Raw genomic sequence first — 922,746 nt, forward strand, 5'->3', positions numbered from 1 at the left:
CGGTCGCCGCAGTCGGGGAATGCTCTGTGCCGGCCGTGGATTCGCCCGGCACGGTGTCGGGGATGGCGCCCGCGGGCTTGTCGAGCTTGAGCACCTTGGTGCCGTGCGCCCAGATCTCGGAGAACAATTCCGGCTCGTTCGACAATTCGGTGCCCAGCGACGGGATCATCGTCGTGATCGTCGGCAGCCAGTTCTGGTAGCGGTCGGCGAAGCACCGCGACATCACCTCGAGCATCGCGGGAACGGCGGTCGAGGCCCCCGGCGACGCGCCGAGCAGACCGGCGATGCTGCCATCGGCTGCCGAGAGCACGGTGGTGCCGAACTCCAGCACCCCGCCCTTGCCCTTGGCCTTGCGGATCACCTGCACCCGCTGCCCGGCGATGTCCAGCTCCCAGTCGGAATTCTTTGCACCCGGCGCAAATTCGCGCAGCGCGTCGACCCGCGCCGATTCGCTGAGCAGCAGCTGCCCGATCAGGTAGCGCAGCAGCCCCATCTCGGTGAGCCCCACGCCGAGCATCGACACCAGGTTGTTCGGCTTCACCGACAGCGGCAGATCGGTGACCTTGCCCTGCTTGAGGAATTTGGGCGACCAGCCGGCGAACGGTCCGAACAGCAGCCAGGAACGGCCGTTGATCACGCGGGTGTCCAGGTGCGGCACCGACATCGGCGGGGCGCCCAGCGGCGGCAGCCCGTAGACCTTGGCCTGGTGGCGCGCGGTGAGCGCGGGGTTGCCGCTGCGCAGCCACTGACCGCCGACCGGGAATCCGCCGAAGCCCTTGGCCTCCTTGATGCCGGCCTTCTGCAGCAGCGGCAGCGCGCCGCCGCCGGCACCGACGAACACGAAGCCGGCGTCGAACTTCCGCTTCTGGCCGGTGCGCCGGTTGACGACCTTGACCGTCCACCTGCCGTCCGAGCCCTGGTCGAGGTCGGTGACGTCGTGGCCGAACAGCGTCGCCATGCCCTGCTTGGCGCCGAACCCGATCAGCTGGCGCGACAGAGACCCGAAGTCGACGTCGGTGCCGTCCTGGGTCCAGTTCAGTCCCACGGGCTCGGAGAAGTCGCGCTTCTCGGCCATCAGGGGCAGTCGCCGCACGAACTCGTCGCGGTCGTCGATGAACTCCATCGTCGCGAACAGCGGGTTGGTGACCAGCGCGTTGTACCGGCGGCGCAGGTAGTTCACGTTGTCCTCGCCCTGCACGAAGCTGACGTGCGGGATCGGGTTGAGGAAGCTGCGCACGTCGGGCAGCACGCCGTTCTCGACGGCGTAGGTCCAGAACTGGCGGGACACCTGGAACTGTTCGTTGACGTTCACCGCCTTGGCGATGTCGATCGAGCCGTCGGGCCGCGCCGGGGTGTAGTTGAGCTCACACAGCGCCGAGTGCCCGGTGCCGGCGTTGTTCCACGGATCGCTGCTCTCGGCGGCGGCGCCGTCGAGGCGCTCGACCAACGTCATCGACCAGTTCGGCTCCACCAGGCGCAGCAATGCCGACAGGGTGGCGCTCATGATGCCCGCCCCCACCAGCAGGACGTCGGTCTTCTCCGCTTCAGACACCAACTCGATCGGCCCTTCGTGGTCACATCCCGTTGCTCACGGCTTACCGACGTTCAGGTTATCCCGCCGCGGTCACCGGCAACCCTCCGACCACCTCCGCCCACTATGGTGGCTGTCGTGTCCGGATGGCGGCCCGACGTTCTGTCCGGGTACTGGCAGGCCACGTTCCGCCTCGGCGCCGACCCGGACGGGGAGGGCGACCTCGAGGCGACGCTGGTGCGCCGCGGGCCGGCGGACTCCTCGGCGCGTCACGCGGTGCTGATGGTGCACGGCTTCACCGACTACTTCTTCAACACCGAGTTCGCCGATCACCTGGCCGTCCGTGGTTTCGCGTTCTACGCGATCGACCTGCACAAGTGCGGTCGGTCGCACCGAGATGGCCAGACCCCGCATTTCACCACCGACCTGGCGCGCTACGACAACGAACTCGAGAAGGCGCTCGAGGTCATCGCGGCGGAATCCCCGGCTCGGGTGCTCGTGTGCGGGCACTCGGCGGGCGGTCTGGTCGTGTCGCTGTGGCTCGACCGGCTGCGCGCCCGCGGCGCCACCGCGCGGAAAGGGGTGCACGGGTTGATGCTCAACAGCCCGTGGCTGGATCTGCAGGGGCCTGCCATCCTGCGCGCCGCGCCGACGACCGCGGCGTTGCGGGCGCTGGGGCGGTGGCGCAAGCACACCGTGGTGCGCCGCCCCGGCGAGGGCGGCTACGGCACGACGCTGCACCGTGACTACGCGGGCGAGTTCGACTACGACCTGACGTGGAAGCCCGTCGGCGGATTTCCCGTCACGCTCGGCTGGATCCACGCGATCCGGCGGGCCCAGGCGCGGCTGCACCGCGGTCTGGACGTCGGGGTGCCCAACCTGATCCTGCGGTCGGACCGCAGCGTGCGCGAGGTCGCCGATCCGGAACGGATCCAGCGCGGCGACGCCGTGCTCGATGTCGCGCAGATCGCGCGGTGGGCCGGCTGTATCGGCAATCGCACGACGGTGGTGCCGATCGCCGACGCCAAGCACGACGTGTTCCTCTCGGTGCCCGACTCCCGCGCCACGGCCTACCGGGAGTTGGACGGCTGGCTGGACTGGTATCTCACGGACGGAGACTCTCGGCATGGCTGATTTCGACATCGCGATCATCGGCACCGGGTCGGGCAACAGCATCCTCGACGACCGCTACGTCGACAAACGGGTGGCCATCTGCGAGCAGGGCATCTTCGGGGGTACCTGCCTCAACGTCGGCTGCATCCCCACCAAGATGTTCGTCTATTCCGCCGGGGTGGCCGAGCAGGTCAGAGACGCGCATCGGTACGGCGTCGACGCGCACATCGATGCGGTGCGCTGGCCCGACGTCGTCTCCCGGGTGTTCGGCCGCATCGATCCGCTGGCCAGCGGCGGCGAGCACTACCGGCGGTCGTCGCCGAACGTGGAGGTCTTCGCCAGCCACACCCGCTTCGCCGAATCCCAGGGCCGGGACGGCTACCGGCTGCGCACCGACGACGGCCAGGAGTTCACCGCCGAGCAGGTGGTGATCGCTGCGGGCGCACGGGCGACGGTGCCCCCGGCGATCGCCGATTGCGGCGTGGCCTACCACACCAGCGACACGATCATGCGCATCTCGGATCTGCCCGAGCACCTCGTGATCGTCGGCGGCGGCTTCGTGGCCGCGGAGTTCGCGCACGTGTTCTCGTCGCTGGGCTCGCGGGTGACGATCGTGCTGCGCGGCACCACGATGCTGAGCCACTGTGACGACACGATCTGCGAGAGGTTCACCGACATCGCGGGCAAGAAGTGGGAGATCCGCAGCAGGCGCAACATCGTGCACGGCTCGTCGGATGACTCCGGGGTCACCCTCACCCTCGACGATGGCGCCACCGTGCGCGCCGACACGTTGCTGGTCGCGACCGGTCGCGTCCCCAACGGCGATCTTCTCGACGCCCATCATGCCGGGGTCGAGGTGGCCGACGGGCTGGTGACCGTCGACGAGTACCAGCGCACCACGGCGCGCAACGTCTTCGCCCTCGGGGACGTCAGCTCGCCCTATCAGCTCAAGCACGTCGCCAACCACGAGGCCAGGGTGGTCAAGCACAACCTGCTGCAGGACTGGGACGACACCGAGAACCTGATGCCGGCCAACCACCGCAACGTGCCGTCGGCGGTGTTCACCGAGCCTCAGATCGCGTGCGTGGGGCTGACCGAGAACGAGGCCCGCGCTGCGGGACACCGCATCCGGTCGAAGGTCCAGGATTACGGCGACGTGGCCTACGGCTGGGCGATGGAGGACTCCACGGGCTTCGCGAAGCTGATCGTCGACGACGACACCGGCCTGCTGCTCGGGGCGCACATCATGGGTCACCAGGCGTCATCGATCATCCAGCCGTTGATCCAGGCGATGGCATTCGACCTGCCGGCCCAGGAGATGGCCCGGGGCCAGTACTGGATCCACCCGGCGCTGCCCGAGGTGGTCGAGAACGCGCTGCTGGCCCTGTGCGGGGAACCGCCGTGGCCGCCGTCCAAGAGGCACTGAAACGTTTTCACCTGTTCAGATGATCATGCATGTGCTAGCGTGAGCGAAGAGGGCCGGCCGCGGCGGCCGTCGATGCAGCACATCGTCCCGTCGCAGCGGCCGGCCCCCACTACCCCTCGAGAAAAGTTGGGGCAGCGTTGTTTTCGACGCTCACGACGTCGGGACGACGAACCCCCACGGCAGTTCGAGGCGGTGCTCGGCGAGTAGGTCCGCGTCGGAGAGCACCTCGCCGATCGCCCCGTCGGCGACGACGACCCCACCGTCCATCACGACGGCCCGCGAGCACAGCTGCGCGGCGTAAGGCAGGTCGTGGGTGACGATCAACATCGTGGCGTCGAGCCCGGACAGCGTCTCGGCCAGCTCGCGCCGGGCCACCGGATCGAGGTTGGCCGACGGCTCGTCGAGGACGAGAACCTCGGGCTCGCAGGCCAGTACGGTCGCCAGCGCCGCGCGGCGCCGCTGCCCGCCCGACATGTGGGCGGGGCTGCGTCCGGCGAGCCCGCTCATCGACACCACCTCGAGGGCACGCGCCACTCTGGCCTCCAACTCGGCCCCGCGCACCCCGAAGTTGGCCGGGCCGAACGCGACGTCCTGACCCAGCGTCGGCATGAACAACTGGTCGTCGGGATCCTGGAACACCAACCCGACGCGACGCCGGATCTCGCGAAGGGTGTTGCGCGACAACGCAGTCCCGCCGATCTCGACCATGCCGCGCGATGCGGTCAGCACGCCGTTGAGGTGGAGCATCAGCGTCGTCTTGCCCGCACCGTTGGGGCCCAGCAGCGCGACCCGCTCCCCGGGCGCGACGTCGAGATCGACACCCGCCAGCGCGACGTGGCCGTCGGGATAGGTGTAGTGCACACCCTCGACCCGGACCGCCGGCGTGCTCACCCGATCACCCACGCCGACAACGCAACCATCACCGCGGCCGACGCGGGCAGCAGGGCCAGCGCCCACTGTCGCGGTGACGCCGCGGCCGCGCAGCCCGCACCGAGCGCGAGCGGCGGTACCCGCCCGTCGAATCCGCGCGACAGCATGGCCAGGTACACCCGCTCCCCCCTCTCGTAGGAACGCAGGAACAGCGCCCCGACCCCGGTCGCGGTGGCACCGATCTGGTGCAGCATGCGGGGCGAGTCGCCACGCGAGATCCGGGCCAGTCGCATCCGCCGGATCTCGGCGGCCAGCACGTCGACGTAGCGGATCATCAGCGTCAGCATCGAGACGATCACCGCGGGCACCCGTAACCGACTCAGCGCCACGGGCAGTTCGCGCGCGGTCGTGGTGGCGGCCACGGTCAGCGACGCGGCCACGCCCAGCGTGCCCTTGATCACGATGCCCCATGCCGCGTAGAGGCCGGGAACCGACAGCGACAACCCCGCGACGCTGACCTGCTCACCCCCTTCGGCGAACGGCAGCAGCAGCGCGAGCACCACGAAAGGGGCCTCGATCAGCATCCGCGGCAGGATCCAGCGCACCGGGATGCGCGCCACCGACCAGATCGCCACGGCGATGAGCGTGTACACCCCGAAGGGCCAGAACATTTCTCGGGGCGTGGCGACCACCGCCAGCACGAACGTCACCAGAACCACGATCTTGACCTCGGCCGGCAGCCGGTGCACCGGTGAGTCGCCGTCGCGGTACAGGGGGTGCGCGTGACCCGCTCCCATGTCGTCAGACCCGCGTCAGTCTTCGGGGGCGGAGTTCGACGCCGACCGGGAGCGCGCGATCAACCAGAACGCGCCGAAGGCGACGAGGACCGTCACGGCCACTCCGGCGATGCCGGCCAATCCGTTCGTGCCGTCGCGCCCGCCGACGGTGTAGTCGGCCAGCGGGGAGTGCGCCAGCGCATGCTGGTCGGCGTGCTGGGCGATGCAGTCGCCGCGCAGTTGTTCACCCTGCGGGGTCTCGACGACCTGGCAGCCCTGCAGCGTGGCCGAGTCCAGACCGTCCGGGCTGGAGCTGGCCAGGTAGGACAGTCCGCCGGCGATCAGCAGGGTCACCGCCGCGAAGCCGACCCAGAACCGCCAGCGAGCCCTCACGCCGGCACCCCGGCCGCAATGCGGTTGGTGCGCAGCAGATACACCAGGTCCGGGCGTGCCCGCACGACGGCCACCACGGTGAGCGCGGTGATGATGCCCTCACCGATGCCGATCAGCACGTGGGTGCCGAACATGTAGGCCGCCACCGTGCCCAGTGACGAGGAACCCGCCCCGCCGAGGGAGTACTCCAGCACGAAGCCCATGGCGGCGCAGACTGTGCCCACCACCGCCGAGCAGAAGGCGACGACGCCGACCGCGGGCACCGACACCTCGCCGCGGATGCGGCGCACCATCCGGTAGCTCAGCAGGGCGGTGCCGTAACCGGCGGCCACACCGATCAGTGCCATGTTCGTGATGTTGGTGCCCAGCGCGGTGACCCCGCCGTCGGCGAAGAGCAGCGACTGCACCACGAGCACGATCCCGACGCACAGCGCACCGGTGAACGGCCCGACCAGAATGGCCGCGAGCGCGCCCCCGAGCAGGTGACCGCTCACCCCGGGCAGGATCGGGAAGTTCACCATCTGCACGGCGAAGACGAACGCGGCGACCAGACCGGCAAGCGGCACGGTCCGCTCGTCGAGTTCCTCGCGCGCACGCCACGCGCACAGTCCCAGGGCGCTCAGCGCGATGGCCGCGAACAGGACCGATACCGGGGCGTTGACGATGCCGTCGCTCATGTGCATCGCCTGGTAGTGGACGTTCACATCGCGAGCGTATGGCTCATCTGATCATCTGTCCAGCTGATCAGATGAGCAGGGGTCACCTGCCCGGACGGGCAGGTGATCAGCCCCGCGCCCGTTCGCCCGCCGGGTCGTAGAGCGGGCGCAGCGACACCGAGATCGGGTGCAGCACACCGCCGACGCTGACCTGGTAGTCGCCGCTGCGCACCCAGTCGGCGTCGACGACCGCACCGTCGGCGGCACGCAGGTAGGCCAAGCCGACGCAGGCGCCGGTCGTCTCGCCCCAGGCCGCCGACGTCGCCTGCCCGGCGACGACGCCGTCGCGCAGGATCAGTTCTCCGCCCCAGAGCATCGGGTCCGGCGTCTCGACACGGAAGCCGACCAGTTTGCGGCGCGGCCCCTGCGCGCGGGCCCGCTCCACAGCGTCGCGGCCGAGGAAGCCGATGTCGGTGCCGAGTTTGCACGCGAACAGCAGCCCCGCCTCGACGGGGTTCTCGCTCGGCGAGAGTTCACGGCCGAACGCGCGGTAGCCCTTCTCGAGGCGCAGCGACTCGATCGCGTAGTAGCCGCCGCGCGCCACGCCCAGCGGTTCGCCCGCCGCCATCAGGTCCTCGTACACGCCGACCGCGAACTCCGCCGGAACGTAGAGTTCCCAGCCGAGTTCGCCGACATAGGTGATGCGGGTGGCACGCACCGTCGCGTACCCGAGCGGTATCACCCGGCTGGCGCCGAACGGGAACGCCGCATCAGAGAGGTCGGCGTCGGTGAGCACCGACAACAGCTCGCGCGAGCGAGGGCCCATGACGCCGAACACCGCGTAGGACGACGTGGCGTCGACGACGTGGGCGTCCATCCCGCCGGGCAGGTGGCGCCTGATGTGGTCCTTGTCGCGCTCGGTGGTGGCGGCACTGCTGACCATCAGGAACTCGTCGGCGGCGGTGCGGGTCACGGTGACGTCGGCTTCGTAGGTGCCGCGCGCGTTGAGCATTCCGGTGTACACCGACCGGCCCACCGGCACCGCAACGTCGGCGGTGCACAGCCACTGCAGCGCGGCCTCGGCGTCCCGCCCGACGATGACGTACTTGGAGAACGATGTCTGGTCGAACACTGTGACCCCGGTGCGCGTGCTGCGCTGCTCGGCGGCCGACCACGGCAGCCAGTTCGGTATGCCCCAGGTGTAGTCGATCACCGGGGGCTGGCCGTCAGGCGCGAAGAAATTGGCGCGCTCCCAGCCCATCTTGCTGCCGAAGTTGGCGCCGGCCGCGTCGAGCAGATGGTGCACCGGCGAGCGGCGGAACGGCCGCGCGGTCGCCATTTCCCGGTTCGGCCACGGGATTTCGTAGTGGATGCCCAACACCTCGGCGACCCGGTCGTGCAGCCACCGGTTGTTGCCGTTGAACGGCGCGAACCGGCGGATGTCCACCCCGGTCAGGTCGGTGGTCGGCGCGCCTTCGACGATCCACTCGGCCAGTGCGCGGCCCGCGCCGCCGGCGGTCGCGATGCCCACGGAGTTGAAGCCGGCGCCGACGAAGAAGTTCCGGCATTCGGGCGCCTCGCCGAGGATGAACTGGTTGTCCGGCGTGAAGCTCTCCGGACCGTTGTAGAACTTCTTGATGCCGGTGCTCTCCAGCGCCGGGATCCGCAGCAGCGCGCTGTTCATCAGGATCTCGAAGTGCTCCCAGTCCTCGTCGAGAAGCTGGAACTCGAACGGGTACGGGATCGCGTCCGGCGACACCCACGGTTTGGCCTCGGGCTCGAAGCCGCCGATCACCAGGCCGCCGACCTCCTCCTTGAAGTACGTGTAGCCGTCGGGGTCGCGCAGGATCGGCAGATCGGGGTGCACCCCGGCGATGGGCTCGGAGACGACGTAGAAGTGCTCGGCGGAGTGCAGCGGCACGTTCGCGCCGACCATCGCGGCCACCTGTTTGGCCCACTGCCCGGCGCAGTTGACGACGATCTCGGCCTCGATGTCGCCGGCGTCGGTCCGGACACCGCGCACCGCGCCGTCGGCGGTGAGCACGTCGAGCACGCGGGTCTTCTCGACGATCCGGGCGCCGCGCATCCGCGCCCCCTTGGCCAGCGCGTAAGTCAGGTCGGTCGGGTTGGCCTTGCCGTCGGCGGGCAGCCAGATCGCGCCGACGAGGTCATCGGTCCGCATCACCGGGTAGTGCTGGAAAGCCTCTGCGGGGCTCAGGAGTGCGCACTCGAGATCGAACGCGGCCGCGTTGGCGGCGGTGCGGCGCAGCTGCTCCATGCGGTCCTCGGTGCGCGCGACCGTGACGCCGCCGCACTGCTTGTATCCCGCCGAGAGCCCCGTCTCGGCTTCCAGCTCGGAGTACAGCGTGGTCGAGTACTGGACCAGTCGGGTCATGCCCTCCGACGCGCGCAGCTGGCCGACCAGTCCGGCTGCGTGCCACGTGGTTCCGCTGGAAAGCCGGCCCTGCTCGACGAGCACCACGTCGGTGATGCCCAGGCGGGTCAGATGGTAGGCGACGCTGGTGCCGATCACTCCCCCGCCGATGATGACGGCGTGGGCGCGCGACGGCAGCGGTGCGGCAGGGGCCATGGGCGGTGCTCTCTCCTTCAGTCGGGCGCCGAGACGTCGTCGAGGAGCCGGGGATAGCCGGGATGGCGGAATTCGGCGACCGCGGCCTCGTAGCGCTCCATCGCCCAGGCCCAGAAGTCGAAGTCCAGTGCGCTGGAACCGTTCTGGATGCAGCCCCACAGCGTCCAGCCGTACTTGGCGACGATGCCCTGCAGATGGGCCCTGGCGGTCTTGTGCCGCAGTCGGCGGCCGTGGTAGCTCGTGACGAGGTCGTCGAGCTGGTCGAGGCTCAGCCCGCATTCGCTCCAGATGTTGCCCAGCTCGAAACAGGGGTCGTTGTTGCCCGAGTACTCGTAGTCGATCAGGTACATCCGGTCGCCGTGCTCGATGAAGTTGCCCGCGAGAAGGTCGTTGTTGCACGGCACCAGCGAGTCTTCAGCGTCGTCGGTGGCGGTGAGCACGCGCTGCGCCGCGGCGAACGCCTCGGCGTGGTCCGAGTAGTCCGCCGGAATCGTGAAGCCGCGGCTGCGGCAGGTCGCCAGATACGCCGGCTGGCGTTCGAACATGTCGAATCGGTTGACGAAGCGGGGCCCCCGATGCAGCGTGCGCACCGCCGCGGCGGCCTTGGCGATCACGCCGTCGCGCTGGAAGTCGTTGTTGTCCAGCGTCGTTCCCTCGAGATAGCCGAGAAGCAACACGCCGAGGTCGGGGCGGTAGTCCAGCACCGGCGCGCCGACACCGGCGCGGTGGGCGGCGACACTGTTGGCGTGCTCGTGGTCGCGGTCGATGCCGAGCAGGTTGCGCTCGGTGTCGACGCAACGAGCGACGTAGACCCCCTCGGCGGTGGTGACCTTCACGTTGCGGTTGGTCAGACCCCCGGACAGTTCTTCCAGCGTCCGCGCGCGACCGGCCAGCAACGGGATCTGCTCGAACAGCCCGTCGAGGTGATCGTCGGTGAGCGGTGACGACATCGCTTCACTGTAAACGCGGCCATCGCAAAGGTCTAGACTTCAACGATACCGGTCACCCGTCGGCACGGGACCGGACGCGGATCGCGGTGCGGTCCGACCGGTGATAGTCGCGCGAGAACTCCACCGCAACCCCGTTGTCGGCGAACGATGTTCGCACGATCAGCAGCAGCGGGCTGCCCGGTTCCACGCCGAGGACACGCGCCTGCTCGACGGTCGCCGGGGTGGCCTCGATCCGTTCGTCGGCCGCCGACGGACCGTGGCCGTACTCCCTCATCAGCGCGTACAGCGAGCCCCCCAGGTCCCTGGTGAGCAGGTCGGGAAACACCGCCGCGGGCAGGTAGGCCTCCTCGAGCACGATCGGCTCGCCGTTGGCGGTGCGCCCGCGCATGATCTGATGCACCTCGTCGGTGCGCCGCAGGCCCAGCGCCCCGCTCACCTCGGCGTCGGGGCGGCCGGTGTGTGCCCCGAGGACCTGGGCGCCGGGCTCCACCTCGAACCGACGCATCTGCTCGGTGAACCCGGGCAGGCTGGCGTGGTCGAACTCGAAGCGGGGCGTCGAGACGAAATTGCCGCCGAACCGGCCGCGGCGGCGATCGATCAGGCCCTTGTGCTCCAACGCGCCGAGCGCCTGGCGCAATGTCATCCGGCTGCACCCGAGTGCCGTGGCGATCTCGACCTCCGGCGGCAACTTGTCGCCCGGGACCAGACCGCCGGAGTCGATCAGGCCCTGTAGCCACGCCGCGATACGGGCGTGCACCGGCCGGTCGGATCCGCCGTCCAGCCGCGGCCCCGGCGCCAGCGGCGGCTCGTCGATGGTCAACACGCGCGTCACCTCGTCACCGGTGCTCACCCGTGCCTGGCCCCGATCCAGTGCAGCAGGTCATGAACGATCTCGTCGTCGAGGCGGTAGCGCACCGAGCGGCCCTCCCGGGCGTTGCTCACCCAGCCCTGCTGGCGGAGCACCCGCAGCGCCTGGGACACCGCGTTCTCCGAGCGGCCGAGCGCAGCCGCCAGATCGCTGACGAAGATGCCTGGTGAGCGGTGCAGGCAGAGCAGGATCTCCAGGCGGTGCGGATCCGACAGCAGGTCGAAGCGCTGCGCCCAGCCGGAGGTGTCGACCTCGGCCAGCGCCGACGACGCGCGTTCGACCCGTTCGGCATCCTCCACGGAAGTCAATCTAACCGGCGTCAGTCCAGGAATCCGTGAAGTAGGGCGGCCGAGCCCCAGACGTGGGCGGTCATCGTCTGCGCGGCGCGGTCGGCGTCCCCGGCCAGGATCGCGAGAACGATCGCCTCATGCTGCTCGTCGGAGTGGGCGATGTTGCGTGCCAGCAGCGGGATGCAGTCGAGGAGTTCGTTGAGCCGCATCCGGTTCTGCGCGACGAGCGGGACCAGTGACGGCACGCCGGCGGCCTCGGCGATCGCCAGGTGCAGTCGCGAATCCAGCCGGCGGTAGTCCTCCGGCGTGGCGCCCCGGACATCGGTGAGCCGGCTCCACAGCGCTTCCCGTTCGGCGGCGGTCAGCGTCCGGCCCGCCGCCATCCGGGCCGCCCCCACCTCGAGGATCTCCCGCAACCGCATCGCGTCGGTGATCTCGGCCTCGCTGAAGCGGGCCTCGTCCGGTCTCGGCGCCGGCAGCTCGTCGGCCAGGAAGGTGCCGCCGTAGCGGCCGCGGCGCGACACCAGGTACCCGGCGTCGGCGAGCGACTTGATCGCCTCCCGCAGGGTGTCGCGGCTGACGCCCAGCCGTGCGGCGAGTTCCCGTTCCGGAGGGAGGGATTCGCCCGGGGAGAGCACCCCGAGGCGGATCGTCTGCAGCAGCCGCTCGACGGTGTCCTCGAAGGCGTTGAGCGGCCGCACCGGACGCAGCAGCGCCTCGCTGGCGGTCTGCTCTTCGTGCGCGTCCGGGCCGGCCGACATCGTTACAGCGGCGTCACGTAGTGGCCGCTGATCCCGCCGTCGACGAGGAACGACGATGCGGTGATGAACGAGGCGTCGTCGCTGGCGAGAAAGGCTACGGATGCCGCCAACTCCTCCGGTTCGGCGAACCGGCCGACCGGCACGTGCACCAGCCGGCGCGCCGCCCGTTCGGGATCCTTGGCGAACAGTTCCTGCAGCAGCGGGGTGTTGACCGGTCCGGGGCACAGCGCATTGACCCGGATGCCCTGCCGGGCGTACTGCACGCCCAGTTCGCGCGACATCGCCAGCACCCCGCCCTTGGAGGCGGTGTAGGAGATCTGCGAGGTCGCCGAACCCATCACCGCGACGAACGACGCCGTGTTGACGATCGAGCCCTTCTGCGCCGGAACCATGTGACGCAGTGCGGCTTTGCAGCAGAAGAACACCGACTTGAGGTTGATGTCCTGCACCCGCTGCCAGGCGTCGATGCCGGTGTTCTCGATCAGGTCGTCCTCGGGCGGGCTGATGCCGGCGTTGTTGAACGCGATGTCGACCGAGCCGTGCGTGTCGGCGGCCGTGTCGAACAGGTTGTCGACGGCGACCTGGTGTGAGACGTCGACCTGGACGAACGTGCCGTTCAAGTCGTCGGCCACGGTCTTGCCCGTCGCCGGGTCGATGTCGCCGATCACGATCGTCGCGCCCTCGGCCCTCATCCGCTTGGCCGTGGCCAGGCCGATGCCGCTGGCGCCGCCGGTGATCACGGCGACCTTGCCCGCCAGACGCTGGGTCAAATCCATCAGTGCTCCTCCTGAACAGCTATGAAGACGTTCTTGATCTCGGTGAACGACAGCGGGGCGTCGGGCCCGAGCTCACGGCCCAGACCGGATTGCTTGAAGCCGCCGAACGGCGTGCTGTAGCGCACCGACGAGTGCGAGTTGACCGACAGGTTGCCCGATTCCACGGCGCGCGAGACCCGCAGCGCCCGGGACAGGTTCTCGGTCCAGATCGAGCCGGACAGACCGTAGGGCGTGTCGTTGGCCAGCGCGATCGCGTCGGCCTCGTCGTCGAACGGCAGCACCGTCACGACCGGACCGAAGATCTCCTCGGTGACCGTGCGGTCGTCGCGGGGCGGCGTCAGCACCGTGGGCGGGAACCAGTACCCCGGACCCGACGGCGCATCGCCGCGGAACGCCACCGGCGCCCCGTCGGGGACGTAGCCGGCCACCGACTCCCAGTGCGTCTTGGACACCAACGGGCCCATCTCGGTGCCCTCTGCGCGTGGATCACCCACCACGACGCCCTTGACGGCCGGCTCGAACATCTCCATGAATCGATCGAAGACGTTGCGCTGCACCAGGATCCGGCTGCGCGCGCAGCAGTCCTGACCGGAGTTGTCGAACACGCCGTACGGTGCGGTGGCCGCGGCCCGCTCGAGGTCGCAGTCGTCGAACACGATGTTGGCGCTCTTGCCGCCCAGCTCGAGCGTGACGCGCTTGACCTGGCGGGCGGCGCCGGCCATCACCCGGGTCCCGACCTCGGTGGACCCCGTGAACACGATCTTGCGGACGTCGGGATGGCTGACGAAGCGCTCGCCGACCACCGAGCCCCGGCCCGGCACGACCTGGAACAGGTCGGCGGGAAGGCCGGCCTCGACGGCCAGTTCGCCGAGCCGGATGGTGGTCAGCGGGGTCCACTCCGCCGGCTTGACCAGCACCGCGTTCCCCGCGGCCAGGGCGGGCGCGAACCCCCACGACGCGATCGTCATCGGGAAGTTCCACGGTGTGATGACGCCGACCACGCCCAGCGGCTCGTTGAACGTGACGTCGATTCCGCCGGCCACCGGAATCTGCTTGCCGGACAACCGTTCCGGGCTCGCCGAATAGTACTGCAGTACGTCGCGGACGTGACCGGCCTCCCAGCGGGCGTTGCCGATCGGATGCCCGGAGTTCGCGACCTCGAGCTGGGCCAGCTCTTCGACGTGGGCGTCGACCACCGCGGCGAACGCGCGCAGCGCCGCCGCCCGCTCCGCCGGGGCCTGCCGGGCCCACAGCCGCTGCGCCGCCCGGGCGCGGGCCACCGCGTCGTCGACTCCCGCCTCGTCGGTCTGCTCGACGGTGCGCAGCAGTTCCTCGGTCGCGGGGTTGATCACATCGCTGGTCGTCGTCATACGCTCACTTTCTGGACTTTCCGGGATGCGTGCTCTGCCGCGGCGCCGACCAGACCCGCGAACACCCGCAGGTCGTCGAGCCGCTCTTCGGGATGCCACTGCACGGCCACCGCCCACCGGCCGGGGTGCCGGTCCCTGTCGACCTCGACGGCCTCGATCACCCCGTCGCTGTCCGAGGCACTGACGATCAGACCGTCGCCGAGGCGGTCGATGGCCTGGTGGTGGTAGCACTGCGCCTCGGTGTCGGGTCCGACCATCTCCGCCACCCGGGTGCCGGGGACGGTGGTGATCGTCGAGGTGGAGAACACCGCGTTGCCCTGCTGATGGCGGGTGTGGCCGACGACATCGGGCAGATGCTGGTGCAACGTGCCGCCGAGCGCGACGTTGAGCACCTGCGCGCCCCGGCAGATGCCGAGCACCGGGACGCCGCGGCGCAGCGCCGCCTGCACCAGCGCGAGCTCGAAGACGTCACGGGTGCGGCTGTCGGCGACGGGCTCGTCGGTGGAGGGGTGGCGCTCGCTGCCGTAGGCGGCCGGGTCGACATCGCGTCCACCGGTGATGACCAGACCGTCGAGTCCGTCGAGCACGCGATCGGCGATGGCGTCGTCCACCGGCTGCGGCGGCAGCAGCACCGAGATGCCGCCGGCCAGGCCGATGCCCTCGAAGTAGATCGCGGGCAGGAAACTGGCCCGCACGTCCCACACTCCGGTCTGGGCCTGCTGAAGGTAGGTGGTCAGCCCGATGACGGGCCGCCGGGGTCCATCAGAGTCGCTCAAAGCCGCGCATCCTTTCCCAATCCGTCACCGCGGCGTTGAAGGCCTTGAGCTCCACCCGCGCGTAGTTGAGGTAGTGGTCGACGACGTCGTCGCCGAAGGCGTCCCGCGCCACCTTCGAGTTGTCGAACAGCTCGACGGCCTCGGCCAGCGTCGTCGGCAGCCGCTCGGCACCGCTGGTGTAGGCGTTGCCGGACAGGGCCTCGGGCAGCTCGAGCTCGTTCTCGATGCCGTACAGGCCGCCCGCGATAAGCGCCGATACCGCGAGGTACTGGTTGACGTCGCCGCCGGGCGCCCGGTTCTCCATGCGCATCGCCGCGCCCCGGCCGACCACCCGCAGCGCACAGGTGCGGTTGTCGAAGCCCCACGCGATCGCGGTCGGGGCGAAGCTGCCCTCGGCGAAGCGCTTGTAGGAGTTGATGTTCGGCGCGTAACACAGGCTCAGCTCCCGCATGGTCGCGAGCTGGCCGGCGATGAAACTGCGGAACAGCGGCGTCATCCCGTCCTCGGCATCGGAGTCGGCGAACACCGCACTGCCATCCTCGCCGCGCAGGGAGATGTGGATGTGGCAGCTGTTCCCTTCGCGCTCATCGAATTTCGCCATGAACGTCAGGCTCTTGCCGTGCTGGTCGGCGATCTCCTTGGCGCCGTTGCGGTAGATCGTGTGGTTGTCGCATGTGGTGCGCGCGTGGTCGTAGCGGAACCCGATCTCCTGCTGGCCGAGGTTGCACTCCCCCTTGACGCCCTCGCAGTACATGCCTGCCCCGTCCATGCCGAGGCGGATGTCGCGCAGCAGCGGCTCCATCCGGGTCGAGGCCAGCATCGCGTAGTCGATGTTGTAGTCGGTGGCCGGCGTGAGGCCCGTGTATCCCGCTGCCCAGGCCGCGCGAAAGGTGTCGTCGAAGACCATGAACTCGAGTTCGGTGGCCGCGTAGGGCACCAGGCCGCGCTCGGAGAGCCGGTCGATCTGGCGGTTGAGGATGCTGCGCGGAGCCTGGGTGACCGGCCGGCCGTCCGTCCAGGACAGGTCGGCCATCACCAGAGCGGTGCCGGGCAGCCACGGCACCGACCGCAGCGTGGCGAAGTCGGGGGTCATCACCATGTCGCCGTAGCCGGTCTCCCAGCTGGAGATCGAGTACCCGTCGACGGTGTTGTTGTCGACGTCGACGGCCAGCAGGTAGTTGCAGCATTCCGCGCCGTGCTCGGCGGTGTCCTCGACGAACAGCCGCGCCGAGAGTCGTTTGCCGGTCAGCCGGCCCTGCATGTCGCAGAACGCGACGATGACCGTGTCGATCTCCCCCGCCTCGACCAGCGTCTCCAGCTCAGATCGCGACAGCATGCCCCGTGTACCCATCAGTGTCCTTCGTTCCTGGTGTCGGCGTCCCGCACCCGCACCAAACTGCCACGTTCAAAGGTAGGACGCCAGACCAATAGCGATCTATTGTCCCTTGTGGTGCCCGGCGCCGGCCGTCGCGCTGCTTTCTCACACACAGGAGGTCTTCCGTGCCCGAGGGCCATGAACCACTGAGCGACGACGAGCGACATCTCGCGCGACTCGGTTACGTCCAGGAGCTGTCGCGTTCCTGGTCGGGTTTCTCCAACTTCGCGATCTCGTTCTCGATCATCTCGATCCTGGCGGGCTGCTTCACGTCGTTCGGCCTGGGCTGGAACAACGGCGGCCCGGCGTCCATCGCCTGGGGCTGGCCCGTGGTGGCGTTGTTCATCCTGCTCATCGGCTTCTGCATGTCCGAACTGGTGTCCGCGTTCCCGACCTCGGGCGGGATCTATTGGTGGGCTGCCCGGCTCGGCGGCCCCAAGGCCGGGTTCTACACCGGCTGGCTGAACCTGATCGGACTGATCGCGATCCTGGCGTCCGTCGCCTACGGCAGCGCGACGTTCCTGGACCTGACGCTGTCGACGTTCAGCGAGAACTGGGCGGCCGGCTACAGCCTGAGCCGCGTGTTCGTGATGTTCCTGGTGATCCTGGTCGCCGTCGCGGTGATCAACATCTTCTCCTCGCACCTGCTGGCGGTCATCAACAACATCTCGGTGTGGTGGCATGTCGCCGGGGCCATCGCGGTGGTGGCGATCCTGTGGCTGCTGCCCGACCGGCACGCGAGTTTCTCCGACGTGTTCGCCACCACGGTGAACAACACCGGAATGTTCAACGGCGACAAGGGCATCGGCTGGGTGCTGTTCGTGCTGCCGATCGCGGCGATCCTGACGCAGTACACGATCACCGGCTACGACGCGTCGGCGCACCTGTCCGAGGAGACGCACAGCGCGGCCGATGCCGCGGCCAAGGGCATCTGGCGCTCGATCTTCTACTCCGCGATCGGCGGCTGGATCCTGCTGCTGAGCTTCCTGTTCGCCGTGCAGGACGTGGACGCGGTGACCGAGGGCGGCGGTCTGGTGCAGGTGATCTTCGCCCAGGCGCTGGACTCGAAGTGGATGGGCATCGTGTTGCTGATCTCGTGCGCGGGCCAGCTGTTCTGCACCACCGCCTGCCAGACCAGTGCCTCCCGCATGCTGTTCGCGTTCAGCCGCGACCGCGCGGTGCCCGGTCACCAGTTGTGGGCGAAGATCAACGCCAAGCGGGTGCCCGCGAACGCGGTGCTGGTCACCGCGACACTGGCCGCGGTCATCACCCTGCCGGCTCTGGTCCCGGTGGACGTCAACGGCGCACCGGCGCCGATCGCGTTCTACGCGGTGGTGTCGATCGGCGTTGTGGGTCTGTACCTGTGCTTCGCGGTGCCCATCTTCCTGCGCTGGCGGATGGGTGACGCGTTCGAGGTCGGGTCGTGGAACCTGCGGGGGCACTACAAGTGGATGGCTCCGCTCGCATTGATCGAGATCGTCATCACGTCGATCATCGCGATGTTCCCCACCTCGATCGGCGGCGTGCCGTGGGGCGGCAGCTTCGAGTGGAAGTTCGTCAACTACACCCCGATCCTCGTCGGCGGCGTGCTGCTGGCGCTCTACATCTACTGGCATGTGTCGGTGAAGAACTGGTTCACCGGTCCTGTCCGGCAGATCGACGAGACCGGCGGCCGGCTGGAGGGGGTGTCCTGACCCCGCTGTGACGCGGATCTCGATCTTGATGCGCTGATCGCGTTTGACCGCTCGGACCTGGGGTAGACACTCCCATCGCCGGGCGTCGAGCGCGGCTGCATGGACCGATCGAGGAACGCCGAAACAGAGTAGGGTCGCAAAGGTGTGTGGAGCCACCGGCGAGGTACGCCTCGACGGAACAAGCCCGGACGTCCGAGCCGTCACCGCGATGGCCGAAGTCATGGTGCCTCGCGGACCCGACTCGGCCGGAGTGTGGTCTCAGGGCCGCGTCGCCCTCGGCCACCGGCGGCTGAAGATCATCGACCTCTCGGAAGCCGGCGCGCAGCCGATGGTGGACGCCGAACTGGGACTGTCGATCGCCTGGAACGGCTGCATCTACAACTACGAGCAGCTGCGCGACGAACTGACGGGCCAGGGCTACCGCTTCTTCTCCCACAGCGACACCGAGGTCCTGATCAAGGCCTACCACCGGTGGGGTGACCGGTTCGTCGACCGCCTCAAGGGCATGTTCGCGTTCGCGATCGTCGAGCGCGACAGCGGCCGGGTGCTGCTGGGGCGTGACCGCCTCGGCATCAAGCCGCTGTACCTGTCCCAGACCGGCGACCGCGTGCGGTTCGCGTCGTCGCTGCCCGCGTTGTTGGCGGGCGGGGACGTCGACACCCGGATCGACCCCATCGCGCTGCACCACTACATGACCTTCCACTCGGTGGTGCCCTCGCCCCGCACCATCCTGCGCGGCGTCAGCAAGCTGCCGCCCGCCTCGCTGATGGCGATCGAACCGGACGGCACCCGCACCACCACGACGTACTGGGAGCCCGACTTCACCCGCCGCGACGACCGCGCCGACTGGTCCGAAAAAGACTGGGAGGACGCGGTTCTGGAGTCGCTGCGGGTGGCGGTGAAGCGCAGGCTGGTCGCCGACGTACCGGTCGGTTGCCTTCTGTCCGGCGGCGTCGACTCCAGCCTGATCGTCGGGCTGCTGGCCGAAGCGGGTCAGCACGGCCTGGCGACGTTCTCGATCGGCTTCGAGTCGGTCAACGGCGTGGCGGGCGACGAGTTCCGGTACTCCGACATCGTCGCCGAGCGGTTCGGCACCGACCATCACCAGATCCGCATCGACACCGCACGGATGCTGCCCGCCCTCGACGGCGCGATCGGCGCGATGAGCGAGCCCATGGTCAGCCACGACTGCGTGGCCTTCTACCTGCTCAGCCAGGAAGTCGCCAAGCACGTCAAGGTCGTCCAGTCCGGGCAGGGGGCAGACGAGGTGTTCGCCGGCTACCACTGGTATCCCCCGATGGGTGAGCCTGCCGCGGCGTCGCTGGAGGGATCCGTCGCCAGCTACCGGGCCGCGTTCTTCGACCGCGACCAGACCGGCTACGCCGATCTGGTGACGAGGAGTTACCTGGCCGCCGACGACCCGAGCGAGGCATTCGTCACCGAGCACTTCGCCCGCGCCGGCGCGCAGACCGGCGTGGACCGCGCGTTGCGCCTCGACACCACCGTGATGCTGGTCGACGATCCGGTCAAACGGGTCGACAACATGACGATGGCCTGGGGCCTCGAGGGCCGGGTGCCCTTCCTCGATCATGATCTGGTCGAGCTCGCCGCCACCTGCCCGCCGCAGCTGAAGACCGCCCACGAGGGCAAGGGTGTCCTGAAACAAGCTGCGCGCCAGGTGATTCCCGCCGCGGTGATCGACCGACCCAAGGGATACTTCCCGGTGCCCGCCCTCACCCACCTCGAAGGGCCCTACCTCGACCTCGTCCGCGATGCGCTCTACGCGCCGGCGGCCAAGGAGCGCGGGCTGTTCCGTCCCGAGGCCGTGGAGCGCCTGTTGGCCGACCCGAACGGCAAGCTCACCCCGCTGCGCGGCAACGAGCTGTGGCAGATCGCGTTGCTCGAGTTGTGGCTGCAGAAGCACGGAATCACCGGGCCCGCCGCGTGACCGGTCTCGACCCGAGGGGCGACCCGGCCGGCGAGCACTCCGAGGCCATCACGCTGGCCCTGCACGAGGCGTCCCCGCCCGACATGGTCGACGCGATGGCCGACGACGTGGTGCTCGAACTGGGTTGGGGCAGGCTGATTTTCGGCCAGACGTTCAGCGACCCGGAGCGGCTCGCGGAGGTGCTGCGCGAAGAGGCGCACGGTCGCCGCGACATCTGCATCTATGCCCGCGAACCGCACGTGCTGGTCTCCAAGGCGCCCGCCGAGTTGTTCATCGATCCCAGCCACACCTACCGGCTTCGGTTCACCGACGCCGAGGATCCCGGCCCCCCGCGCAGTGGCTTCACCGTCCGCGCGCTGCAGAGTCGCGAGGACGCCGACGCGATGAACCGCGTCTACGTCCGGTGCGGCATGGTGCCCGCGCCCACCGATCTGCTGTGGGACAACCATCAGAACCAGCACTCGGTCGACTACCTGGTCGCCGTCGGCGACGACGGCACCGTGCTCGGCACCGTCACCGGCGTCGACCACGCCACGCTGTTCGCCGATCCGGAGAACGGGTCGAGCCTGTGGACACTCGCGGTGGACCCGGCGGCCACGCTGCCCGGCGTGGGCGCCGCGCTGACCCGCAGCCTGGCGTCGCTGTACCGCGAACGCGGCCGCGCCTACATGGATCTGTCGGTCACCCACGACAACAACGCGGCGATCGCGCTGTACGAGAAGCTCGGATTCAGCCGGGTGCCGGTGATGGCGGTCAAGCGCAAGAACGCCATCAACGAGCCGTTGTTCACTCACCCGCCCGAGACCGTCGACGACATGAACCCCTACGCGCGGATCATCGCCGACGAGGCGATGCGCCGCGGCATCTGGGTGGAGGTGCTCGACGCCGAGGCCGGTGAGATGCGGTTGTCGCACGGCGGGCGCAGCGTGGTCACACGGGAGTCGTTGTCGGAGTACACCTCCGCGGTGGCGATGAGCCGCTGCGACGACAAACGCCTGACGCGGCGCATCGTCTCCGAGGCGGGGATCGCCGTGCCGAAGGGCCGGCTGGCCACATTCGACGAGGCGGACCACGAGTTCCTCGCCGAGGTGGGCGACGTCGTGGTCAAACCCACCCGCGGCGAACAGGGCAAGGGCATCACCGTCGGGGTGGACGGACCCGAGGAGCTCGAGGCGGCCCTGGCCAGGGCCCGTGAGCAGCATCCCGAGGTGCTCATCGAGCAGCGCGCCGAGGGCGACGATCTGCGCCTGGTGGTGATCGACAAGAAGGTGGTCGCCGCCGCGCTGCGGATGCCCGCCGAGGTGACCGGCACCGGCCGGCACACCATCGCCGAGCTGATCGAGGCCCAGAGCCGGCGGCGCGCCGCCGCCACCGGCGGGGAGTCACGCATCCCGATGGACGTCGTGACCGAGACGACGGTGCGCGAAGCCGGTTACGCGTTCGACGACGTCCTGCCCGAGGGCGAGCGGCTGCGCGTGCGCCGGACGGCCAATCTGCATCAGGGCGGCACCATCCACGACGTGACTTCGACCGTGCATCCGGAACTGTGCCGGGTCGCCGTGGCGGCCGCCGACGCGATCGGTATCCCGGTGACGGGGATCGATCTGCTGGTCCCCGACGTCACCCGGCCCGAGTATGTGTTCATCGAGGCCAACGAACGACCTGGGTTGGCCAACCACGAGCCTCAGCCCACCGCACAGGCTTTCGTCGACTTCCTGTTCCCCGGCCAGCCCGGCATCCCGCCGGCGTGGACGCCCGACGAAGCCGCGAGCGGCGACGACGGGGCCTGATGCCCGCTCACCAGGTGCTGGTGCGCATCACGATCTCGGCCGCCAATTGCGCCGTGGAGTCGGCGGCCTGACGGCGCCCCAACAGGTCGACGATCCGGTACTCGCCGTAGACGAACCGCTGGCTGGCCTTCGCGACGGCCCGCGCCGCGCTCGAACTCACCAGCGCGGTCGTGTTCAACTCCACCGGCGGGCAGTGCTCGTCGCGCACCACGCCGGACAGATCCGCCACTCGCGGATGACCGCGATCGATCACCACCAGACCGATGAACCGATCGAGCCGCGTGGCGGCCAGCTCCCACGCCAGTTCCCCGCCGAACCGGTCCCCCACCAGCAGGGCCCACCGGACCTCGAGCGTGTCGAGGATGCCGATCACCGACTTGGCGGTGAGCCGCGGGTCGGGGCCGATGACAACGGTTCGCAGGGACGCCGTGTGCAGCCGCTGGCAGACGGCTTCGTAGGCGGCGGGGGCCTTCTGCGCCGCGCCGAGCAGCACCACGACCGAACCCTTCTCCGGGCCGGCGACCTCGACGGGCACGCCGATGCCGTCCACGGTGATCATGGGCGAGGGCATTGCGCCACGCTACAGGTCGGACGGGAGTCGGCGGGCGGGTTTTGCCGCTCGCGCGGCGCCGTCACGCTGCCTGTGCGCGTTCGGCCTGTCGGGAGACGACGTCCAGAAAGGTCTGCGGCAGCGTGCCTTTGACCGGAATCGACGGGTCGTCGGTCGGGAACGCGATGCCGAACACGGCCGTGGCGCCGAGGTTTTCGAAGGAGAAGTACACCGTGCTGTCCGCGCCGGCGAGGTGCATGGTCTGCTCGTAGACCAACGCGTCGGGGCGCGGCGTGCTCAGCCTGGTGGTGGTCATCGGGATGCCGGGGTCGGTGGGCGCGAAGAATGTCTGGAACTCGGCGCACCGCGCGGCGGTGGCGGCCAGCCGGTCGAGGTCCAGCGGCCAGGTCAGCACCGTGATCACCATACGGGCGCCGTCGTAGGCGGCCACGTACTCGGCGGCGCTGCCGGGACCGCGCTGCGCGCCGGCGGCGATGTCGCGGGTGAGCCCGTCGGTGCAGCCCTCGGGCTTCGACAGCATCGGCGGCGGACCACCCGCGCCGTCGGCCGTGCCGGGGTCCTTGGTGATGCGCTCGTAGTGCACGCCGGGCGGGAAATCGGCGGCGGTCAGCAGCGCCCGGTCCAGACGCGCGCCGGGCCAGGTGGCGGTGCCGGTCACCGTCGGCGCGCACCCGCCGAGCAGCAGCAGGGCGACCGTCGCGAAGGCCGCCCGCCGGATCATGGCTTCAGGCTACCGACGCCTCAGGCCTCGGTGAGGATCTCCGCACCGGAGTCGGTGACCACCAGGGTGTGTTCGAACTGGGCGGTCCACTTCTTGTCCCTGGTCGCCACGGTCCAGTCGTCGTCCCAGATCTCGTAGTCGAGGCTGCCGAGATTGATCATCGGCTCGATCGTGAAGGTCATCCCGGGCTCGATCACGGTCTGCACCGAGGGCTGGTCGTAGTGCAGCACGACGAGTCCGTTGTGGAATGTGGTACCGATACCGTGACCGGTGAAATCGCGAACCACGTTGTAGCCGAACCGGTTCGCGTACGCCTCGATCACCCGCCCGATCACCGAGAGGGCACGGCCCGGTTTGACCGCCTTGATCGCGCGCATCGTCGCCTCGTGGGTGCGTTCGACGAGCAGCCGGTGTTCCTCGGAGACGTCGCCCGCCAGGAAGGTCGCGTTGGTGTCGCCGTGCACGCCGTCGATGTAGGCGGTCACGTCGATGTTCACGATGTCGCCGTCCTCGATGACCGTCGAGTCCGGGATGCCGTGGCAGATGATCTCGTTCAGCGAGGTGCAGCAGGACTTCGGATAGCCCCTGTAGCCCAGCGTCGAGGGATAGGCGCCGTGATCGACCATGTACTCGTGGGCGATCCGGTCGAGTTCGTCGGTGGTGACGCCGGGGGCGACGGCTCTGCCCGCCTCGGCGAGCGCGCCCGCGGCGATCCGGCCGGCCACCCGCATCTTCTCGATCACCTCCGGGGTCTGCACCCACGGCTCCGAGCCCTCCTGCGCGGTCGGCCTGCCCACGTACTCGGGACGGGGAATCGACGCCGGCACCGGCCGTGTCGGCGACACCGTGCCGGGCCGGAGGGCGGTCCGTACAGACATGACGCAATGCTAGCGTTCGGCGATGGAGGTCACCCCGGGACACCTGTTCGCCCAACTGAACTTCCGCGACGTGGAGGAGTCCGACGAGCGGATGGTCATCGAATTGGACAACCGTCCCGATCTGACCAACCGCCGCGGTGCGCTGCAGGGCGGGCTGGTGGCGACGCTGATCGACGTCGCGGCGGGCCGGCTGGCGGACCGCCGGGTCGGGCAAGGGCGCGATGTCACGACGGCGGACATGACGGTGCACTTTCTGGCGCCGGTCCTCGAGGGACCCGCCCGTGCCGAGGCGACGGTGGTGCGCGCGGGTCGGCGGCTGTCGGTCATCGCGGTCGACGTCACCGATGTCGCCCGCGACCGGCTGGCCGCGCGGGCCACCCTGAGCTTCGCCGTGCTCGACAGCCGGTAGGTCAGTGGCCCCTCCGGGGCAGCCCCACCCGCCAGGACTTCTGCGGACCGCGGATGTCGACCGAGCCGCACACCACCTTGCCGGTCAGCACGACGTGTGGATTACCTTCTGCCGGAGCGTCTTTGCGATGGTCGGTGGCACTGCCCACGGTCACCTCGACGTCGTCGATCGAGGCGCTGGCACCGTCGGGGAGCCGCAGATCCAGGCCGCCGAACTTCATGTCGAGCTCGATGATGACGATCGGACCGGCGAAGCGGGCACGGGTCAGGTCGAGGTCCACCGAGCCCATCCGCCGGTAGAGGGCCAGCCGGGTGGGCACCACCCACTCCCCCTGGCGTTTCAGTGAGCCCATCACGCCGCGCAGTTCCACCCGGTCGGCCGCGGACGCGACGATCGCCCCGGGGCCGGGCAGGTCGCCGATCAGCACGTCGAGGTCCGAGGGCAGCCGCGCCCGCGACACCATCGCCGAGCGTTCCTCGAACTCCTGGATGTCGATCAGGCCGAGTGCGACGGCGTTGTGCAGCCGGCGCAGCGTGCCGTTGCGGTCCGCGTCGGAGATCCGCATCTCGACGGGCATCTCGGCCGGCAGCCTGCCGTGGTTGATATCGGTCATGACCGTTCCACGGTACCGCTGGCCCGTACCGCCGTCAGGCCTGGTAGTCGGGCGGCAGCGAGTCGAGCATGCCCTTGAGCATGCGCACCGCGTACTCCGAACTGCCGCCGCCGACGATCAGGGCCGAGAAGGCCATGTCCCCGCGGTATCCGGTGAACCAGGAATGCGAGCCGCCCGCGAATTCCGCCTCGCCGGTCTTTCCGCGGACGTCGCCGGCCCCCTGCAGGTCCTTGGCGGTGCCGTTGGTCACCACCAGCCGCATCATCGGGCGCAGGTTGTCGACCACGCTGGGCGGGATGGGCTGACGATCCCCGGTGATCTCGGTCTGGCGGCCTGCGATCAACCGCGGCACCGGGGTCTGACCCGCGGCGATCGTCGCGGCCGCCAGTGCCATCCCGAACGGGCTGACCAGGACCTTGCCCTGACCGAAACCGTCCTCGGTGCGCTCGGTGAGGTTCACCGTGGGCGGCACCGAACCGCTGACCGTCGAGATCCCGGCGATCTTGTAGTCCAGGCCGATGCCGTACTGCGACGCGGCCTGGGTCAGGCCCCGCGGCGGCATCCTGCTGGCCAACTCGGCGAAGGTGGTGTTGCAGGAGCTGGCGAAGGCCCGCGACATCGGCACGGTGCCGAGGTCGAATCCGCCGTAGTTGGGCACCGTGCGATGTCCGATGTCGAGGTGGCCGGGGCAGCCCAGCAGCGTGTTGGGGGTGGCCATGTCACGTTCGATCGCGGCGCCCGCGGTCACGATCTTGAAGGTCGACCCCGGCGGGTAGAGGCCCATCGTGGCGATCGGTCCCTCCCGGTCGGCTGCCGCGTTCTGCGCGACGGCCAGGATCTCGCCGGTCGACGGTTTGATCACGACGATCATGGCCTGCTTGCCGGTGACGTCGACCGCGTTCTGCGCGGCGTTCTGAACGGCGCGGTCCAGGCTGATGCTCACCGACGGGGCGGGCGTGCCGGGCACCTCGTTGAGGACGTCGACGTCGACCCCGTTCTGGTTCACGGTGACGACACGCCAGCCCGGGGAACCGTCGAGTTCGTCGGCGACGGTCTTTCTCACCTCGTCGACGAGCGCAGGCGCGAAGTGTTCGTCGGTGGGCACCATCTCGGGTTGCGGGGTGATGACCACACCGGGCAGCGCACCGAGAGCGCCGAGGACTGCGTCGTGGTCGGCTTGGCGCAGCGTCATCAGGTTCAGGGGGCCCTTGGTCGAGCTGGCCTGCTCCGCGAGCCGCTGCGGGTCCAGCGTGTTGTCGAAGCGACGCAGCGCGTCGGCGACGGTGCGCGCCGTCGGCATCAGGTTCTCCCCGGCCGCCTTCGCATCGAGGGCGAAGGCGTAGCGGTATCCGGGCACCAGCACGGTGGTGCCGCCGCGCTCGTTGACCGAGGCGCGGGGTGGCGCGTCGGCGCGCAGCGCCAGCGTCTGGTTCTCCCCCAGCCGCGGGTGCAGACCGGTGGCGCTCCAGCGCACCTGCCAGCGGCCTTCGTCGCGGACCATGTTCAGCTGCCCGTCGTAGGTCCAGGTGCGGTCCTTGGGCAGGTGCCAGGTGTAGCGGTAGGCGATGCTGCCGGTGTCCTCGGCGTACTTGGAACTGAGGATCTGCGCGTCCAGGCCGGTGGCCTGCAGACCGGCCCAGGCCTCGTTGAGCGCGGCACGGGCGTCTTCGGGACGGTCGGAGAGCGCGGCGGCGGCGCCCGTGTCACCGGTGGCCAGCGCGGCGAAGAACTCCTCGGCGGTGGGCTCGGGACCGTTGGGCCGCGGCGTGCAGGCGCCGAGCGAGAGGACCAGGACGACGACCGCGACGAGCGATGTCGCAGCTGATACGGATGAGACCTTTGTTGCCATTGGGACAGATGTTAAGAAATAACGATCCGGTTTCGGCGGAGGCGCACCGCGTCGATACGCCCAAACCAACGTTTGGGCGCGAAAGAGCGAGAAGTAGCCGCCTTTTCGTCGATCTCGGCGGGACGGACGGCGGTTACGCGCCGGCGGCGGGGGTGCGTACCACCAGCGGGGCCGCCGGGAAGTAGGCCGCCATCTCCGAGCGCGAGGTGCGCAGCGCCGCGGTGCCGTAGCCCTGCTTGCGGTGCTCCGGATGGATCCAGATGCGCACGTCGACCTCGCCGCCGGAGAGTTCCCCGAACACCATGCCGACCTTGGCGGTGCCGACCTCGGCGACCAGCCACGCCGCCTCCTCGGCGGCGACCCGGCCGACGGCGTCGCGGATCTCGTCGCCGAGATCGCCCGGCGGGGCGTCGGTGCCGTCACCGGCCGAACGCATGTCGCGGGTGCGGGCGGCGAAGATGTCGCGGTCGGTGTCGGGGCTGAACGGCCGCAGCCGCAGGCGGCGGGCCGAACCCGGCGTCTGCTCGGACGCGGGAGTGCCGAGCTGACTGGTCAGGGTGTCCAACTCGGCGGCGATTCGGCGCCGCGACACCCGGGTCAGGCGGTCGAATGACAGTCGCAGCACGGCTTCGGCGGCGTCGGCCGACGTGGCGAGCAGATCGGCGAGCGCCTCGATCGCCGCGTCGTAGTCCTCGGAGGCCACGACGGCGTCGAGTACTTCGTGCCGGCGTTCCAGTGCGGCGACCATCGCGTCGGCGACGACTTTGCGCTGCACCGCCGCATCCTGTTCGGCCATCAGTCGAGCAGCACCGTGGCGAACGAGGCGATCTCGGTGAACCCGATGCGCGCGTAGGTGGCGCGGGCGACGGTGTTGAAGCTGTTGACGTACAGACTCGCGATGCGGCCGCTGCCCACGACGGCCGCGGCGACGGTGGCGGTGCCCGCGGTGCCCATGCCGCGGCCCCGGAAGTCGGGGTGCACCCATACACCCTGGATCTGGCCCACCGCCGGAGACTGTGAACCGACCTCGGCCTTGAACACCACCTGTCCGCGGTCGAATCGGGCCCACGCCCGCCCGGACGCGATCAGTCCGGCGACCCGGCGTCGGTAGCCCCGGCCGCCGTCGCCGATGCGGGGGTCGATCCCGACCTCGCCGATGAACATGTCGATCGCCGCGACGAGGTAGGCGTCGAGTTCCTCCATGCGCACCTGTCGGACCGCCGGGTCGACGGCACATGCGGGTGCGGTGCCGAGCGCCATCAGCGGTTGATGGGCGCGCACGTCGCGGGCGGGCCCCCACACCGGCTCCAGCCGCTGCCACATCGGCAGCACGAGCTCGGCACGGCCGACCAGCGACGAGCACCGCCGCGACGTGCTCATCGCCTTGTCGGCGAACGCATTCAGATCACCTGCGGCACCGCGCAACGGGATGAGATTGGCCCCGGCGTAGCACAGGGATTCGCTGGCGCGCCGCCGCGTCCACAGTTCGCCGCCGATGGCCGACGGCTCGATGCCGTGCTCGGCGACGCGGGAGGCGACCATGCAGGAGGCCACCGGATCGTCGTCGAGGACCTGACGGACGGCGGTCATGTCGCGGAGGTCGCGCACCACCGACACCCTTCGCTCGTCAACGAGGCGAAAAAGCGGAGGAGCCGACATCTGGACTCTTTCTGCGACGACCCTTGGCATCAGGCCCCGTGCACGGGACCCTGACTCAGCTTACGGTCACAACCGGCGAACCGCTGGCATCCTCGGAACCTTGGGCCGTGTCCATCGCTTCCATTTCCGAGGCCAGCCGCATGGCTTCCTCGATGAGCGTCTCGACGATCTGGGCCTCGGGCACCGTCTTGATCACCTCGCCCTTGACGAAGATCTGGCCCTTGCCGTTGCCGGAGGCCACCCCGAGGTCGGCTTCACGCGCCTCGCCGGGTCCGTTGACCACGCAGCCCATCACCGCGACGCGCAGCGGCACGTCCATGCCCTCGAGGCCCGCGGTCACCTCGTTGGCCAGCCTGTAGACGTCGACCTGTGCACGCCCGCACGACGGGCACGACACGATCTCCAGACCGCGGGGCCGCAGGTTCAGCGACTCCAGGATCTGGTTGCCAACCTTGACCTCCTCGACCGGCGGCGCGGAGAGCGAGACGCGGATCGTGTCGCCGATGCCCTTGGACAGCAGGGCGCCGAACGCGACCGCCGACTTGATGGTGCCCTGGAACGCGGGGCCGGCCTCGGTGACCCCGAGGTGCAGCGGGTAGTCGCACTGGGCGGCCAGCTGCTCGTAGGCCGCGACCATGACGACGGGGTCGTTGTGCTTGACGCTGATCTTGATGTCGCCGAAGCCGTGCTCCTCGAACAGCGACGCCTCCCACAGCGCGGACTCCACGAGCGCCTCGGGGGTGGCCTTGCCGTACTTCTGCAGGAATCGCTTGTCGAGCGAGCCGGCGTTGACCCCGATGCGGATCGGGATTCCGGCGTCGCCTGCGGCCTTGGCGACCTCGGCGACGCGGCCGTCGAACTCCTTGATGTTGCCCGGGTTCACCCGCACGGCCGCACATCCCGCGTCGATCGCGGCGAAGATGTACTTGGGCTGGAAGTGGATGTCGGCGATCACGGGGATCTGCGACTTCTTGGCGATGGCCGGGAGCGCGTCGGCGTCCTCCTGACGCGGACAGGCCACGCGGACGATGTCGCAGCCCGACGCGGTCAGCTCGGCGATCTGCTGCAGCGTGGCGTTGATGTCGTGGGTCTTGGTGGTGCACATGGACTGCACTGAGATCGGATGGTCACTGCCCACGCCGACGTCGCGCACCATCAACTGACGGGTCGTGCGGCGTGGGGCCAGTACGGGCGCCGGAGCGGCAGGCATTCCTAAACCGATGGAGGTCATCAGAGCTTTCCCTATTGGAACAACCTGATCGGATTGACCAGGTCGGCGGTCACGGTCAGCAGCATGTAGCCGACCACCAACACCAGCACCACGTAGGTGGCCGGCATCAGCTTGAGATAGTTCACCGGGGCGGCGGCGACCTTGCCGCGCGCGGACCGGAACAGGTTGCGCAGTTTCTCGAAGACCGCGATCGCGATGTGGCCGCCGTCGAACGGCAGCAGCGGGACGAGGTTCACCGCGCCGAGCACGAAGTTCAGCTGGGCGAGGAAGAACCAGAAGGCCACCCACAGGCCCGCTTCGACGGTGTCGCCACCGATGATGCTGGCGCCGACCACGCTGATCGGGGTTTCCGGGTCGCGTTCCCCGCCGCCGATGGACTGCACCAGCGCACCGACCTTGGTGGGGATCTTGGCCAGCGACTTGCCGAGTTCGACCGTGAGGTCGCCGGTGAACGCGAATGTCGCGGGCACCGCGGAGAGCGGGTTGTACTGCGTCGGGCCGAAATTGGCCGCGGTGACGCCGATGGTGCCGACATTGGCCGGCGCCGGTGCGGCGCCGTCGCCGCCGGCGATGTAGCGCTGGCTCGGGGTGACGTTCACCGTCGTGACGAATTCGCGGGTCTGCCCGTTCTCGTCGCGCTGCACGGTGATCTCGGTCGGCCCGTTGAGTTTGCGCACGGCCGAGGACATTTCGTCGAAGTTCGCCACCGCGGTGTCGCCGACCCTGACCACGACATCGCCGGCTCGGATGCCGGCGGCCGCGGCCGGGCTGGCCGTCACGCACTCACCCAGGGTGCCCTGGGTGACTTCGTCTTTCACGCACGACGTCTCCCCCACCATCGCGTTGGTGGGCTGGTGCAGGTTGGGCAGTCCCCAGATGATCGCGATCGCGTAGATCAGCACGAGGCCGATGACGAAGTTCATCCCGGGGCCGGCGGCCAGCACCGCGACGCGCTTCCACGTCTTCTGCCGGTACATCGCGTAGGGCCGGTCCTCGGGGTCGAGCTCCTCGACCGACGTCATGCCCGCGATGTCGCAGAAGCCGCCGAGCGGCACGGCCTTGACGCCGTACTCCGTCGAGCCGAGCCGGTTGCGCCGGTAGGTCGACCACAGCGTCGGGCCGAACCCGACGAAGTAGCGGCGGACCTTCATCCCGGTCGCACGCGCGACCCACATGTGGCCGCACTCGTGCAACGCCACCGACAGCAGGATGGCGAGTGCGAAGAGCACGATGCCGATCGCGAACATCATCTGGTGGGCCTCTACTCCTGCTAGTCCCTGGTACCTGCGAACTCGTGCTCGACGGCGCGCCGGGCGCGGTCGCGCGCCCAGTCCTGTGCGTCGAGGACGTCATCCACGGTAGCTGGTTCGGCGGCCCACTGGTCAGCAGCGCGCAGCACGTGCTCCACGGTGCGCACGATCGCGGGGAATCCGATCCGACCGGCCAGGAACGCCGCGGCCGACTCCTCGTTGGCGGCGTTGTAGACCGCGGTCAGGCATCCGCCGCCCACGCCGGCCTCGCGGGCGAGTGCGACCGCGGGGAACACCTCGTCGTCGAGCGGTTCGAAGTCCCAGCTCGACGCGGTGGTGAAGTCGCACGCCAGCGCGGCCCCGGCGACCCGTGACGGCCAGCCCAGCGCCAGCGCGATCGGCAGCTTCATGTCGGGTGGACTGGCCTGGGCCAGCGTCGAGCCGTCGGTGAACGTGACCATCGAGTGCACGATCGACTGCGGATGCACGACCACCTGGATGCGGTCGTAATCGACCCCGAACAGCAGGTGCGTCTCGATCAGCTCGAGGCCCTTGTTCACCAGCGACGCCGAGTTGAGCGTGTTCATCGGCCCCATGGACCACGTCGGATGGGCTCCCGCCTGCTCAGGTGTGACGTGTTCGAGCTGCTCGGCGGTCCACCCGCGGAACGGGCCGCCGGAGGCGGTGAGCACCAGCGCGGCGACCTCGTCGGCGGTGCCGCCGCGCAGGCACTGCGCCAGCGCCGAGTGCTCGGAATCGACCGGCACGATCTGGCCGGGTGCGGCCGCCTTGACCACGAGGGGTCCGCCGGCCACCAGTGACTCCTTGTTGGCGAGCGCCAGGCGCGCGCCGCTGGCCAGCGCCGCGAGCGTGGGCTGCAGGCCCAGCGCACCGACCAGGGCGTTGAGCACAACGTCGGCCTCGGTCTCATTCACCAGCCGGGTCACCGCGTCGGGTCCGGCATACGGGACGTCGCCGAGTTTCTCGGCCGCGCGGGGGTCGGCGACCGCGATGTTCGTGACGCCGGTCTGAGCCCGCTGGGCGGCGAGCAGATCGGTGTTGCCCCCGCCGGCGGCGAGGCCGACGACTTCGAACTCGTCGGGGTTGGCCGCGATCACCTCGAGGGCCTGGGTGCCGATCGACCCCGTGCTGCCCAGGATCAGTACGCGTCGCGTCACCCGTTCATTGTGCCGCGCCGGACGGTGGAGGCGTGAACCGCGCAGCGGGATCGATGCCGGCTTCGATCTTCGACCCCGCACCGCCGCAATGATGTGACGCGATTGTGACGTGGCGTGCGTCTCACCCGTCCGGCGGGTGAGGAAGCGCGAATGCCTGGCGTGAAGGGCGGGCAACGGTGTCCGCCCCCGACAGGAAGAGTCACGTGATGAAGACGGTTCACCGGAAATCGATCGCTGCTGCCGGCCTGGCGGCTGTCGCGATGTTGGGCGTTGCCGCCTGTTCGAGCGAAACCTCCTCCAATTCAACGGAGTCGACGAGCACGTCGACAGTCGCCGAGGCAACCTCGTCGGCGACATCGGCCGCACCCACGAGTGCCGCGGCCAATCCGGCTGCCAACCTCATCGGTTCGGGCTGTGCCGCCTACGCCGAGCAGGTGCCGTCGGGCCCCGGTTCCGTGGCCGGGATGTCGACCGCTCCGGTGACCGAGGCCGCAGCGAACAACCCGATGCTCAAGACGCTGACCCAGGCGCTCTCCGGTCAGCTGAACCCGAACGTCAACCTCGTCGACACGCTCAACGGCGGCGAGTTCACCGTGTTCGCCCCGACCGACGACGCCTTCGCCAAGATCGATCCGGCGACCATCGAGACGCTGAAGACCGACTCCAACCTGCTGACCAGCATCCTCACCTACCACGTCGTGCCGGGCCAGGCTGCGCCCGATGCGGTCGCCGGTGAGCACAAGACCGTGCAGGGCGCGAACCTGACGGTGGCCGGCGCGGGGAACGACCTGAAGGTCAACGACGCCGGACTGGTCTGCGGCGGCGTGAAGACCGCCAACGCCACGGTGTACATGATCGACACGGTCCTGATGCCCCCGGCCGCCTGATCCACAGCTGCTGGAACTACCGAAATCACTGTCAACCAACATCTTTGAGGAGAGCGACATCATGATGGACAACGCACGACGAGTAGCCGGCATCGGCTTCGCCGCGGCGACCGCCGCCGGGCTGATCCTGGCCACCGCCCCGATCGCGGGAGCACAGCCCGCAGGCCCGGGGTGCGCGGCCTACGCTGCACAGGTGCCCACCGGACCTGGTTCGGTACAGGGCATGTCGATGGCGCCGGTCGCCGAAGCGGCGTCGAACAACCCGCTGCTCAAGACGCTCACCGCGGCCGTCTCGGGTCAGCTCAACCCGCAGGTGAATCTCGTCGACACGCTCAACGGTGGCGAGTTCACCGTCTTCGCCCCGACCGACGAGGCGTTCGCCAAGATCGACCCGGCGACGATCGACAAGCTGAAGACCGACGCCCCGCTGCTGACGAACATCCTGACCTACCACGTGGTTCCGGGACAGGCGGATCCGACGAAGGTCGTGGGCACCCACAAGACGGTGCAGGGCGCCGATCTGACGGTGACGGGCACCCCCGATCACCTGATGGTCAACAACGCATCGGTGGTGTGCGGTGGAGTGAAGACCGCCAACGCGACCGTGTACCTGATCGACACGGTGCTGATGCCGCCGGCGGCCTGACCGCCGCTCTGGACAGAGGGTCCCCCGCCTAATCCCCCCGACCGGGCGGGGGATCCTCGTCGGCCGTTGCACAAGCCGTCATCATTCCGTCCGCAGTTCACCTGTTTCTCCTTCCGGTTTCCGGGGCAGCATCATTCCCATGACCGCCGTGATGTGGTTCCGCCGCGACCTGCGGCTCGACGATCTGCCCGCCCTCCTGGCCGCCGCCCGCGACGACGGAGCCGACGGCGAGGTGCTCGCCTGCTATGTGCTCGACCCGCGGCTCGAGGCCTCGTCGGGGCCGCGTCGGCTGCGCTACCTCTACGACGCGCTGCGTGATCTCCAGGAACGCCTCGACGGTCGGCTGCTGATCACCCGCGGCGACCCGGCATCCCGAATCCCGTTACTGGCCAACGCCGTAGACGCGCACGCCGTGCACGTATCCGACGACTTCACCCCGTTCGGCCGGCGTCGCGACGACCAGGTGCGCGAGGCCCTCGGCGACATCGATCTCGTCGCGACCGGCTCCCCGTATCTGGTCTCCCCCGGTCGGGTCACCAAGCCCGACGGCAGCCCGTACAAGGTGTTCACGCCGTTCTTCTCCGCCTGGCGCAAGCACGGCTGGCGGCCGCCGGCGGAATCCGGACCCGACTGCGCCCGGTGGGTCGACCCGTCCGGTGTCCGTGGTGCCGACCCCGTCGACATCCCCGACGTCGGCGTCGAGCTCGAGGTGCCCGCCGGTGAGCAGGCCGCGCGCGGTCAGTGGAAGCAGTTCCTCGCCGACGGGGTGGCCGGCTACGCCGATGACCGCAATCGGCCGGACCTGGCTGCGACGAGCAAGATGTCGGCACACCTGAAGTTCGGTGCGATCCATCCGCGCACGATGGCGGCAGACCTGCGACGCGGCACCGGAGAGACGGCCTACCTGCGCGAGTTGGGGTTCCGCGACTTCTACGCCTCGGTGCTGTACGCATGGCCGCGCAGCGTGTGGTGGAACTTCAACAGCGCGTTCGACGCAATCGAGGTGGATGAGGGCGAGGACGCCGAGAAGGCATTCGAGGCGTGGAAGGCAGGCCGGACGGGTTTCCCGATCGTCGACGCCGGAATGCGCCAACTCGCCGCAACGGGATTCATGCACAACCGGGTGCGGATGATCGTGGCCTCGTTCCTGGTCAAGGATCTGCACCTGCCGTGGCAGTGGGGCGCCCGCTGGTTCCTCGACCAACTCGTCGACGGGGACATGGCCAACAATCAGCACGGCTGGCAGTGGGCTGCCGGCTGTGGCACCGACGCGGCGCCCTACTTCCGGGTCTTCAACCCCACCACCCAGGGCACCAAGTTCGATCCGTCCGGCGAGTACATCCGGCGCTGGGTGCCCGAACTCGCCGGCGTGCCCGACGTCCACAAACTCGACGGGCACCGACCGGAGGACTACCCGGAGCCGATCGTCGACCACGGCCAGGAACGCGCCGAGGCGCTGCGCCGCTACAACAGCCTGGGTTGACGCCGGCTCACTTGAGGAGCAGCCCCGCATCCACCGGCAGCGCCACGCCGGTGATGTAACGCCCTGTCGGCGCGCACAGGAACATCACCGCGTCGGTCACGCTGCCCGGCTCCATCATCGGCAGGGTCATCAGCGGCCGCTGCGACTCCCCGAACGACGGGTGCTCGGCGACGAAGCCGGCCATCGCCTCGTTGATCACCATCGGGGTCGCGACACCGCCGGGGTGCACCGAGTTGACGCGGATGTTGCGGGCGGCCAGCGACGTGGCGAAGTGCCGCATCAGGCCGACGACACCGTGCTTGGCGGCGGTGTAGCCGGCCGCGCCATGGGTCATGCTGTCGAAATCGGTGCTGACGGACTTGAATCCGGCGGCCGAACTGGTGAGGACGATCGCGCCGCCGTCGGGGTTGCGCAGCAGCGCCGGCAGCGCGGCGTCGACGGTGAAGTAGACGCCGTTGAGCAGCACGGCCACCGCGTCGGTGTACGCGGTGATGTCGCGTCCCTGCGCGCCGGACGCGGGCAGGATGCCCGCGTTGGCGAGCACGAAGTCGAGCCGCCCGAACTCGGCGAGTCCCCGGTCCACGACCGCGGCGAGCCGGTCGCGGTCGCGGACGTCTGCGTGCTCTGCCACGATGCGACGGCCGGTCTTCTCGACCAGCCGCACCGACTCCTCGAGGTCCTCCGGGGTGGCCATCGGGTAGGCGACGCTGTCGAGTTGTCCACACAGGTCGACCGCGATGACGTCAGCCCCCGCTTCGGCGAAGCGGACAGCGTGCTCGCGGCCCTGCCCGCGCGCGGCGCCCGTAACGAAGACCACCTTGCCGGCGAAGAGTCCGTCGGCCTGCTGCGCTGCCATGACCGGCCAGCCTACGGCCTGTGTCAGAATGGCCCCAACAACGAGACCGGAGGAGCAGCTGTGGCAAGCACCGAGGTGGAGCGACACACGGGTGTCGACGTCGAGGACGTGCCGTCCGCTGGGTGGGGCTGGTCCAAGGAGAATCCGCGGCTGCAGCAGGTCGGTGGCATCCTCGCCGCGGTGTTCCTGCTTCTGATGATGCACGGCAACCATCAGGGTCACGTCGAGGACTGGTTCCTCCTGGCCGGCGCCCTCCTGCTGCTCGGCTTCGTGGCACGCAGCGTCTATCTCGGCCGCAACCGCGACACCCGCTAGCGACTCACACCGGACAGAGCAGGCGTAACGCCGGCGAGCGCACCCGGTACAGCGCCTCCGCGTCCTCGCCGCGCGGCGCCCGGCCAGCGGCCGTCAGCGCGTGCCCCTTGAATGCCCGCGCCGCGGCACTGACCGGATGCGTGATCGGTTCGAGACCCTGCCCGGGCCCGGCCTGCGCCGGCCGGCCCCACGCCAGGATCTCGACGACGCCGCCGCGGGCGATGCGCGCCAGTTCGTGGCGCAGCCGCGCGTCGTGGGCCAGCAGATCCGGCGCGACCGCCACCACCGCCCCCGGCGTCAGCGCCCGCAGCGCCGTCGCGATGTCGACGGCCGCCGCCGTGCCGGTGGTGCCGAGGATGGCCAGCGACCGGGACGTCTCGCAGCCCGTCGCGACCACCGTCACGTCCCAACCGGCGCGCGCCCGGTCGCACAGGAAACCGCCCGCGGCCTCGACGAGGTCGCCGACGTCGGTACCCAGAACCAGTAGCCGATGCCGGCACCAGCCGTCGGATCTCGCCGGGAACGTGCGCGCGCTCATCCCACACAGGGTGACACTTCTTCACACTTCTGTAAAGCTACTTCTGGCCGCGCGCCCTCCTCACCACGTCCTGGCCGCCGCGAAAGGGGGCGCGGAACAACGCTTCTGACCTCTCAAACCGCCACGGCCGGCGGAAGGGCGCTGTCGACCGGCGTCAGGTCGGCGGACAGCCCCGCCGCGGTGCGGATGTCGATAAACGACTCGATCAGCGCATCCGTGGCCTCGTGCGGGTCGTCCAGCGTGCGGTCGTCGGTGAGCACCGAGATGGCCAGCTGGTCGACGTAGCTCCACACCGTGATGTTCATACCGCTGCCCGCGACGATCGGGCCCACCGAGTAGATCTCGTTGACCGTCGCCCCGTGGATCAGCCCGCGCTCGCGGGGTCCGGGCACGTTGGAGATGGTCAGGTTCATCACCATCGCGGACTCGACTCGCCGTGCCTGCTGACGGAAGATGCGCGGCGTCGCTGCCGGCGGCAGATACGACAGCCAGGACGGCAGCAGGGTCGGCCCGAGCAGCTGGTGATTCTCCTTGGCGATGGCCGTCGCCATGGCGGTCAGCCGGACCCGTTCGAGCGGGTCGGCGACGTGGACGGGCAGCGACGGTGTGATGTAGGTGAACTCGTTGCCCATCAGCCGCTGCGGTGAGGTGTCGACCGAGACCGGGACCCCGGCGATGAGCGGCGCGTCGGCGGCCCCGTCGTACCGCAACTGCAGCTGGCGCAGAGCGCCTGCCGCCGTCGCGAGCACGATGTCGTTGAGGGTGACACCGAGGTGGCGTGCCGTCTCTTTGACGTCGGCCAGTGCCAGCGGCGCGGTGGCGAACCGCCGACCGGGCGAGACCACGTGGTTGATGAACGTCGGCGGCGGGGCGAAGTTGCGCGCCAGGTCGGGATTCGGGCCGCGCTCGCGTGCGCTGCGACGGACCCGTGCGACCCCGGCGGCGGTGTCGCGCAGTAGTCGGGGCAGCTTGCGCAACCCCATCAGGTGATCGCGACCGGCGGCCTTGAGCAGGTTGATCGGCGCCTGCGAATCCGGGGGCGCCTCAGCGAGAGCTCCCCCGACCTCCGGGTCTCGCGCGCCGATCGCCATCGCCATCTGATTGGCCGACGCCATACCATCGGCGAGCACGTGGTGCACCTTGTGGATGACCGCGATCCGGTTGTCCGACAAGCCTTCTGCGACGTACATCTCCCACAGCGGGCGACTGCGATCCAGCGGTGTGCCGGCGATCTCGCCGATCAGCTCGTCGAGCTCGCGCCGTCCACCCGGTGCCCGCACCTGGGCCCGGCGCAGATGGTAGTCGACGTCGATCTCAGCGTTCTGGACCCACATCGGGTGATGCAGCTTGAGCGGGATGTCGACGAGTTGGCAGCGCAACGGCGCCAGCGCATGCAGGCGCGGCAGCGCGAGGGTGCGGAACAGGTCGAAGTCGTACCCGTCGATTCCAGAGACGTCGAGCACGCCGATCTTGAGCGTGTGCATATGGATCTCCGGTGTCTCGCTGTACAACATCATCGCGTCCACGCCGTTGAGCCGCTTCATCGATCACCCCGTTCGTCGACACCCTTGGTACCCATTTCACCTGTTCTGCGCACCCCGTGGTGTGCGTTTGTACACTGCCGGGCATGAGCCTGGTCGCCGGCCGCGGTCCCCTCACCGCCGACCGCGCGGGTCGCTTCGTCCCCCCGCTGTCCGGGGACCTCGTCTACATCGAGCCGCATCCGCGGCGGGTGCAGGCAATCCGCAACGGGCACACCGTGATCGACACCGAGCGCGCGCAGATGGTGCACCGCCGCGGCCAGCCGCTGCGCTATGCCTTCCCCGCCGAGGACGTCGGGAACCTGAGCGCCGACGCGGTACCGGAGGCGCCGGGATTCGTCGTCGTGCCCTGGGCAGCGGTGGACACGTGGGTCGAGGAGGGGCGCACTCTGGTGCACTATCCGCCCAATCCGTACCACCGGGTGGACTGCCGGCCCACCACCCGCCTGCTGCGGGTCGAACTCGCAGGCACCACGCTCGTCGACACCGACGACACCGTGATCGTCTTCGAGACCTCGCTGGCGCCCCGCCTGTACGTGCGGCCCGCCCTGGTGCGCACCGGCGTGCTGCGCCCATCCGCCACCACGAGCTACTGCAACTACAAGGGCCACGCGACCTACTGGAGCGCCGTGGTCGGCGATGTGGTGGTCGACGACATCGCGTGGAGCTACGAGGAGCCCCTTCCGGAGAGCTCGCCGATCGCCTGCATGCTCAGCTTCGACGACGCGCTCGCGGACGTCACCGCCCACCTGCCCGCTGAACCCACGGTTGCGCATCCGTTCTAAAGTCAGCGCCATGCCACGATGGTTCGCGCTGGAACCCGCCGACGCCGGTCTCTTCGACTCGGCGCCGCATGTGTTCCGCTACGAGAAGCACTACGACGCCGATCCCGCGCAGGTCTGGGAGTCGCTGCAGTCGGATGAATCCCTGTCGGCGTGGGGGTCGACGGTGAGTTCACTGACCTGGACATCGCCCCGGCCGTTCGGGATCGGCACCACCCGGACGGTCGGGCTCGGGCCGGCGCAGGTGCACGAGCGGTTCTTCCGCTGGGAAGAGGGCTCGGGCTACGGATTCTACGTCTACGAAGCCAACGCCCCGCTGTTCCGGCGCTTCGCCGAGGACTACCGCGTGGAACCGGACGGCACCGGCACGAAGTTCACCTGGCTGGTCGCCATCGAACCGGTCGGCGCGATGCGACTGCCGTTCCGGCTGCTCGCCCCGCTCGTCAAGGCCGGTTTCGGCCGGATGGCCTCTGACGGGACGAAATATTTCGCCGCCCGGTAGCTGGATCGCGCAGCTGCTGGACTTCGATCGCCGCGACGACGACACCTTCGTCACGGTGCAGCCCGCGGCGGGTCCCGGTCCCCGCCTGTTCGGCGGTCTGATCGCGGCTCAGGCGCTCGGCGCGGCCGGTGCCACCGTCGGCCCGGGCAAGCTTCCGCAGTCGCTGCACCTGTACTTCGTCCGCGGCGGCCGCTACGGCGAGGAGGTCGAGTTCCAGGTCGAGCGCACCCGCGATGGCCGGTCCTTCGACACCCGCCGCGTCACCGCGGTCCAGCACGGCGCCGTCATCCTCGAGATGATCGCGTCGTTCCACGTGGCGGAACCAGGACCGGACCAGCAGCCGTCGGCCGTTCCGTCTCTGCCCTTGGAGCAAGCACGGGCCAAGGCGCCCGGGATCGAGTACGCGAACAGGTTCGAGATCCGCACCCGTCCCGACGACGACTCCTGGTTCGCGGTGCCGCCGTTCTGGATTCGCACCTGTGCCGAGATCGAGGACGATCCGCTGTTCCAGGCGTGCGCGCTGACGTTCCTGTCCGATTTCGGTCCTGTTCCGGTCGCCCGGCCCGCCGGTGCGCCGCTGACGCCCGGCGGCGCCTACGCCGCCAGCCTGGACCACTCCGTGTGGTTCCATCGTCGGTTCGTCCCGCACGCATGGCACCGCTACGAGGTGGAGCAGCGCAACCACAACGACTCCCGCGGACTGGTTCTCGGGTCGCTGTTCGACCTCGACGGCGTCCTGGTGGCCACCACCACCCAGGAGGCGCTGTGGCGCCAGTAGCCGAAGCGGCTCCGGGGCGACGACGCCTTCGGTAGGTTCGCCGTGTGCCGACTCTGACCAACCGCCAGATCGTCTTGCGCCGACGCCCATACGGCCTGGTCGCGCCGGAGGACACCGAACTGGTGACGACGACGGCACCGGAACCGGCCGACGGGGAGGCGCTGGTGCGCACCACCTACGTCGGTATCGACGCGGCCGCCAGGACGTGGCTCGACGACCAGCCCGGCTACCTGCCACCGGTGCAGATCGGCGAGGTGATCCGCGCCGCCGGTATCGGCGAGGTGGTCGAATCCCGTTGTGCTGCGTACAGTGTCGGCGACGTGGTGACCACCCTGACCGGGTTCCAGGAGTACACCATCGTCCGGGACGATCTCTTCACCACGCCGGTACCGGGGCCTGGCGACCAGGTCGACCAGCGCGCGGTGATGTCGATCTACGGCCCCACCGGCGCCACCGCCTATTTCGGGATGACCGGCATCGGCAAGCCCCAGCCGGGTGAGACGGTGGTCGTGTCGGCGGCCGGCGGGGCGACGGGTTCAGTGGCGGGTCAGATCGCCCGGATCGCGGGTGCGCGGGTGGTCGGCATCGCGGGCGGGCCGCACAAATGCCGCGCTGTGGTCGAGGATTTCGGGTTCGATGCGTGCATCGACTACCGGGGTGACGACCTACCGGCCGCGCTCAAGACGCACTGCCCACGGGGCGTCGACGTGTACTTCGACAACGTCGGCGGACCGATCCTCGACGCGGTGCTCGGCAGGTTGGCCCACAAGGCGCGGGTGGTGCTGTGCGGGGTGATCTCCAGCTACCTCACCGGCGAGCATCCCGGTCCGGCCAACTACGTCAACCTGCTCGCCAAGACCGCACTGATGCAGGGGTTCAACGCCCTCGACGAGTGGGGCCGCTTCGACGAGGCGTTCACCGCGTTACGCCGGTGGGACGAGGAGGGCCTGCTGGTGCACCGCGAGCACATCTTCCACGGCATCGAATCCTGCGTCGACGCTCTCAACGGCCTGTTCACCGGCGCCAACATCGGCAAGACGCTCGTCCGGCTCTGAGGATCAACGCGCGGAGATGACATCGGCGCCGAACCGCTCGATCGCGTCCACGGTGTGGGCCAGGCTGTCGCCGGGCACGGTCACCTGAATCCACGTCACCCCGGCCCCCTCGAGTTCGGATGCACCGGCGAGGAACGCGTCGGCGTCGAAGGCGTCATCGCCGGGATCGCCGCCTGCGTCGTTGGTGAACGCGACGTCGACGCCGAACGGATCGCGTCCCGCGTCCTCGAGGCGGCGGCGCAGGTCGCCGATGCCGGCGATGAGACGCTCCACCGTGTCCAGCGCGGCGGTGCGGGCTGTCTTCGCGAGCACGGCAGGAGCACGGAACGGACACCAGCCCTGCCCGTAGGCGGCCACCCGCGCCCGCGCGGCCGAGGTGTTGCCGCCGATCCAGATCGGCGGGTGCGGCGCGGCGACGGGGCGGGGGTGCGCCGTGATGCCCTCGGCGGCGAAGTGCCTGCCCTCGAAGCTGACGTCATCGCGGGTCCAGATCCGCCGGATCATGTCGAGGGACTCTTCGAACAGTGCGGCGCGCTCGTCGAAATCCACACCGAGCGCGGCGAATTCGCGCTTGAGGTAGCCCACCCCGACCGCGAGGGTGAAGCGGCCGCCGGAGACCAGGTCGAGTGTCGCCCCGGCCTTCGCCACGACGAACGGGTTGCGGTACGGCAGCACGACGATGTTCGGGATGAGCCGCAGCGTCGCGGTGTGGGCGGCGGCGAATCCCATCGCGACGAACGGATCCAGCGTGTCGTGGCCACCCGCCTCGAGCCACCGCGTGGTGGGCGCCGGATGGTCGGTGAAGCCGAACCCGTCGAATCCGGCCGCCTCGGCCGCAGCGGCGACCGTCGCGATACCCGACCCGGTGACGAGTTCGGGGCTGTAGGGATGACTGTGCATCGGATGGGTGATCGCGAACCGCACGCCGGCCTCCCGTGATCTCAGGCGGCGCAGAACCACCTTCTTCTTTGATGAGAATGTCGTTACCATGCAGTGGTCGGAATGTACAGCGGCGGGAGGTCCATGAGCAGGCCAGAGATCGGCGTCTACCTGCCCCACATGGGCTTCTCGTATGAGGACGTCCTGCACCGGACCCGGCGCTGCGAAGAGCTCGGCATCGAATCGCTGTGGCTCTACGACCATCTCTATGCCCCGGGCATGCCCGACCGACCGTCGATGGAGGCGTGGACGCTGGCGACCGCACTGCTGAGCCACACCGAGCGGATCCGGGTCGGACACATGGTGCTGTGCAACCAGTTCCGCCACCCGGTGATGCTGGCCAAGATGGCCACCACCCTCGACCAGATCTCGGGCGGCCGGCTCACGCTCGGCGTCGGGAGCGGCTCGATCGAAGACGAGCACCGGCGCGCCGGCTTCGAGTGGGGGACGTTCGCCGAGCGTTCGGGACGGCTCGGAGAGACGCTGGAGATTCTGCATCAGGCGTTCGGTGGTGAACGAATCACACACTCGGGTAAGCACTTCACAGTCACCGATTTCCCTGTGACGCCGGGCCCGGTGCAGCGGCCGCGGCCGCCGATCGTCGTCGGCGGGGTGGGCGCGAAGTACACGCTGACGCTCGTGGCGCGCTACGCCGACGTGTGGAACGTCCCGACCTATGCGCTCGGCGACATCGAGAAGACGATCTCCGCGCTGCGGTCGGCGTGCGAGGCCGTGGGCCGTGACCCGGCGACCATCGTGATGTCGATCGAAGCGGTGGCGGCGCTGGCGCCCGACGACGCGGCGCTGACCGCGGTGCGCGATATTGCCGAGAAACGTTTCGGCGGGCCAGGATTCGGCCTGCGGGAGGCCGGGCTGATCGGCACCCCTGCCTGCGTGGCGGACCGGCTGCGCGAGCTGATCGAGATGGGGTTCGGGCAGATCGTACTGTTCACCCACGACCGCTGTTCGGACCAAACCCTGGACCTTCTCGCCGGCGAGGTCATCCCGGCGCTGTAGCCCTCTTCCCCTTCTTGGGCGAGCGCGCGTGTCTGTCCGCGACACGCCGCTGCGGGCGGACAGTTTGCGCACGCTCGCGGTGATCGAGGTCGCTCCTCGGTGCTGGTAAGCCGGCGCCCACCGTCATGACGGCCTGAGGCCGGCCAGCACCTCCTCGGTGTGCTCACCCAACTTTGGTGCAGTGCAGCGGACCTCGATCGGTGTGCCGTGAAAGTCCGCCGGTGAGGCCACCATCGGGACCGACGCACCGGGGTCACGCGCGTCGGGGACGTAGACGATGCCGCCGGCGGCGTGGAACTGGTCGTCGGCGACCACATCCTCGAGCGCGTTGATCGGCGACCAGAACAGTTCCGGCTCCGCCTCGAAGGCTTTCGTCCACTCCTCGAGCGACCGGGTCGCGAAGATCTCGTCGAGCGCGGCGATGAGGTCCGGTGCGTGCGCGGCGCGGCCCTGGGCCGTCGCGAAGCGCTCGTCGGTCAGCCACTCGGGCCGCCCGACCGCGCGGCACAGCGGGGGCCAGTGCCGTCCTGCCTGCAGTCCGACGATCCAGAAGCGGCGCCCGTCACCGGCGGCGTAGTTGTTCATGCAAGGGTTGGCCATCGTCTCGCGTTGCCCGATCGCGATCGTGTGCCCGGTCAGCAGGAACGTGTTGAGGTCGAAGCTGACGGTGTAGGCGCCCTGCCGGTACAGCGACGTGCTGACGAGTTGGCCTGTGCCCGTACGGTTCCGCGCAACCAGGGCAGCGCACACCGCGCCTGCGAGCGTCATCCCCGCCGTGTGGTCGCCCATCCCGCCGCGCTGAAAGGGCGGCGTGTCGCCGGGCCGGGTCAGCAGATGCGCCAGTCCGGCGCGCGCCCAGAACGCCGCGACGTCGTAGGCCGCGCGGTCGGCGTCCGGCCCGCTCTCGCCGTAACCGGTGATGAGCCCGTAGATCAGCCGCGAATTCCGCTGTGCGACATCCTCGAAAGCCAATCCGATCCGGCGCAGCGCGGCCGGCCGAACATTGGTCAGGAACACGTCGGCGTCCTCGAGCAGGGCGAACGCGTCCGCTCGGCCGTCCTCGGTGGTCACGTCCAGCACGATGCTGCGCTTGCCGCGGTTGTCCATCTCGAACGGGGGGCTCGACTCCTCGATGCCCAGCATCCGGCCGAAGCTCCGGGCGGGGTCGCCCGTCGGCGGCTCGATCTTGATCACGTCGGCACCCCAGTCCGCGAGGATCCCTCCCGCGGCCGGCCCGGCCACCCACACCCCGAGTTCGACGACCTTGATGCCCTGCAGCGGACCCGCCATGATCCTCGCTTTACAAATCGCGCATACTTTGTCACCTTGTTGTGACTACCGGGTCCAAGCCTAGGAGGTGCATGTGTCCGTCTGGGGCGTACTCGTGCACGCGGGTCGGGGCGCGCGCCGGACCGGCACCGACGCCGCGACACCGTCGCTGCGCTGAGGAGATCTCTGTGACCGAACGCTTAGGATCGACGGCGAACCGAGCGAAAGACGAGCCCGTGAACCACCCCGCACCCGACCGCTCCGACGGCGAGGACACCTCGACGCGGCACCGGATCCTGGTGGCGACCGCGGAGGTGCTGGGCCGCAGCGGGCAGACCAAGTTGAGCCTGTCGGAGGTCGCGCTGCAGGCCGGGGTGTCTCGTCCGACGCTGTACCGCTGGTTCGCCGACAAGCAGGAGTTGTTGACGGCCTTCGGCATTTTCGAACACGACATGTTCGAGTCGGGAATCGCCAGGGCCACCGCCGGGCTGAGGGGCAACGACCGCGTGGACGCCGCGATGCGTTTCATCGTCGACTACCAGCGGTCCTACTCCGGGGTGCGGCTGGTCGACATCGAACCCGAGGTCGTCATCGGCCAGCTGACCCACATCATCCCGGCGATGCGCAGCCAGCTCGAGAAACTGCTGCCCGGACCGAACGGCGCGGTCAAGGCGGCGACGGCGGTGCGCGTGGCCGTGTCGCACTACATCGTGCGCAGCGACGACGCCGACCAGTTCCTCGCTCAGCTACGGCACTGCGTGGGCATCAGGAACGGTTGAGCGGCGCAGCGCCCAAACCGACGTTCGGGCGCACAAACGCGAGTGATTTACACCCGAACGTCGATCTCGAGACCTGAGGCGGTGGGCCGATGAACGTCGAACGTGTCGCCGACGAACTGGCGATCCAGGCCCTGCTGAACCGCTACGCCCGGGCAGTGGACACCAAGGACTGGGACCTGTACCGCTCGGTGTTCACCGATGACGCGTGGATCGACTACTCGTCGGCGGGCGCGGTCACGGGAGCGCTCGATGACGTCGTCGACTGGTTCGCCGCCAATTTCGGCGTGATCGTGTGGAGCATGCACCACATCACCAATGTCGAAGCCGACATCATCGGTGACACCGCAACGGTGCGTGCCATGTTCTACAACCCGATGCAGCTGCCGGGGATGTCGGGTCCCAGCAGCTGCGGCGGCTACTACCACCACGAACTCGTGCGCACTCCCGACGGGTGGCGCAGCCGGGGCTTGCGCGAGGAGAACGTCTGGTTCGTCAACCCGCCGACCGGGTAGCGCCCGAACCGACGTTTGGGCGTGGAAAACCCCTGATTTCGCGCCCGTTTGTCGGTTCGGGCGGACAGAAGCCTCAGCCCTGGGCCGCCAATTGCCCGCATGCGGCGGCGATTTCGCGACCGCGAGTGTCCCGCACGGTGCAGGACACCCCGCGCTCGCGCACCCGGCGGACGAACTCCCGCTCGGCCGGTTTGGGACTGGCGTCCCACTCACTTCCCGGTGTCGGATTGAGCGGGATGACGTTGACGTGCACCAGCGGTCCCAGCGCGCCGTGCAGCTTCTTGCCGAGCAGATCGGCCCGCCACGGCTGGTCGTTGACATCGCGGATGAGCGCGTACTCGATCGACACGCGCCGGCCGGTCGTGTCGGCGTAATACCGGGCCGCGTCGAGCGCCTCGCCGACATTCCACCGATTGTTCACCGGGACGAGCGTGTCGCGCAGCTCGTCGTCGGGGGCATGCAGTGACAGGGCGAGCGTGACGTTGAGCTTCTCGTCGGCGAGCCGGCGGATGGCCGGCGCCAGCCCGACCGTCGACACCGTCACCGACCGGGCGGAGATGCCGAAGCCCGCCGGCGGCGCCGCGATGATGCGCCGGACCGCGGCCACCACGCGGTTGTAGTTGGCCAGCGGCTCACCCATGCCCATGAACACGATGTTGGACAGCCGCGACCCGTCGCGCTCGCGCAGTTCGGCCGCCGCGGCGCGGACCTGCTCGAGGATCTCGGCGGTCGACAGGTTGCGCGTGAGCCCGCCCTGGCCCGTCGCGCAGAACGGGCAGGCCATCCCGCAACCGGCCTGCGAGGAGATGCAGACGGTGTTGCGGTCCGGGTAGCGCATCAGCACCGACTCGAACGTCGTCTGATCCACGGCCCTCCACAGCACCTTGCGGGTCTCGCCCGCGTCGCACTCGATCTCGCGGGCGGCCCCGAACAGCGTCGGGAACAATGCCTGACCCACCTGCTCGCGCACCGCAGCAGGCAGGTCCGTCATCTGCGTCGGGTCGGCGATCAGCCGTCCGTAGTACTGGTTGGCCAATTGCTTGCCGCGGAACGCGGGCAGGCCCAGTTCGGCGACGGCCGCGGCGCGGCCCGCGTCGTCGAGATCGGCGAAGTGCCGCGGCGGCATCGCGCGGCGCGGGGCATCGAACACGAGGGGCACAGGAGGTACGGCCCCGGAGGATTCAGGCATGAGTACTGCCAGTATCTCAGGCCAGGAGGGTGAGCACGATCCATCCGGCGACGGCCGAGGGCAGCATCGCGTCGATGCGGTCCATCAGACCGCCGTGGCCGGGCAGCAGCGTGCCCATGTCCTTGATGCCGAGATCGCGCTTGACCTGCGATTCGACCAGGTCACCGAGGACCCCGGTGATCACCAGCATCAAGCCGAGCGGGACACCGACCCACGCCGGCTTGTCGAGCAGGAACGTGACCGACAGCACGGCGGCGGTGACGCCGAACACCAGCGAACCGCCCAGGCCCTCCCACGACTTCTTGGGACTGATGGCAGGCGCCATCAGATGCTTGCCGAACAACACCCCGGCGACATAGCCCCCGATGTCGGCGAACACGACCGTCGCGATCACCGTGAACACCCGCACGCCGCCGTGGTCGGCGAAGATGAGCAGCGCGGTGAACGCCCCGAACATCGGCACCCAGGTCGCCAGCAGCACGGTGGCGGCGATGTCCCGCAGGTAGTTGACCGGCTGCCGGCTCAGCCCCTGACCGAGCAGTCGCCACACCATGCAGACGACGACGGTGCCGCCGTAGGCGCCGAGCAGCCCCGCAGCCCCGAACGGCCAGGCCAGCCAGATCATCGCCTGGCCGCCGAGCAGCAGCGGGATGGTCGGAACCGCGTAGCCGTGCTCACGCAGCCGCCGGATCACCTCGTGGGTCGCGATGGCCATGGCCGACGCCAGCAGCGGAAGCCACCACTTCGGGGCGAACAGCAGGATGCCGATCGCCATCCCGCCCAGCACCACACCCACGCCGATGGCGGCGGGCAGGTTGCGTCCGGCGCGGGACTTCTTCTCCGTCGGCGGTTCACCGACCGGCTTGTCTGGCACGGGAGTCGATTGCTGGTCGGTCATCGTCAGACCTCCAGCAGTTCGCCTTCCTTGTGCTTGACCAACTCGTCGATCTGCGTCGTGTACTGCGCGGTGGTCTTGTCGAGGTCCTTCTCCGCCCGGGTGACCTCGTCCTCGCCCGCTTCGCCGTCCTTCTTGATGCGGGTCAGCTCCTCCATCGCCTTGCGGCGGATGTTGCGCACCGACACCTTGGCGTCCTCCCCCTTGGACTTCGCCTGCTTGACCAGGTCACGCCGCCGCTCCTCGGTGAGCTGCGGAATCGACACCCGGATGACGTTGCCGTCATTGGACGGGTTGACCCCCAGGTCCGAATTGCGGATCGCGTCCTCGATGTTGCGCAGCTGGCCGGCCTCGTAGGGCTTGATCACCACCATCCGCGCCTCGGGGACGTTGATGCTGGACAGCTGCGTGATGGGGGTGGCGCTGCCGTAGTAGTCGACGTTGATCCGGTTGAACATGCCGGGGTTGGCCCGGCCGGTGCGAATCGACGCCAGGTCGTCCCGTGCCACCGACACGGCCTTCTCCATCTTCTCCTCGGCATCGAAGAGCGTCTCGTCGATCACTGTGCGTCCACCTTCATTCGCGTCTTGCGGTCCTGGCCTCGACCGATCACGTGGTGACCAGTGTGCCGATCTTCTCACCTGCCACGGCACGGGCGATATTGCCATCCGTGAGCAGGTTGAACACCAGGATCGGCATTCCGTTGTCCATGCAGAGGCTGAACGCCGTCGCATCGGCCACCTTCAGGCCGCGGTCGATGACCTCGCGGTGGCTGATCGCGGTGAGCAGTTCGGCGTCGGGCTCGACGCGCGGGTCGGCGGTGAAGACGCCGTCGACCGCCTTGGCCATCAACACCACCTCCGCCCCGATCTCGAGTGCGCGCTGCGCGGCGGTGGTGTCGGTGGAGAAGTACGGCAGACCCATGCCGGCGCCGAAGATGACCACGCGGCCCTTCTCCAGATGCCGCTGGGCGCGCAACGGGATGTACGGCTCGGCGACCTGGCCCATCGTGATCGCCGTCTGCACCCGGGTCTGAATGCCTTCCTTCTCCAGGAAGTCTTGCAGGGCAAGGCTGTTCATGACCGTGCCGAGCATGCCCATGTAATCCGACCGGGTGCGCTCCATGCCGCGCTGCTGCAGTTGGGCGCCGCGGAAGAAGTTGCCGCCGCCGATGACGACCGCCACCTGTACGCCGCTGCGCACCACCTCGGCGATCTGGCGCGCCACCAGGGCGACGACGTCGGGATCCAGACCGACCTGGCCACCGCCGAACATCTCCCCGCCGAGTTTGAGCAGCACGCGGGTGTACGCGGGCCTGATCGACGACGATGCGTTGTCCCCGTTGCTGCTGGTGCCTTCCGCCATCCGACTCCTTCGGGGTTCTCGCCTGCGATCGCCGCCCCCGCGAGGGCCGCGGACGGCTGCCCTAATCCTGCCTCATCGCAGGCGCGAAACCACGTCTGGGGTCGGCGCGCGTCAGTCTCGGTGCGCGCTCAGCAGCCAGGCGGCCATCGACTTCCTGCCCTTGTCTTCGTCGCGGATGTCGGCGCCCGCGAATGCCTCGAAGTGCTCAGCGAAGTCCTCCGGCATGTTGGCATGGATGCGTGCGGGCCGGATCTCGTCGACGATCCAGTGCGTCGCCACCGCGTCGCGGAGCTCGTCGGCGGTCACCGCGTTGACCGGGCCGTCCTGGGGCATCGCCGCTCGGTCGAAGACCAGAACGTAGTAGGACGCGCCGGGCGCCGCCGCGCGCACGATCGATCGCTGATAGCCCTCGCGAAGCTCCACCGGCATGGAGTGGAACAACGTCGAATCGACGATCGTGCCGAAGCGGCCGTCGTAGCCGGTGAACGCGCTGATGTCGGCCACCTCGAAGGACGCGTTCGTCAGGCCACGGCGGGCGGCCTCCTCGCGGGCGAGCGTGATGGCCGTCGGTGACTGGTCCAGACCCACCGTGGTGAAGCCCCGCTCAGCGAGGTACATCGAGGTCGCGGCCTCGCCGCAGCCGGCGTCGAGCACATCACCATGGAAGGCCCCCGCGTCGATCAGCCCGCGGATCTCGGGCTGCGGTTCGTCGATGCTCCACGGTGGACGACTGCCCGCCCCCATCTCCTGCACCTCGCCGCGGTACGCGGCCTCGAACATCTCATCAGTCGGGTTCGTCATACACTCCGTAGTATCAACTAGCTTGATATGCGTCAAGATGCTTGACATGAGTGACCGCGACGACGCGCCGCTGGGCTACCTGCTGCACCGGCTGGCCTCGGCCCTGCGCGCCGACGTGACGACCGCGGTGCTCGAGCCGCTCGATCTGACCTTCCCGCAGTACATTTGCCTACGCCTCCTGTCGCGTCGGCCGGGACAGTCCAACGCCGAACTCGCCCGCGACGTGATGGTGTCTCCACAGGCGATGAACATCGTGGTGCGCGGCCTGCAGGAGCGCGGTCTGGTCGCCCGCCCTGCCACCGTCGCTTCGGGCCGGTCGCTGCCCGCTGAGCTGACCCGCGAGGGCCGTGCCCTGCTCGACCGCACCAACGAGGGGATCCGGGACGCCGAGCAGCGGGTGCTCGGCGGCCTCTCGGAGCGCGATCAGCGCGAGCTGCGCCGCATCCTGGGCGAACTCGGCTGAGGTCCGCGCCGACGTGGCCTGTCAGCGGGCAAGCGGGATCTCAATCCTGCTCGACCAGGACTGCCACGCGCTGCCGATGATGTCGTCGAGGTCGTACCGGGATTCCCAACCCAGACCGGCACGGATCTTCGCGGCGTCCGCGACCACCGCCGGGGAATCGCCCGCCCGAGGCGGCCGCACGTCCCAGTCGAAGTCCCGTCCGGTGATGCGCCGTGCGGTGTGCATCACCTCCAGCACGCTCGTCCCCGACCCGGTGCCGATGTTGTAGATCGCCGACGGTGCACCGCCACTCATCCCGCGAACCGCCGCGGCGTGCGCATCGGCGACATCGGCAACGTGGATGTAGTCACGGATACACGTGCCGTCGCGGGTCGGATAGGAATCGCCGAAGATCTGTGGAGGCACACCAGAACAGATCGCGCGAAAAACTTTCGGAATCAAGTTGTTCTCTCCCCGGTCCGCCAAGCCAGGGTCGGCAGCGCCCGCGACGTTGAAATACCGCAGCGCCATCCAGTCGAGGCCGGCCGCAACAGCCGTATCCCGGATCATCTGCTCACACATCAACTTGGTCCAGCCGTACGGCGACGCCGGCGCAGTGTCCGCCTGCTCGTCCACCAGGTCGCCGGTCGAAGTCCCGTAGACGGCGGCACTGGACGAGAACAACATCTTCCGGGTACCCGCCTGCACCATCGCCGTCAGCACGCTGTGCATACCGATGACGTTCTCCCGGTAGTACATCAGCGGTTCTGCAATGGATTGCTCGACGGCCTTTTTCGCGGCGACGTGAACAACGAGTTCCGAACCGTGCGCACGCAGGCTGTCCGTCACCAGCTCGGTGTCGAGTACCGAACAGGGGAACAGCGGCGTGTCATTGGTCAACCTGTCCCGGCTCCCGGTCGAGAGATCGTCGATCACTGCCACGTCATGTCCGTCGCGCCGCAGCGCTTGCACCACGTGCGCCCCGATGTATCCGGCGCCCCCGGTCACCATGATCCTCATTCAGGCCCCCTGCCCCCGCGCACCCAAAGCGCTCGTCAAAACTGCGAACTCGACTCACAGGTCGTCGACGCGCAGAATCCCGTCTTGAATCCCCCGAGCTATCAAGGCCGCCTTGGTCGGCGCCGCCCGTCCCACCGAGCCGTACTTGGCACGCACTCGTTGCAGATGGGTCCGCACGGTCGACGGCTCGATGCACAACGCATCGGCAACGCCCTCGATGCTGCCGTTCTTGAACCATGCGACCAGGACTTCGCGCTCTCGTTGGCTCAATCCCGGCCGCCCCACCCGCTTGTGGTTGAGCAGTGCCGCGCCCATCCGAGGTGCGACGTGGGTGATCTCCTGGTGCGCAGAAGTGATCGCCTCGCCCAAGTGCTGGCAGATCTCGGACTTCGTCACGTAACTGACAGCGCCCATGTCCAAGCTCGTCAAAATGACCTCGTCACTTGACAATTCGGAGTACACCACGACGTGATGGCCACTCCCGCAGATCTTCGCAAGCGCTTCGAAGTCCGGACCTCGCCTGTCGACGTCCAAGTCGAACAGGACCACGTCGACGGCGCGGGTCCTCTCCGGATGTTCTGCGATGAACTGATCCGGCCCGACGTAGCAGCCGGCGATTCTGATCCCACCCCCCAGCTTTGCGACGAACGCCTCGATGCCGGCATGGGCGATCACGTTCGAATCGATGACCGCGACCGATGTCGCCGGCCGACGGGTGTCAGTTTTGTAGACCATCCTCAGTGTCCCCCAATAGGTGCAAGGCGCCTCCCACCCAAGTTCGCCATCAAGATCTTTGGCAAACTCTATGACATTTTCTCCGGGGCGGCGATTCGTTTGACTTCATTGATCGGAACCTCACAGGTTGAACGACGCGAATATCGGTTTTATAGCTGTTATGTATCCTTCCTGCCACCGCGGTCCGGGAAAGTCAAGTGTCTTTTGACCTCGAAAACATCGCGCGGTTGCGCATTTTTAGCAATGCATAGAAATTTGGCTACAGGACCCGGGTCGATACCCGCAGGACGCACGCTTCATCTTTTCGTCTAAGGGTTCGTCGCGCTTTGGTCGATTCGTGGGGATTCACTTGCACCCGCCGAGGACTTGCGCGAAGCATCAGCTGGTACTGAAGTATCCGATCGCTTGGGTGGAGCGATCGCTTGGGGGTATGACTTGGGGGGTACGAAATGTCCGTCCGTAACAGCAGGACAAGTCGTCATCGCCGTCACGGCATGTCGTTGGCAGGATGTCGAACCGATTGGCATACCGGGGTCAAGGCAAGGTTGCGATCTGCTGCAGGTAGCCAATCAAAGCTTCGGATCCGTCGGCAGCGATGACCACCGCCGATCCCCGCCCTGACGTCCTCCGTCGCGGGCCGTACCCGTCCACCACACACGCCCGACCGGGTGTACTACCGATGTCGGTATCACAGAAGCAACTCTGGCACCTGACCCAGATCCAACCGGACTCTCGCGCTCACAACGAGTTCGTCATTATCGCCAAGGAAGGCGCACTCGATGTCGGGGCGCTGCGCAGGGCGTTCACCGAAGTGGTCGCACGGCACGAGGCGTGGCGCACCACCTTCAGGGACGTGGAGGGTGAGCCGTACCAATTCGTGCACGAGCCGGTGGACGTCGAGATGCCGCTCACCGACCTGTCACATCTCGGACTCGGCCAAGCTCTCCGGCGCGCCGCCGATATCGCTACGGCGAACACCCTCCAGCCCTACGACCTTGCCCGCGGCCCGCTGATCCGCCCTCGGCTGGTCCGGTTGTCCGATGGCAGGCACAGGCTCCAACTGAGTCTCCATCAACTCGTCTTCGATCCCACGACACTGCACCGCATCGTCTTCCCGGAGTTGGTTGCGCTCTACCGCAGCTTCACAGAGGGTGTTTCGTCGTCACTGCCCTGTCCACTGGCCCAGTACGCCGCCTACACGACGTGGGAACTCGACTGGGTCAACCGACCGGATGCCGCCGCCCGCATCGAACGCTGGCGCAGCCGGCTCCACGGCGTCACGCCGCTACAGATGCCGCTGGACCATCCGCGACCCGCTCGCCAACGTGTCACCGGCGGCACGATCCCGCTGACGGTCGACCGCACCACCGTCGAGAGACTGCGCAGATCAGCGTGCAGCGCGGGCGGCACACTGTTCGACGGGTTCGCAACCGCGTACGCGTGGTGGCTGCATCTGCAAACCGGCTCAGAAGACATCGTGTTCGGAAGTGCATACGACCTGCGTCAGCTCGGCGATCTGTCGGCGGTGGCCGGCTATTGCGTTGCTCCGCTGGTCCTGCGATGCGCTGTCTACGCCGACGATTCCTTCTGCTCGCTCGTGGACCGGATCCGCAACACCGTCATCGACGCCGCCCGCGACGCCGTGCCGTTTGCGTCCCTCATCGCCGGGCTCGACATTCCGCGAGATCCCCGCAATCATCCGCTTTTCCAGGCCGCGCTATCTTTTCAGCCAAGGCGCGCAACGACCGCCGAGGGCTGGTCACTCGACGCGATGGAGTGCGCGGTCCACGACGCACTTGGCTCGTCGACATTCGACATCAGCGTCGAGTTAGACGAACGGTACGAAGGGCATGTCGTCGGACGACTGGTCTTCAACGCCGACCTGTTCGACCGCGCCACCGCACGGGAGATGGCGTCGAACTGGTATGAGGCGATCAGCGCGGTCGCCCGCGTACCCGATCTGCCGTTGACCGTCCACGGTCTGGGCAGATGCCGGTGATCATGGCTGTGGGTCTGGTCGCCGGGGGTGGCGGTGTTGTGGTACCTGGTCCGGCGACCCCTGCGATGCTCATCACCTTGGTCGTCGTCGAATTCGCCAATGCAAGAGCTTGCCGCTCATGGGTCTGGCCCTGCTGATGCCAGAAATCGGAAACCGGCTAATCGCGCTCGCTAGCTACGCGGCAGGTCCGAACTACTCGGATAATCCGTCCGTGCTGGGCCAGATGGCTGCACAGCAAAGTGCATGGGCGATGTTCCGGGACGAGCCGATGTTCGGGATCGGAACCCACATGTTCCCTTCGGAGTTGCCGCGTTACGCCGGCAAAGTGGCTACGGCGATACTGCACCCGCCGGATGCTTCTGACAATCGGAACGCGGATCTGGCGGCTCAGAGCGAAGTGGTCGGGCTCGTCGGCTGGGCCGTCTTCGTCGGTGGATTCATCGCGCTGATCGTGCAGCACTTGGCCAGATTCCATAGCCGCTCAGGGGGATCCGAGCGATCGCTGTTCGCTGCGGTACTCGCCGCACTCGTTGAGATAGAACACGATCTCGCGATTTCGAGTGCCAACTCCTGGTACACCGTCGCGCCGATCGGATCGGTGCGCGTCAATTCGAGTACCGCGCGCTCCCATACGTGCATCGCAGTGGCAGCGCTCATCGGATGTCTGAATGCCTTGGCCTGTGCAGTGGCGGCACGCAGATTGCCTGTACGGGCACGCCGTTCGCGACCACGTGGCGAAGGACCGCGCCCAGGCATGCCGGCGACAACTGAACAAATCGAGATGGGGCTGGTGTCGAACTCGGCGTCCCCCATCCTACTAGGAAGAGACGGGTGAGGTAATGACCCACACGAGCGAGCTGACGCCCATAGAGCAGAAGATCCAATCAACATCCACGAATCGGCAAGCGCGCTGGATCATTCCGGTCCTTGGCGTGCTGGCCGTTCTCGATCTCTGCACCCTCGCGCGAAACCACACCGAGGCCGAGGACTCCTATCAGTACATCATCAACGTCACCACGGGGACCAACCTGTTTCTCCCCAATCACCTTCTGTACTCGCCGATCAACTGGCTGTTCTATCGGCTGTGGACAGCGCTCGGTTATTCAGGCGACGCAGCCCTGCCCATGGAAACTCTGTCGGTTGTCGCCAGCCTCGCGTCGCTGTACCTGGTGTTCCGCATCGCTTGCCGCGTGGGTGTGGTGCCGATCATGGCACTCGCCGCGGTGGGTTGGACGGCCTTCGGTTTCGGGTTCTGGGTATACAGCCTGGAGGCGGAAACCTACCTCGCGCCCGTTCCGTTCATGCTCTGGTCCATTCTCGTGCTGATTGATGTACGGCCCACCCACTGGCGGCACCTCACTGCGAACAACCTGACACGTCTCGTGTTACTCGGAATGCTCAGTGGTTTCGCGGCGCTGCTGCATCAGCAGTATCTCTTCATACTGCCGATCGTTGCTGTCAGCCTCGTCCTGATCTGGCGAGCGATGCCCGGTCGCACGCTCGTGTCGCTCCTGACCACCGTAGGTATCTATCTCGGGGTGGCACTGATTCTGATCGGCTCCGTTTATCTTCTCGTCGCTGCGACGGTCGAGGGTCACACCAGCCTCGTCGAAGCGATCAGTTGGGCCCGTGGCCATGCGAGCTATGGCATGTGGGCGCCACTCACCGCCATGTCCCCGGTCCTGATGTTAGTCGGGGCGTGCCGGGTCCTGTTCGGCAAGAACTTCCTCGGCTCGCCACTGGCCAGCGAGCCGATGGCCAAGATCTTTCCCGACAGATCGATGTTGATAGAGCGCTACCTGGCCGAGCACTCCATCGGCACCGTCAGCTTCTGGCTGATCGTCGTCGCAACTCTGGTGGGGGTCGCAGCGATCGGTTGGCTTCTGTTCCGGCTGATACGCAACATCCGTGCCGGCGACGCGGCTGAAAGGTTGTCTCCGCGACGGATCTTTCACCGGTTTGCGTTGACATACCTGGTGATCTATCTGCCGGTAATTCTTGTGTGGGAGCCGTATACCCCGAAATTCTGGATCACGCTGGTTCCCGTACTCGCGGTCCTCGCCGCCTGCAGACTTCCCTCCGAGAAGGGAGTCATCACTGCGAGTATCGTGCTCGTCGCCGCGCTGTTCACGGCGAATTTTCTTGGAGCTGTATGGCCTTACTCGCGTGCGGACTCAGACTACTGGACCTACCAGAACGCGGGTTTCGTTACACTTGCCGGTAAGGACGATCTGATCGTCACAGAATGCGCCTATGCATGTCTAGGCAATCTCGAGCTGGCCACCGGTGCCACGGTGATCGAGAGCGCCTCAGACGATACCGACGTTCTTGCCGCTGGTCTGGCGTCCGCGAACACCCGGGTTCTCGTGACTTCGTGGGCATTCGACCCGCCCGCAGATGTGGCCGAGGTGGAAGGTGACCAGGTCGTCCAAGCCAACTCAGAAGGCCGATCTGGTGGCGGAGCGGTTCGGGCGACGCTGGAGGGCCTGCGCAGTCGACTGGTCGAGGTCGGCCGCTCGGGCTCGCAGGTGATCTGGCAGGTCGGGCACCGCTGATGCCGACGGCGCAAGTTCCTACTCGAAGGAGTCGATGTGCGGAGTGATCGTCGAGCGCGCGGTGCGATCCCGGGCGGCGCGACAGCGCATACGTCGGATGGTCGTGGCGATCGGCCTGATGGGAATCCGCACGTCGAAGACCACCGAATGGGACCGGGCGCCTCAGCACTTCATTTTCGCCGATGTTCGGTCGGCCATGAGCCTGAGACACTTCACCGCACAATGGGCACCGCCCAACCCATTCACGCGTTGTTCTCGGAACGGCCGGCCGGCGGAATGTTCGACCAGACGCTGACTATCGAAATGCTTGCTGCTCGAACCCTTTCACCGATACAAGACCAACAGCCGCAGGGGCCGATCTCGATCGTCGCCTACACGTTCGGAGTGATCCTGGCATACGAGGCCGCGCAGTCAAGCCGTGCGGGCCGGCAAGCGGGTCGACTGGCTGTGTGTGTCCTGGAGACGCAAGCACCTCCGATGGCGCATTGGAAGCGCGCGAAATACAGTCCTTTCTTCCTGGCGCGTCTGCAACGGCTCCGTATCTCGAGTATCCGCGAACAGTGCTCCAAGTGCCTCGAGGTCTCTCTGAGAGTGCTTCGCCATGGTCGCGGGGGACTCTGGCCGGCCGTCACCGACACGTTTGTCGACGACCTTCAATCGCCATCCCCGGGCCGGGTCGAGTATCACGACGGGCCCGTCCGTGTTCGCCGTCTCACCGAGGGCGACCACCGGAACCAACTGGAGCGGCCCCAGGTCAACGAGCTTGCTCGCATCATGTTGGAGTGACGCTGCGCGGCGCAGGTGTGAGCGCAGCGGTTTCCCTATCGGACCCGAACTAGGAGGGCAGCACCATTTCAAACAGTATCCGGCGGCGGTTGCGCGATCTCGCAGCAGACACCAAAGCAGCGACGAAGACGCGCGCTGGGCGCGTCATAAGGTCCGTTGATCAGATGCCTCCCGCGGGCACCGACCTGCGACTGCAGCAGCTGCAACTGCTCATGCAGTACCGATCGATGCGCGACAAGCCCGCCACGTTACCCGGCGTCGAGGACGTCCGGTTCGACGTGTTCAGCCCCGACGGCGAGGACGGTGTGCTGCTGTACATCTTCGGCCTGATCGGATTCAAGTCGCGCCGCTGCGTCGACGTCGGCGGAGCAGGCATCACCGCCAGCAACACCGCGAATCTGATCGTCCACCATGACTTCCGTGCGTTGGTGCTCGACGGAAACGAGCACGGGATCGCGCGGACGATGAAGGCCTACCGGCGCTACCGTCCGACTCATCCACCGAAGTGTGTGAATGCCTGGATCAGCCGGGAGAACATCAACGCTGTCCTTGCCGAGCACTCGGTGACCGGTGAGATCGACATGCTGTCGATCGATCTCGACGGGGTCGACTGGTGGATCCTCGACGCGCTCAACGTCATCGAGCCACGCGTGATCGTGGTCGAGTATCAGGACATCCTCGGACCCGACCGCGCGTGGACAGTGCCCTACCGGCCCGACTTCAGCGTTGACGACCATCCCGTCAATGATGGCGACGGGTACAACTACTGTGGCGCCGGATTGAGCGCTTTCGTCAAGCTCCTCCGTTCGCGCGGATACCGGCTCGTCGGATGTAATCGCACCGGCTACAACGCTTTCTTCGTCAGAAGCGGTGAAGGCGACGACCTGCTGCCCGAAGTTGCGACGGAGTCGTGTTTCACCTCCGACTGGAATCGGTACGGCATGGCACACCGTTTCCCCCTCGTCGCCGATAAGGAATGGACGACGGTGCCTTGACAATGAAGCGATGGGTGAAGGAATCGGCGGCATGGGCTGCTTGCCTGTCGGGTCTGACCGTGTTCTACCGATGGCGAAACCGCAATCGACTTGCCATTCTGATGTATCACGGGGTCGAGCAGCACCCGCTGCGGCCCGATTGCTGGCACGTGCTCGATGTCGAGGTATTCCGCCGACAACTCGACTACGTCCGTCGCCACTTTCGAATCCTCCCACTCGAGGAGGCGCTCGCGCGCCTGGAGTCAGGAACGTTGCCCCAGCGCGCTGCTGCACTGACTTTCGACGACGGGACGCGCAACCTCGCCACCTGTGCGGCCCCGGTGCTTCGTGAATTCGACTTGCCCGCAGCGGTGTTCCTGACGACCGGCCCGATGGGCACCGACGAGGCTCTTTGGCCCGACCGTCTCTGGCTTGCGTTCGCACGGACCGAATGCATCGATATCGACTTGACCTCGATCGATCTCGGGATGCGCTCACTTTCAACGGTGGCCGACCGAGGTGCAACCTACGCCGCCGTGCTCGAGCGCTGCAAAGAACTGCCAGACCAGGAGCGCCTCGCGCAGGTCGAGTCGTTGGTGACCGCACTCGGCCCCGATACCGTCGACGATCCCGGCCCGTTCCGCATGCTCTCGTGGCAGGAGGCTCGTGAGATGGGCGGAGACGGTCTCGTGACGCTCTATCCGCATACCGTCACGCATCCCATCCTCTCTTGCTGCAGCGACGACAAGATCGAGCGGGAGGTCGCTGATTCGTGCGCCGCAGTCCAGCGTGAAACCGGCACCGCTCCAGGGGTTTTTGCCTACCCCAACGGACGCAGCCGCGACTTCGACGAGCGCGCGCGGGCGGCACTGCGTCGTTGTGGACTACGGTGGGCCCTCGTGACGGAGAACGGTTACGCTGATGCCTCCTCAGATCCCCTTGCCTTGCCTCGCATCCCGATCGGAAGCGGATCTTCCTTCGCCCGGTTCCGCATCCTCGTGTCGGGAGCCACCGAGGCGCGTGAACGGTCAGGATCCGGCCGGTCTATGCGGAACCCGATGCCGAAGACGCTCTCCTAGCTTGACCGCAGGTCATCCAGGCCGCGCAGCAGTTGCGCAGCGACGTGGTCCCACGAAGCGCTTGCGGTAAGCGCTTGATTTCCCGTATTGCCCAGCTGCGCAGCCAATTCCGCGTCGGTAAGAAGTCGGATCACGGCGCCGGCGAGTCCATCGGCATCGTCGGGCGCGACGAGGATTCCGGACTGTCCGTCTCGGACGACGTTGGGGATGTCGCCGACGTGCGTCGCGACCACGGGTCGCGAAAAGGTAAGTGCCAGATGCGCGACACCGGACTGGCTGCTGCGCTTGTACGGCAACACCACGCAACGTGCGCGGGAGAAGTACGACGCAACGTCGGCGACGGGAACGTAACCGGCGCGCAGCGTCACGCCCGCGAGATCGTCCACGCGCGTGCGCAGAGCGGCTTCGTCCACATCTGCGCTCACCGCTCCGGCAATCACCAGTTCGGCATCCGGGACCTGCGCTCGTACCTTCGGCCAGGCGTCACACAACGTGTCGAAGCCCTTGTACTTGGTGATCGTCCCGAACGACAATGCGACCGGCCCGGTGGTATCGGCCGCGACGATGGTCTCCGAGCAGAAGATGCTTTCGTCGCCGTGCGGAATGACGTGAACCGGTGCGGCGATCGGCCAAGTCTCGGTCAGGGCCTTCTTGGCCTGCTCGCCGAGGACGAAGGCTACGTCCAGATCTGCGTGGGCCGTCGCAAGCCCCCGGCTTGTCGCGCTCGAGTTCTTGTAGAACTCCGGCTGACCCGGTTGCTCGACGAGAGGCCGAGGTTCGTGAGCCACGAGCGCCAGGATTGCGTTCGGTAACACCCGACGCACGAGGTGAACTGCCCAACCGTCCAACGCGAAACGCCACTCCGACCACATGACCACATCGGGACGAGCGCGGACCAAGTGGACTACCAGCACCATCCACGCGGCGACGAGGCGTCCGGCGCGAAGGCCCCGACGTGCTCGACGCCACAATCTGTGGGTGTCCGAACCGGCAGCCGGATGCCACGTCGGAAGGAGGCTGCGCACCCGGCACCCCTTTTCGCGCGACGACAGCTCCGGCGCGGGTCCAGTGATCAATTCGACGTCGCTCCCGGAACGGGCCAACGCCTCTCCCAGCTGCAGAGAGAACTGGAACAACCCACCCGACGGTGGGAACTCCACCATTGCGATGCGTCGCGGAGTCATCGTGCGCCCGTAGAGCGCGCGGAGATTCTCGATCCAGATGTCGGAGCTGAAACGAGTGTGGTACCGCTCTCGCGCCGCTTGGCGCATAGCATCCGCAACTGCCGAACGGTCTCGGATCGTCGCCGCCATCTCGACGATCGCGCCGGAGAGCGCCGCGGGATGACCGGCTTCGACGAGTTGCCCGCACTGTGGCGCCACGATCTCCGCAATGCCGCCGACCCGCGTCGCGACGATCGGACGACCGTAGGCCAACGCGGAGATCAGCGCCGTCGGCAGCGCATCCTCCAACGAGGGTTGCACCACGAAGTCGGCGGCGGCCAAGAGGTCAAGGCTATCACGACGGAAACCCAATACACGGCAGCGTCTTTGGAGTTCGGGATCCGACGCGACCATCGAGTCAATGCGGTTGAGCAACGGACCGTCGCCTGCCATCGCGACGACCACAGAGGTGTCGCCGGGCAGTCGGCGCATCGCCTCGACAAGGTCGGCGTGACCTTTCTCGGGACGCATGAGGCTCAAGCAGAGACCCAACACCGTGTCGTCGGCAACCCCGAGCTCGGCGCGCACCGTTGCCCTGTCACGCGTCGGTTCCGGCGCCGAGACCCCGTTCGGCAGCAGCGTCACCGGGGCGTCTGGCCCGGCGTATCCGCTGTACCATTCCCGCTGCGCGTTGGAGACAGCGATGACGGTGCTCGACAGCCACCGGCGCGCCAACACGGCCGCTCTGACCCGCAGCCGTTGCAGCGCGGAAGCCGGGATGTCGATGACATGAAGGGTCGACACCGATGGCACTCCGGCGAGCCGTGCCGCCACACCACCGATCACATCGGCGTGCTTCAGATGAGTGTGGACAATATCGACCCGCTCGGCCCGGAAGAGTCTGGCCAGCGTGAGCGCCGGCACGGGATTGTATCGCGCTGAATGCATTTCGTAGACAATCGCACCGAGTTCCCTCAATCGCGGGACCACGCTGCGGTGCCCGCCGGCGCCAGACTCCGGCTCGGACAACCCGATCACGATCAGGCGGATGCCGGCTGACGGCGCCACACGGGCGAGTTCGACGAGGACCGCCTCCGCCCCCCCGGCACCCAGCGAATGGATGACGTGCGCCACGGTCATGCGGGGTTCGCGAAGCGTCACGTGCAACTGGCGGCGGGCTCGTCCACGACGCCGAGCGCAGACTCGTACAGTTTGCGAAGATTGGTCGCGGCGGCCAATACGGAGAAGTTCTGCTGCGCCCGCACAACGGCGGCGGCCCCCAATCTTGAAGCCAGCGACGGGTGCTCGATCAGGTGACATACCGCGTCGACCAACGCCACATGGTCACCGGGCGCGACGAGTAGGCCTGTTTCTCCGGCCGCCACGAGTTCCGGGATGCCGCCTGCGGTCGTCGTCACGATCGGCCGGCCGCATGCCGACGCTTCGATAAGGGTCGTTGGAAAGTTCTCACCCGGCAGTGCCGGCGCCAGGATGATGTCAGCTGCCCGGTAGACCGCCGGCATATCGGTCCGTGAACCGGCGAAGATGACGGCATCACCGAGACCGGCAGCATCCACCTGGCGGCGGTACTCGGCCGCCGGCTCACCGTCGCCGACCAACGCCAGTTTCGCGTCGGGGAACTTCTCCCGTACGGCCGGCCAAGCTCTGATCGCGATCGCAATGCCCTTGCAATCGCGGAAGACGCCAGGGACGACGACGAGCGGACCAGTGCTCGCGCCAAGTTCCTCGCGCACCCGCGGGTCCGCTGGACCCGGTGTGAACTGGGTCAAGTCGACCCCATTGTGGATGACTTCCCAATTCGGCGGCGGCTCTGAATGGCCATACATGTGCTGGAAGGCCGCCCGTGACGCGGCCGAGACGAATATCGCCCGGTCCGATCGGGTCGCCGCGAGGACGGCCAGTCGTTCCCTCTTGGCTTCCCGACCCGTCAAGGGTTCAGCGATCGTGTGGAACGTGCACACCAGTGGGCGGCGTGTGAGTTTGGCCGCGGGAAGCGCCAGCGTGACAGCCGTCTCCAGATGCGCGTGGACGATGTCGCAGCGGGAGCGCCGAATCTCCTGCACGATCTGGAAAATGGCGGTGGGGTCGAGCAGACGGCGAACGTTCAGATTGCGGGGTCGAACGCCGGCCTGCTCCAGCAATCTGATGGTTTCGCGCGCGTTGGCAGACTCCGGCAACAGGCTGACAATGTCCATGGAGATGTCGACCTGCGGAGCCACGCCGGCGAGCTGAGCCAGCAGAATCTCGGCTCCCCCGAACCGGTATCCGTCGATCAGTGACAACACCCGCAACGTCTTACTCAACGGAGCACCCCCTCGGCTTCGAAACCTGCGTCAGGGATGGGGCGGCACTGAAACGTCGACGCCTGACTCTTTGCCACTGCTGGGCTCGATCGGCCCGGACAGCACGACAGAAAACGTTCAGCGAGATCGGCGACGCTCCCCCCTCGGCCGGACGAAAGTGCATCACAGGCAAACCCCCCGAAAGCTCATAACGCGGCCTGCGAACCCGAGGCCGTCCGCGATTGCTCAACTAAGGCAAAACACTACGTTGAGTAATCTCATTTTGCCATCCTGACGGTCTGAGTCGAAGCAACACAAGCCAGTTGGTGGTGACCGTGCAGCATTTCCGTCTGCCAGCGACAACCGTCGTCCGCGGTTTCGGTTACGGTCAGGTCATCCAAAGCGTGACATCGCTCGCGTCACTGCGGCGGCATATCAGCCGTTCAAGATCTTTATGTCAGATGGAAGAATTGGGCGGAGTCAGATGAGTGGACCCACAAGCGGAGTACGACGGGATGGGTCCGCGGTTCGACCAGAGGCGGCTGCAGCGAGCACCCGCCTCCTGCCGATCCTCGACGGAGGCGATGCCGAGCGACGCCGCATCCTTGCTGTCCGGCGGGTCACCCGGATACGAGTGAACGCTGCCGACAGATCATTTCTCACGTTCGCGCGGCAGGCTCGACCTACTTCAGCAACCAGTCATGCTTCGCACATACGTTGACGAATGACAGTCCGGACTGCCCGCGTCTGACACGTAGAGCGAGTGACCGGCTTTCACTGGAGACGATTGTGCGTCATTTGCTAACCTGCGAAGACAGGTGTGGCCATCAGCGGCTGGTATCACCGCCACTCGCGTTTGGAGGCTCCATGGACCCCTGGCTCGCATTGAAAGCCGACACTTGACGCGAGTACGGGAGCTTCTCGATGGGCTCCCTGGTGACGGGAATCGTCACTCAGAGAAACTATCGCGCCCTCGTCGCACTGAGGTTGTGTCAGAATTCTGCTCGGCCTCAGCGCGCTCTACGATTCGGGTTGCCGTTTCCACGAATTGCCCACCGCCTGGCTTCCAACTCGGCCGCAGTCGATCTGCCCTGGCGCACCGAAATTGCTGGGGGCCTTGCAATTCCCACGGATGGGGACTTGTCGTCAACCCTGGGGCGCGGATCGGGAGGAATGTGACCCTCTACCACGGGGTCACTCTCGGGCGGCGCGATCGCATCGACCGGAAGACGTCCCACCCTATTCGGTCGTCTCCAGAAATCCGGGTGCGATCGTAGGGAGAGACTGCAAGCCCGACGTCATGAATCCCGGTGATCTGACCACCGATCAGGCGATGTGTTGCGGCACCTTGAGCTCCCAAAGCCGCAACTGTGTGAAGAAGTACCGATTGCCACCCCGCTTCTCTGCCATCAACACCGCATCATCGCGGCGGACGACCAGCCCGCCGGTGTCGATCAATACCGGCGCGTCGGCAGCCCGCGTGTTCGTGATGAAATAGCGGATTCCACGTTCCCTCAGATACCCATCGAGTTCACCTGCCACGAGTCTCTTGGCGTAGGAATGGGAATTCACCAAGCCGTCCCCGTTGACGATCTGACGGTTGGACGACCAGCCGACGTACCCGCTGCCGTCGACCATGAAGATCGGCGCACCCTCGGGCACATACTCATCCAGCGAGTCGACGAACGCGCGTACGTCACGCGCTTCGTCGTGCTGTTGGACACCGAGGAGACCCAGCATTGCGGTTGGCAGGATCATCACTGCTGCAACCATGGCGAGTAACGGCCGTCGCCAGCGGATCGAAAGCGTGGAGACCCCAGCGAGCACCGTATAACCGAAGACGCCATAGGCGAGCGTGAAGTACCAGGGGCGCAGGGTGTTGAAAAGCGCATGCCCGAGCGTGAAGGCCAATACCCCGACCCACAGCGCTACCAACTCTTTGCGCGCGCGCAGTGCCGGAGAGATCAGCCATAACAAGACGCCCATGAAAGCCAGGAGGAGAAAGACGGCGAAGTTCGGACCGATCGGTATCGGCAGGCCGGCCGACCCTGCGCCCCACTGGATGTTGGTGAGAAGTTGTCCGAGTGGCCCCTCGCTGCTGGACGCCTTCAGCTCGCTGGAGACTGTGAAGAAGGATCCGTGCACTACTCGCAGATAGGTGAAATGAAAGGCCACCCCAGCCATGAGGGCCGCTGTCATCGCCGTCGCCACCCGCCTGCGGCCACTCAGGGCCGCCACACCGACGAGGAACAGGCCCACCACCGTAGCGTCGATTCGGCTGAACGGTAGCAACGCCAGGGCCATGAGCATGGCTGGTCGCGCTCGATCGACGGATCGCTCGAGTTCGCGCAGAGCGACGACGCAAAGCAGCAGTGCCAGATGGCCTTCCATAAGGAGGCTGCAACTCAACAGCAGAAAGAACAATGCGAATGCCGCAACCCGTCGCAATGAGAGCATCCGGACGGTCACGAGGATCAGGTAGAGGTTGACTGCGATGTAGACGACGAGATGGACCGACTTGACGTCCGTGAAGGACATCAAGCGCGAACTCGCACCCGCCAGAATCAGGGCCCACAGCTGATGGTAGCCATCGGTGGAATTGATCAGGTCGAATGACGAACTACCATGTGCAGCAATGTTGTACGAGATTTGAGCGTAGAAGAATCCGTCGTCACGAATCAGCCCCCCGGGGAACTGGATCGCCCACGGGTAGATCACCACAGCGGCCGCCAACGCGAGCGCCGCGTCGAAGATCGCGGATCGCATCGACCTTGCGGAGAAAATGCTGGTCTTGGGCGAGGCCGTCCGCGACGGGATCAACACAAGCTGTGACTGTTGTGGCTCGTTCACGTCCATGGACGTCCCCCCGCCAGTTGGCTCAAGACATCACGCCAATACCTGTAACCGGTCCCACGGGACGCCGGGAAGATCGTCGTAATCCCATCGGAGACCGGCTTGCTGGTAGACGGCTCCGATCGATCCACTGGGTGCGGTTGTGTCCAGCTCGAAACCCATCGACAACGGTGAACCACTGCGATCCACCACGAAGGCGCCATATAGCTGCATCGCCCGGGCAACCGTACGCACTGCCGGCGCCAGAGTCAGTGCATCGAGGTCGACGCCGGGGTCCAGCCGTATTCGGGTGCCCTCAGGGACGCAGTCCGAACGGGACGAGCGCCCGTCCGTCGAGATGGCGGGCGGCCGGAAGGTACCCGCACAAGCGTCGGACGTCGCCACCGCCAGAGCGTGTGGGATCTCGCCGTTCGCGATCTCTTCTATCCGGACCACGCCGGCCAACCGCGATGCGCCTGATGCGGTGGCGCCCCGATCCCAGCCGGAGCCGTCGATGTTCGTCACGGCGCCCCAACTGGTCGACCATTGGTCACCGTTGTCGTGGGCCTGCCAGAACTCGAATGCTTGCCGGGTCCTCTCGTCGAGCACCACCATGGCTCCGTCTGATCCCCGATGGGGGCGGGCGCCGACCGGGATGGGCACGTCGACCCCATCGAACGGGCACCGCCCCCATGACATGGTGCAAGACACCTTGTGTCTAGGAGTGTCGGGCGTGACTTGATAGACGGGAAGTGCGAAGTCGATCAAACCCGCGTTGACGCCTCCCCCGCGCGAGATCCGTGCGATCATCGCCTCGCTGTTGGGGTCCAGCGCAGCGTTCGCAAGAATCGTCGTCCGAAACGGGCTGCCAGGCGCCAACAGCGGCGACGCGGTCGCGACAGAGCTCTGGCACGCACTCCCTGTGATGCCGACCAATGCGACGACCGTCCCGAGCAGGACACGCACGCCGCGGGTCCGTCTGGTGACTGCTCCAATCCGGTCGACCTGATGGGGTACAGCGCATTTCGTCATGTGGTTCCCACCGCTTCCCATACATCTTCTTCATGCAGCTCGTGAGGTGACGCCGATCTGGACCGGAGGATCGATGCGTGGATGGCCAGCGCAACCAGTGTCCCAACAAGCACTGCCAGCGCCACCGATGCGGCAGACCGCGTGGTGTCCGAATGAACCTCGACCGATCCGAGGCGAGTCGGGAAGTACCACGCGTCTGCGCCGGACGTCACGAGATTGCGTTCTACCGCAACGAGTGCGGCATCGAGACGGGCACGCGCGGAGGCCCCTGAGGTGGCTTCGGCGCTGATCTCGATCACACCCCGGACCGGATCAGCAGTCGCGCTGAACCCGTTGTCGTCACCATTCATCAGAGCTGCGTAGGTGGGTACGAACACCTTTCGGCTCCTGACATTGAGCGCGTAGTCATAGGTCCACCCGTCCGCTCGCTCCGTCGGCATGAGGGTGACCGTCTGCGACGCGGAGTAGGTCTGGGTGCCCGAGACCGCCAGCACAACGAAGGCAACGGCCGAGCCTGCTATGACGCTGAACGCTGTCGGTATGGTGTACCGACTCAGCTGAAACACGGAGCGCACCTCTTGAGTTCGTGAGGCCCCTAGCGCTCCGGCGAGCGCGAGAACCACCGCGAATGTCCGGAAGCTCGCCATGTGCAGGAATACGCTGGCGACAGACCATCCGACCAATCCGGCGAGCACCCCGGCAGACAACGAACGAGCAGATTCTGCTGTGCCGCTGGATATTCGAGACAAGTGCAGCGCAAGGACCACGATGAATCCGCCGACGAAGACAGCCCAGCCTGCGAGCCCGACGATTCCGCCCTGCGCGGCCAGCTCTGCGTACAGATTGTGAGGAGCATCGGCCGGGGTCAGCACCGCGGTCGGAACCATACCGACGTAGTGGGGAAGCTCAGGGAGATACATCTGTGGTCCGACACCGACTATCGGCTCGTCGCGGAACATTGCCCAGGCACTTTGCTGAGCAGCCATTCTGCCGAGTACGGAAGGGTCAACCGCGTAGCTGGGCCCCGAAGCCGAAGTCGCGAGCGCGAACAGCCTGTTCCCGATTCCGGGCATCAGCGATACCAACCCCACCAGCGGTAGGCATTTCGCCCCCTGACGCCTGGCGGCCGGGCCACTGGCCAGCACCCAGACGAACAGCACCACGACGGTGGCGATGATCGTACCTCGCGACTGGGTCAGGTAGACGCCGGCCAGCAGGGCGCCAAACGCACCCAACCAGCCCCATCCCGCCCGACGTCGGCCTGACCTTAACGCGCGCAACGCAAGCGCCCCGGCCAACGGCACACCCAAGATCAGACTGCGCCCCCAGAAGTTCGAATCGAACCCCGGCCCGCCGTATCTGAGGGTGGTGACCATCTCACCGTCAGCAGTGGTGGGAGTCGCGAATCCGCCGAAAGTCTGTGTGCCTGCGAACAACACTTGATTCACAAGACACAGCAGGGATATTGCCGCAAGGGGTATCACAAGGGCTGCGGCCACCGCCCACCAGCGGCGGGTGATCTGCGTGAGGAGCAGTATCACCATCAAGAACAGCCCGTCGGCAATGTAGTCCTTCATCATTCCCATTGAGACAGAACGGTTCTGACTGGTGAATGCGGTCAACAGCTGCGTCAGCAGATAGCAGCCAAGCAAGCCGACACACAGAAGCGTCCCTCGATTCAGGCGCTCACGCATCTCGGGATCACGCAAGGCGATGCACAGAGCTATCGTTGCTGCCAGGAGTGACAGTTGGAACAGCGGCAGGGCCTTGTGCTGCGCGATCACACCCGCCACGCCCGAAACCTCCACCACCACAACGGCGATGAGCATGTGCGCCGGTCTTCGGATCAGATACCACAAGCCCGCCACCGCGAGAACCGCACCGACTCCCGCGACCACTGGCATCTTCCCGAGAACGACCGGGCCGATCGCAACCGCCGCCCCACCGACAAGCGAAACCATGGCCATGTCGGATGCGCTGAAGAGCGACCGCGCCACGGTCATCGCGATGTGATTCTCAACGAAAGGGTCTCGAATTCGTCATCGGCGTCGAGACAGTCGATATCGTCGATCCTTTCGTCGCGAGAGTGTCGATTCTTGACCTGCGCAGGGTGCGACGACGAGTGCCCCAATACGGATGACTTTGAGCGAGTCCGTGCCGACCGACTGATGAGCACGCCGCAGCCCGCGCCTATCAACAGGCCGCCGCCCCCGAAAGCGCCGAGCATTTGCAGCGGCGTGGCACTCGTCGAAGCCACGCTGCCGCCGATCATTTGGAGTTTGAACGGTCCCGTAGCGGCCGCGGCCGTACTCATGGCGTCGTCGACTGCTGCTTTCAGCGCCGCCCCGGCCGCGGCAGCAGACCGCGCTTCCATCTTCACGGTGATCAACGTGGTGTCCGGAATCGCGCCCGCCGAGAGACCGAGATCGGATTTCGGTACGCCCGCGGCCGACGCCCCCGCGTCCAGCCATCTGCCATCTGCCATCACGATCGCAGCGGACCGCGTCGCCTGCCCCTGGTTGAGCACTTCCCACAGGCCGGACACCTCCGAAGCCGGAACGTCCTGGACCGGCAGCATAGCCAACGTCGCCTGCGCGGTGAACCGGTCCGCACGGTCCATCCACAGGTTTGCAAGCAAGACGCCGATCGCTGCGCCGAGCGTCGCCATCAGGCTCGCGATGAGCCATACATGGGTCAAAATGCTTCTAGGCAAGGTGATTCCCTTTCTCGAGAATTGTGTCTTCATCCCTGTTGCGGACGGAACGGAGAGCGGTGAAAGCGGCGGCGGTCAGGTCATGGGCCGTAACCCGCAGAGCGAGGATGTAGACGGGCAGTCCGGCAAGGCATACGACAACGAGCTGCACGGGTGCCGGCAGCGACGCGGCGACCTTGGCGGTCGATACCCACAGGACGATGCCGCACAGGACGCCGAACACCACCGACGGGCTCAGTGCGGTCGGCGCGAATCGTTCCCAGCGTCGTGGACTTTGCACGCGTGCCAAGCCGACACGGAGATCTCTCACGCTGATTCGTCGTCCCGTTGATTCCGTCACGTTCAACCCAACCCGAAGGCAGCGTCGTACTCGGTGAATACCGCTGTCCGTGAGTACCGTTGTTCGAAATGCTCGCTCGCTGCCGCCGACAGGTCGGCGTTGTTGGTCGGCACTGTCGCCTCGAGCAGCAGGTCCGCGAATTCTGCGTCGCCGTCAGCGACCATCACGCCGGTGCCCGGCCCACTGTGGACTCCATCAGCGCCGATCGTCGTGGAAATGACGGGAAGTCCGGCGCCGAGTGCTTCGATGATCTTCAGCTTGACCCCGGACCCGAACCGCAAGGGGTTGACCATAGCCGCCGCGCGTCCAAGCAATCGGCCCAGATCGGGGACGAAGCCCTCGAAGACCACACTGTCCGGATAACTCCCTACAAGGTTGACGAGCTTCGGGCGCGGATACCGGCCGACCACCCGCAGCCGCGCGTCAGGGCTCGCGGCGAGCACTCGCGGCCACACATGAGCAAGGAATGAACGGAGCCCATCGTCGTTGTGAGGCAACGAAAGCAGTCCCAGGAAGACGAACTCCGGCGCGCCACGGTACTCCCGCCGGTTCTGCACGCGATTGATCAAGGGCGGAATCGATCTGACGTGGTGCGCACTGCCCCCGCAACGGCGCCTCAGCACGCCTGCCTCCTGCTCGTTCATCAGAAGCGTGGTGCCGAAGTTGCGGGCGGCCCGGTCCTCGCTCACCTGTACCAAGTGCCGCTCGATGCGCAGCAGCAGACGCTGGCTGTGCGCGTTGTCTGCGAGCGGACGGACCTGGCGCGGAACATATGTGGCGAAGTTACCCAGCGGCTCGAATTCGACATCGGGGTACTGCTCGGCCGCGGCCAGCATGCCCCGATACCGTTCGGAGAACAGGTCGTCGAGATAGCAGATCTGTCTGGCCGTTCCGCCCGACTCAGCGTGCTGCGCCATCCGGACGGTGTCATAGATCTCCGTGTCCGCAGACACGCTCTCCAGCGTGCGATGGATAGCCCTCGCCACCCCTGCGGTGGACAGCAGTGATTCCTGCAAGCTGGCCTGTCCTGTGCCGCAACGGAGGACCACCCTGGCGAGCGCGGCGGTGGCACGTGGCTTGGGCAGCGGGTGAACCTTCCCGGGGAATCCCGCCTTGTCAGACCCGTCGACGACCAGATAATGGACGTTCTCCCGGCCGACCCGGTCGGCCAGGTACTCGAGGAAGCCCGCGATCACGACCTTCTTCCCGGCATCCGCCGGGAAGGGATCGACTGCACTTACCAAAGCCACTGATTGCGAGGACAACTCAGCCTCCTCGTCTCGAGAGCACTGCCCACGCAGTGCGAATAACGATCGAGACGTCGAGCCACAGGCTCCAGTTGGAAATGTAGAAGTTGTCGTAGCGAACCCGTTCGGCGATGGACGTGTCGCCCCGGAATCCGTTGATGGCCGCCCAGCCGGTGAGCCCAACCGGAACCCTGTGGCGCTCCTTGTATCCGGGGATCTGCGCGTCGAACTCTTCAACGAAGTGTGGCCGCTCCGGGCGCGGACCGACGAGCACCATCTCTCCCCGCACGATGTTCCACAATTGAGGGAGCTCGTCGAGCGAGCTGGCGCGGAGGAACCGGCCCAATCGTCCGATCCGCGGGTCGCCCTTGATCGTCCACTTTGTCAGCGACTCGGTGTCTCCGGCCGGCTTCATCGAACGGAACTTGAGCAATTCGAACTCGTGACCGCCGAGACCGACCCTCGTCTGCCGGAACAGCACCGGAGCAGAGGGATCCGATCGGTACACCGCCAGCGCCACGACAACCAGCAACGGCAAGAGAACAATCAGCGCAAGCGCTGCAAGACTCCGCTCAACGAGCAGTTTCACCCGCCAGGTGAACCTCCGCGTTTGCGAGCCCCGGAGGTGACATACCGGTATCGCGCCGATGCGGTCCATGTCACCGATGAGCGACCAGGATTCCCATAGTCGAGGAACGACCAGGACCTGGCAGCCCACCTCGTCACAGTCGCGGACGAATCGCAGAAGCGTCGCGTCGCCGACGGCGGAAGGTCCGATGATGGCTGTATCGAGGTCTGAACTCTTCAGGACGTCGCGGAGATCGCCGCGCAGTGGTCGAACGAGGGTCTGCCCAGTCAGCGTCGCCCTCGTGACCGGATCGTCGTCTAGGACCATCACGGGGTCGAGACCGCTCTCGCGCTCAGAATGCATCCGTTCCAGAAGGCACGAGGTGACTGAGCCGCCCCCGACGATGACGGTGCGACGCCTTAATACTCCTTGCCTCCGCAGCCTGCGCTGTAGCGCATACGACGCAAACCGCGCGACCAGAACTGCCGCACACGCAACAGTTGCAGCGACGGAAAGATCGACGACGCCAGCAGGCTTGTCCGCGAGCACGCCGCCGAGCACGGCGCCGATCGTGGCCGCACAGCAAATTCGCGGAGCGGCGACCAGAACCGACAGCGTCAGACGATGTCGATAAGCACCCCCCGCGGCGAGGCATCCGACGACAAGGAGGGCCGACAGTACGTGTCCTGGCAAATCGAGAAGAAGGAACACGCTCGCGATCGCCGAGACCTCCATCACGAGGGAGACGACGTCCGGTCCGACGGACATCTGGCGAGCGATCAACCGCCGACGGGTGAACGGCGCCGGTGAACTGCGCGCCACCTCGGAAACAAGCGGGATGATGTCGGCGACCGAGACTGTCGCCGGCACCGCCGGAGCTACCTGCACCGGGACCCCGACCCCGGGCGCGACGGCCATAGAAGCCGAGGTCATTGCTCCGCCCCTACCACCCAGACCGGCGGCGTACCGGCGAGGCTATAGATCACCCAACGGGCTTCGACATGGCCAGTCGGCCGGGAGATCGCACCGACAAACTGAGCGAAGTACTCGTCGTTGATGGTGATGCGGTTGCCGGCGATGGTCGCTCGCAGACCGACTTCTTCGAGGGCGTTGCGCGCCGCTCCGATCATGCCGATGCCCGTCAGCAGTTTCGCGATGGTCTCTGCGGTCACCTCGTGAAGACCATCGAGCGGAGCTACCGACTGCAGCGCGACGGCCGTCCCCCCCCCTGAAAGGTCCAGGCCGGCGCGCATCATGCGTCCGACCCGCAATAGATGCGACCGCCGCCACGAGCCGACAGCACATATGCATTCGGTGCGACGACATAAAGTCGCGAAACCCGACCTGTTTGCCACAATTCGACCGATCCGTCGCTTTCCTCATTGCGACGACACAGCGAGCTGATAGCCCGGTCCGTGTGACTCTCCCGCGGTACACGGTTCAATTTGCGCATCAATGGTCACCTCCCCCTTGAACTCCACCACCAATACGACGGCGGATGCACAATCTTTGCGTCAGACCCGACCTCAGCCTGGACTGACACGATGAACGCTACTGACCGGCAAACCCGAATTCCATAGAAGCCAAATTCATCGAACGTACGTACGAGGCATTTTCCGGCAAGTAATAAAAACTTCACCAGCGCCGTGGATGGCTGCGGCCACATTCGATTACCCATGCTGTAGTCAATTCCGTGACTACCGACTAGACGTACTCGAGTCCGCTTTGTAGCAGCTCACCCTGGGTTGACGATGACACGGCAGGTTGCTGATCCCCCGCGGGGCCCTTCGGTCGCCGGTGCGGTAAGCGGCGCGCGACCGTCGGAGGGGTCAACGATTCAGCCATCTGCATAATAAGAATTGCTTTTGATGAATGGCGGCAGGATCCCACTGACAGATTCCGGCGTTTCAGTAAATTACCGGTAGCGTTAGAATTTGCGCCATTCTTGACAGCGTCACTGTGATTTCGCATCGTGGATTGCTGATCATCTTAATTGAGACCGAGAAACATCACGGGCAGATAACGGCCGCGTGGCCTCTGCCGGAGGCTGCATCGCGAAGGGACGACCCAGCAGCGTCGCGATCCTCGAGCCGACTACAGGAAGTTTTGCTGAGACCGGCGGCATCGGAACCAGCGCGGAACCGAAGCCGCGGCGATCTCATCGCCGGCAGCTCACCGCGCGGCACTTCTGGCGACGACCGTAGTTTGCTTGCCTACGCAGCGGGCCCTGTCCTGCTCGCGTGGGATGCCCGCTAGCAGTGCCGCCATTGGACGTGCCGGGGTGACGCCCGGCCGCGGCCCGGGAAATGCCGCCAGCGGCCCGACCGCGCACCTCTTGCTCCTGAACGTTGCTGCAAAGGATGGCGCGTGCGGTAAATGCGGATCATCGCTAGTACGTGCGTAAAAACGCCATTCGCGAAAATTGCTTCCGCGCGTCAAATCACGGTCGGCTCAGCTACGTCTTTTTAGAAATGCTTTACAAAAACGATCGATCTCGCGTACCGTCAATCTCCACCAATATATGCTGTTCAGAAGCTTTTTTAACGGCCTACATGAACAGATTCCTTGCGATATCAAAGACTGAATGGAGTATGATGGACGTTTCAGCAAACTGCAGGTGGAATGGCGCTTGGCTCATTAGTGGGTCGAGCGATTCGCGGGATGGACAAGCGGTCACCCCGTCGGACCGGTATTCGCGCTACGTCGGCCGAGTCGGCGCGCTTGCCGTTGCCTGCGGGATCGGCGCCGCGTTGGCGGCGATCCCTGCCGTCGCCTCTGCTGCACCGAACGACGGTGAATCCTCCTCCGAGACAACGAGATCAGCCGATCGCGGCGCCTCCCACGAACAGTCCGCCGGACCGGGCTCTACCCGGCGATCAGCGCGTTCCGACAGAGGTGGAGCGGCCACCGAGACCGGTGCGAAAACCTCTGACGAGCGGAGAACAACAGCGTCGAGGAGGCCAAGGCCTGCGCGTGACGATGCCGAGCCAAGAAAGTCTCGGAACGACCGGCCGTCCGTCAACCTCGGCAGAGATCGGAACAACGACGCCGAAGCGACGACCACGGTCAAGACTCTGAGCCCTCCGCCGAGCACACCGTCTGCTCCAGAGGCTCCTGCCGGCGCGCCTTCGATTTTGGCCGAATTGGCCTGGGCGGGCCGACAGATTCGGGGCACTGTCGAGGGAAGAAACCACATCTCCGGCCAACTCGACATCGCTGACGGTGACAGCGATCAGCTCGCGGTCACAGCGACCACGCCGGCACGCGGTCAGATTACCGTCAACTCAGACGACACCTTCGTCTACGACCCGGAAGACGGTTTCACCGGACCGGATCCCTTCACGGTGACCGTATCCGACGCGGGTGACGCTCACGTCCATGGTCTCTTCGGGTTCCTTCGTCCCCGGAGTGGGCACGCCTCCACCGAGATCGTCGACGTCGGCGTTCCTGCCGCGGGCCAGCCGACCTTTGCCGGTGAACCGGTGAAGGCGAAGGCCGCTGTGACCACCGGCGGAATCACGGCCCTGACCGCCGCTGCCGTCACCGTCACCGACAACGTGATCGTTCAAGCCGAATCCATGGCCATTTCTCCCTTGAGCGCCGGCAAGACGTATGACGATCCCGCTGCCGCGGGCGGTAAAGCGAAACTCCTGTCGAGCAACGGCTCCATTTCCACGAGCCTTTCCGTTCCGGCGTTCAGCAGCCTGGTCATCCGCGCCAAGGGAGACCAGTACCGAGGTGCACCGACGATGACGGTTTCGATCGACGGTGTGACTGTATTGACGACCTCGGTGTCATCGACGTCATGGACCGATTACACGGTTGCCGTAGCGAAGCCTGCCGGAACGTACAAGGTGAGCATCGCCTTCACGAACAACAGCTGGGGATGGCGCGGTAACCGGAACCTGCGACTCGATCAGGTGACAGTCATGGCCAGCGGATCCACCGTGCAACCGCCACCGCCAACGACCACGCCGCCGAGTTCGGGGACTCCCAGCTTCTTTCAACAGGCGGATTGGCTCTGGACGAAGATCCCGTCGAACCCCGTGCTGGCAACCAACAGTGCAACGTGGGTGAGCTATCTCTCCGCAGCCGATGCGAACCAGGGTGCCAACCTATACGAGTACGGTGTCACCTTGATTCCTGCGTCGGCGATCACCAGCGGCACTCCGCGTTACGACGTGAAGTTCACGAAACCGTGGGGAAGCGATCCGTTCGGGTCCTACACAGTGCCGATCCCGCTCGGAACGAAGTTGCCAGCTGGCACGGACAGTCACCTTGCGGTACTGGATCCCATATCCGGCAAGGCGTTCGGCTTGTGGCAGGCCAAGTTCGACAGCGCGACCAACACGTGGTCGGCTTCTTGGGGTGGCATCACGGAGCTCAACGGCAACGGCATCGACCAGAAGGGCACCGGCTCCACGGCGACGGAGCTCGCCCGTTACGCCGGCGTTGTCACAGCGGCCGAGTTCAGTGCCGCTATCGCTGCCAATACCGGACTCAACCACGCACTGTTCTTCGCAACCGACATCGCCGGACCTGGATACGTCTATCCTGCAGGCAATTCGGACGGGCAGAACTGGGCCGGTGTGGCAGTCCCCATGCCCGAGGGCTACCGTGTGCAGCTCGACCCGTCGATCAATGTCGACGCCATCCCCGGCATCACGCCCGGCGAGAAGGTAATCGCCAAGACGTTGCAGACTTACGGCGCGTACGCCGGCGACATTGGCGGGGCACGGATGAGCTTCAGCTTCGAGGCGGTGCCCGGCGCGACGTCGTCCAACCCGGGTTCGGTGTGGGTCAACGCCGGGCTCACCTGGGACTACTACGACATGAACCACATCCCGTGGTCCAAGCTGGCGGTGCTCAAAAACTGGAACGGTACTGCGTGACGGCCTGATCACCCACGACGATGGCTCAGCGGAGCGTGAACTCCGCTGAGCCTGACGCTAGGACTCCATCGCGCGCTCCGCGACCGGCAGCCCGGCATGGTTGGCGTGGCAGGCCTTGGGCGGTGACGGCGGCAGGTCCAGCGCCGGGTTGCCGTCGAAGAAGCCGATGGGCTTGAGGTGGAAGCCGGCGTAGGCGCACGGCATCACCGGCCAGTCCTCGGGCCGCACGACGTGGTGGGCGCCTAACGTGTACCAGAGCACGACGTCGGTGTTCTCCAGCGGGGCGTCGTCGGCGATGAACTCCGGCAGGCCCTGCATGTCCGCCGACTGGTACATGTAGTCGCCCGCGGCGAACATCTCCTTCGGGTCGTACCGGGTCACCCACAGGTTGTGCTGCACGAACCGGGCCCGGTCGTAGATGTGGGACCCCTCCTGCACCATCACCGGCACGATGTCCCTGGGCACCAGCTTGTATGCCACCGGGCTGCCCAGTTCGTTGACCTTCGACGGGTTCGTCACCTTCCAGTACCGGCCCGTCGACCAGTTCCAGTCCCGCGCTCCCCCGGCCTCGGATGCCACCAGCGTGTCCTGCACGATCCAGGCGTTACGGTGCGGATTGAGTGCCGAATCCGGCTCGGGAACAGAATCGACCTCGTACACACTGTTGTTCGGCCCGTCGACGCTCATGTCGAGCCGGAAGTTGAAGAAGTGCTGATGATTCGGGCCGTAGATGCCCGGCGCCACCAACTTGCCCCAGCGCGGCGACTCCCCGTCGAGAACCGCCCCGGTCGTCAGCACGCCCGAGAGCTTCACCTCCACCTCGATCGAGGCGTCGTTGTAGAAGTACCAGAAGAAGCCGTACTCGTAGTTGCCGACGGTGCAGATCATCGAGATGACCAGCCGGCGGGATCGCCGCACCTCCACCTCCTCGGTGCGGAAGTCGGTGTGCTTCCAGGAGATCCCGTAGTCCTCCTCGTGCATGCAGATCGCGTTGGGAATGGTCACCGCATTGCCGCTGGAGTCGTTGACCGTGCCGTCGAAGTAGTGGATCTCACCAAGACAGTCACATCCCAGGGTCAGCGGATTGGCCGAGAAGCCCATGCCCACCTCACCCATGTCGAAGACGTTCTTGTTCCAGTGCGTGGGCGACGTGTCGCCGTAGGGCACCACCATCTCCGAGAGCGAGCCCCGGTACAGGATCGGCCGGGTCTGCCCGCGGTCGGTATAGGTCACCTCGTGCAGCGTGACACCCTCGCGCGGGTTGAATCCGATGCGCAGAGACCACTTCTGCCACGTCACGTTCCATCCGTCGACGGTGAAGCTGGGCCCGTCGGGCTGGGTGATCTCGATCGGCTTGACGTCGGGCCGGAACTCGGTGAAGGCCGGCCGGTTGTCGGGGTCGAACATGAACTTCTCGGAGTAGTTGCCCGCCGTCGGCGGCAGCGGCACCACGCCGTGGTCCTCGACGTCGACCACCACCATGGCATCGAGGTCGAAGGTGACGATGAGGCCTTCGACCGGACGGGCGTACCCGTGCTCGGACGGCGCCACCCGCATGAACGTCAGCGGCCGGCAGATCAGCGGGGAGTTGTCGTAGTGGTCTTGGCTGCCGTAGTAGCCGGCGGGCCACGGGTCGATCATCGCCAGGCTGAAGTCGGTGACCCCGCGCTTGCGCATCGCCTCCTGCCACCGCGGATCCTCGCGGACCTTCTCCTCCACCCCGGTCATGTGCTCGACGAGGTAGGAGGGGAAGCGGCCGGGGATGGGCGTCCACGACTCGATGACGCGCGCGTCGAGGTCCACGACCGCCTCGTAGATCATCTTGGCCGCGGCGTCGTACATCGTCACGAACGCACACCGCGCGACGCCGTCGGCCCCGGCGAAGGTGAGTGAGGCGGTCTTTGCCGGCTCGGCCAGATAGATCATCACGAATTTCAATGTCGGCGTAGCGAACTCGCTCGCCATGAGCACCGCCGCGGCGGCCTCGATCTCGGCGCCGGTGAGGGGGTCGAGGGGATAACGGCCGGACGCACCAGCCGATTCCGCACCAGCCGTGCGGGTGTCCTCCATCGTCACTTGTCGGTAACCTCTGCTTCCTTCTCGTCGCTGCCGGTGAGATCGAAGACCGCCAGGTGGGCGAGCGCGTCTTCCTGTGAGACCTTGTGCGCCGAGCGGCGCCCGAACACGTAGACGGTGAGGCCCAGCGCGAACATGCCCAGGCTGATGCCGCCGACCCAGGTCATCCACGTCGCCGCCGGCACGTCGATCCACGGCGTGACGAAGGAGTAGTACACGCCGCCGATCGTGCCGAGAGTGCCGACGGCGACGGTGATCCACACGCCGGTCATTCCACCGGGGATGCGCCAGAACTGTTCATTGGCATAGCGATCGGCGTACTTGCGGCGCGCGATGATCACCGGGAACAGGAAGAAGAACCCGGACAGCAGCCATACCGTGGACAGCCCGCCCTGCAGGTAGATCGTGACGTTGGCCATGCTGCTCTGCGAGTACAGCCCGACCAGGATCAACGACGAGATGACACCCTGGATCAGGATGGCGGTCACCGGGTTGCGGGTGCGCGGATTCAGGTGGGTGAACAGACGCGGCAGATGCCGCTCGAGACCCGAGACGAAGATGAGCCGGGAGTAGGCCACCTGGTAGGTCATCAACGCGACGATGATGATGAAGGCCAGCACGATCGCGCAGACCTCCATCAATCCGGGGAAGCCCGCGACGTCGAGCATGCCGATGACACCGGTGACGGGGTCGATCTCGTCGGTGGGCAACGCCATCATGGTGCCGAGCGTGGTCAGCAGATAGATCGCGACGAGCGCCGCCGACCCCCACAGGATCATCTTCGGGCCGCTCTTGCGCACCGAGAGGAACTCGGCGCCCATGTTGTACGGCGTCTCGACGCCGAGCAGGTACAGCAGCACGGTGCCGTACAGGAAGCCGGCGACGGCGAAGTTGGGGATGGTGGCCTCGGCCCAGCTGAACGGGGTGGCCGAGCCGTTCTTGACCGCGAACAACAGACCGGAGATGAATATCGTCAGCGTCAACAGGCCGTACACGACGAAGACGATGTTCATGATCCGCTGACTGGCCGCCAGTTTCGCCAGCGCGAGACCGATCACCGTCCACAGGATCACCAGCTGCAGGATGATGCTCGTGGTCAGGCCGAGCTCGGCGTGGAAGGCCAGCAGCAGGAATTGCAACATCACCGCGGGCGACGACGCCGCGTTGAGGATCACCGGCACCCAGGACAGGTATCCGCCGATGAATCCCCATGTCTCGCCCATCGTGCGGGTGGCCCAGATGTACACCCCGCCCTGTCCCGGCCACAGGTTGCCGAGCTCCACGACGGCCATGCCGGCGGGGATCAGGAACGTCAGGATGCCGAGTACCCACATCGGGATCGCCGTCCAGCCACCGGCTGCCATCACCGACGAACCGGTGACCCAGCAGATGATGAACACGTACGCCGCCGTCAGACCGAAGGTCGTCATCACCTTGGGCAGGATCTGCTCGGGGACCAGCTCGGTGGTCATGAGCGTGTCGCGACCGGCAGGCGGCGCGGGCTCTGTCTGTGTCATGCCTTCTCCCACATCTGTTGTGTCAGTTGACGATCTGTCCGTCTTTCATTCGGACGACACGGCTCGCTTCGTCGGCCACCGTGGGGTCGTGGGTGCTCGCGACCACGGTGACGCCCATGGTCGAGCACAGGTCACGCAGCATCCGCACCACCGTCTCCCCCGTGCGGTGATCCAGATTGGCCGTCGGTTCGTCGGCCAGCACCAGCGTCGGATTGCTGATCAGCGACCGCGCGATCGCGGTGCGCTGCTGCTCGCCGCCCGACATCTTGGTGGGCTGGTGGTCGATCCGGTGACCGAGGCCCACCAGTTCGAGCAGCTCGATGGCCCGCTGGCGCAGCGCGGCGCGGTCGTAGGGCTCGAACATCAGTGGCAGCTCGACGTTCTCGACCGCCGACAGGAACGGGATCAGGTTGTAGCTCTGGAAGATGAAGCCCACCGTGTCGTGGCGCAGCGCCGCGAACTGGCTCTCGGTCAGCTGCGCGGTGTCCTTGCCCGCGACCCGGACGGTGCCCTTGGTCGGCCGGTCCAATCCGCCGATGATGTTGAGCAGTGTCGACTTGCCGCTGCCGCTGGGCCCCATCAGACACACGAATTCGCCGGGCTGCACGGTCAGCTCGGCGGCCATCAACGCCTTGACCACCTCGTCGCCGAGCTTGTGCAGCTTCCACACGTCCGAGATCTCGATCACCGGTGCGGTCATGTCAGCTTCCTTCGGTGAGCGATCCGATGGGCGGACGGGAGGCTGCCTTCCACGTGGGCACGACGCTGGTGGCCAGCGCCGCCACGATGCTGACCGCGACGGCCAACCCGGCGCCGAGCGCCAGCCCTACCGTCGACACCCCGGTGCCGACGATCGCGGCTGCGACGAGCACGGCGCCGGTGAGTACGGCGAGCAGGGCGCCGATCAAAGCTCCCGCCAGTGCAGCGATCACGGGTTCGACGAGCAGCGCCGCGACGACGGGTGCCCGCGGGATGCCGTTGGCGCCAAGCACCCCCAGCTCCCGGGTGCGGTGCGCCACGGTCCGGGTGGTCGCCACCGCCACCTCGGCGACGCCGACCAGCAGCACGGTCACGGCGATCAGCACCACCGCGCGACTGATCTCGTCGGCGTGGCCCAGCGCGGCGGACTGGGTGCGGATGCCGTCCGACATTCCGAACACCAGCACGACGAGATACGCGCCGGTTGCGGTGGTGACGGCCGGCAGCACCATCTCGCGGATGCGCCGCCGGGCCGCCAGCCACCCGTAGGACAAACCGTTGCCGATCATCGCGCTCCCAGCAGTGCGACGGGTCGCTGCTGCAGCAGCCGGTGCACCGGGACCAGCGCGCCGACGATCGCCATCGCGGGGAGGAACATCGCGGTCATCGCGACGCCCTGCAGCCATGCCGTCGGTGTGGCGATTCCCGGGATCACGACGGCCACAGCGATTCCAGCGGCAGCGATACCGACGACATACGCGGCCAGGAACACGATCGCCGATTCGACCAGGAAGAAGTACAGCACCTCGTCGGCCAGTCCGATGCTCGACATGATGCCGAATTCGCGCCGCCGCTCGGTGACCGCGGCGAGGAACGACGAGACCGCGATCACGAAGCCGAGCGCAAGCCCGATGGTGGAGATCAGGCCGAGCGTCGATCCCGTCACCTTGCCGGAGAACAGTCCCGAGAACTTCTGCTCGAAGGTCAGCGGGCCGGATCCTCCGACGGTGTCATAGATGAGACCGGCACCGGCGGGGTCGGGTCGCACCGCCGGATCCGGGGTGGACGGCAGACCGACCGCGGCCCCGAAGATCTGCGCGAGGTCGCGGCGCTGTGCTGATCCGGCCGGCGCCGAGACGATCCACCAACCATGCTGTCCCACAATGCTTTCAGCTACCGATGTGGGCACGGTCAGGGATTCCCCGGCGTCGTCGATCGTGGCCTGCAGGCTCTGTCCACCGACGGTGACGCGGTCACCGGCGCCGAGACCGAGCCGCCCGGCCAGGCCCGATCCCACCGATGCCTCGCCGGCGGCGATGGTGTCGCTTCCGCGCAGCGACACCGACTGGCCGTTCACCTGAGTCACGCCCGACAGGATGCGGATCGCCCCCCAGCCTGCAGGGGCGGCGATGTCGGGTGCGGGGCCGTCGGCGACCAACGCCTGAGCCGATGGGTCGTAGTGCACACCGGCGGCGGGCACCACCCACAGCGCACCGCCGGCGAGCACGTCGGTGACCGAATTCTCGCCGGTGATCGCAAAACTCGCCGATACGGTGCGTACCACTGTGACGCAGGCGATCGCCAGCGCGATGCCCAGCACCGACAGCACGAACCGCTCGGGTCGCCGCCGGATGTTGGCCAGGGCGAACCGGACGAGGCACAGAACCGTGTTCTGCGAGCCGACCGCGATCTGCGGCGATCGGACCACCGTGGGCGCGTCGCCGACCTGACTGGTCTCCACGAGAAGCGATGCTGCGAGCACAACGTAACGGCGGGCACCGCCGGCAATGTCGTCGGTGTTAATTCACCGCGGGTCCCGTTACGTCAGGGTGTCGGGCCCACAACGGATTTCGTCGGCGGTCAGTGCGAAATCATGCGCCAGGGCCGCGCCTGCTCGAGTTCGTAGGCCAGCGCGAGCAGCCGGGCGTCCTGCCCGAGCGGCGCGGCGAACATCATGCCGACCGGTAGCCCCGACGCAGAGTGCGCCAGCGGCAACGAGATTGCCGGTTCCCCCGTCACGTTCTGCAGCGGCGTGAACGCCACCCAGTCGATGAGCCGGTCGATCACCTGTTGATAGTCGGCCGTCGGATCGAGGTGCCCGATGCGTGGCGTGGCGTCGGCAAGCGTCGGCGTGAGCAGCACGTCGTACGTGGCGTGCAGCCGGGACGTGATCCGGCGGGTACGCGCCAGCCGCGCCAGCGCGGTCGGCAGGCGGACCAGATTGCGCGCGGCGTGCCGCTCGAGGCCGAGCGTGAGGTTGTCCAGTTTGGCGCGGTCGAACGTCTCCCCGAACATGCGCTGCCCGCCGCGTACCAACGCGAAGGCGAGAAACGACCAGTAGAGCAGGAAGTCGTCGATGAACCGCGGGGGTATGGGGTTGTCGATCACGCTCACCCGGTGCCCGAGCTCCTCGAGCAGGGTCGCGGTCTCGAGCGTCGACTCGGTGATCTCCGGCGACGAGTCGCGCGAGATCGACCTGGTGCACACCGCGATGTGCAGGCGTTCGGGGCCGGGACCGGTGACGTCGCCGACCGGCGGCAGCTTCGGGGCCGCAATGATGCGTTCCATCTCCCGGTAGAACGCCGCGGTGTCGCGCACCGAGCGGGTGAGAACGCCGTTGTGCACGATGCGCAGAGGCATCTGGCGCACGTTCTTGTCCAACGGCAGGCGTCCGCGCGAGGGTTTGAGGCCGACCAGGCCGTTGCACGCGGCCGGGATTCGGATCGAACCGCCGCCGTCGTTGGCGTGGGCGATCGGCACCACTCCTGCGGCGACGAACGCACCCGAACCGGAGGACGACGCACCGGCCGTGTGCTCGACGTTCCACGGGTTGCGCACCGGGCCCAGCCGGGGATGTTCGGCCGAGGCGCTGAAACCGAATTCGGAGAGCTGCGTCTTGCCCAGCGGGACCAGGCCGGTGGCCAGGTACGCGCGGGCGAAATCACCGTCGACGGGGGCGGGGTGGGCCTCCCAGGCATCGGCGCCCTCCCGGGTGGGCATCCCGGCGACAGCGACGTTGTCCTTGATGAACGACGGCACCCCGTCGAAGTAGCCGCCGTAGCGCGTCGCCTGCCGGGCTCGGGCCCGCGCACGGTCGAACGCCTCGTAGGCCATGCCGTTGAGCGCCGGATTCACCGCCTCGGCACGGGCGATGGCGGCATCGACGAGTTCCGCCGCCGATACCGATCCGGCCCGCATGGCCTCCACTGCACCCACCGCATCCAGGTCGCCGAGGGCGTCGTCGCCGAAAGCATCAACACGGTCCATGGCGCGACGGTACCAAAGCGTACCGGGGTGGAGCGTCGGGGCGGGCGGCTCACTCAGCGCGGCGCAACACGGCCCCGACGGTCATGGCCAGGATCTTCCAGTCCAGCCACAGCGACCAGTTCTCGATGTAGAAGTTGTCCCATTCGGCGCGGTCGGCGATCGACGTCTGGCCGCGCAGACCGTGCACCTGGGCCCAGCCGGTGATCCCCGCCTTCACGCGGTGCCTGTCGCCGTAGCGGGCGATCTGGACGTTGAACAGGTCGACGTACTCCGGGCGCTCCGGCCGCGGGCCCACCAGGCTCATCTCGCCCCGGATGACGTTGATCAGCTGGGGCAGCTCGTCCAGCGACGTGGCGCGCAGGATCTTGCCGATCCGGGTCCGGCGGTCCTCCCCCTCGACACCGCCGGGCGCGCGGTCGGCACCGCGCTGGAACGCCGCGTCGGAGTCGCTCGGCGGGCGCATCGAACGGAACTTCAGGCACTGGAAGACGCGGCCATCGCGGCCGATCCGCGGTTGGCCGAAGAAGATCGGCCCCGGAGAGCTCAGCCGAACCAGCAGCATCAGGGTGAGGAACAGCGGCGAGATCAGCAGCAGGCCGAGCGCCGCGACCACCCGGTCGGAGATGTGCTTGACCGCGAACTGCCAGCCGCGCGGATCGGTGCTCGGGACCGCGATCAGAGGCAGGCCGCCGATGTGGTCGATGTGGGCGTGCACACCGATGGTGTCGAAGATCCGCGGCACGATCCACACGGCCACACCGCGCTTGTGCGCGACCTTCACCGCGGCGGTGATGGCCTCGTCACGGGTCCGCGAGAACGCCACGATCAGACACTGCGCGCCCGTCCGGGTGATCGCGTCCTCGAGGCCGTCGAGCTTGCCCAGATACGGGATGCTCGCCGGCTTGTCGCGGTCCAGGCCCATCGAGGGGAGATCGTCGTCGATCAGCCCGATCGGCCGGAGGCCGTACTGGGGGGTGACCTCCAGCCGCTCCACCACTTTGGCGGCGATCTTGCCGTTGCCCACGATGAGCGTCGGCGAAATCAGCCGGTTGTGGCGGAACTGCTGGTTGCGGATCAGGAACCAGAAGAAGCGGCCGAGCGGGATGAGAACCGCCGCGCTCATCCACACCTTGGCCACGGCGGGGCCGCGGGACACACCGTCGATGTCCGGATTCAGCACCAACCCGCTGAGCAGCAGCATGGCCGCGACGGAGGTCAGGGCCTCGATCTTCGGCAGCTCGTCGAGGAAGGAACGGTTCAGCGAGCGCTTGTAGAGGCCGCGGATCGCGAACAACGAGACCACGGTGGGCGCGAAGAAGCACATCATCCAGCTCGGCGGCAGACGGTCGGCGTTGTGGTTCGCCCACGTCATCCCGACCGCCACCGCCAGCGATGCCGTCGACAGGTCGATCGTCGCGATGACGAAAGACCCGCGTCCTTTGCGGCGCGGCGCATACACCAACTCGAGACCCAGCTGCGGATCGTCTCCGGCGCGATGCGAAGGCACCTTTGCCGCGCGCGGAGCATCCACGATGTCGGTCATCGCTGACCAGTCGCTATCTCGGCCGCCTCCACGACAAGAGGTTAACTCCGCACGTCGGCATCTGTCGGCATTTGGCGCTGTGACGTCGTGACGGGACGATACAAACGACCAGTCAGAACTTTGCTACGTGCGCCTGAACGAAGATCCGGCAAAAGGGTGGGCGCGCCGCAGCGCCATGACCCGCAAACCTCCCAGCACCGAGTTATTGTCGCGATCGACGATTGCCGGACCCGGCCGCGCGGTTCTGGCAAAACACCGCGCCGCTTCCGGCGCTTGTCCACTTCCTACGCAGGCGGCCCCGGAACCGAGGTTCCGGGGGCCGCGTCGCGGAGCTGGGGTCAGGCCTGACCGACCTCGAACCGGACGAACCGGGTCACGGTCACGCCGGCCTCGTCGAGCAGCGCCTTGACGGTCTTCTTGTTGTCGGACACCGACGGCTGGTCGAGCAGCACGACGTCCTTGTAGAAGCCGGTGACACGGCCCTCGACGATCTTGGGCAGCGCCTGCTCGGGCTTGCCCTCGTTGCGAGCCGTCTCCTCGGCGATGCGACGCTCGTTGGCGACGATGTCCTCGGGCACGTCCTCACGGGTGAGGTACTTGGCCTTCAGCGCCGCGATCTGCAGCGCGACCGCATGCGCGGCCGACTTGTCGTCACCGGTGTACTCGACGAGCACACCGACGGCCGGCGGGAGGTCCGCGGCGCGCTTGTGCAGATACGTCTCGACCGTGCCGTCGAAGTAGGCGACACGACGCAGCTCGAGCTTCTCGCCGATCTTCGCCGACAGGTCGGCGATGACCTGCTCGACCGTGGTGTCACCGGCTTTGGCGGCCTTGAGGGCGTCGACGTCGGCCGCCTTGGCCGCGGCCGCGGCGGCCACGATCTGGTCGGCGACGGCCTGGAACTCGGCGTTCTTGGCGACGAAGTCGGTCTCGGAGTTGAGTTCGATCAGCGCGCCGTCCTTGGCGGCCACCAGGCCCTCGGCGGTGGCGCGCTCCGCGCGCTTGCCGACGTCCTTGGCACCCTTGATGCGCAGGAGTTCCACAGCCTTGTCGAAGTCGCCGTCGGCGTCGACCAGCGCATTCTTGCTGTCCATCATTCCGGCGCCGGTCAGCTCCCGCAGGCGCTTGACGTCGGCAGCGGTGTAGTTAGCCATAGATGTGTCCTAGGGATTCGGGGCGGGTGTGGGTTCGGTCTGGATGTCGGCCTCGGGCGTGCCCGGCGCGGCACCGGCCGCGGTCGGCGACGCCGTGGCACCGGCCAGCAGCTCCTGCTCCCACTCGGCCAGCGGCTCCGCGGCCTCGGAATCGGACTTGTCGCCACCGGCACCGGCGCCGGAACGGGCCTGCAGGCCCTCGGCGACCGCGGACGCGACCACCTTGGTCAGCAGCGCGGCTGACCGGATTGCGTCGTCGTTGCCCGGGATCGGGTAGTCGACCAGGTCCGGATCGCAGTTGGTGTCGAGGATCGCGATGATCGGGATGTTCAGCTTGCGGGCTTCGGCGACCGCCAGGTGCTCCTTGTTCGTGTCGACCACCCAGATCGCGCTGGGGATCTTCTGCATGTCGCGGATACCGCCGAGCGACCGCTCGAGCTTGTTCTTCTCGCGGGTCAGCATCAGGATTTCCTTCTTGGTGCGACCCTCGAACCCACCGGTCTGCTCCATCGCCTCGAGCTCCTTGAGGCGCTGCAGGCGCTTGTGCACCGTGGAGAAGTTGGTGAGCATGCCGCCGAGCCAGCGCTGGTTCACGTACGGCATGCCGACGCGGGTCGCCTCTTCGGCGATCGATTCCTGCGCCTGCTTCTTGGTGCCGACGAACATGATCGAGCCGCCGTGCGCGACGGTCTCCTTGACGAACTCGTACGCCTTGTCGATGTAGGTCAGCGTCTGCTGCAGGTCGATGATGTAGATGCCATTGCGGTCGGTGAAGATGAACCGCTTCATCTTGGGGTTCCAGCGCCGGGTCTGATGCCCGAAGTGGGTGCCGCTGTCGAGCAGCTGCTTCATGGTCACAACAGCCATGGTTGTAGGTACCTTCAGTTGTCGGTTGTCGTCCGGCATCGGGTGAGCCGGACCCTGGCGACTGCTTCGATGCCGGACCCGATCGCGAGAGCGGGACCGCCGGCACACAGGTGACGAACCCGGGGGCTCGTGCAGACGCGCGAAGTCAGCCCGCAAAAGCGAGCTGCGTTGGGAAGTTTACACGCTGCCCAGGGGTGGTTTGACCACCGCGACCAGCCATCCACAGCCGCGCCGATCGGGGCTGGCCGACGCGGCGGCCGCACGGTCCACTGGCGGGATGCGCGTACCGGCGGTTCTGATGATCCTCGCCGTGGCGTGGGCGGCGCCGGTGTGGGCCGACGGCGCCCGGCTGGAGTGGCCGCTGCGGCCGCGCCCGGCGGTGGTACGGGCCTTCGACGCCCCGTCGCCGAACTGGCAGCGGGGCCACCGCGGTGTCGACCTCGCCGGCTCCGCCGGGCAGCCCGTGCACGCCGCGGCGTCGGGCACCGTGGTCTTCGCCGGTGAACTCGCGGGGCGCCCCCTGGTCTCGGTGGCCCATCCGGGCGGCCTGCGCACCAGCTACGAGCCGGTGCGCGCGTCGGTGCGCGCCGGCCAGCTCGTGGGCGCGGGGACGGTGATCGGTGCGCTGCAGCCGGGGCATCCGGGCTGCGCCGCACCGGCGTGCCTGCACTGGGGCGCGATGTGGGGCGCGGCGGCCCGGGCCGACTACGTCGACCCGGTGGCTCTGGTGGTGACGACGCCGATCCGGCTCAAACCGCTGCGCTGATCCGCTCAGGCCCGGGGGTGCGCCTGGTCGTGCACCGCGCGCAGCCGGGCCACGGTGACGTGGGTGTAGAGCTGCGTGGTGGCCAGCGAGGAGTGGCCGAGAAGCTCCTGCACGACGCGCAAGTCGGCGCCGCCCTCGAGGAGGTGGGTGGCGGCGCTGTGACGCAGCCCGTGGGGGCCGATGTCCGGGGCCCCGGTGACGGCGGCCATGGTCTGGTGCACGACGGTGCGCGCCTGCCGCGGGTCGAGCCGCCCGCCCCGCGCTCCGAGCAACAGCGCGGCGCCCGAGGCCGCGGTGGCCAGCGCCGGACGGCCCTCGGTCAGCCACGACGTCAGCGCACCGTGGGCGGGTGCGCCATACGGCACCGTGCGTTGTCTGTTGCCCTTGCCGAGCACGCGCAGTACCCGCCGCGAGGTGTCGATGTCGTCGACGTCGAGGCCGCACAGCTCGCTCACGCGGATCCCGGTGGCGTAGAGCATCTCGACGATCAGCCGGTCACGAATGGCCATCGGGTCGCCCTCGGCTGCGCCGGAGGCGGCGGCGTCCATCGCGTCGATCGCCTGGTCCTGGCGCAGCACGGACGGGAGGGTGCGGCGCGACTTGGGTGCCTGCAGCCGGACCGACGGGTCTTCGGCGATCAGACCTCGGCGCACCGCCCAGGCGGTGAACGTCTTGACCGCCGAGGCGCGCCGGGCCAGCGTCGTGCGCGCCGCACCGGCAGACGACTGCGCGGCCAGCCACGATCGCAGCACCGGGAGGGTCAGGGCGCGAAGTCCGGCGTCGGGGTGGCGCTGGGCCAGGAACGCGAACAACGAGCGCAGGTCGCCCAGGTAGGCGCGGCGGGTGTGCGCGGAGCGGCCGCGCTCCAGCGCGAGGTACTGGTCGAACTCCTCGAGGATCGCCTCCACGCCGGTCACCGTTGCACCGGCGACGGCCCGGCTCTACAGGACGCGCCGCAGCGTGTCCGGAGTGAGATCTGCCAGCGTGGGATAGCCGTCGACGGCCATCGTCAGGTCCGTCTCGGCCAGCAGCGAGCGCAGGACGTGCACGAGGCCGTCCTCGCCGCCGATGGCCAGGCCGTAGGCGTACGGCCGGCCGACGCCGACGGCGGCGGCGCCGAGCGCGAGCGCCTTGACGATGTCTGTGCCGCTGCGGATCCCGGAGTCGAACAGCACGGGCAGGCCGTCGGCCGCCGCGACGACGTCGGGCAGGCAGTCGATGGCGGGCAGCCCGCCGTTGGCCTGCCTGCCGCCGTGGGTCGAGCAGTAGATGCCGTCCACCCCGCCGTCCTTGGCGCGGCGCACGTCGTCGGGATGGCAGATCCCCTTGAGTACCAGCGGGAGATCGGTGAGCGACCGCAGCCACGGCAGGTCGGCCCACGTGAGCGGATTGCCGAACAGCTGCACCCACTTGAGCACCGCACCCTGCATGTTCTCTTCGGGCGGCTGGGCCAGGCCGGCGCGGAACACCGGGTCGCTGGTGTAGTTGGCGAGGCACCGGCCGCGCAGCTGGGGGAAATTCGATGTCGACAGGTCGCGCGGGCGCCAACCCGGGATCCAGGTGTCGAGCGTGACGATGATCGCCTTGTAGCCGGCCTTCTCGGCGCGCTGGACCAGGCTGGCGGCGAGATCCCGGTCCGTCGGGGTGTAGAGCTGGAAAAAGCCCGGCGTGTCACCGAACTCGGCGGCGACGTCCTCGAGCGGATCCTCGGTCAGCGTCGACACCGCCATCGGCACTCCGGTCCGTGCTGCCGCGCGCGCCGCGGCGAGATCGCCGTGGCCGTCCTGCGCGCAGATCCCGATCACCCCGACGGGGGCCATGAACAGCGGCGAGCCCAGCTTCAGACCGAACAGGTCGACCGACAGATCGCGCTCGGTGGCGCCGACGAGCATCCGCGGCATCAGCCCCCAGCGGTCGAACGCGGTGCGGTTGGCCCGTTGGGTGCGTTCGTCACCGGCGCCGCCGGCGACGTAGGACCAGATTCCCGGCGGCATCGCGACCTCGGCCTTGGCCTCCCAGCCGGCGTAATCCATGGGCAGCGTCGGCATCACGCCCGACAGGCCCTGCAGGTAGATCTCGAGCTGGTAGTTACCGAAGGTCATGCCGCAAGCCTGCCATCGACCCCGCTGCGCCTGGCGCCGATTGGCTTGCTGTCAGGATTCCGCGGCGGCCAGTTCGCGCTTCCACTCGCGGAACGTCTCCTCGGTGCGGCCGCGCCGCCAGTACCCGGAGATCGAGGACGCCCACCGGGCGTCGACCCCGCGCTCCTTGCGGATGTAGGGCCGCAGATTGTGCATGACGGCCTGGGCCTCGCCGTGGATGAACACCTGCACCTGCCCGGGCAGCCACAGGGCTTCCTTCACCGCGGCGATCAGCGGCGCATGGTCGCCGGCGTTGTCCTCGGGCACCAGGTCGGACCGGCCGCCGCGATAGATCCACCGGACGTCGACACCGCTGGGCGCTTGCAGTTCGATCTCGTCCTCGGGGCCGGCCACCTCCACGAAGACCTGACCAATGGCGTTGGCGGGCAACGACTCCAGCGCCGCACCGATCGCAGGCAGGGCTGCCTCGTCACCGGCGAACAGGTACCAGTCGGCCGCCGGATCGGGGGCATACGCACCGCTGGGCCCCATCAGGAACAGCCGTTGCCCGGGTTGCGCGCTCGCGGCCCAGGGGCCTGCCACGCCGTGTTCGCCGTGCACGACGAAGTCGATGGCGATCTCCCGCCGCTCGGCGTCGACGCGGCGCACCGTGTAGGTCCGTACGGTTGGCCGCCGCTGCGGCGGAAGCGCGCCGAAGCTGTCCAGCGTCAGCGGTTGCTCGAGCGTGCTGACGTCCAGGTCATCGGCGACGAAGACCAGTTTCACGTACGCGTCGGTGTAGTCGTTCGGCGTGAACGTGTCGAAACCGTTGCCGCCGAGAATGACCCGCACGACGTGGGGGCTGAGTTGCTCGGTCCGCACGACCTCGAAGGTGTGCACCGGACGTCCTGCCACGTGGCCGCCTTTCGCTTCGCGCGCCGCCGGCGCGCCTGTGTCCCGAACCGACTATACGAGCGCCCCGCCCGGCGCAGGGCCGCTCCTGGGGGCCCCGGGTCGAGTAACAGAGCATCCGCTCTGTTACGGTGAGGCATGCCCAGGCCCCGTGTGCACGACCCGGACGTGGTGCTCGACGCGGTCGAGGCGCTCGTGGCGAGCGCCGGGCCGCAGGCGGTGTCGATCCGCGCGGTCAGCGCTGCCGTCGGTGTGTCCAACGGGGCGCTCTACCACACGTTCACGTCCCGGGGCGGCCTGATGGGGCAGGCCTGGCTGCGTGCCGGCCGGCGGTTCCTGGCGGTGCAGACCGCGCTCGTCGACCGGGCGCTGGCCGGTGCCGACACGGCCGAGGCCGTTGCGGCCGCCGCGGACGCGCCGGTGGCCTTCGCCGAGCAGAGCCCGGATGCGGCGGCCCTTCTCTGGAGCGTGCGGCGTGACGACGTACTGGCCGACGATCCTCCCGACGACATCGCCACCGAGCTGCGCGACCTCGATCGACTGCTCATCGCCCTGATGGTGCGGCTGGCCGTCGCGATGTGGGATCGCAAGGATGCCGCGGCCGTGGATGTGATCACCGCCTGCATCGTCGATCTGCCGACTGCGCTGGTGCTGCAGCGCGGCCGGCTCCGCAATCCGACCGCACGCGAGCATCTGCACGCCGCGGTACGAGCCGTACTGAACGTGGGACCACCAGCAGAGCACCGACGACAAGGAAGACGACCATGACCGTGTCCATCGACTTCGACGACAAGATCGCGATCCTGAGTCTCGGCGACGACGAGAATCGCTTCTCCCCAACATTTCTCGACGATATCGACGCAGCCATCGATCAGGCCCTCGCCGACGGCGCGGCGGGCCTGGTGACCACCGCGGGTTCGAAGTTCTACTCCAACGGACTGGACCTGGACTGGTTGGGCGCGCACAGCGATCAGGGCCCGTGGTACCTCGAACGGGTGCACCGCCTGTTGGCGCGCGTGCTCACGCTGCCGGTGCCGACAGCGGCCGCGGTCGTCGGGCACGCGTTCGGCGCGGGGGCGATGCTGGCTCTGGCGCACGACTTCCGGGTGATGCGGTCCGACCGCGGGTTCTTCTGCCTGCCAGAGGTCGACATCCGCATCCCGTTCCACCCGGGGATGGCGGCACTGATCCAGGCCAAGCTGAGCCCGCAGGCGGCCGTCGCGTCGATGACGACCGGCCGCCGCTTCGGTGGCGCCGACGCCCGCGGCTTCGGGATCGTCGACGCCACCGCGGCCGAGGGCGAGGTCACCGCCGCCGCGGTCGAACTGCTCCGCCCGCTGCAGGGCAAGGACCGCGGCACGCTCAGCGCGATCAAGCAGACGATGTTCGGGTCTGTGGTCAGCAGCCTCACCGACAATTAAGAGGCGTTGCGCCGCACCGGGTCAACGGTTTTCGGCGCCGAGGTCTCACCGTCGGGGCACCGCGGCGACCTCGACTACCCGCGGGATAGGCGGTTCGCAACGCCACCGGCAATCAGCTCAGGTGCGTCGTGGAACCAGCACGCGCGCCGGCGCGGGCGGCCTCAGCCGAGGACGAAGCGATCTCGCTGAATCACCCGCCGCCGCACCCCCCACCACCGCAACCTCCGCCGCCACACCCTCCGCCGCCGCAGCTGCTTCCGCCGCCGTAATCGCCGCCGCCGTACCCGCCGGCACCCCAGAGGCCGACCGAGCCCGCCGTTCCTCCCGCCCAGAGCTTGCGGCGCCTCGCCTTCTTCGACGCCCGCCAGGCGTTGAAGTCTCGAAGGCTTTGCCCATCGTCGTCCCAGATCTGGCCCTGCGGGGTTTCGCCAAGAGCCCGGGCTGTAGAGCGCTCGGAAGCGGCTTCTGCACTCTTTGCGTTGTCTCGGGCCCTTGCCTCCCGGCGAATGACCGCAGCGACCACGAGGTACGTCACCAGCGCAACTCCGACCACCACGATCGCGGTCATCACGAGATCAGATTACGCCGCTGCGCGGGCGGCGCATAGGGTGACAGCGTGTGGCGCAGACGCGTAGACCGGATCGGTCGGGCAAATGCTGTGGCGGCGGTTGTCGAGTTTCCCTCCACCGTCTTCAAAACGTGCCCCTGGCAACCGCGGAAGCTCATCGAGACCGGTCTACGGCAATGGCTGCGGTGTTGTGCACCGGCGCTGTGTGATGGCCAGATGATCGGGATGCCATCGCGGGCGGTCGATGAAGCGTGGCATGGTTTCATTCTCTGCACTGCTCGGTATTCCACCTTCTGCGAGGAAGCGTACGGCCGGTATCTCCATCACCACCCCGAAGGCAGCGCGCCCGCCGGCATCGCTGGGGCCAACGATCCCATCGGCGAGCAACTCCGCAGAACGGTTGTCGCGTGGTCAATGGTCGCGGGGCCTGAGGAGCATTGCGTGCTCTGGGATCTCGACGAACAGGTCGGCATGGACCATCCGTGGGGAGTCGACCCTGAACGGGTCGCGGCTATCCAAGCCGCCGTCGCGACATTTGGCCGCGGTCGCTAGAACCGGGCCGCGCCGAGTAACTCGATGCGGTGACTCTCACTGCCACCAAGCCGCCAGCCAGGCATCTCGGTGAAGAGCCTCACCGACGAGTAGAGACCCTTGGCCGCAACAGCTTCCAATCACCGTTGTCCTGGGTCACCAACCCCTTGATGTCGAGCATGGTCAGCGGCCCGAGGACGTCGGCCACCGGCAGCCCGGCGACCACAGCGATGTCCTCGATCGAGCGGGTTCCGCGGCCGGGCAGCGCCTCGTACACCGCGAGCTCATCGGGGCTCAGGTCGTCGAGCTCCGACCTCGGCCGGGGTGGATCCTCGGCGATCTCACCCGCCCGGCCCACCAGTTCGAGGATCTCCTCGGCACGGGTGACCAGATGCGCCTCATTCCTGATCAACGCGTGGCAGCCCACCGACGACGCCGAGGTGATCGGGCCGGGGACCGCGCACACATTACGACCGAGCGCCCGAGCCCACGCCGCGGTGTTGGCCGCACCGCTGCGCACGCCCGCCTCGACCACCACGGTCGCGCCCGTCACCGCGGCCACCAATCGGTTGCGGGCCAGGAACTGACGCCGGCTCGGCCGCATCCCCGGCGGATACTCGCTGACGATCAACCCGTGCCGCGAAACCCGGTGCAGTAGAGCCGAATGCCCCGACGGGTACGGCACGTCGATACCGCAGGCGAGCACCGCCACCGTAACGCCGTCGCAGGCCAGCGCCGCCCGGTGCGCGGCGCCGTCGATGCCGTACGCACCGCCGGAGACGATCGCGACGTCGCGTTCGGCCAGACCGGCCGCGAGATCGGCGGTGGCGAACTCGCCGTAGGACGTGGCCGCGCGGGTGCCGACAATGGCCGCCGCCCGCTCGGACACCATCGACAGCGCCGACGGCCCGACCACCCACAGCGCCAGCGGCGCATAGGCCTGCGGTTTGGAGAACTTCTCGACTCCGGCGAAGCTGCGAAACGCCAGGTACGGCCACTCTCCGTCACCCTCGACGATCAGCCGGCCACCCAGCCGATCGAGCACCTCGAGATCGTCTCGGGCGCAGTCGATCTCGTGCCTGGCCGCGGTACCCTTCAGCAGCGGCGCATCCGTGAGGTCCCGCCGACGGATACGCTCGGCGGCTTCCACCGGCCCCAGCGTCGCGGCCAGCGCGGCCACCCGGGGATTCGGCGGCTCGGCCACCCGCGACAGATACGCCCACGCGCGCCGCTCCTCCTCGGTCATGACCGCTCCCCCGCCTGCCGATAGGCCAGCGCGCGCGTCACCTGGTCACGTGTGGGTGAGACACCGCCGGCGAGGTCACACAGCGTCCACGCGACGCGCAGCGTCCGGTCCATACCGCGGATGCTCAACGCTCCCCGATCGACCGCGGTTCTCAGCGGCTTCATCGCGTCGCTGCCGAGCCGGAAGGACCGGCGCAGCAGCGCGCCGCTCACTTCGGCGTTGGTACTGACGCCATAGGGGCGCCACCGCTCCCGCGCGGCCTCCCTGGCGGCCCACACCCGTTCTCGGACCACCGCGGTGGATTCGCCCCCTTCGTCGGCGAACGTGCCGGCGCGCGAGGCGTGCATCTCGACGCGCAGGTCGACCCGGTCGAGCAGCGGACCCGAGAGTTTGGTGCGGTAGCGGCGCCTGTCGGCCGAGGCGCAGACGCAGTCGCGCGGGTCCGGCGGCGCGCACGGGCACAGGTTCGCGGCGAGCACGAGCTGTAGCCGGCACGGATAGCAGGCCACTCCTTCGCGGCGGGCGAGCCGGATCACGCCGTCCTCCAGCGGGGTCCGCAGTGCCTCCAGCGCGCCGTGATTGATCTCGGCGAACTCGTCGAGGAACAACACCCCGCGGTGGGCCCGGCTGACCGCTCCCGGCCGCGCCATCCCCGACCCGCCACCGACCAGCGCCGCCACGCTGGAGGTGTGGTGAGGCGCGACGAACGGCGGGCGGGTGATCAGCGGCGCGTCGCCAGTCAACAGTCCGGCCACGGAGTGGATCGCGGTGACCTCGAGCGCCTCGTCGCGCGACAGCGGCGGCAACAGCCCCGGAAGCCGTTGCGCCAGCATGGTTTTGCCCACCCCCGGCGGGCCGGTCATCACCAGGTTGTGCCCGCCCGCCGCCGCCACCTCGACCGCGGTGCGCGCCTGCGGCTGGCCCACCACGTCGGCCAGGTCGACCGCGACCTCCGGCGCCTGCTGCGGGTCGTCGATGCGGGCATGCAGGTCACCCTTGCCTGCCAGCCATGCGTGCACCTGGCCCAGCGTCCGCGCTCCCCACACCTCGACTCCGTCGACGAGACTGGCCTCGGCCAGGTTCTCCATCGGCACCACGACCGTCGGCCAGCCGTGCCGTTGCGCGGCCAGGACGGCCGGCAGCACCCCTTTGACGGGCCGCACCCGCCCGTCGAGCGCAAGTTCGCCCAGCAGCACCGTCTTCTCCAACTTCGGCCACGCCTTCTTGCCGTGTGCGGCCAGCACCACCGTCGCGAGCGCCAGATCGTAGACCGACCCCATCTTCGGCAGCGTCGCCGGCGAGAGCGCCAGCGTCAGCCGCGTCTGGGGCCAGTCGAAACCGCAGTTGGTGATCGCCGCACGCACCCGGTCCCGCGACTCCTGCAGCGCTGCGTCGGCCAACCCGACCAGGTGCACACCGGGAAGCCCGTTGGAGATGTCCGCCTCGATCTCGACGATGAGGCCCTCCACCCCGCGCACCGCCACCGAGAACCCCCTGCCCAGCGCCATCACCCCACCCCCTGCAGGTGGGTGATCTCGGGCGTGCGACTGCGCCCCATCGTGATCGCGACGACGTCGATGCGCACTGCAGCCCAGGCGCCGCGGTGCTCCCCCAGCCACAGCCCGGCCAGCCGGCGCAGCCGCCGCACCTTGGCGCGTGTCACCGCCGCCACCGCGCCACCGAACTGGTCACCGGTGCGCGTCTTCACCTCCACGAACACCAGCACCCCCTCGTCGGCGGCGACGACGTCCAGTTCGCCGTACCGGCACCGCCAATTGCGCTCCACGATCTGCAATCCGAGCCCGCGCAGATGGTCGACCGCCAGTTGCTCGCCCACCGCCCCGATCTCGGTGCGGCTGTATGTGTTCGTCATGCCGCCACCCTCGCGCGGCATGGCGACAGACCACGGCGCCGACGGCGCAGTCATCCCCAATGCCGAATTCATCCACAGACGCGCCAGCGGTTTCGGTCGCGTCAAATCCGGGGTATACCGGGCCAGCGCTCGACCGAGAGGACGACATGACCACCGGAGCTCCGCACCAATCACTGCACGGCGTCGCGCACCGCGCGACCGGCAGCGACGCGTTCGAATACACCGCCCGTGCCGGGTTCGCCGCCAGCGGCGTGCTTCACCTGCTGGTCGCCTACATCATCGCCCAGCTGGCGTTCACCGGCGCCGGAGGCAACGCCGATCAGTCCGGCGCGCTGGCCACCCTCGCCGGCCAGACCGGCGGCAAGATCGTGCTGTGGGTCGCCGCCGTCGGGCTGGTCGCCCTGGGCCTGTGGCGCATCGCCGAGGCGGTGATGGGTGCCAAGCCCAAGGAGCGGTCGGGCCAGCGCGGCGACAACCCGGCGTGGAAGCGGGGGAAGTCGCTGGCGCTCGCCGTGGTCAACTTCGCGATCGCCCTGTCCGCGGCCCGGTTCGCGATGGGCAGCGGTCAGTCCAGCGGCCAGCAGAACTCGGGGATGTCGGCACAGCTGATGCAGTCGGGGTGGGGCAAGGTGGTGCTGATCGCCATCGGCATCGGTGTCGTCGGGGTCGGCGGCTACCACGTCTACAAGGGCGTGTCGCAGAAGTTCCTCGACGAACTGACCGTCTACGGCGGCCGGTGGATCACCGCGACCGGAGTCGCGGGCTACGTCGCGAAGGGCCTCGTGCTCGGCGGTGCTGGGGTGCTGGTCATCATCGCGACGCTGCAGGCCGACCCGGCCAAGGCCAGCGGTCTAGACGCCGCGGTCAAGACGCTCGGCCAGGCGCCGTTCGGCAAGTTCCTGCTGATCCTGGCCGCATTGGGCATCGCCGCCTTCGGCGCCTACAGCTTCGTGCGGAGCAAGTACAACCGCATGTGACGCCGCAGCCGCCGACCCGGCGGCCGGTAAGGTCACCCTTATGCGGCCGCTTCTCGACCACCTGCGCCGTTTCGCGGACCGCACCGCTGTGCTCACCGACACCACCCGGTTGACGTATCGCGAACTCGCCGACCGGGTTCAGACGTGCGCCCGCGAACTCGACGCGCAGCGCACCCTCGTCCTGCTCGAGGCCCGTAACGACATCGAGGCGCTGATCCACTACCTGGCGGCGCTCGCGGCCGGCCACGTCGTTCTGCCGGTACCCGAAGGCGCCGACACCGAGTCCCTGATCGCCACCTACCGGCCCGGCATCATCGTCGACCGGCACGGCGTGCACGGCGGCGACGACGGCCCGCACGCGTTGCACGACGACCTCGCGCTGCTGATGTCGACGTCGGGAAGTACCGGATCACCCAAACTGGTACGGCTGTCCCACACCAACCTCGTCGCCAACGCCCGCGCGATCGCCGAGTATCTCGACATCGGCGAAACAGACCGGGCCGCAACCACCTTGCCGATGTCGTACTGCTACGGCCTCTCGGTGGTCCACAGCCACCTGCTCGTCGGCGCCGCGCTGATCCTCACCGACCGCTCCGTCGCCGACCCGGCGTTCTGGGAGCTCTTCGACCGCCACCGGGGCACCACGTTCGCCGGTGTCCCCTACACCTTCGAACTCCTCGACCGGGTCGCCTTCGCCGAGATGCGTCTGCCGCATCTGCGCTACGTCACCCAGGCCGGCGGACGGATGCCGCCCGAGCGGGTGCGGCACTTCGCGGAACTGGGCCGGCGGCGGGGCTGGGCGCTGGTCGTGATGTACGGCGCCACCGAGGCGACCGCCCGGATGGCCTACCTGCCCCCGCATCTCGCCCACTCCCACCCCCACGCCATCGGCCGCCCCATCCCCGGCGGCTCCTTCACCATCGAGCCCCTCGACGGCTGGCCTGACGACGGCACCGGGGAGCTGGTCTACCGCGGACCGAACGTCATGATGGGCTACGCCGACGAGGTCGGGGACCTTGCGCTCGGCGCCACGGTGAACGCATTGCGCACCGGGGACGTGGGCCGACGCTGCGGGCCCGACCTGTACGAGGTCATCGGCCGCACGAGCCGGTTCGTCAAGATGTTCGGTCTGCGCATCGACTTGGAGCGGCTGGAGACGAGCATCGCCGACGACGGCGTGCGGACTCTGTGCACCGACGCCGACGACGGGCTCGCGGTCGTCGCCGCAGGCCATCACGATCCCGACGAGGTGCGCCGCCGGGTCGCCCAGGCCACCGGCCTGCCCGCCGGCGCCGTCGGTGTGGCCGTGGTACCCGAACTGCCGCTGCTGCCCTCGGGCAAGCCGGACTATCCGGCGGCCCGGGCCCTGGCCGCCGGGGCCGATCCGGCACAGGACACGTCGGGTCTGATCGATCTCTACGCCGACGTGCTGCAACTGGATCCGGCCGACGTCCGCAGTGACGCGACGTTCGTCGACCTCGGCGGCAACTCGCTGTCCTACGTCACGATGTCGGTGCGCCTCGAGCGGGCGCTTGGTCACCTGCCGGCCGACTGGCCGCGCCTGCCGATCCGCGACCTCGAACACCGGCCCGCGCCGCGGCCCCGGTGGTGGCGGTCCTGGGGCACCACCGTGGAGACCAGCGTGGCGCTGCGCGCGCTGGCCATCGTGCTCGTCGTCGGCTCGCACGCCGAACTGTACGAGGTGTGGGGCGGGGCGCACATCCTGCTCGGGATCGCCGGATACAACTTCGCCCGGTTCTGCCTGACCCCGCTCCCCCGCCCCGCGCGAATCCGCCACCTCCGCACCACCATCGGGTGGATCGCCCTGCCTGCCGTTGCCTGGGTCGCGTTCGCCCTCGTGGTGACCGACGACTACCACCTGTCGAATCTGTTGCTGGCCAACAAGTTCCTCGGTCCGCACGACAGCATGACGGCGGGCCGGTTGTGGTTCGTCGAGGTGCTGGTGTGGACGTTGGTCGCGTTGGCACTGCTGTTCTGGCTGCCCGCGATCGACCGGCTGGAACGGCGCCTTCCCTTCGCGGTGGCGGCGGCGTTCCTGGCCGTGGGCATGGCGCTGCGCTACGACGTGGTGGGGCTGGGGCTGGGCCATGAGGCGTGGTTCACCATGCTGGCGTTCTGGTTCTTCGCGGTGGGCTGGGCGGCGGCGAAGTCGACCACCGCGCTGCAGCGGTTGATCGTCACGGTCGTGCTGATCGTGGGCGTGCACGGTTACTTCGGCAACTCCGTGCGCGAGGCGCTGGTGACGACGGGTCTGGTGCTGCTGATCTGGTTACCCGCCGTGCGCTGTCCGGCCGTGGTGGCGGTGGCGGCAGGCGCGATCGCCGAGGCGTCCCTCTACACCTATCTGACGCACTTCCAGGTGTATCCGCTCTTCGGCACGCACAAGCTCTACGGCGTGGTGGCCTCCGTCGTGATCGGCATCGCGCTGACCGCGGTGGTGACGCAGGTGCGTCAGCGCATGCGTGACCGCCGGATCACCCCACGGGATCCGGCGGAGGCTCCCGCTCTGCGATGAGCCCCTCCTGCACGAGCGTGGCGGCGACGACGCCGTCGCTTCTGATCAGGCTGGCGGTGACCACGCCTCGGCCGCGGCCGCCGGCCGGCGAGCGGCACTCCAGCAGGTTCCACTCATCGGCGCGCAGCGTTCGGTGGAACCACATCGACGAATCGGTGGTTCCGCTGCGGTGCGTGCGCGACCGCATCGAGTGCCCGTGCACCTGCAGCGCCGGGTCGATCAGGTAGACGTCGGTGACGTAGGCGGCGACCAGGGTGTGCACCAGCGGGTCGTCCCCGGGATCGACAACGGCTCGCCACCACAACCTTCGGACGAACTCTTCGCCCGCGCCCTCGTCGGTGAGCCTGATGTCGAATTCGTCCAGCGGCATCGACAGTGCCGGCCCGGCGGGACCGGTACGCGGCAGCGCCTCCGGGTCGCCGAGGACCTCCCGCCTGCCGTGTTCCGGACCGGGCAGTGACGCAGCGAAGGAGACGGTCGCGGTGGTCAGCAGCCGGCCCTGCTGGGTGGCGTCCACCCGCCGGGATGCTGACGTGCGGCCGTCGAAGACACGCGACACTCGGTAGTCGACGGCGTCGCCGGCATCCCCGCCGCGCAGGAACTGCAGGTGCAATGCCGTCGGCGCCTTGGCGGGCTCGACAGTGCGGGCGGCCGCGGCCAGACTCTGCGCCACGAGCTGGCCGCCGTAGGCCCGCTTACCCTCCGGGCCGCTGGCCCGCCCGCGCCAGGTGTCCTCACCGGCGGCGGCGACGTCGAGCAGATCGAGCAGGACGCTCATGCCACTGTTCCCGCCGCCCGCAGTGCCGCGATGCGCTCGTCGTCGAGAGCCAGCCACTCGTCGAGCACCGCGGCGGTGTCGTCGCCGAGCGCGGGCGCCGGCACCGCCGCCGGGTAGCTTCCGTCGATCGCCATCGGCAGCCCGGCGGCCAGGTGGCGGCCGATGCGCGGCTGGTCGAGTTCGGTGAACAACGCGTTGGCGGTCACGCGGTCCCCGGCCGCAGTTTCGGCGAAGGTGCGGTACCGCTCCCACAGCACCGAGGTGGCCGACAGCGCGGCGGCGATCTCGTCGCCGGTGTGGCGGCCGAACCAGTCGGCGAACAGCCCGTTCAACGCGTCGCGGTGAAGATAGCGCTGTCCCTCGTCGGAGAAATCAGCGCCCAGCGAATCCTCCAGCGCGGCAACGGCTTCGACCGTCCCGGTCAGTGTGGTCAGATCACGGAAGTGCCGGCCGGTGAGCGCCACGACCATGAAGGCGGCGCCGTCGCTGCCGGTGAAGTCCTGCCCATAGGTGCCGTAGACGGCGTTGCCGATCCGCGCTCTCGACGTTCCGGTGACCATGGCCTCGGTGAGCAGGCTCAGGTTGCTCGCGGTGGCCAGCGCCACATTCTCCAGCGGGATGAGCACGTGCTGCCCCTCGCCGGTGGCGTCGCGGTGGCGCAGCGCGGTCACCACTGACAGCGCCGTGTAGAGGCCGCAGCTGACGTCCCACGCCGGAAGGACGTGGTTGACGGGCGCGGTGGACGCCTGCGGTCCGGTGACGAGCGGGAAACCGATACCGGCGTTGACGGTGTAGTCCACGCCGGTGCCGCCGTCGGCGCGTCCGGAGACCTCGACGGCGACGAGATCAGGACGCAGGCTGCGCAACGTCTCGTAGGCATGCCAGGGCCGTCCGGTGACATTGGTGATGAACACGCCGCTGTCGGCGATCAACTGCGCCACCAGGTCCTGGCCCGCAGCGGAGCGCATGTCGACCGCCAGCGACCGCTTGCCCTTGTTCAGACTCGCCCAGTAGATGCTGTCGCCCGCCTCGGTCAGCGGCCAGCGGCGGTAGTCGGCGGCGCCGCCGATCGGGTCGATGCGCACCACCTCGGCACCGAGCTGCGCCAACGTCATACCGGCCAGCGGCACCGCCACGAAGCTGGAGATCTCGACGATCCGCACCCCGGCGAGCGGGCGGGTCGGGTCAGCGGTCACAGTCACGGCGCTCAGTGTAGGGAGCGGTCTTGCGCCGGACCTTCGACGGCGATCAGATGAGTTCGATGGCCTCGGCGATGGACGGCAGCACCCGGCTGGGCCGGAACGGGTACCGTTCGACGTCCTCGATCGAGGTCGAGCCGGTGAGCACCAGGATCGTTTCCAAACCCGCTTCGATGCCTGCGACGACGTCGGTGTCCATCCGGTCCCCGACCATCACGGTGCTCTCCGAATGCGCCTCGATCTGGTTCAGCGCGCTGCGGAACATCATCGGGTTCGGCTTGCCCACGAAATACGGTTCTCGGCCGGTGGCCTTGGTGATCATCGCGGCCACCGAGCCGGTGGCCGGCAGCGGCCCCTCGGCCGACGGGCCGCTGACGTCGGGGTTGGTGGCGATGAACCGGGCGCCGCCCAGGATGAGCCGCACCGCCTTGGTGATCGCCTCGAACGAGTACGTGCGGGTCTCGCCGAGCACCACGAAGTCGGGCGCGACGTCGGTCAGCGTGTACCCGGCCTCGTGCAGAGCGGTGGTGAGCCCGGCCTCCCCGATCACGTAGGCCGACCCGCCAGGCAGTTGGTCGGACAGAAAGGTCGCGGTGGCCAGCGCCGAGGTCCAGATCGCGGCCTCCGGGACGATGAGCCCGGAGCGGGCCAGCCGGGCGGCGAGGTCGCGCGGCGTGAAGATCGAGTTGTTGGTGAGCACCAGAAAGGGACGTTCGCGATCGACGAGGCGCTGGAGGAACTCGGCGGCGCCGGGAAGCGCGTGTTCCTCGCGGACGAGCACGCCGTCCATGTCGGTGAGCCAGCACTGCTGTGAGGAGCGCACGGCACCAGTCTGTCAGGCGGGCCCTACTCGGGTAGCCGCAGCTCGGGTTTGTCGACCTCTTCGATGTTGACGTCCTTGAACGTGATGACTCGCACCTGCTTGACGAAGCGGGCCGGGCGGTACATGTCCCACACCCACGCATCGCCGAGCCGCAACTCGAAGTAGACCTCGCCGTCGGCGTTGCGCGGCACCATCTCCACGCTGTTGGCGAGATAGAACCGCCGCTCCGTCTCCACCACATAGCTGAACTGGCCGACGATGTCCTTGTATTCGCGGTAGAGCGAGAGCTCCATCTCGGTTTCGTACTTCTCGAGATCTTCGGCACTCATCGGCTCAGCTGTCCTTCACGTAGTTCATAGATGTCAGAGTCCTCAGAGTCCTCGGGGTTCATGGGGCCCAGTGCCCTCATCCTCGCGTACCCGTCCTCGCCATGCTCCCCGGGTTCCCGGAATACCAGCCGTCGCACATTGATGAACGAATACCGGTGCTGACTGGACGGGCCGAGGCGGGCCAGCGCTGCACTGTGCGCGCGGGTGCTGTACCCCTTGTGTTCGGCGAAACCGTACCCGGGATGCTCGCCGTCCATCGCCACCATCAGCCGGTCGCGGCTCACCTTGGCCAGCACGCTGGCCGCGGCGATGCACGCGGCGGCGGCGTCACCACCGATCACCGGCAACGACGGCGTCGGCAGTCCGGGCACCCGGAAACCGTCGGACAGCACGTAGCCGGGACGCACGGGCAACCCGGCAACGGCTCGTCGCATGCCCTCGATGTTGGCCACGTGCACGCCGCGGCGATCCACCTCCACCGACGGAATGAACACTACGTGGTACGCCAGCGCGTAGCGCTTGATCAGCGGAAACAGCCGTTCCCGCTCCATTTCCCCCAGCTTCTTGGAGTCGTCGAGCGCGGCGAGGCTCTCCATCCGGTTCGGACCCAGCACGCACGCGGCGACCACCAGCGGTCCGGCGCACGCTCCGCGGCCCACCTCGTCGACCCCGGCGACCGGGCCCAACCCGGCACGGTACAGAGCGGATTCCAGGGTGCGCAGACCTGACGATCTGCGGATCACCATCCTCGGAGGCCACGCCGGCACCTGTGGGGCCCTTCCGTCAGATCTGGGGGTCCACCGAGCTCACGCCACCCCACCGCGACGGCGGCCAGGCGATGAAGCGGGCCTTGCCGATGACGTTGTCCACCGGGATCGTGCCGGCCACCGGGTCGCCGGTGCACAGCAGGCCGCGTTGGACGTCGTCGGGCAGATTCGAGCAGTGCGCCCGCGAATCCGCCGAGTGGGTGCGGTTGTCGCCCATCACCCACAGCCGACCTTCGGGCACGGTGACGGGGCCGAACTCGTTGCCCAGGCACGGGTACACCGCCGGGTCGGCGTTCATCGTGTTCGGATCGAGGTAGGGCTCGGACAGGGGCTTGCCGTCCACGGTCAACCCGGTCGGCACGCGGCATTCCACGGTCTGGCCGCCGACCGCGATCACCCGCTTGACCAGGTCGTTCTCGTCGGGCGGGACGAAGCCGACGAACGAAAGCGCGTTCTGCACGGCCCGGATCGCGGGATTGTCGGAACGGATCGACTTGTAGCCGATGCTCCAGTTCGGCGGCCCCTTGAACACGATCACGTCGCCGGGTTCGGGCTGGGAGAACCGGTAGGTGAGCTTGTCGACCATGATCCGGTCGCCGACGCATCCGTTGCAGCCGTGCAGGGTCGGCTCCATCGACTCCGACGGAATCAGGTACGGCCGCGCAATGAACGTCAGCATCACGTAGTAGAGGACCACCGCGACGGTGACCAGGATCGCGGCCTCGCGCAACGCGCCGCGCTTCTTCTTCGCCGGCTGGTCCTCGTCGGCAGGCGACGGGTCAGCAGGTTGTGGTGATTCGAGCGTCTGCTCCGCCGACGGGTCGTCGGTGTCGGGGGTGTCCCTCGGTCCGGTCACGGGATCAGCGTAGTCAGCGCCGCGCCGAACCCGGTCCGCTGAAGCGGGGTCAGCGCTTCTCCTTGATCTTCGCCTTCTTGCCGCGCAGCTCGCGCAGGTAGTAGAGCTTCGCGCGGCGCACATCGCCGCGGGTGACGACGTCGATGTGGTCGATGTTGGGCGAGTGCACCGGGAAGGTGCGCTCGACGCCGACGCCGTAGCTCTCCTTGCGGACGGTGAACGTCTCGCGGATGCCACCGCCCTGGCGGCGGATCACGACGCCCTTGAAGACCTGGATGCGCTCCTTGGAGCCCTCGATGACCTTCACGTGGACGTTGACGGTGTCACCGGGACCGAAGTCCGGGACGTCGTCACGCAACGACGTCTGGTCGACGAAATCCAGGGTGTTCATCGGTCACACTTCCTCGGTGTCGGCGGCTGCTGGCGGCGTCGGAGGTGACGCGCGCAGAGCCGTTGGTGTTTCTGGCGTCTGGGGCGGGTCGTGCAGCGGAGCGGCAGTTCCCTGCCGTGCACAGACAACTGCCCAATTGTGCCAGACGGGACCCGGATCTCCGAAATCGGCGTCAGGGCCGGTGACGGCGCCCTGCCAACCGGCGCACACCGGGTACACAGCCGTTACCCTTGGTCGCACGGACGCGCCAGGGCAGCGCCCGTTTCTTGTGTACCAGGGCAGCTCACACACTCGGGAGGGACGAGCGATGCGATCGCGGCCGTGGCGGCTTGTGAGGACCACTGTTGCCCTGAGCATTGCCACCGTGGCCCTGGGCGGCTGCGAGGTCCAGGTGCACGGTGCGCCGCCGAACCCCGACGGGCCCCGGCTCACCGTGGTCGCCCCACTGGGCACCGCGGCCCCCCTGCCCGAGCAGCCGCCGGACGAGCCGTCGGTTTCCTTCTTCGGCCTTGCCGACCGTGAACGCCTGGCCACCTCGGCGGCCGCCGACGTCGGCGCCGACATCTCCGCGGCGGTGCTCGACCGCAACACCGGTGAGCTCGTCACCAACGGCGACGTCCGGACCATCGCGATCGCGTCGGTGGTCAAGCTGTTCATCGCCGACGACCTGCTGCTGCAGGTCGCGAAGGGCCAGACGACCCTGTCGCCGGATGACCGCAAGATGCTCGACGTCATGCTGCGTTCCTCCGATGACAGCGCGGCCGAGATCTTCTGGAACCGCAGCGGCGGAAGCGCGATCATCAACCGGGTGGTGAGCCGGTACGGCCTGACCGCGACCCGGCCGCCGGGCAACGGACGCTGGTTCAACACGATCAGCACCGTCACCGATCTGGTGCGGTACTACGACAAGCTGCTGGCGGGTTCCGGCGGGCTGCCCGGCGAGCAGGCCAGCGTCATCCTGTCGAACCTGGCGGCCTCCACCCCCACCGCGCCCGACGGCATGGTGCCCGGCGGGGTGTACCCCCAGCGCTTCGGTATCCCCGAGGGCCTTCCCGGCGATCCGGTCGCGGTCAAGCAGGGCTGGATGTGCTGCGTCGGCTCCGACTGGATGCACCTGTCCACCGGCGTCGTCGGTCCCGATCGCCGCTATGTGATGGCGATCGCGTCGATGCAGCCCACCGATGCCACCACCGCGCGCAAGACGATCACCGACGCCGTCCGCGCGATGTTCCCGGAAGGGCGGATCTGATGTCGGCGCGCCGGACGGCCCGGGTGGCTGCCGCCATGTGCGCGGCGCTGCTGCTGGCGGGCTGCGACGCTCCGGCCTCCGAGCCGGCGCCGCCTCCCCCTCACCCCTCCGTCCCGCAGTCGTCGGCTTTCGCCCCGCAGAGCAATGCGGTGCCGCTGCCCGCGGCCCCGCCCGGCCCGCCCGGCCCGGGGTTCGAGGGCCTCGACGCCCGGATGCGGCAGGCGAGCGCGGACTCCGGGGCCGACATCAAGGCCGTGGTGATGGACCGCACGACCGGCCAGATCGTGTCCAACGGCGACAACGGGCCCTTCCCGATCGCGTCGGTGGTGAAGTTGTTCATCGCCGACGACCTGCTGCTGCAGGTGGCCCAGGGCAAGACCCAACTCTCGCCGGCCGACCGTAGATCCCTGGAGGTGATGCTGCGGTCCTCCGATGACAGTGCGGCGCAAAGCTTCTGGGACCGCAGCGGCGGCAACGCCATCATCGCACGGGTGAAGGCGCGCTACGGGCTGACGGGCACGACGGCGCCCTACAACGGACACTGGGACGTCACGCAGAGCACGGCCGGCGATCTCGTCCGCTACTACGACATGCTGCTCGACGGCAGCGGCGGACTGCCGCCTGAGCAGGCCGACGTGATCATCGGCAATCTGGCGCAGTCCACTCCGACAGGCATCGACGGTTACCCGCAGCGCTTCGGCATTCCCGACGGTCTGTATGCCGAGCCCGTCGCGGTCAAGCAAGGCTGGTTCTGCTGCTGGAACGGCGGAAACCAGTTGCACGTGACCACGGGAGTGATCGGCGCCGACCACCGCTACGTGATGGCCATCGGTTCGCTCGACCCCACCAGCGACGCGGCCGCCCGCGAGGACCTGACCCGATTCGTCAAGACGATGTTCCCGGGCGGGAAGATCTAGGCGTCTGGGGGCAGCAGGTCGGGACGGCGTTCCCGGGTGCGCGCGAGGCTCTGTTCGCGCCGCCAGGCTTCGATGCGTGCGTGGTCACCGGACAGCAGGACGGCGGGGACATCGAGGTCGCGCCAACTGGCGGGGCGGGTGTAGCTCGGCCCCTCCAACAGTCCCCCGACCGACGCGGAGTGCGAATCGTCTTGATGCGACGCGGGATTGCCCAGCACGTCGGGCAGCAGCCGCAGCACCGCCTCGATCATCACCACGGCCGCGGATTCGCCACCGGGTAGCACGTAGTCCCCAATCGAGACCTCCTCGACGCGCATCCGCCGCGCCGCATCGTCGATCACGCGCTGATCGATGCCCTCGTACCGTCCGCACGCGAACACCAGGTGCGTCTCGCCGGTCCAGCGCTGCGCGGCCGCCTGGGTGAAGAGCCGTCCCGCAGGCGTCGGCACCACGAGAAGCGTTTCGGGCGAACAGATCTCGTCGAGCGCTTCGCCCCACACCGGCGCTTTCATCACCATGCCCGGGCCGCCGCCGTACGGCGAGTCGTCCACGGAGCGGTGCACGTCGTGGGTCCAGCGGCGCAGGTCGTGCACGGCCAGTTCGACGATGCCCGTATCGATCGCCTTGCCCGGCAACGATTGCCGCAGCGGGTCGAGGAATTGCGGGAAGATCGAGACGACGTCTATTCGCATCGCGCTGCGCCGCTCAGCCGTCCAGGTCCAGCAGACCCTCGGGCGGGTCGATCACGATGGCGGCGTCGGACAGCGACACCGAGACCACGATGGCGGACACGAAGGGCACCAGCACCTCTGCGCCGTCGGCGCGTTTGACGGCCAGCAGTTCGCCCGCGGCGGTGTGCAGGACCTCGGCGACGGTACCGACCGCGACACCGTCGACGGTCGAGACTGTCAGCCCCTCGAGCTGATGGTCGTAGTACTCGTCGGGCTCCGAGATCGGCGGAAGGTCGGCGGCGTCGATGAGGAACAGCGTGCCGCGCAGCCCGTCGGCGGCGTCCCGGTCGGCGACACCCTGCAACCGCATCAGCAGCCTGCCGCCGTGGGCTCGTACGGACTCGATGACGAACTCACGTTCGGTTCCGCCGCGCGGCTGCCGGCCGCGCAGCACCACACCGGGGGCGAACCGGCGCTGGGGATCGTCGGTACGTACGTCGACGGCGAGCTCGCCGGTGACGCCGTGCGCCTTGACGACGCGACCGACCACCAGATCCATCTACTGGTCGGTGTCCACCACGTCGACGCGGATGCCGCGGCCGCCGATCCCCGCCACGAGGGTGCGCAGCGCGGTCGCGGTGCGGCCGCCACGGCCGATCACCTTGCCCAGGTCATCGGGATGGACGTGCACCTCGACCGTGCGGCCGCGGCGGTTGGTCACCATGTCGACGCGGACATCGTCGGGGTTGTCGACGATCCCGCGGACCAGGTGCTCGACAGCGTCGACGACGACTGTGCTCATGAACGTCAGCTCTCAGTGGCGCCGGCGACGGTCGCGTCGGCACCTTCAGCGGCCGGCTCCGACGCGTCCTTGGCGCCCGACGGATCGGCCGTCGCCTCGACGTCGGAGGCCTCGTCGGCCTTCTTGGCCGCCGGCGCCTTCTTCTTCTTGGGCTGGGTGGCCTCGCCGGACGGACCGCCGTCTGCCTCGGCAAGCGCCGCGTTGAACAGGTCCAGCTTGGACGGCTTGGGCTCCTTGACCTTCAGCGTGCCCTCGGTACCGGGCAGGCCCTTGAACTTCTGCCAATCACCGGTGATCTTGAGCAGCTGCAGCACGGGCTCGGTCGGCTGGGCGCCCACACCCAGCCAGTACTGGGCGCGCTCGGAGTCGATCTCGATGAGGCTCGGCTCTTCCTTCGGGTGGTACCGGCCGATGACCTCGATGGAACGCCCGTCGCGGCGGGTGCGCGAGTCGGCGACGGCGATGCGGTACTGGGGATTGCGGATCTTGCCCAGACGGGTCAGCTTGATCTTGACAGCCATGAACTACTACTCCTGTTGCGTTGCCACGCTGCAATTCGGCGATGCGGGCGGATTGCCCGATCCGGTTTTGCCTTACGTGTGTGACCGCCGCGGGGCCGGAGTCCCAGGGCAGACAGCCGCCCATTGTGCCAGAGGCCTGGCCACCGACAGAAATCCGTGCGACGTTCGACGGATGGACGACGCTGCCGCGCTGCTGGAGATCGAGTCCCTCAAACAGCTCAAGGCCCGGTACTGCCGCCACCTCGACACCAAGGATTGGCAGGCCTGGCGGGCGCTGTTCGCCGACGACTTCCACAGCGACACGTCGCAGGCGGGCGGCAAGGTGATCGCCGGCGCCGATGAGTTCGTCGCCTTCACACGCGCCAGCCTGCGCGACCGCGCCACCGTGCATCAGGTGCACGCCCCCGAGCTGGAGCTGACCTCGGCCACGACGGCACAGGGCGTCTGGGCACTCGAGGACGTCGTGCGGCTGGCCCCGGGGGTGAACCTGCGCGGCTACGGGCACTACCGCGAGACCTACGAGAAGGTCGACGGGCGCTGGGTGATCACGGCCTCCACGCTGACCCGGCTGCGCGAGGACATCTTCAACGTCGTGGTCTCGGTGTACCTGTCCGACCGGATCAAGAGGGTCGCCGCAGCGGTAGGCCGGCGGCTGGGGCGATGAACCCTCAGAGCAGCTTGTCGAAGCACTTCTCCTCGACCCGCCTGCTCATCCGCCAGCCGTGCTCGGTCCGGACGAACTCGTCGACGTACCAGATGCCCACAAAATAGATCTGCCCCGCCTCGCCGCCCATCACCATCGGGTTGAAGCAGATCGCGCGCGACGTCGCGGTGTCTCCGGAGATCCGGATGTCGACGTTGCCGAGCATGTGATAGTAGGCCGGGAAGTTGGGCAGCACCTCCTTCAGCCACGCCTTGACCTGCGGAAACTGACCTTCGATGCCGCCGGTGACGCTGTAGTCGATGTAGGCGTCGGGAGTGAACACCGCGTCGAGGTCGCCGAAGCGCTTCTGGTCGATCGCCGTGGAGTAGTCGATCAGCAGCTGCTGGATCTCCAGCCGGTCGGAGATCTGCTCGAGGCTCAACATGCCTCGATTGAACACGATCACCGGCCCCGATTAGGCTCGGCCGTCATGACAAGGCTTCTCGCGTGCCTGGGGGTCACGCTGTGTCTGGTCGCGGGACCGTCGATGCCGCACGCCGCCGCGGTTCCCGTGTCCGGGGTCAGCCAGCCTGCCGGGAGCATTCCGATTCCCGAGGGTCCTGCCGAGGCGTGGATCCTGGCGGACATGGACACCGGTGCGGTGCTGGCCGGCCGCAACGAGAACGCGCGGTTCGCACCGGCGAGCACCATCAAGGTGCTGCTGGCACTGACCGTTCTCGACGAGCTCCCCCTCGACGCGACGATCGTGGCCAACGAGCCCGACACCCGGGTCGAGTGCAACTGCGCCGGGGTCACCCCGGGCATGACCTACACCGCCCGCCAGCTCCTCGAGGCGCTGCTGCTGGTGTCGGGCAACGACGCCGCCAACACGCTGGCCACGATGCTGGGCGGCCGGGAGGCCGCCGCGGCCAAGATGAACGCCAAGGCCGCCTCGGTCGGCGCGCTCGGCACGACGGCGGGATCACCGTCGGGCATCGACGGACCCGGCATCGACATCTGGTCCACGCCGCACGATCTGGCGGTGATCTTCCGGGCCGCGATGGCCCATCCGGTGTTCGCCCAGATCACGGCACAGCCCACGGCGGTCTTCCCGACCCGCGCAGGGGACGTGGTGCTGGTGAACCAGGACGAACTGCTGCACCGCTACCCCGGCACGTTCGGCGGCAAGACCGGCTACACCGATCTCGCGCAGAAGACGTTCGTCGGCGGGGCCGAGCGCGGCGGCAGGCATCTGGTGGTGGCGCTGATGCACGGTCTGGTCAGAGAGGGCGGTCCGACGTACTGGGATCAGGCAGCCGCGCTGCTGGACTGGGGGTTCGCCCTGGGCCCCAGCGCCGGCGTCAGCGCGCTCTAGCGATTTCGGCGTGGTTTTCGGCGCGGGCCGACGACAACCACGCCGAAATCGCTACCGGATGGAGACCTGATCGCGCGCGGGGCGAGTCCTCGCGCGACTAGCGTCGCGACCCGTGCGACGAGGATTCGCGGGGCTGGCGCTCGCCCTGTGCGTGACGCTGGTCGCGCCCGTTCCCTTCTCCGCCGCGCAACCTGACGTCGAACCCGCTGCGGCACAGGCTATTCCGGAAGGACCCGCGCAGGCCTGGCTGGTCGCCGACCTGGACTCCGGGCGGGTGCTCGCCAGCCGCGACCCCTACGGGCGTTACGCCCCGGCCAGCACGATCAAGGTGCTTCTCGCGATGGTGGTGCTCGACCACCTCCGACCGGACAATTTCGCGCGGGCCAACGCGTCGCACACCGAGGTCGAATGTTCCTGTGTGGGACTGCAACCGGGCCAGGCCTACACCACGCAGCAGCTGCTCTCGGGGCTCCTGATGGTGTCGGGCAACGACGCCGCGAACATGCTCGCCGACATGCTCGGCGGCGCGCAGGTCGCGGTCGCCGCGATGAACCGCAAGGCGGCCCTGGTCGGCGCGCGCGCCACGAAGGCGTCGTCGCCGTCCGGGCTGGACGGCCCCGGCTGGGAGTCGGTCACCTCGCCGCACGACCTCGCGGTGATCCTGCGGGCGGCGCTTCAGTACCCCCTGATCGCCGCCATCATGCGTGCGCCGACGGCGCCGTTCCCGGGCAAGACCCTGCAGAACCAGAACGAGCTGCTGACCCGCTATCCCGGGGATCTGGCCGGCAAGACCGGCTACACGAATCGGGCCCGCAAGACCTACGTCGGCGCCGCCCAGCGTGGCAGCCGACGGCTGGTGGTCGTGCAGATGTACGGCACCGGCGACCTGTACGGGCAGGCCATCGACCTGTTCGACTGGGGCTTCGCCCAGCCCTGAGCGCTCAGTGTCGCCGAGCGTGCATCCATGGTTGCAGACGACGCGAAATCACGACCGTGGGCGCACGCTCGCGGTCAGTAGACGTTGCCGCGCAGGATGACTCGTGTGGGTGCGGCGAGCACGTCGGGCCCGGACCGAGGATCCTCGGAGTAGCAGACCATATCGGCGGACGCACCATGTTCGAGCCCCGGCCGGCGCAACCATTCCCGGGCATCCCAGCAGGCCGCCCCCAGCGCCTCGGTCGGCGTCATGCCGATGCCCTTGAGCGCCTCCACCTCGTCGGCGATGCGGCCGTGCGCAACCGTACTGCCCGCGTCGGAGCCGGCATAGATCGGCACACCGGCCTCGCGGGCGGCGGCGACGCGGGGTCCGCAACTCTCATAGAGCGCACGCATGTGCTGCTGGTAGCGCGGATACTTCTCGGCGGCCGCGGCGATACCGGGGAAGTTCTCGATGTTGATCAGCGTCGGCACCAGCGCGGTGCCGTACTCGACCATCAGGTCCACGGTGTCGTCGGTGAGTCCGGTGCCGTGTTCGATGCAGTCGATACCGGCTCTGATCAGACCGGGCAGCGCGTCCTCGCTGAACACGTGCGCGGTGACGCGGGCGCCGTTGGCGTGCGCCGCGTCGATAGCGGCCTCGAGCACGTCGTCGGACCACAGCGGCGCCAGATCGCCGAGGTCGCGGTCGATCCAGTCCCCCACCAGCTTGACCCAGCCGTCGCCCCAGCGGGCCTGACGGGCGACCGCGTCGGGAAGCTGCCATTCGTCCTCGAGCTCGATGGCGAAGCCACGCTGGTAGCGCCTCGGCCGGGCGAGATGGCGGCCCGCCCGGATGATGCGCGGCATGTCGGCGCGATCGTCGAAACTACGGGTGTCGGTCGGGGAGCCGGCGTCGCGCAGCAGCAGCGCACCGACGGCGCGCTCGGTCTCGGCCTGCGCGATCGTCTCGTCCATCGGGATCTCGCCGTGCTGGCCCAGCCCCACATGGCAGTGGGCGTCGACCAGGCCGGGCAGGATCCACCCGCCATCCCCGGCGGCACCGAAGACCGTCTCCGCACCGGCCACCGGCTCGGCGCTGAGCCGACCATCGACGATCCACCACTCGACCGGTTCGCCGTCGGGCAGACCGCGACCGCGGACGTGCAACGGCGCCGCCATCAGTTCTTGGGGAACTTCAGCTTCGACAGATCGATGTCGGCAAGGCCCGGCGGAAGCTCGTCGAGACCCTTGGGCATGTTCGACAGGTCGGGGAATCCTGCGGGCATCCCCGGCATCCCGGCGCCAAGCGGATTGCGGTTCTTCGGCGGCGTGGGGCCTTTGCGCCCCTTCTTGCCCGCCTGCTTGTTCTTGCCCTTGCCCGCCTTGCGAGAGTTCTTGCGGCCGAACGGCATCCCCATCTGACCGGCCATCTGCGACATCATCTTGCGGGCGTCGAAGAACCGGTCGACCAGCTGGTTGACCTCCGAAACCGTCACACCGGAGCCGTTGGCGATGCGCAGCCTGCGCGAGGCGTTGATGATCTTCGGATCGGCACGCTCGGCCGGGGTCATGCCGCGGATGATGGCCTGCACGCGATCGAGCTGGCTGTCGTCGACCGCTGCCAGCGCGTCCTTCATCTGCCCTGCGCCGGGCAGCATGCCGAGCAGATTGCCGATCGGGCCCATCTTGCGGATCATCAGCATCTGCTCGAGGAAGTCCTCGAGCGTGAGCTCACCACTGCCGATCTTGGCGGCCGTCGCCTCGGCCTGTTCGGCGTCGAAATGCTGTTCGGCCGCCTCGATCAGACTCAGCACGTCGCCCATGCCGAGGATCCGGCTGGCCATCCGGTCGGGATGGAAGACGTCGAAGTCCTCGAGCTTCTCGCCGCTGGACGCGAACAGGATCGGCACGCCGGTGACTTCCCGGACCGACAGTGCGGCACCACCGCGGGCGTCGCCATCGAGTTTGGTCAGCACCACACCGGTGAAACCGACGCCCTCGCGGAACGCATCGGCCGTGGTGACGGCGTCCTGACCGATCATCGCGTCGAGCACGAACAGGGTCTCGTCGGGCGAGACGGCGTCGCGGATCGCCGCGGCCTGGCTCATCAGAGTCTCGTCGATACCCAACCGGCCCGCGGTGTCGACGATCACGACGTCGTAGTGCTTGGCCTTGGCCTCGGCCAGGCCGGCGGCAGCCACCGCGACGGGGTCGGCGGTGCCCTTCACCTCATCGGCGCCGGGCGCGGTGCCCGGGTGCGGCGCGAACACGTGCACGCCGGCCCGCTCGCCGACGATCTGCAGCTGGTTGACCGCGCCGGGGCGCTGCAGGTCGCACGCCACCAGAAGCGGGGTGTGCCCCTGAGCCTTCAGCCACTTCGCGAGCTTGCCGGCCAGCGTGGTCTTACCGGAGCCCTGCAGGCCGGCCAGCATGATGACCGTCGGAGGGGTCCGCGCGAACGCCAGCTGCCGCGTCTGGCCACCGAGGATGGTGATGAGCTCCTCGTTGACGATCTTGACGACCTGCTGGGCGGGATTCAGCGCGCCCGACACCTCGGCGCCCTTGGCGCGGTCCTTGATGTGCGAGACGAACTGGCGCACGACGGGCAGGGAGACGTCGGCTTCCAGCAGCGCCAACCGGATCTCGCGGGCGGTGGCATCGATGTCGGCATCGGTCAGCCGGCCCTTGCCCCGCAGGCCCGTCAGCGCACCGGTCAACCGGTCGGACAGGGATTCAAACACCTCGCCAGCCTAACGGTCCCGGCGACCGGGAGAGAACCGCGCTGACCTCTGGTCGCGCGCGGCGGCCAGCGGATACCGTGAGGGCCACCCGACAATCCCGCGGAGGCTCCGTGACAGCGATCGACGTCCCTCTCACCACCTCGCGCCCGGACTCCGGACCCTCCCGGGGTTCCACCACCCACATCAGCCAGTGCACGCTGTGCGAGGCGCACTGCGGCCTGCACGTCACCGTCACCGACGGCCAGGTCACCCGCATCGAGGGCAATCCCGACGACGTCCTGTCCCACGGCTACATCTGTCCCAAGGCCACCGCGATGGGCGGGCTGCACGACGACCCGGACCGCCTGCGCACCCCGCTGCGCCGGGTCGGCGACCGGTTCGAGCCGGTCGGCTGGGACGAGGCGTTCGCCGAGATCGGGCAGCGCCTGCGCGCGGTCCGCGCGAGCACCGGCAGCCGCTCGCTGGGCATGTACCTGGGAAACCCGGCGGCCCACAGCTCGGGGGCGGCGTACGGGTTCCTGCTGCGGCTGGCGCTGCGCACGCCCAACTTCTTCACCGCATCGTCGATCGACCAGATGCCCCACGAGTTCGCGGCGTGGAAGGTGTTCGGGTCCAACGCGCTGATCCCCGTCACCGACATCGACCGCACGCAGCGCTTGATGATCCTCGGAGCCAACCCGGCGGTGTCCAACGGATCGCTGTCCATCATGCCGGGCGCCAAACGACGGATCCGCGCCGTCCGCGAGCGCGGCGGCACCGTCGTCGTCGTGGACCCCCGCCGCACCGAGACTGCCCGCCTGGCCGACCAGCACGTCGCGGTGCGGCCCGGCGGCGACCTGTTCCTGTTGCTGGGGATGCTGCACGTGCTGCTCGCCGAAAAGCTCTGCGACACCCGCGCCATCGCCGCGCAGACCACCGGGATCGCCGAGCTCGCCGACCTCGTCGCCGACGCCACCCCGGAGGCGATGGCCCCCCGGGCGGGAATCCCCGCCGAGGTCATCCGCACGCTGGCCCGCGAGCACGCCGCCGCCGAGTCCGCGGCGATCTATGCGCGGATCGGCATCTGCCAGCAGCCGACGGGCACGCTGGTCAGCTGGCTGGTGATGGTCATCAACACCGTCACGGGCAACCTGGACCGCGCGGGCGGCACCATGTTCACCACCCCCGTGGCCGACGTGCCCCGCCTGGCCAAGCGCCTGCCTTTCCGGCCGGGTCGCTATACCGACCGGTCGGGCCGCTACGGGTCGTTCCGGTCGGAGCTGCCCGCCGTCATCATGGCCGACGAGATGCTGACCCCCGGTCCGGGCCAGATCCGGGCGATGATCACCTACGCGGGCAACCCGGTGTCGTCCATCCCCCAGCGCGGTCGGCTCGACGAGGCGCTGGCGTCGCTGGACCTGTATGTGGCGGTCGACATGTACGTCACCGAGACCACGCGCCACGCCCACTTCATCCTGCCGCCGGTGTCGCCGCTGGAACGCGAGGACGTCAGCCTGCTGACCCCGGTGTTCCAGGTGCGCAACGCCGTTCGCTACCAACACCGTTCGTTCGATCCGCCGCCCGGCTCCTTCGAGGACTGGGAGATCCTGACGCGGCTCGCCCTCGAGCTGTTGCCGGGGCCTGCGCGGAGAATGCTGACGCCGATACGCTCGCGGCTCGTCTCCGCCATCGATCCGCTGCGCGTGGCGGCTCTCGCCGTGGCGACCGGCCCGCACGGGCGGCTCCGCAGGGGCCGCGCCGGCATCACGATGCGGGACGTCCGCACGAGCCCGGGGGGTGTGGACCTCGGTCCGCTCCGCCCGCGCCTGCGCGAGGTGATCGCCACTGCCGACCGGCGGGTCCATCTGGCGCCATCGGAGTTCGTCGCCGCCGCCGGCGCGCATCTGCGCGACAGCGGCGGGCACGCCAGGGACAGCTCCGACGGCTTCGATCTTCAGCTGATCGGCCGCCGGCAGCTCAAGAGCAACAACTCATGGCTGCACAACGTGCCGACGATGACCGGCGGCAGCAACCGGTGCTCGGTGTTGATGCACCCGGATGACGCCGGCGCCCGCGGACTGGCCGACGGCGAGACCGTGCGCGTCGCCTCGGCTGTCGGACACATCGAGGTGCCGGTGGACATCACGGTGGACATCCGCGCGGGAACCGTTGCGGTGCCCCATGGTTGGGGCCACCGCGGCACCGGTTGGCGCCATGCGCGCACCTTGGCCGGCGCCAACGTCAATGCGCTGCACGATCCGGATCTGGTGGACGCGTTCACCGGTACCGCGGCCGTCAACGGCACCTGGGTGTCGGTCACCCCCGTCGACTAGCTGGCTTCTTCGACCGCCGCCGGGGGTGCGGGCAGCACCGCGAACAGGTCCCGTTCCAGCGTCTGCCGCACCGCGCTGTCCCCGCCGGCGGCGGGCAACACGATGCCGAAGGCGTCGACCACCGAGGATCCCAGCGTGCTGACCTTGGCCCAGGCGATGTCCGCGCCGGCGCGCTCGAACACCGCGGTCAGCATCGTCAGCAGGCCGGCCCGATCGGTGGTGCGCACCTCGACCACCGTGCGGCCGGGGGCGTCGCCGTCGTGCCAGAGCACCCGCGGAGGCGCTGCGGGGGCGTGCACGGGGACCGCGGCCCGCACCTCACCGGCGCGGCCCGGCGGCGCGGCGTCGGCACCCTTCTTCTCCAGCGTGCCGACCACGTCAAGATCACCGTCGAGGGCCAGGATCAGTTGCTGGCGCAGGAGTTCGGCGGCGGGCGGCGTACCGAAGTGCGGGGAGACGACGAAGGTGTTGATCGCCGAGCCTTCGTGACCGTTGACCGACGCCGAGTGCACCCGCAGCGAGTTCAGTGCGAGCACTCCGGCCGCCTTGGACAGCAGCCCACGGCGATCCGGCGCGATCATCGTGACGTGGTAGATGTGCGGGCTGTCAGCCGGTGCGAGCTCGACATGCACCCCAGGCTCGGCGGCCAGCGAGATGAACCGTGGCTCAACGGGATCGGGCTGCGGCAGCGGCTCCCCCGCCATCACCAGCCGGCAGCGTCTGACCAGGTCACCGATCAGGGAGGCCTTCCAGTCCCCCCACACCCCGGGTCCGGTGGCCAGCGAGTCGGCCTCGGCCAGCACGTGCAGCAGTTCCAGCACCACCAGGTCACCGCCGAGGGCGTCGACGACACCGGCGATCGTCGCGGGATCCTGTAGGTCGCGCCGGGTCGCGGTGTGCGGCAGCAGCAGGTGGTGGCGTACGACCCTGGCCAGGATCGCGATGTCGGACGGCCACAACCCCAGCCTGCTGCCGATCTGGCGGGCCAGTTCGGCGCCGATCACGCTGTGGTCCCCGCCGCGGCCCTTGCCGATGTCGTGGACCAGCGCGCCGAGCACCAGCAGATCGGGACGCGACACACGCGTGGTGAATGCGCTTGCGCGGGAGACGGTTTCGACGAGATGACGATCCACTGTCCAGATGTGGACGACATCGCGCGGCGGCAGGTCCCGGACGGCACCCCACTCCGGGAACAGCCGGCCCCACAGCCCGGTGCGGTCCAACGCCTCGATGGTGCCGACGGCCGACGGGCCCGCGGCGAGCATCACCAGCAGATCCTTGAGGGCCTGACGCGGCCACGGGGTCCGCAGTTCCGGGGCGGTTTCGACCAGCCGGCTCAGGGTGGAAGCGGCCATCGGCAGCCCGGTGGTCGCCGATGCGGCCGCCACCCGCAGGATCAGCCCGGGGTCCCGCTCGGGGCGGGCGTCGCGGGCCAGGATGACCTCACCGTTGAACTCGATGACGCCTTCGTCGAGGGGGCGGCGCACCGGTCTGCGCAGTGCGGCCAGCCCGCGGCGCGGCAGCGCGTTGCCCGCCGTCCGGATGCCGGCGTCGACGTAGTAGCTGACGGTGCGCGCCGCGTCGGAGAGCATGCGGGCCAGGTCGAACCGGTCCCCGATGCGCAACGACGCCCCGATCTCGTCGGCGTGCTGAGCGAGCAGCAGCTCCCGTCCGCGGCCGGCGACCCGGTGTAATTCGGTGCGCACGTTCAGAAGTGCGAGATGGGCTTCGCCGAGGGTCTCGGTGGGCGAGGCCAGCGACCGGCTCGGGTACACGTCGGCCAGCTGCGCGATCGCCAGCGCATTGAGCAGCTGCACGTCGCGCAGTCCGCCGCGGCCGCACTTGAGATCAGGTTCGGCACGGTGCGCGATCTGTCCGCTGCGCTGCCACCGGGCCCGGGTGTGCTCAACGAGTTCGTCGAAACGCGAGGCGATTCCGGTGCGCCACTGCCTGCGCGCCCCGCCGACCAGCAGGGCGGACAGATCGGCGTCACCGGCGATGTGGCGGGCCTCGAGCATCGCCAGACCGGCGGAGATGTCCTCGCCGGCCACGCGCAGCGCTTCGGGCACCGTGCGCACGCTGTGGTCGAGTCGAATGTTGGCGTCCCATAGGGGATACCACAGCAGCTCGGCGACCTCGCCCACGATGTCGGGAGGCATGTTGTCGTGCAGCAGCATCAGATCGAGATCGGAGTACGGCAGCACCTCCCCGCGGCCGAGGCCACCGGTGGCGACGATGGCGAACCCGCTGGTCGCCGTGATGCCGATGTCGGTCGCCTTGGTGTTGAGCCAGAAGTCGTAGAGGTCGAGTAGCGCATCACGCAGCGCGGCCGAGTCCAACCGGCCCCCGCCCGACCGCAGCTGCTCGACGGCAGCGGTGAGATCCGTTGCGGGGCACGACGAGCCCGCCGCCGGACGCTCCCATCGGGGAGCGCCGGCGGCGGATCGGGGTTTCTGTTCGCTCACGAGTTGTCCTCCCGGCACTTGACGATCCAGCGCTCACACGGCCCGAGTGCCGGGAGACGACTCTCCTTCTAGACGGCTCCGGTCAAAGGGCGTCGGCTCCCCGCTCGCCGGTGCGCACCCGGACCACGGTCTCGACGGGGCTCACCCACACCTTGCCGTCACCGATCTTCCCGGTGCGGGCGGCCTGGACGATGACATCGACGACCTTGTCGACGGCGGCGTCGTCGACGACGACCTCGACGCGGACCTTCGGCACGAAATCCACCGAGTATTCCGCGCCGCGGTACACCTCGGTGTGTCCCTTCTGACGACCGTAACCCTGAACCTCGCTGACGGTCATCCCGAGGATGCCCGTCTGTTCCAGTCCGGTCTTGACGTCTTCGAGCGTGAACGGCTTGACGATCGCAGTAATCAGCTTCATATCCCTTATCCCTCCACGCCGGGGTGACGACCGAGTGCCGAGCCCGCGCCGACCGAGGCGAAGTCGTAGGCGGTTTCAGCGTGCTCCGCTTCATCAGCGCCGGTGGATTCATCCTCCTCGTTGAGCCGCAGTCCGACGGTGTACTTCACTATCAAGGCCAAGATAGCTGTACCGATGGCCGAGTAGAGCAGAACCGCGCCCGCACCGACGGCCTGCCGCCACAACTGATCGACCCCGCCGCCGTAGAACAGGCCGGCGACGCCCGCGCCGGTCTCCGGCGCGGCGACCAGACCGATGAGCAGCGTGCCGACGATGCCGCCAACCAGGTGCACACCGACCACGTCGAGCGAGTCGTCGTATCCCAGTTTGTATTTCAGGCCGACCGCCAGGGCACACAGGGCACCGGCGACGACACCGACGACGAGCGCGCCGACCACGTTCACCGACGAGCACGACGGGGTGATCGCGACCAGGCCCGCCACGATGCCCGAGGCGGCGCCCAGCGAGGTCGCCTTACCGTCGCGGATCCGCTCGGTGAGCAGCCATGCCAGCATCGCCGCAGCGGTCGCCACGGTGGTGGTGACGAACGTCGAACCGGCCAGCCCACCCGAGGAGGTCGCCGACCCGGCGTTGAAGCCGTACCAGCCGAACCACAGCAGGCCGGCGCCGAGCATCACGAACGGCAGGTTGTGCGGCCGCATCGGCGTGCCCGGCCAGCCGCGGCGCTTGCCGAGGATGATCGCCAGCACCAGGCCCGCGGTACCGGCGTTGATGTGCACGGCGGTACCGCCGGCGAAGTCGACGGCGGCGAGCTTGTTGGCGATCCAGCCGCCGGTCTCCGCGGTCACGCCGTCGAACGAGAACACCCAGTGAGCGACCGGGAAGTACACGACGGTCACCCACAGCGCGGTGAACAGCAACCAGCCGCCGAACTTGATGCGGTCGGCGACCGCACCCGAGATCAGCGCGACCGTGATGATCGCGAACATCAACTGGAAGGCGATGAAGACCGTCGCCGGCAGCGTGCCGACCAGCGGGATGTTGACGGCGTCGACGGCTTCGACCCCCGCCGCCGGATCGGCGACGACCGCCTCCGCGGCATTGCCGCCGATCAGACCTTTGAGGCCGAAGAACTGTGTCGGGTCACCGAACAGGTTGTTGACGTCGTTGCCGAAGGCCAGCGAGTAGCCGTAGAGCACCCACAGCACGGTGACGACACCCATGGCCGAGATGCTCATCATGATCATGTTGAGCACGCTCTTGGCCCGCACCATGCCGCCGTAGAAAAACGCCAGGCCGGGTGTCATCAGCAATACCAGCGCGGCGCTTGCGAGCATCCACGCGGTATCACCGGTGTCCGGTATACCCATCGTCGGGAATTGGTCCACTCGCAGATTCCTCCTTCGACATGCCACAGCCGCGGGATGACGACCGTTGACCTGGGCATGACAATGCGCAGTGGTTGTTTCGCCGATGACGCACTGGTGTTTCGCTCGTGTGAACGGATCACCTGGTGACGTTTCGCTGCTGTTACATCACGCGTTTCGCAGCGGGGAGAGGCCGCGCGGGAGGCTAGCCGAGCAGCGCGTCGACGAACGCCGCGGGCTCGAACGGCGCGAGATCGTCGGGTCCCTCGCCGAGGCCGACGAGCTTCACGGGGACGCCGAGTTCCTGCTGGACGCGGAAAACGATGCCGCCCCTGGCGGTGCCGTCGAGCTTGGTCAGCACGACCCCGGTGATGTCGACGACCTCGGCGAACACCCGGGCCTGGGGCAGGCTGTTCTGACCGATCGTCGCGTCGAGCACGAGCAGGACCTCGTCGACGGCCGCCCGACGGCCCACCACGCGCTTGACCTTGCCGAGTTCGTCCATCAGGCCGGTCTTGGTGTGCAGCCGGCCCGCGGTGTCGATCACCACGACGTCAGCGCCCGACGCGATGCCGGTGTCGACCGCGTCGAAGGCCACCGATGCGGGGTCGGCGCCCTCGGCACCGCGCACCACCTGCGCGCCGACGCGCGATGCCCAGGTCTGCAGCTGATCGGCGGCCGCGGCCCGAAAGGTGTCCGCGGCGCCGAGGACCACCCGGCGGCCGTCGGCGACCAGCACCCGGGCCAGCTTGCCGACCGTCGTGGTCTTGCCGGTGCCGTTGACGCCGACGACCAGCAGCACCGAGGGCTTGTCCTCGTGCGGCAACGCCCTGATGGAGCGGTCCAGGTCGGTCTGCAACTCGGCGATCAGGACGTCGCGCAGCACGGCGCGCGCGTCGGCCTCGGTGCGCACGGTGCTGCTGGCCATGCGCGTGCGCAGCGCGGCGACCACCGACTCGGTCACGACCGGCCCCAGGTCGGCGATCAGCAGGGTGTCCTCGATCTCCTCCCAGGACTCCTCGTCGAGGTCGCCGCCGCCGAGCAGGCCCAGCATGCTGCGGCCCAGCGTGTTCTGCGATTTCGCCAGGCGGCCGCGCAGCCGGTCGAGCCGGCCCTCGGTGGGCGCGATGGACTCGAGGTCGGGGGCCACCGGCGCCGCAGGAGCTTCCGGCGCTGCGGGGGCCACCGGCGCCGCAGGAGCTTCCGGCCCTGCGGGTGCCACCGGCGCTTCTGGCGCCTCCGGCGGGGGGGCTTGGGGTGCTTCGGGCGCAGGTTTGTCCACCGTCGGGGCGGGAAGGGTGTCAGGCAGCCTGACGTCGGCGATGGGACGCTTCGGGGCGTCGCGCGGGATGGTGGCATCATCGCCGACGGCGGGCAACCCGGTGGTGTCGATGCGCTCGGGCGTCTTCGGCGGGCGCGGGGGCGCCTCGGTGGGCGCCGACGCCGAGAACGTGATCCCTGACGCGGCTTTGTAGCCGCCGGATCGATCGACAGGAGTGGCAGTGTCTGGAGCCGAGAGACTGATGCGGCGCCGGCGGTACCGCACCAGCCCGACGACGAGTGCAACGACCAGCAGGACGGCGATGACCGCGATGGCGATCCAGAGACCCTCACTCACCCGGCCATTGTCTCAGGGGCCTCGAGCGAGTCACAGCCGGTGAGCTTCGACCCCGGCTCGGCCCTGCAGCACCGCAAGCGGCGCCACATCGACGTGTGCCTGACCGAGCCCGTCGACTACCAGACGCTGACCACCGGTTTCGAGCGCTACCGGCTCCCCTACAACGCGCTCACCCAGACGGATCTGCGGCGCATCGACCTGGGTACCGAGTTCCTCGGCAGCAGGCTGCGGGCGCCGGTGCTGATCGGCGCGATGACCGGCGGCGCGCAGCTGTCGGGGATCATCAACCGGAACCTGGCTGCCGCGGCCCAGCAACTGGGTCTGGGGATGATGCTCGGCTCGCAACGCGTGATGATCGACGACGAGTCGGCGGCGGCGAGCTTCGCGGTCCGCGAGATCGCGCCCGACGTTCTGGTCGTCGGCAACATCGGGCTGGCGCAGGTGTCGACGGCGATCGTGCCCGGACTCGCCGCCGCACTGCGCCGCGTCGGCGCCGACGCCGTGGCGGTGCACACCAATCCGCTGCAGGAGGCGATGCAGCATCGCGGGGACACCGACTTCTCCGGCTCGCTGCACCGGCTGACAGAACTGGTCGACGCGCTCGGATATCCGGTGATGCTCAAGGAGGTCGGCCACGGCATCGGTGCGGCGGCAGCCGCCCAGCTGGTCGGCTGTCCGATCGCCGCGGTCGACGTGGCAGGCGCGGGTGGCACCTCATGGGCCCGCATCGAGCAGTTCGTGCGCTACGGCGAGGTGCGCCACGCCGCGCTGGCCGAATGGGGCATCCCGACCGCGCAGGCGCTGACCGAGGTGCGCGCGATCCTCCCCGACATGCCGCTGGTGGCCTCGGGCGGTATCCGCACCGGGATGGACGCGGCCAAAGCACTGGCGATGGGCGCCCAGGTGGTCGCGATAGCCCGGCCGCTGCTGGCGCCGGCGATCGAATCGGTTGCCGCCGTGGTGGATTGGCTGCAAGTCTTCCTCGAAGAGCTGGTGATCTGCCTGCACGGCTGCGGTGCGCAGGATCTCGCCGCGCTGCGCGCAGGCGGCGTCGTCCCCTCGGCCTGACCCGACCCCTCTTCGCCCAAACCAACGTTCGGGCGCGAAAGTACGGGTGGAATTGGCCAGAACGTCGATCTCGACGCCGGTCAGGACGGGCTGGCGACCAGTTCCTGTCCGCGCATCCGCTGGGAGATCACCGTGGTGATGCCGTCGCCGCGCATGGTCACGCCGTAGAGCGCGTCAGCGATCTCCATCGTCGGCTTCTGGTGGGTGATGACGATCAACTGCGAAACCTCGCGCAACTGCTCGAACAGGCTGATCAGCCGCCGCAGGTTGACGTCGTCGAGGGCGGCCTCCACCTCGTCCATCACGTAGAACGGCGACGGGCGGGCGCGGAAGATCGCGACCAGCATCGCCACGGCCGTCAGCGACTTCTCGCCGCCGGACAGCAGCGACAGACGCTTGATCTTCTTGCCCGGCGGCCGGGCCTCGACCTCGATGCCGGTGGTCAGCATGTCGCTGGGGTCGGTCAGCAGCAACCGGCCCTCGCCACCGGGGAACAACGTCGAAAACACCTGCGAGAACTCACGTTCGACGTCGGCATAGGCTTCGGTGAACACCTGCAGGATGCGGGCGTCGACGTCGGCGACCACGTCGAGCAGGTCCTTGCGGGCAGCCTTGACGTCCTCGAGCTGGGTGGACAGGAAGTTGTAGCGCTCCTCCAGCGCCGCGAACTCCTCGAGCGCGAGGGGATTGACCCGGCCCAGTTCGGCCAGCTCGCGCTCGGCCCGCTTGGCGCGCCGCTCCTGGGTGGGCCGGTCATAGGGCATCGGCGCGGGCGCGGTCACCTGCTCCCCGCGTTCGCGCGCCTGCTCGTACTCGGCCATCTCGAGATCCGTGGGCGGCAGCGGCACGCCCGGCCCGTACTCGGCGACGAGGTCGGCCACCGCCATGCCGAACTGCTCGAGGACCTGCTGCTCGAGCTGCTCGATCCGCAGCGCCGCCTGTGCCTTGGCGACCTCGTCGCGGTGCAGTGCGTCGGTCAGCGCGGCGATCCGGGTGGTGAGCTCGGTGACCTCCTCGCGGGCCCTGGTCAACTCCGCGGCCCGCACCTGACGCTCGGCGGCGATCTCGTCACGGATCCGCGATCCGACGGTCACCGCGACGCTCAGCCGCTTCGCGACCAGCCGACCGGACTCGGCAACCGCCTCGGCCACCGCTGCGGCGCGCACCCGCGCCTCGCGGGCCTGCCGGGCCCGGATCCGGGCCTCCCGTTCGGCGGCCGCCGCTCGGCGCAGCGAATCAGCCCGTCCGCGAACGGCATTGGCGCGCTCCTCGGCGGTACGCACAGACAGGCGCGCCTCGACCTCGGCGGACCGCGCGGCCTCGGCGGCGGCGGTCGACTCCTGCCGGTCGACGGGCTCTGCCTCGAACATCGGCTCCTGCTGGGCGTTGTGCAGCCGCTGTTCGAGTTCGCCGAGTTCGGCGACGGTGCGGTTGCGGCCGGCCTCGAGGTCGTCGCGTTGGGTGATCAGCCGCTGCCACTCGTCGTCGGCGGCGCGGGCGTCCTGCCCCAGCCGCCCGAGCTGCTCGTAGATCGCCGAGATGGCCGAGTCGGATTCGTTGAGGGCGGCCAGCGCCTGTTCGGCGGCGTCCTGACGGCTCGTCTGCTCGGCCAGCGCGCCGGCCAGCGCCGCCGAGAGTTCGGCGGTCTGCCGTTCGGCAGCCACCAACTCGGCGCGCGCCTTGTCGACCTCGGACTGGATCTCCAGCGTGCTCGGCTTGCGATCCGAGCCGCCACTGACCCAGCCCGCACCGACGAGATCGCCGTCGGCGGTGACGGCTCGCAGATCTGGTTGTGTGGCAACGAATTCCAGTGCGGCAGCGAGGTCGTCGACGACCGCCACCCCGGCCAGCATCGCGGTCACCGCACCCTGCAAGCGCGGCGCGGGGTCGACCACGTCGAGTGCCCACAGCGCTCCGGCGGGCAACTGTGCCGTCGCACCGGCGGGCGTCACCGGCCAGTCCCCCAGCACCAGGGCGGCCCGTCCGCCGTCGGACTCCTTGAGCGCGGCCAAGGCGTCGCGCGCGGCGGTGACGTCTTCGGCGGCCAGCGCGTCAGCGGCCGCGCCGAGCACGGCCGCGATCGCCGCTTCATGGCCGGGCCGCACCTTGACCAGGGCTGCAACCGAGCCGAAAAGTCCTGCGCCACTGCGGTTCTGCTGCAACCAGGCGGCACCGTCCTTGCGGTCCAGGCCGACCGAGAGTGCATCGATGCGGGCCTGCAGCGACGCGACCTGCCGTTCGCCTGCGCGTTCGGCGGCCTGCAGTTCGGCGACGCGTTCGTCGGCCAACCGCAGCGCGGCGACGGTCCGGTCGTGGTGCTCGTCGAGGCCGACCTCGCCCGCGTCGAGCTCTCCGACGCGCGCCTGCACCGTCTCGAACTCCGCTTGCGTCTGCTGAGCGCGCGCGGCCGCTTCGTCGATGCCCGCGCTCAGGCGCGCGACCGTCTCGTCGATCGACTCGACGCGGGTGCGCATGGTGTCGACCTGCCCGGCCAGCCGTGCCAGACCCTCTCTGCGGTCGGCCTCGGCCCGGGCGGCCGCCATGTGGGCGCGTTCGGCTTCGGCGGCGACCTGCTCACGTTCGGCGAGCTCGGCGCGGGTGGACTCGAGTCGGGCCCGCGACTCCTCGAGTTCCTCGAGCAGCAGCCGTTCCTGCTCGGCCACCTCGTCGGCCTGCGCGTCGAGGGCGTCGGGATCGGGGCCGCTGGACGCGGTCGGCTCGGCATCGAGGTGCTGGGCGCGCTCGGTGGCGATGCGCACGGTCGCGCCCACCCGTTCGGCCAGCGCCGAGAGCCGGAACCACCGCTGTTGCGCCGCATCGGCCCGCTCGCTGAGCTCGGTCACGGCGGCCTCGTGCGCGTCGAGTTCGAGCGTGCGCGTCTCGAGTCGGCGAGTCAGTTCGTCGTGTTCGCGGCGCAGCGTCGTCTCGGCCTGATCGGTGTCGTCGAACTCAGCCTTGCGGGTCACCAGATCGTCGGCGGCCAGGCGCAGCCGCGCGTCGCGCAGGTCGGCCTGGATGGTCTGGGCGCGACGGGCCATCTCGGCCTGGCGGCCCAGTGGCTTGAGCTGACGGCGCAGTTCGGTCGTCAGGTCGGTCAGCCGCGCCAGGTTGGCGGCCATCGAGTCGAGCTTGCGAACCGCCTTTTCCTTGCGCCTGCGGTGCTTGAGGACGCCCGCCGCCTCCTCGATGAACGCGCGCCGGTCCTCCGGCCGCGACTCCAGGATCTCCGAGAGCTTGCCCTGGCCGACGATCACGTGCATCTCGCGGCCGATGCCCGAGTCGGACAGCAGCTCCTGCACATCCATCAAACGGCAACTGCTGCCGTTGATCTCGTACTCACCGGCGCCGTCGCGGAACATCCGCCGAGTGATCGAGACCTCGGAGTACTCGATCGGCAGCGCGTTGTCGGAGTTGTCGATCGTCAGCGTCACCTCGGCGCGGCCGAGCGGCGCCCGCGAGGACGTACCGGCGAAGATGACGTCCTCCATCTTGCCGCCGCGCAGCGTCTTGGCGCCCTGCTCGCCCATCACCCAGGTCAGCGCGTCGACGACGTTGGACTTGCCCGAGCCGTTGGGGCCCACGACGCACGTGATGCCGGGCTCGAAGCGCAGAGTCGTCGGCGAGGCGAAGGACTTGAAGCCCTTCAGCGTCAGACTCTTCAGATGCATGACGCGTTACCCTACCGCCGGGAGGCTCAGCGCTCGGTGAAGCCCGAGAGCGCGTCGGCCGCGGCGGACCAGTCGGCGATGACCTTGTCGACGTGACCCGGGGTGACTCCGCCTTCGAGCAGGTCAAGCAGCTTTTGGCAGGCGTCGCGGGTACCCTGCGCGACCACTTGGACGCGGCCGTCGGGTTTGTTCGCCGCGAAGCCCGTCAGCCCGAGTTCGAGCGCACGCGACCGCGTCCACCAGCGGAAACCCACCCCCTGCACGTGGCCGTGCACCCATGCGGTGAGCCGGACCTCACTCTCGCCCAACATCTTTCACCTCAAACGTCACTTCAGTACCATCCTTCAACGTCCGTCCCACTGTGCACACCTGGTCGATGGCGCGCTCCACCACGGTCCGCAACCGGGTGAGCTCCTCGGGCGACAGAGCCGACAGGTCCAGTTCGAGCGACTCCTCGAGCAGCGGGTAGCGCTCCTGCTCGCGGTCGGCCGCCCCGGCGACCCGGATCGTCGCTCGGTAGTCGTCGCCCAGGCGGCGGCGCAGCGGCTGATCGCTGCTCAGGCCACTGCATCCGGCCAGGGCGATCTTCATCAGCTCGCCCGGGGTGAAGACGGCCTCGACGTCTTCGGAGCCGATGAGGACTTCCGCGCCGCGCGTGCTGCGTCCCGTGTAGCGCCGCACGCCTGTGCGCTCCACCCAGAGTTCGGTCATGCCCACATCTTCGCCCAGACCGACATTTGGGCGCGAAAAGGCCCGCTTTTCGCACCCAAATGTCGGTTTGGGCTTATGAGACTCACCGGACGCGGGGGCGGGGTTGGCAGCGCGGGCAGTAGAACGACGAGCGGTTCATGAACTTCTCCCGCCGCATGATCGCCCCGCAGCGCCGGCACGGTTCGCCCTCGCGACCGTAGGCGTCCAGCGACCGGTCGAAGTACCCGGACTCGCCGTTGACGTTCACATAGAGCGAGTCGAACGACGTGCCGCCCTGCCCGAGCGCATCGGTCATCACCGCGGCGGCGGCGTCGAGCAGCTCAGCCAGCTTGGCCTTGGACAGCCCCGAGGCCAACCGGGCCCCGTTGACCTTGGCCCGCCACAGCGCCTCGTCGGCGTAGATGTTGCCGATGCCGGACACCACCGTCTGATCCAGCAGCTGGCGCTTGATCTCGGAGTGCTTGCGCCGCAACACCGTCACCACACCGTCACGATCGAAGTGCGGGTCCAGCGGGTCCCTGGCGATGTGCGCGACGGGCACCGGCACCTCGGCGCCGTCGATCGTGACCGTGTCGGTGATCATCCACCCGCCGAACGTGCGCTGGTCGACGAAGCTCAGCGTGGTCCCGTCGTCGAGCAGCGCGGCGATGCGCAGATGGTTCTCGTTCGGCACCGGGCCCAGCAGCATCTGCCCGCTCATACCGAGGTGCACCACCAGGGCCGACCCGTCGGACAGCTCGAGCCACAAGTACTTTCCCCGCCGACCCGTCCCGGTGATCGTCATCTCGAGCAGACGGGCGGTCAGATCCGCCGGGCCCGCTTCGTGGCGGCGCACCGCGCGCGGATGGTGCACGCGCACCGCGGTGATGGTCCGGCCCGCGACATGCTGGTGCAGTCCCCGCCGGACCACCTCGACTTCGGGGAGCTCAGGCATTCCGCTCAGTCATCGGTCAGGGTGTTCCACGCAGCCGCAGCGGCCTTGAGTTCGGCTTCCTTCTTCGTCTTGCCGACACCGGTGCCGTATTCGCGCTCGGCGATCACCACCGAGGCGGTGAACTCCTTGTCGTGGTCCGGCCCGGTGGAGGTGACGGTGTAGGCCGGCGCACCGAGCCCGCGCGAGGCCGTCAACTCCTGCAGACTGCTCTTCCAGTCCAAGCCCGCTCCGAGAGTCGGTGCGGTGTCCAGCAATTCGCCGAACAACCGGAGGATCACCTCCCGGGCGACCGCGGCTCCGTGCGCGAGATAGATGGCGCCGAGCAGGGATTCGACACCATCGGCGAGAATGCTGGATTTGTCGGCGCCGCCGGAGTTCTCCTCGCCCTTGCCCAGCAGCAGATAGCTGCCCAGCCCCTTGTCCGAGAGCCGGCGCCCGACATCGGCCAGCGCCTGGGTGTTGACGATGCTCGCCCGCAGCTTGGCCAGATCGCCCTCGGAGCGCTCCGGATGACGGTGGTAGAGCTCCTCGGTGATCGTCAGCCCGAGCACCGAGTCCCCGAGGAACTCGAGGCGTTCGTTGGTGGGCAGCCCGCCGTTCTCGTAGGAGTAGCTGCGGTGCGTGAGCGCGATCGTGAGCAGTTCTGCGGGCAGCTCGACGCCGAGCGCCTCGAGGAGGGGCTGGCGATCGCCCGTCACGACTCGTCTCCGGGCTGCTCGCGAAGCTGCGCGAGCTTGGCCCATCGGGGATCGATCTGCTCATGGTGGTGTCCGGGCTCGGCGTCATCCATCCGCACGCCGCACTCGGGACACAGTCCGGCGCAGTCGGGGGTGCACACCGGCGAGAACGGCAGCGCCAGCCCGATGGCGTCGATGACCGGCTGCTCGAGGTCGACGGCGTCGGTGCCGCCGTCGCGGCCGACCCGGGGCACCTCGTCCTCGTCGGTCGTCGCCTCGGTCGTGCTGTCGGGGTAGGCGAACAGCTCGGTCAGGTCGATCTCCACGTCGCCGGACACCGGCCGCAGGCACCGCGCGCACTCACCTTCGGTGGGCGCCGACACGCTGCCCGTGACGAGGACGCCTTCCGAGACCGATTCCAGCCGGAGATCGAGGTGCATGGGCGCGCCCTGCGGCACGGCGATCAAATCCAGGCCGATCCGCGCCGGGCTGGGCACGGTGTCGTCGACGGTGATCATCGAGCCGGGCCGCCTGCCGAGCCGGGAGATGTCGATGACCAGCGGCGACCGTGACCCCCGGCGCGCCGCGGCGTTAACGCGCGTCGCCATGGTCGTATCGTACGGCGGGCCTGACGGCGCCCGTGCGCCGCCTGTGCCGCCTGTGCCGCCGCCGGTCGCTAGCGGGCCGCGTAGTCGTGGGTGCCGGCGGCGGTCCGCAGCTGGTGACGGCCGCGGCCGACGGAGCGGATGGTGCCGTTGAGGAAGTCCTCGAATTCGGCGAGTTTGCTGTCGACGTAGATGTCGCACTCGCCGCGGAGCCGGTCGGCCTCAGCGTGGGCGGAGTCGATCATCCGGGTGGCCTCGGCGGTGGCGGTCGCGACGATCTCGGTCTGCGACACCAGCCGCTGCTGCTCCTTGATGCCTTCCTGAACGGCCTTCTCGTAGGCGAGGTTGCCGCTCTCGAGCAACCGGTCGGCCTCGGACTTGGCCCGTCCGGTGCTGGCTTCGTACTCCCGCTTGGCGGTCGCGGAGATGCGGGCCGCCTCTTCCCGGGCCTCGCCGACCATGCGCTCGCTGTGCTGGCGGGCCTCGGCGACCATGCGGTCGGCCTGTGCCTTCGCGTCGGCGAGCAGCCGGTCAGCCTCGGCGCGGGCGTGGTTGACCATCGAGTCGGCTTCTGCATTGGCCGTCGACACGGTGGATTCGGCGTGGTCCTTGGCCTCGCGGAGCAGCGTGTCCCGGGCGTCGAGCACGTCCTGGGCGTCGTCGAGCTCGCCGGGGATCGCATCCTTGATGTCGTCGATCAGCTCCAGGACATCGCCGCGGGGAACCACGCATCCGGCCGTCATCGGCACGCCGCGGGCTTCTTCGACGATCGCGCCCAGTTCGTCGAGCGCTTCAAAAACTCGGTACACGGCGGCACCCCTTCAGGCGTAGTTGTTAGTGACCAGTGTGCCTGGTGTTACGCCTGTGACTGAGTTGCCCGCGCCGGTGTGTCGCGGTTGCGTGCGTGGGTCAGCGCAGCGCGGCGCTGATGGCGTCGCGGGCGCGGTCCAGCATGGAGGCGAACGGACCCACGGCGAAGTTCAATTTGGCCGACTCGACCCCGGGATGCGGGCGCGTGGGGGCGATCGCCTCGGCGGCCCGCACCGCCGCGGCGAGGCTTTTGAGCTCGTTCTCGTCGAGATCGCGCTTGAGTTTGGTGAACTCCTCGGTCTCCTCGCGCTCGGCGTGCTCGAGCACCGCCTCACGGAACGCGGTCAGTTCGGTGATGAACTCGTCGGAGCCGACGTCCATCGACTCCAGCTTGCTCAGTTGCTCCTTGGCCTCGTGCTCCTCGCGCAGGCGGGCGTCGACGACCTCGTCGCCGGCCGCACCGTCGTTGCGGGCCCGGGGGTGCACGACCATCTCCTCGGCCGTCTCGTGCACCGCGAGGAGCTGGCGGAGCTCGATGAACGCCTCCTCGCGGGCTTTCGTCCCGGAGGCTCCGAGCACCTCCTCGAACAGGTCCTTGATCAGATTGTGCTGGTCACGCAGGAACGCGACGACGTCGTCGGTCGATTGCACGAATGTCTCAACCACGGCAGTACCTCCGTCGGGGCGGGATGGGTGATGTGCGGCGCGGGGCTGTCGCACCTGCGTGTTACCTACCCGCCGACGGACGGCTCAACCGCGCAGCTTGGCTTGCAACCGGGCGTTGACGGCGGCGGGCAGCAGCTCGGACACGTCGCCGCCCAGTGTGGCGACCTCCTTGGCCAGCGACGACGACACGAACGAGTACTGCGGCGTGGTGGCGACGAAGAACGTGTCGACACCGGCGATGTGCTTGTTCATCTGCGCCATCTGCAGCTCGTACTCGAAATCGGTGCCTGTGCGCAGACCCTTGACGATGGCGGTGAGGCCGCGATTCTTGACGAAGTCCACGACCAGGCCCTGACCGGACTCCACCCGCAGATTCGGCAGATGGCCGGTGGACTCCACGATCATCTCGATGCGCTCGTCGAGGTCGAACATGCCCTTCTTGGCCGGGTTGACCAGAATCGCGACCACGACCTCGTCGAACTGGGCGGCAGCGCGCTCGAAGATGTCGATGTGCCCCAGCGTCACCGGATCGAAGGATCCCGGGCACACCGCTCCGCTCATGGAGGTCGACGCTAGCAGCGGCAACCGGCCGTCAGGCGCGCTGGGCGAGCTCGACACGTGTGTCGCCATAGCGGCGGGCCTTCCACGCGATCCACCCGTCGGGCCAGTCGATCTGCGGGACCGACGTGGGCCGCTCGACGACGACGACCGACCCGTCGGCCACCCAACCGTGGTCGGCCAGCGCGGCGACGAGGCCAGTCACCTCCCCGGTGGTGACCGCGTACGGCGGGTCGGCGAGCACCAGGTCCGCCGGTGCGCCGGCCGCTCCGGCGACGACGGCGGCCACCGGTGCGCGGCGCACGGTCGCCCCCCGCGCACCCAGCGAGGCGATGTTGCGTTCGATCACCGCGGCGGCTCGCGCATCGGATTCGACGAACAGCGCCGAGCGGGCCCCGCGCGACAGCGCCTCCAGCCCGAGTGCTCCCGATCCGGCATAGAGGTCGACGACGTCGATGCCGGTGAAGTCGATGCGCACCGCCAGCAGGTTGAACAACGACTCCCGCACCCGGTCGGTGGTGGGGCGGGTGCCGTGCTGGGGCACCGCGATGCGGCGCCCCCCGAACTCGCCGGCGATGATGCGGCTCAGGTGACGACCACCAGCAGGTCCCCGCCCTCGACCTGTGCCGTGGCCGACACCGCCACCCGGGTCACCGCGCCCGCCTTGGGCGCGGTGATGGCGGCTTCCATCTTCATCGCCTCGATCGTCGCGATCGTCTGGCCGGCCTCGACGGTGTCGCCCTCGGCGACGTTGACCGTGACCACGCCGGCGAACGGCGCCGCGACGTGGTCGGCGTTGGTGCGGTCGGCCTTCTCGGCGGCGGGCACATCGCTGGCGACGCTGCGGTCACGGACCACGACCGGGCGCAGCTGGCCGTTGATGATGCACATGACCGTGCGCATACCCCGCTCGTCGGGATCGGAAATGGCCTCCATCCCGATCAGCAACTCCACCCCCCGCTCGAGCGTGACGCGGTGCTCGTCGCCGTGACGCAGGCCGTAGAAGAACTGGTTGGCCGACAGACTGGAGGTGTCGCCGTACACCTCACGGTGTGCCTCGTACTCCTTCGTCGGGCCCGGGAACAGCAGCCGGTTCAACGTCGCCTGCCGGGCGGGCCCGGCCTGCGTGAGGGCCTGCTCGTCCTCCTCGCTCAACGGGGTCGACGGCTTGGCCGGGGCGCGCCCGGCCAGCGCCTTGGTGCGCAGCGGTTCCGGCCAGCCGCCCGGCGGATCGCCGAGCTCACCACGCAGGAACCCGATCACCGAGTCGGGGATGTCGAATTTGTCCGGCTCGGCGGCGAACTCGTCGGCGGTGATGCCGGCACCGACCAGGGCCAGGGCCAGATCGCCGACCACCTTCGACGACGGGGTCACCTTGACCAGCCGGCCCAGGATCCGGTCGGCGCCCGCGTAGGCGGCCTCGATCGCCTCGAAGCGGTCCCCGAGCCCCAGCGCGATGGCCTGCTGGCGCAGGTTCGACAACTGGCCCCCGGGGATCTCGTGGGTGTACACGCGCCCGCTTGGCGTGGTGGGGCCGGACTTGGCGACGTCGAAGGGCGAGTAGACCTTTCGCAGCGCCTCCCAGTAGGGCTCCAGATCGCACACCGCCGACAGCGACAGGCCGCTGTCGTACTCGGTGTGGGCGGTGGCCGCGACGATGGAGCTCAACGCCGGCTGGCTGGTGGTGCCCGCCAGGGGCGCCGACGCCCCGTCGACCGCATTGGCCCCGGCCTGCCAGGCGGCCAGATAGGTGGCCAGCTGCCCGCCCGGGGTGTCATGGGTGTGCACGTGCACCGGCAGGTCGAATCTGCTGCGCAGCGCACCGACCAGTGTCGCCGCGGCCTGCGGGCGCAGCAGGCCGGCCATGTCCTTGATCGCGAGCACGTGCGCACCGGCGTCGACGATCTGCTCGGCCAGCTTGAGGTAGTAGTCGAGCGTGTAGAGGTTCTCCCCCGGATCCGACAGGTCCCCGGTGTAGCTCATCGCGACTTCGGCGACGGCCGTTCCGGTTTCGCGCACCGCGTCGATCGCGGGCCGCATCGAGTCGACGTTGTTGAGCGCGTCGAAGATCCGGTAGATGTCGATGCCGGTCGCCGTGGCCTCCTGCACGAAGGCGTGCGTCACCGACTCCGGGTAGGGCGTGTACCCCACCGTGTTGCGCCCGCGCAGCAGCATCTGCAGGCAGATGTTGGGCACCGCCTCGCGCAGCGCGGCCAGCCGCTCCCACGGATCTTCCTTCAGAAAGCGCAGTGCCACATCGTAAGTGGCGCCACCCCAGCATTCGATCGAGAGCAACTGCGGGGTCAGCCGGGCGATGTAGGGCGCCACCATCAGCAGCCCCGAGGTGCGGATGCGGGTGGCCAGCAGCGACTGATGGGCATCGCGGAACGTGGTGTCGGTGACGCCCACCGACTTCGATTCGCGCATCCACCGGGCGAACGCCTCGGGTCCGACCTCGGTGAGCAGGTGCTTGCTGCCGCGCGGCGGCATCGTGTCGAGATCGATCTGCGGCAGCTTGTCGTGCGGGTACACCGTCGAGGTTCTGGGCCCGTGCGGCTGGTTGACCGTCACGTCGGCGAGGTAGTTCAGGATCTTGGTGCCGCGGTCGGCGGGCGATCGCGCGGTCAGCAGGTAGGGCCGGTCGTCGATGAACGAGGTGTTGACCCGCCCCGCACGGAAATCCGGATCGTCGATCACCGCCTGCAGGAACGGGATGTTGGTCGACACCCCGCGGACCCGGAACTCGGCCAGCGCCCGGTGCGCCCGGGCCACCGCGGTGTCGAAATCCCTTCCGCGACAGGTCAGTTTGACCAGCATGGAGTCGAAGTGGGCACCGATCTCGGCGCCCAGGTGCGCGCCGCCGTCGAGGCGGATGCCCGCCCCGCCCGGCGACCGGTAGGCGGTGATCCTGCCCGAGTCGGGCCGGAAACCGTTGGCCGGATCCTCGGTGGTGATCCGGCACTGCAGCGCGAAACCCCTTGGCGCGGTCAGCATGTCCTGGCTCAGTCCCAGATCGGCCAGCGTCTCGCCCGACGCGATGCGCAGCTGGCTGGCCACCAGGTCCACATCGGTGATCTCCTCGGTGACCGTGTGCTCGACCTGGATACGCGGGTTGCATTCGATGAACACGTGATGGCCGCGCTCGTCGAGCAGGAATTCGACGGTCCCGGCGCAGGAGTAGCCGATCTCGCGCGCGTAGGCGACCGCGTCGTCACAGATGCGTTGCCGGAGCTCCGGGGGCATGTTCGGCGCGGGCGCCAGCTCGATCACCTTCTGGTGACGACGCTGAACGCTGCAGTCCCGCTCGAACAGGTGCATGACGTGGCCGTCGGTGTCCGCGAGGATCTGCACCTCGATATGGCGGGGGTTGAGAACCGCCTGCTCGAGGTACACGGTCGGATCGCCGAACGCCGACTCCGCTTCCCGGCTGGCGGCCTCGATCGCCTCGGGCAACGCGGCGGGATCGGTGACCCGGCGCATGCCGCGGCCGCCGCCCCCGGAGACGGCCTTGACGAACAGCGGAAACTCCAGGTCGCGCGCGGCGGCGACCAGCTCGTCGACCGACGACGACGGCGCCGACGAGGTCAGCACCGGCAGGCCGGCTGCGCGGGCGGCCTCGATCGCGCGCGCCTTGTTGCCCGTCAGCTCGAGGACGTCGGCGCTGGGCCCGACGAACGTGATGCCGTTCGCGGCGCAGGCCGCGGCGAGTTCGGGATTCTCCGAGAGGAACCCGTAGCCGGGGTAGACCGCGTCGGCGCCGGCCTCGAGGGCCACCCTCATGATCTCGTCGACCGACAGGTAGGCGCGGACGGGATGGCCCATGTCGCCGATCTGATAGGACTCGTCGGCCTTCAACCGGTGCAGTGAATTGCGGTCCTCGTACGGGTACACCGCAACGGTCGCGATGCCCATTTCGTACGCGGCGCGGAACGCACGGATGGCGATCTCACCGCGGTTGGCAACGAGGACTTTTGTAATCTGACCGGCCACGGTTCACCTTAACCGGCGGCGTGGGCCGATCAGATCAGTGTCGACCAGTAGTTCCAGAACCGTTCCAGGATCAACAGGATGACCGCGGTGAACCACAGCGCCACCAGAGACCAGCGCCACGTGTACACCGCGCGCACCACGGCGTTGCCGCTGCGCTGCGGCTGCAGCGCGATCGAGGTGGCGACCACCAGCAGCGGGACCGTCACGCTCCACACCACCATGCAGTACGGGCAGAGCGCCCCGATGCGGTACAGGCTCTGGAAGATCAGCCAGTGCACGAACACAGCGCCCAGTAGCGATCCGACCGCCAGCCCCGCCCAGTACCAGCGGGGCAGCGCGACCTTCGCAACGGCCAGCACGCCGGTCACCACGACCACGGCGAAGGACACGATGCCGATCAGCGGGTTCGGGAAGCCGAACACCGAGGCCTGCGGGGTGATCATCACCGAGCCGCAGGACAGCACCGGGTTGATGCTGCAGCTGGGCACGTAGTCGGGGTTGATCAGGATCTCGATCTTCTCGATCGTCAGCGTCATCGCCGCGGTGAGACCGACGACCCCTGCGATGAGAACCCACCACGCGCTACGACGTGGTACCGCGACACCGCCCGGCTCGCCGGCCGACGGATCGGTCTGCTCGACGGGTCCGGTCGCGGTGACGGTCATGACGCGGGCACCGGCGCGGGGGCGGGCGGGGCGGCCTCGAGGCCCGGCACGTCACCCACGATCGTGCGGATCTTGCCGACGAGTTCCTCAGGGGTGCTGTATTGGTAATCCTCGCCGTTGATCCGGATGGTCGGCGTCGCCTTGATGCCGGTGGCGCCGGCGAGCCCGTTCACCATGTCGACGAAGCGGCCCTTCTCGATGCACTCGGGCACGGTTCCGGCGGCGCCGGCCTGCCGGGCCACCTCGACCAGCCGGGCGTTGTCCGGATAGCTGGCCCCGGTCTCGCTGGGCTGCTGGGCGTAGAGCGCGGCGTGGAATCTGCGGAACGCGTCGTTGGACTCCTCGGCCACGCAGTACGCCGCGCCACCGGCGCGCGACGGATAGTTCTGGTTCTGCGGACGGTCCAGGATGCTGACCATGTAGTAGTCGGCGGCGATGACGCCGGCGTCGACGAGCTTGTTGATCGTGGGCCCGAACTGCTGCTCGAAGGCACCGCAGTGCGGGCACAGGAAGTCCTCGTACATCGACACGACGGCCTTGGGCTCGTCGGTGCCTTCCTTCTTGATCACACTCGACGACGCGACGCGGATGGACTTGGTCTCGCCCGCGGTGGGCTGGTCATCGGCCGACATCACGATGTAGAGCACCAAGACGACCGCGAAGATCACCACGACCGAGGTCAGACCGATCTGCACGAGCAGGTTGCGCTTGCGGTCGGCTGCCTTCAGGTCGTACCGCGCGTTCTTCTTGGGTTTGGTGGCCACGGGACACAGAGTACCGGCGCCGTGCGGTGCACCTCAGCCAACGCGGCTCAGATGGGCGCGCATAGCCGAGATCATGTCGGCGGTGGCCGTGGCGCTGGCGCCCCCGAGCGGGAAGAAATTGGCGAAGCCGTGCACCACCGAGCCGTACTCCCGGTAGTCGACCGGGGTGCCCGCCGCGCGCAGCGCGTCGGCGTAATGCCTGCCCTCGTCGCGCAGCGGATCGAAGCCGGCGGTGACCAGCAACGCCGGCGCCAGGTCCGAGTGGTCGGCGGCCAGCAGCGGGGACACGTCCGGATGGGTGCCGTCGACCCTTGCGCCGTCGAGGAACCGGGCGGTGAACCAGTCCATGTCGCGCTGGGTGAGGAAGAAGCCGTTGGCGAACAGGGTTCGCGACCGGGTCGACGCGCCGTGGTCGGTGACGGGATAGAGCAGCAGCTGCAGCGCCGGTGCGGGTGCGCCCTCGGCGCGCGCCCGCAGCGACACCACCGCCGACAGGTTCCCGCCGGCGCTGTCGCCGCCGACGGCCACCCGCCGGGGGTCGGCGCCGAGCGCGGCGGCGTTGTCGCGGGCCCACAGGTAGGCGGCGTAGGCGTCGTCGGCGCCCGCAGGCGCCTTGTGCTCGGGGGCGAGCCGGTAGTCGACCGACAGCACGTGCACCGCGCCGGAGCGGCAGATCTCTCGGCACAGGTCGTCGTGAGTGTCGAGGCTGCCGATCACGTGGCCCCCGCCGTGATAGAAGACCAGCAGCGGTGCGTCCGGCTCGTTCGTGCGGTAGTGCCGGGCCCGGATCGGGCCGACGGCGCCGGACACCGTCAGGTCGGTCACCTCGGGAACCGGGATCCGACGGTGGTAACTGGCGGCCAGCAGCTCGAGCTGGGTGCGGGCGGCGTCGACGTCGTCGTCGGCCACCAACCCGTCGAGGCCGAGCGCCTGCTGGCCGGCGAGCATCAGGTGCAGCGTGGTGTCGAGCGTGTTGCCGTCCAAGGTGATCGAGCGGCCGCCCAGCAGCGCCCGCTTCACCCGATGCGGGATGCGGGGCAGCCCGCGCAGCGTGACGCCGGCCACCGCGTTCGCCACGGCGTCGCGCCGGCGGACCGCGCGGACAGGGCCTGCGGCGGGTCGCTCACTGGTCACGCTGGAGGTCATGGGGTGCTCCTTCTTCTCAGCCGAACCCTGATCCGCCACCGGCGACGCGGCATGGCGCTGATTAGGTGCGGTCTCCCTGCGGCAATATAGTCATCGAAGCCGACGGCACCGGGCCTGTGTGCCTGTGCCCGGCGAACGAGCATCCACTTCAGCAAAGAAGGTGTCATGACTTCGGCGGCCGCGATTCCCACCGTCACGCTCAACGACGACAACACGATGCCGGTGCTCGGCCTCGGTGTGGGCGAGTTGTCGGATTCCGAGACCGAGAGGGCCGTCCTGGCCGCGCTCGAGGCGGGCTACCGGCTGATCGACACCGCCGCCGCGTACGGCAACGAGGCGGCGGTCGGCCGGGCGATCGCCGCGTCCGGTGTGCCCCGCGAGGACGTGTTCGTCACCACGAAGCTCTCGCCCGAGGAGTTCGGCTTCCAGTCCTCGCAGGACGCCCTCAAGGCGAGCCTGCAGCGGTTGGGACTCGACTACGTCGACCTGTACCTCATCCACTGGCCGGCCGGTGAGGGCGGCAAGTACATCGACAGCTGGGGTGGTCTGATGAAGGCCAAGGAGGTCGGCGACACCCGCTCGATCGGGGTCTGCAACTTCCACGCCCACCATCTCGACGACATCATCGGCCTGTCGTTCTTCACCCCCGCGGTGAACCAGATCGAACTGCACCCGCGGCTCAACCAGGCGGAGTTGCGCGCCGTCAACGCCGAGCACGGCATCGCCACCGAGGCCTACGGACCGCTGGGGGTGGGCAATCTGCTCGACCATCCGGCTGTGACGGCCGTCGCCGAGGCGCACGGCCGGACCCCGGCGCAGGTGCTGGTCCGCTGGAGCCTGCAGCTGGGCAACGTGGTCATTCCGCGTTCCTCGTCGCCCGAGCGGATCGCGGCCAATATCGACGTCTTCGGTTTCGAGCTCAGCGACGACCAGATGACCTCGTTGAACGGCCTCGACGACGGCACCCGGTTCCGTCCCGATCCGGACACCTACACCGGGACGTAGCCCGTTAGGGTGCGTGGCGTGGACACGCCGAGGACGCGCGCTCGTTCGGTGCGCGGCGCCCTGGTCGGGGTGTCGTCCGCGGCGATGACGGCCGGAGCGCACGTCGCGGCCGGCGGTGGGGTGCCCCGCGGACCGGCCCTGATCGTGGCAATCCTGATGTGCGTCACAGCCGGCGCCCTGGTCGCCCGTGTGCGGTTCGACCGTCTCGCCGGGTACGCCGCCACCGCCGCGGCGTTGGGTGGTGCGCAGCTCGCCGGACACGTGACGCTGATGGTTGCCGGCCATGAACACCACGGCGCGACCGGGCCGGCCTGGTTCATGCCCGCCGCGCACATCGGCGCCGCTGCGCTTCTCGGCGCGGCGATCATGTCGGTCGAATATCTCTACGCCGTCTGCGTGTCCGTGCTGTGCTGGCTGCGGCTGTTCACGCTGCGCGCGCCTCGGGCGTCGTCCCCGGTCGTGCGGTCCCGCTCGGACGTGGCGGTGCGCCGACCGGTTCTGAGCTTCGGTCTGGGTATGCGCGCGCCACCCGCGGTGGCCGCGGCCGCATAAGCGGCCCTTCCCCGTCTTCTCTGATCGACCCGCGGCCCGCGCGCTGCGGTCGTCGTGTGCCGCTGCGCGCACTTCGTGCGCGCAGCGGCGAATCCACTCTCTCAGCCGACATGAAGGCCTTCCATGACCCTGTCCGACGACACCGTCGAACCCCTGTCCACCACCCCACCCACACTGTCGGTGCGCCGACGGTGGCGTCCGTTCGCGGTCCGTCTGCACTTCTACGCAGGCGTGCTCGTGGCGCCGTTCCTGCTCGTCGCCGCCGTCACCGGCGGCCTCTACGCGCTGGCGCCGAGCCTGGAGCGCGTCGTCTACCGCGACATCCTGTCCGTCGAGGCGCAGGGACCTGCGCTGCCGTTGGGCGAACAGGTCGAGCGTGCCCGTGCCGTGCACCCGGACCTGGCGGTGACGACCGTGCGGCCCGCCGCCGCGCCGGACGACACCACCCGCGTCTCGTTTCACGACCCGACCCTCGAGGAGGACAGATCCCGCACGGTGTTCGTGGACCCCGGCACCGGCCGGATCGTCGGGGAGCAGGTGACCTGGCTGGGCTACCTCCCGCTGAGCACCTGGCTCGACGGGCTGCACCGGCACCTCAATCTCGGTGAGCCGGGCCGTGTCTACAGCGAGATCGCCGCGTCCTGGCTGTGGGTGGTCGCCCTCGGCGGCGTGTGTCTGTGGGTGGGTAAGGCGGCCGCTGACCGGCGCCGCGGCCGCAACGGCCGGGTCTTCAGCGTGGACAGGAGCGGGTCGGGACGCTCGCGCACGATGAATTGGCATGGGGCCACCGGTATCTGGTTGTTGGCCGGGTTGTTGTTCCTCTCGGCGACGGGCATCACGTGGTCGGCGTACGCGGGCGCACACGTCACCGAGATCCGGTCGGCCATGAATTGGCAACGGCCCCAACTGGTCACAGTGTCGGAACAGACTCACGCCGGACATCACGGAGCCGAAGGCGCGGTGACCGACCCGGCAGCTTTCGACTACCCCGGTGTGCTGGACGCCGCGGCGCGCCACGGCGTCCGGATGCCCGTCGAGATCACCGCACCCGCCGAACCCGGTGAGGCGGTGAGCGTCACCGAGATCGACAGGGCATTCCGGTGGACCTCGAACGCCGCCGCGGTGAACCCGACCGATCTGTCGGTGACGAGCAGCGTCGACTACTGGCGCGACTACTCGGTGATCGCGAAGCTGGCCGACTGGGGCATCCGCGCTCACATGGGTTCTCTGTTCGGTCTGCTCAACCAGCTAGCGCTGCTCGCGGTCGCGGTCGGACTGGTGACCGTCATCGTCCGCGGATACCGGATGTGGTGGCAGCGCAGGCCAACCCGGGGATCGAACCGGGCGGTCGGCCGGCCACCGGTGCGGGGCGGCATACGGCAGTTGCCTCCGGTGGCGGTCGTCGCCGTCGGCGTCACCGCGGTGGCCCTGGGCTGGTTCCTGCCGCTCCTCGGCTGGACGCTGGCGGGCTTCGTCGTCATCGACGTCATCATGGGCCGGGTGAAGGGCCGCGCAGTCCCAGAGAAGGGCGAAAGCCTCTAGCGTGTGCCGCGCCGACGCGGTGCAATGGGTGCACGCTGTCTCGGCGAAAGGTGTCGACCATGAACAGGCGTGTACTCATCACCGCGTTGGCGGTCGCGGCGACGGCGGTCGGCACAGCGATGCTTCCCGTCTCGGTTCCGGAGACCGTCACCGCACACCAACCGTGGGACCCGGGCTGCTGGGGGCCGTTCTCCTGGAATTCGGGCGAGTGCGACTGGTCGCCGGGCATGGGCGGCTCGAGCACCAACGGCCCGTGGGATCCATCGGTTACCGGCCCCGGTCAGTTCAACCGCGGCGGAATGGGACCCGGGATGATGGGGCCCGCGTCGTAGCGTCAGCCCCGCGGACAGGTATCGGTGGCTGCGCGCAGCACCGGCACTGACGGCGCGTCGACCGGCAGGCCGTAGCCCCGCAGCACGGCGATGTACTGCATCGCGTACTGGCAGTGGAACGCCGCGTTGGGCGGCATCCACAGCGCCGGCTCCTTGTCGCCCTTGTCCTGGTTGGCCTGCCCGTCGACGGCGAGCAGGTTGGCCGGATCGTTGGCGAAGCGGGTGCGCATCTCGTCGCTCCAGGTGCGCGCGCCCAGATCCCACGCCAGCGCCAGCGGCACGAGGTGGTCGATCTGCACCGCCGCGCCGATCTGGTTGCCGCGGGTGAACGGCACCACCTCACTGGTGTACGGATCGAGCAGCGTGCCGGTGGCCACGGCGATCGGGCACCGCTTGATCGACACGTAGGTCTTGTCGGCGAGGTCCCGGTTGAGGATGTCGTTGCGGGTGTCGCAGCCGTTGTGACCCCCGGGCGCGGTGGTGTCGTCGGTCCACGATTCGCCGAACGCGTCGCGACGGTAGTCGTGGCTGCGGACGCGCGCCGGGATCTCACCGACACCGGCGAGTACGTCCACGCCCGGTGCGACCGTGGGGATGTCGGCCTGGGCGATGAAGCGCGACGGGCCCTGCGTCGACGAGGTCACCTGGACGGCGACGACGATCGCCAGGATCGCGGCGATCGCCAGCCACAACTGTTGCCTGCGGGTCACGACTTGTCCAGATACTGCACGCGGTCCTCAGCGGTGAACGGCGCCGACAGCGCCACCATGCCCCGGTGCGAGGGGTCCGACGCGTAGACCGCTTCGCAGAGCTCCCTGGCCGCGTAGATGATGTCGGCGTGCTCGGCCAACGACAGGAACCGCAGCGTGATGGGGCGGCCGGATTGGTTCTGCCCCAACACATCTCCCTCGCTGCGTTCGCGAAGGTCGAGGTCGGCGAGCGCGAAGCCGTCCAGGGTCCCCGCCACCGCATTGAGTCGTTGTCCGGCCTTCGAGCTCTCGGGCAGTCGGGTCGCCAGCAGACATAGGCTCGGGTGCTGCCCGCGGCCGATCCGGCCCCGCAGCTGATGGAGCTGGCTGATCCCGAAGCGGTCGGCGTCCATCACCACCATGACGGTGGCATTAGGCACGTCGACGCCGACCTCGATCACCGTCGTGCACACCAGCACGTCGATCTCCCCGGCCCGGAACGCCGCCATCACGGCGTCCTTCTCGTCGCCCGAGAGCCGGCCGTGCATGAGACCCAGCCGCAGCCCCGCCAGCGGACCGTGCTGCAACCGCTGGTACATCTCGACGACGGTGACCGGCGGCGGCCCGGCCTGCTGCTTGTCCTTCTTCCCCTTCGCGGGCTTGTCGTCTTCGTCGATGCGGGACGCGACGACGTAGGCCTGCCGCCCGGCCCGCACCTCCTCGGCGATCCGGGCCCATGCCCGATCGAGCCAGGCCGGCTTGTCGGTGACGAAGATCGTGTTCGTGGTGATGGGCTGGCGGCCACGGGGCAGTTCCCGCAGGGTGGAGATCTCGAGGTCGCCGTAGACGGCGAGGGCCACCGTCCGGGGAATCGGCGTGGCGGTCATCACCAGCAGGTGGGGCGTGATGCCCTCAGGGGCCTTGCCACGCAGGCGATCCCGTTGCTCCACGCCGAACCGGTGCTGCTCGTCGACGACGACCATGCCCAGCCGGTCGAACTCCACGGCGTCCTGCAGTAGCGCGTGCGTGCCGATCACGATGCCTGCCTCCCCGGACGCCACTTCACGGCGCACGTCGCGCTTCTGCTGCGCCGACATGGATCCGGTCAACAGCGCCACCCTGGTGGCGTGCTCTTCGCCGCCGAGCTGACCCGCCATCGCCAACGGACCCATCATCGCGCGGATCGACTGGGCATGTTGGGCGGCAAGGACTTCGGTCGGCGCGAGCAACGCGCACTGATAGCCGGCGTCGATCATCTGCAGCATCGCCAGCAGTGACACCACGGTCTTTCCCGACCCCACCTCGCCCTGCAGCATGCGGTTCATCGGGCTGGTGGCGGCGATCTCGCCCGAGATCACCTCCAGCACCTCGTGTTGCCCGTGCGTCAGCGCGAAGGGCAGCTGGGCCGTCATCGCGGCCCTCAGGCCGTCATCGCGCCGCTCGGCGACCGGACCCGTACCGCTGAGCTGGGTGTGCCTGCGGACCACCAGCCCCCACTGCAGGCCGATCGCCTCGTCATAGGTGAGCCGCTCGATCGCCCTGGCCCGGTCGCGCTCGTGTTCGGACACGTGGACCGAGCGCAGCGCCGCGTCCTCGGACAGCAGATCCTGTTCGCGCACAAACCAATTCGGCAACGGCTCGGCGACGGGGTCGAGCACCGCCAGCATCTGCCGGACGCACGCGTAGATCTCCCAGGTCTGCACCTTCGAGGTGGCGGGATAGATCGGGAAGTAGTCCTTCTCGAACTCGGCGAGCAGGTCGTCACCGGTGGCGCCGGTGGAATCGGCGATCGCCGTCAGCGATTTCGTTCCGACGCCCTTGCCGTCGGAGGTGAGCACCATGAACGCCGGGTGGGTGAGCTGCATGACGTCCCGGAAGTAGCCGACCTCCCCGGACAGCATCACCTTCGTGCCTTCGACCAGCGTCTTCTTCAGGTACTTGGCGTTGAAGAACGTGGCGGTCACCTTGGGCCGCCGGTGCCCGAGGGTGACGACCAGGTACTCCCGCTTGGGTTGACGGTTGGTCCACCTGATCTCAGCCTTGGTGATGACGTCAACGAACGTGACGTGTTCACCTTCCTCGAGGTCGAGGTCCTCCCCCTCCCCCCGCACGCTCATCGAATCGCTGTACTTGCGGGGGTAGTACCGCAGCAGCTCCCCCACCGTGGTGATGCCGAAGTTCTCCTCCAGCTTGACGGCGGACTTGCTGCCGATCACGAAATCCAGGCGGTCGTTCAGCGTCGCCACGTCACTCCACCCCGATCAGCAGCGCGTCGCCGTGGTGGCCGGTGTCGAACGTCACCATCTCGGTGCCCGGATGTGTCCGTCGCACATGGTCGAGAAGGGCGTCGGCGACGGCCGAATCGACTCCGCGTCCGGTCAGCACCGTCACCAGTTCGCCGCCGGCCGCCAGGAGCAGGTCGATCAACCCGGCACCCGCGCCGACGATGCCGTCGCTGACGATGACGACCTCGTCACCGGCGATGCCCAGGCCGTCGCCGGGCTTGCAGGTGCCCGCCCATGTCAGCGCTTCCTCGGCAGCCACCCGCACCGACCCGTACCGCGCGCCCGCGACGGCCCGGACCATCGTGTAGCCGTCGTCCACCAGTCGGTGCGCGGCATCGTGCACCGCGAGCGCCGCGAGCCCCTGCACCATCGACCCGGTCGGCACCGGCACCATCACGATGCCCCAGTCGGAGGCCACCGCCCAGCCGGCGAGCAGTTCCTCGGCGGCGACGTAGCCGTTGGGCAGCACCATCACCTGCTCGGCGCCGGTGTTGACCAAGGCGTGCAGCAGCTGATGCGCACCGACCGGCAGCCCGGGCTCGATGCGCAGCACCTGCGCTCCCTCCCCGGTGAACAGGTTCTCGGCGCCGTCTCCGTCCACGACGGCCAGCACCGCGCGCTCGCGGACCCAGCCGCCGGCGGGATGCCGGTCGGCGCCGCTGCCCAACGACGTGATCTGGATGCGGCTGGGCGTGCCGACCTCCAGCGCGGCCTCGACCGCGGCGCCCGCATCGTCGACGTGGACGTGCACCGAATACCGGTCCGACTGCCCCGCGCCGGACGCCGCGATGGCGACGGACTCGCCGAGCTCGTCGAGACGCGCCCGCAACCGGTCGACGCCGGCACCGTCACACCCGCTGAGCAGGTACATCACCTCGAACTGCGGGGCCGCCGCGATGGGCGTGACGGGAGTCGCGGTGTCGGCGGGTTCGGGGCGGTAGCGCGGCCTGGCCGGGGCGTGCCCGGCCAGCGTCGCGGTCAGCGCGTCGAGCAGGACCAGCAGGCCACGGCCACCGGCGTCGACCACGCCGGCGTCGGCGAGCACCTCGAGTTGGCTGGGGGTGCGGTCCAGCGCCGCCAGGGCGCCCTGCGCGCTGAGCGTGACCACCTCGGTGAGGTCGGCCTGCTCGGCCACCGCGTCCTCAGCCGCTGCGGCGGCGGCCTGCAGGACCGAGGTGATGGTCCCGGGCACGGCCTCACCCATCGACGTGACCACCAGCGTGACGGCGTGGCGCAGCGCCGCGGCCAGCAGCGCGCCGTCGATGTCGGCGATCACGCGGTCCTCGGCGGCTGCCGCCGTCACATCGGCCAGCGCACGCAGGATCTGCGACAGGATCACCCCGGAGTTGCCGCGCGCTCCCCGCAGTGCGCCGTCGGCGAGCGCGGCAGCCACCGCGGTGACGTCATCGACGTCGGCGCGCGAATCCGCCTGCGCCCAGGCCGCCCGCATCGTGAACAGCATGTTCGTACCGGTGTCGGCGTCGGCGACGGGGAAGACGTTCAGCGCATTGATCTCGTCGGTGTGCCTGATCAGCTCCGATACGGCCGCGTGGGCCCAGCGCCGCAGCGCCGACGCATCGAGCCGCCGAGCCGACATCGTCACCTCCGCATGCCCTCGCCGCGCCGCTTCGCCGTCAGCCTAGCCACTGGGCCGGACACCACCCGAGACAGCGTCGTCAGCCCTGTTGATAACCTGACGGCACCGTTTTGGCGTTCCCGGGGCCGCCCGGTATTCTGGTCGGGTTGTCGGGTCACCCGTCCGGTCGTTGGCCCCCAAGCACTGACTTACGAGGAGTTCTCACTATGGCTGCCGTGTGCGATATCTGCGGGAAGGGCCCCGGCTTCGGCAAGTCGGTGTCGCACTCCCATCGCCGGACCAGCCGCCGGTGGAACCCGAACATCCAGTCCGTGCGTGCGGTCGCCCGTCCGGGCGGCAACAAGCAGCGCGTGAACGTGTGCACCTCCTGCCTGAAGGCCGGCAAGGTCTCCCGCGGCTGATCCGCCAAAACCACGCTAGGGCAGCTGCCAGTTCACCGGCTCTGCCCCCATCTGCTGCAGCAGGTCGTTGGCGCGGCTGAACGGCCGTGATCCGAAGAACCCCCGCGAGGCGGACAGCGGCGAAGGGTGCGCCGATTCGATGGTCGCGGTGTCGCCGAGCATCGGCTTGAGCGTTGCGGCGTCGCGTCCCCACAGCACCGCCACCAGCGGTTGACGCCGTGCCACCAGAGCCCGGATGGCGCACTCGGTGACCGCCTCCCAGCCCTTCCCCCGATGCGAGGCAGGCGTACCCGGGCGCACGGTCAGCACCCTGTTCAACAGCATCACGCCCTGTTCCGACCACGGGGTCAGGTCGCCACTGGCGGGTGCCGGATGGCCGAGGTCCTGCTGGTATTCGGTGTAGATGTTGGCCAGGCTGCGCGGCAGCGGGCGGACGTCGGCGCCCACCGAGAAGCTCAAGCCCACCGCATGCCCGGGCGTCGGGTAGGGGTCCTGGCCGACGATCAGCACGCGCACCGCGTCGAAGGGAAACGTGAACGCGCGCAACACGCGGGCGCCCGTCGGCAGGTAGCGGTGTCCGGCGGCCAGCTCGGCGCGCAGGAACTCCCCCATCTTCGCGACCTGGTCCTCCACCGGGGCGAGCGCGGGCGCCCATGACTCGTCGACCAACTCCTTGAGAGCGCGTGCTGTCACGACAGGCCAACTTAGCGGCCCGGCGGCTCAGTACGACTGCCAGCCCGTGCTGCCGGCCCAGGGGCCGCCGTCGACGGTGACCCGGCCCGCGCCGGCTTCGCGTACCCGGCCGATGATCCGCCAGCCCGGCGGCGGCTCAGCTGTGAACGTGGCCACCAACGCGTGATCCTCGCCACCGCCGAGCACCCACTGCAGGGCATCGACGCCTGCGACGGCTGCGGCGGCTGCGACCGCCCCCACATCGGCGGCCAACCCGGCGAGGGCCACGTCGATGTGCACTGCCGACGCCGCCGCGATGTGCCCGAGGTCGGCGAGCAGACCGTCGGAGACATCGGTCATCGCGGTCGCGCCTGCCCGCGCGGCGATCGCTCCCTGCCCGTAAGGCGGCTCGGGCACCAGGTGGCGCCGTCGCAGAGGCTCGAAATCGTCGATTCCGTTGCGCCACAGGGCATATCCAGCAGCAGAACGGCCGAGGTCACCGGCGACCGCGACCACGTCGCCGGCCCCGGCTCCGCCGCGCAGCACCGGCGGACGCCCGCCGAGGTCGCCGAGCACGGTCACCGAGATCACCCACTGCGGGGCAGCCACCATGTCGCCGCCGACGATGCCGGCGCCCAACCGCGACGCCTCCTGCCACATGCCGTCGGCCAGTTCGACGGCCCGGGCGGTCTCGGTGTCGGGGGGTGCGCCGAATGCGACCACGAACGCGGTCGCGCTGCCGCCCATCGCCTCGATGTCGGCCGCATTCTGCGCGATGGCTTTCCGGCCGACATCCTGAGGTGCCGACCAGTCCAGCCGGAAGTGCCGCCCCTCGACCAGCATGTCGGTGCTCACCGCGACCCGGCCGTCCCCGGACGTGACGACGGCGGCGTCGTCGCCCGGCCCGACCGCCACGAACGGTGGCTGTCGCCGGCCGGCCACCAGACGGTCGATGACGGCGAACTCGCCCGCCTGCGCCAGCGTGCCGTCCGCCATCGGTGTCACTCCTCGCATCGTCCGTGGCCTGAACGCTCGGCCCACCTGCGGTACGTTTGGTCCCTGCGGCGTGGAGTCTATGCAGCCAGACGGAGGGATTGCGGCGTGGTCGAGGCTTTCGTGCTCATCCAGACCGAGGTCGGCCGCGCCGAAGTCGTCGCCAAGCAGCTTGCCGGGCTTCCCGGCGTGCTCTCGTCGGAGTACGTGACCGGTCCCTACGACGTCGTGGTGCGGGCCGGCGCCGAGAGTCTGGCCGAGTTGCGGGCCACCGTGGTCCCCAGCGTGCAGCAGGTCTCGGGCATCACCCGGACGCTGACCTGCCCGATCGCCGAGGCGGCGCAGCCCTAGAGTTGCCCGGGTGAAGAGCGAGACCAACGACGGGCCGCCTCGCGCCGTCCTCGTCGCGGCGATCGTGCTCGCCGTCGGCGCCGTGGTGGTGGTCCTCGTGGTCGCGGCGGTACTTCAGCGCACACCCGGGGCCGCACCCGTGGCGGTGTCGACCGTGCCGGCGCCCCGGGCCGAGAGCACCGAGTGCACCACCCTGGTCGCGGCACTCCCCGACCGGCTCGGCGACTTCCGCCGCGCCCCGCTCGTCGACCCCGCACCGGCGGGGGCCGCGGCGTGGCAGCCCGAGGACGGGGGCGAGCCGCTCATCCTGCGCTGCGGGGTGGAGCGGCCGGCCGACTTCGTCGTCGGGGCACCCCTGCAGGTCGTCGACGCGGTGTCGTGGTTCCGCGTGCAGGACAGTGCCGGCGGCGACCGGGCCACCTGGTTTGCGGTGGACCGGCCGGTCTATGTGGCGCTGACCCTGCCGCCGGGCTCAGGACCCGACCCCATTCAGATGGTCTCGACGACGCTCGCGGAGAAGCTCCCCGCCACGGTGCCGGACCCGGCCCCGGTGGGCTGACCCCCTGCTCTCTTTCGCCCAAACCAACGTTCGGGCGCATTTCTGCGAGTGGAAGACGCCTTTTCGTCGACTTCGGCAGCGCTCAGCGCAGACCGGTGCCGCGGGCGACGGCTGTTTCCACCATCGTCGCGAGCAGGGTCGGGTAGTCGACGCCGCTCGCCGCCCACATGCGCGGATACATCGAGATCGTGGTGAACCCCGGCATCGTGTTGATCTCGTTGATGACGGGACCGTCGTCGGTCAGGAAGAAGTCGACGCGGGCCAGCCCCTGGCAGTCGATGGCCTGGAACGCCCGGATCGACAGCCCGCGGATCTGCTCGGCGACGGCGTCGTCGACCTTGGCCGGCACGTCGAGCTCGGCGGCGTCGTCGAGGTATTTGGTTTCGAAGTCGTAGAACCCGTCCTCGCGCCCGCGCACACCCGCGACCCGGATCTCCCCGACCGTGCTGGCCTCGAGGTGGCCGTCGGGGAACTCCAGCACACCGCACTCGAGCTCACGGCCGGCAACGGCCGCCTCCACGATGACCTTGGGGTCGTGCCGGCGGGCGGCGCCGATCGCCATGGGCAGCAGGTCCCAGCTGGTCACCCGGCTGACCCCGATCGACGAGCCGCCCCGCGCGGGTTTGACGAACACGGGCAGGCCGAGCCGCTCCCGGTCCTCCAGGGACACCGTGGCGGTGCCGGGCCGCAGCACCACCTGATCGCCGATCGGCAGCCCGGCCACCGCCAGCAGCTTCTTCGTGAACTCCTTGTCCATCCCGACGGCGCTGGCCAGCACGCCGGCGCCGACGTAGGGCACCCCGGCGAGCTCGAGCAGGCCCTGGATGGTGCCGTCCTCGCCGTAGGGTCCGTGCAGGACGGGGAAGACGACGTCGACCGAGGCCAGGACGTCGCCGGCGGCGTCACCGAGCGAGAGCAGCTGGCCGCGCCGCGCCGGGTCGGCCGACAGCGCGAGTTCGGTGCCGGAGGATCCGGTGACGCTGGGCAGCGCGCCGTCGGTGATCGCCAGAGTCTCCGGCCGGCCGTCGGTGAGCACCCACGCGCCCTGCGGGGTGATGCCGACGGCGACCACCTCGAAACGCTGCGGGTCGAGGTTGCGCAGGATGCTGCCTGCGGAGACACACGAGATCGCGTGTTCGGAACTGCGTCCGCCGTAGACGACGGCGACGCGGGTGCGGGCAGTCACAACCTAGAGAGGCTACCGGCCGACCCCACCGAGAGCCGACTCGATATCGCTGACCAGGTCTTCGGTGTCCTCGATACCGCACGAGATGCGCGCGAACCCGGTCGGCACCGCGTCGCCCCACCGCGCCCTGCGGTCGACGGAGCTGTGCACGCCCCCGAAGCTGGTGGCTCCGACCAGCAGCGCGCTGCGGCGGACGAACTCGTGGACGGCATCGGCATCCGCCAGCTCGGCGGCGACGATCCCGCCGAAGCGGCGCATCTGCTGCGCCGCGACGGTGTGGGACGGGTCGTCGGGCAGCCCCGGGTAGCGGACCGCGGTGACAGCGGGATGCGAGCGCAGCATCAGCGCGACCGCTGCGGCGTTCTGGCACTGCCGCTCGAATCGCAAGCCGAACGTCGCGAGGCCCCGCAGCACCAGCCACGCCTCGAAGGCACCGAGGATGGCTCCGGACAGCAACCGCTCACGCTGGAGCCGGTCCAGCACGTCGGCGCGGTTGCCGGCGACGTAACCGGCGAGCAGATCGTGATGGCCCGCCAGCGCCTTGGTGGCGCTGCCGACCACGAAGTCGGCGCCCAGCGACAGCGGCTGCTGCCCCAGCGGCGTGGCCGTGGTGTTGTCGACGATCAGCACGGCGCCCCGCGGCCGGCACAGCATCGACAACCGGTGCAGGTCGACCACGTCCAGGCCCGGGTTCGACGGGGTCTCCGCGAACACCACATCCGCGTCGCGGGCGGCGTCGCACATGTCGGCGCAGCGCGCCTGCACCACCGTCACGCCGCGGGGTGCGAGGTACTCGGTGGCGTACGCGCGCACCTGGTAGTACCCGTCGGCCGGTACGACGAGCGTGCTTCCCGGTTCGGTGACCACGCGCAGCAGTGAGGTGATCGCGGCCATCCCGGACCCGAACACCGCTGCGGCCGTGGCGCCCTCGAGCTGAGCCAGGGCCGCCTCGAGATGCCGCCAGGTCGGGTTGTGCCGGCGACCGTAGCTGTCCAGCTCGTCGTCCTCGTCGGCCGACAGGTGATACGCCGCAGCAGGAATCGGCACCGGCCCGAGGGACTCTCCCGGAACCCTTTCGGAGGCAACAGCTTTGAGGCTGCGAGTGGAATCCCCGTAGGAGCCGTTCACCTGTTCACTCCGGCTTGGTGGTGCGGCCCAGCAACAGCGCCACCGCGTCGTCGACGGACAGGCCCTTGTGACAAACCCCGTGGACGGCCTCGGTCAGCGGCATCTCGACGTCGTAGCTCGTCGACAGCGCCAGCACCGAGGAGCAGGAGGTGACGCCCTCGGCGACGTGCCCGCCGGTGGCCGCCAGCGCGGCGGCCATCGTGCCGCCCTGACCGAGACGTTCGCCGAACGACCGGTTGCGTGAGTGCGGCGACATACAGGTCGCGACGAGGTCGCCGATGCCCGCGAGCCCGGCGAGCGTTGCCGGCTTGGCGCCCAACGCGATTCCCAGTCGCATGATCTCGGCGAGTCCCCGGGTGATGATCGCGGCGGCGGTGTTCTCGCCGAGACCCGCGCCCGCGGCCATTCCGGAGGCGAGTGCGATGACGTTCTTGCACGCGCCCCCGATCTCCGCACCGATCACGTCGGAATTCGTGTACGGCCGGAAGTAGCCGGTGGCCAGCGCCCGCTGCAGGGCCACGGCGCGGCCGGAGTCGCTGCAGGCGATCACGGTGGCGGCGGGCTGCTCCGCGGCGATCTCGCTGGCGAGGTTCGGCCCGGTGACGACGGCGACGCGGGCCGGGTCGGCGCCGGTCACCTGCACGATGACCTGGCTCATGCGCATCAGCGTGTCCAGTTCGATGCCCTTGGCCAGGCTGACCAGAGTGGCGTCGGGCCCCAGAGTGGCCTTCCATTCGGTCAGATTGGCCCGCAGGGTCTGCGACGGCACGGCCAGCAGCACCGTGCAGGCACCGTGCAGCGCCTCGGCCCCATCGCTGGTGGCCCGGATCGAGTCGGGAAGTGCGACGTCGAGGTATCCGGGATTGCGGTGGGTCCGGTTGATCTCCTCGGCCAACTCCGGCCGGCGCGCCCACAGCGTGACGCTGTTACCGGCGTCAGCCAGCACCTTGGCCAGCGCTGTACCCCACGCGCCCGCACCCATTACCGCCGCCTCGACCACGGCTTCAGACTAGTCGGGAATAACGGACTGGCAGGATGACGCTCGTGAGCGGCATGGACACCTTCGCGGCCGCCCGACCGCGGCCACCGGACGCCGACGTCACCCTCGTGATCGCGGTGAAGCGTCTCGCCGCGGCCAAGACACGGTTGGCACCGGCGTTCTCCTCGGCGACGCGAGGCGGTGTCGTGCTGGCGATGCTCGTCGACACGATCGCCGCCGCGGCGGCCGTCGATGCGGTGCGGTCGGTGATCGTGGTGACTCCCGACGCCGACGCCGCGGCGGCGGCCGGCCGGCTCGGGGCCCTGACGCTCGCCGACCCGACACCCGAGGGCCATCCCGACCCGCTGAACAATGCGCTTGCCGCGGCGGAGGCGATGGCCCGCCGCGACACCGCCAATGTCGTTGCGCTGCAGGGAGATCTACCGGCACTTCGCACCGAGGAAGTCGCAGAGGCGATCGCCGTGGCGCGTCAGCACCCGCGCAGCTTCGTCGCCGACCGGCACGGCAGCGGGACGGCGGCGCTGTTGTCCTTCGGGGTGCCGCTGGCTCCGCTGTTCGGCCCAGATTCGGCCGCGCGGCACCGCCGTTCGGGCGCCGTCGAGTTGACCGGCGGATGGCCCGGGCTGCGCTGCGACATCGACACCGCCGACGATCTGCGGGCCGCTCAGCACCTCGGGGTCGGCACGGCGACCTCGCAGGCGATCGGCGCGCTGCGCCGAGGTGGCCGCCCGACTGGTAGCCGCAGCGCCCGTCGATAGGGAATCATCGGGGCATGACCGAAGCGCAGACCCGACCGGACGACGCCGACACCACGACGACGGTGGGCGCGTCCGACGCGGCGCCCGAGGCTCCCCCGGCGGCGACCTCGCCGACGGTCGACAATCCGCTGCCCGAGGACCGCTACCTCAACCGTGAGCTGAGCTGGCTCGACTTCAACGCCCGGGTCCTCGCCCTGGCGGCCGATCCGTCGCTGCCGCTGCTGGAACGCGCGAAGTTCCTGGCGATCTTCGCCTCCAATCTCGACGAGTTCTACATGGTGCGGGTCGCCGGCCTCAAACGGCGCGACGAGATGGGGCTGTCCGTCCGCTCGGCCGACGGCCTGTCCCCGCGGGAACAACTGCGACGGATCAGCGAGCGCACGCAGCAACTCGCGAGCCGGCATGCGCACGTGTTCCTCGACGCGGTGCGCCCGGCGCTGGCCGACGAAGGCATCGTCATCGTCACGTGGGCCGAACTCGACGACGCCGAACGCGGCCGGCTCTCCACGTACTTCCACGAGCAGGTGTTCCCCGTCCTGACTCCCCTGGCCGTCGACCCGGCCCACCCGTTCCCGTTCGTCAGCGGTCTGAGCCTCAACCTGGCCATCACCGTCAAGCACCCCGACGGCGGTCAGCACTTCGCCCGAATCAAGGTGCCCGACAACGTGGACCGCTTCGTCGAACTGCCGGTGCGGGAGGGCAGCAACGACGTCGCGCGGTTCCTGCCGATGGAGGATTTCATCGCCGCGTTCCTCCCGGTGCTGTTCCCGGGGCTGGAGATCGTCGAGCACCACGCCTTCCGGATCACCCGCAACGCCGATTTCGAAGTCGAGGAGGACCGCGACGAGGATCTGCTCAAGGCACTCGAACGCGAGCTGGCCCGGCGCCGGTTCGGCTCCCCGGTGCGGCTGGAAGTCTCCGACGACATGACCGAGGGGATGCTGGAACTGCTGCTGCGCGAGCTCGACGTCGCCCCGGGCGACGTGGTGGAAGTTCCGGGGCTGCTGGATCTCTCGTCGCTGTGGCAGGTCTACGGCGTCGATCGGCCCGCGCTGAAGGATCGGCCGTTCGTGCCGGCCACGCCGCCGGCCTTCGGCGAGCGCGAAACCCCCAAGAGCATCTTCTCGACGCTGCGCGACGGCGACGTCCTCGTCCACCATCCCTATGACTCGTTCTCCACCACGGTGCAACGCTTCATCGAGCAGGCGGCCGCGGATCCCAACGTGCTGGCCATCAAGCAGACGCTGTACCGCACGTCGGGCGACTCACCGATCGTCAACGCGTTGATCGACGCGGCCGAGGCAGGCAAGCAGGTCGTCGCGCTCGTCGAGATCAAGGCCAGATTCGACGAGCAGGCGAACATCAAATGGGCGCGCGCACTCGAACAGGCCGGCGTGCATGTGGTCTACGGCCTCATCGGGTTGAAGACCCACTGCAAGACGTGTCTGGTGGTGCGCCGTGAGGGTTCGATGATCCGGCGCTACTGCCACATCGGCACCGGCAACTACAATCCGAAGACGGCGCGACTGTACGAGGACGTGGGTCTGCTCACCGCCGCGCCCGACATCGGCGCCGACCTCACCGATCTGTTCAACTCGTTGACGGGCTACTCGCGCAAGGAGTCCTACCGCAATCTGCTCGTCGCCCCCTACGGGGTGCGCCGGGGCATCGTCGAGCGGATCGACCGGGAGATCGCCGCGACCCGCGAGGGTGCCGAAGGCCGGATCCGACTGAAGGCCAACGCGTTGGTCGACGAGCAGGTCATCGACGCGCTGTACCGGGCGTCGCAGGCCGGCGTCCGGGTCGAGGTGGTGGTGCGCGGAATCTGCGCGCTGCGCCCCGGCGGTGAGGGGTTCTCCGAGAACATCACCGTGCGCTCGATCCTCGGCCGCTTCCTCGAACATTCACGGATCATTCACTTCCGCGCCATCGACGAATACTGGATCGGCAGCGCCGACATGATGCATCGTAATCTCGACCGGCGCGTGGAGGTCATGGCTCAGGTCAAGGATCCGCGGCTGACGGCACAGCTCAACGACATCTTCGAATCGGCGCTCGACCCGGGTACGCGCTGTTGGGAACTCGGTGAGGACGGGCACTGGACCGCATTGCCTCAGGAGGGACAGACCGTGCGCGATCATCAGGTGTCGATGATGGAAAGCCACCGCCATCCCTAGTAAGACTGAACCGATCCTCGCCGCGGGTGCCGTGCTGTGGCGGCCGCAAGAAGGTACGGGCACCCCGGAGATCGCGGTCGTGCACCGCCCCCGCTACGACGACTGGTCGCTGCCCAAGGGCAAGCTCGACCCCGGTGAGACGGCCCCTGTCGCCGCGGCGCGCGAGATCGCCGAGGAGACCGGCTTCCGCGCCCACCTCGGTCGCCGGCTGCCTTCGGTGAGCTATTCGGTCGACGGCACCCCCAAGAAGGTGCGGTACTGGGTGGCCCGCTGCGTCGGCGGCGAATTCACGCCCAACGACGAAGTGGACGAGCTGAAGTGGTTGCCGGTCGAGCAGGCGATGACGCAGTTGGAGTACGCGCTCGACCGCAAGGTGCTGCGCCGTTTCACGGCTCTGCCCGCCGACACCACGACGGTCCTGATCGTGCGGCACGCCACCGCTGGCAGCAAGTCCCGGTATTCCGGTGACGACCGAAAGCGCCCGCTGGACAAGCACGGCCGGGCTCAGGCCGAGGCGTTGGTGAGCCAACTCCTCGCGTTCGGTGCCGGTGACCTGTTCGCCGCCGACCGCGTGCGCTGCCAGCAGACGCTGGACCCGCTGGCCGAGGAACTCGGAGCGCCGGTCCACACCGAGTCCGCATTGACCGCAGAGGCGTACGCCGACAACCGCAAGAAGGCCCGGCAGCGGATCCTCGAGATCGCCGCGACCGCCGCCCGCCCGGTGATCTGCACGCAGGGGGAGGTCATTCCGGACCTCATCGCCTGGTGGTGCGAGCGCGACGGCGTCCGGCCGGACAAGTCACGCAACCGCAAGGGCAGCACGTGGGTGCTGACGCTGGTCGGCGGCCGACTCGCGTGCGCCGACCACATCAGTTCGCCGCTGGCCGCGAAGTAGTACCGCCGCACCAGAATTCGGTGCCGCCCCGAGGCGTGACCACACATACGAAAACGCCGCGGGTACCGGACCCGCGGCGTCTTCGGTGAAACGGACTACTTGCGACCGCGCTTGGCCGGAGCCTTCTTGGCGGGCGCCTTCTTGGCGGGCGCGGCCTTCTTGGCCGGAGCCTTGGTCGCGGCCTTCTTGGCGGGCGCGGCCTTCTTCGCCGGCGCGGCCTTCTTGGCCGGAGCCTTGGTCGCGGCCTTCTTGGCCGGAGCCTTCTTCGCCGGCGCAGCCTTCTTCGCCGGTGCGGCCTTCTTCGCCGGAGCCTTCTTCGCCGGCGCAGCCTTCTTCGCCGGTGCGGCCTTCTTCGCCGGAGCCTTCTTGGCGGGTGCGGCCTTCTTCGCCGGTGCGGCCTTCTTGGCCGGAGCCTTCTTCGCCGCCTTCCGCGCAGTGCTGGACGCGGTGACACCGCGCTTCACCGCGGGGCCTTCGGACGGAAGCTTCTGCGCGCCCGAGACAACGGCTTTGAACTGAGCGCCGGGACGGAACGCGGGCACAGACGTCGGCTTGACCTTCACCGTCTCGCCGGTACGCGGATTGCGGGCGACGCGAGCGGCGCGGCGCCGCTGCTCGAAGACACCGAAGCCGGTGATGGTGACGCTGTCACCTTTGTGCACCGCGCGCACGATGGTGTCGACGACGTTCTCCACCGCTGCGGTGGCCTGCCGACGATCCGAGCCCAATTTCTCCGTGAGTACGTCGATGAGCTCTGCTTTGTTCATGCAAAACCTCCGGGAACCAGTGGTCCTCCTTGGACCGACTAGAGGACACGGTAAACCCAATCGCTGCTGATTTCCAAGAGCCACGCGCAATTTCAGGGCGCGCCAGCGAACTTTTTTCAATCCGCTTGGCTCCCTTCGGGTCCTACCGGACGGGCCCAAAAGCGGATCGCAGCGGGGCGATTTCGCCCAATTCAGTGCCGAATCAGGCCGGCAATGTGCGCGGTTTCCACTCGGGCCGGTGCGCCTCGAATTCCTCGATTTCGTCGACTTTCCGCAGCGTAAGCCCTATATCGTCGAGTCCTTCGAGCAGCCGCCACGCGGTGTAGTCGTCAATGTTGAACGGCACCATCATCGTTCCCGCGGTGATGGTCCGATCTTGAAGATTGACAGTGATTTCCGTCCCCGGATTCTGCTCGATGATTTTCCACAACAATTCCACGTCGTCCTGTGCCACTTCGGCCGCCAGAAGACCGGCCTTGCCCGCGTTGCCCCGGAAAATATCGGCGAATCGGGACGAGATGACCACCCGGAAACCGAAGTCCATCAGCGCCCAGACCGCGTGTTCGCGTGACGAACCGGTGCCGAAATCGGGTCCCGCCACCAGAACCGAGCCCTGATCGAAGGGCGGTTGGTTGAGCACGAAGGCCGGGTCGTTGCGCCACGCCGCGAACAATCCGTCCTCGAATCCGGTGCGCGTCACCCGCTTCAGATAGACCGCCGGGATGATCTGGTCGGTGTCGACGTCGGAGCGGCGCAGCGGCACGCCGATTCCGGTGTGGGTGGTGAAGGCTTCCATGGCAGTTCTTCTTTCAGTGGCTCGTGGCGGGAATGAGGTCGGCGGGCGAGGACAGGGTGCCCCGCACGGCGGTCGCCGCGGCGACCGCGGGCGACACCAGATGGGTGCGGCCGCCCTTGCCCTGCCGTCCCTCGAAATTGCGGTTGGACGTCGACGCGCATCGCTCCCCCGGCGCGAGCTGGTCCGGGTTCATGCCGAGACACATCGAGCAGCCGGCCTGCCGCCACTCCGCGCCCGCCGCGGTGAAGATCTCGCCCAGGCCTTCGGATTCGGCCTGTGCGCGCACCCGCATCGATCCCGGCACGATCAGCATGCGGACCCCGTCGGCGACCGTGCGGCCGTGCAGCACGTCGGCGACCACGCGCAGATCCTCGATCCTGCCGTTGGTGCACGATCCGACGAACACCGCGTCGACCGGGATGTCGCGCATCGGGGTACCCGCCTCAAGGCCCATGTACGCCAAGGCCTTCTCGGCGGTCTGGCGCTGCGCCTCGTCGAACATCGCCTCGGGATCGGGCACCGAGCCCCCCAGCGGCACGCCCTGACCGGGGTTGGTGCCCCAGGTCACGAACGGGCTGAGCGTCGAGGCGTCGATGTGCACCTCGGTGTCGAATTCAGCGCCTTCGTCGGTACGCAGCTGACGCCACGCGGCGACGGCTTCCTCCCACGCGGCGCCGGTCGGCGCGTGCGGCCTGCCCTTCAGGAACGCGAAGGTCGTGTCGTCGGGAGCCACCATGCCGGCGCGGGCACCCGCCTCGATGCTCATGTTGCAGATCGTCATCCGGCCCTCCATCGACAGCGATTCGATGGCGCTACCCCGGTATTCGATGACGTGGCCCTGTCCGCCGCCGGTACCGATCTGGGCGATCACAGCCAGGATGATGTCCTTGGCGCTCACCCCGGGCGGCAGTTCGCCGTCGACGTTGACTGCCATCGTCTTGAACGGCCTCAGCGGAAGCGTCTGGGTGGCGAGCACGTGTTCGACCTCCGACGTGCCGATGCCCATCGCCAGCGCTCCGAACGCCCCATGCGTGGACGTGTGGCTGTCGCCACAGACGACGGTCATGCCGGGCTGCGTGAGGCCCAGCTGCGGTCCGATGATGTGAACGATGCCCTGCTCGGCATCGCCCATCGGATGCAGCCGGATGCCGAATTCGGCGCAGTTGCGGCGCAACGTCTCCACCTGGGTGCGCGACACCGGATCGGCGATCGGCTTGTCGATGTCGACCGTCGGCACGTTGTGGTCCTCGGTGGCGATGGTCAGATCGGGCCGCCGCACCGGACGCTGGGCCAGCCGGAGACCGTCGAAGGCCTGCGGACTGGTGACCTCGTGAACGAGGTGCAGGTCGATGTAGATCAGGTCCGGTTCGCGGGCGTCACCGGCGCCGGAGCCGGCGACGACGACGTGATCGCTCCACACCTTCTCGGCCATGGTGCGCGGCCTGTTCGCGTTGTCCATCTTGACCATCTCACAATCTGGGAAGCTAGTATCTCCTTGTGAGACAGGATAGCGGTATCGGCGTGCTGGACAAAGCGGTGGCCGTGCTGCATGCGGTGGCCGAGTCCCCGTGCGGGCTGGCCGATCTGTGCGACCGGACCGCGCTGCCGCGCGCGACCGCCCACCGGCTGGCCGTCGGGCTGGAGACGCACCGGATGCTCTCGCGCGACGGCGACGGGCAGTGGCGCCTCGGCCCCGCGCTCGCCGAGCTGGCGAGCCATGTCCGCGATCCGCTGCTGACGGCCGGGGCCGTGGTCCTGCCACGCCTGCGCGAACTGACCGGGGAGAGCGTGCAGCTCTACCGCCGTGACGGCACGTCACGGATCTGCGTCGCGGCGCTGGAACCGCCTGCCGGTCTTCGCGATACGGTCCCGATCGGAACGCGTCTGCCGATGACCGCGGGATCGGGCGCCAAGGTGCTGCTCGCCTACGCAGACGCGGCCACGCAGCAGAGCGTGCTTCCCGCCGCGGCGTTCACCGACCGGACCCTGGCCGAGGTGCGCCGACGTGGCTGGGCGCAGAGCGTGGCGGAACGCGAACCGGGGGTGGCCAGCGTGTCGGCGCCGGTGCGCGACGGCCGTGGCGCGGTGATCGCCGCGGTATCGGTCTCCGGGCCGATCGACCGGATGGGCCGGCGGCCGGGCGTGCGCTGGGCCGCGGACCTGGTGGCGGCCGCCGATGCGCTGACGCGCAGGCTCTGAGAATCCGAAAAACTCCGGATCCACAGGATCCGGAGCGGTGGTACCCCCGATGGGATTCGAACCCACGCTACCGCCGTGAGAGGGCGGCGTCCTAGGCCGCTAGACGACGGGGGCTAGAACATGTTTCGGAGGGACAGCATAGCTCAGGGAACAAAGCTGGCCTAATCCGATCGTTGGCTGGGGTACCAGGACTCGAACCTAGAATGGCGGTACCAGAAACCGCTGTGTTGCCAATTACACCATACCCCATTGGAAGCCAGTAACCGCAGGTCACAGGCCACTTCCCGGTCCGGCTCACCGCGACGGTGCCGCGGTGGGCCGTTGAACGGGCCGACGAGCAGACTACCAAAGATCTCGGGGTGCTTCTTCCACCCCCGGGTCCACTCCCGTCACCCAGCCGCCTCGGCATGATCCCGGCCCGCCCGCAGCCGGGCCAGCGTGCGCTCGCGGCCCAGCAGCTCCAGCGACTCGTACAGCGGCGGGCTCACCGAGGACCCGGTCACCGCCACCCGCACCGGGCCGAAGGCCTTGCGGGGCTTGAGTTCGAGGCCGTCGATCAGCGCCCGTTTCAGCGCGTCCTCCACTGCGGTGCGGTCCCACTCGTCCACGGCCTCCAGCGCGGCGATCGCGGCCTCGAGCACCGGCACCGCGTCCGGCCGCAGTTCCTTGCCTGCGGACTTCTCGTCGAGACCGAACGCGCTGTCGTCGAGGAACTTGAGCAGATCCCAGGCGTCGCCCAGCACGACGATGCGGGTCTGCACCAGACCCGCCGCTTCGGAGAACTGCGCGTCGTCCAGACCGGTGTCGTGGCCGTGGTCGGCGAAGAACCGGGCGAGGCGGCGGGTGAACGACGCCGGCTCGAGCAACCGGATGTGCTCGGCGTTGAGCGCGTCGGCCTTCTTCTGATCGAACCGCGCCGGGTTGGAGTTGACGTCGACGACGTCGAACGCCGCGACCATCTCCTCGATGGTGAACACGTCCCGGTCGTCGGCGATCGACCAGCCCAGCAGCGCAAGGTAGTTGAGCAGGCCCTCGGGGATGAAACCGCGGTCGCGGTGCAGGAACAGGTTGGACTGCGGATCGCGCTTGGACAGCTTCTTGTTCCCGTCGCCGAGCACCGGCGGCAGGTGCGCGAACCGGGGCGTGCCCTCGGCGATGCCCAGCCGCTCCAGAGCGGCATAGAGCGCGAGCTGGCGAGGAGTGGAAGGCAGCAGATCTTCGCCGCGCAGCACATGGGTGATCCTCATCAGCGCGTCGTCGACGGGATTGACCAACGTGTACAACGGTTCTCCGTTGCCGCGGGTCAGCGCGAAGTCCGGGATGGAGCCGGCCGGAAACGTCGTCTGCCCCCTGACCAGGTCGTCCCATGTCATGTCGGCGTCGGGCATGCGCAGCCGCACCACGGCCTGGCGGCCTTCGGCGCGCAACGCCGCCCGCTGCTCGTCGTTGAGGTCGCGGTCATAGTTGTCGTAGCCGAGCTTGGGATTGCGGCCTGCGGCCAGGTGACGGGCTTCCACCTCCTCGGCGGTGGAGAAGGCCTCGTAGGCGTCGCCGGCGTCGATCAGCCGATTGAGCACATCGGTGTAGAGCTCGCGACGACCCGACTGGCGGTAGGGCTCATAGAGTCCGCCGACCTCCGGCCCTTCGTCCCAGTCGAGACCGAGCCACCGCAGCGCGTCGAGCAGCGCCTGGTAACTCTGCTCGCTGTCCCGCGCGGAATCGGTGTCCTCGATCCGGAACACGAAGGTGCCGCCGGTGTGCCGGGCGTAGGCCCAGTTGAACAGCGCGGTGCGGATCAGCCCGACATGCGGCGTACCGGTCGGCGAGGGGCAGAATCTGACTCGAACGGCTCTATCGGGACTGTTCACGACTTTCCTTTGCGCACAACGGGATTGGTGAGTGTTCCGATGCCTTCGATGCTGATGCTGACCGTGTCGCCGTGCTCGAGCGGCCCGACGCCCTCCGGGGTTCCGGTCAGGATCAGGTCCCCGGGGAGCAACGTCATGACCGCGGAGATCCATTCGATGATCGCGCCGATGTCGTGGATCATCAACGACGTTCGGCTGCGCTGCTTGACCTCCCCGTTGACCTCGGTGCGGATCTCCAGCTCTCCCGGGTCGACGTCGGTGACGATCCACGGCCCGACCGGACAGAACGTGTCGTGGCCCTTGGCCCGCATCCACTGGCCGTCCTTGGCCTGCTGGTCGCGCGCGGAGACGTCGTTGGCGATGGTGTACCCGAGGATGTTCTCGGCGGCGCGGGCGGCCGGCACGTCCTTGCACGGCCTGCCGATGACCGCGGCGAGTTCGCCTTCGAAGTGCACCGGATGGGCGTCGGCCGGCAGCTGGATCGCGGTGTTGGGACCGATGATCGCGGTGTTGGGCTTGAGGAAGATGATCGGATCCTCGAACGTGCCGCCGCCCATCTCCTCGATGTGCGCGGCGTAGTTCTTGCCCATGCAGACGACCTTGCTCGCCAGGATCGGGGCCAGCAACCGGACGTCGGCCAGCGGCCACTGCCGTCCCGTGAAGGTCGGTGAGCCGAACGGATGCTCGGCGATCTCCCGGACGATCGCGTCGGCGGGATTCTCGGACGGTCCCTCGATGGCGACGAAGGCGACTCCGTCGGGGCTGGCGATTCGACCAAGACGCATGCGCTCAGCCTAGTGCCCGGGGTACACCGCGCCGCGACGACGCCGGGGTCCGGCGCCACATCTCACCAAGTGGGATAGTAGTTCAGCATCCTGAGATGCCTGTGGAATCATGCTCTGGTGAATCCTTCGGCGATCGGCACCGGGCGGCGATGGTCCATGCTGGTCATCGCCCTCGGCGCGACGTTGTGCGCCAACGTGTTCATCAACGGTGTGGCGTTCCTCATACCCACGCTGCACCGCGAGCGCGGGCTGGACCTGGCGCAGGCGGGCCTGATGTCGGCGCTGCCCAGCCTCGGCATGGTGGTGACGCTGATCGCGTGGGGCTACGTGGTCGACCGGGTCGGCGAGCGGGTGGTGCTGACGCTGGGGTCGGCCTTGACCGCGGCCGCGGCGTTCGGCGCCGCAGCGGCGGACTCGCTCGTCGCGGTGGGGGTCTTCCTCTTCCTCGGCGGGATGGCGGCGGCCAGCAGCAACACCGCGAGCGGCCGCCTCGTCGTGGGGTGGTTCGACGCCGAGAAGCGGGGCCTGGTGATGGGCATCCGCCAGACGGCCCAGCCGCTGGGCGTCGGCCTCGGCGCGCTGGTGATCCCGCGGCTGGCCGAGAGCGGCGGGGTGTCGAGCGCATTGATCTTCCCGGCGATCGTCTGCGCGCTCTCGGCGGTGGTGTGCGCCGTGGCGGTGCTCGACCCGCCGCGACCCGCCCGGGCCGAGGCCGCCGACGCCGACCTGGCCAACCCCTACCGCGCATCGTCGCTGCTGGTGCGCATCCACCTGACGTCCCTGCTGCTCGTGGCACCCCAGGCGATGGTGTGGACGTTCACCCTCGCGTGGCTGATCACCGACCGAGGGTGGTCCGCCGGCTCGGCAGGTGCGCTGGTCACCGTCGCCCAGATCCTGGGCGCGGGTGGCCGGATCGGAGCGGGACGGTGGTCGGATGCGATGCTCAAGCGCTCCGGTGACGTGCTGAGCTCGCGCATGCGGCCCGTCCGCAGCATCGCCGTGGCCGCAGCCGTGGCGATGGCGCTGCTGGCGCTGACCGACTGGCTGGACTCCCCGGTGAGCATCGCGCTGATGATGGTGGCGTCGGTGGTGACGGTCTCTGACAACGGTCTGGCCTTCACGGCGATCGCCGAGATCGCCGGACCGTTCTGGAGTGGCCGGGCCCTGGCCACCCAGAACACCACTCAGCTGCTGACCGCCGGCGTCACTCCCCCGCTGTTCGGCGCGCTGATCGGGGTTGCGGGTTACCCGGCGGCCTTCGCGGTGTGCGCGCTGTTCCCGCTGCTGGCGATTCCGGCGGTGCCGGGAACGACTCGACCTCAGCGCGGCTGAGCGGCACGCGGCAACAGCAGCAGCGCGGCCACCAGGAAGCAGAGCGCACCGATGAACGTGCCGACATTGGCCAGCCACTCGTCCTCGGTGACCCCGGTCTTGCGCACGAACGCCGCCGCCGCGGACACGGCGAACGCCACGCAACCCAGCAGGTTCACCGCGCCGGCCAGCCAGTCGCGCGAGCGCAGGTCGATCAGACCCGCCGCGGCGGCGACAGCGACCATGCCCAGAATCCCGCTGAGCAGGAACGCCGTCGATCCGGTGGCGTCGGGAACCCACACGTAGCGGCGCTGCGCGGCGACGGCGTGGGCCCACACCGCGGCCCCGGTGCTGAGGTTGAACAGCAGCGTTCCGGCGAATTGCACTGCCGCCGAAGACCATTCGGCGCGCGCCGCCGGGTCGGCCAGCCGCAGTTGCATCCAGGCCGCGGTGGTGAAGAACCACGACCCGGCGAAGCAGAGCGCATCGGCCGCGCCGGCACCGGCCCACGCGGGGAAGCCGGGGGCGGTGGCGAGCGCGAAGAACGACGAGCCGATCGCGAACAGCCAACACTGGCGCGTCAGCGTCGCGAATCCGGTTATGGCTACAGCTTCCCGAGGATGCGCTCGCCGACCTGGGCGGTGGTGAGCACCTCGTCACCGCGCGTGGCGAGGTGCTCGGCCACCGCCGCGTCGACGCGGGCGGCCGCGTCGAGTTCGCCGAGGTGGGCCAGCAGTAGCGACACACTCATGATGGCCGCCGTCGGGTCGGCGATACCCTGCCCGGCGATGTCGGGGGCGCTGCCGTGCACGGGTTCGAACATCGACGGATTGGTCAGCGTGGCGTCGATGTTGCCGCTGGCCGCCAACCCGATGCCGCCGCACACCGCGGCAGCCAGGTCGGTGATGATGTCGCCGAACAGATTGTCGGTCACGATCACGTCGAACCGACCCGGGTCGGTGACCAGGTGGATCGTCGCCGCGTCGACATGCTGGTAGGCCACCTCGACGTCGGGATACTCGGTGGCCACGCTCTGCACGGTGCGCCACCACAGCGACCCGGCGTAGGTCAGCACGTTGTTCTTGTGCACCAGCGTCAGATGCTTGCGGCGGGCCTGGGCGCGGTGGAACGCGTCGTGCACCACGCGGCGCACGCCGTAGGCGGTGTTGACGCTGACCTCGGTGGCGATCTCATGCGGGGTGTCGACGCGGATCGCACCGCCGGTGCCGGTGTAAGGACCCTCGGTGCCCTCCCGCACGACGACGAAGTCGATCTCGGGGTCACCGGCCAGCGGACTGCGCACGCCCGGGTAGAGCCGGCCGGGCCGCAGGTTGATGTGGTGGTCCAGCTCGAACCGGATGCGCAGCAGCAGGCCGCGCTCGAGCACACCGCTGGGCACCGACGGATCGCCGATCGCACCGAGCAGGATCGCGTCGTGCCCCTTGAGCTCCTCGAGCACCGAGTCGGGCAGGACCTCCCCGGTCTTGTGGTACTGCCGTGCACCGAGTGCGTACTCGGTCTTCTCGACGCCGGGGAACACGGCATCGAGGACCGTCAGGGCCTGCCCGATGACCTCGGGGCCGATACCGTCGCCGCCGATCACCGCGAGCTTCACCGGGGACGTCATGACAGATCCACCAGTTTCAGTGTCGTCGCGTCGACGTCGCGGCCGATCGCGGCCAGCACATCCTCGGGTACCTGCCGATCCAGACGGAGCATGATCGTCGCACCGCCCCCTTCGGCGTCCTGACTGAGCTGGGCGGCCAGGATGTTGACCGCCGCGCCGCCGAGCAGCGTGCCGATCTTGCCCAGCGCACCGGGCCGGTCGTCGTAGTTGATGATCAGGTTGACCCCTTCGGCGCGCAGTTCCAGGTTGCGCCCGTTGATCTGGACGATCTTCTCCACCAGCTGGGGTCCAGTCAGCGTGCCGGCCACATTGACCGTCGAACCGTCGGCGGAGACGGCGCGGACGTCGACCACACTGCGGTGGTTGGGGCTCTCGGTCTCGGTGTCGATCGAAGCCTCCACGCCGCGCTCGGCGGCCAGCGCCGGTGCGTTGACGAAGGTCACGGGGTCCTCGATCACCGCCGAGAACAGGCCACGCAGCGCCGAGAGCCGCAGCACCTCGACCTCTTCGGAGGCCAGCTCCCCGCGCACCTGCACGCACAGGTTGGTCGGCAGTTCGGGCGACAGGGCCCCCGCGAGCAACCCGAGCTTGCGCACCAGGTCCAGCCAGGGTGCGACCTCTTCGCCGACCACGCCGCCGCCGACGTTGACGGCGTCGGGCACGAACTCACCGGCGAGCGCGAGGCGCACGCTGGCGGCCACGTCGGTGCCCGCCCGGTCCTGCGCCTCGGCGGTCGATGCACCCAGGTGCGGGGTCACCACCACCTCGGGCAGCTCGAACAGCGGACTGTCGGTGCACGGCTCGGTGGCGAAGACGTCCAGGCCGGCGGCACGGACGTGGCCACCGGTGATCGCATCGGCGAGGGCCTGCTCGTCGATCAGCCCGCCGCGGGCCGCGTTGACGATGATCACGCCGGGCTTGGTCTTGGCCAGGGCGTCCTTGCCGATCAGGCCGGCGGTCTCCTTGGTCTTGGGCAGGTGCACCGAGATGAAGTCGGCGCGAGAGAGCAGTTCGTCCAGGGCCAGCAACTCGATACCCAGCTGGGCGGCGCGGGCATGCGAGACGTACGGGTCGTAGGCGGTGACATGCGCGCCGAACGCGGCCAGGCGCTGGGCCACCAGCTGGCCGATGCGCCCGAGGCCGACCACGCCGACGGTCTTGCCGAAGATCTCGGTGCCGGAGAACGACGACCGCTTCCAGGTGTGCGCGCGCAGCGTTGCGTCGGCGGCCGGGATCTGGCGTGCCGCGGACAGCAGCAGCGCCAGCGCGTGCTCGGCGGCGCTGTGGATGTTCGACGTCGGCGCGTTGACGACCAGCACGCCGCGGGCGGTGGCGGCGTCGACGTCCACGTTGTCCAGGCCGACACCCGCGCGGGCGACGATCTTGAGCTTCGGCGCCGCGGCTAACACCTCGGCGTCGACGGTGGTGGCCGACCGCACCAGCAGTGCGTCGGCGTCGGCGACGGCGGCCAGGAGCTTCTCCCGGTCGGGGCCGTCGACCCAGCGAACCTCGATCTGGTCCCCCAAGGCCTCGACAGTCGATGGGGCCAGCTTGTCGGCGATCAGTACCACGGGCAGACTCACGAGGGCTCAGCCTAATGGGCTGTAATGGCGGGGTGGACGTCACCGTCGTCGGAAGCGGGCCCAACGGCCTGGCAGCCGCCGTGATCTGTGCGCGCGCGGGGCTGTCGGTGCGGGTCATCGAGGCCCAGCCGACGTTCGGCGGCGGGGCGCGCAGCCGGCCCGACCCGGACTATCCCGGCGTCCTGCACGACGTCTGCTCCGCGGTCCACCCACTGGGGGTGGCCTCACCGTTCTTCGCCGAGTTCGACCTCGCAGCCCGCGGTGTCGAGCTGGTGGCACCGGAGGTGTCGTACGCCAATCCGCTGCCGGACCGGGCCGCGGCGGTGGCCTACCGCTCGCTGGACCGCACGTGCGACGAACTCGACGACGGCGCGTCCTGGCGGCGGCTGTTCAATCCGCTCACCGAGCACGTCGACGGGGTGCTCGGATTCTTCCTGGGGGACAAGCGCTCGCTTCCCCCCGATCTCGTCACCACGGTCCGCGCCGGTCTGCGGGTACTGGCGATGGGCAGCCCCGCGTGGGGCCTGCTGCGCGGCGACGACGCCCGGGCTCTGTTCACCGGTGTTGGCGTGCATGCCATTTCGCGCATGCCCTCCCCCGTCAACAGCGGCGCCGGCCTGATGCTCGGCACCGTGGCCCACACCGCCGGCTGGCCGGTGCCGGTGGGCGGAACCCAGACGATCGCCGACGCCCTGATCGCCGACGTGCGGGCCCACGGCGGCGAACTCGTGCTCGGCGAACCCGTGACCGCCCCGCCCGACGGGGTGGTCATCTGGGACACCGCGCCGACCGCGCTGCTCGACATCTACGGCGACCGGGTGCCGTCCCGGTACGCACAGGCGTTGCGGCGCTACAGGTTCGGCCCCGGGGTGTGCAAGGTCGACTTCGTCCTCTCCGGTGACATCCCGTGGCGCGATCCGCGGGTCGCGCAGGCGCCGACGGTGCACATGGGCGGAACGCGGACCCAGATGGCGCTCGCCGAACGCGAGATCGCCGTCGGCCGGCACGCAGAGTGGCCGATGACGTTGGCCGCGCTGCCGCACCTGGCCGACCCCTCGCGCATCGACGAGCAGGGCCGCCGGCCGCTGTGGACCTACGCCCACGTCCCGGCCAACTCACCGGCAGACCTCACCGAGACCGTGACCGCCCAGTTCGAACGCGCCGCGCCGGGATTCCGGGATCTGGTACTGGCCGCCCGGTGCGTGCCCGCCGCCAGGATGGCCGACCACAACGCGAACTACGTGGGCGGCGACATCATCGTCGGAGGGGCCACGCTGTTCGCCGCCATGATCGGACCGACGCTGCGCCTGAACCCGTGGTCCACGCCAATCCCCAAGGCGTACCTGTGTTCGTCGGCCACGCCACCGGGCACCGGTGTGCATGGCATGTCGGGGTACTACGCGGCCCGCACGGTGCTGCGGCGCGAATTCGGCATCACCACCATGCCGCGGCTTTCGCCCTGACCTTTCATCGACCGCGCGGGTCCGTAGGCTGCCCGGTATGACGAATTTGGCAGTGATCTACTACTCGGCCACCGGACACGGCACGTCGATGGCGAACCGCGTCGCCGCCACCGCGGAGTCGGCGGGCGCCGACGTGCGGTTGCGCCACATCGCCGAGACCCGCGACCCCGAGTCGTTCGCGGGCAATCCGGCGTGGTCGGCCAATTACGAAGCCACCAAGGATCTTCCGGCCGCCACCGGGGACGACATCGTGTGGGCCGACGCGGTGATCTTCGGCTCGCCCACCCGGTTCGGCAACACGGCGTCGCAGTTCCGCGCGTTCATCGATTCACTGGGCGGGCTGTGGGCCAAGGGTCAGCTCGCCGACAAGGTGTATGCGGCGTTCACGTCGTCGCAGACCGCCCACGGCGGGCAGGAGACCACGCTGATCACGCTGTACATCACGCTGATGCACTTCGGCGGCATCATCGTGCCGCCCGGCTACACCGACGCGGTGAAGTTCGCCGACGGCAACCCGTACGGCGTCGGGCATGTCACCGGCCCGGAGAACCGCAACGAGCTCGAGGAGGCGACGCTGGACGCGCTCGACCACCTGGCCCGCCGCGTCGTCAGCGTCGCCGCCCGCCTCGGCTCCTGAAGCGATTTCGGCGTGGTTGTCGTCACTCAGCGACGACAACCACGCCGAAATCACGGAAGAGTCAGGCGGTTTCGGTGATCGGCCGATCCACCCAGCTCATCAGGTCGCGCAGCTTCTTGCCGGTGACCTCGATCGGGTGCTCGGCGTTCTCCTTGCGCAGCTGCTCGAGCTCCTTGTTGCCGCCCTCCACGTTGGCCACGAGCCGCTTGACGAACGTGCCGTCCTGGATGTCGGCCAGGATGTCCTTCATCCGCTTCTTCGTGTCGGCGTCGATCACTCGCGGCCCGGACAGGTAGCCACCGAACTCCGCGGTGTCGGACACCGAGTAGTTCATCCGGGCGATGCCGCCCTCGTACATCAGGTCGACGATGAGCTTGAGCTCGTGCAGCACCTCGAAGTAGGCCAGCTCCGGGGCGTACCCGGCCTCCACCATCACCTCGAAGCCGGTCTTGACGAGTTCCTCGGTGCCACCGCACAACACGGCCTGCTCACCGAACAGGTCGGTCTCGGTCTCGTCCTTGAACGTGGTCTTGATGACACCGGCCCGGGCACCGCCGATCGCCTTGGCGTAGGACAGTGCGAGCGCCAGGCCCTCGCCCTTGGGATCCTGCTCGACCGCGACCAGGCAGGGCACGCCCTTTCCGTCGACGAACTGCCGGCGCACCAGGTGCCCCGGGCCCTTGGGCGCCACCATGCCGATGGTGACGTTGGCCGGCGGCTTGATCAGACCGAAATGGATGTTGAGGCCGTGCCCGAAGAACAGCGCGTTGCCGTCCTCGAGATTCGGCTCGATGTCGCTCGTGAAGATCTCGGCCTGCGCGGTGTCGGGCGCCAGCAGCATGATCACGTCGGCCCACTTGGCGACCTCGGCGGGGGTGTCCACCTCGAGGCCCTGCTCGGTGACCTTCTCGCGGGACTTGGAGCCCTCCTTCAGGCCCACCTTCACCTGGACGCCGGAGTCGCGCAGACTCAACGAGTGCGCGTGCCCCTGGCTGCCGTAGCCGATGACGGCGACCTTGCGGCCCTGGATGATCGACAGGTCCGCGTCGTCGTCATAGAACATCTCAACTGCCATTGTCTCGAATCTTCTTTCTACTCAGTGCTTTGTGACGGTTTTACTTGGTGCCGATTCCGCGGGGGCCACGCGACAGCGACACCACACCGGACTGGACGATCTCGCGGATCCCGTAGGGCTCCAGGACGCGCAGCAGCGCCTCGAGCTTGCCGGGAGTTCCGGTGGCCTCGACGGTCAGCGACTCGTTCGACACGTCGACGACCTTGGCGCGGAACAGGTTCACGGCCTCGATGACCTGACCGCGGGTCGTCGCGTCGGCACGCACCTTGATCAACGCGATCTCGCGCGACACGGCGTTGTCGTCGTCCTGCTCGACGATCTTGATCACGTTGACGAGCTTGTTGAGCTGCTTGGTGATCTGCTCCAGCGGCGAGTCCTCGACGTCGACCACGATGGTCATCCGGGACAGGTCCTTCTGCTCGGTGGCGCCGACGGCCAGCGAGCAGATGTTGTAGCCGCGCCGGGAGAACAGCGAGGCCACGCGGGCCAGGACGCCGGGCTTGTCCTCGACGAGCACCGACAGGGTGTGGATGGTGCTCACGCGTGCCCCTCTTCATTGTCGAACAGCGGACGGATGCCGCGGGCGTGCTGGATCTCGTCGTTGCTGGTGCCTGCGGCCACCATCGGCCACACCTGGGCGTCGGCCCCGACGACGAACTCGATGACCACCGGGCGGTCGTTGATCGCGCGCGCCTGATTGATCACCTCGGCGACGTCTTCGGCACGCTCACAGCGCAATCCGACACAACCCAGCGCCTCGGACAGCTTGACGAAGTCCGGGATGCGTCGGGTGTGGGTGGCCAGATCCGTCTGGCTGTACCGCTCCTCGTAGAACAGCGTCTGCCACTGCCGGACCATCCCCAGGTTGCCGTTGTTGATCAGCGCGACCTTGATCGGCACGCCTTCGATCGCACACGTGGCGAGCTCCTGGTTGGTCATCTGGAAGCAGCCGTCGCCGTCGATGGCCCACACCTCGGTGTCGGGGCAGCCCATCTTCGCGCCCATCGCCGCGGGCACGGCGTAGCCCATCGTGCCCAGCCCCCCGGAGTTGAGCCAGGTCTTGGGCTTCTCGTATTTGATGAACTGAGCCGCCCACATCTGGTGCTGACCCACACCGGCGACGTAGATCGCGTCCGAGCCGGCGATCTTGCCCAGCGTCTCGATGACGTACTCGGGTGAGAGGCTGCCGTCGCTCTGCGGGCCGTAGCTCAGCGGATACGTCGACTGGATTCCGCGCAGGTATTCCCACCAGGTGTCGAGCGCCGTCGAGCCGAGCCCGCCGTCACGCCGCAGCGCATCGATCAGGTCGGTGATCACGGCCTTGACGTCACCCACGATCGGCACGTCGGCATGCCGGTTCTTGCCGATCTCGGCCGGGTCGATGTCGGCGTGGATCACCTTGGCGTCGGGCGCGAACGAGTCCAGCTTGCCGGTCACCCGGTCGTCGAACCGGGTGCCGAGCGCGATCAGCAGATCGCTGCGCTGCAGCGCCGCCACCGCGGCCACGGTGCCGTGCATGCCGGGCATGCCGAGGTTCTGCGGGTGGCTGTCGGGGAAGGCGCCCCGCGCCATCAGCGTGGTGACCACCGGGATGCCGGTCAGCTCGGCGAGATCCAGCAGTTGCTCGGACGCCTCGCCGCGGATGACGCCGCCACCGACGTAGAGCACCGGCTTGCGTGCGGCGGTGATCAGCTTGGCCGCCTCGCGGATCTGCCGGTTGTGCGGCTTGGTGTTCGGCTTGTAGCCGGGCAGTTCGAACTTCGGCGGCCAACTGAAGGTGCACTGACCCTGCAGCACGTCCTTGGGGATGTCGACCAGAACAGGTCCGGGCCGCCCAGTGGAGGCGATGTGGAACGCCTCGGCGATGACGCGGGCGATGTCATCGCCGTTGCGGACCAGGAAGTTGTGTTTGGTGACCGGCATCGTGATGCCGGAGATGTCGGCTTCCTGGAAGGCGTCGGTGCCGATCAGCGCGCGCCCCACCTGACCCGTGATCGCGACCACGGGGATCGAATCCATATATGCGTCGGCCAGCGGGGTCACCAGGTTGGTCGCACCCGGACCCGAGGTCGCCATGCAGACACCGACGCGTCCGGTGGCGTGCGCGTAGCCGCTGGCGGCGTGGCCGCCGCCCTGCTCGTGCCGGACCAGGACATGGCGCAACTTCACCGAGTCGAACAGCGGGTCGTAGACCGGCAGCACCGCGCCGCCGGGGATGCCGAAGATCACGTCGACGTCGAGTTCCTCGAGCGAGCGGATGACGGCTTGCGCGCCGGTGAGCTGGTGCGGGGCAACGGTTTTCGGCTGCGGGGCGGCCGGGGTGGCGGTCTGACCCCCGTTCGCCGGGGTCGCCGACTGCTCAGGTGGTCGCTTGGTGGGTGCGCTCACGGTGTCCTCTTGTCCTGTCGACTCTGGTAGATCTTCTCAAATCGGTGCTGGGGCAACAAAAAACCCCCGTCAGCCGGGCGGCTGTACGAGGGTTGCGCGTCGATGCGGTGGTGCTATGCCCGGACCAGGGCTAGCGCGGCATCAACGCGCAACCCAATTACTACGAGCGAGCCCGGGGTCTGCATAGCAGATGACGGTAGCCCGCGAAGCGGACTCTGGTCAAATTCCCGGCTCCGCCGGGGTGGGATGATGGCGCCATGGGTTCCTCCGCCACGTCGTCGCCCGCCCCGGTCGTGATCCGGATCTCCCCCATGGCTCACCTTGCCGTCGTCCTACTGACGCTCGCGCTGCTGTCCGTGGTGTTCGCCGGGCCGGTGTGGTTCGTCGCGTTATTGGTGATCCCGGTGCTGCTGTCGGTGGCGATCGCGCGGTACCGCACCGTCGCCGACCGCGACACCGTCACCGCGCGCACCCTGTTGGGCAGCCAGACGCTGCGCTGGGAGGACATCGCCGGGCTGCGGTTCGGCCGGAAGGCGTGGGCCCAGGCCCGGCGCGCCGACGGCACCGAGGTGTCGCTGCCGGCCGTCACCTTCGCGACGCTTCCGGTGCTGACGGCCGCCAGCGGCGGCCGCGTGCCCAATCCGTACGAATGACGCTCAGGCCAGCGGATTGGCCCCGTTGAGCAGCACCCAGATCGCCACGCCCGCCCCGACGCCGAGGATCAGCGCGGCGAAGGAGCCGAGGAAGGGGCGACGCGCCCACCCGCGGCCGGCGTCCAGGCCGTAGCGCCCGGGACCGATCAGGATGATCGCTGCGACGACGGCGAGCAGGATCGCCTCGTACTCGTGGCCGTCGGTCAGGAAGGCCGACAGCCGTGCCTCGTTGTGCGCGTCGATGGCCTCGGCCAGGACGGCGTTGATCAGATAGGCCAGCGCGCCGGCCGCCGCAACCGGGGTGAACAGCCCCAGCACGAGCAGCACCCCGGCCACGATCTGACCGCCGGCGGCCACGTAGCTGAGGATGTCGGCGTACTGGAAGCCGACGCCGGCCAGGTAGTCGCGGAATCCGCCGAGCCCCGACCCGCCCCAGATCCCGAACATCTTCTGCAGGCCGTGCGCGACCAGCAGCAGACCCACGGCGACGCGGAGCACCAGCAGGCCGAGGTCCTGGGTGCCCCTGCGGTCCCGCTCCCGGTGCTCGTCGAGCACGCCGACCTCGGTGGGTGCCGCGGTCGACCCGTACGAGCCGGGCGCCAGACCGTTGCCGGGCTGCACGTAGGGCAGCGGTTCGGCGTCGTTCAGCAGGGCGAACGGCTGCTGGTCGGCGGGCTTGGCCGAGTCGTAGCGCGGGATCGCCGTCGTCTCGAAGTCGCCGCCGTACTGCGCCGAGGGCAGATCGTCCTCGGGGTCCACCAGCCGCGCCGACGCGGGCCGGCCGGCCGATTCGTCGGGCCGCTGCCAGGGGCGTGGATCATGGGGACTCGTCACGACTGCCAGGGTAAGTGCACCTGCGGCCGTCGCCCGGAATTGGCGCGGCGCGCCCGACCATGTGTTTTACCGCTGCGGGGCAGGTCGGCGCCGGGACGCGTGGCGAGCACTCCGAAACGATCCGTAATCTGGCTCGCATGAGTCAGCGCCGGTCGTTGCGGGCAGCCGCGGTCCTGCTGTGCGCGGCGGTGCTCGTCAGCGCCGGCTGCGCACGGTTCGATTCGGCGCAGTCGCAGCCGTTCACGACCGAGCCGCAGATGGCGCCGGGGCCGACCTCCACGCCGCCTCCCCCGCCTCCGCTGCCTGCCCAGCCGTTCCCCAAGCAGTGCCCCGCGCCCGGGGTCATGCAGGGCTGCCTGGACAGCACCAGCGGACTGATCATGCTGCCCGACAGCCAGTCCGCGCTGGTGGCCGAGCGGGTCACCGGCGCGGTCAAGCAGGTCGCCACCAAGGCCGAACCGTTCGTCAAGATGACGCTTCCGGTCGACGGCAGCGGCGACGGCGGTCTGATGGACATCGTGCAGTCCCCGACCTACGCGCAGGACCGGCTGATGTACGCCTACGTCAGCACCCCGTCCGACAACCGGGTGATCAGGATCGCCGACGGCGACATCCCCAAGCCGATCCTGACCGGCATCCCCAAGGGCGCCACCGGCAACACCGGCGCGCTGGTCTTCACCAGTCCGACCACGCTGATGGTCCAGACCGGCGACGCGGGCGATCCGGCCCTGGCCGCCGATCCGGGGTCGTTGGCGGGCAAGCTGCTGCGCATCGAGCAGCCGACGACGGTCAACCAGGCACCGACGACGACCGCACTGTCGGGCCTCGGTCCGGGTGGCGGCATGTGCATCGATCCGTCCGACGAGTCGCTCTACGTCACCGACCGGACGCCGACCGCCGACCGGTTGCAGCGCATCGCCAAGGACTCCAAGGTGTCGACGGTGTGGACGTGGCCCGACCGGCCGGGGGTGGCGGGCTGCGCGGCGCTCGACGGCACGGTGCTGGTCAACCTCGTCAACACCAAGCAGACCGTCGCGGTGCGCATGGCGCCCGACACCGGCGCGGTCACCGGGGAGCCGGAGGTGGTCCGTCAGGACCAGCACGGCCACGCCTGGGCGTTGCAGGTCGCTCCCGACGGCAACATCTGGGGCGCGACGGTGAACAAGACCTCCGGGGACGCCGAGAAGCTCGACGACGTCGTGTTCCCCCTGTTCCCCCAGGGCGGCGGCTTCCCGCGGGCCAACGACGAGAAGACCTGATCTAGCGCGGCCCCGAGCCGGGCAGGCGCAGGATCAGGCGGGTGCCACCCAGCGGACTGACCTCCAAAGCTGCTGTGCCACCGTGGATTTCGGCCTGCTGAGCGACCAGTGCCAGACCCAGACCAGACCCCGACCTGGATGCGGTGGAGCCGCGGTGGAAACGCTGGAACACCTCGGCGCGCTCCTCGGCCGGCACACCGGACCCGTTGTCGTCGACGGCGATCTCCACCCCGTCGGCCGAGCTGATCACGCTGAGCTGCACCCGCGTCGCACCGCCGTGCTTGACCGCGTTGGCGATCGCGTTGTCGATGACCAACCGCAGGCCCGCAGGCATCCCGAGCATCAGCACCGTCGTCGACGACGCCAGCGACACCTCCAGGCCGGGATAGTTGTGCATCGCGTCGTGGGCGGCGCGGTCGAGCAGCTCGGCGACATCGAGCGGCACGAAATCGGCCACCGTGGTCAGCTCGCCCTGCGCCAGCCGCTCGAGCGCGGCCAGGGTCGCCTCGATCCGGGACTGGGTGCGCATCACGTCGCCGATGACCTCGGCGCGCTGCTCGGGGCCCAGATCCAGCGTCATCAGCACCTCGAGGTTGGTGCGCATCGCGGTCAACGGCGTCCGCAGCTCGTGGGAGGCGACGGCGGCGAAGTCCCGCGCCGATTCGAGCGCCGCCCGGGTGCGCTGCTGCTCGTCGCCGATGCGGGCGAGCATGCCCTCGACCGCCTCGGAGATCTCCACGGCCTCCCAGACACCGCGCACCTGCACCTCGTCGGGATTGGACTGGGCGTTGATGGCGCGGGCCTGCTGGGCCAGCAGCCGGAACGGGTTGACCATGATCAGCGCGATCACCCAGCCGACGAGCAGCGTGGTGAGAATCACCCCGGCGCAGATCCAGAACACCCGCCAGTGCAGGGAGTCGATGCGGGCCTGGGTGTCGGCCAGCGGCGCACCGAGGGCGATCGACGCGCTGCCCGTCGTGATCGTCCGGACGCGGTACTCGACGCCGCCGATCGTCGCGTCGGCGTAGCCGTTGGGCAGTTCGGGCAGCACGACGTCGCCGGGGATGGACACCGCGGCGGCGCCGATACGCGCGGTGCGCACCAATCCGCCTTCGGCGGGTTCGGGGCCGACCCCTTCCTGAGCGCTGCGCAGCAGGGTGTTCACGTCACCCAGGCTCGACAACGAGTCGAGCCGGCGGTCGAGTTGGTCGTACTGGTCGTTGGTGACGCCCACCCACACCCAGACCCCGAGTGTCAGCACAAGGATGATGACGCCGACCTGAGCCAGGATCACGATCGAGCGCAGCGACAACAGCCGCAGCGGGTGCGACAGCAGGCGCAGAACGAGGTCCTGGGCGTGCTTCATGAACGCGTCATTGACAGGCGGCCATGACCAGTTCGCGCACGCGTGCGGCGTCCGCCTGGCCCTTCGTCGCCTTCATCACCGCACCGACGATCGCGCCGGCGGCCTGGACCTTGCCCCCGCGGATCTTCTCGGCGATGTCGGGATTCGCGGCCAGCGCCTCGTCGACCGCGGCCTGGATCAGCGAGTCGTCGCGCACCACCGCGAGCCCGCGGGCCGTCATCACCTGGTCGGGTTCGCCCTCCCCGACCAGCACCCCCTCGACGACCTGGCGGGCCAGCTTGTTCGACAGCTTGCCGTCGTCGACGAGCTTGACCACAGCGGCCACCTGGGCCGGGGTGATCGGCAAATCGGACACCTCCACTCCGTCTTCCCTGGCCTTCTGCACCAGGAAGTTGCCCCACCATGCGCGGGCGGCCTCACTGGACGCGCCGTGGTCGACGGTGGCCGCGATCAGATCGAGGGCGCCGATGTTGACGAGGTCACGCATCACCTCGTCGGAGATGCCCCATTCCTGCTGAACCCGCTTGCGGGACAACCACGGGAGCTCGGGGATGGTGGCGCGCAGCCGATCGACGAGGTCGGCATCGGGCGCCACGGGTTCGAGGTCCGGTTCGGGGAAGTAGCGGTAGTCCTGCGCGGTCTCCTTGCTGCGCCCCGGTGAGGTGTAGCCGTCCTCGTGGAAGTGCCGGGTCTCCTGGTGTACGACGCCGCCGGACTCGAGAACTGCTGCCTGTCTCCGCATCTCGTAGCGAACGGCAACTTCCACACTCTTGAGCGAGTTGACGTTCTTCGTCTCGGTGCGGGTGCCGAATTCGGCCCGCCCGACGGGTTTGAGGGAGACGTTCGAATCGCACCGCATCGAACCCTGGTCCATGCGCACGTCGGAAACGTCCAACGCGCGCAACAGATCTCGCAGCGCGGTCACGTACGCCCTGGCGATCTCCGGGGCGCGCGCCCCGGCGCCTTCGATCGGCTTGGTGACGATCTCGATCAGCGGAACGCCGGAGCGGTTGTAGTCGGCGAGCGACGTCGTCGCCCCCGCGATACGACCGGTGTCACTTCCCAGGTGGGTCAGCTTGCCGGTGTCCTCCTCCATGTGCGCCCGCTCGATCTCGATCCGCCAGGTGCTGCCGTCGTCGAGGGGGACGTCGAGGTGGCCGTTGATGGCGATCGGCTCGTCGTACTGGGAGATCTGGTAGTTCTTCGGCTGGTCCGGGTAGAAGTAGTTCTTCCGCGCGAACCGGCCCCAGGGTGCGATGTCGCAGTTGAGCGCCAGCCCGATGCGGATCGCGGACTCGACGGCGCTCTGGTTGAGCACCGGCAGCGAACCGGGCAGGCCCAGACACACCGGGCACACCTGGGTGTTGGGTTCGCCGCCGAAGCGATTGGCGCAGCCGCAGAACATCTTCGTCTCGGTCGAAAGCTCGACATGCACCTCGAGCCCGAGGACCGGTTCGTAAGCGGCGATGACCTGGTCGTAGTCCAGCAGCTCGGCGGTGTCGACAGACATGGCCCCGATCCTAGTGGGTCACCATTTCTGCGCGAGCAGACACGAACTCGCACGCTTTCGCGGCGATCAACGCGAGTTTGCGACTGCTCGCCGGAAGAAAATCAGCCGAAGAATTCCGCGGCGTCGTCGTAGCGGCTCTGGGGCACCAGTTTGAGCTGACGGACCGCGTCGGCCAGCGGCACCCGGCCGATGTCCTGCCCGCGCAGGGAGACCATCATCCCGTACTCCCCGGCATGGGCGGCGTCGGCGGCGTTGACGCCGAACCGGGTGGCCAGCACCCGGTCGTACGGCGTCGGAGTGCCGCCGCGCTGCACATGCCCGAGGACCGTGACCCGCACCTCCTTGTTGATCCGCTTCTCGACCTCGATCGCGAGCTGCTGGGCGACGCCGGTGAACTTCTCGTGACCGAACTCGTCGATGCCGCCGGCGCGCAGCTGCATCGACCCCTCGGCGGGCTTCGCGCCCTCGGCGACCACGCAGATGAAGTGCGAATCCCCGCGCACGAAACGCTGTTTGACCAGCCGGCACACCTCCTCGACGTCGAACGGCTGCTCGGGGATCAGCGTCATGTGCGCACCCGAGGCCAGCCCGGCGTTCAGCGCGATCCAGCCGGCGTGGCGGCCCATCACCTCGACGAGCATCACCCGCTGATGCGACTCCGCGGTGCTGTGCAACCGGTCGATGGCATCGGTCGCCACGTGCAGCGCCGTGTCGTGGCCGAAAGTGACGTCGGTGCAGTCGATGTCGTTGTCGATGGTCTTCGGCACCCCGACCACGGGCACGTTCTCCTCCGACAGCCAGTGCGCCGCGGTCAGCGTGCCCTCTCCCCCGATCGGGATGAGCACGTCGATGCCGTTGTCCTCGAGCGTCTGCTTGATCTGGTCCAGTCCGGCCCGCAGCTTGTCGGGGTTGACCCGCGCCGTGCCCAGCATGGTGCCGCCCTTGGCGAGCAGGCGATCGTTGCGGTCGTCGTTCTTGAGCTGGATGCGCCGATCCTCGAGCAGCCCGCGCCAGCCGTCCTGGAAACCGACCACCGACGAGCCGTACCGCACGTCGCACGTGCGCACCACCGCTCTGATCACCGCGTTCAGGCCAGGGCAGTCACCACCGCCGGTCAGTACTCCGATGCGCATGTGACCATCCTCCCCTTTCAGAGCGCAGTTGGCAGAGGACCTCGAGCAACTTCATAGGCCGCACCCACCCGGTAGAGCCGGTCATCGGCCAAGGCGGGCGCCATGATCTGCAGTCCCACCGGCAGATCGTCGTCGGCCGACAGGCCCGACGGCACCGACATCCCGCAGTGCCCGGCCAGATTCAGCGGCAGCGTGCACAGGTCGAACAGGTACATCGCCAGCGGATCGTCGACCTTCTCCCCGAGGCGGAACGCGGTCGACGGGGTGGCCGGCGAGATCAGCACGTCGACGCTGCGGTAGGCCTGCTCGAGGTCGCGGGCGATCAGCGTGCGCACCTTCTGGGCCTGGTTGTAATAGGCGTCGTAGTAGCCGGCCGACAGCGCATAGGCGCCGATCATGATCCGGCGCTTGACCTCTGGGCCGAACCCGGCCGCGCGCGTCATCGCCATCACCTCCTCGGCGCTGTGGCTGCCGTCGTCTCCGACGCGCACGCCGTAGCGCATGCCGTCGAACTTCGCCAGGTTCGACGACACCTCCGACGGCAGGATCAGGTAGTAGGCGGGCAGCGAGTAGTCGAAGTGCGGGCAGTCCACCTCGCTGATCTCGGCGCCCAGTGCGCTGAGCTGGTCGACGGCCGCGGTGAACGACGCCAGCACACCGGGCTGATAGCCCTCGCCGGTGCGCAGTTGCTTGACCACGCCGATGCGCACCCCCGTGAGGTCACCGGAGGCCCCTGACCTTGCCGCGGCGACGATGTCGGGCACGGGGGCGTCGACCGACGTCGAGTCGTGCGGATCGTGGCCGGCGATCACCTCGTGCAGCAGCGCGGTGTCGAGCACCGTGCGGGCGCACGGGCCGCCCTGGTCGAGCGAGGACGCGCACGCGATCAGGCCGTAGCGCGACACCGTCCCGTAGGTGGGCTTGACGCCGACGGTGGCCGTCAGGGCGGCCGGCTGGCGGATCGACCCGCCGGTGTCGGAGCCGATCGCCAGGGGCGCCTGGAACGCCGCCAGCGCCGCCGCGCTGCCGCCGCCGGACCCGCCGGGCACCCGCTCGGTGTCCCACGGGTTGCGGGTGGGGCCGTAGGCGGAGTTCTCCGTCGAGGAGCCCATCGCGAACTCGTCCATATTGGTCTTGCCCAGGATCGGGATACCGGCTGCACGTAGCCGCGCGGTCACCGTCGCGTCGTACGGCGACGTCCACCCCTCGAGGATCTTCGACCCGCAGGTGGTCGGCATGTCGGCGGTGGTGAACACGTCCTTGAGGGCCAGCGGCACGCCGGCCAGCGGCGAGGCCGGCGGTTCACCGTCGGCTTTGGCTTCGTGGATGGCCTTGTCGACGTCGGCCGCGGCCGCCAGCGCCTGCTCGCCCGCGACGTGCAGGAACGCGTGGTACTCGCCGTCGGTGGCGGCGATCTGGTCCAGGCAGGCCTGGGTCACCTCGGTCGACGACACCTCGCCGGCAGCGATCTTCTCCCCCAGCGTGGCGGCGTCGAGCCGGATCAGGTCGGTGTCGCTCATTCGGGCTCCCCCAGAATCCGCGGCACCGCGAACCGGCCGTCGACGGCGTTGGGCGCCTGCGCCAGCGCCTCGTCCTGGGTGAGGCACGGCTGCGGCTCGTCGGGACGGAACACGTTGACGCTCTTGAGCGGATTGTCGGTGGCCGCGACGCCGGTGACGTCGACGGCCTGGATCTGGCTGACGTGGCCGAGGATGGCGTCGAGCTGGCCGGCGAAGCTGTCGAGCTCGCCGTCGGTCAGGGCGAGGCGGGCCAGTCGCGCCAGGTGCGCGACCTCGTCTCGGGAGATCTGGGACACGACCACGAAGCCTAGTTCAAGCCATCGAGTTCTCCCGAGCCGCCGATTCCGCCCGAGTCGCCGCCTCCCGCCCTCCGTGACACAGTGTTGCGCGTGCCGTCGTATCTGCTGCGCGTCCAGCTGGAAGACAGGCCCGGCAGTCTGGGCTCCCTGGCGGTGGCGCTCGGCTCGGTGGGCGCCGACATCCTGTCGCTCGACGTGGTCGAACGCGCCGCGGGCTACGCGGTCGACGACCTGGTGGTTGAGCTTGCGCCGGGCGCGATGCCCGACATGCTCATCACCGCCGCCGAGAAGCTCAAGGGTGTCCACGTCGACAGCATCCGGCCGCACACCGGGCTGCTCGAGGCGCACCGCGAACTCGAGCTGATCGACCACGTCGCCGCCGCCGACGGGAAACAGCGGCGCCTACAGGTGCTCGTCGACGAGGCGCCGAAAGTCCTGCGGGTCGGGTGGTGTGTGGTGGCCCGGCTGACCGACGCGGGGCCGCGGCGGGTGGTCGGCAGTTCCGGCGCGCCCGAGACGCAGGCCGCCGAGACGCCGTGGCTGCCCCTCGAGCACGCCGAGGCGCTCGACGCCGGTGCCGACTGGGTGCCCCAGGTGTGGCGGGACATGGACACCACCCTCGCGGCCGCCCCGCTGGGCGACACCCGCACCGCGGTGGTGCTCGGCCGCCCCGGCGGACCCGACTTCCGCCCGAGCGAGGTCGCGCGGCTGGGTTATCTGGCAGGCATCATCGCGACGATCCTGCGCTAGACGGCGTCGGGGCCGCCGTCGAGCAGACGCCGGAACCCGTCCTCGTCGAGCACTGGGACGCCGAGTTCGATCGCCTTGTCGTACTTCGAGCCCGGCGCGTCGCCGGCGACCAGGTACGCGGTCTTCTTCGACACCGAACTGGCCGCCTTGCCGCCGCGCGCGATGATCGCCTCCTTCGCGTCGTCGCGGCTGAACCCGGTCAGCGATCCGGTCACGACGATGGACATGCCCTCCAGGGTGCGTTCGATGCTGGCGTCGCGCTCGTCGGCCATCCGGACCCCGGCCGCCCGCCACTTGTCGACGATCGCGCGGTGCCAGTCGACGGTGAACCAGTCGGTGACCGCCGCCGCGATCGTCGGGCCGACGCCCTCGGTGGCGGCGAGCTGCTCCTCCGAGGCCGCCATGATGGCCTCCAGGCTGCCGAACTCGGTGGCAAGGGCGCGCGCCGCCGTCGGCCCGACGTGCCGGATGGACAGCGCGACGAGCACCCGCCACAACGGCTGCGCCTTGGCCTTGCCGAGGTTGGCCAGGAGCCGCTTGCCGTTGGCCGACACCTCGCCCTTCTGCGTGGTGAACAGCTCGGTGCGCAGTAGATCGTCGGCGGTGAGGGTGAACAGGTCACCCTCGTCGGTGATGACGCCGGCCTGAAGCAGCGCGATCGCCGCCTCGTACCCCAGTCCCTCGATGTCGAACGCCCCGCGGCCCGCGACGTGGAACACCCGCTCCCGCAGCTGCGCCGGGCAGGTGCGCGAGTTGGGGCAGCGGATGTCGGCGTCGCCCTCCTTGGCGGGTGCCAGTTCGGTGCCGCACTCCGGACAGTGCGTCGGCATGACGAACTCGCGTTCGCTGCCGTCGCGCAGGTCGACCACCGGGCCGAGCACCTCGGGGATGACGTCGCCCGCCTTGCGGATCACCACGGTGTCGCCGATCAGCACACCCTTGCGCTTGACCTCCGAGGCGTTGTGCAGCGTCGCGAGGCCCACCGTGGAACCCGCGACCTTGACCGGCTCCATGTAGGCGAACGGCGTGACCCGCCCGGTACGGCCCACGTTGACCCGGATGTCGAGCAGCTTGGTGGTCGCCTCCTCGGGCGGGTACTTGTAGGCCACCGCCCAGCGGGGCGCCCGCGACGTCGAGCCGAGCCGACGCTGCAGCGCCGTCTCGTCGACCTTGACGACGACGCCGTCGATCTCGTGCTCGACGTCGTGCCGGTGCTCACCCCAGTAGGCGATGCGTTCGGTGACCGCTGCCAGGCCCTTGACCTTCGCGGTGTGATCCGACACCGGCAGCCCCCACGCCGCCAGCGCCCGGTAGGCGTCGTGCAGGCTGGCCGGCGCGAAGCCCTCGGCGTGGCCGAGTCCGTGGCAGATCATCCGCAACCGGCGCCGCGCCGTCACCGCAGGGTTCTTCTGGCGCAGCGACCCGGCGGCACTGTTGCGTGGATTGGCGAACGGAGGCTTGCCCTCGGCGACCAGACCCGCGTTGAGCTCCTCGAAGTCGGCCACCCGGAAGAACACCTCGCCACGCACCTCGAGCACCGAGGGCAGCGAAAACTCGTCTGTGGCACTGAGCTTCTCGGGCACATCCTCGATGGTGCGGGCGTTCAGGGTGACGTCCTCGCCTGTGCGGCCGTCGCCGCGGGTGGCGGCACGGACCAGCCGGCCGTCGCGGTACACCAGAGCCAGCGCCACGCCGTCGATCTTCAGCTCACACAGATAGTCGGCGTCCGGGCCGATCTCGCCTGCGATGCGCGCGGCCCAGGCACCCAACTCCTCGGGATCGAAGACGTTGTCCAGGCTGAGCATTCGTTCCAGGTGCCCGGCCGGTGTGAAATCGGTGGCGAACCCGGCGCCGCCGACCAGCTGGGTCGGCGAGTCGGGGGTGCGCAACTCGGGATGCTCGTCCTCGAGTGCCTGCAGACGGCGCAGCAGCGTGTCGAACTCCGCGTCGGAGATCACCGGGGCGTCGCGCACGTAATAGCGGAACTGATGTTCGCGCACCTGTTCGGCGAGCTCCTGCCAGCTGCGGCGCACATCGGCGGCCGGGCCTTCACCGGCCTGCTCGGCCAGTACTGCCTCCGCGTCGGGGCTCGCCTCGGGACTCACCCTGGCAGGCTATCGAAGCGCACCGACACCGACGTTCCGAGACCGGCCCGGCCGACTGGTTACGCTGCAGGCATGCCGCATCCGGTCATGTTCTCCGAACACGATCCCGGTCTCGCGGACGTGCGCGCGATCGCGCTGGCCTTCCCCGGCGCGTTGGAGAAGATCTCGTGGGGCAGGCCCGTGTTCTGCGCGCCCAAGATGTTCGCCGTGTACGGCGGCTCCGAGAAGGCGTCCGGCAAGGGCGGGGCGAAAGGCGACCACGTGCCGCACCCGCACGCGCTGCTGATCAAGGTCGACGACAGCGACCGCCGGGCACTCGCTGCCGATCGCCGCTTCTTCTTCCCGGCCTACCTCGGCCCGTTCGGGTGGCTCGGGCTGGACCTCACCGTCACCGACGTGGACTGGGCCGAGGTCGGTGAACTGATGGACGCCTCCTACCGGATGGGGGCGCCCAAGAAACTGCTCCGCCAGCTCGACCAACGGCAGTCCGGGTCCGGCCCGGACATGATTCGATCGGAGACACCATGAGCTTCCCGAGCCCCTTCCCCGAAGTCGACATCCCCACCGCCAGCGTCTACGACTATCTGTTCTCCGACTTCTCCGGCGCCGAGGACGCCGACCTCGACCGGGTCGCGCTTGTCGATTCCATCACCGGCCGGCAGACCACCTACCGCGAGATGATCGCGCGCATCGACACTTTCGCGGGTGCGCTGGCGGCCCGCGGACTGGGCGTCGGCGACGTCGTCGGGCTGCTCGCCCCCAACAGCTCCGCGTTCGCGGTGGCCTTCCACGGCATCCTGCGCGCCGGCGCGACCGCGACGACGATCAACGCGCTGTTCACCGCCAAGGACATCGCCAAGCAGCTGACCGACTCGCGCGCGGTCATGCTGATCACCGTCGCCGCCCTGGCGCCTCAGGCCGCCGAAGCCGCGAAGCTGGTCGGGTTGCCCGACGACAACCTCGTCGTGCTCGACGGCCCGGGCCGCGCCGCCGACGGGCACCCCAACGCGGCGGAGCTTCTCGAGGCGGGAGCGCCTGCTCCGGAAGTGACGTTCGCGCCGTCGTCGCATCTGGCGGCCCTGCCCTACAGCTCCGGGACGACCGGCAACCCCAAGGGCGTGATGCTCACGCACCGCAACCTGGTCGCCAACGTCGCGCAGATCCGTCCGCTGCACGGCATGGTGCCCGACGACGTGGTGCTGGCCGTGCTGCCCTTCTTCCACATCTACGGGATGACGGTGCTGCTCAACGCCGCGCTGCACGCCCGGGCACGCCTGGTGATCATGCCGAGCTTCGACCTCGGTCGGTTCCTCGGCAACATCGCCGAGCACCGCGTCACGATCGCGTTCATCGCGCCGCCGGTGGCCGTCGCGCTGGCCAAGCATCCCCTTGTCGACGAGCACGACCTGTCCTCGCTCAAGGTCGTGATGTCGGGCGCCGCCCCGCTCGACGCGGAGTTGGGACGCGCGGTCGCCGAACGGCTGGACTGCCGGGTGGTGCAGGGGTACGGCATGAGCGAGCTGAGCCCGGTCAGCCACATCACCCCGTTCGACGCAGGCGAGCACGACATGCGGATCGACGCGCCACTGAGCTCGGTCGGCTGGACGGTGTCCAACGCCGTGTCCAAGATCGTCGACCCGGACACCGGCGAGGACATCACGCCGCCGGAGGAGGGCCTGAGCAAGACCGGCGAGTTGTGGTTCAAGGGTCCCAACGTGATGGCCGGTTACCTGAACAACGACGAAGCCACCCGGTCCACCATCGACGACGACGGCTGGTTGCACACCGGCGATCTCGCGCAGGTCGACGCGCACGGGTGCGTCTACATCGTCGACCGGCTCAAGGAGCTGATCAAGTACAAGGGCTACCAGGTGCCCCCTGCGGAGCTCGAGGCCGTCCTGCTCAGCCATCCCGGGATCGCCGACGCCGCGGTGATCGGCGTCCCCGACGAGGAGGGCGAGGAGGTGCCGAAGGCCTACGTGGTCAAGCAGGCCGACGCTGAGCTCACCGAGGCCGAGGTCATCGAGTTCGTCGCCGGCCAGGTGGCGCCCTACAAGAAGGTCCGCCAGGTCCAATTCATCGATGCCGTACCGAAATCCGCGTCGGGCAAGATCCTGCGCAAGGATCTCAAGAACGCCTGACCGGCGGGGCGGTCAGCCGACCGCTTCCGGATCCTCGGCGAACGCGTCGGCGACCTTCTGCGCCACCTCGACGGCACGGCGCGCCCACGCCGGGGTGGCACCGGCCAGCCCGCACGTGGGCGTCACGCCGACACGGTTCCGCAGCACCGCGCGGGAGAAGCCAAGGCGGTCGGTCACCGCGGCCACCGTCGCCGCCACCTCTTCGACCGACGGCTTGGTCACCGGCGTTGCGGCGGGGACCGCCCCGAGAAGAACGGTCCGCCCGGATTCCAGGAACTCGCCGACCCCGTCGAGGTCTGCGGCGGTGAGGGTGTGAGCGTCCACCGACACCGCACCGATCGCGCTGCGCTGCAACAGTTTCCATGGCAGTCCGGCGGCGCAGCTGTGCAGGGCCACCTCACCGCCCACCGCGGCCACGCAGTCGTCGAGCAACCCGGTGACCACCGACTCGTCGACCGGGTGCACGGCGTTCAGACTGGTCACGCCCGACAACCGGCCCGCCAGCGCGGCCGGCAGCGAGGGCTCGTCGAACTGGACGACCACCGGCGTCTGCAGCCGCCGCTGCAGTTGCGCACGGTGCGCGGCCACCCCCTCCGCCAGCGACATCGTCAAATCCCGTACGGCGCCGGCGTCGGTGATCGCGCGGTGCCCGCCACCGAGTTCCAGGTGCGCCGCCAGCGTGATCGGCCCGGGCGCCTGCACCTTGACCACACGCTCGCCGCCACGCAGACCCGCCTTCTCCCAGGCCTCCTCCAGCGCGTCGACGTCCTCGTCGAGGAGGCTGGCCGCCCGCCGGGTGACCCCGCTGCGCCCCGCCGCGATGCGGTACCCGCGCGGCACCGTGTCGATCGCGATGTCGACCAACAGCGCGCCCGCACGGCCGATCAGGTCGGCACCCACGCCGCGACCCGGAAGCTCGACGAGATGGGGCAGCCGGTGCAACTCCCCCACCACCACCTCGGCCGCGTCACGGGCCGATGTCCCCGGCCATGATCCGACCCCTGTGGCGGTCGCGAAAGCAGTCACTCGCCCGACGATAGGCGACGCACTACCCTCGAGGCATGACGGGCCGCGTGCTCCTCTGCGCCGTGGCGATCCTGGTGTCGGGGTGCGCGTACACCGTCGCCGGCACCGCGACCCGGCCGGCGCCCGGCCTCGACGAGGATTCCCGGTCGCCCGTCGACGTCGACACCGTCCTGCTCGACCGCGCCCAGTTGCAGGCGATCACCGGTTCGGGCCCGGAGCTCACCGCCATTCCCGGCACGGAAAGCAAAGTACCGGTGGACATTCCGATGAACACCGGCTTCCTGCCCGAGGTGGTCGTGCGGGACGTGCCCTCCCAGTGCGAGTGGCTGTTCGCCGAGACGCAGGTGTTCGGCTCCGCGGTCGAGGAGTTCCACAAGACCATCTACCAGAATCCGGCGCGTGGCGCGCTCATCTCCCAGGCCGCCGCGGGGTACGTCGACCCTGCCACGGCGGCGGGCACCCTTACCGGTCTGACCCGGCGGATCGACGCCTGCGGCGACACCGATCAGGGACCCGTGCTGGTGGGCGAGGTCAGCGCGACCGACGATTCGGTGTCCATCCGCCCCGGCGGGTGCGGACGCGACTACCGGGTGAAGTCCGCGGTCATGATCGAGGTGACGTTCTGCTCGTTCCCCGACTCGGTGCCCGACATGGTGATGACCAACATCGCGAACAACGTGCCGGGCTAGCGCGCCGCAGTGATGGTCGCGCTGCCGAGCACCTCGTCGCCGTCGGGATCGGGACGGTAGAGCACCAGCGTTTGGCCGGGCGCGACGCCGCGCAGCGGGGCACGCAGGTCGACGGCGACCGACCCGTCGCCGACGCGGGCGACGGCGTCGGCGGTGCCGCCGTGGGCGCGGACCTGGACCACGCACTCCACCGGCCCCTCGGGCGCCGTCCCGGAGGTGTACACGGGCTTGTCGCCGAACAGGGAGGTGACCTCCAGGTCGGCGAGGTCGCCGACGTGCACGGTGCCGGTGTCGGCGTCGATGCCGGTGACGTAGCGGGGCCGGCCGTCCTGGCCCGGCCCCGGAATACCGAGCCCCTTGCGCTGACCGATCGTGAAACCGTGCACCCCGTCGTGCTCGGCGAGCACGGTACCGGCGGAATCCACCACGGACCCCGGACGCACGCCGATGCGGGCGCCCAGGAACGCCCTGGTGTCGCCGGAGGGGATGAAGCAGATGTCATGGCTGTCGGCCTTGGTGGCCACCGACAGTCCGCGGCGCGCGGCCTCCTCGCGGATCTGCGCTTTCGGGGTGTCCCCGATCGGGAACACCGCGTGCCGCAGCTGCTCGGCGGTCAGCACCGCGAGTACGTAGGACTGGTCCTTGTCGTGATCGACCGCGCGGCGCAGCCTCCCGTCGGACAGGCGCGCGTAGTGACCGGTGGCCAGCGCGTCGAAGCCGAGCGCCAGCGCCCGGGAAGCTAACGCGGAGAACTTGATCCGCTCGTTGCAGCGCACGCACGGATTCGGGGTCTCCCCGCGCGCGTAGGACGCGACGAAGTCGTCGATGACGTCCTCTTTGAAGCGGTCCGCGAAATCCCAGACGTAGAACGGGATGTCGAGGACGTCAGCGACCCGGCGCGCGTCGCCGGCATCCTCCTTCGAGCAGCATCCCCGCGATCCGGTGCGCAGGGTCCCCGGCGCGGACGACAGCGCCAGGTGGACGCCGGTGACGTCGTGTCCGGCGTCGACCATCCGCGCGGCGGCCACCGACGAATCGACGCCACCACTCATCGCGACCAGTACCCGCATGACTACGGCCGTCCTCCCGAGCTCGCCAGCGCCGCCTGCCGCGCGCGCTCCACCGCCGCGGGCAGCACTGCCAGGGCGGCGTCGACGTCGGCCTCGGTGCTGGTGTGCCCCAACGAGAACCGCAACGATCCGCGCGCGCTGGCCGGGTCTGCGCCCATGGCCGTGAGCACATGCGAGGGCTGGGCCACACCGGCGGTGCACGCCGAACCGGTCGAGCACTCGATTCCCTTGGCGTCCAACAACATCAGCAGGGAGTCACCTTCACAGCCGCGGAAGGTGAAGTGCGTGTTGCCGGGCAGCCGGCCGGCTCCGGTCGCGCCGTTGAGGTAGACGTCGTCGATGGTGGCGAGCACGCCGTCGATCAACCGGTCACGTAGCGTGCGCACCCGCGCCGCCGTGGCATCCATGGTCTCGACCGCGTCGCGCGCCGCAGCGGCCATGGCCACGACCCCAGCGACATCCTGGGTGCCGGAGCGCACATCGCGTTCCTGCCCGCCGCCGTGCAGCTGGGGCACACAGGCGGTGTCGCGGCGCAGCAGCAGGGCCCCCACACCGGTGGGTCCGCCGAACTTGTGCGCGGTGACACTCATCGCCGACAGGCCGCTGGCGGCGAAGTCGACCGGCACCTGCCCCACGGCCTGCACCGCGTCGCTGTGCATCGGGATGCCGAAGCCTGCGGCAACCTGCGCCAGTTCGGCGACGGGCATGATGGTGCCGACTTCGTTGTTGGCCCACATCACCGAGATCAGTGCGACATCGGCGGGGTCGCCGATCGCGGCCCGCAGCGCCCCAGGCGAAACCACCCCGTCGCGGTCGACCGGAATCCAGGTGACCTCGGCGCCTTCGTGCTCGACCAGCCACTCGACGGCGTCGAGCACCGCGTGATGTTCGACCGGCGTGGTGACGATGCGGCGGCGGGCGGGCTCGGCGTCACGCCGCGCCCAGAAGATGCCCTTGACGGCGAGGTTGTCGCTTTCGGTGCCCCCCGCGGTGAAGATCACTTCCGACGGCCGGGCGCCCAGCAGGTGGGCCAGCGTCTCGCGGGACTCCTCCAGCCTGCGGCGGGCCAGCCGGCCCGATCCGTGCAGCGAGGAGGCGTTCCCGACCGTCGACAACACAGCCGTCATCGCCTCGATGGCGGTCGGGCGCATCGGGGTGGTGGCAGCGTGGTCGAGATACACCGCGGGCGCAGTCACAACGATCCACAATAGCCGCCACCAGCGGGCGGCCCTGCTCAGGCGACCAGCGCGTGACCGTCACCGCACGCCGGAGCCGCCGGCGCGGCGGTGGGCGCCGGGGTGCCACGCACCGCAGCCTCGCAGCGCGCGGCCAGGTCCCGACGATCCTCGCCCGGCAGCTGCAGCGACTCGACCCGGACGTGGACGACGGTGCGCCGCGCGGTGACGAGCCGGCGGATCGACGTGAGCAGGCTGTCGTCGCCGATGTAGGACGCCACCGTCGACCTGCTGCCGTCGCGGTGGTGGTAGCTCAGCCGCAGTGGCTGCACCGGGCGGCCCGCGTCGATCGCGGCCTGGAACATGGCCGGCCGGAAGGGCCCGTACGCCAGTCCGCACCAGGTCGTGCCCTCGGGGAACGCGACCACGGTGCGCCCGGCGCGCAACCGGTCCGCGACGGCGCGCACCACCTCGGGCAGCCGGCGCAGATTGTCGCGGTCGATCGGGATGACCTTCATCATCCTGGCGAGCGTGCCCAGCCCGGGCCAGCCGACCATCTCCGCCTTGGCGACGAAGGCGCCCGGCATGACGGCGCCGATGGCGAAGATGTCCACCCAGGACACGTGCCCGCTGACCACCAGGACGCCGGGGAGGTTGCGGACCGGACCGCCGGAGACGGTGATCCTGATGCCCAGGCAGCGCAGCACCACGCGGCAGTACCGCCGCTGCAGGTGCGAGCGGCCCGGGAGCGGAACAGCCAGCAGCGGCAGCGTCGGCAGCAGCAGCATCGTCAGCGTCGCCCGCAGCGCGACCCGGAGCATCACCACGGGGCGTCGGCCGGCGGCTGCGGCGCCCGCCGCGATGCAGCCCGGGCCGCAGGAGGCCGCAGGCAGCCAGGCGTGGGTGCGCGTGCTCATCACGCGTCGACCGCCATGGCGGCGGCGCCGGCCGAGCGCAGCCTCGTCAGGTAGCGGATGTCGGCGCGGCGCTTGTCCAGCAGCGCCGGGAAGTCACCGACCCCGAAGTCGGGATCGTGGGCGGGTTCTCCGCAGACCTGGGCGCCCAGCCTGAGGTATCCGCGCATCAGCGGCGGCACCGACACCCGGGCCGGCGGGTCGATGTCGTCCAGCGAGCGGCCGTCGACCACCACGGGCCGGTAGGGCCGCACGGTGAGCTCGCGCGGCGCCGCGTGGCGGCGCATGACGAAGTCCCGCACGCCCCGCAGCCGGCTGCCCGCCGGTTCGGCGCCGGAGGGGTCGGCGACCGGCACCGAGACGCAGCCGGTCACGTAGTCGTAGCCGCAGCGGTCCAGGTAGGCCAGGATTCCTGCCCACATCATCAGCACGACCGCGCCGTTGCGGTGTCCGGCACGGACCACCGCACGGCCCATCTCGACCAGCGAGGGCCGCAGCGGGTCGAGCGCCGAGACGTCGAATTCGGTGGCGGTGTAAAGGCCGCCCGCGGCGATCGCGCCGGGCGGGGGCAGCATCCGGTAGCACCCGACGAGTTGGCCGGTGTGGTCGTCGCGGACCAGCAGATGGTCGCAGTACTCGTCGAACCGGTCGGCGTCCAGACCGGGGCGGCCGCGCTCGGCCAGCGTGAACCCGGGTTCGGAGGTGAACACGTCGTGGCGCAGCCGTTGCGCGGCCTCGATGGAGGCGGCGTCGGTGCAGAGCAGAAGCGAGTAGCGGGGGTGGGCGGCTGCGGAGCTGTCGGGATCGCTGGCGATGAGTACAGAAGCAGTGCTCATAGCCTGCACGGTCGCCTAGGCGATCGGCGCGACGGCAATCGGTGCGTGACGTGTTCGTGAGCGGTGAGTGACGGTTCGGGGGCGCGTGCCCGACCGGAGAGGCCCGACAGGGACGGCCCGGCAAGGCGAAAGGCCCCCGTCCCCATTGGGGACGAGGGCCTCACGCGGGTGCCTCGCGGCGATCAGCCCTTGCGGGCCTTGATCGCGTCGGTCAGCTGCGGGGTGACCTTGAACAGGTCACCGACGATGCCGAGGTCGGCGATCTCGAAGATCGGCGCCTCTTCGTCCTTGTTGACCGCGATGATCGTCTTGGACGTCTGCATACCGGCGCGGTGCTGGATCGCACCGGAGATGCCCAGCGCGATGTAGAGCTGCGGCGAGACGGTCTTGCCGGTCTGGCCGACCTGGAACTGGCCCGGGTAGTAGCCGGAGTCCACCGCCGCGCGGGAGGCGCCGACCGCGCCGCCGAGCGAATCGGCCAACTGCTCGACGACGCCGAAGTTCTCGGCACTGCCCACACCGCGGCCGCCGGAGACGACGACGGTCGCCTCGGTCAGCTCGGGGCGGTCACCCGCGACGGCGGGTTCCCGCTTGGTGATCTTGGTGGCGTTCTCGGCGGGAGCCGGCACCTCGACGGTGACGACCTCGCCGGCGCCGTCGGACGGCTCGGCCTCGATCGCGCCGGGGCGCACGGTGATCACCGGGGTGTCGCCGACGGCCTCGGCCTCGACGGTGTAGGCGCCGCCGAAGATCGAGTGGATCGCCTTGCCGCCCTCGCGGACCTCGACGACATCGCTGAGGATGCCCGCGCCGATGCGCGCGGCCAGCCGGCCGGCGACCTCCTTGCCGTCGGCGCTGGAGGCCAGGATGACGGCCGCGGGCGTCGCGGTCTCGGCCAGCGAGGCCAGCACGTCGACGTACGGGGTGATCAGGTAGTTCTCGGCGTCGTCGGACTCGGCGACGTAGATCTTCGCCGCGCCGGCTGCCTTGAGGCCGTCCACGAGGGGCTCGGCGGTGCCGGGCTTGCCCACCACGACGGCGGACGGTTCGCCCAGCGAGCGGGCGGCGGTGATCAGTTCGGCGGTGACCTTCTTCAGCGCACCTTCGGCGTGCTCGACGAGCACGAGTACTTCAGCCATGGGTTCGTTGCCTCTGAGTTGTGGGGGTGGATGAGAGTTGGGGACTACACGATTTTTTGAGCGACCAGGTACTCGGCGATCTTCGTGCCGCCCTCGCCCTCGTCGGTGACCTTCTCGCCCGCGGTCTTGGGCGGCTTCGGCGTCGACGACAGCACCTTGGAACCGGCGTTGGCGACGCCGACCTCATCGGACTCCACACCGATCTCGGCGAGCGTCAGCTTGGTCACTTCCTTCTTCTTCGCGGCCATGATGCCCTTGAAGGACGGGAAGCGCGGCTCGTTGATCTTCTCGTTGACGCTGACCACGGCGGGCAGCGACGCCTCGAGGGTGAACACGCCGTCGTCGGTCTCGCGCTCGCCGGTGACCTTGCCGTTCTCCACAGTGAGCTTGCGCACATGCGTCAGCTGCGGCAGCCCGAGGTACTCGGCGATGATCGCAGGCACGGCGCCACCGGTCCCGTCGGTGGCCTCGTTGCCGGCGATGACCAGCTCGGTGCCCTCGATGGTGCCGAGGGCACGGGCCAGCGCCCAGCCCGTCTGCACCATGTCCGAACCGTGCAGGCCCTCGTCGACCAGGTGCACCGCCTTGTCCGCACCCATGGACAGCGCCTTGCGGATGGCCTCGGTGGCCCGCTCCGGGCCGGCCGTCAGCACGGTGACAGTGCTGTCGCCGCCCTCACGCTCCTTGATCAGCAACGCTTCCTCGACCGCGCGCTCGTTGATCTCGTCGAGCACGGCGTCGGCGGCCTCACGGTCGAGGGTCCAGTCGCCCTCGGACAGCTTGCGCTCGGACCATGTGTCGGGAACTTGTTTGATCAGAACCACGATGTTCGTCATGACTGCAGCTCGTCCTTCTCGAAGGGGCCGGTGACCGGCCCGCCTTATCACGTTTGGAGCTCTCACCCCGAGGTTACCAGTGGGTAACTTAAGGCGGTTCGCAAAAACACCATAGCTGGTCGAAGTTTGCGTTCTCGCCCGCCGGGGTCCGATGAACTGTTCGTCATCGCTCGGTTACGGGTTAGCCTGCCTCCGATGAGCGCACACGTGACCCACTCAGCGGTTGAGACGCAGCCGGCTGACGCCCCCATGGCGCTGACGGGTGAGCGGACCGTCCCCGGTATCGCCGAGGAGAACTACTGGTTCCGTCGGCATGAGGTCGTGTACCGCCGCCTGCTGGACCAGTGCCGCGACCGTGACGTGCTCGAGGCGGGCTGCGGTGAGGGCTACGGCGCCGACTTGATCGCCGACGTCGCCCGCCGGGTGATCGGCCTCGACTACGACGAGTCGGCGGTGGCGCACGTCCGGGCCCGCTATCCGCGCGTCGACATGCGCCACGGCAACCTCGCCGAGTTGCCGCTGGCCGCCGAGTCGGTGGACGTCGTGGTCAACTTCCAGGTGATCGAGCATCTCTGGGACCAGGGCCAGTTCGTCGCCGAGTGCCGCCGGGTGCTGCGCCCCGGCGGGCTGCTGCTGATGTCCACGCCCAACCGCATCACCTTCTCCCCCGGCCGCGACACCCCGGTCAACCCGTTCCACACCAGGGAACTCAATGCCGCGGAACTGACCGAACTGCTCGCGGATGCCGGGCTGAGCGTGGAATCGATGCTGGGGGTGTTCCACGGTCCCCGGCTCGCCGAGCTGGACGCGCGCCACGGCGGCTCGATCATCGATGCGCAGATCGCCCGCGCGCTCGCCGATGCGCCGTGGCCGGCCGAACTGCTCGCCGACATAGAGTCGGTCACCGTCGACGACTTCGAGATCACCGACGGCCGGGACATCGACGACAGCCTGGATCTGGTCGCGATCGCGGTGCGGTCGTGAGCGCAGCGAAGCCCGTACCCGGGCTGTTCACCTTCGTCCTGCACACCCATCTGCCGTGGCTGGCCCACCACGGCCGCTGGCCGGTCGGCGAGGAATGGCTCTACCAGTCCTGGTCGGCGTCGTACCTGCCGCTGGTGCGGGTGCTGCGCACCCTGGCCGACGAGGATCGGCAGCACCTGGTCACCCTCGGCGTCACCCCGGTGGTGGCCGCCCAGCTCGACGATCCCTACTGCCTCCAGGGCATGCATCACTGGCTGGCCAACTGGCGGCTGCGCGCCGGCGAAGCCGCGACCACCCGCACGGCGTCCGGCCCGTCACCGGCATCGGAGCCGGAGGCGTTGCGCCGCTTCGGTTCCCGTGAGCAAGCCGAGGCCGATCGCGAGCTCGCCGAGTTCGAGACGCTGTGGCGGCACGGTGGCAGCCCGGTGCTGCGGGACCTCATCGACGGGCGCGTCATCGAACTGCTCGGCGGCCCGTTGGCGCACCCGTTCCAGCCGTTGCTCAATCCGCGTCTGCGCGAGTTCGCCCTGCGCGAGGGGCTGGCCGACGCCGAGCAGCGCGTCGCGCACCGCCCAGCCGGGATCTGGGCGCCGGAGTGTGCCTACGCACCGGGCATGGAGATCGACTTCGCCGCCGCCGGGGTGGGCCACTTCATGGTCGACGGCCCCTCCCTGCACGGCGACACCGCGCTCGGTCGCCCGGTCGGCGACTCCGACGTCGTCGCGTTCGGCCGCGATCTGGCCGTCAGTTACCGGGTGTGGTCCCCGAAGTCCGGCTATCCCGGACACGCCGCCTACCGCGACTTCCACACCTACGACCATGCCACCGGCCTGAAATCGGCTCGGGTGACCGGTCGTAACGTGCCGTCGGAGGCGAAGGCGCCCTACGATCCCGAGCGGGCGGCGGCCGCCGTCGACGGCCACGTCGCCGACTTCGTCGCCACCGTGCGGGAACGGCTGATCAACGAGAGCGCCCGGATCGGCAGGCCCGCTCACGTCATCGCCGCCTTCGACACCGAGTTGTTCGGTCACTGGTGGCACGAGGGACCGCTCTGGCTGGAGAAGGTGCTGCGGGCCCTGCCGGAAGCGGGTGTGCGCGTCGGCACGCTCACCGACGCGCTCACCGAGGGTTACGTCGGCGCCCCGGTCCAATTACCGCCCAGCTCATGGGGTTCCGGCAAGGACTGGCAGGTGTGGGCGGGCGATCAGGTGGCCGATCTGGTGCGGCTGAACACCGAGGTCGTCGACACGGCGCTCAGCACGGTGGACAAGGCACTGGCCCACGCGGCCGCGCGGGGTGCGCCGGGGCCCCGGATGTTCGTCGCCGACCAGATCCTGCGGGAAACGCTGCTGACCGTGTCCAGCGACTGGCCGTTCATGGTCAGCAAGGACTCGGCGGCCGACTACGCGCGCTACCGGGCGCACCTGCACGCGCACGCCACCCGCGAGATCGCCGATGCGCTGGCGTCGGGCCGCACCGAGCAGGCGCAGCGCCTCGCGCAGGGCTGGAACCGCGCCGACGGGTTGTTCGGCGCGCTGGACGCGCGGAGACTGCCGAGCGCGTGACGATGAAAGTCCTTCTGGTGTCTTGGGAATTCCCGCCGGTGGTCATCGGCGGGCTGGGCCGGCACGTGCACCATCTGGCGACCGAACTCGCCGCAGCGGGCCACGACGTCGTGGTGCTCAGCCGCAGGCCCACGGGCACCGACCCGGCGACGCACCCCACCACCGACGAGGTCAGCGACGGAGTGCGGGTGATCGCGGCCGCGGAGGATCCGCACGAGTTCGCCTTCGGCACCGACATGATGGCGTGGACGCTGGCCATGGGGCACGCGATGGTCCGGGCCGGCCTGATGCTCGGCGATTGGCGGCCCGACGTGGTGCACGCGCACGACTGGCTGGTCGCCCACCCCGCCGTGGCGCTGGCCCAGTTCTTCGACGTGCCGTTGGTCTCCACCATCCATGCCACCGAGGCGGGCCGGCATTCGGGATGGGTGTCGGGTCCGGTCAGCCGCCAGGTGCATGCGCTCGAGTCCTGGCTGGTGCACGAATCCGACTCTCTCATCGCCTGTTCGGCGTCGATGCGCGACGAGATCACCGCGCTGTTCGGCCCCGGGCTGTCCGAGATCTGCGTCATCCGCAACGGAATCGACACCGCCGGTTGGCCGTTCGCGCCCCGCCGGGCGCATTCGGGTCCCGCCGAGCTGCTGTACTTCGGCCGCCTGGAGTACGAGAAGGGCGTGCACGACGCCATCGCCGCGCTGCCACGCATCCGGCGCACCCACCCGGGGACGACGCTGACCATCGCCGGCGACGGCACCCAGCTGGCGTTCCTCACGGCGCAGGCCCGAAAGCACAAGGTGCTCAAGGCAACGAACTTCGTCGGCCTCGTCGATCACGCGCAGCTGCTGGCCCTGCTGCACCGGGCGGACGCCGCCGTGCTGCCGTCGCGCTACGAGCCGTTCGGCATCGTCGCGCTCGAGGCCGCTGCCGCCGGCGTGCCGCTGGTCGCGTCCAGCGCGGGCGGTCTCGGCGAAGCCGTGATCGACGGGACCACCGGCCGGTCGTTCCCGCCCGGCGATGTGGCCGCCCTCGCGGCCGCCGTGCGTGCCGTGCTCGACGCGCCCGCGGCCGCCCAGGGTGCCGCGACGGCCGCGCGCGAGCGGCTCACGTCCGAATTCGCCTGGCGCACCGTCGCCGAGGAGACGGCGCAGGTGTACCTCGGCGCGAAGCGGGGCGAGCGCAGGCCGCAGCCCCGCAGGCCGATCGCGGAGCGGGCGCTGCCCGGCCTGTGACCGTCAGCGAGACGCCTTCTTGCGTTCGATGTCGGCCAGCGCGGCGGCCAGTTCCGCGCGCTTGGCCGCCGAGGTCTCCCACGACACCTTGCGGTTCTTGACCACCTTCGCCGGCGCACCGACCGCGATCGAGAAGTCCGGGATGTCCCCGCGCACCACCGCGTGCGAACCGAGCACACAGCCCCGCCCGATCGTGGTGTTTCGCAGCACGCTGACCTTCACACCCACCCACGTGTCGGGCCCGATCCGCACCGGGCCCTTGATGATGCCCTGGTCCTTGATCGGCAGCTCGATGTTGTCCATCCGGTGGTCGAAATCGCAGATGTAGCACCAGTCGGCCATCAGCACCGAATCCCCGAGCTCGATGTCGAGGTAGGTGTTGATGACGTTGTCGCGGCCGAGCACCACCTTGTCGCCGATCCGCAGCGAGCCCTCGTGACAGCGGATCGTGTTCTTGTCGCCGATGTGCACCCAGCGGCCGATCTCCATCTGGCTCAACTCCGGGGTCGCCTGGATTTCGACGCCCTTGCCCAGGAACACCATGCCGCGGGTGATGATGTGCGGATTGGCCAGCTTGAACTTCAGCAGCCGCCAGTAGCGCACCAGGTACCACGGGGTGTACGCCCGGTTGGCCAGCACCCATCGCAGCGATGCCAGAGTGAGGAAGTTCGCCTGCCGCGGATCGCGCAGGCGCGACCCGCGCCAGCGCTTGTGCAACGGCGCGCCCCACATCGTCGTCATGGCCGGAAAGCCTACGCGAGGACAGAGGCAGCGAGCGGTTACCCTCACGTGGGCTCGACGTACACCGCGACCAGAAGGGATCCCGTGTTCCGGCGAATCTTCGTGCTGGCCACCACCGTGCTGATCGCGGGCGCGCTGGCCGGCTGCGGGAGCACCGATTCCTGGGTGCAGTCCCGCGCCGCGTCGGGCTGGGCCGCCCAGTACGGCGATGCCGCCAACAGCAGTTCCTCCCCGGTGTCGGGTGCCGACACGCTGCGGCTGGAGTGGATGCGCTCGGTCAAGGGCGACCTCGGCGCGCAGGCTGCGCTCGGCTCGGGCAACTATCTCGCGGTCAACGCGCAGACCGCCGGCGGATGTTCGCTGATGGTTTGGGAGTCGAACAACCGTGCGCGGCAACGCTGGTGCACGCGGCTCTACCAGGGCGGCGGCCTGGCGAGTCCTCTTTTCGACGGCTTCGACAACCTCTACGTCGGGCAGCCGGGGCTCGTGATGTCCTTCCCGGTGACGCAGTGGGCCCGCTGGCGGAAACCGGTGATCGGCATGCCGATGACGATGCGGTTCCTGGATCCGGGCATGCTGCTGGTCGTCACCCACCTGGGCCAGGTGCTGGTGTTCGATTCCCACCGCGGCACCGTGGCGGGCAGCGCGATGGACCTGGTGGCCGGGGTGAACCCGCGCGACTCCGAACGCGGCCTGCAGGACTGCAGGCTGGGCGGGCCGGCCTGCCCCGTCGCCGCCGCACCGGCGTACTCCGATGCGTCGAAGGTCATCGTGCTGACGGTGTGGGAACCGGGCGCCGAGGCGCCCGTGCTGGTCGGCCTGCGCTACCGGCCCGGGCAGACACCGCTGATCACCCGCGAATGGACCAGCGACGCGGTGGGACGCGGCCCGCTGGCCAGCCCCGTGCTCTCCGCGGACGGCGCCACGGCGTACGTCAACGGCCGCGACGAGCGGCTCTGGGCGATCAACACCGACGACGGCTCCGCGAAGTGGTCGATGCCGCTGGACTATCTGGCCCAGACACCGCCCTCGGTATCCCCCGACGGGCTGATCGTGGCCGGCGGCGGTCCGGGTGCCCGGCTGACCGCGATCCGCGACACCGGCGACGGTCCGGAGAAGGTGTGGAGCCGCGACGACGTGTCCCCGCTGTCCACGGCGAGCCTGGCCGGCGTCGGCTACACCGTGGCCGCGGACGGCGATGGTATGGCGCTGACGGTTTTCGCCCTCGGCGACGGACACATCGTGAACACCTACCGGTTACCGGGAGCCACCGGTTGGCCGGTCGGGGTGTCGGTCGGACACGACCGCAGGGTCGTCACCGCGACCAGCGACGGCCGGGTGTACGGCTTCGCGCCGGCTTAGGCGAGCATCGCCGCGACGGCCGAGCGGGGCACGGTCGCCTGCAGCGCACCGCCGGCGCCGCCCATGACCTCACCCTGACCGAAGAAGAAGATGATCGAGTCGTCGGTCAGGGCGAACTCTGAGTACTTCGAGGGGTCGAGCCCGTCCGCCGCGGCGATCGGGGCCTCGACCCCCAGTTGGCGCGACACCTCGGACTGCACGATCGGGAAGATCACGTCCACGGGCCGGGTGCCGGGCCTGAACAACGAGTCGAACGTGATGGGCGCCTTCTTGACGACGTCCCAGTTGAACGCCTTGTACCAGGTCTGCGGGTGCGCGCCGCCGACGTTCTCGTACACCTCGAACACCACGCTGCGCGTGCCGCCCTCATCCGGCCCGGCGCGGTAGCCCGTTCCCTTTCCGTCGAGCACGTACGGCAGATTCCACGAACCCGGCATCTCCGCCACGTTGACGAAGCCATCCCGGGTCTGGGTCAGATAGGCGATCAGCGCCTGCTGGTCGGGATAGTCGGCCGGGAAGATGTAGTCGAGGGTGTAGGTCTTGTTCTCCACGTGGACGTGACAGATCTGCTCGGCGTCCACGGTGCCGCCGAGGTCGGCGCACGCCGGCTGCGCGGCGGCCGCAGGCGTGGCGCCCCAGCCGGCCAGCACACCGGCGGCCAGGAGAGCAGCGGCGAGTTTACGCATCGTCAACAGTCCTCAGGATTCGGCGCCACAGGTGCGACGGCGCATGGTCGGATGTCCGCCAGGGTACGTGAGCGATCACCGTGACGGACGACATATGAATGCCGTTGCCCGGCTTGCCGCCCCGGAACCGAGGCGGGTGATGACGACCGAAGCGCGGTCGTCTCCGCGCAGCCGCAGCCGGGTGCGCAACGCGTCGGGGCCCACGTCGACACCGCGGACCAGGATTTCCAACGCCCCCACCGCCCGCGCCGAAAGCGCCTGCCGCAGGTGGCGTTCGCTGTAGGGAAGCTGTTCGAGCACCTCGAAGCCGCGTACTCCGTCAGGCAGCCGGTCACCGGACAGATACGCGATGTCGGGGTCGATCTGCCACAGACCGTGCCGGGCCGCGTAGTGACGCACCAGGCCGGCCCGCACGACGGCGCCGTCCGGGTCGATCAGCCACCGGCCGGCCGGCGCCACGTCGCAGTCGTCGGGCTCGGTGTCGGTGAGCTGCTCACCGGTGTCGAGCACCGTCGCGCGGCGGCGGACCCCGGCCGTGGTCAGCCCGGCCGACCACAGACAGGCTTCGCGCACGCTTCCCGACAGTGAGGTGACCTCGATCTCCCCGTCGAAACCCAGTTCGGCCATCATCGCGAAATCGATTCCCGGAGCGCATTTCACCACGTGATCGCGGCCTGCCAGCGCGACCAGGAGCTCGTCGAGCGGCGGCTGGTAGGCGCGCGGATCGAATCGGCGCTTGGCGCCGCTGCGCCGCGCCGGGTCCACCACGACCACGGCGTTCCCGGTGACGGGACGCAGCGCGTCGGCCCGGCAGAGCACCACCTGGGCACCCACGTTGTGCCGGGCCATCGCCAGCCGTACCGGATCGAGGTCGCTGCCCACCACGTACGCGGCCGAATTCCGCAGCGCCACAAGCTCGGAACCGATCGAGCAGGTGGCGTCGTGCACCGTCGCCCCGGCCAGCCGCCGCGCGCGATGCGCGGCCACCGGCCCCGCGGTGGCCTGCTGCAGGGCCTCGTCGGTGAACAACCACTCCGATGCGTCGGTGAACTTCGCCGCGGCCCGGCGCCGCAGCTGCACGGTCTCCACCAGCACCGCGGCACGGTCGCCGAATCGCGTTCTCACCGAACCGATGTCGGCGACCAGGGTGGCGGTGCCGAGTGCGAGCCGGCCGACCTCGGCCAGAGCGAGCCGCCCGGCATCGCTGCGCAGAAAGCTCACATCGTCGAGGCCGAAGGCTACGACGGCGTGCCGCCCGGCTTGACCCCCGTCACCATGACGTTGTAGAACCAGCCCTTCGGCACCACTCGCCGCCACACGGTGGAGTCCACCCATGACAGCGTGGTCCAGCTGGTGAACGCGAATCTGGCCCAGCCCCAACCGAGCCGGCCCGGCGGCACTGCCGCCTCGAACGTCCGGATCGGCCAGCCCAGCATCGCGGCCGTGAATTCCTCACTGGCCGTGCGGATCTCGACCGCGCCGGCGTTGGCGGCCATCTGCTCGAGATCGCCGGGATCGAAGGTGTGCAGGTCGACGACGGCCTCCAGCGCTGCCGCGCGCGAGGATTCGTCGAGTTCGGCCTGCGGGCGGCGCCACTGCGAGAGCATCGGCAGCTTGGTCACGTTGGTCGCGACCTGCCAGGTCAGCGTCGAGAGCTCCCGGGCGTAACGGTTGCCGACCGTGGTCGGCTCGCCGGCGAAGACGAATCGGCCGCCCGGCTTGAGCACGCGCACGACCTCGCGCAGCGACAGTTCCACGTCGGGGATGTGGTGCAGCACGGCATGGCCGACCACCAGATCGAAGGTGTTGTCGTCGTACGGGATGCCCTCGGCATCGGCGACCCGCCCGTCGACGTCCAGGCCGAGACCCTGCCCGTTGCGGGTGGCCACCTTGACCATGCCCGGCGACAGGTCGGTGACGGACCCGCGGCGCGCCACCCCCGCCTGGATCAGGTTGAGCAGGAAGAAACCGGTGCCGCAGCCCAGTTCCAGTGCGCGGTCGTAGGGCAGTTCGCGCTGCACCTCGTCGGGCACCGCCGCGTCGAAGCGGCCACGGGCGTAGTCGACGCACCGCTGGTCGTAGGAGATCGACCACTTCTCGTCGTAGGTCTCGGCCTCCCAGTCGTGGTAGAGCACCTGGGCGAGCTTGGAGTCGTGCATCGCGGCTTCGACCTGCTCCTTGGTCGCGCGCGGCGTCGGAGCCGGGTCGGCGACATCTGGGTGAGCGCCGGGTTCCTTCGTTTCCGTCATGCAGGGCAGCCTAACGTCTGCCGTCGAAGGCGCCTTTTGCGGCCGCCAGGACCTCCGGCGGGTAGTCCACGAACCGGCGCGCCCAGGCCAGGGCGGCGTCGTAGACGGCGTCGGGTGCGACGAGCTCGTCGACGAGGCCGAGCTCCCGCGCTTCCCTGGCGTCGACGAACCGGCCGCTGAACACCAGGTCCTTGGCCTTGCTCGCACCGATCGCCGCTGACAGGCGGGTCGCCGCCTGCCCCGCGGGAGCGCGGCCGGCCAGGATCTGCGTCGCGCCGAACTTCGCGTTGTCACCGCTGATGCGCCAATCGGCGGCCAACGCCAGCGTCAAGCCCGCGCCGAGTGCGTACCCGGTGATCGCGGCCACGGTGGGCCTCGGCACCGCCGCGAGCGCGTCGACGGCCTCGTGGCACACCCTGGCGGCCGCCTCGGCCTCCTCGGCGTTCAGCGTCTCCAGCTCGGGCATGTCCTCGCCGGCGGAGAAGATCTCGTGCCCGCCGAAGAGGATGACCGCGGTCAGGTCGTCGCGCCGGGCCAGGTCGGCTGCGGCCTCGGCGATCTCGCGACAGACCTGGCGGGTCACGGCGTTGGTGGGCGGCCGGGACAGCAGCAGCGTCGCGATCCGCGCGTCGTCCTCGCCGAAGTGGACGCTGACGAACTCCGTCACGACAGCGGCGCCCCGTCGGTGTAGCCCTGCGGGGCACGCCGATTCCGGGCGGCGTTGTAGCGATCGCTGTTGAAGAACTCGATCTCCCAGTTGCCGCCGGTCTCGGCGGCCAGCGACGGCTCGATCGCGACGATCCGGCGTTCTACGGCCAGCACCTCGGCGACGGTGCGCCCGTTGAGCGCGTCGAGCTGGGTCCACGTCGGCGGCAGCAGGAAGCTGCGGCCATCGGCGAAGTCGTCGAGGGCGGCCTGCGGGGTGACCCAGTCGGCCTTGTCGGTCTCGGTGTTGTCCCCGTCGGCGCGCTGGCCCTGCGGCAGCGCCGCAACGAAGAAGTACGTGTCGTAGCGGCGGGTGCGCTCCTCCTTCGGGGTCACCCAGTTCGCCCACGGCCGCAGCAGATCCGCCCGCAGGACCAGCTTCTCGGCCCGCAGGAACTCCCCGAACGACAGTGACTTGCTCTCCAGCGCCGCCCGCTGCTCCCGGTACACCGACGCGTCGTCGACCAGCAGGTCCGGGTCGTCGGCCGAGCCCGCGAACAACACGCCGGACTCCTCGAAGGTCTCGCGCGCGGCCGCGCACACCAGCGCTTCGGCGAGTTCCTCGTCGGTGCCGAACCGGCCCGCCCACCAGCTGCGGTCGGGTCCGTGCCAGGCGATGTCGGCGTTGCGGTCGCGGTCGTCGACCCCGCCGCCGGGAAACACCATGACCCCGGCGACGAAGTCCATCGCCGAATGCCTGCGCATCAGGAAGATCTTGATGCCCTCGTCGGTGTCGCGCACCAGCATCACGGTCGCGGCCGGCCGCGGAACCAGAGGATCGGTACTCACAAGCGCCTCCTGTGTGCCGCGCGGGTGCGCGTCCGGCGCGCGAAGTACCGGCCGTCGATGATGTCCAGGGCGATGGACTGCCCGAACGCCGTCGACAGGTTCTCCGACGTCAGCACGTCGGTCAGCAGGCCGGCGCCGACCACGGCGCCCTCGGAAAGGATCAGGCAGTGCGAGAAGCCGGGCGGGATCTCCTCGACGTGGTGGGTCACCAGCACCATCGCCGGGGCGTCGGGGTCCAGCGCCAGATCGCTGAGCCGGGCGACGAGTTCTTCGCGGCCGCCGAGGTCGAGGCCGGCGGCGGGTTCGTCGAGCAGCAGCAGTTCGGGGTCGGTCATCAGCGACCGCGCGATCAGCACGCGTTTGCGCTCACCCTCCGACAGCGTGCCGTAGGTGCGGTCGGCCAGGTGCTCGCCGCCGACGCTCTCCAGCATGTCGAGCGCCCGTTCGTAGTCGACGTCGTCGTAGCGCTCGCGCCAGCGGCCGAGCACCGAGTAGCCGGCCGACACCACCAGGTCGCGCACGATCTCGTCATCGGGCACGCGTTGGGCCAGCGCGGCGCTGCTCAGCCCGATGCGCGCGCGCAGTTCGGACATGTCGACCCGGCCGAGGCGTTCCCCGAGGATGTAGGCGGTGCCTGACGACGGATGTTCCATCGCCGCGGCGATGCGCAGCAGGGAGGTCTTGCCCGCGCCGTTGGGGCCGATGACCACCCACCGCTCGTCGAGCTCCACCGACCAGGTCACCGGGCCGACGAGCAGCCGGCCGTTGCGGCGCAACGTGACCTTGGCGAAGTCGATCAGCAGGTCTTCGTCGGCTTCGTGGACGTCATCGTCGGGGTCGGCTGGCACCCGCTCATCGTAGTCAGCCCGGAAACGTCGGGCCGGATGGCGTCCGGCACGTCCGGACGGACCTGGGCCCAGCCGCTGACGGCGAGGATCCGCCCCGGGGTGAGGCGCACGAACAGCTGCACCAGCGGCCCGATGCCGAACGCGTAGACCAGTGTGCCGATGCCGACGGTGCCGCCGAGCAGCCACCCCACGGTGAGCACCGTGACCTCGATCGTGGTGCGCACCAAGCGAACCGAGCGCCCGGTGCGCACCACCAGCCCGGTCATCAGCCCGTCGCGCGGACCGGCTCCGAGGCCCGCGCCGATGTAGAGAACGGTGCTGACGGCGTTGGACACCACGGCCGCCGCCATCAGTGCCGCGCGGACCGGTAGGGACTCCGGTGCGGGAATGAGCCACAGCGCGACGTCGACGGTCACGGCGATGACGACGACGTTGGCGACCGTGCCGATGCCCGGCCGGTTGCGCAGCGGTATCCACGCCAGCAGCACCGCGACGCCCACCACCGCCGACGCCGCGCCGATACTGAGCGGAGTGCGCAGCGCCAGTCCTTGGTGGAAGACGTCCCAGGGGTCCAGTCCGAGGCCGGCACGGACCATCATCGCCATGGACGTGCCGTAGCCAACCAGGCCGGCCAGCAGCGCGACCCCGCGCGCGGCGGCAGTGCTCAGACGGGCCATCCGTCAGGCGTGATCGGGGAAGTGCATGCGGATGGCATCGAGCTCGCTGCGCATGCGGCGGGCGTCGGCGTCGCGATCGTCGATCGCTCCCCCGATCGAGGGCGAGTAATACAGATCGGCCAGCCGGTGGGCCAGTCGAGATATCCAGTGGTTCATACCGCCATGATCTTGGGCCACTGGCTTGCTCTTCAATAGCCAGTCGGTGAATACTGGCCTCAATGACGACGGTGATGACAGCCAGATCTCTCGATGTGGACCTCTTGGCCCGCGAGTTGGGGAACTGGCGCACGTCCAGTCGCAGCGGGCCGGCCTATCACGGGCTGGCCGACGCGATCCGATTGCTCATCGTGGACGGCCGGGTGCCGGTGGGCGCCCGACTGCCCAGTGAGCGGGCCCTGGCCGAGGCGCTGCGCGTCTCCCGCACGACGGTCACCGCGGCCTACGCCCAGTTGCGCGACGACGGATACCTGCACGCCCGGCAGGGCGCGCGGAGCACGACCGCGCTGCCCCTGACCTCGCCCGCGACCGTCATACCGGCCATTCCGACGGCCAATCTGGCCGCCGCCACGCTGGCCGCTCCGGCGGCCGTGGTGTCGCGGGCGTTCGCCGAAGCGGCCGACCAGGTCACGCCGTACCTGCGCGATATCGGAATCGAGTTGCGCGGCGTTCTGCCGCTTCGCGAAGCCATCGCCGAAAGGTATTGCGCACGAGGCCTTCCCACCGAGCCCGACGAGATCCTGGTGACCACCGGAGCGTTGCACGCGATCGGGCTGATCCTGGCCACCTACACCCAACCCGACGATCGGGTGCTCGTCGAGCAACCCACCTACCACGGCGGCCTCGCCGCGATGGCCGTCCGCGGCCTGCGGCCGGTGCCGGTCGCGATGACCCCCGACGGCTGGGAACTCGACGCCATCGACGCCGCGATCCGTCAGCTGTCCCCGAGCCTGGCGTATCTGATCCCCGACAACCACAATCCGACCGGGATGACGCTGCCGCCTCCGGGGCGGAGCCGGCTGGCGCACATCATCGGCGAGACCCGCACCCGCACCATCATCGACGAGACGATCACCGACATGTGGCTCGACGAGGAGGTGCCTGCCCCGTTCGCCGCGTCGATGACCACGCGCCGGGACCTGATGCTGACCGTCGGGTCGATGTCGAAGTCGTTCTGGGGCGGACTGCGCATCGGCTGGATCCGGGCCGAGCGGAACACTCTCGCCACGGTCGCCGCGCTGCGACCCGCGATCGACATGGGCACACCTGTGTTCGAGCAGCTGGCTGCGGCAAGGCTTTTGGCGGTCGAGGACGATGTGCTCCCGGACCGGAGGGAGATCCTTCGTGCCCGCCGCGCGCTGCTGCTCGACCTGCTCGCCGAGCACCTTCCCGACTGGCGGCCCTCCCCCGGCAAGGGCGGGATGTCACTGTGGGTGCGGCTGCCCGCGCCGATGAGCTCGGCACTGTCGGCGGCCGCGTCGCGGACGGGCCTGGAAATCCCGCCCGGTCCGCGCTTCGGCGTGGACGGCACGCTGGAGCGGTTCATCCGGGTGCCCTACACCCTGCCCGACGACCAGCTCGTCGCCTCGATCGAGCTCCTGGCGCGCGCGTGGCGCGCTGTCACCGGATCCACGTCGGTGGAGCCGACCGCGGTCGTGGTCTGACTCAGTCCGGGATCTCGACGCGACGGACCACGCCGTCGAGCGCGTCGGCCGCTTCGATCTCGCCGCGGGTGATGCCGAGGATGAACAGCACGGTGTCGAGATACGGGTGGCTCAGCGACGCGTCCGCCACTTCGCGCAGCGCGGGTTTGGCGTTGAAGGCCACGCCGAGTCCCGCGGCGGTGAGCATGTCGATGTCGTTGGCGCCGTCACCGACGGCGACGGTCTGTTCCATCGGCACCCCGACCTGCTGGGCGAAATTGCGCAGCGCCTTGGCTTTTCCGGGCCGGTCGACGACGTCGCCGATGACCCGTCCGGTGAGCTTGCCGTCGACGACCTCGAGTTCGTTGGCGGCGACGAAGTCCATCATCAGCTCGTGCGCCAGCGGCTCGATGACCTGCCGGAAGCCCCCGGAGACGATGCCGCAGTAGTAACCGAGGCGGCGCAGTGTGCGCAGCGTGGTGCGGGCACCTGCGGTGAGTTCGATCTGCTCGGCCACCTGGTCGAGGACGCCGGCGGGCAGCCCTTCCAGCGTCGCGACACGTCGGTGCAGCGACTCGGCGAAGTCGAGCTCGCCGCGCATCGCCGCCTCGGTCACCTCGGCGACCGCGGCCTCGGCGCCGGCATGCGCGGCCAGCATCTCGATCACCTCACCCTGGATCAGGGTGGAGTCCACGTCGAACACGATGAGGCGCTTGGCACGGCGGGACAGGCTGTAGTCCTCGACCGCGATGTCCACGCTCTCCTGGACCGCCACGCGGGCCAGCGTCGCCTGCAGATCGCGGTAGCTGCCCGGCGGCACCGACACCCGCAGCTCGAGTCCGGTCACCGGATAGTCGGAGACACCGCGGATGAAGTCGATGTTCACGCCCAGCGCGGCCGCCTCGCGCGCCACCACGCCGAACGCCTCCGCCGTGATCGGCCTGCCCAGCACCACGATGGTGTGCGTCGACGGTTCCCGCAGCACCGGCAGGCCGTCGCTGCCCTCGATCGTCACCTCGAGGCCGAGCCGGTGTATCGCGGCCGAGACCTCGTCGCGCAGATCCGGTCCGGCGGCCACCTCGGCGGCCGCGGCGACGAGCACTCCGAGTGTCAGCCGGCCGCGGATGACCACCTGTTCGACGTTGAGGAGGTCCACCCGATGCCGGGACAGCACCTCGAACAGCGCCGACGTCACACCCGGCTGATCGCGACCCGTCACAGTTATCAACAGCGACGAACGATTGCGCGAAGTACCGGCCGTTACGCTTCCGATGCGCTCACCCCCGAGTGCCTCTGGCGTTCTTGCGGTCAGGTGCGGACTTCGGCTTCGTCGAGCCGAGTCACGTCTCCGTCCTCCGGACCGTGGGCACGTCCGACATGGGCTTCACGCCGCATCCGCTCCACCATGTGCGGGTAGTGCAGCTCGAATGCCGGCCGCTCCGAACGGATCCGGGGCAGCTCGGTGAAGTTGTGCCGCGGCGGCGGGCAGGACGTCGCCCACTCCAGGGAGTTGCCGTAACCCCACGGATCGTCGACCATCACCGGCTCGCCGTAACGCCAGCTCTTGAAGATGTTCCAGAGGAACGGCAGGGTCGACAGGCCGAGGATGAAGGCGCCGATGGTCGAGACGATGTTCAGCGTGGTGAACCCGTCACTGGGCAGGTAGTCGGCGTAGCGACGCGGCATGCCCTCGTCGCCGAGCCAGTGCTGCACCAGGAATGTGGTGTGGAACCCGATGAACGTCAGCCAGAAGTGCACCTTGCCCAGCCGCTCGTCGAGCAGCCGGCCCGTCATCTTCGGGAACCAGAAGTAGATGCCCGCATAGGTCGCGAACACGATGGTGCCGAACAGCACGTAGTGGAAGTGCGCGATGACGAAGTAGCTGTCGGTGACGTGGAAGTCCAGCGGCGGGCTGGCCAGCAGCACCCCCGAAAGACCACCCAGCAGGAACGTCACGATGAACCCGACGGAGAACAGCATCGGGGTCTCGAAGGTCAACTGCCCCTTCCACATCGTCCCGATCCAGTTGAAGAACTTGATGCCCGTCGGGACGGCGATCAGGAACGTCATGAACGAGAAGAACGGCAGCAGCACCGCACCGGTGGCGTACATGTGGTGCGCCCACACCGCCACCGACAGCGCCGCGATGCCCAGCGTCGCGTAGATCAGCGTGGTGTAGCCGAAGATCGGCTTGCGGCTGAAGACCGGGAAGATCTCGCTGACGATGCCGAAGAACGGCAACGCGATGATGTACACCTCGGGGTGGCCGAAGAACCAGAACAGGTGCTGCCACAGCAGCACACCGCCGTTGGCCGGGTCGTACACGTGCGCGCCGAGATGCCGGTCGGCCGCCAGGCCGAACAACGCCGCCGTCAGCAGCGGGAAGGCCAGCAGCACCAGGATCGAGGTCACCAGGATGTTCCAGGTGAAGATCGGCATCCGGAACATCGTCATGCCCGGCGCGCGCATGCACACCACCGTGGTGATCATGTTCACCGCGCCGAGGATGGTGCCCAGACCACCGACGGCCAGACCCATGATCCACAGGTCACCGCCCGCACCGGGCGAGTGGATCGCGTCGGTCAGCGGCGAATAGGCCGTCCACCCGAAGTCGGCGGCACCGCCGGGGGTGATGAAGCCGGCCGTGGCGATCAGCGCGCCGAACAGGAACAGCCAGAACGAGAACGCGTTGAGCCGCGGGAACGCGACGTCGGGCGCACCGATCTGCAGCGGCAGCACCAGGTTCGCGAAGCCGAACACGATCGGCGTCGCGTAGAACAGCAGCATCACCGTGCCGTGCATGGTGAACAGCTGGTTGTACTGTTCGTTGGACAGGAACTGCAGACCCGGCACGGCGAGCTCGGTGCGGATGAACAGCGCCATCAAGCCGCCGATGAGGAAGAACGCGAAGCACGCGACGCAGTACATGATGCCGATCAGCTTGTGATCGGTCGTCGTGACGAGCTTGTAGATCAGGTTGCCCTTGGGCCCGATCCGCGACGGGAACGGACGCCGTGCCTCGAGTTCTCCGATTGGGGGCGCTTCGGCTACCAACTGGTCCTCCAACCTTCCTTACGGACCGGGACGTCACAGAGGGCTTCCCGAGGATGTTTGACATGAATCGTAACTCCCGAACCTGACAGAGGCGGGGGTGGTCCTACAAACCGTCGTAATTGCGTCCCTTTTTCGGTCGGCGCGTGGCCTGACCAGCACCGGAGACCGCGGATGTTACCGTCTGCGACGTGTCGGTGCGGGCGGCGGGGGCAGCGGGAGCGCTTGGCGTGGCAGTGATGCTGACCGGGATCCTGGGCGGCTGCGGCTCGTCGGGGGAACCCACCACGGCGACGCAGGGTTCGATCATCACCAGCACCACCCGCATCGCGAGCGCCGGGGTGCTCGGTAACGACCGGCGGCCCGACGAATCGTGTGCTCCGGATCCCGCTCCGCTCGACGACGGTCCCCCCGATCGCGAGGTGAGGAACGCGACCGGGCACGCCATCACCCCGCCGATCCCGCAGACCACCGTGGTGCGCGCCGACCCGCAGCGCATCGTGGCGCTCGCCGGCGATCAGCTCGACGCGCTGTGCGCGCTGGGCCTGCAGTCGCGGGTCGTCGCCGCCGCGCTGCCCGACGGCTCGCCCGACCAGCCGTCGTATCTGGGCACCGCGATCCACGACCTGCCCGCGGCCGGCACGCGCAGCGACCCGGACCTGGACGCCATCCGGTCCGCGCAACCCGATCTGATCCTGAGCTCCGTCGCGCTCACGCCCGAGGACCACCCCGCGCTCACCGCGATCGCCCCTACGGTGTTCAGCGGACCTCCCGGCGTGGCATGGAAGGACAACCTGCGCACGGTCGGCGCGGCCACCGGCCGGCTCGAGGCGGCCAATCGGCTCATCGACGACTTCGGCCGGGCCGCCGACAAAACCGGCGCCAACCATGACGCCACGCATTTCCAGGCGTCGGTCGTGCAGTTCACCGACTCCACCATGCGGGTGTTCGGCACCGACAACTTCCCCGGGAGTGTGCTCGCCGACGTGGGGGTAGATCGACCGGCGGCGCAACGGTTCACCGACAAGCCCTACGTCGAGGTGGGCATCACCGACGAGGACCTCGCGAACTCGCCGGACTTCTCCGCCGCCGACGGCGACCTCGTCTACGTGTCGTTCGCCACCGCCGAGGCGCGCGAGCGGGCACCGAAGGTGATGGGCAGCGACGCCTGGAAGCGATTGTCGGCCAACCGGGACAACCGGGTGTTCGCGGTCAACAACGAGATCTGGCAGACCGGCGAGGGCATCGTCGCCGCCCGCGGCATCGTCGCCGACCTACGACTGGTCAACGCACCGATCAACTGATCGTGCCGGCGCGGCGCGCCTGCTGCCTGTCCGGGGCAAGGGCAGTCCTAGAACATCGCAGCGGAGCTCACCTCGGAATGGCTGCGCATGAAGGAAACCAGCCGATGCACATAGCTGGGGAGCGCGGGCGGTTCGATCCCGCTGCCTGCCAGATCGGCACGGCAATGCTCGGTCAGATACGACGTGGGATGCACGAAGTAGTCGACGTCCTCGGCAGGAATCCGCATCAACCGGTACAGCCCGGGAACGCGTGCCAGCGCGACTTTGGCGACCTTGCGCGGCACGGGCACCTTGATGACCTCCCGGCCGGTCGCCCAGCCGATCACGTCGATCAACTCGTCGACGGTGAGCGGCCGCGGATCGGCGAGCGCATAAGTTTTGCCCTCCGAGTTCGGTTGCCGGCTCAGGTAATTCACCGCATCGACGACGAAGTTGCGCGGGACGACGTTGACGCGCGTCATCGTCGGATCTCCGGCCACCGGGAGGATCGCCCGCCGCGGCTGCCGCAACAGCCACTGCATGATGAAGTACGGTCCGTCGAACTTCTGCGTTTCGCCCGTACGGCTGTCGCCGACGACGATCGACGGGCGGTAGATCGTCGCCGGCATCCCCGCCGACATCCGAGACCGCACTTCCGCCTCCGCGAGGTGCTTGGTCTCCTCGTAGTAGTTGTTGAACGGCGCACCGACTTCCAGGTCGTCCTCGCCGAACGGACCGGCGTAGCGGCCGCTGACATAGCAGGTGCTGAAGTAGTGGAGGCGTGTCAACGCCGGACAGAGCGCAAGTGCGTCGAGCACGTTTCGGGTCCCGTCGACATTGACTCGGACGCCCACGTCCCGGGTCACCGACAGGTCGTACGCCGCCGCGAGATGCCAGGCCTCCGTGACCTCGTCGAGGACACCGGCGCCGAGGCCCAGCCCGGCCCGGGTGATGTCGCCCTCGGCCAGCTGGATCCGCCCCTCGAGGGATGGGTCGGCGGCGTAGAGTTCGGCCACGCGTCGTTCGGCATCTGCGGCGAATTTGGACTGCACCAGGCAGATCGCCGCACCCTCCGTCCGTGCCAAGATGCCCGGCAGCAGCGCACTGCCGAGGAACCCGGGAACCCCTGTCATCAGCACGGTCATCGCTGCACTCCCTCGTCAACTCCATCGGACACCCCGCCCGTGCCCCGAACAAGGGAACAAAGGCATTCCGTGCGGCCAGTGTGGGCGTCGCTGGCGAATCCCATCGGCAGCCGAGGTAACCGCTGGGTATCCGAGGTTTCTATCGTGTGACAGATATGGTCGGCGATATCCTCGGCACCGACGATGAGCCACGATGAGCCCATGCCGCTGACCCGGGCCGGACGGCCACGTCTGCACGCCCAGCGACGCCCCGGCACCACCGCACGGGACGAAATCCTCGATGCCGCAGGCGAATTGTTCACGACGCAGGGCTACGCGGGGACGTCCACCCGGCACATCGCCGAAACGGTCGGCATCCGGCAGGCGTCCCTCTATCACTACTTCAAGACCAAGGACGACATCCTCTGCGCCCTGCTCAGCCAGACCGTGTCGCCCTCCCTGTCGTTCATCCCCGGCCTTCGCGCCGCCCGCCCTGCGATGAGCGACGCGCAGCAGCTGCACGCGCTGGCCGTCTTCGACGGCACACAGTTGCTCTGCGGCCGCTGGAATCTCGGGGCGCTCTACCTGCTGCCCGAATTGCGCGATGCGCGGCTCGAGCCGTTCTACTCCGACCGCGAACGGCTGCGCAGGCACTACCTGAGCCTGAGCCTGGCCATCGCCCGCGGCTCCGGCGTCGACCCGGCCGCCGCAGACCTTCCGTTCCGGCTGGTCGAATCACTGGTGAACATGTGGTCGACCCCTGAGGGACCCCAGCGCGACCAGCTGCCCCGGCACGTCGCCGACGCCTGCCTGCGGGTGCTCGGGGTACCCGACCCCGAGGCGATGCACGACCGGACCACGCAGGCCCTGACCGGCGCGCGGTGATCCTTCTCACGGCAGCGCTCGCCGACGGATGAACCGGGGCACCCTGGGTGTTGGCCTTGATGGCCGTGCGATCACGGCCCAGGTTCCGGCACGCCTCGATTCGGGGCACACGCCTGCAACAAAGACGAGAAGAGGATGAGACATTTGAGCACCGTTTCCGCATACGCAGCCCACGCGGCCGGCGAGCCGTTGACGAAGACCACGATCACGCGCCGCGACGTAGGCCCCCACGACGTCGCCTTCGACATCCATTTCGCCGGCATCTGCCACTCCGACATCCACACGGTGCGCGATGAATGGGGCCAGGCGGCGTACCCGGTGGTACCCGGTCACGAGATCGCCGGGATCGTCACCGAGGTCGGATCCGAGGTGACCAAGTTCGCGGTCGGTGACCGCGTTGGCGTCGGATGTTTCGTGGACTCCTGCCGCGAGTGCGAGTTCTGCCTCGCCGGCGAGGAGCAGTACTGCAACAACCCGGGCATGGTCGGCACCTACAACGCCGTCGGCTTCGACGGAGAGCCCACGCAGGGCGGTTACAGCGGCGCGATCGTCGTCGACGAGAACTACGTTCTGACGATCCCCGACTCGATCCCGCTCGACAAGGCTGCCCCGCTGCTGTGCGCGGGCATCACCACCTACTCCCCGCTGCGGCACTGGAACGCCGGCCCGGGCACCGAGGTCGCGGTGATCGGCCTGGGCGGTCTGGGCCATCTCGCCGTGAGGATCGCGGTCGCGATGGGCGCCCGCGTCACGGTGCTCAGCCAGTCGCTGAAGAAGATGGAGGACGGTCTGCGCCTCGGTGCCTCCGAGTACTACGCCACCAGTGAGCGCGACACCTTCAAGAAGCTCAAAGGCAAGTTCGACCTGATCCTCAACACCGTGTCGGCCAATCTCGACATGGGCGACTACCTGGGCCTCCTGGCCCTCGACGGCACGCTTGTGGAGCTCGGCATGCCCGAGCGTCCGATGGAGGTGCCCGCGCCCGCATTGATCTTCGGCAGGCGCCGGCTGTCCGGGTCGCTGATCGGTGGCATCGCCGAAACCCAGGAGATGCTCGACTTCTGCGCCGAGCATGACGTGACACCCGACATCGAGGTGATCGCGCCCGACTACATCAACGAGGCGTACGAGCGGGTGCTGGCCAGCGACGTGCGGTACCGCTTCGTGATCGACACGGCCGCGCTGCGTTAGTCCTCGTCGGCCGGCTGCTCGCCGATGTCCACACCGGCGAGCGGCCATCCGGCGGCGGCCAATCGGGCCGCGACCCGCGCGACGTTCTCGGGCCCGGCGTCGTGGTGGGTCACGTCGGCGATGAAGGCGGCGATCTCGTCGCCGTCGATGGCGCCGTCGACCGTCGCCGCCTGACCCTGCGCGGTGATGTGGGCGATGACCGCGCGCAGCTGCTCGTCGGTCAGGGGCGTGGCGCGCAGAAGGGCCAGCAGCGGCACCCGGTCGGGACCCGGCACACCGCTGGGATACCCGGCGCGCAGCCAGTTCAGGATCGAGCTCAGCAACGACGTGGTGGTCACCTCCCCAGTGTGTGCCGTTGCGACCCCGAAAGGTGCCGAACCGGCCGCAGTGTTCGCCGGGCGTTCATCTCGGGTCGTGACTGTGAACCTGCTGGAAGCCGTGTAAACACTGGATTTCTCGAGTTGTCGGGTGGTCTATACAGTGCGACGCTTCTGATCGGTCCGCCGGTGGGCGGGCCGAATTCGTAGTGATTCGCCCCCCAGGAGACCCGCATGGCCACTGAATCCGCAGCAGTCGAGTCCGCTGCGCCCGCCGGACTGAAGAAGGGCGCGATCGGCATGGTCGCCGTCATCTTCATGGCGGTCGCCAACGCCGCGCCCATCACCGCGATGACCGGAAACGTGCCGATCGCCGTCGGTTTCGGCAACGGACTGGGGGCACCGGCGGGATTCCTGTTCGCGACGATCGCCCTGACGCTGTTCGCGCTCGGGTACGTGGCGATGGCCAGGCACATCACGACCACGGGGGCGTTCTACGGGTTCATCTCCCACGGCCTGGGCCAGGCGTGGGGCATGGCCAGCGGCTTCCTGGCCACCTTCGCCTACGTGGTTTTCGAGGGATCGCTGATCGGCGGCTGCGCCTACTTCGCCAACGACGCGGTGAACACCCTTGTCGGAGTGAACATCCCGTGGCTGGTGTTCGCGATCGCCGCCATCGTCGTCATCGGCGTGCTCTGCCACTTCCACATCAGCCTGACCGCCGCGATCCTCGGGGTGACGCTCGTGTCAGAGGTGCTGATCCTGCTGGCGCTGGCGTTCAGCGTGATCGCCAAGGGCGGCGGTCCCGACGGCTTCATGCTCGACCAGACCGTGCTGCTGAACAACGCCTTCGAGAGCCTGCCCGAGGGCGCCTTCGGAACCGCTGCCGCCGCAGGGTCGATGGCGGTCGGGTTGTTCTTCGCCTTCTGGTCCTGGGTCGGATTCGAGACGACCGCGGTGTACGGCGAGGAATCGCGCAACCCGAAGAAGATCATCCCCCGCGCGACGCTGATCGCCGTCATCGGACTCGGCCTGTTCTACACGTTCATCTCCGCGATGGTGCTGGCAGGCAACGGCGCCAAGACCTCGGTGGAGGCGTCCATCAGCTCCTCACCGCTGGATCTGTTCTTCGACCTGGTCGACGCCAACCTCGGCGGGTTCCTGCTCGACGTCTACAAGATCCTGCTGGTGATCGGCTCCTTCGCGTGCGCACTGGCCTTCCACAACGCGGCTTCGCGGTACCTGTTCGCACTCGGCCGCGAGATCCCGGCCGCCAAGGTCAAGTCGACTCTGGGCGCGGCTCATCCCAGGCACGGTTCGCCCTACATCGCGTCGGCGGTGCAGAGCGTGATCACGATGGTGATCGTGCTGCTGTTCTTCGTCTTCACGGCCGTGCAGGTGCCCGACGCCAACGGCCTGCCCGTCGACACCCCGACCCTGGTGCCCTACACCAACATCTACGGGCTGCTGGCGCTGATCGGCACCGCGGCGATCCTGCTCGTCCAGGCAATCTGCTCCATCGCCGTGATCTGGTACTTCTGGGTCCGAAAGACGCACCGTGGCAACGTCATCACCACGCTGATCTGCCCGCTGCTCGGCGCAGTGGCGATGGGCTACGTCGTCTGGCTGCTGTGGGACAACCGCGCGTTCGCGGCCGGCTACGCGGCGAACTCACTGGTGTTCAAGAGCACCCCGTACCTCATCGCCGCGGTGTTCGGCATCGGTATCGCCTACGCGATGTGGTTGCGCTTCTCCCGGCCCGACACCTACACCGAGATCGGCCGCACGGTGATGGAGGACAGCCACGAGCGCAGCTAGCCCCGCGCGGCCGCGCGGGTCAGCGCACGCTCCACGCTGTTGCGCGCCAGCACGACCTTGAACCCGTTCTGGCTCAACGGTTCTGCACCGGAGACGGCGACGCGTGCGGCCGACCTGAAGGCGTCGGCGTCGGCGGTTCTGCCGACCAGTTCGGCTTCCGCCGCGCCCACGCGCCACGGTGTGGCCGCCACGCCGCCGAGCACCACGGCCGCCGATCGGGTCACGCCGTCGCGGATGTCCAGACCGACGGCCACCGAGACCAGCGCGAAGGCGTAGCTGTGCCGGTCGCGGACCTTGAGATACCAGCTGCGCGCGCCGAAGGGAGACGGCGGCAGTTCGATCCCGGTGATCAGCTCGCCCGGTGCGAGGCTGTTGTCGCGCTCGGGATGTTCCCCGGGAAGGGTGAAGAAACCGCCGATCGGGATCGACCGCGGCCCTGACGGACCGGCGACGTGCACCAGGGCGTCGACCGCCGCCAGGGCGACCGCCATGTCGGACGGGTGCACAGCGACGCAGGTGGTGCCCGCGCCGAACACCGCGTGCTCGCGGTTGAACCCGGCCACGGCCGCGCAGCCGGAACCGGGAGACCGCTTGTTGCAGGCCGTGAATGCCGGGTCCATGAAATACGGACAGCGGGTGCGTTGCATCAGGTTCCCGCCGACCGTGGCCATGTTGCGGATCTGCGTGGTCGCGCCCGACAGAATCGCCTGGGAGAGCACAGGATACGCCGCGCGCACCAACGGATGGTTGGCCGCGTCGCTGTTCGTCACCCCCGCGCCGATCAGCACTCCGCCGGAGGGCAGCGCCTGCACCGACCCGAGGTCGAGGTCCCCGATGTCGACGAGCGCCGACGGTGTCTCCACCCCGGTCTTCATGAGGTCGAGCATGTTGGTTCCGCCCGCGTAGTAGCGGGCGCCCCGCGCCGCTGCGCCGAGCGCGTCGTCGATGCTGGTGGCGCGGTGGTAGGCGAAGGTCAACATGGCGCCTCGTGCGCGCTGGTGATCGCCGCGACGATGTTCGCGTAGGCACCGCACCGGCAGATGTTGCCTGCCATGCGTTCGCGGATCTCGGCTTCGGTCAGCCGCGGCGGGCCGTGCACGACGTCGTCGTGGCTGCCGTCGAACGAGGCCGCGGACAGGTCGCCGCCGGCGTACTCGCGCAGCAGCGCCCGCGACGAGCAGAGCTGTCCCGGTGTGCAGTATCCGCATTGGAAGCCGTCGTGCTCGATGAAGGCGCGCTGCAACGGATCGAGCCCGTCCCCGTCGGCGAGTCCCTCGACGGTGCGGACCTCGGCGTCGTCGACCGACACCGCCAGCGTCAGGCAGCTCAGCACCCGCCGGCCGTCGACCTCGACGGTGCACGCCCCGCAGAGGCCGTGGTCGCATCCCTTCTTCGTGCCGGTCAACGAGAGTCGCTCCCGCAACAGGTCGAGCAGTGTCGAGCGGACATCGGTCTCGAGCTCGCGCCGGGCACCGTTGACGGTGAGCCGCACGCGGTGGGTGGGTGATGTCATGGTCGCGTCAGACCTTCCTGTCGTGCGTCGGCGGGCTCCAGCAGAGCCTCGAGCGTGATCGGCAACGCCCGCAGGCGTTTTCCGGTGGCGTGGTGGATGGCGTTGGCGATCGCGGCGGGCACCCCGCAGGCGCCGATCTCGCCGATCCCCCGCACACCGATCGGGTCGAGCGCGTAGTCCGGCCGCTCGAGGAAGCTGATGTCGAAATCCGGTCGGTCGGCGTGGGTGGGCACGTAGTACTCGCCGAGCGGCAGGGCGGTGTGCGGATCGTGGGGCACCTGTTCGAGCAGGGCCATGCCCACGCCGAACGTGATGCCACCCATCACCTGGTTGGTCGCCAGCTTCGGGTTGAGCACCCGGCCGCAGTCCATCACGGCCACCCAGCGGGTGACCGTGGCGCGGCCCAGCGCCTCGTCGACCTCCACTTCGCAGAAGTGCGCGCCGAACGACTGGGACACCGCACCGCCGTCGGGGGCCCCCTCGCTGGTGACCGTGAAGCTCAGTTCGTCGGCGAGTTCGACTGAGACGCCTTCGGCGGGCAGGATTCTGCCACCCAGCCGACGCTTCCACTCCTGGGCCGCGGCGAAGACCGCCGAGCCGACGGTCGCGGTGGTCTGGGAGGCGCCGCTGTACGGAGCGTCGGGGAACGCCGAGTCTCCGGAGTCGAAGATCACGCGGTCCAGGGGCAGGCCCGTGGCGTCGGCGGCCACCTGTGCCATCACCGTCCGCACGCCGGTGCCGATCTCGTGCGTCGCCGCGCTGAACCGCACGCGACCGTCGGGAAGGGTCCGCACCCCGCAACCGGCGGGCATCCTGCGGCCCGGATAGGTCGCCGTGGCCATCCCCCACCCGACCTGAACACCGTTGCGGGACAACGTCCGTGGCGTAGTCGGGCGGCTTTCCCAGCCGAAGCGTCGCGCGCCGGCGAGGTAGCACCCGGCCAGGTCGGCCGCCGACCACGGCCGGCCGTTGGTCTGATCGCGGTCGGTCACGTGGGCCAGTCGCAGCTGCAGCGGGTCACGATTCGTGGCCTCGGCGAGTTCGTCCATGGCCACCTCCAGGGCGAACAGCCCCGGCGCCTCCCCAGGTCCCCGCATGAAACAGGGGGTGGGCGCGTTGATCCGGGCGACGGTGTGCGACACCGCCAGTCGCGGCGAGCGGTACAGGAAGCGCGTCGACAACCCGGTCGGTTCGCAGAAGTGCGCGACGGTCGACGTCTCGGTCAGGGTGTGGTGTTCGGTGCTCGCGATCGCGCCGGTGTCGTCGGCGACAAGGGAGATCCGCTGTTCGGTGCGCGGACGGTGACCGGTGGAGGTGAACATCTGATTGCGTGTCAGGACGAGCTTGACGGGGCGGCCCACCGCGCGCGCGGCCACCGCGCACAACACCACATGCATCCACAGAAAGCTCTTGGCGCCGAAGGCCCCTCCGACCAGAGGTGACAGGACCCGGATGCGCTCTTCGGCGATCCCGAGCCAGGCCGCCAGCGCGCGCCGCTCACCGGTGATCCACCGGGTGCTGTCGTGCACGACGAGCATGTCGCCGTCCCACTGCGCGATGGTCGCCGACAGTTCGATCGGATAGTGGGCGTTCTCCGGCGTCGTGTAGGTGGCCTCCACCTTGGTTCCGGGCGGTTCGGCCTCCGGACCGCGACGGTCCTGCAGCTTCTCCTCGGTCAGCTTGACGAAATGGTCGGGCCGGTAGGTGCCGTGGCGGACCACGCCGTCGTCGGCGAGAGGCGGGTCGGCGAGCACCTGGGCCGCCGACAGCGCAGCAGGGGCGGCCTCGTAGTCGAAGGTCATCAGAGATGCGGCGTGCGCCGCGTTCTCCGGCGAGTCGGCCACCACGAGCGCCAGGTGCTGGCCGATGTGCTGGACGGACAGGTCGGACAGCGGCGGACGGCGTTCCAGCGGTAGGTCCCAGGTGAGGTCTTCCGGAAGGACATGCAGCGCGGCACAATTCAGTGGCGTCAAGACGTGCAGCACACCGGGCGCCGCGGCGGCCAGCGCGGCCGCGGCGGCCACCGATTCCGCGGTGACGCTGCCGTGCGGGATGTCCGATTGGACCAGCGCGGCGAAGGTGACGCCCTCGACCGGGGTGTCGGCGGTGTAGCGGGCCCGCCCGGTCACCTTGTCGGCTCCCTCGACTCGGGACACCGGGCGCCCAACGGATTCGCTCACCGCTTCAGTGTCACAGGTGCCGCGGCCGATCGCGTCGCCGCTGACCGGAGTCTCCCCTTACCGCTAGCCCCCATCCCCGCTCGCCGGGTCGCGCCCGGCCGCTGCGATGTCACAATGTCAGACCATGGGCGCTCTCCGGGTCGTGGTGGCCGACGACGACGTGCTGCTGCGGGAAGGGCTCGCCAGTCTGCTGCAGCGCTCGGGACTGGACGTCGTCGGTCAGGCCGGCGATTCGTCGGCGCTGCTGGACCTCGTCCGAACCGAGCAGCCGGATCTCGTTCTCACCGACATCCGCATGCCGCCCACCCACAGCACCGAAGGGCTCGACGCCGCCCAGGTGATCCGCCGCGAATCACCGCAGATCGCGATCATGGTGCTCTCAGCGCACGTCGACGTGGACCATGCGATGGAGTTACTCGCCGGGGGCCATGCCATCGGCTACCTCCTCAAGACGCGTGTCACCGATGTCGACGACTTCATCGACACGGTGGCGCGGGTGGCCAACGGCGCCTCGGTGGTCGATCCGGCGCTGGTGGCCGGACTGTTCGGGGCACGCAAACGCGACGACCCGCTGGCCGCGCTCAGCGCGCGGGAACGCGAGGTGCTCACGTTGATGGCCGAGGGCCTGTCCAACGGCGGCATCGGACGGCGGCTGTGGGTCACCGAAGGCACCGTGGAAAAGCACGTGCGCAGCATCCTGACCAAGCTGAACCTGCCCGAGACGGGCGACGATCACCGTCGGGTGCGCGCGGTGATCATGTTCCTGGAGGGCCGCTGACGCCTCGGCCGGCCAGCAGTCGGCTGATCGCGACCGGGGACAGCGCGAATTTCGGCAGGAAACCCAGGGCGGGGCTGGCCGCGATGAGGTCGGCGAAATCCTGTTCGTCGTGCGTGGACGTCAGGATCACCGCCACCTCGGCCAACCGCTCGGCGACGTCGAAACCGCTGTCGGCGCCCAGGTCGACGTCCACCAGCGCGAGGTCCGGCCGCAGGGCGCGGGCCTGCTACTCTGCTTCTTGCGCGTCGGCCGCGGTGCCGACCACGACGAAGTCGGCGCGCTCGAGCATCTCGCGCGCAGCGTCGCGGAAGCCGGGGCTGTCGTCGACGATCAGGCAGCGCACTCCAGTCATGCTTCGAGCTTGCCTCGGCGATCGCCCGATGGCATTCCTGTTAACAGGAAACTCTGCGATTACCATCACCCGGTGACCTGGCGTTCGCTTCCGACCCGGCTCCTGGCCCTGGTCGTGCGGCCCACCGCCCGGCCGCTCGGTGTCGGGATCGCCGTGGCCTTCGCCTTCCTCGTCGCCGAGGTGCTCGCCGTCTTCGCGCTCAAGCGGATCGCGCCCGAGAACGCCTTCGGGGCGCTGCTGCTGCTGGGCGTGCTCGTCGTGTCGGCCGGGTGGGGCTTCGGATTGGCGATCGCCACATCGCTGGCCAGTGCGGCGGTGTACGCATACCTGCATCTGGAAGGCCGCGATAGCCTCGCGCCCGCACTCGCGATCTTCCTGACGCTGGCGCTGTTGACCAACGCCCTGGTCGGCCAGGCGCGGTTGCGCGCCGCCGAGGCCGAGCAACGCAGGCGGCAGGCCGACGCGCTGGCCGCCCAGCAGGCGGCGCTGCGGCGGGTCGCCACGTTGGTCGCCGGCGGCGCCGAGCTGTCGCAGGTGTTCTCGGTCGCCGTCGAAGAGCTGGCGCACAGCCTCGACGTCGACCAGGTGACGTTGTTGCGCTTCGAATCCGACGGCACCGCCGTCGTGCTGGCCGCGCGCGATCGGCCCGGCAAGCCCAACCTGGTGACCGGTGAGCGGCTGTCCCTGGCCGGGGACAGCGTCAGCGCCCGGATCCAGCAGCGCGGTGCGCCTGCCCGTATCGAGGATTACGCCGTGGCGACCGGTGCGATCGCGACCCGGCTGCGCGGCCTGGGCGTGCGCTCGGCTACGGGTGTCCCGCTGATCGTCGACGGCGCGGTGCTGGGCGCACTGCTGGTGGGTTGCCTTGACTCCGAGGCGATCTCCGAGGATCTCGACGCCCACATCGGCGACTTCGCCGACCTGATCTCCACGGCGATCGCCAACGCGCAGACCCGGGCCGCGCTGACCGCGTCGCGCGCCCGCCTGGTCGTCGCGGCCGACGAGGCGCGCCGCGGCTTCGAGCGCGACCTGCACGACGGCGCACAGCAGCGCATCGTCTCGCTCAGCCTGGAGTTGCGCCAGATCGAGGCGGCAGCCGACGAGGCGCTGCGTACCCAGGTGTCGAGTGTGGTGTCCGGTCTGGCCGGTCTCTACTCGGACCTGCAGGAGCTCTCCCGCGGGATGCACCCGGCGGTGCTGTCCAAGGGTGGGCTGCCGTCGGCGCTGAAGGCGCTGGCGCGGCGCTCCTCGGTTCCGGTCGAGTTGGCGGTCGGGGTGGACCGCCGGTTGCCCGAGTCGGTGGAGGTGGCCGCGTATTACGTTGTCGCCGAAGCGTTGACGAATGCGCCCAAGCACGCCGAGGCGGAGGTGGTCACCGTCGAGGTCGGTCTCGACGACGAGACGCTGCACCTGTCGGTCATCGACGACGGCGTCGGTGGCGCCACCGCGGGCGCCGGCTCGGGCCTGGTGGGCCTGCGCGACCGCGTGGAGGCCCTCTCGGGCGCGCTCACGGTGACGAGTGAGCCGGGGGCCGGCACCCGGATAGACGCCGCCATCCCCGTCGGCGAGCACTGAGGACCGCCGAGCCATTCTCAGGCCGGCGGTGCGGCCGCGAGCGTCAGCGTGAAGGTCGCCCCGCCGCCCGGGGTCTGCTCGACGGAGATGTCGCCATGATGGGCGACGGCGATCTCACGGACCAGCGCCAGTCCGATGCCATAGCGTTCGCGGCCTGTGGTCGCCGTGTGGGTGTGCCCGTGGGAGAACCGGGCGAACAGGCCTTCCATCGCGTCGGGATCCACACCCACGCCGTCGTCGCGCACGTCGATGACGACGTTCGGTCCTCGCCGCCGGAGACGGATCTCGATGGAACCGCCGACGTGTTCGTGCGCGAGAGCGTTGTCGACCAGGGAGGTGAGCGCGCGGCGCAGTGCAGCAGCCGATCCGAGAACGACGAAAGCCGTTGCGGCCGAATCGACGTCGCGGTTCACCGCCAGGCTCACCCCGGCGGACTCGGCGTGCTCGGACATGCTGGCGCGGACGTCCTCGGCGAGGGCGGCGACGTCGACGCGGTCGCGGGGCACCCCGCTGCCGGCCATCGAGGCCGACGCCAGCAGATCCTCGATCACCTCACCCAGCACCCGGGTGTCCGCGGCCAGCGCCTCGATCTGCTCCCTGGTCCGCTGCTCGTCGCCGTCGTCGAAGCGCCGGGCGAGCAGTTGAATTCTCGTGTGTAGCACGGTCAATGGAGCGCGGAGCTCATGTGAGGCATCGGCGACGAATCGGCGCTGCAGGGCCAGGGCCTCCGTGAGCGGTCGAAGCGACCGCCGCGTGAGCAGGACGACCACCGCGATCGAGGCGAGAATGCCTGCCAGTTCCGCCGCGCCCAGCGCCAGCAGCAACCGGTTCCGGCTCGCCTCATAGGACTCCAGCGCCAGCAGCGCCACCACCCTGCCCTCGGGCCTGTCGGCGACCAGCACGCGGTACGACTCCTCACCGATGCGCATGTCGGAGAAGCCCGGCGGCCGCCCGAGCAGCTCCGCGGTCGGCAGCCCGTCGACGCTGGCGGCGGTCGTACCGGCCCGATCCCGGAGCACGAGTTGCATGCCCGGCGGCGGATCGGTCACGTCGTCGGCCGTCCCGGCCACCGAGGTCAGCTGATCGGCGATCTGTTGCTTCTGCACCTGCGCGTCGACGAGGAAGATGACCGCCCCGACCAGCAGCAGCACCGCGGTCAGGGCGAGGGAGGCCTGCAGGGCGGCGATCCGACCCGCGCGCCGCACGACGGCCAGGTCGCTGCCCGGACTCATCCCGCCCCCAGGCGGTAACCGGTGCCGTGCACGGTCCGCACGATGCCGCGGCCCAGCTTGCGACGAAGGTAGTGCACGTAGGTGTCGACAACGCCGGGATTGTCGACACCGTCGAATGCCGAGCTGAGCAGCTGGCCGCGGGTGTAGGTGCGCCCCGGGGTGCTCATCAGGACGCTGAGCAGCGCAGCTTCCCGCTCGGAGAGTTCGACGTCGCCTCTCACCGCGGGCCCGCTCACGGTGCGGGTCACCCGGTCCAGGGCCAGACCGGCCACCCGCAGAGTCGAGTCGCCGTTCGGCCGACGCACCAGAGCGCGGATGCGGGCCAGCAGCTCGGGTACTTCGAACGGTTTGACCAGGTAATCCTGCGCGCCCGCGTCGAGGCCGTCGACGCGGTCGGAGAGCGCACCTCGCGCAGTGAGCATCAGAATCGGGGTGGGCGTGCCCCGCGACCGCAACGCCACGACGAGGTCGAGGCCGTCCATGACCGGAAGCCCGCGATCGACGATGATCGCGTCGTAGCGCCGCGTGAGTGCGGCATGCAGGCCCCGCTGAGCGTCATGGGCGGCCTCGACCTCGTACCCCTCGTCGGTGAAGAGCCCGACCAGCATCGAACTCAGGGTGCGGTCGTCCTCGACGATCAGCAGCCTCGGCTTCGCGGTGCGGTCGGGCACTCGACGAGCGTGCCACGGGAGTTCTTCGAAGGCTCGAAGAATCGGCTGTCAGCATCGGCGCCATGGATTCCCCCCGTTCCGGAGTGCGCCGCGCCAGAGCCGCATCGTGGGCGCTGGCCGGGCTCGGCGTCGCCGCCGTCGCGGGCACCTCCACGCTGGCCTACGCCGACACCGCCCGACCGGCGACGTCCGCCGCGCAGGTACTCGTCGACCCCGCGCCGCCGCAGGGAGATCCGTCGCCCGTCCTCGACCTGCCCCTGCCACCGGCGCCGTCGACCACGGCCACCGACACGCCGCCGCCGGCGCCCGAGCCCACGGTCGCACAGACGCCGGCCGCTCCGGTGACCACGGAACCCCGGTACACGCCCCGACAGACGTACGAGCCCACTCCGGTACAGACGGCCGATCCCGCACCGTCCCCTGCACAGACCACGCAGTCCCGCGTGCCGGCGACGCCTCCGACCACCCGCCGGCGCACCCTCACTCCGGCGACCGTGCTGTCACCGAGCTTCTCACCGCACGTGACGGTGTCGCGCGGCTCATGACCCTCGACGCCCCGGACCTAGCGCACAGCCGATGGCAGCGCTGGAGCACCGACATGCACATCGTCGTGACCGAACCGGCCACGCTGCACCTCGCCCGGCTCGAGGTCGACGCCGAACTGGACGCGGTCGAGCGTGCCGCATCCCGGTTCCGGCCGGACTCCGAGGTGATGGCGCTCACCACCTCCGGTGGTCGGCCGACGCAGATCAGCGAGACACTGGCGACCCTGCTGGAGGCCGCACTGACCGCGGCCCGGGACACCGACGGCGACGTCGACCCCACTGTGGGTGCCGCAGTGGTCGCACTCGAACACGACGACCGTGCTGTGCTCTCGACTGTCACGCCGGCGTGCTGGTCGATGGTCACCCTCGACGGCAGCGTCGTCACCGTGCCACCCGGGGTGCTGCTCGACCTGGGGGCCACCGCGAAGGCGGTCGCCGCCGATCGGTGCGCCGACCGGGTCCACGAGGTCACCGGCAGCGGGGTGCTGATCAACCTGGGCGGTGACATCGCCACCGCAGGGCCGGCGCCCGACGGAGGCTGGCAGGTGCTGGTGCACGACGTCGACGGCGATCCGGAGAGCGCCGTCGCGTTGCCGTCCGGCACCGCACTGGCCACCTCCAGCACCCTTCGGCGCGGCTGGCGGCGCAACGACATACTGATGCACCACATCCTGGACCCGCGAACAGGCCGGTCCGCGGATCCGGTGTGGCGTACGGTATCCGTCGCGGCGCACACCTGTGGGGCCGCCAACACCGTATCGACCGCGGCGATCGTGCGCGGTTGGGCAGCGCTGAAATGGATTGACGCGCTGGGGATGTCGGCCCGGTTGGTGGACCGCGACCGTGTCGAGCACACCGTCGGCGCCTGGCCCCGCACCGCTGCGCAGGCCCGGCGATGACCAGCGAGGCCCTGTGGGCGCTGGGGCGCGGGACCGGGATCACCGCCCTGGTGTTCTTGACGATCGCGCAGGCCCTGGGCATTGCGACCCGCTCCGGCCGCCGCGTCGCCGCACTCCCCCGCTTCGCGGTCGCCGACGTCCACCGCGTCGCCGCGCTGGCCGGTACCGGACTGGTGGCTGCGCATCTGACCCTGCTGTTCTTCGACCCGTACGCCCAACTACGGCTCGTCGACTTCGTCGTTCCCTTCCTCGCCGCGTACCGACCCGTCTGGCTCGGCCTGGGAACCCTCGCCTGTGACGTCCTCGTCGTGGTGACCGTCAGCGCCCTGTTGCGTCATCGCCTCGGCCTGCGCGCTTTCCGCGTGATCCACTGGGTCGCCTACGCGTTGTGGCCGGTCGCGCTGGTGCACGCACTCGGCGCGGGCACCGACGCCTTCCGGGCCTGGTTCCTCGCTCTCGCGGGCGGCTGCGCCGCCGTCGTCGCCGCCGCCCTGGTGTGGCGGATGCGGGCCGACTTCGTCGAGTACGCCGACACCCGAACAGAGGCCGGCCGATGAACATCGGCTCGTCGCCACCCACGAATCCGCCTGGCGCACAACGTCTCTTCAGCGCCCGCACGCCCGGCCTCGCCGAGCACCACACACGGTTCGGGACCCTTCCCGCCCACTCGCCGGAGCACGTGGTCGCGTCGCTGCACGAGGCGGGTCTGACGGGACGGGGCGGAGCCGGGTTCCCCACCGGCCGCAAGATCGCCTCGGTCACCGGCGACAGAGCCGTCGTGATCGGCAACGGCGCCGAGGGTGAACCACTCAGCCAGAAGGACGCCGTGCTGTTGACCCGCGCTCCCCACCTGGTGCTGGACGGTCTGCAGGTCTGCGCATCGACGGTCGGCGCGGACAGGGTCTGCCTCTATGTGCCGGGGCGCATCTCGCCCGCCGTACGAGAGGCCCTCGACGAACGGAGCGCGGCCGGAGTGGACCGGCGCCGGGTGACCATCGTCGACGCCCCCGACACGTTCGTCGCCGGGGAGGAGTCCGCGGTGGTCCGGCGCATCGAAGGCGGTCCGGCGATCCCCCGCGACCGGACGGTCCCGACGTCGATCGCAGGCGTGCACGGACGCCCCACGCTGGTGAACAACGTCGAAACACTCGCCCATGTCGCGTTGATCGCCCGCTACGGTCCGCAGTGGTTCCGATCGGTCGGCGACCCCGAAGATCCCGGCACCATGCTGGTCACGCTGTCGGGAGCAGTACCGCGACGCGGCGTCGTCGAGGTGCCCACCGGAACCCTGCTGGCGGACGTCCTCGCCATCGGCGGCCTCACCGACCTGCGGAGCACGCGAGCCGTCCTGATCGGCGGCTACCACGGCAGCTGGATCCCCACAGCGAGCCTCGCCGGAGCACGCCTCTCCCGCGCGGGTCTACGGCCGCGCGGGGCCACCCCCGGTGCCGGCATCGTCCATGTGCTGGCTGCCGAGCAGTGCGGCCTCGCCTACACCGCGGGCATCGTCGCCTACCTCGCCGATCACGGTGCCCGGCAATGCGGCCCGTGCCGCAACGGCCTTCCCCGGCTGGCTCAACTGTTCGACCACCTCGCCTACGGCCGGGTCGAGGACGGACAGATCGCCGAGCTGCACCGGATGCTCAGCCTCGTCGACGGTCGGGGCGCGTGCCGCCACCCCGACGGCACGGTCCGACTGGCTCGCAGCGCGCTGGACATGTTCGCCGACGACGTGACCCACCATCGCACCGGCCGCTGCGGCGCCGCCCTGGAGATCGCATGACGAACACTGCGGCACCGCGGAGGCTGCACATCGACTGGACGCGATGCGATGGCCGAGGACTGTGCACCGAGTTGCTGCCCGGGGTGCTCGGCCGCGACGACTGGGGCTACCCCCTGGCCCGCGACGGGTCCCGCGAGCCGGTGATACCGCGCGACGACCTGCGCCAGGCGCGCATGGCAGTCAACCGCTGCCCACGCCTCGCGCTGTCCCTGAGGACGCGGACCTAGCTCGAGCACGAAAACCTCTACCCGAAAACCACATCCACCAGAAAGGGCTCGAATTGTCCACGTTCCAGGGGCTTCCCGTTCACATCCTGCTCGTCCACTTCATCGTGGTGCTCGCGCCGGCGACCGCCGTCCTGGCGATCGTGTGCGCACTGTGGCCGACCGCACGGCGACACCTCACGTGGCTGGTCGTCCTGCTCGCCGCGGCGACCACCGTCCTGACGCCGGTGACGACCGAAGCCGGCGAGTGGCTGGAACAGCGCACTCAACCCACGGCACTGCTGCGGACCCACACCGAGCTCGGCGACACCATGCTCTACTTCTCGCTGGGCCTGCTCGTCGCCGCGGCGCTCCTGGCGTTCATCCATCTCCGCGAGAACCGCAACCAACCGCTCAAGCCGATGCTCAAATGGGCCGTCGTCGGCATCGTCGTCGTCGCAGCCGTCGCCACCTCGGCCCAGGTGTACCGGATCGGCGACTCCGGGGCGCGCTCCGCGTGGGAGGACAGGGTCGCGGCGACGACCGCCCCGTGAGGACGAGACGGGCCTACTTCCTGCGCTGGCTCTCGGCGTACTCCTCGGGCCGGTTCTTCTTCATCCACGCCCGCACCGCGGGCTCGGTCATCGCTAGAAGTCCCAGTCCTCGTCTTCGGTGTTGACCGCCTTGCCGATCACGTAGCTCGAACCCGAGCCGGAGAAGAAGTCGTGGTTCTCGTCGGCGTTGGGGCTCAGGGCCGACAGGATCGCCGGATTCACGTCGGTCTCGTCGCGCGGGAACAGCGCTTCGTAACCGAGATTCATCAGCGCCTTGTTGGCGTTGTAGCGCAGGAACTTCTTGACGTCCTCGGTGAGACCGACCTCGTCGTAGAGGTCCTGGGTGTACTCCACCTCGTTGTCGTAGAGCTCGAACAGCAGCTCGTAGGTGTAGTCCTTGAGCTCCTGGCGGGTGGCGTCGTCGGTCAGGGCCAGCCCGCGCTGGAACTTGTAGCCGATGTAGTAGCCGTGCACGGCCTCGTCACGGATGATCAATCGGATCATGTCCGCGGTGTTTGTCAGCTTGGCCCGGCTGCTCCAGTACATCGGCAGGTAGAAGCCGGAGTAGAACAGGAAGCTCTCCAGCAGCGTGGAGGCCACCTTGCGCTTGAGCGGCTCGTCGCCCTTGTAGTACTGCATCACGATCTCGGCCTTGCGCTGCAGGTTCGGGTTCTCCTCCGACCAGCGGAACGCGTCGTCGATGTCGGCGGTCGAGCACAGCGTGGAGAAGATGTTGCTGTAGCTGCGCGCGTGCACCGACTCCATGAACGCGATGTTGGTGTACACCGCCTCCTCGTGCGGGGTCAGCGCGTCGGGGATCAGGCTGACGGCGCCCACGGTGCCCTGGATGGTGTCGAGCAGGGTCAGGCCGGTGAAGACCCGCATCGTCAGCTGCTTCTCGTGCGCGGTCAGCGTGTTCCACGACGGGATGTCGTTGGAGACCGGCACCTTCTCGGGCAGCCAGAAATTGCCGGTGAGGCGTTCCCACACCTCGGCGTCCTTCTCGTCCTGCAGGCGGTTCCAGTTGATCGCAGAGACGCGGTCGATCAGCTTCATTCCCTCGGACACCAGGACCCCATTTCGCCGGATTTTCACCTGTGTCAGCTGTTCTACAGGCCGCCACCGACACTACAACTTGTTGGGTGCGAAAACGGGTGACGACGCCACATCTTGTGGTGGCGTGTCGCGTCAGTCGCCCCCGGCGGTGTCCACGATCCGCTCCGCGATGTCGCGCACCTTGGTGTTCGATTCCTGGGAGAGTTTCGTCAGCAGAGTGAACGCCCCGACGGGGTTGAGCGAGAAACGCTCCATCAGCACGCCCTTGGCCTGCCCGATCAGGTCGCGGCTCGCGAGCGCGGACTGGAACTGGGTGACCCGGTCGGCGGCGATCAGCGCGGTCGCCGCGTGGGTGGCCAGCATCGCGCCCAGCGCGCGGTCCTCGACGCCGAAGTCGCGGTACGTCCGGCTGTAGAGGTTCAGTGCCCCGCGACCCGAGACGTCGGGGCGATGAGTGGGATGCGAGTAAAGCTGGAAGGACATCATGCTCCGCACGCCGGATTCGAGGGCCGCAGCGGCGAAGCGTGGCCAGCGTTCATCGGAGGCCAAATCGGGACACAACACCGTGGCGTCGTCGACGGCGGCAGTCAGACACGGCCCCTCGTCATAGGTCAGCTGCGCCGAATCGAGTTCGACGGCCAGAGCATCGGTCGCGGCCATTGACCGGTAGCCGTCGACGTCGACCAGAAGGACATCGGCGAAGTCGACGCCCTCGATGAGTTCCACCGCGGTCGTCGTGACGTGCTCCAAGATCGTCGAGATGTCGGTCGGCATTGCGAAATCCGCAGCCAACCGGGCCATCACGATGCGGATGTCGTCGTCCGCGCCCCGTTGGTCCACGTCTCCCTTGCCTCCCTTACCTCCCTTGCCTCCCTTGGTACTACCCAATTCACGAGCATACGACGCGGCGTCGCTCAGGCTCCGATGTGCGGCGGCTCCGGTAACTCACTGGGCGCCGCGAGCAGCCCACTGGACCCGATGCTCGCGGGGTCGCGGTCGAACGCCGCCACGATCGCCTGCGCGTGGGCGGTGACGGTGCTCTGGTGCGCTCGTGCCATCCGGTGCAGGGCCAGCCGCGCGTGGCCCGGTTCGAGGCCGAGGGCCTGGGCGATGATGCCGGTGGCGCTCGCGATCGCCACCGTCCCCTGCAGGAGCGTGTCGATGGTCTCCCAGGCGTCGCTTCGTCTGCGATCGACCTGAGGGGCGATGGACACCGCAATCGCGGTCAAGTTGGCCAGTACCTGGCCGAAGTCGTTGGGCCGCTCGTTGCCCCACGGGTCGTCGGTGTGCACCACCAAGGCACCCAAGGACACTCCCATCACGACGACGGGGAAGGCGCGCATGCCGCGCATCCCGGCTTCCCGTGCCGCCCGGCGGTAGGCCGGCCACCGCCTGTCTGCGGCATCGGCGAGGTCAGCGATCATCGTGACGGCACCCTCGCGGGCACTGACGAGCCCCGGACCCGCCGACACGAAGCTCAGGTCATGGTCGGTGGGCGTTCTGAGCGCTTCGGCGACGACGTGGGCTTCGCTGTCGTCGGCCTCGCCATCGTGGTTCAGCAGCACAACAGCGGCCGAACTCGCGTCGAAACCGTCGCGCGCGTCGTGAACCACCGTGTCCAACACGGTGGGCAGGTCGAAACGACCGGTGAGCGTCCTGGTCAGCTCACCGATCGCCAGTCGGTCGCGGGCTGCATTCATCGATCGGCCTTTCGCGTTCACCGGCGTCCGTCCCGTGGGTCCGTGCGGTGGCCCTCGCCGTTCGATCCGGCGAAGGAAAGCCGTCGCGCCACCACGTCCGCTGCGACGGCGACGATGGACCGCTTGGCAGCATAAGCGTGCGCACGCAGCCGATCGAGGGCCTCCGCGGTCGTCACGTTCAACTGCACCGCCACCATGCCCGCGGCGATGTGGACCTGCGTGCGGGTGAACGGATTCGAGGCCAAAGGCGTTGCGCCGCCGAGGTCGACCGCGTCGATGGCCGCCTCCTGGGTCGAGCTGCGCTCGAGGTGTTCCCGCCAGTTCGACTCGAGGGCCGTCTGCAGCGACTGGGCACACAAGTGTGCCGCGCGCTCCTCCCGGTCGCCGATGGCACCGCTGGTGCGCCGGTAGAGCTCCAGCACACCCATCGGCCGCTCGTACCCGGGCACTGGGAACGCGAACAGCGCCTCGACGCCGATCTCGGCGACTTCGGTGGCGAACGCCGGCCAGCGCGACTGAAAGTCGTTGTCCAACACAGCGGGACAGAGCACAGCCCCGCCCAGCCGGTAGGCGTCCACACACGGACCCTCCCCCAGGGTGAACTGGAGCTCGTCGATCTGCTGAGACACGGCATCCGTCGCGTGGACCAGTTCCCGGACGCTCGTCGGGGTCAGCACCGCCAGCGCGGCACCGTCCATCCCGGTCAGCCGGGCCGCCGTCTCGCAGATCGCCCCCACACCGACGAACAGGCCACCGCTGCCGGTGTGCCACGGATCGTTGGCGGCAGGCACTCCGGCGCGGGAGTCGCCGGCCGGCGACCTGCGCCGCGAAGGGTCGTCCTGCGACGGACCGCTCATCGTGTGCTCCCGCCTGCCGCCTGCCCCGTCACCGTCCACGGTAGGCCATTCGCTCAGCGCCGCGTCGTGGCCGGCGCCGACCGTCGGGTCAGCACCCACACGGTGGCCAGCGTGAGCCCGACCGTGAGCACGGCCAGCGCGCCGATGCTGTGGGCGGCTCCGCCGGTGAAGGTGTCGCGGTAGGCGGCCATCGCCGGCACGGTCGCGGTGTACCGGTCCAGATCGAGGTGACGGCCCAGCGCCTCGAAGGCGTGACGGTTGGACAGTGCGGCGCTGATCAGCCGGCCGGGAGCGGCCATGGCATCGACGGGAACGATCGCCCCGCCGAAGAGGACCTGCGGGAAGCACAGCATCGGCAGGGCGAGGGCGGCCTGCGCTGCGGTGGAGACGGCGGCCGAGGCCAGCAGGCCGAGCGCCAGCGCTGACGTCGCCTCGAGCACCATCGTCAGGAACAGCAGGGTGTACACATGCCAGCCGGCGTCGGGCAGCCTGCCGAGCAGGCGCAGCACCCCGAGGAGCACAGCGCACACGGCGGCCAGCACCGGAAGCAGCGTCGCCACCTTCGACAACACATAGGCACCGACCCGCAGGCCGGACACTCGCTCTCGCCGGAAGATCGCCATCTCCCCGACGATCTGCAGCAGACCGTAGGTGAGTCCGAAGAAGAAGCCGTCGAAGGCGATCCAGAACACGATCTGCGCCGGGGCGCCGCCTGCGGCGGTGCGGATGTCGAACGCGTCGCGCGTGAACAGCGTCGCCATCATCGCGGTGACCAGGATCGGCGAGCCGACCAGAATCGCCAGCGTCAGACGGTTGTGCAGCAGGATGTCGACGTTGCGCCGGGTCAGCAGCGACCACTGCCGAAGTACACCGACGCGCCTGAGGTCCGTTGGTGCGACAGGCGTCACCGGCGGCTCGGTCGCCGCGGGCGCGACCCCTCGCTGCGCGAACCGCCGGGCCCAGACTGCCGGGGTGTCCTCCGCGGCGAGCCGCTCGTACACCTGGGCGAGGTCCGCCACGCCGAAGTGCCGCCGGGCCTCTGCCGGGGTACCGACGAAAGCGAGGTGGCCGTCCCGAGCGAGAAAGACGACGCGGTCGCACATGTCGATGCTGGCCGGTTCGTGCGTCGTCACGACGGTGGTGACACCACGCTCGGTCAGTCCGCGCAGCAGGTGCATGACGTCCACGGACGTCGACGGGTCGAGTCCCGACGTCGGCTCGTCGAGGAAGAACAGCCGCGGCCGGGTGAGCAGTTCGACGGCGATGCTGGCCCGCTTGCGCTGTCCGCCGGACAACAGGCGCACCGGCACGTCGGCTCTGCCGGTCAGATCGAGTTCCGCCATGGTCTGTTCCACCACGCGGTCCGCCTCGTCGGCGGTCGTCCCGGCCGGCAGCCGCAGCTGGGCCGCATAGCGCAGCGTGCGCCGCAACGGCATCTCGAGATGGATGATGTCGTCCTGCGGGACGTATCCGACGCCGTCCTCACCGCAGGCGCCCGGCGCGGAACCGTCGAACCGGATCTGCCCGGCCGACGGTCGCCGCTGTCCGGCCAGGATCTCCAGCAGCGTGGTCTTGCCTGCCCCGCTGCCCCCGGCGATGGCGAGCAGTTCGCCAGGCTCCACGGTCAATGACAGCTCCGCGAGGATCTGCCGTCCGCCGGCCCGGCAGATGACGTCGACGGCGTCGATCCGCCCGCCCCGTCGTGTCTGAAGGTGTAATGCGTTGTCGGTCATGAGGAAACCCCTTCGTGAGTGTGACCTTCGTGTCCTCTCGATCCTCGACCGGGCGAAGGGCGATCACATGGGGCATATGCCTCAACTCTGCTGCCGCCTCCAGATGACAGCGAAAATAGTTGTCCAGCAGGGCAATACGAAGCCGTCGCTCAGCGTCGGTGTGTGCCCTCGGCGACGAACGGGGCGAGACCACGGTCGATCGCCGCGAGACTGGCCTGCGTGCGGTTGTTCACGTTCAGTTTCGCGTACACCCGCTCGACGTGGTTACGCGCCGTCTTCTCGGCGATGTGCAGTTCGGCCGCGATCTCGCGGTTCGACCGGCCCTGCGCCACGAGCCGCAGTACGTCCACCTCCCGCGGGGTGAGGCTCCCGTCGCGCGACGTGCGCCGCGGCGCCCGGTGTCCGGCCACCGCCAGGACAGCCTCGACGGAATCGGCGTCGAGGCGTCCGGCCCGGGCGTGTTCCCGCAACGTCTGAGCGGCGCCAGGCCCGTCGAGCGCGGGACGGTCGCGGTGCGGCTCGAGCAGCTGGTGGTAGGCGACCGACGCCGCGAGCAGGCGGTCGGCGGCCGACAGCTCCGCGCCGACAAGCCCACGGGGGAAGCCGGATCCGTCGATGCGCTCCTCGCCCTTGGTCGCGATGGACACCACCGACTCGAGACCGCCGACCCTGCTGAGGATCCGTCCGGTCAGATACGGATAGAGGCGCAACCGTTCGGACTCGGCCGTACTGAGTGGACCCTTCTTGTTCCAGATGTGATTCGACACGCCGAGCCGGCCCAGCCCGTGCACCAGGCCGGCCCGGTACAGACGTGACACGTCGACCGACGGCATGCGCAAACGTCGGGCGGCGCCGGCGGCCAGGTCGGCGACTGCCCGCGAATACCCGGCCGAGCAAGGACATTTGAGATCGACGAAATCGGCGACGGCGCGCAGCATGTCGTCGGCCTCGCCGGCATCCAGAGTGCGGTGTCGGTCGGGCGCCTGTGCCAGCGCGGCGGTCCAGACGTCGATGTCGAGGAGCCCGTCGACGATCACCGCGGCATCACGGACGAAGACGTCGGCCACCTCTGGGCTGAATTGGGTTCCGCGCCGCGACCTCACGACCTCGACGGCACGCGACACGCCCCCCGTCCGCAGATGCACCTCGGCCACGTCGGCCAGCCTGACGATCTGGATCTCTCGCGGAATCTCCTGCCCCTCAACGCCATTGGGCATTCCACGGCCGTCCCACCGTTCGAAGATGTACGCCAGGGCGCGTCCGACCCCGGGGTCGAGACCCATCCGATCCGACAGCACCCCGGCAGAAGTGCAGTGCGAGTTGATCAGCTCGCCGACCTGGTGGCGGGCCGTCATGAGGAAGGCGGCTGCGCGGACGCTGCGCTCCCAGCCCGGTGAGCCCCGGCCGACGTGGCTGAGCATCAGGCGCAGGAACGGCAGTCCGGCCATGTCCACGCCGTAGGTGTCTGCACGGAAGGCGATGTCGTCCCCGAACAGCGCCGCCAACTCGTGGGAGTCGGCATGGCAACCGATCCAGCCGACGAGGTTGGCGTAGTAGACGGTGGCGCGGCGCTCGGCGTCGAGTCCCATGCGCTCGGCGATCCGGGTGGCGATCAGAGAGGACCGCAGCATGTGTTCCATCGGTTGGCCGAGCCCGAGGTCGATCGCCAGGGATATCGCGGCCAGCAGCTCGGCCCTGCGCAGTCCCCTGTCCGAGTCGTTACCCGACGGGTGCACGTGCTCATTGTGCACCCCGACGTGCACCGGAAGGTGCTTCCAGCGGCGATTGCCGGACTTCGGGCGGTCGTGGAGGGTCGACACGCTCCCGATCGTGCCGTCGCGACAGCCGGTCGGCATGGGGCGGATGCCCCATGTGTGCCACCGCCCCCGACGCGATCATCAGGTGATGAACACGCTCATCGCGGCCCCCACCACCTCCTCGACCGCGCGGGAGAACCCCTGGGACGCGGTGCTCACCGACGGTCACGCATCGTTGGTGCGGGCCCGTCGGCTGTTTCGCTACCTGCCGTCGGAGCCCCGATGCAAGCTGTGCAACAACCCGTTCGGCGGTGTGGCCGGCCGTGTCCTGTCCGTCGCCGGCTTCCGCCCCTCGCGCAAGAACCCCAACCTCTGCAGCCGCTGCTGCGACGCACTGCCGGGCGGCGGCGCCGAAGTCGACGTCGCGGTGCTGTTCGCCGACGTGCGGGGTTCGACAGCGTTGGGTCGCCGCGGGGCCGCAACAGACTTCGCGTCACTGCTCAACAGGTTCTACGGCGCCGCGACGCACAGCCTCCTCCGTCATGACGCGGTGATCGACAAGCTGATCGGCGACGAGGTGATGGCGTTCTTCGTCCGGGGGATCAGCGGTCCGCACTACCGCGAGCGGGCGGTGCGAGCCGGACTCGACCTGCTCGCCGCGGTCGGCGACGACGGCGACGGTGAGCCGTGGCTGCAGGTGGGCGTGGCGGTCAACGCGGGAACCGCGTTCGTCGGGAACGTCGGCGAGCAGGTCGTCGACTTCACCGCGCTCGGCGACACCGTCAACGTCTGCGCCCGGATGCAGGGCCATGCGGCCGGCGGCGAACTGCTGGTGGCTTCGGGAGTGGCCGACGACCTGGTGGGGCACGCGCAGCGGCGCACGCTGCGGCTGCGTGATCGGCCACAGCCGCTCGACGCCTTCGTGCTGGGGGCCGGTGGATCGCCGGCGCTCAGGCCACCTGCTCGCGCCGCGTCACGCCCTCGTGCAGCGGCAGGTCCGGATCGATACGGATGCCCAGCACCTCGCACGTGCCGTTGATCGAGCCCATCATGATCGTGGTGAGGTAGTCGACGAATCGCTCCGTGGGCAGCCGCCGCGGGGTGTCCTGCTTGGAGCCCAGCCACCAGTCGGTGGCCGAAGCGGCAGCCCCGAACGTCGCGAACGCGGCCAGCTCGAAGGCCGCCCCGTCGAGTTCCATCTCGCGCAGCTCGTTGCTGAACATGTCCGCCATCGCCAGCGTGATGTCCCTGCCCTCGTTGACGGCGCGGATCGTCGACTCCGTCTGCTCGGCGAACCGGCCCTGCATCAGGAAACGCACCACGTTCGGGTGCTCGTCGACCAGACGAACGTACTGCTCGACGGCGCGACGGATGATGGTGTGCGCCGGGTCGGTCGAGATGTCGATCGACGGAAAGATGGCCGACCACAGCATGTCCCGCATGCGCTGACCGATCGCCTGGAACAGGTCGGACTTGTCGGTGAAGTGCCGGTAGATCTTGGGCTTGGCGGTGCCGGCCTCCTCCGCGATCTCACGCAGCGAGACCTCGGGACCCTGCTGGTCGATGGCGCGGTACGCGGCGTCGACGATCTCAGACCGCACCTTCTTGCGGTGTTCGCGCCAGCGCTCACTGCGGGCGTCCACCTTGACGCCCGACTCGTCGGCAGCACGTGCCCTCGACCCTCGTCGCACCCGGCCACTGTACCCGCTCAGGGGCGGCTGACCTGCCCAGACCGCGCCGCCCCGGCTGTGGGACCAACTGGTGACGTCATCTCGGCCGCCGCGATGCGTGCAGGGACTTTCGGTACTATCTCGTGCGACAGCCGCGCAACGAGACGAGAGATATGACGCAGCGATACGACCTGGTCATCGCAGGCGGGGGGCCGTCGGGATCGGCAGCCGCATGGCAGGCCGCCCAGACCGGCGCAAAAGTGGTGGTCCTGGACAAGGCACAGTTCCCGCGGGCCAAGCCGTGCGGTGACGGACTGACCGCACGCGCGGTCAGCTACCTGCAGAAGATGGGGCTGGCCGACGAGGTCGCCACCTTCCACCGCGTCAACCGGGTGACGGTGTTCAGCCCCAGCCGATGGGAGCTGTCGTTCCCGAAGCGGCCGGGCATGCCCGATCACGGCCACACGGTCAGCCGTGAGCACCTCGACACGCTGCTGCTCAAGCACGCCGAGTCCGCAGGCGCCGAGGTCCGTCAGGGCGCCGAGGTGGCCGGACCCGAGCTCGACGCCAACGGCCGGGTGATCGGCGTGGTGCTCAAGGGCGGCGAGAAGGTCTACGGGGACGCGGTGATCGCGGCCGACGGCGCCTACTCCCCCATCAAGCGCGCGCTCAAGATCGACTCGGAGTACAACGGCTACTCGGCCATCGCGATCCGCTCGGAGATGCCGGCCAATCGTGCGGACTCCGACAGTCTCGACATCTACCTGAAGCTGCAGTTCCAGGGCGACCAGCTGCCCGGCTACGGGTGGGTGTTCCCCATGGGTCAGGGCGTGTTCAACATCGGCCTTGGCTACGTGAACAGCTACAAGAACTGGCAGTCGATCAACGCCACCCAGTTCCTCGGCGACTTCCTGCGCACGCTGCCGCGTGAGTGGGACCTGCCGCCCATCGAGGAGCTGAAGAAGAACAAGAGCGTGCGCGCCTGGCGGCTGCCGATGGGCTTCACCGCCTGGCCGGCCTGGCGCCCGGGCGTGCTGTTCACCGGCGACTCGCTCGGAGCGGGCAAGCCGGCGTCGGGCGCGGGGATCTCCAAGGCGCTGGAGTCCGGCTTGGCCGCCGGGGAGTGCGCGATCGCCGCGCTGACCAACGGCGGACCCGACGACTTCACCAACTACGGCCAGCGCATGGAGGCCGCATGGGGCCGGGAGTACAAGCGCGGCAGGTACTTCCACAAGCTGGCCGGCATTCCGGCGGTCGCCAACACGGGCATCAAGCTGATCGACAACGCCCATTTCCGCGACCGGATGCTCAAGTCGCTGTACAAGAAGGCCCAGGGCCCGCAGCACACCTACTGAGGACCACCCCGCCGCATCGTCGGCGCCCCGCCGGGTGTGGATCGAAAGTCCACACCCGGCGGTGTGGTCTCCGCTCTTCGCCTAGCCTGACCGGCATGTCGCCACTGGGCAGCACCGCTGCGGAGCACCTGGCCGCACTCGGCACGGTGACGATCGAGCCCGGGCTGTCCGAGGCCGAGCTCACCGGCATCGAGCGGCAGTTCGGCTTCGAGTTCGCCGACGATCATCGGGCGTTCCTCGCCGCCGGGCTACCGGTCGGCGGCACCTGGCCGAACTGGCGCGGCGACGGTCGCAGAAATCTCGCCACGCGGCTGCAACTGCCGATCGACGGCGTCCTGTTCGCCGTGGAATGGCGCGGGGTCTGGGACGACGGCTGGGGACCGCGGCCGGCCCGGATGCGCGACGCGCTCCGCACGGCGAAGTACCGGCTGGACCGCGTGCCCCGCATGGTCCCCGTGTGCTCCCATCACTATCTGCCCGCCGGATCGCCGGCACACCCGGTGCTGTCGATCTACCAGACCGACATCAGCGTCTGCGCTGCGGACCTGCTGGACTACGTCGATCTGGGGCAGCGACGCCCCGATGCGCGGGCGGTCGCGGCGTCGACCGTGGCGTTCTGGTCGGACCACATCAGCTGACCTGTCGGCGTCTGGGGGTAGACCTGAGCCCATGGAGCAACGCATCAGCCTGATCACCCTCGGTGTCGACGATCTCGCCCGTGCTCGCCGCTTCTACGAGGAGGGCCTCGGCTGGCAGCCCCGGGATGCACCCGAGGGCGTCGTGTTCTATCAACTGCCGGGCATCGCGCTGGCGCTGTTCGGGCGCGGGGACCTCGCCGAGGATGCCCGCCACCCGGTCGACGGCCGCTTCAGCGGCATCACGATCGCGATCAACCAGCGTTCCGAGGCCGACGTCGACGCCGTCCTGGCGCAGGCCGCCGATGCGGGCGCGACCATCCTCAAACCGGCCGAGCGAGTGTTCTGGGGGGGCTATTCGGGCTACTTCGCCGACCCGGACGGTCATGTGTGGGAGGTGGCGTTGAATCCGCAGTGGACGATCAACGAGGACGGCACGCTGACGATCTGAGTGCCTGGTGTGCGAGCAGATCGCGATTCGGGCCCGCAGGTCGATCTGGTCGCACACCAGAGGACATCAGCGGCCCCGCGACCGCCCCGGCTTGCGGGCCACCTTGCCCGCGGCGGCGCGGGCGGCCTGCTTGGCGAGGGTCTTCTCGCGGGCGGTGCGTTTCGGTGGTGGCGGGGTCTGCCCCCGCGACGATGCGGGGCGGCGGCCGCGCACGATGCCGATGAAGTCCTCGACGAGCGCCGGCTGCGGACCCTCCGGAACCGCTAAAGCCACCGGACAGGGCGGCGCGTCGGCGATCGGCCGGTAGGTGACGTCTTTGCGGTGGTACAGCCGTGCCAGCGACTGCGGCACGATCAGCATTCCGACGCCGGTGGCCACCAATTCGACTGCGTCGCCGGTGGTTTCGGGCCGGTGATCGACCGGGGCGCCGGGAGCGTCAGCCCAGTCGACGACATCGTCGCGGGGTAGCAGCCGCGGCTCGCCGTCGAGGTCGGCCACGGTGATCTCATCGGCGGCGGTGAGGACGTGGTCGGCGGGCACGACGGCCACCGTGGTCTCCTCGTAGAGCGGGATGACCGCCAACCCGGTCGTGTCGGCCGGCAGCCGGAGCACCGCGGCATCGACGGCGCCGTCGCGCACAGCGGCGGCCGCGTCCGCTGCGGCGACGGTGCGCAACTGCAGCGGAATCTGCGGGTGACGCTGCGACCAGTTGCGGGCCCACTTCGCGGGTGTCACCCCGGGGACGTAACCGACGGTGAGCGAGGGCGCGTTCACTGCATCAGGCTATCGATAAGCTCTGCCCATGAGCAGGCCGAACGCGCAGTCCATGAAACCCGCCACGGCGGCGAAGAAGCTGGACGTCTACCTGCCCGCGACGCCGGCGGACTTCCAGCAGAACCCGATCACCCGCGAGGAACTCGCCGCGCTGCAGGCCGAACCGCCGCAGTGGCTGCAGGACCTCCGCAAGAACGGGCCGCACCCGAAGAACCTGGTGGCCGCCAAGCTCGGCGTCTCGATTGCGGGCCTGGCCCGCGGCGGCATCACCGAGGCGTTGACCACCGAGCAGATCACCGCGCTGCTCGAGGAGAAGCCCGACTGGCTGGTCGCCGAACGCGAGAGCTACCAGAACGTGCTGCGCGAGGAGCGCCGCCTCAAGGCGCTGCGCGCCGACCAGTCTCGTGACGACTGATCGGCGACAGCGGCCTCGTCACAACATGCAGCTGACGCAACCTTCCACTTCGGTGCCCTCCAAAGCCATTTGGCGCAGCCGGATGTAGTACAGCGTCTTGATGCCCTTGCGCCACGCGTAGATCTGCGCCTTGTTGACATCGCGCGTGGTCGCGGTGTCCTTGAAGAACAGCGTCAGGCTCAGCCCCTGGTCCACGTGCTGGGTGGCCGCGGCGTAGGTGTCGATGATCTTCTCGTAGCCGATCTCGTACGCGTCCTGGTAGTACTCCAGGTTGTCGTTGGTCAGGAACGGCGCCGGGTAGTAGACGCGGCCGATCTTGCCTTCCTTGCGGATCTCGATCTTGCTCGCCACCGGGTGGATCGAGCTGGTCGAGTGGTTGATGTAGCTGATCGACCCCGTCGGCGGCACCGCCTGCAGGTTCTGGTTGTAGATGCCGTGCTCGCGCACCGACTCCTTCAACCGCTTCCAGTCGTCCTGGTTCGGGATCCGGATGCCCGCGTCGGAGAACAGTTGGCGCACCTTGTCGGTCTTGGGCTCCCACACCTGCTCGGTGTACTTGTCGAAGAACTCCCCCGATGCGTACTTCGAGCGCTCGAACCCGCCGAACTTCGAGCCGCGTTCGATCGCAATGCGATTCGACGCGCGCAACGCGTGGTAGAGCACCGTGTAGAAGTAGATGTTGGTGAAGTCGACGCCTTCTTCGGAGCCGTAGAAGATGCGCTCGCGGGCCAGGTAGCCGTGCAGGTTCATCTGTCCGAGCCCGATCGCGTGGGACTCGTTGTTGCCCTGCTCGATCGAGGGCACCGACCAGATGTGCGTCTGGTCGCTCACCGCGGTCAGAGCGCGGATGGCCACCTCGATGGTCTGCGCGAAGTCCGGTGAGTCCATCGTCTTGGCGATGTTCAGCGAGCCGAGGTTGCACGAGATGTCCTTGCCCACCCTGGCGTAGCTCAGGTCCTCGTTGAACAGCGAGGGGGTCGACACCTGCAGGATCTCCGAGCACAGGTTGCTGTGGGTGATCTTGCCCTCGATCGGGTTGGCCCGGTTCACCGTGTCCTCGTACATGATGTACGGGTAACCGGACTCGAACTGCAGCTCGGCCAGCGTCTGGAAGAACTCGCGCGCCTTGATCTTCGTCTTACGGATCCGCGCGTCGTCGACCATCTCGTAGTACTTCTCGGTCACCGAGATGTCGGCGAACGGCACCCCGTAGACGCGTTCGACGTCATACGGCGAGAACAGGTACATGTCCTCGTTCTTCTTGGCCAGCTCGAACGTGATGTCCGGGATCACCACACCGAGGCTCAGCGTCTTGATGCGGATCTTCTCGTCGGCGTTCTCGCGCTTGGTGTCGAGGAACCGGTAGATGTCGGGGTGGTGCGCGTGCAGGTACACCGCGCCGGCACCCTGACGCGCGCCGAGCTGGTTGGCGTAGGAGAACGAGTCCTCGAGCAGCTTCATGATCGGGATGACGCCGGAGCTCTGGTTCTCGATGTTCTTGATCGGCGCGCCGTGCTCGCGAATGTTGCTCAGCAGCAGGGCGACTCCGCCACCACGCTTGGACAGCTGCAGTGCCGAGTTGATCGAGCGTCCGATCGACTCCATGTTGTCCTCGATGCGCAGCAAGAAGCACGACACCGGCTCACCGCGCTGCTTCTTGCCCGAGTTGAGGAACGTCGGGGTGGCCGGCTGGAAGCGGCCGTCCATGATCTCGTCGACGAGCTTCTCGGCCAGCGTCGTGTCGCCGGAGGCCAGCGTGAGCGCCACCATCACCACACGGTCCTCGAAGCGCTCCAGGTAGCGCTTCCCGTCGAACGTCTTGAGCGTGTAGGAGGTGTAGTACTTGAACGCACCGAGGAAGGTCGGGAACCGAAACTTCTTGGCGTACGCGCGATCGAGCAGCGTCTTGACGAAATTGCGCGAGTACTGGTCGAGCACCTCGCGCTCGTAGTAGTTCTTCTGGATCAGGTAGTCGAGCTTCTCGTCCTGATTGTGGAAGAACACGGTGTTCTGATTGACGTGCTGCAGAAAGTACTCCCGTGCCGCCTGCACGTCCTTGTCGAACTGGATCTTGCCGTCCGCGTCGTACAGATTGAGCATCGCGTTGAGGGCGTGGTAGTCCATCTCGCCCGGGAGCGCGTGCGCGCCTGTGGTTAGCGGTTCTGCAGTGACGGTTGGTGGCACGTCTGGTCCTTCCGGGATTGGGCCCAAAAATCGGTGAGGCCCGCGCGGACGGCGAAGACGTCGTCCGTGGTGCCCATCAGTTCGAAGCGGTACAGGAACGGGACGCCGCACTTGCGGGAGACGACGACTCCCGCGTAGCCGAATTCGGCGCCGAAGTTCGTGTTGCCCGCGGCGATGACGCCGCGGATCAACGACCGGTTGTGTTCGTTGTTCAGGAAAGCGATGACCTGCTTGGGCACGTAACCCCCACGGTCCGGATCGGGTCCGTTGGCGTGCCCGCCCCCATAGGTGGGCAGGATCAGCACATAGGGTTCGTCAACCTCGATGCGGCCGTGCAGCGGGATGCGGGTCGCGGGCAGCTCCAGCTTCTCGACGAAGCGGTGCGTGTTCTCCGACACGCTGGAGAAGTAGACGATCGAGCCCACCGTCAGTCCCCTGCCTCTACTCCCGCTCCGCCGACGTCTCAGGCCGTCGCGGCGACCGCGCCGCCGAGTGCCTTGATCCGGTCCGGACGGAAGCCGGACCAGTGGTCGTTGCCGGCCACCACGACGGGTGCCTGCAGGTAGCCCAGGGCCATCACGAAGTCACGCGCCTCGGTGTCCAGGCTGATGTCGACGACGTCGTAGGCGATGCCCTGCTTGTCGAGCGCCTTGTACGTCGCGTTGCACTGCACGCAGGCCGGCTTGGTGTACACGATGACGGGTGACTGGGACATCTGGCGCGGGCTCCTCTGCGAAGACGGGCGAAGGGAAGGACTGGCAACTGCTCGGTTGGTGCGCGTCACTATGGTTCAGCGGCCCGAAGGCCTCCGAAATTCCGGGCCGACCGAGCCGCACCACCGACTGACGGTGACCCGACGTTGCCGGAATTCCTGGCTCCGGCCGACCCCTACATCTTGGGGGTCCGTCGGTGTTCGAAACACTACACCTGGTGTCCGACAATCAGAAGGGATACAAGATGTTCTGAATGACATTTTTGGAATTCCCAGGTCGTAAGCCCCGCGCCCGGCATCGCATCGGCGTGTCGCACGTCACAACGACGAGTGTCGGGCCTACCGGGAATGGTGTACCACCACCCACCGACACCACCGGGCCGACCAGCCCGCTCCCGCACACCGGTCAGCAAACGAAATCGCCCGGCTCTGCCTGTCAGCAAAGCCGGGCGAGCGCGTGAGGAGCAGGTCAGCCGATTTCGGCGACCAACTTGCCGACGATGTCGCGCAGCTTGGCCGCGACGTCGGCGCTCTCGCGCGGATGCTTTCCGTCGAGCGACTGTGTCGGCAGCGACAGCTCGAGGTCCTCGACGACCCGGGGACCGGCGATGCCGAACGATTTGCGTGTCTCGTCGTGCGCCCACACTCCGCCGTACTGCCCGAGCGCGGCGCCGACGACGGCCAGGGGCTTGTCCTTGAGCGCGCCGTTACCGTACGGCCGGGACAGCCAGTCGATGGCGTTCTTCAGCACACCGGGGATGCTCCCGTTGTACTCCGGGGTGACGACCAGCGCCGCGTCGGCGCGGGCCGCCGCGTCGCGCAGCGCCACCACCACCTCGGGGACGGAGTCGTTGTCGACGTCCTCGTTGTAGAAGGGCAAGTCCCCCAACCGGTCGAAGCGCTCGACGGTCACCCCGGGGGGTGCCGTCTCGGCCGCCAACTCGGCGAGCTGACGGTTCACCGACGCCGCCCGCAGACTTCCCACCAGAACCAATACCGTGCTGTCTGCCACTTCGTTCCCTTCCATCGCCGTGGTCGATACTCGCAGAGTTGAACCGGACCGCAGTCCGATTTATTCCGGCTGAGTTAAAGTTGCCAGGTGAGCGTCTTCGACGGCCTGCCGACGTTGTCCGTCAGCGAGCCCGGCCCCCCGGAGCGGGGAGACGCTGCGCGGAACCGGGCCCTGCTTCTGGACGCGGCTCGCCGGCTGGTCTCCGAACACGGTGCCGAGGCGGTCACCACCGATGACATCGCGGCCGCCGCGGGCGTCGGGAAGGGCACACTGTTCCGCCGGTTCGGCAGCCGAGCCGGGCTGATGATCGTCCTACTCGACGAAGACGAGAAGGCTCTACAGCAGGCGTTCCTGTTCGGGCCGCCGCCGCTGGGACCCGGCGCTGCGCCGGCCGACCGGCTGCGCGCGTACGGCCGGGAACGGCTCGCCTTCGTCGACACCCACCATGCGCTGCTGTCCGACGTGGGCCGAGATCCGCAGATGCGGTTCAACGCCCCGATGATGCTGCACCACAGCCACGTCCGGATGCTGCTGGAAAATGCGCACACGACCGGCGACCTGGATGCGCAGACCACCGCGCTGCTGGCCCTGCTCGACGCCGACTATGTCCGCCATGAGACCACCGAACGCGGCCGCACGCTCGGCGACCTCGGCGACGCGTGGGACACCCTGGTCGGCAAAATCTGCGGGACATGAGCGCGCCGGCCCAGTGGATCCTGCACGTCGATCTGGACCAGTTCCTGGCGTCGGTCGAACTGCGGCGCCGGCCCGACCTGGTCGGAGCGCCCGTCATCGTCGGCGGTCGCGGCGACCCCACCGAAGCCCGCAAAGTCGTGAACTGCGCCTCCTACGAGGCCCGCGCATTCGGCGTCCATGCCGGGATGCCGTTGCGGGTGGCGGCTCGCCGGTGTCCGGATGCCACCTTCCTGCCGTCGGATCCCGACGCCTACGACGCCGCCTCGCAGCAGGTGATGCAGGCGCTGCGCGATTTCGGCCATCCCGTCGAGGTCTGGGGCTGGGACGAGGCGTACGTGGGAGCCGGTCCGACCGAGGACCCGTTCGATCTGGCGCGCCGCATCCAACAGACCGTCGCCGCGCAGACCGGTCTGACCTGCTCGGTCGGCATCAGCGACAACAAGCAGCGCGCCAAGGTCGCGACCGGATTCGGCAAGCCGGCCGGCATCGCGGCGCTGACGGACGACAACTGGATGGCCACGATGGGCGACCGGCCCGTCGACGCGCTGTGGGGGATCGGTCCCAAGACCGCGAAAAAGCTGTCCGCCATGGGCATCTCGACCGTCGCCGACCTCGCCGCCACCGACGCGTCGGCGCTCACCGCCGCGTTCGGACCGACCACCGGGCTGTGGATCCTGCTGCTGGCCAAGGGCGGCGGCGACACCACGGTCAGCGCGGCGCCGTGGGTCCCGCGATCGCGCAGCCATGTCGTCACGTTCCCCGAGGATCTGACCGATCGCGCCGACATGGCCGCAGCGGTCACCGATCTCGCGCGCCGCACGCTGAGCGAGATCGTCGACGAGCATCGCGTGGTGACCCGCGTGGCGGTCACGGTGCGCACCGCCACCTTCTTCACCCGCACCAAGATCCGCACGCTGCCGGCGCCGGGCACCGATCCCGAGACCGTCGTCGGCACCGCGCTCGATCTCCTCGGCGAGTTCGATCTGACCCGGCCGGTGCGACTGCTCGGGGTCCGGCTGGAACTGGCGATGACCGAGCGCCCCGTGGCCGCTGTCGGTACCGAGGGCTAGCGTCGGCCCCGATGCTGCAGACAGTCGCGGTCCGCGGGTACCGCTCGCTCCGGGATCTCGTGCTGCCCCTGCGCCGACTGACCGTCATCACCGGCGCCAACGGCACCGGCAAGTCCTCGCTGTACCGTGCGCTGCGCCTGCTCGCCGACTGTGGTCGCGGTGAGGTGATCGGGTCCTTCGCCCGCGAGGGCGGCGTCGAGTCCGCGCTGTGGGCGGGGCCCGAACAGCTCGCTGGCGCGCGCCGCACCGGGACCGCCCAGGGCGGCCCGCGCACCCGTCCGGTCTCCATCGAATTGGGCTATGCCGCAGATGATTTCGGCTACCTCGTCGACTTCGGACTGCCTCAGGCCATCGAGACCGCGTTCGCCCGCGATCCCGAGGTCAAACGGGAACTGATCTTCGCCGGGCCGGTGGCCCGTCCGACCACCACCCTGGTGCGCCGGGTGCGGGGACTGGTCGAGGTGGCCTCCGACGGCAGCCGCGGGTTCGACGAGCTGTCACGCAACCTGCCCGCGCATCGCAGTGTGCTCGCCGACTGGGCCGGGGCCGCACCGGAATTGGTGATGGTGCGAGAGCGGCTGCGCGACTGGCGCTTCTACGACGGCTTCCGCGCCGACGCGCACGCTCCGGCGCGCCGACCGCACGTCGGTACCCGGACGCCGGTGCTCGCCGACGACGGCGCCGACCTGGCCGCCGCGGTGCAGACGATCCTGGAGACCGGGACCGAGGATCTGCACCGCGCGGTGGCCACGGCGTTCGACGGCGCCTCGGTCACGGTGTCGGTCACCGACGGCCTGTTCGATCTGAACCTGCACCAGCGTGGCATGCTCCGCCCGCTGCGCAGCGCCGAGATCTCCGACGGCACATTGCGATTCCTGCTGTGGACGGCCGCACTGCTGAGCCCGCAACCGCCGTCGCTGATGGTGCTCAACGAGCCGGAGACCTCGCTGCATCCCGATCTGCTTCCTCCGCTGGCCGATCTCATCACCGCGGCCGCCGCCGTGACCCAGGTCGTGGTGGTCACCCATTCGGCGGCACTGCGTGAGCGGCTCGGCGCCACGCCGATCGGATCCGACGGCGACGCGTGGGAGCTCGAGCTCGTCAAGGACTGGGGCGAGACTCAGGTGTGCGGCCAGGGGCTGCTGACCACTCCCCCGTGGGACTGGGGGAAGCGGTGATCCTCAGTTCCCCCGCGGATGCGGCCGCAGCGCGCGGGTGAAGACGACGTTCACCCGCTCCATCGCCATCGCGTAGGGCCGCCAGAACGTGCGCTTGGCGAAGTAGAGCGCACGGATGTCGACGGAGGTGTACACGAGGAAGTTGTTGCGCACCACGCCGCGCAGGATCTTGTCCGCAGCGGTCTCCGGCGACACCGCGTGCCCGCCGAAGCGATCCGTCCACCACTGCACGCGCGGATCCTCGCGGTTCACCCCGGCGATGTGAACCGATTGCACCAGTGGCGTTTTCACCGCACCGGGCACCACCACCGACACGCCGATGTCGTGCCGGGCCAGGTCGAAACGCAGGACTTCGGACAGCCCGCGCAGGCCGTATTTGCTCGCCGAGTAGGCGGCATGCCAGGGCAGCGCCACCAGGCCGGCCGCTGACGACACGTTGACCAGGTGGCCACCGCGCCCGGCGGCCACCATCGGCGGCAGGAACGTCTCGATGACGTGGATCGGGCCCATCAGGTTGACGTCGATCATCGACTTCCAGTGGTGATGGGTGAGCTGATCGACGGTGCCCCACGTCGAGATCCCCGCGATGTTCATGACCACGTCCATCGCCCCGTGCCGGGTGTGGATGTCGGCGGCGAATCCGGCGACCGCGTCGTAGTCGGTGATGTCGAGTGCACGGTGCGCCGGCACCGCGGCCCCCAGCGCCCGCGCGTCGGCCACAGTGGCCGACAGCCCCTCGGCGTCACGGTCGGTCAGGTACAACTCGGCGCCCTGGACCGCCAGCTTCAGTGCCGTCGCGCGTCCGATCCCACTCGCCGCACCGGTGAGGAAACACCGCTTGTCGGCAAACCCGTCGCGGAATCCCTGCGCCATGGCACGGACACTACCGGCCGTCGACGGCGCCCATCGCGCTCACTCGCCGCGCAGGTCCGCGCCGCCCCAGAGTCCGTACAGCCACAGCCGCTCGGCGATCTCGGTGGCCCGGGCCGGGTCGACCCCGCGGCCCACGAACGCGCTGTCACGCGCCAGCGTCATCGACGTGACCGCGGTGAGGCTGCGGACCAGTGCCGGCAGGTCGTCGGAGATGGGGCGCGCGCCCTCGTCCTGCCCGACCAACCCCACGATCTTGTTGACGACGGTGTCCTGGAAGTCGTCCATGATCTCGCGGATCTGCGCGTCGGTGCTGCGCGCCAGATTGCAGGCGCCCATGATCGGGTCGTTGGTGGCGAACACCGCGGCGGCGTATCCCACCATCCGGGTGGCGAACGCCGACGGCGACTCCCCGGCCTCGCGCGGGGCGAAATCGTGGGTGAGCTGGTCGAGTTCGGCCATCGCCTCGGCGACGATCACCGCGAGCACCGCGTACTTGGAATCGAAGTAAAAGTAGAAGCCCGATCGCGCCACGCCCGCGCGCTCGCTGATCGTGCTCACCGACAGGTCGGCGAAGGAGCGCTCCTGCAGCAGTTCGCGCACCGCCGTGATGATGGCGTCCCGCTGCCGATCGCCGCGGCTGCGCCGGGGATCGCTGCTGGCGGGATCGGCGGTCATGGCAGTCAACCTTGGCATCGCGGCGCGCGTGACACAAACTCCGCGAAACTTGACAGCCGTCAAGTGTCTCGACCAGGATGGTCTCCAGTGACATCGACCACAGTCACCCTCAGTCAGGAGTGTGAAGATGCCGACGATCAGCGCTACCGACTACTGGCTTGACCAGGCCAAACGGCGGCTCAAGCCCACACCGGTGACCATCCCCGGCATGGGTGTGGTGGAGAAGCGCCTGAAGAACACCGAGTGGGACCAGTTCTTGTTCGCCGAGCCGCCGGCGGGCAGCGGGCTCAAGGCGATCAAGGGTGACGCCGGGTTGCCGGTGATCGGGCACATGATCGAGACGTTCCGCGGCGGTCCCGACTTCATCCTCGAGCAGTACCGCAAGCACGGGCCCATCTACTACTCGCAGTCGCCCGCGCTGTCGGCGGTGATGGCGCTCGGCCCCGACGCCACCCAGGCCGTCTTCACCAACCGGAACAAGGACTTCTCCCAGCGCGCCTGGGACCCCATCATCGGCCCGTTCTTCGACGGCGGCCTGATGCTGCTCGACTTCGACGAGCACCTGTTCCACCGTCGCATCATGCAGGAGGCGTTCACGCGCACCCGGCTGTCCGGTTATGTGCCGCACGTCGATTCGGTCGCGACCCGCGTGCTCGCCAACGACTGGGTGCCCAACGACCCGCGATTCCTCTTCTATCCGGCGATCAAGGAACTGACCCTCGACATCGCCTCCGAGGTGTTCATGGGGCACCCGGCGGGGACCGACCGTGAACTGGTGACCACCATCAACCAGGCGTTCACCACGACGACGCGGGCGGGCAACGCCATCGTCCGCAAGCCGGTGCCCCCGCTGACCTGGTGGCGCGGCATCAAGGCCCGCGAGACGCTGGAGCAGTACTTCCGCAGCCGGATCGGAGAGAAGCGCCGCTCGGAGAGCACCGACATGTTCAGCGTGCTGTGCCACTCGCAGGACGAGGAGGGCCGTAGCTTCACCGACGACCAGATCGTCAGCCACATGATCTTCCTGATGATGGCCGCACACGACACCTCGACCTCCACGATGACGACGATGGCCTACCACCTGGCGGCCAATCCGCAGTGGCAGGACCGACTGCGCGAGGAGTCGGAGCGGATCGGCGACGGGCCGCTCGACATCGAGGCACTGGAGAAGCTCGAGACCTACGACCTTGTGGTGAACGAGTCGTTGCGGATGATGACCCCGCTGCCGTTCAACTTCCGCCAGACCGTGCGGGACACCGAGCTGCTCGGCTACTACATCCCCGCCGACACCGCGGTGGTGACATGGCCGTCGATCAACCACCGGCTGCCCGAACTGTGGACCGATCCGGAGAAGTTCGACCCGGAACGCTTCGCCGAGCCGCGCAACGAACACAAGAAGCACCGCTACGCGTTCGCGCCGTTCGGCGGCGGCGCACACAAGTGCATCGGCATGGTGTTCGGCCAGCTGGAGATCAAGACGGTCATGCACCGGCTGCTGCGCCGCTACCGGCTCGAGCTGCCGAAGGCAGGCTACACGCCGCGCTACGACTACGGCGGGATGCCGGTGCCGCTGGACGGCATGCCGATTGTGTTGCGCCCCTTGGCCTGAGCTCCGGCCGTCAGGCCAGCAGGCGGTTCGCGCAGGCGACCACCGCCCGTAGCGCCGACTGAACCGGGTCGTCCGACCACCCCAGCGCCCACTCGGCGCGCCCGGACCCGGTACCGCGCAGGAACGTTGCGGTCTGCGCGCCGGCACGCAGTTGGTGGAACGCCGTCACCTCGACGGCGACCCCGCGTTCGTGAAGCATCGCGGTCAGTGCTGCCACGGGCCCGCACGCGGCGGCACGCGCGGTGCCGATGCAGTCCCCGAGCGCCAGCGTCGCCTGATAGGTACGGGCCTGCGGGCCAAGCCGGCCCGAGGGACGTTCGCCGTCTGCGCACGACCACTGTCCGAGGCGCACGGGCCCGGTGTGCGGCGCGTACTCGCCGACGAACGCGTCGAACGTCTTCGTCTCGGCGTCCTCGCGCAACGGACGAGGCACCCGGCCGTCCACGCACGCAGCGAACGACGACTGGGGTGACGTGGCGATCAAGGAGTTCATGGGTGCCGGCCTCGGGAGGAAGGAAAGTGACCGACGATGGAGCAACGACCCACAGCGAGGGGTCGGTCTGGATCAGACCCCGCTGCGGGTTGCTACTACGAGTCGCCTCGGCACGTCGGTGATCGTAGCCCCGCGCTGATCGGCGTGGCAACCGGGTTATAGCGCAGAGTCTGCGAGATCGCCACGTTCTGCGGCTCGGCGAAAGCACAGCGACTGCAGGGGCATACGGCCGCCGCAGACACCGGCAAGGCCATCCGCGACGCGAAGTCGCGGTACCGCAAACGAAAATACGAGCGTATGGGCCCTCGGGTGATGCCGAACGTCGGCAGATCGAAAACTCCAGGTCACGTGGTCGGCGGGACCATGCACGGGACTTTCCGCACCCTCACCGGCTATCAGCGAAGAGGTTTGCCTTCAGCCGGGATGGCTAGTTCTTTGCCCGGCAGCGACCACCGCTGCCCATACAGGAGGGTAGACATGCGAAAGACTCTGGCCATCGGCACCACCACGCTGGCATTGATGTTCGGCGGCGCCGGAGTGGCGCACGCCACCGAGATCGCCGCGCCCGCGTCGACCACGACGGTCGCGCAGGAGGCCACGCAGGACGACGGCGACGACACCGGTCTGTGGGGCCTGGCAGGTCTCCTCGGCCTCATCGGGCTGGCCGGCCTGAAGCGCCGCAAGGACGTCGATCACCCGACGGCACGCACCACCGGCACGGTGAATCCGCCGCGCGTCTGATCACCCCGCACGTCCAGCCCCGCCAGCGCGCCAGCCTGGCGGGGCTCGGCGTCCGACGGCGCGTCGCTGCCGATCCGGTCCCCGGTTGGCACAATGAGCCCGGTGTCGTGGTCGCAGACGGTGCTGCTCGTCGCGGCCGGCATCCTCGGGGGCCTGACCGGAAGCATCGCGGGGCTGGCCTCGGTGGCGACCTACCCGGCTCTTCTCGTCGTGGGCCTGCCGCCCGTGACCGCCAACGTCAGCAACACCGTCGCCCTGGTGTTCAACGGCGTCGGGTCGGTGTGGGGCTCGCGGCCGGAACTGGCGGGACAAGGGCGTCGGCTCGCCCGGATCGCGCCGTTCGCGGTGCTCGGCGGAGTGGCAGGCGCGGCGCTGCTGCTGTCCACCCCGGCCGAGGGTTTCGAGAGGGCCGTGCCGTTACTGCTGGGCGTGGCGGCCGTGGCGATCCTGCTGCCGGTGCGGGCGCGGGCGGACGCCGAGCACGGCCGCAGACGCGAGCTCTTCGGTCTGCTGGCCGAGACGGCCGCGATCGCGGCGATCTGTGTCTACGGCGGCTATTTCGGAGCGGCCGCGGGTGTTCTGTTGCTGGCGTTGCTGTTGCGTTCGGGCACAACGAGTTTGGCACACGCCAACGCGACCAAGAACGTCGTGCTCGGCGCCTCCAACAGCAGCGCCGCCGTGGTGTTCGCGATCGTCGCGCCGGTGCAATGGGCCGCGGTCGCGGCGCTCGGCATCGGATGCCTGCTCGGGTCCCGGCTGGGACCCGTTGTGGTGCGCCACGCGCCCGCGGGACCGATGCGGGCGGCGATCGGGCTGGCCGGTCTGGCGCTGGCGATCAAGCTGGGGTGGGACACCTACCGCTGACGCTCACACAAACACGTTGTCGCCGTGAGCAACCCGCGTTCCGAGCTCGATCAGGTTCTCCGCCGAGGCGTGCAGCCGCTCTCCGGCCTCCGCGCTGGCCTGCCCCGCCAGGTAACGCGACCAGGTCCCCTCGATCACGATGCCGAGCTTGAAGCAGGCCATCGCCACATACCAGTCCAGCCGGTCGGTGGATCGCCCCCCGGCATCGCGATAGGCCGTGAGCAACTCTGCCCTGGTGGGCAACCCACCGAGGGCGGCCAGCGCGGCGCCGGCATCGATCGGGTTCGGTCCGTCGGGCCAGCACACCAGCATCCAGCCCAGATCGAGCAAGGGGTCGCCGATGGTGCACATCTCCCAGTCGATGAACGCCGCCAGCTCCGGGACATCGCGGCGCAGCAGCACGTTGTTGAGGTGGCAGTCGCCGTGCATGATGGCCGGGTCCGCGTCCGGCGGGCGATGGGCCTCGAGCCACTCGGCGAGACCGGCGACCGACGGGAACGACTCCGGCGCGTAGCGGTCATGTCGGTAGCTCTCGAGTAGGCGCATGAACTGCGGAACCTGCCGCGCGAGAAAGGAACCCGGGCGCTTGAGCTTCGCCAGCGCGCTACCCTCCCACGGCACCGTGCTCAGTGCGGCGAGGCTCGCCGCGTAGGAGAGCCCGACGTCGTGGCGCATCCCCGGGTCGTGAACGTACGCGTCATCGATCTCGGTGCCCGGGTTGAAACCGTCGATGGCCTCCATCAGATAGAAGACGACACCGAGGACGTCGAGATCCTCGCAGCCGGCGATCAACTCGGGGTGCGGAACCGGGGAGCCTGCGAGGGTCGTCAGCACCGCGATCTCGCGGCGCATCGTGTTGTCACTGGTGGGTCGGGGATGCTCGGGCGGGCGTCGCAGCACCATCGGCCGGCCGTCGACCGACAACCGCACCACGATGTTCTGCGACCCGCCGGTGAGCGGAGTGACATCGGAGACGGTCGATCCGAGCCCGATCCGGCGGATCCAGGACTGCAACGCGTCGGTCTCGGCGTCGGTCAGCATCACCTCGACTGGCATGACCGCCATAGTGTCAGGTGAGGTGAGCGCCGACGCACGGATTCTCTGCTCGAACGACGGGCACGATCAGTCGAGGATGCGGCGCGCCACGTTGGTGGTGACGAGGTCGAGCAGTTCGTCCGAGCGCCCGGCGAGGATGGTGCGGATCGCATAGAGGGAGAAGCCCTTGGCCTGCTCGGCGGTGATGGCAGGCGGTATGGACAATTCCTGGCGCGCGGTCACGACGTCGACGACGGCCGGTCCGTCGACGGCGAACGCGTCGGCGAGGGCCTGCTCCAGGTCCGCGGGCTGTTCGACGCGCCGTCCGAAGATCCCCATCGCCCGAGCCACACTCGCGAAGTCCGGGTTGACCAGATCGGTGCCGTAGTTGACGATCCCGGCGGCCTTCATCTCGAGTTCGACGAAGTTCAGCGAGGAATTGTTGAACACGACGAGCTTGACCGGCAGCCGGTTCTGGATCAGCGTGATGAGCTCGCCGAACAGCATCGCCAACCCGCCGTCACCCGCGAGTGCCACCACCTGCCTGCCCTGCGCCGCGGTCTGTGCGCCGATCGCGTGCGGCAGCGCGCACGCCATGGTGCCGTGGTTGAACGAACCGATCAGGCGCCGTCGGCCGTTCATGCGAAGGTATCGCGCCGCCCACACCACCGGGGATCCGACGTCGACGGTGAACACCGCGTCATCGGCGGCCAGCTGATTGATCAGTCCCGCAACGTATTCCGGCCTGATCGGGGTGCGGTCGCGATCGTTGACGGCGAGCTCGTCGAGCGTCTTGCGGGTCCTGCGGTAGTGCCGCAGCGACCTCTCCAGATGGGCGGTGTCGCTCTTGGGCCGCAGCAGGGATCTCAGCGGCGCCACGGTGTCTGCCACCGTGCCGACCAGACCGAGATCCAGCGGGGCGCGCCGGCCGAGGTGGCGACCGCGGACGTCGACCTGGATCACCCGCGCATGGTCGGGAAAGAACTGCTGATACGGGAAGTCGGTTCCCAGCATCAGCAGCGTGTCGCATTCCTTGATCGCCTTGTATCCCGACGCGAAACCGAGCAGTCCCGTCATCCCGACGTCGAACGGGTTGTCGTACTCGATGTACTCCTTACCCCGCAACGCGTGCACGACAGGCGCTTTCAAGACGTCGGCGAGCGCGACGAGTTCGTCGTGCGCACCGGCGACTCCCGCACCGGCCAGGATGGTGACGGCCTGCGACGCGTCGAGGATGGCCGCGGCCTGTCGCAGCGACTCGTCGTCCGGGCGGGTCACCGCCCGGGCGGCGCGCACCGGTCGGGACTGCCATGCCGTCGCAGCGGCCTTCTGCAGGAAGATCTCACCGGGAATGACCACGACGGCCACGCCGCGCTCCTCGACCGCCGCCCGCATGGCCATGTGCAGGATTCGCGGCAGCATCTCAGGGGTGCTCACCAGTTCGCAGTAGACACTGCAGTCCCGGAACAGCTCCTGCGGATGGGTCTCCTGGAAGTACTCCGACCCGATCTCGGCGCGCGGGATGTGTGCGGCGATCGCGAGCACCGGCACCCTGCTGCGCTGCGCATCGAACAGGCCGTTGATCAGGTGCAGATTGCCCGGACCGCAGCTGCCGGCGCACACCGCCAGCTCTCCGGTCAGCGCCGCGTCGGCCGCCGCGGCGAAGGCGGCGGTCTCCTCGTGTCGTACGTGCTCCCAGGACAACTCGCCGGAGCGCCGCAGCGCGTCGGTGAAACCGTTGAGGCTGTCGCCGGGCAGCCCGTAGACGCGCCGGACCCCGCTGGTGTGCAGTGCGGTGATGACGTGATCAGCGACGGTAGCCACACCACGACCCTAGTGATGTCGGCGTGGTCGTCGCTTCTCGGAGACCGGCAACCGCGCCGACATCACACTCACTTGGGGGCGAAACGCTGGCCCGCGTCCAGCCGCAGGCACTGCCCGTTGAGCATGGGGTTCTCGACGATCGCGACGGCGAGCTTGGCGTACGCCTCGGGCTTGCCGAGGCGCTTGGGGAACGCGGCGTCCTTGGTCAGCACGGCGGCGAACTCGTCGGGGATACCCTCGGTCAGGCCGGTGGCGAACAGGCTGGGCGCGATCGCGAGCGCCCGGATACCGAGACTGCCCAGATCGCGTGCCATCGTCAGGCACATGCCGGCGATGGCGGCCTTGGACGCGGCGTAGGCCACCTGTCCGATCTGTCCTTCGAAGGCGGCGATCGAGGCGGTGTTGATGATGACCCCGCGCTCCTCGGCCTCGTCGTCGACGGGCTCGTTCTTCGACATGTGCCAGGCGGCGAGGCGGCTGATGTTGAAGGTGCCGATGAGGTTCAGGTCGATGCTCTTGCGGAACGACTCCAGGCTGTGCGGGCCGTCCTTCTTCACGGTGCGCTCGGCGAGCCCGCCGCCTGCGGTCGTCACGGCGATGTGCAGGCCGCCGAGACCTTGAACGGCCTGATCGAGAACCGCTTCGGTGCCGTCGAAGTCGGTCACGTCGACGGCGTGGAAGGTGCCACCGATCTGGTCGGCCACCTCGGCGCCGTTGGACTGCGGACGGTCCAGCACCGCCACGCTCGCGCCCCGCTTGGCCAGCGCCTCGGCCGTGGCGCGGCCGAATCCGGACGCGCCTCCGACGATGACGGCCTTCTTGCCCTCGATCTCCATCTGGTTCCCTTTCCGTCGACCAACGTTGCATTCTGTGGTCAATCTGTAAAGCAACCTAGCGGATGACACGAATCGGTAAGGGTTTCGGGTTCGCTGCGCCGGTAGTTTGGCGCCATGACCACGCTGGGTGCCCGGGCTGCGGGCGGTGTCGCCGCCGCCGCCGTCGCCGTGGGTGTGGCGCAGTTGGTCGGCGCGGCGTTCGGTCCGCAGGCCGACGTGCGGACGGCCGTCGGCTCCGCGGTGATCCAATTGACGCCCGGGCCGGTCAAGGAATGGGCCATCCAGACCTTCGGCACCGCAGACAAGATGGTGCTCTCGATCGCGGTGCTGCTCGTCGTCGCCGCGCTGGCCGCCCTCGCGGGAATTCTGGAGGGTCCGCGGCGCCCGCTTGGCAGCGCGATGATCGTCGCGGCAGGGGCCGTCGGCTGCGCCGCGGTGTTGTCGCGGGCCGGCGCCACCGCCGTCGACGTCATCCCCACGCTGGCAGGCGTCGTATGCGGGGTCGCCGCGCTGCGGTTGCTGATCTCGCGCCGGTTGCGGGATCGCGATTCCATCGACTCCCCCGACGCGGGCCGGCGCCGTTCGCTGGTCACCTTGGGACTGCTGGCGGCAGGCGCGGTCAGCGGCGTGGCCGGTGTGGTGATCACCCGGCTGGCGTCCTCTGTCTCCGGCGACCGCAGCGCGTTCGCGCTCCCCCGCGTCGCCCGGCCCGCGGCGGCGATACCGGACGCGGTGCAGCCGAAAGACGTTGCGTTGCCGTCGTTCGTGACCGCCAACGAGGACTTCTACCGCATCGACACCGCACTGAGCGTCCCCCAGCTCAGCCGCGAGGCCTGGCAGTTGCGGATCCACGGCATGGTCGATCGCGAGGTGAACCTGCGCTTCGCCGACCTGGATCGCTTCGACGTCGTCGAACGCGTGGTCACGCTGACGTGCGTCTCCAACCCCGTTGGCGGCGAGCTCATCTCGAATGCGGTGTGGACCGGCTACCGCGTCGCGGATCTGCTGGCCGAGGCGGGGGTCGATGCCGGCGCCGACATGGTGCTGTCGACCTCCGTCGACGGCTGGACCGCAGGCACCCCGGTCGAGGCACTCACCTCCGGCGACGCCCTGCTGGCGATCGGCATGAACGGCCAGCCCCTGCCGATCGAGCACGGCTACCCGGCCCGCTTGGTGGTGCCGGGTCTGTACGGCTACGTGTCGGCCACCAAGTGGGTCGTCGACCTCGAGCTCACCCGATTCGACCGTGCCGAGGCGTACTGGACCAAGCTGGGCTGGGCGCCGCGCGGTCCGATCAAGACCGAGTCGCGCATCGACGTCCCGCGCGCCGGCCAGGACGTACCCGTCGGCCCCGTCACGTTCGGCGGGGTGGCCTGGGCCCAGAACCGGGGCGTGCGCACCGTCGAGGTGCAGATCGACGACGGGGACTGGCAGCAGGCCACTCTCGGCGCCTCCTACTCGAACGACACCTGGCGGCTGTGGAGCTTCGACTGGGAGGCGGCCGGTCCGGGCTTCCACAAGATCACGGTCCGGGCCACCGACAACACCGGCTACACCCAGACCCCCGATCGTGCCGACCCCGTCCCCGACGGCGCGACGGGCTGGCACTCCATCACGTTCAAGGTCACGTGAGTCGGCTGTCGGTGGCCCGTGCCAGTCTGACGACGTGCTCCTGGTAGACGTCGCCCGCGCGTCGGCGGACGTGGCCGCGTCGTCGTCGCGGCTGGCGAAGACGGCCCGCCTCGGCGAACTGCTGCGCCACGCGGCCGCCGAGGACGCCGACGCGGTGGCCGTCGTGGTGTCCTGGCTCTCGGGCGAGCTGACCCAGCGACAGATCGGGGTGGGCTGGGCCGCACTGCGTTCGCTGCCCGCACCCGCCCTGGAACCTCGGCTCACCGTCGACGAGGTGGAGGCGCTGTTCACCGAGATCGGGACGACCGCCGGGAAGGGGTCGCAGGCCCGCCGCGCCGACCTGCTGGGCCGGCTGTTCGCCGCGGCCACCGACGTCGAGCAGACGTTCCTGCGCAAGCTGCTCGGCGGGGAACTCCGGCAGGGAGCGCTCGTCGGGGTGATGGCCGACGCGGTCGCCGCCGCCGCAGGTCTGCCGGCCGCCGGGGTGCGGCGGGCGGCCATGCTCGGCGGTGATCTGCCCGCGGTGGCCGCCGCGGCGATGACAGGCGGGCAGGAGGCGCTCGAGCAGTTCACGCTGCGTGTCGGCAAGCCCGTCGGCCCGATGCTCGCCCAGACGGCCACCGGCGTCGGCGATGCTTTGCAGCGACTCGGCGGCGCCGCCGTCTTCGAGGCCAAGCTGGACGGCGCGCGCGTGCAGATCCACCGCGCCGGGGAGTCGGTGTCCATCTTCACCCGCAGCCTCGACGATGTGACCGCGCGACTGCCCGAGGTCGTCGACGCGACGCTGGCACTCCCGGTCGACGCCCTGATCGCCGACGCCGAGGCGATCGCGCTCAAACCCGATGGGCGCCCGCACCGGTTCCAGGTCACCGCGTCGCGGTTCGGCCGCCGCGGCGGCGCCGGTCCGGGCGACCAGCGGCTGTCGGTGTTCTTCTTCGATCTGCTCCACGTCGACGGCGCCGACCTCCTCGACCGTCCGGCACACGAGCGCAGCGCGGCGCTGGCGGCGATCGTGCCCGGCCACCAGCGCGTCGACCGGCTGGTCACCTCCGACCCCGACGAGGCCCAGCGCTTCCTCGACGCCACACTCGCGGCGGGCCACGAAGGGGTGATGGCGAAATCGGCCGACGCCCCGTACGAGGCGGGGCGCCGCGGCGCGGGCTGGCTGAAGGTCAAGCCGGTGCACACCCTCGACCTGGTGGTGCTGGCCGTCGAGTGGGGTTCGGGCCGGCGCACCGGCAAGCTGTCGAACATCCATCTCGGTGCGCGCGACCCCGCGACCGGCGACTGGCAGATGCTCGGCAAGACGTTCAAGGGTATGACCGACGAGATGCTGGACTGGCAGACGCAGCGGTTCCTCGAGCTGGCCGACGGAGCGGCGCCAGCCGCGACATCAGGCACAAGTCCGACCGACGGGTACGTGGTGCGGGTACGTCCCGAGCAGGTCGTCGAGATCGCCTACGACGGAATCCAGACCTCGACGCGCTACCCCGCCGGCATGGCCCTGCGTTTCGCCCGGGTGCTGCGCTACCGGGACGACAAGACAGCCGCCGAAGCCGACACCGTCGACACCGTGCGCGCCCACTACGACCGGTCCACCTGAGTCTGGAAACGGGGGTTCCGCACCGGGACCGGATCGTCCGGTGCGAGTATCGACACGAGGCACGCGCGTCGAGCCGACGAGGGAGGGACTCGGAGGATCATGGCCACACCCACTGCCGCACCGTCAGGGCGCATCGAAGAATCCGTCGGTGACATCACCTACGTGAAGACGGACAAGGACCTGCCGCCGGTCGCGGTCATCGACCGGTCGCCGATCACCACGAAACACAAGATCATCTTCGCCGTCGTCGCTGTGCTCGGGGCGCTGGCGTGGGCGATGATCGCGTTCTTCCGCGGGGAGACCGTGAACGCGGTGTGGTTCGTGATCGCCGCGATCTGCACCTACGTCATCGGCTTCCGCTTCTACGCCCGGCTGATCGAGATGAAGGTGGTGCGGCCGCGCGACGACATCGCCACGCCCGCCGAGGTTTTCGAGAACGGCACCGACTACATGCCGACCGATCGGCGGGTGCTCTACGGCCACCACTTCGCCGCGATCGCCGGCGCGGGCCCGCTGGTCGGTCCCGTGCTGGCGACCCAGATGGGCTACCTGCCCGGAGCGATCTGGATCATCATCGGCGCCGTCGTCGCCGGGTGCGTCCAGGACTATCTCGTGCTGTCCATCTCGGTGCGCCGCCGGGGTCGTTCGCTGGGGCAGATGGCGCGTGACGAACTCGGCGTGGTCGGCGGCATCGCCGCGATCGTCGGCGTGCTGGTCATCATGGTCATCCTGCTGGCCGTGCTCGCGCTGGTGGTGGTGGGCGCGCTGTCCGAGAGCCCGTGGGGCGTGTTCTCGATCGCGATGACGATCCCGATCGCGATCTTCATGGGCCTTTACCTGAGGTTCCTCCGGCCCGGCCGAGTGTCGGAGGTCTCCGTGATCGGGGTGGCCCTGTTGCTGCTCGCCGTCGTCGCGGGCGGTTGGGTGGCCGAAACCTCCTGGGGTGTCGAGTGGTTCACGCTGTCGAAGGTGGCCCTGTCGTGGTGCATCATCCTCTACGGCCTTGCGGCCTCGGTGTTGCCGGTGTGGTTGCTGCTCGCGCCGCGCGACTACCTGTCCACCTTCATGAAGGTGGGCACCATCGCCCTGCTGGCGGTCGGCATCCTGATCGCCCGCCCCGTGATGGAGGCGCCCGCCATCTCGTCGTTCGCCGCCAGCGGGACCGGTCCGGTCTTCGCCGGATCCCTGTTTCCGTTCCTGTTCATCACGATCGCCTGCGGCGCGCTGTCGGGCTTTCACTCGCTGATCTCCTCCGGCACGACACCGAAGCTGCTCGAGAAGGAAAGCCAGATGCGGCTGATCGGCTACGGCGGCATGCTGACCGAGTCGTTCGTGGCGATCATGGCGCTGATCACCGCCGCCATCCTCAACCAGCACCTGTACTTCACGATGAACGCCCCGACGGCCTCGACGGGCACCACTGCGCAGAGCGCGGCAGACTACGTCAACGGGCTCGGGCTCTCGGGCGCGCCGATCAGTCCGCAGGACATCGACGAGGCCGCCCGCAGCGTCGGGGAGGAAAGCATAGTGTCGCGCACCGGTGGCGCGCCCACGCTGGCCTTCGGCATGTCCGAAGTGCTGCACCAGGTGTTCGGCGGCACTGGGCTCAAGGCGTTCTGGTACCACTTCGCGATCATGTTCGAGGCGCTGTTCATCCTGACCACGGTGGATGCCGGGACGCGCGTGGCACGGTTCATGCTGTCCGACGGACTGAGCAACCTGGGTGGCCCGCTGAAGAAGCTGCGCAATCCGAGCTGGCGCGTGGGGGCCTGGGTGTGCAGCGTGATCGTCGTCGCTGCGTGGGGCAGCATCCTGCTCATGGGTGTCACCGACCCGCTGGGCGGGATCAACACCCTGTTCCCGCTGTTCGGCATCGCCAACCAGCTGCTGGCCGCGATCGCGCTCACCGTGGTCACCGTGGTGATCATCAAGCGCGGTCAGCTGAAATGGGCGTGGATACCCGGTATTCCGCTGATGTGGGATCTCGTCGTGACCATGACGGCGTCGTGGCAGAAGATCTTCTCCGGCGACCCGAAGGTCGGATACTGGACGCAGCACTTCTCCTACCGTAACGCCAAGGACGCCGGCGAGACCGCGTTCGGGGCGGCCAAGAACGCCGGCCAGCTCGACGCCGTCATCCGCAACACCTTCATCCAGGGCACGCTGTCGATCGTCTTCGCGGTGCTCGTGCTGATCGTCTTCGCAGCCGGTGCGGTGATGGCGCTCAAAGCGATTCGCGGCAAGGGCGCACCGCTGGCCGAGGACGAGCCCGTCCCGTCGCGGATGTTCGCCCCGTCGGGCATGTTCGTCACCGCCGCCGAGAAGGAGGTGCAGAAGCAGTGGGACGCGTTACCGCGGGAGCACGCCGGGCCATCGGTCAAGTCAGCTGGTACGTCCGGTCATTGATGGGAGACGACCACTACCGGCGGTATGTGGAGCATCGGGCACGCGCGCATCCGGGCGCGGCGGTGATGTCGGAGAGCGAGTACTGGCGGCATCGGCACGCCGTCACCGACGCCAACCCCGGCGTCCGCTGCTGCTGACGCCCAAACCGACGTCCGGGCGGGAAAGCGCGAGACGCGCAAGCCTTTTCGTCGATCTCGGCGCTCCCTCACGGGGCGCCGCGGCGCAGAGTCGCTGTCAGCTCGGCGATCTCGCCCTCGTTCACGGTTGCAGGGAACCCGACCAGCACGCGGTCGATCGCCCCGGCGCACCGGTCCAGGATCTTCCCGGCCACCTCGTCGATCGGCGCCACCACGGCGAACGCGTCGAGCATCGTGTCGTCGATCAGCGAGCCCATGACATCCCAGTCGCCTTCTCTGGACAGCCTGTGCAACTCGGTCTGCAGATCGCCCCAGCCGTGCACCTCGAGCACGCCCCGGTAGGCCGGGGTGGACGCGTAGAACGCGATCTGCTTGCGGGTGCCGACGGCCGCCGCGGCCAGTTCCGCCTCGTCGTGACCGGTCACCACGAACAGCGGGCTGGCCACCTCGATGTCGGTACGCTGCCGGCCCGCCCGTTCCAATCCGCGGGTCAGCGTCGGGATCGTCACCTCGCGCAGATACCGGTCCGTCGAGAACGCATGCGCGAGAAGCCCGTCGGCGACTTCGCCGCACATCTCGGTCATTCGGTCACCCACCGCGGCGAGGAACACGCGGGGGTCGCCGTGCCCGTGTGCCGGGGGCGTGAACATCGGCGTCATCAGCGTGTGAGTGTAGAAGTCGCCCTCGAAGCGCAACGGGGCGTCGTCGCGCCAGCACGTCCAGATCTCCCGCATCGCCGCGACGAACTCGCGCATCCGCGCCACCGGACGGTCCCAGGGCATGCTGAACCGTCGCTCGATGTGCGGCTTGATCTGGGAGCCGAGCCCCAGCAGGAACCGGCCGCGCGAATAGTCCTGCAGGTCCCACCCGATCTGCGCCACGGTCATCGGGTTGCGCGCGAACGCCACCGCGATGCTGGTGCCCAGCTCGATCCGGCTGGTGTGTTCGGCGGCGAGCGTCAGGGGCAGGAACGGATCGTGGTTGATCTCCGCCGTCCAGCATCCGTCGTAGCCCCGACGCTCGAGGGTGCGGGCCCCCTCGGGTACCTGTGCCAGCTGTCCCACGACGGCGGCGTCGACCTTCACTGCGCCTGCGGTCAACGGTCGGACCCGCGGTAGGCCGCGACGATCGGTTCGAGTTCGTCGGGCGTCGCGCCGTGCATGATCACCGCGTCCGCGCCGTGGTCGAACTCCTGACGCAGCCGGTCGACGCACTGCTGCGCCGAGCCGGTCGCCGCGGGTTCCAGCCACTCGTCGGGAATGAGCGTCGCGATGTGCTCGATCTGCTCGGCGGTGGCCTTGTGGTCGATACCTCCCGGAATCGACTGCACCACCGGATCGTCCCGGAAGCGTTGCAGCACAGCCGGATCCCAGCCGTTGGTGCCGACCAGCAGATCACCGTAACCCTGTAGGTAGGTGGCCAGCCGGGCCACCGTCTTCTTCAGCCGCAGCTCCTCGGGCAGGTGATCCCCCACCGTCGCGAAGCAGGACCACACCCGCACGTCGGCCGGATCGCGGCCCGCCTGCTCGGCAGCGTCCTTGACGGTCGAGACGGCGCGCTGCAGCGTCTCGGGGGTGAAGTAGGTGTGCAGGATGACGTCGTCGAACAACCGGCCGCCCAGCGCCAGGGTCTGCGGGCCGAACGCGACGATCGCGAGCCGGATGTCCTCGCGGAAGTCGGGATCCAGGAAGAGCAGCGGGTACTCGCCGATCGGGCCGTCGTGGCCGAAAACCAGTTCGCCGCGCCAGAGCCTGCGCATCACCTGCGCGAAGTCCTCCATCTGCGCGGTCGTCACGGCCGGCACGCCGAACGCGTTGTACATCGCCGCGATGCCCCGTCCGATGCCGAGGGTGAACCGTCCCCCGGAGAGCCGGTGCATCGTCGTCGCCCACGACCCGGTGATCAGCGGATGCCGGGTGTTGTGGTTGGTGGCGGCGGTGGCGATCCGCATCCGCGATGTGACGGCCAGTGCGGCACCGGTCAGCGACGACGCTTCCTTGACGTTCCAGCGCTCGGAGATGAAACCCGTGCCGAAGCCGAGTTCCTCGCCGCGGCGCGCCTCGTCCATCAGTCCGGCGGGGCCGTCGCCGCCCGCGCCGGCCAGCAGGTAGAAGCCCAGCTCGTCGAGCACCTCTCTGCCTTCCCGGGTCGCTCCGCTCCTGCCCGCCGCGCCGCCATCTCCCCGGGTCGCTTCGCTCCTGCCCGCCGTATTCACGCCCAGACTCCTTGTTTGTAGCCGCAGTTCCAGACCTCGGTGATCCTGCCATCGACGACCCGGAAGATCTCCATACTCCCGATGGTGGTCTCCATGCCGTCCTCGAGCCGCATCGGCGACTGGTAGACGACCGCCACATGCTCGCCGTCGTCGCCGGCCACCACCAGGTGTAAATCGAACCGGATCGTCTCGAACATCGCGAGATGGTCGATCACGCGCGTGACCGCCTGGTCATGCGTCAGCGTGACGACCTCGCCCACCTCGTGCCGAATCACGGTCTCGCCGAGCAGCTCCCCGGCCAGGGCGACGTCGCGCTGGTTCCAGACCACGAGGTTGTACTGTTCCACCACGTCGCGGGCGGTACGGGTCATCGAGACACCTCCAACTGGGGACGGCCGCACTGACCATACAACTCGGCCGCAGGTGTTCACTCCGAATACCGGGTCGGTCTAGAGTCCAACCCATGCCACAGCCGAATCAGTTCACCGTTCCCGGCGCCGCCGACGCCGTCGCCCGGGTCATCGGTGACCGCGAGTTCGTCATCCAGGGCGACCGGCGTCTGACCTATGCGCAGATCGTCGAGCGGTCGAATCGGTTCGCCGCGTTCCTGCACGCCCAGGGGCTGGGATGCCACACCGAGCGCGCCGAGCTGTCCGGCCATGAGGTGGGACAGGATCTGCTGGGCATCTATGCGCACAACGGACCCGAGTACGTGGAGGGGATGCTGGGCGCATGGCGCGCCCGCGTCGCCCCGTTCAACGTCAACTACCGCTACGTCAAGAGCGAGCTGCACTACCTGCTGTCGGATTCGGGCGCCACCGCGCTGCTCTACCACTCCGCGTTCGCCCCGCGCCTGGCCGAGGTGCTCCCCGACCTGCCGGGGCTGCGTGTGCTGGTCCAGATCGCGGACGAATCGGGCAACGAATTGCTGCCCGGCGCAGTCGATTACGAGTCGATCGTCGGGCAGGGGCCGGCCGATCCGCCCCCGGTCGAGCCGTCCCCCGACGATCTCTACGTCCTCTACACCGGCGGGACGACGGGCATGCCCAAGGGTGTGCTGTGGCGCCAGCACGACATCTTCATGACCTCTTTCGGCGGGCGCAGCCTCTACACCGGTGAGGCGGCGCGCTCGTACGACGACATCGCCACCCGATGCGCGGAGTCCCCCGGCACCACGCTGATGGTGCTACCGCCGCTGATGCACGGTGCCGCGCAGTGGGCCGTCCTGACGGCGATGACCACCGGGCAGTCGGTGGTGTTCTCCGCGGTGACCGACCATCTCGACGTCGACGACGTGGTGCGCACGGTGGAGCGGGAGAAGGTCCTGGCGGTCACCGTCGTCGGCGACGCGATGGCGCGGCCGTTGGCCGACGCGTTCGAGCGCACCGGGGCCGATCTGTCGTCACTGGCGGTGGTCGCCAACGGCGGAGCGCAACTCACGCCGACCGCCAAGCAACGCCTGATCGACGCGAAGCCGAATCTGATGGTCGTCGACGGGGTGGGGTCCTCGGAGACCGGCGCGCAGATGACCCACATGTCGGGTCGGGGGGCGGTGTCGACGGGCACGTTCACCGCGGGACCCGACACCTCCGTCGCCGCAGAGGATCTCAGCGCCCTGTTGGAACCGGGTCACGACGGGATGGGCTGGCTCGCGCAGCGTGGCTACGTTCCGCTGGGCTACAAGGGTGACCCGGTGAAGACGGCCGCCACGTTCCCGGTGATCGACGGTGTCCGCTATTCGGTCCCCGGAGACCGCGCCCGCCACCTCGCCGACGGCGCGATCGAACTGCTCGGCCGCGACTCGGTGACGATCAATTCGGGCGGCGAGAAGATCTTCGCCGAAGAGGTGGAGTCGGCGGTCGCGTCGCATCCCGCCGTCGCCGACGTCGTGGTGGCAGGCAGGCCCAGCGAGCGTTGGGGTCAGGAGGTGGTCGCGGTGGTCGCGCTCGTCGACGGCGCGGACGCATCGGCCGAGGAGCTCGTCGAGCATGCGGCACAGGTGATCGCGCGCTACAAACTGCCCAAGGCGGTCGTGTTCCGGCCCGTGATCGAACGCAGCCCGGCGGGCAAGGCCGACTACCGCTGGGCCCGGGAGCAGGCGATCAGCGGACGCTGAGCCGCGAAAAGAGCGGTGGCGAACCGTCGAGCACCATATGACGTTCGGTGAGACCTACCGATAGCTCCGAGAAGTTCGCAAACAGTCCTTGTTCGGCCGCAGTGCCACGAGTCTGCCGTCCTCGACGGTGGCGGTGATGCCGCACAGCGGCTCACAGATCCGGCAGAACGTCGTCGTGTGGTGCACGGCCATGTCGGGGGTGCCTTTCCCGGAGCTCTGTCCGGATAGTCTGGAGGCGGTGCGCTGGATCGTCGATGCCATGAACGTGATCGGAACGCGGCCCGACGGATGGTGGCGCGACCGGCACCGCGCGATGGCGGGTCTGGTCGACCGCCTCGAGCGATGGTCTCGGGCCGAGCAGGTGGACGTCACGGTGGTCTTCGAGCAGCCGCCCGTGCCGCCCATCGAATCCGACGTCGTCACCGTCGCGCATGCCCCGGCGGCAGCGCCGAACTCTGCCGACGACGAGATCGTCCGATTGATCGGTGCGCAGGCCCGGCCCAAGCAGGTCGTGGTTGCGACGTCGGACCGGACGCTGGCCGAACGGGTCAGGTCGGCCGGGGCCGGGGTGATCCCGGCGGAACGGCTGCGTGACCTGATCGACCCGCGCTGAAACGGTGCCGGTCAGGTCCCCGTCCAGTTCGGCTTGCGCTTCTCGGCGAACGCCGTCGCCCCCTCCATCGCGTCCTTGGACGAGAACACCGGTTCGATGAGTTCGCCCTGCTTGAGCCACATCTCGCTCTCGGTCCACTCCGCCGATTTCACGATGATCTCCTTGGTGACCGCCACCGCGAGCGGACCGTTGGCGGTGATGCGATCGGCCAGCGCCAGGGCGCCGTCGAGCGCCTCGCCGGGTTCGGTGAGCACGTTGACGAAGCCCCATTGCGCGGCCTCCTCGGCGGTGAAGCTGTCACCGGTCAGCGCAAGCTCCAGGGCCTTCTGGTACGGGATGCGGTGTGGCAGCCGCAGCAGCCCACCACCCGCGGCGACCAGACCGCGCTTGACCTCCGGGATGCCGAACTTCGCGTTCCTTGCCGCGACCACCAGGTCGGTGGCCAGCACGATCTCGGTGCCGCCCGCCAGCGCGTAGCCCTCGACCGCGGCGATCACGGGTTTGCGTGGCGGCCGCTCGGTGAAGCCGATGCCGCGGCCGGGGATCGCGGGCACCTCGCCCGCCATGAACGCCTTCAGATCCATGCCCGCACAGAAATTGCCGTCCGCGCCGGTGATGATCGACACCGACAGCTCAGGATTCCCGTCGAGTTCGTCCATCGCATCGGCCAGGCCCCGCGCCACCGCAAGGTTGAACGCGTTACGCGCCTCCGGCCGGTTGATGGTGATGATCAGGGCTCGCCCGCGGCGTTCGGTGAGAACCTCGTCGACCACTGTCTCCCTTGACCTTTCGTGTGGGTCCGCGGTGGATCTCAGACCTCGACGACGACCGCGCCGCCCTGCCCGCCACCGGCGCACATCGCGGCGATGCCGATGCCACCGCCGCGCCGCTGCAGTTCGTAGACCAGCGTAGTCACCATCCTGGCGCCCGAGGCGGCGATCGGATGTCCGAGGCTGCAGCCGCTGCCCGAGAAGTTGACCAGATCCTCGTCCAGGCCGAACTCGCGGCACGCCGCGATCGGCACCGATGCGAACGCTTCGTTGATCTCCCACAGCGCGACGTCGGAGGCCTTCAGGCCCGCCCGGTCGAGCACCTTGCCGATCGCTTTCAGCGCGCCGAGCCCACAGTCTTTCGGGGCGACACCCGCAGAGGCCCAGGCTCTGACAGTCGCCATCACGGTGAGACCGTTCGCCGCCGCGTAGTCCGCCTCGACCAACGCGACCCCCGCTGCGGCATCGTTGGTGCCGCTGCTGTTGCCTGCGGTGATCGAGAATCCCTCGATCTCGGGATGGAGAACTTTGAGCCCGGCCAGCTTCTCGACGGTCGTGTCGCGGCGCGGATGCTCGTCGACGCTGAAGTCGGTCACCGAACCGTCGAACTGCGTCACCTTCAGCGGGATGATCTCGTCGACGAACTTGCCTGCGTCGATGGCCGCGACGGCGCGCTGGTGCGAGCGCGCCGCCCACGCGTCCATCTCCTCGCGGGTGATGCCGACGGCCTGCGCGGTGTTCCAGCCGACCGTGATGGACATGTCCTTGGCCGGCGCGTCGGGTGTCTCGACATGGGTCGGTGGCATCCAGCGCTCCTCGAACGTCAACTCGGGGCCGGGTATGCGCCAGTTCACCAGCGGCGTCATCGACAGTGACTGCACGCCGCCGGCGATCAGTACCCGCTCCATCCCGGAGCCGATCTGCGCCGACGCGTTGCCGATCGCGGTGAGGCTGCCGGCGCAGTGCCGATTCACCGATTGCCCCGGCACGTGTTCCAGGCCGGTCGCGGTGGCGGCATATCGCGCCAGATCGCCTCCGCCGTAATGAGATTCGGCGAAGATGATGTCGTCGACATCCGCCGGGTCGACGCCGGAGCGCCGCACCACCTCGGGCAGCACCGTGGTGATCAGCGTTTCGGGCGGGGTGTTGACCAGCGTGCCTTTGAACGATCGGCCGATGGCCGTCCTGGCAGCGCCGACGATGACGGGAGTTGGCATTTTTCGACCTCGGGTCTGGGCAGACGGACGTGTCCGACGAACGTTACAAAACTAGCAGATACTGTAGCGTCCGCAGTAGGGGCCCGAGGTCAGGCGATGACGCCGCGCCGGGTGAGGTGCTCGATCAGCGGCGCGGCGCCGGCGGCCAGATGCTCCGACATGGCCGCGCGTGCCCGGTCTTCGTCCCGCGCGGCCAAGGCGTCGAGCAGCCGGCGGTGGTGCCGGTTCGAACTATCGGGCCAGCCGTCGATCGTCGGGAACACCGTCTCAGGCGCATACCGGGTGATCTGCGACATCAGCTGCGCGAGCTTCGGAGAATCGGCGGCGACGTTGATCGCCCGGTGGAAGTCGTGATTCAGCCGGACGGCCCGCTGCCCGTCGCCGGCGGCGTACGCGGCCTCCAGGTCGCTCTGGATGCCGGTCAGTTGCTCGAGCGCGGCAGCGGTGATGGCGGCCGCGGCGCGCGCCGCGAGCTCGCCGCCGATGTGGGCCTGGACCTGCGCGACGTCGGTGATGTCGCGCACCGTCACCGGCCGGATGACGAAACCCCGGCGCGGCTGCTGGTCGAGCAGACCCTCGGCCTTGAGCTCGAACAGCGCCTCACGCACCGGGGTCACGCTGATGCCGAGTTCGGCCGCGAGCTGGTCGAGCCGCACGTACGCCCCGGCAGCGTAGGTTCCGTCGAAAATCCGCTGCCGCACGATCCGGGCCACGTCCTCGGCGAGCTGCGGCCTGACCGCGAAGTCGAAAGTGCTCACGTCGTCACACCCGATAGTCGGCGAGCAGCCGCTTGCTGATGATGCTCTTCTGGATCTCGCTGGTCCCCTCGCCGATCAACAGGAACGGGGCATCGCGCATCAACCGCTCGATCTCGTACTCCTTGGAGTAGCCGTACCCGCCGTGAATCCGGAAGCTCTGCTGGGTGACCTCCGCGCACACCTCGCTGGCGAAGTACTTCGCCATGCCCGCGGCGACGTCGTTGCGCTCTCCGGAGTCCTTGAGCCGGGCCGCGTTGACCATCATCAGGTGGGCGGCCTCGACTTTCGTCGCCATCTCGGCCAACTGAAAGGCGATGGCCTGGTGCTCGGCGATCGGCTTGCCGAAGGTGCTGCGCTGCTGGGCGTACCGCGCGGCCAATTCGAAGGCCCGGATCCCCACCCCGCACGCCCGGGCGGCGACATTGACCCGGCCCACCTCGACGCCGTCCATCATCTGGGCGAATCCCTGCCCCGGCGCAGCACCGAGGATGTCGGTCGCCGCGGCCCGGTACCCGTCGAAGACCATCTCGGTGGTGTCGACACCCTTGTACCCGAGCTTGTCGAGCTTGCCCGGAATGGTCAGCCCGGGAGCGACTTCCCCGAAGCCGGTGGGCTTTTCGATCAGGAACGCGGTCAGGTTGCGATGGGGCTTGTCCGCGCCCAGGTCGGTGCGCACCAATGTCGCGACCAGGGTGGAACTCCCACCGTTGGTGAGCCACATCTTCTGCCCGTCGATGGTGTACGTGCCGTCGCCGTTGTCGGTGGCCCGGGTGCGGATCGCCGCGACGTCGGATCCCAGTTCGGGCTCGGACATCGAGAACGCACCCCGGGCCTCGCCGGTGGCCATGCGCGGCAGGAGGTTTCGCTTCTGCTCGTCGGTGCCGTGCTGACGGATCATGTAGGCGACGATGAAATGGGTGTTGATGACGCCCGAGACACTCATCCAGCCACGCGCCAGCTCCTCCACGCACAGCGCATAGGTCAGCAGTGATTCGCCGAGGCCGCCGTACTCCTCGGGGATCATCAGGCCGAACAGGCCCATCTCGCGCATGGCGTCGACGATGGCCTGAGGATAGGTGTCGTTGTGGTCGAGCTCCTGCGCGGCGGGGATGATCTCCTTGTCGACGAACTGCCGCACGGTCGCGATGATCTCGGTCTGGAACTCGCTGAGCCCCAGCGTCTGCGCGAGCCTACTCATGCGCGATCCCGCTCCGCTTCTCGCTTGTCGTCATGCGCGATCCCGCTCCGCTTCTCGCTTGTCGTCACGCGTCCACCCTTTCGAAGATCGCGGCCAGCCCCTGACCGCCGCCGATGCACATGGTCGCCAGGCCGAAGCGGCCCTGCCGACGGTGCAGTTCCCGCGCCAGTGTCGCGAGCATCCGGCCGCCGGTAGCGCCGACGGGGTGCCCGAGGGAGATACCCGAGCCGTGCACATTGGTGCGCTCCAGATCCGCCTCTGCGAAACCCCATTCGCGCATGCACGCCAGCGCCTGCGCCGCGAACGCTTCGTTCAGTTCGATGAGGTCGATGTCGGCGAGTTGGAGCCCGGCCTTGCCCAGCGCTGCCTCCGTCGCCGGCACCGGTCCGATTCCCATCGTCTCGGGCGGCACACCGGCCACCGCCCACGACACGATCCGGACCAACGGGGTGAGTCCGAATTCCCCGGCCTTCTCCCGGGTGGTCACCAGGCACATCGAGGCCGCGTCGTTCTGCCCGCTGGAGTTACCCGCCGTGACGGTGGCCTGCGGATCCGCATGCAGTAGAACAGGTTTCAGCGCGGCGAGCTTCTCGACCGAGGTGTCGGCGCGCGGATGCTCGTCGGTGTCGATCAGGTTTCCGCCGGAGCGGCTGCGGACCGACACGGGAATGATCGTCTCGGCGAGCAGACCGTCGTTCTGGGCGGCGACCGCCCGCTGATGTGACCGCACGGCGAGCTCGTCCTGCTCCTCCCGCGAGATGGCGTACTGCCTGCGCAAGTTCTCCGCGGTCTCGAGCATGCCGCCGGGTACCGGGTGATTCCTGCCGCCCGCGGTGGTCCTGCCCCGGGCCAGTCCGTCGTGCACGGTGATGCCGCCGCGCGCAGGTCCCCAGCGCATCTCGGTGGAGTGGTACACCACGTTGCTCATCGATTCCGCACCGCCGGCGACGACGAGATCGTTTGAGCCGCTGGAGATCTGCAGGCACGCCTGGATCACCGCCTGCAGCCCGGAGCCGCACCGCCGGTCGACTTGCATCCCGGGCACCGTGACGGGCAGCCCGGCGTCGAGCGCTATGACCCGGCCGATCGCCGGCGCCTCCATGCTGGGATAGCAGTGCCCGACGATCACGTCCTGCACGGCCTCGGGCGCCACGCCGGTCCGCTCGAGCAGTCCCTGCAGAGCGGCGACGCCGAGGTCCACGGCGGTGAGGTCACGGAACGTGCCGCCGTAGCGACCGATCGGCGTGCGGACCGGTTCGCAGATCACCGCCTCCCGCATCAGAGGTGACGCCCGCCGGTGATCTCGAGGACGGTACCCGTCATGTAGGAGGACAGATCGGAAGCCAGGAACAGTGCGACCTTGGCCACTTCGTCGGGTTCGCCTGCACGGCCCATCGGCACCTCGGCCACTTTGGCGTCCCAAATGCGTTGCGGCATGGCCTCGGTCATCGCCGAGCGGATCAGCCCGGGCTGGATGGCGTTGACCCGCACACCGAGATAGGCGAGTTCCTTGGCGGCGGCCTTGGTCATCCCGACGATGCCGGCCTTGGCGGCCGAGTAGTTCGTCTGCCCGACCATGCCGACCTTGCCGGAGATCGACGACATGTTCACGATCGCGCCGCGCTTGTTCTCCCGCATCACCGCCGCCGCAGCCCGCAGGCCGTTCCAGGTGCCCTTCAGATGCACCGCGATCACCTGGTCGAACTGCTCCTCTGTCATCTTGCGCATCGTGGCGTCCCGGGTGATGCCCGCATTGTTGACCATGATGTCCAGACCGCCGAAATGCTCGGTCGCTGCCCCGACCAACGCATCGACCTCCCGGGCATCGGTCACGTCGCAGCGCACCGCGCGTGCGACGTCGGCGCCACCGAGGGCGTCGGCCGCGGCCTGCGTCGCCTCCAGATTCACGTCGCCGAGGATCACGCGGGCACCTTCGTCGACGAACCGTTGCGCGATGGCGAGACCCAAGCCCTGCGCTCCCCCGGTGACCACCGCGGTCTGACCAGCCAGTAGTGCCACTGCATCCATCCTCACCTCGTCGGGACCCGATCGGGGCTCATCGTATTTCATATACGATATTTGCGACCACGAGCCCTGTGAGGAGCACGCCGCGATGAGCCCCCCCGATGTGAGCGATGAGGATTTCCGCGAGATCCTGGCGCAGACTCGGCACTTCGTCCGCACCGCCGTCGTCCCTCGTGAGCAGGAGATCCTGTCCGACGACCGCGTCCCCGACGACCTGCGTGAGCAGGTCGAGAAGATGGGCCTGTTCGGGTATGCGATCCCGCAGGAGTGGGGTGGCCTCGGGCTGAATCTGGCACAGGACGTGGAACTCGCGATGGAACTCGGTTACACCTCGCTCGCCCTACGCTCGATGTTCGGCACGAACAACGGCATCGCGGGACAGGTCCTCGTCGGCTACGGCACCGAGGAGCAGAAGTCCACCTGGCTGGAACGCATCGCCACCGGCGACGTCGTCGCATCGTTCGCTCTCACCGAACCGGGCGCGGGGTCGAATCCATCGGGGTTGCGCACTAAAGCCGTTCGGGACGGCGAAGGGTGGGTCATCAACGGCAGTAAGCAGTACATCACCAACGCGCCCACGGCGGATCTGTTCGTGACGTTCGCCCGCACCCGACCGGCCGACGCCGACGGCGCAGGCATCGCGGTGTTCCTGGTTCCCGCCGACACGGCCGGTGTCGCCGTCGGCGCCAAGGACAAGAAGATGGGGCAGGAAGGCGCGTGGACCGCCGATGTCACCTTCACCGACGTCCGCGTCGGCCAGAACGCCCTCGTCGGCGGCGCCGAGGACATCGGCTACCGCGCGGCACTGACCTCCCTGGCCCGCGGCCGGGTGCACATCGCCGCGCTCGCGGTCGGCACCGCCCAGCGAGCCCTCGACGAATCGGTGGCATACGCCGCGACCGCCACGCAGGGCGGCACTCCGATCGGAGACTTTCAGTTGGTACAGGCGATGCTCGCCGACCAGCAGACCGGGGTGATGGCCGGCCGCGCGCTGGTCCGCGACACCGCCCGGCTGTGGATCACCGGCGAGGACCGCAGGCTAGCCCCCTCTGCCGCGAAGCTGTTCTGCACCGAAATGGTCGGCAGGGTGGCCGATCTCGCCGTCCAGGTCCACGGCGGCGCCGGCTACATGCGCGACGTCCCGGTCGAGCGCATCTATCGGGACGTTCGCCTGCTCCGGCTGTACGAGGGCACCAGCGAGATCCAGCGACTCATCATCGGCGGGGGTCTGGTGAAGGCCGCCAAGACAACTCAGCGATGACCTGACCGCCCTCGGCAGTGGGTCAGCCGATGAAACGCACGATGGATTCGGCGATCGCCGCGGGCTTCTCCGATCCCTCGATCTCCACGGTCGTGCTCACCGTGGCCTGCACGGCGTTCTCGAGTCGGCTGACGGCCGAGACCACGGCGCGGGCCCGCAACCGTGCTCCGACCCGCACGGGCGTGATGAACCGGACCTTGTTGTAGCCGTAGTTGATCGCCATCGCGACGTTGTCGACCGTGTAGAGCTGGTGAGTGAAGTGAGGGAGCAGCGACAGGGTCAGCAAGCCGTGCGCGATCGTGCCACCGAACGGTCCGTCGGCCGCCCGCTCCGGGTCGACGTGGATCCACTGGTGGTCGTCCGTGGCGTCGGCGAACAGATTGACCCGCTCCTGCGTGATCTCGAGCCACTCGGTGGGGCCGAGCTGGGTACCCTCGGCCGCCACGAACTCGGTTAGGTCGTTGAATTTCTTCACCAGTGTCTCCTTCGGCGCGCGGTTGCGTGCGGCCCTCACAGTGCCACAGCGGTCCGGCGGGTCGGCACCAATGGCCACTTGGGCGCGCGATCGTGACACATCCTGCCGTCATTTTTCCCGCATTCGGACGTCGCGAACGGTCGCGCCATTTCGTTGCTCGCGGCTCCAATCGAGCCCGTGGCGTAAGTCGCGCAGCGGATCGCGAATTGCATTCGCGTTCGCTCGCAATATCAATGGAAAATAGCGCGATCGTCAGTTAATTCACGCGCGCCGGTAGTTTTGGCAAACTCGCTTACCATTCGTTCCATCGAACAGATCGAGCGTGATCGGCAGGCCACTGCGCGCGGCCTTGCATGATTGGCGACCGCCGCCGAGGACGACGGCGCGCGACCGCAGGTTACGAGGCGACGCATTGCCCGGTGGGGGCTCGCCGGGACCGAACCGGCAGGTTACCGGGGGGTAACCGGCCCGCGTGGCCGAGTCGCGCGCCGACTGAGCGGGCCGGCCGGCCGTCGCGACGGCCGTGGGGAGCAAAGATCAGGGCGCTTATGGAAATGTCGGCTGGGCCGCGGCGCCCCAGCCCTTGCCGTTCGCCGTGGCTACCAAATCCCGTTTATGACCTGCATCAACCGGGAAGTCAGGGATTGCCATTGCGCTCGCGAGCGAGATCGTGACCTGATCGTTACCGTTCCCGAGGCCTGAATTCCCGGTCAAGATCTCTTCGCTAGCTGGAATTCCTGTGAGTGGTGGCGAGATACTCAACAATGTGCACGTTATTGCACGCTCCGCGCAGTACTCGCCCCCCGCCATTGCGCTGCCCGACGAATGGACGAAAATGACCTTCCCCCAGTTCGCGTTTGCTGACGACGTCACCACCCGCCTCGACGCCAGCCCGCATTATTGGGACCCGGCCACCGAATGCACCATCGTCTACGCCCGACCGTCGGTGGAGCGGGACCTGTGGTCCGATTACATCGACGGCGCATTTCGCAGCTACCAACAGCACGGCATCGGTACTGCCATCGACGTCGACGCCTTGCGCCGCGGAGACGACACCGCACTTTTCGCCGCATGTGTGAATCAGGCGGGCCGAGTGGTGGGCGGACTGCGTGCCAAAGGTCCGTATAAGTCGATCGACGAGTGTCACGCAATCGAAGAATGGGCGGACCAGCCGGGCGAGGACGCGGTGCGGAAGATGGTCGCCGACCGCCTTCCGTTCGGCGTGGCGGAGATGAAGACGGCCTGGGTGACCGACGACGTCGAGGAGAGTCGCCGGCTGACGAACGCCATCGCGCGTACCCCGCTGCACGCGATGGATCTGCTCGGCATCCAGTTCATCGTGGCGACCGCGGCGTCGTACGTGCTCAAGCGCTGGCTGTCCTCGGGTGGTGTGCTGGCCACCAAGATCCCGGCGACCCCGTACCCGGACGTGCGATATCAGACCCGGCTGGCGTGGTGGGATCGGCTGACCTTCGCCAATAACGCTCATCCCCGCCAGCTCGCCGCGTTCCTCGCCGATCAACGCGGCATGGTGCCGCAGGCGGCCGGGACAGAAGAGCTCGCCGTCGGGGCTACCGCGTGGCAGCGGGGATGACCGACGTCTACTCCGCCACCGTCCTCGACAGCACGATTCCCGGCGATGCCGCGCGGCTGGCGGAGCTGCGCCGTGACCCGGGCACCGACATCGTCGACACCGTGGCGCAGCAGCGCGCGGAGCTGGCGGCCCTGCGCCCGGCCGTCGCTGCCGACATCGCCGACGAGCCCCCCCGGTGGGCGTACTTCCCCTGGCGTCGCACGGTGGCCGCGGTGCTGGCCCCCCGCCCGTACCGTCTGCTGCGCCTGGACCGCAACCGCAATCTCATCTCCCCCGACGAACTCGAGGTCCTCGCGCGCCTGCGCGTCGGTGTGGTCGGCCTGAGCGTCGGACACGCGATCGCCCACACGCTGGCCACCCAGGGTCTGTGCGGCGAACTGCGGCTCGCCGACTTCGACCAGATCGACCTCTCCAACCTCAACCGGGTCCCGGCGACCGTGCTCGACGTGGGCGTGAACAAGGCGGTGGTGTGCGCCCGGCGACTGGCCGAACTGGACCCCTATCTGCCCGTCGCCGTGGAACCGGCCGGGATCACTGCCGGCACTGTCGACTGTTTCCTCGACGGACTCGACATCCTCGTCGAGGAGTGCGACTCGCTCGACGCCAAAGTGCTCGTGCGCACCGCGGCGCGGGCGCGCGGAATCCCGGTGCTGATGGCGACCAGCAGCGGCGGCCTCCTCGACGTCGAACGGTTCGATGCCGAGCCCACCCGGCCGGTCCTGCACGGGCTGCTCGGCGACATCGACGCCGCCCAGCTTGCCGGTCTGAGCACCAAGGACAAGGTGCCCCGGGTGCTGCGGGTGATCGACGCGGCCACACTGCCCTCGCGGATGGCTGCCTCTCTCATCGAGGTCGGTTCGACGCTGACGACGTGGCCGCAGCTCTCCTCCGAGGTGGCCGTCGGCGCGGCGTCGGTGGCCGAAGCGGTGCGGCGGATCGGACTCGGCGAACCACTGCCGTCGGGCCGGGTCAGGATCGACGTTCCGGCTCTGCTCGACGGGATCGGCGAGCCCGAGGACCGGAGCGGCCCGCGGGAAACGGCGCCGGAAGGCCGGTGCGCCCGACCGGCCGACGACGTGATCGGCGCCGTCGCCGATGCGGCACGGCGCGCACCCTCGGGCGGCAACAGCCAGCCCTGGCTCATCGAGGAAGGCGCAGTCGCGGTGAGCATTCACCTCGACCCGGCGCACACCTCCGCGATGGACGTGGGGTTCCGCGGAAGCGCTGTCGCCGTGGGCGCGGCGGCGTTCAACGCACGGGTCGCCGCGGCGGCGCACGGATACGGCGCGCACGTCGAGTTCCGGGCGGGCGACGAACGGTTCCCGCTCAGCGCCGAGGTGACGCTGACCCCCGGCGGGCCCGATCGGGAGCTGGCCGGCCTCTTCGACGCCATGCTGCGGCGGGAGACCAACCGGCATCGAGGCACCCGCACGGCCCTCGAGGATCACACCGTTGCCGCACTGACCGCCGCCGCCGAGACCGAGGGCGCACGCCTTCGGCTGCTGACCGACCCGCGCGACCTGAGCGATGCCGCGTCTCTCCTGTCGGCGGCGGATCGGATCCGGTATCTGACCCCGATGCTGCACGCGCAGATGTTCGACGAGCTGCGCTGGCCCGGAGACCCGCGCCCGGACACCGGCATCGACGTGCGCAGCCTCGAACTCGACGACGCCGACGTGGTGCTGCTCGACATCCTGCGACGCGGTGACGTGATGGGCCACCTCGCCCGCTGGGACGCGGGCAGCGCGCTCGGCGAGGACAGCTTCACGAAGGTGGCCGCCGCCGCGGCGGTCGGCGTGGTCACGGTCGAGGGCCGTTCCCTGGCCGATTACGCGCGCGCCGGCTCGGCGGTGGAGGCGGTGTGGATCGAGGCCCAGGAGCAGGGGCTGGGCGTCCAGCCGGTCTCCCCGGTGTTTCTCTACGCAAGCGACGAGCAGGAGTTCACCGCGCTGTCGCCCCGCTTCGCCGAAAGGCTCACCGACCTGCAATACACTTTCCGGAAGTTGGTATCCGCGCACGCCGCTGAATCACTGGCCTTGGTCCTGAGGCTGACCCGGGCACCGAGCCCGTCGGTGGTGAGTCGACGTCGCGGCGAGGGGGAACATTCATCACCGATGACCTGATGCGGATACGGAGCGAGTCGCTTGCCCGAGAGCCTGGACCTGGTGGTCACATCGGTCGCGACCCGGCTCATGGGTGCGACCGCCGCGACCGCGGTCGACGTCAGCCAGGGCGTCCTGGCCGAACTCGTCGAGTACTTCGGCGTCGACGTGAGCTTCCTGCGCCGTAACGACCACGCCATCCGGGCGTCCGTGCTGGTGGCCGAATGGCCGGTCCGTCCGGGGATACCCGATCCCGATCCACTGGCGGTCGTCTACTTCGAGGGTGCCGACCCGGTGTTCGCCCTGGCCGAGCATCAGAAGGAACCCGTCGTCTTCCGGCCGGAGCCGTCCACTGACGACTACCAGCGCACCATCAACGAAGGCCGCCAGATCCCGTCCACGTCGATGGCGTGCGTCCCGCTGCTCTCCGGTGAGGTGACCTCGGGCGTCCTGGGCTTCGTCAAGTTCGGCGACCGTGACTGGACGGAGGCCGAACTCAACGCGCTCAAGGCGATCGCGTCGCTGTTGGCTCAGGTCCAGGCGCGGGTCGATGCCGAGGAGCAGCTGCGGTACCTGGCCGAGCACGACGACCTGACCGGCCTGTACAACCGTCGCGCGCTGCTGAGCCACCTCGACGCCCGGCTCGCCGAGGGCAAGCCCGGGCCGGTGTCGGCGCTCTTCTTCGACCTCGACCGGCTCAAGGCGATCAACGACTACCTGGGCCACACCGCCGGCGACTGGTTCATCCGGGTGCTGGCCGAGCGCCTGCGCCGCGGGGCCGAGGGTCCCCACCTGATCGCCCGGCTCGGCGGCGACGAGTTCGTCGTGGTGCCGACGACCCCGATGGACGCCGACGCCGCGGAGGCGTTGGCGCATCGCCTGCAATCCGTGCTGCGCGAGCGCGTGTCGATCGACGGCGAGATGCTCACCCGGACGGTCAGCATCGGCGTGGCCCTTGGCGTCCCCGGCCGCGACAGCACGTCGGATCTGCTGCGCCGGGCCGATCAGGCGGTGCTGACCGCCAAGGGATCGGGCGGCAACCAGGTCGCGGTCTTCACCGACGACATGTCGATGAAGAACGAGTTCCGCAACGACATCGAACTGCATCTGCAGACCGTCATCGAGAACGGCGCCCTGCTCCTGCACTACCTGCCCGAGGTCGACATGCGCACCGGCGAGATCGTCGCATGCGAAGCGTTGGTCCGGTGGCAGCACCCGACGCGCGGTCTGCTCGCTCCCGACTCCTTCATCGGGGTCGCCGAATCCATCAACATGGCAGGCGAACTCGGTCGCTGGGTGATGCGCACTGCGTGTGCCGAGTTCGCCGCCTGGCGCTCACGGGGCGTCGGCACCGACGCGGTGATGCGGATCAACGTGTCGCCGGTGCAGCTGGTGACCGACGGCTTCGTCGATACCGTCGCGGACACGATGGCCGAGTTCGACCTCGCCCGCGGCTCAGTGTGTCTGGAGATCACCGAGAGCGTGGTGGTCCAGGACATCGAGACCACCCGCATCACCCTCGCGGGGCTCAAAGCCGCCGGCGTCCAGGTGGCGATCGACGACTTCGGTACCGGCTACAGCGCCCTGTCGCAGTTGAAATCGCTGCCGGTGGACACCCTCAAAATCGATCGCAGCTTCGTCCGCGAACTGGGTTCTGATCCAGGCGATCTGGCGATCGTCCGGGCGATCATCGCGCTGGCCGAGGCGTTCGGTCTGGAATTGGTCGCCGAGGGGGTGGAGACCGAGGCCGCTGCGCTGACGCTGTTGCGACACGGATGCCATCGCGCGCAGGGTTTCCTGCTGTCCCGCCCGATCGCCGGCGCTGCGATGGAGTCCCTGCTGGCCAAGGGTCGCATCCCGGTGCAGTTCTGAGTCGTCACTCCTGCGCGAGGAGCTCGACACGGCCGAACCTACTGGCGGTCCTGCCCACGAGCGCGGGCCGCTGACCGGCGGCGGCGGGGCCCGCGGGGAAATCGGGCGCCCCGCCGCAGATCAACACACCGTGGCGGGCGCGGACCGCGAGCGGCCCGTCGGGCGTCGAGAAGACGACCCCGGTCACCACGTTGTCCTCGAAAACCAGCCGGACGACGGCGTCCACGGGGTGCACGTGCACGCGGTGACTCCGGGCCTGCGCGGTCAGTTCATCGAGGAGTTCGGCGTCGGTGCGCGCCGGGTCGATGTCGAGCGCGGCCACCTCGAGGACGTCGCCGTCGGCCGAATGCACCGTGTCGGAGGGCCAGTCGGTGACCCGGGTGTAGAGATAGCCCGTCGGGGAGGCGATGCACTCGGCGGCCCACCGGCGAAGGCGCCCGCCATCGAAGGCCGGAATGGTGCGCCGCCGCCTGTTCGTCGGCTCCTCCTGGTGCGGCCGTACCCGGCGGACGGGCAACGCCGCGTCGTCGACCGTCAGCCGCTTGACGTCGATGTCGGCGGCGAGTTCGGCCACGTACTCTGTGGTCGCGGCGTCGCCGCGCAGCGTGTCGAACCACGTTCGGGTGCACCGTTGCTGACCGGCCACCATCACGTCGCCACCGTGCTCGGACGTCGCGATGGCGCAGATCATCCCGGCGTAGCCGGCGTCGGTACACACGACGTCGACCACGTCGTCCCACGCCACTTCTGCATCCACGGTTATCCGCCTTTTGTTTGCCAGTACGACGACACCGCAAGGGTGTCCGACGCAACCGGGTTGCAATGGCTGGACGTGTCGTGCAGACATTTGCCGTCACTGCCTGTGGCAACACTTCAAACCTACCATCGGCGAGGCTCGGCAGACGGTGGTGAGACCCGGTGACACCCCGCACCTAACTAACTAGGTTTACTCTGTGTGGGGCGTTGGGCTGAAAGGGTGAACGATGGATCTGGAGTGGTCACCGTCCGACCTCGCGTTCCGTGACGAGGTGCGCGCGTTCCTCGAGGAGAAACTCACCCCGGATCTGCGGCGCGCCGGACGGCTGATGACGAGCGTCTACGCCGACCACGAGGCCAGCATGGAGTGGCAGCAGATCCTGCACGAGAGGGGCTGGGCGGCCCCGGCATGGCCGGTTGCGCACGGCGGTTGCGACTGGAGCCTGACCCAGCACTACATCTTCAGCAGGGAGTCGACACTGGCCGGCGCCCCGACGCTGTCGCCGATGGGCATCAAGATGGTCGCCCACGCCATCATCGGGTTCGGCACCGAGGAGCAGAAGAACTTCTTCCTTCCCCGCATCCTCACCGGCGAGGTGTTTTTCTGCCAGGGCTACTCAGAGCCCGAGGCGGGCTCCGATCTGGCCGCGCTGTCGATGGCTGCCCGCGATGACGGCGATGACCTGGTGTGCACAGGCAGCAAGATCTGGACCACGCATGCGCGCGAGGCGAATTGGATGTTCGCCCTCGTGCGCACCACGCGCAGCGAGAAGAAGCAGCGTGGCATCACGTTCGTGTTGATCGACCTGGCCTCGCCGGGCATCGAGATCCGCCCCCTGGTGATGACCTCGGGCGAAGAGGTGCAGAACCAGGTCTTCTTCGACGAGGTGCGCGTGCCCAAGACGAACGTCATCGGCGACATCGATGACGGCTGGACGGTCGCGAAGTACCTGTTGGAGTTCGAACGCGGCGGCGGGTCGTCGGCGCCGGCCCTGCAGGTGATGGCCGAGGAGGTCGCCTCGGCGGCAGCCGAACAGCCCGGACCTGACGGCGGGCGGCTGCTCGACGACCCGACTTTCGCCCGCAAGCTCGCCGATGCCCGGATCCGCACAGAGGTGCTGGAGATCCTCGAGTACCAGGTCCTCGCCGTCGTCGCCGCCGGCGGTAATCCCGGGGCCAAGTCGTCGATGCTCAAGGTCCTCGGCACCGAGCTCAGCCAGACGATCACCGAGCTCGCGATGGAGGCCGCGGGACCACGGGGCCGGGTCTATCAGCCGCATGCGACCTGCCCCGGCGGTCAAATCGCGGACTTCGAGCCGCCCGCAGGGCACTACGTGAGCGGCCAAGCGTGGCAGGCGGTGGCGCCGCTGCGGTACTTCAACGACCGCGCCGGCTCCATCTACGCCGGCAGCAACGAGATTCAGCGCAACATCCTGGCCAAGGCGGCACTGGGGCTTTAGGGGACTGCAGATGGACTTCACACTCAACGACGAGCAGGAACTGCTCCGCGGCGGCCTGACGCGATTCCTCGCCACGCGCTACGACCTGGAGAAGAGCCGCGCGGCGGCCAAGACCGGAACCGGCTGGCAACCGGAGATCTGGCGCGCATTCGCCGAGGACCTCGGCATCCTCGGTGCGACGCTGCCCGAGGACTGCGGCGGCATCGGCGGCGGTCCGGTCGAGATGATGATCATCGCCGAGGCGCTGGGCCACGCACTGGTGGTGGAACCGTACGTCGACACCGCCGTCGTGGCCGCGGGACTGCTGCGCCGCGCGGGCGGTGCGGTCGGAACCGCGCTGCTCGACGGAATCGTCTCCGGGTGCACCCTTGTCACGCTGGCCGCCACGGAGCCGACGTCGGGTGAGAACTGGCAGGACGTGTCGACCGTCGCCGAGCGCGACGGCGATCGGTGGGTGCTCACGGGATCGAAGATCGTGTCAGCGAGCACGCCGCTCGCCGGCCATGTGCTGGTCACCGCCCGCACCTCCGGAGATCGGTGCGACGCCGAGGGCATCTCGCTGTTCGTCGTCGATATGGCTGCGGCGACAACGGATCTGGTGATGCATCACTATCGCACCATCGACGACCGGCGAGCGTCGGACATCACGCTGGACGGTCTGCGGCTGCCCGGGACCGCCCTGCTCGGCGGCGAGGGCACGGCCTGGCCCTCGATCGCCCGGGCCCGCGACGAGGGCGCGGCCGCGGTGTGCGCCGAAGCGGTCGGCGCCATGCGCAAGGTGCTCGCCGACACCGTCGAGTACTGCAAGCAGCGCCAGCAGTTCGGTCAACCCATCGGCAGCTTCCAGGTGCTGCAGCACCGCATGGTCGACATGTACATGGAGGTCGAACAGTCCGCAGCCGCGGTGTATCTCGCGATCCTTCGACTCGACGCCGGCGACGCCACGCGGGCACGCGCGGTGTCGGCGGCCAAGGCGACCGTCGGCCGGGCAGCGCGCTTCGTGGGACAGCAGGCGGTCCAGCTGCACGGCGGCATGGGCATGACGGAGGAACTGGCCATCGGCCACTACTTCAAGCGGCTGACCGCGCTGCAGTTCGAATTCGGCTCGACCGACCACCACATCGGCCGCTACGCGGCGTTGACCCGCGCGTAGGTCAGGAGCCGCGGGCGACGATGACGGGCATCCGCGCCGACTGCACCACCTGCGAGCCCACCGACCCGAGCAGCATGCCGGCGAACCCGCCACGGCCGTGGCTGCCCACGACCAGCAGCTGGGCCTTGGCGGCCTCTTCGAGAAGCCGGCGCGCAGGCTGGTCGCGGCGGACCACACGGCGCACCGTGACGTCGGGGTAGCGCTCCTGCCAGCCGGCGAGACGCTCGGCCAGCAGCAGGTCCTCCTCGGGCTGAACCTCGATCCACGCCTCGTCGGGCAGTTCGTATCCGGCATCGCTCCAGGTGTGCACCGCAACCAGGTCGACACCGCGGCGCGATGCCTCGTCGAACGCGATCGCGGTGGCATGCTCGCTGGCGGGCGACCCGTCCACCCCGACGACCACGGGCGCCTGCGCGGGATGCGGAATCAACGGATCCTCGTCGTGGATCACCGCGACGGGGCACCGCGCATGCTGGACGAGGCCGGAACTCACCGAGCCCAGCAGCCGCCGTTCCCACTTCCCGAGTCCCCGGCTGCCGACCACGATCATGTCGGCGTCCTTGCTGAGATCGGCCAGTGTCGGGACGGCCTGTCCGGACACGATCTTCTGGTTGACGCAGAACAGGTCGTCGCCGGCTGCCGCCGTGGCGACGCCGACCGCGTCGGTGAGCACCTCCCGCGCCGCCTTCTGCTCGTCCTCGAGATAGGCGGGCGGCAGCGGAACCTGGATCCAGGACTGCATGGCCGCGCCGGGCAGCACGTGGACGAGCGTCAGCGGAACACGACGGCTGGCGGCGTCACGGGCCGCCCAGTCGACCGCGACGCGCGACGCCGCGGAACCGTCGACCCCGACGACGATGCCCAGTGGTGCGGGTTGAGTGGACATGGGATGCGTCTCCTCACCTGACCGGCGGCGTCCGTGTCGTGGACGCCACCTCGTATCTCGACGCTAACGCCGACGACGTCGCAGGTCCGGAGGCGTGGGTCACCGTGGGGTGGGACGAAAGTCCTTGGTTGCGCGGTCAGTTCCGGTGCAGATCCACCACGAGCGGGCGGTGATCGGAGATCGCCACCGCCGGTGTCCGGCAGGCCCGCGCCTGCAGCCCGGGATCGTCGGTGAGGACGTGGTCGAGCTGCTGGGTGGGGATGTCGGCGGGGAACGTCGCGGCGGCCGCCAGCGGACGCAGTCCCGAGTAGCGGCGCGCGGCCGCGGGCGACATGTTCAGATCACCGGTGACGACCCGCGGCCACGGCAGTCCGCGGACGTCGCGCAGCAGCTGCCGCAGCTGGTAGCGGTTCCAGCCGGGCACGAACGACAGGTGCGTGTTGACCACGGTCAGGTCGCCGAGCGGGGTGTCGAAATGGCCGATCACCGCGGCGCGGGGTTCCTCGTCGATGACCTGAACGCGGCCGGGTGCGCGCAGGTACATCGGGAACCGGAACGGGATGCGGGGCAACCGCACCACCTGCCAGTTCTTCGCCGGGAACCGTGACAGCAGCGCGACGCCGTAGGCCGCGGTCCCGGGCTGCTCCTCTCCGGTGGCCGCCATCCACGTGGCTCCCGGCGTGCCGGCGATCGCCGCGACGAAGCGGTGACTGCGCGCGCCCATGGCTTCGGCGGCCAGTGCCGTCAGATCTGCCAACCCGGAGCGCTCCTGAACTGAATCCACCTCCTGAAGTGCCAGGATGTCGGCATCCAGACCCGCAACGGTGTCGGCGAAGCGGTCCAGATCCACCCCGGCGCCCACGGTGCGCCCGTGCAGGATGTTGAAGGTCACCAACTTCATGGGTAACCCACTACCCACCCTGCAGTCGAAACCCACGGTGGTGTGAATGAATCACGATGAACTGCGCGAGGCGCTGCGGCGTGCCGCGTCGGCATTCAAGGCCGACGGCCCGGACTTCGCGCTGGCCGGCAGCTACGCGCTCTGGGCGCACGGAGCGCCCGAGCCGTTGCACGATGTCGACTTCGTCGTGGCCGAACCGGACGTCGAAGCCGCCGCGCGCACGCTGTCCAAGGCCGGCTTCGACATCAGGCGACCGCCGGAGGACTGGTTGTTCAAGGCCGCACTCAGCGTCGACGGCCCCGTCGTCGTCGATGTGCTGCATCAGATCAACCGCGTGCCGGTCGACCCGGCGATGATCGCCGACGCGGTCACGCTGGACGTGCTCGCCCTGTCGATGCCGGTGCTGACGCCCACTCAGGTGATGCTCCAGAAGCTGCGGTCACTGCACGAACACCACTGCGATTTCGCGCCCCTGATCCTCGTGGTCCGCGCGGTACGTGAGCAGCTCGACTGGTCGGCTCTGCGCGACGGGACCGCCGAGAATCCCTTCGCCGCAACGTTCCTGGATTTGTGCACGCGTCTGGACATCGCCGAGCAGTGAACGTGTGGGCGGCCTATCGCCGCAACTGACGCGGGCGCCCGTCAGCTGACGTCGGGAAGCGTTGCACCAGTCGATGATTCGGCGTACTGGCGCATGAGCCTCAGTGCGGTCGCCCGATCCAGCTGCGGATCCCGCGCGACGATGCGGTAGCCGAGGTAGTCCTCCATCGCCATCAGCGTCATCGCGATGTCCCGCGCGGGCGCGGACAGCGCGAACGCTCCCGCCGCGGCGCCGGAGTCCAGCAGATCGGCGTAGAGACCGACCTGCCGGTGATAGATGCCCTGGACGTCGCGGCGTTGGTCGAGTTCGAACCCCGCGGCCAGCACCGCCCGCCAGATCGCCCGCCATTCCGCGTCGTCGGCGCCCGTCGGCAGTCCGGCGGCGATGGTCATCGCCAGTTGCGTGGCCGGATCGTCGGTCTGCTCGCCGATGCGGCGGCGGTCGTCGTAGAAGCGCACGTCGGAGCGCAGCGCCAGTTCGGACAGCAGCTGCGCCATGTCCCGAAAGTAGTACCGCACCGCATTCGTGGTCAGTCCGATCTCCGCCGCGACGTCGGCGAGCTTGAGTGCGGCCAGATCGTGGCGTTCGATCAGCGCGATCGCCGCGTCCATGATGTCGCGGCGTCGTTGCTCCTGGGTGTTGGGCCGCCCCACGGTGTCCTCACCTCCTGCGCTCCTGATCCGCGCCGAACCGATTCTGCTCCTCCCCTTGCGCGGCGCCGCACACGGGCGCATAGTTCTTTTCCATTACGGAAAAAAACGGAAACGAGCGCAGCATGCGGGCCAGAGATCTGGGCATCGTCATCGGGGACCACCCCACCGGAGCCGCCAACGCGATCACCGACGTTCCCGGCGTGCGCGTCGGACACACCACATTGGACGCCGAGGGCCCGCCGGCCGTGCACACCGGCGTGACCGTCGTCATCCCGCACGACGACATCTGGACCGAGCCCGTGTTCGCCGGCTCCCACCGCCTCAACGGCAGCGGTGAGTTGACCGGGCTGGAGTGGATCCGGGAGTCCGGCGAACTGACCACACCCATCGGCCTGACCAACACCCACAGCGTCGGCGTCGTCCGCGACGAGCTGGTGGCCGCACAGATGCGCGCCCGCGGTGAGGGTCTGTACTGGTCGCTGCCGGTGGTGGGGGAAACCTACGACGGCCTGCTCAACGACATCAACGGATTCCACGTCCGGCCCGAACATGTCCGCTGCGCGCTGGCGGACGCCTCGGCCGCACCGCCCGCCGAGGGCAATGTCGGCGGCGGCACCGGCATGATCTGCCACGGCTTCAAGGGCGGCATCGGCACCTCGTCGCGCACCACCGAGACCACCCTCGGTCGCTACACCGTGGGAGTACTGGTGCAGGCCAACCATGGTCGTCGGGAACGGTTGCGCATCAACGGAATCGGAGTCGGGGAAGCGATCGGCCCCTCGGCGGTGCCGCTGCCCGACCTGCCCGACCGCTACCAGCCGGGGTCGGGATCGATCATCGTGATCGTCGCGACCGACGCCCCGCTGCTCCCCCACCAGTGCACGCGGCTGGCGCAGCGTTCCGCACTGGCGGTGAGCCGGCTCGGCGGCGCCGGTGAGCAGTACAACGGCGACCTGATGCTCGCCTTCTCGACGGGCAACCGCGGGATACCGCCCTACGCGTGGGACGAGGACGCCGGCACGGCGTACCCCGAGGTGGCGTTGCGCATGGTCGCGCCGCAACTGATGACACGGCTCTTCGATCTGACGATCGAATCCACGGAAGAGGCCATCGTCAACGCGATGGTGGCCGCCACGACCATGACCGGCCGCAACGGCTTCACCGCCCACGCTCTCGACCACGCCCTGCTCTGCCAAGCACTTTCGACCCCTCGACTGCAGGAGACCACATGACCACCTCCACGACACCGCGAACCCGGCGTCTCACCGGGCATCTGGGGCCCGTCGGCATCGTGTTCATGGTCGTGGCCGCGGCCGCACCGCTGACCGTGATCGGCGGCAACATGCCGCTGGCGATGGGGCTCGGCAACGGCGCAGGCGCGCCCGTCGGCTTCGTCATCGCTGCGCTGGTGCTGCTGGTCTTCAGCATCGGCTTCGTCACGATGACCCCCCATGTCCCCGAGGCAGGCGCCTTCTTCTCCTATGTCACCGTCGGTCTCGGCGAGCGGATGGGCAAGGGCATCGCGGTGGTCGCGCTGATCGCCTACACCGCGATCCAGATCGGCATCTACGGCTACATCGGCTGGGCGATCGCCGACACCGTCGCGCACTATCACGGCCCGCAGATCCCCTGGCCCGTCTACTCCTTCGCGGTACTGGCCATCGTCGCCGTCCTGGGCTACCGGCACATCGAGCTGAGCGCCAAAGTGCTTGGCGTGGCGCTGGCCCTCGAGATCGGCATCGTGGTCGTCCTCGACGTGGTGATGGTCGCCCGGCCCGGTCCGGCCGGCGTCACGTTCGCGTCCTTCGACCCGGCGGTGTTCACCCAGGGCACGATCGGGATCGCCATCCTGTTCGCGCTGACCGGCTTCATCGGGTTCGAGGCCACCGCGGTGTTCCGCGACGAGGCGCGCGATCCGGAGCGGACCATTCCGCGCGCCACCTATGCCGCGGTGATCATCATCGGCGCCTTCTACGCGATCACCGTGTGGGCGTTCGTCGTTGCCCTCGGCCCCGACCAGGTGACCGGGGTGGCGCAGCAGACCCTGGCCGGGAACGGCAACATGCTGCTCGACACCACCGGCGACACGCTGGGCACGGTCGGCCGGGACATCGTCAACGTGCTGCTGCTCACGAGCCTGTTCGCCTGCGTGCTGTCGTTCCACAACGTGATCGCCCGCTATCAGTTCGTGCTCGCCGGCAAGGGATTGCTGCCCGCCCGCCTCGCCGCGGTGCACGACGACCACCTCTCGCCGTCGTTCTCCTCGGTCGTCCAGACCGTCACGGCCGCAGTGATCGTCGGCATTCTGGCCATCCTCGGCATCGACCCGTTGGTCGGGGTCTTCGGCTCGATGGCCGGTGTCGCCACCGTCGGCATGGTGGTGCTGATGCTCACCACCTCGATCGCGGTGCTGGTGTTCTTCCTGCGCCGCCGCGACCGCGCGGCCGGTGGTCTGTGGGCGACGCGCATCGCGCCGGCGCTGGCCGTGCTGGGGCTGCTGGCCAGCCTGTGGCTGGTGTTATCGAACTTCACGTTGGTCACCGGTGGCAGCGCGACACTGAGCACGGTGCTGGCCGCGATTCCGTTCGCGGGCTTGATCGTCGGGTTCCTGGCCTGGCGGCCGTCGCGGTCGTTGGCGCCACCGGCCTGAGGTTCGCGCCGGCAGGACTCGAGTCGTCGAAAGACCTGCGGACGCCGGGTCGGAGGGGGATCGTCAAGGGCATGCGATCCACCGAGCTTGCCAACGCCTTCTGGGACGACGTCTGGAACGCGCACGCCCCCGACGCAGTCGATCAGTTGATGGCCGACGACGTCGTCGTCGAGGCAGGCGGCCGGCAGATCGTCGGGAGAGACGGCGTCAAGAGCTGGGTGAAGCAGTTCCTCGACCACGTGGACGATCTGCACGTGGACACCATCGAGACCTTCGGCGACGAGAGCGGCACCCGCGTCACGTCCCGCTGGCTGTTGACGGGGACCAACAACGGCATCCTCGGCACCGAACCCGACCACAAGCCTGTCGCGATGACCGGAACCGCGGTGTGGACGGTCGACAACGGGAAACTGCAGCACGGCTGGATCGAGCAGGCCTCGTTCGAGCTCTACCACTCGCTTCTCGAGCAGTAGCCGACTAAGCCGCGGCCGGGGCTTTCGCGCCGCGGGCGCGATGCGCATCGGTGAAGCGGTGCTTCTTGGGGTTCTTCTGCGGGTCGACCTTCCCGGCGCTGCCGGTTTCCCGGACCGGCGAATTCTGCTCGCTGACGGGCTCATTCGCCGTCTCGGTCGGGGTTTCCGAGGCTCTCGGATGAAGGCGGAAGCGGTGGGGCTTGCCGGCCGGCGGGTCGGTCTCGGACTCCTGCGGCGTCGCCGACGGAACGTCGGGCTGAGGAACATCTGCCTGAGAAGGCGGTTCCTCCCCCGGATTCGCGGGGCCCGCAACGACCGTAGCGTCAGCGACAGCGGGCTCGCTCACTGCCGGGTCGACGTCGTGTGGGGTGATCGGGTCGGCGTCCACGAGTGAGTGCCGAACCGCAGCGAGGAGATCGCGCAACGGATGCGGGCGCGTGTTCGATGGTGCCGGCGTCGCTTCCGCAGCGGCCAGGGTCTCGGCGGTCACCGACTGCTCCTGCGCCTGCTGCGCAGTGAAGGGCAACGGCGGCAGCGGTGGCAGCCAGAAGTTCCATTCGTCGCGTCCCAACTGCACAAGCGCGTTCCAGCTGTCCCTTGCGACATTGCTCAGACCCTCACCGAAAGGCAGCGGGCCCCACAGCCAGTTGGCGGAATTGACCACGAGGCTCTCGACGATTCGTTCACCGAAGTTGTAGAAGATCATGATCTGCGGCGAAAGCCAGCCCACCCACGGGACCCAGCCGACCGCATACGTGCCGAGTTCGAACCCGTACCGAACCCACGGCTCGATGGCGTGATACGTGTTGATGATCGCGTCTTCGAACTCGTTGGGCGTGGGGGTCGGCCCGGGAAGCTGCGGCGTGGGGAACGGCTGCCCCAAGCTCGGCGGGATGATGAACTTGCCCAGGTCCAAGCTCAACAATGCCCCCAGGACATTGGTGGTCTGTTCCGCCAACGGCTGCTGCAGCGCCGCCTCCTGCACCGCAGTCGGCGACGTCGCTGCCGCCAGGTGAAGCGACCGGTCCACCGGCCGTGAGGGATTCGCGGAGGTGGGCGCGATCGCGATGGCGCCGACGCTGACCAGTGCGATGCCACTCGTCGACATCCACTTCCCGAAAGTGCTCATCACGACGTCCTCTCCACCCCACGGGTCGGGACCAGCCCGGCCGTCATGGACTTAGCGTAGGCCGGTCAGATTGTCCCCAAGCCATATCGGGAAACCCCGAAACATCACATCGTCGGCGCCCGATCGGTGTGATGCCGCGCGTCGAGCACCATCAGCGCAACAGACAGCGACGTCATCGACTCTGCGTCGTCGAGGTCGACTTCGAGAACCGTTGCGATGCGGGCCAGGCGCTTGTACAGCGCGGGGCGACTGATGTGCAAGCGCGCGGCCAGCGCAGCCTTGTTGCCCGCGAGGCTCAGGTACTCGCGGAGAAGGTCGATGTCTTCGGCCACTGCACGGTCGAGCAGCGGCCTCAGTTCGGTTTCGGCGAACCGCTGCACCCGCGGATCGTCGCGCAGCAGCGTCATCAAACCGCGCAGCCGGACGTCGGAGGCGCGGAAGTACGGTCGCGACTGATCCCGCATCGCGAGTGCCACCTCCGCGACGTGGCCGGCCTCACCCAGGCCCCCGATGGCATCGATGAGGTCGTCCGCGGGGGCGCTGGCCGCGAACACGGAGCGGCGAACTCCGTCGAGCCGCAGCATGGTGTTCCGCAACCGCTCCCCCAGCTCCGTCAATGCCTTGTCCGCGCTGCCGCGGCCGTTGTTCAACGCCAGCAGCGCGGCGATCTCGCCCTCGTGACGATGGGTGAACAGGCCGGTGTGGCCGGCGGCGTTGGCGGTGTGGGCGACGGCGTCCAGCAGCGTCACGGTGCGACGCTGCGCCGCAAGCGGATCGGCCGCCACCGAGGCGTACTCGACGCGCACCACCACTGGGAAATACCGGGTCGCTTTCCGCAGTCCGAGCGCGTGTGCGCGAGCGGCCGCCTCCCGTTCGTCGGCGAGTCTGCCCTGTAGGACGTCGTCGATCAGACCGCTCTGCGCCTGCTGGTGCAGGCCGTTGCGGCTGCGTTCGATCATCCGGTGCAGCGCCAGAGCGGCCGACGCCCGCTCGAGCACCATGATCGCCCGAGCGCGGTCGCGAGGCGCGGCCGGGACCATCAGACGGCCCCACTCCTCCCCGCGCGGGCCGACCAGCGTCACCGCCCACTGCTCGGCCCCGCCGGTGCGGGTGGGGCTCTTCCTCGACCGCCGCTCCCAGTCGTCGAGTAACGCCGAAGCCGTTGCGGCGCTGGCGGACACCGCGACCGCCTGGTGGTTGAGGTCTTCGAGGACCACGGGATCCTCGAGGATGCGAGCGGCCGCGTCGACGATGGCCCCCACGGACGCACGCTTCATGCTCAGCTCGGTGAACGTCTCGTGTACCCGGCGGTCGAAGGCCACCTCGTCGTACTGTTCGGACACGATGCGGCGGTGAACGGTTTCGGTGACGTCGACGAACTTGATCTGCCGGCGCAAGACGACGAGGGCGAGGTCGAGTTGTCGCGCGAGCGTGCTCAACGAGTCCGGAACCGACGTCAACGCGGTTCCGAGTTCGACCACCACTCCGAGCGCGCCTGCGTCCGCAAGTCCCTGAAGAAAGCGCCGCGGATCGCGGCCGAGTCCGACGCCGGTCGTCAGCACGAGCTCACCGCCCTGCAGCAGCGACGACAGATCGGCGACCTCCGCGACGTGCAACCAGCGAACCGGCTCCGACCAGTGGCTCGCGTTGAGGATCTCGGGATTGCCGCGCTGTATGACGGGCAGGTCGATCACCTCGCCCACGGTGACAGGCATTGACACAGTGTAAACGCTGGTCCGCATTTGCTTACACAGTGCATCTGGCGGTGGCGTCGCGGGCGCGCGAGGCTGGTCCTATGGCTGCGCAGATTTCCCATTGGGTCGATGACGAGGTTTTTGCCGGGAGTAGTGGTGCTTTGGCGCCGGTGACGAATCCGGCGACGGGGGTGGTGACCGGGCAGGTGGCGTTGGCGTCGGTCGATGATGCCCGTCGGGTGATCGATGCCGCCGCCGCAGCGTTCCCGGCCTGGCGCGACACCTCGCTGACCAAACGCACCCAGGTCCTGTTCCGGTTCCGCGAACTGCTCAACGAGCGCAAGGGTGAGCTCGCCGAGATCATCACCAGCGAGCACGGCAAGGTCGTCTCCGACGCCCTGGGCGAAGTGAGCCGCGGCCAGGAAGTCGTCGAGTTCGCCTGCGGCATCCCGCACCTGCTCAAGGGCGGCTACACCGAGAACGCCTCCACCAAAGTCGACGTCTACTCCCTGCGCCAACCCCTGGGCCCGGTCGGCATCATCTCCCCGTTCAACTTCCCCGCCATGGTCCCGATGTGGTTCTTCCCCATCGCCATCGCCTGCGGCAACACCGTGGTCCTCAAACCCAGCGAGAAAGACCCCTCGGCCTCGCTGTGGATCGCCAACCTGTGGAAAGAAGCCGGCCTGCCCGCCGGGGTGTTCAACGTCCTACACGGCGACAAAACCGCCGTCGACGAACTGCTCACCAACCCCAAAATCAAGAGTGTGTCCTTTGTCGGATCCACCCCGATCGCCCAGTACGTCTACGCCACCGGCACCGCCGCCGGCAAACGCGTCCAAGCCCTGGGCGGGGCCAAGAACCACGCCGTGATCCTGCCCGACGCCGACCTCGACCTGGCCGCCGACGCCATGGTCAACGCCGGGTTCGGCTCCGCCGGGGAACGCTGCATGGCCATCAGCGCGGCCGTCGCGGTCGGCCCCATCGCCGATGACCTGGTCGCCAAAATCGCCGAACGCGCCGCCACCATCACCACCGGCGACGGCACCACCGACGCCGACATGGGACCCCTGGTCACCGCCGCGCACCGCGACAAAGTCGCCGGCTACATCGACGCCGGCGAAACCGCCGGCGCCAAAGTCGTCCTCGACGGCCGCCAGGTCACCCCAAACGGTCAAGCAGACGGGTTCTGGCTGGGCCCCACCCTGCTCGACAACGTCACCCCCGACATGAGCGTCTACACCGACGAAATCTTCGGCCCCGTCCTGTCCGTGCTACGCGTGGACACCTACGACCAAGCCCTCGAGCTGATCAATTCGAACCCCTACGGCAACGGCACCGCCATCTTCACCAACGACGGCGGCGCGGCCCGCCGCTTCCAAAACGAAGTCGAAGTCGGCATGGTCGGCATCAACGTCCCCATCCCCGTCCCCATGGCCTACTACAGCTTCGGCGGCTGGAAAGCCTCCCTCTTCGGCGACAGCCACGCCCACGGCATCGACGGCGTCAACTTCTTCACCCGCCAAAAAGCCATCACCGCCCGCTGGCTCGACCCCAGCTCGCGCGCTACTGGCGGCATCAACCTCGGCTTCCCCACCAACTGATTCATCCCGCGAGCGCGCGTGTCTGTACGCGACACACCGACGTCAGACGTACATTCGCGCGCGCTCGTCGCCATCGAGAGCGCAGGAACTACACGATGACAACGACTTTGAGCAGCCTGCCGACCGGCGAGAACCTCGACACCGCGATCGCCCGCGGCCGGCGCGCCTACGAGTTGGACCGTCAGCACGTCTTCCATTCGTGGTCGGCGCAGGCACAGATCAACCCGATGACGGTGCTCGCCGCCAAGGGTTCCTACCTGTGGGACGGCGACGGCAACAGGCTGCTCGACTTCTCCTCGCAGCTGGTGAACACCAACATCGGCCATCAGCACCCGAAAGTCGTTGCCGCCATTGCCGAGCAGGCCGCGACGCTGTGCACCGTCGCGCCGCAGCACGTCAACGATGTGCGCTCGGAAGCCGCCCGGCTGATCGCAGAGCGCACCCCGGGCGACCTCAACCGGATCTTCTTCACCAACGGCGGCGCCGACGCCGTCGAGCACGCGGTCCGGATGGCCCGGCTGCACACCGGCCGCTACAAGGTGCTGTCGCGGTACCGCTCGTATCACGGCGGCACGGACACCGCGATCAACCTGACGGGCGATCCGCGTCGCTGGCCGAACGACTACGCCAGCAGCGGCGTCGTGCACTTCCACGGTCCGTTCCTCTACCGGTCGGCGTTCGACGCCGAGACCGAGGAGCAGGAGACGCAGCGGGCACTCGAGCATCTCGAGCGGCTGATCCAGATGGAAGGCCCGAACTCGTTCGCGGCGATCATCCTCGAATCCGTGCCCGGCACCGCGGGCATCATGGTGCCGCCGCCGGGATACATGGCGGGTGTGCGCGAGATCTGTGACCGCTACGGCATCGTGTTCATCGCGGACGAGGTGATGGCCGGCTTCGGCCGGACCGGAAAGTGGTTCGCGATCGACAACTTCGACGTCGTCCCGGATCTGATCACCTTCGCCAAGGGCGTGACGTCGGGCTACGTGCCGCTCGGCGGCGTGGCGATCAATGACGCGATCTACGCCACCTTCGCCGACCGTGCGTATCCGGGTGGACTGACGTACTCGGGGCACCCGCTGGCGACCGCGTGCGCGGTGGCCACCATCAATGCGATGGAAGACGAGGGCATGGTCGGCAACGCCGCGCGCATCGGTGCCGACGTGCTCGGTCCGGGCCTCCGCGAGCTGGCAGCCCGGCACCGCAGTGTCGGCGAAGTCCGCGGACTCGGCGTGTTCTGGGCGATCGAGCTGGTGGCCGATCCTCAGACCCGCGAACCGTTGGCGCCCTACGGCGGGAGCAGCCCGGCGATGGCGGCGGTGCTGGCGGCGTGCAAGTCCGGTGGTCTGCTACCGTTCGCGAACTTCAACCGCATCCACGCGGTGCCGCCGTGCAACGTCACCGACGACGAAGTGGCAGAAGGCCTTCGGATTCTGGACGCCGCGCTCGATGTCGCGGACCAGCACGTGGGCTGACGTCAGTGCACGGACGACGGCGATCCGATCACCGCGAGCAACTGCAGCTTCTCGTAGCTTTCGCTGCCGGGCTCTGCGGTGTAGACGAGCAGCGAGTGCGACTGGACGGGATCCATCAGCACTTGGCAGTTGAGCTCGATACGGCCGACTTCGGGATGCTCGTAGCGCTTGACCTCTCGCGGGTCTGATGCCGACCACGTGCTCGCTCAAGAGGCCGCGGAACTCGTCGCTCCGTGCGGTGAGCGTGTCCGCCAGACGAGCGGCCTTCGAGCCCGGCCCGCGCCGCCCCAGAACTTCGCGGAGCCCCGAGGTGTACATGCGCGGATAGAACTCGTGGTCCTCGGGCGGATGAAGCTGCCGAGCGTCCGGGTCGGTGAACCAGCGATAACCGATGCTGCGTGATGCGCCGGTGTGGCGGCTCAGGTCGCCGACAAGCGCGACACCGAGGGGTGTCTGGCGCAGGGTCTCCCCCAACTCGGTGACGATCTCCGCCGGGGTGTCGGTCAATCGGTCGAAGATTCGGAGCATCCCGGGGCTGATGTGGTCACTGCCCCGGCGTGGCCCCGACCAGCCTGCTCGCGGCGCGTCCGGAGGTGGGACGGGCGAACGACACCCACAGTGTGCGAATCATCCGCCGGCTCTCCTCGCGAGGCCTGCTCGTAGGGAGTGTCGACAGCGCTCCGCTCGCCGCGCTGATGGCGGCTACGTCCACCACGGACGGCGAGTTCTTCGGGCCGCAGTGGCCGGGCAGCGCGGGCGGTCCGCCCGGCTTGCACAGACCCTGGAAACCACTGCGCGACAACGCCGACGCCCGCCGAATGTGGACGGTATCGGAGGAGCTCAGCGGGGTCGCCTTCCCGTGAGTCCGGCAGGAACCTGGGGCCTTGAGGGGCCGCCGCGAGATACGCGAACGTCGTCAGACGTTGACGAACGGATCGAAGAACGAGACGTCGATGCGATCAGGCACCCGTTTACGGGCATGGAACACCGGAATGTTGCCCAGCGGCGTCGCGAACGCGAACGTCTTGACGTCGCGCGACGGCGTCGGCATGACGGACTGAACGGTTCCGAACCGACTGTCTCCCAACAACATCACGTTGAACACCGATCCGACCGGCGGTACATCGCTCCGCCCAGTGCCGGCGACACCGTCGGTGACATCGGTGACCAGAACGGCCTCGCTACGGATGCCGAACAGGTCGTGCTGGGTGAAGACGGTCGCGTCGACGCTGCCGATCCGCGCTCCCGTCGCGTCGTAGACGTCGAACTGTTGGTAGCCCTGGTACTGCACCTCCCTGGGCGGCAGGCCGTTGATGCCGCTGGGCCTCAAGGGCGTGACGGGAACGAGAGTCAATCCGTGGGAGACCGACAGCGGACGCGTCGACGGCGGTTCCGACGCGTCGATGAATGTCCGGGGACTCGTCTGGACCGATCCCGAGTTCACCTGCTCGACGGTGACGACGTCGCCGGTCGACGACGGCAGCGACGAGTAGAGCACGTAGTCGGTGTCGGCGCCGGCATAGACGGCGTTGAACACCGAACCGACAGGCGGGATCTGGCCCGCACCCGTGCCGACGTCGCCTTCGTCGTCGGCCGTCACGAGGATCGCCTGCGTGTACGTGCCGAGAACGTCGGAGGTGGTGGTGAACACCCCCTCGAAGCTTCCGACCTGCGTCCCGGTCGGGTCGTAGACCGCGAACACCTGATGCCCCTGGACCGATGTCCACAGTGGGAGCACCCCGCTTGTCGCAGTGATGGTTTCGCCGAGCGGGTCGGCCGGCGCGATGCTGTAGCCGTTGGTGAGCCGGATGGGTCTGTCGTCGACGGTGTGGTCGGCGATGCCCTTGGCGCCGTCGAACGTACTGCGCAGAGGCATGTTCCCGAACGGCGTCACCAACGCCAGTGAGATGACGTTCCCTGAGGGCGAAGGCATGTCGGAATACGCCCATCCGACGGGGCCGAACCCGAATGTGGCGATCAAGGAGCCGACCGGGGGCACCTGGCCGGCGGCGGTCCCGACATCGGTCCCGTCGTTGGCGGTGACGAGCAGCGCGGTGTAGTTGTAGCCGTTGCCCCGGCTCACCAGCGCGTCGAAGTCCCCGACGGAGTTCTTCGTACGTGGATCGACGACGTCGAAGCGCTGCGTGCCCTGCACCAGGCTCGGCGCACCGGGCAGATACGCCCACTGCCCGTAGAACGAGGTGACCTCCTCGGTGGAACTGGGCACCAGGCTGTAGCCGTTGAGTTTCAGTCTCGGCGGCGCCGCGGTGGGACTGGGCGGAGCGAAGTTGAGGATCGATGCCGACACCGCCACCGCGATCTCCAGGGCAGAGGTGAGCGCGAGGCTGACCACACCGGACGGAACCGTGTCGCGCGGCGCCCTTGCGATGGCGCGCTGCGGCAACGGACTTTGGGTGACGGAGACGGTCGACGTCCGCGGGGTGGCCGAATCGGAATCAGGCTGCGTCGCAACCGAGGCTGAGTCTGGCCCGGTCAGCGAACGGCGCTCCTGCGCGGCTTGCCGGCGCTCTTCACGGGCCTGGATCTTCGCGGAATGCTGTTGCCGCACACGGTCGATCGACGACGGTTCCTCTGGCGCCCGGGTACTTGTGCGCGACACGGAACGGGCCAGGCGCGTCTCCGTCTTCTTCGCGGGTTTGGTGCGTGCCTGGCTGCCGGGCGTCGGGTCGCTTGCGGCGGACTGAGACGGGCGGTATCCGACTCAGGGGCCGCCGAGGCCACTCCGCACGGCGTCAGGATCGCTGCCCCCACCCCGATGAAGACCGCCAGCGCCCCCACCCGACCGACACTCTAAGCGTTCATCGCCGACGACCAGCCTTTCCCCGGAGCGACATCGTATTACCCGCGGGCGGGTCCGGTATGCGAACCATCTTTGTCGGTGGTCGAATGTATGTTCGAAGTATGTCGGGGACGGATCTGCAGGCCGCGGTCGCGGCGGTGGTGGATGCCGTCGACGCTCTGGCCGGCTGCGACTCGGACCTGGCCACCGGCACCGAGCTGGTCGAGGTGCTCGACGAGCTGGAAACCGTGTGGTGCCGGCTCCCCGCGCTGCGCCACCGGCTGCTGGCCCGGCTGCAGACCGAGACCACCCCGCAGCAGATGGGCGCCAAGAACTGGAAAGACGTGCTCGCGATCCGGTGGCGCATCACCACCGCCGAGGCACACCGCCGCCTGTCCGACGCCGCCCTGCTCGCGCCGCGCCAACCGGTGACCGGGCCGCCGCTGCCGCCGGTCCTGCATGCCACCTCGGTCGCCCAGGCCCAGGGGTTGATCAACGCCGAGCATGTCGAGGTGATCCGCAAAGCCGTCGACAAACTCCCCGGCTTCGTCGACACCACCACCCGCGAGCAGTTCGAGGTCGACCTGGTCCGCACCGCGGTCGGGGCCGGACCCACAGACGTCGAGAACGCCGCCGACCTGACGTTGTTCCTGCTCGATCAGGACGGCCCCGAACCCGATGACACCGAGCGTGCCCGCACACGTGGGGTGACCAAGGGCAAGCAGCGCCGCGATGCCATGACCGACCTGGCCGCCCGGTTGACGCCCGAGGCGTGGGCGGTGTTCGAGGTCCTGTTCGCCAAATACGCCGCCCCAGGCATGTGCAACCCCGACGACCCCGAACCGTGCATCTCGGGCACCCCCACCCAGGCCCAGATCGACAACGATCACCGCAGCCTGGCCCAACGCCAACACGACGCGCTACTCGCCATCGGCCGCATCGCCCTGATGAGCGGCGAGGTGGGTCACTTGAACGGGTTACCGGTGGCGGTGATCATCCGCACACCCTGCAAGACCTCGAATCCCGCGCCGGGATCGGCGTCACCGGCGGCGGCACCCGCCTGCCCATCAAAGACGTCATCCGGATGGCCGGACACGCCAACCATTATCTGGCGGTGTTCGACCAAGCGACCGGGTCGGCGCTGGATTTGTTCCGCAGCCGCCGGGTCGCCACCCCGGCGCAGCGGATCATGCTCATCGCCCGCGACGGGGGCTGCACCAAACCGTGCTGCACCGTCGGCGCCTACGGCGCCCAGGTCCATCATGTGACCGCCGACTGGGCTGACGGCGGCAACACCAACATCAACGACCTCGGCCTGGCCTGCCCACCCGATAACCGCAGCGTGGGCCCCGGCGGCTGGACCACCGCGATGAACACCCGCACCGAAGTCGAATGGACCCCACCACCGGACCTCGACACCGGCCAAACACGCATCAACACCTACCACCGCCCCGAAGCCCTCCTACGCCCACCCGACGAACCCGACAACACCGCTGCGCCAAGCGAATCCACCGACGGGAACGACATCGCCGAGCCCGAACCCAGCGCGGCCACCACCAACGACCACGCCGACGAACCCGGCGGACCCGCACCACCCGACAACCAAGCGGCCTGAAAGCCGCCCGAACATGACGAAAATCGTTCGGTGAACGATTCACGCGTAGCCGGGATGGCGCCTCTCCCACAAGGCAGGTTGCTCTGCGCGGCGCTCGCGCGCGAGGCCGCACTCGGAACCGAGCATTATCGTGGACCCGCCAACACAGTCGTAGCGTTCCCACGGCTCTCCTCCACGGACGAACTCCAGCCACAACCTCTTGATGGGAGCAACCGCCCCCACCCGGGGATGAAATGGATGATTGCGCCGGAAACGCATCGGGAGTCAAACCGTGGACTCATGATCGCAGCGTGCTGTTCTTATACGCGGCTCCCCGTTTAAAGCACGCCATGCTGAAAGATCGCGACATCATCGCGCTCCTCGCGGGGACGTCGAATACGCCACCCGCTACAACGGTTCTGAACTGCTCGCGCGTCGAGTCCGACGAGCGCATCCAGCAGCCCGAAACACCGAGCGGCGGAGCCGCGCATCTGCGATGAAAAGCACAACGCGGCGCGCTGTCCCGCCTTTGAACACGGGGTCACGGGGCACATAGAACCCGCTCAACGCCGAGACGTTGTCTGCGCCGCGACAGTACCCCCGCCGCACCGGAACGCAGGGGTGGAAACGAGAGCGCGATTGTGCTTGTTCTCAGATCTGTTGGGGCATCGGTCGCGGTAGCCGCCTTCGGACGCGGACACCTGGCGCCGCCCTCAGCCCCCATGAGTGATCTCCGCCCACCACGTCGAGCGGGATGTCGTGGGCCATTCGCTCGTTATGTGACAGCAGTCACACTAGGTTGGAATCATGGATGCGACCCCCAGCCGCAAGAAGGTCATCGCCGTCGTGCTCGCCGGTGGTGAGGGCAAGCGACTGATGCCACTGACCGCTGACCGGGCGAAGCCCGCCGTGCCCTTCGGCGGCATCTACCGTCTCATCGACTTCGCCCTGAGCAACGTCGTGAACTCCGGCTACCTCAAGGTGGTCGTGCTGACGCAGTACAAGAGCCACAGCCTCGACCGTCACGTCACCACGACGTGGCGGATGTCGACGCTGTTGGGTAACTACGTCACACCGGTGCCGGCCCAGCAACGGGTCGGCAAGCGGTGGTATCTCGGAAGTGCAGACGCCATCTTCCAGTCGCTGAATCTGCTCAACGACGAGGACCCCGACATCGTCGTGGTGGTGGGCGCCGACCACGTCTACCGGATGGACTTCGCTCAAATGGTGCAGCAGCATGTGGAAAGCGGGGCCGGTTGCACGGTGGCCGCCATCCGGCAACGGATCGAATTGGCCGATCAATTCGGCGTAATCGACATCGACCCGGAATCGCCCCAACGGATTCGGGCCTTCCTGGAGAAGCCGACCGATCCCCAAGGGCTGCCCGATGCACCGCACGAGGTGCTCGCCTCCATGGGCAACTACGTCTTCAGCGCCGACGCGCTACGCGACGCCGTCACCCGTGACGCAGCCGCGGAGACGTCCGACCACGACATGGGCGGTGACATCGTGCCATGGTTCGTCGACCGCTCGGAGTCGGCGGTCTACGACTACAAGGACAACGACGTACCGGGGTCCTTCCCGCGTGACCGCGGCTACTGGCGCGACGTCGGGACGATGCAGTCCTACTACGACGCCCACATGGACCTCGTGGCACCGCTGCCGGAGTTCAACCTGTACAACTCCGCATGGCCCATCTTCACCAGCTACGGCGCCCTGCCCCCGGCCAAGCTGGTCGAGGGCGAGTCCGGCACGCCGATCGCCGCGCACAACTCGATTCTCTCGCCCGGTGTAGTGATCACCGGCGGCACGGTCAACGAATCAGTGCTCTCGCCGTCGTGCCGCGTCGGATCCGGGGCGGAAGTGTCGGGTTCGGTGCTGCTGAACGGCGTCACTGTCGGCGCGGGAGCGGTCGTCCGCAATGCGATCATCGACAAGAACGTTGAGGTGCCTGCGGGGGCTGAGATCGGCGTCGACCCACAGGCCGACGAGGCCCGCGGCTTCGTCGTTCAGGACGGTCTCACCGTGCTTCACAAAGGTCAGAAGGTGTCCGGACCGTGAGCGCCTCGGTTGAGCCGTGTTCACCGCGGTGGCGACGGGCCATGCGCGCACATGCCGTGACGACAGATGGTCCAGCCAAAAGCCCTGCCGGTTAACGAAAGAACCTGCCTTGTACCTTGTCAAGGCCCGTTCCCTCTCGTGGAGTCAAGGCGGCGAGCCTGTTGAGCCGCTTGCTGTCCGCATTGGCCGGAGCCGCGTGGACCTGCACCGCCCGACAATCAAGCGGCCTGACCGCCGCCCCGGCTCTGCGAAGGTTCGGGCGAGTGGCTTATCCGTAGGCGGGATAGCGCCTCTCCCACAAGGCGAGTTGCTCTGCGCGGTGCTCGCGCGCGACCCTGCACTCGGAACCGAGCAGCATCGTGGACCCGCCAACACGGTCGTAGCGTTCCCAGGGGTCTCCCCCACGGGTGAACTCCAGCCACAGATCCTGCACGACGTCCGACATGTGACGCGCCGCCTCGTCGGTACCGGCAAGCGATGGTGCAGCCTCGAGGTTGCCGAAGAGCAAGGGCAGGCACGAATCGTGACAAGCGCCCAATTCGGCACGCGGAGAGGGCCATTGCAATTCATAACGAAACACTGCGTTGCCATGCGCTGCGTGTGCGCGGACGAACTGCTCGGTCGGCGCGGTGAAGTGATAGTCGGTGACCATCGCGCCGGCGACATCGCGAAGGCTTTGGCGGTCCGCGCGGTACGTCGCAACCACCACGTCGGCGTCGTGGGTTTCCCCGGCCAGGGCCTGCGCCCTGTCTCGTACGTACTGTTCGGTGAAGACGTCCTCGCCGAGCGGCGCGTCGAAGATCCGCCATTCGTCGCGCGTCGTCCCGGCGAGTACAGGGATCGCCGGCATCGGCCGCGTCCGCGCGACCACCAAAGGGTGCTCCGCGATGACGTCGCCGTCGACGCAGGGATGGAAAGGGCCCTGCGGCGGCACGAATCCGCTGTCGATACCACGTTGTGCGGCAAGGATGTCCGCGACGTCCGGGTCTTCGGCGCGCATCAGGGTACCGAGTTGTGCGGCCACGGCCGACGCAGCCGCTTCCGAGCGAACCCGCTCCAGGCCACCGCTCTGCAGGATCGCGCGGTCGAATAGCTCGCACCCGCCGGCGAGCAGCGCCGCTATCGCGATCGCACCGGAGGATTGCCCCGCCACCGTGATCGCGCCGGGGTCACCGCCGAAAGCGCCGATCTGCTCGCGCACCCATTGCAGAGCGGACTTCTGGTCGCGCACGGTCAGGTTGGTGGACTCGGCCCCATGCCAATCGGGTGCGTACAGCGAACCGAGCACCCCGAGCCTGAAGTTCACAGTCACCACCACGATGTCGCCGCGCCTCGCGAGTCGCGATCCGTCGAGCAGCGGAGCGGACCCGTGCCCCTGCGCCTGTCCGCCGCCGTGCAGGAACACCAGCACGGGTCGCCGGCTGTCGTCGGCCGCGGGCGTCCAGATGTTGAGCGTCAGGCAGTCTTCGCTCATCGTCAGCCCGCGTTTGGCCAGCCGCTCGGGTGAGATGTCCTGCGGAGGGATCGGCCCGAACGCGACCGCCTCACGCACACCGACCCAGCTCGGCGCGGGCTGCGTTGGGCGCCAACGGCGCTCACCGGTGGGCGCCGCCGCGTACGGCACACCACGGAAGACGACGACATCCCCGCGCCCGTCGCCGCGCAGCGTTCCATACGAGGTGTGCGCGACGGCGGTCACGGGCGCTCGGTCAGGGGGTACGCCGTCGCCATGTCACCGTCGAGTATCCGCGTCAGGAAGTCCCGGCCCTTGAAGCTCACCACCTCCACGCGGAGCCCGCTACCCGGCTCGCGCAGGAACGCCACCCCGGCACCCGTGCGCTCCAACTCCCAGCCCTCCTCCTGCAACCGCGCGACGTCGTCGCGCCACCGCTGGGCGTAGTAGCCGACGTGATGCATGCCGCCGAGCCTCGGTTCGGCGAAGATCGAGTCAGCGGCGGCGACGACCTCGATCAGCTCCAGGTACGGCGGACCCGACGCCGAGAATGCGATGCGCACCGTCTGGTCATCAGCGGATCCGTCCGGACGGGTGAATCCGCTGCGCATCTCGAACGGTGGCGACCACGTGATCTGCATGGCCCCGGCCAGCGTCTGCATGGCACCCACAAGATCGGGAACGAGGTGGCCCAGGTGGTAGACGTTGTCGAAGGCCGACGCGGCGAGCGTTCCCAATGTCGGGTCCATGTCAGATCCTGTACCTGCGGCGGATGGCGTCGAATCGTGCGTGCAGTTGCCCGGTCCGCTCCTCGGGGGTGGCGCGCCGAGTGTCGCCCGGCAGCACCGAGTCCACGTCGGCGGCGGCTACCACGGTGATACGAACCTCGGGAAGCTGCCGACTCCCGATGACGCGCATGGTGAGATAGCCCTCGCTGAAGCGTTGGGTGTCGATCCAGTTGTGCACGCCGGGATCGTTGTGTGCCAATACCATTCGCACGTGGCCGTCCGAGTCGATCGCCGATCTGCTCGGGGTGTAGCTGACCGGCCGGTACAGGTAATCCATGCTGTTCCAGAACGCGCCCATGTTCGTCAGCATCCAGAACTCCCCGTCGTCGGCGAACTCGAGAATCAACGCGTCATCCGGCCCGAGACGCCACGGCATCGTGACGATGAGCCGGCCGCGGCGCGCATCGCGTTGCTCCGCCGCGCCGGCGAAGCGCGCACCGGGAAATACGTTGCGCTCGGGCTCGCCGAAGAGCGAGCCGATCTCCAGCTCGCGGTCCGGCCAGTCGGTCATCACCCCGGTGAGGAAATCGCCTGCCCACTGCATCGACGCGATCAGATCCTGCGGTGTCGGCATGGGGCGTGGCTCCCGCATGTCGATGCGCTCGATGCTGAACTGTGCCGAGCGCTCCGACCAGGAGTCGAAACCCTGCCGCATGAACAGCTTCCGCGAGCCCGGAGTGGTCGGCAGCCAATTCGGCTCGCGCCGTTTCCCACCGATGTAGAGGACGAAGCTCCCATCGGGCTCGGTCACCAGGTCGTCGCCGGTGAGGTTCGCCTCGGGGGTGTCGCCGAAGGGCTCGTGCAGGTTCGGGTGGTCGGCGCCGTAGTACACGTCCTTCTCGGGTCGCGGCCCTTGGACGGTGAAGTTGATGAAGCGCGCGGTGCCGCGGTCGCCCGCGATCCGGTAGGTCGATGCACCGTCGATCCACGCCTGCAGATAGACGAAGTCGGCGTTGTCGCCGCCGAGCTTGCGGGCCGGCCCGCAGAACGGATGGATCATCGGATAACGGGTGTTCTTGGTCTCCAGGGCGAGATCGTAGGCCTGACCGAGGTTCTGCATCAGGTAGCGGAAGGCGTCGGCGCGCTGCAGAGCATTCGCCGGCGAGGTGTCCTTGAACGCGAGATCCCCTGCCGCCTTGAGCCGGTCGCAGAACTTGTGCCATGCCGCGCCCAGCGCCACGTCCTCGTCGCTGTCACCGAATGCCATCAGCCCCTCGTCTCGATGTCGATGCCGAAACGTTCGCGGTAAGGGGCGAATTCGTCGTGCAGGTGCTGCACGGGAACCGGGAGGACTTCGGTGGTGTAGGTGACCTTGCCGTACCGGTCGCTGCGATGGGTGACGAGGTAGTCGCGCATCGCCTTCTCGGCGTTTGCCGGCAACGGTGCTCCGGCGAAGTCGTAGAAGCCGCCGATCGTGGTGACCGGGTCGGCGACGAAGTCGCCATAGCGGACGTGGTGGATACGTGGATCGTCCACGAGCGGGTCGGTGAGGTAGGCATGGAAGTTGGCACGTGATCCCTCGATCGTGGCTTCAGCGTACTGAACCCAGTCCAGCGTCCCGGCCAAGCTTTCGTTGATCTGCCCGAAGGCCACGATCTGCGATGCGAGCACCTGCACGGGGTCGCGATGCACCCAGACGATGCGCGCGTCGGGGTAAGTGTCGAAGAGCGCTTGCAGGCGTCGACCGTGGAAGCCCTTGAGCACCCACCGCTTCGGCGATCGGGTGTACTGAATGTGCTGCAGCATCATGCGGTGCAGGACGTACTGCGCGTGATGGTCTTGCGGAAAGTTCTGGATGACCACGGGAACACGCCACCACGCGCTCGGGTTCGTGGCACGGAAGTCGAAGGCCCACGTGCGTTCACATTCGGGTAGTCCGTCGCCGAGGAGATCGTTGTAGGGGTGGCTGACGATCCACGGCGGAATGCGATGGAGGATATCGCCCCAGTCGGCATCAGCCCGCGCCCGGCGCGGATCGTCGTCACCGGCCGGACCGGGCGGCGGCGAGGGATACATCACTTCCCAGAACCGCAAGGCCCGTGAATCCCCGTCCTCGGCGAGCAGCGCATGCAGCAGTGTCGTGCCCGACCGGGGCTCGCCGGTGGCGAAGAGCGGAGCCGAGATCTGTTCTGCCGCAAGCGGTAGGCGTGCGTGGTCCGCCATGAAGTGCAGCCGGCTCGTCAGCAGTCCGTTGACCGTGTGTGCGGCTGCCCGCGAACTCGTGTCATCGAGTTCTGCGCCGTTCAGCCTGTCGACGACCAGCGCGACGCGCGTGGGCAGCGTGTCGTCACCGAAGTCGTTGTGCCCTGCCGACTCCCGCGCGTCGGCGATGAGGACGTCGGCGTCCAGCCTCGTCATGACACTCTCCCGGTGAGCTGCAGCAGTGCGTCCTCGACCTCCCGGGTCTTGCGCGGGGATTCGGCCGCGTATGCCTGACCGGCCATCCCGCTGTAGTCGAGCACCGACACGACCCGGGCACCGGCCGCACCGAAGTCGGCGATCTGCGCGGCGACCTGTTTGGGAGTGCCATGCGGAACGACGGACAGGATCGCGGCCGGGTCCACTTGCTCGAAGAGCCGGAGAAGCCTGTCGCGGGTCAGCACGCGTGGGTCGATGTCCTGGATGCCGCGCCAGTGCTCCCCCATCGGATGCCGGTGACCGGCGGCTGCCAGTGCGTCGGCGGTCAGCTGCAGCACCAGCGACTTCACCAGCGGGCGCCGCATGATCTCGCTGAGCTCGTCGGGTTCGCCGATGAGGCAGACCACCATCTTCGCCGGCGTGATCGCGTCCGGGTCTCGCCCGGCCTGCTCGGCCGCCGCCCGGATGCGGGCCAGCTGGCTCGCGTAGGTTTCCGGGCCGGCGCTGCCCGTCGGCCACCAGCCGTCGCCGAGTTCACCGACCAGGGCCAGCATGCGGGCACCGTTGGCGCCGATCCAGATCGGTGGCGGGCCGGTGGGGTGCGGCTCGGTGTCCAGCCGGGCGTGCGCGAGCGTGAAGTACCGTCCGGCGAAGTCGATCGGCCCGTCGGCGTCCCACAGCAGCCGGATCAGGCGCACCGCCTCGGCGAACCGGCTCACCGTGCCCTGGTGGTCGAAGCCGTACGGAGCCAGGTTCTCGCGCTCGCCGGCACCGAGCCCGAGGATGAACCGGCCGCCGGAGAGATGGCTCAGCGTCAGGGCGGACTGGGCCAGCATCACCGGGTGACGACGGACGGTGTCGATGACGCTGGTGGCGAGCCGGGTGCGAGCCGTGCGAGCCGCGACCGCACCGGCAAGGGTGAGCGCGTCCAGATAGCGGTGTGGCGATGGCGAGGTCTCCGCGAGATCGGTGAACTCGGGCGTCCAGATCGAATCCGGCCAGAAGCTCACCAGGTGATCGGGCATCCACAGCGAGTGGTAGCGGCCGTCGTCCAGGGCGTCCAGCCCGCTGAGGTCGAGCGGCAGCGTCGTCCGGAAGAACGCGGCCAGCTCCAGGGGCATGCCAAGGAAGCTACCGGCCGACAGCGGCTACGTCAGGAGATTGCTGAGCGAATGCTCAGCATGTGGATCTGGCTGCTACTCCGATGAGCGGAAATAGGGTTCTACCGTGCCACTGAGTTTGACGACCATGGGGTTTCCGCGGCGATCCTTGGCTGTGGGGACGTCGACCCGCACCCAACCCTCGTCCACGTCGTATTCGTGAACGTTGTTCTTTTCGACGCCATTGAAGCGGACACCCACATCGCGGCGGAGCACCTCTTCGTCATAGAAGGGGCTGCGCGGGTCGATGGAGAGGTGATTCGGTGGAACGTCTGTGGTCTGATCCTCGGACATGACGGCTTTCGTTGAATGTGTTCTCGGGCTAGGTCTTCTCGAACCTACGCGAGCCCGCGATCGTGCTGTCGTCAGACCTCTTCGAAGTGGAGCTAAGGGGATTCGAACCCCTGACCCCCACACTGCCAGTGTGGTGCGCTACCAACTGCGCCATAGCCCCTGATGTCGTGCTCATCGAAGCTACACCACCAGCCCGGGCCGTTCAAAATCGCAGGTCACGGGCATTCACCTCCGGCTTCCGGACCCAGCGGTCGGGCTTCGGTGCGCTCCTGAGCCACCCGCGGCCGGGTTTCCGGCGCGAACACCCAGCCGATGCAGGCCACGCCCAGGATGACCCCGCTGACCAGGAACGCCCATCCGAACGATGTGTACTGCGCGATGAGCCCTACCAGCAAGGATCCGCCGATCGATCCGAAGTCCGCCATCATCTGGAACGTCGCGATCGCCGTGCCGCCGCGCGACTTGCTGCCCACCACGTCGGCGACGGCGGCCTGCTGCGGCGACACGAACACCCCGGTCGCCGCGCCCGCGACGTAGGCCGCGGCCAGGAACACCGGCAGCGAGGTCGTGAAGCCGACCAAGGCCGTCGAGAGCGCCGCCAGACTCAGCCCGGCGATCAACAACTTGCGCCGCCCCAGTCGGTCGGACAGATATCCGCTCGGGATGACCACCGAGATGTTGCCCACGGCGAACGCCGTCAACGCCACCCCGGCCGCACCCGGCCCCCGGCCGAGCACCTCCACGACGAACAACGGCACCAGCGCGATCCGCAGACCGTACGACGCCCATCCGGTCGCGAAGTTCGACAACAGTGCCGCCCGATACGCCGGATGCCGAAAGACCGCACGGAACGGCACGGGCGCGTCCACGTCGTCGTCGGATCTCCCCACCACCGTGGAATGCCGCAGGCTGACGAACACCACCGTCGCCGCCACCAGCAGCGCCGCCCCGTAGATCAGGAACGGCGCCGAGAGACCGAAGCCGGCGGTGAGGCTGCCCAGGATCGGCCCGCCGACCGAGCCGACCATGAATCCCGACGAGAACAGTCCCGCAACCCGGCCTCGCGCATCGGCCGGGGAGATGCGAATCATCAGCCCCAGCGACGACACCGTGAACATCGCCGAGCCGACCCCGCCGAGAGACCGGAAAATCAGCAGCTGCCAATACGTTTGGGCAAAGGCGCAGGCCGCGGTCGACACCGCGACGATCAGCAGCCCGCTGATGTAGACACGCCGCTCCCCCAGCCGCTGCACGAGCAGACCCGCCGGCGGCGCACCGACCAGACGCATCACCGCGAACGCCGTGATGACGAACGTCGCCGCGCTGATGCTTACTCCGAAGTGCCGGGCGTACTGCGGCAGCACCGGAGCCACCACGCCGTAGCCCAGCGCCACCACCACGTTGGCAGCGACGAGCACCCACACCTCGCGGGGCAGCCGCGGCTTGGTCGCTTCCCGACAGTCGCCGTCGGCGACCGAACTCACGAAATGACCGCCGACACCACTTCCCGGGCAGCTTCCTGCACCTCGGCGAGATGCTCGGGGCCGCGGAAGGATTCGGCGTAGATCTTGTACACGTCCTCGGTGCCCGACGGCCGCGCGGCGAACCACGCGTTCTCCGTCGTCACCTTCAACCCGCCCAGGGCCGCGCCGTTGCCCGGCGCGGTGGTCAGCTTCGCGGTGATCGGCTCGCCCGCCAGTTCGGTGGCGCTGACCTGCTCCGGCGAGAGCTTCGCCAGCCGCGCCTTCTGCTCGCGGTTGGCGGGTGCGTCGATGCGGGCATAGGTCGGCGCGCCGTACTTGTCGGCCAGTTCGGCGTACCGCTGCGACGGCGTCGATCCCGTCACCGCGAGAATCTCCGAGGCCAGCAGCGCCAGGATGATGCCGTCCTTGTCGGTGGTCCACACCGAACCGTCGCGACGCAGGAACGACGCCCCGGCACTCTCCTCGCCACCGAAACCGATTGTGCCGCCGACCAACCCGTCGACGAACCACTTGAAGCCCACCGGCACCTCGAGCAGCTTGCGCCCCAACCCGCCGACCACCCGGTCGATGATCGACGAGCTCACCGCCGTCTTGCCGACCGCCGTCTCCGCGGCCCACTCCGGCCGGTGGGTGAACAGGTACTCGATCGCGACCGCGAGATAGTGGTTCGGATTGAGCAGCCCCGCATCGGGAGTGACGATGCCGTGCCGGTCGGAGTCGGCGTCGTTGCCGGTCGCGATCTGGTAGGACTCCCGGTTGGCGATCAGGGACGCCATCGCGTTCGGCGAGCTGCAGTCCATCCGGATCTTGCCGTCGGTGTCGAGCGTCATGAACCGCCACGTCGCGTCGACGAGCGGATTCACCACGGTGAGATCCAGGTTGTGCCGTTCGGCGATCGCCCCCCAGTAGTCGACGCTGGCCCCGCCGAGCGGGTCGGCGCCGATGCGGATGCCTTCGGCGGCGATCGCGTGGATGTCGACGACGTTGGGCAGGTCGGCGACATAGGCGTCCAGATAGTCGTGACGCTGGGTGCCGTTCATCGCACGCGCCAACGGGACGCGCTTGACCCCGCGCAGGCCGTCGCGCAGCAGTTCGTTGGCCCGCGCGGCGATCACCGTCGTCGCGTCGGAGTCGGCCGGGCCGCCGTTGGGCGGGTTGTACTTGAACCCGCCGTCGCGCGGGGGGTTGTGCGACGGGGTCACGACGATGCCGTCGGCCAGCGCCGTGTCGCGACCGCGGTTGTACGACAGGATCGCGTGACTCACCGCCGGCGTCGGGGTGTACCGGCCGGCCGAGTCGATCATCGTGACGACGTCGTTGGCGGCCAGCACCTCCACGGCCGACACCCACGCCGGTTCGGAGAGGGCATGGGTGTCCCTGCCGATGAACAGCGGACCGGTGGTGCCCTGCGCAGCCCGGTACTCGACGATGGCCTGCGTTATGGCCAGGATGTGCGCTTCGTTGAACGCCGCGTCGAGGCTGGATCCGCGGTGGCCCGAGGTGCCGAACGCGACCTGCTGGTCGACGTCGTCCGGGTCGGGCGTCACGGTGTAGTAGGACGTCACCACCGAAGCGATGTCGATGAGGTCTTCGGGTTGCGCCGGCTTACCGGCACGGGGGTTCGCCGCCATGGGTTCGATTCTGCCCCGTGAGCCGCCCCCGCAGAACACTGGACGCGTGATCAGTCGGCATACTTTCCGCCATGTCCATCGACGCCCGCGAGATGGCGGCTGTGTTCGTCGGCGGCGCCCTCGGCAGCCTGGCGAGAGCCGGGGTGGCAGAACTCGCCGCGCCCGATCCGGCCCGATGGCCGTGGCCGACCTTTGCCGTCAACATCGTCGGCGCCCTGCTGCTCGGCTACTTCACCACCCGTCTTCTGGAACGTCTACCGTTGTCGAGCTATCGGCGCCCTCTACTGGGGACCGGGTTGTGCGGCGGCCTGACCACGTTCTCAACCATGCAGGTGGAGACGTTGCGAATGATCGAGCACCACCACTACGGCCTGGCGATCGGGTACACCGTGGCCAGCCTCGTGGCGGGGCTCTTAGCGGTCCATGTCGCGACCGCGTTGGTGCGGCGCGCCCGGGTGCGCGCATGAGCGGGATGCTGTGGTCCGGCGTCGCTGTGATGGGCGGCCTTGGGGCAATGGCGCGCTTCGTCATCGACCGCGGTGTGGCCAAGCGGGTCGCCCGTCCGTCCCCGTTCGGCACTCTGACGGTGAATCTCACCGGCGCCGCGCTGTTGGGATTTCTGAGCGGCCTCACGCTGAGCCACCCGACGGCGCTGCTGGTGAGCACCGGGTTCGTCGGCGCCTACACGACCTTCTCGACGTGGATGTTCGAGACGCACCGGTTGGCCGAAGAGCGGGAGTACCTTCCCGCGACGGCCAACATCGTGGTCAGTGTCCTCGCAGGGGTCACCGCAGCGGCGGTGGGCCAGTGGATTGCGCACGGCGTGTCATGACGGGCCTCACCGACACTCTGAAACTGACCGTCCACTTCGCGGAGCGGGAACGCACCGACGGCAGATACCTCGCCGACGCCCTGCTCGACCTCTATGCCGATCGCGGCGTGGCGACGAGCATCATGCTGCGGGGCATCAGCAGCTTCGGTCCGCGCAACATCGTGCGCAGCGACGAATCCCTCAGCCTGTCCGAAGACCTGCCGGTGGTGGTCTCGGCGGTCGATGCCCCCGGCGTGATCGATGCCGTCGTCGACGAGGTCGTAGCACTGACCGGGCGGGGGCTGATCACTCTGGAACGGGCACGCGCTGTCAGCGGCGCACTGCCCGACCTCGACCACACGGTCAAGCTGACGGTGTATCTCGGTCGCCAGCAGCGGGCCGGTCGCCTGGCTGGATACCAGGCCGCGTGCGAGATCTTCCGCCGGCACGGTTTCGCGAGCGCGACGACGTTGCTGGGGGTGGATGGCACCGTCTCGGGCCAACGCAGGCGTGCGCGCTTCTTCAGCCGCAACGGCGACGTGCCGACGATGGTCGCCGCGATCGGGACCCCGGCGCAGGCAGTGGCCTGCCGTGACGAACTGGTCGAGACACTCGATGATCCGTTACTGACTCTCGAGCGCGCGCAATTGTGCAAACGCGATGGGCGGGTACTCGAACGACCGGATCAAACGACCGGCGCAATGCCCGCGTTCCAGAAGCTCACCGTCGTCACGTCCGAGGACAGCCGCTATCGCGGCATCGCCATTCACCGCGCACTCGTGCGCAGATTGCGTGATTCCCGAGCGGTCAGCGGCGCGACTGTGCTGCGCGGCCTGTGGGGTTTCCACGGTGACCACGTGCCGCACGGTGACCGCATGTTCCGGCTCGGCCGCTCCGTGCCGGTCACCACGATCGTCGTCGACACTCCAGAGGCGATCTCCCGCTGCTTCGCCATCGTCGACGAACTCACCGACGGGCACGGGTTGGTGCTCTGCGAGACGGTGCCGGCGGTCCTCGCCGTCGACCATGAGAACCGGCGGGGCGACCTCCACCTGTAGCCAGGTTGGCCTGGCCCGGACGCGAGTACTCGCCTGGCGCGCGGAACTTCAGCGGCGCTTCGAGGAACGAGATCGCCAGCACCATGCCCAGCCACACGAACGTCGCCGCGGCAGCGACGGCAGAACCAGCGTGCACGCCCGCAGCCTACGGTGGCAGGGTGGGGTGATGGACCGCGTCGCCGAACTGCAGCGCTGGGAGGATGCCGGCGCGGTATGGCGGGTGCTCGCCCGCTCGGATGATTCGGTGACGGTCGCCCTGCTGCGTTGCGACGGCGGGGAGGAGGCGGCGCGCTTCACCAGCGGTGATGCGCGGCTGCTGGCCTTCCTCGCCGAGCGGGACAGCAGCGAGGACTGACGGCCTTTCCCGCATTCGGCGCCACGCCGGCAAAGACCGGCGTTACCGTGTCCGCGGGGAGCGCCGCGCCGACTCCGTCGGCTTCGCTCCCGCGATGCTCGGAGAGGACACCGCCGTGGCCACCACACAGCAACTTCCGGCGCAGGTCATCGGGCGGGTCGGCGCACTGGCCGTCGCGCTCGGCATCGGCGTGGCGATCGCCCACCATCCCGGCGTAGCACTTGCCGACGACGACACTTCGACGGCCGCGACGGCGACGTCGACGTCGACGTCGACATCCCGGGCGGCGGACCAGGACGGTCCCTCAGGCGCAGGCACGCTGGCCCGCCCGAACCGGGATCAGGCCGGGACTGACTCCGAACGTGCCGACGTAGCGTTGCGGCCGCGGGCGCGGCTGAGCAGGACGACCGCCGGCGACTTGCCGCGACGGCCTGCCACCCCGGACCCGTCTCCCGCGGTCTGGGCCGTGGCGGGCGCAGCACGGCGCGAACTCGGCATCGACCCGGCCGGCAGCGTGTCGCCGCTGGGCACCGAGCAGCAACTGCAGGCCGAGCAGGTGGCCGCCGAGACCGTCCAGACGCTGCCGGTGAAGGTGATGAAGCGGGTGCTCCGGAAGGCCTGGCTCCGCACCGCCGAACGGGAGTACGACCGTGTCGGCGGTGTCGACGACGAGAACCTCGCCCGCCTCGACAAGGCGGTCAACGAGTATGCGATGGGCGCGGCGTTCCAGCAGCAGCTGCTCGATCCGATGCGGCCCACGGTGGTCGCGCAGGTCGCGCCGCCGCACACCTGGTACGGCACCGAGGTCCCGGGCTCCCGCATCCTCTACGACAACCCGGACACCATCTACCGCTTCACCGCAGTGAACAAGACCTCGACGTATGTACTCACCGGCCGCTTCACCGGCGACATGCCCGCCGACACCACGTTCAGCGTGCTGACCGGCCTGTCGGGCAAGACCTCTGCGGTGCTGAGCGCACGCGATCTGCAGATCGACGACGGGAGGTTCACGATCACGCTCAGCGGCGATCCGGCCGCGCCCGGCGAGGGCGACCACCTGCAGCTGACCGCGGACTCCACGCTGATCGCCGTGCGGAACACGTTGTCGGATTGGAACTCTCAGCCGCCGATGGAGCTGTCGATCGAGCGGGTGTCAGGACCGCGGGACAGCCTGTTCGCACAGCTTGGCGGTTTCGCCATCCCGTTGATCGGCCCGACCGTGAGCAACAGCCGCCTGCTCACCGCGCTGGTGTCGGTGATCCCGCCGATGAAGAACCCGCCCCCGTTCCTGCGCGGCACGCTGACGGCGGTGGTGATGGCGCTGGGCCTGTCCCGCGAGGCCACCTACATCAAGGTCGCCACCACCGATCCGCAGACCGGCGAACGCGTAGCCCCCAACGTGCTGCGCGACCCGTCGCGCAACGCCGAGTTCCTGGCCACCCAGTTGCAGAGTGCCGGCTACTTCGACCTCACCGACAACCAGGCACTCGTCGTCACCGTCGATCCCGGCAACGCCGGATACTTCACGGTGCCCGTCACCGACCTGTGGACGATCAGCGGCGACTACCGCAACGAGCAGACGAGCCTCAACAACGCGCAGGCGTGTCCGAACAAAGACGGGACGTTCACGCTCGTGATCTCGCCGACCGATCCCGGCGTCGAGAACTGGGTGTCGACCGGAGGACTGAACCGCGGCACCCTGTCGCTGCGCTTCCAGGACCTCGACCTCGCGTCACCGAAATCACCGACCGTGCGATCGCTCGTCGTGCCGCTCTCGCAGCTTCTGACAGCGCTCCCCCCCGGCACCGCCGTGATCACCGCGGCGGACCGGGCCGCTCAACTCGCGCGCCGGAAAGCCGGCTACGACGTGCGATTCGCGCCGTTCCCGCAGTGACGGATCCTCACGACTTGGCGTGTGACTTCTTCTTGCCGAACGGCAACACCGACACGATGCCGACCACCAGCGCGCCGACGATCAGCCCGATCACTGCGGATGCAGCGGTGTTGACCAGCCAGGCGAGCACCCCGCCCACGCCGGCGACGTGGTGCACGTACTCCTCGGCGTGGTGGACGAGTCCGTAGGGGGCGTGCCAGCCGAGAGTGTCGGTGCCGACGAGCAGGATGTGGCCGCCCACCCACAGCATCGCGGCGGTGCCGACGACCGACAGGAAACTCAGCAACTTCGGCATCCCGGCCACCAGGCCGCGTCCGATCTTCTTGGCCAGTCCGTTCGACCGCTGCGTCAGGCTCAGCCCGACATCGTCCATCTTCACGATGCCCGCGACCACCCCGTAGACCGCCGCGGTGATCACGATCGCGACGACGAACAGGATGATCAGTCGCGGCCAGAACGACTGATCGGCCACCTCGTTGAGCGCGATCACCATGATCTCGGCCGACAGGATGAAGTCGGTGCGGATGGCACCGGTGACCATGAAGCGTTCGGCGTCCGCTCCTTCCGCCGCTGCGGGAGTGTCGTGGGCCGGGTGCCCGAGGAGTCGGCCGAAGACCTTCTCGGCGCCTTCGTAACAGAGGTAGGTCGCACCCAACATCAGGATCGGGGTCAGTAACCACGGCGCGAACTGGCTGAGCAGCAGGGCCGCCGGGAGGATGAAGACGATCTTGTTGCGCAGAGAGCCGATGGCGATGCGCTTGATGATCGGCAGTTCACGGTCGGCGGTGATGCCGTGCACGTACTGCGGGGTCACCGCGGTGTCGTCGATGACGACCCCCGCGGCCTTGGCCGTCGCCCGGCCCGCGGCCGCGCCCAGGTCGTCCACCGAGGCGGCCGCCAGCTTGGCCAGCGCCGCCACATCGTCGAGGAGGGCGAACAGACCCGCGCTCACCGGACACCCCTGATCGCACCTGCGGTCATGGCCGAAGGGTACCGGGCGGACGTGACCTCGGGTCCGCGGCCACCGGGGTGCCCGGCCGACACGCCGTCGCGGACGTCCCGACACGCGATAATCGATCGTTGTCTGACCTGCGGACATGCTAGTTTGCGCTGAGATGACCACCGGTCGCCACATGCGGGGGCAGCGCGACGCGTCATCGCCAGCAGGGGGTGCGACATGCCGAAGTCCGTCCGTCCGTGGCTCACGGCGGCAGTGGCGATCGCCGGAGTGGGCGCCGTCTCCCTGGCCCCGCTCGAGCCCGCTGCGAAACCCGATGTGCGCGTAGAGAACACGGCCATGCTGGTGGATGAACCGCTCAGCCCGTTCGAGTACTACCCGCAGGTGCTGCAGCGCTCGGTGTCCAACGCCAACGATCTTGTCCGCGAGTATCTGGCCGATCCCCTCCCCGTCGTGCGTGCCATCGCCGACAACCAGAACAAGGCCCTCGCCGACGTCGTCGAGGCGGCCGCCGCGCTCGATCCCGGGGCGTTCGTGCACGCTGTCGTCGCCGCGGTCAGCCAACCCGTCACCGGTCTGGTGAAGGTGGTGGGCAGCGGGGAACCGTTCGAGACGGCGAGCAGCATGCTGGTCCGGTTGGCGCTTCCGGTGGTCAGCGGCGTACTCGCCGCCGGCGCCGCGATGGCCGACGTGGTCAAGGCGTTCGCCGACCTCGACCTCGTCAACGCCGTGAGCGGGCTGCTCAACGTTCCGGGCCGCATCGCCGACGGAATGCTCAACGGTCGCGTCGACGGACAGCACGACGAGTACTTCGGCCTGCTGGGGAAAGTGGTGGAAGCGCCTGTCTCCGAACAGATCTCCGGGCCGGTCGACTACCTGATCCAGTCGCTGCAGGGCATCGGCGACACCATCACCTCCTCGGCGCCGGCCCCGTCGCCGATGGCAGGCCCGGCCGTGCTCCCCGACCTCGGATCGACGACGGTGACCGTGACAGAGCCGGCCGACGATCCCGAGCCGGCCGCCCCGCGGACCACCACGGACGACGACGGGCCGTCCGCACCCGCGAGCGGGACACACCACGCCGACGAGGACCGGCCCGCCGCGTCCGGTGATGCCGACGCGTCGGCGCCGCCCCCGCCCGGCACCGACGACAGCGAGACCGCATCCGGCACGTCGACCGACGATCCGGCCACCGGCGCGGACCGTCCGGACGAGAACACCGGGGCGTCGTCGCCTTCGGCCGCGCCGTCCACACGGGGCGACGACACCGCCGCGCCCTCGGCCTGACGGATCGTCCGGCGTTTCGGGCACACGGCGCTCGGGTACCTGCGGGACACCCTTCGACAGTCAGGTGGCCCATGAAATCCCATCCGAGGACCGCTCTCGCCGTGTTCGGCGGTGCGACCCTGCTCGTGTTCGCCGTGGGTTGCGGCGGCGGTGACGGTGGCGAATCGACCAGCACGTCGAGCACCACCGAGACCAGCGCCACCACCACGGCCCCGACGTCGACCGGCACTTCGCCGTCGATGAGCACGAGCCCGGCTCCGTCCGGCGGCGGAGGCGCGGTTCCCGGCGGACCGACCGGCAGCGGCGGGCCGGGCGGTGGCGGCGGTGCGATCCCCGGCGGACCCACCGGCAGCGGCGGACCCGGCGGCGGCGGCGGAGCGATCCCCGGCGGACCCACCGGCAGCGGCGGACCCGGCGGCGGCAGCGGCTGCCTGCCCGGCGTCGGTTGCGTCTCGGTCCCCTGAGCCGGTCGATGACGTCAGCTCGGCCCGCGGTGCTGTTCGATGTGGACGGCACCCTGGTGGACTCCAACTATCTACACGTCCACGCCTGGATACAGGCCTTCCGCGCCGAAGGCGTGCCCGTGGAGGCGTGGCGGATCCACCGATGCATCGGCATGGACGGCACCACTCTGCTGCACACCCTGGCTGGCGACGCCGATGACGACGGCCGGGAACAGCTGAAGGAGCGGCACAGCGCGTTCTACAAGGAGAGCGCGCACCTGCTCACTCCCCTGCCCGGCGCCCGTGAGCTGTTGCGGCGGGTCGCCGAGCTGGGGCTGCAGGTGGTGCTCGCGACCTCGGCGCCGGAGGACGAGTTGGCGCTGCTGCGCAGGGTTCTCGACTGCGACGACGTGGTGTCGGAGGTCACCTCGTCCCAGGATGTCGACACGGCCAAGCCCAAGCCCGACATCGTGGAGGTGGCGCTCGAGCGGGCCGGCGTGACCAAGACCGGCGCCGTGTTCGTCGGCGACGCGGTGTGGGACTGCGAAGCCGCCCGCCGCGCGGACGTCACCTCGATCGGCGTCCTCAGCGGCGGGGTGTCGCGCGGTGAACTGACCGAGGCGGGCGCGGCAGCGGTGTTCGAGAACGCCGCCGAACTGTTGGCCGAGCTCGACTCGACCCCGATCGGGAAGCTGCTGGCTAGCGGCTGAGCCCGGCGAGCCTGCGCTGCGACGCCAGGCTCTGCACCCGCTGCGGCCACCAGAACCAGCGGCCCAGCATCGCGGCGATCGCCGGCGTCATGAACGAGCGCACGATCAACGTGTCGAACAGCAGCCCGAGCGCGATCGTGGTGCCCACCTGGGCCATCACCGCCAGGTCGCTGAACGCGAACGACGCCATCGTGAAGGCGAAGACCAGGCCGGCCGACGTGACCACCGAGCCGGTGCCCGCCATGGCGCGGATGATGCCCGTCTTCAGGCCGCCCGCTTTCTCCTCTTTGAACCGGGACACCAGCAGCAGGTTGTAGTCCGAACCGACCGCCAGCAGCAGGATCACCGACATCGGCAGCACCATCCAGTGCAACTCGAGGCCGATCAGGTGCTGCCACAGCAGGATCGACAGGCCGAAGGACGCACCGAGCGACAGCAGCACCGTGCCGACGATCACCGCCGCGGCCACCGCGCTGCGGGTGATGATCAACATGATGCAGAAGATCAGCGTGACCGCGGCGATCCCGGCGATCAACAGGTCGTAGTGCGAGCCGTCCTTCATGTCCTTGTATGTGGCGGCGGTGCCGGCGAGATAGACCTTGGCCCCTTCGAGCGGGGTGCCCTTGATCGCCTCCTTGGCCGCCGTCTTGATGGGATCCACGCGGCTGAGACCCTCGATGGTCGCCGGGTCACCCTCGTGGCTGATGATAAAGCGCACCGACTCGCCGTCCGGTGAGATGAACTGGTCGATACCTCGCTTGAAGTCCTTGTTGGAGAACACTTCCGGCGGCAGATAGAACGAGTCGTCGTTGCGGGAGTCGTCGAAGGCGTCACCCATCGCCGACGAGTTCTCCTGCTGGGCCGCCATCTGGTCCTGCATGCTCTTCTGCGACTGGTACATCGTCAGCATCATCGACTTCATCGACCGCATGGTCTCGATCTGGCTGGGCAGCAGTTCGACGAGCTGCGGCATCAGCGTGTCCAGGCGTTCCAGGTCGGGAATCAGGTTGGCGATGTCGTCGGTCATCGTGTTGATGCCGTCGAGGGTGTCGAACACCGAGCGGATCGCCCAGCAGGCCGGGATGTCGTAGCAGTGCGGCTCCCAGTAGAAGTAGCTGCGCAGCGGGCGGATGAAGTCGTCGAAGTCGGCGATGTGGTCCCGCAGTTCGGCGACGTCGACGGCGGTGTTCTTGGTCTTGAGCACCATCTGGTGCGTGGTGTCGCGCATCTGCTGGGTGACGCTGTACATCTTCTGCATCGTGTCGACGGTTTTCTGCATCTCGTCGGCCTGCACGAGCATGTCGGCCATCCGGTCCTGCTGATACTTCTGGTTCAGCTGCGTGAGCGTGCCCTGCATGCTCATCTGGAACGGGATGGTGCTGTGCTTGATCGGCTTGCCGTCCGGACGGGTGATCGTCTGCACGCGCGCGACCCCGGGCACCTTGAAGATGGCCTTCGCGATCTTGTCGATGACGAGGAAGTCCGCCGGGTTGCGCAGGTCGTGGTCGCTCTGCACCATCAGCAGGTCGGGGTTCATCCGCGCGCTGCCGAAGTGGCGGTCGGCCGCGGCGTACCCGACGTTGGCGGGAATGTCGGAGGGCAGGTAGTTCTTCGCGTCGTAGTTCGTCTTGTATCCGGGCAGGGTCACCAGGCCGACCAGTGCCAGCGCCAGCGTCGCGGCGAGCACCGGCCCGGGCCAGCGCACCACCATCGTCCCGATGCGCCGCCAGCCGCGCGAACTGATCGCCCGCTTGGGTTTGAAGGCGCCGAACCGGCCGGCCACTACGACCATCGCGGGGCCCAGGGTCGTCGCCGCCAGCACGGCCACCAGCGTGCCGACCGCACACGGCACGCCGAGCGACTGGAAGTACGGCAGCCGGGTGAAGCTCAGGCACAGCATGGCGCCGGCGATCGTCAGCCCGGACCCGAGGATGACGTGCGCTGTGCCATGGAACATCGTGTAGTACGCCGACACCCGGTCCTCGCCGGCGCCCAGGGCTTCCTGATAGCGGCCGATCGCGAAGATCGCGTAATCGGTTCCGGCGGCGATCACCATCAGGACGAGGAGGTTCACCGCGAAGGTCGACAGGCCGATGATGTCGTTCGTGGCGAGGAGGGCGACGATCCCGCGGGCGGCGCCGAGTTCGATGAACACCATGAACAGGATCAGCAGCATGGTCACGATCGACCGGTAGACGAGCAGCAGCATGATCGCGATGACGCCGATGGTGATGAGTGTGACGCGGAAGATGCTCTTGTCACCGGCGTGGTGCTGGTCGGCGATCAGCGGTGCCGGGCCGGTGACGTAGGTCGTCATCCCGGCCGGGGGCGGTGTGGTGTCGATGATCTCGCGCACCGCCGCGACCGACTCGTTGGCCAGCGGCTCACCCTGGTTGCCGTGCAGATAGATCTGCACGTAGGCGGCCTTGCCGTCGGCGCTCTGGGCGCCGGACGCGGTCAGCGGATCACTCCAGAAATCGGCGACGTGCTGGATGTGGGTGGTGTCGGCCTCGAGTTTGTCGACCAGCGTGTCGTAGAACCGGTGGGCCTCGTCGCCGAGTGGCTGATCCCCCTCGAGCACGATCATGGCAGTGCTGTCGGAGTCGAACTCCTCGAAATTCGCCCCGATCTGTTTCATCGAGACGTAGGCGGGCCCGTCCTTGGCGGCGAGACCGACGGTGCGATCCTCACCGACCTTCTCCAGCGACGGGACGAAGACGTTGGTGGCGATGGTCAGCAGCAGCCAGCCGAGCAGGATGGGCACAGCGAGGACGCGGACTATCCGCGCAACCCCCGTGCGCTCATTTCCCGTCATAAAGTGCCCCCATCAGGCCTGACAGGGCCCATTGCGGGCTCACACGGGAGCCGCTCGCGTACTGCTCCGCGCGTCGAGTGTCATACAACTAGCTAATCAAAGCATCTGCTGTCAATCGAGGCAGACGATACCGTTGACAGCGATTCCTCAGGTCCCCGCGCGGCCGCCGTAACCGACGCGTTCTGGCTCGGCGCAGGCCGCAACCCGGATCGCCGTCGGCTCCGTAGGCTGGACGGATGGCCGGGGAGGAGCGCGCCGGGGTCGAGCTGACCCACCTCGATCAACCGCTGGCGAGCGACGCCGGTGCCACCAAGCGCGATCTCGTCGACTATCTGGACGCCGTCGCCGACCGGATCCTGCCAGTGCTGACCGGGCGGCCGCTGACGGTGCTGCGCGTGTTGCGCGGCCGGGCGCCCTTCATGCAGAAGAACGTGCCGAAGTACACGCCCGACTGGGTGCGCACCGTGGCGATCTGGGCGGAGTCGTCGCACCGCGAGATCCGTTACGCCATCTGCGACGACCGGCGCACCCTGCTGTGGCTGGCCAACCAGCGTGCCGTCGAGTACCACCCGGCCCTGGGCCTGGCCGAGGAGATCTACCGGCCGACGCACCTGATCCTGGACCTCGACCCGCCCACCGGCGAGGATTTCGCCGCGGTGGTCGCCGTCGCCGGGCTGGTACGGCAGGCGCTGCGGGACGCCGGTTTGGCGGGGGCCGTCAAGACCAGCGGATCGCGCGGCCTGCACATCTTCGTGCCGATCGACGACAGCGCCCCGGTCGACGATGTCGCCGCGGCGACGCGCGCACTCGCCGCCCGCGCTGAGGCGCTGGACCCCTCGATCGCCACGACCGCGTTCATCGTCGCCGACCGCGCCGGCAAGGTCTTCGTCGACGCCACGCGCGCCGGCGGGGCGACGGTGGCGGCCGCCTACAGCCCCCGGCTGCGGCCGGGCACGCCGGTGTCGTTCCCCGTCGCCTGGTCGGACCTGGAGCAGGTGACGCCGGCCGACTTCACGGTCAAGACGGCGGTCGCCCTGCTCGACGGGCGCGACCCGTGGGCCGAGGCGATGCCGGCGCCGCAGCGACTGCCCGAGGAGTTGATCGCCCACGGCAGGACCATCCCGGTCGCCCGGGTGTCGGCAATGCACGAGGGCAAGCGACGGGCACGCGCCCGCCGGGGTGACTAGTCGGAGCCTGCAGGCTTCACCGTGACCACGTTGGTGAGGCCGCTGACCGTGAGCACCGACATCAGGATGGGATTGGCGACCACGTCGATGGCGTCGGCATGCTCGAACAGCACGTTGATCGCAGCGCTGTCGAGGTAGTCGACGCTGCTGAGATCGACCTGCAGCGCCGTGCCGTCGACACGGTCGCGCACCGCTGCGCTGATCGCCCCGGTGAACTCGGCGATGTTGCTCAGGTCGAGCTCGCCGACTGCCGTCAGCACCACGGTGCCGTCATCCCGACGGTCGGTGCGCAGCCGCAGCGAAGTCGCCATCATCCAATCCTCGTCTGCATGTGCACCGTGGTGCCGGTCGCCTGGGAGTCGATGGTGACATCCTGCATCAGCGCCCGCATCAGCCCGAGGCCCCGTCCGCGGTGCAGCGCAGGCGCGTCAGCCGGCGCCTTCCAGGTCCCGGTGTCGATGACGGTCACGTGCAGATCGTCGGCGAACGCGGTGGCCTGCAACCGCACCGTCCCGCCCGGGTGGTCGCGGTGGCCGTGTTCGATCGCGTTCGCGAGCGCCTCGCCGGCGGCGATCAACACGTCGAGGGTCTGCTCGGCGCCGACGCCGGCGCTGCCCAGCCAGCCGCGCAGCGCGGTCCGACTGCCCGCCAATTCGGTGACGTCCGCGGGGAATTCGAGTTCGAGCGGCGCGGGCTGACGGTAGAGCAGCAGGGCCACGTCGTCGTCGTAGCCGCCATCCGGCGTCAGCCGCGCCATGATCACGTCGGCCAGTTCGTCGAGCGCGGTCGCCCGGTTCTCTCCGACGACGCCGGTGGCCCGGGCGATGCCGTCGTCGATCGACTCGCGACGTCGCTCCACCAGACCGTCGGTGTAGAGCAACAGGGTCGCGCGGGGCGGCATCGTGACGCGCGTTTCGGGTCGGCTGTCGGCGAACCTGACCGCCAGCGGCGTCGAGCGGGCGTCGTCGAGAAGTTGGGTGGTGTGGTCGGCCAGCACCAGGATGGGCGGGGGGTGCCCCGCACAGGAATACACCAGCTCCCCGGTCCCCGGGGTGAGCATGGCGCAGAACACCGTGGTGCAGCGCGCACCGGGCAGCCGCGCCGCGAACCGGTCGAGTGCAGACAGTGCCGCCGCCGGGCTGGGGTGCTCGAGCAGCAGCGCCCGGCACGCGCTGCGAAGCTGCCCCATCACGGTGGCGGCGGCGAGGCCGTGTCCGACGCAGTCCCCCACGATCAACCCGATCCGGCCGTCGTCGAGGTCGACCACGTCGTACCAGTCCCCGCCGACCTGCAGCGGCCGGGTGGCGGGCTGGTAGCGCACCGCGAACCCGGTCGAGAGCGCCGGACCGAGGATCGCGTGCTGCAGCGCCAGGGCCGTCTCCCGCTGCTGGTCGATCTGGTGCACGCGCTGCAGCCCCTGTCCGAGCCTGCCCGCGAGCACCGTGAGCAGCGTGTGGTCCTCGGAGGTGAAGCGGCGCTGCTCGAACAGCTCGATGTACATCACCAGCACACCGCGGGGGTGCCGCAGGGCCACCCCGGCCGCCCCCGGTTCCGATGTCGCCGGGTCGAGCAGATCGTCGTCGCGCAGTGCGGTGATCGCCCGGCGGGAGCGGGGCGACAGATCGTCCCAGCCCGCGACGGCCTCCCCCACGCACACGACCTCCGGCGTCGGTGTCCGGCCTCCCGCACCGGAATCGTCGGCCGGCATCGTGACGGCCAGCACCCGACGGGCATGCCACACCGCGCGCAGCTGCTCAGCGGCGGCCAGCACCGCGTCGTCGAGCGTATCCGCTTGTGCCAGAGCATCACTGAGCGAGGCCAGCGCGGTCTCCCGTTGCACCACATAGTGCTCGGCCGAGACGTCGCGCATCGTGCCGACCACGACTTCGCGGCCGGTGCCGGGATCCTCGGCGTGGGTGAACGTGGCCGTGACCCACAACCGGTGCCCGTCCCGGTGGGTGACCGGAACCTCGACGATCGTGCCGTGCGGCTGATCCATCAGGCTGCCGAACGCCTCGGTGACCTCCCGGTGCGCGTCGGCGTCGGTGTCGGCCGCCGGCCACCACGGGTACATCGGTTCATAGGGCAGACCGGAGGCGTCGAAACCGAGGATGTCGGTGAACGCTCCGTTGATCTCGACGACGGCGCCGCTCTCGTCGCACACGAAGAACGCTTCCTGCAGCGAATCCACCAGTGCCGTACGCCACCGTGCGTGATGGTCACGCAGCCGGGCCAGTTCGACATTCGCACGGACCCGGGCGAGCAACTCGGCCGCGGCGAACGGTTTCACCAGGTAGTCGTCGGCGCCGGCCTGCAGGCCGCTGATCGAGGCCTCCTGACCGGCGCGGGCGGACAGCAACAGCACCGGCACCGCGGCGGTGCGTCGGTCGGCGCGTAGCGCGCTCACCAGCGCCAGCCCATCGAGGCCGGGCATCATCACGTCGCTGACCACCATCTCCGGCGGGTTGGCGCGAATGGCGTCGAGAGCCTTCCGTCCGTCGGTGACCGCGTCGACCTGATAACCGTCGGAGCGCAGCAGCCTGGTCAGGTAGTCCCGCATGTCGGCGTTGTCGTCGGCCACCAGCACCCGGATCGGCGCTCCGGAACTCGTCGCCGTCGCCGGGGAAGACGTTGACGCCGTTGTGAGAGCGGGCTTTTCGACATCATCGGTCGGGGTCCAGCGCAGCGCCTCCTCCACGTAGGCGTTGGCACCGTTTGCGATGCGGTGGCTGAGCGTCGAGGCGATGGCGTCGGGAGGCAGATGTGCGGTGCCGAACGGCAGCCGGATGGTGAAGGTGGTACCGGAACCGTGCGCGCTGTCGACGTCGATGGTGCCGCCGTGCAGTTCGATCAGTTCCTTCACCAACGCCAGGCCGATGCCGCTGCCCTCGTGGGACCGGGCCGCCACGTTCTCGATGCGGTGGAAGCGCTCGAACAGTCGGGGGATCTCGTCGGCGGCCACTCCGATCCCGGTGTCGGACACCACGATCACGGCGTCCTCGCCGTCGCGGCGAACGCGCACGGAGATGGTGCCCTCGAACGTGAACTTCAACGCATTGGACAGCAGGTTGAAGATCACCTTCTCCCACATGTCCGTGTCCACATAGACCGGCTCGTCCTGCGGCCGGCAGTCCACGGTGTAGGTCAGGCCGGCCCGCTCGACGGCGGACCGGAACACGCTGGCGAGTTCCGCGGTGAGGAAACCGATGTCGACCGGCGCATAGTTGGCCTGAGTGCGACCCGCTTCGATGCGGGAGAAGTCGAGCAGCGTGTTGACCAGCTTGGTGAGCCGTAAACCGTTGCGCCACACGACATCAAGCTCAGCGCGGGTGGCGGGGTCGAGGCCGTCGCGGCGCCGCAGTTCGGCGACGGGGTCCAGGATAAGCGTCAGCGGGGTACGGAACTCATGGCTGATGTTGGAGAAGAACGTGGTCTTCGCGCGGTCGAGTTCGGCGAGTTCCTCGGCCCGCCGCTGCTGGGCCCGGTAGCTGCGGGCCAGGCTCACACCCGCGGCGATGTGGCCGGCCACCAGACTGACGAAGCCGCGGTACACGTCGTCGAGCGGGCGGTAGCGGTTCAGCCCGGCGACCAGGAATCCCAGTGGCGCCCCGGCCTGTTGCAGCAGCGGTGTCACGAGCGCCTGCGCCGGCGGGTCCCGCCACTTTCCTGTCGGCATCGGCGGGAAGGAGCCGAGGTCGACGACCACCGTCTCCCCCGCGGCAGGTTCGGCGGCCGGCCAGATACCGCCCCCGGCGCCGATCACCGCTGGGGCGGCCGGATGGTTCGCGCCGACACCGCTCATGCCGACCAGCCTTGCGCTGCCGTCCTTTTCGAACAGATATGTCAACGTGAACGGCAGGTCGCGCTGGTTCTGGCCCAATTGCCGGTCGGCGAAGGCCAGGATCTCGGTCTCGGTTCGGGCCACGGTGGGGTCCGAACCCAGGTCCCGCAGCGTCGCCATCTGCCGCTCGCCGATCACGCGCACGGTGTCCTCGCTGACGACGCACAGCATTCCGACCACGTCGCCGGTGTCATCGCGCAGCGGGCTGTAAGAGAACGTGTGGTAGGTCTCCTCCAGGTACCCCGAACGCTCGAGGAACAGCAGCAGCGAGGCGTCCCAAGTCGCGTCGCCGGTCGTCATCACATGCTCGATGCGCGGATGGACGTCGGGCCAGATCTCCGCCCAGACCTCGCGCGCCGGACGGCCCAGCGCCCAGGGATACTTGCGGCCCAACGTGTCCCGGCGGTACGCCTCGTTACAGAAGAACGTCAGATCCGGTCCCCACGCCATCCACATCGAGAAGCGCGACGACAGCAGGATGCTCACGGCGGTCTGCAGGCTCTGTGCCCAGCGGTCGGGCGTGCCGAGAGGGGTGGCCGCCCAGTCGACCCGGGCGAGGTCGCGGCCGACCTCGCCGCCGGGTGCGAAAATCCCGATGTCGTCGGGGCCCGTCACGACGGACCGACGTCTGCTGCGAGCGCATCCGCGACGGACGGATAGGGACGCAGCACCGTGTCCAGCTTGGTGACTTCGATAGGCCGGACCACCTCGGGATTGGTGGCCACCACCCGCACCGCGATGCCCTCGGCGAGTCCGCGCTCATAGCAACCGAGTACGGCGTTCAGGCCGGCGCTGCCGAAGTACGTCACGTCGGCCAGCTCGATGACCAAGGCCCGCACCGGCGCCGACGCGCTCGCCTGCAGCCCACCGTCGAGTGCGTCGACGAGCCGGTCGACGGTGTTCGAATCGACTTCTCCCCGGACGCACACCACCACCGCGCCACCGTCAACTTCCTGCACGACGTCCAGCTGCCCCACACACCCTCGTATACGCGACCCGCGGTACCACCGCCAACACCGACCTCACGAGCGCTCGGTGCGGGAGCCGACGCGCTCGTGAACCGTGAGCATCACATGGTCGAACTGACGGCGCAAGGAATGCCCGCTCACCTCGATGCCGGCCAGTTCGGCGACGAGTTGGGCGGCCAGCGCCCGCAGTTTGGTGTTGGTCTGCTGCGAACGCCAGAGCAGCAGTTTGAACGCCTGGTCGGCGTCGACACCGTACACCAGCATCAGTGCGCCCTTGGCCTGTTCGATCGCGGCCCGGGCCTCGAACAGATCGGGAAGCGACTCGTCGAGCGCCGCTCGGCGGGCGTTGTCGAGGGTCTCGGTCAGGTCGACGTAAAAGCCCTCGGTGCCGACCACCGCACCGCCACTGTCGTACATCCGGTCGGCCAGGACGATGACGTTGTGCTCGGCGCCATGGGTGTCGACGAATCGGTGCCTGCTGGAGAACGAGCCGCCGACGTGCAGAGCATGGTCGAGCAGCTCCTGGACGTGGCGCCGGTCCTCCGGATGCTTGTGGGACAGCAGCAACTCGGTGGTGGGGACCACGGTGCCGGGCTCATAGCCGTGCATGCGGGCGAGCTCGTCGGACCACTCCCACCGCTGGCCGACGAACCAGAAGCGGAATCCGCCGGCGCGCAGATCCCCGGCGGCGTACGGCGGATCCTCCTCGGGGGCGGACGCAGGGGCGGGATCCGGCATTGCAGCATTATTCCACCCCGCGGCCGCGCGCAAACGTGTTCAGAGGTTACGGCGGGGCGCCACACCGGATCCCGGCCCGGTCACGCCGTGGCGGGGCTACCCGGTCGGTTCGCCGCCGCGTCGGCGCTGTGCGGCCCGAACTCGTCCGCGACCGGCACGACGAGGTCGGCCGGGAACCCGCCGCGACGCGCATGCTCGCGGATGGCCTCCTCGTCGTCGGCCTCGTGGATGCAGTAGATCTTGTCGCCGGCGACGTAGCTGGTGATCCAGCGATACGGCACCCCGAGTGAATCCACTGCGGCGTTGGACGTGCAGGCGATCTCCGCCAACTGCGCTTCGGTCAGCTCCGACGCGCCGGGGATCTGTCGCTCGATGAGGAATCTCGGCATGGCTTCTCCTGTTCATGACCACTGATGCCCGGCAGCGCCGGACACGATTCACACTGGCCGCTGCGCCCGCGGTCCGTCATCGGTAAGAACTCCCCATCTCTGTGTCGCGGGGCGCCCTTGCCCTGCCGTTTTCCCTGGTGACGCGCCCCTCTAGTCGATACGATCGACCGGTGACGCTCACCGGACGCGAGCGCGAACTGGACCAGCTCGCGGCCATGGCGGCCGGGGCCCGGGCGGGCCGGGGCGGGGCGGTCATGGTGTGCGGAGAATCCGGCGCGGGCAAGACCACCTTCGTCGAGGAGTTCGTGCGCGGGCTCGCCGACGGCACCCGGGTGCTGTGGGGCGCCTGCGACCCCCTGTCCACCCCGCGGCCACTGGGACCGCTGCTCGATCTCGCGCACGGCTTGTCAGCGACCACGCGTCAGCAGCTCGTCGAGAGCACCCAGCCCTACGACATCTTCGTGTCGGTGTTCGGCGACCTGCGCAGCCAGCCGTCGGTGCTCGTGCTCGACGATCTGCAGTGGGCCGATCAGGGCACCCTCGACCTGTGCCGGTTCCTGCTGCGCCGCGCCGCGCAGTCCTCCCTGCTGACGATCGGGATCCTGCGCGACGACGAGCTCGGCGTCACCCACCCGTTACGCGGTCTGCTCGGTGACGTCGCACGTTCCCCGCACGCGCAGTCGCTCACCGTGCCCCCGCTGACCGTCGACGTCATCGCCACGCTGGTGGCGGACCGCGACGTCGACCCCGTCTGGCTGCACCGCATCACCGGCGGCAACGCGTTCTTCGTGTGCGAGATGCTCGACCACGACTGCTCGGACGGCGCCGATCTGCCGACGACGGTGCGCGACGCGATTCTGGCCCGGACCGCCGATCTGGACGCCACTGCCTGGGATCTGCTGCATCTGCTGACCTGTGCACCGGGCGCCATCGGCGACCGGCTGCTGGTCGGCCTGGGTGTCACGCTGCCCGCGCTGCGCGCGCTGCATCAGGCGAAGCTGATCCGCCGGGACGCCCGCGGCGTCGCGTTCCGTCACGACCTGTGTCGGCGCGCGATCTCCAGCGTGATCCCCCCGGGCGCCGAACCCGGCTTGCACCGCAAGTTCATCGACGTCCTCGACGATGCGGTGAGCCGAGATCCCGCGGTGCTCACCCACCACGCACTCGGCGCCGGTGACACGACGCTGGTCGCCACGGCGGCCGCCGAGGCGGGCAGAGCCGCCGCGCGCGCCGGCGCGCACACCCAGGCGTGCGAGTTCTTCCAGATCGCGCTGCGGCACGGGGGGCTGCACGGCGACGCGACCGAAGCCGGATTGCTCGAGCTGCTCGCCGCGGAGTACTACCTGACCGACCGGCTGGCCGACGCCATCAACGCCTGCCGGAGGGCGATGCTGTTGCGCCGCGCGATGGGGTCGTCGGTCGGGGTGAGCGCGAACCACCACGCGCTGGCGGTCTACGAGTGGTACAGCGGCAATCGCGTGGCGGCCGACAGGCATGCCGGCGACGCGGTTGCCGCACTGGAAAACATTGCTGTTCAAGGCGATTCGCAGGAGCAGGTGCAACTCGGACACGCGCTGGCGATGCAGGCCTTCCTGGCCGTACAGGCCAGCCACATCGACGATGCGCAACACACCCTGGCGCGCGCCCGCGAGATCGTGACCGCCACCGGCGACGCGGACCTTTCGGTGCGGGTCGAGTTGATCGAGCACTACTGCGCAATCCTGCACGGCGACAGCGACGCCCGGCACCGGCTGCTGGCGGTGCTGGCGTCGGCGCCGCGGCACATCGACGAGACGTACTCGAGCGGCTACACCAACCTCACCTACTTCGACGTCGAACAGCGCCGGCTCGGACCGGCCGGGGATCTGCTCGACGAGAGCATCCCGCTGATGGTCGAACACGACCTGCCGATCTGCCGGATGGTGCAACTCGGATCCCGCAGCAGGTGGGGTCTGCTGGTCGGCGACTGGGATGCCGCGCTGACCGACGCCGATGTGGTGCTGGACAGTCCCAGCGCTCCGCTGGCGCGGGTCTGGCCACTGCTGATCCGCGGCATCGTCACACTGCGCCGCACCGGCGCCGACACCGGCGACATCGACGAAGCCTGGGAGCTGGCATGCCGGTTCGGCGAGATGATCCGAATGCTGCCCGCCGCATGCGCGCTCGCCGAGCGGACGTGGCTGACCGGTGTGCACGACCCGCGTCTGGAACACTGCCCCTCGCTGCTCGCGACCGCTCCGGTCAGCGGCCTCGAGTGGGCACGCGGCGAACTGGCGGCGTGGTGGTATCGCCTCGGCGCGCACCCTCCCGACCCGAGCATAGCGGGAGCGGCCGAACCCTACGCGCTGCTGCTCGACGGCCGGTTCGACGCGGCGGCCGAAGCCTTCGAACGCCTGTCGGCGCCGTATGACGCGGCGCTCGCCCTCTTGGATGCGGGTGTCGCCGCGTCGACACGCAGGGCTCTCGACGTCTTCGACCGGCTAGGCGCGGACAAGGTGGCCGCGAAGGTGCGCTCGGATCTGCGTGCGGCAGGGGCCGCCGCGATTCCCGGCCCCCGGCGTGCGACCACCCTCGGCAACCCTGCCGGGCTGACCAGCCGCCAGGTCGACGTGCTGCGTCTGCTCGCCGACGGTCTGACCAATGCCGAACTGGCCGATCGACTGTTCCTGTCGGTCAAGACCGTCGACCATCACGTCTCGGCAATCCTGACCAAGCTCGACGTGACGAGACGGCGCGATGCGGTGCGCCGTGCGCGCGAGACCGGGATCCTCAGGTAGCCGGTCCGTTCGACATAGGTAGTCACTACCGATGACGGCGCCGCGCCGGCGGCCGACCATCGAGGGAGCCGGGCACCCAGGCCCGGCCGGTGATGGAGGAGTGGACCGATGGGTGATGCGACGACGGTGTCGCCGGCCGAACAGGACGCGGCACGAGCGTTGAAAGCCAAGCACCGGGCGCTGTGGGCCTCGGGGGACTATCCCGCCGTCGCGGCGGACCTCATTCCCGGCCTGGGCGCGCGGCTGGTCGAGGCGTGCGGCGTGCGGACCGGGCAGCGTGTGCTCGATCTCGCCGCGGGCACCGGCAACGCCGCGATCCCGGCCGCGGCGACCGGGGCGACGGTCACCGCCAGCGATCTGACGCCGGAGTTGTTCGACGCCGGCCGTGCGCTCGCCGCGCAGCGCGGGGTCCAACTCGACTGGGTGGAGGCGGACGTCGAGGCGCTGCCCTTCGCGGACGACGAGTTCGATGTCGTGATGTCCTGCGTCGGGGCGATGTTCGCACCACACCACCGCGTGACGGCCGAGGAGATCGTCCGGGTGGTCCGGCCCGGCGGGACGATCGGGATGATCAACTGGACGGCCGACGGTTTCATCGGCCGATTGTTCGCGACCATGAAGCCGTACGCTCCCCCGCCTCCACCCGGAGGGAGCCCCGCACCGCTGTGGGGCGACGAGGGCCATGTCCGCGAGTTGTTCGGCGACTCCGTCACCGACCTGACGCTGCGCCGCGAGACGGTGGTGATGGACCGCTGCGCCACCCCGCTCGAGTTCCGTGAGTACTGGAAAGCCAACTACGGCCCCACCATCGCGACGTACCGCTTCAACGAAAGCGATCCCGAGCGGTCGGCCGCCCTAGACGCGGACTTCCTCGCCCTGCTCGAACAGGCTGACACCGCGACTGAATCGGACCGCACCGCCTACCCCGCCGAGTATCTGCTGGTGACGGCGACCAAGCGGTAGGGCGCCCTACAGCATGTCGCTCATCAATCTCCGGTCCGGTTACCGCTGCGGCGACGGGCCACCGTGCGCGCCACCACATACAGCACGACACCGACCACCAGCAGCACACCGGCGAACAGCCACACCGTCGCACTCTGCTGGGTCAACAGCAGCACGCACGACGCGACACCGAGGACCGGGACGAACGTCCACACCCGGAAATGCGGATGCCCGACGTGGTCGCGGCGCAGCACCAGCACCGCGACGTTGGTGGACAGGAAGACGAACAACAGCAGCAGCACCACCGTCTGGGCCAGCGTCGACAGATCGCCGACGAGGGTCAGCATCATCGCGACCACCGTGGTGGCGACGATCGCCACCCACGGGGTGCGGCGGTTGGGCAGCACCCGGGTCAGCACACCCGGCAGCAGGCCCTGCTCGGCCATGCCGTACGTCAGCCGGCTCGACATGATCATCGTGAGCAGTGCGCCGTTGGCGACGGCGATCAGCGCGATAAGGCTGAAGACCCAGTCCGGGATGCCGGCGCCGGACGCGCCGACGACGGCCAGCAGCGGGCCCGTCGACTCCGACAGTTCCTCGGGGGGCAGCGCGATGGCGCTCGCGAGACCGACCAGGGCGTACATCACTCCGGCAGTGATCAGCGCGCCGAACAGGGCCCGCGGGTACACCCGGCTCGGATCCTTGATCTCCTCGACCACGTTGGCCGACGTCTCGAAACCGACGAACGAGTAGTACGCGATGATCGCGCCGCCCAGGATCGCAAGCGCCGGGGGCGACCCGTCGGGGAACTCGACGACGCGGCCGACGTCGCCGTCGCCCCGGCCGAGCATGACGGCCACCACGGCGATCACGATCAGCAGACCGGACAGCTCGATGACCGTCATCACCACGTTCGTCTTCAGCGACTCGCTGATCCCCCGGGCGTTCAGACACGCCACCAGCACCAGGAACACCAGCGCAGCGGGGACGACGGGCACGTCGACGAACGTCGCGAGGTAGTCACCGGAGAACGCGAGCGCCAGTCCGGCGGCGCTGGTCACGCCGGCGGCGAGCATCGAGAAACCCACCAGGAACGACAGCAGGGGCTTGCCGAAGGCGCGATCGGCGAAGACCGCCGCTCCCCCAGCGCGCGGATACTTCGTCACCAACTCGGCGTACGAGCCCGCGGTCAGCAGAGCCATCAGCAAGGCGATCACCAGAGGCGCCCAGAGCACGCCGCCGACCTCGTCGGACAGCACCCCCATCAGTGCGTAGATCCCCGCGCCCAGCACGTCGCCGAGAATGAACAGGAACAACAGCGGCCCGGTGATCGACCGGGCGAGCTTGGTCGGCGCGGCGGTGTCGACGGCCCACGCGGTGCCGGTCTCCGAAGACGTGTGAGACATGCGGTGTCCTCTCTCGGGCCCATGACAGGCCGGTCCGCCGGAATCTGTACCCGTTGCGCGGACTTCTAGGCCCCGAGCCGCCGCGGAGGCCAGAATGAGCGCATGCGCTTCGGGAACTTCATGGCACCGTTTCACCCCACCGGACAGAATCCGACCCTGGCCATCGAACGGGATCTCGACCTCGTCGTGGCGATGGATCGGCTCGGATTCCACGAGGCGTGGATCGGCGAGCACCACTCGGCCGGCTTCGAGATCATCGCCTCACCCGAGGTGTTCATCGGCGTCGCGGCGGAGCGGACCAAGCACATCAAGCTGGGCACCGGGGCCAGCTCGCTGCCCTACCACCACCCGCTGATGCTCGCGGATCGTATGGTGCTGCTTGACCACCTGACCCGCGGCCGGGTGATGCTGGGGTGCGGACCGGGCCAGCTCACCTCCGACGCGCACATGCTCGGCATCCCGGCCGACGAGCAGCGCCCCCGCATGGAGCAGAGCCTCGACGCCATCATGCGGCTGCTGCGCGGCGAGACCGTCACCATGCACACCGACGGGTTCACGTTGCAGGACGCGCGACTGCAGTTGAAGCCCTACAGCGATCCGTGTTTCGACGTCGCGGTCGCGGCGTCGTTCTCGCCGACCGGCCCGCGCGGCGCGGGGCGGCACGGCATCGGCATGCTGTCGATCGCCGCGACCGCAAGGCAGGGCATGGACCTGTTGGCACAACACTGGAAGACCTGGGAGGAGGTGGCCCTCGAGCACAGCCATGTCGCCGACCGGTCCAAGTGGCGGCTCGTCGGCCCGATGCACCTGGCCGACACCCGGGAGCAGGCCGAGCGGGACGTCGCTTACGGCATCGCGGAGTTCTCCCGCTATTTCAGCCACATCCTGCCCGCAGGGCCGGTGCAGGGCGACACCGTCGAGGAGATCATCGCCAACAACCGGGAGTCGGGCTTCGCGGTGATCGGCACACCCGAGGACGCGGTCGCCAAGATCGAAGAACTCGTCGAGGCGAGTGACGGCGGTTTCGGCGCCTTCCTGCTCTTCGACCACGACTGGGCGCCGCCTGCGGCGAAGCTGCGCAGTTACGAACTGTTCGCGCAGTACGTGATCCCGCACTTCACCGGAGCGCTCGCCGCCCCTGCCGCGTCGCGCGACTGGGTCACCGACAGCGGACGCGAATTCGTCGACCGCGCCGCCCACGCGATCGGTAAGGCGATCGAGGACCACGCCGCCGAGCAACAGGCCAAGCACACTCCGGCCACCCCGTAGCGCGTCTTGACCGCCGGGCCCGATCCGACCGCACTGGCGCAGCACCGGCTCGGGCAGTGGCGGTTGCGCGCCGACGGACCGGTCGAGCGCACCGCCGACGCGCTGACCCTGCCGGTACGGACGGCGGACGGGACGCCGGCACTGCTCAAGATCGGTGCATCGGACTCCGAGCACCTGGTGCTGCGCCGGTGGGGCGGCAACGGTGCGGTGCGGCTGCTGCGCGCCGACCCGCACGAGCGGGCGCTCCTCACCGAACGGGTGACGCCGACGACACTCGGCGCGCTGCCCGACACCGAGGCGTGCGAGATCGTCGCGGGACTCTACGCCCGCCTGCACGTTCCCGCGCTGCCCCAATTACCCTCGGCCACAGAGGCTTTGCGACGCTGGGCGGACCGACTGCGCGGTCTCGATCTCAGCGTGCCGGTGCCGCGCCGCTTGACCGAGCAGGCCCTGGCGCTGACGCGCGACCTGACCGACGACGCATCGGAGGTGGTGCTGCACGGCGACCTGCACTTCTCCTCGGTGCGCGCCGCCGATCGGGAACCCTGGCTGGCCGTCGACGCGCGCCCGGTCAACGGTGATCCGCACGACGAACTGTCCCCGATGCTGCTGCACCGCTGGGACGACTACGCCGGGCACGTCCGCGACGGTGTGCGGCACCGCTTCTGGACGCTCGTCGACGCCGCCGGCCTCGACGAGGACCGGGCCCGCGCGTGGGTCGTGGTGAGGATGGTCCAGTTCGCCACCGACTCCGGCGTGGATGCCGCTGCGGTGACCCGCTACCTGGCGATCGCCAAGGCGGTGCAGGACTGAGCCGCTTACGGTGAGACGATGACCGACCCGGTGCTCCAGGAGATGCTCGACGAGTTCGCGCTGCGCAGGCTCGTGCACCGCTACTGCCGCGCGGTCGACCGCGGTGACGCGGCGGCCCTGCGCGGCCTCTACCACCCGGACGCCACCGACGCGCACAGCGGATTCTCGGCCGGCTCGGCCGCCGATCTCGTCACGCAGATCATGGCCGCGCGCCCGTACCTGCGGTCCATGCAACACCACGTGACCACGATGAACTTCGCCGTCGACGGCAACGTCGCCGAAGGGGAGATCTACATGCTGGCGACGCACACCCTCGACGCGGGCGATCGCGACGTCGACGTCGTAGTCGGCGGCCGCTACCTCGACACGTACGAAAAACGCGACGGCGAGTGGAGATTCAGCGCGCGGAGCATCGTGACCGACTGGGCGCGGGTCAACGACCCGTCGGCCACCGATCTGAGCCACCCGATCACCCGTGGCACCGCGACGGGAAGCCCGGGTACCGACGATCCCTCGCACCGGTTCTTCTCGCTGCTGACCGGCGGCGCATGACGATTCGATGAACACGGGGCCTGTCGCGCGGGAATCGGCGTCCAACCGGGTACCGATGGGGGCATGGCTCTGGTCAACAGCACGGGTTTCGCCCACGTCCGCATCACCGTCACCGACATCGTGCGATCCAAGAAGTTCTACGACACGGTGTTCGGGTGGCCCCTGGTCGTCGACGCGTCGTCCATGGCCGATGATCCGGGTGTCGCGGAATCACCGGAGCGGTTCTTCGGCGGTGCGGTCTACCAGACGCCGCAGGGCACCCTGTTCGGCCTGCGACCCGGGGGCAGCGGCGGCTTCGACCCCCTGCACACGGGACTCGACCACGTCAGCTTCGCCGTCGCGAGCAGGTCCGACCTGACGGCCGCCCAGGCGGCGCTCGAGGACGCCGGCATCGACCACGGTGCCATCACCGTGCTCGAAGACGCGGGGATCGCGATCCTGTCATTCCAGGATCCCGACGACATCAACATCGAACTGACCGCGCCGCTGACCTGAGCGTCGCTCAGAACACCGCGGTCGGCGCCTCGGCCAGCGCTACCAGCGCCGTGTCCGGTCGCGCCGGCACGTTGTCGGCATGGAACCACCGAAACGCGAAGTTGCCCCGCGGGTAGTCGACCGTCGAGACCGAATTCGGATGTGCAGTAGGCCCTTTCGCGATGACGATCGTCACCGATCCGTCGCTGTTGGGCACCGCGGTGTGACCGTTGACGGACACCCTCGCGTCGGTCACGATGTGCCCGCCCATGAACTGGTTCCACACCACCATGTTCCAGAACCGGCACTGCGGGGGGCGGTGGGTGACGACGAGTGCTTCGTCATCGCCGAGAACGAAACTGCCGTACGAATAGCAGGCGTCGCGGGCCGACCAGCCGAAGTTGCCGTCCGGCACCTGATAGGGCTCCCCGAACTCGTTGGCCACCTGGGTGACCTCGTGCCCGAGCGCATGGGCGTCGTCGACGCGCGCCCCGACCGCAAGCGGCACGATCGCGAACATGGTGCGCAGCCAGGCCGCACACGCCCTCAGCGCCGCCGCCGTCTCCTGGTCACCGTGGCGGATCGGCTCCGGGTCGTCGAGTGCCTCGATCTGCCAGCGCACCGGCCGGCCCGCCACCGGATCGACTTGATAGTCGCGCGTCACCAGCACCGCCATGCCCGGCAGCGGCCCGATCTCGAAGGAGAAGTCGCCGGCGGCGTCGATGCTTCCCGCGCTGTCCAGGTCGCTGTCGTTGACAATGCGCACCACGCGGTCCGACCAGCTGCCCGGGGCGGGCTCGTTGTAGGCGGTCACCGAGAAGTACACGCTGTCACCGCGATTGCCGCTGATGCGATAGCGGCGGCGCTCGTCGACCGGGCACAGGTGGTACCACGCGTCGGTGTTGTCCCCGCCCCAGCGGCGGTCGCGCCGGAAAGGGGTGTTCAGTTCGATGAACTGCGGCCGGCTGGGCTCGGCGAACAGATAGGTGTCGAACGCGACGCCGAGAGTGGTCGCCAGCATCCGATATCCGTCGGCGAGGTTCCGATCGTCGACGACCGCGCGGTCGCCCTCGGTGAAGCTTCGGTCGAGCCTGCCGAGCGTCTCGACCAATTCCCGCCAGGCCGAGCCGGATTCGCTGTCGTGGTGGTCATCAGTCACGTGCTGATTCCTCTCATGATCAGGGTCGCGGCGCGATCCAGCCAGTCGTCGCCCGGGGCCGCGCCCCGAGTCAGCAGCGACACCAGCGTGATTCCGGCGACGGCCTCGGCCAACTCGCCGGCGGACACGTCCGGTCGCACCTCGCCGCGCGCGACCGCGTCGCGCAGGAAGTCGCCGAGTCCGCTGGTGATGACGTCGCCGAATCTCTCGAGCAGTGCGGCGTGCAGGGTGGGGTCGGCGGCCATCTCACCGATCAGCCCGGGCAGCGCGGCGCGAGCGGGCGCGAGGATCGCCGCGACGCGTCGCACCATCTCGCGGATGTCACCGGCCAGCGACCCGGTCGACGGGATCTGCGTCGCCTCCCCAATCGGGAACACCGCCTCGTGCACCAGGTGTGCCTTGCTGGGCCAGCGCCGGTAGATCGCAGGCTTGCTGGTGCCGGCGCGCCGGGCGATGGCACCCACCGACAGCTCGGCATAGGGCACTTCGCCGATCAGTTCGGCCGTGGCCGTCAGCACGGCCTCGTCGATCTGCCGGCTGCGTGGCCGGCCAAGGTCTGTCGCCATTACGTGACTCAGAGTAACATAAGTGGCTGTGACCGAAACCGCAGGCGATGTCATCGTGCTCGACGATCTGGCCGCGCCACAGTACAGCGTTGCGGCCCAACAGGTTCGGGAGATGATGGCGTCGATGGCCGCCGAATGTCCCCTGACCTCCGACGCGCTGCACGCCGCGGCCCGGCAGGCCACCGGGCTGGACGACTTCGGCGCCGACGACTACCGCGAACGGCTCGACATCTACCTCGGCGCGCTCACCGAGCTCGACGACATGCACGCTCCCGGCCGGGTGAACTTCTTCAGCCAGCTCTCGCAGTGGCTGAAGAACCGGTTGCTGCTCACCGATCTCCTGCGGCGCCATCCCGAGATCGAGGACATCGAACTGGCGCCGCCGGTGGTGATCGCCGGATTGCCGCGCACCGGGACCACGCACCTGCACAACATGCTCGCCGCGGGACCGACGTTCCGCACGATGCAGTACTGGGAGAGCGTGGAACCGTTCCCACTGCCCGCCGAAGACGGCATCGAGCCCGATCCGCGGCGGGCCAGGATGGAGCTGGCGGTGTCGATGATGGACCTGCTGATCCCCCACTTCCGCAGCATGCACGAGATGACCACCGATCACGTGCACGAGGAGATCCAGCTGCTGGCCAACGACTTCTCCTCGATGCTGATGGAGACGCTGGCGCACGTGCCGGCCTGGCGGGACCACTACATGCGGTCGGATCAGACGCCGCATTACGAGTACCTGCGCACCCAGCTCAAGGCCATGCAGTTCCTGCGCGGTGGACGCCGCTGGCTCCTCAAGTCACCCCAGCACCTCGAGCAGTTGCCGGTGCTGGACCGGGTGTTTCCCGGCGTGGTGGTGGTGTGCACCCATCGCGATCCGGTGCCGGTGGTGCTGTCGATGCTGGCGATGGTTGTCTACGCGGCACGGATGTACAGCGCGGCGCCACCGGTTCGCGCGATCGCTGCCGCATGGGTCGACCGGCTCGAGCTCATGCTGGCAACTCTGATCCGCGACCGCGACCTCATCGGACCCGAACGGTCGACCGACATCCGGTTCGACGATTTCATGGCCGACCAGGTGGGGACCGCCGAGCAGGTGTACGCGCTCGCGGGCGAACCGATGACCGACGAGGCGCGTGCGGCCATCGACGCCTATCAGGTTGCCCACCAACGCAACCGGTTCGGAAGGGTGGTCACCTCCTGCGAGATGTTCGGCGTCGAGGAACAGGACCTGATCCGGCGGTTCGCCCCCTACGCCGAGCGCTTCGGTGAGTCCAGTCCGCTCAGATGATCGGGTCGTCGCCGGGCCGACGCAGCCGGAGCCACCGATAACCGTAGGCGTCCAACTGGAGGTCGATCTCTCCCTTGGCGTCGAGCGAATGCTCGGAGAGGCCGTCCAGCAGATCGACGAGGACACAGCCGGGCTGCAGGTCGTCGAGGGCTATCGGCACGATGGCGGCCTCGGCCCCGAAGTTGTGCAGGGCGAGCATCAACCAGCCGGACTCCTCCCGGCACACGTGGGCGAGCACCGCCCGGTGCGGCTGCTTGACCACCTCTACCGTCGCCCAGCCGATCTCGGGCTGCTGGCGGTAGGTGTAGATGAGGTCGCGGATGAACCACCAGAAGGAGCCGTGGTCGTGACGCTGATCGGCGACGTTGACACGGTCGGGGCCGTAGAGCCCGTCGGGTAGCGGGCGGGGCAGCCGTCGACGAGGCGCGCGGGAGAAGCCGCCGTTGTCGCCACCCGTCCACTGCATCGGTGTCCGTACCGCGAATCGCCCCGGGATGTCGAGGTTCTCGGCCATCCCGATCTCCTCGCCGTAGAACAACACCGGTGTCCCCGGCAGGGAGAATGCCAGCGAGTACGCCATGCGCATCCGCCGTTCGTCCCCACCGAGCATCGACGGAAGCCGGCGCCGAAGGCCCCGGCCGAAGAGTTGCATGTCGGGGTCGGGACCGAACGCGTCGAAGACTTCCCTGCGCTCACTGTCGGTGAGCTTGTCGAGGGTCAGCTCATCGTGATTGCGCACGAAATTGGCCCACTGGCTGGTGATGTCGAGGACCGGACGCTGGCGCAACGCCTTGGCGATCGGCCGGGCGTCGCCGCGGGCGAGGGAGAGGAAGATGTTCTGCATTCCGATGAAATCGAACTGCATGTTCAAACCGTCTCCGTCAGCCCCGCCGAAGAACTTCTTCTGCTCCCGGTAAGGGACGTTGACCTCACCGAGGAGCACGGCGTCGCCGAGGCGCCGGGTGACGAAATTGCGTACGTCACCCAGGTATCGGGTGGGATCGAAGACGCCCGGGTCTCCCGGCGCACCGTCGTCGGCGAACAGGAACGGCACCGCATCGACCCGGAATCCGGAGACCCCGAGCGCGAGCCAGAACCCCAGGGTGCGCGAAATCTCCTCCTGAACACGAGGATTGGCGATGTTCAGGTCAGGCTGATGCTTGTAGAAGTGGTGCAGGTACCACTCGTTGGTTCTGGGCTCGAGTTCCCAGATACTGTCCTCCTGGTCCGGGAAGACGACGTCCTTCGCACTCGACGCCGGCTCGGTGGAGCTCCAGACGTAGTAGTCGCGATACGGGTCGTCCTTGCTGCGTCGAGCGGATTTGAACCAGGGGTGCGCATCTGAGGTGTGGTTCATGACGAAGTCGACGACGACGCGGATTCCGGTGGACCGGGCCGTGCGGACGAGTTCGACGAAGTCGCCGAGATTACCGAGGCGGGGGTCGACCCCGAAGAAATCCGTGATGTCGTAGCCGTCGTCCTTGCGGGCGGTCGGATAGAAAGGCATCAGCCACAGGCAGGTCACTCCGAGATCGAAGAGGTACTCGATGCGCTCGGTCATCCCCCGGATGTCGCCACAACCGTCACCGTTCCAGTCGTAGAAGGTCTCGATGTCGGCGCAGTAGAAGACGGCGTTCTTCCACCACAGGTCGCCCGTCTCGATGGTCCTCATGCCGACGCCGTCGCCGGTTGCGGCGCGGTGGGCGACAACTGCGACAAGACGTGCTGCCCGAACGCATCGATGAACGGGGCCTGGTGTCGGCCCACGAAATGCAGGTACAACTCATCCCATCCCTGATCGATGTCGTGCTGGAGCCATTCGGCGTGCTGGTGCAGATCACTCGAGACACGCACCGACTCGGCGACCCGCTCGGGGCTCACCGCTTCGCCGATGACGTCGAAGGCTTCGACGGTCTCGGTGTCCCAGCAGACCGGCGGGGCGAAGACGTTGTTGCGCCACTGGTCGTGCGCGATGGCCAGCGCCTCGTCGTCGGTCGGCGCCCAGCTGAGGTGGATCTGAAGCCGGGCGGGGCCCCGGCCTCCCGCTTCTCGGTAGGCGTCGAGGACCCGGCGGGGCTTGTCGCCCGGCTGGTTGACCGTGATCAGACCGTCCGCCCACGCGGCGTGCCGGGTTGCGGTGTGCGGGGTCACCGCCGGGCCGACCAGGTCGGGCACGGTATCCGGCAACGTCCACAGGCGCGCTCGGTTGACGTGGACGAGACCGTCGTGGGTGACCTCCTCGCCGCGCAGCAGCCGCCGGATCACCTCGACGCACTCCACGAGCCGGCGATCGCGAACCTCCTTGCGCGGCCAGACCTCACCGGTGACCCGCTCGTTGGACGCCTCACCCGAGCCCAGGGCCGCCCAGAACCGGCCCGGGAACATCTGAGCCAGCGTCGCGATCGCCTGGGCGATGATCGCGGGGTGATAGCGCTGGCCGGGCGCATTCACGACGCCGAACGGCATCCGGGTCGTCGCCAGCGCCGCCCCGAGAAACGCCCACGCGAAGCCCGACTCGGCCTGTCGTTCGCTCCACGGACTGAAGTGGTCAGAGGACATCCCCGCGGTGAAGCCGGACTGTTCGGCCAGTTGGACGTCGCGCAGGAGCTGTGCGGGATCGATCTGCTCGTGCGAGCAATGGAATCCGATGACGGTCATAACGGGGTGGCTACCCGTTATCCGGCGGGTTTACGTCCGCGTCAGCGATCGGCGCTCATTCTGCCGGCGGCGGCGCCTCCACCAGCAGTGACATCCCGTGCAGCGACACCATGTCGACCGCGAAGCTGTGCAGGTCGTCGACGGTCGCGATCTCGTTGCCGCTGAACATGTCCGACACCACCGCGCCGGGCGGGAGATGCTCCGAGCGCACGCTGCCCGCGATGTGCTCCTGGGCGAAGTTCAGCACCGTCAGCTGAAAGCGCCCGTGCCCGTCGAGTTCGTGGACCAGGACCAGCATGCCCCGGTGCGACACCTCGGGGATGTCGAGCTGCCGGCTGGTCGCGACCCCGTAGTGCGACCGCACCTTCAGGATCGCCTGTAGCTGGCGGATGAAGCTCGTCTCGTCGGCGAGCTGCTCGGGGATGGAGCCGTACAGGTTGCGTCCCACCGGCATGCCGGCGGTGGACTGCTTGGCATTCGGGTTGATGCCCATCAGGTCGTGCGCGCCCCGGTTGATCCACCGGGTGTCCCCCTCGGCGACCAGTTCGGCCACCTCCGAGATCGGCAGCGTGAGCATCCCGCACAGATCCCAGCCCGAGAGCGCGAAGACGCCCGGCTGCAGCGCGTTGAACATCGCGAGCAGCAGGTGCGCACGCCTGATCGGATCGACGTCGTCGATGTCGGCCAGCTTCTTGACGCCGAGCGCCGCGGCGACGACGGACGCTGTGGTACAGGCGATTCCGTTGGTGGTGAACACGCGGTTGTACGGTGCGTCCGGCCCCGTCAGGTTTTCGACCAGATCGCTGCGCACACTGGCGGCGATCTGTTCGCCGGTGACCTCGACGCCCTTGTAGCTGTAGACGTCGTCGCGGTGACCGTTCTCCCAGTGCAGCAACTCGTAGGTGAGCTCGTCGTGGTTCTGCAGAGCGTGCACGAGCGAGGCCGGATCGACGCCCAATTCGAGGGTGGTGCGCAGCGTGAGCCGCAGGAACTCGGTATCCCCGGTGGCCAGCGCGTGATGGTAGGCAGGCCGGTTCACGAAGTCGTAGGACAGATCTGCACCGGCTTCGCCGATCTGGCGGATGTCGTCGATGGTGAGGTTCAGTTCCTGGAAGGTGAAGCCGCCGACCTTGCGCACCATGCTCGCGATCAGGTGGTTGGCCGCCTCGGAGAGCGGATGCCCCTCGGACCACGCCGAATTACCCTCCGACGCAGCCTTTTCCACGCCCAGGAAGCCGTTGGCGTCCAGCCGCAGGGCGCCGGTGCCCAGGTCGGCCAGCGAGTGCAGGGCATCACCGATGACCAGCCGCATGCCGGCGAACGAGGGATCGAGCCAGTTGATCGAGGGTTGCCCGTCCTTGAAGTAGTGCAGGTACACCCAGCGCCGCTCGACGCCGTCGACGCCGGTGACCGGGCGGGTGACGCTCCAGTTGGTCTCCTTGACGCCCTCGGCGTAGAAGATCACGCGCTGGAGCCGCCCGATGATGTATCCGGCCTTGTCGAGCCATTCCTCTGTCGCGGCGTCGATGTTGATCGAATCCGTACCCGGGGGCACGGCGGGCAGTTCGTGCCAGTCGCGCGGGTCGATCTCGACCATGTGGTAGATGCCCGGATAGTCGGCGTACTTCATCTCGGCCAGCCGGAAGTCGGCGCCCTTGCCGGTGTGGCCGGGCACGATGTCGTCGATGATGGTGCCGCCGTACCAGGCCGCCGTCGCACACATCTGCCGGAACTCGTCCTCGGTGCCGAACGCCGGATCGATCTGGGTGCCGATCCGGTCGAAGTGTCCGTCGACGCTGGGCGTGTACTGCCAGCCGGAGATCCCGCCGGCCCGCTTGACCGGGCCGGTGTGCACCGCCTCGATGCCGATCTCGGAGAACGCCTTCCACATGTCCTCGCTGGCCATCGCCTTGAGGAAGGACTCGTCGGGACGGGTGATCAGCGACAGCGGGTAGGCGGTGAACCACACCGAGGCGGTGTCGACCGCCCCTCGCGGGTTCGGCGTGGCGTACGGGTTCTGCCACATCGAGCCCTGCCCCGAGAACTGCGCGCTGATCTCGTTGGCGTCGGCCAGCATCGACTGGGCCCGCAACCACTCGACATACGCGGGATTGGTGCCGTTCGCCGGGCCGTCCTGGGCGACCGATCGCCGCACGAACGGCGTCTTGACCCGGGGACGGAACCTCAGCGTGCGGGGCCGCGCCGGATGAAGGTGCTCGGCGTAGGTGGGCTCGACCGACTCGTGTCCCTCGTCGTCGGTGACCTCCAACTCCGACATGCATCTCCTCCTCATCGGCGACTTTCCCTGCCCCGTATTGCCACCGCGCCGTGGCCGGAAACCGACGGACGGATACCGTCGCATGATCGCCGGTGTCGACGATACTGCGACTGTCGATCGACTCGCCCCCGAAGGGAAGGAGCCCGCCGTGCCGATGAGCCGAGGTGTCCGCTCCCGCCGGGTTCGGCAGGCCGTGTCTGCGCTGGTGGTGGCCTGCGTGCTGGTAGCGACCGGCTGCTCGGAGGCGAACAGGCCGGCGGCTCCGACCAGCACCGCCTCGCCGAGCGCGGCGGCGCCCCCGACCGCGGAGGGGCTCGCGCCCCGGCCACTGGCGACCGATCCGGCACGCCTGGCCGACGACCTCGCGACCGACGAGCGGACACTGCGGGACCCCGCGACCCCCGACGCGGTCCTGAGCGCTGCCGCCCATCGTCAGCAGGCGGCCTACCGCCTGCTCGGCCGGCACCCCGAGTGGGACGCGATCGCCCGCCCGCGGATCCCGCCCGACCTGCTCGCCGTGTACGACCACAACATCGACGCCCGACGCCAGCTCGCCGCGATGGCCCGGCCGAGGGCGACGCTGCCGGCGTGGCGCATCGTCGCGCCGCGACCCGCCGACGAGCTGATGGGCTACTACCGGGAGGCCGAAGCGGCGTTCGGGGTGAGCTGGAACGTGCTGGCCGCCATCAATTTCGTCGAGACTGCTTTCGGCAGGGTCGCCGGGGTCAGCACTGCCGGCGCCCAGGGCCCGATGCAGTTCATGCCGTCGACGTTCGCGGCCTACGGCGCAGGCGGCGACATCCTCGCCCCGCGCGACGCCATCATGGCCGCCGGGCGCTATCTCTCCGCCAACGGCTTCGCCCGGGACCGGGACCACGCGCTCTACCGGTACAACAACTCACTGCAGTACGTGCGCGCGATCAACGACTACGCCGCGGTGCTCGCCGCCGATCCGGCGGGGTTGCGCGGCTATCACCGCTGGGGCGTGTATGTGAACACGACCGCGGGCGACGTGCTGCTCCCCGACGACTATGCCGCGACGGCTCCGATCCCGGTCGAGGACTACCTCGCGCGTGTGACGAAAGCCTCCTCGGCGGTTCGGCTTTCGCCGACGAGCGCAGCCATTCTGGACTCCGCGCTTACGGTCGCGCGCGACACCTCCGGCGCGAATCCCGCCGAGCGGTCGGAGCGGTTGTCGCGGCAGTTCCTCGGAACGCCTTACGGGGCGGACACTCTCGTAGGATCGGCAACTGTCCCGGAGCAACTCGTGGCCGAATTGGAGAGGGTCGACTGTTTCACGCTGGCCGACTACGTGGAGGCGCTCAAGCGGTCCACGTCTCGCGACCAGTTCGTAAACGCGCTGATCAGGGTGCGGTACAAGGACAATGCCGTCGGCTTCGCCACCCGCAAGCACTTCTTCACCGACTGGGCCGCCGCGGCGCCCGCCATCGCGACCGACATCACGGCCACGCTGAGCCCCGACGCCGTCGAGGTGACCAAGCACCTCAACCGGAAGGACGCGGGCGGGGTGTATCTGCCCGGCCTGCCCGTCGTGTCGCGGACGGTGGCCTACCTCCCGAGCGCGGCGGTGGACGACGACGTCGTCAAGCAGTTGCGCACCGGGGACTACGTCGGCGCCTACGCCGAGGACGGCGGCCTTGACGTCACCCACGTCGGCATCTACGTCGCCGGGCCGAACGGCCCCGTGCTACGTAATGCCTCCTCGCTGAAAGCGAACGAGAAGGTCGTCGACAGTCCGCTGTCCGACTACCTGCGCACCGTGCCGGGGATCGTGGTGCTGCGTCCGGTGCAGTAGAAGGACAGGCACGCCCAGCACGGCGCCTCACTGCGCGAGGTATCCCCCGTCGACAGGCAGCACCACGCCGGTGATGAAGGAGGCCTCGTCCGAGGCGAGGAAGACGATGGCGCTAGCGACTTCGGCGGGTTCGCCGAGACGGCCCATCGGGTGCATCCGCTCGATCTCCGCCAGGTATTCCGCGCCGCCCGGTTCCGCCGGGAGCCGCTGGACCCGCTCGGTCCGGATCGTTCCGGGAGCGACGGCGTTGACTCTGATTCCGTGGTCCGCCCACTCGACCGCCAGGTGCTTGGTCAAGCCGGTCGCGACGAACTTGGCGGGCCCGTAGGCCGCCTGCCGCTTCTGCCCGGCCAACCCGGAGATCGAGGACAGACACACGATGGCGCCGCCACCGGTCGGCAGCATCGCCTCGATCGCGAACTTGCACGAAAGGAACATGCCTCGCCCGTCGATGGCCATCACCTCGTCCCAGCCGCCGGCGGTCACCTCCGTCGCATCGCCGAGCGGGATGATGCCGGCGTTGGCGACCAGCACGTCGAGCTTTCCGTACCGTTCGGATGCTGCGCCGATCATCCGCCTCGTATCGTCCTCGACCGCGACGTCACCGACGACGGTCTCGACGTCCGCCCCGGTCTGGCGCAGCTCGCCGGCCAGAGCAAGCAGCGGCTCGCGTTGAACATCGGTCACGATCAACCGCGCGCCCTCCCGCGCGAAGAGCACAGCCGTCGCGCGGCCGATGCCGAACGCCGCGCCGGTGATCACTGCGCACTTTCCTGCCAGACGTCCCGGTCCTCGAGTCACGGCGTGGTCATCACCTTCGTCGACAATCGTTCTCAGCTCCTTCGTGCGTCCGAATCGCACAGCGTAAGTCCGGAAGCGGAACGTTCCCGGCAGAACGGCGGGACGTGGGCGAAACTAGACGCCGCGCTCGACGGGCATCCTGCCGTGGTCGACGGCGGCCACCAGCGCTGCATGGTCGGCTTCTGTCTGGTCGGCGTATCGCCTGGCGAAGGTGCACAACGCCTCGTCCACCTTGTCGGAACGGCCGAGATAGCCGGCGATCATCGAGGCGCCACTGGTGCGGGCGTGCCCCTTGGCGAGCAGTTGACCGACCACCCCGGTGTAGTCGATGAGCGCCTTGGAGTCCATCGCATCCAACGGGATGGTGCCCTTCATGTTGCGGAACTGGCGCACGTAGTACTGCAGGCCGTCCACCGTCGTCCATCCCAGCAGCGGGTCGCTCACCGTCTGCAGCGCCTGCTGATACTCGACCACTCGCTGGCCCTGGTGCGCGTGCCAGGCCGACTCCCCGTGGACGTAGCGCGCCAGCACGGAGCGGCGGGCCTGCTTGAGTTGGAGGAAGACCACGTCCTCGGGTGAGGAGCCCTCGAGCAGAGCCACATAGGCGCGCAGCCCGACGCTGCCCACACCGACCACCTTGTGCGCGACATCCAGCAGCGTGTACCCGCCGAGCACCCGCCGCCAGTGCGTGGACAGCGTCGGAAGGTAGTCGTCGAGCGCTTCGGCCAGCGCGTCGGCTTCGCGGGCAGGCAGACGCGTGATCAGCGGCGGCTCCTCGACGATCTTGCGCGTGCCCTCGACCTCTTCTGTGAACCGGGGCAGTGCGCGGTCACTGGTGCGGTGACGCGCGCGTTTGGCCGAGCGTCGTACCTCGTCGGCCAGCGGCCCGTACGCTTCGCCGGCCAACCGGTCGACGTCGATGCGGGTGAACGAACGTGAGAACAGCGGCTCGTCGGCCAGTCGGCGCACCTCGAGGCGATAGGCCGCGACACACGAGCGCACCGCCGAACCGCAGTCCTGCTCGGACGAGCCGTTGTGCCGGCCCGCCACCCAGATGCTGGCCACCAGACGGCGCAGGTCCCATTCCCACGCGCCGGGATGTGCCTCGTCGAAGTCGTTGAGATCGATCACCAGGTCGCGTTCGGGTGATGCGTAGAAGCCGAAGTTCCCGAGGTGGGAGTCGCCGCATACGACGGGCGTGATGCCGGTGGCGGGCAGGTGCGCGACGTCCTCGGCCATGACGACGGCGGTTCCGCGGAGAAATCCATAGGGAGACGCGACCATCCGTCCCACGCGGATGGGGATGAGGCGATCCACCCTGCCGCGGTGATTGGTCTCGATGAGCTGGATCGGGTCGGGCCTGTCGGCCGGTGGCGTCCAGTCGGCGAGTGATCGTCGCGGCACACGCTTGCGCAGACTCTTGCCGAGCGCATACCGCTCGGCTCGCGTCACCGGCTGTTGACGCAGGGAGTGATAGGCGGCGCTGTCGGTCTCCGCCAGCACGGTGTGACGAGTCGGCTCAGCAGTGGTCATCGGTTCCATGGTGCGCCGGTCGGCGCCGACGCGGACTCCAATAGATCAGTTCGATGCCGAGGTGAACACGTCGACCGGCCGCCCCGGTGTGAGCATGATCAGCGGGATGTGCCGACTCGTCGAACGCTGATAGGCGATGTAAGGCGGGTAGAGGTGGCTCATGTACTCCCAAACCTGATGGCGCTCAGTGCCTTCCGGTTCACGCCAGGTGGCCTCGAAGGCCTGGGTGGCGACCTGCACTCCGATGGTCTCGTTGGCCGGGATGCTCAGATACCACTCCGGGTGGGTGTCGGCCCCGCCCTTCGACGCGACGACCACGATCTCGCCGCCCACGTTGCCGTAGATGAGCGGTTTGACGTAGGTCCTGCCCGACTTCCGCCCGGTGTACCTGATCAGACAGTGCGTGGTCATCGCACGGCCGCCGACCGAACTGAGGTCGACGATGTGGCCCCGCACTCCGCCCGACTCGAGGTACATGGCGAGGTGCTCGCCCATCCAGTCACCGCGCTCGGCACGGATCGCAGCGGCGTCGGCATCAGCCATGTGTGAGTCCCCTCGAGATGGTCGGCTGAGCCGACCTTACGGCAGCGGTGGGTCGCTCCGATGGCAGGACCAGCGCACCGTCGCGACGACGAAGACCACCGCGACTCTGGATTGACCGATCGATATCGGGACCAGCGCCCGCATGGGCTGTCCGGGGCCTTTCGCCTCTTTCCGGCTGAGGGCACCGAGCCCATTGTGGTGATCAACCGTCGGGGATTTCCGTTCTAGGGAGGACTGTCATGGTCGAGCGGGTGGACGCGGTCGTCGTCGGGGCCGGACTCGGAGGGTTGGCGGCGGCGGTCACGCTGGCCGGTGCGGGTAGGAAAACGCTTGTCCTGGAGCAGCATTCTGTCCCCGGTGGCTACGCCTCCTCCTTTCAGCGAGGGCCGTACCGGTTCGATACGGCGTTGCACGAACTCAGCGGGCTGGCGCCGGGCGGTGGGGTCGATGCGCGTTACCGCCAGCTCGGGATCTGGGATCGTCTGACGCTGCACCGGCTGGACCCGCTGTACCTCGTGCGCGGGCCCGACCGGCAGATAGTGGCTCCCGCGGACCTGTTCGCCTACGAAGCCGAACTCATCCGGAACTTCCCCTCCCAAGCTGATCAGATCAGGGCATACCTCGATGCGGCGAACGCGGTCTACCGCGACGTGCGCCGTCTCACCACCGACCGGGCGACGGGCCACAACCCGTCGCTGGAGGACATGCTCGTGCGCTATCCGGCGATGGTGCAGGCAAGTGGCGAGACGTGGGATCAGATGATGAGCCGATTTGTCGACGACCCGCAGATCCGCAGCGTCCTGGGCACCCTGTGGGGCTACATGGGCCTTCCCCCGTCACGCTGCGCCGCCCTCATGGGAGCGGTCATGACCGGGACCTACCACCAACATGGCGGCTGGTACCCGGAAGGTGGCGCCCAAGCGATCAGCGCTGCGCTGGCCGAGGTGCTGTACGAACGGGGCGGCGAGATCCGTGTCGGCCAGAACGTCACGGGCTTCGACGTCGAAGGCGACCGAGTGGTCGCGGTCACGATCGACCAGGGTCTGCGCCTGGAGGCCGAGGTCTTCGTCTCCAACGCCAGCGCCCCGACCACCGTCGTCAATCTCGTTGGGCGGGAACATTTTCCGATTGACTACGTCGACACGGTGGAGAAACCCTCGCCGTCGTACACCACCTTCTCGGTCTATCTCGGGCTGGACCGGGACATTCTCGGCGAGGCCGGACTCGCGCACGAACTCTTTCTCAGCACTTCCTGGGACGCCGACGAGGCCTGGCAGGCGGCGCAGCGGGGCGACTGGGACCGTGTCGACTTGTCGGTCACCGACTACACCCGGGTCGACCCCGGCTGCGCACCGCCAGGACACGCCGTGGTGGTGCTGACCACAGTGGCCTCGTGGGACTACCAGAACGTCTGGGGAACCGGTGGCGAGCTCCTGGGCTACCACGACAACCCGGGCTATCTCCGGGTCAAGGACCAGGCGGCCGACGCACTGATCCGACGAGTCGCCGGCGAGTTACCCGGACTTGCCGACGCCATCCGCCATCGGGAGGCATCGACACCCCTGACGAACTTTCATTACACCCGCAACCCGCACGGTGCGATCGAGGGCTACGAGAACACCCCAGCCAACTCGGGCATGGGCTGGCTGCCCTGCGACACGCCGATGACGAACCTCTTTCTCGCCGGCGCCTGGACCAACAGCGGAGGAATGAATCCTGCCATCACCTCCGGCATGGAAGCCGCCCAGCACATTCTGGCGAAATCGCCGTCCCCCGTGTAGCGCTCCGCATGATGGCTGCGGGACCTCGCGTACCGGGTGGAGTCAAGGGTCGAAGCGGCGCCCTGCGCTCACTCTGACCCCGTCGGGACGGCCAGCGCCACGGTGAGTGCCATGACCGTTTGCGGGTCGTCGAGTCCTTCGCCGAACAGCTCACGGATCTGTGTCATCCGGTAGCGCACGGTCTGGGGGTGGACGAACAGTTCCGCGGCGACGGCCTCCCGTTGGCCTCGATGCAGAAGCCACGACCTCAGCGTCTCGGCCAGCCGTTCGGCGGTGTTGGGCCGCAACGCGTTCAGGGGCGCCAACACCCGGTGTCGGAGATCCTCGGCGGCCTCCCGGTCCGCGGTCAGGACAAGCTCGACCAGGTGATCGTCGGTGTCGATGATGTCGGCGTCGGCGGCGCCGACCAGAGTGCGGGCTCGCAGCGCCCGTCGATACGACGACCGGACCAGCATCCACGGACGAGCCGGCCCCACCAGGGCCCGCCGGCCCTGCAACGCCGAATGGAGTTGGCGGCGATGCCGGACGTCCAAGTCGGGGGCCAGCAGCACTGCCAGCGACTCCGATGCACCGACCCCAGGTAGGTCTTCGCTGATCAGCAGCGTCGACTGACCGAAACGTGCTGCCAGGCCGCGGGTCTGGGCCTCTGCCAGGATGATGGCAGTCAGCGTGGACGGCGGACTCCAGCCGGCTCGTTCGGCACTGACGTGCAGGACATCTGCCGATTCGCCGTCGAGCAACTGCCGCGCCAGCCGTTCGAGATAGCGTTCCCGCACCCGCCCCGTCGTGGCCAATTCGTCGGCGTGCCCGGACACGCTGGACGCCGACAGTTCGTCGATGAACGCGAACACCAGCTCGGCGAATCGGGCCACGGTGTCCGCCGTCAGTCCGCCGTCGACGGCGGTGGCCGACAACTCACGCCAGGCGACGCGGGCGCCGACCCGGTAGGCCGACAGCAGCGCATCCATGGAGCGGCCCTGGCGCGCCTCGCCGCGGCCGAGTTCGTAGGCACCGTCGAGTGCGGGTGTCAGCGTCGCCGTGGGATCGGCGTCCTGGGCGCGTACCGCCAGTCGCAGGAAGCCGCCGAGGGCCATCTGTACGGCGTTCTCGATGTTCTGTCCCATGCGGCCGCTGAAGGCGGCGGCGTAGCTGGGCACCTCCGCCGTCACCGCGGTCACGGTGCGTTCGGCCATCCTCGGGAGCACCGCCTGCAGAGCGGCAGCGACGTCTTCGGGCAGGTCGAGCCCCGTGAAACGGAGCTCCGACTCGGCCATCACTGTCTCCTGCGAACAAAAAGCAGCGTGAAATTCACGCTCTGTAGCCAAGAGTTTATACCGAAATCCAGCCAGAGTGGTGACATGACCACAACAGCACCCCGCCCGACGGTTGTCGGCGCGCTTCAGGCGCGGGTGACCAGGCTCGCGGAATGGGTGACCACGCCGCTGGTCCCCGCCGACTATCTCGACGTCATCGACCCGCTGCGCTCCAGCGCCGACCTGCGCGGCCGCATCGTCGCGATCCACCCGGAGACACGCGACGCCGCCACTCTGGTGATCAAGCCGGGACGCGGCTGGCGCGGCCACACGCCGGGCCAGTATGTCCGCATCGGTGTCGACGTCGACGGTGTCCGTCAGTGGCGGGCCTACTCGCTCACCTCCGAGATAGAGCGGAATGACGGCTGCATCGCGATCACCGTGAAGGCGATCCCGGACGGCACGGTCAGCAATCACCTGGTCCGTCGCGCCACCGCCGGCACGATCATCCAACTCGACCAGGCCGCAGGCGACTTCACCCTCGGGGCGACGGTGCCGGCCAAGATCCTGTTCGTCACCGCCGGCAGCGGCATAACCCCCGTGATGGGTATGCTGCGCAACTTGACCGACGACGGTGCCGATGTCGTGGTCGTGCACTCCGCCCCTTCGGCCGACGACGTCATCTTCGGCGCCGAACTCCGGATGATGGCGGCCCAGAAGCGAATCCGGCTCGTGGAGCAGCACACCGACACCGACGGCATGCTCGACATGGAGCGCCTCGGCGATCTGGTGGAGGACGCCACCGAGCGTGAGACGTGGGCCTGTGGCCCCGCCCCGATGCTCGACGCCCTCGAGGCACGCTGGACCGTCGACGGCATCGCCGACCGGCTGCACACCGAGCGCTTCCGGCCCACCGTGATCGACGCCGGCGACGGCGGTGCGGTCACCTTTACTGCGACCGGAACGACGGTCGACGCCGAAGGATCCCAGACCCTGCTCGACGCCGGGGAGGCCGCGGGTGTCCTCATGCCCTCGGGTTGCCGGATGGGCATCTGCTTCGGCTGCGTCGCCCCGCTGCGCACCGGCGCCGTTCGCGACCTCCGCACCGGTGACGTCACCACGGCCTCCCCCGGTGACAACGTCCACATCCAGACCTGCGTCTCCGCTGCCGCGGGCGCCTGCGAAATCGCTCTTTGATCAAGGAGATCCGACATGACTGTTTCCACCCTCACACCAGCACGCACCACGACCGGGCCCGCGGCCCATCTCACCGACGAGGACATCGAGAACCTCGGCCGGGAACTCGACGCGATCCGCGAGCAGATCATCGCCGGCCGCGGCGAGCGCGACGCGGCCTACATCCGCGCGGTCATCGACGGTCAGCGCAAGCTCGAACTGAGCAGCCGGGCGATTCTGCTGTTCTCGTTGTTCCCGCCCGCCTGGATCGTCGGAACGGCCGGCTTGTCCGTGTCGAAGATCGTCGAGAACATGGAGATCGGCCACAACGTCATGCACGGCCAGTGGGACTGGATGCGCGACTCGAAGATCCACTCGACCACCTGGGAGTGGGACAACGCCTCCCCCGCGGACATGTGGAAGCACTCGCACAACGAGGTGCACCACACCTACACCAACGTGCGCGGCAAGGACCACGACCTCGGCTACGGCATCATGCGCGTCGACGAGAACCAGAAATGGACGCCGTTCTACCTGGGCCAGCCGCTGTACAACGCCGTCAACGCCTGCCTGTTCCAGTACGGCATCGCGGCGTATGACCTGGAGATCGGCAAGTACCTCAAGGGCCGGACGGACTCCGACGAGTTCATCCGTAACGGCAAGCGCGTGCTCGCGAAGATCGGCAAGCACGCGGTGCGCGACTACCTTCTGCATCCGCTGCTGTCGGGCCCGTCCGCGCTGCCCACCCTGACCGCGAACCTGACGGCCAACGTCGTCCGCAATCTGTGGACGCACTCGGTCATCATGTGCGGGCACTTCCCCGAGGGCGTCGAAACCTTCGAGAAGACCTCGATCGAGGGCGAGACGCGCGGCCAGTGGTACCTGCGCCAGATGCTCGGTTCGGCCAACATCTCGGGAAGTTCGTTGCTGCACTTCATGACTGGCAACCTGTCGTTCCAGATCGAACACCACCTGTTCCCCGACCTGCCCAGCAACCGCTACCAGGAGATCGCACCGCAGGTGCAGGAGCTGTTCGAGCGGTACGGGCTGACCTACACCAGCGGTTCGCTGCCCAAGCAGGTGGCATCGGCGTGGAAGAAGGTCTTCCGACTCTCGCTGCCCAACAACTTCGGCCGGTCGCGGCCAGTGAGCAGGGCCGCTGCCGCGTAGGCCCAAATCGGACGGGTCGCCCCAGGTCCTGGACCGGTTTGTAGGCTCTGTGCATGCCGCTGCTCAACGGCGAGGAATTCGCCGGGTACCTGATCGAGCGGCTGCTCGGCACCGGTGGGATGGGCGAGGTCTACCTCGCACAGCATCCGCGGCTGCCCCGCCGGGACGCGCTCAAGGTCCTGTCGCCCAGCTCGACGGCGGACACGGAGTTCCGCGCGCGGTTCATCCGCGAGGCCGAGATGGCCGCGGCACTGCAGCACCCCCACATCGTCGGGGTCCTCGACCGGGGCGAGTTCGACGGCCGGCTGTGGATCTCGATGGAGTACGTGGACGGCACAGACGCCGGCCGATTGCTCAGGGAGTCCCACCCCAGCGGAATGCCCGAGCACGACGTCGTGGACATCGTGACGGCCGTCGCCGACGCACTCGACTTCGCCCATGAACACCGCCTGCTCCATCGTGACGTCAAGCCGGAGAACATCCTGGTGACCGCGTCCGACGGGCGTCGCCGCAGAGTGCTGCTGACCGACTTCGGCATCGCCCGGCGAATCGACGACGTCAGCAACCTCACCGACGACAACGTCGCCATCGGAACTGTCAGCTACATGGCCCCCGAGCAACTGCGGGGCCAGCCTCTCGACGGCCGCGCAGATCAATATGCGTTGGCCGCCACCACTTTCCATCTGCTGACCGGTGCCCCGCCCTTCGACGACGCCAACCGTGCCGTCGTCATCAGTCATCATCTGGGGAGCCCGCCCCCGCGGATATCCGCCCGCCGGCCCGACCTCGCGCACCTCGACGGCGTCCTCGCGAGAGCGCTGGCCAAAGATCCCGGTCAGCGGTACCCCAGCTGCCTCGACTTCGCCGAAGCCCTCGCGCAGTCGCGTCCGCGCAAAGGTGCCGCGGACACGCAACCGCACGCGGCGTCGTCAGGAGATCCGGACGGCCGTCCCGCCACGCAGCGCCTCGAGCGTCTGGTCCTGCACGGCACAGCGCACGGTGTGGAACGACGCGCTGTCGGCGCCGGCGGAGAGTTGGAAGACGTCTCGTTCCGCCTGACGCCGTCGGATCCGCCCCGCGACCTGCCCACATCGGTCCCCGTTGCGATCAACACCCGACTCGAACCCGGTCGGCTCGGCGACGGCGCCACGGTCGAGGTGCACGGCGTCTGGGACGGTCGCACCCTCGACGCCGACGAGATCAGCATCTTCCCCGCTCAGACGCCGTCGGCGCCGCGATCGTCCCGCACGACGACGGCGACGTTCGACGCGCAACCGAAGCCCCGGTCTCACCGGACCGCGATCCTCACCGCCATTGTCGGGGTGGTCGTGGTGGCGGTGGCCGCGGTGGTGTGGTTCACCGACGGCTTCGGCTTGTGGACGCGGCAGGGACCGATCGTGACGCCGGCGAGCGTCACCGTGTTCGCGCCGTCAGGCGGCGCGGACAACCCGGACAAGGCGGGCCTGGTGATCGACGGTGACCCCGCGACGTCGTGGTCCACCGTCACCTACACCGACGCGGTCCCCTTCCCGAATTTCGTGGAGGGAGAGGGACTGGTGTTGCACCTTTCCGAGCCGACGGCGTTGAGTGCCGTCACGATCGACCTGTCGAGCACCGGAACCGAGGTGCAGATCCGCTCGTCGCCCAGCGAAAATCCTGGCACGTTGGCCGACACGACGGAGCTGACCCCGACGACACCGCTGCAACCGGGCCACAACCGCATCGACATCCGGGACCAGACGAAGACCTCGAACGTGCTGGTGTGGATCAGCACGCTGGGCACCACCGACGGCAAGAGCCGCACCGCGATCTCCGAGATCACCCTGCAGGCCGCTGCGTAGGGATCGGCCCGGCGCTGCTGGCCATCCCGCTCGGGATGGCGCTGGCGACCGGAGTCGAGGCCGGGATGGCGGGAGCTCCGACCCGCTGCCCGCCGGAGAAGTCGGCGGGAAGCGACCGGAAACCGCCCGGACCGTAGTTTCACGGTTCGGGCGGTCGGGACGATCGGACTCAGAAGTACGTCGTCGTCGTTGTACTGGTTCCGTTGTCACACGCGATGGTGACGTTCCAGTTCTTGAATTGAGGAATCGCCGGGACGATCCGCAGGTCGTAACTGGAGTTCGCCGGCAGGGCGAACGCACGGTGGAAGTTGTCCGCCGTGTAGGTGCATTGCGCTGTCACCCCACTGCGGTCCGTGATGTGAGCGACCAGACCGCCCACAGCCGTGCTGAACGACACCGTCGGACCCAGCTTCGGCGCCGGAGGGGGCGGCGGATCGTTCGGCGGCGGTGGCGGCGTGTTCCCATTCGAGCAACCCGACACAATCACCTTGGCACCGGTCTGATTCTGCAGTTTGGCCAAGGCGCTGCTCGAGGCTGCGGCAACCGTCGAGCCCGATGCCCCGACCTCTTCGCCGTAGTCGTTCGAGGCGGCCGCCGCGCACTGATTCGTGGCGATGACCACGGTCACGCAGTGATCGGCGCCATTGTTGGAGCAGTTCGTCAGCGCGCCCTGGGCAGCCTGGTCTTGGCTTCCACTGATCGACGAACCGCCTGCCATCGTGACGGGCGGATTCTCGTTGACATACCCGAGCGCCAGCGCGATGTACTGGTCTGCAGCCTGCGCCGCGGGGGGCGTGAGCAAGCCGACGGCGGCTGTCCCCGCGGCGAGCAGGATGGCGGCCGAGGTCCGGCCTCGCCAGCCCGCGCGGCTCCTGGAATTCGTTGTCATGATCACTCCTGTGAGGTTGTCGCTGCCCTGAGCGGGCCGCGTAGTGGTCTCTTCGCCGTTCTCCGCGGGTGTGCATGTTTATGTGCCGATTGTTCGGCCGCTCTTCGGTTTTCCCGCTGCAGCAATGGTCGTCCGCGGCCAACGCCGGCGTAATCGCCGGGAAGCCAGAATCCGGCGGCTGACGGCAAGGGTTTCCTATCCGCCAGGTAAGGAAGACCGGTGTGTTGATCGCGTCGATTGCCGTCCCTGCTCGTTCCGCTCCGGAGGGCTACCGTTCGACGGGACGACACAACGAGAAAAGGGCCGCCCCTCGTCGCCCCCCGAAAGCCCGGGCGAGCTGGCCGACACGTGCTGGTCTGGATCAGCACGCTGGGCACCCCGACGGCAAGAGCCGCACCGCGATCTCCGAGATCACCCTGCAGGCGGCCGGCTAGGGATCGGCCCGGGCATATCGTCAGTCGGACAGTCCTTCGACAACGGCCAGCGCAGTGAGGTAGCGGACTTCCTCCGTGGCAGCGCGGTCGCTAAGGAACTGACCGGAGGCGCCCGCCTGGGCAGCCATCAGCGCGCGGGTGAATGTCTCCGGCGTGACGGTCATCGTCCGGCCGGTCTTGGCGATCAGCGCGACGAAGATCGCCTGCAGGCCCTCACGGAAGCGTTCGACCTGGGCATCCAGGGCGAGGGCGATCTCGGGCTGATGGGCCGCGCGAGCCACCAAGGCAGCATGCAGCGCGATGCGCGGTTGATCGGCGACGCCGGCCTTCAGCAAATGGCGCACCACGCGGTCGGTCCTGAGAACGCCTTTGGTTCGCAGCAGGGGTTCGGCGGTGCTCCGCAACCGCTCGACGAGTGCATCGTTCTGGTGCCCGTACACCTCGAAGAGCAGATCCTCCATGTCGTCATAGCTGGAGTAGAAGGCCCCACGGGTGTAGCCGGCCGCCCGGCACACCTCCTCGACGCTGAACCAGGTCCGGCCACTGTCCCGGATGAGTTCGTCGGTGGCCTCGATCAACCGTGCCCGGGTGTTGCTGCGGCGGCGGGTTTTCGGCGCTTCTGTGACCTTCACGACAAACGGCCTCTCCAGCTCGATACATTCCGTATTGAATGCATATCGTATTGAATCATGGACATGTTCGAGGCAGCAACCGACGAGGCGGCTATGAGCCGGCACGCTGCGGCCGACATTCCGCATCTGCAGGCTGGCGCGGACGACGACGCGATCATCGTGGCGCGGGGTCTGACGTTCGACGGCGAGCACGGCCCGCTGTTCCGCGACGTCGACCTGGACCTCGATCGCGGCCTGCACGCGGTGCACATGCCCGGCGGCCACAGCCAGAAAGCACTGCTGCTCACCCTGGCCGGCCGGCTCAAGCCGAGTGCCGGCACCGTGGCCGTGTTCGGTGAGACCGCACCGCGGGCCATTCGCCGGCACTGCGCGATCGCGGCTTTCGGCGACATCGACGATCTGGACGAGGCGGTCACGGTGGGAACAGTCGTGACCGAGCAGCGCCGCTGGCTCGCTCCCCTGTTCGGGCGGTCGCGCGAGCACTCCCACCGAGACGTACTGGCTGAGGTGTTCGGGGATGTCCAACGCCCGGCACCGACCGACTACGTCGGCGACATGGGCGATCTGGAGACGTTCCTTCTGCAGATCGCCCTGGCGCTGTGCTCGGACCGACCGGTCCTGGTGGTCGGTGATCTCGAACAGGTCCGCGACAGCGAACGGCGAGCACAGGCGGCGCAACGCCTCGGCGTCATCGCCGCCGACCGCCTGGTCGTTGTGGGCGTGACGAATTCGCTCGGCGATGAGGCACCCGAGCACGAAATACACATCCCGAACATCGCGGGGAAGGACTGAGGACATGGTGGGCGGACTTGCCCTGGGGTCGGAGATCAAACGCTTCGCCCGGAATCGGATGACGCGGATCGCCATCGTCGTCTTGATGCTGATGCCGCTGTCCTACGGTGCGCTCTATCTGTGGGCGTACTGGGATCCGTTCGGGCACGTGAACAAACTGCCGGTGGCACTGGTCAATTCGGACCGGGGCGCCGAGGTTTCCGGTGAGCCGATGAACGTCGGCGCCGAGATCGCTGGCCGGCTCGCCGATGATGCAAGCCTGGATTGGCACCTGGTCGACGACGCCGAGGCGCGCGACGGGGTGGCGCACGGCAAGTACTACTTCATGCTGGAACTGCCACCGGACTTCAGCGAGGCCATCGCGTCGCCCACCACCGGTAACCCCCGCAAAGCACAACTCATCGCCGAGTACAACGACGCCAACAACTACATCTCGTCGAGTATTGGCCGCACCGCTGTCGAGCAGGTGCTCAACGCCGTGTCGACCAGGATCTCCGGGCAGGCGGTCAACCAGGTGCTGTCGGTGATCACGACCTCGGGGACGGGGATCAAGCAGGCGGCCGACGGAGCGGCCCAGCTCTCCGATGGCGCAGCCCAACTCGATTCCGGTGCTGGGCAGTTGGTGGCCGGCCTCGATGCGGCCCGGTCCGGTTCCGGGGATCTGGCGGCGGGATCCCGCACGCTGTCCGACGGCATCGACACCGCCACCGATCCCCTGCTCAAGATCACCGACCTGCTGGCGCAGATCGGCACGCAGAGCGATCAGGTCAACGGCCAGGTCCAGGACAGCTCGTCGGCGCTGACGGAGGCATCTGACGAACTCGACGCCATCAACGGGACGCAAGACGCCGCCGCCCAGTCCTTGACCTCGATCATCGACAGCCTGTCGGCGAACCAGGATCCGGTGTCAATGATGGCCACCGGAAAACTGCGCGAGACCCGCGACCAGTTGCTCGCCCATCAGCGAACCCCGGACATCCAGGCGAAGCTCGACAAGGCTCGCGCGGCCGCCGACGCGGGTGGTCCCGTCGGTTCTGCGCTGACCGATATCTCCTCCAAGGGCAAGGAACTCAGCGACAAGCTCACTCAGTTACGCGACGGCGCCCAGCAGCTTGCGTCGGGCAATGCCCAGCTCAGCGCCGGCATCGCCACACTCGACGATGGCGTCCGGCAGCTGAAATCCGGTACGGCGCAACTGAGGTCAGGGTCGAATGAGCTGGAGACGAAGCTGGCCGAGGGCGCGCAGAAGGTTCCCGACTGGAGTCCCCAGCAGAAGGACGCCATCGCAGAGGCGATCGGTGGCCCCGTTCAGCTGACGAGTTCGCATGAGAACTCGGCGCCGAACTTCGGCACCGGCATGGCGCCGTTCTTCCTGACGCTCGCGCTGTTCTTCGGCGCCATGCTGTTGTGGATGGCGTTCCGCCCGCTGCAGAACCGGGCCATCGCCGCCGAGATCAGTCCGATCCGCGTGACGCTGGCCAGTTATCTGCCTGCTGTGCTGATCGGGATTCCCCAAGCGGTGATCCTGTACTGCGTCGTGCGCTTCGCTCTGCACGTCCACGCGGAGCATCCGGTGGCGATGCTGGGTTTCATGATGCTGGCTTCCTGTGCGTTCATCGCGGTGGCCCAGGCGATCAGCGCCTGGCTCGGCCCGGTGTTGGGCAAGGTGCTCCTGATGACGCTGCTGATGGTGCAACTGGTCAGCGCGGGCGGGCTCTACCCCGTCGAGACCACCACCAAGCCGTTCCAGTCTCTCCACCGGCTCGACCCGATGACCTACGGCGTCAACGGGCTGCGCCAGTTGATCCTCGGCGGTATCGACCAGCGGCTGTGGCAGGCCTTGATCTTCCTGGGTGCCCTGTGGTTGGGGTCGATACTGCTGACCGCCCTGGCGGCGCGGCGCAACCAGTTGTGGAACCTCACCCGACTGGTGCCGAGCGTCAAGATGTAGCGGAAACACAAACACGGCAGGCCTTTCAGCCTGGCCTACCGGTCGGCCGTGATCGGCGGGCACGTGCGCTACGCGGGTCGAAGGTGTGGTGATCCGTCTATGGACTACTGCGGATCGTCGACTGGGGAGCCAGGCAGGGCAAGTCGGCTACCTCGGACGCCACACGATGACCATGCGGAGGGCTTCTAGAAGCCAAGCGGTCGGGGGCCGCCAGGACACCGTCAGCACCTGCGCAGGTGGCCAGAGCTCTCGACGTGCGCCTCACCGCCGGAGCCGCCACGATATAACCCTCAGTGCCGTCGTCGGGTCCAGCGAATAAGTCCGTCACGGCGGGGTACACCCCGTCGCACAGGGCGGGGCCGTTTCAGAAAGGTCGATCGAAGCCATGAGCGTCGTCTTGATTGGTCCGATGAGTCGATGCGCGAACTGTCAGCGCACACCGCCGGGCGGCCAGCGCTGGCCCCACCTGGCAAAGGGCGACCGGTTCTGCTGTCTCGATTGTCTGTACGGCCTCCATCCTGAGCTGCAGGACGGCGGTTGGTGAGTCCGGCCCTACGTCGGGTTCTCCGACCGGGTGGACACAACGTGACCCGAGGCAGTCGCGCCTATGGGTGCGGCGGCTAGCTGTCCGTCGCCTCGGGTCGACGCTGCACCGTCCGCCTCAGTCGAGCTGGTCGACCTCCTCCTGGTATTGATTCATGAACTCCGCGAGCTGCGGGCCGACGAAGGCCTCGGCGATTACCATCTGATCGACGATCAGCCGTGTGCGTGCCATCTGTCGGCGGAATTCCTTGGTATGACGGACCGCATCGAGTTGTTCGTCGGTCCCTCGCACAACAATGAAGCCGTTGAGGTGTGCGTGCGGCCCTAGAAGGGTCACGTCGAAGCTCGCGATCTTGCCTTCCTTCTGAAGGCCACCCCAGTACTCCATCGAGTCTTCGTATATGCGCAGTGCGCGCTTCTCCCGCCCTCGCACTACTTCACCGAACCCGATGAAAAGAGCTGCGTCAGCCACTGGCTTCTCCTTTCTGCTTGGACACGGCCCGCCCTCGGCTGAGGGGCGGAGCGCGTCGAACCGAACGCTACGCCGCCTGCCCCACGAGAACTCACACTGTGACGTGTTGGAACCTTGCGTTCGACAGCACATGGGACGCCGCTGCCAGCAAACTTTGAGTGCCGCCACGGCTGGGCGTGCGCTGGGCGTGCACACGGCCCGCGCAAGTGGGCGGGTACCTCTTTGGCTGCTCCGTGAAGGCCGATGCACCGAAGGCGGTGAGGAAGCACCGGGATGGTCTAGGGAGACAAAACAGGCCAGGGCTTGTGGCCCTGGCCTGCTTATTCGGTTGTGGAGCTGCCGGGAATCGAACCCGGGTCCTACGGCATTCCCTCAAGGCTTCTCCGTGCGCAGTCCGCTATGTCTCTACTCGGATCTCCTGATCACGCGAACAAGTCAGGAAGACGATCCCAGTCGCTGTTTGATGTCCCCACGGGTCCCGCGACCGAACCCGTGGGTGGGTCCCTCTAGCTGATGCCAGGGTCCGGGCCGAGGGCGCTCCCGGTCTGACAGACACACCGTCGCTTAGGCAGCGAGGGCGTAGTCGCGCTGATTGGAATCGGCGCTTAATTGGTTGCAACGACGCTTACGGTGGTCATTTGCCTGCACCGGCACGCTTCCCTTGATTCGATGCGCGAAGTCGAAACCGTTCAGCCCCTCGCACCCCTGCCGACCATCAGCAGGAAGGTCCATACTACCGGCCGGTTCAACACACGCCAGCAGATTTTTAGTCCGCCGAGTGTGCGTCCAGGGCGGAAACTTCTGCTCAGACTCAATCGGTCGTTGCAGCACCTGATTCGTAAGGGGTGTTGTTCGATGGGGTTTCGCAAGCAGGGCAGCAAAGAGGTGCCCGGGCCGGCACGCGAGGTGTTTCTGGAGGCGTTGAGGTCGGGGTTGTCGCAGTCGGCGGCGGCGACGGTGGCCGGGGTGTCCCATCAGACGGGCTGTCAGTGGGCCGGTGCCGCCGGGATCGCTGCCGATAACCGGCATCACGGGCTGCGGTATTCGGCGGCGGCGCGCGCGGTGTTCTGGGCGGCGATGCATTCCGGGGGATCGACAACTGAGGCGGCCCTGCTGGCCGGCGTGTCGGAGAACGCCGCGCTGCGCTGGGTCAAACAGGCTGGGTACGTGCCCAGAACCCCCGTGCTTGCCGTGGTCGAACCCGACCGATCGCAGCGCCCGCGCGCCGTTGGCGTTCACCGAACGCTGCCGGCTCGAGGAGTTGCTCGAGACCGGTTACACCCCCGAACGGGCGGCCGGGCTGCTGCAGCGTCATCGCGACACGATCGGTCGCGAGCTCGTCCGCGGGCGACCGGCTCGGGGTATCGGGCCCGGGTCGGCCAGGACGTCGCCGAGCAGAAACGCACACGACCCAAACCACGGCGGCTGGAGTCGCGGCCTGCGTTATTGGCAGAGGTTCTGCAAGGCTTGGAGCACAAGCACAGCCCCGAGCAGATCGCGGGCCGGCTGCGCCAGGACTTCCCCGACGATCCGGAGATGTGGGTGTCACACGAAACGATCTACCAAGCCCTCTACGTCCAACCCCGCGGCGAGTTGGCCCGGCTGGTCAAGACCGCGCTGCGCACCGGTCGGGTGCGACGAAAACCACACGGCCGCAACACCGCTGACGGCCGAGGCAAGATCCGCGACATGATCAACATCAGCGAGCGGCCCGCTGAGGCCGCCGACCGCGCGATCCCGGGCCACTGGGAGGGGGACCTGATCCTGGGCAGTACCGCCTCAGGCTCGGCGATCGGCACCCTGGTCGAGCGCACCACCGGCTTCGTGGTGCTGCTGCACCTGCCCGATGACCGCACCGCGGCCACCCTGGCCGAGGCGATGGCGGTCAAGATTCCCGACATTCCCGAGATCCTGCGCCGCTCGTTGACCTGGGATCAAGGCAGCGAAATGGCGCTACACACCAAGATCACCGAAGCCACCGGACTACCGATCTACTTCTGTGACCCGCACAGCCCCTGGCAGCGCGGCACCAATGAGAACACCAACGGACTGCTGCGCCAGTACTTCCCCAAAGGCACTGACCTGTCGTTTTACGGGCCCGGATGGCTTGACCAGGTCGCCGCCGAACTCAACGCGCGACCCCGCAAACGCCTCGGCTGGCGGACCCCCGCCGAAGAACTCGACCGACTACTCTCAGACCCGTCCACATTCGCTGCAGCGACCGCCTGAATTCAAGCTGCGTCGAGCCGCCCTGGACGCACAATCGGTGCCAGATCGCCGTATTCGGCCACGATGTCAGCGATCGGCGCGGGGCGACCGAACAGGTGTCCCTGCGCGAATCGGCAGCCCGCCGCCAGGATGGTGGCGGCCTGCTCGGGCGACTCGATGCCCTCGGCGATCACGTCCAGGCCGAGGTCGGCGCACAACCCGACCACCGAGCGGTACAACGTCAGATCGCGGGCGGCCACCGATCCGACCGCGAGACTGCGATCGAGCTTGACGATGCCGACCGGCAGCGCGTGCAGGTAGGTCAGCGAGTTGTAGCCGGCGCCGAAGTCGTCGAGCGCGACCCGGACCCCAGTGGCGTTGAGGCGTTCGATCTGCGCCGCGGCGTCGGCCAGGTCGACGATCGGCAGCGTCTCGGTGATCTCGAGGACGAGCCGTTCGGGGTCGATCCGGCAGGTCGAGAGGGTGCTTCGGACGTCGTCCTCGAAGCCGGGGTTGCCCAACCGGGCGGCACCGACGTTCACGTGGATGTCCACGTCCAAACCGGAGGCCGCGACCTCCTGACAGGCCAGGCGCAGCACCAACCCGTCGAGCGCCGCCCCCAGGCCCGCGGCTTCGGCGGCCGCGACGAAGGTCTCGGGCGGGATCTGGATCCCGTTGGGCGCGGTCCAGCGCGCCAACGCCTCGACCGCCACCAGCGTCTCGTCGGGCAGTCGCACCACCGGCTGGAAGCACAGGCTGAAGCCGGCGGGCACACCGTCGGCAGCGCTGCGCAGCGTGGTGGCGAAGTCGGCCCGCACCCCCGCCGAGGGTTGATACACCACCGCCGTGTTCTTGCCCAGCCGCTTGCCCGCGTACATCGAGATGTCGGCCTGGCGCAGAAGATCGTCGGACGTGAGGGCACTCGGCCCGACATCCGCGCGCACCAGCCCCATGCTCGCGCGCACCCGCAGTGACGACCCGTGCAGCAGGAACGGATCGCGCAGCGCCACCCGGAGCCGGTCGGCAACCACCTCGGGGTTCTGCCTCTCCCCGTCGATCAGGATCGCGAACTCGTCGCCGCCGATGCGGGCCAGCGTGTCGGCGTCGCTGACGCACCGCCGCAGGCGCTCCCCCACGGCGCACAGCAGGTCGTCTCCGGCGGCATGGCCGAACCGGTCGTTGACGTCCTTGAAGTCGTCGAGGTCGACGAAGATCAGCACGAACCGACCGTGGTTCATCGCCTCTTGTAGCCGCTGGGCGAACAACAACCGGTTGGGCAGACCGGTCAGGGAGTCGTGCAGCACCTGATGGGCCAACCGGCGTTGCGCGTCATAGAGCCGACGCGTCAGCAGCCGCTGCTGCCCCATCGCGACGACCTGCCGCGCAGCGACCAGTACGACCATCGCCACCGTGGTCCCCACCACCACCGGCCCCAGCACATTGCCGGTCAACACGTGGAACGCCAGCAGCACCGTGATGCCGAGGAACCCCGAGTACGGCAGGACCAGCTGCGTCCAGTCGATCAGTCGCGACCCCTGCGTCTCCGGTGCAGACGGCTCCCTGTCCCGCATGGACAGCGCGACGAACAGCGGCCCGAGGGCGAGGCCGAGCTCGCCCCAGAGCGTGGCGCTGTCGAAGCCGACCGCGCCGAAGTACGCGATGATCCTGTCGGACGCCGCGATCAGCACGAGGCCGCTGCCCAGTTGCAGGTAGTTCACCCGGTAGGGGTGCTCGGCCCGGTAGACCATTCCGGTCACCGCGCCGACGACGACCAGCACGAGTTCGGCGACGCCATAGGACATTTCGACCACCGGGTGCCCCGACCGCGGGAACGACGTGGTCGACACCGTGCCGAGACCGAAAATCATCAGGATCGCGAACGACGTCGCCGCCACCATGCCGTCCAGCAGGGTCAGGACGGCGGCATGCCTCATCGAGCCGTCCTCGGGTAGGCCGACCCGGCCGCAGGTGCGCGCCAGCACGACCACCGAGGCCAGTGCGAGAATCGGGAACAGCCAGTACAACGTCACCCAGACCGGCGCCCACTTCCCGTCGGCGAGCCACCAGACGAGCTGGCCGGCGAGCACGGTTCCGACGGCGCCGACCGCGAGCAGGCGCCACCACCGCGCGACACCGTGAACGCGGCGCGACTCGAACAGCCCGTAACGACGGCACCGATCCCCGAGCAACACTGCGCGACGGCGGCGATCCAGTGGGCGGTCTGCTCACCCCAGGGCGCGAATGAGTTGACCGTCAGCAGCAGCGTTGCTGTGACGACCAACGCGACGCGCAACCGGAAGCCCGTGCCGCCATCCCCTTCACTCGCCGACGAACGTCTCCGGCCGTCGAGTTGCCCCTCATGACGGTAACTAACCGACGGCGATCATCGCGACGGAAGCGAACGCGAAGATCATCCCGGCGACCTGACCCCGGGTCACCCGCTCGCGCAGGACGACCACCGCGAGCAGGACCGTGGCCGCCGGATACAGCGCGACCAGCACACCGGTCAGCGACAGTAGCGAGGACTGCAGGGCGAGCAGGGTGGCCGTGTTCGCCACGGCGTCGAGGACCCCGGCGAGTAGCGCCAGCCGCATCGGCACGCCCCGCTCGACCACGAAGTTCGCGGTCAGCACCGCGGCGAACGCGACGATGGCCGTGGCCGCCAGCCGACCGAACACCAGGGGCCACAGGCCGGCCTGGACGGGGACCTGGTCGAGGATGACGAAGTTCAGACCGAACGCGACACCGGATCCGATCGTCAGCCAGGCCACCTTGACGGTGAACCGGTGCGGCCGGACATCCTCATCGCCTGCCTGGCGGCTGACCATCACCACCGCGACCAGCGCCAGCAGCACCCCGCACGCAGCGAGCGCGCTGGGTCGTTCGCCCAGCGCCACACCGACGCCGACGGGGACCCCGGCGACCAGCACCGACGTCAGCGGCGACACCACCGAGATGGGACCCGACCCGAGTGCGGCGTAGAACCACCACACGCCGAACGCCTGACCCACCCCAGCCAACAGCCCCCACCACACGGCCGGTGCGCTGAGCTCACCGCCGACGGGGACCGCGATGACCGTGAGCAGGATCAGCGCCAGCGGGTAGGACAGCAGCACCACCCGCAGCGCGGCGATACGGCGCGAGGCGTAGCCGCCGACGAAGTCGCTGACGCCGTAACCCAGCGCCGCGATGAGTGCGCTGAGGACGCCGGTCAGGAGGTCATGCCCTTGACGCGTCGTCCCAGCTCTCGGGTGACCTCACGTTCGGCGTCCCGGCGGGCCAGGTCCTGACGCTTGTCGTGGGCCTGCTTACCGCGGGCCAGCGCCAACTCGACCTTGACCCTGCCGCCGGTGAAGTACAGCGACAGCGGCACCAATGTCAGGTTGCCGTCGCGGGTCTTGCCGACCAGCGTGTCGATCTCCCGGCGGTGCAGCAGCAGTTTGCGGTTGCGCCGCGGGGCGTGGTTGGTCCACGTGCCGTGGTGATACTCGGGGATGTGCAGGTTGCGCAGCCAGATCTCGCCGTCGTCGACGGTGGCGAACGCGTCGGCCAGCGAGGCCTGCCCCTCGCGCAGGCTCTTCACCTCGGTGCCCATCAGCGCGACGCCCGCCTCGAAGGTCTCGAGGATCGCGAAGTTGTGCCGCGCCTTACGGTTGGTGGCGACAACCTGGTTGTTGGTGTCCTTGACGCCTTTCGCTTTCTTGGCCACGGCTACCGCCGCACATAGAGGCGCAGGGTGACGTACGAGGTGATCCCCGACATCGCCAGGCCGAGGAACAGCATCCACGGAGCGCTGTAGTAGAGCACGTCGGCGTAGTCCACCCTGGCGATGAGGTTCGCCTGATAGAACTGGTCGAGCGCGCTCTCCAGGAACAACGCCCGCACCGCGATCAGCCCCGCGATGGCGATCAGCACCCCGACGAACGCCGCGAGCATCGCCTCGAGCAGGAACGGCAGCTGGGTGTACCAGCGGGTGGCGCCCACCAATCGCATGATGCCGATCTCGGTGCGCCGGGTGTAGGCCGCGACCTGGACCATGTTCGCGATCAACAGAACCGCGCCGATGGCCTGCACCAGCGCCACCGCGAACGCCGCGTTGCTGATGCCGTCGAGCACCGCGAACAGGCGGTCGATCAGGTCCTTCTGGTTGAGGACGTTCAAGACGCCCGGCTGGCCGATCATCGCGTCGTCGAAGTCCTTGTGCTGCTCGGGATCGTCGAGCTTGACGACGAACGACGCCGGGAACGCGTCCTTGCCTGCGACGTCCTTGTACTGGGGGAACTTGCGGATCGCGTCGTCGTAGGCCTCGTCGCGGTTGAGGAAGCGCACAGACCGCACGTCCTGGCGGTCCTCGATCGTCTTGCGCAGCGCCTTGCACGGGTCCGCGTCGCACGTCGGATCGTTCGCCGAGACGTCGTTGGTGAGGAAAACCTGGCTCTCCACCCGATCGAGGTAGATCGCGCGGGACTGGTCGGCCAACCGCACCACCAGCAGGCCGCCACCGAACAATCCGATCGAGATCGCGGTCGTGAGCACCATCGCGACCGTCATGGTGACGTTGCGGCGAAGCCCGGTGAGGACTTCGTTGACGAGGAAGCCGAAGCGCACTAGCGATCCATTCCGTAGACGCCGCGCTGTTCGTCGCGAACCAGCCGGCCGAGTTCGAGTTCGACGACCCGCTGACGCATGGAGTCGACGATGTGGTGGTCGTGGGTGGCCATCAGCACCGTGGTTCCGGTGCGGTTGATCCGCTCGAGCAGATCCATGATGTCCTTGCTGGTCTCCGGGTCGAGGTTGCCCGTCGGTTCGTCGGCCAGCAGCACCAGCGGCCGGTTGACGAACGCCCGCGCGATCGCGACGCGCTGCTGCTCGCCACCGGACAGCTCGGCGGGCAGGCGGTTGGCCTTGCCGGACAACCCGACCATCTCGAGCACGTCGGGCACCACCCGGTTGATGGTGTCGGCCCGCTTGCCGATCACCTCGAGCGCGAACGCGACGTTCTCGAAGACCGTCTTCTGCTGCAGCAGCCGGAAATCCTGGAACACGCAGCCCATGACCTGGCGCAGACCCGGGATGTGCCGGCCGGACAGCTTGTTGACGTGGAACTTGGAGACCCGGATGTCGCCGGACGACGGATGCTCCTCGGCCAGCAGCAGGCGCATGAACGTGGACTTGCCCGACCCGGACGGGCCGATCAGGAAGACGAACTCACCCTTGTCGATCTTGACCGAGACGTTGTCGAGCGCCGGCCGCGCCGACGACTTGTACTGCTTGGAGACATGGTCGAGGGTGATCATCACGGCACGCCAGTGTAGCGGGGAGGCGCGCAGGCACCGCGGTGCTGCCGACTCACAGGGGAGGCGTCGCAGTCGTCACCGGCGGCACGCCGGGCGGGGCGACCGTGGTGGGCGCCAGCGTCGGCGGTGCCTGGGTGAACGTCTGCGGGCTCAGCGGCCCCGGCCCGTCCGGGTCGATCACGGTGGTGCTCGGGGCACCCGGCGCGGTGCCGTCGGTGCTGGTGGGCGACGTGGTTTCCGAGGGCGGCGACGTGGTCGTCGGAGCCGGGGTGGTGGTGCTCGTCGTGGTCGTCGTGGTGCGGGTGGTGGTCTCCGGCGCGCGGGTCTGCACATTGGTCCGCGGCACCCACGTGTAGTTCGGATCGGGCACGAAGCCGGGCGGCACCACCTGCGTCTGGTCGGCCGGTTTCTCCGACGACGCGGGCTGAAAGCTCTGATTCACCCAGAACAGTGCGACGAACGCGAGGATCAGCGCCGCCGTCGACGTCCGCATCCGGCCGCCGAAGATGTAGTTGGGCCAGCCGCGGGTGCTGCCCGGGCGCTTCGGCGCCCAGATCCAATCGGTCCACTTCATCGCTGCGACTCCGGTTGGGGCGGCGCTTCCTTGGCCGCGTCGTCGGATCGGGCGGGATGCGGGATCGCCGCGACGACGGGCGATGCCATTTCTCCGGGCGCGACGATCCCGGCGCGGCGCAGTGCGCGCACCACCAGCACGCGCAGCCGCCGCCCGACCTCGAACTGCTTGCCCGGCAGCGTGCGTGCCACCATCCGCAGATTCACCGTGTCCAGTTCGATGCTCTCCACGCCCATCAGCTGCGGCGCGTCGAGCAGCAGGTCCTTGAGCTGGGCGTCGTCTTTGGCATTGTCGGCCACGCCGTGCAGCACGTCGTTGACCGCGTTGAGGTCGGCGGCCACCGGGACCGGGATGTCGATGACCGCCCTTGCCCAGTCCTTGGACAGGTTGACGGTCTTCACGATCTGCCCGTTGGGGATCGTGTACATCTCCCCCTCGGCTGAACGGAGCTTGGTGACGCGGAGCGTGACGTCCTCGACCGTGCCCTCGGCGGGCAGAGCGATTCCGGCGACGGTCAGCGCGACCAGGTCACCGAACCCGTACTGCTTCTCGGTGATGATGAAGAAGCCCGACAGCAGGTCCTGCACCAGCCGCTGCGCGCCGAAGCCGAGCGCGGCGCCGATCACGGCGGCGGGCGCGACCAGGGAACTGATCGGGATCGCGAGGATGTCGGTGATCTGCACCAGCACCATCACCAGCAACAGGCCCACGGAGACGTAGGAGATCACCGACGCCACCGCTTGCCGGTGTTTGGCGCTCTCCGAGCGGACCAGCTGATCGCTTTCCTGGTATTCGGCGTCGATGTGCCGGGTGATGCGCTTCGCGGTCCAGTTGATGAATCTCGCCGCGAGCAGAGCGCCGATCAGCAGCAGCCCGATGCGTACTCCGCGGTCGAGAATCCACACGCCGATGTCACCGCGCCAGAAGCCGTGCCACCGGGACGCGAGGTCGAATGCAAGAAGCGTGTTGGTCAAGGGCTAGTCGCTGTCATCTTTTCTGTTGCGCCACCGGATACCGGCCTCCAGGAAGCCGTCGATGTCACCATCAAGCACCGCTGCTGGATTTCCGACCTCGTACTCCGTGCGCAGATCCTTCACCATCTGGTACGGGTGCAGCACATAGGAACGCATCTGGTTCCCCCAGGAGCTGCCGCCGTCGCTCTTGAGGGCGTCCATCTCGGCCCGCTCCTCTAAGCGCTTGCGCTCCAACAATTTCGCCTGAAGCACACGCATTGCCGACACTTTGTTCTGCAACTGCGACTTCTCGTTCTGGCAAGTCACGACGATACCGGTCGGGATGTGGGTCAGTCGAACGGCGGAGTCGGTGGTGTTCACCGACTGACCGCCGGGTCCGCTGGAGCGGTACACGTCCACCCGCACGTCGGCTTCGGGTATGTCGATGTGATCAGTGGTCTCGGTGACCGGCAGCACCTCGACTTCGGCGAAGGACGTCTGCCTGCGGCCCTGGTTGTCGAACGGGCTGATGCGCACCAGGCGGTGGGTGCCCTGCTCGACCGACAGGGTGCCGTAGGCGAACGGCGCGTGCACGGCGAACGTCGCGCTCTTGATGCCGGCTTCCTCGGCGTAGGAGGTGTCGTAGACCTCGACCGGATACTTGTGCTGCTCGGCCCACCGGATGTACATCCGCATCAGCATCTCCGCCCAGTCGGCGGCGTCGACCCCGCCGGCGCCCGATCGGATGTTGACCAGCGCCTCCCGCTCGTCGTACTCACCCGAGAGCAGGGTGCGGACCTCCAGCGCCTCGATGTCCTCGCGCAGTTGCCGCAGTTCGGCGTCGGCCTCGGCGGTAGCAGAGTCACCTTCTGCCCCGGCTTCCTCACTGGCCAGCTCGTAGAGCACCGGCAGATCCTCGACGCGCTGGCGCAGTTCCTCGACCCGGCGGAGTTCGTTCTGGGCGTGCGACAGATCGCTGGTCACCTTCTGCGCCCGCACCTGGTCGTCCCACAGCTTCGGGTCGGAGGCCTCCTGTTCGAGATTCGCGATGCGACCGCGAAGCGCCTCGACGTCGAGCACACGCTCCACCGTGGTGAGCGTGGCGTCGAGGGCGGCGATGTCGGCTTGACGATCAGGATGCACGGGAGATCAGGTTACCGGTCCGCGCGTTCGCCCCGGTCCACGCCGAGCGCGTTCTAGCATCGGGAGGCAACCCTCGTCCGGCCGCGTCGCGACAGCCCCCTGCGCGTGGCCGGGCAGCGACAGAAGGCAGCCCATATGCCCCCTTTGCGTCCCTATCACGTCGCGATCGTCGGCTCCGGACCGTCCGGGTTCTTCGCCGCGGCCTCGCTGCTCAAGGCCGCCGGATCCGGCGACGACCCGGCGCAGCGCGACATCCGTGTCGACATGCTCGAGATGCTGCCCACGCCGTGGGGCCTGGTGCGGTCCGGTGTCGCACCGGACCATCCGAAGATCAAGTCGATCTCGGCGCAGTTCGACAAGACCGCCGCCGATCCGCGTTTCCGGTTCTTCGGCAACATCGTCGTCGGCGACCACGTGCAGCCCGCGGAGCTCGCGCAGCGCTACGACGCCGTGATCTATGCCAACGGTGCGCAGTCCGACCGGCCGCTGGGCATTCCCGGGGAAGACCTGCCGGGCAGTGTGGCCGCCGTCGACTTCGTCGGCTGGTACAACGCGCACCCGCACTTCGAGGCGATGACACCGGACATCTCGTCCGGCCGCGCCGTCGTTGTCGGCAACGGCAACGTGGCGATCGACGTCGCACGCATCCTTGTCAGTGACCCCGACGTGCTCGCGGCGACCGACATCGCCGACCATGCGCTGGATCTGCTGCACGATCGCGGCGTCGAGGAGGTGCTGGTCATCGGCAGGCGCGGCCCGCTGCAGGCGCCGTTCACCACGCTGGAGCTGCGCGAGCTCGGCGACCTCGAGGCCCTCGGTGACGTCGACGTGGTCATCGACCCCGCCGACTTCGCCGACATCACCGACGAGGACCTCGAGGCCGCGGGAAAGACGGTGCGCAACAACATCAAGGTGCTGCGTGGCTACGCCGAGTTGGAACCGCGCGGAGCCAAGAGGCGCATCGTCTTCCGCTTCCGCACGTCGCCGATCGAGATCAAGGGCGACGGCAAGGTGGAGTCGATCGTGTTGGGCCGCAACGTTCTGGTCCGCGGTGCCGACGGCCGCGTCTCGGCGCGCGACACCGGCGAGCGCGAGGAGGTGTCCGCGCAGCTGGTCGTCCGTGCGGTCGGATACCGCGGGCTGCCGATGCCCGGTCTGCCGTTCGACGAACGGTCGGGCACCATCCCTCACACGGGCGGGAAGGTGCAGGACAGCCACAACGCTTACGTCGTGGGCTGGATCAAACGCGGTCCGACCGGCGTGATCGGCAGCAACAAGAGCGACTCGCAGGAGACCGTGAACACCCTGCTCGCCGATCTGCGCGCGGCGGAGCCCACGGACCTGGGTCCCGACCGTGCCGAACAGGTGGAGCGGTGGCTGCTCGAACGGCAGCCCAAACTCGTCACCAACGATCACTGGAAACTCATCGACGCGCACGAGCGCACGGCGGGCGAGGGCTCCGGGCGGCCGCGGGTGAAGGTGACCAGCGTGGAGGAGCTGCTACGGATCGGGCACGGGTGAGGGGGCGAACGCCCACTTCTCGGGATTGCCCGGCGAGTACACGACGTCGATGAGCTGACCCATCGTGGGCCAGGCGTTCACGTCGACGACCATGCGCGTGTAGACGGTGTACTCGTTGACCGTCGGCCCGTTGATGACGCCGGTGATGGTGGCGTACTGCTCGCCGGTCATGTCGACCGGACGCGGGCTGACGCCGGTGACCAGCAGTGTTCCCGGCACCCAATCGTTGCCCGCGCCGCGCCTTCGCATGATCCACGGGGCCGCGACGAGCACGATGGCACCGATGATGAGCAGCATGATCGCGAGTTCGGCCACACCGCCATGGTAGGACGGCACGTATGAGCACCCACTCCCCTGACGTGGCCGACGACCTGGCCCTGGCCCTCACGCTGGCCGGGGAAGCCGATGCGCTGACGATGCAGCGCTTCGGCGCGGTGGACCTGCGCGTGGAGACCAAGCCCGACATGACCCCCGCCACCGACGCCGACCTCGATGCCGAGACGCTGTTGCGCGACCGGCTGGCCGAGCACCGCCCGGCCGACTCGGTGTTCGGCGAGGAGTTCGGCGGGACCAGGGAATTCACCGGCCGTCAGTGGGTGGTCGATCCGATCGACGGCACCAAGAACTTCGTCCGCGGCGTGCCGGTGTGGGCGACGCTGATCGCCCTACTCGTCGACGGCGTTCCCGAGGTCGGCGTCGTCAGCGCGCCCGCCCTGGCGCGGCGGTGGTGGGCCGGCCGGGGTCAGGGCGCCTTCGCCTCGTTCGCCGGCACCCCACGCCCGATCTCCGTCTCGGCCGTCGCCGACGTCGGTTCGGCCAGCCTGTCGTACTCCGACCTGACAACCGGGTGGGATGCGGCGCGCACGACGTTCGTCGAATTCACCGACACGGTGTGGCGGGTGCGCGGCTACGGCGATTTCTGGTCGTACTGCCTGGTCGCCGAGGGAGCTGTCGACATCGCCGTGGAGCCGGAGGTCAAGCTGTGGGACCTCGCGCCGCTCGACATCCTGGTTCGTGAGGCAGGCGGCCGCTTCACCGATCTCGCCGGGAATCCGGGCCCGCACGGCGGCAGCGCGGTGGCCACCAACGGCCTGCTGCACGACGCGGTGCTCGCGGCGCTGCCCTGACGTCTGCGAAGTTTGCCGCACACCCCGGCGAACGGTCGGCGACGATGTGAGGTGCGCAACAGATCAACGGACCTTACTCAATAGTCAGTTCCGATACCTTACTCTGGAGTCAGTTGCGCATCTGCGTTTCTCCGACACCACCTGAGGGCAGCCGACCAATGACGAACACTCTGCCGTCCAAGCGATCCGGCCACGAAAGTGCCGTCGGGCTGCACAAGCACAAGAGGTCTGCGACCGACATCGGAATCGCCCTGCTCACACCGCTGCTCGGGCAGGAGTTCCTGGACAGGTACAACCTGCGGGACCCGCTCAACCGGGGCCTGAAGTACGGCGTGAAGCAGGCGTTCTCCGCCGCAGGCGCCTCCACGCGTCAGTTCAAGCGCATCCAAGGCATCGGCAAGCCGGCGACCCGCCTGAAGGCCAGCGGCTCCGACTACTTCGATCTGACCCCCGACGACGACCAGAAGATGATCGTGCAGACCGTCGAGGAGTTCGCCGAGGAGATCCTGCGGCCGGCCGCCCATGACGCCGACGCGGCCGCGACCTATCCCCCGGACCTGATCGCCAAGGCGGCCGAACTGGGCATCACCGCGATCAACATCCCGGAGGACTTCGACGGCATCGCCGAACACCGGACCACGGTCACCAACGCGCTCGTCGCGGAAGCCCTGGCTTACGGCGACATGGGCCTGGCCCTGCCGATCCTGGCGCCCGGCGGCGTCGCTTCGGCCCTGACCCACTGGGGCAGCGCCGATCAGCAGGCGACATACCTGTCCGAATTCGCCGGCGAGAACGTGCCGCAGGCGTGTGTCGCCATCGCCGAACCGCATCCGCTGTTCGACCCGACGGCACTCAAGACCACCGCGGTGCGCACGCCGAGCGGGTACCGGCTCGACGGGGTCAAGTCGCTGGTGCCTGCGGCGGCCGACGCCGAGGTGTTCATCATCGCCGCGCAGCTCAACGGCAAGCCGACGCTGTTCGTGGTCGAGTCGTCCACCGCCGGGCTCACGGTCACACCGGATCCGAGCATGGGCATCCGCGCCGCCGCGCTGGGCCGGGTGGAACTCGACAAGGTCACGGTGCCGCTCGGCGCGCGATTGGGCGCGGATGTCTCCGAGGCCGAACTCGACAGGAATTACTCCGAGGCGATCGCACTGTCCCGGCTGGGCTGGGCCGCCCTGGCGGTCGGCACCTCGCATGCGGTTCTCGACTACGTCGTCCCCTACGTCAAGGAGCGCGAGGCGTTCGGTGAGCCGATCGCACACCGGCAATCGGTGGCGTTCATGTGCGCCAACATCGCGATCGAGCTCGACGGTCTGCGACTGATCACGTGGCGGGGCGCGGCGCGTGCCGAGCAGGGACTGTCGTTCGCGCGCGAAGCCGCCCTGGCCAAGAAACTCGGCACCGACAAGGGCATGCAGATCGGCCTCGACGGCGTCCAGCTGCTCGGCGGCCACGGCTACACCAAGGAACACCCGGTCGAACGCTGGTACCGCGACCTGCGGGCTCTCGGCGTCGCCGAGGGTGTCGTCGTTCTCTGACAAGCAGCCCTTCTCTAGGAAAGCGGGACGATCATGGCGATCAATCTGGAAATGCCGAAGAAGCTGCAGGCGGTCATCGAGAAAGGCCACCAGGGTGCGGCCGAGATGCTGCGGCCGATCTCGCGCAAGTACGACCTGCGAGAGCACGACTACCCGGTCGAGCTCGACACGCTGGCCACCCTCTTCGAGGGCATCTCGGAGGCGAACACGATCTCGTTCGCCGGCGCCGAGGCGTTCCAGCGCGACGGGGACGGGCCCAAGGGAAACATCAACGGTCCCAACATGTCCGCGCTCCTCAACGCCCTCGAGGTGAGCTGGGGTGACGTCGCGCTCCTGCTGTCGGTGCCCTACCAGGGTCTCGGCAACGCCGCGATCTCGAGCGTGGCCACCCCCGAGCAGCTCGAGCGGCTCGGCAAGGTGTGGGCCGCGATGGCCATCACCGAGCCGGGCTTCGGCTCGGACTCCGCGGCGGTGTCGACGACCGCCAAGCTGGACGGCGACGAGTACGTCATCAACGGCGAGAAGATCTACGTGACCGCCGGATCCCGCGCCACCCACATCGTCGTGTGGGCGACGCTGGACAAAACCAAGGGCCGCGCAGCCATCAAGTCGTTCATCGTGCCGCGCGATCATCCGGGTGTCACGGTGGAGCGGCTGGAGAACAAGCTCGGCATCAAGGCCTCCGACACCGCCGCGATCCGGTTCGACAACGCCCGCATCCCCAAGGAGAACCTGCTCGGGAGCCCCGAGATCCAGGTGGACAAGGGGTTCGCCGGTGTGATGGAGACCTTCGACAACACCCGGCCGATCGTGGCCGCGATGGCCGTCGGTGTCGCCCGCGCCGCGTTGGAGGAACTGCGCAAGATCCTCACCGAGGCCGGCATCGAGATCTCCTACGACAAACCGGCGCACGCGCAGAGCGCGGCCGCCGCGGAGTTCCTGCGGATGGAAGCCGACTGGGAGGCCGGCTATCTGCTGACCGTGCGTTCGGCGTGGCAGGCCGACAACAAGATCCCGAACTCCAAGGAGGCGTCGATGGGCAAGGCCAAGGCCGCCCGCGTCGGCACCGACATCACCCTCAAGGCGGTCGAGATGGCAGGCACCACCGGCTATTCCGAGCAGACCCTGCTCGAGAAGTGGGCCAGGGACTCCAAGATCCTCGACATCTTCGAAGGCACCCAGCAGATCCAGCAGCTCGTGGTCGCCCGCCGGCTGCTCGGCCTGTCCTCGGCCGAACTGAAGTAGCGCGCGCGCACCGCTTGTTACGGTGCGCGGGTGGAACACCGCATCACCTGTCCGCTGTGTGAGGCGATGTGCGGTCTGCGGGTCACGGTGTCGTGGGACGACGCATTCGCCGAGGCGGAGCGGCTGTTGCGCCCGGTCCTCGATCGTCACGGCGCCGAAGCTCTCGCGGTGTATCTCGGCAATCCGGTGGCGCACAACGTCGGTCTGGCCACCTATGTCGGCGCTCTGGTAGGCCTCGCCGGAGCGGCCGGAATGCGCGCCTACTACACCCCGGGCACGGTCGACCAGTGGCCGCTCAACGTGGTGAGCGCACTGCTCTTCGGCGGCATGTGGAACGCCCCCATTCCCGATCTCGACCGCACCGATCACTTGATCATGCTGGGCGCCAACCCATCTGCCTCTCAGGGCTCGATGCTCTCGACACCCGACATCATGGGTCGGCTCGCGGCGATCCGGGAGCGCGGCGGCACCGTCGTCGTCGTCGATCCGCGCAGAACCCAGACCGCCCGCCGCGCCACCGAATGGGTGCCGGTCCGCCCGGGCACCGACGCTCTACTGCTGTTCGCGATCCTGCACACCCTCGCCGAGCGCGGCGACATCCGATACCCGGAACACCTGCGCCACATGGTCGACGGACTCGACGACGTCATCGCGCTGGCCGCACAGTTCCCTCCCGACCGGGTCGCGCCCACCACGGGCGTGCCCGCCGAGACCATCCGCCGGCTGGCCGCGGGCCTGGCTGACGCGCAGAATCCGGTGCTCTACAGCCGGATAGGTTCCTGCACACAGGAATTCGGCACGTTGGCGACATGGTTGGTCTTCGTCCTCAACGTCGCCCTCGGCGCGGTCGACCGGCCCGGAGGTGCGCTGTTCCCGAAGGCGGCCGTGTGGTCGCCGATGTTCATGAAGCCACCTGACCAGGACGGCCCGGGATGGCGGTTCGGGCGCTTCCACAGCAGGGTGCGCGGCGCCGCCGAGGTGTTCGGACAGTTCCCGGTCAGCTGTCTGGCCGAAGAGATCGACACTCCCGGGGACGGCCGACTCCGGGCGTTGATCACAGTCGCCGGCAACCCCGCGGTGTCGTCACCCGGCGCCCGCCGCCTGCAGGCGGCCCTGCCGGGACTGGACGCGATGATCTCGATCGACAACTGGCTCAACGAGACCACCCGGCACGCCCACGTCATCCTGCCCGGGCTCTCCCCGCTGGAACGCCCGCACTGCGACGACCTGTACTGGATGTACTCCACGGCGTCCTGCGTCAAGTGGTCGGACCCGGTGCTGCCGCCCGACCCGGACCGGCCGTCCGAATGGGAGATCCTCCTGCGCCTGGCCGGCGCGGTGCTCGGCACGCCGCTTCCCGAGGTCGACGTCGGCGCCATGGACGATCTCTACACCCAGGGAATCGTGTTCGCCGCCAGTCAATCCCGTGATACGCCGCTGTGGGGTCGAGAGCCCGCCGAGGTGTTCGCCGCTCTGGAGGGAGGTGGCCCGGAGCGGCTGATCGACCTCGGCATCCGGGTCGGTCCCTGGGGTGACGACATCGGGCGTCGCCCCGGCGGCCTCACGCTGGAGGCGGTGCGCGCCCACCCCGACGGGTTGCGGCTGGGTGAACTCGAGGGCGGGCGACTGGCGGAGGTCCTCACGACGCCGTCGGGACGCATCGAGTTGACGCACCCGATGCTCGCCGACGACGTGGCCCGGCTGGCCGACCGTGTCGACCGCCGCGCCGACGGGCTGCTGTTGACCAGCCGGCGCCATCTGCGGTCGAACAACTCCTGGCTGCACAACGTCGCCGCCCTCATGCGTGGACGGGACCGCTGCACGCTGCTGATCAACCCCGTGGATGCCGCTCGGCACGGCATCTCAGACGGCGCCGTGGCCGAGGTGTGCACGGCCGAGGGCGCCGTCCGGGTGCCCGTCGAAGTGAGTGACGAGATGATGCCCGGTGTGGTGTCGATGCCGCACGGGTGGGGACACGGGTTGGACGGGACGCGACTGGGTGTCGCGAACGCGCACCCGGGCGTGAACGCCAACCTGGTGAATCCCCCTGAGCTGATTGACGTCCCGAGCAGCACGCAGGTGGTCAATGGGGTGCCGTGCCAGATCCGCCCGGTGGACAGCTGAGGGGCTCAGCGCCTCATCAGCTGCTCGAAGAGATCCGCGGCGCGGGCGACGCCTCCGGTGGCGAGGAAGCCCTCGGCGACCCTGGCGGCACCGGGGCCCATCGTCATCGCCTCGTGAATCTTGCGGCGCAGCCGGGGCACGGACAACCGCCGGGCCGGTAGCCGCGTCCCGCAGCCCGCGACCTCGGCCCGCCGCGCGACCTCGAACTGGTCCCGTCCGTACGGGACCACGCACACCGGCACGCCACGGGCCAACGCGCGTTGGGTTCCTCCCATCCCCCCGTGGGTGACGGCGCACACCGTCCGGGCCAAGACCAGATCGTGGTCGACGAACCGGCGGATGGTCACGTGGGGGCGGTCGGTCATGTCCTCCGGAGCCCCGGCGGGCAGCGTGGCCACCACGTCGACCTGGTCGTCGACCAGCGCGGCAACGGCGGCGCTCACCAGGGCCGTGTCGTTCTGCCGCTCCGACGACGTCGTCACCAGGACGATGGGCCGGTCGATCGCCGACAGCCACTCCGGTGCGTCGACCGCGACTGGATCGGGAACGCAGGGACCGATCATCTGCACGGTCGGTCCCCAGTCCCCCGGGTATTGAAACGGGGTGCCGGTCGCGAGGAACAGCAGTGGCGCGCGACGCAGGAAGGCATCGAGTGATGCGACGGGCCGGGCGCCCAGCTGGGCGCGAATCGCGTTGACCGCCTTCACCGCCGGCCGCTGCAGAGGCCGGTTGACCACGGTGCGGACCGCGGCGTCGCGCCACCGGCCGACGACGCCCGGTACCGGCCGAAGGCCCAGCCCGAACGGAGGTACGCCCTCGACATCGAGGGCCGGCGTGTAGGGCGAGAAGCTGGCCCACGGCAGACCCGCGGCGTCGGCGACCGTCTGCGCTCCCCAGCAGTTGACGTCGATCAGCAGGCCGTCGGGTCGGACCTCGGCGATCGCGACGTGCAGATCACCCACTTCATAAGGCGCGCGGCGGCTGAAGGCCGACACCGACAGCCGCAGTGCTGACACCGGATTGGATGCCCTCCAATCGTCCATCTCGACGGCTTCGATGCGCGGATCGATGGGAGCGGCCGAGAAGCCCTGCGCACGTGCAGTTTCCACGCCGCCAGCAAGTGTGCGCAGGTGCACTCGGTGACCACGCGCGGTCAGCTCGGCCAGCAGCGCGCTCATCGGCAGTAGATGTCCCAGGGCGGGCGACGTGTAGGCGAGGATCGTGGACATCTCAGTTCTCCCGCTCAGCGAGCATCGGGTAGGGACCACCCCAATGACGCCGGTACCCTGTCGCCTCGCAGGCCATCGCGTACTCCGCGGCAAGCTGCTCGTAGGCGGGACGGTCGTCGCGCGCGGACGCGAGCAGGGCGCGAATCCTGATGGTCCACAAGTCCATCGGCGCGGTCATCGGGATGTTCAGGTGCCATTGTTCGAGCACCCTCTCCGCTTCGAGCAGGTCGCACGGTCGTCCGCGGTGGATCAACAGTTCGCACAGTGTTTCCGCCGGGCATCCCAGGTGGAGCAACGGCGCGTCTCGGGTGTGCAGCGTCGTCAGTCGTCGCATCGAGTCGATGGCTTCGTCCCGGTGACCGTCTCGAGCAGCCTCTCTGGCCAGTTGTGTTCCGGTGATCGCCAGCGCGAACGACTGCAGGTTGTGGGCGGTGATGCCGGCTTCGGCGCTTCGGAGGAGGTCGAAAGCCTCCTCGCGGCAAGGTCTTTCGGACTGAATCAGCAGCGTCGCGTAGGTCCACTGTGCGGCGATGATGCCGAACCGGTCACCGAAGGATTCCGCCCGCGCCAGGTGCTCCCTCATCTCCTCCACCAGATCATCGGCGACATAGAGGCCCATCACCGCCAGCATGCCCCAGTACAGAGAGACGGTCGAGAAGCTCGCGGGCGACATGACGCGTACCAACTCGGTCGCCAGACGGATATGACCGACACCGCGCTCGCGATCGCCCAGGCACACCTCACAGAGGCCGGTGATCGCGTAGGCAACCGCTCGATCGATGGACGGCTGCTCGAGTTCGAGCGCGATGCTTCGTCCGACCACCTCCATCGCCTCGCGGAACTCGCAGTTCACCAAGTGCGCGAATGCCAGCGCGGAATAGAGGATTTCAAGTTCCTGGACCGGAACCGGGCCGAGCGTGTCGAGCAGACCTGTCAGCTCGACCGCCAAGGGAATCGCTTCGGTGACCCGGTTGCTGTTGACGATGAAGGTGACGATGCGGCCGGCAAGAGCCAACGCCAGGGGGTGCCTGTCATCGGTATGTGCGGTGAGTTCGCGCAATTCGAGGAAACGCTGTTCGTTCTCCGGGTCGGCGCCGACGAAGAGTTCGGTGGACAGCAGCATTGCTCGCGGTGCGATGCGGAGCGCGACGACGTCGTCACTGCCGGTGGGCAGCTCGTCTGCTACTCGCGCGGCACTCTTCCACTGCTGGCGCGCCGCGGACATGTCGCGCATCCTCAGCCACTCGGCAGCCCGGAGATGCCAGCGACAGGCGGCCTCCAGTTCGCCGGCGGCCTCCAGGTGTGTGGCGATCATCGCGGCGTTCTCGTCCACACTGCCTCGGGCCTCGATGGCGGTCGCCAGTTGACGATGGGCCCGCGCGCGGTGTGTGCCCATCTGAGACTCGTAGGCCACGGTACGAACCAGGGGATGACGGAAGCAGTACTTCTGTCTGGGGGTGAACTCGGTCTGGTCGATCAGCTCGGTGGCGACCAGTTCGGCGAGGTGTGCCGACGAAGCATCAGGGGTCAGTACCGCGAGAGTGTCGGTGTCGAACCGGGTACCGATGACCGCTGCGGCATTCAGCACCTCTTTGGCTTCCGGCTGGAGTCGGTCGATGCGCGCGGCGAGAACCGCCTGCACCGTCACCGGCACGCCGAGGTCAGCGGCGTCGCCGACGAGCCGGTACTTGCCCCGGCCGCCGACCAGCACACCCCGACCGACCAGATCGCGCACGATCTCCTCGACGAAGTACGGGTTGCCCGCTGCCACCCGGGCAACGCGGGCCGCGAGGCTTCGCATCGTGTCGTCGTTCCCGAGCAGATTGACGGCGAGATCGACGGTCAGCGAGGCGTTCAGTGGCGCGAGGGGGATCGTCACACCCGAGTGCTGCAGCAGTATCCCGCGGTACTCCGGTCGGTGGGTCGCCACGAAGATCGCCGACGCCGAACCCATTTCGGCGGCGAACTCGGACAGCACCGCCTCACTGGCCGCATCCAGCCAGTGCACGTCCTCGACGACGATGACCAACCGACCGGGGCGGCGCCGGACGAACCGTCTGATCGTCTCTGCCAGGCGGTGTCGCCGGCCGTCGGCGCCGACGTGCAGCGCCGGCCAGGTCGCGTCGGTCAAGCCCATGGCCTCGAAGACGATCTGCGCGTCGGTCGAGCGCATGGGCAACTGTGCCAGCACCCGCTCGCGCGCATCGTCATTGCCGAGACCGTCGACGCCGAACATCGCGCGCAAGGTTCGAGACAGCGCGCGGAACGCGACGGGCATCGACTGCGCATCACATCCGGTCAGGACCACAGCCGCGCCGGCGGTGCTGGCGCGGCGACAGAACTCCTCGACCAAGCGGCTCTTTCCGACGCCGGGCGGGCCGACCACGGTGACGAGATCTCCTCCGCGGCCGCCCTCGACCAGAGAGCACAGCCGGTCGAGTTCCGCATCGCGGCCCAACATCGCTGCTTCGTTGCGGCCCAGCACCATTCGGCCGGCATTGACCCCGATCAGGCGGCGAGCCACAACAGGATCCCGTTGCCCCTTGATGCGCACCTCTACAGCGGGACCCATTCGCGTGGCCCGCTCGACGAGGTCGGCCGTGGTGGCCGAGCAGAGCACTCCGCCCGGCGGTGCCGCCGCCTCCATGCGCTGGGCCATCCCGACGGCATGGCCGATCGCGGTGTACCGGCCGGGACCCGACCCGATCTCACCGACCACGACGGCGCCGGAGTTCAGGCCGACCCGTAGTGCCAGACCGACGCCGTCACGACGTGAGATCTCCGCGGAGAGCGCCTCGGCCACCGACTGGATCTCCAACGAGGCGATACACGCCCGCAGCGCATGGTCCTCGAGCGCCACGGGTGCGCCGAACATCGCCATCAGTCCGTCGCCGGTGAACGTGTCGGCAGTGCCCTGGTAGCGCTGCACGACGGCGGCGCAACGATTGAACAGCTCGTTCATGATCTCGCGATAACGCTCGGGGTCGAGGTCTGCGGCCAGCCTCATGGAACCGACCACATCGGCGAACAACACCGTCACGTGTTTGTGTTCGCCCGGCGCCGGGCCGGCGCGCACCGGCGATCCACAGACATCGCAGAACCGCGAGCGGGCCCGCAGGTCGTTGCCGCACGACCCGCACGAAGCGACCCTCTCGACCTCCGGCCCGGCCATCCCCCGTCTTCCCCGCTACTCAGTACTGACATGATCCCGCGCCGGGCGGGCGGGCGGGCCCGCAATGCGGATATTGGCGCCCGGGTCAGAACCCGTCGTGCACGACCACCCGGGTCCGGCCGGTGACCCCACCTGCGATGATCGTCTCGAGAACCTCGTCGACCCGCAGCACCGGAATGTCGCGGGTGATGCGGCTCAGATGGCGCGGCGCCAGGTCCGACTCGAGCCGCGCCCAGACCTCGCGGCGCCGGTCGATGGGCAGCAGCACCGAGTCGATGCCGGCCAGGGTCACGCCGCGCAGGATGAACGGCATGACCGTCGCCGGCAGCTCGGGGGATCCGGCCAGGCCCGAAATCGCCGCCACGCCACCGTATTTCATGGTGCTCAACGCGTAGGCGAGGGTGGTGCCGCCGACGCAGTCGACGACCGCCGCCCAGTGAGCTTTGCCCAGCGCACGCACTTTCTCGTCCGGACCGGGCACCCGGTCGATCACTTCGGCGGCGCCGAGGTCACGCAGCAGATCGTGCGCCTCCGCTTTGCCGGTGGAGGCCACGACCTCGTAGCCCAGTCCGGCCAGCAGGTCGACGCTGACGCTGCCCACTCCGCCCGTCGCGCCGGTCACCAGGACGGGACCGTCACCCGGTTCGATGCCGTGCCGGCCAAGTGCGGCCACGCTCATGGCCGCGGTGAACCCGGCCGTCCCGATGGCCGCCGCGTCCGCGGTGCTCAGCGAGGTGAGCTTGACCAGATAGTCCGCGGGATACCGGGCGACCTGGGCGTAACCACCGTGCCGGCCGGTGCCGATGTCCTGCCCGTGCGCGAACACCGCGTCGCCGGCGGAGAAGTCCGGGGAGGCGCTCGAGGTCACCGTTCCGGCGACGTCGATGCCGGGGATCAACGGATACGAGCGGGCCACCCCGCCCTTCGGTGTGACGGCGAGGGCGTCCTTGTAGTTGACACTCGAGTATTCGACGCGGATCTCCACGTCGCCGTCCGGGAGGAACGATTCGCTCACCACCTCGTGGCGCAGCACGATGCCGCCCTCGCCGTCCTCGTGCGCCACCATCGCGTTGATCTCGGTCATGACCGCCACAGTAGCCAGGCTTCCCGGGACACGAAGAATCCCCCGGCCGCAACCGGGCCGGGGGGCTTCGTCGAGTGCTGCGTCGGGCGGTTACCCGATGAGGTGGGTGATGAGATCCGGCTTCATCGCCTGGAGTTCACGTCCCCAGTACGCCCAGTTGTGCGTGCCGTTGTTGGGGAAGTTGAACACCCCGTTGTTGCCACCGGCGGCGACGTAGTTGTCCTGGAACGTTCTGTTGGTCTTGATGGTCAGACCCTCGAGGAACGTGGCAGGCAGGTCGCCGCCGCCCAGTTCGTTGGGCTGGCCGTTGCCGCAGTACACCCAGATGCGGGTGTTGTTGGCGACCAGGTTCGGGATCTGCACCATCGGGTCGTTGTACTTCCAGGCCGGATCGGTCTCGGCCGGGCCCCACATGTCGTTGGCCTTGTAGCCGCCGGCGTCACCCATCGAGATGTTGATCAGGAACGGCCACCAGCCCTCGGAGGGGTTCAGGAAGCCCGACATCGAACCGGCGTAGGTGAACTGGGCCGGGTGGTGGGCGGCCAGCACCAGCGAGGCGCTACCGGCCATCGACAGACCGACCGCGGCGCTGCCCGTGGATTTGACCTGACGCTCGGAGGCCAGGAAGTTCGGCAGCTCCTGGGTCAGGAAGGTCTCCCAGTTGTAGGTCAGGCAGCCTGCCTTGCCGCAGGCCGGCTTGTACCAGTTGGCGTAGAAGCTCGACTGGCCACCGACCGGCATCACGACGGAGAGGCCCGAGTCCAGGTACCACTCGAACGCCTGGGTGTTGATGTCCCAGCCGTTGAAGTCGTCCTGGGCGCGCAGGCCGTCGAGCAGGTAGAGCGCCGGCGAGTTCGGGCCGCCGCTCTGGAACTGCACCTTGATGTCGCGGCCCATCGACGGCGACGGCACCATCAGGTACTCGACCGGCAGGCCGGGCCGGGAGAAGGCCCCGGCGGTCGCCGAATTGCCGGTCAGGCCGATGACGCCAGGCAGCAGAATCGCGGCGAACGCGGCCATGCCGAGGCGGCGCGCCCAGGGCCCGCGAATCCTGTCAAGAAGTCTCATACGGTCAATTCCATCCATCTTCGGTGTACCGCCCGAGGCGGTTCGTCCTGCGTTTCCCGTGCGGTCGCCGACACCACAGCGATGTCTTCACCGCGCTGTGACGCCACCCCGAATCAGATGATCCGACGGTGGGGTGGGCCGAGAAAAGGTTCAGTTGTAGCGGTTGCAGTAAAACATGCGGCACCCACGGGACAAAGCCCGGCCACGGCGAACACCGCCAAAACCGGCCGCGTCGCGATGCTGACGCCGACGACAATCGCCGGCTTCGCGCGCGGACAAAGCACTGGCCCGTGCGTCGAACCCTGCATTACTACCGGAGCCGGCGCCGGTTGCGCAGTGACCGCCGTCACAGTCCTCGGATTCAGTAGGCTCTGCGGATGACGAAGGGCGCGACGGGGTCTCGCAAGGTGTCCGTCGACGACTGGATCGACGCCGGCTATGCCCTGCTCGCCGAGGCCGGCATCGAGGCGCTCAAGCTGGACAGGCTCTGCGCGCACCTCGGCGTCACCAAGGGCAGTTTCTACTGGCACTTCACCGACATGGCCGCCTACCGCGCCGCTCTGGTGCAGGCGTGGGCCGAATTGCGGGATCGCGATCGCAGCGGCTTCGGCGAGCTCTCGGGCTTGGCGCCGCGGGACCGACTGGCGACGATGATGGCCGCGCTGCGGGCGGACCGCCAGCGCGCCCTGGAACGGGCCATGCGGGAGTGGGCACGCACCGACCCCGCCGTGGCCGACAGCGTGCGCGCCGCCGACCACAAGGTCGTGGCGGCCGTCCGCAGGGCCTTCCAGGACGCCGGCTTCGACCGTGACGAGGCGGACATGCGGGCCAACGCGACGTTCGCCGCCGGCATCGGCTTCCTGCATCTCTCCGATGCGCCGTCCGGCGCCCGGTTGGCCGCCCAGCAGGAACGCTTCCTCGATGTGATGCTCGCGCTCTGACCGCCCATACCAAAAAGTATGTTAGCGTCGCGCCATGCCGACGACCCTCACTACCGGAGCACCCGTCACCGCCGAGTTCGTCGCGCGACTGGCCGACCGGGCGGGCGAGGCCGAACGGCTGCGCCGCCTGCCCGCAGACACGGTGGCCGAGGCCACCGCGTCAGGCTTCTTCGATCTGCTGGTGCCGGCGCGGTTCGGAGGTACACAGGGCCCGTTCCCCGCCATCCTCGATCCCGTCCGCCGCATGGCGCACGGCTGCGCGTCGAGCGCCTGGACGCTCGGGTTCTACGCCCTCCACAACTGGATGCTCGCGCTCTTCGGCGAGCAGGCCCAGCAGGAGGCGTTCCAGACGCGTCCATTTCTCGCGCCGGCGCCGCTGGCTCCGACCGGGCGGGGCGTGGGCTGTGACGGCGGGATCCGGCTCACCGGCCGTTGGTCATGGGCGACCGGGGTGATGGACGGCAATTGGATCATCGTCGGGGCGCTCTGCGAGGCCGGCGCGGACTCGATCCGGCCGATGCTGGCCCTGCTGCCGATCGACGAAGTGCACATCGAGGACGTCTGGCACACCGACGGGATGCGCGCCACCGGCTCCAACGACGTGGTGATCGACGACGTGTTCGTCCCGGCCCATCGGCTGGTGGCGGTGTCCGACATCTACACCGGCGCCGCACCCGGAGCGGCCGTCCACGACGGGCACACCTACCGCTGGCCGATGGTGCCCGCGCTCGCGCTGCTCGCGGCCATGCCGGCGCTCGGCAGCGCCGAGCGCGCCGCCGGGATCTACACCGACCGCCTCGCGCAGCGCTACCTCGCCTACGAGGGCGTCATGCAGAAGGACAAGCCCGTGGCCGCGATTCGCCTCGGCGATGCGTCGGTCCGACTGCGCGCACTCCGCGCCCTGCTGTCCGACACGGTGGACGGCATCGAGGAGATCGTCGCGGCCGGCGATCCGGTGAGCCGTACGGTCCGCGGGCAGGCGCGCCTGGCGGCGGCGCACATCGTTCACGAATCCCGTGCGGTGATCAGCGGCCTGCTGGCATCGTCAGGGGCGAGTGCCCACTTCCTGGACCACCCGTTGCAGCGCATCAAGCGTGACGTCGACGTCATCGCCGGTCATGTCGTGTTCGATCACGACACCAGCCGCGAACTCGCCGGCGCGCTGAGCCTGGGCATACCGATCCCTCGCACCGCGATGGTGTGAGGCACGCAAGGAGGATTCGATGGCAGAGCTGCGCGACACCGTCACCACCTTCTTTCAGCGCACGATCGCGAACCCGGTGATGCGGCGCATGCCGTTCCAGACGCTGTTGGAGACGACCGGCCGCACGTCCGGCGTCGCGCGCCGGACCCCGGTGGGCGGCAGGCGTATCGGCGATCAGTTCTGGTTCGTCTCCGAGTTCGGCGACACGTCCCAGTACGTCCGCAACATCAAGGCGGATCCGCAGGTACGCGTACGACTGAACGGCCGGTGGCACCGCGGCACAGCCCATCTGATGCCTGACGACGATCCGCAGGCGCGGATGCGGACCCTTCCGCGCTTCAACAACGTCGGGGTCCGCACGTTCGGGACGCGTCTGCTGACGGTCAGGGTCGATCTGGCCGACTGAGCGCGGACTGCGGGGCCCCGCCCCATTGACCGCCCGCCGACATAAAAGTAATGTCAGTTTCACTTTCGATGGAGGAGTGCGCTGTGGAATCGTTTGTCCATCTTCGAAAAGGCAAGTATCCGAAGCGGATTCACGCCGACCTCGACGGACTCAAAGACGACGAACTCGGCCGCGGCGGGTTCACCGGACGCACCGCGAACCTCTACCGGCGCAACGATCCCACGGCGTACCGCTCGGTCGGCCCGCTGCGTCCGCTCGACGTGCTCGCCGGCGAACTCAAACCCAGCGACGCCGGGGACGCCCTCGGGGCTCCCCTGCTGATGTTCTCGAACTCCGACTGCCAGGTGCTGCTGTCCCGACGCGCGCAGGAGATGCCGTTCTTCGTCCGGTACATCGACGGGGACCTGCTGTGCTTCGTGCACGAGGGCGCCGGACTGCTCGAGACCGAGTTCGGGCCGCTGCGTTACCGGCAGGGCGACTGGGTGTACCTCCCGAAGGCGTGCACATGGCGCCACGTCCCGGACGATCAGTGCACGTGGCTGATGATCCAGGCCACCGACGAGTTCCGGGTGCCGCCGCCCGGGCAACTGGGCCGGCACTTCCCGTTCGACCCCTCTCAGGCGGTGATTCCCGACCCGGCCCCGTGTGACGACGACGGCCGCGACAGCTACGAGGTGCGCCTCATGCACTCCCCGATCGACGGGGCCGGGACGACGACGCTGTACTACGAGCACCATCCGCTCGACGTCGAAGGCTGGCGAGGCGACAACTTCCCCTTCACCTTCAACATCGCCGACTACAACGTGGTGACGTCGAACAGCGTCCACCTGCCGCCGACCGTGCACCTGTTCATGCAGGCCACCGGCGTGTACGTGATGAACTTCCTACCCAAGCCGGCCGAAGGCGTGCCCGGCACCGAACGCACCCCGTGGTACCACCGCAACGTCGATTTCGACGAGATCGCGTTCTTCCACGGCGGTTCGCTCTACGGCATTCCGATGCCACCCGGTCTGATCTCCCACGCCCCCCAGGGTGTGCACCACGGCGCGCCGGAGAAGGCGCGCGAGCGGGCCCGGCGCAAGTTCGACGACTACCAGTCGGTCGACTGGCAGGTGATCGCGGTGGACACCCGCAAGCGGTTGGTGCCCTCGGCGGAGGTCCTCGCCAACGACCTCGGGCAGCACTAGTGCACGCTCCCGTCAAGCACGAGTACGAACGGATCCCGTATCTCGTTGCCTATCAGAACCACTCGGCGGTCCGCGACGTCTACGGCGGCGTCGCGGAGCTGGTGGTGCTGGAAAGCTATCTGCTCAAACCCCGGGACAGCCCGTCGGACACCGTGCTGGTGTTCATGCACCCCATCGGCGGCGGCGCCTATCTGCCGGTGATCAACGCGCTGGCGCGCGCCGGGCACCACGTCATCTACTGCAACAGCCGGTTCCGCGGCACGGACTCGGCGCTGCTGATGGAGAAGGTCGTCGAGGACCTCGGCGAGTGCATCAAGGACGCGAAGAACCGCCTGGGCTATCAGAAGGTGGTCCTGGCCGGGTGGAGCGGCGGCGGGTCGCTGTCGGCGTTCTACCAGCAACAGGCCCAGCACCCGACGGTCACATCCAGTCCGTCCGGCGACGGGCCCGACCTCACGACGCTGGGATTGCTCCCCGCCGACGGCATCATGCTGCTGGCCGCGCACATCAGCAGGCACGGCACGATGACCGAATGGCTGGACGCGTCCATCCTCGACGAGACCGACCCCACCCGTCGCGATCCCGAACTGGATCTGTACGACCCCGACAACCCGAACCAGCCGCCGTACTCCCCCGAATTCCTCGAGCGCTACCGGCACGAACAGATCGCCCGCAACCGCCGTATCACGGCCTGGGTCAAGGAGAAGCTGGCCGATCTGAAACGCAGCGGCGGTCCCGCCGCAGACGTAGCCGAATTCGCGTTCGTCGTGCACGGCACCATGGCCGACCCTCGGTGGCTCGATCCGACGGTCGATCCGAACGAACGCACACCGGGGACCTGTTATCTGGGCGATCCTGCAGTGGTGAACATGAGCCCGGTCGGTCTCGCACGCTTCTGCACGCTCCGCAGCTGGCTGTCCCAATGGAGTTATGACGACGCCCACGCCGACGCGGTGGCCTGCGGACCCGACATCGCGGTTCCCGCACTGGTGATCGGCAACCTCGCCGACGACGCCTGCACGCCCAGCCACACCCGCAGGATCTACGAGGCGATCGGGTACCCGGACAAGGAGATGTACGAGATCCCCGGCGCCAACCACTACTACGCCGGGGCCGACCAACGCGACAAGTTGCGCGAGGCGGTCGGGATCGTCACCGATTGGCTTCACCGGCACGGGTTCTCGGCGTGACCGTGAGCGGCCCGCTGGACGGCGTGCGGGTGATCGAAGTCGGCACACTGATCTCCGGCCCGTTCGCCGGCAGGCTGCTCGGCGACATGGGGGCCGAGGTCGTCAAGGTCGAGCCCCCCGGCGCGCCGGATCCGCTGCGCACCTGGGGACAGGCCGAACTCGATGGCCACCACTTCTTCTGGACCGTGCACGCCCGCAACAAGAAAGCCGTCACGCTGAACCTGCGGGTGCCCGCGGGCCGTGCCCTGTTCCTCGAACTCGTCGAGCGCAGCGACATCATCGTGGAGAACTTCCGCCCGGGGACGCTGGAGAAGTGGGGACTGGGCTACGACGTTCTTCGCGAACGCAATCGGGGCATCATCCTGGTGCGGGTGTCGGGCTACGGCCAGACGGGCCCGGAAGCGCACAAGGCCGGCTACGCCTCGGTCGCCGAAGCGGCCAGTGGACTGCGGCACATGAACGGTTTCCCGGGCGGTCCTCCCCCACGCCTGGCGCTGTCCCTGGGCGACAGTCTGGCCGGCATGTTCGCCGCTCAGGGGGCGCTGGCCGCGCTGTATCGCCGCACCGTGACCGGCGAGGGGCAGGTCGTCGACGCCGCGCTCACCGAATCCTGCCTCGCCGTGCAGGAATCGACGATCCCGGACTACGACGTCGGCGGCATCGTGCGGGGCCCCTCCGGGACCCGTCTCGAGGGCATCGCCCCCTCGAACATCTACCCGACCGCCGACGGCAGCTGGGTGGTGATCGCCGCCAACCAGGACACCGTGTTCCGGCGACTGTGCCAGGCGATGGGCCGACCCGAGCTGGCCACCGACGAGCGGTTCGCCGATCACGTTGCGCGGGGCCGCAATCAGGACGAACTCGACACGCTCATCGGGGCGTGGGCGGCCGACCGGCAGCCGGCCGACATCATCGCGACCCTGTCTGATGCCGGGGTGATCAGCGGCCCGATCAACACCGTCGCCGAGGTCGTCGACGACCCGCAGCTGCAGGCACGCGGCATGATCGCCGACCACTGGGACGACCGCATCGGCCGTAACGTCAAGGGCCCCGGCGTGGTACCCGTCCTGTCGCAGACCCCGGGCACGATCCGCAGCGCCGGGCCGTCACGACCTGGTCAGCACAACGACGAGATCTACCGGGACCTGCTCGGTCACTCCGGTGCCGAGCTCGACGCGTGGCGGGCGGAGGGGGTGCTGTGAGCGACCTACCCGGCCGCGTCGACATCCGCGACGTGTCACTGCGCGACGGGCTGCAGATCGAGGCGCCGATCCCCTTGTCGGCCAAGCTCGACCTCCTCGCCGCCGTCGCCGCCACCGGCGTTCGGGAGATGGAGGCGACGGCGTTCGTCTCGCCGTCGAAGGTGCCCGCCCTCGCCGATGCCGCCGAACTGGCCGCCGAGTTGCACCGCTTCCCCGGCATCGAGTTCTCGGCGCTGGTGGCCAGTCCCAACGGCGCCCGACGTGCCATCGCCGCGGGCCTGCGCTCGATCGAATACGTGGTGTCGGCTGCCGACGGGCACAGCCGGGCCAACGTCGGCCGCTCCTCCGCGGAGGCGGCCGCGCTGATTCCCGAGATCGTCGCGATCGCCCACGACAGCGACGTCGCCGTGGAGGTCATCGTCGCCACGGCCTGGGACTGTCCGTTCGACGGGCCGACGCCGCCGCACCGCGTGGTCGACATCGTCACCGCCGCCACCGACGCCGGCGTCGACCGGCTCGCGATCGCCGACACCATCGGCACCACCACCCCCCGCCGCGTCACCGACCTCGTCGCCCTGGTCCGGCCGAGGGTCGGCAGCCTTCCGCTGGGTGCGCACTTCCACAACACCCGCGGCACAGGGCTGGCCAGCGCCTACGCCGCCGTCCAGGCGGGCGTCACGCGGCTCGACGCGTCGATCGGCGGGCTGGGTGGGTGCCCCTTCGCGCCCGGCGCCAGCGGCAACATCGCCACCGAGGACCTGGTCTATCTGCTGCGCGACTGCGGTGTCGACGTCGATGTGGATCTCGACGCCGCCATCGCCGCCGCCCGCGTCGCACAGGACGCCGTCGGCCACGGCCTTCCCAGCGCGCTGCTGCGCGCAGGCGACCGGAAACTGGGCTAGCCCCCGTGCCGCCCGACTCGTCGGAACTCAGCGCCAAGGGCCGTCAGACCCGGCTCGCTATCGAGCAAGCCGCCCGGAAGCTGTTCGCAGAACGCGGCTTTCACGGCACCACACTCGGTGACATCACCTCGGCTGCGGGCCGGTCCACCGCGGCGTTCTACCGGTACTTCGCCGACAAAGAGGATCTGCTCGCCGCGCTTGCGCAGTCCTTCCTGCACGAAGTGGTGGCCCCGTCGGGACTGCGCCTGCAGCTGCCCGACTCGCCCGACGACGACGCGTTCTTCACCACGGTGGTCACCGGCTACTGGACGATGTTCAAGCAGAACATCGGCATCATGATCGCGGTGGCGCAACTAGCGGCCACCCAGCCGCGATTCGCCACCGTCCAGAACGAGTTCCGCCGCTTCGGCGTCGACATCGTCGCCGCATCCGTGCGTCGCGCCCAGGATCAGGGCTTCGCCGCCGACCTCGTCCCCGAGCACACCGCGGCGGCCATCGCGCTGCTGTTCGAGAACTTCACCACGGTGTTCGTCGGCACCGCCGGTGTCGGCATGGACATCGAGATCGACGACGACGACGCGATCGTCACGCTGTCGCGGATCTGGAAGAAGACGCTGTACGGGTACTGACAGAGCACACCAAGGAGATCACCGTGGATTTCAGCCTCCCCGAACACCTTCCGGGGCTTCTCGCCGAGATGGACGCGTTCATCGAGGCCGAGATCAAACCCCTGGAACGGGAGCACATCCAGTACTTCGATCAGCGCCGCGAGTACGCGCGCACCGATTGGGACAACGGCGGGGTGCCGCGCCGGGAGTGGGAGGATCTGCTCGGCGAGATGCGCAGGCGGGCCGACGCCGCAGGCTGGCTGCGCTATGGGCTCCCGTCCCAGTTCGGCGGGCGCGACGGCTCCAACATCGACATGGCCGTCATCCGGGAGCATCTGGCGCACAAGGGTCTCGGCCTGCACAACGATCTGCAGGACGAGTCCTCGATCGTCGGCAACTTCCCGCAAGTGATCATGATGGACCATTTCGGCACCGACGAGCAGAAGAGGGACTGGACCGAGGCTCTCATCACCGGTGAGCGATCGATGGCGTTCGGCCTGACCGAGCCCAACCACGGGTCCGACGCCACCTGGCTGGAGACGACCGCGGTCCGCGACGGTGACGACTGGGTCATCAACGGCGCCAAACGCTGGAACACCGGCGTACACCGGGCCACCCACGACCTGATCTTCGCGCGCACGTCGGGCGAGGCCGGCCAGGCCCGCGGGATCACCGCGTTCCTGGTGCCCACCGACGCTCCGGGCTTTTCGGTGCCGTACTACTGGTGGACGTTCAACATGCCGACCGATCACGGCGAGGTCGTGCTCGACAACGTGCGGGTACCCGGCGACGCGGTGCTAGGGGAGGTCGGGCGCGGGCTGGAGGTCGGCCAGACGTTCCTGCACGAGAACAGGATTCGCCAGGCCGCCAGCAGCCTGGGCGCCGGCCAGTACTGCATCGACCGGGCTGTCGACTACGCCAATCAGCGGTCGGTGTTCGGCAAGCCGCTGGCGGTCAACCAGGCGGTGCAGTGGCCGCTGGTGGAGCTGCAGACCGAAGCGCAGATGGTGCGGCTGCTGGTGTACTACGCGGCGAGCCAACTCGATGCGAACCACCACATGGAGGTCTCCGACAAGGTGTCGATGGCCAACTACCGCGCCAACCGGCTGGTGTGTGAAGCCGCCGACCGCGCGATGCAGGTGCACGGTGGCGTCGGGTACAGCAGGCATGAGCCGTTCGAGCACATCTACCGGCACCACCGCCGGTACCGGATCACCGAGGGCGCCGAGGAGATCCAGATCCGGCGTGTCGCCCAGCGCCTGTTCGGGTTCGGCCGGAAGTGAGCCTGCAGCACCGGCTCGAAGAGGTGCTGCAGCCCGTCCTCGGCGACGTGGCGGTCGAGAACCTGCAGCGGCTGACCGGCGGCGCGAGCCGGACGACCTGGGCGTTCGAGGCCGTGGCCGGTGAGCGACGCGCGCTGATCCTGCGCACCGGCGCACCGGACGACATCCACGCCGGCATGGAACTCGAGGCACAGGTGCAGCAGCGCGCGGCCGCCGCAGGGGCGCCGGTCCCCCACATCGTGACCGCCAGCGATTCCCCTGCGGGACTGGGTAATCCGTATCTGATCTGCGATGCAATCCCGGGTGACACCATTGTGCGACGGATCTTCCGTGGCCTCGACGACGCCGGTCGGGCGCGGCTGCTGCGCCAGTGCGCCGAGGCGCTGGCGGCGGTGCACCGCGCCGCCGTCGACGGCGTCGCTTTGACCGCTCGCGACGACCTCGCAGGCTGGCGCGCCCGGCTCGACGAGATCGGCGACACCACAGCCACGTTCGAGTGGACGTTCCGCCGGCTGGCCGACGAGCGTCCCGATCCGTCCCCGATCGTGTTGGTGCACGGCGACTTCCGGATGGGCAACCTGATCGTCGACCAGTCCGGCCTGGCGGCCGTGCTGGACTGGGAGCTGACCCACATCGGTGAGCGATACGAGGACCTCGCCTGGTTCTGCATCCGGGCGTGGCGGTTCGGCGCGCCCGAGACGCTCGGCGCCGGTGGGCTCGGCAGCGTCGAGTCCTTCCTGCGTGCCTACGAGGGGGCGGCCGGCGTCGACGTCGACCGGTCGGTGTTCCGCTGGTGGTTGACGGTGGCGACGCTGCGCTGGGGCGTGATCTGCCGGCACCAGGCCGAGCGCCACCTGTCGGGCGAGACACCGTCGGTCGAACTCGCCGCGATCGGGCGGCGGGTCAGCGAGACGGAATGGGACCTCCTGGATCTGCTGTCGGGAAAAGGGCCGAGGTGATGAGCGCTTGCGCGAAGAACAGAAAACAGTGACGGGCACTCGACCGACGGCGGCCGAGCTGGTCGCCGCCGTCGCCGACTTCCTCGACAACGAGGTACGCGCCGCATGCGAGGGGCAGGTCGGATTCCACGCCCGGGTGGCGGCCAACGTGCTGCGCATCGTCGAACGCGAGTTACTGGACGAGGCAACCGATTCGGTGTACACGGCCCTGGGACGCCTCGGCTTCAGCGACGAGGCGGCGTTGGCGGGGGCCATCCGCGGCGGCGCGCTGGACGACCGTCCCGACGAGGTGATGTCCTGTCTGCGTTCGCTGGTCGGGCACCGGCTGTCGATCGACCACCCCGGCTACGGCGACGGCTGATGGTGCATTCCATCGGGCCGGTCAGCGAGATCGTCCTCGACGGCGCCGCCGATCCGTACGGCATCGCCGCAGCCCCTGACGGCTCGGTGTGGGTGACACATGACGGGGGTGTTGCGCGGATCGCCGGCGACGGAACCCAGTGGCACCATCGGACTCCCGCCGGCGCGCGGCCCACCGCCGTCGCCGTCGCCCCGGATGCGACGGCCTGGTTCGCCCGCACCGGGGACGATCGCCTCGGCACGGTGCGCCCTGACGGTGCGACGGCCACCGTCGATCTCGAACCCGGCAGCGCTCCGTTCGGTGTCTGCATCGGCCCGGACGGGGCGGTCTGGTTCACCGCGTCCGCGGCCGACCGAGTGGGCAGACGCGGACCGGACGGGCAGGTGACGGTCGTCGCCCTGCCTGCCGGATCCTTTCCGGCCTACCTCACCGCAGGCCCCGACGGCGCAGTCTGGACGGCGTGCAACGGTGCGAACGCGCTGGCCCGTGTCAGCACCGACGGCGAGGTGCGCATCGTGCCCCTACCGACCGCCACGGCGCCGGTCGGCATCGCCGGCGGCGACGGCGCCCTGTGGGCGGCCTGCATCGGCAGCGGGCACATCGTGCGCGTCGACCCCGCCGGACAGGTGACGGAGTTCGCGCTGCCGGACCCGGCGTGCCGGCCGCACGCACTGGCCGCCGACGCCGAGGGTTGCTGGTTCACCGAGTGGGCGGCCAATCGCGTCGGCCACGTCGCCTGGGACGGCCACGTCGAGGAGTTCGTCCTACCGCCGGGGCCGGCCGAACCGCACGGCGTCGCGGTGGGATCGGACGCAACGGTATGGGTGGCCTTCGAGTCGGGCCGAGCGGCCCCGCTGACGCCCGGCCGCGCATCCGGCCGGGAGCACGGCGGCGCCGTGGTGCGGCTGACCCCGCGGTGAGGTCAGGTCCGGCGCGCCCGCAGCAGCCAGGCCGGCTCGTCGACCCGCGTGCCCACCTCGAGACCGAGCGTTTCGGCGTGGACGTCGGTGACCACGCCGCGGTACGTCGTCTGACTGAGCTCCTCCACCGACCAGCCCGCTCCGAAGGCCCCGCGGAGGTCGCCTTCGCTGACCTGCGGCCCGAAGCCGCGGCCGGCATCGGAGAGCGCGAGCACGGCCACCAGCGCACCCGGCCGGGTGGCGCCGTGCAGGCTGCGCACATACCGCACCCGGTCTGCGTCGTCGAAGACGTGGAACAGGGCGCTGTCGACGACGGTGTCGAAGGCCGGCGACGCACCGAGGTCGAGGGCGTCGCGGACGTCGAACCGTGCGTCGACGCCGCGGGCGGTGGCGTTGCGCCGGGCCTGCTCCACGGCGGTGGGTGCGCCGTCGACGCCGAGGACGTCATAACCCAGTCGGGTCAGCAGGATGGTGTGCTCGCCGGTCCCGCAACCGACGTCGAGCACGCGTCCGCGGATGTGGCCGGCGCGTTCCAGCGCGATGATCGCGGGCTGGGGCTCGCCGATGACCCATGGCGGGGTCTGGTTCTTGTAGAAATCGTCGAAGCGGGAGAGTGTGGGGGTCTGGTCCATTCGTCCAGTGTTCAACCTGAACGGAAGTTGAGGTCAACATTGTATTCGGGGTCGACATGAATTCAGCACCGTGCCCGACACCGATGTGAGCACGGTCCTCGACGTCGCCGACCGCCTGTTCGGCGCGATCGAGGACAGCGACGTCGCCGGCGTGCAGCAGTTGTTCAGTGCCGACATCGCGGTGCGCAAGACCGGGGACGACCGCGACAACGACCGCAGGCGGTCGGTCCGCATCATCGGCTGGTTCATCGACAGCACCACCGACCGGCGCTACGAGGTGCTGGACCGGCAGGTGTTCGGAGGCGGCTTCGTCCAGCAGCACATCCTGCATGCCCACGGCCGCAACGGCGCGGTGGTGACGATGCGGGTCTGCATCGTCATCAAGGTCGGCGCCGACGGACTGATCACCCGGATCGACGAATACTTCGATCCGGCCGACATCGCGCCGCTACTCACAGACTCATGAGCGCGCCGACGCCAGAAGGCCGTCCGGACGCCCGCGCCGCGGCTACGATCGCGCCCATGGTGGTGCCCTCATCGACGTCCGAGGCGCAACGTGTGCTGCGGGTCCTTGTCTACAGCAGCAACCCGAGGACTCGCGAGCAGGTGCGGCTGGCGCTGGGCAAGCGGGTGCACCCCGAACTCCCCGAACTGAGCTACCTCGAGGTCGCCACCGGCCCGATGGTGATCAGGCAGATGGACGAGGGCGGGTTCGACCTGGTGATCCTCGACGGCGAGGCCACCCCGGTCGGCGGGATGGGGATCGCCAAACAACTCAAGGACGAGATCGAACACTGCCCACCGGTGCTGGTGCTGACGGGACGGCCCGATGACGCGTGGCTGGCCCACTGGTCCCGCGCGGAGGCGGCGGTCCCCCACCCGATCGACCCCATCCGGCTCGGCGACGCCGTCGTGTCGCTTCTGCGCACCACCGCCTGACCGCCACAGACGTGAAAAACCGTGCTGGCCTTGCCTTTTGGAGGCAAGGGGGGATCCCGGAGGGACGCCACTAGCGATACTAATCAAAATGTGTGGCTTGCATCGCGAACAGGGCTAGGCTGTGTGACAGCTCACATCGACAGCCCCCGAGGAGCGCCCGCGCAGCATGAGCCTGTATACGCCGATCCTGGTGCTTGGTGCGATAGCTGCGGTGTTCGCCGTCGGTTCGGTGGGCATCGCGGTGCTGATCGGACCCCGCCGCTACAACCGCGCCAAACTCGAGGCCTACGAGTGCGGCATCGAGCCTATGGACCCCTCGGACCCCGCTGCGGCGGCCACCGGCCAGCGCTTCCCCATTCGCTACTACCTGACCGCGATGCTGTTCATCGTCTTCGACATCGAGATCGTGTTCCTGTACCCGTGGGCAGTGGCTTTCGACAGCCTCGGTCTGTTCGCACTGGTCGAGATGCTGCTGTTCATGATCATCGTCTTCGTCGCCTATGCCTACGTATGGCGCAGAGGAGGCCTGCAATGGGACTAGAGGAACGCCTCCCCGGCGGCATCCTGCTGTCCACCGTCGAGAAGGTGGCCGGCTATGTGCGCAAGGGTTCGCTGTGGCCGGCGACGTTCGGTCTGGCGTGCTGCGCGATCGAGATGATGGCCACCGCCGGACCGCGGTTCGACATCTCGCGGTTCGGGATGGAACGCTTCTCGGCGACCCCACGCCAGGCCGATCTGATGATCGTCGCGGGCCGGGTCAGCCAGAAGATGGCGCCGGTGCTGCGCCAGATCTACGACCAGATGGCCGAACCCAAATGGGTGCTGGCCATGGGGGTGTGCGCGTCGTCGGGCGGGATGTTCAACAACTACGCGGTGGTGCAGGGCGTCGACCACGTCGTGCCGGTCGACATCTACCTGCCCGGCTGCCCGCCCAGGCCGGAGATGCTGTTGCACGCGATCCTCAAGCTGCACGACAAGATTCAGCAGATGCCGCTCGGCGTGAATCGCGAGGAGGCGGTCAGGGAGGCCGAGCAGGCCGCGCTCGCGGTGCCGCCGACCATCGAACTCAAGGGGTTGTTGCGGTGATGACCGCTCGCGGGAAGAACCAGGGATCATGAGTGCTGACGGCAACGGCGGTGGCCCCGAGGTCATCGGCGTGCGGCGCGGCATGTTCGGCGCCAGGGGCAGCGGCGACACCTCGGGGTACGGTCGCCTGATCCGGCCGGTGGCGCTGCCCGGGAGCACGCCTCGGCCCTACGGCGGCTACTTCGACGGCGTGGTCGACGCGTTGACGACCGCGCTCGGCGACGACGTGATGGCCGAGTCGATCGAGCGTGTCGTCGTGTTCCGCGGCGAACTGACGCTGGAGGTACACCGGGACCGGCTGCTCACGGTTGCGCGGGCGCTGCGCGACGACGTCGCGCTGCGCTTCGAGCTGTGCCTGGACGTCAGCGGTGTGCACTATCCCGAGGACGGCGGCCGCGAACTGCACGCCGTCTACCCGTTGTTGTCCATCACCCACAACCGGCGCCTCCGGGTGGAAGTGGCCGCGCCCGATGCCGATCCGCACATCCCGTCGCTGTTCTCGGTGTATCCCACCACCGACTGGCACGAGCGGGAGACGTTCGATTTCTTCGGCATCGTGTTCGACGGCCATCCGTCGCTCACCCGCATCGAGATGCCTGACGACTGGGTCGGCCATCCGCAACGCAAGGACTACCCGCTGGGCGGGGTGCCCGTGGAGTATCACGGCGCGCAGATACCCCCGCCCGACGAGCGGAGGGCTTACAACTGATGACCGTTTCGCAGGGCCCACCCGAGCGGGTGGTCGTCGTCGGCGGCCAGGATTGGGACCAGGTCGTCACGGCGGCGCGGCAGAACGCGGCCGAACACGCCGGCGAACGCATCGTCGTGAACATGGGACCTCAGCATCCGTCGACCCACGGGGTGCTGCGCCTGATCCTCGAGATCGAGGGCGAGACGATCGTCGAGGCCCGTTGCGGCATCGGCTATCTGCACACCGGGATCGAGAAGAATCTCGAATTCCGCACCTGGACACAGGGTGTCACCTTTGTCACCCGGATGGACTATCTGTCGCCGTTCTTCAACGAGACGGTGTATTGCCTGGGCGTGGAGAAGCTGCTCGACGTCACCGACGCGATCCCCGAGCGCGCGTCGGTGATCCGCGTGATGATGATGGAGCTCAACCGGATCTCCAGCCACCTCGTCGCATTGGCCACCGGTGGAATGGAACTCGGCGCGATGACCGCGATGTTCCTGGGTTTCCGCGAACGCGAACTGATCCTGTCGGTGTTCGAGACCATCACCGGACTGCGGATGAACCACGCGTACATCCGGCCGGGGGGCGTGGCAGTCGACCTTCCCGCTGAGGCCATGCCGCAACTGCACGACCTGCTGACCCTGCTGCCCGAACGCCTCCGCGATCTGGAGAACCTGCTCAACGAGAACTACATCTGGAAGGCGCGCACGCTGGGGATCGGCTACCTCGATCTCACCGGATGCATGGCGCTGGGCATCACCGGTCCGATACTGCGCTCCACCGGTCTTCCGCACGACCTGCGCAAGACGCAGCCCTACTGCGGTTACGAGACCTACGATTTCGACGTCATCACCGACGACCGCTGTGACTCCTACGGCAGGTACCTCATCCGGGTCAAGGAGATGCGGGAGTCCCTCAAGATCGTCGAACAGTGTGTGGACCGTCTGGAGCGGCTGGCAGACCAGCCGGTGATGATCGAGGACAAGAAGCTGGCGTGGCCGGCCGATCTCGAGGTCGGCCCCGACGGTCTCGGCAATTCACCCGAACACATCGCCAAGATCATGGGCCGCTCGATGGAGGGCCTGATCCACCACTTCAAGATCGTCACCGAGGGGATCCGGGTGCCCGCTGGACAGGTCTACGCGGCGGTCGAGTCGCCCCGCGGGGAGCTCGGGGTGCACATGGTCTCCGACGGCGGGACGCGGCCCTACCGGGTGCACTACCGGGATCCGTCGTTCACGAATCTGCAGGCGGTCGCGGCGATGTGCGAAGGCGGCATGGTGGCCGACGCGATCGCGGCGGTGGCATCGATCGATCCGGTGATGGGCGGGGTGGACCGGTAGTGAGTATCTTCCTCGAACTCGGGCAGCGGCCCGATGAACCCGGTCCGCCGATCCACGGCCCGGCGAGCTATCCGGTCGACGTGGCGACGCGGCTGCGTGACGACGCCGCGATCATCATCGCCCGGTACCCCGACTCGCGGTCGGCCCTGCTGCCGCTGCTGCATCTGGCGCAGGCCGAGGACGGTTGCCTCACTCCCGCCGGGATCGCCTTCTGCGCTGAGCAATTGGGGCTGACCGCCGCCGAGGTCACCGCGGTGGCGACGTTCTACTCGATGTACCGCCGCACACCGACGGGCGATTACCTGGTCGGCGTCTGCACCAACACGCTGTGCGCGGTGATGGGCGGCGACGCGATCCTGGAGAACCTGCAGGACCATCTCGGAATCGGCGCCGGACAGAGCACCCCGGACGGCCGGATCACGCTGGAGCACGTCGAGTGCAACGCGGCGTGCGACTACGCACCCGTCGTGATGGTGAACTGGGAGTTCTTCGACAATCAGACGCCGTCGTCGGCACGCGAACTCGTCGACGCGCTGCGCGCGGGCGAACCACCGACGCCGTCGCGCAGCGGCTCGCTGTGCACCTTTCGCGAGACCGCCAGAACGCTTGCCGGACTTCCCCATCCGGACGGTGCCGACGACGCGGCGACGGTCGGCGCTGCGACGCTGGCCGGGCTGCGCATCGCCCGGGAACGCGGCATGGGCGCCCCGGCCGCCGAGGGGCCCGCCCGCGACAGCACCTCCGATGCCACGGGACACGAGCAGGCCGAAGCGGCCGAGGCCGTCAAGGACGAGCCGGCACCTGGTCCGTCCGCGGATGTTCCCGCCCGCGGGCAGACCGAGGAGACCGATCCGACCGCGATGGACACACCATGACCCCACTGACGCCCGTGCTCAGCAGCTTCTGGGACGAGCCCCAGCCGTGGACCCTCGAGACCTACCGCCGTCACGGTGGGTATCAGGCGCTGGAGCGTGCCCTGTCGATGAGCCCGGACGACGTCATCACCGCGGTCAAGGATTCCGGGCTGCGGGGCCGCGGCGGCGCCGGCTTCCCGACCGGCACCAAGTGGTCGTTCATCCCCCAGGGGGACGAGGGTCCGGCGGCCAAACCGCACTACCTGGTGATCAACGCCGACGAGTCCGAACCCGGCACGTGCAAAGACATGCCGTTGATGCTGACCACGCCGCATTTTCTCGTCGAGGGCGCGATCATCGCGGCGTATGCGATCCGCGCCCACCACGCGTTCATCTACCTGCGCGGTGAGGTCCTGCCGGTGCTGCGCCGGTTGCAGACCGCCGTCGCCGAGGCGTACGCGGCCGGCCATCTGGGCAACGACATCGGCGGTTCGGGCTTTGATCTGGAACTGGTCGTGCATGCGGGTGCCGGGGCCTACATCTGCGGCGAGGAGACCGCGCTGCTGGACTCGTTGGAGGGACGGCGCGGCCAGCCTCGGCTGAGGCCGCCGTTCCCGGCCGTCGCCGGGCTCTACGCGTGCCCCACCGTGGTCAACAACGTCGAGTCGATCGCCAGCGTGCCGCCCATCCTGCGCAACGGCGTGGACTGGTTCCGGTCGATGGGCTCGGAGAAGTCGCCCGGATTCACGCTGTACTCGCTGTCGGGGCACGTGATGACCCCGGGTCAGTACGAGGCGCCGCTGGGGATCACGCTGCGCGAGTTGCTCTCCTATGCCGGCGGCGTGCGCGCCGGACACGAGCTGAAGTTCTGGACGCCCGGCGGATCGTCGACACCACTGCTGACCGGCGAACATCTGGACGTGCCATTGGATTACGAGGGCATGGCCGGTGTGGGGTCGATGCTGGGCACCAAGGCGTTGCAGATCTTCGACGACACCACGTGCGTCGTGCGGGCGGTGCGCCGCTGGACGCAGTTCTACGCGCACGAGTCCTGCGGCAAGTGCACACCGTGCCGGGAGGGCACGTACTGGCTGGCGCAGATCTACGAGCGCCTCGAGACCGGCCGGGGCACCGAGGAGGATCTCGACAAGCTGCTCGACATCTCCGACAACATCTTCGGGAAGTCGTTCTGTGCGTTGGGCGACGGCGCCGCCAGCCCGATTATGTCGTCGCTGAAGTACTTCCGCGACGAGTACGAGGCGCACCTGGATCCCGCCGGGTGCCCCTTCGACCCGTACGCGTCGATGCTCGCGGCACCGGAAGGAGTGGGCGCATGACTCCCCCCCGCGAGCAGACACGAACTCCGGCTGAATTCGGCAAAACAGTGCGAGTTTGTGTCTGCTCGCCGGACGAGGGGGTGGGCGCATGACGTTGGCCGAGCACAGCCACGACGCACCGCCGGTCGAGATGGTCACGCTGACGATCGACGGCACGGAGGTGAGCGTCCCGAAGGGCACCCTGGTGATCCGCGCCGCCGAGTTGATGGGGGTGCAGATCCCGCGTTTCTGCGACCACCCGCTGCTCGATCCCGTCGGTGCGTGCCGTCAGTGCCTGGTCGAGGTCGAGGGGCAGCGAAAGCCGTTGGCGTCCTGTACCACCACGGTGTCCCCCGACATGGTGGTGCGCACGCAGTTCACCTCCGAGGCCGCCGACAAGGCGCAGCACGGGGTGATGGAACTGCTGCTGATCAACCATCCGCTGGACTGCCCGGTCTGCGACAAGGGTGGCGAGTGCCCGCTGCAGAACCAGGCGATGTCGAACGGCCGCACCGAGACCCGCTTCGACGACGTGAAGCGGACCTTCCCCAAGCCCATCTCGATCTCGTCGCAGGTGCTGCTCGACCGCGAACGGTGCGTGCTGTGCGCCCGGTGCACGCGCTTCTCCGACCAGATCGCCGGGGACCGGTTCATCGACCTTCTGGAGCGCGGGGCCAACCAGCAGGTGGGTATCGCCACCGGGGAGCCGTTCCAGTCCTACTTCTCCGGCAACACCGTGCAGATCTGTCCGGTCGGGGCGCTGACGGGAGCCGCCTACCGGTTCCGCGCCCGGCCGTTCGACCTGGTGTCCAGCCCCAGCGTCTGCGAGCACTGCGCTTCGGGTTGTGCGCAGCGCACCGATCACCGTCGCGGGAAGGTGCTGCGCCGGCTGGCCGGGGACGACCCCGAGGTCAACGAGGAATGGAACTGCGACAAGGGTCGCTGGGCGTTCACCTACACCGGGGTCGGCGATCGTCTGACCACGCCGTTGATCCGCGAGGACGGCGCGCTGCGTCCGGCGTCATGGTCCGAGGCTCTCGGCGCGGCGGCGGGTCGGTTGGCGGCGTCCGGCGGCAGAGCCGGTGTGCTCGTCGGCGGCCGGTGCACCGCCGAGGACGCCTACGCCTACGCGAAGTTCGCCCGAATCGTGCTGGGCAGCAACGACATCGACTTCCGCATCCGGCAGCACAGTGCCGAGGAGGCGGAGTTCCTCGCCGCCCACGTCGCCGGCAGGCCGATGACCGTCACGTACACCGACCTCGAGAACGCCCCGGCGGTGCTGCTGGCGGGGTTCGAACCCGAGGAGGAGTCACCGATCGTCTTCCTGCGGCTGCGCAAGGCGGTGCGGCGGCGCGGTGTCCGCGTGCTGTCGGTGGCCCCGTTGGTGTCGCGCGGTCTACGCAAGCTGTCGGGCGAGGTGTTCCTCACCGCTCCGGGCGCCGAACCGGCTGCGCTGGACGGCCTCACCGACAACGACCTGCTGTCGATGCCCGGCGCGCTCATCCTGGTCGGTGAACGGCTCGCGGCCACGCCCGGAGCGCTGACGGCTGCGGCGCGGCTCGCGGCGTCGACCGGGGCACGACTGGCGTGGGTGCCCCGCCGGGCGGGTGAGCGCGGAGCTCTCGAGGCGGGCGCGCTGCCGAACCTGCTGCCCGGTGGACGCCCCGTCGGGGACGACACCGCGCGGGCGCAGATGGCTGCCGCGTGGAACGTCGACATACTGCCGGCCGAGCCGGGGCGCGACACCGCAGCGATTCTCGCGGCCGCCGCGGCCGGCGAACTGGACGCACTGCTGGTCGGCGGCGTCGACGTCGACGACCTGGTCGACCCCGCAGCCGCCGTGGCTGCGCTCGACGCCGCACCGTTCGTGGTCAGCCTGGAGCTCCGCCACAGCGCGGTGACCGAGCGTGCCGACGTCGTCTTCCCGGTCGCCCCGGTCGTGGAGAAGGCCGGCTCGTTCGTCAACTGGGAGGGCCGGATCCGGCCGTTCGAGGCGTCGTTGCGCACGAACGCCATTCCGGATCAGCGGGTGCTGACCTACCTGGCCGACGAGATCGGTATCGACCTCGGCCTGCCGACCGCATCGGCCGCCGCCGACGAACGCGCCCGCATCGGACTGTGGGCAGGTCCTCGCGACGGTGCCAGGCAGACCGCGCCGCCGGCCGCCGTGCCGGATCGCGGTCAGGCGGTGCTCGCGACGTGGCGACTGCTGCTGGACAACGGCAGACTGCAGGACGGCGAACCGCACCTCGCGGGCACGGCGCACCGCCCGGTGCTGCGGCTGTCCGCCGCCACGGCCGCCGAGATCGGTGCTGCCGCCGGTGATCCGGTGACCGTGAGCACCGAGCGCGGCACGATCACCCTGCCGCTGGCCGTCACCGACATGGCCGAGCGCGTGGTCTGGCTGCCGACGAATTCCCCCGGCAGTGCTGTGCATTCGACGCTGGGCGTGACGTCCGGCGCTGTCGTTTCGATCGGACGGGAGCAGCTGTGACTTATCCCGACCCGACGCTGTTCGGGCACGATCCCTGGTGGTTGATCCTCGGGAAATCGCTGGGCATCTTCGTGTTCCTACTGTTGACCGTGCTCACCGCCATCCTGCTCGAACGAAAGATCCTGGGCCGCATGCAGTTGCGGTTCGGCCCCAACCGGGTCGGCCCGCACGGGCTGCTGCAGTCGCTGGCCGACGGCGTCAAGCTCGCCCTCAAGGAGGGGCTGATTCCCGCCGGGGTGGACAAGTGGATCTACCTCGCCGCGCCGGTCATCTCGGTGATCCCCGCGTTCATGGCGTTCGCGGTCATCCCCCTCGGCGGTGAGGTGTCGATCTTCGGCCACCGCACCGCACTGCAGTTGACCGACCTGCCGGTCGCGGTGCTCTACATCCTGGCCGTCACCTCGATCGGTGTGTACGGCATCGTGCTCGCGGGGTGGGCGTCGGGCTCGGTGTACCCGCTGTTGGGGGGACTGCGCTCGTCGGCTCAGGTGGTCTCTTACGAGATCGCGATGGCGCTGTCGTTCGCCGCGGTGTTCATCTACTCGGGCACCATGTCGACCTCGGGCATCGTGGCCGCACAGAACGACACCTGGTTCGTGTTCCTGCTACTCCCCTCCTTCCTGGTCTACCTCACGTCCATGGTGGGCGAGACCAACCGCGCCCCGTTCGACCTGCCCGAGGCCGAGGGTGAACTCGTCGGCGGCTTCCACACCGAGTACTCGTCGCTGAAGTTCGCGATGTTCATGCTCGCCGAGTACGTGAACATGACGACGGTGTCAGCGCTCGCCACCACGCTGTTCCTCGGCGGCTGGCACGCGCCGTGGCCACTGAGCCTGTGGGAAGGTGCGAACACCGGGTGGTGGCCGCTGCTGTGGTTCACCGCGAAGGTGTGGGTGTTCCTGTTCGTCTTCATGTGGCTGCGGGCCACGCTGCCTCGCCTGCGCTACGACCAGTTCATGGCGCTGGGGTGGAAGATCCTGATCCCGGTGTCGCTGGGCTGGATCATGATCGTCGCGACCACCCACACGCTGAGCAACCGCGGCTACCAGACGTGGTCGACCGCGGTGATCGGTCTCGCGGCCGTGGTGATCGCCGCCTTGGCGACCTACGTGTGGCGGTCCAGACGCGCCGCCCGAGCCGCGTCTCCCCCATCCCCAGTCCGTCCGGCGGATCCCGGCGCCTTCCCGGTGCCGCCGATGCCGGCGAAGGAGCGTGCAGATGTCTAAGTTCCTCGACGCGGTGGCAGGTTTCGGCGTCACCTTCGGGTCGATGTTCAAGAAGCCGGTCACCGAGGAGTATCCGGAGAAGCCGGGACCGGTGGCCAAGCGTTACCACGGCCGCCACCAACTCAACCGCTACCCCGACGGTCTGGAGAAGTGCATCGGCTGTGAGCTGTGCGCGTGGGCCTGCCCTGCCGATGCGATCTACGTCGAGGGTGCGGACAACACCGACAGCGAACGCTTCTCGCCGGGGGAACGCTACGGCCGGGTGTACCAGATCAACTACCTGCGCTGCATCGGCTGCGGCCTGTGCATCGAGGCCTGCCCCACTCGCGCATTGACGATGACCAACGACTACGAGATGGCCGACGACAACCGGTCCGATCTGATCTACGGCAAGGACAAGCTCCTGGCCCCGCTTGCCCCCGGGATGGAGCCGCCGCCGCACGCCATGGCGCCGGGCAGCACCGACGACGACTACTACCTCGGAAACATCAAGCCGCCCTCGTCGAGGAGCACGCATGGGTGAAGCAGTGTTGTTCTGGGTGCTCGCCGTCGTGACGGTGGCGGGCGGGCTGGGTGTGGTGTCCGCACCCAAGGCGGTCTACTCGGCGATCTCGCTGGCCGTCACGATGATCGCGCTCGCGGTGCTCTACATCGCCCAGGACGCACCGTTTCTCGGCGTGGTCCAGGTGGTGGTGTACACCGGCGCGGTCATGATGCTGTTCCTGTTCGTGCTGATGCTCATCGGCGTCGACTCGTCGGAGTCGCTGGTGGAGACGCTGCGCGGACAGCGGGTCGCCGCGATCGTGATCGGCGTCGGCTTCGGTGTCCTGCTGATCGCCGGCATCGGCACCGTGTCGGCGTCCGGATTCACCGGCCTGAGTCAGGCGAACAGCCGCGGCAACGTGGAAGGCCTTGCCGCACTGATCTTCACGAAGTATCTGTGGGCCTTCGAGCTGACCGGTGCCCTGCTGATCACCGCTGCGCTGGGCGCCATGGTGCTCGCCCACCGGGAGCGCTTCGAGCGGCGCAAGACCCAGCGCGAGCTCGCGGCGGAACGGTTCGCTCCGGGCGGGCACGCGACCACGCTGCCCAATCCCGGTGTGTACGCCCGGCACAACGCCGTCGATGTGCCCGCCCGGCTGCCCGACGGAACCGGCTCGGAGCTGTCGGTCAGCGCGATCCTGCAGCTTCGGCCGGTCCCTGACGAAGACGGTGCCGGCCATGGCGCCGGCCAGCCCGGGAACGGGGACCGCCGGTGAACCCCGACAACTACCTCTACCTCTCGGCGCTGCTGTTCACCATCGGTGCGGCCGGGGTGCTGTTGCGCCGCAACGCAATCGTGATGTTCATGTGCGTCGAGCTGATGCTCAACGCCGGGAATCTCGCGTTCGTCGCGTTCTCCCGCATCCACGGCCAACTCGACGGACAGGTGGTGGCGTTCTTCACGATGGTGGTCGCAGCGTGTGAGGTGGTGATCGGCCTGGCGATCATCATGACGATCTTCCGGACGCGAAGGTCGGCGAATGTCGACGACGCCAGCCTGTTGAGGCACTAGGCGCCGATGACACTTCCCGTGTGGCTGCTCATTGCCCTCCCGCTGGCGGGCGCGCTGGTGCTGTTGCTGGCCGGCAAGCGATCGAACTCCTGGGGTCACCTGCTGGGGACGGCCGCGTCGCTGGCGGCGTTCGTCTGCGCGGCGGTGCTGTTCGCCGACATGCTGGGCCGGGACGCCGAACAGCGCGCGATGCACCAGAGCCTGTTCAGCTGGGTGCCTGTCGGTGAGTTGCGCGTCGACTTCGGCCTGCAGCTGGACCAGTTGTCGATGTGCTTCGCGCTGCTGATCACCGGCGTCGGTTCGCTGATCCACATCTACTCGATCGGCTACATGAAGGAGGACGTCGGTCGCAGACGATTTTTCGCCTACCTGAACCTGTTCCTCGCCGCGATGCTGCTGCTGGTGCTCGCGGACAACTACCTCGGCCTGTACATGGGTTGGGAGGGCGTGGGTCTGGCGTCCTACCTGCTGATCGGGTTCTGGTCGCACAAGCCGTCGGCCGCCACCGCGGCCAAGAAGGCGTTCGTGGTCAACCGGGTCGGTGACATCGGGCTGGCCGTCGCGCTGATGGTGATGTTCTCCACCGTCGGCGCCGTGTCCTTCAGTGGGGTGTTCGGTGCCGCGCCGCGACTGGGCGAGGGCACGTTGACCGCGATCGGTCTGCTGCTGCTGCTCGCCGCGTGCGGCAAGTCGGCTCAGGTCCCACTGCAGTCCTGGCTCGGCGACGCGATGGAGGGTCCCACGCCGGTGTCGGCGCTCATCCACGCCGCCACCATGGTCACCGCGGGGGTGTACCTGATCGTCCGCTCCGCGCCGGTCTTCGACCTCGCCCCGCACGCGCAGACGGCTGTCGTGGTCGTCGGCGCCGTCACGCTGTTGTTCGGGGCGGTCATCGGGTGCGCCAAGGACGACATCAAGAAGGCGCTCGCCGCCTCGACGATGAGCCAGATCGGCTACATGGTGCTGGCCGCGGGTCTGGGACCGGCCGGCTACGCGTTCGCGATCATGCACCTGCTGACCCACGGGTTCTTCAAGGCAGGCCTGTTCCTGGGCGCAGGGTCGGTCATGCACGCGATGAACGACGAGGTGAACATGCGCCACTACGGCGGGCTGCGCAAGGCCCTGCCCGTGACGTTCGTGACGTTCGGCCTCGGCTACCTGGCGATCATCGGGATCCCGCCGCTGGCCGGGTTCTTCTCCAAGGACGGCATCATCGAGGCCGCGCTGGGCGCCGGCGGGATCAAGGGCGTGATCCTGGGCGCGGCAACGATTCTCGGGGCCGGGATCACCGCGTTCTACATGACCCGGGTGATGCTGATGACGTTCTTCGGCGAGAAGCGCTGGGCGGACGGGGCGAGCGAAGCGACGGGAGAAAGACCCAGGACGCATCCGCACGAGGCGCCCGCGGTGATGACGTGGCCGATGATCCTGCTCGCCGTGGGCTCGGTCGGCGCCGGTGGCGCGTTGGCTCTCGGCGGCACATTGCAGCACTGGCTGGAACCGGTGGTCGGCGCCCACGAGGCGCACCACGCCGTGCCGGTCTGGGTGGTGACCGTGGTGGTGCTGGCGGTCGTCGCGGTCGGGATCGTGATCGCCTACCGCATGTACGGCGCCCGCACAGTGCCCGACGAGGCGCCAGCGGGGTCGGCGCTTACCGTCGCCGCGCGACGTGACCTCTACGGCGATGCGTTCAACGAGAGGGTGCTGATGGCGCCAGGGGCGCAGCTGACCAGAGGACTCACCGAACTCGACGACGAGGCGGTCGACGGTGCGGCCGCTGTCCTGGCCGCGGCGATCGGCCGGTTGTCCGAGCGTCTCCGGCAGGTGCAGACCGGATTCGCCCGCTCTTACGCGCTGTCGATGCTCGCCGGCGCGACGTTCGTCGTCGCGCTGATCCTGGCGGTGAACCTGTGGTGACGACCGAGACGTCCATGCCGTGGCTGACCGTGCTGTGGGCCGTCCCGATGCTGGGCGCGGTGGTGGTGATGGTGCTGCCCGCGGCCGCACGCTCGCTGGCCAAGTGGGTCGCGCTCGCGGTGTCGCTGGCGGTCCTCGCCGTCACCGCGGTCGTCGCGGTCGGCTTCGACCCCAGTGGCGAGCAGTACCAGTTCGTCGAGAACTACCGTTGGATCCCGTCTTTCGGCACCGGCTACATCCTCGGCGTGGACGGCATCGCGCTGGCCCTGGTCGTGCTGACGGCGGTGCTGGTGCCGCTGCTGATCGTCGCGGGCTGGAACGACGCCGGCGACCGGCTCAGCTGGGGCGGCCGCTCGGTGCACATCTACTTCGCGCTGACGCTGGCCGTCGAAGCCATGGTGCTGATCTCCCTGGTGTCTCTGGACATCCTGCTGTTCTACGTGTTCTTCGAGGCCATGCTGATCCCGATGTACTTCCTGATCGGTGGTTTCGGCGGCCGGGACCGCAGCCGGGCGGCGGTGAAGTTCCTGCTGTACAACCTGTTCGGCGGTCTGATCATGCTCGCCGCCGTGGTGGGACTCTACGTCGCGACGGCCGGCAGCGATGCCTTCGACGGGGGCACCTTCGATCTGCGGGCGATCGTCGCCGCGGTCGCCGGCGGTGAGTTCACGATGAACCCGGTGGTGATGCACCTGCTGTTCGGCGGATTCATGTTCGCGTTCGCGGTGAAGGCGCCGCTGTGGCCGCTGCACCGCTGGCTGCCCGACGCCGCGGTCGAGGCCACCCCGGCCAGCGCGGTGCTGATGATGGCGATCATGGACAAGGTCGGCACGTTCGGCATGATCCGGTACTGCCTGACGTTGTTCCCCGATTCCGCCCAGTACTTCAGCCCGCTGATCATCACGCTGGCGGTGATCGGCATCGTCTACGGCGCGGTCGTCGCGATCGGTCAGACCGACGTGATGCGGCTGATCGCCTACACGTCGATCTCACACTTCGGCTTCATCATCCTGGGCATCTTCGTGATGACCACCCAGGGCCAGTCCGGGTCGACGCTGTACATGGTCAACCACGGCATCTCGACCGCGGCGCTGTTCCTGATCGCCGGATTCCTGGTCTCGCGCCGTGGTTCCCGCCTCATCAGCGCCTACGGCGGAGTCCAGAAGGTGGCGCCGGTGCTGGCCGGGACGTTCCTCGTCGCGGGGCTGGCCACGCTGTCGCTGCCCGGGCTGGCGCCGTTCATCAGTGAGTTCCTGGTCCTCATCGGCACATTCACCCGCTACCCGGTGTTCGGTGTGCTGGCCGCCAGCGCGCTCGTGCTCTCGGCGGTCTACGTGCTGTGGATGTACCAGCGGATGATGACCGGACCCACTCCGGCGGCGCTCGCCGAGGGCGACACCCGGCTACCGGACCTGCGTCCGCGCGAGATCGCGGTCGTCGCACCGCTGATCGCGCTGCTGCTCGTCCTCGGGGTGTATCCCAAGCCCGCCCTCGACGTGATCAACCCCGCGGTGACGCACACGTTGACGACGATCGACAAGCCCGACCCGGCACCCCGGATGGCGGAAGGCCCGGTGCGATGAACCTGCCCACCCCGTCCATCGAGTACAGCCTGCTCGCGCCGATGCTGATCGTGTTCGGTGCGGCCGTCCTCGGGGTGCTCCTCGAAGCGGTCCTGCCCCGCAGGCAGCGCTACGCCGCGCAGGTCGCGCTCAGCGTGACGGCGCTGATCGCGGCGCTCGTCGCCGTCGTCCTGATCGCACGGGACATGCACGGCGGCAACGGAACCAGTGCGGTGATGGGCGCGGTGGCCGTCGACCGGCCCGCGCTGTTCCTGCAGGGCACCATCCTGCTGGTGGGCATACTCGGCATCCTGCTGATCGGCGAGCGCCGGATCGCCGTGGCCGACCGCGGCGCGGAGCGCGGCGGACTGGACGCCTTCACTCCGCAGGCCTCCGCGATCGCGGGCAGCGTCGCCGAGAAGCAGGCGACCGCGGCGGGGGTGATCCAGACCGAGGTCTTCCCGTTGACGCTGTTCGCCGTCGGCGGCATGCTGCTGTTCCCCGCGGCAGACGACCTGCTGACGATGTTCATCGCGCTCGAAGTGCTGTCCTTGCCGCTGTATCTGCTGTGCGGGCTGGCGCGACGGCGGCGGTTGCTGTCCCAGGAGTCGTCACTGAAGTACTTCCTGCTGGGCGCGTTCTCGTCGGCGTTCTTCCTGTACGGCGCGGCGATGCTCTACGGGTATGCCGGCACGCTGTCGTTGCCGGGCATCGCCGAGGCGGTGAAGGCGGGCACGGGCTCACGGTCGCTGGCGTTGATCGGAATCGCACTGCTGCTGGTCGGCGTGTTGTTCAAAGTCGGTGCGGTGCCGTTCCATTCGTGGATCCCCGATGTGTACCAGGGCGCGCCGACGCCGATCACCGCGTTCATGGCCGCGGCCACCAAGATCGCGGCGTTCGGGGCGATGCTGCGGTTGTTCTACGTGGCGCTGCCCGGCCTGCACGACGACTGGCGCCCCGTGCTGTGGACCATCGCGATCGCCACCATGGCCGTCGGCACCGTCACCGCCGTCACGCAGAACGACGTGAAGCGGATCCTGGCGTATTCGGCGGTGGCGCACAGCGGGTTCATCCTGACCGGCGTGGTCGCCGGCAACGAGTCGGGGCTGTCGTCGACGCTGTTCTATCTGTTCGCCTACGGGTTCTCCACGGTCGGCGCGTTCGCGGTGGTGGGTTTGGTGCGTGACGCCGACGGCGAGGAGGACACCGCGCTGGCCCGGTGGGCGGGGCTCGGGAAGCGCTATCCGCTGGTGGGCATCGTGTTCTCGCTGTTTCTGCTTGCGTTCGCGGGCATTCCGCTGACCAGCGGGTTCGTCAGCAAGTTCGCGGTGTTCAAGGCGGCGGGCGAAGGCGGGGCCATCCCCCTGGTGGTGGTCGGGGTGATCGCGAGCGCGATCGCGGCGTATTTCTACGTCCGCGTGATCGTGCTGATGTTCTTCACCGATCGTCCCGACGACGCCCCGACCGTGGTGGTGCCGAGCGCGTTGACGACGGCCGTCGTGGTGGTCACCGCGGCGGTGACGTTCGCGCTCGGCGCGCTGCCGCAACCGCTGCTCGACCTGGCCAACGCGGCCAACCGTTTCCTCTGACCTCCTCCTCTTTCTCGCCCAAACCGACGTTTGGGCGAGAAAGTGCGAGAGGATCAGGCCATTATGTCGATTTCGCGAGAGGCCCGTCGATGACCGAGCTCGTGCTCACCGCGGACCACGGCGCCGTGCGCGTGATCACGTTGAACCGTCCGCAGGCGCGCAACGCGCTCAGCCGCGACCTGATCCGCGCCTGCTATGCCGCGTTGACCACCGCGGACGCCGACGAGTCCGTCCGCGCAGTGGTGCTCACGGGCGCCGACCCGGCCTTCTGCGCCGGCGTCGACCTCAAAGAAGCTGCGCGCGATGGTCTTTCGTACTTCGCAGAGTTCCGCTCCCAGAGTTGCATCGCCGCGGTGGCCGCCATGCGGACGCCGGTGGTGGGCGCGGTGAACGGGGCCACGTTCACCGGCGGTCTGGAGATGGCGCTGGGCTGTGACTTCCTGATCGCCTCCGAGCGGGCGGTGTTCGCCGACACCCACGCCCGGGTGGGCATCCTGCCCGGCGGCGGGATGACGGCGCGGCTGCCGCAGCTGGTCGGCGCAGCGATGGCCCGGCGCCTGTCGATGACCGGTGAGGTGGTCGACGCCGCCCGCGCCGAGCGGATCGGGTTGGTCACCGAGGTGGTGCCGCACGACCGGCTGCTCGGGCGGGCCGTCGACCTCGCCACCCAGATCGCCGACGTGCCGGGGCCCACGATGCGCGGCCTCAAGGAGATCTACACCAGCGGTGCGGCCGCGGTGACCGATCCCGCGCTCGCCGCCGAGGAACGGATCGCGTTCGCACAGCACCGCGAGTTCGACTCTCTCGGCGATCGCTTCACCGCTGTCGCGCAACGCAACAGGGAGCAGATCCAGCCGGACTGACTAGGACACCGACGGCGAAGTGGCCACTCCGTGAAGCAGGATCGACGTCGTGTTGTCCACCCACGCCGCACTCGCGAGGTAGTCCGGGGCTTGCAGCAGGGCCAGCATCGTGGCGCCGCCGATGAGATGGACCAGGCCGTCGGGATCCACGTCGTCGCGCACCTCGCCTCTGTCGACCGCGTCGCGCAACCGGGTGCGCACGGCGGCGAACAGGTCGGTGAACCGCGCGCTGACGCGGCTGAGCATCGCCGGGTCTGCCGACATGTCGGAGATCAGCCCGGGCAGCGCGGCGGCCACCACGGGGCTGGTGAACACGTCGCGGGCCGCCGCCACCATCGCCCGCAGGTCCGCCGCGATGTCACCGGGAGGGGTGTCGATGGCCGACGGGGTGACCGGAAACGCCGCCTCGTGGACGAGTTCTGCCTTGCTCGACCACCGGCGGTACAACGCGGTCTTGGTGGTGCCGGCGCGCTCGGCGACGGCGGCCATCGTGACACCTGGGTAGCCGATTTCGACAAGTAGATCCGCCGTGGCCCGCAATATGGCAGCGTCGATACGCGGGTCGCGTGGGCGTCCGGCACTCGGGGTCTTGTCAGCCGAGGACGGGTCTGCTTTCATATCGCTACCCACCGTATCGTATTGGCAGGCGCCAGGACCTCGATTCGTGGCGGGAAGGACTCTCTAGTGACCACTGACCCAGCCGTGGAGGACGTCGACCGGCTCCAACGGTCCAGCCGCGACATGACGAACGTCCCCGCCGCGCTGTCGACATGGCTGTCGACGGTGCTGCCCAACACGACGCCCGAGATCACCGTGGACAGCGGCGTGGACACCAACGGCATGTCGTCGGAGACCATCTTGGTGTCGGGCCGCTGGGTGCAGGGCGGCAGCCCGGTCGAGCAGCGGTGGGTCGCCCGGGTCGCCCCCTCCGAAGCGGACGTGCCTGTGTTCGAGCACTACCGACTCGATCACCAGCACGAGGTGATCCGGCTGGTCGCCGAGTTGACCGACGTCCCGGTGCCGCCGGTGCGCTGGCTCGAGCGTTCCGGCGATGTGCTGGGGCGGCCCTTCTTCCTGATGGATCGCATCGACGGGATCGTCCCGCCCGACGTGATGCCCTACACCTTCGGCGGCAACTGGCTTTTCGACGCCGATCCGCAGCAGCAGCGCCTGCTGCAGGACAACACCGTGAAGGTGCTCGCTGCGCTGCACTCGATCCCCAACGCCCAGCAGACGTTCGGCTTCCTGCAGGACATCGACCCGCCCGGGGAGACGGCGCTGCACCGGCACTTCGGGTGGCTGAAGAGCTGGTATGAGTTCAGCGTCCCGGACATCGGGCGCTCTCCGCTGGTCGAGCGGGCGCTGACGTGGCTCGAGGAGCGTTTCCCCGCAGACGCGGCCGCCGCCGAACCGGTTCTGGTGTGGGGCGATTCGCGGATCGGCAACGTCATGTACCGGGACTTCTCGCCCGTCGCGGTGCTCGACTGGGAGATGGCAACCGTGGGGCCGCGCGAATTCGACGTCGCGTGGCTCGCGTTCGCGCACATGGTGTTTCAGGAGCTGACCAAGCTCGCCGGACTGCCGGGGATGCCGGACTTCCTGCGCGAGGACGACATCCGGGCCACCTATCGCGACCTCACGGGCGTGGAGGTCGGCGACCTCGACTGGTTCTACGTGTACTCGGCGGTGGTGTGGTGCTGCGTGTTCATGCGCACCGGCGCCCGGCGCGTGCACTTCGGCGAGATCGAGAAACCCGCCGACGTCGAGACGCTGTTCTACCACGCCTCACTGCTCAAACGACTGTTAGGAGAGACCGTCTGATGCTCGGACCGATGGACGAGTACCCGGTACATCAGCTTCCGCAGCCGATCGCGTGGCCGGGCTCCTCGGACCGCAATTTCTACGACCGGTCCTACTTCAACGCCCATGACCGCACCGGGGACATCTTCGTCGTCACCGGCATCGGCTACTACCCCAACCTCGGGGTCAAGGACGCGTTCCTGCTGGTGAGGCGTGGCGACACCCAGACGGCGGTGCACCTGTCCGATGCGATCGACCAGGACCGGCTCAACCAGCACGTCGGCAACTACCGCGTCGAGGTGATCGAGCCGCTGCGCAAGCTGCGCATCGTCTGCGACGACACCGAGGGTATCGCCGCCGACCTGACCTGGGAGGGCCTGTTCGACGTCGTCCAGGAGCAGCCGCACATCATGCGGCGCGGCAACCGGATCACGTTGGATGCCCAGCGCTTCGCCCAAGTGGGCGCCTGGAGCGGGCAGCTGGCGATCGACGGCGAGGACATCGCGGTCGATCGCGCCCGCTGGATCGGCACCCGCGACCGCTCCTGGGGCATCCGGCCCGTCGGCGAGGCGGAGCCGGCAGGGCGACCCGACGATCCGCCGTTCGAGGGCATGTGGTGGCTGTACGTGCCGATGGCGTTCGACGACTTCGGCATCGTGATCATCATCCAGGAGGATCCGCAGGGCTTCCGCTCGCTCAACGATTGCACGCGCATCTGGAAAGATGGCCGCGTCGAGCAGCTCGGGTGGCCGCGGGTGAAGATCCACTACCGCTCCGGCACCCGCATCCCCACCGGCGCGAGCATCGACGCCACCGGAAGCGACGGCAGCGCATTGCATTTCGACGTCGAGTCCAGGCTTGCCGTGCCGATTCACGTCGGCGGCGGCTACGGCGGCGACTCCGACTGGCTGCACGGCGTGTGGAAGGGCGAGCGGTTCACCGAGCGACTGACCTACGACATGACCGATCCGGCCGTCGTCGGCCGCGCCGGTTTCGGGGTGATCGACCACGTCGGCCGCTCGGTGTGCCGCGACGCCGACGGCACCGAACGCGAGGGCTGGGGGCTCTTCGAGCACGGCGCGCTCGGGCGGCACGACCCGTCCGGCTTCGCCGACTGGCTCACCGTCGCCCTCTGACCCGTCGCCCCTGACCCGTCGCCGAGACTGCATTCCGGCAGGCCATCACTCGCACTTCCTCTGCCGGACTGCAATTTGGTCACGGAACGGGGTGCGGGGGTCAGGCGGGGTGGCGCTCGGGCACTCCGGCGCGGCCGAACACCATCGACTCGTCGATCGGCTCCACACGGTGCCCGATCGCATCGCGGACGTAGGTGTGGCTGAGCATCCACGGCCGTCGCGTTCCCGACTTCGGCAGCGCTCCCAGACCCAGACCCCTCAGCACGTACCCCGACTGAAGGTTGAACGCCGGCTGCTCCGGCATGGCCTCGTGCCCGAGGTGCGGATAGGCGTGGGTGTAGCCATGGGAACGCATGTAGGCCAACAGATCTGCGACCGCGCGCGCCGTCATGTCGGCCCCCAGAGTCCAGGATGCGTTGGTGTATCCCATGCACCACGCCACATTGGGCACGTCCTCGAGCAGTCGGCGACGGTACATGAACCGTTGGTGCGGTTCGACCTTGTCCCCATCGACGAACAGGGTGACGCCGCCGAGGGCCTGCATCTGGAGTCCGGTCGCGGTGATGACCGCGTCGGCGGCCAGGTGACGGCCGGACTTCAGCACGATGCCCCCGGTGTCGAAGTGATCGACGCGGTCGGTGACGATCTCGACATCCCCCGCCGCGACGGCCTTCAACAGGTCGGAGTCCACCATGAAGCACATGCGTTGGTCCCACGGGTTGTACGGCGGCCGGAAGTGGACGTCGACGGGATAGTTGGCGGGCAGTTCGCGCATCGTCATCCGACGAAGTAGCCGTTTGCTCACAGTGGGCGCGCCTCGCGAGACCAGCCACAGCAGCGACCCGAACATCGACATCACCCATCTGGCCGCCAGATGACCCGTCCGCCCCGGCAACATGCGCCGAATCGCGTTGATGGGCGGTAACACTCGCGGCACCGACAACAGGTACGAGGGGGTGCGCTGCAGCATCGTGACATGAGCTGCCCTCTGGGTCAGCGACGGGATCATGCTCACCGCGGTTGCGCCGCTGCCGATGACGACGAGGCGCTTGCCTACGGGGTCGAAGCCCTCGGGCCAGTGCTGCGGGTGGATCACCTCACCGCGGAAGTCGCCCATCCCGGGGAAGTCGGGCACATAGGGTTCGTCGTAGTCGTAGTAACCGCTGGCGAAGAACAGGAACCGGGCTGTGAAGACGATCTCCGTGCCGTCACGATCGGCGCGCACCGTCCATGTGTCCGTCGCGGAATGCCAGTCCGCTGAGTGCACCGCGGTGCGGTACCGAATGAGCTCGTCGATACCGTGTTTGCGCGCGGTGTCGGCCATGTACTGCCAGATGTGCGCGCCGTCGGCGATGGCCTCCGGTCGCGTCCACGGTTCCCACGGGAACGACAGCGTGAAGATGTCGCTGTCCGAGCGGATACCCGGGTAGCGAAACAGGTCCCACGTCCCGCCGAGACGCTCTCGCCGCTCCAGGATGGTGATCGTCAGATCGGGGTTCTTCTCGCGGATGCGGTACGCGGCGCCGATGCCTGAGAAGCCGGCCCCGACGATGATGACGTCGCTGTGCTCCGACTCGCGCGCATCCATGACGAACTCCTTATGCCGATGTGACCGCCCGTACTGCGGCGCGGCCGAACATCATGGACTCCTCGATCCGGTCGAACCGGTGGTCGATGACGTCGAGCACGTAGTTGTGCCGCACATTCCACGGGCGGCGGGTGCCCGATCGCGGTAACGCGTGCGGTGCGCGCTTGATGTAGTTGGCCTGCAGGTCGAACGCCGGCTTCTCCGGGATCGGCTCGTCGCCCCGATGCGGGTAGGCATGCGTGTAGCCGTGAGAATCCATGTAGGCCAACAGTTTCGCGAAGGCCTTCGCGGTCATGTCGGCCCGCAACGTCCAGGAGGCGTTGGTGTAGCCGATGCACCAGGCGATGTTGGGGAGGTCCTCGATGAGGTACTCCTTGTAGACGAACCGGTCGGTCGGGTCGATCTCCTCGCCGTCGACGAACACCCGGATGCCGCCGAGGGCCTGCAGCGCTAGACCGGTGGCCGTGACGATGACGTCGGCGTCCAGACGCGCACCGGAGCTCAGCACGATTCCGGTCTGGTCGACGTGGTCGATGGTGTCGGTCACCACCTCCGCACGGCCCTGCTTGACCTTCTCGAAGAGATCGTTGTCGAGCACCAGGCACATCCGCTGGTCCCATGGGTTGTACTTCGGCTTGAAGTGCAGGTCGACGTCGTAGCCGGGCGGCAGCGCCGCCATCGTGCGGTTGCGGATCAGCCAGCGCCCGAACCGCGGCGCCTTGCGGAACATGAAGTACGTCAGAACATGGAACATCGCGTTGCGGAAGCGCACCACGGCATGAGACAACTTGCGCGGCAGGATCTTCCGGATGAAGTCGACCATCGGGTCGATCCGCGGCATCGACATCATGTACGTCGGCGACCGCTGCAGCATCGTCACGTGCGCCGCCTTCTCGCTCAACGCCGGAATGAGGCTGATGGCGGTCGCCCCGCTGCCGATCACGACCACGCGCTTACCCGTGTAGTCCAGGTCCTCGGGCCAGAACTGCGGGTGGACCACCTGCCCGCCGAACCGGTCGAGCCCGGCGATGTCGGGCCGGTAGGGGTCGTCGTAGCTGTAGTAGCCGGTGCCGCAGAACAGGAATCGAGCCCGTAAGACGCGCTCCTGTCCGTTCTGCTCCGCGCGCACCGTCCAGGTGTCGGTCGACGAGTCCCAGTCCACCGACGTGACGTGCGTGTCGAACTGGATGTGCCGGTCGATGCCGTGCTTGTGTGCCGTGTCGGCGAGGTACTGCCGGATGTACTCGCCGTCGGCGACGTTCTCCTGTCGGGTCCAGGGCTCCCACGGAAACGACAGCGTGAAGATATCGCTGTCCGAGCGGATGCCCGGGTACCGGAACAGATCCCAGGTACCGCCGATCCGGGATCGCCGCTCGAGGATCGTGTACCGCATGCCGGGGTTGTGCTCGGCGATCCGGTACGCCGCGCCGATCCCGGAAATGCCTGCGCCGATGATGATCACGTCGGAGTAGTCCTGCACCCGCAACCTCCTGTGGTCCGCCCGCGTACCACCCTAGGGCTCAGCCACCCGCCGCGTCGACGATCTCGCGCAAAACGTTCACCGGCCGTTCTGTACAGCTCAGGCCGCACAGCTGTCCATGCTGGACATGTACTCGCAGGGCAAGGCTTCCTACGGTGGAGCCATGACAGCCATCCTCGCCGGCGGCCCCTCCCTCGAGCAGCAGCGCCGGGTGCGCACCGAGGTTCCGGGCCCGCGCTCCCGTGATCTGGCGAACCGCCGCGCGGCGGCGCTGCCTGCGGGCCTGACCAGCTCCGCCGGTGTGTACGTGGCCGCGGCCGGCGGCGGGGTCGTGCTCGACGTGGATGGCAACTCCTTCATCGATCTGGGCAGCGGGATCGCCGTCACGACGGTGGGCAACGCGGCACCGGCCGTGGTGTCCCGGGCGATGGCGCAGCTGCCGCTCTACACCCACACCTGTTTTCTGGCCACCCCGTACGAGCCGTACATCGCGGTCGCCGAGGTGCTGAACCAGATCACCCCTGGCGAGCACGACAAGCGCACCGCGCTGTTCAACACCGGCGCCGAGGCGGTCGAGAACGCCGTGAAGTACGCCCGCGCAGCCACCGGACGACCCGCGGTCGTGGTGTTCGACCACGCGTTCCACGGACGGTCGCTGCTCACCATGACGATGACCGCGAAGAACCAGCCCTACAAGCACGGCTTCGGCCCGTTCGCCCCCGAGGTGTACCGGGCACCGATGGCCTATCCGTACCGCTGGCCCTCGGGACCGGAGCACTGCGCCGCCGAAGCGTTCAGTCAGTTCGCTCAGCTGGTCGACGCGCAGCTCGGTGCCGACGCGGTGGCCTGCGTCGTGGTCGAACCGATCCAGGGCGAGGGCGGCTTCATCGTCCCCGCCGACGGGTTCCTGCGGTCGGTGGCCGCGTTCTGCCGGGAGCGCGGCATCCTGCTGGTCGCCGACGAGGTGCAGACCGGCATCGCGCGTACCGGCAGCTGGTTCGCGTGCGACCACGAAGGCCTGGTGCCCGACCTGCTCGTCACCGCGAAGGGTCTGGCCGGCGGGTTGCCGCTGGCGGCCGTGACCGGCCGCGCCGACGTCATGGACGCCGCGCACCCGGGCGGCATCGGCGGTACCTACAGCGGCAATCCGGTGTCCTGCGCCGCGGCACTCGGGGTGTTCGAGGAGATCGAGACCGCCGACCTGCTCTCCCGGGCGCGAGCCATCGGCGACATCATGGCCCGCGAACTGACCGACATCGCCGCGCGCACCGGCGTGATCGGCGAGATCCGCGGCCGCGGCGCGATGATGGCGATCGAACTGGTGGTGCCCGGCAGCCGCGAACCGCACCGCGACGCGGTGTCGGCGCTCACCCGGCATTGCCTCGACAACGGCGTCCTGACGCTGGCCGCAGGGACCTTCGGCAACGTGCTGCGCTTCCTGCCACCGCTGACCATCTCCGATGCGCTGCTCGTCGAGGCCTTCGACGTCCTGCGCGACGGCTTCGCCACCCTCTGATGCCATCCTCCGACCGAACGGGAGTTCCACGATGACCACCCTTGCCTCTGCTGCGAAGAAGTCCACGTACGCGCCGCTGGAACTGTTCGACACCGCGCGGCTGCTCGACGACGACGAGCGCGAGATCGGCGCGACGGTGCGCAAGTTCGTCGACACGGTGCTGCGTGCCGACATCGAGAACTGGTTCGAATCGGCCACGCTGCCCAAGGAACTCGCCAAGGAGTTCGGCGCCCTGGGCCTGCTGGGCATGCACCTGGACGGTTACGGCTGCGCCGGCACCAACGCGGTCAGCTACGGTCTGGCCTGCATGGAACTGGAGGCGGGCGACAGCGGGTTCCGCAGCTTCGTCTCGGTGCAGGGATCGCTGTCGATGTTCTCCATTCACCGGTACGGGTCCGAGGAGCAGAAGAACGAATGGCTGCCCAGGCTCGCCACCGGTGAGGCCATCGGATGCTTCGGTTTGACCGAACCCGACTTCGGCTCCAACCCCGCGGGCATGCGCACCCGCGCCCGCCGCGACGGCGCCGACTGGGTGCTCGACGGCACCAAGATGTGGATCACCAACGGCAACCTCGCCGACGTCGCCACCGTATGGGCGCGGACCGATGACGGCATCCGCGGCTTCCTGGTGCCCACCGACACACCGGGATTCACCGCCAACGCGATTCACCGCAAACTGTCGCTGCGCGCGTCGGTCACCTCCGAACTGGTGCTGGACAACGTGCGCCTGCCCGCATCGGCGCAGCTTCCGCACGCCGTCGGCCTGGGCGCCCCGCTGTCCTGTCTCAACGAGGCGCGCTTCGGCATCGTCTTCGGCGCGCTCGGCGCCGCGCGCGACAGCCTGGAGACGGCGATCGAATACACCGGCACCCGCAGTGTTTTCGACAAGCCGCTGTCGAGCTATCAGCTGACCCAGGAGAAACTGGCGAACATGACCGTCGAACTCGGCAAGGGCATGCTGCTCGCGATCCATCTGGGCCGGATCAAGGACGCCGAGGGCGTCGCGCCGGAACAGATCAGCCTGGGCAAGCTCAACAACGTGCGGGAAGCACTGGCCATCGCCCGCGAATGTCGAACTCTGCTGGGCGGCAGCGGGATCACGCTGGAGTACTCCCCGCTGCGGCACGCCAACAACCTGGAATCGGTGCTCACCTACGAGGGCACCTCCGAGATGCACCTGCTCTCCATCGGCAAGGCGCTGACCGGGCACGCCGCGTTCCGGTCATGACCGCCGACATCGAACACCTGATCGCCGGGCGGTGGCTGGCAGGCAGCGGTGCACCGGTGCGCAGCGTCAATCCGGCCCGGCCGCACGCCGTGGTGGCCGAGGGCGGCAGTGCCGTCGCCGCGGACGTCGACGCGGCGGTCACGGCCGCAGGCGAGGCCGCTGCGGCGTGGGCGGCGACCCCGATCCATCAGCGCGGCGCGCTGCTGCTCGCCGCGGCGGACATCGTGGACAGCCGCGCCCGGGAATGGGGACGGGAATTGGCCGTCGAAGAGGGCAAGACCCTGGCCGAGGGAATCGGCGAAGTGCACCGCGCCGCCCAGATCCTGCGCTACTACGGCAACGAGGGCGACCGGCACGCCGGGGACATCTTCGCCTCACCGCGGGCCGGCGAGCGAATCCTGGTCACCCGCAAGCCGATCGGCGTTGTCGGGGTGATCACGCCGTTCAACTTCCCCATCGCGATCCCTGCCTGGAAGATCGCGCCCGCCCTGGTGTTCGGCAACACCGTCGTCTGGAAGCCGGCCGGCACTGTTCCGCTGCTGGCGATGCGGCTCGCCGGGGCGTTGACCACGGCCGGGCTGCCGGCCGGCGTGCTCAACCTGCTCGTCGGCGGACCGGACGTCGGCGACGCCATCGTGGGTCACCCCGGCATCGGCGGCCTCACGTTCACCGGTTCCACCGGGGTCGGGCGGCGCATCGCCGCCGCCGCGGCCGCACGCGGCGTCCCGGCGCAGGCCGAGATGGGCGGCAAGAACGCGGCGGTGGTGCTGGACGACGCCGACGTCGACCTCGCGCTCGAGCAGGTGATGCTGGGCGCGTTCCGCTCCACCGGCCAGAAGTGCACGGCCACCTCGCGATTGATCGTCACCGAGGGCATCGCCGACCGGTTCCTGGACTCGCTGTGTGACCGGGCGCAGCGCCTACGGGTCGGCGATCCCACCGACGACGCCACTCAGATGGGCCCGGTGATCAGCGCGTCCGCGCAACAGAGCATCTCGGCCGCGATCGCGACCGCCGCCGCACAGGGCGCGTCAGTCCTGACAGGGGGCCGGCCCTACACGGACAGCGCCCGCGCCGAGGGGTACTTCGTCGCGCCGACCATCCTCGAGCTCGACGGCGGCACCGCCGACGTGTGGACCGAGGAGTTGTTCGGACCGGTGCTGGCGGTGACGCGGGCAGCCGACGCCGACGAAGCCTTCGCGCTGGCCGACGACAGCGAGTTCGGGCTCTCTGCAGCGGTGTTCACCCAGGACCTCACCCGCGCACTGCAGGCCGTCGAGCAGATCGACGTCGGTGTGTTGCACGTGAACTCCGAGTCTGCCGGCGCCGACCCGCACGTGCCGTTCGGCGGTGCGAAGAAGAGCGGACTCGGCCCCAAGGAGCAGGGCGGCGCCGCACGCGAGTTCTTCACCCACACGACCACGGTGTATCTGCGCGGCGGGCGGCCCGGGGCGTGACACGCGGGGCACTCGACGGCGTCGTCGTCGTCGACTTCAGCCGGGTACTCGCCGGGCCGTACGCGACGATGATGCTCGGCGACTTCGGCGCCGACGTCGTCAAGGTCGAACGGCCCGGCAGCGGCGACGACACCCGGCAGTGGGGTCCGCCGCACGACGCAGCCGGTGTCGCAACCTATTTCAACGCCGTCAACCGCAACAAGCGGTCCGTCGCGCTGGACCTCGCCGATCCCGACGATCTGCGACGGGCGCGGGAGCTGGTCAGCGGCGCGGACATCGTCGTGGAGAACTTCCGCGCGGGCACCATGGAGAAGCTCGGGCTCGGCTACGAGGACGTGCGCAAGATCCGGCCCGACGTCATCTACTGCTCGATCACCGGGTTCGGCCGCACCGGCGGCGCCGCCCTCCCCGGTTATGACCTGCTGGTCCAGGCCGTGGGCGGGCTGATGAGCGTCACCGGGACCGAACCGGGCGATCCCACCAAGGTCGGGGTGGCGCTGGTCGACGTGCTTGCGGGCCTGCACGCGCTCAGCGGCATCCTGGCCGCGCTCGCACACCGCGACCGCACCGGGGAGGGTCAGCGGGTGGACACCGACCTGATGTCGGTGCTGCTGTCCTCGCTGGTGAATCAGGCCTCCGGCTATCTGGGTGCCGGTGTGGTGCCGGGCATGATGGGCAATCGGCACCCGAGCATCGCGCCGTATCAGACGTTCGAGACCGCCGACCGGCCGATCGCGATCGCCGTCGGCAACGACAAGCAGTTCCGTGCCTTCTGTGCAGCACTCGGCAGACCCGACTGGGCCGATGACCCGAGGTTCGCCACCAATCCCGTCCGGGTGAGCAACCGAGAATCGTTGTGCGCGTTGATCGAAGACGAGATGAGCCGCCACGGCGCGGATCACTGGTATACGGTGATGACGGCCGCGGGGGTGCCTGCCGGCCCGATCAACGACGTGTCCGAGGCGTTCGCCTTCGCGCGCCGACTCGGCATCGACGCCACCGTCGCCATGCCCGACGGGTCCGCACCGCAGGTCGCCAATCCGATCACGCTGTCGGCCACACCGGTCAGCTACCGACTCAGCCCTCCCCCATTGGGCGGAAGCGCCGACGGTTGCCGCTCGGAGAGCAGCTGACGGGCTCTGATCGCCAGCCAGAGTCGTACCCGGGTGTCGACGGCGTCGACGTCATCGGCCAGCAGCGCGGCGATGCGGCGCATCCGGTGGCGCATCGTATGGCGATGGATGCGCAGGTCGGTGGCCGCGGCCTCGAGGTGACCGTTGCGGCGCAGGTACGCTTCGAGCGTCCCGACCAGTTCGGCCTCCAACGGCGTCAGAGGTGCTGCCAGCACGCGTAATTCGGCGGCACTACGGCCGCCCAGAAGCACCCCGAAGGTGCCGAGTTCGGCGAACGCGGCCAAGCGTCCGGGGTGGGCCTGTGCGGCGATCCGCGCCTGTTCCAGGCCCACCGGGATGTCGTCGACGCTGACGGCGTCGCTCACGCCGCCGGTGGGTGGGTGCGCCGGCCCGGACGCGAGACTGTCGATACGCCGTCGCTCGGCGCCGGGCACCACGATCACGATCCCCTCGCCGACCGGGGTCATCAGATAGGGCCCGGCGGCCGCCAGGAGCCGCCCCAGATCCTGCTCGGCGGTCAGCATCGGTCCGACATCATGGAGAAGCGCCACCACGACATCGGCGTGCGGTTCGAAGCCGAAGTAGCGCAGCACGCCGTCGTCGACGAGCCCGGAGCCACGCAGTACCCCGCGCGTCACCGCCGTGCGCAGACGTTGCTCCGCCTCGGCGACGCCGGCGGGCTTCTCCAGCGCGATCGAGATCAGCGACACCGCGTGCGCGACGAGTAACCGCTCCGCGTTCGACATCGGCACCCCCGTCCGGACGGCCAGCCGGCCCCGAAGGGGTTGTGCCGCGCGGAGATTCTGCACGGTGACATAGCCGTCGGCGTCACCGGTGACATACGCGCCCCCTCGCCGCGCCGCCGGCGATTGCGCGCCGTCGGCGAGCACGGCGAACAGCCGGTCCTGCTCGGTGCCGGCCGCCGCCAGCACGGTGCCATCGGTGCCGACGACCAGCACCGTCCCTTCCAGCCTCTCGGCCAGCGCCTCGACCACCCCGGGGATGCCGCCGCGCAGCGTCGCCCGGGCCAGCACCTCCTGCCCATCGACGACGCGCTGCACCGCGCGGAGCTCGTCAGCCTTGAGCGCGTCGATGACCATCCGGGTGATCGCGATGAACGGCGTGGACGGCGGTACCTCGAGCACCGGGACGCCGAGTTCGTTCCCGGCGGCGCGCACACCGGCGGGCACCTCGGTCAGTGTGGTTCCGGTGTCGACGGCCAAGGCCGCCGTGCCGGCCGCCGCCAGGCGCGCCACGTAATCGAACTGCGTCTGCTCGTCGATGCCGATGTTGATGCCGGTGGTCATCACCAGCTCGCCGCCGGACAGATACGGGGTGGGGTCGGCCAATTCGATCGGGTGCGCCCACGTGATGTCGCGATCGGCGGCGGCCGCACCGGCGATCAGGGACAGGCCGAGGCCCTCGGCCTGAGCCAGCTCCCGCGCGGTGATCGCCACGAAGAGCAGTCTTACTCTCCGGCGGCGGCCGCGGCCAGCTTCTCGCGTCGCACCCGTTCGGCTGCATCCACGAACGCGGTGAACAGCGCATTCCGATCGGCCTCCGGGCCGTCATCGTCCTCCGGATGCCACTGCACCCCCAGATACCACCGGTGCGGATCCTCGACCGCCTCGACGATGCCGTCCAACGCCCGCGCCGCGACGACGAGACCGGTACCCAGTCGGTCCACCGCCTGGTGATGGCCGGACCGTCCGATGACGCGCTGCGCGCTGAGGATCGTGGCCAGCCTGGTCCCTGGAACGAGTTCGATCGGCTCGTCGACGAACTCCGGTTCGCCGGGCGCTCCGTGATGCAGGGTGTAGTCGACGATGTCCCCGATGATCGTGCCGCCGCGCGCGACGTTGAGTAACTGCGAGCCCCGACAGATGCCGAGAATCGGGCGGTCGGCGGCCTCGGCGGCCGCGATCGCGGTGAGCGCATCCCGGTCAGCGCGGAGGTCGACGCCGTAGGCCTTCAAATGGGGCGTGACGGCGCCGTAGCAGGATCCATCGATGTCCCCGCCGCCGAGGAGAAGCAGGCCGTCGAATTCGGCTGCGCGGGAGGCGTCTTCGAGGGGGGCCGTCGTGTCCCACACGTCGTGTGACGCGCCGAGCTCGTGCAGCGTGGTCAGCGCCACGCGGGTGAACCGCCGGATCAGCGCGGCATCCGCCGGGCTGATGTCCGGGAAGTTCAGTGAGGCGAGAACGCAGACGTGGGCACGGGGCTGCTCGGGAGCGGGCGACGCCGGAATGACATCGCGCAGCTGGACCCGGTCGGTCATCGAGAGTCCTTTCGTTTACGTGCCCGGTCGACGAGATCGGCGAACAGGGCCGCATCCGTGCTGGAAGTGGCGTGGCGGTCCTCCGGATGCCATTGGACGGCGATGATGTCGGCGCGCCGGTGCTCGGCCGCCTCGATGACGCCGTCCGAGGCGACGGCCGTGGCGGTCAGCTCGGGCGCCAGTCGCGCCAGCGCCTGGTGATGATAGGACGACACGTCGATGGTCTCAGTACCCACGATCGCGTGCAGGCGGGACCCGGCGCTCACCGACACCGGGTGAATGGCGTTGTGGTGCACCGTGTCGGTCTCCTCGACGTGCTGGACCAGGGTGCCGCCCAACGCGACGTTGAGAATCTGCATCCCCCGGCAGATGGCCAGCGCCGGCAGGTCCAGTTCGAGTACCGCACGGGTCACGGCCAGATCGAACTCGTCCTGGAAGGCCACCGTGTCGTGAGTGCGCGCGTCGGGGTCGGCACCGTAGCGTTCCGGCTCCACGTCGGCACCGCCGGGCAGCAGCACCCCGTCGAAATGTGCCAAGCGGCCGGGTAATTCAGCGCCCGGGTCAGCGGCGGGACCGTGCAGGGTCACCGGCTCCCCTCCGGCAGCCCACACCGCCTCACAGATCGCCTCGGCGACCAGCGTCGCCGAGAAACGCAGAATCGGCACGTGCGGGGCGCGGCGGCCGGGCACCGCCACCAACGGTCGCGTCACTTCCCGAACGGATAGTCGAGGGTCGGCAACCACTCCTCCCACACCTCGCGCAGGTGGCCGGAGTCGACGAGCCGGCCAAGTGCGCCATCGATCTCGGCCAGGGTGTCCTGCCGGTCTTTGGCCACCGCGATCCCCCACTTGTTAGCGGTCTGCACGGTGAATGCGAGTTCGTAGTCGGGGTGCGTGGCACCCAGCGGAACGAACACCACGTCGTCGTCGACGACGGCGTCGACGTCCTTGGCGAGCAGCGCGGCCAGCATATCGGCGTACACGTCGTCGGATCCGGCGCCGAAGGGCACCGGCACCGCGCCGGTGAAGGTCTCGGCCAGCGCCATGTTCGTGCTGTTCTCGATCGCGGCGACTTTGCGGCCGACCAGGTCGGCCGGACGGTGGATGTCGTCGCCTCGCCGGATCAGCACACCCTCGTGGAACACGGCGTAGGGCCGGGTGAAGTCGACCTGGGCCTGCCGATCGGCGGTGATGCCCTGGCCGCACAGCACCGCGTCGGCATCACCCCGCTGTACCGCGGGGATCATGTCGACCCAGGGCACCCGCACCCATTCGACGGGCCGGCCGAGTTGCGCGCCCAGCGCTTCGGCGACCGCGGGTTCGTAGCCCTGCCTGCCGCGCTCCGGAGTCCAGAGCGAGAACAGCGGGGGCGCTTCGGCGTCCAGACAGGCCAGGCGCAGCGGATCAGAAGGCAACCCGGTCACGGTGCGTCGTTCCAGTACATCTGACGCTCCCAGTCGGTGACGTAGCCGCAGAAGCGGGCCCATTCGTCGGCGTGGAAGTCGACGAGCAGCGCCGACAACTCCGGGCCGAGCGCCTGGGTCAGCACGTCGTCGGTGCGGAAGGCGTCGATCGCCTCGCCCAGCGTGAGCGGCAGGGCTGGGAACCGCTCGTCCTGCACCGTGTCGTAGGACGATCCGCGTGTTGGCGCGCCGGGATCGATCGCATTCTTCATGCCGTCTTCACAAGCCGCCAGGATCACCGCGTGAGACAGGTAGGGGTTGACCGCGGCATCGGGCAGCTTGTACTCGAGGCGCCCGTTCGCCGAAAGCCGGACCGTGCAGGTCTTGTTGTCGAGTCCCCAGTTGATTCGCGACGGCGCGAATTGTCCTGCGTCCCAGTAGCGCTTGTAGGAGTTCACCGTGGACCCGTTCACCAGCATCGCGCCCGCCGAGTGCGCCAGCAGACCACCGAGGGCGTGCCGTCCGACATCGGACAGGTGCAGTTCGGTCACGCCTTGGTCGACCAGCACGTTGACCTCGTCGTCCCGCCACAGACTGAAGTTGTGATGGCAGCCGTTACCCATCATCCCGGTGGCGGGTTTGGGCATGAAGCTCGCGTGGATACCCAGTTCGCGGGCAACCTGTTTGCAGATCTGCCGGTAGGTGGTGAGCCGGTCGGCGGTCAGATCGGCTCGGTCGAACATGAAGTTCAGCTCGACCTGGAACTCGTCCTCGTAATCACCTTCGACCATGTCCAGGCCCAACGCCTGCGCGTACTGGACGACCTTCTTGACGATCGGGCGGTTTCGTTCCAGGTGTTCGATGTGGTAGGCCGGGCTGGAGCCGGGCCGGAACTGCGCTTCCAGCCCCTCGCCCTGCCAGGTCATCTCCGGTTCACACCCGGTGCGCAACTGCAACCCGGTCCGGTCGGAGAACCCGGCATGCATACGGTGCAGCAATCCTCGACTGTCGCAGGCGAATTCGGTGCCGGCCCGGTCGACGAGGTGGTCGGGTTCGTAGAGCCGGCAGAAGACCCGGGCGAAGCTGGTGTCCCACGGCAGAACGGCGAAGGTGTCCAGATCCGGAACTGCGGTGTACTCAGGCGCGTGCACTCCGCCCGCCATCAGATCGCCTTCGCGGGTGCTCTGCAGATTGGCGACCGCGGTCTGGTGCTGCTGCACCCCCTTGACGGCCAGCCGTGCGAAGTGCCGGGCCGGCACTACTTTGCCGACGACACGTCCGGTGATCGTGATGGCCTGGAAGTAGACGAATTCCACTCCGCGGTCGTCGATGATCTCCTGCGCCTCGGTCAAGTCGGGGCTCGTCGCATTGAGCTGCCGGTGCGCGTCGAGCGGTGTGGTCGTCATCGGTTCACCTCGGTGACGGAGTACGCGAAGGAGATTGCCTGGGCCGGGCAGACGTCGACCGCCTCCTCGACGGCGGCTCGCTCCGCGTCGTCAGGATGGGGGTCGTACTCGAGCTTCCCGTCGTCGTTGAGAGAGAACACGTTAGGTGCGGCGATGGTGCACTGGCCGTGGTCCTGACAGAGGTTGCGGTCGACGGTGATACGCATGAGAGGTCCTTTCTTCACAGGGGCGCGGGGTTATTGGGCGGGCGTGAACCCGATGGGCAGGCTGATCGGTCCGGTGTTTCCCGAATCGGGAAGCCACGTAGCGCCGGGCAACTCGTGCGGATCACGCAGCCGGCGAGCCAGGAGGGGCAGCGCCTCGCTCATATCCGAGCGCGCCACGAAGTGGCCGAGGCAGTGGTGCACCCCACCGCCGAAGCCGAAGTGCGGCTTACGTTCCGCGGTGATGTCGAAACCGGGTCCGAAGACGCGGGGATCGGTGCCCGCCGACTCGCTGTAGAGGTGCACGGTGGTGCCGGCGGTGAACTCGACGCCTTCGAATTCGAAGTCCTCGAGGACCTCGCGGGTGACCCAGCGCACGGTGGGGTTGACCCGCATGACCTCCTCGACCGCCTTCCCGCCGAGGTCGGGCCGCTCGGCGAGCAGCCGCCACTGATCGGGATGGGCGATGAAGGTCTGCATGGCCAGGCCGAGCTGGTTGCGGGTGGTGTCGAAACCGCCGAAGATCAGCAGCACCATGGCTTCTCGAAGCTCGGTGTCGGACAGCCTTCCGTCTTCCGGGCGGGAGGCGTTGACGAGCGCGGTGACGAAATCGTCGCGTGGGTGAGCGCGGCGATCGGCGATCAACTCATCGCAATAGGCATACAGCCGCTGCAGGGCGGCCTCTATCTTGGGAAGATCCTGACGCAGTGTCACGCCAAGGGCCAGTCCGATGGTCGCCGACTCCGTGGCGATGACCTTCCAGTGTTCTTCGGGGATTCCCAGCATGATCGCGATGACCCGGGCGGCGTACGGTTCGGCGAATTCCGAGACGAACTCGCACCGGTCCGGCTCGGAGAAGTCGTCGACGAGTTCGTTGGCCAGGGCCTGGAACCTCGGCACGAGCGCGGTCAGGAGCTTCGGCGAGAAGGCCGGGTTCATCAGCCGGCGCAGCCGGTGGTGCTCCTCGCCCTCCTTGTTGAGGATCCAGCTGGCGAACCACTCGGCGAACGGGCCTTCGGTCACGCCGTTGTGCGCAGGCCACGCGACGCTGCCCTGTCGCAGCTTGCGACTCTTCAGCAGTGCGTTCATCTGCTCGTAGCGCAGGACGGCGATCCCGTACGGGGTGGTCGCATACCAGCTGCGCTCGCGGGCGTCGTGGACCTGTTGCGAGGTGATCGAGAACTCCGGATCGGCGACGTCGAACGCCGGAGGGGAACTGAAGGTGACCGGCGACATGTGTACTACCTCCGAGTGATCGCGACCGCGTTATCGCTAAATACTCTAAAAGTAGATGCTTAATGTCAAGAGGAAACCGCCGCGCACGTCAGGTGGGTTCCACGGGCCAGGCGATCGCCAGGGCCCACCCGTTGCCGAGCGGCATGTCGGCGACGTCCTTGAACGCCGCCGGATCCGATTGGGGCCCTGCCGACGGCAGCGCGCCGAGCCGGGACCCCACGATCCATCTCGGCGTGTTGGCTGCGATCACCCGGCGCTCGGCGTTGACCACCACGACATCCTCGGAGGTCTGGCGCAGCACCTCCAAGAGCCGGTGCTCGACCTCTCCGACCACCAGGTCGGCCCCCACCAGACCGAGGAACGCGCCGTCGACGACGATCGGGATCGCGGCGGTGATCGTGTACATGTCGGAGCCGCTGTAGTCGACGTACGGACCGTAGGCCACCCGCGGGTCCCCGCGTTGAGCGAGTCGATACCAGTCCATCTGCAGGTAGTCGTAGACGTCGATGCTGGTCGGATCGAAGTTGAGGCGCAGCCGCGTCGCCCGGTCGTTGACACGCTGCCACCAGGCCATGTAGCGCTCCCGCCCCTCGACGACGAACGGCGCGGCGACGAAACCCATGCCCCAGACGATGCTGCGTTCGCTTTCCAGAAGCTCGGCCAGCAGCCGTTGCAGGTTGCTGAAGTGCGCCTCGGTCAGAGCCTGGTGGGGCGGCCGGCTGCGCAGGACTTCGTCGGCGACGCGGGCGAGCAACGCATAGACCGGCTCGAGTGTCAGCGAAGCCTGCTCGGCCAGGCGGTTCGCGAGTGAATCGGATGTCATGAGCCGGGCCCTCCGGTCGAGAGATCCAGGTTGACCGCGGTCAGGCGGGCGAGTTGTCCCATCACGTGGCCTTCGGCCAACCGCCGGGCCTCCTGCGGGTTCTCGGCGGCCACCGCCGCGGCGATGGCGTGCTTCTCGTCGACATAGGCGGCGACGTCGATCGTCGGCCCGATCGGCAACCAGATCAGCCCCGCGACCTCGGCCTGGAGGTTCGCCTCGCGGCGTGCCAGCCGGGCGGACTGGGAGGCCACAGCCACCTCGATGTGGAAGCGGCTGTCCGCCCGGATCCGGTCGCCCAGCGTCGCCGCGACACCGAGTTGGTCGGTGAAGGCGAAGAGCCTGCGAACCACGTAGGGCGCGGCCCGCTCGGCGGCCAGCCGTGCCGCCTGGCCGGCGATGGCGGTGTGCTCGTCGAACAGATCGCGCAGGTCCGAGGCACTCATGGCGGCAAGCCGCGCGGTGAGCCGGTCGATCGGTGGACCCGCAGGCCTGCGCACGAAGGAGCCCCCGCTGCGGCCGCGCCTCGTCTCGATCAGCTCCTGTTCACGCAGCGTGGCCAGTGCCTCGCGCACGGTCATCGGTGCCACCCCGAACTGGGCGGCGAGATCCACCTCGACGGGCAGCCGCTCCCCGTCGTCGAGGAGTCCGAGGTGTATGGCCTCGGTGATGCGCTGCACGATTTCGTCCGCGCGGCCCATCGGGGCTTCGGCGGCAACGAGCGGCGACAACGACGACAAGCGCCACTCCTCCCGGTAGGCCCGTGGGCAATCTACTCGATTCCGGGGCAATTCTCCGGTTCCGGTTGCCCTTTAAACAATAGGACTGTAGTTTTTCGGCACAATGACCCGCGTCACAGTTCCGGGAGAAGGCACGCCATGACACAGACGAGCACACCAGGCAGCCCCGCTGACGACTTCTATTCCTTCCACGATCACGACGACGCCGCGCACCTGCACGCGCTCGGCTACAAGTCGGAGTTCAAGAGGGACATGAGCCCGTGGGCGAACTTCTCGCTCGGTTTCACCTACCTGTCCCCCGTCGTCGGGGTGTACACCTTGTTCGCCTTCGCGCTCGCCACCGGCGGTCCGCCGATGATCTGGAGCTTCCTGATCGTCGGTCTGGGGCAGTTGCTGGTCGCCTTCACCTTCAGCGAGATCGTCGCGCAGTTTCCAGTCGCCGGCGGGGTCTATCCGTGGGCGCGACGGTTGTGGGGACGTCGATACGCCTGGATGACCGGCTGGGTGTACATGGTGGCGCTACTGGTCACCATCGCGTCAGTGGTCTACGGCGCGGGGCCCTACATCGCGGCCACGCTCGGCATCGACGCCACGGTGAACAACACCATCGGCTTCGCCCTCGCGCTGCTCATGCTGGCGACGGTCATCAACTTCATGGGCACGAAAGTCCTTGCCAAGGCAGCGATCATCGGCTTCACCGCCGAGCTCGTCGGCGCCCTGGTCGTCGGGGTGTGGCTGCTGGTCGGACACCGGCACCACAATCTCGGCGTGCTCTTCGACAGCTTCGGCGCCGGCGGCGACGGCACCTACCTGTGGGCGTTCGCGGCCGCGGCACTGATCGGCATCTATCAGTACTACGGCTTCGAGGCGTGCGGCGACGTCGCCGAGGAGGTGCCCGATCCTGGCCGGCTCATCCCGAAGGCGATGCGCCGCACCATCTACGTCGGTGGCGCCGCAGCGACATTCGTCTGCCTGGCCCTGGTGCTGTCCGTCACCGACATCCCGGGCGTCATCTCGGGCGAGAACACCGACCCCGTCAGCTCCGTGTTGAACGAGGCCTTCGGTCCGGTCGGGTCCAAGGCGATTCTGGCCATCGTGCTGATCTCGTTCCTGTCCTGCGCGATGAGCCTGCAGGCCGCCGCGAGCCGCCTGGCGTACTCCTACGGTCGCGACGGCATGATCATGGGAAGTGCGCTGCTGAAGAAGTTTTCGGCGACCCGCCACGTGCCGCCGTACGCGCTGCTCATCGCAGCCGTGGTGCCCGCCGTGATCGTGGTGGGCTCGAAGTTCTCGACAGACGCCATCACCAAGATCATCAGCTTCGCCGCCTTCGGCATCTATCTCGGGTTCCAGATGGTGGTGCTGGCCGCACTTCGCGCCCGCCTGAAGGGATGGATCCCGAGCGGCAAGTACACGATGGGCAAGTGGGGACTGGCGGTCAACGTCGCGGCGCTTCTCTACGGCGTCACCGCCATGGTGAACATGGCGTGGCCGAGGACGCCGGACGCGCCGTGGTACGACAACTGGATCGTCGCGCTGTCGGCAGCCGTTGTCGTCGGTATCGGCTTGGTGTACATGGTCGTTCATCCGCTGCACGACCGCAGCACCGGCCCCTACGCCGACGCCATCCCCGCCGCGAAACCCTGACGGAAGGGTTCTCCGGCCCGGTGACAGCGATGGCCGTCGGCGGATTCGTCGCCGATCAGGCGCCGCCTGCCAGCGCGTCGACGATCTCGCTCAACGAATCGACCGGGATCGGCCCGGGCTGGTAGAGGCAGATCCGGTCCGACACGCCGGCCACCCGGTCGCGGATGTGCGCGGCCACGTCGGCGGGGGTGCCACACGCGGCGATCGTGTGCAGGACGTCGTCGTCGATCAGCCCGCCCATCGCGGCCCACCGGCCCTGCTTGGACAGCGCGTGCAGTTCCGGTTGCAGGTCCCCCCAGCCGTGCACGTCGAGCACGGGCCGATAGGCGGGGGTGGAGCCGTAGAACGCCAGAAGCCGCCGGGCCGACGCATGGTCGGGATCGGAATCGGCGACCGACACGATGATCTCGGGGACGATCGCCAGATCCGCGCGGCCGCGCCCGGCCGCGGCCAGGCCGGCGTCTACGTTGGGCATGGTCACCTCGGTGAGGAAGCGCTTCGACCCGAACGGCATCACCAGCAGCCCGTCGGCGACCTCGGCGGCCATCCGCGTCAGGCGCGGGCCCAGCGCGCCGACGTAGATCGGAATCGGCGCGAACTTCTCGCGGGGGCTGAAGGTCGGCGTCATCAGCGTATGCCGGTAGTACTCGCCGCGATAGTCCAACCGCTCCCCTGTGCTCCACGCGGCGAAGATCGCGCGCAACGCACCGACGAGGTCGCGCATCCGCTCCACCGGGTGCGCGAATTCCGCGCCGAAGCGCTTCTCGATCTGGGTGCGGATCTGCGTGCCCAGACCCAGCGTGAAGCGCCCCCCGGAGAGCAGCTGGTGGTCGACGGCCTGGTGGGCCAGGTGGATCGGGTTGCGCGGAAACGCGATCGCGACGTTGGTCATCAGATCCAGCCCGCCGACCGTGGCGGCCAGGGTCAGCGGCGAGAACACGTCGTGGGGCCCCTCGAAGGTGAACACCCCGCTCGCGCCCGCGTCGCGCAGGGCCGTCGCCCGCTCGATCGCGCCGACGGGACCGAACAACGCCGTCATCACCTGCACAAGCGGCGACATTAGCGTGATTTCGGCGTGCAAATCGTCGCTACGCGTCGACGGACACGCCAGAATCGCTGTCATGGCAGACGTCATCATCGTCGGAGCGGGCTTCGCCGGCCTGTCGGCAGCGCGCGAACTGACCCGCCTCGGACGTGACGTGCTGGTGCTGGAGGGGCGCGACCGCGTGGGCGGCCGGTCCTTCACCGGCGAGGTCGCCGGCGTGCCCGTCGACCTCGGAGCGACGTTCGTGGGGCCGACGCAGGATGCCGTGCTGGCGCTGGCCGCCGAGATGGGCTGCGACTCGGTGCCGACGTACGGCCACGGCAAGAACCTGATTCGCTGGCGGGGCCGGGTGCGCTCCTACCGCAGCACGATCCCACGGTTGTCGATCCTGGAGTTGGTCGACGTGTCACGGATCCAGTGGCGTTTCGAGCGGATCTGCCGCAGGGTTCCCGTCGCCGATCCGTGGACGTCACCGATCGCCGGGGACCTCGACGCACAAAGCCTCGAGCAGTGGTTGCGTTCGATGCACGCCGGTGCGTCCACCCGCGACCTGATGGCGATCATGGCGCGGGTGACGTGGGGGTGTGAGCCCGACGCGGTGTCGATGCTGCATGCCGCGCGCTACGTCAAGGCCGCAGGCGGGCTGGGCCGCATGCTCGACGTCAAGGGTGGCGCGCAGCAGGACCGTTTCCTCGCCGGCACCCAGCAGATCGCGCGACGGATGGCCGAACACCTCGGTGAGCGAGTGGTGCTCGGCGCCGCGGTGCAGCGCATCGAGCGCCGGGCCGGCGCACTGACCGTGGTGTCCGGGCGCGGCGAGTTCACCGCGGGTGCCGTCATCGTCGCGGTGCCGCCCCAGCATCGCGCCGCGATCGCGTTCGATCCGCCGCTGCCCGGGGAGTACGAGGAGCTCGCACGGCACTGGCCGCAGGGTCACCTGAGCAAGGCCTATGCCGCCTACGACCGACCGTTCTGGCGCGACGGCGGCTGTTCGGGCGAGGCACTGTCCGACGAGGGCCCGGTGTTCATCACGTTCGACGTCAGCCCCGGCGACGCGGGCCCCGGCGTGCTGCTCGGTTTCACCGACGCGCGCACGTTCGACCCGTTGCCGCCGGAGAAGCGCCGCGAGACGGCGCTTGCCGGATTCGCCGCGTTGTTCGGCGATGCCGCATCGACCCCGCTCGACTACCTCGACTACTGCTGGGGCACAGCGGAATTCGCGCCGGGCGGTCCGACTGCCGCGGTTCCGCCGGGTTCGTGGACGACGTACGGCCGATGGCTGCGGGCTCCGGTCGACGGCATCTTCTGGGCGGGCACCGAGACCTCCGACGTCTGGACGGGATTCCTCGACGGTGCGGTGCGCTCAGGCGTGCGCGCTGCCGGGGAGGCGCATCAGGAGCTGACGCGGCGTTCCTGAGAACCGGCCGTCTCGATCAGCCACCGCAGTTGCTCGTTGACGTCGTGAGGCCGCTCCAGGATCGCGCAGTGCCCACCGGGCAGTTCGACGAAGCGCGCCAGATTCGGCGCGGTGGCGGCGATGCGTCGTGCCGAGACCATCGGCAGGAGCCGGTCTTTCGCGCTGCCGATCACCATCGTCGGGACCGTCAGGTTCTTCAGACCGATGTGCTGAGGACCGAGGTGGTCGACCAGTACCCGCGCCCAGCCGCCCCGCCCCGCGGGGGGCGTTGTGTGGAACAGCTCGAACACGAAGTCGACCACCGCGGCATCGGCGTCGCGACCGACGGCGATCATCTGCACGAACCGGCGGCTCGGCCGGTCGACGGCGCGGATCAGCGGTGCACCGCCGAACGTGCGCAGCACCGTGCCCGCCGCGCGGACCCGGGCATCAGACAACGATGCCGGCACCGGTAGCAGGTTCACATGGCGCAGCAGGTCACCGGTCGTCGTGTTGATCAGTGCCACCGCGGCGGCGCGCTGCGCGACCCGATCCGGATGGCGCTCCGCCCAGGAGGTGATGGCGATGCCTCCCATCGAGTGCCCCGCGATGACGGCGCGCTCGCCGGGGGCCAGTGTCGCCTCGAGCACGGCGTCTAGATCGGCGGCCAGATGGTCGAGGCTGTAGCCGTTCCGGCCGGTCGGGATTCCGCTGCGGCCGTGGCCGCGGTGGTCGAACGCGATCACGCGGTGGTGCCGGGCCAGGTCGGTGATCTGGTAGGCCCACACCCGCAGCGCGCAGGTGATGCCGTGGGCCAGCACCACCGGGGCGCCGTCCTCGGGACCGAACACCTCGGTGTGCAGTCGCACCCCGTCGCGTGAGCGCACGTCGACGACACGGCCGTGGGTCAGGCCCTGTGCGGGCGCGAACCCGGCGCTACGCCGTCGAACCCCGTCACGTGTCGCCATAGCCGCTCCTCGATTGCTGCGCTGCGGATGCCCATGTTGCCGGATTTCGTGACTGTACCGTCGCAGGGCGCGCGCACCGGTGCGGTTCAATGGTCGGATGCGCGCGATACAGATCTCCAGCCTGGACGGGCCGCAGGCCGCCGAACTCGTCGAGGTCGACGAACCCGCCGCCGGCGACGACACCGTGCTCGTCGACGTACACGCCGCGGGCGTCGCCTTTCCCGACGCACTGCAGTCCCGTGGGCTCTACCAGTACAAGCCCGAATTGCCCTACAGCCCCGGCGCCGAGATCGCCGGCGTGGTGCGCAGCGCCCCCGCCGGCGCACACGTGCAACCGGGCGATCGGGTCGCCGGCCTCACGATGCTCTACGGAGCGATGGCCGAAGTCGTTGCGCTGCAACCGGAAAGGCTGTTCAAGCTGCCGGACTCGGTGTCGTTCGAAGTTGGCGCCGGCCTGTTGTTCAACGACCTGACGGTGCACTTCGCGTTGCGGACGCGCGGACGGTTGAGCGACGGCGAGACGGTGCTGGTGCACGGCGGCGCCGGCGGAATCGGCACCTCGACGCTGCGCCTGGCTCCCGCATTCGGCGCGGCCCGCACGATCGCCGTGGTGAGCAGTGACGCCAAGGCCGAGGTGGCGCGCGCCGCCGGCGCGTCGGACGTGATCGCGGCCGACGGGTTCAAGGACGCGGTCAAGGAGCTGACCGGCGGGCGCGGCGTCGACATCGTGCTCGACCCGGTCGGCGGGGACCGCTTCACCGATTCGCTGCGCTCGCTCGCACCCGGTGGCCGGCTGCTCGTGGTGGGATTCACCGGCGGCGAGATCCCGACCGTGAAGGTGAACCGGCTGCTGCTCAACAACGTCGACGCGGTCGGGGTCGGCTGGGGGGCGTGGACCATGACCCACCCGGGCTACCTTGCCGAGCAGTGGGCCGAGCTCGAACCGTTGCTGGCCTCCGGAGCGGTGCCTGCACCGCAACCCGAGGTGTACCCGCTGGACCGCGCCGCTGAGGCGATCGCCTCGTTGGAGAACCGGACCGCGCGCGGCAAGGTGGTCGTCGCAGTGCGCTGACCGGCCATGTCGTACGGACTTTGCGCGGTTCTTTGCCCGCTGCGATAGTGGAGAGCGTGGCGCCCGCTCCCGCAGGATCCTTCGACGATCCGATGGTTGCTGGATTCCTCGGTTCCGCGTCGTCCCGGCCCACCGGGCTGATCATCGAGGGCGAGGCCGGCATCGGCAAGACCACGCTGTGGCTGTGGATAATAGGTGTTTGAAATGCCGAGTCCATTCGACGTGACGGCCGGAGCTTCTACGGGAGTTGCCGACGTGATAGCGGCCTTCGGTCAAGAGTCCTACTGGCTGGCCCGACTCGCCTTCGGCGGCGACTCAACAACGCTCGACTCGCTGGTCATCGATCCCGCCGGCGGCATAGTTGTTCACACCACTCAGGACCTGCGGCGGGATATGCTGCCGAGCGCGATCGGCCGAATGCTGCCGGGCAACGCCGCAATCACGAGAACCGAGTCGTGGGAACCCCATGTCGGAGGGAAGGCATACGGAAAGTTCAGGATCGCTGCCCGCGGAGTGCCCACCACGGGCGCTGGAACGATGTTGCTGCAAACTGTTTCGACTGGTTCGCGGCTACGCGTGGAGGGAACCGTGCAGGTGCGGATTCCTGTGGTGGGCAGGCAGATCGAGCACTTCGTCGTCGACCTTATCGCCCGCGACGTGCGTCGAATGCAACAGTTCACCGCCGACTGGATTGCCGGCGAGACTTGACACAGTCTGGTTGGTCCTGGCCACCGCTCCCTGCGGCGAACACGTTAGGCCGTGACCGCGCCGGTCGCGGCGCCGGCCTGCCATCCGCGTTGCGTACCGTCCCGGCCACCCGAGCCCGCAGGCGACGGGTCCGGCCGCCGCCTTGCAGGAACACCACGGCACGCGCCGCGGATGGAAAGCACACCGCGCTTCCCTGCGCTGGGTGATCGCGGCGACGAAGAGCCGCAGCGCTTCTCACATCGCCGACTGGCCCGGCATGACCCTGTGTTTCCTGGAGGAGTCGCTCGGCCACCACCGGGAGGCCTTGGCCGCCCTGGACGAGTCGTTTCTCTCCGGCCCCGCGCTGTCCACCGAGATCATGTACGCCTGGCACCTGCCGGACGCGATCGAGGCGATGGTCGGGGTCGGACGATTCGACGAAGCCGACGCCCTCACCAGCCGACTGGAGCGCGACGGCGCGGAGCACGACCGCGCCTGGATGAAAGCCGTTGGCGCACGGTGCCGGGCCATCCTCCACGCCGCCGCCGGCGACGTCGCTGCCGCCGAGCGGACGGCTCATCGGGCGATGACCGAGCATGCCCAGCTCCCGATGCCGTTCGAACGGGCCCGAACTCAGCTCGTGCTCGGCCAGCTGCAGCGGCGGCTGCGCCAGAAACAGTCGGCGGCAGCCCATTTCACCGAGGCTCTGCAGACCTTCGAACGGCTCGGCATCCCGCTGTGGGCACGCCGTGCGCGTGCCGAACTCGCCCGCACCGTGGTCGTACCGAACGACGATGTCACTGCGCTGACGCCCTCCGAGCGGCGCGTTGCCGAGATGGCCGCCACCGGAGCCACGAACAAGCACATCGCCGCGGCGATGTTCATCAGCGCCAAGACCGTCGAGCACAATCTCACGCGGGTCTATCGCAAACTGGGCATCAGCTCCCGCACGGAACTCGGTCGGCGGATGGATCGGTCCGCAGACGGTTAGGCGATCCAGTCGGGTTGCGCGCCGACGTCGACGGCGGAGAAGTCCTTGTGCGCAAGGCCGGCGATCGTGCCGCCGTCCACGACGAACTCCGCACCGGTGGAGTAGCTCGATTCGTCGCTGGCCAGATACACCACCAGGTTGCTGACCTCCCTGGGCTGCGCGATGCGGCCAAGCGCCGTGGTGAAGATGTCCTCCGGGACCCAGTCCGCCATCGGCGTTTTCACCAGCCCCGGGTGCACGGAGTTCACCCGGATCCCGAACGGTCCCAGCTCCAGGGCGGTCGACTTCGTCAGCCCGCGCACTGCGAACTTGGTCGCGGTGTAGCCGTGACAGGCCACGGTGCCCGCCATGCCTTCGATCGACGAGATGTTGATGATCGACCCGCGTCCCGTGGCTTTCATCGGGCCCGCGGCGGCCCGGATCCCGAGGAACACTCCCGTCAGGTTGATGTCGAGGATGCGGTGCCACTCCGCCATGTCGTAGTCCTCGATCGTGCCGATGTTGAGGATGCCGGCGTTGTTGACCAGTACATCGAGGGTCCCGAATGCCTTCACGGCGGTGTCCACCGCCGACTGCCAATCCTCGGGTCTGGTGACGTCGAGGTGGACGTAGCGCGCGTCGTCGCCCAATTCGCTCACGACGCGTTCGCCTTCGGCGTCCAGGATGTCGCCGCACACCACCTTGGCCCCGTGGGCCACCATCTCCTTCGCGTGTGAGGCGCCCATCCCGCGCGCCCCGCCGCTGATGAGCGCGACCTTGCCGGCCAGCCGTGCTGTCATGGTTCCTCCTGCGTTGGCGCCGTGGTGAATTCGTCGTCGTCGGGATCCGGGTGGTGCGGCTCTGGGGACCGCCGACATGGCCACACCATACAGATGAGCGCAGGTGCATGGTCAGGATTCGGTGTGGTCGTCGCGCGCCTCACCGCGCGCTGAGCGAAGACGAGCGTGGTGAATCACGACTTGGGCGATACTGTGCCGATGAACGGGCTTGTCGGTAAAGGGGTTCTGGTGACGGGCGCGGCCTCGGGCATCGGGGCGGCCACGGTGCGGCGACTGGCGGCCGAGGGGGCGACGGTGGTGGGCATGGACCTGGCGCCCGATGCGCCGGACCTGGGGGATGCGGTCACTTTCCTGCGCGGTGACGTGCTCGACGGCGCTCTCGTGCGCGCGGCGGTCGAGCAGGTGGTCGACCGGGCGGGACGACTCGACGGCGTCGTGCACTCGGCCGGCGTCGGAGGGGGCGGTCCGGTACATCTGCTGCCCGACGAGGAGTGGGACCGGGTCATCGACATCAACCTCAAAGGCACGTTCGTGGTGATGCGTGCCGCGCTGGCCCAGATGACCACGCAGGACCGGGTGGACGGCGAGCGCGGGGCGATCGTGACGCTGTCGAGCGTCGAGGGTCTCGAGGGCACCGCGGGGGGAAGTGCCTACAACGCCTCCAAGGGCGGCGTCGTCCTGCTGACCAAGAACGCGGCGATCGACTACGGCCCCAGCGGGATTCGCGTCAATGCGATCTGCCCGGGCTTCATCGAGACCCCGCTGTTCGAATCGGTGATGGGCATCGAGGGTATGGCAGGCCCTCGGGAGGAACTGCGCCACGAGCACACGTTGCGGCGTTTCGGCCGCCCCGAAGAGGTTGCCGCTGTGGCGGCATTCCTGTTGTCAGCGGACGCCGGGTTCGTCAGCGGCCAGGCCATCGCCGTGGACGGCGGCTACACCGCAGGACGGGATCACCACGTCACCGAGCTGATGGGTCTCGGCGAGAAGTGATCGCGGCCGGTCACCACACGACGGCGATGGCGGCCGCCGCCAGCGCCCTCATCCCGGCGGCGGCGGTCCGGGCACAAAATAGCAGGTCGTACCACCGATGCCCAACACGTACACCGTGTCGCACCGGGTGAAACTGCCGTCAGCGCCGGGCGCGGAATCGCAACGGCCGCCGCCGTTTCCCCAGACCTCGAAGTTTCCACACGGTGACTGCGCCGCCGCGGGACCGGCGGCGACCAGGCCCGCGCCGACAAGCACGGCGGCAGCGCCCACTCCGAACCACAACTTGGTCACCATGACCGTCCTCCTCCCTACGCACCGCGCCTTACCGCGGTCGCACCGGAGGCTTGACCCCACGCACCCCGTCCTCCGGCGCATGCATGCCTCGATTGTGCGCCCGATGGCGACGGTGCGCAGGCGATTTCCGCCACTCTTTTCGTCCCGAGGAATCCGGCTGACCTGCGGGTACATCCTGCGGCGGGAGCCAGGGCGTCGGCCCATTGCGCTCCGCCCATCGCGCATATACGCTACGCAACGTTGCGTTATGGCGAGAGGGGTACCGGTGACGCGGACATTCCACGCAGGCCGGCGATTCGACACTCCTACCGACGAGATCGCCGCAGCACTTGCCGACGTCAGCATCCCGACCCTGTTGCTGTCGATGGTCCACCTCACCGGCGACCCCCGCTTCATCCGCGACTTCTCGCAGGCCGGCTTGTTCCTCAACGAGGTTCAGGGCTTCATGACCGAGGAGGACAAAGCCCGTGCGCGTCACGCCGCGCTCCCGGTGATCGTCGACTACCGCGACCGCGGCTGCCCGCCGCTGCCGCCACTGCCGCCCGAACTCGTCAAGGAGATGCTGGACTGGGCGGCGTGCGAACCGGTCGATGACGCCAATCTCCCGCTGGTGCTCGAGGAGCTCGACCTCGAGGGCGTCGACCCGCGCCGGCCCGCGCCGGTTGACCCCGAGCGCGCAGCGGCGTTGCCGGTCCTCGTGATCGGCTGCGGTGAATCGGGAATCCTCGCCGGCATCCGCCTCGCGCAGGCCGGGATTCCGTTCCAGATCGTGGAGAAGAACGCCGGACCCGGTGGCACCTGGTGGGAGAACACCTACCCCGGTGCCCGCGTCGACGTCGCCAATCACCTCTACTGCTACAGCTTCGAACCGAGCAACCACTGGCAGCACTTCTTCGCCGAACAGCCGGAGTTGGCGGCCTATTTCGCCGACGTGATGGATCGCCACGACCTCCGCCCGCACGTGCGGTGGAACACCGAGGTGCTGTCGGCGCAGTGGGACGAGCCGACGGCCAGCTGGACGGTGACCGTGCGCACGGGCGAGGGAACCGACACGCTCACCGCACGCGCGGTGATCACCGCCGTCGGACAGCTCAACCGGCCGAGTCTGCCCGACCTGCCCGGCCGGGATACGTTCGCGGGTCCGTCTTTTCATTCCGCGTGCTGGGATCACGACGTCGACCTCACCGGTAAGCGGGTGGCACTCGTCGGCGCAGGCGCCAGCGGCTTCCAGATCGCCCCGGCGATCGCAGACACGGTCGCGCGCCTCGAGGTGTTCCAGCGCACCGCCCAATGGATGTTCCCGAACCCGATGTACCACGAGGGGGTTCCCGACGGAGTGCGCTGGGCGATGGACAACCTGCCGTATTACGCGCGCTGGTACCGATTCCTGCTGCTGTGGCCCGGCGCCGACAAAGGCCTCGACGCCGCCCGCGTCGACCCCACCTACGCCGACCAGGATCACGCGGTCAGCGAGATCAATGCGCTGGCGCGAATGATGTTCACCGACTGGATCACCACTCAGGTCGGTGACGACGAGGACCTGCTGACCCGCGTGCTGCCCGACTACCCGGCCACCGGCAAGCGCACGCTGCAAGACAACGGCAGTTGGCTGGCGACCCTGAAACGGCCGAACGTGACGCTGGTACGCACACCCCTGCAGCGCGTGGTCCCCCGCGGGGTCGTCACCACCGACGGCGTGACACACGACGCGGATGTGATCGTGTACGCGACCGGCTTTCACGCCACCGAGGTGCTGATGCCGATGAGGGTCACCGGACGCGACGGCGCCGATCTGCACGAGCAGTGGGGTCGCCGGCCGTTCGCCTACCTCGGCATCACCGTGCCGGGGTTCCCGAACTTCTTCATGATGTACGGGCCCGGCACCCACCTCGCGCACGGCGGCAGCCTGATCATGCACTCGGAACTGCAGATGCGCTATATCAACTCCTGTCTGGCGCAACTGATCTCCCGTGGCGCCAGATCCATGGAGCCCCTGGCCGAACCGACCGCGGCGTGGCATCGGCGCACGCAGGAGAAGATCACCCAGACGGTGTGGGCTCATCCGGCCATCGAGCACTCCTACTTCAAGAACGACGACGGCGAGATCCACACCGTCAGCCCGTGGCGGCTGTGCGAATACCGGGAGGCACTGCAGGAGCCCGACTGGTCGCAGTTCCGCATCGACACAGAGGAGACGGTCTGACATGCGTGCCGTGCTGATCGACGCGGACCACGCGGTACGCGTCGACACCCGTCCCGACCCCGGGTTGCCGGGACCCGACGGCGCCGTCGTCGAGGTGACGTCGACCGCCATCTGTGGTTCGGATCTGCATTTCCTCGAGGGACACTTCCCGATCGTCGATCCGGTCGCCGTGGGGCACGAAGCCGTCGGCGTCGTGGCCGAAATCGGGCCGCAGGTACAGGGATTCGCGGTCGGGGATCGGGTGCTGGTGTCCTCCGTGGCCGGGTGCGGCCGGTGTACGGGCTGCCACACCGCCGATCCCGTGAAGTGCGTGTCAGGTCCGCAGATCTTCGGTTCGGGGCTGCTCGGCGGTGCTCAGGCGGACCTGCTGGCGGTGCCCGCGGCCGATTTCCAGCTTCTGCGGATCCCGGAGGGGATCGACACCGAAGCGGCGCTCCTGCTCACCGACAATCTGGCCACCGGCTGGGCGGCCGCCAAGCGCGCCGACATCCCGGTCGGCGGGACCGTCGCGGTCATCGGTGCGGGCGCGGTTGGCCAGTGCGCGCTCCGCAGCGCCTATGTCCTCGGCGCGGCAAGGGTTTTCGCGATCGATCCGGTCGAGGCGCGCCGCGACCTGGCCGCGCGGGCGGGTGCGACACCCGTGCCGGTGCCCGGCGCCGCCGCGGTAATGGAGGCCACCGCCGGACTCGGGGCCGACGCGGTGATCGACGCCGTCGGCACCGACGCCTCACTCGACGACGCGCTGGCCTGCGTGCGTACCGGCGGCACGGTGTCGGTGGTCGGTGTGCACGACCTGCAGCCCTATCCGCTGCCGGCGCTGGCCTGCCTGCTGCGGAGCCTGACGATCAGGTTCGCCACCGCTCCTGTGCAGCAGACGTGGCCGGAACTCATTGCGCTGCTGCAGGCGGGCCGCCTCGACGTCAGCGGAATCTTCACCGCGCGGATGCCGCTGGACGACGCCGCAGCGGGCTACGCCGCCGCGATGTCGCGGGCCGACGGGCACGTGAAGATCATGTTGACCCCGTGACCCCGTCAGCGCAGCGGCACGGACCACCGCAGGCGGGTGCCGCCCCCTTCGACCGCTTCGAGGCTCAGCGCACCCCCCGCGTCGGCGGCACGCTGACGCAGATTGGCCAGACCTGAACCGGTGATGTCACCGCTGATCCCGCGCCCGTTGTCCACGACGTCGATGCACAGGTTGTCGTCGGCAACCACGCTGATCGCCAGCGACGTCGCGTCGGCGTGGCGGACGGCATTGCTCACAGCCTCCCGGACCACGGCCTCCGCGTGGTCGGCGAGTGCGGCGTCGACGACCGACAGGGGGCCCGAGTACTGCACCGTGGTGCGGATCCTCGGTGTCGCGAACTGCGCGATCGCCTCGTCGAGCCGCTGCCGCAGCCGGGTGATGCCGGACTGACCGCCGTGCAGGTCGAAGATCGCGGTGCGGATCTCCTGGATCACCTGCTGCAGATCGTCGACGGACTCGGAGAGCCGTTGCTGGACCTCGGGGGTGCGCGCCCTCGGAATCGTGCCCTGTAGGGCCAATCCGACCGCGAACAGCCGCTGAATGACGTGGTCGTGCAGGTCGCGGGCGATGCGGTCGCGGTCGGTGAGCACGTCGAGCTCGCGCAGCCTGCGCTGCGTGGTCGCCAATTGCCAGGCCAGCGCCGCCTGGTCGACGAACGCGGCCATCATGTCCCGGTCGTCGACGCTGAACGGAAGTCCACCCGGCGGGCGCACGGCGATGAGGACCCCGGCGACGGTGTCGGTGGCGCGGATCGGCAGCACCAGCGCGGGGCCGTGCGCGATGCACCCGTCAGCCAACTGCAGCGTGTCGAACCGGCCAGGGACCTGGTTGACGAACACGTCGCCGATCTCCGTGCCCGAGGTCGGGATCTCGAGCAGTTCCACCGCCGGTCCGGTACCGGTGGTGGCGACGACGGCGAGGTCGTCCACCTCCCCCGCGGGTTCGTCGAGATCGGCGCGAACGGCGACGATCGTCGCCTCGGCGCCGCTGAGCTTGCGCGACTCGTCGGCGACCAGCCGGAAGACAGCCGCCGGATCGGTGCCGGCCAGCAACTCGGTTCCGATGTCGCGGGTGGCCTCGATCCAGGACTGCCGGATCTTGGACTGCTCGTAGAGCCGGGCGTTGTCGATCGCGATGCCGGCCGCAGCGGCGAGGGCCTGCACCAGCACCTCGTCGTCCTCGCTGAACGGCTGCCCGCCGGCCTTCTCGGTCAGGTACAGGTTGCCGAACACCTCGTCGCGGATCCGAACCGGCACGCCGAGGAAGGTCCGCATCGGGGGATGGTTCGGCGGGAAGCCGACCGAGGCCGCATGGTGGGAGATGTTGTCGAGCCGGATCGGCTTGGGATCGTCGAGCAGCACCCCCAGCACGCCCTTGCCCTCGGGTAGGTGGCCGATCAGATGCCGTCCCGCCTCGTCGATGCCCTCGTGGATGAACTCCACGAGTTCGTGGTCGTGCCCCCGCACGCCGAGCGCCCCGTATTTGGCGTCGACCAGGTCGATCGCCGTGTGCACGATCGTCTTGAGCGTCTCGTCGAGCTCGAGTCCCGACGTGACCACCAGCATCGCCTCGACCAGACCGTCGAGCCGGTCGCGGCCCTCGACGATCTGCTCGACGCGGTCCTGTACCTCCATCAGCAGCTCACGCAGGCGCAGCTGCGACAGTGTGTCGCGCAGCGGTCGCGCGCCCGGGTCTGGTTTCGACCTGGCCCCGTTGCTCACGTCACCATTTTGGCACCGACTGCTGCCGAGTCCATCAACTTGTGCGATATGCGCAATCGGCGTCTCACCATCCGCGGCGCTGCGGATGGGATCCGATCAACTCTCCAGATCGCCCTGTATCGCGACTGCGATAGACGACGTATGGGCGGAACAGGTACCCGATCGGCGCGCTGAAGGCGTGCACCAGGCGGGTGAACGGCCACAGCGCGAACAACGCGAGCCCGATCATCACGTGGGCCTGGTAGTAGAGCGGCGCCCCTGCCATCAGATCGCCGCGCGGTTGCAGTATCCAGATCGAGCGGAACCACACCGACACCGACTGCCGGTAGTCGTACGCTTCGCCGAGCACTCCGGATCCGAGCGCAGTGGCGTACAGACCAGCGACGATGGCGGCCACCAGGACCACGTACATCAGCTTGTCGTTGACGGTGGTCGCCATGAACACCGGTCCGCGCGTGCGCCGGCGGTAGATCAGCAGCGCGATTCCGATCAGGGTGGCCGCGCCGGCGATCGACCCGAGGATGACGGCCTGCAGGTGGTAAGCGTGCTCGCTCAGTCCCACCGCACGCGTCCACGACTCCGGGATCACCAGACCGATGACGTGTCCGACGATCACCACCAGGATGCCGAAGTGGAACATCGGGCTGGCGATGCGCAGCAGTCTGCTCTCGTAGAGTTGCGACGAGCGGGTGGTCCAGCCGAACTTGTCGTAGCGGTAGCGCCACCAGGTGCCGACCACGACGACCGCGAGGGTCACGTACGGCACCACATCCCAGAAGACCTCCCCCACCTCAGACTCCCTCCGGTGCGCGCCGCGGCGGCACGGTCAGTGTGAACGGCTCCAGCCCGACGGCCTCGGCGGGCGGACCGTCAGCCGCCAACCGCTGGGCACGGCGGGTTTCGTCGTCAGAGGCCGGCGGCAGCGTCGTCAGGACCGCGGCGACCGCGGACGCGTACGGCGACCCGGTGTCGCGCAGCGCGCGGTGCACCACATCCAGCGGCGTCCGGTGCGCGGCGAGCAACCGTCGTCCGAGCTCGGCGTCTGTCGTGGCGGCGAACTCCAGCACGACGGCCAGATGATCGGGCGCCTCGTCAGTGGGCGGTGCCGCGCCCGCGTCGCGGTAGGCCTGCGCGAATGCCAGCATCGCCTGTCCGCGGTTGCGGGTGTCGCCGGCGGTCCAGTACGTCAGGTACAGGGTGGCGCGCCGGCGCAGGTCGAACGTCTCGACGTAGAGCTGCGCCGCCTGCATCGGCTCCAGCACCGTGATCGCGGTGAAGGTCTGCTGAAGCTGTTGTCGGACAACGCCTTCGACATGCTCGAGCAGCTCTGCCGCGAAGCGCAGCCGATCCGCGTCGGGATAGCTGAGCAACAGCGATGCGCACTGCCACACGGCGCGGTCCGCCATCGCGTTGCGCGTGCGGGAGAACAGCTTCATTCCGCACCGCCTGGATCGGGGAACATGCCCTCGGCGGTGCCGCGACCGTCCCAGTTGAGCAGGTTCACCCGGGAGGGCCGGGCGGCATTGGCGGCCATGCCCTCACTGGTCTGCCGGTGCCGCAGCGCGTGGAAGGTCTCCACCGCCACCGGTACCGGCTGACCGCTGGCTTCCCCGAAGGGGCCCGACTCGTACATTCCCGGCCCACCGTCAAAGCTCAGCGAGCAGCCGGGTTCCTCCATCGACCCCGGCTCGACATCGGCATACGCGGTCGGAATGACATAGCGCTCCTCGTATTTCGCGAGCGCCAGCAGCCGGTACATGCTGTACATCTGCTCCTCGGACATCCCCACCGAATCAGGAATGTGTGGCCGGGTCTCACGGCCGAGATTGATGTCACGCATGTACGAGCGCATCGCGGCCAGCCGCCGCAGCACCCCTTCCACGACGGTGGTATCACCGGCGGTGAACAACCCGGCCAGGTACTCGATCGGGATTCGCAGCGCCTCCAGCGCGCCGAAGAGATTCCCGATGTCCTCACCGTCGTGCCCGTCCCGGCTGACGGCGTCGACCACCGGGGACAGCGGCGGGATGTACCAGACCATCGGCACGGTGCGGAACTCCGGGTGCAAAGGCAGCGCCACCTGATAGGTGTGGATCAGGGCATAGATCGGCGAGCGCTGCGCCGCCTCGATCCACTCGTCGGAGATGCCCTCCGCCCGCGCGGCGGTGATCACCGCGGGGTCGTGGGGATCCAGCAGGATCGATTTCTGTGCCTCGTAGAGGTCTCGATCGTCGGGCACCGAGGCCGCTTCGGTGACCCGGTCCATGTCGTAGAGCACCAGGCCCAGATACCGCAGGCGGCCCACGCAGGTCTCCGAGCACACCGTCGGCAACCCGACCTCGATCCGCGGATAGCACAGCGTGCACTTCTCGGCCTTGCCGGTCTTGTGGTTGAAGTACACCTTCTTGTAGGGGCAGCCCGACACACACATCCGCCACCCGCGGCAGCGGTCCTGGTCGACCAGCACGATGCCGTCCTCGACGCGCTTGTACATCGCCCCCGACGGGCACGAGGCGACGCACGACGGATTGAGGCAGTGCTCGCAGATGCGCGGCAGGTAGAACATGAACGTCTGCTCGAGTTCCAGACGCACCTGCTCGCTGACCTGGGCCAGCACCGGGTCGCCGGGCACGATCTCGGTGGAGCCGCCGAGGTCGTCGTCCCAATTCGCCGACCACTCCACCTTCATCGGCTTCCCGCTGATCAGGCTGCGCGGCCGGGCGACCGGGAAATGCTCGCCCAGCGGCGCACTCGTGAGGTTGTCGTAGTCGTAGGTCCACGGTTCGTAGTAGTCGTCGATGGACGGCAACTCGGGGTTGGAGAAGATGTGCAGCAGCTTGTGCAGCCGCCCGCCGCCGCGCAGCCGCAGCCGGCCGCGCGCGTCGCGGACCCATCCCCCGCGCCACCGCTCCTGGTCCTCATAGGTGCGTGGATACCCCTGTCCGGGACGGGTTTCGACATTGTTGAACCACACGTACTCGGTACCAGGGCGGTTGGTCCACGCCTGCTTGCAGGTGACCGAGCAGGTGTGGCAGCCGATGCACTTGTCGAGATTCATCACCATCGCCATCTGGGCCATGACGCGCATCAGTAGACCACCTCCTGGGAGCGTCGCCGTACGACGGTGACCTCGTCGCGCTGGTTTCCCGTCGGCCCGAGATAGTTGAACGCGAACGAGGTCTGGGCGTAGCCGCCGGCCAGGTGGCTCGGCTTGACCAGCAGCCGGGTCAGCGAGTTGTGGATGCCGCCCCGGGTGCCGGTGGTCTCGGTCAGCGGCACGTCGATCGTGCGCTCCTGCGCGTGGTAGACGTAGACCACCCCGTCGGGCATGCGGTGGCTGACGATCGCCCGACACACCAGCACGCCGTTGCGGTTGACCGCCTCGACCCAGTCGTTGTCGCGCACAGCGATTTTGGCGGCATCGGCCGGGCTCATCCACATCGTCGGCCCTCCGCGCGACAGCGACAGCATGAACAGGTTGTCCTGGTACTCGGAGTGGATCGACCATTTCGAGTGCGGGGTCAGGTAGCGCACCGTCAGCCCGATGCCACGGCTGCCCAACTCGGGTTCGCCGAACAGCCGATGGATGTCCAGCGGCGGGCGGTAGACCGGCAGTTGCTCACCGACTTCTTCGAGCCAATCGTGGTCGAGATAGAAGTGCATGCGGCCGGTCAGCGTGTGAAAAGGCTTGAGCGCTTCGATGTTCACGGTGAACGGGGCGTAGCGGCGGCCGCCGGTCTCGCTGCCCGACCACTCGGGGCTGGTGATGACGGGCACCGGCCGCGCCTGCGTGTCGGCGTAGGTGATGCGCTTCTCCTCGCTCCCCTCGGCCAGGTGAGCAAGTGGTCGGCCGGTGCGGCGCTCCAGCTCGCGGAAGCCCTCGACGGCCAGTCGGCCGTTCGATGTTCCCGACAGTGCGAGAACGACATCGGCCATCCGTTCGGCGGTGGTGATCGCCGGCCGGCCCGCGGCGGCGCCGGAATTCAGCACACCGAATTTCTGCGCGAGTTCGGCGACTTCCTGTACCGGCCAGGTGGTGACGCCCTTGGTGGTGACACCCAGTCTCTCGACCAGGGGTCCCAGCGTCGACCACTTGTCGGCGATCGCCGTGTAGTCGCGCTCGACCACAGCGACGGGGCCGATGGTCCGCCCGGGCACCGGAACCTCTCCGGTCTCCCGCCAGTCGTGTTGCCTGCCGGCGGGATAGGCCATCGCACCGGGGGTGTCGTGCTGCAACGCCCCCAGCACCACGTCGGTGCGGGTGCCCAGGTGTGTCGCAGCCAGTGCGGAGAAAGCCCTGGCGATCGCACCGAACGCCTCGTAATCCGAACGCGTTTCCCACGGCGGGTCGATCGCTGGGCTGAAGGCGTGCACGAACGGATGCATGTCGGTCGAGGACAGGTCGGCCTTCTCGTACCAGGTGGCCGCCGGAAGCACGACATCGGAGAGCAGGGTCGTCGACGTCATCCGGAAGTCGATCGACATCAACAGGTCGAGCTTGCCCTCGGGGATGTCGTCGGCCCACCGGACGCCGGCCGGACGCAGGTGCTCGGGGGTCGGGGTGGCCGACAGGTTCGACGTGGTGCCCAGCAGATGCCGCAGAAAGTACTCGTTGCCCTTGCTCGACGAACCGAGGAGGTTGGCCCGCCACACGTCGAGCACCCGCGGCCAGTTCGCCGGATCGTCGGGATCGGTGACCGCGAGTTTCAATACACCGGAGGCCAATTGCTCGCAAACATATTCGCCGATTTCACGTCCCGCCGCGCGTGCCTCCTCGGCGACGTCGAGGCTGCTGCGATCGAACTGCGGGTAGAACGGCATCCAGCCCATCGCCGCGGAGGCGGCCAGCACATCCATGGTGTGCTTGCCGGTGAACCGGCCACGTGCAGTCGGACTGGCCAGCGCGTCGGCGCGATAGCCGTCGTAGCGCCACTGATCGGTGTGCACGTACCAGTACGACGTGCCCGGCATCTGCCGCGGCGGCCGGGACCAGTCGGTGGCCATCGCCATGGTCGCCCAACCGGTGACCGGTCGGCACTTCTCCTGCCCGACGTAGTGCGCCCACCCACCGCCGTTGCGGCCCATCGATCCGGTCAGCAGCAGCATCGCCAGCACCGCGCGGTAGGTGGCGTCACCGTGGAACCACTGGCAGATCCCGGCACCCATGATGATCATCGAGCGACCGCCGGATTCCTCGGCGTTGCGGGCGAATTCGCGTGCCACACGGATGGCCTGAGCGGCCGACACCCCGGTGATCGGTTCCTGCCAGGCGGGCGTGTAGGGCTCAGTCGCGTCGTCGTAACCGGTCGGCCAGTCGCCGGGGAGCCCGGGCCGGTGCACCCCGTACTGCGCCAGCATGAGGTCGAACACCGAGCACACCCGGTGGCCGCCGACCCGGCGCACCGGCACCCCGCGGCGCACCGTCGCCCCGGACCCGTCAACGGTATCGAAGCGCGGCAGCGTGATCAGCGCGGTCTCCCCGGCATCACCGCGCGGCGGCGCGACAGTCAAAGCGGGGACGATCTCGCCCAGGTCGAGGTTCCACTTGCCCACGCCCTCGTCGCCGTAGCGGAACCCGAGCGAACCGTTCGGCACCGCAACGCGATCCGTCGCACCGTCCACCAGCACCGGTTTGAAGCGCGCGTTCTCCACGTCGTGGCCGAGGTCGGCAGCGGTCAGCATCTTGGCGGGCACCAGCTCGCCGTCACGCTCCTCCAGCGTCACCAGGAACGGCAGGTCGGTATACGTGCGCACATAGTCGACGAAAAACGGAACCCGTTGTGCGACGAAGAATTCGCGGAGAATGACATGGCCCATGGCCATCGCCAGGGCGCCGTCGGTGCCGGCTGCACACGGCATCCACTCGTCGGCGAACTTGGTGTTGTCGGCGTAATCCGGGCTGACGGTGACCACCTTGGTGCCGCGGTAGCGGACCTCGGCCATCCAGTGTGCGTCGGGGGTGCGGGTGACCGGCACGTTGGAGCCCCACATCATCAGATAGGACGCGTCCCACCAGTCCCCGGACTCCGGCACATCGGTCTGGTCGCCGAACACCTGCGGGGAGGCCACCGGCAGGTCGGCATACCAGTCGTAGAACGATGTCATCGCCCCGCCCAGCAATTCGACGAACCGCGAGCCGGCGGCATGGCTGACCATCGACATGGCCGGGATCGGCGAGAAGCCCGCGATGCGGTCGGGCCCGTACGTCTTGATCGTATGGACGTGCGCGGCCGCGATCATCTCGGACGCCTCGCTCCACGTCACCCGGACCAGGCCGCCTTTGCCGCGCGCCTGCTGATAGCGTCTGCGCCGCTCGGGGTCGGCCTGGATGTCGGCCCACGCCAGCACCGGGTCACCCAGCCGGGCCTTCGCCTCGCGATACATCTGGACCAGCAGGCCCCGGGCGTACGGATAACGCACCCGCGTCGGCGAATAGGTGTACCAGGAGAACGCGGCACCGCGTGGGCACCCACGCGGTTCGTATTCGGGGCGGTCCGGCCCCACCGAGGGATAGTCGGTTTCCTGGGTCTCCCAGGTGATGATGCCGTCCTTGACGTAGACCTTCCACGAGCACGAGCCGGTGCAATTGACGCCGTGCGTGGAGCGCACGACCTTGTCGTGACTCCACCGGTCGCGGTAGAAGACGTCGCCCTCGCGGCCGCCGCGGCGGGTGACCGTGCGAAGGTCCGCCGAGAACTCGCCGGGAGTGAAGAAGCGGCCGCTGCGCTCGAGCAGCTCTTCGATCTTCCCTCCGGTACGCGGCGGATTCGTCACGCGGTGGCCTCCCTGCGTTCGGGTTCGTGTGCGTGCAGGCGCAGCGCTGTGAATGCGAAGGCCAGGAGGGCGGTCGCTACGAGAAGCGACAGGCCGATCGTGTAGTCGGATTCCACACTGTCGTAGGTGGCGCCCATGACCAGCGGTGGAAAGTAGCCGCCGAGGCCGCCCGCGGCGGCGACGATGCCGGTCACGGATCCGACCGACTGCGCGGGCGCGCGCAGTGCCACCCAGGCGAAGACGCCGCCGGTGCCGATACCGAGGAAAAGCGCCAGCGCGATGAACGTGGCCGCCGACCAGAGGTCGGGCGGCGGCTGGAAGATCGCGACGAACGCCATCGCCGCCGTTCCGGCGAAGGAGGCCAGCACAACGTATTTGGGAGGTATCCGATCGGCCAGTGCCCCACCGACGGGTCGGGCCAGCACCGCGGCGAGCGCGAAGCCGGCGGTGCGGGCGCCGGCGTCGACGGCGGAGAAGTGATAGATGGTCTTGATGTAGGTGGGCAGGTAGTTGGCGAATGCCACGAAGCCGCCGAAGACGACGGCGTAGAGGAACGCCATCTCCCACGTCACGGTGAGCTTGGCGGCCGTCTTCAGCTTCGGGACCACCGGGTCGGTGTTGGCGGTGAACTGCGGGGAGTCGCGCATCACGATCAGGCACAGCATGGCCGTCACACCCAGTGCGGCCGCGATGATCAGGTGGGTGGGGAACAGCCCGAACCACCGGACGAAACGCGGCGTGAAGAACGCCGACAGCGCCGTGCCCACCATTCCCATGCCGAACACGCCCGTCGCGAAGCCCCGTCGCGCGGGCTCGTACCAGTGGTTGGCGAACGGGATACCGACGGCGAAGATCGTGCCGGCGATGCCGAGGAAGAAGCCGAAGATCAGCAGCAACGGGTAGGACCCGATCGATCCCGCGAAGCCCACCGCGAGCACGGGGACGATGGAGACCACGGACACGGCGATGAACATCGCGCGGCCGCCGAATCGGTCGGTGAGCGACCCGACCACGATGCGCCCCAGCGCACCAACCAGAATCGGTGTGGCGACCAGCATGGACGCCTGCGTGCTGCTCAGCGACAGGTCACCGGCATAGGTGGTCGACAGGGGCCCTATCATGTTCCAGGCCCAGAAATTGATCGCGGAAACCCACGTGGCCAGCGCCAGATTCAGCCCCCGCCGCGCTCCGGTGTCCGGCGTCGTCGCCGTGTCCACCTGCATCACGTAACCACACCCCGCCCCGCTTCCGCACCTATTCGTGCGAGATCGGCTCCAATGATCTTGTGTCGCAACAGCCGTCTGTCGGATCGGCGGCCAGGTCGACGAACCGTTCGACGTCGGCGGCGGCGAACGCCGACGTTCCGGGCGTGAGCAGCTTGGCGGCCGCGGCGGCGATTCCGTAGCGCACCGCATCGCCGATGGACCAGCCGCAGCTCAGGCCGACGGCGATGCCCGCCACCATCGCGTCGCCGGCCCCGACACCGCTGACGGCGTGCACCGGGATCGCCGGGAAATGCCGGCTCTCCGCGGCGGTGGCGAAAATCGCGCCCTCGGGACCGAGCGAGACCACGACGGCTTCGGTGAGCCCGCGATCGATCAGTTCGTGCGCTGCCAGGAGTTGCTCGGCCCGGGTCTCCAGCGGACGACCGACACACTCGCGCAGTTCGCGCACGCTGGGCTTGAGCAGGTACACCCCGGACGTGACGTGGGTCAGCGCGTCGACCGACGTGTCGAGGATCAGCCGCGCGCCGACTTCCCGGCACAGGTCGGCGACGCGCTGGTAGAAGTCCGGCGGCACCCCCGGGGGCAGGCTGCCGCTGGCGACGACGTAGCACGTCGAGGCCACCGCCGGCGGGATCGCCTCGCGCAGCTTGTCCAGGCACAGCGTGCACTCCGCCTGCGTCAGGGTGGGGCCGGGCAGCACGAAGCGGTACTGCCGGTCACCGGCGCGGTCGTTGACCGTGAAGCTCTCCCGCGTCGCGCCGCCGATGGGAACCAGCGTGTACGGCGTGCGCGATTCGTAGACGAGGTCGACCAGTCGCTCGCCCGTCGACCCGCCCGCGGCGAAGACAGCCACGACATCGCCGCCGAGGGCACCGGCGAAGCGCGCAACGTTGATCCCGCCGCCGCCGGCGTCGTACCGCACGGCGCGGCAGCGGACCTTCTCGGTCGGCCGCACCTCGTCGGCGTCGGCGGTGACGTCGAGGGCAGGGTTCATCGTCAGCGTGACGATCCGCGAGCGGTTCATAGCCCGGTCGGGTACGTCTCGGGATTCTGGCCGGCCACCCACACGCTGGTGAGCTCGAGCGGTTCCAGCGCCGTGGTCCTGTCGATGTGGATGAGCGCGTCGAACTGGTCCCCCGGCCGGACGTGGTAGTAGTGACTCTGCCGCTCGGTGTCCGGCCGGTAGATGACGCCGATCGCCCTACCGAGCCGGACGGCGTCCAGCGGGGCGGCGGCGGCTCGGCTGATGGCGGCCGAGACGAGGAACGCCGGTTCGGATACCTCGTGGAACAGCTCTTCGACACTTCCGTTCAGTGCCGGACGCACGACCTTGCGCTCGGCGATGCCCCCCCACTCCGTGGCCGCGGTGACGGTACCGGTGTAGGTGGTGAAACCGATCAACCGGGACGCCTCGGCATGAGACTCCCGCACCAGCTGCCCGAGGGTGAGCTGCCCGTCGGAACCGACCTCGGTGGCGCGGGCGTCGCCGACGTGAGAATTGTGCGCCCACACAACGATTCGTGCGGGTTCTGGTCCGTTGCGGCGGTCCATGTGGGTGAGCAGGGCGGCAAGGGTCTGCGCCATGTGCCGGTCGCGCAGATTCCAGGACGTGACCCGGCCGCCGAACATCGCCCGGTAGTACACCTCCGCGTTGCGGACGGTCAGGGCATTCTGCCGCGCATAGAACAGTTCGTCCTCGGCCAGCAGCCCGTCCCGGCGCACGTTGTCCAGCGCATCGCGCTGCAATTCGACGAGCTGCTCGATCGCCTGGCGTTCACACGACAACCCAGCCCCGAACGCTGCCGCGAAGCCATAGGCCTGACCGTCGTCGGCCGACGTGTGGTCGAAACACGCATAGCGCTCCCTCGCCCGGCCGGCGGCCGCCGGGTCGACGTTCTCCAGATAGCGGATCACCTCGCGCATGGACCGGTGCAGGCTGTAGAGGTCCAGACCGTAGAAGCCGGCCTGCTCGCCGCCGCCGGCGCGCTGCCGGGAGTTGTGCGCGTGGAGCCAGTCCACGAACTCGGCCACCACGGTGTTGCGCCACATCCAGGCGGGGAAGCGCTCGAACCCGCTCAGCGCCTGATCGGCTGACGCATCGTGGCCCTGGCCGCGCACGTAGCGGTTCACGCGGTAGGCATCGGGCCAGTCCGCTTCCGCGGCCACGGCGCAGAATCCTTTCTCCTCGATCAGCCACTTCGTGATCTCCGCCCGCGCCCGGTAGAACTCCTCGGTGCCGTGTGAGCTCTCACCGATCAGCACCACGCGCGCGTCGCCGATGACCTCCTCGAGCGCCTCGCGCGGCGGCACCCCAGAGGGGGCGTCGACAACGCATCGGCGCAGCACGTCGGCGGCGGTCTCCGCCAGGCGGAGGCTCCCGGTGCCGGTGCCGACGGTGGGCGTCGCCAGCAACAGGCGCACCTCGTCGTCGCTGACCTGGCTGAAGTCCCAGAATGACTCGCCCACGGCGAGAAACGGTGTGGGCATCGACGCGCACACGACGTCGTCGACGATCGCCATGAACTCGCGACACGTCGACTCGGGCGCGGCCGGGACGGCGATGACGATCTCGGCAGGATCCATCTCGCGCAGCGCTTGGACCGCGGCCATCATGCTCGCACCGGTCGCGAGCCCGTCGTCGACGAGGATGACCGTCTGTCCCGCGAGTTCCAGCGGTGGCCGGCCGCCGCGGTAAGCCGCCTCGCGCCGCACCAGCTCCCGGCCCTCGCGTTCGGCGACGTCACGCATTTGCTGTGGCGTCACCCCCAGCGCGCGGACAACGTCGTCGTTGACGACGACCCGGCCGCCGGTGGCCAGTGCGCCCATCGCGAATTCGTCCCGGCCCGGCGCACCCAGTTTGCGCACGATGAACGCATCCAGCGGAACACCCAGTGCCGCAGCGACTTCCCAGGCCACGGGAACTCCGCCACGGGCCAAGCCGAGGACGACGACGTCCTCTCTGCCGCGGTATGAGCCCAGCAGGCCGGCCAACACCCGGCCGGCCTCGCGTCGATCACGGAAAACCTGCCGGGGCGACTCCCCCGTCCTCCGTCGTGCCGTCGTCATCGTCGTTCTCCGTTCGGTGGCTTCGGTTCCATCCGATCACCGCAGCTGGTCACCGGATAGGGACCGAAGTCACCCTGCGCAGAGCCGTTCGCCCGGCTACGCCTGCTCGGGAACGCGGTCCGGTTCGCGGCCGAAGACGAAGCGCCGGCCCGTCACGCTGAGCGGCCTGATCCGCACGTAGTGGGTTTTGGCCGTCGCCGTCCACGGCAGCAGGTTCGCCGCGTCGGCTTCGGCGATCTCCTCGTCGCTGCGCAGCGAGCGGGCGCTCCCCTTGACGATGACGCTCCATCCGTCGGTGACGGTGTGGTCGTCCGCCTCGAAGAGAACTGTGCTGTTGATCGCGGCGCTGACCAGTTTGGTGCCCTCGGCGGTGCGGAACAGGATGGAGCGGTTCTGCACAGCGAAGTTCACCGGGAAGATCGCCGGATGGCCGTCGACGCTGGTGACAAGTCGCCCGAGCGCCACACTCGAGAGGTGTTTCCAGCATTCCGACTCTGGCAGCACCGAAACCGGCGCGGTGTCATGGGACATAGCTGACACTAACCTCGCCGCGAACCGGCCCGATGCGGCCCAAAGTCCCTCATTTCGGGGACCCCGAGCACTCGACCGGGTACCACGAATGCAGCTGCGGCAGCAGAGCGTTCTTCTTGAAGTGGTGCTCGGCCATTCGGCTGAGGATGTCGTCGAGCACGACGACGGCGTCTTCGACGTGCGCGCCCTTGTTCAGCATCACGCACTCGGCGCGCTCCCCCATGGCAGCGTCGCTGATCTCAGCCCGCGACGGTAGTCCGCTGGTGGCGAGCTGCTCGAGCACCTGGGTAGCCCAGATCACCGGTAGATGCGCGGCCTCGCACAACCACAGGATCTCCTCCTGCAGTTCGGCCAGCCGCTCGTAACCCACCTCCACCGCCAGGTCACCGCGCGCGATCATCACCCCGACCGACGGCCGGCGCATCGCGGTGGTGAGCAGATCCGGGAGGCGCTCGAAGGCGCGGCGGGTCTCGATCTTGAGGACCACGCCGACGCGCTGCCCACCCAAGTGGTCGAGCAGGTCGTGCAGATGCAGCAGGTCGGCCGGATCCTGGACGAAAGACATCTCCACCAGATCGGCGACCTCGACGACCGTCGCGAGGTCGTCGACGTCCTTGTCGGTCAGTGCGGGCACCGGCAGCACCGTGTCGGGCAGGTTGATGCCCTTGCCCGCACGCAATTTCGATCCTCGAGGCGCGGCGCGGCCGATCCGCACCTGCAGCGCGTCGGGTGCCACCGCGACGATCGTGGCGCCGATGCGGCCGTCGTCGAAGAAGATCCGTTGCCCTGCGCGCGCGTAGGCGAAGACGTCGGGCAGCGTGCAGCCGATCCGGCCCGAGCCCGGCGGCGTCGGCGCGCAGTCCCTGACCACCGACAGCGTGTCACCGGGGCGCAGCACCAGATACTGCTCACGTTCGGGCAGCGCGCCGATCTCGGTAGGATCGTCGCACCCGTCGACCCGCACCACGGTGCCGGTGGCCAGGTACACCGTGCGATCCGAGGAGGCGACTGCACCGCCGTCGGCGACGTCGGTCAGCCTCAGTGTCCGCTTCGCTCCGCGGGTGTCCCGCACGCGCAGGACGTCACCGATCCGCCGACGCGCCAGCCAGTCCGCGGCGACCGGCACGGTCGTCATGTCCGGCGCCGCTGCGGGGACCATGTGGTCGGCAGCCGTGAACCAGGCGTGGCCCGGCGCAAGGACATGCCCCAGTGCATCGCGGTGCGGTCTCAGCTTGACCACCGCGGGACCGCGCGTGATCGGCCCGGTGCGCACCTTCGGCCCGGCCAGATCCATCGCGATCAGGCACGTGCGCGCCGCCTTGATGTTTGCGGTGCGCACGTGTTCGGCCATCGAGCGCCAGGCGGCCGGGCCATCGTGAGCACAGTTGATCCGTGCGACGTCCATGCCCCGTCGCACCAGTCGCTCGACCAGATCCGCGTCGGCGGCCGCTGCGGACGGCAGCGTGACCATGATGCGGGTCTCCCGCGACACCGGAACCGCTCCCAGCAGGGCGGCGGTACGGGCGGCCAGCAGCTCACGGCCCTCCTCGGGGCCGATGGCCGACGGTGCGGGCGGGCACCAGGAATCGTCGAGCATCGCCAGTAGGGCGGACCGGACCAGGCGCAGGGTGGCCTCGACGTGGGGTTCGCTGCGGCCCAGCGACGACAGCCCGAAGTGGGCGAGGCGGTGCTGCAGGTCACGGAGATCGACCTCGCGAATCGCCCAGTAGTGCGCCAGATTTCGGGCGCTCAATCGATACTCCGGGGCCGCGGCCTCGATCCGGTCGGACCATTCCGCCTCTGCGGCGGCGAGCCGTTCGAGCAGATTGTCGAGCCGCTCGACCAGACGTGCGAGTTCGGGCTTAGTGTCGCCACCCGCGGCCGACCCCACTTCTCCAGACAGCGACATCGGTCTGACGCTATCGGGCCCGGGTTACCGGCCGATGAATTCAGTTAGGGACTTTCGGCCCCACTTCGACAGGCCGCAAGCCCTGTGCACCGGCCCGCGGGCGGCGCACCATGGCGGACATGGATGTGGCGGTGATCGACGCCGCGGGGCTGCAGCAGCTGGTGTCGGTCCTGCAGGAGCTGGGGTATCGCGTGGTGGGACCGACGGTGTCCGGCGATGCGATCGTGCTCGACGAACTCGGCAGCGCCGACGACCTGCCTTCCGGGTGGGGAGTCGACGTCGCGCCCGGTCAGTACCGGCTGCGCCGACGCGACGACGATGCGGTGTTCGGCCATTCGGCCGGCCCGCAATCCTGGAAGCAGTTCCTGCACCCGGCCCGGCAGAAGGTGTGGTCCTCCGACGGCGAGCTCACCGAAGAGACCCCGCGATACGCCTTCTTGGGCGTGCGCGGCTGCGACCTGGCTGCGATCGCCACCCTCAACGGTGTGCTCGGGGCCGGCGCCCACCCCGACCGTGCGTTCACCGGCCGCCTGGGACGCGCGTTCATCGTCGCGGTCAATTGCACCGAGCCCGGAGGGTTGTGCTTCTGCGCGTCGATGGGCACCGGCCCCGCCGCCGGTCCGGGGTACGACCTGGCGCTGACTGAGCGTACCGGTCCGGACGGTCGCCGCTACGTCGTCGACGTCGGGAGCGCGGCAGGCGCCGACGTGCTGGGCCGGCTGGTTCACCGTGAGCCTGACACCGACGAGATCGATTCCGCGCGAGCCGATGTCGCCGACGCCGCCGGACACATGGGTCGGCAGATGCCCGACGGCGACCTGCGCGCCCTGCTGGTCGAATCCCGGGAGTCACCTCACTGGGACGAGGTGGCCTCGCGCTGCCTGACATGCGGCAACTGCACTATGGTGTGCCCGACCTGCTTCTGCACCAGTGTCGAGGACGTCACCGACCTCACCGGCACGCACGCCGAACGGTGGACGAACTGGGCGTCGTGCTTCGAGATGGACTTCACGTTCGTCCACGAGGGCAGTGTCCGGCAGTCGGGTCCCTCCCGCTATCGGCACTGGCTGACCCACAAGCTGGGCACCTGGCACGACCAGTTCGGCACCTCCGGATGCGTCGGGTGTGGACGCTGTATCGCCTGGTGCCCCACCGGCATCGACATCACCGAGGAGATGGCGACCTTCGCAGAGCTGGCCGACGATGACTGAGACCGCCACGGTTGCGACCCCCCACACGATGGCGCCAGTGCCCTACCGGGTCGTCGACCGCGTCGCGGAGAACCGGGATTCGGCGACCCTGCGCCTGGCGCCCGTGGCTGATGTGCTCCCTGCGCCCGCTCCCGGCGAGTTCATGATGATGTACGCCTTCGGGATCGGTGAGGTGGCGATCTCGGTGAGCGGGGTGCCCGAGGCGCCCGACGCCACGATCACCCACACCATCCGCGCCGTCGGTGCGGTCAGCCGGAAACTGCACGACGCCGAGCCCGGGACGGTGATCGGGTTGCGCGGCCCGTTCGGCACCAGTTGGGGTGTGCCGGATGCGGTCGGCCGCGACCTGGTGATCGTCGCGGGCGGCGTCGGATTGGCGCCGCTGCGGCCCGTCGTCCTGGCCGCACTGCGCGACCGTCACCGGTTCGGCCGCGTGACCCTCATCGCCGGGGCGCGCTCACGCGACGACTTCCTGTTCGCCCCAGAACTCGACGACTGGACGCGCCGCGACGACATCGACGTACATCTCACCGTCGACGTGCCGGTGCAGGGCTGGCCCGGTGAGGTCGGCTTCGTCACCGAACCGCTGCGCCGGCTGCCGCTGCGCCCCGGCGTCACGACCGCATTCCTGTGCGGGCCCGAGGTGATGATGCGCAACGGCGCGACGGAGCTGATCAGGAAAGGCATGGCGCGCAACGACATCCGCGTGTCCCTGGAGCGCAACATGCAGTGCGGCGTCGGCTGGTGCGGGCACTGTCAGCTCGGGCCCTTGCTGCTGTGCCGCGACGGACCCGTCGTCGGCTACGACGTCGCAGAACCACTGCTACGGATCAGGGAGTTGTAGATGAGCGTTCCCAGCCTGGCCGTGTGGAAGTTCGCATCGTGCGACGGCTGCCAGCTGACGCTGCTCGACTGCGAAGACGAGCTGCTGACCCTCGCCGGGCAGATTCAGATCGCCACCTTCCTCGAGGCGTCGAGCGCGGTCGTGGCCGGCCCCTACGACGTCTCACTCGTCGAGGGGTCCATCACCACCGCCGCCGACGAGCGCCGGATCGCCGAGATCCGCGCGCAGTCGCATATCCTGGTCACCATCGGCGCCTGCGCCACCGGCGGCGGTATCCAGGCGCTGCGCAACTTCGCCGACATCGGTGAGTTCACCTCCGTGGTGTACGCCCACCCGGACTACATCGACACGCTGGCCACCTCCACGCCGGCCTCGGAGCACGTGCAGGTCGACTACCAACTGCAGGGATGCCCGATCGATCGCGGGCAACTGCTCGAGACGCTGGCGGCGCTCCTGGTCGGCCGCAAACCGCGACTACCCGCCAAAACCGTGTGTACCGAATGCAAGATGCGCGGGGTGACCTGTGTGGTCGTCGCCGACGGGACCCCGTGCCTGGGGCCGGTGACCCACGCCGGCTGCGGCGCGCTGTGCCCGTCGTTGCATCGCGGCTGCTACGGCTGTTTCGGCCCGGCGGCCACCCCCAACACCGCCGCGTTGATTCCGCTGCTGCACCGCGACGGCATGTCCGGCGCTGACGTCGAGCGGGTGTTCCACACGTTCAACGCCACCCGCTTCGCCGCGGAACGGAACGACTGATGACCGGATCGGAAAGTCGCGAAACGCGAACACTCACCGTCGGTGCGCTGACGCGGGTCGAAGGCGAAGGGGCACTGAACGTCACCCTGAACGACGGCGTGGTCGAGCACGTCGAACTCAACATCTACGAGGCGCCACGCTTCTTCGAGGCGTTCCTGCGCGGCAGGGCCTACACCGAACCGCCGGACATCACCGCCCGGGTGTGCGGCATCTGCCCGGTGGCCTACCAGGTCAGCGCCTGCAACGCGATCGAAGACGCCTGCGGGGTGACGATCGACCCTGAACTGGTGGCGCTGCGGCGACTGCTGTACTGCGGCGAGTGGATCCACAGCCATGCGCTGCACATCTTCCTGCTGCACCTGCCCGACTTTCTCGGCTATCCCGACGTGATCAGGATGGCCGCCGACCACCCGGAACTGGTCGAGCGCGGACTGGCACTGAAGAAGGCCGGCAACCGGCTGATGGAACAGATCGGTGGACGTGCGATCCATCCGGTCAACGTGAAGCTCGGCGGGTTCTACTCGACGCCGACGCCCGCCCAGATGCGGCCGCTGGCCGAGATGCTGCGCCGCGCGACCGATGACGCGCTGTACACCGTTGCCCGCACCGCCGGTCTGGACTTCCCCGACGTCGAATTCGACCACGAATTCCTGGCGTTGACCCACCCGGACCGCTACCCGATCGAGAACGGGACGATCGCGCGCAGTGCTGGAAACAGCTTCTCGGTGCGCGACTTCGCCGACCATGTCGTCGAATCCCAGGTGCCGCACTCCACCGCCCTGCAGGCCACGCTGGACGGCGGCCGCTATCTCACCGGACCGCTGGCGCGGTACTCGCTGAACTCTGCACGGCTCTCACCGCTCGCCGCGCAGGCCGCCGCCGATGCCGGGCTCGGACCGCAGTGCCGTAACCCTTTCCGCAGCATCGTGGTTCGCGCCGTCGAGGTGCTCTACGCGGTCGAGGAGGCGCTGCGGATCATCGAGAACTACGACGTGCCGCGACGGCCATCGGTCGATGTGCCGGTCCGCGCGGGGATCGGTCACGGCGTCAGCGAGGCACCGCGGGGTCTGCTCTACCACCGCTACGAGATCGGTGACGACGGCCTGGTCCGGGCAGCGACGATGATTCCGCCCACTTCGCAGAACCAGGCAGCGATCGAGCACGAGATGGCCCTGCTGGTCGGGGCGAACCTCACCCTTGACGACGCCGCGCTGACCGCTCTGTGCGAGCGGTCGATTCGCAACCACGACCCGTGCATCTCGTGCTCGGCGCATTTCCTGACGCTCAACATCAACCGCTCGTGACAGCCGTGGTGATCGGGATCGGCAACGAGTTCCGTCGGGACGACGGGATCGGGCCTGCCGTGGCGGATGCGATACGGCGCCTGGACGAGGACGTCGACGTGCGAACCGTTTCCGACGATCCCGCGGCCCTCCTCGACGCCTGGGACGGCACCGAACTGGCCGTCATCGTCGATGCGACCGCCGGCGAGGGCGCGGTCGCCGGCCGATTGCGGCGGTGGGCACCCGACCAGGCGCCGCCCGCCGCGGTGAGCTCCCACGCCCTGGATCTGACCGCGGTCCACGCGCTGGGCCGGGTCCTGGGCCGGACGCCGCAGCGACTGGTGGTGTTCACCGTCGACGCCGCCGACGTCGGCCACGGAGTCGGGTTGACGCCGGCCGTCGCGGCCGCGGTGCCGCAGGTCGTCTCAGCGATCGTCGCCGAGATCGAGCACCATCGAGGACAGGGACGGGGCCGTGTAGGACTTCCGGCCCTCGATGTCCCGACCTAAGCCTCCTCAGCAGCCCTGGTGATCGCCCTAGCGTGGGATCCACAGGGCGGCGGCCGCTGCCCTGGAGACCGGATGTGGGAGACGACGATGTCACAGTCCGTAATTCCAGGCCCCGCCAAACCTGCGCCGCGAGCGCCGAGAACCACTGCGGGTCTGGGTCTGGCCGCCCTGACCGCGCTGGTCGTCGGATCGATGATCGGCAGCGGCATTTTTGCGCTGCCGTCGCAGATGGCCGGCAGCGCAGCACCCGGGCCGCTCATCATCGGCTGGGCGGTCACCGGCGTCGGCATGCTGATGCTGGCGTTCGTCTTCCAGACCTTGGCGACCCGCAAACCCGACGTCGACGGCGGCGTATACGGATACGCCCGAGCCGGTTTCGGCAACTACATCGGCTTCACATCGGCGTTCGGCTACTGGATGTCGGCGTGGGTGGGCAACGTCGCCTACCTGGTCCTGTTGTTCTCCACGCTGGGCTACTTCTTCCCCGCCTTCGAAGGCGGCGCCACGGTGGCCGCGATCATCGGCGCCTCGGTGGTGCTGTGGATTGTGCACGCGCTGACGCTGCGCGGCGTGCAGACCGCCGCACTGGTCAACGTCGTCGTCACCGTCGCCAAGGTGGTGCCCATTCTGGTGTTCATCGCGATTGCCGCGGTCGGCTTCAAGGCGGGCCTGTTCACCGCCGATTTCTGGGGCAAGACCACCCAGATCGATGGCGCGCCGCTGGGCGACACCATGTCCCAGGTCAAGAGCATGATGCTGGTGACGGTGTGGGTGTTCATCGGTATCGAGGGCGCCTCGGTCTACTCGCAGCGGGCCGCCCGCCGCGCCGACGTCGGCCGGGCCACCGTGCTCGGGTTCGTCGGGGTGCTGGCGCTGCTGCTGCTTGTGAACCTGTTGTCCTACGGGCTGATGGCGCAAGCCGAACTCGCCGGCGTCCCCGACCCGTCGATGGCCGGCGTGCTGGAGAACGAGGTCGGCAGCTGGGGCGCGGCGTTCATCTCGATCGGACTGGTCGTCTCGCTGCTGGGCGCCCTGATCGCCTGGGTGCTGCTGTGCGTCGAGATCCTGCGACTGCCCGCGCTGGAGAACGTGATGCCCAAGGCGCTGGCCAAGGAGAACCGCCACGGTGCACCGGCCACCGCGCTGTGGCTGACCAACCTGTGCGTGCAGGCCATGCTGCTGTGGACGTTGGCCAACGCGAGCACCTACACCAACCTGATCTATTTGGCGACCTCGCTGATCCTGCTGCCCTACCTGTGGTCGGCGGCCTACCAGGTGCTGTTGGCGGTGCGCGGCGAGACCTACGGCGACGGCCGCGGCCGAACCCGGGACATCCTGGTCGGCGCGATCGCGCTGGGCTACGCGGTGTGGTTGGTCTACGCCGGCGGCTGGCAGTACGTGTTGATGGCGGCGGTGTTCTATCTGGTGGGAACGGCGCTCTACGTGTGGGCACGCAGGGAAAGCAAGCTGACTGTCTTCACCCGGGCCGAACTGGTCGTGGTGGCGGTCGTGGCGGCGACGTCGGTCCTTGCGGTGGCGCTGCTGGCCACCGGACACCTGGCCGTGCTGTGAGCGGCGAATCGCGGCTGGGAGTGTGGTCGGAGGCCGGGACGCTGCGCCGCGTTCTGGTCTGCGCACCGGGACTCGCCCACCAGCGCCTCACCCCGGAGAACTGCAACGAGTTGCTCTTCGACGACGTGATCTGGTTGCAGCAGGCCCGCCGCGACCACTTCGATTTCGTCGCGAAGATGGAAGACCACGGTGTCGAGGTCCTGGAATTGCAAGACCTGCTCGCCGAGGTGATGGCGATCCCCGAGGCGCGGGCATGGGTGCTCGACCGCAAGGTCACCGACGACATGGTGGGCTTGGGTCTGCATCGGGCGATCCGCTCGTGGCTGGAGGAACTGCCGTGGGACCGGTTGGCCGAGTTGCTGATCGGCGGCGTGTCCTATCAGGACGTGCCCGAAGAGGTGGGCGGTGATTTCCTGACCGCGTTCCGCGAGCTCGATCCCACAGGATTCGTGCTGCGGCCGCTGCCCAATACCCAGTTCATGCGCGACAACAGCGCATGGATCTTCGGCGGCGTGACGCTGAACCCGATGTACTGGCCCGCCCGCCGCCAGGAGACGCTGCTGACCACCGCGGTCTATAAGTTCCACCCGGCATTCGCCGACGAGAAGTTCGACATCTGGCTCGGGGATCCGGAAACCGTTGCCCACGATCACGGTTCGGCGACGCTGGAGGGCGGCGACGTGATGCCCATCGGCAAGGGCACCGTGGTGATCGGCATGGGTGAGCGATCGTCACACCAGGCCATCACCCAGGTGGCCCGGAATCTGTTCGCCGCGGGCGCCGCCGAGCGGGTGATCATCGCGAGCCTGCCGAAGTCGCGCGCGGCGATGCACCTCGACACCGTCTTCACGTTCTGCGACTACGATCTCGTCACGGCCTACGCACCCGTCGTGGACGGCATCGTGCCGTTCAGCCTGCGCCCCGACGACCGGTCACCCTCGGGCCTGGACATCCGGCGGGAACGCAAGGGTCTCATCCACACCATCGGTGAGGCCGTGGGCGTCGAGTTCCGGGTCGTCACCACTGCGGGCGACGTGTACGGCGTGCAGCGCGAACAGTGGGACGACGGCAACAACGTGGTGGCCCTGCGGCCCGGCGTCGTGATCGGCTACGACCGCAACATCCTGACCAACACCGCCCTGCGCAAGGCCGGCGTGGAGGTCGTCACCATCACCGCCAGCGAACTCGGCCGCGGCCGCGGCGGCGGCCGGTGCATGACCTGCCCCATCCAGCGCGACCCGCTCTACACCTAAGGACCGATCGTGGCGTTCAACAACCGAAACCGCAGCCTGCTCAGCCTCGTTCACCACAGCGACCGCGACCTGCACTACCTGCTGGACCTCTCGCGCGACCTCAAACGCGCGAAATACTCGGGGCTGTCCCGCCCCACACTCACGGGCAAGAACATCGCGCTCATCTTCGAGAAGTCGTCGACCAGGACACGGTGCGCGTTCGAGGTGGCCGCCTACGACGAAGGCGCCCACGTCACCTACATCGACCCGGCCTCGTCGCAGATCGGGCACAAAGAGTCGATGAAGGACACCGCGCGCGTGCTGGGCCGGATGTACGACGCGATCGAGTACCGCGGCGCCGGCCAGTCCATCGTCGAGGAGCTGGCCGAGTACGCCGGTGTGCCCGTGTTCAACGGTCTCACCGACGAGTTCCACCCCACTCAGATGCTCGCCGACGTCCTGACGATGACCGAGCACTGCCCGAAACCGTTGACCGACATCTCTTTTGCCTTCGTCGGCGACGGCAGGAACAACGTCGCGAATTCGCTGCTGCTGGTCGGCGCGAAGCTGGGTATGGACGTGCGCATCGGCGCGCCGCAAGAGCTGATGCCGCACGCCGACCACGTGTCGATGTGCGAGGAGTTCGCGGCGGCCTCCGGTGCGTCGATGACCATCACCGACGATCCGCTGAAGGCGGTCAGCGGAGTGGACTTCATCTACACCGACGTGTGGGTGTCCATGGGCGAGCCGCTCGACACCTGGGGCAGGCGCATCGACCTGCTGCTGCCGTTTCAGGTCAACACCGGACTGATGACCGCCGCGGGCAACCCGCGCGTGAAGTTCATGCACTGCCTGCCGGCCTTCCACAACTGCGAGACCACGCTGGGTGCGCAGATCGCCGAGAAGTATCCCCACCTGCGCAACGGAATCGAGGTCACCGAGGAGGTGTTCGAGAGCCCCGCGAACATCGCTTTCGAGCAGGCCGAGAACCGTATGCACACCATCAAAGCGGTGCTCGTCTCGGCGTTGACCTGATGCGGATCGTGATCGCCCTCGGCGGCAACGCGCTCCTTCGCCGGGGCCAGCCGATGACCGCCGAGAACCAGCGCGAGAACATCGCCGCCGCCGCCGAGCGCATCGCGGCCGTCACGCCGGGCAACGAGATCGTCGTCGCCCACGGCAACGGCCCGCAGGTCGGCCTGCTGGCACTGCAGAGTTCCGCCTACCACGATCTCGGGCACGGGGTCGAGCCGTACCCGCTCGACGTGCTGGGCGCCCAGACCGAGGCGATGATCGGCTATGTCATCGAGCAGGAACTCGGCAACCTGCTGCCCCCCGACCAGTCGCTGGCGACCGTGCTGACCATGATCGAGGTCGATCCCGCCGATCCCGCCTTCGGCCACCCCACCAAACCGATCGGCCCGGTGTACGACCGGGCCACCGCCGAGAGATTGGCAGCCGAAGGTGGGTGGACCATCGCGGCCGACGGGGACATGTTCCGGCGGGTGGTGGCCAGCCCGAAGCCTCGGCGCATCTTCGAGATCGGACCCATCCGCACTCTCGTCGAGCACGGGACGGTGGTGATCTGCGCCGGCGGCGGGGGCATCCCGACGATGTACGACGCCGACGGCACGCTGCACGGTGTGGAGGCCGTCATCGACAAGGACCTCGCCTCCGCCCTCCTGGCCGAGCAGCTCGACGCCGACCTGCTGGTGATCGCGACCGACGTCGACGGGGTGTATACCGGATGGGGCACGCCGGAGCAGACGCGACTGGGCCGGGTGACGCCCGACGAACTCGAGCGCATGGACTTCGCGGCGGGCTCGATGGGCCCCAAGGTCGACGCCGCGTGCGGGTTCGCCCGCGCCACCGGCTGCGAGGCGGTCATCGGCGCCCTGATCGACATCGTCGACATCGTCAAGGGCACAGCGGGAACCCGCGTGACGACGGCATAGCGCCGGGTCACTGGTCGAATTCGACCGTTCCACCGGCGAGCAGCGTCTGCTGCAAACCCCGGCACTCCACCAGGACCGGCAAGGCGTCGCCGAGCTCCGCAGACAGCGTCGCGCTGCGTCCGATGACGCTCAGCCGCAGTCGATGACCGCGGTAGCGGAAGGTGAATTCCAGTCTGCCGAGGGCTTTCGGCCACAGCGGCCCCAGCACGATCCGGTCCCGGCGGATCTCCAGACCGGTGAAGCACCGCTGCAGCAGGTCGATGCTGCCGGTCATCGCCGCCAGGTGAATTCCTTCGGCCGTGGTGCCCTGCTGGGTGTCGACCACATCGGAGGCCAGGGCCTGCGCGAAGTACTCCATGGCCTGCGCGCGATTGCCGCGAGCCACCACCCAGGCGTGCACCACCGCGCTCAGCGTGGACCCGTGCGAGGTGCGGGCCTGGTAGTAGTCGATGGTCGCCGGGATCTGATCGGGCGTGAATTGGTAGCCGAGCCGTTCGAAGAGCTCGTAGAGCTCGTCGGCGGAGAGCAGGTAGAACAGCATCAGCGCGTCGGCCTGCTTGGAGGCTTTGTAGTTGTTGGGGCTGTCGTTCTCGGCTTCGAGGATGCGGTCGAGCCGCTGCATGTTCTCGTACCGGGCGCGGTATGCCGCCCAATCCAGTTCTGCGAGCTTTTCGTAACCCTCGAACTGGCTGATCACCCCGTCGTGGAACGGCACGAACATCCGCCTGCTGACGTCGTCCCAGCGCGCGAGTTCGTCGTCATCGATGCCGAGACTCTCCAGCAGTGCGAGCCGGTAGTACATCGGGATCCGTTCGAGGGCTTCGAGGGTTCGCGCGATGACCCAGACGGCCAGCACGTTGCTGTAGGCGTTGTTGTCGATACCGTCGTATTCCTTTCCGGGATAGCCGGAATGGAACTCGTCCGGGCCGATCACCCCGCGGATCACGTAACGTTGCCGGTCGTCGTCGAACTCGGCGAGCCTGACCCAGAACCGGCTGATCTCGGCGAGCATCTCCGCGCCGTAGTCGATCAGGAACCCGATGTCGCCGGTGACCTGATAGTGCTGCCATACGTTGTAGGCGATGGCCAGGCCGATGTGGTGGGCGCGGGCGCTGGCATCGGGATTCCAGTGACCGGACTTCGGATTCAAGTGCAGGCGTTGACTTTCCTCACGGCCGTCGCTGCCCGACTGCCACGGGAACATCGCGCCGACGTGACCGGCCGCCAGCGCGGCGCGGCGGGCTTCGGGCAGCCGGCGGTAGCGGTACATCAGCAGCGAACGCGTCACTTTCGGCAGCCGCAGGTTCGTCACCGGGAACACGAACAGCTCGTCCCAGAACACGTGCCCGCGGTACGCCTCGCCGTGCAGCCCGCGAGCGGGCACCCCCACGTCGAGGTCGGCCGTGTGCGGGGACAGTGTCTGCAGCAGATGCAGCTGGTACAGCCGCACGATGCGCAGAAGGTCGGCGTCGCGGCCCATCTCGACGTTGAACCGCTCCCAGAGGTGCGCCCAGGCCATCCGGTGGCCGTGTTCGAGCGCCGCGAAGTCACCGGCGCGCTGCAGTTCCCGTTCCGCGGCGACGACGGGCCCCGAGATGCCGTGGTCGCGGCTGGTGAAGACACAGACCACCTTCTCCACTGTGGCCGACTGTCCGGCGTTCAGGTCCGCGGTGAGACGGTGACCGATACGGTCCTCCTCGGTCAGCGTGGCGCTGTGGGCGGGTGCGCCGCCGTCGGCAAGCCTGTTGCGCACCGCAACGGCGATGACGATTCCCGACTCGACGGTTTCTGCGGCGAGCAGCACCGAGTCCTGTGACAGTTCGTGCTTGCCGACGATCTCGAGGTGCCGTGACGCCAGGTCGCGGTAGCGATCGACCCCCTGATTCGTCACCGCACCGTCGACCAACGACCGGAATTCGAGTTGTCCCGACCAGTTCAGCGCCTCCACCGTGGTTTGCAGGGCAGCCACATGCGGTTGGTGCATCGCCACGAACCGCCGCTGGCGCACCCGTGTGGAGCGGCCGTCGGCATCGGTGAACAAGAATTCCCGGGAAAGGACGGCCCGCCGCAGATCGAGGGTAACCAGGTAGGACGACACATCGACGTCGTCGATGTCGAACCATGGTCCGCCGTCGATCCGGAAGGCCAGGGCCAACCAGTTCGGCAGATTCACCATGCTCTCGTTGTCGATGGTGACACCCGCCACCGTGTCGGTGAGTCGGTTGTAGATGCCTGCCACGTAGGTGCCCGGGTAGTGGAACTCCCCGGGCCCGCATTCCGGCGCCGCCCCGCGCACCGCGAGATACCCGTTACCCATGGTGCACAACGCTTCTCGTAATCTCTCGCTCTCGGGTTGGTAACCGCCGAACGTCATCACCCACGGGTCGTTGAGGCTGTCGTGCTGGACAGTGAGCTGCTCGACGATCTTCCCCAGGAAGTCGCAGACCGCCTCCGGACCCGCGAGGGTGAGGCGCGCTGACGACCGCCGGTCCCCCGTTTCGGCGCTGCGGACGGCGATGCCGACGCCCTTGTGCCGGATCGCGTCGAAACCGTCTTCATCGGTCAGGTCGTCGCCGATGTACATCGGCAGCAACAGATCCGCGCCGCCGATGTGCTCGAGGATCCACTCGATGGTCCTGCCTTTGCCCCATTCGACATCGGGGCGCAACTCGATGACCTTGCGACCGCCGGTCACGCGGAGGTGGTGGCGCTGCCCGAGGATTCGCACGACCGCCATCACCTCGTCGACCCGATCGGGCGCCACACCCCGGTAGTGCACCGCGACCGAGAACCTCTTGTCCTCGATGAAGAGTCCGTCGACGGAGGCCAACCGCTGCCGCAACTCATCGCGCGCGTCCTGCAGGTCGTGCACCGCCGCGGCACCGGCCTCATTGACATGGCGTGTCCCGTCGGGCGCGGTGAGCTCGAACCCGTGACTCCCTGCGTACCAGAGACCAGGCACGTCGACCCGAGCCTGAATGTCGGCCAGCGAGCGACCGCTGATGATCGCGACGGGACACCGGGCAGCGAGTGCCTCGAGCGCCTTGTCGGCGCCGGACACCAGCGTCGCCGAAGCCGGCTCGCCGACGATCTCGGACAGCGTGCCGTCGTAGTCGAGCATCACGACCGGCCGCCGGATCTCCAGCAGCCCCGCGACCTCGCTGTAGGACTGCAACGCGTCGGCCATCTCCGATGTCCGGCGGAAGCTGTCACGCACTGACACCGCGACTAGGTCGGCGATCACGACATCGGCTCCGCGCCGGAGCAGCTCATCACCGCGGCCGGTGCGGTCGACGCCGATCACCAGAGCGAATCCCCCGTCGCGGCCGGCGGAGACGCCCGCCGCCGTGGTGTCGACGGCGACACAGCGACCCGGATGGACCCCGACCCGACGCGCCGCCTCGAGCAGCAAGTCCTCCGGGGGCACGTCGTCGACCTTCGCTGCGAAGGAGTCGGTGAGCCCGGCCGCGTACAGCACTCGGGCGCTGTGCGGGTTGCGTGAGTACACCGCGGCGGCGATGCCGTCGGCGGCGAGCGTGCGGACCAGATCGACGGTCGACTCGAAGACCCCCACCCCGTCGGCGAGCAACACGGCGAACAGCTGCTGCTGACGGTGTTGGAGGCCCTCGACGGTTCCGTCGTGCGGGTCCTCGGCGCCGCCGGGCGGCAGCGTGACGCCGCGCGAGGCCAGGACCTCGGCCACACCGCGCGACGGGTCGGCGAGGACGCGGCAGTCGTCGTCGGTCAGCGGGCTGTGGTCCTCGCCCGCGCGGGCGCCGCGGCGCTGCAGGTAGTCGTCGAGGGTCGCGCGCCACGCGGCTGCGTGCAGGGCAGCGGTGTCGGTCACCACGCCGTCGAGGTCGAAGATCACTGCGTCGTGGTAACGCGGATCCACGAACACCGGCAGCGACATGCTAATTCTCCTCACACCCAAAGGCCCAGTGCCCCATGTGATCGCCTCGGCGGCGCCGTACAAAAGGGCAGGAAGTCACTCGTTGCGCAGTCGGGGACCTTCTGCCCTCGGCATTCGGGACCTTCGGCGCGGCGCTGTGGCCCTCGGACGGTACGCGGGCCGGGCAGGAGCGCAGAGGCTGGACCTATGGCTGCTTCACGCGAAGACACATATGTGCGCGACATCTCCACGCTGACGATCGCCGACGCCGAAGAGGCGGGCGGCAAGGGCGCGAACATGGGCGAAATGGTCGCCGCCAACCTGCCGGTGCCACCGGGATTCGTGCTGCTGCGCGACTGCTACCGCGAGTCGATGCGCTCCGGCGGGGTCGACGCGGAGCTCAACGCGTTGCATCGCGAGGCCCTGGAGGCCGCCTCCGACACCGTCGCGCTCACCGAGCGCTGTGGACGGATGCAGGGCCTGGTGCACAAGGCCGGCGTCAGCGACCCGGTGCGCCGGATGATCCTGGACGCCTACCGCGCGCTGGGACCGGCCTCCGTGGTGGCGGTGCGGTCCTCGGCGACCGGCGAGGACGGTGCGGACGCATCGTTCGCGGGCATGAACGCGACCCTGACCAACATCACCGGCGAGGACGGGCTGATCGACGCCGTGGTGCGGTGCTGGATGTCGCTGTTCAGCCCGCGCGTCATCACCTACCGTGCCAGCCGGGGCTTCACCGCCGACCCGGCGATGGCCGTCGTCGTCCAGATGATGGTCGACTCGGAGAAGGCTGGGGTCGCGTTCACCGCCGACCCCAGCAACGGCGCGCAGGACCGGGTCGTCATCGAGGGCGCCTTCGGTCTCGGCGAGGTGGTGGTGTCCGGTGAGGTCGAGCCCGACACCTACCTCGTCGCCAAGGACACGCTGGCCCCGCTCGACGTCCGGCTCGGCCACAAGGCGTTCAAGATCGTCCGCGGCGCCGACGGCCACGACACAACGGTCGACCTCACTGACGCCGAGGCGGATTCGCGGGTGCTCTCCGACGACGAACTGCGCACCATCGCCGGGCTCGCGATCGCCACCGAGCGGCACAACGGCTGCCCACAGGACACCGAGTGGGCGATCTCCCGCGGCAAGACCTATCTGGTGCAGGCCCGCCCGATCACCACACTCGGCCACACCACCCCCGCAGCGGCCGACAAGCACGTGGTGCTCGCCCGCGGGCTGGCCGCGGCGCCGGGCATCGCGTCCGGCAGGGTCCGGGTGCTCGAGACGCCCGATCAGGGCGAGCGGCTCGAGAAGGGCGAGATCCTCGTCGCGCAGATGACCAACCCCGACTGGCTGCCGACGATTCGCCGCGCCGCCGCGCTGGTCACCGACACCGGAGGCATGACATGCCACGCCGCGATCGTGGCCCGCGAACTCGGGGTGCCCTGCGTCGTCGGTACCCGCACCGCGACCCGCGATCTGCACGACGGCACCGTGGCGACGGTCGACGGGGCGCGCGGGGAGGTGGTGTCGGGTCGGGTCGAGCCCAAGCCGACGGTCTCGGTCACCGACCGCAGCGCTGCGGCTCCGGTGCCCAGCGAGGTCACCGGCACCCGCGTGTATGTCAACCTCGCGATGCCTGAGTCCGCCGAATCCGTTGCGGCACAACCTGTCGACGGCGTCGGCCTGCTGCGGGCCGAGTTCATGCTGACCGAGGCGCTCGGCGGCCGCCATCCGCGCGACCTGATCGCGCACGGCGAGCAGAGCACCCTGGTCGACAAGATGGTGGCTTCGGTCGGGCGGATCGCGGCGGCCTTCGGCACGCGCCCGGTGGTGTACCGGGCCACCGACTTCCGCAGCAACGAGTTCCGCGGACTGGTGGGCGGCGAGGCCTACGAGCCCGTCGAGCACAACCCGATGATCGGCTACCGCGGCTGCTACCGGTACGTGTCCGAACCCGACCTGTTCGCCCTCGAACTCGAAGCGCTGGCGCGCGTGCGTGAGCAGTCACCCAACGTCACGTTGATGATCCCGTTCGTGCGCACCCGCTGGGAGCTCGAAGCCTGCCTGGAACTGGTCGACGCCAGTCCCCTGGGGCGGCAGCGGGGCCTGCACCGGTGGGTGATGGCCGAGGTGCCCTCGGTGGTGCACTGGCTGCCCGAATACATCGGGATGGGCATCGACGGGGTCTCCATCGGCAGCAACGACCTGACGCAGCTGGTGCTCGGCGTCGACCGCGATTCCGACGTGTGCGCCGAGCTGTTCGACGAATCAGATCCGGCCGTGCTGGACGCGATCCGTCAGATCATCGGCACCGCGAGGCGGATGGGGATAACCTCCTCGCTGTGCGGCCAGGCGCCGTCGACCAATCCCGCGTTCGCCGAGCATCTGGTCCGGATGGGTATCACGTCGGTGTCGGTCAACCCCGACGCGGCAGCGTCCGCCCGGCGCGTGATCGCCGCCGCCGAGCGACGGGTCCTTCTCGAAGCGGCGCGGTGACCGCGACGCTGCCGACCGCCGTTCGCAACCGGGACACGATCGCGAGCTCACCGCTCGACGACGTGCTGAGCCTGCTCGGCACCACGTTCGACGGGCTGAGTACCGCCGATGCGAGCGCCCGCATCGCCGCGGTCGGCGCCAACGTGGTCCGTACGCACCGGGTGAGCGCCGCGGCGGTACTGCGCCGTCAGCTCTCCAACGCCGTGCTCGGGCTGCTCGCCGTGACCGCGGTGCTGTCGTACTTCCTCGGCGACAGCACGCAGGCGATCATCATCGGCGTCATCCTGCTCGTCAGCGTCGGCCTCGGCTTCGTGAACGAGTACCGGGCCGAACGTGCCACCGCAGCAATGCATTCCGGTATTCACCACACCGCGGTGGTGCGCCGTGACGGCAGCTTCGACCGGGTCGACGTCATCGAGCTGGTGCCCGGCGACGTGATCCGGCTCGAGCTCGGCGAGCTGGTCCCCGCGGATGTCAGGCTCATCGACGTCAACGGCCTGGAGTGCAACGAGAGCATCCTGACCGGGGAGTCAGCGGCGGCCGAGAAGTCCAGCGTGCCGGCACCTGTGGGAGCCGCAGTCGGCGACGCGCGCAATCTGGCCTACATGGGAACGGTCGTCAGCGCGGGCGAGGCGACGGCGGTGGTCTACGCGACGGGCGCCGATGCCGAATTCGGCCGCATCGCGGTCGGATTGGGGGAACGCCAGCCCGAGACCGACTTCCAGGCCGGGCTGCGTCGCTTCTCCTATCTGCTGCTGCGGGTGGCCCTGATGCTGACCGCCGTCATCATCGTGACCAACCTGCTGCTCGGCCGTCCGCTGATCGACTCGGCACTGTTCGGCCTGGCGATAGCTGTCGGCATCACCCCGCAGTTGTTGCCCGCCGTGGTCAGTACCAGCCTGGCGACCGGCTCACGGCGGCTGGCCAAGCTGAAGGTACTGGTCAAACGACTGGTCTGCATCGAGGACCTCGGTGACATCGACATCTTGATCACCGACAAGACGGGCACGTTGACCGAGGGGCATGTGGAGCTGGTCGAGGCCGTCGATCCCTCGGGGGCGCCCGCCGACCCGGTGCTTCGGTCCGGGCTGCTGGCCACCGACCTCGACCCGGCCGTCGGCGGCGTGAGCGCCAACGATCTCGACGCCGCGCTCTGGGCGGGCCGCAGGCCCGTCACCGGCGTCACGCGCGTGGCGGTGCTGCCCTTCGACCACACCCGGCGCGCCACCTCGGCCCTGGTCGACGACGGCACACGCCGCGTGCTGGTGGTCAAAGGCGCGCCCGAGCAGGTGATGGCGTGTTGCGCCGAGGTGCCGCCCGCCGCGGCGGACACGCTGTCGGCGTTGTTCGCCGACGGCAGGCGCGTGGTCGCGGTGGCCAGCAGACCTGCCGCCGGACTCACCCGGCTGTCGGCCGACGACGAGACCGGGTTGCGTCTCGAGGGATTCCTGGTCTTCGCCGACAATCCGAAGCCGGCTGCGCGCGATTCGCTGGCCCGTCTCGCGGCGCTGGGCATCGAGGTCAAGATCGCCACCGGCGACAATGCTCAGGTCGCCGAAAAGGTGTGTGCCGAACTGGGTTTACCCAGCAAGGGCACACTCACCGGGGCGCAGCTCGAGCAGATCGACGTTGACGACCTCGACGCCGCTACTCGGGACCACACGATCTTCGCCCGGATCTCCCCCACGCAGAAGGCCCGCATCGTCGCGTCGCTGCGGCACACCGGCCGCTCGGTCGGCTTCCTCGGCGACGGTGTCAACGATGCGCTGGCCCTGCACTCCGCCGATGTCGGGATATCGGTCGACACCGCCACCGACGTGGCCAAGGACGCGGCCGACGTGGTGCTGCTGGAGAAAGATCTCGATGTGCTCGCGGCGGGTGTCGCCGAGGGCCGGCGCATCTTCGCGAACACGATCAAGTACGTCCTGATGGGGACGTCGAGCAACTTCGGGAACATGTTCAGTGCCGCCGCGGCGTCGGCCGTGCTGCCGTTCCTGCCGATGCTGCCCGGGCAGATCCTGCTCAACAACCTGCTCTACGACACGTCGCAGCTGGCGATTCCCTCCGACCACGTCGACGAGGAACAGCTGCACGCGCCTGCGCACTGGAACATCGCGTTCATCCGCCGGTTCATGCTGACCTTCGGCCCGGTCAGCTCGCTATTCGATTTCCTGACCTTCGGCCTGATGCTCGGCGTGCTGAACGCGGGCCCCGTCGAGTTCCGCACCGGCTGGTTCGTGGAATCCCTGGCGACCCAGACGCTGATCATCTTCGCGATCCGCACGCGCAAAGTACCGTTCTTCCGCAGCAGGGCCGCCGGGCTGGTGGTGGTCACCACCGGCGCTGTGATCGTCGTCGGCATCCTCCTCACCGTCACCCCCGTCGCCTCGCACCTCGGCTTCACGCCGCTGCCGTGGGAGTTCTTCGGCGCGCTCGTCGCACTGACGATCGGCTATCTGGTGCTGGTCGACGTCACCAAGTCGGTGTTCTACGCCGAGCCGATGCTTCTGGCGGGCGCACCGCACCGCACCCGCGGAGACGTCCACCGCATTCATCGCCGGGCCGCCCGGTTCAGTCACGCCGACCGGCTGCCCGCGGCGGCACCGCGATGACCGCCATGCTCGCGCGGTGGAGCCGGTACCTGGAACCGGCGTTGACCCTGTTCACCGTCGGAGCCCTCGCTGCCGGCGGGATCGCCTGGGCCGCGGGCCAACAGCGGATCGCGGACGGCTGCTGGATCGTCGGCACCCTGGCGGCACTGGCGCCGGCCGTGTGGTGGGTCATCGCAACGCTGCGCCACGGCCGGGCGGGTGTCGACGTCATCGCGGTGCTCTCCCTGGTCGGCACGCTGGTGGTGGGTGAGTACCTCGCCGGTGCGCTGATCGCGGTGATGCTGGCCGGCGGCCGTGCGCTCGAAGCGGCGGCCCAGCGCCGCGCCTCCCACGATCTGCAGGCACTGCTGGCGCACGCACCGCGATCGGCCAACCGCCGCACCGGCGAGACGGTGCGTACGATCTCCCTCGACGACGTGGTCGTCGACGACCTGCTGGTCGTCAGGCCCGGCGAGGTCGTCCCGGTCGACGGACGAGTCACCGGCACGGTGGCCGTCCTCGACGAGTCGGTGCTCACCGGTGAACCGCTGCACGTCGAGCACCCCGCCGGCGACATGGTCCGCAGCGGCGCCGTCAACGCCGGAGGGGCGTTCGAGCTGCGGGCGACCGCCACCGCCGCGAACAGCACCTACGCCGGAATCGTCCGGCTGGCCCGGGAGGCGGGCGCCGAGAGCGCCCCCATCATCCGGCTCGCCGACCGGATCGCCGCCTGGTTCCTGCCCGTCACGCTGCTGACCGCCGGGGCGGCATGGTGGTACAGCGGCTCGGCGGCACGGGCCGTCGCGGTGCTGGTGGTCGCGACCCCCTGTCCGCTGCTGCTCGCCGCCCCGGTCGCGATAGTGTCGGGACTGTCGCGCGCCTCCCGCCGCGGAGTGGTGATCCGCAGCGGCGGTGCGCTCGAAAGCCTCGGCCGTGCAACCACTCTCGTGCTCGACAAGACCGGCACCCTGACTCAGGGCCGCCCGACTGTCCTGGAGACCCTCACCGCGCCCGGACACCGGGCGGCCGACGTGCTGACACTCGCCGCCTCGGTGGACCAGATGTCGGCCCATGTCCTCGCCGAGGCCATCGTCGACGAGGCGCTGGCCCAGGGGCTGGAACTCGCGCTGCCGGCGGCCGTCACCGAGGAACCCGGCCGGGGCGCCACCGCGACCATCGACCACCGCAGCGTGTACGTGGGCAAGCTGGGCGCCGATACCCTGACCGCGCCGTGGGCCCGGTCGGCGTCGAACCGGGCCCGGCTGGATTCCGCGGCCATCGCCTGGGTCTGTGTCGACGGTGAGCCCGTCGGGGCCGTGCTGCTGCGCGACCCTCTTCGCCGCGATGCTCCCCGCACCATCCGACGACTGCGCACGGCCGGGTTGGACCGCCTCGTCATGCTGACGGGCGACCGCCCGGATCCCGCCCGCGAGGTCGGCGCCGTACTGGGTCTGGACGCCGTCTACGCCCAGCAGAGCCCCGCCGACAAGGTCGCGGCCGTCCGCACCGAACGCGAATCCGCGACGACGATCATGGTGGGCGACGGAGTCAACGACGCGCCCGCGTTGGCCGCCGCGACGGTCGGCGTCGCGATGGGCGCGCGCGGCGCCACCGCGTCGTCGGAGGCCGCCGACATCGTGCTGACCACCAACCGGCTGGACCGGCTGGCCGATGCGATGGACATCGCCCGCTGGTCCCGGCGTATCGCCGTGCAGAGTGCCGGCGTCGGCATGGCGTTGTCGGGTGTGGCGATGGCGGCGGCAGCCGTCGGCTGGTTGCCGCCCGCGTGGGGAGCGTTGCTGCAGGAGGGCATCGACGTCGCGGTGATCCTCAACGCACTGCGGGCGCTGGGCGCCGACCCCGGCACGCACGTCGACCTTCCGTCGGATACCGGAGAACTGTTGCGGCGCTTCGCCTCCGAGCACGACGAGCTGCGTGAGGCGGTCGGGCTGCTGCGCGAGGCCGCCGATCAACTGGTCGGCGCCGATCCCGCGGCGCTGGCCACACTGACCCGCGCCCACGACTTCCTGACCGAGCGGCTGCTGCCCCACGAACTCGCCGAGGAGACCCAGCTCTACCCGGCGCTGGCCCGCCCGCTCGGCGGTGGCGAGGCCACCGCGACGATGAGCCGGACCCACGCCGAGATCCAGCGGCTGTCCGACCGGATCGGCACCCACGTCGCACTCGCCCGCACTTCCGGCGGCGTTGCGCCCGATCAGACCGAGGACCTGCTCGCCTGCCTCTACGGGCTCTACGCCCTGCTGCAGCTGCATTTCCTGCAGGAGGAGGAGAACTACTTCACGCTCACCGGTGACCAGTGACGTGACCAAGGACTCTTTCTGCGTTGCCGTGCAGGGACATAGCGTCGGGGCCGACGAGACACACGGACACCCCACGGAATCGGAGAACGCGATGTCGGACACCACGCCATCCGGCGACCGGCCGGTGATCGCCGGCATCGACGGCTCGGCGGCAGCACTGCACGCGGCCGAGTGGGCCGCCGACGAAGCGGTCGCCCGCGGCGTGCCGTTGCGGCTGGTCTATGTGACCAAGGCACGGCACACCAGCACCGACGACTACAACGACGACGTCCACCACGGCCGAACGGCGCTGCAGGAGGCGAGCGTGGCCATCGGGTCACGGTGTCCACGGCTTCCCATCAGCACCTCGATCGTCGGCGGGCCCGCGGGAGCGGCCCTGGTCGCACTGTCCACCCAGGCCGAGATGGTGTGCGTCGGCTCTGTCGGCATCGGCCGTTACGCCCGATCGATCCTCGGGTCGACCGCGTCGGAACTTGCCGAGAAGTCCTCGTGCCCGGCGGCGGTGATCCGCCCCGCGGACGACACGGCGGGGCACGGCGTCAACTGGATCGTGGTCGCTGTCAACGACGATCCCGACAACACCGCGGTGGTCGACTGCGCGATGCACGAAGCGGCGCTGCGGGACGCGCCGGTGCTGGCGCTGGGCGACCGGGCGACCGCGACGGCTCCGCACAAGCTCGACAACGATGTCCGGGAATTGCGCCACCGATACCCCGGTGTGCACGTGTACCCGATCGCCGAGCGCGCCGATGTCAGGCACTTCCTCAAGAAGCACCGGGAGCGGGTGCAGCTCGCAGTGATCGGCAGCACGGAGTCAGGGGATCTCGCGGAGATCATCGGCCACCGCGAGCACCCGATGTACCGGCACGCGAACGCCTCGGCACTGGTGGTACGGCATTGATTTCTGCTGCGCCGATCGGCGAGAGAACATCTCAGGAGTCCTCATGACCAAGTCCAACACCGAGTACGGGATCGTCGTCGGCATCGACGGCTCCCCCGAGGCACATGCCGCGATCCGGTGGGCCGCCGACGAGGCGTTGCTGCGCCGGGAGCCCGTCACGCTGATGCACGTGGTGGCGCCCATCGTCGTCACCTGGCCGATCGAGAGCGTCGAGTTCAGCTACGCGCAGTGGCAGGAGGACAACGCCCGATACCAGATCGAGCAGGCGCAGAAGACGTTGCAGGCCTCCGTCGGTGACGCCGCCGCGCCGCCCGTTCGCGCGGTGCTGCGCCACGACGGCGTCGTCACCGAGCTGGCGGCCGCATCGGCGAAGGCGACACTGATGGTCGTCGGCAGCCGCGGGCTCGGCCCGATCGGCGGGGTCCTGCTGGGCTCGGCGAGCCGGAACCTGTTGCACCACGCCAAGTGTCCGGTCGTCGTCACCAAGGCCGACGCGATGAAGTCCCCCGAACGCACCGCGCCCGTCCTGCTGGGTGTCGACGGCACCCCGGCCTCCGAAGCCGCCACGGCGTTCGCCTTCGACGAGGCCTCCCGCCGCGGCGTCGACCTGGTGGCGCTGCACGCCTGGAGCGATGTCGGCGTGTTCCCGATCCTGGGGATGGACTGGCACAAGTACGAGCAGGAAGGCCACGAGATCCTCGGCGAGCGGCTGGCGGGCTGGCAGGAGCGCTATCCCGACGTCCACGTGCAGCGCCGCATCGTGTGTGACCGCCCGGCGCGCTGGCTCGTCGACGAGTCGCGGAAGGCCCAGTTGGTGGTCGTCGGCAGCCGCGGTCGGGGCGGCATCCCGGGCATGCTGCTGGGCTCGGTGAGCACCGCAGTGGCCGAATCCGCTTCGGCGCCTGCCGTTGTGGTGCCGAGCTAGCTCAACCGGCGGCCGCGGCGAGGGTGTCCACCGCTGACTCGATACCCCGCGCGAGCTCATCGAGGTCCGAGGCGGCGTCGAAATCCCCGAGGATCCCGAAGACCAGCTCGTCGGCGTAACTGAGGATCGCCACACCGGTGCGCAACCGCATCGCGATGGGAGGGACCGGCAGCACGCGGATGACGCGACGCCCCATGATGGTCATCGGCTTGCGGGGGCCGGGCACGTTCGTCGCCAAGGTGACGATGCCGCGTTGAGGCAGCCGGGTCAGCGCCCGCACCGCCCACGCCGTCACGGGGAACGGCACCAGATTGGATATCGCGACGAAGACGCCTCCCGCCTCGCGCTGCCCGCTGCCCTTGGCGCGGGACAGCCGGCGGTGTACGGCTTGCAACTGCTCGACCGGGTCCTCCTTGTCGGCGGGCAGGCTGGGCAGCATCAGCGATACCCTGTTGTCGGTGCGGTCCGCGGCGTCGTTCGAGCGGATCGACACCGGCACCAGGGTGCGCAGCGATGTGCGCTTGGGTGTCTCCCCCCGGCGCTCCAACGCCGCACGGTAGCTGCTGGTTATCGCGGCCAGTGCCACGTCATTGACCGTGACGTCGAACGAATCACAAATTCGCGCAACGTCTTCTAGCCTCACGACGGCGGCACTGAACCTCCGCATGGCCGACACCGGACCGTTGAGGGACGATGTCTCGGCCGGCCGCAGGATGCCGCTGGTGACCTGCAGCGCCCCGCCGACCGCCAGCGCCGAGACCCGCGTCACCGCGGTGGCCGCCCGCCACATGCCGCCGGCCCAGCGCACCGGATTGAGCCCGATCCCCGACCGGGAGAACGGCGTGTCCGCCGACTGCCGGGCGGCGCGGATCTCGGTGTCGTAGCTCGGCGCCCCACCGGTGTCGCCGAGGCGGGAGAACAGGTGCATCGTCGCGATGCCGTCGGCGATGCAGTGGTGGATCTTCATCAGCACCGCCCACCTGCCCTCGTCGAGGCCCTCGATGACCCAGCATTCCCACAGCGGCCGGTCGCGGTCGAGGCGGCGCCCCATCACCTCGGCGACGAACCGGTGGAGGGCCGCATCGTCGCCCGGACTCGGCAGCGCGGCCCGGTGCACGTGGTGGGACAGGTCGAAGTCGGGGTCGTCCTGCCACTCCGGCGGGCCGAGATCCAGGAGATGCGTGCGTAACACCTGCCGGAAGCGCGGGATGTCGGCGACCCGGTCGGCGACCCCGGTCACGAGCGCGTCGATATCGGGCATCGGACCCTCGAGGATCGACAGGCCGCCCACAGCGAGGCTGACATGGCGGTCGGAGTCCTCGGCTTCCAGGAAGCCGGCGTCCAGGTTTGTCAGATGCTCCACCACCTCACTCTCCGGCGGGGTCGCCGGGGGCGGAAGGGGCCGATGTCCCTTGCAGCCGGGACCAACCGCCCTACTGCCCGGATGCGCAGTACCGCTGATGCGCCTCCGCGATCGACTCCTCGACCGGACGGGTGGTGTCGAGGCGATGGGCCTGCAGCCAGTCCTCGTGAGCGTCGCTGAGGGCGGCGGCAATCTCCGGCGTGGCGTCCGAGGCCGACGGTCCCCGCGCAGCGACCCGGCGCATCGCCGCCTCGACCGGTGCACCGCAGACGAATTCGACCACTTCCGAGGCGGTCTCGCGACCGACGTCGCGTGCCTGTTGCCGGTGAGCCGCGTCCCGCCAGGTCCCGTCGAGGATCACCGGCCAGCCCAGCGTCAGCAGCTCGCGGGCGCGGCGCAGCACCTCGTCGTACACCGCGGCGACCTGACCGGGGGCGTACAGGCCGGCGTCGAGCGTGCCGGTCGCACCGCTGAGCAGCCCTTCCTCATGCAGCTGCCTGCGCACCTCGTCGGTGGACACGACGCGCGCGCCGGTGCGGTTCGCGAGCCCCCACGCCACGGTCGACTTCCCGGTCCCGGGCCCGCCGCCGATCACGACGAGGCGCACGGCACCGGAACGCAGATGGCGTAGCGCGATGTCGAGGTGATGTTGCGCGTCCACCGCCGCGTCGGCGTGTCCCTGGGTGACCCGGACGCAATCGACCTTGGCGCGCACCACGGCCCGATAGGCGACGCAGAAGTCGGCCAGCGGGCGCGGAGCCGGGTCGGCCGCCTCGGCGCGGTAGGCCTCGAGGAACCGGCCTGCGAGGTCGGGCCGACCGCAGAACTCGAGATCCATCGCCAGGAACGCGGCGTCGTCGAGGCCGTCGACGTAACGCAACCGGTCGTCGAACTCCAGGCAGTCAAGCAGGACGGGCCCGTCAGCAGTGCAGAAGATGTCGTCGGCCAGCAGGTCACCGTGGCCGTCGACGATGCGACGCTGCGCGATCCGCTGGGCGAACAGTGCTGTCCGCCCTTCCAGCAACCGGGTTGCGCGCGTGGCGATCTCGTCGACGGAGTCGGCGGCGACGACGAAGCCCGCATGCCTGCGCAACTCACTCAGGTTCTCCTCCCACCGCCCGGCCGTGGCAGCCGCGGTCGCCTGCGCGTCGATGGCAGGACCGCGCGCGGCGCCGCGATGGAAACCGGCGAGCAGGGCGGCGATCCCGGCGAGATCCGCCTCGACGGCCGCTCCGCCGCGGACCAGCGTGGCCAGCCGCGCCTCATCCGGATACCGCCGCATCACCACCACGGGTTCGCGCCCCCCTGCCGGGGTCTGGAAGTAGCCGATGCCCTCGTAACTGCCGGGAGCCAGCCGGCGGTTCAGCTCGAGCTCGCGGCGGCACGCGGCATCACGGCTCGCCACCGTGGTGAAGTCGCAGAAGTCGGTGCGCACCGCCTTCTTGGCCTTGTATGCCCGGGCACCCATCAGCGCCACCACGCCGGTATGGGTCTCGTGCACGTCCGCACACAGGTTGCCGGGCACGGTCCAGGGTTCGGACACCTGGTGCCCGGCGGCGACGTCGGCCATGCGTCCACTGTGCCGGAGGACGCCCCAGCGCGGGCAGAGCCGGAGGGCCCGCCGTTGAGGACCATTGACCCTGGCCGCTGCAACCGGGGCTGGGCAACAGTTGAGCCAAGCGAAACGGAGGGCGCGAATGCGCGACATCGGCGTGGACCCCGAGGTGATCAGCGATGCCGTGTGGCTGGCCTGCCGCGCACCGTCGTTGTACAACAGCCAGCCGTGGCGGTGGGTCGTCGATGCGGCGGGTATCGAGCTCTTCGCCGATCCGGATCGGGCACCGGCCCGCACCGACACCAGTGGGCGGGAGGTGCTGATCGCCTGCGGCGCCGTCCTCGACCACTTCCGGGTGGCCATGGCCGTGGCGGGGTGGATGACCTACGTCGAGAGTTTCCCCAATCCCAACAACCTCGATCACGTGGCGACGATCGGGTGCGATCCGATGGATTTCGTCACCGATGGACACCGTCAGCGCGCCGACGCCATTCTGCGCAGGCACACCGATCGGTTGCCGTTCGCCGCGCCCCCGCAGTGGGACGCCGTTCTGGGGCGGCTTGCCGAGGACGAGGGCCGCGACGTCCGCATCGACGCGATCTCACGCGAGGCGCGCCGTCACCTGGCCGACGCCTCCGCTCTGACGGTCTCGGCTCGCCTCTACGACTCGTCGTATCACGCCGAGCTTCTCGGGTGGACAAGCGATGTCGCTGTTGCCGAGGGGATTCCGGCCAGCTCGCTGCTCACCGCAGGGGAAAGCGAACGGGTGGACATCGGCCGGCGCTTTCCCACCGTCCGGCACGACGACCGGCGGGCCGAGCTTGCCGAGGACCACGCGGAAGTCGTGGTGCTGTCCACCTACGACGACAACCGGCACAGCGTGCTGCGATGTGGCGAGGTGCTCTCCGCGGTACTGCTGGACGCGACGATGGCGGGACTCGCGACGTGCCCGCTGACCCACCTCACCGAGGTGCCCGCCAGCCGGGAGATCCTCGCGGAGCTGATCGGGCACCGTGGCCACCCGCAGGTGGTCGTCCGCGTCGGGGTGGCGCCCGGCCACGATGATGTCGAGCCACCGACACCACGACGTCGCCTGGACGATGTCCTCGAGTTCGCGGTGTGAGCCATGGCGACACCTGCTGCCGTCGTCGTCGGCATCGACGGCTCGGACTCGGCCACCGACGCGGCGGTGTGGGCGGTCGAGGAGGCGGTGAGTCGGGACATCGCCCTGCGCCTGGTATTCGCTCTGCCGCCTGATGAAGCCGCACACCATCTGGCCGCCGCCGAAAGCGCCGTACAGTCGGCGTGCGCCCGTGTGGAGGCGATGGAGCGGCCGGTCGAACTGGAGGCCGAGATCGTGCGCGACTCCGCGGTACGCGCCCTGCGCACCGCGTCGCGCGACGCGCGGATGCTCTGCGTCGGCTCGGTCGGGCTCACCCACGGCGGTCTGACCCGGATGGGTTCGACCGCGGCGGCGCTGGCGACCTCGGCGCACTGCCCGTTGGCGATCATCCATCCCGCCGGACTCGAGTCGGGCTGGGTGGTGGTCGAAGTCGGTGACGATCCGGCAGCACAGGAGACGTTACGGCGAGGGGTCGAGGAGGCGCTGCTGCGACGCTGCGCGCTGCGGGTGGTCACTACCTGGCCCTCGCGCTACACCGACATCCACGATGCCGGCGCGGTCGCCGACGGGAACCGGCTGGCGCGCCGACGACTGGATCGCCGTCTGACCGAATGGCGGGTCCGCTTCCCGGGCTTGGACATCCAGGCCGTGGCGGTGCCCGGCAGCTTCGTCATCTATCTCGCCCGGCACGTCCGTTCGATCCGGCTCGTGGTGGTTCCTCATGAGCGCGCCGAGGCCATTGCCGAGCTGGTCGGTCCGCCGCAGCAGGGTACGCCCGGCGATCTCGGATTCGACGTCCTGCTGTGCGAGCCTCAGTGCCGCACCAGCAGCAGCGAACAGTTGGGGTAGCCCAGGATCGGATGACCGTTCGGCATCGTCAGGGTCGGTAGCGCGTCCGCGTCGGCGGCGCCGACGACGGCCAGCGCGACGTCGTCGTGACCGCGTGTCTGACAGCCATAGTGATGACCTGAACCGGCCGCGACGATCTCCACGTGCACGTCCGGATAGCGGCGCACCCAGCTGTCGGCCCGCCGGTCGATCTGCCGTACTGTGCGCCCCCGCAGCCGGCCCTCGTGCATCGCCAGGTGGACGACGTCGTCGTTGCCGGCTTCGTCGGACAGCACCACCGAGATCACCCCGTCGGTGTGCGCCGTCCCGTCGGGTCGGCTTCGGATCACAGCCACCGGGCACGCCGAGCCGCGCGCCAGCGCGGCCACCGTGTGCCCGATCACCGGTTCGTCGGCGGCCCGGCGCGGCTTGGCCCCGATGCACACCATCGCCGCACGTCCCGACTCCCGCAGTAGGACGTCCCCGGGCCGGCCGATGACTCGGACAGGTTGCGGACGAACACTTTCGGCGCCGATACGGGCGATGTCCTGAGCCTCCAGGAGCACCGCGTCGGTGACACCGTCGGGGTCCGCCCCCGAAGCCATCGCGTGCACGATGCGCAGAGGCAGGCCACGGTCGACAGCCTCGGCGGCCGCCCACCGGACGGCGTTCAGCGCGGCGTGCGAGCCGTCGACACCGACGACGACGGTGCGCGGCTCGTGGGACAGCATGGCGTCGGACACTGTTCAGGCGTTGTTGTTGGTCCGGCCGCCGTTGTCGGCGAGCCCGCCGAGTTCACGGTCCCAGTCGGCGTAGCGACCTCGATCGAGCCGCATCCGGAGCACGGCCCATCCGGCGACGGCCAGCCCGACCGCCAGGGACCACACCGACAGCGCGGCGATGACCGCCTGCACGGCCGCATCCCGGTCGGTGGGCGGCGCGGCCCGGCGGTTGCCGCCCCGGTCGACCCAGATCGTCACGTGGTCACCGGCTTTCAGCTTCGCGGTGCGCATGTCGTCGATGCGGGTGGTGCCGTTGAACTGCCACTGGACCGGCGAGAGGTAGGGGTTGTCGTAGGCCTGCGCCGTCGCCCTGCTGTCGCGGGTCACGGTCGCCTCGATCTGCTGCCGTTCTGCACGCTGGGTGGCGAAGGTGCGGGAGAGATCGTCGTGCACGGCCGTTCCCGCCGCGCCGGCGACGGGCACGGCCAGCAACGCCACCACGACGATCAACAACAGGCACGCCGCCTCGACGCGATCGCTGACGCGTACCAGCGGATGATGGGCCCGGAGTCGCCGCGTCCAGACGGTGAGACCGAAGTTGTTGGTGTGCATGGTGACTCCGTATCGCATTCCCGGTCAGTCCAGAGGGTGGCCGTCGAGCCGGGTGAGCACCTCACCCAGCGGGCGGCGCGGCGTACTCGGCAGCGGATCGGCGTTGACGGGCGCCCACCCGATTCGCAGCAACATCTGCGCGTGGCCTTCCGACCCGAACACGTCCTCCCCCACCGCGGCCCTGATGTCGGGGATCTCCAGCGGCCCGGTGATCGGGCAACTCGCCAATCCCGCCGCCGTGGCAGTCAGCAGCACGAGGCTGGTCGCCTCTCCGGCACGCAGCTGCGACACCCGGTCGTCGGCGACCGTGCCGAGGGCGATGACCGCGGCGTTGTCCTCCGACGGTTGAGTGCCGTCGGGCTGCTTGAGCACCGCGCCCGCAAAGGATCGGGCGGGAATCACCGCGGCCGGATCCGGGCGGGGCGCACTGCGTGCGGGCACGCCTGCGGTGGATCCGTACCGTCCGCTCCAGGTGGCCAGTTCGGCGAGGTAGCCAGGATCGTTGTTGTGCCGCCACTCGGCATCCATCACGCGACGCTTGAGCGTGGTCAGTTCGTCGAACTGGCGCAACATCACTCCCGCACGGGCCGCCCGCGCACCCATCATCGCGATGTCGCCCCTCGGCACCGGCCACGAGCTGTAGCTGCGGCGGTCGGTGCGCCGCCGCGGGATCGCCGCGGCCAGCGCGATGTCCATCTCGGCCGGCGGGTACGGGCGCAGTTCGAGGACGGCGAGATGGTGCGGCTCAGCCGGATTGGGGAGGCGGTGCACCTTGGCCTGCCAGCCCAGCGCGGCCAGCGCGATCTGCGCGTGATTCAGTGACGCCCCGCAACTGAGCATCAGGTCGCGGGCATCGGGATCGGTGTGCGGCAGCGCCAGATCGGGATTGGCATACAGGTGAATGCTGCCCTCGCCGACCCGCCAGTCCCACGGCTGGGAGTTGTGCACCGACGGAGCCCGCACGGCCAGCATCAGAGCTGACCGCAACGTCTCGGCGTCCGGGAAGTGCGAGCTCATCGGTGTCAAAGCCCCCTGGCTGAACATGGATCCGGTCTATTTCAGGATGTCGTTTCGCGGTCGCCGTGCAGAGGGTCTAAAGACCCGGAACGCCGGTGACTTGCGTGCTCAGCCGTCTCAGGACCGTCTGGCCACGATGACCGGGATGCGCGCGGCCTGGGCGACAGTCCAGCTGACCGACCCGAGCAGCAGGCCCGCGAATCCGCCCCGGCCGTGGCTGCCCACGACGAGCAGCTGGGCGTGGCGCGACTCCTCCACCAGGTGATGGGCGGGGTTGTCTTGACCGACGACGCGCCGGACCCTCACGTCGGGATAGCGCTCGCACCAGCCGGCGAGGCGTTGGGCGAGTTCCTCCTCGGCCTGCTCGGCCAGGTCCTCGCGGGCCACGTCGACGTAGAAGTCGCCGCTGTTCATCCACGTGTGGATCGCCAGCAGGCTCACACCGCGCCGGGACGCCTCGTCGAACGCGATCGCCGTCGCCAACTCGCTCGCCGGAGAGCCGTCGATACCGACGGCCACCGGCGCGTCGTTGCGGTAGAGGACAGGTTCCTCCTCGTGCACGATCGCCACCGGGCAGTGCGCGTGGTGAGCCAGCGCCGAACTGGTCGAACCCAGCAGCATTCCCTGCAGCCCGCCCAGACCGCGACAACCGACGACCATCAACTCGGCGTCCTTGCTCATGTCGATCAGCGCGGGCATCTTGGGTCCGGACAGCACCCGCTGCTCCACGCGGACCGGCCTGGACTCGGCCAAGGTCGCGGTGACGACTTCACGGGTGTCCGCGACGACCTTGGCCGCATGGCGGTCGAGGTCGGCCAGGTAGTCGTCGGTGATCGGCAGATCCAGCCAGGGACCGATCTCTTCCGACGGCTGGACGTGCACGATGGCCAGCGGCAGGTGTCGCAGCGCCGCGTCGCGGGCCGCCCATTCCGCCGCCGCGCGCGAGGCGGACGAACCGTCCACCGCGACGACGATGCCGTAGTGACCGGACCCGTGGTGAACCGACGGTGTCGATGTCATCTCTTCCTCCTTGCCCGCGGCGCCGGTGCGGTCCGGGCCCGATGACTCAACGCTAGGGATTCCTGCCGGACGGTTCGCGGGGCGTTGGTCATCAGTGCAGGGCCGAAAGACCCTCACCTGCGCCCGGATTCGGCGCCGTCACCCGGCCGGGGTGACCAGGCCGAAGTGGCCGTCGTAGCGGTGGTAGAGCACGCCGGCCCGGCCCGCGGCGGCGTCGATGAAGAACAGGAACGGCAATCCAAGCAGCCGCAGTCGCTCAGGGGCGTCCTGCTCGCGCAGGCACGGCGGCGGGTGCGGGCTCACGGTGACGGCGTGGGAGAACGGCGCCAGCTCGTCCGCCACCGAGGGAGCCACCAGTGCCAGCCGATATCCCGTGGGTTCGCTGCGATAGAGCACCCCGACGGTGCCGGAACCCTTCTCGGTGAACAGGTGGAAGTCGTAGTCCAGCAGCTCCATCTCGGCGATGGCATCGTCGATGGTGCACGGCGTCATGGTGAACGACTTGCGCCGGATGACGCGCCTTTCGGTGGCGCGCTGAAAATGATTGAGCCGCTGGGCCGGCCGCGACTCCTGCCGCCAGGACCTCCCGCCTTCGAGCCGGTCCCTCCGACGCACGTCGAAGTGTTCGGCAACGTGTTCGAGCCGCCGTCGCAGGCGCGCCTCGAGCAGGTCGATGGCCTCCTGCGCGGTGGCGGCGTGCACCTGGGCGCGGACCAGCCGGCCGTTGACATCGAGATTGGCCTGGGCGACGACCGGCGACTCGACCGCGGGGTCGTGGTGCCTGCTCAGCCTCACGCGGGCGTAGAGCACCGGACGGTGCGAGAGCCGCCCCAACTCCCCGATCTTCTTCCGCGCGTAATCGGCCGCGCCGGGAAGGTCACCGTGGGTGGTGACGTCGACATCGATGATCTCGGGGACCTGAACTCCGTTGCTCATACGTCCTTGCTACGTCGCCCGACGCAGTGCAGTTAGGGCCAAAAGTCACAGCGTGCGTTGGCAATCAGTCCATCGCAGGGCGGACTACGATGCGGGCTTCGACACCTCCGGGATGTCCGCGCCTTCCGACGTCTCCGCACTGCCGGGATCGGTGACCGCCTTTGCGGCAGCATCATCGGCGTCATCCGTGGGGTCACCGACGGGGGTGACCTCGCTGTCGGCCGGATCCTCGTCATCGCGGGTGTCGGCGGAGTCGTCTCCGTTCTCGGCGCCGTCACCGTCTTCGCCCTCGGTGTCCGTCGCTGCCGCGTCACCGGGTGTGGCCTCGTCGTCGGGTGCGGTCTCGTCGGCGGGTGGCTCCTCGTCGGCGGTGGTGGTCTCGTCGGCGGGTGTCTCCTCGTCGGCTGCCGTCTCGACCGGCTGCACACCCTGGTCGGGCTCCGTCGGCGCGTCGGCCTGCGGGGCCGGTTCATTGACAATCGCGGGAAGGCCGGTCACCAGTGACGCCAGCTTGCCGGCGGGCGCGGGATCGTTGCGGCTGTATCCGGCGTCGATCGCGGCTTTGAGCTCTGCCTCGCGGGATGCCAGGGACGGAAACAGTCGTACGAGCGGCAACTTCTCGGTGGGTACGAGATAGTGAGTTGTGATGCCGCCCTTGGTATCCAAGTCCACGTCGATGTTCTCTGCAGGCACCGTGGACAGGTCGGCGAACATCACGGGCACGTGGACGAAGATCGAGCCCGCCACGGCGTTGGCGACCGCGAGGAGGTTCCACCACCGATCGGGGAAGTCGGCCATTCCGTCGTACTCCCCGTGACGACGATGATGTCGTACTTGGTCTCGGGTGCGGGTTGGTAGGTGTAGTCGAAGCGCGGGTCGTACCGGGCCTTGTCGATCAGCGACTGCCGGCTGGAGTCGGCGACCACGATGAAGGTGATCTCGTTCTTGCCGGGCGCGTCGGGATCGGCGTCCATCTGGCGCAGGACCTCGTTGACGACGAGGGAGCCGGCGGACAGGCCCACCACGGTCACCTTCTCACCGTTGATCGGCTGACCGTTGGCGTCGGTGCTCAGCCGGCCCCAGGGCCGCGTCGATCTGGGCGTTGAGGTTGGTGATGCCGACGTTGATCGACGCACCGAGGGTGAGGTTGTTACTCCCGGTGTAAGGCGCGGCCTGCGCGGGCCAGTTCACGCTCACCCGTGGCTGGCCCTCGAGCGTTCCGCCGAGCAGTTCAGCCATGACGATGTCGCTGAGCGAGGGCGTCGCGATGCCACCGATCACCAGTGCCGTGCTACTGCTCCACGCGGGCGTCGCCGAGGCGACCGCGACACTCGCCGTGGCGAGGATCGCCCCGCAGGCAACGCCGGCTCTGCGCATGCTGAATCGCATCGGTTCTCCTGGAGATGTCGTCGGGGTGCGGCCGACAGTGCGGCGACAGCAGCAGGATATGAGCCTTGATGACGGCGCGCACAGCAAAATGGTGAATTCGACAGTTCTACGCTTCAGCGAAAGAGTAGATGATGGTCACGTGCGTGATAACTCGCCCCACGCGATGGACGGTGCGCTTCACCCGCGCGTGGCTTAGCAGCGCAGACGTCGTCACAACTTCGTCGGCAACGTCAATAAGTGGCGACCTCCGCCGCGTATCTAACAGCTCAGTGGTTAACTGCTTGATTTCGCGATCCTGGGGCCTGGCACAAGATCAATGCACCGTATGAAGTCGGCGGAGATGACGTTAGTCACGTCGATGCGGCGCCGCGATGGCGACCGGGCAAATTGACGCCAGGGAAAGACCGTTGACGCCAGGGAAAGACCGCGCGTGTGTTCAGCAAAGCGGTCCAAACCGGTCGAGCCGGGTGGCCGATGACGTGGCGTGACGCGATCGCGGGCGGCGATCTCGGTCAAGCTGTACGCGATCGTCGGATCACCGTAGGCCGCCCAGGCCGGCTCAGGGCCGCCGCGGGCCGGCGTTGTCGACGCCGAGCGCCCGGGCCACCTCGGTGGCGACCTGGCCGGCAAGCCTCGAGATCGGCGGACCGCCCGGGGCGTGGACCGCGTTGGAGAGAACCACCACATAGGTGTCCGACGCGGGATCGATCCACAGCGACGTGCCGGTGAAACCCGTGTGGCCGAAACTGCCCACACCGAAGACGGCGCCGCGCGGCACGGAATAACCGGTGTCGATGTCCCAGCCGAGGCCGCGCAGGTTCTGTCCCCGGATGGCGGGATACCGCGGAGCGAGCAATCGGTCGACGGCAAGCGTTGCCGCGGAATGCGTTTGGCGATCCGCGCGCTTGGCATCCTCGAGTTGCCCCGGCGAGTGGCCGGGCTGGGCGGGCGCCGTCATCGCTTGCAGTGTCGCCCGCGAGAGCGGGAACGTACTCTCGCGGCCGGCGAGCCGGTCGAGAAGGGCCTGCGCGAACAGGCCGACGTCGCGCGCGGTGGAGAACACGCCGGCGTGCCCGGCCACGCCACCCATGCGGCGGGCCGTCGGATCGTCGACGACGCCGCGTAAAAGCTGACCGAAGTGTGGATTGGCCGCGGGATCCCCTGCGCTCTCGTCGTCTCGGCGGGTGGGCGCGATGCGCGCCAGCGGCCGGGTGTTGCGCGCCGAGGGACCCTGTGTGGGCAGATATCGGGTGTCACTCATCCCCAACGGCGCGAACACGTGTCGCTGTACGTACCCGTCCTGCGATTCACCGGTGATCCTCTCGATCAAGGCGCCGAGCAGAAGGAAGTTGATGTCGGAGTAATGAAAACGCGCCCCAGGAGCCGATTCCAGCGGCGCCGACAGGGCGCGCCGCAAGCCTTCTGCCTTGTCGGCCCGCGCCAGTCCCCAGGGGTCGTCGAGGTTGACGTCGCCCGGTTCGCCGGAGGTGTGGGTGAGCAACATCCGCAGGGTGACCCGCGCGCGTTGCGGATCGTGCGCCGGGTTGAAGGCGGGCAGATAGGCCTGCACCGGATCGTCGAGGCGCACGGCGTCGCGCTCGCACAGCTGCATGACGGCCGTCGCCGTAGCGAGGACCTTCGTCAGCGACGCGACGTCGAAGACGGTGTCCTCGGTCATCGGCTCGGCGGGCGCCGGTGTTCCGTCGACGCCCGGGTCGCCGGCGAGCGTGCGCGCGCCGTACGCCCTCCGGAACACCACCTGGCCGTCATGACCGACGAGCACCACGGCACCGGGAAGTCGGTGTGCGGCGACCGCGCCGTTGACGAGTGCGGAGACCGCGGGCATGTCGGGGGTGGGGCGGCTGGGCTCCGGGTGGGCGGGCGCCGTGTGCGGAGCACGGATGGCCGCAGCGCGGGCTTCCATCCCCGGCGCCGACGGCGCCGCGAGCGTGATCACCGCGGTGCCCAGCACGACCGCCACCCGCGCCGTGCGGGTGGCGCGGAAGACAGGAGAACCGGAAGGCACCTCATCGAGAGTGCCAACGCAGACGCGCGGGGGCAACAACGCCTACCATCGCCGGGGTGATGATCTCGCGTCGGCAGGCTCTCCGACTCGCCGCTGCGACGCCACTGCTGCTGACCGTGCCCGTCTCAGTCGCGCCGAGTGCGGCGGCCGAACCCTCTCAGCTGATCGACTTCACCGAGCGGTTGGTCTCGCCGGATCAGATCAAGGCAGCCGGCTATGCGGGGGCGCTGGTGTACGTCTCGGAAGTGCGGCCGGGCGCCGGCTTCGACTTCAAGCCGGTGACGCGGGAGTACGCGGATACGATGCGGGCGGCCGGCCTGCACGTCGTCAGCTGTTACCAGTACGGCAAGCCCGGGTGGCCCACTCCGTCAGATTTCACCCGCGGGTACGCGGGCGGAGTGGCCGATGCGCAGACCGCTCTGCATCTGCACGGCGCCGCGGGCGGACCCGACACAGCGCCGATCTTCTTCAGCGTCGACGAGGACATCGACTCTGATGCTTGGAGAACACTTGCGGTGGAATGGTTTCGGGGGATCGGATCGGTGTTGGGCGTTGAACGCACCGGAATCTACGGCCACGCGCTGGCGTGCGGATGGGCGATCGGCGACGGGGTCATCGGGCACTCGACGACTCCGGGTCACCGGTGGGCGTGGCAGACCAAGGCGTGGTCCCAGGGCGCGCGCGAACCGGCCGCGGTGCTCTACCAGAGTGCCGTCAACACCGCGTCGACACCGGGCCCGCTGATCGGGGACATCCATGTGGACACCGACGACATCCTCGCCGCCGACTTCGGACAGTGGGACCTGACGCGGTAGCCGGCGGGGTCCGACGCGTGGATGTCACGTGCCGGAGGCCACCTCGACATGGACGACCTCCGCCAGTCCGCTGACACGCAAGGTCGTCTTCAACAGCGACGGGGCGATGATCGTGGTGACGCGGTCGGCTGACGCATAGAGCGCATTGATCGCGGCGCTGTCGAGGTACGTCACCCCGGCCAGGTCGACGAGCAACCGGACGGAGCGTCGTGTCGCCTCGGCGACGGCGTCGGTGAGAGCCCGCTTGAACGCGGCGATATTGCTCAGGTCGATCTCGCCTGCCGTGGTGAAGCGCAGGCATTCGTTGTCGGCAGCGATGTCGACGGTCAGCGACGTGGCCATCAGAGGATCCTCGCGGTGAGATGAACGGTGGTTCCGGAAGCGCCGTGGTCGAGGGTGACATCGTCCATCAACAGGCGCATCAAGGCGACGCCTCGGCCACGGACCGGATCGGGCACAGACGATGGCACTTTCCACACACCGCTGTCGGTGACGGTCACATGCACCCTGTCGGCCGAGACGGCCGCATGCAACTGCACGCCGCCCTCAGGGCGGTCACGGTGCCCGTGCTCGATAGCGTTCGCGACGGCCTCCCCGGTGGCGACGAGCAGGTCGACGATTTGATTCTGGCCGACTCCGACCTGCCGCAACCAGTCCCGCAACGCGGTGCGGGCGCCGGCGAGCTGGGCGGGGTGGGCGGGAAACGTCCGTTCCAGCGGTGCCGGCGGCTTGCAGAGCAACAGCACGACGTCGTCGTGGTACCCACCCTCGGGTGCCAGACCCGACATCATGACGTCGACCAGGTCCTCGAGGGCCGAATCGCGGTGCTCGGCAAGCATGCCGACTGCCCGAGAGATGCCGTCGTCCAGAGTGTTTCCGCGACGTTCGACCAGACCGTCGGTGTAGAGCATCAACGTCGCGCCGGCGGGCACCGTGATCCGGGATTCGGGGCGATGGTGGCCCGTGCGAATTCCCAGGGCGATGGTGTGGCCCCCCTCGAGGATGTCGGCCGTTCCGTCGGAGAACACCAGGATGGGCGGCGGATGCCCCGCGCTGGAGTACACGAGTTCGCCCGTACCCGTTTCGAGGATCGCGCACACCGCGGTGGTGCACTGCGCGCCGGGCAGCCGCGCCGCGAACCGGTCGAGCCGAGACAGCGCGGCAGCCGGACTGGGATTGTCGAACAACAGCGCGCGGCAGGCGCTGCGCACCTGACCCATCACCGTGGCCGCCGTCAGACCATGCCCGACGCAGTCGCCGACGATCATGGCGATGCGTCCGTCTTCGAGATCGACGACGTCGTACCAATCCCCGCCGACCTGCAGAGGGGGGCTGGCGGCCTGATAACGGGCGAAGAATCCGCGCGGCAGGTCGTCGGGGCCCAGGATGGCGTGCTGCAGCGCCAGCGCGGTCTCCCGCTGCTGGTCGACTTGGTGGACGTGTTGCAGACCCTGGCTGAGCCGCCCCGCGAGCACGGTGAGCAACGTCTGGTCCTCGAGGGTGAAGGGCCGCTGGCCGGCGAGCTCGATCCATACGACGAGCACTCCGTCGGGATGCTGCATCGCCACCGCGGCGACCCCGGGCTTCGTGGTCACAGGGGCGAGAAGGTCACCGTCCCGGACGGAGCTGAGCTCGCGCTGCATGTCGGACGTCAGGTCATCCCATCGGAGGGGCCCGGCATCGCAGACCACGGTGGGCACGGCGTCGGCACCGGCGCGCTGATCGGCGAACGTTACGGCCAGCACCCGGCGCGCACGCCAGAGTCGGCGCAACTCGTCGACGGCGGCCTTCAGCGCATCGTCGACCGTGTCGGCCTGGGCGAGTTCGCGATTGAGCGCGTGCTCGCGACTGGCCGCCAGCGCCAGCGCGATCGCCGCGTGCCGGGCGAAATCGCTGACCAGCTCGAGGTAGTCGTTGTCGAAGCGCGGTTGGTGGGGGCGGCGTGCGACCGCGATCACGCCGAGCACGGTGCCGTCGGCGATCAGCGGCATGACGATCGCCGAGCGATCCCCGACATCGGTGAAACCTTCGATCGGGTATTGGAACGAGTCGGTGATCAGTGGCAGGCCCCGGCGCGCCACGCCGCCAGTGGTGGACCCGTCCATCGGCACCTGGCGTCCGATCACCTCGGAGGCGTACCGTCCCGCCGTCGCGGCGACCACCAGGGTCGCCACCTGATCGGCGGGCAGGTCGGGCTCCTTCGGGACCAGCAGGATGGCCTGTTCGGCGTCGGCCAGTTCCAGAGCCAGGCTGACGATCAGCTGTAAAGGGCCGGTCTGCGGATCGCTGGACAGCAGCGCGGTGGTGATCTCACGACTGGCCTTCGTCCATTTCGCCGCTTCCCGCTCCCGCTCGAACAAACGCGCGTTGTCGATCGCCGCCGCGGCCGCTGTCGCCAACGCCCGCACTGCATCCTCCTGGACGACGGAGAACGTCCGGTCCGGCCGGTCATCAAACAAGTACAGCGCGCCGAAGTCATTGCCGCGCACCATGATCGGCACCGCGAGCACGGCACGGACCGGCAGCCCGTCGAGCCACAGTCGCGTATCGAGCTGCTGGACAGACAGCCCGCCGAGCCGCACACCCTCGCCGACCGGCAGCAGGGCGACCAACTGGCGCGCGGTGTCCTCGTCGATCCCCTGGCACACGAAAGTCGTCAAGGCTCCGTCTGCCTCCTTGACCCCCAGCGCTCCGGAGCGGGCGGCGCTGAGTTCCATCGCGGCACTGACGATGCGGCGCAGGGTCACGCTCAGGTCCAGGTCGGACCCGATGCCGACGATGACCCGCACGAGCCGTGCGGCGTCGTCGCGTGCTGCGAGCAGTTCGGCTTCCCGACTGGCGCTCACCGGTCACCGCTCGTGGACTTCCCGCCCCTCACCGAGGCAGCGGTACCCCCGCTCGTGCGCCGAAAAACATCGAGTCGATTATCTGCCGCGTCAACATAGTCCGGATTGACGGGCGACGTCTTCCGATGCGTTCCCTCGATGTGGGATTACTGACCAGGGAGGTACTGCGCGTCGCTGACCTGTTCCATCCAGTCGACCGGCCGACCGTCGACGAAACCCTGGATGGCGATATGCGTCATCGCCGTCTCTGCCGTCGCGCCGTGCCAGTGCTTGACTCCGGGGTCGGTCCAGATGACGTCGCCGGCAGAGATGTCCTGACGCGGCCACCCCATTCCTGAACCCAGCCCGAGCCGGATGTGACGATGAGGGTCTGTCCGGCCGGATGGGTGTGCCAGGCGGTGCGTGCGCACGGGGTGAACGAGACCTCGGCGGAGCTGACGGTCCGGCTGCCATTCGGTTCGAAGAGGAGCTTGACCGAGACGTCACCGGTGAACGTGGTCTCCGGGCCTGACACGGCCGGGCGTTCGTCGTTCCGTGAGATCTGCACTCCGGCGCCGTCGGCGCTCGACGGGCTCGCCTTCCAGAGGCCCAGGGGCACAGCGGCGGTCACCAGGACTGCCAGAGACATCGTCTTCTTCATCGGGTGTCCTGTCTGTCGATGGTGACGGTGCAGGCGGAAGGTCATGGGGCCATGGTCGATTCGGGCGTGATCGCCGTGCTTGCCCACGACGCCAACAGATCCAGTGCGTTTGCAGTCGGCGACGCCGGCTCGGCGGTGTAGATCGTCATGGTGAGACCGGGGTCGGCGACCATCTCGACCCCCTCGTAGGCCAGCTCCAGATTCCCGACGACGGTGTGGTGGAAGTGTTTCACGCCCGAACCGTGCAGGCGGACGTCGTGAGAACTCCAGCGGCGGCGGAAATCCGCACTACGGGTCGATAATTCGCCGACCAGGTCGTGCATGTCCTTGTCGTACGGATCCCGCCCCGCCTCGGTGCGCAGGATCGCCACGCAGGTGTCCGCAGCGGTGTCCCAATCGGAGTAGAAGCGCCGGGCGTCGTCGTCGAAGAACGTGTAGCGGGCGAAGTTGGGCACCTTGCCCGGCTCTCGCTCGTACAGCGACGAATGCATGGCGCGGCCGAGGTGATTGGTGGCGAGCAGGTCCATTCGGCCGTTGCGGATGATCGCCGGCGGCCGGATCCCGTCGAGCACCCATTGCAGTGCGGGGCGTGGGGTCCACCGCGTCCCTGGCCGGCGCCGCGGTCGCATGCCGGCGCTCGTGCCGTCCGCAGCGTGGGCGAGGTGGAACAGGTGCGCGCGTTCGGCGTCGTCGAGGTGCAGTGCACGGGCGAGTGCGTCGAGCACCGACGGCGAGACTCCGCCCAGTGCGCCGCGTTCCAGCTTCGCGTAGTACTCGATGCTGACGCCGGCCAGCGACGCGACCTCCCCGCGCCGCAGCCCGGGGACCCGGCGTTGGCCGACCACGGGGAGGCCGGCCTGTTGCGGCGTGATCTTCGCCCTGCGCGAGGTCAGGAACTCACGCACCTCGGCTCGGTTGTCCATGCCTTCGACGGTACGTCCGCAACGGCCGGCCAGGGATGCCCTCCGAGTACACCTCTCGACAGTGACTCCCCCGCCGGACCCCACGGGCGTTACCTGGTATCAACCAGCGAAAGGAGTCCCCATGCTCGCCACCGTCATGTACGCCCCCGGCGACGTCAGGGTCGAAGACCGGCCCGATCCGACCATCCAGAAACCCACCGATGCCGTGATCCGGCTGTCTGCCACCTGCATCTGCGGGTCCGACCTGTGGCCCTACCGCGGCGCCGACGCTGTCGACGAGCCCATCCCGATGGGCCACGAGTACGTCGGCATCGTCGAAGAGGTCGGCTCGGACGTCACCAGCATCGCGCCCGGCCAGTTCGTCGTCGGCTCATTCTTCGCGTCGGACAACACCTGCGAGATCTGCCGGGCCGGCTACCAGACGTCCTGTGTCAACCGCGAGATCCTCGGCACCGGCGGCGGCGCACAGGCACAGCGGATGCGCGTACCGCTGGCCGACGGCACGCTCGTCGCCACACCCGGCGTGCCCGGAGACGACCTCGTCCCCGACTTCCTCGCCGCCTCCGACGTCCTGGGCACCGGCTGGTTCGGCGCGGTCGCCGCCGAGGCCGGCCCCGGCAAGACCGTGGCCGTCGTCGGCGACGGCGCGGTGGGCCTGTGCGCCGTGCTGGCCGCCCGGGAACTCGGCGCCGAACGCATCATCGCGATGAGCCGCCATGACGCCCGGCAGCAGTTGGCCCGCGAGTTCGGCGCCACCGACATCGTCACCGAACGGGGCGATGCGGGCGTCGAGCGGATCAAGGAACTCACCCACGGCTTGGGTGCCCACAGTGTCATCGAGGCGGTCGGAACGCAGGAAGCGATGATGCAGGCGATCCGCTCCACCCGGCCCGGCGGACACGTCGGCTACGTCGGGGTCAGCCACGATGTCACGCTGCCCGGTGAGGAGCTGTTCATGTCCCACGTCCACCTGCACGGCGGACCGGCTCCGGTGCGCCGCTTCCTGCCCGACCTGATCGAGCGCATCTGGCAGCGGACGATCAACCCCGGCAGGGTGTTCGACCTCGAACTCCCCCTCGGCGACGCCGCCGCCGGCTACCGCGCCATGGACACCCGGGCAGCGACGAAGGTGCTGCTGCGACCATGAACAACCTGTTACGCCGCGTGCTCGGCGCCACCGCGGTCGCAGTCAGCATCTGCTCGCTCACGAGTTGCACCACGTCGGCCGGCGAGGCACCGCGAAGCGACTCCGCCGCAGTCGATGTGTGGGACAAGACGTTCCCCAAGAGTGACGCGGTGGACAGCGAGAAGGTGCGCTTCGACAACCGCCTCGGCATCACGCTGATCGGCGACCTGTACGTTCCGAAGAACATCGACCGCTCGGCGACCCACCCGGCGATCATCGTCGGCCACCCCTACGGGGGCGTCAAGGAACAGTCGTCGGGGCTGTACGCCCAGCAGATGGCCGAACGGGGTTTCGTCACACTGGCGTTCGACGCGTCCTACGGCGGCGAGAGCGGCGGATCGCCGCGCAACATCGCCTCCCCAGAGGCGTTCACCGAGGATTTCAGCGCTGCCGTCGACTACCTCGGAACGCATGCGTTGGTCGACCGGAACCGGATCGGCGTCATCGGGGTCTGCGGTAGCGGCAGCTTCTCGCTCAGCGCCGCCGCTGTCGACCCGCGCATCCGCGCTTTGGCCACGGTCAGCATGTACGACATGGGCCGAGCCATGCGGCAGGGCCCGGCCGACAGCGTGCCGGAGGATCAGCGCCGGCAGAATCTCGCCGCCGCGGCCGAGCAGCGCTGGGCCGAGCTCGACGGTGCGGAGCGGCAGATGGTGCCGGGCACCCCGGTCGAACTCACCGACCAGTCCTCTGCGATCGACCGGGAGTTCTACGACTACTACCGCACTCCGCGAGGCGAACATCCGCGCTCGACAACGGCGTTCACGTTCACCAGCACGGCGCCGATGAACGGCTACTACCCGTTCGCGCAGATCGCGGCCATCTCCCCGCGACCTCTGCTGTTCATCGCCGGCGAGAACGCGCACTCGCGGTACTTCAGTGAGGACGCCTTCGCCCGGGCTGCGGAGCCCAAGGAACTCGTCATCGTGCCCGGCGCCGGTCACGTCGACCTCTACGACCGCACGGAGTTGATCCCGTTCGACACGCTGACGAGGTTCTTCGACCAGAACCTGCGGTGACCGACGGCGCTATGGTGTCCCGATGACGGTCGACCTCGCCACGGCACTGCGCATGATCGCCGCCGCGCACGCCGAGGCCGAACGCCGGTCGATACAGGTTTCAGCCGCAGTGGTGGACGCCGGCGGCAACCTGGTGGCGTTCGGCCGGATGGACGGCGCGGAGATCGCCGGACCGGTTCTGGCAGTGGACAAGGCGTACACCGCGGTCGCCAACCGCATCGCCACCTCCGAACTCGCCAGACTGGCAGCGCCGGGCGGAGAACTCTTCGGGCTGCATGCCAACGGCGGCGGTCGGTTCGTCATCTTCGGTGGCGGCGTGCCTGTCAGGGTCGAGGGAACCGTCATCGGCGGAGTCGGGGTCAGCGGCGCGAGCGCCGCCGACGACGAAGCCTGCGCTGTGGCGGCGTTGAAGTGTGTCGGCTGAGCAGTGCGGGTACAGCGATCCCATCGCTCACCGACCGAGAGGACAGCCCGATGTCGCCGTTGTCAGATTCCGCCAAGGAGATGCTCGCCAAGGCCAACCCCGCGGTGATCAGTACGGTGCGCTCCGACGGCCAACCGGTCTCAGCCGCGACGTGGTACCTGCTGCGGGACGACCAGATCCTGGTCAACATGGATCGCGCACGGGTACGTCTCAAGCACCTGGAGAAGGACCCTCGGATCTCGCTGACCGTTCTCGATGACGGGGACTGGTATACCCACGTCACGGTGATCGGCCGTGTGGTGCGCATGTACGACGACGAGGGCCTGGCCGACATCGACGCGTTGTCGCGGCAATACACCGGCCGGGAGTACCCGCAGCGGGACAGGCCGCGCGTCAGTGCGGTGATCGAGGTCGATCGCGTCCACGGCTGGGGATCGCAGAAGAACAACGACCAGCCCGACGGCCGCGAGTAGATCGCTGGCACCGGGTGTCATGGACGCTGGCGGAATTCATCCCACTCACCGATCGCCGCCAACCGTCGCCGCTGCTGCGCCGCGGCACCCGCGTCGAGCGCCCGGCCCCGCCGCTCGAGATCATCGCTGACGCGTTCGCGATGGTCGGCGGGATTGCGGTCGTCGTACTTGAACTTGGCGTCGATGCCGACGATCGTCAGCCTGACGCCGCGGATGCCGCTCAGCATGCGGCCGTACGGCGGTTCGTCGACGGCCACCTCTGCGTGTCGCCCCTCGGGCTGGAAGTCGGCCAGTTGGGCGTTCAAGATCCCGGCCTTCCCTTCCGGATCGTCGACGATCGTTGGCCGGCAGACGAACTGGACGCTCGCGTAGTAGCTCGTCGGCACGCCGTCCTCATCGGGGCCGCCCGCCTTGGCGCGCCAGTAGGTCGGGATGTAGGCGTAGTCACCGATCACCGCGAGGCGGACCTCGGCAGCGGCTTCGAGGTGCCGCCAGACCGGGTTGGGCCGCGCCAGGTGAACGAGCAACTCATCACCGGCGACGGTGAAATGCGTCGGTATCAGTACGGGCGCCTGCGACGGGTCGACGTTGTTGACGGCGAGGACCCCGAAGCGGTCCGTCGTGGTGAGCCATTCCTGCCATTCGGTGGCGTCCAGCGACGCGTCCCACGGGTGTATCAGCATGGTCGATCTTTCTGCGGGTCGGAGGGCCGGGTGAGGAGACGCCGCACGGTGGTGACGGCCGGACCGAGTCGATGCAGGTGCTCGTCGAGTTCGTCGACGGCGGCGTGGAGTTCGCGGTCGGTCATCGGGTGCAGGGCGTCGAAGATGAACAACGCCGTCGTGGTGTGTTCGCTCAACTGCGTGCGGCGGGCCTGCCGCCAGTTCCAGCGCCGGCACGTCACGCCGACGTCATCGCACCACACCACCTCTCCCACCTCGGGGTGCTCGACGACGTCGGCGCCGTCGGCGACGGTGTCGAACGGTTCCCCACCGGTTGCCCGGATCAGTCGGGGCGGCCCGGTGTAGCGGGAAAGGTCCTCTCCCCCAACGGGAAGCTGATGCTTGACCGACACGGCGTTGTAGATGTCGGTCAGGCGGTTCACCCGGGGAAGCCCGGTGGCCACGCGACGGGTCAGTGCCTCCACGCTGGTGCGGGTTCGCTGCGGCTTGGCGCCGAACGCGCGGAACGCGTCCCGCCACGCCGCGATGTGCGCGATGTCCTCCACTGGCCGGTCGCCGAGCCGCTCGCGCGCAACCGATTCCGCCTCCTTCAGCAGCGTCTCGCTGATCTCGTCACTCGGACCGGGTGGCAAGCCTCCGGCGGCGATCATCACCGCCCGGTAGTCCGGACGCAGATCGAACACGGCGTCCTCGACGTGCGCGCCCTCCACTGCCTCGGTGAGCATCGAATCCTCAGCCACGATGCGCGTCCCCAGAAGCGTTCCCGACGCCCGGTTCGAAGACGGTGAGGACGAACCTCGCGATCTCCGTTCCGGTGTTGACGTAGCCGTGATCGACGTCGCCGGGAAAGGCGATCGCGTCGCCGGTGTCGAGCACCGTCGCCTGTCCCTGCACCTCGACGGCGATCGGTCCGTCAATCACGGTGAGGAGTTCCTGGGTTCCGGCGACATGCGCCTCGCTGGTGTGGCGGTCACCGGGGCCGAGCGTCCAGTCCCACATCTCGACCACGTGGGGTGGCGATGTCCCGGCGACCAGGACGCCGCGTCCGCCGTGGGTCCCTGTCCACAGTCGCGCTCCGTCGCCGCGGCGGGTCACCTTCACCGCCTTGGACTCCGGCGGTTCCACGAGTGCCGGCAATCCCACCCCGAGCGCGTCGCTGAGCCGAAGAAGTGTTCCCACACTGGGATTCACCGCGCCCTGCTCCACACTGACGACCATGCGCCGGCTCACCGATGCGGCACCGGCGAGCTGATCCAGCGTCCACCCACGCCGTTGCCGCTCCTGCCGGACCCGCGCACCGATCGCCGTCGCGAGCTTCGCAGCCACCTCATCCACGCAGTGCAGCATAGCGCACTGAAAGTGCAGTGAATTTGGCTGACATAAAGTCGGTCACCGCACCGGATATGTCCGGCCGTCACCAGTGACCATGACTTTCGGCTCTTGCTCGGTCGGCGGCGCGCAGGGTCGACTTGGGGAGGGCCGGTCTCTGGGGAGGTAGTCGATGGTCGTCACGATCGGTTCGTGGGGTGATCGGCAATGTCTGTAGAGGTAGAGCCGGCCGATCTCGGACTGACGGAGGAGCAGGCGGCTCGCCGATTGGCCGCGGACGGGCCGAATGAGCTGCCGACCGCGATGCGTCGCAGCATCGTTCGCGAAGCTTGGGATGTCATACGTCAGCCGATGCTGTTGCTGCTCCTCGCTGCAGGCGGGGTCAACTTCCTGCTTGCCGAACCTCTTGACGGTGCGTTGCTGATGGCGTTCGTCGTCGTGGTCGTCGCCATCTCGATCTACCAGGAGCACAAGACAGGGAAGGCGCTGGAGGCACTGCGCGATCTGTCGTCACCGCGAGCGCTGGTCGTGCGCGACGGAATGCAGAAGCGCGTCGCCGGGAAAGATGTGGTGCGCGGCGACCTGCTGATGTTGGCCGAAGGCGACCGGGTACCGGCAGACGCCGTCTTGGTGGACTGCGCGAGCTTCTCCGTGGACGAGTCGGCGCTGACCGGAGAGTCCGTACCCGTGCGGAAGGTCGCGATCGAGCGTTCCGAGAGGGGCGCGGCGATGGGCCGGCCCGGCGGTGATGCGACGCCGTGGGTGTTCTCGGGCACGCTCGTCGTCAAAGGACACGGCGTCGCGGTCGCCAAGGGCACCGGCGCCGAAACCGAACTGGGAAAAATCGGTGCGGCACTGCGAACCATCGAACCCGAGCGAACTGCACTGCAACGCGAAATCGACCGACTGGTGGGCATTCTCGCCGCCCTCGGGGTCGCCGCCGCAGTCGCCGTCGTCATCGTCTACGGGCTCACTCGCGGCAACTGGCTTGCCGGCACGCTCGCCGGTATCGCGACCGCGATGGCACTGCTACCTGAAGAGTTCCCGGTGGTGCTGACGGTCTTCATGGCCGTCGGCGCCTGGCGTATGTCGAAGAAGAACGTCCTCACCCGCCGCCCTCCGGTCATCGAGACACTCGGATCGGCCACGGTGCTGTGCGTGGACAAGACCGGAACGTTGACGTTGAACACGATGACGGTGCGCACTCTGATCGTCGACGGTCAGACCCATACATGTGACGCGGGACCGCTGCCCGAGAAGTTCCACACGATTGCGGAAATGTCGGTTCTCGCCTCGCCGGTCGACCCCTTCGACCCGATGGACAAGGCGTTCAGGGAGCTGGGCGACATATACCTCTCGGGCACGACACATCTGCACGAGAACTGGCGACTCGTACGCGAATACCCGTTGTCAGAAAAGTTGTTGGCCCTCTCGCACGTGTGGCGCTCGCCCGACGGTGGCCACTACGTCATCGCCGCCAAGGGCGCCCCCGAAGCCATCGCAGACCTCTGTCACCTCGACGCCGCGCGGCTCGCCGCGCTTACCGAGCAGGTGGAGGCGGCGACCGCCGACGGTTATCGGGTTCTGGCGGTGGCGTGCGCGCGGTTCGACAGCGCAAGAGCCCTCCCCGAAGGACCCCACGACTTCGATTTCGACCTGCTGGGCCTGGTCGGCCTGCAGGATCCGATCAGACCCGGTGTCGCCGAAGCCGTTGCGGAGTGCCGCAGGGCGAAGATCCGGACGATCATGATCACCGGAGACTATCCCGGCACGGCACTGGCGATCGCGCGCGACATCGGTCTCGACCACACCGCCGGCTGCATCACCGGCCGTGAACTCGAAAAGCTCTCGGAGGACGAGTTGGCCGACCGCGTTCGCTCGGTCAGTGTGTTCGCACGGATGGTGCCCGAGCAGAAACTCCAACTGGTGAGGGCGCTGCAGTCCAACGGCGAGGTGGTCGGGATGACCGGCGACGGGGTCAACGACGCTCCAGCGCTGCGGGCGGCCGACATCGGCATCGCGATGGGTGCGCACGGCACTGATGTGGCACGCGAATCGGCCGCGTTGGTGATCACCGACGACGATTTCAGTTCGATCGTGGGCGGGGTGCGCCAAGGGCGCGGCATCTTCGACAACCTTCGCAAAGCGATGGCCTACGTGATCGCCGTGCACCTGCCGATCGTCGGTATGTCACTGATCCCGCTGTTCGTCACCGACTGGCCGCTGGTCCTGCTGCCCGTCCAGATCGCCTTTCTCGAGCTGATCATCGACCCCGCCTGTTCGGTGGTCTTCGAGGCCGAGCAGATCGATCCGAAGATCATGGACGTGCCGCCACGTGACCCGAAGGCGCCGTTGCTCAGCGCAAGAGTTCTCGGAATCGCTGCACTGCAGGGGTTTTCGCTCCTCATCGCCACCGCAGGGGTGTACATGTGGGCTGTGCTCACCGAAAGGCCCGACTCGGTGACGCGCTCGGTGACCTTCGCCGCGCTCGTCGTGGGGAATCTGGCACTGATCCTGGTGAATCGATCCTGGCGGCTGCCCGTGTGGCAGACGTTCCGGGAACGTCGCAACCCGACGCTGAAGTGGATTCTCGGCGGGGCCGCACTGCTGCTGGTGGCGACGTTGACGATCCCGGCGCTGCGGGGCCTGTTCAATTTCGGGGCGCTCACGGCGACCGAGTGGTGCATTGCGGTCGGCGCCGGAATTGTCGCGGTCGCCTGGTTCGAGATCTACAAGATCACGGTTGCCCGGCCCTCCGCACAGTCCGTCGCCGCGGCGGGGACGCGGTGACGCCGGAGCGGTCCCGATCTGGCGGCATCTCGGTGGGGCTGCAGATCGGATCGCACGAGCCCTCCGCTGACAGGGAAAGGTGATGGCCTGGCAGGAGATTCAACCGTTCCTGGTGGCGCTCGCCGTCGGGTTGCTCCTCGGCCTGGAACGCGAACGCAGCCACAGCCGCAAGCTTCCCGCCGGGTCGCGTTCCTTTGCGCTCCTGGCGTTGGTCGGTGCGGTCGCGGCCAGTATCGACCCCTGGGCCGTGACATTGGGACTGGCAGGCGTCAGCGCGTTGATGACCGTCGCGTACTTCCGCGTGAGCGGCGACGACCCGGGAACGACCACAGCGCTCGCCGCGCTGACCGCCTACGTGCTCGGCGCACTCGCCTTCAGCCGTCCGGTCCTCGCTGTGGCACTCGCCGTGATCGTGGCGGGTCTGCTCGTGTCGAAGACGCGAATACATCGCTTCGCACGCGACATCGTGAGCGAGGTCGAATTAGAGGACGCGATCAAGTTCTTGGCGGTGGCATTCGTGATCCTGCCGCTGCTTCCGGATCGGGCGCTCGGACCATACGGTGTGCTCAATCCGGCGAAAGTGTGGCTACTCGTCGTACTGCTCACCGGTATCGGCTGGCTCGGTTACATCGGTGTCCGCGCGCTCGGTCCCGAGCGAGGCCTGCTGATCACCGGCCTGGCCGGAGGGTTCATCTCCGCCACCGCGACCACCGCGTCGATGGGCCGACTCAGCCGGACCACCGGCAGCGTGCGGGCCCCGTTGGCGAGTGCGCTTCTGGCGAGCCTGGCCACTTTCGTGCAGTTGCTCATCGTGATCGGCCTCATCGACATCGACGTACTGCGTCGCCTGTGGTTACCGGTAGCGGCCGCAGCGATCGTGCTCATCGGTGTTGCCGCGTTCGTCTATTGGCGTGCCGGTCGTGATGGAGACGGGACCGCGGACGGCGCCTGCGGAATCGGCGCGCCCGCAAGCCGACCGTTCGCTCTGCGGCCCGCCCTCATCCTCGCCGCGGTACTGACGTTCGCACTGCTTCTCGGCCGTTGGGGAGGCGATGTCCTCGGTCCCCAGGGCACCATCCTTGCCGCGTTCGCCGCGGGCCTCGCCGACGCGCACGCCGGAGCGGTGGCTGCGGCCAGCCTCGCCGCCAGGGGCGACGTCACCGCCGACACCGCGCTCCTCGCGATCGCGGCCGCGCTCGGTTCGAACCTGCTCGTCAAGACGATCCTGGCCTTCGTCGCCGGTGGGCGGCGATTCGGGCTTCGGTTCATTGCCGGAATGGCACCGCCCGCGGTCGTTTTCGGCCTCGTGCTGACCGCGGCCATCTCGATGCACTAGTCGGCGGGGGCGAGCCGTCGACGCATGCTCACCGGTGCTCCCGCAGCAGGGCCGCCCGGCGCCGGTACTCGTCCTCGTCGATCTCACCTCTGGCGAAACGTTCTGCGAGGAGATCCTCGGCGGACGACTTCGGGTAGCCATGTGATCGCCCGGCGCTCTGGCGAGGGCCGCCGAGGAACCGGATCGCGAGTACGATGCCGGCGATCACGAGCGCCCAGACCAGCACCATCATGATCGACATCAGAGCCCAGCCGCCCCAGCCCCACATCCATCCGTCTCCGTACATCATCGCGACAGTCCTTTCCGGCCGCGAGGTCCGGCAACGTCATGGCCTTCGGTCAGGATGCGCCCAGCAGGCGCGCAAATGTAGAGCAGATGGTCCCTTGCACAGCTGTTGGTGCCGCACTGGGGAGCGGCGGCGCATGACGAAGCGATCTCAGTCAGGCCGAGATCTGGTGTCGGACAGTCCACCGTTCGGCACAGAGCTGACACCATCGACCTGTGAGAGCCACGGCAGCGACGAAGACCGATGGTGGGCTTGCGGTCCGCCTCGCTGCGCTTGCTTCACTCGGTGCAGCGGTCATTCACGGTGCCGTGGTCCCCAATCACTGGCAGGAGTGGGTTCCGGCGGGGTTGTTCTTCGTCACGATCGCGGTGCTGCAACTGATCTGGGCCTACGCGGTGATCAGTCGCGCGACGGCGCCGGTTCTGGCCGCCGGGATCATGATCAACCTCGCAGTGGTTGCGTTGTGGGCGCTGACCAGGACAGCCGGAGCGCCGTTCGGGCCCCACGCCGGAGTGGCCGAAGTGGTCCAGGCTGCGGACCTGTGCGCGGCGCTGCTAGAGATCTACGTCGTGATGGGCGCCGGCTGGGCGTGGTATCGCAGTCACCGGGGGGACCTGATTCCCGGGTACGCGAACGCACTGATCCTGTTCGGCGCTGTCGCGGTCGTCACGCTGGCCTCCACCGCCGGGGTGGTGTCGGGGTTGCGGCACGGCCACCATGCGCCCCCGATGGCAGAGCCGGGTCACCACCGGCCGAACGCGGGGCACACGGATGCGCACCACGCACACACTCCCGAACCGCAGACTGCGGACGCCCCGGCCGTGCCCTTCTCACCCGAACCTGTCGCTGTCCCTGTCGCGCCGCCGGAGCCGTCGCACGACGGGCACAGTGATCATGACCACGCCGACTGACCTCTAACGCTGCAAAATGGCGCGGGTACTGGCCTCCGGTCTCAGATCGAGCCGACGCAGCAGCTGCGCGTTGAGCGCGACGACCACGGTCGACAGCGACATCAGAACCGCACCGACCGACATGGGCAGGACGAAGCCGATCGGCGCCAGGACACCGGCGGCCAGCGGCACCGAGATCAGGTTGTATCCCGCACCCCACCACAGGTTCTGCTTCATCTTGCGATAGGTGGCGCGCGACAGTTCGATCACCGACAGCACCGAGCGCGGATCGGAACTGGCCAGAATGACACCCGCCGAGGCGATCGCGACGTCGGTTCCGGCGCCGATCGCGATGCCGACGTCTGCCTGCGCCAGCGCCGGCGCGTCGTTGACACCGTCACCGACCATGGCGACCTTCTTGCCTTCATGTTGGAGCCCAGCCACTTTCGCCGCCTTGTCTTCCGGGCGCACCCCGGCGAAGACACGGTCGATCCCGAGTTCCCGGCCCACCGCATTGGCGACCGCTTCGGCGTCACCGGTGATCATGACCACCTCGATGCCGAGTTCATGCAAGGCATCGACGGCTTCGCGGGATTCGTGGCGGATCTCGTCGGCCAGGCGCAGACCGCCGACCACGGTGCCGTCCCGAACGACGTGCAGGATGATCGCGCCCTCGTCGCGCCAACCGGCGGCGGCGCCGACTTCGCGGGCACCGACCTCCTCGAGCAGGCGCGGCCCGCCCACCTGGATCTGGTGGCCGTCGACCTCGGCGGTGACACCGACCGCCGGTGAGGAGGTGAACCCGCTCGCGCGCGCCACGGAAAGTCCGCGCGCCTGCGCAGCGCGCACGATGGCCCGTGCCAGAGGGTGTTCGCTGTCGGCTTCTGCCGCGGCCGCCAGTGCAAGGACGGCGTCCTCGGTCAGATCGCCGACGGCGTCGATCGCGGTGACCGTCGGTTCACCCTTGGTGAGGGTGCCCGTCTTGTCGAACAGCACGGCGTCCACGGTGCGCATGCTCTCGAGGGCGAGCCGGTCTTTGATCAGAACGCCGCCCCGAGCGGCGCGTTCGGTGGCGATGGAGACCACCAGCGGGATCGCCAAGCCGAGGGCGTGGGGGCACGCGATGACGAGCACGGTGATCGCGCGCACGACCGCCGCGTCAGGCTCCCCGACCGATGTCCACACCATCGCGGTGACGGCCGCGGTGATCAGGGCGAACCAGAACAGCCAGCCCGCAGCACGGTCGGCGAGACGCTGAGCGCGTGACGAGGAGTTCTGCGCTTCGGTGACCAGGCGTTGAATCCCGGCCAGGGTGGTGTCGTCGCCGGTCGCGGTCACCTCGACCCGTAACCCCGAGTCGGTGGCCACGGTTCCCGCCGTGACCGCGTCCCCGACGGCGCGGGCGACCGTCCGCGATTCGCCGGTCACCATCGATTCGTCCATGGCGGCACGGCCGTCGACGATCGTGCCGTCGGCGGGGACGCTGCCGCCGGGTCGGACGATCACGACGTCGCCGACGCGCAGATCAGCCGGGGAAACGACGACCGTCTGGTCGCCGTCGATCTTCTCGGCTTGATCGGGGAGCAACGCGGCCAACGAGTCCAGCGCGGAGGTCGTCTGCGCCAGGGAACGCATCTCGACCCAGTGGCCGAGCAGCATGATGACGATGAGCAGCGCGAGCTCCCACCAGAATTCAAGCTCATGATGGAGCAGTCCGAGACTGGCGCCCCAGGACGCGAGGAACGCGACGGTGATCGCCAACCCGATCAGGAGCATCATTCCCGGCTTGCGAGAACGTATCTCGCTGACCGCCCCGGTGAGGAAGGGACGACCGCCGACGGCGTACATGACGGTACCGAGCAACGGTGCCACCCAGCGGACACCCGGGAACTCAGGGACCTGATAGCCCAGCAGCATCGCGAACATGGCCGAGAAGAAGACGACAGGGATCGCGATGACCACGTTGATCCAGAAGAGCTGTCGGAACTGGGCGACATGGTCGCCGTGGCCGGCATGACCGCCGTGACCGTCATGGCCGTCGTGTTCGGCGTGCTCGTCGGTCGGAGAGGTCGCTACTGCGGAGCCGTGGTGCTCGTGTGGCTGTGTCATGGCGCTTTCCTTCGCGACGGACGTGTGTTCGCGGACCACTGAGCCGACCATATACCCCTAGGGGGTATATGGTCAAGGCTGGCTGCCTCAGCAGCGTCGCCTGCCAGGAGCCAGTCGCTACGTCGATTGATGTAACTGGTGTTACATTGCCCCGATGGCACTCGACAACGACCCGACGACGCGATGGCTGGTGCTGATCGTGAAAGTGCCCGCCGAGCCGTCCCGGCACCGGGTCGCTGTCTGGCGGGAGTTGCGCCGGGCCGGCGCACTGCAGGTCGGCCAGGGGGTGTGGACGGTGCCGAACGTTCCGGTGTTCGCCGACGGTGTGGCGCGGGTGATCGAGTTGGCCGAACGCGGGGACGGCGAGGTGATGGTCCTCGACGCCGCGGGACGTCACGAGTCGGACGCGGCGCGCCTGGAGGCACTGTTCACCTCCGAACGCAGCGAGGAGTGGGCCGAGTTCCTGGCCGACTGTGCGAAGTTCGACGCCGAGATCGACAAGGAGATCGCCTCAGCCAAGTTCACCGTCGCCGAACTCGAGGAAGAAGAGCAGAGTCTGGACCGGTTGCGGCGATGGCACCGCGACATCATGGTCCGCGACGTGTTCGTCGCCCCGTCCGCCGCCGAAGCCGAGCAACGGCTCAAGGCGTGCGCGGACCGCCTGGCCGATTACACCGAACGGGTCTTCGCGGCCCTGCACCAGATGTGATGGCCCGCGCATGAACATCGACACCCGCCTCTTTTACGCCGTCAACGACTTCGCGCGGGACACACCGTGGCTGCACCCTGTTGTGTCCGGATACGCCAGCTACGGCGTCGTCCTCTTCGCGGGTCTCCTGTTGGGGGGATGGTGGATCGCCCGTCACGACAACGATCGCGGTCGCATGGTGGCCGCGGCGTGGGCGCCACTGGGCATGCTGTGCGCGCTCGCCATCAACCAGCCCGTTGCGTCGGCTGTCGACGAGACCCGCCCGTGCCGAGCACTTCACGACATCGTGGTGCTGCACTGCGGCAACGATGCAGGATTCCCCAGCGACCACGCCGTCATGGCGGGCGCGATCACCGCCGGGCTCTGGCTGGTCCACCGCCAGCTTGGCGTGCTGAGCGCCGTCGCCGCACTGGCCATGGCAGGCGCCCGCGTCTACGTCGGCGCGCACTACCCCGGCGACGTCATCGCCGGACTGTTGCTCGGGGCTGCGATCAGTGTGGCCGGGTACCTGCTTGTCCGGCCGCTGCTGCGGTGGTTGCTCGCACGTGCCGACCGCAGTCCACTGCGCATCCTGTTCAGACCAGGCGCACAGTCGACTCTCGAAGAATCCCGGACGTGAGAAACCCCCGATGAACGCCACACCGGACGGTCCGGCAACGGCCGCCGCGGGTCCGACGTCCCGAGGCCTGACACCGTGGCACTTCGTTCTGCTCTTCGGCATGGTGAGCCTGCTCGCCGACATGGTGTACGAAGGGGCGCGCAGCATCATCGGCCCTTACCTGGCGACCCTCGGAGCGTCCGCCGCGCTCGTCGGATTGGTCGCCGGTGCAGGCGAATTCATCGGGTACGCGCTGCGCGTCGTCTCCGGCTATGCCATCGCCCGCACCCAGCACTACTGGGCCTGGACCATCACCGGGTACGCCCTGACGGTGCTCAGCGTGCCGTTGATCGGGGTCAGCGGCTCCCTCGTGCCCGCGCTGCTGCTCTACGGCACCGAACGGCTCGGCAAGGCGGTGCGCTCCCCGGCCAAGGACACCCTGCTGTCGCACGCGTCCACCAACACCGGCCGCGGCAGCGCCTTCGGCGTCCACCAGGCACTCGACCAGACCGGCGCCATCGCGGGCCCCCTGCTGCTGGCAGCGGTTCTCAGCGCGCACGCCGGCGACTATCGGCTCGCGTTCGGGGTGCTCATCATCCCGGGCGTGCTGGTCCTGATCCTGCTCTTCTGGCTTCGCTTCCGTGTCCCGGATCCGCGCAGCTACGAGGAGCTACCAGCGCCACTTCCGTCCCACGACGCCGAGACGACGCGACGTGGCGGGATCGCGCGAGGGCTGCCCGTCCGCTTCTGGCAGTACGTCGTCACCATCGGCGTGCTGTCCTGTGGCGTCGCCGCCTTCCCGTTGCTGGCCTATCACGCTCAACGCACCGGCCTTCTCACTGATGCGCAGGTGCCCGTCCTGTTCGCGGTCGCGATGGCGGTCGACGGTGCGGCCGGGTTGGTGATGGGCCGCGTCTACGACAAGCGCGGGCCGCTCACCCTGCTGGCAGTGCCCGTGGCGGCCGCATGCTCGGCGGTGGCCTTCACGGACAATCCGGCTCTGGTGTGGATTGGCGTCGCAGTGTGGGGCATCGTCAACGGCGTCCTCGATTCCACGGTGAAAGCTGTTGTCACCGAACTGGTCCCGCCCGACACCCGGGCGATCGCCTTCGGCTGGCTGGCGCTGCTGCGAGGGCTCGCGCTGCTGATCGCGGGTGCGCTCCTCGGCGCCGCCTACGACGTCTCCCCCACGATCGCCATCGGGGTGATCATTGCGGCCAACGCGGTATCTCTCGTCGGCTTGGCGTCGGTCTTGCGGCGTCTCCATCCGGCCGTCCGGAATGTCTCCTGAGGAGCGCGCCGCCGTCCGGTGGGTGACCGACTAGACCATGGGGCCCATTTCTGGCTGATTCAGTACCGCGCGCCCATGGCCTATCCGGCGCGGGAACCCGGTGCGCGCACCACCATCGGCACGGCGGGGAAGTACGAAGCCATCTCGGAGCGTGACTTGCGCAACGCCGCGGTGCCGTAACCACGCCCCCGTTTCTCCGGATGGATCCAGACGCGAACGTTGACCTCGCCCATGAAGAGTTCGCCGAAAACCATCCCGACCTTCTCGTCGCCCTCGAGGACCACGAACCACGCCGCCTCCTCGGCGCTGACCCGGCCCTGCGCAGAGCCGATCTCGTTGTCGAGGTCTCCGGCTGGTGCGCCGGAACCGTCGCCGGCGGCGCCGACGTCCGCGGTGCGGGCGGCGAAGATGTCGCGGTCGGCGTTCGACGAGAAGGGCCTCAACTCCAACGTTTCGCCCGACGCGGCCGGTCGCTCGTTGAGGGTGAACGTCAGCCGACTGTTCAGGTCGTCGAGTTCGGCCTTGATCTTGCGTCGTGATTCTCGGGTGAGCTGCTCGAACGACATGCCGATGACGGCTTCGCCCGCACGTTGCGATGCCCCGAGAAGCTGCGACACCGCTGTCACCGCGGCCTGACGAGAATCGGCTTCGACGATGGCGTCCAGGAGTTCGTGACGGCGGTCGAGGGCGGTCAGAAGCGCATCTGCGATCTCGCGTCGTGCCGCAGCCTCGTCATGGTCGGTCATGACACTGAGCGTAGGCGCGTCGGGCGGCACAATGTGGTGTTCAGCGTGTGCCGGAGCCGTTGGATCCGGCGACAAGTGGTCTGCCTTCGGCACAACCCTGGCCGTACGGGAAGCTCATCGCTCAGCGGCACGCCGAAGCCGACGATCGCCGAATTGGCCTACGCCACCATCGGCCCCATAGCAGCGGCACGGGCCCGGATCGCGACCCGACGGCGCGGACGGTCACTATGGCGCCGGCGACACCGTTGAGTCCCTCGAAGCCATAAGGGGGAGGCAGCGCTGTTGGGGGTACTGCCGGGGAGCTGTTGGGGGTACTGCCAGGGAGCCCAACTTCGGTCGTCATTCGACCGGAATCGTGGACAATCGGCCTATGGACAGCCGTGCTGAGGTTCGAGCATTCCTGACCTCGCGCCGAGGCAAGGTCACCCCGGAGCAAGCCGGCCTGCCCGCGTACGGCACACGGCGAGTTCCTGGTCTGCGGCGCGGCGAGGTGGCCATGCTGGCCGGGGTGAGCATCGAGTACTACACCCGACTGGAGCGGGGCGATCTGCGCGGTGTGTCGGCCAGTGTGCTGGACGCGTTGGCTCGGGCGCTGCAGCTCACCGAGACCGAACACGACCATCTCCACGATCTGGCGCGATCTGCAAACTCCACGCCGACGCGTAAGCGTTCGACGGCCAAGACACCCGCCATACGCCCGAGTGTGCAACGCATCATCGGCGCGATGAATACACTGCCTGCCTTCGTTCAGAACAACCGTTTCGACGTTCTACTCGCAAATCCTCTTGGCCGCGCCTTGTATTCGGAGATGTTCGCCGACCCGGGCTGTCAACAAAACACCACTCGGTTCGTTTTCCTCAGCCCCGCCGCCCAACGGTTCTACGGCGACTGGGAACGAGTTGCGCGCGGAGCGGCAGGCGCCCTGCGCGTGGAAGCCGCCAAATCACCCTATGACCGGGAACTGTCGAACCTCATCGGCGAACTCTCGACGCGAAGCGACACCTTCCGGATGCTATGGGGGGCCCAGGATGTCCACGTGTTCCGCGACGGAACAAAACGGTTCCACCATCCGGTCGTCGGCGACCTGGAACTGCAGTACGAATCGCTGGACATACCTGGCGACACCGCCCTGACCATGGCCGTATACACCCCCGCTCAGGGCAGCCCGTCCGAGGATGCCTTGAAGCTGCTGGCCAGCTGGTCAGCCACCACCGGACGGTCAACAGACGTCAATGCGGATACGCAGCAGTAGGGGGTCTTTGTCAGTACCCCTCACAGCGTGGCCAGTCAGGTGCGGGGAATCGCGGGTTTCATGGATGGAGGCGACACGTTCAGGCGTGTCGCAGCAACCAGGAGCACTGACGAAGCAACGAGGAGAACGACGATGAAGAAGCGCAACCTGGGCCGCAGCGGCCTGGAAGTGTCCTCGATCGGTCTGGGTCTGATGGGGCTCACTTTTGGCTACGGACCGGCAGCCGACACCAATGACGCCATCGCTTTGATCCGGGCCGCAGCCGAGCGGGGTGTGACCCTGTTCGACACCGCCGAGGCCTATGGCGAAGCCAACGAGCGCCTGCTCGGCCAGGCGTTGGCCCCGGTCCGCGACACCGTGGTCTACGCCACCAAGTTCGGATTCAAGGACGGCAACTCCACCGCAGGGCTGGACAGCTCGCCCGAGCGGATCCGCATTGTCGCCGAGCAGTCACTCAAGCGGCTGCAGACTGATCGCATCGACCTGTTCTACCAGCACCGCGTCGACCCGAACATTCCGATCGAAGAGGTCGCGGGTGCGGTCAAGGAGTTGATCGCAGAAGGCAAGGTCAAGTACTTCGGCATGTCTGAGGCCGGCGCCGACACCATCCGCAAAGCCCATGCTGTTCAGCCGGTTTCGGCTTTGCAGAGTGAGTACTCCCTGTGGTGGCGCGAACCCGAACAGTCGGTCATGCCGACTCTGGAGGAGTTGGGCATCGGCTTCGTGCCGTTCAGCCCGCTCGGCAAAGGATTCCTCACCGGCGCCATCAACGAAGACACCCAGTTCGACAACAACGACGTGCGCAACGCGCTGCCCCGCTTCGAAGCCGAAGCCCGACAAGCCAACCTGGCTGTCGTAGCCCTGCTCGGCGAGATCGCCGAAGCCAAGGACGCCACCCGCGCCCAGGTCGCCCTTGCCTGGCTGCTGGCGCAAAAGCCCTGGATAGCCCCAATTCCGGGAACCACCAAGCTGCACCGCCTCGAAGAGAACATCGGCGCCGACGCAATAGAACTGACCGCAGACGATCTGCACCGCATCCACGAAGCCATCACCCAAGTAAAGATCCAAGGCGACCGCTACACCGCCCAGATGCAGAAAACCATCAACCGCTAAATGAACACCACCAAAACCCAAGAACGACACATCATCTGCACAGTACGCAGCATGCCGGCCCAGCGGGAAGCGGTAAAACGCCTGCTGCTGGAGCTGGTGGAGCCCGCCCGGCAGGAGGCAGGCTGCCTGTACTACGACATCTACCAGAACAGCGATGAGCCCGAATGCTTCTTCATCGTCGACGGGTGGGCGTCCGACGCCGCGATTGCCGAACATGCTGAACACCCCAACGTAACCCGTGTCGTCGCGCAGCTACTTCCGTTAGTCGAAGTTCCATTGCAGGTCATCACGAACTTCCGACTCACCGACCGCTAGGCGGCCGCGATGGCCGGTTCGACCACCGCGAGCCGGATGCCGATGGCGATCACCCCGCCCGAATACCCGACCGGGCCGCTGATCTGGGTAGTGAAAGCAGTGCCTCGAGGGTGGACTGCCATTTCGGCACCGCCTTCTCGACGACGAGCGGGAGGATAAGACGGTCGACGATGTCGTCGACCGGATGTCCGGCCGTCAACGCCCGGTGCAGATCGGCGCGGTCCGGCTCCGTGTCGGCCAGCGGTGGGCGCTCCCTGCTACCGGGGAGCTCGATGATGGCCGCGGCGAAGCCACTCGCCACGGAGCTCCCGGCTCGGCTCGCCGGCCGCGGGTACATCTTGCGTAATCCGCCCGGTCCGCCGGACTGGCCGAGCAGGATCAGCGGCGCAGGTGAGGATGCGGGCCTCCCAGGGCACCGGGAATGTAACCAAGGGCGAATGGGCGTTCGAGGCGGCCATCATCGAGGCGCCGTTCGGAAGTGAAGTGCATGGCCATGCCTTTCGGCAGTGCTCGTTTATCGGCGCTCCCGGACGACCTATCGCCCGACCGTGACCCCGAAGAGGAGCACCCATGTCGATACGTTCACGGGTACCACCTCCTCGTTCTCGCACGGTCTCCGAAAGTAGCACCGGTAGCGATCTACAAACGAGACAACCGCTGCCACGGCGTCCAACGCCGATCGCATCATCCCAAGGTGTCCTCATCGGGCACGAAAACGGCCCCCGGAGTATCTCCGAGGGCCGCTTCACTTAGTAGCGGGGACAGGATTCGAACCTGCGACCTCTGGGCCAGGGGGTTTCTCGACACCCACTGCTTCGCATTTGCGCAGCTCAGTGCGGGTGTGGACGTCCGGTCGGTCCCGTCTGATTGCACCCGTTTGGGAACGTTTCGCGGAGTTTTGTTCCCAAATTTGTTCCCAAATCACCAGTCTTTGCGTTCGATTGTTAGCTGGCGATCGTCGACGGCCTTGACCGTTGCGAGCAAACATATCCAGGCTGGTCCGCCAGAAACATGAGCTGCTCTGCAACACAGGCATGGATACTTTGCCAGAGAGCGGTTGCAAATCGACGATGGAACGGCAGCTAGCGCAGAGCGCCTTTGGTCGATGAAGACCAATATTGCCGCATACTGGATTGCCGACAATGGAGACTATTTCGATGCACAAGGGATGTGCGGAGGTCGCCGGGCAGCCGGTCGGCTGCGGTCAGAGTCTGCTTTCGGGCTTGATCTTCACTGTGCGATATCAGCGGGCGGCACGAACGAATTCGTTCTTGCCTCAGCCGGTATGGATTAGACGTGGCGATTGATGGCCATCGTGGCGACCACGATGCTTAACTGAGCCTCGATGGATTAACGCAAGTGTGGTAGATCGGGCCGGCCTGCAGTGTGTTTGGACATCCGGAGGCTCGTCGCGATATCCACGACGGGTGGGAGGCATCGGACGTACGTTGACTGCGCGCTTCAGTTGGTGGTTTAGCCCGTTGTCCAGCCCGCGGGGCGCGGGTCTTGGCCTCCAACGTGGGGGTGACCAGCGTCGCGCCGCCGGGCGAGCTGAACCTAGCGGTTTGAGTTTGACCGGGGCGTGTCCGTCGACGGCACGTCGGCTTTGCGGACCTGCTCGTCGATGCTGTGCGCCGAGCCCGATCTGCGCAGAATCGTTAGGAGACGATCCGATCCGGGATGTCGCGGGTCTCCGCCGCACTGGTAGTCGGCCAGGACCGAATCGCCCCATAACACCCAGTTCACGGCCCCTGCAGCCGCCAACAAATCGGGAGAAGCGTGAGCCAGTTCAGATTTAATGATGTGCAGGCCGGGCGGCGACAGCAGGCGACCATGGACGGTTCTAGTCGGATGTCTCGGGTGCGGCGTCTTCCGGCTGGCACGGTCCTCGGTATCGGCGCTGCGGTTGCGGCCGCTGCATATACCGTCTTGACTCTACTGGAGGCCCCGCTGTGGTCGCGCCTGCTCGCGACGATCGTTGTCGCTGGGGTCGGAGCGGCGGTAGCGCTCGAGAAGCTGGGCACCGACCGTCGGGCAATGAAGGCCTCAGAAGCGCAGAAGCGGCGGGAAGAAGCCGCGGAAGAGGCCAAGTGGTTACAGGCGGTCCAGGACTGCCTTCTATGGCCCTTGCCGAAGATTCGTGACGTCGACCCCTATGAGCAACTGGGTGTGGGCCGATCGCGGATAGCGGAACGCTACACCGCGGGCGGGGAAGGCGTGGCGCCATACGTCGATCGTGATATCGACAAGGTTGCCCGCAAACGTCTTCAATCCGATGGTGTGGTCCTGCTCGTCGGCACTCCGGTCAGCGGAGTCACGCGCACCGCCTACCAACTGGCCTTGACCGTACCGACCTCGCCGCGGGTCTTAGTTCCACTGGCGCCGCGTGGCCTAACGACTGCTGTGGGAGATCTCGACGTGCTATCGCGGGTCGCGCCCGGGACAGCGCTATTGCTGTGGCTCGATCGGGTCGACACGTTCACAGAGGAAGGGCTGACTGCGGCGATGTTGCGTCGCTGCAGGGAGGGGGCGCCGGGATTGCGGATCGTGGCGACGATCTCATCGATCCAATATGAAGTCTGGGCAACCAAGAACCCATCTGTTGTCGAAGCTTTCGGCGATCCGGTCCTACTGGAGCGGTTGCCGTCGGCCACGGAACTGGGCCGCGCTGCGGCGGCGTATCCGGGGGTGGATTTCAGCGATGGCATCGGGGCAGCCTTCACGGTCGCCGCGACACTGCTCAAGCGTTTGCGGGGTGGCGACCACAGTTGCCCATACGAGCCAGTCGGTGATGACTGTGCTCTGGCGCGGGTAACTGTCGAGATCGTCCTGGAGTGGACCTGCACCGACATTGGCCGTCCGTTGGGGATCGACCGGCTGGCTGCCCTGGCCCAGCATCGGCTGGCGCGGCATCAGAGGATCGAACCGACACATTTGGCCGAGGCCCTGAAGTGGGCCACCTCCCCCGTCGTCAGTGGCGCCTCGCTCCTGTCCCTGGTGACTGATAGCCCAGACGAGCCGGCTGTCGCTGCTCACCCGGGGATCACCGAGATCCGACGTGCTGAGGGGAGGGGTCTGACCGAGTCGGTGTGGATGAGCGCTCTCGAGACAGCTCACATCGCCAACGATTCCGAGGCGGTTGGACGTATAGGGTTCCGCGCCCACACCGACGGTGACCTCAGCGCCGCGGCTCGGGCGTGGGCGTCGGTGGCCGCCATCGACAACCCGGCCGCGGAATGGCTCTGGCAGGCCGCGGATTTCAGCTACGCACGTCACGATTCGACCGGAGAAGTTCCTCCGCTGCAGCGGTTACTTGAGCTCAGCGAAGCTGCCTACGGCCCAGACCACGCCAAGGTCGCGATGATCCTCACCAACCTGGGGAACGCGTTGGTTAGGCTGGGGGACCCGGCAAAGGCCCGCGAGCTCTACGAGCGGGCGCTGCGCATCAAGGAGCGGGAGTACGGCCCCGACCACCCCCAAGTCGCGACCACCCTCACGAACCTGGGAAACGCGTGGGGCGACCTGGGGCAGCCGGCCAACGCCCGCGAGCTCTACGAGCGGGCGCTGCGCATCGAGGAGCGAGAGTACGGCCCCGACCACCCCCACGTCGCAACCAGCCTCATGAACCTGGGGACCGCGTGGGCTGACCTGGGGCAGCCGGCCAACGCCCGCGAGCTCTACGAGCGGGCGCTGCGCATCGAGGAGCGGGACTACGGCCCCGACCACCCCCAAGTCGCGACCATCCTCATGAACCTGGGAAACGCGTGGGCTGACCTGGGGCAGCTGGCCAACGCCCGCGAGCTCTACGAGCAGGCGCTGCGCATTGAGGAGCGAGAGTACGGCCCCGACCACCCCCAAGTCGCGATCACCCTCATGAACCTGGGGACCGCGTGGGCTGGCCTGGGGCAGCCGGCCAGCGCCCGCGAGCTCTACGAGCGGGCGCTGCGCATCAAGGAGCGAGAGTACGGCCCCGACCACCCCCAAGTCGCGAGCACCCTCATGAACCTGGGAAACGCGTGGGGCGACCTGGGGCAGTCGGCCAAGGCCCGCGAGCTCTACGAGCGGGCGCTGCGCATCAAGGAGCGAGAGTACGGCCCCGACCACCCCCAAGTCGCGAGCACCCTCATGAACCTGGGAAACGCGTGGGGCGACCTGGGGCAGCCGGCCAAGGCCCGCGAGCTCTACGAGCGGGCGCTGCGCATCGAGGAGCGGGAGTACGGCCCCGACCACCCCCAAGTCGCGATCACCCTCAGAAACCTGGGGACCGCGTGGGCTGACCTGGGGCAGCCGGCCAAAGCCCGCGAGCTCTACGAGCGGGCGCTGCGCATCGTTGCCACGCAATTTCCAGGTGGTCACCCGATGATTGGCCGACTGATAGGCATAATGCGCGCGTACGACCCAGACGTGATCATTCTCGACGATGGCCGTATCATCGGCCGCACGGAGAGACAGGAGAATGCCGGGCCACCGACGGGCTGCAGTGAGGACAACTAGTAGCCCCGATGCGCTACGGGCGGTTGGAACCAGCGTCGACATCACGCGCAAGGTGCCCTCTCGGCCTCCAGGCCGGATCAATCCCCCATCCGCTCGGCCTGCGTCGTGTCAGCTAGAAGATTTGTGCACAAAGCACCCCGATCGGCCCGATAGCGTTGAGCCGTGCCCACATTGGTGTTGCACCTCGACACGGGAATAACAACCACCGAACGGGAGCGCATCGATCAGTACGCCCGCCGTCACGGCTACTTGATGGTTCCGGCCATTCTCGACGGCGATGTATGCGTCAAACTCATGCACGCCGTCACTGGGTCGCCACCGCCCAATACGTCTGAAGTGCGCTGTCGCCACCTGCATCCCGCAGCCACGAACATCAGCGAGCAGCGGTCGCGCGCAGAGGGCTAGATGTACTGACCACGGACGTTAGGTACGGCGTGGCGTGGTGACATGAAGAAGACCTCCGAGTGAAGTGCGAGCTGTCTAGGAACGCACCAACTCATCTCGGAGGTCTTCAGTGTCCCACCGTAATGCCCCGTTGTCAGAAACCGGTCGCCTGCGCCTGGCTCGGTGCATCGTCGAGGATGGCTGGTCGCTGCGACGGGCTGCCGAACGATTCCAGGTCGCCGTCACCACCGCCGGTTGCGTCCAGCAGAGTGGTGTATGAGTCGGACCTGATCAGCGGTACCGGCGTGTCGGAGCCGAGTGATTGAAGGTCATCGCGTGATTCTTCGAGAGACCGACCAAAGTCACTCGAGCAAAGAAGGAACACACGCGATGACCGCTGCCCACAATATCGACCTGCCGGCTGTGTTTGCCGAACGACTCACCACCTGCCACCCCGACGTGTTGCGTGAGCTGCTGTCCACGTTCATCCACACCCTGATGGGTGCCGAGGCCGATGCCCTTTGCGGCGCCGGTTATGGCGAGCGCAGCGCTGAGCGGACGAACTCCCGCAACGGGTAACGGCACCGCCAGTTCGACACCCGCACAGGTAGTTTGGATCTGGCGATCCCGAAGCTGCAGCAGGGCTCCTACTTCCCGGACTGGCTGCTCGAACGCCGCAAACGCGCTGAGCGGGCGCTGACCACGGTGGTGGCCACCTGCTACCTGCTCGGGGTATCACCCGGCGGATGGACAAGCTCGTCGAAACCCTGGGCATCACGTCGTTGTCGAAGTCGCAGGTGTCGGTGATGGCCAAGGAGCTCGACGCCGCGGTCGAGGCGTTCCGCACCCGCCCCTTGGATGCCGGCCCGTACACGTTCGTCGCCGCCGACGCCCTGGTGCTCAAGGTCCGCGAGCAGGGTCGTGTCGTGAACGTGCACGCGCTGATCGCGGTCGGGGTCAACGCCGAGGGCTACCGCGAGATCCTGGGCATCGACGTCAGCACCGCCGAGGACGGCGCGGGCTGGCTGACCTTCTGGCGGTCGCTGACCGCCCGAGGCCTCTCGGGGGTCAAACTGGTCACCAGCGACGCGCACGCCGGGCTGGTGGCCGCGATCGGGGCGACGCTGCCCGGGGCGACCTGGCAGCGCTGCCGCACCCACTACACGACCAATCTGATGGCCGTCACGCCCAAGTCATCCTGGCCGTGGGTCCGCACCCTGCTGCATTCGGTGTTCGACCAACCCGACTCCGAATCCGTTGCCGCGCAATATGACCGGATCATCGACGCGCTCGCCGACAAACTCCCCAAGACCGCCGAGCACTTGGAAGCCGCCCGACCGGACCTGTTGGCGTTCACCGCCTTCCCCAAACAGATCTGGCGCCAAATCTGGTCCAACAACCCCCAGGAACGGCTCAACAAGGAGATCCGCCGGCGCACCGACGTCGTCGGCATCTTCCCCGACCGCAACGCCCTGATCCGCCTCGTCGGCGCCGTCTTGGCCGAACAACGCGACGAATGGGCCGAGTCCCGGCGCTACCTCGGCCTCGACATCCTGAGCAAATCACGCGCCGTCAACGACACCCCAGCAGAACAGGAGGACACCCCCCGCGGCACTGACCGCCTGAACCATCACGACGAAGAATCACACGACGACGTCGTACACCACGCCCTTGGACTTGACCTCTTCGATCCCGAACGACAGGCGATCCTATTGCTTGGCGGCGATAAGGCCGGCGATTGGAAAGCTTGGTACGACAAAAACATTCCGATCGCAGAGCAACGATACGGGGCCTGGCTCGATATGGGAGGTGACTGACGATGGCACGCAGCTGGCGCGAGATCCGCGCGGAGGCGGTGAAGGAGGGGCGCGTCGACCCGTCTCAAGCGGATGCCTCTCGCAAGGAGCTGCACGGGTGGGTCCAGGCGCAGCGCCTTGCAGACATTCGCAAGGCACATCATGCCCGGCAGGCGGACGTCGCCGCGCTCATGGGTGTTTCGCAAGCCTGGGTATCGAAGCTGGAGAGCGGCGATTTGTCGCATACCGAGCTAGGCACGCTGCAGTCGTACGTGGCTGCCCTAGGGGGAAATCTGCGTGTCGTCGCGGAATTCGGCGATAGCACCGTGGAATTGCATGCATGACCCGGCGCTGCTTCCCGCCTCCACCAGAACAAGCCGCCGACCGAACTCAACCGACGTGTGCTGCCGACCTGGGCAAGCCAGCCTCTCAGAACGGCGCCTCGTCACCCCACGGGTCAGAGCTCTGGGCAATCGCAGATCCGGGGCTTGCCGGTCCCCACGGATCAACGTTTGACGCTTGTGCAGTCTCCGCAGTCTGTCCGGCCGGAGCTTGCGGCATCGATCCATCATGATCCTGAGGTTCGACGTCGTGCCGAACGGCTGCCTGCTCCTCGGCAAGCTTTACGTGCCACTCGGCACGGGCTAGGAGCTCGTCGTATGTTATGACCTCCGGCTCATGAAGATTGCGCCGAAATAGCTCGAAGCTATGCACCTTATCGTCTATTGGGCCACCTCCATCGCCTAACAACTGGCTCAACGAACCGACGATGAGAAACGAACGTGGTCGCACAACGAAGGTGCCGGTGCCCGTCCGCGAGCCATCCTCGGCCGAATCCTCGATGTAATCTCCGAGGTCGCGGACTGCCATTCGCACGGTCTGTTGGACCTGCACCACCGCCCCTGCCAGCTCGTTCGACGGCCGCCACACACCAGATCGGTATTCCTCGGCCAACAACTCCGTTCGGTGGTGCTTGATCTCAGCGAAGGCCAGCGATCGCACTATCCCGTTCGTACGCAGCAGCGCATCAACTCGTTTGCCGACCGTCGTTATATCGCTGCCGACCACGACTTTTTCAAGCTTGCCCTTATCCCAAGAAGTGAGTAGCTGCCCTCCGAGGCCTATACCAAGTACCCACGGGTTCGCCTCCAGCAGTCGCTGCCACGCACGTTCCGGCCCCCCGGCGGAGTCCTTCTCGACGTCGAACACAGCATCGTCCTCGAGCCACGTTCGCATCGTCGCTACGACCTCGCGTCTGTGCTGCAACGCGATGACATCACGGGCATCCGCGTCGCTCTGAATGAGTGCACGAAATCGCTCAGGATCCTGTGAATATGCGCGGCCCATCGCCCCTGGATCCGAGAAGAAATCGCGCAAAACCTGGTCGTCGACGTAAACGGTGCTTTCACCGTCGACCGGAATCGAATCCAGTGCCTTGATGAGATCGATCAACCGGGTCGACTGGTCGCGGTCGAGTTCGAGTACGGGCTCGAGCTTGGTTGCGTCTCCTGAAGTAGGCACCTTCTGAATCCGAATCTTGCGCACCGAACCAGCAGATCGCGCGACGTTGAGTTCGATCTGCTTGCGTCCGCCGGGCGTTGTGTAGACCACGTCCTTTGTCCATTCCCAGTCATCGTCATCTTCGGCGGGTACCTCGTCGAACACCTTGTGGATATAGCGCGCCTTCTGACCGGCGTCCTGACCAAATGTCATGACGAAACTCCGGCTGGCGTAGGTACGCGTCGTGAACCGCCCAGTCGCCCAGGTGACCTCGTTTGGCTCGGGCAACTCCGCGAAGGTAAACGACACTCGCCCCACCGTTCTCCTGTGGCGCCCGTGGACCTATGAGCCGACTACTCGCAAGGCACCTCTGAGCGTGTAGCCCGCCTAATGTTCCCAAAAGTGTTCCCAACCGGCATGAAAACGGCCCCCGGAGTTACCTCCGAGGGCCGTTTCACTTAGTAGCGGGGACAGGATTCGAACCTGCGACCTCTGGGTTATGAGCCCAGCGAGCTACCGAGCTGCTCCACCCCGCGACGGGTGAACGCTAGGTTACCGGTGTCGCCGCTGGCCCTCCAAATCGCCTGCTCAGAAGGTGCGGCGCGGTTCTACCGCAGGGTCCGGATGACCTGGCCCGTCGCCAGGACACCGGCGGGGTCGTAGCGGTCGGCCAGGGCCGCCAACCAATGCAGCGTGTCCTCGCTGTACACCCGTAACGGCCGGGCGGGGTCATAGGAGGGCGCGAAGTTCGGCATCTGGCCGCCCGTCGACCACGGCTCGACCGAGGCGACCACCGCCGCCGCGTGCTCGACGACCATGGCGGCAATCTCGGGCGCAGGGACGCCGATGGTCACCAGTGAGAACGCCGCGTCGCGCCGGCAGAACGCGCTGCGGTGCCGCGGCTCGCGCGCCAGCGCGCCACCGAGCATCCGCAGCTCGACGATCGTCTGCGGCGACCCCGAACCCGGGCCCGCGACCGCCAGCAGCGCATCGACCGCCTCGGGCGGCAGCGCCGACAGCAGCGCCTGGTTCTCGCTGACCGGCATCGGATCCACCGGATCGGCGTGCACCGCCCCGATCGCCGCGTACGGCATCACGGCCACCGTGTCGAGCAGCGGAGTCGCCGCGGCCCGCATCGGCGCGAGCAGCCGCTCCCCCTCCGCGAGATCGCCGACCGCCGTGTACCGCAATGCCACCGTCATCGTGCCCGCAAGGGGCTCGGGCACGCCGGGCATCGGCGGCAGCTGCTGGATCGCGATCGACGTGTTCACCGTCTCGGGCAGTCCGGTACACCAACCGGCCCAGGCGTGCAGTACCGCGGCGGCGTCCTCGCCGGCGAAATACATGGCACCACCGTAGAATTCGGCGATCGGCAGCAGGTCGATCTCGACCGACGTCACGATCCCCAGCGTCGCCTTGCCGCCGCGCAGCCCCCAGAACAGGTCGGCGTTGCACTCCGGCGTCGCCTGCAGCAGCCGGCCATCTCCGGTCACCACTTCGAATCCCCGCACATGATCGGACGACGCACCGACCGTGCGCACCAGCGGACCGATTCCGCCACCGGTCAGAAAGCCCACGACGCCCACGCTCGGCGCTGAACCGCACAGCGGCGCAAGGCCGTGCGGCGTCGCGGCATCCAACACGTCCTGCCAGCGCGCACCGGCGTCGACGCGCGCGGTTCGATTGACGACATCCACAGCGCAGTGCTTCATCGCCGACGTCTGCACCATGATCGTGCCGGGCCCGACCTCGACAGCGCCGTGGCCGGTGGCTTGCACGGTGACCGTGAACCCGTGTGCCGCGGCGAACCTGACCGTGCCGGCGACGTCCTCCGGCGAGGTGGCCAGCACCACGGCCGCCGGTGTCACCGAGGCCGCCACATTCCAGGGCGCGCAGCGTTCGTAGCCCGGTTCACCGGGAAGCGCCACGTGCGTGGTGACCTGCGCGCGCAGCGCCTGTAGTGCGTCGTCGCGCGTCACATCGGTCGGGATGGTCATCGAGGTCCCCTCTCACAAGCTCTGTGCTCGCGAGAAGTATCACCAACCCTGCTTGGCAGCCGCTTGGCCAGCGTGCCAAGAAAAATCCAAGCCGCCGTTCCGGACTCTAGCAGCGCACTCGTCGCCAGCGAGCGCGCGCTGCGTGTACGCGTATGGCGGCGCGCCGACGTACAAACACGCGCGCTCGCGGGGAAAGAGGAGGGTCAGGCCATTTCGGGGACCCGCAGGTGCGCCAGGACCAGGTCGAACTCACATTCGTCGAGAATCTCGACCCCGGAATCGCGCACCGTCGTGGCCTTCATCGCGTCGGTGGCCGACTTGCTGCGCCTCAGCGCCTCCGGGGTGTCGAAAGTGGCCGTGGCGACCCCGAATCCCGAGTCGCGATCGACCAGCAGGCTGCAGCTGCAGAACCCGTCGAGTTCGGCCAGTGCGGGGACGGTAGCCAGCCGGTAGCCGTCGATGGCGCGATCGATGTGTTCCGCGTCGACGCGCGCCCACGTCACGCGAACACACGCCCCGGGCGTCGAGTGGTGCTCACGATGCACGGCGGCGATTTCCCATTCGTCGACGGTGGGACTACCGCCGAGGATCTGTGCGGCGCGGTCGCGCATCGCGTCGGCGTCCCGGCGGCTGGCGATCATCGCCTCCTCCGACTGCCATGCTGTCGTCACGATGCACCGCCCGGACAGACGGTCCACCAGCAGCGACAAGCCGACGTAGCCGTCCAGACCGGTGAGCGCGGGCCACACCGAGTCGTGGATGTAAGCGATCCCGGCGTCGATCGCCGAGGACCGCGCGTGAATGTGCGAACTCCGTGCATACATGGCTTGCCTCCATGGTCCGCGGCGGCGTCACGCCGGCGCCGCCGAACCCCTCCATCGTCCTCTCCCGGGTCGTCGAGGGCAATGGCGAGCGCAGGCGGCGCGGCGGCCCGGTGAACCTTCTGGGATCCGGAACCGTGTCTCTGTCGTAGGTCTGGTCGAGAGGGGTCGAGATGAACAAGAGTGGATCATTCTGGGCTGCCGTGTGTCTCGTTGCCACGGCGGCCACCGCGTGCGGCTGGGCGAGCACATCCGGGACCGCGGGCGCCGACGCGGCCACCGTCACGATCGCGAGCATGCACTACGGCCCACCCGTCACGGTGCCGCCGGGGGCCCGGATCGCCGTCACGAACAACGACTCGGTCGAGCATTCCGTCACCTCGGACGCCGCGAACGCGTTCACCGTCGACGTGGACGGCAACCAACAGGGTGCGTTCACCGCTCCCTCCGCACCGGGTGAGTACACCTTCCACTGCAAGTACCACCCCGCCATGCACGGGACGCTGATCGTCAAATAGCCGCCAAAGCCTCTGCCGCAGTGGCGACGCCGTCCATGCCTATCAGCCTGGCCTCAGCGGCCAGGGCGCGGGCGGCGGCCGCCCGCTCCATCGGCGACTCGGTCATCTCACAGTCGAGCAGCCGGCAGCGCAGCACCGTCGGCGCTCCCCCGGTGCGCTCGGCGAGGGCGCGCGCCATCGCCAGATCCTCACGCGCACGACCGAACTCGCCGAGCACCGCGTGAAGCCGGGCGGTGGCCAGCGCGACCGGACCGGCCAGGCCGACCTGGCCGATCACCGCGATGCGCTCGCGGTAGGGCGTCAACTCGGCCAGCAGCGGCTCGGCGTACGCGTCGAGTCGGTGTTCGGCCGCCAGATGCGCCAGCAGCGTCTGATGCCCCAGCGTGGTCCAGATGTGGCGACGGTCGGAGGTCTCGGCCCAGGCACGCAGCAAGTCGGCGGCCTCGGCTCGCGCGGCGGGCCCCGTCACCACCGTGAGCACCGCGGTCCGCACCACGCCGACCATCCCCTGACCGCCGGTCTCCTCACTGGCGCGCAGGCCCTCCCAGTGGGGATCGACCGGACCACCCCTCTCTCGCAGCAGCGACGCCGTCGCCAGCAGGCCGCTCCCGGCCTCGTAGAGCTCGGTCTGCTCGTGGACGTGCGCGGCGATCGCGTGATGGCGCTGCGCCTCGGCGAAGTCGCCGGTCCACATCGCCAGCACGGCCTCCATCCACCGCAACTGCGCCCGCAGCACGGGCAGCCGGAGATCCTCACTACCCGCGATACCGGCCCGTAGGTGGCGGCGCGCACCGGCGACGTCGCCGAGGTTCATCGCCGCCATCGTCGCGACCGAATGCGCGATCACGGCGTCCTCCCGAGAGCGGCTGTGCTGCAGCGTTTCCAACTGCGCCACCCAGGACAGCGTCTGCTCGCTGAGGCTGCACACACCCGAGTAGGTGATGAGCCGGCCGATCAGCACGTCGGCGAGCACATCGGCGTCCCCGGTCTGCGAGGCCATCCGCTGCGCCCGCCCGAGCAGGCCGGCGGCGACACCGGCGTCGGGGTGATAGCAGTGCCCGACGGCCAGCGCGGGCAGCACCCGCGCGGCCGCCGCCGGATCGTCCTCGGCCACCGTCGCCGCCCGCGACAGCAGGGACAGCAGCTCCCCGGGATCGTGTCCGGGCGCCAGCCACGGCCAGCCGCCGCTGGCCCGCAGCAGCGCGCTCGCCACCCGTCCCGCCGTCGCCGCCCGCCCGGTGCGCAACGCCTCCCCCAGATAGCGCTGCACACTGTCGAGCACCAGCTGTCCGCGGCCGGCACGGGAGTGTGCGTCGAGGAGTTCGACGGTCAGCGCGTCGCGCTCGGCGTCGTCGCGAGCCGACACCGGCAGTCGGTCATAGGCGTCCAGCGCCGCCTGCCACCACCGGGCCGCGATGTCCGAACTCCACTGCGCGGTAGCCTGTTCGGCCGCGAGCCGGCAGGCCCGTACGACGACGGCCGGCTCGACGAGGGGTTGTGCGGCGATCAGGTGCTGCGCGCGCCGCGTCGGCGCATCGGCTTCGACGCTGTCGGCGAGCACGTCGGCGATCTTGGCGTGCAGGCGTTGGCGCCGCAGCGCCGGCATGCCCGCCAGAAGCTGCTCCCGCAGCAGGCCGTGCGCGAACTCGTAACCGTCGGCGGTGTGGGCGGCGATCACGATGCGTTCGTCGGCGGCCTCGTCGAGGTAATCGGCCAGGGTGTCCAGATCCAATCGGGTGACTCGCGCGAGCAGCGGGACGGCGGACGCGTCGATCACGTCGCCGATCACCGCCGCGGTCCGCAGCACCTGCATCACGGCCGGGTCCAGCGCGGCGAGTCGACGCTCGAGCACCGAGCGCACCGCGCGCGGAATCTCGTTGGCGGCCCGCTCGGCTCGCGGCAAGCGCGCGTACTCGGAGACGAAGAACGGGTTGCCGCCGGTGCGGGCGGCCAGTTCGGCGGCCTCGTCGGCGGACACCGCGTCCTCGGCCACCTCGTTGGCCAGCGTCGCCACATCGTCCGACGACAGCGCGGGGACCGCGATGTGGCGGTTGGCGTCGCCACGCGCCACGGTGCTGAGCAGGCGCGACACCTCGGGGGTGTGCTCGCCGTCGCGCACCGTCACGATCACCAGCACACGGTGATCACGCAACGCGCTCGCGATGTAGGCCAGGCAGCTGGCCGAGGTGGTGTCCGACCACTGCACATCGTCGACCACGATGGCCAGCAGCCGCGGCGCCGACTCCAGCAGAGATTGAACACGTTCGTAGACAAGGAATCTCGCGGTGTCGGGATCGGCGTGCGGCGGCACCTCGAGCACCTCGTCGTGGTCGGCGCCCAACGCGCGCACCAGCTGTCGCATCGGCCACCACGGTGGGGTGGCCCGCTCGTCGGGGCAGTTCACCCACACCACGTCGCCGCCCTCGGCGGACACCAGCGCGGCGATCTCTTCGGCCAACCGCGTCTTGCCGATCCCTGGCGGACCCGAGAGCACCAACCACCGGGTCGCCCCTGCCGCCGCCCGTGCCAGCACCTCACCCGCGCGGGCCAGTTCGCGGGCCCGGCCCACCAACGGCGACCGCGGCGGGGGCGCCGCGCTGACCGCCCCGGTCGCGACCGGCCCCGGAACGGGAATGTTCGTCGCGCCGCTCCACTCCGGCGGACGGGGCCAGCCGGCCAACTCGGGCGCCTGCCGTAGCACCGCGGTCTGCAGATCTCGCAGTTCCGGTCCGGGCTCGAGCCCCAGTTCTGCGTCGAGGAGCCGCGCATGACGGCCATAGGCCTCCAGCGCCTCGGCCGCGCGACCGGCCCGGTACAGCGCCAGCATCTGCAATCGGCAGCCGCGGTCGGCGAACGGGTCGAGTGCACGCAACGCCGCCGCCTCGGTCAGTGCGGCGGTCACCTTGCCGAGCGCCAGCAGCGCGACGACCCGGTGCGCGAGGCATTCGACCCGCATCCCGGTGACCCTTGCCGCCTCGTCACGCACCCATGGCGCATCGGCCATGTCCTCCAAAAGATTTCCCCGAACCAACGCCAGAGCGGTGTCGGCCTCGGCGAGCGCCCCCTCCCACTCCTCGGCCTCGATCGCGGCCCCGGCGCGTAGGCACCCCGCCGTGAACGCCGTCAGGTCGACGCTGTCCGGGTCCGCGTCGAGGTAGTAGCCCGGCGGGCGGCGCACGATCGGCTGCGATACCGGGGAAGCCATCTGCGTCCCAACCGATCCGCGCAGCGCGCGCCGCAGGTTCGAGATGTAGGCCTGCAGACTCGCCGTCGCGCTGGCCGGTACGTCAGCGCCCCAGACCGCGTCGACCAGCCGATCCACCGACACGACCCGGCCCGCGGCCAGCAGCAGCACCGCCAACACCACCCGCTGCTTGGGCGGACCGAGGTCGACCGGGGTCTCCCCGTCGACCACCTGCAGCGGTCCGAGCAACCGATAGCGCACCGGCGGATCGTGTTACGACGCGGACTGGTATTCGCTCATGGCGTCGTCGAGGCGTTGCAGCGCCTCGCCGTACTGGGCGAAGTCGCCACTGCGCTGCGCCTCCCGCACCGCATCCAGTGCAGAGTTGATGTTCTGCAGCGCAGCGGTTTTGGCCGCCGACAGCTGGGACGGACCGGTCGGCGGGACCGCCACCGGCACCTCCGGGCGGGTCTGCGGAGGCTGACCCTGCTGGTTCGGCGGTGCCGCCGCGGGCTGCTGACCGGTGGCCGGCGGTCGCGACTGCGATTGGCCCGCAGGCACATCCGTCGGTGCCGGACCGGTCGCGGTGGCGTCCGCGCCCGCACCGAACAGATCCGTCAGCGCGTCACGCACCGTCGGCCCGTACCCGATCTTGTCGTTGTACATCATCGCCACCCGGATCAGGCGCGGGTAGGACGACGCCGCATCACTGGCACCCGGCGAGGCGTACACCGGCGCGACGTACAGCAGACCGCCCTGGCCCATCGGCAGCGTCAGCAGATTGCCCCAGCGGATCCGGTTCTGGTTGTCCCGGCCGATGACACCGAGATCCTGGCTGACCGCGGTGTCGGTGCTGATCGCGTTGAATGCCAGCTTGGGGCCGTTGACCTGGCCGGGGATCGTCAGCACCGTGATCTTGCCGTAGGTCTGCGGATCGGAGCTGGCACTGATGTAGGCGGCCAGGAAGTCGCGCCGGAACCGGTTCATCGCACTGGTCAGCTGGAACGACGTCGAATTGTCGTTCTCTGCCAGGTTTTTCGCGACGATGTAGTACGGCGGCTGGTAGCTGCTGGCTGTCGGGTTCGGATCCAGCGGCACGTCCCAGAAATCCGACGTCGAGAAGAACGTCACCGGATCGTCGACGTGGTACTTGGCCAGCAATGCGCGCTGCACCTTGAACAGGTCCTCCGGGTAGCGCAGATGCTCCTGCAACTCCGGGCTGATGTCGGCCTTGGGCTTGATGGTGCCCGGGAAAACCTTCTCCCACGCCTGCAGCACCGGATCCTGCTCGTCCTGCGCGTACAGCGTCACGGTGCCGTCGTAGGCGTCGACGGTGGCCTTCACCGAGTTACGGATGTAGGACACCTGCTTGTCGGGCAGCAGCCGGTTCATCGCCACCTCGTTGGAGTCCGTGGTGGCCGACGACAGCGACATCAGTTCCGAGTACGGATAGTTGTCCAGCGTGGTGTAGCCGTCGACGATCCACACCATCCGCTTGTTGACTATCGCCGGGTAGACGGCGGTGTCGGTGGTCAGCCACGGCGCCACGGCCTTCACGCGTTCCGCCGGATCCCGCTTGAACAGGATCTTGCTGTTGTTGTTGATCACGTTGGAGAACAGGAAGTTCCGCTCGGCGAACTTCGCGGCGAAGACGCTGCGGTTGAACCAGTTGCCCAGCGGCACCCCGCCTGCGCCCGTGTAGGTGTAGTTCTTCGTCTCGACGTTGTTCTCGTAGTCGTATTCGCGGTCGGCGCCGTTCTTGCCGACGATCGCGTAGTCGGCCGCCGTGGAGGCGATGACCGGGCCGAAGTAGATGCGCGGCTGGTCCAGCGGCGCCGGTCCGGGCGAGATGATGCTGCCGTTGGCGCCGACGACGCTGGCCAGGAACTCTGGATAGCCGCCGTTCTGGTTGGGGTCGTTGGCCACGCCGCGCACCGTGTTGGCCGGCGAGGCGATGAACCCGTTGCCGTGGGTGAACACGGTGTGCCGGTTGATCCAGTCCCGCTGGTTGTCGATCAGCCGGTCCGGGTTGAGCTCGCGCGCGGCCACCACGAAGTCGCGCAGGTTCCCGTCGGCGTCGGGATAGCGGTCCATGTTGAGCTGGTCGGAGAAGTAGTAGAAGTTCTTGCCCTGCTGGAACTGGGTGAACGCCGGGCTGACGATGTTGGGGTCGAGCACGCGGATGTTCGACGTGGTGGCCCGGTCGGCGGCCACCTGCTGCGCGCTCGCCGGCGCGTTGCCGGCGTAGTCCCGGTAGCTGACCTGTTCTTCGGTGAGCCCGTAGGCCTGTCGGGTCGCCGCGATGCTGCGGCTGATGTATTCGCTTTCCTTCTGGGCGGCGTTGGGCCGGACGCTGATCTGCTCGACCACCAGCGGCCAGCCGGCGCCGACCACCAGCGACGAGAGCAGCAGCAGGACCACGCCGATCGCCGGGATTCGCAAGTCGCGCAGGAAGATCGCCGAAAAAACCGCGGCGGCGCAGATCACCGCGATGGCCATCAGGATGAGCTTGGCGGGCAGCACCGCGTTGATGTCGGTGTAGCCCGCGCCGGTGAAGGGCTTACCGCCGCGGGTGTGGCTGAGCAGCTCGTAGCGGTCGAACCAGTACGCCACCGCCTTGAGCAGCATCAGGATGCCGACCAGGGTGATCAGCTGGATCCGGGCGGCCCGGCTCAGCGCACCGGTCCGGCCGGAGAGCCGGATGCCGCCGAACAGGTAGTGGCCCAACAGGTTCGCGACGAACGCCAGGAACGTGGCGACGAACAGATAGGACAGCACCAGCCGGTAGAACGGCAGATCGAACGCATAGAAGCCGAGATCGATGCCGAACTGCGGGTCGGCGACGCCGAAGCTGCCGCCGTGCAGGAACAGCTGCACCCGCTCCCAATAGCTCTGGGCGACGAATCCCGACAGCAGACCGATGAACGCAGGCACCCCGATGCCCACCAGCCGCAGCCGGGCCATCACGGCGGTGCGGTAGCGCGCGATCGGATCGTTCGGGCCCGCCGTCGGCACGAAGACCGGACGGGTGCGGTAGGCCAGGGCGAGCGCGGCGAACACGACGCCGCCGACCAAGAGGGTGACGACCAGGAAGATCACCAGCCGGGTGACGATCTGGGTGGTGAACACCGACCGGTAGCCGAGTTCGCCGAACCACAGCCAGTCGACGTAGGTGTCGACTATCCGGGGTCCGATCAGCAACAGCAGCACGACCGCCAGGGCGATCGCGATCAGAACCCGGCTTCGTCGCGTCAGCTTCGGCATTCTCGCCGCGGGCCGCATACCCACTCGATTACTCCACTCTCGGACATTCCCAGCAGTTGTTCAGTAACTGTACGCATCGGGCCTGCGGCGCCGGCTCAGCAGCGAGGAGGTTCGCCACCGGCGGAAAGCGTGCGCAGCCCGTCGATCGCGTGCTCGAGGGTGTCCACCTTGAGCAACTCGATGTCCTTCTCGTCGGCGGACTTGGCCTCGTCGCAGTTGTCGGCCGGCACCAGGAACACCGAGGCACCGGCTTCCTTGGCCGACACGATCTTGTGGGTGATGCCGCCGATCGAGCCGACCTCCCCGTCCGGGGTGATCGTGCCGGTGCCCGCGACGAACTTCGATCCGTTCAGGTCGCCGGTCGTCAGCTTGTCGACGACGGCGAGGCTGAACATCAGGCCGGCCGACGGGCCACCGATGTTGGCCAGGTTGAAGTCGATCGAGAACGGCGCCCACGGCGCGTCGAGCACATTGACCCCCAGCACGCCGTGCGGACGGTCCGGCCGCGAGCCCAGCGTGACCTGGGCGATGCCGGCCGGGGAGTTCTTGCGGCGGTAGTCGACGACGATCGTGTCGCCGGGTTTGGTGGTTTCCAGGAAGGCGCCGAACTGCTCGAGGTTCGCGACGGGCTTGTTGTTCACCGCGTCGATCGCGTCACCGGCCTGCAGCTTGCCTTTCGACGGGCCCTTCTCGTCGATGCTCTGCACGGTGATGGCGGTCGGATACTTCAGATAGGCCAGCGCGGCGTATTCCGCGCTGTCCTCGGACTGCTGGAAGTCCTTGGTGTTGGCCTCGTCGATCTCGTCACGGGACTTGTCCGGCGGATAGACGAGCTCACGCGGGATCAGCTGATCGCGGCCCGACGCCCAGAAGATCAACGCCTGACCCAGCGTCAGGCCGTCCATCTGCGACACCGTCGTCATGTTCAGGTGGCCGCTGGTGGGTTGCACATCGGTGCCCTCGATGTCGACGACCGGCTTGCCGTCGACGTCACCGAGGGTGTTGAAGGTCGGGCCGGGGCCCAACGCGACGTAGGGCACCGACACCGTGGTCGCGAGCACGCCGAAGACCAAGATCGGCACCAGCGCGACGATGAGGGTGGCAATCCTCCTGTTCACGCCGTTCACAGTAGAGGTCAACGGTCGGTTCACTCTCAGCGTGACCCGTCGGCCCGCACCGGCGCACCCTGGTGAGTACCGTTGGGGGCATGGCTGACGTGCCTTTTGGCTTCTCCGCGGGCGACGACCCGGAGCGCGACAAGCGCAAGGACCCCGATTCGGGGTCCGGCCCGGCCGACCCGTTCGGCGGCGCCTTCCCCGGCGGCCAGTTCGACATGTCGCAGCTCGGGCAGATCTTCTCCTCGCTCGGTGAGATGTTCAGCGGCACCGCCAAGGCCGGCGCCGGTGCCGGGCCGGTCAATTACGACTTCGCGCGCCAGCTGGCGTCGAACTCGATCGGCTTCGTCGCACCGGTGCCCGAGCAGACGGCGTCGGCGATCAGCGACGCGGTGCGACTGGCCGAGACCTGGCTCGACGGGGTGACCCCGCTGCCGGCCGGCACTACGCGGGCGGCGGCGTGGACGCCGACCGACTGGATCGACAACACGATGGACACCTGGAAACGGTTGTGCGACCCGGTGGCCGAGCAGATCTCCACGGTGTGGGCCCAGGCGCTGCCCGAAGAGGCCAAGGCGATGGCCGGTCCCCTGCTGGCGATGATGTCGCAGATGGGCGGCATGGCGTTCGGGTCCCAGCTGGGCCAGGCGCTGGGCACGCTGTCGCGAGAGGTGTTGACGTCCACCGACATCGGGCTGCCGTTGGGCCCCAAGGGAGTCGCGGCGCTGATGCCCGAGGCGATCGAGTCACTCGCGGAGGGACTCGAGCAGCCACGCAGCGAGGTCGTCACCTTCCTGGCGGCGCGCGAGGCCGCCCACCACCGGCTGTTCAGCCACGTGCCGTGGCTCGCCACCCAGCTGCTCAACGCGGTCGAGGCGTTCGCCAAGGGCACCAAGATCGACATGAGCGGCATCGAGGAGTTCGCCCGCGACTTCAACCCCGCGTCGCTGACCGACCCGTCGGAGATGGAGCAGCTGCTCAACCAGGGCATCTTCGAGCCGAAAGCCACCCCCGAGCAGACCGCCGCGCTGGAGCGGCTCGAGACGCTGCTCGCGCTGATCGAGGGCTGGGTGCAGACGGTGGTGTCCGACGCGCTGGGTGATCGGATTCCCGGGACGGCGGCGCTGTCGGAGATGCTGCGCCGGCGACGGGCCACCGGCGGGCCGGCCGAGCAGACGTTCGCCACCCTTGTCGGGCTCGAACTGCGGCCACGCAAGATGCGCGAGGCGGCCGCGCTGTGGGAGAAGCTGACCCAGGCCGTCGGCGCCGACGCCCGCGACGGCGTGTGGGGGCACCCCGACCTGCTGCCAAGCGCCTCGGATCTGGACGAGCCTGCCGGCTTCATCGACCGCATGATCGGCGGCGACACCACCACCACCGAGCTCGACAGCGCTATCGAGGCCGCGCTCAACGAGGGCGACGAGGGAACCGACCGACGCCCCTGAGGCCTGTGGATAACTCGGTCCGCGGTCGGTGCCGCATGACACTGTCGTCGCATGACCCGTTACGCCCTGGACTCGGCCACCCCGGTGCTGTCCCGCCCGGACGGCACGGTCCAGGTCGGCTGGGATCCCCGCCGCGCCGTGGTGGTCCATCCTCCGCCCGGGTTGGCCGCGCCGGTTCTGGCTGATCTGCTGCGGGCATTGCAATCCGCGGCGACGGTTCCGGAACTGCAGAGCCTGGCCGCCGGCCGCGGCGCCGACGCATCGGTTGTGACCGGGCTCGTCACCCACCTCGTCGACTCCGGAGTGGTCACCGCGGCGGCACCACCCCGCGATCGTGCGGCGGCAGTGCGGATCCACGGCGACGGCCCGCTGTCGGACCTGATCAGCTCCGCGCTGTCGGGCTCCGGCGCCCGGGTCAGCCACAGCAGCCGGGCGCACGCCTCGGCCGGCGGTGCGGATCTGGCCGTGCTCGCCGACTACCTGGTGGCCGACCCGCGCGTCGTCCGGGAGCTCCACGACGCGGGCGTGCCGCATCTGACCGTGCGGGTGCGCGACGGTGCCGGCCTGATCGGGCCGCTGGTGATCCCCGGAGTGACCAGCTGTCTGCGCTGCGCCGATCTGCACCGCAGCGACAAAGACCCCGCCTGGGCGGCGGTCGCCACCCAGCTCTGCCGCACGGTCGGCACCGCAGACCGCGCCACGGTGCTGGCCACCGCGGGCCTGGCGCTGCGTGAGATCAACCACGTCCTGCGCGCGCTGCGGGGTGACGATCACGGCTCGAGCTCGCCCTCGACACTGGACACCACCCTGGAATTCGACGTCAGCACCGGATCACTGACCGCCCGCCGGTGGTCGGCGCATCCGCAGTGCGCATGCTGACAGCAGTCGTTGCCAACTCGTTGGTGGAAGTTCAGCGCGGTCGTGGATGATGGAATCGTGAGTGACATCAAGCGGGGCCGAGCAGCGCGCAACGCCAAGCTGGCGTCGCTGCCCGTGGGCATGGCAGGACGTGCAGCGCTGGGCTTCGGCAAGCGGCTGACCGGCAAGTCCAAAGACGAAGTCAACGCCGAGCTGATGGACAAGGCCGCTCAGCAGCTGTTCACCGTTCTCGGCGAACTCAAGGGCGGCGCCATGAAGGTCGGCCAGGCCTTGTCGGTGATGGAAGCCGCGATCCCCGAGCAGTACGGCAAGCCCTACCGCGAAGCGCTCACCAAGCTGCAGCGCGAGGCGCCGCCGTTGCCTGCGGCCAAGGTGCACCGCGTGCTCGATCAGCAGCTGGGCACCAAGTGGCGCGACCGGTTCCAGTCGTTCGACGACAAGTCGGTGGCGTCGGCCAGCATCGGCCAGGTGCACAAGGCGGTGTGGGCCGACGGCCGTGTGGTCGCGGTCAAGATCCAGTACCCGGGCGCCGACGAGGCGCTGCGCGCCGACCTCAAGACCATGCAGCGCATGGTCAGCGTGCTCAAGCAACTGTCCCCCGGCGCCGACGTTCAGGGTGTGGTCAACGAGCTGATCGAGCGCACCGAGATGGAACTGGACTACCGGCTCGAAGCCGACAACCAGCGCGCGTTCGCGAAGGCGTACGCGGGTGACCCGCATTTCGTGGTGCCGCACGTGGTGGCCAGCGCGCCGAAGGTCGTCATCCAGGAGTGGATCGAAGGCATCCCGCTGTCGCAGATCATCCGCGAGGGCACGCAGGAGCAGAAGGATCTGATGGCCACCCGGCTGTTCGAGTTCTGCAACGACGCCCCGACCCGGCTGGAGATGGTGCACGGCGACGCGCATCCCGGCAACTTCATGCTGATGCCCGACGACAAGATGGGCGTCATCGACTTCGGGGCGGTGGCCCCGATGCCCGGCGGCTGGCCGGTGGAGCTCGGTCAGATCATGCGCTACGCCGTCGACAAGAACTACGACAAGCTTCTGCCGACGATGGAGAAGGCGGGGTTCATCCAGAAGGGCCAGCAGGTCTCCACCAGCGAGATCGACGACATGCTCAAGCAGTATGTCGATCCCCTCCAGGTGCCGGTGTTCCACTACACCCGAAAGTGGCTGCAGCGCATGACGACGCTGGAACTGGACAAGGCGGCCGGCCAGATCAAGGCCGCGCGCCAGATGGACATCCCGCCGAAGCTGGCGATCCCGATGCGGGTGATCGCGTCGATCGTGGCGATCTCCTGCCAGCTCGACGCGCACGTCCCCACCCGGCGCATCGCCGAGGAGACAGTTCCCGGCTTCGCCGACCCCGACGCCGCGGAGGCATCGGGGTCAGCCGAAAGCTAGGCTGCCACAGGGTCTTTCGCGTCCTTACGCGGCCGGCCCCTGGGCCGCTTGCGGGCGATGACGGTGCCCCGCTCGAAGATCTCGCCGCCCCACACGCCCCACGGCTCCTGCCGCTCCAACGCTGCGGTCAGGCACTCCCGCCGGAAAGGGCATTCGCCGCACAGGGCCTTGGCGCGCTCGAGGTCGCGCGGGTCCTCGGCGAACCACAGGTCGGGATCCTCGACATGACACGGCACCGACAGCTTCGATCTCTCACATGTCAGGGAAGACATGTCCGGTCCTCTGCTTCCTGGTCGTTTTGTCGTCTGGCTGAACTCTGTCGTGGATCGGTGACCAGGTCTTGTCTGACAAAGACGAAGGCCACGGATCCGTGGTTGCGGGTCCGTGGCCTTCGATGGCGGTGAGGGCTCTGGCTAGTGAGAGCCCCTCACGGACGCGGCAACCGTGCCGGCTGCGGCGGCGCGGCGCTTACGCGCGGCGGCAGCGGCGGGAATGGCGGTATGCACCTCGGTGAAGGCGTGCGGAGACCACGGCATGCCGGCTGCGGCTACGACGTAAAACGCGTGATTGCTGACCATGATCGCGGCATCCTCCTCTCGCACATGCACCTTCGTGTGTTGTTCTGAGGCTAGACGCTACCAGCGAAATCGCTCAACACAATTTTGACCTGCGCCTTTGGCGCGATCTTTACGACTTTTGGCGGTCTCTGACCAGCCCGAGCACGTCGGCGCCGAACTGCTCGAGCTTGCGTGCGCCGATGCCGGGGATCGCGACCAGCGCGGCATCGTCACCCGGAAGGGACTCCGCGATCGCGATCAGCGTGTTGTCGGTGAACACGACGTAGGCGGGCACGCTCATCTCCTTCGAGATGCGCAGCCGCCAGTCCTTCAGGTCGGCGAGCAGTTGTTCGTCGATGTCGGACGGGCACGTCTCGCACCGGCGAAGCATGATCGCCGCGGAAGCAGACAGCGGGGCGTTGCACACCCGGCACCGCGGGGCCGGGCCGCGGGGCTTGCGCGACCGGCTGGGCCCCTCGTCGCGTGCCGACTGCGGCGCGATGCCGTTGAGGAACCGCGACGGCCGTCGGCCCTGACGACCCCCGGGGTTCCGGGCCAGCGCCCAGCTGAGCGCCAAATGCACACGCGCCCTCGTGATTCCGACGTAGAACAGGCGCCGCTCCTCCTCGACCGGTTCGCTGTCGGGACCGTGGGACAGGGCATGGGAGATCGGCAGCGTGCCGTCGGCCAGACCGACGAGGAACACCGCGTCCCACTCCAGGCCCTTCGCGGCGTGCAGCGACGCGAGCGTGACACCCTGCACCACCGGCGGGTGGCGCGAGTCGGCCCGCTGCCGCAACTCGGTCAGCAGTGTGCGCAAGTCCAGCTGCGGGCGCTGGGCGACCTCGTCGTCGACGAGGTCGGCGAGGGCGGCCAGCGCCTCCCAGCGATCCCGGGCGCGGGTACCGGCCGGCGCCTCGGCGGTCAGGCCGAGCGGTTCGAGCGTCGCCCGCACCAACTCCGGCAGTGCCCCCTCGGTCTCCCGTTCGGCGGCGCGCTGCAGCGCCAGCAGGGCCTGCCGCACTTCCTGGCGACTGAAGAAGCCTTCGCCGCCGCGGACCTGGAAAGGGATACCGGCCTCGGTGAGCGCCTCCTCGTAAACCTCGGACTGCGCGTTGATGCGATACAGCACCGCGATCTCGGCGGGAGCGGTGCCGGCGTCGACGAGCTTGTTGACGTTGCGCGCGACCGCAGCGGCCTCGGCGACCTCGTCGGGATACTCGTTGAACGTCGGATTCGGCCCGGGCGGACGCTGCCCGACCAGATGCAGCCGACTGCCCGCCATCCGGCCGCGGGCCGCGGAGATGACCCGATTGGCCAGCGACACGACCTGCGGGGTGGACCGGTAGTCCCGCTCCAGCCGGACCACCGCGGCGTCGGGGAACCGGCGGGAGAAGTCGAGCAGATAGCGCGGCGAGGCGCCGGTGAACGAATAGATGGTCTGGTTGGCGTCGCCGACGACGGTCAGGTCGTCGCGGTTGCCGAGCCACGCGTCGAGCACCCGCTGCTGCAGCGGCGTCACGTCCTGGTACTCGTCGACGACGAAGCAGCGGTAGCGATCCCGGAACTCCTGGGCCACCGCGGCGTCGTTCTCGATGGCGGCGGCGGTGTGCAGCAGCAGGTCATCAAAGTCCAGGAGCATCAGATCGGCGCCGCGGGCCTTGAGCGCCTCGTATCCGGAGTAGACGGCCGCGACCTTCGCCGCGTCGAACGGGATGTCGCGCCCGGATTCGGCCACCGTCGCCGGATAGTCCTCAGGACTGATCAACGAGGCCTTGGCCCATTCGATCTCTCCCGCCAGGTCGCGCACGTTGTCGGTTCCGGTGGGAAGGCCGCTGCGGTTGGCAGCCTGGGCTACCACGGCGAACTTCGAGTCGAGCAGCTGCCAGTCGGTGGTGCCGACGACCCGCGGCCAGAAGTAGGCGAGCTGGCGACGCGCCGCGGCGTGGAACGTCTGCGCCTGCACCGATTCTGTGGAGGTGCCGACATCATCGCTGCTGAGCGCACGCAGCCGCGCCCGCATCTCCCCCGCGGCGCGCTGGGTGAACGTGACGGCCAGTACCTGACCAGGGGCGACGTGGCCTGCGGTCACCAGGTGCGCGATACGCCGGGTGATGGTGCGCGTCTTGCCCGTGCCGGCGCCCGCGAGCACGCACACCGGCCCGCGCGGGGCGAGGACGGCTTCGCGCTGCTCCTCGTCTAGGTCGCCCAGCAGCCGGTCACGCGAAGCCGTCGGGGACATGGCGACCATCATGTCAGCGCGGCCCGACAATCGCGGGCTGGGCCGGGGCATGTTCGCGGGGTCGACTACGTTGAAGTGCTTATGAGCGCTGACGACACTGCTGCAGTGACCATGTACACGACGTCGTGGTGTGGCTACTGCGTCCGCCTGAAGAAGGCACTGAAGAACGAGGGCATCACCTACACCGAGGTGAACATCGAAGATGACCCCACCGCGGCGGAGTTCGTCGGCTCGGTCAACGGTGGCAACCACGTCGTCCCGACGATCAAGTTCCCCGACGGCTCGACGCTGACCAACCCGAGCGGCGCCCAGGTCAAAGCCAAGCTCGCCAGCTGAGCGAAATCAGCCCGCGGCGGCCCAGGACTCGATGATCTCCCGGGCGATCGAGATCGACCCCGGCAGCAACAGCCGCGACCCGCTCTGCGAACTCCAGTCGCCCTGATCGAGGGCCTCACGGATCTCGGCACGGGTGAACCACGCCGCCTCGGCGATCTCGCCGTCGTTGAACGCGAACTCCTGCTCCGGGTCGCCGAGAGCATGGAACCCGACCATCAGCGACCGCGGGAACGGCCACGGCTGGGAGCCCAGGTACTCGACGTCGGTGACGTTCAGCCCGATCTCCTCGGCGATCTCGCGGACCACGCACGTTTCGAACGACTCACCGGCCTCGACGAAGCCGGCCAGGATCGAGAACAGCCGCGGCGGCCACACCGTCTGGCGGGCCAGCACCGCGCGGTCATGGCCGTCGTGGACCAGGCAGATCACCGCAGGGTCGATACGCGGGAACTCCTCCTGCCCGGTCACCGGATTGATCCGCGACCAACCCGCTTTGATGGGTTTGGTCGGTGTGCCGTCGACCGGGCTGAAGCGAGCATGGTCGTGCCAGTTGAGCAGCGCGGTCGCGGTGGCGACCAGCTGGGCGCTGACATCGTCGAAGACGTGACCGGTGCGGCGCAGATCGAGCACCTCGGTCTCGGCGTCCGGGTCGTCGGGCGGCTGCAGATCCGAGCGCACCGCCCACACGTGCCGCCCGTCCTGCAGGCGGCCGAGGAACACGGCGTTCTCCGGGGGCGCGTCACCGGCGTCGGCGGCTCGGTGCAGCACCGCGCGACCCTCGGCGATCAACACCTGGTTGCGGCGGTCCACCCGCAGCAACAGTGCGTCGGCCCAGCCGGTCACCGCCGCATCGACGTCGGTGCGCAGGGTGTCGGCGCGGTCGGCGCCGACGCGGGAGAGCAGAGGAACGTTGCGCAGCCGGAAGCCGGCGCTCATCTCGGCCGTCCCTGTGCGTCGAAACCGACGTAATGGTGTCGTTGTCTCGCATGTTCGCGCCCAAACGTCGGTTTGGGCGACAGGAAGCCGGCGCTCATCGTTCGGCATCCGCGGAACGGATGTAGAGAAGGCGGTCCCCCAGCTCGAGCGCGTCGACCTCGGGTTCGTCCACCCGGATCAGCTTTCCGTTGCGCACCACGCCGAGCACGATGTCGGCCTGGTGGCGCGGCGACCCGCCCGCCTCCTTCGGTGTCACCTCGCGCTCGGCGATCGCGAAACCGGCGTCCGGGGTGAGCAGATCCTCCATCACCTCGACCACGCTGGGCGTCTGGACCGCGATGCCCAGCAGCCGGCCGGCGGTCTCCGAGGTGACCACGGTGGAGTCGGCCCCGGACTGCTTGAGCAGGTGCTGGTTCTCCGCTTCGCGGACGGCGGCGATGATCTTGGCGTTGGGCGCCAGCTCGCGCGCGGTCAGCGTCACGAGCACCGCGGTGTCGTCCCGGTTGGTGGCGACGATGATCGATTTGGCGTGCTGGGCGCTGGCCAGCCGCAGCACCTCGGAGTCGGTGGCGCTGCCGCGCACCGTGACCAGGCCGGCACTCTTCGCGCGTTCCAGGGCTGCGACGTCCTCGTCCACCACTACGATGTCTGCGGGCGCGACCTCGTCGCCGACCATCGCCGCGGCGGCGGTGCGGCCCTTTGTGCCGTAGCCGACGATGATGATGTGGTTGCGCAACTTGTTCCTCCAGCGCTGGATTTGGTACACCTGGCGCGACTGCGTGGTGAGGGTCTCGACGGTGGTACCGATGAGCACGATCAGGAACGCGATCCGCAGCGGCGTGATCACCAGGACGTTGACCAACCGTGCGGACGGTGTGATCGGAGTGATGTCGCCGTAGCCCGTGGTGGACAGTGACACGGTCGCGTAGTAGAGGCAGTCCAGGAACGACAGTGGGTTGTCCTGCGTGTCCCGGTAGCCGTCACGGTCGAAATACACGATGAACACCGCAGCGAACAGCGCGGTCATCGCATAGATGACGCGAACAGTGATGCGCCGCGACGGACTGACCATCGTGGTGGGGATCTGCACCCTGTCGGTGAGCGCGTGCACCGGTAGGTCGGCCAGGGACTGGTCGAATCGGCGCAGCCGTCGGCGCAGAGCGCCCTCAGCCACGGGGGCCAGTCACGATGTGAGGCTGTCGCACCCGCACAATGTAATCATGACCTCCTCCCCGGCCGTACTGCAGCGGTTCAGCTCGTCATCGCGCGGCACCAAGATGGGCATCTGGCTGATCGGCATGGGGGTCCTGCACTTCGCGGCGCCGAAGCCGTTCGACTCGATCGTGCCCGAGGAACTTCCCGGCACCCAGCGCTTCTACACGCTGGCCTCCGGTGTCGCCGAGGTCGGTGTCGGCGCTCTGCTGGTCGCTCCGAAGACCCGCAGATTCGGCGCGCTCGCCGCGATCGCGCTGTTTCTCGGCGTGCTACCCGGCAACGTGAACATGGTGCGGTTGTGGAAGAACAAGCCGCTGGCGATGCGGTTGATCGCGATCGCGCGGCTTCCGATCCAGGTGCCGATGATCACGCAGGCGCTGAAGGTTTACCGCGAGAGCTGAGTTCATGCGGCATCACCGTCGACGGGCTCGGCGAGCAGGGCGGCCAGTTCGTCGGCATCGGGAAGCGCGGCGGGGATGACCGTGCGCCCCGAACGGACGTAGTGGAACGCCGCCCGCACCGACGACAGTGGGCAACCCTGCAGCCGGGCCCATGCCAGGCGATAGACAGCCAGCTGAACCGCGTTGTGCTGCAACTCCTCCGAGGTGGCCGGCGGCTCGCCGGTCTTCCAGTCCACCACTGTCACTCCGCCGCCGTCGTCGCCGAACACCGCGTCGATGCGGCCGCGGACGACGCGGCCGGCGATCATCATGTCGAAGGGGACCTCCACCTCCAGTGGGCTGCGCGCCGCCCAGCTCGACACCGCGAAGGCGGCCTGCAGTTCCTCGAGCTCGCCGCGGTCCTGCCGGTCGGCGTCGACAGCGCCGGGCAGATCGTCGAGGTCGAACAGCTTCTCCGCTTGGAAATAGCGCTGCACCCACTCGTGGAACGCGGTGCCCAGCAGCGCCTGTGCGTCGGGACGCCGAGGTAGCCGTCGATGGAGGCGCCGCGCCGCGGCGTCGGGGTCGCGCCCCAGTTCGACCATGGCGCTGACCGACAGCTGTACCGGCAGCGGCGGCGCGGGCCGGCGGGCCGCCCGTTCGCGCTCGACCAGCAGCGCGTCGACGTCGGAGACCCAGCCGTGCGGATCGTCGGCGACGACGGGGTCGGCGTCGCCGGCGATCGCGGCGGCCACCAGCGCGGCGCCGAGGTCGGCGCGGTCACGACGGCCCGCCAACGGGTCGACCGGCCACATCGCTTCGACCACGCGGCCGCGCAGAGGATTCGGCTCGCCGTCGGCGGGAGCTTCGGCCCATACGTCGACCGACCCGCACGGCGCACCCGCGGCCGCCGCGGTGTCGATGACCTCCTTGAGTTCGGTGAGGAACGTCGACGGTCCGCGGGGCTTGGACTCGGTGGCGCCCCAGTGGTGACCCGACACCAGCAGCGTGCGTTCGGCCCGCGTCAGCGCGACGTACAGCAGGCGGCGTTCCTCGTCGGTGCGGCGCTGATCCAGGCTGCGCTTGTGATCGGAGATGGCGTCCGAGAGTGACTTTCGGTCGTTTACCCGGGAGGTGTCCAGTACCGGAACGCCGTGTTCGGAGACGGTGGCGCAGTCACCGCGCAGCAGCGGCGGGAGATCGGCCGCATCGGTGAGCCAGGTTCGAGGCGAGGCCGTCGACGGGAACACCCGCCCGACGAGATGTGGGACGGCGACGATCTGCCACTCCAGTCCCTTGGCCGCATGCACGGTCAGGATCTGCACCCGGTCCTGCGCGACCGTGATCTCGGCGGGCGCGAGCCCGTTCTCGACCTGCTCGGCGGCGTCGAGGTACGCCAGCAGACCCGACACGGTCGCGCCGGAGCGGGCGGCGAAGTCGGCGACGACATCGCTGAAGGCGTCGAGATGCTCGGTGCCCGCCCAGCCCGCCGCCATCGGCCGAGCAGCCCTGACCTCGACGTCGATGCCGAGCATCCGCCGGACCTCGGCGATCAGATCGGGCAACTGACCGTCGAGGTGGGCGCGCAGGGCTGTCAATTCCCGGCCCAGTGCCACGATGCGGGCGTACCCGGCCGGTGAATAGGCTTCTGCTGCACCCGGATCGCACACAGCGTCGGCGAGGCAGGCGGTGTCGGCGTCGGGTCCGAGTTGGGCGACGATCTGATGGGTGCTTCCGCGCTCGGCGGCCGGTGCATCGACCAACGACACCGCGCGACGCCACAGCGCGGCGATATCGGCGGCACCGAGCCGCCACCGGGGGCCGGTGAGCACTCGCACCGCGGCCGCACCGGCAGTCGGGTCGGCGGCCAGCCGCAGCATCGCGACCACGTCGGCCACCTCGGGCACCGACAGCAGTCCGGCCAGCCCGACCACCTCGACGGGGATGCCGCGCCGGGTCAAGGCCTCGGCCATCGGGGCGGCATCAGCGTTGCGGCGCACCAGGACCGCGGCCGTCGGCGCCACCCCGTCGTCGGTCAGCCCGGCGCGGTACCGGGACGCCACCTGCTCGGCGACCCACTCCCGCTCGGCTTCCACGTCGGAGAGCAACGCGCACCGCACCTGCCCCGGGTGCGCATCGGGCCGGGGCAACAGCGACCGCACCGACACGGACCGGCGGCGCGCGTCCATCGACACCTCGTTGGCCAGGTGCAGCACCTCAGGCGGGTTACGCCAGCTGGTCCGCAATTCCAGTGTGGGCGCGGGGCTTCCGTCGGCGAGGGGAAAGTCGGTGGTGAACCGAGGCAGATTGGTGGCCGACGCGCCCCGCCACCCGTAGATCGACTGGATCGGATCACCGACGGCGGTCAACGCCAGACCGTCGTCGGCCCCGTTGCCGAACAGCGATGCCAGCGCCACCCGCTGCGCGTGCCCGGTGTCCTGGTACTCGTCGAGCAGCACCACCCGGTAACGCTGACGCAGATGCTCGCCCACTTGCGGGAACCGCGACGCGAGCTGGGCCGCGGCGGCCATCTGCATCCCGAAGTCGACGACGCGCTCCTCCCGCATGCGCCGATGCAGCGCGTCGATCAGCGGCACCAGGGCGGTGCGCTCGGTCTGCGTGGCGAGCATCCGCAGCAGCCACTGGCTGGGGCCGCGGTCGCGCTGGTAGGGGCCCGCGGGCAGCGTGTGCACCAGGCGTTCCAGTTCGATGTGCGTGTCACGCAGCTGGTCGGTGTCGACCAGATGCTCGGCGAGTTGACCGGCCAGCCGCAGCACCATCGCGGTGATCGCGGCGGGGGACTTGTCCGTGTCGAGCGCACCGGGGTGTTCGCAGACCACGCGAAACGCCAACTGCCACAACTCGGTTTCCCCGAGCAGGCGGACGTCGGGTTCGACCGGCAACAACAACCCGTGTTCGCGCAGCAGGGCCCCGGCGAACGCGTGGTAGGTGCTGACCGTGACCGGGTCGTCGGCCACGTCGGCCGCGCCGGGCACGACCAGCCCGGCGCCCGCCAACCGGGCCAGCCGCGCCCGCACCCGGCGCAGCAGTTGTCCCGCGGCCTTGCGGGTGAACGTCAGACCCAGCACTTCGCCCGGGCGGGCGAAGCCATTGGCGACCAGCCAGACCACGCGTGCGGCCATCGTCTCGGTCTTGCCCGCCCCGGCCCCGGCGATGACGACCAGCGGACCGGGAGGGGCGGCGATGACGGCAGCCTGCTCGTCGGTCGGTGCGAAAAGACCGAGCGCCCCGGCCAATTCGGTGGGACTGTACCGCGGTGTCGTCACACGTCACTCCTGGTCTGCTGGGCCGGGCACAGCGCGGCCACCGGGCAGTGCGCGCAGCCGTCGTTGACCCGGGCGAGGAAGCCGGGACCCTGGGTCGCCGCGGCAGCCTGGCGCACCTGGGCGCGCCACTGCTCGCGCCCGTCGGACGTCAGCGCGTCCTGCTCCCGTTCGGCCGCCGCACCGCCGCTGGTCTTCCCGAGATACACCAGCCGCCCACCGCCCGGCTCCGCGCCGTCGGTCAGGAGGCCCTCGGCAACGGCCAGCTGGTACATCGCCAGCTGCGCATGGTTCTGCGCGTCGTCCTTGGTGACCGGGCTCTTGCTGGTCTTGATGTCGACCACGACGAGCCGGCCTTCACTGTCGCGCTCGAGGCGATCGAGGCGACCTCGCACCCGCACCGCCGGGAGGTCCCCGTCGGCGGCGACGACCTCGCCGTCGACCTCCACTTCGGTGCCGACCTCGGTGAGGTGGTGGCGGCTGTCGGTGCGCCAGCGCGCGAACGTGCCGAGCATCTCCTGATGACGCTCCAACTCGTTGTCGGCGTGCCATCGGGCGTCGAAGGGCAGCGCTTCCCACACCCCGCCGAGCTCGCGGTGCAGGTGTTCTTCCGACGCGTTCGACTCGGACACCAGGGCGTGCACCAGTGATCCCAGCGCGGATCGGACGTCGCGCATCCTGCCGCCACCGTGCCGTTCCATCAGCCACCGCAGCGGGCAGTCCGACAGCATCTGCAGCGTCGACGGTGACAGGGTCACGGTGTGCCCGTCGCCGTCCCACAGCGGGGCGTCGCTGGAGACCTCCCGCATGCCGTACCACTGCGCCGGATCGGCTCCGTGCAGGCCCGCCTCGGCCAGGCGCGCCAATTGCGCTGCTGCGCAGGCCCTCTCGATGTCACTCACCGCATCGGGCGGGGAGCAGACCACCGACCGCAACCGTCCCACCACGGCGGCGGGGGCGAGCACCCGCGGCGCCTGGATCGGTACGTCGGGCTCGGCCACCGGTTCCGTCGACGTCGCGGCGAGCTCGTGGCAGAACGGCGACGGCAGCAGCGCGGCGTCGCCGCTGTCGCTGTCCACGGCGGTGACCAGCAGCCGGCTGCGCACGCGGCCCATCGCCGCGATGAGCAGCCGGCGCTCCTCTGCCAGGAGCGGCGCGCGGCCGGGCAGCACGCGCTCCCCCGGCTCGACGACCCCGTCGAGGATGTCGACCAGCTGCTGGGTCGCGAGCACCCCGCCCCGGGGTTGCACGTTGGGCCACAGCCCTTCCTGCACGCCCGCGATCACCACGAGGTCCCACTCGCGACCCAGCGCGGCGTGTGCACTGAGCACCGCGACCGCCTCGGACGCCGGGCCGTCGTCGCGGCGGACCGGCGGCAGCGTCAACGCGGCGACGTGGTCCACCAGGCCACGCAGGGATGCGCCCGCGGTCTGCTCGACGTGCTGCTCGACGACGTCGAACAGCGCGGTGACCGCGTCCAGATCGCGATCGGCCTGGGCGCCGGCCGGTCCGCCCCGCTCGCTGGCCGCCAGCCAGCGCCGCTGCAGACCCGAGCGGTTCCAGGCCTCCCACAACGTGTGCCGCGGGTCGCGCCCCTGCTCGGCGCTGCGCCGCGCCGCGGCCAGCACGGTGCGCACCCGCCGCAGGGCCCGCGCCAGCTCGTCCGGAATTCGCTGGAGGCCGGCGGCGTCGTCACCGCGCAGCGCCGCGACCAGCAGCTCGCCGAAGTCGCGCTCCGGGTCACCCGCGCCCCGTCGCAACGCACGCCGCAACTGGCGCAGCGACACCGGGTCGACGCGTCCGATCGGTCCGGTCACCAGCGCCAGCGCCCGCTCGCCGTCGAGACCCTCCGCCGTGGCTTCCAGCACCGTCAGCAGCGCCCGCACTGCCGGCATGTCGGCGAGCGCGACATCGCTCTGCGGAACTTCGACCGGCACCCCGGCGGCGCTGAGCGCGCGGCTCAGCGGCGCGCCCATCCGGGGCACCGAGCGGACGATCACCGCCATCTGTGACCACGGCACCTCGTCGACGAGGTGCGCCCGGCGCAGCGCGTCCGCGATGACCGCCGATTCCGCATGTGCGGACGCGGCGATCCGCACCGCGACCGACCCGGCGACGTCGATGCCGGTGAATTCCCTTGTGGCGTCGGCGCCGGGGAGCCTGCGGCCGACCGCCGCGATGGCGTCGGCCACCGGCCGCGCGCACCGGTGCGAACGGGTCAGCGTGATCAGCGGACCGTCACCGCGCAGCAACGCCGGATCGGCACCGCGGTACCCGAACACCGTCTGATGCGGGTCGCCGGCGATCACGGTCAGCTCGGCTCCTGCGGCGAGCACCTGCACCAGCCGCGCAGCCTGCGGGTCGAGGTGCTGGGCGTCATCGACGAGCAGCAGCGCCACCCGCGCCCGCTCGGCCGCCAGCAGGTCGGCGTCGGCGGCCAGCGCCTCCAAGGCGGCACCGACGAGTTCGGCGGCACCGAGCGCCGGCACCGTCGCCTGCGGCGCGGCCATACCCACGGCCGACCGCAGCAGCATGATCTGTTCGTAGGCCTGCGCGAAGCGACCGGCGGCCCGCCACTCGGGGCGGTCGGAGAGCCGCCCGATGCGTTGCAGCGCAACTGGATCGACGCCGCGCTCGCTGCACCGGGCCAACAGGTCCCGCAGTTCGGTGGCGAAGCCGACCGTGCTGAGCGCGGGCCGCAGCCGCTCCGGCCACCGCACCGGTGAGGCGTCGCCGTCCTCGAGATCCCCGGCGAGCAGCTCGCGGATGATCCCGTCCTGTTCGGCACCGGTGATCAGGCGTGGCGGCGGGCTGCCGGCGCGCTGCGCGGCCAGTCGCAGCACCGCGAACGCATACGAGTGGACCGTGCGCACCAGCGGCTCTCGCACCACCGTCTGCTCGCCGCTTGCGAGCATCGTCGCGGTGATCGCGGCGCGGGCCTGCGCGCGCAGCGTCGACGAACCCGTCAGCAGCAGAACCGATTCCGGATCCCGGCCGGCCGCCAGGTGCGCCGCCGCGGTCGCGATCAGCGTGCTGGTCTTGCCGGTGCCCGGGCCGCCGAGCAACCGCACCGTACCGCGCATCTCGGGACGGGCCAGGGCGTCGGTCGTCAGTTCGGTGTGCGGCGCGGACATGTTGGCACTACATCACGAGGGTCCGACAAGTGGCCTGCGGTGGTTTCTCGGACGGCAGCCTGGCAGCATCGACAGCTGTGACCGAGCTGTTGTGCACCTACCGATTCGGACCCCCGACCCCCGCGCGGGTGCTGGCCATCCACGGACTCACCGGACACGGCAAACGGTGGGAGAGCCTGTTCGACCGGCACCTGCCCGACGTCGCGGCGCTCGCGCCCGATCTGCTCGGCCACGGCCGGTCGTCGTGGGACGCGCCGTGGACGATCGAGGCGAACGTCAGCGCCCTGGCGGCTCTGCTCGACGCCGAAGGCGGCGATCCGGTGGTGGTGGCCGGGCATTCGTTCGGCGGAGCGGTCGCGCTGAATCTCGCCGCCGCACGGCCGGATCTGATCGCCGGCCTGGTGCTGCTCGACCCCGCGGTCGCTCTCGACGGCCGGTGGATGCGTGAGGTGGCCGATGACATGTACTCCTCGCCCGACTACACCGACCGCGCCGAGGCCCGCGAGGAGAAGACCAGCGGGTCGTGGGCAGAAGTGGACGAGACAGAGCTCGACCGCGAACTCGACGAACACCTCGTCGACCTGCCGAACGGGAGGGTCGGGTGGCGCGTCAGCATCCCCGCGATGCTCGCGTACTGGAGTGAGCTCACCCGGCCGGTGCCCGTCCCGCGCGACGGCACGCCGACCACGCTGGTGCGGGCCACACACACCGAACCGCCGTATGCCACCGACGAGTTGATCGGCGCGCTCGACGCCGGCCTCGGACCGAATCTGACCGTGCTGGAATGGGATTGCGACCACATGGTGCCGCTGGCCAAGCCCGCCGAGACGGCCGCGGTGATCAGGGACCGGCTCGGCTGACCGTGGCGGCGATCACCGACGACCAGGTGGAGACCGTGCGGGCGCTGGTGGCGTCGGTTCCGTCGGGCGCGGTCACCACCTACGGCGACATCGCGGACGCGGCCGGCCTGCCGAGCCCCCGCATCGTGGCGTGGATCATGCGCACCGATTCATCGGACCTGCCCTGGCACCGGGTGATCCGGGCGTCGGGCCGGCCCGCGCCGCACCTGGCGACGCGCCAGCTGGAGCGGCTGCGCGCCGAGGGCGTGCTGGCCCGCGACGGCCGGGTGTCGCTGAAGGAGTGCCGGCACACGTTCTGACGCGCGGGTGAGAACACAGGGCTGTGCTCGGGGGCCGATTCGCGACCAGGAATGCTATTGCGCGGGAACTAGAGGGCGAGGCGCACCAGGGCCGCCGTGCGTGCCAGTCCCGGGAACGCCGCCGCCGTCGACCGCGGATGCAGCGCGTGTACGGCGAGCCGGAACATCAAGGCCCGCAGCAACATCTGCGGCCACTCCGGCAGGGCGTTCCAGCGCTCGATGAGCCCGTCGTCGGCCTCACCCCACGACAGCGCGTCGACCACGACGACACCGGCCGCCCAGGCCGGGGGCCGCCAGTACGGCGTGATGTCGGTGATGCCTGGCGCCGCCGTCCCCGCGAAAAGCACTGTGCCGTAGAGGTCTCCGTGCACCAACTGGCTGGGGCTGCGCGTCGGCCGGCGCAGCGTCGCGAGCTGGTTGATCAGCTCGACGGACTTCTGTCCGTCGGCCGTGCCGGGTGCGACCCGTGCGCCGGGCGGCAACGAATGCAACGGCCGTTCCTCCCAGGCGGCGCGGTCGGCGGCGATGAACACGTCGACGTCGGCCCACGGCGCGATCGGGGGCTGGGTCAGAAACCGGGGCCGCTCCAGCTTGGCGGTGGCCTCGTGCAGCCGGACCGCGGCGGAGACGACCTCGTCGTGGCGCGGTTCGGGGGTGCCCGCCACGTAGGTGTCCGCGCGCCAGCCGGCGACGACGTAACGTCCGTCGGTGGAGCGCACCGGCCGCGCGAGCCGGACACCGTCGACGAACAGCGTCTCGCGCACCTTCGCCGACCAGGCCGCGCGGGCGTGGTCCGCGACCATCGAAAGCACGACCTCACCGCAGCGCCAGCCGCCCTCCCAGCTGGAACCCAGCGGCACCGGCTGCACTCCGGACAGCCCGAAGGCTGTGAGGACATGCTCGGGTGGGCGCTCGGCGGTCACGGCATCAGCGTAATTGCCGCGGGCGCCAACCCTGCGTTAGTACATCACCATGTCGGGTTCGAGTTGCTTGCCCCAGGCCACGATCCCGCCCTGGATGTGCAACGCGTCGGAGAAGCCTGCCTTCTTGACGATCGCGAGCACCTCCGCCGAGCGCACGCCGGTCTTGCAGTAGAACACCGGGGTCCGGTCGACGGTCAGCTTCGACAGCGCCTCGCCGCTCTCGAACGAGCCCTTGGGAATCAGCTGCGCGCCCTCGATGTGGTTGATGTCCCACTCCACGGGCTCACGGACGTCGATCAGCGCCAGCGGCTTACCCGTATCGAGCAGCTCGGCCAGTTCGCGGGGCGTGATCGTCGATTCAGCGGCAGCCTCGGCGGCCGCGTCGGACACCACGCCGCAGAACTCCTCGTAGTCGATGAGCTCGGTGATCTTGGGCGTGGCCGGATCTTTGCGGATCTTGATCGTCCGATACGTCATGTCCAGCGCGTCGTAGACCATGAGGCGCCCCAGCAGCGGCTCCCCGATGCCGGTGATCAGCTTGATCGCCTCGGTGCCCATCACCGACGCGATCGAGGCGCACAGGATTCCCAGCACGCCTCCCTCGGCGCACGACGGCACCATGCCCGGCGGCGGCGGCTCGGGATAGAGGTCGCGGTAGTTCAGGCCCAGTCCGTCGGGGGCGTCCTCCCAGAACACCGACACCTGGCCCTCGAAGCGGTAGATCGATCCCCACACGTACGGCTTGCCCGCGAGCACGGCCGCGTCGTTGACGAGGTAGCGGGTCGCGAAGTTGTCGGTGCCGTCGAGGATCAGGTCGTAGTCGCTGAAGATCTCGACCGCGTTGTCGGGCTCCAGGCGGGCCTCGTGCAGAACCACGTTCACCAGCGGGTTGACCTCGAGGATCGAGTCCCGGGCGCTTTCCGCCTTGGACCGACCGATGTCGGACTGACCGTGGATGATCTGGCGCTGCAGGTTGGACTCGTCGACGACGTCGAACTCGACGATGCCGATCGTCCCTACCCCGGCGGCGGCCAGGTACAGCAGCGTGGGCGACCCGAGGCCACCCGCCCCGATGACCAGCACACGCGCGTTCTTCAGTCGCTTCTGCCCGTCCAGACCCAGGTCGGGGATGATCAGGTGACGGCTGTACCGCGCGACCTCGTCGCGGGTGAGTTCAGCTGCTGGCTCTACCAGCGGCGGCAGCGGTGAGGACACCGATTTCTCCTTGGTTGGCGTTCAAGACCCATCTCAACAGGTACGGGGTGCAACAGCAACGAGGCCCCGTCGCTTCCCCAGCGCTCCCGGCGATCAGGCGATCGGATACGGCCAGGGGTTGAAACGGCAGGTCTTGCCGTCCGGGGTGACGGTGCCCGGGTCGAACCGGGCCGCGTCGGTGTTGTTGGTCGAGAACGTCTGCTGCATCATGATCGGCGCCAGTTCACCGCTGACCGTGCACTGTTCATGCCGCGGATAGCCGATCGCGTGACCGACCTCGTGGTTGATGACGTACTGCCGGTAGGAGCCGATGTCGCCCTGGAACGGCACCGCGCCACGCACCCAGCGGGCCTCGTTGATCAACACCCGCGGCTGACCCTCGAACGCCGGGTTGTAGCAGGACGCCTCGAGTTGGATGTCATAGCCGCAGCCCTCGCGCACCGTCATCGGCGAGGTCAACGACACCCGGAAGTCGGGTTGCACACCGGCGCTGTCGTCGACGCGGACGAACGCGAACTGCGGGTTGTGCGTCCAGCTCTTCGGGTTGGCCAGGGTTTCGCTGACCATCCGGGCGAAGCCGTCGTCACCGCCGAACGTGGTGGTGTCCACGCCGTCCTCGACCTCGACGGTGTAGGTGAACACCTTGGTCGTGCCCTCGCCGATCTGCGGGGTGGTGCCCGGAACGACGTGCCAGGTCCGTGCGCCGGCCTCGGTGAAGGGCCCGCCCTCGGGAAGGATCCCGGTGGGCAGGTTCGCGTCGAACTGGGTGAGGCCCTTGGGCGGTGCGCCGACGATCGCGGTGCTGGCCACACCGATCGTCGGGGGTCCCTGTACCGGGCCCTCCGCCTCCGCGGCCTGCGGTGCGACGCTGCTGCCGGTGACGGTCTGGTAGACGACGACCGCGGTCAACACGACGAGTAGCGGCAGCGCGTAGGCGCGCCAGCCGTAGGTGGAGACGAACCGGCCGAGCCACGTCTGCTTGCGCCAGCGCTGATGCTCGTCGCGGTTGGACCGGACCCGCCCGGAATCCTCGGCCAGCGGGTCCCGCTGCGCGCGAAGGGGCTCACGCCACTCGTCGCGGAGCACGGGAACGCGACCGCTCCCGCGACGCCCCGGGTCGTAGGTCACCGACACAGGATGTCACAGGATGACCGGCCCGGACCTCCGGCGCGCCTGCACCGGGAAGATGTCCTGCCGCCCGCGCCCAGCCAACGGTAGTAGTGTCAGCGGAACCGAACTCACGACGGCGGAAGCGCCGGCAGTAGAACTCGAGGTCCTGATGAGCGAACTCGCCAGAACGGCGCAGCGGCGCGGTGGGCAGCCGGCCAACGGCACCGGCCTGCCCAGCACCAGCGCAGCCCGGCGCGGTAACCGGCTGCCCCGTGACGAGCGCCGTGGCCAGTTGTTGATCGCCGCCAGCGAAGTGTTCGTCGACCGTGGCTACCACGCCGCCGGGATGGACGAGATCGCCGAGCGCGCCGGCGTCAGCAAACCGGTGCTCTATCAGCACTTCTCGTCGAAGGTGGAGCTGTACCTCGCGGTGTTGCAGCGCCATGTCGACAATCTTGTCTCCGGGGTGCGCCAGGCACTGCGCACCACCACGGACAACCGGCAGCGCGTGCGCGCGGCGGTCGAGGCGTTCTTCGACTTCATCGAGCACGACAGCCAGGGCTACCGGCTGATCTTCGAAAACGACTACGTGACCGAACCCCAGGTGGCAGCGCAGGTGAAGGTCGCCACCGAGGCGTGCACCGACGCGGTGTTCGATCTGATCAGCCACGACTCGGGGCTGGAACCGCATCGCGCCCGGATGATCGCGGTCGGCCTGGTCAGCATCAGCGTCGATTCGGCACGCTACTGGCTCAACAACGAGCGCCCGATCGCCAAGGACGACGCGGTGGAGGGCACCGTGGCGTTCATCTGGGGCGGGCTGTCGCACGTCCCGCTGACGCGCTCCTGAGCGGCGACAGCCCGCTTCACCGTCAGCCGGCCGAGCGGGTGACCTCTGAGCCGACGGCACCCACACCGAACCCGACGCGCCGTGCGTCGGCAGCGCCGATCTCGACATAGGCGATCCGCGCGGCCTGCACCAGATACCGCCGGCCCTTCTCGTCGGTGAGGGCAAGCACGCCGGAGCCCGCCTCCAGCGCATCGGAGACCAGCTTCTCCACTTCCGCCGGCGTCTGCGCGCTGCTGAGGATCAGCTCGCGCGGGCTGTCGGTGACACCGATCTTGACCTCCACAGTGGGAACCCTTCCGTCGTTCGAGAACTCTTCTCCAGGAGGCTAGTGGACACCGGCCGGGCCGCGCCGGGCCGGGACCTACGCGGTCAGCGAACGCGGGCGCCGCTGTGCAACGGCGGAGCGACCGAACCGAGTCCCGACCGTGACCGCGGCGGCAGGCGCGTCACCCTCAGCCGTCACTTCTGCCTTCGTAGCATCGGCCCGGCAACCGCGAAGAAACGACGGGGACAGCTGGATGAACAGGCCATACACCGCACACTCGCCGTACTCCCTGACGCCGACCGAGCGCATCCGCAGCCCGCGCGGACGTGGGCGCTACGACGGCGAGCCTCACGACGAAGCAGACCGCTACGGCTACGCCGACCTCGACACCGACGTCTATCCGCCCTACCCGGGCGACGACGAGACCGGCGATGCCGACTACGACGACTACCTCGACGAGGCCCGTATCGACCGGCGCTGGATGTGGATCGCCGGCATCGCCGGGGTCATCCTGTTCGTCGCCGTGATCACGGCCAGCATGATCCTCGGCGGCGGTGACAGCGGTTCGGTGTCGGCGACCGTCGCCTCCGACGAGCCCACCACCAGCGCTGCGCCGGAACCCTCGGCAGCACCGCGGGTGGTCGCCCGGCCCCCGGCGCAGCCGTCGCTGCCCGCCGAGACCGTCACCACCATCTCGCCCGCCCCGCCGAGCCCGACCGCACAGAGCCCCGTGCCGCAGGCGGCCACACCGCTGCTGCCCGCGCCGCAGGCTGCTCCCCCGCCGCCGGCGGCCGCCCCCGGCACCGTCACCTACCGCATCACGGGCAACCGGGCGCTGCTCGATCTGGTCACGGTCATCTACACCGACGCCCAGGGTGCACTGCAGACCGACGTGAACGCGGCGCTGCCGTGGTCGAAGACGATCGTGCTGAACCCCGGAGTCACGCTGAGCTCGGTGACCGCCACGAGCGTGGGAGGTCAGCTCAACTGCGCGATCCTGGACGCGAACGGCTCGTTGATCGCAGCCCAGAACAACAACTCGATCATCACGAACTGCACGCGCTGACGGCGCTCAGGCCAGGCCCAACTCCTGCATCCGGGCGCTGTGCGTCTGCTGCAGCGTGTCGAAGAAGTCGGTGATCTGCGACAGCCCGCCGCCGGACATCACCAGGTCGACGAGCTCGTCGTGGTCGGCCAGCACGTACTGGGCCTGAGTGATGGCCTCCCCGAGCAGCCGCCGGGACCACAGCGCAAGGCGGTGCCGCTGCCGGTCGCTCGCGGTCACCGCGGCGCGCACCTCGGCGACCACGAACTGGGAGTGACCGGTCTCGGACAGCACGGAACGGATGACGTCGGCCACCGGCCCGGGCAGCGCATCGGCGATCTCGAGGTAGAAGTCGGCGGCCAGGGCGTCACCGACGTACGTCTTGACCAGAGCTTCCAGCCAGGTGCTGGGGGTGGTGAGCCGGTGGTAGTTCTCCAGCGCCGAGGCGTACCTCGTCATCACCGGCACCACGTCCACCCCGCGGTGCTCCAGCGCGTCGCGCAGCACCTCGTAGTGGTTCATCTCGGCGGCGGCCATGCTCGCCATGTTGATCCGGCCCCGCAGATTCGGCGCCATGCGGGCCTCTTCGGTCAGCCGGTAGAACGCGGCCACCTCGCCATAGGCCAGCAGTGCGAACAGCTCGACGACGCCGGGATGGTCGGCGGAAACCCGGGGAGCCGCCGGGGCACTCGACTCCGCTGCCGGAGCTGAAGCGGAGGCCGCGGACGGCGTGGAATTCATGGGCCCAACTCTAGTCGGCAGCGGCGAAGGTGACTGAGCGCCGGCCGACCGGCTACCATGGAACGCGGTGTCGGCGCGTAGGCCGACAGATCGATCCAGGTCAGGCAGGCGTCATCGCCGCAGGCACCGTGGCAATGTGCGTGCACGGAGCGGCCCGCCCCCTCAGAGCTGGGCCCAACGAAGTTCACTTCTCACCTCGTGCGCGCGTGGAAACGCATGAGGATTGACAAGTGAAAGGCTTCGTCTACACGTATGACTCCCGTAACCCCGCACCCCACCCCGACCTTCGCCGAGCTGGGGGTGCGCGATGAAATCGTGCGCGCCCTCGCCGAGAGCGGCATCGAACACGCCTTCGCGATCCAGGAACTGACGCTGCCGCTTGCGCTGGCCGGCGACGACCTGATCGGTCAGGCCCGCACCGGCATGGGCAAGACCTTCGCGTTCGGTGTGCCGCTGCTGCACCGGATCACCACCGACACCGAACGACCGCTCACCGGAATCCCGCGGGCCCTGATCGTCGTCCCGACCCGAGAGCTCTGCCTGCAGGTCTACGGCGACCTCGTCGGCGCCTCGAAGTACCTGATGGCCGACGACACGCGCAAGCTGACCGTGACCGCGATCTACGGCGGCCGCCCGTACGAGCCGCAGATCGAGGCGCTGCAGAAGGGTGTCGACGTCGTCGTCGGCACGCCCGGCCGGTTGCTCGACCTCGCCCAGCAGGGTCACCTGCAGCTCGGCGGCCTGTCGACGCTGGTGCTCGACGAGGCCGACGAGATGCTCGACCTGGGCTTCCTGCCCGACATCGAGCGGATCCTCAAGCAGATCCCCGAGCAGCGGCAGGCGATGCTGTTCTCGGCGACGATGCCGGACCCGATCATCACGCTGGCCCGCACCTTCATGACGCAGCCGACGCACATCCGCGCCGAGGCCCCGCATTCGGCGGCCACCCACGACACCACCGAGCAGTTCGCCTACCGGGCGCACGCGCTGGACAAGGTCGAGATGGTCAGCCGCATCCTGCAGGCCGAGGGCCGGGGCGCGACGATGATCTTCACCCGCACCAAGCGCACCGCCCAGAAGGTGGCCGACGAACTCGCCGAACGCGGCTTCAAGGTCGGCGCGGTGCACGGTGACCTCGGGCAGGGCGCGCGCGAGAAGGCGCTCAAGTCCTTCCGCACCGGTGAGGTCGATGTGCTGGTCGCCACCGATGTCGCCGCGCGCGGTATCGACATCGACGACATCACGCACGTCATCAACTTCCAGATCCCCGAAGACGAGCAGGCCTACGTGCACCGCATCGGCCGTACCGGGCGCGCCGGCAAGACAGGCATCGCCGTCACGCTGGTCGACTGGGACGAGCTGCCCCGCTGGACGATGATCGACAAGGCGCTCGGGCTGGACACGCCCGACCCCGCCGAGACGTACTCGAGCTCGCCGCACCTGTACGAAGAACTCAACATCCCGACCGATGCCGCCGGCTCGGTCGGCAAGCCGAGCCGCAGCACCGACAAGCCCAAGCGCGAGCCCCGCGAGCGCACCGCGCGGCCCGCGAACAACCGCAGCCGCCGTCGCACCCGCGGTGGCCAGCCGGTCGGCTCCCACCCCGAGGCGGCCGAGCAGGTTTCGGCGGCCGACGCCGACGCTCCTGCCGATGACTCGGCCGATGCCTCCCGCGCGCCGCGTCGTCGCCGTCGGCGTCGCCCGAACAAGACGGCTTCCGCCGGCGCCAGCTGAGCCGAAGCCGCGCGATGGTCAGACCGGAGCGCCGCACCCGAGCAGATGTGGTGGCGGCCGTGGTGATCGCCGCTGTCGTCGTGCTCGTCGTCGCGATCGTGTGGTGGACCAGCGATGCCCGGGCCACGCTCAGCCGGCCCGCCGCCTCTCCGGTCCCGACGCTGAAGCCGGCCGTCGCGGTGCCCGCCGCGCTGCGGCAGGTGTGGACGGTCCCGAGTGCGCGCACCAGCCAGCCGCTCGTCGTGTCCGGGGCGGTGGTCACCGGGGACGGGCGCGCCATGCAGGGCCGCGACCCCGCCACCGGTGACGTGCTGTGGAGCTACGAGCGCGACCTCGACCTGTGCGGGGTCACCTGGGTCTACAACTACGCGGTCGCGGTCTACCCCGACGTTCGCGGCTGCGGGCAGGTCAGCACCGTCGACGCCCGCACCGGGACGCGGGGTCCGGCCCGGACCAGCTACGCCGACAAGCAGGTGACGCTCTCCGGTGACGGCACCACCGTGCTGTCGGCCGGCGACACGCGGCTGGAGATGTGGCGCTCGGACATGGTGCGCATGCTCAGCTACGGCGCACTCGACGCTCCCTTGAACCCGGGCAAGCCGGCCTCGCCGCTGTGCCGCTTCACCTCCGCCGCGGCGAGTTCGTCGGCCGTGTCGGTGCTCGAAGCCTGCCCGAACCAGGCCGACATTCGGCTGACCCTGCTGCGCCCGTCCGACGAAGAGGACACCCCCGAGCTCAAGTACGTGCAGCAGAAGGGCGTCGCCGACGGTAGCGGGGCTCGCGTGGTGGCCGTGTCGGACACCACCACCGCGTTGTACGTCCCCACCCCGAAACCGCGGCTGGACATCGTCGACGAGACCGGCGCGACGATCGACAGCACGGTGGTCCCCTCCGCCCCGTCCCCCGACGCGACGACGTCGCGCATCGGCGATCTGATCACCTGGTGGACCGGCGATGCGCTGATGGTGTTCTCGGCGACGAACCTGAAGTACCGCTACACCGTCGCCGCGTCAGGCGACAACGCGCCGGTCGGTCCCGCCGTGCTGATGGCCGGTCGGCTTCTGGTGCCGGTGACAAGCGGCTACGACGTGTTCGACCCGGTCACCGGTGCCGGTGAGCGGCACATCCCGCTGCAGCGTCCGGCCGGAAAAGGACCGGTGGTCCCCGCGGTGGCGGGCACGACGCTGCTCGAACAGCGGGGCGACGAGCTGGTGGCGCTGTCGGGCGACGATCAAGCGGTGAGGGACGAGCCGCGTTGAGGAGCCCGACCGACAGGCTGTCGGGCTAGAGCTCGGGGGTGAACGTCGCCAGGGCCTTGCCGGTCTTCCAGTGCTTGAGCAGCGCATCGGCGAATTCGCGGTAGGCGACCGCGCCCTTGTTCTTGCGGCCGGTCAGCACCGACGACCCGGACGCACTGGCTTCGGCGAAGCGCACCGTACGCGGGATCGGCGGCGCCAGCACCGGCAGTCCGTAGCGGTCCGCGACATCGAACAGCACGTCACGGCTGTGCGTGGTGCGCGCGTCGTACAGCGTGGGCAGCGCCCCGAGCAGTTTCAGGTCGGCGTTGGTGATCTGCTGGACGTCGTTGATGGTGCGCAGGAACTGCCCGACACCGCGGTGCGCGAGCGTCTCGCACTGCAGCGGGACGACGACCTCGTCCGCCGCGGTCAGGCCGTTGAGCGTCAACACCCCCAGCGACGGCGGGCAGTCGATGATCACGACGTCGAATTTGTCGCGGCCAGATGTCGCCGCCGGGGCGGCTCCCGTGATCTTCGCGAGCGCCCTCTTGAGCGCGTACTCCCGGCCCGCCCGCATCAGCAGCATCGCCTCGGCCCCGGCCAGGTCGATGTTGGCCGGCAGCAACGTCATTCCCTCAGCGGTGTCGACCAGCGCAGCGTCGGGTTCGACGTCGCCGAGCAGCACCTCGTGCACCGACACCGCGAGCTTGTCGGGGTCCTGGCCCAGCGAGAACGTCAGACAGCCCTGCGGATCGAGGTCCACGAGCAGTACCCGCTTGCCCGATTCGACCAAAGCCGCGCCCAGCGACGCCACCGTCGTCGTCTTGGCGACCCCACCCTTTTGATTGGCGATCGCCAGTACCCGCGTCACAGTTCTCATCTTGGCACGCCATCCTGCCACCGCGCCGTTCGGCGGTGCCGCGCCGTGCGGCAGAATCGGACATCGTGGCCCCTCTGCAGCACCGGTTGATCCTGCTCCGCCACGGCGAGACCGAGTGGTCGAAGTCCGGTAAGCACACCGGCCGCACCGAACTCGAGCTCACCGACCACGGGCGCGAGCAGGCCGCCGCAGCCGCCGAGACACTCAGCCAGCTGCGCCTCGAGAACCCGTTCGTGGTGAGCAGCCCGCGCCTGCGGGCCAGGACCACCGCCGAGTTGGCCGGGCTGAGCATCGACGAGGTCAACGAGCTGATCAGCGAGTGGGACTACGGCGACTACGAGGGCACCACCACCGAGGAGATTCGCAAGGCCGTGCCGAACTGGCTGGTGTGGACGCACGGCTGCCCGGGCGGCGAGACGACCGCGCAGGTCTGCGAGCGCGCCGACCGCGCCATCGCGTTCGCTCTCGAGCACATGCAGACCCGCGACGTGGTGTTCGTCGGCCACGGCCACTTCTCCCGCGCCGTCATCACCCGCTGGATCGAACAACCCGTCTACGAGGGCATCCGGTTCGCGATGCCGGCCGTGTCGATCGCGGTGTGCGGCTTCGAGCACGGCGTGCGTCAGCTCAGCGCGCTGGGGCTGACCGGACATCCCGACCCCGCCGTGTCCACGTGACACGGGAGCCGACGTTCGTCCTGGCCGGACCCGACGGCGTGATCACCGCCGAGGGAGTGCACACGGCTTTCCCGCGCATCGCCGACGCGCGCGCTGCGCTGGCGTCGCACAGCGCCCCGATCATCGTCGGCGCCCTGCCGTTCGACCTCACGGCGCCGGCCGCGCTGATCCGGCCGCAGACGGTGCGCTTCACCGACACGCTCCCGTCGTGGCCGTTGCGCGAGCTGGCGCCGACGCGGATCACCGAGACGACACCGGACGCCGACGAACACCGCCGCCGCATCGCGGTCGCACTCGAGCGGCTCCGCGACACCGCCTCCGGCCTGCACAAGGTGGTGCTCGCCCGGGCGCTGCGGATCAGCGCCGACGGCCCACTCGACGCCAGGACCGTGCTGCACCGCCTGGCGGGCAACGACGCGCAGGCCACCAAGTACCTCGTGGACCTGTCCGCGGCCGGCGAAGGTTACTCCGGCACCGCGCTGGTGGGTGCCAGCCCGGAGTTGCTGGTGGCGCGCAGCGGACTGCAGGTGACGTGCCGGCCGTTCGCGGGTTCGGCTCCCCGACGCGCCGACCCGGACGAGGACGCGGCCAGCGGCGCGGCCCTGGCGGAGTCGGCGAAGAACCGGCACGAGCATCAACTGGTGGTCGACGGGCTGCGCGAGGCGCTCGATCCGCTGTGCACCGATGTGCAGACCGCCGATCGGCCGCAGTTGACCCGCACCGCCGCGGTGTGGCACCTCTACACACCGATCACCGGCCGTCTGCGCGAGAAGTCCACCACCGCACTGGATCTCGCGTTGGCGCTGCACCCCACACCGGCGGTGGGCGGCTCCCCCACCGCCGCGGCGACCGCGTTGATCGGCGAGCTCGAGGGCGATCGGGGCTTCTACGCCGGGACCGTGGGCTGGTGCGACCAGCGCGGTGACGGCCGCTGGGTGGTGTCCATCCGGTGCGCGCAGCTGTCCGCCGACCGTCGTTCGGCGCTGGCCCATTCCGGCGGGGGCATCGTCGCCGAATCCGAACCCGACGACGAACTCGACGAGACCACAACGAAATTCAGGACGATTCTGAGCGCGTTGGGAGTGCCCGATGAGTGAGATCATCCGCGCCGTGCGGCCCGGCGACGAGGCCGAGTTGACGGCGATGATCCACGAACTCGCCGCGTTCGAGCGGGCCTCCGCCGAATGTACGGTGACCGAACGTCAGTTGCGCGACGCCCTTTTCGGGCCGAACCCGGTGGTCTACGGCCATCTCGCGGAGGTCGACGGACAGGCCGCCGCAGGCGCCCTGTGGTTCCGCAACTTCTCGACATGGGACGGCGTGGCCGGCATCTATCTCGAGGACCTGTTCGTGCGTCCGCAGTTCCGCCGACGCGGGCTGGGCCGCAAGCTGCTGGCCAGGCTGGCCCGCGAGTGCGTGGACCAGGGCTACAGCCGGCTCACGTGGGCCGTCCTCGACTGGAACGTCAACGCGATCGCCCTCTACGACGGGGTCGGCGGGCGGCCGCAGGACGAGTGGATCACCTACCGGGTGTCGGGCCCCGAGCTGTCCGAACTGGCTGCCTCGTCACCGGCCTGAGTCAGCCAATGCAGCCCCGACGGGCTGAACAGCAGCGCCAGCACCGCGATCGACACCCCGGCCACCACGACGGCGTAGGCCAGCTGGCCTGAGCTGAAGACATACCAGGCGACACCGAGCAGGACGAGGTTCGCGAACACGGCGATGCCGCGGCCCCACCGCCGTCCCGTCCACAGCGCCCAGCCCGCGGCGGCGACGGCCGACCCCATGACCGCGAACCAGACCGCGGTGCCGTAGCCGCTGATCGCGTCCTCGTGGTGGCCTGCGAGTTCGCGCACGACGAGGACGACGGCCGTCACCAGCGCGAGCGATCCCTGCAGCGCGGCGATGACCCCCGCCGCGCGCACCACCCCGGGCGTCACCGGGCGATCCTGCCCGCCAGATACCGGACCGCCATCTCGTAGCCGAATGGACCGGCGCCGGCCACCACCATGTCGGCCACCGCCGACACATAGGAATGGTGCCGAAACTCCTCGCGCGCATGGATGTTGCTCAGATGCACCTCGGCGACCGGCAGGTCCACCGAGCGCAGCGCGTCGGCGATGGCCACCGAGGTGTGGCTGTAGGCGGCGGGATTGATGACGATCGCCGCGCAGTCCTCACGAGCGGACTGGATGGCGTCGATGAGCTCGCCCTCGTGGTTGCTCTGCACCGCGCGCACCTCCAGGCTGGATTCGGCGGCGACTTCGCGCACCCTGGCCTCGATCTGGGCGAGCGTCGTCGAGCCGTACACCTCGGGCTGCCGGGTGCCGAGCAGGTTCAGGTTCGGCCCGTTGACGAGGAGCAGACGGCGTGCGGTCACGGACGTACGGTACCGGCGCTTACGCGTTGCGCGGCCAACCGGACCGGGGCGTTGTCGGTTCCGTAACCGTCGTAGTGCCCGAACCGCTGCACGAATTCGAAGAACACCGACCCGACCGTGCGGGTGTAGAAGTGCACGAAATGTCCGTCGGGTCCCCGGTCGTAGAGCAGGTTGAGCGCCTTCAGTTCGGCCACCTCGTCGGCGCCGAGGCCGAATCGGCCGTGCAGGTAGTCGTAGTAGCTGTGGGAGACGGCAGGAACGCGAGACCACGGTCGGCGGCGCGGCGGGCCAGCCCGACGACGTCGGAGCACGAGAACGCGACGTGCTGGGCCAACCCGGATTGGTCGAGCACGTGCGGCGCGACGTTGAGCGGGATCCGGACCGCGCCGTCCTCGGTGCGCATCACCTGGCTGCGGACCAGGCCGGTCGGCCCGGGCACTTCGGCGGGCGCGTCGGGCGTCAGGCCGAACACGCTGCGCAGGAACAGCACGGTGTCCTCGGCTGTCTGCCAGGGCTGGGTGAGGTTCGCGTGGTCGATGGCGCGGACCGGGCAGGGTTCGGTCTCGGGCATGCCGCCGTCGAACTCTGCGACCCACTCGGGAGTGCCGTGCGCTTCGGTGATCCAGTAGAACTCCGTGCCGTCGGGCGCGATGGCCGCGCCGAAGGGTTGTTCGGAGGCGTAGGTGCGACGGTAGGCCTCCGGGGCCATCAGCTGGGCTGCCCGGGTGGAGGTGGCGCCCGCGTCGGGCACCTGCAGTCCGACCGCCGCAATGTGCGGCGCCCGGTCGCGGGCCTGCTGTTCGTTCAGCACGATGCGTGCGTCCCCGGCCGACCACAGCGACACCGGCTTGGTGCGGTGCCGGCCGCGCATCGTGAAGCCGAGCTGACCGAGCAGCACCTCGACCTCGCTGGTGTCCTCGGCCTTGAGTTCGACGAAGTCGAATGCCGTCGGGGGCTTGGCCGCGGCGAGCGTGGCCAAGTCGGGCCGCCATCCTTCCGGGCCGGCCGCAGCGACCTTGTCCTGCAACCACGTCAGTGACCGCAGCGCGTGCACGGCGGTGTGGCGGGGGTCCGTCTGGCGGAATGTGTCGTTGAAAACCTCCAGCGACAGCGGGCCGTCGTATCCGGCGGCGAGCACGCAGGTGACGAACCGGGTGAGATCGAACGCCCCCTCACCTGGGAACAGGCGGTGGTGCCGGCTCCACGAAAGCACGTCCATGGTCAGCGCGGGCGCATCGGCGAGTTGCAGGTAGAAGATCTTGTCGGCCGGGATCTCGGCGATCTGCGCCGGGTCGTGGCCCAGCGACAGCACGTGGAAGCTGTCCAGGCACACCCCGACCGCGGGATGGTCGGCAAGCTGGACGACGCGCCAGGCGCGCCGGTAGTCGTCGATGAACCGGCCCCAGGCCAGCGCCTCGAACGCGATGCGGACGCCGTAGGTCTGCGCGACGTCGCCGATGCGGCGCAATTGCTCGGCGGACACGCCGTCATCGTCGATCGTCGCGGTGGCGACGTTGCTGCACACCAGGACCGTGTCGATGCCGAGCCGCCGGGCCGTGGCGAAGGTGGCCGCGGCTCGGCGGACGTTGTCGGCGAAGGGCGGCGTCGTCGACCCCTTCGAGGTCACGCAGGGGCTGATAGAGATCCAATGTGAGACCGAGGCGTTGGGCCAGTGCCCGGATCTCTTCCGGTGAGTGGTCTCCGGCGATCAGGTCCGGCTCGAAGATCTCGACGCCGTCGAAGCCGGCGGCCGCGCACGCGTGCAGTTTCTTCACCAGTGATCCGGACAGCGACACGGTCGCGATCGAGGTCTTCATCACAGCAATGTACCAATTGGTTCATTAAGACGGAAGAGTGCGGGCCCGATCGGTGGGCGAACAGTAAGCTCAGCGATCGTGGCCGCCAAGCCGAAAGCCGAACTCCAGCGCGATGCCGAGCGCACCCGCGCCGAGCTGCTGGCCGTGGCCACCGAGGTGTTCGCCGAGTCCGGCTACTCGGGCGCCCGGGTCGACGAGATCGCCGAGCGCACCCGCACCACGAAACGGATGATCTACTACTACTTCGGCGGCAAGGAGCAGCTCTACCTGGCCGTTCTGGAGAGCGCCTACCGCGGCATCCGGGAGGCGGAGCAGAAGCTCACGGTCGACCACGCCAACCCGGTGGAGGCGATCCGACGGCTCGCCGAGGTCACCTTCGACCATCACATCGCCCACGACGCGTTCGTCCGGCTGGTGTCCATCGAGAACATCCACCGCGGCGAGTTCATCCACCAGCTGCGCGACCTGCCGGAACTGTCCCAGCCGGCGACATCGCTGCTCGACGACATCCTGCGCGACGGGCGTGAGGCCGGCGTCTTCCGATCGGACGTCACGGCGCTGGACGTGCACCTGGTGATCAGCTCGTACTGCGTGTTCCAGGTGGCCAACCGCTACACCTTCGGCTATCTCTTCGACGTCGACCTGACCGACATCTCGCAGCGCGCCCACCTGCGCCGGATGATCGGCGACGTCGTCGTGGGCTGGTTGACCGCGCCCGTCGGCTGACCCGGCCCGCCCTCCCGCGAGCAGACGCAAACTCGCGCGCTGCGGCGCGATTCCACCCGAGTTCGCGTCTGCTCGCGCGTCCGTGGAGTATGCGGGCGGTCACATTCCACTCTTGACGCGACGCGGCCCACAGTGCTCTACTTCTACTAACGAACCAGTTAGTACATTATGGAGAGGCCCCCATGGACCCGCGTCCCTACCTCGTCGGACTCGTCGGCACCGGCGTCGGCCCGTCGCTCTCACCGGCGCTGCACATGGCCGAAGCACGCGCCCGGGGGCTCGACTACGTGTACCGCACGATCGACCTCGGCGACCTGGGCATCTCCCCCGCGCGGATCGGCGAGGTGCTGTCGTGGGCGCGGTCTCTCGGATTCGACGCGCTGAACATCACCCACCCCTGCAAGCAGCTGGTGGTCGAGCACCTCGACGAGATCGATCCGGCCGCGGCCGCACTCGGCGCAGTCAACACCGTCGTGTTCGGTGAGGACGGCCGGACCCACGGCCACAACACGGACGTCACCGGCTTCGCCCACGGTTTCACCGAGGGACTGCCCGGCGCGGCCGTCGACACCGTCGTGCTCGTCGGTGCGGGCGGGGCCGGCACCGCGGTGGCCGATGCGCTCCTGCGGCTCGGCTGCCGGCATCTGCACATCGTCGACCTCGACGTCGCCCGCGCAGCGCGGCTGGGCGTCGACCTCGCGGCGCGCCATCCGCAGGCCCGAGTGGCGGCGTCGGCATTCGACGATCTGCGCGACCTGTTGCCCGTCAGTGACGGCGTGGTCCACGCGACCCCGACCGGCATGGCGGCCCACCCGGGGATCCCCTTCTCCGCCGAAGCCCGCTCTGCCGGGCACCGCGGGATTGAAGTTCGCGGTGTGGCTGGGCGCCGTGCTCGACGCCTCCGACACACTGGACTGCGTGCCCGCACCGGCGGTGCAGGCCGGCGGCGCTGCGGGCAGCCTTGCCGCCGCGACGGAGCTGACGGGTTCGGTCGACGCCGCGATGGCGATGTCGAGTGCGCTGGCCGCGAAACTGGGCCTGGCACAAGCGCTTCCGTGGCACACCTCGCGTTCCCGGCTGACCCGCACCGGTGACGCACTCGTCACCTGCTGCGACGCGTGGGGACACATCGCCAACGACGTCGCGGTCGGCTGCCGCACCGGCGAATTCGCCGAGAGTTCCGGTGGCGGGTCCTCGACGATGCCGCACAAGAGCAACCCGGTGCTGACGGTGCTGCTGCGCCGCGCCGCGCTGACCGCGCCCCCACTCGGCGCCGCGCTGCACTCTGCGTCGGCGGCGTCGGTCGACGAGCGCTCCGACGGCGGCTGGCACGCTGAGTGGGCGCCGCTGCGCACACTGGTACGCACCACCGTCGTCGCCGCCTCGCAGGCCACCGACATGGTGACCGGTCTCCGCTTCGACGCCGCCCGCGCTCGCTCCAATCTTCACGCGGCCGACGGCATCGACGCCGAACAGCAGGCCATGGCGCAGTTGACGGACCGTCAGCCCGCGTCCACCTATTCCGGTGCCGCCGATCAGCTCACCGACGCCGCGCTGCGCCGCGCCACCGCCTATCTGGAGGAGACCCCATGAGCATCCGCGACGACGGAATGGCCGTTCGCCGTGAGGTTCTCGGCGACGCCCATGTCGACCGCGCGGTCGACGGGACCACCGCGTTCACCGAGGAGTTCCAGGATCTCATCACGCGCTACGCGTGGGGGGAGATCTGGACGCGCCCCGGCCTGGACCGCAAGTCCCGGTCGTTGATCACGCTCACCGCGCTGGTCGCTCGGGGCCATCACGAAGAGCTCGCGATGCATGTGCGGGCCGCCCGGCGCAACGGCCTGACGGTCGAGGAGATCAAGGAGGTGCTGCTGCAATGTGCGATCTACTGCGGGGTGCCCGACGCCAACACCGCATTCCGCATCGCCTCGCGCGTGCTCGAGGAGGAGTAGCTCACACCGCGGCCGGCACGCGGCTCAGCGACGCCGCGGTCTTGGCCACCACATCGTCGTAGGCGACGCCGGGCGCGAGCTCGACCACGGTGAACCCGTCACCGGCGACGTCGAACACTCCGAGATCGGTGATCACCCGGCTGACCACCGCCTTACCGGTCAGCGGCAGCGTGCAGGCCGAAACGAGCTTGGCGGCACCGGATTTCGCGGTGTGGTCCATCAGCACGATCACCCGCTCGGCCCCGCTGACCAGGTCCATCGCGCCGCCCATGCCCTTGACCATCGCGCCGGGGACCATCCAGTTGGCCAGGTCGCCGTTGGCCGCGACCTGCATACCGCCCAGAACTGCGACGTCGACGTGTCCGCCGCGGATCATCGCGAAGCTGGTCGCCGAGTCGAAGTACGACGCTCCGGCCACCACGGACACCGTCTGCTTGCCGGCGTTGACGAGATCCGGGTCGATCTCGTCCTCGTAGGGGAACGGGCCCACCCCGAGGATGCCGTTCTCGGCGTGCAGGGTGACCGACGAACCCGCGGGCAGATAGTCGGGGATCAGGGTGGGCAGCCCGATGCCGAGGTTGACGTAGTCGCCGTCGTCGAGTTCGCGGGCTGCGCGGGCGGCCATCTCGTTACGGGTCCAGCTCATCGCACAACCTCCTGCGGTTCCGGCCGTGGCCGGGTGGTCAGCTTCTCGATTCCCTTGCGGGTGGCCTGTTCCGGGGTGAGTTCATGCACCCGCTGGACGAAGATGCCCGGCAGGTGGATCTCGTCGGGGTGCAGTTGCCCCACGTCGACGACGCGTTCGGCCTCCACCACGGTGATCCGGCCGGACATCGCGGCCGGCGGGTTGAAATTGCGGGCCGCCGCGTGGAACACGCAGTTGCCCGCGGTGTCGGCAACGGCAGCACGGATCAGCGCATAGTCGGTGACGATCGACTCCTCGAGGAGCATCTCGCGACCGTTGAAGACGCGGACCTCCTTGGGGGGCGAGGCCAGCGCGACGGTCCCGTCGCTGTGATACCGCCACGGCAGGCCGCCCTCGGCGACCATCGTGCCGACGCCGGTCGGGGTGAAGAACGCGCCGATACCGCTGCCGCCTGCGCGCAACCGTTCGGCCAGCGTGCCCTGCGGGGTCAGTTCCACGGTGAGCTCGCCGGCCAGGTACTGGCGTGCGAATTCCTTGTTCTCCCCGACGTAGGAGGCGATGACCCGGCTGATCCGGCGCGCTTCGAGGAGCAGGCCCAGCCCACCGCCGTCTACTCCGCAGTTGTTGCTGACGATGGTCAGGCCGCCGGCGCCCTGCTCCAGCAGCGCGTCGATGAGGAACCACGGGATGCCGGCGAGGCCGAAACCGCCGACGGCCAGGCTGGCCCCGTCGGGGATGTCGGCGACGGCCTCGGCGGCCGAACCGACCACTTTGCTGCGGGTCATGACTGCTCCAGATGTTCGATGAGGGCGGGGGTGATCACCCCGGGTTGTTCGGCATTGGCCAGATGGGCGGCGCCGTCGACGACCAGGAGCCGCGCCTCCGGGACCGTCTCGGCGATCTCGGCCAGCTTGGCCAGCGGGGTGGCCGGGTCGTCGGCTCCCGCGATGGCCAGCGTCGGGGCGGTGATCGAGGAAAGCTGTTCCCGGAGATCGAGTTCGGCGATGACCTCACAACAGCTCGCGTATCCCTCGGCGGGGGTGGCCGCGACCATCTGCTGCCAGGAGCCGCGGTCGCCGTCGTACCCGTCGGTGAACCAGCGGTCGACGACGGCGGCGGCGACGGCCGCCGTGCCCTGTGCGCGGACGGTGGCGGCGCGCTCGACCCACGCAGTGGCCGGCGGCAGCTGCGCACCGGTGCACAGCAGGGCCATCCTGTCGACCCGTTCGGGGTTTCGCGCAGCCACCCGCATGGCGGTCATCCCGCCCAGCGACAATCCGACGAGGTGGGCCCGCTCGAGGTCGAGCCGGTCGAGTAGTGCGATGAGGTCGTCGGCGAGATCGTCGATCGTGTACGGCCCATCCGGCACCGGTGAGGCGCCGTGGCCGCGGGTGTCGTAGCGCACCACGGTGAAGCGCTGCTCGAGGTCGGCGACCTGTGCGTCCCACATCCGATGGGTCGATCCCAGCGAGTTGGACAGCACCACCACCGGCCCGGCGCCGGAGACCACCGCGTGCACACCGACGGCGGTCATCGGACGGCCTCGAACACTGCGGCCAGACCTTGGCCGCCACCGATGCACATGGTCACGAGGACGTAGCGGGCGTCGCGGCGGCGCGCCTCGTAGGCGGCGGTGGCCAGGATGCGTGCCCCGGTCGCCCCGATCGGGTGACCGAGCGAGATGCCGGATCCGCATGGGTTGACCCGGTCGTCGAGCGGATCGATCTTCCATTCGGCGAGGACGGCGAGCACCTGGGCGGCGAACGCCTCGTTGAGTTCGATCAGGTCGATCTCGTCGAGGGTCAGGCCCGCCCGGTCGAGCGCCGCGGCGGTCGCGCCCACCGGGCCGATCCCCATCACCTCGGGGCCACAGCCGGTGACCGCCCAGGAGCGCAGCCTCAACAACGGTGTGAGCGAACGTTTTTCGGCTTCACCTTCGGTAGTGACGACGCACAGGGCGGCGCCGTCATTCTGGCCGGAGGCGTTGCCTGCGGTGACGGTGGCCTCGGGATCGACCCGGGCCCGCAGCGGCCGCAACGCGGCCAGCGTCTCGAGATCGAGGTCTGCTCGCGGGTGCTCGTCGCGATCGACGACGACGTCGGGCCGGCCCCGGCGGCCCGGCACGGTGACCGGGACGAGTTCGTCGGCGAAGCGGCCGGCGTCGTGGGCGGCCACGGCGCGGCGATGGCTGCGTAGCGCGAGCGCGTCCTGCTCGGCGCGACCGATGCCGTACTCGCGGCGCAGGTTCTCGGCGGTCTCGATCATTCCACCCTCGACGGGATGATCTGCGCCACCCGCAGTTTCGCGAGCCCGATCGAGCCGGTCGAGCAGCGCGATGCCGCCCTGGCGCACACCGGTGCGCAAGCCGAGTGCGTAGTGCTCGACGTTGGACATCGATTCGGCGCCGCCGGCGACGACCACCCGCGCCGCACCGGTGGCAACCTGGCCTGCTGCGTACAGCACGGCCTGTAGGCCCGAGCCGCAGCGCCGGTCGATCTGCAGCCCCGGCACGCCGGTACCGAGCCCCGCGTCGAGGGCGGCGATGCGGCCGATGGCGGGGGCCTCCCCGCTGGCGTAGCCCTGGCCGAGGATGACGTCGTCGATGTCTCCGTCGCCGAGGCCGGTCCGCGCGGCCAGTTCGCGCAGCACGACGGTGGCCAGGTCGGCGGCGCCGAGCGGGGCGAGTGCGCCGCCCATCCGCGCCACCGGGGTGCGCAGTGGACTGCAGATGACGAGATCCATGGCTCCACGCTAGGTCCGCGACTCGGTAAAGAGAAATACCGAAACAGCCATCATTGAGATGTCTAGAGTCTTGATCATGGAGTTGCGCCACCTCCGCTATTTCCGCGCCGTCGCCGAGGAATTGCACTTCGGCCGTGCCGCCGAACGTCTCCACATCGCGCAGCCGCCGCTGTCGCAACAGATCCGCCAGCTCGAACGCGAGCTCGGGGTCGACCTGCTCACCCGGACCACCCGCTCGGTCGAGCTGACCGCCGCGGGGCGCGCGTATCTGCGGCGCGCGATCGCCCTCCTCGACGAGGTCGACGACGCCGCCGAGCAGGCGCGGCGGATCCACGCCGGGCAGGAGGGCCGGCTGACCATCGGATGCGTGGGCTCGGCGACGTACTCCCTGCTGCCGCAGTTGGTGCGCGCGCTGCGCGAGACCCTCCCGCGCGTCGAGGTCAGCGTCCGCGGCGAGATGCTCGCGCCCGCCCAGTTGACCGCACTGCACAGCGGCGCCATCGACGTGGCGCTGCTGCGGCCGCCGGTCGACCACCCCGGCATCGACGTCGAGACGATCCGCCGTGACCCTCTGCTCGCCGTTCTGCCGGCGGACCACCCGTTGGCGGCCAGAGACACGCTGTCGGTGGCCGACCTGCGGGAGGAGGTCTTCGTCGCACACGCCGGTCAGGGCCGATCGGTGATGAGCAGCATCCTCGCGGCCGCATGCGCCGACGCCGGCTTCGTCCCCACCGTGCGGCACGAGGTGACGGAGACGTCGACCCTGGTCACCCTCGTCGCCGCCGGTCTCGGCGTCGCGATCGTGCCGGCTCCGAGCGCCGCATTGGACATCGCCGGAGTCCGCTACCGCCCGCTGCTGCCGACCAAGCTGGGCGTCGACCTGCTCGCCGCGAGGCGTTCTGCGGAGTCCGGGGCCGACAACCCGCTGATCGGCAACGTGATCAGCGTGCTGCGGCAGATCGCCGTCGACGAATCCGGATAGGCTCACCCCTCGTGCGTGCCGTGCTGATCGTGAACCCGAATGCGACGTCGACGACGCCGGCGGGGCGCGACCTGCTGGCCCACGCTCTCGAGAGCCGGACCCGGCTGACCGTCGTGCACACCGACCACCGGGGCCACGCGATCGAGATCGCCGGCGACGCCGCCCGCCGCGGGGTCGACGTGCTGATCGTGCACGGGGGTGACGGCACGGTGAACGAGGTCGTCAACGGGGTCCTCGGGGAGCTCGGACCGTCGAACGCCGGCCCGGCCGTCGGCGTCGTCCCCGGCGGATCGGCCAACGTGTTCGCCCGAGCGCTCGGCATCAGCCCGGACCCCCTTCAGGCGACCAACCAGCTCGTCGACCTGCTCTCGGAGTTCCGGCGCACCCGCAGTTGGCGACGCATCGGATTGATGGACTGCAAGGAGCGCTGGGCGGTGTTCACCGCGGGCATGGGGGTGGACGGCGACGTCGTCGCCGCCGTCGAGGAGCAGCGCGCCAAGGGCCGCAAGGTCACCGCCTCGCGCTATATCCGGGTCGCGATCCGCGAAGTCCTGGCCAGCGCCAGGGCGGAACCGACGCTGACGCTGCACCTGCCCGACCGCGATCCGGTCACCGGCGTGCACTTCGCGTTCGTGTCGAATTCCAGCCCGTGGACCTACGCCAACGCCCGGCCGGTGTGGACGAACCCGGACACGACGTTCGAAACCGGACTCGGGGTGTTCGCGACCACCAGCATGAACGTGTGGGCCAACCTGGGCCTGGTTCGGCAGATGCTGTCACGGAATCCGCGCCTCGACGCCAGGCATCTGGTCCGCGACGATGACCTGGCGTGGCTGAAGGTGACCAGTGACCGGCCGGTGGCATGCCAGATCGACGGCGATTTCATCGGCCCGCGCGAAAACATGGAGTTCGTCGCGGTACCGGACGCTCTCGGTGTGGTGGCCCCGCCCCCGACTTCTCGGCCGTAACACCTCTGACCTGCACCGCGAGCCGGTAATTGTTACGTCACACCCCCAGATATGGGCGCAGGTGGATTGAGTGTAGTACAACCGAGCAGAGGGATCGGTAACGGTCCGCCGTAGTGAGATAGCCCACGAGTTAACGCACTGCTATTGACATCTGTTCAGCCTGTGAAAGCATCGGATGCAACAGCGCAGAAACATTTGGAGCGCTTGCGTTAACAGCCGAAGTAAAGCTCGTGCGCTTCGCTGCGCACACGAAAAGGAGTAGGACTCATGGATTGGCGCCACAAGGCGGTCTGTCGCGACGAGGATCCGGAACTGTTCTTCCCGGTGGGGAACAGTGGCCCGGCCCTTGCCCAGATCGCTGACGCGAAGCTCGTCTGCAATCGCTGCCCGGTGACTGCGGAGTGCCTGAGCTGGGCTTTGGAGTCCGGACAGGACGCCGGCGTGTGGGGCGGCATGAGCGAGGACGAGCGTCGTGCGCTCAAGCGCCGCAACGCGCGGACCAAGGCGCGCTCCGGAGTCTGACCGCGTTCCGCTTCATCTGGTGACGGCCCCGACGAAATGTCGGGGCCGTAACTATGTGAATTGAATTACACCGGAACTGTCCGGAATGCGAACGACCGAATGCGCGGGCGGGGCACCGGGATTGGTCAGAATTGACTCGTCCGGCCGCGGCGGCCGATCGGCACCCGCAGCACCACGTCGGTGCCCCCGGTGGGCACATCGTGCATTCCCAGCGACCCGTCGAGTTCGGCCGAGACCAGGGTTCGCACGATCTGCAGACCGAGGCGGTCGGACTTCTCCAGGCTGAAGCCGTCGGGCAGGCCCCGTCCGTCGTCGTGGACCACCACGTCGAGCCAGCGGGCCGAACGCTCGGACCTGATGGTGACGCAACCGGCCGCCGTGGAGGCGTCGAAGGCGTGCTCGATGGCGTTCTGCACCAGCTCGGTGATCACCATGATCAGCGCGGTCGCGCGGTCGGCGTCGAGGACGCCCAACTCCCCCTGTCGGTTGATCCGGATCGGGGAATCGACGGTGGCCACGTCGTTCATGATCGGCAGGATCCGGTCGATCACCTCGTCGAGGTTGACCTCTTCGTCCACCGACATCGACAGGGCGTCGTGCACCAGCGCGATCGAGGACACCCGGCGCACGGATTCGATGAGCGCCTCGCGACCCTCGGCGTTGGTGGTGCGGCGGGCCTGCAACCGGAGCAGCGCGGCGACGGTCTGCAGGTTGTTCTTCACCCGGTGGTGGATCTCCCGGATCGTCGCATCCTTCGACAGCAGTGCCCGGTCCCGGCGCTTGACCTCGGTGACGTCGCGGATCAGCACCGCCGCGCCCACGGCCTCGCCGTGCGCCATCAGCGGCAGCGTGCGCAGCAGAACCGCGGCGCCTCCGGCGTCGACCTCCATCCGCATGCTCGATCCGCCGGCGAGCGAGTCGCGGACGTGGTTGGCCAGTTCCTGTGCCTCGAACGGATCGGAGATCAGCGGCCGGGTGACGGTGACCAGGTTGTGGCCCTCCAGTTCGGCCGTCAACCCCATCCGGTGATACGCCGAGATGGCGTTCGGGCTGGCGAAGGTCACCGCCCCGGCCTGATCGAGCCGGATGAAGCCGTCACCCACCCGCGGGCTCGACCGCGACATCGCGAGGTCCCCGACGTTGGGGAAAGTGCCCTCCGACAGCATCAGCAGCAGGTCGCCCGAGCAGTCGACGTAGGCGGCCTCCAGTGGGCTGGCCTGCCGCGGGGCCAGCGACGTCTGGTGGGTCAGGACCGCGACCACGTCGGCGCCGTAGCGCACCGGGACGGCCTCCACGTTGAGCCCGGGCCCGGCGTCGGAGCCCTCGATCGTCGCGCGGCCGATGTCGCCGGAGTCGAACGCCGCGGCGATGATCGGCACCTCGGCGGAGTCCGCGACGGTGCCCACCGCATCGGCGAGCAGCACCGTCGGCGCCGTGTTCGGCCGGACCTGCGCGACGCACACCACCTGACCGTCGTCGCGGCGCACCCACATCAGGAAATCGGCGAACGACAGGTCGGCCAGCAGCTGCCATTCGCCGACCACGGCGTGCAGGTGGTCGACGGCGTTGCCGGGCAGGATGGTGTGCTCGGCGAGCAGGTCACCGAGTGTGGACATGACCTACTGCGGGCTAGCTGATGACCGCGATGAGATCGCCGGCCTGGATGACGTCACCGACCGAGACACTGACCTTGCTCACGGTTCCGGCGACCTCGGCGAGCACAGGGATCTCCATCTTCATCGATTCGAGCAGCACCAGGGTGTCGCCTTCACCGATCTGATCGCCCTCGCTGACCACGACCTCGAGCACACTGGCCACGATTTCCGCGCGAACGTCCTCGGCCATCTTCACCCCACTCATCCACCGGCGTCTGTTGGCGTCTATCGAACCACACCACGCTGTGGACAGAGCATCAACCGGTCCGTGAGACAATGGCGGCAATCAGTTGAGTAATTCGGAGGTGGATCATGGCCAAGCGTGGCCGCAAGAAGCGCGATCGGAAGCACAGCAAGGCCAACCACGGCAAGCGACCCAACTGCGGTTCGAAGTCAGTGCGCTGACCCCTGCTTCAACGACAAACCGCCCGGACTTCTGCAGAAGCCGGGCGGTTTTTCGTTGCGGCGCTAGCCGCCGCGGATGATCGTGGTGCGGCTGATCTGTATACGCAGCCGCTCCCGCAGGCCCTCGGGGGCCCGCTCGCCGCTGCACTTGGCGGCGATCAGGTGCTTGACCCGCTCCTCGATGCCGTAGTGGCGGAGGCAGGTCGGGCACTCCTCGAGGTGCTGACGGAGCCGGTCGCGGGTCTCGACGGTGCACTCACCGTCGAGCAGCGTCCACACTTCGGCGATCACCGCGGCGCACTCGGGGTGCTCAGGGTCGATCGGCCCGACGGGCGGGCTCCAGCGCTCCTCGTCGGGGCCGCTCGGCGTGCCGCTCATGACGTGACCTCCTCCGGTGCGTCGGACTGCTGACCCCGGATGAAACCACGTTCGCGGGCCACATCGGCCAACAACTCGCGCAGTTGGCGCCTGCCCCGGTGCAACCGCGACATCACCGTCCCAATCGGCGTATCCATGATCTCGGCGATCTCCTTGTACGGGAAGCCTTCGACGTCGGCGTAGTAGACCGCCATCCGAAAGTCTTCGGGCAGGGCCTGAAGGGCTTCCTTGATCTCACTGTCGGGCAGCAACTCCAGCGCCTCGACCTCGGCCGACCGCAGCCCCGTCGAGGTGTGCTCGGCGTTGGCCGCGAGCTGCCAGTCGGTGATCTCCTCGGTGGGGTACTCCGCGGGCTGGCGCTGCTTCTTGCGGTAGCTGTTGATGTAGGTGTTGGTCAGGATGCGGTACAGCCACGCCTTGAGGTTGGTGCCCTCACGGAAGGAGCGGAAGCCCGCGTAGGCCTTGACCATGGTTTCCTGCAGCAGGTCTTCGGCGTCGGCGGGGTTGCGCGTCATACGCAGCGCACCGCCGTAGAGCTGATCGAGCATCGGAATCGCGTCGCGCTCGAACCGTGCGGTCAGCTCGGCGTCGGATTCGTCCCGCGCCGGGTTGTGGTCTGGATCGAGGGTGGCTTCTGCGGCCAACCCATCGGTGTCGGTCATCCTGGGGAACACCGTCCCTTCTATTGCGGCACCACCGAGAAGCTCCAGCATGATCACCGGACGCAACGGGGCCTCCAAGGCCGAGGCTGGCACCATCTATCCCCTTCTGTAGATCCTAGAGGTCGAGACCGACGACATTCGCTTGCTGGCCGAAACACCATCACAGCTGTCACGGTCAACAGCGTCGGCGCCGGTCGTGTTCCCACCCCGAATCGCCCGTACTCTGTGCCGGTGGCACGCGCAGCGACGCCGGCGATCGCGGCTCTGGTGGCGGCAGGTGCGCCGCACACGGTGCTCGCCTACCGGCACGATCCCCGCACCGAGGCATTCGGCGACGAGGCTGTCGACGAGCTGGCCCGCGACGGCATCGTGGCCGCGCAGATCTTCAAGACGCTGGTCGTGGCGCTGCCGTCCGGTTTGGGGGTGGCCGTGCTGCCGGTGCCGGCGAAGCTGTCGCTGAAGGCGGCCGCGGCGGCGCTCGGAGTCGCCAAGGCGACGATGGCCGACCCGGCCGCCGCGCAGCGCTCCACCGGTTACGTCGTGGGCGGCATCTCGCCGCTCGGTCAGCGCAAGCCGCTGCCGACGGTGGTGGACTCCTCGGCGCTGCGGTGGGACCGGGTGCTGTGCAGCGCCGGCAAGCGGGGGCTCGACGTCGCGCTGGGCCCGCGCGATCTGGTGCGACTGACCAACGCGGTCACCGCCGAGATCACGGCCGCTTAAGCTCTGGTCCATGTCACTCGCGGGAAAAACGATGTTCATCTCCGGAGCCAGCCGCGGTATCGGCCTGGCGATCGCCAAACGGGTCGCCGCCGACGGCGCCAACATCGCACTGGTCGCCAAGACCACCGAGCCGCATCCGAAGCTGCCTGGCACCATCTACACCGCGGCCAAGGAGATCGAGGAGGTCGGCGGTCAGGCGTTGCCGATCGTCGGGGATGTGCGCGACGGGGACTCGGTGGCTGCGGCCGTCGCCGCCGCGGTCGAGCAGTTCGGCGGCATCGACATGTGCGTCAACAACGCCTCGGCGATCAACCTCGGTTCCATCGAGGACGTGCCGCTCAAGCGCTTCGACCTGATGAACGGCATCCAGGTGCGCGGCACCTACGCGGTGTCGCAGGCCTGCATCCCGCACATGAAAGGCCGGGAGAATCCGCACATCTTGACGCTCTCCCCGCCGGTGCTGTTGGAGCCCAAGTGGCTCAAGCCGACGCCGTACATGATGGCGAAGTTCGGGATGACGTTGTGCGCGTTGGGTATTGCAGAGGAGATGAAGGAGGCCGGCATCGCCTCCAACACGTTGTGGCCGCGCACGATGGTGGCCACGGCCGCGGTGCAGAACCTGCTCGGCGGCGAGGAGTCGATGAAGCGCTCCCGCAAGCCCGAGGTGTACTCCGATGCGGCGTACGCGATCCTGACCAAGCCGTCGAGCTACACGGGCAACACGCTGCTGTGCGAGGACGTGCTGCTGGAGTCCGGCGTCACGGACCTGTCGGTGTACGACTGCGTGCCCGGCTCGGACCTCGGCGTGGACTTCTGGGTGGAGTCCGCCAACCCGCCCGGCTACACACACCCCTGACCTCTTTTGCCGCGAACGTGCATTCCTTGTAGCGACAACCTCGTCAGAGCTACAAGGGATGCACGTTCGCGGTTTACCTTCGCGGCCGCATCCCCACCCGGCGCCACCCGCGGGCGGCGGCCGCCCGGATGACGCCCGCCGCGATTCGCGCCTTGCGCCGCGAGTACGGGAACCACAGCATCTCCCGCTTCTGCGTCGGGATGCGCGGCGCCGTGATCGCTTGCGGGCGGCAGTATTTCAGGATTCCGTCGGCGCCGCCCTGACGTAAGCCGATGCCCGAGTGCTTCCATCCCGCCATCGGCAGTCCGAAGTTGAAGCCGTTGGACAGCGCGTCGTTGATGTTCACCGCCCCGGCCTCGAGCCGGCGCGCGACGCGCTCGCCCCTTGCCAGGTCCCCCGTCCACACGGTGGCCGACAGCCCGTACACCGAGTCGTTGGCCAGCCGGATGGCCTCGTCCTCGTCGGCGACCTTGACCACGGGCAGGGTCGGCCCGAAGGTCTCCTCCCTCATGCACGTCATGGACTGCGCGGCATCGGCGAGCACCGTCGGTTCGAAGAACGTGCCGACGCCGGTCGCGTGGCCGCCGGTGGTCACATGGGCACCCGAGGCGACGGCCTCGTCGACGTGGCGAGTCACGATGTCGAGTTGCGCCGCGGTCGCCATCGCACCCACATCGACGCGGTACCGGTCGTCGTCCTGACCCTGCCGTAGCTTCGACACCTCGGCGGTGAGCTTGCCGACGAACTCGTCGTAGACCGGCGCTTCGACGTACACCCGTTCGATCGACACGCACACCTGACCGGCGTTGAACATGCCGCCCCACGTGATCCCAGCCGCAGCGCGGTCCAGGTCGGCGTCGGCCAGCACGATCGCGGGATCTTTGCCTCCGAGTTCGAGCGTGCACGGGATCAGCCGCTCGGCGCACGCGACTGCGACCTTGCGTCCGGTGGCCGTCGAGCCGGTGAAGTGGACGCAGTCGGAGTTCGCGATCACGGCCGCGCCGGTGTCGCCGTAGCCGGTCGTCAGCGCCAGCACGGGCGGAGCGCCGATCTCGTTCCAGCCGCGGGCGAACTCGACTGCCGACAGGGGCGTCACCTCCGAGGGCTTGAGCAACATCGCGGCTCCGGCGGCCAGCGCGGCGATGCCGTCGAGGGCGATGTTGAGCAGCGGAAAGTTCCACGGGATGATGACGCCGACCACGGGGAACGGGTGATACACCGTGGTCAATCGCTTGACCTTCATCAGCGGGCTGTGTGCCGCGGGGTGTCGGTCGGCCAGGAAACCGCCGGCGTGGCGTGCCCAGTAGCCGAGCAGGTCAGCGGTCAACGGTGGCTCCATCGCCGCATCGGTGCGCGGCTTGCCCGTCTCGGACTGCAGCACATCAGCCAGGTGCTCGGCATTGTCGAGGATCCAGTCCTGCATCGTCAGCAGCCACGCCTTGCGGCCATCGGCGCCGAGACCCTCCCACTCGGGTTGCGCGTCGCGTAGCGCGCGAGCCTTGGTGGCGACGACGTCCGGGCTGTCGATGGGAACGGAGCCGGCGGTCGAACCGTCGGCGGGGTTGCGCACGGTGATGGTGGTGAGAGCAGGTGCGGCCTGCACGTCGGTCATCACCGAAGTATCGACCCGCGGAGCCCGCGTGCACAGAGAGTCGACTACTGAACTTTCGACGGTTTGCCGAAGCGGGCGTGCACTCCGGGCGAGTACAACGCCCGCAGCCCCGGCCCATCGGCGGGCACACCGGCCGCGGCAACCAACTCGCTTGCCAAGTCAACGATTTCGGCGCTGTGCAGCGGCCACGTGGCGTGCTCGTTGGGCAGCCACCAGGTGCGGCCCGCCTTGCGGGTGTGCGCACCCCACCGCGCGGTCAGCCACACCTCCAGCGGCGTCGGTTCGACCAACTCCCCGATACGCACGGTGACCTCGCTGCGCAGTCCCCGCTGCGGCCATCGCCGCACACTGCCGTAGCGGATGCGGTCGCGGTCGCGGGTGACGCGCATCTTCGCCCACGTGTACGGGATGCCGAGTGCGGCCCGGCTGGCCGCGACGGCCGCCAGCCGCTCGGACTCCAGCGAGCGGAACAACACCCCGTGCCTGCCGCTGTCGTCGACGGAGTACAGGCGGACGTTGGTCTCGGCGAACGTCCCGAAGTACGGCAGCCGCAACGTCGTGCCGAGCCTGAGGTCCCGCATGACGAACGGCACCAGCCCGACGTAGGTGACGCCGTCGACGACGTCGGGCCGGGTGCCGGGCGGGAAGAATCGCGCGACGGCGTCCGGAGCCACGGGCCAGTGCAGGAATGTGAGGTCCGCCCAGAACTGATCGAACGTCACCGGCGGCGGCAGCGGTGGTGCGTGGACCGCGAACTCGCTCATCGGCACATCGTGGCACGCTGGACCCCGTGTCTTCGTCGTCGATCTGGTCCGCTGGGCGCTACGACGCCGTGGGGGAACGCATTGCCCACATCGCCGAGCGCGTGGTCGACGCGGTCGGGCGCCGACAACGGCTCGATGACGCGGCCGTCGTCGACCTCGCGTGCGGCACCGGCAGCGCCGCGGTGGCCGCCGCCGCGCGCGGCGCGCGGGTCACCGGGGTCGATCTCACCCCCGAGCTGATCGGCCTCGCCGCCCAGCGGGCCCCGCACATCACCTGGACGGTCGGTGACGCCGCCGATACCGGCCTGCCACCGGGGTCGTTCGACGCCGCCGTGTCGAACATGGGCATCATCTTCGTCGAGCCGGTCAGCCAGGTCGCCGAGATCGTCCGGCTGCTCAAACCCGAAGGCGTGCTGGCTTTCTCGTCGTGGGTGCGGGCTCCGAGCAATCCGCTGTTCGACCCGGTGATCGCGGTGCTGGGCGCGCCTGCGGCCGTGGGCTTCTCCCCCGACCAGTGGGGTGATGACGCGCTCGTCGCCGACCGGCTGACGCCGCACTTCACCGATCTGCAGTTCGAGCGCGACGACCACCGGTGGGAGTTCCCGTCGGTGTCCGCCGCGCTGGACTGGCTGCAGAACGAGTCGCCGATGCACGTCGCGACGTTCGCGCGCGCCGGCGCCGCGCGCCAGGAGTTGGCCGACGCGTTCGCCGCGGCGCTGCAGCAGCACGCCGAGCCGTCGGGCGTCGTGGCGTTCTCCTCGCCCTACGTCGTGGTCAGCGCCGTCTACCGCGCCTCGTAGAGGATCCCGCGGCCGATCGCCTCGCGCACCACCGGCAGCGCGGCGGTGGCCAGCGCATCGGCCTCCACGCCGTGGTGGGCGGCCAGCAGCTCGATCAGCATGCCCAGCGGCACCTCGCCTCGGCAGCCTGCCAACAATGCGCGGGAGACCTCGTCGACGCCGATCACCGCGCCGGGCCCGCCGGGTCGGCGCACCGCAGCCCCGACGGTCTGCCAGCCGTCGGGACCCGGCAGGGACTGCTCTTCGAGGAACACCGGCGCAGTGGTCAGCCGGGTGCCCAGCAGCCGGTCGTCGCCGGTGTCGTGCAGATAGTCGCGGCGGGCGAAGAACGCTTCGACCTCAGGGCCCGTGAGCTGTTCGTCGGCGCCGGTGATCTCTTCCAGCACCTGTTCGGGTGGGCGGTGTTCGCCGCGTCGCGGCGCACGCACCACGATCATGCCCATGCCGACCCCGGCGATGCCTTCCGCATCGAACCAGTCCAGCCACAGCCCGCCGCGACGAGCGGCCTCCTCCGGCAGCTCACCCGCGTCGGAGGTCCACAGCGAGACGTAGCTGATGGGGTCGGCGAACTCGCGTTGCACCACCCACGCGTGCAGACCGCTGCCGTCGAGCCATCCCCGCACCCGCTCACGCCAGTCCTGCCCGTCGCGCACGATCCAGTTCGCCATGATCTGCGCTGTGCCGCCCGGCTCCAGATGCTCTCCGACCTCGCGGATCATGTTCTCGCACAGCGCATCCCCGGCCATCCCGGAATCGCGGTAGATGTAGTCGAGCGCGCCGACCCCCACCACGAACGGCGGATTGGACACGATGAGGTCGAACCGCTCCCCCGCCACCGGCTCGAACAGGCTGCCCGCCCTCAGGTCCCACGACATGCCGTTGAGCCGCGCGGTCGCCGCCGCCAGGGCCAATGCGCGCTCGTTGGTGTCGGTGGCGACGACGTGGTCGCAGTGCCCCGACAGGTGCAGCGCCTGGATGCCGCAGCCGGTGCCGACATCGAGGGCGCGGCCGACGGGCGTGCGGACGACGGCGTGTGCCAGTGACACCGACGCGCCGCCGATGCCGAGGACGTGGTCGCGACGCACCGGCCCGGGCCGCAGCGCCGCGTCCTGATCGGAGACGACAAGGAAGTCGCGTGCCCCGTCGCTGTGCGGCCGGATGTCCAGCACGGCGCGGAGCCCGTCGGCGGACGTGGGCTCGAGGACACCGGCGGCGGTCAGCGCGTCGACGCCGGTGGCGGGGAACGCCGAGGCGACGCGCATGCGGGTCTCTTCGGCGCCGAGCAGGAACAGCCGCACCAGGATCGCCAGCCGCTGCCGGTCGGCGGGTGCCCGGTCGGTGGCCCGCAGCGCCGACCACCAGAGGCCGCGGCTGAACGCGGCGCCCGCATCGGCGCCGAGCAGCGCGGCGACGCCGTCGGTGGTGTAGTCCGCCGCGGCCAGGTCGGCGGCCAGCGCGTCGACGACCGCGCGGTCGGTCAGCGGCATGCTCATAGCAGCGTGGCTTGCTCCGGCTGCGGCTCGACGGGCTCGATCAACTCCGGCCCGTTGTTGCGCACGCTGTTGACCAGCCTCGACACCTCCCGGATCGCGATCCGGTCCAGATCGCCGTGCCCGCGCAGCAGGCCCTCGTCGATCGGGGCGTCGGGGTCCAGCCAGTGGTCCCAGTCGCGGGCACTGATCGTCAACGGCATGCGGTCGTGGATCTCGGCGAGCGGGCCGGCCGCGTCGGTGGTGATGATCGTGCAACTCAGCAGCGGCGGCGCGTCTTTGGGTGAGTCCTTGGGCCGCCACGACGACCACAGACCGGCCATGAACAACGGCTCCCCGTCGACGGGATGCATGAAGAACGGGGTCTTGGCGCCCTTCTGGCCCTGCCACTCGTACCAGCCGTCCATCGGCACCAGGCAGCGCTTGGCCTTGGCCGAACTGCGGAACGCCGGCGAGGTCGTCACCTTGTCCGACCGCGCGTTGATCAGCAGCGGGCCCTTGGTCTCGGGGGTGCCGGTGTCGGTGGCCTTCACCCACGGCGGCACCAGCCCCCAGCGCATCAGCCGCACCCGGCGGGTGGACTCGTCCTCCGGGTCGGTGTGCCGTTTCACCACGGTGGCGACGGTCTGTGTGGGTGCCACGTTGTAATTGGCGGAGTAGTTCGGGGCCGGCGGCTCCTTCAAGTGGGAGGTGGCTTCGTCGATCGCCTTGATCTTCTCGGCCAGCAGCGCCGGATCGGTGGTCACCGCGAATCGCCCGCACATGGTCCCCATGGTGGCAGAAACCCACGACACGCCAGAATGGACGCTGTGAGCACCTGGCCGGCCCCGTCGACCGCGACCCCTGTCCACGCCACCGTCACGGTGCCGGGCTCGAAGTCGCAGACCAACCGCGCCCTCGTGCTGGCCGCGCTCGCGGCGGCGCACGGCACCTCGACGGTGCGCGGCGCGCTGCGCAGCCGGGACACCGATCTGATGATCGGCGGGCTGCAGAGGCTCGGCCTGCATGTCGAGGCCGCCGACACCGACGACACCGCACTGACCGTCCGCGGCGCGCTGGAGCCCCGGCCGGGCACGCGCATCGACTGCGGTCTGGCGGGCACGGTGCTGCGGTTCCTGCCTCCGGTCGCGGCGCTGGGTACCGAGACCGTCACGTTCGACGGCGACGAGCAGGCGCGGGCCCGTCCGATCGCCCCGCTGCTCGACGGGTTGCGCGCGCTCGGTGTCGGGATCGACGGTGACTCGCTGCCGTTCGAGGTGCGCGGCGCCGGCGCGGTGCGCGGCGGCACCGTCGAGATCGACGCGTCGGGCTCGTCGCAGTTCGTCTCGGGGCTGCTGCTCTCCGGCGCGGCGTTCGAGGAAGGGGTGACGATCGTGCACACCGGCGCCGAGGTGCCGTCGGCGCCGCATGTGGAGATGACGGTCGCGATGCTGCGCGAGGCCGGTGTGCAGGTCGACGATGTGACCGCCAACCGGTGGCGGGTTTCCCCCGGCCCGATCGCCGCCCATGACTGGGTGATCGAGCCCGACCTGTCGAACTCGGTGCCGTTCCTGGCCGCGGCCGTGGTCAGCGGCGGCAGTGTGCGCGTCACAGGCTGGCCGGACGTGAGCGTCCAACCGGCGCAGGCGATTCTGTCGATCCTGAAGAAATTCGAGTCGGAGGTCCGCCGCGGCGACTCCTATCTCGAGGTGCAGGGCACCGCCACCTACGACGGCATCGACGTCGATATGCGTGCCGTCGGGGAACTGACCCCGTCGGTGGCCGCGATGGCCGCGCTGGCCACCCCCGGATCGGTGTCGCACCTGCGTGGGGTCGCACATCTGCGCGGCCACGAGACCGACCGGCTGGCGGCGCTGAGTGCCGAGATCAATCGCCTCGGCGGGCAGTGCGAGGAAACCGAGGACGGGCTGACGATCACCGCCCAGCACTTGCACGGCGGGGTCTGGCAGTCCTACGCCGATCACCGGATGGCGACCGCGGGCGCGATCATCGGGCTGCGGGTGCCCGGGGTCGAGGTCGAGGACATCGGCACGACGGCCAAGACGCTGCCGCAGTTTCCGCGGATGTGGGCCGACATGCTGGCCGGCCAGACCGACTCCCAGGCCGGCCTTTGAGCCCACGCGAGTACGACGAGTCCGATGTCCGGGTGCGCCCGGGCCGCGGCTCGCGACCGCGGACCAAGACCCGACCGGAGCACGCCGACGCGCGTCAGGCGATGGTCGTCACCGTCGACCGGGGCCGGTGGGGCTGCGCGCTCGGCCGTGACCCCGCCTGTCACGTCACGGCGATGCGGGCCCGAGAACTCGGCCGCACCCCGATCGTGGTCGGTGATGACGTCGACGTCGTCGGCGACCTGTCGGGACGTCCCGACACGCTGGCGCGCATCGTGCGACGCGGGGACCGCCGAACGGTGTTACGCCGCACCGCCGATGACACGGATCCGACCGAGCGGGTGGTCGTCGCCAATGCCGATCAGCTGCTGATCGTGGTGGCGCTGGCCGACCCGCCGCCGCGCACCGGTCTGGTGGAGCGCACGCTGATCGCCGCGTATGCCGGTGGCCTGGAGCCGATCCTGTGCCTGACCAAGACCGACCTCGCGCCGGCCGAACCGTTCGCCGCGCAGTTCGCGGGCCTGGATCTGACGATCGTGACCGCCGGCCGACAGGATGAGCTCTCGTCCGTGCAGCAGTTGCTGGCCGACAAGGTCACGGTGCTGCTCGGGCACTCCGGAGTCGGCAAGTCGACGCTGGTCAATCGCCTTGTCCCCGATGCGGATCGGGCCACCGGGGTGGTCACCGACATCGGGCGGGGACGGCACACGTCGACGCAGTCGATAGCGTTGCCGCTGGCGGCGGGGGGCTGGGTGATCGACACCCCGGGGATCCGCTCGTTCGGGCTGGCGCACATCGCGCCCGACGACGTGGTGATGGCGTTCTCCGACCTCGCCGACGCGATCGAGGACTGCCCGCGAGGGTGCGGGCACATGGGGCCGCCCGCCGATCCCGAGTGTGCGCTGGACGCGCTGTCCGGGGCGGCGGCCGACCGGGTCGCGGCGGCCCGCCGGCTGCTGGCCGTGCTGCGCGAGGCTGAGCGCGACCATTCCTGACCGCCCGATGACAATGGTGCCGGCGGTGTTTGTGCCGCCCGTCCACCGGGCATGCGCCCCGCGAAGGAGGTAGAACGTGACACAGGTACCCACGATCAAGTTGAACAACGGCGCGACCATCCCCCAGTTGGGATTCGGCGTCTACCAGATCCCGCCCGAGGACACCGCCGACGCGGTCAGCACGGCGTTGAGCATCGGCTACCGCCACATCGACACCGCGGAGATGTACCAGAACGAGAAGGGTGTCGGCGAGGGCATCCGCAAGTCCGGCGTCGACCGCGGCGAGGTGTTCATCACAAGCAAGCTCAACAACGGGTTCCACAAGCCCGACGATGCGCGGCGTGCGTTCGACAAGACGCTCTCCGAACTCGGTTTCGACGGCGACGATGCGTATGTCGATCTGTTCCTGATCCACTGGCCGCTGCCGACGCTCTACGACGGCGACTACGTCTCGACGTGGAAGACGTTGGAGGAGTTCACCAAAGACGGCCGGGCCCGCAGCGTCGGCGTCTCCAATTTTCAGGTCGACCACCTCGAGCGGCTTGCCGACGAGACCGGCACGGTGCCCGCGGTGAACCAGATCGAAGTGCACCCCTACTTCACCAACGAGAAGGTGCGGGCCTACGGCAGCGAGCACGGCATCGCTACCGAAGCCTGGTCTCCGATCGCGCAGGGCAAAGTGCTCGACGACCCCGTGATCACCCGCATCGCGGAGGCTCTCGGCAAGTCACCGGCACAGGTGGTGCTGCGCTGGCACATCCAGCGCGGTGACATCGTGTTCCCGAAATCGGTGACGGAGCAACGGATCAAGGACAACTTCGCGCTGTTCGACTTCGAGCTCGGCGACGACGAGCTGTCGGCGATCTCGGGTATCGACAAGGGTGAGGACGGCCGCACCGGGCCGAATCCGGACACCTTCGACTACGTGCCGTAACTCGCGCGAGCAGACACAAACTCACCCTGATCGGGCGCGGATCGCACGAGTTTGTGTCTGCTCGCCGCTCAGGCGGCTTGCCGTTCGACGCTCTGGGTCGCCGCCTTGCGCGCGCGACGGCGCGCCCGCACCGCCGCGATCGCGGACTTGAGCCCGCGGCGCTCGGACGGATCCAGCTCGACGAACATCCGCTCGCTACGCGTCTCGGGTGCATCGTCGGCGGTGTCGCTCAGAAAGCGGTCCGGCAGCGACAGTTTGGCGATCGTGCGCCACGACTTGCCGTACTGCACCAGGAACGATCCCGTGGTGTAGGGCAGGTCGTACTTCTCGCAGATCTCTCGCACGCGCAGTGAGATCTCGTAATACCGGTTGCTGGGCAGATCCGGGAACAGGTGGTGCTCGATCTGATGGCACAGGTTGCCGCTCATGAAGCGCAGCACCGGCCCGTTCTCGAAGTTCGCACTGCCCAGCATCTGGCGCAGATACCACTGGCCCTTGCTCTCACCGATCATGTCGGTCTTGGTGAACTTCTCAGCGCCGTCCGGGAAGTGGCCGCAGAAGATGACCGCGTTGGCCCAGACGTTGCGGATGACGTTCGCCACGGCATTGGCCTTCATCGTCGACGTGAACGATGCGCGCGGAGACAGCGACGTCAGCGCGGGCCACAGCACGTAGTCCTTGGCCACCTGGTGGCCGGCCTTGATGCCGAACTCCTTGACACGCACCATGGTGGCCTTGCGGTCGTCGCGGCCCTTGAAGATCTTGCCGAGCTCGAGATGCTGGAGCCCGACTCCCCACTCGAAGGCCGCGCACAGCAAGGTGTTGAAGAACAGATTGCCCAGGTTCATCGGCGTCCAGCGCTGATCGCGGGTGACGCGGATGACGCCGTAGCCCACATCGTCGTCCATGCCGAGGATGTTGGTGTACTTGTGGTGCATGAAATTGTGGGTGAAGCGCCAGTGCTTGGACGCGCCGCTCATGTCCCATTCCCACGCCGAGGAGTGGATCTCGGGATCGTTCATCCAGTCCCACTGGCCGTGCATGACGTTGTGGCCGATCTCCATGTTCTCGATGATCTTGGCCACGCCCAGCGTGGAGGCGCCGGCCCACCAGTAGGCGCGCTTGGAGCTGCCGGCCAGCAGGAGCCGGCCCGCGATCTCGAGCGCGCGCTGAGCGGCGATGGTTCGGCGGATGTAGCGCGCGTCGAGCGCGCCGCGGGAGTCTTCGATGTCCTGGCGGATCACGTCGAGTTCGCGCGCCAGGCCCTCGATGTCCGCGTCACTGAGGTGCGCGAACTCGGGTACGTCGGTGATTGCCATGGGTTCCAACCCTCCTCTCGCTACCTACGCTACCGTAACCTACGAAGACGTAGGTTACTAGGCAGTAAAGCCTAGACGTCGAGCACGCAATCGCCCGACGCGGCCGAGACGCAGGTCTGCACCCGGCTGCCCGGCTCGTGTTCCACCCCGGTCCGCAGGTCGCGGACGTGTCCGTCGAGCAGGCCCACGACGCAGGACTGACAGATCCCCATCCGGCAGCCGAAGGGCATCTGGATCCCGGCGGCCTCGCCGGCGTCCATCAGCGACGTCGCGCCGTCCACGGCCACCTCCTTGCCCGCCCGCGCGAACGCGACGGTGCCCCCGCTGCCGTGGCTGCCGCGGGTGACGGCGAACCGCTCCAGGTGCAGCCGCTCGGCGACACCGGACGCGGCCCAGGTGCGTTCCGCTGCCTCGAGCATCGCCTCGGGCCCGCACGCCCAGGTCTGCCGCGACCGCCAGTCCGGCACCACCTCGTCGAGTCGGGCCAGGTCGAGCCGGCCCTGACTACGCGTCGCCCGCACGGTCAGCCGGTAACCCTCGTGCCGGGATGCCAGTTGCGACAGCTCATCGGCGAACAACACGTCGGCCTCGGTGGGCGCGGAGTGCACGTGCACCACGTCGCCGAGCTGACCGCGTCGGGTCAGCGTGCGCAGCATCGAGATCACCGGCGTGATCCCCGAACCGGCCGTGAGGAACAGCACCGACGCCGGAGCCGGGTCGGGCATGACGAAATTGCCCTGTGGCGCAGCGAGTCTGACGATGGTGCCGGGTTCCACACCACCGACCAGGTGGGTGGACAGGAAACCTTCGGGCATCGCCTTGACGGTGATCGTGATGGTGCGCGAACCCTTGCTGGTGACCGGGCTGGAGGTGAGCGAGTAGGAGCGCCAGCGCCAGCGCCCGTCGACCAGCAGTCCGATGCCGATGTACTGGCCTGCCTGGTAGTCGAACGAGAAGCCCCACCCCGGCTTGATGACGAGCGTGGCGGAGTCGACGGTCTCACGGCGCACCTCGATGACCCGGCCCCGCAGTTCGCGCGCCGACCACAGCGGGTTGGCCAGCTTCAGGTAGTCATCGGGAAGCAGCGGCGTCGTGATGCGCCCCGCCAGCGTGCGCAGGAAATGCCAGCCCGGCCGCTCCTTCGCGCCGGCGATGACGGGCTTCACGGTGTCGGCGACGCGGGCGGTGGTCTTGATCGTGGTCTTGGCCATCGGGGCTCCTACCGGATCGCTGGTGTCCAACCTACGGTACCGTAACTTACGACCCCGTAGCCAGCCCGTCACAGCAGTTCGAGCAGGAACGGCAGCTCCTGCGCCGCGTACCAGGCCAGGTCGTGATCCTGCGCGTCGCCCACGGTCAGCTCGGCGTCCTCGTCGCCCAGATCCGCCTCGTCGACGGCCTCGACCGCGGCGGCGACAGCCGACTCGGCCGCGGCGTTGTCGACGTAGGCGGCGATCACCCGGCCGATCGGGAGGTCGCCCGAGATGCGCACCACGGCGTCGTCGAGGTCGGGCCGCAGCGTCACGTCGTCGGCGTCGGCCTCCAGCACGGCGCGCCTGCTGGGCAACCCGGTGTCACCCTCGTCACCGATCAGGCGCAGCGACGCCAGCGCCGCGTCCCGCAGGGCGACGTCATTGAGTTCGTCGTCGTCTCCCTCCGCGTAGGACTCCCGCAGGGTGGGCGTCACCGCGAACGCGGTGCCGTTGACGGGGCGGAGGGATCCGTCGGCCACCAGCCTCTGCAGCATGGCCAGGGTCGCGGGAACGAAGACGCGCACTGTGCCGAGCGTAGTGGCCGCGGTTAGTCGGCGTCGCCCAGCAGCGTGGCGACGTGATCGTCGACATAGGTGGTCAGCTCGCGCGCGGGCCTGCGGTAGTCGCTGCTGACGACCGGCTTGGCGGGCAGTTCCACGCGGGGCAGGTCCACCTCGTCGTAGTCGATCGACGACAGCAGGTGGGCGATCATGTTCAGCCGCGCATGCTTCTTGGAGTCCGATTCGACCACGTACCACGGGCTCTGCGGGGTGTCGGTGTGCACCATCATCTCGTCCTTGGCCCGCGAATAGTCCTCCCAGCGGTACACCGACTCGAGGTCCATCGGGGAGAGCTTCCACTGGCGCACCGGGTCGTGCAGCCGGGATCGGAAGCGGCGCAGTTGTTCGTCGTCGGACACCGAGAACCAGTACTTGCGCAGGATGATGCCGTCGTCGAGGAGCATCTGCTCGAAGATCGGGGTCTGGCGCAGAAACAGGATGTGTTCGGCGGGCGTGCAGAAACCCATCACCTTCTCCACCCCGGCACGGTTGTACCAGGAGCGGTCGAACAGGACGATCTCACCGCGGGCCGGCAGATGGGCGATGTAACGCTGGAAATACCACATTCCCCGTTCGCGATCCGACGGTGCGGGCAGCGCCGCGATGCGGGCGATCCGGGGGCTGAGGTATTCGGTGATCCTCTTGATGGTGCCGCCCTTGCCTGCGGCGTCGCGGCCTTCGAACACGATGACCACGCGTGCGCCGGTCTCTCGGACCCACTCCTGGAGCTTCACCAATTCCGTTTGCAGACGGAACAATTCGGCCTTGTAGATCTTGTTGGGCAGCTTGGCCTTGGCAGCGCCCGCGCCGTCAGCCGGTTTCTTCTCGCTGTGCGCCACCGCGCTCCTCGCAATTCGGGTCCTTTTCGACCGAGATGATGAAGTCGTCACCGTGCTGGGTGACGCCGGCGACGACCGCGCTGTTGACGGCCTCCGCAGCGTACTCGCGGCGCAGGATCTTGGGATCCCGACGCAGATCCTTGAGCAGCGCCACCGCCATCGCGACCATCACCAGCAGGAACGGCAGCGCCGCGATGATCGTGATGGTCTGCAGCCCGTTCAGCGCATCTTTCCCGCCCACGAGCAGCATGACCGCCGCGACCGCACCGGTGGCCACTCCCCAGAACACGACGGTGCCCCGGCTGGGATGGATCGTGCCCTTCTGCGACAGCGAGCCCATCACGATCGACGCCGCGTCGGCCCCGGAGACGAAGAAGATCGCCACCAGGATCATCACCACCACGCTGGCGATCGTGGCGATCGGGTACTGGTCGAGCAGGGTGAACAGCTGCCGTTCCACCCCGCCCTCGCCGGCCAGATCGGTTCCGCTCTGCTGCACGTTGATGGCCGACCCGCCGAAGATCGCGAACCACACCAGCGACACCAGGCTGGGCACCACCAGCACCCCGGCCACGAATTGACGGATGGTGCGGCCGCGCGAGATTCGCGCGATGAACATGCCGACGAACGGCGTCCACGACACCCACCACGCCCAGTAGAAGATCGTCCAGGACTGCAGCCAGGTGTTGACGTCGTCGCCTTCGGCGCCGGTGCGCGCCGACATCATGTTCAGGTCCGCGAAGTAACTGCCCAGTGCGGTCGGCAGCAGGTTGAGGATGAAAACCGTTGGGCCGACGACAAACACGAACAGTGCCAAGGCCAGGGCGAGCACCATGTTAGTGTTCGACAGCCACTGGATGCCGCGCGCGACGCCCGACACCGCCGAGAGTACGAAGCACACGGTGAGCACCGTGATGATGACGATCAGGATCGCGTTACCGGTCTCTCCGATGCCCGCGACGATCTGCAGGCCGCTGCGAATCTGCAAGGCGCCCAAGCCCAGTGACGCGGCCGAGCCGAACAGCGTCGCGAAGATCGCGAGCATGTCGATGACCTTGCCCCACGATCCGTTGGCCCATGACCCGAGCAGCGGCTCGAACGCCGAGCTGATCAACTGCAGCCGGCCTTTGCGGTACACGCCGTAGGCGATGGCCAGTCCGACGACGGCGTAGATCGCCCACGGGTGCAGCGTCCAGTGGAACAGCGTGGTGGCCATGGCGTTCTGCACAGCTTCGGGATTGCCCTCGGCACCGGTGCCCGGCGGCGGTGTGGCGAAGTGCGACAACGGTTCCGCGACGCCGAAGAACATCAGCCCGATGCCCATGCCGGCGCTGAACATCATCGCCACCCAGGAGATGCCGTTGAACTCGGGCTCCTCGTCGTCGCGGCCCAGTGGGATGGTGCCGTAACGCCCGAGCGCCAGGTAGAGCACGAAGACGACGAAGCCGGTGCTGGTGAGCACGAACAGCCATCCGGTGTTGTTCATCACCCACGTCAGCGCGGCCGACGACGCGTCGGCCAGCGTGTCGGTGCTCAGGAAGCCCCACACCAGGAACGCGAGCGCGATCACCGCGGTGACGCCGAAGACGGCCCAGTCGATGCCGCGGGACCGGGTGATGTTCTGCTCTTCGACGGGCACGTCGAGCACGGGGTGGGCAACCGGGATCGGGCCGGTGTCGGTCTTGTCCGCGCCGCCTGCGACGCCGGTCGTCATCTCGTCTTCGAAGGTGGACATTCGAATCATTCGACTCCGCCCGCGGGCCACCGTCAAATCCCCATCCGGTCACGGACCGGTTACCGGGCGGCCTCGAGCAGTTCGTCGAGCGCTTCGCGCATCAAGCTGGGCAGCATGTCGACGTCGCTCATCGCGTCGCGGTCGGCGTTGATGCCGAAGTACACCGTGCCGTTGTAGGACGTCACGCCGATGGCCAGCGCCTGGTTGTGCAGCAGCGGTGGCACCGAGTAGGTCTCGAGCAGCTTGGTCCCGGCGATGTACATCTGTTTCTGGGCACCCGGGGCGTTGGTGATCAACAGGTTGAACTGCCGCGCGGAGAAGCTGGTGGCCACCCGGATGCCCATCGCGTGCAGCGTCGGCGGTGCGAAACCGGACAGCGTGATGATGGTGCGGGCGTCGACCAGGCTGGCGGCGGTCGGGTGCGTCTCGGTGGCGTGCGCGATCTGGGAGAGCCGCACGACGGCGTTGGCCTCCCCCACCGGCAGGTCCACCAGGAACGGCGCGACCTCGCCGATCGCCTGGCCCGGGCCGGCCGAGTCGGTCTCGGTGTCCGCGTACACCGACATCGGCGCCATCGCGCGCACTGTCGTCGTGGCCGTCACGGGCTCGCCGCGGGACAGCAGCCAGTTCCGCAGGGCGCCGGCGACCACCGCGAGCACCACGTCGTTCACGTCGCAGTCGTAGCGGGCCCGGATCATCCGGAAGTCCTCCAAGGCGGCCGAGGCCACCGAGAACCGCCGGTTGCGCGACACCGTGGTGTTCAGCGGGCTGTTCGGCGCGGTGCCGCGCGCGACGATGCGGGCGACGTCGGCCGCGCGCCGGCCCAGGTCGACGAGCTGGCCGGTGTTGGTCACGGCCTCGGTCAGCGCCGAGCGCACCGCGCCTGCCTGCTGCGTGGGCCGGGCGATCCACTCCCCGAGCGCGCCGAGCAGCAGCTTGCGGTCGCTTGGCTCGCGCGCCGGGATCCAGATGTCCTCGTCGAACTGCGGCTGCTTGGCGGTGCGGTCGGCGATCACGTGGTCGATCTCCAGCGCGCTCATGCCGTTGACCAGGGCCTGGTGCGATTTGGTGTAGATCGCGATGCGGTTGCGCTCCAGGCCCTCGACCAGGTACATCTCCCACAGCGGCCGCGACTTGTCGAGCGGGCGGGCGGCCAGCCGGGCGATCAGCTCGTGCAGTTGGGCGTCGCTGCCCGGGGACGGCAGGGCGGAGCGCCGGATGTGGTAGGTGATGTCGAAGTCGCGGTCGTCGATCCAGACGGGCCGGGCCAGGCCGTAACTCACTTCGCGCACCTTCTGCCGGTAGCGCGGGATCTGCGGGAGTCGGTGTTCGACGGTCGCCAGCAGCGTCTCGTAGCTCAACCCGTTGCGAGGCTTGCGAAGGATCTGCAGCGAACCGACGTACATCGGGGTGGCGGAGTTCTCCAGCCGGAAGAACGACGCGTCGGACGCCGACAACCTGGTCACCATCGCGGCGTCGCCCTCCTCATCGCCGAACCACCGTTGAACGCCTCACGGTAACGGCACCGGCGGGCTGCCCTCATAACGGGTGCGCCGGGGGGTCGGTGGACCGTGGGATCATCGACTGGTCTGCCACTCTCCAGCAGATGCGCCATCCGCCCGACCCACTGCTGGAGACCTGTCATGCCCGCATCACCCCTCGCTCCCGCCGCCTGGACCACTTCGCCGGTGATCGACTGCGAGCCCGTCCCCCACCCGCTGGGCCAGCCGTGCCCGACGCCGTCGGGGTCGGCTCTGCACCGGGTCCGCCCGCACCGGCCAGCGCCGCGGGAGGCACCGCCCCCGAAGTCGGCGACGGTGTTCGCCGAGACCGCGCTGCGCCAGGTGATGGAGGTCATCGACCGGCGCCGGCCCATCGCACAGTTGCGTCCGCTGATGACCCCGGTTCTGGTGGATCGCGTGCTGGCCCGCGCGCGGGCCGCGCGCAGCGGCAGCGCCACGCTGCACCGGGTGCGGGTGCGCGCGGTGGACACCGGGGCTGGTGAGGTCACCGCGGCCGAGGTGTTCGCGTCGTTCAGCAGGTCCGGGCGCGTCCATGCGGTCGCGGCGCGCATCGAGCGCTACCGCGACCACTGGCGCATGGTCGCGCTGCAGATCGGCTAGTCGGACGACGATCAAGCGGCGAGGCACGAGCCGCGTTGAGGAGTCCGACGAGATCGGCTAGCGGCGACGCGCGTGCCGGCCGGCCTTCTGCGCACGGGCGGCCTCGCGACGCTCGCGGCGGGTGCCGCCGCCCGCGGGCTTGTTGCCGTTGCCGTTGCCTCCGCCGGCGCCCGAGCGCTTGACCTCCGCCGAGCCGTCCTCCGACGGTCCCGAGTAGATCAGCGACTGCTGCTCGTCGTCGTCGCCGATTCCCTTGGCGCGCAACGCCGGCGGCCGCTCCTTGGTGGCCACGGCACCCTGCTCCTGCGCGGCGGCGGCCGCGGCGGCGAAGTCGGAGAGCCCGGGCGGTGCCGCGACGGGCGCGACCGCGGGGGCCGGAGCCGCTTCGACCTGCACGTTGAACAGGAAGCCGACCGACTCCTCCTTCATGCCGTCGAGCATGCCGATGAACATGTCGTACCCCTCGCGGGCGTACTCGACCTCCGGGCGCTGCTGGGCAAGCCCGCGCAGGCCGATGCCCTCCCGCAGGTAGTCCATCTCGTAGAGGTGCTCGCGCCACTTGCGGTCCAGCACGTTGAGCAGCACGTTGCGTTCCAGCTGACGCATCGCGCCCTCGCCGGCCAGCGCCTCGATCTCGGCTTCCCGTTCGGCGTAGGCGCGCTCGGCGTCCGCGGTCAGCGCGTCGAGCAGTTCCTTGCGGGTCAGCTCACCGGGCTCGCCGACGGCGTCGGAGTCGATCAGGTCGTTGTGGTCGATGCCGACCGGGTAGAGCTGGCGCAGGCTCTCCCACAACTTCTCCAGATCCCAGTCTTCGGAGTAGCCCTCGGCGGTCGCACCGTCGACGTAGGCGGTGATCACGTCGATCAGCATCGTGTGCGCCTGCTCGGCGAGGTTTTCGCCTTCGAGGATCCGGCGGCGCTCGGCGTAGATGACCTTGCGCTGCTGGTTCATCACCTCGTCGTACTTGAGGACTTCCTTGCGGATGTCGAAGTTCTGCTGCTCGACCTGCGTCTGCGCGCTCTTGATCGCGCGGGAGACCATCTTGGCCTCGATCGGCACGTCCTCGGGCAGGTTCAGCCGGGTCAGCAGCGTCTCCAGCGTCGCGCCGTTGAAGCGGCGCATCAGCTCGTCGGCCAGCGACAGGTAGAAGCGGGACTCACCCGGGTCGCCCTGGCGGCCCGAGCGGCCGCGCAGCTGGTTGTCGATACGGCGCGATTCGTGGCGTTCGGTGCCGAGCACGTAGAGCCCGCCCGCCGCGACGACATCCTTGCCCTCGGCCGCGACCTGAGCCTTCATCGCGGGCAGCTCCTCGTGCCACGCCTCCTCGTACTCGTCGGGAGTCTCGACGGGATCGAGCCCGCGCTGGCGCAGCCGCCGGTCCAGCAGGTAGTCCACGTTGCCGCCGAGCACGATGTCGGTGCCGCGGCCGGCCATGTTGGTGGCCACGGTGATCGCGCCGAGCCGGCCGGCCTCGGCGATGATGCCGGCCTCCTGCTCGTGGTACTTGGCGTTGAGCACGTTGTGCGGGATGCGGCGCTTCTCGAACTGGCGCGACAGGAACTCCGAGCGCTCGACGCTCGTCGTGCCGATCAGCACCGGCTGGCCCTTCTCATAGCGCTCGGCGACGTCGTCGACGACCGCGATGAACTTGGCCTCCTCGGTCTTGTAGATCAGGTCGGACTGGTCGGTCCGGATCATCGGCTTGTTGGTGGGGATGGTCACCACGCCGAGCTTGTAGATCTCGTGCAGCTCCGCGGCCTCGGTCTCGGCGGTGCCGGTCATGCCCGCGAGCTTGTCGTACATGCGGAAGTAGTTCTGCAACGTCACGGTCGCGACGGTCTGGTTCTCCGCCTTGATCTCGACCTGTTCCTTGGCCTCGATGGCCTGGTGCAGGCCCTCGTTGTAGCGGCGGCCCACCAGCATGCGGCCGGTGAACTCGTCGACGATCAGCACTTCGCCGTTGCGCACGATGTAGTGCTTGTCGCGCTCGAAGAGCTCCTTGGCCTTCAGCGCGTTGTTCAGGTAGCTCACCAGCGGCGAGTTGGCCGCTTCGTAGAGGTTCTCGATGCCGAGCTGGTCCTCGACGAACGCCACGCCGACTTCGTGCACACCGACGGTGCGCTTCTTGATGTCGACCTCGTAGTGGACGTCCTTCTCCATCAGCGGCGCCAGCCGGGCGAACTCGGTGTACCAGTTCGAACCGCCATCGACGGGCCCCGAGATGATCAGCGGCGTGCGGGCCTCGTCGATGAGGATCGAGTCGACCTCGTCGACGATGGCGTAGCTGTGGCCGCGCTGCACACAGTCCTCGAGCCGCAGCGCCATGTTGTCGCGCAGGTAGTCGAAGCCGAACTCGACGTTGGTGCCGTAGGTGATGTCGGCGCCGTACGCGGCACGCCGCTCCTCGGGGCTGAGCTGGGACAGGATCACCCCGACGTCGAGACCGAGGAAGCGGTGCACACGGCCCATCTGCTCGGCGTCGCGCTTGGCCAGGTAGTCGTTGACCGTGACGATGTGCACGCCCTTGCCGGCCAGCGCGTTGAGGTAGGCCGGCAGCACGGCGGTCAGGGTCTTGCCTTCACCGGTCTTCATCTCGGCGACGTTGCCGAAGTGCAGGGCGGCCCCGCCCATCACCTGGACGTCGAAGTGGCGCTGGTTGAGCACCCGCCAGGCCGCCTCGCGGGCGACGGCGAACGCCTCGGGGAGCAGGTCGTCGAGGTCCTCGCCGTCGGCGACCCGCGCCTTGAAGGCGGCGGTCTTGGCCCGCAAATCGGCGTCGGAGAGCTTCTCGACGTCGTCGGACAGGGTGTTGACGTAGTCAGCCACCCCCTTGAGGCGCTTGACCATGCGGCCTTCGCCGAGACGGAGCAACTTCGAGAGCACGCTGTATAACCCTTTGCGTTGATGGATGCGTCACGCGTTGGACGCCCCCATCGTACGGGGCGAAGCCGGCGCGCCGGGCAACCGTGACGGTGCTCGAGCGCGCCGGATCGCGCCGGATCCATCTAGGCGAGCCGGATCAGCCCGTAGTCGTAGGCGTGGCGCCGGTACACGACGCAGGGCTTGTCGCTCTCCTTGTCGTGGAACAGGAAGAAGTCGTGCCCGACGAGCTCCATCTCGTAGAGCGCGTCGTCGACGGTCATCGGGGTGGCCTGGTGTTCCTTGGTGCGCACGATGCGCCCGGGTTCGTGGTCGTCGACGACGGCGCCGTCGGTCGCGACGGCGGTCTCGGTCGGCAGCGCGAACGCGGCGTCGAGGCGGTCAGGCGCGGTGGCTTCGTGCAGCGACTCCGGCCGCTTGTCGCCGTAGTGGATCTTGCGGCGGTCCTTGCTCTTGCGCAGCCGGGCCTCGAGTTTGCTGACCGCGGCTTCGAAGGCGGCGTAGAAGCTGTCTGCGCAGGCTTCGCCGCGAACGACCGGTCCGCGGCCCTTCGCCGTGATCTCGACATGTTGACAGTTCTTGCGTTGACGTCGGTTCTTCTCGTGATCGAGTTCGACGTCGAAGAGGTAGATGGTGCGGTCGAATCGTTCCAGGCGCGACAACTTCTCGGCGACGAAGACGCGGAAGTGGTCGGGAACTTCGACGTTGCGACCCTTCACCACCACTTCGGCGTGTGAAGTGACGTCGGAGGGGCCCGAGGCGTCGGGATCCATCACCATCGTGTTGTCGGAGTCCGCGGAATTTACTGACATGCTTGGCAACTCGACTCTCTCTCGCGTATGCACGTCCTGCGTGCCTGCTGATGAAGAAATCGCGCCGACGGGGCATGTGGGGTTGGCGCCACTCGCCGGTGCAAGGTGTCGACTACTCACCTCCTACCGCTGGCGCGATATCGGCGTCTCGCGTTCTGAGCGCCGCCGTGATCTGTTCACGGTTGATTGGTGCCGACGGTAGTCCGTGTTCATGTGTTCGTGCCACTGATTCGCCCGACCTGTTTTCAGTTCTTCACGGCGGATTGATCTACGGGTAACGCCTGCGCTCAGGCGTGGGCCACGGCTACGACGGCGGCAACGTCCGCACCCCTGGTTTGCAGAACGCGGACCGACTCCGCGGCGGTTGCCCCGGTGGTGACGATGTCGTCGACGAGGACGACGGCGCCGCTGACCGCGCGGACGAGCCGGATCCGGCCGGCGATGTTGGCCTGCCGGTCGGCGCTCGAGAGCCCGACGGAGTCACGGGTGAAGGTCTTCGTTCGCAGGGCCGGCACGACGGTCAGCCCGGGCAGGTCGCGGGCGGCGCGGCGGGCCAGGCCGGTCACCGGGTCGCCGCCGCGGCGGCGTGCGGACGAGCCGCGGGTGGGTGCGGGCACCAGGGTCAACGGTGGGTCGAGTACCCCCCAGGTGAGCATGTGATCGAGCGCGGCACGCAAGGCGTCGCCCAGCGGATCGAGCAGGTCGCTGCGGCCACGCTCCTTGAGGGCGACGATGGCCTGCCGTCGCGCTCCGGCGTACCGGCCGAGCGAGAGCACCGGCACGCCTGGGTCCAGCCGCGGGGTGATGAGGTGCGGCTCGTCGGGTTGGACGCTCATTTCCTGCGCGCACGCCGGGCACCACGCGGTGGCGGGGGCGCCACAGCCGCCGCACTGCAGAGGGAGGACCAGATCGAGCACGCTCACCGCTTCGGCACCCGTCGAACGTGCGTCCAGGGCGGCCCAGCGTCCGGATTCTCGCCCAGAGCGCACAGTCGTTGACGCCACGCCGTCGTCAGGCGGGCAATGACGCCGCCCTCGGAGTCGGCCGAGGTGACGCGGATGTCGTTCCAGCCGAGTTCGGTCACCGCATCGTGGCGGCGGATGCCCTTGTTGAACGCCTGACGCGTCGTGCGGTGGTGATCGCCCTCGTAGTCGAGCGCGATCATCATGCCCTCCCACCCCATGTCCAGCTCGGCTACCAATCCGCCGTAGGCGTCGTACACCGGGATCTGGGTCTGGGGTGGCGGAAAGTGATTGTCGACGACCATGAGCCGCAGGTGAGTCTCCTGCGGCGATTCCGCCCCCGCGTCGACGCGGTTCAGCGTCTGACGCGCCGCCCGGATGCCGCGGCGGCCCACGTATCGGTCGGCGAGAAGTTCGACGTCGGCGGGCTTCATCTTCGTGGCGCGGGCGAGAGCATCGATCAGTGCCACGGCACGGCGTTCGGAATACCGGCATGCAATGTCGAGTGCAGTGCGCTCGGGCGTCGTCACCCGCATCCCGCGGATCGTCACGATCTCGTCGTCGGCAACGCGATCGGACCACACACGCAGACCGCGCGGCGCTCTTCTGTTGTCCCACAGCACTTCCGGCGGCCGATTGGCGTCCACCCATCTCGCGCCGTGCACCGCTGCCGCCGATCGGCCGGCGACGACCCCCTCGCGACCGGTCCACAGGTAGGCCGCCTGGGCTCGACCGATCGCGCTCAGTTCGGCACCCGCGGGCGCATAGACACCCGGGAAGACGGCTTCGAAGTCCGTCCGGAGTCGGTGCCGCGTCAACCGTCCGGCGTCGAGCGCCTCACGACCAAGGAACGGCACTGCCATGCCGGAAGTGTGTCGACACCCACCGACATCAGATCAAAGCGTGCGCCGAGCGTGTGCTCATGGCGGCGGTTGCGCCGTCTGACCGCCCTCACCGCACGCTCGGCGCGCGCGGAGGCAGCGCGGGGCACTACGCCTGGACGATCGACTCTCCCTGCACGGTGATGTTCACCGGCTCGAGCGGCTTCTTGGCCGGGCCGTTGACGACCTGGCCGTCGAGGCTGAACTTGCTCCCATGGCACGGGCAGTCGATGGTGCCGTCGGCGACCTTGTTGACCAGGCACCCAGAGTGCGTGCACACCGCGGAGAACGCCTTGTACTCGCCGGCCGTCGGCTGGGTGACGACGGTCTTGCCGACGATCACCCCGGAACCCACCGGCACGTCGCCGGTCGTGGTCAGCGCCGCCCCGGCCGCCGCCGAAGACGACTCCGCGGACGAAGACGTCGATGACGAGGAATCCGATCCGCTCGAGCACGCCGCGAGCGCCGCGGCGGCCACTCCCACCCCGGCCCCGGCGAGCACCGTCTTGCGCGAAACAACGACCTCACTGACCTCATTGACGTCCATTCGGAACCCTTTCGTCGACGACCTGTCAGCCCGGCAGCACCGGCAGCGCGCCCGCTGCCATCAGCGGTCGGACCTCGGCCCACCCCGGGTCGCCTTCGGCGCCCGAGCCGGACAGCTGGAGTACGCCGCGTTCGTCGGCGACGTAGACGGCCGACGGGTTGGCGGCCACCGTGGTGACAGGCATCAGCAGGTTGCGGCTGGGCCCGTCGGAGTTCACCCCGTCGAGGTTGACGTAGGACACCGGATGCTGGGGGTCGGTGCGGCTGACCACGATGTCGTCGCCGGTGCGCCAGCCCAGCGACACCACGGTGTCGCCCAGCCCGTAGCCCAGCCGGCGCGGATAGGTCAGCGCGTAGCCGCCGCCGGGCGTCTGCTCGACACCGGCGAGCACCACGTGCCGGTCGATCACCATCGCCGCGCGGGTGCCGTCGCGGGAGAGCTGCAACTCGGTGATGACGCCCGGGAATTTGCCCGCCACGACCGTCGCGTCGACCGGGATGCGGGCCGGCTGACCGGACGCGTCCTGGATCACTCGGACCACGTTGATGCCGTCGACGACGACCCAGATCGCGTCGTCGAGCGCCCAGCTGGGCCGGGTCAGGCTGCGGCCGTCCATCGCCTGCGACGCGTTGCCGCCCAACGGTCCCACCCACAGCGACGACGCCATGTCGGGCGCTCCGGGCCGCATCGTGACGATCGACGCCACCTCCTGGCCGGTGCGGGACAGCGACGCCGCGGTCTGCCCCGGCATCGACCCGAACGAGCCCGGAACCCGCGGTGCGCGTTGGCCGTCCAGCGACACCAGCGAGCCGCCGACGAGGGCGTGCAGACCGGCCGCCGCGCCGTCCGCCGCCCCCGGGTCGGTCGCCGCGACGTCGCCGGTGTCCCAGCCTTCGGCGAAGCGGTCGTCGAGCGCGGCGCCGTCGGCGTTGATCACGTAGGGCCCGTTGATGCCGGCCCGCGACAGGGTCCAGATGAGTTGGGCGGCAAGCAGTTGCCTGCTGTGCGGGTCGGTGGTGGACAGGTTCTCGAGGTCGATGCGCGCCCCGCCGTAGCCCCGGCCCACCCCGGTCTTTCCGCCGTCGGCACGGGTCACCGGGTTCCGCAGGCGCAGCGGCGGGCCCAGCAGGTTGCGCACCGTCTTCTCCATCTCCGGGCGCGGTCCCGCGATCAGCTTGCTCACCAGTTCGGTTGCCAGCTGGTCGGGTTCGGAGACGGCGACGTAGCGGGGGTCGGGTACGACGGTCTTGCCGGTGGGGTCGGCGAAGTACAGGGTGCTGCGCTTGTAGGTGGACTGGAACTGCTGCCAGTCCAGGAACACGCCGTTGGGCAGCCGGTCGATGCGCCAGCCGCCGGATGTCTTGACCAGTTCGATCGCGCCCGGGTCGGGCAGCGCGCCCTCCCCTGTCTCGAACACGCCCATGTCCGACAGCGAGCCGAGGATGTCGGCCCGCATGCTCACCGAAACCCGATCGGGGGTCCGCGTTTCGACGAACACGACGTTGTCGATCAGCAGCGCGCTGCCTGCGTCGTCCCAGCCGCTCGACGCCGACTCGGTGAGGAACTGTCGCGCCGCGAGGTGTCGGTTGGCGGGATCGGCGGTGGCCTTGAGGAATTCGCGCAGCAGCACATCGGGATCCATGTCCGCGGTGGGCTTGGGCAGGCTCGGCGGGGCCGGCCGCTCGACGGTGCCGATCGCCTGCGGCGACGACGAACTGGGCACCCCGGCGCAGCCGGCCAGCACCAGCATCAGCGCCGAGAACAGCGCCGCGAAGGCCCGTGTCACACGCTTTCCCCTGCCGGTTCGCGCCGACGGGTGGGGACACCGGCGGGTTCGCCGATCGGTTTGACCGGCAGCGGGCTGCTGGTCACCTTGTGTCCCCGCACCAGCGGCAGCGTCAGCCGGAAGCAGGCGCCCTTACCTGGCTCGCCCCACGCTTCCAGCCGGCCCTGGTGGAGCCGCGCATCCTCGATGCTGATGGCCAGGCCCAGACCGGTCCCGCCGGAGCGGCGCACCCGGGACGGGTCGGCGCGCCAGAACCGGCTGAACACCAGCTTCTCCTCGCCGGGCCGCAGCCCGACGCCGTAGTCGCGCACCGTCACCGCAACGGTGTCGGCGTCGGCGGCCATCCGGATCCGCACCGGCTTGCGCTCGGCGTGGTCGATGGCGTTGGCGATCAGATTGCGCAGGATCCGCTCGACGCGGCGGGAGTCCACCTCGGCGATGATCTCGTCGCCGGGCAGGTCGACCATCAGGTCGACGTGCGCGTCCTCGGCGAGGTGCCCGACGTTGTCGAGCGCGCTGCGCACGATCGAGCGCAGGTCGACGGCTTCGACCGCGAGTTCGGCGACACCGGCGTCGTGGCGGGAGATCTCGAGCAGGTCGTTGAGCAGCGACTCGAACCGGTCGAGCTCGTTGACCATCAGCTCGGTGGAGCGGCGCAGCGCGGGGTCGAGTTCCTCGGCGTGATCGTGGATCAGGTCGGCGGCCATCCGCACCGTGGTCAGCGGGGTGCGCAGTTCGTGGCTGACGTCGGAGGTGAAGCGGCGCTGCAGGTTCCCGAACTCCTCGAGCTGGGTGATCTGACGCTGCAGGCTCTCGGCCATGTCGTTGAACGACACCGCCAGGCGGGCCATGTCGTCCTCGCCGCGCACCGGCATGCGTTCGCTCAGATGCCCTTCGGCGAAGCGTTCGGCGATCCGCGACGCCGACCGTACGGGCAGCACGATCTGGCGCGCCACCAGCAGTGCGATCGCGGCGAGCAGGCCGAGCAGCACCACGCCGCCGGTGGCCATGGTGCCGCGCACCAACGCGATCGTGGACTGCTCGTTGTTGAGCGGGAAGATCAGGTACAGCTCGAGGTTGGTGACGGGCGAGGACGTCGGGCTGCCGATGATCAGCGCCGGGCCGGAGAAGCCGTCGGTGTGCACGGTCGCGTACTGGTAGCTGACCTGGCCGGCTTTGACGAAATCGCGCAACGAGTTCGGGATCTGGTCGATCGGACCGGCCGCCGTCGCCGCGCGCGGCCCGTCGCCGGGGACGATGAGCACCGCGTCGAACGTGCCCGCCAGGCCCGCCCCGGCGTCGGCCTTGCGATCGATCAGCGTGTTGCGGGCCAGTTGCAGGCTGCTGTCGAGCGAGCGGGTCTCCTCACCGCCGACGATGCCGCTGACGGTGGTGCGGGCGCGCTCGATCTCCTCGGTCGCGGCGCCGACCTTCACCTCGAGGATGCGGTCGGTGATCTGGCTCGTCAGCACGAACCCGAGCACGAGGATGACGGCGAGCGACAACCCCAACGTCAACGTGACGACGCGCAACTGCAGGGAGCGCCGCCACGCCAGACTCATCGCCCGACCCAGCACACCCAGTCCGCGGATCAGTGGTGCCGACCGCCGGTGGATGCGCCGCCTCGAGCCGAAGATCACGGGGGTCCGGCCTTGTATCCCACTCCTCGAACGGTCAGCACCACCTGCGGGTTCTCCGGATCCTTCTCGACCTTGGCCCGCAGCCGCTGCACATGCACGTTCACCAAACGGGTGTCGGCGGGGTGGCGGTAACCCCACACCTGTTCGAGCAGCACATCACGAGTAAACACCTGGCGCGGTTTGCGTGCCAGCGCGACCAGCAGGTCGAACTCCAGCGGGGTCAGCGAGATCTGCTCGCCCTGCCGGGTCACCTTGTGCGCGGGCACGTCGATGTCGACGTCGGCGATGGAGAGCATCTCGGCGGGCTCGTCCTCGTTGCGGCGCAAACGTGCGCGCACGCGCGCGACCAGTTCCTTGGGTTTGAACGGCTTCATCACGTAGTCGTCGGCGCCGGACTCCAGGCCGAGCACCACGTCGACGGTGTCGGTCTTGGCGGTCAGCATGACGATCGGCACGCCGGAGTCCGCGCGCAGCACGCGGCACACGTCGATGCCGTTCATGCCTGGCAGCATCAGGTCGAGCAGCACCAGATCGGGCCGCAGTTCGCGCACGGCGGTCAGCGCCTGGGTGCCGTCACCGATGACCGCGGTGTCGAAGCCCTCACCGCGCAGCACGATGGTGAGCATCTCGGCCAGCGATGGGTCGTCGTCGACGACCAGGATCCTTTGCCTCATGGTGTCCATGGTGTCACCAGAAAGCGATAAACCCCGGTTACCACACGGGGCGTTTCGCTTCTCGACCGCCCCGGTGTGCCCGACGCGTCAGGCGCAGGCGGCGATGACGTCGCGCTGCTGGCTGATCGACTGGAGCACCTCGAACCCGATCTGCCGCACGCTGGCCATGACGGGGTTGCGCTCCAGACCGGTCGCGGCGGATTCGCGGCGCACCACCCAGCCCAGCGATTCGCTGCCGGCCAGCGCCGTGTAGGCCGCCTCGACCTCGGGGTCGGTGAACTCCGACGACGCCAGTGCGAGCACCAGCTGCTTGCGTGAATACTCCACGCCGTCAGCGTCTTTGACGACCGGATTGGTCCACCAGTGGTCGAAGGGAATCCGCGAGCCGCGGTCGATGTGCCCGCCGTCGCGGGTGCGGATCGGCGCCGGCGGATACAAGCTGAGCTTGGGCACGAACTCGCCGCAGCGCTTGGAGCCGGTGCGGATCTTCATCAGGGTCAGGCACGCGGCCGACGCCGCGGTCTTGGGGTTGAGCGCCCCGGCGGTGTCCACCCAGGTGAAGTCCTGCCGCACACCGAGCTCGTCGATCAGCGCGCGGGTCGTGGCGCCCTGGTGCACCAGACGGCGGATGTGGGCGGCCAGCTCGCGCGCTTCGAGCACCCTGCCCTGGTCGAATCGCTCCCCCGCGTACCAAAGGGCGGCGACGAGCTCGTCGAACCGCGCCATCACTTCGGCCTGCGTACGAGTGTGAACGACCATGAAAACCCCCGTGCTCTGCGTCGCTGTGCGACGTCCCCGCACGGAGCGTACGTCGGGGAACCGGGTTTCGTCCCGCTAACCGGATCCGGTCAGCAACCGCTGCGCCAGCGCGGCCGCGTCGACGTCGGGGGGAACCACGACCCACGGGCCACCCCAGTGCGCCGCGGCGAGCCCGGCGTAGACCGCTCCGGTGCGTCGTTGCAGGCCGTCGTCGCGCTCGTAGGCGTCTCGGGTGCGGTCGGCGTCGGCGGCCTCCCGGCTGGCGGCGCGCTGCGCGGCGAGTTCGGTCGGCACGTCGAGCAGCACCTGCCGGTCGGGGGCCGGCAATCCCAGACGTCGGTATTCGAGCTCGTGCACCCAGGCGACGACGTCGCCGTCGGCGTCCTGGTGCAGCCGCGCCGCGCTGTAGGCGGCGTTGGACGCGACGTAGCGGTCCAGGAGCACCACCCCGTGCGTCGCGGTGAGCTGGGCGATCTGGTCGCGCGCGCCTGCGCGGTCCATCGCGAACAGCACCGCCATCGCGTAGACGGAGTCGGCCAGGTCGCCGTGCCGGCCGTGCAGCGCCTCGGCCGCCAGGTCGGCGGGCACCGATACGCCATATCGGGGAAAAGCCAGGTCAGCGACGGAGTGGCCGTGGGACTCGAACGCGGCGCGCAACCCGTTGGTCAGCGTGCGCTTGCCCGCGCCGTCGACGCCCTCGATGACGATGAGCACCCGATGAGCCTAATCCCGGGTGGCGGGTGCCCCGCAGGTGATAGTGATTCACCGTGGTGATCGGCGACGGCCAGATGCACGACTGGGCGCTGGGCGGGATCTTCGTCAATTCCCAGGCGCGGCTGTGGCGCCCGATGATCTACCGGCAGCTCGGCCTGGTCTGATCCGTGTTCATGGCGCAGACACCTCGGCGTCGTCCGCCGCTGCTACGGCTAGGGGTCATGCGCACTCTTGCCGTAATGGTCGCGTCGGTCGTACTGGCCGGTTTCTTCGGGTCCGCGCCCGCCGCCGCGGCCGCGACCGACTTCGATCTGCAGGCCCACCGCGGCGGCCGCGGCGAGACCACCGAGGAGTCGCTCCGCGCGTTCGCCAAGGCGCTCGAACTCGGCGTGACCACTCTGGAACTCGACATCGTGCTGTCCCGGGACGGCCACCCGATGGTGTGGCACGATCCCGTGATCCAGGCGGACAAGTGCACCGACACCGCGCCCGCCTCTCCTGATGATCCGCAATACCCCTACGTCGGCAAGCTGGTGTGGGAGCTGACTTCTGCTCAACTGCACACCCTGGACTGCGGAAAGCTGTTGTCGGGCTTCCCCCAGGCCGAGGTGGTCAAGGGCAACAAGATCGCCACGCTGCCCGAGGTGTTCGCACTCGCCGACTCCTACCGGGCGGGTGTCCGCTACAACATCGAGACCAAGATCGAGGCCGACAAACCCGAGATGTCGGCGCCGCCGGCCCTGTTCGTCGACGTCATCCTCGCGGCGGTGCGTGCCGCGGGGAAGCAGGATCTGGTCGAGATCCAGAGCTTCGACTGGCGCACCCTGCCGCTGGTGCGCGCCGCCGCACCGTCGATCCCCCGGGTCGCCCTGTGGGACGAGACGACTTTCGTGCCCGGCTCGGCGTGGCTCAACGGCATCGATCCCGCGGTCATCGGTGATCCGATCATCGCGGCGACCCTCGTCGGCGCGAACATCCTGTCGCCGGGCTACTCCGTGCCCTACGGCCAGGTTCCCGGTGATCCCGGTTTCGCGTTGGTGGCCGACGCCGAATTCGTCTCCCGCGCCCATGGTCTCGGATTGACGGTGATCCCCTGGACCATCAACGACCCCGGGGCCATGCGCGCGCAGATCGCCGCGGGCGCCGACGGCATCATCACCGATTACCCGACGCGCCTGCGGGCGGTGATGGCCGAGCTGGGCATGCCGCTACCGCCGGCCTACCGTCCGGTCTGACGCGACCTTTCGGCGGTGCTGGCTGTTGCCTAGTTGATCTCGTAGGACTGCAGCACCACGGTGTCGCGCGGCGGGTCCAGGAACACCCGCGTGCTCTTCCGGCCTGGCGAGAACGCCATGTTCAGTTCGACGCCGGTACGGAACGGCCCGGGCGGCACGTCGGCCTCGAGCGCTTTCTGCACCGCGGGGTGCTGCGTCGACTGCTCCGAATCATGCTGTCGCAGCAATGATTCCGTCGTCGGCGGGGTGACGCGCACGACGGCGTCGATCCACACCGCCGTCGCACGCGAAGCGTCTCCGGCGTTGTCCCAGCGGATCCACGACGCCGACACCGGCGCCCCGAGCGCGGGAAAGGTGCGCGCGAGTTCTTCGGTGTCGTGCCGGACCTCCATCACGGGCCGGGTGGCGGTGCCCTCGGGTTCCTCGGGCGACGGATGGGCACACCCGGTCAGCGCCAGCAGCAGCGCCACCAACGCGAAACGGGCGCGCACAACGACACTCAGTGTCGCCGCGCGCGCCCGGTCCGTCATGTCAGTAGCGGTAGTGCTCCGGCTTGTACGGGCCTTCCACGTCCACACCGATGTACTCGGCCTGCTCCTTGGTGAGGCGGGTCAGCGTGCCGCCGAGCGCCTCGACGTGGATCTTGGCGACCTTCTCGTCGAGGTGCTTGGCCAGCCGGTAGACCTCGTTGTCGTACTCGTCGTTCTTGGTCCACAGCTCGATCTGGGCGATCACCTGGTTGGAGAAGCTGTTGCTCATCACGAACGACGGGTGGCCGGTGGCGTTGCCCAGATTGAGCAGCCGGCCCTCGGACAGCACGATGATGGAGTGGCCGTCGGGGAAGACGAACTCGTCGACCTGCGGCTTGATGTTGATCCGGCGGATGTCGGGGTCCCGCTCCAGACGCGCCATCTCGATCTCGTCGTCGAAGTGACCGATGTTGCCCAGGATCGCCTGGTGCTTCATCGACCGCATGTGCTCGAGGGTGATGATCCCCTGGTTGCCGGTGGCGGTGATGATGATGTCGGCCCAGCCCACGGCCTCTTCGACCGTCTTGACCTCGAAGCCGTCCATCAGCGCCTGCAGGGCGTTGATCGGGTCGATCTCGGTGACCGCGACTCGCGCGCCCTGCGCTTTGAGCGCCTCCGCGCAGCCCTTGCCGACGTCGCCGTACCCGCAGACGAGGGCGGCCTTGCCGCCGATGAGGACGTCGGTGCCGCGGTTGATGCCGTCGATCAGCGAGTGCCGGGTGCCGTACTTGTTGTCGAACTTGCTCTTGGTGACGGAGTCGTTGACGTTGATCGCCGGGAACGCCAGCTCGCCGGAGGCGGCGAACTGGTACAGCCGCAGCACGCCGGTGGTGGTCTCCTCGGTGACGCCCTTGACCGACTCGGCGATCGTCGTCCACTTGGTCTTGTCGGACTCCAGCGAGCGCCGCAGCAGATTCAGGAAGACCTTGTACTCGTCGGAGTGCTCGTCCTCCTCCGGCGGCACCACGCCGGCCTTCTCGAACTGCGCTCCGCGCAGCACCAGCATGGTGGCGTCGCCGCCGTCGTCGAGGATCATGTTCGCGGGCTCGCCCGGCCAGGTGAGCATCTGCTCGGCGGCCCACCAGTACTCCTCGAGCGTCTCGCCCTTCCACGCGAACACCGGGATGCCCTTGGGCTCCTCGGGTGTGCCGTGCGGTCCGACGACGACGGCCGCGGCCGCGTGGTCCTGGGTGGAGAAGATGTTGCAGGACGCCCATCGAACTTCGGCGCCGAGAGATGTCAGGGTCTCGATCAGCACGGCGGTCTGGACGGTCATGTGCAGCGAGCCGGAGACCCGGGCGCCCTTGAGCGGCTGAACCTCGGCGTACTCGCGGCGCAGCGTCATCAGGCCGGGCATCTCGTGCTCGGCGAGCCGGATCTCTTTGCGGCCGAACTCGGCCAGCGACAGGTCGGCGACCTTGAAGTCGATGCCGTTGCGGACGTCTGCGGTCAGTGTCGGTGCAGTCATATATAGAGCCCCTTTTTGAATCGTCATGTTTGCCTCGGGACGCACCACTGTGCGCCGGCGACACACTCAGCCTGCGGGCTCGCGGGACAGGCGCTCGTCGTCCGTTTTTCAACAGCGGAGACGCACTGCCAGCTGAGAGGTATCCACAACACCCTAGCGGGCGGGCGATGCCGCCTCCAATTCGCCCCGGCCGAGCACGGGCCGCTATCCGGACTCGATGACCCCGTAGCGCTCGGCGAACGGCGTCATCAGCCGGGCCAGGTCCCGCGCCACGTCGTGGTCGGCCTCGGGCGGCATCGAGATGTAGCTCATCGCCAGCCGGACGATCGCCCGGGCCAGCACGCCGGCGTCCTCTTCGCTGCAGCGCACCCAGCTCGTCATGAACAGCTGGGTCAGCCGTGCCGAGCAGTGCGTGATGATCGGCGCGCTGTCGGTGGTGATGATCTGCAGCAGGTCGGGTTTGGACGTGCCGGTCAGCAGTGAGATCACCAGCGGGTCGGCGGCCGATTCGGTGAAGAAGTCGCGGAAGCCCTGCAGGAACGCCGCGTACACGTCGCCGACGTTGTCGATGATCGCACCCTGGATCTGGCCGACCAGGCGGTCGGCCAGCCGCAGCGCATACCCCTGGGCCAGGCCCTGCCGGGAACCGAACTCGTTGTAGATGGTCTGCCGGCTGATGCCGGCGGCCTTGGCGACATCGGACAGCGTGATCGCCGACCAGTCGCGGGTGAGCAGCAACTCGCGCATGCCGTCGAGGATCGAATCGCGCAGCAGGACCCGCGACGCCTCGGCGTAGGTGATGCGCTTGTCGTTGGTCCCGCTCACACGCGCGACTGTAACGGTCACGGCCGCACGACCTCCACCATGTCGAAGTCCGACTTGGCCGCGCCGCAGTCGGGGCAGCTCCAGTCGTCGGGGATGTCGTCCCAGCGGGTGCCCGGGGCGATGCCGTCCTCGGGCCAGCCCTTGGCCTCGTCGTACTCGAAGCCGCACTGCACGCAGACGAACAGCTTGAATGGGTTGGTCTGCTCTTCGCGCAAGCGCTCATCGCTGCTCATTGATTCACTCCCATCGGTTCGAAATCGACTTTCTCGCGGACCGCACAGTCGGGGCAGCACCAGTCGTCGGGGATGTCGTCCCACGCCGTTCCTGCCGGAAACCCTTCGCGCGGAGCGCCTTTGGCTTCGTCATAGACGTAGTCGCAGCCGGGGCAGCGATAGGCGCTCACGCGCTGTCTCCATACTTGGCCAGCACCTTGTCACGCACCCGCGGATGGATGTTCACCCGGGTGATGTCGCCGTCGTAGTGGTCGAGCACCCGGTGGTCCATCACCTTGCGCCACAGCGGCGGGAAGTACGTCAGCCCGATCATCGACGCGTAGCCGCTGGGCAGGTTCGGCGCACCCTTCATGCTGCGCAACGTCTGGTAGCGCCGGGTCGGATTGGCGTGGTGATCACTGTGCCGCTGCAGGTGATACAGGAACAGGTTGGTCACGATGTGGTCGGAGTTCCAGCTGTGCACCGGGGCGCAGCGTTCGTAGCGGCCGTTCTCGTTCTTCTGCCGCAGCAGCCCGTAGTGCTCGAGGTAGTTCACCGTCTCCAGCAGGCTGAAACCGAACACTGCGGAGATCAGGATGTAGGGAATCAGCCCGACGCCGAACACGGCGATCAGGATGCCGTAGAACACCACCGACATCGCCCACGCATTGAGCACGTCGTTGGACCAGTGCCACTTACTCTTGCCGGCGCGCTCGAGCCGCTTGGCCTCCAACTCCCAGGCCGAGCGCAGGCTGCCGAAGACGCTGCGGGGCAGGAACTCCCAGAACGTCTCGCCGAACCGCGCACTCGCCGGATCCTCCGGGGTCGCGACGCGGACGTGGTGGCCGCGGTTGTGCTCGATGTAGAAGTGGCCGTAGAAGGTCTGCGCGAGGGTGATCTTGCTCAGCCACCGCTCCAGCGAGTCCTTCTTGTGCCCCATCTCGTGCGCGGTGTTGATGCCCACACCGCCGAGCACGCCCACCGACAGCGCCACGCCGATCTTCGCCGGCCACGGCAGCGCGCCGTCGAAGCCGAGCCAGCTCAGGTCCGACGCGGTGAACAGGTAGGCGCCCAGGATGACACTGGCGTACTGGAACGGGATGTAGATGTAGGTGCAGTAGCGGTAGTACTTGTCGTTCTCGAGCCGCTCCATCACCTCGTCGGGCGGGTTCTGGCCGTCCGGACCGAACTTCAGGTCCAGGGTGGGCAGCAGGATGTAGAGGAGGATCGGGCCGATCCACAGCGGCACCTGCGCCGCGCCGTGCCAGCCCCAGTGGTTGAACGCCCACACCAGCGGCAGCATGACGAACAGCGCCGTCGGCGCGATCAGACCCATCAGCCACAGGTAGCGCTTCTTGTCGCGCCATTCCTCGACCTCTGGGCCCTGTGGGCCTCCCTGCAATTCCTGTGTGGTCACCCGTTGCCTCCTTGCTGTGAGTGCGATCACCAACTCGGATTGACTATAGAGCTGATTTTGTCGCCTGTCTAGACAGTAAGGCTTGTTTTGTAAAGAGAACCTCTTCCCGCGAGCGCGCGCGTCTGTACATCCTCGCCCCGCGTGTCGCGTGCCGTAGCGCGCGCTCGCGCGCGGCGAGCGCGCTCAGAAAGTCAGGCCGACGGAAAGTCGGCGCCACGGGACAACGTCTCGCCGGCGCGGATGTCGGAGAGCCGCTCCTCCAGCGCTCCGACGGCGGCGTCGAACCCGGCACTGCCGAGCACCAGCCGCTTCGGGGGTGGGTCCTGCGCCACCGCGGCGATGACCGCGCGGACCCCGCGGCGAGGGTCACCGGGCTGGTTGCCGTCCTCGGCGATCATCGTCGCGCGCACCTGCTCGAGCAGGTCCCGGTAGGCGCTGACGGATTCGGTGACGGGTTCGTCGGCGAAGCCGGCGTAGGCCCGTGTGCGGAACGCTCCCGGCTCGACCGCCATCACGCCGATGCCCTGGGGCGCAACCTCCTGCCGCAGGACGTCGGTGACGGCCTCGATCGCGAATTTCGTTGCGCTGTAATAGCCGAACCCGGCCACACCCTGCAGGCCGGCCACCGACGACACGTTGACGATCTGCCCGCTGCCCCGGGCCCGCATGCCGGGCAGGACGGCCCGGGTCACCGACAGCACGGCGAAGAAGTTCAGCTCGAACATGGTTCGGACGGCCGCCTCGTCCATCCCCTCGATCGAGCCGTACCAGCCGCGGCCGGCGTTGTTGACCAGCACGTCGATGCTCCCGAAGTGCTCCTCGGCGGTACGGACGGCCCGCTGCACCTGCTGGGCTTGTATGACGTCGAGCGGGACGACGAGCACCCGGTCACCGAATGCCTGCGCCCACTCCGTCAACTCCTCGACGCGCCGCGCGGTGAGGACCACCCGGTCGCCGACCTCGAGAGCCGCCTCCGCGAAGGCCATGCCGAACCCGCCCGGCGTCCCGCCGGTGATGAACCAGTTTCTCGTCATGGCCCCACCGTGCGGCCTCTCCCGGGGAGAGGGTCAAGCGCGCTCGAGCGCGACGAGCGCGCGTCTACTGCCAGCGACAGCGGCGTGTCGATGTACAGACGCGCGCGCTCGCCGAAAAAGGAGAGTCAGGTGCGGCGGCCGACGAGTGAGTGCCGCCTGCCGTAGAGGAAGTACACCACCACGCCGATCGCCATCCAGATCAGGAACCGGATCCACGTCAGCCCGGTCAGGTTCAGCATCAGCCACACACACGCGATGATCGACAGCACCGGCAGCACCGGCACCCACGGCGCCCGGAACCCGCGCGGCAGGTCCGGCCGGGTCCGCCGCAACACCAGCACCCCCGCCGACACCAGCACGAACGCGAACAGCGTGCCGATGTTCACCATCTCCTCGAGCTTGCCGATCGGGAACACCGTCGCGGTGACCGCGACGACCGCGCCCACGATCAGCGTGATCCGCACCGGTGTTCCGTGCCTGCCGGTCTTGGCCAGCTGACGCGGCATCAAGCCGTCGCGCGACATCGCGAACAGCACCCGCGTCTGCCCCAGCACCAGAACGATCACCACGGTGGTCAGCCCGGCCAGCGCGCCGATCGAGATCACCTTCGCCGCCCAGTCGACCCCGTTCAGAGCGAACGCCGTCGCCAGGTTCTGCGTCTCGGCGTCGCGCAATTCCTTGTAGCTGACCATCCCCGACACCACGACGGTGACGGCGACGTAGAGCACGGTGACGATGCCCAGCGAGGCCAGGATGCCGCGCGGCACGTCGCGCTGCGGGTTCTTCGTCTCCTCGGCCGTGGTGGCGACGATGTCGAAGCCGATGAACGCGAAGAACACGATCGACGCCCCGGCCAGCAGCCCGTACCAGCCGTAGTGGCTGCCTTCGGCGCCGGTCAGCAGCGAGAACAGCGATTGCTCGGTGCCCGAACCGCCGCCGCCCGCTTCGGCGGGCGGGATGAACGGCGTGTAGTTCTGGGTCTTGATGTAGAACGCGCCGACGATCACGACGAGCAGCACCACCGCGACCTTCACCGCGGTGATCGCGAGGCTGACGCCGGCGGAGAGCTTGGTGCCGTAGGCCAGGATCGCGGTGACGAACGCGATGATCAACAGGGCACCCCAATCCACTTCCAGCCCAGCGACATTCGCGACGCCACCGCCGAAACCGAACACAGTGCCCAGGTAGCTCGACCAGCCTTTGGCGACGACCGCCGCCGCGACGGCGAACTCGAGGATCAGGTCCCAGCCGATGATCCACGCGACGAACTCGCCGAACGTCGCGTAGGAGAACGTGTACGCGCTGCCCGCGACCGGGACGGTGGAGGCGAATTCGGCGTAACACAGCGCGGCGAGCCCGCAGGCGATCGCGGCGATGATGAACGAGATCGAGATCGCCGGACCGGTGAGGTTGGCCGCCGTCGACGCGGTGATCGTGAAGATGCCGGCGCCGATCACCACGGACACGCCGAAGACGGTGAGGTCCCACCAGGTCAGGTCCTTGCGGAGCCGGGTGTCGGGCTCGTCGGTGTCGGCGATCGACTGCTCCACCGACTTGGTCCGCCTTCTGTTGGTGGCCGGTGCCGCCGACTCCTGCGTCATCAACGTCCTCGTTTCGTCATCGTCTGTGCGGGCAATGTACCCACTACTCCCCTTAAAGTGACCTCCAATGGCAGGCCTCATGACACAGAGTGCAGAACACGCGATCGTCGTCGGCGCCAGCCTCGGCGGGCTGTGCGCCGCCCGGGTCCTCTCCGATGTCTTCGACCGGGTGACGATCTTCGAGCGCGACGAGCTTCCCGACGGGCCGGCCAACCGACCGGCCGTGCCGCAGGGCCGCCATGTACACCTGCTGATGGCGCGCGGCGCGCAGGAGTTCGAGTCGCTGTTCCCCGGATTGCTCGACGACATGGTCGCCGCCGGCGTGCCGATCCTGGAGAACCGGCCGGACTGCATCCACTTCGGAGCGGCGGGTCATGTGCTGGGCACCCAGCACCGGCTGCAGAACGAGTTCACCGCCTACGTGCCGAGCCGACCGCATCTGGAGTGGCAGATCCGCCGCCGCGTCCTCGACATCGCTAACGTGACGCTGGTCGGCGAAGGCGTCGACGAGCCGGTCTACGACGGACGCCGGGTGACCGGGGTGACGGTGGCCGGGTCGACGGTCGACGCGGATCTGGTGGTCGACGCGACAGGGCGCGGCACCCGGTTGCCGGTGTGGTTGGAGCAGTGGGGTTTTGCGCGTCCGCCGGAAGACACCGTGAACGTCGGCATCGGCTACGCCACGCACCAGGTGCGCATTCCGGAGGGGCTGTTCGCCGAGAAGGTCGTTGTCGCCGGGGCGTCACGCGAGCAGCCGGTGGGCCTTGGCATGCTCTACTACGAGGACGGCACCTGGGGCCTGACGACGTTCGGTATCGCAAAAGTGGAGCCGCCCAAGGATTTCGACGGCATGTGCGCGCTGGCCGACGAGATCCTGCCCACGCACGTCAGTTCCGCGCTGCGCCAGGGTGAGCCGATCGGCGACGTGGCGTTTCACAAGTACCCGACCAGCCGGTGGCGTCGCTACGACAAGCTCGATCGGTTCCCGGACGGCATCATGCCGTTCGGCGATGCGGTAGCGAGCTTCAATCCGACCTTCGGGCAGGGCATGACGATGACGTCGCTGCAGGCGGGTCATCTGCAGCGTGCGCTGCGGGAGCCCGGTGAGAGCCTGGGCCTGACGTTCGCGAAGGCCACCGCGAAGACGACATGGCCCGTGTGGACGATGAACGCGATCGGCGATCTGGTGCTGCACCGGGCCGAGGGCTCGATGCCGTGGTGGTACCGCCCGGTCGGGTCACTGTTCGACCAGTTCCTCGGCGCTGCTGAGACGGATCCTGTTCTCGCAGAGTGGTTTCTGCGCCGGTTCAGCCTCCTCGACAACCTGTACATGGTGCCGTCGGCCAAGCTGGTCGGCCGCACGGTCCGTCACAACATGCGGCTGTGGGCCGCCGAGAGGCGCGGCAGAACTAGATCCCGACGGTCACCCGGAACAGTCGCGTCGGCTCCTGCGACATCAGCCTGATCGGACCTTCGTCGGCGGCCACCCACGCCGCCGCCCCGCGCTGCAATGTCACCGCCGACGCCTTGGCGTGCACGGTCGCAGCGCCCTGGGTGCACAGCAGGATCTGCGGGCCGTCGTGGCGGGTGGGCGCGTCGATCTCGTGGCCCAGTTGCTCCCCGTCGACCGTCAGCACCGACACCGCGAATTCCGGTGCAGGCGTCGGGTAGACGAGTTCGGCCCCGTCGCGCACGGAGTCGGGATGCACGATGATGTCCACGGCCGGGGTGAAGTCGAGCACGCGGAGCAGTTCGGGCACGTCGACGTGCTTGGGGGTCAGCCCGCCGCGAAGAACGTTGTCCGAGTTGGCCATCACCTCGACTCCGACGCCCGACAGGTATGCGTGCAGGTTGCCGGCGGGCAGGTAGATCGCCTCACCGGGCCGCAGCGAGAGCCGGTTGAGCAGCATCGAGGCGAGCACGCCGGCGTCGCCGGGATACCGCTCGCCCAGTTCGAGCACGGTCTTGGCCTCGCGGGCGAATTCCTGTTCGCCGGAACGCAGGTAGTTGATCGCGCCGTCGAGCACGGCGGGCACCAGAACATCCAGATCGGGTTGCGGGAAGGTGATCCAGGTCGTGAACAGCGCCCGCAACCCGTCGGCGTCGGACTGCCCGGCGAGCAGGTTGATGAACGGATCGAGAGCGGGCACGCCCAGCGCGCGCATCAACGTCACCGACCGGTCAGCGGGTGCGAACCCCGCCAGCGCCTCGAACTGGCTGAGCGCCACGATGATCTCGGGCTTGTGGCTGCGGTCGCGGTAGTTGCGGTCCGGCGCGTTGACCGGGATGCCCATCCGGTCCTCGCGGGCGAAGCCCTCGACGGCCTGCTCGGTGCTGGGGTGGGCCTGCAGTGAGAGCGGCTCGTCGGCGGCGAGCACCTTGACCAGGAACGGCAGCGAGTCGCCGAACCGCCCGCGAACCACCTGTCCCAGTTCGCCTTCGGGGTCGGCGCGCAGCGCGTCGAGCAGCGAGCGGTCCCCGTCGTCGGTCTGCAGATGTGCCGGGTCCCCCGGATGCGCCCCGAACCACAACTCCGCCTCCGGATGCGGTGTCGGACTCGGCGCCCCCGTGAATTCGGCTATCGCGGTTCTCGAACCCCACGCGTAGGGTCGCACCGCACCCCTGAGCAGATGCACTGGTCTCTCACCCTCGAATCAGACGCTGGTAGACGGCCGCCATCTCCAGGCGGACCGCCATCAGCGCCAGTTGTTGCTCGGGTCGGCTGGTGCCGGGCATCACTGCTGAGCCCGGCCCCTCCTCCACGACTCCCCCTGTGACAAGTTCCGGCACGTCGTTGGCATTGACCACGGACACGTCGTCGAAACCGGACAGCCGCGCCGACACTGCCGGACGGTCGGCATCCGAGGTCAGCACGATCGTGCGTGCGCGTTGCGGCAGTGGTCCGTCGATCTCCTCGTCGTGGAAGATCGACGTCTCAGCGGAGCCCCGGCCGAAGCCCGAGCCGAGCGCCACCAGCACGTCGGCCAACCCGACCGCGGCCACCGTCTGCTGGGCCACCCGCAGCATCACCGTGCAGGCGTGCCGCGCCAACGTCAGCGTGGCGGGGGTGTCGCCGGCGAACACGACCTCGCGGCCCACCATCTTCTGGGTGAGCTCCTTGGCGGGATTCGTGAAAAGCTCACGCGCAGCGCTGTTTCGGAACGTCTCCGCGTCGAGTTCGTCGGCCAGCGTGAAGAGGTCAACCCGGATGCCGGTGGTGATCGCCTCCAGCGCCGCCAGCCCCGCGGCGAGGTAGCGCGTCAGTGAGAAATCTTCCGGCACGACGATTCGCGGCGGCAGCGCGACCGACCGGCCCGCGGTCACGTCGCGCAGCGGGCCCTCATAGGGTGCGACGACGATGACCCGCGCGCCGCGGCGCACGCCGACGGCGGCGGCCGATATCAGCGTCGGGTCGCCGGGATCGTCGCCGGCGACGATCACCACGTCGAGGGCACCGATCCACGGCGGTGCCTCGGTCGCGACGACCACCGGGGCGGCCAGTGCGCCGCCGAGCACCTCGGCCAGCATGGTCCCCGCCGTGGCGGCGGTGCCGCGGCCGGCCACCCACACCACCGTCCTCGGGGGCACATCGGAGCGCACCGATCGGAAGTCGCCCTCGTCTAGTGCCGCGGCGGTGGCCCGTACCTGCGCGCCGGCCATCGACGCGGCTCGCAGCAGCCCGTGGCGATCGGCGGCCAGCAGGCCGTCGGTGTCGTCGAGGTCGACCACCGCGGTGGCGTTCACGTCAATTCCTTTGCACCCGAGGCGATCAGCGCGCCGATCTCGTCGACGAGCGCGGCCACCTCCTCGGGGGTGCGGGCCTCGACGTTGAGGCGCAGCAGCGGTTCGGTGTTCGACATCCGCAGGTTGAACCAGCTGCCGTCGCCGAGGTCGACGGTCACGCCGTCGAGGTGGTCGATGGCATGCACCCGCGACCCGAACGCGGCCAGCACGGCGTCGACGATCCTCGGGGCGTCGGCGACGGTGTAGTTGAGCTCGCCGGAGGCCTCGTAGCGCTGATAGTCGGCCATCAGCTCCGACAGCGGCCGGTCCTGTTCGCCGAGCGCGGCGAGCACGTGCAGTGCGGCGAGCATGCCGGAGTCGGCGCCCCAGAAGTCGCGGAAGTAGTAGTGCGCGGAATGCTCGCCGCCGAAGATCGCGCCGGTCTCGGCCATCAGGCCCTTGATGTAGGAGTGCCCGACCCGCGAGCGCAGCGGGGTGCCGCCGCGTTCGATGACCAGTTCGGAGACCGCGCGCGAGGTGATCAGGTTGTAGATGATCGTCGCGCCGATCTCGCGGGTGAGTTCGCGTGCGGCGACCAGCGCGGTGACCGCCGACGGCGACACCGCCTGACCCTTCTCGTCGACGACGAAGCAGCGGTCGGCGTCGCCGTCGAAGGCCAGTCCGATGTCGGCGCCGGTTTCGAGCACGTAGGCCTGCAGGTCGACGAGGTTGGCCGGGTCCAGCGGGTTGGCCTCGTGATTGGGGAAGGTGCCGTCGAGTTCGAAGAACAGCGGCGACAGCGTGACCGACGGGATCGGACCCAGCACGCCGGGGGTGGTGTGGCCGGCCATGCCGTTGCCGGCGTCGACGGCGACCTTGAGCGGCCGTAACTCGCTGACGTCGACCAGCGAGCGCAGGAAGTCGCCGTAGTCGCCGAGCACGTCGCGATCCGTGGCGGTGCCGCGCGGCCCGTCGTACCCGGGCACCCCGGCGATGACCTCGTCACTGATCGTGACCAGTCCGGACTCCTTGCCGACGGGCTTGGCCCCGGCGCGGCACAGCTTGATGCCGTTGTAGGCGGCGGGGTTGTGGCTGGCGGTGAACATCGCGCCCGGGCAGTCGAGCAGGCCCGAGGCGAAGTACAGCTGGTCGGTGGAGGCCAGGCCGATGCGGACGACGTCGAGGCCCTGGGCCATCACGCCCTCGGCGAACGCGGCCGACAGCACCGGGGAGCTCTCGCGCATGTCGTGGCCGATGACGACCTGGTGCGCGCTGTCGCGGACCAGCCGGGCGAACGCGGCGCCGACCTCGCTGACGAACTGCTCGTCGATCTCTGCGCCGACGAGTCCGCGCACGTCATACGCCTTGATGACGCGCTGTACCGCCTCGGCGGGCCGGGACATGGAGGCTCCTCACGCTTACGTGCAGACCGATGCCGCCAGCCTAGCCGTCGGGAGCCGCGGGTACGGCCGCCACTCGTTTCAGTCGGTGGGGTCGGGCAGGACGCGCAGGTGCCCGCGGCGACGCCCGTGGGTTTCGGGCCGGCGCACGGGCGGGGCCATCAGCGCGCCGCCCTGGGCGCCGCTGACGGGATCGGTGAAAGCGGAGAACCCGGCGACCGGCCCGGCCGGGGCCTCGCGTCCTTCGCGTACCGCGTCGGCCAGCGCGACCAGGTCGTCGTCGTCGGGGTGTGTCGGCAGCGGTCCGGCGTGGCGGACCAGTTCCCAGCCGCGGGGGGCGGTGATGCGTCCGGCGTGCTTGACGCACAGGTCCCAGGAGTGCGGCTCGGACACGGTGGCCAGGGGGCCGACGACGGCGGTGGAGTCCGAGTAGACGAACGTGAGCGTCGCGACCGCATAGTGGGGGCAGCCAGGCCGGCAGCAGCGACGGGGAACATTCACGAACGAGAGGTTATCGTGCGGATTCGTCCGTATCCCGGCGGACACGCGCAGCCGGGAGGGGCCCGAAGCCCAACCGTTACGATCTTTTTCGTGACCGGCCGCAACCACCGGGGCTCGCGGCGTGGCCGCGGAATGCGTGGACCGCTGCTCCCTCCCACTGTTCCGGGCTGGCGCAGCCGTGCGGAGCGTTTCGACATGGCGGTGCTGGAGGCCTACGAACCGATCGAGCGGCGCTGGCAGGACCGGGTGGCGACGCTGGACGTCGCGGTCGACGAGATCCCCCGGATCTCGCCGAAGGACCCGGACAGTGTGCAGTGGCCGCCGGAGGTCATCGCCGACGGGCCGATCGCTCTGGCCCGGCTGATACCGGCCGGGGTCGACGTCCGCGGGAATTCTACCCGGGCGCGAATTGTGTTGTTCCGCAAGCCGATCGAGCGACGGGCGAAGGACACCGTCGAGTTGACCGACTTGCTGCATGAGCTACTGGTGGCGCAGGTGGCCACCTATCTGGGCGTCGAGCCGTCGGTGATCGACCCGACGATCGACGACGACTAGATGATGCCGCGCTTGATGCGCCGGCGCTCCCGCTCGGACAGGCCGCCCCAGATGCCGAAGCGCTCGTCATGGGCGAGGGCGTACTCCAGGCACGCGTCGCGCACCTCGCAGCCCTGGCAGATGCGCTTGGCTTCGCGGGTCGAGCCGCCCTTCTCCGGGAAGAAGGCTTCAGGGTCGGTCTGCGCGCACAGCGCACGCTCCTGCCACTGATCCTCTTCGGTTGCCAGCTCGTCGTCGATCGGGTCGGGCACCACGCTCAGTTGCGGGCGCCCCCCGATGCTTGCTGCCACCGGTCCGGTCTGGATGTGCGGCGCACTTCCGACCGAGCCGAGGAGCCTGCTGTCAAAATGAACCGAATTGCCGAAATCGGCGTGCTCAAATGCCATGTTCCCCTCCTCCACAGGTCTCGTAGATCCGTTGTATGCCAGCCCCACTATTGCTCTGTGTGGCCACCCAATTCGAACAAGTGATCGAATCTCGGTCTGCGACACCGGAACCGGCCGGAGAACCGCGAATGACACTGGTGTGATTACACACGCGTTAGCTGTCGCGGTCAAGCGCTAGAACAGGAATTCATACCATTCCGTGACACAAATACGGCGCGTCGCGTTGTGGCGTGTCTGTCACTCCGGCGATTCGAGCCCTCCGGGGGCGCGGGCCGCACAGCCGTGCGCCTAGTCTCGGTCGGTGTGAAGGTCACTGTTCTCGTCGGCGGCGTCGGTGGTGCGCGCTTCCTCCTGGGTGTCCAATATCTGTTGGGGTTGGGGCAGTTCGGTACTCACGATACCGATGAGCATGATGTGACTGCTGTGGTCAACGTCGGCGACGACGCCTGGATGTTCGGCGTGCGCATCTGCCCGGATCTCGACACCTGCATGTACACCCTCGGCGGCGGCATCGATCCCGAGCGGGGCTGGGGACACCGCGACGAAACGTGGCACGCCAAGGAGGAACTCGCCGCCTACGGCGTGCAGCCGGACTGGTTCGGTCTCGGCGACCGCGATCTGGCCACTCACCTGGTGCGTACCCAGATGCTGCGTGCCGGCTATCCGCTCTCGCAGGTGACCGAGGCGCTGTGCCGGCGCTGGAACCCCGGCGTGCGCCTGCTGCCGGCCAGCGACGACCGCAGCGAAACCCACGTGGTGATCACCGAGCCCGAGGACGGCGAGAAGAAGGCCATCCACTTCCAGGAGTGGTGGGTGCGCCACCGCGCCCAGGTGCCCACCGACAGCTTCGCGTTCGTCGGCGCCGACAACGCCACGGCCGCACCGGGTGTCACCGACGCGATCGAGGGCGCCGACGTCGTGCTGATCGCGCCGTCGAATCCCGTCGTGAGCATCGGGGCGATCCTCGGGATCGGCGGCGTCCGCGCCGCACTGCGCGCCACCAAAGCCCCGGTGATCGGCTACTCCCCCATCATCGCGGGAAAGCCGTTGCGCGGCATGGCCGACGCCTGCCTGACGGTGATCGGCGTCGACAGCACCTCCGAGGCAGTCGGCGCCCACTACGGCGCCCGGTCGGGCACCGGGATCCTCGACGGCTGGCTGGTGCATTCCGGCGACGACGCGGTGGTCGAGGGTGTGACGGTGCGCTCGGCGCCGCTGCTGATGAAGGAGCCGGGCGTGACCGCCGAGATGGTGCGGGCCGGGTTGGGTCTGGCCGGGATCACGTTGTGAGCGATCACGGCACCTCGGCTCGGGTGGAACTGCTGCCGGTCCCCGGGCTTCCGGAGTTCCGGCCCGGTGACGATCTGGCCGCGGCCGTCGCCGACGCCGCGCCGTGGCTGCGCGATCACGACATCGTCGTCGTCACCAGCAAGGTGCTGTCCAAGTGCGAGGGCCGCATCGTCGACGCACCCGCCGACCCCGAACTGCGAGATACGCTGCGCCGCAGGCTGATAAACAACGAGGCGGTGCGGGTGCTGGCGCGCAAGGGCCGCACGCTGATCACCGAGAACGCGCTCGGCCTGGTGCAGGCCGCCGCCGGAGTGGACGGATCCAACGTCGACTCGCACGAACTCGCCCTGCTGCCCGTCGATCCCGACGGCAGCGCCGCGGCGTTGGTCGCCGCGCTGCGCGAGCGGCTCGGCGTCGAGGTCGGCGTCGTCGTCACCGACACGATGGGCCGGGCCTGGCGCACGGGGCAGACCGACGTCGCGATCGGCGCGGCCGGGCTGCAGGTACTGCACGCCTACGCCGGTGAGCACGATCAGCACGGCAACGAGTTGATCGTCACCGAGATCGCCGTCGCCGACGAGATCGCCGCGGCCGCGGATCTGGTGAAGGGCAAGCTGACGGCGGTGCCGGTCGCGGTCGTGCGTGGGCTGACGCTGCGCGACGACGGATCGAACGCCCGCACGTTGGTGCGCCCCGGCGAGGAGGACCTCTTCTGGCTCGGCACCGAGGAGGCTCTCTCTCTGGGTCGGTCGCAGGCGCAGTTGCTGCGCCGCTCGGTGCGCAGCTTCACCGACGAACCCGTCGCACCCGAACTCATCGAGTCCGCGGTCGGTGAGGCGCTAACGGCACCCGCGCCGCATCACACCCGGCCGGTGCGGTTCGTGTGGGTGCGCGACGGCGCGGTGCGAGTGCGGCTGCTGGACCGGATGAAGGAACAGTGGCGGAGCGACCTGGCCGGCGACGGGCGCGATCCCTCGTCGGTGGAGCGCCGTGTGGCACGCGGGCAGATTCTCTACGACGCGCCCGAGCTGGTGATCCCGTTCATGGTGCCCGACGGCGCGCACACCTATCCGGATTCGCAGCGCACCGCGGCCGAGCACACGATGTTCACGGTGGCCGTCGGCGCGGCGGTGCAGGGGCTGCTGGTCGGGCTGGCGGTGCGCGGGGTGGGCAGCTGCTGGATCGGGTCGACGATCTTCGCGCCCGATCTGGTGCGCGCCGAACTGGATCTGCCGCCGGACTGGGAGCCGTTGGGGGCGGTGGCGATCGGCTACCCGTCGGACGGGCCGGCGTCCCCGCGCCAGCCGGTGCCGACCGACGGCCTGCTGGTGGTCCGGTGATCTCCGCGAGCAGTCGCAAACTCGTGCACTTTCGGCCCGGTTCGCCCGATTTAGTGTCTGCTCGCGGGGGAACAGAGCGCACGTGAGTCTTCATCAGTCGGCGATCGACACCCTCACCGCGTGGCGGCCTGCCGACCCGGCGCAGGAGTCGATGCGGCACGCGCTGCTGGCCTTCCTCGACGCCAACCCGAAGGCGTGCCTGCGCGAGTCGGTGCCTGGCCACATCACGGGCTCCGCGCTGGTGCTCAATCACGCGGGCACACATGCGTTGTTGACGTTGCATCCGCGGTTCCAGCGTTGGCTGCAACTCGGCGGGCACTGCGAGCCCGAGGACGAGACGCTGGTGGCGGCGGCGCTGCGGGAAGCCACCGAGGAGTCCGGCATCGAGTTCTTGATCATCGACGAGCTGCCCACTGCGGTGCACGTGCATCCGGTGACGTGCTCGCTCGGCGTGCCGACCCGTCACCTCGACGTGCAGTTCGTGGCGCGCGCGCCGAAGGGCGCGGAGGCCGAGCGCAGCGAGGAGTCTCTCGATCTGCGGTGGTGGCCGCTCGACGAGCTGCCCGACGAGAGCGATTTCGGCCTCACCCAGCTCGCCGCCCTCGCGAGGGTGCACCTGCGGTAGTCACCACGCGCCCGCAGCAGCAGCCAGTGCACGTTCGCGGAAGTGCCAGGCCGCCGCGACTCGTTCAACGACGTCGAAGGCCCTGTCTTCGCTGATCACTTTTACGTGCAGCCAGTCGCGCGCACGAATGAGGCGCAGGCGCTTCTCATCCCACACGTACTGCTCTCTGTCCTTGCGATGGTGATCCCCGTCGTATTCGACCGCGATCTTGACGTCTTCCCAGCCCATGTCGAGGTAGGCGAAGGGCTTTCCACTGCTGCCCAACACCGGGATCTGTGTCCTCGGCCGCGGAAAGCCCTTCTGCATCAACAGGAGTCGTAGCCAGGTCTCCTTGGGCGATTGCGCTCCGCCGTCCATCAGCGTCGCGGCGGCCCGTAACTTCTTCACGCCACGCGCACCTCGGTAGGTGTCAGCCAGCGACAGCACCTGGGCGCTGGTGAGGCGCGTCGCGTTGGCCAGGGCGTCGAGGTGCGCGACAGCTTGACCGAGGGGCAGGAACCGTCCGAGGTCGAAGGCCGTTCGCGAGACGGAGGCCACCGCCATGTCCCCGATCTGGACCACTTCGTCGCAGCCGATGCGCTCATTGCGGGCGATGATCCCCGCCGGTGGACGACGGCACTGGTAATTCAACTCGATCGGGGCTCTGCCGCCCACCCATCGCGCTCCGTGCAGCGCTGCGGCTGCCTGCCCGGTGATCACTGCGCGACGCCACGACCACAGCCACGCGCCGACAGTTCTGTCAGCCAGAGTCGGCTCTTCGTTCCGCGAGGTGTAGACGTCAGGGAACAGCCGGCTATAGCCGTAGCGAAGTTGGCCCGGCGTGAGCATCCGTGCAGCGACGGCTTCGCTGCCCAGGAAAACTTTCTCCACGCGCTCTAGTTTCTGGCGGGGATCCGACAGCTCGCGATGGATGCACGCCGGTTATCCACAGCCCCGCGCTCGCGAACGTGCATTCTCTGTAGCGCGGATGGCCCCGCAACTACAAGGAATGCACGTTCGCGGAGCGAGCGTCCGCGACCGGCAGCGGCGAGAGACCTAGATGTCCGTCGAGAAGCGGATGCCGCCGTCGGGGATCGTGATGCCCGGCCACACCCGCGCGCCGCGCAGCAGTTCGCAGCGGGCGCCGATGTCCGCGCCGTCGCCGATCACGCCGTCGCGGATCAGCGCCCGGGGCCCGATGTGCGCGCCGAAGCCGATGATCGACCGCTCGATCACCGCGCCCGCACCCACTTTCACACCGTCGAAGATCACCGCGCCGTCGAGTCGGGCCCCGCCGGCGATCTCGGCGCCGCGCCCGATCACCGTGCCGCCGATCAACAGTGCGCCCGGCGCCACCGACGCCCCGTCGTGCACCAGCTTCTCGCCCCGCTGGTGCGTCAGTGCCGGCGACGGCGCGATGCCGCGCACCAAATCCGCTGAGCCGCGGACGAAATCCTCCGGCGTACCCATGTCGCGCCAGTAGCTGGCGTCGACGTAGCCGCACACCTTGTAGCCGTCGGTCAGCAGTCCGGGGAACACCTCGCGCTCCACCGACAGCGCGCGGCCCTTGGGGATCCGGTCGATCACCGACCGCTTGAACACATAGCAGCCTGCGTTGATCTGGTCGGTCGGCGGGTCTTGCGTCTTCTCCAGGAAGGCTGTCACCCGATCGTCGGAATCTGTTGGCACACAACCGAAGGCGCGCGGATCACCGACGCGCACCAGGTGCAGTGTGACGTCCGCGTCGTTCTCCGAATGCGAGGACAGCAGCGCCCGCAGGTCACACCCGGACAAGACGTCGCCGTTGAAGACGACGGCCGTGTCGTGCCGCAGCCGCGACGCGACGTTGGCGATACCGCCGCCGGTGCCCAGCGGCTCGTCCTCGACGACGTAGTCGATCTGCAGCCCGAGCTTGGACCCGTCACCGAACTCGGCTTCGAACACGCCCGCCTTGTACGACGTTCCGAGCACCACGTGTTCGATGCCCGCATCAGCGATGCGCGACAGCAGATGGGTCAGGAACGGCAGCCCGGCGGTCGGCAGCATCGGCTTCGGCGCCGAGAGCGTCAACGGTCGCAGCCGAGTTCCCATGCCGCCCACCAGGATCACTGCGTCGACGTCGGCCGGATTCACCATCAGCCCTGCCCTTCCTTCCGTCGGGCTCGAAGAGAACTCCGCACGACCAGCCGTGACCGCGCCCCCAATGCCCCCCGGAACGCCCACCGTAACGGTGCCTGCCACCGACGCGGGTACCGATCCGCGAGAAAAGTGTAGGTGCTCTCATGGTGGGCTGCCAGATTGCGGGCCGGGTCGCGCCCGGTGGAGTGACCTTTGGCGTGCAACACCTCCGCCGAGGGCACGTAGACGTTCTGCCAGCCGGCCCGGCCGAGCCGATCGCCGAGGTCGACGTCTTCCATGTACATGAAGTAGCGCTCGTCGAAACCGGAGATCTCCGCGAACGCCGCGCTGCGCAGCAACAGGCACGATCCCGACAGCCAGCCGACGGCACGTTCGCTGGGGTCCTCGCGCTCCTGGCGGTAGACGGCGGTCCACGGGTTCGACGGCCAGACGGGGCCGACGACGGCGTGCATGCCGCCCCGGATGATCGACGGCAAATGCCGCGCCGACGGATACACCGAGCCGTCGGGGTCGCGGATCAGCGGTCCGAGGGCGCCGGCGCGCGGCCAGCGTCCCGCCGCTTCGAGAAGCAGGTCGATGCTGCCCGGGCCCCACTGCACGTCGGGGTTGGCGACGATGAACATGTCGGTCGCCGCGGGTAGGCCGTACTCGGCGACGGCCCGGTTGATCGCCGACCCGTAGCCGAGATTGCCGCCGGTGCGCAGCAGACGTGCGTTCGGGTAGCGCTCGACGGCCTCCTCGGGTGAGCCGTCGGTTGAGCCGTTGTCGGCCATGATCACCGTCACAGGTCGTGCGGTGGCGTGCGCCAGCGAGGCGAGGAACCGGTCGAGGTGGGGCCCCGGCGAATACGTCACGGTCACGACGAAGAGTTCGTCGCTCACGCGGGGGCTACCAATCTCACGGCGTAGAGGGTAACCGGCCCAGCGCGTCGGCCAGTGCCTCGCGCCATCCGCGCAGCGGCGTCAGCCCCGCGCGCGTCGAGCCTTCGGCGGACAACGCTGAGTACGCGGGACGCGGCGCCGGCCGCGGATGGCGGTCGCTGGACACGGGCCGCACCCGCGCCGGATCAGCCCCTAACAGCGAGAACACGGCGCGGGCCTGCTCGAACCGGCTGACCGCGCCGTCGTTGGCGGCGTGCAGCACCGGACCGCGGACGCCGCCGTCGGCGATCTGCAGCAGCGCCCCGCACAGGTCCCCGACGTACGTCGGCGAGCCGATCTGGTCGGCGACGACGTCGACGGTGTCCGAACCGGACGCCGCGCGCCGCATGACCGCGGCGAAGTCGGTCCCGTGGCCGCCCTCGTAGATCCAGGCGGTCCGCACCACATAGGCCGACGGCAGCGCGGTCAGCACCGCCTGCTCGCCGAGCAGCTTGGTGCGCCCGTACACCGACAACGGCCCGGTCTCGTCGTCGATGTCGTACGGGCGCCGCGCTCCGGATGCGCCGAATACGTAGTCGGTGGAGATGTGGATCAGCGACGCCCCGGCCCGCGCGCAGGCCTGCGCGACGTTGCCGGCACCGCTGACGTTGACGGCGTGCGCCCGGTCGGGGTCGGTCTCGGCCTTGTCCACCTGCGTGAAGGCCGCGCAGTTGACGACGACGTCGCCGGGTGAGACGAAGTCGTCGCCGGGGCCGGTGATATCCCACTCCGCCGACGTGAAGGCCCGCACGTCACGTCCCTGCGACGCGGCCTGACCTGCAAGAAAGCGCCCGACCATGCCGCCTGCGCCTGTGATCACGATCCGGTCAGCCATAGGTAGCGAGTGTGGCACGCCGAGGTCGGCTCCCCGTTCTGCCGCCCACCCGCCAGTAGCCTGGGCGGATGCCTGCAGTCCAGATGACCCGCGTCGTCTCCGTCATCGTGACGTTGGCGATAGTGGTCGGCACCGGGGTCGCATGGGGCAAGATCCGGTCGTTCGAGTCGGGCATCAACCACGTCAGCCCGGTCGCGTTGGGCGAGGGCGGCGAGGACGGCGCGATCGACGTCCTGCTGGTCGGCATGGACAGCCGCACCGACGCGCACGGCAATCCGCTGAGCCAGGAGGAGCTCGCGACGCTGCGCGCAGGCGACGACGTCTCCACCAACACCGACACCATCATCCTGGTGCGTATCCCGAACAACGGGCGCTCGGCGACGGCGATCTCGATCCCCCGCGACTCCTACGTGGAGGCGCCCGGCATCGGGAAGATGAAGATCAACGGCGTCTACGGCTCGGTGCACCTGGAGAAGATGAAGGAGCTCGTCGAGCAGCAGGGCGAGGACCCGACGGTCGCGGAGAAGGAAGCCACCGAGGCGGGCCGCGAGGAGCTGATCAAGACGGTCGCCAACCTGACCGGCGTCACCGTCGACCACTACGCCGAGATCGGCCTGCTCGGTTTCGCGCTGATCACCGACGCCCTCGGCGGCGTCAACGTCTGCCTCAAAGATGCTGTCTACGAACCGCTTTCGGGTGCCGACTTCCCCGCGGGCTGGCAGAAGCTGGACGGCCCGCAGGCGCTGAGCTTCGTGCGGCAGCGGCACGATCTGCCCCGCGGCGACCTGGACCGCGTCACCCGTCAGCAGGCGTTCATGGCGTCGCTGGCCCATGAGGTGATCTCCAGCAAGACGCTGTCGAGCCCGGCCACGCTGAACCGGCTCGAGGACGCGGTGCAGCGCTCGGTGGTGCTCTCCGATGGCTGGAACATCATGGACTTCGCCGATCAGCTGACCAAGCTCTCCGGCGGCAACGTCGCGTTCGCCACCATCCCGATCGTCGAGGAGGCCGGCTGGAGCGACGACGGCATGCAGTCGGTGGTGCGGGTGAACCCGTCCGAGGTCAAGGACTGGGTGGAAAGCCTGCTGCACGACCAGGACGAGGGCAAGACCGAGGAGCTGGCCTACAGCAACGACCAGACCACCGCCGACGTCATCAACGACAGCGACGTCAACGGCCTGGCGGCTGCGGTGTCGCAGGTACTGACGGGCAAGGGCTTCGCGGCGGGCAACGTCGGCAACAACGAGGGCGCGAAGGTCACCAACAGCCAGGTGCAGGCCGCCAAGAGTGACGACATGGGCGCGCAGGCGGTGGCCGAGGAGCTGGGTGGGCTGCCGATCGTCCAGGACGCGTCGGTGCCGCCAGGCACCGTGCGCGTCATGCTGGCGGCCGATTACACGGGCCCGGGGTCGGGCCTGGACGGCACGGACGTCGCACTGTCGGCGCCGGTGACGAACGCGTCCGCAGGTGGTGAGGCGCTGCCGACGGCGGCGCCGATCATCACGGCCGGGTCCGACGACCCGCAGTGCGTCAATTGATGAGCAACCTCGGCTCGGCGATTCTCGAGCCTTTGATGGTCCGCAACCCCGCCGGGCCGCGCATCACCTACTACGACGACGCGACTGGTGAGCGCATCGAGTGTTCGACGGTGACGCTGGCGAACTGGGCAGCGAAAACTGGGAACTTGCTGCGCGACGAGATGGGTGCTGCCGCGGGCACGCGCGTGGCGGTGCTGCTGCCCGCGCACTGGCAGACCGCGGCGGTGCTGCTGGGCATCTGGTGGATCGGTGCCGAAGCGGTGCTCGGCGGCGGGGACGCCGAGATGGCGTTGTGCACCGGGGATCGGCTCGATGAGGCCGACGCCGCCGTCAGCGGCGGCGAGGTGGCGGTGCTGTCGCTGGACCCGTTCGGCAAGCCTGTGGCGAATCTGCCTGTGGGAGTGACGGATTACGCGACGGCGGTGAGGGTGCACGGGGACCAGATGGTGCCCGAGCGGCAGCCGGGTCTGGCGCTGAACGGCCGGTCGGTGGACGACGTGCTCGCCGCGGCGCGTTCGGCGGCCGAACAGCAGGGGCTGACGGCGGAGGACCGTGTGCTGTCGTCGGCGCCGTGGGACACCGCCGACGACGTGATCGCGCACCTGGTGGCGCCGTATGTAGCGGGCGCGTCGATCGTGCAGGTGGCGAATGCGGATTCCGCTTTGCTGGACCGTCGTCGCGCCACGGAGAAGACAACTCGCGGCTGAGGCCTCGAGATCGATTTGTGACACAGATCTGCCGTTCTGGCGAACTGTCGACGAGCCTTATGTACAGTCATCAGTAGGCCGACAAAATTGACACGTTCGTAACTGTGACCTTATTGTTTGCGAAACCACAAGCAGTTCTCAGGTTCGTCGTTCAGACTCTGTTCCGGCGGGGAGCAACAGTTTTGGCAAAGACGGTCCCCGTATCTTCGGGTTATGGGGACGGTCGGCAAGGAGAAGGCGCTGATGGAGTCGACTGTTGCCGCACTTACGGTCCTTGTCGTGCTGTCCGCATGGCACCTGCGCAACCGTCGGCATCCCGGCTGGCTGGCCAGCCCCGATGGTCGTTTCTTCATCTTCTGCGGCTACGCCCTGGTGGCCGTCGCCGCGTACTGGCTCCAGTCGGCGCCGACCGCGACCACGTGGGAGTGGGCGTTCGGGAATCTGTGGGCGCTCGCCGCGATGATCGCGTTCGTCCTCGGCTTCGGCCACCTCAACCGCGTGACCGCCGAGCATGCGTGGGCTGCACAGCAGGTCGAGACGCTCGCCCACTCGGACGCGGCGACGAATTAGTCCGGTACGTCAAGCGAACACACTGGTCGACTAGCCTCGACGTGTGCACGCCGTCAACCGCCCTGCCCTGAATCCCGATGTGCTGCGCGCGGCGATCGCCGGAACCGAATGGCGACGCATCGATGTTGTCGAGGAGACGGGCTCGACGAACGCCGACCTCGTCGCCCGCGCCGGCCGCGGTGAGGACATCGCGGGCGCGGTGCTGCTCGCCGAGCATCAGACCGCCGGGCGAGGCCGTCACGGACGCAGCTGGTCGGCTCCCCCGCGTACGCAGATCTCGATGTCCTTCGCCGTGGACACCACCGACGTCCCGGCTGACGGGTGGGGCTGGCTGCCGCTGCTGACCGGTCTGGTGGTGTGCCGGACGGTGCGTCAGCACTACGGCATCGACGCCACGCTCAAGTGGCCCAACGACGTTTTGGTCGGCGGCGGCAAGCTGGCCGGGATTCTCGCTGAGGTGGCCGGGTCCGTCGTCGTGGTCGGCCTCGGGCTGAATGTCAGCCTCGACTCCGACGAGCTCCCCGATCCGAACGCGGTGTCGCTGACCATGCTCCAGCATGACGCGGACCGCACCGAGCTGACGGCCGCGCTGCTGGACGCTCTCAATGAGCGGGTGCGGCAGTGGCGTGCGGCCCACGGCGTCGACGGCCCGATGGCAGCCGACTACCGCAGCGTCAGCTCGACGATCGGCACGCAGGTGCGCGCACTGCTTCCTGGCGATGACGAAATCGTCGGCATCGCAACGGGTATCGACGACAGCGGCCGACTGGTGATCGACCGCGACGGCACGCTGGTGACGGTTTCGGCGGGCGACATCACGCACCTGCGCCCAGCGGAATAGGGATCCCGCCGCGAACGTGCATTCCTTGTAGTAGCCAAGTAAGAAACGCAACATGGAATGCACGTTCGCGGAAGATAGGGGCATTTGCCCCATGCCGCTGCTGCCGTGCCGGTTCACCATCGAGGCATGACTCGATTCCTGACACTCTGCTACGGCGCTGTGAGCTATGTGCTGTTCCTCGCCGTCTTCCTCTATGCCATCGCGTTCGTCGGCGATCTGGGCGTACCGCGCTCCGTCGACCACGCCGTGCAGGCCCCGTGGGCTCAAGCCGTCGCCGTCAACCTGGTTCTGCTGACGCTGTTCGCGGTGCAGCACAGCGTGATGGCGCGACCGTGGTTCAAGCGCTGGTGGACCCAGTTCGTCCCACAGCCGATCGAACGCAGCACATACGTTCTCGCCGCGAGTTCCGTTCTCGCTCTTCTTCTTTGGCAGTGGCGCGAGCTGCCCCTGGTGATCTGGGACGTCAGCTCGCCACCCGCACGGTGGGTGATCTACGCGTTGTTCTGGCTGGGCTGGGCGATCGTGCTCGCGTCGACGTTCATGATCAACCACTTCGAGTTGTTCGGCCTGAAGCAGGTCTTCGCGGCCTGGCGCGGCCACGGCCAAGCCGAGACGGGGTTCCGCACGACGCTGTTCTATCGCGTGGTGCGGCATCCGCTGAATCTCGGCTTCATCGTGGCCTTCTGGGCGGCGCCGACGATGACCGCGGGCCACCTGCTGTTCGCGTCGGTGACGACGGCGTGGATCTTCCTCGCCATGTGGCTCGAGGAACGCGATCTGCTGGCCAAGTTGGGCACCCGCTACGCCGCCTACCGCGAGACCGTGCCGATGATCGTGCCGCGGCCCGGCAAGGCCGTCCCGCACGCGAACGTGCATTCCTTGTAGCGCCGAGGCGACAAGAGCTACCGGGAATGCACGTTCGCGGCAGAGTTACTTCAGCAGCGCCCGGCTCATCACGACGCGCTGGATCTGGTTGGTGCCCTCGTAGATCTGCGTGATCTTGGCGTCGCGCATCATCCGCTCGACTGGGAAGTCGATGGTGTAGCCGGCGCCGCCGAACAGCTGCACGGCGTCGGTGGTCACCTCCATCGCGACATCCGACGCCAGACACTTCGACGCCGCGGAGATGAAGCCGAGGTTGCCCTCGCCCCGCTCGGCGCGGGCCGCGGCGCTGTAGACCATCAGCCGAGCGGCTTCGACCTTCATCGCCATGTCGGCGAGCATGAACTGCACCGCTTGGAAGTCGGAGATGCTCTTGCCGAACTGCTTGCGGTCCTTGGTGTATTCGATCGCCGCGTCCAGCGCGCCCTGCGCGATACCGACGGCCTGCGCGCCGATGGTCGGGCGGGTGTGGTCCAGCGTCGCCAGCGCGGTCTTGAAGCCGGTGCCGGGGTCGCCGATCATCCGGTCGCCCGGGATGCGGCAGTTCTCGAAGTACAGCTCTGTGGTCGGCGAGCCCTTGATGCCGAGCTTGCGCTCCTTGGGGCCGATCGTGAAGCCCTCGTCGTCGACGTGCACCATGAACGCCGAGATGCCGTTGGCGCCCTTGTCGGGATCGGTGACGGCCATGACCGTGTACCAACTCGACTTACCGCCGTTGGTGATCCAGCACTTGGCGCCGTTGAGGATCCAGTCGTCGCCGTCGGCCTTGGCGCGGGTGCGCATCGCGGCGGCGTCGCTGCCTGCCTCGCGCTCGGAGAGGGCGTAGGACGCCATCGCCTCACCGGAGGCGATCGACGGCAACACCTTCTTCTTCAGCTCATCCGAGCCGCGCAGGATCAGCCCCATGGTGCCCAGCTTGTTGACCGCCGGGATCAGCGAGGCCGACGCGTCGACGCGCGCGACCTCTTCGATGACGATGCACGCCGCCACCGAGTCGGCGCCCTGGCCGTCGTACTCCTCGGGCACATGCACCGCGTTGAAGCCCGAGGCCACCAGCGCGTCGAGCGCCTCCTGCGGGAAGCGCGAGTTCTCGTCGCAGTCGGCGGCGTAGGGAGCGATCTCCTTCTCCGCCAGCGCGCGGATCGCGTCGCGCAGTTCCTGGTGTTCCTCGGGCAACTGGAACAAATCGAACGAGGGATTTCCGCCCCATCCAGCCATCATGATCTCCTTGCTACTCGCCGGTAACTTTACCGTGCTCGCACTGCGACGCGAAGTCCGCCGGTCCGCCCTCTCAGCCGAAGTTCAGCGACGGACATGGTTGGTTCTCAACTTTCCTGGTTATTCTCCGAAACATGCAGGTGTACATCGATGGTCCGGCCCTTCGCCGCACCGCGCACTGTGAGTGTGGTTGGAACGGTACTCGCCACATAATGCGCGCTTCGGCGGTAGTCGACGCGGGCATCCACGCAGCGCAGACGGGCCACATCCAGGCCGCGGCTCCGGTGCAGAGCGCCGAGCCGGTCGTCGTCCTCCGGGCGTCCTGACCGACCCGTTCCCGTCACACTCTCGGTAGTGTGACAAAGATCACATTTGCCTTCAGAAGCCGGCCGCGAGCGGCTTCACGGACATCAATCCGAGTTTGCCAAGCAACCGTCTGACGCTTGCGTCAGCAATTACTCTGCTGAGCGCGCCCGACCTGCCGAGCAGCCACAACCGTCACAGCCCACGCCAGCAGCGAAAACTAGTCCCCCAGCAGCCGCTGCCGCAGCGCCGAGTCTTTCTCCAGCACCATTCTCTCCAGACCGGCCTGGAAGCCCGCCATCCGCGACCGCAACTCGGGGTCCGACGCCCCGAGGATCCGGACGGCCAGCAGTCCCGCGTTGCGTGCCCCGCCAATCGACACCGTCGCCACCGGAACGCCCGCGGGCATCTGCACGATCGACAGCAGGGAATCGAGACCGTCCAGCCGCGCCAACGGCACCGGCACGCCGATCACCGGCAGCGGCGTGGCCGAAGCGACCATGCCCGGCAGATGCGCCGCCCCACCGGCGCCGGCGATGATCACCTCGATGCCGCGACCCGCCGCGTCCTGGGCGTAGCTGAGCATGCGCGCCGGCGTGCGGTGCGCGGAGACGACGCCGACCTCGAAGGGGATGTCGAACTCGGCGAGCGCCTCGGCGGCGTCCGACATCACCGGCCAGTCGCTGTCGCTGCCCATGATCAAGCCCACTCTGGGGTTCATGCGTGCGGGTCCCATCCGTCTGTCCATTCGGCGTGCGAGAGCCAGTGTGCCGCCCGCTCGGCGCGCTCGCGCAGCGACTCCCAGTCCGTGCCGACGATGTTGACGTGGCCGATCTTGCGGCCGGGCCGCTCCTCTTTGCCGTACAGGTGCACCTTGGCCTCGGGCAGCCGCGCGAACAGGTGGTGCACGCGTTCGTCCATCGACATCGGCGGGGTCGACGGCGCCCCGATCACGTTGCCCATCACCGTGTACGGCGTGATCGGTGACGTGTCGCCCAGCGGGTAGTCGAGCACCGCGCGCAGATGTTGCTCGAACTGCGACGTGCGGGCGCCGTCCATGGTCCAGTGCCCGGAGTTGTGCGGGCGCATCGCGAGCTCATTCACGAGCAACCCCCCGTCCACAGTTTCGAACAGCTCGACGGCCAGCACCCCGACCACGCCCAGTTCGGACGCCAGCCGCAACGCCAATTCCGAAGCAGCAGAGGCCACGTCGGACGGCAGCGAGGGCGCCGGCGCGATCACCGTCACGCAGATGCCGTCCTCCTGCACGGTCTCGACCACCGGCCACGCCGCGCCCTGCCCGAACGGCGAGCGCGCCACCAGCGCGGCCAGCTCGCGGCGCATCGCGACCTTCTCCTCGACCATCACCGCGACCCCGTCGGCCAGGTAGCGGGCGACGACGTCGCGGGCGTCCTCGGGAGTGTCGACCATCACCACACCGCGGCCGTCGTAGCCGCCGCGCACGGTCTTGATGACCACCGGTCCCCCGACCTCGACGGCGAAGGCCTCCGCCTCGCCTGTACTCGTCACGGAAGCGAACCGCGGCACGGGCGCGCCCAGCGCGGACAGTCGCTGACGCATCACCAGCTTGTCCTGTGCGTGCACCAGCGCCGAGGGGGGCGGGAAGACGGGGACACCGTCGGCGACGAGCTTCTCCAGCAGTTCGGTGGGGACGTGCTCGTGGTCGAACGTCAGCGCGGTCGCCCCGTCGGCGACACGGCGCAGCGCGTCGTAGTCGGTGTGGTGGCCGAGGACGACGTCGGGCGTCACCTGGGCGGCGGACTCGTCGCTGCGCACGGCCAGCACCCGCAGCGTCTGGCCCAGCGCGATTGCCGCCTGGTGGGTCATCCGGGCGAGTTGGCCGCCGCCGACCATCGCGACGACGGGGTGGGAGGATCCGGTTCGTGGCACGCCGTACATCGTGTCATGACCTACACCACATCGTTGACCTGCGGTTACTGCGCGCTTGGGTGTTTGCAACATGTTTTCCGTAGACTCGCTCCTTGTGTCCTTTGCCGATGCGACGATCAAGCGTCTCCCTGGGCCGCTCCGTCCCTACGCCGAGCGGCACCATGAGCTCATCAAGTTCGCCATCGTCGGCGCCACCACGTTCGTCATCGATTCGGCGATCTTCTTCACGCTGAAACTGACGATCCTCGAGCCCAAGCCGGTGACCGCGAAGATCATCGCGGGCATCGTCGCGGTGATCGCCTCGTACATCTTGAATCGGGAGTGGAGCTTCCGGGACCGGGGTGGGCGCGAGAAGCACCACGAGGCGCTGCTGTTCTTCGGGGTCAGCGGTGTTGGCGTGCTGCTGAGCATGGCCCCGCTGTGGGTCTCGAGCTATGTGCTGATGCTGCGCGCGCCGATGGTCTCGCTGTTCACCGAGAACGTCGCGGACTTCGTGTCGGCCTATGTGGTCGGCAACCTGCTGCAGATGGCGTTCCGGTTCTGGGCGTTCCGCCGTTTCGTCTTCCCCGACGAGTTCGCGCGCAATCCGGACAAGGCGCTGGAGTCGACGCTGACCGGCGGCGGCATCGCCGAGGCGCTCGAGGACGGGTACGAACTCCGGCACTCGGTTGAGGGAACCGAGGGCACCGTCACGCCGATGCGGTCGTCGCGCCGGCGCGCGCGCCAGTACGACGCCGAGACCCGGATCTCGAAGACGTCTTAGCGGCGCAGCCCCTGCTCCTGGTAGCTGAGGTCGGTGTTGACCTGCCACGGGTCGACGTTCTCGCCGAAGTACTTGCCGACGCTGCGGATCGCGCTGAGCATCGCGTGGTCCTGGTTGTCGTAGTGGTGCATGCCGTTGCGGCCGATCGGGTGCAGCGACGGGTAGTGCTCACGCAGGTAGTCGCGGATGCGGACGACGCTGCGGTCGCGCGCCGGGTCGTGGATGGGGTAGGCGAACTTCGACCGGCTAATCATCACCCGTTCGATCTGCGGGTTCTTGAAGCCCAGTTGGTGCAGGTCCCGTTCGACGATCGCGCCCAGGCCGTACTCGTTGGCCAGCCACAGGTCCTGGTCGGGCAGCAGAAAGTATTCGAAGCCGAGGTAGGTGCCGTTGAAGCCCTTCGGGCAGAGGTCCTGCGACCAACGGCGGTAGTTCTGGATGCGGCCGACGTGGAAGTTCGGGCCGGGGGTGTACACCCAGTTGTAGGGGATGTCGTAGTGCTGGCGCAGCGCCACCGCGACGGTGATCAGTGAGCGGTGGCGCAGCTGGTCGGCGACGGCCCGGATGTAGTCGGGCGGCGCCGGGTCGAGCATTCCGACGAGCAGGCGCAGCGGCATGCTGGAGAACAGCGCGTCCCCGGTGAGGACGTCGCCCCGGTCGGTGGACACCGTCCAGGTGCGGCCGTCGTAGCGGGCGCTGGTCGCCATCGCGTTCAGCGTGACCTCGACGCCGGCGTCCTCGAGCCTGCCGGCCGCGGCTTCCCACAGCTGGCCGGGCCCGTGGCGCGGATACCGGAACACGTCCCGGTCGGCGGTCTGCTCGTGCTTCGACAGCCGCCACCCGATCGGCTTGATGCGCTGGTTGGCCCAGTCGCTGGCGATGTTCTCGGGGTCGGCGAGCCAGGTCTTGCGGACGTAGCCGTCGAAGAAGAGTTCGTACCAGTGTCGGCCGAATTCCGAGCGGCCCCAATCCTTGAAGCTGGCTTCGCGGGGCTCGATGCGGGTCTGCCGACGGAATCGGGCCCAGGTGTAGCCGCCGGCGCCGCGCAGGACGTCACTGAACCCGAGCTGGAAGAGCAGATCCCTCCCCATCAGGGGGTAGCGGACATACCGGTTGTTGACGAGCATCGCCGAGCTGCGCGGCACGGCCAGCCACTGGTCTTCGGGGAGCAGGGATCGCCAGAGGTCGGATACCTCCTCGCTGCGGGTGTAGAAGCGGTGCCCGCCGGGGTCGATGCGCCAGTCGCCGTCGACCTGGGTGCGCGCCAAACCGCCGATGCCGCCGGTGGATTCGAGAATCCGCGGCGTGACGCCGCGCCGCGTCAGTTCGAGGCCGGCGGACAGGCCCGCGGGCCCGGCGCCGATGATCAGCGGGGTGCGCTCCATGGTTACCGTCCCCGCAGTTGCGCCACGCCGCGGTAGTCGGCGATGAGGTCGTCGATGTGCTGAGTGGTGAGGTCGTTGAGCGGGGTGTCGAGGAAGCGCAGCTGCGCGTATTGGCTTTGCAGCGGCAGGAATCCGCTGAGCAGCGGCTCGGCGGTGGTGCGGATGACGAGGTCGACCTCACCGATCTCGAGCGCCGAGGCGATGTCGCAGTCCTCCTGCTGGGCGCGCCGGTGTGCGTCGCGCAGTTCGTCGTAGGCGTCGTAGGCGGCGAGCATGTTGATGCGGAACGCGCTGCCGGTCATCGCGACTTCGAGGTCGTGGGCGGCGGCAACGTAATTGTCGGGCAAGGCTTTTCGATCACCGTGCAGACGCAAGCTGCAGAGGGCCGCGTCGAAGTGGGTGGGGATCAGTGTGGTGAGGAAGTGCAGCGAGGCCTGGTAGACGGCGTCGAGTTCGTTGTGGGTGCGGCCGAGGTTGGCGCGGCTCAGGTTGTACACGGAAACCGTTCGCACGCCGTGTCCCTGAAGGGTCTGCAGGATCTCGACGACTTTGTGGGCGCCGCGCAGGTAAGCCTCGGCGAGCGTGGTGCCGTTACCGACCGCCCACCGCCGCAAACCGTCGGGAATCAGCCCGACGTGGTCCGGTCCAAGCTCCACACCCACCCCAACCGCTCGACTCCCCCAGCAAAGAGTATTACGGGACGTCGAAACCCGTCGGACATTGGCTTATTCCGCACTTTTGAGGACAGCCAGCACAGTGAGAGCCAGGGTCTTGAGGTCGAGCAGGATGGACCAGTTCTCGATGTAGTAGTTATCGAACTCGGCGCGGTCGGCGATCGAGGTCTGCCCGCGCAGGCCGTGCACCTGCGCCCAGCCGGTCATGCCGGCCTTGACGCGGTGCCGGTCGCCGTAGCGGCGGATCTGCATCTCGAACAGTTCCACGAACTCCGGGCGCTCGGGCCGCGGACCGACGAGGCTCATCTCGCCCCGGATCACGTTGAGCAGCTGCGGCAACTCGTCCATCGACGTCTTGCGCATGATCTTGCCGATCCAGGTGCGCCGGTCTTCGCCCTCGACACCGCCGGGCGCTGCGCCGTCCTTGAGGTGGAACGCTTCGCCGGCCGGGTCGGCGGGCCGCATGCTGCGGAACTTCAGGCAACTGAACACCTTGCCGTCACGTCCGATCCGGTCCTGCCCGAAGAAGATCGGTCCGGGCGAACTGAGCCGGACCAACAGCATCAGCGTCAGAAACAGCGGCGAGATCAGCACCAGGCCGGCGGTGGCGAAGGTGCGGTCCATGGCGTGCTTGACCGCGAACTGCCAGCCTTTGGGATTGGTGTGGGACAACACCATCAGAGGGATTCCACCGAGGTGCTCGATCGTGGCGCCCTCGGTGACGACGTCCATCATGCGCGGCACCACACGGACTTTCAGGCCGAGGTGGTGCGCGCGCTGAGCGATGATGGAGAGCTGGTCGTCCGGCACTGCCGAGTGCGCGATGATCAGCTTCTCGGCACGCGTGGTGGCAACTGCACGCTCGAGGTTGTCCGCGGTGCCGAGGTACGGGACTCCCTCGGCTTCGTTGGTGGACGGCCGGACGTCGTCGAGGATGCCGACGGGGCGCAGGCCGAAATCGGGGACCTGCCGCATGCGGGTGATGATCTGGTGGGCCATCGGGCCGGTGCCGACGATGATCGCCGGTTTCCCGAAGCTGAACTTGCGGCGCAGGTAGCGCTGCGTCAGCGACCGGCACAGCCGGACCGCCGGGACCAGAATTGCGGCCCATAACCAGATTTCGAGCATCACGTCGTTGGATCGGAGATATGGCTGAACGACCTGGCCCGGCTGGAACTTCGGGATGACCTGCGACATGACCGCCAAGGTCAACAGCGCGGCCACCGCCACCGACGTCTCGACGGGTTCGAACTCGTCGAGGAAGCGATGGCTGAGCCTGCGCTTGTACATGGACCGGCTGATCAGCAACACGATGAGAATCGGGATGAAGATCCAGGTCCACGGCAGGACACCGCGGCTGTCGATGCTCCGGTCGACCGACCAGTGCGTGATCATGACGGCCCAGAAGCCGGCCCAGATGTCCAGCCCCACGCTGACGGCCACATAGCCAGATTCGTTGCGCAGATAGTGGTAAGCGCGACGCCACAATGACGGCTTCTCGACGACGAGTGGCGAAACGGCACGCAGCAATGGCGTCGTCGGACGCGCGCTCGGTGTGTGCACCGACTGCTTCGTGTCGAGCTGCATGCGCGAATTCCCCCGGACGGCGCTGAGAAACCCAACTGTAAGTGTGCTGAGGGCCCGCTGCAGTCAAATTGCCATCCGCGAATGTTAATTTGCCGACTTGAACGGCCGTACAGTGGCGGGCGGCGTAGCTGGCTCAGTTCGCTCGGCTGCCACCCGGACCGAAGATGCGCTCGGCGGCAAGGCCAGCGAGATCGGTGAGGACCTGCACGTGACCGGTGCCCCACAGCCGCGGCTTGGTGTCGAATACGCACAGCGTGCCGATGGCGTTGCCCTCGTCGTCGGTCAAGGGAATGCCGAGATAGGCGACCACGGTGCCGTCCCGTACGGCGGGATGATTCTTGAACACCGGGTCAGTCCGAGCGTCTTCCAGGATCAGCGGCAATCCGTTTGCCACTGCGTACTGACAGATCGACCGGTCGAGTGGCGTCTGCCTTTCCTCCGGCGTACTGATCTCCATGCCGGCGGCGCTCTTGAAGAATTGCCGGTCGACGTCGACCAGCGACACGAGGGCGTGCGGAGCGTCGAGGGCGTCGGCTGCCGCGCGGGTGATCCGGTCGTAGATCTCCTCTGGCCCCGAGTCGAGCAGCCCGGTGGCATACAGCGCGCGGAGCCGGTTCGGGTCCGCGATCACAGTGGACACACTGGGCATGTCGGTGCCGGCAAACACCCCGGAGTCCGACAGGTGCTCCATCAGCCGCTCGACAGCCGCGGTGTCGGCCAGCCGTTGGTCGGCCACCATCTTCGACGCCACCGCACGCGCCACATAGGTGTTGACGTCCTCGCCTGCGTCGCGCGCACACTGTTCGAGTTGGCGGTTGAGCCATTCGTCAAAACGCTTCAGCGAGCCAGACACCTGCTCACGGTATCTGACATCAGCGTCAGCGGTTGCCCGAGCAGCGAAAGCCGCATCCGCATAGCCTGGGCGGGTGCCCGGCCGTCACCGTCAATCCCCCACCCACACGGCCGCTCTCGTTGTCGGCGGCACGGCCGGTGCGATCATCCGGTACGCGACCGCCACGGCCTGGCCGCTGCCGCGCCACGTCTTCGTGTCGACGACGGTGACGGCCGCGGTGGCGTTCATGGTGGCGGGCTTCCTCGTGTCGGTGGGGTTGACGTCGCCGCTGCGCACGGCGGTGTTCGGTGTGTGCGCGAGCGCGGCGAGTCTCAGCGCATGGGCGGTGCTGACGATCAGCCAGCCGCCGAAGCTGTCGATCGCGTTCCTGATCGGGACGCCTGCGGCGGCGGTGGCCGGGCTGCTGTGCGGATTGCTGGTGGCGCGCGTGGTGGCGCGATGACGTGGGTGCTGGTCGCGGTCGGCGGCGCAATGGGTTCGGCTGTCGGTGCTCTGCTGATGCGTCGGCCGACGGGGACGCGGCTGCTGCTGGCGACGGCGGCGATGTGCGGGTTGATGGGATTGCTGAGCGCACAACTGCTTTCGCCGAAGGTGACGGCGGTGTTGGGGTATGGCGTGCTGGGGTCGGCGGCGAGCATGGTGACGATGGCCGTGGCATCGCCGATGTGGGTGGGCGGGGACGCGCCGGTCCACAGCACGGTGTCGGTGACCAAGAGGCTGGCGGTGTACTGCGTGGTGGGGGTGACGTTCGCACTGCTCGGCTACCTCGCGGTGCGCGGCGGGGAGACGCTGTTCAAGAAGCTCACGTGATGTTGTCGCAGGAGCCTTGGACTTCGGCCTTGACCCAGGCCGCGTACTGGTAAAGGTAGGTGTACTGCCAGCGGGCAACGGAGAACGGGTAGCTGCGCGGGACGTCGCGCATGACCACCGTGCGGCCTGGCGGTGCAAAGCAGACGTCGAAGATCCGGCGGGCGCGCGGCAGGTGGTATCGCCAGCTGATCACGATGACGGAGCGCCAGCCGCGTTGCTCGGCGACGGCACGTGTCAGCAGCGCTTCGCCGCGGGTGGTGGACGGCACCGGCGGCCGGCAGATCACCTCGATGTCGGCGCGGCGCTTGCAGTACTTCTTCATCACCGGGTCACGCGGTCCGTAGGGGTCGGACATCAGGACCGTGGTCGCGTAGCCCTGTTCGGCGAGCTTGAGTCCGTAGGCCTCCCGGCCGTCGTGTTCGCCGCCGAGGACGACGATCGCGTCGACCTTGCGCAGCGGGTCGGGTTGGGCGTGGGCGAAGAAGACAGTGCCGGTGGCGCCGTTGAGGAACAGCACGATCACGAGGGCGATCAGGGCCGCCGGGAGCGGCCCCGCGCGCACTCCTGATCGCCGCCTGTCCCCCATGTTCTGCACGGTATTGCAGGAGCGTGAGGTGTGCAGCGCCTCAGCTCGGGGATTCCTCCGAGCCGAGGGTGTCGAAGACCTCGTGGTAGAGCAGCGAGTGGACGCGCTCGACCTGGGGAATGTCGTGGAACTCGAGGGGGTCCTGCGAGGCGGATTCGATGATCAGCGTGCCGGTGCGCAGGATGCGGTCGAGCAGGCCGTGCCGGAACTCGACGCTGTTGATGCGTGCCAAAGGGATGTCGATGCCGGAGCGGGTGATCAGGCCGTGCCGGAACATGACGCGGCGGTCGGTGATGACGAAGTGGGTGGTCCACCAGTTGAGGAACGGCCAGACCGAGAGCCAGCCGATGAGGATGAGCCAGACGGCGGCGATGACGAGGAAGACGATGTTCTTCGCGGACGGTTGCCACGCAAGAGTGTTGACGTAGCCGGCAAGGAATGCGGCGGCGGCAGTCGCGACGATGAGGACGAGCGCCGGGACGGTGAGACGACCCCAGTGCGGGTGGCGGTGCAGGACGACGTGTTCGTCCTGCGCCAGCACGTTCTCGGGATAGCCCACGGAGGCACTGTACTCAGCGGCGGCAGTTCGTGCGGGCCAATCTCGGCGGCATCTCGAGCAACGTTGTCGGGACGCCCTGGACACGCGACTCAGGAAATTCTCAGTGTTTGCCAGCGAAAGCATTAGTCACGCGTAGCTTGATCACGATGCGGGTCGAAACGTGTCGGTGTGGTCACGAGGGCTCGGCTCACGAGCATTATCGAGCGGGGACGGACTGTTCGCTGTGCGAATGTCCGCGATTTCAACACAGTAGCTGCGAGTCACACACATGGGTGGACCGATTGTTGGCCCGTTGGCTAACGCGCTGAGCTCTAGAGCGCGGCGAGACCTCCTAGACTCGAAGTTCGCTGACGTGTTCGCGGTACCAGGCAACAGTCCGTTCGAGCCCTTCGCGCAGATCGATCTTGGACTTCCACCCGGCTTCTGCGAGCTTCGAGACATCAAGCAATTTCTGCGCGATTCCGTCGGGCTTCGTGGTGTCCCAGTTCGTTTCGCCTTCGTAGCCGACCAGGGAGGCAATGGTCTCGGCGATCTCGCGGATCGTCACATCGGTGCCGCTCCCGACGTTGACTTGCTGCGGGCCGTCGTAGTGTTCGAGAAGGTGGAGGCACGCATCGGCCATGTCATCCGCATGGAGGAACTCGCGCCGCGGGCTACCAGTCCCCCAGTTGGTCACAGACGTTGCACCTGTCGCGACGGCTTCGTCGTAGCGCCGAATCAGGGCTGGAAGCACGTGAGACCCACTTCTCGAGAAGTTGTCATTGGGCCCGTAGAGGTTGGTCGGCATTGCCGAGATCCACGGCAAGCCGTACTGCCGGCGCACTGCTTGAACATGGAGGATGCCTGCGATCTTGGCGATGGCGTACGCGTCGTTGGTGGGCTCGAGTGCGCCGGTGAGCAGCGAATCCTCGCGGATCGGTTGCTCGGCGAACTTCGGGTAGATACAGGACGACCCGAGGAACAGTAGACGTTCGACGTCCGACTCTCGTGCTGCGTCAAGCACATTGACCTGGATGCGGACGTTGTCGCTGAGGAAATCGACTGGATAGGTGCTGTTGGCAAGAATGCCGCCGACTTTCGCCGCCGCGAGCACCACGTACGTCGGCTTCACCTCGCCGAACAACTGAAAGACGGCGTCGCGGTCCTTCAAATCCATTTCGCTTGAGCTCTTTCCGACGATGTTGGCGAAACCCGCAGCTTCTAGGCGACGGACAATCGCCGATCCGACAAGGCCTCGATGTCCCGCCACATAGAACGTCGCGTCGCGGTCCAACTCTTTGGGCGTATACAGCAGTTCTTCGGTCATGGCATTCTCGCGTCGTCGGTGGACGGCGTCACCCACGACTCCAATTGCACCGTGTCGATCCATGGCCGGCCGGCGTGCTTGAGCGCCTCGATATCGGCGTCGACCATCAGACGCGCAAGCTGGCAGCCATCAACGGTCGGCACCCAGTCAAGTTTCTTCGCAGCCCGCGACGGGTCCCCGATCAGAGCGTCGACCTCCGTGGGGCGGAGGTAGCGCTCATCGAAGCGAACGTGATCCTCCCAATTCAAGCCCGCGTGATCGAAAGCGATCTCGAGGAATTCCCGAACCATGATCCCCACGCCCGTCGCCAGAACGTAATCGTCGGGTTCCTCGGCCTGGAGCATTCGCCACATGCCCTCGACGTATTCAGGTGCGTAGCCCCAGTCACGGATGGAGTCGAGGTTGCCCATGTACACATGTTCCTGCCGGCCGGCCTTGATCGCGGCGACCGCACGAGTGATTTTGCGGGTCACGAATGTCTCACCCCGTCGCGGTGATTCGTGGTTGAAGAGGATGCCGTTGACGGCGAACATGCCGTACGCCTCGCGGTAATTCTTGGTGATCCAGAAGCTGTAAAGCTTCGCGACGGCATACGGGGACCGGGGATAGAACGGGGTGTCCTCATTCTGCGGCGGCGGAGTCGCGCCATAGAGTTCCGACGAAGACGCCTGATAGAAGCGAGTTTTGATGCCCGAGAGTCGAACGGCCTCGAGCATGCGGATTGTGCCCGTACCCGTCGTGTCGGCGGTGTGCTCAGGCTCGTCGAAAGAGACCCGGACATGGGACTGAGCGGCGAGGTTGTACACCTCGTCGGGGTCGATATCCGCCAGCAGGGTCACCAACCGTGCGCCGTCGCTGAGGTCGCCGTAATGAAGAAACAGGCGAGCGTCCGGCGAGTGCGGATCGACGTAGAGGTGATCGATACGGGACGTGTTGAACGTCGATGCGCGGCGGATGAGGCCGTGAACCTCGTAGCCCTTACTAAGCAACAGCTCCGCCAAGTAAGAACCGTCCTGACCGGTAATGCCGGTGATCAGAGCGCGTTTCGTCATCACGTCCCCCATATCGGGCCGACGAGCGGCCAAGGTCAGTCGGAAAAGGAGCCTACCGGGCAAACCCTGACACCTCACGGCGACCGCGAACAGCCCGCACGTATGTTCCCGCGGCAGGCCAGGCGAGAATGGTCAGTAAGCGCCGGAGTGACCCAGCATCGCCTTGACCGTTTTGACCGCGATAATGAGGTCAGAAATCATCGACCAGTTCTCGACGTAGAACAGGTCCAGCCGAACGGAATCCTCCCAAGAGAGGTCCGAGCGCCCGCTGACCTGCCAAAGGCCTGTAATGCCAGGACGAACGAGCAGACGTCTCTTGGCGTAATCGTCGTAAGATTTGACTTCATTGGCCAGCGGTGGCCGCGGCCCGACGACGCTCATGTCGCGCTTGAGAACATTGATGAATTGTGGGAGCTCGTCAATGCTGTACTTGCGGAGGAACTTACCCACACGGGTTATTCGCGGGTCCTCGCGAATCTTGAACAGTACGCGGCCATCGCTCTCGTTCAGAGCGGCGAGTTTATCTATCATTCTGTCCGCGCCATCGACCATCGTACGGAATTTGATCATCTCGAAAGGCGCCCCGTCGAGTCCAATCCGTTCCTGACGGTAGAAGACCGGCCCTTTACTGGTCAGTTTGACAGCTGCCGCAACCACCAGCAGAACCGGCAACCCGCAAACCAGGACTCCACTGGAGAAAACAAGATCGAACAGACGTTTCTGGAACCGCTTAGCACCGTGGTACTGAGGCTTCTCGACGTGAATTAACGGCAGTCCGGCGACAGGGCGCATCTGCAACCTAGGACCTGCGATGTCAACCACACCGGGGGCTACCAATAGATCTATATCCAGCTTCTCGAGCTCCCACGAGAGGTCGCGGATGCCGCGCCCATCGAGCCTTTCAGTAGCCGTCACCGCGACGGCGTGACTATTGGTCGCAGTTACCGCCCCTACGACATTCGACTCATCGCCAAAGGTAGGGATCGCACCGACGCCGGGAACATCAATCTTGGTCCGGGGAATCGGGCCCGGGATGCAAGCCCCTACGACCTCGTACTCGCTCCTGAGCTCCCGGTGCAACGACGTGGTCAGATCACGAACCGCTGGAGCGCTCCCTACCACCAACACCCTGGTTATACAACGTCCGTACTTCTGACGCACTCGAACTACCACCTGGCGAGCGCACCACCGAAATAGCGTGAGAAAACAAATGCCGGCGGGCAGCGCGATCATCATGTAACCGCGAGCAATCTCGAGCTTGAGGAGCATAGAGACAATCGCGACGCCACCAAACACCGCCAAGGTCGCCAACCATACGCGTCTGTACTCTTCGGTTCCCGAGCCTATGATTCGAGGCGACCGCGAGTGATTGATCGTTAGCGCTACCAACCAGATGGCAGCGATCGCGACAGACAGCAGAGGGTAGTCAACGAAGCCGGGAGCCGCCGCCTCGCCACCCAAGCCACCGAACCGAAGGAATTGCGCCAGGCCGACGGCTGCGAGCACGCCGGCCGCGTCTAGCGCTACAAGCCGGCGCGAATATCCGCGTTGCCAAGCCGGGACTTTGGCTGGTATAGCAACAATGTTTGCTGAGACATCAACCCTGTCATTTACTGCCGTCACTCGTCCCCCCGCGTTTTACTCCCCTTGCGCTGCGACTTTATCGCAACGCACCCGCTGATCTCAACACGAACAACGGCTTCGCTCGGCAACGTAACACGCCAGCGCGGCGCTATCACGGTGAATTCACGTGTGCGTAACCCTCGGCAGTGTCGGACCCTGTAGAAGACCTCGACTACAGGCGAAGCAATCTCGCACGAAGAAGCGATTCTGCGAGGGCGGTAGGGCGCCGCCTACTGCGTAGCTTCACCCCAGCGAGCGCTCGCAAACGTCGAGGACTGGGGGGAGGAGCTCGGCGATCTTCGCCCCCACTGCGTCGAACACGCTTCGAGCCCGTCCGATCGGATCCATGATGTCGGGCACCTGCTCTGCGGGGATGAAAGCGCGGCCATTAGACAAATCTTCAACGGTGCGCGCGTTTGTTAACAGTGCGATCTGCGCGGCTTCCGCGAGGGTAAATGTTCGGTGCAACTTCTGAGGAGCGATCTCGAGGACAGCCTCGCGGTGTTGTTTCGTCATACCCAGAATGAGATCCGCAGCGGAAGCCAACCGCGACGTGAGCTGTCGAGCTTGGAACGCGGACGGGTCACCACCTAACACCTGCAGAACAGCAGCAGATCCCGGGTGGATCGGATGCCCTATCACTGCGCGGATCCCCGCGCTAGAAAATCTCAAGCCTACCAACCGACGTTCACTCGCGAACTGCGCCGCGAGTCGCTCAGCGGTGGGTGATCGGCAGATGTTCCCAGTACAAACAAACAGAAGTTGCATTCAGATCCCTCGGGGAGCAGAGCGTCGGCCTAACGACCGTACGGCGTTGGGGGAACGCACATCCGGCCCCTGTCGCATCCGACGCCTTCCCTCGACCATGTGACGGCTGTAACCCGCATTGCAACCATCTCACACCTCACAAGCACGCAGTACCGTCGAGGAGTCCCAGCGAGTTACGGCGGCGAACATGCGTTACGTTTCATGTGCAACGAAGCTGCGCTCGTCTCGAGGACGTACATAAGGGGGTACTTTGCGCAACGTGGGAAGATGGCAGGAAGGGCAAATTGGCCCTGGGGGTGTCGAGGTCCAACCGGGCTGCAAAGTCCTGCAGTTCCACGGTGACCGTGTCATGCAAATCTCGGCAACTCCTGGCCGCCATCGCCGATTCATTCTTAACGGTGTTACACAGCAATGAGCGATAAGGCTAACATTCCGAAGGTCTCCGCAGTAATTCGCGCTTTCAATGAGGGACAGCACATCGGCCGCCTGCTGAAGGGACTTGAGCTACAAACCGTGAAACCGCACGAAGTTGTCTTAGTCGACTCCGGTTCGACTGACGACACCGTCGCGATAGCCGAGGCAGCTGGATGCGTAATAGTAAGAATTGCCAAGAATGAATTCTCATTTGGCCGGGCATTAAATCGCGGCTGCGAAGCCGCATCGGGCGATATACTTCTCTTCGCATCCGCACACGTGTACCCGGTCTACGACACGTATGTTGAGCACTTGACGAACGCATTCCGCCGACCAGGAGTGGCGATCGCTTACGGGCGTCAAGTCGGCGACGAACGAACAAAATTCTCGGAGTCGCGCGTAATGCTGAAGTGGTTCCCCACAGATAACATCTGGGATCAGAGTCATCCTTTTAGCAACAACGCGAATGCTGCGGTCCTTAAGACACTGTGGGAGACCTCTCCCTACGATGAAAGTTTGACGGGCCTAGAAGATCTAGATTTTGCCCAAAAGGCACTGAGCAGAGGCCACAAGATTGCCTACGTGGCGGATGCACCTGTGGTGCACGTACACGAAGAATCTTGGGGCGTTACGCGTAACCGATACCGGAGAGAAGCTATAGCCTACGCCCGCATCGTCGATGACTCCAAGATGTCGCTGTCCAGAGCCCTCGGTCTAGCAGTCTCAAACATCGCTGGCGACTACCTCGATGCCGCGAAGGCAAAGCGGTTGCGAGGCAATCTCTTGGGTATCCCAGCTTTTCGCTCAGCTCAATTCATTGGCGCCTGGGAAGGATTCCGACAGCCTGCTAACGTATCGGCGCGCCTGCTCGAACGCTTCTACTATCCAGCGGAGGCTCAAAAGGTGCCTGCTCCGATTGCGCCGGGCAGGAAGATTGTTTATTCAGAAGACATTTCATTTGGAGTTTAGCAGAGAACAATGACAAAGATAGCGGCTGTTGTGCCGATGCGCCATAATAGCGAAAGGGTGCCGGGGAAAAACTACCGCCGATTAGCGGGAATTCCTCTGTATCACCATGTGGTTCGAACCTTGAGCTCGGTCGACGAGATTGACCAGATAGTAATAGACACCGACAGCGACTTCATAGCATCCGATTGCGCAAAGTCGTTTCCCGAGGTCACGGTACTCGAACGTCCAGAACACCTGAGAGATGGCAATATCCCGATGAACGAAGTACTACTGAATACTTTAAATCAAGTCGACGCCGATATCGCACTTCAAACGCATTCGACGAACCCGTTCCTCAAGTCGAAAACGGTGTCCAGCGCATTGAGAAAGTTTCTCGAATCGCGCGGCGAAATTGATTCGATCTTTAGCGTGACACGACTTCAGGCCCGGTTGTGGGACGAGGCTATGCAGCCAGTCAACCATGACCCATCCGTATTATTAAGGACGCAAGACCTACCTCCCTTGTATATTGAGAACTCATGTTTTTTCATTTTCACACCGCAACTACTTCGGGAGCACCGGAACCGGATAGGGCTGCGTCCGTTCATGGTCGAGATGGCTCCGCTCGAGGCAGTTGATATTGATACGGAGGAAGACTTCTCTTTGGCCGAAGCGCTTGCGGAGCGGAGAGCCCTGACATATGACTAAGCCAGTCGTACTCATTACCTGTAAGCAAATGCAGGTTGAATTACCACATCATCGATCACGCATCGAACAACTTGGGTACACCGTAATAGCGCCTGATCTTGGTGACCGCCAACAATTCGAATCTTCCGATCTACTCGCAATGAGTTCTAATGTTGTGGGGATGATAGCGGGCGACGACCAACTGGATCGGCACTTTTTCGAGGGTTGCCCTCAACTAAAGACGGTAATCCGCTGGGGAATTGGGATGGATTCTGTCGACCGCGAAGCAGCTAAGCAACGTGGCGTGTCAGTCCGAAACACGCCAGGGGTGTTTGGAGCCGAGGTCGCGGATTCGGCGTTCGGCTACATTCTCAACCTTGCGCGGGGCCACATGATTATCGACGCATCTATTCGGCGCGGTGAGTGGCCGAAGTTCGAAGGAATCACGCTGGCCAATTCCCGTTTAGGCATTGTGGGGTATGGTGCTATAGGCCGCGAGATCGCCCGCCGTGGCCTAGGCTTCGGGATGGATGTTGTGGCATTCGATCCATTCGCAGCTCCTGAGTCGGCCGGCGCTTCTCTCATTGAGCTCGACCCTCTGTTGTCGAGCAGCAGATTTGTTGTCTTGGCCTGCCCACTGACAAGCGAAACTCGCCATTTGATAAATGCCCAGCGGCTGGCACATATGCGGGCAGACGCGTTCCTGATCAACGTAGCCCGAGGCCCTGTGGTACATGAGGCAGAATTGATTAAGGCGCTACAACAAGGGCGTCTGGCAGGCGCCGCTCTCGATGTGTACGAAGAGGAGCCCCTTCCTATAGAGAGTGAACTGCGGTCGCTCAGCAATGTGGTGCTTGGGGCCCATAACGCCTCGAACACCCGTGAGGGAGTGAAACGCGCTAGCACTACTGCAGTTGACTTCTTGATTGAAGAGCTCACGAGATGAGACGTGCTGTCGTCATTACTGGCGCTGCTGGTGGCATAGGGCAGGCACTCTGCGAACGGGCGCGCGCAGACGGATACCTTGCGATCGGTATAGATCTCCGCCCCAGCCCGGTGTCCGACATAAGTTACGAACTCGATCTACGTGATTCCGCGAACGTAATACGGCTTAGCCACCAGATTTCAGAAGAATTCGAACTGAAGGCCGTCATTCACAATGCGGCGGCGCAGCCGATCGGCGGGGCTGGTCAAACGCCGATAGCAGAGTGGACCGATATCCTCCGGACGAATGTAATCGCGGTCGACGCGCTCCTATCCGCGACAATTCACAATCTTGCATCAAACGAGGGTTCGGTGGTAGCGATAAGCAGCGTACACGCACGCGCTACGACGGGCGGTCTGACTGCTTACGCTGCCACGAAGGCAGCACTTGAGGGCTGGGTTCGCTCGGCAGCGCTTGACCTAGGACCGAAGATCCGTGTGAACGCTGTGTCTCCAGGTGCGATCGATACTGCGAAACTTCGCGAGGGCTTTCAGCGTTGGGAAGGCGCCTCAGTCGAGGACAGGATGGCGGCGCTGCGGAGCCGCACAGCACTCGAGCGAATCGGGAGTCCCAGCGACGTTGCTGCCGCCGTATCGTTTCTGATCAGCGAGGAAGCTACCTTTATCAGTGGCACCGTTATCACCGTCGATGGCGGCGCCACCGCCCGCCTCGGCTCGGAATAGAAGCTCCTTCGTTCCGAGGGTGTAGCGCGGCCTACCACCGATGACTGCCAAAAGTTCCGGAGTCGAAGAAATTTGGTCCTTGGATGAAGCTTCTAGGAAAGACCGGCCACGCAGCCTCGGTCTATATCCTATTGGCCGGCCTGCAGCGCGGCATGCCGCTGATTATCTTGCCATTCATCTCGCAGGTAATGCCCCCAGCTGAGTACGGTAAAGCGTCAATGTTGACTGCGTCCTCACTACTGCTGACAACAGTGCTTGCGCAACCCCTAGATTCTCTAGTCTTCCGTTCCGCCGCCCGCGACGACGACTCCTCGCCCGCTCTACTCCGCCTAACCGGCCTTTATTGCTACGTCGTCATGCCATCGGTGGGCCTGATGGCCGCTGGATTAGTTGCGTTGCTAGTACCAAGCTTCTTAGGGGTAAGTGGACATATTTGGAGTGTTGAGTTAGCTGCGGTAGGCTTTCTACCGGCCACGACTTGTTTCGCCCTGCCTGTTGTTCAGGCAACACAGGATTTGCGCAGGTTCGCATGGCTAGCTTTGACATCGATAACTTTTATGGCGGGATCGAAGATTGCGCTAGTTCTTATCTGGCCGCTCGGTGTGACCGGATGGGTGATTTCTGATCTGATCTCCGCGATGGCCTCTGCCGCTATCGCGTTACTTCTTGTACCTCCAGTGCGCGCCGCGATCACGTCGAGACATATCAGGTCGGCCTTGAGATTTGCGTTGCCACTCGTACCCCACAAAGCGTCATTTTGGGCCATTGCATCCCTCAGCAGACCTGTAATGGCCGCGGTATCGACACTCACCCAGGTCGGCTTGCTGTCCCTCGGATGGAATATAGCTTCCGTCGCCAACTTAATTCTGTCTGAAATAAATCGAGCCTCCATGCCCCAGTACTCTCGAGAAGAATTCCCGGCTCCTTCGAAAGCGACCCTTACAACGGTCAGGCTGCAGTTAGTACTCGCAGTAACCGTACCGGCACTGGTGGGGTCATCTCTCGCGCTGCTAGGGCAGTGGGTGTTCCCATCCTCTTACTGGCCAGCTTTTGCGGTCGTCGCGATCCTGCTGCTGGGACAAGCCTCGTACGGCTTGTACCTCGTTCCGGCAAATTTTCAGGTCCAAACGGCAGGAACAACCAGGCCGGTTGCATTGGCGTCCAGCGCCGGCGCTGCGTTAATGCTGATCCTGTTGTTGCTGGTTGGACGATCACAAGGCGCAATCGGCGCCGCTTATTCAATCGCTATTGGCTTTACGGCGATGTTGTTGATCGCCCTTGGCCTTGGTCGACTACTGAAATTGAACGTGCGTTGGCAGTCGTGGTGCCGGTGTTGGCCTGAGATGGTGTCTGGTGCTGCGGCGCTCGCAGTCGGTGTTGCGGCCGCCCTATCCCCTGTTGGCTCGGCGGGCGGCAAGTTACTCGGGGGATTAGGACTTGCCCTAGTCGCTACAGCCTTCTTGCTATGCCTACGGCCCATCGAGAGATAAAGCCGCGAATGTGTCACACTCGAACGAGTAATGTAGGACTGACACGGACATTCGGAACTATCGTTACAAGTAGGAGCATGACGTGGGCGACACGCCGGATCAAAAAGTGGTTGTAGATGAACAGTGGAAGCAATACGACTGGAAGCGACGCGTACTGATTAATGCGCTCGGCGAAGAAAGAGCTCGCGCATGGGCCAGACCGGTAAACCTCGTAGAGGCTACGCTCAAGAATCAGCTGACGCCGTTCGGACGCGCCAACAGGAACTACATCAAACGCTTCGCTAATATTCATGCAGGCAAACGATGCGTCATCATTGGCAACGGACCCAGCCTCAAAGAGACGAGTCTTGACTTACTTCGGTCTGAATTTACTTTCGGCCTGAATCGTATATATCTAATGTTCGACGAGCTAGGCTTCGACACTACGTACCATGTGGTAATTAATCGATTCGTCGTTGAGCAGTGCGCGAGCGACTTTCAACGTTTGAAGTCACCCCTATTCACCACCATCACCAACCGTGATCTGCTGGGCGACGGAAATTCAGTCGGATACCTGAACCGCATTGCCGGCCCGTGGTTCTCACGAGACGCCAGCAGAGGCATCTGCGAGGGCTACACAGTCACCTACGTAGCTATGCAGCTGGCGTATTATATGGGTTTCTCGGAAGTGATTCTGGTCGGCGTGGATCACAAATTCGCAGTTCAAGGCAAGCCAAATCAGTTGGTGGAGTCAACAGGCGCAGACGCCAGTCACTTCGACCCAAGGTACTTCGCACAAGGTTTCAAGTGGCAACTGCCCGACTTAGATAACTCGGAAATATCTTACACGCTCGCGCGCGATATGTTCGAGCGCTCTGGCCGCCGAATCGTAGACGCAACCGTCGGAGGTGCACTTGACATCTTCCCGAAAGTTCAGTTGGAGCAGATTCTTAGCCGCTGACTCTCGTCGAGCGCGATGAGTTGCGCCCACGAAGTTATCTCAACATCCGGAACTGGAACGCAAAGCGCCCACGGGTGTCTTCACCCGGCAGACAGCCAGGTATCACCTAGGGAAGTCGGAGATGGGAAAGGCCCCGCAGGGTAGTCCAAACCACAGGAAAATATTCTTGGATCTCTCGGTGTGCGCTGCGTCAACGAACTCGGACAAGCTGGCCCCGATGAAAGGTCCAGGACAAGACAGCTGCGACCCCGGCCCCAACGAGGCGCCGCAGCGGCGTCACATTTGCCAATAGAGCGGTCAAACGCACGTAACGATGGTGGGTGTCCGCCGACCCTAATGTGGCTTCCAGTGCGCCGAGGCGTATGGCCACGTCACCAATGGGTTGCCGAAGTTAGCCAGCTCGTTCCCAGGTGGTCGACCACGGGGCGATCCCAGATGCACACCGTGTAGGTGTGCTTGGCGTCTACCCGATGATTGTCTGGGTTCTCTAAACGAGAGACATCGAGCTTTTCGAGCGTCGAGCACCGGGCCCTCTCCTCGTTTACCATTCCCGGGGTGGGGGCTCTCTGTGGTTTGCTGATGTCGGCGCTGCCGGTAATACCGATCGTCCTCGTATTGCTGGATCGACGCCACCAGGATTGTTGGCCGACAGTCACAAGGACGACGAGTCGCCGAAACGCTTGCGCACGGAACGCCGCCACGCGGGTCGGTTGGATCCCGCCACCAGGAAAGGCGGCGGTATTTGGCACGCGCGCCCCTGCTCAGAGGACGGCTGCAGCTGCCGGTGCGACGTCCACCGGACTTTGGAGTCCACCGCCGCATAGGTGGTTCACTTTCTACAGGGGGGATTGAGTTGGCAACTGCTCTAGCAAGGTATGAGCGCTATTCGCGGCGCCGACTTCGAAACGCGGCGCAGTCACGGCAGCGTCTCGACATCCAGGGTTTGCGGATGGTGGCCGTGCTTACTGTGTTCGCCAACCATCTTTGGAACTGGCCTTCGGGCGGCTTCATCGGCGTCGACGTGTTCTTTGTGATCTCGGGCTTCCTCATCACCGGGAACCTGCTGCGGGATGCGGAGAAGCGTGGAACGGTGTCATTTCAGCAGTTTTACTGGAATCGTGTGCGGCGGATCGTGCCCGCAGCCACCGTCGTCCTGCTCCTCACCTATCTCGCGGCCGTGTTGGTGTTTCTGCCATTCCGCGCCCGAGAGGTGGGAGTGGACGCGATCTTCGCGTTCGCGTTCCTGTCGAACTGGTGGTTCGGTTTCAAAGGCACCGACTACTTCCGCGCCTCCACCGACACCGTGTCGCCGCTGCAGCACTACTGGTCGCTGTCGATCGAGGAGCAGTTCTACTTCGTGTGGCCCGCACTGATCTTCCTGATCAGTGTGTTCGTTCTCCGTAAGGCTTGGACCCACCAGCATCGGATGCAGCTCGCCGCCGCCGCGATGGGCGGCATCGTGGCGGTGTCCTTGGGGTGGGCGATCTACCGCACCCACACGGCGGCGATAGCCGCGTACTTCGACACGTTCTCCCGGGTGTGGGAGCTCGGCGTCGGCGCGCTGCTGGCCTGCTCCGTCGGGCTGCTCGAACGCATTCCAACCGCCTTGAAACCGCTCCTATCGTGGGCTGGGTTGGGGTTGATAGTGGCCAGTCTGTTCCTGCTCAGCGACGGAGCCTCCGGTTTCCCTGCTCCGTGGGCGCTCCTGCCTGTGGCGGGCGCCGCGCTGGTGATCGCCGCTGGCGTGGGCGGGGAGCCGCAGTATCAGGCGTTTCTCCGCAACCCACTTTCCGGGTACATCGGAGACGTCTCCTACTCGCTGTACCTCGTCCACTGGCCAATCATCGTGATCGTCGCCGAATTGATGAATAGCGGGCCCGGTTACGACCTGGCCATCATCGCGCTCGGATTCGGGCTTGCCATCGCGTCCTATCACTTCGTAGAAAACCCATTGCGCAAGGCGGACTGGTCCAAATTCCGCTACACAGCGCATGAAATACGCCGGCGCCGCTACGCCCCGCAGAAGTCCATCGAATACGCGGCGGTGGCCGCCCTGTCGCTGATTGCGGTCGGCGTGACCGCCTTCGCAATCCGCCCGGTCGAGCCGCCCACCCTGCCACCCAGCGTCATCGCGCAAGCGCCGGAGGCCGAGGCACCCGGCACCGCTCCCGTAGGACCGCTCGGCGCCGAGCTCCAGAACGAAATCGGCGAAGCCTTGAAAGCCACCGAGTGGCCCAACCTCACCCCACCGATGGAACAAGCAATCGGCGGGCAGATGGCCCCCAGCGAAGTCGTCGCCTGCGGCCAAGTCGACCTCTACAGCGTCGAAAAATGCACCTGGGGATCCCCCGACGCGCCGTTTCGCATGTTCGTCGTTGGTGACTCCATTGCGCTCGCCTACGCCGGTCCGCTGACGAAGCTTGTCGCAGACTCAAATGGTCAAATGCAAGTTCATGTCGCACCGTTAGCGGGCTGCCAATTCTCGAATGATCAAATCTTCAACGCGGACGAGAAGTCCGTCGCGGTGAACTACCCCAGGTTTTGTTCCGATCTTTATAGGAGGATCAGGAACATGCCCCGTCAGTATTCGCCGGAGTTTCGCGATCGTGCGTTACGGATGTTGGACACCACGATGGAGGCCTCGGAAGTATCGGAGTTCGAGGCGATTAAGTCTGTGTCGAGCAAACTCGGCATCTCTGAAGAGTCGCTGCGTCGATGGCGGCGCAAGGCTCAAGTCGATGCCGGGGAACGACCCGGGACGTCCAGCTCCGAGCACGCCGAGATCCGCCGCCTCAAGCGAGAAGTTGCCGACTTACGCAGAGCCAACGAGATTCTGAAGTCTGCGTCTGCGTTTTTCGCAGCGGAGCTCGACCGCCCCGCGACGAAATGATCGCCTACATCGATGCACATCGCGATCAGTTCGGGGTCGAGCTCATCTGTCGTATCTTGCGGGCAGCAATCCCGGGATTCCTCACCTCCCGGGGCTACCGAGCCGCCAGGACCCGCCCGCCCTCAGATCGCGAAATCCGCGACGAACAGCTGATCGCGGACCTGCGTGTGGTGCACCGGCAGAACTACTCGGTGTACGGGGTCAAGAAGATGCATCAGGCCATGAAACGTCGCGGCTGGCACCTAGGCCGCGAACAGACCCGACGCTTGATGCGCATGGCCGGCCTGCGCGGTGTGCAGCGCGGAAAGCCGGTGTTCACCACCGTCACCGACCCCGCTGCCGCCCGGCCCGCTGACCTGGTCAACCGTCAATTCAAGGCCCCGGCACCCAACCGGTTGTGGGTCGCCGACATCACCTTCGTACGCACCTGGCAGGGATTCTGTTACACCGCCTTCGTGACCGATGCCTGCACCAAGAAGATCGCCGGCTGGGCCGTCTCGGCCACGATGCGTACACACGACCTGCCGCTTCAAGCATTCAATCATGCCGTGTGGCAGTCGAATACCGATCTATCCGAGTTGATTCATCATTCCGACCGCGGATCGCAGTACTTATCGCTGACCTATACCGACCGACTGGCCGAACTCGGCATCGCACCCTCGGTCGGGTCCCGCGGCGATAGTTATGACAACGCCCTCGCCGAAGCCGTCAATGCCGCCTACAAGACCGAACTGATCAGCCGCGCTAAACCATGGCGGTGCGTGGACGACGTCGAGCTCTCGACTGCCGCATGGGTGGCCTGGTACAACCAGGAACGCCTGCACGAAGCCCTCGGCTACGTTCCACCAGCCGAGTACGAGGCCGCCCTCACCGGCGCCTCATACCCCGCGAGCCAGCCAACCCCGGCCCTCGCAACCGAGTAGGAACAAAACCCGGGGTAGTTCACGGCCTGTCCGGCCCGGAAACAGCACGCCGTCGACATGATCAATCAGACGAAACCCGCCGTTGTGTTCATCGCCGACTCCTACGCCCAAAAACACCTGATCGGCGGTGACCAGGACCTCACTACTGGCGAGTGGGCGACGGGTATGCAAACCATCGTCGAGAAGTTCCGGCGCAGCGCCGAGAAAGTGGTGTGGCTGTCCGCTCCCCCACCTGACAAGAACATCGCCGAATGCTACGGGAAACGCAGCAGCGCCCCAGCGGACTGTATTAGCGAGGTCCAAAACTACTGGATCGACATGGCGCAGGCCGAACAAGATGTCGCTGCGGCGGTCGAGGGGGTGTGGGTCGATTCGCGGCCTTGGTTCTGCAAGGACGCCCTCTGCCCCGCGTTCGTGGGGTCGACCCCCACCAAGCGGGACACCGCTCACCTCACGCGGGCTTACGGCGAAAAAATCACCCCAGTCATCGCTGAGACGCTGCGGAACGCGGGCGTGCTCCCCGCGACCGGCTAAAACGACTTCCTGCGCAATTCACTACTTGGTTAGCGCCTGCGCCAACAACCGCGTGCAGTTGGGTGTCAGCGACGAGGGCGTTGCTCTTAAGGTTGAGCACCGCGGCGACCCGCGACGGCAACAAGCGGTCTCCGTACCGCTCCGTCTCCTCCAGGTCCCCTTGTCCACCACCCTCGTTGTGAATGAGGGGTGGCTCTTCTCGTGTCTCACCGTGCTAAACGGCTACGTGGACGTCTTGGCGGTGTCCGTGGCCATGAAAAAGTCCTCACTGGTGGCCAAGTAGAGGTCCCCGCTGGTGGCCAGATAAAAGTCCCCGCCCCGTGTTCGTCGTGTCGATCAGGAACTGCGGGCCCCGATGGTGACGGTGAAGGTGCCAACCAAACGCCACCACCATCGGGGAGTTCCATTGAAGTCTGCGAAGGACCGCATGGACATCATTTCTGCCTACCAACAAGTCGGGTCATACCGAGGAGCCGCCGAGCTCTGCAAAACCACCCCCAAGACCGTAAAACTCATCGTGAGGAAGTTCGAGGCCGGCGGCAACGCACCGCCACGGGCGGAGCGGGCCCACAACTACGATGCGGTGACCGATCTGGTCACCGAGCGTGCGAGAAGTCCCAGGGTCGGATGTCGGCCAAGCGAATGCTGCCGATCGCCCGCGCCGCCGGATATGAGGGATCGGCACGCAACTTCCGTCGCCTGGTCGCCGAAGCGAAACTGTTGTGGCGCAACGAGCATCACCGTGGGCGCCGACCGGCGGTCTGGTCACCGGGTGAGTATCTGGTGATCGACTGGGCCCAGGCCGCACCGGGATTGCTCCTGTTCTGCGCGGTGCTGGCGTTCTCCCGGTGGCGGTTCGTCGCCTTCGCCACCGACCAGAGGGCCTCCACCACGTTGGCGTTGATCGCTGAAGCCTTCAACGCGATCGCCGGGGTTCCGGCGCGCGTGCTGGCCGACCGGATGGCCTGCCTCAAAGGCGGCGTGGTCGCCAACGTGGTGATCCCCACCGCTGAATACACTCGACTGGCAAGCCATTATGGCTTCGCGCCGGACTTCTGCCACGCCTCGGATCCCGAATCCAAGGGCATCGTCGAGAACCTGTGTGGCTACGCCCAACGCGACCTGGCGGTGCCCATGCTCACCGAGGCCAAGATCGCTGGAGTGCCGGTGGACCTACAGTCTGCGAACGCCGCAGCCAGAGCGTGGTGCGTCGAGGTCAACGCTGCGATTCACTCGGAGATCTAGGCCATTCCCGATGAACGATTAATCATCGAACGGGAAGTGCTGCAACCACTACCGTCGCTACGGTTGCAGATCGGGGCGCCACCGGTGCTCCGCAAGGTCGACCGACTGTCGTGTGTCCGGTATGCCTCGGCCCGCTACTCGGTACCCACTCGACTCATCGGAGCCAGCGTGGCGATGGTGCTCGATCACGGCGCGGTCTGCCTGGTCGAACCCAGCACCGGGATGATCGTGGCCGAGCATAAACTCGCAGCACCAGGTAGCGCCTCGATCCTGGACGCGCACTACGACGGGCCACGACCAGCGCCGCATCGCGGCCCACGCCCCAGGACGGGGACTGAGCAGCAGTTCTGTGCCTTGGGTACTGATGCCGAAGCGTTCCTCATCGGTGCAGCAGCGATCGGCAACACCCGCCTGGGCTCCGAGCTGGAAGTCCTACTCGGGTTGGGCGCCGCTCACGGCACGGACGCCGTGACCGCGGCGCTGCGCCGGGCGGTTGCGTTCCGGCGGTTGCGTGCCGCTGACGTGCGCTCCATCCTGGCCGCCGGCGCCGGAACCCCTCAACCACGCACCGCTGGGGATGCGTTGATCCTGGACCTACCGGTCGCTCCGACCCGATCGTTGGATGCCTACACGGTCATCCCGACCGCTGACGGCGGGGTTACGTCATGACCACCACACCATCCAAACTGGCCAAAGCCGTTGCACCCCTTTCGGTTCCTCCGCTGGCTGCGGATCTTGACGCCGGGTTACGGCGACTCAAGCTGGCCGCGATCCGGCGCACCGCACCCGACGTGCTGATCACCGCGAAGACCCAACACTGGACACCCAAAGAGGTGTTGCGGACCCTGGTCGAGACCGAGTTGGCGGCCCGGGACGCCTCCAACGTCGTCAACCGGCTCAAAGCCGCCGGCTTCCCGGTCACCAAGACACTTGAGTCGTTCGACGTGACAGTCTCCTCGATTCAACCGAAGGTCTTCGACTACCTCTCCAGTCTGGATTGGATTCGCACACAACAAAATCTGGCCATGATCGGACCCGCCGGGACGGGCAAGTCGCATACCCTGATCGGCCTCGGCGTGGCTGCCATCCATGCCGGTCACAAGGTCCGCTACTTCACCGCTGCCGATCTCGTGGAAACCCTCTACCGCGGCCTGGCCGACAACACCGTCGGCAAGATCATCGAATCCCTACTGCGGGTCGACCTGATCATCCTCGACGAGCTGGGCCTCGCCCCGCACGACGACACCGCAACCCAGCTGCTGTTCCGCCTCGTCGCCGGCGCCTACGAACGCCGATCCCTGGCCATCGGCTCGCACTGGCCATTCCAAGAATGGGACCGATTCCTGCCCGAGCAGACCACCGCGGTCAGCATCCTCGACCGGCTCCTGCACCACGCCACCGTCGTCATCACCGACGGCCAGTCCTACCGCATGAAGGACGCCCAACACCGGAAGGAGACACCTCAACCGAACTGAGAATCACCGCATGGGGTGGGTACTTTTATCTGGCCACCAGCGGGTACTTCCACTTGGCCATTGACAGGCGGCACGCTGCATCGATCAACCCCCGCTGAGGTCGAATCACATTGCTAAGCGCAAGCGAACGCGACGAGCAGAGTCCCAGCCGAGCCCAAGGGCCACCGAGACCGACAAGACTTCGACTAGACACCAATTCGTGGGAGGCAGCCAAGTCGAGACTGTAGTCGACGCCGGGCACTTGACGGGTAATGATTCGTCTTTTCAACGAGCTGGATGGCCAGAATGGCTGCGGCCGCGAGAAACAGCCCGGTGCCGATGCCTTCGTCGACAATGTCGGCCGCTTGGAGCGCCCGCTGAGTATCGCCGAGCCTAGACGGGCACGACGCTGCGGCGTACCACCGCAATCGACCTCGCTCCGGTGGACGATGTGGGCGCCATTTGGGTGGGTATTTGCAATCGCAAACGGGGCTTGTCAGCGCGCAACCTGGTAGCGACCACAATAGCCCATACCAGATTCACGATCCGATCTACAAAGCAAGTTCACTTTTACCGAAGACGAGCAACTGTCAAACTACACGAGCTGGTAACCCAGGCAGAGTCACTAAATGCATCGCCTTGGTTCGCGACGTCCATCCAGCGAATAACCAGCCCTTAGCGGTCCCTTGCCGCCGAACAATTACCTAGCCCTGACCTTTCAGGGATCCATCAATCCGGGCGTCTTCCTGATCAACGACCGTCGAATTGGTCTATGAATAAGCCTACCCATCCACAACGACGCGCCCGCGTGGCGGCCGAGCGAGCACCCAGAGCGCTTAAAGCCTTTATCGATGATTGGCTTTGTCGTCAATCAGCGCGTTACGCTTTTCCCAGCGATGCGACTGACTTCTTGACGGAGCCTTCAGAGGCCCTCGCCAGTTCAGTAAGCCGCCGCTCGTGGCGCGCCGAAGCGCGAAATGGCGTGAACTGAACCGCACAAAAAGTAGCAGGGCGAGAAGCCAAAATCCGTTACTTATGACGCGAATCTGGAAAGGGCTTATAAAAGCAAATATAAGGCATGAAATCGAGACATAGCTAGCAGCTATCAGACCGATATAGGTCTTCCCTGCAAGCGATCGGTCGTAAACTTTCCGGGCGACGAATCCGAGCAGCCCGACGAACAAGATGCCGAAAAGCCCGAAGTCGATCCCTAAATCACGAATTCCCGTGCTCCAGGGGTTGAGTCCCCAACCTTCATACCGCATGATTGCTGCAATATCCAAACGAGTCTGCTGCCATGGAGTCACGCTGTCGCTAAACGCGCCGGAAACCTGACTTGCCTGCGTAAAGTTATACAGACCCAGCCTGTACCAGGATAAAGCGGATGTATCCGTTACGAAAAAGTTCAGTTTGTCGAGCGACGTCGAAAAATAGCTTGTGGAGTACGCAAACACTTCAAGCCATGACATCCCAGGCACTTCCGACGTGGACTTGACCCAATCACTGAAATGCGCATCACCGGAGTAGCGGAGTGATCGCTCGACCGAACCGGCTAGAAGTGGATTCCGTTGTGTTGGAAAGACGACAAAAAAGTAGAAACACAATAGGCCCCCGATTGTTAGCCGCCTGACCGTTAGAATGCGGCGCAGCGACTGGCCCCCATAGACTAGCGAAGCGCTCACTAATAAACACAGTGCTAAAACTGCCAGCGAGAATCGACCAGCCAGAAGGAATGAATCGAGTACGACGACAACAGCCCCGATGGCGGAGGCCACTTGTAAAAACCGAAGCTTGAATCGGGTCGCATAGGGAAAGAGCGTCGCGAGCGCCAAGCACGAGACGATGCCCACAGACCGCACAGGACTGACATCAACATTCCCGCTCGCGAAGTCATCCCAGAAGTCATTTCGAACACGACTCGACTCGGTCGTAAAATTCGTTAGGACCGCGAAACCGCCTCCATAAAGATCTTTCACTATCCAGAAGACGCCGATGCCAGCGAGCGCGCATAACACGCCGATAGTCGTACGATCGCACGCTGGATCGGGTGCCTGAAGATCCGGACGGTGCGGAGCGCGAGAACCGCCGGCTAGAGAAGCTCCGATAACGAACGAAACTAACGTCGCGAGTACCAAGATGAAGGTGGTAGTCGAGAATGGCTGTTCGTATATCACCATTCCACTCACAGCCATACCCAGCACAATGAGCCAACCCCCCAAAAACATTTGAACCGGGTTGAATGCACCTAGACCCCTGGACGCATACAGGAGAGCGCAGGTCACGGCGAGCAAGATGAACTGTAGGAACATTGTGAGTCAGACTCTACCGCAGAAACGCTGCACGATCGGCCTAGAACTCGGAATGGAGCAGCCGTTCGCGGGTCGAAGCTTGTTGCAGTCCATGGGCCGAGCACGCGATGTTCCAAGCATACTGAAGCTTACCGATGCTGCTAATTGCTCCTTTGTACAATGTTCGCCGGATCCAAGCCTCTTGCTGCGCCCTGTCACGACTCCTCGGACGCGGCCGAGAGGAAAGCGGGTGGTCCTGCGAAGCAGTTCAGTGTCATCGAGATTGCTATTGTTCCCGGGCTTCCAGCGAATTCGAGATATACCAGGTAAAGCAGCTCACGGGCATGTCTGAGCGTGCTGTTAGACGGTCTTCAAAGTTTCGGCGACTAGCGCCAGCCAATGTCGCATTGCGGCGCTCTGGTCGAGTACCGTCTCTCGATATCTCCGACCGTTTGCACCGTATTGATTCGCAACGTCAGCATTAGCTGCAATGGAAAGTACTGCCTCCAAGAGATCGGCCGCTTCACCAGCGCGAACAATTTCCCCGGCTCCGGCTGCACGGACCTCCGAAGCGGTAATACCTTCGCAGTCCGTCGCTGCAACCACGGGCCTGCCAGCATCGAAGTAGGACGTCAGCTTACTTGGTACTGCCATCGCGGCAACACCAGGCTTCTCGTTGACGATCAAAACATCCGCTGCTTGTAGCGCGAGACGATAGTCTTCATCCTCAAGGGGATCGACGAAACTGAGCCTAGTAATACCGCGCGCTCGCCGTTCCAGGGCCAGCCGCTCTCCACCATCGCCCACAAGAATGAAATGCACGCGATCGGCACGCTCATCGGCCAAGCGAGCCGCATCCACGACATTCTCCAACCCCTGCTTCGCGCCCATATTGCCCGTATGCACGGCCAAGACGGTGTTTCCAGGCCATCCAAGTGCAGCCTTGGCTGTCTCATGATCAACGGGATCCGAGTGCGGCAGATGTGTCCAATTGCGCAATACGACGATCTTTGATCGACGTACACCCAAAACTGATTGTGCATAATTGGCGAAACGTTCATGGATCACAACGACGACGTCGGCTGCGGCAAGAGTCTTCGATTCCAACCCACGGGTCACCCGCCGTACTAGCCAACCGCCTTCCCCTGTTTCGCTCATACCAAGGGAATAGAGGTCCTGAACCCAGACAATCAATTTCGGAGTCGACGGCATCAGCCGAAGCCTCAGCACTGCAAGCGCAGTAGAGAAAAGAGACGGCGACACGGCTATCACGGCATCTGGACTTCGCCAGCGTGCGAACACCAGGCGGACGCCGAATGATAATTCGGACAGCAGCCGCCGTACGCCGCGCGGCGGTCTCGCCACAAGATGAAGCCGGCGAAGTACCCGCACACCTTCCTGCCACTCGGAGCGCGTCCATTGTCCGTAACCTGGACGAATTTTCCATTCTGGGTAGTGGGGGTGCGCTACATGGCAGGTCACCGAGTAACCAGCTGCCGCCAGACCGCGCGCGAGCGCACCGGTATAGGGGGCAATGCCCGTCGGTTCGGGGGGGTAGTTAATACTCGCCACAGAAACTTTGTTGAGCGCATCCACGCGAAGAAGCCTACCGCCCCGGCGTTCCTTTGTTTGCCGATGCTTCCGAGACGTCGGGATATTTCCTTTGATCGACATACTACCTGTCCTGCTCAATAACAATCGTCCGCGGGAAGGCTCATCCACCGAAGTCAGTAATTCGCGCTCCACGGACGCTGACGTCGGCAGCGAAGACTGCGCCCGCGTCCGGCTCGGTGCTGTCGTCGAGATTCTTACGAGAAGTGGTAATGAACAATCGGTCCATATCGGATCCCCCGAAAGCACACGAACTGACTTGAGACACACCTGGGACAGTCACCACGTCTACAAGCACCCCCGAGTCGTCGTAATGGTTTATAGATGCTCCGCCCCACATCGCCACCCAAAGTCCATCGTTCTCGTCGATTGCCATTCCGTCCGGAAAGCCGGCCTCATCGTCCACCCGAATATGTGGCCGCCGCCTTGACCAACTGCCTGAACGGTCGTCGACGTCGAAAACGTCGACGCGCCGCGTAGGCGTGTCGATATAGAACACCCGTGAACCGTCTCGGGACCACTGCACACCGTTCGATATAGAAATCGATGAGATAAGAGTTGTGACGTTGCCATTCGGAGTTACCCTGTACAGCGAGCCCTTTCCTGGGCTCTCGTCATAAGCCATCGTGCCAATTATGAGATTGCCGAGCGGGTCGCAGCCCCCATCATTGGAGCGGATAGCCAGATCGGTCGTCAGGGTCGCCAAGCTGCGAAAGTCCAGAAGATCGTCGTCCGTTAGAAAGATTTCCCGCTCGCCACCAATGACGAAACCCGCGCCGGCACGGCGTCGTACCACGGTTGCAGCACCGCCGGGCACAGTATTGATTTTCAAGTCGTCAGGCGAAAGAATCTCCACGACCGATGCTGACAGGACGTCGACACACATCAACCGCTCGCGGCGCCAATCCCAGAAAGGACCCTCTCCATGGTACGCGAAGGGAGACGTATATCGTTCAGCGTGAATCACTGTGTCCACCTTCCGCCGCCGCGCGCCGCGAGCCCGACTCCCAGCGCCTCCGGGAAGCTCACCTCAGCATCTTTCCCATTATTCCTGTAGCGTGTACCTTGTGTCATCAGTACGCTCGAAAATCATTTCTGTACTTCCTAGTTCGATTGCTAGCCAAGTTCGAGCCGTCAAGCGTCGTTTCATGCGAAACTTTATCGATGAGGCGGAAATCATCGCGCAACTCGCGCCAGACTCTACAGGCAACGGCCTAACATTAGTCGATGTGGGCGCGCATCACGGCGCAGTAACATCACTGTTCGTTGATAAAGGTTGGTCTGCGGTTGCTTATGAACCGGACCCGGCCAACAGAGAATTGTTTGAGCGCCGCATTGGTCGCCATCCGCGCGTGCAGTTGTCGAGCTCGGCCGTGTCAGATACGGGCGCGGAATCAGCGTCTTTGTTCACGTCCTCAGTGTCGACCGGGATCAGCACTCTGTCGGCATTTCACGACTCCCATATACCCACGGCTGCCGTAAAGGTGGTGACCCTAGCCGAGGACCTGCGCAGCAGGCGAATCGCCCGGGTCGACTTCCTGAAGATTGATATCGAGGGCTTCGACTTCTTTGCACTTAAGGGCTTCGACTGGAACTATGCACCACGGTTCGTTCTCTTCGAGTTCGAAGACCGCAAGACAACAGCCCTGGGGTACTCCTTGGCGGATAGCAGCGAGTTCATGATTGCTCACGGCTATCACCTCGTCTACTCCGTCTGGGAGCCGATCGTGGAATATGGGCGACGCCATTTCTGGCGGGGTCTCTCGAGCACAATACCGGCTGATGCCGATAAATGCTGGGGCAATGTGCTGGCATTTTACGATGAAGCTGACGCGCTGCGCTGCACAAGTACATTTGGCCGTCGCCTGGTATGACGACGTCACAACAACAGCCGGACGCCATTCCAACGGTAGACCGTCGCTGATGGGCTAAATGCTGCGGTCAACCCGTTGGGTCGGTCAAGCCAGCTTCCTGGGGCCGGACGAGCGGAGCGGCCAGCCCGATCAACACTAGTCTGCGTCGGCACGCTTGCGCCGCTTCCCTGACGACTCCGCAACATCAACATTAGTTACCAACAAATCAGAAACGCTCGAGCGATCTTGCGTGGCCGGCCCAGTAAGTTCGCGAGGTTGCTGGCGACGGGCCGCGTCCTCGCCGTAATACCCGTATCCGTATCCGTAGGAGGCGCTTCCGCGCGTGGGCACCATTGTGAAGACTGCACCCAATACCGGAGCACCCACACTTTCAAGGCTTTCAACAGCGTGGATGAGCTGCTCACGTCGGGTGTGCCCGTAACGCGCCATGATCAATACGCCGTCTGCGCCAGCCGCCAGTATTGCAGCGTCAGTGACCGCTAACAGGGGCGTTGAGTCGACTACTACATAGTCGAACTGCGCACGAAGCTCGCTCAACAGCTTTTTAGCCGATAAAGACGCAAGCAATTCGCTAGGGTTCGGAGGAACCGGTCCGGACGTGAGAACCGTCAGGTTCGGAAATCGTGTTTTCTGAAGTGCCTCGGATAGAGATGCGCTGCCACTAAGCACTGTACTGAAACCAACCGCACCAACCAGATCGAGATACTTATGCAGCATGGGACGACGCATATCTCCGTCGACAAGGACAACGTTATGCTCAGCCTCTGCAAGCGAAAGTGCAATATTGATAGCCGTTGTCGACTTGCCCTCGTGGGGCATGGAGCTAGTAACCGAGATTACGCGTGGTGGATTGTCAACCGCTAGAAACTGCAAGTTCGTTCGCAGCTTTCGAAACCCTTCAGCAATTGCGGAATTGTCCCCGTCAAAGAAAATAGCTGCTTGCCTGCGCCGTTCTTTGTCGAGCGGAATGCTGCCGACTATGCCGGCGCCCGTCAGCTGTTCAAGCGTCTCGCGACTTTTCACAGTGTTATCTAGAAGATCGCGAATAAGGGCCAATCCGACACCGAGCACTACGCCCAAGACGAGGCCCATGCCGATGTTTCGCGCTGTTTTTGGTACCACGGCATGGTCAGGAATCGTCGCCCTCTGTTCGACAACCACGCGTGCGTCCGGCCTCGCGCCATTCTCCGGAGTCTCCAGTTCTCGAACCATCGCGACGAACTCATCAGAGAGGGTATTGGCAATATCACGCGCGCGGACAGGTGACTTGTCGAGCACGTCCACATTGATCAGCACCGTGTCCGCCTTCGCGCTCGCCTTCACATTGGCTTGCAGATCTTTGGCGCTTGCGTCAAGGCCTAGCTTGTCTATCGTGCGTTGAGCGAGTGTCTCGCCTTCGATCAATTCGGCATAGGAAACCACGCGCTCCTGAGAGAACCGATTCCCCTGATATACATCAGACAATGACGATCCAGCACTGGTCGAGACGAAGAGCCGCGTAGACGCTTGATACAGCGGAGTGGTTAGTAGAGAGATGATAACTGCAGCTAGCAGCGACCCAATGATGGTTACGCACACCGTAATCCAACGAGTCCGCATTAATTTCACGAGATCTTGCAGATTCAATTTAGAACCTCCAGAGCTATCTGCGAGGCCATCCAGCCCCTGTCAACTTGCTTACCCCGCAGTCGCGGTAACGGTCTTTTACGAAGGATGACGGAACCCCACTGCTCCGATAATTGCAGAACACTCCAAGCGCGCACAGGTAGTCCACGCAAATCTCAGTCCTTGCACTCCGGCACCTTTATTTCGGGAACCACGGTATTAACAAGCGGCTGGCTTGGTGCTCGGGGTTTACCTGGCGCGGTAGGCTCGGACAGCTGAAAGCTGATGTCCGCCGCTTGGCCGGGAGGGATGATTACCTGAACCTCGAAAACAGGATGTCCCCGCTCGGTATTCAATATCGCCGGAACTCGTTCGCCATTCAGTATTGCGGCCGACAACTTCGCGTCTTTTGTTGCCAAGAGGCGAACGGATGTGATGTTGGCGCCCTTGGGAACTTGGATAGGTAGGTCAGGAGACAGACCTGCTTCACCGGCCACGTATTCTGGCAGCGGCTCGCTCGGCGCCGCGTTAGTCAATTTCACCGTGACAGTAGAGGCGCGCGTGTCACCCTTGCAAACATCCGCCGCGTACTCGATCTCCGTTTTCAGGTAATAGTCGAGCTTGTTACCGCCGAGATTGTTGAAGACTACTGCGGCGTAGGGTGCAGAATCGTCCGGTACAACATGAGCGAGCGGCGTCTCCTCAAGTAGCTTCTGTTCCTTGGGCTCGGCGCTCCATACAGCTATACGCCGCTCTGAAGTCGCCTTGCCTAGTGCGTCTAACAGCTGCCGAGGCGATTTTACCGGTCCTGTAATTTTGTTGACGACGGCATTCGCGATATCTTGCAAATATTGCTTGCGCGCCAACTGGTCCTCGGGAAATCGAATGTATGCAGTTGACTCTGTCAGTTCGACGACGTTTTCTTTTGATATGGCCTCACCGTCGGGCATGGTCACCGGACCAACCGCACCCAGTATGTAACTAAGTGCAACCGGATCGATGGCAATTACTCCGTCGACGTTCGTGCCAGTCTGCACCTCCCACATCGACTTCCATATCTGAGCAGTGTATGGAAAGTGGGGACTCAAGTTACTATTGCGAAAGTCCGTGAATGGGTTCGCATAAGCATACTGCTGGTCAAATTCAGGCCCTAAGTCGACGGGGGCGATTGCATCCGCAAGATCTATGTTTGAGCCTAGGGTGTCTACTGAGGGCCTGCCTTTATCGAAACGGAGAATTCCAAATCCGCCCAGCAGACCGCCAGTTCCACGCGCTTCGGCGTTCGTTTGGAAGCCCATGAAGTATGTTCGCGGGCCATCTGCGCCCATCATCGGCGGGACCAAGCGCGCCGCCAAGGCGGTGTTCTCCAATATCGAAGTCAGATCTGCGATTTGGCCTTGCAGCTGGGTCCGAGCCTGACCGATCGTCGACAAGTAGTGCGGATCTTGGATCGCGCTGGCTTCGGCGTTGAGCCGCGTCGCCTTCTCCGCCAAGGTGCTGAGCTGAGCCTCCTGGCTGCGCAGCAGGTCGACATCGACGCGCCCGTCGCGGTAGAGCCGGTCAGGAGAGATCGTCACGCCGACATCGGCCGCCGGCTGCAACACATTCGCCGCCAGACCGGACACCACATCGGTGATCTGCTGGCCCGTCTTGAACGGGCTTCCCAACCACGGAACGGCGGCGACGATGTTCCACGCCAGCGAGTGTGTGGCATCGCGTGCCGCCTTAGCGCTGTCGGTAGCATCGCGGGCCGACGCCGCTGCAGCCTTCGTATCTGCTTCTAACAGAGATTCTTTGGCGTCCTGAGCGCTGCCTCGCGCGTGCTCGAGATTCGACTTCGCCTGGAAAGCGCCCACGGCGACCCAGCAGCCCAACCCGACAATCAACAGGACCACGACAGTCGATGCGATGATGAACCCGCGACTGCGAACCAGCGCCGACAGCCGACGACCATCGTCGTCGTCGCTTCCTTCCTCGGCGTTCAGATCTCGATCATTTTGACGTCGCGAAAACAATCCCACTCAGATGATCCTGACAATAGATGAGGCCTGCACGTCTGACGACGTGCAGGCCTCAGCACGACAGATTCGGTGCAATATCCGCTCTTCTAACAGGAACCCTGCGTGATCGTCCCGTACGGGCCAACGCCGACGGAATTGCCGGCGAGGCACACGTCGAGCTTGAAGCCTCGGGAGATCTCCTCCATCTTGCGCAGTCGCTCGGCGCGAGCCGCGGCGATCCGCCCGAAGAAGGTGTCCGGGTGGGCCGCCGCGTAGGCCTCGAGGCGGGTAGCTCTTATGTTCTGCAACCTCGCGCTCTGGTCCAGCACAATGCTGATCAGTTGCAACGACGTGGCGGTCACGATGTAGACGGGTCCCTTCGGCTGCGCCGGCAGATCGGCGAAGCTCGGCGCGGCCGGAAGCTGGATGGCCGGCGCTGCATTCGCGGCGACCGGAGCAAACGCGGCGCCGACCGCAAGAGCGGCAGCAGCGGCAGTCACCTGGAATTTGGTAGCAACGGTGGTCATGTCCCCCCACACTTTCGATCGTGAATAGTTGCTGGAAGCATCGCACGCTCCCTAGGGCCTGTCAAACGAAACGGCACGAATTTTTGAAGATCCTCGGCAACGTCATAAACCTACTGTTACCAGCAGATCAACAGCGCAAAGCTATGACGGGATCGACGGCGAAACGGCCATCGAAGCACTGATGGAAACGAGGCCAGTCGCCGCCCCGGCGAGAGTTTGCTGGAGCTTCTGCGACGGTCCCTTTGCCGAGCAAGCGATCCCAGTGGCCCGAATCGCGATCTTGGCCAGAATCGAGGCAAATTTCCCAAAACTGGGACGTCCGATCACTGAGACGCGGGCCGTCCGACCGATTCTTAAGGGACTACTAAGGGCCGGGCGCGACGCCCGAGTGACACGCCGTTAGCATCAGGAACATGACCAGCGTGACTGAGCCTGCCGCCGAGCACGAGATCGACATCCACACCACCGCGGGGAAGCTCGCCGATCTGCGCAAGCGCGCCGAGGAGGCACTGCACCCGGTTGGCGAAGAAGCTGTGGAGAGGGTGCACGCCAAGGGCAAGCTCACCGCCCGCGAGCGCATCCTCGCCCTGTTGGACGAGGATTCCTTCGTCGAACTCGACGCGCTGGCCAAGCACCGCAGTAAGAACTTCGGCCTGGAGAAGAACCGCCCCACCGGCGACGGCGTCGTCACCGGCTACGGCACCATCGACGGGCGCGATGTCTGCATCTTCAGCCAGGACGCCACCGTGTTCGGCGGCAGCCTCGGCGAGGTCTACGGCGAGAAGATCGTCAAAGTCCAGGAGCTGGCCATCAAGACCGGTCGCCCGCTGATCGGCATCAACGACGGTGCCGGCGCCCGCATCCAGGAGGGCGTGGTCTCCCTCGGCCTCTACAGCCGGATCTTCCACAACAACATCAAGGCCTCCGGCGTCATCCCGCAGATCTCGCTGATCATGGGTGCCGCGGCCGGCGGGCACGTCTACTCCCCCGCCCTGACCGACTTCGTCATCATGGTCGACCAGACCAGCCAGATGTTCATCACCGGACCTGACGTCATCAAGACCGTCACCGGTGAGGACGTCACCATGGAGGAGCTCGGCGGCGCCCACACCCACATGGCCAAGTCCGGCACCGTGCACTACGTCGCCTCCGGCGAGCAGGACGCCCTCGACTACGTGCGGGACCTGCTGTCCTACCTGCCGCCCAACAACTACGCCGAGCCGCCGCGCTACCCCGCCCCGCAACCGGGACCGATCGAGGAAAGCCTCACCGACGAGGACCTCGAACTCGACACGCTGATCCCGGATTCGCCGAACCAGCCGTACGACATGCACGAGGTCATCACCCGCATCCTCGACGACGACGAGTTCCTCGAGATCCAGGCCGGTTACGCGCAGAACATCATTGTCGGCTTCGGCCGTGTCGACGGCCGCCCAGTCGGCATCGTGGCCAACCAGCCCACCCAGTTCGCCGGCTGCCTGGACATCAACGCCTCCGAGAAGGCGGCCCGGTTCGTGCGGACCTGCGACTGCTTCAACATCCCGATCGTGATGCTCGTCGATGTCCCGGGTTTCCTGCCGGGTACCGACCAGGAGTACAACGGCATCATCCGCCGCGGCGCCAAGCTGCTCTACGCCTACGGTGAAGCCACCGTCGCCAAGGTCACCGTCATCACCCGCAAGGCCTACGGCGGCGCCTACTGCGTGATGGGGTCCAAGGACATGGGCTGCGACGTCAACGTCGCCTGGCCGACCGCGCAGATCGCCGTGATGGGCGCCTCCGGTGCGGTCGGGTTCGTCTACCGCAAGGAACTCAAGGAGGCCGCCAAGAACGGCGAAGACGTTGACGCGCTGCGTCTGCAGCTGCAACAGCAGTACGAGGATACCCTGGTCAACCCCTACATCGCGGCCGAGCGGGGCTACGTTGACGCGGTGATCCCGCCGTCGCACACCCGCGGCTACATCGGCACGGCGCTGCGGCTGCTGGAGCGCAAGGTCGTCCAGACTCCGCCGAAGAAGCACGGCAACATCCCGCTCTGACCGATTCGCTTGCCAGACAAGGAGTTCAGCTGTGGACCATGATGCCGACATCGTCGAGGTCTCCGACCCGCGAGACATGACGATCGACGACCCGCCCCAGCCCGACCCCCACTTCCAGGTGGTCAAGGGCAATCCCTCCACCGAGGAGATCGCCGCGCTCGTGACCGTGCTTGCCGGGGCCGGCGGCGCCGGCAACGCCGAACCAGGCCCGCAGGAACTCAACCCCTGGGGCCACCCGGTCGACAAGCTGCGTTATGACGTCACCAGTTGGCAGCGCGTCACCCTTCTGGAACGGATGCACATGCGGCGATGACCCGGGTTGTCCTCGGATCCGCCTCAGCCGGCCGACTGCGCGTGCTGCGGCAGGCCGGCATTGATCCACTGGTAGTGGTTTCCGATGTCGATGAGGATGCGCTAATCGCGTCGCTCGAGCCGGAGACGCCGCCCGAGGCGGTCGTGCTGAAGCTCGCGAACGCGAAGGCCCTCAGCGTCGCGGCGCAGTTGCCGCGTGACATCGCGTCCGACTGCCTCGTGTTGGGCTGCGATTCGATGCTTTATCTGGACGGCTCGCTGCGCGGCAAGCCTGGCAGCGTGGAGGCCGCGCTTGACCAATGGCTCTCGATGGCCGGTTCGACCGGGCATCTGCTCACCGGACATGCACTTCTTCGTCTCGCCGAGGGAGTGATCACGCATACCGCCGGCGAAACGGGTAGTACGACCGTGCATTTCGGTAAGCCCTCGGAGAAGGAACTCGGTGCCTACCTTCAGACGAGCGAACCCGTGCAGGTGGCGGGTGCGTTCACACTCGACGGCTTCGGCGGATGGTTCATCGACCGTATCGACGGCGATCCGTCCAACGTCATCGGCGTCAGCCTGCCGCTGGTTCGACGACTCATCGACACGGCCGGGATGTCAGTTGCCGAACTCTGGAAGGTGAGCTAGCAGTCCTCGTTGAGACGCCTAAGCGAAAAGATAACCCGTTTGGTCTTCTGCGAGATCACTCGTTCTCGACTTGGTGACGTCGCACAGACCGCCCAATTCGTGTAGTTGTAGACCACCTGATTCACGTTCCGCGGCACGAACCTGAGGTCGAGTTCCACGTCGCCGGTCACACTGCGGACGTCCTTGATCGCGGTCTCCAGAACCTCGCCGCGCACGTCGGGCATGACCCATTCGTCCTGGGCAGCAGCCGGTCCGGCGAGCCCCACCGACGCCACTACCATGGCCGACGCCATCGCCGCTGCAACCATTTGCTTCCGCATGAACGAACCCCTCCGGTCTTTTTCGGATCGCATAGGACCCTAGTCGATTAACGGCCATCGCGCGCGCAGACGTGGCGTGTCGGAGTAGCTGCGGTCATCTCGCGATCTCCTCTGCCACCGCCTCGGCCGCCGGCCGCATCGACAATCCCGCCTGCCGCGCCGTCACGTGGGCCCAGCCCCGCGCCTCCAGCTTGGCCCGGGCGTCCTCGTCCCGGCACAGCGCCCGTAGTAATGCCGCCAGCTCCGCGTGGTCCGTCGGGTCGAAGTAGTCCGTCCCCCCTCCGCATGTCTCCCGGAGCGCCGGTATATCGGACGCGATCACCGCGGTGTGCGACGCCATCGCCTCGATCGGCGGCAAGCCGGCACCCTCGTGCAGCGATGGCATCACCAGCAGATCGGCCCCGGCAACCAGCGACCGCAGCACGGGGAAGTCCAACCGCCCCATCACCTCGACCCGCTCCCCCAGCCCGGCCGCCAGCGCCGGGACCCGCTCGTCGCCACCGCGCAGCGCCTCGCCGCTTCCCGCGATCACCAGCTTGTGTGGCACATCGCCGGTGACGTCCCCGAACGCCTCCAACAGCAGCGGAAGATTCTTGTGCCACTTCGCATTCCCGACATACAGCACATACGGCGCCGGCACCGGGGACAAGCCGGGATCCACCGGCGCGAACCACTCCTCGTCCACCGGGATCGGCGTCACCATCACCCGCGCACCCGGCGACATCGCCATCACCGTCGCCCTCGTGGCCTCCGACGGCGTGAAGATCAGCGTCGCCAACCGACCGTCCAACCGGAACATCGTGCGCGCGTACGCCCGCCGTGCCGCGCTCTGCCCGCTGACCTCCCGCGGCCGCACGTGCATCGTGTCGTGCACCGTCACGAACAGCCGAGTCTCTCGATGGCGCAGCATCGCCAGCGGGAACGGATAGTGCGGCACCCAGAACCCGCGCGGCCGCACCGCGCTCAGCGCGTGCGCCCACACCCGCTGTTCGGCGCCGGTGTACATCACCGCCGGCTCGGCCGGGATCACAGTGGTGTCCTGGCTGACGTCGGGCACCGCGTGCTGGTTGGCGAGCACGGCCAGCGACAGTCCGCGCTCAGCGAACGTCTGCTCCAGGCTCGGCACCAGCGTCGCGATGTACGTCCCGATGCCGCTCTGCCGGATGTGTCGCGCGTCGAACAGCAGATCAACCCGCCGGTCGGTCAAGTCAACCGGCCTTCCAACTGCGGCAGGAAATCAGGATTGGCCCACATCCGCTCGAGTGTCTCGTCCAACTCCCACTTCGGCGCCCACCCGAACAGTTCGCCGATCCGCGAGATGTCGGCGCCCAGATACGGCCGGTCGACCGCGCGCATCCGGCTCGGGTCCTGCCGCACCTCGAAGTCCAGCCCGAGCACCGACTTCATCCGGTTGACGATGTCGTCGACCGAATACTGCTGCCCACTGCCGAGATTGACGATCTCGTACCCACCCGGCTCGGGGGCGGCACCGAGGGCGGCCGCGGCGAAACCCCCCGCCGCGTCCTGCACGTCGATGTAGTCCCGTTTCGGCCAGGTGTTGCCGAGGTTGATGGCGTCGGGTTTGTCGCGCAGCTGCGCGACGATCGCCGGCAGCAGATGCGGGTTGGTCTCCCCGGGACCGATCACGTTGAACAGCCGCACGATCACCCCGGCGATTCCGCGGCTCTCGGCGAACATCCGGACGTAGTCCTCGCCTTGGTCCTTGGTGACGCCGTAGATGTCGACCGGCGCGACCGTGGATTCGAGTTCGCGGTGCGGCGCCTCGTCCGGCTGGTACACCGCCCCGCTGCTGGCGAACACGAAGCGCGTTCCGGACGGTAGCGCCGACAGCAGGTTGACCGTGCCGGTCACGTTGGTGGCGACGGCGTTCGCCGGGTCGGCGTCGCACTCGGGGATGTAGTGGATGGCCGCCAGGTGCACCACCACGTCCGGGGCGAACTTCTCCACCACCGCCGCCGTCGCCGCGGCGTCCCGGATGTCGACGCGCTCGAACGCGAACCCGTCCAGATCGCCGGCGAGCCAGTCGGGGGTGCCGTAGCGCAGCAGATCGGCGACCAGCACCTCGGCGCTGCCGCGCAGCGTCTGCACCAGCTCCTTGCCGACGAAACCCGCTCCGCCCGTGACCATGACCTTCATCGCGCCTTACTCCCCTCGACCGTGCGTTCGGCGTGCTTCTCGAGCTTCTCCGCGATGTGCGACCAGTCCAGATTGGCCGCGCCGGCCAGACCCGCCCACGAATACCCGTCCCAGCCTGCCTGCACGGCCAGCAGTGCATCGGCGAAGTTCTCCGGCTCGGTGCCGCATATGACGCCGGCGCCGTACTGCTTGACCACGTCCTTGGCGCCGTTCTCGGAGAAGTCGGCCGTCACCACCGGCAGGCCGCTGGCCATCGCTTCGGCGATCACCCGCGGGAAACCTTCGCGCCGGCTCGGCATGCCCAGCACCGAGGACGTCGACAGCAGTCCGATCTTCTGCGCCTCATCCACCGACCCCAGAACCCGCACGCGCGCCCCAGCGGGGCTGCGGCGGGCATAAGCCTCAACGTCAGCGCGCGACGGTCCATCTCCGGCGATCACCAGGTCTCCGACGAAGCCGCGCTCGGCGGCCAGCGCGAACCCGTCGATCAGCAGCGGCAGGTTCTTGTGCGGCGCCAGGCGCCCCACGTACAACGCGCCGGAGCGCTCGTCACCCGGAGCCACCCGATACCGCGCCGCCTCGATGCCGCTGGGCAGCACCCCGCACTCCCGCCCCGACTGGCGCGTGATCACCGCCGCAACCGCCTCGCTGACCGCGAAATTGGAACCCACCAGCTTGGGGAACTGCGCCTGCAGGGTGCGCAGCAGAGGGTCTTCCCGAATCTCGCACCAGTGCAACGCACTTCGTGGTCGGACTTTGCCAGGAAGCGCCAGCACGTGCATCAGCGGCCACTCGTTGAGCAGGTAGAAGTCATGCCCGCCCCGTGCCACGACACGACGGATCTGTGCGCTGTATCTGGAGATATCCGACCAGTTTCGCCGCAGGGCTTTGATCCGGGGCGCCTTGTACCGGCCGGAGTTCGCTTTGCGGTGCACGGTGACACCGTTGACCACCTCGAGATCGGGCAGGCCGGCGACATGGCCGATGCAGTACACGTCGACGGTGTGGCCGCGCCGGACCATCGCCTCCCCCAGCTCCTGGAAGAAGACCTCCTGGCCGCCGACACTCGGCGCGTACAACTCCGTCAAGAACGCGAACCGCATGCCGGCAACCCCCTGACCGTGGCTCGGCAACCCAGGATGCCATCACCAGCTCTGCCGCAAACCGAGGTGACGTGCGACGGAAGCCATGCTAGTAGCAGAGGTCAGTTCACGACGTTCGTTTGCCGGTCGATTACCGGAATCGCCGGTGCACCTGGATTACGCTTCCGGCCATGGGGCCTGAGACGCCGAGTCCGCGCATCGGCGTCGCCGTCACCACGGTGGGCCGCTGGGAACCGTTGCGCGCCCTGCTCGGTGACCTCGCCGCCCAGACCCGGCCGCCGACCGCCGTGGCGATCGCCCACCACGATCCCGCCGACGCCCCCGGACTCGACGCGCTCGTCGACTCGTTCTCCGACACGTTGACCATCCGCACGGTGCTCAGCGCCCGCGGTATCTCCCACGGCCGCAACGCCGCCGCCGCGGCGCTCGGCGACGACGTCGACTGGTTGTGGTTCCCCAACGACACCAGTCGCGTCGACGCCGATTTCCTCGAGCGCGTCGCGCGGCACTGCGCTGCGCCGGCGACGGTGTGCGCGGGCCGGCTCGTCGACCGGGAGGGGCCGCGCAATCCGCTGCCCCCACCCGGAACCCCGTTGACCAAACGCAGCGCCTGGGGCGCGATCGAACCGGCCACGGTCTTCCGCCGCGACGCCTTCACGGCGGTCGGCGGGTTCGACCCGCACCGGGGGTCCGGCGCCGACACCCCGTGGCAATCTGCCGAGGGCCCCGATCTGCTGCTGCGCATGGCAGCCCGGGACGGCTTCACCATCGTGTGGGCGGACGACCTCGTGGTGCGCGCCCAGACCGAGTTCGCCCATCTGCCGCCCGACGAACGGCGCCGCAAGCTCCGCAACTACGGCCGCGGCGCCGGAAACGTCCTGCGCACATGGCATTACCCGCTGTGGTACAAGGCCGCCCACCTGGTGGCCGCAGCACTGATGCCGCTGCGCAACCCGGCGAAGTTCGGCCCCCGCGACGCGCTTGCGCTGCTGATCGGCCGCGCCGAGGGACTGGCGGGCAGGCCCTTCACCCGGGAAGCCGACACCCGTGCGATCCTGCGCTAGCCGACTTCTGCTGTGCCTTTTGATGATCGCGAGCTCGGTCACCGCCTGCCAGTCGCCGGGCTCGGCCGTCCCCATCGGGATGACGGTGCACTACCGCGGCGCCGATGCGTCGTCGCTCGACGACCAGTTCGACGCGATGGCGGCGATGGGGATCACCTGGGTGCGTGTCGACGTCGACTGGTCGGTGATCGAACCCGTTCAGAATCAACTGAACTGGACACCTACCGATCAACTCGTCGACCGCGCGCTGGCCCACCGGATGCGGGTGCTGCTCGTGCTCGCCTACAGCCCGTCCTGGACCACAGGCACGGCCGGCGCCAACCGCGCGCGGCCCGACGACCCGGCCGCGTTCGCGAACTTCACCCGCGTCGCCGCGCAGCGTTATGCCGCGCGCGGTGTGCATCACTGGGAGATCTGGAACGAACCCAACACCGGCAAGTTCTGGCCGCCGGCCCCCGATGTCGCCGAGTACGGCCGGCTGTTCCGCGGAGCCTCCGCCGCGGTCCGCGAGGTCGACCCGCGCGCCACCGTGCTGATCGGTGGGCTGTCCCCCACCTACGGCGAGCCCAGCCCCGACGTCGATCCCGCCACCTACCTCGGCCGGCTCTACGACGATGGAGCCGCTCAGATGGCCGATGGAATCGCCGTGCACCCGTACACCTTTCCGTCCCTACCGACCGACCGGACCCAGCGCACCACCGGCGGCTTGCCTGACCTGCCCGCCCTGCACGCGCTGATGACCGAGCGCGGCGACGGCGCCAAGAAGGTGTGGATCACCGAGTACGGCGCGCCGACCGGAACGGGCCCGAGCGCGGTCTCCGAACCCGACCAGGCGGCGACGCTGCTGCAGGCCCGCCGGCAGGTCCACGCCTGGGACTGGGCCGGGCCGTTGATCTACTACGAACTGGTCGACGGCGGAACCGATCCCGCCGAGATCGAGGACAACTTCGGCGTGCTGCGCACCGACAACAGCCTCAAACTCGCCGCGGTCGCGCTGATCGACACCGCGGCCGGTGTGATGGGCGCCGGCTAGAGTTTCAAGATCCTGCGCACCGCGGGTCTGCGGTGCTCGGGAGCCCGCTCCACCAGCCGGTTCATCAGCCCAGAGTCCACCATCGACGTCACCGACAACGCGCGCAGCGCAAGGAGGTAGACGACGATCGCGGCCGGAATGGACGCCACCAAGGAGACCGACCCGCCCCACTGCACGGTGATCAGGTACGCGACCGCGGCTTGCGCCAGTGCGGCCACGGTGAGCGCGGCGAGCACACGGTACGGCGGCCGGAATGCCAGACGCCTTGTGACGTACCAGGTTTCGACGAGAACGACCAGCACCTGCGCGATACCGCGGGACCAGGCGGCGCCCATCAGCCCGTACCGCGGGATCAGCAGGAAGCCCAGCACGACGGTGATCGCCAGCCCGGCGGCGTTCGAGATCACCAGCAGGCCGGTCTTGCCCGTGCTGTAGAGCAGGTACAGGGTGGTGACGCCGAGGCTGCTGATGGCCGCGGCGACCAGCAGCACCGAGGCCGCCGGCACCGCGTCGGCGAACTCGGCGCCGAACAGCGCGGGAATCAGCACCGGCGCCACAGCGGCCAGCCCCAGGCACAGCGGCACGATCACCATCGCGATCAACGCCGTCGTCGTCCGGTACAGCCGCAGCATGTGCTCCTCGGCGCCCATGCCGTGCTGCTCGCTGAACCGTGGCAGCAGAGCCGAAAGCAGCAGCGGCGGAAGCTGGACCGCCATCTCGGCCACCGTCACCGCAGCCGCGAACAATCCGACGGCGGTGAGGCCCGTGTAGTGCTCGAGGAACACCACCTGGGTGCGGCCGAACACCAGGCTTCCGATGACGCCCACCGCCCAGCTGCCCAACGCGAACTTCACGACCTCGCGCCGCAGCCCCGACCCGACGCGTGGTTTCTTGCGAAGCAGCCGGAACACCCGGCTCGCCGGCAGGAGGTTGGCGGCGATGTAGCCGGCGAGCGCCCCGGGTATCCCGAACAGCCACGCGCCCAGCGCCATCGTCGACACCTTCAGCAGTGCCGAGACGGCCGACAGTTTGGCCACTTCGCCGAAGTGCTGTTCGCCGCGCAGATAGAACAGGTAGAGATCGCCGAGCCTCCACGACACGAACCAGATCGCGGCGACGGTGATGACCACCTCGGGTGAGGTACCCGACAGTGCCCCTTGGCCGGGCCCACACAGGTAGCCGACCAGCACCACGCCGACGACGGTCATCGCGGTCATCGAGAACCGCGTGGTCGCGCCAATCAGCCCCTCGGCCTCGTCATCGCGGCCCTCGGCGCGCAGGTTCGGGATGAACCGCTGCTGCACCACGTCGATCCCGACCGCGGCAATGGTCGCCGCGACCGTCACGCACCACACGACGTAGGCGAACGCACCCAGCCGCTCCGGGCCCAGCAGCCGCGCGACGATGGCGTTGCCGACGAACCCCGCCAGCGCGACCGCCGCACCGGACGCGAAGCCCAGCAACGTGTTCCGGGCGAAGCTGGGAGACATCAGGCCGCCCGCCGGCGACGCAGCCGCAGCAGCGACTTGGCCGCGCTGGCCCACGCCAGCGCGCCGGGCCGGCCGTACCGCACCCCAGCCCCGATCGACGTCAGGACGCCGCGCAGCGATCCCGCCCCCAGCGCCGACCCGACCGCCGAGGTCAACATGTAATCACCCCGCACCCTGGCCGTTTCGCCGGCGAGTTCGCGCCGCCCCCAGTCGATGTACTCCGCGCTGCGGTCCACCCCCGCCCGCGACACCGACGCCGCCGTCCACACGATGTCGACCAGAGGGTCGGGCAGCTGGATGATCGGCAGCTCCGGGAAGGCCCGCCGCACCTCCATCAGCCACGTCGGGTCGTCGTGGATCGACCCCTCGGCCACCGACATCGGCACCGTCTGCACCACATGCCGGGGGAACACGAGCGTCGAGGTCTGCACCATGTTGAACGCCTGCCGCTCCCGCATCTCGAACAGATACGGGGCGACCGCTTCGTGCGGACCGATGAGTGTGCGCGGCCCGATGACGGGTTCGCCGCCCTCGAGCAGGCGGCGGAAGCGGCACGACATGACCCACTCGTCGCCCGGCGGAGCGGCCGCCAGCTGCCGCTCGAGCTTCTCGGGCAGCCACACGTCGTCGTCGTCGAGCAGCGCGATCACGGTGCCCGAGGCCGTCTCGATGCCGAGGTGCTTGGCCCGGCTCGGACCCACCCGCCCCGGCGTGGTGATCACCCGGACGGCGGCGGACTGGGGCAGGTCCGGCTCCCCCGGCGCGTCGACGACGACGATGACCTCGAGTGGCGGAAGAGTCTGTGCCAGAGCGGATTCCACCGCGCGCCGCAGACTGGGGCGGACGATCGTCGGGATCACCACGCTGACCGCATGTTCAGCCGTCATGCCGGCGCCTGCGCGACCGGTCTGCTGTACCGGGACAGGATCAGCATCGCGAAGATCATGCCGCTGATCGGGAAGAGTTGCAGGTTCGGCAGCACAGCCCACACCGCCTCGGTGGACGCGGCGACGAAAAAAGCACCCAGGTAACCGAACAACGCGATCTGCTGGTTCACGGCCGGCAATGAACGGGCGGCCAGGATCGCGAGCACGATCACCGGCGCCAGCACCGCCACCCCGATCACCCCGGACTTCACCAGCGTGTCGATGATCAGATTGTGGCCGGTGCCCACGAACGCCCACGCGGCGTCGTTGGCGTTCGACCGCGCATCGATGAGGAACCAGTTGACCCCTAAGCCGACCAGTGGGGAGCGCTGCCACGCGGCGAGGCTCGCCACCCATATCGCGGCCCGCTCGGTGAACGCTTGCGGATCCCAGGGCAGGAAGGGCATGACGGCCATCGTCGTCGCGGTGACGCCGGCGAACACCGTTCCGGCGAACCGCACGTTGACCATCGACCGGATACGGCAGGCCGACCACCACAGCAGCACCAGCGCGGTCGCGATCACCGCGGTCCGCGACGCCGACGCGAGGACCGTGCTGAACAGGACGGCGCCGCAGAACAGCTGCCATCGCCGCCCGGGGATCAACGGCACCAGCGAAAACGCCACCGCGCAATACATTCCGAGCACGTTGCCGTGCCCGAACGGGCCGGCCAGCTCCCAGCCGCCGATGATGGCCTTCTCCGAGACGATGTTGTACATCATGTACTCCGGCGCGATCAGCCCGCCGATCAACGAGTACACCCCGATGCCGGTGACCAGGATCGGCAGCCATTTCAGCGCGTCGATCGAGGCCCCGGTCTTCCACAGCGCGACGACGAACAGATTCGCCAGCAGGATCTTCGGAAAGTCAGCGGTCGGCGGCAGCGACGGGCTGAGGACGTAGGGCATGTCGACGGCGAGCAGCAGGATCAGCAGGCCGGTGATGGCGCGGTCCGGACGGCCGCGGGTCAGCAGCACCACGGCCGACGTGTAGGCCAGTAGCACCGCCGATCCGGCCAGGCGGGCGAGGTGGGCCAGCGGCACCTCCGAGGAGCCCGCCGAATCCTCCAGCGGCGGCAGGTCCGGCGAATGCTTGACGATGACGTAGTTGATCGCCTCGGGAACGACGACGAGGGCGATCGCCAGGATGATCAACCATGCCAGCGCGTGCCGTTCCAGACGCGGGAAGCGCACCCCGGCGTTCGGAGCCAGGCCCGTCGGGGCCGGCGCGAACACGGTGTAGCGCATGACCTCGCCCGGTTATCTCTGGTGCGCGCCGAGGCGCTGCGCGCGCCCGCCCCGGGCGGCCTTGCCGGCGGGTGCCATCACGACTGCCCCGACCAGTGGCGCACCCGCCCTCTTCAACGTGGCGACGGTGGCCGCGAGCTGCTTGCGGGCGCTGTGTCCGTACCGCACGACGAGCAACACGCCCTGCACCGAGGCGCTGAGGATCGTTGCGTCCTTGACCGTCAGGGGCGGCGAATCGAGCACGACGTAGTCGAAGTGACTGCTCAACGCCTCGAGGAGATTTCGCAACCTCTGAGTGCCGAGGATCTCCGCGGGGTTGGCCGGGACCTCCCCGGCGGCGAGCGCCGAGACGCCCGCGTACCGCGTCTGCTGCAGCGCCGCGGACAGCTCCACGCCGCCGGCCAGGACGGTGGACACGCCCGCCTCTCCCGGGAGGTCCAGGCACGACGCGACCCGGGGCCGGCGCAGGTCGGTGTCGACGACGACCACCGAGTGATCGGCCTCGGCCAGCGCGAGGGCGAGGTTGACCGCGGTGGTGGTCCGTCCGTCGCCGGCCACCGAACTTGCGACCAGCAGCACCCGGGGCCCGGGCTCGACTTCCAGCGACTGCAGGTTGGTCCGCAACTCGCGGAAGGCGTCGGCGACCGTCGCGTCGTCACGCCCGAAGGCGAGCACCGGTCCGTCGCCGTGGCCGGCCTCGACCGGGATGTCGCCGACCACGCCGACGCCCGTGGCGCTCTCCACCATCTCCGGCCGCCTGACCGTCGGGTCCAGACGGTCCCGGACCAGCGCGGCGAGCACACCCAGCAGCAGCCCGACCACGGCCGCGACACCCACCGTGCGCGCCTTCTTCGGCGACACCGGATCCTCGGGGACGCCGGCGCGCTGCTGGACGACGATCTGCGCGTTCGGCCGGGCGCCCAGATCCGGGGTCTCCAGCGCGGCGGCCATGACGACGAACTCGTCGGACAGCGTGTTGGCGATGTCGCGGGCCCGCGTCGGCGACGAGTCCTGCACCGTGACGTCGATCAGCACGGTGTCCGTCGGGGCGACGGCGGTGACCTCGGCCTGCAACTCGGCGGCGGTCATGTCGAGGCCGAGTTTGTCGATCGTGCGCTGCGCCAGCAGGGCGCCCTGCAGGAGCTCGGTGTAGGACAGCACGCGACGCTGGGCGAACAGCCCGCCGTCGTTGGTCTGCGTGTTGGTGCCGTCAGAAGTGGTCGACACGAACAACCGCGTCGTTGCCTGATATTGCGGCGCGGCGAGCAACAGATAAGCGACCGCGCCGAGCACGGCGATGGCCAAAACACCGCAAATGATTTTCCAGCGGGTCCGCAGAATCCGCGTGAAGTCCTGGAACGTCAATGGCGACCTTTCAACGCAGCGACCTTTTCCCTGTGCGCACCCTCACGCGTCACCCGAGCACACCGGTGCGCTCACGCTATCTCAGTTCCCCTGCCTCCGACGGTGATACGCCGGACCCACTCGACCCCGAATTCATCGGAGAACAGTGACGTAACGGCCGATCGATATCCCGTCCACCCTGCTGGTACGCCGGTATAGTCCTACCACTGTTGCCATTCCGGAGCTCGATTGCGGGAAAGTAGAAACGCGTGCGACGACGATCGACTTCCTCCACTGCGGCGCAATTGTCGCTGTGCGTCACCGCTTTCGTCGAGGTGCTGGAAACAATCGACACCGACGGAGATCGATGATGGCCCGTCGGCCGCTGCGGGCAATCCTGCTGTCGGTGGCAATGTTCCTCACCCCAGCAATAGCGTCTGCACCGGTGATCGCCGTGGGACATGCCCAACCCAGCAACGCCGCTGACCAAGCCGCCGCAGTCACGCTGGCGTGGCGGACGCTCGGGGTGAACGACAGCCTCTACCTTGGTCCGGACAGTCCCACCAGCGTCACCGTGCCCGGCCCCGCCGGGCTGACGGCCTCGCGCCTGCAGGGGACCATCCAAGCGCCGACGAACGTCGACTCCGGTTTCCTCGAGATCACCGACGCCAACGGGACATTGCTCACCAGCATCCCGCTCCCGCCGGCAGCCACCGCGCCGCCGCAGACTCCCCTCGACGTGGACATCTCCGCCGCGCCGGCCCGATCCTCGTCGGTCACGCTGACCTTCACACTTCGTGCCACCGACAATCGCGACGGCTTCTGCGGACCTCTCCAGCAGCTCGCCCTCAGCGGCCTGTCAACGATTTTCACCGGCGTCGAAGCGCCCGCCAACACCGTCGCCACCTTCTTCCCCCCGGTGCTCGAGCGGGTCAGCATCTACACCCCCACCGATGCAGGCACCGCCGAACAACAGTCGGTGCTGTCGCTGGTCTCGACGTTGACGCGGCTGTACAACTCGCAGCCGTTGGCCGTCGACGTCGTCACCCAACCCCGCGGCGCGACGCCGCCGCCCGCCGGGCAGTTCGCCCGCACCGTCGTCGTCGAGGCCGGCGGCCGGGCCGGTCTGACCGTGGAGGCTCCCGGAAGCCCGGACGCCCGCCTGCGGGTGAGCGGCAACGGCGACGAACTGACCACGCAGGTCGGTCTGCTCGTCAACCAGCTGCAGACGCTCGTGCAGACACCATCGGCTCGCATCGATCAGGCCGGCGCCACCCCCACCCTCAGCGGCGACACCTTCACGTTCGATCAGCTCAAGATGGCCGGCAAGACAGACGTTCTGCGCACCGGCACCGTCACCGTGCGGGTGGACCGCTCGGCATTGGGCATCGGCCGCGTCGACGCGGTGAGCGTGCACCTGCTCGCCGACTACACACCGGTGCCGACCGACGACGCGGCCAGCATCGTCATCCGGTCCAACGACCGGGTGCTGTACCGGGCCGCGCTCAACGACAGTGGCCGCCTCGACGCGACGTTCAACGTGCAGGGCAAGGCGCTGACGCAGTACCTCGGTCTCGACATGGCGCTGACCTACACCCCCCACCAGACCTGCGGACCGCTGATCGCCCCCATCACCTTCCAGGTCGATCCGACGTCGACGCTGACGTTGCGGCGCGGCGGCACACCGACGGGCGGATTCTCCTCTCTTCCTTCGGAATTCAGCCCCAGCTTCATGGTCGCGATGGACGGCAGCAGCCCCGGCCAGCTGGTCTACGCCGCCCGCATCATCAACGCCATCGCGCGGCTGACCAGTCAGCAGCTGACACCCCAGGTGGTCGACGTGCGGACCGCGGCCGATTCGCGCTCGGGTGCGCTGATCGTCGCGAGGTCCGCCGCCATCGCCGACACCACCCTCGATCCGCCCGTCGGCGGCGACGCCGCGACCGTCGACATCGGCCTGCCGACCGAGCTGCGCGCCGACATCGCCGACGGTCTCGGGTCCGTGCAGGCCTTCGCCGACTCAGCCCGCGGACGCACCGTCGTGCTGATCACCACCACCGACGACTGGCGGTTGGTCGACCCGCTGCTCGACTACATCGACCGTCAGCAGGGCGGGTGGTCGGCGCTCAGCGGTGACGTGCTCGCCGCCGGGGCGGCAGGCGTCCCGACGAACGTCTCGGTGCGGGCGGGAGACGTCCAGGCCGCTGCCGAAGCTCCGGCCGCGGTTGCGCAGAAGTCGTGGGTCCCACTCGCGGTCGCGGCGGCCGCGATCCTGGCCGTCGTCCTGGTCGCGGCGGTGCTGCTGTCGCGGCGGCGCGCCACGGCCGCGAAGAAGTAGACCTCCTTCCTGAACGCGGGCGTGACTCAGATCACTGTGCGTTGCCGTAGAACCACGTGTGGGTAATCAGCGATCATCTGACGGGGCTGCATTATGTGCATCGGGGGGATGTCATGGTTACTGCGCTGGATCGTTTTCGTGAATCGTCGTTGCGTCGTCGTCGGCGTGCGGAACGAGCAAACTATCGTCTGGACATTCAAGGGTTGCGAACGCTGGCCGTTCTGGCCGTGTTCGCCACCCACCTCATCGGCTGGCCGCGCGGTGGTTTCGTCGGCATCGACGTCTTCTTCGTGATCTCCGGGTTCTTCGTCACCGACATGCTGCTGCGCGCCGCCGGACCCACCGGGGCGGTGTCGCCGGGCCGTTTCTGGCTCGACCGCGCCCGCCGCATCCTGCCCACCGCGCTCGCCGTGCTGATCGCCACGTACGTCGCGTCGGTGTTCCTGCTGCCCGACCGTGTCCATGACATCGGCGTCGACGCCCTGTTCTCATTGGTCTTCCTCGCCAACTGGCGCTTCGCCGCCCCCGGCATCGAGCCGGGTTCCCCGCTGCTGCACTACTGGCCGTTGTCCATCGAGGAGCAGTTCTACCTCGTGTGGCCGCTGCTCGTCCTCGCGATCACCGCGCTCGTCGTCCGCCGCGCCTGGAGCCGGGGGCGCTGGGTCGGCCTGGTCGCGGCCACCAGCGGCGTACTCACCGCCGCATCGCTGGGCTGGGCCACCTACCAGACCGCGTTCTCTCCGCATGGGGCGTTCTTCGACACCGCCGCCCGTGCCTGGGAACTCGGCGTCGGCGCACTGCTCGCCACCGCGGTCGGCGTCTTCACCCACACGCCAGTCTGGATGCGCCCGTTGCTGTCCTGGGCCGGGGTCGCGCTCATCACGGCAAGCCTGGTCCTCATCTCCCCCGACTCCGGCGGCTTCCCCGTCCCGTGGGCACTGCTGCCGGTCGCCGGCACCGCGCTCGTCATCGCCGCCGGCATCGGCAGCGAACCGATGTTCCAGCCTTTACTACGCAACCAGGCCGCCACCTACCTCGGCGACCTGTCCTACGCCCTCTATCTGGTGCACTGGCCCGTGATCGTCCTTCTCGGCACCGTGATGGACACCAGCGTCTACTTCTACGCCGGCGCGCTGGCCCTGTCCTTCGGCCTGGCGATCGCCTGCCACCACTTCCTGGAAAACCCACTGCGACACGGAAGTTGGAGCGCGGTCCGGCAAGCCCGCGAGGACATGAGACACGGCTTGTTCCATGTGGAGCGATCCACCAAGGTCGCCGCCGTCGCCGCACTGATTCTGATCACGCTGTCCGTCATCACCTTCGCCGCACGCCCCGACCGCTACCAGCAGACCCACCCCGCCGCGCCGTGCTGCGGCCACATTGAGTAACGACCTGGCCAGCCTACTGAAACGACTGGCCGACAACACATCCGGCAGCTACGCCGACTAGCGACGTCCACGTCACCCGAAACACGTTCCGGCGCGCAGGATCTTGGCCCGGTACATCGCGGCGTCCGCGTCGCGCAGAATGTCCTCGACGTTGCGCTGGTCCTCTGCCGACAGCTCGGTGACTCCGATGCTGACGCTGACCCTGCGAAGCCTGCTAGCGACATAGATCGGTTCCGCGAACTCGCCGTGCATGCGCGCGGCGAGGGCTTCCAGCGCCGGGCGGTCCAAGAACCCGTACAGCAACACCACGAATTCGTCGCCGCTGAGGCGGCCGACGAAATCGCCGTCGCGCACGCTGTTGCGCAGTCGTCGCGCGGTTTCCCGGAGCGCCCTGTCGCCGGCATGATGCCCCAGATCGTCGTTGATCGCCTTGAGATTGTCGAGATCGACGAACAGCACCGCCGCCAGGGGCTGGACACCCGTCGTCGCGGCCCTCGCGAGCCTCGCCTCGATCTGGGCGCGGTTAGGTAACCCTGTCAGCGGATCGTGGTGGGCCTGATAGGCGAGGTGGGCTCTGGCGTTGTGCTCGGCGGTGATGTCGGCGAACGAAACGAGCAGGGCGGAGTTTTCCGCGTCATCCGGGTCCAGCAGACCGCAGTTGACCGACAGCCACGCTTGTGTGCCGTCCGCCCTTTCGACGCCGACGACCATGTTCTCCAGCGGGGCGTTGGCGAACATCAGCTTGACGGAGCCCAGTTCGTTGTCGCCGATCTTGACGCCTCGGCGATTGAAGACGGGGAATGTGAGCGCGCCAGTTTCGTAGTCGGCAACCAGATCGTCTGTGCCCAAACGCAGTATTCGACGGGCCGCCGGGTTGATCGATTGGGGTTTCCCGTGACGGTCGAGGACGACGACTCCGTCATGCAAGGACCGCACGACGGACTCGAAGTGAATCTCCGCTCGCCGCTGCGCTGTGTAATCCGAACACAGCACCACGTAACCGTCGCCCATCGCCGTGACCGACAGCCGGACGTTGACCGCAGAGCCGTCCGCCGCGCGGTGCGTGGCGAGCACGACCCCGCCGCCGGCGACGATGCCGGCCAGGTCGACGTCGCCGTCGACGGCTTCGGTGAGCGGCAAGCCGAGAGCGCGCTCGACCGGGCGGCGGTAGACCGCCGCCGCGGCCGCATTCCAGCTGGTGACGGTGCCGTCTGCCGTCGTGGCGATGATCGCGTCACTGACATGGTTCACCAACGCCGCCTGGTAGCGCAGCGTTGCCTCGGCAGCCTTCTGCGCGGTCAGGTCGCGGAAGATGACCTGGTAGGCGGGTTCGCCGTCCCAGGTGGTCAACACCGATACCGCCTCGACCTCCAGCGGGCTGCCGTCGAGGCGACGCAGGATGGCTTCGGAGGCCGGCGAGCTGTCACCTTCGCGGGACAGCGCGAGGATCCGTGTCAGCATCGAATCGATCCAGTGGGGCTGAACGAAATCGGTGATCGGACGCCCCACCAATTGCTCGGCGCTGTGTGCGCCGAAACCCCGGACGCCCGCGGGATTGACGTAGACCACCCGACCATCGGAATGCACGCACATCGGGTCAGGGCTGAGATCGACAAGCCGACGGTAACGCTCCTCCGCCGTATCGACGTGGCGTCCGGAGTTGCCCCCTGTGCTCGATTCCGGCGTTGTACTCACCCTCCCCGTGACAAATGATTTGCTGCCCAATCATATTCAGCAAATCTGACACTTCACTGCCACAAACGCCCTGACCACAGTATGGGCGCGACCTGGCGTTCGGGCTAGTGATTCCCTGCTATTTGGGTGTTAATCGAGCGAGAGGCCCGCGGGGGCAACGCGACGACGAAGGGACATCACATGACTACAGCGCACATGGGCATCGCGGGAATCGGGGCTGTCACCGGCTACGGCTGGGGGAAGGACACGTTGTGGAACGGGCTGGCGAGTGGGAAACCGGCCGCGACGCTGTATCCGGGTTTCGGGCCCGGCGAGAACGACGACGCCTGGCTGGCCCGGATCCGCGACGAGGGCGACCCCCGCGACGGTCTGAGCCGCTTCGGCCAGGCGCTGCGCGCCGCGGCACGCGAAGCCATCACCGACGCCCGCCGACGCGGTTGGACACCCGGACCGCGGGTGGGCCTGCTGCACGCGGTCGTGATCGCCGAGGTCGAGGGCTGGCGCAACTTCTATCTGAAGGACCACGCCAACCGGCGCGTCCGCGACTACCTGACGTTGATGCCGTCCACCCCGGTGTCGATGTTGATGCGGGAGTACGGGTTTCACGGCCCGGCGATGAACGTCTCGGCGATGTGCGCGTCGGGGAACGCCGCGCTCATCACCGCCAAGATGTGGCTGGACACAGGCATGGTCGACGACGTCGTGTTCGTCTCCACCGACCTGTCCCTGACCCCGGAGAACGTCGAGCACTTCGTCCGGCTCGGCGTCGGTGTCGTCGACACCGATCCGCTGGATGCGTGCCGTCCGTTCCAGCAGGGCAGTCGTGGGTTCCCGGCCGGCGAGGCCGCCGTGGGCTTCGTGCTGTCCCGACGAAGCGACGCGCCCTACGTGCACGTGCTCGGCGGGGCGATGACCCACGACGCCTTCCACCTCACCTCGGTGGACCCGTCCCGGACCGAGGTGGACCGCTGCGTGGTGGACGCGCTGGCGTCCTCGGGCGTCGACGCGAGGGATATCGCGTACTTGAACGCGCACGGACCCGGTACCCAGCAGTGCGACACCGTCGAGGCGGCGGTCCTCGACGAGGTCCTCGGCGGCACGCCCCACATCTATTCGGTCAAGCCGCTGACGGGGCACTGCCAGGGCGCCGCGGCCGCCGTGGAGGTCGCCGCGGCGGCGCTGGGCTACGGCCAGAAGCAGGTGCCCGCCCCGCCGACCGTCGCCCCGGGCCATCCCCGACTGCTGGACGGACTGACGCCGATGCGGCCGGGGCTGACCCTGAAGACCTCGTTGGGCATGGGAGGGCACAACGCGGCCGTCGTCCTCGCCCCTGTTGCGTGAGGATGCCTCAGGCGCTCGCCGGTAGGCTGACTCCCGTGCCGCTACCGCCTGATCCCAGTCCTGCTCTGCAGTCCTACGCCCACCCCGAACGGCTGGTCACGGCCGACTGGCTGTCGGGCAACCTCGGCCGGCCGGGCCTGGCCATCGTCGAGTCCGACGAGGACGTGCTGCTCTACGACACCGGCCACATCCCCGGCGCGGTGAAGATCGACTGGCACACCGACCTCAACGACCCGAACGTGCGCGACTACATCACCGGCGAGCAGTTCGCCGACCTGATGAACCGGAAGGGCATCTCCCGCGACGACACCGTGGTCATCTACGGCGACAAGAGCAACTGGTGGGCGGCCTACGCGCTGTGGGTGTTCACGCTGTTCGGCCACCCCGATGTGCGCCTGCTCGACGGCGGCCGCTCGCTGTGGATCAACGACGGCCGCGACACCACGCTCGACGTGCCGAGCAAGCAGACCACCGGCTACCCCGTCGTCGAACGCAACGACGCCCCGATCCGCGCGTTCAAGGACGACGTCCTCGCGGCGCTGGGTAAGGAGCCGCTGATCGACGTCCGCTCCCCGCAGGAGTACACCGGCGAGCGCACCCACATGCCGGACTACCCCGAAGAGGGCGCGCTGCGCGGCGGCCACATCCCGACCGCGGTGTCCGTGCCGTGGGCCAAGGCCGCGCAGGACAACGGAAAGTTCCGCAGCCGCGTCGAACTCGACGAGCTGTACGGCTTCCTCGAGCCCGACAAGAACACCATCGCGTACTGCCGCATCGGGGAACGGTCCAGCCACACCTGGTTCGTGCTGACCTATCTGCTCGGCCGCGAGAACGTGCGCAACTACGACGGCTCGTGGACCGAGTGGGGCAACGCGGTGCGGGTTCCCGTCGCTGTCGGGGAAGAGCCGGGCGAGGCGCCGTGAGTATGCCCGCGGCGTTGGCCGAGGTGGTCTCCGACTTTCAGGACGTCGAAGGCCAAGACAAGCTGGCGATGCTGCTGGAGTTCGCCAACGAGTTACCCGCATTGCCGTCGACCCTGGAGGAGGCGGCGATGGAACCGGTACCCGAGTGCCAGTCCCCGCTGTTCCTGTACGTCGACGCCGGCGACCGCTCGAACGTGCGGCTGTACTTCAGCGCACCGGCCGAGGCCCCGACCACCCGCGGGTTCGCCGCGATCCTGGCGGCCGGCCTGGACAGGCAGTCGGCTGAGGACATCCTCGCCGTGCCCGACGACTTCTACACCTCGCTCGGGCTGGGCGCGCTCATCAGCCCGCTACGGCTGCGCGGCATGTCGGCGATGCTGACCCGGATCAAGCGGCGGCTTCGGGGCTGAGCACGGCCCCGCGAGGTCGGTGAGCTCCTCGCCATCCACGCCGGCCGAAATCACGCCGAGCGGTGTGTGCTTTGCCGGAACAGCATCCCGTGAACCATGAATCCCAGTGAGCCGTCGCGCTCCCGATGTGACACCAAAAGTGCTATGGCTCAGATAATTTGAGGCGATCCAGTGGACTGCAGATGAGCCGAGGAGCCGTGCTGGGCTGCGCTGAAATCCGTTAGCCATTGGCCGGCTGCGCGGGCGTTCGCTCATTGTGGCGTCAGGCTCTGATGTTTGCCTGACGTAGACATGAACCGCAGCGGGCCGTGCCCAGCTCACCACGGTGGTCGCTGGACTTCTGTACGCCGGTACGGCGACGGCGGTCGGTGTCGCTGTGGTCGATCTGTTCGTCGTGGGCGCTAGCGGCGTGGTAGCGACGATCGACAGGCCTCTGGGATAGCCCGGATGTTTGGGATCTACCGCTGGTGAGGCCCGATACCCGACGCGGGCGATTGTAAGGGCGTCCGCGCCGGGCGGGGCATTGCGATGGTGAGGTTCCCCGCGGAGCTCACTCGTGATCGCCGGAGTCGGTGCCATTGCTGGTCGACTGCGCGCCGGTGCTGCGACCGTTGGTCGGTTGATCCGATGCGGTGGGTGGCCGCTGCGCCCAGGCCGATCGCAGTAACTCCCTGGGCCTCAGCGCCTCCGCCACACGGCGAACCGGCTGGAGCGGTTTGACTCGCGGCTCAACCGCACCGCTTTCCGCCAGACGAATCCGGGCGTTGCGGGAACCCCCAGGCGAGACTGCATCGTGGAGTGCCGCGTCTTCCACGTCGTCCTGATCATTCTGTAGGGCGACATGATTCGTCGTGGGAAGTTCGAAAGCACGGGAGGAACTCGGACCGGCCTGTGGGATGTCACCGAAAAGTCGCGCCGACTGAACCGCTCCCTGGGCGACGGCCTCAGCGTCTGAGACCCAGCGCGTCGGCGGCGGGACGAGCCGGAACGGCACCGGCTCGGACGGGAACGAACCAGGGACTGTCGAATCGGGCCGCTGGTAACCGGTTTCGATGATCGCTCGCAGGAACGGGTCAAGTGCGGTCACCGTCTGCGGGCTGACGCCTAACTGCAACAGCGGCATCGTGAGCGGCAGTTGACCAACCGGTGCCGGAATCAGCTTGTCGGTCACCAATCCGTCGGCGCTCGTCGTCACGATCGCAGTGGGGTCATCCGGATCGACTTCCCTGTAATAGCCGGAGTGCAGGAACACGAATCCGAGAGCAGCATTGGCGTCCGCGGCGAGATTGAGAACGAAATCCGGGGAGTCTGAGATGCCGTCGTACATCTTCGAGATCTGCAGCACCTTCGTCCTTTCGGGTGTGGCGCCTTCGCCGAACGTCACCCCGACCATGGGCACGTAGACCCCCGGTGGCAGCCGCGTCAAGATTCCGCCGCTGTTGCGGCGCGGGCTGCTGGCCAACACGAACTCGATGTTGTCCGTCGAAAAGTCCGGATCGCTTTCGAGTTCGGCCAGCGCACTCGAGACCGTGCCGGCGCCCTGCGAATACCCGACGACATAGATGGCTCCGGTTGGATCGTCGGCTCGAGCTTGACGCACAGCCCTCACGATCTTGGCAGCCGCATCCGCCTCCGACTCGTCATACGTGGGGTCGGCCAGCCCGGTCGCCAGCCCGAGGCTGCGGGGATAGTCGACGAAGACAGGAACCGTACCGTCGCCGACATAGCGGCCTTGGAAGCTGTCGGCCATGCGGAGAAACGGCTCACCGTCTTCGGCACCGACGATGGGTTTGGTGCCGTCGACGAAGATGCTCGCCGACAGCAGATGCACCGGCAGCGGCGAAGGGGCGACTGTATGGCCGATTCCCAAGAACACGGCAGCCTCCATCGCTAACCCTGTGGTCACGAAAGGTCCCCACCTCTTCATGCTTGCGGTTTGCACATCCACCCCCAACTAGTTCGCCGATAACCTCTTCAGCGAACGACTACCCAGGCTGCCAAAGCGCGAATCACCACCGGTCAAACTTCTCCACGTCCGCTGCTCAGTGCGCATATGGCCTCCCATTCCACGCAATCTCGATAGTCCCCATCAACAATCCGTCGACCACATCCAAGCAATATTGACACCGTTGCTGAATTGATCCCGCCTCGCCGTGCCCGACGACTTCTACACCTCTCTCGGGGTTGGGCGCCCTGATCAGCCCGCTGCGGCTGCGCGGGATGTCGGTGATGCTGACCCGGATCAAGCGCCGGCCCCAGGGCTGAGCCCGTCTCGTAATCGCACGCGGTTGTTGCGATCAAGAACTATTCTTGACGCCTCAGCCTGAGGGAGTGTGCGGTGACATCGGGTGCATCGTCGACCGGCAAGCAGCCGCAGAGTCAGACCGCTGACGAGCCACGTTATTTCTCCGAGGCCGACAATGTGCGGGGGATGACGCGGCTGACGGATGTCATTCAACAGTTGTCGCTGGCGCGCACGATGCACGAGGTGCAGCGAGCGGTCGCCGCGACCGCCCGGGAGGTCATCGGCTGCGACGGGGCCACGTTCGTCCTCCGTGACCACGGCATGTGCTTCTATGCCGATGAAGATTCGATCGCGCCGCTGTGGAAGGGCAGACGCTTCCCGATGGAAGCTTGCGTCAGCGGATGGGTCATGCTGCACAAGCAGCCCGCGGTGATTCCCGACATCTACCGCGACGAGCGCATTCCCGGCGATGCGTACCGTCCGACCTTCGTCAAGAGTTTGGTCATGGTCCCCATCCGTCGACAGGAGCCCATCGGCGCCATCGGGTGTTACTGGGCTCAGCAGCGCCAGCCCGCGGAGCACGAGGTGGCACTCTTGCAGGCACTTGCCGACGTGACCTCGGTGGCGGTGGAAAGCGTCCAGCTGCATGCTGTACTGGAGCAGAAGGTCGGCGACCGGTCCGATGTGCTCGACCGTCCGATGCAGTCCGGCGCGGCCCCGGCCGGCGTCGACACCACCTTCGCGGCGGCGTTCGCGAACGCACCGATCGGCATGGCGGTCATCGGCCTGGACGGAAGTTTCCAGCAAGTCAACCGGGAGTTCTGCCGCATCACCGGCTACAGCGCAGAGGCCTTGACGCAGTTGACGTTTCAGGACATCACCCATGCGGATGATCTCGACATCGACCTGGCCGAGGCGTCGCGTCTGCTGGCCGGGGAAATCGCCAGCTATCAGATGGACAAGCGGTACTACTCCAGAGACGGACACGTCGTGTGGGTCCGGCTCTCCGTCTTCCTGGTGCACGACGACGCAGGTGAGCCCTTGTCGTTCATCTCCCACATCGAAGACATCTCGGCGCGCCGGCGCGATGAGGAACTGCTGCGACGGCAGGCAACGCTCGACGCCCTCACCGGTGTCTACAACCGCAGCAGGTTCGACGAGGAGCTCCGCAGATACGCCGCGGTCGCCGCTCGGCACTCGACCGCCGACGAGGCGGCCGTGTTCATGATCGACCTCGACGGACTCAAGCAGATCAACGATCAGCGCGGCCACACCGCCGGCGACGCCTATCTCAAGACCGTGGCCGACGTCATCAGTCGCCGGTTACGCCTGTCTGATGTCGTCGGCCGAATCGGCGGCGACGAGTTCGCCGTGTTGCTGCCCCACACCACGGTGGCGCAGGCACAACAACTGGCCCAGACGTTGGTGGAGCAAGTCGAGACGCTGTCCCCGGGCGGCATCTGCATCGGTATCGCGACGATCACTCCAGACACCATCGACGGCGCACTCGAGCGGGCCGACCGGGCGATGTACCGCGCCAAACGGCACGGCGGAAGCCATTGGTGCGGCCCCGATGCCGACCCCGCAGAATCATCGACCGCGGGCCGAGCCGCCGGGTAGCAAGGGGGCCCTGTCAGCTCGGGTGGCTCAGTGCGTCATGAATTCGCACGGTCTTCGCCGAATCCCATTCCGGCGGATCCAGAATGTCCACCCAGAGTTGCGCGGCATCAGGTCCGAACGCGTGGCCGTATCCGTAAGGCACCTCGGCTGAGAAGATCATGTCCAACGTCACCTGCCAAAAGGTGACAATCGGTAGCCATCGCAGTCTGGAATCGACATCGGGACCGAGAGGCTCACGCAACCAATCCGGCCGCCGCAGCAGTAGATCGAAAGACCACCAGGTGATGGGATCGCTGGCGTGCTGCCAGTACACGACGCGGGGAAACTCCCACTGTCTGGCGAGTTTCACGTCTTCGGGTCGTGACGCGAACCGTATGTGGCGGCCCTCCTCAACGATCGGCAGCCGCTCCCAAGACCGCGGATCCCGGTCGGCGGTGATCTCCGCCCACGGCTGCGCGAAATTCGGCGTGCCCACGAAGAGCGCGCCGTCGGTCCGGCTGACGATATCGGCCCCGGAAGCGAATGCGGCCTGGCCGCCGAACGATCCCAGACTCTCCCCGAACACCACGAGCTTTGGGCGTCGGTCTGGTTCTCGGTCCGCCCAGGCCCGGTACACAGCGTCAAACAAGGCTCGCCCGGCCGCTTTTGGCGTATCACGGTCGGCGATGAAGGACAGTGCGCTGGGCAGAAAGGAGTACTGCATCGACGCGATAGCGGTATCGCCGGCGTTCACGTACTCGAATGCCGCAGCGACGTTGGGATTCACCCAACCGCGCCCGGTGGTCGTCACCACGGCCAGGACCGACCGCTCGAAAGCCTGCGTTCGATTCAGCTCTGAGACCACTCGATCGGCGACACCTTCCACCGTGTCCGCGGATTCGCGTCCGGCATACACCCGGATCGGAGTCAACGCAGGCGAACCCGTGACGGCGCTGATCTGCGTTGCGGTCGGACCGCCCGCGACGAACGTGCGGCCCTCACGGCCCAGACTGTCCCAGTCTTCTCTCGAGGCCGGCGAGCCGGAGCGTTGGCCGGCTTGAGGCCGATGGACGCCCTGGGCGGTGCTGTGGTCGGCGGCCTCAGCTGACCGTTCTGCCACCCCGAGCAGCCCACGGTGCAGCGCACCATCGAGAGCCAGAACGATGACCAACCCAGCTACGCCGACGGCAATGAGCCTGGCCATGGGTGTCGGTACGACACCATTGATGATGGCGGTCAGTCGGCGGACCGCCCATCGGACGGCTCGTGTCGCGGCCAGCAGCGCCGCCGCGACGGTCACGGCGATCAGCAGCACCCCGATGTAGAACGAACACTCCGCAGGCGGTAACCCGACCAACTCTCGCAGATTCTGTTGCCACCGCGAACCCAATACCAGGAAGAGCGGAACAAGCACCGCGCCCAAGGCCGCCACAACACCCCAGCCGATGGTCCGCACTCGGGAGGGGACGACCGAACGGATGCCGCACCACCGCACCACCGCGGCCACGCCACATCCGATCCCGTAACCGATGGCCACGCTGATACCCGTTGCCACGCCTTGCAGATACCAAGGCCGCGGCAACAACGATGGAGTCATCGACCAGACGAAGAACAGCAGCGCGACGAGCAATCCCACCGGATGCAGCGTCTGCCCGACGGCCACCATGCGCGATTGCCTGACGGCGTCCACGTCCGGTCCACCCTTCTGCTCGATCGGCTACGGAAGAACGTAGTGGACGTGGCGGACGTGCCGCGTGGTCACGCAGCCACCAAGTACAGCGAGTTTGAATGACGGCTCAGATACTCTCTCGCAACACCGTTCGAGGTGCACACGCAACTGAAGCGCCCGATTTCGTCGACGAGGCGATCACCGTTTCGTATAATCAAGATCGATTTTTCGGGTGGCGGCTCCGTTTAAGGCGAAGCGGGTCCTCTATCAGGCGGTTTCATCGATCGAGCAGCCGGTCTCGCCGCCGCGACAACGTGCTACACCCCCGGTGACGCATACACGACGTGAGTCCTGCGACCGATCGATCCGGCCTGGGCTGACCCCGTGTGTCACCGACCGAGATCTGAGGATCCGACGATGACCCCTGCCGACTCGCCATCGACACCGCCCCGGGCGAACGACTTCGCCGACGTCACCGACATGTTCCGCACGTTGCGCACGCTGCCTATCGACTCACCGGAGTACGCCCGCCAGCGGGACCGGATCATCACCCGCTGCCTCCCTCTCGCCGACCGCATCGCCAAGCGCTTTGCCCGCAGGGGCGAGCCCTTCGACGATCTGCAGCAGATCGCGCGCATGGGGCTTCTGCACTCCGTCAACCGTTTCGACCCGGACAACGGCGCTGACTTTTTGGCCTTCGCGATCCCGACGATGATGGGCGAGGTCCGCCGCTACTTCCGCGACCACACCTGGACGATGCGCGTGCCGCGCAGGCTCAAAGATCTTCACGTACGCATCGGGGCGGTGACACCCCCTTTGACCCAATCACTGGGCCGCACACCGACCGCCACCGATCTTGCAGCCGCGCTCGACGTGTCGCGGGAAGAGGTCGTCGAGTGTCTGGTCGCCGCCAATGCCTACAGCCTCAGGTCCATCGACGCGCCCCTGAGCGACCACGACAAGGCCCGACCCGCACTCACCGACACGCTCGGTGCACAGGACGCCCAGTTGGACACGATCAACGATCGCGAAAGCCTACGGCCACTCTTGGCGACACTCAGCGAACGGGAAAGCGCGGTCCTCAACCTCCGGTTCTTCGCGGGCATGACCCAGTCGCAGATCGCCGACCAGATGGGAATGTCGCAGATGCACGTTTCCCGCATCCTCGCCAAGACTCTTCGAAGACTCCGCGAGGGGGCGCTCGACGAGCGCAGCGGCCGAGTGCACATTCACCCCGCTGATCGGTCCAGGACGACACGATCACAGGAATCCGCCGCCGCCCGAGGAAGCCGCGGCGTGCATGCCGCTGAACACTTCGGTGCCGGATCACACGGCGGGACCGCGCAGCACACCGCTCACAGCGGTGAGCAGCTGTGACGCCGTTGCCATCGGTAGCTATCGGTCTCTGTCGGCACCTGTGCGGCCAGCTCGGGCATTTCAGCAGCCTGCCGCTTCTGAGTTAATATCGGCGGCGACAATTGGGAGCTGGTTGGTTTGGGTGCGCCGTTCGACGCAACGCGCGACCCTACGCCTCCAGGTACAGATGTGCCGAGGCTCTCCGATGACGAGAATCGGACATCGAGACGAGGCCGCGCAGTGAGCGAACGACTAGCCGACAACCCCGCTGATCCGGCAACAGTCTTCACCGGCTTGGCACAGGTGGTGTACCACGGGACAGATCTGGCGGAGGTGTACACCGCGCTCTGCATCTCGGCCACCCTGATGGTGCCGGGCTGTCATCACGCCAGTGTCATGGTGCGCGGAGCCAAGAACTTCCGAACGGTGGCCGCGAGCGATCAGTGGGCCCGAGAGGTCGACGAATTGGAGCGCGCGACGGGAGAGGGCCCCTGCCTGGACGCCATCGTCGAAGAGGCGCCACAGTTCGAGCAGGATCTCCGCAATCCGCAACGCTGGCACGCCCTTGCCCGGGAGGTCGTGGCGCAGACTCCCGTCCGCGCCATGATGGGATTCCCCTTCGTCATCGACGGTGAAAAGACCGGCGCCCTCAACATTTTCAGCGATACCCCCGACGGATTCTCTGCAGAGGCGGTCGAGCGGGCAGTCGTCCTGGCCTCGTTCGCTACCATCGCCGCCACCGCTGCTGTGCGGGGCGAAGACGCCGCCGCATTGCGCGCCGGCCTGCTGAGCAACCGCGAGATCGGCAAGGCGATCGGCATGCTGATGGCACTCCGGAACGTCTCCGATGACGAGGCGTTCAACCTCTTGCGCCACGTTTCGCAGCACATGAACATCAAGATGGCCGAGGTGGCGCGCCAGGTGGTCGCGAGTCGGGGGAACCTCGCCTGACAAACCCTCGGTTCCTCACTTGGTCGAGCCCCCGACGCCTCTTCGCGACCAATTCTGCCTCGCCGGCCGCCCTGGCCGCACTGGTACCGACCAGGTGTCCCGACGACGACGCGCTGCTCGCGTTCAGCGTTGACCGGGGATAGCCCGTACAGAACAGCAGTCACTCCGGTAACGTTCGGCGCTCGGGGGACGACGCACTCTGCACACACACCTATCAAGGGGGGCACGTTGACCATGTCGATGACCAAGCGATCGGCGCTGACGCTCGTCGCACTGGCCGCAGCCATGACTGCGGGCGCCCTGAGCTTCGGCAGCGCACTGGCCAAAGCCGACGACATGAAGCCCAGCCCTTGGGTGACGAGCCCCGGCGCGGGCGAGGTGCGCCGCGATGCCACGCAGGGTGAGGTGCGCGACGGTTACATCCTCGCCCCCGCCGGCGGCGAGGTCCGCCAGTCCCCGGTCGCGACGCCGGGCACCACGGCCGGGGCGTACAAGGGTGTGCGCGTCGGCCCCGGCATCGGCGGCTGGTAGACGTCTTACCGTTGCCCGGAACGCTGCCCGACCGGGCGGTCCTGCGCGTACGCTCCCGCCATGCAGAAGCTGCTCCAGTCCCTGAGTGAAGCCGACTTCCAGGTCATCCGCGCGACCGAACCGCGGCAGATGGCCGACCTGGACGAGGACGACCTGCTGGAGCTACACGCTCGCGTGCGCCGCGCCCGCAACAAGCACGTCGGCAAGTATCGGCGTGCCGGAGCGGTGAAGGTGGGCACCAAGGGATCGCGGGCAGCGGCCAAAGAAGCCAACGACCGCAACGCCATTCGCGCCGAAGTGTTCGAAGACGCGCTGAGCCGGGTGAGCAGACAACTCGCCCAGGTCGCACGCCGCAGTGCCGTCGAACTCAAAGCCGAACGCCTCGCCCGCGCTCAACAGACGCCGGCACCGAGCAGCCCGACACCGCGTGAGCGCGGCAAAGTCAGGGCGAGCAGAGCGCCCCGCACTGACGACACACGCGACAACCCCGGGCGCAAGAAACGCGAGGCGGGTACGAAGGCGGCGGGCGCGCGACGACAAGTCAAGCGCGACCGTCGGTCCTGACCCGCGGCCAGCGCTTCAGCGCACCGCGTCTCCGGTCTCGGCGTCGAACAGATACGTCCGCTCCGGCGGCACCAGCAGCCCGACCGGCGTGCCGGCCTCCAGCGCCGTACCGGGCGGCGCCTGCACGATCACCCGTGTCGGATCCGGTGGGTCCACCAACGCCGTCACCAGCACGTGGCTGCCCAGCGGTTCCACGAAATCCACCCGGGCCGGGACCGCGCCGTCGGCCTGCGCGCCGCCCAGCTGCAGATGCTCCGGCCGCACCCCGACCGTGATCGGTCCGTCCGGGCACGGCACGGCGCTCAGCTCCGCCCCGCCGAGATGCAATGCGCCCGTACCCACGACGCCCGGCAGCAGGTTCATCGGCGGGCTGCCCATGAACGCCGCGACGAACGGGTTGGCCGGCCGATGGTAGACGTCGTCGGTGCTGCCGATCTGCTGCACCTCACCGCCTGCCATCACGCACAGCCGATCCCCCAGCGTCATCGCCTCCACCTGATCGTGGGTGACGTACACCGACGTGACCGGCACCTCGCGGTGCAACCGCTTCAAGTCGCCGCGAACCTGGTTGCGCAACTTGGCATCCAGATTCGACAGCGGCTCATCGAGCAGGAAGGCCTGTGGCTCGCGCACCAGCGCCCGGCCCATCGCGACGCGCTGGCGCTGCCCGCCGGAGAGCTAACCGGGCTTGCGATCCAGTAGCTCCCCGATCTGCAGCAGCTCGGCCGTCTCCCGCACGCGGCGCTCGATCTCCGCGCGCGGCGTCTTGCGCTGTTTCAGCCCGTACGCGAGGTTGCGGTACACCGTCATGTGCGGATACAGCGCGTAGCTCTGGAACACCATCGCGATGTCGCGCTGCCCTGGCCACCAGCGTGTTGACCACCTGCCCGCCGATGCGGATCTCCCCCGACGTCGGCTTGTACAGCCCGGCCAGCAGCCGCAGCGCGGAATTCGACTTCTGCCAACGCCCTACCCCTTGATCCCGGTACTGGCAACGGACTGCACGAAATACCGCTGCGCGACGACGAACACCAGCAGCATCGGCAGCAGGCTCATCACGTTGGCCGCCATCAGCAGCGGCCACTGCACATGGTGGGGCGCTGAAAGTAGCTCAGCCCCAACGGAATCACATCTGATCCTGGGAGGTGATGACGGTCAGCGGCCACAGGAAGTCGTCCACGACTTCAGCACCGTCAACGCGGCCAGCGTCGACATCGCCGGCAGCGACAGCGACAGCACGATCTTGAACAGCACGCCCAGGCGCGAGGTGCCGTCGACGCGGGCGGCCTCCTCGAGTTCCACCGGCACGGTCTGGAAGAACTGGCGCAGAAAGAAGATCCCGAACGCCGTCGCCAGGTTCGGCAGCATCAGCGCGCCGATGACCGCCGTCACCGTCAGGCTGTTGAGAAAGAAGTGCCGGAACGGCGCCTGCGCCCACGCCTCGGTGTAGTTGGCGAACCGGGGGTTGGCCGGAAACAGCACCGGTGGGAGGGGATTGGCCTCCGGACGCCATTGAGTTCTGTTCCCACCCTGAGCCTTTCGTCGATTGCGGTGTCCCCGGCTGTTGCCAGCAGAGTCGGGAACCAGTACAACTTTGCTCCCCGTAGTAGTCGGTGAAGCGCACGCCCACGTTGGCGATCCGGTCGATGTTCATTGTGCGATACCCCATCAGACCGTTGGTGTAGCAGCTGAGGTTGCTCTGCCCGATGTCGTCGCCGCAGATGTTCAGAATGTTCGGCTTGTCGCTCACGATGAAGCCTCTCGGCGCCGAAGGCTCCTAGGCGCCGGCGCGGTCAGCGCCGCCTTCAGGACGGACGCTGGCAGCCGGATACTATCTTTCGGCGGGCGCGTCGGCGGACAATTCCTCACGCCGTCACATTCAGGGAGACGAGGCCAGAATGACCGAGCCACTGGACGCGAACACTCGACTCGCCGCCAAGCGGACTCATCTTGCGGAGGAACGCACGCTGATGGCTTGGGTACGCACCGCAACCTCCCTGATTGCGTTCGGATTCACCATTTATCAGGTCTTCCGCTACCTGGCGTCATCGGAGCAGCTAGGCAACCGCTCGTGAGCCCACAGATCGTGGGAGTGACGATGATCGTGATAGGACTCCTGGCGTTGGTGCTGGCCGGATTGCAGCACCGTCAGGCCGTGCGTGCCTTGCGCGCGGACTTCGGCCCGATGCCGCTTTCGCTGGCCGGCGTGCTCGCGACGCTGATCGCCGGTCTCGGTGCGCTCGCACTTCGCAGCGTCACGCTGAGACTGTAGCGGCTATGGAACACCCGCAGCGCCATCAGCAACTGCGTCGGCTGTCCACCCCCCGATCAGCCGCCCTGGCCGGGGTGATCTTCGCGGTGCTGTTCGCCGCCAGCCTGGTGCTGCTGCGCAGCGCGATCCCAGACGATCCCTTCGCTCAGATCGAATGGGTCAGCACCGGCCGCGCCCGGATCGGGATCGCGTTGACACTAGCTCCCGTCGCCGGCACCGCGTTCCTGTGGTTCATCGGTGTGATGCGAGATTCGTTGGGCGAGTTGGAGGATCGCTTCTTCTCATCCGTTTTCCTCGGCAGTGGACTTCTGTTCCTGGCGATGACGGCGGTGTCGATGGCGATTGCCGGAGCGATCCTGATGACCGCAGAGGAGCCTGGAGTCACCACAAACGGGCTGATCTATTTCGGCCGGTCTCTGATGCTGCAAGTCAGTAACGTGTGGGGCGTGCGGATGGCCGCGGTGTTCATGATCTCGTTGGCCACCATCTGGTTTCGCACGCGACTGATGCCGCGCTGGACCGCTGTCGTCACCTATGGGGTGGCAGCAACGCTGTTGGCAGTCGTCAGCCTGAGCCTGTGGGTGACGCTGGTGTTCCCGGTCTGGGTGTGCCTCGTCAGTGTTCTCCTTCTTCCGACACGAGGTCGTTCACCTCGTCGTCGAACCGTCTCACCGTGAACTCAACGCTCCGCTATACCCGTCAGCGCAACGCCTTCGCCTTCAAGGACGCGAACTCGTCGTCGGTGATACTGCCCGAGTCGAGCAACGCCTTGGCGTCGGCAATCTCCTGCGCGGGGGATCTGCCGGCGGCCTCACGGATGTAATCGTCGGTCTCCCTCTTGGCTGACGCAGCAGCTTCGCGTGCCCGCAACGCCATCCCGTCGCCGCGCACGATCAAATACACGAGCGACGTGAGATACGGCAAGACGATGAGGAAGACGACCCACAACGCCTTCTTCCACCCCGCCGTCAGATGGTCACGCCAGAAGAGGTCGATCAGGATGTTGAAGAGAATCACCAAATAGGCGACGAAGGCGAAGATCACGATCGTCGACCAGAGGAACTGCCAGAACGAACTCCACATGTCTCTTCCTTCACCGACTTGATCTTGATCAGGAGAGTAGGTCGAATCATCGGAGGTCGCCGGTTCTTCGTGCCCTCCGAGGCGACTGTCCACTCAAGTGTCATATTCTCGACCTCGCGAAGAAGACACGAATTTCGCTCGGTTTCGTCGTAGTCTGACGTTCGCGCGCCACGCCGCGACATCAGCCTTCAGAACGGACGGCCCATGACTTCGACTCCACACCAGGAGCAGGTCGCCCACCGCGTGTCCGACCTCATGCCGTCGTTGATCGACGCCCTCACGAGTCTGGTCCGCATCCCCTCCATCGCCACCGCAGGTTTTCCGCCGGAACCGCTGTTCGAGGCTCACGACGCCGTGGTGGAGTTGCTCCGCCAGGCCGGTGTCGAGCACGTCGACGACCTCCACATCGAAGGCAAGACGGCGCCGGTGATCGTCGCGACGGTGCCCGGTCCCGCCGACGCACCCACGGTGTTGCTCTATTCGCACTACGACGTGGTTCCGGCCGATGATGAAAACCTGTGGACCACACCTCCATTCGAGCCGACCCTTCGCGATGGAGCCCTGTACGGCCGCGGTACCGCGGACTCGAAGGCCAACATCGTCAGCATCATCGGCGCTCTGCGGTACTACCGGGGAACGCCGCCGGTCACCGTGAAGGTGATCCTGGAAGGTCAGGAGGAATTCGGCAGCCCCTTCGACGTCTATCCGCCGGAGGCGCCCGAGCTGTTCCGTTCGGACGCCATGGTCATCGCCGACGTCGGAAGCGTGCGGCCGGGAGCACCTACGTTGACCGTCGCCCTGAGGGGCTCGGCTTCGGTGATCGTGAGTGCGACCACGCTCGCGGCGGACAAGCACAGCGGACTTTACGGTGGCGCCGCGCCAGACGCGCGGCTGGCACTGATTCGCGCCCTGGCCACCTTGCACGACGACAACGGAGACGTCGCCGTGGACGGCCTGCGTCGCGAACCATGGACCGGCGTCTCCTACACCGACGCCGAATTCCGCGAACTCGCCGAAATCCTCGATGGGACACCGTTGCAGGGCTCCGGCGCAATCGGTGAACGCATCTGGTCGGGCCCTGCGATCACCGTCACCGGCTTCGATGCACCCACGGTCGACGCCTCTGTCAATGCGGTGGCGGGATCCGCACGGGCAGCGCTGAATCTTCGGATTCACCCCGAACAAGACGCCGCCACAGCGCAGGCAGCGCTCATCACACATCTGGAGGCGCAGCGTCCCTTCGGCGTACGCCTCGACGTCAGTGCCGGAGAGGTAGGCAACGGCTTCTCGGCTCCGATCGGCGGACCGGCGTTCGACGCCGCGACAGCAGCACTCGAGCAGGCGTGGGGGTCGCCACCGGGCATGATGGCCGGCGGCGGTTCCATTCCGATCGTGATGGCGCTTCACGAAGCCGTGCCGCAGGCGGAGAAGCTGCTGTTCGGGGCAACAGACGGCTACGCCAACATCCATGGGCCCAACGAGCGCGTCCTGCTCGACGAGTTGGAGAAGGCGGTGATCGCCAAGGTGGTCTTCTTCAGCGAATTCGCGCAACGATTCAAAGGAGACGGGTGACCGACACAGCACCGCCGCCGGCGACGACGACGCACCAGCAGACGCGCAGAAGAAAGTTCGAATTCCCGGGCGCAGTGACGATGTTGGCCATCGTGATGGTGCTCGTCTGGGCGGCCGCACTGTTCATTCCGTCCGGTCGCTTCGAGGTGGACGCGGACGGCTCGCCGATTCCTGGAAGTTTCTCCACCATCGCGTCGCCGCTGACGTTCGGCGAGCGGGTCGAGCAGTTGATCCTGGCTCCGGTCAACGGGCTGTACGGCATTCAGGACGTCGCGAGCGGTTTCGTCGATCCGGACAACGCCGGCGCGCTGTTCGGGTCCGTCGGCGTGGTCCTGTTCATCATGGCGCTGGGCGCCTTCATCTCCGTGAGTTTCGCGACCAAGAGTCTGGAAACCGCGGTCAACCAGCTCGCCGCGCGGCTCAGCGACAAGGGCTGGTTGCTGATCGCCGCCGTCATGGTGCTGTTCTCTCTTTTGGGTTCGACCATGGGCTTTTCGGTCGAGACGTTCGGGTTCTACGGGCTCCTGGTCCCGCTGATGGCAGCGCTGGGTTATGACCGACTGGTGACTGCGTCGACGATCATCGTCGGCGCGTTGACGGGATCGATGGCCTCGACCGTCAACCCCTTCTCGATCGGTGTCGGCTCGGGTGAGGCCGGAGTGTCCATCGGCGACGGCATCGTGCTGCGCCTCCTGCTGTGGGTCGTGCTCACCGCTGTCGCCGTGCTCTTCGTTCTGCGCTACGCCCGTCGCGTCCAGCGTGATCCGAGCGCGTCGCTGGTCGGTTTCGACCGCATCGAGGACACAGATGACACCGAATCGGAGGACACGCCCAGCACGCTCACCACGACCCAGAAGTGGGTGCTCCTGGTGACCGGGCTGACGTTCGGGCTGATGATCTTCTCGGTCATCCCGTGGTCGAGCATCTTCGGCGCCGTGGAGGGCCCCGCCGACTACGACATCGCGCATCAGACCGTCGCGCAGCCGTACTGGTTCGAATTGAACTGGTGGTTCCCGCAATTGGCGATGTTGTTCGTTCTGGCCGCCGTGCTCGTCGGAATCGTCGCGCGCATGGGCGAGAAGAAGACTGTTTCACTGATCGTCCGCGGTGCCGGCGACATGGTCGGACCCGCAATCGTCATCATGCTGGCGCGCGGCGTCTCCGTGATCCTGACCAACACCGAGACCCTCGACACTGTCTTGAACGCGATGGAACAACTCATCAGCGGGGCGTCGAGCGTCACTTTCGCGCTCCTCGCGTTTGCGGTCAATGTTCCTCTGGCCTTTCTCATCCCGTCGTCCTCCGGTCATGCCACGCTCGCCATGCCTCTGCTCGCACCCCTGGGCGATTTCGCGGGAGTGAGCCGAGCCCTGGTGATCACGGCCTGGCAGCTCGGCCACGGCCTCATGCTCCTGGTGGCGCCCACCAATGTCGTCGTCGTCGGCGGACTGGCCATGGCCAAGGTCGGCTACGACCGGTACCTGAGATTCATCTGGCCGCTGATGGTGATCAATCTCGCGATCATCTGTGTCGTCATCGCGGCCGCGGCTTTGCTCGAGTGAGTCAGTCGGCGGTCAGTCTGCTCGTCCTCGCCGGCGTCGTCGCTCTGTTCATCTGGAACAAGCTGCCCGTCGAGTTGGTGGCCATCGGTTCGGCTTTGGTGCTCTACTTCACCGGCGTGATCGATCTGCCGCAGGCGCTGTCCGGATTCGGCGACCCCACAGTTGTTCTCATCGCATCCCTGTTCGTGGTCAGCGAGGGCCTGGAGTCGACGGGGGTGACCACGTGGATAGGTCAGGCGCTGATCAGCAGGGCCGGCAACAACAGCCGAACCCTCCTCGTGTTCATCATGGTGCTCGCCGCGGCCCTGACGGCCTTCATCAACCTCAACGGTGCAGTGGCGGCCCTCTTGCCCATGGTGGTCGTGGTCGCGTTGCGGCAGGGTCTTTCGCCCTCTCGGCTGCTGATGCCCCTCGCTTTCGCCGGCAGCGCGGGGTCGCTTCTGCTCCTCACCGGCAGCCCCGTCAACGTGGTGGTCTCCGAGAGCGCGTCCGACGCAGGGGTCGGGGGCTTCGGGTTCGCCGAATTCGCCATCGTCGGTCTGCCACTCGTGGCCGGGACCGTGTTGCTCATCGCCGCCTTCGGCGGGCGACTGATACCGGACCGCGGAAGCTCCTCCCTGCCGGCTGACCTGAGCTCCCACGCGGCGACGCTGGCCGCACACTACGGCTTGGACCAGGTCACGCACCTCCGGGTTCCGAGCGACTCGACTCTCGTGGATGCGCCGCGCGCCGACTGGGATCTGCAGGGTTACCCGAGTATCGAAGTCGCCACGGTGCTCGACGGCGCCACCTCGCGACCGGCGTCGCATGGTCAGGTTCGCGCAGGCGACCGGCTGACCGTCGTCGGCGACCGCGCGGAAGCTCAACGGTTCGCCGTGGACCACGGACTCATCGTCGAAGCGCTTCTGGACGCAACGAAGGTCGCCGACGTGCTGGTGGGACGCACCACCGGCGTCGCCGAAGTCGTCATACCGCCGCGCTCCCGTTTCGTCGGCGAAACGGTGCGACCGGGCCACGTGGTGGCAGGCGGGGCGCTCGTCATCTTGGCGGTCCATCGCCGTGGACGAAGACAGGGCGACTCGGCAACCGATCTGCAGGCCGGCGATTCTGTGCTCATGGAAGGGCCGTGGGAGAGCCTCGATGCGATCGTCACCGATGACGGACTGCTCGTGGTCGACCGACCCGATCTGCTCCGTCGGCAAGCCGTACCCCTCGGCCGCGGTTCCGGCCGTGCGATCGCCATCCTGATGGTGATGATCGTCCTCCTCGCCACCAATGCAGTGCCCGCGGTGGTGGCCACACTGCTGGCGGCGGGCATGATGATCCTGTCAAGGGTGCTGACGGTCACGCAGGCATACCGGCACATCCATTGGAGCACAGTTCTTCTCATCGCCGGGATGATCCCGCTGTCGGTCGCGATTCGCACGTCCGGAGCAGGCGAGTTGGTCGCCGATGTGATCGTCGACGGCGTGCGTGACTACGGTCCACATGCACTGCTTCTCGCACTGTTCACGGTCACGGTGATGTTCGGCCAACTCATCAGCAACACGGCAACCGCCCTCGTCATGATCCCGATCGCCGTTTCCGCTGCGGCGCAACTCGACGTCTCGGCTCGGCCGGTCTTGATGTGCGTCTGCGTCGCGTCAGCGGCATCCTTCCTCACCCCGGTTGCCACCCCGGCCAACATGATGGTGATGACGCCCGGCGGCTACCGCTTCGGCGACTACTGGAGGCTTGGGCTCGTCATGGTCGCTCTTTTTCTCACTGTCGCAGTCGGATTGGTCCCTGCGGTGTGGTCTTTCGCGTAGCCTCCGGAGCGGTCTCGCCTTTCGCGGCGTTTGCGGCGCGCCAGGCGTCCCACACGTCCGGGCGAAGTCGGCCGCGGTCGGGCACGGGCAGGCCCGCAGCGCGGGCCCACTCGCGCACCTGAGCAGTGCTCGGGGTGCGCGGTGGATCCACCTGGTCCTCACCGGCTGCACCGATCCGCAACGATGAAAGCCGCTGCAGCATCGCTTCTTCGGTTTGCGTCCACACCTGCGCTGCTGCCAGGAACCGGTAGGTCCATTCCTCGGCGAGTGACCGGGTCTCACAGAACACAATCGGCACGTTGGGCCAGCGGACCTGCAACTCAGCCAACCCGTCGGCGACGGTCGCCGGCCGGATGCGATTCAGGGTGAACAACTGCGAGTAACGCTCCTCGATGACGACCGCCGCTCGGGGCAGGGCGGCAAGCTCGGCAATCTGGTAGCGCAGTTTGCCGCTGGTGAGGCTGGAGACGAGGTCGGCAAGGGATTTCCGTTCCACACTCGCGACGAGCACCGCGTTGATCTCGAGCCCATAGTCACCGCACGGGAGTGCCGTTCGCAGCGTGCTGACTTGCTGGGATGTGAACTGATAGGCGTACCGCTCGTGAGCGTCGACCAGAATCTGCAATTCCGGAATGCCCTGGGCGCGGGCGGTCGGTGTCCGCACGTCGGGACGCGCCTGCTTACGGGTTCGTGCTGACTGCCAGAAGACCACGTCGCGGCCGCGGGCAGTGGTGAACACCAGTTGAGAGCGGTTCTCGCGCCCCCGATCCACGATGACGTCGATGGCCGCGCCGCGACGGCGGCACGACCGCAGCGGGAGACGTTCGAGGATCTCCGCCTCGCCAGGCCAGTGATCGATGGGAACGGGATGGCAATACAGCGCCTTGACTCTCGGCCACATTCCCGAAGTTCGAAAGACGAGGTCGCCGTCGGGTTGTGGCACTCGCAGCAAAAAGGGAAGCCGCGAACCGTCATCCGGGTTGCGCGCGATCAACACCTCTGCCATGGCTGCTCAGTTCGTCCGCCGAATCCCTTACATGACGATTATCTGCCAGACACATAGAAGTCTGGCGATCACACTGTTCGATGTGTCGTCCGTCAAGCCTGTGGCGGGCCTGCGCCAGCGTAAGAAGATCGCGACCCGGCTGGCCATCCGCCGGGCGGCGATCCGCCTGTTCGAGGAGCACGGATTCGCCGACACCACAATCGAGCAGATCGCGGCGTCAGCCGACGTCTCCCCACGCACCTTCTACCGCTACTTCGTCACCAAAGAGGCCGTGCTCATCTGCGACCAGGCCGAACCGATCATGGTCGCTTTCCGGCACGCGCCCGCCGGGTTGTCTCCCGTTGCCGCCTATCGGTACGCGGTCGCAGCGTACTTCGACGGCCTGAGCGATGAGGAGCGCCACGACACCATCGTGGCCCAGCACCTGCTCTACTCAGTCCCCGAAGGCAGGGGCCTGCTGTACGCGGAGTACACCCTGCTGATCAGGCTGATGACGAAGGCCCTCACTTCCCGCCTTGGTACCTCAGTGTCGCTCCCTGAGCGCCAGGTCCTCGCAGGGACGATCATCGGGGTGCTCATGGCCGTCTCCGACGGGAATCCCCTGCCGGAAGATTCGCTCACGCGCGCCCTGGAGATTCTGGAGGCGAAGGTCAGCTCGTGACCGTGCGCGGGGATTTCAGGGTTACTCGCGGGTAAGGGACCGGCTCGCCGAGACTCAGATTGGGCCGCCTAAACTCCCTCGGGATACATTCTTTAAGACGCTCTTAGAAATGACATGCCATCAGGAGGCGCAGTGGCCACTCACGCCAGCTCAAAGATCTCCAAGGTGCTCGTTGCCAACCGCGGAGAAATCGCCGTCCGGGTGATCCGAGCAGCAAAGGACGCCGGACTCGAGAGTGTGGCGGTGTACGCCGAGCCCGACGCCGACGCGCCCCACGTCCGCCTCGCCGACGAGGCGTTCGCGCTCGGCGGGCAGACCTCGGCGGAGTCCTACCTCGTGTTCGAGAAGCTGCTCGACGCCGCTGCGAAGTCCGGCGCCAACGCCGTGCACCCCGGGTACGGCTTCCTCTCCGAGAACGCCGACTTCGCCCAGGCCGTCCTCGACGCCGGGCTGATCTGGATCGGGCCCAGCCCGCAGTCCATCCGCGACCTCGGTGACAAGGTCACCGCCCGCCACATCGCCGCGCGCGCCCAGGCGCCGCTGGTGCCCGGCACCCCCGACCCCGTCAAGGACGCTGACGAGGTCGTCGAGTTCGCCAAGGAATACGGCGTGCCCGTCGCGATCAAGGCGGCGTTCGGCGGCGGCGGCCGCGGCATGAAGGTGGCCCGCACCCTCGAAGAGATCCCCGAGCTGTTCGAGTCCGCCACCCGTGAGGCCATCGCGGCGTTCGGCCGCGGCGAGTGCTTCGTCGAGCGCTACCTCGACAAGCCGCGCCACGTCGAGGCCCAGGTCATCGCCGACATGCACGGCAACGTCGTCGTCGCAGGCACCCGCGACTGTTCGCTGCAGCGCCGCTTCCAGAAGCTCGTCGAAGAGGCCCCGGCACCTTTTCTCACCGACGCGCAACGCAAGGAGATCCACGAGTCGGCCAAGCGCATCTGCAAGGAGGCCGGCTACTACGGCGCCGGCACCGTGGAGTACCTGGTCGGCCAGGACGGCCTGATCAGCTTCCTCGAGGTCAACACCCGCCTGCAGGTGGAGCACCCCGTCACCGAGGAGACCTCCGGGCTGGACCTGGTGCGTCAGCAGTTCAAGATCGCCAACGGCGAGAGTCTCGACATCACCGAGGACCCGACGCCGCGCGGGCACTCCATCGAGTTCCGCATCAACGGTGAGGATGCCGGCCGCGGGTTCCTGCCCGCCCCCGGCCCCGTCACCCGCTACGACATTCCCACCGGCCCCGGCGTGCGCCTGGACTCCGGTGTGGAGGCCGGCTCGGTGATCGGCGGCCAGTTCGACTCGATGCTGTCCAAGCTGATCGTCACCGGCGCCACCCGCGACGAGGCGCTGGAGCGCTCGCGCCGGGCACTCGCCGAATTCCACATCGAGGGCCTCGCCACCGTCATCCCGTTCCATCGCGCGGTGGTCTCCGACCCCGCATTCATCGGCGACGGCACCAAGTTCGACGTGCACACCCGGTGGATCGAGACGGAGTGGAACAACACCGTCGAGCCGTTCACCGGTGGTGACCCCATCTCCGAAGAGGACACGCTGCCCCGGCAGACCGTGGTGGTCGAGGTCGGCGGCCGTCGCCTCGAGGTGTCGCTGCCCGGCGATCTGGCGCTCGGCAACGGCGGCGGCGCCCCGCACGGCGCGATCCGCAAGAAGCCCAAGCCGCGTAAGCGTGGCGGCGGTGGCGGTGCGGCCGCGTCGGGCGACTCGGTGACCGCGCCCATGCAGGGCACCGTCGTCAAGGTCGCCGTCGAAGAGGGCCAGACCGTGGCCGCGGGTGACCTGGTCGCCGTGCTCGAGGCGATGAAGATGGAGAACCCGGTGACCGCGCACAAGGACGGCGTCGTCACCGGCCTGTCCGTCGAGCCCGGAGCGGCCATCACCCAGGGCACCGTGCTCTGCGAGCTCAAGAGCGAATGAGCTGACGCCGAACGTACGGTTTCTGATGCAATCACGCCGATTTCCGTCAGAAACCGTGCACTCGGCGCGGTGAGCCCGTGGAGCCCGTCGAAATCAACGCCGGCGCGTGGTATCTGCGGGCGCTGCGTGCCGACGACCGCGTCGACGACCGGCCCGCCCTGGCCGACCTCGGCGAGCACCGGCCAGACCACGTGAGTCAGGCCGGGGCGCACTGGGATTCGGAGACCCTGTTTACCTGGGCGGTGTGTGAGCCGACGACGGGCGAGCTGCTGGCCGAGGTGACGCTCGACCCGGCGACCCGCGACATCGCCGTGCGCGCCCGCCCTGGCCACGAGCAGGCCGCGCAGACAGGGGCCGACGCAGTGGCGCGCTTCGCCGAGGCGATGCTCTAGCTGAGCGGCTTCGGCCGATCGGTGGACATCACCGGTGATCGATGTCGGAACCGGAGCTCAGATCCGCGCAGTCGACTATCGCGACGTCGTCTCGGGCGCGCAGGAACGGCCCGGCGCCCTCGTCGCCAGCGAGCACGTCGAGCAGTGCGGGCCAGTGCCGGCGCGCGATCACCACGGGGTGTCCCGGCCGACCGGCATAGCCCGCGCGCGCCAGGCCGGTGTCCCCGGCCGCGGCGAGTACCCGCCGCACGGCCGCCGCGGTGACGTCCGGGGTGTCGACGGTCGTCAGGACCGCGTACCCGACGTCCTCGCCGAGGGCCTGCACACCGGCGCGCACCGACGCACTCAGTCCGTCGGCCCAATCGCTCGCGACGACCCTGCGAGCGGGCGCGGGCACGTCGACGCCGTCGACCGCCGCGCCGAGCACCACCACGACGTCTTTGCATCCGCCGTCGCGCAAGGCCGCCACCGCCGACGCCAACCAGTCACCGCCCTCAGCAAGCACCTTCGGCAGTCCGTACCGGGTACCAGCCCCCGCTGCGAGCACCACGCCGGCCGCTGAAACAGGTTGCGTCACAGAGCAATTCACACCCGCTCCCATGTCATATGGCAAATTTGACAAAGCAATCCTGAGGAAATGCGAAGCAACCGCGGAAAGTGATTGTCCAAGATCACACCGTGAGCGTAAGGTTCACCGCAGGGGTTGAACGCACAGCCTTTCGAGGAAACGTCATCGACACGCGGGCGAGTTGTCCCCGCGCAGGCTTTAAGAAATCTAGGGCCCCCCTTGGCGCGACCACAGACCGAAGCATATTTCGACTGATGGAGCCAACATGCCTCAAGCCCCCGACGGGTCACCCCCGACTCTGACGTCCGACAACCGCGTCTGCCATTCGGCGCAATTCCAGACCCGCTGGCCACAACCGGCCACCGCAGTGGTTTCCGCCCACGGCGAGCTCGACGCCGCCAACGGGAACCAGTTCGTCGAGTACGCGCTACGCAATTCGGAGCAGACCCAGTGGCTGGTCATCGACCTCACCGGGTTGACCTTCTTCGCCACCGCCGGCTTCTCCTCGCTGCACACGCTCAACGTGCAGTGCGCCGGTGAGAACATCCGCTGGGCACTCGTGCCGAGCCTGGCCGTCGACCGGCTGCTGCGCATCTGCGATCCCGACTCCACGCTGCCGATCTGCGTCGACATCGCCAACGCGCTCACCACGGTGCACAGCGACCCGCCGCGGCTACTGAAGCTGATCCCGCAGACGAGTTAGCGACTTCGCCAGCAGCCGGGAGACGTGCATCTGCGAGATGCCGACCCGCTCGGCGATCTGCGTCTGCGTCATCGACTCGAAGAACCGCAGCACCAGCACGGTGCGCTCCCGCTCGGGCAGAGCCTCCAGCAGCGGGCGCAGCGCCTCGCGGTTCTCGATCTGGTCGAGGCTCATGTCCATGTCGCCGAGCGTGTCCGCGATGGCGGGCGCGTCCTCGTTGCCGCCGCTGCCTCCGCTGTCGATCGACAGCGTGTTGTAGGAGCTGCCCGCGACCAGGCCCTCGATGACCTCGTCGCGGTCCATCTCCAGTTCGGCGGCGAGCTCGGTGGCGGTCGGCGCGCGACCCAGCCGCTGGGAGAGGTCGGCGGTCGCAGCACCGAGACGCAGGTGGAGTTCCTTGAGCCGGCGGGGCACCTTGACCGACCAGCTGTTGTCGCGGAAGTGGCGACGGACCTCGCCCATGATGGTCGGCACCGCGAACGAGACGAAGTCGGAGCCGGCGTTGACGTCGAAGCGGATGACGGCGTTCACCAGACCGACGCGCGCGACCTGCACGAGGTCGTCGCGGGGTTCGCCGCGGCCGTCGAATCGGCGGGCGATGTGGTCGGCCAGCGGAAGGCAGCGTTCGACGATGCGGTCGCGCTGGCGCTGGAACGTCGCCGACCCTTCTTCGAGTTTCTCCAACTCTCGGAACATGTCGGCCACGTCCGCATATTCAGAGCTCGGTCGTGACGACGAACCCTGGGAGGACGACCGGGTCACTGCAATGAACTCGCTCGCCTCGTCGTCATCGAGATACCGAATATCTGACCTTCGGGCTTCTGGCCGTCGGAGAACGTGGTGACCTCGTCGGTCAGGGAGCTCAGCACGTGCCAGCTGAAGCTGCCCGGGGCGAGAATGTCGGGGCTGTCGCAGGTGGTCGATGCGTGAACGACCAAGGCGTCGGGCTGCGGATCGACGACGAGCAGCAGTGTCGAGTCGGGCACCGCAGACCGGATGAGCCGGGTACACGCTTCGTCAACGGCAAGCCGCAGATCAGCGACCGCGTCGAAGTCGAGGTCCTCGAACGTGCCGATGGCGGCCACCAGGGTGCGCAGCACGGCGAGATTCTCCAGGGTGGCGGCCACCCGGAGTTCGACCGACTGAGAGCTCTGTCGCTTCCCGTTGATGTGGCTCGCACCTTCCGCCATATGACCTCCCGAAAACTTCCCCGAGAGACTACCCCAGCGCGCGTTGCCGCTACCCATGGGAGCTCCGGCCCGGCGTGAATGGCGGCAGAATGTCATCCTCGCGCCGTTGATGAAGTGAATCTGTCATGGTCCGGACTCCATACCCCAGGCCCGAAACACGCAAACTCGCTGACCAATCACCTTGCGATGTCGCGCTTTCTGTGCTGTCCGATGAGACGCGCGTCACCCGTTTAGTCGCCCGGGGGCCAGGGAAGCCTGTCGGCAGCCGGTCACCCGAGCCGGATCTCAACACCGATCCACATAGCGGAAGGTAACCATGACCGAGAAGAACAGTGGTCCCGAAGAAGGCATCAAGGGCGTCGTCGAGGACGTGAAGGGCAAGGCCAAGGAGACCGTCGGCACCGTCACCGGCCGCGACGACATGGTCCGCGAGGGCAAGGCCCAGCAGGACAAGGCCGACGCGCAGCGCGACGTTGCGCAGAAGGAAGCCGAGGCCGAGTCGGCTCGCGCCGGGGCCAAGGCCGCCGAGAAGCGCCAGGAAGCCAACCAGTAATACGGCAGCTTTCGTGGGCCCAACCGGATCGCCGGTTGGGCCCATTGCCGTTGCGGGTCAGTACAGCGCAATGCCACCGCGGCGGGGCCGGTAGCCGCGTTTCGTGAAGGCGTTCAGGGTCTTGGTCAGCACCTCGCCCCTGTTGACCTGCCGGAAGACGAGGATGTAAACCCATCCGGCCCGCGTGACGTATCGGGCCTTCCGCGCGAACTCGGTTCGTAGGTCCAGCCCACCCCGGCGCTTGTTGAAGATCTCGGTGTAGTCCTTCTCCACGACATCCAGTGCGACCTTCGGGCCGCGGTAGCCGACGTCCACATAGACGTCGGTTCCCAATTTGATCTGGGTGTCCGGCACGTCTTCCCATTCTCTCCGTAACAGGAGACGCACGTTCGTCGCGGCAGGGGTGTCGGCGCCGCCGTCCATCAGTTCCGCAGTCTCTATTGCGTAGCGCCCCAGCGGGCGGCCGGATAGCGGTCGGCCACGGCGAACACGTCGCGGACCCCGACGCCGGTGACCCGGGCAAGGGCGTCGAGGCAGACGACTGCGTAGCCGCGCGGGAGGTGGCGGGCGAGATCGAACGCGGTACGTGCCGGTGTGGTGACCAGGATCCCGTCGATGGCGGTGATTTCGTCGTCGCTGATGGTCTCGTTGCGGACGACGATGCCGCGCGGCGGGCGCGGGCAGCGCCGGATCATCTCGATGTCCACGCGGTCGTCGATCCACTGCGCGCCGTGCAGCGTCGGCGGCGGCGTGGCCGGCGATCACGCCGCTGCCGCGGGACCACAGAGAGGCTCCGACGGTGCGGTCACGGAGGGACGGTTGCGCGGCGGCCGCGATGTAGATGTCGGGGAAGATGCGGCGGAAGTTGTAGCGAAGCGCGCCGCGGGTGAGCAGGCCGGCGGAGAGGGCCTCGCTACCGCGGAAGATCTCGTCCATGCGGTGATCGTGGGTGTCGGCACCGACATATCTCGGCGCGGGCGCCGAACGGTTGTGGATGAGGTCCCGGAGCCTCAACGCGAAGTTGCCACCACGGTCGCGCACAACCGTCACGGCAACCTCGTGATGAGGGGCGAGAGAAGGGTCAGCTCAGGGCGGCGATCAGCTCGCCGACGCTGTGCGCCGACTCGAGCGGGTGCCGCAGCCGTCCCGCCGGGTTGACGGTGTAGTTGTTGCGCCGGCCGACCTTCGACTTCTCGAGGTACCCGTCGGCGATCAGATCAGCGAGGATCGCCTGCACCGAACGCTCGGTGATCCCGATCAGCACGCTCAGCTCGCGGGCCGTCAGCGACTCCCCCTGCGCCAGGCACAGCAGCACATGCGCGTGGTTGGTCAGGAACGTCCACGTGCGCGTCGGCGAACCTGCCGCTTTCAGGGCCGCGCGGGCGGGCGCCTTCTTCGGCGCCGCCTTTCCGGTGCTCTTGCGTGTCGCGGGCATCCGGAAGAGCATATGTGATTCGCGTAGTGCATTTCGCCAATCAGCGTGCCTCGCGCACCTCGCGCGTCGCCACCAGGCTCCACACGATAGACACCGTGAGGGTGACGACGATGACGCTCATCGTCAGTGGGATCGGCAGCTTGCCCACCGGTGTCTCCGACAGGATCAGCTTCACCCCGGCGAAGGCGAGCAACACCGCCAGGCCGTAATGCAGATGACGGAACCGCCGGAGCAATCCCGACAGGCAGAAGTACAGACTGCGCAAACCCAGCACCGCGAACGCATTCGCCGTCCACACGAGGAACGTGCTCGTGGTGATCGCGAGCACCGCCGCCACCGAGTCGATCGCGAAGATCAGATCCGTGGCCTCGACGGCGACCAGCACCACGAACAGCAGTGTTGCGACGCGCTTTCCGTCGATCCGGGTGAACAGCCGATCCTCGTGATAATGCGGGTCGATCGGCACCACCCGCCGGATCAGCCGTACCAGCAGGTTCTTGTCGGGCTGCATCTCCTTGTCATGCTGGAACGCCATCTTGTACGCGGTGTAGATCAAGAACACACCGAACACGTAGGCGGTCCAGAAGAACGTCTTCAACAACTCCGCCCCGACGAAGATGAACACCAGCCGGAAGAGCAACGCGCCGATCACCCCCCAGAACAGCACCTTGTGCTGATAACGGTCCGGGACGGCGAAATACGTGAAGATCAACGCGAATACGAACACGTTGTCCACCGAGAGCGCCTTCTCGATCAGATAGCCGGCGTAGTAGGTGCCCGCGACCTCGCCGCCGTAGATCCACCACAGCAGCACACCGAAGCCCAGACCCGCGCCGACCCACACCGCCGACCACACCGCCGCTTCCCGGAAACCGATCACGTGATTGTCCCGGTGCAGGAACAGATCCACGGCCAGCATCGCGGCGATGGCGACCGTCAACGCCACCCACCCCCACACAGGCACCACCACAACAGACGTCATCAACACTCCTTGTCGGTCAGGGATTGCAGTAGTCGCATCGGCCGGGATCCGCCCCTGCCGAGAGAATTTCAACGAAGCTCCGATACGCACACGAACAGCACGCGTGCTCGTCGTACAGCGGCAGACGAGTCGGCGATCCGCACGCCGCGCACGGCAGGCCGGCGACGCTGCGGACACGTCCGAAACCCGGTGCGCCGCAGTCGGGGCACGACGTCGCCAATCGATGCGCCAGCCGGTACCCCAGGCGCGCCAACACCCGTTGCCGACGCGGATTGTGGTGCGCCCGCAGGTCGGGCTCCACCACCGCCATCCCATTCCCTGCGTGCCGGGCAGCGGATGATATGGCCGACCGCAGGCACGCAATATCGTTGACACCCTTGACGATGTCGTCGTGGGAATCCGACGGTCGCACGATCACCGCCTGGGCGGACAAAGCGTCCGTGACGGACGCGGGCAGCTCCTCGATCGATCGGACGCGGTGACTGACTGCGTACTCCGCCGCCTCCCAGTGCGTTTCGCACACCTCGATACCGCGCACGTCGTCGACGAACAGCAGGATCTCCTCGTGCCCTGCCGGGCCGTAACTGGCCTCACTCGCCACGCCGTGACGCAGGCCGGTGACACACATTCCCAGCCGTGCTTTGCGACGCGCCGTCACCAGCGCCGACGCCGTCCTCGCCACCTCTCCGGAGAAGGTGCCGAAGAGGTCGGTGTCGAGATCGTCGGGAACCACCAACCGCGCACCGAGAACGTCGGTGAACGCGGAAGCCAGCTGGCGCTGCTTGAAATGACGGGTGCCCACCGCGACCGCGACACCGAGATACGGTTTTATTACGAAGCTTGACACGCGATCCACAATACACGTAATTTACTTCGCATGTTGGAAGCGATCGCGAACCCCGCCCTCCTGACGCTGGTGATCGCCCCTCTGGTGGTGGCGGTGGTGGCCGCGACCATCGGACGCCGAGCACCCGTCCTCGTCGCGCGGCTCGGCGCGGCGACCGCCGCTGCCGGCCTGCTCATCGCCATCGCCGGCCTACCCACTGCGTCCGACCACCTCGCGGCGGCCCTACTGCTGCTGATCTTCGGCGTCAGCGCGATCGCGCAGGGATTCGCGGTGCGCTACCTGGCCGGCGACTCCCGCGCACCCTGGTTCACCTGTGGCGCATCACTTCTGACCACGGCATCCACGGTGATGGCGTCGGCGACCACGATGGTCGGACTGGCGATCGGATGGACCGCGGTCGGCCTGGCGCTGTGCCTGCTACTGGCCACCTACCGCGAACTCCCCGCCGCACGCGACGGTGTCCGCCGCACCGCACTGGCCTTCTGCATCGGCGACGGTGCGCTCTGGGCGGCCGTCGGCCTGCACCATCTCGGCGCCGAAGCGCTCGCACCGGTGATCGCGGTGCTCATCGTCATCGCCGCACTGTCGCGCTCCGCCCAGATCCCCTTCCACCGCTGGCTGCCCGCCACGCTCGCCGCACCCACGCCGGTGTCGGCCCTCCTGCATGCCGGAGTGGTCAACGGCGGCGGCGTGCTGCTGGTCAAACTCAGCGTGCTCTCGACCCCGCCGGCCGCCGGCATCGTCATCGCCGCAGGCACCGCCTCGATGGCCTACGGCGCGGTCCTCATGCTGGTGCGGCCCGACATCAAAGGCGCACTGGCCTATTCGACGATGGCCCAGATGGGCTTCATGATGCTGACCTGCGGCCTCGGGTTGTGGGCCGCCGCGGTGATCCACCTGATCGGCCACGGCTTCTACAAGGCGACGCTGTTCCTCTCCTCAGGAACGGCGGTAGCGCGGCACCAGCGCCACCGCACGCTCGCCCCGCCCGCGGGCCTGTCGCGCCCGCGGAGGTGGATCATCGCGACCACGGCGGCGCTGCTGCCGCTGAGCGCCCTTGCCGCCGGGATGGTCCTGGTGCCCACCTGGCCCGAAGGTCACGCCGCCGAACTCGCGCTGCTGGTGTTCGCCTGGGTGACCGGGGCGGCCGCGACGTGGGGCTGGCTGCGGCGCCAACCCACGATCGGCGGTGCCGTCGGCGCCACGGCGGTCCTGCTGCCCGCAGCGGTCGCCTATGTCGCGGTGATCAGCGCGGTCAGCCGCTACCTCGCGCCCGCCCTGCCCGCATCCGCCGTGTCCCCCGCCACGGTCTGGGCGGTGATCGCCGGAGCCCTCGCGGTACTCGGCGCCCTGGCGGCCCTGCGCGCATCACCGGCAGCCCTCGGCCTACAGCGCTCGCTCTACACCCACGCGATCAGCGCAGGGACCCTTCACCCCACAGGAGTGCACCGATGACACCGACGGACATCGCCTCACAACGCGCCCGGCTGCGCAGCGACATCCGGCTCGCCGCCCGCGCGCTGCCCACCCACTACCCGCTCGGCACGTTCATCGCGGTCAACCCGCTGGCCGGTCTGCAGACCATGCCCTTCGAGCAGGCCGTGCGGCGGGCGAGCGACGTGTACGGCATGCCCGGCACCCTGCCCGAAGACGTCTTCCGGGCGCTGCACCGGCAGGGCCGCATCACCGACGCAGACCTCGACGCCGTGCTGATGCGGCGCCACCCGAACCTGGCCGACGAGCCGGACCTACACCTGGCAGGCCGCACCGTGACGGCGATCGAACTGCTGCGCGCCGACCTGCTGCACGGCCAGACGGCTCCGGAACCGCTGCGACGCTTCATCACTCACGCCGAGCGCGTCTCGGCCCGGCTCGCCGCCGACATCGACGCGCACGCCGCCACCTGGTGCGCAGCGTTCCTGGGCGGGGGCAGCTGGCCGATGCCCGGCCGCGCCGACGGGTTCTTCGCCGCCTGGCGCGGACTGGGCCGCAACGACCGGACACTGCCGCGGGCGGTACGGAAGCGGTTGCGCGCCATCCCGGATCGCGCGGACGACGCCGTGCTGCAGGCGCTCGAAGCGCTCGGTATCGACGACGACGACCGCGTCACCTATCTGCAGGCGCACCTGACCCGGCTGCCCGGCTGGGCCGCCCACATCCACTGGGGCACAGACCGCGGAGCGGAGATCGACCTGCTGCAGTACCTGGCGATGAGGTTGAGCTACGAGGCCGCGTTCGTGACCGAACCCTCCGCCGCGCCGGCCGCCGAGACGCCTCGCCCCGCGACCCCCACGGCGAGGAGCCGCGCCGCGCACCTGCTGACGGTCTGGGATACCGGCGTGGTCGCGGAGGACGAACTGACCACGGCCGCGCGCATTCTCGCGGCGCTGCCACTCGCGGCGCGGGAGATGCTGTGGCAGCAGGCCTTCGAGAGCCACTACCAGGACAGTCTGCTCACCGCGCTGGCGACCACGCCCGCTCCGGCGCCCGCGTTCGTACACACACAGCTGGTCACCTGCATCGACACCCGCTCGGAAGGGCTGCGCCGGCACCTGGAGAGTCGCGGGGGCTACCAGACCTTCGGCTTCGCCGGGTTCTTCGCAGTCGCAATCCGCTTCACCGGTCTGCTCGGCGGTGAACCGGCCGACCTGTGCCCGGTGCTGATCTCCCCCAACCACGACGTCGCGGAGACGCCGGCCGACGACCGCGACGCCGCACGGCAGATCAGCGGCGCCACCGGGCTGGCAGCGGCCGAAACCGCGTTCCACACCGCCAAGCAGTCGCTCACGGGTCCCTTCACGCTCGCCGAGGCCGCCGGTTGGCTCGCTGCACCGCTCGCGGCAGCCAAGACCGCGGCTCCCGCCACCGTCGGCACGCTTCGTCACCGTCTGCGCGATCTCATCGCGCCGCCGGCGGCGACCGTGCCGGCGGTGGCCGGGATGCCGCTGCCCGAGCGAGTGTTGTTCGCCCAGGCCCTGTTCCAGTCGATCGGCCTGGTGCGCGGCTTCGGTCGGCTGCTGGTGCTCTGCGGACACCACAGCACGACCGAGAACAACCCGTACCAGGCCTCGCTGGACTGTGGGGCCTGCGGCGGGCAGGGCGGCGGGCCCAACGCCCGCACCGCCGCGCTGATCCTCAACGATCCGGAAGTCCGCGGCGAACTGCGCGGATCCGGTGTCGACATCCCCGCTGACACCCTGGTCGTCGCCGCGGTGCACGACACCACCACCGACCGGGTCACGGTGCTCGACGAACACCTGATCCCGGCTGGGCACCGCGCCGACATCGCCCGGCTCAAGGCCGATCTCGCGCACGCGGGCGACGAGCTGGCGGCCGAACGGTGCGCCGACCTGCCGGGCGCCCCACGCCGGCGCTCACCGGCGAAGGCGGCGCGCCACGTAGCGGCACGCTCCCTGGACTGGGCGCAGGTGTACCCGGAGTGGGGGCTCGCCGGTAACGCCGCGTTTATCATCGCCCCGCGCGACGTCACCGCCGGGACCGACCTGCAGCGGCGGGCGTTCCTGCACTCCTACGACGCCGACGTCGACGCCGACGGTACGGCGCTGGAGACCATCATGACCGCGCCGCTGGTGGTCGCCCAGTGGATCAACTGCCAGTACTACTTCTCCACCGTGGCCCCGGGCGCCTTCGGGGCGGGCACCAAGACCATCCACAACGTGGTCGGTGACGCGGGCGTCCTCGCCGGGCATGTGGGCGATCTGCGCCTCGGCCTACCGAAGCAGTCGATCCGGTTCGGCGACAAGCTGATCCACGAACCACAGCGGCTGCTCGCGATCATCCAGGCCCCGCTGCCGCGCATCGACACGGTGATCGAGCGCAACCCGCTGCTGCAACAACTGTTCGACAACGACTGGGTCGCCGTCGCCGCCCGCGAGGACGCCCACGACAGCTGGCGCCGCTGGACCCGCAGCGGGTGGCGCGGCTGGCACGAAACCGCGCTTCCGACAACCACTCACAACAAGGAGATGATCCGATGACACCCACCCTCACGCGGATGACGAAGGTCGAGGTCGTCGTCTCCGGACAGGACGCGGCGGCGGTGCGCGAACTGATCGCCGGCGTCGGCGCCACCGGGTACACCAGCGTGTCCGGAGTGTCCGGACTGGGCCACCACGGCTACCACCAGGGCCGACTGCTGTTCAACCAGCAGGCCACGCTGGAACTGATCATCACCGTGGTGCCCGACGACAAGGTCGAGGCGCTGCTGGCCGGACTGCGCCGCTTCCTCGACGCCTCCCCCGGTGTGCTGTTCGTGACCGAGACCTACGTCAGCCGCCCCGAGTACTTCAGCTGAAAACCCCACGAAAGGAAATGAGTGACATGCCTGATGCGACGACGACCTGGCAGCAACTGAGGGCCGGCATCTCCCACCCCACCGACGGACCGGTCGCCGCGGTGTTTCGCTGCGCCGACGCCGGCATCAGCAGCGAGACGGTGTTCAACCAGCCGTCCGGAGCGCTGCTCGACGTCAGCACCTGGGGTCACGCGGTGGACACCAGCGTGCTGGCCAGCATCGAGTACGCGGTGGAAACCCTCGAGATCCCGCTGGTGGTGGTGCTCGGCCACGACGACTGCCCCGCCATGCGGGCCGCACTCCGGGCGTGGGAACAGGCGCAACTTCCCGACGGCGCGATGCGCACCGCGGTCGAGCATGCGCTGCTCTCGGTGGTGCGGCGCGGAGCGGCCGCCGACTCGGTGGAGTCGGTCACCTCCGCGCACATCGTGGAGACCGGACTGGGGTTGATGCAGCGCTCACCGGCGCTCGCGCGCAGGGTCGACCGGCGGGAGTGCGGAATCGTCTGCGCCACCTTCTCGCCGGCGGACCGGGAGATCAGCGTGCACGCCACCCTGGGTGCGGTCGGCGAGACGAACGGTGTTCTCGTGGAGTGTGTCTGAGCGGCTACTGCGGGGCGGCTACGGCAGGGCAGCGAAGACACTGACCGTCATCAGGGCGATCAGCGTCCACCCGGCGCCCTGCCACGCCCACCAGGCGGGCGCATCCCGCCGGACCCGGGCGCCCCGCAACAGCGACCACGCCGCGCCGGCCAGCAGGATCAGCGGCGCACCGACGGCGGCGCCCGCCCGTTGCGGCGCCCCGCACGCCAGCGCGTCGACCGTCGAACCCGTGCAGGTGCTCATCCACAGCGAGGCCGTGAAGAGGAACAGCAGGCCCGCCGCCGCGAAACCCAATCCGGCACGCACGGCGTCGCGCACGCCGCGGTCGTCGTAACCGACCCCGTGCCGGCTCCGGTGGCCTGACAGGTCCGTCATGAAATCGTGACTTCCCGGACACCCCCGCGGGTAAACGTGATGTGTCGGGACCCGCCCCTACGATCCGGGTGTGACCTGGACACGCTGGCGGGTGGCGGTGGCACTCGGCGTCGCCGCAGGAGCCGGTGCATACCTGCTCGGGGTGCCTGGCTGGTGGAGCCTGCTCGTCGCGGCGCTCACGCCGCTGCTGCCGCGCTTCCTGACCGCGATCGTCGTCGGCGCCGCCACCCCGGGTGAGCGGGAGCGCGCCGTGCGGGACGAGATGTCGGGCACCGAGTTCGAGGACTACGTCGCGCGCATCGCGCGTTCGGTCGGGGTGCCCGTGATCATGACGCCGCTGTCGGGCGACTGGGGCGTCGACCTCATCGTCGGCCACCGGCCGCACCGGCTGGCCGTGCAGTGCAAGCGGCAGTCACGTCCGGTCGGGACAGGCGCGGTGCAGGAGGTGGTGGCCGGCGCGCCGATGCAGGACTGCACCCGCACCATGGTCGTCACCAACCACCAATTCACCCCTGCTGCACGCAAACTCGCCGAACTTCACGGCTGCGAGTTGGTCGGCGGCGCCGAGCTGCCGAGGCTACGCTCGATGATCCGCCGGCTCACCCAGCCGATCGAACCGACATCGACCTGAGCACCGCGCTCACCGCGTCGACCGCCGTGTCGATCTCGTCGCGCGACACCGTCAGCGCCGGCCGGAACCGCACGCTGTCGGGTCCACAGCCGAGCATGATCACACCGGCGTCCCACAGCCGTGCCACCAGCGCGTCCCGCAGTTCGGCACTGGGCATGCTGAACGCGCACATCAGCCCGCGGCCGCGCACGTCGTGCACCAGGGCGGGGAAGGCAGCGGCCACCTCGTCGAGGCGGTCCCGCAGGTAGCGGCCGTTCTCGGCGGCGCGTTCGAACAGCCCCTCGGCCTCGATGACCTCCAGGATGCGGCGGGAGCGAACCATGTCGACCAGGTTGCCGCCCCACGTCGAATTGATCCGCGAGCTGACCGTGAACACGTTGTCGGGCATCTCGTCGACCCGGCCGCCGGCCATCACGCCGCACACCTGGGTCTTCTTGCCGAACGCGACGACATCGGGCATCACGCCGAGTTGCTGGTAGGCCCAGGCTGTCCCGGTGATGCCGCAGCCGGTCTGCACCTCGTCGAAGATCAGCAGCGCGTCGAACTCGTCGCACAGCGCGCGCATCGCGGCGAAGAACTGCGGCCGGATGTGCCGGTCGCCGCCCTCACCCTGGATCGGCTCGGCGATGAAGCACGCGATGTCGTGCGGTGCGGCCTCGAATGCGGCGCGGGCCTGCCGCAGCGACTCGGCTTCGAGCGCCTCGATCTCATCACCCGGGCGCAGGTACGGCGCGTCGATGCGCGGCCAGTCAAACTTGGGGAACCGCGCGACCTTGTTCGGGTCGGTGTTGGTCAGCGACATCGTGTAGCCGCTGCGGCCGTGGAACGCGCCCCGCAGGTGCAGCACCTTGGTACCGAGTTCCGGGCCGCGGCCCTGCGCCTCGTTGAGACGGCTCTTCCAGTCGAAAGCGACCTTGAGCGCGTTCTCGACGGCGAGCGCCCCGCCGTCGACGAAGAACAGATGGGGCAGCGCGGGGTCGCCGAGGACGCGGGCGAAGGTGTCGACGAAGCGGGCCATCGGGACGCTGTAGACGTCGGAGTTGCTCGGCTTGTTCAGCGCCGCGGCGGTCAGCTCGGCGCGGAACTCCTCGTCACCGGCCAGCGCAGGATGGTTCATGCCGAGCGCCGAGGACGCGAAGAACGTGAACATGTCGAGGTAGCCACGGCCGGTGCGGGCGTCGACCAGGTACGAGCCGTGCGAGCGCTCGACATCGAGAACCAGGTCCAGACCGTCGGCCAGGATGCTGCGGGCCAGCACGGGGCGGACGTCGGCAGGGGTGATCGTCGAGGTCACGGCCTGGACGCGCGCCGGCAGAACATCAGTCATACCGGCATCCTAACGGAATATTTCCCGTCAAAGCTACCTTTGACCGCTACTACTCCGGTATGTACCGTCTGTCGCTGTAGAATTTATGTAGGATGATCGTGCTGCGGGTCTTCACATCGGCCGCGGTGCGGATCCGCTGCAGCAGACCTTCCAGCGCCCGCCCCGACGCCACGTGCACCAGCAGGACATAGCTGTCCTCCCCCGCCACCGAATAACAGGCCTCGATTTCGGGGATGTGCTCGAGGCGGGCGGGAGCATCATCGGGTTGAGACGGATCGAGAGGGGTGATGGCGACGAACGCCGAGAGCATGTTGCCGATGGCCTCGGGATTGATCCGGGCCGTGTATCCGGTGACCACGCCGCGCGCCTCCAGCCGGCGCACCCGCGACTGCACCGCCGACACCGACAGCCCGGCCGTCGCGGCCAGCTGCGCCAGCGTGGCGCGCCCGTCGGCGACCAGTTCACGCACCAGCACGCGGTCGATCTCATCGAGCGGCGGGCATTCCTCGGGGCCGGTCATGGCCGCACTGTATCGGAAGGGGGCATGCCTACGTGTCCGTCACTGAAACCTGGCGATTGCGGGCGCAATTCGCGGCCGGGCTGGCGACGATGTACGGCGCCGAAGTCCCCGCTTACCACACACTGGTCGAGGTCAGCTCCGAGGTGAACCGGGGCGTCGTGGCCGCCGACGACGAGGCCGTGCGGCTCGGCTCGCTGGACCGGGTCACCGCTGAACGGCACGGCGCGATCCGCGTCGGCACCGCCGAGGAGCTCGCCGCGGTCGCCGACCTGTTCTCCGCGTTCGGCATGTACCCCGTCGGCTACTACGACCTGCGCGAGGCCGCCTCGCCCGTCCCGGTGGTCTCCACCGCGTTCCGGCCGATCGATCCGGAGGAATTGGCGCGCAACCCCTTCCGGGTGTTCACGTCGATGCTGGCCACGGCCGACCGGCGGTTCTTCTCCGACGACCTGCGCTCGCGGGTGACGGCCTTCCTCCAGACGCGCCAGCTGTTCGATCCCGCGCTGATCGCCGCGGCACGGCGGATCGCCGCCGACGGTGGATGCCCGAGCGGCGAGGCCGACGACTTCGTCGCCGCCGCGGTGTCGGCGTTCGCGCTGTCGCGGGAGCCGATCGACCGGCGCTGGTACGACGAGCTCTCCGCAGTCTCCGCGGTGGCCGCGGACATCGCCGGGGTGCGCTCCACCCACATCAACCATCTGACCCCGCGGGTGCTCGACATCGACGCGCTGCAGCACGAGATGACCACCCGCGGCATCACGATGATCGACCACATCCAGGGTCCGCCGCGCACCCACGGCCCGCAGGTGTTGTTGCGGCAGACCTCGTTTCGGGCGCTCGCCGAACCGCGCCGGCTCCGGCTGGCCGACGGCTCCGTGGTGGACGGGACGCTGCGGGTGCGCTTCGGCGAGGTCGAGCAGCGCGGCATCGCGCTGACGCCGCTGGGCCGGCAGCGCTACGACGCGGCGATGGCGTGCCCCGATCCGGCCGCGGTGTGGGCTCAGCACTTCCCCGCGACCGACGCCGAGCTGGCCGCCTCCGGGCTCGCCTACTACCACGGCGGCGACCCCGCCAGACCTGTTGTCTACGAAGATTTCCTGCCCGCCTCGGCGGCCGGCATCTTCCGCTCCAACCTCGACAGCGACTCCCCCGCCGCCGAGGGCGCCGATGACACCTCTTACAGCCAGCGCTGGATGGCCGGCCGGATCGGCCATCACATTCACGACCCGTACGACCTCTACGAGAAAGCCGCGTGCTCATGACCTCCGTTGTGACCTCCCCCCTGCCCACCTCCGACGCGCTGCGCACCCGCGTGCGCGAGGCGCTGACCGCCGTCGGCGCGCGCGTGCCCCTCGGCGATCCGAACGCCGGCGGCGTCACCGCCAGCTCGCCGATCAACGGCGACGTGCTGTTCACCGTCGCGGAGTCCACGCCCGACCAGGTCGACGCGGCGATCGCCGCGGCCGCCGAGGCGTTCACCACGTGGCGCACCACCCCGGCGCCGGTGCGCGGCGCGCTGGTGGCGCAGCTCGGTCAGCTGCTCGTCGAGCACAAGGAGGAGCTGGCGTCGCTGGTGACCATCGAGGCGGGCAAGATCACGTCCGAGGCCCTCGGCGAGGTGCAGGAGATGATCGACATCTGCGAATTCGCCGTGGGACTCTCCCGCCAGCTCTACGGCAAGACGATCGCGTCGGAGCGGCCCGGCCACCGGCTGATGGAGACCTGGCATCCGCTGGGCGTGGTCGGCGTCATCACGGCGTTCAACTTCCCTGTCGCGGTGTGGGCGTGGAACACCGCGGTCGCGCTGGTGTGCGGTGACACGGTGGTGTGGAAACCCTCCGAGCTGACCCCGCTGACCGCCGTGGCCTGCCATGCGCTGCTGGCCCGGGCGTGCGCCGACGTGGGCGCCCCCGAGGGGGTTTCGCAGCTAGTGCAGGGCGCCCGCGAGGTCGGCGAGCGGCTGGTCGAGGATCATCGCGTCGCGCTGCTCTCGGCGACCGGCTCGGTGCGGATGGGCAGGCAGATCGGGCCGCGGGTGGCACAGCGCTTCGGCAAGGCGCTGCTCGAACTCGGCGGCAACAACGCCGCGGTGGTGACGCCGTCGGCCGACCTGGACCTCGCGGTGCGCGGAATCGTGTTCTCGGCGGCAGGCACGGCCGGTCAGCGCTGCACGACGTTGCGCCGGCTGATCGTGCACTCGTCGATCGCCGACGAGCTGGTGTCCCGGATCGTGTCGGCGTACGCCCAGCTGCCGGTCGGTGACCCGGCGGCCGACGGCACGCTGGTGGGCCCGCTGATCCACGAGACCTCCTACCGCGACATGGTCGGCGCGCTGCAGCAGGCCGCCGCCGAGGGTGGCGAGGTGATCGGCGGCGAGCGCATGGATGTCGGTGACGAGGGCGCGTTCTACGTCCGCCCCGCGGTGGTGCGGATGCCCGCGCAGAGCGAGGTGGTGCACCTCGAGACGTTCGCGCCGATCCTCTACGTAATGACCTATGAGACGCTCGACGAGGCCATCGCGATGAACAATGCTGTGCCGCAAGGTCTTTCGTCGGCGATATTCACCCTCGACGTCCGCGAGGCGGAACGCTTCATGTCCGCCGAGGGGTCGGACTGCGGCATCGCCAACGTCAACATCGGCACGTCGGGCGCCGAGATCGGCGGTGCGTTCGGCGGCGAGAAGGAGACCGGCGGGGGCCGCGAATCGGGCTCGGACGCGTGGAAGGCCTACATGCGGCGCGCGACGAACACGGTGAACTACTCCTCGGAGCTGCCCCTGGCCCAGGGCGTCCACTTCGGCTGATTCTCTTTTCCGCGAGCGCGCATGTTTGCACGCCGACACGCCGCGTCGGGCGTACATTCTGCGCGCGCTCGCGGTTGAGAATCAGCGCATGGAACTGGACGGCAAGGTCGCCATCGTCACCGGCGGGGGCTCAGGAATCGGTGCGGCGATCGCCGGCGGGCTCGCGCAGCGCGGAGTGCGGGTGGTCGTCGGCGACCTCGACGAGCAGAACGCACACGCGACGGCGGAGTCGATCCGCTCGGCCGGCGGTCAGGCGGAGGCGCTGCGGGCCGACGCGGCCGACGTCGTCGACATCGAGGGCATGATCACGCTGGCCAGCCGGGAGTTCGATCCGGTCGACATCTACGTCGCCAACGCCGGCATCATCGGCCATCCCGGGCTGGGCACCGAGGCCGACTGGGACGTCATCCTCGACGTGAACCTGCGCGCTCACATCCGGGCGGCGAAATTGGTTGTCCCGCATTGGCAGTCGCGGGGATCGGGATACTTCGTGTCAGTGGCGTCGGCGGCGGGGCTGCTCACGCAACTCGGTGCTGCCGGCTACGCCGTCAGCAAGCATGCGGCGGTGGGGTTCGCCGAGTGGCTGGCCATCACCTACGGCGACGACGGTATCGGCGTCAGCTGCGTCTGCCCGCTCGGCGTGGAAACCCCCTTGCTGCAGGCGGTTCGGAGCACCGAGGATCCCGACGCCCGGCTCGGTGCGTCGTCGATCGAGCAGTCGGCCTCGGTGATCAGCGCCGACGATGTCGCGACGGCGACGATCGAGGCGATGCTCGCCGGCCGGTTCATGGTGCTTCCCCACGCCGAACTACTCGAGATGTACAGGCACAAGGGCGGCGACTACGACCGCTGGATCGCCGGGATGCGGCGGTATCAGCGCGCACTGCGCGCGCTCTGAGCGGCCGCGAGCGCGCGCTCAGGCACGCACTGCGCGGCGCGTCGGCGTACAAACACGCACGCTCGCGGGAGGAAGGCCTGTCACTCTCCGGCGAACTCGCAGAACGCCGTGTACGCCCGCGCGCCGTAGATCGTCGCCGGGCCGCCGTGCATCATGATCGTCACGCCGATGGCCTCGGCGGCCTCCTCTCTGGTGGCACCGGCGCGCGCCGCCGACTGGGCGTGCGAGGCGATACACCCGTCGCAACCGTGCACGACCCCGATCGTCATCGCCATCAGCTCCTTGGTCTTCCGGCTCAACGCGCCGTCGACAAGCGCCGCCTCACTGATCTCGGCGAATCCCTTGTAGACGTCGGGAATCATCTGCCGCAGCGCGCGATGCTGCGGTCGCAGATCAGCCAGTACCTCGTGGTGGGAGTGGTCGTCCATGCGGCGAGTCTGAGGTCCATTTGCGCTGGCGACGAGGGCCGAAAGGCCCTTCTGCGGCAGCGGCCGTCTTCGTAGCGTCGTGAAGCATGAAGGGCCGACTCGACCGTGCGCAACTGCGCGAGCTCGACCGGTTGAACGCCGACGTGATGTTCGGAGAGTCGACCGTGATCTTCGGTGAGGGCGACCCGGGCGATCACATGCTCGTCATCCGCAGCGGCCACGTCCGCGTCTCGCGCCGCAGCCACGACGGTCGCGACTTCCTGATGGCGGTGCTGGGACCCGGCGACGTGCTCGGCGAGCTCGCCGTCTTCGATCCCGGCCCACGCACCAGCACGGCGACCGCACTGACCCGGGTGATCGCCACCGTGGTGCAGCGCGGGCTGCTGCGCACCGTGCTCACCGACGACCCGCGCTGGTCCTTGCTGCTGCTCGAACGGCTGACCGAGCGCCTCGACGACGTGGAGGCGCAGCTGGTGGGCTTCGCGTCGACGGGGGTCGCCGGCCGGATCGCCGGACAGCTCGTGCACCTCGCGTCGCGCTTCGACACCCGCAGTGACGGCACCGTGCACATCGCCTGCGGGCTGCACAGCGACGACCTCACCCAGCTGGCCGGCGCCGGTCACACCTCCGGCACCGACGCGCTGGCGGCCTTCGCCGCCAAGGGCTGGATCACCCTCGACGAGCACGGGGTGACGATCCGCGACCTCGCCGCGCTGCGGCGCTGCGCCCGGCAGGCCGATGCGCCGATCGCGGTGCACCGACCCGCCTGACCGGACGCGGGATTCGTAAGAATCCCGTAACGACGCGCACGTCAGCCGCACACCGACCGCACCCGGTATGCCACTTCTCGCAAACAGTCACCGCCACCGCACCCGCATGTCGCCCCCTTCCCCGCAGACGTCGGCAAACACGGACCTCCGGCGGAGGCTATGGTCCAGTCGTCGTCGGCGGAGCCCGAGCCGCCCGGCAAGCCCGCTGGGGCGCTGCTTCGCCGCTGGTCAGACGTTTTCTTTCGCCCAGGCAGGGGCCGATGCGCGTGTAATCTCCGAACTCTGGACGGCCGCTTCCGGCCTTCGAGGAAAGGACGAGCGTGGACGTGCGAGCGCAGTTGTCGCAACTCGATGAAAAGACACGGGACGCTCTCGCCCGACGCATCAAATCACGGCTGGCCGAGGCCGGTGACGACACGAGCGAGCACCACGTCGCGATCATCGGAGGCGGTGTCGCGGCGCTGACGCTGGCGCTGCAACTGCGCTCCGAACGCCCCGGCACCCGGGTTCTGGTCGTCGAGCCCACCCCGCACCCGGTACCCGAGATCACCCACACCGTCGGCGAGTCGACGGTCGAGATCTCCGCACACTATCTGCGCGACCGGCTCGGCCTCGCCGACCATCTGCAGAACGCCCAGCTGCGCAAGATGGGGCTGCGGATGTTCTTCACCAACAACGGCAACACCGACATCGCCGATCGGGTGGAGGTCGGCAGCAGCGCGTTCGTTCCGCAGACCACCTATCAGATCGACCGCGGCAGGCTGGAGAACGAGCTCTACCGCCGTTGCGTCGCAGCCGGTGTCGCGTTCGCCACCGGTCGCGTCCGGTCGGTCGACCTCGGCTCCGGGGCCGCACCGCACCGGCTGTCCATCCAGCGCGACGGCGACGTCACCGAGACCACCGCCCGCTGGGTCGTCGACGCCTCCGGCCGCAATCGGCTGCTTCCCCGGGAACTAGATCTCAAGCGGGCCAACGGACATCAGTGCAGCGCGGCGTGGCTGCGCATCAAGACCGAGATCGACGTCGGCGGCTGGAGCGATGACCAGACGTGGCAGTCCCGCCTGACCGAGGGACGACGCGAGTTCTCGACCAATCACCTTATGGGCGAAGGCTATTGGGTGTGGCTGATCCGGCTCGCCTCCGGCGCCACCAGCGTCGGCATCGTGGCCGACCCGGCGTTCCACCCCTTCGACGAGTACAACACCCTGGACAAGGCGATGACCTGGCTGCGCCGGCACGAACCGCAGTGCGCCGCCGTGCTCGACGAGCATGTCGATCAGATCCAGGACTTCCGGGTGATGAAGAAGTACAGCCACACCGTCGACAAGGTCTACGACGGACAGGACCGGTGGTGCCTCACCGGTGACGCGGGCGTCTTCCTGGATCCGCTCTACTCGTCGGGACTCGACCTGGTCGCGATCGGCAACGGGCTGGTGACCGATCTGATCACCCGCGAGCTCGACGGCGCCGACGTCGTCGCCCGCGCGGCCATCAGTGACTCCCTCTTCCGGTCGCTGACCGACATGTGGTGCAACATCTACCGCGACCAGTACGTGCTGATGGGCTCGCCGACGGTGATGGCGGTCAAGGTCATCTGGGACATCGCGTTCTACTGGGGCTTCATCGGGTTCCTGTACAGCAACGACCGATTCACCCAGGTCGCCGACGACCCCGAACTCGTGCCCTACCTACAGGGGCTCATCGACCTGAGCAACCGCATGCAGCAGTTCCTCCGCGAATGGGCCGCCGTCGAACACGACCCGTCCCCGCCGCGGTTCGTCGACCTGTACGTGCCGCTGAACTTCATGGCGACACTGCACCATTCGATGATGGGGACGTCGACCGCGGTGCGCGAGCAGTTCGACGCCAACGCGCTGCTGCTCCGTCAGGTCGCCGGCCAGGTGATCGACGAGGTGCTGACCGACAAGGCGTCCCGCTTCTCCGACGACGACGTGATGGCCCAGGCGCAGGCGTGGCAGCGGGATTCGCTGCTGCGCGAACTCCGGTCGGTGTACCGCGAGCAGCAGGCGATCGACCCGATCAGCACCGACTGGGTCCTGTGCACCGCACCGGCACGATGACAGGCACTGTGAACGGTGCGCTGACCGGATCCGCCGAGCAGCGCCGGGAGCCGCTGGCGATCGTCGGCATCGGATGCCGGCTCCCCGGCGGTGTCGACTCGCCGCAGGACTACTGGCGGCTGCTCCTGAGCGAGACCGACGCCACCCGCGAGGTCCCCGAATCACGCTGGCACGCCGCCCGATTCCATGACCCGCATCCCGGCAAGGCCGGCAAGATGGTCACCCGCCGGGGCGGCTACCTCGAGGAGATCGACCAGTTCGACGCGGCGTTCTTCGGCATCTCGCCGCGCGAGGCGAACCTGCTCGATCCCCAGCAGCGGCTGCTCCTGCATGCCACCTGGGAGGCACTCGAAGACGGCGGCATCCCTGCAGAAGGGTTGGCGGGCAACGACGTCGGCGTGTTCATCGGCGGCTTCACGCTCGACTACCAGCTTCTGCAGAACCAGGGCCGCACCAGCCGGTTCCGCTTCAAGCCGCATTCCGCGACCGGGATGATGATGACGATGCTCGCGAACCGGATCTCGTTCGCGTTCGACTTCCGCGGTCCGAGCATGGCGATCGACACAGCGTGTTCCAGTTCGCTGGTCGCCGTGCACCTTGCCGCGCAGAGCATTTGGAACGGCGACTGCGAGCTCGCCCTGGCCGGCGGGGTCAACATCATCGTCGGCCCCAACACCGCGATCGCCGAGTCCAAGAGCGGCTTCCTCAGCCCCGACGGCCGCTGCAAGGCCTTCGACGAATCCGCCGACGGCTACGCGCGCGGTGAGGGCGGCGCCGTCGTCGTCATCAAACCCCTGTCCGAGGCGCTGTGCGACGGAGACCGCATCTATGCCCAGATCCTCGGGACCGCGGTCACCCAGGACGGGCACACCGACGGCATCACCGTGCCCAGTGAGGACGCCCAACGGGCTGCGATCACCACCGCGTTGCAGCGGGCCGGCGTGCAACCCACAGAGGTCGGCTACGTGGAGGCGCACGGCACCGGGACCCCGGTCGGCGACCCCGTCGAGACGCGGGCACTGGCCGGTGCGCTCGCCGCCGACCGCTCCGCCGACGACCCGCTGCTGATCGGCTCGGTGAAGACCAACATCGGCCACCTCGAAGCCGGGGCCGGTGTCGCCGGGCTGATCAAGGCCGCACTCGCGCTGCAGCACGCGACGATCCCGGCGAGCCTGCACCTGATCACCCCGAGCAGTCCGCTCGCCGAGCTGCATCTCGACGTCCCGCGCACCGCGCAACCGTTCCCGGGCGGGAAGCGGCGCGTCGCCGGCGTCAACTCCTTCGGGTTCGGCGGGACCAACGCGCACGTCGTGCTCGCAGAACCGCCGACCGCGTCCGCTTCGCGCGAGCACCGTCAGGACTCGAACCTGACTCTGCTGCCGGTGTCCGCACGCTCCGAAGAGGCGCTGACCGCCACGGCCCGTCAGCTGGCCGATCACCTTCGCGCGCAACCGGATCTGACGCTGTCCGACCTCGGCTACACGCTCAGCCGGCGCCGTTCCCACCTGAGCTACCGCCGCACCCTGACCGTCGACGGCATCGACGATGCCCGCGAACAACTCGACGCCCTGGCCGCCGGCGGCGGACAGGCCGCCCTGGGACGCTCTGGTCCCGACACGTCGAAGCTGGCATTCGTCTGCACCGGGATGGGCCCGCAGTGGGCGCAGATGTGCCGGGGGCTGCTCGACGTCTACCCCGCCTTCACCGCCAGCATCGAGCGCACAGATCGCGAACTCGCCCGCCACACCGACTGGTCGTTGCTGGAGGAACTCCGCCGCGACGACGAATCCAGCCGGATGGGCGAAACCGAGTTCGCGCAGCCGGCGAACTTCGCGATCCAGATCGCGCTGGCCGAACAGCTGCGCCACTTCGGCGTCGTGCCCGACGCGGTGATCGGGCACAGTGCCGGCGAGGTGGCCGCGCACCATCTCGCCGGTCTGCTCACCTTCGAGCAGGCCGTGTCGGTGATCTACCACCGCAGCCGGCTGCAGCAACGCACCACCGGACTGGGCCGCATGGTCGCCGTCGGCCTGAGCGCCGAAACGCTGATGGAGACCATCGATCCCGCCAGTGCCGCGGAGTTCGGCCGCCGGGTGTCCGTCGCGGCGATCAACAGCCCGCACGCGGTGACGATCGCCGGCGACGAGGACGTCCTGGCCGATATCGTGCGCCAACTCGACGAGGCGCAGGTCTTCAACCGGTATCTCGCCGTGAAGGTGCCGTACCACACGCACTACATGGACAGCGTGAAAGAGGACCTGTACGCCGCGTTCGACGGCCTGTCATCGGCCACGGCGACGATCCCGCTGTACTCGACCGTCACCGGCGAACGGCTCACCGACTACACCGCCGGCGCCGCCTACTGGTGGCAGAACACCCGCGCCACGGTGCTTTTCGAAGCGGCGGCGTGCCGGATGCTCGACGACGGCTACACCCACTTCGTGGAGCTGGGCCCGCATCCGGTGCTGGCCTCGTCGCTTCTGGAGACCGCCGGATCGCAACGGGTGCTCACCGTGGCGAGCCAACGGCGCGGCGACGACGACGCCCGCACACTGATGAACTGCGTGGGGACCGTGCACAGCCACGGCCACGACATCGACTGGGAGACCCTGCATCCCGCCGACGGTGCCCGCCTCGTCACGTTGCCGACCTACCCGTGGCAGTCCAAGCGGTACTGGAACGAGACCCCGGAGGCAGCCGAAGATCTGCACTACCAACCGGTACATCCGCTGCTGGGGCAGCCTGTGGCGGGCGCCCACCCGACCTGGGAGGTCGAACTCAGCACCGCCGTGCTGCCGTTCCTGGCCGACCATCAGGTGCAGGGCACCGTGGTGGTACCCGGCGCCGTGTTCCTCGAGATGGCGCTGGCCGCGGCATCGGAGACCTACGGATCGCCCTGCAGCGTCGACGACCTCGTGCTGCACCGCGCCCTCATCCTCGACGACACCTGCGACCCCGTCGTGCGGACGACCCTCGACGAGGCCAAGGGCACGATCGAGTTCACCGCGTTCACCGCGATAGGTGACGGCGACTTCGGCTGGACGGTCACCGCGGCCGCCGAACTCAACACCCTCGGCTCACCGCCGGCGCACTCCCTGGCGACCGACGACCAGCCCGCGATCCACCTGGGCGCCGACGAGTTCTATGCCCGCACCGCGTCTCTCGGCTTCGACTACGGTGACGTGTTCCGCCCGGTGCGTGACGTCGGCGGCGGCGACGGCTGGGCCAGGGCGCAACTGGCCATCCCGGCCGAAATCGCCACCGACCTCGAGGACTTCCACTTTCATCCGGCGCTGATCGACGGCGCGTTCCAGACGCTGTTCGGCACGACCGCCGTCGCCGGCGCCGCCGCGGGCACCTACCTTCCGACGCGCGTGCGGCACAGCGCCGTCTACGGCAGGCCGCAACCAGACATGACGGTGCACGTGCGGGTCGTGTCGGCCGGGCGTGAGGAGATCGAGAGCGACATCACGATCGTCGACCGGCTCGGCGAGACCCTCGCGGTGCTGCACGGCTTCACCGTCCAGTCGCTCAGTGCCTCCTCGACGATGTCGACCGAGCGCATCGACCGCGGCCTCTACGAGGTGCAGTGGGAGGCCCATCCGCCGGCCGACGAGGTCGAATCCCCCACCACCGGTTCGTGGCTGATATTCGTCGACACAGTGGGGTTCGGCGCAGCGCTCGCCCGGGCGCTGCGCGCACGCGGACACCATGTCTGCGAGGTCATCCACCAACCGGTCGACACGCTCACCGAGCTCGACGAGGGCTATGCCGTCGATCCGCAACGAGCAGAACAGGTTCGGGAGCTACTCGACGTCGTGGCGCAGCGTGACGGCGCCCTGACCGGGGTCGTCGACCTCTGGCCGGTCGACATCTACGCCGGCTCCGACGACCGGCTCGGTGTCATCACCCTGCTGAACCTGGTCAACGCGCTCGCCCAGCTCGACGGCGCCAAACCGCGCCTGCACGTGGTGACCGCCAACGCGCAACCGGCGCTGGGCACCGAGGAACTGGCCGTCGACCAGGCCACGGTCTGGGGTCTGGGCAGGGTCATCGGGCATCAGGAGTTCCCCGAACTGTGGGGCGGCCTGGTCGACATCGACGACACCGACGACGTGGACCTGACCGCCGGACGGCTCTGCCGGCACCTCCTCGACACCGACGCCGAGGATCAGATCGCCTTGCGCGGCGACACCACGCTGGCTCCGCGGTTGCGTCCCTGCGCGACACTGACCAAGCCGTTCCCGACCAAGCTGAGCGCCAACGCCACCTACGTCGTCACCGGGGGCACCGGTGCGCTCGGCCGCAGCGTCGCCCTCTTCCTCGCCGAGCGCGGGGCGCGGCACATCACGCTGCTGAGCCGCCGCGAGATCCCCGCCCGCACGCTGTGGCCGCAACTCCCCCAGGACGACCCGCATTTCGCGACCGTCGAGACGATCCGCCGGATCGAACGCCTCGGCGCCCAGGTGCGGTGCGCGGCCGTCGACATCACCGACGCCGAACACGTCGAACGCTGGCGCGACGAGTACCTGCAGGGCGGCCTGCCCCCGATCCGCGGCATCGTGCACGCCGCCGGATCGGTCGACGACCGACTGCTGGTGAACATGACCGAGCAGGACTTCGCGGCGGTGATGGCCCCCAAGGTCATCGGAACCCGGCTGCTGCACAACGCGTTCGAGAAGGCCGAACTCGAGTTCTTCGTGATGTTCGGATCGGCCGGCTCGGTCATCGCCTCCCCCGGCCAGGGCAACTATGCCGCCGCGAACGCCTATCTCGACGCCTTCGCGCACTACCGCCGGCTGCGCGGGCTGCCCGCGCTGACCATCGGGTGGGGTCCGTGGTCGGTCGGGATGGTCGAAGAACTCAAGCTGGAACGGATCTATGCGCAGCGCGGCATCGAGCTGATCACCCCCGGTGCTGGCGTGCGGATACTGGATCGGCTCCTCGCGCAGAAGACACCCCACGTCGTCGCGATCACCGCGGACTGGGGCCGCGCCCGCCAGGCGAGCTTCAGCGCGCACCTGCCGGCGATCTTCGGTGACCTCGAGGCCACCGGCGCCGCAGCCGCCGACGCGGGAGGCGCCTCGATCATCGACATCCTAGCGGCCACGCCGGACGACGAGCGGCTCGGCGTCGTGACCGAATACGTCCGTGATGTGGTGGCCAATGTGTTCGACTGCGCCGCAAGCGATATCGATCCCGAGGTGATGCTGGACGACCTGGGCCTGGACTCGATGATGGCGATGGAGTTCCGGGTGCGGGTGAACAGCCTGTTCTCCATCGACCTGCCGGTGCTCGAGATCTTGCGCGGTGTCAGCGTGAGCTCGCTCGCGGCACGAATCCTGTCCGAGCTCCGGCAGATCCACGCCGACAGCGAGGCCGAGGCGGCCGGCCAGGACACCGATGCCGCAGGCAGCGGAGACGACTTCGATCGGCTGATCGAGACCCTCTCCGACGACGAACTCCGCGCGCTGCTCGACGACCTGGAAGGGGCCGGCTAGCGGTGACCGCGGCAGATCAGGCGCCTGCCGTCCACGTCCGGGGGCTGAGCAAGTCCTACGGCCGGCTGGCCGCCGTCCGCGACGTGGACCTGGACGTCGCGTACGGCGAGATCGTCGCGATCCTCGGGCCCAACGGCGCAGGCAAGTCGACGACCATCGAGATCCTCGAAGGACACCGGAAGCGGGATGCCGGGCAGGTACGGGTGCTCGGCGAGGACCCCGGGACCGCAGATCGGCAGTGGCGGGCCAAGATCGGCATCGTTCTGCAGGAAGCCAGCGACTTCGGCGTGCTCACCGTCGCCGAGACGGTGCAGATGTTCCGGCAGTGCTACGGACAGGCCCGTGCGGCTGAGGAGGTGCTCGACCTCGTCGGGCTCGCGTCGACCGCCGACTCGCGGGTGCGGACCCTCTCGGGCGGGCAGCGCCGCCGACTCGACGTCGCGCTCGGCATCATCGCGACCCCCGACCTGCTTTTCATGGACGAACCGACCACCGGCTTCGATCCCGAGGCGCGGCGCCAGTTCTGGGACCTGATCCGGCTACTTGCCGCCGACGGCACCACCATCGTGCTCACCACCCACTACCTGGAAGAGGCCGCCACGCTGGCCGACCGCGTCGCGGTGATCGCCGGTGGCCGGGTGGTGGCCGTCGACACGCCCGAACGCCTGACCGCGCAGGCGAACTCGGTGGCCACGGTGCGGTGGACCGAACACGGCGAGGTGCGCACCGTGCAGACCGACCGCCCGACCGAGCTCATCCGGGACCGGTCGGCCGACGGCACCGAGATGCCCGAGCTGACGGTCACCAGGCCGACGCTCGAGGACGCGTACCTGAATCTGATCGGGCAGCCGTGATGGCGACCAACCGCGTCGAGGGGCCGGCACAGGCCCGGCACAGTGCCGCCCCGTCGTCACCGGCGCTGCCGTCCGCGCTGCGCATCGGAGTGTCACGAATCGTCCCGGAGCTGAAGATGTTCTACCGGCGCCCCGAGCAGGTGGTGCTGACGTTCTCGATGCCGGCGATCATCTGTCTGCTGCTCGGGTCGATCTTCTCGGCGGCGATGCCCGGCAGCGACGTCAGCACCGGGGCAGTGATCGCCGCGAGCATGCTCGCCTACGGCATCCTCTCGACGTCGTTCATCAACCTGGGCATCAGCGTCGCCGCCGACCGCGAGACCGGGGCACTGCGCCGGCTGCGCGGCACACCGGCGACCGCCACGTCGTACTTCGTCGGCAAGATCGCGCTGGTCGCGATCGCCGGCCTCGCCGAGGCGGTGATCCTGCTGGCCGTCGGGGTGCTCGTGTTCGGCCTGCGGCTGCCGACCGGTCTGGCCGAATGGTGGACGCTGGGCTGGGTTTTCGCGCTCGGCATCACGAGCTGCTCGCTGCTGGGCGTGCTGGTCAGCAACATCGCCAACAACGCGGTGTCGGCCGCGGTGCTGACGAACGGCCCCGCGGTCGGGCTGCAATTCGTCTCGGGCACCTACGTGCCCCTGATCATGTTGCCGACCTGGATGCTCGTCATCGGATCGCTGTTCCCGGTGAAGTGGATGGCCCAGGGATTCCGGTCGGTGCTGCTGCCCCCGCAGATGGTCACGGCAGAGCCGGCCGGCAGCTGGGAGCACGGCCGGATCTTCCTGGTGCTCGCCGCATGGACCGTCGTCGGACTGCTGGCCTGCCTGCGGGCATTCCGATGGTCGGAGCAGCGCTGACCATGCCGCCGCTGCTGACCATCACCTACCACTTCTTTTTGCAGATCGTGGTGATCCTGGCGACCTACCGGCTGCTGTGGCCGCTGTTCCGCCGACTCGGCCAGGTACAGGTGGTCGCCATCATGGTGGCCGGATTCCTGCTCGGCCCTTCGGTTCTCGGGTGGCTGTGGCCGGCCGCGCAGCACTGGCTGTTCCCGACGAAGCTGACCATCGGCGCCGAGACCATCACCCATCCCAACCTGGTCGCCATCTACGTCGTCGGCCAGCTCGGGCTCGTGCTCTACATGTTTCTGGTCGGGTCGTCGTTCAAGCTCGACATCCTGGGCGCGCACACCCGGCAAGCGGGCGCGACGTCGGCCGCCGGCATCGCCGTCCCGCTGGTGCTGGGCGGCGTCCTCGGCTGGTGGATGGTCGATTCCGGCGGCTACTTCACCGACAAGGTCGCGCACTGGCAGGGCGGGCTGTTCGTGGCGGCGGCCGTGGCCATCACGGCCTTCCCGATGCTGGCGTGGATCGTCTCCGACTCCGGGCTGCTCAACACCCGGCTGGGCACGATGTCGCTGTCGTGCGCCGCGGTCGACGACGCCTGCTCGTGGGTGCTGCTGGCGACCGTGGTGGCCACGGCCAAGGGCAGCCTGCTCGGCGCCGTCGTGGCCGTCGGCGGTGGCCTGCTCTACCTGTTGTTCATGGTGTATCTCGGCCGGCCGCTGCTGGCGCGCCTCGAAACGTGGACACCCCGCAGCGCCGACACCGAACGCACCGGCGGCCTGCCGGTCGCCCAACTGAGCATCATCCTGCTGGTCGTGCTGACCGCGAGCTGGTTCACCGACCTGGTCGGAATCTATTCGGTGTTCGGCGCTTTCGTGGCAGGGCTGGTGATGCCGCGCGGCGCGCTGCTCGACGCGGTGCGGGAGCGGTTCGAACCGCTGACCGCCTACCTGCTGCTGCCCGGCTTCTTCATCTACTCCGGCCTGAACACCCAGCTGACCCTGATCCTCGACGGCTCCACCCTGCTGATGGCGGCCATCGTGCTGCTGGTGTCGTTCGCCGCCAAGTTCGGCGCCGTCGGGCTTGCGGCGCGCTGGCAGGGCATGAGCTGGTACGAGGCCGGGTCGATGGGAGCGCTGGCCAACGCCCGCGGCCTGATGGAGCTGATCCTGCTCAACATCGGCCTGGAAGCCGGCCTGATCTCCGGCAAGCTGTACACGATCCTGGCGGTGATGACAATCATCACCACGTTCGTCGCGACCCCGTTGCAGCGCCTGTTCGAGCGCCGGCTTCGAAGAACGGGAGCGCGGTTCGGCCCCACCGGTGTGCAGCCGGACCGGGAGGCGTCGCAGGCTTAGCGCGGCGAGCGGCGAGCCTGCGCTCGACCCGTGTCGGACATGTGTCAGGATCGGCGGCATGGCGGCACCACGCCGGCACCTGTCCCCTGATGCGCGCCGCACCGAACTGCTGGCACTCGGCGCCGAGGTGTTCGGGCTGCGACCCTACGACGAGGTCCGCATCGACGAGATCGCCGAACGGGCCGGGGTTTCCCGCGCGCTGATGTACCACTACTTTCCGGACAAGCGCGCCTTCTTCCCCGCCGTCGCGCGGGCCGAAGGTGAGCGCCTGTTCGAGGCGACGAGCACGCCACCACTGCCGGGGCAGACGCTGTTCGGACAGGTGCGCAACGGTGTGCTGGCGTACCTGCGCTACGACGAGGAACATCCGCATCGCGCGTGGGCCGCATCAACCGGCCGTACGGATCCGCTGCTGCGGGGCATCTCGGACGTCGACAACGACCGCCAGGCCGACCGCATCCTCGGTCGGATGACCGCTGTCGTCGGCGTGCCGGTGGACGAGAAGGTGGAGCGCGATCTGCGCGCAGCCGTCTACGGCTGGCTGGCGTCGACGTTCGAGATGTGCCGGCAGCGCTTGATGGACCCGTCGCTGGACGTGGACCTCATCGCCGACCTGTGCGCGCACACGTTGATGGACGGCGTCGGTCGGGTGCCCGGCATCCCGGCTGCGCTCGCCGACGCGGTGGCCGCGCCGCAGCGCTGACCGCTCGCGTTATTCCTAGCCGACAGCCTCACCCCTCGAGAGGCAGGGGCGCGCAAGGGGCTCGCTTCTCAGCCGCAACGGGCGCGGAAGTCGACCGCCGGCTGCTTGATGCCCTGCAACTCCGCCCGCACCTGAGGATTGGCGTCCCCGTATGCGCCCAGCGCCGCCTGACGGTCCTCCTTGGGAACGTCCTTCAGGGACGTGAAGAAATCGTTGACCTGCGGGTGCGTGAACAGGTAGGCCGACGTCGCTGCAGTGATACCGGACATGATGCCCGCGAGATCGGCTGCCGTGCAGTTCGGTTGCGCCTGAGCGGGCACAGCGCTGCCGGCCATGACGGCAGCGACGCCGAGCACCCCTGCCAACAGCCGCCGCGCGGTGATGAAATGAAAGGCCACTGTCTTCTCCTCGATCGTCATTGATGTGCTCATCGCCGTCCGCCACGGCCGCCGCCGCCGCCGCCACCGCCGGGCCGGTTTCCGGGACGGCCCGGGGCTCCGATGCCGACGCCGGGATCCCAGTCCGCGTTGATGTTCCACGTGACGCCGTCGTCGCAGTTCCAGTCATACTCACACGGATAGGGCACGTACGGGCCTGACCCCGACCCCGGTCCTGCACCGTTGTCGGCGCCGCGCACGGTGCCCTGCGAGCACACCGTGGTGCCGCCCGAGCTCACACAATCGGCACCCGCCGTCGGCGTCGCCTGCAGACCCGCACACACCAGGACGGAGGCCACCATCACGTACGCCACCCGCATCGGCTGACTTCCCTTCGTTGCGCACAGGCCGACAATGACCGTGCCCGATCTGAGCTTAGGAAGGTACCGACGGGTGGTGCATCCCCCACAACGGGTGAAACCGCACCGTCGTCAAGCACTTTCCGCACGTGCGGTGTCAGCCCCTGCCGCCACCTATGCCGCCACCGCCACCGCCGCCTGGGCGGTTACCGGGCCGCCCCGGCTGGCCGATGTCGGGGCGGCCAGGTCTGCCGATGTCGGGTGGAGGTCCGGGCTCGGGCGGCGGCGGGTCGATGGCCAGCCCCAAGTCCCACGAGGAGCCGTCGTAGCAGTACCAGTCCTGTTCACACGGATACGGCACGAAGGGACCTGTGCCTGCTGCACCTCCGTTGTCGCAGACCGAGATCCCGTTCGTCTTGACGCAACCAGCCACAGCCATGGGTGCCGGGGCCACCGGCAGAACAGTCACGGCGGAGGCCACCAGAACCGGCGTGACCAACAGGGACAGCGAACGCATCCTCACTCCCTCCGCCGACGAGTACGGTCAAGCCAGGCGGCGACCGCGTCACTGATACGACGGTAGGAGGCGCGACCGCCCCGGACATCCCCCACAACGGGTGAAACGCCCAATCACGGCCCAAAGGGCCTGCCTTCGGGGTAATCTGCCCATCGCCTGGGGTCAGCGCCGAGGTCGGCCGTCCCTTGCGCCGTACCAGAGCGCTGACCCCAGGCCTCGTCAGCCGGCCGGTGTCAGCCGGCCGGTATCAGCCGCTGAGAAGCCCTACCCTCCTGGCCTCCGCCACGGCGGCACCCCGCGTGGACACACTGAGCTTTCGATAGATCGCCGTCGCCTGACTCTTGGCGGTTTCGCGGCCGATGACGAGTTCGTCGGCGATCTGCTGCAACGACATGTGGGTGGCCAGCAGCGGCAGCAACCGCAACTCCGCAGCCGTCAGCGGGTGGGCACTGCCAGCCACCATGGCCCGCACCCGGTCGACACGGGCAGACAGAGCGGTGGCGCCGGGTTCGCGACGACGGGCCCGTTCGGCGGCGTCGAGATGGGTGTCGAGTAGCTCCCGATCGCCCAACACCGCGGCGGTCCAGGACAGCAGGCCGTGCCCGAGCAGCGAAGTGCGCGCCGCCAGTCGACCCAGCCGTTCCAGGAGGCGCTCGGTCAACTCCACCGACTCGCGCGCCGCCGACGCGTCGCCGATCCGCGCGGCCATCACCGCGCTCACGGCGTAGACGACCACCATCGGCACAACGTCACACAGGTCGTACTTGTCGACGAGTGTCCGCGCGGCGTCGCTGCGTTCGATCGCGCCCGGATCGTCACCGGCTGCCAGGTCGAGCAGCGCCAGGTGCGCCAGAGCAGCTGCCTGGAATCCCGGCAGGTCCTCGGTTACCGGCAGCGCGGATTCGAGAAGCACCCGGGCGTGCTGCGTCCGACCGCGCATCGACTCGGCGGCGCCCTTCATCACCGTGGCCGCCCCCCACCACGGATTGACCAGGCTGTCGCCGGCGGCGCGGACGACGTCGGCATGCCGCACCACCTCATCGATACCACCGACCCCGACAAGCGAACCGATCAGTGCCGCAGCCACTTCCACCGACGGTGTGCCGTCGGCCAGCGGCTCTCCGCGGTCCGCTTGATGAGCCAGCATCAGCGACCGATGGATCGTGTCGGCATCGCCGGTGGTGACGCCGAGCCAGGCACGGGCGAGCGCCGCATCGGGATACTCGGCGAAGATCCGGGGTTCCAGCATCGCCAACCGACGCGCCAGCACCCCCGCCCGACCATCGAACCCGAGACGGGCCGCATCCCGGCCCACCAGTGCGGCCGCGCGGGGTCGATCGCCGGCGGCGACCGCGTGCACGAGGGCGCCGTCGATGTCGCCTTCCCGCTCCAACAGTTCCGCGGCCCGAATCGCCAACTCGCGGAAGCGGTTCGGCGCACGCGTCTGTATCCGGTTGCGCAATACGTCGGCGAAGAGCCGGTGATAGCGGAACCACACCCCGTACTGGTCGAGAAGGACGAGGAACGGGTTGCCCCCGCCGGCGAGCCTGTCGAGCATCTCGGCAGAGTCGTCGCGGTCGAGGATCACGTCGAGTTGTGCGGCGGAGAACCGCTCCAGCACAGCCGATTCCAGAAGGAACGTCACCGTGGGGGGATCGATCCGCTCGAGCACCTCCTCCACCAGGTAGTCGACCACCGGACCGCGCCTGCCGACGAGCGCGTCGACCGGCGCGCCGTCACGAAGAGCCATCGCGGCCAGCATGATCCCGGCCGGCCAACCCTCACAGAGCTCGGCGACCGCCGCGATGGCGTCGGCGCTGCGGTCCAGCCCGCTCACCGACACGAGTGCCGCGGTCGCCTCATCATCGGAGAACGTCAGCGCCGACGCGTCGATCTCCACGACGTCGTCGGTCAGTCGGCGCCGGGCCACTTCAAGGCCCGGGTTCGCGCGCCCGAGCACCGCGATGGTCGTGTGGGCGGGCGCGGCGGCGATCAGCGCCTGCAGGGCCTCGACGGAATCGGGCGCGGTCACATGATGGGCGTCGTCGAGAACGATCACCAGCGGACCCGCGGCTTCCATAGCCCCGGTCAGCGCGGGCAGCAGATGGGTGAGTGGGTCGCGGCCGGGGCCGCGCAGATAGCTCACCACAGCGCCTTCGACCGCCGCGGCCGTCGCGACGGCGGTTGCGATGTGCAGGAGCAGGTGCGCGGGATCATCGTCGAGATGGTCCATGCGCGCCCAGGCGAAGGGGCGGCTGTCGGCGTCGTCCCACAGCGCAACCGCACTGGTCTTGCCGTAACCGGCCGGCGCGGTCAGGATGGCCAGCTGTGCGCCGTCGGCGGACAGGCGGCGCAGCACGTCGGCGCGGGGCACCAGGGAGCCGCGGGTGCGTGGTCGCCCGATCGTGGCCGCCGGCACATCCGCCCGCCAGTCCCCTGCCACCACTTCAGCATCGTAGGCCTCCTAACTGCACGTTTGTGCCGGTTTACGGCACGTGCCGCCAATTGTCAGACCGGGTTGGCACCATGGACGACGTGCCCTCGACACCTGACCCGCTCTCCCGCTTCAGCGCGTTGACGCGCGAGTGGTTCGCGGGCACGTTCGTCGAGCCGACGCCGGCGCAGGCCCAGGCGTGGAACGCCATCGCCGACGGGCACAACACGCTGGTCATCGCCCCGACGGGATCCGGGAAGACCCTGGCCGCCTTTCTGTGGGCCATCGACGGTCTGGCCAGGTCACCGGCGTCCGAGCCCGCTACCCGGGTGCTGTACGTGTCGCCGCTCAAGGCTTTGGCCGTCGACGTCGAACGCAACCTGCGCACGCCGCTGACCGGGATCTCCCGCATCGCCGAACGCGGCGGACAGGAGCCGCCGAAGATCAGCGTCGGCGTCCGTTCCGGTGACACCACGCCCGCCAAACGCCGGGAGCTGATCACCAAGCCGCCGGACATCCTGATCACGACGCCGGAGTCGCTCTTCCTGATGCTGACCTCTGCCGCGCGGGAGACGCTGGCCGGCGTGCAGACCGTCATCGTCGACGAGGTGCACGCGGTGGCGGGCACCAAGCGCGGCGCCCATCTGGCGGTGTCGTTGGAGCGGCTCGACGCGATGCTCGAGCGGCCCGCGCAGCGCATCGGGCTCTCGGCCACAGTGCGTCCCCCCGAGGAGGTGGCCCGCTTCCTGTCGGGGGCGGCGCCGACGACGATCGTGGCGCCGCCAGCGGCGAAGACGTTCGACCTGACCGTGCAGGTTCCAGTGCCGGACATGGCCAACATGGAAAACAATTCGATCTGGCCCGACGTCGAGGAGCGCATCGTCGACCTGATCGAAGCGCACAACAGCTCGATCGTGTTCACGAACTCGCGGCGACTGGCCGAGCGCTTGACCGCCCGGCTCAACGAGATCCACGCCGAACGCAGCGGCATCGAATTGGGCGGCCCCAACCCGGGCGTGGCCGGCGGCGCGCCCGCCCATCTGATGGCCAGCGGGCAGTCCTACGGCGCCGAGCCGCTGCTGGCCCGGGCACACCACGGCTCGGTCAGCAAGGAGGCCCGCGCCGACGTCGAGGACGCGCTGAAGAGTGGGCGACTCAAGGCGGTCGTCGCGACATCGAGCCTTGAACTCGGCATCGACATGGGTGCGGTCGATCTGGTGATCCAGGTGGAGACCCCGCCGTCGGTGGCCAGCGGACTACAGCGCATCGGCCGGGCGGGCCACCAGGTCGGCGAGATCAGCCAGGGTGTGCTGTTCCCGAAACACCGCACCGACCTGATCGGGTGCGCGGTCAGCGTGCAGCGGATGCTTGCCGGGCAGATCGAGACCATGCGGGTGCCGGCCAACCCACTCGACGTGCTCGCGCAGCACACGGTGGCCGCCTGCGCACTGGAACCGATCAACGTCGAGGCGTGGTTCGACACCGTGCGGCGCAGCGCCCCGTTCGCGACGTTGCCGCGCAGCGCGTTCGAGGCGACGCTCGACCTGTTGTCCGGCAAGTACCCGTCCACCGAGTTCGCCGAACTGCGACCCCGCATCGTGTACGACCGCGACGCCGGAACGCTGACCGGACGTCCGGGCGCGCAGCGGCTGGCGGTCACCTCCGGCGGCGCCATCCCCGACCGGGGGATGTTCACGGTGTTCCTGGCCTCCAGCGCCGACTCCGAAAAGCCCTCCCGGGTCGGCGAACTCGACGAGGAGATGGTCTACGAGTCGCGCCCGGGCGATGTCATCTCGCTCGGTGCGACGAGCTGGCGGATCACCGAGATCACCCACGACCGGGTGCTCGTGATTCCCGCCCCCGGCGAGCCGGCACGGCTGCCGTTCTGGCGTGGCGACGGTGTCGGCCGGCCGGCCGAGCTGGGTGCCGCGATCGGCGCATTCAACGGCGAACTCGCCCGGCTCGACCGACCGGCGTTCGAATCTCGTTGTCAGGAAGTTGGATTCGATGCCTTCGCCACCGACAACCTGTGGCAGTTGATCGACGAGCAACGCAACGCGACGTCGGCCGTCCCATCCGATACCACGCTGGTGGTCGAGCGGTTCCGCGACGAACTCGGCGACTGGCGCATCATCCTGCATTCGCCGTACGGCCTGCGCGTGCACGGTCCGCTGGCGCTCGCGGTGGGCAAGCGGCTCTACGAGCGGTTCGGCATCGACGAGAAACCCACCGCCTCCGACGACGGAATCATCGTCCGACTGCCCGATACCGACGACACCGCCCCCGGCGCCGACATCTTCGTGTTCGACCCCGACGAGATCGAACCGTTGGTCACCACCGAGGTCAGCTCGTCGGCACTGTTCGCCTCGCGGTTCCGGGAATGCGCCGCCCGGGCGCTGCTGCTGCCCCGCCGTAATCCCGGCAAGCGATCCCCGCTGTGGCATCAGCGCCAACGCGCGGCGCAACTGCTCGACGTGGCGCGCAACTATCCCGACTTCCCCGTCGTCCTCGAAGCCGTCCGCGAGTGCCTGCAGGATGTCTACGACGTGCCGATGCTCACCGACCTGATGGCCCGCATCGCGCAGCGCCGGGTGCGTCTGCTGGAGGTCGAGACACCGACACCGTCCCCGTTCGCGGCATCACTGCTGTTCGGCTACGTCGGCGCGTTCATGTACGAGGGCGACAGCCCCCTGGCCGAACGGCGCGCCGCCGCACTGGCGTTGGATCCGACACTGCTGGCCGAGCTGCTGGGCCGCGTCGAACTGCGCGAACTGCTCGACGCCGACGTGGTGGCCAACACCACGCGCCAGCTTCAGCACCTGACGCCCGAACGGACGGTGCGCGACGCCGAGGGAGTCGCCGACCTGCTCCGCATGCTCGGTCCGCTGACCGCAGACGAGATCACCACGCGCTGCACAACCGACGACGTCGGCGGATGGCTGGAGGGGCTGCTGACCGCCAAACGGATCGTCAGCGTCTCCTACGCCGGGCAGACCTGGTGGGCCAGCGTCGAGGACATCGGGCGCCTGCGCGACGGCGTGGGGGTCGCGGTGCCGGTGGGCGTGCCGATCGCGTTCCTCGAGCCCGTCGTCGATCCGCTGGGCGAATTGCTGTCTCGATACGCCCGCACCCGGGGACCGTTCACGACCGGCGAGGCGGCGTCGCGGTTCGGGCTCGGGCTGCGGGTGGCGGCCGACGTGCTGGGCCGCCTCGCCTCCGACGGCAAGCTGGTCCGAGGTGAATTCACCGACACCCCGGTCGATTCGGGTGAGCAGTGGTGCGACGCCGAGGTGCTGCGGATTCTGCGCCGGCGTTCACTGGCCGCGCTGCGCGCCCAGATCGAGCCGGTCAGCACCGCAGCATTCGGCCGCTTCTTACCCGCATGGCAGCAACTGGGCAACGACAGGGTGTCCGGGGTCGACGGTTTGGCCTCGGTGATCGACCAGTTGGCGGGCGTGCCGGTGCCGGCGTCGGCGGTCGAGCCGCTGATCTTCGGGCAGCGGGTGCGCGACTATCAGCCCGGCATGCTCGACGAGCTGCTGGCGTCCGGCGAGGTGCTGTGGTCGGGGGCCGGCGCGCTGTCGTCGGCCGACGGCTGGGTCGCCTTCCATCCCGCCGACACCGCGCCGCTCTCGCTCGCCCCGCACGGCGAACTCGATCTCACCGACACCCACCACGCGATCCTCGGCGCGCTCAGCGGCGGTGGCGCATATTTCTTCCGGCAACTCACCGTCGACGGGGTCAGCACCGAGTCGCTCAAAGAAGCACTGTGGCAGCTGATCTGGGCCGGCTATGTCGGCGGCGACACGTTCGCCCCGGTGCGCGCGCTGCTGGCGGGCACCCGCGGCTCCGGCACCCGCCGCACCGCTGCACCATCGCACCGGCACCGGCGGGCGCCGCGGTTGAGCCGCTACAGCATCAGCACAGCCGGGCTGGGCGCGCACCGCGACACCGATCCGACGGTGGCGGGCCGGTGGGCCGCGCTTCCGACGGCGGAGGTGGACACCACCGTGCGGGCGTCGTACCAGGCAGACCAGCTGTTGGCCCGGCACGGCGTGCTCACCAAAGGCGCCGTCGCCGCGGAGAACATCGCCGGCGGATTCGCGTCGATGTACAAGGTGCTGACCACGATGGAGGAAGCGGGGCGTTGTCAGCGCGGCTATTTCGTCGAATCGCTGGGCGGTGCGCAGTTCGCGACCGCGAGCACCGTCGACCGGCTGCGCAGCCACGCCGACAGCATCGACGACAAACAGCAGAACCTGCGGGCGATCGCCCTGGCAGCCACCGACCCGGCCAACCCGTTCGGGGCAGCGCTGACCTGGCCGGCCCTGGGCGAAGCCGCACACCGGCCGGGCCGCAAAGCGGGCGCGCTGGTGGTGCTCGTCGACGGGGAACTGGCGTGGTTCGTCGAGCGCGGTGGCCGGTCACTGCTGAGCTTCACCGATGACGCCGAGGTACACAACGCCGCCGCCGCCGCACTGGCGGAACTGGTCACCCGGCAACGTGTTCCGGCTCTTCTGGTCGAGCGCATCGACGGCGTTCCGGTGCTCGAGAGCCGAGACTCGCTTGCCGCCGAGTCGCTGGTGCACGCTGGATTCTCCAGGACGCCGCGCGGGTTGCGGCTGCGCTGATGCCCGAGGGTGACACCGTCTTCCGCACCGCCCACAAGCTTCGCCAAGCGCTGGAGGGCAAGACACTGACGCGCTGCGACGTCCGCGTCCCCCGCTACGCCGCGGTCGATCTGAGTGGACAGGTGGTCGACGAGGTGCTCAGCCGCGGCAAGCATCTGTTCATCAGGGTCGGGGAGGCCAGCATCCATTCGCACCTGAAGATGGACGGGGCGTGGGTGATCGGCCGGGTTCGGGTGCCGGCGTACAAGATCCGCATCGTGCTCGGGACGGCCGACGCCGTGGCATCGGGCATCGACCTCGGCGTGCTCGAGGTCCTCGAACGCGCACACGACATGGAGGCTGTCGCACATCTGGGGCCCGACCTGCTGGGTGGTGACTGGTCGGCGGAGGCGGCGAAGACCGCGGCGTTGAACCTGGTGGCCGACCCGGCGCGGCCGGTGGCCGAGGCGCTGCTCGACCAGCGGGTGATGGCGGGCGTGGGCAACGTGTACGCCAACGAGATGTCGTTCGTGTTCGGGCTGCGGCCCACCACGCCCGTCGGTGAGCTCACCGATCCGCTGCGGGTCGTCACCCGGGCTCAGCAGATGTTGTGGCTCAACCGGTTACGCATCAACCGAACGACCACCGGCAACACCCGGCCCGGCCAGGACGTCTGGGTGTACGGGCGCGCCGGACTGCCGTGCCGGCGCTGCGGCACGCGCATCGAGACCGACAAGGACGGCGACCGCGTCACCTACTGGTGCCCCACCTGCCAGCGCTGATCTGCGCCGAAACTGTATTCCACGCGCTCACCTGGGGATAACTCACGCGCCACAGGCAATCTCGGCGAATACTGTCGCACACCTGGTCGACGATGCGGACATGAACACCATCCTCATCGGGACCGAGGCCGTCGCACACGGCGTCGTCACGAGCCACCAACTTCGCAGTCGTTACCGACCGATCTTTCCCAACGTTCACGCGCCGGCCGGCGTTGAGCCCACGCTGCGGGACCGTACCGAAGGCGCTTGGCTCTGGACCAGGCGCACCGGCATCATCACCGGGCTGGCGGCGTCGGCGCTGCACGGGGCGCGCTGGGTCGACGGTGACGTCGACATCGAGATGATCTACTGCTGTACCCGGCCGCCGCGCGGCATCGTCGCCCGCAACGAACGCATCGCCGGTGACGAGTGGCGGCGGCGCGGCGGGCTCGCCGTCACCACCCCCGCACGAACCGCCTTCGATCTCGGCCGCTTTCAGCGCTACGACGCGCTCGCACGCCTCGATGCGCTGATGCGCGCGCAGCCCTTCTCGGTGGCCGACGTCATGATGCTGACAGAGCGCTACCGAGGTACCCGGGGCGTTGCAAGACTCAAGGCAGTCCTGCCCTACGTTGACGGGGGCGCCGAGTCACCGCGAGAATCCTGGTGGCGACGGCTCGTCATCGACGCAGGCTTCCCAGTTCCCCGGACCCAGATCCGCGTCGTCGACGATGACGGCAGACATGTCCGATTCCTCGACTTCGGTTGGCGCGACTACGGCGTCGCGATCGAGTACGACGGGGAACAGCACCAGTCCGACCGCGCGCAGTACCTCAAGGATCGGATGGTGATGCCAGTGCTGCGGCGGCTGGGCTGGCACGTGCTCGGCGTGGTGCGGGAAGACAATCCCATTCACGTCATCGGGGAGCTCCGCGAGGTGATGACCGCCCGTGGGTGGTGGGGCACCGTGCAGATTCCGCGCTACGCGTACGCCTACGCGCAACGAAGCGCCGAAACTGCATTCCGCGCGACGATATCGGCGTAATCCACGCGTGGAATACAGTTTCGGCGGTCAGCCGGCGGCACCGTCGGCGACCGCCTGCACCGCGGCGTGATGCGCCAGCGCGCGTTCGGTGTCCGGATCGACGGGCTGCAGGTCGAAGACCACCCGATGGACCGTACCGGTGAAGGCATACGGCGCCTTGTCCTCATAGGCGCGGTCCACCACCAACCCGTTGTCCCGGCCGACATCAAGGCCCGCGTACGACGAGAACGCGACCGGCACGGTTTTGGGCATGTCCCCTTCGCCGATAACGTCGTCGCCGGCGAACAACGTCACGTGACCGCCCGAGCCGGGCACCGGTTGGGCGATCTCGAACAGCATGCGCACCGTCACGTCTCCGGTGGGGATCGGCGTCGTGGAAGCCTGCCGGTAGGTCTCCACCCCGAGCATCGAATAGGTGTGATGCAGCAGCCCGTCGCCGTCGACCCACAACGCGTACCCGCCGATGAAGTCGGCGTTGGCCACCAGCACGCCCTCCGCGCCGCCCGCGGGCACGTGAAGGTCGGCGCTGATCTCATAGGACCGGCCCTGGATGCGCGGCGACATGCCGCGCTGGATGTTCTGCACCCCGCCCTGATAGGCGAACCGGGTGACCGGCGGCAGCGGCGGCAGATCCCCCAACAACACCGACATGCCGCCCAGCAACGGCAGCACCTGATTGCGTTCGGCCTCGGCCCACCATAGCGCGACCAGTTCGGCGACCTTGTCGGGATGCTGGTCGGCCAGGTCGTGAGCCTGGGAGAAATCGTCGGGAAGGTGGTAGAGCTCCCACACGTCGTCGTCGGGATCATAGGAACTGTCCGGGCCGAAGCGGCCCAACGTCTGCGGCGAGAAGTCCCACGGCGCCTTGTCCAGTCGGGTGCAGGCCCACCACCCGTCGGCATAAATCGCGCGGCTGCCGAACATCTCGAAGTACTGCACGGTGCGGTGCTCGGGCGCGGCACCGTCGCTCAGGCTCGTCGCAAAGCTCGTGCCGTCCAGTTGCTCCTGAGCGAAACCGTCGACGCTGTCCGGCGCAGGGATACCGATCAGGTCGAGCACGGTCGGCGCGATGTCGATGCAGTGGGTGAACTGAGTCCTGGGGGTCGCGTCGGCGCTGATGCGCCCCGGCCAGTGCACCACCATGGGGTCGCGGGTGCCGCCGAGGTGACTGGCCATCTGCTTACCCCACTGAAACGGCGTGTTGTTCGCGTGCGCCCACGCCGCGGCGAAGTGCGGGGCGGTGTGCTCGCCGCCGAGCGCCTCGATACCGCCGTACTCCTCGATGAGCCTCAGCTGATCCTCGGCTTCCAGCACGACGCCGTTGAGGAACGTCATCTCGTTGAACGAGCCGGTGATGGTGCCCTCCATCGAGGCGCCGTTGTCGCCCCAGATGTAGAACACCAGTGTGTTGTCGAGATCGCCGAGCGCCTCGATCCCATCGATCAACCGGCCCACGTTCCAGTCGGCGTTCTCACTGAACCCGGCGAACACCTCCATCTGCCGCGCGTAGAGCCTGCGCTGGCCGTCGGTGAGGCTGTCCCACGCCGGGAAAAGATCCGGCCGCGGCGTCAGCTCAGTGTCCGGCGGCACGATGCCGAGATCCTTCTGACGCTGTAATGTCCTGTCGCGGTATGTGTCCCAGCCCTCGTCGAATTGGCCGCGGTACTTGTCCGCCCATTCGGCGAAGACGTGGTGGGGGGCGTGGGTGGCACCGGTGGAGTAGTACATCATCCACGGCTTGGCGGGATCCTGCGCACGAACCGCGTTCAGCCACTCGACGGCCTTGTCGGTCAGATCGTCCGGGAAGTAGTACGGCCGTCCGTCGCGGCCTTCGGTCGGCACACCGAGGACGCCGTTGTCCTGGGTGATGATCGGGTCGTACTGTCCGGCAGCTCCGGACAGGAAACCCCACCAGTGGTCGAAGCCCCATCCGTGGGGCCACCGATCGAACGGACCGGCCGCGCCCTGGACGTTGTCGGGCGTGAGGTGCCACTTGCCGAACCCGCCGGTGACGTAGCCGTTGTCCCGCAGAACGCGAGGCAGCGGGGCGATACTGCGGGGCAGTGCCGATGAGTACCCCGGATACGGGCCCGGGTACTCGGCGATGGAACCGAACCCGCAGCGGTGGTGGTTGCGTCCGGTGAGCAGCGCGGCGCGGGTCGGCGAGCACACCGCCGTCACGTGGAAGCGGTTGTAGATCAACCCGTTCTCGGCGAGTCGGCTCAGCGTGGGGGTGTTGATCTCTCCACCGAAGGTCATGGGACCGCCGAAGCCCGCGTCGTCGATGAGGACGATGAGCACGTTGGGCGCGCCCGGCGGCGGCGTGACGGGCGCGAGCATCGACCAGTCGCCTCGGGATTCGGCGAGCGTGCGCGCGGCGACCCCACCGAAACGGGGATCGGCGATCGGAAGACGGGTGCGATCGGGCCAGGCCATGGCCACCTCCTTGCTAGAGCGGCGGCGCAGACGCGCCCTCCGCTCACAGTCTGGCCCCCCTGGGCGACCAAAAACGCCGAAACTGCATTCCGCGCGCGATATCGGCGTAATCGACGCGTGGAATACAGTTTCGGCGCAAGGGGGCTAGTTCCAGGGCATCGCGAGCTTGACGATCTTGCGGACCACGGTCGCGAACTGCCGCGGCAGCGGACCGCTGTTGTAGGGCACGCCGTAGCGCTCGCAGATGTCGCGCACCTTCGGCGCGATCTCTGCGTGCCGGAACGCCGGGATGTCCGGGAACAGGTGATGCTCGATCTGGAAGCTCAAGTTGCCGCTGAGGATGTGGAACAGCTTGCCGCCGGTCAAGTTCGCCGAACCGAGCACCTGGCGGAAGTACCACTGCCCGCGCGTCTCGGCCTTCGTCTCCTCGATCGAGAACTCCTGCACGTCCTCCGGGAAGTGCCCGCAGAAGATGATCATGTAGGCCCACACGTTGCGCATCAGGTTCGCGGTGAGATTGCCCGCGAACACCCACGGCGCGAAGGGACCGGCCAGCAACGGGAAGGCCACGTAGTCCTTGAGCGTCTGCCGCTTGGTCTTACGCCAGATGCCCTCGAGGATGTCCCGCTTGTCGGCGATGCTGATCTCACCGGCGCGAATGCGCTCGGTCTCCAACTCGTGCAGCGCGACACCGTACTGGAACAGCACCATCAGCAGGAACGCGTACACCGGGTTGCCCAGGAAGTAGGGCGTCCACTTCTGGTCGGGGCTCATCCGCAGGATGCCGTAGCCCACGTCGCGGTCCATCCCGACGATGTTGGTGTAGGTGTGGTGCATGTAGTTGTGCGAATGGCGCCACTGCTCGGCGGGGCAGGCGGTGTCCCATTCGAAGCCACGCGACGAGATGGCCGGATCACCCATCCAGTCGTACTGGCCGTGCATGACGTTGTGGCCGATCTCCATGTTGTCGATGATCTTCGACAGACCCAGCATCGCGGTGCCGGCCAGCCAGAACGGCGGGAAGATGCCGCCGAACAGCAGTGCGCGACCACCGATCTCGAGTCCGCGCTGCGCCTTGATCATGCGGCGGATGTAGGTCGCGTCGCGCTCGCCGAGGTCGGCGATGACGCTCTCCTTGAGCGCGTCGAGTTCGCGACCGAACGCCTCGGCCTGCTCGGGGGTCAGCGTGACCGTGCGTCCGCCGACCGTCTTCGTCAGCGTCTTGGCCTGGGTGGTGGTGGTGTCCAAAGTCTCGGTCATCTCGGTTCCTCTCTCGGAGCGTGATGTTCTGGGTTCGGGGTTCTCAGAGCGCGATATCGACGTCACCGACCGGGGCGGACACGCAGATCTGCACGTCCTCCTCCTCGGGTGACGACACCGCGCCTGTGACGACGTTGCGCACCACGCCGCTGGTCTTGCGTCGCGTGCAGGAGAAGCAGATGCCCATGCGGCAGCCGCTCTCGGGAGTCAGGCCAGCGTCCTCGGCCTGGTTGAGCAGCGGCCGGCCGTCGTCGGTGACGGCCACCCCGCTGTCGCTGAACGTGACCTGCCCGCCGGAGGACTCGCCGTCGAAGACCGGCGGCACGAAGCTCTCGTACTCGGCGGCGGGGAACAACTCGCGGACCGCGTCCACCAGCGCAGGCGGCCCGCAGACGTAGACCGCCTCGGGATCCGCGATCGGCAGGTGGTCGGTGGCGAACCGGCCGGACAGCTCCGATCCGGTCGTCTCGCGCGTGTAACCATGGCGGACAGTCACATTCGGCATGGTCGAGGCGATCTCGGCGAGTTCGCCTCGATAGCAGGCCTCCTGAGCCGATCGCGCGTAGTGCACGAACGCGACCTCCCCTCGATGGCCGCGTGCGCGCAGCGTCCGCAGCATGGACATCACCGGCGTGATGCCGCTGCCGCCGGAGACGAGCAGAATCCGCTCCGGCAGTCGCTGCGGGAGGGTGAACTCCCCGGCCACCGAATCCAGGCCGACGATCATGCCGGGCCGGGCATGGTCGAAGAGATAGGTGGAGACCAGTCCGCCGTCGTGGCGGCCGACAGTCAACTCGATGTGTCGGTCGGTCTCGGCGTTGGCCGGCGAGTAGGGCCGCGTTCGGCGGCGACCGTCGATCTCTACCGAGAGGTTGATGTGCTGGCCGGCCCGGAACCCGGAGAACGCACGGTTGGGTGCGAGGGTCAACGTCACGCTGCGCGGCGTGGTGCGGCGCACCGCGAGGACCCGGGCGCGGGCCTGACCGCGCGTCCAGGTCGGGTCGACCAGTTCGGTGTAGCGGTCGACGCCGTGCGGACCCGTGAGCAGATCCAGCAGCCCCGACCGTCGCACCCGCGTGGTCAACGTTTCAGTGAACATATGTACACCATTCGACAATCGACCGTCCGGTGTCAATGGATGTGTGCAGGTTGTGGTATGTTTCACAACCAGTGAACAGTCGTACGCCCAGATCACACTCGGATCGTCCGGGGAGGTCGAGCAGGTCGCGCGATTCGTCCCGGACCAGGGACAGCGACAGATCCGGCCTGACCCGCGAGCAGCGCAAGGAAGCCACCCGCCGCGCAATCGTCGACGCGGCGCTGCACCTGCTCGCCGAGCGCAGCTTCAGCGCCCTGAGCCTGCGCGAGGTGACCCGCGAGGCCGGGATCGTGCCCGCCGCGTTCTACCGCCACTTCGAGTCGATGGAAGCACTCGGCCTTGTGCTCATCGACGAGTCGTTCCGCAGCCTGCGCGACATGCTGCGCGGCGCGCGCGCCGGCAAGTTCGATCCGAACCGGGTGATCGAGTCGTCGGTCGACATCCTCATCGACGGCGTGCAGGAACGCCGCGAGCACTGGTTGTTCATCGGCCGGGAACGCAACAGCGGCGTCATGGTGCTGCGCTACGCGATCCGCACCGAGATCCGGCTGATCACCTCCGAACTCGCCATCGACCTCGCCCGCTTGCCCGGGCTGAACACCTGGAGCGGTGAGGACCTCAACATCCTGGCCAGCGTGTTCGTCAACTCGATGATCGTCATCGCCGAGTCGCTCGAGGACACCACCGACCCGGCGACCGTCGACGAGATCCGTCGCATCGCCATCAAACAGCTGCGGATGATCACCATCGGAGTGGCCGACTGGCGCAGCAGCTAGCGTGACGGGCATGGCGGCTGTTCTGGAAGTGACACACCCCCTGCCCGAGATCGCGGTGCTGACCCTCAACCGGCCCGACAAACTCAACGCACTGTCCTACAAGCTCGTCGAAGCGCTGCACGCCGAACTCGACGCCCTTGCAGCCGACAACGCGTGCCGGGTGGTGGTGCTGACCGGTGCCGGTCGCGGCTTCTGCTCCGGCCTGGATCTGGGCGCCCCCAGTCCCGACGAGGCAGGCGGCGGCACCGAGTTCCCCCGCTCGGGCATGCGCTGGCAGGAACGCATCGCCGACCTCACCGCGAAGATCCACCGGTTACGCCAACCGGTGATCGCGGCCGTCAACGGCGTGGCCTACGGCGGCGGGCTGGGCATCGCCGCGGCCTGCGACATCCGCATAGCGAGCCCGTCGGCACGGTTCTGCACCCAGTTCATCAAGCTCGGGCTGGGCGGCTGCGACATCGGTGTCAGCTACACACTGCCCCGGATCATCGGCGCCGGACCGGCGTTCGACTTGATCCTCACCGCCCGCGCCGTCGACGCCGACGAGGCGCTGCGCCTCGGGCTGGTGTCCCGGATCGCCGACTCCCCCACCGACGAGGCGCTGGCAATTGCCGAGACACTTTGCGGCTACGGCAAATTCGGCGTCGAGTCGACCAAGCAGGTGCTGTGGGCCAACCTCGACGCGGGCAGCCTCGAGGCGGCGCTGCACCTGGAGAACCGCAGCCAGATCCTGGCGTCGACGAGCGGCGAGATGCGCGAGGCGGCTGCGAAAGTGCTGCGCAAATCCTGACGCCGAGATTGCATCCTGCGCGGGAAATCCGAGGAGAAGTCCGCGTGGAATACAGTTTCGGCGGGAATCGGGGACGGGCTAGCGCGGGGTGCCGCCTCCGTCGACCATGATCACCTGGCCCGTCATGTAGCTGCCAGCGTCCGACGTCAAAAGCAATGCCGCGCCGACCATTTCGTCGGCCGTGGCGAGTCGGCGCATCAGCGTCCCGCTGACCATCCCGTCGATCGCCTCCTGCGGGTTCTTGCGCATCATGTCGGTGTCGACGGGTCCCGGCGCCAGCGCGTTGACGCGGATGCCGTCGTGCACCAGCTCGGCGGCCATCGACCGGGTGAACGACATCATCGCCGCCTTCATCGACGCGTAGATCGCCAACATCGGCGCGAAGATGAACGCCCCGATCGACACCATGTTCAGGATTGCGGCGTGCTCGCTCACCTTCAGATGCGGCAGCGCGGCCTGCACCAGGAACACCGGGCCACGCAGATTCACGTCGAACGACTTCGTCAGCCCGTCGACCGTCATCTGCTCCAGCGGCTGCGCCAGCGGGTTCGCGGCGTTGTTGACCAGCACGTCCAGCCCGCCGAACTCGGCGACCGTGCGGTCGACCAGCGCGCCGAGATCGTCGACCTCACCGAGATGGGTGGGGATCCCGATCGCCTCCCCGCCGAGTTCCCGCAGATGGGCCGCAGCGCGCTCGCACGCGTCGGCCTTGCGGCTGGCCACGGCCACCCGGGCGCCGGCCAGTACGTAGCCCTCCGCCAGGGCGAGCCCGATGCCGCGGGTGCCGCCGGTGACGATCACCGTGCGGCCGGTCATGTCGAACAGCCGGTCGAACGAGGAGCGATCCACTACACGCACCCGCTGACGCTGATCCGCCGCCCGACGTCGGCGCAGACGGCGACGTTCGGCGCATAGGCCACGGGCGGCGGCGGTGGTGGCGGAGGCGGAGGAGGCGGTGGCGGTGGCGGTGGCGCGTCAGAAGGCGGCGGCGCCCCGGGCGGCGGTGGTGGCGGAGGCGGCGGTGGCGGCGGCGGGTATTCCAGCACGTCGTTGAGTTCGTACAGCGGATCGGAGCAGCCGGTGACGTCGACGTGCACGCCGCCGACTGATCCGCAGATGGCTTGCGCGGAGGGCGCCGGCACGAGCGCGGAGCCCGCACCCATGATCACTGCAGTCGCGACGAGCCAGGTGATGCGCACGCATACTCCTTCTCCCCCGCGGCGGACCCGCGGACACGCGTCGATTGTGGCAGCCGGCGCATCGTCTGCGCGGCTGAACACGCCCGGCGGGAAGAGACGGTAGCGGCGACGACCCACGTGCGGTGATTTGCCAGCGCACTGCGCTCGCGCATCGGCGCTCGGCGTCTGCACAGTACACGGGTATTGCGTCAGGGTCGGCGCCAGTAGGGCCGGAGTAGCGGTTGGACGGGCCGCCCGAGCAAAGGTCGATCTTCCGACATTTTTGACAGAATCCCTCGTGAGGAACTGTTTGATGACATCAACGATTCACGCAGCGAACTCCCTGACGATGTCGTACATTTCGGGGGTGCGCAGCGTTCCCGCGCACAGTGTGCGTTCAGATCGCAATCGCGCGTCGCAGTCCGAGGGGAGTTGCGATCTGAGCGCACACTAGGAGTCTGCTGAATTAATCCCGCGTGCCGGGGTGGGTTGTACTGGGGTTTTGGGGACAATTGGTGGGTGCAGGGTCGTTCTGATGATCAGCGTGAGTTGTTGGATGCCGAATCAGTAGCGGGGCATCTTCTGAAGTCCGACAGTGTGTTTGCGTTCCTGGCCACGCATCGGTCGGAGTTGTTTCCCGAGGAGATGTTCGCCGATCTGTTTCCCTCGCGCCGTGGCCGGCCGAGTGTTCCTGCTGAAGTGATGGCCAGTGTGATCACCTTGCAGGCCCTGCATGGCTTGTCCGATAACGAGACCGTGGACGCGGTGACCTTCGATCTGCGGTGGAAGGCGGCCTGCGGGCTGCCGATCACCGAGGCTGCGTTCCATTCGACGACGTTGACGTATTGGCGGCGGCGGCTGGCGGGTTCGCAGCGCCCGAACCGGATCTTCGAGGCGGTCAGGGCGGTGGTCGCAGCGACTGGGGTGTTGGCAGGACGGACGCGGCGGGCGTTAGATTCCACGGTCCTCGACGATGCGGTCGCCACGCAGGACACCGTGACACAGTTGATCGCCGCGATCCGGCGGGTCCGCCGGGAGGTCGGCGGTGCGGTCGAGGTCGTCGAGGTTCATTGCACCGCTCACGACTACGACGATGCGGGAAAGCCGGCGATCGCGTGGGATGACAAGACCGCTCGCGAGCTGCTGGTCGACGGACTGGTCGGGGATGCGCACCGGCTGCTCGGGCATCTGCCCGAGCAAAATCTCGGGCCCCGCGCAGCGGAGGCGGTCGCGTTGTTGGCGCTGCTCAGCGGCCAGGATGTCGAACCCGTCGAGGGCTCTGACGGCACCGACGGGCAGTGGCGCATCGCTCGGCAGGTGGCCTCGGATCGAGTGATCTCCACCGTCGACCCCGAAAGTCGCCACGTGCACAAGTCGGTGCACCGTCGCCAGGACGGGTTCAAGGCCCACATCGCCGTGGAACCCGAGACCGGAATCATCACCGATTGCGCGTTGCGCCGCGCCAACGGAACCGCCGATAGTGAGGCCACCGTCGCAGCGGATCTGCTCGAAGCCGAAAGCGGCCCGGTCGCGGTCCTGGCCGATTCGGCATACGGATCCGGGCAGTTCCGCGCTCATCTGGTCGAGCGCGGCTACCGCGACGTGGTCAAGCCCGCGCCGGTGCGTCCAGCGGTTCCCGGTGGGTTCACCGTCGACGACTTCACCGTCGATCACGCGCGAGCACAGGTGACCTGCCCGGCGGGTGTGACCCGTTCCCTCACAGCGGCCGGCAATGCGGTGTTCGGTATCGCGTGCGCCGACTGTGTTCTGCGGGCCCGCTGCACCGCCGCGATCGACGGCAAGACACTGAAGGTGCGACCGCACGACGCGCTGCAACGACAAGCCCGCCGCCGAGCCCGGGATCCATTGTGGATCAACGAGTATCGACAACATCGCCCCATGGTGGAGCGTTCGATCGCGTGGCTGACTCGAGGCAACCGCAAAGTCCGATACCGTGGCGTGGCGAAAAACGATCACTGGCTGCACCATCGCAGCGCCGCGTTGAATCTGTGCCGCCTGCTCACCATGGGCCTGACCCACACCGGCACCGCCTGGGCGCTGGCCTGAGGCCGACACAAACCAGAGGCTTGCCCTCACCCGCGACCGATGCCACGCGCAAGACGGCGGGGTGACCCTCGACCTGTCGACCTCCGGGTCTGACTTAACCCACGCGCCGCAGAGCGCTTTGAGACACCCCGCCCCACAAGCCACTAATTCAGCAGATTCCTAGGGACCGGCCAGGGTGCGCCTGCTCGTGAACCGACGCGCGTCGCCCGTCAGCGGGTCGTCGAATTCCAGGCTGTGGGCGAGCAGCTGCAGCGGCCTGGAGAAGTCGTCGGGGGCCACGTCGACAACTTCCGGATACAGCGGATCACCGGTGATCGGGATCCCGAGCGAGGCCATGTGCACACGTAGCTGATGGGTGCGACCGGTCCGCGGTGTCAGCCGGTACAGCGGGTCGCAGCGCTCGATGACCGTCTCCGCATTCGGCTCGCCGGGCTCCTCGACCGCTTGCAGGCAGCCGCGCCGCTTGACGATGCGGCTGCGCACCGTCATCGGGAAGGTGTGGCCGGCGTCGACGGGCGCGTGCGCCAGATAGGTCTTGGTCACCCGCCCCCGCGCGAACAGAGTCTGATAGGCGCCGCGCACCTCGCGGCGGGCGGTGAACACCAGCACGCCCGCAGTCAGCCGATCCAGCCGGTGCGCCGGGCTCAGCTCCGGCAGCTCGAGCGAGCGGCGCAACCGCACCAGCGCCGTCTGCGCGACGTGGCCACCGCGGGGCATCGTCGCCAGGAAGTGCGGCTTGTCGACGACGACGAGGTTCTCGTCGCGGTACAGGATCGGCACGTCGAACGGGACGGGCACCTCGTCGGGAAGGTCCCGGTAAAGGTAGACGTGCGAATCGGGCGGGAGAACCGTCGACGCCGTCACCACCGCGCCGTCGGCGCAAACCACTTCTCCCGCAAACACTTTCGCAGCGGCCTGCTCGCCGAACCGGTCGGCCAGCTCGACGAGCACCGCCCCGCCCCGCAGCCGCACCCGCGCCGGCCCGAGCCCGTCGCGCACGGGAAGCGGTGCGGGACCCCTCAAGTGAGCGGAACCGGCTCGAGGATCTCCGCGCGCGCCTCGGGCGCCGCGACACGCAACGCGTCGGCCGACGCGTCGTCGGGCTGAGTCTGCGACAGCACCTCGGCCTCCACCCTGGCGCGGTAGGTCTCGACCTCGCGATCCACGTCCTGCGCGCTCCACCCCAGCACGGGCGCAACGATGCCGGCGACCTCACGCGCACAGTCGACGCCGCGGTGCGGGTATTCGATCGAGATCCGCATGCGGCGGGCCAGGATGTCCTCAAGATGCAGCGCCCCCTCGGCGGCCGCCGCGTACGCCGCCTCGACCTTGAGGTACACCGGCGCGTCGGTGATGGGCTCGAGCAGCTCGGGCCTGTCGTCGGCCATGGCGAGCACCTCGTCGATCAGCGAGCCGTACCGGTCGAGCAGGTGCCGAACCCGGTACGGGTGCAGGTCGTGATGCTTGCCCACGCTCTGCGTCTGGTTCACCAGCGCGAAGTATCCGTCGGCGCCCATCAGCGGGACCTTCTCGGTGATCGACTTCGCCACCCGGGTCGGCACGAACTCCGCCGCGGCGTCGATGGCGTCTTCGGCCATCACCCGGTAGGTGGTGTACTTGCCGCCTGCGATCGCCACCAGACCGGGAGCCGGGACCGCGACGGCGTGCTCGCGCGACAGCTTCGACGTCTCCTCGCTCTCACCGGCCAGCAGCGGGCGCAAACCCGCGTAGACACCGTCAATGTCCTCATGGGTCAGCGGAGTTGCCAGCACCGTGTTGACGGTGCGCAGGATGTAGTCGATGTCCGCCTTGGTGGCCGCGGGGTGGGCCAGGTCGAGCTTCCAGTCGGTGTCGGTGGTGCCGATGATCCAGTGCGTCCCCCACGGGATCACGAACAGCACCGACTTCTCGGTGCGCAGGATGATCGCGACCTCACTGACGATGCGGTCCCGGGGCACCACGATGTGCACGCCCTTGGAGGCGCGCACCCGGAACCGGCCCCGCTGCTTGGACAGCGCCTGGATCTCGTCGGTCCACACGCCGGTGGCGTTGACGACGACGTGTCCGCGCACCTCGGTGACGGTGCCGTCCTCGGAGTCGCGGACCCGCACACCGGTCACCCGGTCGCCTTCCCGCAGCAGCGCCACCACCTGCGTCGACGTCCTCACCACCGCGCCGTAGTGCGCCGCGGTGCGGGCCACCATCATGGTGTGCCGGGCGTCGTCGACCACCGTGTCGTAATAGCGGATGCCGCCGATCAGCGAGCTGCGCTTCAGCCCGGGTGAGAGCCGCAACGCACCGGCGCGCGTCAGATGTTTCTGTGCCGGAACGGATTTCGCGCCGCCGAGGCTGTCGTAGAGGAAAATGCCCGCCGCGATGTAGGGCCGTTCCCACAAGCGGTTGGTCAGCGGGAACAGGAACGGCAGCGGCTTGACCAGATGCGGCGCCAGCGTGGTCAGCGACAGCTCGCGTTCGTGCAGAGCCTCCCGCACCAGACCGAACTCGAGTTGCTCGAGGTAGCGCAGTCCGCCGTGGAACATCTTGCTGCTTCGACTCGAGGTGCCCGACGCGAAGTCGCGCGCCTCGACGAGGGCCACCTTCAACCCTCGGGTCGCGGCGTCGAGCGCCGCGCCGGCGCCGACGACACCTCCGCCGATGACGACGACGTCGAACTGCTCAGCGCCGAGCCGCTGCCACGCTCGTGCACGCTGATCTGGGCCGAGAAACGAGTCCGGGGCCTGGTTGCTCACACGCACCTTCCTTGTTACCGGTCAGTACGCAACCAGACTACGTGGCTCAGTCCAGATCGTCGTGCGCCATCAACCGGCGCGCGGCCTCGACGATCGATCCGGACAACGACGGATACACCGACAGCGTCTGCGCCAGGTCGGTCACCGAGATGCGGTTCTGCACCGCCAGCGCGATCGGCAGGATCAGCTCCGAGGCGATCGGCGCCACCACCACCCCGCCGATCACCACGCCCGTCGCCGGACGGCAGAAGATCTTCACGAAACCGTGCCTGAGCAGCGACATCTTCGCTCTGGCATTGGTGTTCAACGGCAACATCAGCGTGCGGGCGGGGACACTGCCGTCATCGATGGCCGACTGCGGGATCCCGACCGCGCCGATCTCGGGGCGGGTGAACGTCGCCGACGCGACGGTGCGCAACCGGATCGGGGACACGCCCTCGCCGAGCGCGTGGTACATCGCGATGCGGCCCTGCATCGCCGCGACCGAGGCCAACGGCAACAGCCCGGTGCAGTCGCCGGCGGCGTAGACGCCCGAGGCGGGCGTGCGCGACACCCGGTCGACCGGGATGTAACCGCCCGGCTTGAGCTCGACACCGATGCGGTCGAGGCCAAGGCCCGCGGTGTTGGGCACCGAACCCACGGTCATCAGCGCGTGGCTGCCCTCGACGACGCGGCCGTCGGCGATCGCGACCCGGACACCCGTGTCGGTGCGGGTGACCGAGTCGGCGCGGGCGTTCTTGACCAGCGTCACGCCGCGCTCGTTGAACACCTCCTCGAGCGCCGCCGCCGCATCCGAGTCCTCATGGGGAAGGATCTGGTCGCGGCTCGCCACGACCGTCACCGTCACGCCGAGTTCGGTGTAGGCGTTGCAGAACTCCGCACCCGTCACACCGGAACCCACGATGATCAGGTGCTCGGGCAGCGTCTCCAGGTCGTACACCTGCCGCCAGGTCAGGATCCGGTCGCCGTCGGGCACCGCGTTGGGCAGCACCCGGGGGCTGGCGCCGGTCGCGATCAGCACGATGTCGGCCTTGAGCACGCCCACCTTGCCGTCGGGCGTGGTGACCTTGACGCGGTGGTGGGCCATGCCGGCGATGTCGTCGACGAGCTCAGCGCGGCCGCCGATGATCGTGACGCCCTGGTTGAGCAGCTGACTGCCGATGTCGGCGGACTGGGAGGCGGCCAGCGTCTTGACACGGTTGTTGATCTCCGGCAGCGAGATCGGCGCCGCGTCGATGCCGATGTCGTAGCCGAGACCCTGGGCGCGGCGCAGTTCCGTGCGCACGCCGGTGGAGGCGATCAGCGTTTTGGAGGGCACGCAGTCATACAGCACGCAGGCGCCGCCCAGACCGTCGGAGTCGACCACCGTCACCTGCGCGACGTCGCGCCCGTGGCCGGCCGCGACCAGTGCCGCCTCGTACCCCGCCGGCCCGCCGCCGATGATCACGATCCGCGTTACCACGCCACCAACCTATTGCACAGAGATGCGTTTAAGCTTCTCGCGTGCCGCTCTACGCCGCCTACGGGTCGAACATGCATCCCGAGCAGATGCTGCAACGCGCCCCTCATTCGCCGATGGCGGGCACGGGCTGGCTGCACGGGTGGCGGCTGACGTTCGGCGGCGAGGACATCGGCTGGGAAGGCGCGCTGGCGACCATCGTCGAGGACCCGGGATCCAAGGTGTTCGTCGTGCTCTACGACGTCACCAAAGAGGACGAGGAGAACCTCGACCGCTGGGAGGGCTCGGAACTCGGTATCCACAAGAAGATCCGCTGCCGGGTGGAACGCACCGCGTCGGACACCAACACCGACCCCGCGTTGGCGTGGCTGTATGTGGTGGATGCCTGGGAAGGCGGCATCCCGTCGGCACGCTATCTCGGAGTGATGGCCGACGCGGCCGAAATCGCCGGGGCCCCAGCGGAATACGTGTACGACCTGCGGACGCGGCCGTCGAGCAACATCGGCCCGGGCCCAGGAGGCTAGGGTTTACTTCCCCTGTCCCGATGGTCGGCGAGCGCGCGTGTTTGTACGTCGACGCGCCGCCCGCGCTGGCATTCTGCGCGCGCTCACGCCGCGCGAGCGCGCCATAGCTGCCGTTCGATGCGCGCGACCATCTCCCTTGCGCGATAGCGCACGTCGTCAGACACGATCGGCACCACAGTCCAGTCGACGTCAGCCAGCGCGTTCTGCCGACGTCGATCACTGACCATCGCCTCCGGCCCGGAGTGCCAGGCGACTCCGTCGTACTCCGCGGCCACCCGGTCATCCGGCCACGCGAAGTCGAGTCGGCGCAGATCCCCATTGCCGTCGACGATCTCGTACTGCAATTCCGGGACGGGCAGACCTCCGTCGAGCATGGCCAGACGTGCCTCACTTTCCATCGGCGACTCCGACCGCGGGTCGGCGAGGGGCAGCAGATCGCGGACCGCGACGATGCCGCGACGGCCCTTCTGCTCCACGGCAGCACGCCACAGATCCGGGCGGCTGCAGGTGCCACTGCGCAACGCCGCGTCGAGCGTGGCCAGAGCCCTCGGACGCCGGAGAGCGCGGGCGACCTCGACAGCGGTCCAGGCGGGCGAGGTCGCGCGGCGGCCGTCCACCACGACCAGCGGCGCACCGTCGCGTCGATGCACCACCAGGCCGTCGGCATTCCGGAGCGCGCACCGCGGCGGGTCGAGGACGTGGAGTTCGGCCGGCTGCTCGGTGTCGAAGCCGAACATCGCCGCAGCCGTGCCCAGACAGACCGCGACCGGCCGACCGCAGGAGAGGTCGAGGCCGCGCAGCCTGAGCTGATCGGTGGGTTCCCCGACGCAGTAGATGCCCTGCCACAACCGTTCCAGCACACCGGTATTCACGGCCGCCTCGAAGCGGCGCCGGGTGAGGTGCTGCAGGATCTGTGCGCTGGTGGCCACCCCGCCCTGGCCGGCGAAAAGTGCATCCAGTTGATCGTCCATGCGGTCATGCTGTGCGCGGGCTCGAGCTCTCGGCCAGAGCCTCGACGGCGATCTGGGGATGGACGCGCAGTTATGCACAACTCGCGGGGCGCGAGCGCGCGTCAAATGCCAGAGGCGGCGGCGCGTCGGTGTACAAACACGCGCGCTCGCGGGGCTCAGGCGGAGTGGTCGATGATGTTGACCAGCAGGCGCACCCCGACACCCAGGGCACGCTCATCGAGGTCGAACGTCGGCTGGTGCAGATCCAACTGCGGGCCCTGTCCGCTCCACACCCCGAGTCGTGCCATCGCGCCCGGCACCTCCTCCAGATACCAGGAGAAGTCCTCGCCGCCGCCGGACTGCCGCGTGTCGGCGAGCACGTTGGGGCCGATCGCCTCGATGGCGTGAGTGAGAATGCGCGTGGACACCGCTTCGTTGACCACCGGCGGCACACCCCGCCGGTAGTTCACCACGTGCTCGATGCCCAGCGGGGCGAGCAGCGACGAAACCGTCTCGGTGACAAGGTCTTCCATCGTCACCCATGTCTCACGGCTGGCCGTGCGGATGGTGCCGGCCAGCGTGCCGGTCTGCGGGATCGCGTTGGCGGCCACCCCGGCGTTCACCGCACCCCACACCATCACCGTGCTGTTGCGCGGATCGATGCGCCTTGACAGCACGCCGGGCAGACCGGTGATCAGCGTGCCGATCCCGTAGACCAGATCACCGGTCAGATGCGGCCGCGACGTGTGTCCGCCCGGCGAATGCAGCACCACCTCGAGCTGATCGGCCGCCGACGTGATGGGGCCGGGCTTGACCGCCACGCGGCCGACCGCCAGATGCGGGTCGCAGTGCAACGCATAGATCCGCGACACCCCGGTCAGCGCGCCCGCCGAGATCGCGTCGATCGCTCCCCCCGGCATCAGTTCCTCGGCGGCCTGGAAGATCAGCCGCACCCCGACCGGCAGCTCCGGCACCGACGCTAGCGCCAGCGCGGCGCCCAACAGCACCACGGTGTGCGCGTCGTGACCGCAGGCGTGCGCGATGCCCGGCACCAGCGACGCGTAAGGCGCCTCGGTCCGCTCGGCCATCGGCAACGCGTCCATATCGGCGCGCAGCGCCACCCGCGGCCCGTCATCCGGGCCGAAATCGCACGTGAGACCCGTCCCACCGGGCAGCACCTTGGGGTTGAGCCCCGCGTCGGCCAGCACCGAGGCGACGAACTGCGTCGTCGCGAACTCCTGGCGGCCCAATTCGGGATGCATGTGCAGATGCCGCCGCCACGCCACCAGATCGTCGTAGCGAGCGGACAGGAACCGCGCCGCGGCGTGCGCCAACACACTCATGAGGCCCGCCTCTGCTGCAGCTCCAGCACCCGGTCCCGCTGTGCGGCGTCGCCGGCCAACGCCACCACGGTGCGGGCCAGCATGATCGCCCCCTCGATGACCGCGGTGTCCGCGCTCTCGCCGGCCGCGGCGGCCGCGAACTCCGGTTGGTGGATCGACGCACCGCCGGCGTCGATGCCGACGATCGGGTGGATCCCCGGCATCACCTGCGTGACATTGCCCATGTCCGTGCTGCCCAACGGCACTGACGCCTCGACCTCCTCGGGAACCGGGCTGCGACCGAACCGCAGCATCTCCGCCCGCACCGTCGCCGACAGCCACCGGTCGGGAATCAACTCGGCGTAGGCGGGCGCGGTCTCGGAGACGGTGTGCTCGCAGCCGGTGGCCACCGCACCCGCGGCGAAACATCCCGCCATCCGGGATTCCAACGCGCGCAACGACTCCGAGTTCGTCGCCCGCATCGTGTAGCGCATCTCCGCCGACGCCGGAATGACGTTGGCGGCCTGACCGCCGTCGGTGACGATGCCGTGGCACATCTGCCCCGGGGCGAGCTGCTGGCGCAGCAGACCGATCGCGACCTGCGCGACGGTCACCGCGTCCGCGGCGTTGACGCCGAGGTATGGCGCGACAGCGGCGTGCGCTTCGCGGCCGGCGTAGCGGATCGTCGCCTCCGAGAGGGCCAGTGAGCGGGCCGCGGCGATGTCGATCGGACCGGGGTGCAGCATCACCGTCGCGGCGATGTCGTCGAACACCCCGGCGTCGAGCATCAGGACCTTGCCTCCCCCGGCCTCCTCGGCAGGCGTGCCGAGCAGCACCACCGTCAACCCGAGGTCGTCGGCCACGTCGGCCAGCGCGAGCGCGGTCCCGACGGCCGATGCCGCGATGATGTTGTGCCCGCAGGCGTGCCCGATGCCGGGCAGCGCGTCGTACTCGGCGCAGATCCCGACGACGAGCGGGCCGCTGCCGAACTCGGCCCGGAACGCGGTGTCCAGCCCGCCTGCGCCCGCCGTCACCGCGAAGCCCCGCTCGGCCACCAGGGCCTGCGTCTTGGCGCAGCTGCGGTGTTCGTCGAATGCCAGTTCGGGCTCGGCGTGCAGAGAATGCGACAACTCGAGCAACTCACCGCTGCGCCGGCGCACCACGTCCTCAGCGGTCGTCGACGCATGAGACGACGACGCGGCGGCGGTGGGCATGCAGGCAAGTATCTCACTGCCCCGGCACCCCCACTAAGCTGCCGGTCGTGGACGATCCCGGGGCAGCCGCGCAGCAGGCGGCCCGGGGCCTGGCCGAACGCACCGGCGTGGACCGCCACGACGTCGCGGTCGTCCTCGGATCGGGATGGGCACCGGCCGCGTCGCAACTCGGGGAACCGACCGCCGTCGTCCCGATGGCCGAGTTGCCCGGCTTCACCCCGCCCGCCGCGCAGGGCCACGGCGGACAGGTGCTGTCCCTGCGAATCGGCACCCACCGGGTTCTCGTGCTGCTGGGCCGGATTCACGCCTACGAGGGCCACGACCTGCGCCACGTCGTGCATCCGGTGCGCACCGCCTGTGCCGCGGGCGTGCACACCGTGGTGCTGACCAACGCCGCCGGCGGCCTGCGCCCGGAGTTCAGCGTGGGTCAGCCGGTGCTGATCAGCGACCACCTCAACCTCACCGCGCGCTCCCCGCTCGTCGGCGCGCAGTTCGTCGACCTGGTCGACGCGTACGCGCCGCGGCTGCGCGCCCTCGCGCGGGAGATCGACCCGACCCTGGCCGAGGGCGTCTACGCCGGCCTGCCCGGACCGCACTACGAGACGCCCGCCGAGATCCGGATGCTGCGCACGTTGGGCGCCGACCTCGTCGGGATGTCGACCGTGCACGAGACCATCGCGGCGCGCGCGGCCGGCGCGGCGGTGCTGGGGGTGTCGCTGGTGACGAACCTGGCCGCCGGGATGACCGGACAGCCGCTGAGCCACGACGAGGTGCTCGAGGCCGGACGTCAGTCGGCCACGCGGATGGGTTCCCTGCTCTCGGCGGTGATCTCCCGGCTCTGATCCCGGCCGATCCGCCGGCTCGCCCACACCACGGCGCGGGCCAGCAGCGGCGCCGCGAAGAGCATCATCAGGATCCGCACCACCTGCGCGGCGATCACGAACGTCACGTTGGACCCGGTCTCGACCGCGGTGGCCAGCACCGCGTACACGCCGCCGGGACTGGTTGCGAGATACCCCTCGAGCGGCGTCAGGCCGGCGACGCGGGCCAGCAGCACGCCCAGACCCGCGGTGGCGACCCCGATCGCGACGATGAGGGCGATCGCGGCGGGCAGCAGCCGGCCGACCGCGCGCAGCGACGCACGCGTGAACGCCAGACCGGCCTGCCAGCCGATCAGCACATAACCGGCCTGCACGAGCAGCGTCGGCACCCACAGGCCGAACGAGAATCCGCTGACCTCTAGGGCGACGGTGAGCGCCAGCGGGCCGAGAAGCCCGGCGCCGGGCAGCCGGATGAGCCGTCCGACGACGGCACCGACGATCACCAGCACGACGAGCATCGCCAGGCTCAGGTACCACGGCGCCTGGCCGGGTTGCGTCACGGCGTCAGCGCCGGCCCGGGACTTGTCGGCGTGGTAGATCAGCGTGACCACGACCGGCATCGACGCGGTGACCAGCCCGACCCGCAGGTACTGCACCACGGCCACGACACGGTCGTCGCCGCCGAGCTCCCGCGCGATCGCGACGAGGCCGGACGCGCCGCCGGCGACCAGCGCCAGCGAACCGGTGAGCGGGGTGACAGCGCGGTGAAGCCCGAGCAGCGCGCCGGCGACGACGCTGAGCAGCAGGGTCCCGACCGCGACGCCGAGGACGACGGGCCAGTCATCGCCGAGGGTGCCGAGCGCGTCCTGCTGCACCATCGTGCCGATGTAGACGCCGAGCACCCCCTGTGCGGCGATGCCGAGCGTGCGGGGTACGCCGGCGGGGCCCGCCGACAGCAAGGCGAACGCGATGCCGACGACCAGAGCGGCGAACAGCGCCGCCGACGGCACCCCGAGCACAGTGAGCGGGGCGGTGACCGCCACCGTCGCCGCCAACAGCGCCGCCCACCTGAGTAACTGCTTCCACCACACCATGGTGATCGCAAGTATGCTCTTGGTAATTGAAGATCTCAACGACGGTGTTTCGGGTTGGGCTATGGCCGATGCCAAGGTATAACTTGGTAATGGGCATCGAGGCGTCGGCGGCGACCGAGCTGCGGGAATCGATGATGGCGGTCACCCGCCAGCTGCGGCGGCACCGTCCGGACAACGGCCTGACGCTGAGTCAGATGCAACTGCTCGGCGAGATCAGCCGGGCGGGCGTCACCACACCCGCCGAACTGGGCGTGCGGCTGGGCGTGAAGGCGCAGTCGCTGACCGACTCACTCAACGAGCTCGAGTCGCGGCGACTGATCGCCCGCCGGCCCGACGTCTCCGACCGCCGTCGCCAGCTCGTCGAGATCACCGACGAGGGCACCGTCCTGCTGGAGGCTGACCGCGCCGAACGCGACGCGTGGCTGCACACGACGATGCGGGAACGGCTGTCCACGCTGGAGTTCGACCTGCTGATGCTCGTGGCACCCTTCCTGCGCAAGCTCGCCGACGCCGATACGGGCACACTGACCTAGGTGACGTCCGACCTCCACGCGGCAGTCCGGGAGTGGCTGGCTCACGACCCGGACCCCGGCGCGGCCGCCGAACTGGCCGCCTGCACCGACATCGAGCTCGCCGACCGCTTCGCCGCGCCGCTCACGTTCGGCACCGCGGGGTTACGCGGACCGTTGCGCGCCGGCCCCAACGGCATGAACCTCGCGGTGGTGCTGCGCACGACGTGGGCGGTGGCGACGGTGCTGAGCCGGCGCGGGCTCGGCGGCGACCACGTCGTCGTCGGCTACGACGCCAGGCACCGGTCCGCGGAGTTCGGCCGTGCCTGCGCCGAAGTGTTTGCCGCGCAGGGATTTCCGGTTCTGCTGATGTTCACTCCGGTGCCCACGCCTGCGGTGGCCTTCACGGTGCGCCGCACCGGAGCAGCAGCCGGCGTGCAGATCACCGCGTCGCACAATCCCGCGTCGGACAACGGCTACAAGGTGTACTTTCCTGGCGGGCTGCAGATCATCCCGCCCGTCGACGCCGAGATCGAAGCAGCCATCGCCACCGCCCCGGCCGCCGACGAGATTCCCCGCTCCCCCGTCGCCGTGTCCGGGGCCGATCAGATACGCGCCTACGTCGAACGAGCGGCCACCGTACGCCGCGCCACCGGATCGGTGCGCGTCGCGCTCACCCCGATGCACGGGGTCGGCGGCGAGTACGCCCTCGACGCGTTCGCGCTGGCCGGCTTCGCCGACGTACACGTGGTGGCGTCCCAGTTCGCGCCCGACCCCGACTTTCCCACCGTCGCCTTCCCCAATCCCGAAGAGCCGGGCGCCACCGACGCGCTTCTGACGCTGGCGTCCGACGTCGGAGCCGACATCGCCGTCGCGCTGGACCCCGACGCCGACCGGTGCGCCATCGGAGTGCCCACCCCTACCGGCTGGCGGATGCTCTCCGGCGACGAAACCGGTTGGCTGCTGGGCGATTACATCCTGTCGCAGGGTGACGCATCGAGCGCGGTGGTGGCGAGCACCGTGGTCTCGTCGCGGATGCTGGCCAGCATCGCCGCCGGCTACGGCGCCCGGCACGTGGAGACGCTCACCGGGTTCAAGTGGCTGGCGCGCGCCGACTCCGAGGTGCCGGGCACGCTGGTGTACGCCTACGAGGAAGCGATCGGGCACTGCGTGGATCCGGCCGCGGTGCGAGACAAGGACGGCATCAGCGCCGCGATCCTCGCCTGCGACCTGGTGGCCGCACTGGGCGCCGAGGGACGGTCGTTGCCCGACGCTCTCGACGAGCTGGCCCGCCGCCACGGCGTTCACACGACAACCGCCGTCACCCGGCGCGTCGAATCACCCTCCGCCGCAGCAGAAGTCATGGTCAGGTTGCGCGCCGAGCGGCCCACCCTGCTCGCCGGCTTCGCCGTCGACGTCACCGATCTGGCGCCGCGCACCGATGCGCTGGTGTTCTCCGGCGGCGACGACACCACGTCCGTGCGGGTGGTGGTGCGGCCGTCGGGGACCGAGCCGAAACTGAAGTGCTACCTCGAGGTTCGGTGCGCGGGCGACCTCGCGGCGGCACGGGAACGCGCCGCACGGGTGCAGTCCGGCCTCGTCGACGACGTCCGCTCGCTGGTGTAGGGCCGAGTCAGCGGGGGCCGAACTGGCGGTCGCCGGCATCGCCGAGACCCGGCACGATGTAGGCGATCTCGTTCAGCCCGGAGTCGACGCTGGCGGTGAACAACAGCAGCTCTGGCGCCGCCTTCTCCAGTGCCGCAAGACCTTCGGGGGCGCAGACGACACAGATGGCGGTGACGTCCACGGCGTCGCGGGCGAACAGCAGCTCCAACGTGTGCACCATCGACCCGCCGGTGGCCAGCATCGGGTCCAGCACGATCACCGGCCTTGCGCTCAGATCGTCGGGCAGCGACTCCAGATAGGGGGTCGGCTGATGCGTCTCCTCGTTGCGGGCCACCCCGACGAAGCCGACCTGCGCCTCGGGGATCAGCGCATGCGCCTGATCAACCATGCCCAGCCCGGCGCGCAGCACCGGAACCAGAAGCGGCGGATTGGCCAGCCGCGCGCCGGCCGTCTCCGCCAGCGGGGTGCGCACCGGCACCGTCTCGACACGAAGGTCACGGGTGGCCTCGTACACCAGCATCAACGTCAGGTCACGCAGCGCCGCACGGAAGCCGGCGTTGTCGGTGCGCTCGTCGCGCAGAGTGGTCAGCCGCGCCGCGGCCAGCGGGTGGTCGACAACGCGCACATCCATGGGGTCCGACCTTAACGGGAACCGGCCGGCGTTTCCCGGCGTCTAACCCTCTATGTTCCTGTCCGTCGACACCGACACCGTGCGCGGCTATGGCCGCGCTTCGAGCGGCCACGCCGCCACCCTGCACGACGCCGCCTCACGGCTGACCGCCGCGGCGGACGGGACGGCCGCGTTCGGGCCCGTCGGCGCGCGGTTCCTGACCGCGCTCGGCCGGGCCGCCGGCGACGACGCCGCTGCCGTCACCACCCTGGGCGGCAAGCTGGCGGCGGCACGCGAGGGCGCCCTGCGGTCGGCGCAGGCCTATGACGGCGCCGACGCGCGGGCTGCGACGCGGATCGCGCTCTGATGCCCAGCGCCCTGGTCAGCACGCTCGCCGCGCCGATCCGCCGGGTGCAGGCGCTGGTCGGCCCCGGGTGGTCGGGCGATCCTGCCGGCGACCCGGCCGCGGTGCTGGCCGGGGTGCGCGACACGCTGACCGACGTCGCCGACGCGGCCGGACAGGCCTGGCGTGAGACCGAGGCGGGCTGGTCGGGCGCCGGCGCGGACGCCGCGGCCGAGTTCGCGGCGACGACGTCCGCGGCGATCGACGACGCGGCGGTGCGAGCCGGCGCGCTGGGCTCGGTGGCCCGCGAGGCCGCCGGGGCGGTCGCCGTGGCCCACCGCCGCCTGCAGGACATCGTCGACGAGTTCGAGGCCAGGGCGGCGGCGCTCGAACCCCGGCTGGATCAACCCGGGGTGGCCAAGGAACTCCTCACCGAGGCGCGGGACGCGCTCGGCCGGGCGATCGCCGTGGTCAAGGAACTGCTCGCCGAACTGGACCGGCACGCGGCCGCCATCGCCGACAGGCCGGCACCGCCCGCCACCACGCCGGCCGGCTGGTCCGGTGCCGGTGGAGGCCCCTTGGCTGGGGGCGGCTCCGGCGGTGGGCCCGGCGGTGGTCTCGGCGCGGATCCGGTGGCGCTGACGTCCGCCGAGACACCGATGGACACACCCGAGGCGGCGGCGTTCGGGGACGGGGTGGCGGTGCGGCTGCCCGACGGGACCGTGGTGATGGCGCCGAACGCGGTGGCCGCCAGCGCCGTGCGGCACGCACTGACCCAACTGGGTGTGCCGTACCAGTGGGGCGGGACCACACCGGGTCAGGGTCTGGACTGCAGCGGCCTGACACAGTGGGCGTATCACCAGGCGGGGCTGGATCTTCCGCGGCTGGCTCAGGAGCAGGACGTCGGCGCGGCCGTCGCGCCAGGCTCGCTGCTGCCCGGAGATCTGGCGGTGTGGGACGGCCACGTCGCGATGATCGTGGGTGACGGCACGATGATCGAGGCCGGTGACCCCGTCAAGCTCTCGCCGATCCGGACAAGCAACGCGGGCCAGGGTTTTCAGGGTTTCTGGCGGCCGACGGCGTGAGTGTCGTTAGGGCATCGCCTCGGCCCATCCCTATGTCTTTGGTATTCCAGTGAATTCGCCACCGCGCGGTAGCGACTCGCCAAGTGCCGGTAGCACACATCGTCGCCGGGAGTCCGGGAGAGCAGCGCGCTGCCGCTGCAGCGTGATCTGGGATATCGCCGACCGGCCGTTTGCCGGCAAGTTCGCCAACCGATCGATCTCCTGGGGCTCCGGTCAGGTCGCCCCCGGGGACGGTACTGGGAAGGGGGAAAGCGGCAGCTCCACTCAGTGGCGGGGTAATCGCGCCCCGAAACCGCGCGAGATTTCAGTAGCGCGCTACTGAGCTCGCCGCACCGCGCGCGAGCGACAATGCACACTGCGGAACTCGACCCGACGCACAGGCCGTCGGTTCGCCACGGACGGGCTGGAGGAACCGCGATGGTTAACGGCGCACACTGCATAGGTCATACCGGGGCGTTGGCGAGCGCGAACCACAGCCCGCTGACGACGCACACCTAGGCCGTGCTGAGTGTCGGCATCGACCCGCCGCAGGAGTGGACGCAGGCCTGGCCCGCCTCACCGAGTACGAGTACGAGTACGAGTACACGAGGACTCGCACAGGCCGTATCTGTGCTGCTACGGCAAATGGCACGTCACATTAATTTCCAAGGCCGAGCACCAACAGGGCAGGGCACGACCATCTGGCGAGCACGATCCATCGGGTGGTCGACAAGATCACGCACAAGCCAGAGGCCAAGAGTGATAAGGACTCCGAACCGTGATCGGCTTCGTCAACCGGCTCTGGCACCAGTACGCCAAGGGACACACGATCGTGTTCCACCAGGCAACCCCCGTCGTCGGTGGAACATCTGGCGATCGATGCCGCGCGCCGCGATCAGCACATCACATACGTCGAGCCGAAGAAACTCGCCACCGTGACCGCGCTGCCGACCGATGACTTCCGCTTTCTGTGACCCCGGCGCACTCTCGTTGCCGTGTAGAGATCCCGCGAGTTGTCGCGATGACGACACCCTCCGCCAACGTGATTTCGCCGGGGCGCTCTGGGTCGCCGGATACCGCCGGCCCGCAGGGCGCACGTCGGGGAGCACGCCCGACCGCTGGCCGCGCCCGAGCATCCTGAATCAGCCACCGGGGCATCCGAGCGCAGCCACGATCTGTACCGATATCGACGCCCGGCTGAAGCCGGTGATCCGGTGCACCTGTCGCCCTCAGGACCACGAACCTCAGACCGGGCTTCCAGGGCTTCTGGCGACCGACGGCGTGAATGCATCGAAATGGCCATCACGCGGCAGCGACTCGCCAAGTCCCAAAACGCGACGTCGCCGCGGGTGCGGAAAAGCGGCTCTTCGTGATTCAGAGTGCATTGACGAGTTGACGTAGCGCACCGCTGTGCAGCAGTGAGCGCCAGCGGTAGTGGGTGAGGTTTCGGAATCCGAGGGCGTTGCGGCGAAGGGCTTCCAGGCGGCCGTTGATGGCTTCGGTGGGTCCGCATCGGTGGTGGTCGAAGAAGGCCAGCACGTCAGCACGGCGACGGTGCAGGGTGCGTCCAAGCTGGGAGAGTTCGTCGAGGATCGCGGGCACGCCTCGGGCGCAACGAGTCGATGATCGTGGCCATCATGGTTTTGCCGCGGCGCCGGTCGGCATGACCGAGCCGGCGATGATGCATTGGTACATACTTCAGGTCACCAGGACAGCGAGATGGTCGTCGTCGGCGAACGCCGCTTCCAGTCGTGCCCGCTGCCGGGTGCTCAGCAGTGGAACTCGGGTCCGCAGCGTGCGGCGCACCCCGTAGAGCGGATCGCCGGTGCGGCCCCGGCGACCACAGGTCAGCTGTTGGATGCGCTGGCCGGTCAGGTCAAGCTTGGCGCCGACCAACGCGACGACGTGGAAGGGATCCATCACGGCCGTGGCGTCGCGCAGCTCGTCGGTCGCGGCGGTCTTGTAGCCGCCGAAGCCGTCCATGGCGATCGCCTCGACCTGGTCGCGAAACGTTGGCGGTTGATCAGCCAACCAGGTCTTCAGTGCTGCCGCCGAGCGCCCTACCGCGAGATCAGGCAGCCGTGCGCGCCGGTGCCGTCGCGGACCGGAGTCAAGTCGATGATCAGCGTGACGAAGCCCTTCGCCTGTCCTCCTCCTACGCGTTCGGGTCGTCGGCGTAACCGCGTCGCAAAGAGTGTCGTGCTTGATGGCCGCCGCCGCAGCGACGTAGCCGGCCATACTAAACAGCTTCCATGCTCAGAGCAGGGCGCGCCGGAAGTATTGCCATCCAATTTATTTCCACGTCCAATATGAGTCCTCCTAAAACTCACTGGGTGGCGGAGCGTGAAAGCTCGGGCAGTTCAATATGTTCGGCGATCCCGATACGCCGGTGCAGCCGCACCAGCGGTGCGGGCGCCCACCAGTTAAGCCGGCCCAGCACACGCATGAACGCCGGGACAAGCAATATCCGAACCAGCGTGGCGTCCACTAAGACTGCCAACGTCACGCCGACACCGAACATGCACATCAGCGAGACCTTCGCAGCCGCCAGCGACGAGAACGTTACCGCCATCAGCAGGGCCGCGGCTGTCACCACCCGGCCGGTGCGGGCCAGTCCCAAAGCCACGCTTTCGGTGTTGTCGGCCCGCGTCTTTCCCGATGCCTGCCAATACTCGCCGATCCGCGAGATCAAGAACACCTCGTAGTCCATCGACAGCCCGAAGGCAAGGCAGAACAGCAGCACAAGAACGCTGGCGATGAGCGTGCCCGTGGCCGTAGTGCCAAACCCGTCCAGGTGGCCGTCCTGGAAAATCCACACGAGTGCGCCGAACGCAGCCGTCAACGACAACATATTGAGCATCAACGCCTTTAACGGCAATATGACGCTGCCGGTCAGCAAGAATAGAAGCACGAAAGTGATCGTTGCAATCACCGACAGCACAATAGGCAGCCGTGAGGCGACCGCATGCGAGCTGTCGCGGTTGATCTGTGCCCAGCCCGTCATCTGCACATCTGCGCCGCCGGGAGTTGCGATGGCATGCAACCGGTCCAGCTGAGTCTCCGAGGCCTGGGAGTACAGCGGCGCGGTGGAGTTCACGGTCAGATAGGCGCTGGCGTCTTTCCATCCTGTGGGCGCCGAGGGCGGCCCGACCAGGACGCCGCTGGCGTACGTGCCGACGGGTGATGACACGGCCGAGACGTCGGGTACCCGTGACAGCTGCGCGGCATAGAAGCCGAGTTCAGCCGCTGTCACCGCGCGCGCGTCGGGTATCACGACGATCACGTTGGTCAACGAGTTGACCGAGAAGCCAGACCGCAGCTCGTCTCCGACCTGGCGCGCTGAGGCGGAAACCGGCAGCACCCTGCCGTCGGGGAAGCCCCATTTGACGCCGAGGAATGGGGCGCCCAACACGAGCAGCATGGCGATGACCGCCACCCCGATCGGAATCGCCCGGCCCATAACGGCTTTTGTCCACCCGTACCAAAAGGTCTTTTCGACGGCCGGGTGCAGCGGCTCTGGCCGCCCCAACACCCCTCGGACGACGCGGCGCACGTCCAGTGAGTCGAGCCGGTCACCTAGCAGCACCAGCGCCGCCGGCGTCACCACCGCCGCGGCAGCGGCCGCGAACCCGACCACGGCGATTCCCGCATAGGCGAAAGACTTCAGGAAGTACATCGGGAAGAGCACCATCGCGATCATGGCGAGCGCGACCGTGGTTGCGGAGTACAGCACCGTCCGGCCAGCAGTGGTCATCGTGCGCACCAACGCCTTGTCTCGTTCTGCGCCGGCAGCCAATTCGTCACGGAACCGGCTGACGATCAGCAGCGTGTAGTCGACGGCCAGCGCGAGTCCCATGGCCAGGATCAGGTTCAACGCGAAGACCGAGACTTCGGTGGCAAACGTGATCGCACGCATCACTGCCATCGAGCCGAGAATTGCGAAGACGCCGACCGCCAACGGCAGCCCCGCCGCCAGCAGGCCGCCGAAAACCCAAACGAGCACAATGAAACTCAGCGGAAACGCGATGGCCTCCATCACCAAGAGGTCTTTCTCGGTTTGGTCGATGATCTGGGCGTAGGTGATCACCTCGTCACCGGGCTTCACTGTGACGCCGTCGAAGCGGGGCACGAAACCGAGCAGGTCCTTGGCGTGCTGCTGTGCGTCGGTCTCACCGCCGGTGATGCCGGCCACCACCAGTCCGGTCTTCCCGTCCTCGCTGACCAGCGCTCGCGCGGCCGGGGGAGGCACTGTCCATGCGGATTTGACGTCGGCGACGTAGGGCGAGCGCTTCAGCAGCGCGACCAACTCGTTGCCTGCCGCACGAGCGGACTGGCTTGCGACGCCGGCATCAGAGGTGACGGCAAGCGCGAGCTGCATGTCGCCCGCGCCGAACTTGTCACTGAGCAGCTGCGACGCATGCCACGACTGCGACGTCGGGTCACGGAAGCCGCCGGTGGACAGGCTCTTGGTGACCGGAATGCCGAACACGGCCGCGCCTACCATGATCAGCAGCGCGACGGCGATTACCCGTCGGGGCGCCGCGATGGCCATTCTGGCGATTGTCTGCAGCATGAGAGCCCCCTCCCCTAGGCGCTGCACATGCCGGCTAGTTCGATCAGCGGCCGTGGAGGCGGGTCGTCGACTTTCGGGCTGACGATGGCTATAGGACTTGCAACTCCGAATCTGCCCCAAAGATCGGCGGACATCGGCGGCGCTTCGACGTCATGACCGATCGCCATTCGGACCACATCCATCGGCGCCACATGCCCGGAGGGCGAGAGAAAGATCGTCCTCACATACGCGCTCGCGACCGTGCGGACTGGGCAGCCAAGCGTGCGAAATGTCTGCCGCAGGTAGAACCAGCGGTGATCCCACGAGAGGACCTGCGTTCCGATCTCGAACTTATCGAACGGCTTGAGCGGCCGATAGTAATCGACCTGCGCTGATCTCAGCGGAACGGTCCACCGGTAGCGAAAGGCTGCGCCAAGCAGGCCCACCTGCGCGAGGTAGTCGACCCGGGCGAAGTCCATCAGCAGCAGATAGCGGCTGTTGTTCATGTGGCCGAACAAATCGAGGTCCACCGGCATCACGCGCCACCGCGTCAGTGTCTCGGCGTTCGGATTATTTGGACCGGGCCGCGGGGCCTGGTCATGTGATCCCTTCCAGGCCGTGGTGAGCGTCTTGAACAGGCGGACGGACGGCTTCATGTCAGTCCTCACGAACTCGTTCGATCCGGGCCTCAGCTCGATTAAATCGGGCGCACCGTGGTAGGGCCGCCAATCGTAGAGATGTCGGTTGTGGGCCCACCGCTCAAGCCACAACTTCAAGTCGTACGCACCGATTAACTCCAGGATCTTGTCACCTGCCCAGACTGCGGGCAGGGCGTAGGCCACCGTTCGTAATTGGAGAGCATGCTTGCGCATGACGCACTCGGGTTCTTCGACGACATCCAGCGGCTCGACCGGTGCTGTAACAGGCTCGGACATTTGATGCCTTCTCGCCGTCGGCGTTGTGACCGATTGATCGTCGCCCGCGTGCGGTTGGCGGAGCCCAGTAGCGCACTACTGCAATCTCCCCGGTTTCGGCGCGTACTTAGTCGCGAGCGTGACTCTCGCGTGTGCTCCCCGCCCAGACAACAGGAGGTCGGGCTCCCGGCCTGCTTGCTTAGCCTGAACTCACCGACAAATCGATGGGCATCCTGCGCGCCGCGGCAACCCTGGCCGGTGGCCGCCACGCCACCGCACGCGGAGCCACCCCGCGCCGCAAGATCGTCATTATCGCTGCCCGCCTGACCCGCCCACAACGGCGACCGGTCCTGCACCTACCCAGCCACTGGCCCTGGGCACAGGCGTGGCTTGCACTGTGGCGCAACACCATCGGGTACTCACCGCCACTGCCCACCAGAGTCTGACAACCGCCGAAAGGTCCGAGCGGAGAACACAGGAAAGCTGGAGCAAACCAGCAGATAGCCGCTGCCCAGAACCCGAAATCAAGATCAACCACTCGCCAGCCGCGTCAACTCCAGCCCATCGGTGGATCGGGGCTAACCCAGGCTAACCCCATTCGCCCTCGCAGCTTCAGCGCCCGTTGCGCATGAACGGCCAATGCTGAGCGCATCGCATCCGCGTCGGCCTCCCACCGACGGGCCGAACCCTTCACATCTGTGAACAGGAAGGTGACAACCCCGACGGGAGCGGCCGCCGTCATGGGATCGCCTCGGCCCACTTCATATGTCCTTCGAAGCCAAGCGATTCGGCCATCGCGCGATAGCGATTCACCAAGTCCTGGTAGGCAACATTGTCACCGCCGGCCCGGGCTTGCAGCGCGCGCAGCCGCAGCAGCGTGATGTCGAGCACTGCCGAATCTTGGTCGGCAGACAGGTTGGCCAGCCGGTCGATTGCTTCTTGGGCTTCGGCCAGGTCGCCCTCGGCGCCACGCCCCAGCAGCGTCTTCACTAGAACGCCGGTGCCCCAAGCGCCATAAAAAAGCCGTCCTGTCTGATGCAGCTCGTTCACGGCTTGGCGCATCACCGCAATGGCAGCATCGCGGTCGCCGCGCCCGGCGCTCTCCTGGGCGATAAACAACTCGGCGACCGGGAGCAGGAAGGGAGCACGCCCGCGAATAAAATCGCGGAACTGCACCATCAGCTCCAGCCCGCGACGACGGTCGGCCGCGGCGTCCCGATACAACAGCGTGACGGCCAGCGTGCACTCGGCCAAGCTGAGTGCGACATCGTGGCTGGATCGCGCGGTGCGCACCGCCTCTTCGCTGGCGCGCACCGCGGCGTCATCGGCCCGAAGCGCCCCGTACTGCATCGGACCGACGGTCCAGCAGCCGACGAGGGCGAAGGTTGCCGGGTCGCTGTTTCGGGCCATCGCGACGGCGTCGTGGAGGTCTTGGCGCCATCCGGAACGGCCCAGCCACCACCGAGCACCGCCGCGGTATGCCAGCGCGATCGCCAGCGGTGATCCAAACCCGAACCCGGCGCCCTTGGCGGGGTCACCGGCGGCCAGGTCGATGACGGTCTGCGACCACCGCAAGACCTCGCCGAATTCACCGGCATCGCTCCAGGTACAGAATGCTACGAACGCCAACCCCATGGTCAAGGCGGGATCGCCGATCGACTCCAGCAGCGCCATCTGTTCGGATACCAGCCGCGACCCTTCACCCGAGCGACCGGCGTAGAGGAGCTCGGTGGCCAGCCCGCTCATGCCGATGGCCAGCGAGACCTTGTCCCCGGCCGCGCCACACAACTCGCGCAGCTCCGCGAAGCGGCCCCTGCTTTCCTGGATTGCTGGACTTTGGTAGTCGGTGGCACACAGCATGGTGCGCGGGGCGATGCGCATCGACAGCTGGTCGGGGTCATCGGCAGGCAGCGCGTCGGCGATCCGGCGGGCCCGCTCCCAGCCGAGCCGGGCCGCGTCGACATCGCGGTTGATGGACCACGCGGCGGCACGCATATGCCAGCCGTACGCCGCGCGCAGCTCGCCCGCTGCTTCGAGGTGTTCGGCGATCAGCGCCCCCTCCTCCTCCACCAACCCGGGCGCAAACTCTTGGATCGCGGCGGCCAAGCGCGAGTGCCACTGGGCCCGATCGGATTTCAGCTGCGATTCGTAGGCCACCGCGCGGATCAGCGGATGCCGAAAAGCGTATTCGGTGTGGGTCCCAAAGCTCACCTGATCGATCAACTCGGCGCGCAGCAGTTCGTCGAGCACCGCATTGATCCCGAGCGCGTCCAGCATGTCGGCCCCGAAACGGGCGCCGATCACCGACGCCGCGTTGAGCGTCCGCTTGGCCGGGTTGCTCAGCCTGTCGATGCGTGCCTCGATGGCCGCCTGTACTGTCGCTGGCACGCAGAGCTCGGCGACATCCGCACGGCAGGTGTAGACACCCAGCTCGCCGGCCAGCACCCCGCGCTGTACCAACTCGCGCACCATCTCCTCGGCGAAAAACGGGTTCCCTCCGGCCCGCTCGGCGATCATCTGGCTCAGCTCGCCAAGCGAAGGGTCCGACCCCAGCAACTCGGCGATCAGCGCGGCGGTGTCGCAATCACTGAGTGGGACAAGGGCTATTGTCTGCGCGCCGGCCACCCGCATCAGAATGCCCTCATACTCTGGGCGGGAGGTGATCAGCACCATCGATGGGGTGCGCGCAAGGACGGACATGAAGTCGGCCAGCATCGACTCGCTGACCGCGTCGATCCACTGTGCATCCTCGATGATGAAAAGCACCGGATGGGTGCGCGCCAGCGTCGCGGTGTTGATCAGTGCGGTCAACCGGCGCCGCCGCGCATCCGGATCGATGGCGGGCAACGGGACGTCGGGGTCGGCGATGCCGAGCAGGTCGTCAAGCAGCAGCAGATCCTCTGCGTCAACGTTGGGGACTTGTTCGCGGACCCGGGCCCGGGCGGCCGAACCGTCAAGGCTTTCGATCCCGCCTGCCGCGCGCAGCAGCCGCCTCACGGCGTGGAAGGGAATATCGCTGGCGTGCGATTCGCAGAAGGCCCACACCACCTCGACCCCGCGAGCGGCTGCTGTCGCGGCGGCCTCCCGCGCCGTCCGGCTCTTGCCTATGCCCGGCGGTCCCACCACATTCACGACACCACCGCGGCCACCGATCGCACGATCCACCATGGCGTCGAGGGCCGTCATCTCCCCGCGCCGACCGACCAGACTCGCCTCGGCGCGCCCGATCAGTCGCTCCCGCGGCCCGATCGCCACCAGCCGGCGCGCCGGCACCGGTTGATTCTTGCCCTTGATCGACACCAACTCGATGTCGGCGAGAACTGCGGCGTGCTCGACCAAATGCGCGGTGGACTCGCTGAGCATCACCCCGCCCGGCGGGGCGACAGACTCCATCCGCTGGGCTAATCCCACCTGCTCCCCGATCGCGACATAGCCCCCTACACCAGAAGCGATCTCACCGGCCACGACCTGGCCCGAATTCAGGCCTACCCGCAACCGCAGCGAGATACCGTCATGGCGTTGCACTTCGGCGGCTAACCGGTTCGCCTCCACCTGGACGGCCAGCGCGGCCAGACATGCCCGAATCGCGTGATCCTCCAATGCCAGCGGCGCCCCGAACAAGGCCATCAGCCCATCACCGGTGAACCTTTCCATCGTGCCGCCGTACCGCCTGATAACCGACGCACCGCGGCCGACTAACTCGGCCATGATCTCGCGCAGCCGTTCGGCACCGACGGTCGCGGCAATGTCCATCGAACCCACCACGTCGGCGAATAGCGAAGTGACCTGCTTGTACTCCGCCGATGGTCGAGTATCGACGACTGGCGCTCCGCACTCGCTACAGAAGTTCGCTCTTGCCCATAATCGGGTGCCACACGCTTCACAGGTGTGATCGACGGTCGTCACGGAAGGGCTAGAGGCTTGGCTCTCGGCCACATGAATATCGTGTCACCGCCGGTACGACGTGTCTGCTATATCGCAGTACCAGTGCTGCTCGGCCAATCGCGCGGTCTGCACCCATATTGATATCCGGTTGAGGCCGGTGACCCCGTCAAGCTCTCGCCGATCAGGACGACCAATCTGAGCCAGGGCTTCCAGGGGTTCTGGCGTCCGACGGCATGATTGAGGTGGCCGCTCATCCAAGCTGGCGGTCGAGATTGTAGGCCGCGCTGATGAGCGCCAGGTGTGTCAGAGCCTGCGGGAAATTGCCGAGCTGCTCGCCCGTCGGTCCGATCTCCTCCGAGTACAAGCCAACGTGATTCGCGTAGGTGAGCATCTTTTCGAAGGCCAACCGCGCCTCGTCGAGGCGCCCCGCCCGGGCGAGGGCCTCGACCCACCAGAAAGAACACATCGAAAAGGTCGCCTCCTCACCGACCAGCCCGTCTGGTGACGCGGAGACGTTGTAGCGGTAGACCAGGCTGTCGGAGACCAGCTCGGCGGTGATGGCATCGAGTGTGGAGATCCAACGTGGGTCGGTGAACGCAATGAACTTGCACAGCGGCATGATCAATAGCGAGGCGTCAAGCACGTCGCTGTCGAAGTGCTGTACGAACGCCCGCCGCCGTGAATTCCAGCCACGCTCCATGATCTGGTTGTAGATGCGGTCGCGGACCTGACTCCAGCGGGCGATGTCGGCCGGCAGGCCGCGCTGACGGGCCACCCGAATCGCACGCTCGACCGCGACCCAACTCATCAGGCGCGAGTATGTGTAGTTCCGGCGGCCACCGCGCATCTCCCAGATGCCCTCGTCGGGCTGGTCCCAGTGCTCGACCAGCCACTCGAGGTTGCGGGTGAGGTCCATCCAGCCGTCGTAGTAGATGGGCAGCCCGAACTTGTTGCACAGATAGATCGAGTCCATCAGCTCGCCGTAAATGTCGAGTTGCAGCTGCGTCGCCGCCCCGTTGCCGATGCGCACCGGGCCCGAGCCCCGGTAGCCCTCAAGGTGCGTCAGCTCCTCCTCCGGCAAGTCCTCGCGCCCATCGATGCCATACATGATCTGCAGCGGGCCGGACTCGCGGTCGGCGTAGCGGAAGCGCCCCTGCAGCCAGTTCATGAAGGCGCCGGCCTCTTCGGTGAACCCGAGCGTGAGCAGCGCGTACAGCGTGAAGGCGGCGTCTCGCATCCACGTGTACCGGTAGTCCCAATTGCGTTTCCCACCAAGCTGTTCGGGCAAGCTGGTGGTCGGGGCCGCCACGATCGCTCCGGTGGGTGCATAGGTGAGCAGCTTGAGCGTGAGCGCCGAGCGATTCACCATCTCTCGCCAGCGCCCGCCGTAGCGCGAGCGGCGCAGCCAACCCCGCCAGAACGCCACCGTCTCGCCGAACATGGCTGAGATGTCGGCATCCGAGTACGGAACCGGCTTCTCCCCAGGTTCGACGCGCTCGAGCACGAAGGTGGCCGTCTCCCCGGCGCGGATGGCGAATTGCGTGCGGACATCGCCGCCGTCGACCACCTCCAGCGAGTGGCACGTGGACAAGCTCAAGCCGAGCGCCGCAGAGCGGAACACTGCGCCGTGCTCGGTCAGCGCGACCTCGTGGCCTGCGCGGCCGTAGTCGAAGCGCGGGACGCAGTCGGCGACGAACTGCATGTACCCGCGCACCGCGAGTACCCGCCGGATCATCCGTTGACGACGACCGGGCCCCGCGGTTTGCGGCGGCATGAAGTCCTGCACCTCCGCGACTCCGTCAGGCATGAGGAAGCGCGTGATGAGGATGTTGGTGTCGAGCAGGTACAGCTGCTTGGAGTCCCAGCCCTCGCAGTCTGGCGAGATGCGGAACAAGCCGCCGCGGTTGGCGTCGAGGATCGACCCAAAGACGCTCGGCGAGTCGAAACGCGGGCAGCAGAACCAGTCGATCGTCCCATCGGTGCCCACCAGCGCGACGGTGTGCAAGTCGCCGATCAGACCGTGTTCGGCGATTGGCAAATAGCGCGCCATCGAATGACCCCCCTCTACGGCACGAGCACCAGTTTCCCTGTCGCTGCAGCAGTTTCGAGAAGCTCGTGTGCGCGACGCGCATCGGACAGAGGCAGGCGCTCGGCCACGACAGGATGGATTTTGCCCTCACGAAGCAACTCGAGCAGCGCGCGAAAATCCTCCCGAAACCAGTCCTGGTGGTCGATACGGAGCTTCTGGACCCGGTAGGCGAGCACCCGCCGTCGTGGCGAGAGCAATCCCCAAACCGCGACGATAGCGGTACCTGCGTACCACTCGAATACTCCTGGCCAATTCTTGCGCCCATGCACGATGGTGTTCTGGCGGCCGTAGATGACAAGCCTTCCGCCGGGCCGCAATGCGCGGAAAGAGCGAAGCGCCGTCGCGCCGCCGAACGGGTCGAGGGCGATGTCCACTCCGTCTGAAGTCAGCTCACGCACCCGAGTCAGGAAGTCCTCGTGGCGGTAATCGATTGCCACCGCGTCCAGCCGCTCGACGGCAGCGCGGTCGTCAGCGGAAGCAGTTCCGTAGACGTGCAGTCCGGCCGCGGCCGCGAGCTCGAGGACCGCAGTGCCGACCCTGCCTGCCGCGCCGTGTACCAGCACCGTCTCCCCGCGCTTCGCCTTCGCCGCGCGGTGAAGCATCTGGTAGGCGGTCATGTAGATGAAGACCAGGCTGAGGACCTCGGCCGGGTCGACGTCGTCGGGGACGGCGACCGCGTATTTCTCCGGTACGCAGACGCGCTCAGCGTTGGCGCCCCACTGCGTCAGCGCCCCGACCCGCTCCCCCACACGCAGCCTCGAGCACTCCGTGCCGAGTTCGTCGACGACACCTACGAGTTCGTAACCGGGAGTGAACGGCGGCTTCGGACCACCCAGGTACGTGCCGGCGCGCATTTGGGCATCGCTAAGTGACACCCCCGACGCCAGAACTCGGACGCGAACCCCGCCCGGACCTGGTCGCGGATCGTCCTCCTCGACCACGGCGACAACTTCAGGGCCGCCGAAATGGTCCACAATGACACGCTTCATGACTCGACCTCCTTCTCGATAAGGTGCCGATGTGCACGAAAGGTGTTGTGAATCGAAAGGACAACTAGCGCATCGACGTGGATGAGAACCGCTTGACAGGCATTGGCCGCCTCCTGCCACGCTCAGGGGAACTGCGAGCGAGCACCCCCACCGTCTGCCTCAGCGCTCTTATGCGCCAGAGTCCCAAGTCCCAACGGTCAAGGCCATTCGTCCCCTATGGATTGCCATTTCGTAGCTACGAGCACGGGAGGGTTGAGCGCTCAGTCACCGGTGGAACTTGCGGGCATTGTTCACGACTGTCCCGTTATGAACGGTTCGCCTAGGCCGGCGAACCCGTCAAGCTCTCGCCGATCAGGACGTCGAACGCCGGTCAGGGCTTTCAGGAATTCTGGCGGCCGACGGCATAGCAGCTTTCAGTGGGACCCGACCGCGTACTGACGGGCGAGACCGTCGACCCATAGTTCTGCGGCGATCGGGTCATGAGGCGGCATGGCGAACACGACCAGCTCGTCCACGCCGATGTCGTCCAGCTTGCCGAGGTTCACCCGGGCCGACGTGCTCAAGGAGACTGACAACTTCAGATCACGAAAGTCGCGCCCGAGTTCACGACACATTCTGCGCAACAGGGACACTCGCTCGGCGACCTCCTCCTCGTCGGCGAGATTGAAGCCGTACCAACCATCTCCCCACTCAGCGACGCGCCGCAGAGCGTCGTCGGAATTGCCGCCACAGATCACCGGTATGCATCGCCGATCCGGCTTGGGATTGACGCGCACGCGATCAAACGAGACGAACTCGCCGCTGAAGGTCGACACGTCATCGCGCCACAGAGTGCGCATGGCCGCCACATACTCTTCGGTGCGCTGCGCGCGCCGCGCGAACGGCACCCCCAGCGCGTCGAACTCCTCCCGTGACCAGCCGACCCCGATACCCAGGGAGAACCGGCGACCGCCGCTGAGGCAATCCAGCGAGGCCGCCCGCTTGGCGGTGATGACCGGGTTGTGTTCGGGCAGCAGCAGCACACCCGTGGCCAGCCCGATCCGGTTAGTGGCAGCCGCAGCGAAGCTCAACGCGATCAGGGGATCGAGCCAGTCGGCGTCCGCCGGCACCGCCATCCGGCCGTCGGCGTCGTACGGGTATCTCGAGGACGGCTCGTCGACCATGACCACATGCTCGCCGATCCACAGCGTTGCGAAGCCGGATCGTTCGGCAGCCGCGGCGACCGCATCGATCACAGGCCGGGATGCTCCTGCACCGATGCCCAGACCGTGTAACCCGAGGCTGACCACATGGTCATCGTGTCAGCACCGCTCATCCACCCTAGCGACGATCCGGTTGCGATACGTTAACGACCTTCCAGGGCCGTCCTCGGCAACAGGACAGGGCGCGGCCGTCGCTCTCGGGTCACTGCTGCCCCGGATGACAGCCGTCAGGGCATCGCCGCCGCGCTCCACTGCACATGTCCCTCGAAGTCATGCTCGACCGCCAACGCGCGACCCTCCTTTGCCGGCAAGTTCGCCAAACGGTCGGCGCTCTTGGGCATCGGGCAAGTCCTGTTGGGCGACGTCGCGGCACCTAAGCCGAGAGGGATCGCAGTAGCTCGCTACTGCGATCGTCGCGCCGCGGGTGAGCGACAATCCACACCAGGAACTCGACCCGACGAAGTGGTCCTCGGTTCGCGAGTGGCGGGTTGGAGGAGCGACGATGAGCACCGTCGCAAACTACATAGGTCGCGTTGGCGCGTGGACGCTCGCGCTGGCTGGCGGGATCGCGCTGGCCAATACGCCCGTGGTGGCCTCGGCTGCGCCAGCCGATTCCAGCGCCAACTCCGCGTCCGACGAATCTTCGTCGAGTTCGTCGCGGCACTCGAATGCAAGGTCACCGGATGCATCGGCAACGAGTTCCTCCACGTCAAGCCAACATGGTCGTCTAAGGGGTCGATCGAATAGGCCCGGCCGAACTGCCCTGAGCAGTTCCGACGGTCCCGCGTCGTCGGCTGTCTCCACCGAGACCGGTCGCGCGCTCGAGGAGGAGGTCGGGCGATCGGGTTCGCGCGCGTCTCGCGCGGTGGTCGCCACGGGATACCCGCGCACCGGTCGCTCGGCAAGTTCATCGGACGCGGCGGCGATGAAGTATGCCGACACGGAAGCGGTCTCGCCGTTGTGGACGGCGCCGACCGAGCCACCCGGAGTCCCAGACACCGACACAACGCACGCCGTTGCTTCCATTTCCGGCGCCCGGTCGAGTAACACTGCTGTGATCGTTCGAAAAGAGCTCGACACTGCCGCAACGGCAGTCGGCCCCCCGTCAATAGAAATCACCGAGCCCGCGGCCGCAGCGCCCGCCGCCGTCTCCATGTCCGCAACGATGTTCTTCACCGCCGAAGTTGCGACGGCTACGAAGGCCCCGCCCGCGCCGACGACACCGGCAACAGAGCCGACGCCGTGGACACTGTTGGCCTTCGCGCGCCGCGAAAGTGAGCAGGCCTTTTCGCGCCCTTTAACCACCATCGAGCCGCTTGCCACGCAATCCCCCACCGAACTTCTCACTGACACAACCGTTGTCACCAGCCAGTTGATCGACCCGGTGATTACCGGTGAAGTTCGTGTACCCAGCCAGGCACCGGCTGCCCTGGTGGCACATGCGTCGCTCGATATCACCACGCCGCAGGCGATGTTCACCGGTGAACCGTCGATCGTGTCCCGCGTCTTCACCGGGTTCTATCGGGTCCTCGGTGCAGTCGGGGAGCTCTTGGGTGTGGATATCACGACCCCGGCGGGACGACTGTTATCGAATTACCGTCCGCCGTGGTTCATCAGGCGGGGGCTCACAGTGCAGCGCAACGAGTTCGAGGGGATGTCGGTGTGGACTCTGCAGTCCTGCGAGTCGACGTCGGAGAAGACTGTCGTAGCGGTCCCCGGCAGCGCATTCGTTTGGCCGCCGACCCTCTTCCATTGGCTCAATTACGCCGCTATGGCACGCAATACCGGCGCCGCTGTTGTCGTACCCATCTACTCGGTGGTGCCACGGGGCGGCACCGCCGGCACCGTCGTGCCCGCCATCGCGGACCTGATCTCCTCGGGCATCGACCAGCGCGGGGCCGAGAACGTCAGTGTGTACGGCGACTCGCTAGGCGGCACCATAGGGCTCGCCGCAGTGCAGGAGTTGGTGCGCCGCGGAAACCCGGTGCCGTCGCACATGGTGCTGATTTCACCGGCACTCGATCTCACCTTCAGTAATCCGGCCATTCAATTTGTCGACGACCCAGTGTTTTCGGGCCTCTTCTTCTCGCATGTGCGCCACAATGCGCAAGTTTGGGCCGGGGGCCTCGATGTCACCGATCCGCTGGTCAGTCCCCTCTTCGGGTCACTGGCTGGGCTTCCGCCGACCGCCCTCTACTTCGGAAGCCTAGAGATCCTTGCGCCCGACGGCCTTGTCCTGCAAGACACGGCGTTGGCGACGCCGGGCGCTGACTTCACGTTCATCCTGCGCGAAGGCGAAATACATATTTGGGCGGTAAACCCGATACTGCCCGAGACGAGAGCCGTTCTCCCAGATATTTATCGGCAGCTAGCCATCGCTCAGTGAGTGGCTCGCGTTGCCACCGAAATCTAGCTGTCTGGCCAGAATCCAGAATTCAACCGCCGAAGCGTCGATGCCAGCCCTCACTTCATAGCCGCGGCCTGCGCGATGTGTCCTTCGAAGCCAAGCGAATCCGCCATAGCGCGATAGCGACTCAGTAGGTCCCGGTAGGCGACGTCCTCGCCGCTAACCCGGGCCAGCAGCGCCCGGAGCCGCAGCAGCGTGATCTCGCGCATCGCCGAACCTTCGTCGGCTCGCCAGTTCGCCAACCGGTCGATCGCCTTTTGGGCGTCGGCCACGTCCACCGCGGCACCGCGCTCCAGCAGGGTCTCCACAAGAACGCTGGTGCCCCAAACTGCATACGTCCCGAGCGATCCTGTCTGGTGCAGCTCGTCCTCGGCTTGGCGCATCACCGCAATGGCACCATCGCGGTCACCGCGCGTGGCCCGCTCCCGGGCGGCCCACAGCTCGGTGACCGGAACCAAGTAGGGAACACCCTGACGCCAGATGTCGCGGGCCTGCACCATCAGCTGCAGCCCGCGACGACGGTCGGCCGCGGCATCCCGATTCAGCAGCGCGACACCCAGCGTGTACTCGGCCATGGTCAGTGCGACGTTGTTGCTGGTCCCATCGGCGGTCTGCATCGCCTCCTCGCTCGCGCGCAGCGCGGAGTCATCGGCCCGAAGCACCCCGAACTGTATTTCCAAACCGTAGGTCCAGGCGACGACACAGGCGAAGGTTGTCGGGTCGCTGCTTCGGGCCATCGCGACGGCGTCATGATGGTCTTGGCGCCATCCGGGACGCCCCAGCCACCACCGAGCAGCGCCGCGCCATGCCAGTGCGGCCGCCAGCGGTGATCCAAAACCAAAACCGGCGCCCTTGGCGGGGTTGCCGGCAGCCAGGTCGATGACGGTTTGCGACCACCGCAAGATCTCGCCGAATTCACCGGCAATGCCCCACATGGTCAACGCTGCGAATGCCAACCCCATGGTCAAGGTGGGGTCGCCGATCGACTCGAGCAGCGCCATCTGTTCGGATGCCAGCTGCGATGCCTCACCCGTACGCCCGGCGTAGCAGAGCTCGGTGAGCAGCCCGGTCATGGCGATGACCAGCGAGACTTTGTCCCCGGCCACGCTGCACAACTCCCGCAGCTCCGCGAAGTGTCCCCGGCTTTCCTGGACTGCCCGCGCGGAAAAGTCGGTGGCACACAGCATGGTGCGGGGGGCGATGCGCATCGCTAGCTGGTCGGGGTGGTCGGCGGGTAGGGCGTCGGCGATGCGGCGGGCCCGCTCCCAGCAGACCCGGGAAGCCCCGAGATCGCGGTCGGTTAACCATGCGCCGGCGCGCATGTGCCAGCCATACGCCGCGTGCACCTCGCCGGCGGCTTCGAGGTGTTCGGCGATCAGCGCCGCGTTCTCCTCCACCGAACCCGGCTCGCGTTCCTGGATCGCGGTAGCTAGGCGCCGGTGCCACTGTGCGCGATCGGATTTCAGCTGCGATTCGCAGGCCACCGCGCGGATCAGCGGATGCCGGAACGCGTACTCGGCGCTCGGGGTGAACCGCACCTGATCGATCAGCTCCGCGGTGAGCAACTCCTCGAACATCACATCGATGCCCAACGCGGACACCAGCTCCGTCCCGAAGCGGGCGCCGATCACCGACGCCGCACTCAACATGCGTTTGGCCGGGTTGGTCAGCCGGTCTATGCGCGCCTCGATCGCCGCCTGCACCGTGGCAGGCACGCTCACGTCCGCGACATCCGTGTCACAGGCGTAGCCACCGCGCTCGCCGGCCAGCACGCCGCGCTGCGCCAGCTCGCGCACGATCTCCTCGGCGAAAAACGGATTCCCCGCGGCACGGTCGGCGATGAGCGTCGTCAGCTCGCTGACCGACGGATCTACGCCCAGCAGGTCGGCCACAAGGACCGCGGTGTCCGAATCCGTCAGTGGGGCAAGGGTTATCGTCTGACTACTGGGCACTCGAGTCAGCGCGCCCCGGTATTCCGGGCGGGACGTGATCAGCACCGTCGATGCGGTGCGCGGAATGACGGTGAGGAAATCGGCGATCATCGACTCGCTCACCGTGTCGATCCACTGCGCGTCCTCGATGATATAGAGCGCCGGTGCGGTGCGCGCCAGCATCGCACTATTGATCAGAGCGGTCAGCCTGCGCCGCCGCGCATCCGGGTCGATCGCTGGCAACGCCACCTCGGGGTCGGCGACACCGAGAAGGTCATCAAGAAGCAGCAGGTCCTGCGGGTCAGCCTGCGGGACGTGTTCCCGGACCCGTTCGCGAGCGGCCGGGCCGTCAACGCCTTCGACCCCGCTCACTGAGCGGAGCAGCCGCTTCAGGGCATCGAAAGGGACTTCGCTGACGTGGGATTCGCAGAAGGCCCAAAACACTTCGGCCCCGCGACCCGCCGCGGCCGCCGCGGCTTCGCGGGCCAGCCGGGACTTACCGATGCCCGGCGCTCCAACCACATTGACCACACCACCGCGGCCACCGAGCATGCGGTCCGCCATCGCCTCCAGGGCGGCTGTTTCCGGACGCCGGCCGACCAGGCTCGCCTCGGCGCCCCCGACGAGGGCGTGTCGAGGCTCGATCCCCAGCAGCCGACGCGCCGGCACCGGTGTGTCCTTACCCTTGATCGTCACCATCTCGGTGTCTGCGAGGACTGCGGTGAGCGCGACCAGCCGCGCGGTCGACTCCGAGAGCATCACCCCGCCCGGTGGGGCCACCGACTCCATCCGCTGCGCCAACCCCACCTGCTCACCGATCGCGGCGTAGCCCCGCACACCCGAACCGATCTCACCGGCGACCACCCGGCCCGAATTCAGGCCAACCCGCACGTGCAGATCCACACTGTCGCGGCGTTGTACCTCGGCCGCCAACCGGTTCGCCTCGTCCTGGATGGCCAGCGCGGACAAGCACCCCCGGATCGCATGATCCTCTAACGCAATCGGGGCGCCGAAGATCGCCATCACCCCGTCGCCGGTGAATTTCTCCATCGTGCCGCCGTACCGGCGCACCACCGCCGCGCCGCGACCGACCAGCTCGGCCATGATTTCGCGCAACCGTTCGGGACCCACCGTCGCGGCGATGTCCATCGAGCGCACCACATCGGCGAACAGCACCGTCACCTGCTTGTACTCCGCCGGCCGGCCGGCCGGCCGCACTGAGGCGCCGCACTCGCTACAGAACTTGGCCGTCACGCTCACCTCTGTGCCACACGAACCACAGCAAGGAGCAGCGGCTGCCAGTGCGCCGCCACTGCCCCGGGGCTCGGCCACGTCAATAGTCTTTCACCGGGGGCGGGCGTTGTCCGGCATATGGCAACCACACGCCCGGCAGCGATCCGGCATCCATATTGATCGCCGGCCGAGGGCCGTGACTCCGTCGAGCTCTCGCCGATCAGGACGACCAATCTGAACCAGGGATTCCAGGGTTTCTGGCGCCCCACAGCGTGAATGCGGCGGCTCGAGCTAAAGACCTTCGGGCCGTCCGTCCACCCGTCACGCTCAACCGAGGATCGGAAAGTGGCGCTTTGCGGCCAGTTCGTTCAAGCCCTCCTGCATGACGGACCTGACATGTTCATCGACCTCGCCGATGTCGGGCTCGTCCCCGAACTGCGCGACGACGTCGATCGCCGGCAGCACTCGAGTGACGATCTTCGTCGGAAGGGGGATGTTGATCGGTAACACGATGCTGAGGCCGAACGGAAAACCGACGCTGATCGGCAGGATGTCGGTTCGAAACAGTTTGCGCTCCAACCCTGTGAGCCGAAGGGCGCGGGCCAGCCGCCGGCCTCTGGCCACGTAGAACTGGTTCTCCTGTCCGCCGATGGACACCGACGGCACGATGGGGACGCCCGCTTGGATCGCGGTGGTCACATAGCCGGTACGCCCGCCGAAGTCGATGACGTTCTCGCGCCGCGTCGGCCGGTACACGTCGTAGTCGCCGCCGGGAAACACCAGTACCAGACCACCTTTCGCCAACGCTGCCGCGGCGTTCTCCGGGGTCGCCCGGATCACGCCGGTGCGCTCGAGGAAACCGGCCATCGGTCCCCGGAACATGTTGTCGTGCGCCAGGACGTAGAGCGGTCGCGCGTATCCGAAGGTGCGGTAGTAGTCGACGGCGAAGACCGAGAGGTCGAAGGTGACCAACCCGCCGGAGTGGTTGGACACCATCAGCGCCGGCCCCACCGGCACATGCTCCAAACCCGTTACCTGCGAACGGAAATAGGTCTTCACGAGCGGCCGGGTGAGGTCCACGACGCGTCGCGTCGCGTTCGGGTCCCACTTCTCCACTGCCGGAGTCGATGTCATGTTCCCCCTTGTTTCGGACCACCCGACGGCATCACGGTCACGGCATCGCCGCGGCCCACGTCCGATGCCCGTCGTAATCGAGTTCTGCGGCTCTCGCGCGGTAACGATCCCGACAGTCGCAATACCGATCCTGCTCACCGCGCGCCTGCGCCAGCATCATCCGTAGCTTCAGCAGCCAGACGTCACGTAACACCAGCTCACCGTCGGCCGGAGCGGCGGCCAACCGGTCGGTCGCGGCCTCGGCCTCCGCGAGGTCACCATCGGCCGCGCGACCGAGCAGGGTTTCCACCAGCACACCCGTCGTCGGAGTGCCCCACGCCGCCAGCTGACCCTCCCGGGCCAGCAGGTCGACAGCGGCGCGCATCAGCACAAGCGCCTCGTCGCCGTCTCCCCGCCGAGCCCACTCCCGTGCCAGGTACACGTCGACGAGAGGGCGATCCCCCAGGTTGTGTCGCTGACTCGAGAAGGCGTCGCGGACTTCGGCCAACAGAACCTGTCCGCGATCACGCTCTGCAACCGTCCCGCGGTGGACCAAAGCGATACCCAGCGGCAGTCGGGCGAAGGCCAACGCCATGTCATTGCCGGATCGCTCGGCAATTCGGAGCGCGTCCTCGATCTCGCGCAACGCGCGGCCATCGGCGGACAACACGCCATTCGCTATGCCTGGAAAGTAGCCCCAAGCGACGACAGCGGCATAGGTCAGAGGATCCGCGTTGTGGGCCATCGCGACACCGCGACGAAGGTCGCTGCGCCAGTCGCGACGACCGAGGCAGTAGCGCGCCATTGCGCGGGATGCGTGGGCGAGCGCCAACGGAGAACCGAAGATGAAATTTCCGGCGAACGGGTCGCCGTCGGCCAGGTCGATCATTCGTTGTGACCATCGCAAGACGTCGGAATATTCTCCGCCCTCGATCTTGGCGTAGATCGCGGGGAAGGACAGTCCCACCGTGAGAGTCGCATCGCCGAGCGATTCGATGAGGTTCATGGCTTCCGATGCCAGCCGCGATGCGTGACGAATTCGGCCCTGGTACGCATGATCCATCACGAGCCCGGCCATCGCGATCGCCAGTGACGGCTTGTCTCCGACGGCTGAGCACAACTGCCGCAGTTCGGCGAAGCGGGCGCCTGCATCATGCGCACGCACTCGATAGGCCGTCGCGCACAACATGGTGCGAGGAGCGACGCGCAACGAAGCACGGCCCACAACATCGGGCGGCAACTCATCGGCGATCGTTCGGGCCCGCTCCCAACTCAGTCGTGCGGCGGTGACATCACGGGCTCGCGCCCAACTCGCGGCGCGCATGTGCCAGTCATAGGCGGCGCGCGTGTCACCGGCGGCCTCCAGATGTTCGGCGATCAGGCCGGCGTTCTCGTCGGCCGAGTGGGGTTCGAGTTGTTGAAGCACGGCCGCCACGCGACGGTGCATGTGAGCGCGATCGGATCTGAGCTGCGACTCGTACGCCACCGCCCGGATGAGCGGATGGTGGAACACATACGTGGGTCGTCCCGCGACCTCGACCCGGTCGATGAACTGGGCCGTGATGAGATCGTCGACTTCCGGCTGGATGCCGAGCCGCGCGAGGAGGTCCGCGCTGAATCGTGAGCCCACCACTGCCGCTGCTGCCAGTGCACGTTTGGCTGTCGGCTCGAGTCGGTCGATGCGCGCACCGATCACCGCCTGCAAGCTCGGCGGCACGTTCACCTCACCAACCGATACCGACGACCGATATGCGCCCACCTCTCCTCGCAACAGACCGCGCTCAGCCAGGTCCCGCACGATCTCCTCGGCGAAAAACGGTATGCCGGCGGCCTTGTCGAGAATCATTCGGCACACGTCGGCGACCGACGGGTCCGGACCGAGCAGCTGCGCCACCAACACAGCAGCTTCGGCGTCACTCAACGGTTCCAACGCCAAGATTTCAGCACCCTGCAGAAGGGCTCCCGAATACTCGGGGCGATAGGTGACGATCACCAGCGACGTTGTCTGTGCGACCACCGCGAGGAACTCGGTCAGCATCGACTCACTGACTTGGTCGATCCAATGAACATCCTCGATGATGTACAGCGCTGGGGCCTCCCGCGCCATCAACGCAGCTCTCACCAGAGCCGTCAACCGTCGCCGTCGCGCATCGGGATCTATCCGAGGCGCAGCTGCATCAGAGTCGGCAATCCCCAGCAAGTCGGCGAGGAGCAGCAGATCGTCCGCGTCCGCATCAGCGAACCGCTCACGCAACAGGGCTCGAGCGGTTCGGGCTTCACAGCCTTCCACTCCGGTCGCCGCACGCAGAAGGCGAGTGAGCACGTGAAATGAGATCTGGCTGGTGTGGGACTCACAGAAGACTGTGAACACCTGGAGACCGCGAGTGAGCGCTGAGGCTGAAAGCTCGTGCATCAGACGACTTTTCCCGATTCCTGGCGGGCCCACCACTCCCAATACAGCGCCGTCCCCGTCGATGGCACCGTTCAGCGATGCTTCGAGTGCTCTCAGCTCCCGACACCGACCGACGAGATCCGACACGGCAAGCGTGACGATCCGATCCTGGCGCATGCCGATCAGGCGCCGAGCGGGCACCGGTTCATCGATACCTTTGATCTGCACCGACTCGGGCACAGCGAGATTGGCATTGCCCACGACAAGCCGTGCAGTGGAAGCGCTGAGCATCACCCCGTCCGGCGGCGCCACCGACTCCATCCGCTGAGCCATGCCGACCTGCTCGCCGATGGCCGTGTACCCGACTGCGGCCGAGATCATTTCACCGACGACAACCTCTCCCGAGTTCAGCCCGACCCGCAGTCGCAGATCCACCCCGTCTCGCGCTCGGATGTCGACAGCCAGCCGTTGCACCGCATCCTGAATCTCCAGTGCCGCCATGCATGCCCGAGAGGCGTGATCCTCCAGAGTCGCGGGCGCGCCGAACACCGCCATGATCCCGTCGCCGGTGAACTTGTCCAGCCTCCCCCCGTAGCGCTGCACCACAGCCTTCGCACGCCCCACCAGCTCGGCAAGAATCTCACGCAGTCGCTCGGCGCCGACCGCCGCGGCGAGGTCCATCGAATGCACCACATCGGCGAAGAGCACCGTCACCTGCTTGTACTCCGCCGAGGCGGCGGAGTGTCGCAGTGGTGCGCCACACTCGCTGCAGAACTTCGCGGCCGGACCTGGCGGCGTGCCGCAGGCCGCGCACGAGTTCCCTGGCTTCGACTGGACTGAACCCTCTGTCATGACATGGCCTGCGCCATCGCGATATGCCCCTCGAAGCCCAGGGCCGACGCCATCGTGCGGTAACGGTCACGATGCTCGCGGTAGGCGGTGAGGTCGCCCTGAGCCTGGGCCAACAGTGCGCGCAGCCGCAGCACCGGCAGGTCGTGGAACACGAATCCCGAATCGGCCCTGCGAGCGGACAAACGGTCGATGGCGGATTGCGCATCGTCGAGGTCCTGCCGGGATCCGCGCTGGAGCAGCGCGTGCACCAACACCATGGTCGCCGGACCGCTGCAGCTCATCTTTCCGCGATCGACCTGATGCTCGACCGCCGCCGCAGCGAGGTCGATGGCCCCGGCGGCATCTCCGGCGAGCGCCTTGCACTCCGCGATCTGGATGTCGGCGGTTGTCGCCACGAGCAGGTCACCGTGCTCGAACGCTTGCCGGCGGCCCTGGGTCAGCAGCTCTGTGCCGGGCACGTGATCCGGGCCGTGCATGCGAACGGACGCGACTCCGTGGATCACGCGCGCCCACGCGAGCGAGACGTCGTTGCCGGATCGCTCAGCCGCCCGCAGAGCTTCGGCCGTGTGCTCCAGGACGACCGAATCAGCGACCAGAACGCCGTTCAACAGGGCCACGCCGTAGCCGTAGGTGGCTACGGCAGCCTGCGTCATACCACCGGCCCGGCGGGCCATCACGAGTGCGACGCGCAGGTCGTCGCGCCAGCCGCGTAGGCCGAGGCTGCACCGCGCCAGTCCCCGCAGCGCGATCGCCCACGCCAACGGCGATTCGAAGAAGAAGCTGCCCAACACCGCATCGCCGTCGGCCAGCTCGATCACCTGCTCGGCCAGTCGCAGCGTCTCGACCGACTCGCCCGCCTCGAATATCCCGTGGGTCACGGTGTTGAGCAGCCCGACGATCAGGGTGCGATCACCGATCGCCTCCAGTAGGGCGATGTACTCCCGTGCCATCGAGCGGAATTCGTTGAGCCGGTGGTTGAGTGTCATCGAGACGAGCACGCCGGACATACCCATCGCCAACGACACGGGATCCCCGGTTACGCCACAGAGCTCACGCAAATCGTCGAGCCCACTGTCGGCGACACCCGCCCCTTTGACGCACCAGACATAGGCACACAGGAACATGCGGGGGGTCACACCCATCGACGTGCGGTCAGGGTCATCGTCGGGCAGTCTGTCGGCCACATCTCGCGCCCGCGACCACATTCCGCGCGCCGCAGCGATGTCGCGGTTAGTCAGCCAGGCCGCCGCCCGCATGTACCAGTCATAGGCCTCCCGCAGGTCCCCCGCGCCCTCGAGGTGTGTGGCTATCAGTGCGGCATTCTCTTCCACCGTGGACGGATCCCGATGCTGTATCGCCGCCGCGACCCGTCGGTGCAGCAGAGAGCGATCCGCTCTCAGCTGCGACTCGTAGGCCACCGCGCGAATCAACGGATGGCGAAACGCGTAGTGGAATGCTGCCACCGGCTCCAACAACTCGGCCTCGACGAGCGCCGCTACCGCCGTTGGCGCGGCGACACGGTCCAGCAGGTCGGCCTCGAATCTGGAACCGATGACCGCCGCCGCGTTCAGTGTTCGCTTCGCCGCCGTGTCGAGGCGATCGATACGTGCGGAGATGGTGGCCTGCACCGTGGCGGGCACGCTGACATCCCCGCACTCCACCCGGCATATGTACGTACCCCACGCGCCCTCGAGGATCTGGCGTTCCGCGAGGTCGCGGACCATTTCCTCAGCGAAGAACGGATTGCCTGCCGCCCTCTCTGCTATCTGCGCGCCCAGACGCGTCACCGAGGGGTCTGCGCCCAACATCTCCGTGGTGAGCACCGCGGTGTCCGACTCGTCCAGCGGTGCCAGAGCAAGCGTCACCGAGTCCGCGGTGTGCGCGAGCGCACCCCGGTATTCCGGGCGATAGGTGAGCAGAACAACCGAGTTCGTCCGCGGGAGAACGGAGATCAGACACTCGAGCATCCACTCGCTCGCATCGTCGAGCCAGTGGGCATCCTCGATGACGTAGAGAGTCGGCGTGATGCGCATCAGCACCGCCGAGTCGACCAACCGGATGAGCCGCCGCCGGCGGGCATCCGGATCGATGTCGACGGAAAGGGCGTCGACACCCGCGATGCCGAGCAGGTCGTCGAGAAGGATGAGGTCCTCACGGTCGGCAGACGGAAGCAGATCCCGTATCCGCTCTCGGGCAGCGGCGCCCTCGGCACCGGTGATGCCGAACAGTCCGCGCAGCAGACCAGCGGCGGGGTAGAACGCGAGGTCGCGGGCATGGGACTCGCAGAACGTCGCTACCACCTCGAAGCTGCGGAGGCCGGCCATCGCGGCGGTTTCCCGCACGAGCCGCGTCTTGCCCACGCCGGCCATCCCCACGATCTGGACCACACCGCCGATGCCGACGATCGCCCTGTCGAGAGCCGCAGACAGGGCAGCGACTTCTCGTTGACGCCCCACCAACGTCGTTTCCTGCCGCGGGAGCCGGCCGTGCGTCCCTCGGATCCCCCGCAGCCGGCACGCAGGGATCGGATCACGGAGTCCCTTGACGCGTACCAATTCCTCCTCGTCCAGGACGGCGGCATGCTCCACCAGCCGTGCGGTGGAATGGCTGAGCATCACCCCGCCCGGCGGAGCGATCGACTCCATCCGCTGAGCGATCCCCACCTGCTCGCCGATCGCCGTGTAACCCAAAGTGTGGGAGCCGATCTCACCGGCGATCACCTGACCGGAGTTGAGTCCGATCCGAAGTTCCAAATCGACGTCGTCGCGGTGCCGGACATCGACGGCGAGACGCTTCACCGCATCCTGAATCTCGAGGGCAGCCAGGCAGGCGCGCACGGCGTGATCCTCCAGAGCCACCGGAGCGCCGAACAACGCCATCAGACCGTCGCCGGTGAACTTGTCGACGGTGCCGCCGTAGCGTTGGACCACCGCGCTCGCCGCGACGACCAATTCCGCCATGATGTCCCGGAGTCGCTCGGCGCCGACCGCCGCGGCGAGGTCCATCGAATGCACCACATCGGCGAAGAGCACCGTCACCTGCTTGTACTCCGCCGACGGGGTGCCGTGCGCGGCGGGTGCTCCGCACTCGCTGCAGAATTTTGCGGTCGCGCTCAACTGCGTGCCGCACGCCTCACAGGACGGCTTCAGCGCATGCACAGCGCTGTGGCCGCCCGCGTTTGCGTCCACGTCAGTAGCGTGACACCACCGGTGCGCCGTGTCAGCCGTTTGGCCCCGTCTCCCGGCAGTGGCTCATCGTCGGCTGACGCGCGTCCGGCTCACTCGGCCCTTCCAGTGGCGATGGCGGTATGGAACAGCGACCGGATGCACTGCTCCTTCACCGCCTCGATCATGCGCACGAACATGTCGTACCCCTCGCTGTGGTACTCGACCACAGGGTCGCGCTGCGCCATCGCCCGCAACCCGATCCCTTCCTTCAGGTAATCCATCTCGTAGAGGTGCTCGCGCCACTTCCCGTCGATGGCGTCGAGCAGGATGTCACGCTCCAGCCGCCGCATCGACCCCTCCCCCACCTGCTCCTCGATCTCGGCTTCGCGACGCTCCAGAGCCTGCTCGGCATCCCGAATCACCTCCTCCAGCAGTTTCTTTCGGTTCGATCGACTACCGGCGGGCAGGGATTCACGGTCCAGAGTGACGGGGTACAGCGATCGCAGCGCCGTCCACAGGGCTTCGATGTTCCAGTCGACGGCGCGGCGCTCGGCAGTGGCCTCCGTGACGTACGCGGTGACGACCTCGAGCAACATGTCGTGGATCTGGCGGTGCAGATCCTCGCCGTCGAGGATGCGTGAGCGTGCCGCGTAGACGACCTTGCGCTGCTGATCCAGCACCTCGTCGTACCTCACCACGCTCTTTCGCGTCTCGAAGTTCTGCTGCTCGACCTGTGTTTGGGCGCTGACGATCGCCCGGGTGACCATGTTCGATTCGATCGGCTCGTCATCGCGCATCTTCAACCGTGACATCAGCTTCTCCAAGTTCACGGTGCTGAACCGGCGCATCAGCTCGTCACCGAGGGAGAGATAGAACCGCGTCTCGCCCGGGTCGCCCTGACGGCCCGACCGGCCGCGAAGCTGGTTGTCGATGCGACGCGACTCGTGACGTTCGGTGCCTACGACGTAGAGGCCGCCAAGAGTCGTGACTTCCTCTGCCTCCGAGGCCGATTGCGCCTTGACTCTGGGCCGCTCCTCCTGCCAGGACGCCTCGTAGTCATCGGGCTTCTGCACCGGGTCGAGACCGCGTGCACGAAGCCGCTTATCGGTGAGGAAGTCGACGTTGCCGCCCAGCATGATGTCGGTGCCGCGACCTGCCATATCGGTGGCGACAGTCACCGCGCCCCGCCTGCCGCCCTCGGCGACGATGGCCGCCTCCTGCTCCAGGTGTTTGGCATTGAGCACCGTGTGCGGTATCCGTCGCTCCGTGAGGCGACGGGACAGGTACTCCGACTTGTCCACGCTCGTGGTGCCGATCAGCACAGGTTGCCCTGCGGCGTGCCGTCCGACGACGTCCTCGACGACCGCATCGAACTTCGCCAGTTCGGACTTGTAGACCACGTCCGGCTTGTCGCGCCGCACGATGGGTCTGTTCGGCGGGATGGTGATGACGCCCAGCCGGTAGATGCCGCGGAACTCCGACGCCTCGGTTTGCGCGGTGCCGGTCATGCCGGCGAGCTTGTGGTAGATCCGGAAATAGTTCTGCAGCGTGATCGTGGCCAGCGTCTGGTTCTCGGCCTTGATCTCCACACCCTCTTTCGCCTCGATCGCCTGATGCAGGCCTTCGTTGTAGCGCCGGCCGACCAGCACCCGGCCGGTGAACTCATCGACGATCAGCACCTCCCCTTCGGGGGTGACGATGTAGTCCTCATCGCAGTGGAACAGTTCCTTGGCGCGCACCGCATTGTTGAGGTAGCCCACCAGCGACGCGTTGGCGACCTCGTACATGTTTCCGATGCCGAGTTGGTCCTCGACCAGCGCGATCCCGGCCTCACGCACGCCGACGGTGCGTTTGCGGATATCCACCTCATAGTGAGTGTCCTTCGTCATCAGTGCGACCAGACGTGCGAATTCGGCGTACCAGTGCGAGGCGTCGTCGGCCGGGCCGGAGATGATCAGCGGGGTGCGTGCTTCGTCGATCAGGATCGAATCGACCTCGTCGACGATGGCGTAGCGGTGCCCCCTCTGCACGCGATCTTCTCTGCGATGCGCCATGTTGTCGCGCAGGTAGTCGAATCCGAATTCGTTGTTGGTGCCGTAAGTGATGTCGGCGGCGTAAGCGGCACGCCGCTCGTCAGGCTTCATGTCGGCCAGGATCACTCCGACCCTGAGCCCCAGGAAGCGGTGCACCCGCCCCATCTGTTCGGCGTCGCGCTTGGCGAGGTAATCGTTGACGGTGACGATGTGCACTCCGTCGCCGCCGATCGCGTTGAGGTAGGCGGGCATCACACATGCAAGCGTCTTCCCTTCACCGGTCATCATCTCGGCGATGTTGCCGAAATGCAGAGCGGCACCGCCCATGACCTGTACGTGGTAGGGGCGCAGGCCGAGTACTCGCCAGGCGGCCTCACGGGCCACCGCGAATCCCTCTGGCATCACGGCGTCAAGGTCGGCCCCGTCGGCGGTGCGGCGCCTGAATTCGTCGTTCTTGGACCGCAATTCAGCGTCGGTCAGCTTCTCCAGGGCGCCGGACAGGGTGTCGACGTAGTCGGCAATCCCACTGAGCTGCCGGATAATACGGCCTTCTCCGAGGCGGAGGACATCAGCCAACACCTGAGGTGTCCTCGAACCGGCCGGATTTTCGGCGCGCCAGCGACCGGTCGCCGTACCCGCCGTCGCTCCGCGTACTCACCACAACAGCGTGCCAGCGGTACGCGCACTTCTGAATGGCATTGAGGATTCGGCCCCGACTGACCAAAGGCACGGTCCGAAGGGACGTTGGCCCCTACTACCGTCCCGCGACTCGACGTTGACTCAGCAAATCGTGGACCGATTGCCGATCTCGACGAGGGGGTCGCGGAATACGACCCGAAGGCCGACGCGGCAGTCAGGCCCAACTAGTGGACCCGCCTGAATGCCCGACGCGCCACCCACATGTACGGGTACAACGGCCTGGACCTCAATGCTCCCGACGCGGTCCACGTCGACCCGATCACCGAGGTCAGAGTGCTGTACTTCCGCTCCGATGTGCTGCCGATGCTCAAGTGGCTCGAACCGTGGGTCAGCGACGAGAAGATCGCGGAGTTGGACGCCAAGTACCGACCGCTGATCGAACAGGGCTACAGCCGCCCAGATGGTATCTTCGGCGCGCAGTGGGAGACCGCTCAAGCCGGGTGAGCCCGGCGCCGAGCAACGGGCCTGGAGCCCAAAGACTCTAGCCAGCAGCGCTCGACGAGCGGATTCTCAGGAGCAACCACCTGACCACTCGAAGAACGCGAGGACACGACATGGCTGACCGCAGAGAGTTGGCCGGCCTGGCCGACCAGGCCGCGGCGGCACTCCTGAAGGCCGTCGTGAGCGCCGCTCCGAAGAGCCAGTCCACAGACGGCATCCTCCATCTCGCGCAGGCGTATGCGCTCGTGGTGTCGGCAGAAGCTGACAAGGCTCCGCAAGCTCCGATTTCGCCGGACTAGACGTCCCTGCGGCGCTCCGGTCCGCACGAATTGCGCCGGCGAGATTCCCCCTTGCGCCGGCAACCTCCGCGCATACGCGCGCGTCCTCCCGCGCCTCACTTCCGATTCCTATCCGCTCGCCGTCTGGCGAGCTCGTTAGCCACGTCGGCGCACACGACGCCGCGCCGATACCGGAAATCGCATCTATCCAGATAGCCACTTACGCAGTTTGATTCGGCCTAACTGCCTAGGGCGTCAATGCGTCCGCGCGAGAGGGCCGTCGGCTCTGGCAAACAAAGGACCTAGGACCCTACTACCCCGGGGGGCATCACCGTTGACTGCAAAGGGACGACACGCGTCGACGGCGAAACTCGGTTCGTCGGGGGCGCGCGTCGGTTTGGCTGTGCACACGAGGAGTAGACATGACATCCACCCCAGAGATCCTGCGTCCCCGAACCGCCGCGAACGAGACGGCTGGAGAGACGGAGACCGCGACACTTCCGCGGCTGACGTGGAAGTTGGTCCATGCCGAGCCGGGCCATCTGGTGTTCGCGATGCCGACTGCGCATCCGTTGATGGGAGGCGGTGCGGGACGCAGCGGCGACTGGGTGCCGAGCGGGTCTCCTATCGAGCACCAAACACCGACGTCGAACGAACATCACGCCTTGGAGTACGCCCGCTATCTCGGCCGGGTCGGGGTGTTGGCTGCCGCTTTGGGCGTCGGCGCTGCGTTGGCCGTTCAGCAACCGGCGATCGCGTTTGCAGAACCCACTGAAACGGACTCGTCGACGTCGACGAGCGCCACAGAAGCGGGCGCGACAGAGTCGGAGACTTCCACCAGCTCAGTGAGCGGGTCGGGCGACGCGGAGGCTTCCGAGGCTGAAACCGAATCCGAATCGGAAGCCGAGGCAGCAGCGCACGCCGAGGCCGAGACGACCACCTCGACTTCGGAGACCTTCACGACGGAGTCAGCTCCGGACAGCATCGTCCCCAGCGACACGGTGATCAGCTCCGGCGACGTTCAAGCCTCGGTACCCCCGCCCTCGACAGACGACGCCGCGTCCACCACCACCCCGGTCGACCAACTGCCCACCGACGCGGCCTCCGAGGCCGTGACCGAACCGGCCGCCCCGGAGCGCTCCACCGACCACAGCGGGAAGCCCGAGTCGCGAACCGGCACTGCCGTCGGCGCTCCCGGCTCTGAGGGGCCCGCACAGAGCCGAGCCGCTGACATCGACGCCGTCACCAACGGGCAGCCGGCCGACCTGTCGGACCCGCTCAGCATCCCCATCACCACTTCGGCGGCGATCCCGGTTACGCCTTCCGCAACGGCGACCGCCGGCATCCCTGCCGAGCTCCCCACGGTGGCCGCACCCACCACGCCGGCCAACATGGTCACCTGGCTGCTGAGCTCGCTGGGGCTGGGCCCGCTGGGCAGCAGCGCATCATCCCCGGTCCAGCTGCCAGCCAATTGGGCGGTGCTGGACTGGGTGCGCCGCCAGAATCAACGACCCAGCGGCGAGCAGAGCGCCACCGCCGAACCAGCTCCGACCGGCCCGCTTGTGCCGGACGCCCCGGGCTACGACACCCCCACATTCCAGGTGGCCGGCGGCCCCGCGGACGGCACGGTCACAATCACATCTGACGGCACCTTCACCTACACCTCCCCCACGGTCGGACAGGGCGCGGTGCCCACCGACCTGCCGGGCAACTTCACCGTCACGGTCAGCGACGCCAGCGGTCAGAGCACCGTTGTGCCGGTTGCCATGACCGCCGACTCCGGTACCAGCGCGGGAACCAGGCTGGTCCTCACAGGCCCCGACGGCACCGCCGAGGCGATGCATGTCTCGATCAGCCCGAACGACGTCGGCAGCGACCAAGCCGGTCAGCTTGTCCTGCACCATCCCAGCCTCACCGACTCGGAGTCGGTGAGCCAGGCTTCCACCGGCCTCGGCGCCACCACGGCGAGCACTCAACCGACCGTCGACTCCATCGCCGTGGGCGGCAATCCGCAGCAGGTGGCGATCGACCCCGACACCGGGCGCGTGTATGTGGCCAACGACCAGACCGTGTCGGTGATCGATGCGGCCACCGGCGACGTCGTCGACACGATCCCGGTCGGCGGGGCGGCGACCGGGATCGCCATCGCCCCCGACGGCAGCCGCGCTTACGTCACCCTCAAGACCTCCACCGGCAAGATCGCGGTGATCGACACCGCCAGCAACGACGTCCTGACCACCGTCCGGGTGGGTGCGAACCCGACCGCGGTCGTGGTCAGCCCGGACGGCACCCGGGTGTACGTCGCCAACAGCGGCAGCAAGACGGTGTCGGTGATCGACACTGCCACCAACAAGGTGATCGACGCCGACCCCAGCATCTTCTCGAGCAACATCTCGGTCGGGTCCTCCCCCAGCGCACTGGCTCTCAACGCCGACGGCACCCGGCTGTACGTGGCCAACCGCGGCAGCAACACCGTCTCGGTGATCGACATCAACACCGCCACCAACACCTACAAACGGCTCGACGTCAACCCCAGCATCTTCTCCCGCGACATCGCGGTGGGGTCCTCCCCCAGCGCGTTGGCGGTCAGCCCCGACGGAAGCGCCGTGGTGGTCGCCGCCTCCGGCGCTAACGCCGTGTGGAGTATCGACACAGCCACCAACACCGTTCGCAACGTTCGGTGGGCGGTGGGTCCGGCCCCGACCAGTGTGGCCTACGGCGCCGACGGCAGCCTCTACGTCGCCAACAGCAACGACACCGTCACCATGCTCGACCCCACCACCGGCAACGGCATGACCATCGCCATCGACCCCGCAATGGAGACGGGCACCCACTCCCTGGCGGTCGGCACCGACGGCCGCGCCTGGGTCACCGACACCGCCGACGGCGAGCTGCGTGTCATCACGCCCGCGGCGATTCCGACGCCCCAACCGCAGCTCGACTCCGTTGCCGTGGGCGGCAATCCGCAGCAGGTCGCGATCAACCCGGTCACCGGGCAGGTGTATGTGGCCAACCAGGCTGACAGGACCGTGTCGGTGATCGACTCGACCACCAACACCGTCACCGCGACTGTCCGGGTGGGTTCGAATCCGACCGCGGTCGTGGTCAGCCCGGACGGCACCCGGGTGTACGTCGCCAACAGCGGCAGCAACACGGTGTCGGTGATCGACACTGCCACCAACAAGGTGATCGACGCCGACCCCAGCATCTTCTCGAGCAACATCGCGGTGGGCTCCTCACCCAGCGCGCTGGCCCTCAACGCCGACGGCACCCGGCTGTACGTGGCCAACCGCAGCAGCAACACCGTCTCGGTGATCGACATCAACACCGCCACCAACACCTACAAACGGCTCGACGTCAACCCCAGCATCTTCTCCCGCGACATCGCGGTGGGCTCCTCCCCCAGGGCTCTGGCGATCAACGGCGCGCGGCTGTATGTGGCCAACACCAATAGCGATTCGGTGTCGTTGATCGACACCACCACAATCAAGGTGCTGGCCACCATCAACGTCGGCGATGCCCCGCGCGGCTTGGCCGTCAGTCCCGACGGCAGCCTCGTTGCAGTCGCTGCCTATGGCGCCAACACCGTGTCGATCATCGACACGGCCAACGACACCGTGCTCGTGGCGGGTGTGGGTCCGAACCCGACGAGTCTGGCCTACGGGTCCGACGGCCGCATCTATGTCGCCAACAGCAACGACACCGTCACCATGCTCGACCCCACCACCGGCAACGGCATGACCATCACCGTCGACCCCGCAATGGAAGCCGGCGAGCACTCGCTGACAGTCGGCGCCGACGGTCGCATCTGGATCACCGACGCGAAGGACAACACCCTGCGTGTCATCACGCCGGTCGAAAACACTGCCCCGGTTGCCGGCGACACCACCGCGGTGACCAACGAGGACACCGCGGTGCTCATCACTCCGGCGGTCACCGACCCCGACCCCGGCGACACGTTGACCGTCACCGCCACCAGCACTCCCGCCCACGGCACCGTGACCGTGAGCCCCGACGGCAAAACCTTCACCTACACCCCCGCCGCTGATTGGTGGGGCACCGACTCGTTCAGCTACACCGCCACCGACGGCACCCTCACCAGCAACACCGCCACCGTGACGGTGACCGTGGCCGCCGTCCCGGACGCCCCGACAGCGGCCAACACCACCGCGGTCACCAACGAGGACACCGCGATCCTGATCACCCCGGCGGTCACCGACGTCGACCCGGGCTCAGTCCTCACGGTCGTGCCGACCAGCACCCCCGCGCACGGCACCGTCACCGTCAGCCTCGACGGCAAGTCGTTCACCTACATCCCCAACCAAAACTGGTCGGGCTCGGATTCGTTCACCTACACCGCCTCGGACGGCGCCCTCACCAGCAACACCGCCACCATCACCGTCACCGTGGCCGCCGTCCCCGACGCCCCCACCGCGGCCAACACCACCGCGGTCACCAACGAAGACACCGCAATCCTGATCACCCCGGCGGTCACCGACCCCGACCCCGGCGCAGTCCTCACAGTGACCCCCGCCAGCACCCCAGCCCACGGCACCGTGACCGTCAGCCTCGACGGCAAGTCCTTCACCTACACCCCCAGCCAAAACTGGTCCGGGACAGACTCCTTCACCTACACCGCCTCTGACGGCACCCTCACCAGCAACACCGCCACCGTGTCGGTCACCGTGGCCGCCGTCCCCGACGCCCCTACCGCCGCCAACACCAGCGCGGTCACCAACGAAGACACCGCAATCCTGATCACCCCAGCGGTCACCGACCCCGACCCCGGCGACACCCTGACCGTCGCGGTCGTTGGCAGCCCGGGCCACGGCGCCGTGACCGTCAGCCTCGACGGCAAATCCTTCACCTACACCCCCAACCAAAACTGGTCCGGCAACGACACGTTCACCTACACCGCCACCGACGGCACCCTCACCAGCAACACCGCCACCGTGTCGGTCACCGTGGCCGCCGTCCCCGACGCCCCTACCGCCGCCAACACCACCGCAACCACCCCCGAAGACACCGCAATCCTGATCACCCCAGCGGTCACCGACCCCGACCCCGGCGACACCCTGACCGTCGCGCTCGTTGGCAGCCCGGGCCACGGCGCCGTGACCGTCAGCCTCGACGGCAAATCCTTCACCTACACCCCCAACCAAAACTGGTCCGGCACCGACACCTTCACCTACACCGCCACCGACGGCACCCTCACCAGCAACACCGCCACCGTCACCGTCACCGTGGTCAACCTCCCGCCCACCGCCACCAACGACACCGGCTACACCGTCAACGAGGACACCACCCTGACGGTGACCGCCCCAGGCGTGTTGGCCAACGACACCGACCCCGGCGGCGGCGCACTGACCGCCCAACTGGTCGCCGGACCGAGCCACGCCCAGGCATTCACCCTCAACACCAACGGCTCCTTCACCTACACCCCCACCCCGGACTGGTCAGGCACCGACACCTTCACCTACCGCGCCCTCGACTCCCAGGGTGCACTGAGCAACACCGCCACCGTCACCGTCACCGTGGCCAACCTCGCCCCGACCGCAACCAACGACACCGGCTACACCGTCAACGAGGACACCACCCTCACCGTGACCGCGGCCCAAGGGGTACTGGCCAACGACACCGACCCCGGCGGCGGCGCACTGACCGCCCAAATGGTCAACGGCCCCAACCACGCCCAGACGTTCACCCTCAACACCAACGGCTCCTTCAGCTACACCCCCACCCCGGACTGGTCAGGCACCGACACCTTCACCTACCGTGCCGTCGACTCCCAGGGTGCAATGAGCCACACCGCCTTCGTCACCGTCACCGTCAGTGCGGTAGCCGACGCCCCGGTCACCCGCCCGCTGACCCTCAACCTGGCCGAGGACGCCGCCCCGGTCACGGGCTACCTCACCGGCCAGGGCTATGTCACCGACGTCGACACCCCCGCCGACCAGCTGAACTACACACTCACCGGCACCGGGCAGGGCAGCACCGGCACCCTGGTGCTCAACGCCTCCGGCTGGTACACCTTCAGCCCGACCCCCAACGCCTCGGGCACCAACACCTTCACCTACACCGTCACCGACCGCACCAACGCCCCGGTCACCGGCACCATCACCGTCAACGTCGGCGCGGTCGCCGACGCCCCGGTCACCCGCCCGGCGACCCTCGAACTAGCCGAGAACGCCGCCCCCGTGTCAGGCAACCTGACGGGCCAGGGCTATGTGAGCGACGTCGACACCCCCACAGACCAGCTGGACTTCGCGCTCACCGGCACCGGGCAGGGCGCCACCGGCACCCTGACGCTCAACACCGACGGCTCCTACACCTTCAGCCCCACCCACAACGCCTCGGGCACCGACACCTTCACCTACACCGTCACCGACGGCGCCACCGCCCCGGTCACGGGCACCATCACCGTCAACGTCGGCGTGGTTCCTCCGGTCACCCGCCCGCTGACCCTCAACCTGGCCGAGGACGCCGCCCCGGTGTCGGGCAACCTGGTCACCGACGGCGATGTCAGCGACGTCGACACTCCCGCTGACCAGCTGCAGTTCACCCTCATCGACAGCGGCCAGGGGACCGCCGGCACCCTGACGCTCGACACCGACGGCACCTACACCTACACCCCGACCGCCAACGCCTCGGGCACCGACACCTTCACCTACACCGTCGGCGACGGCACCACCGTCCCCGTCGCCGGCACCATCACCGTCAACGTCGCCGCGGTCAACGACGCCCCGGTCACCCACCCGCTGACCCTCAACCTGACCGAGGACGCCGCTCCGGTGACGGGCTACCTAACCGGCCAAGGCTATGTCACCGACGTCGACACCCCCGCCGACCAGCTGAACTACACCCTCACCGGCAGCGGGCAGGGCACCACCGGCACCCTGACGCTCAACACCGCCGGCTGGTACACCTTCACCCCGGCCCCCAACGCTTCGGGCACCGACACCTTCGGCTACACCGTCACCGACGGCATCAACGCCCCGGTCGCCGGCACCATCACCGTCAACGTCGCCGCGGTCAACGACGCCCCAGTCACCCGCCCGGCGACCCTCAACCTGACCGAGGACGCCGCCCCAGTAACGGGCAGCCTGATCGGCCAGGGCTATGTCAGCGACGTCGACACCCCCACAGACCAGCTGGACTTCGCGCTCACCGGCACCGGACAGGGCGCCACCGGCACCCTGACGCTCAACACCGACGGCTCCTACACCTTCAGTCCCACCCACAACGCCTCGGGCACCGACACCTTCACCTACACCGTCACCGACGGCACCACTGCCCCGGTCACGGGCACGATCACCGTCAACGTCAGCGCGGTCAACGACGCGCCGGTGTTCAACGCGGCGGTTGGCACGCCGGATCCGACGACGGGTGCGGTGACAATCACGGTCACCGTCACCGATCCCGAGGGCGACCCGATCACCGCCGCGCCGATCGCCAATGTCAGCAAGGGAACCATCGTCGCGGGACATCAGCCCGGAACCTATACCTACACACCGGATTTGGCCTCTCGCCTGCGGGCCAATGAAGGCGGCGCCGCGGCGCTCGACAGCTTCACTGTCGCCGTGTCCGACGAGTTCCACACACCGGTCAACTACGAGGTCAGCATTCCCGTCTCAGCCGCGGGCCTCACTGTAAGCGACAATATTTCGGCTCCCCGCACCAACGCCATGGTGACCAATGCCGACGGCACCCGCGCCTACCTCGCCTATGACGGCGGCGCGGTGACCATCGGCGACTCGGAGGGCAATCTGATCGGCGCGATCTTCGTCGGCGGCCAACCGACTGCGCTCGCGTTGGACGGCACCCGCCTGTATGTCACCAGCGCCGGCACCAACACCGTCACCGTCATCGACACGACCACCGACGAAGTGATCGACACCGATCCCGAACAGGTTGGTTACCAACCCCTTTCGGTCGGCAGCGATCCACGCGGGATAGCGATCAACCCCGACGCCCACGTCGGTTATGTCACCAACTACGCCGACGGCACCGTGTCGGTGTTCGACTCCCAAACGCTGCGTGTGGTCGACACCGTGGACGTCGGCGCCAACCCGTGGGGGGTGGCGCACGGCTGGGGCAAGATCTACGTCACCAACTCCGGCGACGGCACCGTGTCGGTTATCGAAACGGTGCACCACCAAGTGATCGACACCATTCCCGTCGGCGCCGGGCCGATCGGGGTTGCAACGCAACCCCTTCCCGGTGGAGAAGGCTGGACGCGTACGGTGTTCGTCGTCAACAGCGCCGACAGCACCGTGTCGGTGATCTACTACGACGAAGCCACCGGAGAGCACACTGTCGTCGGCGAGCCGATCCCCGTCGGCTATCCCGGAAGCGGCCCGTACTCGGTGGTCCTCAGCCCTGACGGCGACATCGCGTACGTGTCGATTCCCGGGAACGAAGCCAATAACTACGACGGCACCGTCACCGTCATCGACGCGAACACCAGGACCGTGCTGGACACCGATTTCCGCAGCGCCGGCGTCCAACCCGTCGACGTCGGCAGCGCACCGCTGAACATGGCTGTCAACCCCGTGACGGGCACCCTCTTTGTCATCAACAAGGCCGACAATACGATCTCAGTAGTCGACCTGAACCCCGTTGCAGCGCCGATTAATTCGGCCCCCGTTGCAGTCGACAACACCGTGAACACCCTCGAGGACACCGCGGTGGAGGGCAACGTGCTGATCGGTGATCTCGACGTCGACGGCGACACGCTGTCCATCGATTCGCACACCGATCCGGCGCACGGCACGCTGACGCTGAACCAAGACGGCACGTTCACGTACAGCCCGGACGCCGACTACAACGGCGCCGACTCGTTCACCTATACCGCCAGCGACGGCATCGCCCGCAGCAACCCCGCGACCGTGACGATCACCATTGCCTCGGTGAACGACGCCCCAGTTGCCGTCGATGACGCGTTCATCACCACCGAAGGCACCCCACTCAGCATCCCTCACCCAGGCGTGCTGGCCAACGACACCGACGTAGAGGGCAACCCCCTCACAGTCGACTTCAACACCCAGCCGGCCCACGGCCACGTTTCGCTCGCCATCGGCGGCGGGTTCTACTACACCCCCAACCCCGGCTTCACCGGAACCGACAGCTTCACCTACACCGCCACCGACGGCACCGATATCAGCAATCCCGCCACGGTTGCCATTACCGTCAAGCAGGTCAACCTCGCCCCGGTGTTCAGCGCGACGGTCGGTACGCCCGATCCGGTGACCGGGGACGTCTCCGTCACCGTGCAGATCGTTGATCCCGAAGGTGATCCGGTGACCGCGAATCCGGTCAGCTGGCTCACCAGAGGCAATCTGACCGGAGACATGCAGACCGGCATCCTCACCTACACGCCGTATCTGTCCGCCCGCATCGAGGCAGCACAAGGTGGGTCGCTGTCGGACAGTTTCACTGTCGCAGTCTCCGACGCCGACAACCCGCCGGTGAACTACACCGTCGACATCCCGGTGGCACCAGGCGAGTTCACTGTCGCGGATCCCGAGCCCGCCGGTGGCGCCAATGCCATGGTCGTCAGCGCCGACGGCACACGCGCGTACATCGCCAACGATGCCGGCGTGGTGGCCGTGGTGGATTCAGAGGGCAACATGGTCGGTGCTCCGATCACCGTCGGGACCCGTCCCTCTGCGCTCGCGTTGAGCGGAAACGTTCTGTATGTCGTCAATTCCGGCACTGAAGGTGATCCAGGTGACGACACCGTTACGATCATCGACACCACGAACGACAGCAACAGCGTGATCGGGACGGTCACCGTGGGCAACGATCCGCGCGGCGTGGCGGTCAGCGATTACGCTGATCTGGCCTACGTCACCAACTACGGCAGCGACAGCATTTCGGTGATCGGATTCAATACCACCACCAACGAGTACGAGATCGTCACGACGATCGAACTTCCCGATGGCTCCGAACCGTGGGGCATCGCGGCTGACGCCTCGGGTCACCACCTGTTCGCCGCTGAGTCCGGCACCGGCAAGGTGGCGATCATCAATGCCATGCCCGGGTCGGAGGACTTCAACCGACTCGTTCACGAGACCACAGTCGGGAGCGGACCGATCGGAGTGGCCGCTGGGCCAACCAGCAACCAGGACAAGGTCTTCGTCGTCAACAGTACCGACAGCACTGTCACGGTGATGGACGCCGGACCCGGTTTCGCCGTGATCACCACCATCACCATCGCCGACCCCGGCACGGGTCCCAACCAGGTAGTCGTCAGCGACGACGGCAGCATCGCTTATGTCTCCGTGCCCGGCGTCGGGCCCGATTATGCCGGCACCGTGGCAGCGATCGATGCGCGCACCCTGGTGCGGCTGGACGCGGACGACACTGTCGCCGGCATCCAGAACATCGACGTCGGTAGGGCGCCACTGGGCATGGGGTTCGATCCCATCACCAACACCGCGTACGTCATCAACAAGGGCGAGAACACGATCTCGGCGATCAGCGTGGGCGCTGTCAACGTCGCACCGGTAGCGGTCAGCGATTCCTACACGACGCTCGAGGACACCCCCCTCATAGTGGTGGCCCCTGGCGTGTTAGGCAACGACACCGACACCCAGGGAACCACCCTGACCGTCGCCAGCCATACCGAACCGGCCAACGGCACGCTGAGTATCGGCGCCGACGGGTCGTTCAGCTACACCCCAGCGGCGAACTGGTGGGGGTCGGACAGCTTCACCTACACCGCCTCCGACGGCACCATGACCAGCAACACCGCCACCGTGACGGTCACCGTCACCCCGGTCAACGTCGCCCCAGTCATCAACAAGGTGACCTCGACGGCCGGCACCGGGAACACGTGGACGGTCAACGTCGACGCCACCGACGCCGACCCCGAGGACGTCGTCACGCTCGCTGTGAGCGCAGTGGACACCGGCCACGTGACGGTCACCGGCACCGGCACCGGGCTCTACACGGTGACCGTCACTGACACCGCCTGGGCCCAAGCCAACCCCGGCGCCCAACTCAGCGTGGTCGTCACGGCCACCGACAAAGACGGTGCCCTCGACAGCACCACCGTGCCCATCGGCACCGTCAACAACGCCACCGCCGTCGGCTACAACGCCTACCGGCAGACCGCCATCCCGGCGCTGCCGGCCGGGGTGACCTACACCCAGGTGGCCGGCGGCGGCCAGCACACGGTGCTGCTGCGCTCCGACGGCACCGCCGTCGCCGTCGGCGACAGCCAATACGGGCAGTGCAACATCCCGGCAATCGACGACCCCGGGGTGACTTACACGCAGGTCGCCGCCGGCCAATACCACACGGTGCTGCTGCGCTCCGACGGCCAAGTCGTCGCCGTCGGCGCCAATGACAGGGGGCAGCTCAACATCCCAAACGACCCCGGGGTGACCTACACCCAGGTGGCCGCCGGCGGCTGGTACACGGTGTTGCTGCGCTCCGACGGCCAAGCCGTCGCCTATGGCGACAACCAATACGGGCAGCGCAACATCCCGGCAATCGTCGAGCCGGGGGTGACCTACACCCAGGTGGCCGCCAGCAGCTGGCGGCACACGATGTTGCTGCGCTCCGACGGCCGAGTCGTCGCCGTCGGCGACAACACCTTCGGGCAGTGCAACATCCCGCCAATCGAGGACGCGGGGGTGACCTACACGCAGGTCGACGGCGGCTACGAGCACACGGTGCTGCTGCGCTCCGACGGCACCGTCACCGCCATCGGCAACAACCAATACGGGCAGACCACCATCCTGGAGAACGATCCCGGGACCTACACGCAGGTCGCCACCGGCGGTTACTACACGGTGCTGCTGCGCTCCGACGGCACCGTCGTCGCCGTCGGCTACAACAGCTCCGGGCAGTCCACCATCCCGGACCTGCCGGCCGGGGTGGCCTACACCCAGGTCGCCGCCGGCAGCAACCACACGCTGCTGCTGCGCGGCTCGGTCAGCGGCCGTCCGATCGCCGTCGACGACGTGGTCAGCACCAACGAGGACACCCCAGTGGAGATCGCACCGGCGACCCTGCTGGCCAACGACTCTGACCCCGACGGCGACCCGCTGCACATCGTCTCGGTGTTCGGCGCCACCCACGGCAGCGCCGCTATGGTGCCCGACGGCACCATCACCTACACGCCCAACACCGGTTACGTCGGAACCGACACCTTCAGCTACGTCATCAGCGACGGCGGTCTGGCCGATGCCGCCACCGTCACGGTGACAGTCGACCCGGTCAACGCCGCCCCGGTCATCAACACCGTGACGCCGACGCCGGGCATCGGTAACAGCTGGACGGTCAACGTCGACGCCAGCGACGCCGATCCCGGCGACGTCGTCACGGTGACGGTCAGCGCCGTGGACCCCGGCCACGTGGCGGTCAGCGGGACCGGCGCCGGGCCATACACGGTGGCCGTCACCGACACCGCCTGGGCCAAGGCCAATCCGGCCGCGCAGGTCAGCGTCAACGTCACGGCCACCGACGGCCACAGCGCCCCGGTCGCCACCAACGTGGCCGTCGGCACCGTCAACAACGCCGCCACAGTCGGCGCAAACTACTACTGGCAGGCCGACATCCCGGCACTACCCGCCGGGGTGACCTACACCCAGGTCGCCGCCGCCGCCGACTATTCTGTGCTACTGCGGTCCGACGGCCAAGCCGTCGCCGCCGGTACCAACGATGGCGGGCTAAGCCACATCCTGGCGCCACCGGCACCACCGGACGGAATGACCTACACCCAGGTCGCCGCCGGCTGGCGACACATGGTGCTGCTGCGCTCCGACGGCCAAGCCGTCGCCGTCCGTACCGACTATTGGGGGCAGCAGACCATCGAAGTGTTGGCACCATCGGACGGAACGACCTACACCCAGGTCGCCGCCGGCGGCAACCACACGGTGCTGCTGCGCTCCGACGGCCAAGCCGTCGCCGTCGGCGACACCTCCTACGGGCAGACCACCATCCCGGCCCTGCCGGCCGGAATGACCTACACCCAAGTTGCCGCCGGCGGCAACCACACGGTGCTGCTGCGCTCCGACGGCCAAGCCGTCGCCGTCGGCTCCAACAACTGGGGGCAGACCACCATCCCGGCCCTGCCGGCCGGAATGACCTACACCGAGGTCGCCGCGGGCGGCAGTGACACGGTGCTGCTGCGCTCCGACGGGCAAGCCGTCGCCTTCGGCGACAACCACTACGGACAGACGACAATCCAGGCACCACCGAACGGAGTGGCCTACGTCCAAGTCGCCACTAGTGGCAGTGACACGGTGCTGCTGCGCTCCGACGGGCAAGCCGTCGCCTTTGGCGACAACTCTTACGGGCAGAGGACCATCCCCGCACCCTCGGCCGGGGTCAGCTACACCGGGGTCGCCGCCGGTAGCAGCCACACGGTGTTGCTGAATGCCACCAACGCCGCAAACCGGGCCCCGGTGGCCAGCGCGGTGGTCGGCGTGGCGGATCCGAACACCGGCAACGTGACGGTGATGCTGACGGCCAGCGACCCCGACGGTGACCCCCTTACGGTGAGATACAGCGCGCCCTTGCTAGGCAAACTCAGCGTGGTGAACAATCACAACGGCAGCTGGCGCCTCACCTACGACCCCTCTGACGCCGCCCGATTGAGGGCCGCTCAGACTCCCGGGGTGGCCGAGGCCGACACCTTCACCGTCACCGTCTCCGACGTTCGGGGTGGCATCAGCCCCGTCACGGTGACGGGAGTGCCCATCTCGCCAGCGACGCTGGCGATGCGCAACTCCATAACGATTGGCGGGACGCCCACCGCCGAGGTGCTCATCCCCAATGCCCCCTACGCCTACGTTGCCGACGGCAGTCTGGTGAGGGTGGTCAACACGACCAGCGGCACCGCCACCTCCATCGCCGTAGGGGGCAACACGTCGGACATCGCCGTCACCCCCAACGGTCTAAAGGTCTACGTCACCAACGACGCCGGGTACGTGACGTACATCAAGACGGAAACCGGCGCTACCCTCAACATCCCGCTCGCCGGAAACCTTGGGGGCGTGGCGGTGACACCGAATGGGCAATACGCTTATGTAGCCAACACCAGCAGCGGCACCGTGTCGGTGATCGATACCGCCACCACCACGGTGGGCATCAAGCCCATTCCGGTCGGCGGCCAGCCGGAACAGTTGGCCATCAGCCCCGACGGTGCGTACGTCTACGTCACGGACACCACCCGGGCCGTGCTGACCGTGATCAGGACCAGTGACGCGGCCGTCACCACCGTCGGAGTCGAAAACGGACTGCAAAGTTCGACGCTCGGGGTGGTCGTCGCGCCCGACGGCAAACACGTGTGCGCCACCAATCCGTACACCGCCTCGGTATCGGTGATCGACACCGCTACCAAGAGCGTGCAGACCGTCTCGGTCGGCGCATCTCCCCGCGGTGTGGCGGTGAGCCCCGACGGCAGCGTCATCTACGTGACGAATACTAGCGGCGCGATAACGGTGATCGACACCGTCACCAACACGGTGATCACCAGCGCCCCGGCCGGCAGCTCGCCATACGAGGTGGCCGTCAGCCCCGACGGCAGCCGGGTCTATGTCACCGACAACAGCGGCGCGGTGTCCGTGATGTCCTTCGTCCCAGCGCCCATCGTGTGACCGAATCTGTGCCGCGCTCGAGCTGCACCGCCGTGGCCTCAGCCGCCGTGCAAGTCGGCGCACAGCAGCACCACCGAACGTGCGCCCACCAGATACGTCGTTCCTGAGATTGGTTGTGCGCTCACGAGGTCCGCGACGTCGTCGGGCGGGTCGAGCGCCGTGTCGACGACACGGCGCCACGGCAACTCTGGTGTGACGACCGGCGGCAACTCGAAATCGACTGTCACGTCTGAACTGTTGAGTATCGCGTGCACCATCCGCGTGCCGATCACGCTACGCACCGTCAGCGCGAGCATGCGCGAATTCTCCGACCAGTCGGGCTGATACAGCCGGCGGCCATGGAACTGCACCAGAGACCGGGTCAGGAACTCCCGCAAGGGCAGCCCGTGCATCACCTGGGTCATGTCCAGTTCCAGCCGCACGTCGATCAACTTCTCGGTGAACCGGCGGATGTCCGCGTACCGATCCGTCAACGACCAATCGAACCAACTGGTCTCGTTGTCCTGGCAGTACGGGTTGTTGTTGCCCAACTGAGTTCGGCGCACCTCGTCGCCCATCACAATCATCGGCACGCCCATCGCGATCAATGTGATGCCCAGCATGTTCTTCACGAGACGCGTCCGCAGATGCTCAATCGAAGGATCATCCGACGGCCCTTCGGCCCCGCAATTCGTGGAGTGATTGTCGTCGGCACCATCCCGGTTCTGAGCAAGATTCGCCTCGTTGTGTTTTCGGGCATAGCTGACGAGGTCGTTGAGCGTGAAGCCGTCATGACACGTGACGAAATTGATGCTGTGCTCCACCTCGGCCGGTCGGTGCCCGAACAGGTCCGGGCTGCCCAACAGCCGATTCGGTAACAGCGCGACCGTGCCACCATCACCCCGTACGAACCTGCGGATGTCATCACGGAACTTGCCGTTCCACTCGCGCCAGCGGTCGCCCACGAACGACCCCAGCTGGTACAGGCCGGCGACGTCCCAGGCCTCCGCGATCACCTTCGTCCCGGCCAGCACCGGATCGCTCTCGATCTCCCAGATGATCGGCGGATCAGCCATCGGAACGCCGCGCTCGTCTCGCGTCAGGGCCGAGGCGAGATCGAACCGAAAACCATCCACGTGCATCCGATCGACCCAGTGACGCACAGCATCGATGATCATGCGCCGCACCACAGAGTTATTGGCGTTCACGGTGTTACCGCACCCAGTGACGTCCAAATACGTTGCCCGACGGTTCGGATCGCGGATGTAATAGGTCTCGTTGTCCAGCCCGCGCCAACAGAACGTGGGACCGTCAGCCCCACCCTCGGCAGTGTGGTTGAACACCACGTCGATGATCACCTCGATCCCGGCGCGGTGCAGTTTCTTGACCATGTCCCGGAACTCGTCCAGCGCGCCGAGCGCATCGCCGGACGACGCGTACGCGGCATGCGGGGCGAAGAACGACACCGGGCTGTAGCCCCAATAGTTGACCAGTCCGCGCGGCGCGTCTTGGGGGTCGAACGCCAGCACCGGCATCAACTCGACCGCGGTGATCCCCAGCGAGCGCAGATAGGGAATCTTTTCCACCAGCCCAGCGAATGTACCGGCCAATTCCTGAGCCACTCCGCTGTTCGGGTGGGCGGTGAAGCCCCGGACGTGCAGTTCGTAGATCACGGTCCGCGCGAACGGTCGCCCGAGCGGGCGGTCCCCTTCCCAGTCGTAGCCGTCGAGATCGGCGACCACGCTCTTCATCGCCGTACTCGAATCCAGTTGTGCCCCAGTCCCGGCCATCCGCTCATACGCCGTCGGCACAGCCACCGCGACACCGTACGGATCGAGGAGAACTGTCGACGTGTCGTGGACACGCCAGGCGTAGACCTGTCCCGACGCAACGTCGGGAACGAACGCGTGCCAGTAGTAGGCCGTCCGGTTCGTCTGGCGGTCGAGCGTGATCACCCGCGATGGCGCCGCGTCATCGACGTCGTCGAACAGCAGCAGATCGAGCTGCGCCAGCGTGCGTGACCACACCGAGAAGTTCGTCCCTCCGCCGACGCAAGAGGCACCGAGCGGATAGGCACGGCCGGCGGCCAGACTTCGACCCATCGCTTGATTGTGTACCGAGTTCGGCCGCGCGCGGCCACAACCGTCAGGAGCGAGGTATCTGAGCCAAATGACCCTAGTGTCCGACGAACCGACAGGAGATTCTCGAGGGATCATCCACATCCGATATCGGGAGCGCGATCATGACCGAGAAATCCGAAACGAGCGCGGCCACCAAGACACCAGAAAAGAGCGCGGCGGCCACCGCCCACACGGTGGCCGAGCGCGCGGCGGGCTTGTCCGACGACGTGCTCAAATCAGTCGAAGCCGGCCAGCGGGCCGCAATCGATGCGGTGCGCAAGTTCGTCGACACCGTCGACGAGGCGCTTCCCAACAAGGAGGAGGACCACCCGTCGCGGCGCGAAACCGTGATCGACGCGGCCCTGGACATGGCCGACCGACTCGTCACCACGCAGTACGAGTTCCTGCGAAGCGTCGTCCACAGCGCAGACCGATCGCTGCGCAGACCCGACGACTCGCACAGCTGACATGGGTGATCGCAACGAGCTGGCCGACCTGACTGTCCGCGCGACTCAATCGTAGAGGCGCGCGATGACGTCGGCGAAGTTTTTCACGATGACATTGCGCTTGGCCTTCAGGCTCGGCGTGAGATCACCTGCCGCGATGGACAATTCGCGGTCGAGGATCGCGAACCTCTTGATCTGCTCCCACCGGTTGAGTTGCTCGTTGACGGTGTCGATATACCCGGCGATCAACTTCCGCGTCGCGTCGTGCCGCGCGATCTCTGCGAAGGACAGGTCACCCAGACCGTTCTTGGCGGCCCAGTCGGCGATAGCCTCGCTGTCCAGGCTCACCAGCGCCACACAGTAGGGCCGCTCCTCGCCGTAGACGATCATCTCGCTGACGTACGGGCAGACGGCCTTGAACGCCGCCGCGGTCGCCGACGGGGCCACGTACTTGCCCTGCGAGGTTTTGAACAGGTCCTTCTTCCGGTCGGTAATACGCAGGAAGCCGTCGTCGTCGAGTGCGCCGATGTCACCTGTGTAGAGCCAGCCGTCCGCATCGAGCGCTTCTGCGGTGGCGGCCGGCAGGTCGTGATAGCCGGTCATCACGCCCGGGCTGCGCAGCAGGACCTCGCCGTCATCGGCGATTCTGACTTCCGTGCCGGGAAAGGGCAGTCCGACGGTGCCGAAGCGATAAGCGTTGGGGCGGTTGATGAACGACGCCGCCGCCGTCTCCGTGAGGCCGTAGCCCTCGAGCACGATGATGCCGACCGCGTCGAACCACTGCGCGATGTCGTGGTTCAGCGGCGCCGCGGCGGAGACGAAGAATCGCAGGCGACCGCCGAAGCGTTCGCGGATCGTCGAGAACACCAGCCTGTCGGCGACCGCGTGCTGCCCCGCCAGCATCGGCGACAGGCTCCGGAGTTCCTCCCTGGCCTTCGACGCCTGGATTCCCACGCCGATGGCCCAGTCGAAGATGCGCTTCTTGATCCCGCCTTCGTCGGCGATCGTGTTCTGGATCCGGGCGTGTGCCTTCTCGAAGATCCTGGGCGCAGCGGCCATGAACGTCGGGTGCACGGTGGCGAGGTTGTCCACGATCCTGTCGACCCGACCGTCGATCGCCGTCGGGAAGCCGATGATCAGCGGCAGCGCGAGCATCACCTTGCCGAACGCGTGGGCCAACGGCAACCACAAGAAGTTCAGGTCGTCGGCGCTCAGGAGGCCCAGGTCGTCGATGGCGACGGCGGTGTACGTCCACGCGCGGTGAGGAAGCCGCACCCCTTTGGGGCGGCCGGTGGTTCCCGAGGTGTAGATGATGCTGGCCAGGTGGTCGGGTCGGATGGCGTTCACCCGCTGCTCGATGATGTCGGCAGACTCGGCAAGCAATCGCCCACCGAGTGTCTGGAGTTCGTCGAGCGTGATCACGAAGTCGCCGTCGCCGTCGCCGTCGCCGTCGATGATCACGACCTTGCGCACGTCGGGCAACTCCGCGCGGTGCTCGAGCAGCTTGTCGACCTGTGTCTGGTCTTCGGCGACCACGACGCGACTTCCGGAGTTGGCGACGATGAACGCGACATCGCGGGCATTGGTCGTCGGATACACGGTGGTGGTGGCAGCACCGGCGCACAGCACCGCGAAGTCGACGAGCACCCATTCGTAGCGCGTCGACGAGGCCAGTGCGACCCGATCCTCGGGAGCGATGCCCAGTGAGATCAAGCCGGCGGCGATGAACCGGACGCGCTCCCCCACCTGCTGCCAGGTGACACTCGTCCAACCGCCGCCGTTGTCGGGAAAGCGGAACGCTTCAGCCTGCGGAGTGGCTGCGACGCGGTCACGGAACAACACCGCGACGGACGGCGCCTGCTCGCCGATCGCAGCGTTGTCGGCTGTACTGAGCCTCGCCACCGACCAAGCGTAGGTACCTCGGCGACCCAAGGGCGGGAAACGACGACCTTGCCCCGAACACGTGGCCGGGTTCGCAGGGCCTGTCGTTACGCTGTGCCGCATGGCTGCAGACATCGTGCCGATCGGGCTGAGCTTGACCAAGGGCGACGTGTACACGCTGTGGGCACCACGGTGGCGTGCAGACGGCGACGAATGGGAAGCGTTCCTGGGTAAAGACGAGGATCTGTACGTCTTCGATTCGGTCGCTGACCTGACGGCATTCGTCCGCACCAGCACCGACAACGACCTGGTCGATCACCCAGCGTGGGACAAGCTGACCGAGGCCAACGCGCACACGCTGGTGCCCGCCGAGGAGCACTCCTACGACCTCGCCGGCTTCGAGGAGATCCTGTCCAACAAGCCGACCGACGACAGCGTGCGCACGCTGCACCGAGCGCTCGCGGTCGTGTCGTCGATCGGATCGGTGTGCGAGATGCCGGCGGTCACGAAGTTCTTCAACGGGAACCCGGTGCTCGGCACCGTCGGCGGCGGAGCCGAGGCCTACGCCGGCCGCGCCGGCCGCAAGCGCTGGGCCGAGATCGAGAAGATCATCAATCGCGGATGGGACCCCGTGATCGAGGCGCTCGACGAGATCATCACCAAGCCCGAGGTCGACGCCGCAGCGGCCGAGAAGGCCCAGGCCGAACTCGACGCGCCGGCCCCCGAAATCGACGAGGACGACGTCGTGATCGACGACATCGTCGACACGGAGGAGGAGGCCGACGAGCTGACCGCGGTCGCCGAGACCAAGGTGCTCGGCAGCGACGAGGACTTCTGGGCGCGCGTCGGCATCGACCCGGTCCGCATCATGACCAGCGGCGGCACGTTCTTCACGTTGCGCTGCTACCTCGACGACCGGCCGATCTTCCTGGGCCGCAACGGCCGCATCAGCGTGTTCGGTTCCGAGCGGGCGCTGGCGCGCTACCTCGCCGACGAGCACGACCACGACCTGTCCGACCTGGCGACCTATGACGACATCCGCACCGCGGCCACCGACGGCTCGCTGCGCGTGGACGTCACCGACGACAACATCTACGTCCTGTCCGGCATCGTCGACGACCTCGCCGAGGGTCCCGACGCGCTCGACCACGACCAGCTCGAGCTCGCCGTCGAACTCCTGCGCGATATCGCCGACTACGCCGACGACACCAACGTGGCGGCCAAGCTCGACAAGAACACCGCGCTGGGCCGGCTGATCTCCTACTCGCTGGACCCGGCATCGGTGTCGCGACCGAGCGCGCCCTACGCCGAGGCCGTCACCCAGTGGGAGTCGCTGGAGCGGTTCGTGGAGTCCCGCCTGCGCTCTGAGTGATTTCGGCGTGCTCGTCGTCGGTGAACGACGACAACCACGCCGAAATCACTAGCCGATGAGGACGGCGTAGCGGGGTTTGATGACCTCGTCGATGATCGCCAGCCGCTCGTCGAACGCGATGAACGCCGACTTCATCGCGTTGATGGTGAAGCGTTCGAGGTCGCTCCACCCGTAGCCGAACGCCTCCACCAGCCGCAGCATCTCCAGGCTCATGAAGGTGTCGCTCATCAGCCGGTTGTCGGTGTTGACCGTCACGCGGAACCGCAGCCGGGCCAGCCGGTCGAACGGATGCTCGGCGATGCTGCCCACCGCGCCGGTCTGCACGTTCGAGCTCGGGCACATCTCGAACGGGATCCGTTTGTCGCGCAGCAGCGACGCCAGCCGGCCCAGGTGCGCGGTGCCGTCGGGGTCGACGGTGATGTCGTCGACGATGCGCACGCCGTGACCCAGCCGGTCGGCGCCGCAGAACGCGATCGCCTCGTGGATGGACGGCAGGCCGAACGCCTCGCCGGCGTGGATGGTGAAACGCGCGTTGTTGCTGCGCATGTACTCGAACGCGTCGAGGTGCCGGGTGGGCGGGTAGCCGGCCTCGGCGCCGGCGATGTCGAAGCCCACCACGCCCTTGTCGCGGAACCGGATGGCCAGCGCCGCGATCTCGCGCGAGCGCGCGGCGTGGCGCATCGCGGTGACGAGGCACCGCACCACGATCGTGTGGCCCTGCGCCGCGGCGGCCTTCTCCCCGTCGGCGAACCCGGCCAGCACCGCGTCGACGACGGCGTCGAGTGACAGTCCCCCGTCGATGTGCAGTTCGGGGGCGAACCGGATCTCGGCGTAGACGACGTTGTCGCGGGCCAGGTCCTCGACGCATTCGAACGCGACCCGGTGCAGGGCGTCCGGGGTCTGCATGACGCCGACGGTGTGGGCGAACGGCTCGAGGTAGCGGACCAGCGAACCGCTGTGCGCAGCGGTGCGGAAGAACGTCGCCAGCGCGTCGACGTCGTGGGCCGGCAGTTGGTCGTAGCCGTACTCCTCGGCCAGTTCGAGCACCGTCTCCGGACGCAAACCCCCGTCGAGGTGGTCGTGCAGCAGCGCCTTGGGCGCCTGCCGGATGGTCTGCAACGTCAACGGTGTCGTCATCAGGGGTTCCTCACGTGATCCGGTCGATGATCAGCGGCCGCGCCGGAGGCGCCTGGTCGCCCACCGTCCAGGCGCCGTCGAGTTCGGACAGCGCTGCGGCGAAGCGCTCCGGGGTGTCGGTGTAGAGCGTGAACAGCGCCTCACCGGCTGCGACGGGCTCGCCCGGCCTGCGGTGGATGCGCATCCCTGCGCCGAACTGCACGCGCTCACCCGGAGCCGAACGGCCCGCCCCGAGCCGCCACACCGCCAGTCCCACGGCCATTGCGTCGATGTCTCCCATCGTGCCACCGCGCGGCGCCGTGACGGTCTCACTGTGGGCACCGATCGGCAACGGCGCCTCGAGGTCGCCGCCCTGGGCCGCGATCAGCGCGCGGAACCGGTCCATCGCCGAGCCGTCGCGCAGAGTCTGCGCCGGGTCGACGGCGTCCAGCCCGGCCGCATCGCACATCTCCCGCGCCAGCGCGACGGTCAGCTCGACGACATCGTCGGGTCCGCCGCCGGCCAGCACGTCGAGCGACTCGGCGACCTCGACCGCGTTGCCGACCGTGCGCCCGAGCGGCACCTCCATGTCGGTCAGCAACGCCCGGGTCGTCAGCCCGTGTTCGCGGCCGAGTTCGACCATCGTGCGGGCCAGCTCCCGGGACTCGGATTCGGTGGCCAGGAACGCCCCCGAGCCCACCTTGGTGTCGAGCACCAGCGCCGCGGCGCCCTCGGCGATCTTCTTGCTCATCACCGAACTGGCGATCAGCGGCAGCGATTCCGTGGTGCCGGTGACGTCACGCAGCGCGTAGATCTTTCGGTCGGCGGGCGCCAGCTCGCCTGCGGCGAAGATGGCCGCACCCAGTTCGCGGAGTTGTTGGCGGATCTGGGTTTTCGTGATCTCGGCGGTGAAGCCGGCGATGGACTCGAGCTTGTCGAGGGTGCCGCCGGTATGGCCGAGGCCGCGCCCGGCGGCCTGGGGGACGGCGCCGCCGCACGCCATCACGACGGGCACCAGCGGGATCGTGATCTTGTCTCCGACACCGCCGGTGGAGTGCTTGTCGACGGTCGGGCGGCCCACGTCGGAGAAGTCGAACCGCTCCCCCGACGCCACCATCGCGGCGGTCCAGCGTGCGATCTCGTGCCCGGACATCCCACGCAGGAAGATCGCCATCAGCAGTGCCGCCATCTGACCGTCGGTCACGCGGTCACGGGTGTAGGCGTCGATCACCCAGTCGATCGCCGCGTCGGACAGTGCGGCACCGTCGCGCTTGGTCCGGATGACGGACGGAGCATCGAGATGCGACATGGGCTCATGCGCGTCGAAGGTGTTCTGGGTCACGGTGTTTCCTCCGCCGGCGTGCGGGCCAGGTCGTCGGGGCCGAACGCATCGGGCAGCAGCTCCCCCAGCGGCCGCGGACCTGCGGGGTGATCGATGAGCAGGCCGGGTCCCCCGTGCTCGAACAGCACCTGGCGGCACCGACCGCACGGCATCAGCAGCTCCCCGTCGGGGCCAACGCACGACAGCGCGACGAGTCGTCCGCCGCCTCCGGAGACCAGGGCGCAGACCACTGCGCACTCCGCACAGAGACCCAGGCCATATGAGACATTCTCCACATTGCATCCGGTCACCATTCGGTAATCGTCGGCCAGTGCGGCCGCTCCGACCCGGAATCGCGAGTAGGGCGCATAGGCGTGCTGGGACACGTCGATTGCATTGCGTCGCAACATCTCCCAGTCGATTTCGAAGGTCACGTCAAGCCCTCCCAGCCGGTTCTGAATCCATTCCGAACACCCCAATCCCGGACCGGCAGTATCAGATAGGTCACCCTAATTTCGGCCGCTCGACGAGGGCATACGCCCACACGCTAGTTCGTTCGACAGTACAAAGGAGATTAGAGTCGCCCCGAGGTTGGAGATCCTTGTCCACGGGCAAGTCTCCGGGCGTCCACCGATGGCGTTGGAGGGTCACATGAGTACGGCGACATCATCAGAATCCGGCATAGCGGCGCCGCGGTCGCAGCCGTCACGCCGGCGCACCCTGTACCGCGGCGATCCCGCGATGTGGTCATGGGTGCTGCACCGCATTTCCGGCGCCTCGATCTTCTTCTTCCTGTTCGTCCACGTGACCGACACCGCGCTGGTGCGGGTGAGCCCGCAGGCCTACAACGAGATCATCGAGACCTACAAGACGCCGATCATCGGTCTGATGGAGATCGGTCTGGTCGCGGCCGTGCTCTACCACGCGCTCAACGGCATCCGGGTGATCCTGATCGACTTCTGGTCCGAGGGCCCGCGCCATCAGCGAAAGATGCTGTGGGTGGTGGCAGGTGTCTTCCTCGCCGTCCTGATCGCCTCGGTGGGCGTCATCGGCATGCACATGGCGGAGAGGTTCCTCTAGTGCCCGAAAACCCCTACGACCACATCAGTGACCGCGGCGGCCTCGCGCCGGTTCTGCAGCGCAGCCACGACCGGCCGGCCAGCCTGGACAACCCGCGCGCGCCCCGGCGCGCCGGCGGAATGCCGAACTTCGAGAAGTACGCGTGGCTGTTCATGCGGTTCTCGGGGCTGGTGCTCGTGTTCCTGGCTCTCGGACACCTGTTCATCATGTTGATGTGGGACGGCGGTGTGTACCGCATCGACTTCAACTACGTCGCGCAGCGGTGGTCCTCGCCGTTCTGGCAGACCTGGGACCTGCTGCTGCTGTGGCTTGCCCAGCTGCACGGCGGCAACGGCATGCGCACGATCATCGCCGACTACAGCCGCAAGGACTCGACCAAATTCTGGCTGAACACGCTGTTGGCGCTGTCGATGGCGTTCACGCTGGTGCTGGGCACCTATGTGCTGCTGACGTTCGACGCCTCCATCTCTTGATCTCGTCCGGCAGGGAGTGACTGTGATTACCGAACATCGCTACGACGTGGTGATCGTCGGCGCGGGCGGCGCCGGCATGCGCGCCGCCGTGGAGGCAGGCCCACGGGTCCGCACCGCGGTGCTGACCAAGCTGTACCCGACCCGCTCGCACACCGGCGCGGCGCAGGGCGGCATGTGCGCCGCACTGGCCAACGTCGAAGAGGACAACTGGGAGTGGCACACCTTCGACACCGTCAAGGGCGGTGACTACCTGGCCGACCAGGACGCCGTCGAGATCATGGCCAAGGAGGCCATCGACGCGGTGCTCGACCTCGAGAAGATGGGGATGCCGTTCAACCGCACCCCCGAGGGCCGCATCGACCAGCGCCGCTTCGGCGGGCACACCCGCGACCACGGCAAGGCCCCGGTGCGGCGCGCGTGTTATGCCGCCGACCGCACCGGCCACATGATCCTGCAGACGCTGTACCAGAACTGCGTCAAGCACGACGTCGAGTTCTTCAACGAGTTCTACGCACTCGACATCGCGATGACCGAGACACCGTCGGGTCCGGTGGCCACCGGCGTCATCGCCTACGAGTTGGCCACCGGCGACATCCACGTCTTCCACGCCAAGGCGATCGTGTTCGCCACCGGCGGGTCCGGCCGGATGTACAAGACCACGTCGAACGCGCACACGCTGACCGGCGACGGCCTGGGCATCGTCTTCCGGAAGGGACTTCCCTTGGAGGACATGGAGTTCCACCAGTTCCACCCGACGGGTCTGGCGGGCCTGGGCATCCTGATCTCCGAAGCGGTGCGCGGTGAGGGCGGCCGCCTGCTCAACGGCGAGGGCGAGCGGTTCATGGAGCGCTACGCGCCCACGATCGTCGACCTCGCGCCCCGCGACATCGTGGCCCGCTCGATGGTGCTCGAGGTGCTCGAGGGCCGCGGTGCCGGGCCGAACAAGGACTACGTCTACATCGACGTGCGCCACCTCGGCGAGGACGTGCTCGAGGCCAAGCTGCCCGACATCACCGAGTTCGCCCGTACCTACCTGGGCGTCGACCCGGTCAAGGAACTGGTGCCCGTCTACCCCACGTGCCACTACGTGATGGGCGGCATCCCGACCACCGTCAACGGCCAGGTGCTCAAGGACAACACGACCGTCGTGCCGGGTCTCTACGCCGCCGGCGAATGCGCCTGCGTATCGGTGCACGGCGCCAACCGGCTGGGCACCAACTCGCTGCTCGACATCAACGTGTTCGGCCGCCGCGCCGGCATCGCCGCCGCGAATTACGCACTCGGACATGACTTCGTCGACCTGCCGGACAAGCCCGCCGAGATGGTGGTCGGCTGGGTCGGCGACGTCCTCTCCGATCACGGCAACGAGCGCGTCGCCGACATCCGCGGCGCACTGCAGCAGTCGATGGACAACAACGCCGCGGTGTTCCGCACCGAGGAGACGCTCAAGCAGGCCCTGACCGACATCCACGCGCTCAAGGAGCGGTACGCGCGGATCACGGTGCAGGACAAGGGCAAGCGCTACAACAGCGACCTGCTGGAGGCGATCGAGCTCGGCTTCCTGCTCGAACTCGCCGAGGTGACGGTCGTCGGTGCGCTCAACCGCAAGGAGTCGCGCGGCGGGCACGCCCGCGAGGATTACCCCAACCGCGACGACACCAACTACATGCGCCACACCATGGCGTACAAGCAAGGTTCGGAGCTGCTCAGCGACATCCGGCTCGACTACAAGCCGGTGGTCCAGACGCGCTACGAGCCGATGGAACGGAAGTACTGATGAGCGCACCAGTTCTCGACAAGCAGGACACTCCGCCCGTGCCCGAGGGCGCGGTGATGGTGACCCTGAAGATCGCACGCTTCAACCCCGAGTCGCCTGACGACGCGGGATGGCAGAGCTTTCGGGTGCCGTGCCTGCCGAGCGACCGGCTGCTCAACCTGATGCACTACGTGAAGTGGTATCTCGACGGCACGCTGACGTTCCGCCGGTCGTGCGCGCACGGGGTGTGCGGGTCCGACGCGATGCGCATCAACGGGGTCAACCGGCTGGCGTGCAAGGTGCTGATGCGCGACATGCTGCCGAAGAACCCGAAGAAGCAGCTCACCATCACGATCGAGCCGATCCGCGGCCTGCCGGTGGAGAAGGACCTCGTCGTCGACATGGAGCCGTTCTTCGACGCCTACCGCGCGATCAAGCCGTACCTGATCACGTCGGGTAACCAGCCCACCCGTGAGCGGATCCAGAGCCAGACCGACCGCGCCCGTTACGACGACACCACCAAGTGCATCCTATGCGCCTGCTGCACCACCAGCTGCCCGGTGTACTGGAGCGAGGGGTCCTACTTCGGCCCGGCGGCGATCGTCAACGCGCACCGGTTCATCTTCGACAGCCGCGACGAGGGCGCGGCCGAGCGCCTGGACATCCTCAACGACGTCGACGGGGTGTGGCGCTGCCGCACGACGTTCAACTGCACCGAGGCCTGCCCGCGCGGCATCGAGGTGACCAAGGCGATCCAAGAGGTCAAGCGCGCGTTGATGTTCGCTCGCTGAGCTCGGCCACCTGTTCGTCGTAGTACCGCAGGATCACGGCGACGGCGGCGGCCACGGGCACCGCGAGGAACGCACCGACCACGCCGAACGTCGAGGCGCCCAGCGTCACCGCCAGCAGCACGATCACCGCGTGCAGCTTCATCGACTTCGCCTGCAGCCACGGCTGCAGCACGTTGCCCTCGAGTTGCTGCACCGCCACGATGATCGCGAGCACGATGAGCGCGTTCACCGGGCCGTTGGCGACCAGGGCGATCAGCACCGCCAGCCCGCCGGCGACGAACGCGCCGACGATCGGCACGAAACCGCCGATGAACGTCAGGATCGCCAGCGCGTACGCCAACGGCACACCGAGGATCACGAGCCCTATCCCGATCAGCACCGCGTCGATCAAGCTGACCAGTGCCTGCGTTCGGATGAAGCCGCCGAGGGTGGCCCACACCCGCTCGAGGATCGTCGCCACGTGCGGCGCCGCGGGCAGTCCCACCGTGCGACGCAACCACGGAAGAAAACCCGGCCCGTCCTTGAGTAGGAAGAACGTCACCACCACCGCGGTGAAGAAGGTGACCAGCGCCGACGTGGCGGCACCGACGCCGGTGAACAGTCCCGAGGCGATCTTGGCGCTGCTGGAGTTCAGGGTGTCGTTGATCGCGTCGACCGCCGAATTCAGTTGTGCGTCACTAATGTTCAGCGGCGGCCCGTCCAGCCAGTCCCGCACCTGCACGACGCCGGCGGTGGCCTGCTCGGCGAGCTCGGCAGCCTGGTCGACGATCGCGGGCGCGATCGCGGCGAGGACTCCCGCCACCACGACGATCGCCGCGGTCAACACCAGCAGGGCCGCGGCCGCCGGAGGGACTCCCCTGCCGCGCAGCCAGCGCACGGGCGGCCACAGCACCGTGCACACGATCAGCGCCAGCACCACCGGCAGCAGGATCACCCACGTCTTGCCCACCACCCAGGACAGCACCCACAGTGCCGCGGCGACCGCGACGAGTTGCACCGCCGCGGTCGCCGCCGACCGCAGGTGCGCGCTGTAGACCGGGCCTCGACGCGTGACGTCCGTGGTGTTGTCCTGCACCAGCCCTTTCTACCCAACGTGGAGGAATTCACCGCCAACGGCGGGAGAGGAAGTCGCGGATCAACGTTGTCACCCCGGGCAGGTCGCTCTCGAGCAGGAAGTGCCCGCCGTCGCGCAGATGGATTTCGGGGTCGACGGCGTCCGCGGCGAAGGCGCGGGCACCGTCCGGACCGAAGAACGGATCCTTGTCAGCCCAAACTGCCAGCAGCGGAACCGAACTCGCACGCAGGTAGTCGTGCAGCGCGGGATAGAGGCGTGGATTGCTCGCATAGTCCAGGAAGAGCGCGAGCTGGATCTCGTCGTTGCCGGGACGCGACAGCAGCGCGTAGTCGTGATGCCATGTGTCGGGACTGACGACACTCGGGTCGGGCACGCCCGCGAGGTACTGCATCCGGGTGGCCTCGAAGGACAGGAACTGCCGCAGCACCGCGGCCGTCTCCGGCGTCTGCTCGCGCTGGTGATTCCAGACGGCAGCCCAGCCCTCGGGGACGAAGCCCGCGTCGTAGCCGTTGCCGTTCTGCGTGATGATCGCGGTGATGGCCTGCGGATCGCGCAGCGCCAGCCGCCACCCCACCGGGGCGCCGTAGTCCTGTACGTAGATCGCGTAGGTGGTCACGCCGAGCTGGTCGAGCAGTCCGGCGGTCAGGTCGGCCAGGGCGTCGAAGGTGTAGTCGAACTCGTCGGCCGACGGGGCGTCGGAGTATCCGAATCCGAGGTAGTCGGGCGCGATCACGCGGTAGCGATCGGCCAGTTCCGGGATCAGGTTGCGGAACATGAACGAGCTGGTGGGAAAGCCGTGCAGCAGCACGACGACCGGCGCGTCCTGGTCGCCCGCCTCGCGGTAGAAGATCTCGCGGCCGGCCACGGTGGCATAGCGGTGGTGGACCATGGCTAACTCCTTTTCAAGTTTTTGATGGTTATCCGACAGTGAACCCCGTGCGGTGTAACCTGTCAACAGAAGTTTGGAGGTTAGTAATGGATCTGTACGCGACGACCGCGCGCGACGAGGCGCTGCTGCTCGACCTGCTCAACACCACCCCGGTCATCGACGGCACCGCCACCGATCTGCTCCCCGACCTCCCCACCGCCGCACCTTGGCTGACCGACCACTGCGTGGCCGCCACCGACGACGAACTCACCGAACTCGTCGCCGCCCGGCAGGAGCTGCAGGCCGTTGTCCGCGGCGACCGCACGCCCTCGGCGCTGCAACCCTTCCTCGACCGCGTCCGCCTACAGCCTGTGGCCGCCGACGGCGGCGTCGACTGGCGCCTGACCGAGGCCACCGGCGCCGCGCGCGCGGTGCTCGCCTGGGGCGGCCTGCGCATCACCAGCCCCGGACGGCTCCGGCCCTGCGCCAACGACGAGTGTCGACTCTTCCTGATCGACCGCAGCAAGCCGAACACCGCGCGGTGGTGTTCGATGGCCATCTGCGGCAACCGGATGAAGGCGCGTCGTCACTACCGGCGCACCCACTCCGACTGAGTCGTGCATGCTGCTCAGGTGCTGTTGCTGAGCGAGGTGACCGGAACCGCCGTCCGCGGACCCGACGGGGAGCCCGTGGGCCGGGTCCTCGACCTGACGGTCAGCCTGGCCGATCCGAGCCCGCTGCCGCTGATCGACCGCGTGCTGATCCGGCCGTCGCACGCACCCGACCTGCTGGTGCCATGGTCGGCGGTGTCGGCGGTGCACCAGGGCGCGCTGTCGGTCGCCGGCGATCCGGCCGATTTCGCGATCGGATCCGTGTCCACCTCGCTCGACGACGACGAGATCCTGCTAGGGCGCGACGTACTCGACACCCAGATCGTCGACATCGGCGAACAACGACTGGCCCGGGTCGCCGACGTGGTGCTCGCCCGCACACCGGACGGGCACGTGGAGGTCGTCGGTGTCGAGGTCGGTTTCAGCGCCGTACTGCGGCGGCTCGGCCTGCGCCGGCTCGCCGCCCGCGCCCGTCGGGACGCCGTCGCATGGAGCGATCTGCACCTGACCTCCGAACGCGGCCACGCCGTGCAACTCGCCACCCCGCGCTCCGCGGTGCACCACCTCGACGCTCGCGCGCTCGCCACATTGGTGAGCCGGCTGGACACCGATGCCGCGACCGAAGTGCTCACCGCGCGCGACCCGCACGCGGCCGCCGAGGTCGTCCGCGCCGGCCCCGCGGCCGTCGGCGAGCGCGTGCTGCGGGCACTACCCGACACCACCGCCGAGCAGATCGTCGCCGCCATGCCCGCCGAGCACGCCCGCAGCTGGCGGCGCCGCCTCGCCCGCCCCCGGGCCCGACGGTTCCTGCGCTCGCACGTCTGGCCGCGCCGCACGTGACACGACGGAGAGGTCTCGCCCTCGGCGGGCTGATGGCCGTCGTCGGCCCCGGTCTGCTGGCCGGGCTGTCCGACGACGACCCGGCAGGCATCACCACGTACTCGGTGCTCGGCGCCGACCACGGCTACCAACTGCTGTGGGTGCTGCTGTTGTCGACCGTGGCCCTGGTGATGTTCCACGGGCTGGCGGCCCGCATGGGGGTGGTCACCGGCCAGGGCCTGATCGGCCTGGTGCGTCAGCGCTACGGCGTACGGGTGGGCGGCGCGGTGCTGATCGCCCTGGTGATCGCCAACATCGGCACCACCTGTGCCGAATTTGCCGGTATCGCAGCGGGTTTCGAGCTGTTCGGGATCAGCCGCTACATCAGCGTGCCCGCCACCGCGGTGATCGTGTCGATGTTGGTGCTGCGCGGCAGTTTTCACCGGGTCGAGCACGTGCTGCTGGCGTTGTCGACGGTGTTCCTCGCCTACATCGCCTCAGGGGTACTCGCGCGGCCGGACTGGGGTGCCGCGGCGAAGGGTCTGGTGGTGCCGAGCATGCCGATGAACGGCGCGACGATCGCGATCGTGACCGCGACCGTCGGGACGACGCTGGCGCCGTGGGGGCTGTCGTTCATCCAGTCCTACGCGGTCGACAAGAAGCTGCGCACCGAGGACCTGACGCTCGAGCGCGTGGACGTGGTGACCGGCGCGGTGCTGACCGGTGTGATCGGCTTCTTCGTCGTGGTGGCGTGCGCCGCGACGCTGCACCGCGACGGCCGCTCGATCAGCGACGCCGCCGACGCCGCGGTCGCGCTGCAACCGCTCGCCGGCGACACCGCCGCCACCCTGTTCGCCGTCGGCCTGATCTGCGCGGCACTGCTGGCCGCGTCGGTGCTGCCGCTGTCGACGGCGTACTCGGTGTGCGAATACGCCGGCGTCGAAGCGGCGCTGGACGATCCGATCAGTGAGGCGCGGACGTTCTACGTGTCCTTCGGCCTGGTGACCGCGCTGGGCGCGGTGGCCGTGCTCGTCCCCGGCGCGCCGCTGGTGACGATCCTGGTCGGCACGCAGGTGCTCAACGCCGTGCTGCTGATACCGCTGCTGATCGCGATGATCGGCACCGGCCGCGACCGGGAACTGATGGGCGAGTTCACGATCGGCCGGGTCGCCACCGTCGCCTACGGCATGACCACCGCGGTGGTGCTGGTGTGTGTGGCCGTGCTCGCGGTCGTCACGATCGCCGGGTGATTTCGCCACCGCCGATCCCGACGAGCGTGCGCACAATGCCAGAGATCGCGGCGTGTCGACGTACAGACGCGCGCGCTCGCGGAAAAAGGGGGAGCCCTACCGATCCGTGCGGTGTGCGGCGCCGAATGCCTGACATGGCGTCTGCGAACACCGCTGAACTGGTCGTCCTGGTCGACGAGGAAGGCCGGCCGATCGGCTCGGCCGACAAGGTCCGGGTCCATCACGAGTCCACACCGCTGCACCTGGCGTTCTCCTGCTATCTGTTCGACCACGCCGGCAACGTGCTGCTGACCCGACGGGCCCTGCACAAGCGCACGTTCCCCGGTATCTGGACGAACTCGTGCTGCGGCCATCCCGCGCCGGACGAGGCGATGACCGACGCGGTGGCGCGCCGCGTGCGCGAGGAACTCGGCGTCGGCATCGCCGGCCTGGACTGCGTGCTGCCCGACTTCCGCTACTACGCGGTGGCCGCCGACGGCGTGGTGGAGAACGAACTGTGCCCGGTGTTCCGCGGCACCGTCGAGGGCCCGGTGCGCGCCGACCCGGCCGAGGTCATGGACTACGAGTGGGTGCCGTGGGACGAGGCCTGCACCGCGGCCCGGTTGGCGTGGGCGATCAGCCCCTGGGCGGCCGAACAGATCCCGCTGCTCGAGGCGGCCGGCGTCGGGCAACGCACCTAGTTCCTCAGCTCGAAGAGGCGCTCGGCATAGGCGAGGTCGTCGCGCCACAGCTTGGTCGCGGCGCGCCGCATCAGCGGCCGGATCAGCGGGCCCGCCACCAGCCCCTTGCCGAAGTGCGTGCGGTCGGAGTGCGCGATCACCGCTTCGACGACCGCGGTCCTGGGCCTGCCGTCGGGGCCGGGCCCCAGCGGGGTGGCGTGGGTTTCCACGACACTGCCCTGGCCCTCTCCCTCGATGATGCGCATCGACACGGTGCGCGGGCCCGGCGTGGTGAACTCCGCGATCACGGGGACGCCGAGACGGCCGATGCGGAACGTGACGTCGACGACGAACCGGTCGAGCGCGTCGGGCAGATCGTCGTCGGCCGGCGGGGCGCTGAGCACCTTGAGCTGGGTGAACGAATAGGGATGGAACCACGCGCCGTGCCACGGGTCGAGCCGGTTGGACACCACGTCGGCCGGCTCGCACACGCCCTCGAGCCGGGTGACCGCCGACAGCGCGGGCTCACCGGGCCGCGGCATCGGCGGGGGCGCGTCGGCGGCGGCGACGTCCGTGGGGTCCGCTTCGATGTCGAGGCGCACCCAGCACAGCACCCCGTCGTCGTGCGCCGGATACGGCTTCCACGTCCCGTGCCTGCGCTCCCCCAGCCGCAGACCGTGCCACGGGCACACCAGGGTTCCGCACTCCACCGGAGCCGTCGCCAGGTCGGCGCCCAGGTGCGGGCAGGCCCGCGGCGCGACGAGCAACCCGCCGTCGGCACCCCGCCACGCCACCAGCTCACGTCCGGCGACCGTCGTCCCCAGAGCCGAGGACGTGACCGACGAACTCGCCGCGAAGGCGAACCAGTTGCCGCCCGGTTTGCGCTGCGCGCGCCGCAGGGCCGCGGAGATCAGCGCGGGGTCGGCGTCGGCGTAGGTCGGTGTCTGCGCCGCCCAGTCGATCGCCGGAAGCACCTCGAACTGCCACGCCGCGGCCAGCCTGCCCCGCCACCCCGTCTGCTCGCTCACCGGCCCGAACCTCCGCCCGTCGTCGCCAACCGCCGCAGCATCGCCGAGCGCCCGTGGTTGGGCACCGTGTGCAGCGGATGTCCGGCCAGCCCGAAGCGGCTCAGCAGCTCGTTGGCCGCGGCCCACCCCGTCGTCGCGGCGCGTTCCATCAGCGCGACGGGCAGGTCGATGCGAATTCCGTCGCCCGCCAGCATGATTCGCTGATCCGGCGTCCGGACAGCGGGACGGTCGGCGAAGTCGCCGGGCGCGAAACGCGGGCAGTCGCCGCGATGCAGCAGCCGCTCGTCGACGATGGAGGCATGCACAGTTTCAGGGTAGAGCTCGTGCATGCGCGCGATCAGCCCGTCCCGGACCGTGTCGAGCGGTTCGGTCACCGAGTAGGCGTGCAGTTCGACGACCGAGCCGCCCGTGCGGGCCGCCCACTGCGCCGCCTCGCGTTCATAACGTTCCACCACACTGACATTGTCCAACGGTTCGCGTCCGCCCGTCCCGACGAAGGCCGCACGGTCCGCCCGCACGGGCCGGTCCAGCCACAGCCGCAGCACCACGAACGGCGGCGCCGTGCCCATGCCTGCGACCCGGCCGCGCCAGGAGGCGTCGCCCAGCCAGGGCGAGGCCGCCACGATGCGCCGCAGCCCGGCGACGTCGGTGGCCAGCACCAGACCGTCGGCAGGCAGTGGCCCCGTCGCCGTCGTCACCGCGAGCCCGCCGTCGTCGGTGAGCGCGTCCACCGTCGTGCCGGTGTGGAAGGTGACCCCGCGGCCCTGCAGGTAGTCGCGCAGCGGATCCCACAGCGCCACATCGAAATTGGCGTTCGCGACGTCGAAGATCAGCCCCTCGCTGGAGCCCAGGAAGTAGATGTGGAACATCGTGACGAGCTCACCGGCCGACAGCGCCTCGGGCCGGGCGAAGAAGCTGCGCGCGAACACCTCGAACGCCAGGTGCCGCGCGGCGTCGGGAAACTTGATGTCCCGCAGGAACGTGGCGGCGTCACGGTCGTCGAGCAGCCGGTAGGTCTCGGGCACCGACACCGTCGCCAGCGGCGCGGCGGCCTTGGCGTCGAGGCGGATCAGGTCGCGCAGCCGGAAGGTGGGGCTGCGCAGGGCGAACGCCAGCGCGTTCAGCGGCGGTGTCTGCGGCAGCCCGCGGAACGTGTCCCGGCGCCCGGCGCCGTCGATCAGCGGATAGTCCTCGACCGGGGTCAGCGCGGTCAGCGCGGGATCCGCGCGCCGCAGCAGCGCACGCAGGTTGTAGTACTGCCGGAAGAACGCGTGGAAGCCGCGGTTCATCCCGGTCTGCGAGCCGTCGGACAGCGTCTCGGTCCAGCCGCCCACCCGGCCGCCCAGATGGTCGCACTGCTCGACGACGTCGACGGCGACGCCGCGTTCGGCCAGCCCGGTGGCGGCGGCCAGACCGGCGATGCCGGCCCCGACCACGACGACACGGGGGCGCTCACCGTGCCCGTTGACCGCGCTGCGCCCGGGGCGCGCGGGCCACGTCTGTCGGCGCGGATCGGTCATGGGCGGACCACCCGTCACACGCTCCCGTGGCGCATCCGGGCCGCCCACGACTTACCCAGCCCGGCGGCCGCGACCACCGCGCGGCGCGGTTTGCCGACGGTGGCCCGCCTGCCGAAGATCTCGAAATCGACGGCCTCGATGCGGTCGAGGATCTCCGAGTACAGCGTCGAGGCGGCCGCCACGCACGGCCGTGACGCCGGCGCCAGCATCCCGATACCGGGCTTGGCCTGCTCGTAGACCTCGCGGGTGCGCGCGTGCTGTTCGGCCAGCGCTTCGCGCACCCGGTGATCGGTGCGGCGGTTGGCCTGGCACCAGCGCAGCAGGTCCCGGTCGACGCCGTGCGCTGCGAGCTCATCTGCGGGCAGATACACGCGGCCGCGGTGCAGGTCCTCGTCGACGTCGCGGAGGAAGTTGGTGAGCTGGAACGCCTTGCCCAGCGCCGCGGCGTACGGGGCCGCCTGCTCCCGGGGGACGACGGTGCCCAGCACCGGCACCATCTGCAGCCCGATGACCTCGGCCGACCCGTACATGTACCGCTCCAGCGCGGCCCGGTCCGGATAGTCGGTCACCGTCAGATCCATCCGCATCGCCGCCAGGAAGTCGTCGAACAGATCCCAGCCGATGCCGTACTTGCGGGCGGTGTGCACCACGGCGGTCAGCACCGGGTCGTCCCCGCAGGGCTGCTTCTCGACCAGCGCGTTGAACAGCCGCGTGGACAGCTGCTGCAGCTGGTCCGCGCGCTGGTCGACGGTGCGCGGGTCGTCGAGGTCGTCGAGGATGTCGTCGGCGAAGCGCGCGAAGCCGTACAGCGCGTGGACGGCGGGCCGCTGTCGCGGCGCCAGCAGCCGGGTGGCCAGGAAGAACGTCTTGCCGTAGCGGGCGTTCAGCGTCCGGCACTGCCGGTAGGCCTCCCGCAGTGACGGGTCCCGGACACCGGCTGCGTCGAGCTCGGTATGGATCATGAGCGATTGACCTCCGAGGTGGGCTGGCTGGCGTGCACCCCGGTGATGCGGTCGGCGGCGAGCCGCCCGGACATGATCGCGGTCGGCACGCCGACACCGGGGACGGTCGAGGAGCCCGCGAGCACGACGTTGTCGACCCCGCGGACGGTGTTGGCCGGCCGGAACGGGCCGGTCTGAGAGAACGTGTGCGCCAACGCGAACGGGCTGCCCGCCGCCATGCCCTGGCGGGCCCAGTCGGCGGGGGTCACGACATGCAGCACCTCCGCGTCCTCGGCGACACCCGGCGCGCGCTTGCGGACGGTGTCGATCATCTCGTCGACGTAGCCCCGTGTCGCGGTGTCCCAGTCGATGACACCGACGTCGGTGTTGGGCGCGGGGGCGAGCACGAAGAGCAGGTCCCGCCCGGCGGGGGCCAGCGACGGGTCGCTTGCGGTCGGGCGGGTCACCAGCAGCGACGGGTCACGCATCGTGGTGCCGTCGTCGATGATGTCGCGGAACGTCTGATGCCAGGCGTCGCCGAACAGGATCGTGTGGTGCCCGGCCGCCTCACCCACCGCCGCGCAGCCGACGTGCGCGACGACTGCCGACGGGGCCGCCCGCAGCCGCACCGGTCGGCGCGGCGTGCGGCGCACCAGGCGGTAGGTGTCGGGCAGCTCGGTGGTCAGCACGACCGCGTCGGCGGGCACCCGCCCGCCGTCGGCGGTGCGCACCGCCGTCACCCGGGAACCGCTGAACTCCAACTCGGAAACTGTTGCGTTGTAGACGAATTCGACACCGGCATCCGCGGCCGAAGCCGCCATTGCGTCGGGCAGCGCCCGCACGCCGCCCTGGGGGAAGTACACGCCGGCGACGGTGTCCATGTAGGCGATCACCGCGTACGCGGCCAGCGCGCTCTGCGGCGGGACGCCCGCGTAGAGGGCCTGGAACGTGAACACGCGCAGCAGTCGCTCATCGGTGATGTACTTGCCCACCATGCGTTCCCAGCCGCGGAACCCGCCGAGCGCGGCGAGCCGCGCCAGTTGCGGGGTCACCAGCGCCAGCGGCGAGTCGAAGTTCGCGCCGATGAACCCGTCGAACTCGGCCTTGTACAGCTTGGTCAGCCACTCCCGCAGCCGCAGATAGCCGTCGGCCTGCTCCCGGCCGGCGAAGCGCTCCACCTCGGTGGCCATCGTGGCCGCGTCGGTGTGCACCGAGATCGCGCTGCCGTCGGCGAAGCGGGCCTCGTAGGCGGGATTCACCAAATCCATCGGCAGCCGGCCGGCCAACGTGTCGCCGACGGCGGCGAACGCGTCGTCGATGATGTCGGGCATCGTCAGCACCGTGGGCCCGGTGTCGATCCGGTAGCCGCCGATATCTTCGCGGCCGACCCTCCCGCCCGGGTGGGCACCGCGTTCGACGACCGTGACCTGGCGTCCGCGCCCGGCCAGTTGCAGCGCCGCCGACAGACCCGACAGGCCGGCACCGACGACGACGACCCGGTCCGTCCGCCCCGTGACGGTGCGCATCAGGCGGCCCTCTGGGTGCACGCGACCGCCATGTCGGCCAGCGCGGCGCGGGCGAAATCAGGGATCGCGACCCCGTCGAGGAAGTTCAGCGCGCGGGTGTGCCGGTCGGCGATGAGCTGTTCGATCCACTGCACCGCACCGCTGGCCACGATCAGGTTGCGCCAGTGATCCGCGGCGTCGGAGTCGATGTGCGGACGGTTCATCAGGTCGAAGAGCTGTTCGCGCAGCGACGCGTCGGCCAGCTCGTAGGCGGCGACGATCACACTGGTGGCCTTGCGCTCCTCCATGTCGGTTCCCGCGGATTTGCCTGTCAGAGAAGGGGTTCCGAACACGCCGAGGATGTCGTCGCGCAGCTGGAACGCCTCCCCGATCGCGGCCCCGTAGCCCGAGAGCGCGTCGATGACGGCGTCGTCGCACCCGGCCATCGCCGCTCCGATCTCCAGCGGCCGACGCACGGTGTAGTTACCGGATTTTCGGCGAAGCACGTCGAGAACCTCCTCGAGGGTGGGCAGGGTGTGAGAACTGTTGACCAGATCGGAGAACTGGCCGATGGCCAGCTCGGTGCGCATGTCGTCGTACCGGGGCCACACGCGGACCAGCGCGTTCTGGCCGACGCCGCTGCGGCGCAGCATCTGCTCGGCCCACACCAGACACAGGTCGCCGAGCAGGATCGCCGCGGACTCGCCGAACCGGTCGGCAGAGCCGGCCAGCCCGCGGTCGCGGTGCCACCGGCCGAACGAGACGTGCGCCGACGGCCGGGCGCGGCGCAGCGGCGAACCGTCCATGACGTCGTCCTGGATCAGCGCGAACGCATGGAGGAGCTCCAGACTGGCCGAGGCGCGCAACGCGGCGTCGTTCTCGTCGGCGCCGCACAGCCAGCCGACGTACATGAACGTCGACCGCACGTACTTGCCGCCGTCGAGGAACCCCGACAGCAGGTCACCGGCGACGTCGACGTTGGCGGCCGCGAGTCTGCCGAGGCACTCGCCGCGCACGAAGTCCGCCAGATGGTTGCGCACGGCGGTGCGCAGGTCGTCGCGCCAGGCACCCAGGCTGCTGGCCGTCGGGACTCTCACACCCGACATGACCAGGGGTGTCCCCGCCCACTCGCCGTTCCTCAAGCTCACACTCCTCCTGGTGGTGCGTCCGGCTCGACCGCCGCGGCATCATCGATTCGTTGCGACCCCGACCACGGATTGGTCGAACCCGAAAATTTCCCCCCAGCGCATCCTGATCACAGCCAAGCACGTCCGAGGCGCCGTTTCACCCTGCTTGTGACGGTCTGATGCGTTCGTGCAGCCGAGCCAGCGGCGCGGGCGCCCACCAGTTCCACCGTCCCATCAGGTGCATCATCGCCGGGAGCAGCACCATCCGCACCACTGTGGCGTCGATCAGCACCGCCAGCGCGAGGCCGAGGCCGAACATCCGCATGAAGGAGACCTGGGCCGCGACCAGCGCACCGAACGAGATCGTCATGATCAGCGCGGCGGCCGTCACCACCCGCCCGGTGCGCGCCAGACCGACCGCGACGCTCTCGTCGTTGTCGGCGCGGGTGCGCCCGCCGGCCAGCCACAGTTCGCGGATCCGGGCGAGGAGGAACACCTCGTAGTCCATCGACAGCCCGAAGGCGATACAGAACAGCAGGACGGGCATGTTGGCCACCAGCGTCCCGGTCGGTGTCGTCCCCAGGGCGCCGAGATTGCCGTCCTGGAAGATCCAGACGAGCGCCCCGAACGCCGCGGTGAGCGACAGCGTGTTCAGGATCAGCGCCTTCAGCGGGAGCACCACGCTGCCCGTCAACAGGAACAGCAGCACCAACGTCACCACGGCGACGATGCCCAGCACCACGGGCAGGCGCGCGGTGATGGCGGCGAGTGTGTCGGCGTTGATCGCGGCGATCCCCGTCAGCTCGACCGGGCGGCCACCGGGCCCGGGTAGGGCCCGCAGACGTTCCAACTGCTGGTCGGATTCGGGGGTGAACAGCGGCGTGCTGCTGGCGACGGTGAGGAACGCGACGCCCCCGTCCAGGCCGGCGCCGGTGGCCGGCGGCCCGACCCGGGTGCCGTCGACGAACGTGCCCGCCGGCGAGTCGACCGCCGGGACACCGGGCAGCAGGGACGCCGACCGGGCGTAGTCGGTGAAGGTCGCGGCGGTCAGCCCGGCTGCGTCCGGCACCACCACGGTCACCGCGGCCTCCGAGTTCCCCGGGAACTGTGCCCGCATCAGGTCGCCGACCTGACGGGACGACGCCGACGTCGGGAGCACCCGGTCGTCGGGCAGCCCCCAGGCCACCCGGAGGAAGGGCGCCCCCAGAGCGAGCAGCAGCACCGTGGTGGCGGCCCCGATCGGCAGGGCGCGCCGGATGACGAACCGGGTGGTGCGGTACCAGAACATCTGGCCGGTCGGGCGCGCGGCGCGCGGCGGACCCAGCAGGCGGTGCAGATCGAACGCGTCGAGCCGGGGGCCCAGCGCCATGATGGCCGCCGGTGTCACGACGATCGCCGCCAGCGCGCACACCACCACCGTCGCGACCCCGGCATAGGCGAACGAGGTGAGGAAGTACATCGGGAACAGCGCCATCGCGGCCATCGACAGCGCCACCGTGAGCGCCGAGAACAACACGGTGCGGCCCGCGGTGACCATCGTGGTGATCAGCGCCTGCTCCCGGTCGGCCCCGTCGGCCATCTCGTCGCGGAAGCGGCTGACGATCAGCAGCGTGTAGTCGACGGCCAGGGCCAGTCCCAGGGCGGTGGTCATATTCAGCGCGAAGATCGAGGCCGGGGTCACCATCGCCACCAGCCGCAGCACCGACAGCGACCCGACGATCGCCAGCGCCCCGACGGCCACCGGCAACGCCGCGGCCCCCAGTCCGCGGAACACCCACACCAGCACCAGGAAGGTCAGCGGGATCGCGATCGACTCCATCAGCACCACGTCGCGCAGGGTCTGATCGTTGATCTGGGCGTACACCATCGCCGAGCCGCCGGCCAGCACGCTGACCCCGCCGTGCCGGGGCGCGATGTCCGTGGCCACCTCGTCGGCGAGGCGCTCGGCCACCCGTGGCGCGTCGTCCTCGCCACCAGCCAGCTCGGCCACCACGAGACCCGAGCGGCCGTCGGCGCCGATGAGCCCGGGCGCACCCGGAGGCGCCGTCCACGCCGACACCACCCCGACGACCTCGGGGGTGGTCCGCAACAGCGCGACGATGTCCTCTCCGGCGGCGCGGGCGGCGGCGCTGTCCGCACCAGCAGGATCGGTGACGCCGAACACCAGCTGCATGCCGCCCCGACCGAACGTCTCCATCAGAGTGGTCGTCGCACGCGCCGATTCGGCCGCCGGATCCTGGAAACCCCCGGCGGACAAGCTTGATGCGGCCGGCACGCCGAACACCGCACCGGCGACGAGAGCCAGTGCTGCCAGCGTGAGGATGCGCCGCGGCGCGGCGATGGCGGTCAGCGCGACGCGGTGCAGCACGGTGATCCGCCTGCGGTGGCGGCCGCGCAGAGCATCGGGGCGGGTGGGGACGGCCATGGTGCCGAGCAGCCTGCGCCACCCGCCGCGCGCTGCGGTAGCCGCAGCGTCAATTTGTCAGCGATGCGTCACGGGTTGGCGCCGGTGCGCGTCGGACGCTCGGTCAGCCCGTCGATGACACTGGCCAGACCGGTGAACCCGGGTGCGGCGGCCATCTGGGCGGCCATCCGGCCCGACGCCGCCCGGTAGCGGGAGTCGTGCAGCACCGCGAGGATCTCGCGGCGCAGCACGCGCGCCGACGGATACTCGCTGCGGATGCGCCGACCCACGCCGGACCACGCGACCCGGGCACCGACCTCGGGCTTGTCCTCCTTGCCGCCCGTCGCGACGATGGGGACGCCGAAGCGCAGCGCGTACTGGACGCCGCCGTATCCGCCGTTGGTCACGAAAACCGATGTGCGCGGCAGCAATTCGTCGTAGGGCAGGTAGGTTGCGGCCCGCGCGTTGGGTGGGAGGTCAGGCAGCGTGTCGAGCGGCCGCCCGCCGGTGGTCACCGCCACGACGACGCCCTCGTCGGCGAGCGCACGCAGGGTCGGCGCGATCAGCTGCTCGTAGTCGAGGTTGGCGAACGTGCCCTGCGTGACGTGCACGACCGGACGGCTGCCGTCCAGCTCGGACCACCATTCCGGCAGCGGCGCCTGCGATCCGGCCGCCGACAACGGCCCGGCGAAGTGCAGCGTCTCGGGCGCATCCGACATCGGGTACTCGAACGCCGGCACGGTGAACTGCACGAGCGCGTCGGCGCGCCGGCCCCAATCCACCAGCGTGTCGGGCATGTCGACACCGTGCTGGGCGCGGTGAAGATCGTCGATCAGCGCGTACGGCCTCCGCAGCACCCGCCGGTTCACTCGGGCCAGTGCCGCGTTGCGGGGCCGGTTGAGGATACGCGCGGGCGCCAGCCCCATCCCGAACGGCGCGGTGTCGCCACTCTCGATGCACAACGGGAGCACGCCGCACTGGACGACGGCGGGCCGCTCGGGCCGCCGATGGTGCAGGAGAAACGCGGCGCCGACGAACGCGGGGTCGGCGAGCACGGCGTCTGCCGGTTGTTCGGCGAGTGCCGCCACGAGCGCGCCGTACTGGGCGCGCGCCGGACGCGCGAAGACGTGCTCGATGTCGAAGGCGATCGCGCGGGCACCCTTGAGGCGTGCCCGCTGAGGGAAACTGCGGGTGAGGTCCCGCTCGTCGTAGTCCGCTTCCGCGGGCAGCGGCACGAACCCGGCGCCCGTCGCGGCGACCTTGTCCGCGAACCGGGAGCCGGTGACGAACCGGACGTCGTCGCCGCGGGCAACGAACTGAGCGGCCAACGTCAGCAGGGGAGTCACGTGCCCGTGCACCGGCACGCTCCCGATCACGATCGATGCCATGTCGCCTCCCTGCAATCAGCTACACCGTGCTAGTATTCATTACTGTGTCACCCAAGTCAACATCTTCTCGAGGACCTCGTGAGTACCGATCGGAGTTGCGCGAGCAGCAGGCACAGGCCACCCGGCAGCGTGTCCTCGAGTCGGCGGCCGAACTGTTCGCCGCGGATGGCTACGCCCGCACCACCATGGCGAAAATCGCTGCGGCAGCGGGTGTCTCGGCCGAGACCGTGCAGGGCCTCGGACCCAAGGCCGCGCTGATGATCGCCGCGATCGAGGATGTGGCGTTCGGTGTCACCGGCGACCAGAACATCCTCGACCTCGACCCCGGCCGCGCTCTGCTGACCATCGAGGACGTCTCCGAGGCTGTCGACTTCGTCGTCGCTGTGCAGACTGAGATCCACGAGCGGACGGCCGCACTGTACCGGGCCCTCGCCGCCGGCGCGGGCGCCGATCCCGTGCTGGACCGGTACCTGAGCGACCTGATCGCCGGGGTCGGCAGGCAGGTCCGGCGGGTCGTCGACGTGTTCCGCGACCGCGGTTGGGTGCGCACCGACGTGCCCTACGACGACGTCGTCGAGACCGCGGTGGTGCTGGCCAGTGTCGAGACGTTCCTTCGGTTCACCCATCGCGACGGGCACACCGTCGACGCGTTCAGACAGTGGCTGCGCCGGATGGTGCGGGAGACGGTCTGTGCGCCGTGACGCCGGCTGTCACACATTCCGGCGCTGCGTCGTCATCCCGGTATGACCACACGCATCGAACCCGTCCCCGTCCAGCGCGCCTCGCTACTGACCCGGCTGATGTGGCGCTACGCCCGACGCCGCTTCGGCGAGGTCCCCGAACCGTTCGCCGTCTACGCCCACCACGGCGGCCTGTTGATGACGGCCGCCGCGCACGAGGGCATGCTCGAGCGGGCATCGGTGGCACTGCCGGCCGGCGTGCGCGAACTGGCCGTGTACTGGACCGCGCGCCAGATCGGCTGCTCGTGGTGCGTGGACTTCGGGGCGATGCTGATGCGCCTCGAGGGCCTGGACATGTCACGGCTCACCGACATCGACGACTATGCGACCTCACCGCTGTACTCCGACGACGAACGGGCGGCGATCGGCTATGCCGCGGCGATGACCACCGACCCGCACACCATCACCGATGACCAGGTGGCCGACCTGCGCCGCCGCTTCGGCGAGAAGGGGGTCATCGAGCTGACCTACCAGATCGGCGTCGAGAACATGCGAGCCCGGATGAACGCCGCGTTGGGCATCACCGAGCAGGGCTTCGCCTCCGGCGGTGCGTGCCGGGTGCCATGGCGATGACGCCGTGAGTTCTTGCTGGGTGTTTCAATCGTCGGATGACCCGCGATGAGCGTCCGGCCGCAGCAGGCGGGCGACCTCGCGACGCCACGATCGACGAGCGCGTGCTGGCCGCGACCCGCGAACTGCTGCTCGAAGTCGGCTGGGACGACCTCAGCGTGCGGATGGTGGCGAGCAGGGCCGGCGTGGGCCGCGCCAGCCTGAACCGCCGCTGGAACTCCAAGGCCGAACTCGTCCTGCACGCGATCCTGGGCGAAACCCCGGATCTGACACCGTTTTCCGGGACCGACCTGACCGGCTGGGTCGAGTGGGTGGTGCGGGGCAGCCACGAGCTGTTCGGCAGGCGCGACGTCAGCGAGGCGGTTCCGGGGCTGCTGCTGGCGCTGCGGGAGAACGACGACATGCGAAAAGCCCTGTGGGCCAACTTCAGTACGCCCGCGGTCGCGCTGTTCGCCGAGCATCTGGCCGCCGACACCCCGGCGCGACGCCGGCGTGCCGAACGGGACGCCCGCGCAGTGCTGGTGATGGCCGCGGGCGCGGCGCTGTTCTTGAACACCGTGGCCGGCGAGGACGACACCGAAGCGCTACGGCACCGGATCGCCGAGCTGCTGTCGACGAGCATCCGCAGCGTTCCCCCGCACTGAGGCGATGATCGCCGCGCGCGGCGACCGCCACTGCATCCCCAGATCGTGCAGCGTGGCGGTGTCGTCGGTGGGCGTGGCCGCCAGCAGCAGAGTCGCCGCCTCGTGACTCAACCCGTCGGGCAGCGCCACGTGACGCGCGAGAAGGTCGGCGGCGCGGGCGGCGCCGAGCAGCACCGCGGCCGGCACCGTGACTCGGCGGATCCGCCGTTCGAGACCGTCCTCCAGCGCGGCGATCATCTCGTCGAAGTCCAGCAGCTCGCCGCCGCACACATAGCGGCGCGGCCCACGGCCGGGGCGCATGGCCCGCGCGTGCACGTCGGCGACGTCGCGCACGTCGATCATCTGCATGCCGCCCCGCAACCGCGGCGCGATGGCCCACCTCACGATCGGCGCCCACCCGCGTTCGGTGACACCGGGGGCGGTGCCGAACGCCGGGCCGACGACACTCGACGGATAGGTCACCACGACGGGGGCGCCGTCGTCCTGCAGCCGGCGGGCCACCCGGTCGGCGTACGCCTTGGTCTTGGCGTAGGCGCTGCGGCCCACCGCGGTCGGGGTCTCCGGTGAGATCACGCCGTCGGTCGGCGGGAAGAGCGCACTGTAGCTGCTCACGGTCAGAACCGGGTCCAGGCCGCGCTCGACCGCCCGGTGCAGGATCGCCTCGGTCGCCAACGCGTTGACGTCCCACATCAGCCGCACCCGCCGCTCGTCGGTGCCGACGACACCGGCCGCGTGCACCAGCGCCTCGGCACCGTCGAGGAACGCGACAACGTCTGCGTCACAACAGATGTCGCCGACGACGACCTTCACGGGTCCCGCCGTCCTCAGCCGGTCGAGCACGGGCGCGTCCGCCTCGGCCTACGGCACCAGCAGGCGCAGCCGATGGCCGGCCGTCAGCAGCGCCCGCGCGGTGTGCGCCCCCACGTAACCGGTCGCCCCGGTGACCGCGATGTCCAGTGTTCCGCCTCCTCAGCCCCCGGGTGCTACATTACGATGCCAATGGCATCGATACAAGCGTTCAGCCCGGCGGCACTCGGCCCGCTGACGCTGAAGAACCGGTTCATCAAGGCCGCCACCTTCGAGGGGGTGATGCCGCGCGGGCAGGTCAGTCCGGCACTGGTCGACTTCCACGCCGAGGTGGCCCGCGGCGGTGCGGCCATGACCACGGTGGCCTATTGCGCGGTCTCCCCCGGCGGCCGGGTGCACCGCGACACGGTCGTCCTCGACGCCGAGCGCGCACGACAACTGCGCGCGCTCACCGATGCGGTACACGCCGAAGGGGCACTGGCGTGCGCCCAGATCGGCCACGCCGGCCTGGTGGCCAACACCGTGTCCAACCGCGCGCCCACGCTGGCACCGTCCACCCGTCTCAGCGCGCCGGCGATGGGCGTGGTCCGGGCCGCGACAGCCCACCAACTCGACGGCGTCGTCGACGACTTCGGCGCCGCCGCCGCACATGCCGTGGACGCCGGCTTCGACGCGATCGAGATCCACATGGGACACGGCTATCTGCTGAGTTCGTTCTTCAGCCCGAACCTCAACCGGCGCACCGACCGCTACGGGGGTGACACCGCCCGGCGCGCCGAACTCGCCCGCCGGGTAGCCGAGCGGGTGCGGCGCACGGTCGGCGACACCGTCGCCGTCACCGCGAAGTTCAACATGGACGACGGTGTGCGGCGCGGCTTCTGGCTCACCGACAGCCTGCCCACGGCGCGGCTGCTGGAGGCCGACGGACATCTCGACGCACTGCAGCTGACCGGCGGCAGCTCACTGGCCAACCCCATGTACTACTTCCGCGGAGACGTCCCGCTCGACGAGTTCATCGCCTCCCAGCCGCGCGCCGTCGGCCTCGGGCTGCGGCTCATCGGCAAGCGGATGTTCCGCGAATATCCCTTCACCGAAGCCTTTTTCGCCCCGCAGGCGCGCCAGTTCCGGGCCGCGCTGTCGATGCCGCTGATTCTACTGGGCGGCATCAACCGGATGGACACCGTGACCGCGGCGCTCGACGACGGCTTCGCGTTCGTCGCGATGGCCCGGGCGCTGCTGCGAGAACCCGACCTGGTCAACCGGTTTCGTGAGAAGACTGCCACCGAGGGACTGTGTGTGCACTGTCAGAAATGCATGCCGACCGTCTACAGCGGAACTCACTGCGTGGTGCGCAGCGGCGAACCGGTGAACTTGTCCGGGTTGGCGATGTCGTAGACCGCCACCACCTGTCCGTCCCGCACCGTCAACGCCTGGATCCTGGGCGCGATCGCGGGTCCGTGCGCATCGCCGTCGTCGCCCCGGGAGAACACGCCCAGTTCGCCGTTGACCATCCCGAGCTCGCCGCTGGTGAACAGCCGCGGGCCGTACCGGCGCGCCAACCCGAGCAGGAACCGAGCGACCTTGTCGCTGCCGCGGATGACCTGCGGGGCCGTCGGCGCACGCCGGTTCGCGTCGCCGGTGAACGTGACCTCGGGATGCAGCAGGGCGACCACGGCCTCCAGATCACCGGCCGCCATCGCCGCCATCAACGCACCGACCACCTCGTTGTGCTCGGCCGCCGGCGGTGGCGCCGCGGAGACGGCGCGCCGCGCCCGCGACGCGAGCTGCCTCGCCGCGGCCGGCGTGGCACCGAGCACGTCGGCGATCTCGTCGAAGGGCACCGCGAACCCGTCGTGCAGCACGAACGCCACCCGCTGATCGGGTGTCAGATTCTCCAGCACCACCATCGCCGCGAAGCGGGCGTCCTCCCCGGCGACCACGGCGGCCAGCGGGTCGGCGCCGTCGAGCGTCGTCACCACCGGTTCGGGCAGCCAGGTGCCTGCATAGGTCTCACGCCGGTGGGCCGCCGACCGGAGCCGGTCGAGCGCCAACCGGCTGACCACCGTGGTGAGCCACGCCCGCAGATCGACGATGCCGGCGTCGCGGTGCGCGGCCCAGCGCAGCCATGCGTCCTGCACCACGTCCTCGGCGTCGGCGAACGTGCCGGTGAGGCGGTAGCCCACGGCGAGCAGGTAGGAGCGCAGTTCTTCGAACTCCTCGACCCGCACGGTCATGACATCGAGGGTAATACCGATCGCAGGCACCCCGAACGTGCATTCCTTGTAGTCGCACACGAGCGAGGACTACCGTGACCGCACGTTCGCGAGAGGGCGTCAGCGCTGGGTGAAAATCGTTCGGTGCCACGGCTTGTCGACCACGCCGGTGATGTCGCTCATCACATGCTTGATCGACAGGTACTCCTCGAGCGAGTACTGGCTCATGTCCTTGCCGAAGCCCGAGGCGCCGAACCCGCCGTGCGGCATCTCGGAGATGATCGGGATGTGGTCGTTGATCCACACACAGCCGGCATGGATTTCGCGCGACGCGCGCTGCGCGCGATAGACATCGCGCGTCCACGCCGAGGCCGCCAAACCGTAGGCGGTGTCGTTGGCCTGGCGGATCGCATCGTCGTCGTCGGTGAACGAGCGCACCGTCAGCACCGGACCGAAGATCTCGTCGCGGTACACCTCGGACTGCTCGGCCACGTCGGCGATCAGCGTCGGCCGGTAGAACGAGCCGGGCCCGTCCGGCGCCACACCGCCCGTGACGATGCGCCCGCCTTCGCCCGGCGCGCGCTCGACCATCCCTGCCACCTTGGCTCGGTGCGCCGACGTGATCAACGGGCCCAGATCGGTATCCGGATCGGAAGGGTCGCCGAGGACGATCTTGCCCATCACCTCGGCGACCCCGGCGACGAAGTCGTCGTACACCTCGCGGGCGACGATCGCGCGGGTGGCCGCGGTGCAGTCCTGCCCGGTGTTGATCAGCGACCCGGCGACCGCACCCTGGATCGCCGCGTCGAGATCGGCATCGTCGAACACCACGAAGGGCGCCTTGCCGCCCAGTTCGAGTTGGGTGCGGTGGCCATGCACCGCGGCGGCGGCCATCACCTTGCGCCCGACGGCCGTCGACCCCGTGAACGTCACCATGTCGACGTCGGCGTGGCCGGCCAGCGCGGTCCCCACGTCGGCGCCCGCACCGGTCAGCACGTTGAGCACGCCGGGCGGCAGTCCCGCCTCGCCGGCGAGCCGGGCCAGCGTCAGCGTGGTCAGCGGGGTGATCTCGGCGGGCTTGATCACCACGCTGCAGCCGGCGGCCAGGGCGGGCAACACCTTCCACACCGCCATCTGCAGCGGGTAATTCCACGGGGTGATCGTCGCGACCACGCCGACGGCCTCGCGGCGGATCGACGACGTGTGATCGCCGGAGTACTCCCCCGAGGCCTTGCCCTCGAGATGGCGGGCGGCACCGGCGAAGAAGTCGATGTTGTCCACGCTGCCGGGCACGTCGAACTCCGTGGCCAGCCGCACCGGCTTGCCCGTCTGGCTGACCTCCTCGGCCACCAGCGTGTCGGCGGCCTCGTCGGCCAGCTTCGCCAGCGTGGCCAGCACCGCCGAGCGCTCGGCCGGCGTGGCCCCGGCCCAACCGGGCAGCGCCGCACGCGCGGAGGCGACAGCGCGGTCGACGTCGCCGGGTGAGGCCAGCGCCATCTCGGCGACGGCCTGCCCCGTCGCCGGGTTGATCACGGTGTGCGAAGCGCCGCCGGTACGCACCGGTGCGCCGTCGATCCAGCTGCCGGCCAGATCCGTCGAGGACGAAACCACAGTCATGGCCCCACGGTATCGTGCACGACGCCGGGATCGCTACGCATTACCTCACCATCAGCCGCCCCCGACGAGTGATTTCATGGTGATGGTTGCTTGAAACGACGGATTCCGTGCACAATCCTAGGCATGGTCAACCCGGGGGTCCCGCACGCCGTCGGCCCCGTCTCGTTCCGCGTCAATCAGTCGCGTCCCGGTGCCGCCTTCCAGCTCGACGAGCTCTCCAAGGCGATCATCGAGAAGCTGCAGCAGGACGGCCGCCGCTCCTACGCGGGCATCGGCAAGGCCGTGGGGCTGTCCGAGGCCGCGGTGCGCCAGCGCGTCCAGCGCATGGTCGACGCCGGCGTGATGCAGATCGTCGCGGTCACCGACCCCATGCAGCTCGGCTTCGCCCGCCAGGCCATGATCGGCGTCCGCTGCACGGGCGACACCACCAAGATCGCCGAGAAACTCGCCGCGCTGGAATCCGTCGACTACGTGGTCCTGACCGCGGGCTCGTTCGACGCCATCGTCGAAGTGGTGTGCGAGGACGACGACCACCTACTCCAGCTGCTCAACACGCAGATCCGCGCTTTACCGGGAGTGATATCCACAGAGACCCTTGTTTACCTGAAACTCGTTAAGCAGCAATACAATTGGGGAACCCGATGACAATCATTTCCGAAACCGAACAGCAGACGACAAGCAACCTCGCCGCGACGGCCAAGCGCCATCTCTGGGGGCACTTCGCCCGCCACGGCGCCGACATCACCCCGCCGATGATCACCCGCGGCGAGGGCGTGCACATCTACGACGACCAGGGCAAGCAGTACATCGACGGGCTCTCGGGCCTGTTCGTGGTGCAGGTGGGCCACGGCCGCAAGGAGCTCGCCGAGGCCGCCGCCAAGCAGGCCGAGCAGCTGGCGTTCTTCCCGCTGTGGTCCTATGCGACACCCACCGCGGTCGAACTGGCCGAGCGCGTGGCCGGCTACGCACCGGGCGATCTGAACCGCGTCTTCTTCACCACCGGCGGCGGCGAGGCCGTCGAGAGCGCCTGGAAGCTGGCCAAGCAGTACTACAAGCTGACCGGCAGGCCCGGCAAGTACAAGGTGATCTCGCGGTCCATCGCCTACCACGGCACGCCGCAGGGAGCGCTGGCCATCACCGGCATCCCGACGTTCAAGGCGCCCTTCGATCCGCCGACCCCCGGTGGTTTCCGGGTGCCCAACACCAATTTCTACCGCGCGCCCGAGCAGTTCAGCACGGACCCCAAGGCGTGGGGACGCTACTGCGCGGACCGCATCGCCGAGGCCATCGAGTTCGAGGGCCCCGACACCGTCGCCGCGGTGTTCCTCGAGCCGGTGCAGAACGCCGGCGGCTGCTTCCCGCCGCCGCCCGGGTACTTCGAGCGGGTCCGCGAGATCTGCGACGAGTACGACGTGCTGCTGGTCTCCGACGAGGTGATCTGCGCGTACGGCCGCATCGGTTCGATGTTCGCGTGCAACGACTTCAACTACGTGCCGGACATCATCACCTCGGCCAAGGGGCTGACCTCCGGGTACTCCCCGCTGGGCGCGATGATCGCCAGCGACCGGCTCTTCGAGCCGTTCAACGACGGCCACACCGTGTTCGGGCACGGCTACACCTTCGGCGGGCACCCGGTGTCCTCGGCGGTCGCGCTGGCCAACCTCGACATCTTCGAGCGGGAAGGCATCAACGCCCACGTCAGGGAGTTGGCGCCGGCCTTCCGCGCGACGCTGGAGAAGCTCTACGACCTGCCGATCGTCGGCGACGTCCGCGGCGAGGGTTTCTTCTACGGCATCGAGCTGGTCAAGGACAAGACCACCAAGGAGACCTTCAACGACGAGGAGTCCGAGCGGCTGCTGCGCGGCTTCCTGACCCCCGCGCTGTGGGAGGCAGGCCTGTACTGCCGCGCCGACGACCGCGGCGACCCAGTCGTGCAGCTGGCTCCCCCGCTGATCAGCGGGCAGAAGGAGTTCGACGCGATCTACGACGTGCTGCACAACGTCCTCGGCGAGGCCAGCCGCCGGATGTAGCTCATCCCCTTCGCCGAAACTGCGTTCCGTGCGACCACATCAGCGAAAACGGCGCGTGGAATACAGTTTCGGCGAGACTGGGTGGTGATGAAACCGCCGATCGCCCCCGTGCGCTGGCAGGCGCCGCCCGTGCGGCCCCTGCCCCCGTTCCCGACCGCCGACGTCACGCTGATCCCGGTGCCGGGCGGCGAGCCCGAGGACGTCGTCACCGACGGCGACGGCCGGTTGTGGGTCGGCGCGCTCGACGGGGGCATCGTGCGGCTGGAACGCGACGGCACGGCGCCGGTCGTGATCGCCAACACCGGGGGCCGTCCGCTGGGTCTGGGTTTCGCGCGCGACGGGCGGCTGCTGATCTGCGACAGCCCGCGCGGGCTGCTGGCGCTGGAGCCGGCCACCGGCCGCATCGAGACCCTGGTGGACTCGATCGCGGGCCGGACGCTGCAGTTCTGCTCCAATGTCACCGAGACACCGGACGGCGCAATCTATTTCACCGAGTCCACGTCGCACTTCACCGTGGGGAACTATGTCGGCGCGATCCTCGAGGCACGCCCGCGGGGCGCCCTGCACCGCCTGGACCCCGACGGCACGGTGACGACCGTCGTCGACGGGCTGTACTTCGCCAACGGCGTGACGCCCACCGCGGACGGCACGGCGTTGGTGGTCGCCGAGACCCAGGGCAGGCGGCTGTCCACGTACTGGCTGAGCGGGCCGCGCGCGGGCGAGTTCACCCCGCTGGTCGAGCATCTGCCCGCGATGCCGGACAACCTGTCGACCGGTGCGGACGGACGGATCTGGTGCGCGATGGTCACGCCGGCCAACCCGGTCGCCGACCGGCTGGCCGCCGGACCGCCGCTGCTGCGCCAGGCGGTGTGGCGGCTGCCCGCGCGGCTGCAGCCCAAGCCGGTCGCCGTCGTGTGGGTGGTGGCGTTCGATCCCGACACCGGCGCGGTCGTGGCCGGCATGCGCACCACTCACCCGGAGTTCAGCATGGTCACCGGCATGGTGGAAAGCGACGGTCGGCTCTGGATGGGCAGCATCGGCGCGCCCTACCTCGGCCGGATCGACATCGCGGCGACCGCGCTGCACACCCCCGAATTCTGATCGGTTCCTGCCAGCCGGCAGCCAATTCCTGCCAGCCGAAATGAACGCGGTGACCTGCTGGTTCTTCAGTGCAGATCACCACGATCGCCACAAGAGAAGAGCAGGACCATGAAGACGTTCACGATCACCACCGCCGCCGCAGCCGCGCTGGCCGCCGCAGTCCTCGGACTGGCCGCGCCCGCCGTAGCCGCTCCCACCGGAGGCAACGCCGCCGACACCATCAGCGCGCTCGAAGCCCAGGGCAACCGCGTCATCGTCACCCGCCAGTCCAGCACCCCGCTCGACCAGGCCTCGGTCGTCTCGATTCATCGCGGCCCCATCATGCGCCAGAGCATCCCCATCCCTGACTCCATCGGCAACGGAAGTCGCTCGGTCAGCAGTCAGACCGTCTACGTCACCATCAAGTAAGCGACGCGTTCCTGCCACGCACCCTCGAGATCCTGCCAACGGAAATGAAAGTCGGGCGTGGCCGGTTGTACCCGGCGGACCGGACGCGCACCACGAAATCCGGTCCGGCACATATGACTTCACACAGTCAGAACCGCGCGACTCGCTCCACGGCTCCGACCCGACTTCAGGGAAGAGCACCCATGAAAACCTTCACCATCGCCATCGCCGCCGCAGCCGCCCTCACCGCGGGCGTGCTCGGGCTGGCCGCCCCCGCACTGGCCGCCCCGTCGGGCGCCGGCAGCGCCGCCGACACCATCAGCGCGCTGGAGGCGCAGGGCAACCGCGTCGTCGTCAACCGGCAGAGCAGCGCTCCGCTCGACGAGGCCTCGGTCGTCTCCGTCACCCGGGGTCCCGATATTCGCCAGTCGGTACCGAACGCCACCTCCAACGGTGACAACAACCGTTCGGTGAGCAATCAGACGGTGTACGTCAACGTGCGCTAGCACGACAGACAGCATGAAGGGGCACCTCCGTACAGAGGTGCCCCTTTGTCATATGCCTCAGACCGCGCGCAGCGGCGGCGGGGGGACTGCGGTCCGCGACTGATAGGACGGATGCCTGCGCATCGCCTCCTCGAGCGCGCGGGCCCGTCGCTGCGCGGCACTGCGGGCCGCGTGCGACTGCAGGTCGATCACCGTGGCGGTATTCGTCATCATCAACGCCCTTCCGCTGAATGCCTTCGATTCCTTCAGCGTGCCCGGCCCACCTGAGCGTCTTCGTCAGTGTTGGCCGTGAACTTGATGAGAGAAATAACCCGACAGACCCGCCGGTAAACACTCAGCTGCGCAGAGTCAGCACGCTGATGTCCGGCCGCGCGCCCACCCGTAGCGGGGGACCCCAGAATCCCGCCCCGCGGGTGACGTAGAGCTGGGTGTCGCGCACCGTCGACAGCCCGGCCAGGGCCGGTTGCGCCAGCTCGACGACGTAGTGGAACGGCCACATCTGGCCGCCGTGCGTGTGGCCCGACAGCTGCAGATCCACCTGCCGCTGCGCGGCCTCGGCCACCTGAACCGGCTGGTGAGCAAGCAGCACGGTCGCTGTCGCAGGATCGACGCCCCGCAGCGCCCGGTCGAAGTCCGGCGGATCCGACCGCGACTCCCCCGCGACGTCGTTGACTCCGGCCAGATCGAACGCCGCCGACCCGCGGCGGATCCGGGTGTTCTCGTTGCGCAGCACGTGCAGGCCCAGCCGTTCGAGTTCACGCAGCCACGACGCGGTGCCGTCGATGAAGTACTCGTGGTTGCCGGTGACGAAGAACGTGCCCTCCCGGGAGACCAGGTCGGCCAGCGGCGCCGCGGCAGGCCCGAGCTGCTCGACGGTGCCGTCGACGAGGTCGCCGACGACGGCCACCAGGTCTGGCTCGGTCTCGTTGATCATCCGCACGATCCGTTCGGTGTGCGCGCGGCCCAGCAGCGGTCCGAGGTGGATGTCGGAGACCACCGCGACGCGGAACCCGTCGAAGGCCGCATCGAGCCGCGGCAATCGCACCGGCACCCGCAGCACGTCGGGCGGCCCGATCGCGGTCGCGACGCCGACGCCGGTGACACCCACCGCGGCGGCACCCGCGGCCACCGCACCGGCGCGGGCGAGGAACTGCCGCCGGTCGAGCACGGGGGCCGGTTCGGCCGGTGTGCGGCGCCGCCGCAGCCAGGCCGCCAGCCGGACCGGCTCGATGACCAGCAGCGCCAGGAACAGATAGACCAGCACGCCGAACCAGACGTAGCCCGGCCAGGCGAACCAGCCGGACTCCTCGACACCGGCAACCCGCGGCAGTACCAGCGTGAGCACCAGCAGCGCGGTCAAGCTCAGCAGCGCCAGCGTGAGGATGCGACGCCAGCGGCCCGGTCCGGTGGTGTCCTTGATCGTCCGGAACCAGACGTAGAACGTCATCAGCCCGAGAATCGAGCCGAGAACGAGGATGAACATGTGCGTCCTTTTCGGGCGGCGCGGGCGGCTCGGGGCGGTCTCCCCAGGGTAGTGACCGCGGCCCGACCGCTACCCCGAGCAGTCACATTCGAAACACTGGTCACACCTGTCACCGCGTGGCTTCCGGGCCGGGCATGTTCGATCGCCTAATCTGCAACATCGATGGCGACCTTGACGAAGATCTCGACACGCGCGTCTGCGCTGGTCACGGCCATGATGCTGGCGCTGGCCCCGGTCGCCGCCGCCCAACCCGCACCGGCGCCGGAGGCCAACACCTGCCCCTACAAGGAATCGACGCCGCCGGCGGTCGACGCGTCCGAGGTCCCTGAGTCGGGCGACCCGCCGGCACCGCTGCCGGTGCCCGCCAAGCCGATGGGCGGCGACGCGCTGTCGGGCTGCGGCGTGATCACCGCGCCGGGCACTCCGCCGCTGCCGACCGATGTGTCCGCCGAAGCCTGGCTGGTGGCCGACCTCGACAGCGGCGAGGTCATCGCCGCACGCGACCCGCACGGCCGTCACCGCCCCGCGAGCATCATCAAGGTGCTCGTCGCGATGCAGGCCATCCGCGACCTGCCTCTGCACAAGGTCGTTGCAGGCACGCAGGACGACGCCAACGCCGAAGGCACCAAGGTCGGCGTCGGCGAAGGCGGGTTCTACTCGATCAACGACCTGCTGCACGGGTTGCTCATGCACTCGGGCAACGACGCCGCGCACGCGCTGGCGATGCAGCTGGGCGGCATGGACACCACGCTGAACAAACTCAACACCCTCGCCAGCAGGCTCGGCGCCCGCGACACCCGCGTCGCGACACCATCAGGGCTGGACGGCCCCGGCATGAGCACGTCGGCCTACGACATCGGCCTGTTCTACCGCTATGCGTGGAACAACCCCGTCTTCGCGAACATCGTTCACACCCAAGAGTTTCCGTTCCCCGGCCGCGGCGACGGCGGCTACCCGATCGAGAACGACAACAAGCTGCTGGCCAACTATCCGGGCGCACTGGGCGGCAAGACGGGTTACACCGACGACGCCGGGCAGACGTTCGTCGGCGCCGCCGACCACGACGGGCGGCGCCTGGTCGCGGTGCTGATGCGCGGCACCCGCCAGCCGATCGCGCCGTGGGAACAGGCCGCACACCTGCTCGACTACGGGTTCGCCACCGCGCCGGGCACCAAGGTGGGCACGCTGATCGAACCCGATCCGTCGCTGGCAGCGCCCAAGGCCGATCCCGCCGCCGCGGCGACAACGAACAAGGCCAGCGCCGCGCTGCCGGACGTCGACGCGATGCCGGTGCGGGTCGGGGTGGGCGTCGTCGGCTCCATCATCGTGTTCAGCCTCATGATGGGGGCGCGGGCGCTCAACCGCAGGCCGCAGCACTAACGGTCACGCCGCCGCGAGAAGCTCAGCGCGCCCAGCGCTCCCGCCGCTGCCGCGACGCCTGCCTGCCACGGGGCCAGACCCGGCCGGGTGATGATGCGGTTGCGGATGACCGCCGGGCCCGGCGCCGGGATCGGCGCTTCGACCATGTTCTCCGATGCGGTGGCAGCCCACGCGGTGGAGAACAGGATCAGCCGCGCGGTGATGTAGGCGAACACCATCAGACCGAGCACCGGCCCGAACGTCGCGCCGGCGGGGCCATTGACGACCGAGCGCAGATAAACGGCGCCGACCATCTTGAAGACCTCGAACGCCACGGCGGCCAGCAGCCCGGCCCGCATACTGCTCCGGAAACCGACCGACTCGCGGGGCAGGCGGGCGATCACCAACGTGAAGAACATCCAGGACACCAGCACCGACACCAGGATGGAGGCCACCCGGAACAACACGCTGAGCAGCTTCGTCTCCTCCAGACCGATCAGCTCGAAGAGGTTCTTCATCACGGATTTGTTGCTCAGCGCGGAGAGCGCCACCGTGACGGCGATGGCCACGAATGCAGAGAGCAGCGCCACCAGGTCGGACAGCTTGGTCTTGAGGAAACCGGGCGTCTCGTCACGGAAGAGGCCCCACATCTGGCTGAGCGCCTCGCGCAGGTTGGCCATCCAGCCCAGGCCCGCCCACGCGGCGGTCAACAGACCGATGACGCCGACCGAGGTGCGCGATGCGATCGCGGAGTCCATCAGTTGGACGAGTTGCTGCCCGAGCTCGCCGCTGACCGACGACCTGACTCTGGTTTCCAGGTCATCGAGCAATTCCGGCTGACCGGCCAGCACGAAGCCGCCGATCGAGAAACCCACCATCAGCAGTGGGAACAACGCGAAGATCGTGAAGTAGGTGATGCCCGCGGCGTAGAAGTCGCCCTTGCTGTCGTTGTAGCGCTGCTGGGCCCGCATCACGTGGTCGAACCAGGGCATCCGGGCCCGCAGCCGGTCGAGGACGCCGGGCTTCTCTTCGGGCGGTGAGCTCTCCGGCGCGGTCATCGGGGCCTCCTCGGGGCTAGCGCGGTGCCAGGAACCCCAGCCGGTCGTATACCCGGCGAAGCGTCCGCCCAGACACCTCGCGCGCCCGCTGCGCGCCGGCCGCCAGCACATTCTCCAGTTCGGCCGGGTCGTCGAGCAACTCGTCGACCCGGGCCTTGATCGGCGTGACGAACTCGACGACCGCGTCGGCGGTCTCCTTCTTCAGGTCGCCGTAGCCGCGGCCGGCGTATCCCTCGACGAGCTTGTCGATGTCGGCCCCGGTGACCGCGGACTGGATGGTGAGCAGATTCGACACCCCGGGTTTGGCCTCGGGGTCGAAGCGGATCTCGCGCTCGCTGTCGGTGACCGCGGACCGGATCTTCTTGGCGGTGCGCGCCGGATCGTCGAGCAGGCTGATCAGCCCGGCGTCGGTGGCCGCCGACTTGCTCATCTTGGCCGTCGGGTCGGCGAGGTCGTAGATCTTGGCGGTCGCCTTGGGGATCATCGGTTCGGGGATGACGAAGGTGTCGGGGAACCGGGCGTTGAACCGCTGCGCGACGTCGCGGGCGAGTTCGAGGTGCTGGCGCTGGTCCTCGCCGACGGGCACCAGCTCGGTGTCGTAGAGCAGCACGTCGGCGGCCATCAGGATCGGATAGGTGAAGAGGCCCACCGTCTGCGCGTCGGCGCCGTGCTTGGCCGACTTGTCCTTGAACTGCGTCATCCGCGACGCCTGCCCGAATCCGGTGAAACACCCCAGCACCCAAGCCAATTCGGAATGCTCGGGCACATGGCTCTGGACGAACACGGTCGCCCGGGCGGGGTCGACCCCCAGGGCGAGGTACTGCGCGGCGGTGGCCAGCGTGCGCCGCCGCAGCGTCGCGGGATCCTGCGCCAGCGTGATGGCGTGCAGATCCACCACGCAGAAGTACGCGTCGTGACCGTCCTGCAGGCCCACCCACTGCGCCACCGCGCCCAGCGCGTTGCCCAGATGCAGAGAGTCGGAGGTGGGTTGCGCGCCGGAGAAGACGACGGGCTTGGCTGCGGTACTCATGGTGAGGACCAGTTTTTCATGGGGGCCCGCTGTTTCCGTCGGCGGCCATCCGACGCAGTGCGCTCAGGAACACACGCCGCTCCTCGGCGCCGAGCAGGCCGAGCCAGCGCTCCTCGCCGCGCTGGATCTGCGCCTGCGCCGCATCCTTGACGCGCCGCCCCCGCTCGGTGATGCGCAGCAACCGCGCACGTCGGTCCTCCGGGTCGGGCACGCGTTCGATGTGGCCGCTGTGCTGAAGGTCGTCGAGGGTCCGGATGATGCGGGTCTTGTCGGCGTTGATGGACTCGGCCAACGCGGCCTGGGTGCGCACCTCGCCCCTGTCGAGCGCGCAGAGCACGACGTAGCCCCACATCGTCAGGCCGTGCGCGGCCAGCACCGGCTCCTCGGCGGCGATCAACCCCCGCATGAGCGGCGCCAGGAGCGCGGCCAGGTCGGCGCGGCGAGGTGAGGAACCCACCCGAGGAGCGTAAGCGTTGCGATATCGTATGCGCGCGCATATCATATGCGTATGCCTACTTTTTCTCCTCAGCACCGCACCGCCGTCGACGCCTCGATCGAGGTCGTCGCCGGCGTCCGCAGCACCGACCTCGACCGGACCACCCCGTGCGCCGGATGGACGCTGGCCGATCTGCTCGCCCACATGACCGCGCAACACCGCGGGTTCGCCGCCGCCGCACGCGGCCACGGGGCCGACGCCGACGTGTGGCGCCCCGAACCGCTGGCCGAGGCGATCGCCGCCGATCCGGTGGGCACCTACACCGCGGCGGCCCGCGACGTCCTCGCGGCGTTCGCAACCCCCGGCGCGGACGAGGCGCTGTTCGCGCTGCCGGAGTTCGGCCCCGACGTCACCGTCGCCGGCGAGACGGCGATGGGGTTCCACTTCGTCGACTACGTGGTGCACGGCTGGGACGTCGCCGCGTCGCTGGGCAGGGCGTTCACGCTGCCCGACGACGTCATCGCCGCCGTCACGCCGCTGACGCTGGCTGTTCCCGACGGCGACTTCCGCGACGCCGACCCCTCCCCGTTCGCGCGGGCGCTGCCGCCCGCCGACGGCGACGGGTTGGCCCGGTTGCTGCGCCACCTCGGACGCTCCCCGGACTGGAGCCCCGCCCCCCGGTAGTCTTCGCGCGCATGCGGGGGTTGATCGTCATGGTGGTCACGGTGGTGATCGCGGCGCTTCTCGGCACCGGGTCCGCACACGCCCAGCTCGGCCGCGCGGTCGTCATCGTCTCCGGCGGTGACGCGGTCAGCCCGTTCACCACCCCCGACGACGCGTGCCGGTCCGGTCTGGCCGCCGGAAACACCGACACCGCGCTGCGGGAGAACCTGCTCGCCGCAGGCCACACCGTCTACACCTCCCCGGCGATGGCGGGCCGCGGCCCGGTGATCGATCAGAGCGGGTTCGGGGCATTCGGCGACTGCCCGATCACCCTGCCCGACACCATGACCGTCGACTCGACGGCATCGATCGACCTGGCCGGCGAGCATCTCGCCCGGTTCCTCACCCATCTGCACGACACGCGCGGTGTGAACGTCGTCGACGTCGTCGGCCACTCGATGGGCGGGCTGTACTCACGGGCGGCGTTCCGGGTGCTGCAGAGCCTCGGCTCGCCGATCCGCATCCGCTCGCTGACCACGCTGGGCACGCCGTGGGAGGGATCGTTCCTGTCCGACTACGCCAACGGCATCACGACGCTGGCCGACTGCGCCGGCGACGCCTACTGCGAGAAGGCGTCCCTGGCGATGGCCGAGGAGGTGACGCGGCTGCAGGCCGGGTCGGGTCGCGAGGTCAACCAGGGCTACCTGATGGGTCCGCAGGGATGGAACGAGTTTCAGGCCGGCGTCCTCGATGGGATTCCCGTCGTCGTCGTCGGCGGGGCCCGGTTCGCCCGCCCGGCACCGGTCGATCCGATGGTCTGGCCCAACGACGGCATCGTGTCGAATCGCAGCGCGCTGGCCACCGACATCAGCGACCGCGTCCTGCCGCACCGGCGCTGCGTGTCCTTCGATGACACCCACAGCATCTTCGTCGCCGACTCGGTGGGTCTGCCATGGGAGACCGGGCTGACGTGGGATCCGCGGGTGTTCGACGTGGTGCGCTCGGCGATCGACGGCGCCGACGGGCCGCTGCCCACTCGGCAAGGTTGCTGAGCGGTTTGGGCGTGGTTATCGACGCTGGGCGACGACAAACACGCCGAAATCACGCGTAGGTGACGGTCACGGGGCAGTGATCGGACCAGCGCAGCGCGTACGCCGCAGGGCGCTCGGTCTGCACCGCCGCCACCCGGGCAGCCAGCGCCGGAGTGGCGAGCTGATAGTCGATGCGCCATCCCGCGTCGTTGTCGAACGCCTTGCCGCGCCACGACCACCACGCATACGGTCCCGCCACCCCGGGGTGCGCGGCCCGCACGACGTCGACCCAGCCGGTGGCCAGCAGCTCGGTCAGCCACCGGCGTTCCTCGGGCAGGAAGCCCGCCTTCTTGACGTTGCCCTTCCAGTTCTTGATGTCGTTCTCGGTGTGGGCGATGTTCCAGTCGCCACCGAGCACCACGTCGCGGCCCGCACCCAGCAGGGCAGCCATCCGATCGGCCACCGCGGCCATGAACCGCTCCTTCTCGCGCTGCCGCTCGGGGTCGGCCTCCCCGGTCGGGAAGTACACACTGCCCACCGTCACCCCGGCCGTGTCGACCTCGATGTAGCGTCCGTGGCAAGCGAATTCGTCTGCACCGCAGCCGATCCGGACGTCGTCGTGCGGCGTGCGGGACAGCACCGCGACGCCATTGCGGCCCTTGACGTGCGGCGCGGCCGACGCGAGGTGCCAGCCCTCGGCGAGCACCGGGGCCAGCGCGTCGGCCAGCTGCTCGTCGTCGGCGCGGGTCTCCTGCAGGCACACCACGTCCCCGGTGGTCTGCGAGAACCACGGAAGCAGGCCGCGGTTGTCCTCGGAGCGCTGCTTGACCGCCGCGCGGATGCCGTTGACGTTGACGGTGCTGACCGTGATGGGACGCGTCACGGCCGTCGACCCTAGCGGCCGTTCTTGCGGTACCGCCGGTATCACCTTAATGTCGGGCGCTATGAGGCAACGCGAACCGATCCACCTGGGCTCCGGGGAGCCGGTGCTGCTGCTGCACCCGTTCATGATGTCGCAGAACGTGTGGAAGAACGTCGCGCCCGCACTCGCCGAGACCGGCCGCTACGAGGTGTTCGCCCCCACAATGGCGGGCCACAACGGCGGCCGCAAGAACCGGTCCTGGCTGCTCGACACTGCCACGCTGGCCGACGACGTCGAGCGCTGGCTCGACGAGATCGGCTGGGACACCGCCCACATCGTCGGCAACTCGCTCGGCGGCTGGGTGGCCTTCGAACTCGAGCGCCGCAACCGGGCGCGGTCCTTGATGGGTATCGCGCCTGCCGGGGGCTGGCACCGCTGGACACCGGCCAAGTACGAGATCGTGTTCAAGTTCGTGATGGGCTTCCCGGTGTGGCTGACCGCGAAGGCGCTCGGCCCGCGCGCGGCGCGGCTGCCCGGCGCCCGCGCGGCGGCGAGCGTCCCGTGCAGCGCCGCCCGCGACGGCATCAGCGACGAGGACATGCTCGACATCATCGACGACGTCACCCACTGCCCCGCCTACTACCAGCTGCTGGTCAAGGCGCTGCTGATGCCGGGGCTGATGGAGCTCGCCGACACCGGCATCCCGACCTCGCTGGTGGTCTGCGAAAAGGACCGGGTGCTACCGCACCCGCGATTCACCAACCACTTCCGCAAGCACCTGCCCCGTGATGTCCAGTTCACCGAACTCGACGGCGTCGGGCACATCCCGATGTTCGAGGCGCCGGAGCGGATCGCCGGAGTGATCCGCGACTTCCTCGACGAGCAGACGGGCTCGCAGCGCGCCATCGGCTGAACCCGGTGGCACCCGGTCGCCCGGGTGCGTTATTCTTCGAAACGGTTCTGAGTGCCAGCGCACAGCCCCGGCTTGCTGGCCGGCAACCCTCCAACCGCGGTGGGGTGCCCCGGGTGACGACCAGGTTGAGTAGCCGATTCCGGCTATAAGGCAAGCGCGGGTCCGCCGTGAAACGGGCCCCCCGTTCATGGAGGAGACATCGAATGAGCCTCGACAACGACTTCGGCGACCCCACAAGTCGCTGGGCGTTCGAGACCAAGCAGGTGCACGCGGGCCAGACGCCCGACGCGGCGACCGGCGCACGCGCCCTGCCGATCTACCAGACCACCAGCTACGCGTTCCGGGACACCGACCACGCCGCAGCGCTGTTCGGCCTGGCCGAGCCGGGCAACATCTACACCCGCATCATGAACCCGACGCAGGACGTCGTCGAGCAGCGCATCGCAGCGCTCGAGGGCGGCGTCGCGGCGCTGCTGCTGGCCTCCGGCCAGGCCGCCGAGACAATCGCCATCCTCAACCTCGCCAACAGTGGCGACCACATCGTGTCCAGTCCGCGGCTGTACGGCGGCACCTACAACCTGTTCCACTACACGCTGCCCAAGCTCGGCATCGAGGTCGGCTTCGTGGCGAACCCCGACGACCCGGAGTCGTGGCGGGCGGCGGTTCGGCCGAACACCAAGGCGTTCTTCGCCGAAACGATCTCCAACCCCCAGATCGACGTGCTCGACATCCCCGCGGTGTCCGCGGTGGCGCATGACAACGGGGTCCCGCTCATCGTCGACAACACGATCGCCACGCCCTACCTGATCCAGCCGATCAGCCACGGCGCCGACATCGTCGTGCACTCGGCCACCAAGTACCTCGGCGGGCACGGCACCACGATCGCCGGCGTGATCGTCGACAGCGGCACGTTCGACTGGACCAACGGGCGCTTCCCCGGCTTCACCGAGCCGGATCCCAGCTACCACGGGGTGGTGTTCGCCGAACTCGGCCCGCCCGCCTACGCGCTCAAGGCGCGCGTGCAGTTGCTGCGCGACCTCGGGTCGGCGGCGTCGCCGTTCAACGCGTTCCTGATCGCCCAGGGCCTGGAGACGCTGAGCCTTCGCGTCGAGCGGCACGTGGCCAACGCCCAGAAGGTGGCCGAGTACCTTGCCGGCCACGAGGACGTCATCTCGGTGAACTACGCGGGGCTGCCCAGCTCGCCGTGGTACGAGATCGGGAAGAAGCTGGCGCCCAAGGGAACCGGTGCGGTGCTGGCGTTCGAACTGGCCGGCGGCGTCGCTGCGGGCAAAGCGTTCGTCGACGCGCTGACGCTGCACAGCCACGTCGCCAACATCGGTGACGTGCGCTCGCTGGTGATCCACCCGGCGTCCACGACGCACCAGCAGCTCTCCCCCGAAGAGCAGCTCGCCAGCGGCGTGACGCCCGGGCTGGTGCGGCTCGCGGTCGGCATCGAGGGCATCGACGACATCCTCGCCGACCTCGAGCAGGGCTTCGCGGCCGCCGAGCGCGTCGGCGCCACCGCTGATCCGCAGGTTCTCGAGGTTCAGACGTGACCATCGTGGATGTGGCGAACGAACGCGTGGCGCTGCCGCCCGAAGGCGAGGTCGGCATCGTCGACATCGGACCGCTGACGCTCGAGAACGGCGCCGTCCTCGACGACGTCTCGATCGCGTTCCAGCGGTGGGGTGAGTTGTCGCCCAATCGGGACAACGTCGTGGTGGTCCTGCACGCGCTGACCGGCGATTCGCACATCACCGGACCCGCCGGACCCGGTCATCCGACGCCGGGCTGGTGGGACGGGGTGGCCGGTCCCGGCGCCCCGATCGACACCGACCGGTGGTGCGCGATCTCGACCAACGTGCTGGGCGGATGCCGCGGCTCGACGGGCCCGAGCAGCATCGCTCCCGACGGAAAGGCTTGGGGCTCAAGGTTTCCCGCGACCACCGTGCGCGACCAGGTGGCTGCCGACGTGGCGGTGCTCGAGCGGCTGGGCATCACCGAGGTGGCCGCCGTCATCGGCGGCTCGATGGGCGGTGCGCGGGCGCTCGAGTGGATCGTCACCCGCCCCGACGCCGTGCGTGCCGCCCTGGTGCTCGCGGTCGGCGCGCGGGCCACGGCCGATCAGATCGGCACGCAGAGCACCCAGGTCGCGGCGATCACCTCCGACCCGGACTGGTGCGGCGGCGACTATCACGACACCGGGCGCTCCCCCGATGCCGGGATGGAGATCGCGCGCCGGTTCGCACATCTCACCTACCGCGGAGAGACCGAACTCGACGAGCGGTTCGGCAATGCGGCGCAGCCCGGCGAGGATCCGACCACCGGCGGCCGGTACTCGGTGCAGAGCTACCTGGAGTACCAGGGCCGGAAGTTGGTGGCGCGCTTCGACGCCGGCACCTACGTCGCCCTGACCGATGCACTGTCCAGCCACGACGTCGGGCGAGGCCGCGGCGGGATCGAGGCGGCGCTGCGCGGCTGCCCGGTGCCCACGATCGTCGGCGGCATCACCTCCGACCGGCTGTATCCGCTTCGGCTGCAAGAGGAGTTGGCCGATCTGCTGCCGGGCTGTGACGGACTGGACGTAGTCGACTCGATCTACGGGCACGACGGGTTCCTGGTGGAGACCGACGCGGTGGGCAAGCTGATCCGCCGCACGCTGGAGCTGGCCGCGCGGTGAGCGGTTCGGCCGAACAGCGTTCGCTGTCCTTCGGCGCGGAGGCCGCCGCCTACGAACGCGGCCGCCCGTCGTATCCGCCGGAGGCGATCGACTGGCTGCTGCCCCCCGGTGCGCATACGGTGCTCGACCTGGGCGCCGGCACGGGCAAGCTGACCACGCGGCTCGTGGAGCGTGGCCTCGATGTCGTTGCCGTGGATCCGATTCCGGAGATGCTCGAACTACTGAGCGGCTCGCTTCCCGACACGCCTGCGCTGCTGGGCACCGCCGAGGACATCCCGCTGGCCGACGACAGTGTGGACGCGGTGCTGGTCGCGCAGGCATGGCACTGGTTCGATCCCGAGCGTGCGCTCAAGGAAGTGGCGCGCGTACTGCGGCCCGGCGGCCGGCTGGGCCTGGTGTGGAACAACCGCGACGAACGCCTGGGCTGGGTCAAGGATCTCGGCCGGATCATCGGTCACGAGGTGGACCCGTTCAGTCAGACCGTGGAACTGCCCGCACCGTTCGGCGATGTCGCACGCCACCAGGTCGAGTGGACCAGTTACCTGACGCCCCAGGCACTCATCGATCTGGTCGCCTCCCGCAGCTACTGCATCACCTCCCCCGAGCAGGTGCGTACCCGCACGCTCGACCGGGTGCGCGAGCTGCTCACCACCCACCCCGCGCTCGCGAACAGCACGGGCCTGGCGCTGCCGTATGTGACGGTGTGCGTGCGCGCCACGCTGAGCTGAGCCGAAAAGCGGCGGCCGTCAGGCGGCTTTCGTCCGCTCCCGGATCGCGGTGCGCAGGCCTCGCTTCGGGGTGCCGGGGCTGCGCTCGATGCGGCGGAAGCGTCGCTCGGAGTGCGTCTCGGGCGCATCGTCGCTGTCGGCCTTCAGGTACTTGTCCGGCAGCGCGAGCTTGAGGATGGTCCAGAACGACTGCCAGTACTGCCGTAGGAGCGGCCCGGTGGTGTAGGGCAGGTCGTACTTCTCGCACAGTTCACGCACCCGGACGCTGATCTCGGCGTAGCGGTTGCTGGGCAGGTCGGGGAACAGGTGGTGCTCGATCTGGTAGCACAGGTTGCCGCTCATGAAGGCCATGATCGGTCCGGCGTGAAAGTTGGCCGATCCGAGCATCTGTCGCAGATACCACTCGCCGCGCGTCTCGTTCTCGAACTCCTCGGCCGTGAACTTCTCCGCACCGTCCGGGAAGTGCCCGCAGAAGATCACCATGTACGCCCAGTAATTGCGGATCAGATTGGCCACCGCGTTGCACTTGAGCGTGTGCTTCCAGTTGGTTCCGGTCAGCGCGGGAAAGACGATGTAGTCCTTGCCGACCTGCTTGCCGACCTTACGACCGATGATCTTGAGGTCCCGGCGCACCTCGCCCATCGACTTCTCACCCTTGCGGTACTTCGTCACCTCGACACCGTGCAGGGCGACACCCCACTCGAACAGCGTGCCCAGCATCAGGTTGTAGACCGGGTTGCCGATCATCCACCGTTCCCAGCGCTGGTCACGGGTGAGCCGCATGATGCCGTAGCCGATGTCGTCGTCCAGACCGACGACGTTCGTGTACTTGTGATGGATGAAATTGTGGGACTTCTTCCAGTGGACCGACGGTGACGTGGTGTCCCACTCCCATTCGGTCGAGTGGATCTCCGGATCGTTCATCCAGTCCCACTGGCCGTGAGTGATGTTGTGGCCGAGTTCCATGTTCTCGATGATCTTCGCCGTCGCCAGCATCGCCGTCCCGGCCACCCGGGCGATCCGGCTGCTACTCGCGAACAGCGCGATGCGGCCGCCCGCCGCCAGGCCCCGCTGCAGCTGGATGGTGCGCCGGATGTAGCGGGCGTCGCGTTCGCCGCGGGACTCCTCGATGTCCGCGCGGATCTGGTCCAGTTCGGCCGTCAACTGCTCGATGTCGTCGTCGGTCAGGTGCGCATAGACCTTGATGTCGGTGATCGCCATGGAAGTCTCCTCAGATCTTGATGGTGCAGTCGCCGGATGCGGTGGACACGCAGGTCTGGATGCGGTCCCCCGCACCGTGTTCCTGCCCGGAGCGGATGTCCCGGACGTGCCCCTCCTCGAGCGGGAGCACGCAGGTCTGGCAGATGCCCATCCGGCAGCCGAACGGCATCTGGATTCCGGCGTCCTCGCCGGCTTGCAGGATCGTGGTGGCGCCGTCGATCTCGGCGGACGTGTCCGAGATGCCGAAATACACGGTGCCGCCCTCGCCGCCCTTGTCGGTGGCGGCGATGGTGAAGCGCTCCATGTGCAGCTGATCAGCCAGATCGTTTTCTTCCCAGACCTTTTCGGCCGCATCCAGCATCGCCGAGGGACCGCACGCCCACGCCGAGCGGTCCCGCCAGTCCCCGACGATCTGGTCGAGGTCGTCGAGCTCGACCTTGCCGTCGCGCTGCGTCAGCTGCAGATGCAGGCGATACCCGCGCTGCTGATGTTCCAGTTCCCGCAGTTCGTCGTGGAAGATGACCGACTCGGCGGACGGCGCGGAGTGCACGTGCACGATGTCGGGTTGCTGATCTCGGGCGCGTAGGGAACGCAGCATCGCCATGATCGGCGTGATGCCGCTTCCCGCGGTGATGAAGAGCAATGACTCCGGTGGCGGATCGGGCAGCGTGAACTCCCCCTGCGGGGCGGCCAGCCGGATGATCGTGCCCGGTTGAACGCCGTCGACCAGGTGGGTCGACAGGAATCCCTCCGGGGTCGCCTTGACGGTGATCGAGATCTCGCCCTCGGCCTGCTCGGGGACCGAGGTGAGCGAATACGACCGCCAGTGCCAGCGACCGTCGACCCGCAGACCGATGCCGACGTACTGGCCGGGCCGGTAGTCCCGGGCGAAGCCCCAACCGGGGCGGATGATCACCGTCGCGGAGTCCTCGGTCTCCGTTCGGACCTCGACGATCTCTCCGCGCAGCTCCCGCGCCGACCAGAGCGGGTTGAGCAGGGACAAGTAGTCGTCGGGCAGTAGCGGCGTCGTCGCGCGGGCAGCCAGCCCGCGCACCATGTTGACCCAGCTTCCCGTCGGCGCCTCGACGTCACGCGCGGGCGCCTTGCTCCAGCGCGTCACCGTCTTCACCAGTCCGGCCATGACTCTCCCCAGATCGCATCGCGAACCCGTCGCTGTGACTGCAGTCACAGCAACGATGACGGACGGGGAGTATCCCTACCTGCCGGTAACGAAACATCTGTTCACCCAACGCGCGAGCGCCGCCTCCACACCCGGGTGCGTGGGATCGTCGGTCGCCCAGGCGACGTAGCCGTCCGGCCGGATCAGCATCGCCGCGGGTCCGCCGGGGATGCCGGCCCGCACCACATCGACCGAGCCGACGGCCGGGTCTGCCTCCGCGATGAGCAGCGAACGGGCACTGTGCAGCAGCTCGGCGACACGGCGACCGTCGTCGAGCTGCAGGTCGGGCACCAGGTGCCCCGACAGGGGATGCTGGTCGCCGACGTCGTAACGCACGTCGGAGCCCGCGAGCAGCCCGGCCATGTGGCGGGCCACGTCGGGCAGCGTCAGCAACTCGGCGAAAAGCTCGCGCAGCGAACCGATCTCGGGCCCGGGTGAGAACAGCGCGGTCTGCGCCATCGTCTGCATCATCACCCGCCGACCGACCGGGTACCGCTCGGTCTGGTAGGTGTCCAGCAGACCGGGCGGGGCGCCGCCGCGCACCGTCGCCGCCAGTTTCCAGCCGAGGTTCATCGCGTCCTGCAGACCCAGATTGAGTCCGGGGCCGCCCATCGCCGAATGCACGTGGGCGGCGTCCCCGAGGAGGAGCACATGCCCGCACCGGTAGCGCTCGGCCTGGCGCGTGTTCTGCCCCGCGATGCGCCGCAGCGCGGGCGGGCCGTCGCCGCGCGGCGCCCCGATCGGGACGTCGACCCCCAGCACCCGGCGCGCGCTGCGACGCAACTCCGACAGCGTCAGCGGCTCGGCGTCGTCGACATCGTCTTCGGGACCGAACTCGATGGTGCCGAGCATCGGGTTGCCCTGACCGAGGTCGGCGAAGATGATGCCACCGTGATCGAGCCGGGTGTGCCCGAACGGCAGCCTGCCGTAGCCGGGCACCTCCAATCCGCCGTCGGCGGTGCGTAATTCGTCGGGGACGGCGACGTGCGCCAGCCGCGAGACGGTGTCGGAGGTGTGCCCGGGAAACGGGATGCCCACCAGCTTGCGCACGGTGCTGCGGCCGCCGTCCGCGCCGACGAGGTAGCGCGCGTCCAGCGTGACGCCGCCCTGCGGGCCGGCCACCGTCACGCGGACACCGTCGGGTCCGTCCGCCAGATCCTCCACTCCGTGACCCCAGCGAACCTCGACACCGAGTTCTGCGGACCGCTCGAGCAGCAGGCGCACCAGCGTCGGCTGGGCGATCATCATCGCGTACATCGGGTTGTCGGCCAGGCCGGCCAAAGGCATGTGCATGCCCGAGAACATCCACGTGAGAAGGGGTTCCGGTGCAGAGGCGGCGCCGCTGAAGCGACGGTAGAGCCCGCGCATTTCGAGCTGGCGCACCACCTGGCCGACCAGACCGTTGGCCTTCGGCTCGGCACTGGGCCCCGGCAGACGGTCCAGGACGACGGGCTGCACGCCCGCCAGCGCCAGCTCGCACGCCAGCATCAGTCCGTTGGGGCCCGCTCCGGCGATCACGACGTCGACGTCAGGCATCGGCGCGCTCCTCGGGCAGACCCGCACGGACGGCGGCGAACCCGCGTCGCAGCAGATCGACGAACGGCACCGGCGGGTCGGCGCCGACGTAGGCGTCCATCGCCGCATCGCTGACCGCGCGGATGACGCCTGCGACGAGGCGGGGATACATGTCGCGTATCGGATCGGCACCCACCCGGTCGGCGATCGCGGCGACCCAGTCGTCGAAGAGTTGCGCGGACATCGCCTGCCGGGACTCCGGCGCCGCCATCACGTCCATGATCGCGGCGCGCTGAGCCGCCGTCGGCACCACATCACCGGCACCCTCGGCCTCCAGCGGTGCGACGACCGCGGTCTCGATCGCCGACCACAGTGGCTCGGCGACCGGGCTGTCTCGGAACATGTTCAGCGCGAGACGCATTCGTTCGGTCTGCCGGTAGGCGACGGCCTCGAACTTGTTGGTGAAGTAGTTGTTGAACGTCCGCAGGGAGACGCCCGCCCTCGCGGCGATGTCCTCGCGGGTGACAGCGTGCAGGCCGCGCTCGAAGGCGAGTTCGAGCGCGGCGTCGCTGAGCGCCCGGCGGGTGTCGAGCTTCTTGCGTTCGCGAAGTCCGGTCATGGACGCCACCGTACGCCGAAACTTGCCCACTGGGCAAGATTGCACACCAGGCAACGTTCGCGTCGACCGCGTAGAAGTGCCGTCGGCGGGCAACACCGGCGGTCGTGACCACATACGCGGAGACCGCCGTACCCGGCTGGCTGGCGGCCGGCGGATGGGGCCTGTTCGCCGGTGCGGCGCTGGTGGTGGGCGCCGCCATCGCCTGGACCGTGCGGGTGCCCGCGCGCGTGGGGTGCCCGCGCGCGTGGTGGCCAGCGTCATGGCGTTCGGCGCCGGGGTACTGATCTCGGCGCTGGCCTTCGACCTCATGGACGAGGCCGAGCGAATCGGCGGACTGCTGCCCACCGCATGCGGTTTCGTCGGCGGTGCCCTGGCCTACGTACTCGCCAACACAGTGCTCTCCCGCCACGGCGCACGACACCGCAAGCGCTCCCACGACCGGCAGCCGAGCGAGGAGCAGGCAGGCGGCAGCGGTGCCGCGATCGCCATCGGAGCGCTGCTCGACGGCATCCCGGAGTCGGTGGTGCTCGGCATCTCACTGATCGGCGGTCAGGGCGTCGGCCTGCCCGTCCTCGCGGCGGTGTTCATCTCGAACCTGCCCGAGGGACTGTCCAGCGCCGCCGGCATGAAGCAGGCCGGCCGCAGTGCGCGCTACGTGTTCGGCGTCTGGACCGGGATCGCCGTCATCAGCGGCGCCTCGGCGATGCTCGGTTACCTGCTGCTGGCGGGCGCCGCACCGTCGCTCATCGCGGTGATCACCGCGGTCGCGGCGGGCGCCATCCTGGCGATGATCGCCGACACGATGGTGCCCGAGGCGTTCGAGGAGACACACATCTTCACCGGGCTCATCACGACGGTGGGATTCTTGATCGCCTTCGCGATCGAGCGGATCGGTTAGCTGGTGCCCAGCGGGTCGATCGTCCACGCGATGTAGAGCATCGCCGCGCTGACCGACGCGGTCGTCGCGACGTCGACGACCCTGCTGCGCACCGCCAGCAGACCCACGCGATCCTCGGGCAACGCCAGCCGCAGCGCCGAGGCGACGCCGACTCCGATGGCCATCACCAGTGCGCCGCGGCGCCAGTAGCCGGCGGCGACCAGCAAAAACGCCGCCACCAGACAGAGACCGACGGCCAGGATCGGCCACTGCCCGGCGAACACCCTGCGCGCGAACCTCACGACGCGGCGGCGGCCTCGGCGCGCTCGACGACGTTGGTGAGCAGGAACGCCCGCGTCAGCGGACCCACCCCACCCGGGTTGGGCGACACGTGGCCGGCCACCTCCCACACATCCGGGTGCACGTCGCCGACCAGCTTGCCCGCGTCGTCGCGGCTGACCCCGACGTCGACCACCGCGGCACCGGGCCGCACCATCTCCGCGGTCACCATGTGCGGCACGCCCGCCGCGGCGATGACGATGTCGGCCTCCCTGGTGATCTGCGGCAGGTGCCGGGTTGCGGTGTGGCACAGCGTGACCGTGGCGTTCTCCGATCGCCGGGTGAGCAGCAGACCGAGGGGGCGGCCGACGGTGACACCGCGCCCGATCACGACGACGTGCGCGCCGGCGATCTCCACCTGATAGCGCCGCAGCAGATGCACGATGCCGCGCGGGGTGCAGGGCAGCGGTGCCGGCTCGTTGAGCACCAGCCGGCCCAGGTTCATCGGGTGCAGACCGTCGGCGTCCTTGCCGGGGTCGACGCTCTCGAGTGCCGCGTTCTCGTTGAGGTGCTTGGGCAGCGGGAGCTGCACGATGTAACCGGTGCAGTCCGGGTTGGCGTTGAGTTCGTCGAGCGTGTCGAGCAGCTCGGCCTGGCTGATGTCGGCAGGCAGGTCGCGGCGGATCGAGTTGATGCCGACCTTCGCGCAGTCCGCGTGCTTACCGCGCACGTAGGCCTGCGATCCGGGGTCGTCGCCGACGAGCACGGTGCCGAGCCCCGGCGTGCGCCCGGCCTCGGTCAACGCGGCGACGCGCGTGGTCAGGTCGACGAAGATCTCGTCGCGCGTGGCCTTACCGTCCAAAGTGATCGCACCCACGGCGAACATTGTGACAGGCTCACCGACATGACAGCTGTCCGCGATGTGTTCAGTCCCGCCGCGCTCGGTCCGATCACGCTGCGCAACCGCGTCATCAAGGCGGCGACGTTCGAGGCGTCGACGCCGAACGCTCTGGTCACCGACGACCTGATCACCTATCACCGGCTTCCTGCGGCGGGCGGCGTCGGCATGACCACCGTGGCCTACCTCGCGGTGGCGCCGGGCGGGCGGACCGAGGGCAACCAGATCTACTGGCGGCCCGAGGCAATGGCGGGGCTGCGCCGGCTCACCGACGCCATCCACGCCGAGGGCGCCAAGATCAGCGCGCAGATCGGCCACGCCGGGCCGGTGGCCAATGCCCGGTCGAACAGGGCCACCGCCTATGCGCCGGTGCGGTTCTTCAATCCTCTGTCGATGCGGTTCGCCAGGCGTGCCACCCGCGACGACATCCTCGACATCACCGAGGCGCACGCCCAGGCCGCGCGGATGGCCATCGAGGCCGGCTTCGATGCGGTCGAGGTGCATCTGGGCCACAACTACTTCGCCAGCTCGTTCCTGTCTCCGCTCATCAACCGGCGCGACGACGAGTTCGGCGGCTCGCTGGCCAACCGGGCCAAGGTCGCGCGCGGCACGGTGCTCGCGGTGCGCCGGGCGGTGGAGAAGGCGGGCTCGCCGATCGCGGTGACGGCCAAGCTCAACATGAGCGACGGCGTGCGCGGCGGCATCTCCACCGACGAGGCGCTGCAGACCGCGAAGTGGCTCGAGGAAGACGGCGGGCTGGACGCCATCGAGTTGACCGCGGGCAGTTCCCTGGTCAACCCGATGTATCTGTTCCGGGGGGACGCGCCGATCAAGCAGTTCGCCGGCGCGTTCAAACCGCCGCTGCGCTGGGGCATCCGGATGACGGGGACGAAGTTCCTGCGCGAGTACCCCTACCGCGAGGCCTACCTGCTGCGCGATGCCCGGCTTTTCCGCGCCGAACTGTCGCTACCGCTCATCCTGCTGGGTGGCATCACCAACCGCGAGACCATGGACCTGGCCATGGCCGAGGGTTTCGACTTCGTCGCGATGGGACGGGCGCTGCTCGCCGAGCCGGACCTGCTCCACCGCATCCAGGCCGACAGCAGTGTGAAGTCGCTGTGCACGCACTGCAATCAGTGCATGGCCACCATCTACAGCCACACCCACTGCGTCGTGACGGGCTCGCCGTCGGTGGTCAGCTCGGGCGGATGAGCGCCCGGGCGCAATCCTCGACGATCGCGTCCGCGCCGGCCGGGATGGCCTGCCCGGCGCGCAGGTGACGGCGCACGATCGCGTACGGCACGTCGATCACCGCGGCGCTGACCCGCCCCGCGTCGTCGGGGATGTCCCCTAGTGCTTTCTTCAGCCTGCGCTGCAAGCGTTTCCGGCGGCCCGTGAGCTGTTCGGGCCAGTCACCGATGCCGAGTTCGTCCGGGCCGGCCAGCAGCACCTGCGACTCGACGGGATGCGCCCGACACCACGCCACGATGCTCAGTGCGCCGGACACGCAGCGTTGCTGAGGATCGTCCTCGGCGACCAGAGCCTCGATCAGCTCCTCCTGGAAGCGCTCCTCGGTGCGCACCCAGAGCTCTCCGCACAGCGCCGCCCGCGTCGGGAACCGGTGGTACACCGAGCCACTCGGCGCGCCGGTGCTCCGGGCGACCGCCGACATCGTGACCGCAGCCGGGCCGTCCGCGGCCAACAGGTCCGCCGCGGCGTCGAGCAGAGCGTCGACGGTGTATCGGGCGGGCCGGGGCATTGCTCCACCCTAAAATAGAGGTTACTCTCTAATAAAGAAGGAGTAGCCATGGCCACCGCAACAGACGTCGCCCAGAGCTTGTACACCGCCCTCGCCGACCACGACGTAGACGCACTATTCGCCTTGCTCACAGACGATTTCGAGGCAACCGTGAGCGCAGGCATGCCCCAGGGCGTAGGAGGTGATCACCACGGGCGTGTCGCCATGATCGCCGGCGTATGGGGCCGCATCGCCACCGACTACGACATCGCCGTCGAGCCGTCGGAGTTCCTGGAGGTCCCCGACGGACCCGCGCGCCGCGTCGTCGTCCTCGGCACCTACCGCGGATCCGCACGCGATGGCGCATCGGCGGTCGACGCCGCATTCGCCCACGTGCTCACCGTGCGAAACGACCAGATAACGGCACTGCATCAGATCACCGACACCGCCAACTGGCAGATTCCCACCTGAGGGCCTACCGATAGAGTGGCCGCGATGTCCAATGTCGCCGCCGGAGCGGCTCCGTGAGCCGACCAGCATCCACTGCGCTGACCGTCCGCTACGACGGATCCACACGCACCTTCGCGGCAGGCAACGACGTCGTCGTCGGCCGCGACCTGCGCGCCGACGTCCGGATCGCCCACCCGCTGATCTCGCGCGCCCACCTGGTGCTGCGCTTCGACCAGGGCCGGTGGCTCGCCATCGACAACGGCTCGCTCAACGGCATGTTCGTCAACGGCCGGCGGGTGCCTGCCGTCGACATCGCCGACGGGGCTGCGCTCCACGTCGGCAACCCGGACGGCCCGCTGCTCACCTTCGAGGTGGGCCGGCACCAGGGGTCGGCGGGCACGCCGCCGCCCACCACCTCGGTTCCTGTCGCGGCCCGGCCCAGCGCGACATGGCCCAGCCAGCCGCCGACGACGCGTCCGCCGACGCAGCGGTCCTACCCCACCGGCCCCCGCGCCGGTTATCCCCCGCCGCCGTCGCGGCCGGCGCCCGCGCCGGTGCATCAGCCGATCTCGTCTCAGGCGATGGAGCCGGTCACGCAGATGGGGCCCGCCGCGGCGCCCCGTTCGAGTGGCGACGGCAACCTCGCCACCAGCATGCTGAAGATCCTGCGGCCCAGCCGGGCGCCGGAGGTGCCGCCCGGATCGGTGAAGATCGGCCGCGCCAGCGACAACGACATCGTCATCCCCGACGTGCTGGCGTCCCGTCACCACGCCACGCTGGTGACGACCGCCGGCGGCACCGAGATCCGTGACAACCGCAGCATCAACGGCACATTCGTCAACGGATCCCGTGTCGAGACCGCGCTGCTGAACAACGGCGACACCGTCACGATCGGCAACGTCGACCTGGTGTTCCGCGACGGGACGCTGGTCCGCCGCACCGAGACCGCGGCCGCCACCGCGACCGGCGGCCTCGAGGTGCACGGCGTGACGTGGACGATCGAGAACAACAAGACGCTGCTCGACAACATCTCGATGTCGGCGCGGCCCGGCACGCTGACCGCGGTGATCGGCCCGTCGGGTGCCGGCAAATCGACGTTCGCCCGCCTGGTCGCCGGCTACACCCATCCGACCGCCGGGCAGGTGTCGTTCGAGGGCCACGACGTCCACGCCGAGTACGCCTCGCTCCGCTCCCGGATCGGCATGGTGCCGCAGGACGACGTCGTGCACGGCGAGCTCACCGTCCGCCAGGCACTGATGTACGCCGCCGAGCTCCGACTGCCCCCCGACACCACCAAGGCCGACCGCGAACAGGTCGTCAACGAGGTGCTCGAGGAACTCGAGATGACCAACCACCTCGACACTCGCGTCGACAAGCTCTCCGGCGGCCAGCGCAAACGCGCATCGGTCGCACTCGAACTGCTCACGGGCCCGTCGCTGCTGATCCTCGACGAACCGACCTCGGGCCTCGACCCCGCCCTGGACCGCCAGGTGATGACGATGCTGCGCCAACTGGCCGACGCCGGACGCGTGGTGCTCGTCGTCACCCACTCGCTGACCTACCTCGACGTCTGCGATCAGGTGCTGCTGCTCGCCCCGGGAGGCAAGACCGCGTTCTACGGCCCGCCCAACCAGATCGGCCACGAACTGGGCACGACCAACTGGGCCGACATCTTCAGCTCGGTGGCCAGCGATCCGGACAGCGCCAAACACCGCTACCTCGAACGCCACGGTCCACCGCCACCCCGGCCGGCGACCCAACAGCCCGCGGACCTCGGCTCGCCGACGCGCACCAGCGTGCGAAAACAGTTCTCCACGATCGCCCGCCGCCAGATGCGGCTCATCGTCTCCGACCGCGGTTACTTCATCTTCCTGGCGTTCCTGCCGTTCATCATGGGCGCTCTGTCGCTGTCGGTACCGGGCAACGTCGGCTTCGGCGTACCCGTGCCCGCGATCCAGGGCGGCGAGGCGCCGAATGAGCCGGGACAGATTCTGGTGCTGCTCAACGTCGGCGCCATCTTCATGGGCACCGCACTGACGATCCGGGCGCTCATCGGTGAACGGGCGATCTTCCTGCGCGAGCAGGCGGTCGGATTGTCCACGACCGCCTACATGTTCGCCAAGGTCATCGTCTTCGCCGGTTTCGCGCTCCTGCAATCCGGGGTCGTGGTCGCCATCAACATCGTCGGCAAGGGTTGGGGCGAGGGCGCGGTCACGAGCGGCGCGGTGATACCCAGCCGATCCCTCGAGTTGTACGTCGACGTCGCCGCCTGCTGTGTCGGCGCGGCCATGGTCGGCCTGGCCCTTTCGGCGCTGGCGAAGTCCAACGAGCAGATCATGCCGCTGCTGGTGATCGCGATCATGTCGCAGCTGGTCTTCCAAGGCGGCATGATCCCGGTGACCGGTCGTATCGTGCTCGACCAGATGTCATGGGTGACGCCTGCCCGGTGGGGTTTTGCGTCGACGGCGTCGACGATCGATCTGCTCAGGCTGGTACCCGGCCCGCTCACGCCGCAGGACTCGCACTGGAAACACACCGCAGGCACGTGGTGGTTCAACATGGCGATGCAGGGGGCGATCTGCGTCGGCTATCTGAGCCTGGTGCGCTGGAAGATCCGGCTCAAGGCCGCGTAACGACGAAGCCCGCGAGGGACGAGCGGTCGAGGAGTTGCGGCGCGGCGACCTGACCGAGCTGGCGGTGTGGGTGGGGCACTACGTCAATCAGCCCGTCGGCCGCCGCATCGTCCGCATGCTCGTCATCGATTCCAAGTCCTACACCGTCGACATCGAGAGCCGGCTAGCGTTCTGGTCCCTGCGTCGGGACGTCATCGAGACGGTCCTCGACCGCGCCGCACGCCGCGGCGAACTGCGTCCCGGCGTCCGGCCCACGATCGCACTGCAACTGCTGACCTCGCCGCTGCACACGTTCGCGTTGTTCAGCAACGACGACGTCGACCCCGGCTACTGCCGCGCGATCGCCGATCTGGTGACACACGCGGTCAGCACCGAGGCCTGATCAGCCGAGCAGCCAGTCGTTCGGGGCGAACAGCTCGCAGTGCACCCGCTGCGCGTCGACGCCCTTGGCCACCAGTTGCTTTCTGACCGCCTGCACGAAGTTGTTGTTGCCGCACAGGTAGACCTGCGCGTCGTCGGCGATGGTGACGGCGTCGAGGTTCAGCAGGCCGGGGTGGGCTCCGGCGGTGCCCGCGGTCAGCCCGTCCTCGTACCAGACGTCGAATGCGGCGCGGGGCAACGCGGCGATCAGTTCGTGCTGACGCTCGCGCAGCGGGTGTGCCTGATCGCTGCGGTCGGCGTGCAGGACGTGCACGGGTGTGTCGGGCGCCGCCGCGGCGAGGTGGGCGAGGATGCCCACCATCGGGGTGACCCCGATGCCTGCGGAGATGAGCACGAGCGGTTGACGGCCGGTCGGGGCGGGCAGGTCGCCGAACGGCACGGTCACGTCGAGCAGATCACCGACGCAGACGTTGGCCGCGATCCAGCTGGACACTTCGCCGGCAGGCTGCCCGTCGACGGCGGCGACGGGCTTCACCGCGAAGGTGAGCTCCCCATCGCCCGCAGCGTCCACCAGGCTGTACTGCCGCAGCTGCCGCGCCCCGTCGGGCATCGTCACACCGACCGAGACGTATTGTCCCGGAAGGAAATCGGTGAACAGCTCGGCTGCACAGCGGACCGTGATGAGCACCGCGCCGGACGGATCGTCGACCCGGGAGACCACCCGCGCCCGACGGAACACGTCACCGTCGGCCACGCCGGCATTGCGGTAGAGATCGTGCTCGAGGTCGATCAGCGTCTCGGCCATGATCCAGAATACGCGGTCCCAGGCCTCGGCGACATCGGGGGTGACGGTGTCGGCCCCGAGCACGGCGACGATCGCCGCGAACAGGTTGTCGTGCACGATCGGATACTGGTCGGCCGTGACACCGAGCGACGCGTGCTTGTGCCCGATGCGGGACAGCAGATCCACCGGGTGCGGCAGATCGGGGTCGACGAGATGGGTGGCGAAGGTGGCGATGGACGCGGCGAGCGCGCGCTGCTGCGCACCCTGAGCCTGGTTTCCGCGGTTGAACAGATTGCGCAGCAACTCCGGGTGCGCGGCGAACATCCGGCGGTAGAACTCCGTGGTGATCTCGTCGATGTGGGCGCCGATCAGCGGGAGCGTCGCGGACACGATCTGCGCGTGCGCGGGTTCCAGTGCGACCGGAGCGGCGGTGAGGGTCATCGGAGATTCCTTTCGGTGATCGTCTGCGGGGAGCCCAGCAGCACAGTCATATTCGGCGACCGCGCCAGGTCGGCGACGGTGTAGCGATCCAGTTCGGCGTAGAACGCCTCCTTGGCTTCGGCGAGGGCGCGCCGCAGCCGGCAGGCGGGTACCAGCGGGCACGGGTTGTCGCCGCCGCACTCGATGACCTCGCGGTCACCTTCGAGGCTGCGGACGAGCCGGCCGATCGAGGCGACGCGGCCCTGCTCGGTCAGCTCCAGTCCGCCGACGCGGCCGCGCCGCGCCGACACCATGCCGAGGTCGGCCAGCCGGGACACCGCCTTGGCGATGTGGTGCTCGGAGGCGTTGGCGCTCGCCGCGATCGACCGGGTGGTCACGCGCCGCCCGTCAGCCTCGCCGGCCGCGAGCAGCATCATGGCCCGAAGTCCGAGATCGGTGAACCGGGTGAGCTGCATGCCGCTGACGCTAGTTAAATGCGCACCAGGAATGCGACTTTTCCGCTGTGGGGTCAAACACCCGTTCACGTGCGGTTTTTTGACCTGCCGGTTTCAGCCGCCCCGGATGTCGAGACCGTGCGCCGCGGCGAACGCCAGCGCCTGTTCGATGTCGATCCTGGCGCCGCGCAGCGCGGCCGTCGTCCAGAACGTCGGATCGGCGCGGGCGCCGCGCAGGTCCGCCTTCTCCAACCGCGTGCCCTGCACCCGCGCACCGGTCAGGTCCGCGCGGGCGAGCACCGCCTCCCGCAGGTCGGCGCCGACCAGGCCGGCTTCACGCAACCGGCAGTCGGACAGATCGACCTTGCGCAGGTCCGCCCCGCCCAGCACCGCCAGCGTGAAATCCGCATCCACCACGGTCAGTGGCCGCATGCGGCACTCGACGAACGTCGAGCCGAGAAAGCTGCAGTGACGAAACACGCTGTGCCACAGAGTGGTTCGACGGAACATGCAATTGCGGAACGCCGACCCGATGTGCTCGGACTCCGACATGTCGACCCCGGAGAAGTCGCAGCCGTCGAACACCACACGTTCGGTACGTAGCCGGCTGAGGTCCTCGTCGCGGAAATCGTGGCCGTCGAACTCCCGGTCGGTCAGATCGTCCATCCCGGTCAGCCGGTGGCCGCCAGCCGGCTCAGCGCGTATTCGGTGACGGAGATCAGCGCGGCCTTGGCCGACTCGCGGCTGCGGGCATCGACGGTGATCAGCGGCACGTGCTCGGGCAGCGCCAGCGCGGTCCGCACCGCCTGCAGCGAATGCCGTGGGGCGCCGTCGAACTCGTTGACCGCGACCAGAAACGGCAGGTTACGGGCTTCGAAGAAGTCGACCGCGGCGAAGCTGTCGGCCAGCCGGTGGACGTCGACGAGGATGATGGCACCGATCGCGCCGCGCACCAGGTCGTCCCACATGAACCAGAACCGGCGCTGCCCCGGCGTTCCGAACAGGTAGAGCACCAGGTCGTCGGCCAGGCTGATGCGGCCGAAGTCCATCGCGACGGTCGTCGTCGACTTGTCCGGGGTGGCGGCGAGCTCGTCGAGTCCCTCCGAGGCGTCGGTGACCAGCGCCTCGGTGCGCAGCGGCACGATCTCCGACACCGCGCCGACGAACGTCGTCTTGCCGGCGCCGAAGCCGCCGGAGACGACGATCTTGGTCGAGGCGGTCCTAGAGTGCCTTGAGGCCACGCAGTGTCCTTCCGATCAGCTCGCGTCGTTCGTCGGCCGTCGTCGCGTCGGCCAGGGTGTCGTGCACCGTCACGTAACCCTGCATCACCAGGTCCCCGACCAGCACGCGCGCCACGCCGAGCGGCAGACCCAGATGCGCGGCGATCTCGGCGACCGAGGGCCGTCGCGCAGACAGCGCCACGATCTGGGCCCGCACGTCGGTGCCCGGCCAGTCGGGGGGCTGCGGCGCCGTCGCCGCTCCGACCGGCGCCTCCCACGGCAATTCGACGCGCGAGTCCGTCCGGCCCGCCGTCAGGGTGTACGGGCGGACCAGACGCGGAGCCGGGTCTGCGCCGTCGGTCACAGCATGCTGCGCCGCGCCGATGCGACCACCGCGCCCACCCGTTCCACCAGGATCGCCATCTCGTAGCCGATCTGGCCGATGTCGGCGGTCCGCGCCGCCAGCGTCGCGAGGTTCGAGCCGTCGCCGACCCTCATCAGCAGCAGGTAGCCGTTCTCCATCTCGACGACCGACTGCAGCACATAGCCGCCGTCGAACAGTTGCGCGGCGCCGGTCGACAGGCTTGCGAGCCCCGACGCGACGGCGGCCAGCTGATCGGCCCGCTCTCCCGGCATGTGCTCGCTCGCGGCCACCAGCAGGCCGTCGGCCGACACCAGGATCGCGTGCGACACCCCCGGCGTCTCCCGGGCGAACCGCGCCACCAGCCAGTCGAGTGACTCACTCATCAGGGGCCCCCCGCTCCTGTTGCGCCCGCAGGCGTCCGGCCTGCACCCCGCCGAAGTGGTTGACGATCCCCGCGCGCACGGCGTCGGGATCCCGGGCGGCATGTGCACCAGAACCGTTGCCGGCATCATCGGGCGCGCCGGGCACCAGCCGAGCGCCCGGCCGGCGCACCGGCAGACCCTCGACCGTGTGGTCGAGCACCGGTGCGTTCTCCGCGGCGGCTGCCGCCGACCATCCGTGATCCCACACCGACTCCCAGTTCAGATCGGTGCTCTGGGACAGCTCGTGCGGGTCGACCAGCCATTCCGAAAGCATCTTCTGATAGATCGCGTCGTCGTCGGTGCTGTCCTCTTTCGCGTGCCGGGCGTGGCGGGACTCTGCGTTGGTCGCGGCCTGACGCGGCGCGAAGAACGCGGCGACGTCGGAACGTGCAGACTCGGGACGCGGTTCGGGCGGTGCCGGCGCGGGCTCGGCGATGCCGCTGGCCCCTGGCCTGCGCTGGGGCAGCAGACCTGCCGGAGCCGGCTCGGGTGCCGATTCGATCACCGGCGCGGCGACGACCACGGGTTCCACCGGCACCGACACCGGCGCCGGCCCGGCCGATGGCGGCGGGGCCGCGGCGACCAGCAGCTCGGCCGGGACGTAGACGCCGGCCGTGGTCCCAGCGCCGCGCTGACCCGACACCGTGCTGCGCAGCCGGACCACCAACCCGTGCTGAGCGGCGAGCCGGCCCACCACGAACAACCCCATGTGTCGCGCGGTGTACGGATTGACCTCACCGCCGGACTGCAGTCGCGTGTTGGCGACCCGCAGATCGGATTCGGTCATGCCCAGGCCGGTATCGGCGATCTCCAGCACGAGGCCCCCGTTGCCGGTGTGCACGGCCGACACCCGAACCTGCGTCGCCGGCGGCGAATAGCGCAGCGCGTTGTCGAACAGTTCGGCCAGCAGATGCATCAGATCGCCGGCGGCGGCACCGGTGACCGCGCTGTCGGGCAGGTGATCAGCGGTGATCCTGGTGTAGTCCTCCACCTCGGACGCCGCGGCGTTGACCAGCGCCACGACGGGCACCGGCTCGGCCAAGTCGCGCGGGATGCGCGCCCCGGCGAGCACCATCAGGTTGGCGCCGTTGCGCCGCATCCGCGCCGCCAGGTGGTCGAGGCGGAACAGGCTGTCGAGCCGGTCGGGGTCCTGCTCGTTGCTCTCCAGCCGGTCGATCAGCGCGAGCTGCTGGTCGACCAGGGACCGGTTGCGCCGCGACAGCGTCTCGAACATGTCGGTGACCTGCATCTGCAGCCGGGCCTGCTCGCCGGCGAGCAGGACGGCCTGCTCGTGCAGTTCGTCGACGGCGTGGGCCACCTGGCCGATCTCCTCGGAGGTGTGCACGCCGATCGGCTGCACGGGCGGGGTCTTGCCGTCGGCGCGGACCTGCTCGACCTCACGGGCCAGGTCCTCGTGGGCCACCTTCAGCGCGCTGGTGCGCAGCGTGCGCAGCGGCCGGATCAGCGAGCGCGCCACCACGGCAACGATCAGCAGCGCGACCACGATGGCGGCCCCGACCAGCACGGCGTCCCGCAGCGCGGCGGTGCGGGCGGCGGCGGCCTGGTCCTCGACGGTCGCCGGGATGGTCCGGGAGGTCTCGGCGATCACGCCGTCGGCGATGCCGCGGGTGATCAGTTGCGACGACAGCAGGTCCGGGTTGCCGACGAGCGCCACGCCGGGATCGGACAGCAGCGACATGCGCTTGACCATCTCCGAACGCAGCGATGCTGCCGGGTCGGACGAGCCGCCGAGGTAGGCGCCCATCGCCGACACGGTCGACGGTTCCGTACCGGCGAGCGTGATCATCGAGGACCGCAGTTCGGGTTCGGGCAGTTCGCCGCCGCGGTCGACGAGCATCTGCTGCATCGTCATCTGGCCGCGGGCGCCCACCGCGCGCGCGAGCGCCTCCCCCGCCGAGCGCACCGTGTCGTCGTCGCCGGAGACCAGGCCGGTGATCGCGGTCTCTGCGGTGATCGGCAGCGGCGCGTAGGTCATCACCCGGGTGCGCAGATCGATCGCGTTGCCGCCGCCGGTGGTCTTGTCGACCAGATCCTTGCCGTAATCGAGCAGTGTGTTGGTGGCCAGCCGCACGGCGTCGTCGACCTCGGTGCCGTCCAGTCGGCTGCGAAGCGCCGAGCTGCGGTCGCCGAACGCTGTCAGCGCCGCCGGGACGTCACCCCCGTCGGTGGCCGACGCCAGCACGCCCTCCAGCGCCGCCATGTAGTCGGCGACCGCGGGAACCATGTCGGCGCGGGTGGCCGCGACACGCAGGTCCCGGGCGGCGGTCGCCGACGCGGAGATGCGCAGGCCACCGAAGGCGCACGCCAGCAGCAGCGGTACCAGCACGATGGCCAGGACCTTCGCGCGGACCGGCCAGTTGGACAGCGCCAACCGCGGCGGCCGCTTGATCGGGGATCGAGCGTCGTTCATAAAGCTTCCTGCTGGGGGCACCCTCGTCGGCGGGCGTGAAGCGCCTGGCAATTCGATGAGTATGCCAGCCCGGTCACCGTGTTTCCACAGTTCGACATCCGAACGTGATTTCAGCAAAGGCCCCGCGCAGAACACCCTTGCGGGCGTTGCCGTTTCGTTTCAGACCCGTTGCGTGTCACCCATCCATATGGGCCTTTGAACAGGCACAATTGGGGAAGACGAACTGGAGGAGTGCGATGATCCACAACGGCGTGGAGATGGCTCTGCTGGCCGATGCCTCGGAAATCGGCGATTCACCCCTGATGCGAGCGATGAGCAGTGAGATGGTCGACGTCGACACTCTCGCCGGGCTCATCTCGATCGCGACCTACGAGACCTGTCTCGACTGACGCCGATCGGCGGGCGTCCCCGGTCGCTAGAGTCCCTTGCCGGTCAACCAGGTCTCGATTCGTTCAGCGACAGCGGACCAACCGGGCTCGAGCATCATGGCGTGCCCCATATCGGGAAACGCGTCCGAATCGGCCCGGTAAGCCGCGGCGACTGAGGACGCGTCCCCGTCCACTCGCGATGTATCGGCGCGCGCACTGAGAACGAGCATCGGCGCTGTCACACGGCGAGGATCGGGAAGAGGTTTCACCGTGCCTCTCGTGGCGCGTGTGCTCTCGGGCGTCAAACGGTTCACGCACGACCTCACCACGGACTCAGGTGTGCCAGAACTGAACAAGAACTCACGGGCCAGTTGAGGACTGTCGAACAGGTCGACAGTGTTACCGAAGGTCGTGCTGCGCACCATGAGCCACGGGTGGCGAAGAGCCGCTCGCAGAGCCCAACGTCGCAGTCCCTGAGGCGTCCCGGGCGCCAGCAGGACGGCGGCGGGGGCACTGCGACTCTCCAGATACTTCAGCACGACCCAGCAGCCCATCGAGTGACCGATGAGCACCGGTGGTGAGCGCAGCTGGGCGGCGACAATGCTGACATCTTCCGCGTAATCGACCAGGGAGCAGGATCCGAGCGGCTGAGAGAGACTGCTGGCGCCGTGGCCGCGAAGACTCAGTGCAACGGCGTGGTGGCCCTTCTCGGCGAAGAAATCCAGAAAGTGGTCATCCCAGATCCATGCCGCGGAGCACGCCCCGTGAACAAAGAGCAGCGGCGTCGGATGCGCGGCGGTAGTCGAGCCCTTCTCGATCACGTCAAGCAACAGGCGGCCCCCTCGATCGACCGGCGTCTGCGGAGATTTTTGCAGACGCCCTGTGCTCAGTTCGGCTTTCTCGCAGGGTTCGTGGTAGGTGAGGTTTCGACAGCTCTCTTCTCGACCTCGACAGACGTACTGTCCCGAGGACAACGAGGGCCGGAAGGGAACCGCGTCTTGTTCAGAGTCATGTTCTACTCCCCGCGCATCGCGCCGAACACCGGCAACGCGATCCGCATGGTGGCAGGCACCGGGTGCGAACTGCACCTGGTCGAACCGCTGGGCTTCGACCTGTCCGAACCCAAGCTGCGCCGCGCGGGGCTGGACTATCACGACCTGGCGTCGGTCACCGTGCATCCCGATCTGACCTCGGCGTGGGCCGCGGTGATGCCGGCTCGAGTCTTCGCGTTCACCGCCCACGCGAGCGCGTCGTTCGCCGAGATCGCCTACCAGCCCGGGGACGTGCTGCTGTTCGGGCCGGAGCCGACGGGCCTCGACGAGGCGACGCTGGCGGATCCGCACCTCACCGCGCGGGTGCGGATCCCGATGCTGCACGGGCGGCGCTCACTGAACCTGTCGAACGCGGCCGCGGTGGCCGTCTACGAGGCGTGGCGCCAGCACGGTTTCGCCGGCGCCGTGTGAGTCACCACGTATCCCAGTGCGTGACCTGCTCGGCGGGCAGCCGCTTGGCCTTCTTGAAGTCGGTGCCCTTGGTGTAGGCGATCGGGAACAGCCCGGCCTGGCTGTAGGAGTCGAACGGGATGCCCAGCAATTCGGCGGCCCGGCGCTCGCCGTCGCCGAGCAGATGCAGTGACGTCCACGCCGACCCGAGCCCGCGCGAACGCAACGCGAGCATGAAGCTCCACACCGCGGGCATCAGCGATCCCCAGAATCCCGCGCTGGCGCCCGACACCGCGTCCTGCGGCTTGCCCTCCAGACACGGGATCAACATGACCGGCACCTTCTCCAGGTGGTCGTTGAGGTAGCGCGCGGAGTCCTCCACCCGGGGCCGCTGCTCGTCGCGGATGTCACCCACCTGAGGCTTGGCCTTGTTCAGGTACGGCGTCGCGTTGGTCCGGTAGATCTCCGCCAGCGCCAGCTTCTTGTCGGGGTCGGTGACGAACACCCACTGCCACCCCTGGCTGTTCGACCCCGTGGGCGCCTGCAGCGCGATGTCGAGACATTCCATCAGGACCTCACGCGGAACCGGCCTGTCGAAGTCGAGCCGCTTGCGCACCGAACGGGTGGTCGTCAGAACGTCGTCGGCGGAGAGGTTGAGGGTCATTGTGCCGAGACTACATTCGGTGCCGCCACTGCCGAGATTGCATCCCTTGCGGGCATTTCGCGAATATCGCCGCGTGGAATGCAGTTTCGGCGGAAAGGGCGACTAGCGGAAGTCGCGGGACTTCGAGGTCACCCGCAGGCTCAGCGGCCCCATCCGGTCGGCGACCACGGTCACCGCGCCGGTGGCGTTCTGCACGATGCCGCGGATCAGCAGCGCAGAGGCGGTCTGCGCCAGCCTGCGGTGCCGCGCCCACACCGCCGGCATGCACAGCACATTGACCATCCCGGTCTCGTCCTCGAGGTTGACGAACGTGACCCCCTGCGCGGTGGCCGGCCGCTGCCGGTGCGTCACCGCCCCCGCGACCAGCACCCGGGTGCCGTCGGGCACCGACAGCAGCCGATCGGCCGGCACCACCCCCATCGCGTCGAGGTCCTTCCGCAGGAACTGGGTCGGGTAGCGGTCGGGCGACACCCCGGTGGCCCACACGTCGGCGGCGGTCAGCTCCAGCTCGGTCATCCCCGGCAACGACGGGACGTGCGAGGACGACCCGACCCCGGGCAGCCGGTCGGGCCGCTCGGCGGCCGCGGCCCCCGCCGCCCACAGCCCCTCGCGCCGGGTGATCCCGAAACATCCCAGCGCTCCGGCGGTGGCCAGCGCCTCGGTCTGTGGCACCGACAGCTGCACCCTCCCGGTCAGATCCAGCAGAGACGCGAACGGGCCGTGGGCCTTCCGCTCCTCGACCAGCCGCTCGGCCAGCTCGTCGCCGATGTGCCGGACACTGCCGAGGCCGAGCCGCACCTCTGAGCCCGCGTTCTCCAGCGTGGCGTGCGCGAGGCTGGCATTGACATCCGGACCGTGCACGGTGACGCCGTGCCGACGCGCATCGGCCACCAGCGACTGCGGCGAGTAGAACCCCATCGGCTGCGCACGCAACAGCGCCGCGCAGAACGCCGCGGGGTGATGCAGCTTGAACCACGACGAGTAGAACACCAGCGAGGCGAAGCTCAGCGAATGACTCTCGGGGAAACCGAAATTGGCGAACGCCTCCAGTTTCTCGTAGATCCGCTGGGCCACCTCCCCGGTGATGCCGTGCATCTCGGCCATCCCGTCGAAGAACCGGCTGCGCAGCCGGCGCATCTTCTCGGTCGAGCGTTTGGAGCCCATCGCGCGGCGCAACTGGTCGGCCTCGGCCGCCGAGAACCCGGCGCAGTCCACCGCCAGCTGCATGAGCTGCTCCTGGAACAGCGGCACCCCCAGCGTCTTTCTCAGCGCGGACTCCATCGACGGATGGTCGTAGGTGACCGGCTCCTCCCCGTTGCGGCGCTTGATGTACGGATGCACCGACCCGCCCTGGATCGGCCCCGGCCGAATCAACGCCACCTCCACCACCAGGTCGTAGAACACCCGCGGTTTGAGCCGGGGCAGGGTGGCCATCTGCGCGCGCGACTCCACCTGGAACACCCCGACGGAGTCGGCCCGCTGCAGCATCTCGTACACCGCGGCCTCGGACAGGTCCAGCGTGGCCAGATCCACCTCGAGGCCCTTGTGTTCGGCGACCAGGTCGATGCAGTAGTGCAGCGCCGAGAGCATGCCGAGCCCCAGCATGTCGAACTTCACCAATCCGATTGCCGCACAGTCGTCTTTGTCCCACTGCAGGACGCTGCGATTCTCCATGCGGGCCCATTCGACCGGGCACACGTCGGCGATCGGGCGGTCGCAGATCACCATGCCCCCGGAGTGGATGCCCATGTGGCGCGGCAGGTTGGAGATCTGCGTGGCCAGCTCGATGACCTGTTCGGGGATGCCTTCCACATGGGTGTCGTCGGCCAGGTTCCCCCACTGGCTGAGCTGTTTGCTCCACGCGTCCTGCTGGCCCTGCGAGAAGCCGAGTGCGCGCGCCATGTCGCGGACCGCGCTGCGGCCGCGGTAGGTGATCACGTTGGCCACCTGGGCGGCGTATTCGCGGCCGTAACGGTGGTAGACGTATTGGATCGCCTTCTCGCGCAGGTCCGATTCGATGTCGATGTCGATGTCGGGTGGCCCGTCGCGGGCCGGGGACAGAAACCGTTCGAAGAGCAGGTCGTTGGCCACCGGGTCGACGTTGGTGACCTTCAGCGCGTAGCAGACCGCCGAGTTGGCCGCCGACCCGCGGCCCTGGGACAGGATGTCGTTCTCCCGGCAGAACCGCGTGATGTCGTGCACCACCAGGAAATAACCAGGGAAGTTCAGCGCCTCGATGACCCGCATCTCGTGCTCGATCTGGGCGTACGCGCGGGGCGCCCGTTCCGGAGGGCCGTACCGCTCCCGGGCGCCCTGCATCACCAGGTGCCGCAGCCAGCTGTTCTCGGTGTGGCCGGCCGGCACGTCGAAGGGCGGCAGCTGTGGCGCGATGAGTGCGAGGCCGAACGCGCACTGCTCCCCGAGTTCGGCGGCGGCGCTCACCACCTCGGGGGCCCCCGCAAAAAGCCTCGCCATTTCCTCCCCCGAGCGCAGATGCGAACCACCCAGTGGCGCAAGATAACCAGCGGCCTCGTCCATCGAGTTCCTGGCCCGGATCGCGCCCATCGCCATGGCGAGCCTGCCGCGGGCCGGCTCGGCGAAATGCGCCGCGGTGGTGGCCACGACGCCCAGACCGAACCGCGGCGCGAGCGCGGCCAGTGCGGCATTGCGTTCGTCGTCGCGCGGATGACCGTGATGGGTGAGCTCGACGGTGACGCGCTCCCGGCCGAACCGGTCGACCAGGTCGGCGAGCGCGGCCTCCGCCGCCGCCGGACCGCCGGACGACAGCGCCTGCCGGACATGACCTTTGCGACAGCCGGTGAGGATCTGCCACTGGCCTTCCGCGGCCTCGGTCAGTGCGTCGTAGTCGTAGCGCAGCACGCCTTTCTCCCCACCGGCAAGATGCGCGGCGGCCAGTTGCCGCGACAGCCGCCGGTACCCCTCCGGCCCCCGCGCGAGCACCAGCAGGTGCGGGCCGGGCGGGTCGGGGTCGTCGGTGCGACTGCCTCCGCCCAGCGACAGCTCCGCGCCGAAGACCGTGGCGATGTCGAGTTCCCTGGCCGCCTCGGCGAACCGGACCACCCCGTAGAGGCCGTCGTGGTCGGTCAGCGCGAGGGCACGCAGGCCGAGCCGTGCCGCCTCCTCCACGAGCTCCTCGGGCGTGCTGGCCCCGTCGAGGAAGCTGTAGGCGGAGTGGGTGTGCAGTTCGGCGTACGGCGTCGACGACCCGGTACCGGTCGGCGCGTCCGGCGGTTGATATCGCCCCCGCTTGCGCGACCAGGCGGGACTGTCGCCACCATCACCGATCTGGCCGTCGATCGGCCAGCCGGCACGGCGCGGCTTGCTGTTGAGGACGCGCTCCATCTCGCCCCAGCCCGGCGGACCGTTGTGCCAACCCACCGGGCCAGTGTATCGAACATGCGTTCGAGTGTCAGGCGCTCTTTCCGGTATCGGGCCGGGGATCGTCGCCGTTGCCGTCGGAGTCCTCGTCGAGCGTCGGCCGAAGCACGTAGCGGACCTGGTTTCCACCCGCCATCCGGGCCTGCTCGATGGCCTGGGTGGCGATCGCGATCAGCTTGTCGAGCACCTCGTCGGGCGGCTCGGCGGCCAGCGGCGGCAATGGCGTGCACACCACCCCGATGCTGGCCGTGAGCCGCTGCGGGGTCGCGGCGATCGCGCCGCGGATCCGCTCGACCAGCGGCGAGGCGTCGGCGGTGGTGAACGTGTCGGCGATCAGGAAGTCGTCGTCGGAGACGTGCGCGACGATCGCGTTGTGCCGGACGGTCTCCCGCAGCGCCTGCCCCACCGTCACCCGGGCCCGGTTGCCCCCGCTCGGTCCGGACAACCCGAGCAGCAGCGAGAAACTGTCGATGTTCACCGCGACGACCACGAGGTACTTGTCGGCGCTGCGGCTCCTCGAGGCGAGCAGCGTCGCCACCGACTGATAGAACGCGTCCCGGTGCAGCAGGCCGGTGAGCTGTTCGATGTCGCCGTGGTGGGTGTCGGGCTGGATCAGCAAGATCATCGCCCGGCACGCGAACGCGACGAAGACGTTGAGAAGGACGATCATGCCGGCCGCGCAGATCGCCAACGCGAGATCCGTCGCCGCCAGCCGGACGATCAGCACGCCGAGGGCGAGCACGGCGATCGTCCAGGTGAGTGCCAGCAACCGCTGGGCGTGGAAGCACACCACGAACGCGGTCAGCACGGCATAGCTGGCGGCACCGGTCAGCCCGACGATCGGGTTGGCCTGGGTCAGCGCCGACACCGCGATGGCGATCGACCCGACGAGCACGCACAGCAGCGACTGCACCCGCGTCGGCCAGTGATCCCGCAGCCACAGCACCGCCAGCCCGAGGCAGGCCACCGCGATCACCACCGCAGCGGCCCTCCCCACCGTGCCCCGGGGACCCGTGGGACTCGCCAGCAGCCCCACCGGGATCAACCCGAGTGCCGCGATACACACCGCAACCAGCCGGCAGGTCGCCGTCTGCATCCCGCGCGCAGCCAGCACAGCAGTAAACCAGTAGTACTGATCGGAGCGCCACAGTGCAGCGCCGATCGCGGCGGCGGAGGAACTCCGCAAACCGTCAAACATCGGCCCACCCCCGCCGGACGCATCCGCGGTCCAGATCAAAACCCCCGCCCACAGGCGAAGGCTACCAGTCCAGCAAACCGCTTTTCAGTGCAAACAGCGTCTTCGCGGCGATCTAGATCATTCAGCGAATTCAGCGGTGCCGTCCTCGAGCACCAGGCGGGCATCCGAGCCGTCCGCGCCCGCCGCCTCGGTGCGGAACACCGCGCTACCGGAACCCAGCCGCCAGATCGAGGTCGTCAGCTCCTCGCCGGGAAACACCGGGGAGGTGAAGCGGGCCGAGATCGCGGTGATCCTGGTGGCGTCCCCGCCGCCCAGGGCCGCCACCAACGCCCGCCCGGCAACGCCGTACGTGCACAACCCGTGCAGGATCGGCTTCGGGAACCCGGCCAGCGCAGCGAACCACGGGTCGCTGTGCAGCGGGTTGCGGTCACCGGACAGCCGGTAGATCAGCGCCTGGTCCTCCCCGGTGGGCAGGCTGACCATCGCATCGGGGGCCCGTTCGGGGATCTGCGGGGCGACCGGCCGCTGGCCCGGTTGACCGCCGAACCCGCCTTCGCCGCGGATCACCAGGGTGGTGAGCGTCTCGGCCACCGCGGTTCCGGTGTCCGGATCGCTTCCGGTCGCCTTGAGCACGACGATCGCGTTCTTGCCCTCGCCCTTGTCCTGGATGTCGGCGACCTCGCTCACGACGCTCAGCGCGCCGGCGGCCGGCAGCGGCGCGAACAGCCGGATGCTCTGCGAGCCGTGCAGCAGCCGGCTGAAGTCGAACGATCCGATGCTCCCCGCCGCGGCGAAGGGTGAGCAGGCGATGACGGCGTAGGTGGGCAGCACCTGCTGGGCGATGTCATGGCTGTTCTCGGTGGTGAACGCGAGGTCGGCGGTGCCCGCGCCGACGCCGAGCGCGTAGAGCAGCGTGTCACGGTCCTTCCAGCGGAAGGTCTGCGGCGGGGTGGTGACGCCAACGGCGTTCGGATCGATCGGCATGTGTCTCTCTTATGCCATGCCGCCGCCGGTTGGCAAGCCTCAGCGTCACGGCAGCGGCGCGACGGCGAACCTGGTGGTTTTGGTGGCAAGGAGGTAGTAGAGGCCGAAGCCGATCCCGCACCCGATGAACCAGCTGTACTGCGCGGCCGTGTGCATGCCGGCCACGGATCCGCCGAGCAGGACGGGGATCATCGCCACCACCGCGGCCACGATCGTGGTGACGACCGCGGCAGGGTTGTAACCCTTGGTGTACCAGTAGGTTCCGTTCTCGTCGAGGGTGAACATGTCGTCGACGATCACCTTCTGCCGGTGCACCAGGTAGTAGTGGGCGATGAGCACGCCGAACAGCGGTCCGATGAACGCGCCGAGCGTCTCCAGCGTGTAGTGGATGACCTCCGGATTGTTGTACAGATTCCACGGGGTGATCAGCACCGAGCCGACGGCGGCGATCATGCCGCCCGCACGCCAGCTGATCCGCTGAGGGCTGACGTTGGAGAAGTCGAAGGCGGGTGAGATGAAGTTGGCGACGATGTTGATGCCGATGGTCGCGATGGTGAAGGTCAAGGCGCCCAACACGATCGCGAACGTGGAGTCGATCCGCGCGACGGTCGCGACCGGATCGGTGATCAACTCTCCGAACACCGGCAGCGTCAGCGACGCCGTGACGACCACCAGCAGCGAGAACACCAGGAAGTTCACCGGCAGGCCGAGGAGGTTCCCCCGCTTCACCGCGTCGAAGGACTTGCCGTAGCGCGAGAAGTCGCCGAAGTTCAACATCGGCCCGGAGAAGTAGGACACCACCAGAGCGATGGCGCCGAGCATGACCGGAATGGAGTCCAGCCCGGTATAGGTGACGTCGCCGAGGTTCAGATCGATCGCGCCCCAGCCCGCCTTGTAGATCAGGTAGCCGCACAGCAGGAACATCACGACATAGACTGCGGGACCGCAGAAGTCGATGAACCGGCGGATCGCCTCCATGCCCCGCCAGAAGACGCACGCCTGCAGCACCCACAGCAGGATGAAGCTGCCCCAGCCCAGCAGCGGCAATCCGAGGAAGCCGTGCGTGTCCACATCCGCGTAGGGGGCCAGGCCCGGAAAGAGCTTGAGCAGCACCACATCCAGGGCAGCCGAGGCCAGGTAGGTCTGGATGCCGTACCAGGCCACGGCGATCAGCCCGCGGATGATGGCCGGGATGTTGGCCCCGAGCACACCGAACACGCTGCGGCAGATCACCGGATAGGGCACGCCGGTGGCCTGACTGGGCTTGGCCACCAGGTTGCAGAAGAAGTAGACGATCACGATCCCGATCAGGAGCGCGACGAGCACCTGCCAGCTGGCGAGCCCGAGCGCGAACAGACTGCCGGCTGTCACGTAGCCGCCGACGCTGTGCACGTCGGACATCCAGAACGCGAATATGTTGTAGGAGGACCAGGTCTGCTTTCCCAGCGGCGCCAGGTCCTCGTTGGTCAGCCTCGGGTCGTAGCCGGGTTTGATGACACCGCCCCCGACCGGGTGACCGGACGCTTCGACGAGGTCACCGGCACCGACGACAGCGCCGGGCGGGAGTTCCGTGGTGGGCTGCGGGGTATCGATCTCCGTCATGCGCGGACCGTAGCCACGCCATGTTGCAGCGGCGTTTCCGGTGAAACACCTGGTTATTGCGTCGAAGATATATCCGTCGACAACAGGCCGGTGTCCGTCGGCAGCGTCGCGATCACGGCGTTGAGCCGCTGCGAGTGCAAGCCCGAAGCGGTCAGCAGTCCCTCGACGTCGCCGACGAGGAACGCAGCCACCATCTCGCAGTGGTCGGCGTGCAATGCGGCGCGGTGCGCGGGCCCAACGTGCACCATCGACTGCACCGGTTCGGTGACATTCCATGCCGACTCGAGCATGTGCAGGAGGCGGTGCATCCGCGACGGACGCGCCAGCGCCAGGTGGAACGTGCGGCTGCGCCGGTGGTAAGCCACCGGGTCGTCGTCGCGAACCGCCTGCTGCAGAACGTCGTTCGCGGCGACGATGGCGGCACGGTCCTCGTCGGTGGCGTTGGCGATCGCCACGGCCAGCGACGCGGACTCCAACGTCTCCCGCACGATGTACATCTCGCGCAAGTCCTGGGGCGTCAACTGCGCGACGGCGTACCCGGCGTTGCTGCGATGCGACACCAGCCCCTCCCCGATCAGCGTCTTGAGGGACTCGCGTACCGGGATCTGGCTGACGCCGAAGAGTTCTGCCACCTCGGCCAGCGGGATGAGGGTTCCCGGCGGCACGGCCCCGTCGAGGATCACCCGCCGCAACTCGTCGAGGATCGCCTGCTGTGGCCGACCGGGCTGGTCGACGACCAGCCTGTCCACCAGGGCGGAGCGTCGACGAGACGGCATGGCGACACGGTAGGCGGGGATTGTTTCCCCAGTGCTACCGCGGCAGGACAGGCGGGTGTTGACCTTTTCCCACCGACAGGTGAGCATGTCCCGCATGCGCTATGTCGTTACCGGCGGTACCGGTTTCTTGGGCCGTCATCTCGTCACCCGCCTGCTGGCCCGCCCGGGCACCGAGGCGGTGCACGTGCTGGTGCGCCGCGGATCCCTCGGCCGCTTCGAGCGGCTGGCCCACTGCTGGGACGGGCGGGTGACGCCGCTGGTCGGTGACCTGACCGCACCCGACCTCGGGCTGACCGACGACGACGTCGCGACGCTGGGGGCCGTCGACCACGTCCTGCACTGCGCTGCGATCTACGACATCACCGCGCCCGAGGAGCAGCAGCGGGAAGCCAACGTCGACGGCACGCGGGCGGTCATCGCGTTGTCCCGCCGCCTCGACGCGACGCTGCACCACGTGTCGTCGATCGCGGTCGCGGGCAGCTTCCGCGGCGAGTTCACCGAGGACGATGTCGACGTCGGGCAGGAGCTGCCCACGCCGTATCACCGGACGAAGTTCGAGGCCGAGTTGCTGGTGCGCGCAGCCCCCGGGCTGCGGTTCCGCGTCTACCGGCCCGCGGTCGTCGTCGGCGATTCGCGCACCGGTGAGATGGACAAGATCGACGGGCCCTATTACTTCTTCCCGATCCTGTCCTCGCTCGCAGCGTTGCCCCGATTCACGCCGATGCTGCTGCCCGCCACCGGACGCACCAACATCGTGCCGGTGGACTACGTGGTGGACGCCGTCGCCGCCCTCATGCACCTCGACGGCCGCGACGGCCAGACGTTCCATCTGACCGCGCCGTCGACGATCGGTCTGCGGGGTATCTACCGCGGCGTCGCCTCCGAGGCCGGCCTGCCCGCGCTGGTCGGATCGCTGCCCCGCGCGACCGCGGCACCGCTGCTCGGCGTGACCGGACGCGCGAAGGTGTTGCGCAACATGGCCGCCACCCAACTGGGTATCCCGGGAGAGGTCCTCGATGTCGTCGAACTCGCACCGACCTTCACCCGGGACCGCACCGACGAGGCGCTGCGGGGCACCGGAATCGTCGTGCCGGAGTTCGCGAGCTATGCGCCACGACTGTGGCGCTACTGGGCCGAGCACCTCGATCCCGAACGGGCGCGGCGCGAGGATCCGGCGGGGCCCCTGGTCGGCAAGCACGTCATCATCACCGGGGCGTCGAGCGGGATCGGGCGCGCCTCGGCGATCGCCGTGGCCGCACGCGGGGCGACCGTCTTCGCGTTGGCGCGCAACGGCGACGCCCTCGACGAACTGATCGCCGAGATCCGCGCGGCCGGCGGCGACGCGCACGCCTTCACGTGCGACGTCACCGACTCGGCCGCAGTGGAACACACCGTCAAGGACATCCTCGGCCGCTTCGGACACGTCGACTACCTGGTCAACAACGCCGGCCGGTCGATCCGGCGGTCGGTGATCGCCTCGACCGATCGGCTGCACGACTACGAGCGCGTGATGGCGGTCAACTACTTCGGGCCCGTGCGCCTGGTGCTGGCCCTGCTTCCGCATTGGCGCGAGCGGCGATACGGCCACGTGGTCAATGTCTCCAGCGCCGGCGTGCAGGCCGCCAGCCCGAAATACAGCGCCTACGTCGCCAGCAAGGCCGCTCTTGATGCCTTCTCCGAAGTCGTTGGCACCGAGACTCTTTCGGACCACATCACGTTCACCACCATCCACATGCCGCTGGTCGCGACGCCGATGATCGCGCCGTCACGTAGGCTCAACCCGATGCCTCCGATCTCCGCCGAACACGCGGCCGCGATGGTGGTCCGCGGCCTGATCGACAAGCCGCCGCGCATCGACACCCCGGTCGGCACGCTGTCGGATCTCGGCACGTACTTCACCCCGCGGCTGTCGCGACGGATTCTGCACCAGCTGTACCTCGGCTATCCCGACTCGGCGGCTGCGCGCGGAGTGACGGAGAGCCGGCCCGCGGTGGCGCGGCGGCCGCGGCGGCCCGCCCGACCGGTGCCCTCGGTGCGGGTACCCCGTCAGGTCAAGCGGGCGGTGCGGTTGGTGCCCGGCGTGCACTGGTGAGCGCCGAACGCCAGCCGGTGTTCATCGACACCGACACCGGCGTCGACGACGCAATGGCCCTGGTGTACCTGTTCGGCAGCCCGGAGGCCGAGGTGGTCGGCATCGCCTCGACCGCCGGAAACGTCGGCGTCCACCAGGTCTGCGAGAACAATCTCGGCCTGCTCGAGCTGTGCGGAATCACCGGTGTTCCGGTGTCGAGGGGATCGGAGTCGCCGCTGACGGCGCCGCTGCGTACCGCGGAGGACACCCACGGACCGCAGGGCCTCGGCTATGCCCGGCTCCCGGCCACCTCGGCCAGGCTCACCGATCACGACGCCGCGCAGGCCTGGGTGCGGGCGGCACACGCGTACCCCGGCACGCTGATCGGGATCGCCACCGGGCCGCTGACCAACCTGGCGCTCGCCCTACGCGCCGAGCCCGCACTGCCCCGGCTGATCCGGCGGCTGGTGATCATGGGCGGGGCGTTCGACTACCGGGGCAACACCACTCCGGTCGCGGAGTGGAACACCAGCGTCGATCCGGAGTCGGCGGCCGAGGTGTTCGCCGGGTGGACGGGCGGGCCGAATCCGCCGATCGTGTTGGGCCTCAACCTCACCGAGAACATCGCGATGACCCCGCAGTTGCTGAGCAGGCTCGCCGATGCCGCGGGGGCACCGTCTCCCCCGATGTCGGCACAGGACGAACGCGGCAAGGCCTCGCGCGCGGGCAGCGCGCTGATCCGGGTGCTCGAGGACGCGATGCGGTTCTATTTCGAGTTCCACCACGACCAGGGCGAGGGCTATCTGGCCCACCTGCACGACCCCTTGGCGGCCGCGGTCGCGCTGGACCCCGAACTGGTGGTCTGCCGCGCCGCCCCGGTCGACGTCGAGCTGACCGGCACGTTGACGCGCGGGATGACGATCGCCGACTGGAGCGGGCATTGGGGACGGGAACCCAACGCGCTCATCGGTGTCGACGTCGATCCCGCGGCGTTCTTCGACCGGTTCATCGACCGGGTCGGCGCGTTCGCGCAGACGCTCAGTCGTCGGTGACGTTCAGCGTGACGTCGATGTTGCCGCGGGTGGCGTTGGAGTACGGGCACACCTGATGGGCCTTCTCGGTCACCTTCCGGGCCGTCTCCGCATCGACGTTGGGCAGGGTGACCTCCAGCTCGACCGCCAGGCCGAAGCCGCCGTTGTCGAGTTGGCCGAGCGAAACACGTGCTCCGACAGACGAATCGGTGACATCGACCTTGTCCTGCCTGCCGACCAGTCGCAGCGCGGAGTGGAAGCAGGCGGCGTAGCCGACGGCGAAGAGCTGCTCGGGGTTGGTGCCGTTGCCGCTGCCGCCCATCTCCTTGGGGATGGCCAGGTCGAAGTCGAGCCGGCCGTCGGAGGACCGGCCGTGGCCGTCGCGGCCCTCGCCGGTGGCCAGGGCCTCTGCGGTGTAGAGCGTCTTCATGCGTGTTCCTTTCGGTGGGTGTGAACAAGGGTCTGCGTGAGCGTGTGAATCGCCTCACGAAGCTCTGCGGCTTGGGTGGTGGTCAATCCCGTTGCGGGGAAAAGCTTCTCGGGGATGCACTCGGCCTTGGCGGCTTTCCGGCGGCCCGTCGCGGTGAGGGTCACCTCGACCTGGCGCTCGTCGTCGGCACTGCGCTCCCGGCGTACGATGCCGCCGGCCTCCATCCGCTTGAGCAACGGCGACAGGGTGCCCGAATCCAACTGCAGGCGCTCGCCGAGATGACCGACCGACACCCGGCCTTCCTCGCGCAGCACCAGCAGGACGAGGTATTGGGGGTAGGTCAGCCCGAGATCAGCGAGCAGGGGCCGGTACGCCGCTGTCATCGCCCGCGACGCGGAGTACAGCGCGAAGCACAGGTGGTCGTCGAGGGCGAGCATGGCCATGCCGCAGACTGTAGGACACAATTGAATTGTGCACAATCAATTGTGTCGTCACTCATACCTGCCTTCGACGTACCACCGCCGCTGGCGGTAACACAGCAACAGTGCCTCCCCCTGGTCCCGGTCACCGCCGATCAGCACCTGGGCCCGCGCCGTCCGGCCACTCGGAGAAGCCGCGGTGTCCCACCAGCGTTCGTCGACGGGCCACGGCCCGGTCCACCAGGACAGCCGGCCTGACCGCCCCGGCGCGTCCAGCCGGGCGGGGGTGGCGGAGAACAGTCCGCGAGCGGTGACCCGCACCGGATTGCCCTCGCCGTCGAGCAGTTCGACCGGGTCGTCGAGGAGCACCGTCGGCGACGGCTCGGGCAGCTGCCCGGGCCAGGGCGCCGCGGGATCCGCCCGGGGCACGAGCTCATCGCCGAGCGGGGTCAGCGTGATGCGCTCGGCCGGGCCCCGCCCCCCGCTGAGGACCGGAACCTTCACCGCATCGGGACCGAGCAGTCCCTGCACCCGCACCAGCGCCCGCCGCGCGCGCAGCCTGTCCTCCTCACCGATCCCTCCCCACAGCGGCAGCTGCAGCGCCTCGGCCGACACCACCTCCACCGGACGCAGCCGCAGCACGGTGATCGGCGCTCCGGGCCGCTCGTCTTCGCGACGGCGGTTCAGCCAGCCGTCGAGTTGCCAGCGCACCCGGTCGGCGGTGGCATCCTCGGTCAGCGGTTCGGCGCAGCGCCAGACCCGTTCGAGCTCGGCGCCGGTGGCGGTCACCGCGTGGATGGCCAGCCGGGTGCATCCCACCCCCGCGGCCTCGAGGGTGCGGTGCAGCCGGCCCGCGAGCGACCGCCCCGCGAAGGCGGCCGCATCCACCCGGTCGATGGGGGGATCGCAGTCCAGCACCGCATCGAGTTCCTGCTCGGGGTCGCGGCCCGACGGTCCGCGGCCGGGTTCTCCCCGCGCCAGGCGGTGCGCGACCACCGCATCGACCCCGAAGCGGGAAGCCACATCGCTGCGGGACAGCTCGGCGAACTGCCCGACCGTCCGGATACCCATGCGCCACAACAGGTCGACCAGGTCCGCCCGACTCCCGGAGGCCAGGCTGGGCTCGGTGGCCAACTGCCGGATGGAGAGCCCCGACAGGAATTCCGCATCCCCACCCGGGTCGATGATCCGGCCCGCCCTGGCGGCGAAGACCGCCGTAAGCAGCTGATCGGCGATGCCGACCTGACATTCGGCGCCCACCGCGGCCACCGCGTCGACCAGCCGTTCGGCGGTGGCCTGTTCGGAGCCGAAGTACCGCGCCGCCCCCCGGACCGTCAGCGCCAGCAGCCCCGGCCGGAGCACCTCCGCCCGGGGCACCAGGTCGTCGACGGCCGCCGTGACGTGTTCGAAATGCCGAGCGTCGCGGGCCGGATCGGCGGCGACGACGTGCAGTTCCGGGCAGCGGGCCTGCGACTCCCGCCGCCGCAGCCCGCGCCGCACCCCCGTCGCCCGCGCGGCCGCCGAACACGCCACCACCCGGTTGGCCAGGGTGACCGCGACCGGGACCGTCGGCGGCAGACCGGCCGCCGCCGCGGCGGCCACGGCCGGCCAGTCCATGCACCAGAGCGCCAGCACCCTGGACGCGGACATCTAGCCGTTCACCGCACGGACCGGTCGGGTCGCACGTCCCCGGGTCCGCATCGCCAGCCGCACCCGGCTGATCCGGCCACAGCCCGGCGTGGGCGCCCCGCCGCCTGCACCGGCGATGTCGTAGCCGCTGACCTTCGCCTCCAGCCGGGCCGACGCCCCCTGCCAGTTCCCGTCCGTGACGAGCAGCGTGCACCCGCGCTGACGGGCCCGGGCCACCACCGCCCGGGCCCGGGAGGGCGGGACCGACCGGCCGCCCAGACCGAGGACCACCAGATCCATCCCGTCCATCAGGACCGCGGCCACCTCGACGGGGTCGGCGCCCGGCTCCGGAATCACCGCGATCCGGCTGAGGTCCGCCCCCATCTCCACCGCCGCGAGCAGCCCGACGTCCGGCTGGCCGATGATCGCGACATGGCCGCCCTCGGCCGTCACGGCGGCCACGATGCTCAACTCCAGCGACCGCGCCCCCGACAGAATCGCCACGGTTCCCCGAGGCAAGGACAACGAATCGGGCATCGGCAGCAAAGAATCCGGGGGCGAAAACGGCACCGGCCCCGCGGCCGCCACGGGCGCCGGACGACGGCCGGCGCCCACTTTCCCGGACACCGCCGCCATCTGTCGGCGAAGCTGTTCCAGCTGCTCAGCACGGGTGACCGAGGCGCGATCCAACGTCTTCACCCCCGTCACAGCAGCACCTTGCACATCATCGGCCTCACCCTATGTTCGAATATGTGTTCGATATCGCCAGTAAACACCGGGCCACCGACATCGTCAACCGGCGCAACCGTGACACTGCCGAATAGTGTCATTGACAAATGTCATCATTGGGCGTTGTATCCGATCCGTGCTCAACGCAGAGACGGCAGCCGCGCTGCCGCAGCGCGGTTCCTGGCGATCCCGCGGCGCGGCCGCGCTGGCCGGCCTGACGCTGCGCCAACTCAGCCTCGTGATCCCGCCCGGTCAGCCGTGGGGGCTGTGGACCTCCCGACAGATCGTCGCCCGCCTGATGGACACCTTCGGGCCGTCCCTGGCCGGGACCCGGGTCGAACGGGTCGATGTCCGCACACCCGACGGACACCGCGTGGTGGGCGAATGGGTGTGGGGCGCGGGCGTTCCCCGCGACACCACCCGCGCGATCTACTTCGTGCACGGCAGCGGTTACGTCCTGTGCTCGACCCGCACCCACCGGCGGCTGGTCTCCTGGCTGTCCCGGCTGACCGGCGTCGGCGTCTTCAGCATCGACTACCGCCTTGCGCCGCGGCACCGGTTCCCCACTGCCGCAGAGGATGTCCGTCACGGCTGGGACTGGTTGACCGGAAACTGCGGCATCGCGCCCGAACGTATCGTGCTGGCCGGCGACTCCGCGGGCGGCCACCTCGGCGTCGATCTGCTGTTGCAGCCCGACGTCTGCCATCCCGCAGGCGTGGTGCTGATATCGCCGCTGGTGGACCTGACGTTCACCCTGGCCCGATCGCGGGAACGCACCCGCCCCGACCCCACCATGCGGTCGCACCACGCCATCCGGCTGGTCGATTTGTATTGCACCGGAACCGAATCCGCTCATCCGCGGCTGACCCTCGACGTCGCGGGCGGCCGACCGCTTCCGCCGACGCTGATCCAGGCCGGCGAAGCCGAGATGCTCGCCGCCGACGCGATCGCGCTCGCCGAGGACCTGCGCGCCGCAGGCGGCCGCGCCCATCTGCAGATCTGGCCCGACCAGGTCCACGTCTTCCAGGCGTTGCCGCGGCTGATCCCCGAAGCGGTGCCCGCGATGCGCGTCGTCGCCTCGTTCGTCACCGACGTCCTGGCCGACGACGCCGTCGAACAGGCCGGCTGACATGGGACTGTTCGGCGCCCGACGCAGCCACCGCGCCGACGCGGTGATCACCGGAGCGGGCAGCGGCATCGGCGCCGCGTTCGCCGCCGAACTGGCCCGCCGCGGCGGGCGGGTGCTGTGCAGCGACATCGACCTCGACGCCGCCCGGGCGACCGCCGATGCCCTCAGCGCCGCCGGCGGCACCGCGCTCGCCGCCCCCTGCGACGTCACCGACGTCGACGACGTGTACCGGCTGGCGGACACGGCGCGATCCTGGTTCGGCGGCGCACCCACGGTGGTGATCAACAACGCCGGCGTCGGCGCGGGCGGAGCACCGATCGGGGAGACCGACCTCGCCGACTGGACATGGGTGCTGGGGATCAACCTGTGGGGCCCGATCCACGGCTGCCACGTGTTCGCCCCGATCCTGCGCGAGGCCGGCAGGCCCGCGGGAATCGTCAACGTCGCCTCCGCGGCCGCCTTCGGCGCCGCACCCGGCATGGCCGCCTACAACGTCAGCAAGGCCGGCACGCTGTCCCTGTCGGAGACGCTGGCCGCCGAACTCGCAGGCACCGGCGTCAACGTCACCGTGCTGTGCCCGACGTTCGTCAAGACCAATATCGTCGGCGCAGGCCGGATCTCGGATCGGTCCACCCAGCTCGCCGACAATC

The 922,746-nt window shown here is 68.4% G+C and carries 810 protein-coding genes, 4 tRNA genes, 1 other RNA gene, 25 pseudogenes, 1 riboswitch and 1 other annotated feature (2 of these 842 cut by a window edge); of the genes and pseudogenes, 372 read left to right on the top strand and 468 right to left on the bottom strand.

Going from position 1 to position 922,746, the window contains the following annotated elements; translation table 11 throughout:
- Positions 1 to 1,552: the 5' portion of a malate dehydrogenase (quinone) gene (mqo, locus tag G6N45_RS21790; protein ID WP_163724587.1), read on the bottom strand. The gene continues 5 nt to the left of window position 1, outside the view; only the first 1,552 of its 1,557 coding nucleotides appear in the window; the start codon lies at positions 1,550 to 1,552; its stop codon lies beyond the left edge, outside the window.
- A gap of 117 nt (positions 1,553 to 1,669) precedes the next feature.
- Here mqo and G6N45_RS21795 point away from each other — a divergent pair, with 117 nt between their 5' ends.
- On the top strand, positions 1,670 to 2,665 hold the full coding sequence (locus tag G6N45_RS21795) for an alpha/beta hydrolase (RefSeq protein ID WP_163724591.1): 996 nt from the start codon (positions 1,670 to 1,672) through the stop codon (positions 2,663 to 2,665).
- Positions 2,658 to 4,070, top strand: coding sequence for a mycothione reductase (gene mtr, locus G6N45_RS21800; protein ID WP_163724594.1), 1,413 nt, complete (start codon positions 2,658 to 2,660; stop codon positions 4,068 to 4,070). The genes G6N45_RS21795 and mtr overlap by 8 nt, the downstream gene beginning before the upstream one ends.
- Positions 4,071 to 4,220: 150 nt before the next feature.
- Here mtr and G6N45_RS21805 read toward each other — a convergent pair whose 3' ends face one another.
- From G6N45_RS21805 to G6N45_RS21865, 13 genes are all read right to left on the bottom strand, one after another.
- Complete coding sequence (locus tag G6N45_RS21805; protein ID WP_163724597.1) at positions 4,221 to 4,961, bottom strand: energy-coupling factor ABC transporter ATP-binding protein; 741 nt, start codon at positions 4,959 to 4,961, stop codon at positions 4,221 to 4,223.
- Positions 4,958 to 5,737 (bottom strand): cobalt ECF transporter T component CbiQ, encoded by a 780-nt coding sequence (gene cbiQ, locus G6N45_RS21810; protein WP_163724600.1) that lies wholly within the window; start codon positions 5,735 to 5,737, stop codon positions 4,958 to 4,960. Before cbiQ ends, G6N45_RS21805 begins: the two co-directional genes overlap by 4 nt.
- Before the next feature lie 15 nt (positions 5,738 to 5,752).
- Positions 5,753 to 6,109: a PDGLE domain-containing protein gene (locus tag G6N45_RS21815; protein ID WP_163724603.1), complete on the bottom strand. Its 357-nt coding sequence runs from the start codon at positions 6,107 to 6,109 to the stop codon at positions 5,753 to 5,755.
- The gene (locus tag G6N45_RS21820) at positions 6,106 to 6,813 is read right to left on the bottom strand and encodes an energy-coupling factor ABC transporter permease (protein WP_163724606.1); all 708 of its coding nucleotides are present in this window, start codon (positions 6,811 to 6,813) and stop codon (positions 6,106 to 6,108) included. The genes G6N45_RS21815 and G6N45_RS21820 overlap by 4 nt, the downstream gene beginning before the upstream one ends.
- A gap of 79 nt (positions 6,814 to 6,892) precedes the next feature.
- Positions 6,893 to 9,355 carry a GcvT family protein gene (locus G6N45_RS21825; RefSeq protein ID WP_163724609.1) on the bottom strand — a complete coding sequence of 821 codons (2,463 nt, stop codon included), beginning with the start codon at positions 9,353 to 9,355 and terminating at the stop codon, positions 6,893 to 6,895.
- A gap of 17 nt (positions 9,356 to 9,372) precedes the next feature.
- The gene (locus tag G6N45_RS21830) at positions 9,373 to 10,305 is read right to left on the bottom strand and encodes a choline kinase family protein (protein ID WP_163724612.1); all 933 of its coding nucleotides are present in this window, start codon (positions 10,303 to 10,305) and stop codon (positions 9,373 to 9,375) included.
- A gap of 52 nt (positions 10,306 to 10,357) precedes the next feature.
- Complete coding sequence (locus G6N45_RS21835) at positions 10,358 to 11,155, bottom strand: GntR family transcriptional regulator (RefSeq protein WP_246228758.1); 798 nt, start codon at positions 11,153 to 11,155, stop codon at positions 10,358 to 10,360.
- Positions 11,152 to 11,472 carry an ArsR/SmtB family transcription factor gene (locus G6N45_RS21840; RefSeq protein ID WP_407664228.1) on the bottom strand — a complete coding sequence of 107 codons (321 nt, stop codon included), beginning with the start codon at positions 11,470 to 11,472 and terminating at the stop codon, positions 11,152 to 11,154. Before G6N45_RS21840 ends, G6N45_RS21835 begins: the two co-directional genes overlap by 4 nt.
- A gap of 20 nt (positions 11,473 to 11,492) precedes the next feature.
- Positions 11,493 to 12,224 (bottom strand): FadR/GntR family transcriptional regulator, encoded by a 732-nt coding sequence (locus G6N45_RS21845; RefSeq protein WP_163724616.1) that lies wholly within the window; start codon positions 12,222 to 12,224, stop codon positions 11,493 to 11,495.
- 2 nt (positions 12,225 to 12,226) lie between these two features.
- The gene (locus G6N45_RS21850; protein ID WP_179965391.1) at positions 12,227 to 13,003 is read right to left on the bottom strand and encodes a 3-oxoacyl-ACP reductase; all 777 of its coding nucleotides are present in this window, start codon (positions 13,001 to 13,003) and stop codon (positions 12,227 to 12,229) included.
- A complete protein-coding gene (locus tag G6N45_RS21855; RefSeq protein ID WP_057147431.1) occupies positions 13,000 to 14,370 on the bottom strand; it encodes an aldehyde dehydrogenase family protein in 1,371 nt (456 codons plus the stop codon). The genes G6N45_RS21850 and G6N45_RS21855 overlap by 4 nt, the downstream gene beginning before the upstream one ends.
- Complete coding sequence (locus tag G6N45_RS21860) at positions 14,367 to 15,146, bottom strand: gamma-glutamyl-gamma-aminobutyrate hydrolase family protein (RefSeq protein ID WP_179965216.1); 780 nt, start codon at positions 15,144 to 15,146, stop codon at positions 14,367 to 14,369. Before G6N45_RS21860 ends, G6N45_RS21855 begins: the two co-directional genes overlap by 4 nt.
- Positions 15,133 to 16,497: a glutamine synthetase family protein gene (locus G6N45_RS21865; protein WP_163724622.1), complete on the bottom strand. Its 1,365-nt coding sequence runs from the start codon at positions 16,495 to 16,497 to the stop codon at positions 15,133 to 15,135. The genes G6N45_RS21860 and G6N45_RS21865 overlap by 14 nt, the downstream gene beginning before the upstream one ends.
- A gap of 149 nt (positions 16,498 to 16,646) precedes the next feature.
- Between G6N45_RS21865 and G6N45_RS21870 the strand changes: the two genes are divergently transcribed.
- The 3 genes from G6N45_RS21870 (at position 16,647) to ngg (ending at position 21,953) form a co-directional block, all read left to right on the top strand.
- The gene (locus tag G6N45_RS21870) at positions 16,647 to 18,215 is read left to right on the top strand and encodes an amino acid permease (protein ID WP_163724625.1); all 1,569 of its coding nucleotides are present in this window, start codon (positions 16,647 to 16,649) and stop codon (positions 18,213 to 18,215) included.
- Between the two features lie 142 nt (positions 18,216 to 18,357).
- Positions 18,358 to 20,163 (top strand): N-acetylglutaminylglutamine amidotransferase, encoded by a 1,806-nt coding sequence (locus tag G6N45_RS21875; RefSeq protein ID WP_163724628.1) that lies wholly within the window; start codon positions 18,358 to 18,360, stop codon positions 20,161 to 20,163.
- Positions 20,160 to 21,953, top strand: coding sequence for an N-acetylglutaminylglutamine synthetase (ngg, locus tag G6N45_RS21880; RefSeq protein WP_407664229.1), 1,794 nt, complete (start codon positions 20,160 to 20,162; stop codon positions 21,951 to 21,953). The genes G6N45_RS21875 and ngg overlap by 4 nt, the downstream gene beginning before the upstream one ends.
- Positions 21,954 to 21,960: 7 nt before the next feature.
- On the opposite strand, the gene G6N45_RS21885 is transcribed toward ngg, so the two are convergent.
- From G6N45_RS21885 to map, 3 genes are all read right to left on the bottom strand, one after another.
- Positions 21,961 to 22,524 carry an alpha/beta fold hydrolase gene (locus G6N45_RS21885; protein ID WP_057147441.1) on the bottom strand — a complete coding sequence of 188 codons (564 nt, stop codon included), beginning with the start codon at positions 22,522 to 22,524 and terminating at the stop codon, positions 21,961 to 21,963.
- 61 nt (positions 22,525 to 22,585) lie between these two features.
- Complete coding sequence (locus G6N45_RS21890) at positions 22,586 to 23,245, bottom strand: hypothetical protein (RefSeq protein WP_163724630.1); 660 nt, start codon at positions 23,243 to 23,245, stop codon at positions 22,586 to 22,588.
- Positions 23,246 to 23,265: 20 nt separating this feature from the next.
- Positions 23,266 to 24,123 (bottom strand): type I methionyl aminopeptidase, encoded by an 858-nt coding sequence (gene map, locus G6N45_RS21895; protein WP_163724633.1) that lies wholly within the window; start codon positions 24,121 to 24,123, stop codon positions 23,266 to 23,268.
- A 22-nt stretch (positions 24,124 to 24,145) separates the two neighbouring features.
- Between map and G6N45_RS21900 the strand changes: the two genes are divergently transcribed.
- Positions 24,146 to 24,532: a PaaI family thioesterase gene (locus tag G6N45_RS21900; protein ID WP_163724636.1), complete on the top strand. Its 387-nt coding sequence runs from the start codon at positions 24,146 to 24,148 to the stop codon at positions 24,530 to 24,532.
- 1 nt (position 24,533) lies between these two features.
- On the opposite strand, the gene G6N45_RS21905 is transcribed toward G6N45_RS21900, so the two are convergent.
- The 7 genes from G6N45_RS21905 to dxr form a co-directional block, all read right to left on the bottom strand.
- Positions 24,534 to 25,145: a DUF1707 SHOCT-like domain-containing protein gene (locus tag G6N45_RS21905; RefSeq protein WP_163724639.1), complete on the bottom strand. Its 612-nt coding sequence runs from the start codon at positions 25,143 to 25,145 to the stop codon at positions 24,534 to 24,536.
- 34 nt (positions 25,146 to 25,179) lie between these two features.
- Entirely contained in the window at positions 25,180 to 26,994 is a 1,815-nt protein-coding gene (locus tag G6N45_RS21910; protein ID WP_163724642.1) for a penicillin-binding transpeptidase domain-containing protein, read from the bottom strand.
- Between the two features lie 133 nt (positions 26,995 to 27,127).
- The gene (locus G6N45_RS21915; RefSeq protein ID WP_163724646.1) at positions 27,128 to 27,790 is read right to left on the bottom strand and encodes a GNAT family N-acetyltransferase; all 663 of its coding nucleotides are present in this window, start codon (positions 27,788 to 27,790) and stop codon (positions 27,128 to 27,130) included.
- On the bottom strand, positions 27,790 to 28,653 hold the full coding sequence (locus tag G6N45_RS21920; protein ID WP_163724649.1) for a GNAT family N-acetyltransferase: 864 nt from the start codon (positions 28,651 to 28,653) through the stop codon (positions 27,790 to 27,792). Before G6N45_RS21920 ends, G6N45_RS21915 begins: the two co-directional genes overlap by 1 nt.
- 55 nt (positions 28,654 to 28,708) lie before the next feature.
- On the bottom strand, positions 28,709 to 29,884 hold the full coding sequence (gene ispG / locus G6N45_RS21925) for a flavodoxin-dependent (E)-4-hydroxy-3-methylbut-2-enyl-diphosphate synthase (protein ID WP_163724654.1): 1,176 nt from the start codon (positions 29,882 to 29,884) through the stop codon (positions 28,709 to 28,711).
- An 11-nt stretch (positions 29,885 to 29,895) separates the two neighbouring features.
- Positions 29,896 to 31,134: a M50 family metallopeptidase gene (locus G6N45_RS21930; RefSeq protein ID WP_163724657.1), complete on the bottom strand. Its 1,239-nt coding sequence runs from the start codon at positions 31,132 to 31,134 to the stop codon at positions 29,896 to 29,898.
- A gap of 20 nt (positions 31,135 to 31,154) precedes the next feature.
- Entirely contained in the window at positions 31,155 to 32,312 is a 1,158-nt protein-coding gene (dxr, locus tag G6N45_RS21935) for a 1-deoxy-D-xylulose-5-phosphate reductoisomerase (protein WP_163724660.1), read from the bottom strand.
- Positions 32,313 to 32,518: 206 nt separating this feature from the next.
- On the opposite strand from dxr, the gene G6N45_RS21940 reads away from it, so the two are divergent.
- The 3 genes from G6N45_RS21940 (at position 32,519) to G6N45_RS21950 (ending at position 35,328) form a co-directional block, all read left to right on the top strand.
- Entirely contained in the window at positions 32,519 to 33,199 is a 681-nt protein-coding gene (locus G6N45_RS21940; RefSeq protein WP_163724662.1) for a fasciclin domain-containing protein, read from the top strand.
- Between the two features lie 61 nt (positions 33,200 to 33,260).
- Positions 33,261 to 33,845 carry a fasciclin domain-containing protein gene (locus tag G6N45_RS21945; RefSeq protein WP_057147463.1) on the top strand — a complete coding sequence of 195 codons (585 nt, stop codon included), beginning with the start codon at positions 33,261 to 33,263 and terminating at the stop codon, positions 33,843 to 33,845.
- 139 nt (positions 33,846 to 33,984) lie between these two features.
- Entirely contained in the window at positions 33,985 to 35,328 is a 1,344-nt protein-coding gene (locus G6N45_RS21950) for a cryptochrome/photolyase family protein (RefSeq protein ID WP_163724666.1), read from the top strand.
- A gap of 7 nt (positions 35,329 to 35,335) precedes the next feature.
- On the opposite strand, the gene G6N45_RS21955 is transcribed toward G6N45_RS21950, so the two are convergent.
- Positions 35,336 to 36,184 carry a mycofactocin-coupled SDR family oxidoreductase gene (locus G6N45_RS21955; protein WP_163724669.1) on the bottom strand — a complete coding sequence of 283 codons (849 nt, stop codon included), beginning with the start codon at positions 36,182 to 36,184 and terminating at the stop codon, positions 35,336 to 35,338.
- A 60-nt stretch (positions 36,185 to 36,244) separates the two neighbouring features.
- Here G6N45_RS21955 and G6N45_RS21960 point away from each other — a divergent pair, with 60 nt between their 5' ends.
- Positions 36,245 to 36,499, top strand: a complete 255-nt coding sequence (locus tag G6N45_RS21960; RefSeq protein ID WP_163724672.1) for a DUF2631 domain-containing protein — start codon at positions 36,245 to 36,247, stop codon at positions 36,497 to 36,499.
- A 4-nt stretch (positions 36,500 to 36,503) separates the two neighbouring features.
- On the opposite strand, the gene G6N45_RS21965 is transcribed toward G6N45_RS21960, so the two are convergent.
- Both G6N45_RS21965 and G6N45_RS21970 read right to left on the bottom strand, forming a co-directional pair.
- Entirely contained in the window at positions 36,504 to 37,037 is a 534-nt protein-coding gene (locus tag G6N45_RS21965; protein ID WP_163724674.1) for a hypothetical protein, read from the bottom strand.
- Positions 37,038 to 37,150: 113 nt separating this feature from the next.
- Positions 37,151 to 38,581, bottom strand: a complete 1,431-nt coding sequence (locus tag G6N45_RS21970; RefSeq protein WP_163724677.1) for a WS/DGAT/MGAT family O-acyltransferase — start codon at positions 38,579 to 38,581, stop codon at positions 37,151 to 37,153.
- 83 nt (positions 38,582 to 38,664) lie between these two features.
- On the opposite strand from G6N45_RS21970, the gene G6N45_RS21975 reads away from it, so the two are divergent.
- Genes G6N45_RS21975 through G6N45_RS21990 form a run of 4 tightly spaced genes read left to right on the top strand, consistent with a single transcriptional unit; the run spans position 38,665 to position 41,695 of the window.
- Positions 38,665 to 39,363: a DUF427 domain-containing protein gene (locus tag G6N45_RS21975; RefSeq protein WP_163724680.1), complete on the top strand. Its 699-nt coding sequence runs from the start codon at positions 38,665 to 38,667 to the stop codon at positions 39,361 to 39,363.
- Between the two features lie 10 nt (positions 39,364 to 39,373).
- Positions 39,374 to 39,862 (top strand): SRPBCC family protein, encoded by a 489-nt coding sequence (locus G6N45_RS21980; protein ID WP_163724682.1) that lies wholly within the window; start codon positions 39,374 to 39,376, stop codon positions 39,860 to 39,862.
- Positions 39,846 to 40,640 carry an acyl-CoA thioesterase gene (locus G6N45_RS21985; RefSeq protein ID WP_163728858.1) on the top strand — a complete coding sequence of 265 codons (795 nt, stop codon included), beginning with the start codon at positions 39,846 to 39,848 and terminating at the stop codon, positions 40,638 to 40,640. Before G6N45_RS21980 ends, G6N45_RS21985 begins: the two co-directional genes overlap by 17 nt.
- Before the next feature lie 44 nt (positions 40,641 to 40,684).
- On the top strand, positions 40,685 to 41,695 hold the full coding sequence (locus G6N45_RS21990; protein ID WP_163724683.1) for an NADP-dependent oxidoreductase: 1,011 nt from the start codon (positions 40,685 to 40,687) through the stop codon (positions 41,693 to 41,695).
- A 3-nt stretch (positions 41,696 to 41,698) separates the two neighbouring features.
- Here the strand turns inward: G6N45_RS21990 and G6N45_RS21995 are convergent, their stop codons facing one another.
- The gene (locus G6N45_RS21995; protein ID WP_163728862.1) at positions 41,699 to 42,619 is read right to left on the bottom strand and encodes an LLM class F420-dependent oxidoreductase; all 921 of its coding nucleotides are present in this window, start codon (positions 42,617 to 42,619) and stop codon (positions 41,699 to 41,701) included.
- A gap of 99 nt (positions 42,620 to 42,718) precedes the next feature.
- On the opposite strand from G6N45_RS21995, the gene G6N45_RS22000 reads away from it, so the two are divergent.
- A complete protein-coding gene (locus G6N45_RS22000; RefSeq protein WP_163724686.1) occupies positions 42,719 to 43,651 on the top strand; it encodes an LLM class flavin-dependent oxidoreductase in 933 nt (310 codons plus the stop codon).
- 123 nt (positions 43,652 to 43,774) lie between these two features.
- On the opposite strand, the gene G6N45_RS22005 is transcribed toward G6N45_RS22000, so the two are convergent.
- On the bottom strand, positions 43,775 to 44,941 hold the full coding sequence (locus tag G6N45_RS22005) for a CaiB/BaiF CoA transferase family protein (RefSeq protein WP_163724688.1): 1,167 nt from the start codon (positions 44,939 to 44,941) through the stop codon (positions 43,775 to 43,777).
- A gap of 215 nt (positions 44,942 to 45,156) precedes the next feature.
- On the opposite strand from G6N45_RS22005, the gene G6N45_RS22010 reads away from it, so the two are divergent.
- Both G6N45_RS22010 and G6N45_RS22015 read left to right on the top strand, forming a co-directional pair.
- Complete coding sequence (locus G6N45_RS22010) at positions 45,157 to 45,699, top strand: TetR/AcrR family transcriptional regulator (RefSeq protein WP_246228759.1); 543 nt, start codon at positions 45,157 to 45,159, stop codon at positions 45,697 to 45,699.
- A gap of 89 nt (positions 45,700 to 45,788) precedes the next feature.
- Entirely contained in the window at positions 45,789 to 46,211 is a 423-nt protein-coding gene (locus tag G6N45_RS22015; RefSeq protein ID WP_163724694.1) for a nuclear transport factor 2 family protein, read from the top strand.
- Between the two features lie 73 nt (positions 46,212 to 46,284).
- On the opposite strand, the gene rlmN is transcribed toward G6N45_RS22015, so the two are convergent.
- From rlmN to G6N45_RS22040, 5 genes are all read right to left on the bottom strand, one after another.
- Complete coding sequence (rlmN, locus tag G6N45_RS22020) at positions 46,285 to 47,400, bottom strand: dual-specificity RNA methyltransferase RlmN (protein ID WP_163724697.1); 1,116 nt, start codon at positions 47,398 to 47,400, stop codon at positions 46,285 to 46,287.
- 16 nt (positions 47,401 to 47,416) lie between these two features.
- Positions 47,417 to 48,298, bottom strand: coding sequence for a phosphatidate cytidylyltransferase (locus tag G6N45_RS22025; protein ID WP_163724700.1), 882 nt, complete (start codon positions 48,296 to 48,298; stop codon positions 47,417 to 47,419).
- A gap of 2 nt (positions 48,299 to 48,300) precedes the next feature.
- Complete coding sequence (gene frr, locus G6N45_RS22030) at positions 48,301 to 48,858, bottom strand: ribosome recycling factor (protein WP_057147480.1); 558 nt, start codon at positions 48,856 to 48,858, stop codon at positions 48,301 to 48,303.
- Positions 48,859 to 48,904: 46 nt separating this feature from the next.
- The gene (pyrH, locus tag G6N45_RS22035; protein WP_163724703.1) at positions 48,905 to 49,660 is read right to left on the bottom strand and encodes a UMP kinase; all 756 of its coding nucleotides are present in this window, start codon (positions 49,658 to 49,660) and stop codon (positions 48,905 to 48,907) included.
- A 111-nt stretch (positions 49,661 to 49,771) separates the two neighbouring features.
- A complete protein-coding gene (locus G6N45_RS22040; protein ID WP_163724707.1) occupies positions 49,772 to 50,461 on the bottom strand; it encodes a class I SAM-dependent methyltransferase in 690 nt (229 codons plus the stop codon).
- Between the two features lie 37 nt (positions 50,462 to 50,498).
- On the opposite strand from G6N45_RS22040, the gene G6N45_RS22045 reads away from it, so the two are divergent.
- Complete coding sequence (locus G6N45_RS22045) at positions 50,499 to 50,924, top strand: MarR family winged helix-turn-helix transcriptional regulator (RefSeq protein WP_163724710.1); 426 nt, start codon at positions 50,499 to 50,501, stop codon at positions 50,922 to 50,924.
- Positions 50,925 to 50,945: 21 nt separating this feature from the next.
- Here G6N45_RS22045 and galE read toward each other — a convergent pair whose 3' ends face one another.
- Complete coding sequence (gene galE / locus G6N45_RS22050; protein WP_163724713.1) at positions 50,946 to 51,923, bottom strand: UDP-glucose 4-epimerase GalE; 978 nt, start codon at positions 51,921 to 51,923, stop codon at positions 50,946 to 50,948.
- Positions 51,924 to 51,977: 54 nt separating this feature from the next.
- Positions 51,978 to 52,598 (bottom strand): DNA-binding response regulator, encoded by a 621-nt coding sequence (locus G6N45_RS22055; protein WP_308207138.1) that lies wholly within the window; start codon positions 52,596 to 52,598, stop codon positions 51,978 to 51,980.
- 739 nt (positions 52,599 to 53,337) lie between these two features.
- Here G6N45_RS22055 and G6N45_RS22060 point away from each other — a divergent pair.
- The 6 genes from G6N45_RS22060 to G6N45_RS22085 all read left to right on the top strand — a co-directional run bounded on the left by G6N45_RS22060 (position 53,338) and on the right by G6N45_RS22085 (position 60,051).
- The gene (locus G6N45_RS22060) at positions 53,338 to 54,657 is read left to right on the top strand and encodes a condensation domain-containing protein (protein WP_163724719.1); all 1,320 of its coding nucleotides are present in this window, start codon (positions 53,338 to 53,340) and stop codon (positions 54,655 to 54,657) included.
- Between the two features lie 118 nt (positions 54,658 to 54,775).
- The gene (locus G6N45_RS22065; RefSeq protein ID WP_163724722.1) at positions 54,776 to 55,492 is read left to right on the top strand and encodes an O-antigen ligase family protein; all 717 of its coding nucleotides are present in this window, start codon (positions 54,776 to 54,778) and stop codon (positions 55,490 to 55,492) included.
- A 4-nt stretch (positions 55,493 to 55,496) separates the two neighbouring features.
- A complete protein-coding gene (locus G6N45_RS22070; RefSeq protein WP_163724725.1) occupies positions 55,497 to 57,212 on the top strand; it encodes a glycosyltransferase family protein in 1,716 nt (571 codons plus the stop codon).
- Between the two features lie 222 nt (positions 57,213 to 57,434).
- Entirely contained in the window at positions 57,435 to 57,998 is a 564-nt protein-coding gene (locus G6N45_RS22075) for a hypothetical protein (RefSeq protein ID WP_163724728.1), read from the top strand.
- Between the two features lie 164 nt (positions 57,999 to 58,162).
- Complete coding sequence (locus G6N45_RS22080) at positions 58,163 to 58,993, top strand: hypothetical protein (protein WP_163724731.1); 831 nt, start codon at positions 58,163 to 58,165, stop codon at positions 58,991 to 58,993.
- Between the two features lie 2 nt (positions 58,994 to 58,995).
- Positions 58,996 to 60,051: a polysaccharide deacetylase family protein gene (locus G6N45_RS22085; RefSeq protein ID WP_246228760.1), complete on the top strand. Its 1,056-nt coding sequence runs from the start codon at positions 58,996 to 58,998 to the stop codon at positions 60,049 to 60,051.
- Here G6N45_RS22085 and G6N45_RS22090 read toward each other — a convergent pair.
- The 10 genes from G6N45_RS22090 to G6N45_RS22135 all read right to left on the bottom strand — a co-directional run bounded on the left by G6N45_RS22090 (position 60,048) and on the right by G6N45_RS22135 (position 73,505).
- Entirely contained in the window at positions 60,048 to 62,354 is a 2,307-nt protein-coding gene (locus G6N45_RS22090; protein ID WP_246228761.1) for a glycosyltransferase, read from the bottom strand. The two genes, G6N45_RS22085 and G6N45_RS22090, sit on opposite strands and share 4 nt — an antisense overlap.
- Positions 62,355 to 62,371: 17 nt before the next feature.
- Entirely contained in the window at positions 62,372 to 63,538 is a 1,167-nt protein-coding gene (locus G6N45_RS22095; RefSeq protein WP_163724734.1) for a glycosyltransferase family 4 protein, read from the bottom strand.
- 1,305 nt (positions 63,539 to 64,843) lie between these two features.
- A complete protein-coding gene (locus tag G6N45_RS22100; protein WP_163724738.1) occupies positions 64,844 to 66,373 on the bottom strand; it encodes a hypothetical protein in 1,530 nt (509 codons plus the stop codon).
- 30 nt (positions 66,374 to 66,403) lie between these two features.
- Complete coding sequence (locus G6N45_RS22105; RefSeq protein ID WP_246228762.1) at positions 66,404 to 67,315, bottom strand: hypothetical protein; 912 nt, start codon at positions 67,313 to 67,315, stop codon at positions 66,404 to 66,406.
- A 62-nt stretch (positions 67,316 to 67,377) separates the two neighbouring features.
- Complete coding sequence (locus G6N45_RS22110) at positions 67,378 to 69,384, bottom strand: O-antigen ligase family protein (protein WP_246228763.1); 2,007 nt, start codon at positions 69,382 to 69,384, stop codon at positions 67,378 to 67,380.
- Positions 69,381 to 70,127 carry a hypothetical protein gene (locus G6N45_RS22115; RefSeq protein ID WP_163724743.1) on the bottom strand — a complete coding sequence of 249 codons (747 nt, stop codon included), beginning with the start codon at positions 70,125 to 70,127 and terminating at the stop codon, positions 69,381 to 69,383. Before G6N45_RS22115 ends, G6N45_RS22110 begins: the two co-directional genes overlap by 4 nt.
- Positions 70,087 to 70,383 (bottom strand): hypothetical protein, encoded by a 297-nt coding sequence (locus G6N45_RS22120; RefSeq protein ID WP_163719589.1) that lies wholly within the window; start codon positions 70,381 to 70,383, stop codon positions 70,087 to 70,089. The genes G6N45_RS22115 and G6N45_RS22120 overlap by 41 nt, the downstream gene beginning before the upstream one ends.
- Before the next feature lie 53 nt (positions 70,384 to 70,436).
- On the bottom strand, positions 70,437 to 71,699 hold the full coding sequence (locus G6N45_RS22125) for a glycosyltransferase family 4 protein (RefSeq protein ID WP_163724746.1): 1,263 nt from the start codon (positions 71,697 to 71,699) through the stop codon (positions 70,437 to 70,439).
- Between the two features lies 1 nt (position 71,700).
- A complete protein-coding gene (locus tag G6N45_RS22130; protein ID WP_163724749.1) occupies positions 71,701 to 73,167 on the bottom strand; it encodes an exopolysaccharide biosynthesis polyprenyl glycosylphosphotransferase in 1,467 nt (488 codons plus the stop codon).
- An 11-nt stretch (positions 73,168 to 73,178) separates the two neighbouring features.
- A complete protein-coding gene (locus G6N45_RS22135) occupies positions 73,179 to 73,505 on the bottom strand; it encodes a hypothetical protein (RefSeq protein WP_163724752.1) in 327 nt (108 codons plus the stop codon).
- Between the two features lie 1,878 nt (positions 73,506 to 75,383).
- Between G6N45_RS22135 and G6N45_RS22140 the strand changes: the two genes are divergently transcribed.
- Positions 75,384 to 77,141: a carbohydrate-binding domain-containing protein gene (locus G6N45_RS22140; protein ID WP_163724755.1), complete on the top strand. Its 1,758-nt coding sequence runs from the start codon at positions 75,384 to 75,386 to the stop codon at positions 77,139 to 77,141.
- Between the two features lie 57 nt (positions 77,142 to 77,198).
- Here the strand turns inward: G6N45_RS22140 and G6N45_RS22145 are convergent, their stop codons facing one another.
- The 9 genes from G6N45_RS22145 to rpsB all read right to left on the bottom strand — a co-directional run bounded on the left by G6N45_RS22145 (position 77,199) and on the right by rpsB (position 88,264).
- Entirely contained in the window at positions 77,199 to 79,217 is a 2,019-nt protein-coding gene (locus G6N45_RS22145) for a primary-amine oxidase (protein WP_163724756.1), read from the bottom strand.
- The gene (locus tag G6N45_RS22150; RefSeq protein ID WP_163724761.1) at positions 79,214 to 80,734 is read right to left on the bottom strand and encodes an APC family permease; all 1,521 of its coding nucleotides are present in this window, start codon (positions 80,732 to 80,734) and stop codon (positions 79,214 to 79,216) included. The genes G6N45_RS22145 and G6N45_RS22150 overlap by 4 nt, the downstream gene beginning before the upstream one ends.
- Positions 80,735 to 80,756: 22 nt before the next feature.
- Positions 80,757 to 81,434, bottom strand: a complete 678-nt coding sequence (locus G6N45_RS22155) for an ABC transporter ATP-binding protein (RefSeq protein ID WP_163724765.1) — start codon at positions 81,432 to 81,434, stop codon at positions 80,757 to 80,759.
- Between the two features lies 1 nt (position 81,435).
- Positions 81,436 to 82,002, bottom strand: a complete 567-nt coding sequence (locus G6N45_RS22160; RefSeq protein WP_163724800.1) for an ABC transporter permease — start codon at positions 82,000 to 82,002, stop codon at positions 81,436 to 81,438.
- Entirely contained in the window at positions 81,999 to 83,174 is a 1,176-nt protein-coding gene (locus G6N45_RS22165; RefSeq protein ID WP_163724802.1) for an FtsX-like permease family protein, read from the bottom strand. The genes G6N45_RS22160 and G6N45_RS22165 overlap by 4 nt, the downstream gene beginning before the upstream one ends.
- Before the next feature lie 119 nt (positions 83,175 to 83,293).
- Positions 83,294 to 84,700: an amidase gene (locus G6N45_RS22170; RefSeq protein WP_163724805.1), complete on the bottom strand. Its 1,407-nt coding sequence runs from the start codon at positions 84,698 to 84,700 to the stop codon at positions 83,294 to 83,296.
- Positions 84,701 to 84,749: 49 nt separating this feature from the next.
- Positions 84,750 to 86,243, bottom strand: coding sequence for a sugar transferase (locus tag G6N45_RS22175; RefSeq protein WP_163724808.1), 1,494 nt, complete (start codon positions 86,241 to 86,243; stop codon positions 84,750 to 84,752).
- Between the two features lie 338 nt (positions 86,244 to 86,581).
- Complete coding sequence (gene tsf / locus G6N45_RS22180; protein ID WP_057147490.1) at positions 86,582 to 87,397, bottom strand: translation elongation factor Ts; 816 nt, start codon at positions 87,395 to 87,397, stop codon at positions 86,582 to 86,584.
- A 9-nt stretch (positions 87,398 to 87,406) separates the two neighbouring features.
- A complete protein-coding gene (gene rpsB, locus G6N45_RS22185) occupies positions 87,407 to 88,264 on the bottom strand; it encodes a 30S ribosomal protein S2 (RefSeq protein WP_163724811.1) in 858 nt (285 codons plus the stop codon).
- A gap of 277 nt (positions 88,265 to 88,541) precedes the next feature.
- On the opposite strand from rpsB, the gene G6N45_RS22190 reads away from it, so the two are divergent.
- Positions 88,542 to 89,030, top strand: a complete 489-nt coding sequence (locus tag G6N45_RS22190) for a M23 family metallopeptidase (protein ID WP_163724814.1) — start codon at positions 88,542 to 88,544, stop codon at positions 89,028 to 89,030.
- Between the two features lie 5 nt (positions 89,031 to 89,035).
- Here G6N45_RS22190 and G6N45_RS22195 read toward each other — a convergent pair whose 3' ends face one another.
- The 3 genes from G6N45_RS22195 to G6N45_RS22205 are packed head-to-tail and all read right to left on the bottom strand — an operon-like array spanning position 89,036 to position 92,026.
- Positions 89,036 to 89,938: a tyrosine recombinase XerC gene (locus tag G6N45_RS22195; RefSeq protein WP_057147706.1), complete on the bottom strand. Its 903-nt coding sequence runs from the start codon at positions 89,936 to 89,938 to the stop codon at positions 89,036 to 89,038.
- Between the two features lie 33 nt (positions 89,939 to 89,971).
- On the bottom strand, positions 89,972 to 91,132 hold the full coding sequence (locus G6N45_RS22200; RefSeq protein WP_163724818.1) for an alpha-hydroxy-acid oxidizing protein: 1,161 nt from the start codon (positions 91,130 to 91,132) through the stop codon (positions 89,972 to 89,974).
- A gap of 51 nt (positions 91,133 to 91,183) precedes the next feature.
- Positions 91,184 to 92,026 (bottom strand): siderophore-interacting protein, encoded by an 843-nt coding sequence (locus G6N45_RS22205; protein ID WP_163724821.1) that lies wholly within the window; start codon positions 92,024 to 92,026, stop codon positions 91,184 to 91,186.
- Positions 92,027 to 92,161: 135 nt separating this feature from the next.
- Here G6N45_RS22205 and G6N45_RS22210 point away from each other — a divergent pair, with 135 nt between their 5' ends.
- The 3 genes from G6N45_RS22210 to G6N45_RS22225 all read left to right on the top strand — a co-directional run bounded on the left by G6N45_RS22210 (position 92,162) and on the right by G6N45_RS22225 (position 94,564).
- On the top strand, positions 92,162 to 92,791 hold the full coding sequence (locus tag G6N45_RS22210) for a TetR/AcrR family transcriptional regulator (RefSeq protein WP_163724824.1): 630 nt from the start codon (positions 92,162 to 92,164) through the stop codon (positions 92,789 to 92,791).
- Positions 92,788 to 93,444, top strand: a complete 657-nt coding sequence (locus tag G6N45_RS22215; protein ID WP_163724826.1) for an enoyl-CoA hydratase-related protein — start codon at positions 92,788 to 92,790, stop codon at positions 93,442 to 93,444. Before G6N45_RS22210 ends, G6N45_RS22215 begins: the two co-directional genes overlap by 4 nt.
- Positions 93,445 to 94,228: 784 nt before the next feature.
- Positions 94,229 to 94,564 carry a UCP032817 domain-containing protein gene (locus G6N45_RS22225; protein ID WP_407664233.1) on the top strand — a complete coding sequence of 112 codons (336 nt, stop codon included), beginning with the start codon at positions 94,229 to 94,231 and terminating at the stop codon, positions 94,562 to 94,564.
- A 79-nt stretch (positions 94,565 to 94,643) separates the two neighbouring features.
- Here the strand turns inward: G6N45_RS22225 and dprA are convergent, their stop codons facing one another.
- Genes dprA through G6N45_RS22240 form a run of 3 tightly spaced genes read right to left on the bottom strand, consistent with a single transcriptional unit; the run spans position 94,644 to position 97,662 of the window.
- Positions 94,644 to 95,789, bottom strand: a complete 1,146-nt coding sequence (gene dprA, locus G6N45_RS22230) for a DNA-processing protein DprA (RefSeq protein ID WP_163724832.1) — start codon at positions 95,787 to 95,789, stop codon at positions 94,644 to 94,646.
- On the bottom strand, positions 95,786 to 97,297 hold the full coding sequence (locus G6N45_RS22235) for a YifB family Mg chelatase-like AAA ATPase (protein ID WP_163724835.1): 1,512 nt from the start codon (positions 97,295 to 97,297) through the stop codon (positions 95,786 to 95,788). Before G6N45_RS22235 ends, dprA begins: the two co-directional genes overlap by 4 nt.
- Positions 97,297 to 97,662: a YraN family protein gene (locus G6N45_RS22240; protein ID WP_163724838.1), complete on the bottom strand. Its 366-nt coding sequence runs from the start codon at positions 97,660 to 97,662 to the stop codon at positions 97,297 to 97,299. Before G6N45_RS22240 ends, G6N45_RS22235 begins: the two co-directional genes overlap by 1 nt.
- 146 nt (positions 97,663 to 97,808) lie before the next feature.
- Here G6N45_RS22240 and G6N45_RS22245 point away from each other — a divergent pair, with 146 nt between their 5' ends.
- Both G6N45_RS22245 and G6N45_RS22250 read left to right on the top strand, forming a co-directional pair.
- Positions 97,809 to 98,639, top strand: coding sequence for a DUF1206 domain-containing protein (locus G6N45_RS22245; protein WP_163724841.1), 831 nt, complete (start codon positions 97,809 to 97,811; stop codon positions 98,637 to 98,639).
- A 40-nt stretch (positions 98,640 to 98,679) separates the two neighbouring features.
- Positions 98,680 to 101,175: an AMP-binding protein gene (locus G6N45_RS22250; protein WP_163724845.1), complete on the top strand. Its 2,496-nt coding sequence runs from the start codon at positions 98,680 to 98,682 to the stop codon at positions 101,173 to 101,175.
- Here the strand turns inward: G6N45_RS22250 and G6N45_RS22255 are convergent.
- From G6N45_RS22255 to rplS, 7 genes are read right to left on the bottom strand one after another with little or no spacing between them, the layout of a single operon-like run.
- Complete coding sequence (locus G6N45_RS22255; RefSeq protein WP_163724849.1) at positions 101,135 to 101,953, bottom strand: acyl-CoA thioesterase; 819 nt, start codon at positions 101,951 to 101,953, stop codon at positions 101,135 to 101,137. The two genes, G6N45_RS22250 and G6N45_RS22255, sit on opposite strands and share 41 nt — an antisense overlap.
- Positions 101,950 to 103,149: a CoA transferase gene (locus G6N45_RS22260; protein WP_407664343.1), complete on the bottom strand. Its 1,200-nt coding sequence runs from the start codon at positions 103,147 to 103,149 to the stop codon at positions 101,950 to 101,952. Before G6N45_RS22260 ends, G6N45_RS22255 begins: the two co-directional genes overlap by 4 nt.
- 52 nt (positions 103,150 to 103,201) lie before the next feature.
- Positions 103,202 to 103,975, bottom strand: a complete 774-nt coding sequence (locus G6N45_RS22265) for an HAD-IIA family hydrolase (RefSeq protein WP_163724855.1) — start codon at positions 103,973 to 103,975, stop codon at positions 103,202 to 103,204.
- Positions 103,976 to 103,998: 23 nt separating this feature from the next.
- The gene (locus G6N45_RS22270; RefSeq protein ID WP_043407609.1) at positions 103,999 to 104,304 is read right to left on the bottom strand and encodes a DUF2469 domain-containing protein; all 306 of its coding nucleotides are present in this window, start codon (positions 104,302 to 104,304) and stop codon (positions 103,999 to 104,001) included.
- Positions 104,301 to 105,071, bottom strand: coding sequence for a ribonuclease HII (locus G6N45_RS22275; RefSeq protein WP_246228764.1), 771 nt, complete (start codon positions 105,069 to 105,071; stop codon positions 104,301 to 104,303). The genes G6N45_RS22270 and G6N45_RS22275 overlap by 4 nt, the downstream gene beginning before the upstream one ends.
- 16 nt (positions 105,072 to 105,087) lie before the next feature.
- Positions 105,088 to 106,050 carry a signal peptidase I gene (gene lepB, locus G6N45_RS22280; RefSeq protein ID WP_407664234.1) on the bottom strand — a complete coding sequence of 321 codons (963 nt, stop codon included), beginning with the start codon at positions 106,048 to 106,050 and terminating at the stop codon, positions 105,088 to 105,090.
- A complete protein-coding gene (gene rplS / locus G6N45_RS22285) occupies positions 105,977 to 106,318 on the bottom strand; it encodes a 50S ribosomal protein L19 (protein WP_048416279.1) in 342 nt (113 codons plus the stop codon). The genes lepB and rplS overlap by 74 nt, the downstream gene beginning before the upstream one ends.
- A 307-nt stretch (positions 106,319 to 106,625) precedes the next feature.
- On the opposite strand from rplS, the gene G6N45_RS22290 reads away from it, so the two are divergent.
- Both G6N45_RS22290 and G6N45_RS22295 read left to right on the top strand, forming a co-directional pair.
- Positions 106,626 to 107,567, top strand: coding sequence for a serine hydrolase (locus G6N45_RS22290; protein WP_163724864.1), 942 nt, complete (start codon positions 106,626 to 106,628; stop codon positions 107,565 to 107,567).
- On the top strand, positions 107,567 to 108,484 hold the full coding sequence (locus tag G6N45_RS22295) for a serine hydrolase (RefSeq protein WP_163724867.1): 918 nt from the start codon (positions 107,567 to 107,569) through the stop codon (positions 108,482 to 108,484). The genes G6N45_RS22290 and G6N45_RS22295 overlap by 1 nt, the downstream gene beginning before the upstream one ends.
- Here the strand turns inward: G6N45_RS22295 and trmD are convergent.
- Genes trmD through rpsP form a run of 4 tightly spaced genes read right to left on the bottom strand, consistent with a single transcriptional unit; the run spans position 108,481 to position 110,478 of the window.
- A complete protein-coding gene (gene trmD / locus G6N45_RS22300) occupies positions 108,481 to 109,176 on the bottom strand; it encodes a tRNA (guanosine(37)-N1)-methyltransferase TrmD (RefSeq protein WP_163724870.1) in 696 nt (231 codons plus the stop codon). The genes G6N45_RS22295 and trmD overlap by 4 nt on opposite strands.
- Positions 109,177 to 109,189: 13 nt before the next feature.
- Complete coding sequence (gene rimM, locus G6N45_RS22305) at positions 109,190 to 109,714, bottom strand: ribosome maturation factor RimM (protein WP_163724873.1); 525 nt, start codon at positions 109,712 to 109,714, stop codon at positions 109,190 to 109,192.
- Positions 109,715 to 109,957 carry an RNA-binding protein gene (locus G6N45_RS22310; protein WP_029114920.1) on the bottom strand — a complete coding sequence of 81 codons (243 nt, stop codon included), beginning with the start codon at positions 109,955 to 109,957 and terminating at the stop codon, positions 109,715 to 109,717.
- A 5-nt stretch (positions 109,958 to 109,962) separates the two neighbouring features.
- Positions 109,963 to 110,478 (bottom strand): 30S ribosomal protein S16, encoded by a 516-nt coding sequence (gene rpsP / locus G6N45_RS22315; RefSeq protein WP_163724877.1) that lies wholly within the window; start codon positions 110,476 to 110,478, stop codon positions 109,963 to 109,965.
- Between the two features lie 172 nt (positions 110,479 to 110,650).
- Between rpsP and G6N45_RS22320 the strand changes: the two genes are divergently transcribed.
- Positions 110,651 to 111,142 carry a nuclear transport factor 2 family protein gene (locus tag G6N45_RS22320; RefSeq protein WP_163724881.1) on the top strand — a complete coding sequence of 164 codons (492 nt, stop codon included), beginning with the start codon at positions 110,651 to 110,653 and terminating at the stop codon, positions 111,140 to 111,142.
- Between the two features lie 4 nt (positions 111,143 to 111,146).
- On the opposite strand, the gene G6N45_RS22325 is transcribed toward G6N45_RS22320, so the two are convergent.
- A complete protein-coding gene (locus G6N45_RS22325; RefSeq protein ID WP_163724883.1) occupies positions 111,147 to 111,566 on the bottom strand; it encodes a nuclear transport factor 2 family protein in 420 nt (139 codons plus the stop codon).
- A 45-nt stretch (positions 111,567 to 111,611) separates the two neighbouring features.
- On the opposite strand from G6N45_RS22325, the gene G6N45_RS22330 reads away from it, so the two are divergent.
- Positions 111,612 to 112,496: a D-alanyl-D-alanine carboxypeptidase family protein gene (locus G6N45_RS22330; protein WP_057147513.1), complete on the top strand. Its 885-nt coding sequence runs from the start codon at positions 111,612 to 111,614 to the stop codon at positions 112,494 to 112,496.
- A gap of 112 nt (positions 112,497 to 112,608) precedes the next feature.
- A complete protein-coding gene (locus G6N45_RS22335; protein WP_163724886.1) occupies positions 112,609 to 113,433 on the top strand; it encodes a D-alanyl-D-alanine carboxypeptidase family protein in 825 nt (274 codons plus the stop codon).
- A 74-nt stretch (positions 113,434 to 113,507) separates the two neighbouring features.
- Here the strand turns inward: G6N45_RS22335 and G6N45_RS22340 are convergent, their stop codons facing one another.
- Together G6N45_RS22340 and ffh are read right to left on the bottom strand one after the other, a co-directional pair.
- The gene (locus tag G6N45_RS22340) at positions 113,508 to 114,593 is read right to left on the bottom strand and encodes a metal-dependent hydrolase family protein (RefSeq protein WP_179965219.1); all 1,086 of its coding nucleotides are present in this window, start codon (positions 114,591 to 114,593) and stop codon (positions 113,508 to 113,510) included.
- A complete protein-coding gene (gene ffh / locus G6N45_RS22345; RefSeq protein ID WP_163724888.1) occupies positions 114,593 to 116,155 on the bottom strand; it encodes a signal recognition particle protein in 1,563 nt (520 codons plus the stop codon). The genes G6N45_RS22340 and ffh overlap by 1 nt, the downstream gene beginning before the upstream one ends.
- 110 nt (positions 116,156 to 116,265) lie before the next feature.
- Between ffh and G6N45_RS22350 the strand changes: the two genes are divergently transcribed.
- Complete coding sequence (locus G6N45_RS22350; protein WP_246228765.1) at positions 116,266 to 118,467, top strand: molybdopterin-dependent oxidoreductase; 2,202 nt, start codon at positions 116,266 to 116,268, stop codon at positions 118,465 to 118,467.
- On the opposite strand, the gene G6N45_RS22355 is transcribed toward G6N45_RS22350, so the two are convergent.
- From G6N45_RS22355 to ftsY, 4 genes are all read right to left on the bottom strand, one after another.
- Positions 118,464 to 120,932 (bottom strand): [protein-PII] uridylyltransferase, encoded by a 2,469-nt coding sequence (locus G6N45_RS22355; protein ID WP_163724891.1) that lies wholly within the window; start codon positions 120,930 to 120,932, stop codon positions 118,464 to 118,466. The genes G6N45_RS22350 and G6N45_RS22355 overlap by 4 nt on opposite strands.
- Positions 120,933 to 121,014: 82 nt before the next feature.
- Positions 121,015 to 121,353 (bottom strand): P-II family nitrogen regulator, encoded by a 339-nt coding sequence (locus G6N45_RS22360; protein ID WP_011779408.1) that lies wholly within the window; start codon positions 121,351 to 121,353, stop codon positions 121,015 to 121,017.
- Positions 121,354 to 121,358: 5 nt separating this feature from the next.
- Entirely contained in the window at positions 121,359 to 122,723 is a 1,365-nt protein-coding gene (locus G6N45_RS22365) for an ammonium transporter (protein WP_163728883.1), read from the bottom strand.
- A gap of 202 nt (positions 122,724 to 122,925) precedes the next feature.
- The gene (gene ftsY, locus G6N45_RS22370; protein ID WP_163724894.1) at positions 122,926 to 124,338 is read right to left on the bottom strand and encodes a signal recognition particle-docking protein FtsY; all 1,413 of its coding nucleotides are present in this window, start codon (positions 124,336 to 124,338) and stop codon (positions 122,926 to 122,928) included.
- A 39-nt stretch (positions 124,339 to 124,377) separates the two neighbouring features.
- Between ftsY and fni the strand changes: the two genes are divergently transcribed.
- A complete protein-coding gene (gene fni / locus G6N45_RS22375; protein WP_163724898.1) occupies positions 124,378 to 125,406 on the top strand; it encodes a type 2 isopentenyl-diphosphate Delta-isomerase in 1,029 nt (342 codons plus the stop codon).
- Positions 125,407 to 125,486: 80 nt separating this feature from the next.
- Here fni and smc read toward each other — a convergent pair whose 3' ends face one another.
- The 14 genes from smc to G6N45_RS22445 form a co-directional block, all read right to left on the bottom strand.
- Positions 125,487 to 129,074, bottom strand: coding sequence for a chromosome segregation protein SMC (smc, locus tag G6N45_RS22380; protein ID WP_163724903.1), 3,588 nt, complete (start codon positions 129,072 to 129,074; stop codon positions 125,487 to 125,489).
- A gap of 26 nt (positions 129,075 to 129,100) precedes the next feature.
- Entirely contained in the window at positions 129,101 to 129,385 is a 285-nt protein-coding gene (locus G6N45_RS22385; protein WP_163724906.1) for an acylphosphatase, read from the bottom strand.
- Positions 129,369 to 129,785: an OsmC family protein gene (locus tag G6N45_RS22390; RefSeq protein ID WP_163724909.1), complete on the bottom strand. Its 417-nt coding sequence runs from the start codon at positions 129,783 to 129,785 to the stop codon at positions 129,369 to 129,371. Before G6N45_RS22390 ends, G6N45_RS22385 begins: the two co-directional genes overlap by 17 nt.
- Before the next feature lie 82 nt (positions 129,786 to 129,867).
- Entirely contained in the window at positions 129,868 to 130,719 is an 852-nt protein-coding gene (gene mutM, locus G6N45_RS22395) for a bifunctional DNA-formamidopyrimidine glycosylase/DNA-(apurinic or apyrimidinic site) lyase (protein WP_163724912.1), read from the bottom strand.
- Positions 130,720 to 130,724: 5 nt separating this feature from the next.
- Positions 130,725 to 131,417 carry a ribonuclease III gene (rnc, locus tag G6N45_RS22400; protein ID WP_220100583.1) on the bottom strand — a complete coding sequence of 231 codons (693 nt, stop codon included), beginning with the start codon at positions 131,415 to 131,417 and terminating at the stop codon, positions 130,725 to 130,727.
- On the bottom strand, positions 131,414 to 132,004 hold the full coding sequence (locus G6N45_RS22405; protein WP_163724919.1) for a YceD family protein: 591 nt from the start codon (positions 132,002 to 132,004) through the stop codon (positions 131,414 to 131,416). Before G6N45_RS22405 ends, rnc begins: the two co-directional genes overlap by 4 nt.
- Positions 132,005 to 132,072: 68 nt before the next feature.
- On the bottom strand, positions 132,073 to 132,810 hold the full coding sequence (gene sepIVA / locus G6N45_RS22410) for a cell division protein SepIVA (RefSeq protein ID WP_048418125.1): 738 nt from the start codon (positions 132,808 to 132,810) through the stop codon (positions 132,073 to 132,075).
- Between the two features lie 100 nt (positions 132,811 to 132,910).
- Positions 132,911 to 133,477: a hemerythrin domain-containing protein gene (locus G6N45_RS22415; protein WP_163724921.1), complete on the bottom strand. Its 567-nt coding sequence runs from the start codon at positions 133,475 to 133,477 to the stop codon at positions 132,911 to 132,913.
- 84 nt (positions 133,478 to 133,561) lie between these two features.
- Positions 133,562 to 134,038 carry a pantetheine-phosphate adenylyltransferase gene (gene coaD / locus G6N45_RS22420; protein ID WP_163724924.1) on the bottom strand — a complete coding sequence of 159 codons (477 nt, stop codon included), beginning with the start codon at positions 134,036 to 134,038 and terminating at the stop codon, positions 133,562 to 133,564.
- Positions 134,039 to 134,069: 31 nt separating this feature from the next.
- Complete coding sequence (gene rsmD, locus G6N45_RS22425) at positions 134,070 to 134,624, bottom strand: 16S rRNA (guanine(966)-N(2))-methyltransferase RsmD (protein WP_163728885.1); 555 nt, start codon at positions 134,622 to 134,624, stop codon at positions 134,070 to 134,072.
- Positions 134,621 to 138,025 carry a pyruvate carboxylase gene (locus tag G6N45_RS22430; RefSeq protein WP_163724927.1) on the bottom strand — a complete coding sequence of 1,135 codons (3,405 nt, stop codon included), beginning with the start codon at positions 138,023 to 138,025 and terminating at the stop codon, positions 134,621 to 134,623. The genes rsmD and G6N45_RS22430 overlap by 4 nt, the downstream gene beginning before the upstream one ends.
- A 29-nt stretch (positions 138,026 to 138,054) precedes the next feature.
- Positions 138,055 to 138,690, bottom strand: a complete 636-nt coding sequence (locus tag G6N45_RS22435; RefSeq protein WP_163724930.1) for a vitamin K epoxide reductase family protein — start codon at positions 138,688 to 138,690, stop codon at positions 138,055 to 138,057.
- Positions 138,687 to 139,454, bottom strand: a complete 768-nt coding sequence (locus tag G6N45_RS22440) for a DsbA family protein (protein WP_163724933.1) — start codon at positions 139,452 to 139,454, stop codon at positions 138,687 to 138,689. Before G6N45_RS22440 ends, G6N45_RS22435 begins: the two co-directional genes overlap by 4 nt.
- A gap of 33 nt (positions 139,455 to 139,487) precedes the next feature.
- On the bottom strand, positions 139,488 to 140,600 hold the full coding sequence (locus G6N45_RS22445) for an alpha/beta hydrolase (RefSeq protein ID WP_163724936.1): 1,113 nt from the start codon (positions 140,598 to 140,600) through the stop codon (positions 139,488 to 139,490).
- A gap of 165 nt (positions 140,601 to 140,765) precedes the next feature.
- On the opposite strand from G6N45_RS22445, the gene G6N45_RS22450 reads away from it, so the two are divergent.
- The 4 genes from G6N45_RS22450 to G6N45_RS22465 all read left to right on the top strand — a co-directional run bounded on the left by G6N45_RS22450 (position 140,766) and on the right by G6N45_RS22465 (position 144,031).
- On the top strand, positions 140,766 to 141,605 hold the full coding sequence (locus tag G6N45_RS22450; protein WP_057147534.1) for an aldo/keto reductase: 840 nt from the start codon (positions 140,766 to 140,768) through the stop codon (positions 141,603 to 141,605).
- Positions 141,606 to 141,623: 18 nt separating this feature from the next.
- The gene (locus G6N45_RS22455; RefSeq protein ID WP_163724939.1) at positions 141,624 to 142,157 is read left to right on the top strand and encodes a hypothetical protein; all 534 of its coding nucleotides are present in this window, start codon (positions 141,624 to 141,626) and stop codon (positions 142,155 to 142,157) included.
- Positions 142,158 to 142,280: 123 nt separating this feature from the next.
- Entirely contained in the window at positions 142,281 to 143,699 is a 1,419-nt protein-coding gene (locus tag G6N45_RS22460; protein WP_163724944.1) for a PepSY-associated TM helix domain-containing protein, read from the top strand.
- Between the two features lie 59 nt (positions 143,700 to 143,758).
- Positions 143,759 to 144,031 (top strand): hypothetical protein, encoded by a 273-nt coding sequence (locus G6N45_RS22465; protein ID WP_163724947.1) that lies wholly within the window; start codon positions 143,759 to 143,761, stop codon positions 144,029 to 144,031.
- Positions 144,032 to 144,033: 2 nt separating this feature from the next.
- Here the strand turns inward: G6N45_RS22465 and G6N45_RS22470 are convergent, their stop codons facing one another.
- The 3 genes from G6N45_RS22470 to G6N45_RS22480 are packed head-to-tail and all read right to left on the bottom strand — an operon-like array spanning position 144,034 to position 148,602.
- Positions 144,034 to 144,741 (bottom strand): HNH endonuclease family protein, encoded by a 708-nt coding sequence (locus G6N45_RS22470; protein ID WP_163724951.1) that lies wholly within the window; start codon positions 144,739 to 144,741, stop codon positions 144,034 to 144,036.
- Positions 144,738 to 146,966 carry an ATP-dependent DNA helicase RecG gene (recG, locus tag G6N45_RS22475; protein ID WP_163724953.1) on the bottom strand — a complete coding sequence of 743 codons (2,229 nt, stop codon included), beginning with the start codon at positions 146,964 to 146,966 and terminating at the stop codon, positions 144,738 to 144,740. Before recG ends, G6N45_RS22470 begins: the two co-directional genes overlap by 4 nt.
- Before the next feature lies 1 nt (position 146,967).
- Positions 146,968 to 148,602 carry a fatty acid kinase ATP-binding subunit FakA gene (locus G6N45_RS22480; RefSeq protein WP_163724956.1) on the bottom strand — a complete coding sequence of 545 codons (1,635 nt, stop codon included), beginning with the start codon at positions 148,600 to 148,602 and terminating at the stop codon, positions 146,968 to 146,970.
- Between the two features lie 206 nt (positions 148,603 to 148,808).
- Between G6N45_RS22480 and rpmB the strand changes: the two genes are divergently transcribed.
- A complete protein-coding gene (gene rpmB / locus G6N45_RS22485) occupies positions 148,809 to 149,003 on the top strand; it encodes a 50S ribosomal protein L28 (protein WP_043407506.1) in 195 nt (64 codons plus the stop codon).
- Positions 149,004 to 149,018: 15 nt separating this feature from the next.
- On the opposite strand, the gene G6N45_RS22490 is transcribed toward rpmB, so the two are convergent.
- The gene (locus tag G6N45_RS22490) at positions 149,019 to 149,696 is read right to left on the bottom strand and encodes a uracil-DNA glycosylase (protein ID WP_163724959.1); all 678 of its coding nucleotides are present in this window, start codon (positions 149,694 to 149,696) and stop codon (positions 149,019 to 149,021) included.
- 27 nt (positions 149,697 to 149,723) lie between these two features.
- A complete protein-coding gene (locus tag G6N45_RS22495) occupies positions 149,724 to 150,671 on the bottom strand; it encodes a thiamine-phosphate kinase (protein ID WP_163724962.1) in 948 nt (315 codons plus the stop codon).
- 105 nt (positions 150,672 to 150,776) lie between these two features.
- Between G6N45_RS22495 and G6N45_RS22500 the strand changes: the two genes are divergently transcribed.
- Positions 150,777 to 151,019 carry an Lrp/AsnC ligand binding domain-containing protein gene (locus G6N45_RS22500; RefSeq protein ID WP_048418109.1) on the top strand — a complete coding sequence of 81 codons (243 nt, stop codon included), beginning with the start codon at positions 150,777 to 150,779 and terminating at the stop codon, positions 151,017 to 151,019.
- 10 nt (positions 151,020 to 151,029) lie between these two features.
- Positions 151,030 to 151,578: a DUF3515 domain-containing protein gene (locus G6N45_RS22505; protein ID WP_163724967.1), complete on the top strand. Its 549-nt coding sequence runs from the start codon at positions 151,030 to 151,032 to the stop codon at positions 151,576 to 151,578.
- A gap of 82 nt (positions 151,579 to 151,660) precedes the next feature.
- On the opposite strand, the gene G6N45_RS22510 is transcribed toward G6N45_RS22505, so the two are convergent.
- From G6N45_RS22510 to G6N45_RS22520, 3 genes are read right to left on the bottom strand one after another with little or no spacing between them, the layout of a single operon-like run.
- On the bottom strand, positions 151,661 to 152,764 hold the full coding sequence (locus G6N45_RS22510) for a D-alanine--D-alanine ligase family protein (RefSeq protein WP_163724970.1): 1,104 nt from the start codon (positions 152,762 to 152,764) through the stop codon (positions 151,661 to 151,663).
- A 12-nt stretch (positions 152,765 to 152,776) separates the two neighbouring features.
- Positions 152,777 to 153,892 (bottom strand): cystathionine gamma-lyase, encoded by a 1,116-nt coding sequence (locus G6N45_RS22515; RefSeq protein ID WP_163724973.1) that lies wholly within the window; start codon positions 153,890 to 153,892, stop codon positions 152,777 to 152,779.
- Between the two features lie 4 nt (positions 153,893 to 153,896).
- A complete protein-coding gene (locus tag G6N45_RS22520) occupies positions 153,897 to 154,874 on the bottom strand; it encodes an NAD(P)H-dependent glycerol-3-phosphate dehydrogenase (RefSeq protein ID WP_163728888.1) in 978 nt (325 codons plus the stop codon).
- A gap of 71 nt (positions 154,875 to 154,945) precedes the next feature.
- Between G6N45_RS22520 and cofC the strand changes: the two genes are divergently transcribed.
- From cofC to mutT1, 3 genes are read left to right on the top strand one after another with little or no spacing between them, the layout of a single operon-like run.
- Positions 154,946 to 155,650, top strand: coding sequence for a 2-phospho-L-lactate guanylyltransferase (cofC, locus tag G6N45_RS22525; RefSeq protein WP_246229166.1), 705 nt, complete (start codon positions 154,946 to 154,948; stop codon positions 155,648 to 155,650).
- Positions 155,651 to 155,664: 14 nt separating this feature from the next.
- Positions 155,665 to 157,827: an RNA degradosome polyphosphate kinase gene (locus G6N45_RS22530; protein ID WP_163724979.1), complete on the top strand. Its 2,163-nt coding sequence runs from the start codon at positions 155,665 to 155,667 to the stop codon at positions 157,825 to 157,827.
- Positions 157,820 to 158,722 carry an 8-oxo-(d)GTP phosphatase MutT1 gene (mutT1, locus tag G6N45_RS22535; RefSeq protein WP_163728890.1) on the top strand — a complete coding sequence of 301 codons (903 nt, stop codon included), beginning with the start codon at positions 157,820 to 157,822 and terminating at the stop codon, positions 158,720 to 158,722. The genes G6N45_RS22530 and mutT1 overlap by 8 nt, the downstream gene beginning before the upstream one ends.
- 95 nt (positions 158,723 to 158,817) lie before the next feature.
- Here mutT1 and G6N45_RS22540 read toward each other — a convergent pair whose 3' ends face one another.
- The 3 genes from G6N45_RS22540 to leuC all read right to left on the bottom strand — a co-directional run bounded on the left by G6N45_RS22540 (position 158,818) and on the right by leuC (position 161,744).
- Positions 158,818 to 159,489, bottom strand: coding sequence for an HU family DNA-binding protein (locus G6N45_RS22540; protein WP_163724981.1), 672 nt, complete (start codon positions 159,487 to 159,489; stop codon positions 158,818 to 158,820).
- A gap of 202 nt (positions 159,490 to 159,691) precedes the next feature.
- Positions 159,692 to 160,285 (bottom strand): 3-isopropylmalate dehydratase small subunit, encoded by a 594-nt coding sequence (gene leuD / locus G6N45_RS22545; RefSeq protein ID WP_163724984.1) that lies wholly within the window; start codon positions 160,283 to 160,285, stop codon positions 159,692 to 159,694.
- A gap of 13 nt (positions 160,286 to 160,298) precedes the next feature.
- Positions 160,299 to 161,744 (bottom strand): 3-isopropylmalate dehydratase large subunit, encoded by a 1,446-nt coding sequence (gene leuC, locus G6N45_RS22550; protein WP_163724987.1) that lies wholly within the window; start codon positions 161,742 to 161,744, stop codon positions 160,299 to 160,301.
- Positions 161,745 to 161,782: 38 nt separating this feature from the next.
- Here leuC and G6N45_RS22555 point away from each other — a divergent pair, with 38 nt between their 5' ends.
- On the top strand, positions 161,783 to 162,484 hold the full coding sequence (locus G6N45_RS22555; RefSeq protein WP_057147551.1) for an IclR family transcriptional regulator: 702 nt from the start codon (positions 161,783 to 161,785) through the stop codon (positions 162,482 to 162,484).
- Between the two features lie 38 nt (positions 162,485 to 162,522).
- Here the strand turns inward: G6N45_RS22555 and G6N45_RS22560 are convergent.
- The 4 genes from G6N45_RS22560 to G6N45_RS22575 all read right to left on the bottom strand — a co-directional run bounded on the left by G6N45_RS22560 (position 162,523) and on the right by G6N45_RS22575 (position 165,137).
- Positions 162,523 to 162,598, bottom strand: a tRNA-Glu gene (locus G6N45_RS22560).
- Between the two features lie 60 nt (positions 162,599 to 162,658).
- Positions 162,659 to 162,733: transfer RNA gene (locus tag G6N45_RS22565), tRNA-Gln, on the bottom strand.
- 140 nt (positions 162,734 to 162,873) lie between these two features.
- A complete protein-coding gene (gene gltX, locus G6N45_RS22570; protein ID WP_170312416.1) occupies positions 162,874 to 164,352 on the bottom strand; it encodes a glutamate--tRNA ligase in 1,479 nt (492 codons plus the stop codon).
- Positions 164,349 to 165,137, bottom strand: coding sequence for a fumarylacetoacetate hydrolase family protein (locus G6N45_RS22575; RefSeq protein ID WP_163724992.1), 789 nt, complete (start codon positions 165,135 to 165,137; stop codon positions 164,349 to 164,351). The genes gltX and G6N45_RS22575 overlap by 4 nt, the downstream gene beginning before the upstream one ends.
- A gap of 156 nt (positions 165,138 to 165,293) precedes the next feature.
- Between G6N45_RS22575 and G6N45_RS22580 the strand changes: the two genes are divergently transcribed.
- The gene (locus G6N45_RS22580; RefSeq protein WP_163728893.1) at positions 165,294 to 166,469 is read left to right on the top strand and encodes an MFS transporter; all 1,176 of its coding nucleotides are present in this window, start codon (positions 165,294 to 165,296) and stop codon (positions 166,467 to 166,469) included.
- On the opposite strand, the gene G6N45_RS22585 is transcribed toward G6N45_RS22580, so the two are convergent.
- The 3 genes from G6N45_RS22585 to serA are packed head-to-tail and all read right to left on the bottom strand — an operon-like array spanning position 166,457 to position 169,658.
- Entirely contained in the window at positions 166,457 to 167,050 is a 594-nt protein-coding gene (locus tag G6N45_RS22585; RefSeq protein ID WP_163728896.1) for a hypothetical protein, read from the bottom strand. The genes G6N45_RS22580 and G6N45_RS22585 overlap by 13 nt on opposite strands.
- A gap of 2 nt (positions 167,051 to 167,052) precedes the next feature.
- The gene (locus G6N45_RS22590; RefSeq protein ID WP_163728899.1) at positions 167,053 to 168,063 is read right to left on the bottom strand and encodes a 3-isopropylmalate dehydrogenase; all 1,011 of its coding nucleotides are present in this window, start codon (positions 168,061 to 168,063) and stop codon (positions 167,053 to 167,055) included.
- An 8-nt stretch (positions 168,064 to 168,071) separates the two neighbouring features.
- A complete protein-coding gene (gene serA, locus G6N45_RS22595) occupies positions 168,072 to 169,658 on the bottom strand; it encodes a phosphoglycerate dehydrogenase (protein WP_163724996.1) in 1,587 nt (528 codons plus the stop codon).
- A gap of 32 nt (positions 169,659 to 169,690) precedes the next feature.
- On the opposite strand from serA, the gene G6N45_RS22600 reads away from it, so the two are divergent.
- Entirely contained in the window at positions 169,691 to 171,121 is a 1,431-nt protein-coding gene (locus tag G6N45_RS22600; RefSeq protein ID WP_179965221.1) for a phytoene desaturase family protein, read from the top strand.
- 37 nt (positions 171,122 to 171,158) lie between these two features.
- Positions 171,159 to 171,758: an NAD(P)H:quinone oxidoreductase gene (gene wrbA / locus G6N45_RS22605; RefSeq protein ID WP_163725001.1), complete on the top strand. Its 600-nt coding sequence runs from the start codon at positions 171,159 to 171,161 to the stop codon at positions 171,756 to 171,758.
- A gap of 61 nt (positions 171,759 to 171,819) precedes the next feature.
- Here wrbA and ilvC read toward each other — a convergent pair whose 3' ends face one another.
- Genes ilvC through G6N45_RS22620 form a run of 3 tightly spaced genes read right to left on the bottom strand, consistent with a single transcriptional unit; the run spans position 171,820 to position 175,221 of the window.
- Positions 171,820 to 172,821, bottom strand: a complete 1,002-nt coding sequence (gene ilvC, locus G6N45_RS22610; protein ID WP_179965392.1) for a ketol-acid reductoisomerase — start codon at positions 172,819 to 172,821, stop codon at positions 171,820 to 171,822.
- 52 nt (positions 172,822 to 172,873) lie between these two features.
- Entirely contained in the window at positions 172,874 to 173,374 is a 501-nt protein-coding gene (gene ilvN, locus G6N45_RS22615; RefSeq protein ID WP_048470118.1) for an acetolactate synthase small subunit, read from the bottom strand.
- Entirely contained in the window at positions 173,371 to 175,221 is a 1,851-nt protein-coding gene (locus tag G6N45_RS22620) for an acetolactate synthase large subunit (RefSeq protein WP_163725006.1), read from the bottom strand. The genes ilvN and G6N45_RS22620 overlap by 4 nt, the downstream gene beginning before the upstream one ends.
- A 257-nt stretch (positions 175,222 to 175,478) precedes the next feature.
- On the opposite strand from G6N45_RS22620, the gene G6N45_RS22625 reads away from it, so the two are divergent.
- A complete protein-coding gene (locus tag G6N45_RS22625) occupies positions 175,479 to 175,874 on the top strand; it encodes a PH domain-containing protein (protein WP_179965222.1) in 396 nt (131 codons plus the stop codon).
- Positions 175,875 to 175,877: 3 nt separating this feature from the next.
- Here the strand turns inward: G6N45_RS22625 and G6N45_RS22630 are convergent, their stop codons facing one another.
- Positions 175,878 to 176,708: a DoxX family protein gene (locus tag G6N45_RS22630; protein WP_163725011.1), complete on the bottom strand. Its 831-nt coding sequence runs from the start codon at positions 176,706 to 176,708 to the stop codon at positions 175,878 to 175,880.
- A 137-nt stretch (positions 176,709 to 176,845) separates the two neighbouring features.
- Here G6N45_RS22630 and G6N45_RS22635 point away from each other — a divergent pair, with 137 nt between their 5' ends.
- On the top strand, positions 176,846 to 177,967 hold the full coding sequence (locus tag G6N45_RS22635) for a PQQ-dependent sugar dehydrogenase (protein WP_057147564.1): 1,122 nt from the start codon (positions 176,846 to 176,848) through the stop codon (positions 177,965 to 177,967).
- Position 177,968: 1 nt separating this feature from the next.
- Here the strand turns inward: G6N45_RS22635 and G6N45_RS22640 are convergent, their stop codons facing one another.
- The 5 genes from G6N45_RS22640 to gatC form a co-directional block, all read right to left on the bottom strand.
- On the bottom strand, positions 177,969 to 179,333 hold the full coding sequence (locus G6N45_RS22640; RefSeq protein WP_163725014.1) for a sensor histidine kinase: 1,365 nt from the start codon (positions 179,331 to 179,333) through the stop codon (positions 177,969 to 177,971).
- 7 nt (positions 179,334 to 179,340) lie between these two features.
- Positions 179,341 to 180,843, bottom strand: coding sequence for an Asp-tRNA(Asn)/Glu-tRNA(Gln) amidotransferase subunit GatB (gatB, locus tag G6N45_RS22645; protein ID WP_163725017.1), 1,503 nt, complete (start codon positions 180,841 to 180,843; stop codon positions 179,341 to 179,343).
- A 101-nt stretch (positions 180,844 to 180,944) separates the two neighbouring features.
- A complete protein-coding gene (locus G6N45_RS22650; protein WP_163725019.1) occupies positions 180,945 to 181,976 on the bottom strand; it encodes an ATP-dependent 6-phosphofructokinase in 1,032 nt (343 codons plus the stop codon).
- A 17-nt stretch (positions 181,977 to 181,993) separates the two neighbouring features.
- The gene (gene gatA / locus G6N45_RS22655; protein ID WP_163725022.1) at positions 181,994 to 183,496 is read right to left on the bottom strand and encodes an Asp-tRNA(Asn)/Glu-tRNA(Gln) amidotransferase subunit GatA; all 1,503 of its coding nucleotides are present in this window, start codon (positions 183,494 to 183,496) and stop codon (positions 181,994 to 181,996) included.
- Complete coding sequence (gatC, locus tag G6N45_RS22660) at positions 183,493 to 183,792, bottom strand: Asp-tRNA(Asn)/Glu-tRNA(Gln) amidotransferase subunit GatC (RefSeq protein WP_043414858.1); 300 nt, start codon at positions 183,790 to 183,792, stop codon at positions 183,493 to 183,495. The genes gatA and gatC overlap by 4 nt, the downstream gene beginning before the upstream one ends.
- 84 nt (positions 183,793 to 183,876) lie before the next feature.
- Here gatC and G6N45_RS22665 point away from each other — a divergent pair, with 84 nt between their 5' ends.
- On the top strand, positions 183,877 to 184,545 hold the full coding sequence (locus G6N45_RS22665) for an ACT domain-containing protein (protein ID WP_163725027.1): 669 nt from the start codon (positions 183,877 to 183,879) through the stop codon (positions 184,543 to 184,545).
- Here G6N45_RS22665 and ligA read toward each other — a convergent pair.
- Complete coding sequence (gene ligA / locus G6N45_RS22670) at positions 184,542 to 186,650, bottom strand: NAD-dependent DNA ligase LigA (RefSeq protein ID WP_163725030.1); 2,109 nt, start codon at positions 186,648 to 186,650, stop codon at positions 184,542 to 184,544. The genes G6N45_RS22665 and ligA overlap by 4 nt on opposite strands.
- Before the next feature lie 72 nt (positions 186,651 to 186,722).
- On the opposite strand from ligA, the gene G6N45_RS22675 reads away from it, so the two are divergent.
- Positions 186,723 to 187,178, top strand: a complete 456-nt coding sequence (locus G6N45_RS22675; protein ID WP_163725033.1) for an MmcQ/YjbR family DNA-binding protein — start codon at positions 186,723 to 186,725, stop codon at positions 187,176 to 187,178.
- On the top strand, positions 187,175 to 188,791 hold the full coding sequence (locus tag G6N45_RS22680) for a 4-coumarate--CoA ligase family protein (protein ID WP_163725036.1): 1,617 nt from the start codon (positions 187,175 to 187,177) through the stop codon (positions 188,789 to 188,791). Before G6N45_RS22675 ends, G6N45_RS22680 begins: the two co-directional genes overlap by 4 nt.
- A 12-nt stretch (positions 188,792 to 188,803) precedes the next feature.
- Here G6N45_RS22680 and G6N45_RS22685 read toward each other — a convergent pair whose 3' ends face one another.
- Positions 188,804 to 189,817 carry a uroporphyrinogen decarboxylase/cobalamine-independent methonine synthase family protein gene (locus G6N45_RS22685; RefSeq protein ID WP_163725039.1) on the bottom strand — a complete coding sequence of 338 codons (1,014 nt, stop codon included), beginning with the start codon at positions 189,815 to 189,817 and terminating at the stop codon, positions 188,804 to 188,806.
- Positions 189,818 to 189,852: 35 nt separating this feature from the next.
- Here G6N45_RS22685 and G6N45_RS22690 point away from each other — a divergent pair, with 35 nt between their 5' ends.
- Entirely contained in the window at positions 189,853 to 190,506 is a 654-nt protein-coding gene (locus tag G6N45_RS22690; RefSeq protein WP_163725042.1) for a sensor domain-containing protein, read from the top strand.
- Here G6N45_RS22690 and mnmA read toward each other — a convergent pair.
- From mnmA to G6N45_RS22720, 6 genes are all read right to left on the bottom strand, one after another.
- Positions 190,503 to 191,576, bottom strand: a complete 1,074-nt coding sequence (mnmA, locus tag G6N45_RS22695) for a tRNA 2-thiouridine(34) synthase MnmA (RefSeq protein WP_163725045.1) — start codon at positions 191,574 to 191,576, stop codon at positions 190,503 to 190,505. The two genes, G6N45_RS22690 and mnmA, sit on opposite strands and share 4 nt — an antisense overlap.
- 2 nt (positions 191,577 to 191,578) lie before the next feature.
- On the bottom strand, positions 191,579 to 192,772 hold the full coding sequence (locus G6N45_RS22700; RefSeq protein ID WP_163725048.1) for a cysteine desulfurase family protein: 1,194 nt from the start codon (positions 192,770 to 192,772) through the stop codon (positions 191,579 to 191,581).
- A 38-nt stretch (positions 192,773 to 192,810) separates the two neighbouring features.
- The gene (locus G6N45_RS22705; protein ID WP_163725051.1) at positions 192,811 to 193,668 is read right to left on the bottom strand and encodes a lysophospholipid acyltransferase family protein; all 858 of its coding nucleotides are present in this window, start codon (positions 193,666 to 193,668) and stop codon (positions 192,811 to 192,813) included.
- Entirely contained in the window at positions 193,668 to 194,501 is an 834-nt protein-coding gene (locus G6N45_RS22710) for a GNAT family N-acetyltransferase (RefSeq protein WP_163725054.1), read from the bottom strand. Before G6N45_RS22710 ends, G6N45_RS22705 begins: the two co-directional genes overlap by 1 nt.
- Positions 194,502 to 194,683: 182 nt before the next feature.
- A complete protein-coding gene (locus tag G6N45_RS22715; protein WP_163725057.1) occupies positions 194,684 to 195,640 on the bottom strand; it encodes an electron transfer flavoprotein subunit alpha/FixB family protein in 957 nt (318 codons plus the stop codon).
- Positions 195,641 to 195,684: 44 nt separating this feature from the next.
- Complete coding sequence (locus G6N45_RS22720) at positions 195,685 to 196,476, bottom strand: electron transfer flavoprotein subunit beta/FixA family protein (RefSeq protein ID WP_043407396.1); 792 nt, start codon at positions 196,474 to 196,476, stop codon at positions 195,685 to 195,687.
- 195 nt (positions 196,477 to 196,671) lie between these two features.
- On the opposite strand from G6N45_RS22720, the gene G6N45_RS22725 reads away from it, so the two are divergent.
- Genes G6N45_RS22725 through G6N45_RS22735 form a run of 3 tightly spaced genes read left to right on the top strand, consistent with a single transcriptional unit; the run spans position 196,672 to position 200,254 of the window.
- Positions 196,672 to 197,460, top strand: a complete 789-nt coding sequence (locus tag G6N45_RS22725; protein WP_179965223.1) for a class I SAM-dependent methyltransferase — start codon at positions 196,672 to 196,674, stop codon at positions 197,458 to 197,460.
- Positions 197,457 to 199,025: a 1,4-alpha-glucan branching protein domain-containing protein gene (locus G6N45_RS22730; RefSeq protein ID WP_163725062.1), complete on the top strand. Its 1,569-nt coding sequence runs from the start codon at positions 197,457 to 197,459 to the stop codon at positions 199,023 to 199,025. The genes G6N45_RS22725 and G6N45_RS22730 overlap by 4 nt, the downstream gene beginning before the upstream one ends.
- Positions 199,026 to 199,027: 2 nt before the next feature.
- Positions 199,028 to 200,254, top strand: a complete 1,227-nt coding sequence (locus tag G6N45_RS22735; RefSeq protein WP_163728910.1) for a glycosyltransferase family 4 protein — start codon at positions 199,028 to 199,030, stop codon at positions 200,252 to 200,254.
- 3 nt (positions 200,255 to 200,257) lie between these two features.
- Here the strand turns inward: G6N45_RS22735 and G6N45_RS22740 are convergent, their stop codons facing one another.
- Positions 200,258 to 200,995 carry an acyltransferase gene (locus tag G6N45_RS22740; protein WP_048418068.1) on the bottom strand — a complete coding sequence of 246 codons (738 nt, stop codon included), beginning with the start codon at positions 200,993 to 200,995 and terminating at the stop codon, positions 200,258 to 200,260.
- Between the two features lie 84 nt (positions 200,996 to 201,079).
- On the opposite strand from G6N45_RS22740, the gene G6N45_RS22745 reads away from it, so the two are divergent.
- On the top strand, positions 201,080 to 202,357 hold the full coding sequence (locus G6N45_RS22745) for a BamB-related PQQ repeat family beta-propellar protein (protein ID WP_163725065.1): 1,278 nt from the start codon (positions 201,080 to 201,082) through the stop codon (positions 202,355 to 202,357).
- Here G6N45_RS22745 and G6N45_RS22750 read toward each other — a convergent pair.
- The 8 genes from G6N45_RS22750 to G6N45_RS27765 form a co-directional block, all read right to left on the bottom strand.
- Positions 202,354 to 203,043: an esterase gene (locus tag G6N45_RS22750; RefSeq protein WP_163725066.1), complete on the bottom strand. Its 690-nt coding sequence runs from the start codon at positions 203,041 to 203,043 to the stop codon at positions 202,354 to 202,356. The two genes, G6N45_RS22745 and G6N45_RS22750, sit on opposite strands and share 4 nt — an antisense overlap.
- 75 nt (positions 203,044 to 203,118) lie before the next feature.
- Positions 203,119 to 204,360 (bottom strand): THUMP-like domain-containing protein, encoded by a 1,242-nt coding sequence (locus tag G6N45_RS22755; protein WP_246228766.1) that lies wholly within the window; start codon positions 204,358 to 204,360, stop codon positions 203,119 to 203,121.
- The gene (locus tag G6N45_RS22760; protein WP_163725072.1) at positions 204,282 to 205,292 is read right to left on the bottom strand and encodes a class I SAM-dependent methyltransferase; all 1,011 of its coding nucleotides are present in this window, start codon (positions 205,290 to 205,292) and stop codon (positions 204,282 to 204,284) included. Before G6N45_RS22760 ends, G6N45_RS22755 begins: the two co-directional genes overlap by 79 nt.
- 10 nt (positions 205,293 to 205,302) lie before the next feature.
- Positions 205,303 to 205,959, bottom strand: coding sequence for an enoyl-CoA hydratase (locus G6N45_RS22765; RefSeq protein ID WP_163725075.1), 657 nt, complete (start codon positions 205,957 to 205,959; stop codon positions 205,303 to 205,305).
- Positions 205,956 to 206,744, bottom strand: coding sequence for an NUDIX hydrolase (locus G6N45_RS22770; RefSeq protein ID WP_179965393.1), 789 nt, complete (start codon positions 206,742 to 206,744; stop codon positions 205,956 to 205,958). Before G6N45_RS22770 ends, G6N45_RS22765 begins: the two co-directional genes overlap by 4 nt.
- 38 nt (positions 206,745 to 206,782) lie before the next feature.
- Complete coding sequence (locus G6N45_RS22775; protein ID WP_163725080.1) at positions 206,783 to 207,634, bottom strand: ABC transporter ATP-binding protein; 852 nt, start codon at positions 207,632 to 207,634, stop codon at positions 206,783 to 206,785.
- Positions 207,583 to 208,311: a membrane protein YczE gene (gene yczE / locus G6N45_RS22780; RefSeq protein ID WP_163725083.1), complete on the bottom strand. Its 729-nt coding sequence runs from the start codon at positions 208,309 to 208,311 to the stop codon at positions 207,583 to 207,585. Before yczE ends, G6N45_RS22775 begins: the two co-directional genes overlap by 52 nt.
- A 3-nt stretch (positions 208,312 to 208,314) precedes the next feature.
- Positions 208,315 to 208,467 (bottom strand): hypothetical protein, encoded by a 153-nt coding sequence (locus G6N45_RS27765; RefSeq protein ID WP_170312463.1) that lies wholly within the window; start codon positions 208,465 to 208,467, stop codon positions 208,315 to 208,317.
- 62 nt (positions 208,468 to 208,529) lie between these two features.
- Between G6N45_RS27765 and yczR the strand changes: the two genes are divergently transcribed.
- A complete protein-coding gene (gene yczR, locus G6N45_RS22785) occupies positions 208,530 to 209,972 on the top strand; it encodes a MocR-like transcription factor YczR (RefSeq protein WP_163725086.1) in 1,443 nt (480 codons plus the stop codon).
- A gap of 1 nt (position 209,973) precedes the next feature.
- Here the strand turns inward: yczR and serB are convergent, their stop codons facing one another.
- Together serB and ctaD are read right to left on the bottom strand one after the other, a co-directional pair.
- Positions 209,974 to 211,224: a phosphoserine phosphatase SerB gene (serB, locus tag G6N45_RS22790; RefSeq protein WP_163728913.1), complete on the bottom strand. Its 1,251-nt coding sequence runs from the start codon at positions 211,222 to 211,224 to the stop codon at positions 209,974 to 209,976.
- A gap of 35 nt (positions 211,225 to 211,259) precedes the next feature.
- Positions 211,260 to 213,005: an aa3-type cytochrome oxidase subunit I gene (gene ctaD, locus G6N45_RS22795; protein WP_163725088.1), complete on the bottom strand. Its 1,746-nt coding sequence runs from the start codon at positions 213,003 to 213,005 to the stop codon at positions 211,260 to 211,262.
- A gap of 236 nt (positions 213,006 to 213,241) precedes the next feature.
- On the opposite strand from ctaD, the gene G6N45_RS22800 reads away from it, so the two are divergent.
- Positions 213,242 to 214,306 carry an iron-siderophore ABC transporter substrate-binding protein gene (locus G6N45_RS22800; protein ID WP_163728916.1) on the top strand — a complete coding sequence of 355 codons (1,065 nt, stop codon included), beginning with the start codon at positions 213,242 to 213,244 and terminating at the stop codon, positions 214,304 to 214,306.
- Positions 214,307 to 214,353: 47 nt separating this feature from the next.
- Here the strand turns inward: G6N45_RS22800 and G6N45_RS22805 are convergent, their stop codons facing one another.
- Positions 214,354 to 215,430 carry an SDR family oxidoreductase gene (locus G6N45_RS22805; protein ID WP_163725091.1) on the bottom strand — a complete coding sequence of 359 codons (1,077 nt, stop codon included), beginning with the start codon at positions 215,428 to 215,430 and terminating at the stop codon, positions 214,354 to 214,356.
- A 201-nt stretch (positions 215,431 to 215,631) separates the two neighbouring features.
- On the opposite strand from G6N45_RS22805, the gene G6N45_RS22810 reads away from it, so the two are divergent.
- Positions 215,632 to 216,294 carry a TetR/AcrR family transcriptional regulator gene (locus G6N45_RS22810; protein ID WP_163728919.1) on the top strand — a complete coding sequence of 221 codons (663 nt, stop codon included), beginning with the start codon at positions 215,632 to 215,634 and terminating at the stop codon, positions 216,292 to 216,294.
- Positions 216,295 to 216,438: 144 nt separating this feature from the next.
- Complete coding sequence (locus tag G6N45_RS22815; RefSeq protein WP_163725094.1) at positions 216,439 to 217,485, top strand: NAD(P)-dependent alcohol dehydrogenase; 1,047 nt, start codon at positions 216,439 to 216,441, stop codon at positions 217,483 to 217,485.
- Here the strand turns inward: G6N45_RS22815 and G6N45_RS22820 are convergent.
- Positions 217,482 to 217,823, bottom strand: a complete 342-nt coding sequence (locus G6N45_RS22820) for a DUF3349 domain-containing protein (RefSeq protein WP_163725099.1) — start codon at positions 217,821 to 217,823, stop codon at positions 217,482 to 217,484. The two genes, G6N45_RS22815 and G6N45_RS22820, sit on opposite strands and share 4 nt — an antisense overlap.
- 213 nt (positions 217,824 to 218,036) lie before the next feature.
- Between G6N45_RS22820 and G6N45_RS22825 the strand changes: the two genes are divergently transcribed.
- Complete coding sequence (locus G6N45_RS22825; protein WP_163725100.1) at positions 218,037 to 219,620, top strand: APC family permease; 1,584 nt, start codon at positions 218,037 to 218,039, stop codon at positions 219,618 to 219,620.
- Here G6N45_RS22825 and G6N45_RS22830 read toward each other — a convergent pair.
- The 3 genes from G6N45_RS22830 to G6N45_RS22840 are packed head-to-tail and all read right to left on the bottom strand — an operon-like array spanning position 219,617 to position 223,313.
- The gene (locus G6N45_RS22830) at positions 219,617 to 220,600 is read right to left on the bottom strand and encodes an FAD binding domain-containing protein (protein ID WP_163725103.1); all 984 of its coding nucleotides are present in this window, start codon (positions 220,598 to 220,600) and stop codon (positions 219,617 to 219,619) included. The genes G6N45_RS22825 and G6N45_RS22830 overlap by 4 nt on opposite strands.
- On the bottom strand, positions 220,594 to 221,133 hold the full coding sequence (locus G6N45_RS22835; protein ID WP_163725106.1) for a (2Fe-2S)-binding protein: 540 nt from the start codon (positions 221,131 to 221,133) through the stop codon (positions 220,594 to 220,596). The genes G6N45_RS22830 and G6N45_RS22835 overlap by 7 nt, the downstream gene beginning before the upstream one ends.
- On the bottom strand, positions 221,130 to 223,313 hold the full coding sequence (locus tag G6N45_RS22840) for a xanthine dehydrogenase family protein molybdopterin-binding subunit (protein ID WP_163725109.1): 2,184 nt from the start codon (positions 223,311 to 223,313) through the stop codon (positions 221,130 to 221,132). The genes G6N45_RS22835 and G6N45_RS22840 overlap by 4 nt, the downstream gene beginning before the upstream one ends.
- A gap of 124 nt (positions 223,314 to 223,437) precedes the next feature.
- On the opposite strand from G6N45_RS22840, the gene G6N45_RS22845 reads away from it, so the two are divergent.
- Positions 223,438 to 224,091 carry a response regulator transcription factor gene (locus tag G6N45_RS22845; protein ID WP_163725112.1) on the top strand — a complete coding sequence of 218 codons (654 nt, stop codon included), beginning with the start codon at positions 223,438 to 223,440 and terminating at the stop codon, positions 224,089 to 224,091.
- Here the strand turns inward: G6N45_RS22845 and G6N45_RS22850 are convergent.
- Positions 224,069 to 224,443 (bottom strand): annotated as a pseudogene (locus G6N45_RS22850) (LytR/AlgR family response regulator transcription factor). The gene G6N45_RS22845 and the pseudogene G6N45_RS22850 sit on opposite strands and share 23 nt — an antisense overlap.
- A 72-nt stretch (positions 224,444 to 224,515) precedes the next feature.
- On the opposite strand from G6N45_RS22850, the gene G6N45_RS22855 reads away from it, so the two are divergent.
- Positions 224,516 to 226,018, top strand: a complete 1,503-nt coding sequence (locus G6N45_RS22855; protein ID WP_246228767.1) for a GAF domain-containing sensor histidine kinase — start codon at positions 224,516 to 224,518, stop codon at positions 226,016 to 226,018.
- A 17-nt stretch (positions 226,019 to 226,035) separates the two neighbouring features.
- Here G6N45_RS22855 and G6N45_RS22860 read toward each other — a convergent pair whose 3' ends face one another.
- Positions 226,036 to 227,250, bottom strand: a complete 1,215-nt coding sequence (locus G6N45_RS22860) for a sensor histidine kinase (RefSeq protein ID WP_163725114.1) — start codon at positions 227,248 to 227,250, stop codon at positions 226,036 to 226,038.
- Entirely contained in the window at positions 227,247 to 227,921 is a 675-nt protein-coding gene (locus tag G6N45_RS22865; protein WP_057147602.1) for a response regulator transcription factor, read from the bottom strand. Before G6N45_RS22865 ends, G6N45_RS22860 begins: the two co-directional genes overlap by 4 nt.
- A gap of 62 nt (positions 227,922 to 227,983) precedes the next feature.
- Between G6N45_RS22865 and G6N45_RS22870 the strand changes: the two genes are divergently transcribed.
- From G6N45_RS22870 to G6N45_RS22895, 6 genes are read left to right on the top strand one after another with little or no spacing between them, the layout of a single operon-like run.
- Positions 227,984 to 228,466, top strand: coding sequence for a hypothetical protein (locus tag G6N45_RS22870; RefSeq protein WP_163725117.1), 483 nt, complete (start codon positions 227,984 to 227,986; stop codon positions 228,464 to 228,466).
- Positions 228,463 to 229,365 carry an FAD:protein FMN transferase gene (locus tag G6N45_RS22875; protein WP_163725120.1) on the top strand — a complete coding sequence of 301 codons (903 nt, stop codon included), beginning with the start codon at positions 228,463 to 228,465 and terminating at the stop codon, positions 229,363 to 229,365. The genes G6N45_RS22870 and G6N45_RS22875 overlap by 4 nt, the downstream gene beginning before the upstream one ends.
- Positions 229,362 to 229,922, top strand: a complete 561-nt coding sequence (locus G6N45_RS22880) for a ferric reductase-like transmembrane domain-containing protein (RefSeq protein ID WP_163725124.1) — start codon at positions 229,362 to 229,364, stop codon at positions 229,920 to 229,922. Before G6N45_RS22875 ends, G6N45_RS22880 begins: the two co-directional genes overlap by 4 nt.
- On the top strand, positions 229,919 to 231,148 hold the full coding sequence (locus tag G6N45_RS22885; protein ID WP_163725127.1) for an NADH-ubiquinone oxidoreductase-F iron-sulfur binding region domain-containing protein: 1,230 nt from the start codon (positions 229,919 to 229,921) through the stop codon (positions 231,146 to 231,148). Before G6N45_RS22880 ends, G6N45_RS22885 begins: the two co-directional genes overlap by 4 nt.
- On the top strand, positions 231,145 to 231,375 hold the full coding sequence (locus tag G6N45_RS22890; RefSeq protein ID WP_163725130.1) for a ferredoxin: 231 nt from the start codon (positions 231,145 to 231,147) through the stop codon (positions 231,373 to 231,375). Before G6N45_RS22885 ends, G6N45_RS22890 begins: the two co-directional genes overlap by 4 nt.
- 53 nt (positions 231,376 to 231,428) lie before the next feature.
- Positions 231,429 to 231,905: a DUF2231 domain-containing protein gene (locus G6N45_RS22895; RefSeq protein WP_057147608.1), complete on the top strand. Its 477-nt coding sequence runs from the start codon at positions 231,429 to 231,431 to the stop codon at positions 231,903 to 231,905.
- Between the two features lie 93 nt (positions 231,906 to 231,998).
- Here G6N45_RS22895 and nrdF read toward each other — a convergent pair whose 3' ends face one another.
- The 6 genes from nrdF to G6N45_RS22925 all read right to left on the bottom strand — a co-directional run bounded on the left by nrdF (position 231,999) and on the right by G6N45_RS22925 (position 238,891).
- Positions 231,999 to 232,961: a class 1b ribonucleoside-diphosphate reductase subunit beta gene (gene nrdF / locus G6N45_RS22900; RefSeq protein WP_043407313.1), complete on the bottom strand. Its 963-nt coding sequence runs from the start codon at positions 232,959 to 232,961 to the stop codon at positions 231,999 to 232,001.
- 132 nt (positions 232,962 to 233,093) lie between these two features.
- Positions 233,094 to 233,801 (bottom strand): GAF and ANTAR domain-containing protein, encoded by a 708-nt coding sequence (locus tag G6N45_RS22905; protein WP_246228768.1) that lies wholly within the window; start codon positions 233,799 to 233,801, stop codon positions 233,094 to 233,096.
- A gap of 74 nt (positions 233,802 to 233,875) precedes the next feature.
- The gene (locus G6N45_RS22910; RefSeq protein ID WP_163725134.1) at positions 233,876 to 234,661 is read right to left on the bottom strand and encodes a GAF domain-containing protein; all 786 of its coding nucleotides are present in this window, start codon (positions 234,659 to 234,661) and stop codon (positions 233,876 to 233,878) included.
- Between the two features lie 17 nt (positions 234,662 to 234,678).
- Positions 234,679 to 235,617: a GAF domain-containing protein gene (locus G6N45_RS22915; RefSeq protein WP_163725137.1), complete on the bottom strand. Its 939-nt coding sequence runs from the start codon at positions 235,615 to 235,617 to the stop codon at positions 234,679 to 234,681.
- On the bottom strand, positions 235,572 to 237,251 hold the full coding sequence (locus G6N45_RS22920) for an ATP-binding cassette domain-containing protein (protein WP_163725139.1): 1,680 nt from the start codon (positions 237,249 to 237,251) through the stop codon (positions 235,572 to 235,574). The genes G6N45_RS22915 and G6N45_RS22920 overlap by 46 nt, the downstream gene beginning before the upstream one ends.
- Positions 237,252 to 237,400: 149 nt before the next feature.
- Positions 237,401 to 238,891, bottom strand: a complete 1,491-nt coding sequence (locus G6N45_RS22925) for an HD domain-containing phosphohydrolase (RefSeq protein ID WP_246229171.1) — start codon at positions 238,889 to 238,891, stop codon at positions 237,401 to 237,403.
- A 265-nt stretch (positions 238,892 to 239,156) separates the two neighbouring features.
- Here G6N45_RS22925 and G6N45_RS22930 point away from each other — a divergent pair, with 265 nt between their 5' ends.
- Complete coding sequence (locus G6N45_RS22930; RefSeq protein WP_163725145.1) at positions 239,157 to 240,047, top strand: adenylate/guanylate cyclase domain-containing protein; 891 nt, start codon at positions 239,157 to 239,159, stop codon at positions 240,045 to 240,047.
- Here the strand turns inward: G6N45_RS22930 and G6N45_RS22935 are convergent.
- Positions 239,959 to 240,699, bottom strand: a complete 741-nt coding sequence (locus G6N45_RS22935) for a TetR/AcrR family transcriptional regulator (RefSeq protein WP_163725149.1) — start codon at positions 240,697 to 240,699, stop codon at positions 239,959 to 239,961. The genes G6N45_RS22930 and G6N45_RS22935 overlap by 89 nt on opposite strands.
- A gap of 152 nt (positions 240,700 to 240,851) precedes the next feature.
- Here G6N45_RS22935 and G6N45_RS22940 point away from each other — a divergent pair, with 152 nt between their 5' ends.
- The 3 genes from G6N45_RS22940 (at position 240,852) to G6N45_RS22950 (ending at position 243,119) form a co-directional block, all read left to right on the top strand.
- Positions 240,852 to 242,033, top strand: a complete 1,182-nt coding sequence (locus G6N45_RS22940; protein WP_163725152.1) for a geranylgeranyl reductase family protein — start codon at positions 240,852 to 240,854, stop codon at positions 242,031 to 242,033.
- A 95-nt stretch (positions 242,034 to 242,128) separates the two neighbouring features.
- Positions 242,129 to 242,671, top strand: coding sequence for a hypothetical protein (locus G6N45_RS22945; RefSeq protein ID WP_163725155.1), 543 nt, complete (start codon positions 242,129 to 242,131; stop codon positions 242,669 to 242,671).
- 31 nt (positions 242,672 to 242,702) lie between these two features.
- Positions 242,703 to 243,119, top strand: coding sequence for a VOC family protein (locus G6N45_RS22950; RefSeq protein ID WP_163725158.1), 417 nt, complete (start codon positions 242,703 to 242,705; stop codon positions 243,117 to 243,119).
- Positions 243,120 to 243,185: 66 nt separating this feature from the next.
- Here the strand turns inward: G6N45_RS22950 and G6N45_RS22955 are convergent, their stop codons facing one another.
- Complete coding sequence (locus G6N45_RS22955) at positions 243,186 to 243,893, bottom strand: LysR family transcriptional regulator substrate-binding protein (RefSeq protein ID WP_163725159.1); 708 nt, start codon at positions 243,891 to 243,893, stop codon at positions 243,186 to 243,188.
- A gap of 28 nt (positions 243,894 to 243,921) precedes the next feature.
- Between G6N45_RS22955 and G6N45_RS22960 the strand changes: the two genes are divergently transcribed.
- Positions 243,922 to 244,308: a DUF5997 family protein gene (locus G6N45_RS22960; RefSeq protein ID WP_163725162.1), complete on the top strand. Its 387-nt coding sequence runs from the start codon at positions 243,922 to 243,924 to the stop codon at positions 244,306 to 244,308.
- An 18-nt stretch (positions 244,309 to 244,326) separates the two neighbouring features.
- Here the strand turns inward: G6N45_RS22960 and nrdE are convergent, their stop codons facing one another.
- From nrdE to G6N45_RS22980, 4 genes are all read right to left on the bottom strand, one after another.
- Entirely contained in the window at positions 244,327 to 246,492 is a 2,166-nt protein-coding gene (nrdE, locus tag G6N45_RS22965; RefSeq protein WP_163725165.1) for a class 1b ribonucleoside-diphosphate reductase subunit alpha, read from the bottom strand.
- Complete coding sequence (nrdI, locus tag G6N45_RS22970) at positions 246,462 to 246,917, bottom strand: class Ib ribonucleoside-diphosphate reductase assembly flavoprotein NrdI (RefSeq protein ID WP_163725168.1); 456 nt, start codon at positions 246,915 to 246,917, stop codon at positions 246,462 to 246,464. The genes nrdE and nrdI overlap by 31 nt, the downstream gene beginning before the upstream one ends.
- Before the next feature lie 38 nt (positions 246,918 to 246,955).
- Positions 246,956 to 247,207 carry a glutaredoxin-like protein NrdH gene (gene nrdH / locus G6N45_RS22975; RefSeq protein WP_163725171.1) on the bottom strand — a complete coding sequence of 84 codons (252 nt, stop codon included), beginning with the start codon at positions 247,205 to 247,207 and terminating at the stop codon, positions 246,956 to 246,958.
- Positions 247,208 to 247,673: 466 nt separating this feature from the next.
- Entirely contained in the window at positions 247,674 to 248,216 is a 543-nt protein-coding gene (locus tag G6N45_RS22980) for an NAD(P)H-dependent oxidoreductase (RefSeq protein WP_179965225.1), read from the bottom strand.
- Between the two features lie 87 nt (positions 248,217 to 248,303).
- On the opposite strand from G6N45_RS22980, the gene G6N45_RS22985 reads away from it, so the two are divergent.
- Genes G6N45_RS22985 through G6N45_RS22995 form a run of 3 tightly spaced genes read left to right on the top strand, consistent with a single transcriptional unit; the run spans position 248,304 to position 251,160 of the window.
- Positions 248,304 to 248,912 carry a TetR/AcrR family transcriptional regulator gene (locus G6N45_RS22985; RefSeq protein WP_246228769.1) on the top strand — a complete coding sequence of 203 codons (609 nt, stop codon included), beginning with the start codon at positions 248,304 to 248,306 and terminating at the stop codon, positions 248,910 to 248,912.
- The gene (locus G6N45_RS22990; protein ID WP_163725177.1) at positions 248,909 to 249,982 is read left to right on the top strand and encodes a DNA polymerase IV; all 1,074 of its coding nucleotides are present in this window, start codon (positions 248,909 to 248,911) and stop codon (positions 249,980 to 249,982) included. Before G6N45_RS22985 ends, G6N45_RS22990 begins: the two co-directional genes overlap by 4 nt.
- Before the next feature lie 11 nt (positions 249,983 to 249,993).
- Positions 249,994 to 251,160, top strand: a complete 1,167-nt coding sequence (locus G6N45_RS22995) for an AAA family ATPase (RefSeq protein WP_163725181.1) — start codon at positions 249,994 to 249,996, stop codon at positions 251,158 to 251,160.
- Between the two features lie 3 nt (positions 251,161 to 251,163).
- Here the strand turns inward: G6N45_RS22995 and G6N45_RS23000 are convergent, their stop codons facing one another.
- On the bottom strand, positions 251,164 to 252,033 hold the full coding sequence (locus G6N45_RS23000; RefSeq protein ID WP_163725185.1) for an SDR family oxidoreductase: 870 nt from the start codon (positions 252,031 to 252,033) through the stop codon (positions 251,164 to 251,166).
- Positions 252,034 to 252,072: 39 nt separating this feature from the next.
- The gene (locus tag G6N45_RS23005) at positions 252,073 to 252,708 is read right to left on the bottom strand and encodes a TetR/AcrR family transcriptional regulator (protein ID WP_179965226.1); all 636 of its coding nucleotides are present in this window, start codon (positions 252,706 to 252,708) and stop codon (positions 252,073 to 252,075) included.
- Between the two features lie 127 nt (positions 252,709 to 252,835).
- Here G6N45_RS23005 and G6N45_RS23010 point away from each other — a divergent pair, with 127 nt between their 5' ends.
- Positions 252,836 to 254,317 (top strand): cytochrome P450, encoded by a 1,482-nt coding sequence (locus G6N45_RS23010; protein ID WP_163725191.1) that lies wholly within the window; start codon positions 252,836 to 252,838, stop codon positions 254,315 to 254,317.
- Between the two features lie 10 nt (positions 254,318 to 254,327).
- On the opposite strand, the gene G6N45_RS23015 is transcribed toward G6N45_RS23010, so the two are convergent.
- Positions 254,328 to 254,810 (bottom strand): 2-isopropylmalate synthase, encoded by a 483-nt coding sequence (locus G6N45_RS23015; protein ID WP_163725194.1) that lies wholly within the window; start codon positions 254,808 to 254,810, stop codon positions 254,328 to 254,330.
- 477 nt (positions 254,811 to 255,287) lie between these two features.
- Between G6N45_RS23015 and G6N45_RS23020 the strand changes: the two genes are divergently transcribed.
- On the top strand, positions 255,288 to 255,551 hold the full coding sequence (locus G6N45_RS23020; RefSeq protein ID WP_057147625.1) for a WGxxGxxG family protein: 264 nt from the start codon (positions 255,288 to 255,290) through the stop codon (positions 255,549 to 255,551).
- A 93-nt stretch (positions 255,552 to 255,644) separates the two neighbouring features.
- On the top strand, positions 255,645 to 256,415 hold the full coding sequence (locus tag G6N45_RS23025) for a sulfite exporter TauE/SafE family protein (RefSeq protein ID WP_179965227.1): 771 nt from the start codon (positions 255,645 to 255,647) through the stop codon (positions 256,413 to 256,415).
- Between the two features lie 3 nt (positions 256,416 to 256,418).
- On the opposite strand, the gene G6N45_RS23030 is transcribed toward G6N45_RS23025, so the two are convergent.
- The 3 genes from G6N45_RS23030 to G6N45_RS23040 all read right to left on the bottom strand — a co-directional run bounded on the left by G6N45_RS23030 (position 256,419) and on the right by G6N45_RS23040 (position 260,110).
- The gene (locus G6N45_RS23030; protein ID WP_163725197.1) at positions 256,419 to 257,471 is read right to left on the bottom strand and encodes a phosphotransferase family protein; all 1,053 of its coding nucleotides are present in this window, start codon (positions 257,469 to 257,471) and stop codon (positions 256,419 to 256,421) included.
- A 66-nt stretch (positions 257,472 to 257,537) separates the two neighbouring features.
- Positions 257,538 to 259,274, bottom strand: a complete 1,737-nt coding sequence (poxB, locus tag G6N45_RS23035) for a ubiquinone-dependent pyruvate dehydrogenase (RefSeq protein ID WP_163725201.1) — start codon at positions 259,272 to 259,274, stop codon at positions 257,538 to 257,540.
- Between the two features lie 68 nt (positions 259,275 to 259,342).
- Positions 259,343 to 260,110, bottom strand: coding sequence for an SDR family NAD(P)-dependent oxidoreductase (locus tag G6N45_RS23040; RefSeq protein WP_163725204.1), 768 nt, complete (start codon positions 260,108 to 260,110; stop codon positions 259,343 to 259,345).
- A 114-nt stretch (positions 260,111 to 260,224) separates the two neighbouring features.
- Here G6N45_RS23040 and G6N45_RS23045 point away from each other — a divergent pair, with 114 nt between their 5' ends.
- The 4 genes from G6N45_RS23045 to G6N45_RS23060 all read left to right on the top strand — a co-directional run bounded on the left by G6N45_RS23045 (position 260,225) and on the right by G6N45_RS23060 (position 265,888).
- Positions 260,225 to 261,742, top strand: coding sequence for a molybdopterin-dependent oxidoreductase (locus G6N45_RS23045; protein WP_163725207.1), 1,518 nt, complete (start codon positions 260,225 to 260,227; stop codon positions 261,740 to 261,742).
- A 34-nt stretch (positions 261,743 to 261,776) separates the two neighbouring features.
- Positions 261,777 to 263,345 (top strand): ATP-dependent DNA ligase, encoded by a 1,569-nt coding sequence (locus G6N45_RS23050; RefSeq protein ID WP_163725210.1) that lies wholly within the window; start codon positions 261,777 to 261,779, stop codon positions 263,343 to 263,345.
- 99 nt (positions 263,346 to 263,444) lie between these two features.
- A complete protein-coding gene (locus G6N45_RS23055; RefSeq protein ID WP_163725211.1) occupies positions 263,445 to 265,751 on the top strand; it encodes a carbon starvation CstA family protein in 2,307 nt (768 codons plus the stop codon).
- Complete coding sequence (locus G6N45_RS23060; RefSeq protein WP_246228770.1) at positions 265,751 to 265,888, top strand: CstA-like transporter-associated (seleno)protein; 138 nt, start codon at positions 265,751 to 265,753, stop codon at positions 265,886 to 265,888. Before G6N45_RS23055 ends, G6N45_RS23060 begins: the two co-directional genes overlap by 1 nt.
- A 68-nt stretch (positions 265,889 to 265,956) precedes the next feature.
- Here the strand turns inward: G6N45_RS23060 and G6N45_RS23065 are convergent, their stop codons facing one another.
- The 3 genes from G6N45_RS23065 to G6N45_RS23075 all read right to left on the bottom strand — a co-directional run bounded on the left by G6N45_RS23065 (position 265,957) and on the right by G6N45_RS23075 (position 268,474).
- The gene (locus G6N45_RS23065; protein WP_163725215.1) at positions 265,957 to 266,988 is read right to left on the bottom strand and encodes an LLM class F420-dependent oxidoreductase; all 1,032 of its coding nucleotides are present in this window, start codon (positions 266,986 to 266,988) and stop codon (positions 265,957 to 265,959) included.
- Positions 266,985 to 268,019, bottom strand: a complete 1,035-nt coding sequence (locus G6N45_RS23070; protein WP_163728939.1) for a TIGR03857 family LLM class F420-dependent oxidoreductase — start codon at positions 268,017 to 268,019, stop codon at positions 266,985 to 266,987. The genes G6N45_RS23065 and G6N45_RS23070 overlap by 4 nt, the downstream gene beginning before the upstream one ends.
- A gap of 80 nt (positions 268,020 to 268,099) precedes the next feature.
- On the bottom strand, positions 268,100 to 268,474 hold the full coding sequence (locus G6N45_RS23075; RefSeq protein ID WP_163725218.1) for a nuclear transport factor 2 family protein: 375 nt from the start codon (positions 268,472 to 268,474) through the stop codon (positions 268,100 to 268,102).
- Between the two features lie 92 nt (positions 268,475 to 268,566).
- Here G6N45_RS23075 and G6N45_RS23080 point away from each other — a divergent pair, with 92 nt between their 5' ends.
- Positions 268,567 to 270,219, top strand: coding sequence for a medium-chain acyl-CoA ligase Mig (locus tag G6N45_RS23080; protein WP_163725221.1), 1,653 nt, complete (start codon positions 268,567 to 268,569; stop codon positions 270,217 to 270,219).
- A 238-nt stretch (positions 270,220 to 270,457) separates the two neighbouring features.
- Positions 270,458 to 270,832, top strand: coding sequence for an NYN domain-containing protein (locus G6N45_RS23085; protein WP_163728942.1), 375 nt, complete (start codon positions 270,458 to 270,460; stop codon positions 270,830 to 270,832).
- An 11-nt stretch (positions 270,833 to 270,843) separates the two neighbouring features.
- Here G6N45_RS23085 and G6N45_RS23090 read toward each other — a convergent pair whose 3' ends face one another.
- The 6 genes from G6N45_RS23090 to fabG form a co-directional block, all read right to left on the bottom strand.
- On the bottom strand, positions 270,844 to 271,605 hold the full coding sequence (locus G6N45_RS23090; protein ID WP_163725224.1) for a crotonase/enoyl-CoA hydratase family protein: 762 nt from the start codon (positions 271,603 to 271,605) through the stop codon (positions 270,844 to 270,846).
- Positions 271,606 to 271,643: 38 nt separating this feature from the next.
- Positions 271,644 to 272,819: a thiolase family protein gene (locus G6N45_RS23095; RefSeq protein ID WP_163725227.1), complete on the bottom strand. Its 1,176-nt coding sequence runs from the start codon at positions 272,817 to 272,819 to the stop codon at positions 271,644 to 271,646.
- An 89-nt stretch (positions 272,820 to 272,908) separates the two neighbouring features.
- Positions 272,909 to 273,577, bottom strand: coding sequence for a GntR family transcriptional regulator (locus tag G6N45_RS23100; RefSeq protein ID WP_163725230.1), 669 nt, complete (start codon positions 273,575 to 273,577; stop codon positions 272,909 to 272,911).
- A 4-nt stretch (positions 273,578 to 273,581) separates the two neighbouring features.
- The gene (locus tag G6N45_RS23105; RefSeq protein ID WP_163725232.1) at positions 273,582 to 274,775 is read right to left on the bottom strand and encodes an acyl-CoA dehydrogenase family protein; all 1,194 of its coding nucleotides are present in this window, start codon (positions 274,773 to 274,775) and stop codon (positions 273,582 to 273,584) included.
- A 64-nt stretch (positions 274,776 to 274,839) separates the two neighbouring features.
- On the bottom strand, positions 274,840 to 276,054 hold the full coding sequence (locus G6N45_RS23110; protein ID WP_163725235.1) for an acetyl-CoA C-acetyltransferase: 1,215 nt from the start codon (positions 276,052 to 276,054) through the stop codon (positions 274,840 to 274,842).
- Positions 276,054 to 276,803, bottom strand: coding sequence for a 3-oxoacyl-ACP reductase FabG (gene fabG, locus G6N45_RS23115; protein WP_163725239.1), 750 nt, complete (start codon positions 276,801 to 276,803; stop codon positions 276,054 to 276,056). Before fabG ends, G6N45_RS23110 begins: the two co-directional genes overlap by 1 nt.
- Positions 276,804 to 276,888: 85 nt before the next feature.
- Between fabG and G6N45_RS23120 the strand changes: the two genes are divergently transcribed.
- On the top strand, positions 276,889 to 278,061 hold the full coding sequence (locus G6N45_RS23120; protein WP_163725243.1) for an acyl-CoA dehydrogenase family protein: 1,173 nt from the start codon (positions 276,889 to 276,891) through the stop codon (positions 278,059 to 278,061).
- Positions 278,062 to 278,083: 22 nt separating this feature from the next.
- Here the strand turns inward: G6N45_RS23120 and G6N45_RS23125 are convergent, their stop codons facing one another.
- Positions 278,084 to 278,536 carry a MaoC family dehydratase gene (locus tag G6N45_RS23125; RefSeq protein ID WP_163725247.1) on the bottom strand — a complete coding sequence of 151 codons (453 nt, stop codon included), beginning with the start codon at positions 278,534 to 278,536 and terminating at the stop codon, positions 278,084 to 278,086.
- An 835-nt stretch (positions 278,537 to 279,371) separates the two neighbouring features.
- Between G6N45_RS23125 and G6N45_RS23130 the strand changes: the two genes are divergently transcribed.
- The 3 genes from G6N45_RS23130 (at position 279,372) to G6N45_RS23140 (ending at position 284,104) form a co-directional block, all read left to right on the top strand.
- Entirely contained in the window at positions 279,372 to 280,130 is a 759-nt protein-coding gene (locus G6N45_RS23130; protein WP_163725249.1) for a hypothetical protein, read from the top strand.
- Positions 280,127 to 282,253: an Rv1355c family protein gene (locus G6N45_RS23135; RefSeq protein WP_163725252.1), complete on the top strand. Its 2,127-nt coding sequence runs from the start codon at positions 280,127 to 280,129 to the stop codon at positions 282,251 to 282,253. Before G6N45_RS23130 ends, G6N45_RS23135 begins: the two co-directional genes overlap by 4 nt.
- 69 nt (positions 282,254 to 282,322) lie before the next feature.
- A complete protein-coding gene (locus G6N45_RS23140) occupies positions 282,323 to 284,104 on the top strand; it encodes a putative bifunctional diguanylate cyclase/phosphodiesterase (RefSeq protein ID WP_407664344.1) in 1,782 nt (593 codons plus the stop codon).
- A 4-nt stretch (positions 284,105 to 284,108) separates the two neighbouring features.
- On the opposite strand, the gene G6N45_RS23145 is transcribed toward G6N45_RS23140, so the two are convergent.
- Positions 284,109 to 284,861, bottom strand: a complete 753-nt coding sequence (locus G6N45_RS23145) for an FAD-binding protein (RefSeq protein WP_246228771.1) — start codon at positions 284,859 to 284,861, stop codon at positions 284,109 to 284,111.
- A 226-nt stretch (positions 284,862 to 285,087) separates the two neighbouring features.
- On the opposite strand from G6N45_RS23145, the gene G6N45_RS23150 reads away from it, so the two are divergent.
- Entirely contained in the window at positions 285,088 to 286,320 is a 1,233-nt protein-coding gene (locus G6N45_RS23150) for an acyl-CoA dehydrogenase family protein (RefSeq protein ID WP_163725262.1), read from the top strand.
- A gap of 10 nt (positions 286,321 to 286,330) precedes the next feature.
- Positions 286,331 to 287,473 (top strand): acyl-CoA dehydrogenase family protein, encoded by a 1,143-nt coding sequence (locus G6N45_RS23155; RefSeq protein ID WP_163725265.1) that lies wholly within the window; start codon positions 286,331 to 286,333, stop codon positions 287,471 to 287,473.
- Between the two features lies 1 nt (position 287,474).
- On the opposite strand, the gene G6N45_RS23160 is transcribed toward G6N45_RS23155, so the two are convergent.
- Together G6N45_RS23160 and G6N45_RS23165 are read right to left on the bottom strand one after the other, a co-directional pair.
- Complete coding sequence (locus G6N45_RS23160) at positions 287,475 to 288,359, bottom strand: universal stress protein (RefSeq protein ID WP_163725268.1); 885 nt, start codon at positions 288,357 to 288,359, stop codon at positions 287,475 to 287,477.
- A gap of 136 nt (positions 288,360 to 288,495) precedes the next feature.
- Complete coding sequence (locus G6N45_RS23165; RefSeq protein ID WP_163725271.1) at positions 288,496 to 289,260, bottom strand: endonuclease/exonuclease/phosphatase family protein; 765 nt, start codon at positions 289,258 to 289,260, stop codon at positions 288,496 to 288,498.
- 46 nt (positions 289,261 to 289,306) lie between these two features.
- Here G6N45_RS23165 and G6N45_RS23170 point away from each other — a divergent pair, with 46 nt between their 5' ends.
- Positions 289,307 to 289,861: a hypothetical protein gene (locus G6N45_RS23170; RefSeq protein ID WP_163725274.1), complete on the top strand. Its 555-nt coding sequence runs from the start codon at positions 289,307 to 289,309 to the stop codon at positions 289,859 to 289,861.
- A gap of 41 nt (positions 289,862 to 289,902) precedes the next feature.
- Here G6N45_RS23170 and G6N45_RS23175 read toward each other — a convergent pair whose 3' ends face one another.
- Positions 289,903 to 290,514, bottom strand: a complete 612-nt coding sequence (locus G6N45_RS23175; protein ID WP_246228772.1) for a TetR/AcrR family transcriptional regulator — start codon at positions 290,512 to 290,514, stop codon at positions 289,903 to 289,905.
- Positions 290,515 to 290,636: 122 nt separating this feature from the next.
- Here G6N45_RS23175 and G6N45_RS23180 point away from each other — a divergent pair, with 122 nt between their 5' ends.
- The 3 genes from G6N45_RS23180 (at position 290,637) to G6N45_RS23190 (ending at position 293,637) form a co-directional block, all read left to right on the top strand.
- Positions 290,637 to 291,746 carry a DmpA family aminopeptidase gene (locus tag G6N45_RS23180; protein ID WP_163725280.1) on the top strand — a complete coding sequence of 370 codons (1,110 nt, stop codon included), beginning with the start codon at positions 290,637 to 290,639 and terminating at the stop codon, positions 291,744 to 291,746.
- On the top strand, positions 291,743 to 293,164 hold the full coding sequence (locus G6N45_RS23185; RefSeq protein ID WP_163725283.1) for an APC family permease: 1,422 nt from the start codon (positions 291,743 to 291,745) through the stop codon (positions 293,162 to 293,164). The genes G6N45_RS23180 and G6N45_RS23185 overlap by 4 nt, the downstream gene beginning before the upstream one ends.
- Before the next feature lie 71 nt (positions 293,165 to 293,235).
- Complete coding sequence (locus G6N45_RS23190) at positions 293,236 to 293,637, top strand: ester cyclase (protein ID WP_163725286.1); 402 nt, start codon at positions 293,236 to 293,238, stop codon at positions 293,635 to 293,637.
- A 4-nt stretch (positions 293,638 to 293,641) separates the two neighbouring features.
- Here G6N45_RS23190 and G6N45_RS23195 read toward each other — a convergent pair whose 3' ends face one another.
- Both G6N45_RS23195 and G6N45_RS23200 read right to left on the bottom strand, forming a co-directional pair.
- The gene (locus G6N45_RS23195) at positions 293,642 to 294,766 is read right to left on the bottom strand and encodes a hypothetical protein (RefSeq protein ID WP_163725289.1); all 1,125 of its coding nucleotides are present in this window, start codon (positions 294,764 to 294,766) and stop codon (positions 293,642 to 293,644) included.
- Positions 294,767 to 294,870: 104 nt separating this feature from the next.
- Positions 294,871 to 296,481, bottom strand: coding sequence for a PucR family transcriptional regulator (locus tag G6N45_RS23200; protein WP_163725291.1), 1,611 nt, complete (start codon positions 296,479 to 296,481; stop codon positions 294,871 to 294,873).
- Between the two features lie 80 nt (positions 296,482 to 296,561).
- On the opposite strand from G6N45_RS23200, the gene G6N45_RS23205 reads away from it, so the two are divergent.
- Both G6N45_RS23205 and G6N45_RS23210 read left to right on the top strand, forming a co-directional pair.
- Positions 296,562 to 298,061, top strand: coding sequence for a CoA-acylating methylmalonate-semialdehyde dehydrogenase (locus G6N45_RS23205; RefSeq protein WP_163725294.1), 1,500 nt, complete (start codon positions 296,562 to 296,564; stop codon positions 298,059 to 298,061).
- Positions 298,062 to 298,156: 95 nt separating this feature from the next.
- Positions 298,157 to 299,536, top strand: coding sequence for an aspartate aminotransferase family protein (locus tag G6N45_RS23210; RefSeq protein WP_163725298.1), 1,380 nt, complete (start codon positions 298,157 to 298,159; stop codon positions 299,534 to 299,536).
- A 2-nt stretch (positions 299,537 to 299,538) separates the two neighbouring features.
- Here G6N45_RS23210 and G6N45_RS23215 read toward each other — a convergent pair.
- A pseudogene (locus tag G6N45_RS23215) lies at positions 299,539 to 300,112 on the bottom strand (MmyB family transcriptional regulator); the annotation flags it as partial.
- On the opposite strand from G6N45_RS23215, the pseudogene G6N45_RS23220 reads away from it, so the two are divergent.
- Positions 300,088 to 300,399, top strand: a pseudogene (locus G6N45_RS23220) (short chain dehydrogenase); the annotation flags it as partial. The pseudogenes G6N45_RS23215 and G6N45_RS23220 sit on opposite strands and share 25 nt — an antisense overlap.
- Before the next feature lie 53 nt (positions 300,400 to 300,452).
- Here G6N45_RS23220 and G6N45_RS23225 read toward each other — a convergent pair.
- The gene (locus G6N45_RS23225) at positions 300,453 to 301,940 is read right to left on the bottom strand and encodes a hypothetical protein (RefSeq protein WP_163725301.1); all 1,488 of its coding nucleotides are present in this window, start codon (positions 301,938 to 301,940) and stop codon (positions 300,453 to 300,455) included.
- A 503-nt stretch (positions 301,941 to 302,443) separates the two neighbouring features.
- Here G6N45_RS23225 and G6N45_RS23230 point away from each other — a divergent pair.
- The 3 genes and pseudogenes from G6N45_RS23230 (at position 302,444) to glgC (ending at position 305,991) form a co-directional block, all read left to right on the top strand.
- Positions 302,444 to 303,951: pseudogene (locus tag G6N45_RS23230) on the top strand (HNH endonuclease signature motif containing protein).
- A gap of 290 nt (positions 303,952 to 304,241) precedes the next feature.
- Complete coding sequence (locus G6N45_RS23235) at positions 304,242 to 304,430, top strand: hypothetical protein (protein WP_163725304.1); 189 nt, start codon at positions 304,242 to 304,244, stop codon at positions 304,428 to 304,430.
- A 307-nt stretch (positions 304,431 to 304,737) separates the two neighbouring features.
- A complete protein-coding gene (glgC, locus tag G6N45_RS23240; protein ID WP_163725307.1) occupies positions 304,738 to 305,991 on the top strand; it encodes a glucose-1-phosphate adenylyltransferase in 1,254 nt (417 codons plus the stop codon).
- A gap of 268 nt (positions 305,992 to 306,259) precedes the next feature.
- Here glgC and G6N45_RS23245 read toward each other — a convergent pair whose 3' ends face one another.
- The 9 genes from G6N45_RS23245 to pgm form a co-directional block, all read right to left on the bottom strand.
- Positions 306,260 to 307,690, bottom strand: coding sequence for a carboxylesterase/lipase family protein (locus tag G6N45_RS23245; protein WP_163725321.1), 1,431 nt, complete (start codon positions 307,688 to 307,690; stop codon positions 306,260 to 306,262).
- Positions 307,687 to 308,193, bottom strand: coding sequence for a VOC family protein (locus G6N45_RS23250; protein ID WP_163725324.1), 507 nt, complete (start codon positions 308,191 to 308,193; stop codon positions 307,687 to 307,689). Before G6N45_RS23250 ends, G6N45_RS23245 begins: the two co-directional genes overlap by 4 nt.
- Position 308,194: 1 nt before the next feature.
- Positions 308,195 to 309,439 (bottom strand): DUF1214 domain-containing protein, encoded by a 1,245-nt coding sequence (locus tag G6N45_RS23255; RefSeq protein ID WP_163725326.1) that lies wholly within the window; start codon positions 309,437 to 309,439, stop codon positions 308,195 to 308,197.
- Positions 309,439 to 310,590 (bottom strand): sulfotransferase family protein, encoded by a 1,152-nt coding sequence (locus G6N45_RS23260; protein WP_163725329.1) that lies wholly within the window; start codon positions 310,588 to 310,590, stop codon positions 309,439 to 309,441. The genes G6N45_RS23255 and G6N45_RS23260 overlap by 1 nt, the downstream gene beginning before the upstream one ends.
- Positions 310,587 to 311,711 (bottom strand): LLM class flavin-dependent oxidoreductase, encoded by a 1,125-nt coding sequence (locus G6N45_RS23265; RefSeq protein WP_163725332.1) that lies wholly within the window; start codon positions 311,709 to 311,711, stop codon positions 310,587 to 310,589. Before G6N45_RS23265 ends, G6N45_RS23260 begins: the two co-directional genes overlap by 4 nt.
- Positions 311,712 to 311,786: 75 nt before the next feature.
- Positions 311,787 to 312,044: a DUF3297 family protein gene (locus G6N45_RS23270; RefSeq protein WP_163725335.1), complete on the bottom strand. Its 258-nt coding sequence runs from the start codon at positions 312,042 to 312,044 to the stop codon at positions 311,787 to 311,789.
- Between the two features lie 87 nt (positions 312,045 to 312,131).
- Positions 312,132 to 312,204 (bottom strand) — tRNA-Ala (locus tag G6N45_RS23275).
- Between the two features lie 55 nt (positions 312,205 to 312,259).
- Positions 312,260 to 313,528, bottom strand: a complete 1,269-nt coding sequence (locus tag G6N45_RS23280) for an MFS transporter (protein WP_163725338.1) — start codon at positions 313,526 to 313,528, stop codon at positions 312,260 to 312,262.
- Positions 313,525 to 315,159, bottom strand: a complete 1,635-nt coding sequence (pgm, locus tag G6N45_RS23285) for a phosphoglucomutase (alpha-D-glucose-1,6-bisphosphate-dependent) (protein ID WP_163725340.1) — start codon at positions 315,157 to 315,159, stop codon at positions 313,525 to 313,527. Before pgm ends, G6N45_RS23280 begins: the two co-directional genes overlap by 4 nt.
- A 71-nt stretch (positions 315,160 to 315,230) precedes the next feature.
- On the opposite strand from pgm, the gene crcB (G6N45_RS23290) reads away from it, so the two are divergent.
- From crcB (G6N45_RS23290) to G6N45_RS23310, 5 genes are all read left to right on the top strand, one after another.
- Entirely contained in the window at positions 315,231 to 315,626 is a 396-nt protein-coding gene (gene crcB, locus G6N45_RS23290; protein WP_163725343.1) for a fluoride efflux transporter CrcB, read from the top strand.
- Positions 315,623 to 315,991 carry a fluoride efflux transporter CrcB gene (gene crcB, locus G6N45_RS23295; protein ID WP_163725345.1) on the top strand — a complete coding sequence of 123 codons (369 nt, stop codon included), beginning with the start codon at positions 315,623 to 315,625 and terminating at the stop codon, positions 315,989 to 315,991. The genes crcB (G6N45_RS23290) and crcB (G6N45_RS23295) overlap by 4 nt, the downstream gene beginning before the upstream one ends.
- Positions 315,988 to 317,028, top strand: a complete 1,041-nt coding sequence (locus tag G6N45_RS23300; RefSeq protein ID WP_163725348.1) for a putative PII-like signaling protein — start codon at positions 315,988 to 315,990, stop codon at positions 317,026 to 317,028. The genes crcB (G6N45_RS23295) and G6N45_RS23300 overlap by 4 nt, the downstream gene beginning before the upstream one ends.
- Before the next feature lie 166 nt (positions 317,029 to 317,194).
- Positions 317,195 to 317,383, top strand: a complete 189-nt coding sequence (locus G6N45_RS23305; protein ID WP_163728945.1) for a hypothetical protein — start codon at positions 317,195 to 317,197, stop codon at positions 317,381 to 317,383.
- Positions 317,384 to 317,498: 115 nt separating this feature from the next.
- Positions 317,499 to 319,277, top strand: a complete 1,779-nt coding sequence (locus tag G6N45_RS23310) for a hypothetical protein (RefSeq protein WP_246228773.1) — start codon at positions 317,499 to 317,501, stop codon at positions 319,275 to 319,277.
- Positions 319,278 to 319,284: 7 nt separating this feature from the next.
- Here the strand turns inward: G6N45_RS23310 and G6N45_RS23315 are convergent, their stop codons facing one another.
- Complete coding sequence (locus tag G6N45_RS23315; RefSeq protein ID WP_163725354.1) at positions 319,285 to 320,229, bottom strand: DUF808 domain-containing protein; 945 nt, start codon at positions 320,227 to 320,229, stop codon at positions 319,285 to 319,287.
- Between the two features lie 225 nt (positions 320,230 to 320,454).
- On the opposite strand from G6N45_RS23315, the gene G6N45_RS23320 reads away from it, so the two are divergent.
- From G6N45_RS23320 to G6N45_RS23330, 3 genes are all read left to right on the top strand, one after another.
- Positions 320,455 to 321,522: a hypothetical protein gene (locus G6N45_RS23320; RefSeq protein WP_163725357.1), complete on the top strand. Its 1,068-nt coding sequence runs from the start codon at positions 320,455 to 320,457 to the stop codon at positions 321,520 to 321,522.
- A gap of 71 nt (positions 321,523 to 321,593) precedes the next feature.
- Positions 321,594 to 321,986, top strand: coding sequence for a hypothetical protein (locus G6N45_RS23325; protein ID WP_163725360.1), 393 nt, complete (start codon positions 321,594 to 321,596; stop codon positions 321,984 to 321,986).
- A gap of 8 nt (positions 321,987 to 321,994) precedes the next feature.
- On the top strand, positions 321,995 to 322,675 hold the full coding sequence (locus tag G6N45_RS23330) for an HAD family hydrolase (protein WP_163725364.1): 681 nt from the start codon (positions 321,995 to 321,997) through the stop codon (positions 322,673 to 322,675).
- Here the strand turns inward: G6N45_RS23330 and G6N45_RS23335 are convergent.
- Positions 322,665 to 325,490 (bottom strand): MMPL/RND family transporter, encoded by a 2,826-nt coding sequence (locus G6N45_RS23335; protein WP_163725366.1) that lies wholly within the window; start codon positions 325,488 to 325,490, stop codon positions 322,665 to 322,667. The genes G6N45_RS23330 and G6N45_RS23335 overlap by 11 nt on opposite strands.
- A 236-nt stretch (positions 325,491 to 325,726) precedes the next feature.
- On the opposite strand from G6N45_RS23335, the gene G6N45_RS23340 reads away from it, so the two are divergent.
- Positions 325,727 to 326,677, top strand: a complete 951-nt coding sequence (locus tag G6N45_RS23340) for a DNA polymerase domain-containing protein (protein ID WP_163725369.1) — start codon at positions 325,727 to 325,729, stop codon at positions 326,675 to 326,677.
- Here G6N45_RS23340 and G6N45_RS23345 read toward each other — a convergent pair.
- The 5 genes from G6N45_RS23345 to G6N45_RS23365 form a co-directional block, all read right to left on the bottom strand.
- Positions 326,674 to 326,988 (bottom strand): STAS domain-containing protein, encoded by a 315-nt coding sequence (locus G6N45_RS23345; RefSeq protein WP_163725373.1) that lies wholly within the window; start codon positions 326,986 to 326,988, stop codon positions 326,674 to 326,676. The genes G6N45_RS23340 and G6N45_RS23345 overlap by 4 nt on opposite strands.
- Positions 326,988 to 331,133, bottom strand: coding sequence for a SpoIIE family protein phosphatase (locus G6N45_RS23350; RefSeq protein WP_163725376.1), 4,146 nt, complete (start codon positions 331,131 to 331,133; stop codon positions 326,988 to 326,990). Before G6N45_RS23350 ends, G6N45_RS23345 begins: the two co-directional genes overlap by 1 nt.
- Positions 331,130 to 331,495 carry an STAS domain-containing protein gene (locus G6N45_RS23355; RefSeq protein ID WP_163725379.1) on the bottom strand — a complete coding sequence of 122 codons (366 nt, stop codon included), beginning with the start codon at positions 331,493 to 331,495 and terminating at the stop codon, positions 331,130 to 331,132. The genes G6N45_RS23350 and G6N45_RS23355 overlap by 4 nt, the downstream gene beginning before the upstream one ends.
- A 45-nt stretch (positions 331,496 to 331,540) precedes the next feature.
- Entirely contained in the window at positions 331,541 to 332,224 is a 684-nt protein-coding gene (locus G6N45_RS23360; protein ID WP_163725382.1) for a PAS and ANTAR domain-containing protein, read from the bottom strand.
- 80 nt (positions 332,225 to 332,304) lie between these two features.
- Positions 332,305 to 332,613: a DUF4242 domain-containing protein gene (locus G6N45_RS23365; RefSeq protein ID WP_057146543.1), complete on the bottom strand. Its 309-nt coding sequence runs from the start codon at positions 332,611 to 332,613 to the stop codon at positions 332,305 to 332,307.
- A 170-nt stretch (positions 332,614 to 332,783) separates the two neighbouring features.
- On the opposite strand from G6N45_RS23365, the gene G6N45_RS23370 reads away from it, so the two are divergent.
- Both G6N45_RS23370 and G6N45_RS23375 read left to right on the top strand, forming a co-directional pair.
- Positions 332,784 to 335,390, top strand: a complete 2,607-nt coding sequence (locus G6N45_RS23370) for a helix-turn-helix transcriptional regulator (RefSeq protein ID WP_163725385.1) — start codon at positions 332,784 to 332,786, stop codon at positions 335,388 to 335,390.
- A 108-nt stretch (positions 335,391 to 335,498) separates the two neighbouring features.
- Positions 335,499 to 336,353 (top strand): class I SAM-dependent methyltransferase, encoded by an 855-nt coding sequence (locus G6N45_RS23375; protein WP_163725388.1) that lies wholly within the window; start codon positions 335,499 to 335,501, stop codon positions 336,351 to 336,353.
- Positions 336,354 to 336,376: 23 nt separating this feature from the next.
- On the opposite strand, the gene G6N45_RS23380 is transcribed toward G6N45_RS23375, so the two are convergent.
- On the bottom strand, positions 336,377 to 337,738 hold the full coding sequence (locus G6N45_RS23380) for an APC family permease (RefSeq protein WP_163725391.1): 1,362 nt from the start codon (positions 337,736 to 337,738) through the stop codon (positions 336,377 to 336,379).
- Positions 337,739 to 337,840: 102 nt separating this feature from the next.
- Between G6N45_RS23380 and G6N45_RS23385 the strand changes: the two genes are divergently transcribed.
- The 4 genes from G6N45_RS23385 (at position 337,841) to G6N45_RS23400 (ending at position 340,867) form a co-directional block, all read left to right on the top strand.
- Positions 337,841 to 339,007, top strand: coding sequence for an LLM class flavin-dependent oxidoreductase (locus tag G6N45_RS23385; protein ID WP_163725394.1), 1,167 nt, complete (start codon positions 337,841 to 337,843; stop codon positions 339,005 to 339,007).
- Positions 339,008 to 339,013: 6 nt separating this feature from the next.
- Positions 339,014 to 339,820 carry an aminoglycoside phosphotransferase family protein gene (locus tag G6N45_RS23390; protein ID WP_163725397.1) on the top strand — a complete coding sequence of 269 codons (807 nt, stop codon included), beginning with the start codon at positions 339,014 to 339,016 and terminating at the stop codon, positions 339,818 to 339,820.
- Between the two features lie 18 nt (positions 339,821 to 339,838).
- Positions 339,839 to 340,372, top strand: coding sequence for a nuclear transport factor 2 family protein (locus G6N45_RS23395; protein WP_163725400.1), 534 nt, complete (start codon positions 339,839 to 339,841; stop codon positions 340,370 to 340,372).
- A gap of 63 nt (positions 340,373 to 340,435) precedes the next feature.
- Positions 340,436 to 340,867, top strand: coding sequence for a VOC family protein (locus G6N45_RS23400; RefSeq protein ID WP_163725406.1), 432 nt, complete (start codon positions 340,436 to 340,438; stop codon positions 340,865 to 340,867).
- 7 nt (positions 340,868 to 340,874) lie between these two features.
- On the opposite strand, the gene G6N45_RS23405 is transcribed toward G6N45_RS23400, so the two are convergent.
- Positions 340,875 to 342,005 (bottom strand): DUF1214 domain-containing protein, encoded by a 1,131-nt coding sequence (locus G6N45_RS23405; RefSeq protein WP_163725409.1) that lies wholly within the window; start codon positions 342,003 to 342,005, stop codon positions 340,875 to 340,877.
- The gene (locus G6N45_RS23410) at positions 342,002 to 342,571 is read right to left on the bottom strand and encodes a TetR/AcrR family transcriptional regulator (RefSeq protein WP_163725413.1); all 570 of its coding nucleotides are present in this window, start codon (positions 342,569 to 342,571) and stop codon (positions 342,002 to 342,004) included. Before G6N45_RS23410 ends, G6N45_RS23405 begins: the two co-directional genes overlap by 4 nt.
- A 112-nt stretch (positions 342,572 to 342,683) precedes the next feature.
- Here G6N45_RS23410 and G6N45_RS23415 point away from each other — a divergent pair, with 112 nt between their 5' ends.
- Positions 342,684 to 343,862: a sulfotransferase family protein gene (locus G6N45_RS23415; protein WP_163728948.1), complete on the top strand. Its 1,179-nt coding sequence runs from the start codon at positions 342,684 to 342,686 to the stop codon at positions 343,860 to 343,862.
- On the opposite strand, the gene G6N45_RS23420 is transcribed toward G6N45_RS23415, so the two are convergent.
- From G6N45_RS23420 to treS, 3 genes are read right to left on the bottom strand one after another with little or no spacing between them, the layout of a single operon-like run.
- Positions 343,855 to 345,534, bottom strand: coding sequence for an alpha-amylase family protein (locus G6N45_RS23420; protein WP_163725416.1), 1,680 nt, complete (start codon positions 345,532 to 345,534; stop codon positions 343,855 to 343,857). The two genes, G6N45_RS23415 and G6N45_RS23420, sit on opposite strands and share 8 nt — an antisense overlap.
- Positions 345,531 to 346,520, bottom strand: coding sequence for a TIGR03885 family FMN-dependent LLM class oxidoreductase (locus G6N45_RS23425; RefSeq protein ID WP_163725418.1), 990 nt, complete (start codon positions 346,518 to 346,520; stop codon positions 345,531 to 345,533). Before G6N45_RS23425 ends, G6N45_RS23420 begins: the two co-directional genes overlap by 4 nt.
- A gap of 55 nt (positions 346,521 to 346,575) precedes the next feature.
- Positions 346,576 to 348,798, bottom strand: a complete 2,223-nt coding sequence (gene treS / locus G6N45_RS23430; RefSeq protein WP_163725421.1) for a maltose alpha-D-glucosyltransferase — start codon at positions 348,796 to 348,798, stop codon at positions 346,576 to 346,578.
- A gap of 154 nt (positions 348,799 to 348,952) precedes the next feature.
- On the opposite strand from treS, the pseudogene G6N45_RS28130 reads away from it, so the two are divergent.
- Together G6N45_RS28130 and G6N45_RS28135 are read left to right on the top strand one after the other, a co-directional pair.
- Positions 348,953 to 349,870, top strand: a pseudogene (locus G6N45_RS28130) (lytic murein transglycosylase); the annotation flags it as partial.
- Positions 349,871 to 350,002: 132 nt separating this feature from the next.
- A pseudogene (locus G6N45_RS28135) lies at positions 350,003 to 350,614 on the top strand (DUF1460 domain-containing protein); the annotation flags it as partial.
- Between the two features lie 27 nt (positions 350,615 to 350,641).
- On the opposite strand, the gene G6N45_RS23440 reads toward G6N45_RS28135, so the two are convergent.
- From G6N45_RS23440 to G6N45_RS23450, 3 genes are all read right to left on the bottom strand, one after another.
- Positions 350,642 to 351,415, bottom strand: coding sequence for an SDR family NAD(P)-dependent oxidoreductase (locus G6N45_RS23440; RefSeq protein ID WP_163725429.1), 774 nt, complete (start codon positions 351,413 to 351,415; stop codon positions 350,642 to 350,644).
- A gap of 114 nt (positions 351,416 to 351,529) precedes the next feature.
- Positions 351,530 to 352,948 carry a DUF2252 domain-containing protein gene (locus tag G6N45_RS23445; RefSeq protein WP_246228774.1) on the bottom strand — a complete coding sequence of 473 codons (1,419 nt, stop codon included), beginning with the start codon at positions 352,946 to 352,948 and terminating at the stop codon, positions 351,530 to 351,532.
- Positions 352,949 to 352,993: 45 nt separating this feature from the next.
- Positions 352,994 to 353,491 carry a nitroreductase/quinone reductase family protein gene (locus G6N45_RS23450; RefSeq protein ID WP_163725436.1) on the bottom strand — a complete coding sequence of 166 codons (498 nt, stop codon included), beginning with the start codon at positions 353,489 to 353,491 and terminating at the stop codon, positions 352,994 to 352,996.
- A 239-nt stretch (positions 353,492 to 353,730) separates the two neighbouring features.
- On the opposite strand from G6N45_RS23450, the gene G6N45_RS23455 reads away from it, so the two are divergent.
- Entirely contained in the window at positions 353,731 to 355,272 is a 1,542-nt protein-coding gene (locus G6N45_RS23455) for a phytoene desaturase family protein (protein WP_264058276.1), read from the top strand.
- A 68-nt stretch (positions 355,273 to 355,340) separates the two neighbouring features.
- Here G6N45_RS23455 and G6N45_RS23460 read toward each other — a convergent pair whose 3' ends face one another.
- The gene (locus tag G6N45_RS23460) at positions 355,341 to 356,546 is read right to left on the bottom strand and encodes a PucR family transcriptional regulator (protein WP_163725443.1); all 1,206 of its coding nucleotides are present in this window, start codon (positions 356,544 to 356,546) and stop codon (positions 355,341 to 355,343) included.
- 84 nt (positions 356,547 to 356,630) lie between these two features.
- On the opposite strand from G6N45_RS23460, the gene G6N45_RS23465 reads away from it, so the two are divergent.
- The 3 genes from G6N45_RS23465 to G6N45_RS23475 are packed head-to-tail and all read left to right on the top strand — an operon-like array spanning position 356,631 to position 360,712.
- Entirely contained in the window at positions 356,631 to 357,722 is a 1,092-nt protein-coding gene (locus G6N45_RS23465) for a ferredoxin reductase (RefSeq protein WP_163725446.1), read from the top strand.
- A gap of 15 nt (positions 357,723 to 357,737) precedes the next feature.
- Positions 357,738 to 358,871 carry a fatty acid desaturase family protein gene (locus G6N45_RS23470; RefSeq protein ID WP_163725449.1) on the top strand — a complete coding sequence of 378 codons (1,134 nt, stop codon included), beginning with the start codon at positions 357,738 to 357,740 and terminating at the stop codon, positions 358,869 to 358,871.
- Between the two features lie 53 nt (positions 358,872 to 358,924).
- On the top strand, positions 358,925 to 360,712 hold the full coding sequence (locus G6N45_RS23475; RefSeq protein ID WP_163725453.1) for a serine/threonine-protein kinase: 1,788 nt from the start codon (positions 358,925 to 358,927) through the stop codon (positions 360,710 to 360,712).
- A gap of 169 nt (positions 360,713 to 360,881) precedes the next feature.
- On the opposite strand, the gene G6N45_RS23480 is transcribed toward G6N45_RS23475, so the two are convergent.
- Both G6N45_RS23480 and G6N45_RS23485 read right to left on the bottom strand, forming a co-directional pair.
- The gene (locus G6N45_RS23480; protein WP_163725456.1) at positions 360,882 to 361,601 is read right to left on the bottom strand and encodes a DUF4189 domain-containing protein; all 720 of its coding nucleotides are present in this window, start codon (positions 361,599 to 361,601) and stop codon (positions 360,882 to 360,884) included.
- Between the two features lie 454 nt (positions 361,602 to 362,055).
- Positions 362,056 to 362,613, bottom strand: a complete 558-nt coding sequence (locus G6N45_RS23485; protein WP_163725459.1) for a TetR/AcrR family transcriptional regulator — start codon at positions 362,611 to 362,613, stop codon at positions 362,056 to 362,058.
- Positions 362,614 to 362,760: 147 nt separating this feature from the next.
- Between G6N45_RS23485 and G6N45_RS23490 the strand changes: the two genes are divergently transcribed.
- Together G6N45_RS23490 and G6N45_RS23495 are read left to right on the top strand one after the other, a co-directional pair.
- Positions 362,761 to 363,459: a hypothetical protein gene (locus tag G6N45_RS23490; protein ID WP_163728951.1), complete on the top strand. Its 699-nt coding sequence runs from the start codon at positions 362,761 to 362,763 to the stop codon at positions 363,457 to 363,459.
- 4 nt (positions 363,460 to 363,463) lie between these two features.
- Complete coding sequence (locus tag G6N45_RS23495; protein WP_163725462.1) at positions 363,464 to 365,410, top strand: YhgE/Pip domain-containing protein; 1,947 nt, start codon at positions 363,464 to 363,466, stop codon at positions 365,408 to 365,410.
- A gap of 661 nt (positions 365,411 to 366,071) precedes the next feature.
- On the opposite strand, the gene G6N45_RS23500 is transcribed toward G6N45_RS23495, so the two are convergent.
- Entirely contained in the window at positions 366,072 to 366,425 is a 354-nt protein-coding gene (locus G6N45_RS23500) for a hypothetical protein (RefSeq protein WP_163725465.1), read from the bottom strand.
- A 328-nt stretch (positions 366,426 to 366,753) separates the two neighbouring features.
- Positions 366,754 to 367,122, bottom strand: a transfer-messenger RNA (tmRNA) gene (gene ssrA / locus G6N45_RS23505).
- 380 nt (positions 367,123 to 367,502) lie between these two features.
- Between ssrA and G6N45_RS23510 the strand changes: the two genes are divergently transcribed.
- Positions 367,503 to 368,654 carry an IS30 family transposase gene (locus G6N45_RS23510; RefSeq protein WP_246229178.1) on the top strand — a complete coding sequence of 384 codons (1,152 nt, stop codon included), beginning with the start codon at positions 367,503 to 367,505 and terminating at the stop codon, positions 368,652 to 368,654.
- Between the two features lie 2 nt (positions 368,655 to 368,656).
- On the opposite strand, the gene G6N45_RS23515 is transcribed toward G6N45_RS23510, so the two are convergent.
- From G6N45_RS23515 to prfB, 8 genes are all read right to left on the bottom strand, one after another.
- Positions 368,657 to 370,825, bottom strand: coding sequence for a putative bifunctional diguanylate cyclase/phosphodiesterase (locus tag G6N45_RS23515; RefSeq protein ID WP_308207131.1), 2,169 nt, complete (start codon positions 370,823 to 370,825; stop codon positions 368,657 to 368,659).
- Between the two features lie 177 nt (positions 370,826 to 371,002).
- Entirely contained in the window at positions 371,003 to 371,848 is an 846-nt protein-coding gene (locus G6N45_RS23520; RefSeq protein ID WP_163728958.1) for a DMT family transporter, read from the bottom strand.
- Positions 371,845 to 372,342, bottom strand: coding sequence for an SsrA-binding protein SmpB (gene smpB / locus G6N45_RS23525; protein ID WP_163725479.1), 498 nt, complete (start codon positions 372,340 to 372,342; stop codon positions 371,845 to 371,847). The genes G6N45_RS23520 and smpB overlap by 4 nt, the downstream gene beginning before the upstream one ends.
- Before the next feature lie 2 nt (positions 372,343 to 372,344).
- Positions 372,345 to 373,241, bottom strand: coding sequence for a permease-like cell division protein FtsX (gene ftsX, locus G6N45_RS23530; RefSeq protein ID WP_057146572.1), 897 nt, complete (start codon positions 373,239 to 373,241; stop codon positions 372,345 to 372,347).
- Positions 373,241 to 373,930, bottom strand: coding sequence for a cell division ATP-binding protein FtsE (gene ftsE / locus G6N45_RS23535; protein ID WP_048417437.1), 690 nt, complete (start codon positions 373,928 to 373,930; stop codon positions 373,241 to 373,243). Before ftsE ends, ftsX begins: the two co-directional genes overlap by 1 nt.
- 52 nt (positions 373,931 to 373,982) lie before the next feature.
- On the bottom strand, positions 373,983 to 374,504 hold the full coding sequence (locus G6N45_RS23540) for an Rv3103c family proline-rich protein (RefSeq protein WP_179965229.1): 522 nt from the start codon (positions 374,502 to 374,504) through the stop codon (positions 373,983 to 373,985).
- The gene (locus tag G6N45_RS23545; protein WP_057146573.1) at positions 374,501 to 375,478 is read right to left on the bottom strand and encodes a mechanosensitive ion channel family protein; all 978 of its coding nucleotides are present in this window, start codon (positions 375,476 to 375,478) and stop codon (positions 374,501 to 374,503) included. The genes G6N45_RS23540 and G6N45_RS23545 overlap by 4 nt, the downstream gene beginning before the upstream one ends.
- Before the next feature lie 3 nt (positions 375,479 to 375,481).
- Positions 375,482 to 376,600: a peptide chain release factor 2 gene (prfB, locus tag G6N45_RS23550; RefSeq protein WP_163725482.1), complete on the bottom strand. Its 1,119-nt coding sequence runs from the start codon at positions 376,598 to 376,600 to the stop codon at positions 375,482 to 375,484.
- Between the two features lie 135 nt (positions 376,601 to 376,735).
- Here prfB and G6N45_RS23555 point away from each other — a divergent pair, with 135 nt between their 5' ends.
- Entirely contained in the window at positions 376,736 to 378,121 is a 1,386-nt protein-coding gene (locus G6N45_RS23555) for an FAD-dependent oxidoreductase (RefSeq protein ID WP_163725488.1), read from the top strand.
- Here the strand turns inward: G6N45_RS23555 and G6N45_RS23560 are convergent.
- Entirely contained in the window at positions 378,101 to 378,436 is a 336-nt protein-coding gene (locus G6N45_RS23560) for a hypothetical protein (RefSeq protein ID WP_163725493.1), read from the bottom strand. The two genes, G6N45_RS23555 and G6N45_RS23560, sit on opposite strands and share 21 nt — an antisense overlap.
- Before the next feature lie 23 nt (positions 378,437 to 378,459).
- Here G6N45_RS23560 and hisN point away from each other — a divergent pair, with 23 nt between their 5' ends.
- The 4 genes from hisN to G6N45_RS23580 all read left to right on the top strand — a co-directional run bounded on the left by hisN (position 378,460) and on the right by G6N45_RS23580 (position 384,158).
- A complete protein-coding gene (gene hisN / locus G6N45_RS23565) occupies positions 378,460 to 379,248 on the top strand; it encodes a histidinol-phosphatase (protein WP_163725512.1) in 789 nt (262 codons plus the stop codon).
- 158 nt (positions 379,249 to 379,406) lie between these two features.
- On the top strand, positions 379,407 to 380,789 hold the full coding sequence (locus tag G6N45_RS23570) for an acyl-CoA dehydrogenase family protein (RefSeq protein WP_163725515.1): 1,383 nt from the start codon (positions 379,407 to 379,409) through the stop codon (positions 380,787 to 380,789).
- A gap of 33 nt (positions 380,790 to 380,822) precedes the next feature.
- The gene (locus G6N45_RS23575; RefSeq protein ID WP_057146578.1) at positions 380,823 to 382,034 is read left to right on the top strand and encodes an acyl-CoA dehydrogenase family protein; all 1,212 of its coding nucleotides are present in this window, start codon (positions 380,823 to 380,825) and stop codon (positions 382,032 to 382,034) included.
- 30 nt (positions 382,035 to 382,064) lie between these two features.
- Positions 382,065 to 384,158 (top strand): molybdopterin dinucleotide binding domain-containing protein, encoded by a 2,094-nt coding sequence (locus G6N45_RS23580; RefSeq protein WP_163725518.1) that lies wholly within the window; start codon positions 382,065 to 382,067, stop codon positions 384,156 to 384,158.
- Between the two features lie 5 nt (positions 384,159 to 384,163).
- Here the strand turns inward: G6N45_RS23580 and G6N45_RS23585 are convergent, their stop codons facing one another.
- The 4 genes from G6N45_RS23585 to G6N45_RS23600 form a co-directional block, all read right to left on the bottom strand.
- Entirely contained in the window at positions 384,164 to 385,387 is a 1,224-nt protein-coding gene (locus tag G6N45_RS23585; protein ID WP_163725520.1) for a glycosyltransferase, read from the bottom strand.
- 1 nt (position 385,388) lies between these two features.
- Positions 385,389 to 388,559, bottom strand: coding sequence for an AAA family ATPase (locus G6N45_RS23590; protein ID WP_246228775.1), 3,171 nt, complete (start codon positions 388,557 to 388,559; stop codon positions 385,389 to 385,391).
- Between the two features lie 85 nt (positions 388,560 to 388,644).
- The gene (locus G6N45_RS23595) at positions 388,645 to 389,643 is read right to left on the bottom strand and encodes an MDR family oxidoreductase (protein WP_163725523.1); all 999 of its coding nucleotides are present in this window, start codon (positions 389,641 to 389,643) and stop codon (positions 388,645 to 388,647) included.
- 90 nt (positions 389,644 to 389,733) lie between these two features.
- Positions 389,734 to 390,711 carry an esterase family protein gene (locus G6N45_RS23600; RefSeq protein WP_163725526.1) on the bottom strand — a complete coding sequence of 326 codons (978 nt, stop codon included), beginning with the start codon at positions 390,709 to 390,711 and terminating at the stop codon, positions 389,734 to 389,736.
- 377 nt (positions 390,712 to 391,088) lie between these two features.
- Here G6N45_RS23600 and G6N45_RS23605 point away from each other — a divergent pair, with 377 nt between their 5' ends.
- The 12 genes from G6N45_RS23605 to G6N45_RS23660 all read left to right on the top strand — a co-directional run bounded on the left by G6N45_RS23605 (position 391,089) and on the right by G6N45_RS23660 (position 401,874).
- Complete coding sequence (locus G6N45_RS23605; protein WP_163725529.1) at positions 391,089 to 391,652, top strand: TetR/AcrR family transcriptional regulator; 564 nt, start codon at positions 391,089 to 391,091, stop codon at positions 391,650 to 391,652.
- Between the two features lie 34 nt (positions 391,653 to 391,686).
- Positions 391,687 to 392,856, top strand: a complete 1,170-nt coding sequence (locus G6N45_RS23610) for an acyl-CoA dehydrogenase family protein (protein ID WP_163725532.1) — start codon at positions 391,687 to 391,689, stop codon at positions 392,854 to 392,856.
- A 19-nt stretch (positions 392,857 to 392,875) separates the two neighbouring features.
- Positions 392,876 to 393,262: a nitroreductase/quinone reductase family protein gene (locus G6N45_RS23615; RefSeq protein WP_163725535.1), complete on the top strand. Its 387-nt coding sequence runs from the start codon at positions 392,876 to 392,878 to the stop codon at positions 393,260 to 393,262.
- An 83-nt stretch (positions 393,263 to 393,345) separates the two neighbouring features.
- Entirely contained in the window at positions 393,346 to 394,449 is a 1,104-nt protein-coding gene (locus G6N45_RS23620) for a homogentisate 1,2-dioxygenase (RefSeq protein ID WP_163725539.1), read from the top strand.
- Positions 394,449 to 395,639, top strand: a complete 1,191-nt coding sequence (locus G6N45_RS23625) for an alpha/beta hydrolase family protein (RefSeq protein WP_163725542.1) — start codon at positions 394,449 to 394,451, stop codon at positions 395,637 to 395,639. The genes G6N45_RS23620 and G6N45_RS23625 overlap by 1 nt, the downstream gene beginning before the upstream one ends.
- On the top strand, positions 395,636 to 396,841 hold the full coding sequence (locus tag G6N45_RS23630; protein ID WP_163725545.1) for a CaiB/BaiF CoA transferase family protein: 1,206 nt from the start codon (positions 395,636 to 395,638) through the stop codon (positions 396,839 to 396,841). The genes G6N45_RS23625 and G6N45_RS23630 overlap by 4 nt, the downstream gene beginning before the upstream one ends.
- Complete coding sequence (locus G6N45_RS23635) at positions 396,838 to 397,743, top strand: hydroxymethylglutaryl-CoA lyase (protein WP_163725548.1); 906 nt, start codon at positions 396,838 to 396,840, stop codon at positions 397,741 to 397,743. The genes G6N45_RS23630 and G6N45_RS23635 overlap by 4 nt, the downstream gene beginning before the upstream one ends.
- A 5-nt stretch (positions 397,744 to 397,748) precedes the next feature.
- Positions 397,749 to 398,372, top strand: coding sequence for a TetR/AcrR family transcriptional regulator (locus G6N45_RS23640; protein WP_163725550.1), 624 nt, complete (start codon positions 397,749 to 397,751; stop codon positions 398,370 to 398,372).
- A gap of 23 nt (positions 398,373 to 398,395) precedes the next feature.
- Complete coding sequence (locus G6N45_RS23645) at positions 398,396 to 399,634, top strand: acyl-CoA dehydrogenase family protein (protein WP_163725552.1); 1,239 nt, start codon at positions 398,396 to 398,398, stop codon at positions 399,632 to 399,634.
- A gap of 2 nt (positions 399,635 to 399,636) precedes the next feature.
- Positions 399,637 to 400,593: a phosphotransferase family protein gene (locus tag G6N45_RS23650; RefSeq protein ID WP_163728968.1), complete on the top strand. Its 957-nt coding sequence runs from the start codon at positions 399,637 to 399,639 to the stop codon at positions 400,591 to 400,593.
- Between the two features lie 28 nt (positions 400,594 to 400,621).
- Positions 400,622 to 400,954, top strand: coding sequence for a DUF6285 domain-containing protein (locus tag G6N45_RS23655; RefSeq protein ID WP_163725555.1), 333 nt, complete (start codon positions 400,622 to 400,624; stop codon positions 400,952 to 400,954).
- On the top strand, positions 400,954 to 401,874 hold the full coding sequence (locus G6N45_RS23660; RefSeq protein ID WP_163725558.1) for a Vgb family protein: 921 nt from the start codon (positions 400,954 to 400,956) through the stop codon (positions 401,872 to 401,874). Before G6N45_RS23655 ends, G6N45_RS23660 begins: the two co-directional genes overlap by 1 nt.
- Before the next feature lie 2 nt (positions 401,875 to 401,876).
- Here the strand turns inward: G6N45_RS23660 and G6N45_RS23665 are convergent, their stop codons facing one another.
- Positions 401,877 to 402,506 (bottom strand): class I SAM-dependent methyltransferase, encoded by a 630-nt coding sequence (locus G6N45_RS23665; protein WP_163725563.1) that lies wholly within the window; start codon positions 402,504 to 402,506, stop codon positions 401,877 to 401,879.
- 70 nt (positions 402,507 to 402,576) lie between these two features.
- Between G6N45_RS23665 and G6N45_RS23670 the strand changes: the two genes are divergently transcribed.
- From G6N45_RS23670 to G6N45_RS23750, 17 genes are all read left to right on the top strand, one after another.
- On the top strand, positions 402,577 to 402,972 hold the full coding sequence (locus G6N45_RS23670; protein ID WP_163725567.1) for a nuclear transport factor 2 family protein: 396 nt from the start codon (positions 402,577 to 402,579) through the stop codon (positions 402,970 to 402,972).
- A gap of 56 nt (positions 402,973 to 403,028) precedes the next feature.
- Entirely contained in the window at positions 403,029 to 403,445 is a 417-nt protein-coding gene (locus tag G6N45_RS23675) for an Rv3143 family two-component system response regulator (protein ID WP_163725570.1), read from the top strand.
- Between the two features lie 166 nt (positions 403,446 to 403,611).
- Positions 403,612 to 403,986 (top strand): NADH-quinone oxidoreductase subunit A, encoded by a 375-nt coding sequence (locus G6N45_RS23680; RefSeq protein ID WP_057146593.1) that lies wholly within the window; start codon positions 403,612 to 403,614, stop codon positions 403,984 to 403,986.
- A complete protein-coding gene (locus tag G6N45_RS23685; protein ID WP_163725572.1) occupies positions 403,977 to 404,531 on the top strand; it encodes a NuoB/complex I 20 kDa subunit family protein in 555 nt (184 codons plus the stop codon). Before G6N45_RS23680 ends, G6N45_RS23685 begins: the two co-directional genes overlap by 10 nt.
- Positions 404,532 to 404,559: 28 nt before the next feature.
- Positions 404,560 to 405,240: an NADH-quinone oxidoreductase subunit C gene (locus G6N45_RS23690; protein ID WP_163725575.1), complete on the top strand. Its 681-nt coding sequence runs from the start codon at positions 404,560 to 404,562 to the stop codon at positions 405,238 to 405,240.
- On the top strand, positions 405,240 to 406,568 hold the full coding sequence (nuoD, locus tag G6N45_RS23695) for an NADH dehydrogenase (quinone) subunit D (RefSeq protein ID WP_163725579.1): 1,329 nt from the start codon (positions 405,240 to 405,242) through the stop codon (positions 406,566 to 406,568). Before G6N45_RS23690 ends, nuoD begins: the two co-directional genes overlap by 1 nt.
- Positions 406,568 to 407,443: an NADH-quinone oxidoreductase subunit NuoE gene (gene nuoE, locus G6N45_RS23700; RefSeq protein WP_163725582.1), complete on the top strand. Its 876-nt coding sequence runs from the start codon at positions 406,568 to 406,570 to the stop codon at positions 407,441 to 407,443. Before nuoD ends, nuoE begins: the two co-directional genes overlap by 1 nt.
- Positions 407,440 to 408,759, top strand: coding sequence for an NADH-quinone oxidoreductase subunit NuoF (gene nuoF, locus G6N45_RS23705; RefSeq protein ID WP_163725585.1), 1,320 nt, complete (start codon positions 407,440 to 407,442; stop codon positions 408,757 to 408,759). The genes nuoE and nuoF overlap by 4 nt, the downstream gene beginning before the upstream one ends.
- Before the next feature lie 88 nt (positions 408,760 to 408,847).
- On the top strand, positions 408,848 to 411,232 hold the full coding sequence (locus tag G6N45_RS23710) for an NADH-quinone oxidoreductase subunit G (RefSeq protein WP_163725588.1): 2,385 nt from the start codon (positions 408,848 to 408,850) through the stop codon (positions 411,230 to 411,232).
- Positions 411,229 to 412,458 carry an NADH-quinone oxidoreductase subunit NuoH gene (gene nuoH / locus G6N45_RS23715; RefSeq protein WP_163725591.1) on the top strand — a complete coding sequence of 410 codons (1,230 nt, stop codon included), beginning with the start codon at positions 411,229 to 411,231 and terminating at the stop codon, positions 412,456 to 412,458. The genes G6N45_RS23710 and nuoH overlap by 4 nt, the downstream gene beginning before the upstream one ends.
- Positions 412,451 to 412,981: an NADH-quinone oxidoreductase subunit NuoI gene (gene nuoI / locus G6N45_RS23720; RefSeq protein WP_163725594.1), complete on the top strand. Its 531-nt coding sequence runs from the start codon at positions 412,451 to 412,453 to the stop codon at positions 412,979 to 412,981. The genes nuoH and nuoI overlap by 8 nt, the downstream gene beginning before the upstream one ends.
- A complete protein-coding gene (locus G6N45_RS23725) occupies positions 412,974 to 413,717 on the top strand; it encodes an NADH-quinone oxidoreductase subunit J (RefSeq protein WP_163725598.1) in 744 nt (247 codons plus the stop codon). Before nuoI ends, G6N45_RS23725 begins: the two co-directional genes overlap by 8 nt.
- Positions 413,714 to 414,013: an NADH-quinone oxidoreductase subunit NuoK gene (gene nuoK / locus G6N45_RS23730; protein ID WP_043406980.1), complete on the top strand. Its 300-nt coding sequence runs from the start codon at positions 413,714 to 413,716 to the stop codon at positions 414,011 to 414,013. The genes G6N45_RS23725 and nuoK overlap by 4 nt, the downstream gene beginning before the upstream one ends.
- Positions 414,014 to 414,019: 6 nt before the next feature.
- Positions 414,020 to 415,930: an NADH-quinone oxidoreductase subunit L gene (nuoL, locus tag G6N45_RS23735; protein WP_163725601.1), complete on the top strand. Its 1,911-nt coding sequence runs from the start codon at positions 414,020 to 414,022 to the stop codon at positions 415,928 to 415,930.
- A gap of 14 nt (positions 415,931 to 415,944) precedes the next feature.
- On the top strand, positions 415,945 to 417,513 hold the full coding sequence (locus G6N45_RS23740; protein ID WP_163728971.1) for an NADH-quinone oxidoreductase subunit M: 1,569 nt from the start codon (positions 415,945 to 415,947) through the stop codon (positions 417,511 to 417,513).
- Complete coding sequence (nuoN, locus tag G6N45_RS23745; RefSeq protein ID WP_163725604.1) at positions 417,510 to 419,081, top strand: NADH-quinone oxidoreductase subunit NuoN; 1,572 nt, start codon at positions 417,510 to 417,512, stop codon at positions 419,079 to 419,081. The genes G6N45_RS23740 and nuoN overlap by 4 nt, the downstream gene beginning before the upstream one ends.
- An 89-nt stretch (positions 419,082 to 419,170) precedes the next feature.
- Positions 419,171 to 419,944: an enoyl-CoA hydratase gene (locus tag G6N45_RS23750; RefSeq protein ID WP_163725608.1), complete on the top strand. Its 774-nt coding sequence runs from the start codon at positions 419,171 to 419,173 to the stop codon at positions 419,942 to 419,944.
- Here G6N45_RS23750 and G6N45_RS23755 read toward each other — a convergent pair whose 3' ends face one another.
- Positions 419,945 to 420,562 carry a TetR/AcrR family transcriptional regulator C-terminal ligand-binding domain-containing protein gene (locus G6N45_RS23755; RefSeq protein ID WP_057146605.1) on the bottom strand — a complete coding sequence of 206 codons (618 nt, stop codon included), beginning with the start codon at positions 420,560 to 420,562 and terminating at the stop codon, positions 419,945 to 419,947.
- Between the two features lie 66 nt (positions 420,563 to 420,628).
- Here G6N45_RS23755 and G6N45_RS23760 point away from each other — a divergent pair, with 66 nt between their 5' ends.
- Together G6N45_RS23760 and G6N45_RS23765 are read left to right on the top strand one after the other, a co-directional pair.
- Positions 420,629 to 421,765 (top strand): phosphotransferase family protein, encoded by a 1,137-nt coding sequence (locus G6N45_RS23760; protein ID WP_163725611.1) that lies wholly within the window; start codon positions 420,629 to 420,631, stop codon positions 421,763 to 421,765.
- On the top strand, positions 421,765 to 422,880 hold the full coding sequence (locus tag G6N45_RS23765) for an Rv3169 family protein (RefSeq protein WP_163725615.1): 1,116 nt from the start codon (positions 421,765 to 421,767) through the stop codon (positions 422,878 to 422,880). The genes G6N45_RS23760 and G6N45_RS23765 overlap by 1 nt, the downstream gene beginning before the upstream one ends.
- A gap of 100 nt (positions 422,881 to 422,980) precedes the next feature.
- Here the strand turns inward: G6N45_RS23765 and G6N45_RS23770 are convergent, their stop codons facing one another.
- Both G6N45_RS23770 and G6N45_RS23775 read right to left on the bottom strand, forming a co-directional pair.
- Positions 422,981 to 424,468, bottom strand: coding sequence for a flavin-containing monooxygenase (locus G6N45_RS23770; protein ID WP_163725618.1), 1,488 nt, complete (start codon positions 424,466 to 424,468; stop codon positions 422,981 to 422,983).
- A gap of 10 nt (positions 424,469 to 424,478) precedes the next feature.
- Complete coding sequence (locus G6N45_RS23775) at positions 424,479 to 425,948, bottom strand: flavin-containing monooxygenase (RefSeq protein ID WP_246228776.1); 1,470 nt, start codon at positions 425,946 to 425,948, stop codon at positions 424,479 to 424,481.
- 163 nt (positions 425,949 to 426,111) lie between these two features.
- Between G6N45_RS23775 and gabT the strand changes: the two genes are divergently transcribed.
- From gabT to G6N45_RS23795, 4 genes are read left to right on the top strand one after another with little or no spacing between them, the layout of a single operon-like run.
- Positions 426,112 to 427,464, top strand: coding sequence for a 4-aminobutyrate--2-oxoglutarate transaminase (gene gabT / locus G6N45_RS23780; RefSeq protein WP_163725624.1), 1,353 nt, complete (start codon positions 426,112 to 426,114; stop codon positions 427,462 to 427,464).
- A 31-nt stretch (positions 427,465 to 427,495) separates the two neighbouring features.
- Positions 427,496 to 428,692, top strand: coding sequence for an acyl-CoA dehydrogenase family protein (locus G6N45_RS23785; protein WP_163725626.1), 1,197 nt, complete (start codon positions 427,496 to 427,498; stop codon positions 428,690 to 428,692).
- Complete coding sequence (locus tag G6N45_RS23790) at positions 428,689 to 430,149, top strand: aldehyde dehydrogenase family protein (protein ID WP_163725629.1); 1,461 nt, start codon at positions 428,689 to 428,691, stop codon at positions 430,147 to 430,149. Before G6N45_RS23785 ends, G6N45_RS23790 begins: the two co-directional genes overlap by 4 nt.
- Complete coding sequence (locus G6N45_RS23795) at positions 430,146 to 431,282, top strand: CaiB/BaiF CoA transferase family protein (RefSeq protein WP_163725633.1); 1,137 nt, start codon at positions 430,146 to 430,148, stop codon at positions 431,280 to 431,282. The genes G6N45_RS23790 and G6N45_RS23795 overlap by 4 nt, the downstream gene beginning before the upstream one ends.
- Here G6N45_RS23795 and G6N45_RS23800 read toward each other — a convergent pair.
- From G6N45_RS23800 to G6N45_RS23840, 9 genes are all read right to left on the bottom strand, one after another.
- Positions 431,219 to 432,739, bottom strand: coding sequence for a PucR family transcriptional regulator (locus G6N45_RS23800; protein ID WP_163725636.1), 1,521 nt, complete (start codon positions 432,737 to 432,739; stop codon positions 431,219 to 431,221). The two genes, G6N45_RS23795 and G6N45_RS23800, sit on opposite strands and share 64 nt — an antisense overlap.
- Positions 432,740 to 432,750: 11 nt before the next feature.
- On the bottom strand, positions 432,751 to 433,560 hold the full coding sequence (locus G6N45_RS23805) for a gamma-glutamyl-gamma-aminobutyrate hydrolase family protein (protein WP_163725639.1): 810 nt from the start codon (positions 433,558 to 433,560) through the stop codon (positions 432,751 to 432,753).
- Entirely contained in the window at positions 433,557 to 434,270 is a 714-nt protein-coding gene (locus tag G6N45_RS23810; protein WP_163725642.1) for a gamma-glutamyl-gamma-aminobutyrate hydrolase family protein, read from the bottom strand. The genes G6N45_RS23805 and G6N45_RS23810 overlap by 4 nt, the downstream gene beginning before the upstream one ends.
- Complete coding sequence (locus tag G6N45_RS23815; RefSeq protein ID WP_246228777.1) at positions 434,267 to 434,983, bottom strand: ABC transporter substrate-binding protein; 717 nt, start codon at positions 434,981 to 434,983, stop codon at positions 434,267 to 434,269. Before G6N45_RS23815 ends, G6N45_RS23810 begins: the two co-directional genes overlap by 4 nt.
- On the bottom strand, positions 434,980 to 436,368 hold the full coding sequence (locus G6N45_RS23820) for a glutamine synthetase family protein (RefSeq protein WP_163725649.1): 1,389 nt from the start codon (positions 436,366 to 436,368) through the stop codon (positions 434,980 to 434,982). Before G6N45_RS23820 ends, G6N45_RS23815 begins: the two co-directional genes overlap by 4 nt.
- Positions 436,365 to 436,574, bottom strand: coding sequence for a ferredoxin (locus G6N45_RS23825; RefSeq protein ID WP_163725652.1), 210 nt, complete (start codon positions 436,572 to 436,574; stop codon positions 436,365 to 436,367). Before G6N45_RS23825 ends, G6N45_RS23820 begins: the two co-directional genes overlap by 4 nt.
- A gap of 30 nt (positions 436,575 to 436,604) precedes the next feature.
- On the bottom strand, positions 436,605 to 437,807 hold the full coding sequence (locus tag G6N45_RS23830) for a cytochrome P450 (protein ID WP_163725654.1): 1,203 nt from the start codon (positions 437,805 to 437,807) through the stop codon (positions 436,605 to 436,607).
- Positions 437,808 to 437,895: 88 nt separating this feature from the next.
- Positions 437,896 to 438,630 carry a cache domain-containing protein gene (locus G6N45_RS23835; RefSeq protein ID WP_163725657.1) on the bottom strand — a complete coding sequence of 245 codons (735 nt, stop codon included), beginning with the start codon at positions 438,628 to 438,630 and terminating at the stop codon, positions 437,896 to 437,898.
- Positions 438,627 to 439,367, bottom strand: a complete 741-nt coding sequence (locus G6N45_RS23840; protein WP_235570216.1) for a FadR/GntR family transcriptional regulator — start codon at positions 439,365 to 439,367, stop codon at positions 438,627 to 438,629. Before G6N45_RS23840 ends, G6N45_RS23835 begins: the two co-directional genes overlap by 4 nt.
- Positions 439,368 to 439,505: 138 nt before the next feature.
- On the opposite strand from G6N45_RS23840, the gene G6N45_RS23845 reads away from it, so the two are divergent.
- Positions 439,506 to 441,014 (top strand): APC family permease, encoded by a 1,509-nt coding sequence (locus tag G6N45_RS23845; RefSeq protein WP_163725660.1) that lies wholly within the window; start codon positions 439,506 to 439,508, stop codon positions 441,012 to 441,014.
- Between the two features lie 55 nt (positions 441,015 to 441,069).
- Here the strand turns inward: G6N45_RS23845 and G6N45_RS23850 are convergent, their stop codons facing one another.
- Positions 441,070 to 442,053: a TIGR03617 family F420-dependent LLM class oxidoreductase gene (locus tag G6N45_RS23850; RefSeq protein ID WP_163728974.1), complete on the bottom strand. Its 984-nt coding sequence runs from the start codon at positions 442,051 to 442,053 to the stop codon at positions 441,070 to 441,072.
- Positions 442,054 to 442,135: 82 nt separating this feature from the next.
- On the opposite strand from G6N45_RS23850, the gene G6N45_RS23855 reads away from it, so the two are divergent.
- On the top strand, positions 442,136 to 443,476 hold the full coding sequence (locus G6N45_RS23855; protein WP_163725664.1) for a flavin monoamine oxidase family protein: 1,341 nt from the start codon (positions 442,136 to 442,138) through the stop codon (positions 443,474 to 443,476).
- Here G6N45_RS23855 and G6N45_RS23860 read toward each other — a convergent pair.
- On the bottom strand, positions 443,452 to 444,423 hold the full coding sequence (locus G6N45_RS23860; RefSeq protein ID WP_163725667.1) for an alpha/beta fold hydrolase: 972 nt from the start codon (positions 444,421 to 444,423) through the stop codon (positions 443,452 to 443,454). The genes G6N45_RS23855 and G6N45_RS23860 overlap by 25 nt on opposite strands.
- A gap of 97 nt (positions 444,424 to 444,520) precedes the next feature.
- Between G6N45_RS23860 and G6N45_RS23865 the strand changes: the two genes are divergently transcribed.
- The 4 genes from G6N45_RS23865 (at position 444,521) to G6N45_RS23880 (ending at position 447,173) form a co-directional block, all read left to right on the top strand.
- Positions 444,521 to 445,495 carry an NADPH:quinone oxidoreductase family protein gene (locus G6N45_RS23865; RefSeq protein WP_163725670.1) on the top strand — a complete coding sequence of 325 codons (975 nt, stop codon included), beginning with the start codon at positions 444,521 to 444,523 and terminating at the stop codon, positions 445,493 to 445,495.
- A gap of 56 nt (positions 445,496 to 445,551) precedes the next feature.
- A complete protein-coding gene (locus G6N45_RS23870; protein ID WP_163719591.1) occupies positions 445,552 to 445,698 on the top strand; it encodes a hypothetical protein in 147 nt (48 codons plus the stop codon).
- 1 nt (position 445,699) lies between these two features.
- A complete protein-coding gene (locus tag G6N45_RS23875; RefSeq protein WP_163728977.1) occupies positions 445,700 to 446,203 on the top strand; it encodes a DUF2505 domain-containing protein in 504 nt (167 codons plus the stop codon).
- A gap of 202 nt (positions 446,204 to 446,405) precedes the next feature.
- Positions 446,406 to 447,173: a helix-turn-helix transcriptional regulator gene (locus G6N45_RS23880; protein ID WP_246228778.1), complete on the top strand. Its 768-nt coding sequence runs from the start codon at positions 446,406 to 446,408 to the stop codon at positions 447,171 to 447,173.
- On the opposite strand, the gene G6N45_RS23885 is transcribed toward G6N45_RS23880, so the two are convergent.
- The gene (locus G6N45_RS23885; RefSeq protein WP_163725673.1) at positions 447,170 to 447,952 is read right to left on the bottom strand and encodes a glucose 1-dehydrogenase; all 783 of its coding nucleotides are present in this window, start codon (positions 447,950 to 447,952) and stop codon (positions 447,170 to 447,172) included. The two genes, G6N45_RS23880 and G6N45_RS23885, sit on opposite strands and share 4 nt — an antisense overlap.
- A 198-nt stretch (positions 447,953 to 448,150) precedes the next feature.
- Between G6N45_RS23885 and G6N45_RS23890 the strand changes: the two genes are divergently transcribed.
- Positions 448,151 to 448,945, top strand: a complete 795-nt coding sequence (locus G6N45_RS23890; protein ID WP_163725677.1) for an SDR family NAD(P)-dependent oxidoreductase — start codon at positions 448,151 to 448,153, stop codon at positions 448,943 to 448,945.
- A 48-nt stretch (positions 448,946 to 448,993) separates the two neighbouring features.
- Here the strand turns inward: G6N45_RS23890 and G6N45_RS23895 are convergent, their stop codons facing one another.
- Positions 448,994 to 449,239, bottom strand: a complete 246-nt coding sequence (locus G6N45_RS23895) for a hypothetical protein (protein WP_163725679.1) — start codon at positions 449,237 to 449,239, stop codon at positions 448,994 to 448,996.
- Between the two features lie 265 nt (positions 449,240 to 449,504).
- On the opposite strand from G6N45_RS23895, the gene G6N45_RS23900 reads away from it, so the two are divergent.
- A complete protein-coding gene (locus G6N45_RS23900) occupies positions 449,505 to 451,442 on the top strand; it encodes a flavin-containing monooxygenase (RefSeq protein ID WP_163725682.1) in 1,938 nt (645 codons plus the stop codon).
- 1 nt (position 451,443) lies between these two features.
- The gene (locus tag G6N45_RS23905) at positions 451,444 to 452,469 is read left to right on the top strand and encodes a zinc-binding dehydrogenase (protein ID WP_163725686.1); all 1,026 of its coding nucleotides are present in this window, start codon (positions 451,444 to 451,446) and stop codon (positions 452,467 to 452,469) included.
- Between the two features lie 5 nt (positions 452,470 to 452,474).
- Here G6N45_RS23905 and G6N45_RS23910 read toward each other — a convergent pair whose 3' ends face one another.
- The 10 genes and pseudogenes from G6N45_RS23910 to G6N45_RS23955 all read right to left on the bottom strand — a co-directional run bounded on the left by G6N45_RS23910 (position 452,475) and on the right by G6N45_RS23955 (position 467,696).
- Positions 452,475 to 454,190 carry a GAF domain-containing sensor histidine kinase gene (locus G6N45_RS23910; RefSeq protein ID WP_179965230.1) on the bottom strand — a complete coding sequence of 572 codons (1,716 nt, stop codon included), beginning with the start codon at positions 454,188 to 454,190 and terminating at the stop codon, positions 452,475 to 452,477.
- A 64-nt stretch (positions 454,191 to 454,254) separates the two neighbouring features.
- A pseudogene (gene narI, locus G6N45_RS23915) lies at positions 454,255 to 454,990 on the bottom strand (respiratory nitrate reductase subunit gamma); the annotation flags it as partial.
- Positions 454,988 to 455,626, bottom strand: a pseudogene (gene narJ, locus G6N45_RS23920) (nitrate reductase molybdenum cofactor assembly chaperone); the annotation flags it as partial. The pseudogenes narJ and narI, both read right to left, overlap by 3 nt.
- Complete coding sequence (gene narH / locus G6N45_RS23925) at positions 455,623 to 457,278, bottom strand: nitrate reductase subunit beta (RefSeq protein WP_163725697.1); 1,656 nt, start codon at positions 457,276 to 457,278, stop codon at positions 455,623 to 455,625. The pseudogene narJ and the gene narH, both read right to left, overlap by 4 nt.
- Positions 457,278 to 460,964, bottom strand: a complete 3,687-nt coding sequence (locus tag G6N45_RS23930; RefSeq protein ID WP_163725701.1) for a nitrate reductase subunit alpha — start codon at positions 460,962 to 460,964, stop codon at positions 457,278 to 457,280. The genes narH and G6N45_RS23930 overlap by 1 nt, the downstream gene beginning before the upstream one ends.
- On the bottom strand, positions 460,961 to 462,181 hold the full coding sequence (locus G6N45_RS23935) for a nitrate/nitrite transporter (protein ID WP_163728985.1): 1,221 nt from the start codon (positions 462,179 to 462,181) through the stop codon (positions 460,961 to 460,963). Before G6N45_RS23935 ends, G6N45_RS23930 begins: the two co-directional genes overlap by 4 nt.
- Before the next feature lie 37 nt (positions 462,182 to 462,218).
- On the bottom strand, positions 462,219 to 463,214 hold the full coding sequence (locus G6N45_RS23940; RefSeq protein ID WP_179965231.1) for a 1-phosphofructokinase family hexose kinase: 996 nt from the start codon (positions 463,212 to 463,214) through the stop codon (positions 462,219 to 462,221).
- A complete protein-coding gene (locus G6N45_RS23945; RefSeq protein ID WP_163725704.1) occupies positions 463,211 to 465,256 on the bottom strand; it encodes an erythromycin esterase family protein in 2,046 nt (681 codons plus the stop codon). The genes G6N45_RS23940 and G6N45_RS23945 overlap by 4 nt, the downstream gene beginning before the upstream one ends.
- Before the next feature lie 96 nt (positions 465,257 to 465,352).
- The gene (locus G6N45_RS23950) at positions 465,353 to 465,787 is read right to left on the bottom strand and encodes a pyridoxamine 5'-phosphate oxidase family protein (RefSeq protein ID WP_163725707.1); all 435 of its coding nucleotides are present in this window, start codon (positions 465,785 to 465,787) and stop codon (positions 465,353 to 465,355) included.
- Positions 465,788 to 465,836: 49 nt separating this feature from the next.
- Entirely contained in the window at positions 465,837 to 467,696 is a 1,860-nt protein-coding gene (locus G6N45_RS23955) for a pyruvate kinase (RefSeq protein ID WP_163725709.1), read from the bottom strand.
- Positions 467,697 to 467,815: 119 nt separating this feature from the next.
- Between G6N45_RS23955 and G6N45_RS23960 the strand changes: the two genes are divergently transcribed.
- The 9 genes from G6N45_RS23960 to arcC all read left to right on the top strand — a co-directional run bounded on the left by G6N45_RS23960 (position 467,816) and on the right by arcC (position 477,058).
- On the top strand, positions 467,816 to 468,907 hold the full coding sequence (locus G6N45_RS23960; protein ID WP_163725714.1) for a 4Fe-4S dicluster domain-containing protein: 1,092 nt from the start codon (positions 467,816 to 467,818) through the stop codon (positions 468,905 to 468,907).
- Positions 468,900 to 469,751 (top strand): FAD/NAD(P)-binding protein, encoded by an 852-nt coding sequence (locus tag G6N45_RS23965; protein WP_163725717.1) that lies wholly within the window; start codon positions 468,900 to 468,902, stop codon positions 469,749 to 469,751. Before G6N45_RS23960 ends, G6N45_RS23965 begins: the two co-directional genes overlap by 8 nt.
- Complete coding sequence (locus G6N45_RS23970) at positions 469,752 to 470,507, top strand: NADH-quinone oxidoreductase subunit B family protein (protein ID WP_163725720.1); 756 nt, start codon at positions 469,752 to 469,754, stop codon at positions 470,505 to 470,507.
- Positions 470,507 to 471,811, top strand: a complete 1,305-nt coding sequence (locus G6N45_RS23975; RefSeq protein ID WP_163725722.1) for a Ni/Fe hydrogenase subunit alpha — start codon at positions 470,507 to 470,509, stop codon at positions 471,809 to 471,811. Before G6N45_RS23970 ends, G6N45_RS23975 begins: the two co-directional genes overlap by 1 nt.
- Entirely contained in the window at positions 471,808 to 472,299 is a 492-nt protein-coding gene (locus G6N45_RS23980; protein ID WP_163725725.1) for a hydrogenase maturation protease, read from the top strand. The genes G6N45_RS23975 and G6N45_RS23980 overlap by 4 nt, the downstream gene beginning before the upstream one ends.
- A gap of 87 nt (positions 472,300 to 472,386) precedes the next feature.
- Entirely contained in the window at positions 472,387 to 473,871 is a 1,485-nt protein-coding gene (gene arcD, locus G6N45_RS23985; RefSeq protein ID WP_163725729.1) for an arginine-ornithine antiporter, read from the top strand.
- Complete coding sequence (gene arcA / locus G6N45_RS23990; RefSeq protein ID WP_163725732.1) at positions 473,868 to 475,124, top strand: arginine deiminase; 1,257 nt, start codon at positions 473,868 to 473,870, stop codon at positions 475,122 to 475,124. The genes arcD and arcA overlap by 4 nt, the downstream gene beginning before the upstream one ends.
- Positions 475,125 to 475,133: 9 nt before the next feature.
- Complete coding sequence (locus G6N45_RS23995; RefSeq protein ID WP_163725736.1) at positions 475,134 to 476,138, top strand: ornithine carbamoyltransferase; 1,005 nt, start codon at positions 475,134 to 475,136, stop codon at positions 476,136 to 476,138.
- The gene (arcC, locus tag G6N45_RS24000) at positions 476,138 to 477,058 is read left to right on the top strand and encodes a carbamate kinase (RefSeq protein ID WP_163725739.1); all 921 of its coding nucleotides are present in this window, start codon (positions 476,138 to 476,140) and stop codon (positions 477,056 to 477,058) included. Before G6N45_RS23995 ends, arcC begins: the two co-directional genes overlap by 1 nt.
- Before the next feature lie 7 nt (positions 477,059 to 477,065).
- On the opposite strand, the gene otsB is transcribed toward arcC, so the two are convergent.
- Positions 477,066 to 480,971, bottom strand: coding sequence for a trehalose-phosphatase (gene otsB / locus G6N45_RS24005; protein WP_163725754.1), 3,906 nt, complete (start codon positions 480,969 to 480,971; stop codon positions 477,066 to 477,068).
- Between the two features lie 186 nt (positions 480,972 to 481,157).
- Here otsB and ppsA point away from each other — a divergent pair, with 186 nt between their 5' ends.
- From ppsA to G6N45_RS24030, 5 genes are all read left to right on the top strand, one after another.
- Positions 481,158 to 483,437, top strand: a complete 2,280-nt coding sequence (gene ppsA, locus G6N45_RS24010) for a phosphoenolpyruvate synthase (protein ID WP_163725756.1) — start codon at positions 481,158 to 481,160, stop codon at positions 483,435 to 483,437.
- Positions 483,434 to 486,049 (top strand): magnesium-translocating P-type ATPase, encoded by a 2,616-nt coding sequence (gene mgtA, locus G6N45_RS24015; RefSeq protein WP_163725759.1) that lies wholly within the window; start codon positions 483,434 to 483,436, stop codon positions 486,047 to 486,049. Before ppsA ends, mgtA begins: the two co-directional genes overlap by 4 nt.
- 5 nt (positions 486,050 to 486,054) lie before the next feature.
- A complete protein-coding gene (locus G6N45_RS24020) occupies positions 486,055 to 488,349 on the top strand; it encodes a heavy metal translocating P-type ATPase (protein ID WP_163728992.1) in 2,295 nt (764 codons plus the stop codon).
- Positions 488,350 to 488,440: 91 nt separating this feature from the next.
- Complete coding sequence (locus G6N45_RS24025) at positions 488,441 to 489,250, top strand: universal stress protein (RefSeq protein ID WP_163728994.1); 810 nt, start codon at positions 488,441 to 488,443, stop codon at positions 489,248 to 489,250.
- Positions 489,251 to 489,293: 43 nt separating this feature from the next.
- Positions 489,294 to 490,175 (top strand): universal stress protein, encoded by an 882-nt coding sequence (locus G6N45_RS24030; RefSeq protein ID WP_163725762.1) that lies wholly within the window; start codon positions 489,294 to 489,296, stop codon positions 490,173 to 490,175.
- A 1-nt stretch (position 490,176) separates the two neighbouring features.
- Here the strand turns inward: G6N45_RS24030 and G6N45_RS24035 are convergent, their stop codons facing one another.
- On the bottom strand, positions 490,177 to 491,538 hold the full coding sequence (locus tag G6N45_RS24035) for a WS/DGAT/MGAT family O-acyltransferase (RefSeq protein WP_163725765.1): 1,362 nt from the start codon (positions 491,536 to 491,538) through the stop codon (positions 490,177 to 490,179).
- Between the two features lie 70 nt (positions 491,539 to 491,608).
- Positions 491,609 to 493,108, bottom strand: a complete 1,500-nt coding sequence (locus G6N45_RS24040) for a bifunctional aminoglycoside phosphotransferase/ATP-binding protein (RefSeq protein WP_163725768.1) — start codon at positions 493,106 to 493,108, stop codon at positions 491,609 to 491,611.
- A gap of 127 nt (positions 493,109 to 493,235) precedes the next feature.
- On the opposite strand from G6N45_RS24040, the gene G6N45_RS24045 reads away from it, so the two are divergent.
- Both G6N45_RS24045 and G6N45_RS24050 read left to right on the top strand, forming a co-directional pair.
- Positions 493,236 to 494,216 (top strand): Acg family FMN-binding oxidoreductase, encoded by a 981-nt coding sequence (locus tag G6N45_RS24045; protein ID WP_163725770.1) that lies wholly within the window; start codon positions 493,236 to 493,238, stop codon positions 494,214 to 494,216.
- 3 nt (positions 494,217 to 494,219) lie between these two features.
- Positions 494,220 to 495,065 (top strand): universal stress protein, encoded by an 846-nt coding sequence (locus G6N45_RS24050; RefSeq protein ID WP_163725773.1) that lies wholly within the window; start codon positions 494,220 to 494,222, stop codon positions 495,063 to 495,065.
- Here G6N45_RS24050 and G6N45_RS24055 read toward each other — a convergent pair.
- The 7 genes and pseudogenes from G6N45_RS24055 to G6N45_RS28330 form a co-directional block, all read right to left on the bottom strand.
- Positions 495,029 to 495,775, bottom strand: a complete 747-nt coding sequence (locus tag G6N45_RS24055; RefSeq protein ID WP_179965232.1) for a universal stress protein — start codon at positions 495,773 to 495,775, stop codon at positions 495,029 to 495,031. The two genes, G6N45_RS24050 and G6N45_RS24055, sit on opposite strands and share 37 nt — an antisense overlap.
- Before the next feature lie 15 nt (positions 495,776 to 495,790).
- Positions 495,791 to 496,378 (bottom strand): Rv1733c family protein, encoded by a 588-nt coding sequence (locus tag G6N45_RS24060; RefSeq protein WP_163725779.1) that lies wholly within the window; start codon positions 496,376 to 496,378, stop codon positions 495,791 to 495,793.
- A 24-nt stretch (positions 496,379 to 496,402) separates the two neighbouring features.
- The gene (locus G6N45_RS24065) at positions 496,403 to 497,395 is read right to left on the bottom strand and encodes an Acg family FMN-binding oxidoreductase (protein WP_163725783.1); all 993 of its coding nucleotides are present in this window, start codon (positions 497,393 to 497,395) and stop codon (positions 496,403 to 496,405) included.
- Positions 497,396 to 497,512: 117 nt separating this feature from the next.
- On the bottom strand, positions 497,513 to 498,415 hold the full coding sequence (locus G6N45_RS24070; protein ID WP_163725785.1) for a universal stress protein: 903 nt from the start codon (positions 498,413 to 498,415) through the stop codon (positions 497,513 to 497,515).
- Between the two features lie 138 nt (positions 498,416 to 498,553).
- Positions 498,554 to 499,351, bottom strand: coding sequence for a sigma 54 modulation/S30EA ribosomal C-terminal domain-containing protein (locus G6N45_RS24075; RefSeq protein ID WP_163725788.1), 798 nt, complete (start codon positions 499,349 to 499,351; stop codon positions 498,554 to 498,556).
- A gap of 84 nt (positions 499,352 to 499,435) precedes the next feature.
- Positions 499,436 to 500,382, bottom strand: a pseudogene (locus G6N45_RS28320) (PE-PPE domain-containing protein).
- A gap of 4 nt (positions 500,383 to 500,386) precedes the next feature.
- Positions 500,387 to 500,590, bottom strand: coding sequence for an alpha/beta hydrolase family protein (locus tag G6N45_RS28330; protein ID WP_264061007.1), 204 nt, complete (start codon positions 500,588 to 500,590; stop codon positions 500,387 to 500,389).
- Between G6N45_RS28330 and G6N45_RS28140 the strand changes: the two genes are divergently transcribed.
- Complete coding sequence (locus G6N45_RS28140) at positions 500,589 to 500,936, top strand: hypothetical protein (RefSeq protein WP_246229236.1); 348 nt, start codon at positions 500,589 to 500,591, stop codon at positions 500,934 to 500,936. The two genes, G6N45_RS28330 and G6N45_RS28140, sit on opposite strands and share 2 nt — an antisense overlap.
- Before the next feature lie 363 nt (positions 500,937 to 501,299).
- Here the strand turns inward: G6N45_RS28140 and G6N45_RS24085 are convergent, their stop codons facing one another.
- Positions 501,300 to 502,664, bottom strand: coding sequence for a serine hydrolase domain-containing protein (locus tag G6N45_RS24085; RefSeq protein WP_163728997.1), 1,365 nt, complete (start codon positions 502,662 to 502,664; stop codon positions 501,300 to 501,302).
- Positions 502,665 to 502,825: 161 nt separating this feature from the next.
- Between G6N45_RS24085 and G6N45_RS24090 the strand changes: the two genes are divergently transcribed.
- On the top strand, positions 502,826 to 503,581 hold the full coding sequence (locus G6N45_RS24090) for a DUF1906 domain-containing protein (protein ID WP_163729000.1): 756 nt from the start codon (positions 502,826 to 502,828) through the stop codon (positions 503,579 to 503,581).
- Positions 503,582 to 503,605: 24 nt separating this feature from the next.
- Here G6N45_RS24090 and G6N45_RS24095 read toward each other — a convergent pair whose 3' ends face one another.
- The 4 genes from G6N45_RS24095 to G6N45_RS24110 all read right to left on the bottom strand — a co-directional run bounded on the left by G6N45_RS24095 (position 503,606) and on the right by G6N45_RS24110 (position 507,990).
- Entirely contained in the window at positions 503,606 to 503,923 is a 318-nt protein-coding gene (locus G6N45_RS24095) for an STAS domain-containing protein (protein WP_163725790.1), read from the bottom strand.
- Positions 503,923 to 506,427, bottom strand: a complete 2,505-nt coding sequence (locus G6N45_RS24100; RefSeq protein ID WP_163725792.1) for a SpoIIE family protein phosphatase — start codon at positions 506,425 to 506,427, stop codon at positions 503,923 to 503,925. Before G6N45_RS24100 ends, G6N45_RS24095 begins: the two co-directional genes overlap by 1 nt.
- A 146-nt stretch (positions 506,428 to 506,573) precedes the next feature.
- A complete protein-coding gene (locus G6N45_RS28145; protein ID WP_246228779.1) occupies positions 506,574 to 506,759 on the bottom strand; it encodes a cupin domain-containing protein in 186 nt (61 codons plus the stop codon).
- Between the two features lie 349 nt (positions 506,760 to 507,108).
- The gene (locus tag G6N45_RS24110) at positions 507,109 to 507,990 is read right to left on the bottom strand and encodes a helix-turn-helix transcriptional regulator (protein ID WP_163725794.1); all 882 of its coding nucleotides are present in this window, start codon (positions 507,988 to 507,990) and stop codon (positions 507,109 to 507,111) included.
- A 121-nt stretch (positions 507,991 to 508,111) separates the two neighbouring features.
- Here G6N45_RS24110 and G6N45_RS24115 point away from each other — a divergent pair, with 121 nt between their 5' ends.
- Genes G6N45_RS24115 through G6N45_RS24130 form a run of 4 tightly spaced genes read left to right on the top strand, consistent with a single transcriptional unit; the run spans position 508,112 to position 511,092 of the window.
- Positions 508,112 to 509,137, top strand: a complete 1,026-nt coding sequence (locus G6N45_RS24115; RefSeq protein ID WP_163725796.1) for a zinc-dependent alcohol dehydrogenase family protein — start codon at positions 508,112 to 508,114, stop codon at positions 509,135 to 509,137.
- On the top strand, positions 509,134 to 510,195 hold the full coding sequence (locus G6N45_RS24120) for an alpha/beta hydrolase (protein WP_163725798.1): 1,062 nt from the start codon (positions 509,134 to 509,136) through the stop codon (positions 510,193 to 510,195). The genes G6N45_RS24115 and G6N45_RS24120 overlap by 4 nt, the downstream gene beginning before the upstream one ends.
- A gap of 22 nt (positions 510,196 to 510,217) precedes the next feature.
- Positions 510,218 to 510,619, top strand: coding sequence for a GlcG/HbpS family heme-binding protein (locus G6N45_RS24125; protein ID WP_163725800.1), 402 nt, complete (start codon positions 510,218 to 510,220; stop codon positions 510,617 to 510,619).
- 50 nt (positions 510,620 to 510,669) lie between these two features.
- Positions 510,670 to 511,092 carry a PPOX class F420-dependent oxidoreductase gene (locus tag G6N45_RS24130; protein WP_163725803.1) on the top strand — a complete coding sequence of 141 codons (423 nt, stop codon included), beginning with the start codon at positions 510,670 to 510,672 and terminating at the stop codon, positions 511,090 to 511,092.
- Between the two features lie 17 nt (positions 511,093 to 511,109).
- On the opposite strand, the gene G6N45_RS24135 is transcribed toward G6N45_RS24130, so the two are convergent.
- The 3 genes from G6N45_RS24135 to G6N45_RS24145 are packed head-to-tail and all read right to left on the bottom strand — an operon-like array spanning position 511,110 to position 513,110.
- A complete protein-coding gene (locus G6N45_RS24135) occupies positions 511,110 to 511,775 on the bottom strand; it encodes an FMN-binding negative transcriptional regulator (protein WP_163725805.1) in 666 nt (221 codons plus the stop codon).
- Positions 511,769 to 512,515 carry a B3/B4 domain-containing protein gene (locus tag G6N45_RS24140; RefSeq protein ID WP_197746851.1) on the bottom strand — a complete coding sequence of 249 codons (747 nt, stop codon included), beginning with the start codon at positions 512,513 to 512,515 and terminating at the stop codon, positions 511,769 to 511,771. The genes G6N45_RS24135 and G6N45_RS24140 overlap by 7 nt, the downstream gene beginning before the upstream one ends.
- Positions 512,508 to 513,110, bottom strand: a complete 603-nt coding sequence (locus G6N45_RS24145; protein WP_197746852.1) for a helix-turn-helix domain-containing protein — start codon at positions 513,108 to 513,110, stop codon at positions 512,508 to 512,510. The genes G6N45_RS24140 and G6N45_RS24145 overlap by 8 nt, the downstream gene beginning before the upstream one ends.
- A gap of 201 nt (positions 513,111 to 513,311) precedes the next feature.
- Here G6N45_RS24145 and G6N45_RS24150 point away from each other — a divergent pair, with 201 nt between their 5' ends.
- Entirely contained in the window at positions 513,312 to 515,894 is a 2,583-nt protein-coding gene (locus tag G6N45_RS24150; RefSeq protein ID WP_163725809.1) for a cation-translocating P-type ATPase, read from the top strand.
- 82 nt (positions 515,895 to 515,976) lie between these two features.
- Positions 515,977 to 517,230, top strand: coding sequence for an MgtC/SapB family protein (locus G6N45_RS24155; RefSeq protein WP_163725811.1), 1,254 nt, complete (start codon positions 515,977 to 515,979; stop codon positions 517,228 to 517,230).
- A 28-nt stretch (positions 517,231 to 517,258) separates the two neighbouring features.
- On the opposite strand, the gene G6N45_RS24160 is transcribed toward G6N45_RS24155, so the two are convergent.
- A complete protein-coding gene (locus G6N45_RS24160; protein WP_197746853.1) occupies positions 517,259 to 517,519 on the bottom strand; it encodes an SHOCT domain-containing protein in 261 nt (86 codons plus the stop codon).
- Positions 517,520 to 517,731: 212 nt separating this feature from the next.
- Between G6N45_RS24160 and G6N45_RS24165 the strand changes: the two genes are divergently transcribed.
- Positions 517,732 to 518,427, top strand: coding sequence for a hypothetical protein (locus tag G6N45_RS24165; protein WP_163725813.1), 696 nt, complete (start codon positions 517,732 to 517,734; stop codon positions 518,425 to 518,427).
- A gap of 3 nt (positions 518,428 to 518,430) precedes the next feature.
- On the opposite strand, the gene G6N45_RS24170 is transcribed toward G6N45_RS24165, so the two are convergent.
- A complete protein-coding gene (locus G6N45_RS24170) occupies positions 518,431 to 520,515 on the bottom strand; it encodes a heavy metal translocating P-type ATPase (RefSeq protein ID WP_163725816.1) in 2,085 nt (694 codons plus the stop codon).
- A 154-nt stretch (positions 520,516 to 520,669) separates the two neighbouring features.
- Here G6N45_RS24170 and G6N45_RS24175 point away from each other — a divergent pair, with 154 nt between their 5' ends.
- The 3 genes from G6N45_RS24175 to G6N45_RS24185 are packed head-to-tail and all read left to right on the top strand — an operon-like array spanning position 520,670 to position 523,113.
- Positions 520,670 to 521,224: a Chromate resistance protein ChrB gene (locus G6N45_RS24175; protein ID WP_163725819.1), complete on the top strand. Its 555-nt coding sequence runs from the start codon at positions 520,670 to 520,672 to the stop codon at positions 521,222 to 521,224.
- Between the two features lie 10 nt (positions 521,225 to 521,234).
- On the top strand, positions 521,235 to 521,843 hold the full coding sequence (locus G6N45_RS24180) for a phosphatase PAP2 family protein (protein ID WP_163725822.1): 609 nt from the start codon (positions 521,235 to 521,237) through the stop codon (positions 521,841 to 521,843).
- A 10-nt stretch (positions 521,844 to 521,853) separates the two neighbouring features.
- Positions 521,854 to 523,113, top strand: coding sequence for an MFS transporter (locus G6N45_RS24185; RefSeq protein ID WP_163725825.1), 1,260 nt, complete (start codon positions 521,854 to 521,856; stop codon positions 523,111 to 523,113).
- Positions 523,114 to 523,193: 80 nt separating this feature from the next.
- Here G6N45_RS24185 and G6N45_RS24190 read toward each other — a convergent pair whose 3' ends face one another.
- Positions 523,194 to 523,859, bottom strand: a complete 666-nt coding sequence (locus tag G6N45_RS24190) for a GNAT family N-acetyltransferase (protein ID WP_163725829.1) — start codon at positions 523,857 to 523,859, stop codon at positions 523,194 to 523,196.
- A gap of 370 nt (positions 523,860 to 524,229) precedes the next feature.
- Between G6N45_RS24190 and G6N45_RS24195 the strand changes: the two genes are divergently transcribed.
- The 3 genes from G6N45_RS24195 (at position 524,230) to G6N45_RS24205 (ending at position 526,539) form a co-directional block, all read left to right on the top strand.
- Complete coding sequence (locus G6N45_RS24195) at positions 524,230 to 525,111, top strand: helix-turn-helix transcriptional regulator (RefSeq protein ID WP_163725832.1); 882 nt, start codon at positions 524,230 to 524,232, stop codon at positions 525,109 to 525,111.
- Positions 525,112 to 525,243: 132 nt separating this feature from the next.
- Positions 525,244 to 526,224, top strand: a complete 981-nt coding sequence (locus tag G6N45_RS24200) for an aldo/keto reductase (protein ID WP_163725835.1) — start codon at positions 525,244 to 525,246, stop codon at positions 526,222 to 526,224.
- Entirely contained in the window at positions 526,225 to 526,539 is a 315-nt protein-coding gene (locus tag G6N45_RS24205) for a putative quinol monooxygenase (protein WP_163725840.1), read from the top strand. It abuts the gene before it with no gap.
- On the opposite strand, the pseudogene G6N45_RS24210 reads toward G6N45_RS24205, so the two are convergent.
- Positions 526,539 to 527,028, bottom strand: a pseudogene (locus tag G6N45_RS24210) (alpha/beta hydrolase); the annotation flags it as partial. The gene G6N45_RS24205 and the pseudogene G6N45_RS24210 sit on opposite strands and share 1 nt — an antisense overlap.
- A 1,290-nt stretch (positions 527,029 to 528,318) precedes the next feature.
- On the opposite strand from G6N45_RS24210, the gene G6N45_RS24215 reads away from it, so the two are divergent.
- From G6N45_RS24215 to G6N45_RS24235, 5 genes and pseudogenes are all read left to right on the top strand, one after another.
- The gene (locus G6N45_RS24215; protein WP_163725844.1) at positions 528,319 to 531,033 is read left to right on the top strand and encodes a tetratricopeptide repeat protein; all 2,715 of its coding nucleotides are present in this window, start codon (positions 528,319 to 528,321) and stop codon (positions 531,031 to 531,033) included.
- A gap of 162 nt (positions 531,034 to 531,195) precedes the next feature.
- On the top strand, positions 531,196 to 531,438 hold the full coding sequence (locus G6N45_RS24220) for a hypothetical protein (RefSeq protein ID WP_163725848.1): 243 nt from the start codon (positions 531,196 to 531,198) through the stop codon (positions 531,436 to 531,438).
- 109 nt (positions 531,439 to 531,547) lie between these two features.
- Positions 531,548 to 531,670 (top strand): annotated as a pseudogene (locus tag G6N45_RS24225) (IS481 family transposase); the annotation flags it as partial.
- Positions 531,671 to 531,807: 137 nt separating this feature from the next.
- Positions 531,808 to 533,021 (top strand): annotated as a pseudogene (locus G6N45_RS24230) (IS256 family transposase); the annotation flags it as partial.
- 209 nt (positions 533,022 to 533,230) lie between these two features.
- Positions 533,231 to 533,557: a type II toxin-antitoxin system RelB family anti-toxin gene (locus G6N45_RS24235; protein ID WP_246229185.1), complete on the top strand. Its 327-nt coding sequence runs from the start codon at positions 533,231 to 533,233 to the stop codon at positions 533,555 to 533,557.
- An 85-nt stretch (positions 533,558 to 533,642) separates the two neighbouring features.
- On the opposite strand, the gene G6N45_RS24240 is transcribed toward G6N45_RS24235, so the two are convergent.
- The 4 genes from G6N45_RS24240 to G6N45_RS24255 all read right to left on the bottom strand — a co-directional run bounded on the left by G6N45_RS24240 (position 533,643) and on the right by G6N45_RS24255 (position 537,534).
- Positions 533,643 to 535,022 carry a Shedu immune nuclease family protein gene (locus G6N45_RS24240; protein ID WP_246228780.1) on the bottom strand — a complete coding sequence of 460 codons (1,380 nt, stop codon included), beginning with the start codon at positions 535,020 to 535,022 and terminating at the stop codon, positions 533,643 to 533,645.
- 153 nt (positions 535,023 to 535,175) lie between these two features.
- A tRNA-Met gene (locus G6N45_RS24245) sits at positions 535,176 to 535,249 on the bottom strand.
- A gap of 72 nt (positions 535,250 to 535,321) precedes the next feature.
- Positions 535,322 to 536,710 (bottom strand): FAD-binding oxidoreductase, encoded by a 1,389-nt coding sequence (locus G6N45_RS24250; protein ID WP_163725855.1) that lies wholly within the window; start codon positions 536,708 to 536,710, stop codon positions 535,322 to 535,324.
- A gap of 203 nt (positions 536,711 to 536,913) precedes the next feature.
- Positions 536,914 to 537,534, bottom strand: coding sequence for a hypothetical protein (locus G6N45_RS24255; RefSeq protein WP_163725858.1), 621 nt, complete (start codon positions 537,532 to 537,534; stop codon positions 536,914 to 536,916).
- A 200-nt stretch (positions 537,535 to 537,734) separates the two neighbouring features.
- Here G6N45_RS24255 and G6N45_RS24260 point away from each other — a divergent pair, with 200 nt between their 5' ends.
- Complete coding sequence (locus G6N45_RS24260; RefSeq protein ID WP_246228781.1) at positions 537,735 to 538,049, top strand: cupredoxin domain-containing protein; 315 nt, start codon at positions 537,735 to 537,737, stop codon at positions 538,047 to 538,049.
- Here G6N45_RS24260 and G6N45_RS24265 read toward each other — a convergent pair.
- The 3 genes from G6N45_RS24265 to G6N45_RS24275 form a co-directional block, all read right to left on the bottom strand.
- Positions 538,042 to 541,494, bottom strand: a complete 3,453-nt coding sequence (locus tag G6N45_RS24265; protein ID WP_179965233.1) for an ATP-binding protein — start codon at positions 541,492 to 541,494, stop codon at positions 538,042 to 538,044. The genes G6N45_RS24260 and G6N45_RS24265 overlap by 8 nt on opposite strands.
- A 12-nt stretch (positions 541,495 to 541,506) precedes the next feature.
- On the bottom strand, positions 541,507 to 544,521 hold the full coding sequence (locus G6N45_RS24270) for a UPF0182 family protein (RefSeq protein ID WP_163725863.1): 3,015 nt from the start codon (positions 544,519 to 544,521) through the stop codon (positions 541,507 to 541,509).
- 71 nt (positions 544,522 to 544,592) lie between these two features.
- A complete protein-coding gene (locus G6N45_RS24275) occupies positions 544,593 to 545,615 on the bottom strand; it encodes a YlbL family protein (protein ID WP_163725866.1) in 1,023 nt (340 codons plus the stop codon).
- An 89-nt stretch (positions 545,616 to 545,704) separates the two neighbouring features.
- Here G6N45_RS24275 and G6N45_RS24280 point away from each other — a divergent pair, with 89 nt between their 5' ends.
- From G6N45_RS24280 to G6N45_RS24290, 3 genes are read left to right on the top strand one after another with little or no spacing between them, the layout of a single operon-like run.
- A complete protein-coding gene (locus tag G6N45_RS24280; protein ID WP_163725870.1) occupies positions 545,705 to 547,057 on the top strand; it encodes a zinc-dependent metalloprotease in 1,353 nt (450 codons plus the stop codon).
- A gap of 51 nt (positions 547,058 to 547,108) precedes the next feature.
- Complete coding sequence (locus G6N45_RS24285; RefSeq protein WP_163725873.1) at positions 547,109 to 547,936, top strand: TOMM precursor leader peptide-binding protein; 828 nt, start codon at positions 547,109 to 547,111, stop codon at positions 547,934 to 547,936.
- Between the two features lie 42 nt (positions 547,937 to 547,978).
- The gene (locus tag G6N45_RS24290; protein WP_163725876.1) at positions 547,979 to 549,340 is read left to right on the top strand and encodes a macrolide-binding ATPase MABP-1; all 1,362 of its coding nucleotides are present in this window, start codon (positions 547,979 to 547,981) and stop codon (positions 549,338 to 549,340) included.
- Here G6N45_RS24290 and G6N45_RS24295 read toward each other — a convergent pair.
- Both G6N45_RS24295 and G6N45_RS24300 read right to left on the bottom strand, forming a co-directional pair.
- Positions 549,337 to 549,612 carry a WhiB family transcriptional regulator gene (locus G6N45_RS24295; protein ID WP_057146693.1) on the bottom strand — a complete coding sequence of 92 codons (276 nt, stop codon included), beginning with the start codon at positions 549,610 to 549,612 and terminating at the stop codon, positions 549,337 to 549,339. The two genes, G6N45_RS24290 and G6N45_RS24295, sit on opposite strands and share 4 nt — an antisense overlap.
- 415 nt (positions 549,613 to 550,027) lie before the next feature.
- Entirely contained in the window at positions 550,028 to 552,151 is a 2,124-nt protein-coding gene (locus tag G6N45_RS24300) for an ATP-dependent DNA helicase UvrD2 (protein ID WP_163729015.1), read from the bottom strand.
- 69 nt (positions 552,152 to 552,220) lie between these two features.
- Here G6N45_RS24300 and mrx1 point away from each other — a divergent pair, with 69 nt between their 5' ends.
- A complete protein-coding gene (gene mrx1 / locus G6N45_RS24305) occupies positions 552,221 to 552,475 on the top strand; it encodes a mycoredoxin Mrx1 (protein WP_163725879.1) in 255 nt (84 codons plus the stop codon).
- Between the two features lie 6 nt (positions 552,476 to 552,481).
- Here the strand turns inward: mrx1 and nudC are convergent, their stop codons facing one another.
- Both nudC and G6N45_RS24315 read right to left on the bottom strand, forming a co-directional pair.
- The gene (gene nudC, locus G6N45_RS24310) at positions 552,482 to 553,411 is read right to left on the bottom strand and encodes an NAD(+) diphosphatase (protein WP_163725882.1); all 930 of its coding nucleotides are present in this window, start codon (positions 553,409 to 553,411) and stop codon (positions 552,482 to 552,484) included.
- A 94-nt stretch (positions 553,412 to 553,505) separates the two neighbouring features.
- The gene (locus G6N45_RS24315) at positions 553,506 to 554,585 is read right to left on the bottom strand and encodes a potassium channel family protein (RefSeq protein ID WP_163725885.1); all 1,080 of its coding nucleotides are present in this window, start codon (positions 554,583 to 554,585) and stop codon (positions 553,506 to 553,508) included.
- A gap of 46 nt (positions 554,586 to 554,631) precedes the next feature.
- Here G6N45_RS24315 and G6N45_RS24320 point away from each other — a divergent pair, with 46 nt between their 5' ends.
- Positions 554,632 to 555,027, top strand: coding sequence for a DoxX family protein (locus G6N45_RS24320; protein WP_163725888.1), 396 nt, complete (start codon positions 554,632 to 554,634; stop codon positions 555,025 to 555,027).
- 2 nt (positions 555,028 to 555,029) lie between these two features.
- Here G6N45_RS24320 and G6N45_RS24325 read toward each other — a convergent pair whose 3' ends face one another.
- Both G6N45_RS24325 and G6N45_RS24330 read right to left on the bottom strand, forming a co-directional pair.
- Positions 555,030 to 558,293: an ATP-dependent helicase gene (locus tag G6N45_RS24325; RefSeq protein WP_163725891.1), complete on the bottom strand. Its 3,264-nt coding sequence runs from the start codon at positions 558,291 to 558,293 to the stop codon at positions 555,030 to 555,032.
- Positions 558,290 to 561,424, bottom strand: coding sequence for an ATP-dependent helicase (locus tag G6N45_RS24330; protein WP_163725894.1), 3,135 nt, complete (start codon positions 561,422 to 561,424; stop codon positions 558,290 to 558,292). The genes G6N45_RS24325 and G6N45_RS24330 overlap by 4 nt, the downstream gene beginning before the upstream one ends.
- 77 nt (positions 561,425 to 561,501) lie before the next feature.
- Here G6N45_RS24330 and G6N45_RS24335 point away from each other — a divergent pair, with 77 nt between their 5' ends.
- Together G6N45_RS24335 and G6N45_RS24340 are read left to right on the top strand one after the other, a co-directional pair.
- A complete protein-coding gene (locus G6N45_RS24335; RefSeq protein ID WP_163725897.1) occupies positions 561,502 to 562,284 on the top strand; it encodes an alpha/beta hydrolase in 783 nt (260 codons plus the stop codon).
- A 2-nt stretch (positions 562,285 to 562,286) separates the two neighbouring features.
- On the top strand, positions 562,287 to 562,583 hold the full coding sequence (locus G6N45_RS24340; RefSeq protein ID WP_163725900.1) for an MGMT family protein: 297 nt from the start codon (positions 562,287 to 562,289) through the stop codon (positions 562,581 to 562,583).
- A 68-nt stretch (positions 562,584 to 562,651) separates the two neighbouring features.
- On the opposite strand, the gene G6N45_RS24345 is transcribed toward G6N45_RS24340, so the two are convergent.
- The 3 genes from G6N45_RS24345 to G6N45_RS24355 all read right to left on the bottom strand — a co-directional run bounded on the left by G6N45_RS24345 (position 562,652) and on the right by G6N45_RS24355 (position 565,849).
- Complete coding sequence (locus G6N45_RS24345; protein ID WP_048416695.1) at positions 562,652 to 563,506, bottom strand: TIGR02569 family protein; 855 nt, start codon at positions 563,504 to 563,506, stop codon at positions 562,652 to 562,654.
- Between the two features lie 36 nt (positions 563,507 to 563,542).
- A complete protein-coding gene (gene moeZ / locus G6N45_RS24350; protein WP_163725903.1) occupies positions 563,543 to 564,721 on the bottom strand; it encodes an adenylyltransferase/sulfurtransferase MoeZ in 1,179 nt (392 codons plus the stop codon).
- A gap of 93 nt (positions 564,722 to 564,814) precedes the next feature.
- A complete protein-coding gene (locus G6N45_RS24355; RefSeq protein ID WP_163725906.1) occupies positions 564,815 to 565,849 on the bottom strand; it encodes a DUF3152 domain-containing protein in 1,035 nt (344 codons plus the stop codon).
- Positions 565,850 to 566,000: 151 nt separating this feature from the next.
- On the opposite strand from G6N45_RS24355, the gene G6N45_RS24360 reads away from it, so the two are divergent.
- On the top strand, positions 566,001 to 566,681 hold the full coding sequence (locus tag G6N45_RS24360; protein WP_043414721.1) for an HTH-type transcriptional activator FasR: 681 nt from the start codon (positions 566,001 to 566,003) through the stop codon (positions 566,679 to 566,681).
- 22 nt (positions 566,682 to 566,703) lie between these two features.
- Here G6N45_RS24360 and G6N45_RS24365 read toward each other — a convergent pair whose 3' ends face one another.
- Positions 566,704 to 566,964 carry a DUF3107 domain-containing protein gene (locus tag G6N45_RS24365; protein WP_048416692.1) on the bottom strand — a complete coding sequence of 87 codons (261 nt, stop codon included), beginning with the start codon at positions 566,962 to 566,964 and terminating at the stop codon, positions 566,704 to 566,706.
- A gap of 235 nt (positions 566,965 to 567,199) precedes the next feature.
- Between G6N45_RS24365 and G6N45_RS24370 the strand changes: the two genes are divergently transcribed.
- Positions 567,200 to 568,012, top strand: coding sequence for an MmpS family transport accessory protein (locus tag G6N45_RS24370; protein ID WP_163725909.1), 813 nt, complete (start codon positions 567,200 to 567,202; stop codon positions 568,010 to 568,012).
- A gap of 6 nt (positions 568,013 to 568,018) precedes the next feature.
- On the opposite strand, the gene G6N45_RS24375 is transcribed toward G6N45_RS24370, so the two are convergent.
- Positions 568,019 to 568,732: a ferritin-like fold-containing protein gene (locus G6N45_RS24375; protein WP_163725912.1), complete on the bottom strand. Its 714-nt coding sequence runs from the start codon at positions 568,730 to 568,732 to the stop codon at positions 568,019 to 568,021.
- A gap of 252 nt (positions 568,733 to 568,984) precedes the next feature.
- Here G6N45_RS24375 and G6N45_RS24380 point away from each other — a divergent pair, with 252 nt between their 5' ends.
- Positions 568,985 to 570,466: a DEAD/DEAH box helicase gene (locus G6N45_RS24380; RefSeq protein ID WP_163725915.1), complete on the top strand. Its 1,482-nt coding sequence runs from the start codon at positions 568,985 to 568,987 to the stop codon at positions 570,464 to 570,466.
- Between the two features lie 14 nt (positions 570,467 to 570,480).
- Complete coding sequence (locus G6N45_RS24385; protein ID WP_163725919.1) at positions 570,481 to 571,725, top strand: Rv3212 family protein; 1,245 nt, start codon at positions 570,481 to 570,483, stop codon at positions 571,723 to 571,725.
- A 25-nt stretch (positions 571,726 to 571,750) separates the two neighbouring features.
- On the opposite strand, the gene G6N45_RS24390 is transcribed toward G6N45_RS24385, so the two are convergent.
- The gene (locus G6N45_RS24390) at positions 571,751 to 572,584 is read right to left on the bottom strand and encodes a ParA family protein (RefSeq protein WP_163725922.1); all 834 of its coding nucleotides are present in this window, start codon (positions 572,582 to 572,584) and stop codon (positions 571,751 to 571,753) included.
- Between the two features lie 65 nt (positions 572,585 to 572,649).
- Here G6N45_RS24390 and G6N45_RS24395 point away from each other — a divergent pair, with 65 nt between their 5' ends.
- From G6N45_RS24395 to G6N45_RS24405, 3 genes are read left to right on the top strand one after another with little or no spacing between them, the layout of a single operon-like run.
- On the top strand, positions 572,650 to 573,261 hold the full coding sequence (locus G6N45_RS24395) for an acid phosphatase (protein ID WP_163725924.1): 612 nt from the start codon (positions 572,650 to 572,652) through the stop codon (positions 573,259 to 573,261).
- Entirely contained in the window at positions 573,258 to 574,358 is a 1,101-nt protein-coding gene (locus G6N45_RS24400; RefSeq protein ID WP_163725926.1) for an isochorismate synthase, read from the top strand. The genes G6N45_RS24395 and G6N45_RS24400 overlap by 4 nt, the downstream gene beginning before the upstream one ends.
- On the top strand, positions 574,351 to 574,839 hold the full coding sequence (locus G6N45_RS24405; RefSeq protein ID WP_163725928.1) for a GNAT family N-acetyltransferase: 489 nt from the start codon (positions 574,351 to 574,353) through the stop codon (positions 574,837 to 574,839). The genes G6N45_RS24400 and G6N45_RS24405 overlap by 8 nt, the downstream gene beginning before the upstream one ends.
- On the opposite strand, the gene G6N45_RS24410 is transcribed toward G6N45_RS24405, so the two are convergent.
- From G6N45_RS24410 to G6N45_RS24420, 4 genes are read right to left on the bottom strand one after another with little or no spacing between them, the layout of a single operon-like run.
- Positions 574,785 to 575,201, bottom strand: coding sequence for a hypothetical protein (locus tag G6N45_RS24410; protein ID WP_057146708.1), 417 nt, complete (start codon positions 575,199 to 575,201; stop codon positions 574,785 to 574,787). The two genes, G6N45_RS24405 and G6N45_RS24410, sit on opposite strands and share 55 nt — an antisense overlap.
- Positions 575,198 to 575,641 (bottom strand): type II 3-dehydroquinate dehydratase, encoded by a 444-nt coding sequence (gene aroQ / locus G6N45_RS24415; protein ID WP_163725930.1) that lies wholly within the window; start codon positions 575,639 to 575,641, stop codon positions 575,198 to 575,200. Before aroQ ends, G6N45_RS24410 begins: the two co-directional genes overlap by 4 nt.
- Positions 575,638 to 575,835 (bottom strand): VOC family protein, encoded by a 198-nt coding sequence (locus tag G6N45_RS28335; RefSeq protein WP_308207105.1) that lies wholly within the window; start codon positions 575,833 to 575,835, stop codon positions 575,638 to 575,640. Before G6N45_RS28335 ends, aroQ begins: the two co-directional genes overlap by 4 nt.
- The gene (locus G6N45_RS24420; RefSeq protein WP_308207106.1) at positions 575,823 to 577,268 is read right to left on the bottom strand and encodes a sugar phosphate isomerase/epimerase and 4-hydroxyphenylpyruvate domain-containing protein; all 1,446 of its coding nucleotides are present in this window, start codon (positions 577,266 to 577,268) and stop codon (positions 575,823 to 575,825) included. Before G6N45_RS24420 ends, G6N45_RS28335 begins: the two co-directional genes overlap by 13 nt.
- Positions 577,269 to 577,536: 268 nt before the next feature.
- Here G6N45_RS24420 and G6N45_RS24425 point away from each other — a divergent pair, with 268 nt between their 5' ends.
- The 4 genes and pseudogenes from G6N45_RS24425 to pcaC all read left to right on the top strand — a co-directional run bounded on the left by G6N45_RS24425 (position 577,537) and on the right by pcaC (position 580,139).
- Positions 577,537 to 578,184 (top strand): TetR/AcrR family transcriptional regulator, encoded by a 648-nt coding sequence (locus G6N45_RS24425; protein ID WP_163725933.1) that lies wholly within the window; start codon positions 577,537 to 577,539, stop codon positions 578,182 to 578,184.
- A 182-nt stretch (positions 578,185 to 578,366) separates the two neighbouring features.
- Positions 578,367 to 578,966 (top strand): annotated as a pseudogene (locus G6N45_RS24430) (shikimate dehydrogenase); the annotation flags it as partial.
- Positions 578,967 to 579,072: 106 nt separating this feature from the next.
- On the top strand, positions 579,073 to 579,777 hold the full coding sequence (locus G6N45_RS24435) for a lyase family protein (protein ID WP_246228782.1): 705 nt from the start codon (positions 579,073 to 579,075) through the stop codon (positions 579,775 to 579,777).
- On the top strand, positions 579,774 to 580,139 hold the full coding sequence (gene pcaC, locus G6N45_RS24440; protein ID WP_163725944.1) for a 4-carboxymuconolactone decarboxylase: 366 nt from the start codon (positions 579,774 to 579,776) through the stop codon (positions 580,137 to 580,139). Before G6N45_RS24435 ends, pcaC begins: the two co-directional genes overlap by 4 nt.
- Before the next feature lies 1 nt (position 580,140).
- Here the strand turns inward: pcaC and G6N45_RS24445 are convergent, their stop codons facing one another.
- Genes G6N45_RS24445 through G6N45_RS24460 form a run of 4 tightly spaced genes read right to left on the bottom strand, consistent with a single transcriptional unit; the run spans position 580,141 to position 583,527 of the window.
- Positions 580,141 to 580,785 carry a CoA transferase subunit B gene (locus G6N45_RS24445; protein WP_163725946.1) on the bottom strand — a complete coding sequence of 215 codons (645 nt, stop codon included), beginning with the start codon at positions 580,783 to 580,785 and terminating at the stop codon, positions 580,141 to 580,143.
- Positions 580,782 to 581,570, bottom strand: a complete 789-nt coding sequence (locus G6N45_RS24450; protein ID WP_163725949.1) for a CoA transferase subunit A — start codon at positions 581,568 to 581,570, stop codon at positions 580,782 to 580,784. The genes G6N45_RS24445 and G6N45_RS24450 overlap by 4 nt, the downstream gene beginning before the upstream one ends.
- A complete protein-coding gene (gene pcaD / locus G6N45_RS24455) occupies positions 581,567 to 582,319 on the bottom strand; it encodes a 3-oxoadipate enol-lactonase (RefSeq protein ID WP_163725952.1) in 753 nt (250 codons plus the stop codon). Before pcaD ends, G6N45_RS24450 begins: the two co-directional genes overlap by 4 nt.
- The gene (locus G6N45_RS24460; RefSeq protein WP_163725955.1) at positions 582,316 to 583,527 is read right to left on the bottom strand and encodes an acetyl-CoA C-acetyltransferase; all 1,212 of its coding nucleotides are present in this window, start codon (positions 583,525 to 583,527) and stop codon (positions 582,316 to 582,318) included. Before G6N45_RS24460 ends, pcaD begins: the two co-directional genes overlap by 4 nt.
- Before the next feature lie 76 nt (positions 583,528 to 583,603).
- Here G6N45_RS24460 and G6N45_RS24465 point away from each other — a divergent pair, with 76 nt between their 5' ends.
- From G6N45_RS24465 to whiB1, 3 genes are all read left to right on the top strand, one after another.
- Complete coding sequence (locus G6N45_RS24465) at positions 583,604 to 584,509, top strand: LysR substrate-binding domain-containing protein (RefSeq protein WP_163725958.1); 906 nt, start codon at positions 583,604 to 583,606, stop codon at positions 584,507 to 584,509.
- Positions 584,510 to 584,520: 11 nt separating this feature from the next.
- Positions 584,521 to 585,477: a diacylglycerol/lipid kinase family protein gene (locus tag G6N45_RS24470; protein ID WP_163725964.1), complete on the top strand. Its 957-nt coding sequence runs from the start codon at positions 584,521 to 584,523 to the stop codon at positions 585,475 to 585,477.
- A 267-nt stretch (positions 585,478 to 585,744) separates the two neighbouring features.
- Positions 585,745 to 585,999, top strand: a complete 255-nt coding sequence (gene whiB1, locus G6N45_RS24475) for a transcriptional regulator WhiB1 (RefSeq protein ID WP_043406682.1) — start codon at positions 585,745 to 585,747, stop codon at positions 585,997 to 585,999.
- A gap of 125 nt (positions 586,000 to 586,124) precedes the next feature.
- Here whiB1 and G6N45_RS24480 read toward each other — a convergent pair whose 3' ends face one another.
- On the bottom strand, positions 586,125 to 587,615 hold the full coding sequence (locus tag G6N45_RS24480; RefSeq protein ID WP_163725967.1) for a two-component system sensor histidine kinase PdtaS: 1,491 nt from the start codon (positions 587,613 to 587,615) through the stop codon (positions 586,125 to 586,127).
- 13 nt (positions 587,616 to 587,628) lie between these two features.
- Positions 587,629 to 587,844, bottom strand: coding sequence for a biotin/lipoyl-binding carrier protein (locus G6N45_RS24485; RefSeq protein ID WP_043414713.1), 216 nt, complete (start codon positions 587,842 to 587,844; stop codon positions 587,629 to 587,631).
- A 122-nt stretch (positions 587,845 to 587,966) separates the two neighbouring features.
- On the opposite strand from G6N45_RS24485, the gene G6N45_RS28425 reads away from it, so the two are divergent.
- A complete protein-coding gene (locus G6N45_RS28425; RefSeq protein WP_104863173.1) occupies positions 587,967 to 588,059 on the top strand; it encodes a 50S ribosomal protein bL37 in 93 nt (30 codons plus the stop codon).
- A gap of 63 nt (positions 588,060 to 588,122) precedes the next feature.
- Here the strand turns inward: G6N45_RS28425 and rsrA are convergent, their stop codons facing one another.
- A complete protein-coding gene (gene rsrA / locus G6N45_RS24490; protein ID WP_163725970.1) occupies positions 588,123 to 588,437 on the bottom strand; it encodes a mycothiol system anti-sigma-R factor in 315 nt (104 codons plus the stop codon).
- On the bottom strand, positions 588,434 to 589,099 hold the full coding sequence (locus G6N45_RS24495) for a sigma-70 family RNA polymerase sigma factor (RefSeq protein ID WP_179965397.1): 666 nt from the start codon (positions 589,097 to 589,099) through the stop codon (positions 588,434 to 588,436). The genes rsrA and G6N45_RS24495 overlap by 4 nt, the downstream gene beginning before the upstream one ends.
- Positions 589,100 to 589,330: 231 nt before the next feature.
- Between G6N45_RS24495 and G6N45_RS24500 the strand changes: the two genes are divergently transcribed.
- Together G6N45_RS24500 and G6N45_RS24505 are read left to right on the top strand one after the other, a co-directional pair.
- The gene (locus G6N45_RS24500) at positions 589,331 to 589,819 is read left to right on the top strand and encodes a YbaK/EbsC family protein (RefSeq protein WP_163725976.1); all 489 of its coding nucleotides are present in this window, start codon (positions 589,331 to 589,333) and stop codon (positions 589,817 to 589,819) included.
- Between the two features lie 10 nt (positions 589,820 to 589,829).
- On the top strand, positions 589,830 to 590,675 hold the full coding sequence (locus G6N45_RS24505; RefSeq protein ID WP_163725979.1) for an SDR family oxidoreductase: 846 nt from the start codon (positions 589,830 to 589,832) through the stop codon (positions 590,673 to 590,675).
- A gap of 73 nt (positions 590,676 to 590,748) precedes the next feature.
- Here G6N45_RS24505 and G6N45_RS24510 read toward each other — a convergent pair whose 3' ends face one another.
- Entirely contained in the window at positions 590,749 to 592,287 is a 1,539-nt protein-coding gene (locus G6N45_RS24510; protein WP_163725982.1) for an aldehyde dehydrogenase family protein, read from the bottom strand.
- Positions 592,288 to 592,331: 44 nt separating this feature from the next.
- Entirely contained in the window at positions 592,332 to 593,051 is a 720-nt protein-coding gene (locus tag G6N45_RS24515; protein ID WP_163725986.1) for a YqjF family protein, read from the bottom strand.
- A 26-nt stretch (positions 593,052 to 593,077) separates the two neighbouring features.
- Between G6N45_RS24515 and G6N45_RS24520 the strand changes: the two genes are divergently transcribed.
- Entirely contained in the window at positions 593,078 to 593,851 is a 774-nt protein-coding gene (locus G6N45_RS24520) for a class I SAM-dependent methyltransferase (RefSeq protein ID WP_163725988.1), read from the top strand.
- Here the strand turns inward: G6N45_RS24520 and G6N45_RS24525 are convergent.
- The gene (locus tag G6N45_RS24525; RefSeq protein ID WP_163725991.1) at positions 593,836 to 595,344 is read right to left on the bottom strand and encodes a DUF7782 domain-containing protein; all 1,509 of its coding nucleotides are present in this window, start codon (positions 595,342 to 595,344) and stop codon (positions 593,836 to 593,838) included. The two genes, G6N45_RS24520 and G6N45_RS24525, sit on opposite strands and share 16 nt — an antisense overlap.
- Complete coding sequence (locus G6N45_RS24530) at positions 595,341 to 596,105, bottom strand: SOS response-associated peptidase (RefSeq protein WP_163725993.1); 765 nt, start codon at positions 596,103 to 596,105, stop codon at positions 595,341 to 595,343. The genes G6N45_RS24525 and G6N45_RS24530 overlap by 4 nt, the downstream gene beginning before the upstream one ends.
- 36 nt (positions 596,106 to 596,141) lie before the next feature.
- Here G6N45_RS24530 and aroA point away from each other — a divergent pair, with 36 nt between their 5' ends.
- From aroA to G6N45_RS24545, 3 genes are all read left to right on the top strand, one after another.
- Complete coding sequence (aroA, locus tag G6N45_RS24535; RefSeq protein WP_163725996.1) at positions 596,142 to 597,455, top strand: 3-phosphoshikimate 1-carboxyvinyltransferase; 1,314 nt, start codon at positions 596,142 to 596,144, stop codon at positions 597,453 to 597,455.
- The gene (rsgA, locus tag G6N45_RS24540; protein WP_163725999.1) at positions 597,452 to 598,447 is read left to right on the top strand and encodes a ribosome small subunit-dependent GTPase A; all 996 of its coding nucleotides are present in this window, start codon (positions 597,452 to 597,454) and stop codon (positions 598,445 to 598,447) included. The genes aroA and rsgA overlap by 4 nt, the downstream gene beginning before the upstream one ends.
- A gap of 76 nt (positions 598,448 to 598,523) precedes the next feature.
- The gene (locus G6N45_RS24545; protein ID WP_163726002.1) at positions 598,524 to 599,381 is read left to right on the top strand and encodes an aldo/keto reductase; all 858 of its coding nucleotides are present in this window, start codon (positions 598,524 to 598,526) and stop codon (positions 599,379 to 599,381) included.
- A 68-nt stretch (positions 599,382 to 599,449) separates the two neighbouring features.
- On the opposite strand, the gene G6N45_RS24550 is transcribed toward G6N45_RS24545, so the two are convergent.
- The 6 genes from G6N45_RS24550 to G6N45_RS24575 form a co-directional block, all read right to left on the bottom strand.
- On the bottom strand, positions 599,450 to 600,700 hold the full coding sequence (locus tag G6N45_RS24550) for a fatty acid desaturase family protein (protein ID WP_163726005.1): 1,251 nt from the start codon (positions 600,698 to 600,700) through the stop codon (positions 599,450 to 599,452).
- 71 nt (positions 600,701 to 600,771) lie between these two features.
- A complete protein-coding gene (locus tag G6N45_RS24555) occupies positions 600,772 to 601,911 on the bottom strand; it encodes a ferredoxin reductase (RefSeq protein ID WP_163726008.1) in 1,140 nt (379 codons plus the stop codon).
- 68 nt (positions 601,912 to 601,979) lie between these two features.
- Positions 601,980 to 602,477, bottom strand: a complete 498-nt coding sequence (locus tag G6N45_RS24560) for a DUF6912 family protein (RefSeq protein ID WP_407664241.1) — start codon at positions 602,475 to 602,477, stop codon at positions 601,980 to 601,982.
- Between the two features lie 23 nt (positions 602,478 to 602,500).
- Complete coding sequence (gene ppk2 / locus G6N45_RS24565) at positions 602,501 to 603,352, bottom strand: polyphosphate kinase 2 (protein ID WP_163726010.1); 852 nt, start codon at positions 603,350 to 603,352, stop codon at positions 602,501 to 602,503.
- Complete coding sequence (locus tag G6N45_RS24570) at positions 603,324 to 605,066, bottom strand: BCCT family transporter (protein ID WP_246229188.1); 1,743 nt, start codon at positions 605,064 to 605,066, stop codon at positions 603,324 to 603,326. Before G6N45_RS24570 ends, ppk2 begins: the two co-directional genes overlap by 29 nt.
- Positions 605,067 to 605,146: 80 nt before the next feature.
- Positions 605,147 to 606,556: a WS/DGAT/MGAT family O-acyltransferase gene (locus G6N45_RS24575; RefSeq protein WP_057146739.1), complete on the bottom strand. Its 1,410-nt coding sequence runs from the start codon at positions 606,554 to 606,556 to the stop codon at positions 605,147 to 605,149.
- Between the two features lie 174 nt (positions 606,557 to 606,730).
- On the opposite strand from G6N45_RS24575, the gene G6N45_RS24580 reads away from it, so the two are divergent.
- A complete protein-coding gene (locus G6N45_RS24580; RefSeq protein ID WP_057146740.1) occupies positions 606,731 to 607,210 on the top strand; it encodes an Rv3235 family protein in 480 nt (159 codons plus the stop codon).
- Positions 607,211 to 607,267: 57 nt separating this feature from the next.
- On the opposite strand, the gene secA (G6N45_RS24585) is transcribed toward G6N45_RS24580, so the two are convergent.
- The 10 genes from secA (G6N45_RS24585) to G6N45_RS24630 form a co-directional block, all read right to left on the bottom strand.
- Complete coding sequence (gene secA, locus G6N45_RS24585) at positions 607,268 to 610,093, bottom strand: preprotein translocase subunit SecA (RefSeq protein ID WP_163726015.1); 2,826 nt, start codon at positions 610,091 to 610,093, stop codon at positions 607,268 to 607,270.
- A gap of 122 nt (positions 610,094 to 610,215) precedes the next feature.
- A complete protein-coding gene (hpf, locus tag G6N45_RS24590; RefSeq protein WP_163726019.1) occupies positions 610,216 to 610,902 on the bottom strand; it encodes a ribosome hibernation-promoting factor, HPF/YfiA family in 687 nt (228 codons plus the stop codon).
- A gap of 287 nt (positions 610,903 to 611,189) precedes the next feature.
- Positions 611,190 to 611,819 carry a ComF family protein gene (locus G6N45_RS24595; protein ID WP_163729020.1) on the bottom strand — a complete coding sequence of 210 codons (630 nt, stop codon included), beginning with the start codon at positions 611,817 to 611,819 and terminating at the stop codon, positions 611,190 to 611,192.
- Positions 611,820 to 611,821: 2 nt separating this feature from the next.
- Positions 611,822 to 612,727, bottom strand: a complete 906-nt coding sequence (locus tag G6N45_RS24600; protein WP_163726022.1) for a type IV toxin-antitoxin system AbiEi family antitoxin — start codon at positions 612,725 to 612,727, stop codon at positions 611,822 to 611,824.
- Positions 612,728 to 612,854: 127 nt separating this feature from the next.
- Positions 612,855 to 613,292 carry a QcrA and Rieske domain-containing protein gene (locus G6N45_RS24605; protein WP_163726025.1) on the bottom strand — a complete coding sequence of 146 codons (438 nt, stop codon included), beginning with the start codon at positions 613,290 to 613,292 and terminating at the stop codon, positions 612,855 to 612,857.
- 25 nt (positions 613,293 to 613,317) lie between these two features.
- Positions 613,318 to 615,078 (bottom strand): MtrAB system accessory lipoprotein LpqB, encoded by a 1,761-nt coding sequence (gene lpqB / locus G6N45_RS24610; RefSeq protein ID WP_163726028.1) that lies wholly within the window; start codon positions 615,076 to 615,078, stop codon positions 613,318 to 613,320.
- Entirely contained in the window at positions 615,075 to 616,718 is a 1,644-nt protein-coding gene (gene mtrB / locus G6N45_RS24615; protein ID WP_163726031.1) for an MtrAB system histidine kinase MtrB, read from the bottom strand. Before mtrB ends, lpqB begins: the two co-directional genes overlap by 4 nt.
- Positions 616,715 to 617,401 (bottom strand): two-component system response regulator MtrA, encoded by a 687-nt coding sequence (mtrA, locus tag G6N45_RS24620; protein WP_040540373.1) that lies wholly within the window; start codon positions 617,399 to 617,401, stop codon positions 616,715 to 616,717. Before mtrA ends, mtrB begins: the two co-directional genes overlap by 4 nt.
- Before the next feature lie 78 nt (positions 617,402 to 617,479).
- Complete coding sequence (locus G6N45_RS24625; protein WP_163726034.1) at positions 617,480 to 618,151, bottom strand: hypothetical protein; 672 nt, start codon at positions 618,149 to 618,151, stop codon at positions 617,480 to 617,482.
- 75 nt (positions 618,152 to 618,226) lie between these two features.
- A complete protein-coding gene (locus tag G6N45_RS24630; protein ID WP_163726038.1) occupies positions 618,227 to 618,865 on the bottom strand; it encodes a dTMP kinase in 639 nt (212 codons plus the stop codon).
- 239 nt (positions 618,866 to 619,104) lie between these two features.
- Between G6N45_RS24630 and G6N45_RS24635 the strand changes: the two genes are divergently transcribed.
- Positions 619,105 to 620,100 carry a glycerophosphodiester phosphodiesterase gene (locus G6N45_RS24635; RefSeq protein WP_163726041.1) on the top strand — a complete coding sequence of 332 codons (996 nt, stop codon included), beginning with the start codon at positions 619,105 to 619,107 and terminating at the stop codon, positions 620,098 to 620,100.
- A 29-nt stretch (positions 620,101 to 620,129) separates the two neighbouring features.
- Here the strand turns inward: G6N45_RS24635 and G6N45_RS24640 are convergent, their stop codons facing one another.
- The 8 genes from G6N45_RS24640 to G6N45_RS24675 form a co-directional block, all read right to left on the bottom strand.
- On the bottom strand, positions 620,130 to 620,630 hold the full coding sequence (locus G6N45_RS24640) for a hypothetical protein (protein WP_246228783.1): 501 nt from the start codon (positions 620,628 to 620,630) through the stop codon (positions 620,130 to 620,132).
- Between the two features lies 1 nt (position 620,631).
- On the bottom strand, positions 620,632 to 622,098 hold the full coding sequence (ahcY, locus tag G6N45_RS24645) for an adenosylhomocysteinase (protein ID WP_057146750.1): 1,467 nt from the start codon (positions 622,096 to 622,098) through the stop codon (positions 620,632 to 620,634).
- Positions 622,099 to 622,302: 204 nt separating this feature from the next.
- Entirely contained in the window at positions 622,303 to 622,923 is a 621-nt protein-coding gene (gene alkX / locus G6N45_RS24650; RefSeq protein ID WP_057146751.1) for a TetR family transcriptional regulator AlkX, read from the bottom strand.
- Positions 622,924 to 622,940: 17 nt separating this feature from the next.
- Positions 622,941 to 623,156, bottom strand: coding sequence for a rubredoxin (locus G6N45_RS24655; RefSeq protein WP_163726043.1), 216 nt, complete (start codon positions 623,154 to 623,156; stop codon positions 622,941 to 622,943).
- On the bottom strand, positions 623,153 to 623,326 hold the full coding sequence (locus tag G6N45_RS24660; protein WP_163726047.1) for a rubredoxin: 174 nt from the start codon (positions 623,324 to 623,326) through the stop codon (positions 623,153 to 623,155). Before G6N45_RS24660 ends, G6N45_RS24655 begins: the two co-directional genes overlap by 4 nt.
- Positions 623,323 to 624,471 (bottom strand): alkane 1-monooxygenase, encoded by a 1,149-nt coding sequence (locus G6N45_RS24665; protein WP_246229193.1) that lies wholly within the window; start codon positions 624,469 to 624,471, stop codon positions 623,323 to 623,325. Before G6N45_RS24665 ends, G6N45_RS24660 begins: the two co-directional genes overlap by 4 nt.
- A gap of 272 nt (positions 624,472 to 624,743) precedes the next feature.
- A complete protein-coding gene (locus G6N45_RS24670; protein ID WP_163726050.1) occupies positions 624,744 to 625,586 on the bottom strand; it encodes an SDR family NAD(P)-dependent oxidoreductase in 843 nt (280 codons plus the stop codon).
- Between the two features lie 125 nt (positions 625,587 to 625,711).
- Complete coding sequence (locus tag G6N45_RS24675) at positions 625,712 to 627,187, bottom strand: APC family permease (RefSeq protein WP_163726053.1); 1,476 nt, start codon at positions 627,185 to 627,187, stop codon at positions 625,712 to 625,714.
- A 79-nt stretch (positions 627,188 to 627,266) separates the two neighbouring features.
- On the opposite strand from G6N45_RS24675, the gene G6N45_RS24680 reads away from it, so the two are divergent.
- Positions 627,267 to 628,652: an FAD-dependent oxidoreductase gene (locus G6N45_RS24680; protein WP_163726056.1), complete on the top strand. Its 1,386-nt coding sequence runs from the start codon at positions 627,267 to 627,269 to the stop codon at positions 628,650 to 628,652.
- Here the strand turns inward: G6N45_RS24680 and manA are convergent.
- The 4 genes from manA to G6N45_RS24700 form a co-directional block, all read right to left on the bottom strand.
- Positions 628,597 to 629,823 carry a mannose-6-phosphate isomerase, class I gene (gene manA / locus G6N45_RS24685; RefSeq protein ID WP_163726059.1) on the bottom strand — a complete coding sequence of 409 codons (1,227 nt, stop codon included), beginning with the start codon at positions 629,821 to 629,823 and terminating at the stop codon, positions 628,597 to 628,599. The genes G6N45_RS24680 and manA overlap by 56 nt on opposite strands.
- A 7-nt stretch (positions 629,824 to 629,830) precedes the next feature.
- Positions 629,831 to 630,931, bottom strand: coding sequence for a TobH protein (locus G6N45_RS24690; RefSeq protein WP_179965235.1), 1,101 nt, complete (start codon positions 630,929 to 630,931; stop codon positions 629,831 to 629,833).
- On the bottom strand, positions 630,928 to 632,313 hold the full coding sequence (locus G6N45_RS24695) for a phosphomannomutase/phosphoglucomutase (protein ID WP_163726062.1): 1,386 nt from the start codon (positions 632,311 to 632,313) through the stop codon (positions 630,928 to 630,930). The genes G6N45_RS24690 and G6N45_RS24695 overlap by 4 nt, the downstream gene beginning before the upstream one ends.
- A gap of 78 nt (positions 632,314 to 632,391) precedes the next feature.
- Positions 632,392 to 632,811 carry a DUF3499 domain-containing protein gene (locus tag G6N45_RS24700; protein WP_163726066.1) on the bottom strand — a complete coding sequence of 140 codons (420 nt, stop codon included), beginning with the start codon at positions 632,809 to 632,811 and terminating at the stop codon, positions 632,392 to 632,394.
- A 132-nt stretch (positions 632,812 to 632,943) separates the two neighbouring features.
- Between G6N45_RS24700 and G6N45_RS24705 the strand changes: the two genes are divergently transcribed.
- Positions 632,944 to 633,366, top strand: coding sequence for a metallopeptidase family protein (locus G6N45_RS24705; RefSeq protein WP_163729031.1), 423 nt, complete (start codon positions 632,944 to 632,946; stop codon positions 633,364 to 633,366).
- Here the strand turns inward: G6N45_RS24705 and G6N45_RS24710 are convergent.
- A complete protein-coding gene (locus G6N45_RS24710; protein ID WP_172506368.1) occupies positions 633,363 to 633,626 on the bottom strand; it encodes a WhiB family transcriptional regulator in 264 nt (87 codons plus the stop codon). The genes G6N45_RS24705 and G6N45_RS24710 overlap by 4 nt on opposite strands.
- 477 nt (positions 633,627 to 634,103) lie before the next feature.
- Here G6N45_RS24710 and cofD point away from each other — a divergent pair, with 477 nt between their 5' ends.
- The 3 genes from cofD (at position 634,104) to G6N45_RS24725 (ending at position 637,007) form a co-directional block, all read left to right on the top strand.
- Positions 634,104 to 635,042: a 2-phospho-L-lactate transferase gene (cofD, locus tag G6N45_RS24715; protein WP_246229195.1), complete on the top strand. Its 939-nt coding sequence runs from the start codon at positions 634,104 to 634,106 to the stop codon at positions 635,040 to 635,042.
- Positions 635,039 to 636,382 (top strand): coenzyme F420-0:L-glutamate ligase, encoded by a 1,344-nt coding sequence (locus tag G6N45_RS24720; RefSeq protein WP_163726072.1) that lies wholly within the window; start codon positions 635,039 to 635,041, stop codon positions 636,380 to 636,382. Before cofD ends, G6N45_RS24720 begins: the two co-directional genes overlap by 4 nt.
- A gap of 82 nt (positions 636,383 to 636,464) precedes the next feature.
- Entirely contained in the window at positions 636,465 to 637,007 is a 543-nt protein-coding gene (locus G6N45_RS24725; RefSeq protein ID WP_163726075.1) for an NUDIX hydrolase, read from the top strand.
- Here the strand turns inward: G6N45_RS24725 and G6N45_RS24730 are convergent, their stop codons facing one another.
- The 4 genes from G6N45_RS24730 to rfbD all read right to left on the bottom strand — a co-directional run bounded on the left by G6N45_RS24730 (position 637,008) and on the right by rfbD (position 640,880).
- Positions 637,008 to 637,877, bottom strand: a complete 870-nt coding sequence (locus G6N45_RS24730; RefSeq protein WP_163726078.1) for a putative endonuclease domain-containing protein — start codon at positions 637,875 to 637,877, stop codon at positions 637,008 to 637,010. It abuts the gene before it with no gap.
- 165 nt (positions 637,878 to 638,042) lie between these two features.
- Positions 638,043 to 639,122, bottom strand: coding sequence for a mannose-1-phosphate guanylyltransferase ManB (gene manB, locus G6N45_RS24735; protein ID WP_163726081.1), 1,080 nt, complete (start codon positions 639,120 to 639,122; stop codon positions 638,043 to 638,045).
- Entirely contained in the window at positions 639,122 to 640,006 is an 885-nt protein-coding gene (locus tag G6N45_RS24740) for a glycosyltransferase family 2 protein (protein WP_163726084.1), read from the bottom strand. The genes manB and G6N45_RS24740 overlap by 1 nt, the downstream gene beginning before the upstream one ends.
- 16 nt (positions 640,007 to 640,022) lie before the next feature.
- Positions 640,023 to 640,880 carry a dTDP-4-dehydrorhamnose reductase gene (rfbD, locus tag G6N45_RS24745; RefSeq protein ID WP_163726087.1) on the bottom strand — a complete coding sequence of 286 codons (858 nt, stop codon included), beginning with the start codon at positions 640,878 to 640,880 and terminating at the stop codon, positions 640,023 to 640,025.
- Positions 640,881 to 640,948: 68 nt separating this feature from the next.
- On the opposite strand from rfbD, the gene G6N45_RS24750 reads away from it, so the two are divergent.
- The 5 genes from G6N45_RS24750 to mddA all read left to right on the top strand — a co-directional run bounded on the left by G6N45_RS24750 (position 640,949) and on the right by mddA (position 645,421).
- Positions 640,949 to 642,418 (top strand): LCP family protein, encoded by a 1,470-nt coding sequence (locus tag G6N45_RS24750; RefSeq protein WP_163726090.1) that lies wholly within the window; start codon positions 640,949 to 640,951, stop codon positions 642,416 to 642,418.
- Positions 642,418 to 643,125 carry a TIGR03089 family protein gene (locus G6N45_RS24755; RefSeq protein ID WP_179965236.1) on the top strand — a complete coding sequence of 236 codons (708 nt, stop codon included), beginning with the start codon at positions 642,418 to 642,420 and terminating at the stop codon, positions 643,123 to 643,125. Before G6N45_RS24750 ends, G6N45_RS24755 begins: the two co-directional genes overlap by 1 nt.
- 213 nt (positions 643,126 to 643,338) lie before the next feature.
- Complete coding sequence (locus G6N45_RS24760; RefSeq protein WP_407664242.1) at positions 643,339 to 643,695, top strand: hypothetical protein; 357 nt, start codon at positions 643,339 to 643,341, stop codon at positions 643,693 to 643,695.
- Positions 643,696 to 643,738: 43 nt separating this feature from the next.
- The gene (locus G6N45_RS24765; RefSeq protein WP_163726097.1) at positions 643,739 to 644,536 is read left to right on the top strand and encodes a biotin--[acetyl-CoA-carboxylase] ligase; all 798 of its coding nucleotides are present in this window, start codon (positions 643,739 to 643,741) and stop codon (positions 644,534 to 644,536) included.
- Positions 644,537 to 644,662: 126 nt separating this feature from the next.
- A complete protein-coding gene (gene mddA / locus G6N45_RS24770) occupies positions 644,663 to 645,421 on the top strand; it encodes a methanethiol S-methyltransferase (protein ID WP_163726102.1) in 759 nt (252 codons plus the stop codon).
- Between the two features lie 45 nt (positions 645,422 to 645,466).
- Here mddA and G6N45_RS24775 read toward each other — a convergent pair whose 3' ends face one another.
- The 3 genes from G6N45_RS24775 to G6N45_RS24785 form a co-directional block, all read right to left on the bottom strand.
- Positions 645,467 to 646,636 (bottom strand): acyl-CoA dehydrogenase, encoded by a 1,170-nt coding sequence (locus G6N45_RS24775; protein ID WP_163726105.1) that lies wholly within the window; start codon positions 646,634 to 646,636, stop codon positions 645,467 to 645,469.
- A 523-nt stretch (positions 646,637 to 647,159) separates the two neighbouring features.
- Positions 647,160 to 647,660, bottom strand: a complete 501-nt coding sequence (purE, locus tag G6N45_RS24780) for a 5-(carboxyamino)imidazole ribonucleotide mutase (protein ID WP_163729038.1) — start codon at positions 647,658 to 647,660, stop codon at positions 647,160 to 647,162.
- On the bottom strand, positions 647,657 to 648,859 hold the full coding sequence (locus tag G6N45_RS24785; protein WP_163726108.1) for a 5-(carboxyamino)imidazole ribonucleotide synthase: 1,203 nt from the start codon (positions 648,857 to 648,859) through the stop codon (positions 647,657 to 647,659). The genes purE and G6N45_RS24785 overlap by 4 nt, the downstream gene beginning before the upstream one ends.
- An 85-nt stretch (positions 648,860 to 648,944) precedes the next feature.
- Between G6N45_RS24785 and G6N45_RS24790 the strand changes: the two genes are divergently transcribed.
- Positions 648,945 to 649,613, top strand: a complete 669-nt coding sequence (locus G6N45_RS24790) for a GtrA family protein (protein WP_163726110.1) — start codon at positions 648,945 to 648,947, stop codon at positions 649,611 to 649,613.
- Here G6N45_RS24790 and G6N45_RS24795 read toward each other — a convergent pair.
- The 4 genes from G6N45_RS24795 to G6N45_RS24810 form a co-directional block, all read right to left on the bottom strand.
- Positions 649,610 to 650,998, bottom strand: a complete 1,389-nt coding sequence (locus G6N45_RS24795; RefSeq protein WP_163726113.1) for an FAD-dependent oxidoreductase — start codon at positions 650,996 to 650,998, stop codon at positions 649,610 to 649,612. The two genes, G6N45_RS24790 and G6N45_RS24795, sit on opposite strands and share 4 nt — an antisense overlap.
- Before the next feature lie 2 nt (positions 650,999 to 651,000).
- Positions 651,001 to 651,660 carry an undecaprenyl diphosphate synthase family protein gene (locus G6N45_RS24800; protein WP_407664243.1) on the bottom strand — a complete coding sequence of 220 codons (660 nt, stop codon included), beginning with the start codon at positions 651,658 to 651,660 and terminating at the stop codon, positions 651,001 to 651,003.
- Positions 651,661 to 651,723: 63 nt separating this feature from the next.
- Complete coding sequence (locus tag G6N45_RS24805; protein ID WP_163726116.1) at positions 651,724 to 653,259, bottom strand: sugar transferase; 1,536 nt, start codon at positions 653,257 to 653,259, stop codon at positions 651,724 to 651,726.
- A gap of 133 nt (positions 653,260 to 653,392) precedes the next feature.
- Positions 653,393 to 654,112 carry a GAF domain-containing protein gene (locus tag G6N45_RS24810; protein WP_407664244.1) on the bottom strand — a complete coding sequence of 240 codons (720 nt, stop codon included), beginning with the start codon at positions 654,110 to 654,112 and terminating at the stop codon, positions 653,393 to 653,395.
- 73 nt (positions 654,113 to 654,185) lie between these two features.
- On the opposite strand from G6N45_RS24810, the gene G6N45_RS24815 reads away from it, so the two are divergent.
- Both G6N45_RS24815 and G6N45_RS24820 read left to right on the top strand, forming a co-directional pair.
- On the top strand, positions 654,186 to 654,554 hold the full coding sequence (locus G6N45_RS24815) for a chromosome condensation protein CrcB (protein ID WP_163726119.1): 369 nt from the start codon (positions 654,186 to 654,188) through the stop codon (positions 654,552 to 654,554).
- On the top strand, positions 654,551 to 654,922 hold the full coding sequence (locus G6N45_RS24820; RefSeq protein WP_163726122.1) for a hypothetical protein: 372 nt from the start codon (positions 654,551 to 654,553) through the stop codon (positions 654,920 to 654,922). Before G6N45_RS24815 ends, G6N45_RS24820 begins: the two co-directional genes overlap by 4 nt.
- Here the strand turns inward: G6N45_RS24820 and G6N45_RS24825 are convergent.
- From G6N45_RS24825 to G6N45_RS24850, 6 genes are all read right to left on the bottom strand, one after another.
- Positions 654,915 to 655,508, bottom strand: coding sequence for a YdcF family protein (locus G6N45_RS24825; protein WP_163726125.1), 594 nt, complete (start codon positions 655,506 to 655,508; stop codon positions 654,915 to 654,917). The genes G6N45_RS24820 and G6N45_RS24825 overlap by 8 nt on opposite strands.
- Positions 655,509 to 655,548: 40 nt before the next feature.
- Positions 655,549 to 656,067, bottom strand: a complete 519-nt coding sequence (locus tag G6N45_RS24830) for a PH domain-containing protein (RefSeq protein WP_163726128.1) — start codon at positions 656,065 to 656,067, stop codon at positions 655,549 to 655,551.
- Positions 656,068 to 656,398: 331 nt separating this feature from the next.
- Positions 656,399 to 657,373 carry a GDP-L-fucose synthase family protein gene (locus tag G6N45_RS24835; protein WP_163726132.1) on the bottom strand — a complete coding sequence of 325 codons (975 nt, stop codon included), beginning with the start codon at positions 657,371 to 657,373 and terminating at the stop codon, positions 656,399 to 656,401.
- Positions 657,370 to 658,425 (bottom strand): GDP-mannose 4,6-dehydratase, encoded by a 1,056-nt coding sequence (gene gmd / locus G6N45_RS24840; protein ID WP_163726135.1) that lies wholly within the window; start codon positions 658,423 to 658,425, stop codon positions 657,370 to 657,372. Before gmd ends, G6N45_RS24835 begins: the two co-directional genes overlap by 4 nt.
- A 132-nt stretch (positions 658,426 to 658,557) precedes the next feature.
- Complete coding sequence (locus G6N45_RS24845; protein ID WP_163726138.1) at positions 658,558 to 660,048, bottom strand: sugar transferase; 1,491 nt, start codon at positions 660,046 to 660,048, stop codon at positions 658,558 to 658,560.
- A 243-nt stretch (positions 660,049 to 660,291) separates the two neighbouring features.
- Complete coding sequence (locus G6N45_RS24850) at positions 660,292 to 660,816, bottom strand: arsenate reductase/protein-tyrosine-phosphatase family protein (RefSeq protein ID WP_163726142.1); 525 nt, start codon at positions 660,814 to 660,816, stop codon at positions 660,292 to 660,294.
- Positions 660,817 to 661,227: 411 nt separating this feature from the next.
- On the opposite strand from G6N45_RS24850, the gene G6N45_RS24855 reads away from it, so the two are divergent.
- From G6N45_RS24855 to istB, 11 genes and pseudogenes are all read left to right on the top strand, one after another.
- Complete coding sequence (locus tag G6N45_RS24855; protein WP_163726145.1) at positions 661,228 to 662,199, top strand: glycosyltransferase family 2 protein; 972 nt, start codon at positions 661,228 to 661,230, stop codon at positions 662,197 to 662,199.
- 9 nt (positions 662,200 to 662,208) lie between these two features.
- Positions 662,209 to 662,886 (top strand): acylneuraminate cytidylyltransferase family protein, encoded by a 678-nt coding sequence (locus G6N45_RS24860; RefSeq protein ID WP_163726148.1) that lies wholly within the window; start codon positions 662,209 to 662,211, stop codon positions 662,884 to 662,886.
- Positions 662,879 to 663,811 (top strand): phosphoglycerate dehydrogenase, encoded by a 933-nt coding sequence (locus G6N45_RS24865; protein ID WP_163726151.1) that lies wholly within the window; start codon positions 662,879 to 662,881, stop codon positions 663,809 to 663,811. The genes G6N45_RS24860 and G6N45_RS24865 overlap by 8 nt, the downstream gene beginning before the upstream one ends.
- Positions 663,808 to 664,533, top strand: a complete 726-nt coding sequence (locus G6N45_RS24870; protein WP_163726153.1) for an SDR family NAD(P)-dependent oxidoreductase — start codon at positions 663,808 to 663,810, stop codon at positions 664,531 to 664,533. Before G6N45_RS24865 ends, G6N45_RS24870 begins: the two co-directional genes overlap by 4 nt.
- A 152-nt stretch (positions 664,534 to 664,685) precedes the next feature.
- Entirely contained in the window at positions 664,686 to 666,023 is a 1,338-nt protein-coding gene (locus tag G6N45_RS28430; protein ID WP_407664345.1) for a lipopolysaccharide biosynthesis protein, read from the top strand.
- Between the two features lie 82 nt (positions 666,024 to 666,105).
- On the top strand, positions 666,106 to 666,963 hold the full coding sequence (locus G6N45_RS24880; protein WP_179965237.1) for a 6-hydroxymethylpterin diphosphokinase MptE-like protein: 858 nt from the start codon (positions 666,106 to 666,108) through the stop codon (positions 666,961 to 666,963).
- Between the two features lie 784 nt (positions 666,964 to 667,747).
- Positions 667,748 to 668,878, top strand: a pseudogene (locus G6N45_RS24885) (acyltransferase family protein); the annotation flags it as partial.
- Between the two features lie 657 nt (positions 668,879 to 669,535).
- Positions 669,536 to 670,776 (top strand): IS3 family transposase gene (locus G6N45_RS24890; protein WP_163729049.1). Its coding sequence is split into 2 segments (ribosomal slippage): positions 669,536 to 669,818 and positions 669,818 to 670,776, totalling 1,242 coding nucleotides; the frame shifts between segments, so codons are not numbered across the junction.
- Positions 669,811 to 669,927 (top strand) — a sequence feature (AL1L pseudoknot). It overlaps the preceding gene by 117 nt.
- A gap of 36 nt (positions 670,777 to 670,812) precedes the next feature.
- A pseudogene (locus tag G6N45_RS24895) lies at positions 670,813 to 671,310 on the top strand (SGNH hydrolase domain-containing protein); the annotation flags it as partial.
- Between the two features lie 406 nt (positions 671,311 to 671,716).
- Positions 671,717 to 673,224: pseudogene (gene istA / locus G6N45_RS24900) on the top strand (IS21 family transposase).
- Positions 673,221 to 674,030, top strand: coding sequence for an IS21-like element helper ATPase IstB (gene istB / locus G6N45_RS24905; protein ID WP_163726164.1), 810 nt, complete (start codon positions 673,221 to 673,223; stop codon positions 674,028 to 674,030). The pseudogene istA and the gene istB overlap by 4 nt, the downstream one beginning before the upstream one ends.
- 824 nt (positions 674,031 to 674,854) lie before the next feature.
- Here the strand turns inward: istB and G6N45_RS24910 are convergent.
- The 3 genes from G6N45_RS24910 to G6N45_RS24920 form a co-directional block, all read right to left on the bottom strand.
- Positions 674,855 to 676,201 carry an O-antigen polymerase gene (locus tag G6N45_RS24910; protein WP_163726167.1) on the bottom strand — a complete coding sequence of 449 codons (1,347 nt, stop codon included), beginning with the start codon at positions 676,199 to 676,201 and terminating at the stop codon, positions 674,855 to 674,857.
- Between the two features lie 456 nt (positions 676,202 to 676,657).
- Positions 676,658 to 677,893, bottom strand: a complete 1,236-nt coding sequence (locus tag G6N45_RS24915) for a glycosyltransferase family 4 protein (protein ID WP_246228785.1) — start codon at positions 677,891 to 677,893, stop codon at positions 676,658 to 676,660.
- Between the two features lie 118 nt (positions 677,894 to 678,011).
- Complete coding sequence (locus G6N45_RS24920; protein ID WP_308207108.1) at positions 678,012 to 678,884, bottom strand: SMP-30/gluconolactonase/LRE family protein; 873 nt, start codon at positions 678,882 to 678,884, stop codon at positions 678,012 to 678,014.
- A 91-nt stretch (positions 678,885 to 678,975) separates the two neighbouring features.
- On the opposite strand from G6N45_RS24920, the gene G6N45_RS24925 reads away from it, so the two are divergent.
- Positions 678,976 to 679,782, top strand: coding sequence for an FkbM family methyltransferase (locus tag G6N45_RS24925; protein WP_220100584.1), 807 nt, complete (start codon positions 678,976 to 678,978; stop codon positions 679,780 to 679,782).
- Between the two features lie 135 nt (positions 679,783 to 679,917).
- Here G6N45_RS24925 and G6N45_RS24930 read toward each other — a convergent pair whose 3' ends face one another.
- The 3 genes from G6N45_RS24930 to G6N45_RS24940 form a co-directional block, all read right to left on the bottom strand.
- Positions 679,918 to 681,408 (bottom strand): tyrosine-protein kinase domain-containing protein, encoded by a 1,491-nt coding sequence (locus G6N45_RS24930; RefSeq protein WP_163726176.1) that lies wholly within the window; start codon positions 681,406 to 681,408, stop codon positions 679,918 to 679,920.
- A gap of 155 nt (positions 681,409 to 681,563) precedes the next feature.
- Positions 681,564 to 683,408: a DUF4012 domain-containing protein gene (locus G6N45_RS24935; protein ID WP_407664245.1), complete on the bottom strand. Its 1,845-nt coding sequence runs from the start codon at positions 683,406 to 683,408 to the stop codon at positions 681,564 to 681,566.
- An 86-nt stretch (positions 683,409 to 683,494) separates the two neighbouring features.
- Positions 683,495 to 683,914 (bottom strand): hypothetical protein, encoded by a 420-nt coding sequence (locus tag G6N45_RS24940; protein ID WP_163719593.1) that lies wholly within the window; start codon positions 683,912 to 683,914, stop codon positions 683,495 to 683,497.
- A gap of 413 nt (positions 683,915 to 684,327) precedes the next feature.
- Between G6N45_RS24940 and G6N45_RS24945 the strand changes: the two genes are divergently transcribed.
- From G6N45_RS24945 to G6N45_RS24955, 3 genes are read left to right on the top strand one after another with little or no spacing between them, the layout of a single operon-like run.
- On the top strand, positions 684,328 to 685,953 hold the full coding sequence (locus G6N45_RS24945; RefSeq protein ID WP_163726180.1) for an acyl-CoA carboxylase subunit beta: 1,626 nt from the start codon (positions 684,328 to 684,330) through the stop codon (positions 685,951 to 685,953).
- 31 nt (positions 685,954 to 685,984) lie between these two features.
- Positions 685,985 to 686,266 (top strand): acyl-CoA carboxylase subunit epsilon, encoded by a 282-nt coding sequence (locus G6N45_RS24950; RefSeq protein WP_163726183.1) that lies wholly within the window; start codon positions 685,985 to 685,987, stop codon positions 686,264 to 686,266.
- A complete protein-coding gene (locus G6N45_RS24955) occupies positions 686,263 to 686,895 on the top strand; it encodes a Maf family protein (RefSeq protein WP_163726186.1) in 633 nt (210 codons plus the stop codon). The genes G6N45_RS24950 and G6N45_RS24955 overlap by 4 nt, the downstream gene beginning before the upstream one ends.
- Here G6N45_RS24955 and G6N45_RS24960 read toward each other — a convergent pair.
- The 4 genes from G6N45_RS24960 to G6N45_RS24975 form a co-directional block, all read right to left on the bottom strand.
- Positions 686,892 to 687,215 carry a hypothetical protein gene (locus G6N45_RS24960; protein WP_163726189.1) on the bottom strand — a complete coding sequence of 108 codons (324 nt, stop codon included), beginning with the start codon at positions 687,213 to 687,215 and terminating at the stop codon, positions 686,892 to 686,894. The genes G6N45_RS24955 and G6N45_RS24960 overlap by 4 nt on opposite strands.
- Before the next feature lie 94 nt (positions 687,216 to 687,309).
- On the bottom strand, positions 687,310 to 688,422 hold the full coding sequence (locus tag G6N45_RS24965) for a glycosyltransferase family 4 protein (protein WP_163726192.1): 1,113 nt from the start codon (positions 688,420 to 688,422) through the stop codon (positions 687,310 to 687,312).
- Positions 688,419 to 689,372: an NAD-dependent epimerase/dehydratase family protein gene (locus G6N45_RS24970; RefSeq protein ID WP_163726194.1), complete on the bottom strand. Its 954-nt coding sequence runs from the start codon at positions 689,370 to 689,372 to the stop codon at positions 688,419 to 688,421. Before G6N45_RS24970 ends, G6N45_RS24965 begins: the two co-directional genes overlap by 4 nt.
- The gene (locus G6N45_RS24975; protein WP_163726197.1) at positions 689,369 to 690,475 is read right to left on the bottom strand and encodes a glycosyltransferase family 4 protein; all 1,107 of its coding nucleotides are present in this window, start codon (positions 690,473 to 690,475) and stop codon (positions 689,369 to 689,371) included. The genes G6N45_RS24970 and G6N45_RS24975 overlap by 4 nt, the downstream gene beginning before the upstream one ends.
- Before the next feature lie 170 nt (positions 690,476 to 690,645).
- Here G6N45_RS24975 and G6N45_RS24980 point away from each other — a divergent pair, with 170 nt between their 5' ends.
- A complete protein-coding gene (locus G6N45_RS24980; protein ID WP_163726201.1) occupies positions 690,646 to 691,539 on the top strand; it encodes a glycosyltransferase family 2 protein in 894 nt (297 codons plus the stop codon).
- A 22-nt stretch (positions 691,540 to 691,561) separates the two neighbouring features.
- Positions 691,562 to 692,572, top strand: coding sequence for a cellulase family glycosylhydrolase (locus G6N45_RS24985; protein WP_163726203.1), 1,011 nt, complete (start codon positions 691,562 to 691,564; stop codon positions 692,570 to 692,572).
- On the opposite strand, the gene G6N45_RS24990 is transcribed toward G6N45_RS24985, so the two are convergent.
- The 4 genes from G6N45_RS24990 to G6N45_RS25005 are packed head-to-tail and all read right to left on the bottom strand — an operon-like array spanning position 692,569 to position 697,600.
- Positions 692,569 to 694,062 (bottom strand): oligosaccharide flippase family protein, encoded by a 1,494-nt coding sequence (locus G6N45_RS24990; protein WP_163726206.1) that lies wholly within the window; start codon positions 694,060 to 694,062, stop codon positions 692,569 to 692,571. The genes G6N45_RS24985 and G6N45_RS24990 overlap by 4 nt on opposite strands.
- Positions 694,062 to 694,949 (bottom strand): glycosyltransferase family 2 protein, encoded by an 888-nt coding sequence (locus tag G6N45_RS24995; RefSeq protein ID WP_163726209.1) that lies wholly within the window; start codon positions 694,947 to 694,949, stop codon positions 694,062 to 694,064. Before G6N45_RS24995 ends, G6N45_RS24990 begins: the two co-directional genes overlap by 1 nt.
- Positions 694,946 to 696,235, bottom strand: a complete 1,290-nt coding sequence (locus G6N45_RS28260) for an O-antigen ligase family protein (RefSeq protein ID WP_163726212.1) — start codon at positions 696,233 to 696,235, stop codon at positions 694,946 to 694,948. Before G6N45_RS28260 ends, G6N45_RS24995 begins: the two co-directional genes overlap by 4 nt.
- 12 nt (positions 696,236 to 696,247) lie before the next feature.
- Entirely contained in the window at positions 696,248 to 697,600 is a 1,353-nt protein-coding gene (locus G6N45_RS25005; RefSeq protein ID WP_163726215.1) for a tyrosine-protein kinase domain-containing protein, read from the bottom strand.
- A gap of 349 nt (positions 697,601 to 697,949) precedes the next feature.
- On the opposite strand from G6N45_RS25005, the gene G6N45_RS25010 reads away from it, so the two are divergent.
- Positions 697,950 to 699,917, top strand: coding sequence for a hypothetical protein (locus G6N45_RS25010; protein ID WP_197746854.1), 1,968 nt, complete (start codon positions 697,950 to 697,952; stop codon positions 699,915 to 699,917).
- A 203-nt stretch (positions 699,918 to 700,120) separates the two neighbouring features.
- The gene (locus G6N45_RS25015) at positions 700,121 to 701,305 is read left to right on the top strand and encodes an acyltransferase family protein (protein WP_246228788.1); all 1,185 of its coding nucleotides are present in this window, start codon (positions 700,121 to 700,123) and stop codon (positions 701,303 to 701,305) included.
- 72 nt (positions 701,306 to 701,377) lie between these two features.
- Here G6N45_RS25015 and G6N45_RS25020 read toward each other — a convergent pair whose 3' ends face one another.
- A complete protein-coding gene (locus tag G6N45_RS25020; protein ID WP_264060373.1) occupies positions 701,378 to 703,000 on the bottom strand; it encodes a diguanylate cyclase domain-containing protein in 1,623 nt (540 codons plus the stop codon).
- Positions 703,001 to 703,180: 180 nt separating this feature from the next.
- Between G6N45_RS25020 and G6N45_RS25025 the strand changes: the two genes are divergently transcribed.
- From G6N45_RS25025 to G6N45_RS25035, 3 genes are read left to right on the top strand one after another with little or no spacing between them, the layout of a single operon-like run.
- Positions 703,181 to 704,341, top strand: coding sequence for a beta-ketoacyl synthase N-terminal-like domain-containing protein (locus tag G6N45_RS25025; protein WP_163726236.1), 1,161 nt, complete (start codon positions 703,181 to 703,183; stop codon positions 704,339 to 704,341).
- A 35-nt stretch (positions 704,342 to 704,376) separates the two neighbouring features.
- A complete protein-coding gene (locus G6N45_RS25030) occupies positions 704,377 to 705,264 on the top strand; it encodes a sulfurtransferase (RefSeq protein ID WP_163726240.1) in 888 nt (295 codons plus the stop codon).
- Positions 705,261 to 705,674: a SufE family protein gene (locus G6N45_RS25035; protein WP_163726243.1), complete on the top strand. Its 414-nt coding sequence runs from the start codon at positions 705,261 to 705,263 to the stop codon at positions 705,672 to 705,674. The genes G6N45_RS25030 and G6N45_RS25035 overlap by 4 nt, the downstream gene beginning before the upstream one ends.
- A 550-nt stretch (positions 705,675 to 706,224) precedes the next feature.
- Here the strand turns inward: G6N45_RS25035 and G6N45_RS25040 are convergent.
- On the bottom strand, positions 706,225 to 707,550 hold the full coding sequence (locus G6N45_RS25040) for a PE-PPE domain-containing protein (protein ID WP_163726245.1): 1,326 nt from the start codon (positions 707,548 to 707,550) through the stop codon (positions 706,225 to 706,227).
- A 271-nt stretch (positions 707,551 to 707,821) separates the two neighbouring features.
- Here G6N45_RS25040 and G6N45_RS25045 point away from each other — a divergent pair.
- The 3 pseudogenes from G6N45_RS25045 to G6N45_RS28440 form a co-directional block, all read left to right on the top strand.
- A pseudogene (locus tag G6N45_RS25045) lies at positions 707,822 to 707,939 on the top strand (cysteine desulfuration protein SufE); the annotation flags it as partial.
- A 166-nt stretch (positions 707,940 to 708,105) separates the two neighbouring features.
- A pseudogene (locus G6N45_RS28435) lies at positions 708,106 to 708,612 on the top strand (GAF domain-containing protein); the annotation flags it as partial.
- Between the two features lie 54 nt (positions 708,613 to 708,666).
- Positions 708,667 to 709,539: pseudogene (locus tag G6N45_RS28440) on the top strand (diguanylate cyclase); the annotation flags it as partial.
- Between the two features lie 13 nt (positions 709,540 to 709,552).
- Here the strand turns inward: G6N45_RS28440 and G6N45_RS25055 are convergent.
- Positions 709,553 to 711,184, bottom strand: coding sequence for an alpha/beta hydrolase (locus tag G6N45_RS25055; RefSeq protein ID WP_179965399.1), 1,632 nt, complete (start codon positions 711,182 to 711,184; stop codon positions 709,553 to 709,555).
- A gap of 420 nt (positions 711,185 to 711,604) precedes the next feature.
- On the opposite strand from G6N45_RS25055, the pseudogene G6N45_RS25060 reads away from it, so the two are divergent.
- From G6N45_RS25060 to G6N45_RS25075, 4 genes and pseudogenes are all read left to right on the top strand, one after another.
- A pseudogene (locus G6N45_RS25060) lies at positions 711,605 to 712,381 on the top strand (SigB/SigF/SigG family RNA polymerase sigma factor); the annotation flags it as partial.
- Between the two features lie 402 nt (positions 712,382 to 712,783).
- On the top strand, positions 712,784 to 713,494 hold the full coding sequence (locus tag G6N45_RS25065) for a GAF and ANTAR domain-containing protein (protein WP_163729067.1): 711 nt from the start codon (positions 712,784 to 712,786) through the stop codon (positions 713,492 to 713,494).
- 240 nt (positions 713,495 to 713,734) lie between these two features.
- Complete coding sequence (locus G6N45_RS25070; protein ID WP_163726252.1) at positions 713,735 to 714,025, top strand: hypothetical protein; 291 nt, start codon at positions 713,735 to 713,737, stop codon at positions 714,023 to 714,025.
- A 60-nt stretch (positions 714,026 to 714,085) separates the two neighbouring features.
- Positions 714,086 to 714,589 (top strand): hypothetical protein, encoded by a 504-nt coding sequence (locus G6N45_RS25075; protein ID WP_163726255.1) that lies wholly within the window; start codon positions 714,086 to 714,088, stop codon positions 714,587 to 714,589.
- Positions 714,590 to 714,604: 15 nt separating this feature from the next.
- Here G6N45_RS25075 and G6N45_RS25080 read toward each other — a convergent pair whose 3' ends face one another.
- The 4 genes and pseudogenes from G6N45_RS25080 to G6N45_RS25090 form a co-directional block, all read right to left on the bottom strand.
- On the bottom strand, positions 714,605 to 715,237 hold the full coding sequence (locus tag G6N45_RS25080; RefSeq protein ID WP_275997692.1) for an ABC transporter ATP-binding protein: 633 nt from the start codon (positions 715,235 to 715,237) through the stop codon (positions 714,605 to 714,607).
- 30 nt (positions 715,238 to 715,267) lie between these two features.
- Positions 715,268 to 715,432 carry a hypothetical protein gene (locus G6N45_RS28265; protein WP_275997693.1) on the bottom strand — a complete coding sequence of 55 codons (165 nt, stop codon included), beginning with the start codon at positions 715,430 to 715,432 and terminating at the stop codon, positions 715,268 to 715,270.
- A gap of 312 nt (positions 715,433 to 715,744) precedes the next feature.
- Entirely contained in the window at positions 715,745 to 716,071 is a 327-nt protein-coding gene (locus G6N45_RS28160; RefSeq protein WP_246228790.1) for an ABC transporter permease subunit, read from the bottom strand.
- Between the two features lie 94 nt (positions 716,072 to 716,165).
- Positions 716,166 to 716,342, bottom strand: a pseudogene (locus G6N45_RS25090) (arylsulfatase); the annotation flags it as partial.
- Positions 716,343 to 716,487: 145 nt separating this feature from the next.
- Between G6N45_RS25090 and G6N45_RS25095 the strand changes: the two are divergent.
- From G6N45_RS25095 to G6N45_RS25105, 3 genes are read left to right on the top strand one after another with little or no spacing between them, the layout of a single operon-like run.
- Entirely contained in the window at positions 716,488 to 716,664 is a 177-nt protein-coding gene (locus G6N45_RS25095) for a YidH family protein (protein ID WP_163726259.1), read from the top strand.
- The gene (locus G6N45_RS25100) at positions 716,661 to 716,861 is read left to right on the top strand and encodes a hypothetical protein (protein ID WP_163726262.1); all 201 of its coding nucleotides are present in this window, start codon (positions 716,661 to 716,663) and stop codon (positions 716,859 to 716,861) included. The genes G6N45_RS25095 and G6N45_RS25100 overlap by 4 nt, the downstream gene beginning before the upstream one ends.
- Positions 716,862 to 716,866: 5 nt before the next feature.
- Positions 716,867 to 717,538: a hypothetical protein gene (locus G6N45_RS25105; protein ID WP_163726264.1), complete on the top strand. Its 672-nt coding sequence runs from the start codon at positions 716,867 to 716,869 to the stop codon at positions 717,536 to 717,538.
- Between the two features lie 22 nt (positions 717,539 to 717,560).
- On the opposite strand, the gene G6N45_RS25110 is transcribed toward G6N45_RS25105, so the two are convergent.
- Positions 717,561 to 717,944, bottom strand: a complete 384-nt coding sequence (locus G6N45_RS25110) for an SHOCT domain-containing protein (RefSeq protein ID WP_163726267.1) — start codon at positions 717,942 to 717,944, stop codon at positions 717,561 to 717,563.
- Positions 717,945 to 718,148: 204 nt separating this feature from the next.
- Here G6N45_RS25110 and G6N45_RS25115 point away from each other — a divergent pair, with 204 nt between their 5' ends.
- Genes G6N45_RS25115 through G6N45_RS25125 form a run of 3 tightly spaced genes read left to right on the top strand, consistent with a single transcriptional unit; the run spans position 718,149 to position 722,886 of the window.
- Positions 718,149 to 719,516, top strand: a complete 1,368-nt coding sequence (locus G6N45_RS25115; RefSeq protein WP_163726271.1) for a M20/M25/M40 family metallo-hydrolase — start codon at positions 718,149 to 718,151, stop codon at positions 719,514 to 719,516.
- On the top strand, positions 719,513 to 721,078 hold the full coding sequence (locus tag G6N45_RS25120; RefSeq protein ID WP_246228791.1) for a YfcC family protein: 1,566 nt from the start codon (positions 719,513 to 719,515) through the stop codon (positions 721,076 to 721,078). Before G6N45_RS25115 ends, G6N45_RS25120 begins: the two co-directional genes overlap by 4 nt.
- Positions 721,075 to 722,886: an SLC13 family permease gene (locus G6N45_RS25125; RefSeq protein ID WP_163726274.1), complete on the top strand. Its 1,812-nt coding sequence runs from the start codon at positions 721,075 to 721,077 to the stop codon at positions 722,884 to 722,886. Before G6N45_RS25120 ends, G6N45_RS25125 begins: the two co-directional genes overlap by 4 nt.
- Here the strand turns inward: G6N45_RS25125 and G6N45_RS25130 are convergent.
- The gene (locus G6N45_RS25130) at positions 722,840 to 723,892 is read right to left on the bottom strand and encodes an ERCC4 domain-containing protein (RefSeq protein WP_163726277.1); all 1,053 of its coding nucleotides are present in this window, start codon (positions 723,890 to 723,892) and stop codon (positions 722,840 to 722,842) included. The two genes, G6N45_RS25125 and G6N45_RS25130, sit on opposite strands and share 47 nt — an antisense overlap.
- Here G6N45_RS25130 and G6N45_RS25135 point away from each other — a divergent pair.
- From G6N45_RS25135 to G6N45_RS25145, 3 genes are all read left to right on the top strand, one after another.
- On the top strand, positions 723,891 to 724,553 hold the full coding sequence (locus tag G6N45_RS25135) for a TetR/AcrR family transcriptional regulator (protein WP_246228792.1): 663 nt from the start codon (positions 723,891 to 723,893) through the stop codon (positions 724,551 to 724,553). The two genes, G6N45_RS25130 and G6N45_RS25135, sit on opposite strands and share 2 nt — an antisense overlap.
- Before the next feature lie 132 nt (positions 724,554 to 724,685).
- Positions 724,686 to 726,485: an acetyl/propionyl/methylcrotonyl-CoA carboxylase subunit alpha gene (locus G6N45_RS25140; protein WP_163726280.1), complete on the top strand. Its 1,800-nt coding sequence runs from the start codon at positions 724,686 to 724,688 to the stop codon at positions 726,483 to 726,485.
- 77 nt (positions 726,486 to 726,562) lie between these two features.
- Positions 726,563 to 726,877 carry a hypothetical protein gene (locus tag G6N45_RS25145; RefSeq protein ID WP_163726283.1) on the top strand — a complete coding sequence of 105 codons (315 nt, stop codon included), beginning with the start codon at positions 726,563 to 726,565 and terminating at the stop codon, positions 726,875 to 726,877.
- Positions 726,878 to 726,905: 28 nt separating this feature from the next.
- On the opposite strand, the gene G6N45_RS25150 is transcribed toward G6N45_RS25145, so the two are convergent.
- Entirely contained in the window at positions 726,906 to 727,454 is a 549-nt protein-coding gene (locus tag G6N45_RS25150) for a nucleotidyltransferase family protein (protein WP_163726285.1), read from the bottom strand.
- A gap of 256 nt (positions 727,455 to 727,710) precedes the next feature.
- Here G6N45_RS25150 and G6N45_RS25155 point away from each other — a divergent pair, with 256 nt between their 5' ends.
- Positions 727,711 to 728,148 (top strand): STAS domain-containing protein, encoded by a 438-nt coding sequence (locus G6N45_RS25155; protein WP_163726288.1) that lies wholly within the window; start codon positions 727,711 to 727,713, stop codon positions 728,146 to 728,148.
- Here G6N45_RS25155 and G6N45_RS25160 read toward each other — a convergent pair.
- Positions 728,119 to 728,844, bottom strand: a complete 726-nt coding sequence (locus G6N45_RS25160; RefSeq protein ID WP_275997706.1) for an RNA polymerase sigma factor SigF — start codon at positions 728,842 to 728,844, stop codon at positions 728,119 to 728,121. The two genes, G6N45_RS25155 and G6N45_RS25160, sit on opposite strands and share 30 nt — an antisense overlap.
- Before the next feature lie 62 nt (positions 728,845 to 728,906).
- Complete coding sequence (locus G6N45_RS25165; RefSeq protein WP_163726293.1) at positions 728,907 to 729,338, bottom strand: ATP-binding protein; 432 nt, start codon at positions 729,336 to 729,338, stop codon at positions 728,907 to 728,909.
- 316 nt (positions 729,339 to 729,654) lie between these two features.
- Between G6N45_RS25165 and mbp1 the strand changes: the two genes are divergently transcribed.
- Positions 729,655 to 729,891, top strand: a complete 237-nt coding sequence (gene mbp1 / locus G6N45_RS25170) for a microaggregate-binding protein 1 (protein WP_057146827.1) — start codon at positions 729,655 to 729,657, stop codon at positions 729,889 to 729,891.
- A gap of 57 nt (positions 729,892 to 729,948) precedes the next feature.
- Here mbp1 and G6N45_RS25175 read toward each other — a convergent pair whose 3' ends face one another.
- The 5 genes from G6N45_RS25175 to G6N45_RS25195 form a co-directional block, all read right to left on the bottom strand.
- Positions 729,949 to 730,245 (bottom strand): hypothetical protein, encoded by a 297-nt coding sequence (locus G6N45_RS25175; RefSeq protein WP_163726297.1) that lies wholly within the window; start codon positions 730,243 to 730,245, stop codon positions 729,949 to 729,951.
- 83 nt (positions 730,246 to 730,328) lie between these two features.
- A complete protein-coding gene (locus G6N45_RS25180) occupies positions 730,329 to 730,598 on the bottom strand; it encodes a type IV toxin-antitoxin system AbiEi family antitoxin (protein ID WP_163726301.1) in 270 nt (89 codons plus the stop codon).
- Between the two features lie 374 nt (positions 730,599 to 730,972).
- Positions 730,973 to 731,326, bottom strand: coding sequence for a helix-turn-helix transcriptional regulator (locus tag G6N45_RS25185; protein ID WP_246228793.1), 354 nt, complete (start codon positions 731,324 to 731,326; stop codon positions 730,973 to 730,975).
- Between the two features lie 40 nt (positions 731,327 to 731,366).
- Positions 731,367 to 732,308, bottom strand: a complete 942-nt coding sequence (locus G6N45_RS25190) for a TerC family protein (protein WP_163726304.1) — start codon at positions 732,306 to 732,308, stop codon at positions 731,367 to 731,369.
- Positions 732,309 to 732,324: 16 nt separating this feature from the next.
- Positions 732,325 to 733,155, bottom strand: a complete 831-nt coding sequence (locus G6N45_RS25195; protein ID WP_163726306.1) for a DUF6671 family protein — start codon at positions 733,153 to 733,155, stop codon at positions 732,325 to 732,327.
- A 30-nt stretch (positions 733,156 to 733,185) separates the two neighbouring features.
- Here G6N45_RS25195 and G6N45_RS25200 point away from each other — a divergent pair, with 30 nt between their 5' ends.
- From G6N45_RS25200 to G6N45_RS25215, 4 genes are read left to right on the top strand one after another with little or no spacing between them, the layout of a single operon-like run.
- Positions 733,186 to 734,610, top strand: coding sequence for a proton-conducting transporter transmembrane domain-containing protein (locus G6N45_RS25200; protein ID WP_163726309.1), 1,425 nt, complete (start codon positions 733,186 to 733,188; stop codon positions 734,608 to 734,610).
- Positions 734,607 to 737,153, top strand: coding sequence for a DUF2309 domain-containing protein (locus tag G6N45_RS25205; RefSeq protein ID WP_163726312.1), 2,547 nt, complete (start codon positions 734,607 to 734,609; stop codon positions 737,151 to 737,153). Before G6N45_RS25200 ends, G6N45_RS25205 begins: the two co-directional genes overlap by 4 nt.
- The gene (locus tag G6N45_RS25210; RefSeq protein ID WP_048469421.1) at positions 737,150 to 737,470 is read left to right on the top strand and encodes a P-II family nitrogen regulator; all 321 of its coding nucleotides are present in this window, start codon (positions 737,150 to 737,152) and stop codon (positions 737,468 to 737,470) included. The genes G6N45_RS25205 and G6N45_RS25210 overlap by 4 nt, the downstream gene beginning before the upstream one ends.
- Before the next feature lie 26 nt (positions 737,471 to 737,496).
- A complete protein-coding gene (locus G6N45_RS25215) occupies positions 737,497 to 738,072 on the top strand; it encodes a carbonic anhydrase (RefSeq protein WP_163726315.1) in 576 nt (191 codons plus the stop codon).
- A gap of 18 nt (positions 738,073 to 738,090) precedes the next feature.
- Here the strand turns inward: G6N45_RS25215 and G6N45_RS25220 are convergent, their stop codons facing one another.
- Positions 738,091 to 738,447: a hypothetical protein gene (locus G6N45_RS25220; RefSeq protein WP_163726318.1), complete on the bottom strand. Its 357-nt coding sequence runs from the start codon at positions 738,445 to 738,447 to the stop codon at positions 738,091 to 738,093.
- A gap of 70 nt (positions 738,448 to 738,517) precedes the next feature.
- On the opposite strand from G6N45_RS25220, the gene G6N45_RS25225 reads away from it, so the two are divergent.
- On the top strand, positions 738,518 to 739,078 hold the full coding sequence (locus G6N45_RS25225; RefSeq protein WP_163726322.1) for a restriction endonuclease: 561 nt from the start codon (positions 738,518 to 738,520) through the stop codon (positions 739,076 to 739,078).
- Here the strand turns inward: G6N45_RS25225 and lat are convergent.
- Together lat and G6N45_RS25235 are read right to left on the bottom strand one after the other, a co-directional pair.
- On the bottom strand, positions 739,047 to 740,405 hold the full coding sequence (lat, locus tag G6N45_RS25230; protein WP_163726325.1) for an L-lysine 6-transaminase: 1,359 nt from the start codon (positions 740,403 to 740,405) through the stop codon (positions 739,047 to 739,049). The two genes, G6N45_RS25225 and lat, sit on opposite strands and share 32 nt — an antisense overlap.
- Positions 740,406 to 740,454: 49 nt before the next feature.
- Positions 740,455 to 740,925 (bottom strand): Lrp/AsnC family transcriptional regulator, encoded by a 471-nt coding sequence (locus tag G6N45_RS25235; RefSeq protein WP_163726328.1) that lies wholly within the window; start codon positions 740,923 to 740,925, stop codon positions 740,455 to 740,457.
- A 32-nt stretch (positions 740,926 to 740,957) separates the two neighbouring features.
- On the opposite strand from G6N45_RS25235, the gene hglS reads away from it, so the two are divergent.
- From hglS to G6N45_RS25250, 3 genes are all read left to right on the top strand, one after another.
- Entirely contained in the window at positions 740,958 to 742,187 is a 1,230-nt protein-coding gene (hglS, locus tag G6N45_RS25240; protein ID WP_163726331.1) for a 2-oxoadipate dioxygenase/decarboxylase, read from the top strand.
- The gene (gene amaB, locus G6N45_RS25245) at positions 742,184 to 743,728 is read left to right on the top strand and encodes an L-piperidine-6-carboxylate dehydrogenase (protein ID WP_163726334.1); all 1,545 of its coding nucleotides are present in this window, start codon (positions 742,184 to 742,186) and stop codon (positions 743,726 to 743,728) included. Before hglS ends, amaB begins: the two co-directional genes overlap by 4 nt.
- Positions 743,729 to 743,816: 88 nt before the next feature.
- Positions 743,817 to 744,626, top strand: a complete 810-nt coding sequence (locus tag G6N45_RS25250) for an SDR family NAD(P)-dependent oxidoreductase (RefSeq protein ID WP_163726337.1) — start codon at positions 743,817 to 743,819, stop codon at positions 744,624 to 744,626.
- A gap of 80 nt (positions 744,627 to 744,706) precedes the next feature.
- On the opposite strand, the gene G6N45_RS25255 is transcribed toward G6N45_RS25250, so the two are convergent.
- Complete coding sequence (locus G6N45_RS25255) at positions 744,707 to 745,054, bottom strand: carboxymuconolactone decarboxylase family protein (protein ID WP_163726340.1); 348 nt, start codon at positions 745,052 to 745,054, stop codon at positions 744,707 to 744,709.
- A gap of 86 nt (positions 745,055 to 745,140) precedes the next feature.
- Between G6N45_RS25255 and G6N45_RS25260 the strand changes: the two genes are divergently transcribed.
- From G6N45_RS25260 to G6N45_RS25290, 7 genes are all read left to right on the top strand, one after another.
- Positions 745,141 to 745,824, top strand: coding sequence for a Crp/Fnr family transcriptional regulator (locus tag G6N45_RS25260; RefSeq protein WP_163726343.1), 684 nt, complete (start codon positions 745,141 to 745,143; stop codon positions 745,822 to 745,824).
- 320 nt (positions 745,825 to 746,144) lie between these two features.
- Positions 746,145 to 747,905: an NAD(P)/FAD-dependent oxidoreductase gene (locus G6N45_RS25265; protein WP_179965239.1), complete on the top strand. Its 1,761-nt coding sequence runs from the start codon at positions 746,145 to 746,147 to the stop codon at positions 747,903 to 747,905.
- Positions 747,902 to 753,406, top strand: coding sequence for a type I polyketide synthase (locus G6N45_RS25270; protein WP_163726346.1), 5,505 nt, complete (start codon positions 747,902 to 747,904; stop codon positions 753,404 to 753,406). Before G6N45_RS25265 ends, G6N45_RS25270 begins: the two co-directional genes overlap by 4 nt.
- A gap of 2 nt (positions 753,407 to 753,408) precedes the next feature.
- Complete coding sequence (locus G6N45_RS25275) at positions 753,409 to 754,260, top strand: ABC transporter ATP-binding protein (RefSeq protein ID WP_163726349.1); 852 nt, start codon at positions 753,409 to 753,411, stop codon at positions 754,258 to 754,260.
- A complete protein-coding gene (locus tag G6N45_RS25280; RefSeq protein ID WP_163726352.1) occupies positions 754,260 to 755,117 on the top strand; it encodes an ABC transporter permease in 858 nt (285 codons plus the stop codon). Before G6N45_RS25275 ends, G6N45_RS25280 begins: the two co-directional genes overlap by 1 nt.
- Positions 755,099 to 756,463 (top strand): cation:proton antiporter, encoded by a 1,365-nt coding sequence (locus G6N45_RS25285; protein ID WP_246228794.1) that lies wholly within the window; start codon positions 755,099 to 755,101, stop codon positions 756,461 to 756,463. Before G6N45_RS25280 ends, G6N45_RS25285 begins: the two co-directional genes overlap by 19 nt.
- A 58-nt stretch (positions 756,464 to 756,521) precedes the next feature.
- Entirely contained in the window at positions 756,522 to 757,166 is a 645-nt protein-coding gene (locus G6N45_RS25290; protein WP_163726354.1) for a TetR/AcrR family transcriptional regulator, read from the top strand.
- A gap of 68 nt (positions 757,167 to 757,234) precedes the next feature.
- Here G6N45_RS25290 and G6N45_RS25295 read toward each other — a convergent pair whose 3' ends face one another.
- The 4 genes from G6N45_RS25295 to G6N45_RS25310 all read right to left on the bottom strand — a co-directional run bounded on the left by G6N45_RS25295 (position 757,235) and on the right by G6N45_RS25310 (position 760,865).
- Positions 757,235 to 757,585, bottom strand: a complete 351-nt coding sequence (locus G6N45_RS25295) for a heme-binding protein (protein ID WP_163726357.1) — start codon at positions 757,583 to 757,585, stop codon at positions 757,235 to 757,237.
- Positions 757,586 to 757,593: 8 nt separating this feature from the next.
- Positions 757,594 to 757,923, bottom strand: coding sequence for a hypothetical protein (locus G6N45_RS25300; RefSeq protein WP_163726359.1), 330 nt, complete (start codon positions 757,921 to 757,923; stop codon positions 757,594 to 757,596).
- 136 nt (positions 757,924 to 758,059) lie between these two features.
- Positions 758,060 to 758,419 (bottom strand): hypothetical protein, encoded by a 360-nt coding sequence (locus G6N45_RS25305; RefSeq protein WP_246228795.1) that lies wholly within the window; start codon positions 758,417 to 758,419, stop codon positions 758,060 to 758,062.
- A 247-nt stretch (positions 758,420 to 758,666) separates the two neighbouring features.
- Positions 758,667 to 760,865 carry a winged helix-turn-helix domain-containing protein gene (locus G6N45_RS25310; RefSeq protein WP_163726362.1) on the bottom strand — a complete coding sequence of 733 codons (2,199 nt, stop codon included), beginning with the start codon at positions 760,863 to 760,865 and terminating at the stop codon, positions 758,667 to 758,669.
- Between the two features lie 80 nt (positions 760,866 to 760,945).
- Here G6N45_RS25310 and G6N45_RS25315 point away from each other — a divergent pair, with 80 nt between their 5' ends.
- The 3 genes from G6N45_RS25315 (at position 760,946) to G6N45_RS25325 (ending at position 767,269) form a co-directional block, all read left to right on the top strand.
- Entirely contained in the window at positions 760,946 to 765,484 is a 4,539-nt protein-coding gene (locus G6N45_RS25315; protein WP_163726365.1) for an ATP-dependent helicase, read from the top strand.
- Positions 765,484 to 766,245, top strand: coding sequence for an endonuclease VIII Nei2 (gene nei2 / locus G6N45_RS25320; RefSeq protein WP_163726367.1), 762 nt, complete (start codon positions 765,484 to 765,486; stop codon positions 766,243 to 766,245). Before G6N45_RS25315 ends, nei2 begins: the two co-directional genes overlap by 1 nt.
- A gap of 100 nt (positions 766,246 to 766,345) precedes the next feature.
- On the top strand, positions 766,346 to 767,269 hold the full coding sequence (locus G6N45_RS25325) for a type IV toxin-antitoxin system AbiEi family antitoxin (protein WP_163726371.1): 924 nt from the start codon (positions 766,346 to 766,348) through the stop codon (positions 767,267 to 767,269).
- A 27-nt stretch (positions 767,270 to 767,296) separates the two neighbouring features.
- Here the strand turns inward: G6N45_RS25325 and G6N45_RS25330 are convergent, their stop codons facing one another.
- From G6N45_RS25330 to G6N45_RS25340, 3 genes are all read right to left on the bottom strand, one after another.
- Entirely contained in the window at positions 767,297 to 769,705 is a 2,409-nt protein-coding gene (locus tag G6N45_RS25330) for an arylsulfatase (RefSeq protein ID WP_163726374.1), read from the bottom strand.
- A gap of 144 nt (positions 769,706 to 769,849) precedes the next feature.
- The gene (locus tag G6N45_RS25335) at positions 769,850 to 770,965 is read right to left on the bottom strand and encodes a fatty acid desaturase family protein (protein ID WP_163726377.1); all 1,116 of its coding nucleotides are present in this window, start codon (positions 770,963 to 770,965) and stop codon (positions 769,850 to 769,852) included.
- A 43-nt stretch (positions 770,966 to 771,008) separates the two neighbouring features.
- The gene (locus tag G6N45_RS25340; RefSeq protein ID WP_163726380.1) at positions 771,009 to 772,064 is read right to left on the bottom strand and encodes a ferredoxin reductase; all 1,056 of its coding nucleotides are present in this window, start codon (positions 772,062 to 772,064) and stop codon (positions 771,009 to 771,011) included.
- Positions 772,065 to 772,135: 71 nt separating this feature from the next.
- Between G6N45_RS25340 and G6N45_RS25345 the strand changes: the two genes are divergently transcribed.
- Together G6N45_RS25345 and G6N45_RS25350 are read left to right on the top strand one after the other, a co-directional pair.
- Positions 772,136 to 772,840 (top strand): TetR family transcriptional regulator, encoded by a 705-nt coding sequence (locus G6N45_RS25345; protein ID WP_163726383.1) that lies wholly within the window; start codon positions 772,136 to 772,138, stop codon positions 772,838 to 772,840.
- A gap of 10 nt (positions 772,841 to 772,850) precedes the next feature.
- A complete protein-coding gene (locus G6N45_RS25350) occupies positions 772,851 to 773,630 on the top strand; it encodes an enoyl-CoA hydratase/isomerase family protein (protein WP_163726387.1) in 780 nt (259 codons plus the stop codon).
- A 78-nt stretch (positions 773,631 to 773,708) separates the two neighbouring features.
- Here the strand turns inward: G6N45_RS25350 and G6N45_RS25355 are convergent, their stop codons facing one another.
- A complete protein-coding gene (locus G6N45_RS25355) occupies positions 773,709 to 774,479 on the bottom strand; it encodes an SDR family NAD(P)-dependent oxidoreductase (protein ID WP_163729088.1) in 771 nt (256 codons plus the stop codon).
- Positions 774,479 to 774,829 carry an RNA-binding protein gene (locus tag G6N45_RS25360; protein WP_163726389.1) on the bottom strand — a complete coding sequence of 117 codons (351 nt, stop codon included), beginning with the start codon at positions 774,827 to 774,829 and terminating at the stop codon, positions 774,479 to 774,481. The genes G6N45_RS25355 and G6N45_RS25360 overlap by 1 nt, the downstream gene beginning before the upstream one ends.
- Positions 774,830 to 775,327: 498 nt before the next feature.
- Here G6N45_RS25360 and G6N45_RS25365 point away from each other — a divergent pair, with 498 nt between their 5' ends.
- Positions 775,328 to 776,875 (top strand): IS1182 family transposase, encoded by a 1,548-nt coding sequence (locus tag G6N45_RS25365; RefSeq protein WP_163726391.1) that lies wholly within the window; start codon positions 775,328 to 775,330, stop codon positions 776,873 to 776,875.
- Positions 776,876 to 777,034: 159 nt separating this feature from the next.
- On the opposite strand, the gene G6N45_RS25370 is transcribed toward G6N45_RS25365, so the two are convergent.
- The 3 genes from G6N45_RS25370 to G6N45_RS25380 are packed head-to-tail and all read right to left on the bottom strand — an operon-like array spanning position 777,035 to position 781,087.
- Positions 777,035 to 777,898: a pseudouridine synthase gene (locus G6N45_RS25370; RefSeq protein ID WP_163726394.1), complete on the bottom strand. Its 864-nt coding sequence runs from the start codon at positions 777,896 to 777,898 to the stop codon at positions 777,035 to 777,037.
- The gene (gene glpD / locus G6N45_RS25375) at positions 777,895 to 779,625 is read right to left on the bottom strand and encodes a glycerol-3-phosphate dehydrogenase (protein WP_246228796.1); all 1,731 of its coding nucleotides are present in this window, start codon (positions 779,623 to 779,625) and stop codon (positions 777,895 to 777,897) included. Before glpD ends, G6N45_RS25370 begins: the two co-directional genes overlap by 4 nt.
- A gap of 46 nt (positions 779,626 to 779,671) precedes the next feature.
- Positions 779,672 to 781,087, bottom strand: a complete 1,416-nt coding sequence (locus G6N45_RS25380) for an NAD(P)H-quinone dehydrogenase (protein WP_163726400.1) — start codon at positions 781,085 to 781,087, stop codon at positions 779,672 to 779,674.
- A 41-nt stretch (positions 781,088 to 781,128) separates the two neighbouring features.
- Between G6N45_RS25380 and G6N45_RS25385 the strand changes: the two genes are divergently transcribed.
- Positions 781,129 to 781,608 (top strand): gamma-glutamylcyclotransferase family protein, encoded by a 480-nt coding sequence (locus tag G6N45_RS25385; RefSeq protein WP_057146855.1) that lies wholly within the window; start codon positions 781,129 to 781,131, stop codon positions 781,606 to 781,608.
- Between the two features lie 83 nt (positions 781,609 to 781,691).
- On the opposite strand, the gene G6N45_RS25390 is transcribed toward G6N45_RS25385, so the two are convergent.
- The 3 genes from G6N45_RS25390 to G6N45_RS25400 form a co-directional block, all read right to left on the bottom strand.
- Entirely contained in the window at positions 781,692 to 782,579 is an 888-nt protein-coding gene (locus tag G6N45_RS25390; protein ID WP_163726402.1) for a type IV toxin-antitoxin system AbiEi family antitoxin, read from the bottom strand.
- 155 nt (positions 782,580 to 782,734) lie between these two features.
- Entirely contained in the window at positions 782,735 to 783,901 is a 1,167-nt protein-coding gene (locus G6N45_RS25395; RefSeq protein ID WP_163726406.1) for an amidohydrolase, read from the bottom strand.
- The gene (locus tag G6N45_RS25400; protein WP_163726409.1) at positions 783,898 to 785,094 is read right to left on the bottom strand and encodes a M20 family metallopeptidase; all 1,197 of its coding nucleotides are present in this window, start codon (positions 785,092 to 785,094) and stop codon (positions 783,898 to 783,900) included. Before G6N45_RS25400 ends, G6N45_RS25395 begins: the two co-directional genes overlap by 4 nt.
- A 47-nt stretch (positions 785,095 to 785,141) precedes the next feature.
- On the opposite strand from G6N45_RS25400, the gene G6N45_RS25405 reads away from it, so the two are divergent.
- On the top strand, positions 785,142 to 785,936 hold the full coding sequence (locus tag G6N45_RS25405; protein ID WP_163726412.1) for a purine-nucleoside phosphorylase: 795 nt from the start codon (positions 785,142 to 785,144) through the stop codon (positions 785,934 to 785,936).
- Here the strand turns inward: G6N45_RS25405 and G6N45_RS25410 are convergent.
- Positions 785,882 to 787,009: an AbrB family protein gene (locus tag G6N45_RS25410; protein ID WP_163726415.1), complete on the bottom strand. Its 1,128-nt coding sequence runs from the start codon at positions 787,007 to 787,009 to the stop codon at positions 785,882 to 785,884. The two genes, G6N45_RS25405 and G6N45_RS25410, sit on opposite strands and share 55 nt — an antisense overlap.
- An 89-nt stretch (positions 787,010 to 787,098) precedes the next feature.
- Here G6N45_RS25410 and G6N45_RS25415 point away from each other — a divergent pair, with 89 nt between their 5' ends.
- The gene (locus tag G6N45_RS25415) at positions 787,099 to 787,542 is read left to right on the top strand and encodes a MarR family winged helix-turn-helix transcriptional regulator (protein WP_163726417.1); all 444 of its coding nucleotides are present in this window, start codon (positions 787,099 to 787,101) and stop codon (positions 787,540 to 787,542) included.
- Positions 787,543 to 789,144 (top strand): phospho-sugar mutase, encoded by a 1,602-nt coding sequence (locus G6N45_RS25420; RefSeq protein ID WP_163726421.1) that lies wholly within the window; start codon positions 787,543 to 787,545, stop codon positions 789,142 to 789,144.
- A gap of 7 nt (positions 789,145 to 789,151) precedes the next feature.
- On the opposite strand, the gene upp is transcribed toward G6N45_RS25420, so the two are convergent.
- Positions 789,152 to 789,775 (bottom strand): uracil phosphoribosyltransferase, encoded by a 624-nt coding sequence (gene upp / locus G6N45_RS25425; RefSeq protein ID WP_163726424.1) that lies wholly within the window; start codon positions 789,773 to 789,775, stop codon positions 789,152 to 789,154.
- 52 nt (positions 789,776 to 789,827) lie between these two features.
- Between upp and G6N45_RS25430 the strand changes: the two genes are divergently transcribed.
- The gene (locus tag G6N45_RS25430; RefSeq protein ID WP_163726427.1) at positions 789,828 to 790,121 is read left to right on the top strand and encodes an ESX-1 secretion-associated protein; all 294 of its coding nucleotides are present in this window, start codon (positions 789,828 to 789,830) and stop codon (positions 790,119 to 790,121) included.
- Positions 790,121 to 791,182: a C40 family peptidase gene (locus G6N45_RS25435; RefSeq protein ID WP_163726430.1), complete on the top strand. Its 1,062-nt coding sequence runs from the start codon at positions 790,121 to 790,123 to the stop codon at positions 791,180 to 791,182. The genes G6N45_RS25430 and G6N45_RS25435 overlap by 1 nt, the downstream gene beginning before the upstream one ends.
- 1,353 nt (positions 791,183 to 792,535) lie before the next feature.
- Here G6N45_RS25435 and G6N45_RS28165 read toward each other — a convergent pair.
- The 3 genes and pseudogenes from G6N45_RS28165 to G6N45_RS25450 form a co-directional block, all read right to left on the bottom strand.
- Positions 792,536 to 793,399: pseudogene (locus G6N45_RS28165) on the bottom strand (ISL3 family transposase).
- Between the two features lie 88 nt (positions 793,400 to 793,487).
- The gene (locus tag G6N45_RS25445) at positions 793,488 to 795,734 is read right to left on the bottom strand and encodes an MMPL family transporter (protein WP_163726433.1); all 2,247 of its coding nucleotides are present in this window, start codon (positions 795,732 to 795,734) and stop codon (positions 793,488 to 793,490) included.
- 14 nt (positions 795,735 to 795,748) lie between these two features.
- The gene (locus G6N45_RS25450) at positions 795,749 to 796,648 is read right to left on the bottom strand and encodes an acyl-CoA thioesterase (RefSeq protein WP_163726435.1); all 900 of its coding nucleotides are present in this window, start codon (positions 796,646 to 796,648) and stop codon (positions 795,749 to 795,751) included.
- 209 nt (positions 796,649 to 796,857) lie between these two features.
- Between G6N45_RS25450 and G6N45_RS25455 the strand changes: the two are divergent.
- Positions 796,858 to 797,073, top strand: a pseudogene (locus G6N45_RS25455) (IS1380 family transposase); the annotation flags it as partial.
- Between the two features lie 292 nt (positions 797,074 to 797,365).
- On the opposite strand, the gene G6N45_RS25460 reads toward G6N45_RS25455, so the two are convergent.
- The 4 genes from G6N45_RS25460 to G6N45_RS25475 form a co-directional block, all read right to left on the bottom strand.
- A complete protein-coding gene (locus G6N45_RS25460) occupies positions 797,366 to 800,533 on the bottom strand; it encodes an ATP-binding protein (protein ID WP_163726438.1) in 3,168 nt (1,055 codons plus the stop codon).
- Positions 800,534 to 800,762: 229 nt separating this feature from the next.
- On the bottom strand, positions 800,763 to 802,562 hold the full coding sequence (locus G6N45_RS25465; protein WP_163726440.1) for a glycoside hydrolase family 15 protein: 1,800 nt from the start codon (positions 802,560 to 802,562) through the stop codon (positions 800,763 to 800,765).
- 14 nt (positions 802,563 to 802,576) lie between these two features.
- A complete protein-coding gene (locus G6N45_RS25470) occupies positions 802,577 to 803,575 on the bottom strand; it encodes a medium chain dehydrogenase/reductase family protein (protein WP_197746855.1) in 999 nt (332 codons plus the stop codon).
- Positions 803,576 to 804,003: 428 nt separating this feature from the next.
- Positions 804,004 to 804,879, bottom strand: a complete 876-nt coding sequence (locus tag G6N45_RS25475) for an LLM class F420-dependent oxidoreductase (RefSeq protein ID WP_163726443.1) — start codon at positions 804,877 to 804,879, stop codon at positions 804,004 to 804,006.
- Between the two features lie 838 nt (positions 804,880 to 805,717).
- Here G6N45_RS25475 and G6N45_RS25480 point away from each other — a divergent pair.
- On the top strand, positions 805,718 to 807,178 hold the full coding sequence (locus tag G6N45_RS25480) for an alpha/beta hydrolase (RefSeq protein ID WP_163726446.1): 1,461 nt from the start codon (positions 805,718 to 805,720) through the stop codon (positions 807,176 to 807,178).
- A gap of 77 nt (positions 807,179 to 807,255) precedes the next feature.
- Here G6N45_RS25480 and G6N45_RS25485 read toward each other — a convergent pair whose 3' ends face one another.
- The 5 genes from G6N45_RS25485 to secA (G6N45_RS25505) form a co-directional block, all read right to left on the bottom strand.
- Positions 807,256 to 810,390: an ATP-binding protein gene (locus G6N45_RS25485; RefSeq protein ID WP_407664248.1), complete on the bottom strand. Its 3,135-nt coding sequence runs from the start codon at positions 810,388 to 810,390 to the stop codon at positions 807,256 to 807,258.
- A gap of 300 nt (positions 810,391 to 810,690) precedes the next feature.
- The gene (locus G6N45_RS25490; protein WP_163726449.1) at positions 810,691 to 811,497 is read right to left on the bottom strand and encodes a 1-acyl-sn-glycerol-3-phosphate acyltransferase; all 807 of its coding nucleotides are present in this window, start codon (positions 811,495 to 811,497) and stop codon (positions 810,691 to 810,693) included.
- A gap of 37 nt (positions 811,498 to 811,534) precedes the next feature.
- Positions 811,535 to 814,720 (bottom strand): ATP-binding protein, encoded by a 3,186-nt coding sequence (locus G6N45_RS25495; protein WP_163726452.1) that lies wholly within the window; start codon positions 814,718 to 814,720, stop codon positions 811,535 to 811,537.
- Complete coding sequence (locus tag G6N45_RS25500) at positions 814,717 to 817,908, bottom strand: adenylate/guanylate cyclase domain-containing protein (RefSeq protein ID WP_246228798.1); 3,192 nt, start codon at positions 817,906 to 817,908, stop codon at positions 814,717 to 814,719. The genes G6N45_RS25495 and G6N45_RS25500 overlap by 4 nt, the downstream gene beginning before the upstream one ends.
- Positions 817,909 to 817,997: 89 nt before the next feature.
- Positions 817,998 to 820,499 carry a preprotein translocase subunit SecA gene (secA, locus tag G6N45_RS25505; protein ID WP_163726455.1) on the bottom strand — a complete coding sequence of 834 codons (2,502 nt, stop codon included), beginning with the start codon at positions 820,497 to 820,499 and terminating at the stop codon, positions 817,998 to 818,000.
- Positions 820,500 to 820,820: 321 nt separating this feature from the next.
- Between secA (G6N45_RS25505) and G6N45_RS25510 the strand changes: the two genes are divergently transcribed.
- The 3 genes from G6N45_RS25510 (at position 820,821) to G6N45_RS25520 (ending at position 835,950) form a co-directional block, all read left to right on the top strand.
- Positions 820,821 to 821,063: a hypothetical protein gene (locus tag G6N45_RS25510; protein ID WP_163726458.1), complete on the top strand. Its 243-nt coding sequence runs from the start codon at positions 820,821 to 820,823 to the stop codon at positions 821,061 to 821,063.
- A 110-nt stretch (positions 821,064 to 821,173) separates the two neighbouring features.
- Positions 821,174 to 821,359 carry a hypothetical protein gene (locus G6N45_RS25515; protein ID WP_163726461.1) on the top strand — a complete coding sequence of 62 codons (186 nt, stop codon included), beginning with the start codon at positions 821,174 to 821,176 and terminating at the stop codon, positions 821,357 to 821,359.
- 401 nt (positions 821,360 to 821,760) lie between these two features.
- Positions 821,761 to 835,950: a cadherin-like domain-containing protein gene (locus G6N45_RS25520; protein ID WP_163726480.1), complete on the top strand. Its 14,190-nt coding sequence runs from the start codon at positions 821,761 to 821,763 to the stop codon at positions 835,948 to 835,950.
- A gap of 38 nt (positions 835,951 to 835,988) precedes the next feature.
- Here the strand turns inward: G6N45_RS25520 and glgX are convergent, their stop codons facing one another.
- Positions 835,989 to 838,031, bottom strand: coding sequence for a glycogen debranching protein GlgX (gene glgX, locus G6N45_RS25525; RefSeq protein WP_163726483.1), 2,043 nt, complete (start codon positions 838,029 to 838,031; stop codon positions 835,989 to 835,991).
- A 140-nt stretch (positions 838,032 to 838,171) separates the two neighbouring features.
- Here glgX and G6N45_RS25530 point away from each other — a divergent pair, with 140 nt between their 5' ends.
- Positions 838,172 to 838,516, top strand: a complete 345-nt coding sequence (locus tag G6N45_RS25530; protein ID WP_246228799.1) for a hypothetical protein — start codon at positions 838,172 to 838,174, stop codon at positions 838,514 to 838,516.
- A gap of 45 nt (positions 838,517 to 838,561) precedes the next feature.
- Here G6N45_RS25530 and G6N45_RS25535 read toward each other — a convergent pair whose 3' ends face one another.
- Positions 838,562 to 840,397, bottom strand: a complete 1,836-nt coding sequence (locus G6N45_RS25535) for an AMP-dependent synthetase/ligase (protein ID WP_246228800.1) — start codon at positions 840,395 to 840,397, stop codon at positions 838,562 to 838,564.
- Positions 840,398 to 840,497: 100 nt separating this feature from the next.
- Here G6N45_RS25535 and satS point away from each other — a divergent pair, with 100 nt between their 5' ends.
- On the top strand, positions 840,498 to 841,748 hold the full coding sequence (gene satS / locus G6N45_RS25540; RefSeq protein ID WP_163726488.1) for a protein export chaperone SatS: 1,251 nt from the start codon (positions 840,498 to 840,500) through the stop codon (positions 841,746 to 841,748).
- A 48-nt stretch (positions 841,749 to 841,796) separates the two neighbouring features.
- Here satS and G6N45_RS25545 read toward each other — a convergent pair whose 3' ends face one another.
- The 3 genes from G6N45_RS25545 to G6N45_RS25555 are packed head-to-tail and all read right to left on the bottom strand — an operon-like array spanning position 841,797 to position 844,619.
- Positions 841,797 to 842,885, bottom strand: coding sequence for an adenosine deaminase (locus G6N45_RS25545; protein WP_163726491.1), 1,089 nt, complete (start codon positions 842,883 to 842,885; stop codon positions 841,797 to 841,799).
- 10 nt (positions 842,886 to 842,895) lie between these two features.
- Complete coding sequence (locus G6N45_RS25550; protein ID WP_163729103.1) at positions 842,896 to 844,173, bottom strand: thymidine phosphorylase; 1,278 nt, start codon at positions 844,171 to 844,173, stop codon at positions 842,896 to 842,898.
- A gap of 29 nt (positions 844,174 to 844,202) precedes the next feature.
- Complete coding sequence (locus tag G6N45_RS25555; RefSeq protein WP_163726493.1) at positions 844,203 to 844,619, bottom strand: cytidine deaminase; 417 nt, start codon at positions 844,617 to 844,619, stop codon at positions 844,203 to 844,205.
- A 217-nt stretch (positions 844,620 to 844,836) separates the two neighbouring features.
- Between G6N45_RS25555 and sdhC the strand changes: the two genes are divergently transcribed.
- Genes sdhC through G6N45_RS25575 form a run of 4 tightly spaced genes read left to right on the top strand, consistent with a single transcriptional unit; the run spans position 844,837 to position 848,285 of the window.
- Complete coding sequence (sdhC, locus tag G6N45_RS25560) at positions 844,837 to 845,265, top strand: succinate dehydrogenase, cytochrome b556 subunit (RefSeq protein ID WP_163726494.1); 429 nt, start codon at positions 844,837 to 844,839, stop codon at positions 845,263 to 845,265.
- Entirely contained in the window at positions 845,265 to 845,738 is a 474-nt protein-coding gene (locus G6N45_RS25565; protein ID WP_163726495.1) for a succinate dehydrogenase hydrophobic membrane anchor subunit, read from the top strand. The genes sdhC and G6N45_RS25565 overlap by 1 nt, the downstream gene beginning before the upstream one ends.
- 22 nt (positions 845,739 to 845,760) lie before the next feature.
- A complete protein-coding gene (gene sdhA, locus G6N45_RS25570; protein WP_163726496.1) occupies positions 845,761 to 847,515 on the top strand; it encodes a succinate dehydrogenase flavoprotein subunit in 1,755 nt (584 codons plus the stop codon).
- Positions 847,515 to 848,285 carry a succinate dehydrogenase iron-sulfur subunit gene (locus G6N45_RS25575; RefSeq protein WP_163726497.1) on the top strand — a complete coding sequence of 257 codons (771 nt, stop codon included), beginning with the start codon at positions 847,515 to 847,517 and terminating at the stop codon, positions 848,283 to 848,285. Before sdhA ends, G6N45_RS25575 begins: the two co-directional genes overlap by 1 nt.
- On the opposite strand, the gene G6N45_RS25580 is transcribed toward G6N45_RS25575, so the two are convergent.
- Positions 848,257 to 849,360, bottom strand: a complete 1,104-nt coding sequence (locus G6N45_RS25580) for an AI-2E family transporter (RefSeq protein ID WP_163726499.1) — start codon at positions 849,358 to 849,360, stop codon at positions 848,257 to 848,259. The two genes, G6N45_RS25575 and G6N45_RS25580, sit on opposite strands and share 29 nt — an antisense overlap.
- A 28-nt stretch (positions 849,361 to 849,388) precedes the next feature.
- Positions 849,389 to 850,249 carry an alpha/beta fold hydrolase gene (locus G6N45_RS25585; protein WP_163726501.1) on the bottom strand — a complete coding sequence of 287 codons (861 nt, stop codon included), beginning with the start codon at positions 850,247 to 850,249 and terminating at the stop codon, positions 849,389 to 849,391.
- Between the two features lie 86 nt (positions 850,250 to 850,335).
- Between G6N45_RS25585 and G6N45_RS25590 the strand changes: the two genes are divergently transcribed.
- From G6N45_RS25590 to idi, 4 genes are all read left to right on the top strand, one after another.
- Complete coding sequence (locus tag G6N45_RS25590; RefSeq protein WP_163726502.1) at positions 850,336 to 850,842, top strand: CGNR zinc finger domain-containing protein; 507 nt, start codon at positions 850,336 to 850,338, stop codon at positions 850,840 to 850,842.
- An 18-nt stretch (positions 850,843 to 850,860) separates the two neighbouring features.
- The gene (locus G6N45_RS25595) at positions 850,861 to 851,679 is read left to right on the top strand and encodes a magnesium and cobalt transport protein CorA (protein ID WP_163726504.1); all 819 of its coding nucleotides are present in this window, start codon (positions 850,861 to 850,863) and stop codon (positions 851,677 to 851,679) included.
- Positions 851,676 to 852,908, top strand: coding sequence for an NRAMP family divalent metal transporter (locus G6N45_RS25600; protein WP_246228801.1), 1,233 nt, complete (start codon positions 851,676 to 851,678; stop codon positions 852,906 to 852,908). Before G6N45_RS25595 ends, G6N45_RS25600 begins: the two co-directional genes overlap by 4 nt.
- Positions 852,909 to 853,042: 134 nt before the next feature.
- A complete protein-coding gene (idi, locus tag G6N45_RS25605; RefSeq protein ID WP_163726507.1) occupies positions 853,043 to 853,588 on the top strand; it encodes an isopentenyl-diphosphate Delta-isomerase in 546 nt (181 codons plus the stop codon).
- On the opposite strand, the gene G6N45_RS25610 is transcribed toward idi, so the two are convergent.
- From G6N45_RS25610 to G6N45_RS25640, 7 genes are all read right to left on the bottom strand, one after another.
- A complete protein-coding gene (locus tag G6N45_RS25610) occupies positions 853,585 to 854,595 on the bottom strand; it encodes a DUF5914 domain-containing protein (RefSeq protein ID WP_163726509.1) in 1,011 nt (336 codons plus the stop codon). The two genes, idi and G6N45_RS25610, sit on opposite strands and share 4 nt — an antisense overlap.
- Positions 854,592 to 856,115 (bottom strand): FAD-dependent oxidoreductase, encoded by a 1,524-nt coding sequence (locus G6N45_RS25615; RefSeq protein ID WP_163726511.1) that lies wholly within the window; start codon positions 856,113 to 856,115, stop codon positions 854,592 to 854,594. Before G6N45_RS25615 ends, G6N45_RS25610 begins: the two co-directional genes overlap by 4 nt.
- A 14-nt stretch (positions 856,116 to 856,129) precedes the next feature.
- Positions 856,130 to 857,077, bottom strand: a complete 948-nt coding sequence (locus G6N45_RS25620) for a phytoene/squalene synthase family protein (RefSeq protein WP_163726513.1) — start codon at positions 857,075 to 857,077, stop codon at positions 856,130 to 856,132.
- Positions 857,074 to 858,582 carry a phytoene desaturase family protein gene (crtI, locus tag G6N45_RS25625; RefSeq protein WP_163726516.1) on the bottom strand — a complete coding sequence of 503 codons (1,509 nt, stop codon included), beginning with the start codon at positions 858,580 to 858,582 and terminating at the stop codon, positions 857,074 to 857,076. Before crtI ends, G6N45_RS25620 begins: the two co-directional genes overlap by 4 nt.
- A complete protein-coding gene (locus G6N45_RS25630; protein ID WP_163726518.1) occupies positions 858,582 to 859,667 on the bottom strand; it encodes a polyprenyl synthetase family protein in 1,086 nt (361 codons plus the stop codon). Before G6N45_RS25630 ends, crtI begins: the two co-directional genes overlap by 1 nt.
- A 178-nt stretch (positions 859,668 to 859,845) precedes the next feature.
- On the bottom strand, positions 859,846 to 862,056 hold the full coding sequence (locus G6N45_RS25635) for an MMPL family transporter (protein WP_179965401.1): 2,211 nt from the start codon (positions 862,054 to 862,056) through the stop codon (positions 859,846 to 859,848).
- Between the two features lie 125 nt (positions 862,057 to 862,181).
- Positions 862,182 to 863,480 carry a glycosyltransferase gene (locus G6N45_RS25640; protein ID WP_163726525.1) on the bottom strand — a complete coding sequence of 433 codons (1,299 nt, stop codon included), beginning with the start codon at positions 863,478 to 863,480 and terminating at the stop codon, positions 862,182 to 862,184.
- A gap of 95 nt (positions 863,481 to 863,575) precedes the next feature.
- On the opposite strand from G6N45_RS25640, the gene G6N45_RS25645 reads away from it, so the two are divergent.
- The 3 genes from G6N45_RS25645 to G6N45_RS25655 are packed head-to-tail and all read left to right on the top strand — an operon-like array spanning position 863,576 to position 865,434.
- Positions 863,576 to 864,181: a TetR/AcrR family transcriptional regulator gene (locus G6N45_RS25645; protein WP_163726528.1), complete on the top strand. Its 606-nt coding sequence runs from the start codon at positions 863,576 to 863,578 to the stop codon at positions 864,179 to 864,181.
- 42 nt (positions 864,182 to 864,223) lie between these two features.
- Positions 864,224 to 864,793: a carboxymuconolactone decarboxylase family protein gene (locus G6N45_RS25650; RefSeq protein ID WP_163726531.1), complete on the top strand. Its 570-nt coding sequence runs from the start codon at positions 864,224 to 864,226 to the stop codon at positions 864,791 to 864,793.
- Between the two features lie 35 nt (positions 864,794 to 864,828).
- Entirely contained in the window at positions 864,829 to 865,434 is a 606-nt protein-coding gene (locus G6N45_RS25655) for a TetR/AcrR family transcriptional regulator (protein WP_163726534.1), read from the top strand.
- On the opposite strand, the pseudogene G6N45_RS25660 reads toward G6N45_RS25655, so the two are convergent.
- Positions 865,375 to 866,391, bottom strand: a pseudogene (locus G6N45_RS25660) (NAD-dependent epimerase/dehydratase family protein). The gene G6N45_RS25655 and the pseudogene G6N45_RS25660 overlap by 60 nt on opposite strands.
- Positions 866,392 to 866,433: 42 nt before the next feature.
- Here G6N45_RS25660 and G6N45_RS25665 point away from each other — a divergent pair.
- On the top strand, positions 866,434 to 867,636 hold the full coding sequence (locus G6N45_RS25665; protein WP_163726537.1) for an NADH:flavin oxidoreductase: 1,203 nt from the start codon (positions 866,434 to 866,436) through the stop codon (positions 867,634 to 867,636).
- Here the strand turns inward: G6N45_RS25665 and G6N45_RS25670 are convergent.
- Together G6N45_RS25670 and G6N45_RS25675 are read right to left on the bottom strand one after the other, a co-directional pair.
- Positions 867,579 to 868,475, bottom strand: a complete 897-nt coding sequence (locus G6N45_RS25670) for a sigma-70 family RNA polymerase sigma factor (RefSeq protein WP_163726542.1) — start codon at positions 868,473 to 868,475, stop codon at positions 867,579 to 867,581. The two genes, G6N45_RS25665 and G6N45_RS25670, sit on opposite strands and share 58 nt — an antisense overlap.
- Before the next feature lie 99 nt (positions 868,476 to 868,574).
- The gene (locus tag G6N45_RS25675; protein ID WP_163726545.1) at positions 868,575 to 870,071 is read right to left on the bottom strand and encodes a gamma-aminobutyraldehyde dehydrogenase; all 1,497 of its coding nucleotides are present in this window, start codon (positions 870,069 to 870,071) and stop codon (positions 868,575 to 868,577) included.
- A gap of 123 nt (positions 870,072 to 870,194) precedes the next feature.
- Here G6N45_RS25675 and G6N45_RS25680 point away from each other — a divergent pair, with 123 nt between their 5' ends.
- The 5 genes from G6N45_RS25680 to G6N45_RS25700 all read left to right on the top strand — a co-directional run bounded on the left by G6N45_RS25680 (position 870,195) and on the right by G6N45_RS25700 (position 874,095).
- Positions 870,195 to 870,716, top strand: coding sequence for an Lrp/AsnC family transcriptional regulator (locus G6N45_RS25680; protein ID WP_043406241.1), 522 nt, complete (start codon positions 870,195 to 870,197; stop codon positions 870,714 to 870,716).
- Positions 870,713 to 872,101 (top strand): aspartate aminotransferase family protein, encoded by a 1,389-nt coding sequence (locus G6N45_RS25685; RefSeq protein ID WP_163726548.1) that lies wholly within the window; start codon positions 870,713 to 870,715, stop codon positions 872,099 to 872,101. Before G6N45_RS25680 ends, G6N45_RS25685 begins: the two co-directional genes overlap by 4 nt.
- 87 nt (positions 872,102 to 872,188) lie before the next feature.
- Positions 872,189 to 873,202 (top strand): SMP-30/gluconolactonase/LRE family protein, encoded by a 1,014-nt coding sequence (locus G6N45_RS25690; RefSeq protein WP_163726551.1) that lies wholly within the window; start codon positions 872,189 to 872,191, stop codon positions 873,200 to 873,202.
- Positions 873,203 to 873,310: 108 nt separating this feature from the next.
- The gene (locus tag G6N45_RS25695; protein ID WP_163726554.1) at positions 873,311 to 873,610 is read left to right on the top strand and encodes a hypothetical protein; all 300 of its coding nucleotides are present in this window, start codon (positions 873,311 to 873,313) and stop codon (positions 873,608 to 873,610) included.
- 182 nt (positions 873,611 to 873,792) lie between these two features.
- Positions 873,793 to 874,095 carry a hypothetical protein gene (locus tag G6N45_RS25700; RefSeq protein ID WP_163726557.1) on the top strand — a complete coding sequence of 101 codons (303 nt, stop codon included), beginning with the start codon at positions 873,793 to 873,795 and terminating at the stop codon, positions 874,093 to 874,095.
- A 57-nt stretch (positions 874,096 to 874,152) separates the two neighbouring features.
- Here the strand turns inward: G6N45_RS25700 and G6N45_RS25705 are convergent, their stop codons facing one another.
- Complete coding sequence (locus G6N45_RS25705) at positions 874,153 to 874,305, bottom strand: hypothetical protein (RefSeq protein ID WP_220100587.1); 153 nt, start codon at positions 874,303 to 874,305, stop codon at positions 874,153 to 874,155.
- 124 nt (positions 874,306 to 874,429) lie between these two features.
- Positions 874,430 to 875,578 carry a metallophosphoesterase gene (locus tag G6N45_RS25710; RefSeq protein ID WP_163726562.1) on the bottom strand — a complete coding sequence of 383 codons (1,149 nt, stop codon included), beginning with the start codon at positions 875,576 to 875,578 and terminating at the stop codon, positions 874,430 to 874,432.
- 162 nt (positions 875,579 to 875,740) lie between these two features.
- Here G6N45_RS25710 and G6N45_RS25715 point away from each other — a divergent pair, with 162 nt between their 5' ends.
- Positions 875,741 to 876,958: a D-alanyl-D-alanine carboxypeptidase family protein gene (locus G6N45_RS25715; RefSeq protein WP_163726565.1), complete on the top strand. Its 1,218-nt coding sequence runs from the start codon at positions 875,741 to 875,743 to the stop codon at positions 876,956 to 876,958.
- Here the strand turns inward: G6N45_RS25715 and yhjD are convergent.
- The 3 genes from yhjD to G6N45_RS25730 are packed head-to-tail and all read right to left on the bottom strand — an operon-like array spanning position 876,955 to position 879,431.
- Positions 876,955 to 877,995, bottom strand: a complete 1,041-nt coding sequence (gene yhjD, locus G6N45_RS25720) for an inner membrane protein YhjD (protein ID WP_163726569.1) — start codon at positions 877,993 to 877,995, stop codon at positions 876,955 to 876,957. The genes G6N45_RS25715 and yhjD overlap by 4 nt on opposite strands.
- A 16-nt stretch (positions 877,996 to 878,011) precedes the next feature.
- Positions 878,012 to 879,025: a tryptophan--tRNA ligase gene (gene trpS, locus G6N45_RS25725; protein ID WP_163726572.1), complete on the bottom strand. Its 1,014-nt coding sequence runs from the start codon at positions 879,023 to 879,025 to the stop codon at positions 878,012 to 878,014.
- 16 nt (positions 879,026 to 879,041) lie between these two features.
- Entirely contained in the window at positions 879,042 to 879,431 is a 390-nt protein-coding gene (locus G6N45_RS25730; RefSeq protein ID WP_275997767.1) for a MarR family winged helix-turn-helix transcriptional regulator, read from the bottom strand.
- Positions 879,432 to 879,533: 102 nt separating this feature from the next.
- Between G6N45_RS25730 and G6N45_RS25735 the strand changes: the two genes are divergently transcribed.
- Together G6N45_RS25735 and G6N45_RS25740 are read left to right on the top strand one after the other, a co-directional pair.
- Complete coding sequence (locus G6N45_RS25735) at positions 879,534 to 880,145, top strand: TIGR03086 family metal-binding protein (protein ID WP_407664249.1); 612 nt, start codon at positions 879,534 to 879,536, stop codon at positions 880,143 to 880,145.
- Between the two features lie 11 nt (positions 880,146 to 880,156).
- Entirely contained in the window at positions 880,157 to 881,176 is a 1,020-nt protein-coding gene (locus tag G6N45_RS25740) for an alpha/beta hydrolase (RefSeq protein ID WP_163726581.1), read from the top strand.
- A 49-nt stretch (positions 881,177 to 881,225) separates the two neighbouring features.
- Here G6N45_RS25740 and G6N45_RS25745 read toward each other — a convergent pair whose 3' ends face one another.
- Positions 881,226 to 882,038 (bottom strand): exodeoxyribonuclease III, encoded by an 813-nt coding sequence (locus G6N45_RS25745; protein WP_163726584.1) that lies wholly within the window; start codon positions 882,036 to 882,038, stop codon positions 881,226 to 881,228.
- A gap of 61 nt (positions 882,039 to 882,099) precedes the next feature.
- Here G6N45_RS25745 and G6N45_RS25750 point away from each other — a divergent pair, with 61 nt between their 5' ends.
- The 4 genes from G6N45_RS25750 (at position 882,100) to G6N45_RS25765 (ending at position 886,338) form a co-directional block, all read left to right on the top strand.
- Complete coding sequence (locus G6N45_RS25750; RefSeq protein ID WP_179965241.1) at positions 882,100 to 882,930, top strand: epoxide hydrolase EphH; 831 nt, start codon at positions 882,100 to 882,102, stop codon at positions 882,928 to 882,930.
- A 43-nt stretch (positions 882,931 to 882,973) separates the two neighbouring features.
- A riboswitch (SAM riboswitch) is annotated at positions 882,974 to 883,093 on the top strand.
- 40 nt (positions 883,094 to 883,133) lie between these two features.
- Positions 883,134 to 884,486 carry a bifunctional o-acetylhomoserine/o-acetylserine sulfhydrylase gene (locus G6N45_RS25755; RefSeq protein WP_163726590.1) on the top strand — a complete coding sequence of 451 codons (1,353 nt, stop codon included), beginning with the start codon at positions 883,134 to 883,136 and terminating at the stop codon, positions 884,484 to 884,486.
- Positions 884,483 to 885,610 carry a homoserine O-acetyltransferase MetX gene (metX, locus tag G6N45_RS25760; protein WP_163726593.1) on the top strand — a complete coding sequence of 376 codons (1,128 nt, stop codon included), beginning with the start codon at positions 884,483 to 884,485 and terminating at the stop codon, positions 885,608 to 885,610. The genes G6N45_RS25755 and metX overlap by 4 nt, the downstream gene beginning before the upstream one ends.
- Complete coding sequence (locus G6N45_RS25765; protein WP_163726596.1) at positions 885,607 to 886,338, top strand: class I SAM-dependent methyltransferase; 732 nt, start codon at positions 885,607 to 885,609, stop codon at positions 886,336 to 886,338. Before metX ends, G6N45_RS25765 begins: the two co-directional genes overlap by 4 nt.
- A gap of 18 nt (positions 886,339 to 886,356) precedes the next feature.
- Here G6N45_RS25765 and G6N45_RS25770 read toward each other — a convergent pair whose 3' ends face one another.
- The 4 genes from G6N45_RS25770 to G6N45_RS25785 form a co-directional block, all read right to left on the bottom strand.
- Positions 886,357 to 887,559 (bottom strand): fatty acid desaturase family protein, encoded by a 1,203-nt coding sequence (locus tag G6N45_RS25770; RefSeq protein WP_057150981.1) that lies wholly within the window; start codon positions 887,557 to 887,559, stop codon positions 886,357 to 886,359.
- A gap of 10 nt (positions 887,560 to 887,569) precedes the next feature.
- Entirely contained in the window at positions 887,570 to 888,700 is a 1,131-nt protein-coding gene (locus G6N45_RS25775) for a ferredoxin reductase (protein ID WP_163726599.1), read from the bottom strand.
- Positions 888,701 to 888,775: 75 nt separating this feature from the next.
- On the bottom strand, positions 888,776 to 890,275 hold the full coding sequence (locus tag G6N45_RS25780; protein ID WP_163726602.1) for an FAD-dependent monooxygenase: 1,500 nt from the start codon (positions 890,273 to 890,275) through the stop codon (positions 888,776 to 888,778).
- The gene (locus G6N45_RS25785) at positions 890,268 to 890,873 is read right to left on the bottom strand and encodes a TetR/AcrR family transcriptional regulator (protein WP_163726604.1); all 606 of its coding nucleotides are present in this window, start codon (positions 890,871 to 890,873) and stop codon (positions 890,268 to 890,270) included. The genes G6N45_RS25780 and G6N45_RS25785 overlap by 8 nt, the downstream gene beginning before the upstream one ends.
- A 104-nt stretch (positions 890,874 to 890,977) precedes the next feature.
- On the opposite strand from G6N45_RS25785, the gene G6N45_RS27875 reads away from it, so the two are divergent.
- Together G6N45_RS27875 and G6N45_RS25790 are read left to right on the top strand one after the other, a co-directional pair.
- A complete protein-coding gene (locus tag G6N45_RS27875; protein WP_197746856.1) occupies positions 890,978 to 891,157 on the top strand; it encodes a hypothetical protein in 180 nt (59 codons plus the stop codon).
- Positions 891,118 to 891,771, top strand: coding sequence for a ZIP family metal transporter (locus tag G6N45_RS25790; RefSeq protein ID WP_197746857.1), 654 nt, complete (start codon positions 891,118 to 891,120; stop codon positions 891,769 to 891,771). Before G6N45_RS27875 ends, G6N45_RS25790 begins: the two co-directional genes overlap by 40 nt.
- Here G6N45_RS25790 and G6N45_RS25795 read toward each other — a convergent pair.
- Entirely contained in the window at positions 891,768 to 892,052 is a 285-nt protein-coding gene (locus G6N45_RS25795; protein ID WP_163726606.1) for a DUF3017 domain-containing protein, read from the bottom strand. The two genes, G6N45_RS25790 and G6N45_RS25795, sit on opposite strands and share 4 nt — an antisense overlap.
- Positions 892,049 to 892,906: a bifunctional methylenetetrahydrofolate dehydrogenase/methenyltetrahydrofolate cyclohydrolase gene (locus G6N45_RS25800; RefSeq protein ID WP_179965242.1), complete on the bottom strand. Its 858-nt coding sequence runs from the start codon at positions 892,904 to 892,906 to the stop codon at positions 892,049 to 892,051. Before G6N45_RS25800 ends, G6N45_RS25795 begins: the two co-directional genes overlap by 4 nt.
- A 27-nt stretch (positions 892,907 to 892,933) precedes the next feature.
- On the opposite strand from G6N45_RS25800, the gene G6N45_RS25805 reads away from it, so the two are divergent.
- Complete coding sequence (locus G6N45_RS25805; RefSeq protein ID WP_163726612.1) at positions 892,934 to 894,139, top strand: NADH:flavin oxidoreductase; 1,206 nt, start codon at positions 892,934 to 892,936, stop codon at positions 894,137 to 894,139.
- On the opposite strand, the gene G6N45_RS25810 is transcribed toward G6N45_RS25805, so the two are convergent.
- On the bottom strand, positions 894,123 to 894,686 hold the full coding sequence (locus tag G6N45_RS25810; protein WP_163726616.1) for a TetR/AcrR family transcriptional regulator: 564 nt from the start codon (positions 894,684 to 894,686) through the stop codon (positions 894,123 to 894,125). The two genes, G6N45_RS25805 and G6N45_RS25810, sit on opposite strands and share 17 nt — an antisense overlap.
- A 48-nt stretch (positions 894,687 to 894,734) precedes the next feature.
- Between G6N45_RS25810 and G6N45_RS25815 the strand changes: the two genes are divergently transcribed.
- The 3 genes from G6N45_RS25815 to G6N45_RS25825 are packed head-to-tail and all read left to right on the top strand — an operon-like array spanning position 894,735 to position 898,130.
- Complete coding sequence (locus tag G6N45_RS25815; protein ID WP_163726619.1) at positions 894,735 to 895,136, top strand: nuclear transport factor 2 family protein; 402 nt, start codon at positions 894,735 to 894,737, stop codon at positions 895,134 to 895,136.
- Between the two features lie 53 nt (positions 895,137 to 895,189).
- Positions 895,190 to 897,748, top strand: coding sequence for an FHA domain-containing protein (locus tag G6N45_RS25820; RefSeq protein WP_163726623.1), 2,559 nt, complete (start codon positions 895,190 to 895,192; stop codon positions 897,746 to 897,748).
- 34 nt (positions 897,749 to 897,782) lie between these two features.
- Positions 897,783 to 898,130, top strand: coding sequence for a TetR-like C-terminal domain-containing protein (locus tag G6N45_RS25825; protein ID WP_163726626.1), 348 nt, complete (start codon positions 897,783 to 897,785; stop codon positions 898,128 to 898,130).
- On the opposite strand, the gene G6N45_RS25830 is transcribed toward G6N45_RS25825, so the two are convergent.
- The 7 genes from G6N45_RS25830 to G6N45_RS25860 all read right to left on the bottom strand — a co-directional run bounded on the left by G6N45_RS25830 (position 898,131) and on the right by G6N45_RS25860 (position 904,225).
- Positions 898,131 to 899,354 carry a globin domain-containing protein gene (locus G6N45_RS25830; RefSeq protein ID WP_163726629.1) on the bottom strand — a complete coding sequence of 408 codons (1,224 nt, stop codon included), beginning with the start codon at positions 899,352 to 899,354 and terminating at the stop codon, positions 898,131 to 898,133.
- Positions 899,351 to 899,809, bottom strand: a complete 459-nt coding sequence (locus G6N45_RS25835; protein ID WP_163726632.1) for an RrF2 family transcriptional regulator — start codon at positions 899,807 to 899,809, stop codon at positions 899,351 to 899,353. Before G6N45_RS25835 ends, G6N45_RS25830 begins: the two co-directional genes overlap by 4 nt.
- Positions 899,810 to 899,902: 93 nt before the next feature.
- Positions 899,903 to 900,454, bottom strand: coding sequence for a pentapeptide repeat-containing protein (locus G6N45_RS25840; protein ID WP_163726635.1), 552 nt, complete (start codon positions 900,452 to 900,454; stop codon positions 899,903 to 899,905).
- 5 nt (positions 900,455 to 900,459) lie between these two features.
- Complete coding sequence (locus G6N45_RS25845) at positions 900,460 to 901,029, bottom strand: GTP-binding protein (RefSeq protein ID WP_163726638.1); 570 nt, start codon at positions 901,027 to 901,029, stop codon at positions 900,460 to 900,462.
- Positions 901,010 to 901,372 (bottom strand): DUF742 domain-containing protein, encoded by a 363-nt coding sequence (locus tag G6N45_RS25850; RefSeq protein ID WP_163726641.1) that lies wholly within the window; start codon positions 901,370 to 901,372, stop codon positions 901,010 to 901,012. Before G6N45_RS25850 ends, G6N45_RS25845 begins: the two co-directional genes overlap by 20 nt.
- A complete protein-coding gene (locus G6N45_RS25855) occupies positions 901,369 to 901,755 on the bottom strand; it encodes a serine protease inhibitor (RefSeq protein WP_057151002.1) in 387 nt (128 codons plus the stop codon). Before G6N45_RS25855 ends, G6N45_RS25850 begins: the two co-directional genes overlap by 4 nt.
- A complete protein-coding gene (locus tag G6N45_RS25860; RefSeq protein ID WP_163726644.1) occupies positions 901,748 to 904,225 on the bottom strand; it encodes a sensor histidine kinase in 2,478 nt (825 codons plus the stop codon). The genes G6N45_RS25855 and G6N45_RS25860 overlap by 8 nt, the downstream gene beginning before the upstream one ends.
- Before the next feature lie 236 nt (positions 904,226 to 904,461).
- Here G6N45_RS25860 and G6N45_RS27770 point away from each other — a divergent pair, with 236 nt between their 5' ends.
- A complete protein-coding gene (locus G6N45_RS27770) occupies positions 904,462 to 904,614 on the top strand; it encodes a hypothetical protein (RefSeq protein WP_165762021.1) in 153 nt (50 codons plus the stop codon).
- A gap of 26 nt (positions 904,615 to 904,640) precedes the next feature.
- On the opposite strand, the gene G6N45_RS25865 is transcribed toward G6N45_RS27770, so the two are convergent.
- A complete protein-coding gene (locus G6N45_RS25865) occupies positions 904,641 to 905,414 on the bottom strand; it encodes an alpha/beta hydrolase (RefSeq protein ID WP_246229203.1) in 774 nt (257 codons plus the stop codon).
- Positions 905,415 to 905,591: 177 nt separating this feature from the next.
- Here G6N45_RS25865 and G6N45_RS25870 point away from each other — a divergent pair, with 177 nt between their 5' ends.
- Entirely contained in the window at positions 905,592 to 906,056 is a 465-nt protein-coding gene (locus tag G6N45_RS25870; protein ID WP_163726650.1) for a tRNA (cytidine(34)-2'-O)-methyltransferase, read from the top strand.
- Between the two features lies 1 nt (position 906,057).
- On the opposite strand, the gene G6N45_RS25875 is transcribed toward G6N45_RS25870, so the two are convergent.
- The 6 genes from G6N45_RS25875 to G6N45_RS25900 all read right to left on the bottom strand — a co-directional run bounded on the left by G6N45_RS25875 (position 906,058) and on the right by G6N45_RS25900 (position 914,658).
- A complete protein-coding gene (locus tag G6N45_RS25875; protein ID WP_163726653.1) occupies positions 906,058 to 906,699 on the bottom strand; it encodes a nitroreductase family protein in 642 nt (213 codons plus the stop codon).
- 102 nt (positions 906,700 to 906,801) lie between these two features.
- Positions 906,802 to 910,098: an error-prone DNA polymerase gene (locus tag G6N45_RS25880; RefSeq protein ID WP_163726655.1), complete on the bottom strand. Its 3,297-nt coding sequence runs from the start codon at positions 910,096 to 910,098 to the stop codon at positions 906,802 to 906,804.
- Between the two features lie 31 nt (positions 910,099 to 910,129).
- Positions 910,130 to 911,296, bottom strand: a complete 1,167-nt coding sequence (locus tag G6N45_RS25885) for a diguanylate cyclase domain-containing protein (RefSeq protein WP_163726669.1) — start codon at positions 911,294 to 911,296, stop codon at positions 910,130 to 910,132.
- A 117-nt stretch (positions 911,297 to 911,413) separates the two neighbouring features.
- On the bottom strand, positions 911,414 to 912,280 hold the full coding sequence (locus G6N45_RS25890) for a MaoC/PaaZ C-terminal domain-containing protein (RefSeq protein ID WP_163726672.1): 867 nt from the start codon (positions 912,278 to 912,280) through the stop codon (positions 911,414 to 911,416).
- Between the two features lie 45 nt (positions 912,281 to 912,325).
- Entirely contained in the window at positions 912,326 to 913,882 is a 1,557-nt protein-coding gene (locus G6N45_RS25895) for an NCS1 family nucleobase:cation symporter-1 (protein WP_163726675.1), read from the bottom strand.
- A 53-nt stretch (positions 913,883 to 913,935) separates the two neighbouring features.
- A complete protein-coding gene (locus G6N45_RS25900; protein ID WP_163726678.1) occupies positions 913,936 to 914,658 on the bottom strand; it encodes a GntR family transcriptional regulator in 723 nt (240 codons plus the stop codon).
- A 94-nt stretch (positions 914,659 to 914,752) separates the two neighbouring features.
- On the opposite strand from G6N45_RS25900, the gene G6N45_RS25905 reads away from it, so the two are divergent.
- Positions 914,753 to 916,750 (top strand): SDR family oxidoreductase, encoded by a 1,998-nt coding sequence (locus G6N45_RS25905; protein WP_179965243.1) that lies wholly within the window; start codon positions 914,753 to 914,755, stop codon positions 916,748 to 916,750.
- The gene (locus G6N45_RS25910; protein ID WP_163726681.1) at positions 916,747 to 917,781 is read left to right on the top strand and encodes a nucleoside hydrolase; all 1,035 of its coding nucleotides are present in this window, start codon (positions 916,747 to 916,749) and stop codon (positions 917,779 to 917,781) included. Before G6N45_RS25905 ends, G6N45_RS25910 begins: the two co-directional genes overlap by 4 nt.
- Here the strand turns inward: G6N45_RS25910 and G6N45_RS25915 are convergent.
- The 4 genes from G6N45_RS25915 to G6N45_RS25930 are packed head-to-tail and all read right to left on the bottom strand — an operon-like array spanning position 917,768 to position 920,946.
- On the bottom strand, positions 917,768 to 918,190 hold the full coding sequence (locus G6N45_RS25915; RefSeq protein ID WP_163726684.1) for an organic hydroperoxide resistance protein: 423 nt from the start codon (positions 918,188 to 918,190) through the stop codon (positions 917,768 to 917,770). The two genes, G6N45_RS25910 and G6N45_RS25915, sit on opposite strands and share 14 nt — an antisense overlap.
- Positions 918,187 to 918,633 carry a MarR family winged helix-turn-helix transcriptional regulator gene (locus G6N45_RS25920; protein WP_163726687.1) on the bottom strand — a complete coding sequence of 149 codons (447 nt, stop codon included), beginning with the start codon at positions 918,631 to 918,633 and terminating at the stop codon, positions 918,187 to 918,189. Before G6N45_RS25920 ends, G6N45_RS25915 begins: the two co-directional genes overlap by 4 nt.
- 48 nt (positions 918,634 to 918,681) lie before the next feature.
- Positions 918,682 to 920,259, bottom strand: a complete 1,578-nt coding sequence (locus G6N45_RS25925; RefSeq protein WP_163726690.1) for a DNA polymerase Y family protein — start codon at positions 920,257 to 920,259, stop codon at positions 918,682 to 918,684.
- A complete protein-coding gene (locus G6N45_RS25930; protein ID WP_163726693.1) occupies positions 920,260 to 920,946 on the bottom strand; it encodes a DnaE2-dependent mutagenesis accessory factor ImuA' in 687 nt (228 codons plus the stop codon).
- Between the two features lie 157 nt (positions 920,947 to 921,103).
- On the opposite strand from G6N45_RS25930, the gene G6N45_RS25935 reads away from it, so the two are divergent.
- Positions 921,104 to 922,096 carry an alpha/beta hydrolase gene (locus G6N45_RS25935; protein ID WP_163726696.1) on the top strand — a complete coding sequence of 331 codons (993 nt, stop codon included), beginning with the start codon at positions 921,104 to 921,106 and terminating at the stop codon, positions 922,094 to 922,096.
- A 1-nt stretch (position 922,097) separates the two neighbouring features.
- Positions 922,098 to 922,746, top strand: a pseudogene (locus tag G6N45_RS25940) (SDR family NAD(P)-dependent oxidoreductase); it runs 178 nt beyond the window's last position.

It is taken from the genome of Mycolicibacterium psychrotolerans (genome assembly GCF_010729305.1).
In the GTDB taxonomy this organism is placed as follows: Bacteria; Actinomycetota; Actinomycetes; order Mycobacteriales; family Mycobacteriaceae; genus Mycobacterium; species Mycobacterium psychrotolerans.

Coding starts and splice junctions, on each gene's coding strand:
- mtr (WP_163724594.1), top strand. CDS start 2,658: ATGGCTGATTTCGACATCGCGATCATCGGCACCGGGTCGGGCAACAGC.
- cbiQ (WP_163724600.1), bottom strand. CDS start 5,737: ATGGGAGCGGGTCACGCGCACCCCCTGTACCGCGACGGCGACTCACCG.
- G6N45_RS21825 (WP_163724609.1), bottom strand. CDS start 9,355: ATGGCCCCTGCCGCACCGCTGCCGTCGCGCGCCCACGCCGTCATCATC.
- G6N45_RS21830 (WP_163724612.1), bottom strand. CDS start 10,305: ATGTCGTCACCGCTCACCGACGATCACCTCGACGGGCTGTTCGAGCAG.
- G6N45_RS21845 (WP_163724616.1), bottom strand. CDS start 12,224: ATGTCGGCCGGCCCGGACGCGCACGAAGAGCAGACCGCCAGCGAGGCG.
- G6N45_RS21855 (WP_057147431.1), bottom strand. CDS start 14,370: ATGACGACGACCAGCGATGTGATCAACCCCGCGACCGAGGAACTGCTG.
- G6N45_RS21865 (WP_163724622.1), bottom strand. CDS start 16,497: ATGGGTACACGGGGCATGCTGTCGCGATCTGAGCTGGAGACGCTGGTC.
- G6N45_RS21885 (WP_057147441.1), bottom strand. CDS start 22,524: ATGCCCTCGCCCATGATCACCGTGGACGGCATCGGCGTGCCCGTCGAG.
- G6N45_RS21890 (WP_163724630.1), bottom strand. CDS start 23,245: ATGATCCGGCGGGCGGCCTTCGCGACGGTCGCCCTGCTGCTGCTCGGC.
- map (WP_163724633.1), bottom strand. CDS start 24,123: ATGTCTGTACGGACCGCCCTCCGGCCCGGCACGGTGTCGCCGACACGG.
- G6N45_RS21900 (WP_163724636.1), top strand. CDS start 24,146: ATGGAGGTCACCCCGGGACACCTGTTCGCCCAACTGAACTTCCGCGAC.
- G6N45_RS21905 (WP_163724639.1), bottom strand. CDS start 25,145: ATGACCGATATCAACCACGGCAGGCTGCCGGCCGAGATGCCCGTCGAG.
- G6N45_RS21910 (WP_163724642.1), bottom strand. CDS start 26,994: ATGGCAACAAAGGTCTCATCCGTATCAGCTGCGACATCGCTCGTCGCG.
- G6N45_RS21915 (WP_163724646.1), bottom strand. CDS start 27,790: ATGGCCGAACAGGATGCGGCGGTGCAGCGCAAAGTCGTCGCCGACGCG.
- G6N45_RS21920 (WP_163724649.1), bottom strand. CDS start 28,653: ATGTCGGCTCCTCCGCTTTTTCGCCTCGTTGACGAGCGAAGGGTGTCG.
- ispG (WP_163724654.1), bottom strand. CDS start 29,884: ATGACCTCCATCGGTTTAGGAATGCCTGCCGCTCCGGCGCCCGTACTG.
- G6N45_RS21930 (WP_163724657.1), bottom strand. CDS start 31,134: ATGATGTTCGCGATCGGCATCGTGCTCTTCGCACTCGCCATCCTGCTG.
- G6N45_RS21940 (WP_163724662.1), top strand. CDS start 32,519: ATGAAGACGGTTCACCGGAAATCGATCGCTGCTGCCGGCCTGGCGGCT.
- G6N45_RS21945 (WP_057147463.1), top strand. CDS start 33,261: ATGATGGACAACGCACGACGAGTAGCCGGCATCGGCTTCGCCGCGGCG.
- G6N45_RS21950 (WP_163724666.1), top strand. CDS start 33,985: ATGACCGCCGTGATGTGGTTCCGCCGCGACCTGCGGCTCGACGATCTG.
- G6N45_RS21955 (WP_163724669.1), bottom strand. CDS start 36,184: ATGGCAGCGCAGCAGGCCGACGGACTCTTCGCCGGCAAGGTGGTCTTC.
- G6N45_RS21965 (WP_163724674.1), bottom strand. CDS start 37,037: ATGAGCGCGCGCACGTTCCCGGCGAGATCCGACGGCTGGTGCCGGCAT.
- G6N45_RS21970 (WP_163724677.1), bottom strand. CDS start 38,581: ATGAAGCGGCTCAACGGCGTGGACGCGATGATGTTGTACAGCGAGACA.
- G6N45_RS21975 (WP_163724680.1), top strand. CDS start 38,665: ATGAGCCTGGTCGCCGGCCGCGGTCCCCTCACCGCCGACCGCGCGGGT.
- G6N45_RS21980 (WP_163724682.1), top strand. CDS start 39,374: ATGCCACGATGGTTCGCGCTGGAACCCGCCGACGCCGGTCTCTTCGAC.
- G6N45_RS22000 (WP_163724686.1), top strand. CDS start 42,719: ATGAGCAGGCCAGAGATCGGCGTCTACCTGCCCCACATGGGCTTCTCG.
- G6N45_RS22005 (WP_163724688.1), bottom strand. CDS start 44,941: ATGGCGGGTCCGCTGCAGGGCATCAAGGTCGTCGAACTCGGGGTGTGG.
- G6N45_RS22015 (WP_163724694.1), top strand. CDS start 45,789: ATGAACGTCGAACGTGTCGCCGACGAACTGGCGATCCAGGCCCTGCTG.
- rlmN (WP_163724697.1), bottom strand. CDS start 47,400: ATGCCTGAATCCTCCGGGGCCGTACCTCCTGTGCCCCTCGTGTTCGAT.
- G6N45_RS22025 (WP_163724700.1), bottom strand. CDS start 48,298: ATGACCGACCAGCAATCGACTCCCGTGCCAGACAAGCCGGTCGGTGAA.
- pyrH (WP_163724703.1), bottom strand. CDS start 49,660: ATGGCGGAAGGCACCAGCAGCAACGGGGACAACGCATCGTCGTCGATC.
- G6N45_RS22040 (WP_163724707.1), bottom strand. CDS start 50,461: ATGACGAACCCGACTGATGAGATGTTCGAGGCCGCGTACCGCGGCGAG.
- G6N45_RS22045 (WP_163724710.1), top strand. CDS start 50,499: ATGCTTGACATGAGTGACCGCGACGACGCGCCGCTGGGCTACCTGCTG.
- galE (WP_163724713.1), bottom strand. CDS start 51,923: ATGAGGATCATGGTGACCGGGGGCGCCGGATACATCGGGGCGCACGTG.
- G6N45_RS22060 (WP_163724719.1), top strand. CDS start 53,338: ATGTCGGTATCACAGAAGCAACTCTGGCACCTGACCCAGATCCAACCG.
- G6N45_RS22065 (WP_163724722.1), top strand. CDS start 54,776: ATGGGTCTGGCCCTGCTGATGCCAGAAATCGGAAACCGGCTAATCGCG.
- G6N45_RS22070 (WP_163724725.1), top strand. CDS start 55,497: ATGACCCACACGAGCGAGCTGACGCCCATAGAGCAGAAGATCCAATCA.
- G6N45_RS22075 (WP_163724728.1), top strand. CDS start 57,435: ATGGGCACCGCCCAACCCATTCACGCGTTGTTCTCGGAACGGCCGGCC.
- G6N45_RS22080 (WP_163724731.1), top strand. CDS start 58,163: ATGCCTCCCGCGGGCACCGACCTGCGACTGCAGCAGCTGCAACTGCTC.
- G6N45_RS22085 (WP_246228760.1), top strand. CDS start 58,996: ATGAAGCGATGGGTGAAGGAATCGGCGGCATGGGCTGCTTGCCTGTCG.
- G6N45_RS22090 (WP_246228761.1), bottom strand. CDS start 62,354: ATGACCGTGGCGCACGTCATCCATTCGCTGGGTGCCGGGGGGGCGGAG.
- G6N45_RS22100 (WP_163724738.1), bottom strand. CDS start 66,373: ATGGACGTGAACGAGCCACAACAGTCACAGCTTGTGTTGATCCCGTCG.
- G6N45_RS22110 (WP_246228763.1), bottom strand. CDS start 69,384: ATGACCGTGGCGCGGTCGCTCTTCAGCGCATCCGACATGGCCATGGTT.
- G6N45_RS22115 (WP_163724743.1), bottom strand. CDS start 70,127: ATGAAGACACAATTCTCGAGAAAGGGAATCACCTTGCCTAGAAGCATT.
- G6N45_RS22130 (WP_163724749.1), bottom strand. CDS start 73,167: ATGGCCGTCGCGCCCGGGGTCGGGGTCCCGGTGCAGGTAGCTCCGGCG.
- G6N45_RS22135 (WP_163724752.1), bottom strand. CDS start 73,505: ATGATGCGCGCCGGCCTGGACCTTTCAGGGGGGGGGACGGCCGTCGCG.
- G6N45_RS22150 (WP_163724761.1), bottom strand. CDS start 80,734: ATGACACAGACAGAGCCCGCGCCGCCTGCCGGTCGCGACACGCTCATG.
- G6N45_RS22155 (WP_163724765.1), bottom strand. CDS start 81,434: ATGACCGCACCGGTGATCGAGATCTCGGACGTGTGGAAGCTGCACAAG.
- G6N45_RS22160 (WP_163724800.1), bottom strand. CDS start 82,002: ATGATCGGCAACGGTTTGTCCTACGGGTGGCTGGCGGCCCGGCGGCGC.
- G6N45_RS22170 (WP_163724805.1), bottom strand. CDS start 84,700: ATGGACCGTGTTGATGCTTTCGGCGACGACGCCCTCGGCGACCTGGAT.
- G6N45_RS22175 (WP_163724808.1), bottom strand. CDS start 86,243: ATGACCGACATCGTGGATGCTCCGCGCGCGGCAAAGGTGCCTTCGCAT.
- tsf (WP_057147490.1), bottom strand. CDS start 87,397: ATGGCTAACTACACCGCTGCCGACGTCAAGCGCCTGCGGGAGCTGACC.
- rpsB (WP_163724811.1), bottom strand. CDS start 88,264: ATGGCTGTTGTGACCATGAAGCAGCTGCTCGACAGCGGCACCCACTTC.
- G6N45_RS22190 (WP_163724814.1), top strand. CDS start 88,542: ATGCGCGTACCGGCGGTTCTGATGATCCTCGCCGTGGCGTGGGCGGCG.
- G6N45_RS22200 (WP_163724818.1), bottom strand. CDS start 91,132: ATGACCTTCGGTAACTACCAGCTCGAGATCTACCTGCAGGGCCTGTCG.
- G6N45_RS22210 (WP_163724824.1), top strand. CDS start 92,162: ATGCCCAGGCCCCGTGTGCACGACCCGGACGTGGTGCTCGACGCGGTC.
- G6N45_RS22215 (WP_163724826.1), top strand. CDS start 92,788: ATGACCGTGTCCATCGACTTCGACGACAAGATCGCGATCCTGAGTCTC.
- G6N45_RS22225 (WP_407664233.1), top strand. CDS start 94,229: ATGATCGGGATGCCATCGCGGGCGGTCGATGAAGCGTGGCATGGTTTC.
- dprA (WP_163724832.1), bottom strand. CDS start 95,789: ATGACCGAGGAGGAGCGGCGCGCGTGGGCGTATCTGTCGCGGGTGGCC.
- G6N45_RS22235 (WP_163724835.1), bottom strand. CDS start 97,297: ATGGCGCTGGGCAGGGGGTTCTCGGTGGCGGTGCGCGGGGTGGAGGGC.
- G6N45_RS22240 (WP_163724838.1), bottom strand. CDS start 97,662: ATGACGAACACATACAGCCGCACCGAGATCGGGGCGGTGGGCGAGCAA.
- G6N45_RS22245 (WP_163724841.1), top strand. CDS start 97,809: ATGACCACCGGAGCTCCGCACCAATCACTGCACGGCGTCGCGCACCGC.
- G6N45_RS22250 (WP_163724845.1), top strand. CDS start 98,680: ATGCGGCCGCTTCTCGACCACCTGCGCCGTTTCGCGGACCGCACCGCT.
- G6N45_RS22255 (WP_163724849.1), bottom strand. CDS start 101,953: ATGAGCGTCCTGCTCGATCTGCTCGACGTCGCCGCCGCCGGTGAGGAC.
- G6N45_RS22270 (WP_043407609.1), bottom strand. CDS start 104,304: ATGAGTGCCGAAGATCTCGAGAAGTACGAAACCGAGATGGAGCTCTCG.
- lepB (WP_407664234.1), bottom strand. CDS start 106,050: ATGTGCGCCGCGCGAAGCTCTACTACCTGCGCGAGCTGCGCGGCAAGA.
- rplS (WP_048416279.1), bottom strand. CDS start 106,318: ATGAACACCCTGGATTTCGTCGACCAGACGTCGTTGCGTGACGACGTC.
- G6N45_RS22290 (WP_163724864.1), top strand. CDS start 106,626: ATGCGATCGCGGCCGTGGCGGCTTGTGAGGACCACTGTTGCCCTGAGC.
- G6N45_RS22295 (WP_163724867.1), top strand. CDS start 107,567: ATGTCGGCGCGCCGGACGGCCCGGGTGGCTGCCGCCATGTGCGCGGCG.
- trmD (WP_163724870.1), bottom strand. CDS start 109,176: ATGCGAATAGACGTCGTCTCGATCTTCCCGCAATTCCTCGACCCGCTG.
- rimM (WP_163724873.1), bottom strand. CDS start 109,714: ATGGATCTGGTGGTCGGTCGCGTCGTCAAGGCGCACGGCGTCACCGGC.
- G6N45_RS22310 (WP_029114920.1), bottom strand. CDS start 109,957: ATGAGCACAGTCGTCGTCGACGCTGTCGAGCACCTGGTCCGCGGGATC.
- rpsP (WP_163724877.1), bottom strand. CDS start 110,478: ATGGCTGTCAAGATCAAGCTGACCCGTCTGGGCAAGATCCGCAATCCC.
- G6N45_RS22320 (WP_163724881.1), top strand. CDS start 110,651: ATGGACGACGCTGCCGCGCTGCTGGAGATCGAGTCCCTCAAACAGCTC.
- G6N45_RS22325 (WP_163724883.1), bottom strand. CDS start 111,566: ATGTTGAGCCTCGAGCAGATCTCCGACCGGCTGGAGATCCAGCAGCTG.
- G6N45_RS22330 (WP_057147513.1), top strand. CDS start 111,612: ATGACAAGGCTTCTCGCGTGCCTGGGGGTCACGCTGTGTCTGGTCGCG.
- G6N45_RS22340 (WP_179965219.1), bottom strand. CDS start 114,593: ATGGCGGCGCCGTTGCACGTCCGCGGTCGCGGTCTGCCCGACGGCGAA.
- G6N45_RS22360 (WP_011779408.1), bottom strand. CDS start 121,353: ATGAAGCTGATTACTGCGATCGTCAAGCCGTTCACGCTCGAAGACGTC.
- G6N45_RS22365 (WP_163728883.1), bottom strand. CDS start 122,723: ATGGGTATACCGGACACCGGTGATACCGCGTGGATGCTCGCAAGCGCC.
- smc (WP_163724903.1), bottom strand. CDS start 129,074: ATGCATCTGAAGAGTCTGACGCTGAAGGGCTTCAAGTCCTTCGCCTCG.
- G6N45_RS22385 (WP_163724906.1), bottom strand. CDS start 129,385: ATGTTGGGCGAGAGTGAGGTCCGGCTCACCGCATGGGTGCACGGCCAC.
- G6N45_RS22390 (WP_163724909.1), bottom strand. CDS start 129,785: ATGACCGAACTCTGGGTGGAGCGCACAGGCGTGCGGCGCTACACGGGA.
- mutM (WP_163724912.1), bottom strand. CDS start 130,719: ATGCCTGAGCTCCCCGAAGTCGAGGTGGTCCGGCGGGGACTGCACCAG.
- G6N45_RS22405 (WP_163724919.1), bottom strand. CDS start 132,004: ATGGCGACGCGCGTTAACGCCGCGGCGCGCCGGGGGTCACGGTCGCCG.
- coaD (WP_163724924.1), bottom strand. CDS start 134,038: ATGAGCGGAGCGGTGTGCCCGGGATCCTTCGATCCGGTGACGCTGGGG.
- G6N45_RS22435 (WP_163724930.1), bottom strand. CDS start 138,690: ATGACCGTCACCGCGACCGGACCCGTCGAGCAGACCGATCCGTCGGCC.
- G6N45_RS22445 (WP_163724936.1), bottom strand. CDS start 140,600: ATGACCTCCAGCGTGACCAGTGAGCGACCCGCCGCAGGCCCTGTCCGC.
- G6N45_RS22450 (WP_057147534.1), top strand. CDS start 140,766: ATGACTTCGGCGGCCGCGATTCCCACCGTCACGCTCAACGACGACAAC.
- G6N45_RS22460 (WP_163724944.1), top strand. CDS start 142,281: ATGACCCTGTCCGACGACACCGTCGAACCCCTGTCCACCACCCCACCC.
- G6N45_RS22465 (WP_163724947.1), top strand. CDS start 143,759: ATGAACAGGCGTGTACTCATCACCGCGTTGGCGGTCGCGGCGACGGCG.
- G6N45_RS22480 (WP_163724956.1), bottom strand. CDS start 148,602: ATGTCGGCTCGGCGGCTCGATGCGTCGGCGCTGCGGCGCTGGGCCCAC.
- rpmB (WP_043407506.1), top strand. CDS start 148,809: ATGGCTGCCGTGTGCGATATCTGCGGGAAGGGCCCCGGCTTCGGCAAG.
- G6N45_RS22495 (WP_163724962.1), bottom strand. CDS start 150,671: ATGGCGGACGGCACGCTGGCGCAGGCGGGCGAGTTCGCCGTCATCGAC.
- G6N45_RS22520 (WP_163728888.1), bottom strand. CDS start 154,874: ATGGGTGCGGGCGCGTGGGGTACAGCGCTGGCCAAGGTGCTGGCTGAC.
- cofC (WP_246229166.1), top strand. CDS start 154,946: ATGGACACCTTCGCGGCCGCCCGACCGCGGCCACCGGACGCCGACGTC.
- G6N45_RS22530 (WP_163724979.1), top strand. CDS start 155,665: ATGACCGAAGCGCAGACCCGACCGGACGACGCCGACACCACGACGACG.
- G6N45_RS22540 (WP_163724981.1), bottom strand. CDS start 159,489: ATGAACAAAGCAGAGCTCATCGACGTACTCACGGAGAAATTGGGCTCG.
- leuD (WP_163724984.1), bottom strand. CDS start 160,285: ATGGAAGCCTTCACCACCCACACCGGAATCGGCGTGCCGCTGCGCCGC.
- leuC (WP_163724987.1), bottom strand. CDS start 161,744: ATGGACAACGCGAACAGGCCGCGCACCATGGCCGAGAAGGTGTGGAGC.
- G6N45_RS22575 (WP_163724992.1), bottom strand. CDS start 165,137: ATGCGTCTTGGTCGAATCGCCAGCCCCGACGGAGTCGCCTTCGTCGCC.
- G6N45_RS22580 (WP_163728893.1), top strand. CDS start 165,294: ATGCTGGTCATCGCCCTCGGCGCGACGTTGTGCGCCAACGTGTTCATC.
- wrbA (WP_163725001.1), top strand. CDS start 171,159: ATGACGAATTTGGCAGTGATCTACTACTCGGCCACCGGACACGGCACG.
- ilvC (WP_179965392.1), bottom strand. CDS start 172,821: ATGTTCTATGACGACGACGCGGACCTGTCGATCATCCAGGGCCGCAAG.
- G6N45_RS22625 (WP_179965222.1), top strand. CDS start 175,479: ATGGGTTCCTCCGCCACGTCGTCGCCCGCCCCGGTCGTGATCCGGATC.
- G6N45_RS22635 (WP_057147564.1), top strand. CDS start 176,846: ATGAGTCAGCGCCGGTCGTTGCGGGCAGCCGCGGTCCTGCTGTGCGCG.
- G6N45_RS22640 (WP_163725014.1), bottom strand. CDS start 179,333: ATGAAGCACGCCCAGGACCTCGTTCTGCGCCTGCTGTCGCACCCGCTG.
- gatB (WP_163725017.1), bottom strand. CDS start 180,843: ATGTCTGTCGACACCGCCGAGCTGCTGGACTACGACCAGGTCATCGCC.
- G6N45_RS22650 (WP_163725019.1), bottom strand. CDS start 181,976: ATGCGCATCGGAGTACTGACCGGCGGTGGTGACTGCCCTGGCCTGAAC.
- gatA (WP_163725022.1), bottom strand. CDS start 183,496: ATGAGCGACACCGACCTGATCCGGCTCGACGCCGCCACGCTGGGGGAG.
- G6N45_RS22675 (WP_163725033.1), top strand. CDS start 186,723: ATGCCGCATCCGGTCATGTTCTCCGAACACGATCCCGGTCTCGCGGAC.
- G6N45_RS22680 (WP_163725036.1), top strand. CDS start 187,175: ATGAGCTTCCCGAGCCCCTTCCCCGAAGTCGACATCCCCACCGCCAGC.
- G6N45_RS22690 (WP_163725042.1), top strand. CDS start 189,853: ATGACGGGCCGCGTGCTCCTCTGCGCCGTGGCGATCCTGGTGTCGGGG.
- mnmA (WP_163725045.1), bottom strand. CDS start 191,576: ATGCGGGTACTGGTCGCGATGAGTGGTGGCGTCGATTCGTCGGTGGCC.
- G6N45_RS22705 (WP_163725051.1), bottom strand. CDS start 193,668: ATGAGCACGCGCACCCACGCCTGGCTGCCTGCGGCCTCCTGCGGCCCG.
- G6N45_RS22710 (WP_163725054.1), bottom strand. CDS start 194,501: ATGAGCACTGCTTCTGTACTCATCGCCAGCGATCCCGACAGCTCCGCA.
- G6N45_RS22715 (WP_163725057.1), bottom strand. CDS start 195,640: ATGGCTGAAGTACTCGTGCTCGTCGAGCACGCCGAAGGTGCGCTGAAG.
- G6N45_RS22720 (WP_043407396.1), bottom strand. CDS start 196,476: ATGACGAACATCGTGGTTCTGATCAAACAAGTTCCCGACACATGGTCC.
- G6N45_RS22725 (WP_179965223.1), top strand. CDS start 196,672: ATGAGCGCACACGTGACCCACTCAGCGGTTGAGACGCAGCCGGCTGAC.
- G6N45_RS22735 (WP_163728910.1), top strand. CDS start 199,028: ATGAAAGTCCTTCTGGTGTCTTGGGAATTCCCGCCGGTGGTCATCGGC.
- G6N45_RS22740 (WP_048418068.1), bottom strand. CDS start 200,995: ATGACGACGATGTGGGGCGCGCCGTTGCACAAGCGCTGGCGCGGGTCG.
- G6N45_RS22750 (WP_163725066.1), bottom strand. CDS start 203,043: ATGCGTAAACTCGCCGCTGCTCTCCTGGCCGCCGGTGTGCTGGCCGGC.
- G6N45_RS22760 (WP_163725072.1), bottom strand. CDS start 205,292: ATGACGGAAACGAAGGAACCCGGCGCTCACCCAGATGTCGCCGACCCG.
- G6N45_RS22770 (WP_179965393.1), bottom strand. CDS start 206,744: ATGCTGGTGCGCGACACCGACGAGGGCATCAAGATCTTCCTGATGCGC.
- yczE (WP_163725083.1), bottom strand. CDS start 208,311: ATGGCCCGTCTGAGCACTGCCGCCGCGCGCGGGGTCGCGCTGCTGGCC.
- G6N45_RS27765 (WP_170312463.1), bottom strand. CDS start 208,467: ATGAACCACTGGATATCTCGACTGGCCCACCGGCTGGCCGATCTGTAT.
- yczR (WP_163725086.1), top strand. CDS start 208,530: ATGACGACGGTGATGACAGCCAGATCTCTCGATGTGGACCTCTTGGCC.
- G6N45_RS22800 (WP_163728916.1), top strand. CDS start 213,242: ATGCTGACCGGGATCCTGGGCGGCTGCGGCTCGTCGGGGGAACCCACC.
- G6N45_RS22805 (WP_163725091.1), bottom strand. CDS start 215,430: ATGACCGTGCTGATGACAGGGGTTCCCGGGTTCCTCGGCAGTGCGCTG.
- G6N45_RS22810 (WP_163728919.1), top strand. CDS start 215,632: ATGCCGCTGACCCGGGCCGGACGGCCACGTCTGCACGCCCAGCGACGC.
- G6N45_RS22825 (WP_163725100.1), top strand. CDS start 218,037: ATGGCCACTGAATCCGCAGCAGTCGAGTCCGCTGCGCCCGCCGGACTG.
- G6N45_RS22830 (WP_163725103.1), bottom strand. CDS start 220,600: ATGTTGACCTTCGCCTACCACCGCGCCACCAGCATCGACGACGCGCTC.
- G6N45_RS22835 (WP_163725106.1), bottom strand. CDS start 221,133: ATGACATCACCCACCCACCGCGTGCGGCTCACCGTCAACGGTGCCCGG.
- G6N45_RS22845 (WP_163725112.1), top strand. CDS start 223,438: ATGGGCGCTCTCCGGGTCGTGGTGGCCGACGACGACGTGCTGCTGCGG.
- G6N45_RS22860 (WP_163725114.1), bottom strand. CDS start 227,250: ATGAGTCCGGGCAGCGACCTGGCCGTCGTGCGGCGCGCGGGTCGGATC.
- G6N45_RS22870 (WP_163725117.1), top strand. CDS start 227,984: ATGGATTCCCCCCGTTCCGGAGTGCGCCGCGCCAGAGCCGCATCGTGG.
- G6N45_RS22875 (WP_163725120.1), top strand. CDS start 228,463: ATGACCCTCGACGCCCCGGACCTAGCGCACAGCCGATGGCAGCGCTGG.
- G6N45_RS22880 (WP_163725124.1), top strand. CDS start 229,362: ATGACCAGCGAGGCCCTGTGGGCGCTGGGGCGCGGGACCGGGATCACC.
- G6N45_RS22885 (WP_163725127.1), top strand. CDS start 229,919: ATGAACATCGGCTCGTCGCCACCCACGAATCCGCCTGGCGCACAACGT.
- G6N45_RS22890 (WP_163725130.1), top strand. CDS start 231,145: ATGACGAACACTGCGGCACCGCGGAGGCTGCACATCGACTGGACGCGA.
- nrdF (WP_043407313.1), bottom strand. CDS start 232,961: ATGAAGCTGATCGACCGCGTCTCTGCGATCAACTGGAACCGCCTGCAG.
- G6N45_RS22910 (WP_163725134.1), bottom strand. CDS start 234,661: ATGAATGCAGCCCGCGACCGACTGGCGATCGGTGAGCTGACCAGGACG.
- G6N45_RS22920 (WP_163725139.1), bottom strand. CDS start 237,251: ATGACCGACAACGCATTACACCTTCAGACACGACGGGGCGGGCGGATC.
- G6N45_RS22925 (WP_246229171.1), bottom strand. CDS start 238,891: ATGGAACACATGCTGCGGTCCTCTCTGATCGCCACCCGGATCGCCGAG.
- G6N45_RS22930 (WP_163725145.1), top strand. CDS start 239,157: ATGAACACGCTCATCGCGGCCCCCACCACCTCCTCGACCGCGCGGGAG.
- G6N45_RS22940 (WP_163725152.1), top strand. CDS start 240,852: ATGACGCAGCGATACGACCTGGTCATCGCAGGCGGGGGGCCGTCGGGA.
- G6N45_RS22945 (WP_163725155.1), top strand. CDS start 242,129: ATGTCGCCACTGGGCAGCACCGCTGCGGAGCACCTGGCCGCACTCGGC.
- G6N45_RS22950 (WP_163725158.1), top strand. CDS start 242,703: ATGGAGCAACGCATCAGCCTGATCACCCTCGGTGTCGACGATCTCGCC.
- G6N45_RS22960 (WP_163725162.1), top strand. CDS start 243,922: ATGAGCAGGCCGAACGCGCAGTCCATGAAACCCGCCACGGCGGCGAAG.
- nrdH (WP_163725171.1), bottom strand. CDS start 247,207: ATGTCCCAGTCACCCGTCATCGTGTACACCAAGCCGGCCTGCGTGCAG.
- G6N45_RS22990 (WP_163725177.1), top strand. CDS start 248,909: ATGAGCGCGCCGGCCCAGTGGATCCTGCACGTCGATCTGGACCAGTTC.
- G6N45_RS22995 (WP_163725181.1), top strand. CDS start 249,994: ATGCTGCAGACAGTCGCGGTCCGCGGGTACCGCTCGCTCCGGGATCTC.
- G6N45_RS23000 (WP_163725185.1), bottom strand. CDS start 252,033: ATGGCGCAGGGATTCCGCGACGGGTTTGCCGACAAGCGGTGTTTCCTC.
- G6N45_RS23005 (WP_179965226.1), bottom strand. CDS start 252,708: ATGACCGCCGATCCCGCCAGCAGCGATCCCCGGCGCAGCCGCGGCGAT.
- G6N45_RS23010 (WP_163725191.1), top strand. CDS start 252,836: ATGCCGACGATCAGCGCTACCGACTACTGGCTTGACCAGGCCAAACGG.
- G6N45_RS23015 (WP_163725194.1), bottom strand. CDS start 254,810: ATGAACTCCTTGATCGCCACGTCACCCCAGTCGTCGTTCGCTGCGTGC.
- G6N45_RS23020 (WP_057147625.1), top strand. CDS start 255,288: ATGCGAAAGACTCTGGCCATCGGCACCACCACGCTGGCATTGATGTTC.
- G6N45_RS23025 (WP_179965227.1), top strand. CDS start 255,645: ATGAGCCCGGTGTCGTGGTCGCAGACGGTGCTGCTCGTCGCGGCCGGC.
- G6N45_RS23030 (WP_163725197.1), bottom strand. CDS start 257,471: ATGCCAGTCGAGGTGATGCTGACCGACGCCGAGACCGACGCGTTGCAG.
- G6N45_RS23040 (WP_163725204.1), bottom strand. CDS start 260,110: ATGGAGATCGAGGGCAAGAAGGCCGTCATCGTCGGAGGCGCGTCCGGA.
- G6N45_RS23045 (WP_163725207.1), top strand. CDS start 260,225: ATGACCACGCTGGGTGCCCGGGCTGCGGGCGGTGTCGCCGCCGCCGCC.
- G6N45_RS23055 (WP_163725211.1), top strand. CDS start 263,445: ATGGCCACACCCACTGCCGCACCGTCAGGGCGCATCGAAGAATCCGTC.
- G6N45_RS23060 (WP_246228770.1), top strand. CDS start 265,751: ATGGGAGACGACCACTACCGGCGGTATGTGGAGCATCGGGCACGCGCG.
- G6N45_RS23075 (WP_163725218.1), bottom strand. CDS start 268,474: ATGACCCGTACCGCCCGCGACGTGGTGGAACAGTACAACCTCGTGGTC.
- G6N45_RS23080 (WP_163725221.1), top strand. CDS start 268,567: ATGCCACAGCCGAATCAGTTCACCGTTCCCGGCGCCGCCGACGCCGTC.
- G6N45_RS23095 (WP_163725227.1), bottom strand. CDS start 272,819: ATGCCAACTCCCGTCATCGTCGGCGCTGCCAGGACGGCCATCGGCCGA.
- G6N45_RS23105 (WP_163725232.1), bottom strand. CDS start 274,775: ATGAGTAGGCTCGCGCAGACGCTGGGGCTCAGCGAGTTCCAGACCGAG.
- G6N45_RS23110 (WP_163725235.1), bottom strand. CDS start 276,054: ATGCGGGAGGCGGTGATCTGCGAACCGGTCCGCACGCCGATCGGTCGC.
- fabG (WP_163725239.1), bottom strand. CDS start 276,803: ATGGATGCAGTGGCACTACTGGCTGGTCAGACCGCGGTGGTCACCGGG.
- G6N45_RS23120 (WP_163725243.1), top strand. CDS start 276,889: ATGAGCCCCCCCGATGTGAGCGATGAGGATTTCCGCGAGATCCTGGCG.
- G6N45_RS23130 (WP_163725249.1), top strand. CDS start 279,372: ATGACCTTCCCCCAGTTCGCGTTTGCTGACGACGTCACCACCCGCCTC.
- G6N45_RS23135 (WP_163725252.1), top strand. CDS start 280,127: ATGACCGACGTCTACTCCGCCACCGTCCTCGACAGCACGATTCCCGGC.
- G6N45_RS23140 (WP_407664344.1), top strand. CDS start 282,323: ATGGGTGCGACCGCCGCGACCGCGGTCGACGTCAGCCAGGGCGTCCTG.
- G6N45_RS23150 (WP_163725262.1), top strand. CDS start 285,088: ATGGATCTGGAGTGGTCACCGTCCGACCTCGCGTTCCGTGACGAGGTG.
- G6N45_RS23155 (WP_163725265.1), top strand. CDS start 286,331: ATGGACTTCACACTCAACGACGAGCAGGAACTGCTCCGCGGCGGCCTG.
- G6N45_RS23160 (WP_163725268.1), bottom strand. CDS start 288,359: ATGTCCACTCAACCCGCACCACTGGGCATCGTCGTCGGGGTCGACGGT.
- G6N45_RS23165 (WP_163725271.1), bottom strand. CDS start 289,260: ATGAAGTTGGTGACCTTCAACATCCTGCACGGGCGCACCGTGGGCGCC.
- G6N45_RS23170 (WP_163725274.1), top strand. CDS start 289,307: ATGAATCACGATGAACTGCGCGAGGCGCTGCGGCGTGCCGCGTCGGCA.
- G6N45_RS23180 (WP_163725280.1), top strand. CDS start 290,637: ATGCGGGCCAGAGATCTGGGCATCGTCATCGGGGACCACCCCACCGGA.
- G6N45_RS23185 (WP_163725283.1), top strand. CDS start 291,743: ATGACCACCTCCACGACACCGCGAACCCGGCGTCTCACCGGGCATCTG.
- G6N45_RS23190 (WP_163725286.1), top strand. CDS start 293,236: ATGCGATCCACCGAGCTTGCCAACGCCTTCTGGGACGACGTCTGGAAC.
- G6N45_RS23195 (WP_163725289.1), bottom strand. CDS start 294,766: ATGAGCACTTTCGGGAAGTGGATGTCGACGAGTGGCATCGCACTGGTC.
- G6N45_RS23200 (WP_163725291.1), bottom strand. CDS start 296,481: ATGCCTGTCACCGTGGGCGAGGTGATCGACCTGCCCGTCATACAGCGC.
- G6N45_RS23205 (WP_163725294.1), top strand. CDS start 296,562: ATGGCTGCGCAGATTTCCCATTGGGTCGATGACGAGGTTTTTGCCGGG.
- G6N45_RS23210 (WP_163725298.1), top strand. CDS start 298,157: ATGACAACGACTTTGAGCAGCCTGCCGACCGGCGAGAACCTCGACACC.
- glgC (WP_163725307.1), top strand. CDS start 304,738: ATGGATGCGACCCCCAGCCGCAAGAAGGTCATCGCCGTCGTGCTCGCC.
- G6N45_RS23250 (WP_163725324.1), bottom strand. CDS start 308,193: ATGGACCCGACATTGGGAACGCTCGCCGCGTCGGCCTTCGACAACGTC.
- G6N45_RS23255 (WP_163725326.1), bottom strand. CDS start 309,439: ATGGCATTCGGTGACAGCGACGAGGACGTGGCGCTGGGCGCGGCATGG.
- G6N45_RS23260 (WP_163725329.1), bottom strand. CDS start 310,590: ATGACGAGGCTGGACGCCGACGTCCTCATCGCCGACGCGCGGGAGTCG.
- G6N45_RS23265 (WP_163725332.1), bottom strand. CDS start 311,711: ATGCCCCTGGAGCTGGCCGCGTTCTTCCGGACGACGCTGCCGCTCGAC.
- G6N45_RS23270 (WP_163725335.1), bottom strand. CDS start 312,044: ATGTCCGAGGATCAGACCACAGACGTTCCACCGAATCACCTCTCCATC.
- pgm (WP_163725340.1), bottom strand. CDS start 315,159: ATGGCGGCGAACCCCCGTGCCGGTAAGCCGGCGCAACCCGAAGACCTC.
- crcB (WP_163725343.1), top strand. CDS start 315,231: ATGTCCATCGACGCCCGCGAGATGGCGGCTGTGTTCGTCGGCGGCGCC.
- crcB (WP_163725345.1), top strand. CDS start 315,623: ATGAGCGGGATGCTGTGGTCCGGCGTCGCTGTGATGGGCGGCCTTGGG.
- G6N45_RS23300 (WP_163725348.1), top strand. CDS start 315,988: ATGACGGGCCTCACCGACACTCTGAAACTGACCGTCCACTTCGCGGAG.
- G6N45_RS23305 (WP_163728945.1), top strand. CDS start 317,195: ATGGACCGCGTCGCCGAACTGCAGCGCTGGGAGGATGCCGGCGCGGTA.
- G6N45_RS23320 (WP_163725357.1), top strand. CDS start 320,455: ATGCCGAAGTCCGTCCGTCCGTGGCTCACGGCGGCAGTGGCGATCGCC.
- G6N45_RS23325 (WP_163725360.1), top strand. CDS start 321,594: ATGAAATCCCATCCGAGGACCGCTCTCGCCGTGTTCGGCGGTGCGACC.
- G6N45_RS23330 (WP_163725364.1), top strand. CDS start 321,995: ATGACGTCAGCTCGGCCCGCGGTGCTGTTCGATGTGGACGGCACCCTG.
- G6N45_RS23335 (WP_163725366.1), bottom strand. CDS start 325,490: ATGACGGGAAATGAGCGCACGGGGGTTGCGCGGATAGTCCGCGTCCTC.
- G6N45_RS23340 (WP_163725369.1), top strand. CDS start 325,727: ATGGCCGGGGAGGAGCGCGCCGGGGTCGAGCTGACCCACCTCGATCAA.
- G6N45_RS23345 (WP_163725373.1), bottom strand. CDS start 326,988: ATGGCGACTTCGCTGCGGCTGCGCACCGACCGTCGGGATGACGGCACC.
- G6N45_RS23360 (WP_163725382.1), bottom strand. CDS start 332,224: ATGCCGGATCCCGCCCCTGCGTCCGCCCCCGAGGAGGATCCGCCGTAC.
- G6N45_RS23365 (WP_057146543.1), bottom strand. CDS start 332,613: ATGCCGAGATTCCTCATCGAGCGACAGATCCCCGGCGCGTCGGAGCTG.
- G6N45_RS23375 (WP_163725388.1), top strand. CDS start 335,499: ATGGGTGATGCGACGACGGTGTCGCCGGCCGAACAGGACGCGGCACGA.
- G6N45_RS23380 (WP_163725391.1), bottom strand. CDS start 337,738: ATGTCTCACACGTCTTCGGAGACCGGCACCGCGTGGGCCGTCGACACC.
- G6N45_RS23385 (WP_163725394.1), top strand. CDS start 337,841: ATGCGCTTCGGGAACTTCATGGCACCGTTTCACCCCACCGGACAGAAT.
- G6N45_RS23395 (WP_163725400.1), top strand. CDS start 339,839: ATGACCGACCCGGTGCTCCAGGAGATGCTCGACGAGTTCGCGCTGCGC.
- G6N45_RS23400 (WP_163725406.1), top strand. CDS start 340,436: ATGGCTCTGGTCAACAGCACGGGTTTCGCCCACGTCCGCATCACCGTC.
- G6N45_RS23410 (WP_163725413.1), bottom strand. CDS start 342,571: ATGGCGACAGACCTTGGCCGGCCACGCAGCCGGCAGATCGACGAGGCC.
- G6N45_RS23415 (WP_163728948.1), top strand. CDS start 342,684: ATGATGGCGTCGATGGCCGCCGAATGTCCCCTGACCTCCGACGCGCTG.
- G6N45_RS23420 (WP_163725416.1), bottom strand. CDS start 345,534: ATGAGGACCATCGAGACGGGCGACCTGTGGTGGAAGAACGCCGTCTTC.
- G6N45_RS23425 (WP_163725418.1), bottom strand. CDS start 346,520: ATGACCGTCATCGGATTCCATTGCTCGCACGAGCAGATCGATCCCGCA.
- treS (WP_163725421.1), bottom strand. CDS start 348,798: ATGTCGGAGTTGGAGGTCACCGACGACGAGGGACACGAGTCGGTCGAG.
- G6N45_RS23445 (WP_246228774.1), bottom strand. CDS start 352,948: ATGACCACTGCTGAGCCGACTCGTCACACCGTGCTGGCGGAGACCGAC.
- G6N45_RS23450 (WP_163725436.1), bottom strand. CDS start 353,491: ATGGCTGATGCCGACGCCGCTGCGATCCGTGCCGAGCGCGGTGACTGG.
- G6N45_RS23455 (WP_264058276.1), top strand. CDS start 353,731: ATGGTCGAGCGGGTGGACGCGGTCGTCGTCGGGGCCGGACTCGGAGGG.
- G6N45_RS23460 (WP_163725443.1), bottom strand. CDS start 356,546: ATGGCCGAGTCGGAGCTCCGTTTCACGGGGCTCGACCTGCCCGAAGAC.
- G6N45_RS23465 (WP_163725446.1), top strand. CDS start 356,631: ATGACCACAACAGCACCCCGCCCGACGGTTGTCGGCGCGCTTCAGGCG.
- G6N45_RS23470 (WP_163725449.1), top strand. CDS start 357,738: ATGACTGTTTCCACCCTCACACCAGCACGCACCACGACCGGGCCCGCG.
- G6N45_RS23475 (WP_163725453.1), top strand. CDS start 358,925: ATGCCGCTGCTCAACGGCGAGGAATTCGCCGGGTACCTGATCGAGCGG.
- G6N45_RS23480 (WP_163725456.1), bottom strand. CDS start 361,601: ATGACAACGAATTCCAGGAGCCGCGCGGGCTGGCGAGGCCGGACCTCG.
- G6N45_RS23490 (WP_163728951.1), top strand. CDS start 362,761: ATGAGCCGGCACGCTGCGGCCGACATTCCGCATCTGCAGGCTGGCGCG.
- G6N45_RS23495 (WP_163725462.1), top strand. CDS start 363,464: ATGGTGGGCGGACTTGCCCTGGGGTCGGAGATCAAACGCTTCGCCCGG.
- G6N45_RS23510 (WP_246229178.1), top strand. CDS start 367,503: ATGCATTCCGGGGGATCGACAACTGAGGCGGCCCTGCTGGCCGGCGTG.
- ftsE (WP_048417437.1), bottom strand. CDS start 373,930: ATGATCACCCTCGACCATGTCTCCAAGCAGTACAAGTCGTCGGCGCGG.
- G6N45_RS23540 (WP_179965229.1), bottom strand. CDS start 374,504: ATGAAGTGGACCGATTGGATCTGGGCGCCGAAGCGCCCGGGCAGCACC.
- G6N45_RS23555 (WP_163725488.1), top strand. CDS start 376,736: ATGCCCCCTTTGCGTCCCTATCACGTCGCGATCGTCGGCTCCGGACCG.
- hisN (WP_163725512.1), top strand. CDS start 378,460: ATGAGCACCCACTCCCCTGACGTGGCCGACGACCTGGCCCTGGCCCTC.
- G6N45_RS23570 (WP_163725515.1), top strand. CDS start 379,407: ATGACGAACACTCTGCCGTCCAAGCGATCCGGCCACGAAAGTGCCGTC.
- G6N45_RS23575 (WP_057146578.1), top strand. CDS start 380,823: ATGGCGATCAATCTGGAAATGCCGAAGAAGCTGCAGGCGGTCATCGAG.
- G6N45_RS23585 (WP_163725520.1), bottom strand. CDS start 385,387: ATGTCCACGATCCTCGCCTACACGTCGCCCGCCCTGGGACATCTACTG.
- G6N45_RS23590 (WP_246228775.1), bottom strand. CDS start 388,559: ATGGCCGGGCCGGAGGTCGAGAGGGTCGCTTCGTGCGGGTCGTGCGGC.
- G6N45_RS23595 (WP_163725523.1), bottom strand. CDS start 389,643: ATGACCGAGATCAACGCGATGGTGGCGCACGAGGACGGCGAGGGCGGC.
- G6N45_RS23600 (WP_163725526.1), bottom strand. CDS start 390,711: ATGAGACTTCTTGACAGGATTCGCGGGCCCTGGGCGCGCCGCCTCGGC.
- G6N45_RS23605 (WP_163725529.1), top strand. CDS start 391,089: ATGACGAAGGGCGCGACGGGGTCTCGCAAGGTGTCCGTCGACGACTGG.
- G6N45_RS23610 (WP_163725532.1), top strand. CDS start 391,687: ATGCCGACGACCCTCACTACCGGAGCACCCGTCACCGCCGAGTTCGTC.
- G6N45_RS23615 (WP_163725535.1), top strand. CDS start 392,876: ATGGCAGAGCTGCGCGACACCGTCACCACCTTCTTTCAGCGCACGATC.
- G6N45_RS23660 (WP_163725558.1), top strand. CDS start 400,954: ATGGTGCATTCCATCGGGCCGGTCAGCGAGATCGTCCTCGACGGCGCC.
- G6N45_RS23665 (WP_163725563.1), bottom strand. CDS start 402,506: ATGGACCAGACCCCCACACTCTCCCGCTTCGACGATTTCTACAAGAAC.
- G6N45_RS23675 (WP_163725570.1), top strand. CDS start 403,029: ATGGTGGTGCCCTCATCGACGTCCGAGGCGCAACGTGTGCTGCGGGTC.
- G6N45_RS23680 (WP_057146593.1), top strand. CDS start 403,612: ATGAGCCTGTATACGCCGATCCTGGTGCTTGGTGCGATAGCTGCGGTG.
- G6N45_RS23685 (WP_163725572.1), top strand. CDS start 403,977: ATGGGACTAGAGGAACGCCTCCCCGGCGGCATCCTGCTGTCCACCGTC.
- G6N45_RS23690 (WP_163725575.1), top strand. CDS start 404,560: ATGAGTGCTGACGGCAACGGCGGTGGCCCCGAGGTCATCGGCGTGCGG.
- nuoD (WP_163725579.1), top strand. CDS start 405,240: ATGACCGTTTCGCAGGGCCCACCCGAGCGGGTGGTCGTCGTCGGCGGC.
- nuoF (WP_163725585.1), top strand. CDS start 407,440: ATGACCCCACTGACGCCCGTGCTCAGCAGCTTCTGGGACGAGCCCCAG.
- G6N45_RS23710 (WP_163725588.1), top strand. CDS start 408,848: ATGACGTTGGCCGAGCACAGCCACGACGCACCGCCGGTCGAGATGGTC.
- nuoI (WP_163725594.1), top strand. CDS start 412,451: ATGTCTAAGTTCCTCGACGCGGTGGCAGGTTTCGGCGTCACCTTCGGG.
- G6N45_RS23725 (WP_163725598.1), top strand. CDS start 412,974: ATGGGTGAAGCAGTGTTGTTCTGGGTGCTCGCCGTCGTGACGGTGGCG.
- nuoL (WP_163725601.1), top strand. CDS start 414,020: ATGACACTTCCCGTGTGGCTGCTCATTGCCCTCCCGCTGGCGGGCGCG.
- G6N45_RS23740 (WP_163728971.1), top strand. CDS start 415,945: ATGCCGTGGCTGACCGTGCTGTGGGCCGTCCCGATGCTGGGCGCGGTG.
- nuoN (WP_163725604.1), top strand. CDS start 417,510: ATGAACCTGCCCACCCCGTCCATCGAGTACAGCCTGCTCGCGCCGATG.
- G6N45_RS23750 (WP_163725608.1), top strand. CDS start 419,171: ATGACCGAGCTCGTGCTCACCGCGGACCACGGCGCCGTGCGCGTGATC.
- G6N45_RS23755 (WP_057146605.1), bottom strand. CDS start 420,562: ATGAAAGCAGACCCGTCCTCGGCTGACAAGACCCCGAGTGCCGGACGC.
- G6N45_RS23765 (WP_163725615.1), top strand. CDS start 421,765: ATGCTCGGACCGATGGACGAGTACCCGGTACATCAGCTTCCGCAGCCG.
- G6N45_RS23770 (WP_163725618.1), bottom strand. CDS start 424,468: ATGGATGCGCGCGAGTCGGAGCACAGCGACGTCATCATCGTCGGGGCC.
- gabT (WP_163725624.1), top strand. CDS start 426,112: ATGACAGCCATCCTCGCCGGCGGCCCCTCCCTCGAGCAGCAGCGCCGG.
- G6N45_RS23785 (WP_163725626.1), top strand. CDS start 427,496: ATGACCACCCTTGCCTCTGCTGCGAAGAAGTCCACGTACGCGCCGCTG.
- G6N45_RS23790 (WP_163725629.1), top strand. CDS start 428,689: ATGACCGCCGACATCGAACACCTGATCGCCGGGCGGTGGCTGGCAGGC.
- G6N45_RS23805 (WP_163725639.1), bottom strand. CDS start 433,560: ATGACCGACCGGGTCCAGCTGCGCGATGTCATTCCGGCGTCGCCCGCT.
- G6N45_RS23820 (WP_163725649.1), bottom strand. CDS start 436,368: ATGACGACCACACCGCTCGACGCGCACCGGCAGCTCAATGCGACGAGC.
- G6N45_RS23825 (WP_163725652.1), bottom strand. CDS start 436,574: ATGCGTATCACCGTCGACCGCAACCTCTGTCAGGACCACGGCCAGTGC.
- G6N45_RS23830 (WP_163725654.1), bottom strand. CDS start 437,807: ATGTCGCCGGTCACCTTCAGTTCCCCTCCGGCGTTCGACGTCGCCGAT.
- G6N45_RS23835 (WP_163725657.1), bottom strand. CDS start 438,630: ATGACATCCGATTCACTCGCGAACCGCCTGGCCGAGCAGGCTTCGCTG.
- G6N45_RS23845 (WP_163725660.1), top strand. CDS start 439,506: ATGACACAGACGAGCACACCAGGCAGCCCCGCTGACGACTTCTATTCC.
- G6N45_RS23850 (WP_163728974.1), bottom strand. CDS start 442,053: ATGACGGCGTTGTTCGGTCCCGTCGGCGCGATCGAGCGGGCGACGGCC.
- G6N45_RS23855 (WP_163725664.1), top strand. CDS start 442,136: ATGGCAGACGTCATCATCGTCGGAGCGGGCTTCGCCGGCCTGTCGGCA.
- G6N45_RS23860 (WP_163725667.1), bottom strand. CDS start 444,423: ATGGCGACACGTGACGGGGTTCGACGGCGTAGCGCCGGGTTCGCGCCC.
- G6N45_RS23865 (WP_163725670.1), top strand. CDS start 444,521: ATGCGCGCGATACAGATCTCCAGCCTGGACGGGCCGCAGGCCGCCGAA.
- G6N45_RS23875 (WP_163728977.1), top strand. CDS start 445,700: ATGCCGAGTCCATTCGACGTGACGGCCGGAGCTTCTACGGGAGTTGCC.
- G6N45_RS23885 (WP_163725673.1), bottom strand. CDS start 447,952: ATGACAGCACGGCTGGCCGGCAAGGTCGCGCTCATCAGCGGCGGGGCG.
- G6N45_RS23890 (WP_163725677.1), top strand. CDS start 448,151: ATGAACGGGCTTGTCGGTAAAGGGGTTCTGGTGACGGGCGCGGCCTCG.
- G6N45_RS23895 (WP_163725679.1), bottom strand. CDS start 449,239: ATGGTGACCAAGTTGTGGTTCGGAGTGGGCGCTGCCGCCGTGCTTGTC.
- G6N45_RS23905 (WP_163725686.1), top strand. CDS start 451,444: ATGCGTGCCGTGCTGATCGACGCGGACCACGCGGTACGCGTCGACACC.
- narH (WP_163725697.1), bottom strand. CDS start 457,278: ATGCGCGTCATGGCCCAGATGGCGATGGTGATGAATCTCGACAAGTGC.
- G6N45_RS23940 (WP_179965231.1), bottom strand. CDS start 463,214: ATGAACCGCTCGCGGATCGTCACGCTGACGATGAACCCTGCCCTCGAC.
- G6N45_RS23945 (WP_163725704.1), bottom strand. CDS start 465,256: ATGACGACGGCACGACGGAGGACGGGGGAGTCGCCCCGGCAGGTTTTC.
- G6N45_RS23950 (WP_163725707.1), bottom strand. CDS start 465,787: ATGTCCCATGACACCGCGCCGGTTTCGGTGCTGCCAGAGTCGGAATGC.
- G6N45_RS23955 (WP_163725709.1), bottom strand. CDS start 467,696: ATGTCGCTGTCTGGAGAAGTGGGGTCGGCCGCGGGTGGCGACACTAAG.
- G6N45_RS23960 (WP_163725714.1), top strand. CDS start 467,816: ATGGATGTGGCGGTGATCGACGCCGCGGGGCTGCAGCAGCTGGTGTCG.
- G6N45_RS23965 (WP_163725717.1), top strand. CDS start 468,900: ATGACTGAGACCGCCACGGTTGCGACCCCCCACACGATGGCGCCAGTG.
- G6N45_RS23970 (WP_163725720.1), top strand. CDS start 469,752: ATGAGCGTTCCCAGCCTGGCCGTGTGGAAGTTCGCATCGTGCGACGGC.
- G6N45_RS23975 (WP_163725722.1), top strand. CDS start 470,507: ATGACCGGATCGGAAAGTCGCGAAACGCGAACACTCACCGTCGGTGCG.
- arcD (WP_163725729.1), top strand. CDS start 472,387: ATGTCACAGTCCGTAATTCCAGGCCCCGCCAAACCTGCGCCGCGAGCG.
- arcC (WP_163725739.1), top strand. CDS start 476,138: ATGCGGATCGTGATCGCCCTCGGCGGCAACGCGCTCCTTCGCCGGGGC.
- otsB (WP_163725754.1), bottom strand. CDS start 480,971: ATGTCGCTGCCGGTGTTCGTGGATCCGCGTTACCACGACGCAGTGATC.
- ppsA (WP_163725756.1), top strand. CDS start 481,158: ATGGCTGCTTCACGCGAAGACACATATGTGCGCGACATCTCCACGCTG.
- G6N45_RS24020 (WP_163728992.1), top strand. CDS start 486,055: ATGCTCGCGCGGTGGAGCCGGTACCTGGAACCGGCGTTGACCCTGTTC.
- G6N45_RS24025 (WP_163728994.1), top strand. CDS start 488,441: ATGTCGGACACCACGCCATCCGGCGACCGGCCGGTGATCGCCGGCATC.
- G6N45_RS24030 (WP_163725762.1), top strand. CDS start 489,294: ATGACCAAGTCCAACACCGAGTACGGGATCGTCGTCGGCATCGACGGC.
- G6N45_RS24040 (WP_163725768.1), bottom strand. CDS start 493,108: ATGGCCGACGTCGCCGCCGGGCACCAGGTGTCCGAACCCTGGACCGTG.
- G6N45_RS24045 (WP_163725770.1), top strand. CDS start 493,236: ATGCGCGACATCGGCGTGGACCCCGAGGTGATCAGCGATGCCGTGTGG.
- G6N45_RS24050 (WP_163725773.1), top strand. CDS start 494,220: ATGGCGACACCTGCTGCCGTCGTCGTCGGCATCGACGGCTCGGACTCG.
- G6N45_RS24055 (WP_179965232.1), bottom strand. CDS start 495,775: ATGCTGTCCCACGAGCCGCGCACCGTCGTCGTCGGTGTCGACGGCTCG.
- G6N45_RS24060 (WP_163725779.1), bottom strand. CDS start 496,378: ATGCACACCAACAACTTCGGTCTCACCGTCTGGACGCGGCGACTCCGG.
- G6N45_RS24065 (WP_163725783.1), bottom strand. CDS start 497,395: ATGAGCTCGCACTTCCCGGACGCCGAGACGTTGCGGTCAGCTCTGATG.
- G6N45_RS24070 (WP_163725785.1), bottom strand. CDS start 498,415: ATGACATCGACACCGTCGGTTCACCACGGGTCCGGTCACTACGGCATC.
- G6N45_RS24075 (WP_163725788.1), bottom strand. CDS start 499,351: ATGAGCAACGGAGTTCAGGTCCCCGAGATCATCGATGTCGACGTCACC.
- G6N45_RS28140 (WP_246229236.1), top strand. CDS start 500,589: ATGACGATGTCGCTGAGCGAGGGCGTCGCGATGCCACCGATCACCAGT.
- G6N45_RS28330 (WP_264061007.1), bottom strand. CDS start 500,590: ATGGCTGAACTGCTCGGCGGAACGCTCGAGGGCCAGCCACGGGTGAGC.
- G6N45_RS24085 (WP_163728997.1), bottom strand. CDS start 502,664: ATGGAAGCCCGCGCTGCGGCCATCCGTGCTCCGCACACGGCGCCCGCC.
- G6N45_RS24090 (WP_163729000.1), top strand. CDS start 502,826: ATGATCTCGCGTCGGCAGGCTCTCCGACTCGCCGCTGCGACGCCACTG.
- G6N45_RS24095 (WP_163725790.1), bottom strand. CDS start 503,923: ATGGCCACGTCGCTGACCGTCGACATCGCTGCCGACAACGAATGCCTG.
- G6N45_RS28145 (WP_246228779.1), bottom strand. CDS start 506,759: ATGGGGTGGCCGCGTCAGGACATCTCTGCCGGCGACGTCATCTGGACC.
- G6N45_RS24110 (WP_163725794.1), bottom strand. CDS start 507,990: ATGGACAACCGAGCCGAGGTGCGTGAGTTCCTGACCTCGCGCAGGGCG.
- G6N45_RS24115 (WP_163725796.1), top strand. CDS start 508,112: ATGCTCGCCACCGTCATGTACGCCCCCGGCGACGTCAGGGTCGAAGAC.
- G6N45_RS24120 (WP_163725798.1), top strand. CDS start 509,134: ATGAACAACCTGTTACGCCGCGTGCTCGGCGCCACCGCGGTCGCAGTC.
- G6N45_RS24125 (WP_163725800.1), top strand. CDS start 510,218: ATGACGGTCGACCTCGCCACGGCACTGCGCATGATCGCCGCCGCGCAC.
- G6N45_RS24130 (WP_163725803.1), top strand. CDS start 510,670: ATGTCGCCGTTGTCAGATTCCGCCAAGGAGATGCTCGCCAAGGCCAAC.
- G6N45_RS24135 (WP_163725805.1), bottom strand. CDS start 511,775: ATGCTGATACACCCGTGGGACGCGTCGCTGGACGCCACCGAATGGCAG.
- G6N45_RS24150 (WP_163725809.1), top strand. CDS start 513,312: ATGTCTGTAGAGGTAGAGCCGGCCGATCTCGGACTGACGGAGGAGCAG.
- G6N45_RS24155 (WP_163725811.1), top strand. CDS start 515,977: ATGGCCTGGCAGGAGATTCAACCGTTCCTGGTGGCGCTCGCCGTCGGG.
- G6N45_RS24160 (WP_197746853.1), bottom strand. CDS start 517,519: ATGATGTACGGAGACGGATGGATGTGGGGCTGGGGCGGCTGGGCTCTG.
- G6N45_RS24170 (WP_163725816.1), bottom strand. CDS start 520,515: ATGACACAGCCACACGAGCACCACGGCTCCGCAGTAGCGACCTCTCCG.
- G6N45_RS24175 (WP_163725819.1), top strand. CDS start 520,670: ATGGCACTCGACAACGACCCGACGACGCGATGGCTGGTGCTGATCGTG.
- G6N45_RS24180 (WP_163725822.1), top strand. CDS start 521,235: ATGAACATCGACACCCGCCTCTTTTACGCCGTCAACGACTTCGCGCGG.
- G6N45_RS24185 (WP_163725825.1), top strand. CDS start 521,854: ATGAACGCCACACCGGACGGTCCGGCAACGGCCGCCGCGGGTCCGACG.
- G6N45_RS24190 (WP_163725829.1), bottom strand. CDS start 523,859: ATGACCGACCATGACGAGGCTGCGGCACGACGCGAGATCGCAGATGCG.
- G6N45_RS24195 (WP_163725832.1), top strand. CDS start 524,230: ATGGACAGCCGTGCTGAGGTTCGAGCATTCCTGACCTCGCGCCGAGGC.
- G6N45_RS24200 (WP_163725835.1), top strand. CDS start 525,244: ATGAAGAAGCGCAACCTGGGCCGCAGCGGCCTGGAAGTGTCCTCGATC.
- G6N45_RS24205 (WP_163725840.1), top strand. CDS start 526,225: ATGAACACCACCAAAACCCAAGAACGACACATCATCTGCACAGTACGC.
- G6N45_RS24250 (WP_163725855.1), bottom strand. CDS start 536,710: ATGACCATCCCGACCGATGTGACGCGCGACGACGCACTACAGGCGCTG.
- G6N45_RS24255 (WP_163725858.1), bottom strand. CDS start 537,534: ATGTATGCACGGAGTTCGCACATTCACGCGCGGTCCTCGGCGATCGAC.
- G6N45_RS24280 (WP_163725870.1), top strand. CDS start 545,705: ATGGCTGACGTGCCTTTTGGCTTCTCCGCGGGCGACGACCCGGAGCGC.
- G6N45_RS24285 (WP_163725873.1), top strand. CDS start 547,109: ATGACCCGTTACGCCCTGGACTCGGCCACCCCGGTGCTGTCCCGCCCG.
- G6N45_RS24295 (WP_057146693.1), bottom strand. CDS start 549,612: ATGTCTTCCCTGACATGTGAGAGATCGAAGCTGTCGGTGCCGTGTCAT.
- G6N45_RS24300 (WP_163729015.1), bottom strand. CDS start 552,151: ATGATGGTCGCCATGTCCCCGACGGCTTCGCGTGACCGGCTGCTGGGC.
- mrx1 (WP_163725879.1), top strand. CDS start 552,221: ATGAGCGCTGACGACACTGCTGCAGTGACCATGTACACGACGTCGTGG.
- nudC (WP_163725882.1), bottom strand. CDS start 553,411: ATGAGCGCCGGCTTCCGGCTGCGCAACGTTCCTCTGCTCTCCCGCGTC.
- G6N45_RS24320 (WP_163725888.1), top strand. CDS start 554,632: ATGACCTCCTCCCCGGCCGTACTGCAGCGGTTCAGCTCGTCATCGCGC.
- G6N45_RS24330 (WP_163725894.1), bottom strand. CDS start 561,424: ATGTCCGCGCCGCACACCGAACTGACGACCGACGCCCTGGCCCGTCCC.
- G6N45_RS24360 (WP_043414721.1), top strand. CDS start 566,001: ATGAGCGAACTCGCCAGAACGGCGCAGCGGCGCGGTGGGCAGCCGGCC.
- G6N45_RS24370 (WP_163725909.1), top strand. CDS start 567,200: ATGAACAGGCCATACACCGCACACTCGCCGTACTCCCTGACGCCGACC.
- G6N45_RS24375 (WP_163725912.1), bottom strand. CDS start 568,732: ATGAATTCCACGCCGTCCGCGGCCTCCGCTTCAGCTCCGGCAGCGGAG.
- G6N45_RS24380 (WP_163725915.1), top strand. CDS start 568,985: ATGACTCCCGTAACCCCGCACCCCACCCCGACCTTCGCCGAGCTGGGG.
- G6N45_RS24385 (WP_163725919.1), top strand. CDS start 570,481: ATGGTCAGACCGGAGCGCCGCACCCGAGCAGATGTGGTGGCGGCCGTG.
- G6N45_RS24390 (WP_163725922.1), bottom strand. CDS start 572,584: ATGAGAACTGTGACGCGGGTACTGGCGATCGCCAATCAAAAGGGTGGG.
- G6N45_RS24405 (WP_163725928.1), top strand. CDS start 574,351: ATGAGTGAGATCATCCGCGCCGTGCGGCCCGGCGACGAGGCCGAGTTG.
- pcaC (WP_163725944.1), top strand. CDS start 579,774: ATGAGCATCCGCGACGACGGAATGGCCGTTCGCCGTGAGGTTCTCGGC.
- G6N45_RS24445 (WP_163725946.1), bottom strand. CDS start 580,785: ATGAGCTGGACCCGTAACGAGATGGCCGCCCGCGCAGCCCGCGAACTC.
- G6N45_RS24450 (WP_163725949.1), bottom strand. CDS start 581,570: ATGACCCGCAGCAAAGTGGTCGGTTCGGCCGCCGAGGCCGTCGCCGAC.
- pcaD (WP_163725952.1), bottom strand. CDS start 582,319: ATGACCGCCGTCGGTGTGCACGCGGTGGTCTCCGGCGCCGGGCCGGTG.
- G6N45_RS24460 (WP_163725955.1), bottom strand. CDS start 583,527: ATGGATCTCGTCATCTGCAGTCCACTGCGCACCCCGGTGGCGCGGATG.
- G6N45_RS24465 (WP_163725958.1), top strand. CDS start 583,604: ATGGAGTTGCGCCACCTCCGCTATTTCCGCGCCGTCGCCGAGGAATTG.
- whiB1 (WP_043406682.1), top strand. CDS start 585,745: ATGGATTGGCGCCACAAGGCGGTCTGTCGCGACGAGGATCCGGAACTG.
- G6N45_RS24480 (WP_163725967.1), bottom strand. CDS start 587,615: ATGTCCACACTCGGTGACCTGCTCGCCGAGCACACCATCCTGCCCGGC.
- G6N45_RS24485 (WP_043414713.1), bottom strand. CDS start 587,844: ATGGCCGAGGACGTTCGCGCGGAAATCGTGGCCAGTGTGCTCGAGGTC.
- G6N45_RS28425 (WP_104863173.1), top strand. CDS start 587,967: ATGGCCAAGCGTGGCCGCAAGAAGCGCGATCGGAAGCACAGCAAGGCC.
- rsrA (WP_163725970.1), bottom strand. CDS start 588,437: ATGAGCGGCACGCCGAGCGGCCCCGACGAGGAGCGCTGGAGCCCGCCC.
- G6N45_RS24495 (WP_179965397.1), bottom strand. CDS start 589,099: ATGACCGACACCGATGGGTTGGCCGCAGAAGCCACCCTCGATCCAGAC.
- G6N45_RS24505 (WP_163725979.1), top strand. CDS start 589,830: ATGTCACTCGCGGGAAAAACGATGTTCATCTCCGGAGCCAGCCGCGGT.
- G6N45_RS24510 (WP_163725982.1), bottom strand. CDS start 592,287: ATGACCGACGTGCAGGCCGCACCTGCTCTCACCACCATCACCGTGCGC.
- G6N45_RS24515 (WP_163725986.1), bottom strand. CDS start 593,051: ATGAGCGAGTTCGCGGTCCACGCACCACCGCTGCCGCCGCCGGTGACG.
- G6N45_RS24525 (WP_163725991.1), bottom strand. CDS start 595,344: ATGAGCATGCCGCTGACCGACCGCGCGGTCGTCGACGCGCTGGCCGCC.
- G6N45_RS24530 (WP_163725993.1), bottom strand. CDS start 596,105: ATGTGCGGGCGATTCGCGGTGACCACCGATCCGGCGCTGCTGGCCGAG.
- aroA (WP_163725996.1), top strand. CDS start 596,142: ATGGACGCTGTGAGCACCTGGCCGGCCCCGTCGACCGCGACCCCTGTC.
- G6N45_RS24550 (WP_163726005.1), bottom strand. CDS start 600,700: ATGGCAATCACCGACGTACCCGAGTTCGCGCACCTCAGTGACGCGGAC.
- G6N45_RS24555 (WP_163726008.1), bottom strand. CDS start 601,911: ATGGCCAAGACCACGATCAAGACCACCGCCCGCGTCGCCGACACCGTG.
- G6N45_RS24570 (WP_246229188.1), bottom strand. CDS start 605,066: ATGACGACCGGCGTCGCAGGCGGCGCGGACAAGACCGACACCGGCCCG.
- G6N45_RS24575 (WP_057146739.1), bottom strand. CDS start 606,556: ATGGTGACCAGGTTGTCGGCGTCCGACGCGTCGTTCTTCCGGCTGGAG.
- G6N45_RS24580 (WP_057146740.1), top strand. CDS start 606,731: ATGCCCGCATCACCCCTCGCTCCCGCCGCCTGGACCACTTCGCCGGTG.
- hpf (WP_163726019.1), bottom strand. CDS start 610,902: ATGTCAGTAAATTCCGCGGACTCCGACAACACGATGGTGATGGATCCC.
- G6N45_RS24600 (WP_163726022.1), bottom strand. CDS start 612,727: ATGGCAGTGCCGTTCCTTGGTCGTGAGGCGCTCGACGCCGGACGGTTG.
- G6N45_RS24605 (WP_163726025.1), bottom strand. CDS start 613,292: ATGGACGTCAATGAGGTCAGTGAGGTCGTTGTTTCGCGCAAGACGGTG.
- mtrA (WP_040540373.1), bottom strand. CDS start 617,401: ATGGACACCATGAGGCAAAGGATCCTGGTCGTCGACGACGACCCATCG.
- G6N45_RS24625 (WP_163726034.1), bottom strand. CDS start 618,151: ATGGTCGTTCACACTCGTACGCAGGCCGAAGTGATGGCGCGGTTCGAC.
- G6N45_RS24635 (WP_163726041.1), top strand. CDS start 619,105: ATGGTCGCGTCGGTCGTACTGGCCGGTTTCTTCGGGTCCGCGCCCGCC.
- G6N45_RS24640 (WP_246228783.1), bottom strand. CDS start 620,630: ATGACGGACCGGGCGCGCGCGGCGACACTGAGTGTCGTTGTGCGCGCC.
- ahcY (WP_057146750.1), bottom strand. CDS start 622,098: ATGACTGCACCGACACTGACCGCAGACGTCCGCAACGGCATCGACTTC.
- G6N45_RS24655 (WP_163726043.1), bottom strand. CDS start 623,156: ATGAGCAGCGATGAGCGCTTGCGCGAAGAGCAGACCAACCCATTCAAG.
- G6N45_RS24665 (WP_246229193.1), bottom strand. CDS start 624,471: ATGGGTCTGATCGCGCCGACGGCGCTGTTCGTCATGCTGCCGCTGGTG.
- G6N45_RS24670 (WP_163726050.1), bottom strand. CDS start 625,586: ATGACGAGAAACTGGTTCATCACCGGCGGGACGCCGGGCGGGTTCGGC.
- G6N45_RS24675 (WP_163726053.1), bottom strand. CDS start 627,187: ATGACGCAGGAGTCGGCGGCACCGGCCACCAACAGAAGGCGGACCAAG.
- G6N45_RS24680 (WP_163726056.1), top strand. CDS start 627,267: ATGACACAGAGTGCAGAACACGCGATCGTCGTCGGCGCCAGCCTCGGC.
- G6N45_RS24695 (WP_163726062.1), bottom strand. CDS start 632,313: ATGTCCCGGCCCGCCGAGGCGGTACAGCGCGTCATCAAGGCGTATGAC.
- G6N45_RS24705 (WP_163729031.1), top strand. CDS start 632,944: ATGCGTGGACCGCTGCTCCCTCCCACTGTTCCGGGCTGGCGCAGCCGT.
- manB (WP_163726081.1), bottom strand. CDS start 639,122: ATGGTGAATCCGGCCGACGTCGACGCAGTGATCCTGGTGGGCGGCATG.
- rfbD (WP_163726087.1), bottom strand. CDS start 640,880: ATGGCTGACCGGATCGTGATCACAGGCGCAGGCGGCATGGTCGGGCGC.
- G6N45_RS24750 (WP_163726090.1), top strand. CDS start 640,949: ATGCCTGCAGTCCAGATGACCCGCGTCGTCTCCGTCATCGTGACGTTG.
- G6N45_RS24755 (WP_179965236.1), top strand. CDS start 642,418: ATGAGCAACCTCGGCTCGGCGATTCTCGAGCCTTTGATGGTCCGCAAC.
- G6N45_RS24760 (WP_407664242.1), top strand. CDS start 643,339: ATGGGGACGGTCGGCAAGGAGAAGGCGCTGATGGAGTCGACTGTTGCC.
- mddA (WP_163726102.1), top strand. CDS start 644,663: ATGACTCGATTCCTGACACTCTGCTACGGCGCTGTGAGCTATGTGCTG.
- G6N45_RS24775 (WP_163726105.1), bottom strand. CDS start 646,636: ATGGCTGGATGGGGCGGAAATCCCTCGTTCGATTTGTTCCAGTTGCCC.
- purE (WP_163729038.1), bottom strand. CDS start 647,660: ATGAACCCCAGAGTGGGCTTGATCATGGGCAGCGACAGCGACTGGCCG.
- G6N45_RS24785 (WP_163726108.1), bottom strand. CDS start 648,859: ATGTACGGCGTGCCACGAACCGGATCCTCCCACCCCGTCGTCGCGATG.
- G6N45_RS24795 (WP_163726113.1), bottom strand. CDS start 650,998: ATGGAGCGCACCCCGCTGATCATCGGCGCCGGGCCCGCGGGCCTGTCC.
- G6N45_RS24805 (WP_163726116.1), bottom strand. CDS start 653,259: ATGCAGCTCGACACGAAGCAGTCGGTGCACACACCGAGCGCGCGTCCG.
- G6N45_RS24820 (WP_163726122.1), top strand. CDS start 654,551: ATGACGTGGGTGCTGGTCGCGGTCGGCGGCGCAATGGGTTCGGCTGTC.
- G6N45_RS24825 (WP_163726125.1), bottom strand. CDS start 655,508: ATGGGGGACAGGCGGCGATCAGGAGTGCGCGCGGGGCCGCTCCCGGCG.
- G6N45_RS24835 (WP_163726132.1), bottom strand. CDS start 657,373: ATGACCGAAGAACTGCTGTATACGCCCAAAGAGTTGGACCGCGACGCG.
- gmd (WP_163726135.1), bottom strand. CDS start 658,425: ATGACGAAACGCGCTCTGATCACCGGCATTACCGGTCAGGACGGTTCT.
- G6N45_RS24850 (WP_163726142.1), bottom strand. CDS start 660,816: ATGCAACTTCTGTTTGTTTGTACTGGGAACATCTGCCGATCACCCACC.
- G6N45_RS24855 (WP_163726145.1), top strand. CDS start 661,228: ATGAGCGATAAGGCTAACATTCCGAAGGTCTCCGCAGTAATTCGCGCT.
- G6N45_RS24860 (WP_163726148.1), top strand. CDS start 662,209: ATGACAAAGATAGCGGCTGTTGTGCCGATGCGCCATAATAGCGAAAGG.
- G6N45_RS24865 (WP_163726151.1), top strand. CDS start 662,879: ATGACTAAGCCAGTCGTACTCATTACCTGTAAGCAAATGCAGGTTGAA.
- G6N45_RS24870 (WP_163726153.1), top strand. CDS start 663,808: ATGAGACGTGCTGTCGTCATTACTGGCGCTGCTGGTGGCATAGGGCAG.
- G6N45_RS28430 (WP_407664345.1), top strand. CDS start 664,686: ATGCCGCTGATTATCTTGCCATTCATCTCGCAGGTAATGCCCCCAGCT.
- istB (WP_163726164.1), top strand. CDS start 673,221: ATGACCACCACACCATCCAAACTGGCCAAAGCCGTTGCACCCCTTTCG.
- G6N45_RS24910 (WP_163726167.1), bottom strand. CDS start 676,201: ATGGCTGTGAGTGGAATGGTGATATACGAACAGCCATTCTCGACTACC.
- G6N45_RS24940 (WP_163719593.1), bottom strand. CDS start 683,914: ATGACCACCGTTGCTACCAAATTCCAGGTGACTGCCGCTGCTGCCGCT.
- G6N45_RS24945 (WP_163726180.1), top strand. CDS start 684,328: ATGACCAGCGTGACTGAGCCTGCCGCCGAGCACGAGATCGACATCCAC.
- G6N45_RS24955 (WP_163726186.1), top strand. CDS start 686,263: ATGACCCGGGTTGTCCTCGGATCCGCCTCAGCCGGCCGACTGCGCGTG.
- G6N45_RS24960 (WP_163726189.1), bottom strand. CDS start 687,215: ATGCGGAAGCAAATGGTTGCAGCGGCGATGGCGTCGGCCATGGTAGTG.
- G6N45_RS24970 (WP_163726194.1), bottom strand. CDS start 689,372: ATGAAGGTCATGGTCACGGGCGGAGCGGGTTTCGTCGGCAAGGAGCTG.
- G6N45_RS24975 (WP_163726197.1), bottom strand. CDS start 690,475: ATGCGGTTCGCGTTCTTGACGGAGTTGTACGCGCCGAGTGTCGGCGGC.
- G6N45_RS24980 (WP_163726201.1), top strand. CDS start 690,646: ATGGGGCCTGAGACGCCGAGTCCGCGCATCGGCGTCGCCGTCACCACG.
- G6N45_RS24985 (WP_163726203.1), top strand. CDS start 691,562: ATGATCGCGAGCTCGGTCACCGCCTGCCAGTCGCCGGGCTCGGCCGTC.
- G6N45_RS24990 (WP_163726206.1), bottom strand. CDS start 694,062: ATGTCTCCCAGCTTCGCCCGGAACACGTTGCTGGGCTTCGCGTCCGGT.
- G6N45_RS24995 (WP_163726209.1), bottom strand. CDS start 694,949: ATGACGGCTGAACATGCGGTCAGCGTGGTGATCCCGACGATCGTCCGC.
- G6N45_RS28260 (WP_163726212.1), bottom strand. CDS start 696,235: ATGCGCTACACCGTGTTCGCGCCGGCCCCGACGGGCCTGGCTCCGAAC.
- G6N45_RS25010 (WP_197746854.1), top strand. CDS start 697,950: ATGGCCCGTCGGCCGCTGCGGGCAATCCTGCTGTCGGTGGCAATGTTC.
- G6N45_RS25025 (WP_163726236.1), top strand. CDS start 703,181: ATGACTACAGCGCACATGGGCATCGCGGGAATCGGGGCTGTCACCGGC.
- G6N45_RS25055 (WP_179965399.1), bottom strand. CDS start 711,184: ATGGTGGCCGTCGGGCAGACGCTGCATCCGGTGGGATTGCTCGTCGCG.
- G6N45_RS25070 (WP_163726252.1), top strand. CDS start 713,735: ATGACCAAGCGATCGGCGCTGACGCTCGTCGCACTGGCCGCAGCCATG.
- G6N45_RS25075 (WP_163726255.1), top strand. CDS start 714,086: ATGCAGAAGCTGCTCCAGTCCCTGAGTGAAGCCGACTTCCAGGTCATC.
- G6N45_RS25080 (WP_275997692.1), bottom strand. CDS start 715,237: ATGGGCCGGGCGCTGGTGCGCGAGCCACAGGCCTTCCTGCTCGATGAG.
- G6N45_RS28265 (WP_275997693.1), bottom strand. CDS start 715,432: ATGGTGTTCCAGAGCTACGCGCTGTATCCGCACATGACGGTGTACCGC.
- G6N45_RS25095 (WP_163726259.1), top strand. CDS start 716,488: ATGACCGAGCCACTGGACGCGAACACTCGACTCGCCGCCAAGCGGACT.
- G6N45_RS25105 (WP_163726264.1), top strand. CDS start 716,867: ATGGAACACCCGCAGCGCCATCAGCAACTGCGTCGGCTGTCCACCCCC.
- G6N45_RS25110 (WP_163726267.1), bottom strand. CDS start 717,944: ATGTGGAGTTCGTTCTGGCAGTTCCTCTGGTCGACGATCGTGATCTTC.
- G6N45_RS25115 (WP_163726271.1), top strand. CDS start 718,149: ATGACTTCGACTCCACACCAGGAGCAGGTCGCCCACCGCGTGTCCGAC.
- G6N45_RS25135 (WP_246228792.1), top strand. CDS start 723,891: ATGGCTGCTCAGTTCGTCCGCCGAATCCCTTACATGACGATTATCTGC.
- G6N45_RS25130 (WP_163726277.1), bottom strand. CDS start 723,892: ATGGCAGAGGTGTTGATCGCGCGCAACCCGGATGACGGTTCGCGGCTT.
- G6N45_RS25155 (WP_163726288.1), top strand. CDS start 727,711: ATGCCTCAAGCCCCCGACGGGTCACCCCCGACTCTGACGTCCGACAAC.
- G6N45_RS25160 (WP_275997706.1), bottom strand. CDS start 728,844: ATGTTCCGAGAGTTGGAGAAACTCGAAGAAGGGTCGGCGACGTTCCAG.
- G6N45_RS25165 (WP_163726293.1), bottom strand. CDS start 729,338: ATGGCGGAAGGTGCGAGCCACATCAACGGGAAGCGACAGAGCTCTCAG.
- mbp1 (WP_057146827.1), top strand. CDS start 729,655: ATGACCGAGAAGAACAGTGGTCCCGAAGAAGGCATCAAGGGCGTCGTC.
- G6N45_RS25185 (WP_246228793.1), bottom strand. CDS start 731,326: ATGCCCGCGACACGCAAGAGCACCGGAAAGGCGGCGCCGAAGAAGGCG.
- G6N45_RS25190 (WP_163726304.1), bottom strand. CDS start 732,308: ATGACGTCTGTTGTGGTGGTGCCTGTGTGGGGGTGGGTGGCGTTGACG.
- G6N45_RS25200 (WP_163726309.1), top strand. CDS start 733,186: ATGTTGGAAGCGATCGCGAACCCCGCCCTCCTGACGCTGGTGATCGCC.
- G6N45_RS25205 (WP_163726312.1), top strand. CDS start 734,607: ATGACACCGACGGACATCGCCTCACAACGCGCCCGGCTGCGCAGCGAC.
- G6N45_RS25210 (WP_048469421.1), top strand. CDS start 737,150: ATGACACCCACCCTCACGCGGATGACGAAGGTCGAGGTCGTCGTCTCC.
- G6N45_RS25215 (WP_163726315.1), top strand. CDS start 737,497: ATGCCTGATGCGACGACGACCTGGCAGCAACTGAGGGCCGGCATCTCC.
- G6N45_RS25220 (WP_163726318.1), bottom strand. CDS start 738,447: ATGACGGACCTGTCAGGCCACCGGAGCCGGCACGGGGTCGGTTACGAC.
- lat (WP_163726325.1), bottom strand. CDS start 740,405: ATGACTGATGTTCTGCCGGCGCGCGTCCAGGCCGTGACCTCGACGATC.
- G6N45_RS25235 (WP_163726328.1), bottom strand. CDS start 740,925: ATGACCGGCCCCGAGGAATGCCCGCCGCTCGATGAGATCGACCGCGTG.
- amaB (WP_163726334.1), top strand. CDS start 742,184: ATGACCTCCGTTGTGACCTCCCCCCTGCCCACCTCCGACGCGCTGCGC.
- G6N45_RS25250 (WP_163726337.1), top strand. CDS start 743,817: ATGGAACTGGACGGCAAGGTCGCCATCGTCACCGGCGGGGGCTCAGGA.
- G6N45_RS25255 (WP_163726340.1), bottom strand. CDS start 745,054: ATGGACGACCACTCCCACCACGAGGTACTGGCTGATCTGCGACCGCAG.
- G6N45_RS25260 (WP_163726343.1), top strand. CDS start 745,141: ATGAAGGGCCGACTCGACCGTGCGCAACTGCGCGAGCTCGACCGGTTG.
- G6N45_RS25270 (WP_163726346.1), top strand. CDS start 747,902: ATGACAGGCACTGTGAACGGTGCGCTGACCGGATCCGCCGAGCAGCGC.
- G6N45_RS25280 (WP_163726352.1), top strand. CDS start 754,260: ATGGCGACCAACCGCGTCGAGGGGCCGGCACAGGCCCGGCACAGTGCC.
- G6N45_RS25285 (WP_246228794.1), top strand. CDS start 755,099: ATGGTCGGAGCAGCGCTGACCATGCCGCCGCTGCTGACCATCACCTAC.
- G6N45_RS25290 (WP_163726354.1), top strand. CDS start 756,522: ATGGCGGCACCACGCCGGCACCTGTCCCCTGATGCGCGCCGCACCGAA.
- G6N45_RS25295 (WP_163726357.1), bottom strand. CDS start 757,585: ATGACGATCGAGGAGAAGACAGTGGCCTTTCATTTCATCACCGCGCGG.
- G6N45_RS25300 (WP_163726359.1), bottom strand. CDS start 757,923: ATGCGGGTGGCGTACGTGATGGTGGCCTCCGTCCTGGTGTGTGCGGGT.
- G6N45_RS25305 (WP_246228795.1), bottom strand. CDS start 758,419: ATGCGTTCGCTGTCCCTGTTGGTCACGCCGGTTCTGGTGGCCTCCGCC.
- G6N45_RS25315 (WP_163726365.1), top strand. CDS start 760,946: ATGGACGACGTGCCCTCGACACCTGACCCGCTCTCCCGCTTCAGCGCG.
- nei2 (WP_163726367.1), top strand. CDS start 765,484: ATGCCCGAGGGTGACACCGTCTTCCGCACCGCCCACAAGCTTCGCCAA.
- G6N45_RS25325 (WP_163726371.1), top strand. CDS start 766,346: ATGAACACCATCCTCATCGGGACCGAGGCCGTCGCACACGGCGTCGTC.
- G6N45_RS25330 (WP_163726374.1), bottom strand. CDS start 769,705: ATGGCCTGGCCCGATCGCACCCGTCTTCCGATCGCCGATCCCCGTTTC.
- G6N45_RS25335 (WP_163726377.1), bottom strand. CDS start 770,965: ATGACCGAGACTTTGGACACCACCACCACCCAGGCCAAGACGCTGACG.
- G6N45_RS25340 (WP_163726380.1), bottom strand. CDS start 772,064: ATGTTCACTGAAACGTTGACCACGCGGGTGCGACGGTCGGGGCTGCTG.
- G6N45_RS25350 (WP_163726387.1), top strand. CDS start 772,851: ATGGCGGCTGTTCTGGAAGTGACACACCCCCTGCCCGAGATCGCGGTG.
- G6N45_RS25390 (WP_163726402.1), bottom strand. CDS start 782,579: ATGGACGATCAACTGGATGCACTTTTCGCCGGCCAGGGCGGGGTGGCC.
- G6N45_RS25395 (WP_163726406.1), bottom strand. CDS start 783,901: ATGAGTGTGTTGGCGCACGCCGCGGCGCGGTTCCTGTCCGCTCGCTAC.
- G6N45_RS25400 (WP_163726409.1), bottom strand. CDS start 785,094: ATGCCCACCGCCGCCGCGTCGTCGTCTCATGCGTCGACGACCGCTGAG.
- G6N45_RS25410 (WP_163726415.1), bottom strand. CDS start 787,009: ATGGTGTGGTGGAAGCAGTTACTCAGGTGGGCGGCGCTGTTGGCGGCG.
- G6N45_RS25415 (WP_163726417.1), top strand. CDS start 787,099: ATGGGCATCGAGGCGTCGGCGGCGACCGAGCTGCGGGAATCGATGATG.
- upp (WP_163726424.1), bottom strand. CDS start 789,775: ATGGATGTGCGCGTTGTCGACCACCCGCTGGCCGCGGCGCGGCTGACC.
- G6N45_RS25430 (WP_163726427.1), top strand. CDS start 789,828: ATGTTCCTGTCCGTCGACACCGACACCGTGCGCGGCTATGGCCGCGCT.
- G6N45_RS25435 (WP_163726430.1), top strand. CDS start 790,121: ATGCCCAGCGCCCTGGTCAGCACGCTCGCCGCGCCGATCCGCCGGGTG.
- G6N45_RS25445 (WP_163726433.1), bottom strand. CDS start 795,734: ATGCTGCAGACAATCGCCAGAATGGCCATCGCGGCGCCCCGACGGGTA.
- G6N45_RS25450 (WP_163726435.1), bottom strand. CDS start 796,648: ATGTCCGAGCCTGTTACAGCACCGGTCGAGCCGCTGGATGTCGTCGAA.
- G6N45_RS25465 (WP_163726440.1), bottom strand. CDS start 802,562: ATGGCGCGCTATTTGCCAATCGCCGAACACGGTCTGATCGGCGACTTG.
- G6N45_RS25480 (WP_163726446.1), top strand. CDS start 805,718: ATGAAGTATGCCGACACGGAAGCGGTCTCGCCGTTGTGGACGGCGCCG.
- G6N45_RS25490 (WP_163726449.1), bottom strand. CDS start 811,497: ATGACATCGACTCCGGCAGTGGAGAAGTGGGACCCGAACGCGACGCGA.
- G6N45_RS25495 (WP_163726452.1), bottom strand. CDS start 814,720: ATGACAGAGGGTTCAGTCCAGTCGAAGCCAGGGAACTCGTGCGCGGCC.
- G6N45_RS25510 (WP_163726458.1), top strand. CDS start 820,821: ATGTACGGGTACAACGGCCTGGACCTCAATGCTCCCGACGCGGTCCAC.
- G6N45_RS25515 (WP_163726461.1), top strand. CDS start 821,174: ATGGCTGACCGCAGAGAGTTGGCCGGCCTGGCCGACCAGGCCGCGGCG.
- G6N45_RS25520 (WP_163726480.1), top strand. CDS start 821,761: ATGACATCCACCCCAGAGATCCTGCGTCCCCGAACCGCCGCGAACGAG.
- glgX (WP_163726483.1), bottom strand. CDS start 838,031: ATGGGTCGAAGTCTGGCCGCCGGCCGTGCCTATCCGCTCGGTGCCTCT.
- G6N45_RS25530 (WP_246228799.1), top strand. CDS start 838,172: ATGACCGAGAAATCCGAAACGAGCGCGGCCACCAAGACACCAGAAAAG.
- satS (WP_163726488.1), top strand. CDS start 840,498: ATGGCTGCAGACATCGTGCCGATCGGGCTGAGCTTGACCAAGGGCGAC.
- G6N45_RS25545 (WP_163726491.1), bottom strand. CDS start 842,885: ATGACGACACCGTTGACGTTGCAGACCATCCGGCAGGCGCCCAAGGCG.
- G6N45_RS25550 (WP_163729103.1), bottom strand. CDS start 844,173: ATGTCGCATCTCGATGCTCCGTCCGTCATCCGGACCAAGCGCGACGGT.
- sdhC (WP_163726494.1), top strand. CDS start 844,837: ATGAGTACGGCGACATCATCAGAATCCGGCATAGCGGCGCCGCGGTCG.
- G6N45_RS25575 (WP_163726497.1), top strand. CDS start 847,515: ATGAGCGCACCAGTTCTCGACAAGCAGGACACTCCGCCCGTGCCCGAG.
- G6N45_RS25585 (WP_163726501.1), bottom strand. CDS start 850,249: ATGGTCCACCACCGCTATGCCACCGTGGCCGGCCGCGAGATCTTCTAC.
- G6N45_RS25590 (WP_163726502.1), top strand. CDS start 850,336: ATGGATCTGTACGCGACGACCGCGCGCGACGAGGCGCTGCTGCTCGAC.
- idi (WP_163726507.1), top strand. CDS start 853,043: ATGGCGTCTGCGAACACCGCTGAACTGGTCGTCCTGGTCGACGAGGAA.
- G6N45_RS25615 (WP_163726511.1), bottom strand. CDS start 856,115: ATGACCGATCCGCGCCGACAGACGTGGCCCGCGCGCCCCGGGCGCAGC.
- G6N45_RS25620 (WP_163726513.1), bottom strand. CDS start 857,077: ATGATCCATACCGAGCTCGACGCAGCCGGTGTCCGGGACCCGTCACTG.
- crtI (WP_163726516.1), bottom strand. CDS start 858,582: ATGCGCACCGTCACGGGGCGGACGGACCGGGTCGTCGTCGTCGGTGCC.
- G6N45_RS25630 (WP_163726518.1), bottom strand. CDS start 859,667: ATGTCGGGTGTGAGAGTCCCGACGGCCAGCAGCCTGGGTGCCTGGCGC.
- G6N45_RS25640 (WP_163726525.1), bottom strand. CDS start 863,480: ATGGCATCGATCGTGATCGGGAGCGTGCCGGTGCACGGGCACGTGACT.
- G6N45_RS25650 (WP_163726531.1), top strand. CDS start 864,224: ATGACCACACGCATCGAACCCGTCCCCGTCCAGCGCGCCTCGCTACTG.
- G6N45_RS25655 (WP_163726534.1), top strand. CDS start 864,829: ATGACCCGCGATGAGCGTCCGGCCGCAGCAGGCGGGCGACCTCGCGAC.
- G6N45_RS25665 (WP_163726537.1), top strand. CDS start 866,434: ATGGCATCGATACAAGCGTTCAGCCCGGCGGCACTCGGCCCGCTGACG.
- G6N45_RS25670 (WP_163726542.1), bottom strand. CDS start 868,475: ATGACCGTGCGGGTCGAGGAGTTCGAAGAACTGCGCTCCTACCTGCTC.
- G6N45_RS25675 (WP_163726545.1), bottom strand. CDS start 870,071: ATGACTGTGGTTTCGTCCTCGACGGATCTGGCCGGCAGCTGGATCGAC.
- G6N45_RS25680 (WP_043406241.1), top strand. CDS start 870,195: ATGGTCAACCCGGGGGTCCCGCACGCCGTCGGCCCCGTCTCGTTCCGC.
- G6N45_RS25685 (WP_163726548.1), top strand. CDS start 870,713: ATGACAATCATTTCCGAAACCGAACAGCAGACGACAAGCAACCTCGCC.
- G6N45_RS25690 (WP_163726551.1), top strand. CDS start 872,189: ATGAAACCGCCGATCGCCCCCGTGCGCTGGCAGGCGCCGCCCGTGCGG.
- G6N45_RS25695 (WP_163726554.1), top strand. CDS start 873,311: ATGAAGACGTTCACGATCACCACCGCCGCCGCAGCCGCGCTGGCCGCC.
- G6N45_RS25700 (WP_163726557.1), top strand. CDS start 873,793: ATGAAAACCTTCACCATCGCCATCGCCGCCGCAGCCGCCCTCACCGCG.
- G6N45_RS25705 (WP_220100587.1), bottom strand. CDS start 874,305: ATGACGAATACCGCCACGGTGATCGACCTGCAGTCGCACGCGGCCCGC.
- G6N45_RS25710 (WP_163726562.1), bottom strand. CDS start 875,578: ATGTTCATCCTCGTTCTCGGCTCGATTCTCGGGCTGATGACGTTCTAC.
- G6N45_RS25715 (WP_163726565.1), top strand. CDS start 875,741: ATGGCGACCTTGACGAAGATCTCGACACGCGCGTCTGCGCTGGTCACG.
- yhjD (WP_163726569.1), bottom strand. CDS start 877,995: ATGACCGCGCCGGAGAGCTCACCGCCCGAAGAGAAGCCCGGCGTCCTC.
- trpS (WP_163726572.1), bottom strand. CDS start 879,025: ATGAGTACCGCAGCCAAGCCCGTCGTCTTCTCCGGCGCGCAACCCACC.
- G6N45_RS25730 (WP_275997767.1), bottom strand. CDS start 879,431: ATGCGGGGGTTGATCGCCGCCGAGGAGCCGGTGCTGGCCGCGCACGGC.
- G6N45_RS25735 (WP_407664249.1), top strand. CDS start 879,534: ATGCCTACTTTTTCTCCTCAGCACCGCACCGCCGTCGACGCCTCGATC.
- G6N45_RS25740 (WP_163726581.1), top strand. CDS start 880,157: ATGCGGGGGTTGATCGTCATGGTGGTCACGGTGGTGATCGCGGCGCTT.
- G6N45_RS25750 (WP_179965241.1), top strand. CDS start 882,100: ATGAGGCAACGCGAACCGATCCACCTGGGCTCCGGGGAGCCGGTGCTG.
- G6N45_RS25755 (WP_163726590.1), top strand. CDS start 883,134: ATGAGCCTCGACAACGACTTCGGCGACCCCACAAGTCGCTGGGCGTTC.
- G6N45_RS25770 (WP_057150981.1), bottom strand. CDS start 887,559: ATGGCGATCACCGACATCAAGGTCTATGCGCACCTGACCGACGACGAC.
- G6N45_RS25775 (WP_163726599.1), bottom strand. CDS start 888,700: ATGGCCGGACTGGTGAAGACGGTGACGCGCTGGAGCAAGGCGCCCGCG.
- G6N45_RS25780 (WP_163726602.1), bottom strand. CDS start 890,275: ATGCCTGACGTCGACGTCGTGATCGCCGGAGCGGGCCCCAACGGACTG.
- G6N45_RS25785 (WP_163726604.1), bottom strand. CDS start 890,873: ATGACCGGACTTCGCGAACGCAAGAAGCTCGACACCCGCCGGGCGCTC.
- G6N45_RS25805 (WP_163726612.1), top strand. CDS start 892,934: ATGACAGCTGTCCGCGATGTGTTCAGTCCCGCCGCGCTCGGTCCGATC.
- G6N45_RS25810 (WP_163726616.1), bottom strand. CDS start 894,686: ATGCCCCGGCCCGCCCGATACACCGTCGACGCTCTGCTCGACGCCGCG.
- G6N45_RS25815 (WP_163726619.1), top strand. CDS start 894,735: ATGGCCACCGCAACAGACGTCGCCCAGAGCTTGTACACCGCCCTCGCC.
- G6N45_RS25830 (WP_163726629.1), bottom strand. CDS start 899,354: ATGACCCTCACCGCCGCTCCGGTCGCACTGGAACCCGCGCACGCGCAG.
- G6N45_RS25835 (WP_163726632.1), bottom strand. CDS start 899,809: ATGCAGCTCACCCGGTTCACCGATCTCGGACTTCGGGCCATGATGCTG.
- G6N45_RS25840 (WP_163726635.1), bottom strand. CDS start 900,454: ATGGACGATCTGACCGACCGGGAGTTCGACGGCCACGATTTCCGCGAC.
- G6N45_RS25855 (WP_057151002.1), bottom strand. CDS start 901,755: ATGAGTGAGTCACTCGACTGGCTGGTGGCGCGGTTCGCCCGGGAGACG.
- G6N45_RS25860 (WP_163726644.1), bottom strand. CDS start 904,225: ATGAACGACGCTCGATCCCCGATCAAGCGGCCGCCGCGGTTGGCGCTG.
- G6N45_RS27770 (WP_165762021.1), top strand. CDS start 904,462: ATGATCCACAACGGCGTGGAGATGGCTCTGCTGGCCGATGCCTCGGAA.
- G6N45_RS25875 (WP_163726653.1), bottom strand. CDS start 906,699: ATGACCCTCAACCTCTCCGCCGACGACGTTCTGACGACCACCCGTTCG.
- G6N45_RS25885 (WP_163726669.1), bottom strand. CDS start 911,296: ATGTTTGACGGTTTGCGGAGTTCCTCCGCCGCCGCGATCGGCGCTGCA.
- G6N45_RS25890 (WP_163726672.1), bottom strand. CDS start 912,280: ATGCCGATCGATCCGAACGCCGTTGGCGTCACCACCCCGCCGCAGACC.
- G6N45_RS25895 (WP_163726675.1), bottom strand. CDS start 913,882: ATGACGGAGATCGATACCCCGCAGCCCACCACGGAACTCCCGCCCGGC.
- G6N45_RS25900 (WP_163726678.1), bottom strand. CDS start 914,658: ATGCCGTCTCGTCGACGCTCCGCCCTGGTGGACAGGCTGGTCGTCGAC.
- G6N45_RS25905 (WP_179965243.1), top strand. CDS start 914,753: ATGCGCTATGTCGTTACCGGCGGTACCGGTTTCTTGGGCCGTCATCTC.
- G6N45_RS25915 (WP_163726684.1), bottom strand. CDS start 918,190: ATGAAGACGCTCTACACCGCAGAGGCCCTGGCCACCGGCGAGGGCCGC.
- G6N45_RS25920 (WP_163726687.1), bottom strand. CDS start 918,633: ATGGCCATGCTCGCCCTCGACGACCACCTGTGCTTCGCGCTGTACTCC.
- G6N45_RS25925 (WP_163726690.1), bottom strand. CDS start 920,259: ATGTCCGCGTCCAGGGTGCTGGCGCTCTGGTGCATGGACTGGCCGGCC.